Below are 906,955 nucleotides of genomic sequence, written 5' to 3'. Positions count from 1 at the left end.
TCGAAGCCGCGGTAGTACGGCGCACCCGACTCGCACTGCGAGTGCCCGGCGAACTCCTTGCCCAGGTTCACCGAGTCGACGTACGGGCTGACGAACGTGGCGCCGGCCGCCTTGGCGGTGACGCGCAGCGTCATGTCCAGCGCGCTGACGACCTTGTTGCCCTCAGCGCGCTCCTCGGCGGAGAACACGGTGGGGGCGCAGATGGGGTCGGCTGCGGCGGCGCCGTTCGCGCCCGCGGTGAGCTGACGGCCGTAGCCGACCAGGACGACCTTGGCCTTGGGGCTCTTGGCCTTGATCTCACCGAAGAGGCCGAGCAGGTTCTTGCTCATCGCGGGCAGCTGGTCGGTGACGGACTTGCCCGCCTTCGAGCAGTCGCCCTGCATGCACAGGCCGCCGAACTCGACGTACTTGATGTCGTTGGCGCCAACGGTGAGCAGCACGACGTTCGTGTTCGGCTTCAGCGCGTCCAGCTGGGCGGGCTGGCTCTTGAACGTCGTGCGCATCTCGTTGATGCCCGCTCCGCTGCACGTGGCGTTGCGGAACTCCACCGTGCGGCCCGCGGCGCGCAGCTTCGCGACAGCGACCTCGGAGTAGGAGTTGGAGCTGCGCCAGCAGGTGTGGTGGGTACCGCGGTGGTAGAGCCCGGCTCCGGTACCCGAAGCGGTCGAGTCGCCCAGTGCCACCACGTTCAGCGGGGCGGCCGGGGTGGCGGAAGCGGCGGCACCGAGGCCGCACGCGGTGAACGCGGCGGCCAGGACGGCAGCCGTGAAAGTGCTCTTCTTCAACTTTGCTCCACTATTAGAAGCGCGTCAGTCGCGCCCAGCCGTCGATACGGCATGACAAAAGACGACGAATTTACGCGATCGCTTGAGGAACAATTGACCTGAACGTCATCTCTGCGAAAGCGTAACCGGATTCGGGGAACATGGCGACCCAGGTTTCATCCCAGAGCGAAGTGTCACCAGAATAGGTTTGGCCGCTTTAGGTTGCGTTGTGAGGGGTGTGATCTCGGGAACGGTACGGGCACTGCCGGTGGCAGGAGAACGGCGCACCGGCCGTACGGCGAAGGCCGGGCGGTTGGTTACCGCCCGGCCTTCGTGGCTTACGAATACCGGACCGGGACCTCGGAGAACACGAGCCATCCGGCACGCGGTAGCGGGGCTACCACTTAATCTTGGTGTCTGCCACCTTCTTGGCGCACCCGGTGTTGATCCAGCCGGTCGCACCGGCGTAGCGCACCTTGTACCAGGAGTCGGAGTTGTTGCCGTGGCAGAGGATCTCGTTGTACTTCTCCTGCTTGTACAGACGGCAGCCGTAGCCCTGGCCATCGGGGTCCCAGATCTGCGTCTCGTAACGGAAGCCGTAGGCCGTGACGGTGGTGCCACTGGGGATGGAACGCAGGCCGGTGGCGCTCTTCTTGGGGTCGGTCCGCAGCAAGACGGCTGTCGTGGTCTTCACCTTGCCCGCGGTGCAGCTCGGCGCGGCCTTCGCCTGGGCGACCGCGGCCGTGGGCAGCGTCAGGGCTCCGGCGGCGACCGCCAGAACCGCAGCGAGAGCGAATCGTCGCATGTTCATCGTTGTCCTTCCGTGAGGCGAAAGCCCCGGCGAGACTGGCCTATGCGTGCTGAATTGGCCCGACTCGGGTCTGCGGAAGAGTATCCGCATCCGGAAATTCTGGGGCGAGCGTCACCGGAATAGGTGTAGCCGCTTTAGGTTGCCTTGAGCGGGGTGTGATGTCGGGAACGGTACGGGCACTGCCAATCCGGCTCGGTCAGCCGCCCTGAGAAGTGCCGGGCGGGCTGCGCGTACTCGTAGTGCGTGAAGCTCGGGTTGACCGAGCCGTTGTTCGCGACCTCGCGGGCCCGGATTCGTTCCTGAAGGGAGACGAACTTCTCGCCCAGCGCCATGAACTGCTGGTTCGACGTGATCGCCAGGGCCGGGCGGGAGAAGCGCCGGGTCGCCCGTGACGATCCGGGATGCAGTGCGGCGACGAAGAAGGCGTGCGCGCCGACGTGGAAACCGAAGTTCTGCTGCGTCGGATCGGAAGACGCTCCCGGCTGCGGGCCGTAGGTCCGGCTGTCGATGTCGTGCACGAGCTGGAGGTGCCGCCAGACCGTGCGCTCGAATGCCAGCTCGTCCATCGGGCCCGGACCGTCGAAGGTGGCGACGAACGTCAGGAAGCTCGTGCCGGACAGCTTTCCGGGCAACTGGAGCGCGTATTCGAGGAGGTCTTCGTGGTGCAGCCGCGCCGAATCCGGATCACCCAGCACGGGGTAGTGGTGGTGGGTGAGCGATCCGCGTTTGAACGCCGCGCGTGCGCCGAGGCAGCTGAACTCCGTGCTGTGCAGGAACTGGTCCAGTTCGGCGCGGACCTCGCCTCGAGGAGCGGACATGGGCTGAGTCAAACACCGGCTCCGCCGGTCGAGCCGCAACTCTGGGGAAACGACCAGGTGGAGCGGGGTCCCGTGACCACCCCCAGGGCCACGGGACCCCCAGGGCTAGGCGGCGACGGGTGTTGCCGCGCGCCAGTACTCGCCGTAGGCCGCGGCCTCCCTGGCGAGCCACTCGTCGAAGTCCCGCCACTGGCGCTTGCGCGGCAGGTGCATCAACCGCGACCGGCGGACGTCGATCACCAGGGGCCTGCCGCCGGGCAGGATCGCGGGCATCTCCAGCTGCATCAGCCGCAGCACCGAACACGCCGCGGCTTCGGTCAGCGGCTCGTCCTTGAGCCACAGGTAGGTCGCGTAACCGTGCTTCCCGTCCACGAGGCCGAGGTGCGGCCGCACGCGCACCCGCACGTCGTCGAAGACGCACTCACCGATGCCGACCTCGGTCAGCGCGGGCTTCCAGTCCTCGGTGAGGCTGCACCAGCCCTCGGCGTTCTCCTCGTAGCTGCGCCGCTTCTTCGGGTGGGCGTTGTCGATCGCGGTGATCAGCTCGGCCAGGTCGTCCCCGGACCGCCGTCCCGCCTGGATGGCGTCGAGCAGTTCCAGGTTGTACCTGATCGCCCACACGTTCCTGCTTTCGTGCATGTAGCGGTGCCTGCGCACGCGCTGCGCCTTGTCCGGTCCTGGCGCGTTGTTGTAGTCGATCCAGAGCGAAGTGGGGATGTGCTGCTCCATCCCGTACCTCCTTGACCAGCGGAGCCCCAACACCGGTGACACTACGGACGGGGTCTGACATTCCCGGGGGCAAAAGCCCAGGTCAGCGCAAACGCGCCTAAAATTTTCGGATGAGTTTCCTGAGGTCGGTCATCCTCTTCGCGTTGTCCGCGCTCACCGAGATCGGCGGCGCCTGGTTGGTCTGGCAGGGCGTGCGCGAACACCGGGGTTGGCTCTGGATCGGCGGCGGCGTGCTGGCGCTCGGCGTCTACGGGTTCGTGGCGACCCTCCAACCCGACGCCAACTTCGGCCGGGTGCTCGCGGCCTACGGCGGCGTGTTCGTCGCGGGCTCGCTGGTGTGGGGCATGGTCGTGGACGGCTTCCGCCCGGACCGCTGGGACGTCGTCGGCGCGCTGATCTGCCTCGCCGGAGTCGCGGTGATCATGTACGGCCCCCGTTGACCTGGCACAACGCCTTCTCCAGTGCGGCGAAGCCCGGCGCGAGGAACTTCCCGGACGACCGGTCGAGCACCTGGGCGTTGACCGAGAAGGTGAACTGCCGCCGCCCTTCCTCCCTGGCGAAGGTGAAGGTCATGAAGCCCGGGATCGACCCGGTGTGCCCCCACGCCGCACCGCACGCCAGGTCGACCCGCTCCACACCCAGGCCATAGCCGGGAAAAGCGGGGTTGCCGGTCGGAACGGTCTGCTGCATCTCCTTGAGCAGCGACGCGGGAAGCAGCTTCCCGGACAGCAACGCCGAATAGAACCGCTGGAGGTCCTCGGTGGTGGAGAGGAGGCCGTAAGCGGCCCAGGCGAAAGACGGGTTGATCTCCGTCAACGGCTCCAGTTTCGGTTGTGGGTCAGGGTTCTGCGTGATGTCACCGTGCAGGTAGTAGCCCGTCGCGTGCGGCCCGACGATGCGCGGGAACGTCGTCGGGAGGTAGCTCGACCGCATTCCGGCAGGCCGCAGGACCCGCCGCGCCAGCTCCTCGCCGACCGGCTTCCCGGTTGTCCTCTCCACCAGACGGCCGAGCACGACGTAGTTGGTGTTGGAGTACTTCCACCCCGTGGTTCCCTTGTGCCGCAAGGCAATCTCGATCAGCTCGTCCGGCGTGAACGTGCGCCCGCCGTAGACGCGGGGATCGGCGAACACCGGATCGGAGAGGTAGTCGGGCAGCCCGCTGGTGTTGTTCAGCAGCGCCCGCACGGTGATGTCCTCCAGCACCGGCTGGTCCAGGCTGAGGCGACCCTCGTCGACGAGTTGCAGCACAACGGTCGCGACCAGGCTCTTCGTGACGCTGCCCGCCCGGAACCGCGCGTCGCGGGGCACCGGAGTCCTGCGGTCGAGGTCGCCGAACCCGCTCCGGCCGATCCACGTGCGGTCTCCGTCGCGCAGCTGGGCGACGACCCCGGGAGCGCCGTTCTTCGTCATCTCGTCGAGGCTCGCTTGCAAGCCCGGATTCGTTGGTGCGACAGGGGAAACGGCGAGAACGCCCGCCAACACGACTCCGATGAGGTGCATGCGGCGCAGGGTAGGGACGCGTTCTTGGCAGCCTTCTCAGCACAGAACGAAGCGCCCCCGCGGAAACGGGGGCGCTTCGCACAGCACAGCTGTCAGTACGTGATCGCCACCGACGGGTCGGCCATCAGCGCGCCGACGTCGGCGAGGAACTGCGAACCCTGCTGGCCGTCGACCACGCGGTGGTCGAAGCTCAGCGCGAGCTGGCAGACCTTGCGCGGCACCACCTGGCCGTCCACCACCCACGGCATGTCCCGGATCGCGCCGAAGGCGAGGATCGCGGACTCACCGGGGTTGATGATCGGCGTCCCGGTGTCGATGCCGAAGACGCCGATGTTGGTGATGGTGAACGTGCCGTTGGCCATGTCCGCGGGCGAGGTCTTGCCGTTGCGCGCGGTCGTGGTCAGCTCTTCAAGAGCCACGCACAGCTCGCGCAGCGACATCGCGTCCGCGTCGCGGACCTTGGGCACCACGAGCCCGCGCGGGGTCGCCGCGGCGATGCCGAGGTGCACGTAGTCCTTGTAGACGATCTCGTTGCTCGCCGCGTCCCAGGTCGCGTTCACGTCCGGGGTGCGCCGGGCCGCGAGGCAGACCGCCTTGGCCGCGAAGGCCAGCGGGGTCAGCTTCACGTCGCGGAACTCCGGCGAGCTCTTCAGCCGCGCGCGCAGTTCCATCATCGGCGTCACGTCGATGGTCAGGAACTCGGTGACGTGCGGGGCGGTGAACGCGCTGTCCACCATCGCCTGGGCGGTGGCCTTGCGGACGCCCTTGATCGGCACCCGCCGTTCGCGCGCGCCCGCGGGAACGGCGGCGGTGACCGGAGCCGCAGCCGCAGGTGCCGACGCGGCGAGCGAGACGTCCTCGCGGGTGATCACGCCGTCCGGGCCGGAGCCGTTGAGCTCGCGCAGGTCGACGCCGAGGTCCTTGGCCAGCTTGCGCACGGGTGGCTTGGCCAGCGGAACCCAGTCCGTCGCGAGCGGCGGCAGTTCGGACACCGCGGGCGTGATCGGTTCCGGTGAGAACGGGGCGACGACCGGCTGCGACACCGCCGCCGCGACCGGCTCGGGAGCCGGAGCGGGCACGGATGCGCCCTTGCGCGGGCGGCGCTTGGCCGCTGTCGAGCGCGGGCCGTAGCCGACCAGCGTGGCGATCCGGCCGCCCGGCATCTCCTCGCCGATCTTGCCGGAGCCGTTGCTCGCCTGCGTCGACTCGGCCGGGGCCTGAGCGGGCGGCGCCGCGGTCGCGGGCGCGCCGCCGGGGTCGGTGTCGATGGTGATGATCGGGGTGCCGACGTCGAGGGTCTGCCCCGCCTCGGCCAGCAGCTCGGTCACCACGCCCGCGTACGGGCAGGGCAGCTCCACGGCGGCCTTGGCGGTCTCGATCTCGACGATGATCTGGTTGACCGTGACCTCGTCACCCGGCTTGACGTGCCAGTTCAGGATCTCGGCCTCGGTGAGGCCTTCCCCGACGTCGGGCAGGGGGAAGTGCTTGTACTGCGGCATTGACTGCTTCCTCCCTTACCAGGACAGCGACTGGTCGACGGCGTGCAGGACCCGGTCGAGATCGGGGAGGAACTCCTCCTCCAACTTGCTCGGCGGGTACGGGGTGTCGAAGCCGGTGACCCGGAGGACCGGAGCCTCAAGGGAGTAGAAGCACTCCTTCTGCACCTGGGCGATGACCTCGGAGGAGATCGAGGACTCGCTCGGCGCCTCGGTGACCATCACCAGGCGGCCGGTGCGCCGCACGGAGTCGAACACCGGGCCCAGGTCCAGCGGCGACAGCGTCCGCAGGTCGATGACCTCCAGGTCCAGCCCGTCCTCGGCCGCGGCGGTCGCGGCCGCCAGGCAGGTCTTGACCGAGGGGCCGTAGGTGGCCAGCGTCGCCGTGCTGCCGCGGCGCAGGACGCGCGAGGCGAACAGCGGCTCCGGCACGAGCGAGGTGTCCAGCTCGGCCTTCTCGTAGTAGCGCGCCTTGGGCTCGAAGAACAGCACCGGGTCGTCGCAGTCGATGGCCTGCTGGATCATCCAGTAGGCGTCCACCGGGTTGGAGCAGCTGACCACGCGCAGGCCCGCGGTGTGCGCGAAGTAGGACTCCGGCGACTCCGAGTGGTGCTCGACCGCGCCGATGCCGCCGCCGAAGGGCACGCGCACCACGATCGGCACCTTCACCCGGCCCTGGGTGCGGTAGTGCAGCTTCGCCAGCTGGCTGACGATCTGGTCGAAGCCGGGGAAGATGAAGCCGTCGAACTGGATCTCGGCGACCGGGCGGAACCCGCGGATGGCCAGGCCGATCGCGGCGCCGATGATCCCGGACTCCGACAGCGGGGTGTCCAGCACGCGCTGCTCGCCGAAGTCCTTCTGCAGCCCGTCGGTGATCCGGAAGACGCCGCCGAGCTTGCCGACGTCCTCACCCATCACGATGACCTTGGGGTCGCGCTCCATCGCGGCGCGCAGCCCCATGTTGAGCGCCTTGCCCAGGGTGGTCGTCTTCGGCGGCTGGCCGGTGGCACCGGGTGCGTTGTTCATCGTCGGCGCGGCCATCAGTGCCCACCTCCAGCGGTGGAGTCGGCGAATCCGGACAGGTAGGCCTGGTACTCCTCGCGCTGGGAGCGCAGGGTCGCCGGCTCCTCCGCGTAGACGTTGCTGAAGATCCGTTCCGGACCGGGGTCCGGCAGGTTCATGGTGTGCTCGCGCAGCCGCGCGGCCAGCTCGTCGGCCTCGGCCTGGACGCCGTCGAAGAAGTCCTGGTCGGCCAGCTGCTGCTTGATCAGGTAGACGCGGACCCGCTCGATCGGGTCCTTCAGCTTCCACGCCTCCAGCTCGTCGGAGTGCCGGTAGCGGGTGGCGTCGTCGGAGGTGGTGTGCGAGTCCATCCGGTAGGTGAAGGCCTCGATCAGCACCGGGCCGTTGCCGTGCCGGGCCTCGTCCAGCGCCCAGCGGCTGACCGCGAGGGTGGCCAGCACGTCGTTGCCGTCGACGCGGATGCCGCGGAAGCCGTAGCCGAGCGCGCGCTGGTAGAGCGGGACGCGGGTCTGCCGCTCAAGGGGCTCGGAGATCGCCCACTGGTTGTTCTGGCAGTAGAAGACCAGCGGCGCGTCGTAGACCGCGCCCCACACCATGGCCTCGTGCACGTCGCCCTGGCTGGTCGCGCCGTCGCCGAAGAAGCAGATCGTGGCTTCCCCGTCGTCGTCGCCGACCTTGCCCTCGAACTTCTGGCCCATGGCGTAGCCGGCCGCGTTCAGGCACTGGTTGCCGATGACGATCGTGTACGGGTGGAACCGCTTCTCCTGCGGGTCCCACGAGCCGTGGTCGGTGCCCCGCCACATGCCCATGATCTCGGTCGGGTCGATGCCGCGGCACCAGGCGACGCCGTGCTCGCGGTAGCTCGGGAAGGCCATGTCGGTGGGGCGCATCGCGCGGCCCGCACCGATCTGTGCGGCTTCCTGGCCGAGCAGCGGGACCCAGATGCCGAGCTGGCCCTGGCGCTGCAGCGCGTTGCCCTCACGGTCGGCCCGGCGCACGAGGACCATGTCGCGGTAGAGCCCGCGGATCTCCTCGGCGGTGATGTCGATGTCGAACTCGGGGTGGTGCACCCGCTCACCCTCCGGGGTGAGCAACTGCACGAGATCGGCTCCACCTTCGGTGGTCGCGCGCAATCCAGCGATGACCTGCTCCGCGGTCGGTCGGGCTGCGGTCGCAGCGGGGGCTACCTCGTTGGACGCGTCCGGCGGGGTTCCCGGAGGCTGCGTCCAGAAGTCCGGCGACGACATGCGTCTTCTCCTCGTGGTTGACGCCGCACCTCCCGCTTGTGGCGGTACGGCGCGACTACGCCGGTGGGTGCGAACTCCCACCTGATCAGGTGGGGTCAGCCCCGTCGACGATGACGGATCGCATTGCCGCCATCCTGACACGGCAAAGGCATGATCCGTGAGCCCTGCCACATGTGGCTTACGTATCAGCTGTCCACGGTTTTCCACACCACGCGGTGCCACGGCTCGGGCCCAGCCTTGCACGCCCGTGTGCACCGCTGATGGGTTACCCGAGCTTACCGGCGAGTAACCGATGTGTTGCTTCTTTGCGCACTGTAAAGATATTCGATTAGTAAATTACTTAACGTGCTCTATCCAGCACCGGCGGTAGATCGAGAGCATGTCCTCCCCGAAATGACTTTGAGGAGGATCGGGCGTGCGAAAGCCGATCCGACGCCTTTTGACGATCTTCGCGGCGGCCGCGGTCGCGCTGCCCGCCGCACTGGCCGCCCCGGCGTCGGCCGCCCCGGCCCCGACCGTCGTCGCCGAGGAGCGCGTCGACGCGCGCACCCTCGACCTCACCGTGGACTCGCCCGCGATCGGCCAGAAGGCCAACGTCCGGCTGCTGCTGCCGGACGGCTGGGACAACCGGCCGTCCGGCAAGACCTGGCCGGTGCTGCTGATGCTCGGCGGCTGCTGCTGGAGCGACGGCGACGGGCACGAGAGCTGGGTGCAGAAGACCGATATCGAGACCTACCCCGAACTGCGGAAGGTCATCGTCGTCCAGCCGATCGGCGGCAAGGCCGGGTACTTCAGCAACTGGAAGCAGGCGGGCGGCCCGCGGTGGGAGGACTTCCACCTGGACGAGGTGCTGCCGCTGGTGGAGAAGAACTACGGCGGCGGCAAGAAGCGCGCGATCGCCGGGCTGTCCATGGGCGGGTTCGGCGCGCTGTCCTACGCGGGGCGCAGGCCAGGCATGTTCGCCGCGGCGGCCTCCTATAGCGGCACCGTGCACACGCAGCTGTTCATGCTCGGCCCGTCGAGCGTGCAGGCGGTCCTGATCGGCCAGGGCCTCGACCCCAACGGCCTGTGGGGCGACCCGGTGAAGGATGAGAAGACCTGGGCCGCGCACAACCCGGCCGAGCTGACCGACAACCTCAGGAAGATCCCCGTCTACCTCTCCTCGGGCAACGGTGAGGCGGGGCCGCTCGACGCGCCCGGCACCGGTTTCGACGTCAAGGAGAAGACGATCGAGGGCATGTCGCAGCTGGTCGCGACCAAGCTGCTGCTCTCCGGCGGCAAGGTGCAGACCTCGTTCTACGGCGAGGGAACCCACGCCTGGCCCTACTACGGCCGGGAGCTGAAGAACTCGCTGCCGATGCTGATGGGCGCCCTCGGCGTCTGACCCAGCGGAGTTGGGTTGAGGACAAAAAAATGTGGCCCCCGAAGGGGCCACCCTGTTGGCCGTAACCAACGTCGTTAGGTCGATAGGATAGCCGCCCTCAGCCCGGCTAATCAACCTTGGAGGCTCGCGTGGGTCGCGCCGTCTTCTACGTGGACGGCATGAACGCCTACCACGGCATCCGCAGCAAGTACGGCCGTGAGTTCCTGTGGCTGGACTGGTTTGCTCTCGCCCAGCAGATCCGGGTGCCGGACGAGATCCTCACAGTCCGGTACTTCACCACCATCGTCGCTGGTGAACCTGATGCTGCCCGACGTCAGGAAACCTACCTCGCCGCACTCACCGCGCATCGGCCCAAAGTGCAGGTAGTCCGCGGTCGGTACCAGAAGAAGACCTTCAAGTGCCGCTCTTGTGGACATCGCTGGACCTGTGGCTGTGAGCCGCCCGTTGCGTTCCGCACCTACGAGGAGAAGTTGACTGACGTCGCGCTGGCGGTGTCGATGGTCAAGGACGCGGCCGAGGGCTACGGCGACACATCCGTGTTGATCTCCACCGACAGCGACCTCAACCCCGCCATCATCGCCACAGCCGAGATCTCCCACAGCGAACGATCCACCTCGCGTGCCCACCCGGTCGGCAACCACCGTCGAGGAGCTTTCCGCCAAACGTGGTGCCGTTCCTCATCAGCCGGGATCACCTGCTCGCATCGCTGCTGCCCGACGAGGTGAGTACCGAGAGCCGCACCTACCAGCGCCCTGACAAGTGGCGCTGACTCAGCGCAGCCGGTCCAGCCAGCCGAGCAGCGTGCCCGCGTCGCGGCGGAACGCGGCGGGGTGGTCGTCGGGGACGAACTCCAGGAGCGCGTACCGGTCCACCCCGTCCTTGGCCAGCTCCGGCAGCACCGCCTCCCACAGGTCGGCGCGCTCGCCGAGCGGCAGCCGGTTGTCGCCCCAGCCCGCGCCCCACGAGAACACGTGCACCGTCGGCAGGTTCGGCAGCAGCGCGCGGACCTCGTCGACGGCCTCCTTGGTGTCCTGGGCGCCGCGCGGCTGCCAGTAGGACGTCACGTTGGGCATGTCGAGCTCGGCGAGCAGCCGCTTGGTGGACTCCAGGGTGTCGGTGAGCGTGTTGCGGTGGAACTCCAGCGCGACCTCGATGCCCTCGTCCGCCGCGGCCAGTGCGCACAGCCGCAGCGCGGAGACGACCTCGACGCGCTTGGCGGGCGCGATCTGCTGCGAGCCCCACGTGCCCGCCCAGACCCGCAGCCTCGGCGCGCCGAGCGCGACCGCCGTGCGCAGCGCCCGGTCCACCTCGGACGGGTCGGAGGCGCCCGCGCGGTAGTAGGAGCCGTACCCGGCGACGGAGATCCCCGCGCTCGCGCACTGCGCCCGCACCAGCTCCGCGGTCTCCACGTCGCCGGAGGGCACGTGCACGTCGCCGCCCCACTCCACGGCGGACAGCCCCGCCTCGGTGACCAGCTCGATGACCCTCGGCACGTCGAGGTGCCGGAAGGTGACCGACACCAGGCCGGGAATGATCACTGGTCCTCCTCTCGCAGCGACCGCGGGCAGAGGGACCATAGCGGCGTCTCGATCATGGGCAGCCGCAGGAGCGGCGGTGCATCAGCCGCGCGGGCAGCCGGACGGTCCTCGGCGGGCGCGCCGGATCGGCGATCCTGGCCAGCAGCATCCGCACGGCGGTGCGGCCGATCTCGGTGATCGGCTGGGCCATCGTGGTCATCGGCGGGTCGACCAGCTCGGCCCACTCGACCTCGTCGTAGCAGACGACGGCGAGCTCCTCGCCGACCCGGATGCCCAGTTCCCGGGCCGCGCGCAGCACTCCTACCAGCATGTTGTTGTTCCCGGCGACCACGGCGGTCGGTGGCTCCGGCAGCGCGGCGAGCCTGCGCAGCGCGTCGGCGGCCTGCTGCACCCGGGACTCGCCGGAGATCATCAGCGCCTCGTCGGCGGGCAGCCCGGCGCGGTGCAGGCCGAGCCGGTAGCCCTGCGTCCGCTCGGCGCTGGTGGTCAGTCCGGCCGCGCCGCTGACTAGCCCGATCCGGCGATGTCCACGTTCGGCCAAATGGGTGACAAGGGCGGCGGTGGAGCCCACGTTCTCCGGGCCGACCTGGTCGAACTGGCCGTCCGCTGGCAGTCGGTCCACCAGCACCGTGGGCACCCCGAGCTGGCGCAGCTCCGGCAGCACGTTCGCGCTCGCCCGGTGCGACGGAGTCAGCAGCAGGCCGTCCACCCGGCGGGAGCGCAGCGCACGCACGGCGGCCCGTTCGGCCTCGGCCTCGTCGTGGGTGTCGATCAGCAGCGGGGTGAAGCCCGCCGCGCTGGCCTCGCCCTCGATCGCCTGCATCAGCTCGGCGAAGTACGGGTTGGCGACCAGCGAGATCGCCACGCCCAGCGTCCTGGTGCCGCCGGTGACCAGCGACCTGGCGATGGCGTTGCCGGTGTAGCCGGTGCGCGCGACGGCGTCGAGCACCCGTTGCCTGGTCGCCTCGGCCACCTGCCGGGTCCCGTTGACCACGTGGGACACCGTGGTGATCGAGACCCCGGCCAGCCGCGCGACGTCCCGCATCGTGACCACGCGACCAGGGTGCGCCCATGCCAAGCGTTTGCGCAAACGCTTGGCACCCGGAACCCTCCCGGCTTAGCTTCCCGCAACCAACCGCCGATCCAGGAGGCAGCGAATGGGACGACGAGGTTCCATCGGCCGCGGCGCCGCCGCGCTCACGGCCGCCGCCATCGCACTCATGGGCACCGCCTGCACCAGCCAGAAGGCCGGGGACACGGGCCGGGGCAACGCCGACGGCAAGATCAAGGTCGGCCTGGTCACGAAGACCGACAGCAACCCCTTCTTCGTGGCGCTGCGCGATGCGGCCAGGGCGCAGGCCACCAAGGACGGCGCCGAGCTGATCGCCCTCGCGGGCAAGTTCGACGGCGACAACGAGGGCCAGGTGGCCGCGCTGGAGAACCTCGTCCAGCAGGGCGTGGACGCCATCATGATCACGCCGAGCAACTCCACCGGCATCCTCGGCGCGATCAAGAAGGCAAGGGAGAAGGGCGTCCTGGTGCTCGCCCTGGACACCGAGACCGAGCCGAAGGACGCGGTCGACGCCACCTTCGCCACCGACAACCTCGCGGCGGGCAGGTCACAGGGCGCGTACGTGAAGGCCGGGCTCGCGGGCAAGGAGCCGAAGCTGCTGATGCTCGACGGCGCCCCGGGCGGCACCGTCGACGAGATGCGCCACCGCGGCTTCCTCGCGGGCATCGGCCTCGCCGAGGGCGACTCGAAGATCGTCGGCAAGGAGTCGACCAACGGCGACCAGAACAAGGCCCAGCAGGCGATGGAGAACCTGCTCCAGCGCGCGACCGACGTGAACGCCGTCTACACGATCAACGAGCCCGCTGCGCGCGGCGGCTACGCGGCGCTGGCGGCTCGGGGCAGGGCGGCGCAGGTGCTCGTCGGTTCCATCGACGGCGGCTGCCAGGGAGTGCAGGACGTGAAGGACGGCAAGTACGCCGTCACCGTCATGCAGTTCCCGAAGAAGATGGCCGAACAGGGCGTTCAAGCCGCGGTGGAGTTCACCAAGTCCGGAAAGAAGCCGAGCGGCTTCGTCGACACCGGTTCCGTGGTGATCACCGACAAGCCGGTTCCGGGCATCGAGTCCAAGGACACCGCCTGGGGCCTGCAGAACTGCTGGGGATGACGTGAGCACCAAGACGAAAGGCAACGTCTCCGAGTTCGTGCTGCGGACGCCCGCCGTCGGCCCGGCCATCGCGCTCGTCGCGGCGGTAGTGGTCTTTTCCTTGACTACCAACACTTTCCTCGACAGCGACAACCTCTCGCTGATCGTGCAGCAGTCGCTGGTGGTCGGCACCCTCGCGCTCGGTCAGACGCTGGTGATCCTCACCGGCGGGATCGACCTCGCGAACGCGGCGACCGCGGTGCTGGGCACCCTGCTGATGGCCAAGCTGGTCGTCGGCGGGGTGCCCGGCACCGTCGCGCTGGTCACCGGGATCGCGGCGGCGGTGGCGATCGGCGCGTTGATCGGCGGCATCGTCACGGGCGCGAGCCTGCCGCCGTTCATCGTCACGCTCGGCATGCTGACCATCGTCACCGCGGTCAGCCGGATCTACGCCGAGGGCCGCAGCTACCCCGTCACCGACGACACGCTGGCCTTCCTCGGCACCAGGCAGTACCTCTTCGGCCACGTCGAGGTCACCGTCGGCATGGGTCTGGCGCTGCTGATGTTCGTCGGCGCCTGGTACGCGCTGACGAAGACCGCGTGGGGCAAGCACGTCTACGCGGTCGGCAACGACCCGGAGGCGGCGCGGCTGTCCGGCATCAACGTGCGCCGCACCGTGCTCAGCGTCTACGTGGTCGCCGGGCTGGTCTACGGCATCGCGGCCTGGCAGGCGCTCGGCCGCGTGCCCAACGCCGACCCGAACGCCTTCCAGATGGGCAACCTCGACTCGATCACCGCGGTGGTGCTCGGCGGGACCAGCCTGTTCGGCGGGCGGGGCAGCGTGATCGGCACCCTGGTCGGCGCGCTGATCGTCGCGGTGCTGCGCTCCGGGCTGACCCAGGCCGGGATCGACAGCCTCTACCAGGACGTGGCCACCGGCGTGCTGGTGATCGTCGCGGTCGCGGTCGACCGGTTCTCCAGGAGGAAGCAGCGATGAGCGAGCAGGTGCCGGTGCTCCAGGCCCGCGGCCTGGTCAAGCGCTACGGCAAGGTGACCGCGATCGACGGCGCCGACTTCGACCTGCTGCCCGGCGAGATCCTGGCCGTGGTCGGCGACAACGGGGCGGGCAAGTCCAGCCTGATCAAGGCGCTGTCCGGGGCGGTCGTCCCGGACGCGGGCGAGATCCTGGTCGACGGCGAGGCGGTGCGGTTCTCCGGGCCGCTCGACGCCCGCAGGCACGGGATCGAGACCGTCTACCAGGACCTCGCACTCGCGCCCGCCCAGGACATCGCGACCAACGTGTTCCTGGGCCGGGAGCGCCGCAGGTCCGGGCCGCTCGGCTCGGTGTTCCGGCTGCTCGACGCCGGGGGCATGCGGGCGGAGGCGGCGCGCATCCTCGGCGAGCTGGACATCAAGATCAAGTCGATGACGCAGGCCGTCGAGACCCTCTCCGGTGGCCAGCGCCAGGGCATCGCGGTGGCCCGTGCCGCCGCGTTCGGCAGCCGCGTGGTGATCATGGACGAGCCCACGGCCGCGCTCGGCGTCGCGGAGTCGGCCAAGGTGCTCGACCTGATCCAGCGGATTCGCGACCGCGGCCTGCCGGTGGTGCTGATCAGCCACAACATGCCGCACGTCTTCGAGATCGCCGACCGCGTGCACGTGCACCGGCTCGGCAGGCGGGTCGGCGTGGTCTCCCCGCGCGAGCGCACGATGAACGAGGTGGTCGGCCTGATCACCGGAGCGCTCGCGCTCTCCGACAACGGCGAGCTGGTCGAGGTGTACCGGTGACCGCTTTCGCGGAGCTGCTGGAGCGCGCCGCGAAGCTGGCGGAGCCGGGCGGGCGGCGCCTGCTCGGCATCACCGGGGCTCCGGGTGCTGGCAAGTCGACCCTGGCGGAGCGCCTGGTCACCGCGCTCGGCGGGCGGGCGGTGCTGGTCGGCATGGACGGCTTCCACCTGGCGCAGCGCGAGCTGGAGCGGCTGGGCCGGGCCGAGCGCAAGGGCGCCCCGGACACCTTCGACGCGCACGGCTACCTGGACCTGCTGGTCCGGCTGCGGCGGGCGGAGCCGGGGGTGACGGTCTACGCCCCGGAGTTCCGCCGCGAGATCGAGGAGCCGGTGGCCTGCGCGGTCCCGGTCGCCGCCGAGGTGCCGCTGGTGGTCACCGAGGGGAACTACCTGCTGCTGGCCGACCGGCCGTGGTCCCGGCTGCGCGAGGTGCTCGACGAGGTCTGGTTCCTGGCGCCCGACGAAAACGTCCGGCTCGCCCGCCTTGTCGCCCGGCACGAGCGTTACGGCCGCACCCACGAAGAAGCGGAAAACCGCGCGCACGGCTCGGATCAGTCGAACGCGATCCGGGTAACCGAAACAATGTCGCGTGCCGACCTTTGTATTGGCTCGGTGATCTAGGATTACTGCTGGACCGACACGGTGACCTGCGTGTCCGCCGCTCCGGCAGGCGGGAGCGCCAGCGCGCCGAGCGCGGCGAGGGCCAGCAGGGCGAGGAAGGCGGTCCTCAGTTGAGAGCGCATGCTTTTCTACTTTCCGGTAGCCTTTCCTGGTTGTTCCGGAAAAGATGACAGGCTTCATCGAGTGGCGTCAAGAATTCCTGATATAGCCTTGATGAAATGGCTTTCGTTCATCTTTTCCCGCCGGGTTGGGACGGAACGCGCCGCCGCCGGGTTCCGTCGAAGGGGAATGCCGCACCAGGAACTCGTACCGCTGCCGCCGCTGTTCGCGAGCCGCTTCCGCGGCGGGGTGGTCACCATCGGCGTCACGCTGACCGTGCTGACCCCGCTGATGTACGCGTTCATGCGCTTCGTCGGCACGGTCGTCGGCTCACCGGGCGGTCCACTGGCGCAGGTCGTCAGCGCGCTGCCGCCGCTGTTCGTGGTGGCCCTCGCGGTGACGCTGCTGGTGTCCCGGTGCTGCCTGCACGGTGACAACCTCATCGTCTCCCGCGCTCGCGGCATCCGGAACGCGCTGTTCGCGTGCCTCGGCGCCATCGCGGTGAGCTCGGCGGTCGCCGTCCTGCTGCCGGTGCTGACCGACCCGCGCCAGGTGAACGCGCTGACCTACTTCGAGCCCGTGGTGTTCCTGTTCATCGGGATGATCGGGTTCGCGTCCGGGCACATGTTCGTGCGGCCGTCGCTCGCCACGCTGCGCAGGTTCGCCGAGGGCTCACGTTCGGTCTGGTGAGGAGGCGGACTCGTCGATGGGCCGCTTCATGTCCTGGCGGAAGCGGATTGCGCCGTAGACCGTTCCGGCCAGCACCACCACGAGGAACGCGACGGCGGCCGTCACCTTCAGCCAGGGGTACCGGTCGAGCAGTCCCGCCGCGTAGTAGCCGAAGAGGATCAGCAGCGGCGCCCAGGTGATCGAGCCGATCACCGAGGACCAGAAGAACCGCCCGCGGTCCATCCGCGCCGCGCCCGCGATCATCGGCGCCAGCGTGCGCACCCACGGCAGCCAGCGGGCCGCGACGATCGCCCAGAACCCGTAGCGGTCCAGGAAGTTCCGCGCCCGCTCCAGGTTCTGCCGGTTGAGCACCTTGCCGCCCTCGCGGGCCAGCACCCGGGTGCCGGTGCGCACGCCGATCCGGTAGCCGACGTCGTTGCCCCAGATCGCGACCAGTGTCGTCGCGACGGCCAGTCCCCACGCGTTGCCGGGCAGTCCCTGCTGCGCGAGCAGGACCCCGGCGGTGAACAGCAGCGAGTCGCCGGGTAGGAAAAGCCCGATGACAAGCGCGCACTCGGCGAAGATGAAGCTGACGACCACGGCCCAGATCAGGACCGGGCCGCCGGACCCCAGCGGGTCCCAGGCCAGGAGGGTCTGCGTCGCCGTCACTTCGCCGACCCTACGTGGACCAGCGGCCGGTCATCGGTGAATTCCTGGTTGACCGGGAGGGAGGACAACGTGATCAGCACGTTGAGCCTGACCGTGCTCGGCGCGGGCACGCCCTACCCGCGCCCGGATAACGCCTGCTCCGGGTACCTGCTGCGGACCGAGGAGAGCGCGGTGTGGGTCGACGCGGGCCCCGGTTCCCTCGCCAACCTCCAGCGCCACGTCTCCCCCGATCAGCTGAGCGCGATCTGGATCTCCCACCTGCACGCCGACCACTTCGCGGACCTGGCCTCCGCCTACTACGCGCTGGCCTTCTCGGAGCTGCGCCCGCGGCACCGCATCCCGGTCTACGGGCCGATCGGCTGGGGTGGGCGGCTCGAAGCCTTCCTGACCAACGCGCAGGTGGCGGCGATGAGCGCGGTCTTCGAGGAGCACGAGCTGCACGACGGCCACCAGGTCGACGTCGGCGACCTCCGGCTCACCAGCCGCGCCGTGCACCACGGCATCCCCGCGTTTGGGCTGCGGGCCGAGCACAACGGCCGGGTGCTGGCCTACTCCGGCGACACCGGTCCGTGCGCGGCGCTGGACGAGCTGGCCACCGGCGCGGATGTGCTGCTCTGCGAGGCGGACTCGGACGACCAGACCGAGGTCCACTGCACGCCGGAGGACGCTGGGGAAGCCGCGCGCAAGGGCGGCGTGAAGCAGCTGTTGATCACCCACGTCGGCCCCGCGATGACGCCGGAGTTCGCCGCCGGGCGCGCCGCGAAGGTCTTCGGCGGACGCACCGTCGCGGTCGCCGAGAACGAGACTTACGAACTGCGCTGAAGAGCCCTCGCCGAGCCAGGGCGCCGCGGACTACGGTCGGTGGGTGGACACCGCCGCCCTCATCGACCAGCTCAAAGCCGCCGTCGGAGCAGACGGGGTGCTGACCGATCCGGACGTCACCGCGGGCTACAGCCGCGACATGATGCCGCTGGCCCCGGTGGGCTCTCCGCTGGCCGTGGTGCTGCCGTCGGACACCGAGCAGGTGCGCCAGGTCGTGCTGGCCTGCGCCGCCGCCGGGACGCCGATCGTGCCGCGCGGCGCTGGCAGCGGGCTCTCCGGTGGCGCCAACGCGATCGACGGCTGCGTGGTGCTGGTGACCACCAGGATGAACAAGATCGTCGAGATCGACGCGGACAACCGGCTGGCCGTCGTCGAGCCCGGCGTGATCAACCTCGACCTCCGGCAGGCCGTCGAGAAGCACGGGCTGTTCTACCCGCCGGACCCCTCCAGCTACGACTGGTGCACGATCGGCGGCAACCTGGCGACCAACGCGGGCGGCCTGTGCTGCGTGAAGTACGGCGTCACAACGGATTCCGTGCTCGGCCTGGAAGTCGTGCTGGCCAACGGGGACGTGTTGCGCACCGGTCGCCGCACCGTCAAGGGCGTCGCGGGCTACGACCTCACCAAGCTCTTCGTGGGCAGCGAGGGCACCCTCGGCGTGATCACCCAGGCCACCCTCGCGCTGCGCCCGCTGCCGAAGGCGCCCGGCACGATGGTCGCCTCGTTCTCCTCGACCGCCGCCGCAGGAGCCGCGGTGAGCCGCATCGTCCGCGAGGGCCTTGTCCCGTCGCTGATGGAGATCATGGACGCGGCGTCGATCAAGGCGGTCGAGCAGCACCTCAACACCGAGGTCGGCGCGGGCGCGGGCAGTGCCGCCCTGCTGATCTGCCAGTCCGACTCCGGCGGCGAGGCCGCGCTCCAGGAGCTGGCCGCGATCGAGCAGATCTGCACCGACTCCGGCGCGGACCTGGCGTACTCCACCACCGACCTCGAAGAGGGCCGGATGCTGCTGACCGCGCGGCGGGCGGTGCTGAACGCGCTGGAGGTCTACGGCTCCTGGCTCACCGACGACGTGTGCGTGCCGAGGACCAGGATCGGCGAGCTGATCAGCGGCTGCGAGGAGATCAGCAAGCGGTGCGGCCTGGTGATCGCCGTCGTCGGGCACGCGGGCGACGGCAACATGCACCCGACGATCGTCTACGACGCGTCCTCGCCCGAGCAGTTCGCCAAGGCGCAGCAGGCTTTCGACGAGATCCTGGAGGTCGGCCTGCGGCTCGGCGGCACCGTCACCGGGGAGCACGGCGTCGGCAAGATCAAGCGCGAGTGGCTGGCCAGGGAGATCGGCCCGGTCGGCATCGAGGCGCACCGGGCGATCAAGAAGGCGCTCGACCCCGGGTCGGTGTTCAACCCGGGGTCGATGTTCAGCTGAGCCGGTCCGTCTACAGGTGCAGGGCGGGATCGGTGGCCAGTTCGGTGAGCTGCGCGGTGGTCAGCGCGATCTTGTCCCGGTTCGGCCCCTGGTTCGGGTCGAAGATCGGGTCGTAGTCGTAGGCCGAGGTCCACACCACGGTGCCGTCCAGGCGGTAGTGCAGCGCGCTCTCGATGTGCCGGGGTTCCTTGCCGGTCTCGATCTTGCTCACCCCGTGCAGCACCAGTGAACCGTCCGGCTGCTTGGTCGCCGTGCAGATCGTGGTGGAGTTGATCTCGCACCACTTGCGCGGCGAGCTGGTGAAGTGGCCGGGCGCCTCGATCTGGTACGCCGTGGCGGTCCTGCCGATCTTGTCGTGGTAGACCGCCCACGTGGTCAGGTAGTCCTGGCCGTCCTCGATGACGCCGGTCCACTCGCCGCTCCACGGAGTCAGCTGCATGTTCTGCGCCTCGGGGACCACCTGCGGGAAGGACTTCGCCAGGCGCTCGCCCATCGCCGCGCCGAACTCGCGCAGCTTCTCGGCGGAGTGCTTGGGCGGGACGACACCGGCGGGCGGCCACGGGATGTCGGGGATCTCGCTGAGCCGCGACGTCGCCGCCGGAGCCGGGGTCGCGCGCGAGAGGTGCCCGCCCGCGTCCACGCCGATCTGAGGTCTGGCCGAATCGGTGGCAACGGGGGCTGCCGAACCCGGCGGGGTGAGCACGGAGAGGACGACCAGGGCGCCCAGCGTGCTGACGGCAAGACGATGCTTCATCTTGGTGATCACGCCTCACCTACGGACGCGCTCACCCGCCGGGTTGCATCAGTCGCGGTAGGTCTGGAAGATCTGCGTCTTCTCGGCGGCCTCGCGCGCCTCGATCCGCTTCTCCTTGCGGGCCTTGATCACCTCGATGATGATCGGCAGGATCGAGATGAACACGATGGCCAGCAGCACGGCGGTGAGGTTGTTCTTCACGAACGCGACCCCGCCGAGCGAGTAGCCGAGCACGGTGATGCCCGCGCCCCAGGCGATACCGCCGACGATCGAGTACGTGAAGTACTTCTTCGGCTCCATCCGGCCGACCCCGGCGAGCGCGGTGATGAACGTGCGCACCACCGGGACGAACCGGGAGAGCACGATCGCCCGCGCGCCGTACTTCTCGAAGAACTCGTGCGTCTTGTCGACGTAGTCCTTCTTGAAGATCTTGGAGTTCGGCTTGTCGAACAGGGTGGGACCGGCCTTCCAGCCGATCGCGTAGCCCACGACGTTGCCGAGGATGCCCGCCAGCGTGATCAGCGTGCAGACCAGCCAGATCGGCGTGTTGATGGCGCCGCTGGCCACGAACAGTCCCGCCACGAACAGCAGCGAGTCACCTGGCAGGAAGAACGCGAACAGACCGCATTCGGCGAAGACGATGAGGCAGATCCCCACCAGCGCGAAGTGGCCCATCGAGGTGATGATGTACTCGGGATCGAGCCACTTGATGCCGAAAAGCGCCATCTCGGTCGTGGTGCTGGCGAGAGCGGGCAAAACGGTCGTCACGAGCGCCCACCATACAGATTCGGGTCACAGCACGGATACGAGCCCGGCCACAGTCCCGACCGCCAGCCCGAGCAGCACGGCGAGTAGGAGCACCGTCCGCGGCCGCAGCGGGGCCCGCTCACCGTCCGTCCGGACGGTCGGCATGTCGTTGTCCACGCGCTCGGTCGGCCCGGTGCCGGTGATCGCGCGCAGGGCGGCTTCCGTGTTGTCGCCCCACCCGCCCGAGCCGCTCGACCCGCTCGCCGGGGTGGAGGCGGCCTGCGCCCGCAGCGCTTCGGCTAGCAAGCGCTCCGGATCGTCTGCCTGGCCCATCCCTCCAAGGTAGCGGGGTCAGGCCGTCGCCGTGTCCACCCACCCGCCCCGGTGCAGCACCGAACGCAGGCGCAGGTCCGCGTCCAGCACCACCAGGTCGGCGGTGAGCCCGGCGCGGAGCGCCCCGGTGGCCCCGGCGAGCCCGAGCAGCGCGGCGGGCCGGGTGGAGCAGGCGAAAGCGGCCTCGGACATGCTCAGCCCGCCGTTGACCACGGCGTTGCGGAAGGCGGCGTCCATGGTCAGCGTGCTGCCCGCGAGGGAGCCGCCCGCCAGCGTCGGCACCCCGTCGCGCACGGTGACCTGGAGCCCGCCCAGGTCGTACACGCCGTCCCCGATGCCGGACGCGGAGATCGAGTCGGTGATCAACACGGTCCGCCCGGCCCCCGCGTGCCGCGCGGCCAGCCGCACCGCGGTCGGGTGCAGGTGCACCAGGTCGCAGATCAGCTCGACGGTGACCCGCTCGTCGTCCAGCAGCGCGCCGATCGGCCCCGGTTCGCGGTGGTGCAGCGGGCGCATGCCGTTGAACAGGTGCGTCGCCACCGTGGCCCCGGCGTCCACCGCGGGCCTGACCTGCGCTTCCGTCGCGTCGGTGTGCCCGATCGCGGCGATCACGCCGCTGTCGGCGAGCAGCCGGACCGCGTCGACAGCGCCGTCCAGCTCGGGCGCGAGCGTGATCATCCGGACCGCGCCGTCCCCGGCGTCCAGCAGCGTCCGCACCGACTCGCGGTCCGGCGCGCGCAGCAGTGCGGGGTCGTGCGCGCCGCAGCGGGCCGCGGAGAGGAACGGCCCCTCCAGGTGCACGCCCGCGACCAGCCCGTCCCTGGTGGCCTCGGCGAGCGCCGCGACCTGCTTGGCCAGCTCGGGGATCTCGCCGGTGACCAGGCTGGCCAGCATCGTGGTGGTGCCGTGCTTGCGGTGCGCGGCCACGGCGTGCGCGATCCGGTCGCCGTCGAGTGTGGAGAAGGACTCGCCGCCGCCCCCGTGGCAGTGGACGTCGACGAAGCCGGGCACGATCCAGCAGCCGCTCGCGTCCACCACGTCCTCGCCGGGCAGCTCGGGTCCGCGGCCCTCGCCGAGCGCGGCGATCCTGTCGCCCTTCACGTGCAGCCAGCCGGGGTCGAGCACCCCGTCCGGCGTGACGATCCTGCCTCCAGCGAGCTTCATCGGCCCTCCTCGATCGCCATGAGCGCCGCGCCGAGGCACCCGGCCCGGTCACCCAGCGCGGCCCGCCGCAGCTCCGGCAGGCGCTGGATGGTGATCAGCTCGTCCAGCCGCTTCTCCAGCGGCGCGGTCAGCAGCTCACCGGCCATGGCCAGCCCGCCGCCGAGCACGACGGCCTGCGGAGCGAACAGCGTCGCGAGGTGGGTGATGGCCCTGGCCAGCGCGTTCACCGCGTCGTCCCAGACCAGCTTGGCCTCCGGATCGCCGTCGCGCAGGAAAGCCGCGACATCCGCCGCCCCGGCGACCGGCCGCCCGGTGCGCTCGGTGTAGCGGCGGGCGACGGCGGAGGAGGAGGCGATGAGTTCGAGGCAGCCGCGCTGACCGCACGCGCACTCCGGGCCGTCCGCGATCACCAGGTGCCCGATCTCGCCCGCGTAGCCGCCGCCGGAGTGCGGTCGCCCACCGATGATCAGCGCCCCGGCGATCCCGGTGCCGATCGGCAGCACCACCAGGTCGTCGAAGCCTTGACCCGCGCCGAGCCGCGCTTCGGCCAGCCCGCCCGCGCGCACGTCGTGGCCGAAGGCCAGCGGCCCGGGGATGCGCGCGGCGAGCGCTTCGCCGAAGGGGTAGTCCCGCCAGCCCAGGTTCGCGGAGAAGACGCCGATCCGCCGGTCGTCGTCGACGATGCCGGGGACCACGACGCCCACCGCGTCCGGTCGTTCCCCGCTGCCGAGTTCGGTGCTCAGTTCGGCGACGATGCCCGTGACCTCGGCCACCACGGCGTCCGCGGTCTCGGTGCCGCTCGCGCGCTTCGGGGTGGCCCGGCGCAGCTCGCGGAGCACGGTCGGCTCCGCGAGCCCGCGCACGAGCGCGGCCTTGATCTCGGTGCCGCCGACGTCGACCGCGACGACAACAGGGGGGCTGGTCACCCTGGCATCCTGCGGCACCGGGCGGCGCCTGGTCTAGACCTTTCCGGTTCGCTCAGGTCTTGATGATCTTCTGCAGCGCGTCCAGCGCCCGGCTCGCGGTGGACTTCACCGTGCCGCGGGAGATGCCGGTGGACTCGGCGATCTCCGCCTCGGACATCCCGCCGTAGTAGCGCAGCACCAGCACCTCGCGCTGCCGCGGCGGCAGCTGGCCGAGCGCGGCGACGACCGCCTGGTGCTCGGCGGTGAGCATGGCCAGGGACTCCGCCGACCTGGCGTTGATCATGTGCGGCGGCTGGTACTCGCGAGCGGTCTTGCGGCGGCGCAGCACGGAGCGGCTGCCGTTGACCACGGCGGTGCGCAGGTAGCCGACGGCGGCGGCGCCGTCGCGCAGGCCGGACCAGTTGCGGTAGAGCCCGGTGAACGCCTCCTGGACCACGTCCTCGGCGGTCGCGGCGTCGTCGACGAGCAGCACGGCCAGCCGGACAAGGCGCATCCGGTGCTGGCGGTAGAGGTCCTCCAGCGTGAGCGTGTTCCCGCCCGGCCGGTCGTCGGGATCGAGTGCGCGAATGTGGCCGAGCGTCCGCTCTACCGTCTGTTCGACGGTGACCGGCCTCGGACCGGATTGCTGACCCAGGCCCTGCGCGTCGTCCCCTACCACGCGACGACCGTACCGAGGTTGGCCGCCCTTGTGGCAACCAGCTTGGGATAAGTGCCAGAAAACGTGACGATCCACGGTCAATCGATTACGCAGCGCAGTGGTCTAGCGTTCGGCGCGCAAGATCACCCGAGGTTGGAGGTCATCATGGCGCGCTTCGTCGTGAAGTGGGAGTACAGCGCGGACCGGGACACCAGGTACGCCGCCCGTCCCGACCACCGCGCCCACCTCGGCGCGCTGGCCGAGCGCGGGATCGTGCTGGCGGCGGGCCCGCTCGCCGACGACACCGGCGGCATCGTGGTCTTCGACGCCGCGGACGCCGACGAGCTCCAGTCCCACCTGGACGCTGATCCGTACACCAAGGCGGGCGTGATCACGAAGACCACGGTGAGCGAGTGGAAGCCGGGCCTCGGCGCCTGGCTGTCGTAGCGGGCTCACCCAGCGCCTCTCGGAGGGCGATCCGCATCCGGTGCAGCCGGGCGCCGACCGCGCCCTCCGAGCTGTGCACGATCGTCGCGATCTCCCGGTGCCGGAAGTGCCTGTGCACCTTGAGGTACCAGACCAGCTGGTCGGTCCTCGGTAGCCGGGAGAACGCACGCCGCAGCCGGTTCAGCGCCTCCCCCGCCGTCACCACCTCGGCGGGGTCGCAGGCCGTCCTGCGGAATTCCTCCGGCGCCTCCGTCCATTTCTTCTTCGCCCGGAGCAGCGCATAGCACTCGCGCCGCACAGTGGTGGCGAGCCAGTACTTGATCGCACCTGGATCGCCCAGTTGTGCGCGTTTGTGCCAAGCCCGCAGATAAGCGCTCTGGACGGCGTCCTCGGCGTCGTCCCGATCCCGGATGATCCCCTGGGCGATCACCAGCATCGCCGGTCGGCAGCGGGCCAGACCCGTTGCGAACTCCGAGTCGTCAGTCATCTGCCACCATCCCCACATCGGGGTAGTCCGCCCCCTGATACCGCTTGTTCCCCAGGGTGAACACGCTATTTTCCGAGGTCGGCCGAGCCAATGGGATCAATTGCCCATTGTTCGGCCGAGGGGGCCGACGTACCCTGGCGCACCCTCAACGGGGAGGTGGCGGATGCGCGATGACCACGTAGCTTTCCTGGTCGAGGCGGGAGCGATCCTCGGAGGCTCCTCCGCTTCTTCGGAGAAGGCGGAGGAAATTCTGTACGGGCTGCGGAAGGTCGTTCCGTACGACGCGGCGTGCCTGTCGACTTTCCACGACTTTGACGTGGACCACAACTCCCTGGTCAACGTCGGTTATCCGGATCGGGTGCTCGACCACCTGGACTCATGGCTCGTGCACAACGATCCTGCCTATCTGCACATGCGGAAGGTGGACCGCCGCCCACTGAGGTGGCGGGACACGAGCTTTCCTTACCGGGAAACGTTCTCGGCCCAGGAGGTCTTCCTGCCCGCCGGATTCAACGAGGGAATCACGGTCCGCCTCTACAACCGGCTCGGCGTCTACACCGGAAACCTGCACGCCTCGATGGAGGACGTCCACCATCCGGCCGACGAGGACGTTCCCCTCTTCGTCGCCATGCAGACCATGCTCGGCGGGCTGGTCGACCGCACGCGCTCGTTCCCGCCGCCGGTGTGGGAGGTCGACGACGCGGTGAACTGCGTCTGCTTCTACCCTGGCCCGGTCATCGAGGGCGTGCCCGGCAGGCCGACCGGCCCGCACCTCGCCGAGGGAACGCCGCTGATCGCGATGCTGCTCGCGCGCTACGCCGAGCAGCGGCTGCCGCAGCAGTTCTGGTGGCACTCCGGCGGCGGCGTCCTGCACGCGATCACCACGACGCGGTGGGAGAACCGGGTGCTCGTGCTGGAGGAGGTCGCCGAGCCGCCGTTCGGGTTGAGCGTGCGCGAACTGGAGGTGCTGACCCTGCTCGTCGAGGGCCGTACCAACGTGCAGATCGCGACCAGGCTGCTGATCTCGCCGAAGACCGTGGCCAAGCACGTCGAGCGGGTGCTGCACAAGATGGACGTGCGCAGCCGCACCGAGGCCGCCGTGCGCGCGCAGCGGGCCGGGTTGGTCCTGCTCGGCGCGTGAGCGCTACTCCGGCGGCCAGCGCTTGATGAAGGCCAGCACCATCTTGCCCTGGTCGGTCAGCTCGCGGCCCTTGCCCTTGCACGGTTCGCAGTCGGGGTGGGTGTTCGCGGTGACGTAGGCCCTGGTGATCACCGAGTCGCCCTCGCGCAGCTGGAGGTACTCCACGAAGCCCAGCACCTCCTCGTCGCCGCGGTCGGCCGCGTACTGCTTGAGCTCCTCCCACTCGTCGGCGATCTCGTTGATCCTGGCCGCGACGGGCGGTGCCAGCAGGAAGCGGACGGCGCGCTTGCGCCTGCGGTACGCCTCCTCGCCGATGTGCTCGGCCTCCGGCTCGGTGTTCTTCCCGCTGCCCTCGCAGACCGGGCACGGTACGTCCAACGCCAGCTCCACCGCAGCGCCTCCCCGAAGTGACTCCTCGTGCCCGAAAGGCTACTGAGGGTCGGCTTCCCGTGGTGATCTCCGCACCCGTTGGTGTGCCGGAATCTGCCGGAATCCCTGGCGTTGACATCGGCGTCAAGGTCTAGCGTCGCCGAGCGGGAGGCGGACATGCGCATCGGAGAACTCGCCGAGAAGGTCGGCACGAGCACCAGGGCGCTGCGCTACTACGAGAGCCAGGGCCTGCTCGGTGCCCGGCGCAGCGCCAACGGCTACCGCGACTACGACGAGCTGGACCTGCGGGTCGCCCGCGAGATCCGGTCGCTGCTGGACATCGGCTTCGCGCTGGAGGAGACCCGGCCGTTCGTGGCCTGCCTGCGGGCGGGCAACGCGGCGGGTGACGCGTGCCCGGACGCCGTCGCCGTCTACCGCCGCAAGATCGAGGAGATCGACGACTGCGTCGAGCGCCTGCACGCGGTCCGCGCCCACCTGGAGACCCAGCTCGAACGGGCCAAGAAGCACAAGGAGAAGACATGTCCGCGCCTGCGCAGGAACTGACCGCCGTCACCGACGCGACCTTCGACGAGATCGTGCTCGGCAGCGACCTCCCCGTTGTCGTCGACTTCTGGGCGACCTGGTGCCCGCCGTGCCGGATGATCGCGCCCGTGCTCGCCGAGATCGCAGCCGAGCACGCGGACAAGGTGCGCGTCGTCAAGCTCAACTACGACGAGAACCCCGTTGTCGGAGCCCGCTACGCCGTGCTGTCGCTGCCCACGTTGCTGGTGTTCGACAAAGGTGAGGTCGTCCGCCGGGTCGTCGGCGCCAAGCCCAAGACGAGGCTGCTCAAGGACCTGGGCATCACCGACTGAAAGGTGAACAAGAACCAACGAACGGCCCTGTCAGCCATCAAGATCACGAATTAGCGTCGGAGCACACGGCCACCTGAGGACCCCGCTTTCCCTGCAACAGCAAGGAGAACTCAGAAAATGGCACTCTCGAACCTCCGACGCGCGGTGATCGGTCTCGTCGTGGCGATCCCGCTCGCGGCGGGCCTGCAGGTCGCGGCGTCCGCGGCCCCGATGGCCCGCACCCTGTACTACGACAACACCCAGGCAGGCGAGTTCGCGAAGGCCTGGGAGGACGCGGCAGTCGTCTGGAACAACAGCGTCAAGAACGTCAAGCTCGCCAAGGGCACCCCGGCCAACTCGTCGATCAAGATCCTGGTCGACAACGGCTGGCCGCGCGCGCAGCCGGGCCGCCTGGGCTCCGGCACCGTCTGGATGGGCCGCACCGCGGTCAACCAGGGCTACCACGTGCCGCGCATCGCCACCCACGAGCTGGGCCACATCCTCGGCCTGCCGGACCGCAAGCCCGGTCCGTGCTCCAGCCTGATGTCCGGCAGCACCGGCGGCGTCGGCTGCAAGAGCGTCGCGCCGAACGCCGCCGAGGCGGCCGAGGTCGACCGCAAGTTCGCCGGCTCCAGGGCCGCGGAAGCCGCCTAGGGCGCACACGTGACGGCGGGATCGGCCCGACTCCGGTCCCGCCGTTTACCCTGCCCGGACGGGGGTTTCGGAACAGTTCACGCGCGTGCGGTCGCCAGCCCGATCGCCTGCTCAGCGACAACAGATCGCTGTCGTTCGATACCGAGTACGTGCAGTGCCGGGTGCACGAGACGCGGCGGCAGCGAAGGGATGTTCGCCAGGTTCGGTGGCGAACCGAGCACCACTGCGTCGTCGTGCAGGACGGCGTCGAGGTAGACGTTGACGTCCAACACGACGAATCGCAGTGGGTCGTTCGTCGCCGTCACTGACCGCGTCGCCTCGCTATCCGCTTCGCGGTGCGCTCGGTGGCCGCCGCGCGTTCTTCGCCGTCGGCTTCGCGCCACGCGGCCTTCGCGTCGGCGTCCGCCTTGGTGGACTCACCGGTCGCGTGACCGGTGCGGAGGGCGGCGGCGAACCCGGCGTCCACGACCGCTGCCGCGGCGGCCCGGGACCGAGCGAGATCGACGACGTCGACGGCCCGGAGCCGGCGGTGGCTGCCGACCTGGATCGCGGTCAGATCCCCCCGGTCGATCAGCCGGTAGACCATCGGCCGGGAGATACCGAGCAGCTCGGCGGCCTGACGCGGACTGATCTGCTCGTCCTCGCCGAAGAGGATGACCTTCTGGCCCCGCGCCCGCGCCTGCAGCAGCAGGAGCCAGATCCTGGCCTCGGCCGCAGACAGCACGTGCTCCGTGCCATCGGCCTCCCGGACGACCAGTTCGACGGCGCTGCCGGCGACGGTCTCGGCCAGGCTCCTGGCGGCGTCCAGTTCGGCAGGGCTGGCCGGCGGGGGCATCTCTTCAAGCATCAGGGTCATCGGGCCATGTGACCCGTGTCACCCTGGGGTCGGCGATGAGTTGTTCCGCCCGGCGCGGTCTCTCCATCACCACGAGTGCAGGAGGACCACGTGACCCAGCTGCTGAAAGTCCAGAACTTCAACGTCTCCGGCGACGGGTTCGGCGCGGGCGAGGGCCAGAGCCTGGAGCGGCCGTTCGGCCACGCCGATCCCGGCACCATGTTCGCGTGGGCCGGCGCCACGGCGAGCTGGCCCAACCGCACCGACCCGGGCGGGAGCCGCGGCCTCGACGACTACCTGACGCGGGACTTCGCCAACAACATCGGTGCGGAGATCATGGGGCGCAACAAGTTCAGCCCGTCGCGCGGCCCGTGGGCGGACCACGAGTGGCGCGGCTGGTGGGGCGACGAGCCGCCGTTCCACACCCCGGTCTTCGTGCTGACCCACCACGAGCGCCCGTCGTTCACGCTCTCCGACACCACGTTCCACTTCGTTGACGGTGAGCCCGTCACCGTCCTCAAGCTGGCGAAGGAGGCGGCCCGTGGCAAGGACGTCCGGCTCGGCGGCGGGGCCGCCACCATCCGGCAGTTCCTCGACGCCGACCTCGTCGACACCCTGCACGTGGCGGTCTCGCCCCAGGTGGAGATCGGCTCCGGATCGCGGCTCTGGGAATCGCCGGAGGAGCTGCTCGACCGGTTCCACCTCGACGTCGTGCCCAGTCCGAGCGGCGTCGTCCACCACCTGTTCTGGCGGAGGTGACGCCCGTACTCGAAGATTGTCCGAATCCACGGACGATCGGGGCAGCTCATGAACTCGCGAAGGCATTCCCTGGCTGTCGTGGCGGTGGCGCTGCTCATGGCGAGCGGCGCGGGCAGCGCGGGCGCGATCGTCAAGGGGCGGGACGCCACGGGGCCGTACCCGTTCATGGCGTCCGCCCAGTTCCCCGCCGCGGGCAAGGATGGCGAGCACTTCTGCGGGGCCGCCCTGATCGCCGCGCGCTGGCTCGTCACCGCTGGGCACTGCGCTCAGGGAATCGTGCCGGGGAAGACGTTCTACCGGATCGGAAGCCTCGACCGCACCAAGGGCGGCAGCTACGTCGGCGTGCGGTCCGCGCACCTCCACCCGGAGTACTCGGCGGGCGAGACCGCCTTGCTGAACGACATCATGCTGGTCGAACTGGTCGAGGCGGTGCCGCTGCGACCGGCGCGGATCGACGGGGCGGTCGGTGTCCCCGGTGCGGGTTACCGGGCGCTCGGCTGGGGAATCACGTGCCAAACGGCCTCGCACACCGCCTGTCCGGGCGTTGAGCGACCGGTGGTCCTGCAAGAGGCGGACTACGCGGCGGCGCCCGACGCGAAGTGCACGGATCTCGCGGCCGGGAAGGAGCTCTGCGCGGCCCCGGTCAAGGCGGGCTCCGGAGTCTGCAACCAGGACTCGGGCGGGCCGCTGGTCCGGCGGGACGTCTTCGGTGACTGGCAGCTCCTCGGGGTCACCTCGCGCCAGGCGAACCAGGTGGTCACCTGCGGCGGCGGTTTCGGGATCTGGACCGCCATCGCGGGCCACCGGGCGTGGATCGAGAAGACCGTCGCGGCGTGAGCCGAAGCCGATCTTGATCGATTTGGTCGGTGTGTGAGGGCCGTTACGGCCTCGCCTCGTAGGATGCAGCGAGACGGCGTTGCCCCGAGCCCGTAAAACGCCCACGAGGAGGACGTTTCAATGCCGATCGCAACCCCCGAGGTCTACGGCGAGATGCTGGACCGGGCCAAGGCGAACGAGTTCGCCTACCCCGCGATCAACGTGACCTCGTCGGAGACCCTGAACGCGGCACTGCGCGGTTTCGCCGAGGCGGAGAGCGACGGCATCGTGCAGATCTCCACGGGCGGAGCGGAGTTCCTGTCCGGGACCAAGGTCAAGGACATGGTCACCGGCGCCGTGGCGCTCGCCGAGTTCGCGCACGTGGTGGCCGAGAAGTACCCGGTCAACATCGCCCTGCACACCGACCACTGCCCCAAGGACAAGCTGGACGGGTTCGTCCGCCCGCTGATCGCGGTCTCCGAGGAGCGGGTGGCCAAGGGCCTCAACCCGCTGTTCCAGTCGCACATGTGGGACGGCTCCGCGGTCCCGCTCGCCGAGAACCTCACGATCGCCACCGAGCTGCTGGACCGCGCCTACAAGGCCAAGATCATTCTTGAGCTGGAGGTCGGCGTGGTCGGCGGCGAGGAGGACGGCGTCGACAACGAGATCAACGACAAGCTCTACACCTCGGCCGAGGACTACCTCAAGACCGTCGAGGCGCTCGGCGCCGGGGAGAACGGCCGCTACCTGCTGGCCGCCACCTTCGGCAACGTGCACGGCGTGTACAAGCCGGGCAACGTGAAGCTCCGCCCGGAGATCCTCAAGCAGGGTCAGGACGTCGTCGCGGAGAAGCTGGGCCTGCCCGCCGGGTCCAAGCCCTTCGACCTCGTCTTCCATGGCGGCTCCGGCTCGCTGCTGGAGGAGATCCACGAGGCGGTGTCCTACGGCGTCATCAAGATGAACATCGACACCGACACCCAGTACGCCTTCACCCGGCCGATCGCGGCGCACATGTTCAGCAACTACGACGGTGTGCTGAAGATCGACGGCGAGGTCGGCAACAAGAAGGTCTACGACCCGCGCAGCTACCTCAAGGCCGCCGAGCAGGGCATGGCCGCCCGCATCGCGCACGCCTGCGAGAACCTGAAGTCCGCAGGCCGCATGATCGCGGGCTGACCCGCACCCCGCACCGCCGAACGGCCCGGTACCCCCCGTTGGTGCCGGGCCGTTGTGTACCCAATGCGGCATTGGTTACGTCTGACGAAACAAATGCCACATTGGGTACGCAAGCGCTGGGGTGGGCGGGTGGCACGATGGGGGAATGAGCTTGCACGGCAACCTTCTCGGTCCCGACCCCACCACGCTGCCGGAGCTTCCGGTGCCCAAGGCCGCCATCGACAGCGGCACCGACCCGGCGCAGGTCGCCCGCGAGCACCCGTACTTCAGCGCCGCGTGGGCCGCGCTCGCCGAGCGCTCGCTGGACGCCGGTGACCCGGTCGCCGCCTACGCCTACGCGCGCACCGGCTACCACCGCGGGCTGGACCAGCTCCGCCGCGCGGGCTGGAAGGGCTTCGGCCCGGTGCCGTGGGAGCACGGCCCGAACCAGGGCTTCCTGCGCGCGCTGGCCGCGCTCGCGCGCGCCGCCGGGGAGATCGGCGAGACGGAGGAGTACGACCGCTGCCGCCAGTTCCTCACCGACAGCGACCCCAAGGCACCGGCCGCGCTCGGGCTGGCCTGAGTCGGGTGGGCGGCGCCAACGACTACGTCTTCCAGACCCGCTGGGTGGTTCCCGACAGCACCGTCACCGAGGTCCGCGAGGTGCTCGGCGACCCCCGCGAGCTGCCGAGGTGGTGGCCCGCGGTCTACCGCGAGGTGGTGCTCGTCGAGCCCGGGGACGACAACGGCATCGGCGCCGCCTTCGACCTCCACACCAACGGCTGGCTGCCGTACACGCTGCGCTGGCGGCTGACGGTCGCCGAGCACGATGAGCAAGGTTCGGCCTTCACCGGCCGCGGTGACCTGACCGGCCGCGGCGAGTGGCACTACCAGCAGCGGGACTCCGACGTGCTCGTCGTCTTCGACTGGATCGTGCGGGCGGACCGGGCGTTGCTGCGGCACGGTTCCGTGCTCTTCAAGCCGGCGTTGGCTGCCAACCACGACTGGGCGATGCGGATGGGCGAGCGCAGTCTGCTGCTGGAGCTGGACCGCCGTCGCGCGCGGGCGGTGCCCGCCCCGCCGACCGCCCCGCGCTGGCCGCTGATCGGTGCCGGTGTGGCGCTTGTCCTGGGCATTGCTGTGGCCCTTTCGCGTTCGAGAAGACAGCATTAGCCCGTGCATCGGGTGTGGTCGGAACTGGAACGCAGGCTGAAGCGGTGGCAGCGCACGGCGATCCCGATCGTGCAGTGCTCGCTGGCCGCGGGCATCGCCTGGCTGGTCGCGTTCTACGTCTTCGGCCATCCCCGGCCGTTCTTCGCGCCGATCGCCGCGGTGATCTGCCTCGGGGTCTCCCTGGGCCAGCGCCTGCGCCGCGTCGGCGAACTCGTGGTCGGCGTCAGCGTCGGCATCGGCGTCGGTGACCTGCTGATCTCGCTGATCGGCTCGGGCCCGTGGCAGATCACCCTGGTCGTCGCGCTGGCCATGTCCGCGGCCGTGCTGCTGGACAGCGGCGCGGTGATCGCGTTGCAGGCGGGGTCCTCCGCGGTGCTGGTCGCCACGCTCCTGCCGCCGGGGGACACCGGCGGTCTCGACCGCATGGTGGACGCGCTCATCGGTGGGGTCGTCGGGCTCCTCGTCGCGGGGTTGCTGCCCGCGAACCCCCTGACCGTGGCGCACCGCCAGGGCAAGGTGGTGCTCGACGAGCTGGAGCGGGCCCTGCGCGGAGTCGCCGCCGCCGTGCGCGGGCACGACGCCGCGAAGTGCGCCGATGTGCTCGCGAAGGCCAGGGAGAGCCACAAGGCCGTCGAGGACCTGCGGACCGGACTGGCAGCCGGGGCGGAGATCGCCAAGATCGCACCGATACGCTGGCGCCGCCGCGGCGATCTTGAGCGGTACAAGACGGCGGCGACCGCCGTGGACCACGCGCTGCGCAACACCAGGGTGCTGGTGCGGCGGGCGCTCGCGGCACTGCGGGACGACGAGCCGATGCCGGGCGGGGTCGCGGACGTGCTCGACCGGCTCGCCGACGCGGTGCGCACCCTGCAGGCCGATCTGGCCGAGGGGCGGGAACCGGTGAAGGCCAGGGAGGAGATCTACGTTGCGGCACGCGGCGCGACGCTGGCCCTCATCGGTGAGGGCGGGTTCTCCTCGCGCGTCGTGCTCGCCCAGCTCCGCTCGATCGCGGTGGACCTGCTGCTGGCGACGGGGATCAAGCGCAACGACGCGCTCGCCGCGCTGCCCCCGCTCAGCCAGAAGCGCCAGCCACCGTCCACTGTGGAGTGATTCGTCAGCCGGTCTCGATCGGCGCCCGGTGCAGGACGTTGCGCAGCACGGTGTGCACGGTCTCGTGGTCCCGCTCGTCGTAGAGCTTGCAGTCCGCGCCGGTGAGGCCGTACCACTCCAGCGCGCCGTCGTAGCGGACCTCCGAGGTCAGTGCGCCGTCCCCGTCGTAGCGGGTGCGCAGCTCCAGGTCGCCGGTGATCACCCCGACCTCGTCGGTCATGACCCCGCCGGGCAGCGCGGTGAACTTCGACGTCAGTTCGCTCATACCGGATGTCCTTGTCGTCTCAAGGGGATGCGCGGACGGTACCGGGAGTGGTATCACGGCGCAGGACGGAACCGGCTTGGCCCGCGACGGGGGAGGTTGGTGTGACCCGGCACAACTGGCTTCCCGCGCGTCCCGGTCACGTCGTCGTGCTCACCGGGTTCCCCCGTTGGTGGATGTGGAACCCCGCCGCCGACCTCAACGCGGTACGCCGTTTGGCCCAGCGCAAGCGAATCCAGTCCGTGTTCGGCAACTTCGGCAGGATCGGAGCGGGGTTCGGCTTGCCCGCGGTGACCGTGCTTCTGGTGCTGGGCATGAACTTCAGCAACGTGCTCCTGGTCGCCCTGTTGCTGGGGGTCCTCATCGTGGCGCTGGCCGGCGGGTACCTCGCCGTGGGGTCGATCCGCGTTCGCGTTTCCGGTGGGGCGCACGCCGAGGTCGAGCAGCTCATGGTCGGCGTCGCCGACGAGGAGGACGTCATCGCCTGGGTGCACTTCGAGGGGTACCCGGACGACAACAACCTCGCCCGCTCGCTGTGCGAACCGCTCACCAGCATCCAGCGCAGCGGCATCGCCGAGCTGGACTTCGTCGACCGCGCGGCGCTGGCCGCGCTGGAGCGGCGGGTCTGGGAGACGCTGGTCGAGCTGCGGGACCAGTTGGTGCTGCGCTCCGACCTGGGCGAGGCGCGCGGGCGCCCCGCGTTCGCCGGGATCGCCGCGGAGATGCAGTACGAGGTGGAGCGGCTGAACTCCGTGGTGCACAACCTCTTCCGCGGTCTGGTCACCTTCGACATCGCGATCCGGCAGTTCGAGTGCGAACGCGCGCGCGACGCCGAGGTGACGCGAACCCTTTTCCAGGGCAACGAGATCGAGGCGCCATCGCGTCTTCCGGAGCGCCTGCTCGCGATGCAGGACGCGCTGCGCCGGGCCATCAACAGCTGAACTGTCCTAAGAGGACGCTCGTGCGTCCTCTTAGGACGGACGAGGTCAGCAGCCGCCGAGCATGCTCGTCAGCGCGGACTTCTCGGCCTGGGTGATCGTCAGGCCCCACTTGGCCTTCGACCGGGTCCACATCTTCGCGTAGGTGCACCAGTAGCCCTGGACCGGCGGCTTCCAGGCGTCGGGAGTCTTGTCGCCCTTGTTCTGGTTCACCGAGTCCTTCACCGCGATCAGCTGCGGGTTGGCCAGGTCGTTGGCGAACTGCGTGCGCCGCTCCTTGGTCCACGCCTTCGCCCCGGACCGCCAGGCGGCGGCGAGCGGGATGACGTGGTCGATGTCGACGTCCGACGCGGCGGTGTAGGTCTTTCCGTCGTACGGGCTGAACCAGCTGCCGGAGACGGCGGCGCAGGAGGCGTTGGTCTGCACGTTCGTACCGTCGCGCTTGAGCACGGTCTCACGGGTGTTGCACTCGCCGGAAACCGTTCCCCAGTGCGGGAACTCCTCCCTGGAGTAGCCGGTCATCGGGCCCTCCGGGGCCACGCGCAACGCGGCGAGCTCGGACTTCGCGGTGCCGGTGTCGGGGATTCCCGGCGGGGTGGCGGACGCCGATCCGGTCACGCCGATCGAGACGGCTCCGGCGAGCAGCGTTGCGGGCAACAGGGTCTTGAGCACACGGGCGGTGGCGGACACTCGGGCCTCCGGCAGGTCGTTGGCCTGGTTGCAAGGTCAACTAGACCATCACCCGCTGGAGTGAGGGAAGCAACACATTCGAGTTACCTCAGTACGAACAGATCAGCAATTCCCTCCGAAGGTCGGGAAAGCTGGGGCCCTCAATCGAGACCTCGAATGAGCCGTAGATCCTCGGTGTGCCGGTACCAGATCCACTTGTCGAGCTGGCGTTCGTGCGCCACGCCGTCCTTCCGGACCAGGGTCGGCAGGCACCCGATCTGCACGGCCCGGCCGGTCGTGACGGCCCGGCGGCTGCCGAACAGCCCACGCCGGACGACGGTGACCTCCAGGCCGAGCCCGGGGTGCGGGGTGACCTCGAAACTGCTCGCCTGGCCGCGCAGCACCTGGGTGTCGTCGCAGTAGGCCACGCCGCGCACCGGACCGATCCGTCCCCGGCCGACCAGCACCCCGCCGACGTCGTCGCGCACCAGCGGGACCTTGTCCACCTCGCCGCGCAGGGCGCGGCGCAGTGCGGTCGCTGGATCGGTCGGCAGCCCCCACAGTTCCGCCACACCGGAATTCCGGTCAGAGGTGACGTAACCGACAGCGACCTCCGGGAGTCGCTCGGTGCGCAGCAGCCGCAATGCCACCGCGGCAAGGTCGGCGTCGGTCCCGCAGACGACCAAGCGCCGGTCGCCGAGGGTTTCCAGCAGCGGATCGACCTCGGCCTTGCCCGGCCGTTCGCCGATGCGGTGCGTCTCGACCCCCTCACCCTCGGTGATCTCCGCGTTTCCGCAGCACAGCGCTAGTGCGTCCACAGTCGACTCCTGGTCTACCCTCAACTACCGGCATCCGCCCTCGTCGCTCAGCCGGACCTCTTTGGAGTATTCACATGCCTGCCATCGTCCTGATCGGCGCCCAGTGGGGCGACGAAGGCAAGGGCAAGGCCACCGACCTGCTCGGGGAGCAGGTGCAGTGGGTCGTTCGCTACCAGGGCGGCAACAACGCCGGCCACACCGTGGTTCTTCCCGACGGGCAGGACTTCGCCCTGCACCTGATCCCCTCGGGCATCCTCACCCCCGGTGTCACCAACGTGATCGGCAACGGCGTCGTCGTCGACCCGGGTGTGCTCCTGGAGGAGCTGTCCGGCCTGGAGGAGCGCGGGGTGGACACCTCCCGCCTGCTGCTCTCCGCCGACGCGCACCTGATCATGCCGTACCACGTGGCCATCGATAAGGTCACCGAGCGCTACCTCGGCAAGGCCAAGATCGGCACCACCGGCCGCGGCATCGGCCCCTGCTACCAGGACAAGATCGCCCGCGTCGGCGTCCGGGTGCAGGACCTGCTGGACGAGAAGATCCTCCGGCAGAAGGTCGAGGCCGCGCTGGAGTTCAAGAACCAGGTGCTGGTCAAGGTCTACAACCGCCGCGCGCTCGACGCGAACCAGGTCGTGGACACCGTGCTGGAGCACGCGTCCCGGTTCTCGCACCGCATCGCCGACACCCGGCTGCTGCTCAACCAGGCGCTGGAGCGCGGCGACACCGTGCTGCTGGAGGGTTCGCAGGGCACGCTGCTCGACGTCGACCACGGCACCTACCCGTTCGTCACGTCGTCCAACCCGACCTCCGGCGGCGCCGCGGTCGGCTCCGGCATCGGCCCGAACCGGATCACCACGGTGATCGGCATCCTCAAGGCCTACACCACCCGCGTCGGCTCCGGCCCGTTCCCGACCGAGCTCAACGACCAGTGGGGCGAGCTGCTGCGCAAGAAGGGCGGCGAGGTCGGCGTCACCACCGGCCGCGCCCGCCGCACCGGCTGGTTCGACGCCGTGATCGCCCGCTACGCCGCGCGCGTCAACGGCATCACCGACTACTTCCTGACCAAGCTGGACGTGCTCTCCGGCCTGGACCGGGTGCCGGTGTGCGTCGGCTACGAGGTGGACGGCGTCCGCCACGACGACATGCCGATGACGCAGACCGACGTGCACCACGCCAAGCCGGTCTACGAGGAGCTGCCGGGGTGGTGGGAGGACATCAGCCACTGCCGCACCTTCGAGGAGCTGCCCGCCAACGCGCAGGCGTACGTGCTGCGCCTGGAGGAGCTCTCCGGCGCGCGGATGTCCGCGATCGGCGTCGGCCCCGGGCGGGACCAGACGATCGTCCGCCACCCGCTGACGTAATCCCGTTCCGCACCAAGGGGCACTCCGCCGCGCGCGGGGTGCCCCTTGGTCCGTTTGCCGTAACTGTGCGCCGTCAATCAAACCCCGGTGGCCCTGTCCGTGCACGCTCGGTGACCGCACAATCGTTGTGGGCCGCGAAAACGAGCCGCACGAAAGCGTCGACCGGGGGGTTCGATGTCTGCGAGGAAGTCGGGGCGGCCGGAGCGCCCCATAAGCGATCCGGAGTCACCGGCGGGCAGATTGGCCGGCCAGCTCAGGAATCTCCGCAGCAGCAAGGGGAATCCCACCTACCGCGATATGGCCGACCGGGTCTACTTCTCCGCGGGGACCCTGTCGGCGGCGGCGCGGGGAGACCACTTCCCGACCCGCGCGGTGGTGATGGCCTTCGCGGAGGCGTGCGGCGCCGATCCCGCGGAGTGGGCGAGGCGGTGGTACGAGGTGCAAAGACCGCCCCGGCCGGCAACTCCCCCACCCCGCTGGCCCCCGTCGGTAGCACCCCCGTGGCCCGGCTAGCGGTTGAGGAACTCGGCGCGCGCGGCCACGGCGGTGTCCGGGTTGTCGGAGAACAGGCCGTCGACGCCCTGCTTGAAGAACAACGCGTACTCGTCGAAGGCGCGGCCGTACTGCGCCGGATCGGTGGAGCTGCGGAAGTCCGCGGGCAGGAAGCTGTTCTCGTTGCGGAAGGTGAACGGGTGCACCTTCAGCTTCACCGCGTGCGCGTCCTTGACCAGGGTGGTCGGCTGCTTCAGGAAACCGTTGGCGTCGCGCGGGATGATGCGGTCCTTGGCCGGGCCGATGCCCGCGGCGTAGCCCGCGATCTCCCGCAGCCCGGCGGGCTTGACCAGGTCGTCGTAGGTGCGCGGGTCACCGGAGGCGACGAAGTCGGCGGGGGCGCCGGAGGAGTCGATCAGCTGGATCAGCGGCACCCGAAGCTCGCGCTTGAGCGCCTTGAGGTTGCCGACCTCGAAGGACTGCACGAAGACCTTGGCGCGCGGGGTGTTCAACCCGTTGCGGGTGAGCGTGCGGACCAGCGCGGGCTCCAGCGGCAGCTTGATCGAGTTGAAGTACGTGGGGTGCTTGGTCTCCGGGTACACGCCGATGTCGCGGCGCAGCTCGCGGGAGAGCCGGGCGCGCAGGTCGAGCACCTCCTGGAACGTCGGCACCTGGTAGCGGCCGTCGTAGAGGGTGTTGCGCGGCCGGATCTGCGGGATGCGCTCCTTGGCCCGCAGCGTCTTCAGCTCCGCCAGCGTCAGGTCCTCGGTGAACCAGCCGGTGAGCGAGGTCCCGTCGATGACCTTGGTGCGCTTGCGGTCGGCGAACTCCGGGCGGGTGGAGATGTCGGTGGTGCCACCGATCTCGTTCTCGTGCCGCGCGACCAGCACGCCGTCCTTGGTGGAGACGAGGTCCGGCTCGATGTAGTCGGCGCCCATCCGCGCGGCCAGCTCGTAGGCGGCCAGCGTGTGCTCCGGGCGGTAGCCGGAGGCGCCGCGGTGGCCGAGCACGAGGGGCCCGGCGTCGCGGTGCGCGGAGAGCTCCTGCGCGGTGTCGGGTGCGGCGGAGGCGGGCACCCCGACCACGCCGAGCACGGCGACTGCGGAGACGGCGAGCCCGGCGATCCGGGACGTCCGCGAGCGGCGAGACATCGTGGGAGACCTCCCCTGTAGTGGTGTTCGTCGAGCCAAACGCGCTGCGGCGTCGGTGGTGCCACCGTAGGGCTACGAGCTGGCAACAACGCGGTAAATGTGCCGTGGAGTATTGCCATCCACAACGCAGGATGGTCCTCTCTGTGAGCCGCACCACGCTGGAGGTGGCCGTTGGCCGGTCCGACGGTCGATGAGCTGGTTGCCGACTACGACGAGGAACGCCCCGCCCGCCGTCTCACCGGGCGCTGGGAGTTCGGCGTCGGTCTCGCCGCGTTCGCCGTCGCGCTGCTCGTGCTCAAACAGGTGTTCTTCCCGTTCAGCAAGGGCGGGCAGTACTACCTGATCATTTTCCTGGCGCTGGTGCTGCCCCTTGTTTTCCTGGTCTACCGTCCAGGGTTGTCCCGCTCGCAACGACGCGAGCGGGACAATCCGCCGGTATACGACTGGGTGCTGGCCGCGGTGGCGTTGCTGGTGGGGCTCTACCCGGTACTGGGCGGGTTCGACGCGTTCCTCGACCGCCAGGGCTCTCTGTCCACAATGGACATCCTGTGCGGCGCCGTACTGCTGGTGCTCGTCCTGGAGGCGTGCAGGCGCACCACCGGGCTCGTCCTCCCGCTGGTCTGCGTCGCCTTCCTGGCCTACGCCTACTACGGCGGATTCCTGCCGCCCGGTTGGACGATCGCGCACGCGGGCATCGACTTCAGCCAGATCATCAACGCGCTCTACAACGACGCCAGCGGTTTCTACGGCACCCCGCTGGACGTGGCGGCCACCTACATCGTGCTGTTCACCATCTACGGCGCGATGCTGGAGACCTCCGGCGCGGGCAAGTTCTTCGTGGACATCAGCTTCGCCACGTTCCGGAAGTCGGCGACGGCGCCCGGCCGCACCACCGCGCTCTCCGGTTTCCTGCTCGGCACCGTCTCCGGCTCTGGCACCGCCACCACCGTCAGCCTCGGCGCGGTGACCTGGCCGATCCTCCAGCGCGCCGGCTACCCGAAGGAACAGGCGGGCGGGCTGCTCGCGGCCTCGGGCATCGGCGCGATCCTGTCCCCGCCGACCCTCGGCGCCGCGGCGTTCATCATCGCCGAGTACCTCCAGGTCACCTACTTCGAAGTGCTGCTGTGGGCGTTGCTGCCGACGGTGCTCTACTACCTCGGGATCGTGCTCGCGGTGCAGGCCGACGCCAAGCGCTTCGGCGCCCGCGAGATCGACATAGACACCCCGAGCCCCTGGCAGGTGCTCAAGCGCGGCGGCTACCACTTCGCCTCGCTGGCGATCATCGTGGTGTTCCTGGCCCTGGACATCCCGCCGTTCGCGGCGGTGGTCTACGCGACCGGGCTGGCCGCGCTCTTCGCGCTGGCGAGCAAGCTCCTCGCCGGTGGGTCCATTGTGGACTGGTTGGGCGAGGTCGCGATCGCGCTCTCCAGGGGCGTTCGCGGCGCGCTGCCGGTCGTCGCGGTCTGCGCGGCGGCGGGCGTGATCACCTCGACGATCACCAAGACCGGACTCGGCCAGGTGCTGTCCTCGGCGCTGGTCGACCTCGCGGGCGCGCTGGCCACCGACGCCACGGTGGTGCTGCTGCTGACCGTGCTGTTCTCGGCCGTCGCGGTCGGGGTTCTCGGCCTCGCGGTCCCGGTGACCGCCTCGTTCATCATCGCGTGGGTGGTGCTCGGCCCGGCCATGGCCACGCTCGGCGTCGAAGCGCCCGAGCGCGCGATGTTCCTGTTCTACTACGCGGTTCTGTCCGAGGTGACCCCGCCCACCGCGCTCGCGGCGGTGGCGGCCGCGGCGATCACCGGTGGCGCGGTGATGCGCACGATGTGGCAGACGTGGAAGTACACGCTGCCCGCGTTCCTCGTGCCCATCGCGTTCGTGCTGACCGACAACGGCGCGGCTTTGTTGCTGCAGAAGCCTTTCCTGGACACCGTGTGGGTGTTCGCCGTGTCCGCGCTGGGAGTCGCCGCGCTGTCGGTGACCACCGGCGGGTGGCTGCTCGGCCCGGCCGGGTGGCCGGAGCGGGTGCTCTGCGCGATCGCCGCGCTGATGTTGCTCTACCTCCAGCCGGTGGTGGTCGTCATCGGGCTCGCGGTCCTGGCCGCGGCCGTGGTGGTGCACCTGATCACTCGGCGTCGAAGCAAGGGAGTTGAGATCGATGCGTAAGACCCTGGCAGCGCTCGTCGCGGTGGCATTGGTGGCGACCGGATGCGGCGGCAAACGCGTCGACACCAACGCGGGCGGCGCGAGCGGCGCGAGCTGTGAGGCCGGGGAGGGCAGGCTGACCATCGCCACCGGCAACGCGGGCGGCGTGTACTACGTGGTCGGCGGCGGCCTCGCGCAGCTGGTCAGCGGCAACACCAAGCTCCGCGCGACTGCGGCGGAGACTGGGGCTTCGGTGCAGAACGTGCAGCAGCTCGTCGCCGGTGACTACGACATCGCGTTCTCCCTCGCCGACACGGCGGCGGACGCGGTGGCGGGCAAGGACTCCTTCGCGGGCAAACCGCAGAAGATCCAGGCGCTGTCCCGGATCTACCCGAACTACACGCAGGTCGTGGTGCGCGCAGACTCCGGCATCAACTCGATCGCGGACATGCGCGGCAAGCGGATCTCCACCGGCTCGCCGAAGTCCGGCACCGAGCTGATCGCCAACCGGCTGCTCCAGGCGGCGGGCCTCGACCCGGCCAAGGACGTGCAGGCGCAGCGGCTGGACCTGAACAAGACCATCGACGGGATGAAGGACGGCACCCTCGACGGGCTGGTGTGGTCCGGCGGCCTGCCCACCGCGCAGCTGACCGACCTGACCACGTCGCTGCGCGAGCGCGTGCGGTTCCTGGACATCACGCCGCTGCTGGAGCCGTTGAAGAAGATCAACCCGGTCTACGACGCGGGCAGCATCCCCGCGGCCACCTACAAGCTGGCCAAGGACGTCCCGACCATCGTGGTCCCGAACCTGTTGCTGGTGCGGGAGGACTTCCCCGCCGCCAACGCCTGCGCGATCACCAAGCTGCTCTTCGAGAAGCGCGCCGAACTGGAGAAGGTGCACCCGGCCGCCAAGGACATCCTCCGCGACAAGGCCACCGCCACCGCTCCGGTGCAGCTCCACCCAGGCGCGCAGAAGGCCCTCACCAGCTAAACTCTCCCCCATGCTGGCCGTCCACGCCCCCTCATCCTGAGCCGACGTGGTCCAAACCAATCCCGTTTCGTACTCATAGCGGGATTTGGGAGCGCTCTCTTTCCCGGCAAGAGTACGAAACGGGAAAAGCGGGGGCTGGGTTAGGAGCGGGGGTCGCGGCCTACCAGGGCGATGAGGCGGGTTTGCGGATCGGCGTCGGCGGGGACGGTGATCGGCGGGGCGAAAATGCCGGAGCTCTGCCACTTCGACACCTCGGGCCGCATCACGGTGTAGACCGCCTCGGCCAGCTCGGCGTCGAGCGCGTCGTCGTCGCCGATCGCCCTGGCCAGGTCCCACGCGTGCACGGTGAGGTCCATCGTCATCTGCCAGCCGTAGTCCGTCGCGGGGATGGTGCCGAAGCTGACCTCGACCTCGTCGTCCAGCGCGTCCGGGCGCTCGAAGGCGTCGCGGGCGTTGCGCGCCGCGCGTTGCCACGTGCCGACCGGGTCGTCGCCGAGCTGGTCGCCGTCGAAGCGGTCGCCGACCTCTTCGACCGTCGCTCCGCGCAGCAGCAACGGAGCCCACAACTGTTCTCCGACAAGGTGATTCACCAGATCACGCACGGTCCACTCGGTGCACGGCGTCGGCAGTTGCCATTGGTCGGCGCGCACCAGGTGCACTCGTCGGTCGAACTCCTCCATGGCGCGGTCGTGTGCTTCGAGCAGCTCCATGACTCCACCACACCAGTGCTCACGGAATGACGCCAGCACGACGCGCCACTCATGTGGATCACGCCTCGATGACACCCGCCAGGTGAGGTCCGCGCGCGGAGCGAACGGAGAACTCCCAGCCGGAGTCGCGCCGCGCCGAACGGAACTCCACCGAGGACGGCAGCAGCACCGGGAGTTTGAAGCGGACGTCAACGGTGAACGCGTCCGGCAACCGGCCCGAGAACGCCGCGAGGCAGTGCGCCTTGGTCCACATCCCGTGCGCGATCGCCCTGGGGAAGCCGAAAAGCCGTGCGGTGATCCGCCTGAGGTGGATGGGGTTGTGGTCGCCCGACACCGCCGCGTACCGCCGCCCGACGTCGTCGGGGACCCGCCACAGCGCCGAGGGCGGGGCCAGCGCCTCCAGCTCGGCCTGCGCGGAGCCCGGCGAGGAGGACGTCCGCCGCAGGTAGGTGCTCACGCCCTGCCACACGACCTCCTCCCCCACCGCCGCCTCGGCGTTCATGTCGAACTGCCGCCCGCGTTCGTGGTCCCGCAAGGAGTCCGCCCACACACGCAGCCGCAGGCCCTCCCCTGCCGACACCGGCCGGTGCTGGGTGATCCGATTGCCGACGTGCACCAGGCCGGGCAGCCGGAACGGGAACCCGCGATCGGTCATCAACCGCACTGCCAAAGGAAAAGCGAGGATGTGCGGATAGGTCGCGGGCAGCACGTCGCCGGTGCCGAAACCGCAGACCTCGTTGTACGCCACCAGTTCAGCGCGATCGACCACCACGTCCGGCCGCACGTACTCCACGCCGGGCAGCTCCGAGCCGCGCGCGCCGAAGCTCAGCGCGGCCTTGGGGTACAGCAATCCGAGACTGGGTGTGCTGTGCAGTTCGCGAACCGTTCTGACCACGCTCATCACGCCCCCAGCAGGCTCTGGCCGCACACCCGGACCACATTGCCGTTGACCCCGGCCGAGCCCGGATTCGCATACCAGGCAATGGTTTCCGCGACGTCGACCGGCAGCCCGCCCTGCGCGAGGCTGCTCAGCCTGCGGCCCATCTCCCTGGTGAACAAGGGGATCGACGCGGTCATCTTCGTCTCGATGAAGCCGGGCGCGACGGCGTTGATCGTGCTCCCGGTGCGGGCCAGCACCGGCGCGAGCGACTGCACCATGCCGATCACCCCGGCCTTGGAGGTGGCGTAGTTCGTCTGCCCGAAGTTGCCCGCGATCCCGGCGATCGAGGACACGCCGACGATCCGGCCGCCGGGGCGGAGCACGCCGTCCAGCAGCGCGTCGTTGATCCGCTCCTGCGCGGACAGGTTCACCGCGATCACGGAGTCCCACCGCTGCTCGTCCATCTTGCCGAGCGTCTTGTCCCGCAGGATGCCCGCGTTGTGCACCACGACGTCGACCCCGCCGTGCCGTTGCGCGAAGTGCTCGGCGATCCGGGCGGGGGCGTCGAGCGCGGTGATGTCGAGCTGGAGCGTGCTGCCACCGATCCGGTTCGCGACCTCGGCCAGCTCATCGCCCTGTGCCGGAACATCAAGGCACACAACGGATGCGCCGTCCCGTGCGAGCAGTTCCGCGATCGCCGCGCCGATTCCCCGGGAGGCGCCGGTGACCAGCGCGGTCTTCCCGGCCAGCGGCCGTTCCCAGTCCTCCGGCTCGGTCACGTCGGCGACGCCGATGCGAACGACCTGCCCGGAGACGAACGCGGAGCGATCGGAGACGAAGAAGCGCAGCGTGCTGGCGATCCCCTCCTCCGCTCCGGGCGAGACGTAGACGAGCTGTGCGGTCGCTCCGCGCTTGACCTCCTTGCCCAGCGATCGGGTGAAGCCCTCCAGAGCGCGCTGCGCGGTCGCCTCCTTGGCGTCGGAGCAGTCCGAAGGCGGAGTGCCGAGAACGATCACCCGGCCGCACGGGCCCAGCCGCCGGATCACCGGCTGGAAGAACCGGTGCAGGTCCTGGAGCTTGGCGCTGTCGGTGATCCCGGTGGCGTCGAAGACGATCGCGGCGAAGCGGTCCTCGCCCTCCGGAGGGGTGGTGACGACCTCGGCGCCCGCCCCGGTCAGAATGGCCGTGGCGATCTTGGCCAGCCTGCCGTCCTCCGCGCTGCCGATGAGTACCTGACCTGCTACAACGGGGTCACCAGGGCGGTGTCTGCGCAGCGGCGCCGGACTGGGCAGGCCGAGCTTGCGCACGAGCGTCCGCCCGAGCGGAGAGGTGCTGAACCGCTGGTACCGATCCGCCATGTGAGGCTCCCTACTCATCAGTAAGACTACTCATCGGTAGGTTATGCTCGAAAGGGTATCCCCGTAACCGCTGGAGGGGCACATGGCCGAGACCACACGCCGCGTCGCGATCATCGGGGGAAACCGGATCCCGTTCGCGAGATCCAACGGCCCCTACGCATCCGCATCGAACCAGGACATGCTCACCGCCGCGCTGGACGGTCTGGTCGGGCGGTTCGGGTTGCAGGGCGAGCGGCTCGGCGAGGTGGTCGCGGGCGCCGTGCTCAAGCACAGCCGGGACTTCAACCTGACCAGGGAGAGCGTGCTCGGCAGCAGGCTCTCCCCGCAGACCCCGGCCTACGACGTCCAGCAGGCGTGCGGCACCGGCCTCGAGGCCGTCATCCTGGTCGCCAACAAGATCGCGCTCGGCCAGATCGACGCCGGGATCGCCGGTGGGGTCGACACCACCAGCGACGCGCCGATCGGGGTGAACGAGGACCTGCGCAGGCTGTTGCTGAAGTTCAACTCCGCCAAGGGCATCGGCGCCCGGCTGAAGCTGCTGCCGAAGCTGCGGCCGAGCCACGTCGTCCCTGACCTCCCGCGCAACGGTGAACCGCGCACCGGCCTGTCCATGGGCGAGCACGCGGCGATCACCGCCAAGGAGTGGGAGATCGAGCGGCAGGAGCAGGACGAGCTGGCCGCTGCCAGCCACCGCAAGCTGGCCGTCGCCTACGAGTGCGGGTTCTTCGACGACCTGCTGACGCCGTTCCTCGGCCTGACCCGCGACCAGAACCTGCGCCCTGACTCCACAGTGGACAAACTCGCCAAGCTGAAGCCGGTGTTCGGCACGAAGTCCAAGGAGTTCCGCGATTCCGCGACGATGACGGCCGGAAACTCCACGCCGCTTTCCGACGGAGCTTCCACCGTGCTGCTGGCCAGCGAGGAATGGGCCGAGCGGCACCGGCTGCCGGTGCTGGCGCACTTCACCCACTGCGAGACGGCGGCGGTGGACTTCGTGCACGGCGGCGAGGGCCTGCTGATGGCGCCGACCTACGCCGTGCCCAGGATGCTCGCGCGGGCCGGGCTCGACCTCGGCGACTTCGACTTCTACGAGATCCACGAGGCGTTCGCGTCGCAGGTCCTGTCCACCCTCAAGGCGTGGGAGGACCCGGGCTACTGCAAGGAGAAGCTCGGCCTCGACGCCCCGCTCGGCCGGATCGACCGGGCCAAGCTGAACGTCAACGGCTCCTCGCTGGCCGCGGGCCACCCCTTCGCCGCCACCGGCGGGCGGATCGTGGCCACCCTGGCGAAACTGCTGGCGGAGAAGGGGTCCGGCCGCGGTCTGATCTCCATCTGCGCAGCGGGCGGTCAGGGCGTCACGGCGATCCTGGAACGCTGATCACTCCAGCAGCACCCAGGTGGTGGTGCAGCGGACGGAGACGGTCACCGGCTGCGGTTCCAGCTTCAGCTCACGCGTGTCCGGCGCGTAGGACGCCGCGGTCGCCGCGTAAGCCATCCGCTCGACGCCGCCACCGTGCGACTCGTCCCCGTCGGTGATCCGCAGCAGTGGGCCGAGCCGCACGCCCAGCGCCGCCGCGTAGCCCTGCGCCCGGCGCCGCGCGTCCTCGACCGCGTGGTGCTGGGCGTCGGCGACGGCCTCGGACCGGTCCGACAACTCCCAGTCCGGTCCGTTGAGCCACGCGGGCTCCGCCGCGATCAGCGCGCCGAGCAGCTCGTCCAGCTGTTCCCGGTCGGTGACCCGCACCGAGTAGTACTGCTCCGCCCCGGAGCCGACCCGATGCCCGTTCTCCCAGTTGGTGTGCACCGAAAGCCGCCGTGAACGGACCTCGACGCCCTCGCGGTCCAGCAACGGCTCGACCCGCGAGATCCGCGAGGTCAGCTCGTTCACCGCAGCGGTGCGATCGGCCCCGTTCGCGCTGTAGGAGACCCACAGCTGCGCGCGGTCGGCGATGCGTTCGACTTCTCCGGTCCCTTTGGTCACTACTTCAGCCACGCCACCCACACTCCCCGCGAATGGCCGCATCCGCAACGAGGGAACTTGAGGGTTTGACCGCAACTGTGCGAGAAATCGCTTGCGGGCCACCGGGAGTCCGCTCGCGCGTCCTCCACTGCATGAGCGAAGACCTGCGGATCCGGGCTGCCGATCTCGCTGACCTCGACGACCTCTCGGAGATCCACACCAGGGCCCGCGCCTCCTACTACCGCGGCCACGTCGACGAGCGGGTGCTGGTCGACCCCGAACAGGCCGCGCGGCGCCGGGACGTGATCGAGGGGTTCCTCTACTCGCCGGACCAGGCCCTGCTGTGCGCCGAGCTGGACGGCAGGCTGGTCGGGTTCACCGCGGCGGGCCCGAGCCACGACCCGGACGCCGATCCGGCCGGGGTCGGCGAGCTGTACTCGCTCTACGTTGCCCCGCCGAGCTGGCGCCGGGGCGTCGGCGGGGAGCTGCTGCGCGCGGCGGTGAGCAGGCTCCGGGTCTCCTTCGGCTACCTCACCCTGTGGGTCTGGGAGCACAACGCCAGGGCGCGGTCCTTCTTCGCCGCGCGCGGCTGGTGGCTGGACGAGATGGCGCGGCGGGCCGACTGCCCGAGCTTCGTGCGCTACCGGCGGCACCTCTGATGCTTCCCGTTTCTCTGGCAAACATCCGGCCGTAACCGGGAACACGCCGTTACTTGTCCGGCTGGTGAGGCATCTCACCGGACAATCGGGTGCACAACCGGGGTATCTGGTGCATACTTGTCTTGTCACTCCGACACAGACTTCCAAGGGGATGCGAACTCAGATGAACCTCGTCGCGAAGATGCGTGCTCGTCGTGCCGACAACCGGACTCGCCGTGCCGTGAACCGCGCGATCGACGGCGCGGCCACCCCGGCCCTGCGTCACGAGCTCATGGTCATTGCCAGCCAGCAGGTGACTACCCTCCGCTGAGGCCGGGGACGGCGGACGTTCGCCGGCGACCTCGACCGCCGGCTCGAGCGGCCCTCCCGCCGTCCTGCCCAACGGAGTTACCAGCGCCCCTGGGCGGCCTCCCGCCGCCCAGGGGCGCTTTCATCTGTTTCATCTGTCGTCGTCACGTGTCTCACCCGGTCACCAAACGTGACCCGCATCACATAGGCTGTAGGGTGTAACAAGGTCGGTCGCACCAGCGATGACCACTATGACCCCGCGATGCTGTCGGACCCCCGACCTGGCAGCACCGCGGGGTTTCCCATATCCGCAGGCGCTAGGCCAGCGCCCGGTCGTCCTCGCCGAAGTCGGCGCCGGGCTCGACGGGCGGGTTCTCCAGGTGCCAGCGCACCGACCGCTCGATGCCGAACTCCACCGGTGCGGGTCGCCACCCGAGCAGGTCGTGCGCCTTCGAGCTGTCGAAGAGCAGGTGCTGCGCGTGCGCCTTGGTGAACACCAGGTCGGCGGGGACCAGGTCGCCGGGCACCTCGACGAGTTCCGCCTCGTGCCCGGCAGCGGCCAGGATCTGCCTGGTCCAGGTGCCGAAGTCGTGCGTGTGCTGCTCACCGATGTTGAAGATCTCGCCCTGCGCGCGGGCGTTCCCGAGTGCGGCGAGCACGGCCCTGGCGACCTCTCCGACGTAGCAGCGGGTCCACAGCCAGTTGCCGGGCCCGATGGGGATCCGCTCGCGCTGCGCCCGGACCCGCCGCAGGACGAACTCCTCCCGGTGCTGCGGATCGTGCTCCCCGTAGACCACGGCCAGCCGGAGCACCGCCCCGCCGCGTTCCAGGTAGGCGGGCTCGACGTCGAGCTTGTCGTAGTCGTCGAGGCCGAGGCCCTGGCCCCGGTAGGGAAAGCGGCCGACGCGCAGCGCGCTCTCCTCGCGCAGCGGCGTCGGCTCCCCGCTCGCCCCGGCTTTGAACAGCTCGAACGCGCGGTACACGTCCATGCTGGACAGCACGACGAGCTGCGCGTCGGGTAGGTGCGGCAGCACCGCGTCCACGTCGCCCCGGCTCAGCGCGATGGTGTCGATCACCGCGTCCGGCCGGAACGCGCGCACGTCCGCCGCGACCGTGCCGAAGTCCGCCCGGTCGGCGTGCAGGTGCTCGCAGGCGACCCAGTTCCGCGGCTCGGTCCGGCCCCGGTGCACGACGAGGACGTCGTCGCCGCGAGCGACCAGCTCCTCGACGATGCGCCTGCCGATGAACTCGGTCCCGCCGAGTACGACCACTCGCATGGCCCCATCCGAACACGGCCGCCCCGATTTTGCCGTCGGATGTAGTACATTTGCTACATTCGCTAGCAGTAGTTCGACAAGAAGGGGGAGGTTCATGACGGGTTGGGGAACCGTGATCGAGGTCCGGGACCTGTGGATGAGGTACGGGACGAACGACGTGCTGCGCGGGATCGACCTCCAGGCGCAGCGCGGCGAGGTGCTGGCGCTGCTCGGGCCCAACGGGGCGGGCAAGACCACCACGATCGAGATCCTCGAAGGCTTCCGGATGCGCTCCGACGGCGAGGTCTCGGTGCTGGGCGTCGATCCGGCGCACGGCGACGAGCGGTGGCGGGCCGGGCTCGGCGTCGTTCTCCAATCCTGGCGGGACCACGCGAAGTGGCGCGTCCGCGAGCTGCTCGCGCATCTGGGCGACTACTACCTCCCGTACGCCGAGGAGCGGAAGCGGGCGCCGTGGCGCGGTGAAGAGCTGATCGAGTCGGTGGGGGCTCGGTCCGCAGGCGAACACGCGGATCTCCAAGCTCTCCGGTGGCCAGCGCCGCAGGCTGGACGTGGCGATCGGCATGGTGGGGCGCCCGGACCTGCTGTTCCTCGACGAGCCGACGGTCGGTTTCGACCCGGCCGCCCGACGCGAGTTCCACGACCTGGTGCACCGGATCGCCGATGACGAGACGACCGTCCTGCTCACCACGCACGACCTGGACGAGGCCGAGAAACTGGCCGACCGCATCGTGATCCTGGCGGGCGGGCAGATCATCGCCAACGGCTCCGCCGACGCGCTCGCCGCGCGGATGGCGACCTCGGCCGAGGTCCGCTGGACCGTCCGCGGGCAGCGTTTCGTGCACTCCACCACGGAGTCGACGCCCTTCGTCCGCGACCTCTTCGCCCAGCACGGTGACGACGTCGCCGACCTGGAGGTCCGCCGCGCCACGCTGGAGGACACCTACATGGCCCTGGTCAGGGAAGCCGAATCCGGTGGCGTCGTGGCCGCCGCCAGTCAGTTCGTGGAGGGAGCGCGATGAACCCGACCTGGAACGCCGTGCGGCTCGGGCTGCGCAGGGGCGGCATCGAGCTCCGGCAGAGCCTGACGACCCCGCAGGACCTGCTGGGCTACTTCTTCCCCGTCGTGGTCTTCACGGTGGTCCTGTTCTTCGTCCGCGACGCCAAGATCGCGGGCACGTTCTCGGTCGGCGAGTTGATGCTGCCCAGCATCGTCGGCATGAGCATCGCGGTCACCGGTCTGGTCAACCTGGCGCAGCTGCTGACCGTGGAGCGCGAGGACGGAACGCTGCTGCGGGCCAAGTCCACGCCCAACGGCATGGTCGGCTACCTGGTCGGCAAGACCGTGCTGATCTCCGGGACGACGGTCATCTCCGTGACCGTCCAGCTGGGCGCGGCCACGGTGCTGCTCGACGGGGTCGGGATCAGCGGAGCGGGCTCCGGACTCACCCTGGTCTGGGTGGTCGCGCTCGGGCTGCTGGCGACGCTGCCGGTTGGCGCGATCCTCGGTTCGCTGGTCAGCAACTCGCGCAGCGTCGGCGTGGTGATGCTCCCGGTGATGGCCGTCGCGGGCTCGTCCGGCATCTTCTACCCGCTGTCCCAGATGCCGGAGTGGATGCAGGGCCTCGCCCAGGTCTTCCCGGTCTACTGGCTCGGGCTGGGCACCCGCTCGGCACTGCTGCCCGAGGGGATGGCCGGGGTGGAGGTCGGCCAGTCCTGGCGGCACCTGGAGACTTTCGGCGTGCTCGGCGCCTGGGCGGTGGTCGGGCTCCTGCTCGCGCCGATCGTGCTGCGCCGGATGGCCAGGCGCGAGTCCGGCTCGTCCGTTGAGGCCAGGAAGAGGAAGGCGATGCAGTCCATTGGGTGAGGGCACGGGGTCGGAGACGATCCACAACCGCATCGCGATGCTCCGCGCGGAACGGGGCATCTCGCGCCGCCAGCTCGCCGAGGCGCTCGGCGTGCACTACCAGACGGTCGGCTACCTGGAGCGCGGCGAGTACAGCCCCAGCCTGCACCTGGCGCTGCGGATCGCCGAGCACTTCGAGGTGCCGCTGGAGGTCGTCTTCTCGCTCGCCCCGTTCCCCCGCATCGGCGCCGACTAACGTTTCGTTTCGTGTGCGGCGCCGAACAGGGTGTCCAGGTGGTGCGTCGCCATCGCCAACGCTTCCTCGGCGGTGTGCAGGCCCAGGTGGTAGTAGCTGGTCAGGCCGTCGACCACGCTCATGATGAGCATGCCCTCCCGCCGCGGGTCCCGGTCTGCCGGGATCTCGCGGCGGTCCCGCGCCTCGCGCAGCTGGTGCTCGAAGAAGTCCAGCAGTTTCGTTGAGCCCTGGCGCGAGTGCGCGAGCAGCCGTTCGTTGTCCAGCGCCTCGACGTAGAAGCTGATGTTGATCCGGCTGCCCTGCCGCTTGCGGTCGTCCAGCGGCAGCATCTCGGCGACGCACATCCGCAGGATCGCCTCCGGCGTCCGCTCGTCCAGCGCCGCGACCCTGGCGGTGACCCGCTCGGTGACCCGCTCACTGATGAAGTCCATGGCGGAGACCAGCATGTCCTCGCGGGTGGCGAAGTAGTGCTGGAGCTGCCCGAGCGACATCCCGGCCGCGCGCGCGGTGTCCCGCAGGCTCACCCGGTCCAGGCCCCGCTCCCCGGCCAGCTTCCAGAGCGCGCTGACGATCGCCGCGCGCCGCTCCTCGTGGTCCACCTGCTTCGGCACCGGGTCAGCCTATAGCAAGTCGTTTGACTTATTACAGCTGACTTAATACGGTCGACTTGAAACGAGGGGGAGTCCGCCGTGAACCTGAGACCGCCGGTCAACCGAGTCGATCCGCGCGCCCGCCGCTGGTGGAGCGCGCAGGCGTGGGTGTCGCTCGCGGGGCCGATGCTGCTGGTCGCGTTGACGATGTTCGTGTTGTCCCTGCTGTTCTTCCCGAAGGCACTGGTGTGGCTCGGCCCGCTGCTCGTCGCGGTGCTCGTGCTGCCCGCGCTGCTGTACGCCCTGGTCATGCCGCCGTGGCGGTACCGCGTGCACGCGTGGGAGCTGGGCTCGAAGGCCGTCTACGCCGCGTCCGGGTGGTTCTGGCAGAAGCACCGCGTGACGCCGTTGTCCCGAGTGCAGACCGTCGACACCACCCAGGGGCCGATCCAGCGCTCGTTCGGCCTGGCCACCGTCGTGGTGACGACGGCTTCGACCCACGGCGACGTGAAGATCGCCGGGCTCGCGGCAGCCGACGCCGACGAGCTGGCCCGGCGCATCGGTGAGGCCGCCGAGGTCGTTCCGGGTGATGCCACGTGACCTGGCAGCGACTGGACCGCCGCACCATCGCGGTGCACTGCGCGTGGCTCGTCGCGCCGTTGGCCTCGTTCGTGCTGACGCTGCTCGCGACCGGTGGTGCCGTCGGCGTTCGCGGCTGGCTGACCCTGGCTGGGATCACGTTGGCGTTCTTGGTGATCACCATCTACGGCGTGCTCCGGCTGACCACAACGCGGTACCGGATCTCGGCGTCCACGTTCGAGCTGAACACCGGCGTGCTGCACCGTCGTCGCCGCTCGATCGTCTTGGAGCGCGTCCGCAACGTCGACCTCACCGCGAGCCCGGTGCACCGCGTCCTCGGCCTGGTGGTCCTTCGTGCGGGCACCGCGGCATCGGATGGCGGGAAGGAACTCGTGCTCGACGCGCTGCCCCGAGCGACCGCGCACCGGCTCCGCGAGGAACTCCTGGCGCGTGCCGACCGCACGCACGCCGACGATCCGGTCATCGCGACGATGCACTGGAAGTGGCTCCGCTACGCGCCATTGACCTTCTGGGTCTTCGGCGGCGTGCTCATCGTGGCCGGTGCGGCCACGCGGGCGCTGAACGGCCTGGACATCAAGTGGTGGGAAATCGGGATCGTCCAGGACGCGTTCGCCGCGTTCGGGCACAGCGCCCTGTGGCTCACGATTCCGTTGCTGGCGCTGGGACTCACGTTGCTCGGGATGATCGGCGCGATCGCCGTCTACGTGGAGACCTGGTGGTCCTACCGTCTGGAGTGGACGGACGCGGAGACACTGCAGGTCCGGCGCGGGCTGCTCACCACGCGTGCCGTGTCCATCGAGCGCCGCAGATTGCGCGGTTCCCGGCTCCGCGAACCGCTTCTGCTGCGTGCGGGCGGCGGCGCTCTGGTGGACGCGGTCGCAGGAGGACTCGGCAACCAGGAGGAGACCCGCCGACGCAGTTCCGTGCTGCCCCCGTCGCCGCGAGCGGAAGCTGCCCGGGTCGCGCTCGAAGTGCTGGGGCTGCCTCAAGGCACCGATCCCTCGCTGCGCAAGCACCCCGAAGTCGCCCAGCGTCGTCGCGTCGTGCGCGGCTTCGTCTTCGTGACGCTGCCGATCACTTTTGTGTTGCTGCTGTTGGGTTTCCTGCTGACCACGGTGCTTCTGCACGTGGCGTGGATCTTCTTCCTGGTGACCGCGCCTGTCGCTGTGTGGATGGGGCGGGACGCCTATCGCAACCTGGGGCACGGGATTTCCGGTTCGCACCTCGTGATCCGGTCCGGCGTGTTCAGCCGGGACACCGTTCTGCTCGAGCGGGAAGGGGTTCTCTCGTGGTCCTTCAGCAGCAACCCGTTCTCCCGTCGCGCGGGCCTGGTCACCGCGACCGCGGCCGTCGCCGCGGGCGAGCAGGGCTACCGCATCCGGGACCTCGCAGAGTCCGACGCGGTGGACTTCGCCGAAGCCGTGACGCCGAACTTCCTCACCGAGTTCCTCGCCCGTCCATCGCGAGAAGTTCTCGGATAGATCTGCGGGGCCAGTGCCGTTTAGCGAGCGTTTAGCAAGCGGTGGAACCGGGCTCCTACCTTGTCCGTCTATCTCCACAAAGGACACTCACAGCTCGGGGAAACCAATGCAGATCAAGAAGAAGCTTTCGGCCGCTCTCGTCACCCTGGCCGCCGCGGGCGGGATGGTGCTCACCGCACCCGCCGCGCAGGCCGCCGACGCGTGCGAGGGCAACGGCCCGGGTGGCTGGATGTGCAGGCACACCATCAGCGGCGGCCACAAGATCTCGATCCTGTTCTACGGTGACACGCGGGAGATGGCGGGCTGGGACAACGGGCACTACTACACCCACATCGACAGGTCCCGGGACGGCGGCAGGACCTGGGAAGGCCCGTTGGCGACCGGGCAGGGCTGGTCCGGGAGGCTCAACCGCCAGGACTACAGCTGGCGCGCGTGCTCCAACGTCAACGGGCGCTACCACTGCACCGGCTGGCACTGATCGAACGTGGTGGGGCGGCACCGTCGCCCCACCACATCATGACGACCGCTGCCACTCCCGCAGCTTGTCGTCCAAAGTGGACTTTCTCTTTCCGCGCAGTCGAACGCGAACGTGCAGCCCTTTCACCCGCTCCGTGGCGCGCGCGGACGTCAGCGTTCCCAAGGCGTTCAACGCCTCCGTGGTGACTGTCTCGGCGTGTTCGTACTCTTCGAGTTCCAGGTACGCGGCGGCGAGGTGGATCCGGGTCTTCGCCTTTGCCGTGACCCGGTCCGATGGCAACGCGCGCAGCGCCTGTTCCAGCATCGCGGTCCCCTGCCGAGGTCGCCCGGCGTCGCGAAGGCATTGCCCCACGTCGGCAAGCAAATCGGGTTCGCCGTAGAAGCCGAGCCACTCAGGTTCCGCGGTTCCCTTCCGGTCAAACGCCCGCCGCGCGTTCTCGGTCGCGGTGATCGTCGCTCCGGCGTCACCGAGGAACGCGAAACACCGCGCCTCGATCGAGTGCAGGTAGGCCGTGACCGCTGGCGTGGCCCGGTTGTCCGCCACCTGCAACGCTGATCTGGCGAGTGCCGCCGCGTGCTGACCGCTCCGCTTGGCTTCGTCGGTATCCGTGGTGGCCTGGGCGACGTCTATCGTCATTCGGCTCATCTCAGCCAGAACGTTCGCCGCGTATGGTCGATCATCCGCGTGCATCGCCAAGTTGAGCGCCTGCGAGTAGTACCGCTGTCCCAACGCATGCCGCCCGGCGTCGACCGACGTGAGCCCGGCGAGCCAGGTTGCTTGCGCCACCGCGGAATACAGCGTCGGAGCGACTTCGTCGGAGTACCGCCCGTGCAGCACACGCGTCGCGTTGTGATGAAGCAGGTGAACGACCTGTTCGCGCGTGGCTCCACCGCCGTAGCGACGTCCCTGGCGCTCGAAGTGCCGAACGGTCTCCTGCAACGCGCTGACATCCGACGCTCCGATCCGTGCGCCGCTGCCTGCTGCTCGTTCGGAGTCCGTTGGCAGAGAGATGGCCAGCAAGGCGGGTTCGGAGAACGCCGCGGCCGCGAATCCGGAGCCCAAGAGGAAGTTCCGTCGGTTGATATCCCGCCCTGATAGCTCCGCCACGGTGTCGATCGTGCCATCGATCGACCTGGAGTAGCGGAAACCGTCGAACGTGTCGGCACCCTCGTCGGACAGGTCCGGCCAGCCGCAGTCTGTGACGCGGATGGGGTAGCCCAAGCGCCGGGAAAGCACATGTGCGACCAGCCTGGGAACCGGTGCTCGCGGGTGGCACCCGTCGAGCATCCTTGTGACGGATGTGGTGCTCGTGCCGAGATGAATTCCTTGCTCCGCACCGGCTTTCACGATGGCCCGCGCCAGAGCCGAACTGCTGAGCCCGGCTTCGGTCAACAAGCGCCGCAGCGCTGTGTTCACACGGCTCTCCCCGCCCATGCGTTCGATGGTCGCGTTGAACGGGTCTCTTGTGAAGTCGCTCGTCCGAAGTAGGACCCAAGTGAGACAAGTGCGTTCATGCGGTTCGACCAGTTGCGTTCAGGCAGTTACCGGAGAGGCACACAGACGCTGTTCTTGCGGTAGGCGGTCGCGTCGCTACCGCCCGCAGATCAGCCGTCCTGAACAGGGGCTTGTCGGGCTAAGCGGGGATAACATGACGTGCGAACAAATTTTTCGTGCCGATTCTGATGGAATTTGGCTCTGTATTCACTGTGGGAAGCGAATGTGAGCTGCGCGAAGCCGTGTCTTCGTCGTGCCTCCAGCCCTGTGCTGTGGCGGTACGAATTCGGGCACACCTTTCGATGGATCAAGGGCGCTCCGTGCGTCGACGTCTATGAGGGCAACTACTCGGACGGTCGGCTCGTGCTCCTCGTGCGGAGTGGTGTGCTGCCCCAGTGCACGAACCACGCCGCGTTCGTCGAGGGCATTCCGGTCGTTCCGTTGACGTGATCGGAAGACGTATTCAGCCGGGTCGTCCGGGCGTGGGGCGCACAACGCTGAGCTTCGAGTGGCCGGAGTGGGGGAGGGGGCCAATACTTTCCGCGGGTTAACCCGTTGGGAGGACTGGGATGGGGCTCACCGCGGACGACGTGCGGGACAAGCGCTTCTCGAAGGCGCGGCTCGGGCGGCGCGGCTACAGCGAGGTCGAGGTCATCGGGTTTCTCGCCGAGGTGGCGAACACCCTGGACGGCCGGGGCAACGTGACGGCGACACAGGTGCACAACGTCGCGTTCAGCACGTCGCTCGGCGTCGGCGGCTTCGACGAGGAGGAGGTCGACGACTACCTCGACCTCATCGAGGAGGAACTGGCCGTGCGGGCAGAGACCTAAGCCAGGAGGACCCTAAGCCAGGAAGATCTAGCCCAAGAAGGCCAGCACGCGCGCGGCGATCTCCGAGGGGTTCTCGAAGAGCATCGCGTGGCTGCCGGGGAACTCGACGACCTCGACGCGGGGGTTCGCCACCTTGGCGAGCTCGCGGTTGAGGCCGTCGCGGTAGACGACCCCCATAGCCTCGAAGGCGTCCATGCCGGGCATGCCGCGCGTGGCGGAGAAGACCAGGCACGGGCAGCGCAGCTCCTCGTAGCGGGACAACAGGTCCACGCCGGTCAAGCCGTGGCGCAGAGGTCCCAGGATTTCCGGGCCGGGGCGTTCGACCTGTTGTGCCTGCGCGTCGAAGAGCGCGTTCAGTTCGTCGAGGCCCGTGGTGTCGGAGTACTGCGAGGGATCGCCGATGTGGCGGTGCCCGCCGTCGATGTTGACCACGCCGGGACAGCGCGGGTGGGACTCGCCCCACAGCACGGCCAACCCGCCACCGAGGGACGTGCCCACCACCGCAGGCGTCTTGAGCGCGAAGTGCGACACGACTCGCGTGATGTCGCCGATCACGCCCTCCCAGTCCCAGGGCGCGTCGCCGGAGTCGCCGTGGCCGCGGAGGTCCGGTGCGACCACGCGGTGCCGAGTGGCGATCATCGGGGCGAAGGCGGACCAGTTCTCCTTGCTCCCACCGAGACCGTGCAACAGCACCACCGGGCTCCCGCCGCCGCCGAAGTCCCGCGCCGCGATCGGAACCGGGCCTGGCACAACGACATCCACTAAGTCCACTGTGGACACTCCTAGCCTTCGCGGGAGTTTCGCTGGTGCAGGCGCAGCCGGACCGACTCCGAGGTCACGCCGCCGTCGGAGTGCCGGACCAGCTTGCCCCGGTTGACCAGGTCGTGCACGGCCTGCTTGGTGATACCGAGCATCGCACCGGCGGTCGAGTAGGACAGGCCGTCGGTGGTCGGGTGACCGACGCGGTGCGCGACGACCTGCCCGAGCGGGGCCTGCCACCAAGCCGCGGGCGGGTCGAAGGGGCCGTCGCTCGGGTACAGCGTCGCGACCAGCCGCATCGCGGTCTGGGCGGCCACCCGGTCGTTGGGACCGAGCAGGTCCTTCGCCCAGACCGCCGCCTGCGTCCTGGTCCTGCGTTCCAGCTTGGTCAGCGTCCAGTCCGTGCCGAGCAGGATCTCCAGCGGGTCGAGCAGGTGGCCGGTCACCAGCCGGACCAGCTGCTCCGTCAGTGCCGCCTCGGTCACCTCAAGGGCCATCACGCGCCTCCTTGACGGCGACCGTAAAGTACTTGACGGTAGCCGTCAAGCGACCTCGACCGAGCCGCTGGAGCCGTGCACCGTGATGGTCTGACCGGTGACGATCTCCTGCGTGGCACGGGCGACGCCGACCACCGCGGGGATGCCGTACTCCCGCGCCACCACCGCGCCGTGCGAGTTGGGGCCGCCCATCTCCATCACCAGCCCGCCCGCGGTCAGGAACAGCGGCGTCCAGCCCGGATCGGTCGACGGCGCCACCAGGATCTCCCCGGGGTGCAGCTCGGCGCCGACCGGATCGAGCACCACCCTGGCCACTCCGGTGACCGTGCCGGGGGAAGCACCGGTGCCGCGCAGCGCCCCGTCCACCGCCACCCCGATCGCCTCCGGCTCGGTGCCGTCGGAGAGCAGCATCCTGGGCACGTGGCGCCTGCGCCGCTCGCGGTCGTAGTCCGCCCTGCGGGCAGCGACCAGTTCGGTGAAGTCCTTGCCCCGCAAGGCTTCCCGCGCTTCGTGGAAGTCGAGGAAGAACACGTCGTCCGCACGCTCGATCACGCCGGACGCGGCCAACTCCGCGCCGACGAGCTTGAGCTGTTCGCGCGCGCGGGAGAACGCCAGGACGATGCAGAACTTCGGCAACTCGCGGACTCCGGCAAGGGCCCGGACGCGGCGCAGCGCGGCGCGCACCAGCCTGCCGCGCCAACCTGCCCGCCCGGCCAGTTCCTCGACCATCGCCTCGGCCTCGGCGACGCCCTTCTCGAACTGCTTGTCGGCCGCCCACTCCGGATCGTCGACCCGGCGGTAGTTGGCGATCACGCCGCGCACGTGCGCCGGATCCTCCGACCAGCGCGGAACACCCAGGTCGATCTCGGCGACCGCGCGGTGGCCGTACTTGGCCAGGAAGCGGTCGAGGTCACCGTCCGAGCCGTGCTTGGCGATCCGCCACAGCTCCAGGTCCATCTCCGTGGTGACGTTGTGCGGCATGCCTTTCAGCACCACGCGCACGTCGTCGACGCAGTCCGGGTCGCCGATGAGCTTCGGCATCGCGCTGATCAGCGCGAAGGTGCCGAGCACGACCGGCATGACGCGCACGACCCGCGGGATCGTGATGTCGGTGAAGATCTGCGTGATGAAGTCCAGCCGCTGCTCCGCGGTGAGGCCGGGCAGCGTCCTGGTGAGCTTGTCGATCTCCTCGGCGTACCGGAAAGCGTTGGCGCGCACGGCATCCGGCCGCAGTAGCGCGTGCAGGGCCCTGGGCGGCGCGCCGATGCGCACCACGCCCTTGATGAGTTTGCGCAGCGTCGGGCCGCGCTTGCCGGTGGTGAGCGCGAACCGCGGGTCCTCGGTGAGCTGCTGGAAGATCTCCGCCGACCGGCTCTCCATCATGCCGAACAGGCGGGGGATGAACGCCCTGCCGACCGGATTGCGCAGCGGGGTGGTGATGTCGATGTAGATCCGCCCGCCGCTCTGGGTGAACACCGGCGGCCCGTCCAGCGGATCCTCGATGGGGACGCCGAAGCGCTTCGCTCCCGCTCCCGCGACCAGCCGCATCCCCGCCAGCCCCGCGGGCGTGAACGGGCCGAACACGCCCTGTGCCACGTTGGCGGAGAAGTACGCCCGCAGACCGTCCCTAGTGGACTCGGGGATCGGGTACAACGTGGTGATCGGGCGGGACTGGGTGAGCCACAGCTCGCCCTCGGAGTCCAGGGCCCATTCGGTGTCCTGCGGTGCTCCGTAGTGGTCCTGTGCGCGCTTTCCCAGATCCACCAGGCGCTTCAGCTGGTCATCGGTCAAGCAGTAGTCCTCTGTGGACAGTTCGACGTGCTCCGTCCCGCCGCCCACCTTCGACCTGATCGCCATGTGCTTGTCGCCGATCGTGCGGTCGAGCACGCGGCCGTCCGCCGCAACCACGAAGTGGTCCGGGTTCACCGAGCCGGAGACCACCGCCTCGCCGAGTCCGGGGCTGGCGTCGATCACGAACTCCGTCCGCGTGCCCGTCACCGGGTTCGCCGTGAACATCACGCCCGCCACGTCGGCGTCGATCATGCGCTGCACGACGACCGCGAGGTGCACGGTGCTCTGGTCGATTTCGTTGGTGTCGCGGTAACTCACCGCGCGGTCGGTCCACAGCGACGCCCAGCACCTGCGCACCGCGTCCAGCACGGCGTCGACGCCCACCACGTTGAGGTAGGTGTCCTGCTGTCCGGCGAAGCTCGCGTTCGGCAGGTCCTCGGCGGTCGCCGACGAGCGCACGGCCACCGGCACGTCATCGCCGAGCGCACGGTAGGCGGTGCTGATCTCCTCGGCCAGATCGGCTGGAATCGTTGCGCCGCACAGCATCTCGCGCGCTGTGGCCGGCTCCTGTGCGAAGACGGGGCCGGTGACCTCGACCATCCGCCGGTAGGCGTCCGTGGTGACGCAGAAACCCGGTGGCACCGGAATGCCCGCGTTGATCAGCTCACCCAGGTTGGCGGCCTTGCCGCCGACCAGCTCGCCCATGCCGCCGTCGAGCGCGGCCAGGTCGAGCACCACGTCACGCCGGTTCTTCCCCCGCTGCTTGCCCATCGCGATGTCTCCTCGCGGCCTCGGCCAGCAGCGTCGTCGATCGCGCGACGATCTGCTGGTCCTCTTCTGACAGGTACGTCATCAGCCCCAGCTGCGCCTCTGCCCTGGTGCGTTCGAAGCCACGCAGGAACTCCCGCCCCTCGTCGGTGAGGTGCACCCGCTTCGCCCTCCGGTCCTCCGAGTCCTCCCGCCTGCCCGCGAGTCCCTTCGCCACCAGCTGCTCGACCATCCGGCTCGTCGCCGAGACGGAACGGCCGATGTGGTCGGCGAGGTCCTTGACGGTGGGCGTGCGACCCGTGTCGAGCAGGTAGAGCGTCGCGACCTGGATGAGTTGGAGGTCCCCCACGCCGCGGACCACCGACACCACGAACTCCGACAGGAGCTCTCGGCGCACGGTGCCGATCTCCTCGGCGAGGCGGTCGCTGTCCTGGGGGCGCATGGCGTTCTCCAAATGCTTGCGTCCTTGCAACTAGTGCATGGGTGCACGTTAGCGCGGACGGGGCGGATAAATCAACGGCTGTTGAAAAGGTGGGCTCGACATCGCCCGTTGGGGAACTGGGATGATCGGCGGTGGTGTGTTGTCGGCTGTTCATCGAGTGGGGGTAGCAACACGATGCAGGACGTGCTATTTGACCTGATCAACGGCATGGCAGGCAGCAGCCCCGTCCTCGACGACGTGATGCTCTTCGCCGCCGGGCCGTTGATCTACCTGCTCTTCGCGGCGGCCGGGATCGTCTCCCTGCTGGCCATGCGGAAGCAGGGGCGGACCACCAACGTCTGGATGGCCGGTCAGGTCGGCGCTGCCCTGCTGCTCGGCTTCCTGGTGAACCGGGTGCTGCGGATGATGGCCTTCCACGAGCGGCCGTTCCAGACGCGCACCGTCAACCAGCTCGTCCAGCACGAGCCAGGGGTGTCCTTCCCCAGCAACCACGCGACCGCCGCGATCACCGTCGCGCTCGTCGTCGGGATCTTCGTCTCGGCGCTGTGGGGCTGGCTGCTCGCGCTGCCCGCGCTGCTCGTCGCGTTCTCGCGGGTCTACGTGGGTGTGCACTGGCCGTCGGACATCATCATGGGCGGGCTCGTCGGCATCGTCGCCACGGTGCTGGTGTGGTGGGCGGCCAAGCTGCTCCTGCGCAGGCGCTCCGGCGCCGAAGAGATCGACGACCTTGCTGACATCACCGCCGTCCTCCCGCGGGTGCCCGCCGCGGAGGAGACCGTCGTGCTGCCGAAGGTCCGTTCCTGACCATGGACTGGGTGCCCGAGGACATCGACCTGACGCGGCCGAGCGCCGCGCGGATGTACGACTACTTCCTCGGGGGTTCGCACAACTTCTCCGTCGACCGCGAGGCCGCGGCAGCCGCCGAGCAGGCGCTCCCCGGCGTGCGGCTGGCCGTCCGGGCGAACCGGTCCTTCCTCCGGCGCGCGGTGAAGTACCTGGTGGGCAAGGGAATCCGGCAGTTCCTCGACCTCGGCTCCGGTATCCCGACGGTCGGCAACGTGCACGAGATCGCCCAGGGCGAGTGCTACGGGACGCGGGTGGTCTACGTCGACATCGACCCGATCGCGGTCGGCCACGGCAGGCGCATCCTGGCGGACAACCCGGACGCGACCTCGGTGCGGGCGGACCTGCGTGACCCGCTGCGGGTGCTGGAGGACCCGGAGGTGCGCGCCCTGCTCGACCTGGACCAGCCGCTCGCCGTGCTGATGGTCGCGGTGCTGCACTTCGTGCCCGACGCCGAGGACCCCTGGGCGGTGGTCGCGGGCTACCTGGACCGGCTCGTCCCCGGCAGCCACCTGGTGCTCTCGCACGGCACCAACGACGACTTCTCCGATGAGGAGAACTCGGGCTTCGAGACCGTGCGGCAGGTCTACCAGCGCACGTCGAGCCCGATCGTCGTGCGGACCGAGGCCGAGGTCGCGGCGTTCTTCACCGGTCTGGAGCTGGTCCCGCCCGGTCTGGTGCGGCTCTCCGACTGGCGGCCGGACTCGGTGGAGCAGTGGAAGTCCTGGCGCTGCGGGATCGGGCGGAAACCTGGGCCGATCGGATGACCGCGTTCACTCGCGGCTGTGGAAGGCGCCCTGGTCGGGGCCCACTCCACCGCCTGCGACCGAAGTGGTTGTCGAACTTTTTCCATCTGTCTCGCAACCAGGGTGCCCGTTGACCGTCCTCCTTTATGTGGAAGTTGAGGGACTTCCACTGAGAGGGAGAGAAAACATGAAGCGCACCTTTGCCGTTGCGGCAGTCGTATTCGGCTCGGTTCTCGTCGGTTCGATCGCGCACGCGGCTCCGGCCGGTCAGGTTCTCGGGCCGAACGGGTTGGGCGACCTGAAGCTCGGAATGTCCGAGGAGGATGCCTACCAGACCGGCATGCTCCACGGCTACCAGGGAGAAGACCCGGGAGCCGGGTTCAGCAAGAACTGTTCCTGGTACGGGTTCCACAACCGGCCCACGGACCTCGACGTGCTGATCTCGCCGACCAAGGGCGTTTCCGTGATTTTCGCCAACCAGGGCGTCCGGACGGTGCAGGGGATTGGCATCGGTTCCAGTCGCAAGGAACTCCTCGCGGCTTATCCGGAATGGTCCGATGACCCGAACGGTCGCTGGGTCCGCGTTCCCGGGAATGCGAATGCGGGTTATGCGATCGACGTCCGGGACGACAAAGTGATCTTCATCGGGCTTTACCAGAACGGTCAGGAGTGCGCGGAGTAGTCCTGCCGACCGAGCCGCTCAGCCGATGGTTGGGCGGCTCCTCGCGCATGTGGTGGACTTCCCGGCGAAGCCGTTCAGGGAGGAACCCGCATGCCCGAGTTGTTGGCCGGTACCCAGCGCGCGCTGCTGCGCCGCCTCGCCGTGGACCAGAGCGAGAACCGCGTCCCGTCGATCGTCGCCGCCGTGGTGCGCGACGGAGCGCCGGTGTGGATCGGCGCGCGGGGGCGGGTGGACGGGGCCGAGCCGACCGCGGACACCCAGTACCGGATCGGTTCGATCACCAAGACCTTCGTCGCCGCGCTGATCATGCGCCTGCGCGACGAGGGCAGGCTCGACCTCAACGATCCGCTGGACCGGTTCGTGCCGGGCACGCCCGCGGGTGCGAGCACGATCGCGCAGCTGCTCTCGCACACCGCAGGACTGACCGCCGAATCGCCGGGGGAGTGGTGGGAGCGCACCCCCGGCGTTCCGGCCGACGAGCTGATCTCCTTGCTGGGCAAGCAGTCCATGCCGCACCGCGCCGGTCGCCGGTTCCACTACTCCAACCTGGGCTTCGGCCTGCTCGGTGAGGTCATCGCCCGCAACAGGGGGATGAGCTGGATGGAGGCGGCGGAGGCGGAGATCCTGCGGCCGCTCGGCATGGGCCGCACCACCTTCCTGGCGCAGGCACCGCACGCGCAGGGCTACGCGGTGCACCCGTGGGCCGACGTGCTGTTGCCGGAGCCCTCGCACGACGGCGGCGCTATGGCTCCGGCCGGGCAGCTGTGGTCGACCGCGACCGACCTGGCGCGCTGGGCGGCGTTCCTCGGCGGGGACACCGGTGAGGTGCTGCACCCGGACACGGTGGCGGAGATGCGCGAGCCCGCGATCGTCGACGACGCCGACGAATGGCGCGGCGGGCACGGGCTCGGGCTGCAACTGATGCGGCACAAGGGAAGGCGCGTCGCCGGGCACACCGGCTCGATGCCCGGGTTCCTCGCGACGGTGTGGGTGGACCCCAAGGACGGCACCGGTGTGCTGTTCCTGGCCAACACCACGGCGGGCGGCGGGTACAACCTGCTGGCCGACTACTTCGACATCATGGCCGAGCGCGAACCGCGTCTGCCCGCGACCTGGACGCCGCTCGCTCAGTCCGAAGTGGACAGTGAGCTGCTCGCGCTGACCGGGCAGTGGTACTGGGGTCCTTCGGCGTACGCGCTGCGCCTGCGCCAGGGCGGACTGCTCGACCTGACGCCGCTCAACGGCAGGGGCCGGGCGTCCCGGTTCCGGCGCGACGAGAACGGCGCGTGGATCGGGCTGGACGGCTACTACGCGGGCGAGGAGCTGCGGATCGTGCGCGGGGCCGACGGTTCGGTGAGCCACCTCGACCTCAACACGTTCATCTTCACCAGGACCCCCTACGACCCGAACGCGGCCGTGCCGGGCGGTGTGGACGCGGACGGGTGGCGCGGCCTGTGATCGGTGAGGGGCTCCGCCTGCGGCACCCGAGGCCCGAGGACCATCTGCGGCTGCTCGCCGTACTCGACGAGTGGTGGGGCGGATTGGGTGGTGAGGCGGGGGCGCAGCAGCGCGCGTTGTTGTTGCCCCGCTTGTACTTCCAGCACTTCACCACGACGAGCTGGTTGGTCGAGGACGCCGAGGACCGCTTGGTCGGCTTCCTCATCGGCTTCCTGTCCCAGACCGACCCCGACGCCGCGTACGTCCACTTCGTCGGCATCGACCCCGGGCTGCGCCGCTCGGGCCTCGCCCGCAGCCTCTACCAGTGCTTCTTCGACCTCGCGCGGGAGCACGGGCGGAGCAGGGTGCAGAGCATCACCAGCCCGGCGAACACCACGTCGCTGGCCTTCCACACCGCCTTGGGCTTCCTCGTGGAGCAGGGCGAGAAGGTGGTCGACGGGGTGTGGGTGCAGCCGGACTACGACGGTCCCGGGCTGGATCGCATCGCCTTCGTGCGCAGGCTCTGACCTGCGAAACCGTTGTCGGGGGGACCACGTGGGTCCCCCCGACAAGGGGTTGGGTGAATCGTCCCCCAGGTGAGTCCGACCCCCTCGGTCCAGACCCCTGCGATCACCCGTGTCTTTGTAATGCGCATGCATCGTAACCAGGCTTCGGCGCACTTGGCAATGCGCGCGCATTGCCAAGTTTCCGGACTGGCAGTACGTTGCGATCACAGGTACCTTGTGAAGCATGGTAGCTGCGGGAGCATTCAAGGCGGTCAGTCAGATGCGTCGCGGCGTTCTGGAGTACTGCGTACTGGCGCTGCTGCGGGACTCCCCGCGCTACGGCGTGGAACTCGTGCAGACGCTCGGCGCGAGCGGCGGCCTCACCACCAGTGAGGGCACGATCTACCCGCTGCTGTCCCGGCTGCGCCGCGACGGCCTGGTGGAGACGACCTGGCAGGAGTCGGCGTCGGGACCGCCCCGGCGCTACTACTCGCTGACCAAGGCCGGACACCACTCGCTCGCGGAGTTCACGGCGGAGTGGACCCGGTTCCGCGATGCCGTCGAAGGATTTCTGGCCCCCTCGGAGGGACGATGAAGGTGGAAGACCAACTCATCAGCGGATATCTCGACCGCCTGGAGGCAGCGGCGAAGGTGCTGCCGCACGACCGCGGGCGCGAGCTGATCGCCGATGTCGCAGAGCACCTCGCCGTGGCGCTGGACGATCCCGACGTCACCACGGAGGCCGACCGCCGCCAGGTCCTCGACCGCCTCGGTGAACCCGAGGAGATCGTCCGCGCCGCCCTGGAGGACCAGCCCGCCGCGCCCCCGTTCTCCCCGGTGCCCCCGGCCAAGAAGTCGTCGACCACGAAGCTCGTGGTGATCGTCGTGGCGGCCGTGATCACCGGCATCGTGTTGCTGGGGCTGCTCGCGGTGAGCATGTTGCTCGTGGGCAGTACCGAGCGGGCTCCGGAGCCGACGTCGATTTCCGTGGTGCCGCCTCCGGTGAAGTCCCCGACGGGCTGAGGCCGTGGACACCCGGCCCCTGCTGATCGTCGACGCCGCCAACGTCGTCGGCTCCGTGCCCGATGGTTGGTGGCGTGATCGCCGGGGCGCCAACGAACGCTTGCGGGACTCTCTGGTCTCGTTGTGCGACAACGGTTTGCCGCAACTGGAGGGTCCGCTCGACGTGGTGCTCGTCGTCGAGGGCGCCGCGCGGGACGTCGCCGGGGTCGAGGGCGTCCGCGTGGTCTCCGCCCCCGGCTCCGGTGACGACGCGATCGTGGACCTCGTCCGCGCGGCGGCTCCGCGTCGCCGCGTGGTGGTGACGGCCGACCGGGGCCTCCGCGATCGCGTCACCGCGCTCGGCGCCGAGACGCTCGGCCCGCGCGCGGTCAGGAGAGCATGAGGGCCACAACGGGGGCGGGAATGGCCCATGTAGGGCCAACTAGCTCGCGCCCGCATCTTGGGACGAGGAACAGAGCCCCCTCCCGCGATGTTGAATCCCGACGTGACCTCTGCGAAGCCCCGCGCCCGGGTGCGCGCCCCCGAACTCACTGGTCGTGGCTGGTTGAACACCGGCGGAGCGGACGTCAGGCTCGCCGATCTGCGCGGCAAGGTCGTCCTCCTGGACTTCTGGACCTTCTGCTGCATCAACTGCCTGCACGTGCTCGACGAGCTCCGGCCGATCGAGGAGGAGTTCGCCGACGTCCTGGTCACCATCGGCGTGCACTCCCCGAAGTTCACCCACGAGGCCGACCCGGAGGCGTTGCGGGCCGCGGTCGAGCGCTACGAGGTGCACCACGCGGTGCTCGACGACCCGGAGCTGGGCACCTGGCAGCAGTACGCGGTGCGGGCCTGGCCGACGCTGGTGCTGGTCGACCCGGAGGGCTACGTCGTGCACGTGGCGGCGGGGGAGGGCCACGCCGAGGCGTTGCGCCGGGTGATCCGCGAGGTGATCGCCGAGCACGAGGCCAAGGGCACGCTGCACCGGGGCGACGGACCTTACGTCCCGCCGCCCGCGCCGGAGACCGCGTTGCGCTTCCCCGCCAAGGCGATCCGCACGCCGAGCGGTTCCATCCTGGTCGCCGACTCCGGTAGGCACAGCCTCGCCGAGCTGGACGAGACTGGCGAGAACCTGTTGCGCCGCATCGGTTCTGGCGTGCGGGGGCGCGAGGACGGGGACGCGCCGACCTTCTCCGAGCCCAACGGTCTCGCCCTGCTGCCGCCCGAGGTCGCCGAGCGGGCGGGCTACGACGTGGTGGTCGCGGACACGGTGAACCACCTGCTGCGCGGAGTACGGCTCGCGGACGGCCGGGTGTCCACTGTGGCCGGTACCGGAAACCAGTGGCGTGACGGGGAAACCGACGGTCCCGGCCTGGAAGTCGACCTGACCAGCCCGTGGGACGCGGTGTGGTGGCCACCGGCGGGCGGAGTGGTGGTCGCCATGGCCGGAAATCACACGATCGGGCTGTTCGATCCCTTGTCGGGCAACGTTTCCCGGTTTGCCGGAACGACCGTCGAGGGGCTGCGCGACGGAGCGGTCGAGCAGGCGTTCTTCGCGCAGACCTCCGGCCTGGCCGCCGGAGCGGACCGGCTGTGGCTGGCCGACTCGGAGACCTCGGCGCTGCGGTGGATCACCAAGGGCGACAACGGTTTCACGGTGCACACGGCGGTCGGCGAGGGCCTGTTCGACTTCGGGCACCGGGACGGTCCGGCGAAGCAGGCGCTGCTGCAACACCCGCTCGGCCTCGCGATCCTGCCGGACGGCAGCGTGGCGATCTGCGACACCTACAACGGGGCGGTCCGCCGGTACGACCCGGTGGCGGACGAGGTCTCCACGCTCGCCACCGACGTCGCGGAACCGTCGGGCGCGGTGGTCGTCGACGGTGAGCTCGTCGTGGTCGCCTCCGCCGCGCACCGCCTGGAACGCCCGGTGCCGCCCGGGCTCAGCGCACGGCTGGTGGCCGGAGCCGCCCAGCAGGTTCGCAGGCCGCCCACGGACATCGCCCCCGGCGAGGTCGAGCTCGTCGTCGTGTTCACGCCGCCGCCCGGCGAGAAGCTCGACGAGCGCTACGGCCCGCCGACCAGGCTGGAGATCACCTCGTCGCCGCCGGAGCTGCTCCTGGAGGGCGCGGGCGCGGACACCGGGCTGAGCAGGCGGCTGGTGATCGCTGACGGCATCCCGTCCGGGGTGCTGCACGTGGTCGCCCAGGCGGCCAGTTGCGACGTCGACGCGGAGCACCCGGTGTGCAGGCTGGCCCGTCAGGACTGGGGTGTCCCGGTCCGGGTGGAGCAGCGCGGACTGCGGCGGTTGCCGCTGGTCATGGGCGGAATGGATGAGCAGTCGGAGTGATCCGCGTCACCCGTCGGCGCGGTCTTCGCGCGTTACACCGCAACGAAGGTCTGGTGTGTGACCGGTATCCGTGGTAGCTCGCCCCAGCGCGCCAAGTAAACTCCGCTGGTGCCCGATGCCAAGCTCGAAATCCAGCTTCTGCACGATCGCGTCATGGTGAAAGTCGTGCGGGAGGCCGGAGAGCGGCGGAGCGGCGGCGGGATCGTCATCCCGGCCACCGCCCAGGTCGCGAAGCGCTTGTCGTGGGGCGAGGTGTTCGGGGTGGGCAACCACGTCAGGACCGTCAAGGTCGGTGACCGCGTGTTGTTCAACCACGAGGACCAGTTCGAGGTCGAAGTACAGGGCGAGGCATACCTCGTGATGCGCGAGCGCGACCTGCACGCGGTCGCCAGCGAGCGGACCGAGCACGGTACGGGTCTGTATCTGTGATTCGTGTTCTCGGAGTCTTCGTCGGCCGCTAGGCCGGCGCGTGCATCCCGAGCGCACTTGGAGGAGGGAACGCGGTGTCGGACGACAACGGGAGGCCCGACCCGCAGCCGGAGCACGACTCATCACCGGCTGCGTCGACACCCGCTGGCGGTGACCCCGCGGGACCGGAACAGCGCCCCGTGAGCGCCGAGCGGACGACCAAGCGCATCCAGTGGATGTCCGCGCCGAAGCTCGGGGCCGAGGCACCCGAGCCCGCCAAGGACACCCCGGCGACCCCGGCCGCCGCGCAGCCGCCCGTACCTCCGGCCCCGCAGCCCCAGGTGCCCGCGCCTCAGGTCCACCGCAGCGGACCGCAACCGCGCATGCCGCAGAGCATCGCGCCGACGGACGGCATGCCTCGCGTGCACTACAACACGCCGCAGCCGCAGCAGCCGTCGTCGTTCGGCGCGCCCGGTCAGCCGCCGGTGCACCACAGCGGTCCGCAGCCCAGGACCCCGCAGCCGCCGCGGAACCCGGGTCAGCAGTGGTCCCAGCAGCAGCCGGGGAACGTCCAGTTCCAGGGCGAGCAGCCGCAGCAGCGCCACGACAGCGGTCCGGTCCGTCGCGAGCAGCCGCCGGTGCAGCAGCCGCAGCGGCATGACAGCGGTCCGGTCAACCGGCCGCGGCCCGAGGCCGCGCAGCAGAAGCCCGCTGACGCCTCGAAGGAGACGGTCTCCGGCGCCGCGTTGTTCCAGAACGTCGCGGAGCAGACGGAAACCGTTGTGTTCCAACAACTCCCGTCCGCACCGAAGCCCGAGGCCGGGCCCGCGCGCTCGGATGACGAGGCCCGCCCCGCTGGCGAGGTCCAGAAGCCCGAGCAGCCAACGCCGTTCACCTACGCCGTCGCCGACACGCAGCCGAACCCGAAGCCCGAGCTGCCGACCCGTCCGACCGGTGACGCGCCGCGTCCGGAGCAGGCGACCACGTTCGCGCGCCCGGTCGGTGACCCGCAGAAGCCCGACCTGCCGACCCGTTCCGCAGGTGACGCGCCGCGCCCCGAGCAGGCCACGACGTTCGCCCGGCCGGTCGGTGATCCGCAGAAGCCCGAGCAGGCAACGGCGTTCTCGCGTTCAACGGGCGAGACCCCGCGTTCGGAGCAGGCCACGACGTTCGCGCGCCCGGTCGGTGACCCGCAGAAGCCCGACCTGCCGACCCGTTCGACCGGTGAAACCCCGCGCCCGGAGCAGCCGACCACGTTCGCCCGGCCGGTTGGCGATCCGCAGAAGCCTGAGCAGGCAACGACATTCTCGCGCTCGACCGGCGAGACCCCGCGCCCCGAGCAGGCCACGACCTTCGCGCGCCCGGTCGGCGACCCGCAGAAGCCAGAGCGGACGACCACGTTCGTCCGCCCGGTCGGTGACGAGAGCACCAGCCGCATCGACCAGGCGACCACGGCGGTGCGCCCGGAGGCGCTGAGCGGGCTCGGCGCGGGCCGCCCGGTCGACCCCACCTCGGACACCGTGCGCATCCCCAAGATCGACGCCACCACCACCGTGGCCCCGGCCAAGGCCACCTCGGTGTTCAACGCCAAGCCCCCGGCGACGCCGCCTCCGCCCCCGACGCCGCCACCGGTCGACGACGCGATCGACCCGCTGCCGGAGGACGACGGCGGGGACGAGCGCGCCGGGCGCGGCAGGAAGATCCTGCTCGCCGCGGCCTCCGTGGTGGGCCTGCTCGGTGTGCTCTACGTCGGCGACCTCCTGCTCACCCAGGGCAACGTGCCGCGCGGGATCACCGTGGCGGGCGTGGACGTCGGCGGGCTGGACCGGACCTCGGCCGAGCGCAAGCTGCGCGAGCAGATCGAGCCGAGGCTGGGCAAGCCGGTGGCGCTGCGGGTCGGTGACGTCGACACCGAGATCTCCCCGCAGGAGGCCGGGCTGACGATGAACTGGAAGGGCACCCTGGACCAGGCGGGCGAGCAGTCCTACAACCCGTTCACCAGGATCGCGTCCTTCTTCACCACCACCGAGCTCGGTGTGGTCACCGCGGCGGAGGAGGGCAAGGTCACCGGCGCGCTGGAGCACCTGCGCGAGGTGACCGACCGCCTGCCCGCCGAGGGCACGATCGAGTTCACCGACGGCAAGCCCAAGCCGATCGACCCGAAGCCCGGCCAGAAGCTCGACGCCGCTGGCGCGGTCCCGGTGCTCAAGTCGGACTGGCCGAGCGGCCGCCGGGTGCAGCTGCCCGCGATCGCCGAGCCCGTCACGTCCACCCCGGAGGGCGTGCGCAAGGCGCTCGAAGAGATCGCCAAGCCCGCGGTGTCCGGCCCGCTGACCGTGCTCGGCGAGGGCGGCAACGCCATCGTGCAGCCGGTCGCGATCGGCAACGCGATGCGCTTCGAGTCCGACGGCAAGGGCGGCCTGACCGCCTCGCTGGACGTGCCGAAGATCGCCGAGGTCGCCCGGCCGCAGCTGGCGTCGACCGACAAGCCCGGCAAGGACGCCGAGATCGTCATCGAGGGCGGCAAGCCGGTGGTCAAGCCGTCGACCGACGGCCGGGGCGTCGACTGGGAGAAGACCCTCGCGGGCGCGCTGGAGGTGCTGCGCAAGCCGCAGGACCGGCAGATCAAGGCCACCTACTCGCAGTTGCCCGCGAAGCTGACCACCGAGCAGGCCAACGCGCTCGGCATCAAGCAGCTCGTCGCGGAGTTCGACACCAAGGGCTTCGCCGCGGACTCCGGCCGCAACATCAGGCGGGCGGCCGAGCAGATCAACGGCGCGATCGTGAAGCCGGGCGAGACCTTCAGCATGAACGGCCGCACCGGTCCGCGCACCGCGGCGACCGGCTACGTCGAGGCCGCGATCATCGAGAAGGGCGAGCTGAGCCGCGCGGTCGGCGGCGGTGTCTCGCAGATGGCGACCACGCTCTACAACGCGTCGTACCACGCGGGCATGGTGGACGTGGCGCACAAGGAGCACAGCTTCTACATCTCGCGCTACCCGAAGGGCCGGGAGGCCACGGTCTTCCAGAACCCCAACGGCAGCAGCGTGATCGACGTGAAGTTCAAGAACGACAGCAAGACCGGCATCCTGATCCAAACGGTCTGGACGCCCTCGTCGATCACCGTGAAGATGTGGGGCACCAAGACCTACGAGGTCACCGGTCAGACCGGCGAGCCGTTCGCCCAGACCGCCCCGCAGGTCAAGGAGATCCCGCACGGCCAGCCCTGCACGGCGAGCGGCGGCGCGGGCGGCTTCAGCGTGAAGGACACCAGGACCATCAGGGACCTCACGACCGGCACCGTGCGCCGTGAGGAGCGGACGGTCCGCTACAACCCGCAGCACAAGGTCGTCTGCGCCCCGCCGCCCGCGGGCGGCTGAGCCGGAGCACGACGAGGGGCCTTCCAGTCGGGAGGCCCCTTCGTTTTGCTCCGAACGGCCCGTTTCACCTTGTGGCGCGAGGTGCATCTCTTCTGGGTGGAACGAGCCGTCGAGATCGGTGGCCGGGTGGGCATGGCCTGCTTCGGCCTGGTGCACCTCGTGGTGGCCTGGCTGGCAGTCCAGGTCGCGCTCGGCGACAGCCCGGCCGAGGCGGACCAGAAGGGCGCGCTGGCCACGATCGCCGCGCAGCCGCTGGGCGTCGCGCTGCTCATCGCGCTCGCCGCGGGACTCGCGGCGTTCGCGGTCTGGCAGCTGCTGAGCGCCTTCTTCGGCCATCGCTGGATCTCCGACCAGCGCAAGCGCACGATCAAGCGGAGCACCTCGGCCGCGCGCGGGGTGGCGGGCATCGTGCTCGCCGTCATCGCGGTGAACTTCCTGATCGGCGCGGGCCAGGAATCCGGTGACCAGAGCCAGAAAACGCTCACCGCGGAACTGCTCGCGCTGCCGGGCGGGCCGTGGATCGTCGCCGCGATCGCCGCCGTGGTGTTCGGTGTCGGCGTCGCCGCGGTGCTCAAGGGCGTGCGCCGGACCTTCCTCGAAGAGCTCGACCTGACCAGGCTGCCCGCGGGCACGCGGACCTGGACGCGGCGCCTCGGGATGACCGGCTACCCGGCCAAGGGGATCGCCTTCGCCGTGGTGGGAATCCTGTTGGCGTTGGCGGGTTTCACCGCCGATCCGAACCGCGCGGGCGGGTTGGACCAGGCCCTGCGGGAGCTCGCCGCGCTGCCCTTCGGGGTCTTCGTCCTGCTCGCCGTCGCTCTGGGGCTCGCGGCGTTCGGGGTCTACTGCTTCGCCGACGCCCGCTGCCGCAGGCCCTGAGACGGCGAAAGGACGGCACCCCGTGGGTACCGCCCTTTCGCATCACCCAACGACGGCTGTCACCAGAAACAACCCGCGGGCACGTAACCCACCTGCTTGTAGCGCCCGATCCACACCACGTAATACCGCTGGGTCGGATCGCCCGTGCCGCACACGTCCTGATTTTGGCCGTTCTCGACCATGCTGACGCATCTCTTGCCGTCCCAATGACCCTTCACGGTGGTGACGGTTTCACCCCGGTGGAACTGGTCGAGGGCACCTGCCTCGCTCTTGACCGGTTTCGGCCTGACCACGACGGCGTCGGCCCTGGACACCTTGATCTTGCTGTCGGGCTTGTGGCTGTTCGCGCATTCTTTCTGGCCTGCCGGGGCGGCCTGGGCCGCGGGAACGACCGCGCCGAGGGCGAGAAGGGTGGCGCCGGTGATCACTGCCGCGGCGAAACGTGAAAATGACGTAGACATGGAAATAATTCGCTCCAATGAGCCCCAATGACGACGAAGAGTGCAGGCTAATTCCTGTTTCGCGGCAGGCCAATGCTTTTGCTTTGATCCGAACTGTTATTTGGCGCAGCAAAAAAGCGGCGGTGCCGTCACCGGCACCGCCGCTTCTCTTCCCGACCGGGATCGTGGGGAGATCAGAACGCCGCTTCGTCCATCTCCATCAGCGAGTTGTCCGTGCTCTCGACGATCTTGCGCCGCGAGGACAGCTCCGGCAGCACGTTCTTGGCGAAGAAGCCCGCGGCCGCGACCTTGCCCTCGTAGAACGAGCGGTCCTTCGCGGACGGGCCGGAGTCCAGCGCGGCGATCGCCACGTCGGCCTGCTTCAGCAGCAGCCAGCCGATCAGCAGGTCACCCATGCTCATCAGCAGGGTGACGCTGTTCTGGCCGACCTTGTACAGGTTGCGCTGGTCCTCCTGCGAGGAGGTCAGGAACCCGATCAGCGTGCCGAGCATGCCCTGCGCGTCCTCAAGGGCCTGCTTGAGCAGCGCGCGCTCTTCCTTGAGCCTGCCGTTGCCGTTCTCGTTGGCGATGAACTGCTGGATCTCGTTGGCCAGGAAGCCCAGCGCCTGGCCCTTGTCGCGGACGATCTTGCGGAAGAAGAAGTCCAGCGACTGGATGGCCGTGGTGCCCTCGTACAGGCTGTCGATCTTGGCGTCGCGGATGTACTGCTCGATCGGGTAGTCCTGGAGGAATCCGGAGCCGCCGAGCGTCTGCAGCGAGTGCGTCAGCATCTCGTAGGCCCGCTCCGAACCGACGCCCTTGACGATCGGCAGCAGCAGGTCGTTGACCCGGTTGGCCAGCTCCACGTTCTCGCCCGCGCGGATCTGGTCCTGGAAGGACGCGGTGTAGAGGTAGACCGCGCGCAGACCCTCGGCGTAGGACTTCTGCAGCATCAGCGAGCGCCGCACGTCCGGGTGGTGGGTGATGGTGACCCGGGGCGCGGCCTTGTCCAGCATCTGCGTCAGGTCCGCGCCCTGCACGCGCTCCTTGGCGTACTCCAGCGCGTTCAGGTAGCCGGTGGACAGCGTGGCGATCGCCTTGGTGCCGACCATCATCCGCGCGTGCTCGATCACCTGGAACATCTGCGCGATGCCGTCGTGCACCTCGCCGAGCAGCCAGCCCTGGGCGGGCACGCCGTGCTGGCCGAAGGTCAGCTCGCAGGTGGTGGACACCTTGATGCCCATCTTGTGCTCGATGTTGGTGACGAAGGCGCCGTTGCGCTCACCGAGCGCGCCGGTCTTCGGGTCGAAGTGGAACTTGGGCACCAGGAACAGGCTCAGGCCCTTGGTGCCGGGCTTGGCCTCGATGCCGGGACCCTCGGGGCGGGCCAGCACCAGGTGCATGATGTTCTCGGTCATGTCCTGGTCGCCGGAGGTGATGAAGCGCTTCACGCCGTCCAGGTGCCAGGTGCCGTCCGCCTGCTGCACGGCCTTGGTGCGGCCCGCGCCCACGTCGGAGCCCGCGTCCGGCTCGGTCAGCACCATCGTGGCGCCCCAGCCGCGGTCGAGCATCAGCTGCGCCCAGTGCTTCTGCTCGTCCGTGCCGTTGGAGTATGCGATGGAGGCGAAGCTGGCCCCGGCCATGTACATGAACAGCGCCGGGTTCGAGCCGAGGATCAGCTCGCCCGCGGCCCACTGCACGGTGGCCGGGATGCCGAAGCCGCCGAGCTCGTCGATCGCGCCGAGCCGCCACCACTCGCCGTCCATGAGCATCTGGTAGGAGGCCTTGAAGCTCTCGGGCAGCGTCACCGAGTGCGTCTTGGGGTCGAAGACCGGCGGGTTGCGGTCGGCGTCGGCGAAGGAGTCCGCCAGCGGCCCGGTGGCCAGGGTGTTCAGCTCGGTCAGCACACCGCGGGCAGTGTCCTCGTCGGCCTGTTCGAACGGCCCGCTGCCCAGCCGCTGCTGGATCTTGAACACCTCGAACAGGTTGAACTCGAGGTCGCGCAGGTTGCTCTTGTAGTGGCCCATCTCGTTGCTCCCGGGTCATCGCGGGTTGCTGGCCGAGGGACGCGCCCTACTAGCCGGTAACAACAGGATATTACCCATGGGTAACTCGGAGCAAGCGGTGGCCAAGGGAACTGATGTCACAAGCGGGTGAACTCAGCCCGCGGTTCGACCGAGCGTCACCATGCGTACACCCATACCGACCAGCACCAGGCCGCTGAGCTGATCCACCCGGACACCCCCGCCGGGCCGGGCGAGGAACCGCCGCACGGCGCCCACGGCCAGCGTGTACCAGGACGCGCTGAGCGCCATCTGCGCCGCGGCCAGCACCGCCGTTCCGCTCAGGACGTCCCCGCCGACCGGGAGGAACTGGGGGAGCAGTGCGAGATAGAGCACGGCCGCTTTCGGATTGGCCAGGTTCGCCACCAGTCCGGCGCGGTAGGAGGCGAACAACCCGCGCTGCACCGCCTGGGCCGTCGTCTCCTCGTGCCGCCGCCCGCTCACCAAACCCCCACCCATCCACCAACCTGAACCGCACGGTGGTTGGGGCGTCTTCAAGTACCCCGAACCACCACCGAGAACGTCTTCAACCGCACCCAACCCCGCGTCGTCGCCGAGGTTGGGGGCGGTTTGAGACCGTGTGAGCGGGGGTGCGGGGTACTTGAAGACAGGCGAACCCGCTAGCGGGCGAGGCGGGCGAGCACGGTGCCGAGCGCGAGCAGGGCGGTGACGGCCAGCGCGATCACCACGAAACCGGCGCTGTGCAAGGCAACCGCGAGCTGCGGGCCCAGGCTCGCGCCGATGAACAGCACGAAGGAGTAGATGGAGACGGCCGTCGCGCGAGCCGGGCCCGCGTTGTCGCCGATCGACTCGACCAGGGCGGGACCGGCGGCCACCACGCAGGCGGAGAACAGGAACATGCCGACGCCGATCAGCACCAGGCTGCCGCCGGAGACGGTCGTGATGGCAGCGCCCACGGCGGAAAACCCAAGGGCCACAACGGCTCTGCGCGGCGCGGGGAGCCTGGTCACGAAGGGCGCGGCCACACCGGTCAGCACCATCGCGGGCAAAGCACTGGCCCGCAGCCACAGCAGACCGTCGTGGTCGGCGAGCCCGGTGATCTGGATGCCGGAGTAGGCCCCGACGAAGCCCGCGAGCAAGGTCGACGCGGCGGCGAACAGGAGCACCAGCCGTCGGTTGCGCAGCAGTTCGAGCATGACGCGCCACGGCGACACGCTCACGGCAGGGCGCTCCACCAGATCCGCTCGCAGCGCGAGCTTTTTCCATACAGCGCAAGCGAAAAGGCCGATCCCGCTCACCACGAACACCGCGCGCCAGCCGGCCAGGTCGCCGAGCAACTGCGCGCCAACCTGGCCGATCACCGCGGACGAGACGAACGCGCTCGTCAAGATCGTGTAGGCGATCGCGCGGCGCCGCGGGTCGATCTGCTCGGCGACGTAGGCCATCGCGGCCGGGGCGAAGGCCGCCGCGGTGAAGCCCTGGATCGCGCGCAGCACGACGAGCGCGCTGACCCCGGGCGCGATGGCGACCGCGGCGGTGGTCACCGCGGCCACCGCGAGCCCGACGACCATCACCCGCCCCGGGCCGAAGCGGTCGGACAGCGGGCCGAGGAACAGGAAACCGAGGGCGTAGGCCAGGCCGAAGCCGGTGGACGACCACGCCAGTGCGGACTCCGCGACACCGAAATCGGCCGCGGTCAAGGCGGACAGGGGAATGGACGCGTACAGCTGGCTCACCACGAGCACGGCGGCCACGCCTAACGCGGTGACGGTCCGGCCGAGCGGGGCGAAGGTCCGCCGCTCGGCGAGCGCAGGGGGCGAATGCATGCGAGGACGCTAACCAACCAACCGGTTGGTAGTCAACCAACCAGTTGGTAGCGTTGGCGCATGTCCAGGGACCCGAAAGCCACCAAGGCCAGCCTGCTCGCCGCCGCGCGGGTTGAATTCGCAGCTCACGGGGCTGCCGGTGCGCGCGTCGACCGCATCGCCGAGCGCGCGGGGGTGAGCAAGGAGCGCATCTACGGCTACTTCGGGAGCAAGGACAAGCTCTTCGACGCCGTGCTGGACGAGGTGCTGGACGAGGTCATGGAGTTCGTCGGCGCGCCGGGCCGGGACATCGGCGCGTACGTGCGGCGCGTGCACGACTTCCACCGGCAGCAGCCCGACCTGGTGCGGCTGCTCGTCTGGGAGGGCATGCAGGGCGGCGGTTCCTGTCCCAACCGGCGCAGCCGGGTCGAGCACTACGTGCGCAAGAACCAGGCGATGGCCGACGCGCTCGGCCTGGAGACCGCCGAGGAGGCCGCGCCGTACATGTTCATGTTCATGGCGATGTGCTCGTGGCCGGTGGTCGTGCCGCAGATGGCCAGGCTCGTGCTCGGCGAGGACGTCGACACCGAGGACGGCCGAGACCGGCTCCGGAAGCACATCGGGGACTTCGCCCAGGCCGCCGTGACTCACATACATGAACAACAGTCACGAGTGTGACTCAGTTCGCCCGTGACCATTCCGTTAACCAGCGTCCCCGCCGTATGACGTAAGCCACTCAGCAATCCCGTGCGGATGCCGAGGGGCAAGGGAGTCCGCCAGCTCCCGTCGTCGCCGAACGGCCCCCGGTGCCCTCGCGGTGCGCAGGCTTCGCGCACAACCCTGGGAGGTCTCATGGGGACCCTCGACTGGATCGTGGTCGGCGGGTACTTCTTCGTGATGGTCGGCATCGGCTGGTGGTCCCGCACGCGCATCAGGAACGTGCTGGACTTCTTCACCGCTGGCGGGCGAATGCCGTGGTGGCTCTCCGGTATCTCGCACCACATGTCCGGCTACAGCGCCGTCATGTTCGTGGCCTTCGCCAGCGAGGCGTACCGGCTCGGCCTCACGGTCTACGTGTGGTGGGCGCTGACCATCGGCGTCGGCATCGGGATCGGTGCCTTCCTGTTCTCCGCGCGGTGGAACCGCCTGCGCGCCAAGCACGGCGTCGCCTCGCCGCTGGAGTACCTGGCCACCCGCTACAACCTGCCCACCCAGCAGGTGATGGCCTGGGCGGGCACCCTGCTCAAGGTCGTGGACATCGCGGCGAAGTGGGCCGCGGTCGCCGTGCTGCTGCGCGGGTTCGCCGGGGTGCCGATCACCTGGGGCATTGTGATCGTCGGTGTGGTGACGATGGTCTACTCGGTGATGGGCGGCCTGTGGGCCGACGCGCTCACCGACTTCGGCCAGTTCATCATCCAGGCCGCCGCGGGCATCGTCATGTTCGCCGCCGTCGCCGCGCACTTCGGCGGCATCCAGTTCATGTGGGAGATCTGGGGCCAGCTGCCCGCGGCCAACAGCGAACCGCTGCGCGAGCCCTACACCGCGACGTTCTTCATGGCGCTGTTCATCATCAAGACCCTGGAGTACAACGGCGGCATGTGGAACCTGGCGCAGCGCTACATGGCCGCGCCGGACGGGGCCGCCGCCAAGCGCTCCGCGCTGCTCTCCAGCGCGCTGTGGCTGGTGTGGCCGCTGATCCTGTTCTTCCCGATGTGGGCGGCCCCGCTGATCGTGCCCGGCCTGGCCACGGCCGACGACGCCTACATCGAGCTCGGCAAGATCATGCTGCCCGCCGGGATGATCGGCCTGGTGCTCGCGGGGTTCTTCTCGCACACCATGGCGATGGTGTCCTCCGACGCCAACGTGATCTCCGCGGTGATCACCAGGGACATGCTGCCGCACCTGTGGAAGGGCGTGCGGGACCTGACCGCGGACAAACAGCTGCGGCTGGCGCGGATCACCACGTTCCTGTTCATCGGGGTGAGCATGCTGATCGCCGTCACCTCGGGCGGCCAGGGCTGGGTGCTCAAGATCGTGGTGGACCTGGTCGCGGCGACGATGGGGCCGATCGCGGTGCCGCTGATGCTCGGCCTGCTCCCGTGGTTCCGCCGGATGGGGCCGAGCGCGGCGATCTCCTCGGTGGTCGGCGGGCTCGGGGTCTGGGCCTTCCTCTACATCAGCCAGCAGAACGGGGTCGCGGTCGACAAGGAGGCGCTGGTCGCCTTCCCGCTGCTGACCTCGCTGGTCCTCTACGTGGTGGTCGGGCTGCTCCGCCCGGAACGCGACACCAGGCGGGACGAGCTGATCGACTCGCTGTCCACCGACGAGGTCGCGACGGTCAGGACCTCCTGATCCGCGGTCGAGGCGAACAGCCCCGAAGCCCGGGGCTGTTTGTCTTGACCGGCGGCGATGGTCGATGATGGGCCCGTGGCTCTTTCGGAGATCTCAATGGACCCCGACGTGCTCCAGGGCGTTCCGGTGGTGACGGGCACGACGATCTCGGTGTCCGCGATCGTCGCGCTGGTCTGCCAGGGCCTGAGCGACCAGGAGATCATCCAGCGGCACCCGGAGCTGACCCCGGCCGACATCCTGGCCTGCGTCGAGTTCCAGCACGCGGGCTCGCGCTGATCAGCGCTTGAGCACGCGGGCGGCCAGCCGGTCGCCGGAGCCCACCATCACCTGCAACGGCTTGGTGAGGACCGACAGCAGCACGGCCAGCTTCGGCTTCCCGAAGCTCCGCGCGATCTTGGGGCCGAGCGCGCCCATCACGGCGGTGATGCCGGGCAACGGCCTCATCCACATCGTGAGCTCGACGATGCGCGCCTGGTCGTCGAGCCGCACCAGCGAGCACTCCTCGATCGCGGTGCGGCCGACCCGTCCGCGGTAGAACAACGCGCGCTGGCGGTCGTCGCCGATGTCGGTGTGGAAGCGGATGTCCTCGATGCTGCTCAACGCCGCCTCGAAAACGGCGCGCACGTCCTCGCGCCCGGCGAAGCGGCCGCGGTCGGTCAGCGGTGACCGCAGCACGACGTCCTCGGACATCGTGGACATCGCCAGCTCGACGTCGCCGGTCTCCGTCGCGCGCCGGAACGTCTCGGTGGTTTCCATGGTCATGTCGGTGCACTCCTCGTCGTCGACGCCAATCCCCGCCACAACAGGTCGCGGGCGAGCAGCACGATCTGCTCGCGGCTCACGTCGCGGTTGCGCCACCACCAGGCCGCCAGGGCGTTGACCGCCCACTTCGAGGACTCGGCCAGCACCTCGTCGGCCCGCGCGCGCTCCAGGTCCACCGAGAGGGACAGCTCGGGGATGCGGTGGAACAGTTCGGTCAGCCGCTGGGTGGCCAGTTCCTGTCCGCGCCGGTGCGCCTCAGCCACCTCGGCGTCGCCCGGCGAGTCCAGGAAGATCATTCGCCACGCGTGCTCGTTGCCCTCGATCCACGCGAAGATCGCGTCGAGGGACCGGGTGACCAGCTGCTCCGGTGTCTCCGCCGGTTCCTGCGCGGACCAGTGCTCGATGAACGCGGTCGCCTGTGACTCGACGAGGTGCGCGTAGAGCCCGGCCTTCGACGGGAAGTGGTCGTAGAGCACCGGCGTGCTGATCCCCGCGGCCTTCGCGACCGCGCGCATGGACGCCCTGTCGTAGCCGTTGACGGCGAAGACCTCCATCGCGGCGCTGACGATGAGCGCGCGGCGGTCGTCCGGCCGGAGCCGTTTCCTGGGGGTGGATCCCGCGTTACCTGACATTGGTTAGGTAGCTTACCCGCCTACCTGACGGCTGTCAGGTAAACCGCCCACATCAAGCATTTGCCGCCTGACAAGCCTTGATGTGCATCGCCCGATTGGGCAAAGTGTGGCTCGACGTGTTGACGGCGGGTAGTCGGGGCAGGACAGAGCATGAGGCGGCGGCAGTCATGACACTCACCCCGGAAGAGATCCGTACCGCGGCGTTCGCGAAACCGCCGCGCGGTGAGCGGGGCTATTCCGATGACGCGGTCGACGCCTTCCTCGATCGGGTGGAGGCCACCCTCCGGGGCAAGGACACGCTCACTCCGAAGGACATCCTCGAAGTCCGCTTCCCGCCCGCGCGGTGGCGCCGCCGCGGCTATGACGAGGACGAGGTCGACGACTTCCTCGACCGCGCGATGGCAACGCTCAAGGGGCGGGCCGACGACGACGTACCCCAGGAGAAGCCCGCCGCGAGCCGCATCCGCGCCGCGGACATCGGCAAGGTCGTGTTCAAGAAACCGGGCCGCGGCAAGGCGGGCTACGACGACGAAGAGGTCGACGCCTTCCTGGACCGGATCGAGGCGACCCTGCGCGGCGACGACTCGCTGACCGCGGAGAAGATCCGCGCCGCCCGCTTCAAGTCCGCCAAGCGCCGCGGTGACGCCTACGACGAGGACGAGGTGGACGCCTTCCTCGCCCGCCTCGCCAAACAGCTCGACGACGACGAGCTGGCCGATCGCCCCACCGAGATCACCGAGCGCAAGGCGCCCCCGGTCCGCGACAAGGTCCGCGATCAGGCGTTCCGCCCACCCGTCCCCGGCGGCCGGGGCTACGACGAGAAGCAGGTCGACGCGTTCCTCGCGCGCGTCGAGGCGACCATGCGCGGCAAGGACTCCATCACCCCGCAGCAGGTCGCCGACATCCGCTTCACCCCGCCGCGCCGGGGCAAGCCCGGCTACGACGCGGACGGCGTCGACGCGCTGCTGGACCGCCTCGCGCTCTCCCTGACGCAGCTGCCACCGCGCAGCAAGCCGAAACCGATGCCGATGCTGACCGCGGAGGACGTCCGCAAGGTCGCCTTCCACCGCCCCCGCCCCGGTGAGGTCGGCTACGACGAGATCGAGGTGGACCAGTTCCTCGACCGAGTCGAGGCGACGTTGCAGGGCGAGGACGCCATCACGCTCAAGGACGTGCAGCACATCCGCTTCCACTCGCCCGCGCCGGGCCACGGCGGCTACGACAACGGCGAGGTGGACGCGTTCCTGGACCTGCTGGAGGTCCGCTGGAGCGGCGTCATGCCGACCGAGCGGCTCCGCCCGGTGCCCCGCATGCCTCCCCGCACCGCCCCGCGGGCGCAGCACTCAGGCTTCTTCCCGGCACCCCCCGCCCGGCACTAGATCCTTTTCCGAAGACGGGCCCCGAGTGATCACTCGGGGCCCGTCTCGATTAACTGGTTGTCATTATCCCATTATCCTGGGAACGGGTTTCCGGTGCGCCGAGATCAATTGCACATCGGGGTGCCCATGACGTTGTTCCAACTCGCGCAGCCCTGGCTGTGGCCGTACCAGAAGTGGCCGAACTCGTGCGCGGCGAGCACGCCCGGGCTCCTGGTGCCGTTGGGCATGAGGGCGATGGACCGGCCGCCGTAGTTGCAGCCGACCGCGCGCGGGACCCCGCAGTTGGTGATGTAGCTGGTCTGGCACCGGACCGGAACGCCACCGGCCCGCTCCACCAGCCTGCCGCCGCCCCAGTGGTTGGCGCCCTGGCGGATCACGCTCGCCCAGGGGTTGCAGCTGGCGGTCATGCTCCAGGCGATGGGGGCGTCGGGCGAGAGCCGCACCCCGGAGTCGGTGTCGAGCTCGACCGGGGGCTGCTCGCCCGCTGCCACCTGGGCGTGCAGCACCGGCGTCGCGTCGGCGGCCGGGGCGTCGGAAAAGCCGAGCATCGAGGCGACCAGGACAGGCAGAGCTGCCAAAACAAGTCTTCTCATTGACGTGTCCTTTAAACGCAGGGATATTCAGGACGCAGGGGACGTCTAGTCCGGAACGTAAAGCTTTTGGCTGTGCCTGAAAAGACGGTGAACGTCGTATCGAGATAGCGCGTTCAGTCGCCCGTCGAAAGTATTGGCTACTTTCGTCGGGCCCTTCCGGAAGGGGAACACGAATGAGGGCACGTTCAGTGGTGGGCACCCTGCTCGCCGTCGCCGCGTTGGTCGCGACGGCGCTGCCCGCCGCAGCGGCACAGGAGCCGGCCGACGAGGTCACCCCGATGATCGTCGGCGGCAGCCCCGCGAGTGAGACCTACGGCTTCATGGCCTCGATGCAGAGCCGGAACGGGGGCGCGCACCGCTGCGGCGCCTCCCTGATCAGACCGCAGTGGCTGCTGACCGCGGCCCACTGCGTCGCCAACGTGAACCCGGCGGACTTCCAGTTCCGCATCGGCTCCACCAACCGCACCAGCGGTGGTGAGGTGGCCCTTCCCGACCGCTTCGTCATCCACCCCGAGTTCAGCCAGATCTTCTTCATCCGCAACGACATCGCACTCGTGCACCTGTCCAAGCCGGCCGCCGCCGCGCCGATCTCGATCGCCGCGACCTCACCGCCGGTCGGCACCGCCACCAGGCTCCTGGGCTGGGGCCTGATGTGCCCGACCCGGGGCTGCGGCAACGCCCCGACCACCCTGCAGCAGCTGGACACCTCCGTGATCGCGGACTCCAGGTGCTTCTCCATCGACGGGCCGAAGGAGCTCTGCACCAACAACCCCGGCGGCAACAAGGGCGCCTGCTTCGGTGACTCCGGTGGCCCGCAGATCGTCAAGGCGGCCGGGCGCTGGCAGCTGGCGGGCAGCACGAGCAGGCTCGGCGGCACCGTCGCCACCTGCGCGGTCGACCCGTCCATCTACGTCGACGACAACGCCTACCTGAGCTGGATCAACCAGCACGTCGGCACCTGACGCCGACCCGGAAATGACGAAGGCCCAGGTGCTCTGACCTGGGCCTTCGTCATGAAGAGCGGGTGACGGGAATCGAACCCGCGTCTACAGCTTGGGAAGCTGTCGTTCTACCATTGAACTACACCCGCATTCGCGATCACGAGCATACACAGACGGGCCCCCCGGTGGGAGCGCAGGGTGCGGCTAGTCTGGCGCCGTGCTTCTCAGCGACCAGGACCTGCGCAAGGAGGTCGAGGCGGGCCGCCTCGGGCTCGACCCCTTCGACGTCGACATGATCCAGCCGTCCAGCATCGACGTGCGACTGGACCGCTTCTTCCGGGTCTTCGACAACACGAAGTACACCCACATCGACCCGGCGCTCCAGCAGGACGAGCTGACCTCGCTGGTGGAGAAGGCCGACGAGGCCGAGCCGTTCGTGCTGCACCCGGGGGAGTTCGTGCTCGGCTCCACCTTCGAGCTGGTGACGCTGCCCGACGACCTCGCCGGTCGCCTGGAGGGCAAGTCCTCGCTCGGCAGGCTCGGTCTGCTGACGCACTCCACCGCCGGGTTCATCGATCCCGGCTTCACCGGCCACATCACCCTGGAACTGTCCAATGTGGCCAATCTGCCGATCACCCTGTGGCCCGGCATGAAGATCGGCCAGCTGTGCCTGTTCCGGTTGAGCAGCCCGGCGGAGAACCCCTACGGCTCCGGCGCGACGGGCTCGCGGTACCAGGGCCAGCGCGGGCCGACGCAGTCGCGGGCGTACCTGAACTTCCACCGGGTGGACACGCGCAGGTGAGCCGACCCCGACCGGCGGGGTGATCGGGACCGGGCCAGACTGGGCGCCGTGCTCGTCCCGTTTCCGCGCAGCGAACCGGAAGTACCGGTCATCCCGGGCCTCGAAGTGGTGAAGGAAGGCAGTCCGACCACGCCCGGCGAGATGGCCACGTTCACCGTGACCGTCCGCAACACCGGCGACGTCCCGCTCACCCAGGTCTCGATCGACGACGACGAGGACGCGGTGTGCGGCAACAGTTTCGCCGAGCCGCTGCCGCCGGGTGCGGAGCGCAGGTACACCTGCGGCGCGGTCGTCGAGGACTACAGCCCACCGGGCACGGTCACGGTGACGGCGGTGGACCCGCAGCACAAGCCCGTTCGCGCCACCTACGACACCAAGGGGATCGTGCACCGGCCGCAGGTCGAGACGGTCGCACCGCGACCGGGCGCTCAGCCGGACGTGCTCGCTTCCGCCGGTGTGGAGCTGGAACCCTTGCCACTGGTGGGAATCGGCATGGTCCTGGTCGGCGCGCTGCTGGTGGCGATCAATCCCTGTCGAAGCGGCGGGCAAGATCGCCGTAGCGAGCCAGCACCCGCGCCCGCAGCTCCGGATCCGTCCTAGGCACCGGCTCCAGGAAGATCTCGTCCAGCTCGCTGATCCCGGCGCGCAGCTCCGCGTCGATGCGCACGCAGGCCCGCTCCAGCTCGGCGGCGGTCAGCGAATCGACGAAGTCCACCCTGGCGCACAGCAGCACCTGGTCGGTGCCGGTGAGCATGGTGAGCAGGTCGGCGACGGCCTCCACCTCCGGCTGGGCCAGCAGTCTGGAGTGGACCTCGCGCACGAGCCGCACGTCGGCCTGGCGGCCGATCAGCAGCGCCTTGTTGCTGCGCCCCAGGACGTACGCGACGACCACGAGCAGCACGCCGATCAGCAGCGAGGCGACGCCGTCCCACATCGCGGAGCCGGTGAGGTCGTGCAGCCCCACGCCCGCGAAGGCGATGACCAAGCCGATGAGGGCGGCGGTGTCCTCGAGGAACACCGTCTTCACGGTCGGATCGTCGGAGACCCGCAGGTACTCGGTGAAGGACCGCTCGTCCTCCGCGGCGTCCCTGCGGACCTGGCGCACGGCCTGCGTCCACGACACCAGTTCCATCGCGAAAGCCAAGCCCAGCACCAGGTATCCGACCCACGCGGAGGTCTGCTCGGTGTTCTCCCCGGCCAGGGTTTCGAAGCCCTCGATGAACGCGAACAGCGCGCCGGAGACGAAGATCGACACCGCGGCGAGCAGCGACCAGAAGTAGCGCTCCTTGCCGTAGCCGAACGGGTGCCTGCGGTCGGCGGGCCGCCCCGACCGGCGCAGGGCGGTCAGCAGCAGGCCCTCGGTGAACGTGTCGGCGACGGAGTGCGCCGCCTCGGCCAGCAACGCCGCCGAACCCGTCACCACCCCGGCGAACGCCTTCATCACGCCGATGCCGAAGTTCACCGCCAGCGCGACGAGCACGGTGAAGGTGCTCTCGCCGCCGTTCTCCCGCTGCTGCGCCACTACGAAACCGTAGGGCGCGTGTCAGAGTGCGGCCACCTGGCCCTGGGCCGCGCGCAGCGCGATGTCGGTGCGGTGGTGCGAGCCGGTCAGGTGCACCCTGGCGATCTTGCGGTAGGCGTCGTCGCGGGCCGCGTCCAGGTCGTCGCCGGTGCCCACCACGGACAGCACGCGCCCGCCCGCGGAGATCACCGCGCCGTCGTCGCGCCTGCGGGTGCCCGCGTGCAGCACGCCGTCGAGGTCGCTGCCCGTGATCACGTCGCCGGTGCGCGGGCGACCGGGGTAGCCCTCCGCCGCGACGACCACGGTGACCGCGGAGCCCTCCGCCCAGTCCAGCGCGGGCTGTTCGGCGAGCGTCCCGTTGGCCACCGCGAGCAGCAGTCCGGCCAGCGGGGTGCGCAGCAGCGCCAGCACCGCCTGGGTCTCCGGATCACCGAAGCGGCAGTTGAACTCCACGACCTGGACGCCCTCGCTGGTCAGCGCGAGCCCGGCGTAGAGCAGGCCGGAGAACGGGGTGCCGCGACGGGCCAGTTCGGCGACCACCGGCCGCACGACGCGGTCCATGATCTCCTCGACCAGGCCCTCCGGCGCCCACGGCAGCGGCGCGTACGCGCCCATGCCTCCGGTGTTCGGGCCCAGGTCGCCGTCGCCGACGCGCTTGAAGTCCTGCGCGGGCAGCAGCGGAACCGCCGTCGTCCCGTCCACGAGGCAGAACAGCGACACCTCAGGACCGTCCAAAAAGGACTCAAGCAGGACCGGGTGGCCGTCGTCGAGCAGCCGCATGGCGTGCGCCCGCGCCGCGTCGAAGTCGGCGGTCACCACGACGCCCTTGCCCGCGGCGAGACCGTCGTCCTTCACCACCCAGGTGGGGCCGAACCGGCCGAGGGCGGAGTCCAGCCGTGCGGGGTTGTCGACGACCTCGCTCCGGGCGGTCGGCACCTCCGCGGCCGTCATCACGTCCTTGGCGAAGGCCTTGGACCCCTCGATCCGCGCGGCCGCCCTGGTCGGGCCGAAGCACGGGATACCCGCATCGCGCAGGGCATCACCCACGCCCGCGACCAGCGGGCCCTCCGGGCCGATGGCCACCAGGTCCGCTCGCCATTCCTTGGCCAGCCTGGTGACCGCCGACGGGTCGACAGCGTCGACGCCGTAGGTCTCGGCCAGCGCGGCGGTACCGGCGTTGCCGGGCGCGCAGGCCAGAGCGGTCACGCTCGGGTCGCGGGACAGTGCGAGGAGCAGGGCGTGTTCGCGGGCACCTGCGCCGATTACGAGGACGCGCACGGTGAGCAACCCTAGATGCCCCGGCGCACCGCGCGAAACTCGCGCTCGGGCACGCCGTGCCTGGCGAGGCGCGCGGCAGCCTCCACCGCGGTCCAACCGGAGACCTGCACCGACAGGTCGCACTCCCACCGCGAGTCCCTGCCGATGCCCTCCAGCTGCTCGGCCAGGCGTGCGGGCAACGGGCCGAGGCGGCCGACCGCCGGAACTGTCCACTGTGGACCAAACAGCGGTCCGCCGGGTACCGCGGCCCGGTTCCGCCACGCGCCTTCGGCGGAGCGGTACACGATGCTGGCAGCGGTTTTCGCCGCCGCACCGTCGAGTGCGATCGCCGCGCCCGCGAGGTGGCGCGCACAGATCCCCGCGTGCAGTCCGGAATCCGAACCACCGTTGCCGCGCAGCACTCCCGAGTTCGTCAGGTGGTCGGAGACGGCGGTGATCGTCCGCTCGGCCAGCTCGCGCCAGCGGCCCTCCCCGGTCGCTCCCGCGAGCGCGACGCACGCACCGACAAGCAACCCCTGCGAGTGAGTGGATGTGACTTCCGACACGGCGTCGTCCGTCGTGTCGACGGACTCCGCGAGCAGCCCCGTTTCGGGATCGATCAACCGCTCCGCCAGCCACTCCACCGCCGACCGCGCCCGCTGGAGATCGGCGCGGTCGCCGAGTTCCTCGGCCAGCCCGGTGAAGAGGATCGCGAACGCAGCGTTGGTGGCCGCGTCCTTCACCGACCCGCCGCGCTCGGACCACAGGCCGCCGCCCGCGTGATCGGTCCACGCCGCGCGCAGCCTCGACGCGATCGCCACGAGCGCGGTGGACTTGGGCATCGCGGTCAGCTTTCGCGCCCGCAGCAGCGCGAGCCCCATCAGCGCCAGCTCGTCGTGCCTCCCGGACACCCACCCGTGCGGGTTGCGCAGCCGGATACCGCGCACGAGCTTCACCACGGTCGCCTTGCGCGCCGTGTCGTCCGTGCGCTCGGCCGCGTCCACGGCGCAGTCCAGCAACTGCGCCTGCCAGCCGTAGTGCCAGTGCGCGTGCAGCCGGTGCCCCGTCTCCGGGGGCCAGCGGGTCATGCCGAGCCGGGTGCCGGGCGTGCCCCAGACCTGGCGCAGGTGTCTGCCCACGATGGCGACCTCCGCCACCGCCGCCCGCGCGGCCCACAGTTCAGGCACCCCGTCGCCGGTCACGGCGTCATGGTCGCCCCTGGAACCCCCGGAAGCGGGCGTCCTTCACGTTGCGACACGCGATATCACCAGGCCGTGTCGAGATCCGCGTGCTCCCGGACCCACGCGTGCATGACGATGCCCGCCGCCACACCCGCGTTGATCGACCGCGTCGAGCCGAACTGCGCGATGGACACCAGCAGCTCCGCCGCCTCGCGGGCCTCCTCCGAGAGACCGGGCCCTTCCTGGCCGAACAGCAGCACGCAGCGATCGGGCAGCTTCGCCCGCTCCAACCGCACCGAGCCGGGCGTGTTGTCCACCGCGACCAGCGCCAGGTCCTCGGCGCGAGCGAACTCGACGAGCCCGCGCACGTCGGGGTGGTGCAGCACGTGCTGGTACCGGTCGGTGACCATCGCGCCGCGCCGGTTCCACCGCTTCCGGCCGACGATGTGCACGGCCTTCGCCGCGAACGCGTTGGCCGTGCGCACCACGGTCCCGATGTTGTGGTCGTGCTGGAAGTTCTCGATCGCCACGTGGAAGGGGTGCCTGCGGGTGTCCAGGTCCGCGACGACCGCCTCGCGCCTCCAGTAGCGATATGCGTCCACAACGTTGCGGCGGTCGCCCTCCGCCAGCAGTTCGGGGTCCCAGTGCTCACCGGTGGGCGGCGGGCCCTCCCACGGACCGACGCCCACCGGCTCCACGCCCCATTCGGTGGGGCCAGGTTCGGACACGGCGCTACAGGCCGAGATCGGCGAGGCCGAGCAGCGACCGGTACGGCAGCCCCTCGGCTTCGATCGCTTCCCGCGCCCCGGTGTCGCGGTCAACGACGGTCGCGACGCCGATGACCTCCGCGCCGACCTCGCGCAGCGACGCAACGGCGGTCAGCACGCTGCCGCCGGTGGTCGAGGTGTCCTCCACCGCGAGCACGCGGCGCCCGGTCACGTCCGGGCCTTCGACGAGGCGCTGCAGGCCGTGCGCCTTGGACGCCTTGCGCACCACGAACGCGTCCAGGTCGCGCTCGGCGGCGTGCAGCATCGCGCAGGCGACCGGGTCGGCGCCCATGGTCAGCCCGCCGACTGCGGAGAAGTCCCAGTCCGCGGTGAGCTGGCCGAGCAGCTTGCCGATCAGCGGGGCCGCGGTGCGGTGCAGCGTGGCGCGGCGCAGGTCGACGTAGTAGTCGGCCTCGGCACCGGAGGAGAGCACGACCTTGCCGTGCACGACGGCGAGCTCGCTGACGAGCTTGGCGAGTTCGGCTTTGGCGGTGGGATCCACTTCGACGGTCACGAGCGGTTAGCCTCGCACGTCAGGTCCGCGCGGGCTTCGAGCGGTTGCCGGTCTTGGGCCCCTCGCCCGGCTCGACGCCGAGATTGCTGATCATCTTCTTCAGGCACTCGATCATGAACTCGTAGTCGTCCTCGGAGATGCCGTCCAGCGACTGCCTGCGCACCCCGCTGATCACCAGCGCCAGCTTGAGCTGCCCGGCGCGGCCCAGCTCGGTCAGCGTCTGCCGCACCACGCCGGAGCGCGGGTCCACCTCGGGGGCCAGCCAGCCGCGCGCGCACAGATCGCCGATGATCTCGTCGAGCACCGGGTCGGAGAGGCTGCGCAGCGAGGCGTGCAACTGGTCCCTGGTCGCCCCCGCGGGAGCCTCGCGGACCAGGCACAGCACCAGCCAGTGCTGCCTGCTCACCCCGGCGTCGCGCAGCCGCTTGTCGATCGTGCTGTTCAGCACCTCGCCGGTGCGCTTGATCCAGTAGCCGATGGGCTGCCGGCGAATCTCTCCCGTGTAGTCCACCGCCGCCCCTCCGCATCACGCCGATCATGCGCACCCTAGGACGTTTCGGCGAGGAGCACACCGCCGAAGCAGGAAATCGGTGAGCCATTCACCGCTTCAGTCGGCTGACGCCCGCCCGGTTCATCACCATCCGCACGAGGGACCGCGGCAGCAACCGGCCGACCCCGATGGCGGCCTTGTAGTGCGCGCCCGGCACGGAGATCACCCGGCCACGGCGGAGATCGCTGAGGCACTCGTGCACCACGCGGTCGGCCTCCAGCCACACCCACCTCGGCGCCTTCGACATGTCGATCGAGGCCCGTTCGTGGAACTCCGTGTGGGTGAACCCGGGGCACAGCGCGACAACGCGGACCCCGGTCCCGGTCAGCGCCGCGGCCAGCCCCTCGGAGAACGTCGTCACCCACGCCTTGCTCGCCGAGTACGCCGACCCGCGCTCCGGGAAGAACCCGGCGACGCTCGACACGTTGATCACCGCGCCGCGGCCGCGGGCCTTCATCACCGGCAGCACCGCGTGGGTCAGCCGGAGCACGGAGGTGACGTTGACGTCCAGCTGCGACTGGAGCTCGTCGATCGAGGAGTCCCAGAACTCCTTGCCCGTGCCGAAACCGGCGTTGTTGACCAGAAGGTCCACCGGGGCGTCCGGGTTGGCCAGCCGCAGTTCCACGATGCCGCGCTGCTTCTCGTCGGCGAGGTCGGCGGGCAGCACCTCCACGTGGATGCCGTGCCGTTCGCGCAGTTCGTCGGCCAACTCCTCCAGCCGGTCCCCGTTGCGGGCGACGAGCACGAGGTCGTGGCCCTCGGCGGCGAGTCGGCGGGCGAAGGAGGCTCCGATGCCAGCAGTGGGACCGGTGACCAGCGCAGTCGGCATAACTCCAGGTTAACGCCCGTGCACAGCCCGCACACCACCCCGTGGGAAAACCCCGCCCACGGCTAGGCGTCGAGTTCGGCCAAGTCCAGTACGACGGGGACCGGAGCGGCTGTGACCGTTGCCGGACCAGCGGTCCTGACGGTGTTCTCCGCGCTGTACTGGCCGTCCTTGAGCTGATAGGCGGTCAGCGTGGGGAGGGCGTTCAGATCGTTCGGCTGGTCGATCGTCCACACGAAAGGCACACCGGCGCCGGCGTAGCCCGCCAGCTTGGTCTCGCGCTCGTCCCGCGTGTTGCCCGGCGACCAGACTTCCACGGCCAGTGCCAGCTCCTCGGCGGCGAAGGACACGCCGACCGGCTTTCGCGTCAGCACCACGACGTCCGGGATCAACCCGGTCCGCCAGGCCGTGGAGATCCTGACGTTCACGGCCGGGACCACGAACAGGTCCGACCGTCCTGCGGCCCGGAGGGCGTCGTCCACCAGTCGAGCCAGGCGGTAAGCCAAGTGCTGGTGTTCGCCAGCGGGTGCGGGAGTCACGTGGAAGTATCCAAAGATCAACTCATGGCGGGACCCGTCACCGGGAGGATCCAGGGCCAGCCATTCCTCAACGGTGTGCGGGCCGATCATCGGGTGGTCCACTGCGGCGGACATGCTCACCTCCAGGCGCGGCTTCGTGCCAGTGTCCCACAGGCGGGCCGGTGGCCTGCGGGTTCAGTGCTCGGAGTGGTGCGGGGCGGAGGTCGGGCGGTAGACCTCGGCGTCCTCCGGGGGATGCGCGTTCGGGTCGGAGTCGAACGGGTCCACGAAGTCCGCGACCTCGCCCAGGTCCGACAGCAGCCGCTCCAGGCGCGCCGGGTCGGCGTTGGGCGGCGCGGCGGCGAGCACCCAGGTGCCCTCCAGCCACACCACCATCACGTCGTCGCCGATCTCGTCGACGGCCTCGACGAACTCCGGCGTGATCAACGGGTGGGCGACGGCCATGTCCGCGGTGAAGCCGTAGCGGTTGCCGACCGGGCCGTAGAGGTCCAGCTCCGCCTCGCGCTCGCGGGCGAAGGGCACGCTCGGCTCCCACAGCTCCAGCACGGTGGGCACGGAGCGGCGCAGCTTCACCGCGGCCAGCACCATGGTGACCTTGCTGCCCTGCTCGTGGTCCATCACTTGCACGAGCCTGCGGCCGTCCGCGGTGAACATCGATCCGGTGACCACGTCGGTGGCCCCGCCGGACTTGGAGAAGGCGAGGCCGCCGTGCTGCCACTGCGTCAGCAGCGCGTGGTCGTTCTCGGCGAAGCGCCAACCGCGCAACGCCGCCCATCTGCGGCGCTCACGATTGCGTGCCGTGCGCTGCGCCCGATCTCCGGCGAGCAGCGCGAGACCCGCAACGGCCGCGACGACGGCGATGAGGAACCAGATCCACGCTGGGAAACCCACACTGCGCAGCGTAGCGGTGAGATCGGCCACAACGTAGGACGCGGGCCGCTCGCGGGCTTCGAATTGGCCACAAAACCCGCACGTGGACGATCTCACCCAGCCGGGTGCAACCGGACTACTCCACCTGCTTCCCCGCGCTGACCTGCAAGGACGAGTTGTCGTCCGTCACATCGACGAAGACGGCGGCACCGTCACGAACATCACCCGACAGTAGTTTCCTGGCGAGCTGGTCCCCGATGGCGGACTGCACCAGCCTGCGCAGCGGTCGCGCCCCGTAGACGGGGTCGAAGCCGTTGAGCGCGAGCCAGTCCCTCGCCGCCGTGGTGACCTCCAGCCGCAGCCGCCGTTGCTCCAGGCGCTTGGCCAGCTTGGCCACCTGGATGTCCACGATGGACGTCAGCTCCTCGGTCGCCAGCTGGTGGAAGACCACGACGTCGTCGAGCCGGTTCAGGAACTCCGGCTTGAAGTGCCGCTGCACCACGCCGAGCACCGCCTCCTGGCGCTGCTCGTCGTCCAGCGTGATGTCGGTCAGCGCGTGCGAGCCGAGGTTGGAGGTCAGCACCAGGATCGCGTTGCGGAAGTCCACGGTGCGGCCCTGGCCGTCGGTCAGCCTGCCGTCGTCGAGCACCTGCAGCAGCACGTCGAAGACGTCCTGGTGGGCCTTCTCGACCTCGTCCAGCAGCACCACGCTGTACGGCCGCCGCCGCACCGCCTCGGTCAGCTGACCGCCCTGGTCGTAGCCGACGTAGCCGGGCGGAGCGCCGACGAGCCGGGCGACCGTGTGCTTGTCGCCGTACTCGCTCATGTCGATGCGGATCATCGCCCGCTCGTCGTCGAACAGGAACTCCGCCAGCGCCTTGGCCAGCTCGGTCTTGCCGACGCCGGTGGGCCCGAGGAACAGGAACGAGCCGGTCGGGCGGTCCGGGTCGGCGACGCCCGCGCGGGCCCTGCGGACCGCGTCGGAGACCGCGCGCACGGCCTCGGCCTGGCCGATCACCCGCGAGCCCAGCTCCTCCTCCATCCGCAGCAGCTTGGCGGTCTCGCCCTCCAGCAGCCGTCCGGCGGGGATGCCGGTCCACGCGCTGACCACGTCGGCGACGTCGTCGGCGGTGACCTCCTCCTTCAGCATCACGTCCGCGTCGGGTGCCGTCACGACCGCGGTCGCGGCGTCGAGCTCCTTCTCCAGCGCGGGAACCCGGCCGTAGCGCAGTTCGGCGGCCCGGCCCAGGTCACCGTCGCGCTCGGCCCGCTCCGACTCCCCGCGCAGCTGCTCCAGCTGTTCCTTCAGCTCGCGGACGCGCTCGATGGAGCCCTTCTCGTTCTGCCAGCGCGCGGTCAGCCCGGCCAGCGCCTCGCGCTGCTCGGCCAGCTCCGAGCGCAGCGCGTCCAGCCGGACCTTCGAGGCCGCATCGTCCTCTTTGGACAGTGCCATCTCCTCGATCTCCAGGCGCCGCACCGAACGCTCGACCTCGTCGATCTCCACCGGTCGCGAGTCGATCTCCATCCGGAGCCGGGACGCGGCCTCGTCGACCAGGTCGATCGCCTTGTCCGGCAGGAACCGCGCGGTGATGTAGCGATCGGACAGCGTCGCGGCGGCCACCAGCGCGCTGTCGGTGATCCGGACGCCGTGGTGGACCTCGTAGCGCTCCTTCAGCCCGCGCAGGATGCCCACCGCGTCGGTCACGCTGGGTTCGCCGACCAGCACCTGCTGGAAGCGCCGCTCCAGCGCCGGGTCCTTCTCGATGTGCTTGCGGTACTCGTCCAGCGTGGTCGCGCCGACCATGCGCAGCTCGCCGCGCGCGAGCATCGGCTTGATCATGTTGCCCGCGTCCATCGCTCCGCCGTCACCGGTCCCACCCGCGCCGACGATGGTGTGCAGCTCGTCGATGAAGGTGATCACCTGGCCCGCGGAGTCGGTGATCTCCTTGAGCACGGCCTTGAGCCGCTCCTCGAACTCACCGCGGAACTTCGCCCCGGCCACCATCGAGCCCATGTCCAGCGAGATGACCCGCTTGCCGCGCAAGGACTCTGGCACGTCACCGGCGACGACGCGCTGCGCGAGGCCCTCGACGATGGCGGTCTTGCCGACGCCGGGCTCGCCGATCAGCACCGGGTTGTTCTTGGTGCGCCTGGACAGCACCTGGACCACGCGGCGGATCTCCGCGTCGCGGCCGATCACCGGGTCCAGCTCGCCGCGCCGGGCGCGCTCGGTCAGGTCGACGCCGTACTTCTCCAGTGCCTTGAAGGTGCCCTCGGGGTCCGGGCTGGTGATCCGCGCGGAGCCGCGCACCTTGGCGAACGCCTCGCGGATCGCGTCGGCGTTGGCGCCGTGCCGCACCAGCAGTTCGCCGACCTGACCGCCCTTGGCGGCGAGGCCGACCAGCAGGTGCTCGGTGGAGACGTACTCGTCGCCCATCTCGGTCGCCAGGTGCTGCGCGTGGGTGATCGAGCGGACGGCGTCGCCGGAGAAGTTCGGCGCGTTCACCGTCGTGCCGGAGGCGGCGGGCAGGGCGGTGGCGAGCTTGTCCAGCTCGTCCCGGATCTGCCCGGGGTCCGCACCGACCGCGGTCAGCAGCGGCGCGGCCAGGCCGTCCGCCTGCGCCAGCAGGGCGCCGAGCAGGTGCACGGTGCCCACGTCCGGGTTCCCGGCGACGGTCGCCGCCTGGATCGCGGCGGAGATCGCCTGCTGGGCCTTCGTGGTCGGATTGAAAGCGTCCATTCCCCTACCTCATCGTCAACCGGGTCCAACACCCAACCAACGAGCGAAAGGTTGAGTGTGTTCCGCTCAACTTAGCTGAGGCGGGACATCGCGTGGTGGCGTCGGTCACCCGCGGGGCGCGGTCATCTCCGGCCTGTGGATGGTTCCCATTTGTCCACAGCGGAATCCACAGATCCGCCGCGCTGCTCCACATGTTGGCCCGTCCTACCCCCAGACAGCGCCACTTCACTCACATGCTTCACACCAGTACCCACAGGACGCACCGAGTTATCCCCAATCCCCAGTTCGTTGTCCACAGGCTTGTCCTCAGTGCCTGTGGATGAGCCGCGCAGCGGAACTTCCTTGATCAACAGCACTGAGGCCAGTGTGACCAGTGAGATCACCGCGGCGATCAGGAAGAGCAGGCCGGTGGCGTCGCCGTAGGCGTCGCGCACCACCGTCCGCGCCGGCTCGGGCAGGTGCGCGAGGTCCAGCGTGCCGTCCCCGCCGGTCGCCCCGTGCAGTTTCTCCGTGACCAGTTCGGAGACCTGCGCCGCCAGCACCGCGCCGAGCACCGACACACCAGCCGTGCCGCCGAGCGAGCGGAAAAACGTCACGGTCGAACTGGCCGCTCCGAGGTCCCGGACGTCGGTGGAGTTCTGCACGGCCAGCACCAGGTTCTGCGTGCTCAGCCCGAGCCCGAGGCCGAGTAGCAGCTGGTAGCCGCCCAGCAGCCAGAGCGAGGTGCCGTGGTCCACGCCCGACATGAGCGCCAGCCCGAGCGCCATCAGCACCGCGCCCGAGACCAGGAAGCCCTTCCACCGCCCGGTGCGCGTGATCAACTGCCCGGACAGCGTCGACGAGGTGAGCAACCCGAAGATCAGCGGCAGCGTGAGCAACCCGGCGACGGTCGGTGAGAACCCGCGGGCCAGCTGGAAGTACTGGCCGAGGAAGACCGAGGCCCCGAACATCCCGGTGCCGACCGCGACGCTCGCCAGCACGCCGAGCACGAGGGTGCGGTTGCGGAACAGCCGCAGCGGGATGACCGGTTCGCGCACCCGGCCCTCCACCACCAACGCCGCCGCCAGCGTCACCAGCGAGCCGAGCACGAATGCCCCGGACTGCCAGGACAACCACGGGAAGTTCTTGCCCACCAACGAGATCCAGATCAGCAGCAGGCTGACCCCGCCGGTGATGAGGGTGGCTCCCGCCCAGTCGATGCTGACCTCGCGGCGCAGCACGGGCAGGTGCAGCGTCCGGCCGATCACGTACATCGCGAGCAGCGCCAGCGGCACCACCACGAAGAAGCACCAGCGCCAGCCGAGCCAGTCGGTGTCCACGATGAAGCCGCCCGCCAGCGGTCCCGCCACCGTGGCCACGGCCAGCACCGAACCGGTGTAGCCGCTGTAGCGACCGCGTTCGCGCGGGCTGACCATGGCCGCGATGACCACCTGCGCCAGCGCCTGCACGCCGCCGAGGCCCAGGCCCTGCACCGCGCGGTAGGCGATCAGCTCGGGCATCGACTGGGCCAGCCCGCAGAGCACCGAACCGAGGGTGAACAGGCCGATGGCCACCTGGTAGAGCAGCTTCTTGCTGAACAGGTCGGCGAGCTTGCCCCAGAGCGGGGTGGTCGCGGTCGACGCGAGCAGGGTGGCGGTGACGACCCAGGTGTACTGGCCCTGCGTGCCCTTCAGGTCGGCGAGGATCGTCGGCAGCGCGTTGGCCACGATGGTCGAGCTGAGGATCGCCACCAGCAGCGCGAGCAGCAGCCCGGTCATCGCCCGCAGGATCTCGCGGTGCGTCATCGGGGAGGTCTCGCTCATCGGGCGGCTCCGGCCGGGGTTGTCGGTTCCAGTGCCTCGCGCACGGCGCGGGCCATGGCCTCGATCAGCGAGCTGACCCGGTTCACGTCGTCATCCGGCCAGGTGTCGAGCGCCTGGCGCAGCCATGCCGTCTGCCGTCGTCGCCACCCGTCGAGCACCGCCGTGCCCTTCGGGGTCGCGCTGATCAGGTGCACGCGTCCGTCCCCGGGGGAGGGGCGGCGGCTGACCAGCCCCGCGCGCTCCAGCTGGGCGATCTGCCTGCTGACCACCGACGGGTCGACGGCGCGCTCCTGGGCGAGCGTGCCGCCCGCGCACTCGCCGCGCCGGTCGAGCTCGGAGAGCAGGCTGATCAGCGCGAAGCTGGGCTCGCCCGGCTCGACCTGGCGGTGGGCCACCGCGTGCCGGAGCTGGACGAGCTCGCGGACGTGCTGGATCAGCTCGACGCAGGTCTGGGTGGTGGGCGCCACGGCTGCCTCCCTCATGGTTGCGCAATACAACTATAAGGGAGTTAGTTGCGCTCTGCAACCTTTTGGGCAAGCCCTTTCTGGGGTCAGAGGTCCTCGTTGAGCTTGCCGAGCAGGTCCGCGAGCGCGCGGATGTCGTCGGTCTCCCAGCCGGAGAAGCTCTGCCAGAACCGCTGCCTGCGCTCGTTGCGCACGGCGACCAGCCGCTGCCTGCCGTTCCCGGTGAGCTGCACCAGGCGCGCCCGGCCATCGGTGGGATCGGCGACCCGCTCGATCAACTCCAGCGACTCCAGCTGGGCGAGCTGCCTGCTCACCGTCGACTTGTCCAGTCCGAAGCGCCCGGCCAGCTCGGCCGCGCGGACCGGCTCGCCGTCGGCGATGAACACCAGCAGCCCGTACGCGGCGGCGTCCAGGTCCGGGTGCAGCCGGGCGGCCAGGGACAGCGACAGGCTGCGAGCGCGCCGGAACAGCACCGACAGCTCGCGCTCCACCGCGTCCCCGGCCGCTCGCCGGTGCACGTGCGCAGTGTCCTCGTCGGTCATCGTCCCCCGGTCTTCCCCTCGTTCGGGCCTGAGGGGAGACCGTAGGGCACGACCGCGCTCACTCCTGGTGACCCACCCGGGTGGTTTGCCAGGGCTTCGGCAGCTCCTTCGCCCCGAAGTAGTCCCCGCCCTTGCGCTTGGCGTCGTCGGTGCCCCACGGGCGGTCCCGGCCGACCGGCACCATCCGGGGGATGTGCTTGCGGCAGTGGATGTAGGCCTCCTCGACCTCGACCACCACCCAGCGCTCCGGGGTCCGGCCCTTCTCGAAGTCCGTCGGCAGCTCCGGGTGCTCCCGGCGCAGGTCGGCGTCCTCCACGATCCGGGCGTGCCCGTTGACGTGCAGGCCGATCACGTCCTCGGCGAAGTCGATCATCAGGATGCCCACGTGCGGGTTCTCGCTGATGTTGCCGAGGCTGGCCATCACGCCGTTGCCCCGGTACTCCGGGTACGCGACGTGACCGGTGTCCAGCGCCCGCACGAAGCCGGGCGGGCCCGCGCGCAGCGAAGCGTCGCACTCGCCCTTGTTGTCGGCGGTGGAGACGAACAGCATCTCCATCCGGCCGATGAACTCGACCATCCGGTCGTTGAGGTGGTCGAGCACCTGGTCGTTGTAGAAGCGCTCGGCCCGCTTGTGGGTGCCGTACACGTTCTGCAGCAGATGTTCGCCCCGAGATCCGGGCAGTCGATCACCCGGATCGGCGTGCGGGTCCTCGGGTGGGAGCGCGATCAGCCTGGTCGGCGCCGCTTCCGGTGGCGTCGGCCGCTGGAGCAACCGGGTCGGCTGTTCGGACGCGCGGCGAACGGGTGTGCCGGAAGGGCTTTCTGGAACACCCGTGCGCGCGGGAGAATGCGGTGGCGGAATGGAGCTGGACGCACCGGCGCTCCGCTGCCGCTCGTGATCAACTGGACGGGTGGCTCGCACGGTCGGGGGACGTGACGAGGGCTCGGCCAGCTCCAGTAGCAGTAGGTCAGGACCGGCGGTACCGGTCGGGACGGGGGAGTCGGGGCTCACGGTGTCACGGTGTCACGACCACGTGGGTCGACGCACATGTAGGTGGGAGGTTCGCCCGTTGGCCGGAAGTATGTACACACGCAGTAAGCAAGTTGCACTCGAAGGTGGCATCAAGGGGCCACTGGGCTGGATGACGAGTTAGTGTCCACCCTGTCGGGGGACGCTCGTCGACCAATGGTGTGCCAACGCGGTACGCCGAACAACGTGGAGAAGACGCGCCCGGACCATGACCGCGAACGCCGTGCTTATGCCAGTGCCACCCTCGCAACCTAACCGCCAGCCCCCTGCCCAGGTCTCCGCCATGGTGCGGATGATCCGGGAGAGCTTCGCGGTCGTGGAGCCGAGGGCTGAGGATGTCGCCAGGTTCTTCTACGGGATGCTGTTCAGTCTCGCACCGGCCACTCGCGAGCTGTTCCCGGCGAACATGGAGGTGCAACGCAGCCGACTGCTGCGTGCGCTGGTCCACGTCGTACAGATGGTGGACCGCCCCGATGACCTTGTTCCCTTCCTACGGCAGCTCGGCCGCGACCACCGCAAGTTCGGCGTCGTGGCCAGCCACTACGAGGCGGTCGGCACCGCGCTGCTGTCCTCCGTGCGCAAGTACGCGGGCGACGCGTGGACCTCGGACGTCGAACGCGCGTGGGCCGAGGCCTACACGATCATGGCCCGCACCATGCAGGAGGCGGCCAACGCCGACGAGAGCCCGGCGTGGTGGAACGGCCAGGTGGTCGGCCACCAGCGGTTGAGCTGGGACCTCGCGATCGTGCGCGTGCAGACCGAGTACCCGATCCCCTACCGCGCGGGCCAGTACGTCAGCGTGGAGACCCCGCAGCGCCCCCGCCTGTGGCGCTACCTCTCACCGGCCAACGGCCCGCGCGAGGACGGGATGATGGAGTTCCACGTCCGCGCGGTCGAGGGCGGCTGGGTCAGCCGCGCGATCGTCGGGCACGCCCAGATCGGCGACACCTGGCGGATCGGTCCGCCGATGGGCCGGATGGGCGTCGACCGCACCAACGGCCGCGACGTGCTGATGGTCGCGGGCGGCACCGGGGTCGCGCCGATGCGCGCGATGGTCGACGACATGGCCCAGTGGGGCGAGAACCCGAGGGTCAACCTGTTCGTCGGCGGACGCACCCGCGCCGACCTCTACGACCTGGAGAACCTCCAGCGGTTGGCCATGGCCAACCCGTGGCTGACCGTGGTGCCGACCCTGGAGGCCGACCCCGGCGCGCGCGGCGTCGAGCACGGCTCGCTCGCCGACGTGGTCACCCGCTACGGCTCGTGGAACGACCGCGACGTGCTGGTCTGCGGTTCACCGGCGATGATCCGCGCCACCGTGTCCCGGATGCTCGTCGCGGGCACACCGCTGGACCGGATCAAGTACGACCCGTTCACCCTCGACTGAGTGCCTGGCGGACCCCCGCGGGTCCGCCAGGCACCGGTCAGGCGGGCAGCGGGCCGGTGGCGAAGAACGCCCGGCAGCTCTGGTCCCCGACGTAGTCGGTGGAGATCTCCAGCACCCGCTTGCCGTCCAGCGAGGACACCAGCGTCGGGCTGTAGTTCGGGCAGTAGTTGTCCCGCGCGCCCGGCACCGAGACGGGGGCGGGGCCCTCCGTCCACCGGCCGACACCGTTGTTGTCGTTGACGAACAGCGTCCGCCCGTTGCCCGGGGCGACCGAGCCGTCCGGGTTCTGCAGGATCTGCCCGATCAGCAACAGCCTGCCCTGCGGCGTCAGCGCGATCGTGGGCGTGTGCGTGAAGTACCGCCCGTGCGTGCTCTCCACCAGCGTGCCGAAGTTGAACGGGTCGCCCCAGCTCACGCCGTCGGTCGAGGTCCGGTAGTAGACCGCGCAGAAGTACTTGCCGAACTGCGCGCAGATCTCGTAGGTCATGTAGTAGACGCCGTTGCCCAGCCGCCGCACGTTCGGCATTCCCGGGCGGTGCCAACGGTTCCCGCTCGTCACCACGTGCGTCTTCGGTCCCCAGGTGACCCCGTCCACCGACACCCGCTGCGCGATGAGCTGGTCGAAGCGCGGTTTCTCCGTCTCGTCGGCGAACTGGCAGACCAGCCGCCCCTTCGGGTCCACGAACAGCTCCGGCTCCCACAGGCCCTGGCCGTTGGGGGAGTCGTAGCAGGAGGTCAGCTGCGACCAGGAGCGACCGCGGTCCCGGCTGTGCCAGACCCGCAGCGACATGTTCCCGCCGTTCTGGCCGACGCTGCCCGCCCACAGCAGCGTGCCCTTGGGCAGCTTGCCCACCCGCTGCGGCAACTCGTAGAGGTGCGTGCAGCACAACCCGCGCGCGGCAAGGGGATCCTTGATCGCGCCGATCCTGCGGAAGCTCTTCCCGTCGTCCCGGCTCTCGTAGACCGAGCCGATCCCGGCGCCGTTGGTGTAGGTGGTGACGGTGGCGATGACGCGGCCGTTGAACGGTCCGGAGTGCTGGAGGCGGATCGCCCTGGGGTAGGTCGCGTGGGTCTGCTCGAGCGACCGCACGGGGCTGGGTTCCGCGAGCGCGGGAACGGCGCTCACCAGCAGCACGAGTACGACCAGGACCACCTGGCCTGCACGGCGATGCATGGGGCTCCTCGGGGAAGGAGAGCGTGTCGGGGAGGCACACTTTCGCATTCCACTGGGCCGAATGTCGCATCGCCCTAGTCCATTTGCCCCATTTGGCCCAGTGGTCAGCCCTTGTTCATGAGCGTCGCGATGGCCGCCTCCGCCGCCTCCGCCGCCCGCTTGCAGAGTTCATCCCTGGTGAGGAACGGCGGCTTGGTCGTCCCGTTCTTGGAGTAGCGGGCATTGAGCGCCTGCCCAGGTGCGACGTCGACAACGACATCGCACCAGGGGGGAAGGTTGGGCTTGACGGGCACGAAGTTCTCTTTGGCGGGGAACCCGCCGATGCTGAGGTCCCGGACTTCGCCTCTGACCTCTCCGGCCGCGAATCGGTCGATGCCCGTGTGCGGAATGGGGATGAAGCTGACGCTGGTGGAGAGGGCTTCGTTGGGGAACCGGCACGACTTCGCGTTGAGAACGACGCTGTCATCGGGTCGGGATGGTTGGTCGATGCCGAAGGTGCGCTGCTGTTCGGGTGTCAGCAGGGTGCAGGGATCGACGTCGGCCATGGAGAGGACGCGTGGCCGCTGGACCGCTGGTGTGGTGGGTGTCGTGGTGGCGGGGGTGTCGCTCCCGACGACGTTGACGCAGCTGACGAGGGGCAATGCGAGCAGGCCGACCCCGAGTGCCGTGAGACGGCGGCGTGCCGTGCGATCAGCCACCCTGGCCCCGGCGGAATCCCTCGACATTGGTGTGCTCCATGGTGGCCATCATGCGCTGGGTCTCTTCGAGCCGGTCGATCATGCCCTGAAGTTGATCACGGAACGCCGCGATGGCGTTGTAAGCGCACTCCGGCTCGGTCAACCCCTTCGCCGTCAGCATCTCCGCGGCGTAGGCGCTGACCCGATCAGCGGCCATCGGCTCCACGATCAACGCCGTCTTGGCTTCCTCGGCCAGGTCGTCCATGCGGTTCCGAATACTGCGGAAGAGGGCGATGGCCTGGGGGATCTTGTCGCGGTCGATGCGCAGCGTGCCGGGGCGGGTCGCTTCCTCGCGGGTGGGGATCGCGGTCCACTCACCACGCCAGCGCGGATCGCCGGAAATCCCCCCGCCCTCGGTCATGGATCGACGGTAACAATGTTGCGGGGTGCGCAAAGGCGGCTTTGCGGGGTCCGCAAACTATGCCCCGCCGGGATTGGGCATGTGCCGGTCAGCGGCGGGGGCGGGGTCGCCAGATGACCAGGGCGGTGGACTGCGGCTTCACCGGCACGAGGTCGTGGCGGTAGGAGGCGTGCACCGCGGCTGCGGCGCTCTCGGCGGCGGCGTGGGCCGCGGCCAGCTGCTCGTGGGCGTCGACGAGGCGCTCGGTGAGCTCGGAGACCTTGGCGCTCAGGGCGTCCACGTGCTGTTCCAGGTCGATGATGCGCTTGATCGCGGAGAGGCTGATGCCCTCCTCCTGCGAGAGCCGCTGCACCTGGCGCAGCAGCGTGATGTCGCGGGCCGAGTAGCGCCGCCCGCCGCCCGGCGACCGGCCGGGGGAGACCAACCCCAGCCGGTCGTAGGTGCGCAGCGTCTGCGCGTGCAGCCCGGCGAGCTGGGCCGCCACCGAGATGACGAACACCGGGGTGTCCTCATCGGTGCCGGGCGCCGCCGGGACGCCCTGCCAGCTGGGGTCGGGGTTCATCACGCCTCCCCTGGGTCCTTCTTCTGCAGCAACGCGTTCAGGCCGGCCCTCGGGTCGGCGCCCGCGGTCGCCTCGGCGTAGGCCTCCAGCGCCGCGCGGGCCGTATCGTCCACAGTGGACGGCACGTGCACCTGCAGGGTGATCAGCAGGTCACCGGCCTGCCCGTCCTTGCGGACCACACCCCGCCCCCGGACGCGCAGCACGCGGCCGCTCGCGGTGCCCGGGGGCACGCGCACGGTCACGGAGGAGTCCAGGGTCGGAATGGTCAGTGTGGTCCCCAGGGCCATCTCGGGGAAGGTCACCGGCACGCTCAGCGTCAGATCATTGCCGGAACGGCCGAACAGCTCGTGCGGGCTGACGTGCACCCGCACGTAGAGATCACCGGCGGCGGCCCCGTTGCGGCCGGGCTCGCCCTGTCCGGCCAGCCGGATCTGCTGGCCGTCCTCGACCCCGGCGGGGATGCGGATGTTCAGCGCGCGGGTCCGCGTGCTGATCCCTTCGCCACCGCACTCGCCGCACGGGGTGTCGATGATCTTGCCGTTGCCCCGGCAGTCCCGGCACGGCTCGCTGAAGGCGAACGCGCCCTGGTTGCGGGTGACCAGGCCGGATCCCGAGCAGCTCGGGCAGACCCTCGGCGAGGTGCCGGGGGCCGCGCCGTCGCCGCCGCAGGTGCCGCACGTGGTCGGGCTGGACAGGCGCAGCAGCACCGTCGCGCCCTTGACCGCGTCCACGAAGTCGATCCGCACCTCGGTCTCGACGTCCGAACCGCGCCGCGCCCGGTTCGCCGTTCCCGACGCACCGCCGCGCTTGCCGAACAGGCCGCCGAAGAGGTCGCTGAAACCGCCTCCGCCCGCGCCCTGGCCGCCGCCTCCGCCACCACCGCCGAAGATGTTGCCGAAGTCGAAGCCGGTGTTGCCGCCGCTGAAACCGTCGAAGCCGCCGCGCCCGCCGCCGAAGAGGCTGCGGGCCTCGTCGTACTGCCTGCGCTTCTCCGGGTCGGAGAGCACCGCGTACGCCTCGGAGACGGCCTTGAACCGGGACTCGGCCGCCGCGTCACCCGGGTTGGCGTCGGGGTGCAGTTCCCGCGCCAGCTTCCGGTACGACTTCTTGATCTCGTCGGCCGAGGCCGAGGAGGAAACGCCCAACTCGCCGTAGAAGTCCTTCTCGATCCAGTCCCGCGCACTCATCGGGCGTCCCCTCCCCTCGGTCCTCGATCAGCCTTCGCCACGGTCGCCGGAGTCCGGCTCGACGACCTGGGCGGCTGGCTCGTGGTCGGTCACGCCGACCAGCGCCGGGCGCACGACCCGGTCGCCGAAGCGGTAGCCGCGGCGCATCACCAGGGTCACCGTCGGTCCGGAGACCTCGGGGGACGTGCTGTGCTGCACCGCCTCGTGCACCGACGGGTCGAACGGCTCGTTCTCGGTGCCGAAGGGCTCCAGCCCGGCCTTGGTCAGGGCCGCGCCGAGCTTGTCGGCCACCGCCTTGAACGCGCCGGTGAGGTCGCCGTGCGCCTCGGCCCGCTCCAGGTCGTCGAGCACGCCGAGCAGGTCGGTGACCACCTGCGCCTTGGCGCCCGCGATCACCGCCTCCCGGTCGCGCTCGACGCGCTTGCGGTAGTTGGCGTACTCCGCGCTCAGCCGCTGCAGGTCCGCGGTGCGCTCGGCCAGTTCGGCCCGCAGCGCCGCGGTCTCCTCGGCGGCCCGGTCCTCGGCGGTGGGCTCGGCGGTCTCAGTGGACTCGGTGGCGGCGTGCCTGCCGCCCTCCTGGGCCACCGGACCCGCGCCCGGCTCCTCGCCTGCCGGAGCGGGCGGGCGGACCTCGCCGGTCTCCGGGTCGACGCGGCGCCGGTCGCGGACCACCACGCGGGGCTCGCCCTCCTGGTGCTCCGAGTGCTCCACCGTCACTTCTTGCCCTTCTCGTCGTCGACGATCTCGGCGTCCACCACGTCGTCGGCCTTGGCGTCGGCGTTGCCGCCCGGCGCGCCCTCGGCACCGCCCTGCGGGGCGGCCTGGGCGTACATCGCCTGGCCGAGCGCCTGGGACTCGGCGTTGAGCTTCTCCACCGCGTCCTTGATGGCGGCGATGTCGGTGCCCTTCAACGCCTCCTGGGCGCCGGAGATGGCGGCGCTGACCTTCTCCTTGGCCTCGGCCGGGACCTTCTCCTCGTTGTCCTTGAGGAACTTCTCGGTCTGGTAGACCAGGGTCTCGGCCTGGTTGCGGACCTCGGCCTCCTCGCGGCGCTTCTTGTCCTCGTCCGCGTGCGCCTCGGCGTCCTTCATCATCCGGTCGATCTCGTCCTTGCCGAGCGCGGAGCCGCCGGTGATGGTCATGCCCTGCTCCTTGCCGGTGGCAAGGTCCTTGGCCTGCACGTGCACGATGCCGTTGGCGTCGATGTCGAAGGTGACCTCGATCTGCGGCACGCCGCGCGGGGCGGGCGGCAGGCCGACCAGGTCGAAGGTGCCCAGCTTCTTGTTGTAGGCCGCGATCTCGCGCTCGCCCTGGTAGACCTGGATGCCCACCGTGGTCTGGTTGTCGTCGGCGGTGGAGAAGATCTCCGAGCGCTTGGTCGGGATCGTGGTGTTGCGCTCGATCAGCTTGGTCATCACGCCGCCCTTGGTCTCGATGCCCAGGCTCAGCGGGGTGACGTCGAGCAGCAGGACGTCCTTGACCTCGCCCTTGAGGACACCCGCCTGCAGCGCGGCGCCGATGGCGACGACCTCGTCCGGGTTCACGCCCTTGTTCGGCTCACGGCCGCCGGTCAGCTCCTTGACCAGCTCGGCGACGGCGGGCATCCGGGTGGAGCCGCCGACCAGGACGACGTGGTCGATGTTGCCGATCGGGATGCCGGCGTCCTTGATCACGTTGTTGAACGGCGCGCGGCAGCGGTCGAGCAGGTCCGAGGTGATCCGCTGGAACTCGGCGCGGGTCAGCGTCTCGTCGAGGAACAGCGGGTTCTTGTCCGCGTCGACGGTGATGTACGGCAGGTTGATGCTGGCGGTGGAGGAGCTGGAGAGCTCGATCTTCGCCTTCTCCGCGGCCTCGCGGATCCGCTGCATCGCCATCTTGTCCTTGGTCAGGTCGATGCCGCTGCTGGTCTTGAACTTCTCCGCCAGCCAGTCGACGACGCGCTGGTCCCAGTCGTCACCGCCGAGGTGGTTGTCACCGCTGGTCGCGCGGACCTCGACGACGCCGTCGCCGAGCTCCAGCAGCGAGACGTCGAAGGTGCCGCCACCGAGGTCGAAGACCAGGATGGTCTGTTCCTTCTCGCCCTTGTCCAGGCCGTAGGCCAGCGCGGCCGAGGTCGGCTCGTTGACGATGCGCAGGACGTTGAGGCCCGCGATCTGCCCGGCCTCCTTGGTGGCCTGGCGCTGGGCGTCCTCGAAGTAGGCGGGGACGGTGATCACCGCGTCGGTGATCTCCTCGCCGAGGTAGGCCTCCGCGTCGCGCTTGAGCTTCATCAGCACGCGGGCGCTGATCTCCTGCGCGGTGTACTTCTTGTCGTCGAGCTCGACCTTCCAGTCGGTGCCCATGTGGCGCTTGACGGACCGGATGGTCCGGTCGACGTTGGTCACCGCCTGGTTCTTGGCGGGCTGACCGGTGAGCACCTCGCCGTTCTTGGCGAAGGCCACGATGGAGGGCGTCGTCCGCGAGCCCTCCGAGTTGGCGACGACCGTGGCCTCGCCGCCTTCGAGGACGGCGACGACGGAGTTGGTCGTCCCGAGGTCGATTCCGACCGCTCGCGCCATTGCAGTTTCCTCCGTGAATCGGTGATCGGTGGGTCGCGCGCCCGGCGAGGAGCCTTGAGCGCGCCTGGCTCAAGTCTGGAGTCTCCCCTGGTCCGGCGTCAAACCGAAGTTGAGTGATCCGCGCTCAAGCTTTCTGACTCGCTCAACGGCCGGGCGCCCGGCGGGGTTCCCGGCCGGAAAGCGACGGCGGTCACAGTCTGTTGATCATGCTCACCCGTCCGAATGACGACGGAGGTATGCCGCCGAACGGAGTAGTAGCGGGCTCACCAGGTGAAATCCGGATAACGAAGTTCGCGCCTTCTTTCACGAAGTGGATACGAAGTAGCTCCTCGTATGCCTATGGTCCCGCCCGTCACCCGTACGAGGTAACTGAACTGGGGAGATCAATTGTCCGAGGGAAGACTCCGCAGGGGCTTGGTCGCCGCTGCGGCGGTGACCGGTCTGGTCGCCCTGTCGGTCGCGTTCAGCGCCGGCGTGGCCCCGGCCGCCGAGCCGGACGCGGCCTCGACCGAGGCGACCGTCCGCCAGCTCCCGCCCGGCCTGAAGGAAGCCATCCAGCGCGACCTGAAGACCGACGCCGCGACCTACGTCAACGACGCCAAGTCCGCGCAGAAGGCGGCCGCAACGGGCACCGCGCTGCGCAAGGAGCTCGGCCGTGAGTTCGGCGGCGTCTGGTTCGACCCGGCCACCAAGAAGGCCCACGTCGCCGTGACCTCCGAGGCCGCCGCGAAGAAGGCCCGCGCCGCCGGTGCCGAGGCGCACGTGCGCCCGACCACCGAGGCCAGGCTGAAGGACGCGCTCAACGCGCTGTCCACCTGGGTCAGGTCGCTGCCCGAGGCCGAGCGCAAGCTGGTCTTCTCCGCGAGCATCGACGTCAAGGGCGGCAAGCTCAACATCGTGCTGGCCGACTCCGAGGACGGCCGCCGCGTCCAGGCCAAGATGCCCAAGCCGCAGGTCTCCCAGGACGTGAAGTACGGCAAGCTCCAGCCGAAGGCCCCGGCCAACCTGCTCAACGGCAGCGGCTACATCGGCTCCAGCGGTGGCGCCAGCCCCAGCTACGGCCTGTGCTCCATCGGCTTCAACGCCGTTGACCAGAACGGCAAGCTCACCCCGCTGACCGCGGGCCACTGCGCGCTGATGCACACCCCGGCGCTCAAGGAGGTCTTCGTCGAGGTCAAGCAGGGCAACCAGTCCAACCTCGGTGACAAGATCGGCGCCTTCGCCACCACCGTCTGGGACAACGCCGACAACGGCAACGGCCAGATCGACGAGCGCAAGGGCAACGACTACGCCACCATCCGGGTCACCAACCCGGCCGTGCGCGCGGTGCCGGAGGTCTACACCTGGGGCAACGCGGGCGGCAACGTCAAGGTCGACTCGGTCAGCCAGGCGATCGTCGGCATGAACGTGTGCAAGTCGGGCCGCACCACCGGCTGGACCTGCGGGAAGGTCGTCAACGAGCGCTCGCTCTGGTACATCGGCGACGGCACCGAGAAGGGCAAGGCCCAGCTCGGCTTCGAGTTCCACGGCGCCTGCGTCGCCGGTGGCGACAGCGGCGGCGCGATCGTCGCGGGCGGTGCCGCGCTCGGCTGGAGCACCGGTGCCTACTTCGAGGACGGCAAGTGCATCAAGGTGCCGGACAACAACGGCAACCTGACCTACCAGAACCTCGGCGAGAGCCTGGCCACCGACATCCTCACGCTGCCGGAGTTCAGCGGCAACAAGCTGACCGTGCTCACCACCACCGGTGACGCGGACGGCGACGGCGTGAAGGACGTCGAGGAGCTGTCGGCCAACCCGACGCAGACCAAGGACGCCAACGGCGACGGCATCGCCGCGCACCTCGACCCGGACGAGCCGAACCTGCGCCCGGCCACCGTCAAGACCCCGGCCGCCGACGCCAGGATCACCGAGACGAAGCCGACCCTGAGCGGCGCGGCCAAGCCCGGCGCCAAGGTCAGCGTGCAGCTCGACGGCAAGGACCTCGGTGAGGCCACCGGCACCGACAAGTCCGAGTGGACGCTGAAGGTCGGCTCCGAGCTGGCCCTCGGCGCGCACGAGGTCAAGGTGAAGCAGACCCTGAAGGGCACCTCCTCCAAGGAGACGACCTCGAAGTTCACCGTCGTCCCGGTCGCCCCGCAGATCACCGAGCCGAAGACCGGCGCCACCAGCGACAACGCCAAGCCCGTGGTCGCCGGTACCGGTATCGCCAAGGCACTGGTCACCGTGACCGTCGACGACAAGAAGGTCGGCGAGGCCACGGTCGCCGCAGACGGCAAGTGGTCGCTGCCGCTGACCGCGGACCTCGCGGTGGGCGAGCGCGTGATCGGCGCCCGGCAGACCGTGGAGAAGGTCGACTCCGACGTCACCAGCGTCCGCTACATCGTCAAGGGCGCGGCTCCCGGTCCGCAGCCCGGCAACAACAAGCCGGGTGGTGGCGGCCTGGCCGACACGGGTGTCGACTTCGTGTGGCAGCTGATCGTCGGCGGCCTCGTCGCCCTCGTCGCCGGTGGCGCGCTGATGGTGAAGTTCCGCCGCCGCAAGGCGTGACCGCCTGATCGGTCGATGACCGAACGCCGGTGAGTGGCACAGGGCGCCACTCACCGGCGTTCTGCTTTTCGCGCCGCGGTTAGGGCGCGCTCAGTGGGTGGGCTCCCGGCGCGTTTGCGAGGATGCGAGCTGATCTCCGCCGCTGGGGTGCGACGGCCGCCACTTCCCAGTGGTTACTGGTCAGTAATATGGCGTAGTCTCCCGGCACGGTAGAAAACCGGACAGGAAGGCCGTGGGCATGGGCGCCTTGCACATCGTGTTGGGCCTGATCTGCGTCGCGATGACGTTGGTCTGGGTCACGATGCTGACGCAGACCGTCATCCGCATGGTGCGCACGATCCGGCTCGGCCAACCCGACCCGACGCGCAACGGCCCCGTGGTGCCGCGGCTGAAGAACATGCTCAAGGAGGTCCTCGGCCACACGAGGATGCTCAAGTGGGGCACGGTCGGCGCGGCGCACTGGTTCGTCATGGTGGGCTTCGGCTCGCTGGTGCTGACGCTGGTCGAGGCGCACGGCGAGGTCTTCGACCCCACCTTCGAGCTGCCGATCATCGGGCACTGGACCGTCTGGGGCATGTTCGTCGAGCTGATCGGTCTGACCACGGTCGTCGGCATCCTGGTGCTGATCGCGATCCGGCAGCGCAACCACCCGCGCCGGGCCGACCGCCAGTCCCGCTTCTCCGGCTCCAACTTCGGCCAGGCGTACTTCGTCGAGGCGGTCATCCTCGGCGTCGGCCTGTGCATCTTCGGCATCCGCGCCTTCAAGTCCGCCAACGGCCTGCTGCCGTACCCGGTGTGGGCGGCGCCGATCTCGCACGGCCTCGGCGCGCTGCTGCCCGCGAGCCTGGTCGCCGTGTCGATCGTGGCCGCGCTGAAGGTCTTCATCTCCGGCACCTGGGCGATCGTCATCGCGCGCAACATGACGATGGGCGTTGCCTGGCACCGGTTCACGGCGTTCTTCAACATCTACTTCAAGCGCGAGGACGACGGCGGCGTCGCGCTCGGCGCCCTGAAGCCGATGATGAGCGGCGGCAAGCCGCTGGACTTCGAGGAGGCCGACCCGGAGAAGGACGTCTTCGGCGCCGGCAAGATCGAGGACTTCGGCTGGAAGGGCTGGCTCGACTTCACCACCTGCACGGAGTGCGGCCGGTGCCAGTCCCAGTGCCCCGCGTGGAACACCGGCAAGCCGCTGTCGCCGAAGCTGCTGATCACCAGCCTCCGCGAGCACGCCTACGCCAAGGCCCCGTACCTGCTCGCAGGCGGGCGCAAGGACATGGGCGGCGACGAGGTCGGCATCACCGGTGACGACGCGGAGGCCCGCCTCGCCAACATCAACGTGCTCGCGCTCGCCGAGTCCGAGCGCCCGCTGATCGGTGGGCCGGACGAGCTGGGCGTCATCGACCCCGAGGTGTTGTGGTCCTGCACCAGCTGCGGCGCGTGCGTCGAGCAGTGCCCGGTGGACATCGAGCACGTCGACCACATCGTCGACATGCGCCGCTACCAGGTGCTGATCGAGTCGAACTTCCCGAGCGAGCTGGGCGGGATGTTCAAGAACCTGGAGAACAAGGGCAACCCCTGGGGCCAGAACGCCAAGGACCGGCTCGCCTGGACCGAGGCGCTGGACTTCGAGGTCCCCGTCTTCGACGGCGAACTGGCCGCCGAGACCGAGTACCTGTTCTGGGTCGGCTGCGCGGGTGCTTTCGAGGACCGCGCGAAGAAGACCACCCAGGCCGTCGCCGAGCTGCTGCACATGGCCGACGTCAAGTACGTGGTGCTCGGCTCGGAGGAGACCTGCACCGGTGACCCGGCCCGCCGCGCGGGCAACGAGTTCCTGTTCCAGATGCTCGCGCAGCAGAACGTCGAGGTGCTCAACACCGTCTTCGAGGGCCGCGAAGCCAAGCAGCGCAAGGTCGTCGTGACCTGTGCCCACTGCTTCAACACGCTGGCCAACGAGTACCCGCAGCTCGGCGGGCAGTTCGAGGTCGTGCACCACACGCAGCTGCTGAACAAGCTCGTCCGCGAGCGCCGCCTGGTGCCCGTCGCCCCGGTCGCCGAGGACGTCACCTACCACGACCCGTGTTACCTGGGGCGGCACAACAAGGTCTACTCGCCGCCGCGCGACCTCATCGGCTCCACCGGTGCCACGCTGCGCGAGATGCCCCGCCACGGCGACCGCTCCATGTGCTGCGGCGCGGGTGGCGCGCGGATGTGGATGGAGGAGCGGATCGGCAAGCGCATCAACGTCGACCGCGTCGACGAGGCGCTGGGCACCGCGCCGACCAAGATCGCGACCGGCTGCCCGTTCTGCCGCGTGATGCTGACCGACGGCCTCACCCAACGGCAGAACGAGGGCAAGGCCGAGGAAAGCGTCCAGATCGTCGACGTCGCCCAGATGCTGCTGGAGTCCGTCCGCCGCGGTCAGCCCGCCGAGCAGGACACCCCGACCGATGAAGAGCCCACCGGCACTCCGCTCCCCGAGCAGGACAAAGCCTGACCCGGCGGGGTACGTGCGTCTTCAAGTACGCCCTACCCCCGCTCAGAACGTCTTTAACTGCCCCCGACCCGCACAGGGTTGGGGGCAGTTAAAGACTGCTGTGGGTGGGGTTCGTAGTACTTGAAGACGCGTCAACCCCTGGAGTGCAAGAAGGGCGGCTTCCCCTGTTCGGGGAGCCGCCCTTTGGCGTTGAGGGTTAGTTGGTGGTGGTGGTGCGGCTGAAGCCGGCGTCGAGGCTGACCATGCCGCCGCCGGGGGCGAGCTGGATCTTCTCGGACTTCACGGTGCCGGTCTTGCCGGTGAAGTCGGAGTCGGTCGTGGCGTCGGGACCGGCCTCGGACTTGGTCGCCGCGCTGCCGTCCGGGCCCGTGGTCTGCACGGTGTAGCGGCCGGAGGGCAGGTCCTCGAAGGAGTACTCGCCCTTGTCGTCCACCTTGGCGGTGCGCTGGGTGAACTTGCCGTAGTGGTCGGTGGCGCCGGTCAGCGTGAAGCCGCGCGAGTCCGCGTAGGCCTTCTCGGTGTCCTGGCGGATGCCGTCGCCGTTCTCGTCGACCCACGCGAGGCCGGAGATGCTGCCACCGCGGACGCCGAAGCGGACGAACTCGGTCTGGCTGCTGCGCACCTCCACCTTGCGCTCGGCGTCGGTGGTGGAGATGAAGCCGGACTGGCTGCCGTCGAGCTTGTAGGTGCCGGGGCGCAGGTCCGTGAAGCGGAACTTCCCGTTGGCGTCGGCGACCGCGTCGGCCACCACGTCGCCGTTGGCGTTGTAGAGGCGGACCTCGGCCTTGTCGGCGCCCGCCTCGCCACCGGAGGTGCTGCGGTCGATCAGGCCGTTGCCGTTGCGGTCGAAGAAGACCGTGCCGTCGATCGCGCCGAGGGTGCCCGAGATCGCACCCGCGGACGGGACGAAACTCATCAGGACGGCCGCCGAGATACCGGCGCCGAGGACGGTGGAAGCGGACCGGCTGATGCCCCTGGCCATGACGTGGTTCCCCTCGCGGAAAGTGGTGCTTGGTGCCGGTGCTGCGAGCGTCGGCGCTAGGGAGACGCCCCGTCCGGTACGCGGGTTGCCCGGGATCTTACTTTCACCCTGAAGATCTAAAACGGGCGGGCGGGTGCTTCACCGGAACAGCTCAGTCCGAGTGTCTTATGTGGACTGTGGCGCCACTCCTATGGAGTAGCGGCCGACGCGTGGCACGCTGACGGCATGTCGTTCGCAACCGCGGCCCAGCGCGCCATCGTCCCGCCGTTCCACGTGATGGAGGTCCTCTCCGCGGCGGCGCGGCGGCAGCGGGAGTTCGGCGACGTGATCTCCCTGGCCGCGGGACAGCCCGCGACGCCCGCGCCCGAGCCGGTGCGCGCCGCCGCGGCCGAGGCGCTGGACCGGCAGACCCTGGGCTACACCGAGCAGCTCGGCATCCCCGAGCTGCGCGCGGCCATCGCCGGGCACTACGGCCGCCGCTACGACCTGGACGTGGCGCCGGAGGACGTGGTGGTCACGACCGGTTCTTCCGGCGCGTTCCTGCTGGCCTTCCTCGCCGCGTTCGAGGCGGGTGACCGGGTCGCGCTGGCCCGGCCCGGGTACCCGGCCTACCGCAACATCCTGTCCGCGCTGGGCTGCGAGGTCGTCGACCTGCCGTGCGACGCGAGCACGCGCTTCCAGCCGACCGTGGACATGCTCGAAGCGCTGGACAAGCCCGTGCGCGGGCTCATCGTCGCCAGCCCGGCCAACCCCACCGGCACCGTGCTCGACCCGGCCGAGCTGGCCGCGATCACCGAGTGGTGCCAGGCGAACGGGGTCCGGCTGATCAGCGACGAGATCTACCACGGCATCAGCTACGAGCGCCCGCTCGGCTGCGCGTGGCAGACCTCCCGCGACGCGATCATCGTCAACTCGTTCAGCAAGTACTTCTCGATGACCGGCTGGCGCCTCGGCTGGATGGTGCTGCCCCGGCCGCTGCTGCGCGCCGTGGACTGCCTCACCGGGAACTTCACCCTCTGCCCGCCCGCGCTCGCGCAGTACGCGGGCGTCGCGGCCTTCACCGAGGAGGGTTATGCCGAGGCGGACAGCCACGTCGTCCGGTACCGCCGCAACCGCGACGAGCTCCTCGCCGGGCTGGCGAAGCTGGGCATCGACCGGATCGCGCCCGCGGACGGCGCCTTCTACGCCTACGCCGACGTCTCCCACCTGACGCAGGACTCGATGGCGTTCTGCGAGCGGCTGCTCGCGGACACCGGTGTGGCCGTCGTTCCCGGTGTGGACTTCGATCCGGTGGAGGGCAACCGCTTCATCCGGATGTCCTTCGCCGGATCGCTCGAAGACGTGCACGAGGCCGTGCACCGCATCGGCGCCTGGCTGGGCTGACGGGAACTTCACTCCGGTTGTGCTCGTTGAACGGGCAACTCAGGGGAGGGACGCCATGCTCGCCATCATCGCAACGCTGATCGTCATCTGGTTGGCGATCACCGTTATCGGCATCATCTTCAAGGGCCTGTTCTGGCTGGCCGTGATCGGTGGCATCGCGCTCGTGGCGACCGCCGCCTTCGGTGCCTTGAAGAAGAAGGCACCGAAGTACTAGCGCAGTAGGCGCGGCCGGATCTCGGCCGCGCCCCTCCACAACTCGGCGCGGAGCCCGGCTTGCAGCGCCCCGTCGATGTTGACCTGCCGGTCGTCCAGGAACAGGCAGTCCGCAGCGGGCGCGCCGAGCTGGTCGAGCAGTGCCGTCCAGATCGCCGGGTCCGGCTTCGCGACGCCGAGCTCGCCGGAGAACACGAGGTGCCGGAACCGCCGCGACCACGTCTGTTCCCGCACGGCGGCGGCGAAGGAGGCGGGCGCGTTGGACAGCAGCGCCAGCGGCACCCCCGCCTCGGCCAGCTCGTCCAGCAGCACCAACGAGTCCGGGTCGAGTTCGAGCCAGCCGGAGATGTCGGCCTCGGTCAGCGCGGCCGAGGTCTTCTCGTCCACCTCGACGCCCAGCTCCGCGCCGACCGCGCGCCAGTAGTCCAGGTCCGGCTGCCCCCGGTCGTAGGCGTCGCGCGCCTTCCAGTAGGCCGGTTCGAAGTCCTCCAGCGGCACGCCGTAGACCTCGGCGTGCTTCGGCAGCATCGCCGAACGCCTGCTCAAGACCTCGCCGTAGTCGAAGACGATCCAGCCCACGCGATTCCCCTCATCCGGTTCAGCACTTCGTCGATCTCCGCCTTGCCCACGTCCCGGTGGGTGACGAAGCGGACCAGCCCGGCCATCGGCCCGGCGAGCACGTTCAGCGCGGTCAGCCGCTCCAGCGCGGCGGGCACGGTCATGCCGGGCGCCTCGGCCAGCACGATGTTGGTCTCGGGGGCGCGCACCAGCCAGCCCAGCTCGGTGAGCCCGTCCGCCAGCGCCCTGGCGTTGTCGTGGTCGACGGCCAGGTCGTCGATCCGCTCAAGCGCGACCAGACCCGCCGCCGCGACCACGCCGCCCTGGCGCACTCCGCCGCCGAGCATCTTCCTGATCCGCCGCGCCTCCGCGACGAACTCCCGGGTGCCCGCGACCACGGAGCCCATCGGCGCGCCGAGGCCCTTGCTCAGGCAGGACTGCACGGTGTCCACGCCCGCGGTCAGCTCGGCGGGGGAGACCCCGGCGGCGACGGCGGCGTTCCACACCCGGGCGCCGTCGAGGTGGACGGTGAGCCGCAGTTCTTTCGCCACGTCGACCAGCCGCGCGTGCTCCGCGGGTGGCAGCACCGTGCCGCCCCCGGCGTTGTACGTGTTCTCCAGGCACAGCAGTGACGTGCGCATCGAGTAGTAGGGGCCCGTGTTGAGGGTGGCCGCGCGCACGGCCTCCGGAGTCAGCTCGGGGAGCGCCTGCGGCATGCCCGAGGCCAGCCACGCGGGGGTGCCCAGCTCGTTGTTGATCACGTGCGCGTCCCGCACCGCGAGGAAGGAGTCACCGCGGCCGAGGTGCGCCATCAAAGCGATGGTGTTGCCCATGCAGCCGGTGGGCACCCACAGCGCGGCGGGCATGCCCAACAGGTCCGCCGCGCGCTCCTCCAGGCGCCGCATTGTGGGGTCAACGTCGAGCACGTCGTCGCCCACCTCGGCGGTGGCCATGGCGGAGCGCATCCGCTCGTCGGGGCGGGTGACGGTGTCCGAGCGCAGGTCGACGGGGATCACGACTCGATCAGATCATCACCCCGGGCCGCTGGCCAGGAGGAAATCGAGTGCGGCACGATGCAACCCTTGGAACGGCCGCGTCCGTCCCACCAGTGCAAGACACGACGAGCGGAGAGTCCCGCGTGGACCAGCGCGAAGAACAGGAGTTCGCGGAGTACTTCGTCGCACGGCGCGATGCTGTGAGACGGACGGCGTACCTGCTCTGCGGCGACTGGCACCGTGCGGACGATCTGGCCCAGACGGCGTTCGTCGCGCTGCACAGGCGGTGGCGAAAGGTCAGGGACAAGGGTGCCCTGGACGCCTACGTGCGGCGCACGCTGGTCAGGGCCTCGATCGACGAGTCCCGCAGGCCGTGGCGACGTGAGCGGACCGTGGAGGAGTTCCCCGACACGCCGGTCACCGACGCCGAGGTCGGCGAGTCGGTCGCCACGCGGGAGACGCTGCTCGCCGGTCTGGCCAAGGTGCCGCCGCGGCAGCGGGCGGTGCTCGTGCTGAGGTTTCTCGAAGGCTTGGACGTCGCGGCAACGGCGGCGGCGTTGAAGTGCACCGAGGGAACTGTGAAGAGCCAGACGGCGCGCGGGTTGGAGGCCCTGCGCACCTCGCTGGGAGACGCGCTGGACGACCTGCGTTCGGCGTCGTGAACACCGGTATCGCGCCGGGGTGCGGCGACCTTCGCCGGTCGAGGAGGTGGATTTAGGTGGACGAGCACAAGCTCGCGGACCTGTTCCGCGATGCGGTGCGGGAAGCGCCACCGGCATCGTTCGACGAACAGGACGTCCTGGGGGCCTCGAAGCTGGCCACGTCGCGGCATCGGATGCGCGTGGCGACCGGCTCGGCCTTCGGTGTCGTCGTGCTCGCGGGGGTGGCCGTGTTCGGCGCGAACGCGCTGAACCTCGGCGCCGACCAGGGCGGAGTGACGGCGGCCCAAACTTCTTCCGAATACGGTGCAACCGAGGACGGCGTACCCCTCGTCCCCTTCACAGGAACGCAACCGATGCCCAGCGGGGTCGTCCCGCCGGGCAAGACCACCCAGCTTCCGCCACGAAGCATTCCTGAGCCGACGTCCAAGCAGGGGGATGGCGGCTCGGGAAGCGCTGGTCCTCGGACCAGCAGCACCCCGACCGGGTGCGGACCGGCGGACCGGGAGCTCGCGGTCGCCCTCGCCCACGAGCTCCCGGCCGCTGCCGGGCACACCCCGACCCCGGCCAACCGGTCCTGCGCGCCCGGTTCGAAGGCGGTGTCGGTGCTGGTCAGGGACGGCGACGTGAGCGGGGTGATCTCGGTGATCCTGGCCCCGCCGGACGTCAAGATCGGTACCGAGGACGTCGGCACCAGGGATCTTCCCCCCGGCTCCAAGTCGGCATCGGCCTACGCCCCCAGCGGGCGCCCGCTCACCGTGGTGAGCGAGCCGGGCCAGGGCTCGACCAGCTCGCCGTTCGGCGGCCGGGTCGAGGAGCTCGCGAAGAAGATCGCGGAGAAGTACTAGACCAACGGGTCCCCTCCCCCGGGCCGTGGCCCGGCAGAGCACGCTTCTGCCGGGCCACGGCCGTGTCTCCGCCTCAGGGCAAAAATGGTACGCTTGTACCAGATTGTCGAGGTGGTTGTCATGGCGTGGGTCGTGCTGATCGTGTCCGGGGTGCTGGAGGCGGGCTGGGCGGTGGCGCTCAAGCTCTCCGACGGGTTCTCCAGGCTGTGGCCGACGGTGACCTTCGCGGTGCTGGCCACCGCCAGCTTCGGCGGCCTGGCCTGGGCGATGAAGCAGCTGCCCGCGGGCCCCGCCTACGCCGTGTGGACCGGGATCGGCGCCGCGCTCACCGCGGTGATCGGCATGGTCTGGCTCAACGACGGGGTGTCCACCCTCAAGATCGTCTCGATCCTGTTGATCATCGGCGGGGTGGTGGGGCTGCAGCTCGCCGGGGGTGCGCACTGATGTTGCGCGGACTGGCACCATCCTTGGTCATGCCGGAGCCCACCGAAGCGCCATCCGCCCCCTCCCAGGAGCGGACCGGCCAGGCCAGCACACCCAAGGGTGAGCGCCGCCGCCAGGCCCTCGTCGAGGCCGCGAGCGAACTGCTCGTCGAGAGCGGCTTCGCGGGTATCCGGCACCGGGCGGTCGCCGAGCGCGCCGGGCTGCCGCTGGCCTCGACCACCTACTACTTCTCCTCGATCGAGGAACTGGTGGAGCGGGCGGTGGAGTACCACGGGCGCACCGAGCTGGCCTGGGGCCGGGAGCGGCTGTCCGGGTGCGGCCGCCTGGACCGGGACGAGCTGTGCGAGCTCGTGCTGGACATGCTGCTCGGGCACAACTCCCGCGACGGCGGCCTGGACGTGGTGCTGCTGCGCTACGAGCGGCTCGTCGGCTCCGGGCGGCGCCCCTACCTCGCCCCGCTGATGCGCGAGATGGGTGACGAACTGCACGCGCTGCTGGTGGAGATCCTGGCGCAGGCGGGCGCCCCGTCGTCCTCCGCCGAGGTGACCAGGCTGATCGCGCTCATCGACGGCACCGTGGTCAACGCGCTCATCGAGTCCGACCCGGACCCCCGGGGCGCGGCGCGAAGAGTGCTGCGCGCGGAGCTGCCCTGAGCGATGCAACCTTTCCCGCGGAGCCCGCGTGAGTAGGGCCGGTAGCGCGAAGGGAGCACCATCATGCGGTCCGAGGACGAGGCCCGGTTTCGCGACATGGCCAGGAGGCAGGCGGCGCCGATGCGCCGCTTCGCCTACCTGCTGTGCGGGGACTGGCACCTCGCCGAGGACCTGGTCCAGAACGCACTCACCAAGCTCTATTCGGCGTGGTGGCGGATCCGCGGCGCGGAGACGATCGACCGCTACGTCCGCAAGACCGTGGTGCGCTGCTGGCTGGACGAGGTCCGCCGCCCTTGGCGAAGGGCGGAGGACAGGACCGGCGTCGTACCGGACGTCGCCGACCACGATGGCGATCCCGCTTCCGTAGGCCAGCGCGCGCAGACACGGGACCTCGTCCTGCGCGCGCTGGCCGAGGTCCCGTCACGGCAGCGGGCCGTGCTCGTCCTGCGCTACTTCGAGGACCTCTCGGTCGCCGACACGGCGGTCGCGCTGGGGTGCTCGGAAGGCACGGTGAAGAGCCAGTCAGCCCGGGGGTTGGACAAACTGCGGGCGGTGATCGCACGGTTGGGGCTGGAGGACTCCGCCCTGGCCGGCGGGAGGACGGAGTCATGATCGAGAAGGAACTGCGGGACGGTCTGCGGGGCGCCGTCGCCGAGGAACCGCCACTGGGCTTCGACCCGGACGAGGCGGTGACCAGGATCGGTGTCAAGGTCAGACGGCGCCGCGCCACGTTCGCCGTCGCCGCGGCGGTGGTCGCCGTCATCGGCGGCGCGGTCGCGGTGCAGCAGGGCGTCGGGCTGAGCCGGGGCGGTGACGTCGAGTTCGCGACCCGGCCCGCGCCACCGGCCACGGTGGACCCGCCGACGACCACCTCCCGGCCGACGACCGACTTCCAGTGGCCGGTCCCCGGGCTCGTGCCGTCGAAGCGCCTGACCCAGGCCGAGGCCGAGGCAGCGGAGAGGGCGTTGGGCAAGGCCGCGCTGGACAAGTTCCTCAAGCAGGTCAAGGGAATGCGCAACGTCAAGGCGATGCCGTTCGACGCCGTCGCCGCGGGGACGGGCGACCCGGGACCCAACGTGGTGGAGGGCGGCGTCGAGTTCCGCGACCAGGTCGGCACCACGGCGACCTTCATCAGCGTCTACTCGTCGCGCTTCGTGTTTCCCCACCCTGACAGGGAATGCGCCGAGGCTGCGGCGGGCGAGCCCTGTCGGGTCAGCAAGCTGGCCGACGGCACGGCGCTGGTGGTCAGCGAGCACAGGGGCCAGCGCAATCCGGCCGACGTGGTCTTCAGCGCGACGCACTACCGCCTGGACGGGGTCGTCGTGCGCTTCTCCGCCTACACCTACGACCCCACCGGCAGCGGCAGGCCGGAGCAGCCGCGGCGGGAGCGGCCCGCGTTGACCGAGAAGCAGCTGACGGCGCTGGCCACCGACCGCGCTTTCACCATGTGAGCCCGCCTTCGCGGCTGGTGAGCGCACCAGCCGCGAAGGCGGCGGGTCAGCCGACGCAGCCCGCGCCGAGCAGCGCCTTCAGCTCGCCCATGAACGCGCCGGAGGTGCTGATCCGGAAGCCGTCGTCGACCGCGAGGGTGAAGGCGCGGCGGTTGTTCTGGATCTTCAGGTGCACCGGGGTCTCCCCGGGGTGGGCCTTGAGCGTGTGCTTGAGGTCCTCCACCAGCGTCGGGTTCACCTTCGACGCCATCAGCTTGATCACCAGCGGCGGGTCCTGGGTCAGGTCCATCTCGGCGATGTCCAGGGTCACCAGGCCCGAGCCGAAGACCGACATCTTGTCCTCGCGCCAGTTCACCCGGCCCTTGACCGCGACCGCGGCGTCCTCGACCAGCTCGTCGGAGAGCACGCTGTAGGACTTGGGGAAGAACAGCACCTCCAGCGAGGCGTCCAGGTCCTCCACCGTGACGATCGCCCAGGGCTCGCCCTTCTTGTTCACCCTGCGCTCCATCGCCGAGATCATCCCGGCGATGGCGACCTCGCCCTCCTTCGGCGGATCGGAGATGATCTCCGCGATCGACCTCGGCGCGTTCTGCCGCAGCGCGCGCTCGGCGCCGTCCAGCGGGTGCGCCGAGACGTAGAGGCCCAGCATCTCCCGCTCGTAGCCGAGCAGCTGCTTCCTCGGCCACTCCTCGGCCGCGATCTTCAGGTGGGCCAGCGGGGAGGCGTCCTCGTTCGGCTCCTCGTCGTCCCCGCCCGCGCCGAACAGGTCGAACTGGCCCATCGCCTCCTGGCGCTTGAGCGGGACGACCGCGTCGACCGCCTCCTCGTGCACCTGGAACAGGCCGAGCCGGGTGGTGTCGAAGGAGTCGAAACCGCCAGCCTTGACCAGCGACTCGATGACCCTCTTGTTGCAGCAGACCAGTTCCGACTTGTCCAGGAAGTCGGTGAACGAGGTGTAGGCCCCCTTCTGCTCCCTGGTCTTGATGATCGAGTCGACCACGTTGGCGCCGACGTTGCGGATCGCGCCGAGGCCGAAGCGGATGTCGGTGCCGACCGCGGAGAAGCGCAGCGCGGACTCGTTGACGTCCGGCGGCAGCACCTTGATGCCGAGCCTGCGGCATTCCGAGAGGTAGACCGCCGACTTGTCCTTGTTGTCACCGACGGAGGTGAGCAGCGCGGCCATGTACTCGGCGCGGTAGTTCGCCTTCAGGTAGGCGGTCCAGTACGAGATCAGGCCGTAGGCGGCCGCGTGCGACTTGTTGAACGCGTATCCGGCGAACGGGAGGATCGTGTCCCACAGCGCCTTGATGGCGTCATCGGAGAAGTGCAGTTCGTGGTCGCGCATACCTTGCTGGAAGCCCTCGAACTCCTTTTCGAGGACCTCCTGCTTCTTCTTGCCCATGGCCTTGCGGAGCACGTCCGCGCGACCCATCGAGTAGCCCGCGACCTTCTGGGCGATGAACATGATCTGCTCTTGGTAGACGATCAGGCCGTAGGTCTCGGAGAGGATGTCCTTGAGCGGCTCCTCCAGCTCCGGGTGGATCGGCTTGACCTTCTGCCGCGCGTTCTTGCGGTCGGCGTAGTCGTTGTGCGCGTTCATGCCCATCGGACCCGGGCGGTACAGCGCGCCGACCGCGACGATGTCCTCGAACGCCGTGGGCTGCATGCGCCGCAGCAGGTCGCGCATGGGCCCGCCGTCGAGCTGGAATACGCCGAGCGTGTCACCGCGGCCCAGCAGCTCGTAGGTGGCCTTGTCGTCGAGCTCCAGCGTGTCGAGGTCGATGTCCTCGCCGCGGTTGGCCTTGATGTTCTCGATGGCGTCGCCGATGACGGTGAGGTTGCGCAGCCCGAGGAAGTCCATCTTCAGCAGGCCGATGGCCTCGCAGGAGGGGTAGTCCCAGCCGGTGATGATCGAGCCGTCGTCGCGCCGCCAGAGCGGGATGGAGTCCATCAGCGGCTGCGAGGACATGATCACCGCGCAGGCGTGCACACCAGCGTTGCGGATCAGGCCTTCCAGGCCGCGCGCGGTCTCGAAGATCTTCGCGACCTCGCTGTCGTTCTCGACCAGCGTGCGGACCTCGGCGGCCTCGTTGTAGCGCTCGTGCTTGGGGTCGACGATGCCGGACAGCGGGATGTCCTTGGCCATGATCGGCGGCGGCAGCGCCTTGGAGATCTTGTCCGCGATCGCGTAGCCCGGCTGTCCATAGTGGACACGAGCCGAGTCCTTGATCGCGGCCTTGGTCTTGATGGTGCCGAACGTGATCACCTGGGCGACCCGGTCGTGGCCCCACTTCTCCGTGGCGTAGCGCACCATCTCGCCGCGCCTGCGGTCGTCGAAGTCGATGTCGATATCGGGCATCGACGCGCGCTCCGGGTTGAGGAACCGCTCGAACAGCAGGCCGTGCGGGATCGGGTCCAGGTTGGTGATGCCCATCGCGTAGGCCACCAGCGCGCCCGCGGCGGAGCCACGGCCGGGGCCGACCCGGATGCCCACCTCCTTCGCGTACTTCACGAGGTCACCGACGACCAGGAAGTAGGCGGGGAAGCCCTTTTGGTTGATCACGTTCATCTCGAACTCGGCGCGCTCGACGTAGCCGTCCGGGATGCCGTTCGGGAAGCGCCACTCCAGGCCGCGCATGACTTCCTTGTGCAGCCACGATTCCTGGGTCTCGCCGTCCGGGACCGGGAACAGCGGGATGCGGTCATGGTAGGCCCAGACCTCGTCGTAGGACTCGACCATCTCCGCGACCAGCAACGTGTTGTCCGTGGCCCCCGGCAGCTCGGAATCCCAGATCTGCCGCATCTCCGCGGCGGACTTCAGGTAGTAGCCGTCACCGTCGAACTTGAACCGGTTCGGGTCATTCAACGTCTTGCCCGACTGCACGCACAACAACGCCGAATGAGTATCGGCCTGATCCTTTGTCACATAATGCGAGTCATTTGTCGCGAGCGGCGGGATTCCCAGATCCTTGCCGATCTTCACCAGGCCCTCGCGGACCCGGCGCTCGATGTCCAGGCCGTGGTCCATCAATTCCAGGAAGAAGTTCTCCGCCCCGAAGATGTCCCGGTAATCCGCCGCGGCCTGGATCGCTTCCTTCTCCTGCCCCAACCGCAACCGGGTCTGCACCTCACCCGACGGGCATCCCGTCGTGGCGATGATGCCCTCCGAGTACTGCGCGATGATGTCCCGGTCCATCCGCGGCTTGCGGTAGTACCCCTCAATGCTTGCCAAACTGGAAAGCTTGAACAGGTTCCGCAACCCCGTCGCGCTCCGCGCCACCATCGTCATGTGCGTGTACGCGCCACCACCGGCCAGGTCGTCACCGCGCTGGTGCGGCTCACCCCAGAACACCGGCTTCTTGTGACCCCGGCTGGTCGGGGCGATGTACGCCTCGATCCCGATGATCGGCTTGATCCCGAACTTCTGCGCCTGCTGGTAGAACTGATCCGCCCCGTACATGTTCCCGTGGTCGGTCATCCCGACCGCGGGCATCTCCAGCCGCTGCGCCTCGGCGAACAACGGGGCGATCTTCGCCGCACCGTCGAGCATCGAGTACTCGGTGTGCACGTGCAGGTGAACGAACGAACCAGCTCCAGCAGTCACTGGCAGAACCTATACCTGTCGGCCGGGCAGCGCCAAAATGACCAACGATGTGGCGTGTTCGCGTGAAACCCTTGTGTCCCAAGGGTTACTTGACTACTCCAGGAGGTTCGTGACGGCGGGGCCGACTGGGTCACCGACCAGCGCGAGCGAGTTCTCCGCCCGCGCCGCCAGGTCCAGCGGGCCACATTCTTGATCAACTTGGCGCGCACGACGCGGTCGAGCCCTGCTCCGAGGAGCGGTGCGGCCGCGCGCAGCGCCGAGTCGAGCGCGATGGCGGTCGTGCTGCCCCCGTGCATGACGATGTCGCGCTGCCGGTGGAGCCTGCGGAAGGTGCTTTGGATGATGTGCCGCACGTCCGCCAACCGGGGCTCGCGGTGCTTCCGCTGTCAGTTCGGGAGGAGACGTCTTGTACTTGTACGACAAGGTTGTCAGCTCCGCGTGCGGCAATGAGCACGTGACGATCACGGCGAGTCGATCCGCAGCCTTCACGTCCGACTCGTCGTCGGGGTGGAACAACAGCGATTCGATCGCCGCCCGGACGCCCGCGACGGCTGCGGCCGCCGTTCCGGTGTTGAGTTGCGCGACCAGCTCCAATGCTTCGTCGAGCCGGTCGCTGCCCTTGCCGGAGTACATGGCCTCTTCGCTTTTCGGCGACAAGATGTCGACTCCGTGCTCGGGCGGGAGCAGCGGCAATGGCGTCGCGTGGCCAGCGATCCAGACTTTGCCCACGGGCTCCAATCGTTTCGTGAAGCTCCGCGAGTACGAACGGCGGTCCTTGCTCAGCGCCCTCACCCACCGGTGCAGGTATCCGGAACTGTGCCCGCAGTCGAGCAGGTGGGTCGCCACCGCACGGGCCAGCCGCTCCGGGGACGGGGTCCTCGCCGAGTCCACCGCGCTCGCCCAGCGCCCGAGGTATCCGTTGGTGATCAAGGGCATCAGCTGGACCAGCCGACGCCGATCACGGCTGTCCGGCTCCAGACCCGAACGCAGGAGTGCGGTGAGTTCCTGGCGCAGCCGCGAGTCGCCGAGCCCTCGGTCCGGGCCGAGCTGTCGCTCCAGCGCGCGCAGGTACCAGGACACCGCGCCCGGGGAGAGGACCCTCGTGCGGACCCAGTCACCCGCCTCCGCCGCCTCGTGCAACGCCAACGCGCTGCTGACGTCCCACAGCGATCCTGTTGATGGAGATGGTGCGGTGGTCATGAGGTGCTACGCTTCCATCAGCGTTCAACGCTAAATTCCCAAGCCGGAGAGTCGCCATCAGGCCGCTCTCCGGTTTTCTTTTGTGCAGACGCTCGCTGAGCTGCGGTTTCGTTGTCTGACATGCCAACTTGGAAAGTGTTCGTGGTGGACTGTAGCGCTCTTTATTGTGGCCGACTGAGCGAGAATTACTCTCTTGAGTGACAATTTGCCACGGGGGCAAATGACGAATTTGCATTGCGTGGTTATCTTGCCCCGAGTGATCGATCCAAGTGCCGCCCAGCGGCCAACCAGAGTCGGCGTCTACGTCGACGCGTTCAACGTCTATTACGGCGCGCGGGCGCATTGCGGGCAGAGGACGGAGGGTTGGCGTTGGCTGGACATCGGCGGCCTGGCGACGAGCCTCATCAACCCCCGCCTCTGGCCCAACCCCATCATCGACCGAATCGTGTACTGCACCGCCCTGCGCGACCGTCCTGGAGATCCCAGTTCGCTGGAGGATCAGAAGTGCTACATCGAGGCGTTGAAACAGCACTGCGGCGACGTTCGTGTCGCCTTGGGAAAGTACAGACCTCGCATCTGTACCGGTCTGCTCGTCGGCAGAAGCGGTGATCGCCGTCGCCAGGTGATCACCCTGGGCAGTGATCAGGTGCCGGACTGGCTACCCGTCCGGGAGGTCACCGGTCCTGAGGGGCGTCCGGTACTGCTGGCGTCGATCCAGACCTTTGAGGAGAAGGGGTCCGACGTGAACGTCGCCAGCCACCTGTTGATCGACGTTCTGGCCGGTCAGATCGATGCGGCCATGGTGTTCTCCAATGACAGCGATCTGAGCTTGTCGCTGGTGGAGGCGCGGCTTCGGGTGCCGGTCGCGACGATCAACCCGCATGCGATGCCCACGGCAGGCGACCTTCGAGGTGGAGCCGCCGATGGAGTGGGCGGACACTGGTGGCGACGCCTCCGCGCCGACGATTTCCGAGCGCATCAGATGCCCGTCCGGGTCGGCTCGCACGTGAAGCCCGCCGGGTGGTGAGGCGGGATTTGGTGATCGTGTTGTTCTGCGTTATGCTTTAGCTACCGAACCCGGTTCTTGCGGCAACGCAGGGCCGGGTCTTTTTTGTTCCCCCCTTCCTGTTCCCAGGCTCACGTCGTAGCGGCTGAGCTGGGGGTTCGGTCGTCGAATAGGCTCGGCGGCGTGAGCTCGAAGCCCCGCATCCCGAACGTGCTGGCCGGCCGGTACGCCTCCGCGACCCTGGCCCGGATCTGGTCCCCGGAACACAAGGTCGTGCTGGAGCGCAAGCTCTGGTTGGCCGTGCTGCGCGCGCAGGCGGACCTGGGCGTGGACGTGCCCGCGAGCGCGGTGGCGGACTACGAGCAGGTGGTGGAGCGGGTCGACCTCGCCTCGATCGCCGAGCGCGAGCGGGTCACCCGGCACGACGTGAAGGCCAGGATCGAGGAGTTCAACGCCCTGGCCGGGCACGAGCACGTGCACAAGGGGATGACCTCCCGCGACCTCACCGAGAACGTCGAGCAGCTGCAGGTGCGGCTCAGCCTGGAGCACGTCCGGGACCGGGGCGTGGCCCTGCTGGAGCGGCTGGCGAGGCTGGCCGCGGAGAACTCCGAGCTGGTCATCGCCGGGCGCTCGCACAACGTGGCGGCGCAGGCGACGACGCTGGGCAAGCGGTTCGCCACGGCGGCCGACGAGGTGCTGGTGGCGTTCGGGCGGGTGGAGAACCTGCTGGAGCGCTACCCGTTGCGGGGCGTGAAGGGGCCGGTCGGCACCGCGCAGGACATGCTGGACCTGCTGGGCGGTGACTCGGCGAAGCTGCTCGAACTGGAGCGCCGGGTGGCCGAGCACCTCGGCTTCGACGCGGTGTTCACCAGTGTCGGGCAGGTCTACCCGCGGTCGCTGGACTTCGAGGTGGTGACCGCGCTCGTGCAGTTCGCCGCGGGGCCGTCCTCGCTGGCCAAGACGATCCGGTTGATGGCGGGGCACGAGCTGGTCACCGAGGGCTTCCAGCCCGGCCAGGTCGGGTCGAGCGCCATGCCGCACAAGATGAACACCCGGTCCTGCGAGCGGGTCAACGGGCTCGCGGTGGTGCTGCGCGGTTACGCCTCCATGATCGGCGAGCTGGCCGGGGACCAGTGGAACGAGGGCGACGTGTCCTGCTCGGTGGTGCGCAGGGTCGCGCTGCCGGACGCCTTCTTCGCCTTCGACGGCCTGGTCGAGACCTTCCTGACGGTGCTGGACGAGTTCGGCGCGTTCCCCGCGGTGATCGGCCGCGAGCTGGACCGGTACCTGCCGTTCCTGGCCACCACCAAGATGCTGATGGCCGCGGTGCGGGCCGGGGTGGGCCGGGAGACCGGGCACGAGCTGATCAAGGAGCACGCGGTGGCGTCCGCGCTGGCCATGCGGGAGCGGGGGACCGAGCGCAACGAGCTGCTCGACCGGCTCGGAGCCGACGAGCGGTTCCCGCTGGGCCGGGCGGAGCTCGACCGGTTGCTTGCCGACCGGCTGCCCTTCACCGGCGCGGCGGCGGCCCAGGTCGGTGCCGTGGTCGAGCGGGTGCAGGAAGTCATGGCCCGCTACCCCAAGGCCGCCGGGTACGCCCCGGAACCGATTCTGTAGCGACGGGGCTCAATCCTTGCTCCGAACGGCCGTCAGCCCGGTGTCCACCGAATGATCGAGTAGTGCTGGTTCGCGTACGTGAACCTTATTCGGTTAAATCAGGACCCTGGATGCAGTGGGGTATCGCACGACTGGGCGGCACGACAATGTGTGCAGGTGTCAAGTTCTGCTGACGCGTTGTCGAGGGGGTTGTCCGCGTGGTCGCTCGCTTGGAAGGCAAAGCGCGCAACCGCGCTGCCCTGCTCGACGCCGCCAGGGACGTGATCGTCGAGGAGGGCCACCGCGGCGCCTCGCTCGGCATGATCGCCGGACGGGCCGGGCTGACCACCGGCGCGATCTACTCGATCTTCGGCAGCAAGCGGGACCTGCTGGTCGCGGTGGTGGAGGACATCCACTGGCGGGTGATCGCCGAACTCCGCCAGCTCGGCGACCCCCGGCTCGGGCTGGAGCAGGTCATCGGCGTCTACGTGCACGGGCGGCTGCGCGCGGCGGGCACCAAGGAGGCCGCGCAGCTGCTGGCCTTCGAGATGGAGCTGGCCGGGCAGGCGCAGAGCGACCCGGTCGTCAGCACCCGGCTGCGCGAGATCGCCCAGCGCTCCGACCAGCAGTTCGCCGAGGCGCTGGTGGGCAGGGCGGACCAGGGCGGAGCGGTGATCGGCCCGGAGCGGGCCCGGCAGCTCGCGCTCGGCATCGGCGCGCTGGTGCAGGGCTTCGAGCAGCGGCGGCTGCGCGGCGAGGACGTGCCGGACCAGCTGGTGGTCGACCTCTCGGTGGCGCTGGCCCGGCAGTAACCCTCAGGCAGTAGCTCTCAGGCGGCGCCGAGGCGCTCCAGCAGCGTGCCGGTCTCCGGCGCCTCGGTGTAGACCACCGGCTCACCGGACAGCGCACTCTTGCCGCCGTCGGCGAACTCCGCCTGAACCCGCAGGTGGTAGGCGCTGTTCGCGGCGGCGCGGTCGGGGCTGAACTTCGCGCCGACCAGGATCTCGACGAACTGCTCGTCGGTGGCCTTCACGGTGCGCAACGCCTTCGGCGCCTGGCCGTCCTTGACGGTCACGACGTGGTACCTGACCGCGCCCTCGACCGGCGACCAACCGAGCTTTCCGCTGCTCGGCAGGTGGTAGTAGTCGAATACCGCGAAAGGCGAGGCCGGGGGCGGGGATGTCGCCGGGCCTGCCAGTGCGGCGGGTCCGGTAGCGATCAGGGCGAAGCCGCAGAGCAGGACCGCGAGGCAGCGGAACAGCCGGCCTGACGACATCTCGGCACTCCTTCTGGAGTTCAGAATGGTCGTAGTGACGTTACTACCCGTGGCGGAAACCTCCGCCGCCGATGCAAAGCTTCGATCGGCGGAAGTTCTGCCTCGTCCGGGTCACTTCGCGAGGTAGACCAGCTTCTGCTTGTCGCTGTAGTCCTTGAACGCCGCCGCGCGCGCCGAGGTGGTGCAGTGGGCGATGAGCTTGTTCCGCGCCACCTGCCCGCCCCACGCCCTGGCGACGGCGTTGTTGTGGAAGTCCATCTCGTGGCTGGCCGGGGGCGCGGGGTTCTCCTCGTGGGCGTCGCCCCAGCGCTTCGCGTAGGCGCTGCCGTGGTCGGCGCTGAGCAGGGACTGCCACATGCAGTGCCGGGCGGCGTCGCGCTGGGTGCCGTCGTACTTCTGGCCGGAGAACGCCGACGTCGACTCGTCGCTGGCGGTCTTGGCGACCGCGACCGCGGCGAGGCACCTGACGGGGTTCTCCGCGCAGATCTTGCGCTCGCTCTCGTTGAGCTGGTTCATGGCCCGCGGCCCGGCGGTCGCGGGCGTTGTGAAGCCGAACACGGCGACGGCGGACAGCGCGAGGGCGGCGAGGGGACGGCGCACGGCGATTTTCCTCCTCCAGCAGGGGATCCGGGCTCAAGTCTGCGGCGGAGGCGGGTGATCACCAAGCCTTTCGGGATCTGCCAGGGGAGTGCGCCGACTAGGGTTGCCCCGTGCCAACGCTCGCCGAGTACCCGCAGATCGCCGCCGGTAAGGTCCGCCAGCTCCACGCGGTGGACGACGAGCACCTGCTCCTGATCGCCTCGGACCGCATCTCCGCGTACGACCACGTGCTGGAGTCCGCCATCCCGGACAAGGGGCGCGTGCTCACGGCGATGAGCGTGTTCTGGTTCGAGCTGCTGTCCGACCTGGTGCCGAACCACCTCGTCGCGCACGACGACCCGCGCATCCCCGACGAGGTCCGCGGCCGCGCGCTGCTGGTGCGCCGCCTGTCGATGGAGCCGGTGGAGTGCGTTGCGCGCGGCTACCTGACGGGCTCCGGCCTCACCGACTACAACCGCACCGGCGCGGTGTGCGGGGTGGAGCTGCCCGCTGGGCTGGTGGAGTCCTCCCGGCTGGCCGAGCCGATCTTCACCCCGGCGACCAAGGCCGAGATCGGCGCGCACGACGAGAACGTCTCCTTCGAGGCCGTGGTGAAGGAGGTCGGGCAGGAGAAGGCGGAGCGGCTGCGCGAGCTGACGCTGCGGGTCTACACGCGCGCCGCCGAGCACGCGCGGGAGCGCGGCGTGATCCTGGCCGACACGAAGTTCGAGTTCGGCACGGACACCACCGGCGCGCTGGTGCTCGGCGACGAGGTGCTGACGCCGGACTCCTCCCGGTTCTGGCCCGCCGACGAGTACGCGCCGGGCCGGGGGCAGCGGTCCTTCGACAAGCAGTTCGTGCGCGACTGGCTGACCTCGCCCGCGTCCGGGTGGGACCGCGCGAGCGACACGCCGCCGCCCGCGTTGCCCGCCGACATCGTCGAGGCCACCCGCGAGCGCTACCTGCGGGCCTACGAGATGATCACCGGTCGCTCGATGGCGGACTGGCCCTCACCCGCCTGAGAGTTCGCGGGATCGGACGCCCGCCGTCATCGGCGGTAAAGCCGCTGGTCACCTCGGTCCTGCTGAATGGGGACGTGGCTACCAGGCTCCTGGTCTCGCTCTCCGGCATCGACCGCGGCTCACTGGAGCACTGCGCGTCCGTCGCCGACGAGCTGGACCGGCTCCGCGTCCCGCTGTCCCTGCTGACCACCCCGCTCCCCGCCGCCGAACAGTCCACAGTGGACTGGATTCGGTTCCGGCGGAGTGCCGGGGATGCCGTGGTGCTCAACGGTTTCGCGCGCGGCCCGGTGCTCGTGCCGCAGCAGCGGAGGGCCAGGCGCAAGCCCTCCCTGCCCGCGCACGAGGCCGGGCTGCGGCTGATCGCCTCGGTGGCGTCCTTCGAAGCGCGCGGGCTGGTCACCGACTGCTTCGCCGTGTTCGACGAGACGGTGTCGCTGGGCACGATGACCGCGTTGCGGCGGCACGGATTCGCCGTCTGCGCCGACGCCAACGGGGTGCACGACCTCAAGACCGGCGCGCACTGGCGCGGGCGGGTGCGGCGCGTCGGGCAGCGCGGCATTCGTCGCGCCGAGCTGGTGCGGATCGACGTGAACGCGGCCGATCTGGCCCACCACCCGTACCGGTGGGCGCTGTTCGACGCAGTCGACGACGCGTTGCGCGACGACGCGGTCCCCGGCACCTACGCGGAGGTCAGAGTTCCGTCGCCTCGGCGTGCTTCGGCGCACGGACCTCGGTTCTCTCCGCGCTGAGCCGGTCGAACCAGCCGTAGTACAGCTCCGGCCGCGCCAGCAGCGCCTCGTGGATCGGCACGGCCACCCGGGGCCCGACCGCGTTCATGAAGTCGACCGTCTCGGCGAGCTTCAGCCACGGCGCCTCGGTCGGCAGGCCGAGCACGTCGACGTCCTGGTCGGGCACGAACAACGCGTCGCCGGGGTGGTAGAACGCGCCGTCGCCGATCACGTAGCCGAGGTTGGGGATGCCGGGCAGCGCGCCGTAGATGGTGGCGTGGTCGCCGCCGACCACGTCGATCCGGAGCCCGCCGAGCGTGATCGTCTCGCCGGTCGTGACGACCTTCGGCGTGAGGCCGAGACCGGCGATCGCGGCGGCGGAACCCCGGTCCACCACCAGCTCCGCGCGCGGGTTGGCCGCGAGCAGCTCCGGCAGCCGGTCCAGGTCCAGGTGGTCGGGGTGCTGGTGCGTCACCAGGACCGCGTCCAGCTCGGTCAGCCCGTCGAAGCCGGACGAGAAGGCGCCGGGGTCCAGCAGCAGCCGCGCCGAACCGGTCTCCAGCAGGACGCACGAGTGGCGGTAGTGGGTGATCCGCATACGCCCGAGTCTAGGACCGCCAGACCAAAGGCGTGAGCTGAATGGTGCGCCGATTACGGCGGATGTCAGAGTGACGCCGAATTAACCGACAACCAGTATCAAAAGCACCCTGCTGAAGTAATTTCCCTGCGAGGTGCTTATGCACGCATTCGGCAAGATTATAGTCGCGGCCACTTTGGCGCTACCCGCGTTCGTCCTTACCGGAGAGGCCCGGTCCGCCCCGGTCGAACAGGGCGCGCAACAGGTCGGGACCGAGGAGGCGGTGCGCGCCGAGGTCACCGCGGCGGGCCCGGTCGCGGTGATCGACCGCGCCGGGTCCTGGTACGTGAAGACGCACGTCACCGGCCTGCGGCTGGCTCCGACGGACGAGCTGGTGATCGCCGATCCGAAGGGGTCGGAGAGCTACCGTTACTCGGCCAAACCGACGGAGGGCGACGCGCCCGCTACGCCGACCGACACCGGTTTCTGGGCGTTGTCGGTCACCGGCGACTCCGCGGTGGTCACCCTGCGGGCCAAGGACGGCGGGGCCCCTTCCCCGCTGAGCTCGGCGCGCATTGACAAGATCACGCGCGGATTCACCGACGCCGAGTTCGCGGCGCGCGCGGACGCGGAGACCCGCAGTATCTGCGGAACCAATGATTACAAGGACGCGGTCTGCTACAAGACCAGCAATCCGACCGAATTCTCCAAGACCGCCGCGGTGGCGAAACTGCTCCGCAACGGTTCCTCGCTGTGCACGGGCTGGCGGGTCGGCGCGAACAACCGGATGCTGACCAACAACCACTGCTTCTCCACCAACCCGCAGCAGATCGAGGTCTGGTTCAACTACCAGTGCGACACCTGCGGCGGCACCGCGAGCGGCACGGTGACCAAGGTCCTCGCCTCGCAGGTGCTCTCCACCGACTACGGCCTGGACTACACGCTGTTCTCGGTGACCGACTTCGCCAAGGTGCAGCCGTTCGGCACGCTGGAGCTGGACCCGCGCGTGCCCGACGTCGGCGAGAAGATGTACGTGGTCGGCCACCCCGCCGGGAAGCTCAAGAAGGTCTCGCTCAAGGACGACCAGTCGGCGTCCGGGGACTGCCAGGTGTTCTCCGTCAAGGTGGACGGGCGGGTGAAGGAGTCCGACATCGGCTACAAGTGCGACACCGAGGGCGGATCGTCGGGTTCGCCGGTGCTCTCCGGCAAGACGCACAAGGTGATCTCGCTGCACCACTACGGCGGCTGCCCCAACCAGGGCGTCCGCATCGACCTGGTGCACGAGAAGATCAAGAACCAGCTCTGAGCGCGTCAGGCGGGCCGCCGGTGCGGCGGCCCGCCTCCCGCGTCAGGACACGCGCAGCAGCTCGGCCTCCTCCTCGTGGGTGAGCCCGGCGCGGCGCTCCCGCTCCAGGCCGAGCCGCAGCTCGTTCTCCAGCGCCGCCCTGGTGGCGTCGCCGAGCGAGCGGTGCCGCAGCCCCGCGTCGGCCGCGGGCTTCGGGTCGTGGGAGAGCATGCCGTGGTGGCCGGGCGCCCACACCGGCAGCGACCGCGGGCCCGACCAGGGCTTCACCTCCGCGGCGGTCAGCCTGTCCTCCGCGACCGGGACCAGCTCGATGTCCTGCCCGGCCACCTGGGCGACCTCGGCGATCAGCTCGGGGAACGGGGTGATCGGGCCGATCGCGTCGAAGGTGCCGCCCAGCCGCTGCTCTGAGGCGTCCACCAGCCAGTTCGCCAGGTCGAGGACGTCGACGTACTGCGCGGGCTGCTCCGGCACGTCCGGGACCACGGCCCGGCCGCCCTGGTAGAAGCGCGCGGGCCAGTAGCCGAACCGGTCGGACCAGTCCTCGTGCCCGGTGATCAGGCCGGGGCGCGGGATGAACGCGCGGTCGCCGAGCTCCTCGCGGACCCGGTTCTCGCTGGCCACCTTGATCCGCCCGTACGCCGCGGGGTTGTCCGCCGGGGTCCGCGCCTCGGTCACCTCCAGCAGCGGTTCGACGATCTCGGACGAGGTGTCCTGGCCGAGCGGTCCGTGGTCGGCGTAGACGCTGATGGAGGAGACGAACGTCCAGTGCCCCGCGTTCGCGGCCAGCGCCTGGAGGGCCTCGTTGACCCAGGTCAAGGACATCGTGGCGACGTCGATCACGGAGTCGAAGCGCTCGCCGGCCAAGGGGGCGAACCCGTCTGGGTCGTTTCGGTCGACGCGTATCAGCCGGGCTCCCGCCGGGACGTCGCCGGAGGCGCCGCGCGCCGCGCAGAGGACGTCGTGCCCGCGCCGGACCAGTTCGGTCGCGACGGCCTTGGACAGGAACTTCGTTCCACCTAGTACGAGTACCCGCATGCACCAAGCCTGACTGGCCGGAGGAGGCCCGGCCATCCTTCTCGCGGTGGGCGAACGGACGGCGATCAGGTGAAATTGATCTGCGGCGCAGCTCACGCCCGTCCGCACCAACTCTGAAGAAGGTTCGAACCCGCTGGTCAGGTACGCTGCGGCTGCCCGCCGAGCCACAAACCTGGGAGTGCGACCAGTGGCCCGTGTCGTCGTTGACGTCATGCCCAAGCAGGAAATCCTCGACCCGCAAGGACAGGCGGTGGCCAACGCGCTACCGCGCCTCGGCTTCGACGGGGTCACCTCCGTCCGCCAGGGAAAGCGCTTCGAGCTGGAGGTCGACGACTCGGTCGACGACGCCGCGCTCGCCAAGATCGCCGAGACCTTACTGGCCAACACGGTGATCGAGGACTGGACCGTCCGCAGGGTCGAGTCGTGAAGATCGGAGTCATCACCTTCCCCGGCACCCTCGACGACGTCGACGCGGCCCGCGCCGCGCGCTACGCCGAGGCCGAGGCGGTGCCGCTCTGGCACGCCGACCACGACCTGCGCGGGGTGGACGCCGTCATCGTCCCCGGCGGGTTCTCCTACGGCGACTACCTCCGCTGCGGGGCCATCGCGAAGTTCGCCCCGGTGATGACCGAGGTGATCGACGCGGCCAAGCGCGGGATGCCGGTGCTGGGGATCTGCAACGGTTTCCAGATCCTCTGCGAGGCGGGGCTGCTGCCCGGGGCGCTGCTGCGCAACGCCGGGCTGCACTTCGTCTGCCGGGACCAGTGGCTGCGGGTGGAGAACGCGGGAACCGCGTGGACCACCCGCTACGAGCCGGACGCGGAGATCCTGGTGCCGCTCAAGTCCGGTGAGGGCCGCTACGTCGCCGATCAGTCCACTGTGGACGAACTCGAGGCCGAGGGACGCGTTGTCTTCCGCTACGTGGGGAACAACCCCAACGGTTCGCGCAACGACATCGCGGGCGTGACCGACGCCCGCGGCCGGGTGGTGGGGCTGATGCCGCACCCCGAGCACGCGATCGACGCGCTGACCGGGCCGACCGACGACGGCCTCGGCATGTTCCTGTCCGTTCTCGACGCGGTGGTGAAGGCGTGACGACAACCGAACACCTCGCCGACACCGTCGAGCACGCCGCGGCGACCCCGGACACCGCCCAGCCCTTCCGGGAGCTGGGCCTCAAGGACGACGAGTACGCCAGGATCCGCGAGATCCTCGGCCGCCGCCCCACCGACGCCGAGCTGGCGATGTACTCGGTGATGTGGAGCGAGCACTGCTCGTACAAGTCCTCCAAGGTGCACCTGAAGTACTTCGGCGAGACCACCACCGACGAGATGCGCGAGCACATGCTCGCCGGGATCGGGGAGAACGCGGGCGTCGTCGACATCGGCGACGGCTGGGCGGTCACCTTCAAGGTGGAGAGCCACAACCATCCGTCCTATGTGGAGCCTTACCAGGGCGCCGCGACGGGCGTCGGCGGGATCGTGCGCGACATCCTCGCGATGGGCGCCCGCCCGCTGGCCGTGATGGACCCGCTGCGGTTCGGCCCGGCCGACGCGCCGGACACCCGCCGGGTGCTGCCCGGCATCGTCGCGGGCGTCGGCGGCTACGGGAACTGCCTCGGCCTGCCGAACATCGGCGGCGAGGTCGTCTTCGACGCGACCTACGCGGGAAACCCGCTGGTCAACGCGCTCTGCGTGGGCGCGATGCGCGTGGAGGACCTGCACCTGGCGCACGCCTCCGGCACCGGCAACAAGATCATCCTGTTCGGTGCGCGCACCGGACTGGACGGGATCGGCGGCGTGTCCGTGCTCGCCTCGGAGACCTTCTCCGGGGACGAGAGCGCGGGCAAGCGCAAGAAGCTGCCCAGCGTCCAGGTCGGCGACCCGTTCACCGAGAAGGTGCTCATCGAGTGCTGCCTCGAGCTGTTCCAGTCGGGCATCGTCGTCGGCATCCAGGACCTCGGTGGTGCGGGACTGTCTTGTGCCACAGCGGAACTGGCCTCGGCGGGGGACGGCGGCATGCACGTCGACCTCGACCTGGTGCCGCTGCGCGCCGAGGGGATGACCCCAGCCGAGGTCCTCTCCAGCGAGTCGCAGGAGCGGATGTGCGCGGTCGTCGAACCGTCCAATGTGGACGCTTTCATGGAGGTCTGCGCCAAGTGGGACGTGATCGCCACCGTCATCGGTGAGGTCACCGACGGCGAGCGCCTGGTGATCGACTGGCACGGCCAGACGGTCGTCGACGTCCCGCCGCGCACCGTGGCGCACGAGGGCCCGGTGTACCACCGGCCGATCGAGCGCCCCGCCGACCAGGACGCGCTGATCGCGAACACCCCGGACGCGCTCGCCCGACCGTCCACTTCGGACGAACTGCGCGAGACGATCCTGAAGATGATCGCCTCGCCGAACCTGTGCTCCCGCGGCTGGGTCACCGAGCAGTACGACCGCTACGTCCGCGGCAACACGGTTCTCGCGCAGCCCAACGACACCGGCGTGCTGCGCATCGACGAGGAGACCGGGCGCGGCATCGCGCTCGCGACCGACTGCAACGGCCGCTACTGCAAGCTCGACCCGTACGTGGGCGCGAAGCTGGCGCTGGCCGAGGCCTACCGCAACGTAGCCGTCTCCGGCGCCGCCCCGCTGGCGGTCACCAACTGCCTGAACTTCGGCTCGCCCGAGGACCCGGCGGTCATGTGGCAGTTCGAGCAGGCGGTCCGCGGCCTCGCCGACGGGTGCGTGGAGCTGGGCCTCCCGGTGACGGGCGGCAACGTCAGCTTCTACAACCAGACCGGCAGCACGGCGATCCTGCCGACTCCGGTGGTCGGCGTGCTCGGGGTCATCGACGACGTCCGCAGGCGGCTGCCCTCGGGCATCGGCGCCGAGGCGGGCGAGACGCTGCTGCTGCTCGGCGAGACCCGCGACGAGTTCGGCGGCAGCGAGTGGGCGCACGTGGTGCACGGTCACCTCGGCGGTCAGCCGCCCGCGGTGGACCTGGCCAGGGAGAAGCTGCTCGGAGAGGTCCTCGCGGCGGGCTCCCGCGACGGCATGCTCTCGGCCGCGCACGACCTCTCCGAGGGCGGTCTCGCGCAGGCCCTCGTGGAGTCGTGCCTGCACGGCGAGACCGGCGCGCGCGTCGTCCTGCCTTCGGGGGCCGACCCGTTCGTGATGCTGTTCTCCGAGTCGGCGGGCCGGGTGCTCGTGGCGGTGCCGCGCAGCGAGGAGCTGCGGTTCACCGACATGTGCACCGTGCGCGGTCTGCCGTGGACGAAGATCGGCGTGGTCGACCCGGACGCCGCGGCCCTGGACATCCAGGACGTGGCGAGCATCGGGCTGGACGAGCTCCGCACCGCGTGGTCCGGAACCCTCCCCGCCCTGTTCGACTAGCACTCCGCACTACCGCCGCACCCGAACGGGGCCGCCCTCCATCTCCGGAGCGCGGCCCCGTTTTCCCGTTTCGTACTCAAAGCCGTATTTGGGAGCGCTCTCTTTCCCGCTAAGAGTACGAAACGGGATTGGTTTGGACCACTCAAGCCAGGGTTGGGTGGGTGTTCCACGAGGTGGGAGGGCATGAGGGCATGGGTGGAGTGTAATGCGGCGGGTGTTGGGATGGGGATGTGAAGAGGGTTCTGGGGTTGATGTGCAGTGCGACGTTCAGCGTGCTCGATGTGCGGGAGCGGGTGGTGGAGCCTGCGGTGCAGCTGGGGTGGAGGGTCGCGATCACGTTGACGCCCAACGCTTTTACGTGGTTCGAGGCGGCGGGCGAGGTTGAGGTGCTGCGCGAGCTGACGGGGTTGCCCGTGCGGGGTGCGTCGCGGTTGCCCACCGAACCGCGCCCGCACCCCGTCGTGGACTGCTACCTCTGGGCGCCCGCCTCCGCCAACAGCGTCGCGAAGCTGGCGCTCGGGCTCGGCGACAACCAGGCGCTCACGACCGTCTCCGAAGCGATCGGCTCGGCGACGCCGGTCGTGGTGCTCCCGCAGGTCAGCGAGGCCCACACGCGCCACCCCGCGTGGGACGGGCACATCGCGGCCCTGCGCGCGGGCGGCGTCGAACTGGTGCCCGACCTGGCGTGGGATCTGGCGCTGGAGCGGGTCGAGCGCGTCACGGGATGATCAGCTTGCCGTCCTCGACCCGCCACCCCTCCGGCAGTTGGAGGCGGTCCAGCTTCCCGAAGGTGAGCTCCTCGTGCCGGATCAGCGGGGCCTCGACGCGGAAGTCCGCCCACTGCTCGACCAGAGCGTGGTGGATGCTGAGCTCGCGGTCGAACCTGGTGGCCAGCAACGAGATCCCGTTGCGGAACTTCGCGTGGTGCAGCTCCGCCCGGCCGTGGAAGACGGCGTTGGTGAGCAGGACCTCCTTGCCGAACTCGGCCCCCTGCCAGCGCGTGATGCCCATGAAGTGCGTGTACCGCGCGACCAGCCTGCCGATGCGCAGGTTGCTCAGCTCCAGGTATTCGAGCTTGGCGCCGGTCAGGTCCAGGTCGTAGGTCGGGCCCTCGGTGTCCCGCTTCGGCAGGAGGTCGTGGATCAGCCGTTGCGCGGTCTCCCGGACCTGGCGTTCGCGGTCGGTGTCCGGGTCCCGCTCCTCGGGCTTGGGCAGGTACCGATGCGGTTCGTCGGGGCGCCTCTCGAAGGACGAGTGCTCGAACGGACGGCGGAGGTAGGAGCAGATGATGTCGAGCACGGTCTGCGTGTAATCCGGTCTGCTCTTTGCCAGGCCCGCAAGCGCATGGAGGGCTCCGACCCGTACTTGGTCGGCCTCGTTGCCCAGCATCTCGACCGCTCTGGCGAAGCGTTCGTCCGAGACGCGCTCGCGGTCGTGATCGTTGCGGTCCTCCTCCGCGCGGCGCTTTCTGTCGTTGAGCCAGAGCGCGTAGAGCGCGACGACGGCACCCCCGGCGAGCCCTCCGGTCTTGATCGCCTCGGTCGGTCCCGACCGCGGGTCCGCGATCAGCAACCAGCCTCCTACCAGGCACAACAGCCCGATCGCCGCGAACACCGTTCCGGTCAGCAGCAGCCCCTGCCGGTGCCGGAGCCACCCGAGCAGCAATAGCGAGATCGCCGCCAGTGAGATCACCGATCCGGCGATGAGAATCACCCATTTGTCCACCGGAAGATTGTCCGGATGACCGCTCGGCGGACAACAGCGCACGCTCACCTTTTGCATCGCAGCGATGCCGCTAAGTGACCGTCTGGCTGTCCTATCCTCGCCACGGTGGCAAAAACGGGGAGGGGCATCGGTGGATCGTCCTACCTGGGTGTGCGGAGACATCGACCTCACGAAACCGAGTACTGCCCGCGTTTACGACTACTACCTCGGGGGTTCGCACAACTTCGCGGTGGACCGGCGGCAGGCTCGGCAGGCGATCGCGCTCTGGCCTGAGCTGCCCAAGATCATGCAGGCGAACCGGGCCTTCCTCCGCCGCGCCGTGCGCTTCTGCGTCGCCCGTGGCGTGCGCCAGTTCCTCGACATCGGCTCGGGCATCCCGACGGTGGGCAACGTGCACGAGATCGCCCAGCGCGCCAACCCGGACTGCCACGTGGTCTACGTGGACGTCGACCCGATCGCGGTCGCGCACTCCAGGGCCCTGCTCGCCGAGTCCGGCGCGGCGCGCACCGCCACGCTCCAGGCGGACCTGCGCAAGCCGGAGCAGATCCTCGACGACCCGGGCGTGCGCGAGTTGATCGACTTCGACGAGCCGGTCGCGCTGCTGATGGTCTCGGCGCTGCACTTCGTCTCGCCCAACGACAATCCGGCCGCGCTGCTCGCGCAGTACGCCGACGTGCTCGTCCCCGGCAGCCCGCTGGTCATCTCGCACGGCACCGCGGACGGCCGCCCGGAGCGGGCCAACGCGCACGAGGAGCTCTACCACCGCACGGGGACGCCGATCTGGATGCGTTCCGCCGCCGAGATCACCGGCTTCTTCACCGGGTTCGAGATGGTCGACCCCGGCCTGGTCTACCTGAGCCAGTGGCGGCCGGAGTCGCCGGACGAGGAGTGGGAGCGACCGGAACGGCTCAGCGGCTACGCGGGCCTCGGGATCAGGAACTGAGTGGAGCGTCGGCACATGACAGCGGTCACGGTTCGCAGCGCTGCGTCAGGTCAGATCGACCTGACGCGGCCGAGCTGTGCCCGGCTCTACGACTACTACCTCGGGGGATCGCACAACTTCGCCATCGACCGCGAGTACGGCAGGCAGGCGATCGCGCAGTGGCCGCAGCTGCCCGCGATGGTGCGCGCGAACCGGGACTTCCTGCGCAGGGCGGTGCGTTTCGCCGTGCGCAACGGGATTCGCCAGTTCCTGGACATCGGCTCGGGCATCCCGACCGCGGGCAACGTGCACGAGGTGGCCCGCCGCGCCGATCCCGGCGCCCGCGTGGTCTACGTGGACATCGACCCGGTCGCCGTCGCGCACTCGCGCGCGATGCTCGCGGGCTGCTCCGGGGTGACCGTGTTGCAGGCGGATCTCCGTGACGCGCAAACGGTTCTGCGGGACAGCGAGGTGCGCCGGGTGATCGACTTCAGCCGCCCGGTCGCGTTGCTGACGCTCGGCGTGCTGCACCAGATCCCCGACGCGGACGACCCGAAGGGCCTGCTGCGCGAGTACCACGACGCGCTCGCCCCCGGCAGCCTCATGGTGATCTCCCACGGTGCCAACGACATCGAGCCGGAGCGGGCGTACGCGCACCAGCGGCTCTACGCCGGGTTCGGGACGCCGCTGTGGTTCCGCGAGCGATCTCAGGTCTTGGATCTGTTCGGTGACTTCGAGGTGCTCGAACCAGGGGTGGTCCCGTTGCCGGAGTGGCGACCAGACTCCTGCGAGGCCGACGCCTTCGAGTTGCACAGGATGAGCGTGTACGGGGGGATGGGCCGCAAGAACTGAACTGCCGGAACGGAAAGCGAGCAGCACGGAGGGATGGAGCAGCGGTGGCACTGCCGAGTTGGGCGCCTGCGGAGATCGACCTGTCGAAGCCGAGTGCCGCGCGCGTCTACGACTACTACCTCGGTGGGTCGCACAACTTCGAGGTCGACCGCAACCAGGCCGACGAGGCGATCCGCCAGTGGCCCGACCTGCCGATGATCATGCAGGAGAACCGGGGCGTGCTGCGGCGCGCCGTGCGCTACTGCGTGTCCAGGGGCATCCGGCAGTTCCTGGACATCGGCTCCGGCATCCCGACGGTCGGCAACGTGCACGAGGTCGCGCAGCGCGCCGATCCCCGCTGCCGCACCGCTTACGTGGACATCGACTCCATTGCGGTCGCGCACTCGCGGGCCATCCTCGCCGACAACCGCAACACCACGGTCGTGCAGGCGGACATGCGCTACCCGGACCAGATCCTGCACGACCCGGACGTCCGCAGGCTCCTCGATTTCGACGAACCGGTTGCGGTGCTGATGCTCGCGGTGCTGCACTTCGTCTCGGATGAGGACGATCCCGCGGACATCACGCGCTACTACCGCGAGGCGCTGGCACCCGGGAGCGCGCTGGCGATCTCGCACGCCACGTTCGAGGGGCAGCCCGAACGGGCACTCGCCCACTCGGAGCTGTACCGCCGGACCGGGACCCCCATGTGGTGGCGGTCGAGGGCGGAGATCACGGCGATGTTCGGCGATTTCGAGCTCGTCGAACCGGGACTGGTCTGGTTCGGGCAGTGGCGGCCGGACCCCGAGGACGAGGTGGGCACCGATCCGCAGCGGGCTACCGGCTACGCCGGAGTGGGAGTCAAGCGTTGAACGACGTCGGGGAGGAGGTATGTCGGTGATGCGGCCGACCTGGGCGCCGTCCGAGGTGGACCTGAGCAAGCCGAGCCAGGCTCGGATGTACGACTACTTCCTCGGTGGCGACAACAACTTCGCGATCGACCGCGAGGTCGCGCGGCGGGCCATCGACCTGCTCCCGGACCTGCCGATGATCATGCGCGCGAACCGGGCGTTCCTGCGCAGGGCGGTGCGCTTCTGCGTCGCGCAGGGCATCACCCAGTTCATCGACCTCGGCTCCGGCATCCCGACCGTTGCCAACGTGCACGAGGTGGCGCAGGAGCAGAACCCGGACTGCCGCGTGGTCTACGTCGACTTCGACCCGGTCGCGGTGACGCACAGCGAGGCGATGCTGGTCGGCAACGGCCGCGCCGCGGCGATCCAGGCGGACATCCGCAACCCGAGGGCCGTGCTGGTCTCGCCCGAGGTGCGCTCGCTGATCGACCTGGACCAGCCGGTGGCCCTGCTGATGCTGGCGGTCCTGCACTTCATGCCGGACGACGAGCAGCCGTACAAGGTGGTCCAGCAGTACCGCGACGCGGTCGCGCCGGGCAGCTACCTCGCGGTCTCGCACGCGTCGTTCACCACCCGCGACGACACCGCGCAGGACCGGATCGAGCTGATGGAACGCGCCGGGCTCGACCTTGTTTCCCGCACTTCCGAGGAGATCTCCGAGTTCTTCTCGGGTTTCTCGCTCGTCGAACCGGGTTTGGCCAGATTGCCGCTGTGGCGTCCGGACTCGGTACGGGATCTGGCATACGAACCGGAGCGTTTCGCGGGCCTGGTCGGCGTGGGGTATAAGGTCTAGACCACAATCGAAGTGGATATGAAGCAATTGCATACCTTGTGGCCTGTCTCGGCCTGACCGGGGCGGGTTAGGCTTCGAACCCCGAGTAACGAGGGGTGTGCGGTGGACCGTCACGGTTGGGCATCGGGTCAGCATCTCCTGACGCGTCCCCCTGTCGTCCGCACTACCGAGTGTCGGCAGTTCCCCAAGGGACACTTAGGAATACCTAGAGTCAGCAACGTGCACGAAGTAGCCCGGAAGGCTGACCCTGGCTGCCGGATTGTCCGTGCTGATGGCCACCCCGTAACCTTCGCCCACGGCCCCGCCAGGTGTACGGGCGGTGACCGCGCGAGGACCGCGACGAGCGGACGCGTCACGGTGTCGTATTTCGTTCCCGATTCCGGGGACCCCGTGGGAACCATTCGCACTTACCACGGGCAAGTGGTCCCTGGAAGTGTTCCGATCCGGCCGGAGAGTGCCGGGGAACACACCGCGGAAGAAGGACAGGGCGTGTCGGATCTGTACCGGTTGGACGGGCATCGGCCCTGGTCCGGAGAGTGCGGCGAGATCGACTACCGCCTTCGCGGCTTCGAACTTGTTGAACAGGGTGTCGTCTTTCCGCCGCAATCCCGGCCAGACTCCCAAGGGGAGGTCGGAAAAGCGCCCGAGAGATCCGGTTCGTACACCACGGTCGGGCGAAGAATATGAGTGGTTCCAACAACGAGTCGTTTACTCTCGGGAGGCTGCTGGTGACCCCGGCCGCCGAGTCCGAGCAGCCAGCGTGCGCCCGCTTCGCCCGCACCTGGGTCCGGTCCATCGCGGGCACCAGCTACGTCTCGCTGAGCCTCGCCGAGACCGAGCAGCTGCTGCTGCTCTACACCGAGCGGCTGGTGCAGGCGCTCTTCGCCGAGCCCTTCCGCTCGACGCCCGCCCGCGAGGTCGGTTTCCACCTCGTCAACGCGCACTTCACCGGGATCGAGACGCTGAGCCGCAGCGTCGCCCTGCTGGGCGATGAGCTGTTGAGCGAGCTCGGCCTGGAGGGCGACGAACGGCTCCAGGTCCGCGTCGCCGCCCTCCAGGGCGCGCTCTCCGCCGGCTACGCCCAGGCGCTGCGCGAACGGACCCTGGACGAGCAGGAGGCCATCCGGCAGGCCGTGCTGGACGCGCGGGACGCCGCCGAACAGGCGCGCCGGGCCAGCGAGGCCCGCTTCCGCGCGGTGTTCGCCGAGGCCGCGATCGGCATCGCGATCGGCGACGTGCGCGGCCGGATCGTCGAGGCCAACGCGTCGTTGCAGCGGATGCTCGGCTACGGGCTGGACGAGCTGCGCAAGCGCCGCGCCCGCGACTTCATGCTCTCCGACGACGCCGCCGAGGTGTGGCGGCTCTACAACGAGCTGGTGCGCGGGCACCGCGAGCACTTCCGCGTCGACAAGCGCTTCGTCCGCGGCGACGGCGCGGAGATCTGGACCAACCTGACCGTCTCGCTGATCCGGGACGAGCAGGGCGCGCCGAACTACGTCGTGGTGATGGTCGAGGACGTCACCGACCGGCACCTGCTGCAGACCCGGCTGCGGCACCAGGCGCTGCACGATCCACTGACCGGTCTGTCCAATCGTTCACTGTTCATGGACCAGCTGGCCAGGGTGTTCGAGAGCGCGGAGCAGAAGACCAGGGTCGGCCTCTGCTACCTGGACCTGGACGGGTTCAAGGTGATCAACGACAGCCTCGGCCACGACGTCGGCGACCAGCTGCTGGTCGCGGTGGCGCAGCGGCTGGACACCTACGTCTCCGGGCGGGGCCGGATGGTGGCCAGGATGGGCGGCGACGAGTTCGTCATCCTGATCGAGAACACCCGCTCCACCCACGACGTCATCACCGTCGCCGACCAGGTGCTGCACGGGCTGACCAAGCCGATCAAGGTCGGCAAGCACGAGCTGACCGTCTCCGCCAGCATCGGCCTGGTCGAGCGCGAGGTCGTCGGCACCACCCCGGCCGACGTCATGCGCGACGCCGACATCACGCTGTACTGGGCCAAGGCCGACGGGCGCTCCCGCTGGGCGCAGTTCGACGCCGAGCGCAACGCCCGCGAGGTCGCCAGGTTCACCCTCTCCGCCACCATGCCCTCGGCGCTGGAGCGCGGCGAGTTCTACGTGGACTACCAGCCGCTGGTGCGCCTGGCCGACACCCGGGTGGCCGGGGTCGAGGCGCTGGTCCGCTGGCAGCACCCGGAGTTCGGCAGGCTGGCCCCGGACCGCTTCATCGAGCTGGCCGAGGAGACCGGGATGATCGTCCCGCTCGGCCTGTGGGTGCTGGAGCAGGCGTGCGCGCAGGCCAAGGACTGGGAGGAGCGCTTCGGCGCCGACGCCCCGTTCGTCAGCGTCAACCTCGCCGTTCGGCAGCTGCGCGATCCCCGGCTGGTCTACGACGTCGCGCGCATCCTGTCCAAGGTCGGCCTGCGTCCGCAGCGGCTCCAGCTGGAGCTGACCGAGAGCGCGATCATGGGCAACGCCGACGAGCCGTTGGACGCGCTGCGCTCGCTCTACGACATGGGTGTGCGGATCGCCATCGACGACTTCGGCACCGGCTACTCCAACCTCGCCTACCTGCGGAACCTGCCCGTGCACGAGCTGAAGATCGCGGGCTCGTTCGTCGAGGGCCTGCGCGCGCACTCCGGCCAGGACGGCGGCGACGTCGACCAGCAGATCGTCGCGACGCTGGTGTCGCTGGCGCACACGCTCGGCCTGACCGTGACGGCGGAGAACGTCGAGACCGCACCCCAGGCGCAGCGGCTGCGCGCCATCGGCTGCGACTCCGGGCAGGGGTGGTTCTTCGCCCGCCCCGGCCCCGCCACCCAGATCGACGAGCTGATCACCGCGCACGCGTAGCCGGAACGAATCCTTTTCGCATAGGAGGATTCACTGGCGCAGATCGATGACGACCTTGACGTCGTCCTCGGTCCGGGTGAGGGCGTCGGTCCACGAGGAGAGCGGCACGCGGCGGGTGATCAGGCGCTCCAACCACTCCTGGTCGGCCGCGGACAGGGCCCGTGCGCCCGCGCGGTAGTGCGCCATCCCGGCGTTGACGCTGCCGACCACCACGGTGTTGTGCAGGACCATGGCGTCGTTGACCGCCGCGCCGGGCACGGAGATCTTGGCTTCACTGCCGGAGATCCCGGTCAGCACCATGATCGCGTTCCGCGCGGTGCGGCCGAGGACGTCGAACACCAGCTCGGCGGCGCCGGTGCACTCGATCACCACGTCCGGCCGCACCGGGACGGCGTCGAGGTCGTGGTGGTAGGTGGCGCCCAGGTCTCGCACCAGGCCGGGTTTGCGGCCGTCCCGCATCCGGTCCAGCACGTGCACGTCCAGGCCCCGCTGCGTGCCGATGAGGGCCGCCAGCAGGCCGAGCGGGCCCGCCCCGGTCACCAGGGCGGTGCGGGGCGCGGCCTCGAAGCGGGCGCCGATGCGGTCGACCTGGTCCCACGCCTTGGCCACGACGGACGCGGGCTCGGTGAGCACCCCCAACTCACCGAGCTCCGAATCCACGCGGACGGCGAACTCCGGCGGCACCGTCCAGCGCTGCGCGCCGTACCCGTCGAGCTCGATGATCCCGCGTTCGGTGTACTCCCCGTTGGCGCAGAAGTCCCACTGCCCGTTGGCGCACGGCTCGCACGGCTCCGGGTCCGGGCGGCGGACCACGCCGACGACGTGATCTCCGATGGCGAAGCCGCTTTCGGGTGGTGCGGAGAGGACCCGGCCGAGCGACTCGTGGAACAGGACCATGCGGTCCTTGCCCGGCGGAACGCGGCCGAAGCCCTCGTGCGCGATCTCGGAGTCGGTCCCGCACACGCCGACCAGCAGCCCGGCTACCAGGAGTTCTCCTTGCGCGGCAACGGGATCGGGAAGTTCGCTGATCTCGGCCAGTTCGGGCTTGCCGGGTACCACCGTCGCCGCTCTCACACCGCTCAGGGTTGCAGCAGGAGGCCGTTCTTGCCAGCCCGTGCGGCCACGAAGCGCTCGTTGACGTCGTTCCAGTTGATGACGTTCCAGAGTGCGTTGAAGTAGTCGGCCTTCACGTTGCGGTACTGCAGGTAGTAGGCGTGCTCCCAGGCGTCGAAGGCGAGCAATGGAGTGGTGGCGATCGAGAGGTTGGAGTGGTGGTCCTTGAGCTGCTGGGTGATCAGCCGCTGACCGACTGGTTCCCAGGCGAGGATGCCCCAGCCGGAGCCTTGGATGGTGGAGGCGGCGGCGTTGAGTTGGGCGCGTAGTCCGTCGAAGGAGCCGAAGAACTCGTCGACCGCCGCGGCGAGTTCGCCGGTGGGCTTGTCGCCGCCGTTGGGGGAGAGGTTTTTCCACCAGACCTGGTGCAGGGCGTGTCCGGCGAGGTGGAAGGCGAGGGTGGTTTCCAGTCCGACGATGGAGCTGAAGTCTTCCTTGTCGCGGGCTTCGTCGATCTTTTCCAGGGTTTGGTTGGCGCCGGTGACGTAGGCCTGGTGGTGCTTGGAGTGGTGCAGTTCGTTGATCTCGCCGATGATGGCGGGCTCCAGAGCGGAGTAGTCGTAGTCAAGATCCGGCAGGGCGTAGAGGGCCATTGATGATCTCCTCGTCCGGTACAGGGATGACGAGGAGATCATCAGACCTCCACCTGGCTTGAGGTCAAGCGTGACGCGGGCCACCCAGGCGGCGCAGCCAGAACTCGTCGCTGCCCTGGCCGAGCTGGTCCAGGCGACCGCTGAGCACGTAGATGCCGCACCGCCCGCGCGCCATGGTCGTGGGCGCCGGATCGGTCCACGGCCGCGCTGCCGTGAGCGTCGCGGTGGCCCAGTCGTCCTTGGAGGACAACGTGATCACGCGGTTGGCCGCGGTGTTGTCGATCGCGTGCAGCGAGCCGTTGTCGAAGAGCAGCCCGTCCGGAGCGCCGATGGGCTGGTCGACGGTGACCGCGCTGAGCGTGGTGCCGGAGAGCTTGTACAGCGCTCGCCCGGACGAATGCGCGATCACCAGATATCCCTTGGGGTGCAGGACGATTCCGTTGGCGCCGTTGCCCCGGCCCGCGGGCATCAGCCGATCGTCCCGCAGGAGCACGGTCGCTGGGCCGTTCAGCGGAACGCGGTAGATCGCTCCGCTGTAGGAGTCCGTCATGTACGCGGTGCCGTCCGGCGCGACCGCGATGTCGTTGCCGAAGTGCTTGCGCGCCGGGTCGAGCGCGCCGAGGTCGTGGTAGGCGATCCGCTTGCCGGTGCGCAGGTCGTAGACGCCGAGCCCTGCCGTCTTGTCCACTGTGGCCGGTGAGGTCTTGGTGCCGATCGCCACGTCGCCGTTGGCCACCAGGAGGCGACCGCGCCTGACGTCGACGGCCAGCCCCATCGTGGTGATCAACTTGGGATCGTCGACCAGGGTCTGCACCGAACCGTCGGGATTCGCCACGGAGACCGTGCCGTGCCGGACCGAGCCGACCAGGAACCGGTCACGCGTGGGGTCGAACGCGACGCCCTCCGGGTGCAGCCTCGGCGCGGAGCCGTGCACCACCTCCTGGCACGGCCCGTACTGCTGCGCGACGGCCGGTGCTGTGGTCAAGCCCAAGGCGGCTATCGTGGCCAGTCCCGCGAACACACTTCTCTTCACCATCCTCACTGCTTAATCCCTTTGTGCCGCAAGGACAACCTTTCGGGAAGTGGTCGTACGGCGTCCCCAGACCACTGCGGTGACGAGGGCCGCGGCCACGAGCACCGCGCCGACCGTGAAACCGAGGTGGTAGCCGCTCAGCAGCGCTTCCGGGGTGGTTCCTCCCGCGGTGCGGGTGGCGGCGAGGACCGCGAGCACGGACAGCCCGAGCGCGCCTCCGACCTGGGCGGTCGTGTTGACCAGACCCGACGTGAGGCCGGAGTCCTCGGGGGTCGCGTCCGACATCGCCAGCACCATCAGCGCGGGCATGGCCGTGCCGAACCCGATGCCCAGCGCCAGCATCGCCGGGAGCACGTCGGGCACGAAGCCCGCGTCGATCGGCGCGCGGCTCAGCAGCACCATCCCCGCGAAGATCAACCCGAGGCCCGCGATCAGCACGCGGCGTGCGCCGAAGCGGGTGTTCAACCGCGCGGACAAACCGAGCGAGACCGCGCCGATCGCCACCGCCACGGGCAGCATCGACAGACCCGCCTGCATCGAGTCGTAGCCGAGAACGCGTTGCAGGTACAGCACGACCAGGAACTGGAAACCGAACATCGCCGCGATCAGCAGGACCTGCACGACATTCGCGCCCGCCACGCTGCGCGAAGTGAGGATTCGCAGTGGTAGCAACGGGTTTGGCACGCGGGCTTGGCGGATCACGAAGGCGGTGAGCAGCGCGACCGACACCGCGCCGAAGATCCAGCTCGCCGCCTCGACGATCGTGTAGACGCCGAGCATCAGCGCTGCGGTGACCAGGACCGCACTGCCGCCGTCCGCACCCTTGCCGCTCCCGCGCTCGGCATCGAGGAACCTCGCCGCCGCAACGAATGTGGCCACACCGATCGGCAGGTTGATCAGGAAGATCCAGTGCCAGCTGGCCGACTGCGTGAGCACTCCGCCCGCGAGCGAACCGATCGACCCGCCCGCGGCCTGGACGAAGCTGTACACGCCGAGCGCCTTGGCCCGATCGCGCGCCTCGGGGAACAGCGTGACGATCATGCCGAGGATCACCGCCGAGCTGACCGCGCCGCCGACGCCCTGCACGAGCCGCGCGACCAGCAGCACCTCCGGGCTCCACGCGAGGCCGCACAGCAGCGAGGCGACGGTGAACACGGCCAGTCCGGCCAGGAACACCCGCTTGCGGCCGAGCAGGTCGCCGAGCCGCCCGGCGAGCAGCAGCAGTCCGCCGAACGGGATCAGGTAGGCGTTGACCACCCAGGCCAGGCCGGAGGCGGTGAACCCGAGGTCGGCGGCGATCGCGGGCAGCGCCACGTTCACCACGGTCTGGTCCAAGATGATCATGAGCGTGCCCGCGCACAGGGCGGCGAGCGAGAGCCACCGGGATTCCATCGTCTGACCTCCATAGGTGCACGACTTGTTACTGAGGTCATGCTCTGTGACTATGGAGCCCGGCGGAAGGAGGCACTTTCATGTCCCAGAGGAACACCGGTGTGACCCCCCAGTTCATCGAGGAGGCTTGCCCGATCGTCGAGGTCCTCGACCACGTCGCGGGCAAGTGGGCGATCGGGATCATCGTCGCGGCCGCGCGCGGGCCGGTGCGGTTCACCGAACTGGAGCGGACCGTCAACGGGATCAGCAGGCGGATGCTCACGCTGACCCTGCGCAAGCTGGAGCGCGACGGCCTGCTGGTCCGCACGGTCTACCCGACCGTTCCGCCCAAGGTCGAGTACAGCCTCACCGACATCGCGCGCGAACTGCACGAGTCGCTCAGCTTGTTGGTCGACTGGGCGGAACGTCACCGCGGCACCATCTCCGCCGCCCGCAGGTCCTACGACACCGCCGCCGCCTCCTGAACGCGTGCGCTCGTGAACGCCGCATTTGGGGCGTTAGATTCCCTGAACGACCCGTTCAGGGAAAAACGGTTAGGGGTGGGCGGGGGCTGCGTCGATCTTGAGGCGGAGCAGGAGGTAGGGCTTGACGCGCTTGTCGACGCCCTCCTGGAAGCCCGCCTGGCGGTGCAGCTGGTTGGCGGTGAAGTACAGGTACCGGTCGGCGGAGATCGCCAACGTGTCGGCCCAGCTGATCTCCGGGCCTTGGGCGATCGTCTGCAACCGGCCGTCCGGCAAGCGGCGGATGACCGCGTTCCGCTCGATGTCGGCGCCGTAGACGCGGCCCCGCGTATCCGACTCCAGGCCGTCGCCCATGCCCTTCACGCCCAGGTTCCGCACGGTCGCGGCGACTTCGGCGTCAGAGACCCGCCGGTCGAACAGCGCGTCGGTGCTCACGCTGTACAGGCTGCGCCCGGAGAGTTGCGTGTAGTACAGCCGATCTCCGGAGGGGCTGATCGCGATGCCGTCCGAGCCGACCGTCATGTGCGTTGCCACGCCAGGAGACGGGCGGTTCATCAACGGCTTGCCGTCGACGATCGGCAGGAAGTTCGGCTCCGCGACCGTGGTCGGGTGGTTGTGCAGCCTGCGCCAGGACTCACCGGTGTTCAGGTCGACCACCACGATGCCGTTCGGACCGGCGGGCGCGGAGTCGGTGATGTACGCGCGGTTGCGCCTCAGGTCGAAGCGCACGTCGTTGAGGTAGGAGCTCCGCTGCGCCACGGCGGGCGGGAACAGGATCGTCCGGAAGACCTTGTTGGTGCGCAGGTCGATGCCGACGAGCTTGGGGCCACCGGGACTGGTCGGGCGGAACTGCGGGCTGCCGGTGTCCAGGGCCCAGAGCCGGTCCTGGCCGTCGACGACAACACTCTGCACGGACAGGAAGTGCCGGGCGGGGTCCTTCTCGTCGGGGTTGTTGATCTCCTGGTTCGGAAAGGGAACGGCCTTGCCCCGCACCACTTCCGCGACGGTGAACGGCACGGGATCACCCCAGCGCGGGAAGTTCACGAAGATCCGTCCGGCCTTCGAGACGGTGACGCCGGTCGGCATGGCCTCGGCGAAGGTCGCGACGGTCTCGGGTCGCGGTGGAGCGGCAGCGGCCTGGGCGCCACCGAGAACGGTGACGCCCAGTGCCAACGCTATGAGTCTCATAGCAGCGGTGCAACGACCTCCCGCGCCGCGCTATTCCATCCGGACAGTCGAACATGCGGGATCTTGCCGCCCAGATCGGAGATCCGATACTCGGCGGTGATCGTCGTCTGCTCGCCCGGCCAGAGCGTGACGTAGTTGTCGGTCCACGTCGCGGGCGTGACCTGCTCGCCACCGGACCCCTTGCGGAGGCTGGCGCGCTGGAAGAACGCCACCGTCTTGGAGTCGTTGCGCAGCGTCACCTCGGTGACGACCTTGTCGCCGCGCACCCGCGAGCGAGCGTCCTTAGTGGACAGTTCGGCGGCCGGGAGGTCCTGGAGCCCCTTCATGTCGCCGTACTCGACGGTCGGGGAGTGCCACCAGGTGACCTTGCTGTGGTCCACCTTGTCGTCCTTTGTGGACAGTGCGTAGACGTTGCGGTCGACCACCTTGCCGCCCGCGTCCTTCATCACCAGGCGGACGAAGTACGCGCCGTTGACCGAAGCGGGCTTCGCCACGGTCATCGCCCGCACCGAGGCGTTGGCCTTCGCCGTGACCTGCTTGGTCTCCGACGACAGCACGGCGCCGTCGAGCCCGAGCGCGGTCGCCTCCACGGTCAGCCCGGCCACCTCGTTCAGCCCGGTGTTCACCACGGCGATCGAGCGGTCGTCGTAGGAGTACTGCGCGTGCAGCGGGCGCAGCCCCTTCTTGGCGCCGAAGTACGAGCCGTTCGTGCCCAGCTCGTAGTCGTAGAGGTGCCAGTACAGCGTCGGCCACGCGTTGTTGAGCATCCAGTAGATGACGCCGGTCGACGGCTTCTCCGCCGCGGAGAAGTCCCGTCCGTACGCCTCGAACTGCGCGCGGTTGGCCTCGTAGTTGGACAGCTGGGCCTTGCGCAGGAAGTCCTCGCGGTCCTTGATCGGTCCGTAGCGGTTGGTCATCGCCTTGGTGAGATCGGTGAGCTTGGAGAAGACCTCCTTCTTCGCCAGGTGGTAGTGCGCCTGGTCCGGCTTGCGCCAGAGGTCGTCGATCTCGGCCTCGGTGAGGAACTTCTTCAAGCTGTCCAGCTCCGGGATCATCGGGCCGGGCCCGGTCTCGGAGGCGAAGCCGTAGTTCCCGCCGTTCTTCTTCTCGTACCAGTAGTTCGGCGGGATCCACCAGTACGGCCCGTCCATCTTCATCCCGGCCTCGCCCAGGATCGGCGGCGGCTGCTGGGAGGACGGCCTGCGCGCGGCGGACGGCATCACCGGCACCCGGAAGTCGACCTTGTGGAAGGCGTCCAGGTACAGCTTCTCGATCGCCGCGGTCGCGTAGTTGTCGCTGCCGATGAAGAACGCCAGGATGCTCGGGCTGTTGATGAACCGGCGCGCCTCGGCGGTGGCGGACTCGGCCGCGACGCGGCTGTCCTCCTCGGTCCACGGGTGCGTCGGGTTCTTCTTCGCCCACGCCTCCCACTTGGTGCAGCACTCCCAGCCCGGCATGAGCATGATGCCCATGCTGTCGGCCAGCTCCAGCAGCTCGTGGTCCTCTTCCTTGCCCTCCAGGCGGATCGTGTTCAGCCCGAGGTCCTTGACGTAGCGCAGCTGGTCGGCGAGGCGGCCGGGCTGCGTGCGCAGGAACAGGTCCGAGGCCCAGCCACCGCCGCGGACGCCGAAGTCCTTGCCGTTCACGGTGAACTTGCGGTAGCCCTCCGGCGTCAGGAACGAGCCGACGTCGCGGATGCCGAACTTCCGGCTCGCGCTGTCGGACCCGGCCACGCTCAGGTTCAGCGTGTACCTGGGCTGTTCGCCGAACTGGGCGGGCCACCACACGCGCGGGTTGTCGATCCGCACGGGGGCGAACTCGACGGTCTTGGTTTCCTTGGGCGCCAAGGTGATCCGCTGTTCGAAGCGCGCGCGCTCGATGTCTCCGCCGACCGTGGTGGTGATCGCGCGGTCGGTGTTGTTGCGGACCTCCGCCTTCACCGTGACGTCGGCCCTGCGCATGTCGGGCAGCTGGAGCTTCGGCAGCGCGCGCGGGTCGAGCAGGGACACCGGGCCGGTGGAGGTGAGGTTCACGTCCCGCCAGATGCCCATGTTGTTGTCCGGCGCGAGCGGGCTCCAGTCCAGGAAGCTCACCGTGAGGTCGCGGAACGGGTCGGCGGGCATCGCCTTGACCGCGAGCGCGTTGCGGCCGGGCCGCAGCAGCTTCGTGACGTCGAACTCCTGCATCGGGTACGCGCCGACGACCTTGTCCGTGCCCGCGAGCTTGGTGCCGTTGAACCACACTTCACCGCGCGAGATCACGCCGCCGTTGAGCCGCAGGAACGTGTGCCTGCCGGGGATCGGCGCGGCGACCAGGTCGCGCCGGTACCACCACGGCACCTGGAAGTCCTTGGCGTCGACCTGCTGAAGGTTGGTGGAGTGGTTGACGTCCGGGTACTTCCGGTTGGCGATCAACCCGGCCATCACGGTGGACCGGGCGGGCACCCGCAGCCAGCCCCGCTCCGGGAATCCGGGTACGGAGATGCGGTCGCCATCGACGGTCAGTCCTGCCGAGGAGCGCATGCGCCAGTCCGGCACGGTGGCCGTCTGACCGAGAGCGGTTGGCGCGCTGAAGCCGACCGCTCGCTCGTCCTGCTGCGCGATCGCGGCGGGGACGGGTGCGAGCAGGGCGAGGCCGAGCGCGGCGGCGAGCCATGGGGCCTTGCGTCGGAACATGAGCGGCACTTTTCCCGCGTGAACCGATTTCGGCAAGAGTCCTAACGAAGTAAATCTCCCACCGCGTCCTCCAGCCGTACGAACGCACTGCCGCATTTGGCCCCGCCGCCATTTCACCGCGATTTCAGCGGCCGTCCCTAGCGTCCGCGTCCGTGACGACGATGATGGCCAGGAAAACCGGGAAACGTCTGGCGGCGCTGGCGCTCGCCGCCACCGCCGTGCTGGGTGCGCCCGGTGTCGCGCAGGCAGGGCAGGCCGAGACGCAGGCGCTGCTGAACCGCTACCTCACGCACGCCGGTCCGGGAGCCGCCGTGCTCGCGGGGAACGCCTCCACCTCGTGGAGCGTGCACAGCGGTACCGCCGTGGTGAACGCCAACCGCCCCATCCAGCCGGCCGACCGGTTCCGGATCGCCAGCCAGACCAAGACGTTCACCGCCGCCGTGGTGCTCCAGCTGGTCGACGAGGGCAAGGTGGCCCTGGACACCGCGATCGAGCGCTACCTGCCCGGTGTGGTCACCGGCAACGGCCACGACGGCAACCGGATCACCGTGCGGCAGCTCCTCCAGCACACCAGCGGGATTCCGGAGAACCAGTCCGCCCCCAAGCCCAAGCCCGGCCCCGGCGGCACGTACCCGCTGCGTGAGCTGGTCCGCGACGGGTTGAGCCGCCCGGCGGTTGTACCGCCCGGCACCCGCTTCGAGTACTCCAACACCAACTTCCAGATCGCGGGCATGCTGATCGAGAAGATCACCGGCCAGCAGGCGGGGGACGCCATCACCGACCGGGTCATCCGGCGGCTCGGCCTGACCGGAACCAAGGTCCCGAAGGCCGGAGACCGCCAGCTCGGCACGCCTTATGTGCGCGGTTACGCCGGTGGCCGAGTCGGTTCGGCGTTCCTCTGGATCGAGAACACCACCGGGCTGGAGCCGTCCTTCCTCGGCGCCGCGGGTGATGTCGTGTCGACCCAGACGGACATGATCACGTTCGCCCGCGCCCTCACGGACGGCAAGCTGGTCTCCCCCGCGGCCCTCGCCGAGATGCGCAAGACCGTCTCGGGGTCCGACGCCTCCTTCGGCTACGGTCTCGGTCTGCAACGCCTCACCCTCTCCTGTGGCGGATACGCATGGGGGCACGCGGGGGACACCATGGGCTACAGCTCGGTGACCATGGCCACCGACGACGGGCGGCACGCCACGCTCGTCACCAACACGATCGTCTTGAACACCACCGCTCCGACGCGCTTCGCGGTCATCGACTCTGCGTTGTGCTGACCGGGATTTCGACCTTCGGGACGTTGTGGCCGGAGACCTGGACGTGCGCGGGTTTGCCGCCCAGGTCGGCCACGCGGTAGTCAGCGGTGAGCGTTGTCGACTCGCCCGGCCACAACGTCACGTAGTTGTCCGACCACGTGGTGGGCTGGACCTCGGGCCCACCGGCTCCCGCGCGCAGCGACGCCCGCACGAAGAACGCGACCTTGTCACCGTTGTTGGTGATGGTGACCTTGTTCCCGGTCACCATCACGCTCACCGAGCCCTGCGGGAGGTTGTTGAGCCCCTTCAGGTCCGCGTACTCCGTCTGCGGCGTGTGGTACCAGGTCGAACCCGCGTAGTTCAGCTTGTCGGCCTTGGTGGACAGCCAGTAGACGTTGCGGTCCACGACGTTGCCCGACGCGTCCTTGAGTAGCAGCCGCACAAAGTACGTGCTCGACAGGCCGTTCGGCTTCGGCAGCGTTCCTGCCCGCACCGACGCGTTCGCCTTGGCGGTCACCGGCTGCGAGACGTCGGCCTTCTGCGTGCCGTCGAGGTTGAACACCGTGGCCTGCACAGTCAGCCCAGGGGCGTCGCGCAGTCCTGTGTTCACCACAGCCAACGAGTTGTCGTCGTAGGAGTACTGCACGTGCAACGGCCGCAACGCGGTCTTCGCGCCGAAGTACGAGCCGCCGGTCGCCAGGTTGTGGTCGATCAGGTTCCAGTACAGCGTCGGCCACGCGCTGTTGAGCATCCAGTAGATGACGCCGGTCGACGGCTTGTCGGCGTCGGACCAGTTGCGGCCGAACGCCTCCAGCTGCGCGCGGTTGACCTCGTAGTTGGCCAGTTGTGCTTTGCGCACAAGGTCTTCGGTGCTCGTGGGCTTGCCGTAGCGGCCGTCGAGCGCGGTGCCCCAGAAGGACAGCTTGCTGAAGGTGTCCGAGGGCGCGAGGTGGTAGTGCTTGGCGTTGTAGTCCCGCAGCGCGTCGATCTCGTTGGGCGGCAAGAACTTCCGAATGCTGTCCAGCTCAGGGATGGTCGGGCCGGGGCCGATCTCGGACGCGAAGCCGGACGCGCCGCCCTTTTGCTTGTTGTACCAGTAGTTCGGCGGGACCCACCAGTACGGGCCCTCCATCTTCATGCCCGGACTGCCCAGCTGCGGGGAGGCGAGCGCCTTGGCGGAAGAGATGACCGGCAGGTTCCACTCGGCCCGCTTGAGCGCGTCCAGGTAGATCTTCTCCTGAGTGGCGGGCGGAGCGAAGTCGCTGCCGATCAGGAAGCCGATCATGCTGGGGTGGTTGCGAATCCGCCGCGCTTCGCTCTCCGCCGACTCACCGGCGACGCGGTTGTCCTCGGCGGTGAAGGTGTCGTAGGACTCCCACTTGGAACAGCACTCCCAGCCGGTGAGCAGCATGATGCCCATCCGGTCGGCCATGTCGTAGAGCTCGTCGTTCTCGGGCTTGCCTTCGAGGCGGATGGTGTTCATCCCCATCGCCTTGGTCAGCTTCAGCTGGTCCTCGATCTTGCGCAAATCGGTGCGCAGGAACAGGTCCGATGCCCAGCCACCGCCGCGCACCAGGAACGGCTGCCCGTTGACGAAGAACTGCCGACCGCCCTGCACGAGCTTCGAGTCGATCTCACGAACGCCGAAGGTGGTTTTTCGCGGTGTCAGAGGCCGCTCCGCCGATGGTCGCGGTCATCGACGCCTCGTACAGGGGCTGCTCGCCCATCTGGAACGGCCACCACACGCGCGGCTTGTCCAGCTTGAGCGTGAACGTTGCAGTCCTGGTTTGCTTGGCGCCCAAGGAGATCTGCTGTCGGAACGCGCGGCCGTCCACGGTTCCGGAGACCTCGGCGCTCTGCGGCTTGTCGGTGTTGTTGCGCGCGTCGACCTTCACCGTGACGTCGGCGGTGGCCAGGCTCGGCAACGGCAGGTCGCTGTCCACGCGGAGGTTGCGCAGCGACACGGCTCCGGAGCTGGCCAGCGTGACATCGCGGAACAGGCCCTGGTTCCAGTCGGGCGGGAACTGCGCCCAGTCGATGAAGTGGATCGTCAGGTCCCGCTTCGGGTCGACGGAGTCCGCCCGCAGCGCGATCGCGTTGTCGCCCTTGCGGATCAGGTTCGTCACGTCGAACTCGCGGATCGGGTAGGCGCCGATGACCTTGTCGGTGCCCGCGAGCTTCGTGCCGTTGAGCCAGACCTCGCCGCGGGCCAGCACGCCGCCGTTGAGCTTGAGGAAGGTGTGCCGCCCCGGCACCGGATCGGCGGTGAAACCCTTGCGGTACCACCACGGCACCTTGAAGTCGGCCGCGTTGACCTGCTTCATGTTCGTCGAGTAGTTCAGGTCCGGGTACTTGCGGTTGGCGATGAGCCCGGCCATCACGGTGGAGCGCGCCGGGACCTTCAGCCAGTTCACGTCGGTGAACCCGGGCCGGGAGATCACGTCGCCGCCGCCGGTCACCGAGCGCGAGGTCTGCATCCGCCAGTCGGGGATCGTGCGCGCCTCGCCGACCCGGTCCGGGGCGGCCGTCGCGGCGTGTTCTTGGGCGACCGCGCTGGTCGCAGGCAGCAGGGGGACGACCAGGCTCAGGCCGACGACGGCCACGAGCCAGCGGGAACGTCGGGACATCAGGACTCCTGGCAACCATGGCGGCGGTGGACAGGGGGCGTATCCGGTAACACCCTTGCCGGTTTCCGGGGTGTTTGACAAGACGTCTTACGAATGAGCCGCCTGCGGGAAAGCCCTTCCCAAAGCCCGCCGGGTTGGGGAAACTGCCGGTCAACCAAACCGCCGCCCCGTGTTTGGGACCAGGAGACTCATGCTCTCTCGCAGGACGTTCCTCTCCGGTGGTTTGGCGGCGATGGTCGGCTACCACCTGCGCCCCGCGCCTTCGGCGACGGCCGCACCTCGCGCTGAATCGCCGTTGTGGCGCGAGTTCGTCCGAACGCCGTACACCCACCCGCAGATCCCCAACGTCTCGTTCGCGGGCTACCGCTACGGCGCCGAGCCGCCGCGCGGTCCGGTGCGCGCCAACGTGCTGGACTACGGGGCCAAGCGCGACGGCTCCGCAGACTCCGCGCCCGCGATCAACAAGGCGATCGCCGACGTCGGTCAGCGCGGCGGCGGAGTGGTCACCCTGCCCGCGGGCACCTACCGCATCGACGACATCGTGCAGATCGGCTACGACAACGTGGTGCTGCGCGGTGCGGGTAGTGGGAAGACGATCCTCCACGGCACGCGGTCGCTCGAGCAGATCATCGGCATCAACCGCAGCCGCTACGGCTCGGAGAACTCCGCGTGGAGCTGGTCGGGCGGCATCGTGTGGGTCTGCCACCGCGACCGCTACCGGGACTTGACGGCAGCCGTCAAGGCGAAGAAGTGGCCGATGGAGGGGTGGATCGGCAACGAGGGCGACAAGGCGTCAGTGATCACGACGGTGTCCGCTGCGGCGAAGCGCGGGGACTTCGATCTGACCGTCGCGGACGGCAATCGCCTTGCTGCGGGACAGCGCGTGCTGCTCCAGATCGACGACGACGCCGAATACGGGCTGCTCAAGCACATGTGCGGCGACATCCCGGGCACCGCGAGCTACACGTGGTCCAACAAGGACAAACTGTTGTCCTACCGCCCGTTCCAGTGGCCAGTGCGCATCGAATCGGTGCAGGGCAACAAGATTCGCCTCCAACAGCCGTTGCCGATCGACGCCCGTATGGGGTGGAAGCCGCGTCTCACCACGCTCACTCCGCCTGTCGTCGGCGCCGGGGTCGAGGGCCTGACCATCAGGTTCGTGAAGACTCAGCGCCCGGTGCACTTGCAGGACAAGGGATACAACGGCTTGGTGTTCCAGTGCGCATGGGACTGCTGGGCCGATGATGTGTCCGTTGTGGACAGTGACAACGGCTTCCTCTTCGTGGCGTCGAAGAACGTCACGTTGCGCAAGACCCGGGTCGACGGACGCGGTCAGCACCATTCGTACGCGTGCCGCGAGCAGGCGCACGACAACCTCGTCGAGGACTTCGGCATCGGCAAGTTCACCGAGCCCGCCCCGCCCGGCGCCGGACACCACGGCATCAACGTAGAGGGCTTGTCGTGCGGCAACGTGTGGTCGCGCGGGCGGATGGAGGCCGGCACCTTCGACACGCATCGGGGCCTGCCGTTCCACAACGTGCGCACCGAGGTGGAGATCTTCAACGACGGCAACCACGGCGGCAGCGCGAACGCGGGACCGTTGTACGGGGCCAGGTTCACGCACTGGAACATCAAGGTCACCAACGAGCGCGCGGGCTGCGTGAAGATCGACCACGTAGCCCCGTGCAGCGCCACCGTCGGCATCTCCACCGTCCGCGAATTCGGCCAGATCGACAAACCCGACTTCACCGGCCCCCTCAACTCCCGCATCGAGAGCTACGGCACCACCACCGTCACCCCGCCCAACCTCCACCGGGCCCAACGCGCACTCCGCCTCCGCCGCCGACGTTAGGGCGTCTTCAAGTACCACGAACCCCCTCCCCAGCGGTCTCAAACGACGCCTAACCCGCGTGCGCCCGCTGGGGGTTAGGCGCACTTAGTGGTCGCTGGGGAGGGGGTGTGTCGTACTTGAAGACGGGGGAACTACGGCGGTGAGGGACGGTTAGCCTGAGCGGGTGTCGTTGAGGAAAGCGGTGGATCCGCACGAGCTGCGTGACGCGGTCGCGGCGGTGGTGCCGTGGCTCGACGGCGGAGCGCGGCCCGATCGCAAGACGCTCGCGGCCGCGGTGCGGCTGAGCCTCCGCACGTTGGAGCTCGCCGCGCCCGGCCACAGCGTCGAGGTCCGGGTGCCGCCGTTCGCCGCCGTGCAATGCGTTCCCGGGCCGAAGCACACGCGGGGCACGCCGCCGAACGTCGTCGAAACCGATCCGCGCACCTGGCTCGAACTCGTGCTCGGACGGGTCAACTGGGACGCGGCACTTGAAGACGGCCGAATTGACGCATCGGGTGTCCGAGCAGACGTTTCGCAGTGGCTTCCGCTCGTGTCATTGAAATACTGATCCGAACAGCGTTGTCCTCCCACGTTCGCTCAGGAAGAGTGAGCGCGTGACGGAACAGGTCAGCGTGCGAGGCGATCAGGGCGAGCGGCCGTCATTCCGGCGGCTCGCCGTTGCCTGCGGTGTCGGAACCTCCTTGGAGTACTACGACTTCTTCGTTTACGGCACAGCGTCCGCGCTGGTGTTCGGCACCCTTTTCTTCCGCGCCCAGGATCCGCTCGTCGCGACGATCCTGGCGTTCTCCACATTCGCCGTGGGATTCCTCGTACGCCCGCTCGGCGCAATCGTGTTCGGCCATTTCGGCGACCGCCTCGGGCGTCGGCGGATGCTCGTGCTCAGCCTCGGCCTGATGGGTGTGACGACCGCGCTCATGGGCCTGCTGCCGACCTATGCGGCGATCGGCGTCGCCGCACCGCTGATCCTGGTCCTGCTGCGCGTCGTGCACGGTTTCTCCGTGGGCGGCGAGGCGGGCGGCGCGGCGCTGATGGCCGTCGAACACGCTCCGCCGGGCAAGCGCGGGCTCTACGGCAGCCTCGTCACGATCGGTTCGCCGATGGGTGCCTTCCTGGCCAACGGCTCCTTCGCACTGGTGATGCTGCTGCCGCCGGAGGACGTGCTCTCGTGGGGCTGGCGGGTCCCGTTCCTCGCGGGCGTGCTCGTCGTGCTCGTCGGTGTCTTCGCCCGCCGCAAGCTGCACGAGACCCCGGTCTTCCAGGACCTCACGGAGAAGAAGGCCACCGAGCGGATGCCGCTCATGACCGTGCTGCGCAAGGAGGGCAAGCAGGTCCTGCTCACCGCGGGCGTGAACCTGGGCTTCAACGCCTTCGTCTTCATCCTGTTCGTCTTCCTGCTCACCTACGGCAAGGAAGCGCTGAAGCTGCCGAGCTGGGTCATGCTCGTGGCCACGCTCGTCGGCTGCCTCGCCCAGGTGGTCTCGATCATCGGGTTCTGCGCGCTGACCGACCGGATCGGCCGCAAGCCGGTGATGCTCGCGGGCGCGGTGTTCTGCGTGGTCTTCCCGTTCCCGTTGTTCTGGATGGTGAACACCGCGCAGACCGGCCTGATCATCCTGGCGATCACCCTCGGGTTCGTCGGCAGCGCCGCGATCTTCGGCCCGATGCTGAGCTACTTCTCCGAGCTGTTCGGCGCCGCGCACCGCTACACCGGGGTCGGCATCGGCTACCAGCTCGGCGCGGTGCTCGGCGGCGGGTTCTCGCCGCTGATCGCCACCGCGCTGCTGAAGGGCGGGGGCGGCTCGACGGCGGTGGCCACCTATGTCGCGGCGGCGGCGTTGATCAGTGTCGGCTGCCTGCTCGCCCTTCCGGAGACGGTGCGCCGCGAGCAACCGGAATGAGTTAACTCCCGTTTCGCGGAGTCGCCGACATTCACGCGGGCCCGCATGATGATCTGTATGTCCCGACGCTTGGTGATCGTGCTCGCCGCGCTTGTCCCGTTCTTCGGTCTCGCGACGCCCGCGTTCGCGGCGGCCGACGATCCCAAGGAGTTCTGCGCGGCGGAGTTCACCGACGAGGCCCAGCAGAACGCGCGTTTCGCGGGCAAGGTGTGCCTGGTGCTCACCGCGGCGAAGCTCAAGGTGGCGGTGAAGGGCACCTGCGCCTGGAACTACAGCTTCTACTGGGGAAAGCCGCTGAACTGCCGCACGGTGGACAGCAAGTACAAGCTCACCACACCGCTCGGGGTCGCCGCAGAGGCGTCCCTGACCGGTCGGGAGAGCGGTATCGGCAAGGACCAGGTCGACGCGCTCGGTGAGGATTTCCCTTGCCTGGCTGGAAAATACAAGCTCGACGTCTCCTACAAGGCGGAGATGATGGGGCTGTCGTTCCAGTGGTCGCGGTCGGTGGCGAAACAGCATCAGGTGGAGATCGAAGCCCAGTGCTGAGGTGACTCCGGTGGAGTGGTCGTCCGGTGCCTCCGGCCACTCCACCGGTCTTTTCCGGTGAGCAGCCACGCGATTCCCGCGGCGAGCAGCCCGCCGAGCGCGTTGTTGATCATGTCCTGCGTCTCGCAGGCGCCGAGCCCGGACAGCCCCTGGTACAGCTCGATGCCGATGGCCAGGCCGACGCAGGCGACGGCGACCGGGATGAACCGGCGCACCGCCAGCACCCCGAAGAAGGCGAACGGCATCAGCATCACGAAGTTCAGGCGGGCCCACGAGCCGGTGAGCGAGAAGTCGTTGTGCCTGCACATCGCCCACACCTCGCCGAGGGTGTCGGCGCCGTACCGGTTGCCGCTGCGCACCAGGGTCGCGGCGAGCACCCCGCCGAGCGAGGCCAGCGACAGCCCACTGGCGATCTTGCGCCAGCCCATCAGCCTGCCGAGCACGAGCCCGACGACACCGAGCACCAGGCAGCCGACGAGCGCGGCCATCGCCACCTTGGGATTGCCGAAGATGCGCTCGAACAGGTCGAGGTCGCGGTTCAGGTGCCGCATGCGCCACCCCCTTTCGTTAACTCGGACGTGTGATGCGGGTGGGCGTTGCCCACGAGCCGTTCGCAGGTCCGGGGTGGCGGGGTCCACAAAGACCGGGGGGCTCGGTGGCTCGAACAGGCGTCCACGGCACTTACACTTCAGTGGCAGTTCGATCCCGTCACGAGGGAGTTCTCGGTGCTCACCGACCCGACCCCATCGGATTCGGCCACACCCGACGCGCACCAGCACGACGATCCCGAGCGGGACATCCCGCGCGAGGAATGCGGTGTCTTCGGCGTCTGGGCCCCCGGCGAAGAGGTGGCCAAGCTCACCTTCTACGGCCTCTACGCACTTCAGCACCGCGGTCAGGAGGCGGCGGGCATCTCCGTCGGCGACGGCGCCAAGGTGGTCGTCTTCAAGGAGCTGGGCCTGGTCAGCCAGGTCTTCGACGAGCAGGTGCTGTCCTCGCTGCGCGGTCACGTCGCGGTCGGGCACACCCGCTACTCCACGACCGGTTCCACCACGTGGGAGAACGCCCAGCCCACCTTCCGCACCACCGCGACCGGCAGCGGGCTCGCCCTCGGCCACAACGGCAACCTGGTGAACACCGCCGAGTTGCTCGCCCGGTGCAAGGAACAGGGCATCAAGGCCACCGCGGGCGCCAGCAGCGACTCCGACCTGATGTGCGGCCTGCTCGCGGCGGCCGCCGCGGACACCGGCATCGAACAGGCCGCGCTCGAACTGCTGCCCACCCTGCGCGGCGCGTTCTCCCTGGTCTTCTCCGACGAGTCGACCCTCTACGCGGCGCGCGACCCGCAGGGCGTGCGGCCGCTGTGCCTCGGCCGCCTCGAACGCGGCTGGGTGGTGGCCAGCGAGACGGCCGCGTTGGACATCGTCGGCGCGTCCTTCGTCCGCGAGGTCGAGCCGGGCGAGCTGCTGGCGATCGACGCGGACGGCCTCCGCTCGACCCGCTTCGCCAACCCCGAGCCCAAGGGCTGCATCTTCGAGTACGTCTACCTGGCCCGGCCGGACACCGCGATCTCCGGCCGCTCGGTGCACGCGACCCGGGTGGACATCGGCCGCAGGCTCGCCGAGGAGCACCCGGTCGATGCGGACCTGGTCATCCCGGTCCCGGAGTCCGGAACCCCGGCCGCGATCGGCTACGCGCAGGCCTCCGGCATCCCGTACGGCTCCGGCCTGGTGAAGAACGCCTACGTCGGGCGCACGTTCATCCAGCCGTCGCAGACCATCCGGCAGCTCGGCATCCGGCTCAAGCTCAACCCGCTGCGCGAGGTGATCCGCGGCAAGCGCCTCGTCGTGGTGGACGACTCGATCGTGCGCGGCAACACCCAGCGCGCGCTGGTGCGGATGCTGCGCGAGGCGGGCGCGGTCGAGGTGCACGTGCGGATCGCCTCGCCGCCGGTGAAGTGGCCCTGCTTCTACGGCATCGACTTCGCCTCGCCCGCGGAGCTGGTGGCCAACGGGCTGGACCTGGACGGCGTGCGGCGCTCGATCGGCTCGGACTCGCTCGGCTACGTCTCGCTGGAGGCGCTGGTCGCGGCGACCGAGCAGCCGAGGACGCGGCTGTGCTCGGCGTGCTTCGACGGCGAGTACCCGATCGCGCTGCCGGACGACATGAAGATCGGCAAGCACCTGCTCGAAAGCATCGAGAAGGGCGTCGCCGGACCGGCGGCCCCGGTCTCACCCAGTGGCTACGGTGCCCAGGACGCACTGCAGCGCCCCTGAACATCCACTTTGGACGGAGCTTCACGTTGATCGCCCACACGGACAGCCAGAAGGCCACCTACGCCGCGGCCGGGGTGGACATCGAGGCAGGTGACGAGGCAGTCGAGCAGCTCAAGCCCTGGGCGGAGAAGGCGACCCGACCCGAGGTGCTGGACGGCATCGGCGGGTTCGCCGGTCTGTTCAAGCTGAAGCTGGACCGGTGGAAGGAGCCGGTGCTGGCGTCCTCCACCGACGGCGTCGGCACCAAGCTCGCCGTGGCGCAGGCGATGGACATCCACGACACCGTCGGCATCGACCTGGTGGCGATGGTTGTTGACGATCTTGTGGTCTGCGGGGCGGAACCGCTGTTCCTGCAGGACTACATCGCGGTCGGCAAGGTGGTCCCGGAGCGGATCGCGCAGCTCGTCAAGGGCATCGCGGACGGCTGCGTGCAGGCGGGCTGCGCGCTGATGGGCGGGGAGACCGCGGAGCACCCCGGCCTGATGGCGCCCGACCACTACGACATGTCCGCGACCGGCGTCGGCGTGGTCGAGGCGGACGCGGTGCTCGGCCCGGACCGGGTCAAGCCCGGCGACGTGGTGATCGCGATGGGCGCCTCCGGCCTGCACTCCAACGGCTACTCGCTGGCCAGGCACGTGCTGCTGGAGATCGGCAGGATGCCGCTGACCGGGCACGTGGAGGAGCTGGGCCGCACGCTCGGCGAGGAGCTGCTCGAACCGACCCGGATCTACGCCAAGGACTGCCTCGCCCTGGCCGCCGAGACCGACGTCCGCACGTTCGCGCACGTCACCGGTGGTGGCCTGGCGGGCAACCTGGCCCGGGTCGTCCCGCAGGGCCTGATGGCCGAGCTGGACCGCGGCACCTGGACCCCCGCCCCGCTCTACGCCCTGATCGCCCAGCGCGGCCGGGTGGAGCGCGAGGAGATGGAGCGCACCTTCAACATGGGCGTCGGCATGGTCGCGGTGGTCGCAGCCGAGGACACCGACCGGGCGCTCGCCGTGCTGACCGCGCGGCACGTCCCGGCCTGGGTCATCGGCGAGGTCGGCAAGACCACCGACTCCGACGCCCCGCGCGCCGTGCTCCGCGGCGACCACCCCCGCTTCTGACCTGCGGGTTTTGCCCTGAATGAGTCATTGAGGGCGCTCAAGTACCTCAATGACTCATTCAGGGCCTTCAACGCACCAAACGCGGCATTGGCGGGGAGTGGGGTTCAGGCGGGGCAGGTGGTGGGGGTCGGCGGGAGCCTGCGTTCGGAGAAGTACGTGTCGACGTGGTCGATGACGCAGGGGTTGCGGTGGTGGCCGTAGAGGCCGTGGCCGAAGGATTCCACCTTGATCACGCTCGATCCCCTGACCTGGCCCGCGATCGCCCGCCCGCCGTCGCTGTCGGAGAGGGTGCCCGCGGCGAGCACGGGCGGCAGGTCGAGCCCGGTCAGCGGCGTCCGCGGGTTGGCGACGGGCAGGTGCCAACCGGTGCACTGGAGCTGCCGCCACAGACCGGCGACGGGGAAGTTCCGCGAGAGTTCCTTGCCCCGCAGCATTTCCCGCTTGAAGTCGGCGTGGTCGGTGAAGCCCGGCAGGCCGTCACCGCACTCGACGGCGACGGACGCGGCGGGACCGGCGGGCTTGCGCCCCCCGAGCGGTGCGCCGAAGCCGGACGCGTCTCCGTTGGCCGCCTTGGCGATCGCGTCGGCGAGGAGCTGGAACCGTCCTGCGGCAAGGAAGGGGCTCGCGGCGATCTGGAGTTCTCCGCCGGTGTAGGCGGTTTGCGTCCCGGCGACGGGGATCGGCGTGCGGTCGGCCTTGGCGACGAGGGCGCGCCACATCTCCGGGATGTCCTTGCCTCGCAAGGAACACGCGGTGTCGTCCTGGCACCACTTGACGAAGCGGCCGAAGAACTCCTCGACGTTCGTGTAGGAGTCGCGCCGCGCTTCCGAGTAGGGGCGCACGTGGTCGACCACGCCGTCGAGGAACAGCGTTCGCACCCGCTTCGGGAAAAGACGCGCGTAGGTCGTCGCGACCACACCGCCGTATGACAGGGCGAGCCCGTTGAAGTCCTTGTCCCCCAAGGCAACACGGATCGCTTCGACATCCCTGGCGTGGCTGGCGGAGTCCAGGTGGTCGAAGACCTCCGGGGCTCCGGAGCGGCAGCGTTCGATGGCCGTCCGGTTCTGCGAGACGGCGGCGTCGTAATCCGCCTTGTTCCTGGGGATGGTGAGCGAAACGTTCGGGTCATCGCATTCCGCGGGCAGGTGGCCGCTGCCCCAGCTGCCCCGCGGCGCGAAACCGATGACGTCGAATTCGCGACGCAGGTCCGCGTAGGCGTTCCAGGAGGACTTCAGGTCCTCGACACCGGAACCGCCCGGCCCGCCCGGAATGGTGATGACCGAGCCCTTGCGGTGGCCGGTCGCCCTGGCCCGCGCCAGCTGCAAAGTGATCTTGGCGCCGCCCGGCTTCGCCCAGTCGACCGGAACGTCCAACCCCGCGCATTCCATGCCGGGCGGAACACCTGCGCCGGTGCACGTGGTCCAGGGGAGGGTGGGCTGCGCCAGGGCGGCGGGCGCGGTGGCCACCAATCCGGCCGTGGCGGTTACCAGAACGGCGATCCGGATTATGTGAGACATGTTCACCTCGGATGTGCGAAAGCGACGAAATGCGAATGCGACGCTATTGAGCGACGATCGGCCTGTCGTATGCCCAAAGGCATAATTGCGCCCCCAAGGGACGTGTGACCGGCCTCGCTCTTCCGGGTCGTCGGCAACCGAGCGGCACGCCGCCCCGTAGTAGCAGGTGACTGGAGGGAGTGCCCAGTGGCCGCTGATCGCGACAGCGAGTTCGCCGAGTACATGGAGAGCCGGGCGAACGTCATGCGTCGCACGGCCTATCTGCTGTGCGGTGACTGGCACCGGGCCGAGGATCTGGTGCAGATCGCGCTGACCAAGATCTACGTGGCCTGGCCGAAGCTGAACCGCAACGGCTCGGTCGACGCGTACTCGCGGCAGGTGCTGGTGCGCAGCGCCATCGACGAGTCGCGCCGGGCGTTCCGCAGGCGGGAGACGCCGGTGGACGCGCTGCCCGAGGTGGCCGCCGACGCCAGGCGGCTGGACGAGGCGATGGACGTGCGCAAGGCGCTGGCCGCGCTGCCCGCCGGACAGCGCGCGGCCGTGGTGCTGCGCTACTGGGAGGACCTCTCCGTCGAGGAGACCGCGCGTGCGATGCGCTGCACGCAGGGAACGGTCAAGAGCCAGGCGGCGAAGGGCCTCGCCGCGCTGCGCAAGCTGCTGTCCCACACCGAGGTCTTCGACAACCCTGCCGACAAGACCGTTTTCGAGGAGCAGCGATGAACCGCGAGTTCCGCGATGGGGACATCCGCGACCTGCTGGGCGGCGCGCTCGACACCGAGCCGCCGATGAACATCGACCGCGCCGCGGTGATCAAGGCGGGCAAGCGCTCACTGCGCAGGCGCAGGGTGGCCGCGGGTGTCGGGGTCGCCGCCGGAGTGGTGGCCGTCGCGCTCGGCGCCACCGCGCTCGCCGGGCCGACCGCGCTGTTCGGCGGGCCCGACCTGGGACCGGCCGACTCGGGACCGAAGATCACCGGCACCGCCCCGCCGGCCACCGAGACCACCCGGCCGACGGCCGCGACGACCCCCATGACCAACCGGACGGCCCCGAGCCTCGCCGCCGTCGCACGGCTGCCCCTCAACCCCGAGGACGGGCAGTCGGGGCGGCTGCGCGCCATCTACGAGGCGGCTTTCACCTCCGTCCGCCCGCTGCCGCACTGGGCGGACCTGATCCCGTCCAACCCGAAGTTCGAGGTGGTCGACGGCAGGCTGCGGCTGCTCGCCGAACTGAAGGACTCCCAGGGCATCGGCGAGTTCCGGATCGAGGTGGCCAAGCTCGCGGGGCCGGGCACCGAACGGCCCTGCGGCACGCAGTCGTCTGGCAAGGTCGACGCCATCACCTGCGAGCCCCTGGACTTCGGCGAGGTGCCGGGTGGGCGGCTGCGAGCGGTCTACAGCGTCGTCACGTCCGGTTCCTACATCAAGAACGTCATGACCCTGACCCGCCCCGACGGCATCGAGATCACCGCGAGCAGCACCAACCAGCGCATCGGTGGGGCCGGGGGTCACAGCCGGTCGGAGCCGACGCTGACCAAGGCGAACCTGCGTGACGTCGTCATGCAGCCCGCCTACGCGGCCTGGTGATCACGCGCGCCACCGGTAGCGGCGTTCCGGCCGCCCGGTGGTGCCGTAGCGCAGGCCGACGTCGGCGCGGCCGGAGCTGACGAAGTGTTCGAGGTAGCGGCGGGCGCTCACCCTGGACAGTTCGGTGGCCTCGGCGCACTCCGTCGCGGACAGGTCGCCCGCGCACTCGCGCAGCACGCGCTCGACCAGGGCGGCGGTCTCCCGCGTGAGCCCCTTGGGCATCGCGGTTCGCGCGGCCGGGCGCCCGCCGAACAGTTTATCCACTGTGGACTGATCCACTGTGGACTGTTGTTGGCGCACAACGGAAAGATGTTCCAGCTGGGCGCGCAGCGCGGCATAGCTGAACGGTTTGATCAGGTAGTGCAGCACCCCGCCGCGCATCGCCGAGCGCACCGTGTCCACGTCCCGCGCCGCGCTCACCACGATCACGTCGGTGTCCCCGCCGAGCGCGCGCACCTCGCGCAGCACCTCCAGCCCGTCCACGTCCGGCAGGTAGATGTCCAGCAGCACCAGGTCCGGCCGCAGCGACTCGACCTTGCGCACGGCGTCCTCCCCGGTGTGCGCGACGCCGACCACCTCGAAACCGGGGGTGCGGCCGACGTAGCCGCTGTGCACCTTGGCCACCATGAAGTCGTCGTCGACGACGAGCACCGTGATCACCGCGAACCTCCAGCAGCCGAGAGCCCCAGTCGCGCCGAGAAGACGGCGCCGCCATCGTTGCGCACCGAGACCTCGCCGCCCCGACGCACGCAGATCTGCCGCGTCAACGCGAGACCGATGCCGCGCTGGCCTCCGTGCTCGGCGACCTTCGTCGTGAAGCCGTGCCGGAACACCTCCTCGGCGATCTCCGGCGCCACGCCCGGCCCGGAGTCCCGCACCCGCACCAGCACGTCCGTGTCGGTCTGCCGCAGGTCGACCTCCACCCAACCGCCGCCGGTGGCGGGCAGCGCGTCGAGCGCGTTGTCGACCAGGTTTCCCACCACGGTCACCAGGTCCGCGGACAGCGCCTCGTCGAGCTCGCCGATCCGGCTGTCCGCGCTCAGCCGCAGCCCGACCGCGTGCTCCGCGGCCAGGCTGGCCTTGGCGATCAGCAGCGCCGCGAGCGCGGGATCGGCCACCTTCGCCACGACCTCCGTCGACCACGCCTCGTGGGTCCGGCTCGCCCGCGTCACGTAGCGCACGACCTCGTCGTACTCGCCCAGCTCGATCAGCCCGGAGATCGTGTGCAGCTGGTTGGTGAACTCGTGCGCCTGCGCCCGGAGCGTGTCCGTGGTCTGCCGGTGCACGTCCAGCTCGTGCCGCAGCGCGGCCAGTTCGGTGCGGTCGCGCATGGTGATCACCGCGCCGATCGGCTGCTCGTGCACGGAGACCGGCATCCGGTTCATCGTGAGCACCCTGCCCTTGCGGAGCGCGATCTCGTCCTGCCCGCTCGCGCGCCCGGCGAGCACGTCGCGCAACCGCTCGTTGAGCTCCAGCGAGTCCACCGGCTGCCCGACGCAGTCCGCTGACAGGTTCAGCAGCCGCAGCGCCTGGTCGTTGACCAGGGTGATCCGGTTCTGCTCGTCGAGTCCGAGCACGCCCTCCTTCACCCCGCGCAGCATCGCCTCGCGGTGCTCGACCAGCCCGGTGATCTCCCTCGGCTCCAGCCCGAGCGTCTGCCGCTTGATCCACCAGGACACCACCAGCGAGCCGCCGAGCCCGATCACCGCGGCGATGCCCAGGTAGACCAGCAGGTCACCGGGGGAAGAGGTGATCGTCTCCCAGGTGCTCGGCTGCGCGCTGCCGACCGCGACGAGGCCGAGGACGCGCCCGGCGTCGCTGATCACCGGCACGTGCGCGACCACCGCGCCGCCGACCACGCCCACCCAGGACCGCCCGCCCAGTGCCGTCGAACCCTCCGCGGGCAGCTTCTCGCCGACCTGCGCGGGATCGGGCGAGGTCAGCACGGTTCCACGGGCGTCGGTGATGATCACGAAGTCGGCCCCGGACTGCGCGCGGGCGCTCTCCGCGAACGGCGGCAGCAGCCAGTGCCTGCGCACCTCGTCCTCCGCGCCGACGCGCACCCCCGCGGTCGCGGCGACGTCCTCGGCGACCGAGAGCAGCCTGCCGCCCTCAGTGTCGCGGAACGTGGCGTGCGACTGCGCGATGGTGACCGCGGCGACCGCCCCGAGCAGGGCGAGCACGATCAGCAGCTGCAGTCCGAACAGCTGCCGGGCGAGCGAACCACGCAAACGCACCGGGTCACGGTAACCCGTCCACTGTGGATCGGGCGGGTTTCTCCTTGCCTGAGAACGGTTTCCTGCTTAGCGTTGGACGACGCCTGTGGGGATGGGCGCTTTCGTGCGAATGCTGGCACCGCGCGGCCCTGCCGCCATCTGCTTTTCGGCATATATTCCCCAGGAACAGGTGTGAGATGGCGTCTGGTGAAAGCGCTACCGACATGCGGATGTCCGCCGTCCGGTTCTGGAACCGGTTGTCGCCGTGGACGCGCGATGCCGCGCTCGCGGTGCTCGCGGCCGGGCTCACGATCGGCGCGCCCGCGCTCGACTTCCTCATCCTCGGCGTGAACGATCCGCCGATCGGCATGGCACAGCGGGGGTGGCCGTGGCTGCTCATGGTGCTCGCCGCGAGCGCGCCGCTCACCCTGAGCAGGCGATTCCCGCTCTCCTCGGTCATCGCCACCGGCATGATCACCCTCGTTTCGGTGCTCATCGGGCAGAACCTGTCGCCGTGGCCGGTGATGATCGGTGCCTACGTGGCCACCTACCGCTGTGAGCGCCGCCGGCTCCCGGTGCTGGTCGTCGGCGCGCCGGTGTGGATGCTGACCGTGGCCGTGATCATGAGCGGTGCGCTGCGGCCCTCCGACGTGGTCTACGCCATCGGTTTCGCGCTGATGCCGGTCTCGTTCGGCTACGCGCTGAGGGTGCAGCGCGACTACGCGTTCCAGTTGCAGCGGCTGCACATCGCGGAGCGGCAACGGGCGCAGGCGGAGGAGCGGGCGCGGATCGCGCGGGACGTGCACGACGTCGCCGGGCACCACCTGAGCGCGATCCGGTTGCGGGCCATGGGCGGGCGCCGCGAGGCGGACGGTGAGGACGCGCTGCGCACGGTCGCGGAGCTGTCGGCCGAAGCGCTCAGCGAGATCCGTGGCCTCATCGAGGTGCTGCGCGACGACGAGCCCCGGCTGACCGAGCTCCCCGCGCTGGCCACCCGGCTGAGCTGCCCGGGCTTGACGGTTACCGTCAAGGTGTCTGACCTGCCCGAACTGCCGGAGCGGCTGCACGGGTGCGGCTACCGGATCGCCCAGGAGGCGTTGACCAACGTCGTCCGGCATTCCGGGGCGAGCACCGCGGAGGTCTCGGTCCGGGTGGCCGGAACGGACTTGGTGATCACTGTGGAGGACGACGGGACGGGTGCCGATACCGTGCGAGAAGGCTGTGACAGGAAGGGCAGCGGCCTGCGCGGCATGCGGGAGCGCGCCGAGCAGCTCGGCGGCTCCGTGGTCGCGGGACCGCGCAGTCCGCGAGGGTGGCTGGTCCACGCCACCCTGCCGGTGAAACGAGGACTGGGATGATTCGCGTGCTGGTCGCCGACGACCAGGCCGCCGCCCGCACGGGCCTGCGGCTGCTGCTCGACGGCGAACCGGACATCGAGGTGGTCGGTGAGGCCGCGAACGGGCACGACGTGGTCGCGCTGACCGAGCGCCGCCGCCCCGACGTGGTCTTCACCGATCTGCGGATGCCGAGGATGGACGGGCTCACCGCGATCAGCCGGGTGTGCGCGCTCAGCCCCGCGCCCGCGGTGATCGCGCTGACCACGTTCGACACCGACGAGTACCTGTTCGGCGCGCTCCAGGCCGGAGCGGTCGGGTTCGTGCTCAAGGACAGCGAACCGGGGCTGTTCGTCGAGGCCGTCCGCGCCGCCCACCAGGGGCAGGGGTTGATCGATCCGCAGGTCACGCGGCGGGTGGTGCGCCGGTTCGCGCAGACCTCGCCGCGCCCGGCCACCGCGGAGCTCGCCGAGCTGACCCCGAGGGAGGTCGACGTGCTGCGCAGCCTGGCCCGCGGCCTGAGCAACGCCGAGATCGCCGAGGACCTGTTCATCAGCGCGGGCACGGTGAAGGTGCACATCGCCAGGGTGCTGGCCAAGCTCGGGGTGGCCACCAGGGTCCAAGCGGTGATCTACGCGCACCGGCACGGCCTCGTCACCTGGGACTGAGCCGGGCGAATTCGTCCTTTTGTCGGTCGCTCGACCGATTGTCCGGCTTTCCGGGCGTAATTACTGTTCGCAGACCCGGCACGCGGAGGGGCCTGTGAGGAACCTGAAAACCGTGGTGCTCGTGGTGCTCGCGACGCTGGTCGCGGTGATGGTCGCGCTCCACCTCTCCGACCTGCCCCCGCGCGAGTCCTGGCGGGTGTCCAGGCTGATGCAGCTCGGGCTCGCCCTCGGCGGGGTCGCCGGTTTCACGATCACCGCCGTGCGCGCCTCCGGGGCCGACCGGTACTGGCGGGTGATCATGGCGCTCGCCGCCGCGGTCCGGCTGGCCTTCTGCGTCTGGTACGTCTCCGTCGATCTCAGCGGCGGCGCGCTGAAGCCCGTCTTCACGTTCGCGCCCGCCCCGTTCGCCGCGAGCACCCTGTTCACCCTGGGCGCGGTGCTGGTCCTGATCCGGTCCGGCCGTTCGGCGTCCCGTCACGTCACGCCGAGGGACTGGCGGGTGTTCTGGCTGGACGCGGTGATCATCTCCAGCTCGGCGCTCATGCTCACCTGGGTCACCGTGCTGGAGCCTGCCTTCGACGCGAGCAGGCCCGTGGTCAGCCCGCTCATCCTGCTCACCAGGCCGATCGAGTTCATCGTGCTCGTGGTGATCCTGATCGCCCTCTCCTGCAAGCGGCAGGAGGCGCGGCGGACCGCGATGGTGTTGGTGTGCTTGGGTTTTTTCGCCCAGGTCAGTGGTTCCTGGGCGGTGGGCCACCTGATCCCCAAGGGGGTCCCGCTCGAAACGACGCGCTTCCTGGCCGACATCGGCTTCGTGACGGCCGAGGCGCTGTACGCGATCACGCCCTGGGTCGCGGTGCGCGGCGGGAACGGCACCGCTGCGCGCCGTCCCGGTCTCGCCGACCACATGCTCTTCATCGCGCCGTACCTGCCGGTGCTCGTCACCCTGATGTTCATCGGCGTGGGCACCGCGGTCGGCGTCGGCATGAGCCCCGAGGAGATCTACATCGCGCTCGCGGTCGTCGCGGTGATCCTGATCCGGCAGTTCGTGACCATGGTCGACAACGAGCGCCTGCTGCGCAGGCTCTGGGACCACCAGCGCAGCCTTCGCCACCAGGCGTTCCACGACCCGTTGACCGGGCTGGCGAACCGCGCCGCGTTCCGCGAGCAGCTCGAACGGTCGCTGGCCCACCCCGGTACCCAACCGGTCGTGCTGTTCGTCGACCTCGACGACTTCAAACGGGTCAACGACCACCACGGCCACGCCGCCGGGGACCAGGTGCTGTGCGGGGTCGCGGAGCGCCTGCGCGAGGTGGTGCGCGCACCCGACCTGGCGGCCCGGCTCGGCGGGGACGAGTTCGGGGTGCTGCTCGTCGAGCCGGGGGAGCAGCGCCACGAGATCGCCGCGAAGCTGCTCGCCGAGCTGTCCAAGCCGTACAGCGTCAACGGCGTCGAGCACACGGTGCGCGCCAGCATCGGGCTGGCCGGCGCCGCCGACGCGCGGCACGCCGACGAGCTGCTCCGCCTCGCCGACGACGCGATGTACCTGGCGAAGAACCGCGGGAAGGGCACCCTGGCCGTGTACACGACGTAGATCCAAGCCGGGCCGGATACGGTGTCCTGGGCTGTCAGGCACTCGTCACAGGGGATTGACGTGTCGGTCGGTCGGCTGATTGTTCGACCGGCAGCGGATTACTACTCTTCCCACGACCCGACGCGCGGAGGGCTCGTGAAAAACCTGAAGACCTTCGCGCTCGTGTTGCTCGCGACGCTGATCGCGCTGATGGTCGCGGTGCGGCTGTCCGGCCTGCCGGTCGCGTTCGCCTGGCGGTTCGACAAGCTGCTGGAGGTCGGGGCCAACCTCGCCGCGGTCATCGGCTTCACGATCACCGCCCGCCGGGCGCCCGGCACCGACCGCCGCTGGCGCGTGCTCCTCGCCGTGGCAGCGGTGCTCCGGCTGGTGTTCTGCGTCCTCTACTTCTGGGTCGACGTGTCCGGGGGCGACATCCGCGCCGCCCTCAACTCCGCCCCGCCGATCTTCACCGTGAGCACCCTGCTCACCCTGGCCGCGGTGGTGGTGCTGGCCCGCCGCAACGGTCCGACGCCGCGCCGCTCCAGCTCGCGTGACCGCCTCCTGTTCTGGCTGGACGGGCTGATCGTCACCAGTTCCGCCGTCGTGCTCACCTGGGTCACCGCCGTGCACCCCGTGCTGCTGGACGACCAGCGCGTGCTGAACCCGCTGGTCCTGATGAGCAGGCCGATCGAGTTCCTGGTGCTGCTGGTGATCCTGATGGCGCTCTCCCGCAAGCGGCAGGAGGAGCGCCAGATCGCGATGTTGTTGGTGGGTATGGGTTTCTTCGCCCAGATCTGCGGCTCCTGGGGCGTCGGCTACCTCATCCCCAAGGGCGTTCCGTTCGACACCGCGCGCTTCATGGCCGACATCACCTTCGTCTGCGCCGGCGTGTTCTACGCGCTGACCCCGTGGGTCCCGGTGCGCAGCCGCGACAGCGGTCCCAGGCGCAAGGCGGGCCTGGCCGACCACATGCACTTCGTGGCGCCGTACTTGCCCGTGCTCGCCACGCTGATGTTCATCGGCCTGTCCACGGCGGTCGGCGGCAAGCTCAGCGCGGGGGAGACCTACATCGAACTGGGCGTCGTCGCGATCGTGCTGATCCGGCAGTTCGTCACGATGGTCGACAACGAGCGCCTGGTCCGCAGGCTCTGGGACCACCAGCGAAGACTGCGCTACCAGGCGTATCACGACGCGCTGACCGGGCTGCCGAACCGCATCGCGTTCCGCGAACAGCTCCAGCAGCTGCTGGCCCACCCCGGCACCGAACCCGCGGTGCTCTTCGTCGACCTCGACGACTTCAAGACGATCAACGACCGCTACGGCCACGCCGCGGGGGACCGGGTGCTGGCCGGGATCGCGGCGCGGCTGCGCGCGGTGGTGCGCGCGCCGGACATGGTCGCGCGGCTCGGCGGGGACGAGTTCGGCGTGCTGCTCGTCGAACCCGGGGAACGCGGCAACAACATCGGCGAGAAGCTGCTGACCGAGCTGTCCAAGCCGTACAGCGTCGACGGGGTCGAGCACACGGTGCGCGCCAGCATCGGCCTGGCCAGCGCCGCCGACGCGCGGGACGTCGAGGACGCCGCGGACCAGCTGCTCCGCCTCGCGGACGGCGCCATGTACCTCGCGAAGAACCGCGGGAAGGGCACGCTAGCCGTCCACCTGGCGACGTAGCGGGATCACCGGGTTCATCGTCGAGGTCATCCCGGCGAGGCGGACCCGGTGGCCGCTCGGCGGCAGCGCGGTGAGCACCGTCCGCGCGTGCGCCGCGTACTGCTCCGCCATCCGCATCGCGGTGCCGCACGCGCCGGTGCGGCGGACGATCTCCACCAGCTCGGGTAACCGGTCCGGAGTGGACCGGGCGGTGAGCAACCGCTCGATCCGCGCGCGGTCGCGGGGGTTCGCGCCGTCGTGGGCGAGCAGCACCGGCAGCGAGAGCCTGCGCACCCGTACTTCGCCGCGACCGTCCCGGGTCACCGCCTCGACGTTGCGCTCGTAGGTCCGGATGTCCTCGCGGATCTGGCAGGTGAGGCCGAGCGCGTCGCCGAACTCGGCCAGCGCGTTGGTCTGCGCCGGGCTCGCCCCGCTGAGCACCGCGCCGACCCGGCAGGCCGCCGCCAGCGGGGCCGAGGTCTTCAGCCGGGCCATCCTGAGGTAACCGTCCAGTCCACTGTGGAGGGTCGAGGCCAGTTCCAGCTCGGTGCCCCGGCAGGAGTCGATCCCGGTGCTGGCCTGGATGCGCATCGCCTCGGTGACCCGTTCCGGTGGCACCCCGCGGTCGACGCACTCGCTGAGCGCGCGGAACCACTCGAACAGCAGCGCGTTCGCCGCGACGAGCGCGTCCGCCGGACCGCCGGAGCGGTGGATGATCTCCTCGTGCACCAGCCCGCCCACGTGCGAGCACTCGAAGCCGACCGCGGCGGGCAGGATGCGGACCGGGTCACCACCGACGGCCATCGCCGACTCCAGCACCAGCATCGGCCGCAACAACCTGCCGGGCGGCTGCGTCGCGCCCTGGGGCCACCGCCGCCCGCACTCCCGCACCACCATGTCGGCGAGGTCCGCATCGGGGGGAGGCACAGCGCCAACGTGGTGTGCCGGGGCTGCCCGGTCAATCCTCGCGACGGCCCTTTCACCCGAAGCGGTGGGGTGAGCTGTCCGGGTCCGTGAACACAACGACCATAACGATCGCTGCGCACGCAAGCGCGACGGCTCGGGCGGACAACCGCACGATGACGTACCTCATGACTCGACCCTCATGACTCAACGGAGAGGCGGGGATCACTGTGCGGGTCCGCAACTGGCTGGCCGCGGCGGGGGCGGTGGCCGCCGCGCTGCTGGTGCCGCCGCTGGTCACCTCCGGCCTGGACACCGACGCCGGGGCGCAGCTGCGCGGGGTCAGGGTGCTCGTGCCCAACGCACCCGGCGGCGGCTACGACACCACCGCGCGCACGGCCGCGAAGGCGATGGAGGACGCGGAGCTGATCCGCAATGTTGAGGTCTTCAACCTTCCCGGGGCGGGCGGGACCGTGGGCCTCGGCCGGATCGTCAACGAGCGCGGCAACGGCAAGCTGGTGATGTCGATGGGCCTCGGCGTCGTCGGCAGCGTCTACACCAACAGGTCGCGATCGTCCCTTCAGGACACCACGCCCATCGCGAAGCTCACCGAAGAGCCGGACATCGTGGTGGTGGGCAAGGATTCCCCGTACCAGAACATCGGGCAGCTCATCGCGGACTGGAAAGCCAACCCCGGTGCCGTGCCCGTCGGCGGCGGCTCGTCGCCAGGAGGCCCCGACCACCTCGCGCCCATGCTGATGGCGAAGGCGGTCGGACTTGCCCCGAGGACCGTGACCTACGTGCAGTTCGACGGTGGCGGAGAACTGCTCGCCGCGGTCCTCGGGCGCAAGATTTCCTTTGGTGTGTCAGGGGTTGGTGAGTACGCCGACCAGATCAAGGCGGGCTCGCTGCGCGTGCTCGCGGTGACCGGCCCGAACCGGATTCCCGGGGTGGACGCGCCGACGCTGAGCGAGGCGGGCATCGACGTGAAGTTCACCAACTGGCGCGGAATCGTTGCCCCGCCGGGGATTTCGGAGAAGGAGCGGGTCGCGCTGGTCGAGTTGTTCCGCCAGCTGCACGACACCCGGCAGTGGCGGGACGCGGTGGCCCGCAACGGCTGGACCGACGCCTACGCCCCCGCGGAGAAGTTCGGCGAGTTCCTGACCGCCGAGAACGCCCGCGTCGCCACCGTGCTCAAGGAGTTGGGACTCGCGTGACCGAGAAGCTGCGTCAGCACTCCGAGCTGTGGGTGTGCCTGTTCTTGTTGCTGCTGGGCGGTTTGGTGCTGATCGACGCGATCAGCATCCCGGCCGACTTCACCCAGCGCGGTCCGGTCGGGCCGAAGGCCGTGCCCGTCCTGGTCGGCGGGCTGCTCGTGCTGGTGTCGGTGTTGCTGGCGCTGGACGTGCTGCGCGGGGGCAGGGGCGAGGCCGAGGCGGGTGAGGACGTCGACCTGGACGCGCCCGCCGACTGGCGCACGGTCCTGTTGCTCGCCGCGGCGTTCCTGGCGAACATCGTGCTGATCAACCTCGTCGGGTTCCCGCTGTCCGGCATGGTGCTGTTCTGGGGCTCGGCCTACGCGCTGGGCAGCCGCAACCCCGTGCGCGATCCCCTTGTGGCAGCGGGGCTTTCGATCACCACCTACCTGGTCTTCAACAACCTGCTGGGAGTGCACCTGCCCGGTGGCCCGCTGATGGGGGTGCTCTGAGTTGGACACGCTGACCCAGCTGCTCAACGGTTTCGGGACCGCGCTGACCCCGATCAACCTGCTGTACGCGGTGATCGGCGTGCTGCTCGGCACCGCGATCGGCGTCCTGCCGGGGATCGGGCCCGCGATGGCGGTGGCGCTGCTGCTGCCGGTGACCTACGGCCTCGACCCGACCGGCTCGTTCATCATGTTCGCCGGGATCTACTACGGCGGCATGTTCGGCGGCTCCACCACCTCCATCCTGCTGAACACCCCGGGCGAGACCGCGGCGGTGGTCACCGCGATCGAGGGCAATCCCATGGCGCGCAAGGGAAGGGGCGCCCAGGCCCTGGCCACCGCCGCCATCGGGCACTTCGTCGGCGGGATCATCGGCACCACCCTGCTCGTGCTGCTGGCCCCGTTCGTCGCCTCGGTCGCGGTGGACATCGGCGCCCCGGACTACTTCGCGATCATGCTGCTGGCGTTCATCGCGGTGACCTCGGTGCTCGGCGGTTCCCGGGTCCGCGGCTTCGCATCGCTGCTGATCGGGCTGGCGATCGGGCTCGTCGGGCTGGACGAGATGACCGGCCAGCAGCGGCTCACCTTCGGTTCCCTCCAGCTCGCCGACGGCATCGACGTCGTCGTGGTCGCGGTCGGCCTGTTCGCGATCGGCGAGTCCCTGTGGGTGGCCGCGCACCTGCGGCGGAAGCTGGCCGAGCCGATCCCGGTCGGTCGCCCCTGGCTCGGCCGCGAGGACCTTCGCCGGTCCTGGAAGCCGTGGTTGCGCGGGCCGCTGATCGGCTTCCCGTTCGGCGCGATTCCCGCCGGTGGAGCCGAAATCCCGACGTTCCTGTCCTATGTGACCGAACGCAGGCTGTCCAAGCACAAGGACGAATGGGGCAAGGGCGCGATCGAGGGCGTCGCCGGTCCGGAGGCCACCGCGAGCGCGTCGGCCGCGGGCACGATGGTCTCGATGCTGACCCTCGGCCTGCCGACCACGGCCGTCGCCGCGGTCATGCTCGTCGCTTTCCAGCAGTTCGGCATCCAGCCGGGACCGCTGCTGTTCCAACGGGAATCGGCACTGGTGTGGGCGTTGATCGCGAGCATGTTCATCGGTACCGTGCTGCTGCTCGTGCTCAACCTGCCGCTCGCGCCGGTGTGGGCGAAACTGCTGCGGCTGCCCCGGCCCTACCTCTACGCGGGCATCCTGTTCTTCGCCAGCGTCGGCGCGTACGCGGTCGGCGGCGAGGTGCTGGACCTGGTGATCCTGCTCGTCATCGGGCTGCTCGGGTTCATGATGCGGCGGTTCGGGCTGCCGGTGCTGCCCGCCGTGCTCGGGGTGATCCTCGGCCCCAACGCCGAGCAGCAGATGCGGCGGGCGCTGCAGATCAGCGACGGCCACCTCTCCGGCCTGGTCAACACCACGTTCTCGGTGATCGTCTACGGGATCATCGCGGTGATCGTGTGCTGGCCGCTGCTCCGCAGGCTGCGTTCGTGACCGCGATCACTTTCCGAACCGGGCAACCCCTCGCGCGTCCCGTCTCGTAACGAGGGGCGAGACCGTTTGGAGGCCCAGTGACCGATCGCGACGCCGAGTTCGTCGAGTTCGTCCAAGCCCGTGGTGTCGCTCTGCGGCGAACCGCGTTCCTGCTGTGCGGTGACTGGCACCGCGCGGAGGACCTGGTGCAGGCAGCTCTGATCAAGCTGTTCAAGTCGTGGCACAAGATCCAGAAAGACGGATCTGTCGATGCCTACGCGCGCCAGGTGCTTGTCCGGACCACGATCGACGAGTCGCGACGGTTCTGGCGTCGGCGGGAGCGCGCGTCCGACGAACTGCCGGAAGTGGCCGTACCCGCGGTGAGCAGTGAGGAAGCCCTCGATCTGCGGAGGGCCCTCGCCCAGCTGCCCGCCAGGCAGCGGGCCGTCGTCGTGCTGCGGTTCTGGGAGGACCTGTCGGTCGAGGAGGTCGCCAGCCTTCTCGGCTGCGCCCAGGGAACCGTCAAGAGCCAGGCATCGAAGGGCCTGGCCGCACTGCGCAGAGTGCTTGCCGATCAGCGGGACTACTCGGTTCTGGAGGTACAGCGGTGAGCCACGAGGAGCTGACCGACATGGACGAGTACGCCGAGGCCCGGGCAATGCTGGGCCGCGCGCTCGGAGAGGAACCCACGATGAACTTCCACCCCACGTCCGTTCTCGCTGCCGCCAAGCGCAGCGTCGCTCGCGGCCGCGCGTGGGCCGCCGGCGGTATCGCGGCGGGCGTCGTCGTCATCGGCATCGGCGGGGCCGCGCTGGCATCGCCGTTCGGTGCGGCCGAGGTCCCGCCCGCGGGCGGCGTCACCACGACGAGCACCGTGCCGTCGACGATCACGGTCAGCCCGACCGAGACTTCCCGGCCCACGATCCCGACCACGCCGCCCGCGACGACCCGCCCGCCGGTCACGTCGACCCAGACCACGACCAGCCCCGGCAAGCCCGATCCGACCACGTCGCGCCCGGTCCCCACCACGACGCGCCCCGCGCCCACCACGACGTCGCTGCCCGCCACGACGCGCTGACCCACCGGCGCTGAGCCCCCGAATGACTCATTCGGCCCGCTCACCCTCCCCGAACCCCCAGCTCAGGCCGTTGTGCCCTGAATGAGTCATTCAGGCACTCCAACGCGCTGACCAGCACGTTCGGGACGGTTATCACCCTGAATGAGTCATTGGGGGAGTTGAGCTCCCCCAATGACTCATTCAGCACACCCCAACGGAACAAACGCGGCATTCGCGCGGCGCGGGCCACCACGTGCCGGAACGAGACGCCGGAGCACACCCGTGCTCCGGCGTCTCGCCGTCCCAACCCCCGGAGGTGCACACTGGCTTCGACAGTCCGATCGACGTCCGGGAGAGGTTCGTGGCCGAGGTTTCCGCGAAGAACCCCACGCTGGAGACCGTGGCGGCGGTCGCGGGGGTGTCCAAGTCGACCGTCTCCCGGGTGATCAACAACCTGCCGCACGTGCGCCAGGACATCCGGGAAGCGGTCGAGCGGGCCATCGCGCAGACCGGCTACGTGCCCAACCAGGCGGCCCGCTCGCTGGTGACCCGCCGCACGGGCGCGGTCGCGCTGGTGGTGCAGGAACCGGACACCACGGTCTTCACCGATCCCTACCTGACCGGCCTGATCCACGCGGTCGCCGACGAGCTGGACCGGACCGACGTCCAGCTGATGGTGATCATGGCGCGGTCGCAGCGCGAGCAGGCGCGGCTGGACCGGTTCCTCCGCGCGGGCCACGTCGACGGGGTGCTGCTGACCTCGACGCACGGCGCGGGCATGCTCAGCGGCCTCACCGTGCCGGTGGTCTACGGCGGCAGGCCGCTGCGCGTCGCCAAGGACACGATGTGGGTGGACGCCGACAACGTCGGCGGAGCCCGGCTCGCCGTCGAGCACCTGCGGGAGCGCGGCCGCGAGCGCATCGCGATGATCTCGGGCCCGCAGGACATGGCGGTCTCCATCGACCGGCAGAGCGGCTACCGCGACGCGCTCGACCCGAACTGCCGCCCGGTGATCGCCCACGGGGACTTCGGCGTGCAGAGCGGCGAGCAGGCCATGCGCCAGCTGCTCGCCTGGGAGCCGGAGCTGGACGCGGTGTTCGTCTCCTCGGACCTGATGGCGGTCGGAGCCCTGGAAGCCTTGCGCGCCAACGGTCGCCGCGTTCCCGAGGATGTGGCTGTCGTCGGCTTCGACGATGTCGAGCAGGCGCGACTGGCCGATCCGCCGCTGACCACGGTCCGCCAGCCCATCGACGAGCAGGGCCGCCGCATGGTCGGGATGCTGCTCGACGCGATCGCCGGGAACCCCGCTGAGCAGGCCGTGACGCTGCCGACGAGCGTGGTCGTGCGCCAGTCCTCCTGAGCCTGGGAGCGCTCCCAGTCGATAACGGACGTGAAAACATTTATTGACCTGCTGTAAGGACTTCGTCACACTCGCCGGTACCTGGGAGCGCTCCCAGGATTTCCCAGAGCGAGGTGCACTGTGCGACAGCGACCCACCCTCTTGGCGGCCATCGCGGTGCTCGGCGCCACGGTCGCCTGCGGCGGCCCCGCGGACGGCCGGATCGAGCTCACCATCGGCACCTTCACCGAGTTCGGCTACGAGCAGCTGCTCACCGAGTACGAGGCGGCCCACCCCGGCATCAAGATCGTCCACAACCGGACCGGCCAGGGCGGGCCGTACCACCAGGCCCTGTTCACCAAGCTCGGCGCGGGTTCCGGGCTGGCCGACGTGCAGGCGGTCGAGGAGGGCTACCTCGCCGACGTGCTCGCCAGGCCCGCGCTGTTCCACAACCTGGAGCAGATCGGCCCCGCCACCGCGGACCGTTGGCTGGACTGGAAGTACCAGGCGGCGAAAGCCAAGGACGGCAGCCTGATCGGCTACGGGACCGACATCGGCCCGCTGGCGATGTGCTACCGCAAGGACCTCTTCGCCGCAGCCGGGCTGCCCTCCGAACCGGAGGCGGTCAAGCCGTTGTTCGCCAGCTGGCAGAGCTTCTTCGCCGCAGGGGACCAGTTCGTGGCGAAGTCCGGCGGCAAGGCGTGGTTCGACTCGGCGGCGCAGATCTTCAACGCCATGCACAACCAGCTCGACACCGGCTACTTCGACCGGCAGGACCGGCTCACCGTCGAGCAGAACCCCGCCATCAGGCAGAACTGGGACCAGGTCACCGCGGCGGTCGCGCGCGGGCAGTCGGCGAAGCTCGTGGCGTTCAGCAACGAGTGGAACTCCGGGTTCAAGTCCGGCGCCTTCGCCACCAAGACGTGCCCGGCCTGGATGCTCGGCGTGATCAAGGAACAGGCCGGTGCGGGCAACGCGGGCAAGTGGGCCGTCACCGACGCGTTCCCCGGGGGCGGCGGCAACTGGGGCGGCTCGTTCCTCACCGTGCCGAAGCAGAGCAGGCACCCGAAGGAGGCCGCCGAGCTGGCCGCGTGGCTCACCGCGCCGGAGCAGCAGGTGAAGGCGTTCCTCAAGGCGGGCACTTTTCCCAGTCAGGTCAAGGCTTTGACCGCGCCGGAGCTGCTGGGCGGGACCGACGCGTACTTCGGCGGAGTGCGCAGCGGCGAGCTGTTCGCCACCCAGGCGCGCAAGGTCGGCAAGGCCCAGTACAAGGGGCCGGGCGACGGCAAGATCCAGGAGAACGCGTCCACCCCTGCGTTGCAGACGGTGGAGCAGGGCGCGTCGGCGCGGGAGGGCTGGCAGCGGTTCGTCGACAGCGCGAAGAAGCTCGCCAAGTGAGCAGGCTGTCCCGTTGGGACGTCAAGTACTCGCCGTACCTCTACATCGCGCCGTTCTTCGTCCTCTTTGGACTCGTCGGCCTGTTTCCCTTGCTGTACACGGCTTACGTGTCCATGTTCGACTGGGACCTGCTCGGCGGTGATCCCGTGTTCGTCGGCGCGGACAACTACCTCGCGCTGTTCTCCGACAACCAGTTCTGGACGACGCTGACCAACACGCTGAGCATCTTCGTGCTCTCCAGCGGCCCGCAGATCGTGATCGCGGTGCTGCTGGCCGCGCTGCTCAACTCCCGGCTGCGCGCGCCGACCGCGTGGCGGGTCGGGGTGCTCCTGCCGTACGTGGCGAGCCTCGTCGCGCTGGGCATCATCTTCGCCAACCTGTTCGGTCCGAACTACGGCCTGGCGAACAACCTGCTCGAACTCGTCGGCCTGGACCGCGTGGACTGGCAGGCCGACCGCTTCGCCAGCCACGTCGCCATCGCGGTGATGGTCAACTGGCGGTGGACCGGCTACAACGCGCTGATCGTGCTCGCCGCGATGCAGGCCATTCCCAAGGAGATCCACGAAGCGGCCACAGTGGACGGTGCGGGACCGGTGCGGCGCTTCGTCAGCGTGACGCTGCCCTTGTTGCGGCCGACGCTCGTCTTCGTGGTGATCACGTCGACCATCGGCGGCTTGCAGATCTTCACCGAGCCGAAGCTGTTCGACGCGATGCCCGGCTCCAACAACGGGGGATCGTCCAACCAGTTCCAGACGATCACGCTGTACATGTACCAATCCGCGTTCGAGGGCGGTCACCTCGGCTACGCGTCGGCCATCGCCTGGGTGCTGTTCCTGGTCGTCATCGCGATCGCCACGGTGAACTTCCTGATCACCAGGAGGCTCGCGGCCGGGTCAGGGGTGCGCTGATGGTCTACGGCCTGCTGATCGCCTTCGTGCTGGGCTCAGCTTTCCCGTTCTACTGGTCGTTCCTGGTGGCCAGCCGGGACAGCTCGATGCTCACCGACACCGTTCCGTCGCTGCTGCCGGGTGCGAACTTCCTTGCCAACGCGCAGCGGGTGTTCGACTCGGTGCCGTTCTGGAAAGCCTTGGGCAACAGCGTGATCGTCGCGGGCACGGTCACGCTGACCACGGTGCTGTTCTCCACGCTCGCCGGGTTCGCCTTCGCCAAGCTGCGCTTCCGCGGCCGCGATCCGTTGTTCCTGTTCGTGGTGGCCACGCTCGCCGTCCCCACCCAGCTCGGGGTGATCCCGCTGTACCTGGCGATGGCGGAGTTCGGCTGGGCCAACGGTGTGCAGGCGGTCATCGTGCCGAACCTGGTGACCGCGGTCGGTGTCTTCTGGATGCGTCAGTACACAGTGGACGCTCTGCCGTTCGAGCTGGTCGAGGCGGCGCGGATGGACGGGTGCAGCATGATCCGCGTCTTCTGGCACGTGTGCCTGCCCGCGGTGCGCCCGGCAGCGGCGTTCCTCGGCATGTTCACGTTCATGACCTCGTGGAACGACTTCCTCTGGCCGCTGATCGTGCTCAACGCGGAGAACCCGACCGTTCAGGTGGCCCTGGAGAAGCTGCAGAGCGGCTACTACGTCGACTACTCGCTGGTGCTCGCGGGCACGACGCTCGCGACCATCCCGATCCTGATCGTTTTCGTCGTGCTCGGCAGGCAGATCGTCGCCGGGATCATGCAGGGTGCAGTGAAGGGGTGAACCGTGTCCGTACTGTCCTTCCCGCCGGGGTTCCAGTGGGGCGCCGCGACGGCGTCCTTCCAGGTCGAGGGCTCGACCACGGCGGACGGCCGGGCCGACTCGATCTGGGACGCGCTGTGCCGGGTGCCCGGAGCGGTGGTCAACGGTGACACCGGTGAGCCCGGAGCCGACCACTACCGCCGGTACCGCTCCGACGTCGAGCTGATGAAGTCCTTGGGGCTCAACGCTTATCGCCTCTCCACCGCCTGGCCGCGGGTCCGGCCGGACGGCGGAGCGGAGAACCCGAAGGGCCTCGACTTCTACGAGCGCCTGGTGGATTGCTTGCTGGACAACGGGATCACGCCGTGGATCACGCTGTACCACTGGGATCTCCCGCAGGCGCTCCAAGTCAAGGGCGGCTGGGCTCATCGGGGCACCGCGTACCGGTTCGCCGAGTACACCGCTTCCGTGCTGGACCGCCTCGGCGATCGCGTGCACAACTGGATCACGTTGAACGAGCCGTGGTGTTCGGCGTTCCTCGGCTATGCGCTGGGCAAGCACGCGCCGGGGCGCACGTCACCGCGTGAAGCCGTCGCCGCCGTCCACCACCTGATGCTGGCGCACGGCCTTGCCATGGAGGTGATCCGCGAATCCGCGCCACAGGCCCAGGCGGGGATCACCCTCAACCTGTTCCCGGTGGTGCCGGTGCAACCGCAGGACGCGGAGATCGCCCGTCGCGTCGACGGACTGCAGAACCGGATCTTCCTCGATCCCGTGCTGCACGGGCGATATCCGGAGGACGTGCTCGCCGACCTCGCGCCGTACGGCTTCGCCGACCACATCGCCGACGGCGACCTCGCCACGATCGGCGGCCCGGTGGACTTCCTCGGCGTGAACTACTACCGCGACATCCAGGTGATCGACTCCGGCGAGCCGGTCGCCGGGCCGACCGAATGGATCGGTGCCGAGACGGCTCGCTTTCCCGCGCGTGGGCGACCGGTCACCGATATGGGATGGGAGGTGGTGCCGGAGGGGCTGACCGATCTATTGCTCAGCCTGCACCGGCAGCGGCCGGATCTTCCTGTCTACCTAACGGAAAACGGCGCAGCATACGCCGACGAACTCGTCGATGGCCAGGTTCACGATTCGGATAGGGTCGAATTCCTGGAGGCGCATTTGCGCGCAGCGCACGACGCGATCGCCGCCGGGGTCGACGTTCGTGGCTATTTCTACTGGTCACTGCTGGACAACTTCGAGTGGGCCGAGGGGTACGCGAAGCGGTTCGGAATCGTTCATGTCGATTATGCGACCCAGCGGAGAACGCCGAAGGATAGTGCTCGACGGTACGCGCGGGTTATCGCCGATCACGGTCTGCGATAACGCGAAAAGGTTTGGAAGTGGTCTTTCCTTGTCGTCAAGTGAGCGGAGAAGATGAGCGGCATGAAACGGATGACCGCCATTGCGCTCGCGGCGGTCGGAATGGCGCTGGGGGCTGTTCCGGCCGCGGCGAACGCTGACGCGTTCTACGTCGACCCCACCTCGAATCCGGCGAAGTGGGTCGAGGCCAACCGCGGTGACCCGCGCGCGGCGCAGATCAGGAGCGCCATCGCGGACAAGCCGATGGCGAAGTGGTTCGGCAACTGGAACTCCGACATCGGTGCGGACGTCTCCGCCTACGTCCGTGCGGCGCTCACGGCGAAGCGGTTGCCCGTGCTGGTGGCCTACAACATCACCGGCAGGGACTGCGGCAGCCACTCCGGCGGTGGTGCGGGCAGCCCGGAGGCGTACCGCAAGTGGAGCTCCGCCTTCGCCTCCGCGATTGGCACGCTCCCCGCGGTCGTGGTGATCGAGCCCGACGCGGTGGCTCAGCTCGACTGCCTCGACGCTCCGCGGAAGCAGGTCCGGCTCGACCTGCTCAAGCACATCACGGCCGAGCTGAAAGTCAAGGCACCCAACGCTTTCACCTACCTCGACGGCGGCAACTCCTCGTGGATCGCCGCGCCGGAGATGGCCAGGCGCCTCAACTCCGCGGGTATCGCCAACACCCGCGGCTTCGCCGTCAACGTCTCCAACTACCGGACCACCGCGGAGTCGGCGCGCTACGGTAGCGAGGTGGTTTCACATCTCGGTCAGAAGAAGAGCTTCGTGATCGACGTGAGCCGCAACGGCAACGGCTCCAACGGCCAGTGGTGCAACCCCGCGGGCCGCAAGCTCGGCGAGGCCCCTCGGCTCGGCGCCGCTCCCGCGGAGATGGTGCTGTGGGTCAAGGTCCCCGGCGACTCCGACGGGAAGTGCGGTATCGCGCCGAACACCCCCGCCGGGACGTTCACCCCGGAGATCGCCATGCGGTTGATCACCGGCAGCTGACCTTCCACCACCCTGCGGAGGCGGTCACATGATCACGTTGGTCCTCGCGGTGCTGGGCGGCGTCCTCGTTCCGGACGCCGCCCCGTCCGCTTTCTACGTCGACCCGAACTCCACCCCGGCGACCTGGGTCCGGGAGCACCCGGACGACCCCCGCCGGGCTCGCATCAACGCCGACATCGCCACGAAGCCCACGGCGAAGTGGATCGGCGGCAAGAACGTCGGTTCGGTCGCCGCCCACGTGGGCACCGCCGCGGCGGCCAACCGGCTGCCCGTCATGGTCGCCTACAACATCCCCGGCCGTGACTGCGGCAGCCACTCCGGCGGGGGCGCCGGCTCACCCGCCGAGTACCGCACCTGGAGCTCGCAGTTCGCGGCGGGCATCGGCGACCGCCCGGCCGTCGTAGTGGTCGAACCGGACGCGGTGGCGCAGCTCGACTGCCTCACCGAGCCGCAGCGGCAGACCCGGATCGAGCTGCTGACGTACTTCACCGAACAACTGAAAGCCAAGGCGCCCAAGGCATCGGTGTACCTCGACGCCGGTCACGCCACCTGGATCTCGGCGTCGGAGATGGCCAAGCGGCTGAACAAGGTCGGCATCGCCAACGTCCGCGGGTTCGCCCTCAACGTGTCGAACTACCACACGACGTCGGCCTCCGTGCTCTACGGCAACGCGCTGCGCTCCACGTTGTCGACCTTGGGGCACACCAAGACCTTCGTGGTCGACGTGAGCCGCAACGGCAACGGCTCCAACGGCCAGTGGTGCAACCCCGCCGGTCGCAGGATCGGTGAGCCGCCGCGCATCGGTGGCGGCGCGGACATGCTGCTGTGGGTCAAGGTCCCCGGAAACTCCGACGGGAAGTGCGGCATCGCGCCCACCGTCCCCGCAGGCACCTTCTCCCCCGACATCGCCACCCGATTGATCACCGGCACCTGAGTTCACCCGTCTTCAAGTACCTCCGACCCCCCTCCCGGCGACCACAACCGCCCCTAACCCCCGTAGCTCCAGCGGGGGTTAGGGGCGGTTTGCGGTCGCCTCAGGTGGGGTGCGGGGTACTTGAAGACGCCCCAACCACCGTGCCGGTTACGTGTGCGTGGGGAAGCCGAGGTTCACGCCGTGGTGCTTCGGCCAGCGTTGGGTGATGGCCTTGGCGCGGGTGTAGAAGCGGACGCCGTCGGCCCCGTGCACGTGCGTGTCGCCGAAGAGCGAGTCCTTCCAGCCGCCGAAGGAGTAGTACGCCATCGGCACCGGGATCGGCACGTTCACACCGATCATCCCGACGTGCACCCGCCGTTGGTACTCACGCGCCGCGAGACCGTCGCCGGTGAAGATCGCGGTGCCGTTGCCGTAGGGGTTGGCGTTGACCAGCTCCACCGCCGCGTCGAAGGTCGGCACGCGCACGACGCACAGCACCGGCCCGAAGATCTCGTCCTGGTAGATCGGCATCTCCGGCGTCACGTGGTCGAAAAGTGTTGGTGCCAGCCAGAAACCGTCCGCGTGCCCAGCCGGTGCGTAACCACGGCCGTCCACCACGAGCGAAGCCCCCGAAGCGACCCCAGCGTCCACATAGGACTGAACGCGGTCGCGGTGCACATCGGTCACCAACGGACCCATCTGCGAGGCCGGATCGGTGCCGGGGCCGGTCACCAACGACGCCATCCGCGAGGTGATCGCCGGGATCAGCGAGTCCGCGACGTCGCCGACCGCGACCACGACGGAGATCGCCATGCACCGCTCACCCGCCGAGCCGAAGCCCGCCGAGACCGCCGCGTCGGCCGCACCGTCGATGTCCGCGTCGGGCAGCACCACCATGTGGTTCTTCGCGCCGCCCAACGCCTGGATTCGCTTGCCCGCAGCGGTTCCCCGCGCGTACACGTGCCGCGCGATCGGTGTGGAGCCGACGAAGGACGCCGCCGCGACATCCGAGTGGTCGAGCAGCGCGTTGACCGCGAAAGCGTCGCCCTGCAACACGTTCAGCACGCCATCGGGCAGGCCCGCCTCCTGGAACAGCTCGGCGAGGCGGACGGCGGTGGACGGATCGCGCTCGGAAGGCTTGAGGATGAAGGCGTTCCCGCACGCGATGGCCAGCGGGAACATCCACATCGGCACCATGGCGGGGAAGTTGAACGGGGTGATGCCCGCGACCACGCCGAGCGGCTGGCGCACGGAGTAGGCGTCGACACCGCGCGAGACCTGTTCGGAGTGCTCGCCCTTGAGCAGGTGCGGGATACCGCAGGCGAACTCCACCACTTCGAGGCCGCGCTGCACCTCGCCGGCGGCGTCGGAGAGCACCTTGCCGTGCTCGGCGGTGATGATCTCGGCCAGTTCGTCCCGGTGCGCCTGGACCAGCTGGCGGAACTCGAACATCACCTTGGCGCGGGTGGACAGCGAGGACTCGCCCCAGTCCTGTGCTGCCTTCACCGCAGAAGCCACCGCACTATCCACATCGGACTGTTCCGCGAGCACGACCTCGCGCGCGACCTCGCCGGTCGCCGGTTGGAACACGCTGGCCCGCCGCGTGGAGGCGCCCGTGGTGCGCGCTCCGTCGATCCAGTGCGGAACTAAGCCGGTCACACTTCCTCCTTGGGTGTGCATCTGGGGTCTCGTTCGATGAGAGCCGGGATCGAGGTCGTTCCTGGCAAGACGGCGGGAAGTCCGCGTACCGGTGTTGTACGTGGGCTTCCCGCCGGTGCAGTCAGGGGCGGGCTCGGCCTGGCTATCGCGAACACGGACCCCTGATGCACGCCCTAGGACAGTGGAGAACAGGTTGTGGAGCGGGTGACCAGCTTGGGGTGCAACAGCTTGCGGACCGGTTCGGTCCTGTCCTCGCGCACGCGCTGGAGCAGCGCCTCGGCGGCGAGCCGTCCCATCTCGGTGCGTGGCTGGTCGATCGTGGTCAGCGAGACGTGGCGCATCGACGCGAGCGAGGTGTTGTCGTAGCCGATGACCGAGACGTCCTGCGGGACGCGCAGCCCCGCCTCCTCCAGCGCGGAGATCGCGCCGACCGCGTTGTAGTCGTTGGCCGCCACGATGGCCGTGGGTGCGGGCACGGTGTTCCGCGCCGCCAGCATCTCCTTGATCGCCTTGGCGCCCGCCGCGTCGGTGTACTCGCTGCGGATCACCTCCGGTTCGAGGCCGTGCTCGCGCATCGCGATCTGGTAGCCGCGCCTGCGGAGCGCGGACTGCGAGCCGCCCCCGCCGTCGAGGTGCGCGATTCGCCTGTGCCCCAACGAGACCAGGTGATCGACGGCCATCCGAGATCCGGCCTCGCCGTCATCGTTCACAGTATCCACTGTGGACAGTCTGGAAGACCGTGACACCAGGACGATCGGAGACTCCTCGGCGGCCGACTCGATCGCTGAGGACGGAACGACCGGGCCCAGCAGGGCCAGTCCCGCGGGGCGGAAGGACAGCAGGCTGTTCAGCGCGCGCCGCTCCCTGGCCGGGCTGCGCCCGCCGGAGTTGATGATCAGCTCGAAGCCCTCGGCCCGCGCCGCCGCGTCCAGGCCCTCCGCGACCTCGGCGAAGAACGGGTTGTGCAGGTCGGAGAGCATCACGCCGAGCACGGTGGAGGTTCGACTGGCCAGGGCGCGCGCCATCACGTGCGGTGAGTAGCCCAGTTTCTCCGCCGCTTCGAGCACGGCCGTGCGCCGTTGCGCGCTGACCTTCGGCGAGCCCCGCATGACCAGGGAAACCAGTGCTCGCGACACGTTCGCGACGCGCGCGACGTCCTCCATCGTCGGACGAGCCACAGCGTCCTCCTTGACCGGTCCCGACATAACGACCAGGGTTGTGAGCCTTGACACCGCCGCCGAGCACGCTACAGCATTAGAGCGCTCCAACCAATAGAGCGCTCTAATCGGGCGAGCCCCTGACCTGGACGGAGAGCGAATGCGCATCGGAGTTGCGGGTGTCGGGCGGATCGGCACCATGCACGCCGCCAACCTCGCCTCACTGGGCCGGATCGACGAGGTCGTGCTGTTCGACCCGGTCCCCGGCCGCGCCGAGCAGGCCGCCGCCGCGCTCGGCGGTGCGGTGCGAGCCGTCGACGACCTGGACGCCCTGCTGTCCGCCTCGGACGGCGTCCTGCTGGCGACGCCGACCGACACGCACCCGGACATGCTGCGCAGGGCGGTGGCGGCCGGGGTGCCCACGCTGTGCGAGAAGCCGATCGCCAGCGACATCGACGAGATGCGCGCGCTGGTCAACGACGTGGAGGCGGCCGGGGTCGAGGTCCTGGTCGGCTTCCAGCGCCGGTTCGACCCCGCGACCGTCGAGCTGCACCGCCGCATCCGCTCCGGCGACCTCGGCACGATCTACCTCGTCCGGGCGATCGGGCACGACGCCAACCCGCCGGACTTCAGCTACCTCCCGGCCTCCGGTGGCATCTTCCGCGACCTGCTGATCCACGACCTCGACGCCGTGCCGTGGCTGGTCGGCGAGCCGGTGGTGGAGGTCTACGCGGCCGGGTCGGTGCTCGTGCACGACGCGTTCGCGCAGGCCGACGACGTGGACAACGCCGTGGTGACGCTGCGCTTCGCGAGCGGGGCGCACGCCACGCTCGCCGGTGGGCGGCACAACCCGCTCGGCTACGACCACCGCATCGAGGTGCTGGGCAGCAAGGACTCCTTGACGGTCGGCGTCGACCCCCGCACCCCGTTGACCTCGCTGGAGAACGACGGCCCGAAGGTCGGCCCCGGCGCCTACCCCGGCTTCATCGAGCGCTTCCACGACGCCTACCTCAACGAGATGTCGGTGTTCGTGGACGTGGTCTCGGGCAAGGCCGAGAACCCCTCGCCCGCCCGGGAGAGCCTGACCAGCCTGGAGCTGGCGATCGCCTGCGACACCTCGCGCCGTACCGGAAACCCGGTGCGCGTCAACCGGACAGCGGAGGCCGCCCGATGACCCCGAAAATCGCCGCGGCCCCGATCTCCTGGGGTGTCTGCGAGGTGCCCGGGTGGGGCCACGTGCTGGACGCGAAGACGGTGCTTGGCGAGATGGCGGGCCTCGGCGTCCAGGCCACCGAACTGGGGCCACCGGAGTACCTCCCGACCGATCCCGCGGAGCTGCGCGAGCTGCTGGGCGGATACGGGCTCAGCATGATCGGCGGATTCCTCGCCGTGCCACTGCACACCGGAGCACAGTCCACTGTGGACGAAGCGGAGCGAACGGCGGCGCTGCTCGCCGAGACCGGCGCGGAAGTGCTGGTCCTGGCAGCGGCGACGGGGCTGGACGGCTACGACGACCGGCCGAAGCTCTCCGACGAGGAGTGGGCGACGCTCATCGCGACCTCCGCGAAGATCCGCGACATCGCCGCGGCGCAAGGGCTTCGCACGGTGCTGCACCCGCACGTCGGCACGCACGTGGAGAACGCGGCGGAGGTCGACCGCTTCCTGGCCGACTCCGACCTGGAGCTGTGCCTGGACACCGGGCACCTGCTCATCGGCGGCACCGACCCGGTCGAGCTGGCGCGCAAGTACGCCGACCGCATCGGGCACATGCACCTCAAGGACGTCCGGGCCGATCTCGCTGACCGAGTGCGCAACGGTGAGCTCGGCTACGCCAAGGCGGTCGGGCAGGGTATGTACGTCCCGCTGGGGGACGGGGACGTGGACATCGCCGGCATCGTCGCGTTCCTGCGCGGCGCCGGCTACGACGGTTGGTGGGTCCTGGAACAGGACACCGCGTTGCAGGTGGGGGACGCCGAAGCGGCGGGGCGGCCGGTGCGTGACACCGAGTGGAGCCTGCAGTACCTGGGGAAGCAGTTCGACTGAGATCGCTTTCTAGGAGAAGACAATGACGTCTCACCGATCCCGCCTCGGCGCGTTGGTCGGACTCACCGCCGCGGGCCTGGTGCTCGCGGCGTGCAGCGGCCCGACGGGCGGCTCAGGCAAGAACGGCGGCGGGGCAACCGATCCCGCCCCGTCGGGCGGCCCGCTGAAGGTCGCCGTCGTCTCGCACGGCACACCGGGCGACGCGTTCTGGAACGTCGTCAAGAACGGGGCAGAGGCCGCGGGCAAGGAGCTCGGCGTCGAGGTCCAGTACCAGGCCAACGGCGATCCGGCCGCCCAGTCGAAGTCCATCGACAACGCGGTGGCGCAGAAGGTCGGCGGCCTCGTCGTGTCGATGGCCAACCCGGACGCGCTGCGCGACTCGATCGGCAAGGCCGTCCAGGCGGGCATCCCGGTGATCACCGTCAACTCCGGTGAGCAGCGCAGCTCCGAGTTCGGCGCGCTGATGCACGTGGGCCAGAACGAGGGCATCGCGGGCGAGCAGGCGGGCAAGAAGCTCAAGGACGCGGGCAAGCGCAAGCTGCTGTGCGTGGTCCACGAGGCGGGCAACGTCGGCCTGACCCAGCGCTGCGACGGCGCGGAACGGGGCTTCGGCACCACGCAGAAGGTCCAGGTCGACATCAGCAACCCGACCGACGCGCAGGCCCGGCTCAAGGGCGCGCTCCAGTCGGACCCGTCGATCGACGCGGTGCTCACGCTCAACCCGCAGGTGGCGGGCAACGCGGTGAACGCGGTGAAGGAGACCGGCGCCAAGGCGCAGGTGGCGACCTTCGACCTCAACTCCGACGTGGTGGCCGCGATCAAGGGCGGTGACGTGCTCTTCGCCGTCGACCAGCAGCAGTACCTCCAGGGGTACCTGCCGGTGGTGTTCCTCAAGCTCTACAAGGACAACGCCAACACCGTCGGTGGTGGCCGCCCGGTGCTGACCGGTCCCGGGTTCGTCGAGAAGTCCAATGTGGACGCTGTCGGCCGCAACGCCGACCGCGGCACCCGCTGATCCGCTCCGGCGGGTCCCCGCGCGGGGACCCGCCGGATCTCACCGAAGGAGTTGGGATGGCGTTGGCGGTGCAGGGAACCGACGAGCGCGTCGCTCGCGTTCGCCTCGCGGATCGCCTGGTCAGCAGGCCGGAGCTCGGCTCGGTGCTCGGCGCGCTGGCCGTGTTCGTGTTCTTCTCGGTGCTCACCGACCAGTTCCTCAGCCCGATGGGCGTGGCGAACTGGCTCGATGACTCCTCGACACTGGGCATCATGGCGGTCGCGGTCGCACTGCTGATGATCGGCGGTGAGTTCGACCTCTCGGCGGGCGTGATGACCGCCTCGACCGCGCTGGTGACGGCGATCCTGGCCACCCAGCTCGGCTGGAACACCTGGCTGGCACTGCTGGTCTCGCTGGGCTTCGCGCTCGGCGTCGGCGCGCTCAACGGCTGGCTGGTGATGAGGACCGGCCTGCCGAGCTTCATCGTCACCCTCGGTACTTTCCTTGCGCTGCAAGGGCTCAACCTCGGCATCACCCGGTTGGTCACCGGCACGGTCCAGGTCTCCGGCATGCGCGACGCCGCCGGTTACGAGTCCGCCGGTTACCTGTTCGCGTCCACTGTGGACATCGGTGGCACCGCCTTCCCGATCTCCATCGTGTGGTGGGTGCTGGCCGCGGCGGTCGGCAGCTGGGTGCTCATGCGGACCCGGTTCGGCAACTGGATCTTCGCGGTCGGCGGGGCCGCCCCGAGCGCCCGCGCGGTCGGCGTTCCCGTGGTGCGCACCAAGGTCTTCCTGTTCATGACGACGGCCTTCGCCGCCTGGCTGGTCGGCTCGATCAACATCCTGCGGTTCACCACGGTCCAGGCCAACCAGGGCATCGGGCTGGAGTTCCAGTTCATCATCGCCGCGGTGATCGGCGGCTGCCTGCTCACCGGCGGCTTCGGCTCGGCGATCGGCGCCGCGATCGGCGCGCTGATCTTCGGCATGGCACGGCAGGGCATCGTCTTCGCGCAGTGGGACAGCGACTGGTTCCAGCTCTTCCTCGGCATCATGCTGCTCGCCGCCGTCCTGGTGAACAACGCTTTCCGCCGCCGGGCGGAGCGGGTGAGGAAATGACATGACCGCGCTTCTGGAAACCGTTGAGGTCGGCAAGAGCTTCGGCAGCGTGATCGCGCTGAACGGAGTGTCCACTGTGGTCAACGCGGGCGAGGTGACCTGCGTGCTCGGGGACAACGGCGCGGGCAAGTCGACGTTGATCAAGATCCTGGCCGGGGCGCACCAGCACGACACCGGCGAGTTCCTGATCGAGGGCAGGCCGGTCCGGCTGTCCAGCCCGCGCGAGGCGCTGGACCGGGGCATCGCCACGGTCTTCCAGGACCTCGCGGTGGTCCCGCTGATGAGCGTGTGGCGCAACTTCTTCCTCGGCTCCGAACCTCGCAGGGGCTGGGGCCCGTTCTCCTGGCTGGACGGCAGGACCGCGCGCGCGACGACCAAGAAAGCCTTGGCGGAGATGGGAATCGACCTCCGCAACGTCGAGCAGCCGGTCGGCACGCTCTCCGGCGGCGAGCGCCAGTGCGTCGCGATCGCCCGCGCCGTCCACTTCGGAGCGAAGGTGCTGATCCTGGACGAGCCGACCGCGGCGCTCGGCGTGAAGCAGGCCGGGGTCGTGCTGCGCTACGTCGCCCAGGCCCGCGACCGGGGGCTGGGGGTCGTGCTGATCACGCACAACCCGCACCACGCCTACCCGGTCGGCGACCGCTTCCTGTTGCTCAAGCGCGGTCGCAGCCTCGGCTGCTTCGACAAGGCCGACATCTCCCTGGAGGAGCTGACCAGGCAGATGGCGGGCGGGGCGGAGTTGGAAGCGCTGGAGCACGAACTGCGAGGAGTGCAGCAGTGACAACGCTCGAACTGCTCACCGTGGGCCGCGTCGGTGTCGACCTCTACCCGGAACAGAGCGGGGTCTCGCTCGCCGAGGTCAGCACCTTCGCCAAGTCCCTCGGCGGGACGGCGACCAATGTCGCGGTGGCGGCGGCCAGGCTCGGCCGCCGCACCGCGGTGTTCACCAAGGTCGGCGAGGACGACTTCGGACCGTACGTCCGCAGCGCGCTCAGCGGATTCGGTGTGTCGCCGGAACACGTTGGTACGGAACCAGGTCTGCTCACCCCGGTGGTGTTCTGCGCGCTCAACCCGCCCGCCGACCCGCCGCTGCTGTTCTACCGCCGCCCCACCGCGCCCGATCTCCGGCTGCGCCCGGAGGACGTGCCTTGGGACGACGTCGAGAACGTGCCGCTGTTCTGGGTGACCGGGACCGGTGTGTGCGAGGAGCCCGCCAGGGCGACGCAACGCGAGATGCTGCTGCGCCGCGGGCGTCGCGATCACACCGTGCTCGATCTGGACTACCGGCCGATGTTCTGGGAGTCCGAGGAGGCGGCCCGCGCGGAGATCTCGTGGATGCTCGACCACGTCACGGTCGCGGTGGGCAACCGCACGGAGGTCGAGATCGCCGTGGGAACGGACGATCCCGACGAGGCGGCCAAACGTTTGCTCGACCGCGGTGTGCGCCTGGCGATCGTGAAGAAGGGCGCCGAGGGCGTGCTGGTCGCCACCGAGCAGGGCTCGTGGACGGTGCCGCCGCACCCGGTGGAGGTGGTGTGCGGGCTCGGCGCCGGTGACGCGTTCGGCGGAGCGCTCGCGCACGGGTTGCTGGCAGGCTGGGACCCCGTGCGGATCGCGGAGTACGCCAACGTGGCCGGTGCGCTGGTCGCGTCGCGGCTGGCGTGCGCCGACGCCATGCCGACGTGCGAGGAGATCGAGGCTGAACTGTCGTGATCACCGACTCTCAGTGGCGGGATCTGTTGCACACCAGGGCTTTCGAGTCCGGCGCGATCGCAGCCGCCTACGCCGCGCGTCGACGTAGGCCGCTGCTCGGACCGAGCGGCACGCTGTTCCTGGTCGCCGCCGACCACCCGGCGCGCGGAGCGCTCGGCGCGGGTGGTGATCCCGCCGCGATGGCCGACCGCCGTTCGTTGCTGGACCGCTTGCTGATCGCGCTGGACAACCCGGCGGTGGACGGTGTGCTCGGCACCCCGGACGTCATCGAGGAACTGCTGCTGTTGCACGGCCTGCACGACAAGATCGTGATCGGCTCGATGAACCGCGGCGGCCTCGCCGGAGCGGACTGGGAGATCGACGACCGCTTCACCGCCTACTCAGCTGAGTCCATTGTGGACTATGGGTTGGACGGCGGAAAGATGTTGCTGCGCTTGGTGAACTCAGATCCGGGCACCGCGCCAACGCTGCACGCGTGCGCGGAAGCCGTCTCCGCGCTGGCCGAGGCGGGCGTCATGGCGATGGTCGAACCGCTGCCCTACGAACGTGACGCGCAGGGGTCGTTGCGTCTTCAAGACGACCCCACCTCGCTGGCCAGGGCCGTCACCATCGCCTCCGGTATCGGCCGCACGTCCGCGCACACGTGGCTCAAACTCCCCGCGCCCGCCGACCCGGAGGCGGTGCTCGGCGCGACGACGTTGCCCTCACTGGTCCTCGGCGGACCCGAAGCGGACATGTCGTTGTGGGACAAGACATTGTGCCACCCGGTCGTGCGCGGTCTCGTTGTCGGCCGGACGCTGCTCTACCCGAAGGACGGCGATGTGGCCGCAGCGGTCGCAAGTGCCGCAGCACTTCTCCGTTCCGCCCGAGAGGAGATCTCCGCGTGACGCTCCACCGTCCACAAGGGACACTCGTAGCCGACGGCGACCCCGTCCTGCTGACACCGGAGGACGCGGGCTGGACGTACTGCGGCCTGCGCGTGCTCGTGCTGGAGCCGGGCAAGCCGCGGCGGATCGAGACCGGGGAGTTCGAGGCGTTCGTGCTCCCGCTCGCGGGCGGATGCGTCGTCGAGGTCGATGACAGGCGCTTCGAACTGGAAGGCCGGGAGTCCGTCTTCACGCGGGTCACGGATTTCGCTTATGTGCCAAGGGATGCGTCCGTCGCACTGACCTCGACCAACGGCGCGGAGATCGCACTGCCGATGGCCAAGTGCACCCGGCGGCTCGAACCGCGCTACGGCCCGGCGGAGAACGTCCCGGTGGAGGTGCGCGGTGCGGGCAACGCAACGCGCCAGGTCACCAACTTCGGCACCCCCGGCGTCTGGGACCACGCGGACAAGCTCAACGCCTGCGAGCTGATCACCCCGGACGGCAACTGGTCCTCCTACCCGCCGCACAAGCACGACGACTCGGAGCCGTGCGAGGTGGTGAACGAGGAGATCTACTACTTCCGCATCGCCGCGCGGGACGGGATGACGCCGTCGCGCGAAGGCTTCGGCTTCCACCGCACCTACACCGGAGACGGCGAGATCGACGAGGACGTGACCGTTCGCGACGGCGACGTTTTCCTCATCCCGCGCGGGTATCACGGCCCGTGCGTCGCCGCGCCCGGCTACCCGATGTACTACCTCAACGTCCTCGCCGGTCCGGGGGAGGAGCGTTCCATGGCGTTCTGCGACGATCCCGCGCACACGTGGATCAGGGCCACCTGGGACACCACCCCCACCGACCCCCGCTGCCCCGTCACCAGCGCGACCCCCAGGAGGTAATGACGTGCGGCTCACCACGGCCCAGGCGCTGGTTCGATGGCTGATCGCCCAGCGCACGGAGCTGCTCGACGGCTCGCAGGCGCCGCTGTTCCCCGGTGTGTTCGCGATCTTCGGGCACGGCAACGTGCTCGGCGTCGGCAACGCGCTCGAAGAGCACCGCGACGAGATCCCGGTCTGGCGCGGGCAGAACGAGCAGGGCATGGCGCTCGCCGCGATCGGCTACGCCAAGGCCACCCACCGCCGCCAGGTCATGGTGGCCACGTCCTCCATCGGCCCCGGCGCGCTCAACATGGTCACCGCGGCGGGCGTCGCGCACGCCAACCGGCTGCCCGTGTTGCTGCTGCCCGGCGACACCTTCGCCAGCCGCGCGCCCGACCCCGTCCTCCAGCAGGTCGAGCACTTCGGCGACGGCACGCTCACCGTCAACGACGCGTTCCGCGCGGTGAGCCGCTACTTCGACCGGATCACCAAGCCGGAGCAGCTGCTCGCCGCGCTCCCGCAGGCCGCACGCGTGCTCACCGACCCCGCCGACTGCGGTCCGGTGACCCTCGCGCTGCCGCAGGACGTGCAGGGCGAGGCGTTCGACTTCCCGGAGTCGCTGTTCGCGCCCGTCGTGCACCACATCACCCGCCCCCGCCCCGACTCCCGCTCGGTCGAGCGCGCCGCCGAGCTGCTGAAGAACGCGAAGCGCCCGCTGCTCGTGGTCGGCGGCGGCGTCCGGTACTCCGGCGCGGGAGGCAAGGTGCTGGAGTTCGCCCAGACCCACGGCGTCCCGATCACCGAGACCACCGCGGGCCGCACCCTGGTCCCGCACGACCACCGGCTGCACGCGGGGCCGCTCGGCGTCACCGGCTCGTCGTCGGCGAACACGCTCGCGGCCAAGGCCGACGTGGTGATCGCGGTCGGCACCCGCCTGCAGGACTTCACCACGGCTTCGTGGACGGTCTTCCACCCCGAAGCCAAGATCATCTCGATCAACGCCGCCCGCTTCGACGCCGTCAAGCACGGCTCGCTCGCCGTGGTCGCGGACGCCGCGGAGGGGCTGCGCGAGCTGAACCGCGCGCTCGGTGACTGGAAGGCCGACGACCCGTGGACGGTCTCCGGCTCCCACGAGCGCGGCAAGTGGGACGCGCACGTTGACAGCCTCCGTCAAGGAACGGACGGCTTGCCGACCTACGCCCAGGTCGTCGGCGCGGTCAACGACAACGCCCACGAGCAGGACTACGTCATGACCGCGTCGGGCGGCCTGCCCGGCGAGCTGATCGGTGGCTGGCGCGCGCTCGGCGCCGCGACGATGGACGTCGAGTACGGCTTCTCCTGCATGGGCTACGAGCTCGCCGGGGCCTGGGGTGCGGCGATGGCCCGCGCGGAAACCCACCCCGAGGGCGTCGTCACGACGCTTCTCGGCGACGGCTCGTACCTGATGATGAACTCCGAGCTGTTCTCCGCCGCGTTCGCCGGGCACCCCCTGGTCGCGGTGGTCTGCGACAACGACGGCTACGCGGTGATCGCCCGCCTCCAACAAGGCCAAGGCGGCGCAGCCTTCAACAACATGTTCAAGGATTGCCGCACTGTGACAAGCAAGGGCACAGACAGCACCAAGCGCCGCGTCGACTTCGGCGCACACGCCGCCGCACTGGGCTGCGGAGTGATCCAGGCAGACACCCTCGACGACGTCGGCCCGGCGTACACGGCAGCCCGCGAGCAGGCACTCCAGGAGCGCCGCCCGGTCGTGGTCCTGGTGCGGACCCACCCGTCGTCGTGGACGGAAGCCGGAGCTTGGTGGGAGGTCGGCGTACCCGAAACGGCGCACCGCACCGAGATCACCCAAGCCCACCGCGAGGCCCAGAACGCCCGCACCCACCAAGTCCGCTACCTGTCCAACTAACCCCCGCGTCTTCACCGCACCCAACGCCCCGTCCCAGCACAAGGTTGGCCGGTCTTCAAGTACAACGAACCCGGGCCACAGCGATCGCTAACTGCCACTAACCCCGGGGTTAGTGGCAGTTAGCGATCGCTGGGACGGGGGTAGGGCGTACTTGAAGACCCCCGAACCCCGGCCGCAGAAGTCGCCGACTGCGTACGCGCACCTGGGGTCGCCGCGATCGGTGATCGGTCCCAGCGCAGGGTTGGGCGGTCTTCAAGTACGCCGAACCTGGGCGGCAGCGATCGGTAAGTGCCGCCAACTGCGGGGTTGGGTGCGGTTGAAGACGGCTGGCGGTGGGGTGGGGGGTACTTGAAGACCGCCCAACCACCGTGGGCAACGTTCTCAGGGCCGTCCCGCCAAGAGTGGTGGAACGGCCCTGATGTGCGTTGCGGAGAGGGTCAGTCGCGGTACTTGTCCGCGTACCTGTCCTCGTACGGATCGTCGTCCTCGTCGTCCTCGACGGGCTTCGCCGGAGAAGGCTGCTCGTCACCGGACCCGGACAGCTCGCGCTGCAGCGCATCGAAGTCGGCGGGAGGGGTGTGGTACTTGAGCTCCCGGGCCACCTTCGTCTGCTTGGCCTTTGCACGGCCGCGCCCCATGGCTCGACCCCCTCATACAGGGACGGGGGCGACCAGTGGTGGCCCCGCACGTCTCGACTCGTTTCCTGGCAGTCACCGTACCGTGCTCAGGCCCCGGAATGCGACGCGGCACGGCGCTCCGGGCGGCGCCTCCTGACACGGTTGTGACCCCCTTGAGACCGCATGGCACGATTCCCCCGTGCCCCGTCCGTTCGTCGCCTATCTCCGGGTGTACGAGCCGTTGTCCTCCTTGGAGGGCGCGTTTCGTTCCCAGGTCGAGCACGCGTTGCGCAACGGAGGTGGTCTCACCAGGTCCCAGGTGGCCGATCGGGAGCGCGAACTGTGGCTTAGGACACAGTTATCCGCCCCGGCCCGCCTGCTGCCCGGCGACAACGCCGAGGGCGAGGGCGCGCTCCGCAGGCTCGACGTGATCACGCTGCCCGCCGCCGAGGCACCCGGCGCGGACGCGGTCGAGGCCGAGGAGTCCCCGCTCGTCTGCCCGCTCGACCTCCGCCCCCGCGCCGCCGCCGGCGTGATGGGCTTCCTGGCCAACTCGGTCGGACCGCTGGTCGACGCGGCCCTGCCGATGCCGGTCGAGGTGGTCAAGGCCAGGGCGTCGGCGGCGCTGAGCAACCTGCCGCGCCGGGCCGCCCACGTCGTCTCCTCCACGTGGACCGTGCCGCTGCCGTGGTTCGCGCTGGTCGACCCGGGTGCCCGCAAGGTGGTCCTGAAGGAGCGCACGGACGCCGAGCGCAGCGTGCACTGGCTGATCTCCATGACCGACGCGCGCCGCCGCGCTGAGGAGGCGCACGCCGTGGTCGCGGCGACCCTCGGCGAGGAGGGGCCCGCCCGCATCCTCCGGGACACCTCCCGCTGGCTGGCGCACTTCGACGCGAACTCGGTGATCGAGCTGGACTACGGCGGCCTGGTCCAGCTGCTGGAGGACGCTGAGCTGACCGAGGACACCTCGGCGGAGGACGTCCAGGTCGCGCTGAGCGCGCTGGAGACCGGCAACGCCGAGCTGGCCGCCGAGCGCTACGGGAAGCTCCGCGAGTTCTGGAGCGACCTGGCCTCCCGCGAGCAGCACAACTGAGGGCATGCCCGTGGAGCCCGTGTTCGCGATAGCCGGGCTCAGCCCGCCCCTGGCTGCGTCGCCGGGCAGCCCACGTACAACACCGGTACGCGGCCTACCCGCCGTCTTGCCAGGAACGACCTGAATCCCGGCTCTCATCGAACGAGGCCCCACGGGCATGCCCTGCGCGCATCCCCCGAGCCGTCCGGCTGAGCGCCAGCCCGATGCCGACCGCGAGCATCGGCAGCGCCGCGAGCACGAACGCCCACTGCACGTCGATCGCGACCAGCACGCCCATCAGCGCGATCGAGACGGAGTCGAGGGTCATCCTCGGCAGGTCGACGATGCTGTTCACGCGGCCGAGCAGCTCGCGCGGCGCGGTGCTCTGGATGAACGCGGGCAGCGCCACGTCGCTGGAATACGCGACTCCGACGCCGAGCACCGCGAGCACCACGGCCGCACCCCACACGCTCGGCAGGAAACCGACGAGCGCGAAGGCCAAGCCCTCGCACAGCGTCATGCCGATGATCAACAAGCCCCATCGCTGCGGCAGCCCGGTGACCGAGGCGCTGAGCGCACCGACCAGCTGGCCGAGCCCCCACGACGCCACGAGCACGCCGAGCGCGATCGGACTGCCGGAGAGCTCCTTCGCGAGCGCGGGCAGTCCGACGGCGAACAGCCCGGCATAGGCCAGCGTGGCCGCGGTGACCAGCAGCAGCACGATCCGCATCTCGACGTTGTCGCGGGCGTAGCGCAGACCGACGCCGATCTCGCGCCACAACGGGGTTTCCGGCCGCTCCGCCGGTGTCCCCTTCGGCGCGCCGCTCAATGTGAACGCCGCGAACAAGAACGTCGCCGCGTTCACCAACATCGCCGTGGTCGTATTGCCCAGCGCGACCAGCACGCCGCCCGCGATCGGCCCGGCGAGGCGGCCGAACTGCTCGCTCATCCCGAGCAGCGCGTTGGCCTTCGGCAGCTGCTCGTCGGTGACCAGCGACGGCAGGATGCTCGTGCTCGCGGGCCAGAAGAACGCCTCGGCGATGCCCGACAGCACGCCGAAGACGAAGAAGTGCCAGATCGCGATGGTCCCGGTGGCGTTGAGCACCGCGAGCGCGAGCACGGAGCCGCCGCGCACCAGGTGGGAGAGCAGCATGACCGCGCGCGGCGACAGCCTGTCCGTGACCGCGCCGCCGACCAGCAACAACGCGCCGCGCGGCACCGCGATCGAGACCATGACGGCGGCCAGGGTCGCGTTCGTGGACCCGGTGGTGGACAGCACCAGCCACGCGAAGACCACGTCGTAGCTGTAGTCCCCGAGCATGGAGACCGACTCGCCCGCCCACACGCGGCGGAACGCCCCCGGAAGATCGCGCATGAGGCGAACTGTCGCCGCGCCCGTCCGACCCGGCAACCGATATTCAGAGCTTGCGCAGCAACACCAGGCTCAGCACCGCGGCCCCGCCGCCCACCGCGAACGCCACTGGCCACGACACCTCCGCGGCCAGCCAACCCGCGATGCCCGGTGCGATCGCCGCCGCCAGGTAGTTGGCCGTGTTCTGGAAGCCCAGCGCCGTGCCGCTCCGGCCCTCGGGCGCCATCTCCCCGGCCGCGGTGAACGCCAGCCCGTTCCAGCTCAGCGACAGCGCGGTGGCCGCCACCGCCACCACCGCGAGCACCGGCACGGCCACGTTTCCCCAGTCCAGCAACGCCACCAGCGCCAGCGACGCGGCGATCAGCACCGAGACGGTGCGCAGCGGGCCGAGCCTGCTCCGCACCCGGTCGGACCACGCGCCGTTGAACAGCCGCCCGCCCGCGCCCAACAGCTGGGCGACGGCGAGCAGGGTCGAAGCGACGGCCAGGCTCACGCCGCGGTGCTCGTGGAACAGCTCGACCAGCAGCGCCGCGGTGGTGAACTGCGGGATCACCAGGCACGCGCTGGCCAGGCTGAGCCGCCACAACCTGGGGGAGCGCAGCACCTCACCGGCGCCGCTGTCCTTCGGCGCCCGCACCGCGCCCTCCGGCTCGCGGACCCAGATCACGACCGCGATCGCGGCGATCACGCTGATCGCGGCCAGCACCAGGAAGGCGAGCGGGACACCGCCGGCGTGCGCGGCCAGCGGCAGCACGAGCGCGGAGAGCGCCGCGCCCGCCGGGGTGGCGCACTGCCGCACCCCCATCGCGATGCCGCGCTGACCGGCCGGGAACCAGATCATCACGGCTCGCCCGCTCGCCGCGTTCGCGCTCGCCCCGAACGCCCCGGCGCCGAGCAGCGCCAGCGCGGCGAACAGCACGTCGTCGGCCGCCGCCGCTCCGGCCAGGCACAGGGCAGCCGCGAGCAGACCGATGGCCATCACCGGCCGTTCCCCGAAGCGGTCCGCGCTGGCGCCCCAGAGCACCAGCGTCAGCATCGTGCCCAGGTTGACCGCGCCGACCAGGAGCCCCGCCTGCGGCAGGGACAGCGCGAAGTGGTCGCGCAGCTGCGGGATGAGCACCGGCAGGCCGAGGAAGTAGGAGGCGTTCGCGCCCTGCCCGAGGGCTCCCGCCGCGAGCACGACCCAGCGGTACCGATCGGGGCGCGTGATCATCGAACGAGCCTAGGAGCCGAATCCACATGACGGGAGTGTATTCCCACTATTCGGAAACACACGTAATATAATAGCGACGTCATGTGGAAGATTTTCCATGTCGGCGCATGGGCCACTTCAAGATCCTTCGCTCGTGCCCGAAGTGCAAATTTCAGCAAAACCGCAGGTCATTAACCGTTTCTTGAGGTTGGGGCTCGCGGTGACGATGGTCACAACTGCCTGAAGGGACACGCTTACTAGCGAGTATTCCGCTCTGTGGGCATGCGTCATCTTGGTCACACGGTTTGGTTGCCAATTTTCCAACAACGTGTGGTTCAGTCGTTCTTGTCCGGCGCACCCCAGGCGCCACAGCTGAAAGGAAGACGATGACCTCGCTGCTTTCCCGCCTCGCCGCAGGTGGCGCCCTGATCGCTGCTCTGGGCGCCGGTGTCGCCCCGATCGCGAACGCCGCGCCCGCTCCGGCCGCCGCGAACTGCACCGAGGGCAACTCCCTCAAGGACGTCTTCCACTCGGCGGACAAGGGCGGCATCGGCGTCGTCTTCAACTACAACTGCAAGGTCGAGGGTTCGGTCCGCGAGGTCGCGTACCTGCCCGCCGGTGAGAAGCCGGGTCCGGTCTCCGGCGAGGGCAAGCTCACCGTCAAGGGCAAGGCGTTCATCCGGGTCAGCGTCGACGGCATCAACGTCACCCAGAACCCGTACACCGGCCCGTCGCACATCCCGGGCGAGGGCGCTGTCCAGGAGATCGTGTACGCGGGCACCAGCTGCGGTCAGTCGACCTGGTACATCGGCGTCGACAAGAAGCGCGACTTCGTCAAGACCGTCAAGGGCAAGACCGTCAACGTGACCGTCAAGGTCTGAGTCCCGCCCACCGCCAGTCGCCGCAACTTGTAAGGAACACAATGACTTCGCTGCTTTCCCGCCTCGCCGTCGGTGGCGTCCTGATCGCCGCTCTCGGTGGCGCGGTCGCCCCGATCGCCAACGCCGCGCCCGCCCCCGCCGCTGTGAAGTGCTCCGACGGCAACGTCCTCAAGGACGCGTTCGTCAGCGCGGACCACGACGGCATCGGCGTCTACTTCAACCACCACTGCAAGGTCGCCGTCCAGGAGATCACCTACCTGAACCCGGGCGAGAAGCCGTCCCAGGAGGGCAGCGGAGACGCGATCGCGGTCAAGGGCAAGGCGTTCGTCCGCGTCATCATCAACGACTACAACGTCGGCGGTGACAGCTACAGCGGCCCGAAGCGCATCCAGGGCGAGGGCGCGGTCAAGGAGATCGTGCACGGCGGTTACCACGCCGGTCAGTCGACCTGGTACATCGGCGTCGACAAGAAGCGCGCCTTCACCAAGACCGTCGAGGGCAAGACCGTCTCCCTCTACTTCAACCTCGTCTGAGGAACACGATGACTTCGCTGCTTTCCCGCCTCGCAGTCGGTGGCGCCCTGGTCGCCGCTCTGGGCACTGCCATCGCCCCGATCGCGGTCGCCAAGACCGCTCCGGCCGCCGTGAACTGCGCTGACGGCAACTCGATGAAGAACGTGCTGGTCTCGGCGGACTCCGCCAAGGTCGGCGTGGTCTTCAACTTCAACTGCTCCCTGGTCGGCAAGGTCCGCTCGGTCGGTTACCTGCCCAGGGGCGAGAAGCCGACCCCGAACGTCGGCGAGGGCACGGTCGCGGTCAAGGGCAAGGCGTTCATCAAGGTCGTCACCGAGGGCAACGACGTCGACTCCTACGACCGCTTCCTGAAGAAGCCCATCGCGGGCGAGGGCGCCGTCGAGCAGGTCGTCTACGCCGGTGGTCACGCGGGCCAGACCACCTGGTACATCGGTGTCACCGACCGCCACAAGTTCACGTGGAAGGCCACCGGCAAGACCCTCAACGTCGACGTGACCCCCGGCAAGTAGTCCATTTTTCCGCTCGCCCGTGTTCTTCGAACCTGAATGGGTACTCACCCCGAGTAACCGCAACGAAAGGAAAGTGATGACTTCGCGAGTCCCCACCCGTGGTCTGCGCAAGGCGGTCGCCGCCAGCGCGGTGACGGCCGGGCTGCTGGGCGTGTTCGCGCCCGCCGCCTCCGCCGCCCCGGTGCAGGAGTGCGAACCGTTCACCTTCTCCGGCGTGCAGGTTCGCGACACCGGCGAGACGACCGCCGTCGACCTGACCTACTCCCGCCCCGTCGAGGACGTGACGGTGCGCGAGCTGACCGAGCCGCCCGTGCAGGACGGCTCCGGCGACCCGGTCCAGGTCAAGGGGTCCAACTGGTACGAGGTCAGGATGCTGTGCGGCTACGACTGGTACGGCAACCCGTACACCGGTCCGCGTCGTATCGCGGGTAAGGGTGTTGTCGGCGAGGTCGTCCTCAACGGCGACTTCGAGGGCACCCTTTCCTGGGTCATCGGGACGGACAAGGACCTCTTCCCGAGGTCCGTGCACCACACCGGGTCCACACTGACCATCGAGTTCCCTAAGCACTAGGGAGCAGCACAAGCCAGAAGGGGTCCTCACCGGCAGGGGGTGAGGGCCCCTTCGCCTGTCCCTAGAAGATGCCGGGGAGCAGGCGAACCGAACCGACGCGACGGCCACCGCCGCGCACGGGCTCCTCAGCCAGCTCCTCCAGGGCCGGAGTGGAGACGCCGAGCGACCGCAGCGCGCCGACGATCACCGGCATCCGCGCCCGCTGGGCCCCATCGGCGATCTTGAGCGCGACCGCCCGCCCGTCCGGCAGAGCCGCCGCGTGCACGCCCTCGGCGCCCGCCTTGCACAGCAGGCCGGGCACGGCGTTCATCAGCAGAGTGTCCTCGCGCCCCGTTCCCGCGACGAGGTGCGGGTGGGCGCGCACGGCATCGGCGACGCGGCGCAGATCGGAGCCGGGCTCCGCCTGCGCGAGCTTGCCGAAGGCCCGAGCGAGCCCGTAGAGCGAGACCGAGAACAGCGGCGCCCCGCAGCCGTCGACCGCCGTGTGCGCGATCGGCTCCTCGGCCAACTCGGCCAGCGAGTCCCTGATCGTCACCTGGAGCGGGTGCGACGGATCTGTGTAGGACGTCATCGGCCAGCCGCGCTGCACGCACGTGGCGAGCATGCCCGCGTGCTTGCCGGAGCAGTTCATGCTGATCCGGTTCGCCGAGCCACCCGCGGCCACCAAGGCGTTCCTGCTGCCTTCGTGCACCGGGTAGTCCGGCGGGCATAACAGGTCGTCCGGGGTGAGGCCGTGCTTGGCCAGCAGCGCCGTCGCCCGCTCGATGTGCTCCGGCTCGCCGTTGTGCGAGGCGCAGATCAGCGCGAGGTCCGCGTCGTCGGGCACGTCGAGCCCGCAGCGCAGCATGCCCAACGCCTGCACGGGCTTGTTCGACGAACGCGGCAGGATCGGCCTGCGGGTGTCCCCGTGGACCGTGACCACCTCGCCGGCCGGACCGAGCACGATCACCGAGCCGTGGTGCACGCACTCGCGCACGCCGGAGCGGACCACCTCGACCAGTTCGCTGGCGATGGCTAGTCCTCCTCGGGTTCGTCGGCCCCGTCCTGCCGGCGGAGCCTGCTGGCCGCCAGCAGGTCGTCCACCGACGCCCTGCCCTCCCGGTACCGCCGGGCGATCTCCTCGTTGAGCTTGTCCATCACGACCTGCACCTCGCGCCGCCGCCCGGAGACCGAGGCCTCCTCGGCCCGGTAGGCCCGCAGCGCGTGCGCGATCTGCTCCTCGGTCAGCGAGGTGACGTTGGACAGGTCCACGTCGGAGACCAGGGTCTCGACGTGCCTGCGGTGCGCCTCCGCTCGCGAGGGCTCCGGCATCTGGGCCCGCCCGAGGCTGCTGGTGGACCGGACCGCGTTCTCCGAGAGGATGCCGACGAGCTGCTCGACCACGGAGGTCGGGCCGCCCTCGGACCGCCTGCGCTGCTCGGCGAGCACGATGTCGATCCTGGCGTGCAGCAGCCTGCGCACGTAGGAGAGGTCCGTCTCCTCCTGGGCAGCTTCGTCCCGCAGCTCCCGCACCTCGCTGAGGGGGCGCTGCTCGACACCCTCGGTGTAGTCCGGGGCCAGCACGCGGTCAATCCTCCGGCGCCCGCCTGGACGTACCTCGATCACGTGCCCATCCTGCGGGACATTCCGGTCAGCCGCCAACACCCGCTCTACTCCCAACAGGTACAGATTCCGATAATCACCTGGTTTGTTGCACCCCGAGCAATGCCCGGGCCTCCTCGACGGCCAACGGCGGCCGTTGCGCGATCCGGGACAACGCCGCCGCTCGGGCCGCGAGTTGGGCGTTGTCGCGCACGCGCTCACCCCTGGCGTAGGAGAGCGTGTCCTCCATGCCGACCCGCAGATGACCGCCAGCGGAGAGTGAGGCCAACATCACCGGGAGCGAGGTCCTCCCGATGCCCGTCGCCGAAAAGCTCGCTCCGGCGGGCAGTAGCCGCAGGGCCGAGGTCAGCATCTCCGTCGTGCCCGGCATACCGCCCGGGATGCCCATCACGAGGTCGACGTGGACGTGCCCGCCCGCCGGGGCCCCGTGCTCGTCCAGCAGCCGGTTCAGCGAGGCGAGCTGGCCGATGTCGAAGATCTCGTACTCCGGGACGATCCGCCGCTCCTGCATCCGCTTGTGCAGCTCGACGATGAACTCCCAGCGGTTCATGAACACGTCGGTCCCGAAGTTGACCGTGCCCATCGTGCAGGAGGCCGAGTCCGGCATGGCGTCGAGCACGGCCAGCCGGTGCTCCTCGGGATCGGTCACCGCGCCGCCCGTGGACAGCTGCACGATCAGGTTGGTCTCGGCGCGCAGCGCGGCCACGGTCTCCTTGAGCAGACCCTGGTCCAGCGTCGGCTGGGCGTCGGCGTCCCGGATGTGCACGTGGATCATGCCCGCGCCGACGCGCTCGCAGTCCTGGCCCGTGCGGACCAGCTCCTCCAGCGTGACCGGCAGGTTCGGGACCTCGGCCTTGCTGTGCTCCGCCCCCGTGGGGGCGACCGTGATGAGAGTGCCCGACGACCCTCTGCCTGACGACGCAGTCATGGTGGCTGATCCTGCCAGTCGTGTGCGGTCGGAGGTAGCCCCGAAGCCGGTGGTCAGCCGCGCAGCCTGCGCAGCGCGGCGCGTCCTGGCTGCTCACCGGTGTCCGGCGGCACCGAGTCGGGATCGATCGCGGCGCTCACCGCGTCCTCGCCCTCCCCGGCGGCCAGCTCGGCGTCGACCGGCACGGAGCGCTTGAGCAGCGCCAGCGCGATCGGGCCGAGCTCGTGGTGCAGCACCGCGGTCCCGACCCGCCCGACGACCTTGCCGCCCGCCGTGACCGGTTCTCCGGGCTGGGGCAGCACCTCCTGCGAGCCGTCCAGGTGCAGCAGCACCATCCGCCGCGGCGGCTTGCCGAGGTTGTGCACCCTGGCCACCGTCTCCTGGCCCCGGTAGCACCCCTTGTCCAGGTGCACGGCGCGGCCGATCCACGAGACCTCGTGCGGGATCGTGCGCTCGTCGGTGTCCCTGCCGAGCCGGGGCCGCAGCGACTCCACCCGCAGCGCCTCGTAGGTCCAGCTGCCCGTGGGCCGGGCGCCCGCGTCGGTCAGCCGCGTCCACCACTGGCCGAGCTCGGCGCGGGGCAGCAGCAGGTCGACGGAGTCCGGCGCGGTCATCCGCCGGGCGAAGCCACCGCAGGGAAGGGCGAGCACGCCCTCCGGCACGGGGACCCCCACGGCGCCGAGCACGTCGGCGGTGTTCGGGCCGACCACGGTGAGCAGGCCGAACTCCTCGGTGGCGTCCCTGGGTTCGACCTTCGACCAGAACACCATCTTGGTGAGGTAGGCCAGCAGCGGCTGGACCCGCTCCCGCTCGGTGTCCAGCCACACCGTGCCGTCCAGCTCGGCGACCACCGCGTGGTCCTCGACCCGGCCCTGCACGTCCAGGACCAGCAGCTCGGTCCCGGAGCCGTCGGTCAGCGCGGTCATGTGCTGGCTGGTCAGCGAGTGCAGCCAGGTCAGCCGGTCCGGGCCGGGGATCGCGATGACGCCCCGGTGCGAGCGGTCGATCACCGCGGCCGACCGCGACGCCGTCCGTTGCTCGGCGAGCGGATCGCCGAAGTGCCACGGCACCCCGGGGTCCGCCGAGTCCTCCGGCGGGGCGATCGCACCTGGCTGGCCTAGCGTCACGGCAACTCCTGATCTCTGACTGAGCAGTCCGCGCACACCCCGGAGAGCGCGAGGTGGCTGGCATCCAGGTGGAAACCCCGCGCGGCGTGCAGTTGTTCCCCGAGCGCCGCGAGCGCCTCGCACGGCACCTCGTCCAGCTCGCCGCAGCGGTGGCAGACGAGGTGCACGTGCTCGTGGGCGTCCACCGAGTACGTCGGCGCGCCGTGCCCGAGGTGCGTGTGGCGCACCAGCCCGAGCTGTTCGAGCAGGTCGAGCGTGCGGTAGACGGTGGTGATGTTGACCGTCGGCGTGCGCTGCTGGATCCGCTGGCAGATCTGTTCCGGGGTCGCGTGCCCCAGGTCGGTGACCGAGTCGAGCACCAGCTGGCGCTGCGGTGTCATCCGCAGCCCGCGCTCGCGCAGGGTCCGGCGGAGCATCTCCGGCGCGCTGTCCACGAGCACAATCGTAGGCTGAGGCGCATGCGCGTTGTGGCAAAGCTCGACGGGACCCTCGTCGACCCCGAAGCACCAATCCTCCGACCGGACGACTACAGCGTCCAGCGCGGCGACGGCGTGTTCGAAACGATCTTCGTGGTGAACCGCAGGACCCGTGAGTTCGGCCCGCACCTCGCCCGGCTCGCCCGGTCGGCAGCACTGCTGGGCATGCCCCCGGTCGACGTGCCCGCGTGGGAGCGGGTCAGCCGGGTCGTCATCGACGCGTGGCCGTGGGACACCCACCCCGAGATGGGGCTGAAGCTGATCTACACCCGCGGCGCGGAGTACGGCGACGGCACGCCGACCGGCTTCGCCATGGGCATCCCGATCCCGGACAGCACGATCCGCTACCGCCGCGAGGGCGTCGCCGCGCTCACCCTGGACCGCGGTTACAGCACCGACCTCACCGAGCGCGCGCCGTGGCTGCTGCTGGGCGCGAAGACGCTGAGCTACGCGGTGAACATGGCCGCGACCCGCTACGCGCAGAGCCAGGGCGCCCAGGAAGTGATCTTCACGGCGGCCGACGGCACCGTGCTGGAGGGGCCCACGTCCACGGTGGTCATCGCCAAGGACCGCACCCTGACCACCACCCCGCCCCCGCTCGGCATCCTGGAGGGCACCACCCAGGCGGCCCTGTTCCGCGCGGCCGAGGCGGCGGGCTGGAAGACCAAGGTCGAGCCGATGACCGTCGAGGACCTCGCGGGCGCGGACGGCCTCTGGTGCGTCTCCAGCGTCCGGCTGATCACCCGCGTGCACACCCTCAACGGCACGCCGCTGCCCGACTTCACGCCCCTCCACGAGGAGATCTCGTCCCTCTACGAGGCCGCCTACGCCTGACTGCCTGCGCCGGTGGGCTGATCACGATCGATCAGCCCACCGGCGGCGGTCAGCGAACGCTCGCGGCGACGAGCCCGCCGAGAGCGGCGTGCCCGGCCCGGTTCAGGTGCAGCACGGCCTCCTTGCCCTCCTGGGTGGGCAGCAGGGCGTCGAAACCGCGGTAGTAGGGCACCCCGGACTCGCACTGAGCGTGGTTGGCGAATTCCTTGCCGACCGTGACGGAGTCGGCCTTGTAGGGGCTGACGAAGAGCGCGTCGATGCCGCTGTCCTTGGCCTGCTTGACCGTGCCGCGAAGGGCCGCGTCCAACGCGCTGGCGACCTTGTTCCCCTCGACGCGTTCCTCGCTGGTGAACAGAATGGGAGCGCAGACCGGGTCGAGCGCGGTGAGCGAGTTGTGGCCGAGTGCGAGCTGACGGCCGTAGGCGACCGCGACGATTCTGGCCCGGGGGCTCCTGGCCTTGATCTCACCGAAGAGTTTGAGCAGGTTCTTGCTCATCGCGGGCAGCTGGTCGGTTACCGATTTCCCGGCCTTGGAACAGTCGCCCTGAATGCACAGGGCGCCGAACTCGGCGTAGCTGACGTCGTTCGCGCCCAGCGTGAGCAGCACCAGATTCGTGTCCGGCTTGAGCGCGTCCAGCTGCGCGGGCTCGTTCTTGAAGGCGGTGCGCACGTCGTTGATGGCCGCGCCGCTGCACGCGACGCTGCGCACCTGCACCTTCCGCCCGCCGGTGCGGAGCTTCGCCGCGGCGACCTCGGAGTAGGAGTGGCCGCTGCGCCAGCAGACGCCCGCGGTGCGGTCCCGGTATTCCCCGGCACCGGTGCCGGATGCGGTCGAGTCACCAAGCACCACCACGTTGACCGGTTCCGCGGGCGCGGCCGAGGCGATCACGGCGAAACCGCACACCAGGAAGGTGGCCAGCACGATGGCGATCGGGAGGATGCGCGTTCTCAACTCTGTCTCCACTGAGTACAGGATGCGAGGGATTCCGTGCGTGTCATCCGGGAGATCTGCTTCTCCGCACGGAGGCGCTGAGGAATTATTGACCTTGCTCCGCCTTTCGTGAGGAGAGTACGAGAATCAGGCGCGGTGAGCGAATCCGCGATTCGGGGTCGGGCGAAGAATGTGACGGAAGGATCGCTCATTCGTGTGACAAAAACTCGTATTGATGGAATGCAACCGATTGTCACCTGACTCGCCGCACAGAAAAAACCCTCGCCGCACGGAATTCACGTGCGGCGAGGGCCGAAGGGCGGCCTCAGCCGACGACTCGGGTGAGGCGGGCGGAGGTGTGCGGCTGCATGGGCTGGCCCGCCATCGCGCGCTCCTCGACGTAGGCGAGGTCGCCCTCGACGACGCCGTAGAGCCGCTGCGCCGCGTTGACCTCCTTGGCCGTGGCGGTGCGCATCACGATGTCGGTGCCGAACTCCCACGCGGTCTGGCTCATCGGCTTGCCGTAGTAGATCTCGACGATGCCCGAGGAGTGGGTGAGCAGCACCTCGATCGTCTCGTCGGCCTGCGGGCGCCAGAAGCCGGTTTCCCGTGCTGCCGGGCGGATCACCTCACCGGCCTCGTTCAGCAGCCAGGACCGCGCCTCGTAGTGGACGAAGGGCCGCCCGTCGTGGGCGAAGGTCACCTGCTGGCCGAAGCGGTACGGGCCCTCGATCGTCGGGTAGACGACCTCGCCCTCGCCCCGCCACACGCCGATCAGCGGCAGCAGGTCCAGGCACGCGTCGTGCAGGTTGGGGCCCAGGCGCAGGTTCGCGGTATCGCCCTCGATGGGCATGTCCTCGAACTGCGGCAGGTTGCGGTCGCGGGTGTACTCGGCGCGCTCGGCGGCGGCGCGTACTGCGGCGTCACCGCTCCCGGGAACGGCGCCCGGGGTCGGCTCGGGGGGAGTCTGGGTCATGTCCTGCGATTCACTCGTCAGCGCTGGTCAGCGTAGAGCCGGTAGACGACGTAGCCGGCGAACCACAGTGTCAGCAGCGCGGCCAGCCCGATCAGCCCGGTAAAGAACCATTCCACCGCCTGAGCTTAACGCCGGGGGTGGGGCGTCCGTGCCGCCCCACCCCCACCGAGTGACGAGGATCAACAACCCCACCGGCCGCTGACGGAGACCGCGCTCCGGCTGCGGCGGGGAAGTGATTGCCTTGACAGGAAAAGAGTTCGACCCCGTTCCGATGCAGCGGAACGGGGCCGAACTTCTCAGAGTGGTCTAGGAGACCGCGACCTCAAGGGTGTGTAGTCCGGGACCGTCGGCGCTCACCGACACCTCGCCGTTGCCCGAGCGGTGCAGCGCGCGCACCGTCCACGAGCCGGGCGCGGCGAAGAACCGGAAGTCGCCGCCCTCGGAGGAGACGACCTCGGCGGTGAACTCGCCATCGGAGTCGAGCAGGCGCACGAACGCGCCGCCGACCGGGGCACCGGAGGAGAGCACGCGCCCGGAGAGCACGACCTCCTTGCCGGGATCGATGTTGGCGGGCAGGGTCGCCGTCTGGGCGGGGGCTCCGCAGCTGCTCATGTCCTCGCTCCTTACTTCTTGCCCGCGCCGAGCTCGATCGGCACGCCGACGAGCGAGCCGTACTCGGTCCAGGAACCGTCGTAGTTCTTCACGTCGGAGTAACCGAGCAGCTCGCGCAGCACGAACCAGGTGTGCGAGGACCGCTCGCCGATGCGGCAGTACGCGATGGTGGCCTTGGACTCGTCCAGGCCCTCCGCCTTGTACAGCTCGCGCAGCTCCTCGTCCTTCTTGAAGGTGCCGTCCTCGTTGGCCGCCTTGCTCCACGGCACGTTCAGCGCGCCGGGGATGTGGCCGGGCCGCTGCGCCTGCTCCTGCGGCAGGTGCGCGGGCGCGGCCAGCTTGCCGGAGAACTCGTCGGGGGAGCGCACGTCGACGTAGTTCTTCTTGCCGATCGAGTCCTCGACCTCGCGGCGGAACGCGCGCAGCGAGGTGTCCGGCTCGGCCGCGGAGTAGCTGGTCCCGGTCCGCTGGACGTCGTCCTTGTCCAGCGGGCGACCGTCCAGCTCCCACTTCTTGCGGCCGCCGTCGAGCAGCTTCACGTCGGCGTGGCCGTAGAGCTTGAAGTACCAGTAGGCGTAGGCGGCGAACCAGTTGTTGTTGCCGCCGTAGAGGATCACCGTGTTGTCGTTGGAGATTCCCTTGGCGGACAACAGCTTCTCGAAGCCCTCGCGGTCGACGAAGTCGCGGCGCACCGGGTCCTGGAGGTCCTGCTTCCAGTCGATCTTGATCGCGCCGGGGATGTGCCCGGTGTCGTAGGCGGCGGTGTCCTCGTCGACCTCGACGAACACCACCCCTTCGGCGTCGAGGTTCTGCTCGGCCCATTCGGCCGAGACCAGGACGTTCTCACGGCTCATCGAGCGCTCCTCGTGACAGTTCCGTCTACTTGGGACAGTTGGGGATGGGTGTTCAGGCCGCGCGGAAACGGCGCAGCAGCAGGTACATCTCGCAGCCGAGGCAGAGCCCGAACGCCGCGTTGAGCAGCGCCGCGACCAGTGCCGCCGCGGTGGCCGCGAGGCCGAGGGTGGTCAGGCCGGAGGCGTAGCCGATCGTGCCGACCAGGGTGAAGACGAACCCGACGCCCTGGGCGAACCGCAGCGGCGCCGACTCCTCGCGCTCGGTCGTCGGCTTCAGCCGCGGCTGCACGGCCGTGCGGTAGAGCTGGCCGTAGGGGTTGAGCCGCAGGCTGACGAACGCGCACATCGCGAAGATCACCGTCTGCGCGGCCAGCAGCTGCCACACCCCGGTGACCAGCACCAGCACCAGCACCAGGCTGGTCATCCACGCCGAGAAGCGGGGACCTCGGGGATCGACCGGTGGGTCTACGGACACGACTTGCCTCCTGACTCGACTGCGAAAAGAGTCCGTCAGAGGCGGTTTCCCGGCGCGCTCGGCGCAGCCGTCAGCAACCGCCCGTCAGAGGCGACACAGGCTGCTGCGCACGCGGCAGTGGTCCACCACGCGTCGCTTGGTCAGCCATACGTACATGTCGGCGAGGCTACTCCGAACGCCCGCGCTCCGGGAAGGGCGTCCATCCAGTGGGACTCGATGGGACTAAGGCAGGTGCGGGCGCAGCGCGGTGACCAGCGCGTCCCGTTTCGGCAGCCCGCTGACCCGCAGCAACTCCCGCCCGTCGGGAGCGAGCGCGAGCGTGGTCGGGGTGCGCAGCACGCCCAGCTCCCCGGCCACCTCGGGGTGCACGGTGAGGTCGAACTCGACGTGCCGCAGCCCCTCGGTGCTCCCGGCGAGGTCGGTGAGCAGCACCCGCGCGTGGCGGCAGGGCGCGCAGAAGGTGGTGGAGAACTGGAGCAGGGTGACCGGGGAGCCGGTCTCCGGGGCCGAGTCCAGCGCGGTGCGCACCGGCGTGGGCAGCGCGACCTCGACCGGCCGCGCCTTCTCCCTGACCCGTCCGTTGAGCACGCGGTAGAGCAGGCCGATCGCGACCGTCACGACGATCGCGACCAGTACAACGACGAAACCCGTCATCGTCACCGCCGAGGAACTAGAAGGTCACTGCCCCATGCGCCCGGTGAGGGTGCGCAGGTGCACGTCCTTGGCCAGAGCCTCCATCACCAGCTGGTTCAGTTCAACCCGGACCGCGGTCGGCACCACGGTGAACGGCAGCGCGCCGAGGTTGACCCGGGTGGTGAAGGCGGCCCGTGCGGCGCGTTCGATCGCGGGCGGCAGCGTGACGTCACCGCCGGACTTGGCGTTGCCCAGCCGCAGCGTGTGGGGCTTGATCTCGATCTGGCCCTCGACGATCTGGATCACGCCGAGCACGGTGATCTCGGTCTTGATCCCGGCGATGGTGGTGCTGCCGGTCAGCCGGACCAGGGCCTTGCGCTTCTCCTCGTCCTGCACGGTCCCGGCGAGCGGGGGCCTCGGCTCCTCCTGCTCCTTGACCCGGTTGACGTCGTTCTGGAGCTTGTTCAGCTCCTCCTGGGTGGGGTTCTCGATCTTCAGGTCCGGGATGCCGATCAACTTGCCGACATCGCTCGCGGTGACCTTGACCGCGCCGAGCACCTCGTCCACCCGCATGTCCTGGGTGTTGCCGGAGATCAGGTCGGAGAGGGGGGCGCGGGCGTGCCGCAGCCGGACCTCGCCCTCGACCTTGATCTTGCCGTCCTTGGTCAGCGGCACGCCGACCGCGCGGATCTCCACATTGGGGTAGTCGCCGGTGAGCGCCTGGTAGATGAACGGGAAGCCGTTGATCCGGACGTGCGGGTCCTCGGTGATGTTGAGCTGGGTCCGCATCCGCTGCGACAACTGGTACTCGGCGGTCGCCGCGATGGCGTAGTCGGCGACCACGAACAGGCCCAGTACGACTACCAGGCTGATGACCAGCTTCTTCACGTGGGTTCTCCGTCCAATCCTTGCTTCGGTCCGCCGCTGGAGGGCCGCGGTACCGATAGGGGGACGTGACGCACCCCGATGGAGTTGCCTCGGGTGCGCTCGTCCAGCCACCGAGCGATGCGGTCGACCAGCTGTGGCGTCAGCGCGCTTTCAGCGTGCCTCATGCCCGGTTCGAGCCAGAGGTCGGCCTCCCCGCCGGTGGCCCGGTGCAGCGCCTCGGCGTGCTCCGCCGGGAAATACTGGTCCTCCGCGCCGTGCACGATCAGCAGTTTCTCCGGCGGGACGCGGCTGACCACCTCCACCGGCGACGCCGGGATCTCCGCCCACGGCCTGCCGAGCCGGACCCCGAGCAGCCGCGCGGCGATCCGCCCCTGCGGCTGCTCCAGCATCCAGTGCACCCGGCGCATGGCCGCCGTCTCGCGAACCCACCACCGCGCGGGACAGCTGACGGTGGCCACGGCGTCCGGGGCGTCGATGAGCGCGGCGTGGCGCAGCACCACCGACGCGCCGAGCGAGATGCCGAGCGTCGCGACCCGCTCGTAGCGCTGCCTCGCGTAGCGGACCGCGGCGTCCACGTCGTGCATCTCCGTGTCGCCGACCGTGGAGAAACCACCGGAGCGACCGTGTCCGCGCAGGTCGAAGCCCAGCACGGTGTGCCTCAGCGCGAGCCTGCGCAGCAGCCGCGCGACGTTGGGCTGGTCGATGTGGTGTGTTACGCCGTGTGCCACGACGACGGCCAGACCGGAGGATTCGGCTGAATCGTGCAAGCGGGCGTGCAGGCGAACGTTATCCGAGGTCATCAGTGTGACGAGGGTTTCGCGGCCTAGGTTTGTGCGCGGCACGCCCGGTATCCTCCCCGACATCCATCGGCAACGGCGCCGACCCGACTCTTGCGGCCCGCGACCGGCCCGCGCGAGAGGAGCGCCCATGTCGAGCGTCGACCTGCTGCTGCTGACCACCGACCGCGACCCCGAGTCGGTGCTCCCCGCGCTCGCCCTGCTCCCGCACCAGGTCCGCCCCCTCGCCCCGGACGTCTCCGCGCTGCTGGAGGCCGGTCCGCACGAGGCGGTCATCGTGGACGCCCGGACCGACCTGGTCGGCGCGCGCAGCCTCTGCCGCCTGCTCGCGGGCAGCGGCATCGACGTGCCGGTGATCGCCGTGGTGACCGAGGCCAACCTGGTCGCGCTCAGCGCCGACTGGGGCGTCGACGAGATCCTGCTGCCGAACTCCGGCCCCGCCGAGGTCGACGCCCGCCTGCGGATGGTTCGCGGTCGCCGGGCCGCCGCGCACCGGGGCGGCGACGGCGCGCTCCAGGTCGGCGAACTGGTCATCGACGAGGCCATGTACTCCGCCAAGCTCCGCGGGCGCGCGCTCGAACTGACCTACAAGGAGTTCGAGCTGCTCAAGTACCTCGCGCAGCACGCGGGCCGGGTCTTCACCCGCGCGCAGCTGCTCCAGGAGGTCTGGGGCTACGACTTCTTCGGCGGCACCCGCACCGTGGACGTGCACGTGCGCCGCCTGCGCGCCAAGCTCGGCCTCGAACACGAGACGATGATCGGCACCGTGCGCAACGTCGGCTACAAGTTCGTCCGCCCGGCGACGCGGTCCTCCTCGCCGCAGCGCACCTCGCTCCCGGCCACTCCCATGCCTCGGATCCCCACTTCGCTGTGAGCCCCAAGGGGTTAACGTCGGTTCCGTGGAACTGATCTGGCAGGAACGGCTCTCCGGCGAACAGTCCGACCAGGTGCGCGCGCTCGCGGCCGCCGCGGCCGAGGTCGACGGCAGGGCCCCCATCGGCGAGCACGTGCTGCTGAACCTCGACGGCGGGGACCACCTCGTCGCCGTCGAGCGGGACGGCGGGCCGGTCATCGGCTACGCCTTCCTCGACCGCGCGGTGGACAACGACGGCAACACGGTCGCCGAACTCGCCGTGCACCCGGAACACCGCCGCCGCGGCACCGGCTCCGCACTGCTCGACGGCGTCCTGGCCAAGGTGCCGGACCGCGCCAAGCTGCGGATCTGGGCGCACGGGGAAACGCCCGCCGCCAGGCACCTCGCCGAGAAGTTCGGACTGCGCCGCGCCCGCGAGCTCCGGCGGATGCGGCGCTCGCTCGCCGAGCCCCTTCCGACCCGCGCGACGCCGGAAGGTGTTGTGCTGCGGACGTTCCGGCCCGGCGAGGACGAGGCCGCCATGGTCGCGGTCAACAACCGCGCGTTCTCCTGGCACCCGGAGCAGGGTGGCTGGACGGAGGCCGACGTCCGCACCCGCGAGGCCAAGAAATGGTTCGACGCCAACGGTTTCTTCCTCGCGGAGCGGGACGGCGAGGTCGTCGGCTTCCACTGGACCAAGGTGCACCCCGCCTCGCCGAGCACCGGCGGTGAGCCGATCGGGGAGGTCTACGTCGTCGGCATCGACCCGGACGCGCAGGGCGGCGGCCTGGGCTCCGTGCTGCTCCTCGCCGGGCTGCACCACCTGCGTTCACTCGGCCTGCCCGCCGTGATGCTCTACGTCGAGGCGGTCAACACCGCGGCGATCCGGGTCTACGAGAAGCTGGGTTTCGACAAGTGGGACGCGGACGTGCAGTTCGCCGCTGGGTGAAGGTTCGGTCGCTGCCGAGTACCGAGTCCCGCGATTCTGTGACAGGAGTCGTCGGCCATACGGTAATTTCACCGCCTCGGTGATCGATTCCCCAGTCGCTCGGAAGTGAGTCCACGCATGTCCATGCCCTACCCGCCGCAGCAACCCCAGGGCGGATACCCCGCACAGCCGCAGAACGGACTGGGAACCGCCGGCTTCGTCGTCGGTCTCATCGGCCTGGTCTTCAGCATCATCCCGTTCGTCGGCATCATCGCGTGGCCGCTGGTCATCATCGGCGCGGTGCTCTCGGGTGTCGGCATGAGCAAGGCGATGAGCGGCGTCGCCAACAACAAGGGCCTGGCCATCGCCGGGCTCGTCTGCTCGATCGTCGGACTGGTCTGCTGCTTCGTGTACCTCTCCGCCTGGAACGACGTCGTCGAGAACGGCAACGAGATCCTGCGCAACCTGCCCAACCAGTAGCGCACCGGAACACCTCCGCGACGGGGGTCGTGCTCGATCGAGCACGACCCCCGTTGTTGTGTCGCGGGGGTGGCGGGCTCGTCGCAGACTGGGAGCCGTGGGAACACCGGATGACGGACCCGTCACGGCACGCGTACGCGCTGGTCACGTGGGAGACACGGAACGGCACCGATGGCGTGGGAATGGTCACTCCGGGTGCCTTGTTCACCCGTCGTTCACCTGTTCAGTGGGGGCCGTCAACCCTGGCTGCCTACCGTCTGCGGCCGTACGGCGGAAACCTCGTCGACACACCCTTTCCCAGCTGGAGGAGTTCAGGTGAAGATCAAGCAGAGCGGTGCCGCGATCGGTCTGGTGGCCGTGGGCGCCCTGCTGCTGTCCGCCTGCGGCAGCGACAACAACACCGGTGCCCAGGGCACGTCCAGCTCACTGGCGAACCTGAGCGTCGAATGCGGCGGCAAGGCCAACATCTCGGCCGAGGGTTCCTCGGCGCAGAAGAACGCCATGGACATCTTCGCCAAGGACTTCCAGGCGAAGTGCCAGGGACAGAAGATCGCCTACACCAAGTCCGGCTCCGGCAAGGGCATCAGCCAGTTCACCGCCAAGCAGATCGACTTCGGCGGCACCGACTCCCCGCTGAGCAAGGAGAAGGGCGAGGTCGACAAGGCCGCGCAGCGCTGCGAGGGCAACCCGGCCTGGAACCTGCCGCTGGTGTTCGGCCCGGTCGCGCTGGCCTACAACCTGCCGAACGTGAACAACGTCGTGCTCAACGGCGAGCTGGCCGCGAAGATCTTCAGCGGCCAGATCACCAAGTGGAACGACCCGGCCCTCGCCGCGGTCAACCCGGGCGCCGCGCTGCCGGACAAGAAGATCGTGGTGATCTACCGCTCCGACGAGTCCGGTACCACCGAGAACTTCCAGACCTACCTCAAGACCGCGGCCCCGCAGGCGTGGACCAAGGGCGGCGGCAAGAAGTTCACCGGCGGCGTCGGTGAGGGCAAGGAGTCCTCAGACGGCGTCTCCAGCGCCACCAAGAGCACCGACGGCGCCATCACCTACGTCGAGTGGTCCTTCGCCAAGAACGCCAAGCTGGGCATCGCCAAGGTCGACACCGGCGCCGGCGCGGTCGAGCTGACCTCGGCGAGCGCCGCCAAGGCCATCGACGGCGCGCAGGTCAAGGGCACCGGCAACGACCTGGTGCTGGACCTGAACTCGATCTACGGCACCAAGGCGGCCGGCGCCTACCCGCTGCTGCTGGCCACCTACGAGGTGGTCTGCTCCAAGGGCTACGACGCCGACACCACCAGGGCCGTCAAGGCGTTCCTGACGGTGGCCGCCAACGCGTCCGCGAGCGAGCTGGAGGCCGCGGGCTACGTGGCGCTGCCCGAGACGTTCAAGAAGAAGCTGACAACGGCCGTCTCGGCGATCGCCTGACGGATTCCCTCTCGATCGGGCGGTTGGCCGGGACGCGACGCGCGTTCCGGCCTTCTCCCTTGACCGGACTACCCGGAGGCTGTCATCTCCAGCGCTGAGAAGTCGACCGTGGTCAGGCCAGGCGACCGGATCTTCCGGTCCCTGACCTCCGGTGCCGGCGTGTTCATCGTGGTCCTGATCGCCGCGATCGGGATCTTCCTGCTGCTGCGGGCGATTCCCTCGCTGCAGCGGGACAACGTCAACTTCCTGCTGAGCCGCGACTGGGTCACCAGCGACCCCGCGAACCTGCGCTTCGGCATCATCGACCTGCTGTGGGTCACCGTCGCGACCTCCGTCGTCGCACTGGTGCTCGCCACCCCGGTCGCGCTGGGCATCGCGCTGTTCCTCACCCAGTACGCGCCGCGCAAGCTGGCCCGCTCGCTCGCCTACGTCGTCGACCTGCTGGCCGCGGTGCCGTCGATCATCTTCGGCCTGTGGGGCATCCAGGTGCTCGCGCCGCAGCTGCTGCCGTTCGCGGAGTGGCTCAACGAGTACCTGGGCTGGATCCCGATCTTCGCGCTGGGCAACGTGTCCACCGGCGGGGGCGGCAACATCTTCATCTCCGGCGTGGTGCTCGCCGTGATGATCCTGCCGATCATCACCGCGGTCAGCCGGGAGATCTTCGAGCGCACCCCGACCGCCCACGTCGAGGGCGCGCTCGCGCTCGGCGCCACCAAGTGGGAGGTCGTGCGCACCACGGTGCTGCCCTTCGGCAAGGCGGGCTTCATCAGCGCGGCCATGCTCGGCCTCGGCCGCGCGCTCGGCGAGACGATCGCGCTGACCACCATCCTCAGCGCCACCGACGCCCAGCCGAACTACACGATCTTCGACGGTGGCGCGACGTTCGCCTCGCGGATCGCGCTCGGCTCGGCGGAGTTCAACGACAACCTCACCGTCGGCGCCTACATCGCGGCCGGCCTGGTGCTGTTCCTGATCACCTTCGCGGTCAACGCGCTGGCGCGGACCGTCGTGGCCGGGAAGAAGGAGTACGCGTGACAACCTCGGTTGATCTTGAGCGCCCGGCCAGCCCGGCCGCGTTCCGGCCGATCGGCGCGGTGCGCAAGAGCAAGAACCTCGTCGCGACGGTGCTGGTCTACCTGTCCTTCGCGATCGCGGTCGTCCCGCTGGTGTGGGTGCTCTACACGGTGCTGGAGAAGGGGCTCGGCCCGGTCCTCAACGCCGACTGGTGGGGCAACTCGCTCAACGGCCTGACCGCCACGCAGTTCGGCGGCGGGGCCTACCACGCGATCTACGGCACCCTGGTGCAGGGCGTCGTCTGCGCGCTGATCTCGGTGCCGATCGGCGTGCTGGTGGCGATCTACCTGGTGGAGTACGGCGCGCGCTCGCGGATGGCCAAGACCACGACGTTCATGGTGGACATCCTCACCGGTGTTCCGTCCATCGTGGCCGGTCTGTTCATCTACGCGCTGTGGATCACCACGTTCGGCTTCACCCGCAGCGCGTTCGCGGTCTCGCTCTCCCTGGTGCTGCTGATGGTCCCGGTGGTCATCCGGACCACCGAGGAGATGCTGCGGATCGTGCCGATGGAGCTGCGCGAGGCCTCCTACGCGCTCGGCGTGCCGAAGTGGAAGACGATCGTCAAGATCGTCATCCCGACGGCGCTGTCCGGCATCGTCACCGGCGTCATGCTCGGCCTCGCCAGGGTGATGGGCGAGACGGCGCCGCTGCTGATCCTGGTCGGCTACGCGCCGTTCATCAACTACGACATCTTCTCCGGCGAGATGGCCTCGCTGCCGTTGTTGATGAACACCGAGCGGGCCACCGGCACCGAGGCGGGCGATATGCGCGTCTGGGGCGCGGCGCTGACCCTTGTTGTGATCATCATGCTGTTCAACCTCATCGCCGCGATCGTCTCGCGGCTCTCGGCGATCAAGACGAAGTGAGCGGGCGGTAAACCAGCGATGGCCAAGCGCATCGACGTCAAGGACCTCAACATCTACTACGGCAAGTTCCAGGCCGTCGACGGGGTGACCTTGTCCGTGCCGCCGCGCAGCGTCACGGCGTTCATCGGACCGTCCGGCTGCGGCAAGTCGACCGTGCTGCGGTCGCTCAACCGCATGCACGAGGTGACCCCCGGCGCGAGCTGCGACGGCAAGGTGCTGCTCGACGGCGAGGACATCTACGCGTCCACAGTGGACCCGGTGTCCGTGCGCCGCACGATCGGCATGGTCTTCCAGCGCCCCAACCCGTTCCCCACCATGTCCATCAAGGACAACGTGGTCGCGGGCCTGCGGCTGGCCGGGACGAAGAACAAGAAGGAGCTCAACGAGGTCGCCGAGCGCTCGCTGCGCGGGGCGAACCTGTGGGCCGAGGTCAAGGACCGCCTCGACAAGCCCGGCGGCGGCCTCTCCGGCGGTCAGCAGCAGCGGCTGTGCATCGCCCGCGCGATCGCCGTCCAGCCGGACGTGCTGCTGATGGACGAGCCGTGCTCCGCGCTCGACCCGATCTCCACCCTGGCGATCGAGGACCTGATCACCGAGCTCAAGCAGCAGTACACGATCGTCATCGTCACCCACAACATGCAGCAGGCGGCGCGGGTCAGCGACCAGACCGCGTTCTTCAACCTCGCGGGCGTCGGCCAGCCCGGCCGCCTCGTCGAGGTGGACGGCACGGAGAAGATCTTCTCCAACCCCACGCAGAAGGCGACCGAGGACTACATCTCCGGCCGTTTCGGCTGAGCCACAGGGGGAAACGATCGGCCGGGCGCACGCGCGCCCGGCCGATTTCGTCCTTCCGGGGGACACTTTGCCTACGTGGCAAGGAAAACTCGCTGTCACAGTCGGAGACATGATCGCCCTTCCCCGTCCCGACCGCCTGCTGACCATCGACGAGTACCTGGCGCTCGGCGAGACCGAGTACGGCTACACCGAACTCCAGGAGGGCAGAATCCTGCTCTCCCCAACACCTTCGATCGACCACAGCGTGCTGACGTCAGAGCTGAGTTGCGTTCTGGGACCGCAGTTGCCTCCCGGGTACGAGGTCCTGTGCGGCATCGACATCGACCTCGAACTCGTGCCTGACACCGATCCCGGGTGGTCACGACGACCGGATCTCGTTGTGCTGCACCGCAGTGCGCGACGAAGGGTCCGCGTTGAGGGTGGGGCGGTGCGTGCCTCGGAAGTCGTTCTCGCCATCGAGGTCGTGTCACACGACTCGCGCCGCACCGACGCCGTGATCAAACGCCAGGACTACGCCGACGCGGGCATTCCCCACTACTGGATGGTCGATCCCGAGCAGCCGTACACGGTGCTGTCCTGCTCACTTGCCGAGCACACGGTCGAAGTCGATGTCGCAGACCTGTTGGGGGCGGCCGAGATTCCCGCGAAGGGGTGACGTTTTGCCACCGTGGCAACTACGTGTCGCCAGCTTCTCCGACACAATGACACCGGGACACTCGGTGGCGGATGTGAGGAGAGCTGCGATGGCATTCCCCCCGCCTGATCATCTGCTGACCATCGAGGAGTACGCCGCCCTCGGCGAAACCGAGGACGGCTACACCGAGCTGCACGAAGGCCGTCTCTTGATGTCCCCGAGTCCGTCGTTGGCCCACAACGCGGTGTGCTATCGACTGGCCGCCGAACTGGAAGCGCAGTTGCCGGACGATCTGGCGTTCATCCAGGACCTGGACGTGAACCTCGAACTGGCTCCGCCGGGTGAGCCCGGTTTCGTGCGACGCCCTGATCTGATGGTGGTCGACAGTGCTGCGTGGGACCAGGTGGAGGCCGAAGGAGGCCTGCTTCGCGCAGCCGACGTCCGGATCGTCGTCGAGATCGTGTCACCTGGCTCGCGTCGTACTGATTACGTTGCCAAGCGCCAGGTCTATGCGGAAGCGGGTATTCCGCACTGCTGGATCATCGACATCGAGCACCCGGTCTCGCTGACCTCTTACTCGTTGTCCGAGGAGTTCAGCTACGTCGACTCGCAGGCGGTGACCGGAACGTTCACAGCGGCGGAGCCGTTCCCGGTCAGGATCGACCTGGAACGGCTCCGCCGACGGAAAGGATGACGATCAGTCGTCGCCGGGCATCTTGCCGGTGACGATGAAGACGACCCGGCGGGCCAGTGCCACCGCGTGGTCGGCGAAGCGCTCGTAGAAGCGGCCGAGCAGGGTGATGTCCACCGCGGGCGCGACGCCGTGCGGCCAGTCCGGGCTCATCATCACGGCGAACAGGTGGCGGTGCAGCTCGTCCATCTCGTCGTCGTCCTGCTCCAGCTCCATGGCCAGTTCCAGGTCGCGGGTGCGGATGACGCGCTCGGCCTTCTTGCCCAGTTCGACGGCGACGCGGCCCATCTCCGAGAAGTCCTCGCGGACCTGCTCCGGCAGCACGGGCTGCGGGTGCCTGCGGCGGGTCGTCTTCGCCACGTGCAGCGCGAGCTTGCCCATGCGCTCCAGGTCCTCGGCCGCGTGGATGGCGGAGACCACGATGCGCAGGTCGGTCGCGACCGGCGACTGGAGGGCGAGCAGGGCGAACGCCTGCTCCTCAGCGGCCTTGCGGGCCTCACCGATGCGCGTGTCCTCGTCGATCACCTGCTCGGCGAGCGACAGGTCCGCGTTCAGCAGCGCGGCGGTGGCCCGCCGCATGGCTTCGCTGACCGCCGCGCACATGTCACCGAGGTGGTTGGCGAAGTGGTCGAGCTGCTCTTGGTAGGCCTCACGCATGCGGACCAGACTACGTCGGTTAGGACTCCGGGACCGCATAGCTCGGTGAACCGGGCGTTAATGAAGCACAAACACCGCGTTCACCGGACTACTTGCAGACCTCGTCGGCGGCGTTCACTGTGGACAGATCCTTCGGCAGCGGGGGCGGCGTCGGGGCAGTGCTCTGCGACGGCTTCTGGCCACCGCCGGAGGACTTCCACTCGAACTCCGGGCCGAGCAGCAGCCGCACCGCGCCGCCCATGTTCGGCACTTCCTCCAGCACGGCACCGGAAACGACGTCCTGGAGGACCTTCGCGTGCAGCGCGCGCTCCGCCGAGTAGCGGATCACCGTGCGCTGCACCTGCTCGCCCGCCCCGCTGACGTTGACGACCTGGAAACCCGCTCTGCGCAAGGAATCCGCGGTGCTCTCCGCCAGCCGCGGCTTGGAGCTGCCGTTGAGCACCTGGACCGGGACTTCCTTGGCCGTTGGCGGCGGCCCGACCGGCCCACCGGCCTGCGGATCGGGGCTGCCGTTGCTGGACGGCTTCTCGCCGGGCAGCGGCGCCTTGTTGATGATCGCGGTGAACAGCGCCTTGGTGGCCTCGGTGCGCAGGTCCTCGCGGAAGCTGTTGTTCTCCAGCTTGGTGGTGGTCGTCGGCACGGTGGTGAACGTGACCCGCCCCGCTTCCAGCCCGTTCAGCGATTCGCCCAGCGTCAGCAGCTGGCTCACGCCGATGTTCTCGCCGTAGGTGGCCTTGGCGAACGCGCTCGCGAAGTCGCTCAGCCTGCTCGGGCTGGTCAGCACCTGGCCGGACATCGCCTTGCGCAGCAAGGAGGACAGGAACGCCTGCTGCCGCCTGATGCGGCCGTAGTCGCCGGTCGTGTCGCCCTCGACCTTGCGGGCCCTGACGTAGCTCAGCGCGGCGTCGCCGTTGATCGTCTGCTTGCCGGCGTCGGGGATCACCACGCCGATCTCCGCGTCCTTCATCGGCTTGCTGACGCAGATCTCCACGCCCTTCACGGCGTCGACCATCGCCTTGAAGCCCTGGAAGTCGATCGCCACGAAGTGGTTGATGTGCAAGCCCGACAGGTTCTGCACGAGCTTCGTCAGGCACTTCGGCCCGCCGATCGCGTAGGCAGCGTTCAGCTTCTGCTTCGAGCCGGGGACCTTCTTGTTGGTCGTCTTGCCGGTCTTGGGGTCCCAGGAGTTGCAGTCCGGGATCTGGGTGTTGAGGTCGCGCGGGAAGGACACCATCACGACGCGTTTCCGGTCCGCGGGCACGTGCGCGATCATCACCGTGTCCGAGCGCGCGCCCTCGGAAATGACCTCGTTGCCGACGCCGTCCTCGGCCCTGGCGTTCGCCCGGGTGTCGGAGCCGACCATCAGGAAGTTCTCCGCGCCGTACTGCTTGTCCTTGTGCAGGATGGCCGACGAGTCCTGGTCGAGCGCGTCGACCTCGCGGAGCTGGCCGTCCACCCAGACCTTCGTGACCCAGCCGGTGCCGACCACGGCGAACACGAGCGCCGCCACCGCGACCGCGACGCTGCGCAGCGCCAGCCGCGCCTTGGGGTTCAGCCGTTGCGGCGGGAGGACCGGCGGCTCGCCGTCGTCCCGGTCGTGCCCGTCGGCGGCGGGCTCGACCTCGTCTTCGGCGGCGTCGTCGTAACCGTTGTCGTAGCCGTCGTCGAAGCCGTCATCCCCAGAAGCGCCAACCGCCTCGTTGCCGACGTCGATTCCGTGGGGACTGTCCCGCCTTGCGCGATCCGGAGCTGCGTGGTGCATCGTGGCGTGCAGCTGCCGGATCGGCACTTTTGGGCTTCGTATCGCCCTGTCTTCAGCGTCTAGCTTCGATCTGAGCTGTGCGCCGAACTCCGGTCCGAGCTCAGCGCTCTCCTCGATCCGGATGAGCCGGGTGAGTTTGCTCCGCCGCTGCTTCTCGGCCTGTTCGATCTCGGCCATCTCGTCGTGCACGGCGGAGAACCGGGCGAGCGTGGCGTCGATCTTGCGACGGCGCTCGTCCAGCTCGAAGTCCGACTCGGCGGCGGGCTGCTTCGGCGGCGCGGCCTGCGCGGGCGGTGGCGCCTGCGGGGCCGCGGGCGGCGGGACCGGGCCACCGGGCACGCGCTGGGGCCCGCTGTTGTGGTCGCGCGGGAACCGCTGCTGCACCGAGGGCTGCTCCAGCGGGGGCCGCTGCGGCTGCCGCGCGGGACCGGGCGCGGGCGCGCCGGGGGGCATCGGCGAGTTGGCCGGTGGGAACCGCCTGCCACCCTGCGGGGGCTCGGCGGGACGGCGCAGGTGCGGCGCCTCCTGGGGCAGGCCCGGAGGCGGCAGGGGCTGCTGCTGCGGATCGGGCAGCGCGCGGCGACCGGTCGGCTGCGGCTCCATGGGCGGACGGCCGACCGGTGGTTCGGGCAGCGCCCTGCGTCCGGTCGGCTGCGGCGGCTCCGGTGGGGCGAGCCTGCGTGCCGACGGTTGCTCCAGCGGCGGCCGGTTCGGCTGCGGGGGCTGCTGCTGCGGCTGTGGCTGCTGCGGTGGTCGCTGCTGCGGGGCGAGCCGAGGATCGAACGGCGGCTCGGCCGGAACGCGCTGCGGACCCGAAGGCTGTTCACGTGCGCGCCTGCGTCCACCCGCGGGCGGGTCCATCTGCGGCTGCGGCGGCGCGGCGGGGTCAGCGGGCCACTGTCCCGTGTGCGGCATCCCCTGGGGTACCGGCGGGGGGGACATCGGCAACGGGGGCTGCTGCGGCGGCGCTGGGGGCCGTTGCGGCGGTGCTGAGAACTGCTGTTGCGGCGGAGCCTGCGGCTGCTGCCAGTTCTGCTCGACCGGCTCCTGGGGCGGGAGCTGCTTGCCGCCGCCGTGCTTGGCTAGCAGGTCCGAGACCGAGGTGCCGCCCTCGTCGTCGAGCGAACGGCGGCGACGGCCGGTCGGCTGTTCCAGCGGCCGGTACTCGTTCTGGGGTTCGTGGCCGGAGCCCCGGGAGCCGAAGCCGCGGCGCGAGTCCTCGGACACCCAGCCTCCTTTCCCTTGGTCGTAGTCGCCCGTCCCCCGTCAAAGACGCAAAACTAACCCGTCCGGGTTGCTTCGCCGTGTGCGCAGTGTCACACCCCGTCACGCTCCGTCGGACGAAGATCGTTCCGGGGTCCCGCCCGATAGTACGGATCACGGTCCGGACTCACGAAGGTAACCGAACGAACAGTGATCGCGAATGGGCCGGATCGTTGTTACCGCGTTGCTCCGTACGGGTGGCGGTTAGTAGTACCCGACAACGCGCGGTTCGGCCACTGCCCTGCGCCCGGCGGCCGCCCCGGCCAGCCGAACGCGTCCACTTTCGCGGTACGCGACGGCGTTGCGGCCGGACTGCTTCGCGACGTACAGCAGGCTGTCCGCGCGCAGCAGCTGGGCCTGCGGGTCGACCGAGAGCGGCGCTCCGCCCTGTTCCGGGGCGGGTTCGTGGGCGAGCCCGATGCTGACGGTCACCCGGAGCCCGGCGGCGAGCTGCTGCCAGGAGAACCGTTCGGCGCGAGCCCGCGCCGCTTCGCAGACGGCGACCGCGGTGGGGGCGTCGATGTCCGGCAGCACCAGGACGAACTCCTCGCCGCCGTAGCGCGCGCAGAACCCGCCCTCCGGCAGGCCGTCCTGCAACAGCTCGACGACGCGCTGGAGCACCCGATCGCCGATCAGGTGCCCGTAGGTGTCGTTGACCTGCTTGAACCAGTCGAGGTCGACCAGCGCCACGGCCAGCCCGCCGGTGGTGTTGCGCTCCTGCTCGGTGAGCAGGTCCACCAGGCGCTGGTCCAGGTAACGCCGGTTGTAGGACGCGGTGAGGCTGTCCCGGAGGCTTTGTTCGCGGGCCTCCGCGTGTTCCCGGCGCAACCTGTCGACTTCGTTGCGCAGTTGTTCAGGAACGTGCGGCGGTTCGATTTGCTCGGAGGAGAGCAGATCCAGTGCGGAACGCAGGTGGTGATATGCCTGCCGCCACTGCCCGCGCGAGGCGAACAACGCGGCGATGGATTCGTGCAGCTGGACCAGACCGGCGTTCGGCTGTTGCGAACTCGAATTGTGCGGGACGCCGTTCGCGGGGGAGGACCGGTGCGGTGGTTGCGCGGGCACGCCTCGGAGGGCGCCGTCGCGCGCCGGGTCCGACTCGGCAACGCCGGGCCGCAGTACGGTCACCGCACTCACCTCCCTACGACGGTGGTGTCGTCGCCCGCGCGGGAGCCCTTGAGGCACCGCGCCCGGCCCGTCCGCTAATTCGCTCGACTGGCTGATAGAGGGTTGCTCCAAACTGGTGACTCTGAGTGATCCAGCTCCCAGAGGGTTGTGTACCCGCCCGTACCCGTGAACCGAGCTCGTCCCGGGTGCCGCCACCCGCATGGACCAGCGAGAATCCTCGGTCGGTCCAGGGATTTACCGCGGTCGGAACGGAGTGCGGTCAGTTCGGGCAGGGGGCGAACCCATACGCCATTCCATTCAGGACGACAACATGTTGGGAGCCGATTTGGTTGCCCACAGTGGTGTTGTCGCGTCGGGTTGAGACCGAAACTGCAACGACATACACATTCCCCCTCGGCGGAATCGAGTTTCCGCCCGGCGACCATTTCGGGTCAGGTCGCAACGTCGACCAGACCGGTTCGGTCAGCACCGTGAGGCCGTTGAGTTGGCATATGCCTGAATGGAAGTCGGGGTGCTGTGTTTTCCGGTACAGCTCCTGCTGCGCCGCACTGCCCTTCGCCGCCGCCGCGTTGCCGTCGTCGACGTGGCGGACCACCAGCGCTCGCTCGGCGTCGCCGACCCCCGGGAGCGCCGCCTCGCCGGTGATCGTGTTCTGGCAGCCCGCGGTGGCCAGCAGCAGGAGCGCGGCGGCGGCGCGGAGCACTCAGCCCCCGGAGTGCATCAGGTCGGCGCCGACCGGGATCGCGGTGTCCTCGGGGTCGTTGAGCCAGCCCTCCGGCAGCGCGACCTTGCCCGGCGAGCCCTGGCGTCCGCGCGGCCCTTCGGCGTCCTCGGGGAACGGGGCGGCGTGGTCCAGCCGGGCGATCAGGTCCTCCAGTTCGGCGACCGTGCTCACCAGGCTGAACTGGCGGCGCAGGTCGGAGCCGATCGGGAAGCCCTTGAGGTACCAGGACATGTGCTTGCGCAGGTCCCGCACACCGGTGTCGGCGCCGAGGTGGTCGACCAGCAGCAGCGCGTGCCGGTGCAGGATCTCGCCGACCTTGCCCAGGGACGGCCCCGCCGGGATCGGCTCACCGCGGAACGCCGCCTGGAGCTCGGCGAACAGCCACGGCCTGCCGAGGCAGCCCCGGCCGACGACGACGCCGTCGCAGCCGGTCTCGGCCATCATCCGCAACGCGTCCTGAGCGGAGAAGATGTCGCCGTTGCCCAGCACCGGAACGGTCTTCACCGCCTCCTTGAGCCGGGCGATCGCCGTCCAGTCGGCCTCGCCGGAGTACCGCTGCGCCGCGGTGCGGGCGTGCAGCGCGACCGCCCTCGCCCCCTCGGCCTCGGCGATCCGCCCGGCGTCGAGGTAGGTGATGTGCTCGTCGTTGATGCCGATGCGGAACTTCACCGTCACGGGCACGTCCGCGGGCTCCGCCGCCTTGACCGCCGCGGCGACGATCTCGCCGAACAGCCGCCGCTTGTACGGCAACGCGGCGCCACCGCCGTTCCTGGTGACCTTGGGCACCGGGCAGCCGAAGTTCATGTCGACGTGGTCGGCGAGGCCCTCGCCCACCACGATCCTGGTCGCCTCGGCCACGTTGGCCGGGTCGACGCCGTAGAGCTGCATGGAGCGCGGGTGCTCGCCCTCGCCGAAGGCGATCATGCGCATGGTCTTGGCATCGCGCTCGACGATGGCCCGCGCGGTGATCATCTCGCAGACGTAGAGCGAGGTGGGGCTGCCGAACTCGCGGCAGAGCTGCCGGAACGCCACGTTCGTGATGCCCGCCATGGGGGCGAGCACGACGGCGGGATCGACCAGGTACTGGCCGATCTTCAGGGAGGGCGCTGCGGATGCCACCAGGTCAGGGTAACCGCCGTGCTCCGGACGGCGGATGGCCGCGGCCGGTGTCCCGCTGGCAGGCTGGGGTGGTCCGAGGTCGTCTGTCCCTGACTCGGTGGCTGATGCGGGGGTCGGCTGGCCGTGGAGGTGCAGGCGTTCCTTCTTCAGCACGACGAAGGAGGGCGCGTGTCGTACGCGACGGGCGCTTCTCCTCGTCCTCCGAGGGAGAACGCCCCATGTCAACAGCTGTCCACGTGCTGCTCAGCGCGCCGGTGCCGATCGTGACGGTGGCGCTGGTGCTCCGCTACGGCCCGTCCGCGCTGGTGTTCCTGATGGCGGGGCTGGTCGCGGTGCTCGCGCCGGGCAAGCGCGGCGACCGGGCCCTCGCCGTCCTCCGGCTGGTGCGGTCGGCGCCGCCGCGCAGGAAGCGGACCTGACCGCTCAGCGGGCGACGCCGCAGGCGACCGCCGTCTCGTGGGCGAGCAGCCTGGTCAGCTCCCTGACGAAGAAGTACGGCAGGTCCGGCCAGCCGTGGAACTCGATGCCGAGGTTGCCGTAGGCCCAGTCGCTGTCCCACTCGGTGATCGGCTGCGTGAGGTAGCAGTCCGGGCAGCTCACCGGGCCCGCGTTGCCACCGGCCTGCCACTCGGCCAGCGCGTCGGTCGCGTCCTCGGAGTCCGGCTCGAAGGTGTAGCGGCAGACCGGGCAGAACAGGAAGTGACCCGCGGTGGAGGAGAAGGCGGTGCGGCCGGTGACGATCCGCACGCCGCGCAGCATGTCCGGGCTCGGGCCGAGCAGCCGCTTGACGTTCGAGCCCGGTCGGTAGGCCCACAGCGGGTCGCCCTCGAAGATCTCGAACTGCTCCCCGATGATCACCTGGCGCATCAGCAGCCAGCCCCGAACCTCGTCAGCGAGTTTCGGAGCGTCCTCGGCAGACACCTCGCGATCGACGACCGCCGCGTACATCTCCACGAGTGCGGACGATAGTGAAGGCGTTTTGCCGGGCTGCGCGCCACCCTGTGTCGGCGCGGTCCAGCGCCGATTTGCTACGCAGTCCACAGTGGACGATGGGAATGCCGGTGCCTCACCCGATGGTTGTGCACGGGAGGAACCCGACCCCGGAGGTGAGCGGTGCGTGATCGCACCTGGTTAGTGGCCTGTGCAGCGGCGCTGTGGGGCACTGACGGACTGCTGCGCAAACCGCTCGCCGACGCGTTGCCCCCGGCGACGGTCGTGTTCTGGGAGCACCTGATCGTCGTGCTGCTCCTGTTGCCGTGGCTGCCCGCGGCGCTGCGGGCGTTCGCGGCGAGCACGGCCAGGCAGAAGGCCGCGCTCGTGGCGATCGGGGTCGGGGCTTCGGCCGTGGCCACGGCGATGTTCACCGCCGCGTTCAAGCTCGGCGACCCGGTGACACCGCTCGTCCTGCAGAAGCTCCAGCCGGTGTTCGCGGTGCTGGCGGCGTTCTTCTTCCTGGGTGAGCGGGTTCGGTGGACCTACGCGGCCTTCGCCGTCCCGGCGCTGCTCGGCGCCTGGCTGCTGAGCTTCCCCGATCCGGCGCAGTTCCGGGTGGCCGCGCTGTCGTCCGCGCTGCTCGCGCTGGGTGCGGCGGCGTTGTGGGCGGGCGGCACGGTGCTCGGCAGGCTGGTCAGCACGGAGATGTCGCCCATGCACGTGACGACGCTGCGGTTCGCGATCGGGCTCCCCGCCTCGGCAGTGGTGGTCGGCGTGCAGGGCGCACCCGTCCTCGTCGGCGCGGACAACGCGCTCGGCCTGGTGTTGCTGGCGGTGATCCCGGGTCTGCTCGCGTTGCGGCTGTACTACCTCGGGCTCCAGACGACTCCCGCCTCCAGGGCGACGCTGGCGGAGCTGGCCTTCCCCGCGACCGCGGCGCTGATCGGTGTGGGGCTGCTCGGCACGTCCCTGACGGTCACGCAGTGGATCGGTTTCGCGGTGATCGTCGGCGCGGTGACCTTGCTGAGCTGGCACGAGCGCGTTCGCAAGGCCCCCGCGGTTCACACGCCGACGTCCCGCGCGAGCAGGTCCTGAGCGGTCTCGCCGCGCACGAGCAGTCGCGGAGCCCCGTCGCGCACGGCGACCACGGGCGGGCGGCCGACCATGTTGTAGTTCGAGGCGAGCGAGTGGTGGTACGCGCCGGTGCACGGCACGGCCAACAGGTCTCCGGCGTGGATGTCACCTGGTAGCGGCACGTTCTCGGCGATGACGTCGCCCGCCTCGCAGTGCCTGCCGACGACGGTCACGGGCGCGTCCGGCACCTGGCTGCCGCGTCCGACGAGGCGCACCGCGTACTTCGCGCCGTAGAGCGCCGGGCGCGCGTTGTCGCTCATGCCGCCGTCGACCGCGACGAACGTGCGGCTGGTCCCGTGCTTCACGGTCACGACGCGGTAGAGCGTGATTCCGGCGCGCGCGACGAGCGAACGACCCGGCTCGACGGTCAGCCGCGGCGCGGGCAGTCCGCGCCGAGCGCACTCGTAGTTCACCGCGCCGCGAACCCGATCCGCGAACCCGGAGAGATCGAAGTCCGGCTCGCCCGCGAGGTAGGGGACCACGTGCCCGCCGCCGAGGTTCAGCTGCGGCAAGGCGATTCCGTGCTCGCCCCGGACGCGGTCCAGCAGGCCGACCATCCTGCGCGCGGCCAGTTCGAAGTCGGCGACCCGGCCGACCTGTGAGCCGATGTGGCAGTGCAGGCCGACCAGGCGCAGGCCCGGCTCCACGAGGACGCGGCGCACCGCCTCCTCAGCGGCCCCGCTGGCCAGCGAGAACCCGAACTTCTGGTCCTCGACCCCGGTGGCGATCGCGGCGTGCGTGTGCCCGTCCACGCCGGGCGTGACCCGGATCAGCACCGGTTGCGCGGTCGCGAGCGCGCCGAGCTGGCCGATCTCGTCGAGCGAGTCGACCACAACGCGCCCGACCCCGGCCTGCATCGCGGCCTTGAGGTCGTCCGGGGACTTCACGTTGCCGTGCAGGATGACCCGCTCGGCGGGGAAGCCCGCCGCCATGGCCACCGCCAGCTCGCCCGCGGAGCAGACGTCCAGCGACAGGCCCTCCTCGGCGATCCAGCCGACCATCGCGCGGGTCAGGAACGCCTTGCCCGCGTAGGCGATCTCCACGTCGGGCAGGGCGCGGCGGTAGGCGCGGCAGTTCGCCCGGACCTGCGCCTCGTCGACGACGTAGGTCGGGGTGCCGAAGCGTCCGGCCAGCCCGGCGAGCGCGACCCCGCCGACGGACAGGTCGCCGGTGGGGGTGAGGCGCGTGGTGCACGGCCAGATTTCCGGGGCGGGCAGCCGGTCTATCGAGGTGCGTAAAGAAGGGATCAGCTCAGCCAGGGTCACCGTGGGCTCCGTGGAGTGGGGGCGTCCGTCGACTCCACGACACTCCTGCCGAGCGCCGTCGGCGAGGCCCCATACGCGGTCCTGACGATCCGGGCCGAGATGTTGACGTTTTCGGTGCGCCAAATCGTGACCCGAGGCCCGGCAGTGCCTCCGGAGAGTGTCCATTGTGGACCCATCAGTGGGTTCTAGCAGGCAAATCGGGTGAACCCGAGTGATCATCGGGATTGCTTCATGCCACGAACGCAACCACGTGGCACTGAAGTGTGACGCAGCTCATAAAGATCGACGTCAACGCACCACCCGGCTGGGGCGTCAAGGTGAGTGCGTTCATGGGTTTGTGGAAAGGGACACGATGGTGGGGGACAAGGGCCGTTCGCGGCGTCAGTGGGCGCTGGTCGCGCTGGGGTGCGCGGCGCTCGTGATGACGCCGGTGCTCAGCGCGTGCACCGGTGGGGGGAGTTCGGGGCCGGGCCGCGCGGCTGAGGCCGCCGAGGCGCCCAAGCTGCCCGCGAAGGTCGCGATCGCGCCTGCCGACGGCGCGAAGGACGTGCCGCCCGGCCAGGAGGTCAAGGTCGGCGTCACCGACGGCACGCTGACCGAGGTCAAGCTGACCAACAACGACGGCAAGGCGGTCGCGGGCAAGCTGTCCGACGACAAGAAGTCCTGGGTTCCCGGGGAGGACCTGGGCTTCAGCAAGACCTACACCTGGTCCGGCAGTGCGCTCGGCACGGACGGCAAGCCCGCGGTGCTGGCGGGCTCGTTCACCACCGCCAAGCAGGGCCGTATGATCAACATCACGCCGAACGTGGTGGAGGGGCAGACCTACGGCATCGCCATGCCGATCGGGCTGGTCTTCGGGCAGGACGTGAAGGACAAGGCGGCGGTGGAGCGGGCCCTCAAGGTCACCACCGAACCCGCCACCGAGGGCTCCTGGGCGTGGACCCACAACGACCAGGTCTACTGGCGCCCCGCCGAGTACTGGAAGCCGAACACCAAGGTCACCCTGAACGCGAAGCTCTACGGCGTCTCCTTCGGCGGCACCTCCTTCGGCAAGGAGAGCATCACCAAGAACTTCAGCATCGGCCGCGCGCGGATCACCGTCGCCGACAACCGCAGCCACCACGTGATCGTCACCGAGAACGGCCAGCAGGTCGCTGACTACCCGGCCAGCCTCGGCAAGGAGCACGACCGCAAGCTCGTCACCCGCAACGGCAAGTACTGGGCGATGGAGAAGCACCGCCTCAAGCTGATGACCAACCTCGCCTACGAGTACGAGAACTACCCGGCGCCGTGGGCGGTCCGGATGTCCTGGAACGGCGAGTTCATCCACGCCAACGACAGCACCAGGGGCTCGCACGGCAAGGCCAACGTCTCGCACGGCTGCATCAACCTGACCTCCGCGCGGGCCAAGGAGTTCCACGACGCCACCCTCATCGGCGACCCGATCGAGGTGACCGGCGCCAAGATCGACATCCCGACCACCGGCAGCGACATCTGGGGCGCCCCGTACGACAAGTGGAAGGCCCTCTCCGCCCTCGCCAAGGGCTGATCCCCCGCACCCGGGGCGGCCCGCTGAGGCCGCCCCACCAGCGGTGATCGAGTTCGTTGCCGCCACGCTGCCCGGTTCGGGCCCGTCGCCCGCGATCGTCGGCTAGCCTTGTCGACGGGCCGCTAGCTCAATTGGCAGAGCAGCGGACTTTTAATCCGCGGGTTGTGGGTTCGAGTCCCACGCGGCCCACGGCCTCTGGCCGACCCTGCTCGGCGCCGTTGGCGCCTCGCCGGGTCGGCCATCGTCGTTTGGGGGACCGAGTCCCCCACACCCCCTACGGTGCGTGCTCCTGCTGAACCAGCGTTGTGCGGTTGGGTTTTGACCAGCATGGCTGTGGGGTCAGGTTTGCTGCCGGGCAGGAGGTGTGTGCTTGTCTGAGGTGGGCGGGGCTTGGGTTCGGGCCGTCCTGGGGTGTGGGGGTGACGGCCGGAAAGCTGCGGGCGCAGCGGATGAACTGGTTGTGCGGTATGGCGAAACGCATCGGAGCTATCACACGGAAAAGCACATTCGGGCGGTGCTCGTCGACGTGGGGTTGCTGGGTGCCTCGCTCGTGGATGTGGATCGCGATGTGCTGACCCTCGCCGTGTGTGCTCACGACGTCGTCTACAACGGTCGGCCCGGCGAGGATGAGCGGGCGAGCGCCGCATGGGCTCGGAGTCACCTCTTGGACGCCTCGGTGCACGAACAAGTCGTGGCGCGCGTGGAGAAGCTCGTTCTCGCGACGATCACCCATGAGTCCGATGGGGATCTGCTGGCGGACATCTTGCTCGACGCGGACTTGGCCATCCTCGGCGCATCGGAGGAGCAGTACGACGCGTACGTGCGGGCAGTCCGAGCGGAGTACGCGCACGTTCCTGACGAACATTGGCGCGTCGGCCGCAGTGCTGTCCTGCGCGGGCTCGTCGACCGGGAGGTCATCTACCGGACCGCTGATGCGCGGCGCCGGTGGGATTCCGCTGCGCGCAGCAATATGCGGCGGGAGCTGGCCGCTATCTAGGGCCCCGAATCGCGCGGTCGATCAGCTGTGCGAAATCGTGGGCGCGCTCGGTGTCGCGGTTGACCCAGTAAAGCGCTTCGTGGTGGTGCCCGCGGTCGACATCGGCGACCTGGGTGTAGACCGCAGCGCTGCGCTCGTGGAAGTCGCGCCAGTCGCGGAGCGGCGCGTCCGGGGCGGGGCGGAGCTGCCGGACAGCCTCGTGCGCGTCTCGCAGGGTGCGGACTCCCATTGCTTGCGACCAGGTGGTTACGCGCATGCCGCCTCCTCTGTACAGAACCTGAGTTCCATTAGCGGAGTGCGGGCTCGCGGAGTCAAGGAGGTTCTGTACAGATGATCAGTTCGAGTGAGCGGAGAACTTGTACTCCAACACGTAGGAGCTGGAGTCGAGGACCATCTCGTTCAGCTCCACCGGAACGTTGGCCTCCGTGTACGCGGTGCGCATGATCTCGATGACCGGCGTGCCCTGCACGAGTTGGAGGGCCTTCACCTCGTCCGCGCGAGGCATCCTCGTGCGTAGCTCCTCGCGGAAGTGCACGGGTTCGTGACCGAGATCTTTCAGGCGGGCGTAGGCGCCACCGACCCCTGTGTCAGCTTCGGCGATCGCAGAGTCCTTGACGAGCGCGGCCGGGTAGTAGGTCGTGGCTAGCTGGATGGACTGTTCTTCGACCACGTACCGCCGTCTCCGGACGATGACCTGCTCTTCAGGAGTCAGAGCAAGAACATGTGCGATGTGGGGCGGCGCGGATTCCTTGGAGACACGCACATCCGTGACGCTGAGGCGACGGTTGTCGGTGGCGCTCCAGATGGAGCGGTCTGAACCCCAAACCGTCTTGTTGAGTCGGTCAGGTGAGACGCGACGGATGGGACGGAACTCGCGGACGTAGGTACCGGAACCGCGCCGGGCAACGATGAGTCCTTCGTTCTTCAGGACGTCCAGGGCTCGGCGGGCCGTGGGCTGCTCGACGCCGTACTGGGCCATGATCTCGTTCTCGCCGAGGACCTTGCTGCCCGGCGGGAGGGCGCCGGAGTCGATAAGGCTCCGGATCTCGTCCGCGATCTCGCGATATCCGTGTCGCGCCACCGCCACCTCCTCCGGGGAGTCGGGTTCTGTACAGCGGCAGGCTACTGGGATGCGGGCAGGTGTTGTTCGAGGCCGGGGCACAATGCGTGGGCATGGAAACCGGGACGTTCGCCGAGTACCTGTCCGAGCTGGACGAGGCGTCGTTGACGGCCCTGCTCCTGCGGCGGCCGGATGTGCTGGTCGAGCCGGTGCCGCGGGGGTTCGCGGGGCTCGCCCAACGGCTGAGCGGGGCTGCTTCGCTGGCAGCCGCGTTGCGCGAGGTGGACAGGGACGCGGTCGTCGTGGGCCAGGCCATCGCCGCGCTGGACGCGTCGGCGACAGTGCCGAAGGTGGCGCGGCTGCTCGGCGCGTCGGAAGCGGCGGTGCAGAGCGCGGCCGCCGAGCTGGTGTCTCGGGGGTTGGCCTGGATCAGCTCGGGGACGCTGTTCCTGCCGGAGTCGTTGCGAGCCCACTGGTCGGAGTCGCTGGGTGGGAGGCGGCCCGTCGCCCAGATCGCGAAGACGGTCCTCGCCGACGATCTGCGTGTGGCGGTTGCCGCGCTGGGCGGTGACGTCGACGGCCTGCGCAAGCCGGAGCTGATCGCCCGCCTGTCGGAGTTGATGGCGGACGCGCGCGCGATGGCCGAGGTGGTGGCGGCTCTGCCGAAATCGGCCAGGAGGCGGCTCCACGAGATCCTTCGCAGCCGACACGGCTACTTCGGCCATCTGCGCGCGGACAACGGTCCGACCGCGCTGTTGGTCGCGTACGGGCTCGTGTTGCCGCTCAACGGCAATCCGGAGCTGCCGCACGAGATCGCGGTCGCCGCGTGGTTGGCCGAGCGGGAGTTCCTGCTGACGGGGCGGCCGGAGGTTCCTGCCGCCGGTGCTGACGAGGCAGTGATCCGCACGAGCGCTCAGGCTGCCGCGCAGGAGGCACTGCTCGGGATCACCACCCTGCTCGACGATGCCGGTTCGAAGCCGCTCGTCGCACTGAAGAAGGGCGGGATCGGTGCTCGCGAACGGACCAGGCTGGCCGGTCGGCTCTCGATCCCCGAAAGCGTCCTGGCGGTGTGGATCGACGTGGCCCATGCGGCGGGTCTGCTGGGCGTGACCGGGTCGGGATACGCGCCGACACCGGCGTACCCGGCTTGGCGAGCTGCAGGGCCGGGCATGCGCTGGGCGACTGTGGCAAGCGCGTGGCTTGCGCTGGAGCACGCGCCGAGCAACCGGGAAGAAATCAAGGGAGACAAGGAAGTCCCACCGCCACTGCCGGTGCGGTCGAGGGCAGGGATGATGCGGCGCGCCCTGTTGTCCGCGGCGCGGTCCGGTGAGTCGATGAGCGCTGCCGGTCGCGAGATCGACTGGTTCTGTCCGCTGCACGGCTACGAGGACGGCCAACGTGCGGACAAGGTCGCCGCCGCACTCAGGGAAGCGGAGCTGTTGGGTGTGATCGCCGCCGACACGCTGACCCAGCTCGGCGAGCACCTGCTGGCCGTTCCCGACGCGGTGGAGGAGCTGGCTAGCCGTTGTGCCCCAATGCTTCCCGAGGTTGCGTGCAGCGTGATCCTCCAGTCGGACCTCACCGCCGTCGTCGCCGGTGAACCCAGCCTGGCCTTGTCCAGGCTGCTGACGGCCGCCGCCGTGAGCGAAGCGCGTGGGGCGGCCGGGGTGTGGCGGTTCTCCCCGGCGAGCGTTCGCGCCGCCTTCGACGCCGGATGGGATTCGGATGAGCTGCTGGGCGAGCTGAGAGCGATCTCCGAGCGTGAACTGCCGCAGCCGCTGGAGTACTTGATCACCGATGTCGCGCGGCGGCATGGGCACGTTCGGGTGCGGGGCACGCGTTGCTGCGTGGTTGCCGACGAGGCGACGATCACCGAGATCCTGCACACCCGGTCACTTCGTGCGCTGCGCCTCGGTCGGCTCGCCCCCACCGTCGCCTCCAGCTCCGCCGAACCCGGTGACGTCCTCGCCGGACTGCGCGCGGCGGGGCTCGCTCCGGTCGCGGAGGACGAGACCGGCACCGTGATCGTCGAATCCCGGCGCGAACACCAGGCGAGCCAGGTGTCGAGCGGATCGGCCCGAGCCCGGCTCACCCCGGTCGAACTCGTGGAAAGGCTCGCGGCCGATCCGGTCGGCGAGCCCGTGATGTCAGCAGCGACTACCGACACACTCGAAGTGTTGGCGCAGTACAACCGCAACCTCGACGACGCCGAGCTGGCGCTGCTCGCCGATGCCCTGGAGAACGGCGGTGACGTGCGCATCGTCTACCGCGACAAGAACGGCACGCGCACCATCCGGGACATCCAGCCGGAGAACATCTACGACAGGTGGCTCGAATCCTGGTGCTACCTGCGAGACGCCGAACGCGAGTTCACCATCGCCAACATCGAGTCCGTCTCGCCCGCACTGTGACTCGGTCAGCCCTCGACGCAGTTCTTCCCGGAAACGGGGCAGATGAACGGGTCGTACGGGTCGGTGCAGCTGTCGAGCAGCGCCTTGTGATCGTCCCAGTCGACACGGCACCAGCGCGCCACGCAGAGTGCGGTGACCCGCGAAGCGCCCGCGTCGCGCAAGGTCACGGCAGCGGACTGGATCTTCGCCCCGCTGACCCAGGTGTCGTCGAGCAACAGGATGTGCCGTCCCCGAACTCGTTCCCGATGATCGCGGGATACGGCGAACCTGTCCGCTCGCACGACCCGATCTTCGTCATCGATCCGTTGTCCCGGTTCCAGGCGAACCCTGTTCTCTGGGATCTCTGCTCCCTTCACGTTGAGAGCGAGGTCCACGACGGGATGAGTCGCTTTCGGGTATCCGGGGTATCTCTTCGACGGAACAAAAGTGATCGCATCCCACGGAGAGCCAACGCTCTTGGTGATGCATCTGCTGTGGATCTTAGTTGCCCCCGCGACCATCATGGCCAAGTCGCTGACGCACTGAGGCGCGGGGTTTTCCTCCTTATAGGCGCGCAGTACGTGGGCGGACTGGTGCGTGCTTCCGCGGGCCCTTCCTCGCGCGTATGCAAGGGTGAGAACCGTCGTTGCCAGGCGGTTCTCGAACTCTGCGCGGTGGCTGGAGCATCTCCCACACAGCGAGGTCTAGGACGGCCCGGTGCATGTCAGGCAAGTCTTCTTCGGGACGCGCATCGTGTTGCAGAAGAAGCCGCCGACTCGAGTTATCAGTTGAGTGCGAAACTCCTGAAGGGAACTGCTGGTCATAGATCGTCGGCCGCGTCGAGCAGGTGGGAGATGTCACCCAGCCTGTTGGCCAGGTCTTCGGCGCGTTCTACGGCCTCGTCCGGCGTGCGCGCCGTGAAGACACCGGGCTCACCGACGAGAGCGTTTCCCCATTCCGTCCCGCGTGCCACGGAGTCCATCAGGATGACGGGCCTGCCATGAGCAACCGCCACGCGGGCCTGGATGCGCGTGCCGCTCTTCTCGCTGGCCTCGACGACGATCGTGGCCCGGCCGTACGCGCTCATGGTGGCGTTCCGCATGGGAAAGCTCTGCTTGCTCGGCGGGGCGTCCGGCCAGAACTGGGAGATGACGAGACCCGCCTGGGAGATCTTCTCCTGGAGCGCGCGGTTGGCGGCTGGATAGCTCTTCTGGATTCCGGTGCCGATGATCGCCACGGTTCGTCCGCCACAGGCGAGTGCGGAGACGTGCGCCGTGGTGTCGACTCCCTCGGCCAGGCCGGAGAGAACGGTGAGGCCAGTCCTCGCCAGGCCGGTGGAGATGGCGGCCGCGTTCGCGAGCGCCTCGTTCGAGGCGTGCCGGGGCCCGACGACGGACACCGCTTTGTCGTCCGCGACCAGATTCCCCCGGGTGAACAGCACGGGGGGCATTTGGTGCACTTCGCGTAGCTGAGCCGGGTAGTGGTCGTCGTAGAAGGTGAGGAATTCGAAATCTTCCTCATTCCACGATTCGACATCGGCGCGGGCGGAGCGGAGGTCCTCGTCCGGCGCGGTGAACAGCGACGGTTCGAGGTGCGCTTCCCAGATCTTGAGCGCACTCCCGGCGTCCGCGACCTCGGCGGTGATCTCCGGCCACGACATTCCCGCCGGGCGCGTTCGGAGGAGTGCGACGAGTGCGGCCTTCTCGTCGTCGCCCCAACGTCCCATGCCGCTCAGCGTAGAGCTGTTCCGCCGTTGGCGCGGCACGGGCCGCGCGCAGGGACTGGCCAACTGTGTCTGATTCCTCACCGTCACCCCCTCGGCTATGTCTACTTGACTCGGGCAGAGGGGGGAGACGGTTCGTGGAACCACTGAGTGGGCTTATGCCTGAAATGCGCTGGCATCCGATTTCTTGTTGCGGCAGTGGCAAAAGGAGCAATTGATCACTGCGTGCGCAGTAGGCGGGCGGCCCAGGTGGGGAACCACCAGTTCCACCTGCCGAGCATGGCGACGGTCGCGGGCAGCAGGACGGAACGGATCACGGTCGCGTCGAGGATGATGCCCAGCGAGACGCCGGACGCGAAGATCGCGACGTCGAGTTCGCCGCCGGTTGCCATGGAGGCGAAGGAGAAGAACAGGATGAGCGCCGCGCAGGTCACCAGGCGGCCGGTCCTGCCGATGCCCCGGACGACGGCCTCCCGCGTGTCGCCGGTGCGGTCGTACTCCTCGCGCATCCTGGCGATGATGAAGACCTCGTAGTCCATGGACAGCCCGTAGAGGAACGCGAAGATCGTGACGGGGACGAAGGTGCCGATGGCGCCGTCAGGCTGGATGCCGAGCAGCGCCTCGGTGCCCCAACCCCACTGCCACAGCAGGACCATCGCGCCGAGCACCGCGCCGAGCGACAGCAGGTTGAGCAGGATTGCCTTGAGCGGCAACAACAATGAGCGGAAGGCGCGGGCCAGCATGAGGTACGTGATCAGGGCCAGGATCGCGAGCATCCAGGGGAAGGCCGTGTAGGTGGTCCTCACGTAGTCCATCTGCTGCGTCACGTTCCCGCCGACGAGGACTCCATCGGGCACGGCGTCGATGACGCGGCGAATGGTCTGCTCACCCGCGGTTGAACCGCCTTCGTCCACGGGAAGAACAGTGACGAGTTGTGTCCACCGTGGACTCCGCGTGGTGGAGTGGACGCCGGGGAGGTCGGCGAGGGTGGCCGCGACGCGCTGGGAATCGGTGCCGGACGGCACGAACACGTCGAATGCGGTGAGAACGCCGGACGGCACATCGGCGGCCCGGAGCGCGGTGAGGGCGGCATGACCATCGCCTGACCGCGCGAGGTTCTCGGTGACGGGGACGCGCAGGTTGAGGTTCAGCGCGACCAGGCACAGCGCGATGAGCACCGCGGACGCCACGAGAGCGGTCAGGTGGCGGAAGCGCACGACAAAGCGGGCCCAGGCTTCCCAACCACGTGGAGCACGCTCGGCGGTTGGCTTTTTCCCTGCTCTGACAAGGAGAAGCGGCAGCAGCGTGAGCGACACGAGCGCGCTCGCGGCGGTCACCATCGTGCCGCCGACGCCGAGGCTCCGGAGGAGCGGAATGGGCAGCACGACCATGGTCGCCAGGCCGATCGCGACGGCCGCGCTGCTGAACACGACGGCGTGGCCCGCCGTTGCCATGGCGCGGTGCACGGCCTCCTCGGGATCGGCGCCGCGCGCTCGTTCCTCGCGCCACCTGCTCACCAGGATCAGCGCGTAGTCGATGCCGATGCCCACGCCGAACAGCGGGAGCATGATCAGCGTGGTCTCGTGGACGTCGATGAACGCGCTCGCGGCGAGCAGCCCGAGAAACGACACGGGGACGGCCACGACGGCGGTCAGCAGCGGCACAAAGGCGAGCGCGGAGCGGAACACCCAGGTCAGCACGGTGATCGCGGCGCCGATGGTGATCAAGAGCTTGATCGGGACATTCAGTCCGCCCGCGTCCGAGCCGGTCGCCAGCGCGTCCAGGCCGGTCACCGCGACCTTGGCGCCGGGCGGCAGGTGCGGGCGCATCGCCTCGGCGATGAAATGCTCCAGGCCCGCGCCTTCGCCAAGAGCGCTGCCCGGTAGCCCGCCCTGTTCGACGGGGCCGCCGAAAACCAGGCCGAAGCTCGTGGAGCCGTCCTTGCCGACAAAGCTCCGATCGCCGGTGCCGCCGTAGGAGACGACTCGCGCCTTGGTCTTGTCGGCGACGGCCGCGAATGCTCGGTCGAGCGATTCGCGAACGCCAGGCTGGTCCACGGGCGCCCCGGTCACCACCGGAACGAATGGTCTTTCGTAGCCGCCGGTGCCGTAGGCAGCGGCAATTCGCTGGTTCGCCTCATAACCGGGGAGCCCCGGATAGGCGTTGTTCTCCGAGACCTTCGGGAGCAGTAGCGCGAGCGCTCCACCGCCCGTCAGGAGCAGGACCAGCGTCAACAGGCCGACCAGACGTCTGCGGGCGAGCACCCACCTCGACAGGGTTTCCATGCTTTCAAGGCCACCAGCCCGGTCTTCAGCCGCTCTGCGACCGTTATGGGAGTTCTCTGTGAATCCGGTGCTCCGCTCGTTGCTCGCGGGAGTTCTGCCGGACACTGAGCGCGTGAAGCAGCAGCCGATCCGCGTCCTCGTCGTCGATGACGAGCGGTATCTCGCCGAACTGGTGGCAACCGCTTTGCGCTACGAGGGCTTCGACACCGCCATCGCCGGTACGGCGTGTGAGGCAATGGCGAAGGCAACGGACTTCGCGCCACAGCTGATCGTGCTGGACGTGATGTTGCCGGACGGTTCCGGCATTGACGTGTGCCGGCGACTGCGGGGGATGGGGCACGGCATGCCGGTTGTGTTCCTCACCGCTCGCGATGCCACCGAGGACAAGATCACGGGATTGACGGTCGGCGGCGACGACTACGTCACCAAGCCATTCAGCCTGGAAGAGCTCGTGGTCCGGGTTCGAACGGTGTTGCGGCGCGGCAGGTTGGAGCCGCCCGCGTCCGGAGTGCTTTCCTTCGCGGACCTGGAAATCGACGAGGACGCGCACACCGTGCGGCGGCACGGCGCTCCGGTCGACCTGACGCCGACCGAGTTCAAGCTGCTCCGCTATCTCGTGGCGAACGCGGGAAAGGTGTTGTCCAAGCGGCAGATCCTGGACCACGTGTGGGAGTACGACTTCAACGGTGACGCCGGAGTCGTGCAGACCTACATCTCGTACCTGCGCCGCAAGGTCGATGCGCGGGAGCCGCGAATCATCCACACCATTCCCCGGATCGGCTATGTGATCCGACTGCCCGAAGGCTCCTGATGTCGCTGCGGAAACGCCTTGTCCTGACCGTGCTGGGCATGCTGGTCGTGTGCCTCTTCGCATCGGTCGGCGCGATTTTCGGTGCCTTGCAGGACTGGAGCGGCGACGCCAACGACGACGTGCTTTCGGCTATGGGAAAGGACTTCCGCAACGAGGTGCTGACGCGGGGATCTGTCTTGGAACCAACCGGAACGGCGGGAAGGCTGTGGCAGGCGTCTGCGGCGGAGGGCCGGATTCCGTCGTTCTTCCAAGTTCGCCAGCTCGACGGCCGAGTGCTGGGCACGTCGTCTTTTGGCTCTGTACCAACACTTCCTGAACGGCTTGAGGCGAGCGAGCGGTTTCTCAAGGTGCCGGGTTGGCTCGTGTGGACGTCGCCGGTGACCGAAGAGGGCCCGATTGTCGTTGCTGCAATGCGGACCGCGGCCACTGACGAGTTGATGGGGCGGGTGACGAATGTCGCGATCGTCTCCATCGCTGTGGCGCTCGTCGTGGTCGCGCTGTTGTCGTTGCGGTTTGTGCGGCGCGGCCTGGAACCACTGGACGACATCTCCGAGACCGCCGCTGCGATTGGCGACGGGGACCTGGCGCGGCGAATCGAGGGCGCGGGCACGGACACGGACACCGAGGTCGGCAAGCTCGGATCGGCGCTCAACGCCATGCTCGGGCAGATCGAGGCGGCATTCCGGCAACGCGAGGAGTCCGAGGAGCGGCTGCGCAGGTTCGTCGCCGACGCCTCGCACGAACTGCGGACGCCGATCGCCACGATTCGCGGCTATGCCGAGCTTTTCCGGCGCGGAGCCGCCGCGCGGCCGGACGATCTGGCGATGGCGATGGGGCGGATCGAGTCGGAGTCCGAGCGGATGGGCTCGCTCGTCGACGAACTGCTGCTGCTGGCTCGGCTGGACCAGGGCAGGCCGCTCGACCGCGAGCCGGTCGAGCTGACCGAGCTGGCCGCCGATGCCGTGGCGGACGCGCTCACCGTGCGGTCCGGCCATCGGTTCGAGGTCGAGTACGACGAGCCGGTGACGGTGACCGGTGATGCCGCGCGACTGCGTCAGGTGCTCGGAAACCTTGTGGGGAACGCGATTCGGCACACGCCACCGGAGAGCCTGGTGATCGTTCGGGTGTCGGCCGAGGGGGAGCGGGCGATCGTCGACGTCGCCGACAACGGTCCCGGGCTGGACGTGGAGCACGTGTTCGAACGGTTCTACCGGGGAGAGGCGGCGCGTGCCGCGGACCACGGCGGGGCCGGGCTCGGACTGTCCATTGTGGACGCCGTGGTGGCCGCGCACGGTGGCTCGGTGTCCGTCCGGTCGGAGCCCGGGGAGGGCGTCACGTTCCGCGTCACGCTGCCGCTCAGGTCAGGCCCCACGTCGTGATCTCGCCGCCCGGGGTGCACACCACGCGCAGTTTCCCGGGCCCCGTCGCCGACCACGCCTCGTGCCGCGCATCCGGCTCGACAGTGAGGTGGTAGCCGTTGTCGAAGCCCAGGTGCAGCACGCCGTTCTTGAAGATGATCTCCCAGGTCAGCTTCGTCCCGACCAGGGCGAGCGCCTCGGCGACCTTCTGCCGCTCGGGCCGCAGCCGGACCGGGCCGTCCGGCGTGGACAGCTCGGCCTCACCCTCGACCACGATCACCGCGTCGCCGGAGAGCACGAACGTGAGCGTGTGGTCGACGCGGATCTGGGTGACCTCCATGCCGCGGTACGGCAGCACCCAGCGATCGTCGAGCCGGATCAGCTTGCCCATGCGCACAGCCTGCCCGACGAGCGCCGGACTCGCTCAGCGCAACACTTTCTCCTGGATGCCCAGCGCGGTGTTGAAAGCCAGTCCGGAGCCGTCGGCGAAACCGATCCGGACGTATGTCGCCTCGCGCTGGGAGTAAGAGGACGGGAATCGTTCCGTCGTCGTTCCGACGCGGATGACCTCGTGCGGACAAATCTCCAGGACGGAGTCGACTCTCTCGGTCGTTCTCAGCTCGTCCACTAGATAGCCGCTGGACGAATAGTTCCCGGTGAGGGTGTTCACGGTCTCCTTCACGGCTTTGAGAATCGAGATCCCCAGGCCGACGGGCGGTTCCGCCTTCTTCGGAACGGGCGCCCGGACCACCTTGAGCCCGGCGATCCTGGACGGTGTGAAAACCCAGCAGCTCGTATCGGCCTGCTGCTCGCGCAGGTTCAGGACCAGCCGCACCGCATAGCTGTCGGTGGAAGGCCCGAACACGAAGGAACCCGGCACGGGCAGCGAGTCCGGCCTCTCGTCGGCGAAGAAGCCGTTGAAGAACTCGCCGAGGTCGGACAGCGCCTGCTTGCCGAGCGAAGGCATCGAGATGCCATCGGGAGCCAGGCCCGGAACAGCGAACGACATCCCGCTCAGTGAACTCCACAAGCAGCACAGAATGGACTCACCCGGCTGACACCAGAGTTCCTGGAGCGCGTGGACTCCGGCAAGCTTCCTGTCGCTCACGCGGTTCCTCCGTTGAGCCCGAACCCGCGGACCTGGTCCGCGCGGCGCTCTTCCGCGGATTTCTTCGGATCGGTGGCCTTGTCGTAGGCGATCTCGGCGCCCTTTTCGATGGCCGCGTCGGTGCCCACGGCTATGCCCGCGTTCGTCGCGGCCCGGCCGACCAGGGTGGTGCCGCCGACCATGGAGCTGAGGATGGTCTCGCTGATGTTCGCCGCCAGGGCCGTTGGCCCGGTGCTGCCCTTGATGAAGCGGTTTTCCGTGGTTGAGGCGAGTGATCCCGGAATCGTCTGGGTGGGGTCCTTGGGGTCCGGCCTGGTGTACTCGGCCCTGCTGAAGATTCGCCCCGCTGGCGCGCGTCGATCCAGGTAACCGATGGCCTTGCTCTCGAACCAGCCGCCGGTGCGCCGCTTGTCCATGTCTGTGAGCAGCTGTTGGAGCCCGTCCTTGCCGCGAAGCTTCACCAGCAGCTTCTCCATCTTCTCCACAAGCGGACAGAGCTTCTTCTGCATCGAGTTGGCCTTGGTGCTCACCTTGGCGACGGAGGTGCCGACGCGAGCGAAGGTCGCGCTCATCGCGACACCGGTGCTCACCCCGGCGGTGACCCAGGCGGCGGCGATGGCAGCCAGCCACTGCACGATCAGGCCGATGACCAGCTCGGTCACCGTCTCGATGACGAACTCCACCAGCATGTCGAACAGGTCGGCGATGGTGTCGAGGACGTCCTTCAGCTCGCGGATGTCGTCGGCCAGGCCGTCGACGGCGGTGGCGAAGGACTCCATCTGGGCGCGGAACGCGGTGGCCGCGGCGCCGACCCACACGGCCTCGGTCGCGGCGGAGCGGCGGCGTTCGGCCGCGGCGGCCTGGTCGAGCCAGCCCGCGACCTTGCCCCAGCCCTCGCCGGTGGCGCGCATCTGCTCGGGGTCGCCGATCGCCCACTCCACGATCTCGATGAACGGGCTCATCACCATCGACACCAAGAACCCCAGCCCGTTGTCGGCGAGAGCCTTGCCCGGGGCGGCGATGGTCTGGAGCATCTCGGCGCGGCTGCTGACGGTGGCGACGGCGATCTCCGGCGGGGAGGTGGCGTCGGCGAGGTCCTGGGCGGCACCGGTCCAGGAACTGCCCCGGCCCGCCGCCTGCTCGAACCAGTTCTTCGGGTTTCCCGCGGAGTTCAGCTCGGCGAAGCTGCCCGGCCCCGTCACGCCTGGACGTCCTTGCCCAGTGCGGAGAATCCCTGGGAGAGCCCGGATTCGGTGCCGTTGTAGATCGCGTGGGTCGCGTGCAGCCCGGAGGAGGTGTGCCGGAGGTAGGCGCCCGCGCCCTTGGCCAGTTCCCGGCACAGGTCCAGCATCAGTTCATACCCCGTCGTGGCACCGCAGGCCTTGGCCAGCGGCCCGAAGCACTGATCGTCCACTTTGGACTGGAGCAGCAGGCGTTCCAGCTGGTCGAACTTGCCCGCGAGGCTGTCGCAGCCGTCGGCGTAGCCCAGCAGCGCGTCCGGCTTGACCTCGTAACCGCTCACCCGGCGGTCCCGTTCATCGCCTGCTTGGCCTCGGTCAGGTGCTCGCCGAGGATCGGCTCCAGCTCGGTGTCCATCCGCTGCGCGGCATTGGCTGTGGCGAGCCGGATGGTCTTGAGGATGTCCTGCTGCAACGCGGTGTGCGAGCGCTTCATCGCGTCCGGGCTGAGCCGCAGGTCGAGCACGGCACCTGCGGGGCTGACGGTCACGGTGATCGCCCCGTCGCCGCTGCGGGCAGTTCCCTGTAGCTCGCGCAGCTTGTCCTGTGCCTGGCTGATCTGCTGGACGCGTTCCTCGAAGGACCGCAACATCCGCTGGACGCGCTCCTGGTGGTTCACCGTGTCCCCTCCCCGATTTGCTACTGCAAGGACGTTAGCGGGATCGGGGAGAGGACATGCGCGGTTCGGTGGCAAACGCCCAATCAGGTCCGCCTGGCGGGTAGCTGTTCCTTCACCAGGGCGGCGAGTCCTGCGAGATCGCCGATGACTTCCTCGGCCCGGTCGCGGTCGGTGTACATGGCGTAGTGCCGCGCGGCGATGGCGTCCGGGTCCGCCTCACCGGCGCCCTTCTCGACGCGGACGCAGACGGTGAGCGTGCCCGCGTGGATACCAGTCGGCGCGAGCTCTGCGTTGAGCGTGTGCACCCAGTTGCGCAGCCCGGCCATGGCGATGCCCAGGTTCGCCAGCATTGGGACGGGCTGGGCGGCGGACGCGCCGGTGCTGAACAGCAGCGTCCCCTCGCCGCGTTCCCGCATGCCCGGCAGCACCTGGCGCACGGCGGTGATCGCGCCGAGGACGTAGATGTCGAGCTGCCGTTGGACGGACTCCACGGTCAGCTCGGTGGGGAACTGGAGTTCGGCGATGTCGATCAGGTTCGGACCGAAAACGAGGACGTCGACCGCGCCGATCTCCTCCAGCGCGGCGGCGAGGCGCGCGTGGTCGGCGATGTCGGCGGGATGGGCCCGCGCGTCGATGCCCTCGGCGCGCAGGTCGTCGACGTAGCCCGCCAGCTTCGCCGCGTTCCTGGCGATCAGGGCGACCCGGAAACCCTTGCTGCCGAACAGCCTCGCCGTGGAGAGCCCGACACCCGGTCCGGCCCCGACGACCGCGACGGTCTTGGTCACGCGATCCTCCAATAGTTACTAGTTGTGTGTAGACGCATCATCAGTAAGCATTGGATCGCCGCACAAGAAGGCACATGAATGTGCGTGACGAACACGGAGGTGTGTGATGACCGAATGGGCGGTCCTCGCCACGAGGGGCGACGCCGACGAGGAGACCTGCCGCAAGGTCCTCCAGGTGCTCTCGCGGATCGGCGACAAGTGGACGCTGCTGGTGATCGGCACGCTCCGGGACGGCACGATGCGCTTCGGCGAGCTGCACCGGCAGGTCACCGGGATCTCGCAGCGGATGCTGACGCTGACCCTCCGCCAGCTCGAACGCGACGGGCTGGTCAGCCGGAGCGTGCACCCGACCGTGCCGCCGAAGGTCGAGTACACGCTCACCGAACTGGGGCGGACGCTGCTCGGCACCGCGCTCCAGCTGGCCGAGTGGGCGGCGGACCACATCGGCGAGATCGAGACGAACCGCCGCGACTACGACGCCGGGCTCAGCCGAGGAGACGACTGACCCGCCGCACGACCTCACCCGCCCCGTCCTCGGCCCGCACCAGTTCGCCCAACGCGCGAGCACGCTCGGTGTGTCGGGGAGCGTCCCTGATCAGTGAAGCCAGGCGCTCCGCGGTCAGGTCACCGATCGGGACCCAGCCGGGGCTCGCGCCGATGCTCTCCAGCCGCTTCGCCCAGAACGGCTGATCGGTGATCGCCGGGACGCCGACGGCCGGAACGCCCGCTCGCAGTCCCGCTCCAGTGGTGCCCGCGCCGCAGTGGTGCACGAGCGCGGACATGCGCGGGAACAGCCACTCGTGCGGAGCTTCGCCGATGGTCAGCACGTCGTCGCCGTTGAGGTCGAGCCCGGCCCACCCGGCCTGCACCACGGCACGCACTCCCGCGAGCTTCACGGCCTGCGCCACCAGGTCGCTCAGCCGCGCGGGGTCGGAGAACTCGCGGCTGCCGAAACCGATGTAGACCGGTGGCGGGCCCGCGGCGAGGAAGTCGCTCAACGCGGCGGACGGCCGCCAGTCGGGCCTGCTCGCGGGCCACCAGAAGCCGACGCCGTTCTCGTCCTCGGTCCAGTCGCTGAGCCGGGGCACCACCACCGGGCTGAAACCGTTGACCACGCGGAGGTCGCGCCGCATGACGGACGTGGTGAGCGCGCCGAGCCGCCCCGCGCCCATCACGTGCTCGCCGATGAGCAGCGAGATCCGCCCGACCGCCCGGTTGCCCCACGCGCCGAGCTGGAACGGGACCAGCATGTCCGGTGCGAAGTCCGCGGTCGGCAGCCACGGCTGCAACGGCGTCGCGAGCAGGGGAACGCGCAGCTCCCGCGCGACCTGGTAGGCGTTGAAGACCGCCATGCTGTTGGACAGCAGCAGATCAGCGCCCTGGGCGCCCGCGGCGATGATGCCCTCGCGCAGCTCCGCCAGGTGCGAGCGGAACGCCTTGATCATCCGCAACGTGCCGAGCGGTCCGCCGCCGCCCTCCTGCCACTGCTGGCCCTCCGGGGTGGCACCGATGCCGCGCGGGTCGCCGGGGATGCTCCGGAACTCCAGCCCGGCTTCGCGGACGAAATCGCCGAACTCGGCGTAGCTCGCGATCGCCACGTCGTACCCGGCCTCGCGCAGACGCACGCCCAGGCCGGTGAAAGGGGCGATGTCCCCGCGTGACCCGGGCGCGTAGATGAGTATCGGCATGGCCCGAAACTACAGCTGGACTGTTCGGCCTCCGCTGAAGGCCGCAGACCGCACGGGTTTTCGCGACCTACGTTCGGATTTCCCGGATGGGGGAGGCGATGTGAGGACCAGAGTGGTCGCGGCGGCAGTCGCGCTGAGCACGGCGATGGGTCCACAGGCGGGTGCCGCGCCCGCGGTGGAGATACCGCCGGGGGTGACGACGGGATTCGCGGTCTACGACCGGAACACGGGCCAGATGACGGCGCAGCACCAGGCCACGATGCGATTCCGTTCGGCGTCCATCGTGAAGATCCTGATCGCGCTGGACTACTTGAACGGCAGGGGTGTCGGCACGCCCGTGCCCGACATCGACCTGGCGCTGCTGGAGCCGATGCTGCGCTCCAGCGATGACACCGCTGCCTCGATCCTGTGGGACCGCAACGGGTACAACTCGATCGTGCAGCGGATGGTCGCGCTGATCGGGCTCACCGAGACGCAGCCGCCCGCGGATCCGAACTGGTGGGGCCGCACCGCGGTCAGCGCCTCCGACGTCGTCAAGATCTACCGGTACCTGCTGGAACGGGCACCGCAGCAGTTCCGCGACTTCGTGCTCGGCAACCTCCGCAAGGCAACGCAGTGCGCGACGGACGAGCGCGACCAGTACTTCGGCATCCCTCGCGCACTGCCGCGCCCGTGGGCCGTCAAACAGGGTTGGTCGGGCTACCCGGACCCGCTTCGCGGAGAGAAGTGCGTCGTCACCGGCGAAGGCGTCGGGGCTGACGAAATCGACCTCCGCAGCCCCGCTCTGCACACGTCCGGCCTTGTGGGCGAAGGAGATCGCAAGATCGTGGTCGTGCTGACCTTGCACCCGGAAGGCACTCCGTGGGCCACCGCCGCCGGTCGCATCACCACGCTCACGAAGTCCGTCTTCGCGGCCAGCGTGCGTAGTTGACCCGTCTTCAAGTACCCCCGACCCTTCTCCCAGCGGTCGCTAACAGCTACCAACCCGGCGCAGGGTTTGTCGCTGTTAGCGACCGTTTTTGGTGGGGTTCGTAGGACTTGAAGACTGTCCAACTCGGGAGGGCTGGGTCAGCGGGCAGCGGGTTGTTCGGTGATCTGACGTGCTGTCACGGTGCCGTCCTCGGCTCGTTCTCCTTGCACCGCAACGGTGTCACCGGGAGCCAGGTCACGGGCGGAGCCGCGTTGCGTGATCATCACCGAGGTCTGCTCGGAGAACACGACCTTGATCTCCTGGCCGTCGCGGGCCTTGAGGTACACCGTGTCGCCCTCGATCCGGGCGATCGTGCCCGCGGTGCCACGCGCCTGTTGCTGCTGCTGCGGTTGCTGCTGCTGCGGTTGCTGCTGCGCCTGGGCCGGGCGCGAGGGCGAGCGACCGCCGAGCGCGGAGTGCATGGCGACGCCGCCGAGGAAGGACACGACGGCGAGCGCCGCGGCGGCCAGGGTGAGCGTCAGCCTGCTCGTGCCGCGCCCGGCCGCCGCCAGCCGCCCGGTCAGGTCGTCGTCGTCGAGCTCGCTGGTCAGCAGCTTCTCGGGGTCGATGGACATGCCAGCCTCACTCATGCCGAAGGGCTTCGATCGGGCGCAGCTTCGCGGCCCGGCTCGCCGGGTAGCTGCCGAAGAACAGTCCAATGAGGACGGACACGCCGAAGGCCAGCAGCACCGAGGAGGGCAGCACCTCCGGCTGGATGCCGGAGAAGCTGAACCGGCTGCCCACCCAGCCCGCGAGCACCCCGATCGCGCCGCCGACCATGCTCAGCAGCGTCGCCTCGGCCAGGAACTGCCCGGAGATCGCGCCGCGCGGGGCGCCGATGGCCTTGCGGATGCCGATCTCCCTGATCCGCTCGGTGACCGTGACCAGCATGATGTTGGTGATGCCGATCCCGCCGACCAGCAGGGAGATCCCGGCGACGGCGGCGAGCAGCGTGGTGAAGACGTCCACCGCCTGCGTGCGCGTGCTGAGCAGCTGTTGCTGGTTCTGCACGCGGAAGTCGGATGCGGCCGATCCGGTGATGCCGTGCCGCTGGTTGAGCACGGCGGTGATCTGGTTCTGCGCGGCCGTGATCACCTCGGCGGACTCCGCCTGCACGACCACCTGGCTGAGGCTGCCGGTCCCGGTCAGCGCGTACTGGAGCGTGGTCAGCGGCGCCACCACGGTGTCGTCGGAGTTCTGCAGGCCGCTGGATCCCTTCTGCGCCAACACTCCCACCACGGTGAACGGGATGTTGTTCAGCTGGATCTGCTTGCCGAGCGGGTCGTCCCCCGCGAAGAGCTCCTGGGCGACGGTCTGCCCGATCACCACGACCTTGCGCGCCTCGGTCACGTCGCTGTCGGAGAACGCCGCGCCCGAGCCGACGGGGCTGCTCGTGGCGTCGAAGTAGCTCGGCCGGGTGCCGATGACCTGCCCGATGCTGTGGCTGACGCCCCGGTGGGCCGCCGTCGCCTGCGCGACCACGACGGGTGAGACGGTTCGGATGTCGGGCGCGATTCTCTTGTCCGCCAAGGCTTCCGCATCGGCGACGGTCAACGGGCGCGGCGCGGTCGCGGCTCCGCCGCGCATCGGCGAGACGGTGAGCAGGTTCGTGCCCAGCCCGGCGATGCTGTTCTCGATCGCCTTGGACGCCCCGTTGCCCACCGCGGTCAACAGGATCACCGCGGCGACACCGATGCTGATCCCCAGTGTCGTCAGCACCGACCGCATCTTGTTTGCCAGCAAGCCTTTCACGGCGAACCGCAGCACTTCCAGCGCGCTCATAGCGGCGCCTGCCGGTGGTCGGAGGTGACCTCGCCGTCCACGAGTCGGACGACGCGGCGGGCGTGCGCGGCCACGTCGTTCTCGTGCGTGATCATCACGATCGTCCGGCCAAGCGCGTTGAGCCTGCCGAGGACGCCGAGGAGATCACCGCTGCTCTTGCTGTCCAGGTTGCCGGTCGGCTCGTCGGCGAGCACCAGCGCGGGCGCGTTGACCAGAGCCCGCGCCACCGCGACGCGTTGTTGCTGGCCGCCGGAGAGCTCGTTGGGCATGTGGTGGGCGCGGTCGCTGAGCCCGACGAGCTGCAGCGCCGCCTCCGCCCGCTCCCGCCGCTGCCTGCGGCCGAGGCCCGCGTAGGTCATCGGCAGCTCCACGTTGCCCAGCGCGGAAACCCGGGGGATGAGGTTGAACGACTGGAACACGAAGCCGAGCTTCCTGTTGCGCAGCAAGGACAACTGGGTCTCGTTGAAGCTGCCGACGTCGATGCCGTCGAGCTTGTAGCGCCCCCCGCTCGGCACGTCGAGGCAGCCGAGGATGTTCAGCATCGTCGACTTCCCGGAGCCGGACGCGCCCATGATCGCCACGTAGTCGCCGCGGTGCACGGTCAGATCCACGCCGCGCAGCGCGTGCACCGCGGTGTCACCGCTGCCGTAGGTCTTGCGCAGGCCCTTGATCTCGATGACCGGAGCCGTCATCGGTTGCCACCCGGACCGCCGCCCCCGGTGAAGCCACCGCCGCCGCCGAGGGTCACTCGCCCGCCGGGAAGTTGTTGCTGCTGCTGGGGATTGGTGTTCGCCGTCACCGTGGGGATCACCACAAGCTCGCCCTCGGCCAGCCCGGAGGTGATCTGCGTCGACTGCTCGCCCTTCACCCCGACCTGGACCGTGCGCACCGCCTGCTGCCCGTTGCTCCACACCGTCACGCGGTGCGTGCCGCCCGAGGTCTGGACCGCGAAGCTCGGCACGGTCAGCGCGTTGTCGACCTTGGCCACCACCACCTGGACGCTGGCGGACTGACCCGGCTTGAGCCCTTCCGGCACCTCGTCCAGGGTCAGCGTCACGCCGTACTGAACGACGTTCCCGCTGGTGGTGGGCGTGAGGTCGATCTGGTTGACCTTCGCGGGGAACTGCTTGTCGGGCAACGCGTTGATCGTGACCGTGGCATCCTGACCGGCCTTCAACCGGGAGATGTCGATCTCCGCGATGTTCGCCCTCACCTGGAAGTTGACCAGGTCGGACAGCACGATGAAGCCGCTCGTCGTGCTGCTGCTCGACGATGACGATGACGAAGAAGATGACGAAGAAGACGACGACGAGCCGCCGCCACTTCCGGAGGAGGAACCGGAGGTCGCGGGATTGCCGACCGAGCCGGAGATCGTCACGACCGTGCCCTCGGCGGGCGCTTTGAGCACCGCCGACGACAGGTTGGCCTTCGCCTCGGTCAACGCCGCCTTGGCCTGCGTGACCTGGCTCTTGCGCTGAGCGAGCGTGGCTGCGTCGTCGGCCTTCACCGCGGCGAGCGCGGCCTCGGCGGCGTCCAGGCTCGCGTCCGCCTGGTCGACCTTGCTCTGCAACGCGGTCGTGTCCAGCCGCGCCAGCTCCTGACCCGCACTGACCTTGTCGCCGACCTTGACCGAGATCTTCTTGACGGTCCCGTTCGTGCCGAAGTTCACCCCGACCGTCGACGCGCTCTGCACCGTCCCGGCGGCCGAGACGGTCGCGCTGACCGAGCCGGTGGTGACCGGGACGGTGCGCGGCGCCGCGCCTTGGGCGGCTTGGCCGGGGAAGAGCAGGCGGACCGCGAAGAACCCCGCGACCAGCACGATCACGACCAACCCGACGTTGATCAGCACGGCACGTCTCATGCGCCGCAGCCTCTGTGCGCTAGCTGGGTATTACCTGTATGCCCGGTAACGGACCTGTCACAGCCACCCGAGTTCCCAGGCCCGCTGGGCGGCCTCGTACCTTGTTTCAGCGTCAAGCTTGGTCATCGCCGTGGACAGGTAGTTGCGCACGGTGCCCTGGGTCAGGTGCAGCCGCCGCGCGATCACCTGCACGGTCGCGCCCTCCCGGCTCTCGCGCAGCACGTCCAGCTCGCGCGGCGTCAGCGGGCACGGCCCGGCCAGCAGGGCCTGGGTGGCGAGGTCCGGGTCGATGCACCGCTGCCCCGCGTTGACCTTGCGCACCACGTCCGCGAGCGACTGCGCCTGCGCGGTCTTCGGCACGAACGCGAGCACCCCGGCGTTGAGCGCGCGGTGCAGCACACCGGGCCTCGCGTGCCTGGTGACGATCGCGATCCGGGTCTTCGGCAGCTCGTTGCGCAGCGCCTCGGCGAGTTCGAGCCCGTCCATGCCCGGCATCTCCAGGTCCACCATGGCCACGTCCGGCAGCAACTGCTTGGCGGCTTTCAGCGCGGACGGGCCGTCGGCGACCTCGGCCACCACGTCGATGTCCGGCTCCAGCGCGAGCAGTGCGGCCACGGCTCCCCGGATCAGGTGCTCGTCGTCGGCCAGCAGCAGCCTGATCATGCCGTCTCCTCCGGAATCTCCGCGCTCACCCGGAACGTCCCGCCCGGCTCCGCACCGGCGGTGAACCGCCCGCCCACCGCGTGCACCCGCGCCGCGAGCCCGGTCAGCCCGGTGCCGGTGCCGTCCTGCGCGCTGTCGGCGACGCCGTCGTTGACGACGGTCACCCGCGGCCCGTCGAAGGTGATCTCACACCGCGTCGCGGCGGCGTGCCGGAGCACGTTCGTGACCGCCTCGCGCAGCACCGCGCCGAACAGCGGCTGCTGTGTCGAGGGCAGGGAACCCGTTATGCGACAAGCGATTCCAGCTGCCTCGAGCAGCGAGCGGATGCCGCCCAGCTCCGTGGGCAGGTCGACCCGCCGATAGCCGCGGACCACGTCCCTGACCTCGCTGAGCGCGTCGTGCGCGGTCTGCCGCACCTCGGCCATGGTGGCGCGGGCGCGCTCGTCGTCGGGCAGCCGCACCGCCAGCTCGGCCTTCATCGCGATCACTTCGAGGCTGTGCCCGAGCACGTCGTGCAGGTCGGCGGCGAAGCGCAGCCGCTCGTTGGCCACGGCCAGCTCCGACTCGGTGGCGCGCGCGGCGTTGACCTGCTCCGTGACGTCCCACAACCACGCCTGCGTCACGGTTATCCCGGTGATCAGGAGCACGACGATCGCGGCGGTCAACCAGTAGTAGTTCGGTCGGCCAACGGTGATCAGCGCAGTCAGCCCCGCCATGACCGCCGACTGCCCCCAGCGCAGCCGCGACGGCAGCACGGCTGCTGCCGCGCTGGCCGCTGCCGCCGGGCTGAACGCCGCCCACGCGGAAACGCCGATGTTGGCTATGCCGACCATCGCGGCGCACGAGGCCAGCGACAGGCCGAGCGTGAGCAGCAGCTGCCTGTCGGTCGGCCGGACGCAGCCGTACTCGCTCATCCCGCGCAGCGTCAGGCGTCCGGCCAGCACCATGAACACGAGCTGCATCGCGATCAAGGGCGCGCGCCACCAGCCGATGTCGGCGAAGGCCACCACGAAGAGCGGCAGTCCGGCGAAGACCTGCACGCTCAGCAGCAATGACCACTTGGTGTAGGCCCGGACGGCGCGAAGCCGTTTCTCCAAAGACGGTTCCGGTGACGGCACGGGAGCAACGCTACTGCCGATGACATATGTCAGTACGGCCGCAACGCACGGCGCCGCCCGGAGTGATGATCGCGCGCACTACTGGCCGAGGCCGCCACCGGTCAGGCTTTGTCCCGTGAACGAATACGCGATCGACGCCGTCGGGCTTCGCTGCGCCTACGGCTCGTTCGAGGCGGTGCGGGGGATCGACCTGCAAGTCCGTCCGGGCGAGCTGTACGCCCTGCTCGGCACGAACGGCGCAGGCAAGACGACGGCGGTGGAAACCCTTGAGGGGCACCGGCGCGCGTCCGGCGGCAGCGTGCGGGTGCTCGGCCTCGACCCCGTCGCCGACCGCGCCCGACTGCGCCCGCGCACGGGGATCATGTTGCAGGAGAGCGGTTTCGCCGGTGACCTCGCCGTTGCCGAGACGCTCCAACTGTGGGGGAAGATCACCACTGCCCGCCGGGGGCGGCTGGACGTGCTCGACCTGCTCGACCTCGGTCACCGCGCCCAGGTGGCGGTGAAGCAGCTCTCCGGTGGCGAGCGCAGGCGGCTCGACCTGGCGCTGGCCGTGCTCAACAAGCCGGAGGTGCTGTTCCTGGACGAGCCGACCACCGGCCTGGACCCGGAGTCGCGCAAGCGCACGTGGGAGGTTGTGCGCGGACTGCTCGTCGAGGGCACCACGGTGCTGCTCACCACGCACTACCTCGAGGAGGCCGAGACGCTGGCCACTCGTCTGTCCATTATGGACGAAGGGCGGATCAGCGTGCACGGGACGCTGGCGGAGGTGCTGGAGAGCCATCCGGCGCGGATCGCCTTCGACCTGCCGCACGGGGTCTCCGTGACCGAACTGCCGGTGCTGCCCGGGATGTCGAACTTCGTCAACCGCGCGGGCCGGATCGAGCTGAACTCCGCCAGCCTGCAACAGGACCTGAGCGTGCTGCTCGGCTGGGCCGGGCAACGCGGGGTGGACCTGGGGCGCCTGCGCGCGCACCACGCCTCGCTCGAAGACGTTTTCCACCAGGTCGCCGAGCGGATGGGAGCCGTGGCATGAGGGTGCTCGCACTCGGGAGTACCGAGCTGAAGTTGTTGTGGCGCAACAGGTCGGTCATGGTCATGGCCATCGCGTTCCCGCTCGGGCTCGGCGGTTACATGGCCTACCAGGGCACCTCGTTCGGCGGAGGTGGCTGGGGTGTCGTGGTCACGCTGCAGATCATGTTGGTGCTGTTGATGACCGTCTACATCACCATCACCACCACGCTCACCGCGCGCAGGCAGGACCTGTTCCTCAAGCGCCTGCGCAGCGGTGAGCTGACCGACCTCGGCATCCTGGCCGGCACGGTGGGACCGGTGCTGGCGTTGGGTTTCGCCCAGTCGCTCGTGCTCACGGTCATCGCGATGGCGGCGGGCGCGCCGATCCCGGAGAACCCGCTGCTGTTCGCCGTGGGCGTGCTCGTGGGGCTGGCTCTGTTCGCCGCGGCGGGCATGGCGTCCACCGTGTTCACCAAGACCCCGGAGAACGCGCAGATCACCACGCTGCCGATCTTCATGGTCGCCGCGGGGGCGGCGGCCAGCTCGTTCCTGGCGGACAGCCAGACGGTGCACTGGATCTCCGTCGCCCTGCCCGGCGGCGGGATCGCGGAGCTGCTGCGCACCGGCTGGCTCGGCACCACGTGGGACGGCAGGGCGGTCGGCTTCGCCGACCAGCTGGTGGCCGCCGGGCCCGCGGTCGGGGCCTCGGCGGTGTGGGCGGCGGTCGCGGTCTACGCCGCGCTCAGGTGGTTCCGCTGGGAACCGCGGGCCTGACCTCCTCGGCCGCGGCTCGTTCCCGGGCGAGGGAACGGGTCGCGGCCACCGCGGCCGGTGCGATCAGCGCGGTGGTCAGCCCGACCGCGACGAAGGACATCGACAGCGAGGTCAGCTGCGCGATCCCGCCGATCATCGGCGGTCCGAACAGGAAACCGCTGTAGGCCAATGCGGAGACGAACGCGATCTCGCGCTCCCCGCCGCTGCCGTCCGGCCGCCTGCCCGCCGACCCGGCCAGGCCGAGCGCGATCGGGAACGCCGCCGCCAGACCTGCTCCGGCGAGCACGAGGCCCAGGTAGCCGCCGCCCGGCAGCAACGCCGTCAGCAGCAGACCGGCCGAGGCCAGAACCGACCCGCCCGCAAGGGTCCTCGCCGCGCCGAAGCGGTTCTGCGTCCACGCCCCGGCGAACCGCGTGACCGCCATGGCGGCCGAGAAGGCCGCGTATCCGAGCGCTGCGGCACCCTGGCTCATCCCGTGCTCGGTGACCAGCAACAGCGCCGACCAGTCCGCGCTGCCGCCTTCGGCGATCGCCGAGCACAGCGCGATGCTGGCCAGCAGCCACAGCACCGGCCGTCCGGCGACTTTCCCGTTCACGGCCTGCTTTTCCGGTGTGGTGGCCGCGGTCGCGGGCACCGACCTGATCACGGCGAAGAGCACGAGCACGGTGATCACCGCGACGACGCTCAGGTGCGTCGCGAGCGACCAGCCCTGCCTGGCCGCGAACGCCGCGCCGCCCGCTCCGAGCATCGCGCCGACGCTGAACCCCGCGTGCAGCACCGGCATGATCGCCTTGCCGCCCGCGCGTTCCACCGCGACGCCCGCCACGTTCATCGCCACGTCCACGACGCCGACCGCCGCGCCGAGCACCAGCAGCACCACGGCCAGCGCCGCGATCGAGCCGACGAGGCCGATCACCGGCAGCGCCGCGGCTCCGACCAGCAGTGGACCGGCAATGCCGACCCGCGCGCCGAAGCGCTCCACCACGCCACCGCAGAACGAGGCGGCGAGCACCATGCCGACGCTCGCCCCGAGCAGCGCGAGCCCGAGCGTGCCCGGCTCCGCGCGCAGGCTCTCGGCCAGCGCGGGCATCCGCGGCGCCCATGATCCGAAGGCCGCCCCGTTGAGCGCGAACACCACGAAGACGGCGATCCTGTCGTTGATCACGTATCCCCTCCCTTCCCTTTCTCCACAGTGACTTAAGCGCTTCAGTAAGTCCAGTCGTTACCGCCCCCTAGACTGCGATGGTGAATGTCACACGGCGCCGACGCCCGACGCTGGACGACGTCGCCGCGGCGGTCGGCGTCTCCAGGGCCACGGTCTCCAACGCGTACAACCGGCCGGACCAGCTCTCCGCGGAGCTGCGCGCGCGGGTGCTCGAAGCCGCCAAGCGCCTCGGCTACGCCGGACCGAACCCGGTGGCCCGCAGCCTGGCCCGCAGCCAATCCGGGGCGATCGCGTTCATGCTCGACGCCAACCTGTCGATCGCGTTCTCCGATCCGGCGCTGTCGATCACGCTGGACGCCTTCGCCACGGCCATCGCGCCGGGGGAGCACGCGCTCGTGCTGCTGCCCGGCGGCGTGGACGGCGGGCCGAAGGTGGAGCAGGTGATGCGCGCCCAGGCCGACCTGATGGTCTCGTACTCCTTGTCCGACAAGGCTTCTTGCCTGCAAGCCGTGCGCGATCGCGGTCTGCCGCTTGTGGTGATCGACGAGCCCTACCTGCCGGGAGCGGCGGTCGTCGGCATCGATGACCGAGGCGGTGCGGAGGCCGCCGCCCGGCACCTCGTCGAGCTGGGCCACCGGCGGATCGGCGTCCTCGCGCAGGACTGCATGTACGGCTTCCCCGGCGGTCGCCGGAGCCGCGTCGAGGCCGAGGGCAGCCCGTTCCGGATCAACCGCGAGCGGCTCGCGGGTTACCTCGACGTCCTCGCCGCGGCCGGGATCGACGTGGACTCCGTGCCGATCTGGGAGTTCACCGGCATGGACCGGGAGAAGGCCGTCGCGGGCGCGCACACCGCGCTGACCGAGGAGCCCGGCCTGACCGCGCTGCTGTGCATGTCCGACGAGCTGGCCTCGGCGGCGACGACCGCGGCCCGGCACCTCGGCCTGCGCATCCCGGAAGACCTGTCGCTGGTCGGCTTCGACGACACCCCGACCGCCCGCCTGTTGGAGCCGCCGCTCACCACGGTTCGCCAGGACCTGCTCGCCAAGGGGCGCATCGCGGGGGAGTTGGCGCTGCGGCTGCTTTCCGGCCGCAAGGCGCCGAAACCGACGAAGCTCCCGACCGAGCTCGTGGTCAGGAGTTCGACGGCTCCGGTCAACGCAGGTGCGAAGCGCCGTTGAGGTCCACGACGGTTCCGGACGCCCACAACGCCTCCGGCGAGGCCAGCCACAACACGGCCGCGGCGATCTCCTCCGGCTCGGCGACGCGGCCGAAGGGGCTCTGAGCGCGGATCTGCTCGCCGGACTCCCCGGCGAGCCGGTCCGCGACGCGGTCGGTCGCGACGAACCCCGGCGCCACGGAGGTCACCGAGATCCCATGCGGCGCAAGGGCAACCGCGAGCGACTGGCCGAGCGCGTGCAGCCCCGCCTTGCTCGCTCCGTACGCGGGATGGTCCGGCTCACCGCGAAAAGCCCCGCGCGAACCCACGTTGATGATGCGCCCGCTCTTCTGGCCGATCATGATCTGCGCGGCGCAGTAGCTGAGGTTGGCTGCTCCCAACAAGTTCACGTCCACCACGCGTCGCCACGCCGTCGTCCAGTCCTCATAGGACGAAGTGGTGATCGGATGCGCGGTGTTGGCCGCTGCATTGTTGACCAGCACGTCCAGTCCGCCGAGTCCAGCGGCTGCTTCGTCGACAATTCGCTCGGCCTGCACGGGATCGGCGATGTCTCCGCAGACGATCACGCCGTCTTCCAAGGTCTTTTGTGCTTCTTCGCGACGGGTCGAGTAGTGCACAGCGACCTTGGCCCCGTCGGCCGCGAACGCCCTGGCGATGGCGCGTCCGATGCCCCCGGAGGCGCCCGTGACGAGGACCCGCATCACTTCGCGAAGACCTGCGAGTCGTCGGCGAACGCCTTGAACTCCAAGGCGTTCCCGGCCGGATCGCGGAAGAACATCGTCCACTGCTCACCGGGCTGCCCGGCGAAGCGCAGGTAGGGCTCGATCACGAACTCGACGCCCGCTTTCCGGATGCGCTCGGCCAGCACGTGGAAGTCCTCGACGGTCAGCAGCAGCCCGAAGTGCGGCACCGGGACCTGGTGCCCGTCCACCGGGTTGCTCGCCGAGTCCCCACCGTCCACCTCGGACAGATGGGTGACGAACTGGTGGCCGTAGAGGTTCCAGTCGATCCAGCGCTCGGCGGACCGCCCCTCGGCCAGCCCGAGCACCCCGCCGTAGAACGCGCGCGCCGCGTCGACGTCGGTGACCGGAACGGCCAGGTGGAACCGGGGCAGCGCGCTCATCGCACCCTCCTAATGTCGACATTCGGACAAGAGCTGAACGTGTTCCCGCAGGCTATATGCATATTGCTCACACCGCTAGGATGGAAAAATGAAGAAGGTTGAACGTCGGGGGCTCTCCGGTGGGGCCGCGGACCGCATCCGCGACGCCATCCTCGACGGCACGTTCCTGCCCGGGACCGCGTTGCGCGAGGTCGAACTGGCCGGAACCCTCGGCGTGAGCAGGGGCGCGGTCCGCGAGGCGCTGGCGCAGCTGGAGCACGAGGGCCTGGTGCAGAGCGAGTGGCACCGCGGCACGCGCGTCACCGACGTGACACCCGAGGTGGCCGAGGAGGTCTACACCCTGCGCGCCACCATCGAACGGCTGGCCAGCACCCTGGCCGCGCAGCGGGCCACCCCTTCGGAGCTGGCCGAGCTCGACGGCGTCGTCGACCGCATGGCTTTGGCAGTGGAGTCGGGCGCCGACGCCGCCGAGCTGCTCGCACTCGACATCGAGTTCCACGACCGCGTCTACCGCGCCGCCCGGCACCGCAGACTGCGCGAGGCGTGGCTGGCGCTGCGCTCCTCGGTCCGCCTCTGCCAGCTCACCCGCATCCGCCTCGGCCGGGCGGGCTATCGCGGGCTGGTCGTCGACGAGCACCGCGAACTGGTCGAGCTGCTACGCGGAACAGCAGAAAAGCGCCTCGCCCGAGTGGCGGAGGAACACGTCCTGGGCGCAATGACCGCCCTCACCCATGACCTAACCCTCCCCGCCACCTGACCCCCGCGGTAGGGACGTCTTCAAGTACCCCCAACCCCCACCAAAACCGTCGCAAACCGCCCCCAACCCCCGTTCCACAAGCGACATAGCACCAGCGCAACTTCTGAAGTAGTATTGAACTCATGACCGAGCAGCGTGCAGTCGAAGCCCCGTGGTCCGATCTGTTGCGCGCGCCCGCGACCACGATCGAACTGCTCAAGAACTCGGCCCAGCACCGGGTGTTACTGCGCAGAAGGGATGACGAGGACGTGGTCCTGACCACGGTCGCGCGCTCGGAGCAGGAGGTCGAGGTCGTCTCGGCGACGACGAAGATGTTCATGGCCCTCATGCGCCGCGGCGACGTGTGCACGCTGGTCACCGAGATCATCCCGGAGGCATTCCCCTGGGTGCGCTTCCTCGAAGCCGAGCACGTCCGCGCGTTCGTCGTGGAGTTGGTGGAGACACTGAACGCGGTGGCCGAACTCGACAACCCTCAGCCGGTCGCGACGGTCATCGCGGCGTGGCGGAACACCGCGGCGATCCACGCTGACCCCGAGCTGGCTCAGCGCCTCCGTGAGGAAGGCCGCGACTTCGGACCCGTCCCGGAACCTCTGGCATGACAGGAAAGCGCAGGCACCGGGTGGCACCACCACCCGGTGCGGATCAGTGGGACGTGCGCTTCAGCAGCAATGATGCGGGCAAGGGCTGGGAAGAGCTGTGTCGGCAGGCGCCGGGCAACACGCGCTGGGCATGGGAGCAGATGAGCACCAATCCCGCGCCACAGCAGCAAACCACCAGGCAGCATCGACTACGGGCCGGATTTCGCTGAGGGGACCTTCGACGGGAGGCCCCTGGCCCGCTGGCAGATCGAGGTCACGGCAGGCGGACGGATCTGGTACCTGGTCGACGTGGATCGGCGAACCGTGTGGGTGGAGTTCGCCAGTACCAAACACCCGAAAGCCACCGAGTAGCCGCGCCTAGCGCGGGCTGGAGGGCAGGCCCAGGGTCTCGCGGGCCACGAGGACCCCGCCGACGAACGCCACGGGCATGACGATGATGCCCGCCAACGGGATCATGCACAGCAGCGTGGTCGGCAGCCCGAGCCCGAAGGCCAGCATCCTGCGCTTGCGCATCAGTCCCCGCCGCTCCTGCAAACCCATGCCGCGCCGGTAGAACGGCACGCCGATCAGTTCGAGCGCCAGGAACCACGACGCCACCAACGCCAGCAGCACGGGGACGACGAACTGCCCGAACACCGGGATGAAACCGGCGAAGAACAGCGGGATCGTGAACAGCAGCGACCGCAGGAGCAGCCGGAACGTGTCCGCGATCCCCATGCCCAGCAACGTGAAGAAGCCGAGGTCGACGGCGTCGGGAACACCGCCTAGGTCGTCCTCGACCTTCTCCGCGATGGTCTCGTAGAACGGGCCGCCGATCGCCAGCGTGAGCCCGGAGAACAGGAACACGCCGATCATCAGGCCCGTCGCGAACAGCACGACGGAGGCCGCGATCCGCAGGACGTTCCGCGCTCCCTCCGACCACGTGTCGGCGAACGGCGTGACCACCGGAGCCAGCTCGTCCAGCGAGTAGAACAGCGTGACGAGGCCGCCGATCAGCAGCGCCATCGTCAGGATCGCCGGCAGCGCGCCGATCAGCAGCAGCCTCGGTTTGCCGAGAAGAATGCCCAGTCCTTGACCGAACATCCGAATTCCCTTGAAGAAATCGCGCACCCGGCAAATCTGTCACAACCGGACACGCGTGTGTCGGAAGTTAGTCTTTTTCACCCGCCAACTCCGCCGCGATCCCGGCGGCGATCGTGTAGGTGTCGCCGAGCGGCTTGGTCGGGTGCGCCTCCGCCCGCCTCGCCCAGTTGTCGGCGCGCGAGCACCAGTCGTTGAACACCGGCGGGACGCCGAGGTCCACCGTCTTCGCCAGCTCCGTGAACCACCGCTGCCACCGCGCCTTGTAGTACTGGCCCACCAGGCCGTGCCAGTCGCGGTTGGCGTACTCGTGGAACACGCCGCAGCCCTTGATCGTCCAGATCGTGAGGATGGATCTGGCGTTCCACACCAGGATCTCCTCTTCGAGCGGCGTGCTGGCCCACAACTTCGCGCGCTGCTCCCACGGCCCGAGCATCCACTGCTCGTGCGTGCCGAGCACCCGATCGGTCAGGTCGGCGTAGTGCAGGAAGCGCGCGCCCAGCCGTTCCACTTCGAGCCGGTTCTTCGCCTGGTAGGCCGTGCGGACGCGGTCGAGCACGCGGCGCGCGCGGTTGGCCAGTACTTGACGGGTGACGTCAACCAGGTCGTAGCGGTAGGTCTTCAGCTGCCGCAGCATCGGGTGCACGCGCAGCAACGCGGCGAGCGCGGGCTCGAACTGCTCCGGCGGATACCGCCACGTCTTGGGTGCGAAGGACGACGCCGACGTCACCGTCAAGGCGGGCTCGGCGGCGAAGGGCGTCTCGTGCGGGCCCTCACCGCTGTTGTGCCCGGTCGACTTGTACGAGTACGCCGTGTTCAGCAGCACCCGCCACGCCGTCAGCGCGTTCTGGTCGGCGGTCCCGTAGCGGCGCCGCACGTAGTCGGCGATCCAGCCGTCCAGCTCGACCGGCTCGTCCCGCCACGTCATCTCCGCGAGCAGGTCGCCGACCACGGGGTTGTGGTAGGTCCCCTCCAGCACCATCGCGGTGCCGGTGAGCCGTCCCCGGTCCGGCGCCTTGCGCACCGCGGGCAGGGTGCGCCCGGGCTCGATGAGGTTGCCGAACATGCCGAGCCTGCCGCCGAAGTTCTGGATCGTGCCCCAAGCCCATGGCGCGCCCCAGAAAGCGTTCGTCTTGTTCCACAGTGGACCGTCGTCGGAGTCCAGGTCGAGCACGATCACCCGGTTCTTGTCGATCGACTCGATCAGCTCCTTGCGCGGATTCCCTTGCCACGCCTGCAAAAGCCACGTCGCGTTCGGCACGGCCTTGGTGAGCGCGCCCTGCACCGCGCGCCCGGCGTCGCCGATCTTGACGTCGCCGAGCACCCCACCCTCGTGCATGAGGTCGTTGGAGTAGTGCGTGGAGGTGCCGAAGTGCTTGGCCTGCAAGCGGTAGAACTGCTCGGCGAGCTGCGGCCAGAGCGGGTCCGTCGCCGCGAGCCACCACGGCCGCGGGTGCCCGCCGTAGTCCTCCTGCGGGATCACCTTCGCGAAGGGGTTGCGCTGCGCGAAAACCCGGTCCGGCACGTGGCCGATGAACGCGGGCAGCACCGGCGTGATGCCGAGCTGCCACATGCGCTCGTTGATCCGCCTGCCGAGGTCGGCGCGCTTGCGCATCAGCTCGACGGTGACCGGGCCGCTGTACGCGGAGTCGCCGTCGTCGTAGCCGGTGATCTCGCCGTACCACTGCCACGGCTGGTGCGCGGGCTGGGCGATCCACTGGCGCACCTCGTACTCGGTGAGCCCGAAGTTCTGGAACAGCTCGTACCAGATGATCTCCTGACCGACCATGGTCAGGACGCGGTTGTAACCGCTCGCGGCGAGCAGGTCGAGCTCGCGTTCCCAGTCCTCCCAGTGCCAGTACGGCATGGTGTAACCGAACACCGTGAAGTTGTAGGCGTACCGGTCGGTCAGCGCGGTCGTCCTGGTGATGGGCCTGCTCGGCGCGGGCAACCGTCGTGGCAGGTCGAGCCGGTCGCCGTTGGTCGACAGGTGTCCACCCGCGACGTACTTGAGCCACCAGTGGAATCCCGACATCAGGGCGACCGGGCTGCTGGCGCTGAGCTCGATGGCGCCGCGTCTGCCCGCGATGTCGAATACGTCGTGAGCCCCGTTCGGCGGCTCCATGGGTCGCAGGTCGAACTGTTGCGCCCATCCGGTATTTCCGCCCAGCAAACGGGTGATCGCCGTTCTGAGCGCTGCCGTGTCGAATGTGCGTGGCGGACGCGGGGATTCCGCTGACGCCAAACCGGGTGTGGCCGCTACCAGTGCTCCGGCCAGCGCGGTCTGCAGGAAGCCGCGGCGGTGGAAACGGGTCATGTGATCAGCCCCCGAATGCCGGTTTTCCCACTAACTTTCCGGGTTTCCCCGCCCGCTGGCCAGAGGCGTCATGCGAATGCAGGAGTCACACCGACGCTGAGGAGGGAAGATTGACCGTCAGACCGGAGGCCAGCACGCCCGAGTTCGGCAGCAGCAGCGTGCCGTCCTCGGTGGACAGCGTGACGTAGGTCAGCCCGAGCGCGATGACCCGCCCGGTGAACGGCCCGTTCAGCGCGCCGGAGCGGACCTCGATGGTGTCGCCGACCTTGAACGGCCGCACGAAGAGCACGACCAGCCCGGCGAAAACGTTTGCGAGCGTCTGCTGCGCGGCGATGCCCACCACCACGCCGGTGATCGCGCCGCCGAGCAGCAACTGCTGCACCGGCACCGCCATCAGGCCCAACGCGGTCAGCGCGACCAGCACGTACCCGACCACCGTCACCGCGATCTTGACGATGGAACCGGCGACCTGCATGCCCCGCTGGTCGAACCGGCGGTCGATGTCGGCGGCCAGCAACCGGGTCAGCGCGACCCCGCCGACGAGGAACAGCACGGTGCCCGCGACGAGCAGGATCTTGGCGAGGGCGCGGTCGTCGGGGTCGAGCAGCCAACTCGGTGCTCCGGTCAGCGCGAGACCGCCGACCGCGGTGACCACGGCGATGCCCAGCGGGAGAACTCTCATGCCCGACCGGGTACCCAGCCCGCCCCGCCCGGCTAACAGCCCATCGGCGGACAGCGGTGCGGTGGTGATCAGGATTACTCTGGGGCGCACGAGCGGAATATGTGGGGAGCCGGCGATGATGTTGCGCAGAACCCCTTTGGCCTTCGCGATGGTGACGGCGGTCCTGATCGGTTCGACCGCCCCGGTACTGGCCCAGTCCAGCGGTTCCTCTGTGGTCAGCGGATCGGCTCGCTTCGAGGTGCTGTCCCCGACGTTGATCCGGATGGAATACGCGGGGGACCGCCGTTTCGAGGAGCGCCCCACATTCAACGCGGTCAATCGGCAGCTGCCCCGCGTGTCCTTCAGCAAGACCACGGAAAACGGCCTGCTCATCATTAAGACCGGCAAGCTGACGCTGCAGTACCGGCTCAACTCCGGTCCGTTCAGCCAGGACAACCTGCGTGTGGACCTGATGGCCGGGCCGATGGCGGTGACCGCGCGTCCGGCCTGGGAGCTGGTCGGCTCGTGCGACTACAACAAGCTCTGCGAGGCCGAGACCCAGCGCAACGTCAACGGCGCGATCATCGCCGACGAGCACCCCGGCTTCACCGGCCGCGGCTACGTCGCTGGACTGACCCGGCGCAACTCGACCATCGGCTGGACGGCGAAGAAAGTCCCTGCTGGAAAGCATTCCGTTCAGGTCCGCTACGCCAACGCGGTGCCGAGCGGTGAGCCGCAGACGATGACCGTGACAGCGGGCGACGTCACCGTCCCGATCGTGCTCGCGCCCACCGGCGGCTGGGACAAGCGCGCGGTCGCACGAGTCGCCGTCGACCTTCCCGCCGGTGCACCGGTGATGTCGGTGAAGTGCACCGAAGTCGGCCGTTGCGGAGTGGACATCGACAGCGTCGCACTGACCCCGGTGGACGCCGACTACCCGGTGCCCGCCGATCCCGCGCACACGGCCGCGAACCTCGGCGGCTGGCGGCGCAGCCTCGACGAGGCGGACGGCCCCCGCGCGCTCTACGAAGGCATGATCAGCCGCGACGGCTGGTACCTGCTCAACGACACCGAGACCGGCATCATGCAGCCGAACGGCTCGGTTGTCGCGCGCCCCAAGCGAACCACCGACTACCAGGACGGCTACTTCTTCGGCTACGGCCACGACTACCGGCAGGGCCTGCGCGATCTGCGTGATCTCACCGGGCCGTCGATGTTGTTGCCCCGCTGGACTTTCGGCAACTGGTACTCGCGGTACTACGCGCACTCGGACGCCGACTACCGCGATCAGATCCTGCCCGCCTTCCGCGCCAACAAGGTCCCGCTCGACGCGCTCGTGGTCGACACCGACTTCAAGGCGCCGAACAAGTGGAACGGGTGGGACTGGGACCCGAAGTACTTCCCGGACCCCAAGGGTTTCTTCGACTGGGCGCACCGCGAGGGCCTCAAGGTGTCGCTGAACATCCACCCGAGCATCGCGACCGCCGATCCGCGCTACGCCGAGGTCCGCGCCGAGCTGGGCCGCGACCTCCGCGTCGGGCTCTGCAACCTGCCGGAGGAGTGCCGGGTCTTCGACCTCAGCAATCCCGCCGAGTCCGCCGCGTACTTCAACCTGCACCGCAAGTTCGAGGAGCAGGGCGTCGACGTGTGGTGGCCGGACAGCTGCTGCGACGGCAGTTTCGCGCGCGGCGAAGGCATTTCCCCGGACAGCGTGCTGAACGCGCAGTACGCCATGCGCGCGGACAGCCAGGGCAAACGCGGCTTCTCTTGGAACCGCAGCGGAAGCGGCTTCGGCGGCTACGCGCTCACCCCGGCCTTCCCGGCGGGCCCCTGGGCGGAGCATCGGTACACGGTGGACACTTCGATGGACACGACGTCCACGTGGGAGCTGCTGTCCTTCGCCTCCTACTACACGATCCGGCGCGGCAACATCGGCATGCCGTACGAGTCGCACGACATTGGCGCCCACAACTACTTCGAGAACGGCAACAAGCTCCCGGAGGACATGTACGCCAGGTGGGTGCAGTTCGGCACCTTCCAACCGTTGCTGCGCCTGCATTCCAACCACGGCGTGCGCCTCCCGTGGGACTACGCCGACCAGGCTCGCGCCTCCGCGACGAAGTTCCTCCAGCTCCGGGAAGCCCTTGTCCCGTATACGTATTCGCTCGCGCGCCAGGCTCATGACACCGGTTTGCCGATGACGCGGGGCATGTACCTCAACTATCCGGAGCACGAGGACGCGTACCGCTTCGACCGCCAGTACCTCTACGGGGACGACGTGCTGGTCGCGCCGGTGACGTCGCCCGGAACGACCGATGTGAAGACGAAGGTCTGGTTCCCGCCGGGCACCTGGACCGACTACTTCACGGGCAAGCGCTACAGCGGTCCTTCCGTGCAGGAGGTCACCACCGACCTGTCCACGATGCCGGTTTTCCTGCGGGGCGGCGGAATCCTGCCCACGCGAACGGACTACGTCGACCACTCAGGACAGCGGCCGTTGGACCAGGTGACCCTCGACGTCGCGACGGGCGGCGTCGGCTCGTTCTCGCTCTACGAGGACGCCGGAGACGGAAACGCCTACCGCAACGGGGAATTCGGCCGAACCGAGATCCGCTACACCGAGCGCGCGGGCTCCGGAACGCTCACCATCATGCCCCGCGCAGGCACATTCCCAGGCGCGGTTCCCGAGCGGACGTGGACCGTGAACTTCCGCAATGTCGCGGCACCTCCCCAAACCGTCTCCGTCGCAGGTACCTCCACCCCCTTCACCTACGACGCCACCACCCGAACCCTCACCGTCAAACTCACAGCATCGGCCGGAACCCCATCCACCCTCATCACAACCCCGCGCTAGTGGGTGCCGGGGCGGGGCGGATCGGTCCAGCCCTCCCTGGTACCGATCTTGGCGGCGCCGAGCGCGACCAGCAGTCCGATCGCGGCGCTGACCAGGTGCAGCCCGTTGTCCGCCCAGTTGATGTTCATGAAGTCGATCTCCGGGATGGACGCCGCGAACAGGCCGAACACGAACACCGCGCCGTAGCCGATCACCAGCGCCCAGCCGAACACCGCCGTGGCCCGCAGCCCGGTCGACGCGGCCATGCCCGCCAGGCCGATCACGAAGTGCACGAGGTTGTGCAGCGGGTTCACGCTGAAGCCCAGCAGGTGCACGTTGTGGTCGTGCAGGAAGAAGTTGCCGAACCCGGTCACGGTGAACCCGACGAGGCCGACAAGGAAGAACGCCGCACCGACGACCAGCGCCGTGACCTGCGGCCATGGATAACGCGAGCTGTGCGGCACGTCCGCCGCCGGTGTACTGGCCATACCCGCGGGGGTACCCGGTGTTCGCCCCGCGCACGCTTCTCGACAACGCGGGGGAATGCGAGGATCGTTCGGAGAATGGAACGCAGCGTTGACATCGGCGCATTGCCCGAGGTCGTGTATGCCCTGGTCAGCGACGTGGCACGACAGAGCCGCTTCGTGGTGGAGTCGACGGACGCGCGGTGGCTGACCACGGCGCGCGGCGTCGGCGCGCGGTTCCGGGCGGGCAACCGCAACGGGCTCTTCCGATGGTGGACCACCGCCGAGGTCACCCATGCCGAACCGGGCCGCTGCTTCGCCTACCGGGTCCGGAGTTTCGGTGCGCCCGTCGCGGAATGGCGCTATGACATCGAAGTCAGCGACCTGGGCTGCCGCGTCACCGAGAGCACCCGCGACCTGCGGAACCGCTTCTTCCGCACGGTCGTCGCTCCGGTCGGCACCGGTGTCGTGGACCGGGACAGCCGCAACGAGGTCAACATCGAGAAGACCCTGGCGCGGCTCAAGGCGCTGGCAGAGGCGCCATCCTGATCGTCGGTGAGACGAACGGGATGTAGGCCAGCCCCAACGGGTTCCCGTTCGCCAGCAGGGCCACCCGAGCCCTCGTCACCGCTGCGCCGATCGGCTCGCCGTGCACCAGGAAGCCGCGCAGGACCTCCTCGGCGAACTGGTGGGCCATCTGCTCGAAGACCGTGACCTCGGTGCCGATCACCCCGCACGCGAGGGCTTCCTCGACGAAGAAGCTCACGAAGTCGATCGCCCGTTCCGGCTCCAGATCCGTTGTCCGGCAACCGTTCAGGACCACCAGTGGTCGGCTCGAGGACCACCGGACCCGCCGATCGTGCAGGTTGTCCGGGGTGATGGCGGGCCCGCCTCGCTTGCCCACCTGGAGGAACGGCACTTCGCCGCTCACGCCGCCGTGGCAGTAGAAGTAGACGATCTGCGGGTCGCCCTGGAGCCCCGCGAGCGTGCTTTCCCGATCCTCGCCGAGCCGGTAGTCCTTCCACGGCAACAGGTTCCGCAGTGCGTCGCGGTGCGCGGCCGTCGAAGCGAAGTCCTGGTAGACCCCGCCGACGAGCCGGACACCGCCGTCGTGGGGGAGCAACGGGGGCACCGCGGGCGCCGCCCCCAGGGACACGGGCAGCCCGAGCGCGTGCCGGAATCCCCAGAAGCCGCCGGGGCACACGACGGTCGGGCTCGGGCTCAGCGCCTGCCCGCACTGGCGCCGCAGGCACGGGCTCAGCGGGATCTCGTTCCGGCTCGCCCAGGTCAGGAAGTCCTGGCACAGCACCAGGTCCGGCGCGTTGCTGTCCAGTGGCAGATCGTAGACCATCGCGGCGGGGATGACGTGCTGAGCGCCTTCCTTCAACGCGATCTGGACGAAGCCCGGTGCGCCGAGCGCGGCACCGACCCGGTCGGCCATGCTGTACGCGCTCTCGTTCACCGAGCGGCCGAGTGCCCGCACCAACACGTGGTGGAGCCGATAACCGTTGACCGCCAACGTGATCAGGTCGTTGGTGACCTGCTCGACGGTCGGCGACGAACCGTAGCGGTAGTCGAACTCCTCGCGCCAGGGCTCTTCGCTGCCCCACGCGACCCGGCTCAGCGCGCCCCTGGCCATCCTGATCGCGCTGGTGAGCTGGTGGCTGGTGATGGACGCCTCGGCGCGCAGCACGTCCGCGCCTTCCTTGGCGAGCACGCGCAACGCGTGCGTGCCCCTGCCGTCGTCGTTGAGCAGAAGGCTGGCGCTGTACTGGTACGGGGACGGCCACCGCAGCACATCGTGCGGGTCGGCTATCCGGAAGTCCACAGTGGACTTAAGCTCTCCCGGCGTCGCGGTGATCAGCCGCGACTGGATCAGCTCCTGCTGCCAGTAGATGTTGCACCGCAGGCGAAGGGGTGTCTGCTCGTGCGGAGTGCGGACGGGGAAGAACAGTCGAGACGTATGCTCCACAATGGACGGTTGGCGCAGCACGCGTGGGGAGCCGTCCCGGTTCATCTGCAGCACACCCGTGGCCGCCCGCGGATCGAGGTCGAACTCCCCGGGAAACCCGTACAGCACAACGGTCAACTGCGCGTCGGCGGGCAGCGACTGCGGCAACGACATCGGCGCGGCCTCGATGGATGCTCCAACCAGCGGCCCGACATCGAGCCAGAACCAGTAACCCCAGCCTGGCCGCAGCGCGTAGTTCTGCGGCAACGGCAGCAGCGGAGCGGCCGCGTCGGCGAACCCGGTGTTCACGACGTTCGGGGGCCTCGGCCGGGCGAAGCCGCCGGTGGCTCCACCGCCCCTGCCGTCGACCCGGCGGGCGGGAGCCTTGTGCTTAGGCGGGGGCTGCTGTTGCTGAGCAGGCGGCGCGAAGAGGGGCGGCAGTGGAATCTCCAACCGCGCCAAGACATTGGCGTGCGCGAGCTGGATCGGCTCCCCGCCCTCACCCAGCCGCACGAGCGTCACCCGCGCAGCCAGGAACTCCCGCACCATCGGCGGCGGGACCTCGACGCACAGGTGGTACTCGCGGGACTCCGCGCCCCACGTGCCGGTGTTGTACCCGAGCGGGCCCGCATCGTCGGCGAGATCGGCCTGCTGAGGGGAGATCTGCCGGAGGAAGCGCAAGCGCGTGTTCGGCGGCAGTGACAGGTTCAGGTGGATGCCGTCCTCGACGCCTTCGGTGGCGCTGTCGGGGCCGACGTAGTTGCACACGAAGCGATCCACGTACGGTGCCGCCGCGGCGGCGAACTCCTGCCTGGTCCCCGCCGTGATCAGCATCGCGCGCGGGTGCGGCCCCTCGTGCTCCGCCAACAGCACGGCGGCCCGCCCCAACCAGGACGCGAACTCCGCGTCGCCCTCCGGTCCCAGTTCGCCGACCGCCGCCTTCGCCGCCGCCCGCGTCCGCTGGTCCGCCACCACGAGGCGCGCACCGTCCGGCTCCGTCGTGGAGCCCGCGACCACCGCGAACTCCAACCCGTCCGCGACCGCGTCGATCGCGCTCAGCACGTGCGCCTTCACCGCGCCGAACTCGGCCCGGTTCGACCGATCGAAGACGATCACCTCCGCGGTCCTCGGCAGCGGGTGCGCCGAGACCGTCAGGATCGCGTTGACCTCGCGGTCCGCCGCCTTGAGCGGTTTCGGTCCGCGGACGGCGATGTCGAAGCTGAGCCGATCGAGCATGATCCGCCTCCGTCAGCGGCGCGGTCCTCCGCGCTCGGGGTCACCGCGCTCGGGTTCGCCCATCGCCCCGCGGTCCGGCCCGTCCGGCAACCGCTCGCCCGGCGCCACGTCGCGGCGCCTGCCGTCGATGAGGTAGTCGATGGTGAAGTTCTCCGAGCGCCACACCAGCAGCAGGATCACCACCAGGTACCCGAAGAACCCCGCGAACAGCCCGAGCCCGTACGCGCCGAACAGGTCCGTGCCCGCCGGGAACAGGGCGAGCACCGCCCCGCCGCCGATCGCGCCGATCAGGCTGACCAGGTCGGCGAACCGCACGTCGGCGGACCGGTGCCGGTTGAGGTAGTAGACGAACCATCCGACGAGGAACCCGAACGCCCCGGCACCGAGCAGCTGGATCGTCGTGGCCGGTTCCATCGCCATCCCTCCACACGCGAACAAGGGTCCCCCTCCAGTCGGGGACCCCCTAAACACCCACTTTCCCACGTGCGGCCGCACAACGACCCCAAAAACCCCAGCCTGGGCGGAGTTCCTCTCATCCCCACCGCCACGTATGCCCTGAATGAGTCATTGAGGTACTTGAGCGCCCTCAATGACTCATTCAGGGCCTCCCAACGCACCAAACGCGACATTCACGGCCACCCCGACCCCGCCTCCGCGCGCGCCACGAACGCCCTGAACGACCCGTTGAGGGAACCCAACGCCCCGAACGACTCGTTCAGGGAATCCAACGCCCCAAACGCGACATTGGCGTCAGGACATCAGCCCGGACCGCCACGCCCACGACGCGATCTCCACGCGGTTGCGCGCACCCAACTTCGACTGCACAGACGCCAGGTGCGTCTTCACCGTGGACAACGACAGGAACAGCTCCGCGCCGATCTCGGTGTTGGTCAGCCCCCGCGCCACCGCGCGCACCACGTCCAGCTCGCGCTCCGTCAACGCCTCGTGCGGCTTGTCGGCCACGCTCACCGAAGGCTTGTTGAAGTGCTCCAGCATCCGCACGGTGATCTGCGGCGAGATCAACGCATCCCCGCGCTCAGCCGCCCGGACGGCCTCCACGAGCAGCGCGGGCCCCGCGTCCTTCAACAGGAATCCGCTCGCGCCGTTGGCCAGCGCGGTGTGCACGTACTCGTCCAGGTCGAACGTGGTCACCACGACCACCTTGATCGGGTCGGCGACACCGGGGCCGCACAGCTGCCGCGTGACTTCCAGGCCGTCGAGGCCGGGCATGCGGATGTCCATCAGACAGACGTCCGGCCGCAACTCGCGAGCCCTGCTCACCGCGGAGATGCCGTCCCGGACGTCGGCGACGACCTCCATGTCGTCCTCGTTCTCCAGGATCATCCGGAAGCCGATCCGCACCATGTCCTGGTCGTCGGCGATGAGCACCCGGATCGTCATTGCTTGGCCTCCCCAACGGGCAGCTCGGCGAAGACCTCCCAACCGCCCTTCCAACCCCGGCCGGCCGAGAAGCGGCCGCCGAGCAGCTCGACGCGTTCCCGCATTCCGACCAGACCGTAGCCGCCGGAGCCGCCGATCGGGTCGTGGGCCGAGCCCTGCCCGTCGTCGGCGACGACCACCCGGGTCCGGCCCGGCTCACTGGTCACATCGATCTTGATCACCGTGGCGTTCAGCGCGTGCTTGTGCGCGTTGGTCAGGGCTTCCTGCACCAGCCGCAGCACGGAGCGCGCCACCTCGGCGGGCACCTCCGCGCGCAGGTCGATGCGCAGCTCGATGGGCGGGCCGATCTCCCGGGCGTCCTCGACCACCTTGCGCACGTCGGCGGCGAGGTCCGCGGTCGCCGACTCCGCCGCGTCCACGCCGATCCGGGCGTCGGAGTCGCGCAGCGTGCCGACCAGCCGCCGCATCGCGGTGAGCGCATCGCTGCCGCTGCGCGCGATGCTGGGCAGAATCCGTTGCGCCGCTTGGGGGTCCTTGTCCGCGACGATCATCGCGGCCTGCGCCTGCACGACGATCCCGGTGACGTGGTGGGCGACCACGTCGTGCAGTTCGCGGGCCAGCGCGATGCGCTCCTGCTGCTGCGCCGAGGTCACCTGGTGGGTGACCGTGCGCTGCCGATCCCTGTCCCTGGCGCGGAAGTACAGCCCCGTGCCCACGGCGAGCGCGAAGAGCATGAAGGTGGGGAAGGCCTCGTCGAAGTTCGCGAGCCGCCAGTCCCCCATGACGTTGCGGGGTCTGGTGAGGCTGGCGACGAGCCCGGACAGCCAGATCGCCATCACGGCCGACGTGGACCAGCGAGCCGGCGCGAAGCGGATCACCATCGCGATCAGCACCATCAGCGACGCGGTCTCCGACGGGGAGACCGGGCTGAACACGGAGTAGGTGTCGGTGCCGAGGAGGTGGTAGCCCAGGGACGTCCCGACGATCATGGCCGCGCCGATGAACGCGGCGTCGACCGGCCTGCGCGGTGAGATCACGGCGATCGCGGCCAGCAGCATCGCCGGCGGGAGCGCGATCAGATTCCGGGTGGGCCCGGTGGAGATCAGCTCCGCGAACAGGAGCACGCCGAGCGCGACCGCGACGGGCCACTGCCTGCGCATGAGCGCCTGCCAGCTCGCAAGGGAGTTGTCCACGAGAGAGCAGGCTACGACCACCGCCGCGCTCCGCGGGTCGGCCACGCGGCCAAGACCGGCCTCGGCCATTCGGCCGACCGATCGGGTGATGGCCCGGCCCGCTGGCCGAAGTGGCGGGGCCGCCCCGACCCGCAGTGTTGTCGCCAGTCGTTCACATCTTGGAGGAGACGGTGACAAACCACCTTGCCGATCGCCAGCCCATTCTCGTCGGGCAGGGCCTGGTCAAGCGCTACGGGCAGACCCACGCGCTGGCCGGGGTGGACATCGCCGTGAACGTCGGTGAGGTCGTCGCCATCGTCGGCCCGTCCGGCTCCGGCAAGTCCACGCTGCTGCACGTGCTGGCCGGAATCCTGCCCGCGGACGGCGGGGACGTCCTCGTCGCGGGCCGCCCCATCACCCGGCTCGGCGAGGGCGAACGCAGCAAGCTCCGCCGCAGCGCGTTCGGCTTCGTCTTCCAGACCGGCATGCTCGTCGCCGAGCTGACCGCCGAGGAGAACGTCGCCCTGCCGCTGCTGCTCGCGGGCGGCTCCAAGAAGCAGGCGATCGGCACCGCCCAGGACTGGCTGATCAAGCTGGGCCTCGGCGGGATGGAGCACCGCCGTCCCGGTGAGCTCTCCGGCGGTCAGGCCCAGCGGGTCGCGATCGCCAGGGCGCTGGCCCACCGGCCTCGGGTGATCTTCGCCGACGAGCCGACCGGCGCGTTGGACACGCGCACCGGCGAGGAGACGATCACCGCGCTGCTCCAGGCCGCGCGGGCCACCGGCGCCGCGGTCGTCATCGTCACCCACGACCCGAACGTGGCCTCCCGCGCCCAGCGCATCGTCGAGATCACCGACGGCCGGATCGCCCTGCGAGCCGCCGCGTGAACCCACTGCAACTGGCCGTTCGCGTGCTGCGGGCCGATTCCCGCAGCCGCGCGTCCGCCTTGTTCACCATGCTCGGTGTCGCCGTCGGAGTCGCGCTCGTGGTGTGGCTGGCCGCCACGCCGGGCGCGATCCAGAACCGCGCCGACCGCGAGAGCTGGCGCTCCCAGTACAGCAGCGGCTCCTCGCAGGAGAACCCGGCCGACCGGCCGCTGCTGGTCGTCACGAACTACGACGACGTCGCCGGGCAGCGCGTCCACCGCTTCGACGTCGCCGCGCTCAAGCCCGGCATCGCCGTGGCGCCCGGCATCCCCCGGGTCCCGGGTCCTGGCGAGGTCTTCCTCTCCCCGGCACTCGCCGAGCTGGCTGCGGGAAAACCCGCCGCCCAGCTCGCCGACCGGTTCCCCGGCAAGGTCGTCGGCTCGATCGGCGACGAGGCACTGAGCTTCCCGGACGAGCTCGTCGCGATCGTCGGTCACGCCCCCGACGCCATGCCCTCCGGCGCGCAGTCCCGCGCGGACCTCGCCCGCCCCGCTCGTGGCGGCGACCCGAACGAGCTCCTGCTGCTGCTCTCCCAGGTGGGGCTGGTCATCCTGGTGGTGCCGTGCCTGGTGCTGGTCGCCTCGGCGGCCCGGCTCACCGCGGCGCGCCGCGAACGCAGGCTGGCCGCGCTCCGGCTGGCCGGGGCGACACCCCAGCAGGTCGTCTGGATGACCGTCGCCGAGACCGCGGTCGCCTCGGTCGCCGGAACGGTGCTCGGCCTGGTCGTCGGCATCCCGCTCCGCTCGCTCACCGCGCAGATCCCGTGGGACGGCGGCACCTGGTTCCCCGCCGACTTCACGCCGAGCGCGCTGCTCGTGGTCGCGGTGCTGGTCCTCGCTCCGCTGCTGGTCTGCCTCGCCTCGGTGTTCGGCCTGCGCCGGGTGCTCAACCAGCCGCTCGGCGCGGCCAACCAGCACACGAAGCGGCAGCCCAGCGTCGCCCGGCTGCTGCTGATCTTCGGGGCGGGCGCGGTCTTCTTCGTCGGACTCGGCATCGCTCAGGACAAGGGCGGCACCACGGCGTTCGTGCTGGTCGGGCTCGCCGCGGTGGCGATCGCCCTGGTGCTGGTCGGTCCGCTGGTGACCTCGTGGGTCGGCAAGCTCTTCACCGCGATCTGGCGCACCCCGGCCACCCTGCTGGCCGGGCGCAGGCTGCGCGACGATCCGAAGGCCGCCTTCCGCGCGTCCTCCGGCGTGGTGGTCGCGGTGTTCGCGGGTTCCCTCGCGCTGACCATGTTCCCCGGGCTGGAGAGCCGGATCGGTTTCAACGACGGGACCTGGAAGGACGGCGTGATCATCGCCCAGACCTACGGCGCGCCCGCCAAGCAGGTCGCCTCAGTGCGCACCGACATGGCGAAGAACGGGATCACCGCGCCGGTGCTGGCGATCAGTGAGGGCAGCATCGGCGGCAAGGGCGACGGCTCCGGCCAGTCCCGGTCGGCGATGGTGCTCAGCTGCACCGACGCCGTCAAGGTCCGCCCGATCGACATCTCCGCGTGCCAGCAGGGCCCGGCGATCTACGTGCCCACCGGGACCCGGTTCGACGCGGGCGAGATCGTCCTCCGCAGCTACGGCTTCGGGAACGGCGACGCCACCGACGTCTCGCTGCCCGCTCAGGTGCCGATCCGCGAGTACCAGCCGAACGGCCGAGGCTCTTCCACGATCTTCGTCGACCCCGCGCTCGTCCCGGCGACCAAGCTGGCGGTCAACTCGGTCGCGGTGGTCACCACACCGCAGAACGAGGCGATCGCGCGCACCGCGATCCTGCGGAACGTGGTCGGCGCGTCCATCTACAGCAACGGCGCCTACGACGCGCACGGCGACACCCTGCTCGGCGACCTGCGCCGGGTGACCGTGATCGGGCTGGCGATCGCCACCATCCTCGGCGGCGTGAGCGCCGGGGTGGCCGCGGCAGGCTCGGTGGTGGACCGAAGGCGCACGTTCGGTGCGTTGATCGCCGCAGGAACGCCGACGAACGTGCTGGTCAAGGCCCTGCGCCGGGAGGCGATGCTGCCCGCGCTGGTGGCGACGGTCGGTGCGAGCGTGGCTGGTGCCTTCATCGGCGCCGGGCTGCTGACGCTGGCCAAGGGAGACCTGATCCTGAGTCCGTGGCTGGTGACCCCGGCGGTGCTGGGCCTGGTCGTGGCCCTGCTCGCCGCGGCCGCCTGCGGGCCGGTCCTGCGCAAGGTGACCGCCCGCGCGTACGCCGAGGAGTAGCCCGGCGTGCGTCTCCCTGACGGGGGGTTCGGGCCGACATCGGGGGTCGGCCCGAGCCCCTCGTCAGGGTTTTTCCCCCTCGGCCGGATGGCGAGCGCCAACTGGCCGCACAGCCGATCCGCTGACCCCTGCCGACCGGCGACTCTTGTGGTGTCAGACGCAGAGGGGACAAGAGAGCCGAGGAGCAGGAGATGGTCACCGTGATCTGGATCGGAATCGCAGCGGGCCTGGTCGTTCTCGTACTGATGGCGGTGTCGGACCAGCTCAACGACCACGCCCAGCCCGCGGAGCCCGCCCCCGCGACCGAGCTGCCCCGGCGCGTGACCGACCTCCCCGCCACCCCGGTCGCGCACGCCCGCGCGACGCACCTGCCCACCGCGGCCTGAGCACCGAACATCGCCAATCGCTGTCCAAGCGGTGCCGCGCCTGAATATCCTTCGAACCTCCTGGCGCGGTCCCCGCTCCAGGCCCAACGAAGCGGGACTCACGGATGGCCTCGACCGAAGACCACTTACCGTCGTTATCCGACGTGGACCTCCCCGCGGCCGGTGGCCGCAAGCGGATGAGCAGGCGCACCAAGACGGTGCTCAACATCGTTGCCGGCGCGGTCCTGCTGGTCGTGGTCGCGGTGGTGATCGGCGGCTGCTGGCTGTTCCGCGAGTCGGAGAACATGGCGATCACCAAGGCCACCTACGAGGCCGTCGTGGTCGGCCAGCCGGAACCCGCGGCCAAGAAGCTGCTGCCCTACGGCCAGTCCAAGATCGCCGCGAAGCTCGCCCGCAAGGCCGGCCTGACGGTCAAGCAGGACCGCGCCGCCTGCAGGCACTACCTCTCCCGCGACGACCACGCCACGCATCCCGGCCACCTGCTGGTCTACCGGGTCTGCTTCGCGGCCCAGGTCGTCGCGGCCAAGTCCCGGCTGGAGGTCGGCAACCTGGCCCCGCGCGGCCCGCGTTCGACCGACCGACCCGAGCACTGAGCCACCGCCCTCACCCCTTTCGGGCGATAGCTCACCCAAGAACTGCCCCGTTTTCGCGTGATGAGTCCCCGTCAGCGCGCTCTTACCTCCTGAGAGGTCCGGGCGGCGAGAGGGGAACGCAGTGGAACAGGTGACGCTCAGGGCCAAGGTGCCCGCCGCCAGGGCGACCCCGGTGCAGCTCGCGCGCGTGGCGCACGTGGACTCCGTCCCGCTCTACCAGCAGGGCGTCGCCGCGGTGCTGCGCCGGGACCCGCGCACCGAGTGGGTCGGCGCCGCGAGCTCGGCCGCCGCCGCGGTGAACCTCTGCAAGTCCGCCAAGCCCAACGTGCTGCTGGTCGACGCTGACGCCGATCCTGGCGCGCACCTGTGCCGCCTGCTCAGCGGGCTGCACCCGGAGCTGGTCGTGGTGACGCTGTTCCGGCAGAGCGCGCGCAGCGGCGGCGAGGTCGAGCGGGCGCGGCAGGCGGGCGCACGCGGGTTCCTGCCCCGCGAGATCGCCCCGAGCCGCCTGCCGAGCGCGCTGAGCGCCGCGCTGGAGAACGGCTTCTACATCGACCCCGGCATCAGCCCGCTGCTGAAGCACAGCGGTCACGCCAAGCGCACGGGCACGCTGCTCTCGCGCCGCGAGCAGGAGGTGCTCGGCCTGATCGCCGAGGGCATGACCGCCAAGCGGATCGGCAACCGGCTCGGCGTCTCCGAGGAGACCGTGAAGACCCACATCCGCCGGATACTGCGCAAACTGGAGGCCAGGGACCGCGCCCACGCGGTGGCCCGAGCCTTCCAAGCCGGGGTGCTCCCACCCCGCTGACCGCAGGGGAGACCACGCAGTGCAGTTCGGCGCCTACACGTTCATCACCGATGAGGGCATCCACCCGGCCGAGCTGGCCAAGGCGCTGGAGGAGCGGGGCTTCTCCGCGTTCTTCGTGCCGGAGCACACCCACATGCCCCTCGACCACTCGCCGTACCCCGGCGGGGGTCCGGTGCCGCGCCGCTACTGCCGCTCACTCGACCCGCTGGTGGTCCTCTCAACGGCCGCCGCGGTGACCGAGCGCCTGGTGCTCGGCACGGCGATCGCGCTGCTCGTCCAGCGCGACCCGATCATCCTGGCCAAGGAGGTGGCCAGCCTGGACCACCTCTCCGGCGGCCGGGTGGAGCTGGGGGTCGGCGCGGGCTGGAACCGCCCGGAGGTCGCCAACCACGGCGTCGACCCGCACAGGCGGCTGCGGGTGCTGCGCGAGCGCGTGCTCGCGATGAAGGAGATCTGGACCGCGGAGCGCGCCGAGTTCCACGGCGAGCACGTGGACTTCGGCCCGATGTACTCCTGGCCCAAGCCGGTGCGCGCACCGCACCCACCGGTGCTGCTCGGTGGCTGGGGGCCGACGCTGGTCGAGCGGATCGTCGACCACGCGGAAGGCTGGATCGCCCCGTCGCCCTTCGGTCCCGACAAGGTGGCCGGGCGGGTGGCGGAGCTGCGCCGCGCCGCGGCAGCGGCGGGGAAACCGAGGCCGCACGTCACGGCCTACGTGCACGGACCCGATCAGCGGGTCATCGACGGTTTCGCCGAGGCGGGGGTGGACCGGCTGCTGCTCAGCCTGCCCGACACCCGGCGCGAGGAGAGCCTGCGCCTGCTCGACGACTTCGTCACGCGGATCGCGATCTGAGTCCGTGCACGGGAGGAGCGTGGGGAGTGCGGCTCACACCAGGTTGTTCTGGCGGGCTTCCCACTCGAGGCGCTGCATGACCCACTCCTGGGCCAGCGCGGTCGGCGAGGTCTGCCGCATCTCGGCGAGTTCGCGGAGCTGCTCGTTGGCCATCAGCTGCAACCGCAGCTGGAGGACCTGGGCGTTGCCGAAGCGGCGCCCGGAGGCGGTGGTCTCGACATCTGATTCAGGGGCCAGAGCGGCGAGGTAGGAGTCCATCTCCTTGTCGGGAGCGAGCTCGTCCTGCTGCCGCGCTGGCGGGCGATGGCGTCCAGTCGATGATTTCAGTCGTCCAAGCACGCCGGAGAGGGTAACGGTTGGATAGCGCGCCGGAGTAGTCCGTGACGTGTGTCACGGGCAGACGCTGCACGGCATCCTGCCCTACCCGTGGAGAGGCCCCCGCGCCAGGGGGAGGAACGCGGGGGCCGGAGGGGATCTCCACAGGCGCTGACCGGGGGGTGTCAGCACTGCCGATTGTTGCACGCGCACGCTTCGCTCAACAGGGGAAGAATTCAACTTTTTTGGCCAAATTCTTTCGAATCACCCCCGCTGAGCGGCGCTTATCAACCAATCAAGATCACTTCCGGTCGGGCTGGCCCGCATGCGTCTCGGCCTTCGAGGGCTGGGTGTCGACGGTCCCCAGCGCCAGTCCCGCGCCCACGACGGCCAGCAGCGCCACCGCGAGCGCGGCGAACACCAGCGCCGGATTCGCCCGGTTCGTCACGAACCGCTCGCGACCGCGTATCCGGCCTCGGTGACCGCGGCCGCGACCTCGTCGGCGTCCACCGGACGGGTGCTGGTCACGGTGACCGTGCCGGAGCTCAGCTCGACCTCGACGGCGGTCACGCCGGGGACCTCGGACAGCTCCTCGGTGACCGAGGCGACGCAGTGTCCGCACGTCATGCCGGTGACCACGTACTGCTGGGTCGTGGTGGTGGTGCTCACGCTCACGGCTCACTCCTGGGGTGTGCTCGACCTGGCTTCCCAGTCTCGCGCGGCCCGCGTGGACTCCCTAGTCCGGGGCGCGGTCACTGAATCGAAACCGCGCGACGATCGTATGGTTACCCAGGGTTTTGACTGAATCACTCTGCGGGGGGCTGCGGTCGGTTCTAGCGGTAGATAACCTGCGCCGGAAGCCCAAGTCGGGGAGGCGCGATGTACGGGTCACTCGAAGTCAAAAAGTTCTTGTGGGAACAGGGTGAGTCGGTCGGCAGGCAGGCGGGCGGAGTGCCCATGCCGCGCAATGGCGACCCCTCACGGATCTCGGACGAGCAGGTGCACAGGGCCAGCCTCGCGGTCGCCCGCGGCGCTTTAGGAGCGGAGGACTGCCGGACCCTGCTGGACATGCTCGGGCTGGTGCCCGGAGAGGATGGTGTGCCGCCGGTTCAGCGCTGACCTGGGCTAGGGACGATCCGGATGACCTGTGAGGAAGTGAGGTGGGGCGGCGGCTTGGGCCTGCGCGCCCCACCTCACTCCTTCTTCGCGGGACGCTCCCGTGTCACTCGTCCCGCATGGTGCGGCTCCCCCGAGACGCGCACCCCCCGGGCGCATCTGCTCCACCCATAGACCCGGTTGATCGTTTGCGTCTTTCGGGGCTTTTCCCAAAAGATACCGGTGTGCAGGTTTCGCGGCAATCGCAGGCAATTGTCATCGCTCGGTTGCAATTCGTGACCGCAATAGGCCAAATCGGTAGCGATTGCCTGCCGAGCGCATCGGCGACATTACTTCCCGTGTTCGCCGTTCACCCGTCAGATCCGGAGACCCCAGCCGCCGTCACTGACGAGGGTCTGCCCGGTGATCCACGCGCCGCCGTCCGACACCAGCCAGCCGATGAGGTCCGCGGTGTCCTCGGGCCGCCCCCACCGTCCCATTGGCATTCGCCTGACCACGTGCTCCCGTAGTTCCTCGTCGGCGTACCCCGTGTCCACCGGCCCCGGGTTCACGCAGTTCACCGTCACCCCTTTCGCGGCGAGCGATCCGGCCAGGCTCGCGGTCACCTGCTGCAACGCCCCCTTCGAGGCCACGTACGGCAGCTCGCCGGGCATCGCGCCGTAGTGCTGGCCCGAGGTGAACAGCACGATCCGCCCACCCGGCCTGGAGTGGTCGCGCACCGCGTCGAAGCGCTGCGCGAGCAACATCGACCCGCGCACGTTCACCGCGTAGGTCAGGTCCAGCTCCGCCGCCGTCAGCTCCGCCAGGCCCTGCCCGCTGCTGCGCGCGTGCGCCGCCACCACGACGTCGATCGCGCCGAAGGCCGCCACCGTCGCGTCCACCACCGCCGCGGGCGCTTCCGGCTCCGCGAAGTCCGCCGCCACGTGCTCGATCCGCCCCGCTCCCCCGGGCAGCCGCCGCCGCAGTTCCTCGATGACGTAGATCACACCAAGCGGATCAGCGCCCCACGGCTGCTCGGCGTCGTGCGGTTCCCACGACTGGGCGAGCACGTCCGCCCCCAATCCCGCCAGTCGCTCTGCCACGGCAAACGCGATCCCGGCCCGCCTGCTGACCCCGGTCACCAACGCGGCCCTGCCGCGCAGAGGGAACTCCCGCATGCCCCCAGTCTCCCGCCTCCGGCAAGCAGTTTTCGCAGGTCAGGCCGTTTGAGGACCCCCGTTTTGTATTTGCTGGACGCTCTGCCCTATGCTTTCGGTACTCCCAACGGACAACAGGGAGGCAAGGTCGGGTTGGTCACCGAACCGGCCTGGTCCCCATCGTCTAGCGGCCTAGGACTCCGCCCTTTCAAGGCGGCAGCGCGGGTTCGAATCCCGTTGGGGGCACTGCACTACAGTAGTAAGAAATGCCACGAGGCCCCGTGGCGCAGTTGGTTAGCGCGTCGCCCTGTCACGGCGAAGGTCGCGGGTTCGAGTCCCGTCGGGGTCGCCAAGCTCCCAGTTCGCTGGGAGCAAGGCCAGGTAGCTCAGTTGGTACGAGCGACCGCCTGAAAAGCGGTAGGTCGGCGGTTCGACCCCGCCCCTGGCCACAACACACGAGCTAAGAGAAGCCCCAGCCCACACCGGCTGGGGCTTCTCTCGTTCTGCGCGAAGCTCAGACTGCCGGGCTTCTTCGGCGTTGCTCAAGCAAATAGTCTGTTCGCTATGGGCTCCCCTGACCTCACCGCTGAGGCCGTCATTGCCGCAGTCCACGAGTTCGACCGCCTCGGCAAGGAGGCGTTCCTGGCGCGGTACGGCTACCACGAGAACCTTTGGTATCTGCTGAAGCGCGGTGGCCAGGAATACGACGCGGCAACCATCGTGGGCGCTGCTTACGGTCACGTGCCCGGAGGTTCGCCAGTTCAGGCCACCGAGCCGGTTTCCGACGAGCTGGCAGCACAGATCTTGGAGCATCTCGGGTTCTCGGTTCGGGAGGTTCGAGGCCCCGCCTGGACTCGCGAAGAGATCATCTTGGCCTGCGCCCTGCTGAAGGAGAACGGCTGGAAAGCGCTGAGTACCAACGACGACCGTGTGGCCGAGCTGTCGCGGACTCTGCAGAACCTCGGTGCGCACCCGCCGGAGGTGCGGGGGCCGAAGTACCGCAATCTCAATGGGGTCAAGCGCAAGACGGCTGACCTTGAGACCCGCCTCCCCGGTTATCCAGGGAAAACGACCAACGGCAACAGGCTGGACAGGGAGGTGCTCCAGGACTTCCTCGAGCGCCCTGGGGAGATGGAAGAGATCGCCCGCGGCATCGTCCGCGGTGTGGAGAACGGGGAGTTCGAAGGACTTCCCGATCTCCCCGATGACGAAGACGGCGATGGCGTCGCTGAGGGACGGTTGCTGTTGCGGCGCCACCTCAGGCGTGAACGCAACCGGCCGTTGCGGAACAAGAAGATCAACTTGGTGCTGCAGGAGAAGAACTGCTTGGAGTGCGAGGTCTGTGGCTTCGACTTCGAGAAGGTCTACGGCGAGCGGGGGGCCAGGTTCGCGGAATGCCACCACGCCGTTCCGCTGCACGTTTCGGGAGAAGTGCGGAGCAAGGTGGGCGACCTCGTTGTCCTCTGCTCGAACTGTCATCGGATGATCCACCGCGGGAGTCGCTGGCTGACCCCGGCAGAGCTGCGAGAGCTTGTACTCACCCGCCGGCGAGCGACGCCAGCGGGCCATAAACGTACATCGTTGTAACTTACATCGATGTACGTTTACGATGGCTGAGTGAGCTTCTATGGGCGGGCGCAGGACCTCGCGTCCTTGCACAAGGCCGCGGCAGAGGTCGAGCGGAGCGGCCGGGGTCAGCTGCTGGCCGTCCGTGGTCGTCGTCAAGTCGGCAAGTCCCGGCTGCTGACGCACTTCGTGGAGAAGTCCGGGTTGCCGTACCTGTACTTCACCGCCGTCAAGAATGCCGCGACGGGTCAGCAGCTCGAAGCGCTCGCCGCTGACTCCAGGACCGCGACGAGTCCGTTGGACGATGCGGAAGCACTGCTCGCCGAACCCGCGCGGAGCTGGACAGAGGCGCTGTCCCGCATTGCGTTGGCCTGCAGGTCGCGGCCGAGCGTTGTGGTGCTCGACGAGTTTCCGTGGGCTGTGGAGGCGGACGCCACTCTCGAAGGAACGCTGCAGAACGCGTGGGACCGTCAGCTGGAGTCGGTCCCGGTGCTGTTCGTGCTGGTCGGCTCGGACGTGGCGATGATGGAGCGGATGACCGAACACGACCGTCCGCTGTTCGGCCGCACGAGAACCATGATCGTGAACCCGTTCGATCCCGCGGAGTGCGCGGAGGCACTGGGGGAAGATCGGAATGCGCTCGATGTCTTTGACAACTACCTGATCACTGGCGGTTATCCGCGACTGGTCGCTCGGGCGGGGCAGGCCACCGACGCTCTGAGGTTCGCCGAGGAGCAACTGGAAGACGAGGCGTCTGAGCTGGTGGTGATGGCTCAGCTGTCCCTGGACGCGGAGTTCCCGCCGGAAGCCCAGCCTCGACGGGTCCTCTCGGCCATCGGGGGTGTCGAGGTCGGGGTCGCGGCGTTCAGCCAGGTCGTCGGCGGGCTCGGAGACGAGGGAGGCGCTGCGGAGACGGCGGCGAGCCGCTCGTTGAAGATCCTGGTCGAGGCGAAGCGGGTGGTCAGTCTGGAACACCCGGTCGGGACGAAGCCGTCGACGAAGCTCCGCCGGTACCGGATCAACGACCCGTACCTGCGGTTCTGGTTCCGGTTCGTGGAGACGCAGCTGGCCAACCTCGCCCGCGGGCGCCCCGACATCGCCAGGACCATTCTTCGTCGTGACTGGTCCGCGTGGCGTGGCAAGGCGGTCGAACCTGTTGTGCACGAGGCACTTTTCCGGCTTGCGCCCGACTTTCCGGTGCTGGGCGATGCCGTGCGGGTCGGCTCCTGGTGGAATCGGGTCAACAACCCGGAGATCGACATCGTCGCCGCGAGGGACGCTGACGGGCGCGACATCGCCGCGATCGGTTCGGTGAAGTGGCGCGAGCGGGCGCCGTTCACTAGATCGGACGCGGCTGTTCTCCGTGAGAACCGAGCGGCGATCCCCGGGGCCGAGACCGCCGCTCTGGTGGCGGTGTGCCCTGCCGGAGCGAAGCCGGGAGTCGAAGTGGACCTCGTGCTGACCGCGGCCGACCTGCTCGGCGCTTGGGAACCGCGCGCCTGAGCCGGGGTCAGCGGAGGAAGTCGGGGAGCCAGTCGTCGTCGAAGTGGATCAGGACCAGGGCCTGGTCGTCGTGCAGCTTCGGGCGGGGCCAGCGCTTGCCGTCGGGGTCGGACGCCTCCGCCTTGCGGACGGCGTCGAGCACCGCGTGCAGGCCCTCGTCGGATGCCTGGTCGAGCAGGGCGGTCCAGTCGGCGAACAGGCCGTAGTCGTCCACTCCGCAGGAAACGCCGTCGCTGGCCATGACGACGCTCTGCACCTGGTCGCGCGGCCAGACGGCCCGGACGGCCTGGCGTGCGGCGGCGGGGTCGGCCTCGGCGACCCAGAAGCCGCCGTCGCGGTTGCGCCACGCGCCGACCTCGGCCGCCGCCGAGCGCAGCAGTTCCAGGTGTTCCTCCCCGTAGCCGCCGCCCTCGCGCAGGTGCTCGCGGTGGCTGCTGCTCGGCCGGGGCAGGTTGGCCAGCCGGGTGTCGTTGACCACGTGCACGTCGCCGATGGTGAACGCGACCACGGGGCTGTCGGCGAGGACCAGGGCGTCCACGTGGTCGTCGGTCCAGCGCACCATCGCCACGGTGCTCGACGGGGAGCTGCCCGGCTTGAGCTCGTAGTCCTCGGCCATCGTGCCGATCGCCGTCTCCAGCACCTCGGCGAGGTCGGCCTCGGGGTCCTTGTTCAGCCCGCGCCGCAGGTAGTCGCCGAGGCACTCGGCGTACCAGCCGCCGGAGCGGGCCCGGGGCTGCAGGGTGGTGGCACCGTCGAGCAGGACGACGGCGTGGGGGAGAACGACGATCTGGTCCTCGTTCGCGCGCACGCCACCGTCGATGCGGACGCCCGCGCGTTCAGCCATGTCGATCAGCGGCACGCGTTCGACCCTAGAGGTCCGCGCCGACAAAGAAGATCTACGACGGCGTTTGCACCCGGGTGGGCGCACGCAATGCCACGGATGGCAGAAAGGCCTGCACGATGGGTCCCATCGCCAGCGCGTAGACCACGGTGCCGATGCCGACGGTGCCGCCGAGCAGCCAGCCGAGCGCCAGCACGGTGATCTCGATCCCGGTCCGCACCAGCCGGATCGACCAGCCGGTTCGCGCGGAGAGGCCGGTCATCAAGCCGTCGCGCGGGCCGGGGCCGAGGCGGGCGCCGATGTAGACCGCGCAGGCGAATCCGTTGAGCACCACGCTGGCGAGCATCGCGACGAACTGGGGCAGCAGCCCGTGCAGATCCGGCAGGACGGCCAGGGTCGCGTCCACCGAGAGTGCGATCACCACCACATTGGCGACGGTGCCGATGCCTGGCATCTGCCGGAGGGGTAACCAGGCCAGCAGCACGACCGCGCCGGTGATCGCGGTGATGGTGCCGAAGCTCAGGCCGATCCGGTCGGTCAGGCCCTCGTGCAGCACGTCCCACGGGTCCAGGCCCATGCCCGCGCGCACCATCAGGCCCATGCTCGCGCCGTACAGGGCGAGGCCGACGAAGAGCTGGGCGAAGCGGCGGAGCGGTCGGTCGGAGAGCGGGAGCTGACTGAGGTTCACGGAGGCCATGGGACCATCCTGTGGATTGATTGGCCTTTACTTCGAGAGCCAATTCGCAACAATTGGCCGCATGACCTCCACTCTGCCGGCGGGCAACCGGATCTCCGGCCCGCGCCTGGCCGCGTTCCTCGGCTCCTGGCGGCGTCCGGACGGCCGCGGTGCCGCGGTGGACCTCGCGGCCGCGCTGCGGGTGCTGTTCCTGGACGGGCGGTTGCCGGTGGGGACCCGGTTGCCCGCCGAACGCGAGCTCGCCGAGGCGCTGGGCGTCAGCCGCACCATGGTCACGGCGGCGATGGACGGGCTGCGCGAAGCCGGAATGGTGGCAAGCAGGCGTGGTGCCGGGTCGTGGATCTCGGTCCCGGGCAAGGAACCGGACCGGACCGGCTGGTCGCTGCACCCGCCATCGGAGATCGTCGACATGGCGCACGCCTCGCCGTTCGCGCCGCCGGAACTGGCCGCCGCGGTCGACCGGGCGCGGCTGCGCCTGCCGGAGCTGCTGAACAGCCACGGCTACCAGTCCTTCGGCCTGCCTGAGCCGCGCGAGCTGATCGCGCGCCGCTACACCGAGCGCGGGCTGCCGACCACGCCGGACCAGGTCATGATCACCAACGGCTCGCAGCACGCGCTGACGCTGGCGCTGCGGCTGCACGTCGGGCCGGGGCAGCGGGTGCTGGTGGACAACCCGACCTATCCGACCGCCGTCGACGGCATCCGGGCCGCCCACGCGCTGCCCGTCGCGGTGCCGCTGGACCCGGACGGCTGGGACCTGGACAGCGTGGAGGCGACGCTGCGCCAGGCAGCACCCCGGCTGGCCTACTTCGTGGTGGACTTCCAGAACCCCACCGGGCTGCGGATGTCAGCGCCGGACCGCGAGCGGCTCGCGCACGCGCTGCGCCGTGCCAGGACCCTGACGCTGGTGGACGAGACCCTGGTCGAACTGGACCTGGAAGGCGATCCGCTGGACGGGCCGCCGCCGCTGTCCGCCTTCGCCGAGGACTGGGTGATCGCGACCGGATCGGCGAGCAAGGCGTACTGGGGCGGGCTGCGGATGGGGTGGCTGCGCGCGCCCACCGAGCTGGTGCACCGCCTCGGCGAGGCGCGGGCGTCGATGGACCTGGGCTCGCCGGTGTTCGAACAGCTGGTGCTGGCCGCGCTCCTGGCTGAGGGCGACGACATTCTGGCGCCGCGCCGCCGCGAGTTCGCCCGCCGCAGGGACATGCTGATCGACCTGCTCGCCGAGATCTGTCCAGAGTGGACAGTCCGGCGGCCATCGGGTGGGCTGAACCTGTGGTGCGACTTGGGAAAGCCGTTGAGCACGCAGCTCGCGATGGCCGTTGGAAGGCGCGGTGTGCAGGTCGCGCCCGGCTCCCGGTTCGCCGCGCACGGCGGACTTGAGCGGTGGATGCGCCTGCCGTACACGCTGCCGGACGACCAGCTCGGCGAGGCCGTCCGGCGCATCGGCAGCGCCTGGCACGGGCTCGCCGACCCGGCGCCCCCGGGGCACGGAATCGCTTGAGCTACAACAGGATCTGGCTCACCGTGTGGATCAGCAGCCCGGCCAGCGCGCCGACGACCGTTCCGTTGATGCGGATGAACTGGAGGTCGCGGCCGACCTGCAACTCGATCTTGCGAGAGGCCTCCTCCGCATCCCAGCGCTGCACGGTCTCGGTGATCAGGCCGCCGATCTCGTTGCGGTAGTTGATGACCACGTACATCGCCGCGCCCTCCAGCCAGCCTTCGGCCTTGGCGCGCAGCGCCGGATCGGACACCAGCCGGTCGCCGAGCTTGAGCAACCCGTCGCGCATCCGCTGCCGCAGCTCGCTCGACGGGTCTTCGGCCGCCGCCAGGAGCATCTTCTTCGCGGCGCCCCAAGCGGAACCGGTCAGCCGCTGCGCGTCCGGGTGCGCGAGCACCTGCTGCTTGACCTGCTCGGCGCGGGCCATCGTCGCCGGGTCGTTGCGCAGGTCGTCGGCGAACTCGGTGAGGAAGCGGTCGATCGCCTGGCGCATCGGGTGTTCGGGGTCGGACTGCACCTTCGCGGTGAACTTCAGCAGCTCCTTGTTCACCCGCTCCGCGAGCATGCTGTCCATGAACTTCGGGGACCAGCTCGGCGCGCGGTCGCTGACCAGCTTCGACACCGCGTCGGGGTGGTCGCGGACCCACTCGTGCGCGCGGTCGCAGAGCAGGTCGACCAGCCGGTGGTGGGTGCCGTCGGCGAACAGCTGGCCGAGCAGCCTGCCCAGCGGCGGCCCCCACTCGCGGTCGGTCAGCTTGCGCACCACTGCCTGCTCCAGCACCGCCTGCACGTCCTCGTCGCGCAGCACCGCGACCGCGCCGCGCACGATGGTCGAGGCCTCCGCGGTCACGCGGTCGGCGTGCTCCGGCTGGGCCAGCCACTCGCCGAGCCGGGCGGAGAAACCGACCCGCCGCAGCTTGTCCCGCACCACGTCCTCGGACAGGAAGTTCGACTCGACGAAGTTGCCGAGGTTGCGGCCCAGGTCGTCCTTGCGGGTCGGGATGATCGCGGTGTGCGGGATCGGCAGCCCCAGCGGACGCCGGAACAGCGCGGTCACCGCGAACCAGTCGGCCAGCGCGCCCACCATGCCCGCCTCGGCCGCGGCGCGGACGTAGCCGACCCAGCCCGGTGCGCCCAGCGCCTCCTGCCAGCGCGCCACCGCGAAGATCAGCGTGGCGCCGAGCAGGAAGCACAGCGCCACCACCTTCATCCGGCGGAGGTCGCGAAGCTTCTCGTGCTCTCGGGGAGTCAAGGCGGCCACCCCTCGATTGTTACCGGTGTTTGGCCGCCGGGGGGCCGAGGCAGCAGGATCGTGGCCGTGGCTAATCGTGCTCTCGTCTCCCGGCTCCAGCCGTTCACCTCGACGATCTTCGCCGAGATGACCGGACTCGCCCAGCGCACCGGCGCGGTCAACCTGGGCCAGGGCTTCCCGGACACCGACGGTCCGGCGGCAATGCTCGAAGCGGCCAGGACCGCCATCGCGAACGGGGTCAACCAGTACCCGCCCGGTCCGGGCATCCCCGAGCTGCGCACGGCCGTCGCCGAGCACCGCACCCGCTATGGCACCGCCTACGACCCCGACACCGAGGTCCTGGTCACCGTCGGCGCGACCGAGGCAATCGCCTCCGCGCTGCTGGGCCTCGTCGAGCCGGGGGACGAGGTCGTGCTGGTCGAGCCGTACTACGACTCCTACGCCGCGTCCGTCGCGCTGGCGGGCGCGGAGCGCAAGGTGGTCTCCCTGGTGCCGGACGGCGACCGGTTCGCGCTGGACCTGGACGGGCTCCGGGCGGCGATGGGTCCGCGCACCAAGGCGATCCTGGTCAACACCCCGCACAACCCGACCGGAACCGTCTACACCGCCGGGGAACTGGCCGAGATCGCCCGCCTGTGCCAGGAGCACGACGTCATCGCGATCACCGACGAGGTCTACGAGCACCTGCTCTTCGACGGCAGGCCGCACACCCCGCTCGCGTCGCTGCCGGGCATGGCCGAGCGCACGCTGACGATCTCCAGCTCCGGCAAGACGTTCAGCGCCACCGGCTGGAAGGTCGGCTGGATCTGCGGTCCCGCCGAGCTGGTCGCGGCGGCGCGGGCGGCCAAGCAGTTCCTCACCTTCGTCGGCAGCGGCCCGTTCCAGCCCGCGGTCGCGCACGCGCTGCGCACGCAGCTCGACTGGGTCGAAGAGCAGCGCCTCGCCTTGCAGGACAAGCGGAACCGGCTCTCCGCGGGGCTCGCGGAGGCGGGATTCGGCGTGCACGCCAGCGAAGGCACGTACTTCGTGTGCGCCGACGTGCGCCCGCTCGGCTTCGAGGACGGCTACGACCTGTGCCGCGCCCTTCCGGAGCGCATCGGCGTCGCCGCGGTGCCGGTCCAGGTCTTCACCGACAACCAGGAGAACTGGCGGCACCTCGTGCGCTTCGCGTTCTGCAAGCGCGACGAGGTGCTGGACGAGGCCGTGCGCCGCCTGCACAAGCTCGCGTCCTGATCAGCAGCACAGCCAGTCGGTCGCCAGCGGTCGGCGGTCGGAACCGTTGAGCACGAAGGAGACCGGCCCGGCGGGCAGGTCGCGCACCGCGAACCACCCGCCCGGTCCGGCCTCGATGCCCTCCGGATGCCAGACGGCGACGCTCGGGAAGTCGGAGGCGAGCAGGCCCCGCAGCCACCTCCGCCCACCGGCCCCGCCCAGTTCGACGTCCAGCCTGGTGCCGGGAGCGGCGAAGACCAGCCAGCGCGGTCCCCGCCGCCGCGCACCGGGCCAGGCGGAGTCCGCGACCTGCGGCAACCGGTCGGCATCCAGGCGTCGCCGGGCCACGGCCAGGGTGCAGGCGAGCTCCGGCGCGGGGTCGAGTTCCAGGAGGAGCGAAGCCAGGTCGGCCAGCAGGCTCATCGCCGCGTCCTCGCCAGCTTGCGGCGCAACGTGTGCAAGCACCGCAAGCGCACCGGGCCGACGCTGCTCTCCGCGATCCCCAGCTCCCGGGCCAGCTGCGCATAGCTGACCTCGGGGCGGAACGCCAGCACCCACAGCACGCGCTGACACCGCTCCGGCAGGTCCGCGAACGCCCGCCACAGCTCCCTGCGAGCGGCCGTGTTGATCAACTCCCCTTCCGGCCCCGCGCCCGGCTGGGCGCGGTCCAGCAGGGGCGGAGCCAACGGCGTCTCGCGGTGGCGATCGGCCAGGACCCGGATCGACTCGCGGCGAGCGGTGGTCACCAGCCAGCCGGGCAACCGCTCGGGATCGCGCAGCGTGTCCAGCCGCTCCGCGAGCCGCAGCCAGGTCAGCTGGGCGACGTCCGCGGCATCCGACCTGCTCAGCCGATGCGACCGCGCGGTCGACCAGACCAGGCGCTGGTAGCGGGCGATCAGGGCGCGCCACGCGGGCTCGTCCCCCGCCTTCGCCCCCGCGAGCAGCTCCCGCGTCGTCTCGACTGTCTCCCCTTCTCCGTCCACAACGTTCCCCTTCGCGTGGTTGCCGGTGGTGCCGAGCTATGTGACTCGCCAGTAACCTCCGGTGGATCCATCGCTCGCCGGATCGGGTGGGGGTGCGACAGGGCCGGACGTGCGCGCCGCGCACCCAACGGCCCAAGCGCGGACGGATGATCACGGCTCGATCGGGCAAAACGGGCTGCCGGGCGACCCCCCGGAGTCCGGCCAGTGCCTACATCGGCCGGGAAAAGCCAGGTCATCCGGCGCAGCCCGAAAGATCGACGATCGTCACTCTGCGTATGAGGCGGGGCGGCGGGCGCGGTGCGGCGCGGAGCGGAACGCCAGGTGGCGGGGCTTGGTCACGCGTGCGGTCGCGGCTCACTCGACCGGGTGGCGCCACGCACCGTCATCGCAGGCCAGCGGCCCACCCCCGAGTGGAGCACCGAGCAGCCTTTCCGGGTGGTTAATTGCGGGTACGCTCGCCAACGGCGCCGGGTGGAATAAACATGTCAATCGCAGCGGTTCCCGAGCGTGTTACGTCTTTGGTGATCGGCGGGTGGTGGTGACGGTGTCCAGCACCGGAACGGTGCGCAGCTGGGGAGAGAGGCTGCGCGCTGTTGCCGTACGGCTGGCCGTTACCGGTGGTCTGACTGCGACCGCCTGGCTGGCCGTGGCCACCGCCGCCAGCGCCGACGAGGCGCCGGCCCGCGTCGTCGTTCTGAGCCCGTCGGTCGTCTTGGAGCAGGGCCAGCGACCGGCGGATGCCGCGACGCCGGCCGGTGCCCTCGTCGACCAGGCGGCCGTCTCCAACGCCGCCCGCCTGCGCGCCGCGAAGCTCGCCGAGCGCCCGGCGCCGGCGGCCGTGCGGACCACCGCCGGTGCCGACCACGCGGACCTGCGCGACCTGATCAGGGACCTGCTGCGGATCCGGCTCACGCCGTCCGGCCCGGCGCCCGGCGAGGACCCCGACGCGGGGCTGACCCGGCCGCTGCCGGAGCCCGATCCCGGCGCGCCCAACCTGCTCCCGGCCGGGCCGGAGCGCCCGCCGCTCGGTGACCACTCCTCCGGTGAGGTCTCGGCCGAGCGGCCCAAACCGCTGCCCTGGCCCGAACCCGATCCCGTGACGCTGCCCGCTCCGGACACGCCGCCCGCGCAGGCTCCCGCCGACGAGGCGAACGCCCGGCACGGCCACCACGCGAGCGTCCGCCAGGCGCCCGGCCGCTCCAGCCTCTCGCTCGGCGGGACCGGTGACGCCAAGAAGGACGGCGTTCCCACGCTGCCGCACGAGGACTCCAAGAAGAGCCCGGTGCAGACCGGGACCTCGCCCGCGGGCAACGGCCTCGCCGAGGGCGGCCCGCACCGGACCGCCGCGGGCCTGCCCGCGCTGCTCCCCCCGCCGCCGGTGCTGTCGGTGACCGGTGTCGTCTACGGCGACGGCGTTGTGCCGGTCGCCGGTTTCCTGAGCCGTCCGGCGACTTCTCCGGACTGACCCCGCGACCGCTGGCGCGGTTGGGGTGTGCGCAGTTCTAGTTGATCTTGCTCATGCTTCGGCGCCGACCGTCTGTGCAACGGTCGTGACGCCCTTCCCGACCGGCGCGGCGCCCGCGGGTTCGCTCCGGAAGCTTCTTGTCCAAAGCCATGCCGGAAGTCGGTTCCCCCGCCGATGAGCCCGTGGGCGCCCGCCCGGCCCCGGCCCTCCGCCTCGTGTGCGGACACCCCCGTTTTCCCAGGACCACCCGATACCGACCGACCGCGCCCGGCCGGGTCGGGTTTACAGCCCCGGCGTCGCGTTGCCCCCGCGACGTCGGGGCTTCTTACTGCCCGCGCCCCCGTCCCAGCCAAGGTTGGGACGTCTTCAAGTCCTACGAACCCCGCCTGCGATCACCGCAAACCGCCCCCTACCCCGGTCAGTCCCAGGGGTTGGGGGCGGTTTGCGGTCGCTGGGGGTGGGGTTCGTAGGACTTGAAGACGCCTCAACCCACGCTGGGTTGGGGGCGGTTTGTGACTGCTGAGTGGGGGGTTTGAGGGACTTGAAGACACGGCAACTCACGCTGGGTTTGGTGCGATTGAAGACGTTCAGGGCGGGGGTTGGGGGGTCTTGAAGACGTTGGTGGGGGTCAGGTTTTGGTGCGTTCGCGGAAGGTTCGGGCCTTTTCGCGGTTGCCGCAGACCTGCATGGAGCACCACGAGCGCGAGCGGTTGCGGGAGCGGTCGTAGAAGGCCCACTGGCAGGTGTGCGCCGGGCAGATCTTGAAGCGGTCCCAGTCGCCGACGATGGTCAGCCGCAGTGCCGCGGCCATGAAGGCACCGGCGGCGGTGGTGGGCGTCAGGACGGGGATGCCTGCGCGTAGCTCGGTGTGCAGGTCGACCGCGATCTCCGGGGCGTGCTTCCGGCCGGCGACCGCGTGCCGGAGGGCGTCGCGGAGCGGGCGGACGTCGGCGGGGGCGCCGGGGGGCTGGACGCCGTTGGTTCTCGCCCAGAGCTGCCACTCGTCGACGTCGTCGAGGACGTCTGTGTGCTTCTCCTCGTCGCGGGTATTCAGGAACGCGAGTAGGAGGTCCACGTCGTGGTCGGTGTCCCAGGCGGTCACGCAACCCACTCTACGACCGGGAACGGTTGCGACCCGCGCGGCTGACCACCATACTTCGGACACTGGTTAGTAACCGTCGTCTAGTTCACAGTGGTTATGTGTTGGAGGGGTTGACCATGGCCGAGAAGCGCGGCCTGCAGCTGGAGACCGTCGTGCTCGACTGTCCGGAGCCGTTGGCGCTCGCGGAGTTCTACAACGACCTGCTGGGGTGGGGCGGGGTCAGCGGCGACGACAAGTGGGCTTCGGTGACCGGGCCGGACGGTGCCACGGTGTCGTTCCAGCGCGATCCGGGGTTCCGCGCGCCGACCTGGCCGGAGGGGGAGCGGCCGCAGATGCTGCACCTGGACATCCGGGTCGAGGACATCGACGCGGAGCACGAGCGGGTGCTGGCGGTGGGCGCGAAGCCGCTGGGTGAGGTGCAGGGATCGCCTACTGACGGCTTCCGGGTCTACGCCGATCCGGCGGGGCACCCGTTCTGCCTGGTGGCATGAGGCTGGTGCACTGGGCCGCCCGGCATGCGCTGACCCGGGCGACCCAGTCACACCGTCCACACGTCGGGGGGCACTGATTTCAGTGCGGACGGTATGCCCCAGCGACTCACGGATGCGGCTTCAGGGCCGGACAACCCGAGTCGGCGTAGTCCCTGTTGTACTCGAAATGCCACGGTTCGTTGGCATAACGGCGACACCAGCCTAGTGCTCCGGCGGTGCGCTCCAACCATGCTGCCGACGCGCGGGGTTGCACGTCCACTGCGAGCCCGCTCACATGCAAAGATTTAGCGGGCGGTAACACGTACTGCTCAGCCAGTCTCCGGTCGCCGTTGTAGCGCTCCAGGGCCTCGTCGAACTCCGCCTTCTGCTGCGCCGCAGTGCGTTTCGCCTCGTGCGCGCACAGGGTCACGCCCCTGGAACCGGCCTCTTCCTTTGCCTTGGTCCACGCCTGGGCCGCCGCGGAGTTCATCCCTGTCGTGTCCTTGTCGTGGTAGCTCGGATCGACCGAGCAGGTGCCGTTGGCCGTCTTGCCCTCGTTCTCGCCCTTGGGGCCGTTCCCGTTGTCCCCCGGCGGGACGTAGGTCATCGCGGGCGGGGGGTCCGGCGGCATCGCGCGAGCGGCCCTGCTGTCCACCTCGGTGCGCGTTCGCTCTGGTCCCGGGGTCGATCCCGCTCCGATGGACATCGTTCCGAGCGCGCTGATCATCACGCCGACGAGGGCGCCCGCGGCGACCAGTCCGACGGTCTTGTGCACTTCGCGCTCCCAGGGTTCGACTGCTTCCTCGATCGGATACGGCCGAGGGCGCGGGCGCGTTGCACGGGGGCGCGAGGGACACATCAGGAAATCGATATCCGGATCTATACACCCCGTGTACAGTCCGCCTCATGTCAATAGGACACGCACTGCTGGGCTTGTTGGAGAATGGTCCACGGCACGGCTACGACCTCAAGCGTGCCTACGACGAACGGTTCGGGCACGACCGGCCGCTGCACTACGGCCAGGTCTACTCGACGCTGTCCCGCCTGCTGCGCAACGGGCTCGTGCAGGTCGACGGCACCGAGGCGGGCGGTGGACCGGAGCGCAAGCGCTACGCGATCACCGAGGCGGGGGTCACCGACATCGACGGGTGGCTCGGCACGCCGGAGAAGCCCGAGCCCTACCTGCAGAACACCCTGTACGCCAAGGTGGTGCTCGCGCTGATGTCCGGCCGCAGCGCCCAGGGCGTCCTGGACTCGCAGCGGGCGGAGCACCTGCGGATGATGCGCGCGCTGACCCGCCGCAAGGCCGATGGCGACCTGACCGACCAGCTGGTGTGCGACCACGCGCTGTTCCACCTCGAAGCCGACCTGCGCTGGCTTGAGCTGACCGCGGCGCGCCTCGACGAGCTGCGGGTGGTGAGCACATGACGGAACTGCTGGTGGCGAAGGGCCTCGCGAAGGCTTTCGGGCCGACGAACGCGCTGGTCGACGCGAGCATGTCGGTGCGGGCCGGGGAACTCGTCGCGGTGATGGGGCCGTCGGGTTCCGGGAAGTCCACGTTGCTGCACTGCCTCGCGGGCATCCTCAAACCCGACGCGGGCTCGGTGACGTACCGGGACGCCGAGCTGTCGGCGATGCCGGACAGCGAGCGGAGTGCGTTGCGCCGCAACGACTTCGGCTTTGTCTTTCAATTCGGGCAACTCGTTCCCGAGCTGACCTTCCTGGAGAACGTCGCGTTGCCGTTGCGCCTCGGCGGGATGCGGCGGGCCGAGGCGGAGCGCTCCGCCAAGGTGTGGATGGACCTGCTGGAGGTCGGCGACATCGCCTCGAAGCGGCCGGGCGAGGCCTCGGGCGGTCAGGGGCAGCGGGTCGCGGTCGCGCGGGCGCTGGCCACCGAGCCGAAGGTGCTCTTCGCCGACGAGCCCACCGGGGCGCTGGACTCGCTGAACGGCGAGCGCGTGCTCCGCCTGCTCTTCGACGCGGCCCGGCAGACCGGCGCCGCGGTCGTCCTCGTCACGCACGAGCCCCGGGTTGCCGCGTACGCCGACCGCGAGGTCGTCGTGCGGGACGGGCGCACGCAGGACGTGGAGCTGGTCGCGTGACCGGACGGCCCGGCCGGTGACAGACGCCCTCCGACGCTGGTTCGGGGACCTTTCCCTCGGGGTGCGCCTCGCGGCGGCGGGAGGCCGGGGCTCGGCGGTGCGCCTGGCCTGGATCACGATCGGCATCGGGCTGGGCGTCGCGGCGCTGCTCACCGCCGCTTCCGCGGGGAGCGTCCTGGACTCCCACGAGCAGCGCACGCGTGCCCGCATCATCGGCGCCGCTCCGGACGCGGACCGGCCGGTGCCCGGCGTCAGCCCCCTGTACAGCTCCGCCGTCTTCACCGAGTTCGCCGGGCGGCGCTTCGGCGGGGAGATGCTCTTCGCCGACGGAGCGACTCCGCCGAAGGTCCCCGGGGTGGAGGTGCTGCCGAAGCCGGGCGAGATCGTGCTCTCGCCCGCGCTGCGCGATCTCCTGGCGAGCCCGGAGGGAACGCTGCTGCTCCCGAGGTTTCCCCAGCGCGTCACCGGAATCCTCGGTGATGAGGGCCTGAGCGGGCCGTGGGAGCTGCACTTCTACGTCGGCGTCGAGCGGGCCGAGCTGCCCGGCACCTCCCCGGCCTACAGCGTCGGCGTTCCCCCGGAGCGGCTGTACTTCGACCCGTTGCTCTCGTCGCTGGTGGTCATCGCGTCGGTGGTGCTGCTCATCCCGGTGGTGGTGTTCGTCGCGGGCACCGCCCGGCTGTCCGCGTCCGCGCGCGACCGCAGGCTCGCCGCGCTGCGGCTGATCGGCGCGGACGCCGGGCAGGTCAGGCGTATCGTGGCGGGCGAGTCCCTGGCCGGAGCACTGGTCGGACTCGTCGCCGGTGTCGTGTTCTTCGTGGTCGGGCGTGACCTCGTGGACTCGGTCTCGCTGTTCGGGATGAGCATCTACGGCAAGGACATCCGCCCCTCGCCAGCGCTGGCGTTGCTGGTTTTCCTTGTGGTGCCGGTGATCGCGGTCGGGACGGCTCTCGTCGCGCTGCGCCGCACGCTGATCGAGCCGCTCGGCGTGAGCCGGGGCGCCCGCCGGGCACCGCGCAGGCTCTGGTGGCGGCTGCTGCCGATCCTGGCCGGGGTCGCGCTGCTGGCCGGTCAGCACCGGGGGATGGCATCGCAGCCCCAGACCGCACTCGTCGTCATCGGGGTCGTGCTGGTCCTGGTGGGACTGCCGATGGTGCTGCCGTGGCTGCTCGAACGCTGCGTCCGGCGGTCGCGCGGCGGACCGTTGTCCTGGCAGCTGGCGATGCGGCGGATGGGGGCGCACGGCGGTGCCTCGTGGCGGATCGTCGGCGGGTTCGCCGCGCTGCTGGCGGGCGGGATCGCGGTCCAGGCGCTGCTGCTGACCAGCGATTCGATCCACCGGGACGAGTCGTGGACGCCGACCGCCGACCGCGACCTGGCGTGGACCACCACCGCGGACTCGGAGTCGGCGCGGCGGCTGGCCGAGCGGTTGCGGACCATGCCGGGGGTGCGGCGCGCCGTCTCCTACGACGTTGTGCACGCGCAGCAGCCGCCGCACCTCAACGGCCCCGTCGAGCTGATCGTCGCGCCGTGCCCCGCCCTGCGCGAGCTGACGCCGATCCAGAACTGCGCGGAGGGCGACGTCTTCTCCTTCCCCGAGCCCAACGGTGAGATCGCGGACCTGCCGCCCGGAACGGAGTTCGTGCTGAGCACAGCTCCGGAGGGGAGGTTGTCCTGGCGGCAGCCGGAGCGGGTGCGCCCGATCGCCCGGCCCGCCTTCCACGCGCCGTGGAGCGGGGCGGGACTGCTGATCACCCCGGCGGCGGTCGGGCAAGGGGTTCCGCAGTTGCAGCACCTCGTCGCCGTCCGGCTCGGCGAGGACGATCCGCTCGCCCTGGAAGCGATCCGCAACGAGATCGGGCTGACCAGGCCGCTCAGCTTCTCCGCGCGGGCCACGCCGGTCAGCGATTCGGAGCGGACGTACACGGCGATCCGCAGGCTGGTCACGGTGGGTTCGGTGGCGGCGCTCGCGGTGGCCGCGGGAGGGCTGCTGGTGGTCGCCTTCGAGCACGTCAGGCACCGCAGGCGGCAGTTCGCGGTGCTGTCGGCGACCGGGGTGCCGTACTCGACCCTGGCGTGGTCGGTGCTGTGGCAGAACGCCGTGCCGGTCGTGCTCGGGACGGGGGCCGCGCTGGCGTGCGGGCTGGGCCTGGCGACGCTGGTGCTGAACACCACGCCGACGCCGCAGCGCTACGACTGGGAGGCCATCGGCCTGACGGGGGCGGCGGCCGTGCTCGCCGTGCTGCTGGCGACGGTGATGACGCTGCCGCAGCTACGGCGGGCGATGCGCTCGGAGGGCCTGCGCACTGAATGATGCATTTCCATGCACATACCCCCGGCGCATTCTGATAAAAAGACTAGACTTTGTCGTCGGCTTAGATGATGAAGTCGAGGATGTCCTCGAAGAAACCGTCGTCCTTGTCGCGCTTCCGCTTCTTGTCGTCGTGCTCCTCCGTGCCTTTCCGCTTGTGCCGGTAGTACTTGCTCGACGCCCTGACCAGCTGTTCCAGCTCGCCCGGGTCGAGGTACAGGCCCTGGCAGCCCCGGCACTGGTCGACGTGCACGCCGTTGCGCTCGTAGGTCACCATCGAGTCATTGCATTTCGGGCAGATCATGGCTTCAGATTACGCGGATTCGAGTTGCCAGTGGTGTCCTCCAGAAGGCTCGTCGAGCCAGATCCATTGGCCGCCCGGATCGATGGTGAGTCGGAATTGTTCGCGCCGTGGCTCGCCGAGCTCGCGCCAGCGCTCGTAGGCGCTCTCGGTCTCGTCCCACAGCCGTCGCGGGCCGCCCTGCTCGACGTGGTGCCGCCCGCGCTCGGTGGTGTGCCGGACCCACGAACCGTCCGGGTGCACCAGCCAGTTCTGCCGCAGGTCGCCAACGGTCATCCCGGTGGCGGGCCGCACGCCCGGCAGCACCAGGCCCGCGAAGAACTCGAACGCGCTGCTCGGGCTGGTCACCACGTTCATCCCGAGCTCGGTCGAGGACCTGGGACCGGAGCAGTCGCCGACAGCGCGCAGCAGCTCGGAGATGTCGGGCCCGCGGTGGGCGCGCAGCGGCATGAACCGGCCGTCCGCGGGCAGCACCGTGCCCTCGCCGGTGCTGTTGCGGCCCGCCGTGATGCGCACGAGTCCCGCCCCGAGCGGCCGGTGCAGGGTGGTGACGATCAGGCCGCCGACCACGGTCTGGGCCAGCCAGGGCAACGGGATTCGGGACACCGAGCAGGTGGCGAGCACCCGGTCGTACGGCGCGGTCGGGGGATAGCCGGACGCGCCGTCCGCGGTGGCCAGGGTCGGCCGGTAACCCGCGCGTTCCAGGTTGGCCGCGGCCCGGCGCAGCACCAGCGGGTCGACGTCCACTGTGGACACATTGCGCTGGCCGAGCCGGTGGCACAGCAGGGCCGCGTTGTAGCCGGTGCCGGTGCCGACCTCCAGCACCTTCTCCCCGCCGCGGATCTCCAGCGCCTCCAACATGATCGCCATGATCGTCGGCATGCTGGAGGAGGAGGTCGCGGTGCCCGGCGTGCGGCCCTGCCCCCTGGCCAGCGCCCACCTGCGGTCGTCGCAGTCGAGCTGGGTCACCCACACCCAGTCCGAGTAGACCAGCTCCAGCCATTCGTGGTCGGAGTCGGCGATCGCGGTCCAGCCGCCGTCCGGGTGCGGGCGGAAGAACCGGGGCAGGAACATGTGCCTCGGCACCTGTTCGAAGGCCGCGCGCCAGTGCGGATCGGCCAATGCGCCCTGGCCGGCCAGCGTCGCGGCCATCCGGTTGCGCAGCCGTTGTGCCTTGCGCTTGCTCAACTCGCCCATGGCGCACCTCGGCATTCACGGTAACGCGCCGTGGCCCGCGGCGCCTTCAGCCGAACAGGGCAGCTCCGGCCGCCACTCCGCCCGCCGCGGCGAGCACGCCGAGCACGATGCTGCCGAAGACGTTCAGCAGCGCCGCCCGGCCCGCGCCGCGCCGGAGCAGCTCGACGGTCTCGTAGCCGAAGGTGGAGTAGGTGGTCAGCGCGCCGCAGAGGCCGGTGCCGAGCAGGGCCATGCCGGGGCTCGCCACCGCCGCTCCGGTGAGCACCCCGAGCACGAACGAGCCGATCACGTTGACGGCGAAGATGCCCCGGGCGCCGAGCCGTTGGGCGGCCAGATACCGCAGTGGCGCACCGATTCCGGCGCCGAGCGCGACGAGGAGGGCGTTCACCTGGCGAGCCTCGCTCCCAGGGCCACCGCGGCCAGCGCGGCGAGCAGCGTGCCGAAGACGTAGAGCCCGGCGGTCAGCAGGTGTCCGCTCGTCAGCAAGCGCTCCGTCTCGACGGCGTAGCCGGAGAACGTGGTGAAGCCGCCGAGCACGCCGGTGCCGAGGAAGGGTCTGCGCAGGCCCTTCTCGGGCAGGGCCATCAGCGCGCCGATGAGCAGGCAGCCGAGCACGTTTATGCCGAAGGTGGCCCAGGGAAACCCGTCCTGAGCGGCACCCGCGGTGACCGCGATGCCGTGCCTGGCGAGGGCGCCGATGATGCCGCCCGCCGCGACCGCTAGCAGTGCCGGAACCTGTTCTCGCACGTCAAGACGGTATACGGGCCGATGTGGGCAAGGCCACCTCCCTTCTGCAAGCACCCTGCTTGCAACTGCTAGCACCCGTGCGTACTGTCGGGTAACAGCGAGAGGAGGTGGCCGGATGGGCCGGGTCGAAAAAGCCGTCAGCGACGTCAACGAAGCCGTTGTCGGCACGGTCCGCGACATCGGTGAGTACATCCGGACGCAGCGCTCCAGCGCGCAGATCTCCCTGCGGCAGCTGGCCAAGCAGGCCGGGGTGTCCAACCCCTACCTGAGCCAGATCGAGCGGGGACTGCGCAAGCCGAGCGCGGAGATCCTGCAGCAGATCGCCAAGGGGCTGCGGATCTCGGCCGAGGCGCTCTACGTGCAGGCCGGAATCCTCGAGGAGCGGGAAAGCGGTGTCGTCGTCGACGCCGTGCTCGCCGACACCGAACTCACCGAGCGGCAGAAGCAGGTGCTGCTCGACGTCTACCAATCCTTCCGGCGGGAGAACCGCGCCGAACTGTCCACTGTGGACGAAGAAGGCGAAGCGTCCCCGTCGACCGACACTCGCCAGAACTAGAGGAGAGAACAACCATGGCTACGCTGCCGACCGCCCAGGATGTCCGCAACGCCCGCGAGCAGGCGGGTGCCGTCGTCACCACCGTGCTGGAGCAGGCCCGCACCCCGCTGCTGGCCGCCCTCGGCGCCGGTGACCTGGCCGCGAAGGCCGTCGTCGACGCGCTCGGCAAGGCCCGCGAGGCCGCCAAGGACGGTGCCGAGGCCGCCAAGACCGCCGCGGACGACCTGCCCAAGGACCTGACCGGCCTGCGCTCCAAGCTGGAGCCCGCCGAGCTGCGCAAGCTCGTCGACGCCTACACCCAGGCCGCGCTGCAGCTCTACGGCTACCTCGCCGAGCGCGGCGAGGAGGCGCTGGAGACCCTGCGCAACACCCCGCAGCTGCAGAAGGCGCTGTCGCAGGTCGAGGAGGGCACCAAGGTCGCACAGGGCCGCGTCGAGGAGGTCGTCACCGACGTCCGCGAGCTGGCCGACGACGTGCTCGGCAAGGTCACCCGCCGCACCCGCTCCGCGGGCGAGAAGGCCGCGCAGGCGACCGAGCGGGCCGCCGAGGACGTGGCCGAGGCCGTGATCGACGCCGGTGCCGAGGCCGCCGCGACCACCCGCAGCACCGCCCGCAAGGCCGCCAACCGCACCGAGGCCGCCAAGCCCAGCGCGGCCAAGCCCGCCGCCGCGAAGAAGACCACCAAGAACTGACCTCCAGCGAATCCCCGTCAGGGCCCCTGATCACTCCCGTGGATCAGGGGCCCTGATGCACGGCATCCCGGATCGCCGGGGCAGCCCGTACGCTGGAGTTGTGTTCAGGCCAGACGCAGTCATCCTGCTTCTCATCTACTGGGCGGCGATCCCGTTCGGCGTGTACGCGTTCGGCCACGCCCTGATGCAGCGTGCCGATGCCTTCACCGTCGCGGACAAGCTGACCAAGCCCGCGTGGCTGGGCATCTCCGGCGGTTCCACCGCGGCGCTGATCCTGTTCCAGTTCGGCGGGCCGGGAACCTTCTTCTGGATGGCCGGCCTGGTCGCCGTGCTGGTCTACATCGTCGACGTGCGCCCCCGGCTGGTCGAGGTCCAGCGCGGCCCGCGTTGGTGACCTGGCACGCCCACGGCTCCGGTGACCCGGTCACCGTCGTGGTTCCCGGTCTGGGAACGACGCCCGGCGAAGCGAGGCTGCCCGCCTCTGGGCTGCCGGGCACTCGCGTTGTGCTGACCCTGCCCGGTCACGGAGACGCGGCCGATGCCCCGCCCGGCTACTGGTGCTACGACCGAGTCGCTGACGACGTCGCGTCGGTCGCCGACGAGGTCGGTGCCACGGCCGCGATCGGCACCTCGGTCGGCGCGGCTGCGTTGATCAACCTCGTCGCCCGCAAGCCGGAGCGTTTCGAGCGGCTCGCACTGCTGCTCCCCGCCACGCTGACCGAGTCGCGTGGAGACCCGAACCTCCCGTTGCTCCGCATGTCCGCCGCCGTGGCCCGTGGCGACCGGGCGGAGATGCGCGAACTCATGCTGGAGCAGCTTCCGGACGGCATCGCGCCGGGGTACTACGTGGAGACCAGGGTCAGCGCGCTGATGCGGCTCGGCGACGCGCTCGCCGCTCTGCCCGGCCAGGCTCCGCTGAGCGATCCCGCGCAGGTGGCGGGCGTGCATGCGGACGTGCTCGTGATCGCGGCGACTGGCGACGACCAGCACCCGCAGGAGGTCGCCGAGGCCGTGGCAGCGGCGTTTCCGCACGGGCGGCTCGAAGTGCTGCCGACGCGCGCGCCACTGCTCACCCACCGGCCGCGGGTGCGGGAGCTGCTGACGGAGTGGCTTGCCCGGCCGTCCCGTGGGTAGCCGTAGTTCATGGCCGAATACCTGAAGAGAATCGCGTTCATGGTGGCCGACGAGGGCATCGAGCAGATCGAGCTCACCTCGCCGTGGCAGGCCGTGCTCGACGCTCCCGCCGAACCGCGACTGCTCGGCCCGCAGCTGGGCACGGTGCGCGGCTTCAACCACCTGGACCCCGCCGACTCGTTCCCCGTCGACATCGCGATCGAGGACGCCGCACCCGCCGACTACGCGGGGCTCGTGCTGCCCGGTGGTGTGGCGAACGCCGACAAGCTCCGGACGAACCCGCACGCCGTGCGCTTCGTGAAGGAGTTCGCCGCCGCGGGCAAGCCGATCGCGGCGATCTGCCACGCGCCGTGGCTGCTGGTCGAGGCGGACGTGGTGCGGGGCAAGACGTTGACCTCGTACCCGAGCCTGGCGACGGACATCCGCAACGCGGGCGCGCACTGGACGGACGAGGAGGTCTTCGTGTGCCCGGGCGACGGTTGGGACCTGATCACCAGCCGTACGCCCAAGGACCTGGACGCGTTCAACGCCGCCATCCTGAAGGTGTTTAGCCTGGGCGCATGACCTGGAACATCGCCGGATCGCTCACCGTTCTGCCCGCCGCCGAGCACCCGGAACTGCTCGCCGAGCCGGTCGCGAAGGCCCTCAGCGCGCTGTCCGACGCCGACCGCGACCGCGTCGGGGTCGCCGAGATCGACCCGGAACTGGCTGACACGGCGGCGTTCTGCGCGAAGTACGGCTCACCGCTGGAGGCTTCGGCGAACTGCGTGGTGATCAGCGGCAAGCGCGGCGACACGGTGCGCTTCGCGGCGTGTCTGGTGCTGGCGACCACCCGCGCTGACGTGAACGGCTTGGCGCGCAAGCGGTTGGAGGCCCGCAAGGCGTCTTTCGCGCCCATGGACGAAGCGGTCAGGCTGACCGGCATGGCCTACGGCGGGATCACTCCGCTCGGTCTGCCGGAGGGCTGGCCGATCCTGCTGGACTCCGCCGTCGCCGCGGCGCCGGAGCTGGTGATCGGCAGCGGTGTGCGCTCCAGCAAGCTGCTGGTCCCGGGCGATGTCCTGGCGCGGTTGACCGCCGCTGAGGTCGTCGAGGGGCTCGGCCGGTGACCATGCCGGACTACGAGGTCGAGGCCGCGCGCTACGACTCGACCCGCGGCGGCGAGCCGCGCGCCCGTGCCGCGGCTGCCGCGATCGAACGACTGCTGCCGCCCGGTCCGGTGCTCGATGTCGCTGTGGGCACGGGAATCGTGGCGGCGGCGGTGGATCGCCCAGTGGTTGGTGTTGATCTCTCTATTGCGATGCTGGGCAATGCGGTGCGGCGGTTGCCGGGGCGCGTGGCCCAGGCCGATGCGCGCCGCCTGCCCGCCAGATCGGGCAGTGTTGCCGCCGTGACGGCGATTTGGCTGCTGCACCTGATGCCCGACTCGGAGGCCGTGGTGCGCGAGGTCGCCCGCGTGCTCCGGCCCGGCGGAGTGTTTGTGTGCACTGTGGACAAACGCGCCGCACACCGCTTGGCAGAAGGGAATCCCGCCATGCCCGGAGCGCGTGACGAGCGTGCCCGCGTGCAGGCTCTTGGCGCGCGGTACGGCCTCGCGGTGTGCGGCGAGGGCTCCTTCGTCGGCCACGGCCAGGAGTACGAGCCCGTCTTCCCCTTGCTCGCCTTCACCAAGCTCTAGCCGGTTCCGCAGTCTTCAAGTACACCGCACCCCCGTCCCGGAGGTCTTTAACCGCACCCAACCCTCGGGAGGTTGGGGGCGGTTAAAGACCGCTGGGGGTGGGGTTTGTAGGACTTGAAGACTGTGGAACTACGGCTGGGAGGACCGCTGGGGGCAGGCTCCAGGTGGGGGCTTCTAGTGGAAGACGACGGTGCGGTTGCCGTGGACCAGGACGCGGTCCTCCACGTGCCAGCGGAGGCCGCGCGCGAGCACGACCTTCTCGATGTCGCGGCCCTTGCGGATCATGTCCGCGCTGCTGTCGGTGTGGTCGACCCGGACGATGTCCTGCTCGATGATCGGCCCCGCGTCCAGTTCGGCGGTGACGTAGTGGCAGGTCGCGCCGACGAGCTTCACGCCTCGGGCATAGGCCTGGTGATACGGCCGGGCGCCGATGAACGACGGCAGGAAGCTGTGGTGGATGTTGAGCGCCTTGCCCGCCCACGCCGCGCACAGCTCCGGCGGCAGGACCTGCATGAACCGGGCCAGCACCACCGCGTCCGGGTGATGCGAGTCCACGATCTGGCGGATCTGGTTGAACGCGGCGTCCTTGCCGTCGCGGTCCTCGCCGGGACCGGGGAAGGGTATGTGGTGGAACGGGATGCCGTGCGCCCTGGTGATCCCGGCCAGGTCCGCGTGGTTGCCGATCACCGCGCGCACGTCCACGTCCAGCTCCCCGGAGGCGACCCGGCCGAGCAGGTCGTACAGGCAGTGCCCGGCCTTGGAGACCAGGAGCACCACCCGCCGCGGCACCCCGGTGTCGCTGACCCGCCAGTCGGTCCGGCTGCCCAGCTCCGCCGCGATCCTGGCGAACCGCGTGCGCAGCTCGGCGAGGTCGAAGGGCAGCGAGTCGGCGCGGACCTCCTGGCGGGTGAAGAACCAGTTGGTGTCGCGGTCGGTGTGGTAGGCCGCCTCCACGATCCAGCCGCCGAACTCCGCGAGGAACGTCGAGATCTTGGCGACGATCCCGGTGCGGTCGGGACAGCCGAGGGTGATGACGTAGCGGCGTTCAGGGCTGGACATGGCTGGTCAGTCTGTCAGGCCGTCACGATCGAGCGACGCACAGGCCGTTCAGACCGCGGGGAGCGCGGCGAACAGCGACTGGTCCCCGGTCCGGATCGCCGTGCTGGGCCGGTTCCAGATCGCCCGGTAGATCGCGTCCGCCGTGCCCGCCATGGTCGCGTCCGCGTCGATCGCCGAGTCCTGCAACGGCAACACCTCGACCGGTTTGCCCGCGCGCAGCACGAGCGTCCAGGCCCGGCCCGCGTCGGCGGCGTGGAACAGGATGCTGCCGGACGCCTCGGTGTTCCTCAGCGCCACCAGCGGTGTCCAGCCGAGCGCCTCGTCGATGCCGTCGGCCGCGAACCGCGGGTCGAAGATCAGCCGGGACTCGACGCCCCGCGCCAGCTCCGCGTCCAGGCGGTGGATGGCGGTGTCGTGCGCCATGCGGCGGCTCCAGAAGTGCGCCTGTTGCGGGAGATCCGGCAGGAACGTCCAGGTCGGCGCGTCCGGTCCCGCCTCGCGCAGGCGCTGGGCGAGCAGGGCCGTCCGCTCCCGCGAGTGGTCCAGCAGCGGCTGCCACTCGGTCGGCACCTCGGGGAACTCCGCCTGGCTCCCGGTCTCGACGATCGCGCTGACCCAGGCGTGCGCCCTGGCCACGTGGGCGACCAGGTCAGCGACTGTCCACTCTGGACACGTCGGCACCGCGGCGCCCGGTCCGGCTTGTACGGCCGCGTCGAGGAGTGCGGCGGAGTGTTCGGTGATCTGGTCGACGAGGCCCGCGTGATCCATGCCGCCACACTATGCGGGTTTCACGGACAGGGGAGCGCCTCGACCAGCTCGTGCGCACCGGTGATCACAGCGGTGCTCGGGCGGTTCCAGACGGCTCGGTAGACCGCGTCCGCCGTCCCCGCGACCACGGCGTCGGTGTGGATCGCCGCGTCCAGCGCCGGGGTCACTTCGGGCGTCTGCCCCGGGCGCAGCGTCATCGTCCACGCGCGGCCGGCGTCGGCGGCGTGGAAGAGGATCGTGCCTTCCGCGGTCACCTCGCTGAAGTCGCCCAACGGCAGCACGGTCAGCCGCTCGTCGATGCCGTCCGCGGCGAACTGCGGATCGAAGATCAGCCGGGACTCGACACCCTGCGCCAGCTCCGCGTCGATGCGGTGGATCGCGGTCTCGTGTGCCTGCCGCCGCGCCCACACCCGCACGCTCCCCGGCGCCGCGGTGAACATCCAGGTCGGCTTGTCCTGGTCGAGTTCGACGAAGCGGTCCACCAGTGTGGCGACCCTCTTGTCCCACCACTCCAGCAAGTCGTCCCACTGCTTTGGTGCGTGCGGGAACTCCGGCCGCATCGTGATGTCTTGTGCGACAAGGACTTCAGCAGTCCGCGAGTGCACGTTCGCGATGTGGCGCACCAGGTCGAAGACGGTCCAGCCCGGGCAGGACGGCACCTTCGCGTCCGGCCCCGCGGCCACAGCGGCTTCCCGCATCGCAGCGACCTGATCCCGTACGTGCTTCACGAACTCGGCGTGCTCCATGCCCTCGACCCTAGAAGCGTTGTGACACAGATTCCACCCACACCCACCTCCGGGCTGGCCTCCACCTCGACTTCGCGCCACTCTGAAACGCACAACCTCACCTTCGCAGTGCCCCCCTACCCCGTTTCGTACTCATAGCGGGAAAAAGAGCGCTCCCATACGCGGCTATGAGTACGAAACGGGATTTGGCGACCCCGGCGGAGGTTGAGGGGGGTGAGGAGTGAGGGGGTGGGGCTAGAGGGTGGGGGAGACGGCGGACCAGGCGACGGTGACCTCACCGAGGCGCCAGCGGCGGTGGTGGTCGCGCACGGGCCAACCGCGTTCGGCGAACAGGCGCACGGCCTCGGCCCAACGGGCGCGCGGACCGAACGGGACGAACGGTGCGGCGGTCGCCCAGCAGGCGTCCAGATCGGACAGCAGCTCGTGCACGCGCTCGCCGGGGACGTTGCGGTGGATCAGCGATTTCGGCAGCCGCTCGGCCAGCTCAGACGGAGCCTCGACGTCGGCGGGCTTGCAGGCGAAGGTCATCGTCAGCGGGCCGGAGGCGTCCAGCGTGACCCAGCAGCACCGCCTGCCGATCTCGTCGCAGGTGCCCTCGACCAGCAACCCACCGGGGGCCAGGCCGGAGAGCATCGTCTGCCACGCCTGCTCCGCGTCGGGCTCGCTGTACTGGCGCAGCACGTTGAACGCGCGCACCAGGACGGGACGCCGCCCGGCCAGCTCGAAGCCGCCCCGGCGGAAGTCCAGCAGCGGCGGATCGGCGACGGCCGCGCCCGCGGCGACGCGCTCCGCGTCGATCTCCAGGCCGAGCACGCGCAGGTCGGGGCGGAGCACGCGGAGGCGCTGCGCCATCTCCACCGTGGTGATCGGCGACGAGCCGTAGCCTAGGTCGATCACCAAGGGGTCCGCCGCTCCCCGCAGCACCTCGCCGACCTGCGGGTTCGACGCCATCCAGCGATCGACCCGGCGCAGCCGGTTGGGGTTGGTGGTGCCCCGGGTCGGCAGGCCGAGCGCACGGGCCCGTCCTGCCGCGAACCGGGGCTTGCGGCGGGCTTGGTTCACCGCTGCTCGCGCAGCCACTTCAACGTGAAGGTGTTCTCCGCGTCGAGCAGCTTGCCGATCTGCTCCACGATCGCCTTCTCCACCTTGCCGCCGACGAAGGGCAGCGACACCCGCACTTCAAGCGCGCTGAGCAGCTCGGTACCCGCGCCGTTCGGCCGCAGCTGGAGTGAGCAGTTGATCGAGGCGGGGGCACCGGGCACCGAGGCCACGACGGTGCCGACCGCGCCCTCACCGGCGGCGCGCCAGCGCTCGGTGCGCTCGATCACCAGGTCGCCGTTGATCAGCGAGCGGACGAAGGACGGCAGCTTGTCGGCGGGAACGCCCTGCTTGAGCACTGCCTTGCTCTCGCCGTCGGTGCTCTCGTGCGAGAGGAGTTCCGCCTTGGCGCCGCCGACCGCGGCGAGCCGCGCGCGCAGGTAGTCGGCGTCGGTCAGCGCCGCGAGCAGCGCGGGCGCCGGGAACGGGAACTCGTGTGAGGTCTCGGTGCTGGTGGCCACGGCGCGTCAGGCTACCGTTGGCGGTCGTGACCACACCGCCGTCCGCCACCGAACCCGTCGCGCTCGCCGCTCACACGACGCTGCGCCTGGGTGGGCCCGCGGCCCGGTTCGTCAACGCCACCACCGCCGCCGAGCTGGTCGAGGTCGTCCGCGCCGCCGACGCCGCGCGGGAGCCGCTGCTGGTGCTCGGGGGCGGCTCGAACCTGGTGATCGCCGACTCCGGCTTCGACGGCACCGTGGTCCGCATCGGCACCTCCGGCAGGCGCATCGACCGGCTCAGCGACGGCCGCGTGCAGCTGACCGTGGAGGCGGGTGAGGACTGGGACGAGGTGGTCGCGCACACCGTGGCCAACGACCTCGGCGGCCTGGAGTGCCTGTCCGGCATCCCCGGCCTGGTCGGCGCCACCCCGGTGCAGAACGTCGGCGCGTACGGCGTGGAGATCACCGACGTGCTGGTCTCGGTGGACCTGCTGGACCGGGAGAGCGGCCAGGTGCGCATGGTGCCCGCAGCCGAGCTGGGGCTGGCCTACCGGACCAGTGTGCTCAAGGGCAAGGACAACGCCGTCGTGCTGCGGGCGCGGTTCGCGCTGACCGACGGCGGGAGGTCCGCGCCGATCGCCTACGCCGAGCTGGCCCGCACCCTCGGCGTCGAGGCCGGTGACCGCGCCCCGGTCCGCGATGTGCGCAAGGTTGTGCTGGAACTGCGGCGCGGCAAGGGAATGGTGCTCGACCCGGTGGACAACGACACGTGGAGCGCGGGCTCGTTCTTCACCAACCCGATCATCGCCGAGGACGAGCTGCCCGCGGTGCTGGAGCGGGTCGGCGCGGACGTCGCGATGCCGAGCTACCCGGCGACCGAGGGGCACGTGAAGCTCTCCGCCGCGTGGCTGATCGAACGCGCCGGGTTCCGCAAGGGGCACAGCGCCAGGGACGGCCGGGTCTCCTTGTCCACCAAGCACACCCTCGCGCTCACCAACCGCGGTTCGGCGCGCACCGAGGACCTGCTCGCGCTGGCCGCCGAGGTGCGGGACGGCGTGGCCGAGGCGTTCGGCGTTCGGCTGCACCCCGAGCCGGTCCTGGTCGGTTGCGCGCTCTAGCCCGTTGATCTTTGCGCCTATGGCAAACGCCTACGCGAGCGAGGGCCGTTCGGGTGACGTCGTGTGACGATTGTCTTACTGCGCGTGTTTCATGGGATGTGCGGATGCCAGCTCTGACGAGGAGGGCATCATGGCGGGCGACACCCGGGCCTTGCACAGGCACGAGATCCGACCGGTGAAACGGCGGGTCGAGGACGCTTTCCTCGATCTGCCAGGGGTCGTCGGTGTGGACATCGCCGAGCAGCGCGTCGCGGGCCTGCCGACCGGGCGGTTGGCGATCTCCGTTTCCGTACTGGACAAGCGTCCCGCCGATCAGTTGCCAGCGTGGCAACTCTTGCCGCGCGAGGTCGGCGGCGTACCGGTGGACGTGGTGCGCGACGACGTGCTGGTGCACACGGCTCTGATGCGCGCGGACTCCGCGCCGGAACCGCCGCCGGAGGCATACTCCACGCTGCTCGGGGGGATCGGCATCGGCCCGTGCCGCCCGATCCGGCTCGGCCCGCCGCAGGCGCCGGAGTACGGCGAGTACGTCACGGTCGGCACGCTCGGCGTGCTGGTCACCGACCGCCTCGGCGCCGGGGAAGTGCTGGGGCTGACCAGTTTCCACGTCGCCTGCGTCGACGACGGCTGGGCCATCGGCGACGAGTTCACCCATCCGTCCAGAGTGGACGGTGGGCGGTGCCCGGACGACGTCTGCGGCAGCCTCGCCCGCGGCGCTCTTTCGTCCAAAGTGGACGGTGCGCTGATCAGGTTCCGGCCTGGGCGGCCCACCGAGCCGGGGATCGTCGGCATCGGGGCGGTCACCGGGCACGCCGCGGCCCGCATCGGCGCGCCGGTCCGCAAGCGCGGGCGCAGCACCGGGCTCACCGCGGGCGTCGTGATGTCGGTGGACGCCACGGTGCAGCTCGACTACGGCACGGGCCTCGGGGTGCGGCGGATGCGCGACCAGGTGCGGATCGAGGTGGCCGCGGGGCGCTTCGGCGACCGGGGCGACTCCGGGGCCGCCGTCGTCGACCAGTCCGGCCGCGTCGTCGGCCTCTACTTCGCGGGCAACCAGGGCGGCACGGTCGGCTACGCCAATCCCATCGAACCCGTGCTCGCCGAGCTGGTGGTCGACGTTTGCACCGGTTGAGGCGATCTTGAGCCAGCTGTAGTGACGACCGTCACACCCGCCTGGCGCACCCTCGGCTTCTCGTCGAACGTCCTCTGGAGGGTGCACGATCGTGCCCATGGGTAGGCGGAGGTCGATGGACGTGGTCAGACGAGGGACTCGGGGCGTTGTCGGATTGACGGGCATCGCGCTCGCCGCAGTTCTCTCGCTGGTCGCGTGCAGCGGCGACGGCACCCCCGCGCCGGAGGCGCCCCCGGTCGCCAAGGTGGCGACGGACCCCGTCGACGGCGCCAAGGACATCAGCCCGGCCGCCCCGGTCAAGGTCACCGTCGCCCAGGGCACGCTGACCGAGGTGAACCTGGCCAACGCCGAGGGCAAGGCGGTCAAGGGCGAGCTGTCGCCGGACCGGCTGAGCTGGACCAGCACCGAGAAGCTGGCCTTCGAGAAGAGCTACACCTGGACCGGCAAGGCCACCGGAACGGACAACAAGCCGGTGGAGGTCAAGGGCGGCTTCAGCACCCTCAAGCCGGGCAAGCTCATCCGGGCCACGGTGAACCCCACCGACAACGCGGTCGTCGGCATCGCCATGCCGATCAAGGTCGAGTTCGACGCGAAGATCAAGGACAAGGCCGCCGCGGAGAAGGCGCTGACCGTGGAGACCACGCCGAAGGTCGAGGGCGTGTGGGCCTGGCTCAACGACCGCGAGGTGCACTACCGCCCGGAGAAGTACTGGCCCGCCAACACCAAGATCAAGGTGAAGGCGAACCTCTACGCGGTGCCCTACGGCGACGGCAACTACGGCCGCGTCGACGTGAGCACGCAGTTCAGCATCGGCCGGGCGCAGATCGTGAAGGCGTACACGCCCTCGCACAAGCTCGTCGTGCAGCGGGACGGGCAGACCGTCGCCACCTACCCGGCCAGCTACGGCAAGGACGCCGACCCGAACCTGAACACGCCCAACGGCACCTACATCGTGATGCAGAAGAACCCCGTCGAGAAGATGGACAACCCCAAGTACGGCTACACCAACGTGATGAAGAAGTGGGCCGTCCGGATCTCCAACCACGGCGAGTTCATCCACGAGAACAACGACAACGCGGGCAACATCGGCAGGGCCAACACCTCGCACGGCTGCGCGAACCTCCTGGAAGCGGACGCGAAGCGGTTCTTCGACAGCGCGCTGGTCGGCGACCCGGTCGAGGTCACCGGCTCCAAGAGCACGATCGCCCCGCAGTACGACGTCTACGACTGGCAGCTCACCTGGAACCAGTGGCAGTCCAAGTCCGCTCTGCGCTGAACGGCCCTGGGCTGATGTGAGATCGGGAACGGGCCCTCGCGGGTGCGGGGGCTCTCCGGGTTCACTGGACTCGTGCGACTCTCGGAGCTGAGCGGTGCCGGCGGGACCAGGCTGGCCGTGACGGAGGCCGGACCGCCGGACGCTCCTCCGGTGATCCTGCTGCACGGCTGGGCGCAGTCGGCGCGCTGCTGGGCCGCCCAGCTCACCGATGAGCGACTGACCTCGGAGTTCCGCCTCATCGCCGCTGACCTGCGCGGACACGGCAGATCGTCGGCGCCTGCCGAGGGGTACGACCAGGTCGAGAACTGGGCGGGTGACGTCGCGGCGCTGCTCGCGCACGCGGGGCGGCCCGCGGTGCTCGTCGGCTGGTCCTATGGCGGCCTGGTGATCGCCGACTACCTGCGTGAACACGGTTCGGACGCGGTGTCGGGCATCGCGCTCGTCGGCGCTATCACCGAGCTCGGCCGCGGTCGTGAGGGCGGACGCACCGGCGTCGCGATGCGCGCCGCGTTGCCCGCGGCTCTGTCCGACGATCCCGCTGTGGCGGTGCCCGCGTTGCAGGGGTTCATCGAGGGCACTAGCGCGCAGCCGCTGCCCGGTGAGTTCGCGCAGCTCGCGCTCGGAACCGCGCTGAGCACGCCGCCAGCCGTCCGGCTCGGGCTGTTCCGCCGGGACATCGGCAACGCCGACGTGCTGGCCGGGCTCACCGTGCCCGCGCTCGTGGTCCACGGCCTCGACGACCGGATCGTCGACCCCGCCGCGGGCCGCTACGCCGCCGATCTCATCCCGGGCGCGGCGACCAGCTGGTACCCGGAGTGCGGTCACCTGCCGTTCGTGGAGCACGCCGAGCGCTTCACCACCGAGTTGGCCGAGTTCGTCGAGCGCTGCCAGGGGGAGGCAGCGTGATCAAGCGGATCGCCGTCCTGGCCATGCACACCTCGCCCCTGGAGCAGCCGGGCACCGGCGACGCGGGCGGGATGAACGTCTACGTCGCGCAGACCAGCAGGCGCTTCGCCGCCAACGGGGTCGAGGTCGAGGTGTTCACCAGGGCCAACGCCCCCGGCCTCCCGCCCGCCGTGGAGATGGTGCCCGGGGTGACCGTGCGGCACGTCCCCGCCGGGCCGCCGGAGCTGGACAAGAACGACCTGCCGACGCGCATCGCCGAGTTCGCCTCCGGGGTCGTCGCGACGGGTCAGGGCGGCTTCGACGCGGTGCACTCGCACTACTGGCTGGCCGGACAGGCCGGTATCCAGGCGAAGCGCGCGTGGCGGGCGCCGCTCGTGCACACCGCGCACACGCTGGCCAAGGTCAAGAACGCCGCGCTCGCCGCCGGAGAGCGTCCCGAGCCCCTGGCGCGCGTGCTCGGCGAGGAGCAGCTGGCCGCGGCGGCGGACCGCCTCGTGGTCAACACCGAGATCGAGGCGGCGGAGCTGCGCGGCCTGTACCGAGCCCGCGCCGAGCAGGTCCTGACGATCCCGCCCGGGGTGGACCTCGACTGCTTCACGCCCGGAGATCGTGCCGCCGCCCGTGCCGAACTGGGCCTGCCCGCCGACGCGGTCGTGCCGGCGTTCGTCGGCCGCATCCAGCCGCTGAAGGCGCCGGACGTGCTGCTGCGCGCTACCGCTGAGCTGTTGGCCCGCACGCCGTCCCTGCGTGAACGCATCGTGACGCTCGTGGTCGGTGGGCCGTCCGGCACCGGGCTCGACCAGCCGGAGTTGTTGCAGCGGCTCGCCGTCGAGCTGGGCATCGCCGACGTGGTCTGGTTCCTGCCGCCGCGCTCCGGCGGCGCGCTCGCCCAGGTCTACCGGGCCGCTGACGTGGTCGCGGTGCCCAGCCACAGCGAGTCCTTCGGGCTCGTCGCCCTGGAGGCACAGGCGTGCGGCACCCCGGTCGCGGCGACCTCCGTCGGCGGGTTGCCCGTCGCCGTTGCGGACGGCGTCTCCGGCGTGCTCCTGCCCGACCACCGCACCGAGCGCTGGGCGGACGCCCTCGCCGGGATCGCGCTCGATCCGGTGCGGCGCGCGTCGATGTCCGCCGCGGCGGTGCGGCATGCGGCACGCTTCTCCTGGGAACGCACTACGGAGGGGTTGTTGGCCGCCTACGCCGACGCCGCGCGAACGGAGGTGGGGGCGTGCTCGTGCACGAGCTGATCGAGTCCACTTTGGACGAACGCGAACTCGCTTGGCAGAGCAAGGAAACGGGCAAGTACTTCGTCACCCTGCCCGGGACCAAGAAGCTGCAGACCAACTGCTGGCTCATCATCGGCAGGGAGGCGCTGCTGATCGAGGCGTTCGTCTGCCGCCAGCCCGACAGCAAGCACGAGGACGTCTACCGCTTCCTGTTGCGCCGCAACGCGAAGCTCTACGGCGTGCACTACACCCTGGACGCCGAGGGGGACATCTACCTCGTCGGCCGGATCGGCCTGCACGCGGTGACCACCGAGGAGCTGGACCGGCTGCTCGGTCAGGTGCTCGAAGCGGCCGACGGCGACTTCAACAGCCTGCTGGAGATCGGGTTCGCCGACGCGATCCGGCGGGAGTGGGACTGGCGGGTCTCCCGCGGCGAGTCCCTCGCCAACCTGAAGTCCTTCAAACACCTGGTGGGCGACGCCGAGCAGTAGTCACCGCCGAACCTCGCGACGCCGAGTCCTAATCGTGACCCGGACGGACGAACGCGGCGGAGGGCGCCTTCCGTCTTCGGGGCATGCCGTCAACCAACGTGACTCGACGTCTCGGCCCCGCGCTCGGTGCCGTGCTCGTGCTGGGCTTACTGGCCGGATGCGGTTCCGGCGCAAGGACTTCCGGAACCCCGCAGAGCGAGTACGACCTGTCGGCGCCCGCTCCGGCCGACAACAGCGGCGGTGGCACCCCCGGCAAGCGCGGTGCGGGCGAGTCGGCGGGCATCGCGCCCAACGCGCCGATCCCGCCGGACCAGAAGCCCGAGCCGGTCGCGCCGAACTCGATTTCCCCGCAGCGCCAACTGATCCGCACCGCGCGCCTGGAGCTGAAGGCGGCCGACGTCGCCGAGGCGGTCGGTCGCGGCAAGGACGCCGCCACCAGGGCGGGCGGGTTCGCGGGCGCCGAGGAGACCAGGGAGAGCCGCGCGACGCTCACCCTCCGCGTGCCCTCGGACAAGCTCGACCCGGTGCTGGAGGAGCTGGCCAAGCTGGGCGAGGTGACCGTCCGGGACGTGCGCTCCACCGACGTCACCGACCAGCTCGTGGACACGCAGAGCCGCATCGCCTCGCAGAAGGCCAGCGTGGAGCGGGTGCGCGCGTTGCTGGAGCGGGCCAACACCGTCGGTGAGGTCGTCCAGGTCGAGGGCGAGCTGACCCGCAGGCAGGCCGAGCTCGAATCGCTGCAGAAGCGACTGGAGTCGATGTCCAACCAGGTCGCGATGTCCACGGTGACGCTGGCCGTGACCAGGACCGGTGCCCCGCCGCCCAAGGCCGACTCCGGATTCCTTTCCGGACTGGCAAGTGGCTGGAATGCCTTGCTGGCCTTCGGTTCCGCGCTGCTGACCGGGATCGGCGCGGTGCTGCCGTTCGCCGTTCTGCTGGCGATCCCGGTGCTGGCGCTGGTGATCTGGCTGCGGCGCAGGAAGCCCGCCGCGGTTCCGGGAGGGCCCGTCGCCGCCGAGGAGTAGGGGACGGTGGAGCGGTTCGGGAGAGAGGGGGAGTCGCGAGCTCGAACCGCTCCACGCGTGTCCCCGGCCGGACGCGCAGGTGGGGGGCACCTGGGCGGTGTTCCGGGCGGGCCGCGGTTCGACGGGGGATGCGAACCGCGCGACCCTCACCGGATCGGGGAATGCGTGGGAGCCGACCGGCGAGGTGGTGCCAACTTGGCAGACGCGACCGGGCGATCACAACCCTGCTCCGTTACTCCATTCGAGTGTAGTTAGGCGTGCGAAGTAACGGATAGATATCGGGTTCCTGCAGGTGGCGGATGCCTTGACCCTGGCTTGTGAAGCCGGTCACGATGGGGCGCCGCCACCTGGGCAACCACCCGACGGAGGGACGTTCATGATCTTTCGGAGCCCGTTCCCCGATGTTGAGATCCCCGACGTGGGGCTTCCGGAGCTGCTGTTCGGCGACCTCTCCGGACGCGCGGACCACCCGGCGCTCGTGGACGGCTCCTCCGGCCGCTCGCTGAGCTACGGCGAGCTGGCCGCGATGGTCGGCAAGGTCGCCGGAGCGCTCGCCGCGCGGGGCGTCAACAAGGGCGACGTGGTCGGCATCTTCAGCCCCAACACGCCTTTCTACGCCGTCGCCTTCCACGGCGTGCTGCGCGCGGGCGCCGTCGCGACGACGGTCAACTCGCTCTACACCGCCGACGAGCTCGCGTCGCAGCTGCGCGACTCCGGGGCGACCGTGCTGATCACCATCTCCGCGTTCCTCGACCGCGCCGAGGCCGCGGTGAAGGCCGAGGGCGTGCGGATCTCGGAGATCATCGTGCTGGACGGGGCCCCGGGGCACGCGGGCCTGGCCGACCTGCTGGCCGAGGACGCCGCGCCGCCCGATGTGGTGATCGACCCGGCGACCGACCTGGCGGTGCTGCCGTACTCCTCCGGCACGACCGGGCGAGCCAAGGGCGTGATGCTCACGCACCGCAACCTGGTGGCGAACATCGTCCAGATCGTCGAGCTGATCGAGGTCGGCGCGGACACCCGGATCCTCGCGGTGCTGCCGTTCTTCCACATCTACGGCATGCAGGTGACCATGAACGCCGCGCTGCACGTCGGCGCGACCGTGGTGACCATGCCGAAGTTCGACCTGCCCGAGTTCCTCCGGGTGATCGCCGAGCACCGCACCGACCGGGTCTACATCGCCCCGCCCGTCGCGGTGGCGCTGGCCAAGCACCCGATCGTCGACTCCTACGACCTGTCGCCGATGAAGGTGCTCTTCTCCGGGGCCGCGCCGCTGGACGAGGAGCTGGCCGCCGCGGTCAAGGCGCGGCTGGGCTGCACGATCCGCCAGGGCTACGGGATGACCGAGATGAGCCCGGTCAGCCACATGATCCCGGACTCCCGCGAGGACATCGCGATCGGCACGGTCGGCCTGATCATCCCGAACATGGAGTGCAAGCTGGTCGACCCCGGCACCGGAGCGGAGGTCGGCGTCGGCGTGCCCGGCGAGCTGTGGTGCAAGGGCCCCAACGTGATGGCGGGCTACCTGAACAACCGGGACGCCACCGACGCCACCCTCGACGCGGACGGCTACCTGCACACCGGCGACGTCGCGGTGATCGACGCAGACGGCGTGGTATCGATCGTCGACCGGGTCAAGGAGCTGATCAAGTACAAGGGCTACCAGGTGCCGCCCGCCGAGCTGGAGGCGTTGCTGCTGACCAACCCGCTGGTCGCGGACGCCGCGGTGATCGGGGTGCGCGACGCCGAGGGCGAGGAGGTGCCCAAGGCGTTCGTGGTCCGCCAGCAGGGCGCCGACCTGGACGAGGCGGCGGTGATGGCCTTCGTCGCGGAGCGGGTGGCGCCGTACAAGAAGGTCCGCGTTGTCGAGTTCCTCGACGCGATCCCCAAGTCCGCCAGCGGGAAGATCCTGCGCAAGGACCTCCGCGCCCGCGAGTCCGCCTAGCGACCTCGTGCCCGGTGGCGGGAAATCCGCCACCGGGCACGCCGACGTCGGCCTTGGCATTCGCCGCCCGAGGGGTTCGGCTGGACGGGCGATTCGGGTTAGGTTCTCGTGACATGTCGACGCCAGCACCCGAGCGCCCGCACCGCGGTGGCCGACCGCGCAACGCCGCCATCGACGGCCAGGTCCTCTCGGCCGCGGTGGACCTGGTGATCGACAAGGGGATGGCCGGGTTCTCCATCGAACGGCTCGCCGCGCACACCGGGATCGCCAAGACCACCATCTACCGCAGGTGGCGCTCCGGCGACGAGGTGCTCCAGGACGCGCTCGCCTCGCTGCACCTGGTCTACCAGGAGTTCGAGGAGGGGCCGCTGGAGCCGATCCTCGTCGAACGGGTCTGGCAGCTCTACCGCAGCATGATCGACACCAGGGCGGGCAGGCTGATCGCCGAGCTGATCCCCGACGTGCACCGCCGCCCCGAGCTGTTCGAGGTCTACTGGACGCAGGTGGTCCGGCCGGGCCGGGCCCCGATGGTCGACCGGTTGCGGCGGGCGGTTGCCGAGGGCGAGCTGCGCTCCGGGACCGATCCGGACTTCCTGGTCGAGATGCTGATCGGGCCGATCCTCTCCGGCGCGCTGTTCCTGCCCGGGGCGATGACGGAGGAGCAGGCGGCCTTCCACGTGCGGACGGTTCTGGCCGGACTCCGTCCTAACCCGAAAGAGTGATCTGGCAGGCTTGCCGCCATGACAGCGACCCTGGTTCTGCTCCGCCACGGTGAGAGCGTCTGGAACGCCGAGAACCTGTTCACCGGCTGGGTGGACGTGCCGTTGTCGGAGAAGGGGGTGGTCGAGGCCAAGCGCGGCGGCGAGCTGCTCCGGGAGGCCAAGCTCCTGCCCGACGTGGTGCACACCTCGCTGCTGCGGCGCGCCATCTCCACCGCCAACCTCGCCCTCGACGGCTGCGACCGGCACTGGATCGACGTCCGCCGCGACTGGCGGCTCAACGAGCGGCACTACGGCGCGCTCCAGGGCAAGGACAAGAAGCAGACCCTGGAGGCCTACGGCGAGGAGCAGTTCAAGCTCTGGCGCCGCTCCTACGACACGCCGCCCCCGGTCATCGAGCTGGGCAGCACCTACTCGCAGGACGAGGACCCGCGCTACGCCGGGCTCGGCTCCGCCCTGCCGCGCACCGAGTGCCTGAAGGACGTCGTCGCCCGCCTCCTGCCTTACTGGGAGAAGGCGATCGTGCCCGACCTGCGCTCCGGCAAGACCGTGCTCGTGGCCGCGCACGGCAACTCGCTGCGGGCCCTGGTGAAGCACCTGGACGGCGTCTCCGACGAGGCGATCGCGGGCCTGAACATCCCGACCGGCATCCCGCTGCGCTACGACCTCGACGAGGACCTCAAGCCGGTGACGGCGGGCGGCACCTACCTCGACCCGGAGGCCGCGGCCGGTGCGATCAAGGCCGTGGCGAACCAGGGTCGGTGACCAACGGGTGAACGGTTCGGGACCCGTTGCTGAACAACGCCTCGAACAGGTGTCGCGGGCATCACGTATAGCCATCTGGGAGTAGTCCAACCGCCCGGAGCAGTGCTTACGATGCGCCCGTGACCGCTTCGGGCTGCATCGCCCTGCTGATCGGTGTGCTGCTGGTCGGCGCGGGGATCGGCTTTGTCTCCGGGCGCGCCGCGGGTCGGCGCGCCCGGACCCGATCCACCGAGCTCACCGTCGCCGACCTCTTCCAACGCGTCGTGCACTCCTCACACAATGGGGTGGCGGTCATTAACCGCTTCGGCGCAGCCGTCGTGCACAATCCGCGCTCGGTCGAGCTGGGGTTCGTCCGCGACAACCGGCCCGACCTCCGCGCCGAGAAGGCGGCGGAGCAGGCCATCGCCACCGGGGAACCGGTCGAGGTCGACCTGACCCCGCTGGACCACCGCGCCGGGCGCCAGCCGCAGGCCGTGCTGGCCGAGGTCCGCCCGCTCGGGGACGGTTTCGCCGTCGTCGACGCCGCCGACCAGTCCGAGGCCGTCCGCCTCGAAGCCACCCGCCGCGACTTCGTCGCCAACGTCAGCCACGAGCTGAAGACCCCGGTCGGCGCGCTCGCGTTGCTGGCCGAGGCCGTGCTGGACGCCGTGGACGACCCGGTCGAGGTGCGGCGGTTCAGCGGCAAGATCCTCCGCGAGGCCACCCGGCTCGGCACCCTGGTCACCGAGCTGATCGAGCTGTCCCGGCTGACCGGCGCCGAGGCGCTGCCGGAGCTGGAGGTGCTGGAGGTCGACGACGTCGTCGACGAGGCGCTGGGCCGCTCCCGGCTGGCCGCCGAGTCCGCCGACATCGAGATCACCGTGGACCCGCCGAGCGGTCTGCTCGTCGACGGCGACCGCACGCTGCTGGTCACCGCGTTGACCAACCTGATCGACAACGCGATCTCCTACTCGGGTCCGGACAGCCCGGTCTCGATCAGCCGCCGGTACGCCGACGGCGCGGTGGAGATCGCGGTCACCGACCGGGGCATCGGCATCGCCGCGGAACACCAGCAGCGCGTCTTCGAGCGCTTCTACCGGGCCGATCCGGCCCGCTCCAGGGCCACCGGGGGCACCGGCCTCGGCCTGGCCATCGTCAAGCACGTCGCCGCCAACCACGGCGGCGAGGTGCGGCTGTGGAGCAAACCGGGCACCGGTTCCACGTTCACCCTGCGCATCCCGGCACACCGGGCCGCGGAGGGCATATCGGCGGTGTCGCCGCCAGTGTCGTCGGAAGACCCGGCACCACTCGCAGTCGTCGAACCCGGAGGAGTCTCGTGACCAGGGTGCTCATCGTCGAGGACGAGGAGTCCTTCGCCGACCCGCTCGCCTTCCTGCTGCGCAAGGAGGGCTTCGCCACCGCCGTGGCCGCGACCGGCCAGGAGGCGCTCGACGAGTTCGACCGCAACGGCGCCGACATCGTGCTGCTCGACCTGATGCTGCCCGGGATGAGCGGCACCGACGTCTGCCGCGCGCTCCGGCTGCGCTCCTCCGTGCCCGTGATCATGGTCACGGCCCGGGACAGCGAGATCGACAAGGTGGTCGGCCTCGAGCTGGGCGCCGACGACTACGTCACCAAGCCGTACTCGGCGCGCGAGCTGATCGCCCGCATCCGGGCGGTGCTGCGCCGCGGCACCGACAACGCGCTGGACGCCGACCTCTCGCCGCAGGTGCTGGAGGCGGGCGTGGTGCGGATGGACGTGGAGCGGCACGTGGTCACCGTCTCCGGTGCGGAGATCAACCTGCCGCTGAAGGAGTTCGACCTGCTGGAGTACCTGCTGCGCAACGTCGGCCGGGTGCTCACCCGCGGCCAGCTGATCGACCGGGTGTGGGGCGCGGACTACGTCGGCGACACCAAGACCCTGGACGTGCACGTGAAGCGGCTGCGTTCCAAGATCGAACCGGACCCCTCGCTGCCGAGGTACCTGGTCACGGTCCGTGGGCTGGGCTACAAGTTCGAGTCGTAGGCTGTTGATCACGCGTCCGGGGCCGCGGGCCCCGGACGCCGCTCGCCCGCGCCCGCTCCGGGCCGATGGCCACCACGCCCCGGACCGGCGGGTAACCTGGTCTCCGTGCGCCTAGGGGTGCTTGACGTCGGGTCCAATACCGTCCACCTGTTGGTGGTGGACGCGCATCGTGGTGCCCACCCGACGCCGATGAAGTCGGAGAAGACCGTCCTCCGGCTCGCCGAACAGATCACCGACGGTGACCGGCTCAGCGACTCCGGTGCCGAGCTGCTGGTCGACGCGGTCGCCAGGGCGCGGGAATCCGCGGTCGGCTTCGGCTGCGCCGAGCTGATGGCCTTCGCCACCTCCGCCGTGCGCGAGGCGAGCAACGCCGCCGAGGTGCTGGAGCTGGTCCAGGAGCGCACCGGCGTCGAGCTGAAGGTGCTCTCCGGCGAGGACGAGGCCCGCTACACCTTCCTCGCGGTGCGCCGCTGGTACGGCTGGTCGGCCGGGAACACGCTGGTGCTCGACATCGGCGGCGGTTCGCTGGAGATCGCCATGGGCATCGACGAGGACCCCGACCTCGCGCTCTCCCTGCCCTTCGGCGCGGGCAGGCTGACCAGGACCCGGTTCGCCTCGGACCCGCCGACCAAGCGCGAGGTCCGGGACCTGCGCGACCGGCTGGACGCCGAACTCGCCCCGGTGAGCAGGCAGCTGCGCAAGATCGGCCCACCGGACCACGCGGTGGCCACCTCGAAGACCTTTCGCACCCTGGCCCGGCTGACCGGCGCGGCCCCGTCATCGGCGGGGCCGATGGCGCGCAGGACGCTGACCGACGCCGGGCTGCGTCAGTTGATCGCTTTCATCTCCCGCATGTCAGCTGCCGATCTGGCCGAGCTGGAGGGCGTCAGCCCCAGCCGGGCCCACCAGCTGGTCGCGGGCGCGCTAGTGGCGGAGGCCGCAATGCGAGCGTTGTCGCTACCCGAGTTGGAGATCTGCCCGTGGGCACTCCGCGAAGGCGTGATCTTGAGACGGCTGGACCAGACGGAGGAAGCAGTCCAGACTGCTCCGGCAGTGAACGGCTCGATTGATCAGCTTTCGGGTCGGCAGGATCACAGTTCTGGACGGACAGGCCGGTACGGGGCACGGTGGACTCAATGAGCAAGAACAGCGAGTCGGAGCACGACGACGGTCAGAAGACCGTCGCGGAGCTGCTCGCCCAGTACGGGGCCGACGGGCCGCCGACCGCGCGACGCAGGCGCAGGCGGGACAGCGACGACGTCAGCGAGACCGCGCCGCAGGCGATCATCAACCGGATCCTCACGGACTCCGGGCAGATGCGCGCGATCCGCGACGACGGTCCGCACCCCGGCCAGCCCCAGCAACCACAGCAGCCGCAGCAGCGGCCGCCGGCCGGTCCCGGCCAGGGCACCGGCCGCTTCGCCGCGCCGCCGCCACCGCCCGCGCCGCAGCGCTTCGAGCCCAGCCCGCAGGCGGGCGGCCCGCCGCACACCTCGGGCCGGTTCGCCGCGCCGCCGCCGAACACCGGCGCCCACCAGGTGCCGCCGAACACCGGCTCGCACCTGGCCCCGCCGCCCGGCACCCCGGACGCCGACGTGACCGCGCAGTACCCGGCGATCACCGGCGACTACCCGCCGCCCGGCACTCCCGGCGTCCCCGGTGGCCAGCGGCTGGCCCCGCGGCCGAACCCGGCGGCGCAGACCTCGCAGGCCCTGCCCGTCCCGCCGCCCGGCGTGGCAGCGGGCGAGCCGGTCACCGAGCAGTTCCCGCGGATCACCGATGACGCCGCGCCCACCCAGGTCGGCGCGACCCCGCCGCTCACCGGCGGCCCCCCGGCCGGGCTGGACGGCGATCACGACTGGTTCGGCAACACCGGCCAGCAGCCGTACGCGGCGCTGCGCGGCGGTCGTCCCGCCGAGGCGGACTACCCGACCAGCCAGGCCCCCGCGGTCGTCGAGGACGACGAGCACGAGGCGGAGCGGGCGGAGGAGCGCGACGTCCACCCGGACGCCGACGTCGACGAGGACGACGCCGAGCGGGCCGAGGCCGACTCCGACGAGGACTACGACGAGTACGACGAGGACGAGCCGTCGCCGACCAAGGAATGGCTGGTGATGCTCGCGCAGCTCGGCGGCGGTCTGGTCGGTGGCGCCGGGCTGTGGATCGGGTTCCAGTTCCTGTGGAGCTGGATGGCCCCGGTCGCGCTGTTCGTCGCGCTCGCGGTCATCGGCGGCATGGTGTGGCTGGTCCGCAAGATCCGCAAGGCCGACGACCTGCAGACGATCGTGCTCACCGTGCTTGTCGGCCTGGTGGTCACCATCTCCCCGGCGGCGCTGCTGCTGGTGAACCGCTGATCACGTGATCCCGGTCGGACTCTCCACGGCGGCGGTCTGGCCGCAGCCCGCCGCCGCCGCGTTCGAGTTCGCCAAGGAGCTCGGCTACGACGGCGTCGAGGTGATGGTCTGGGCCGATCCGGTCAGCCAGGACGTCAGCGCGCTGCGCAGGCTCTCGGACCTGCACGGGGTGCCGATCCTCGCCGTTCACGCGCCCTGCCTGCTGATCACCCAGCGGATCTGGTCGCCCGATCCGGAGGTGAGGCTGCGCCGAGCGGTCGCGGCCGCCGCCGCGCTGGACGCGCCGACGACGGTGGTGCACCCGCCGTTCCGCTGGCAGCGCAAGTACGCCGAGACCTTCCCGCAGCTGGTCGCCGAGCTGGAGCGGGTGACCGAGGTGGCGGTCGCGGTGGAGAACATGTTCCCGCTGCGCCCGCTCGGCCGTAAGCGCCAGCTGAAGCTGTCCGGCTACCGACCCTCCTACGACCCCACCGACATCGGCTACGCGAACTACACGCTCGACCTGTCGCACACTGCGGCCGCGCACGTCGACGCCCTGGAACTGGCCAAGCGGATGGGCTCCGGGCTCCGGCACATCCATCTCGCTGATGGCACCGGCGCGCCGACCGACGAGCACCTCGTCCCCGGTCGCGGCAACCAGCCGTGCGCTCAGCTGTGCGAAGAGTTGGCGCGCAACGGTTTCGACGGTCAGGTGGTGCTGGAGGTCAGCACCCGCAAGGCGGCGAGCCGCGAGCAGCGGGTCAGCCTGCTCGCCGAGGCGCTGCTGTTCGCCAGGCTGCATCTCGGGCAGAACCCCCGCCTCGGCACGGCTTGATCGACTTTCTCGTTGTGGAGAACTGTTCGCCACAGCCGTTTTGATCTTGTTGCTGACGTACAGTTCCGCCCGTGAATCCGTTGCGCTCGTTGATCCTCGCCGCTGCGGGGAACGACGCCGTCCGGCGGCTGGTGTCCACGGCCCCGGTGAGCCGCGGCATCGTGGACCGGTTCGTCGCCGGGGAGAGCACCGCCGACGCCGTCGCGGTGACCGCGGCGCTCGCGCGGGACGGGCTCGCGGTGACGCTGGACCACCTCGGTGAGCACGCGAGCGGGCGGGAGCCCGCCGAGCGCACCGTGCGGGCCTACCTGGAGCTGCTGGACAGCCTGCACGAGGCGGGGCTGTCGGAGGTCGCCGAGGTCAGCGTGAAGCTCTCCGCGGTGGGCCAGGCCGTCGACGAGGGTCTCGCGCTGGCCAACGCCTCGCGGATCTGCGCGGCGGCCGAGCAGTGCGGCACCACGGTGACGCTGGACATGGAGGACCACACGACCACCGACTCCACCCTGGGTGTGCTCGCGGAGCTGCGCCGGACCTGGCCCGGTGTGGCCGCGGTCCTCCAGGCGTACCTGCGCCGCACGCTCGGCGACTGCCGGGACCTGGCAGGCACGCGGGTGCGGCTCTGCAAGGGTGCTTACGCGGAGCCGGAGTCGGTCGCGTTCACCGATCCGCACGAAGTGGATCTGAACTACGTGCGCTGCGCGAACGTCCTGCTGGAGGGCGAGGGCTTTCCGATGTTCGCGACGCACGACCCCAGGCTCGTGCCGATCATCGGTGAGCGGGCGAAGTGGTACGACCGCAAACCCGGGAGCTACGAGCACCAGATGCTCTACGGGGTGCGACCGGACGAACAACGGCGCTTGGCCGAGACAGGCGAGACGATGCGGGTTTATGTGCCCTACGGCGGGCAGTGGTACGGCTATCTGATGCGGCGGCTGGCCGAGCGCCCCGCCAACACCACCTTCTTCCTGCGCTCCCTGGTCGGTACCTCATGAGACTGCGCACGGACCCGGTGCGGGTCACCCCCTTCGCCATCGCGACGACCGTGCGCCCGATGGGCGACGGCAGCTTCACCGGCGAGCTGGCCGCGGACTGGACGATCGGCGGCAAACCGCACGGCGGTTACCTGCTGGCGCTGATGGCCAGGACGGCGCTGTCCGCGGTGGACCCCGGCGGCGCAGGAGGCCTCGACCCGCTCAGCGTGAGCGCGGATTTCCTGCACACGCCCGAACTCGGCCCGGTCCTGGTGCGCACCACCGTGGCCAAGGCGGGGCGCACGGTCACCGTCGTCCAGGCCGAGCTGTTGCAGCGCGGCCGGACCTGCGTGCACGCGATGATCACCGTGGGCAGGCTGCCCGACGCGGTCCCCGCGTGGTCGGACCTGCCCGACCTGCCGGCCGAGCCCCCGGCGCGGGCGATCGACGTCGGCGCGACGGACGCGGCCAAGACCTTCCGGATGGCCAAGGCGTGCCAGGTCATGCTGGACCCCGATGGCGCGGGCTTCCTGTCCGGCCACACCGGGGACCCGCTGCGCCTGCGCCTGTGGGTGCGCCCGCGCGACAGCCAGCCCGATCCGCTGTTCGCCCTGGTCGCCGGGGACATCTCGATGCCGGTCACGTTCAACCTGGGCAGGCTCAGCTGGTCGCCTACGGTGCAGCTGACCGCGCTGCTGCGGTCCCGCCCCAGCTCGGGCTGGCTGCGCCTGCAGGTCGACTCCCGCGCCGTGCTCGGCCAGTGGTTCGACGAGGACGCCACAGTGATCGACTCCTCCGGCAAGCTCGTCTGCCAGGCCCGCCAGCTCGCCCTCACCAGCGCGGGCTGACCCCCGGGGTTCACCAGTCCAACCCGCTGAGCAGGGCGGGACTAGGCTTTTCGGTCATGACGACGATCGCGGTACTGGGTGCGGGGAAGATCGGTGAGGCGCTGCTGTCCGGGCTGCTCGCCTCCGGGCACCCGTGCGCCGAGCTGATGTTCACCGAGCGCCACCCGGAGCGCTCCGCCGAGCTGACCCAGCGCTACGGCGTGCGCTCGGTCGAGGTCGCCGAGGCGGCGAAGCTGGCCGACGCGCTCGTGGTCGCGGTCAAACCGCAGGACATCGAGCCGGTGCTGGACGAGCTGTCCGGGACGCTGGCCGAGGGCAAGCTCGTGGTCTCGCTCTGCGCGGGCCTGCCGACCGCGCTCTTCGAGCGCCGCCTGCCCGAGGGCACCCCGGTGGTCCGGGTCATGCCGAACACCCCGATGGTCGTCGGCGAGGCGATGAGCGCGATCTCCGCGGGGCGGCACGCCACCAAGGAGCACCTGGCGCTGGCCGAGGGCATGCTCGGCGCCGTCGGCAGGGTGGTCCGGGTGCCCGAGGCGCAGCAGGACGCGGTCACCGCGCTCTCCGGCTCCGGCCCGGCGTACTTCTTCTTCCTGGTCGAAGCCATGATCGACGCGGGCATCCTGCTCGGCCTGCCCAGGGCCGTCGCCGCCGACCTGATCATCCAGTCGGCCATCGGCTCGGCGAAGATGCTGCGCGACTCCGGTGAGCACCCCGTCGCCCTGCGCGAGGCCGTGACCTCGCCCGCGGGCACCACGATCATGGCCATCCGGGAGCTGGAGAGGCACGGCGTGCGTGCGGCGCTGCTCGCGGCGATCGAGGCCGCGCGGGACCGGTCGGTCGAGCTGGGCCAGGCCCATGAGGGAAGTTCCCGGTAGTCGCTTCAGTCACTCCAGCCCGGTTACCCTCACAGGGAGCGCGTGCGTGTTGAGTCCGCCGGAGGGGAAGCCGGCGGCGCGCCACGTGGCGATGAAGGACGCGGTGACACATGCCGACTGGCAGGGAGAAGAACCACGACAGGCTCGGTCAGGTCCAGTTTCTGACGGTCGCCGAGGTGGCCGACATCATGCGGGTCTCCAAGATGACCGTGTACCGCCTGGTCCACTCGGGTGAGCTGCCCGCGGTGCGGGTGGGTCGTTCGTTCCGGGTCCCGGAGAACGAGGTGCACGCCTACTTGGAGAACGCGTACTACTCGGCTGGATAGCTGACGCGAGGGGCTCCGGCCCGTCCAGGTACTCTGGTAAGCCGCTGCGTGCCCGAGGCCGCCGGCAGGTGTGCGTGGGCGTGCGAGAAGCTCGAAATACGCAAACGTCAACAGCGAAGGAACCCGCATGGGCTCGGTCATCAAGAAGCGTCGCAAGCGCATGTCGAAGAAGAAGCACCGCAAGCTGCTTCGCAAGACCCGCCACGCGCGTCGCAAGCAGGGCAAGTAAGGCCGCCCCTGCGGTTTAGCTCGTCGCCCGCGCCCGGCACCGTTCCGGCGCGGGCGTTCGCGCGCTCAGGGCGTCCTCGGGCGAGCCTCGCGGTGAGCCGGAGCACACAGTGATCGGAAACGCACTCGTCCAGAACGGTGACACGGCCGGGATGCGGCTAACGATCGGGCGATCTCCTGCGAAGCTCCCGGCGGGTAACATCCCACCCTTCACCGCCAGTGCCCAGGGAGTCGCATGGCGCCCAACGTCGTTCTCGTCACCGGGGTCAGCCGGTTCCTCGGCGGCCACCTCGCCGCTCGCCTCGCCGCGAACCCGGACATCGAACGCGTGCTCGGGGTGGACACCGTGCCCCCGCCGCGCGACCTGCTGCGCCGGATGGGCCGGATGGGCCGGGCCGAGTTCGTCCGCGCCGACATCCGCAACCCGCTGATCGCCAAGGTCATCGCCACCGCCAAGGTGGACACCGTCGTGCACGCCTCGCTCTCGGCCAACCCCGGGTCGACCGGCCGCACGGCGATGAAGGAAATGAACGTCATCGGGACGATGCAGCTGCTGGCCGCGTGCCAGAAGTCCGACCTGGTGCGCAAGTTCGTGGTCAAGTCGACCACCGCCGTCTACGGTTCGAGCCCGCGCGATCCCGCGGTGTTCACCGAGTCGATGGGCCCCAAGGACCTGCCGTCCTCCGGCTACGCCAAGGACGCCGTGGAGGTCGAGGGCTACGTGCGCGGCTTCGGCAGGCGCCGCCCGGACGTCACCATCTCCACGCTGCGGTTCACCAACTTCATCGGTCCGCGCATCGACACGGTGCTGACCCGGTACTTCGCGCTGCCGGTGGTGCCGACCGTGCTCGGCTACGACGCCCGGGTGCAGCTGTTGCACTCCGAGGACGCCCTCGCGATCCTGGAACGCGCGACGCTGCACGACCTGCCAGGGGTGTTCAACGCGGGAGCGGACGGCTTGCTGCTGCTCTCCCAGGCCATCCGCCGGGCGGGCCGGGTGCCGCTGCCGGTGCCCAGCTTCGCGGTGCAGCCCTTCGCGCAGGTGGTGCGCGGCGCGCGGCTGGTGGACTTCTCGCCGGAGCAGATGCGCTTCCTGAACTTCGGCAGGGTGGTGGACACGGCGAAGCTGCGCGAGCAGTTCGGCTTCACCCCGAGGTGGACCACGCAGCAGGCGTTCGACGACTACGTGCGCGGCCGCGGCCTGCGGCCGGTGATCGACCCGGAACTCGTCACCGATGCCGAGCGGGGCATCCGTGGAGTACTGGCCCGGCTGGGCCGATGAGGGAGTGAGGAGGTGAAGACGATGGCAGGAGCACGAGTGATCCCGATCCGCTCGGTGGCGCGCAAGCAACAGCAGCAGCAGCCAGCGGGGTCAGCGCCGGTGCGCCCCATCCCGTCCATGGACGAGGTGCCGCCCCAGGACGAGAAGCCGGACGACCAGGAGCAGGTGCGCGAGGAGTCCGCGTGGGAGCGCGGGCTGACCGACGCCCTCGCCTTCGTGCGCAAGCGGCTCACCGGTGACTACGAGGTCGACGAGTTCGGCTTCGACCGGGAGCTGACCGACAACGTGCTGTTCCCGCCGCTGCGGCCGCTGTACGAGAAGTGGTTCCGCGTCGAGACGATCGGCCTGCACAACGTGCCCGCCGAGGGCGGCGCGCTGTTGGTGGCCAACCACTCCGGCACGCTGATGCCGATGGACGCGGTGATGACGGGCCTCGCGGTCCGCGACCACCACCCGGCCGAACGGCACCTGCGGATGCTGGCCGCCGACCTGGTCTTCAAGTTCCCCGTGCTCGGCGCGCTCGCCCGCAAGGCGGGCCACACGCTGGCGTGCAGCGCGGACGCGGAGCGCCTGCTGCGCAACGGCGAGCTGGTCGGAGTCTGGCCGGAGGGCTTCAAGGGAATCGGCAAGCCGTTCCGCGACCGGTACAAGCTCCAGCGCTTCGGCCGCGGCGGTTTCGTGTCGGCGGCGCTGCGCACCGGGGTGCCGATCATCCCGTGCTCGATCGTGGGCGCGGAGGAGATCTACCCGATGATCGCCGACGTGAAGGCCCTGGCCCGGCTGTTCGGCCTGCCGTACTTCCCGGTGACGCCGTTCTTCCCGCACCTCGGGCCGCTGGGCCTGGTCCCGTTGCCGTCGAAGTGGTACATCGAGTTCGGCGAGCCGATCACCACCGACCAGTACGAGGCCGGGGCGGCGGACGACCCGATGCTCGTGTTCAACCTGACCGACCAGGTGCGCGAGACCATCCAGCAGACGCTCTACCGGCTGCTCACCCAGCGCCGCAACGTTTTCCTCGGTTGACCGCCCCGGTTGAACACCGCCGTTCTCCCGACGGAAGCCGGATAACGCGGTTAGCATCGCGCGGTGAACCAACCCATGCCGCCGATGCCCGCGCCACCACCGATCCTCGTCAGCACCATGAACGACGTGCCCGGCTACCGCGTAGTCCGGGTGATCGGCGAGGTGTTCGGCTCGACCGTGCGCAGCCGCAACGCGTTCTCCGACATCGGCGCCAGCTTCAAGGGCATGTTCGGCGGCGAGCAGGCCGGTTACACCAAGCTGCTCGACGACTCGCGGTTCGAGGCGATCGGGCGGCTGAAGCAGAACGCCGCGAGCATGGGCGCCAACGCCGTGCTCGCGATGCGCTTCGAGAGCGGCGACATCATGCCCGGCAGCACGGAGATCGCGGCCTACGGCACCGCCGTCTTCATCGCGCCGCTGAACCAGCAGCCCGGCCGATGACAAGTGTCAGTATCGGAGAAACGCGTTTCTCCCTGTTTGGCGATGATCGCGCGCACTAATAGCCACGTCCTCCCATGGCTACGTTTCCTTCGTGAACGGAAGGGGACGCGACATGACTGCTGTGCGTGTTGTGGCGGTGGCTGCCGCATTGGGGATGGTGCAGGCCGTCATCGCCCCGGTGGCCATCGCCCGACCCGGGCCCGCGTGGGGGGACTGCGCGGGCTTTGTCGGGGCGCCGCCGCCGGGTGCGGTGACGATCGAATGCGCGCGGGTGCCGGTGCCGTTGCGCTACGACCGGCCACAAGGCCGTCGGATCAGCATCGGGATCAGCCGGATCAAGGCGGCGAAACCGGCCGAGCGCCGCGGTGTGCTGCTGACCAATCCCGGCGGTCCAGGACCTGACGGGCTGTTCACCTGGGCCGCGATGGTCCAGGCCAAGATGTTGCCGGAGCAGGTGACGCAGCGGTACGACCTGATCGGCGTCTCGCCGAGAGGGACTGACAACGGCACTCCGTTGGATTGCTCCGGCTATGTCGCGGCTCGTACTCCTGAATCGCCTTTCGCGCCGGAGGCCGATTTCGCCCGCAACTGCGGCAAGAACTCCGGCGAGCTGTTGCCGGAGGTCACCACGGAGAACACCGCGCGCGATATGGACGAGGTTCGCGCGGCACTGGGCGAGCAGCGAATCGGCTTTGTGAGCGGGTCGTACGGCAGCTACCTCGGCGCGGTCTACGCGACCTTGTTCCCGCGACGGCTCACCAGGTTGGCGTTGAGCGGGGCTGTGCACCTGGACTGGATCTGGCGCCCGCACCGGTTCGCCCAGCCGGAGGCCCGCGAGATCCGGATCACCGACTTCTTCGCCTGGCTGGCCGAACGCCACGCCACCGCCGGGTTCGGCAGCACCGCCGCTGAGGCGCGCCGGACGTGGGACGAGCTGAGGGCTCGCCTGGACCGCGAGCCGATCCGCGACCCGCAGTTCCCCGATCTTCTGCTCACCGGGGGCAGGCTGACCAGCGGAACCGGCTTCGCCAGCAACGGTCGCGGGGCCTGGCCGCTGACCGAGAAGATGCTCAAGGAAATCCGCGAGCAGGGCACGGCCAGGAGAATGCTCGGCCTGCTCGCCGCGCTGGGCGGGGACTCGATCCAGAGCTTCCCCGGCGGTGAGCACTACAAGGCGCCCACCGTCTGGTCGGTGTTCGCCGCCGTCACGTGCGGGGAGGCCCGCTGGCCCAGGAACCCGGCTGCCTACCAGCGGGCCGCGGAGCACCTCGGCTCCCGGTACCCGTTCATCGGGCGCGAGGCGGGTCTGGCAGACGTCCCGTGCGCGTTCTGGCCGCATCCGCCCAAGCCGCAGGTGAAGATCGCCGACAACGGCCTCGCGGTGCCTCCGCTGATCATGCACGCGCACCGCGACCCGGCGACCCCGTTCGCCGGTGGTCCGGCCATGGCCCAGCGGCTCGGCGGTCGGCTGCTCCAGGTCACCGGCGGCGACCACGGGTTCCTGTTCGGGTACACGCCCTGCGTCGACTCGGCCCTGCTGGCCTATCTCGACACCGGAGCGCTGCCCGCGCCCGGCTCGGTCTGCGAGCAGGCGCCGGTTCCCGGCTAGGACCCGTCAGGAGCGGCCGCGGCGGCGGTAGGCCATGCCCGCCGCCAAGGCCCCGGCCACGGCGCCCGCGCCGAGGACAGACGGAACGCCGATGCGGGCGGCCTTGCGGCCGGTGCGGAAGTCGCGGATCTCCCAGCCGCGCGCCCTGGCCACGTCGCGCAGGCCCTGGTCCGGGTTGACCGCGACCGCGGTGCCCACCACCGAGAGCATCGGGACGTCGTTGACCGAGTCCGAGTAGGCCGTGCAGCGGCGGAGGTTCAGGCCCTCGCGGGCGGCGAGCGCGCGGACCGCGTGCGCCTTGCCCGGCCCGTGCAGCAGGTCACCGACGAGGCGGCCGGTGTAGACGCCGTCGACGCTCTCCGCGACCGTGCCGAGCGCCCCGGTCAGGCCGAGCCTGCGGGCGATGATCCGGGCCAGCTCCACCGGCGTCGCGGTGACCAGCCAGACCCGCTGGCCCGCGTCCAGGTGCATCTGCGCCAGCGCCCTGGTGCCGGACCAGATCCGCTCGGACATCAGCTCGTCGTAGATCTCCTCGCCGAGGGTGACCAGCTCGTCCACCGGGCGGCCCGCCACGAAGGACAGCGCCTGCTCCCGGCTGCTGCGGATGCCCTCGGCGTCCTCCTTGCCGCCGACCCGGAACTTCAGCTGCTGCCAGGCGAACCCGGCCAGGTCGGAGGTGGTGAAGTACTTCCGCGCCGCGAGCCCCCTGGCGAAGTGGAAGATCGACGCGCCCATCATCATCGTGTTGTCCACGTCGAAGAAGGCCGCGGCGGTCAGGTCCGGCGGCACGGCGAGGGAGGCTTCCAGCTCCGCCGCCGCGGCCTCGGCCGACGCCTCGCCCGCCAGGATCGCCCGGGACTCCCGGTCCGAGCTGTCAACACCCCTGCGCCAAAGTGGCACCTCAGCGCCTCCGGTCCTTGTTCGTCGGGCCTGCGTATGACCCGCTCCAGGGTAGCGATCGCCCGGCGCCGCGGATGCGCGGATCGGCCCGGTCAGCAGGTGTCGATGCGCACTGTCGCCGTTGGCTGGGCGGCGCTGAGCTCGGCGAGCAGCCTGGCCCTCATCCGGTCCCGGGTCTCCCGGTCGGGGGCATCGCGCGGGGAGGCGCGGCGCAGCAGCGCCACGACCTCGGCCTCGCGTTCGGAATCCTGCGCATCCACCGTCGCCCGTCCCTCCCAGACTGGACAAACGAGGTGATACCGGATCGGTTACGCCACGATCAAGCGACCTTCAGCGCAGGCTCTTGGGCAACAGCTCGGCGAGCTTGCGCACCGCCCGGTGCTGCAACGCCTTGACCGCGCCCTCGTTGCGGCCCATCGCCTCGGCGGTCTCGGCGACCGACAGGCCGTGCAGGAACCGCAGCACGATGCATTCGCGCTGGTCGGAGTTGAGCTGCTGGACGCAGCGCAGCACCTCGGCGTTGGTGGCGTCGCGGACGACGGACTGCTCAGGGCCCGCGTGCTCCTCGCGGGTCTCGCCGAGCTCCGCGGTCGGCACCTCGAAGCGGTACCTGCTGGACTTCACGTGGTCGAGCACCAGGTTGCGGGCGATCGTGATGAACCAGGCGCCCACGTCGCGGCCCTGGTAGCTGACGGAACCGATGCGGCGCAGGGCGCGCAGGAACGTCTCGCTGGTCACGTCCTCGGCGAGCGCGCGGTCGCCGAGCCGGAACAGCACGTAGCGGTAGACCACGTCGACGTAGCGGTCGTAGAGCTCGCCGAATGCCTCGACGTCGCCGTCCTGCGCCGCGTCGACGAGCTGCCACACGTCGGTGCTCGGCACTGGACTGCTCGGTATCGGGCGCAGTGTCGCTCTCGTTGTCGGGGCGAGCCCTGAGCAGGGCCGGCCCAGTGGTTGGGTCATCCGCCGCTCCCTTGCTCCGCTGCGTGAGGACGGCCGGTTCGGCGAAGCATACGTCTTACTACTCGCCGGTAGGTAGTGGTCGGTGCCACTGACGGGGTGACGCACGCCGGGCGGATGCGTGACGTAGCACACCCATGACAGACTTCCCGTCCCGGGTAATCCGCTTTTGGGTCACCCGGATCGCCCAGTAGGAGGTCGCGCATGTCCGCCGTCGTCAACGTCGCCGATCTGGTGCGCGCGGCCGCCCAGCGGGGCGCGGCCCATCCAGCGCTGATCGACGCGGCTGACGGGCGCACGCTGACCTGGGGCGAGCTGGATTCCGCAGTGAGCGCCGAGGCCGCGCGGCTGCGGGCGGACGGCGCCCAGCCCGGTGACCGGATCGCGTTGAAGCTGCCGACCGGGCTGCCGTTCTGCGTCGCCGTGCTCGGTGCGCTTCGCGCGGGCTGCGCGGTCGTGCCGATCGGTCCCGGTGTCTCGCAGCGCGAGCTTGAGCGGGTGCTCGCCGACTGCGGCGCGCGCACGGTGATCGACTCCGAGGACGTGCCCGCGCTGGACACTTCCTTCACGCCAGGGGACTCCGTGCGCGGCGGCGAGGACCTGGCCGTGCTCGCGTACACCTCAGGCACTTCCGGCTCGCCGCGCGGCGTGATGCTGTCCCACCGCGCGCTGCTGGCCAACACGAAGCAGTGCTCCGCGCTGCGTCCTTCGCCGGTGACCGCGGCCGACCGCGTGCTGCTGGCGCTGCCGCTGTTCCACGTCTACGGCCTCGGGCCCGGCCTGTTCCAGGTCTGCGCCAGCGGAGGCACCGGCGTGCTGCTTGCGCGCTTCGACGCCGACGCCGCGCTGGACGCCATCGAGAACCACCGCGTGACCACGCTCGTCGGCGTCCCGCCGATGTACACCGTGCTGCTGCGCCAGCCCGCCGAGGTGCTGCGCGAGCGGCTGGCCACGGTCCGGGTGTTCACCTCCGGCGCCGCGCCCCTGGACTTCGAGGCGCTGCGGAGCATGCGTGAGATCACCGGGCTCGACATCTACGAGGGTTACGGCCTGACCGAGACGGGGCCGGTGCTGACCACCACCCTGGGCACCGGCCGGATCAAGCCGGGCTCGGTCGGCCAGGCGCTGCCCGGCGTCGAGGTCCGGCTGGTCGACTCCGATGGCGAGGCGCTGCCGGACGGCTTCGAGATGGGCGAGGACGCCGAGAGCACCGGCCTGGTGGCCGCGCGCGGGGCGAACCTGCTGACCGGCTACTGGCCGGACGGCGCGGACGGTCCCGACGCCGACGGGTGGTTCCGCACCGGTGATGTCGGCTACTTCGACTCCGACGGCGACCTGCACCTGGTGGACCGCGCGGGCGATCTGATCATCGTGAACGGCTTCAACGTGTACCCGCACGAGGTGGAGTCCGTGCTCGCCGAGCTGGCCGGGGTGCGCGAATCGGCCGCTGTCGGCGTTCCGGACGAGAACACCGGCGAGGCCGTCAAGGTCGTGATCATCCGCTCCGGCGACAGCGACCTGAGCGAGGACAGGGTGCTCGCCCACTGCGCGGAGCGGCTGGCCAAGTTCAAGGTGCCGACGCGGGTCGAGTTCGTCGACGCGCTGCCGCACACCGCCACCGGCAAGCTCGCGCGGCGCAAGCTCCGCGACTCCTGACCCGGGTTCGCCGGTCTTCAAGTACCCCCGACCCCCCGCTCGATCATCGTTAACCGCCACCAACCCCCCCGCCTCGGCGAGCTGCCGGGCGGGGGGTTTGGTGTGGTTAGTGGTGATCAACTTGGGGGTTCGCGGTACTTGAAGACGCTTCAACCACGTTGCGGATGATGAGTGGGTCGGCTGCGCGACGGAATAGTTGGACTTCCTAGTATCGGTGGCCCCACAATCGGATGGTCAGAGTTCTGAACACCCGCGTGGAGGACCGCCGCGATGAGCGCGCCCGTGATCGAACGCCAGCTGCCGACCGAGGAAGCCGCCGAGCTCCTCGCGCTCACCCGTGAGCTGGCCAACCGCGAACTGGCACCGAGGGCGGCGGAGGCCGAGGCGACGGGCGAGTTCCCGCGCGAGGTGTTCCGCACGCTGGGGCGGTCGGGGCTGCTCGGGCTGCCGTACCCGGAGCGCTACGACGGGGGGGAGCAGCCCTACGAGGTCTACCTCCAGGTCGTCGAGGAGCTGGCGCGGGCCTGGCTCGCGGTCGGGCTCGGGGTGAGCGTGCACACGCTGTCCTGCCACGCGCTGGCGAACTTCGGCACGGACGAACAGCGCGAGCGCTGGCTGCCGTCGTTGCTGGGCGGGGAGAAGCTGGGCGCGTACTGCCTGTCCGAGCCGCACAGCGGGTCCGACGCGGCGGCGTTGCGCACGAGCGCGAAGGCCGACCAGCACGGCATCTACACCGTGCAGGGCACCAAGGCGTGGATCACGCACGCGGGCGCGGCGGACTTCTACACGTTGCTGGCGCGCACCGGCGACGACGGCCCGAAGGGGATCACGGCGTTCCTGGTGGACGCGGACACTCCGGGGATCTCGGTGTCGCGGCCCGAGCGCAAGATGGGCATGAGGTCCTCGCTCACCGCGCAGGTGATCTTCGAGGGCGCGGAGCTGCCCGCGGAGCGGCGCATCGGCATCGAGGGCGAGGGCCTGAAGATCGCGCTGGAGGCGCTGGACGCGGGCAGGCTGGGCATCTCCGCGTGCGCCGTGGGTGTCGCGCAGGCCGCGCTGGACGTGGCGGTCGCCTACGCCAGGGAGCGGACGGCGTTCGGCAGGGCGATCGGGGAGTTCCAGGGCGTCTCGTTCATGCTCGCCGACGCGGCCGCGGGCATCGAGGCCGCGCGGCAGCTCTACCTGGCCGCCGCTCGCCGCAAGGACGCCGGGCAGTCCTACGCCACCCAGGCCGCCATGGCGAAGCTGATCTCCACCGACATGTGCATGAAGGTGACCACGGACATGGTCCAGGTGCTCGGCGGCGCCGGGTACGTCGAGGACTACCCGGTGGAGCGCTACATGCGCGAGGCGAAGGTGCTGCAGATCGTCGAGGGCACCAACCAGATCCAGCGCATGGTGATCGGGCGGTCGCTCCTCAAGGGATGATGGGCAGTATGTCCCGCGAAGTGACGGCCCACGAAGTGACGCTGATGAGCCGGGTGGGCTGCCACCCGTGCGAGATCGCCAAGGGCGAGCTGGCCCGGATCTGCGGTGAGCTGGGCGTTCCGTGGTCCGAGGTGGACGTGGACACCGACCGGGAGCTGCGCGCCGAGTACGGGGACCGGGTCCCGGTGATCCTGGTCGACGGCCGGGAGCACGGGTACTGGAAGGTGGAGGAGGCGCGGCTGCGGGCCGCGCTAGCCTGAGTTCCGGCGGAAAACCATGTTTCGGGCATCGAAATACCTGTTCGGGTGATAGGCCGACCGTGCTGCTCCGAATGCCCGCCGCCGCCGCGAGTGGTCCGCGACCTGCGTTTGACCGGGTATTGTGCGGCTGGTTACGTCGCTCGGCCACGACTTTGTGCCTGCGTTCACAAGCGGCTACCGTGTGGATGTCGCCGTTGCGGCCGGAGAGCGGAAGACCCCACCTTCGCGGACGTCAGCAGCCGAGCGACCCATTTCAGAAAAGCAGGCGAGGGAGAGCAGCGTGGCGGCGCAGCGGGACCAGGGGCACAACGGGGACCAGCCGCCCGCCGCCGTCACCGATGTCTCCGCCCGCGATGTGCCCGCCGCCCGTGAGCGCGCCAGGGCCATCCCCGAGGCCGCCGTCGCCCGTCTCGCCGTCTACCTGCGCGTTCTCTCCGGCATGGCCGAGGAGGGCGTCAGCACGATCTCCAGCGAGGAGCTGGCCGCCGCGGCCGGGGTGAACTCGGCGAAGCTGCGCAAGGACCTCTCCTACGTCGGCTCCTACGGCACCCGCGGCGTCGGCTACGACGTGGACGTGCTGATCAGTGAGATCGAGCGCATTCTCGGCCTGACCCGCAAGCACAGCGTCGCGGTGGTCGGTATCGGAAACCTCGGCCACGCGCTGGCGAACTACGGCGGATTCCCGAGCAGGGGCTTCCCGGTCGCCGCGCTTTTCGACGTCGATTCCGACCTGATGGGCGTTCCGGTCGGCGGTATTCCGGTGGAGCACATCGACGACATCGAAGCGATCTGCCGCGAACGCGAGGTCAACATCGGCGTGATCGCGACGCCGCCCTCGGTGGCTCAGGATGTTTGCGATCGTTTGGTCTCCGGCGGCGTGCAATGCATCCTGAACTTCGCACCCGTGGTTCTCGGGGTCCCCGACCACGTCGAGGTGCGCAAGGTGGACCTGGCGGTGGAGATGCAGATCCTCTCCTTCCACGTCGCCCGCCGCGCCGACGAGGCGCTGGCCGAGGTGACCGTGGACGGCACCCGGCCCGGCGTCGGCGAGGCGGTGGTCGGCCGATGACCCTGCTCGCCGTGGGGCTCTCGCACCGCACCGCGCCCGTCCGCGTCCTGGAACGCGCCGCGGTGTCCGGGGACGAGGCCGGGAAACTGCTCGACGAGCTGCTGCGCTGCCCCAACGTCTCCGAGGCCGTGCTGCTGGCCACCTGCAACCGCGTCGAGGTCTACGCCGTCGTCGACGCCTTCCACGGTGGCCTCGCCGACGTCTCCGGAGTGCTCGCCCGCCAGGCGGGAACCGACGTCGGCCAGCTGTCGGCGCACCTGTACGTGCACTACGCGGCGCGCGCCGTCGAGCACCTGTTCCGGGTCGCCTCCGGGCTGGACTCCATGGTGGTCGGCGAGGCCCAGATCCTCGGCCAGCTGCGCTCCGCCTACGGCGAGGCCAACCAGGCCGGGACCGTCGGCAAGGTGCTGCACGAGCTGGTCCAGCAGGCACTGCGGGTCGGCAAGCGGGTGCACAGCGAGACCGGCATCGACCACGCGGGCGCCTCGCTGGTCACCGAGGCCCTCGCCGACGCCGCCGCCGTGCTGGGCACGCTGTCCGGCCGCCGCGCGCTGATCGTCGGCTCCGGGGCGATGGGCGGCCTGGCCGCCGCGCACCTGCGCCGGGCGGGCGTCGCGGAGATCGTCGTGGCCAACCGCACCCCGGCCAACGGGCAGCGGCTGGCGGAGATCATCGCCGCCGAGGGCGTGCCCGCGCGCGCCACCGGCCTCGCGGAGCTGGACGTCGAGCTGGCGACGGCGGACGTGGTGTTCGCGTGCACCGGCGCCACCGAGGTGGTCATCGACGCGGGCATGCTGGCGGGCGCCAGCCGCGACATCGTGCTCTGCGACCTCGGCCTGCCCCGCGACATCGACCCGGCCGCCGCCGAGGTGCCCGGGGTGCGCGTGGTGGACCTGGAGAGCCTGCAGGCCCGGCTCAGCGACGCCGAGGCGGGTGCGGACACCCGGCTGGCCACCGAGCTCGTCGCGGAGGAGGTGCGCGCCTACCTGGCCGCGCAGCGCTCCGCCGCGGTGACCCCGACCGTGACCGCGCTGCGCAGGCGGGCCGCCGAGGTGGTCGACGCCGAGCTGCTGCGGCTGTCCTCGCGGCTGCCGGAGCTGGCGCCGGAGGTGCGCGACGAGCTGTCGCAGACGGTGCGCCGCGTGGTGGACAAGCTGCTGCACACCCCGACCGTGCGGGTGAAGCAGCTGGCCTCCGCGCCGGGCGGCTCCGACTACGCCGACGCGCTGCGCGAGCTGTTCGCGCTCGACCAGCAGGCCGTCGCGGCGGTCGGTGCCATGGACCCTTTTATCCATAATGGACAGTCCGAACAGGACGGTGATATCCGGTGAAGCCGAGACTGCGGATCGGGACGCGCGGGAGCGCGCTCGCTCTGGCGCAGACCGGCATGGTCGCCGCGGCGCTGGAACGTGCGGGCGCCGAGATCGAGACGGTGATCGTGAGCACCCCGGGCGACCGGTCGAGCGCTCCGATCGCGGAGATCGGGATCGGGGTGTTCACCTCGGCGCTGCGCGACGCGCTGGCGGCGAACGAGATCGACGTGGCCGTGCACTCCTACAAGGACCTGCCGACCGCGCCGGACCCCCGGCTCGTGCTGGCCGCGGTGCCTCAGCGCGAGGACCCGCGGGACGCGTTGTGCGCAAGGGACAACCTGACCCTCGGCGAGCTCCTCCCGGGCTCGACCGTCGGAACGGGATCGCCGCGGCGGGCCGCCCAGCTGGAGGCCCTCGGCCTCGGGCTGACCGTGGTCCCGTTGCGCGGCAACGTGGACACCCGGCTCGGCAAGGTCAGCTCCGGTGAGCTGGACGCCGTGGTGCTCGCCAGGGCCGGGCTCGCCCGGCTCGGCAGGCTGGACGAGATCAGCGAGACGCTGGACCCGTTGCAGATGCTGCCCGCGCCCGCCCAGGGCGCGCTGGCGGTGGAGTGCCGGATCGACGACGTCGATGTGGAACACCTGATCCGGTCCACATTGGACGATGAGGCCAGTCGTGCCGCGGTTACCGCGGAGCGCTCGATGCTCGCCAGGTTGGAGGCGGGCTGCAGCGCTCCTGTCGGCGCACTGGCCGATGTGGTCGAGGACCTCGACGACGACGGGCGCACGGTGTTGCGCCTGTCGTTGCGGGGAGTGGCTGCGACTCCGCACGGAGACATGCTGCGCGCCTCGGCCATCGGAAACACGACAGCTGCTGAGCAGCTCGGCCGCGCGGTGGCCGAGGAACTGCTCGACCTCGGGGCCGCGGTGCTCAGCGGCCCAGGGGAGTGAATGGGAATGGGGATTGCCTGATGACCCGCGCTCGCAAGACCCCAGGACGGGTTGCCTTCGTCGGTTCCGGACCTGGTGATCTCGGTCTGCTGACCGTCCGGGCCCAGGAGCTGCTCACCAGGGCCGAACTCGTGGTGACCGACCCGGACGTGCCGGTGGAGGTCGCCGCCCTGGTGCCAGGGACGGCCGAGGTCCGACCCGCGGTCGGCGATCCGGCCGACGTGGCCAAGGACCTGGTGACCGAGGCCCGCAACGGCCGCTCGGTGGTCCGCCTCGTCGCCGGTGACCCGCTGACCGCGGACGCCGTGGTCGAGGAGGCCACCGCCGTGGCCAGGTCCACCGTCGCCTTCGACGTGGTGCCCGGTGTGGCCGCGGGGACAGCGGTGCCCGCCTACGCGGGTGTCGCGCTCGGCTCCGCGCACACCGAGGCCGACGTCCGCGGCAGTGTGGACTGGTCCGCGCTGGCCGGGGCGCCCGGCACGCTGGTGCTGCACGCCGCGGCCAGCCACCTGGCGGAGACGGCGTCCTCGCTGGTGGAGCAGGGCCTCGCGCCGCAGACACCGGTCTCGGTGACCACCGAGGGCACCTCCTGCGCGCAGAAGACCATCGACACCGCGCTGGCCTCGCTGGCCAGCGACGCCGGTGAGCTGAACGGCCCGCTGGTGGTGACCGTCGGCGGTGCCGTCGCGAACCGGGCGAAGCTGTCCTGGTGGGAGTCGCGGGCGCTCTACGGCTGGCGGGTCCTGGTGCCCCGCACCAAGGAACAGGCCGGCGCGATGAGCGACCGCCTCCGGTCGCACGGCGCCATCCCGGTCGAGGTGCCGACGATCTCGGTGGAGCCGCCGCGCAGCCCCGCGCAGATGGAGCGCGCGGTCAAGGGCCTGGTCGACGGCCGCTACCAGTGGGTGGTGTTCACCTCGACCAACGCGGTGCGCGCGGTGTGGGAGAAGTTCGCCGAGTTCGGCCTGGACGCCCGCGCGTTCTCCGGCGTGAAGATCGCCTGCATCGGCGAGGCCACGGCGGCGAAGGTGCGCTCCTTCGGTATCATCCCCGAGTTGGTGCCCTCCGGGGAGCAGTCCAGCGAGGGCCTGCTCGCCGAGTTCCCGCCGCACGACGACATCCTGGACCCGGTGGACCGGGTGCTGCTGCCGAGGGCGGACATCGCCACCGAGACCCTGGCGGCCGGGATGCGCGAGCGCGGCTGGGAGATCGACGACGTCACCGCGTACCGCACCGTGCGCGCGGCCCCGCCGCCCGCCGAGACCCGCGAGATGATCAAGACCGGTGGGTTCGACGCGGTGTGCTTCACCTCGTCCTCCACCGTCCGCAACCTGGTGGGCATCGCGGGCAAGCCGCACGCCCGCACCCTGGTGGCGTGCATCGGCCCGCAGACGGCCGAGACCGCCAAGGAGTTCGGCCTGCGCGTGGACGTGCAGCCGGAGCTCGCCCAGGTGCCCGCGCTGGTCGACGCGCTCGCCGAGCACGCCAACCGGCTCCGCGCGGAGGGTGCGCTGCCGCCCCCGCGCAAGACCAAGCGCGCCCGCCGCTGACCGGTTCGGTGTTGTACCCAATGTGGCATTTGTTCCGTCAGACGTAACGAATGCCACATTGGGTACAACCGAGCCGACCGTTGAGAAGGTCGAAGGGGAGTACAGCCAGTGTTCCCAACACACCGCCCGCGTCGACTGCGCCGCAACCCGGCGATCCGCAGGCTGGTCGCAGAGACCACCGTCGAGCCCCGCCAGCTCGTGCTGCCGATGTTCGTCAAGGAAGGCGCCCGCGAGCCGGTCGCGATCCGCTCCATGCCCGGCGTCTTCCAGCACACCCGTGACTCGCTGCGCAAGGCCGCCGCCGAGGCGGTCGAGGCGGGGGTCGGCGGGCTGATGCTCTTCGGCGTCCCGGAGAAGCGCGACGCCACCGGCTCCGGCGGCATCGACCCCGACGGCATCCTCAACGTGGCGCTGCGCGACGTCCGCGCGGAGGTCGGCGACGCCACCGTGCTCATGTCCGACTGCTGCCTTGACGAGTTCACCGACCACGGGCACTGCGGCGTGCTGGCCCCGGACGGCTCGGTGGACAACGACGCCACGCTGAGCATCTACGGCGAGATGGCCGTCGCCCAGGCCGAATCCGGTGCTCACCTGATCGGGCCGAGCGGGATGATGGACGGCCAGGTCGGCATCATCCGCGAGGCGCTCGACCGCGCGGGCCTGCTCGACACCGGCATCCTGGCGTACTCCGCCAAGTACTCCTCGGCGTTCTACGGCCCGTTCCGCGAGGCGGTGGAATCGCAGCTCAAGGGCGACCGCAAGACCTACCAGCAGGACGGGGCCAACGTCCGCGAGGCGCTGCGCGAGGTGCAGCTCGACCTCGCCGAGGGCGCCGACCTGGTGATGGTCAAGCCCGCGCTGGCCTACCTCGACGTGATCCGCGCGATCGCCGAGGTCTCCGACGTTCCCGTTGCGGCGTACCAGATCTCCGGTGAGTACGCGATGGTCGAGGCGGCCGCCGCCAACGGCTGGATCGACCGGAAGCCCGCCGTGCTGGAGACGCTGACCTCGATCCGGCGCGCGGGCGCGGACGTCATCCTCACCTACTGGGCAGCGGAAGCGGCGCAGTGGCTGAACCAGGGGTGACCCCCGCCCCGGCGCCGCAGCCGTTGCAGCTGGCCAGGGTGCTCTGGATCGCCAGCACCGTGGTCAGCCTGGCCCGCTCAACGACCAAGCTCGCCGATCGCGAAGCGATCATGAACCAGCTCCAGGCGATGCGCCCGGAGCTGACGATCGACCAGATCGACGCGGCCGCCTCCGCCTCGGTGTTCTTCGGGCTGGCGCTGTCGCTGGGGTTCGTGGCGGTCTACGCGTGGCTGGCCGCGCGGATGCTGGCCGGGTACCCGTGGGCGCGCATGCTGCTGGTCGCCTTCGGCGTGATCAGCGTGTTCCTCGGCGTGCTCGGGCTCGCCGGGATCGCGGGCGGCGCCGCGGCCACGGCCGGGCTCCAGGTGACGACGCTGGACGTGATCTTCGGGCTGGCCATCCTCGGCCTCGACGCCACCGCGCTCGCCCTGATGTTCAAGCGGGAGTCGCGGGAGTACTTCGCGAAGATGGGGCCGCTGCGCATGCCGCGGCGCCCGTCGCCCCCGCTCTGAGCTACCCGGTCGAGGGACTTGGGTAACGGGGCGCCGTGCGGGGCGGATGTCGGGAGTGTGACCAGTGCACCCGACCCGCTGCCGCGGGCTCCGGAGATCGACGACAGCCCGCCCGCACCGGTGCGCCCGCGCGAGGTGCTGATCTCGTTCTGGGCGTGGATCGCCGCCGCGGCCCTGGAGGTCGTGCTGATCCCGCTCGTGCTCGCCGACCGCCACCTGCTCACCGACGAGGCCCTGGACGAGGAGCGGGCGGGCGCGGTGCTGCGCGGGGACACGCTGCTGCTCGACGCGGGCATGGTCCGGTTCGGCGCCGGGATCGTCATCGGCGTGGTCTGCGTGGTCGTGCTCGCGCTGGCCGCCGCCTACGTGTGGTTCGCGTTGCGGATGCTGGCGGGGCGCGGGTGGGCGCGCGCGGTGCTGATCGGGCTGACCGCGATCTCCGCGGTGTCGGCGTTCTGGGTCGACACCGACTGGTACGGCATGAGCATGGTCGGGCTGTCCGTCTTCGCGACGGTGCTGATGGTCATGCCCACCGCCAACGCCTATTTCGAGAATTCGCGTTTCCGTGGACAGTTCTGATCGTCTGGCCATAACTTTCACCGATGACCGAGCCGCAGCAGGTTCCGCGCCCGAAGACCGTCGAGTTCGCCTTCCGGCTGAGCCTGGTCAGCGCGCTCAGCGCGTTCGCGTCGCTGGCGTTCTTCATCGCCTTGCGCGAGGACATGATGGTGGGCTTCGCCGAGACCGTCCGGCGGCTCAACATGGTCGCGCCGGAGCGCCAGGAGGAATTCGTGCGCTCCTCGGTCAACATCACGATCACGCTGGCCGTCGTCGTGATCGTCGTCGTGGCCAGCGCGATGATCGCCTTCGCGATCATGATGCGGCGCGGGCGGAACTGGGCGCGGATCGTGCTCACGGTGGTGGCGGTGCTCGGGCTCGGCGGGATGACGACTAGCGTCAACGGCGTGGTGCTCAGCTCGCCGGGGCCGCTGGCCCTGCTCACCTTCGCCGTGAACATCGCGGTGATCGTGCTGCTGTACGTGCCCGCGTCCAACCGCTACTTCGCGAGGCCCAAGCATGAACAATGACCCGGCAGCGTCGGCGAAGCCCGTGCGCACCGCCGTCGCCGTGTGGCTGGCGCTGGCGACCTTCTGCACCCTCGAAGTGCTGCTCACCTGGTTCGAACAGGCCAAGATCCGCAGGGCGCTGGTCGACTCCGGCATCGTCCCGGAAACGGCCGTCGACGAGTTCCTGAACAACGTGCTGTGGCAGAAGACCGTCTTCCAGCTGGGCTTCGCCGTTGTCTACATCGTGCTGGCGTTGTTCCTGCGCAGGGGGCTCGCGTGGACGCGGGTCGCGCTGATCGCGGTCTCGGTGTTCCACGTGTTCCTGTTGCTCTCCGGCGGGTCGTTCAACGTCGTGCTGGTCCTGATCCTGGTGCTGGTCACCGGCGCGCTGATGCTGACCTGGCGGCAGCCCACGACGGACTGGCTGGCCTCGGTCCGCGACCAGCGCTGATGCGGCCGGGCTTCGACGAGCCCGCCCCCGTGCTCTACGCCGAGCACGGGGCGAGCTGGTGGCCGGTGCTCTGGGGACCGGCGTTCTGCCTGGTCGGCTATGTCGTGGAGCTGGTGCGGCCCGGCGGGATGGGCCTGGGCACGTGGGTGATCGTCGCGCTCGCGTTCACCGTCGCCGCGGCGGTGTGGGTGCGCGCCCGGAGGGCGATCGGAGCGGTCTCGCTGACCCCGTTCGTGTTGCGCCAGGGCCGGGAGGACCTGCCGGTGGAGCGGATCGCGGCGGTCACCGACGTGGGCGCGCCGGTCGGGGCCAAGGTGCTCGGCGGGGGGTGGAGCGCGCCGAAGGGCACGACGGCGCTGCCGATCCGGCTCGACGACGGCGCGGTGGTGCTGGCGTGGGCGCGCGACGCGCAAGCCCTGCGGGACGCCCTGATCCGGCTCCTGGAACGGCCGTCGTGAGAGGCTAGGCGGCATGGTCGAACACCGGGAACCGCGCCTGCACCAACCCAAGCGGTGGTGGATCGTCGGCGCGGAGGTCGTGCTCGCGGTCGTGTTCGTCCTCATCGCGGTCTGGGCGTGGCGGCGCGGGATCGTGCCGATGGAGTACCCCAGGCAGACCGGTGCGCCGTTCCAGCTGGAGCGCTACCAGGGGCAGTGGTGGCTGCTGTCGGTGGCGCTCTGCACGGCGTCCGGGTTGCTCCTGCTGGACGGGGTCCGGCAGGCGCTGCTGGCCAGGCGCGGCAAGTTCGAACCGGTCGAGCTGACCGACTGAAGCCGTGGACGACAGGGTGCGCGTGCTCGTCGTCGACGACGAGCCGGCCATCCGGGACCTGCTCGCGGCCAGCCTCGGCTACGCCGGTTTCCGGGTCCGCACCGCCGCCGACGGGGCCGACGCGCTGGCCGTCGCCGAGCTGGACCGGCCCGATCTCGTGGTGCTGGACGTGATGCTGCCGGACATGAGCGGCTTCGAGGTGATCAGCGCGCTGCGCGCCACCGGCGGCCGGGTTCCGGTGCTGTTCCTGACCGCGCGCGACGGTGCCGAGGACAAGGTCACCGGGCTCACCCTCGGCGGCGACGACTACGTCACCAAGCCGTTCAGCCTCGAAGAGGTGATCGCCAGGGTGCACGCGGTGCTCCGGCGCAGCCGCAGGGCGAGCCCGGAACGGCGCCGGGTGCTGCGCTGCGCCGACCTGGAGCTCGACGAGGACGCCTACGTCGTGCGGCGCGCGGGCGAACCGGTGCGGTTGTCGCCCACGGAGTTCAAGCTGCTGCACTACCTGCTCGGCAACGCGGGCAGGGTGCTGTCGAAGGCCGCGATCCTGGACGCGGTGTGGCGCTACGACTTCAACGGTGAGGCCGGTGTCGTCGAGTCCTACATCTCCTACCTGCGCAGGAAGGTCGACTCGACGCAGCCGCGGCTGATCCACACCGTGCGCGGGATCGGCTACGTGCTGCGCGAGCCGCCGCGGTGACGCGCCCGTTCCGCTGGTTCCGCGGCCGACTCGACCGCGTTCCGCTGCGATCGCAGCTGGTCGTGGGCCTGTCCGTGCTGGTGACGGGCGGCATGGTCGGGATGGGGCTGCTCGCGGTCACCGCGGTGCGCAACAACCTGGTCGCCCAGGTCGACCGCGGCCTCACCGAGATCGACGTGACCCGGCTCGACCTGAAGCCGCCGGGCAGGCAGCCATCCGCGAGTCCGCGCGCGCAGCTGCCGGGCACCTTCCTGGTCATGGCCACCGACGCCACCGGGCGCGTGCTCGGCGAGCTGCGGATGGTCGATGTGCAGTTCCAGGGCAGCCCGGTCCTCAGCGGGGTGCTGCCCAGGACGCGGGGACTGGTCACCGTTCCGTCCACAAAGGACGGTAAGTGGTGGCGAATCCTGTTGCGGGAGGACAACGGTGGCCGCCACCTGATCACGGCGTCCACTTTGGACGATGTGGACGACGTGGTCGAGGCGCTGTCCATCACGCTGCTGGCGATCGGCGGCATCGTGCTCACCCTGCTCGGCGCGCTCGGCCAGGCGCTGGTCCGGCTGAGCCTGCGGCCGCTCGGCGAGGTGCAGGAGACCGCCCGCCGGATCGCCGACGGCGACCTGTCCAGCAGGGTTCCGGCGCGGCCGGAGAACACCGAGGTCGGCGAGCTGGCCGCGGCGCTCAACACGATGCTCGTGCGGATCGAGGACTCCTTCCGCGCGCAGCAGCGGTCGGAAGAGGCGGCGCGGCGCTCCGAGGAACGGATGCGGCGGTTCGTCGCCGACGCCAGCCACGAGCTGCGCACCCCGCTGACCTCGATCCGCGGCTACGCGGAGCTCTACCGGCAGGGGGCGGCGACCGATCCGGAGCAACCGCTGCGGCGCATCGAGGACGAAGCCGCGCGCATGGGGCTGCTCGTCGACGATCTCCTCCTCCTCGCCCGTCTCGACCAGCAACGAGAGCGGCGTGACGACCTCGTCGACCTCGGCGTGCTCGCGGTCGACGTGGTGGCCGACGCGCGGGCGGCCGCCCCCGAACGGCCGGTGCGGCTGAAGCTGGGGGAGACGAGCGGGCTCCTCGTGCGCGGCGACGAGGACCGGCTGCGCCAGGTGCTGGCGAACCTCGTGGGCAACGCGCTCCGGCACACGCCCGGTGACGTTCCGGTGGAGGTCGGTGTGCGGGCGGACGGCGAAGACGTCGTGCTGAGCGTGACCGACAGCGGACCGGGGCTCGCTTCGGCGGACGCCGAGCGGATCTTCGAGCGCTTCTACCGCGCGGACGCGGGGCGGAGCCGGAGCCACGGTGGTGGCACGGGGTTGGGGCTGGCCATCGTGGCCGCGATCGTGGCTTCGCACGGCGGAGAAGTCAGTGTGAGCACGGCCCCGGGCGAGGGCGCGAGTTTCCGCGTTCGGTTGCGTGGGGCATGTCACGGGGGCTCGTGACGGGGTACCCCGCGCCGGTTGCCACACTGGAGGGGTGACCGCACACTCCGGTTCCGAGACATCCGCTGCCCTGTTCAAGCGCGCGTCCGCCGTGACGCCGGGCGGGGTGAACTCGCCGGTCCGCGCCTTCCACTCGGTCGGTGGGACACCGAGGTTCATGGTCCGCGGCGAAGGCCCGCACCTCTTCGACGCGGACGGCAACCGCTACGTGGACCTGGTCGCCTCGTGGGGTCCGATGATCTTGGGGCACGCGCACCCGGCGGTGGTCGAGGCCGTTCAGCGCGCCGCCTCGTCGGGCCTGTCCTTCGGCACGCCGACCGAGGGCGAGATCGAGCTGGCCGAGGAACTGATCGCCCGCGTCGCGCCCGTCGAGCAGGTCCGCCTGGTCAACTCCGGCACCGAGGCGACGATGAGCGCGATCCGCCTCGCCCGCGGGTTCACCGGGCGCCGCAAGGTGATCAAGTTCGCCGGTTGCTACCACGGGCACGTGGACGCGCTGCTGGCCCAGGCGGGTTCCGGTGTCGCGACGCTCGGCCTGCCGACGACGCCCGGCGTGACCGGCGCGCAGGCCGAGGACACGCTCGTGCTGCCCTACAACGACCTCGACGCCGTGCGGGCGGCCTTCGCCGCGCACGGCGCCGACATCGCCTGCGTGATCACCGAAGCGGCGCCGGGCAACATGGGCGCCGTCGCGCCGGAGCAGGGCTTCAACGCCGGGCTGCGTTCGCTGTGCCACGCGAACGGCGCGTTGTTGATCATGGACGAGGTGATGACCGGCTTCCGCGTCTCCTCGGCGGGGTGGTTCGGCGTCGAGGGCGTCGCGGGCGACCTCTACACCTTCGGCAAGGTCATGTCCGGCGGGCTGCCCGCCGCGGCGTTCGGCGGCCGCGCCGACGTGATGGCCAGGCTCGCCCCCGCGGGCCCCGTCTACCAGGCGGGCACGCTCTCCGGGAACCCCGTCGCGGTGGCCGCTGGCCTCGCCACGCTGCGCGCCGCCGACGCCGAGGTCTACCAGGCGCTGGACCGCAACGCCCGCAAGCTCGGGCTGCTGTTCACCGACGCGCTCACCGCGGAGGGTGTCCCGCACCGCGTGCAGTACGCGGGCAACCTGGTCAGCGTGTTCTTCACCGAGGAGCCGGTGCGCGACTACGAGGGCGCGAAGGCCGCGGACACCTGGCGCTTCCCCGCGTTCTTCCACGCGTTGCTGGAGCGCGGCGTGTACGCGCCGCCGAGCGCCTTCGAGGCGTGGTTCGTCTCCGCCGCGCTCGACGACGACGCGTTCGACGTGATCACCGAGGCCCTTCCGCACGCGGCGGCCGCGGCAGCCGCGGCGCGCAAGCCCGAGGAGGAGGCGTGACCAAGACCGTTGTCCACGTGATGCGGCACGGCGAGGTCTACAACCCGCAGGGCATCCTCTACGGCCGCCTCCCCGGCTTCCGGCTCTCCGGCACGGGTCAGCAGCAGGCCAAGCTCGTCGCGGAGTTCCTCGCCGACCACGACATCGTGCACGTGGTCGCCTCGCCCCTGGAACGCGCGCAGCAGACCGCCCGGCCGCTGGTGGAGTCGCACCACCTGGAGCTGGCAACCGACGATCGGCTGATCGAGTCGGCGAACAAGTTCGAGGGCCTGCGGGTCGCGGTCGGCGACGGGGCGCTGCGCTCGCCCTCGCACTGGCCCAAGCTGTACAACCCGTTCCGCCCCTCCTGGGGTGAGCCGTACTTCAAGATCGCGCACCGGATGCTCGGCGCCGTGCAGCGCGCGCGGGCCGTCGCGGCCGGGCACGAGGCCGTCGTGGTCTCCCACCAGCTGCCGATCTGGACGCTGCGGCGGTTCCTCGAAGGCAGGCGGCTCTGGCACGACCCGCGGCGGCGGCAGTGCTCGCTGGCGTCGTTGACCTCGCTGGTCTTCGAGGACGAGCAGCTGAAGAAGATCGTCTACGCCGAGCCGGTCGGCAAGACCGACCCGAGGGTGACCGGCGCATGAGACCACTCCTGGCCGCGCTCGCGCTGCTGCTGGTCGCGGGGTGCTCCGCGGCGCCCGGTGACGAGTTCACCTTCGTCGCGCCCGGTGGGCAGACCAAGATCTTCTACGACGTGGTGGAGCGCAAGAAGCTCCCGGCGATCGAGGGCGAGAACCTGTTGGAGGAGGGCAAGACGATCAAGGTCGCGGACTACCGGGACCAGGTCGTCGTGCTGAACCTCTGGGGCGCGTGGTGCGTGGCCTGCCGGACCGAGGCCGACGACCTGGAGCGGGTGCACCAGCAGACCAAGGATTCCGGTGTGCGGTTCCTCGGCATCGACGTGAAGGACCCGTCGCGCACCGCTCCCGCCGACTTCTTCCGCGACCGCGGGATCACCTACCCGTCGATCTACGACCCGGCGGGCCGGACGCTGCTGAAGCTGCGCAACTACCCGCGCAACATCGTGCCGTCGACGATCGTGCTGGACCGGCAGCACCGGGTCGCGGCGGTCCTGCTCACCGAACTCCTCGACACCGACCTCCTCCCGGTCGTCCAGCGCATCACCGCCGAACCCCGCTGACCGCTTTAAGCCCTGAATGAGTCATTGAGGGCACCACGCCGACCGCCAATGCCGCGTTTGGTGCGTTCGGAGTGCCCTGAATGAGTCATTGAGGGCGCTGAAGTACCTCAATGACTCATTCGGTGCGTTCAAGTACCCCAATGACTCATTCAGGGCGAAAACGTCGGAGGGGTGGGGTGGGCGGAGTGCGTGGGGTGGGCCACAGTTGCGCCTGGCGGGCGTACCCGGGCGCGATGTCCCCGATCGGGGTACCTACGCTGAATGACCGTGAGCCCCACCGACATCGCGATGTCCGGCCCGTTGTTGCTGGCGGTCGCGGTCGCGCTGCTCGCGGGGGCGGTTTCGTTCGCCTCGCCGTGCTGCATCCCCCTGGTGCCGGGCTACCTCGCGTACCTGGCGGGGCTCGCGGGCTCGGAGGCGCCCGCGGTCGACGCTGACGAGGAGCCGAAGGCAGGGCGTTGGCGGGTGGTGCTGGCGGCGTTGTTGTTCGTCGCGGGTTTCACCGTCGTCTTCGGACTCACCACGATCGTCGTGCTCGGCCTGTCCGACGCGGTGAACGACAACGTGGGGCTGCTCCAGCGCATCGGCGGGGTGGTGACGATCGCGATGGGGCTGGTGTTCATGGGTCTCATCCCCGGGCTCCAGCGCGATGTGCGCATTCACCGCCAGCCGAGCGGGAAGCGCGGTCTGTGGGGGGCTCCGTTGCTGGGCGCGGTGTTCGGCCTGGGGTGGACGCCGTGCCTCGGCCCGACGCTCATCGGCGTGATCGCGGTCGCCACGGGCACATCGGTGGGACCGACCACGCTGCGCGGTGTCGTGCTCGTGCTGGCCTACTGCATCGGCCTTGGGCTCCCGTTCGTCCTGCTGGCGCTCGGCGCGCGGTGGGCGCTGCGGAGCGCGGGCTGGCTGCGCAAGCACACCAGGGGAGTCCAGCTCACCGGCGGCGTGCTGCTCGTCATCGTCGGCCTGATGCTGGTCACCGGCACCTGGGCCTACCTCGTGCAGTGGTTGCAGACCACGCTCATCAGCAATACGGAGCTACCAATCTGATGGCCACGATCGCGTTCCTGCGCAACACCTGGCGCGGCCTGACGAGCATGCGGACGGCGTTGATCCTGCTGTTCCTGCTCGCGCTCGCGGCACTGCCGGGGGCGTTGCTGCCGCAACGGCTCACCGCGAGCGACAAGGTCGCGAAGTACTTCGAGGACAACCCGAACCTCGCACCGGTGCTGGACCGGATGGGCCTGTTCAACGTCTTCGGCAGCGTCTGGTTCTCCGCGATCTACGTGCTGCTGTTCATCTCGCTGGTCGGCTGCCTGGTCCCGCGCACCGCCGAGTACTTCAAGCAGATGCGGGCCAAGCCGGTACTCACCCCGCGCAACCTCGCGCGGCTGCCGCACCACGCGGAGTCCACTGTGGACAGTCCGGCGGCGGACGTGGTGGCCGCGGCCCGCGAGCGGTTGCGCGGCTGGCGCACCGACGTCCGCGTCGAGGACGACGGCTCGCACACGATCAGCGCGGAGAAGGGGTTCCTGCGCGAGGCGGGCAACCTCGTCTTCCACTTCGCGTTGATGGGAATGCTGGTCGCGATCGCACTGGGCAAGATGTTCGGCTTCGAAGGCCAGGTGATCATCCACTCCGGTGACGCGCAGGGCTTCTGCAACTCCGGCATCTACGCCTACGACAGTTTCCGGCCGGGCCTGCGGGTCGACGGCACCGAGCTGAAGCCGTTCTGCATGCGGGTGGACAGCTTCGAAGCCACGTTCCTGCGCAACGGACAGGCCGACAGCTTCCACGCCAAGGTGTCCTATCAGGACGCCGACGACCTGGAAACCGGCGCGTGGCGGCAGGCCGGGCTTGAGGTGAACCACCCGCTCCGGCTCGCGGGCGGCACGGTGTACCTGCTCGGCCACGGTTACTCGCCGCGCTTCACGGTGACCTTCCCGGACGGCCAGAAGCGCACCGAAGCGACCCAGTGGCAGACGATGAACACCGTCACCCTTCTCTCCCAGGGCGCGACGAAGTTCGACCCGCCCGGCGTCACCGACCCGGAGAAGCGGCGCACCGGCCAGCTCGCGGTCACGGGATTGTTCGCGCCGACCGCTGCCTTCGAGGGCACGCTGATGACGTCGGTCTTCCCCGACCTGCGCGATCCGGCTGTCGCCGTGGACGTCATGCGCGGCGACCTCGGCAACGAGTCCGGCAAGGGGCAGTCGATCTTCGAGATCGACAAGTCCATGGTGGACAGCGGGCGGCTGAAGAAGGTGGCTCGGCAGAACCTGCGGATCGGCGAGGAGATCGCCCTCGACGACGGCACCAGGATCCGCTTCGACGGCGTCGGGCGGTGGGTCGGCGTCCAGGTCGGTTACGACCCCGGCAGGCTCGGCGTGCTGATCGCCGGAGTACTGGTGCTGCTGGGCCTCGGCGCCTCGCTGAGCATCAAGCGGCGGCGCGTCTGGCTGCGCGCCACCCCCGCGCCGGAAGGTGCCGAAAGCGCACGTACCGTGGTCGAGGTCGGTGGGTTGGCCCGCACCGACCAGGCCGGTTACGGCGAGGAGTTCACCACGCTCGCCGCGGATCTCCTGCGGCCCGGGAAGGAACGCTGATGGTCAACTCGAACCTCGCGACGTTCAGCGACTGGTCGTTCAACAGCGCGCTGGCCATCTACCTCGTCGTGCTGGTGCTGCACGCGGCGGAGTACGGCTTCACCCGAAACCCCGACCGCAAGCGCGAACTCGTCGGCGCGGGCGGCCCGGAGATCGCCCCCGACCTCGGCTCCACCATCACGCAGGGCCGCACGCTGCCGGAGCGCCTCGGCCGCACCGCGGTCGCGCTGACCGTGCTCGCGGCCGGGCTGCACGCCGTGTCGCTGCTGCTGCGCGGGCTGGCGACGCAGCGGGTTCCCTGGGGCAACATGTACGAGTTCGGCTCGGCGATCTGCCTGGTCGCGGTCGTCTCGTGGCTGGTGGTGCTGCGCAAGCACGACGTGCGGCACATCGGCGCCTTCGTGGTGCTGCCGATGCTGCTGCTGCTCTTCGTGGCGGGGAAGCTGCTCTACGTCGAGGCCGCCCCGCTGATGCCCGCGCTGCGCTCGTACTGGATCACCATCCACGTGTCGGCGGCGATCCTCGCCAGCGGCGTCTTCCTCGTCTCCGGCGTCGCCTCGCTGCTCTACCTGATCCGGTTGCCGCACGAGGCGAACCCGGAGCGCTTCGCGGGGATGGGGCCGAAGCTGCCCACCTCGGCCGCGCTCGACCGGTTGTCCTACCGGCTGACCGTGTTCGCGTTCCCGATCTTCACGTTCGGGATCATCGCGGGCGCGATCTGGGCGGAGTCGGCCTGGGGCCGCTACTGGGGCTGGGACCCCAAGGAAACCGTCTCGTTCATCTCCTGGGTGATCTACGCCGGATACCTGCACGCGCGGGCCACCGCGGGCTGGCGCGGTTCACGTTCGGCCTGGGTCAACGTGCTCGGTTTCGCGACGATGATCTTCAACCTGTTCTTCGTGAACCTGGTGACGACCGGTCTGCACTCCTACGCGGGCGTGTGACCCCGGATCAACACGATTCGGCGCAAACGACTAACGTCGGTCGCGGGGATGAGGAATTCTTAGCCCCCGAGCTTCGCGACGTTGCCCGAGGAGGGACTCCAGCGGTGACCGGACGCCACGAGGACCCCGAGTCGCGCCAGAGCGGCGCCCAGCCCGCGTGGACGCCGCCTGCCGACCCGCCGACCGAGGCCGTGCCCATCGCCGACCCGACGCCGTCAGGGCCGTTCCCCGCGCAGAGCGCTTCGGGGCCGTCCGGGCCGCACCAGGTCTCCGGTGGTCCGTCCGGCCCCTACCCGACCGGTAACCAGTCCGGTCCGTACCCGGTGCAGGGCGGTCCCTCCGGGCCGCACCACGTCAGCGGCGGGCAGTCGGGCCCGTTCCCCGTCACCGGCAGCCCGTCCGGGCCCTACCAGGTGCAGCAGGGGCAGAACGGCCCTTACCCCCAGCAGTTCCCGCCCGGGTACCCGCAGCAGCCGCCGCCGGGCTACCTGCAGCAGCACGGCTACCCGCACCCCCAGCAGCACCAGCCCCAGCACCAGCCGCGGCACCAGGTGCAGGACCTGTCCTCGGCGCAGCTGCTCAAGCAGACCAAGCGCCCGCCGCAGTCCGGCTGGCGCCGCGCGGTGTACGTGGCCAGCGGCCACCTGCTGAACCTGGGCGAGAGCACCACCGACCTGCACCGCCGCGAGCTCATCGCGCGGATAAACCAGCCGGTCCAGGGCTGCTACAAGATCGCGATGCTCAGCCTCAAGGGCGGCGTCGGCAAGACCACCACCACGGCCAGCCTCGGCTCCACGTTCTCGTCGCTGCGCGGTGACCGGGTGATCGCGGTGGACGCGAACCCCGACCGCGGCACGCTGGCGCAGAAGATCCCGTTGGAGACCACGGCCACGGTGCGGCACCTGCTGCGCGACGCCGGGCGGATCCGCCGCTACAGCGATGTGCGCGCCTACACCTCGCAGGGGCCGAGCAGGCTCGAAGTGCTTGCCAGCGAACAGGATCCCGCTGTCTCGGAGGCGTTCAGCGAGGACGACTACCGCCGCACGGTCGACCTGCTGGAGCTCTTCTACAACATCGTGCTGACCGACTGCGGCACCGGGCTGATGCACTCGGCGATGAAGGGCGTGCTCGACCTCGCCGACTCGCTGGTGATCGTCTCCTCCGGTTCCATCGACGGCGCCCGCAGCGCGTCGGCGACGCTGGACTGGCTGGACGCGCACGGCTACCGGGACCTGGTCACGCGGTCCGTCGCGGTGATCAACTCGGTGCGGCCGGGCTCCGGCAAGGTCGACCTGAACAAGCTGGCCGAGCACTTCGCCTCGCGCTGCCGCGCGGTCTGCATGATCCCGTTCGACCCGCACCTGGAGGAGGGCGCGGAGATCGAGCTGGACCAGCTCGCCCCGGAGACCCGCCTGGCCATGCTGGAACTCGGCGCGGTCGTCGCCGACGACTTCCCGCACGCGGTGGCGCGAGCCCGCTCCAGCTGAACCCGGACACGAAGAAGGGGCGCCCGCACGGGACGCCCCTTCTTCTCGTTGTCGCTCAGCCCTCGTCGGGATCTTTGCGCTCCCGGCGCTTGCGCTCGTCAAGGCGGCGCAGGAACTCCGGGTCGTCATCCGGTGCGAGGGCCGCGGCGCGCGGCTTGCTCGTCTGCTCGGGACCGAAGGCCCGCCAGAGCAGCGCGGAGATGGTCACCGCACCGATCGCCGCCAGCATGTACAGATACAACACCGCTGCCTCCTCCCACGTCCGACACAGCAGAGGTTAGTCCCGCCGCTCCGACGCCATACCGGGTTCTTGGCGACCAATGGCAAGAACCCCGGTTCGCTCACCGACCACTGTAGTGATCGGTGAGCGAACCGGGGTGAGGTCCCGACCCGGTGAACGTCCGCCGCCGCAGGTTCACCGGGAGGGAGGGGCGGAACCGGGTCCGAAGCCCGCCCCATGAGCGACGTGGCGCGCCACGGGACTTCGGCCACCTCGCGACGTCCTCCCGCGGTCCCCCTGCCCTCGCAAGGGGCTCACGACCACGGGAAAGCGTTGCGGTCCCAAGGCTGCTGCTCGCCGCCGCTCCGGCAGCGCGCACCGACGACCGCGGGCGCCGCGATCACCGACGTGCACTGCTCCACTTGGCCGTTCGTCATCTCCCTCCGGAGCGAGAAGTGAATGACTGAACCCAAATATGACCCGTTAAGCGGAGGAGCGCACATCCCAGCTGGCCATAGCATCCGCGTTATGGAGCTTGAGGTGCGGCACCTCCGAGTTCTGCTGACCGTCGCGGACACCGGAAGCGTGTCCAGGGCGGCGGCCACCCTGGGGCTGTCCCAACCGTCGTTGTCCGCCCAACTGCAACGCATCGAGCGCACCATGGGCATCCCGCTGTTCGAGCGGTCGCCCAGCGGGGTCGAGCCGACCGCGTACGGCCGTTACGTGCTGGCCAAGGCGCGCACGGTCCTGGCTGAACTGGAGGAGCTGCGGTCCTGGACCGCGCAGTTGGAGGTGTGCGAGCAGCCGATGCTGCTGCGCATCGGAGCGGTGCCGGGACCCATCGCGGCCAAGCTCGCGCTGAGCCTGCGCCGGGCGTTCACCTCGTTGCGCCCGGACAGCGAGACCGAGGTCTACAGCCACGCCGAGCAGTCCTCGCTGGCGCTGCTGCGGATGATCGACTCCGACCGGCTGGACGTGGTGGTCGTCGAGCAGTTCACCGGGCACGAGCTGCCGGTGCTGCCGTCGGTGCGGCGGATGGAACTGGTCGCGGTGGAGCCGGTGTTCGTCGCGCTCGGCGACCAGCACCCGTTGTCGGGCAAGGCCGAGATCGACCTGGCCGACCTCGCCGAGGAGTCGTGGATCATCGATCCGCTGCTCGACTCGGGGGAGTCGGCGCACCTGCGCCGGGCCTGCCAGCGCGCGGGCTTCGAGCCGAGGATCCGGCACCACGCGACGGAGACCACCGCGGCGCGCAGCTTCGTCGCCAGCGGGCAGTGCGTGAGCCTGGCCCAGGCGACCTCGCGGGAGGGGCTGGGCATCGTGGTGCGGCCGCTGGTGGGCGATCCCATCGTGCGGCGGCTGGACGTGGCGTGGTCGAGCGAGCGGTTCGCGGAGAACGGCGAACTGGTCCGGCTCGCCGCCGCCGACGCCTACCTGGGGCTGGTCGAGTACAACGACAGCTTCGCCCGCTGGTGGGATACCCATCCGGAGGCGCACCCGGCGATCGGCTGACGGGTCGGGCGGTCTTCAAGTCCTCCGGACCCCCGCTTGCGCGAGTCGCCAACCGCCACAAACCCCGGGGGGTTTGGAGCGGTTGGCGACTCGCGGAGGGCGGGGTCGCCGTACTTGAAGACCGGTTTACCCGGCTGGGACGCGAGGTTCAGGTGATCTCGCGTGCTCAGGTGGTCTCGATGGTCAGCTGGTCTTGATGGTCAGGTCGCTTCCGTGGTCAGCTCGGCCAGCAGGGAGTTCACCTCGGACTCCCGGAACCGGCGGTGCCCGCCCGGCGTCCTGATCGAACCGATCCGGCCCGCGGTGGCCCACCTGGTCACCGTCTTCGGGTCGACCCGGAACAGCGTCGCGACCTCGCCTGGGGTCAGCAGGCGTTCGCTGGACGGCCGAACTGCCGCACGCATCGTCGTCACGGTGTCCTCCCCACTTGATCGTGATCCTCGAACTGCATGGTGCATCGTGTGCCCGGGCATCGTGGCACCCGGCACCCCGGGTACTCGAACGTTTGTCTTCAGGTAATGGGTAGGTAAGGGACGAAACGTGCGCTTCGGGCAGGTCTGACCATCTCCGGCGCGAGGCTCTACGCTCTTGCGACCATGGACGCTGTCGACCGAAGGATCATCGCGGCGCTGCGGGACAACGGCAGGGCCACCTACGCCGACCTCGGCAGACAGGTGGGGCTGTCCGCCTCCGCGGTGCACGAGCGCGTTGGCAAGCTGGAGTCGGCCGGGGTGATCACCGGCTACCACGCGATGGTCGACCCGAGCGCGGTCGGGCTCGGGGTCACCGCGCTGGTCGGGATCCAGCCGACCGACACCGGGGACGACGACGAGGTGGCCGCCGCGCTCGCCGAGCTGCCCGAGGTCGAGAGCTGCTACGCGGTCGCGGGCGACGAAGCCTTCGTGGTCAAGGTCCGGGTGGCCACCGTGGACGAGCTGGAGCGCACCCTGGGACGGCTGCGGCGGATCGCCGGGGTGGCCCGCACCCGGACCACCGTCGTGCTGTCCACGCGCTTCGAGGGCCGCCCCAACACCCCGGGCTCGGTGAGCGCACCGCCGGTGCCGACCGTCGCCGGACCCGGCGCGTAATCTGGGGGCGTGTCCGACTCCCCGATCTCGAAGGCGACGCTCACGCGCGACATCGCGCTGTACACCGTCGCGAGGTTCGGCACCGTCGCGGTGGTCGCCGTCCTGCTGGTCGCGGTGAACGTGCCGCTGCTGGTGGCCATGGTGGTCTCGCTCGTCGTCGCGCTGCCCGCGTCCTTGGTGGTCTTCAAGGGGCTGCGTGTGCGCGTGGCGACCGGTCTGGCCGAGGCGGGCGCGCGCCGCCGGGCCGAGCGCGAGGCGTTCCGCGCCGAGCTGCGGGGCGAAGCGGGGACGTAAAGTCCTGGTCATGCATGTGGACCGGTGCTGCGAGCACACCAGGGACTGGGTCAACGAGGCGGTCCGGATCATCGATGCCGACGCCAACCGCAGCGCCGACACGCACCTGCTGCCGTACCCGCTGCCGCAGGAGTGGGGGATCGACCTCTACCTGAAGGACGAGTCCACCCACCCGACCGGCTCGCTGAAGCACCGGCTGGCCCGCTCGCTGTTCCTGTACGCGATCTGCAACGGCTGGGTGACCGAGGGGACCCCGGTGATCGAGGCCTCGTCGGGCTCGACCGCGGTGTCCGAGGCGTACTTCGCGCGGTTGCTCGGGCTGCCGTTCATCGCCGTGATGCCCCGTTCCACCAGCCCGGAGAAGATCGCGCTGATCGAGCGCCAGGGCGGGCGCTGCCACTTCGTCGACCAGGCGGGCGCGCTCTACGAGGAGTCGCACCGGCTGGCCGCCGAACTCGGCGGGCACTTCATGGACCAGTTCACCCACGCCGAGCGGGCCACCGACTGGCGCGGCAACAACAACATCGCCGAGTCGATCTTCGAGCAGATGTCGCTGGAGCGGTTCCCGGTGCCCGACTGGGTGGTCGTGGGCGCGGGCACCGGCGGAACCGGCGCGACCATCGGCCGCTTCGTCCGCTACCGCAGGCTGCGCAGCCGCCTGGCCGTGGTGGACCCGGAGTTCTCGGTGTTCTTCGACGCCTGGCGGGACACGCTGCCCGGACTGGTCGGCGAGCGCGGCTCCCGGATCGAGGGCATCGGCCGCCCCCGGGTGGAGCCCTCCTTCGTCGGCCAGGTCATCGACCGCATGATCAAGGTCCCGGACGCGGCGTCGATCGCGGTGATCCGGTACGCGGAGAACCTGCTCGGCAGGCGCGTCGGCGGCTCGACGGGGACGAACCTGTGGGGCGCCTTCCAGCTGATCGCGAAGATGCGCGCGGACGGCAGGCGGGGCAGCGTGGTGACCCTGCTCTGCGACGGCGGCGAGCGCTACGCCAACACCTACTACGACGATTCCTGGCTGGAGCGCGAGAACATCGACATCACCTCGGCGACGCAGGTGCTGGAGAAGTTCCACGCTTCCGGCGAGTGGACCGACTAGCCGTCATTTGTCCCTGAACGGGTCGTTCGGGGAATCTAACGCCCCCAACGACCCGTTCAGGGAATCCAACGCCCCGAACGCGGCGTTCGTGGCGGGTCAGCCGAGGGCCAGGCCGATCGTGGTGCCGATCGCCCACACCAGCATCGCCATGCCGGTGTCGCGCAGCACCGGGATCAGCTCCATACCGCGCTTACCGCGCAACACGCGGCGCAGCGCCGGAATCGCCACCGGCAGCGCCAGGAAACCCAGCAGCGTCAACGGTTGGCGCAATCCGAGCAGCACGGTCATCAGGAACGGCACCGCGACGACCGCCGTGTAGAGGCTGCGGGTGTCGCGGTCGCCGAGCCTCACGGCCAGCGTGAGCTTGCCGGTCTCGGCGTCGGTGGGGATGTCCCGCAGGTTGTTGGCGATCAGCACCGCGCTGGAGAACGCGCCGACCGCGACGGCCGCGCCGATCGAGACGCCGCTGACCATGTCGGCCTGCACGTAGAGCGTGCCCAGCACGGCGACCAGGCCGAAGAACACGAACACGGCCAGCTCGCCGAAGCCCGCGTAGCCGTACGGCCGCTTGCCCCCGGTGTAGAACCACGCGGCGACGATGCACAGCCCGCCGACCGCCAGCATCAGCCACTGCCCGGTCAGCACCACCACGGTGAGCCCGAGCACCCCCGCGAGCCCGAAGCTCGCCCAAGCCGCCACGAGCACCGTCTTCGGCTTCGCCAGCCCCGAACCGACGAGCCGGAGCGGCCCGACGCGGTCCTCGTCCGTGCCCCGGATGCCGTCGGAGTAGTCGTTGGCGTAGTTCACGCCCACGATCAGCGCTAGCGACATCAGCAGGATGAGCCCGGTATGCAACCACGAGAAACCGCCAACGCCGTACGCCGCACCGGAACCCACGAGCACCGGGGCGATGGCGTTGGGCAGCGTGCGCGGGCGAGCGCCCTCGATCCACTGGGCGAGTGAGGCCATGCGCCACATCTTCCTTCACCCCCACCCCACCCACTCCGCCGCCCCACACCCCCACGTTGACGCCTGAATGAGTCATTGAGGTACTTGGAGCCCCTGAATGAGTCATTGGGGGAGTTGAACGCACCAAACGCGTCATTGGCGGCGCCGACCTGGTCCTTGAACGACCCGTTCAGCCCGTTGCGAGCGGACCAAACGAGTTGGGAGTCCCTGAATGACTCATTCAGTGCACTGAAGTACCTCAATGACTCATTCAGGGTGTTGGAGTACCCGAACGACCCGTTCAGTGCGTTGGAGGAGCTGAACGGGTCGTTCGGGGCGGAGCGGGGAGAGGGTTAGCAGGCGCCGGAGGATGCGACGCCGGAGACGAACGCCTTGGGGATGTACATGCCGGCGTGGATGCGGAACCACACGTTGGAGGTGCCCTGCGATCCGGTGACGCTGTCGCCGGTGACCTGGCATTCCACCTGAGCCCGCGCGTGGTTGCCCGCCATGCCGACCTGGGTGGCGCCGGTCTTGGCGGCGTTGCGGACGTTGACGGGGCCGCCCGCGGTGCTGCGGACGGTGCCGAAAGTGCCGGTGCCGGTCCACAGGTAGGTCGCGGTGACCCACGCGTTGTCGCTGAGCTTCAGGCCGTCCCAGAACGTGCCGTCCGCCAGGTCGATTCCGGCCGGGTTCTGCACGACGCGGCCGAAGCCGTCCTTACCGCCGTTGTACTTGTCCTGGTAGGCGGCCTGCGCCTCGGGCTTGCCCTGCGGGAGGTTCTTCCACATCTCGCGCTGCGCGGACGGGTTCCAGTAGTCGTCCTTGATGTTCCACGGGCCCTTGTCCCACACGGCGCCCCAAGCGCAGCGGCTGGCCGTGCAGACCTTCACGCTGTAGGTGCCGGTGTTCTTGGGCGCCAACGACTTCCCGGACGGCAGTGCGACGAAGTGGTCCCGCGACTTGATCACGTGGCCGTTCGCGGTGGTGCCGCCGACGAGCCCTTCCCGCGTGGCGTAGACCCGGTAGCTGCGCGCGGCGGCACGCGGCTCGGCGGCGACCTGCGGGCCGGACTCGGCGGAGAGCCGGACGCCGCGCACCTCGGGGCTGCGGCCGTCGCCGGAGTTGACCATGGCGACGCGGACCTGGAGCCGCTTGGTCGCCTCGGGCAGTTCGGCGGGGGCGGTGGTCCACTCGCTCCACTCACCCCCGGCCAGTTCGCCGCGCACGTCGACGGAGAGCTGGGCGTCGCCGGGCACCGTCGCGTCCACGGTGGCGCCGATCCGGTTGGCGGGCGCGGCCAGTTCGCGGGTGGCCACGACGAGGCTGCCCCCGTCCCGGTCGTGCATCGCGCTGGCGGCGCGGACGGGCTGACCGGCTAGGCGCAGTGCCCCACCGGTGAAGCGGACGTTGGCGGAGTCTTCGGTGATCTGGGTGAGGTCGGGGGTCCAGGTGCTCTCGGCCGGGGCGGCCAGGGAGGCCGGGCCCGTGGTGAGGAGGGTGGTGCCCATTGCGGCGCAGAGGGCGGCGGACGCCACAGCACGCCGCAGTCTGGTCGAAGCCACGACTGCTCTCCGTTCCCGGGATGCGCGTAGCGAGCGAACTCGCGGCAGGGGGGCACGCATCCCGCACGGCGCCAGGGAAACTTCGGGCGCAGTTGGTTGTCAACGACTCGGAAAGCAATCGAGGGGGTTAGTAACCGATCTGCCTAACGTGAAATAACGTCGTGACTGATCAACATCTCGGCGAGCGCGCGCCGATCGACCTTGCCCGGCCCGCGCAGCGGCAGCGCCGCGACGACGGCGATCCGCTTGGGCGCGAACGGACCGCCGAGCTGTGAGCTGACCAGCGCCCGCAACCGCTCCGGGCTCGGCGGCGCTCCGGGTTCGGCGGGCACCACCACCGCGGCGACGAGCTGGCCCCATTCGGGGTGCGGCAGCCCCAGCACGCACGCCTCCAGCACGTCCGGCTCCGCGCACAAGACCCGCTCCACCAGGGCGGGGGCCACGTTCACCCCACCAGTGATGATCATGTCGTCAGCCCGGCCGAGCACGGTGAGCCGCCCGTCCGGCTCGAACCGCCCGAGGTCGTTGGTGTGGAACCAGCCCTCGGCGAAAGCCTCGTTCGCGGCGCCGCGGTAACCGCTGGCGAGCACCGGACCGGACAGCGAAATCCGGCCGTCCTCGCCGAGCCGCACACGCACTCCGTCCAGCGGCACGCCGTCGTAGACGCAGCCACCACAGGTCTCGCTCATCCCGTAGGTGGTGATCGCCGCGACGCCCGCCGCACGCGCCTGCTCAAGCAGTTCAGCCGGGGTCGCCGCGCCGCCCAACAGCACGCCGTCGAAGCCCGTCAACGCCTCCAGCCCGGCCCCGCCATCAGAGAGCAACCGCACCAATTGTGTTGGTACCAAAGACGTGTAGTGCCTGCCGGGACGGTCCAGCACGGCATGCGCGGCGGAGGCGAACGCGTCCGGCCGGAAGCCCTGCGAGGTGTCGGCGATCCCCGCATCGGAGCCCGCCAGCAGCGATCGGATCAACACCTGCACTCCGGCGATGTGGTGCGCGCTGAGCGCGAGCAGCCACGTGCCCGGCCCGCCGAGCCGCGCGTGCGTGGCCGAAGCCGACGCGCGCAACGCCGCAGCCGAGAGCAGCACTCCCTTGGGCTGGCCGGTCGAGCCGGACGTCGCCACGACCAGCGCGATCTCCTCCTTGACGGGTCCCGTCAAGGAGGGCGGTGCGGGGTCGCCGGGCGCGGTCGGCAGCAGAGCGGGGCCCGAGCCGTCGAGCGCCGCGGCCAGCCTCTCCGGGATCTCCTCGGACGAGACCGCGACCAGCGACCGCATCAGTAGTAGTAGGGGAACGGGGACCAGTCGGGCGCGCGCTTCTCCAGGAAGGAGTCGCGGCCCTCGACGGCCTCGTCGGTCATGTAGGCCAGGCGCGTCGTCTCCCCGGCGAACAGCTGCTGGCCCACCAGGCCGTCGTCGATCATGTTGAACGCGTACTTCAGCATGCGCTGCGCGGTCGGCGACTTGCCGTTGATCTCCTTGGCCCACTGCAGGGCCGTGGACTCCAGCTCCGCGTGCGGGACGACCTCGTTCACCGCGCCCATCCGGTGCATCTTCTCGGCGTCGTAGGTGCGGCCGAGGAAGAAGATCTCGCGGGCGAACTTCTGCCCGGTCTGCCGCGCCAGGTAGGCCGAGCCGTAGCCCGCGTCGAAGCTGCCCACGTCGGCGTCGGTCTGCTTGAACTTCGCGTGCTCCGCGCTGGCCAGGGTGAGGTCGCACACCACGTGCAGGCTGTGCCCGCCACCGGCCGCCCAGCCGGGGACCACGGCGATGACGACCTTCGGCATGAACCGGATCAGCCGCTGGCACTCCAGGATGTGCAGCCGCCCCGCGCGCGCCGGGTCGATGGTGTCGGAGGTCTCGCCCTCGGCGTAGCGGTAGCCGTCTCGGCCGCGGATGCGCTGGTCGCCGCCGGAGCAGAAGGCCCAGCCGCCGTCCTTCGCGGACGGGCCGTTGCCGGTCAGCAGCACGCAGCCGATGTCGGAGCTCATCCTGGCGTGATCAAGCGCACGGTAGAGCTCGTCCACCGTGTGCGGGCGGAACGCGTTGCGCACCTCCGGCCGGTTGAAGGCGATCCGCACCGTGCCCTGGTCCACGGCACGGTGGTAGGTGATGTCGGTGAAGTCGAAGCCCTCTACGACCCGCCAAGCGGCCGGATCGAACAACTCTGAGACCTGGTTGGACGGCACGCCTGCGAGAATAGGCGGGTCCAGGGAAGGGTGTTGAACCGGTGAACCCGTCTACAGCGCAGGCGCGCGTCGTGGTCGACGAGCTCGTCCGCAACGGTGTCCGGCACTTCGTGCTCTGCCCCGGTTCGCGCAACGCGCCGCTGTCCTTCGCGCTGCACGACGCGGCGAAGGCCGGGCGCGTCACGTTGCACGTGCGGATCGACGAGCGCAGCGCGGGCTTCCTCGCGCTGGGCCTCTCCAAAGGGTTGGGCCTCCCGGCGCACCGCAGGGGGCTGGTCGCGCTCGCCTGCACCTCCGGCACCGCCGTGGCGAACCTGCACCCCGCTGTCCTGGAGGCGTACCACTCGGCAGAGCCGCTGGTCGTGCTCACCGCCGACCGCCCGCCGGAGCTGATGGGCACCGGGGCGAACCAGACCACCTGGCAGCACGGCGTCTTCGGCCCTCACGTGTCCACAGTGGACTTTCCGGTGGCGGAGACCCGAAAGGGCCAGAACGCGGTGTGGCGCAGCATGATCTGCCGCGCGGTCGCCCACGCCAAGGACGGCGGACCGGTGCACGTGAACATCCCGTTCCGCGAGCCACTGGTGCCGGACACCGCTGACAACAGCTGGCCGGAATCGTTGGTGGGCAGAGGAGAAGACGCGCCCTGGACCGCGCGGCACGGCGGCAGCGCTCCCGTCGGTGTCGAGCCGATCGACCTCCCGGCGCGCACGCTCGTCGTGGTCGGCGCGGCGAGCTGGGGGCAGGGCAACGCGATCGGCGAGATCGCGGCGGAGCGCGGCTGGCCGGTGCTCGCCGAGCCGGGCGGCGCGGGCGGTGTCGCCTCCACCAAGGCCCTGCTGCTCCGACACGGAACCCTGTTGCTGGGTATGGACGAACTGCACCCGGAAGCCCTTGTCGTGGTCGGCCGCCCGACCCTGACGCGGGCAGTGCAGCGGCTGCTCCACACCACCCCGCAGGTGCATGTGGTCGACGACACCGCGGACTGGACCGACCCGCAGCACCAGGCGACCTCTGTCGGCCCGCTGGCCCTCCTCGACCGGGACGCGGAGCCGGAGTGGCTGGCTGTCTGGCAGAACGCGGACGCCGCCGTCGCGAACGCCGTCGAAGAATTCCTCGCCGCCGAGCCGTGGCCGACCGGGTTGCACATCGCCCGCGATCTCGTCGCCGCGATGCCGCGCGATGCCGTGCTTTTTCTCGGCTCCTCCAACCCCGTTCGCGATGTCGACCTGGTCGCGGCGACCGAACGGACCGACGTGCTGGCCAACCGCGGCCTGGCCGGGATCGACGGCAGCATTTCCACCGCGGTGGGCACGCTGCTCGGCGCACATGACGCGGACGGGCGGATCGGGCCGTGGGGCGCGGCGCTGCTCGGTGACCTGACCTTCCTGCACGACGCCAACGGGCTGCTGATCGGGCCCGCCGAACAGCGGCCGGACCTGACGATCGTGGTGCTCAACGACGACGGTGGCGGGATCTTCTCCTTGCTGGAGCAGGGATCGGCCCAGCACGCTGATTCCTTCGAACGCGTTTTCGCTACCCCGCACGGCGCGGACCTTGCCTCTTTGTGCGCCGCGTACCGGGTTCCGCACGTTCGAGCGCGCAGCAGGGAACAGTTCCTTGCCGAGTGCCGACCGGGCTCAGGACTCCGCGTCGTCGAGGTCCAAACCGACCGTTCTGCCCTGCGTGACCTGCACGAACGCCTGCGCGCGGCGGTGCGGCGCGCCCATTGAACCTTTCACTCCCACCAGCTGGTTGTGAAGAAAACGTGCTGGTGCCCGGCGATTTCCCGGAGCTAGGTTGCTTCCCGAGTCGGCTGCATGTGGGGAAGTCGGCCACGACGGAGAGGTTCGAATTCCGTGCTGCGTAAACACAGCCTCCGCATGGGGGCGGCGGCCGCGGCCGCGATCGCGCTGCTCGCCTGGCCCGCGTCGGCCGGGCCGGACACGACCGGTGCCCCCGGAATCGGCGACGAGTACTACCCGGGCGACGGCAACGGTGGCTACGACGTCTCGCACTACGACATCCGGCTGCGCTACCAGCCCGCCGACGACAAGCTCTGGGGCACGACGGTCATCACCGCCAAGCCCACCCAGCGGCTGACCCAGTTCAACCTCGACTTCGCGATCGACCCGAAGTCGGTGCTGGTCAACAACCTGCCCGCGAAGTTCAGCCGCACCGGGACCGAGCTCAAGGTGACCCCGGCCCAGCAGGTCCACCAGGGGCTGCTGACCACGATCGTCGTCGAGTACGAGGCCACCCCGTCGACCGTCGTGGTCAACGGCGTGAACAACTGGAAGCGCACCCCGGACGGCGCGCTCGCGGTGGACGAGCCGCACGTGTCCGCGTGGTGGTACCCGAGCAACGACCACCCGACGGACAAGGCCACCTTCGACGTCTCCGTCTCGGTGCCGGACGGCACCACGGCGCTGTCCAACGGCAGGCTGGCGGGCAAGTCCAGCCGCGCTGGGTGGACCAGGTGGAACTGGCGCAGCACCAAGCCCCAGGCCACGTACCTGACCTTCCTCGCGGTCGGCAAGTACGAGGTGGTCACCGGGACCGGCCACAAGGGCCAGCCGCTGGTGAACGCCTACGGCACCGGCCTCGGTGACGCCGAGGCCGCGGCCAAGGCCAGCATCGAGCGCACCCCCGAGGTGATCGCGTTCCTCGAGGACTACTTCGGCGACTACCCGTTCGAGGCCCAGGGCGGCGTCGTGCCCAGCTCCGGTATCGGCTTCGCGCTGGAGAACCAGACCCGCCCGGTGTACAGCCCGGCGTTCTTCGCGGCGGGTTCGCACGTCTCCGTCGTCGTGCACGAGCTGGCCCACCAGTGGGCCGGTGACTCGGTCTCGGTGGCCAAGTGGCGCAACATCTGGCTGAACGAGGGCTTCGCGAGCTACGCGGAGTGGCTGTGGTCGGAGGCCAAGGGCGAGGGCACCGCGCAGGAGATCTTCGACCACTACTACAAGCGCCCGGCCGAGGACCCGGCCTGGCAGGTCGTCACCGGCGACCCGACGCCCGCCAAGCTCTTCGACGGCTTCGGCGTCTACACCCGCGGCCCGATGGCGCTGCACCAGCTGCGCAACGCGGTGGGCCTGGACACCTTCAAGAAGATCCTCAAGACCTGGAACACCGACAAGAAGTACGGCAACGCCAGCATCGAGGAGTTCATCGCGCTCTCGGAGAAGATCTCCGGGAAGCCGCTCTACGACCTCTTCCAGAAGTGGTTGTTCACCAAGGGCAAGCCGCAGCTGAGCGCGGACCAGGCGGCTCAGGCCAAGGCCCCCGGGGTGAAGGCGGACATCGTGCCGAAGTCGGTCCCGAAGATGGAGGCCGGGCACCGCATCATGCACAGCATGAACAAGTAGCAGTCATCTTCACGTCGGGCCCTGCGGCTTCCCCGTCGCGGGGCCCGACGCTTTCACGCTCAGAAATGGATGTAGCTCTCCGGCTTGATGGAGCCGATGACGCGCTCGCCGTAGCCGAAGGAAACTCGCACGTTGTATTCCTGGACCGTGATCTTGCCGCCGCTGATCTTCGAGACGACGGCGACATGACCGGCGCCGCCACCCATGTTGGAACCCCACACCGCGACTGCGCCGACCTTCGGTGTCTTGTTGACCGTCAGACCGGCCTTCTTCGCCGCGTTGTCCCAGGTCTTCGCATCTCCCCAGGATTCGCCCTTGTAGTGGTTGCTGAAGTTGAACCCGCGCTTGTCGAGGCGGTACGCCACGTACGACGTGCAGTACCTCGTGAGGAATCCCCACCTGTCCTTCTTGCCGACCGCGCTGTTCGCGTACGGGTATCCCGATGCGGCCTCAGCGGCGGGAGGAATGATCACGGCGGTCGACCCGAGCGCGGACATCGACAACAGGGCGGCCACCGCCAGGAATCTCACTCGCTTCATGCCGCGACACGTTAAGCGCGGATCAAGTGCCTGTCCTGGCGTGTTTCTTATCTTGGAAGTAACGGTTCATCTTTCGGTCGGGACCGAAAGTGAATGCAACTCAATTGCCTTCGAGCGCGTCACGGATGGGGACGAGTTTGGCCGCGGCCTCGGTCACCTCGGAATCCGGATCGGAATCCGCGACGAGCCCGCACCCGGCGAACAACCGCGCGGTGGCTCCGGTGACCTGGGCGCAGCGCAGTGCGATGCCCAGTTCGCCGTCCCCGTCGGCGTCGATCCACCCCACCGGCCCCGCGTAGCGGCCCCGGTCCATCCGCTCCAGCTCGGTGATCATCTCCACCGCGGCCTTCTGCGGGGTCCCGCCCACCGCGGCGGTCGGGTGCACGGCCGCGGCCAGCCGCAGCAGGGAGGGGGCGTTGGCGGTCGCGCGCAGCCGCCCCGTGACATCGCTGGACAGGTGCAGCACGTTGGGCAGCCGCAGCACCTGCGGCGCGTCCGGCGCCTCCAGGGTCGCGCAGTGCGGACGCAGTGTGTCCACAAGGGACTCGACCGCGTAGGCGTGCTCCTCGCGGTTCTTCGCCGAGGTGAGCAGCCGGGTGGCCAGCTCGTCGGCGGTGACGCCCTCGTGCGGCCAGCTGGTGCCCGCGAGCACCCGGGAGGTGACCTCGTCGTCGAGCTTGCTCAGCAGCATCTCCGGGGTGGCGCCGAGCAGGCCCTCGACGGCGTAGACCCAGCAGCTCGGGTACCGCCCGGCCAGCCCGTGCAGCAGGAACCTGGGGTCGAACGGCTCGTCCGCGGTGGCCAGCAGGTCGTGCGCGAGCACCACCTTGCCCAGTTCGCCCGCGCGCATCCGGTCCACCGCGGCGCGCACCGCGTGCCGGTAGCCGGTCACCGGCAGTTCGCCCTCGGCGTAGCGGACCGTTCCGGTGCGCCGCACCGGCTGCACCGAGCGGTTCACCGGGGAACCGTCGTCGTCCGAGCTGATCTCGGTGACCCAGGTGGTGCCGCCCCGCCTGCCGACGATCACCCTCGGCACCACGAGCACCGAGTCGCCGGGGTGGTCGGCGAAGGCCATGCTCACGAACGCCACCGCGCCGGTGCCGGGCAGGCCGACCTCGTCGACCACCTCGGAGCGCTCGCGCACCGCGCGCCACCACAGCTCCGCGTCGATGAACCGGTTCGGCCCCGAGGGCGTGAACCGCGCGGCCTCACCCCAGCCGACCAGGCCTTCCCCGTTGCGCACCCAGGTCAGCACACCGTCCGGCGTCGGCAGCAGGTCCAGCAGATCGGTGTCCGCGCCCATCGGGCGGCTGTGCACGCGCAGCCTGGCTGCGATGCCCTTCTCCGGAGCGCTGGTCACCCTTCGAGCGTATGAGCCACGCGCGGGGGACGCGTCGCCGGTCTGGCATAAAGTGACCTGATGTGGCGGAGGACGCAGTCGTGAGCGCGCCGGGCGACACGCCGGGCAGCACCGCCGTCGACGCGCGCGCGGCGGAGGCCGGGGACGGCTCTGGGAAGGGCACCCCGGACCAGGCGGCCGACCAGTCGGTGGACCGCGCCCTCGACGACGCCGTGCGCGCGAGCGCGCAGGCCGAGGCCGACGACCTGCGCAATCCCCGGTTCGCCCAGGCCCGCGCGGTGTGGGGGGCCATCCGCGCCCAGGCCCGCGACCGCCGCAGGGCGACGCTGATCACGCTCGGCCTCGCGTCCCTGGTGACCGCGTCCTGCCTGCTCCTGGTGATCGGCGCCTACACCAACGACTTCAAGATCACCGCCAGGCCCGGGGTGGCCGCGGCCGAGGTGATGTCGGCCTCCTACAACCGCACGGTGGTGCGGTTCAGCACACCGGACAGCGCCGTGCGGGTGCCGCGCGACGGCGTGCTCTACCCCGGCGGGCTCCAGGTCGGTCAGGTCGTCCGGGTCGAGTACGACCAGGCGAATCCGGACCTGGTGCGGGTCGCGGGCCGCGGTGCCTGGCTGACCCTGGTGCCCGCGATCACCATCGTCCTGGTGGTGTGGGCGATCGCGGGCGGCGTGCTCTGGTGGCTGCACCGGCGCAGGGAACCCGCGAGGGCCACGAAAGCGTCCGAACTGCGTCGATAGACCGTTCGGGCCATGATCTTCCGGTAGGTTCCGGCCCGGCATTGACGCACTGGGGGCCAAGAATGCACACCACTTCCCGCCGAGCCGCAGCGGTCGCCGCCGCGCTCGTGACGACTTTCCTCACCGGTTGCGCGTCCACCGTGGTCGGCACCGCCGAACCCGGGCCGACTCCGCCGAAGACCACGACCCGTTCCGCCACGGCGAAGGACGCCACGGCCGAGACCGCCAGGGTGGTCACCTCCGAGGCCGGGGCCGCGCTGATGGCGAGACTGCGCGCGGCCGACCTGTGCCAGGCGCTCGATCCGGAGCCGATGAAGAAGTTCGGCGAGCCGGTGACCACCTTCATGGGACCGGGCCTGCCCGGTTGCAAGATCCGCGCTGGCAACTCGGGCACCGAGGTGCCGACGCACCGCTTCGAGATCTCACCCTCCGTCTACACCGAGATCGACCGCCAGAAGGACCAGGAGGTCGAGGTCGCGGGCCACAAGGTCTACCTGCCCAAGAAGGCCGGTTCGGAGGGTTCCTGCTACGTCCGCCTGCCGATCGAGGACACCGGCTACGCCTTCACGATCAGCGGCTACAAGTCCAAGGGCACGTGGCCGGAGGCGTGCGAGGAGGCCAAGACCTACGCGGGCGCGATCGCACGGAAGCTGCTCACCATCCCGGCCCGCACCACACCGCCCACCGGCAAGTCGTTGCTGGGCAAGGACCCGTGCGCCGCGCAGCAGCAGTTCCTCGGCGAGTTCTCCGGCTGGTCGCCCGGCTCGGTCAGCCGCTACAACCCGTACGGCTGTCAGATCGCGTTGACGAAGCCGGGTGACGAGTACAGCTACACCCTCGGCGTGATCTACCAGTACAACGTCGAGCAGGAGGTCACCGCGGACACGCCCGCGGTGACCGTCGCGGGACTCAGCGGCATCCGGTTGAACAAGCCCTTCATGGATCTGCCGGAATCCTGTGCGGTGTCCTTGAACTACAAGCCGTCTGACCCGAAGGGCACCATCACCGGCCACCTGATCAGTGTCGAGCTGAGCCCGAAGCAGCTGAACCCGCGACTGGGTCAGAAGGCGCCGCCGCAGTCGCTGAAGCCGTGCGACGTCGTGGACAAGGTCGCCACGATGGTGGTGCAGAGCGCGGGTTAGTCGTCCGGGGCACGCCACCAGGCCAGCAGGTCGGCGGCGAACTCGGGGGCCGCGACGAGCAGCCCGCCCATCGGCATCGGCCGCGGGCGGCCGTCGCGGCCCAGCACCACCGCTCCCGCCTCCGTCGCCAGCGCGATGGCCCCCGCGACGTCCCACTCCTCGTAGTCGTGCAGCACCGCGCCGATCGCGTGGCCCAGCGCCACCTGCGCGATGGCCAGCGCCGTCGAACCGAGCACCCGCACCGCCACCCGGGCCCGCCCGGCGCGCTCGGTGAAGGCCGCCATGCCCGGCCAGATCCCGCCCCGGCTCAGCTCGGTGCAGATCACACCGCCCGCCAGCTCCGCGCGCGGAGCCAACCGCACGGGCGCGCCGTTGGCCCTGGTGCCCCGGCCGCGGGCCGCCGCGTAGATCTGCGCGCGGTAGGGATCGGCGACCACACCGACCACGGGACCGAACCGGTCGATCAGCGCCAGGCTGTACGAGCACCACGGGATGCCCGCCACGTAGTTGATCGTCCCGTCCACCGGGTCGACCACCCACCGGTACTCGGTGGACGCCGCGACGGGCAGCTTGCCCGCGCCGGACTCCTCGCCGATCACCGGAACCCCGGGGAACTCCGCGGCGAGGACGCGGCGGGTGTGCCGCTCCAGGGTGCGGCCGGTGTCGGTGACCCAGTCGAAGGGGGACTCGTCGGTCTCCGGGCGCACGTCCCGCCCGGCCGTTGCGGTGATCACGTCCGCGGCGTCGTTGGCCAGCCGCCCCGCCACCTCCAGGGCGCGGGAGAGCAGTGCCGGTTCGAGCGCGGGCACCGGCTGGGAGGACAAGGCCGTCATGCCGTCCGAGCGTGACCGCGAACGGTGTCCGCAGCGCGAAACCGAGGTGACGTGGTGAGGATCACCAGGCCAAGAGTGCGGGTCGGACGTCTTTGCATAAGTGGGCGTACAGGCGTGGTCCGGGCAGGACTGGGTATCGGGAACCAGGACTTCCCCTGACGTTCGGCGACCCTTCATGCAGGGGGCGGAAGCAGGGCTGGAAGGGTGGGCACCGTGAGACCCGTGCGCGTAGCGATCGTGACCGAGAGCTTCCTCCCGCACGTCAACGGAGTCACCAACTCCGTGCTGCGGGTGCTGGAGCACCTGCGCCGGAACGGTCACGAGGCGATGGTGATCGCCCCCGGCAACGGTCCCGAGGAGTACGCGGGCTACCCCGTCGTGCGGCTGCCCGAGGTGCAGCTGCCGGTGCTGAAGGCGCAGCCGATCGGCGTGCCCAGCCGCAAGGTGGTCAAGGCGCTGCGCGAGTTCAACCCCGACGTCGTGCACCTGGCCTCGCCGTTCATCGTGGGCATGCGCGGCATGGTCGCCGCCCGCAAGCTCGGCCTGCCGACGATCGCGATCTACCAGACCGACGTGGCCGGTTTCGCCGGGACCTACGGCCTCGGCCTCGCCGAGCGCGCCGCGTGGCGCTGGACCCGCTGGCTGCACGGCATGGCCGACCGCACCCTCGCACCGTCGAGCTGGGCCGTGGACGCCCTCGGTGAGCACGGCATCCCCCGCGTGCACCACTGGGCCCGTGGCGTCGATGTGAACCGCTTCAACCCGTCCCGCCGCGACGACGCCCTGCGCGCCCGCCTCGCCCCCAACGGGGAACTGCTCGTCGGCTACGTCGGCAGGCTCGCACTGGAGAAGTGCGTCGACCGGCTCCAGGCCGCGCACGACATGCCCGGCGTGCAGCTCGTCGTGGTCGGCGACGGCCCCGAGCTGGACGCGATGCGCAAGACCATGCCGCGCGCGGCCTTCCTCGGCATGCGCGAGGGCGAGGAGCTGGCCACCGCCTACGCCAGCCTCGACCTGTTCGTGCACACCGGCCCGTTCGAGACCTTCTGCCAGACCGTCCAGGAGGCGCTCGCCTCCGGCGTCCCCGTGCTCGCCCCCGACGCCGGCGGCCCCCGCGACCTGGTCCAGCCCGGTCGCACCGGCTACCTGCTGCCCGCGTGGGACGCCGCCGAGTTCGAACAGGGCCTGCGCGAGGGCATCACCGCCCTGGCCGACCCCGGCACCCGCGCCCGCTTCGCCGAGGCCGCCCGCCGCTCCGTCCTCGCCCGCACCTGGCCGGTCATCTGCGACCAGCTCCTCGACCACTACGTCGAGATCGCCAACATCCCCCACTCCACCACCACCGCCGCCTAACCCCCCGTTTTTGCCCTGAATGAGTCATTGAGGTACTTGAGTTCCCCCAATGACTCATTCAGGGCTGTTGAGCGCCCTCAATGACCCGTTCGCCCGGCACCTCGGCCGCTCGCCAATGACGCGTTTGGGGCGTTGAGGTCCCTGAACGACCCGTTCAGGGCGTTGAAGTACCCCAATGACTCATTCAGCACGTAACGGCGGGGGGAGGGGGCGGGGGGAGCGGCTCGGGGGCTGGTGGGAGGCTCGGGGGATGCGGATCGTCCAGCTGGCGAACTTCTACGGGCCCCGTTCCGGTGGGCTGCGCACGGCGCTGAACCACCTGGGGCCGGGCTACGTGGCGCGCGGGCACCAGGTGGTGCTCATCGTTCCGGGGGCGGAGCACTCGGTCGAGGACCTGCCGGGCGGGGTTCGGCGCATCACGCTGTTCGGGCCGACGGTTCCGGGGATGGGCGGCTACCGGGTGCTGGACCCGTTCCGGGTGCGGACGTGGCTGGACCGCCTCAAGCCGGACGCGATCGAGGTGTCCGACCGGGCGACGCTGCGCGGTCTCGGGCGCTGGGCGGGCCGCAACGGGGCGTCGAGCGTGGTGATCTCGCACGAGCGCCTCGACCGCATTCTTGAGCAGTTCCTGCTGCCGCCCCGCGCGGCGCGGTGGGCGGCTGACGTGGCCAACGGCTGGATGGCGGCCAGTTTCGCGAACGTGGTGTGCACCACGGCCTTCGCCAGGCAGGAGTTCGATCGCATCGGCACGGTGAACCTGCGCCAGGTGCCGCTCGGGGTCGACCTGGACACCTTCGACCCGGGCAACTACGACGACTCGCTGCACGCGCGGATGCTCGGTGACGCGGACTCACTTCTGGTCCACTGTGGACGGTTGTCGCCGGAGAAGCACGTGGAGCGCAGCGTCGAGACGGTGCGCGAGCTGGTTCGCCGCGGGCAGCGGGTGCGGCTGGTGATCGCGGGTGACGGGCCGCGCAAGAAGGCGCTCGAAGAGCTGGCCGAGGGCCTGCCGGTGACCTTCCTCGGCTTCCTCGACTCGCGCGCGGAGGTGGCCGATCTCCTTGCCACGGCGGACATCTCGCTGGCTCCCGGTCCACATGAGACGTTCGGTCTCGCGGCGCTGGAAGCGCTCGCCTCCGGCACGCCGGTGGTGGTCTCCGGCTCCTCCGCGCTGCCGGAGATCGTGCAGCCGGGGTGCGGGGCCGTCGCCGCGGACGACAGCCCGGCCGCGTTCGCCGACGCCGTCGCCTCGGTGCTGTCGCTGCCCGAGCCGGAGCGCCGTGCCGCCGCGCGGGCCCGCGCCGAGTGCTTCCCCTGGGCGGCGGCGGTTGACGGGATGCTCGACGCGCTGAGCTGAGACCCCTCACGCAGGCCCTAAGCTTCCGGCATGGTCAGGGCCGGTTTGGACAAGAAGCCACGCGAGGTCGCCGAGATGTTCGACGGCGTGGCCCGTGGCTACGACCGCGCGAACTCCGTCATGACGGTCGGCTTCGACCGGCGCTGGCGGATCAAGACCGCGCGGGCGCTGGACCTCAAGCCGGGCGAGCGGGTGCTCGACCTGGCCGCCGGTACCGCGATCTCCACGGTCGAGTACACCGATTCCGGAGCGTGGTGCGTCGCGGCGGACTTCTCGCTCGGGATGCTGGAGCGGGGCAAGGAGATCGGGCGGGACGTGCCGATGGTCGCGGCCGACGCGATGCGGCTGCCCTTCGCCGACAACTCCTTCGACGTGGTCACGGTCACCTTCGGGCTGCGCAACTTCGTCGACACCGAGGGCGCGCTGCGGGAGATGGCCAGGGTCGTCCGGACCGGCGGACGCATGGTGATCTGTGAGGTCTCTCAACCCCAGTTTCGCCCGTTCCGGTTCCTTTACCGGCGGCTCGGGCTGCCGGTGCTGCCGCTGCTGGCCCGGCCGGTCTCGTCCAACCCGGAGGCCTACCGCTACCTCGCCGAGTCCATGGGCACCTGGCCTGGCCAGCGGGAACTCGCGGAGATCATCTCTCAGGCAGGGTGGACCGACGTCGCGTGGCGGCCGCTGAACCTCGGCGTGGTCGCGTTGCACCGGGCTGTCAAACCCTGAGCTGGGAGCACGCGGACGCCCGCGTCCGGTTCGCCTAGACTCGGACCTGGTTCGTGAACGCTTTCACAAGGAGACCCATGATCACGTCAAGCCGCCGTCGTCCGGGCGAGGACGCCGAGGTCATCGTGGTCGGCGCGGGTCCGGCCGGATCCACCGCCGCCACCTACCTGGCCCGGGCGGGCCTGGACGTGCTGCTGCTGGAGAAGAGCTCCTTCCCCCGGGAGAAGGTCTGCGGCGACGGCCTCACCCCGCGCGGAGTGAAGCAGCTCATCGACCTGGGCATCGACACCACCGAGAAGGCGGGCTGGCTGCACAACCGCGGCCTGCGCGTGGTCGGCGGCGGCCGGACGATCGAGCTGGACTGGCCGGAGCTGGCCACCTTCCCGCCCTACGGCGTGGTGCGCCCCCGGCAGGACTTCGACGAGATGCTCGCCCGCACCGCCCAGCACGCGGGCGCGCGGCTGCTGGAGCAGACCACCGTGCAGTCGGCCATCACCGACGAGCGGACCGGCCGGGTCATCGGCGTGAAGGCGGTCACCGGACCGGACAAGAAGCCGGTCAGCTACCGGGCGCCGCTGATCGTGGCCTGCGACGGGGTCTCGGCCCGGCTCGCGCTGTCGATCGGCATGGACAAGCGCGAGGACCGCCCGATGGGCGTCGCGGTCCGCCGCTACTACGAGAGCCCGCGCACCAAGGACGACTACCTGGAGTCGCACCTGGAGCTGTGGGACCGCAGCAACCCCGCCGACCCGAGGCTGCTGCCCGGCTACGGCTGGATCTTCGGCATGGGCGACGGCACGGTGAACGTCGGGCTGGGCATCCTGTCCACCTCCAAGGCCTACGGCAAGACCGACTACCGCGCGCTGCTGAAGTCGTGGCTGGACGGCACTCCGGAGGAGTGGGGCTTCCGCGACGCCAACGCGATCGGCAAGGTCGGCGGCGCCGCGCTGCCGATGGGCTTCAACCGCACCCCGCACTACCGCAACGGCCTGCTGCTGGTCGGCGACGCGGGCGGCATGGTCAACCCGTTCAACGGGGAGGGCATCGCCTACGCCATGGAGTCCGCGCGCATCGCGGCCGAGTGCGTCGTGCACGCCCTCGCCCGCGCGGAGGGTCCGAGCCGCGAGCGCGCGCTCGGCCGCTACCCGGTGGCGATCAAGCAGGCCCTCGGCGGCTACTACCGGCTCGGCAACATCTTCAGCAAGCTCATCGGCAACCCGCACGTCATGAAGACGGCCACCAAGTACGGCCTGCCCATGGACGGTCTGATGAAGCTCGTGCTCAAGCTGCTGGCCGGGCTCTACGACCCCAAGGACGGCGACGCGCTCGACAAGATCGTGGCGACCGCTGTTCGGCTGGCGCCCAGTGCGTGAGTACAGATTTGTGTTCTTGGAGATTAATCTCAAGTCTTCCTTAAGCTAGGGTGCCCGCCGTTCGGGCATCCACTCGCTTGTTTTCCATAGTGCAATTATCACGCGGGTGTTCCCCCTGGTCGTGGCCTTGTGGTCGCGTCATGAGGGGTCATTCGTGTTAATCGGATCCTGAAACGATACGAGGGCGCTCGACGATTGGCGTGGTAGTTAATTCCCACGCGACGTAGTCGAGCCTGGAGAAGGTCACTGTGCTGAGTGCCATGACGAGCACTTCCTGGACGTTGCCGGTCCGGACCGCGCTGCCCGCGATTCCCGCGCCGGTGTACGAGGTGTGCTGGGCGCGGCTGGGACTGGGCGTGATGCCGTTCCCGCTCGTGGTGCTGCGCACCTCGACGGACCCGGACGACCACAGCGCGGTCGAGGTCCGCGCCGCGCACTGGCTGCGCGAGCACGGCCTCGGTGACGAGCACCGCATCGGCCCCGAGCTGACCGAGGCGCTGCGCACGATCGCGGACTTCGACATGGAGCTCGCCGTCGTCTACACCGAACATGACGTGCAGACACGCATCGGCGGCTTCGCCAGGGGCGGCCGGGCGCTGCGCGCGGTGCTGCGGGCCGACATGGTCGAGCTGGAGTGGATCGAGAACGACCTGCTCGCCTCCAGCGCGCTCGCCGTGGTGCCGGAGTACGGCCCCGGCACGGCCTCCCCGGTGCGCGTCGCCACGGACGACCTCGCCCGCGCGGGGCGGCGCTGGGAGCGCTTCGGCGTGATCGCCGATGCCGGTCGCGCGGACACGGAACGCTTCCTGGACATTTATGCGACCGCAACCGCAGTGGGGCAGGCCAGCGCATTGCGCCCGTCGAACCCGCGCAGTTGCAAACTCGTCGCGCGGCAGCCCGTGACCTGGCTGGACACGCCGGAGGGCCGATACGCGATCACGCACTCCAGCGGCTGGATGTCACTGTCCGCCGCGTGTTCCGGAACTGTTTCCCAGCACCTCTCCGGCCTGCTCAGCGGCCCTTTCTCCTAGTCGAGAAGAGCCGATTCCGGCACTTACCCAAGTAGCGGGCCGGGGATTCGCCCGATCGGTTCTCGGTGCTTGTGTGGCGCGCTCGCCCACGGTTGCATTCCCTTCGGTATGTACATGCGGGAACGATTCCCGTGTTCCGGAGGTCGTCGAGCGACCGAGGCTGGGGTGCCCATCGTGTCCATCTCCGCACTGCGTCGTGTGAGCCTGCCGCCGGTCCCGGCACCGGTCTACGAGACCTGCTGGAACCTGCTCGGGCTCGGCGTCATGCCGTTCCCGCTGGTGGTGCTGGGCCACTCGGCGGACGACGCCGCGGAGCGCACCAGCGGCTGGCTGAACGAGCACGGCCTCAGCGGCGGCAGCGACGCCCACGTGGGTCCCGAGCTGGCCGCCGCGCTGCGGGTGATCGCCGACTTCGACGACGAGCTGGCCGTGGTCTACGCCGACGAGCCGGGCCAGACCGGCGTCGGCTGCTTCATCCGCGGCGCGGACGGGCTGCGCGCGGTCCTGCGGGGCAACGCGGTCGAGCTGAGCTGGATCGACCCCGCGCGTGCCGCCGAGAGCGCCATGGCCGTGATCCCGCCCCGCGCGGCCGCCCTCGTGCCGGGGCCGAGGAGCGCGGCCGATGACTCCGGCGACGGCGCGGGCAACGCCGAGTTCCTGGCGGTGTACTCCACGGCGACCGCCTTCGGCAGGGCCACCACGGTCTCCCGCACACCGGACCGCACCGGCACTCGCGTCTCCGAGGTGCCCGTGACCTGGCTGGACACGCCCGCGGGCCGGTACTCGATCACCACGGCTGACGGGCAGCTCACCCTCGCCCCGGTCGGGCCAGCCGCGCTCCTGGAGCAGCTCCGCGGCCTGTTCGCCTAGGGGTTTCCGGTTGGGTGTGGATCTTGGGTTCTGGTAATGTCGGGGTTAGAGCTGGTCGGTCGGTTGACGCGGCCGGAAGTGAGCCCCGGACCCCCCGCCGGACGACGGGAGCCGGGGTTTCGCGCTATCCGGGGGTCCGTGATCACGTCGACCACGTGCGCGGCGGTGATGATGTCCCACGGCTCCGGCTCGTCGTGCAGCACCGAGGCGAAGTAGGCGCCGACCAGGAAGTCGGCCAGCCACAGCCGTTCGTCGAAGGACTTCCGCAGGTGCTCCGTCCGGAACTCCGATCGTTCCCCGTCGCGCGATTCGATGACCACGTGGGCGATCTCCACCCGGCGTTTGCCGCTCTCCATCCGGTGATCACCGGCACGTGCTTTTGCGTGCGTGGCAAAGAGATATCGACCGGGGGACCCACGGGCGTGGGCCGGACGGTCCCTGCCTGGCTACCCCGTCCGGCAGGCGTGGATGTGACGTCTTACACTCCTGCGCGAGGGTCTTGTGAAGCGGTTCACAAGCGCATCACAGGTTAGGTGCGCCTAACTACAGAAGCGGTTCAGAGACACCCTTAGAGTGCCCCTGGCAGCGGCCCGACAGGGCTGTTGACGAGCGCGGATGAGGAAAGGACGGCGGAGAGAGTGCTCCAGCCTTACATCCCCCTCGTACTCATGTTCGTCCTGGCCGCGGGCTTCGCGGTCTTCTCGGTCACGGCGGCGCCGTACATCGGCCCCCGCCGGTACAACAAGGCCAAGCTGGACGCCTACGAGTGCGGGATCGAGCCCTCGCCCCAGCCGGTCGTCGGCGGCGGTCGAATGCCCGTCGCGTACTACCTGACGGCGATGTTGTTCATCTTGTTCGACATCGAAATGGTGTTCCTCTACCCGTTCGCGGTCTCCGCGGACGCCCTGGGCATGTTCGGCCTGGTGGAGATCGCCCTGTTCATCGTGACCGTCGGGTTCGCCTACGCGTACGTGTGGCGTCGCGGCGGCCTGGACTGGAGCTGAGCAATGGGTCTTGAAGAGAAGCTCCCCAACGGCGTCCTGCTGGCCAGCGTCGAGAAGCTGGTCAACTGGACCCGCAAGTCCTCGCTGTGGCCCGCCACCTTCGGCCTGGCGTGCTGCGCGATCGAGATGATGACCACCGGCGCGCCCAGGTACGACCTGGCGCGCTTCGGCATGGAGGTCTTCCGCGCCTCGCCGAGGCAGGCCGACCTGATGATCGTGGCCGGCCGGGTCAGCAACAAGATGGCCCCGGTGCTGCGCCAGATCTACGACCAGATGCCCGAGCCCCGCTGGGTGCTCGCGATGGGCGTCTGCGCCTCCTCCGGCGGCATGTTCAACAACTACGCCGTGGTGCAGGGCGTCGACCACGTTGTCCCGGTCGACATGTACCTGCCCGGCTGCCCGCCCCGGCCGGAGATGCTGATCGACGCGATCCTCAAGATCCACGCCAAGATCATGGACGAGCCGCTCGGGCCCAAGCGGGCCGCGCTGCTGGCCGAATCGGGCCACCGCACCGAGCTGATCCCGTCCTCGGTCCGCTACGCGAAGAAGAAGTGAGCGAGATGAGTAGCGCGGACGACAAGCCCGCGGGCGGCTACGACGCCGACCAGGCTGCCGCTCAGCCCGCCGTGTTCGGTGAGCACGATGACCGCGGCGGGGTCGTCGCCGGTCGCGCTCGCCAGGGCATGTTCGGCATCAGCGGCTCCGGTGACACCTCCGGCTTCGGCGGCCTGCGGCTGCCCGCCCACGTGCCCGCCCCGGCCGAGCGCCCCTACGGCGGCTGGTTCGACGAGTTCGTCGACGAGCTGGCCGCGGCCATGGCCGAGCGCGGCGTGCCCGCGGAGGCCGTGCAGCAGATCACCGTGGACCGCGGCGAGATCACGTTCTACGTGCGCCGCGAGGACCTGGTCGCGCTGTGCACCCTGCTCCGCGACGACGCCGCCCTGCGCTTCGAGCTGTGCAGCTCGGTGTCGGGCGTCGACTACGGCGTGGACGTGCCGCAGCGGCTGCACTCGGTCTACCACCTGACCTCGATGACCTACCGGCGCCGCATCCGCCTCGAGGTGGCCGTCGACGTCGACGACGCGCACATCCCGAGCGTGGTCGGCGTCTACCCGACCGCCGACTGGCAGGAGCGGGAGGCGTGGGACATGTTCGGCATCGTCTACGACGGCCACCCCGCGCTGACCCGGATCCTCATGCCGGACGACTGGGACGGTCACCCCCAGCGCAAGGATTACCCGCTCGGCGGCATCCCGGTCGAGTACAAGGGCGCGGAGATCCCTCCGCCGGACCAGCGGAGGTCCTACTCATGACCACCGGAACCTCAGACTCCTACGCGGACTCCCGCGAGACCACCGAGGGCCGGGTCTACACGGTCAGCGGCGGTGACTGGGACGACGTCCTCTCCGACGCCACGCACGACGAGCGCGTCGTCATCAACATGGGACCGCAGCACCCCTCCACGCACGGCGTGCTCCGCCTGGTGCTGGAGCTGGAGGGCGAGATCGTCACCCAGGGCCGCGCGGTCATCGGCTACCTGCACACCGGCATCGAGAAGAACGCCGAGTACCGCACCTGGACCCAGGGCGTCACCTTCGTGACGCGGATGGACTACCTGGCGCCGCTGCACAACGAGGCCGCCTACTGCATGGCGGTGGAGAAGCTGCTCGGCGTCGAGGCCCCGCGCCGCGCCCAGGTGATCCGCGTGCTGCTGATGGAGCTCAACCGCATCAGCTCGCACCTGGTCTGCCTGGCCACCGGTGGTATGGAACTGGGCGCGCTGACCGGTATGACCGCCGGTTTCCGCGAGCGCGAAGAGGTGCTGCACCTCCTGGAGTTCCTGACCGGCCTGCGGATGAACCACGCGTTCATCCGGCCCGGCGGCATCGCCCAGGACCTGCCGGAGGGCTACGAGCAGAAGATCCGCGACTTCATCAAGGTCATGGACTCCCGCCTGCCCCAGTACGACAAGCTGCTCACCGGCCAGCCGATCTGGAAGAACCGGCTGGCGGGCGTCGGCTACCTGCCGCTGGACGGCTGCCTCCAGCTCGGCCTGACCGGCCCGATCCTGCGCTCCGCCGGCCTGCCGTGGGACCTGCGCAAGGTCGAGCCGTACTGCGGCTACGAGGAGTACAGCTTCGACGTCCCGGTCGAGACCGCGGGCGACTGCTTCGCCCGGTACAAGATCCGGCTGGCCGAGATCCACGAGTCGCTCAAGATCGTCCGGCAGTGCCTGGACAAGCTGGAGCCCGGTCCGGTCATGGTGGAGGACGCCAAGATCGCCTGGCCCGCGCAGCTGACCATCGGCGCCGACGGCATGGGCAACTCGCTCGAGCACGTCCGCAAGATCATGGGTCAGTCGATGGAATCGCTGATCCACCACTTCAAGCTGGTGACCGAGGGCTTCGACGTGCCGGCCGGTCAGGTCTACGTGCCGATCGAGTCCCCGCGCGGCGAGCTGGGCTACCACCTCGTCTCCGACGGCGGCACCCGGCCACTGCGCGTCCACGTGCGCGAACCAAGCTTCGTGAACCTCCAGTCGATGCCCGCGATGAGCGAGGGCGGCATGGTCGCCGACGTCATCGCGGCGGTTGCCTCGATCGACCCGGTGATGGGTGGTGTGGACCGATGACAACTACTCAGCCTGAGCAGTCCACTGTGGACATCAGCATCTTCGGCGACGACATCGTCGAGAAGGCGCAGCAGATCATCGCGCGCTACCCGGTGGCGCGGTCGGCGCTGCTGCCGATGCTGCACCTGGTGCAGTCGGTGGAGGGCCACGTCAGCCAGGCGGGCATCGCGTTCTGCGCCGCCCAGCTGGACCTGACCACCGCCGAGGTCAGCGCGGTCGCGACGTTCTACACCATGTACAAGCGCCGCCCGTGCGGCGAGCACCTGGTGAGCGTCTGCACCAACACGCTGTGCGCCGCGCTCGGTGGCGACGCCATCTACGCGAAGCTGCGCGAGCAGCTGGGCAGCGACGGCAAGCCGCTGGGCCACGAGGAGACCGCGGGCGCGCCCGGCACCCCCGGCTCGATCACGCTGGAGCACGCCGAGTGCCTCGCGGCCTGCGACCTCGGCCCGGTGCTCCAGGTGAACTACGAGTTCTACGACAACCAGACCCCGGAGTCCGCTTCGGAGCTGGTCGAGAAGCTGCGCAACGGCGAGAAGCCCGCGCCCACCCGCGGTGCCCCGCTGACCGACTTCAAGCAGGCGGAGCTCCAGCTGGCCGGGTTCTTCGAGGGGCGCGACCCGGCGGACAACGCCGGACCGTCCGCGTCGATCGAGACCGTGCGGGGCGCCAAGCTCGCCCAGGAGCGCGGCTGGACCGCGCCGTCCATGCCCGACGACGCGCCGCTGCCCGCGCTGCCGGAAAAGAAGTGAGGGCGTGATGACGGAGAACAACCACGTGCTGACACCGGTGCTGACCAAGCGCTGGCTGTCGCCGAACTCCTGGACCCGGCACACCTACGAGCAGCTGGAGGGCTACAGCGCACTCCCCAAGGCGCTCAAGGCCCACCCGGACCAGCTGATCGAGCTGGTCAAGGCGTCCGGCCTGCGCGGCCGCGGCGGCGCGGGCTTCCCGACCGGCCTCAAGTGGAGCTTCATCCCGCAGAACGACGGCAAGCCGCACTACCTCGTGATCAACGCCGACGAGGGCGAGCCGGGCACCTGCAAGGACATCCCGCTGATGATGGCGGACCCGCACTCGCTGATCGAGGGCTGCATCATCACCTCGTACGCGATCCGCGCGAACTTCTGCGCGATCTACGTGCGCGGTGAGGTCCTGCACTGCATCCGCCGCCTCAACGCCGCGGTCCAGGAGGCCTACGCCGCCGGGTACCTCGGCAAGAACATCCTCGGAACGGGCTTCGACCTCGACCTCGTCATCCACGCGGGTGCGGGCGCGTACATCTGCGGTGAGGAGACGGCGCTGCTGGACTCCCTCGAAGGGCGTCGCGGCCAGCCCCGGTTGAAGCCCCCCTTCCCCGCGACCGCCGGCCTCTACGCCTCGCCCACCGTGGTGAACAACGTCGAGACCATCGCCTCGGTTCCCTACATCGTCAACGGCGGCTCCGACTGGTTCCGCGCGATGGGGCGGGAGAAGTCCCCGGGCCCGAAGATCTTCTCGCTCTCCGGCCATGTGGAGAAGCCCGGCCAGTACGAGGCCCCGATGGGCGTCACGCTGCGCGAGCTGCTCGACATGGCGGGCGGCATGAAGGACGGCATCCCGCTGAAGTTCTGGACGCCGGGCGGATCGTCGACGCCGATGTTCACCGCCGAGCACCTCGACGTCCCGCTGGACTTCGAGGGCTGCGCGCAGGCGGGCTCGATGCTGGGCACCACGGCTCTGCAGATCTTCAACGAGACCGTGTCCGTGCCGTGGGCCGTCATGAAGTGGACCGAGTTCTACAAGCACGAGTCCTGCGGCAAGTGCACGCCCTGCCGCGAGGGCACGTTCTGGCTGACGCAGATCCTGCAGCGCATGGTGCGCGGCGAGGGCTCGCCCTCGGACATCGAGACGTTGCTCGACATCTGCGACAACATCCTCGGCCGGTCCTTCTGCGCGCTCGGCGACGGTGCGACGAGCCCGATCACCAGTGCCATCAAGTACTTCAAGCACGAGTTCCTTGAGCTGTGCCAGCAGAACGCGGCGGCGCAGCCCGAGCTGGCGGGAGCAAGCTCATGACCGTGGCTCCTGAGAAGAACCAGGACCTGCCGCCGGTGCCCGAAGGCCACGTGCGCCTGACGATCGACGGCGTGGATGTGGTGGCGCCCAAGGGCGAACTGCTCATCCGCACCGCAGAGCGCCTCGGCACCGTGATCCCGCGGTTCTGCGACCACCCCCTCCTCGAACCGGCAGGCGCGTGCCGCCAGTGCCTGGTCGAGGTGGAGATGGGCGGCAGACCCATGCCGAAGCCGCAGGCGTCCTGCACGATGACCGTCGCCGACGGCATGGTGGTCAAGACGCAGCTCACCTCGCCCGTCGCCGACAAGGCGCAGCAGGGCGTGATGGAGCTTCTGCTCATCAACCACCCGCTGGACTGCCCGATCTGCGACAAGGGCGGCGAGTGCCCCCTGCAGAACCAGGCGCTCAAGCACGGTCGGTCGGAGTCGCGCTTCGAGGAGAAGAAGCGGACCTTCGCCAAGCCGGTCGCGATCTCCACCCAGGTCCTGTTGGACCGCGAGCGCTGCGTGCTCTGCCAGCGCTGCACCCGCTTCTCCGAGCAGATCGCCGGTGACCCGTTCATCGATCTGCTCGAGCGCGGCGCGATGCAGCAGATCGGTGTCGCGGACGACAAGCCGTTCCAGAGCTACTTCTCCGGCAACACCATCCAGATCTGCCCGGTCGGCGCGCTCACCAGCGCCGCGTACCGCTTCCGCTCCCGCCCGTTCGACCTGGTCTCCAAGCCGGGTGTGTGCGAGCACTGCGCCGGCGGTTGCGCGACCCGCGTGGACACCCGCCGCGGCAAGGTGCAGCGCCGCCTCGCCGGTGAGGACCCGGAGGTGAACGAGGAGTGGCTGTGCGACAAGGGCCGCTTCGCCTTCACCTACGCCACCCAGCCGGACCGGATCACCCGCCCGCTGGTGCGCGACGCGGAGTCCGGTGAGCTGAAGGAGTCCTCCTGGACCGAGGCGCTGCGCGTCGCGGCCGAGGGGCTGGCCAAGGCCCGCGACAACGGCGGCGTCGGTGTGCTGCCCGGCGGCAGGCTGACCGTCGAGGACGCCTACGCGTACTCGAAGTTCGCCCGGGTCGCCTTGCGCACCAACGACATCGACTTCCGGTCGCGCCCGCACTCCTCGGAGGAGCTGGACTTCCTCGCGGCGCGCGTCGTGGGCACCACGCCGGAGAACGGCGTGACCTACCAGGGCATCGAGCGGGCTCCGGCCGTGCTGTGCGTGGCTCTGGAGCCCGAGGAGGAGGCCGGAATCCTGTTCCTGCGGCTGCGCAAGGCCGCCAGGAACAACAAGACCAAGGTCTTCCACCTGGGCCAGTACACGACCTCCAGCGTGCGCAAGAGCTTCGGCCAGCTGCTGGCGTGCACCCCCGGTGCGGAGGCCGCCGCGGTCGACGCGCTCGGCACGCACGCCGACGGTGCCGACATCCGCGAGGCGCTCGGCTCGGACAACGCGGTGATCCTGGTCGGCGTCCGCGCCGCCGAGATCCCCGGCCTGTTCTCCGCGGTCACCCGGCTCGCCGAGACCACCGGCGCCAAGCTGGCCTGGATCCCGCGTCGCGCCGGTGAGCGGGGTGCGGTCGAGGTCGGCGCGGTGCCGACGCTGCTGCCGGGCGGCCGCCCGGTGGCCGACGCCGCCGCCCGCGCCGAGGTCGAGCTGGCCTGGGGCCTGGAGTCCGGCGCGCTGCCCACCGCGCCCGGTCGCGATCTGGACGGCATCCTCAACGCCGCCCTGATCGGCGACCTGTCGGCGCTGGTCGTCGGTGGCGTTGACCCCGAGGACCTGCCGGACCCGGCGCTCGCGGAGAAGGTGCTGGACCGGGTCGGTTTCCTTGTCTCCCTTGAACTCCGCGAGTCCGCGGTGACCGCGCGCGCCGATGTGGTGCTGCCGGTGGCCGCGGCCGTCGAGCGCGGTGGCAGCTACCTGAACTGGGAGGGCCGTCGCCGGTCCTTCGAGCCGGGTCTTGAGGTGCCGAACGTGGTGCCGGACTGCCGGGTCCTGGACACCCTCGCGGTGGAGATGGACGCGGACCTGTTCACCCAGACCCCGGCCGCTGCCGCCGGTGACCTGGCGCGCCTCGGTGAGTACCGGGGTGCCCGGCCCGCCGCGCCCAGCGTTGCCAGCAACGGCGCCTCCCGGGCCGATGGCGGTCAGATGGTGCTGGCCAGCTGGACCCGGATGCTGGACAACGGTCGGGGCCAGGACGGCGAACCGAACCTGGCCGGGACCGCGCGTCCCGCGGTCGCCCGGCTGTCGGCCGAGTCCGCGGCCAAGCTCGGCGCCAGTGACGGCACGGAGGTCACGGTGCGCACCGAGCGCGGCGCGATCACGTTGCCGCTCGCGGTCGCCGACCTGCCAGACGGCGTGGTGTGGCTGCCCAGCAACTCCGGGTCGTCCACCGTGCGCCGCACCCTCGGCGCGGGCCACGGCGCGGTCGTGACCGTGACGGTTGCTGACGGAGGGAACGCGTGAGCACTCCAGAACTCCTCGCGGACGATCCGATCTGGATCACCATCATCAAGGTCGTCGGGATCTTCGCCCTGCTCGTCCTGCTCACCCTGTTCATGATCAACTGGGAGCGCAAGGTCGTCGGGCGGATGCAGCAGCGCCCCGGCCCGAACCGGGTCGGCCCCGGCGGCTGGCTGCAGTCCCTCGCGGACGGCCTGAAGCTGGCGTTCAAGGAGGACATCCGGCCGGTACTGGCCGACAAGTGGGTGTTCTTCCTGGCCCCGGTGATCTCCTGCGTGCCCGCCTTCCTGGCGTTCTCGGTCATCCCGCTCGGCGGCGAGGTCAGCCTCTTCGGCCACCAGACCGCGCTCCAGCTGGTCGACCTGCCGGTCGGCGTGCTCGTGGTGCTGGCCTGCTCCTCGCTCGGCGTCTACGGCATCGTGCTCGCGGGCTGGTCCTCCGGCTCGCCGTACCCGCTGCTCGGGTCGCTGCGCTCGGCCGCGCAGGTGATCTCCTACGAGATCGCGATGGGCCTGTCCATCGTCGCGGTGATCATGTACTCCGGCACGATGTCCACCGCGGGCATCGTGGACGCGCAGCACGCCAACGGCTGGTTCGCGGTGCTGCTGCCGCTCAGCTTCGTGATCTACGTGATCTCCATGGTCGGCGAGACCAACCGCGCCCCCTTCGACCTCCCCGAGGCCGAGTCGGAGCTGGTCGGTGGCTTCCACACCGAGTACTCCTCGCTGAAGTTCGCGCTGTTCTTCCTCGCCGAGTACATCAACATGGTCACCGTCTCGGCGCTGGCGACCACGCTGTTCCTCGGCGGCTGGCACGCGCCCTTCGGGCTGGCGACGATGGTGCCGTGGATCGATGACGGCTGGCTGGGCCTGGTCTGGTTCCTGGTCAAGACGCTGGCCTTCCTGTTCGGCTTCATCTGGCTGCGCGGCACGCTGCCGCGCTACCGCTACGACCAGTTCATGAAGCTGGGCTGGAAGCTCCTGGTGCCGGTGAGCCTGGCCTGGATCGTCGCGGTCGCGACCATCAAGACCATCCGCAACCAGGGCGTCACCCCGCAGCAGGTGCTGATGATCGGCGGCGGCCTGCTGGTGGTGATGCTGGTCGTGGCCTTCCTCATCCCGGACCGCCAGGTCGACGACGGGCCGCAGATCCCCATGGCGCACAGCGGGTTCCCGGTGCCGCCGCTGGACCTGAGCGTGCCCAAACCGCCCAAGCGCAAGGCCGCCGTCCCGGTGGAGGCCTCGGTCGGCGCGGGCTCCAGCGGTGAGATCACCGGCAAGCAGCACTCCCCGAACGTTCCCGACGCCACCCCCGCGGGCAGCGACTCCGAGTCGGCCAAGGGCAATAACAAGGAGGCCAGCGATGGGGATTCTTGATCCCGTCAAGGGCTTCGGCGTGACCTTCGGAACCATGTTCAAGAAGGTCGTCACCGAGGAGTACCCCGAGGTCAAGAAGGTCACGGCGCCGCGCTACCACGGTCGGCACCAGCTCAACCGGCACCCGGACGGGCTGGAGAAGTGCGTCGGCTGCGAGCTGTGCGCGTGGGCCTGCCCGGCGGACGCGATCTTCGTCGAGGGTGGCGACAACACCGAGGACGCGCGCTTCTCGCCCGGTGAGCGCTACGGCATGGACTACCAGATCAACTACCTCCGGTGCATCGGCTGCGGCCTGTGCATCGAGGCCTGCCCGACCCGCTCGCTCACCATGACCAACGAGTACGAGCTGGCCGACGACAGCAGGCAGAACCTGATCTTCACCAAGGAACAGCTGCTGGCGCCGCTGCTGCCCGGTATGGAGCAGCCGCCGCACCCGATGCGCCTCGGTGAGAACGAGACCGACTACTACGTCAACGGTCCGGCGCTGGCCCGCCAGCAGCCGTCCACCGACAGCGGCGAGGGGGCCAAGGCGTGAACACCGCGCTTCTGCTCGCCCAGACCGGCGGCGAGGTCACCACGGGCGAGGCCGTCGCGTTCTGGATCCTCGGCCCGCTCGCCCTCGCCGGTGGGCTCGGCATGCTGTTCTCCCGCAACGCGGTGCACTCCGCGCTGTGGCTGGTGCTGACCATGCTCGGCCTCGGTGTGATGTACATGGTCCAGCAGGCCCCGTTCCTCGGGTTCGTGCAGATCATCGTCTACACCGGCGCGATCATGATGCTGTTCCTGTTCGTGCTGATGATGGTCGGCAGGGACGCGTCGGACTCGGTGGTCGAGGTGCTGCGCGGGCAGCGCTTCGCCGCGGCCGTGTTCGGCCTCGGCTTCGGTGTCCTGATGGTCACCGCGCTGGCCAGGGCGCTCACCGACGTGCCCGCCCGCGGCCTGGTCGAGGCGAACACCACCAACGGCGGCAACGTCGGCAACATCGGGCGCGCGGTCTTCACCGACTACGTCTTCCCGTTCGAGCTGACCTCGGCGCTGCTGATCACCGCGGCGCTCGGCGCCATGGTGCTGGCCTTCGTCGACCGCAGGCACACCGAGCGCAAGACCCAGCGCGAGATGGTCGAGATGCGCCTGCGCGGCGAGCACGACCGCCCGTCGCCGCTGCCCGGCCCCGGCGTCTTCGCCACCGCCAACTCGGTGGCCACGCCCGCGCTGCTGCCGGACGGCTCGGTCGCCCCGGAGTCGGTCTCCGAGCTCATCGAGGCCACCTCCCGCAAGACCCTGGAGTCCGACGTCGCCGAGGTCGCGGGCACCGTCCCCGGTCCCGACGCGCACGCACTCACCGGTAAGGAGGGCGACAGGTGACCCCCACCTACTACCTGCTGCTGTCGGCGCTGCTGTTCACCATCGGCGCGGTCGGCGTGCTGGTCCGGCGCAACGCCATCGTGGTCTTCATGTGCGTGGAGCTGATGCTCAACGCGGTGAACCTGACGCTGGTCACCTTCGCCAGGATCAACGGCGGTCTCGACGGCCAGGTGATGGCGTTCTTCGTGATGGTCGTCGCCGCCGCGGAGGTCGTGGTCGGACTCGCGATCATCATGTCCATCTTCCGGACGCGCCGCTCGGCCTCGGTCGACGACGCGAACCTGCTGAAGTACTGAGGGGCCAGAGGTGACGAGTACTTATCTGGCTGCCGAGCTCGGCCCGGTCGACGGCATCGCGCAGTACGCGTGGCTGCTGGTGGCCCTGCCCCTGCTCGGTGCGGCGATCCTGCTGATCGGCGGGCGCCGCACCGACCGGTGGGGCCACCTGCTCGGCAGCGCGACGGTGATCGCGGCGTTCGGCTACGGCCTCGCGCTGTTCTTCTCCGTCCTCGGGCTCGACCCCGAACAGCGGACCCGCGAGGTCAGCCTGTTCTCGTGGATCCCGGTCGAGGCGCTCAAGGTCGACTTCGGCCTCCGGCTCGACCCGCTGTCGGTCACGTTCGTGCTGCTGATCACCGGTGTGGGCTCGCTGATCCACATCTACTCGATCGGCTACATGAGCCACGACGAGAACCGGCGGAAGTTCTTCGGCCACCTGAACCTGTTCGTCGGCGCCATGCTGATCCTGGTGCTGGGCAACAGCTTCGTGACGCTGTACCTGGGCTGGGAGGGCGTCGGTCTCGCCTCCTACCTGCTGATCTCCTTCTGGCAGCACAAGCCGTCCGCGGCGGAGGCGGCCAAGAAGGCGTTCCTGATGAACCGGGTCGGTGACATCGGCCTGGCGGTGGCGATCTTCCTGATGTTCGCCAACCTGGGCACCACCCAGTACACCGAGGTCTTCGAGCGGGCCGGGGAGCTCTCCGGCGGTGTGGTCCTGGCGATCGCGCTGATGCTGCTGCTCGGCGCCTGCGGCAAGTCCGGCCAGTTCCCGCTGCAGGCGTGGCTCCCGGACGCGATGGAGGGCCCGACCCCGGTCTCCGCCCTCATCCACGCCGCGACCATGGTCACCGCCGGTGTCTACCTGATCGCCCGGTCCAACCCGATCTACGACCTCACCCCGGACGGCCGCCTGGTCGTCACGATCATCGGCGCGCTGACGCTGCTGATCGGGTGCGTGATCGGCTGCGCCTACGACGACTTCAAGAAGGTCCTGGCGTACTCCACGGTCAGCCAGATCGGCTACATGGTCCTCGCGGTGGGCCTCGGCCCGTTCGGCTACGCGCTGGGCATCATGCACCTGCTCACCCACGGCTTCTTCAAGGCCGGGCTGTTCCTCGGCGCCGGTTCGGTGATGCACGGGATGAACGACGAGGGCGACATCCGGCGGATGGGCGGCCTCGCCAGGAAGATGCCGATCACCTTCGTCACCTGGGGCCTCGGCTACCTGGCGCTGATCGGCTTCCCGTTCCTGTCCGGCTACTACTCCAAGGACGCCATCATCGAGGCGGCCTTCGGCCAGGAGGGCTGGCGCGGCTGGGTCTTCGGCGGTGCGGCGGTGTTCGGCGCGGCGCTGACGGCCTTCTACATGACCCGCCTGATGCTGCTGGTCTTCTTCGGCGAGAAGCGCTGGGAGAACCTGAAGTCCGCGGACGGCAGGGCCTACGACCCGCACGAGTCGCCGAAGTCGATGACCGTCCCGATGATCATCCTGGCCTTCGGTTCGGTGTTCGCGGGCTTCCTGCTCAGCAACGGCGGCCTGCTGTCCGGCTGGCTGGCCCCCTCGCTCGGCAAGCTCCAGGTCGCTGAGCACGGCGTGATCCCGCACGCGGTGGTGCCGCTGCTGACGGTGGCGCTGTCCGCGCTCGGCGCGCTCGTCGCCTGGCTGATCTTCGGCCGCAAGTCGGTCCGCGTCCCGGTCGAGCGGCCCGCAGCGTCCTGGCCCGTGCGGGCGGCCCGCGCCGACCTGTACACCAACGCGCTGAACGACTGGCTCGTCGTCAAGCCGAGCCTGCTGCTCACCAGGGCCTTCCTGGTGGTGGACAACAAGGGCGTCGACGGGATCGTCACCGGCACCGCGACGGTGCTCGGCGGCGGCTCCAGCGTGCTGCGGCGGACCCAGACCGGGTTCGTCCGCTCCTACGCCCTGAGCATGCTTGGAGGTTCGGTCCTCGTGATCGCGGCCATGCTGGTGGTGAGGTTCGCATGAGTGGCGCGTTCCTGTTGCCAGCACTCCTTTTCCTGCCGCTGGTCGGTGGCGTTGTCGTCGCGCTGCTGCGCAACAACGACAAGCTCGCCAAGCTGGCGGCGCTCGGCTTCTCCCTCGGAGAGCTGGTCCTCGCGGTGTTCGCCTGGATCGCCTTCGACGCGAACGGCGCCCGGCTGCAGCTGACCAGCTCGGTGGAGTGGATCCCGCAGTTCGGGGTCAACTTCGCGCTTGGCGTGGACGGCATCGCCCTGGTGATGATCGCGCTGATCGCCTTCCTGGTGCCGATCGTGATCGGCGCTTCCTGGGAGGAGAAGCTGCCGGAGGGCCGCACCCTCGGCGGTTTCCTCTCGCTGATCCTGGTGATGGAGACCTTCATGGTCGGCGTCTTCGCCGCCACGGACGTCTTCCTGTTCTACGTCTTCTTCGAGGCGATGCTCATCCCGGCGTACTTCCTGATCGGCCGCTTCGGCGGACCGCGCAGGACCTACGCGGCGATGAAGTTCTTCCTGTACTCGCTGCTCGGCGGGCTGATCATGCTCGCTTCGGTCATCGGCGTGTACGTGACCAGCGCGGACGTGCTCGGCAAGGGCACGTTCGAGTGGGCGAAGCTGGCGGAGATCTCCAAGGATCTCTCGCCGACCGCGCAGTTCTGGCTGTTCCTCGGCTTCTTCGTGGCCTTCGCCATCAAGGCGCCGCTGGTCCCGCTGCACACCTGGCTGCCGGACTCGGCCGCCGAGGCGCCGGTCGGCGTCGGTGTGCTGCTCGTCGGCGTGCTGGACAAGGTCGGCACCTTCGGCTTCCTGCGCTACGGCCTCTCGCTATTCCCCGAGGCCAGCAAGCAGCTCGCGCCGCTGGTACTGGTGCTCGCCGTGATCGGCATCCTCTACGGCGCGTTCCTGGCCTTCGGCCAGAGCGATATGAAGCGGTTCGTGGCGTTCACCTCGATCGCCCACTTCGGCTTCATCGCGCTGGGCATCTTCGCCTTCAGCAGCCAGTCGATCTCCGGCTCGGTGCTGTACATGGTCAACCACGGCATCTCCACCGGCATGCTCTTCCTGGTCGTCGGCATGGTGATGGCGCGCGGCGGCTCCAGGCAGTTCGCCGACTACGGCGGCATGGCCAAGCTGACCCCGGTGCTGGGCGGGCTGTTCCTGGTGGCCGGTCTGTCCTCGCTGGCGCTACCGGGCACGAACTCCTTCGTGAGCGAGTTCCTGGTGCTGGTCGGGTCGTTCCCGAACGAGCCGGTGTTCACCATCCTGGCCTCGGTCGGCATGGTGCTCGCCGCGCTGTACGTGCTGCGGGCCTACCAGCAGATCATGCAGGGCCCGGTGCGCGGGACCGCGCTGGTCGGCCTGGCAGGCGGCCCGGGTTCGGCGACCGACCCGGAGTCGGACACCTTCAAGTCCAAGATCGCCGACCTCTCCCGCCGCGAGCTGATCGTGCTGGCCCCCCTGGTGGCACTGATCATCGGCCTCGGCGTCTACCCGAAGCCGGTCCTGGACGTGATCACCCCGTCCGTCACGGCGACGATGACCGAGGCCGGCGTGACCGACCCGGTCGTCGCGCAGGAAGGCGACAAGTGACGTGAACGTCCCGATGCTCCTCGCTCAGGTCGAGCAGGTCCAAGTGCCCGACCTGGACTTCCCAGCGATCGCGCCGATCCTGATCGTGCTCGGCGCCGCCTGCGTCTCCGTGCTGTTCGAGGCGTTCCTGCCGCGTTCGGCGCGCTGGGCCGCCCAGTTCGGGCTCAGCGTGCTCACGCTCGTGGGCGCCGGTGCCGCGCTGCTGGCCTACCTCGGTGACGCCCCGGCGACCGGGGTCACCACGCTCGCCGGCGCCCTGGCCGTGGACAAGCCCGCCCTGTTCCTCTGGGCGACGCTGCTGATCCTCGGCCTCGGCTCGGTGTTCCTGATGGCCGACCGCAGGGTCGAGCCCGGTGGTGCCTTCGCCGCCGACGCCGCGATCCGGCCCGGCACCATCCAGGACCGCGCGCAGGCCACCACGGTCATGCAGACCGAGGTCTTCCCGCTGGCGCTGTTCTCGCTCGGCGGGATGATGGTCTTCACGGCGTCCAACGACCTGCTGACCATGTTCATCGCCCTCGAGGTGCTGAGCCTGCCGCTGTACCTGATGTGCGGCCTCGCCCGCCGTCGCCGCCTCATCTCGCAGGAGGCGGCGGTCAAGTACTTCCTGCTCGGCGCCTTCGCCTCGGCGTTCTTCCTCTACGGACTGGCGCTGCTCTACGGCTACGCGGGGTCGATCAAGCTCTCCGCGATCGCCGCGGCGGCCGGTGGCTCCGACCGCTCCGACACGCTGCTGTTCGCCGGTATCGGCCTGCTCGTGGTCGGCCTGCTGTTCAAGGCCGCCGTCGGCCCGTTCCACACCTGGTCCCCGGACGTCTACCAGGGCGCCCCGACCCCGGTCACCGCCTTCATGGGCGCGTGCACCAAGGTCGCGGCCTTCGGCGGCATCCTGCGGGTGTTCTCGGTGGCCTTCGAGGCGACCAGCTGGGAGTGGCGCGGTGTGCTCTGGGGCGTCGCCATCGTCTCGATGCTGATCGGCGCGATCCTGGGCCTGACCCAGACCGACATCAAGCGGATGGTCGCCTACTCCTCGGTGGCGCACGCGGGCTTCCTGCTGATCGGGTCGATCGCGCTGACCGACGAGGGCCGCGCCGCCACGCTGTTCTACCTGCTCACCTACGGCTTCACCACGCTGTCGGTGTTCGCGGTGATCAGCCTGGTCCGCGACGCGAACGGGGAGGCCACGCAGATCAGCTCCTGGGCCGGTCTGGCCAAGCGCTCCCCGGTGGTGGCCGGCATCTTCACGGTGCTGTTGCTCGCCCTCGCCGGTATCCCGTTCACCAGCGGCTTCGTCGGCAAGTTCGTGGTGTTCTCGGCCGCGCTGGCCGACGGGATGGCCCCGCTGGTGGTGATCGCGCTGCTGGCCAGCGCCGTCGCCGCGTTCTTCTACCTGCGGATCATCGTGCTGATGTACATGCGCGAGCCGGAGGAGGACGGCCCGACGGTGAGCCTGCCGGGCGTGCCCACCACCATCACCATCGCGCTCGGCGTCGCGGTGACCATCCTGCTCGGGGTGTTCCCCTCGGCGGTGCTGGACTGGTCGGTCGTGGGGGCTTTCGTCTCCTAGTGGCAGCCTCCTAGCCGGATACCTGGAAAGGCCCGTGGACGCCTGTTCGTCCGCGGGCTTTTTCATGCGATTTCCCTGGTTGTTTCGCCCGTGTTGGGGAAGTCATACCCCGTTATGTGCCCGTGGGTGCCACGTGTCCGGCCGCGCTACGTAGGCTTCGGTTGTGACCACGAGTGAGCACGCCCGCCTCGGCCGGGACCGGGACGCCAGTTCGGTGCTGACCGACGCCGGGCTCGCCGAGTCGGTACAGGCCGGCCTGGAACGGGTGGAACGGCTGCTGCACACCGTCGTGCAGAGCGACTTCGAGTTCGTCACCGAGGCTTCGCTGCACCTCGTCGAGGCGGGGGGCAAGCGCATCCGCCCGCTGTTCACCCTGCTCGCGGCCAACTTCGGCGACGCGAACAAGGACGAGGTGGTGACCGCGGCCGCCGTGGTGGAGCTGATCCACCTCGCGACGCTGTACCACGACGACGTGATGGACGAGGCCACGATGCGCCGCGGCGCCGTCAGCGCCAACGCCCGCTGGGACAACGCCGTCGCGATCCTCACCGGTGACTTCCTCTTCGCCCACGCCTCGAAGCTGGTGGCGGGCCTCGGCACGGAGGCCGCGGAGATCATCGCGGTGACGTTCGGTGAGCTGGTCACCGGCCAGATGCGCGAGACGGTCGGCCCGAAGCCGGGGCAGGACCTGGTTGAGCACTACCTGAAGGTCATCGCGGAGAAGACCGGTTCGCTGATCGCCACCGCGGGCCGCTACGGCGCGATGTTCTCCGGCGCCGACGAGAAGACGATCGCCGCGTTGCAGCGCTACGGCGAGATCATCGGCACCGCGTTCCAGATCTCCGACGACATCATCGACATCGCCTCGCCCGCGTCCGCGTCCGGCAAGACCCCGGGCACCGACCTGCGCGAGGGCGTGAAGACGCTGCCGATGCTCTACGCGCTGGACGAGCAGGGCCCGCGCGGTGAGCGCCTGCGGGAGCTGTTGGCCGCCCCGATCACCGAGGACGACCTGGTGACCGAGGCACTGGAGCTGCTGCGCGAGTCGGAAGGGCTCGAACGGGCCAGGAAGACCCTCTACGGCTACGCCGACGAGGCCCGGGGCGAGCTGACCTACCTGCCCGCGTGCCCTGCCAAGACGGCGCTGGAGGGGCTGGCCGACTACGTGGTGGACCGCAGCAGGTAGCTACTTGGTGGTCGGAGCGGGCTCCTCCGGGACCTCGATGACGACCGCCTCGGGCACGACCGTCTCGTAGCGGGTCAGCCTGCGCCTGCTCCGGTGCGCCGCGAGCGCGCCGTCCACGGTGAACAGCGCCAAGGCCGCCCAGACCAGCCCGAAGCCGAGCCAGCGCTGCGGTGACATCGGCTCGTGCAGGACGAACAGCCCCCACGCGAACTGCAGGATCGGCGCGAGGTACTGCAGGGCGCCGAGGGTCACCAGCCGCAGCCGCTGCGCCGAGGCGCCGAACATCAGCAACGGCACGATCGTCACCGGGCCAGCGGAGATCAACAGCACCGCGTGCCAGAACCCGTGCTGCCCGAACGTCCCGGTTCCCGCGGCGGCCAGCCAGACCAGGTAGCCCACGGCGATCGGGCCCAGCACCAGGCTCTCGGCGGTCAGGCTCGTCGCCGAATCCATCGGCACGGTCTTCTTGATCAGGCCGTAGATCCCGAAGGTCGCGGCCAGCACCAGCGCGAGCACTGGCACCGACTCGGACTGCATGGTCATCACGACCACGGCGAAGGCTGCGATGGCCACCGCGCTCCACTGCGCGGGGCGCAGCCGCTCGTTCAGCACCGCGACCCCGAGCACCACGCTCACCAACGGGTTGATGAAGTAACCGAGCGCGGTTTCCGTCACCTGGCCGGAGGACACTCCGTAGATATAGGTGCCCCAGTTGATCGCGATCAACACCGCCGCCGCGGACACCAGCAACCAGGAGCGCGCCGACAGGCCACGCAGCTGCGCCCAGCGGCCGAACAACAGCAGCCCGCCGAACAGGAACACCATGGTCCACGCGATGCGATGTGCCAGGATCTCCACTGAATCCGCAGGTCCGAGCAGGGGCCAGAAGATCGGGAAGAGACCCCACAGCGCGTAGGCGCCCACGCCGAACACGAGCCCGGAGGCGGCGCCGGGTGGCCTGGGAGAAGGTGGAAGGGCCATCGAGTCCGCTGAGGTGGTCATCGATGGCACCCGAATGAGTTTACGCTGGGCGCGATGAGCGAGACAGACGCGTTCATCACACGGTGAGGAGGTCCCAGGCGGTGTCGAACCTGTTCGGGCAGGTGTGGTTGTACAGCCTGCTCGCGTTCCTGGTCGGAGCCGGGGTCACCTGGCTGTTGTTCGTCCGGCCCGCCCGCCGCAGACTCGTCGAGCTGGAGGACGAGCTCGCCCGCGCCGACCTGCCGAAGGCCAAGGCCGGCACCGACGCGCCGCCGCGCCCGCCGGTGTTCAACGCGCCGCCGCTGCCGAAGCGGCCGGAGCCGGTCCAGCAGCAGCTGGTCGACCCCGTCTTCGCCGACCCGGTGCCGACCCAGGTCGTCGAGCCCGCGCCGCCGGTGCAGCCGGAAGAGGTCCGCGCCGAGGCCGCTGACGCCGACGCCGAGCCCGTGCGGCCGGAGCCCGTTCGCGACGAGACGGCCCGCATCGACATGCCGACCGCGCGGGTGGACCTCCGCAAGCCCACGCCCACGCTGTCCGAGGTCCCTCCCGCGCCGACCGAGTACCTGGAACAGCTCCAGCGGCAGCGCGAGGCCGAGCAGGCCGCTTCCGCGTCGGGCGAGGAGCACGAGCCGCTGTTCTTCGAGGCCACCACGCCGCCCATGGGCATCAGCCAGGCCGCCATCCAGCAGGAGCTGCGCGCGGCCGGAGCGACCGACGAGCGCGCTGAGCGGCACCGGCCCAGCGCCGCCCCGCGCTCCGCCCAGCCGACCGCGCCGCCCGAGGTCGACCCCATGGAGATGGAGCTGGCCGACCACACGCCCACGACGCTGATCCCCAGGGTGGAGTGGCGCGGCGGCTACCCCGACTCCGCCAAGCCCGGCGGGGACGCCCCCGACGACGTCGACGTGGACGACCCGAACGCGGGCGCGACGCCGAGCCCCGCCGCCGACTGCGAGCCCGAGCGCGCCGAGGTGAACGAGTACGCCCAGCGCGAGCTGGCCGAGCCGCAGACCCCGCCCCGCCAGGTGGCCCTCAGCCGGGGTTCCGCCGCCGGTCGCATCGCCGAGCCGGAACCGGCTCCTCAGCCCCCGGCGCAGCCCACCGCTGTCCAGCCGACCGCTGTCCAGCCAGCCGCCCAGCCCACCGCGGTTCAGCCGGTCGCTCAACCCACGTCGGTTCAGCCCGCTGCGGCCCAGCCCACGGTGGTGCAGCCTCACGCAGCCCAGCCCACCGCAGCCCAGCCCACCGCAGCCCAGCCCACCGCAGCCCAGCCGACCGCAGCGCAGCCCACCGCAGCGCAGCCCACCGCAGCGCAACCGACTGCTGCCGTCGCCCAGCCGCGCGCGGCCCAGGCTCCGTCCGCCCAGCCGACCTCCGTGCAGCCGACCGCCGCGCAGCCCCAGGCCCCGTCGGCCCAGCCCACGATCGCCCAGCCTTCGCCAGCTCAGCCGACCGTCGCTCAGCCGCACGCCGAGCCGCGGCCCCAGGAGCCCAGGACAGACGCCCAGCCCACCCAGCCCGCTGCCGAACCGGACCGCGTCGCGGCCCTGCGCGCCGAGGCGACCCGGCGCGAGGCCGAACTCCGCAGGCTCCAGGAGCAGCAGCAGCCGGACCGCACCCGCTCGCTGTTCGAGCCGGTCGTGGAGCCCGACACCACCGCGGGCTCGCCGAACGGCAACCACCCCGGGAACTGAGGCGACAACGAACAGGGGCCCCGCTCGCACCGAGCGGGGCCCCTATCGTCTGACTGCTGGTCAGTCCGCGATGACCGTCCAGGTGTCCTTGCCGCGCAGCAGCGCGTCCAGGTCGGCCGACTTGGCCTCCTTGGCCGCCGAGACCTGCTCACGGGCCAGGTCGTCGTAGGTCGGCCGCTGCACCTGCCGGAACACGCCGGTGACCGTGTGCTCCAGGTCCTGACCGCCCAGGCGGGACAGCGCGAACGCGTAGGACGGGTCCTCCAGCGTCGCGTCGTGCACCACGAGCGCGTCCTCGCCGACCTCGTCGACCTTGCGCACCGAGAACGTGCCGGTCCTCGGGTCGCGGATCACGCCGTACTCGCCCTCGGCGCCGAACCGGATCGGCTCGCCGTGGGTCAGCGGGATGATCCGCCGGTCCCGCTCGCCCGGCTCCTTGAGCACGTCGAACGCGCCGTCGTTGAAGATCGGGCAGTTCTGGTAGATCTCCACCACCGCGGTGCCCCGGTGCTGGGCGGCGGCGCGCAGCACCTCGGTGACGCCCTTGCGGTCGGAGTCCATCGCCCGCGCCACGAACGTGGCCTCGGCGCCGATGGCCAGCGAGATCGGGTTGAACGGGTGGTCGAGCGAGCCCATCGGGGTGGACTTGGTGACCTTGCCGACCTCGGAGGTCGGCGAGTACTGGCCCTTGGTGAGCCCGTAGATCCGGTTGTTGAACAGCAGGACCTTCAGGTTCACGTTGCGGCGCAGCATGTGGATCAGGTGGTTGCCGCCGATGGACAGCGCGTCGCCGTCACCGGTGACCACCCACACCGACAGGTCCGGTCGGGCCGTCGCCAGTCCGGTGGCGATGGCCGGGGCGCGCCCGTGGATGGAGTGCACGCCGTAGGTGTTCATGTAGTACGGGAACCGCGAGGAGCAGCCGATGCCGGAGACGAAGACGACGTTCTCCCGCTTCAGCCCCAGCTCGGGCATGAAGCTCTGCACCGCGTTGAGGATGATGTAGTCCCCGCAGCCCGGGCACCAGCGGACCTCCTGGTCGGACTTGTAGTCCTTGGCGGTCTGCTTCTCGTCGGTGGTGGGAACGCCTTCGAGGCCACCGATCGTGGGAAGCCCCAGCTCGATCGCGGTCACGCCTGAACCCCCTGCACGATCTCGATGAACACGTCCTGCAGCTCCTCGGCCTTGTACGGCAGCCCGGAGACCTTGGTGCGGCTGATGACGTCCACCAGGTACTTCGCCCGCAGCAGCAGCGCGAGCTGGCCGAGGTTCATCTCCGGCACGACGACCTTGCGGTAGCCGCGGAGGACCTCGCCGAGGTTGCCGGGGAACGGGTTGAGGTGCCGCAGGTGCGCGTGCGCGATCTTCATGCCCTGCCTGCGGACCCGGCGGCACGCGGCGCCGATCGGACCGTAGGTGGAGCCCCAGCCGAGCACCAGCACGTCGGCTGAGCCGCTCGGGTCCTCGACCTCGATGTCCGGGACCACGACGCCGTCGATCTTGGCCTGGCGCAGCCGGACCATCTTGTCGTGGTTGTCCGGGTCGTAGGAGATGTTGCCCTTGCCGTCGGCCTTCTCCAGGCCGCCGATCCGGTGCTCCAGCCCCTTGGTGCCCGGCACCGCCCACGGGCGGGCCAGCGTCTCCGGGTCGCGCACGTACGGCCAGAACTCGCCGGAGCCGTCCGGAGCGTTCGGTTCGGAGGCGAACTCCACCCGGAGGTCGGGCAGGTCCGCGGTGGTCGGGATCAGCCACGGCTCGGAGCCGTTGGCGATGTAGCCGTCGGAGAGCAGCATCACCGGCGTGCGGTAGGTCAGCGCGATCTTCGCCGCCTCCAGCGCCGCCGCGAAGCAGTCCGCCGGGGTGGACGGCGCGATCACCGGCAGCGGCGCCTCACCGTTGCGGCCGAACATCGCCTGCAGCAGGTCCGCCTGCTCGGTCTTGGTCGGCAGACCGGTGGACGGGCCACCGCGCTGCACGGCGACGACCAGCAGCGGCAGCTCGGTCATCACCGCGAGGCCGATGGTCTCCGACTTCAGCGCGACGCCCGGCCCCGAGGTGGTGGTGACGCCGAGCGCCCCGCCGTAGGAGGCCCCGAGCGCGGCGCCGACGGCGGCGATCTCGTCCTCCGCCTGGAAGGTGGTCACGCCGAAGTTCTTGTGCTTGGACAGCTCGTGCAGGATGTCCGAGGCCGGGGTGATCGGGTAGGTGCCCAGGAACACCGGCAGCTCGGAGCGCTGCCCAGCGGCCACGATCCCGTACGCCAGCGCGGTGTTGCCGGTGATCTGGCGGTAGGTGCCCGCGTTCAGCTTGGCGGGGGCGACCTCGTAGGTGACCGCGAAGGCCTCGGTGGTCTCGCCGTAGTTCCACCCGGTGCGGAAGGCCAGCACGTTGGCCTCGGCGATGTCGGGCTGCTTGGCGAACTTCTCCCGCAGGAAGCGCTCGGTGCCCTCGGTCGGCCGGTGGTACATCCAGGACAGCAGGCCGAGCGCGAACATGTTCTTCGACCGCTCGGCGTCCTTCTTGGACAGGCCGGTCGGCTCCAGCGCGGCGCGGGTCAGGGTCGCCATCGCGACCTTGTGCACCTGGAACTCCTCCAGCGAGCCGTCCTCGAGCGGGTCGGAGCCGTAGCCGACCTTGGACAGCGCGCGCTTGGAGAACTCGTCGGTGTTGACGATCAGGATGCCGCCGGGCGGGAGGTCGGCGATGTTCGCCTTGAGCGCCGCGGGGTTCATCGCCACCAGCACGTCGGGCCGGTCGCCCGGGGTGAGGATGTCGTAGTCGGCGAAGTGCAGCTGGAAGCTGGAGACCCCGGGCAGGGTCCCTGCTGGCGCGCGGATCTCCGCCGGGAAGTTGGGCAGCGTCGCGAGGTCGTTGCCGAACGCGGCCGCCTCCGAGGTGAACCGGTCACCGGTCAGCTGCATGCCGTCGCCGGAGTCACCTGCGAACCGGATGACGACGCGGTCGAGCTTGCGGATCTCGGTTTCGCGTCCCGGGGTGCTGACGCTCATGGGGTGGCGGTCCCTCTCTCACAGGGTTCGCGGGGCCTGCGGCCCGCACTGGATTCAGGGACTCCGTCTCGGCTGATGGGCACGGGCAACGGACCCTGCTGCCCCCGAGGGTAGTCCTGCCTTACTTAGGCGCTGTAAGCCCGGTTACCGCCCGGTGACACTGTGGTCAACGGTAAGTTCCGGCACTTCCCTGAATCGATTGAGGAAACCCAGATCACACTCGAGGTTCCCGAGGAGTAGGAACCCTCAGCTCCGCGAGATCCGCCCCTTGAGCGCCGCCAGCCGCTCAGCGAACGCGGGACTGTCCATCGACGCGATCTGCGGCACGAGCTCGGTCTCCACCGCGTCGGCGTGTACGCCGAGACTCGCCGTGACCCGCATCGACGATTTCGTTGCGACGGCGAGCTCCCGCGGCGCGGACGCGGCCCGCTCCGCCAGCGCGACGGCGGTGTCGACCGCGTCCTCGGCGTGGCTCCAGGCCAGCCCGTGCCGCACGGCGGACTCGGCGTCCAGGATCTCCCCGAACAGCACCATCGCCTTCGCCGTCTGCGGCCCGGCGAGGCGCTGGAGCATCCAGGTCATCCCGCCGCCGGGGTGGATGCCCAGGTTGAGGAAGCGCGCGTCGAACCGAGCCTTCGGCCCGGCGACCCGCACGTCGCAGGCGAGCGCCAGGTTCAGCCCGGCGCCGACCGCGGCCCCGTTCACCGCGGCGACCGTCGGCAGCGAGCAGTTCGCGACCGAGAGGAAGCCGCGGTAGATCCGCCGCAGCCCCTCCTCCCGGGACTCGCCGAGCTGCGTCAGGTCGGCCCCGGCGCAGAACGCGGGCGGGGCGCCGGTCAGCACGAGCGCCCCGACCTCTGCGTCCGCCTCGCACGCGGCGACGGTGTCGGCGAGCGCCTGCGACAGGTCCAGGGTGAGCGCGTTGCGCCGCTCCGGATCGCTGACCGTCACCACCGCGACGGCTCCCCGCCGCTCCAAGATCACCTCGCCGCTCATGGCCGCGATTATTGCCGCAAGGCCGCGCGCACGACGCGGACGGCTTCCTCCGGGTCGATCCCGAAGGCCCGGACCTTGGCCGCGTAGTCCTGCGCCGCGCGCTGGATCGCCGCCTGGCTGTGCCCGCCCACGGCGCTCACGAAGCTGCCGTTGCGCCCTCGCGTCTCGATCAGCTCCGCTTCTTCGAGTTCGCGATAGGCGCGCGCGACGGTGTTCGCGGCGAGTCCCAGCTCCTCTGCGAGCTTGCGCACCGTCGGCAGCCGCGTGCCCACCGTCAGCGTGCGCTCGGTGATCTGCTTGGCGAGCTGCGTGCGGAGCTGCTCGAACGGCGGGACCGACGAGCTGCCGTCGATGTGGATGTCCACCATGGCTCAGCCTCCTGTCTTCGGCGTCGCGGGCCGCTCCAGCAGCGTGGACAGCACCACCGTGGAGACGGTCCGGTCGATGAAGTCCACCGCGCGCAGCCGCTCCAGCGCGGTCTCCATGTGGTGGATGCTCGCCGCCCGCAGGTGCACGATCGCGTCCGCCGAGCCGGAGACCGTGTAGGCCGCCTTCACCTCGGCCAGCGGCTCCAGCCCCGCGCGCAGCTTGCCCGGCCTGATGTTGCCGTGGCAGTGCACCTCGACGAACGCCTCCGTCCCCCAACCGAGTGCTTCCGGGTCCACCACTGCGGTGAACCCCCGCAGCACCCCCGCGTCCAGCAGTTTGTCCACCCGACGCTTCACCGCGGGGGCCGACAAACCGACGGTCGAGCCGATCTCCGCGTAGCTTGATCGAGCGTCCGCGACGAGGCACGAAATGATTCGATGGTCGATCGAGTCCATACGCAACATTCTGCCGTTTATGCGGCATGAAGCGGCGTTGATCGATGGTCAGTTCGCCACTTAGATTTCGAATCATGTCGTCCGCCGTTGAGGTCCGCCCCGTCTCCGGGGCCAGCGCGCTCGCCGCCGCCCGCACGCCCACCACCCGGCGCTACCTCATGTGCGCCCCCAAGTTCTTCACCGTCGAGTACGCGATCAACCCGTGGATGGACCCCAGCGAACCGGTGAGCACGGAGCGTGCGCTGGAACAGTGGTCGGAGCTGAAGCGGACCTACGAGAGCCTCGGCCACGTCGTCGAGGAGATCGAGCCGCAGCCCGGCCTGCCCGACATGGTCTTCGCCGCCAACTCCGGCACCGTCGTGCACGGCCGCGTCCTCGGCGCCCGCTTCCGGGCCCCCGAGCGCGCCGGTGAGGCCGAGTTCTACCGCCGCTGGTTCCTGGAGCACGGCTTCCGCGACGTGGTCATGCCCGCCAACATCAACGAGGCCGAGGGCGACTTCGCGTGGAGCGGGCGCGTCCTGCTCGCGGGCACCGGCTTCCGCACCGACCCCGGCGCGCACGCCGAGGCGCAGGAGATCCTCGGTGTTCCCGTCGTGTCGCTCAAGCTCGTCGATCCGCGCTACTACCACCTCGACACCGCGCTGGCCGTCCTCGACGACTCCCGCGACAACCCGCTCGTGACGTACTACCCCGCCGCCTTCTCGCCCGGTTCGCAGCGCGTCCTGGAGCTGCTGTTCCCCGATGCCGTCCTCGCCACCGAGGCCGATGCCGCGTGCCTCGGCCTCAACGGCGTCTCCGACGGCTACAACGTCGTCCTGCCCGTCGAGGCCACCGCTCTCGGCGCCGCGCTCGAAGCCCGCGGTTTCCGCACGCACTACGTCGACATCTCCGAACTCCGCAAGTCCGGCGGCGGCCCCAAGTGCTGCACCATGGAGCTCCGCGCCTGATCGCTTGAGCACCCCCGGCGACGTTGTTGTCGGGGGTCTCTTCATTGCCGCAGGGACTCGTTTCGGGTCGACGTCCCGATTTTCGGATCGTCCGCACACCCGGCAGCGGGGATACCTCTAGGGCGCCTGCGGGCGCCTGGCATCGGTGTTGAGAGCTTGGGCTTCTCGGAGTTGGTCTTCCAAGGTGACGATGCGGCAGGCGGCATCCAGTCCGGTGCCCTGGTCGACCAAAGCGCGGACACGGGCGGCCAGGCGCAGTTGGTAGCGGCTGTACCGGCGGTGTCCGCCAGCCGAGCGCTGGGGCTCGATGAGTTTCGCCTCGTCCAGGCTGCGCAGGAAGTTCGCCGAGGTGTCGAGCAGTTCCGCGGCCCGGCCCATGGAATAGGCGGGGTAGTGGTCGTCGTCGAACTTCTCGGCTGTGGTCTGCGGTTCGTTGTTCGCTGTTTCGTGGGTTTCTGGGATCATCGCGCCTCCGCATCACGAGGGGCCCCGGTGCCGTAGCACCGGGGCCCCAGGGTCATTGGGTTTCACTTCCACCTAGCCGACCGTGAGATCGACTTTCTCTGTCCGCGTGACCCGCACGAGAAGCGGGTGAAGCGGGGATCGCGTGTGCGTAACCGAAGACCACCTTCCAATCTGATGGAACCGCGGTACCCGTCCGGCGGAGTTCAGCCGAAGGCGGGCGATCCGATGGTGTGCAACCCTTCCCTTCTCCTCTGATTACTGACTTTCGTGTTCTCACGTGGCTGTCGGCTCCGGACCTCATGCACATGCCGGATTCACCTCGCCGACCGCCCTTGGCCACCTGCCGGAACCCTTCCGCTGATCGGCTCCGGCACGCCTGACCGTCGTGCGCTTGCAACCTGTACTGCAACTTCAACCTGAACTGCGCTTTGCACTTGCTGGTATGCGCGGCTGTCGGCTCCGGGTTTCGTGCGTACCGCGGTAGTGCTTCCGGTCTTGCTCACCGACTGCCCTTGGTCACCAGCCTGGAGCCCCTTCTACTGATCGGCTCCGGCACGCCTGACCGTCTTGCGTTGACCTCACGGGTAGTTCGTCATCTCCCGTGCCATGTTCTCTCTTGTTCAACGCGGAGGATAGTACCCACGCCCAGCGGCCAATGTCTACCTCCGTCACCATAGATTTCCTCGTTCAGTTGGCGCAGATGCTCTCACCTGGCCTTATTCGGCTCAGACGTCCAGGATGCGGCGTGGGCAGCTGGTGGCAGCCTGCGTGGCTACGGGACATGCGCGGAGCAGAGTGCGTGCCCCTGTAGCTGAGGAGCGTCAAACGCGCAGGTCAGCGACGTTGAGGCTGATCAACGCAGTGCTGCACCATGGCGGTGTCGCGGCAGGTTCGTAGTTCCAGCAGCCATGCGCGAATCTGGTCGTCGTCATGGAGGTAGTCCCTCGTCCGGTCCATGACGCAGATCGATCCCGTGGAGCAAGCCCAACGCCTACAGCTCACCTCGTCCCAGGTGAACCACATGCCCGCCCAGCGGTCAACGGCGTCCGGTTGGCCTCCGCGAATCACACCGTTGACCGCAGGCGGGTCGTGGTCAGCGGGTGACGTCGTAGACGAGCTTCTGGATGCCGTTGGCGTAGGACTCGCTCTCGACGAGCGTGAGCCTCTGCTTGTCCTTGTCGGTGCCGCTGAACAGGCGCTTGCCCGCGCCGAGCAGGACGGGGAAGACGAGCAGGTGGTAGCGATCGATGAGGCCGGCGTCGGAGAGGTTGCGGTTCAGGTCGGCGCTGCCGTGGATGGTGATCGGCCCGCCCTCGGTCCGCTTGAGCGCGGCGACGTCGTCGAGGGACCGGAGGATGGTGGTCTCGCCCCAGTTGGAGACGAGGTCCTCCTCCTTCAAGGTCGTCGAGACGACGTACTTGGGCATCGCGTTGTAGCGGGGGAACTCCTCGGTCATGCCCGGCCAGACCGGGGAGAACGCCTGGTAGCTGACGCGACCGAGCAGCATCGCGGCGGCCTCGTCCTGCTCGCGGCTCTTGAGCTCGTAGGCGGCGGGGTCGAACTCGATGCCCTGGAACGTCCAGCCCGAGTTGCGGTAGCCCGGTTCTCCGCCGGGGCCTTCGACGACGCCGTCGAGCGAGACGAACGCGGTGGAGATCAGGGTGCGCATGGGGTGCTCCTTGGTTGGTCTGAGGTGCGGTTTCATCAGTGCGTCGAACAGGAGCGGCTGGATTCGACACATCCGCCAGAAAAAGTTCGGACGGCTCCGCGCGGGCCTGGTTGTGGGCGGATCTCGACGCGATTGCGGGAAGCCCGTAGCCGTGTTGCCAACGTTGTTGACCGGAGGGCTGACAAGATCAGCCGACTGGTTGATCGCCGCGGCCCGATCCGTGACCAGGGCCGAACTCGTCTCACAGCGGGTCGGCGACCAGGTCCGACGGCGCCTCCTTCTCGAACGCCGTCCACAGCAGGTTCAGCGGGTGGTCCGCGGTGTGCTTCGCGCGCTCGCCCTTGCGCGCGAACACGCCGGTGAACTGCTGCAGCCGCGGCCGCGACTCGTCGTCCAGCTCGAGCACCCGCAACGGCACCGACTCGCCGAACTGCCCGTCCAGCGCCGCCTGGCCGACGCCCTGGGTGACCACCATGCAGCCCCGCGCCAGCCGCGAGCGCAGCAGCGTCGTGCCGTAGTGGATCTCCTCGATCTCCGCGGCCACGGTCAGCTGGGCCCGGTACTCCGGCCCGTACCACCGGCGCAGGAAGTCGTTCACCATGCCCGCGGACGGCAGGATCATCGGCAGCTTCCGCAGCCGCTTCGCGTCCACCACCCGGCCGGGCAGCTCCTCCTCGGAGAGGTTGGTCAGCACCACCGGCCTGCTCTGCCGCCACCACGGCAGCACCTCGAACCGGTCCAGTTCACCGCTGTCCGCCGGGTCGACGATCGTGGTGCCGCACACCAGGTCCACCTCACCGGCGTCGAGCTTTCCCCACAGGTCCTTCGAGCGGATGTGCACGATGCGCAGCTCGATCTCCCGGGCCCGGAACTCCTCGGCGACGTGCCGCCACGCCTGCCCCAGGTACTCCAGGGTGAACCGGGTCGTGCCGACCGTCAGCGTCCGGCCGAGCTGGTGCCGCCAACCCTGGATGGCGTCCAGCCCGCCCTCCAGCGCCTTCCTGGTCAGCTCCACCGCGCTCCTGCCGACCGGGGTGAACAGGAAGTCCTGGCCGCGTCCGCGTTTCTCCACCAGCGCCGTCCCGCACAGCGCCTGGAAGTTCCGGTTGAGCGTGTCGAGTTGTTTCTGCACGCTCGACTGGTCCCGCCCCAGGGTGCGGGCCGCGCGCAGCGCCGAGCCCTTCTCGTGCACCACCAGCAGGGTGCGCAGCTGGTCGAAGGTGACGTCCAGCAGAGCCGCTGGGCAGTCCAGCAGCCGGTCCAGTGCCCGGTCCTCCAACGGATCCGGTCCGGGGTCGGCGGTCAAGTCGAGTCCTTTTCCGTCTGGTCAACTGGTGCGGAGTCCAGTTGAACTGAACTTGATTCCATTTCAATCCGAACTGATCGCTAAGTCTATTCTATCCGACTGGACAATTGTGGTTCCTGATGGTTTGAATACTGCCCGTCAAGCGGTCGCCGGGCAAATCCCTTTCCTTACTACTCGCCCGGCTCGGGAAATGCCATATACCTGCTAGGAGTTTTCTGTGTCCTCACACGGGCCGAAGCCGTCGGCGCCCACCGCGATGCGGGTGTCGTTCGTGCTGGTCGCGGCGTCGGTGGTGGCCACCGTCGCCGGGCTGGTGCTGACCTTCGCGCACCGGGACGAGCTCGTCCGCATCGTCCAGGACGCCACCGCCGACATGGTCGGCGGGATCCTCAGCCAGTCCGCGGTCGGCGACATCGCCGGAGCGAGTATCGACGACAGCCTGCGCTCCTCAGCGGTTTTCCAGGGAATCTGCTGCGCGGCGCTGATGCTGCTCGGCGTGCTCGCGACGAGGGGCAAGAACTGGGCGCGGGTGCTGCTGACCGTCGTCGCGGTGTTCACCGTGCTGGCCGCGTTCCTGAGCGGCGACGCGCGCTACCCGTCGGTGATCGTTTTCGCCGTGATGGCCGCCCAGGTCCTCCAGGTCGGCACCGTGATCTCGCTCTGGCTGCCCGCTAGCAACGAGTTCTTCCAGCGGTCCAAGGCCGCCGACACGGCGCCGCTCACCGAGGCGTACGCGCTGCGGTTGCGCTGAGGCGGAAGGAACCTCGCGGCGCAGGGGGGAACCCGCGCCGCGACTGGGGGTGAGGGGAACGGCCTCGAATTCTCGGGGCCGTTCTTTCCTCATTCGGGCCGCAATGCGCCCGAAACGTCAAACGGGGGTCCCCCAGGTACCGGGGACCCCCTAAGTCCTCATTATCCCAACCAGGCCCGCCCCAACGCGAGCCGCCGAAGCCCCAATCCATGATCAGGGCGGATATTGCTTCACCGCCGCCGCGCTCTCCTCCGGCCGCCCGCCGGTTCCCAGGAGCTCAGGGCTGTGCGGGGAACTCGTACTCCAGGACGTAGCTGCCCGCGTCCATCGTCATCTCCGTCAGCTCGACCGGCTCACCGTTGCCGGTGAACGCGGTCCTCGCCACCACCATCAGCGGAGTGCCCGGCTCCAACTGCAACGCGGTGACCTCGTCGCCCTGCGGCATGCGCGCCCTGATCTCCTCCCGGAAGACCACCGCGGGCTTGCCCAGCTCCCGCAGCCGCGCGTACACGCCACCCGGCCCAGGATTGATCTTGGTGAGCGGGGTGCCCACCGCCAGCCGCGCCGGGAAGAACGACACGCAGAGCATCACCGGACGCCCGTCAACCAGGTTGCGCCGCTTGCGCGCCCACACCCGGCTCTGCGACGGCATGCCGAGCACCCTGGCCACGTGCTCGGGCGTCTCCTGCTCGATCACGTCCACGCTGTCGATGGTCAGGCTCAGCGAACTCGGATCCGTCTTCCACCTCGGCGCGCACGTCTCCTGCGCGTCACCGCGGACCCGCTGCGGCGGCAGCCTGCGGATCAGCCGGTCGTCGCGCACGTAGACACCGGAACCCCGCCGGGACCACGCCAGTCCCTCGTTCTTGAGCACGTCCAACGCCGCGCGCACGGTCATCCGCGCCGCGCCGTAGCGCTCCATCAGGTCATTCTCCCCCGGCAGGCGGGAACCAGGGGGATACTTGCCAGCCAGGATGGCTGCACGCAGCTCGTCTGCTATTCCTCGGAACTTCACCCGGTACGCAGAGCCCGGATCGGCCACTGGGACTGCCTTCCTGTCGAATTGCCCGCTCAGTAATGAACCCTCTGCCCCACCGGCCGAGAGTACTCTCTATCCGTAGTCGGTTGACTACTGTCCGAGGTTCCGGCTGGCCTGCCCTGAGCAGGTGCCTAAAAGCTCCTCGTCCTACTCTCGGTCGATGTGAGAACCCTCCTGAGTCACGATTGGGGCGTCAGCTTCGAGCTGACCGTGCTCGACCTCGGGCTCGCCTGCTGCGGAGTCGAGGTCATGGCGGCGTTGCACGGCCTCGACGAGGACGCACTGGAGCGGCTCGGCGTCACCCCGGTGGTCAGCGACGAACGTGCCCACGTGCTCGTCGTCTCCGGCACGGTCACCGACGTGATGCTGCCCGCGGTGCTGGAGACCTACCGGGCGATGCCGGAGCCGAAGTACGTGCTCTCCGTCGGCGCGTGCTCCAACACCGGCGGGCCGTACTGGGATTCCTACGCGGTCACCAAGGGCATCGACCAGCTGCTGCCGGTGCACGTCGCGGTGCCCGGCTGCCCGCCGCGGCCGGAGGCGCTGCTCGAAGGGCTGGCCGCACTGCACCGCCTGATCACCGGGCAGGTGCCCGCATGAGCCTCGCCGAGGCGCTGGCGGCCGAGGTGGACGGTGTGACCACCCGGCTGGAGTTCGGGCGGCAGCGCGCGATCGTGCCCCTGGAGAGCTGGCACGGCGCGGCGCTCGCGGCGAAGAACGCCCTGGGTTGCCGGATGTTCGACTGGCTGGGCGTCGAGGACGCGGGCAGGCCCGGAGCGGTGGGGGAACGGCACGCGGTCACGCTGCACGTCGTCCACCCCGGCGAGCGCGCGGGCCTGCTCATGCGGACGGAACTGCCCTCGGGCGAAGCGCTGCCCAGCCTCGCGTCCGTGTGGGCGGGCGCGGCGTGGCACGAGCGCGAGGCGGCCGAGATGTTCGGCATCGCGCTGGCGGGCCATCCCGATCCTCGTCGGCTCCTGCTGCCGGACTCCTTCGCGGGACACCCGCTGCGCAAGGACTTCGTGCTCGCGGCCAGAGTGGTGCGGCCGTGGCCGGGCGGCCTGGAACCGGGGGAGGCCGACACCAGTGCGCCGAGCCGCCGCCGCCTCGCCCCGCCCGGAGTGCCCGGCCCCGAGTGGGGACCGCGCCGAGAGGAGCCCCAGCAGTGACCGACCTGCCACCCCGCACCCGCGGCGTGATCGCGCTGCTGGAGCAGAACTGCACGGTGTGCATGATCTGCGCGCGCGAGTGCCCCGACTGGTGCCTGCACATCACCTCGCACACGGAGACGGTTCAGGAACCCGGCTCGAAAAGGCCGAGGCAGCGCAACGTGCTGGACCGCTTCGCCATCGACTACGGGCAGTGCCTGTACTGCGGGATCTGCGTCGAGGTCTGCCCCTTCGACGCGCTGCACTGGGCACCGGACTTCGACTACCCGGGCACCGGCGAGCTGGACGGCTCCGGAGCCGTGGCCGAACTCGTGCACGAGCGCCCGGCACTGGGCGAGTGGGTGGCCGCCGTGCCACCGCCGCCACCGCTGGACCCGGCCGCCGAACCGGCCCCCGAAGCGGCCCAGCGCGGCGGCCGCCCGGGCCGCTGACGGAACTTCCACTTCGGTGCCGACGTTGTTCTACTGGAAAGCGACTAACCGGGCAGACCCTCGGAACCGCGCATCATCCGGAGGTTGAGCGACGTGCACAGGCACTACAACGGGTTGAGGACCGCCTTGCTGCTCGGCGGGCTCAGCGCGCTGATCATCCTGGTCGGCTCGCTCTTCGGGGGCGGCTGGCTGGTGGTGGCGCTGGTCGTGGCGCTCGGCATGAACGCCTACGCCTACTTCAACTCCGACAAGCTGGCGCTGCGCGCCATGCACGCCCGTCCGGTGTCCCAGGCCGAGCAGCCCGCGATGTACCGGATCGTCCGCGAGCTGGCCACCTCGGCGCGGCAGCCGATGCCCCGGCTCTACCTCAGCCCGACCGAGGCCCCCAACGCCTTCGCCACCGGCCGAAGCCCGCGCCACGCGGCCGTGTGCTGCACCACGGGAATCCTGGAGCTGCTCGACGAGCGCGAACTGCGCGCGGTGCTCGGCCACGAGCTCGCGCACGTCTACAACCGCGACATCCTGATCTCCTCCGTCGCCGGGGCGCTGGCCAGCGTGGTGACCTTCCTCGCCAACATCGCGATGTTCGCCGGGCTCTTCGGCGGCGGGGACGACGAGGACCGGCCCAACCCGCTGGCGCTGCTGCTGATCGCGGTGCTCGGGCCGATCGCGGCGAGCATCGTCCAGCTCGCGGTGAGCCGGTCGCGGGAGTACCAGGCCGACGAGTCCGGCGCGCACCTCACCGGCGACCCGCTCGCGCTCGCCTCGGCGCTGCGCAAGCTGGCGCTGGGCACCCAGCTGGCGCCGCTCGCGCCGGAACCGCGGCTGGTCTCCCAGTCGCACCTGATGATCGCCAACCCGTTCCGGCCCGGCGACGGCATGTCCCGACTGTTCTCCACCCATCCGCCGATCGCCGACCGGGTGCGCAGGCTGGAGGAGATGGCGGACCGGCAGCAGCCCCCCGGCTGGTGACCCGGCTGGTGTGGCTCAGCCCGCCGCGCCCGCCACCCTGGCGACGTCCATCACGTACTCGCCGTAGCCGGACTTGGCCAGCTTCTCGCCGAGCGCGAAGCACTCCTGGGCGTCGATGAAGCCCATCCGCAGCGCGATCTCCTCGAGGCAGGCGATGCGCACGCCCTGCCGCGTCTCCAGGACCTGGACGAACTGCCCCGCCTGCAGCAGCGAGTCGTGCGTGCCCGTGTCCAGCCACGCGAAACCGCGGCTCAGGTCGACCAGGCGGGCGTTGCCCTGCCGGACGTAGGTCTGGTTGACGTCGGTGATCTCCAGCTCGCCGCGCTTGGACGGCTTGAGCCCCTTGGCGATCTCCACGACCTGGTTGTCGTAGAAGTACAGGCCGGTGATCGCCCGGTTGGACTTCGGGCGCTCCGGCTTCTCCTCGATCGAGAGCAGCCTGCCGTCCGCGTCGACCTCGCCGACGCCGTAGCGCTGCGGGTCCTTGACCCGGTAGCCGAACAGCACGCAGCCCTCCAGGTCCGCCACCAGCTGCTGGAGCTGCGCGGAGAAACCCTGGCCGTAGAAGATGTTGTCGCCGAGCACCAGCGCGACCGGGTCGGCGCCGACGAAGTCCGCGCCGATCACGAACGCCTCGGCGAGCCCGTTCGGCGCGGCCTGCTCGGCGTAGCGCAGGTCCAGCCCGAACTGCGAGCCGTCCCCGAGCAGCCGCTGGAACATCGGCAGGTCGGTCGGGGTGGAGATGATCAGGATCTCCCGGATCCCCGCCAGCATCAGCGTGGACAGCGGGTAGTAGATCATCGGCTTGTCGTAGACCGGGAGCAGCTGCTTGGACACCGCCTGCGTGATCGGGTGCAGGCGGGTGCCGCTGCCCCCGGCCAGGATGATGCCCTTCATCACCGGTAGTTGGTGAATTGGAGCGCGATGCCGAAGTCCTGGTTCTTCAGCAGCGCGATGACCTCCTGCAGGTGGTCCCGCTTCTTGCCGGACACGCGCAGCTGATCGCCCTGGATCTGCGCCTGGACGCCCTTGGGGCCCTCGTCGCGGATGGTCTTGGCGATCTTCTTCGCCTTGTCCGCCTCGATCCCCTGGATGATCTTGCCGGTGACCTTGAAGATCTTGCCGGAGATCGCGGGCTCGCCGACCTCGAACGCCTTCAGCGAGATGCCGCGCTTGATCAGCTTCTCCTTGAACACGTCGATCGCGGCCAGGCACCGCTCCTCGGTCTCGGACTGGATGGCGATGGCTTCCTCGCCTGCCCAGGTGATCTCCGAGCCGGTGCCCCGGAAGTCGAACCGGGTGGACAGCTCCTTGGCCGTCTGGTTCAGCGCGTTGTCCACCTCCTGGTGCTCGACCTTGCTCACCACGTCGAACGAGGGGTCTGCCACGTCGAAGTCCTTCCTGCTCAGGGGTTCGGACGCGCCCACGGGAGCGGGCGCCTGCGCCCCAAGACGCTACCGGTGGCCCCCCTCCGATCCGCCCGCGCCCGCTATGTAAGCTCTCCCGTGCGAGCGGGGCGGGTTGCCCGAGCGGCCAATGGGAGCGGACTGTAAATCCGTCGCGAAAGCTTCAGAGGTTCGAATCCTCTACCCGCCACTCGCAGCAAAAAGCCCCCGTGACCAGCGCCAACGGTCACGGGGACTTTGCTGTGCCGCCCGGTGGGTCAGCCGAAGTTCAGGATGCTGACGGGCTCACCGCAGGTGTCGCGGTCATTGCGGCAGACCTTCGCGAAAGCGGTGTAGGTGATGCCGTCCGGGTAGTCGGTGAGCGCGACCGCAGTGCTGCCCTTGCCGCACTGCTTGGCCGACTCCGTGGTGGTGTAGCTCCACGGCTTGCCGAAGTGGGCCGTCCGCATGACCACGAAGTAGCAGTCACTGGACGACGTGCCGGTCACCGCGCCCTTCAAGTCGAGCTTGTAGAACAGCTCGCTCGTCTTGGTGACTGTCGACGTGCCACTCGCGGTCGCTCCTTCAAACGAGGCGCTCCACGGCTTTTCCTCGGCCATGGGCGAGGCCGCGGCGACACCCGATCCGGCCAGCGTCGCGGTGGCAATGACCACCGCCAAGAGAGTTCTGCGCACGTTCTTCCCCTCGGTGTTCGCGTGCATTCCCCAGTGCTGACCGCCCCCAGGCGGTCAGGCGGCACAGCTTGCACGGACGGGGAAAGGGCGACAGCCGAAACCGAGAGGATTGGTGCGAACGGCTCAGAAGCGGAACACGGGGCCGGTCATGGCGTTGACCGTGCACGGGTTGCCGAAGTGGCGGTTGAACTCCACCGGAGCGCCGCGCCAGGTGCCCATGGCCTTCGCGTCCACCGGGTTGTACTCCATGGTGCAGGTCTTGTCCTTGACGCCGGGGAGGTTGGCGAAGTTGCCCTGGGCCTGTTGCAGGTCCGCGCAGGCGGCCGCGGCCTCGGGGTGGGTGCCGCCGTGGGGCTGGCAGGTCAGCGTCGTCCTGCGGACCTGGTCGCCGTGGACCAGCATCAGCTCCAGGGTGCTGTCCTTCTCCGCCGCGGTGGCGGGCGCGGACAGGACGGTGGCCGCCGCGACGGCCGCCACGGTGGCGGTGAACAACGCGCGCGGGGTTTTCATGGCTCCTCCTGGGACCTCCGGATCGGGGTGTCCGGTTGGTCCCGGTGTACCTCCGAAACGCGCGCCCGGCCGGGCGGACCGGTGGGTAACACCCGCGTCAGTGACCGGCGCGTGCTGTGGCCGAGATCATCCCGTGATCACTCTGTGTCGGTGGAGTAGGCAACTCGACCGGGTAACCGTTACCCCAGCAGGGGTATAGTTGCAGGTGAAAGGGGCCCTGATGGTCGGTGGGGGTCCCTTTCCGCGTCCATATTCACCCGGCCGCTTTCCCCTGTTGGGGTGAAGTCGACCTCCAGACGCTCTAGTCAAGACGCCCGTGGTCGGTCACGATCGGCAGGCACCGTGGGTTGCCCGTTTGCGGCAACGCGATGAGGAGGGTGGATGTCCGATCGTCGCCGCCCGCTGGACCCGGAATCCTCCCCGGACGCGCCGCGACCCCTGGGGCTCTCCGGAGATCCCGCGGCGCGCGGGCGGACCTTCGCCCGGTTCTCCTGGCTCGTTTTGCTCGTGGGCGTCCTGGCGACGGTGGGGGTCGGCAGCTGGCTGCGCGCGGACTTCGGCCCGGAACTGCTGTGGATCGGCCCGCTGCTGGTGCTCGGGTTCCTGCTGGCCGAACAGCTCACCATCGACGTCGACGTCCGCACCGTCGGCTGGACCATCTCCTTCACCGAGATCCCGCTGGTGCTCGGCCTGCTGACCGCCCCGTTCGAGGTCGTGCTCGGGGCGCACCTGCTCGCCGGACTCGGCGCCCAGCTCAGCCGCAGGGGCGGCGACCACGTCGTCTACAACGCCGGCGTGATGTGCCTGGAGATCGCGGTCCCGTTCAGCATCGCCCACCTGGTCACAGCGGCCGTGACCAGCGGCCCGCACTGGCTCGGCGCGGTCGCGGGCACCGTGGCCTCGCCCATGGTCAGCGTGGCCTTCGCGCTCGCCGCGGTGCACGTCCTCGGCGGGGAGCTGCGCGTCGGCGGCGCCGTGCGGCTCGGCCTGCGCACCCTGGTCGTCGGCCTCCTCAACACCTCGGTCGGGCTGGTCGGCTACGAGGTAAGCACGCGCGGCCCGTGGGGCTGGGTGCTGCTGGTGCTCGTCTCGGCCGCGCTCGTCCTGCTCTACCGCGCCTACTCCGGCCTCCTGCGGGAGCAGCGCGACCTGGAAGCCCTCAGCGACGTCAGCCTCACCGTGGCGCGTTCCGGCCAGCAGGCCGCGAGCAGGCCGACCGGCGAGCCGGACGACATCCACACGGAGAGCGCAAGCGAGGAGTGGCAGCAGATCGCCGAGCGCATCCGCGAGCAGCTCAACGCCGCGCGCGTGGTGCTGCACCTGCGACCGGACGCGCCCGCGGGGGTCCGCTCCCTGGTCGCGGGGGAACCGCTGCCAGAAGACGCGCCGCAGAACGACTCGCTCGGCCTGCGCGACGATCCGATGCTCCAGCTGCCCGGCGCGCACGTGCGCTACTTCCGCACTGTCGACGCCCCGGACGACGTTCGTGAAGCGCTGGCCCGGCGTGGCGCGCACGAAGCGCTCGTCGTGCCGCTGCGCGGGGCCAACCAGCTCCTCGGCGCCGCGGAGGCGCACGACCGGCTCAGCCGCTGGCGCGGCTTCGGCCGGGCGGACGTGCGACTGCTCAGGACGCTCGCGAGTCACCTCGCCACGGCGATGGACAACCGCCGCCTGCTGGCCAGGCTGAGGCACGACGCCTACCACGACCCGCTGACCGGGCTGCTCAACCGGCCCGGCTTCCGCGAGGCGGCGGCGGAACCGCTTCGCACCCACCCGAAGTCCGTGGTGCTGCGCATCGACCTCGACGTGCTCTCCACCGTCAGCGACGCGCTCGGGCACGCATGGGGCGACCGCATGGTCGTCGCCGCGGGCAGGCGGCTCCGCGAGGCGTTCGGGCCGGACGTCCCGCTCGCCCGGCTCGAAGGCGGGGCGTTCGCGGCACTGTTGATCGACTGCGACGCCGAGGAAGCGCACCGGCTCTCCGCCCGGCTGCGCGCCCAGGTCGCCGCGCCCTACCCGGTCGATCGGCTGACGGTCGAGGCCAGTGCCGTCGTCGGATACGTGCTCAGCGCCGAGGAGGACGGCGAGCCCGAACTCGACGTCGACACCCTCATCCAGCGCGCGGACGTCGCGGTGCGCCAGGCGAAGGCCGGCGACGACTCCGTCCGCGCCTACGTGCCCGCAATGGGCCAGATGTTCAAGCGCCGCTTCGAGCTCGTCACCCAGTTCCGGCACGCGTTGGACAGCGGCCAGGTCACCGTGCACTACCAGCCCAAGGTCGCGCTGCCGAGCCGCGAGGTGGTCGGCGTCGAGGCCCTCGTCCGCTGGCGGCACCCGGAGTACGGCCCGCTGGACCCCGACGAGTTCGTGCCCGCGGTCGAGGCCACCGGCCTGGTCGACGCGCTCACCGGCTTCGTCATGGAGTGCTCGCTCGTCCGCGTGCGGCAGTGGCTGGACCGGGGGCTGCGGTTGTCCGCGGCGGTCAACCTGTCCGTGCGCAACCTGGCCGACGAGACCTTCCCGGACCGCGTCGCGGACGCGCTGCGCCGCCACGACGTGCCGCCCAGGCTGCTCACCTTCGAGCTCACCGAGTCCGGCGTGATGGCCGACCCGGAGCGCTCCCTTCCGGTGCTGCGCAGGCTGCACGCGCTCGGCGTGGTGCTCGCCGTCGACGACTTCGGCACCGGGTACTCCTCGCTGGCCTACCTCCGGCAGCTCCCGGTGGACGAGGTGAAGATCGACAAGAGCTTCGTGCTCGGCATGGGCACCGACCTCGGCGACATGGCCGTGGTGCGCTCCATCGTCGAACTGGGGCACTCGCTGGGCCTCACCGTGGTCGCCGAGGGCGTCGAGGACGACGCGGCGCGGGAGCAGTTGGTGGGCATGGGCTGCGACATCGCCCAGGGCTACCTGATCTCCAGGCCGCTGGCCGAGGACCGCTTCGAGGCCTGGCTGCGGGCCCGCACCATCCGGGCGCGGGGCAGGCACGACGAGATGGTCCTCACCTTGGTCCGATGATCGGACCCCCGGATTTTGTCGGCGCGCCAAGGGTGTGTAAGGTTCCTCTTGCTTCGCCAGACAGGCCCCAATAGCTCAGTCGGCAGAGCGTCTCCATGGTAAGGAGAAGGTCAACGGTTCGATTCCGTTTTGGGGCTCGGTGAGAACAGCCGCGATGCTCAGTTCAGCTGGCAGCGCGGCTTACTCACGTAAAAGGTACGGCGCGAGTCGTACGAAGCGGTGTAGCTCAGGTGGTAGAGCAAGCGGCTCATAATCGCTGTGTCGCCGGTTCAAGTCCGGCCACCGCTACTCGAGTGGTCGATCCCTGTTCGCGGAAAGCGCGGACCGGGCTCGAATCGCCATCACACTGGGGGCCAAGCCCCCAGACCCCAGCCGGGGGGCCGGCCCCCGGACCCCCGGGAGTCCCACCCCGGAGTCCCACTTATCCTGGTGGGAACCTTGGATCACCCTGCTTGTTGTGGGGATGTACTGATGGAGAGAGAGGCACCCCGTGGCCGCGACTGATGTTCGCCCTAAGATCACGTTGGCGTGCGAGGAGTGCAAGCACCGCAACTACATCACCCGCAAGAACCGGCGGAACGACCCCGACCGCCTCGAGATCAAGAAGTTCTGCCCGAACTGCGGGACCCACCGGGCCCACAAGGAGACCCGCTGACCCAGCGGCCGCGTTCCCGCGGCCCGGTTCACCGTCTCGACCAACTGCCCCGCCGGTGTGCGGGGCAGTTGTCGTTGACCGGGTAATCTGCCCCTCCGTGGCGCTAAACATGTCTTTCGTCGGTCGTTCGTACCGGCTGCCGTGGATCTATGAGGTCGGCAGGCAGAACATCATCGAGTTCGCGTACGCCGTCAGCGACCTGAACCCCGTGTACCGGGACCCCGAGGCCGCCAAGGCGATCGGGCACCCCGACTCCGTCGCCTCGCCGACGTTCCTGAGCGTCCTCGCGACCCGGTCGCACCACGTTGTCACCGACGACCCCGACCTGGGACTGGACTACAGCCGGATGGTGCACGGGGCCCAGCGCTTCGTCCTGCACCGGCCGGTGCGGCCGGGGGACCGGCTCACCACCAGCGCCCACGTCGACGACATCACCAGTCGCGCGGGCAACGACTACATCGTGCTGCGGTCGGAGTTCGCGACCGAGGAGGGCGAGAAGGTCGGCACCGTGGTCGCCACCCTCATCGTCCGTGGCGACGGCATCGGCCTCGGTGAAGGGAAGGACGCATGAGCACCACCACGACCGGTCTGCGCCGCGCCGCCGACGTCAGCAAGGGCGACCAGCTGCCGCCGCTGACGCTCAAGGTCACCCGCAGGGACCTGATCCGGTACTCCGGCATCTCCAGCGACTGCAACTTCATCCACTACAGCGACAAGCGCGCCAAGGAGGCCGGGCTGCCCGGCGTCATCGCGCACGGTCTGCTCACCATGGGCATGGTCGCCAAGATCGTCACCGACTGGGTCGGCGACCCGGCCGCGGTCGTCGACTACCAGGCCCGGTTCGGCCGCCCGGTGGTCGTGCCCGACGACGAGGCGGGCACCACGATCGACGTCACCGCCAAGGTCGGCCTGGTCAACGACGACGGCACCGCGCGGGTGGACGTCTACGCCAAGTGCGAGGGGCAGCTGATCTTCGGTCGCTGCTACGCCATCGTCCGACTGGCCTGATCCGGCCGCAGACACGCGAAAGGCCGTTCCGGTCCCTCCACGGGACGGAACGGCCTTTCGGTGTTCTGAGCGGCTACTTGGCCTCGCGGAGCAGCTCCGCCATCCGCGTCACCCCGGTCACCAGGTCCTCGTCGCCGAGCGCGTAGGACAGCCGGAAGTAGCCGGGGGTGCCGAACGCCTCACCGGGCACGACCGCGACCTCGGCGTGCTCCAGCACGAGCGCGGCCAGCTCCACGCTGGTGTTCGCCCGCACGCCCCGGATCTCCTTGCCCAGCAAGCCCTTCACCGAGGGGTAGACGTAGAACGCGCCCTGCGGCGTCGGGCAGTTCACACCCGGGATCTCGGAGAGCATCTTCACGATGGTCTGCCTGCGCCGGTCGAAGGCCGCGCGCATGTCCGCGACCGCGTCCAGCGAACCCGAGACCGCGGCGAGCGCCGCCCGCTGGGCCACGTTGCAGACGTTGGAGGTCAGGTGCGACTGGTAGTTCGACGCCGCCTTGATCACGTCGGCCGGGCCGATCAGCCAGCCGACCCGCCAGCCGGTCATCGCGTAGGTCTTGGCGACGCCGTTGACCACGATGCAGGTGTCGGCCAGCTCGGGCACCACGACCGGCAGGGACACCGCCTCGGCGCCGTCGTAGGTCAGGTGCTCGTAGATCTCGTCGGTGATCACCCAGATGCCGTGCTCGACCGCCCAGCGGCCGATCGCCTCGACCTGCTCGCGGGAGTAGACCGCGCCGGTCGGGTTCGACGGCGAGCAGAACAGCAGCACCTTGGTCTTCGGCGTGCGCGCCGCCTCCAGCTGCTCGACGGTCACCAGGTAGCCGGTGGTCTCGTCGGACTGGACCTCGACCGGGACACCGCCCGCGAGGCCGATCGCCTCCGGGTAGGTGGTCCAGTACGGAGCGGGCAGCAGCACCTCGTCGCCCGGGTCGACGATCGTGGCGAAGGCCTGGTAGACGGCCTGCTTGCCACCGTTGGTGATCAGGACCTGGCTGGGCTTGACCTGGTAGCCGGTGTCCCTGGCGGTCTTCGCCGCGACGGCCTCGCGCAGCTCGGGAAGGCCGGCGGCCGGGGTGTAGCGGTGGTTGCGCGCCTCGGCGCACGCCGCGGTCGCGGCCTCGACGATCGGGGCGGGCGTCGGGAAGTCGGGCTCACCGGCGCCGAAGCCGATCACGGGGCGGCCTGCAGCCTTGAGCGCCTTGGCCTTGGCGTCCACGGCGAGGGTGGCCGACTCGGCGATCCCGCCCACTCGGGCGGACACGCGGCGTCGGGCGGCGGGGGAGACGGAGTCGCTGGTGACGGTAGGTGCGTCGGAGGCAGCCATGGGGGAATCGTGGCACGCCTCGGTGAGCGGATTTCACGCCGCCCACCTCATGGGAGGGCAACCGGTTGGAGTCCCGGGCCCCGTGTGTCCTAGACTCGACGCGTTGAAGCGTTCTCGACACCTGCTCGCGAACCACGCGGGACGGTGCAGTACGCTTCGCCAACGTGGTCGAGATCTTCCGGGCGACCGCGAAGGGGCGTAGCTCAATTGGCAGAGCAGCGGTCTCCAAAACCGCAGGTTGCAGGTTCAAGTCCTGTCGCCCCTGCGTCGACGCAGTCGGTCAGCAAAGCGAGGAGTTCGCGTGAGTGAGCGCAGCGAGCAGGAACGGTCGGAAGGGTCTGACGACACTTCCCGTCCGGTTACCGCTGCGGCGCGGCGTGAGCGCCGCGGTTCCGCGCGTCCGGCCTCGCGTCGTGCGGCCAAGCGGGCCGAGGGCAGCTCCACCGGCGATGCCAAGGGCAAGCCGACTCCCTCCCGCGACCGCCAGGAGCAGAAGAAGGGCGGCAACCCCTTCAAGCGCTTCGGCCGGTTCCTCCGCGAGGTCGTCGCAGAACTCCGCAAGGTCATCTGGCCGACCCGCAAGCAGCTGGTGACCTACACCGCCGTGGTGCTGGTCTTCGTCGCCTTCATGGTGGGGCTGGTCGCGGGCTTGGACGTGGCCCTCGCCCAGGGCGTGCTCTGGCTGTTCGGCTAGGGCCGGTTTCTTCCGGTCGCCGGACGCGCGGCGCGCTCAGGTGGCGCACCGCGGGGACTGCGGGGAACCTGCACAGGTAACCCAGTGCGGGCGAGGCGTGTACGAGACCATGTCGTCGCCCCGGCCCGGAACCCGGGCCGGCCGGTCGGACCCCCTTCGGTCGGACCCGCGACGTACGAGAGGAAGCGAGACCGACTGTGACCTCCACCGACGGCGGCCAGGAGCTGGCCGACCTGTCCGACGAGCAGGTGCACGCCGCGAGCAGCGACGGTGACTCCGAGCACGTCGAACCGGTTGGCGACGACTCCGAGGGCGACTCCGTCGGCGACACGGACACCGCGGACACCGACGATTCGGCAGCCGACATCGACGAGCCCATCGCGGACCCCGTCGCCGAGCTGCGCGAGGCCCTGCGGCACGCGCCCGGCGACTGGTACGTCGTGCACTCCTACGCCGGCTACGAGAACAAGGTCAAGGCGAACCTCGAGACCCGGATCGGGACCCTCGACATGGAGGACTTCATCTTCCAGGTCGAGGTGCCGACCGAGGAGGTCACCGAGATCAAGAACGGCCAGCGCAAGCAGGTGCAGCGCAAGGTGCTGCCCGGCTACATCCTGGTCCGGATGGAACTCAACGACGCCTCGTGGAGCGCGGTGCGCAACACCCCGGGTGTCACCGGGTTCGTGGGCGCCACCTCCAAGCCCTCTCCGCTGACCCTGGACGAGGTCTTCAAGTTCCTCGCCCCGCAGGTGGAGAAGGACAAGGCCGCCGCGGAGCCGGGCAAGAAGGCCGCCGCCAGCGTGGCCAAGCCCACCATCGAGGTGGACTTCGAGGTCGGCGAGTCCGTCACCGTCATGGACGGCCCGTTCGCGACGCTGCCCGCCACCATCAGCGAGGTCAGCCCGGACGCGCAGAAGCTCAAAGTCCTGGTGTCGATCTTCGGCCGGGAGACCCCGGTCGAGCTCTCCTTCACCCAGGTCTCCAAGATCTGACCCGGGGTTTCCCGGGCGGCAACACCGCAAGCGTGGGAGAGCCAGCGCGGCTCGTACCACTACTGATCCAGAACTGAGGACAGAACATGAAGCGCAGCAAGGCTTACCGCGAGGCGTCGGCGAAGATCGACCGGGAACGGCTGTACTCGCCGCTGCAGGCCGTCTCCCTGGCCAAGGAGACCTCCTCCACCAAGCAGGACGCCACCGTCGAGGTCGCCATGCGCCTCGGTGTCGACCCGCGCAAGGCCGACCAGATGGTCCGCGGCACCGTGAACCTGCCGCACGGCACCGGCAAGACCGCCCGCGTCATCGTCTTCGCGGTCGGCGACAAGGCCGCCGAGGCCGAGGCCGCCGGTGCCGACGCCGTCGGGTCGGACGAGCTGATCGCCCGCATCCAGGGCGGCTGGCTGGACTTCGACGCCGCCATCGCCACCCCGGACCAGATGGCCAAGGTCGGCCGCATCGCCCGCGTGCTCGGCCCGCGCGGCCTGATGCCGAACCCGAAGACCGGCACCGTCACCCCGGACGTGACCAAGGCCGTCAACGAGATCAAGGGCGGAAAGATCAACTTCCGCGTCGACAAGCAGGCCAACCTGCACCTGGTGATCGGCAAGTCCTCGTTCGACACCGAGAAGCTGGTGGAGAACTACGCCGCCGCCCTCGACGAGATCCTGCGGGCCAAGCCGTCCGCCGCCAAGGGCCGCTACATCAAGAAGGTCACCGTCAGCACCACCACGGGCCCCGGCATCCCGGTCGACCCGAACCGCACCCGCTCGCTGCTCTCGGACGAGGCGTCCGCCTGACAGTCGCGCACTGACGCCGAAAAGGCGGTCATCCCCTCGGGGGTGACCGCCTTTTCGCTGTCCGCGCTTGATCCAGCCGGGACGGGATCAGCCGGTGATGCAGTCCGCGGGTTCGGACTCGTGCCCGGTGATCTGCCAGCCCCCGTCGGGCTGCCGCTGCATGAGGAACGCGCCCAGTTTCGGGCCGCCGGCGATCGCCATGGCGCATGAACTGATCTCGGACTTCGATCCGCTGGTGAGCACCGCTTGCTTGGGAATCGTCGGGCCGGAGTACGAGATGGGGTCTTGCACCTGCTTGGTCACGTCATCCATCGCTTGCAGGCAGTTGACGGCGTTCATGTTCCTCGCGAACTGCTCGGCGCCCTCCACGCTGAAGAACATGCAGGCCTTGTCACTGACCCCCGCGGAGGCGTAGTTGTACACGGCTCGGACTGTGCCTGAGGGCGAGTCTTGAAGGACCGGGGTGTTCGACTTGGTCCCGCTCCCGCTGTTGCCGCCGCTGCTGCCGAAGAAGTACCACCAGGCGATGGCCAGCACGAGCAGCAGGGCGCCCCACTTGAGCAGTTTGAGCCCTACGTACTTGCCCGCCTTGATCGCGGTGGTCTTGACCTTCGCGTTGATCTCGAAGGGCTTCTGGCTCGGTTGCGACACGGTCACCTCCTGTTGCCGTCCATCGTGCCCGCAGCGGGGCACCTGCCGGTAGCCGACGGGGCGGGAGACCCCGATTTGGGTGCGTGCGGGGGCTTGACGTAGGCTTGCCGTGTTCCACCGAAGACCGCTGGTTTTCTTTCCTGCCCCCGGGCGGGTGAGGACTAAGGCCCGGGAGGGCGCCCGCGCAGGAGGACGAGGCGATTTGCGACGCGCTCGCGCGTGTCGGATCTGCTAGCCCCGTGCCCTTGCGCCGGGGCTTCTTCGTTTCTCCCAGCCTGCTCCGGCGTGGACCCCCCGGTCCGCGCTCTTCGCTGTGGATTGAGACGAAGAAGCAGAGAGGAGGCGACCATGGCGAAGCCTGGAAAGGTTGAGGCCGTCGCCGAGATCGCGGACAGGTTCCGTGGCAGCTCGGCTGCGGTCGTCACCGAGTACCGAGGGCTTTCCATGGCGCAGCTCACCGAGCTGCGGCGCGCCCTCGGCGACGGCGTGGCGTACACCGTCGCGAAGAACACCCTCGTCAAGCGCGCCGCCTCGGAGGCGGGCTTCGACGGGCTCGAGGACCTTCTGGTCGGCCCCACCGCGATCGCCTTCGTCAAGGGTGAGCCGGTGGACGCCGCGAAGGCGCTTCGTACCTTCGCGAAGGACAACAAGGCCCTTGTCATCAAGGGCGGCTACATGGATGGCCGTCCCTTGTCCGTCGACGAGGTCAACCAGATCGCGGACCTCGACTCCCGTGAGGTCCTGCTCGCCAAGCTGGCGGGCGCGATGAAGGGCAACCTCACCAAGGCCGCCGGGCTGTTCGCCGCCCCGGCCTCGCAGGTGGCCCGCCTGGCAGCCGCCCTGCAGGACAAGCGCGCCGCCGCCGGCGACGCCGCGCCTGCGGACGAGAGCTGACCTACCCCCACATTCCGCGCCCGCGCGTAGCAACACCAACGGCGCACGTAAGGAAAGGAAACCGCCACCATGGCGAAGCTCAGCACCGACGAGCTGTTGGACGTTTTCGGTGAGATGACCCTGCTCGAGCTCTCCGAGTTCGTGAAGGCGTTCGAGGACAAGTTCGAGGTCACCGCCGCCGCGCCGGTCGCCGTTGCCGCCGCCGCCCCCGGCGCCGTCGCCGAGGCCGCCGAGGAGCAGACCGAGTTCAACGTCGTCCTCGACTCCGCGGGCGACAAGAAGATCCAGGTCATCAAGGTCGTCCGCGAGGTCGTCACCGGCCTGGGCCTCAAGGAGGCCAAGGAGCTGGTCGAGGGCGCGCCGAAGGCCATCCTCGAGGGCGTCAACAAGGAGGCCGCCGAGGCCGCCAAGGAGAAGCTGGTCGCCGCCGGCGCCGCCGTCTCCATCAAGTGATCTTCGCGGCGTGAGCCGCGGATGAGAACTGACACAGTGGGGCAGGTCCTGTTCGCAGGACCTGCCCCACTGTCATGCCCGGCCCGTTATCCAGCCGTGACCACCTGGCGAACTGGGCAGTAACTTCCGCCGTACAGGCTCGTTGTTCGAGTGTGACGCCGATCGCCTCGGCGTCTGCTTTCATGTCTCCCCTCACCGGGGCGGCGGTGGCGAGCAGGAGGTGCGATGGGCGTCGAGGTGGTCGTCGAGGGCCTGTCCAAGTCCTTCGGGAAACAGACCATCTGGCAGGACGTCACGCTGAACCTCCCGCCCGGGGAGATCAGCGTTCTGCTGGGGCCGTCGGGCACCGGGAAGTCGGTGTTCCTGAAGTCCTTGGTCGGCCTGCTCCGCCCCGAGCGCGGCAAGGTCGTGATCAACGGCGTCGACATCTGCCGCTGTTCCGAGCACAAGCTCTACGAGACCCGCAAGCTCTTCGGCGTGCTGTTCCAGGACGGCGCCCTGTTCGGCTCGATGGACCTCTTCGACAACATCGCCTTCCCGCTGCGCGAGCACACCCGCAAGACCGAGGCCGAGGTCCGGCGGATCGTGCTGGAGAAGATGGAGATGGTCGGCCTCATCGGGGCCGAGAAGAAGCTGCCCGGTGAGATCTCCGGCGGCATGCGCAAGCGCGCCGGCCTGGCCCGCGCCCTGGTGCTGGACCCGGAGATCATCCTGTTCGACGAGCCGGACTCCGGCCTCGACCCGGTGCGCGTTGCCTACCTCAACCAGCTGATCGTCGACCTGAACGCGCAGATCGACGCCACCTTCCTGATCGTCACCCACGACATCGGCACCGCGCGCACCGTGCCGGACAACATCGGCATGCTGTTCCGCCGCGAGCTGGTCATGTTCGGGCCGCGCGAGGTGCTGCTGACCTCGACGGAGCCCGTCGTCGAGCAGTTCCTCAACGGCCGCAGGCAGGGGCCGATCGGGATGAGCGAGGAGAAGGACGCCGCGCAGGCCGCCGCCGAGCTCGCCGAGCTGCGGGCCAACCGCGGGGCCGACGTGCTCGGCGGGCCGAAGGGCGGCGGGGGAACCGGCATCGTGCCGCAGATCCAGCCGTCGCCGGGGTTGCCGGTGCGCCGCGCCGCGGACCGCAGGAAGCAGCGGGTGATGGGTGTCCTGCACACGCTGCCGCCGGTCGCGCGCGAGGCGATCATCGCCAGCCTGACCGACGAGGAGCGCGCGCGGTTCGGCCTCTACGCCACGACCGCGCCCCAGGAGCAGACGCGGCCGATGGCGCTGCCGACCTCGTTCGACTCGCGGCCGACGCCGTACCCGCGCAACGCGCCGCGGGACATCGGCTGGGAGCGGGGTGAGCGGACGTGACCCAGGCGAACCCGTCCTTCCCCGGAGCCGGGGCGCTGCGGGAGACCGGCCGGATGTTCGCGCTGGGCCTGGACACCACCAGGGCCGTGTTCAGGCGGCCGTTCCAGGTGCGCGAGTTCATCCAGCAGTGCTGGTTCATCGCCAGCGTCACGATCCTGCCGACCGCGCTGGTGGCCATCCCGTTCGGCGCGGTGATCGCGCTCCAGCTCGGGTCGCTGACCAAGCAGCTCGGCGCGCAGTCCTTCACCGGCGCGGCCAGCGTGCTCGCGGTGATCCAGCAGGCCAGCCCGATCGTGACCGCGCTGCTGATCGCGGGCGCTGGCGGGTCGGCGATCTGCGCGGACCTGGGCTCGCGCAAGATCCGCGACGAGATCGACGCCATGGAGGTCCTCGGCGTCTCACCGATCCAGCGCCTGGTCGTGCCGAGGGTGCTGGCCGCGATGCTGATCGCGTTGCTGCTCAACGGCATGGTCAGCGTGGTCGGCGTGCTCGGCGGCTACTTCTTCAACGTGATCTTGCAGGACGGCACGCCCGGCGCCTACCTGGCGAGCTTCTCCGCGCTCGCCCAGCTGCCGGACCTGTGGATCAGCGAGATCAAGGCGGTGGTGTTCGGCTTCATCGCGGGCATCGTCGCGGCCCATCGCGGCCTCAACCCGAAGGGCGGCCCCAAGGGCGTCGGCGACGCGGTGAACCAGGCCGTGGTGATCACGTTCCTGCTGCTGTTCTTCGTGAACTTCGTGCTGACCACGCTGTACCTGCAACTCGTTCCGGCGAAGGGGATGTGACGTGACCATCTCCGACCGCGCGAAACGGGCCGCCAACCGGCCGCTGGCCATGCTGGACCAGCTCGGCGACCAGATGTGGTTCTACCTGCGCGCGCTGGCGTGGGTGCCGAGGGCGCTGCGCCGCTACACCAGGGAGACGCTGCGGCTGCTGGCCGAGGTGAGCTTCGGCAGCGGGGCGCTCGCGGTCATCGGCGGCACCATCGGCGTGATGATCGGGCTGACCCTGTTCACCGGGACCGTGGTCGGGCTCCAGGGCTACGCGGCGCTGAACCAGATCGGCACCTCGGCCTTCGCCGGGTTCATCTCGGCCTACTTCAACACCCGCGAGATCGCCCCGCTGGTCGCGGGACTGGCGCTGTCGGCAACGGTCGGGTCCGGGTTCACCGCGCAGCTCGGCGCGATGCGGATCTCCGAGGAGATCGACGCCTTGGAGGTCATGGGCATCCCGAGCCTGCCGTACCTGGTCACCACGCGGATCATCGCGGGCTTCGTCGCGGTGATCCCGCTCTACGTGATCGGCCTGCTCACCTCGTACGTGGCCGCGCGGACGGTCACGGTGAACTTCTACGGCCAGTCGGCGGGCACCTACGACCACTACTTCAACCTCTTCCTGCCACCGGAAGACGTGCTGTGGTCGTTCCTGAAGGTCCTGGTCTTCAGCGTGGTGATCATCATGACCCACTGCTACTACGGCTACCGCGCCTCCGGTGGCCCCGCGGGCGTCGGCGTCGCGGTCGGCCGGGCGGTGCGGACGGCGATCGTCACCACCGCGCTGCTGGACTTCTTCCTCAGCCTGGCGATCTGGGGTACGACCACGACGGTGAGGATCGTCGGATGAGGGCCTCACTGTCGAAGGTGCGCCAGCGGCTGCTCGGAGTGGCCCTGCTGGCGATCATCGCGCTGTTCCTGACCGTGACCGTGGCGATCTACCGCAACGCGTTCAGCTCGGACGTCGTCGTGTCACTGCGCACGGACCGGGCGGGCAACCAGCTGCTCACCGAGTCCGACGTGAAGGTGCACGGTGTCCTCGTCGGAGAGGTTCGCCGGGTCACGAGCCGGGGCGACGGCGCGGAGCTGGAGTTGGCTCTGCACCGCGACAAGGTCGACATCATTCCCCGTGGCGTCACCGCGCGCCTGCTGCCGAAGACGCTGTTCGGCGAGCGCTACGTCGCTTTGGTGCCGCCGCAGCGGCCGAACGGCGAGCATCTCGCGGCCGGGGACGTGATCGCGCAGGACACGTCGAGCTCGGCCGTGGAGCTGGAGCGGGTGCTGTCCAACCTCATGCCCGTGTTGCAGGCTGTGCAGCCGCAGAAGCTCGCGAGCACGCTCGGATCGCTGTCGACTGCCTTGCAGGGCAGGGGAAAACCGCTCGGCGAGTCCCTTGTGGAGCTCAACGACCTGGTGCGGCAGCTGAACCCGGCGCTGCCGGATCTCAAGGCGGACATCAGCAAGCTCGCCGACGTCAGCGCGGTCTACGACAAGGCCGCGCCGGATCTGTTGCAGGCGCTGGCCGATCTCACGGTCACCAGCAAGACCCTGGTGGAACAGCGCGCCAACCTGCGGACGCTCTACAGCACGGTCGACGCGGCGTCGGCGGATCTCGGCGGCTTCCTCTCGGCCAACCGCAACAACATCATCGGCCTCGCGAAGTCCAGCAGGCCGTTGCTGGAGCTGCTCGGCAAGTACGCGCCGGAGTACCCCTGCCTGCTCAAGAGCCTCGCCGAGCTGCAGCCGCGGCTGAGCAAGGCGTTCGGCCAGGGCACCGACGAGCCCGGCCTGCACATCACCCTGGAGATCACCGCCAACCGCGGGAAGTACGTGCCCAACCAGGACGAGCCGGAGTACGCCGACAAGCGGGGACCGCGTTGCTACGACATCCAGCCGCGGCCGGAACCGTTCCCGCAGTACCCACCGGAGGGGCCGGTGAAGGACGGGTCGAAGCCGCCGACGCCGCCGCGCAACGCCAGTGACGGGCTGCTGCCCACCGGTGAGATCGACGAGAACGGCAACGTCATCCCGGCCTCCGCGACCTCGGCGCCCCGGGGGCAGGAGCTGGGGCTGGCGAACTCCCCGGCGGAGCAGCGCTACCTCTCCGCTCTGCTGGCCCCGTCGATGGGTCGCGCGCCGCAGCAGGTGCCAGGGTGGGGCAGCATCCTGCTCGGACCGATGTTCCGAGGGGCGGAGGTGACGCTGAAGTGAGGGGACTCGCCGGACCGCTGACGAAGTTGATCATCTTCGCCACGGTCACCGTGCTCGCGACCGGGTTGCTGGCCGTCACGATCGCCAACGTGGACCTGCGCGGAGCCACGGAGTACAGCGCCAGGTTCGTCGACGCCACCTCGGTCAACGAGGGCGACGACGTGCGCATCGCCGGGGTCCGGGTCGGGGAGGTGCGCGGCGTGAGCGTCGTGGACCGCAGGCTCGCCGAGGTGCGCTTCTCCGTCACCGCGGGCAAGAAGCTGCCCGAGTCGGTCACCGCGACGATCAAGTACCGCAACCTGGTCGGCCAGCGCTACATCGCGTTGGAGCGCGGTGCGGGCGGTGCCGGGGACTTGGCGGCGGGCGCGACGATCCCGCTGGAGCGCACGCGGCCCGCGCTGGACCTGACCTCGCTGTTCAACGGGTTCAAGCCGCTGTTCCAGGCGCTCAACCCGGCCGATGTGAACAAGCTGTCCTACGAGATCGTCCAGGTGCTCCAGGGCGAGGGCGGCACGGTGCAGAGCCTGTTGGCCCACACGGCATCGCTGACCTCGACGATCGCGAGCAAGGACAAGGTGATCGGCGAGGTCATCGGCAACCTCAACACCGTGCTCGGCACCGTCAACCAGCGCGACGCGCAGCTGTCCGGGCTCGTGATCTCCTTGCAGCAGTTGGTGTCCGGGCTCGCCAAGGACCGGGAACCGATCGGCGAGGCGGTCAGCGCGCTCGCCGATCTCACCGGCACCACGGCGGGACTGCTGACCGACGCGCGGGCGCCGCTGCGCAACGACATCGCCGAGCTCGGCAAGGTGTCCAAGAACCTCGCCGACAGCAACGACATCGTCGAGGGCGTGCTCCAGCGGATGCCGAACAAGCTGGAGACGATCGCCCGCACCGCGACCTACGGCTCGTGGTTCAACTTCTTCCTGTGCGGGGCTTCCGGTGAGGTCGCGCTGCCCGTGGTCGGCAAGGTCGGCGTGCCGGTCCTGCCGCCGACGCAGCCGAGGTGTCGCCGGTGAAGCCGTTCCGCGAGCGCAACCCCGTCGCCGTCGGCGCCTCCGGGCTGGTGGTGCTGCTGCTCGGCCTGCTGGCCGCGTTCTTCGCCGAGGACCTGCCGATCATCGGCGGCGGCACCTCCTACCGCGCGCACTTCTCCGAGGCCGGGGGGCTGCGCGACGGCGACGAGGTGCGCGTCGCCGGGGTGAAGGTCGGCAAGGTCACCGGCGTCGAACTGGAGGGCGACCACGTGCTGGTGTCCTTCCGGGTCGGCGACGCCTGGGTCGGCGACCGCACCTCGGCCGCCATCAAGATCAAGACGTTGCTGGGCCAGAAGTTCCTCTCGCTCGACCCGCAGGGGGAGCGGGAACTGCGGCCGAGCCAGGCGATCCCGCGCGAGCGCACCATCGCCCCCTACGACGTGACCGAGGCGTTCACCGGGCTGGCCACCACGCTCACCGAGATCGACACCGACCAGCTCGCCAAGAGCTTCCGGGTCATCTCCGACACCTTCCGCGACACCCCGGGCGAGGTCAGGGGCGCGCTGGACGGGTTGTCCGCGCTGTCGAAGACGATCTCCACGCGGGATCAGCAGCTGGCCACCCTGCTGCGCAACACCAACCAGCTCAGCAAGACCGTCTCCGATCGCAACGCCGAGTTCGAGAAGCTGCTCGGCGACGGCAACAAACTGCTGGAAGAGATCCGCAAACGGCGTGACGCCATCAGGAACCTGTTGACCGGGACGCAGAAGCTGTCCAAGGAGCTCCAGGGTCTGGTGGTGGACAACAAGGCCCAGCTGCGGCCCGCGCTGGAGCAGCTGGAGCGGGTCACCACGATGCTCAACCGCAACCAGGAGAGCCTCAGCAAGAGCATCCAGCTGATGGCGCCGTTCGTCCGCGTCTTCGCCAACACCCTCGGCAACGGGCGCTGGTTCGACACCTACATCTGCGGGCTGCTGCCGCCGTCGATCGGCCCGATCAACCCGGAGGGGTGCCGCCCATGAGCACTTCCGCGCGGAGCCGCGATCTCGCCAGGCCGGTCGCCTTCCTCTGCGTCGTCGCACTGGTCATCACCGCGGGCATCTGGTTCGTTTTCCTTGGTACACCGGGGAAACGCGTCACCGCGTACTTCTCCGCCGGTGTCGGTGTCTATCCGGGCGGCGACGTCCGCGTGCTCGGCGTCCGCGTCGGCCAGGTCGAGAAGGTCGAGCCGCTGGGCCGGGTGGTGAAGGTCGACTTCCGGGTCGACGACGACGTCGACATCCCGGCGACCGCGCAGGCGCTCGTCGTGAACCCGGCCGTGGTCAGCGACCGCTACCTCCAGCTCGCGCCCGCCTACACCGGCGGCGACAAGCTGGCTGACGGAGCGGTGATCCCGCGCGAGCGCACCGCGACGCCCGTCGAGCTGGACGACGTCTACGCCAGCCTGGACAAGCTCACCACGGCGTTGGGACCCAAGGGCGCCAACGCGAACGGGGCGCTCTCGGACCTGCTGGACACCGCGGCCAAGAACCTCGACGGCAACGGGAAGAAGCTCGGCGACACCATCAGAAACCTCGGTGCCGCAACGGAAACGCTCTCCGGCTCGCGCGAGGACCTGTTCGGCACCGTGGACGGGCTGCAGAAGTTCACCTCCATGCTGGCCCGCAACGACGGGCAGGTGCGGCGGTTCACCGACCAGGTCGCCGACGTCGGCAAGTTCCTCGCCGAGGAACGGCAGAACCTCGGTGCGTCGCTGCGGGAACTGGCGCTGGCGCTGACCGCCGTCGACGGGTTCATCAAGGACAACCGGGACAAGCTCAAGTCCAATGTGGACAAACTGGGCGGGATCACCAGGGTCCTCGTCGACCAGCGCGCCGCGCTCGCCGAGGTGCTCGACGTCGGCCCGCTCGCCCTTGGCAACCTGCAGAACGCCTACAACGGGTCGTCGGGAACGCTGGACACGCGCGCCCACCTCAACGAGCTGACCGAGCCGCCGATCGTGCTGATCTGCAAGCTGGTCCGGCAGACCACGCCGAAGCAGCTCCCGCAGTTGCTCGCCGACACCTGCGACAAGCTCGCACCGGTGGTGAACGGCGCGGTGAAGCTGCCCAGCGTCGCCGAGGTGATCCAGGCGCTCCAGCAGGGCCGCGCGCCCACGCTGCCCGTGCCGTTGCTGTCCCCGTCCGCCCGCGGCGGCACTCCGGCGACCCCTGCGCAGCCTCCTGCCGGAGGTGGCCGATGAAGCGCCGGATCGCGCTCGTCATCGCCGCGCTGCTGAGCCTCGGCGGCTGTGGGTTCGGCGGGCTCTACGACGTGCCGCTCCCCGGCGGCGCGGACCTCGGTGACCGCCCGTACCAGGTGAAAGTCCAGTTCCGGGATGTCCTCGACCTGGTCCCGCAGGCCGCGGTGAAGGTCAACGACGTTCCGGTCGGCCGGGTGGAGGGCGTCGAGCTCGCCCCGGACGGCTGGACCGCGCTGGTCACGGTGTCGGTCAACGGCGATGTGGTGCTGCCGGGAAACGCCGATGCCCGCCTGCGCCAGTCCAGCCTGCTGGGCGAGAAGTTCGTCGAACTGGCCGCGCCGCCCAAGGGCCGCGAGACCGGGAGGTTGGTCAACGGCGCGCAGATCCCGATCGAGCGGACCAACCGCAACCCCGAGGTCGAAGAGGTCTTCGGCGCGCTGTCGATGCTGCTCAACGGCGGCGGGGTGGCGAAGCTCCAGGACATCACCAAGGAGCTCAACGCCGCGATGTCCGGCAACGAGCCGCAGCTGCGCTCCCTGCTGGGCAATGTGAACACGCTGGTGAAGGGCCTCGACGGGCACCGCAACGAGATCACCAGGGCGCTGGACGGTGTGAACCGCCTGTCGTCCACGCTGGCCGGGCAGCGCGGCAACATCGAGACCGCGCTCAAGGACCTGTCGCCGGGCATCAAGGTCCTCGCCGACCAGCGCGAACAGCTGGTGGGGATGCTCAAGGGGCTGGACAAGCTCTCCGGGGTCGCCACCGACGTGGTCAAACGCAGCAGGGACGACCTGATCGCCGACCTGAAGGCGCTCACGCCGACGCTGAAGAAGCTGGCGGAGGCGGGCACGGACCTGCCGAAGTCCTTCGAGCTGCTGCTGACCTTCCCCTTCCCGGACGCCGCGGTGGCCGGGATCAAGGGCGACTACACCAACCTCTACGCCAAGCTCGACCTCGACCTCGGCAACATCCTGGACAACCTGGGCCGGTCGCGGCAGCCGCTGATCCAGCTGCCGATCCCCGGGCTCGGCGGTCAGCAGGGCAACCCGCTTCCCCGGCTGCCCCTGCAGCTACCGGGGCAGACCGCCCAGCCGGGCGGGGCCCTCGGTGGCCTGCTCGGCGGACTCCTCGGGGGTGGGCGCTAGATGTTGACCCGCAGGGCAAGGCTCCAGCTCATCGGTTTCGTGCTCATCGCACTGGTGGGCGTCAGCTACGCGGGCGCCCGGTACGCCGGACTGGACCGCCTCTTCGGCCCGCGCGGCTACGTGGTGACGATGGAGCTGGCCGACGCTGGTGGCATCTTCACCAACGCCGAGGTCACCTATCGCGGTGTCGCGGTGGGGCGCGTCGGACCGCTGCGGTTGACCGCGGACGGGGTCGAGGTGCAGCTGGACATCGACTCGTCCTCCGCGCCGATCCCCACCGATGTCGAAGCCGTCGTGACCAACCGGTCGGCCGTCGGCGAGCAGTACGTGGACCTGCGCCCGAAGTCCGAAGCGGGACCGTTCCTCGCGGAGGGCTCGGTGATCCGCCGTGAGCAGAGCAAGACCCCGCTGCCCGTGCAGTCGCTGCTGGGCAACCTCGACAGCCTCGCGTCATCGGTTCCGACCGATTCGCTGCGCACCGTGGTCGACCAGCTCGGCACCGCCTTCGACGGGCGCGGGCAGGATCTTCAACGCCTCATCGACACCACGCGTTCGTTCACCGGCGACGCCGTGCGACACCTGCCGCAGACGTTGCAGCTGCTGCGCGACGGCCGCACCGTGCTGGACACGCAGGCCGCCAAGGGTTCCGCGATCACCGACTTCAGCCGTGACCTGCGGCTGATCGCCGACCAGCTCAAGACCTCCGACCCGGACCTGCGCAATCTGATCACCGCGGCGCCGGGAGCCGCCCAGCAGGTCAGCGGCCTGATCAAGGAATCCGGCCAGGGCCTGTCGGAGACGATCGCGAACCTCCTCACCACGGCCAACGTGGCGCTGCCGCGCAAGAACGGCATCGAACAGCTGCTGGTGACGTATCCGATGGTGGTCGGCGGAGCGTTCACCGTGGCCCCGGGCGACGGAACCGCGCACTTCGGACTGGCACTGAACTTCTTCGACCCGCCCGCATGCGTGAAGGGCTACGAGAAGACCAAGCGGCGCACCGGCGGGGACACCTCGGCCGCCCCGCTCAACACGCAGGCTTACTGCGCGGAGGGCCCCGGCAGCCCGGTCACCGTGCGCGGGGCGCAGAACGCGCCCTACGGCGGCAGGCCGGTGACCCCGCCGCCCGCGCCGGGCCTCGGGACCGGAGGGGTGTCGTCGACGCAGGTCGTCCAGCAGCCCGGCAGCCTTCTCGACCTGCTCAAACCGGTCGGGCTGAACAGCCCGACCAGTCTCGGCCAGCTGTTCGGCCTACCCGGCTGAGGCCGCATCACCCGCCTACCCTGGAGCGATATGGACGACAAGCAGCCGCCACGCGTGGTGCTGTGGACCACCGCGGGCCTCGCCGCCGCCGCGGTGCTGGCCGCCGCCTGGTTCGGGGTGGGCTGGTTGTGGCTCTCTGGTGATGAGTCGGTCGAGTTCGCCAAGGAGCGCGAAGCGGTCTCCACCGCGGGCCAGCAGGCGATCGTCAACTTCAACACCCTCGACTACCGCAACTTCGACGCGATGATCGCGCGCTGGCAGGAGGTGTCCACCGGGGCGCTCCAGGCGGACTTCGTCGCGGACAAGGACCGGGCGCGCAAGGAGCTCGAACAGCTCAAGCAGGTCAGCACCGCCAAGGTGCTCGACGCGGCGGTGACCTCGCTGGACACCCGCGCGGGCAAGGCGACGGTGATGAGCGTGGTCGAGCGCATGGTGAGCCTCGACGGCCAGCCCGCGGAGCCGCTGCGCTTCCGCTTCCTCGCGGAGCTGACCAAGACCGACACCGGCTGGAAGCTCAACGCGCTCGCCCCGATCAAGGTGGCCGGAGGTGCCTCGTGACCCCGCCCCGCCGTTCCCGCCCCACGTCCACCCCGCGCAAGCGGCAGGTCGCCGGGACGAGGAAGCGCCCCGACCCGCGTCCCGAGCCCCTCGTCGAGGACACGGTCGTCGAGGAGGAGGTCGTCGCGCCTCCGGTGATCGACTCGGCACCCGAGCCCCGCGCGAAGCAGGCCGAACCCGACCCTGAGCCCGAGCCGGAACCAGAGGACGAACCGGAGGCAGTGGCCCAGGAACGCCCCTGGTGGCAGCTGCCCGCGCTGTTGACCGCCGTCGCCGTCCTCTTCGCCGCGCTCGCCGTCTGGTTCGCCACGCAGACGGCCAACGAGCGCGCCGAGAGCGGCGTCGACAACCGGGCCCTGGTCGACACCGGCGTCACCACCGAGGTCACCGGCCAGATCAGCACGGCAACCCAGTCGCTGTTCTCGCTGGACTACGCGGACATGGGCAAGTCGGAGCGGCTCGCGAAGGACGTGCTCGTCGGCAAGGCGGTGGAGCAGTACCAGGTCCTCATGGCCGAGATCCGCAAGATCGCGCCGGAGCGCAAGATCGTGCTGACCACGACGATTCGCCAGATCGGGGTGAAGTCGATCGAGGGCGACCGCGCGCTGGTGCTGGTCTTCGCCGACCACCACACGCTGCGCCAGGTCGACGACTACCGCGAGGACGTGCCGGTCCAGGTCACCCTCACCACCGAGCGCGTCGACGGCCGCTGGCGGATCAGCGACATCGTCCTCCGCTGAGCGGGATCAGGTGAGCAGCCAGTCCAGCACGAGGCCGACGGCGATACCGGACAGAGTGAGTACCCCGGCGATGGCCGAGTGCTTCGAAAGGTCCTCGTCCGACTCGCTCCAGCGCGCGAGGGCGCCGAAGTAGCCACCGGCGATCCACACCGCGCTCATCGCGATGACGGTGACAGTGCTTCCGACGTCGGTCGGATCGGACAGCGCGAGCATGGTCATGACGATTCCGGCAATGCCGAAAACCATCGAACCCACAGCCGACGTCTGATTGAGGCCGGAGCCGGTGGATTCGTGCTTTCCTCGGCGCTGCGAAATTTCCAGTGAGAGCTTTTCGACGGCTGCGCTCTTCCAGAAAGCTCTGTCAGGTCACAGCACGATTCTGCCCAGAGTCCGCGCGAACCTGGACCGAGGTCAGCAGGTGCTAGTCGCGGCTGCGGGCGGTCTCGGTGCGGCAGCGAGCTTGTACCAGCGCCTCGACGAAGCGACCGCGAGGCGTCTCGACGCGACCTATCCCGACGCAGCGCACCCTCGTTCCCAGCCGGTGAGCCCGGCGCTCCCAGGACCGGCCGCGCCGAGGGGAGACCGAGAAGACCCGGCCCGACACCTGGTGCCGCCTCCCAAGCCAACCGAGTTCACCGACCCGGCCCAGCTCTTCAACGACTTCACCGACCTGGTCAGCCCTACGGTATGGATGAACAAGGCGATCGAGCTGACCACCAAATTCAACCCCCTCGAAGCGCTGACGAAGTTGCTCGTCGGTAACTGGGAAGGTTATGCGCGTTGCGCCGGAGCCTGGCAGGCATTGAGCAAGTACTCCCAGGCAACGGCGAGCAATCTTCGGCAAGGTCTGCAGGCAGTCGATGCGCGCTGGGACGGGAAGGCCGCTGAAGCTGCTTTCGGGTACTTCGACTACACGATCCGGGCACTTGAATCACAGGCAACGGCGCTGGAGAAGCTGCACCGGGAGTACATGCTCGTAGCAGAGACCGTGTGGCACTTCGCCAAGGCCACCGCGGACATTCTGAAAGGGATCGTCGACCGCCTCACTGTCCTGGCGCTCACGCTGTGCGTCGCCCCCTTCCTCGCCGCGACTGGCATCGGGGTGTTCGCGGGCATGGCGTTGGGCGCACTCCAGTGCGCCAAGATCATCAGCTTGTGGGGTGACATCACGAGGATGACCACGAACGTGCAGAACGCGGTGCACGGTTCGATCGGCGTGATGCAGGCCATGGTGAACGATCCCGCTTTCACCGCGCTGCGGATGCCCGTGAGCGACTATCGGCACCCGGGGGTGTGATGTGGCGCAGTCCGACCCGTTGAGTGGACTCACAGATGATCCAGCGCTGGCCAAGGTGCTCCGGCAGGGCTTGGAGCAGATGGCGACCGGCGCGGCTGGGCCGGAGCTGAGAGATCTGGCAACCGACGTGCTTTCCGGCCGCGGCGACATCCGGAAGCTGATGATGTCGTCCGCCTATGAAGAGGTCGTCAGCGCGCGGTCAGCCGACTTCATGCAGTGGTACGGAGGGCTCTCGGAGGCGGAACGGGAAGAGCACGCCGCTCGCGGCGAGGCGTACCTGGACGAGGTGCGTGCCGAGGACGTGCGTCGCCCCGCGCGTCCAGCCCCGCGACCGGAGCCGATCGACGACGAGGACTGGCCACCGACCACGTACCTGCGCTGAGCGGTCTCCCGCCGACCGTTCGGCGCTGGAAAACGTGACTTGGGCCATTTGTAAAGACCCCTGGTTGGCGATGCCGATGTGGCGTTCGCCATACTCTGTCCCGATGCTCCTGGCCAGGGGGCGAGGGCCCGCTCTTCGTGCGTTTTCGCCGGTGATCGCGCTTGCCCCCGGTTACGGCTGGTGAGAGCGCTTTGCGCCAGGGGAGTGATCAACGCGTGGCACCTTGACGGATGGTCGCGTTGAGGTCACTCTGTCCGTGAGCAGTGGGCGGTTCTTCTGGCCGGTCCCACTCGACAGTCGCCGTTCGCGTGGCTAGACTGCCCCTTTGCGCTGCCCTCTTTCTCCGCGCCCTACCCCGGGGCTTAGGATCTCAGGGCACTACCGCACCTCTTGACAACTGTGCTAGATCGGCTGCCTCGCGCAGCTCAAGCTAGCAACAGTCCCTGGAAGGACGCATCTTGGCAGTCTCCCGCGCGACCAAGGCCACTGCGACCAACTCCACGTCGGGGATCCCTGGAGCGCCCAAGAGGGTCTCGTTCGCGAAGATTCGTGAGCCGCTGGAGGTTCCCGACCTCCTGGCTCTGCAAACCCAGTCTTTCGAGTGGCTCATCGGCGCCGATGACTGGTTCCAGCGACGTATCGACGCTGGTGACGAGAACCCCGTCGGCGGTCTTGAGGAGGTCCTCAACGAGATCTCCCCGATCGAGGACTTCTCCGGCTCGATGTCGCTGTCCTTCTCCGACCCGCGCTTTGACGAGGTCAAGGCCTCCGTGGAGGAGTGCAAGGACAAGGACATGACCTACGCGGCGCCCTTGTTCGTCACCGCGGAGTTCACCAACCACACCACTGGCGAGATCAAGAGCCAGACGGTGTTCATGGGTGACTTCCCGCGGATGACCGACAAGGGCACCTTCGTCATCAACGGCACCGAGCGGGTCGTGGTCTCCCAGCTCGTGCGCTCCCCGGGCGTCTACTTCGATCACGCGATCGACAAGACGACGGAGAAGGACGTCTACAGCGTCAAGATCATCCCCAGCCGGGGTGCCTGGCTGGAGTTCGACGTCGACAAGCGCGACACCGTCGGTGTGCGCATCGACCGCAAGCGCCGTCAGCCGGTCACCGTGCTGCTCAAGGCGCTCGGCTGGACCACCGAGGCCATCCGCGAGCGGTTCGGCTTCAGCGAGACGCTCATGCAGACGCTGGAGAAGGACCACACCGCGGGCCAGGACGAGGCCCTGCTGGACATCTACCGCAAGCTCCGCCCGGGCGAGCCGCCGACCAAGGAGAGCGCGCAGACCCTCCTGGAGAACCTGTTCTTCAAGGAGAAGCGCTACGACCTGGCCAAGGTCGGCCGCTACAAGGTGAACAAGAAGATCGGCACCAACATGCCGTTCACCACCGGCGTGCTGACCGAGGAAGACATCGTCACCACCATCGAGTACCTCGTGCGCCTGCACGCGGGCGAGGTGAAGATGTCGGTCGGCAAGGGCGAGGCGACCGTCGAGGTGCCGGTCGAGGTCGACGACATCGACCACTTCGGCAACCGCCGCCTGCGCACCGTCGGCGAGCTCATCCAGAACCAGATCCGCGTGGGTCTGTCCAGGATGGAGCGCGTGGTCCGGGAGCGGATGACCACCCAGGACGTCGAGGCGATCACGCCGCAGACCCTGATCAACATCCGCCCGGTCGTCGCGGCGATCAAGGAGTTCTTCGGGACCTCCCAGCTGTCGCAGTTCATGGACCAGACCAACCCGCTCGCGGGCTTGACCCACAAGCGCCGCCTGTCCGCGCTGGGTCCCGGTGGTCTCTCCCGTGAGCGCGCGGGCTTCGAGGTGCGCGACGTCCACTCCTCGCACTACGGCCGGATGTGCCCGATCGAGACGCCGGAAGGCCCGAACATCGGCCTGATCGGCTCGCTCGCGTCCTTCGGCCGGGTCAACCCGTTCGGGTTCATCGAGACGCCGTACCGCAAGGTCACCGACGGTCAGGTCACCGACCAGATCGACTACCTGACCGCGGACGAGGAGGACCGGCACGTCATCGCGCAGGCGAACGCCGTGCTCGACGCCGACGGCAACTTCTCCGAGGAGCGCGTCCTCATCCGCCGCAAGGGCGGCGAGGTCGACCTCGTCACCCCGCAGGGCGTCGACTACATGGACGTCTCGCCGCGGCAGATGGTCTCCGTCGCCACCGCGATGATCCCGTTCCTCGAGCACGACGACGCCAACCGCGCGCTGATGGGCGCCAACATGCAGCGGCAGGCGGTGCCGCTGCTGCGCAGCGAGTCCCCGCTGGTCGGCACCGGCATGGAGCTGCGCGCCGCGGTCGACGCCGGTGACGTGGTCGTCGCGGAGAAGGCCGGTGTGGTCGAGGAGCTGTGCGCCGACTACGCCACGGTGATGGCCGACGACGGCACCCGGCAGACCTACCGGCTGCACAAGTTCCGCCGTTCCAACCAGGGCACCTGCATCAACCAGAAGCCCATCGTGAACGAGGGTGACCGGGTCGAGGTCGGCCAGGTCATCGCGGACGGCCCGTGCACCCAGAACGGCGAGATGGCGCTGGGCAAGAACCTGCTCGTCGCGATCATGCCGTGGGAAGGCCACAACTACGAGGACGCGATCATCCTGTCGCAGCGCCTCGTGCAGGACGACGTGCTCACCTCGATCCACATCGAGGAGCACGAGATCGACGCGCGCGACACCAAGCTCGGTGCCGAGGAGATCACCCGGGACATCCCGAACGTCTCCGAGGACGTGCTCGCCGACCTCGACGAGCGCGGCATCATCCGGATCGGCGCCGAGGTGCGCGACGGCGACATCCTCGTCGGCAAGGTCACGCCCAAGGGCGAGACCGAGCTGACCCCCGAGGAGCGCCTGCTGCGCGCCATCTTCGGCGAGAAGGCCCGCGAGGTGCGCGACACCTCGCTGAAGGTCCCGCACGGCGAGACCGGCAAGGTCATCGGCATCCGGGTGTTCAGCCGTGAGGACGACGACGAGCTGCCCCCCGGCGTGAACGAGCTGGTCCGGGTCTACGTGGCGCAGAAGCGCAAGATCCAGGACGGCGACAAGCTCGCCGGACGGCACGGCAACAAGGGCGTCATCGGCAAGATCCTCCCCGTCGAGGACATGCCGTTCCTCGCCGACGGCACCCCCGTCGACGTGGTGCTTAATACCCACGGTGTGCCCCGCCGGATGAACATCGGCCAGATCCTGGAGATCCACCTCGGGTGGATCGCCCAGCAGGGCTGGAGCATCAACGGCGATCCGGACTGGGCAACGCGCATGCCCGAGGAACTGCTCCAGGTCGAGCCCGGCACGAACACCGCCACCCCGGTGTTCGACGGTGCCCGCGAGGAGGAGATCACCGGTCTGCTGTCCTCGACCCGCCCCAACCGGGACGGCGAGCGGATGGTCGGCGGCGACGGCAAGGCGCAGCTCTTCGACGGCCGCAGCGGTGAGCCGTACCCGTACCCGACCGCCATCGGTTACATGTACATCCTCAAGCTGCTGCACCTGGTGGACGACAAGATCCACGCCCGCTCCACCGGTCCGTACTCGATGATCACCCAGCAGCCGCTCGGCGGTAAGGCCCAGTTCGGTGGCCAGCGCTTCGGTGAGATGGAGTGCTGGGCGATGCAGGCCTACGGAGCGGCGTACACGCTCCAGGAGCTGCTGACGATCAAGTCCGACGACGTGATCGGCCGCGTGAAGGTCTACGAGGCCATCGTCAAGGGCGACAACATCCCCGAGCCGGGTATCCCGGAGTCGTTCAAGGTGCTCCTCAAGGAGCTCCAGTCGCTGTGCCTGAACGTCGAGGTGCTCTCCAGCGACGGTGCCGCCATCGAGATGCGCGACACCGATGACGAGGACCTCGAGCGCGCAGCCGCGAACCTCGGAATCAACCTGTCCAGGGTCGAGTCGCCGTCCGTCGACGACGTCATGAACTGACCTCGCTGCCCGGGAGCGGGGAAGGGCTTCCCGCCCACCCGCTCCCGGCTTAGCCACCCGCCCCTAATCCCGAATGTAAAAGGGGAGAAGAGCCGACGTGCTTGACGTCAACTTCTTCGACGAGCTCCGCATCGGTCTCGCAACGGCCGACGACATCCGTCAGTGGTCCTACGGCGAGGTCAAGAAGCCCGAGACCATCAACTACCGCACCCTCAAGCCCGAGAAGGACGGACTCTTCTGCGAGAAGATCTTCGGTCCGACCCGGGACTGGGAGTGCTACTGCGGCAAGTACAAGCGAGTTCGTTTCAAGGGCATCATCTGTGAGCGCTGCGGCGTCGAGGTGACCCGCGCCAAGGTGCGCCGCGAGCGGATGGGCCACATCGAGCTCGCCGCCCCGGTGACCCACATCTGGTACTTCAAGGGCGTTCCGAGCCGGTTGGGCTACCTGCTCGACCTGGCTCCCAAGGACCTCGAGAAGATCATCTACTTCGCCGCCTACGTGATCACCACGGTGAACACGGAGATGCGCCACAACGACCAGGCCACGCTCGAGAACGAGATGCAGGTCGAGCGCAAGCGGGTCGAGGATAAGCGCGACGCCGATATCGAGGCCCGCGCCCAGAAGCTGGAGACCGACCTCGCCGAGCTGGAGGCGGAGGGCGCCAAGAGCGACGTCCGCCGCAAGGTCAAGGAGGGCGGCGAGCGCGAGATGCGCCAGCTCCGCGACCGGGCGCAGCGCGAGATCGACCGTCTCGACGAGATCTGGGACACCTTCGTCAAGCTGGCTCCGCAGCAGCTGATCGCGGACGAGATGCTCTACCGCGAGCTGATCGACCGCTACGGCGAGTACTTCACCGGTGCCATGGGCGCCGAGTCGATCCAGAAGCTGCTGGCCAACTTCGACGTCGACGCCGAGGGCGAGAACCTCCGCGAGACCATCCGCTCGGGCAAGGGGCAGAAGAAGCTCCGCGCGCTGAAGCGGCTCAAGGTCGTCGCGGCGTTCCAGGCCACCCGCAACAACCCGCAGGGCATGGTGCTGGACTGCGTTCCGGTCATCCCGCCGGACCTGCGTCCGATGGTCCAGCTCGACGGTGGCCGCTTCGCCACCTCCGACCTGAACGACCTGTACCGCCGCGTGATCAACCGCAACAACCGCCTCAAGCGACTGATCGACCTCGGCGCGCCCGAGATCATCGTCAACAACGAGAAGCGGATGCTGCAGGAGGCCGTCGACGCGCTGTTCGACAACGGCCGCCGTGGTCGCCCGGTCACCGGGCCCGGCAACCGCCCGCTGAAGTCGCTGTCCGACCTCCTCAAGGGCAAGCAGGGCCGGTTCCGCCAGAACCTGCTCGGCAAGCGCGTCGACTACTCCGGCCGTTCGGTCATCGTGGTCGGCCCGCAGCTGAAGCTGCACCAGTGCGGTCTGCCCAAGCAGATGGCGCTGGAGCTGTTCAAGCCCTTCGTGATGAAGCGGCTGGTCGACCTCAACCACGCGCAGAACATCAAGTCCGCCAAGCGGATGGTGGAGCGCTCGCGCCCCGCCGTGTGGGACGTGCTGGAAGAGGTCATCACCGAGCACCCGGTGCTGCTCAACCGTGCTCCGACGCTGCACCGCCTGGGCATCCAGGCGTTCGAGCCGCAGCTGGTCGAGGGCAAGGCGATCCAGCTGCACCCGCTGGTGTGCGAGGCGTTCAACGCCGACTTCGACGGTGACCAGATGGCGGTGCACCTGCCGCTGTCGGCCGAGGCCCAGGCAGAGGCCCGCATCCTGATGCTGTCCAGCAACAACATCCTCTCGCCCGCCTCCGGGCGGCCGCTGGCGATGCCGCGTCTGGACATGGTCACCGGCCTCTACCACCTCACCAAGGGTGTGGAGGACGCCAAGGGCGAGGGTCGCGCGTTCACCTCCCCGGCCGAGGCCATCATGGCCTTCGACCGCGGTGTGATCGACCTGCAGGCGCAGATCAAGATCCGGCTCAACGACCAGGTGCCGCCGCGCGGCGTCCAGCCGGAGGGCTGGCAGCCCGGTCAGCCGTGGCTGGCCGAGACCACCCTGGGCCGGGTGCTGTTCAACGAGCTGCTGCCGTCGGACTACCCGTTCATCAACGAGGTGCTGCCGAAGAAGCGGCAGTCGGAGATCGTCAACGACCTCGCCGAGCGGTACCCGATGGTGACGGTCGCCCAGACCCTGGACCGGCTCAAGGACGCCGGTTTCTACTGGGCCACCCGCTCCGGTGTGACCATCGCGATCGCCGACGTCATCGTGCCGGCGGCCAAGCAGGGCATCCTGGACGAGCACGAGGACAAGGCCGCCCAGGTCGAGAAGCGCTACCAGCGCGGTCTGCTCTCGCACGCCGAGCGCAACAACGAGCTGGTCAAGATCTGGACCAACGCGACCAACGAGGTCGCGGCGATCATGGAAGACGCCTTCCCGGACAACAACCCGATCAAGGTGATCGTCAAGTCCGGCGCGGCGGGCAACATGACCCAGGTCCGCTCGCTGGCCGGTATGCGTGGTCTGGTGACGAACCCGAAGGGTGAGTACATCCCTCGGCCGATCAAGAACAGCTTCCGCGAGGGGCTGTCCGTGGTCGAGTACTTCATCGCCACCCACGGTGCCCGCAAGGGCCTCGCCGACACCGCGCTGCGCACCGCCGACTCGGGTTACCTGACCCGTCGTCTGGTGGACGTCTCGCAGGACGTCATCGTGCGCGAGACCGACTGCGGCACCGAGCGCGGCATCGTCATGGCGCTGACCGAGCCCGGCCCGGACGGCGTGCCGGTCAAGCACCGCTACGTGCAGACCAGCGTCTACGCCCGCGCGGCCTCCGAGGACATCACCGACGCCGAGGGCAACCTGCTCATCGGCAAGGGTGGCGACCTCGGTGACCCGGCCATCGACGCGCTGTTCGCCGGTGGCGTGCAGAAGGTCAAGGTCCGCAGCGTCCTGACCTGCGAGTCCAAGGTCGGTGTCTGCGCGACCTGCTACGGCCGCTCGATGGCCACCGGCCTGCTGGTGGACGTCGGCGAGGCCGTCGGCATCGTGGCCGCGCAGTCCATCGGTGAGCCCGGCACGCAGCTGACGATGCGTACCTTCCACCAGGGCGGTGTGGCCGGCGACGACATCACCACCGGTCTGCCCCGTGTCACCGAGCTCTTCGAGGCCCGCGTTCCCAAGGGCAAGGCGCCGATCGCCGACATCGACGGTCGCGTCCAGATCGAGGAGGGCGACCGCTTCCGGAAGATCACCATCACTCCGGACGACGGCTCCGAGGAGATCGTCTACGAGAAGCTGTCGCGCAGGCAGTGGCTCGCCACGACCAAGGTGGACGGCTCCGAGCGCCCGCTGCAGGACGGCGACCACGTCGCCGTCGGCCAGCAGTTGCTCGAAGGCGCCGTCGACCCGCACGAGGTGCTGCGCGTCATGGGCCCGCGCGAGGCCCAGCTGCACCTGGTCCGCGAGGTCCAGAAGGTGTACCGGACGCAGAGCGTGTCCATCCACGACAAGCACATCGAGGTCATCGTCCGGCAGATGCTGCGCCGGGTGACGATCATCGACTCGGGTGCCGCGGAGTTCCTCCCCGGTGCGCTGATCGAGCGCGCCGACTTCGAGGCGGAGAACCGCCGCGTCGTCGCGGAGGGCCGCGAGGCCGCTTCCGGCCGCCCGGTGCTGATGGGCATCACCAAGGCGTCGCTGGCCACCGAGTCGTGGCTGTCGGCGGCCTCCTTCCAGGAGACCACGCGAGTCCTCACCGACGCCGCCATCAACGGCAAGAGCGACAAGCTGATCGGCCTGAAGGAGAACGTGATCATTGGTAAGTTGATCCCGGCCGGTACGGGCATCAACCGCTACCGCAACATCCAGGTCCAGCCGACGGAGGAAGCGCGGGCCGCGGCCTACGCCATCCCGTCCTACGACGACGGCTACTACACGCCGGACGTCTTCGGCACCGGCACCGGTGCGGCTGTCCCGCTGGACGACTACGACTTCGGCCGCGACTTCCGCTGAAGCCCTAGTTAGCACGTAAGAAGCCCCCGGCACTTCTAGTGTCGGGGGCTTCTTCGTGTCAGCGCTGGGAGGTGGAATTCCCGCTGGTTTTCGACATGAAGTACGCGGCTATGACGAAAGCTGTACCCGTCGGTATTCCGACAAGCATCCCGGTGGGACTTCCGAAGAACGTGATGAAGGCCCCGAGGGCTCTCTCAGTGTGCTCAAGGAGGCTCAACTCGGTGTCCCACTGATAAGACTTTCTTTCGCCCATCTTCCTCTGCATGAGCAGGGGAAGGAGCGAAAAGATGATCATAAGGCCGCCGAGCGTGCCGAGGGGAGCGCTGAGCTGCTCTCTCCACCAGGATTTTCCCCGGCCGCTCACAGGTCCAGGTCCTTCGCGGTCTGGTCGCTTGGAGAGGACGTTCCGGTCTCGCCGTACTCCACCACCTTGCTCACGTCCGCCGCATAGTCGAGCGCTTTCCTGCCCACCTTGCCCATGTCCTTCTTCTCGGTCCCGTCCCACTTGGTGACCTCGTCGAACCCGAACTTCTTGGTCTGCCCGTCGTAACCGAGGCCAACAGTGTCCGCCAGGCGGTTCTTGGCGATCTCGCTGATCTTGTCCGCCGCCTGTTCCCGGACGAACGCACCGCCCTCGATCCGGGCGTTCCCGCCGAGGCCGGCGTCCTCGCGCAGCTTCCCGCCCGCGCCGGTGGGCGCCATGAACTTCTCGATCATGGAGGAGTTCCGGTTCTTGGCGATGTGCTGCCGCAGCTTCGCGAGCAGGTCGCGGATCTTGGCGAAGAGCCTGGTCAGGACGTTGATCTTTCGGCCTGCTTCCGCCGTGGTGCTCGCGATGCGCGCCGTCGAGGCCGCACCCGCCGCCGCGGTGGAAGCGCCGAGGGTGACCGGAGCCGTTGCCGCGGCGGCGACCCACGTGATGATCAGCCACTCCACGAGGTCGGTGAGCAGGCCCTTGACGAAGTCCTCCGCCACCTTCACCACCATCGAGCAGGTGTGCAGCATCTCGGCGATCCCGCCCGCGTTGCCCGCGGCGCTGTCCACGCCCGCCGCGAACCTGCCGATGCGTTCCTTCGCCTTGTCCGCGGCGGTTCCCTCCCAGTCCCGCAACCCCGTGGTCGCGGTCTGCAGGATTTCCTTGCTCAGTTCGGAAAGGCCCTTCCCTGCCTCGGCGAAGTTCTTGGCCGCGTCACTGAGCGCGTCCGGGTTCCCCGTGACGAGGTTGATCATCGTTTTGATCGGCGTGAGCGCATTGATCAGAAAATTGAGGCCGTTGCTGATGAGCCAGTTCAGTGGATCGATCCGCAGTGAGCCTCTCGTTGACGGGAGGGATGAGAAGAACGATCCCGCCTCGCTTATGAGGGTGAGGTGATTGGGCTCGTCCTCACTGTACTCCTTCTTGAACTTGAGTGCTGCGGCAGTCGGCGAAGGAGCATTCTCGCCGAGTGTCTCACCGTATTTCTCCCAGCCCGGCAGGAGTGCTTTGTTGAGCGCTTCGACGTCTTTTCCGATGGGGAACACGATCAGCTTCCCCCTCCGAAGAGATCCTTCTCCACCCGGCTGAGCGCGTGCCCGGTGTTCGCGTCGGAGTCGCGGTATGCCGCCGCCGAAGCGCGCAACCGGTCGTTCAGGTGAGTGATCCCGTCCGCGGCCATCCGCGCGAACAGTTCGAACTCGGCCGCGAGGAGGTCGTACTTCGTCTGCAGGCCCGTCATCTGGCCGAGCAGGCCCCACGAGATCGGCGCGACGTCACCCTCCGACGCCTTGGTCAGGACGTCGTCCGCCTTGCCGCGCAGGCCCTCGATGTCGGTGCCGCAGCGCACCAGGGCATCCGGGTCGACCCGGAACCCGCCGCTCACAGGTCGTCCTCGTTGTAGAGACCGCGCAGGTACTCCGACCTCGGCGGCGCTGAGCCCGGGAGGTCCGCGGTGAGCTGATCCACTGGCACGCCAAGCACTTCCGACTGCGTCTGGAGCACCTGGTCGAGCACGTTGATGTCGTCGCCGACGAACTCCTGGACCACGGCGGCCTGCTGCCGCGCGGCGGTCGCCACGGCGGTGCGCAGCGTCGCCATCACGGAGGCGCTCAACGCCTGCGGGCTCTGCTGCAAGGCGCGGTCGGTGAACTCGATGTTCTTCACCGACCCCCCGGGGCCCGCGGTCACGGTCACCTCGCGGCCGGGGGAGTGGGCCGTCGCCTCCACCGCCGCGATCCGCTCCTGCAACCCGCCGTAGTCGGCGAGCCGGGTCTCCGCTCGCCGAGTGTCCTCCTGGAAGCGCTCGAACTGCTCGACCAGGCGGTCGAACTCCTCGGTCACGTCGTCCCCTTCCCCCTGTCGCTCTGCGCACCGAGTGTCTCGCTCAGCGTGTGCGGGGGAGCGGGGAACGGGCGAACCGGTCGGGTGGACCACGGCGTCGCGCTCGTCACACTCCGGAGTTGGGCCACCCCGACCGCGGGGCCCGGACCTGGCGCGATACCCTGGGGACAGCGGCGTCGGTGCCGGCTCAGCACGCCTGACCGGTCGCGTCGCGTGGATAACAGGCCCCCGTTTTGACCCGGGCGAGCAGGCGAAGGTATCTTTGCTGCTCGTGCCCGACTAGCGTCGGGCCGCTCCGTCTGCCTCTGGGCAGGTGCTGTGCACCGGACCCGAGGCGAGAGCACGGAACTCCTTCTCATCTCTGATGGGCGCTCCATGGATTTTCGTGGTCGCCAGGAGGACCCAGAAGCGGGCGACACGCCCGACCTCGGGGTACGGAGGAACCCAAGTACACAGTGCCTGCGGCGCCCGGCTGGGTGCCCGAAGACGCGAACGCTACAGAAAGACGGTCCATGCCCACGATCCAGCAGCTGGTCCGCAAGGGCCGCCAGGACAAGGTCACCAAGACCAAGACCGCGGCGCTCAAGGCGTGTCCGCAGCGGCGCGGTGTGTGCACCCGCGTTTACACCACCACGCCTAAGAAGCCGAACTCCGCGCTCCGCAAGGTCGCTCGCGTGAAGCTGACCAGCGGCATCGAGGTCACCGCATACATCCCCGGTGAGGGCCACAACCTGCAGGAGCACTCGATGGTGCTCGTGCGTGGCGGTCGTGTGAAGGACCTCCCCGGCGTCCGCTACAAGATCATCCGTGGGTCTCTGGACACCCAGGGCGTCAAGAACCGTAAGCAGGCTCGCAGCCGCTACGGCGCCAAGAAGGAGAAGAGCTAATGCCTCGCAAGGGCCCCGCCCCGAAGCGGCCGCTCATCGCCGACCCCGTGTACCAGTCGCCGCTGGTCACCCAGCTGGTGAACAAGGTGCTGGTGGACGGCAAGCGGTCCATCGCCGAGCGCATCGTCTACGGCGCCCTTGAGAGCTGCCGGGAGAAGAACCAGGCCGACCCGGTCGTCACGCTCAAGCGCGCGCTGGACAACGTGAAGCCGACCATCGAGGTCAAGAGCCGTCGTGTCGGTGGCGCCACCTACCAGGTCCCGATCGAGGTCAAGGCCGGTCGCTCCACCACGCTGGCCCTGCGCTGGCTGGTCAGCTACTCCCGCGCCCGCCGCGAGAAGACCATGATCGACCGCCTGGCCAACGAGCTGCTCGACGCGAGCAACGGCCTCGGCGCGAGCGTCAAGCGCCGCGAGGACACGCACAAGATGGCCGAGTCGAACAAGGCCTTCGCGCACTACCGCTGGTGAGCCTCCGGGCGCCGGGCTGAGAAGGTGCCTGCTCGCAGGTCGAGCGAATCACCGCACGGCCTGCCTGCAGGACCCCTCTCAGCTCAGACCAACGCCCGCCCCACCGCGCCCTAAGCAAAGACGAAACGAGGACGAGACCCGTGGCACTCGACGTGCTGACTGACCTGGCCAAGGTCCGCAACATCGGGATCATGGCCCACATCGACGCGGGCAAGACCACCACGACCGAGCGGATCCTGTTCTACACCGGGATCAGCTACAAGATCGGCGAGGTGCACGACGGCGCCGCCGTGATGGACTGGATGGAGCAGGAGCAGGAGCGCGGCATCACGATCACGTCCGCCGCGACGACCTGTTTCTGGAAGAACCACCAGATCAACATCATCGACACGCCGGGTCACGTGGACTTCACCGTCGAGGTGGAGCGCAACCTGCGTGTGCTCGACGGCGCCGTTGCCGTGTTCGACGGCAAGGAAGGCGTCGAGCCGCAGTCGGAGCAGGTCTGGCGCCAGGCCGACAAGTACGACGTGCCGCGTGTCTGCTTCGTCAACAAGATGGACAAGCTCGGCGCGGACTTCTACTTCACCGTGAAGACGATCATCGAGCGCCTCGGCGCCAAGCCGGTCGTCATCCAGCTCCCGATCGGGTCCGAGTCCGACTTCATCGGCCTCGTCGACCTGGTCGAGATGCGCGCGCTGACCTGGCGCGGTGAGGTCCAGAAGGGCGAGGACTACACGGTCGAGGAGATCCCGGCCGACATGGCCGACGTGGTCGCCGAGTACCGGGAGAAGCTGGTCGAGGCCGTCGCCGAGACCGACGACGAGCTCATGGAGCTCTACCTCGGTGGCGAGGAGCTGACCGTCGAGCAGCTCAAGACCGGTATCCGCAAGATCGTGGTCGACCGCTCCGGCTTCCCGGTGATGTGCGGTTCCGCGTTCAAGAACAAGGGCGTTCAGCCCATGCTCGACGCGGTCATCGACTACCTGCCCGCTCCGGGCGACCTCCCGCCGGTCGAGGGCACGCTGCAGGACGGGGAGACCCCGGCCTTCCGCAAGCCCTCCAGCGAGGAGCCGTTCGCCGCGCTCGCGTTCAAGATCGCCGCGCACCCGTTCTTCGGCAAGCTGACCTACATCCGGGTCTACTCGGGCAAGGTCGCCTCCGGCACCCAGGTCATCAACTCGACCAAGGGCCGCAAGGAGCGCATCGGGAAGATCTTCCAGATGCACGCCAACAAGGAGAACCCGGTCGATGAGGCCAGCGTCGGCCACATCTACGCGGTGATCGGTCTCAAGGACACCACCACCGGTGAGACGCTCTGCGACCCGCAGGCGCCCATCGTGCTGGAGTCCATGACCTTCCCCGAGCCGGTCATCCAGGTGGCGATCGAGCCCAAGACCAAGGCCGACCAGGAGAAGCTGGGCACCGCGATCCAGAAGCTCGCCGAGGAGGACCCGACGTTCCGGGTCAACCTCGACGAGGAGACCGGCCAGACCATCATCGCCGGCATGGGCGAGCTGCACCTGGACATCCTGGTCGACCGGATGCGCCGCGAGTTCAAGGTCGAGGCCAACATCGGTAAGCCCCAGGTGGCCTACCGCGAGTCCATCCGCCGCAAGGTGGACAAGCACGAGTACACGCACAAGAAGCAGACCGGTGGCTCCGGTCAGTTCGCGCGGGTCGTCATCGCGCTGGAGCCGCTGCAGTCCGACGAGGGTGCGACGTACGAGTTCGCGAACAAGGTATCCGGTGGTCGCATCCCGCGGGAGTACATCCCGTCGGTCGACGCCGGTGCTCAGGACGCCATGCAGTACGGCGTGCTCGCCGGCTACCCGCTGGTGGGTCTGAAGGTCAGCCTGCTGGATGGCGCCTACCACGAGGTCGACTCCTCGGAAATGGCGTTCAAGATCGCCGGATCGATGGCCCTCAAGGAGGCCGCCCGCAAGGCCGATCCGGTAATCCTGGAGCCGATGATGGCCGTTGAGGTCACCACGCCCGAGGACTACATGGGCGACGTCATCGGTGACCTTAACTCTCGTCGTGGGCAGATCCAGTCCATGGACGAGCGCAGTGGCTCGCGCGTCGTGAAGGCGCTCGTGCCGCTGTCGGAGATGTTCGGCTACGTCGGTGACCTGCGGTCCAGGACCCAGGGACGTGCGAACTACTCGATGCAGTTCGACTCCTACGCCGAGGTTCCCGTGAACGTGGCGAAGGAGATCATCGCGAAGGCGACGGGCGAGTAAGTCCCGAGCAACGCACATTCGGTGCCCGCGGGAGCCCGGCTCCCGCGACGCACCGGCCCTGACAGGGACGCCGTTCGAACGGCGAACACTCAAGAACTAAGTCCAGGAGGACAATCCAGTGGCGAAGGCGAAGTTCGAGCGGACCAAGCCGCACGTCAACATCGGGACCATCGGTCACATCGACCACGGGAAGACGACGCTGACCGCGGCGATTTCCAAGGTTCTGCACGACGCGTTCCCGGACCTGAACCCCTTCACGCCGTTCGACGAGATCGACAAGGCGCCGGAGGAGAAGGCCCGCGGTATCACCATCTCGATCGCCCACATCGAGTACCAGACGGAGAACCGTCACTACGCGCACGTTGACTGCCCCGGTCACGCCGACTACATCAAGAACATGATCACCGGTGCGGCGCAGATGGACGGCGCCATCCTGGTGGTCGCGGCGACCGACGGCCCGATGCCGCAGACCCGTGAGCACGTGCTGCTCGCCCGCCAGGTCGGCGTGCCCTACATCGTCGTGGCGCTCAACAAGTCCGACATGGTCGACGACGAGGAGATCCTGGAGCTCGTCGAGCTCGAGGTTCGCGAGCTGCTGTCCTCGCAGGAGTACCCGGGCGACGACCTGCCCGTCGTGCGCGTCTCGGCGCTGAAGGCGCTCGAGGGCGACAAGGAGTGGGGCGGCAAGCTGCTCGAGCTCATGGCGGCCGTGGACGAGAACATCCCCGAGCCGGTCCGTGACATCGACAAGACCTTCCTCATGCCCGTCGAGGACGTCTTCACGATCACCGGTCGTGGCACCGTCGTCACCGGTCGCATCGAGCGCGGCGTCGTCAACGTGAACGAGGAGGTGGAGATCATCGGCATCCGTGAGAAGTCGATGAAGACCACCGTCACCGGCGTTGAGATGTTCCGCAAGCTGCTCGACCAGGGCCAGGCCGGCGACAACGTGGGTCTGCTCGTTCGCGGCATCAAGCGCGAAGAGGTCGAGCGCGGCATGGTGCTGTGCAAGCCGGGCAGCGTCACCCCGCACACCGAGTTCGAGGGCCGTGCCTACATCCTGTCCAAGGACGAGGGTGGCCGTCACACGCCGTTCTTCAACAACTACCGTCCGCAGTTCTACTTCCGGACCACGGACGTGACCGGCGTTGTGACCCTGCCCGAGGGCACCGAGATGGTCATGCCCGGCGACAACACCGACATGTCGGTTCAGCTGATCCAGCCGATCGCCATGGAGGAAGGCCTCAAGTTCGCCATCCGCGAGGGTGGCCGGACCGTGGGCGCCGGCCAGGTCACCAAGGTCATCAAGTAGTACCCGGTGGGGGAGGTCCACGTGACCTCCCCCACGGCGTTCGTCAGAACGCCTGCCCCGATTTGGAAGCCCATGTCCGCGTGTGGCATCCTGTTTGGGTTGCTCGGCGAGGCGGTCGGGGACATCTGCGATCCGGCCGCCTCCGCACGAGCGCCTAGCGCCCTGAATCTCCTGGCACCGCTGAGGAGCCGGGGGGCGCTGAGGCCGAAGGGCCACCCCACAGACGTTGTCAGTGGGGCCGATCCATGCTTCCGGGCGCAACACGCCCGACCGCGTGGACCGGGCACCGTGACACCTGAACAGGGGCGCAACCCGCGGCCAGATGCCTCCCGGGCGAGAAGAGTCCAGGGCAGATGGGCAACGAGGAACCCGCAGCAGCGGTACGAGAAGACGAGGAACGGCAAGCCATCATGGCGGGACAAAAGATCCGCATTCGGCTCAAGGCCTACGACCACGAGGCGATCGACGCGTCCGCGCGCAAGATCGTCGAGACCGTGACGCGCACCGGCGCTCGGGTTGTCGGGCCGGTGCCGCTGCCCACTGAGAAGAACGTTTACTGCGTCATCCGATCGCCGCACAAGTACAAGGACTCGCGCGAGCACTTCGAGATGCGTACGCACAAGCGTCTGATCGACATCCTCGACCCCACGCCGAAGACGGTGGACGCGCTCATGCGCATCGACCTGCCGGCCAGCGTCGACGTCAACATTCAGTGAGCTAGGCGCGGCGGAGAGTAACGAGACCCATGTCTGACAAGCAGGTTAAGGGGATCCTGGGCACCAAGCTCGGAATGACCCAGGTCTTCGACGAGAACAACCGGGTTGTCCCGGTGACCGTCGTGAAGGCCGGGCCGTGCGTGGTTACCCAGGTCCGCACCGATGAGAAAGACGGCTACAAGGCCGTGCAGCTCGCCTTCGGCGCCATTGACCCCCGCAAGGTCAACAAGCCCCGTGGCGGTCACTTCACCAAGGCGGGCGTGACCCCGCGCCGCCACCTGGTGGAGCTGCGCACGGCCGACGCCGACACCTACGAGGTCGGCCAGGAGCTGACCGCCGAGGTCTTCGAGACCGGCGCGGTCGTCGACGTGGTCGGCACCAGCAAGGGCAAGGGCTTCGCGGGCGTCATGAAGCGGCACGGCTTCTCGGGCCTCGGCGCGAGCCACGGTGCCGAGAAGGTGCACCGCTCGCCCGGCTCGATCGGTGGCTGCGCCACCCCGGGCCGTGTGTTCAAGGGCGTCCGCATGGCAGGCCGGATGGGTCACGTGCGGGTGACCACCCAGAACGTGACCGTGCACAAGGTCGACTCCGACGCCGGGTTGCTGCTCATCAAGGGCGCCGTTCCCGGTCCCAAGGGCGGCCTGGTGTTCGTCAAGAGCGCCGCGAAGGGTGGTGCGTGATGAGCAAGACCCTCGACGTCCGTACCCCGGACGGCAAGACCGACGGCACCGTCGAGCTCCCCGCTGAGATCTTCGACGTGCAGGCCAACATCGCGCTGATGCACCAGGTCGTCGTCGCCCAGCAGGCCGCGGCCCGCCAGGGCACGCACGCCACCAAGACCCGGGGCGCCGTCTCCGGTGGTGGCAAGAAGCCGTACCGGCAGAAGGGCACCGGCCGCGCCCGTCAGGGCTCGACCCGCGCGCCGCACTTCTCCGGTGGTGGTGTCTCGCACGGCCCGCAGCCGCGTGACTACGACCAGCGGACCCCGAAGAAGATGAAGGCCGCCGCGCTCCGCGGTGCCCTCTCCGACCGGGCCCGCAACGACAAGGTGCACGTGTTCACCGGCCTCGTCCTCGGCGACGCCCCCTCCACCAAGGACACCAAGAAGGTCCTGGCCCTGGCCAGCGACTCGAAGAAGGTCCTGGTGGTCGTGGGTCGCGGCGATGACAACGCCTGGCTGAGCCTGCGCAACCTGCCCAACGTGCACGCGATCGCGCCGGACCAGCTCAACACCTACGACGTGCTGGTCAACGACGACGTGGTGTTCACCAAGGACGCGTTCGACGTCTTCGTCGCCGGCCCGATCAAGGGCAAGTCGGCAACGGCCGTCGCGCGCTCCGGCGAGCTGGAGGAGGTCGCGAAGTGATCCCCGACCCGCGCGACATCCTCGTCGCCCCGGTGATCTCCGAGAAGTCCTACGGGCTGCTCGAGGAGAACAAGTACACGTTCTTGGTGCGTCCGGACGCCAACAAGACCGAGATCAAGATCGCGGTCGAGAAGGTCTTCGGCGTCAAGGTCGTCAGCGTCAACACGTTGAACCGCCAGGGAAAGCGCAAGCGGACCCGTACCGGATTCGGCAAGCGCAAGGACACCAAGCGCGCCATCGTGACGCTGTCCGCCGAGAGCAAGCCGATCGAGATCTTCGGCGGCCCGGCCGCCTGATGAACGAGGACTGCTGACGAGATGGGCATTCGCAAATACAAGCCGACGACGCCTGGCCGTCGTGGCTCCAGCGTGTCCGACTTCGCCGAGATCACTCGGTCGACGCCGGAGAAGTCGCTGATTCGTCCCCTGCACGGGAGTGGTGGGCGCAACGCGTCCGGCAAGATCACCACCCGGCACAAGGGTGGTGGCCACAAGCGCGCCTACCGTCTGATCGACTTCCGTCGATTCGACAAGGACGGCGTGCCTGCCAAGGTCGCGCACATCGAGTACGACCCCAACCGCACGGCGCGCATCGCCCTGCTGCACTACGTCGACGGCGAGAAGCGCTACATCGTGGCGCCGAACAAGCTTCGCCAGGGCGACATGGTGGAGAACGGCCCCAAGGCCGACATCAAGCCGGGCAACAACCTGCCGCTGCGCAACATCCCGGTCGGCACCGTGGTGCACGCCATCGAACTCCGCCCCGGTGGCGGCGCCAAGATGGCCCGTTCGGCGGGCGCCAGCGTGCAGCTGGTCGCCAAGGACGGCCCGTACGCGCAGCTGCGGCTGCCCTCGGGTGAGATCCGCAACGTCGACGTGCGCTGCCGCGCCACCGTTGGCGAGGTCGGCAACGCCGAGCACGCCAACATCAACTGGGGCAAGGCAGGCCGCATGCGGTGGAAGGGCAAGCGCCCGACCGTCCGCGGTGTCGCCATGAACCCCGTCGACCACCCGCACGGTGGTGGTGAGGGTAAGACCTCCGGTGGTCGCCACCCGGTCAACCCCGCCGGTAAGCCCGAGGGGCGTACCCGTCGGAGCAAGCCAAGCGACAAGCTCATCGTCCGGCGTCGTCGCACCGGTAAGAAGCGCTGAGCAGGGAGGGAGTGAAGGATGCCACGCAGCCTGAAGAAGGGCCCCTTCGTTGACGACCACCTGCTCAAGAAGGTGGACGCGCTCAACGAGTCGGGCAAGAAGACGGTGATCAAGACCTGGTCCCGTCGTTCGACGATCATTCCAGACATGTTGGGGCACACCATCGCGGTGCACGACGGCCGCAAGCACGTCCCGGTGTTCGTCTCCGAGGCCATGGTCGGGCACAAGCTGGGCGAGTTCGCCCCTACCCGCACCTTCAAGGGCCACATCAAGGACGACCGCAAGTCGCGTCGCCGCTAGGCCAGTGACCGAACGCAGAGCAAGGGGTAGCAGCAATGGGTAACGATGCCGCAAGCGCGGAGGAATTCCCGCGCGCAGTGGCGCGGGCCCGCTACGTCCACATGTCGCCGATGAAGGTGCGGCGCGTGGTCGAGCTGATCAGGGGCCGCAACGCCCAGGAGGCCCTGGCAGTGCTCCAGTTCGCGCCGCAGGCCGCCAGCGGTCCGGTGTCGAAGGTGCTTGCCAGTGCCATGGCCAACGCCGAGAACAACCTCGACCTCGACCCTGACACCCTCTGGGTGAGCACGGTGTACGTGGACGAGGGCCCGACGGCCAAGCGGATCCGTCCGCGGGCTCAGGGCCGTGCGTACCGAATTCGGAAGCGCACCAGCCACATCACCGTCGAGGTCGAGTCGCGCCCGAAGGCCGTCAAGGCCGCCTCGGGCCGGCTGGGGTCGACCAAGAAGGCCAGCGCGAAGGGGAGTGCCCGGTAGTGGGTCAGAAAATCAACCCGCACGGCTTCCGGCTGGGGATCACCACTGACTGGAAGTCCCGCTGGTATGCCGACAAGCAGTACGCGGAGTACGTGGCGGAGGACGTCAAGATCCGTCGCCTGCTCTCGAAGGGCATGGAGCGTGCCGGTATCGCCAAGGTGGAGATCGAGCGCACCCGGGACCGGGTTCGCGTCGACATCCACACCGCCCGGCCGGGCATCGTCATCGGCCGTCGCGGCGCGGAGGCCGACCGCATCCGCAGCGAGCTGGAGAAGCTGACCAAGAAGCAGGTCCAGCTGAACATCCTCGAGGTCAAGAACCCCGAGGCCGACGCCCAGCTCGTCGCCCAGGTCGTCGCGGAGCAGCTGTCCAACCGCGTGTCCTTCCGCCGCGCGATGCGCAAGGGGATCCAGTCCTCGATGCGCTCCCCGCAGGTGAAGGGCATCCGGGTGCAGTGCTCGGGTCGTCTCGGCGGTGCCGAGATGTCCCGCTCGGAGTTCTACCGCGAGGGTCGCGTCCCGCTGCACACGCTGCGCGCGGACGTGGACTACGGCCTGTTCGAGGCCCGCACCACCTTCGGTCGCATCGGCGTGAAGGTGTGGATCTACAAGGGTGACGTGGTCGGCGGCCGTCGGCCGAGCGAGACCGTCGCCCCCGAGTCCCGCGCACCGCGTCGTGAGCGTCCGGCCCGTCGTCGTTCCGGTGCCTCCGGCACCACGCCGACGAGCACCGAGGCCGGGCGTGCCGCGGCCGAGGCTCCGGCCGAGGCCAAGGCGTCGGCCGCGACCGAGTCGACCGCGCCGGTCAACAACGGCAGCGCGGCCGAGAAGAGTGAGGGCTGAGACGTGCTCATCCCACGCAAGGTCAAGCACCGCAAGCAGCACCACCCGAGTCGCTCGGGCGCTGCCAAGGGTGGCACCAAGGTGGTCTTCGGCGAGTTCGGCATCCAGGCGCTGGAGCCGGCCTACGTCACCAACCGGCAGATCGAGTCCGCGCGTATCGCCATCACCCGGCACATCCGCCGTGGTGGCAAGGTGTGGATCAACATCTTCCCGGACCGCCCGCTCACCAAGAAGCCTGCCGAGACCCGCATGGGTTCCGGTAAGGGGTCGCCCGAGTACTGGGTGGCCAACGTCAAGCCCGGTCGGGTCATGTTCGAGATGAACTACCCGAACGAGGCCACGGCTCGCGAGGCCCTGCGCCGCGCGATCCACAAGCTTCCGATGAAGTGCCGCATCGTCACGCGAGAGGGTGGTGAGTTCTGATGGCAGCGGCGACCACCGCTTCCGAGCTGCGTGAGCTCACCGACGAGGAGCTCGTCCTGCGCCTGCGGGAAGCCAAGGAGGAGCTGTTCAACCTCCGCTTCCAGATGGCGACCGGGCAGCTCGACAACAACCGTCGGCTCCGCGCCATCCGCCACGACATCGCCCGGATCTACACCGTCATGCGCGAGCGCGAGCTCGGCCTGTCGGTCTCCCCGGACGGGACCTCTCAGGATGAGGGTGCGGCATGAGCGACGAGAAGAGCACCGTGCGTAACAACCGTAAGGTCCGCGAGGGCTACGTCGTCTCGGACAAGATGGACAAGACCATCGTGGTCTCCCTTGAGGACCGCAAGAAGCACCCGCGGTACTCCAAGGTCCTGCGCTCCACCACCAAGGTGAAGGTGCACGACGAGGAGAACAGCGCTGGCGTCGGCGACCGCGTCCTCCTGATGGAGACCCGGCCGCTGTCGGCGACCAAGCGCTGGCGCCTCGTGGAGATCCTCGAGAAGGCCAAGTAGGTTCCCCAGGCCCCGCACCCGCATCCCGGGTGCGGGGCACTGGTCGGACATCAGACCGCGTGCATCAGGTCGGAAATCTGGTGTGCCACACAGGGTCAGGGAGTAAAGAGAAGTGATCCAGCAGGAGTCGCGACTGCGCGTCGCCGACAACACGGGTGCGAAGGAAATCCTCTGCATCCGCGTTCTCGGTGGCTCCGGTCGCCGCTACGCCGGCATCGGCGACGTCATCGTCGCCACCGTCAAGGACGCGATGCCCGGCGCAGGCGTGAAGAAGGGCGATGTGGTCAAGGCCGTCATCGTCCGCACCCTCAAGGAGCGTCGCCGTCCGGATGGTTCCTACATCCGCTTCGACGAGAACGCCGCCGTTCTGATCAAGAACGACACCGAGCCGCGCGGTACCCGCATCTTCGGGCCGGTCGGCCGTGAGCTCCGGGACAAGAAGTTCATGAAGATCATCTCGCTCGCGCCGGAGGTGCTCTGACCATGAAGGTGAAGAAGGGCGACACGGTCGTCGTCATCGCCGGCAAGGACAAGGGCGCCAAGGGCAAGGTCATCCAGGCCTACCCGGACCGCAACCGCGTCCTGGTCGAGGGTGTCAACCGGATCAAGAAGCACACCAAGGTCTCGCAGACCCAGCGTGGTGCCTCGTCCGGCGGCATCGTCACCCAGGAAGCCCCGATCCACGTGAGCAACGTGATGGTCGTCGACGCGGACGGCAAGCCGACCCGTATCGGCAGCCGCACGACCGACGAGGGTCGCCGCGTCCGCGTGTCGCGCCGGAACGGTAAGGACATCTGAGCATGACCACCACCGAGAAGACTCTGCCGCGACTGAAGTCCCGGTACCGCGAGGAGATCGTCGCCAAGCTCAAGAGCGACTTCTCCTACAGCAACCCGATGCAGGTCCCCGGCATCGTGAAGATCGTCGTGAACATGGGCGTCGGCGACGCCGCCCGTGACGGCAAGCTGATCGAGGGCGCGGTCCGCGACCTGTCCACGATCACCGGCCAGCGCCCCGAGGTCCGCAAGGCCCGCAAGTCCATCGCGCAGTTCAAGCTCCGCGAGGGCATGCCGATCGGCGCCCGCGCTACCCTGCGTGGCGACCGCATGTGGGAGTTCCTGGACCGGCTGCTGACGATCGCACTGCCGCGTATCCGCGACTTCCGCGGTCTGTCGCCGAAGCAGTTCGACGGCAACGGCAACTACACCTTCGGTCTGAACGAGCAGTCGATGTTCCACGAGATCGACCCCGACTCGATCGACCGCCAGCGTGGCATGGACATCACCGTCGTCACGACTGCCCAGACCGACGAGGAGGGCCGGGCGCTGCTGAAGCACCTGGGCTTCCCGTTCAAGGAGAGCTGACGATGGCCAAGAAGGCTCTGATCAACAAGGCCGCGCGCAAGCCGAAGTTCAAGGTTCGCGGCTACACCCGCTGCAACCGCTGCGGCCGTCCGCACTCGGTCTTCCGCAAGTTCGGCCTGTGCCGTATCTGCCTCCGGCAGATGGCGCACCGCGGCGAGCTGCCTGGTGTGAGCAAGTCCAGCTGGTAAGTCCGGCTCCGCAAGCTCATGCCTCACTGATTCCCACTTCGCCACAGGCCCGACCGGGAACCGGGGCGAGAAAGGTTGACAAGGTCACCATGACGATGACCGACCCGATCGCAGACATGCTCACTCGTCTGCGCAACGCGAACTCGGCCTATCACGACGAGGTCGTGATGCCGCACTCCAAGCTCAAGGTCAGCATCGCTGAGATCCTGCAGCGTGAGGGCTACATCGCCGGCTTCCGCGATGAGCAGGGCGAGAAGTGCAAGAACCTGATCGTCACGCTGAAGTACGGCCCGAACCGTGAGCGCAGCATCGCCGGTGTTCGCCGGGTGTCCAAGCCGGGTCTTCGGGTTTACGCCAAGTCCACCAACCTGCCCAAGGTGCTCGGTGGTCTCGGTGTCGCGATCATTTCCACGTCGTCCGGTCTGCTGACCGACCGACAGGCCAACAAGCAGGCAGTGGGCGGGGAAGTCCTCGCCTACGTCTGGTAGCGGAAGGGGGATTACGGCATGTCACGCATCGGTAAGTTGCCGGTCTCCGTTCCGGCTGGCGTCGACGTCAAGATCGACGGTCAGCTCGTGACGGTGAAGGGGCCCAAGGGCACCCTCAACCACACGGTCGCCGAGCCCATCATCGTCAAGCGCGCCGAGGACGGCACGCTCGAGGTGGCGCGGCCCGACGACGAGCGGAAGAGCCGCTCGCTGCACGGTCTGTCCAGGACCCTGGTCAACAACATGATCGTCGGTGTCACCCAGGGCTACGAGAAGAAGCTCGAGATCCACGGCGTCGGTTACCGCGTCGCGGCCAAGGGCTCGGACCTGGAGTTCTCGCTCGGCTTCAGCCACCCGGTGAAGGTGGCGCCGCCCGCGGGGATCACCTTCGCGGTGGAGAGCCCCACGAAGTTCTCCGTCCAGGGCATCGACAAGCAGCAGGTTGGTGAGGTCGCCGCCAACATCCGCAAGATCCGCAAGCCCGAGCCGTACAAGGGCAAGGGTGTGCGGTACGCGGGCGAGAACGTTCGCCGCAAGGTCGGAAAGACGGGTAAGTGAGCATGAGCGAGACTGCTACGAAGCGCAAGCGGGTGGGCAAGGACGTCTCCACGGTGCGTCGCATTGCCCGTGCACGCCGGCACTTCCGGCTCCGCAAGAAGATCAGCGGCACCGCCGAGCGTCCGCGCCTGGTGGTCACCCGCTCCTCGCGGCACATCGTCGCGCAGGTGATCGACGACCTGGCCGGCCGCACCGTGGTCTCGGCCTCCACGCTGGAGGCCGACGTCCGCGCGCTGGACGGCGACAAGAAGGCCCGCGCGGCCAAGGTCGGCGCACTCGTCGCCGCCAGGGCCAAAGACGCGGGCATCGCACAGGTCGTGTTCGACCGTGGTGGGCACAACTACCACGGCCGGATCGCCGCGCTGGCCGACGCGGCCCGCGAGGGTGGGCTGGAGTTCTGATCATGCGGAACAACGAGATCTGGGTTCGTCGAAACGGAAGGAACGCCTGATGCCGGGACGTACACGGCAATTCGGCGGCGGTGGCCCCGGCGGCGGCAACGCCGGCGGTGGCAACGAGCGCGGCGAGCGTCGCGACCGTAGGGACCGTCGCGACAGCGGCCGCGGCGGGGCGGCCCAGGAGAAGACTCCCCACATCGAGCGCGTCGTCGCGATCAACCGCGTCGCCAAGGTCGTCAAGGGTGGTCGTCGCTTCAGCTTCACCGCCCTGGTGATCGTCGGTGACGGCGACGGCATGGTCGGCGTCGGCTACGGCAAGGCCAAGGAGGTGCCGGCCGCCATCGCCAAGGGTGTCGAGGAGGCCAAGAAGCACTTCTTCAAGGTGCCTCGCATCGCCGGCTCCATCCCGCACCCCGTGCAGGGCGAGAGGGCCGCGGGCGTTGTCCTGCTGCGTCCCGCCAGCCCCGGTACCGGCGTCATCGCCGGTGGCCCGGTGCGCGCGGTGCTGGAGTGCGCGGGTGTGCACGACGTGCTGAGCAAGTCGCTGGGTAGCGACAACGCCATCAACGTCGTCCACGCCACCGTCGCGGCGCTGCAGATGCTGCAGCGGCCCGAAGAGGTCGCCGCCCGTCGTGGCCTACCGCTCGAGGACGTCGCTCCCGCCGGCATGCTGCGCGCCCGTGCTGGACAGGGGGTGTGATCGGGATGGCCAAGAACCTGAAGATCACCCAGCTGCGCAGCACGATTGGCACGAAGCGCAACCACCGCGAGTCCCTCCGGACTCTCGGCCTGCGCAAGATCCGCCAGTCAGTCGTCCGTGAGGACACGCCGCAGAACCGTGGCCTCGTCCACACCGTGCGGCACCTGGTGGCGGTCGAGGAGGTCGACTGACCATGACTATCAAGATTCACCACCTGCGTCCGGCCCCCGGCGCCAAGACCGCGAAGACCCGTGTCGGTCGCGGTGAGGGCTCCAAGGGCAAGACGGCGGGCCGCGGTACCAAGGGCACCAAGGCGCGCAAGAACGTGCCTGCCGCCTTCGAGGGTGGGCAGATGCCGATCCACATGCGGCTGCCCAAGTTGAAGGGGTTCAAGAACCCGTTCCGCGTGGAGTACCAGGTCGTCAACCTGTCCGCGCTGGCCAAGCTGTTCCCGCAGGGCGGCACGGTCGGCATCGCCGAGCTGGTCCAGTCCGGTGCCGTTCGCAAGAACTGCCTGGTCAAGGTCCTCGGTGACGGGGACCTGGGCGGCGTGAAGCTCGACGTGACGGCGAACAAGTTCTCCGGCAGCGCCGTCGAGAAGATCACTGCCGCTGGTGGCACCACCACCACTGCGTGACACCTGATTTCGGGGCCGGTGAGCAGCTCGCTCTCCGGCCCCGAAGTCTGTTCGTAACAGCACTGTTCGCTCCGGGCTGAACGCCTGTTTTCTCCACGGCGGCAAGGACTCCGGACGGGGGCACCGCCCCCGGAACGGCTGCTGTTACAGTCGTCAGCACGCTTTGGCCACGCGCACGAAGCGTGTGAAGCCTGCAATAGATCCCGCCGGCAGGACGTGCCGGCCCCAGCCAGTAGTCGGCGGTCACGCCGGCCACGCCGAGGAGGTCTCGGGTGCTCAGCGCCTTCCGCTCGGCTCTTACGACGCCCGACCTGCGTCGCAAGATCCTTTTCACTCTCGGAATCGTTGCGCTGTACCGGCTGGGCGCCACCCTGCCGTCTCCGGGCGTGTCCTACGTGAACATCCAGGAGTGCATCCGCCAGGCCGAGGGTTCCGGCGGTCAGAGCTTCTACCAGCTGATCAACCTCTTCAGCGGCGGTGCGCTGCTGAAGCTGTCGATCTTCGCGCTGGGCATCATGCCCTACATCACGGCGAGCATCATCGTGCAGCTGCTCACCGTGGTGATCCCGCGGTTCGAGCAGCTGAAGAAGGAAGGGCAGTCGGGTCAGGGCAAGCTGACCCAGTACACCCGCTACCTCACGATCGCCCTGGGCATCCTGCAGTCCACCGGCATCGTCGCGCTCGCCGTCCAGGGGCAGCTGTTCCAGAACTGCGACAAGCCCGTCATCCCGGACGGCAGCGTGTTCAACCTGGTCGTCATCGTCATCACGATGACCGCGGGCACCGCCGTCATCATGTGGCTGGGCGAGCTGATCACCGAGCGCGGTGTCGGCAACGGCATGTCGCTGCTGATCTTCACCTCGATCGCGGCCCGGATCATCCCCGAGGGCGGCGCGATCCTGCAGCGCCCCGACGGCGGCATCGTCTTCCCGATCGTCTGCGTGTTCGCCCTGGCGATCATCGTCAGCGTCGTCTTCGTCGAGCAGGGCCAGCGCCGCATCCCGGTGCAGTACGCCAAGCGCATGATCGGCCGGCGGATGTACGGCGGCACCTCGACCTACCTGCCGCTGAAGGTCAACCAGGCCGGTGTCATCCCGCTGATCTTCGCGTCCTCGCTGCTGTACCTGCCGGACCTGATCTCGAAGCTGACCGCGGGCTCCACCACCGAGCCCAGCTGGTGGCAGCAGTTCATCGCGACCCACATCGTGCGCCAGGCCAGCCCGGTGCACATCACGGTCTACTTCCTGCTGATCATCTTCTTCACGTACTTCTACGTGGCGATCACGTTCAACCCGGACGAGCGCGCCGACGAGATGAAGAAGTTCGGCGGCTTCATCCCCGGTATCCGCCCAGGGCGCCCGACCGCCGAGTACCTGCGCTTCGTGCTCGGCCGGATCACGCTGCCCGGCTCGCTCTACCTCGGCATCGTCGCCGTGTTGCCCAACTTCTTCCTGTCGGTCACGCAGGAGGGCAACAACCAGAACTTCCCGTTCGGCGGCACGGCCGTGCTGATCATGGTGGGCGTCGGTCTCGACACCGTGAAGCAGATCGAGAGCCAGCTCATGCAGCGCAACTACGAAGGGTTCCTCCGGTAGTGAGACTCGTCCTCGTCGGCCCGCCCGGAGCGGGCAAGGGCACACAGGCCACGGTGCTGAGCCAGAAGCTCAGCGTGCCCCACATTTCCACCGGCGACCTGTTCAGGGCGAACATCGGCCAGCTCACCCCGCTCGGCCAGGAGGCCAAGCGGTACCTCGACACCGGGGAGCTGGTGCCGGACTCGGTGACCAACGCGATGGTCGAGGACCGGCTCGCGCAGCCGGACGCGGCCGGTGGCTTCCTGTTGGACGGGTTCCCGCGCAACACCGTGCAGGCCGACGTGCTCGGCGGGCTGCTGGCGGCGAAGGGCACCAAGCTGGACGCGGTGCTGCAGTTCGACATCGCCGAGGACATCGTGGTGGAGCGGCTGCTGGCCAGGGGCCGGGCCGACGACACCGAGGAGATCATCCGCAGGCGGCAGCAGATCTACCGCTCGGAGACCGCTCCGCTGCTCGACTACTACCGCGGCATCCTGATCACCATCGACGCCGTTGGCTCGGTCGAGGACATCTCCGAGCGCGCCATCAAGGCGCTGCGCGCGGACGCGTGAGCCGATGCTGAAGCGCGGACGCGGTATCGAGCTGAAGACCCGCGGTGAGCTGGAGGCCATGCGCGCCGCTGGGCTTGTGGTGGCCAAGGCGCTGGCCGCGGTCAGCGCGGCGGCGAAGGCCGGGGTCAGCACGCTGGAGCTGGACGAGCTGGCCGAGCAGACGATCCGGGACGCGGGCGCGGTGCCCTCCTTCAAGGGCTACCACGGCTTCCCCGGCAGCATCTGCTCCTCGGTGAACGAGCAGGTCGTGCACGGAATCCCGAACCGGGCCCAGGTGCTGGCCGAGGGCGACCTGCTCTCGGTGGACTGCGGCGCGATCCTGGCGGGCTGGCACGGCGACTCCGCGGTCACCCTGGCCATCGGCGCGATCACCCAGGCCGAGCAGGAGCTCTCCGACGCCACCCGCGCCTCGATGTGGGCCGGGATCGAACAGGTCAGGGCGGACAACCGGCTCTCCGACATCTCCTTCGCGATCGAGAGCTCGGTGATCGCCTCGGAGGAGAAGGACGGCCGCACCTACGGCATCGTCGACGGCTACGGCGGGCACGGCATCGGCTCGCAGATGCACATGGAGCCGTTCCTGCCGAACATGGGCAAGCCCGGCAAGGGGCCGCGGCTGCGCGTCGGCATGGCGCTCGCGGTGGAGCCGATGCTCACCCTGGGCACCGACCGCACCGAGGAGCTCTCCGACGGCTGGACGGTGATCACCACCGACGGCACCAGGGCCGCGCACTGGGAGCACACCGTCGCCGTCACCGAGGACGGCCCCTGGGTGCTCACCGCCCCCGAGAACTAGAACCGACACCGCCCAGCGGCTCCGCCCCCGCGCCGATCCCGGCCCGGGGGCGGTGGTGTGCCGCGGTCCTGCGCCGAGGGGGAGTGATCGCTACCCCCACGGGAGGTGTTCCGGAATACACATCGCGGATGACGACTGTGTCCTTCACAAACTGAAACTCTCCATGGTGTGGGCGAATCCATGCGCACCTGGTTGGGGGCCAGCCTGGTGATGATCGCGGTCTGGTCGGTAACCGGCCTGGTCACCGGCGGTTTGGGCTACCCGTGGTTCGTCTGGCCGGTGAGCATCTGGGGCGCGCTCGAAGTGCTCTCCTGGGCCGGTGAGCGGCACCGCGAGCGGTCCTGAGCGGGGGTCGGTTTGGCGGCCGTGCGACGGCCGCCTACACTATTGGGACGGCGCGTCCGTCGCGCTGGCTCTTATTGCGCCTGACTCCATAGTGGTATGCGGGTTCTCACCCTTCACTCGTGGCCGGGCTCGACAGGATCCTCACGTTGCGGACGTCCGCGCCCGGCTACCGGCTCGCCGGACTCCGGGCATGTCAGATGATCTGTCACCGTCACGAAACGCGGAGGACATGGGCAAGAAGGACGGGGCCATTGAGGTCGAGGGCCGCGTGGTCGAGCCACTCCCCAACGCGATGTTCCGCGTTGAGCTGGAGAACGGCCACAGGGTCCTCGCACACATCAGCGGCAAGATGCGGCAGCACTACATCCGCATCCTGCCCGAGGACCGGGTAGTCGTGGAGCTGTCGCCCTACGACCTGTCCCGCGGCCGCATCGTCTACCGCTACAAGTGACCGCGGTGGCATCCCTGATGTCCGGACCTGTTCCGGACACGCGGCCAAGCAGGAGTGCACGACCGTGAAGGTCCAGCCGAGCGTCAAGAAGATCTGCGACAAGTGCAAGGTGATCCGCCGTCACGGCCGGGTCATGGTGATCTGCGAGAACCTGCGCCACAAGCAGCGTCAGGGCTGATCACCCGCAGTCGCGGTTAGACGACACAACACAAGCCTCCTCGTACCTGTTCGCGCCGCTCGCGGCGCGGGACACACCCCCGGACTCCAGGCCGGGGCCCGGAACCGCGGTTCCGGGACGGGCGGGGAGAAGACCTGGAGCGAGTACAGGAGCTAGAGAGCCGTATGGCACGTCTTTCTGGCGTGGATCTCCCCCGCGAGAAGCGGATGGAGATCGCGCTGACCTACATCTTCGGCATTGGCCGAACCCGCTCCAAGGAGATCCTGGCCGCGACGGGCGTCAGCCCGGACCTGCGCGCCAAGGACCTCGGGGACGACCAGCTCGTCCAGCTGCGGGACTACATCGAGAACAACTTCAAGGTCGAGGGTGATCTCCGCCGCGAGGTCGCGGCCGACATTCGCCGCAAGGTGGAAATCGGCTGCTACGAGGGTCTGCGGCACCGTCGCAACCTGCCCGTGCGTGGTCAGCGGACCAAGACCAACGCCCGCACCCGCAAGGGCCCGAAGAAGACGGTCGCCGGCAAGAAGAAGGCCGGTAAGAAGTAAGACCCCCGCAGCTAGGAGATCGGAAGCACCATGCCTCCCAAGTCCCGCCAGGGCGCCGGGGTCAAGAAGATCCGGCGTAAGGAAAAGAAGAACGTCTCTCATGGGCACGCCCACATCAAGAGCACGTTCAACAACACCATCGTCTCCATCACGGACCCGAACGGCGCCGTGATCTCCTGGGCCTCCGCCGGCCACGTCGGCTTCAAGGGCTCCAGGAAGTCCACCCCGTTCGCGGCCCAGATGGCCGCCGAGAACGCCGCCCGCAAGGCCGCCGAGCACGGCATGCGCAAGGTGGACGTGTTCGTGAAGGGTCCCGGCTCCGGCCGCGAGACCGCGATCCGTTCGCTGCAGGCCGCCGGCCTGGAGGTCGGCACCATCCAGGACGTGACCCCGCAGCCGCACAACGGCTGCCGCCCGCCCAAGCGGCGTCGGGTCTGAGCGCGGGAGAGGAGTAAAAAGAGATGGCACGCTACACCGGTCCCGCGACTCGTAAGTCCCGCCGGCTCAAGGTCGACCTCATCGGGGGCGACAAGGCGTTCGAGCGCCGTCCTTACCCGCCCGGCCAGCACGGCCGCACGCGGATCAAGGAGAGCGAGTACCTGCTTCAGACCCAGGAGAAGCAGAAGGCTCGCTACACCTACAACGTGCTCGAGAAGCAGTTCCGCCGTTACTACGAGGAGGCCGTGCGCCTCACCGGCAAGACCGGTGAGAACCTGCTGCGCATCCTCGAGTCGCGCCTGGACAACGTGGTCTACCGCGCCGGGCTCGCCCGCACGCGGCGTCAGGCCCGTCAGCTGGTGGCGCACGGTCACTTCCTGGTCAACGGCCAGAAGGTGAACATCCCCAGCTTCCGCGTCTCGCAGTACGACATCATCGACGTGAAGCCGAAGTCCCTGCCGACGCTGCCGTTCCTGGCCGCGAAGGAAGCCCTCGGCGACCGTCCGGTCCCGGCCTGGCTGCAGGTCGTGCCGTCGAACCTGCGGGTGCTCGTGCACCAGCTCCCGGAGCGCGCACAGATCGATGTGCCGGTCCAGGAGCAGCTCATCGTCGAGCTCTACTCGAAGTGACGTGATCCGGGGTGGTCGTCTCAGGCGACCACCCCGGCTCCGCGTCCGACCCCGGTGGCGGCACTTCAGGGTGTGCCGTCGCCTCGCCGGGTCCCCAGGTCCGCCTGGTCTCCGGCACGTCATTTCTCTCGGTGTCATATAGCGGTCACCGGTAGGAAGGGAACAGTCAGTGCTTATCTCTCAGCGCCCGTCGCTGGCCGAGGAGTCGGTCAACGACACGCGGTCCCACTTCGTCATCGAGCCCCTGGAGCCGGGTTTCGGCTACACGCTCGGCAACTCCCTCCGCAGGACCCTGCTGTCGTCCATCCCGGGCGCGGCGGTGACCAGCATCCGCATCGACGGCGTGCTGCACGAGTTCACCACGGTCCCCGGCGTGAAGGAGGACGTCACCGACATCATCCTCAACCTCAAGGAGCTGGTCGTCAGTTCCGAGGAGGACGAGCCGGTGACGATGTACCTGCGCAAGCAGGGCCCCGGCGAGGTCACCGCCGGCGACATCGTCCCGCCCGCGGGCGTGACGGTGCACAACCCCGACCTGCACATCGCCACCCTCAACGGGAAGGGCAAGCTGGAGATCGAGCTCGTCGTTGAGCGCGGTCGCGGCTACGTCCCGGCGATGCAGAACAAGCAGGCCGGTGCCGAGATCGGCCGGATCCCGGTCGACTCGATCTACTCGCCGGTGCTGAAGGTGACGTACAAGGTCGAGGCCACCCGTGTCGAGCAGCGCACGGACTTCGACAAGCTGATCCTGGACGTGGAGACCAAGCCCTCGATCACCCCGAGGGACGCGGTCGCCTCCGCCGGTAAGACCCTCGTCGAGCTCTTCGGGCTGGCCCGTGAGCTCAACGTGGACGCGGAGGGCATCGAGATCGGCCCGTCTCCCGCGGAGGCGGACACCATCGCCGCGTTCGCGATGCCGATCGAGGACCTCGACCTCACCGTCCGGTCCTACAACTGCCTCAAGCGCGAGGGCATCCACACCGTGGGTGAGCTCGTCTCGCGCAGCGAGGCGGACCTGCTGGACATCCGGAACTTCGGCGCCAAGTCGATCGACGAGGTCAAGCTGAAGCTGGCCGGTCTTGGGCTCGCGCTCAAGGACAGCCCGCCCGGGTTCGACCCGTCGGCCGCCGCGGCGGACTACACCTCCGAGGGTTGGTCCGCAGGGGTCGACCACGGCAACGACGATGGCCACGACTACGCCGAGACCGAGCAGCTGTAGAGCTGCTCATCGCACGCGCCCCTCGCGGCGTCGCGCGGCTTGATCTCAAGAGGAGCAAGACATGCCCACCCCCACCAAGGGTGCCCGGCTCGGTGGGTCGCCTGCCCACCAGCGGCTGATGCTGGCCAACCTGGCCACGTCGCTGTTCGAGCACGGCCGGATCACCACGACCGAGGCCAAGGCGCGGCGGCTGCGCCCGTACGCCGAGCGCCTGATCACCAAGGCCAAGCGCGGTGACCTGCACAACCGTCGCGAGATCATGAAGCTGATCCGCGACAAGGACATCGTGCACAAGCTGATGGCCGAGATCGGTCCGCACTTCGCGGAGCGCGCCGGCGGCTACACCCGCATCACCAAGACGATGCCTCGCAAGGGCGACAACGCGGCCATGGCCGTGATCGAGCTCATCACCGAGCGCACCGTCACCGCCGAGGCGAACGCCGCTCGCGGCACCAAGTTCGCCAAGGACGAGGCGAAGACCGAGGCCGCTCCGGCAGCCGAGGAGACCAAGGTCGAGGAGACCGAGGCGCCCGAGGCCAAGGCCGAGGCCGCTGAGGACAAGACCGAGAAGTGACGACTGGTTCCCAGTCCGACGAGCCCGCCGCTTCCTCCGCGCAGGAGGGCGGCGGGCTCGTCCGCGTCCAGGGTCCGCACCGCTTCCGGTTGGACCTGGGCTACGACGGCACCGAGTTCTCCGGCTGGGCGCGGCAGCCCGGCAGGCGCACGGTGTGCGGGGTGCTGGAGGACGCGCTGTCGCTGCTGGCGCGGCGGGACGTCCAGCTCACCGTGGCGGGCCGGACCGACACCGGGGTGCACGCGACCGGTCAGGTCGCCCACTTCGACGCCGCCGATCCGTCCGAAGTGGACGGTCTGGTGCGCAGGCTGGCGCGGTTGCTGCCGCCGGACGTGCGGGTCTACTCGATCCGCGAGGTGCCGCTGGAGTTCGACGCGCGGTTCGGCGCGCTGCGACGGCACTACGAGTACCGCGTGACCGCCGCCGAGTACGGCGCCGCCCCGTTGCGCGCGCGCGAGGTCGTCGCCTGGCCGCGCGCGCTCGATGTGGGCGCGATGAACGAGGCCGCGGGATTGTTGTTGGGGGAGCACGACTTCGCGGCGTTCTGCAAGCGCAGGGAGGGTGCGACCACGGTGCGGCAGTTGCAGCGCCTGGAGTGGACTCCCGATGGCGAGGAGCTCGTCGCGCACGTCTCCGCCGACGCGTTCTGCCATTCGATGGTGCGCAGCCTGGTCGGCGCGCTGCTCGCGGTGGGGGACGGGCGCAAGGGGCCGGAGTGGCCCGCGACGCTGCTGCGCTCCACCGTGCGGGCGAGTTCCGTCGTCGTCGCCCCCGCGCACGGGCTTTCCCTTGTGGGAGTGGACTACCCGGCCGATGACCAGCTGGCCGAACGCGCCGAGGTCACCCGCCGGGTGCGTGTGCTCGGCGGGTGACCTCGGGTCGATCAGGGCTCAGCGCCTGCTGATCAGACCTTCGGCTGCGACGCGCTGCAGATGCGCTTGCCTGCCGCGTTGATGAACGTGTTCGGCGGCGTCGGCACGTACCAGGCGCCGGTCACCACGTGCTTGCCGTCCGCGTAGAACGGGATCGTGCTCCACGGGCCCTGGCAGGTGGTGAACGTGTTCCCGTTGTCCCACTTGGCTTTCACCAGGATGAACGTGCCCGCGCAGTGCTTGTGGTAGCCGGTTCGGCCTTCCTTGTACCACCCGCACTGCGCCGCCGAGGCGCTCGGTGCGGCGATGGCGGTCATGCCCAGCACCGCGAACAGCGGCAGTGCCAGGCCGAGGATCTTGCGCATGTCTTTTCCCCTTGGGGTCGTTGCACGGCACCGCCCCCGCGCGGGTCGGCGGTGCCGGGTGATCACGGGTAGCTGGGCTGGCCGGCGCGGCAGATCTCCTGGCCCGCGGCGTTGATCATCGTCGCCGGGCGCTTGGGCACGTAGTACGCGTTCACGCGCTCGTGCGGGCCGTCCGGGTACATGGTGTAGATGCCGGGGCCCTGGCAGGTGGTGCCGGTGTTGCCGTTGCTCCAGTGGTACTTGATCAGGATCAGGCCGCCGCCGCAGTGGTTGTGGTAGCCGACGCGGCCGACCTTGTACCAACCGCAGGGCGCGGCGGACGCGCTCGGCGCCGTCACCATGGTCATGCCGAGCACCGCCAGCAGTGGCAGTGCGAGGCCCATGAGCTTGCGCATGGGTCATTCCCCTCAGTGAGTCCATCAATGACGGGCAGACCCTAGGGGCAACACGTTTCATTCCTGGCCGAAACCCGGCCTGGTTAGTCCTAAAAGGTGATTGACAAAATCCAGATGAAGTTGTGGAACCCTTCATATTCTGAAACGTCAGTCACCGCGGCGGACGGGGCCGAGCAGTTGCTGCTCGCTGGGTGTGGTGATCAACCTGATGGGCAGCCGCACGTTCGGGCCGATCGCGACCGCCATATCGTCGCCGAGGGAGCTGAGCTGCTGCGCCAGGTGCGGCAGCCGCCACATCCGCTCGGCGAGCTGCGCCTGGCCGACCGGGAGCCGCTGGATCAGCGCCAGATCGGCCCCGGTCACCGTGGACGCCGCCTGCGGGTGCAGGTACGGGAGCACGTAAAGCGTTGTCTGCCAAGGAGAACGCGGCGGGAACAGCTCCTGGGGGACCGCGGTGCCGTCGTGCACCACGAGCAGCGGGCCGTCCTCCGAACCCCGGGGCAGCTCGACCGGCGTGAGCCTGCGGATCTGCACCAGCGGCACCGGCCGCCCGTCCGGGCCCTGGCCCGCCGCCCTGGTCAGGGCGTGCCACGCCGCGGGCCTACCGGTCGCAACGACCACCCAGGCGCCGGTGGCCATCGCCCGCATCGCCATCTGGCGCGCCAGGTACAGCCCGCCGACGAGGGCGATCCGGGTGGGAGCGTTGCGCAGCACCGAGACCGACAGCGGTTCGCCCTGCGCGCCGCAGCCGAGCACCATGCCGCCGCGGTCGCCGGAGGGGCTGATCGCGTCGAGCATCTCCGGGGAGACGGTGAACTCCGGGGCGACGCCGAGGTCGGCCGCCTTGTTCTCCAGCATCCTGCCGCGAGGGGTCACGTGTTTCCTCCGAGCGGGAGCGAGGCGGCGAACCCGGCGAGCTGGACGCCGCGCAACGGGGTCAACGTCAGGCCGAGGCGCCCGCTGATCGTCTGCAGGCGCTCGTCGGCCTGCTCCAGTTCCTTCGGGGTGCGGGCGCTGACCCGGACCAGGCCGCGCAGGCCCACGTTGCCGTCCTCGTCGCTCGGTGAGATCGCCACGGACACGGTCGCCGACAGCGCGCGCACACCGGTCAGCGCGTTCAGGCTGGCCTGACCACCCCGGCTCGGCCAGCCGGTGACCGCGTAGCCGGCGTGGCCGACGCCCGCCGCGGTGACACCGGTCCACCGCTCACGCAGGTGCACCGGCTCCGAGGTGCCGGTGGCCGTGGTGAGCTCGGCGGCCGAGATCCCGGCGCGCAGCAGCTCGTCGGTGTCCAGCGGGCGGGTCTGCACTCCCTTGGCCGCCAAGGCGTTCCCCACCCGCGACAGCGCTCCGAGCAGCGCGCGGTGGGCGCCGACCACACCGCCGCCGCGCTCGCGGATCGCCGACAGGCAGCGCTGCGGGTCGAGCCGCACGGCGACCCAGGTCGTGCGCCGCGCCGCGGTCGGCAGCGGGCCGAGCACTTCGAGGTAGGAGGCCAGCGCGGGCGAGGTCGCGGGCAGCGCCGCGCTCCCCGGGTAGCAGTGGCTGATCACCTGGATCGAGTCGAGCACGACGCCGCGGTCCTCCAGGCACGGCGCGAGCGCGGACAGCGGCAGGTTGGGCGTGCTGCCGACCTTGGTGATCAGCCCGGGCGCCGGGTCGACCAGCAGGACCGCGGTCCACGTGCCCTCGTGCCAGGCCAGGCCGATCGGGTTGCGGTCGTGGTCGGTGGCCTGCGCGACCACCAGGTCCGGCACGGCCAGCCGGAGCAGCGCGACCCTGCGGTCCTCCGCGCCGAGCGTCGTCTGGCCGGGCTCCTCCGCGGGTGCGGGCGCCTGGCGCGCGGTGCGCAGGTGGGAGCGCAACGCGTAGCGGGTGGTGAGCGCGATCCACTGGGTCAGCCAGCGGCCGTTCCACCGCGTCGTCGCGACCAGCAGACCGAGCGCCGCCAGCCCGGCGGCGACGGGCAGCAGCGCGCTGTTCACCGCCAGCAGGAGCAGCCCGAGCCCGGCGCCCGCCTGGAAGACGACGAGGTTGGCGACGGGCAGCGCGCCCAGGCTCGCGCCCACGGTGCGCCGCCGCGCCCGCAGGACGACGGGGGGCGGAGTGGGGTTCGTTGTCACGGACATTCCGGTTCGGTCACTCCCCGCGCTGGCTGCCAGTAAGGTGCCCTCAGGCGCATTAGGCACCGGTCCGTAACGCTACCGCGCAGTGGAGAGCAGCAAACGAGAATGCCCTCAACTCCCACAACCAAGTCACAGGTCCAGGCGTATCGATTCGTCGTTCGCCGCATGGAGTCCGCGTTGGTGCGCAAGGACGCGGTGATGATCCATGAACCGGCGCGAACCCAAATGCGGGCGACCGCCGCCGGGGCCGTGGTCGCCGTCGCGATCATTCTGGGATTCCTGGTCTACGGCCTGATCAAGCCGAAAGGAACCCTGCCGGATAACGGCATCGTGATCAGCGAGCAAACCGGGGCGGTTTTCGTCGCAACGGCGAACCCGCGCCAGCTGATCCCGGTGGCGAACATGGCCTCGGCGCGGCTGTTGCTGATGACCACCGGTGGCAGTGCCTCGGGAACTCCGTCGCGGGTGGACGAATCGAAGCTCACCGATGTGCCGAGGGGGGCGTTCACCGGAATTCCGGGCGCCCCTGAGCTGCTTCCCGACAAAGACCTGAGAGTTTCACCCGAATGGGCCGTCTGCGATGAGCTCCACCGAAAGCTGGACCTGCCGGACCCGGACGAGCGGCCGGAGCTGCGCACCACGGCGCTCGCCGGGATCGCCGCGCCGGGACGCAGGCTGGGGCCGAGGGAAGGGCTGTTGCTCGCGGCGCCGAACGGCCAGAACTACCTGGTCTTCGCCGCCGACGACGGGATGGACATGCCGGGGACCGGGACCGTGCGGGCGAAGGTGGACCTCGGCAACGCGGCGGTCCGCGAGACCTTCCAGCTGACCGGGCAGAAGCCGCGCAAGGTCAGCAGCGGCCTGCTCAACGCCATCCCGGAGGTCGCCGAACTGCGCGCGCCGGAGATCCCGCAGCGCGGCGAGGCCACCGCCTTCGGGACCGGTGACCTCAAGGTCGGCACCGTCGTCCGGATGGAGCGGGCCAAGGGTGACTTCCAGTTCTACGTGCTGCTCAAGGACGGCAAGCAGGAGGTGACGGAGACCGTCGCCGAGCTGATCCGCTCCACCACGGCCGCGACGAGCTGGCCGAAGATGGAGAGCCAGCAGCTGGTCCACCTCGGGGCATCCGCGAAACCCTTGGAGGTCAAGGACTTCCCCCGGGCCGTGCCGACCGTGCTGAGCATCGAGAAGGCCCCGACCACCTGCCTGGGCTGGGCGCCGAAGGACGACCGGCCGACCTCCGCGGTGACCGTCGGGGACGGGCTCGGGCCGAACGTGAAGCCCGTGCAGCTGGCGCAGGCCGACGGCAACGGCGAGGCGCTCGACGGCTTCTACCTGCCGCCCGGTCGCGGGGCCGTGGTGCGCGCGGCGACCTCCGGGTACGACTTCTCGACCGGACCGATCCAGCTCGTCTCCGACCGCGGCGTGAAGTTCGGCATCCCGGACGCGCGCATCGCGGAGGGGCTCGGGCTGGCCGCGCCCTACCGGCCCGCGCCGGAGAGCATCCTGCGGTTGCTGCCCGAGGGACCCAGGCTCGACCCGCGCGAGGCCCGCCGGGTGTTCGACGCGGTCTCGCTGGACGACTCGAAGATCCTGCGCCGCAAGGACCCCCGCGAGGCGCAGCCCGGCGGCTGACCGCCCGCCCCAGCGCGGGTTGGCCGGTCTTCAAGTACCACGCACCCCCGCTCCGAACGTCGCCAACTGCGCCTAACCCCTCTGTCCGGTTAGGCGCAGTGAGCGGTCGTGTGCGGGCGGGTTCGTGGTACTTGAAGACGCCCCTACCCCGGCTGGGTCAGGTGGTGGCGCGGCGGCGGAGTGCGCGGACGGCCAGGTGGGTCAGTGCCAGCAGGCCCAGGGCGATTCCCGTGCCGACCAGGGCCACGGTCAGGGGGCGCTGATCTGCGAGGGGAGCGGCCGCTATGTCCACAGTGGACCGGAGAGGCGGGCGCGGGTTGATGCCCTGCTCCTCCGGCAGCACGGCGGTCAGCGCGGCGACCGGGTCGACCATGCCGTAGCCGATGTGGAAGTCCCGGCCCGACCTGCCCTGCGGCTGGCGGGCCGTCTTCTTGATCCGCTCCATCACCTGCGTCGCGTCGAGGTGCGGGTACCTGGCGCGGACCAGCGCGACGACGCCGCTGACGTAGGGCGCTGCGAAGCTGGTGCCTTCGACACCGAGGAGCTGGTTGCCGTCCACGTAGCGGTTGGCCAGCCCGCTCGCACCCTGCTTCGGGTCGAGCGAGGTGTTGTTCGTGCCGGGGGCGGCCACGTCCACCCAGGGACCGCCGAGCGTGAAGCTCGCGGGCCCACCCTCCTCGTTGAGCGCGCCGACGGTCAGCACGTCCGAGTCCAGCCAGGCCGGGGTGGGCACGGTGGCGACCGCGTCCGGCTGGTTGGGTTTGCCGCAGTTGCTCTCTGCCCCGCCGGTCACGTTGCCCGCCGCAGCGACGACGACGGAGTTCTGCTCACGGGCGTAGCGCACCGCGGCCTGGACGAGGGACCAGTTCTGCCCGGGTGCCATGCAGACGACGGAGGAGATGTTGATGACCCCGGCATCGCGGTCCGCCGCGCGCACGATCGCCCGGGCCAGCGTTTCCTGGTCGCCCGCCCGAACCGAACTGCCGTTCTTCTGACCGCCGTAGGCCTTGCTGGACTGGCGGATCGCCAGAATGCCCGCGCCGGGGGCCACGCCCTTGAACCCGGACTGGCGGTCGGATTCGTCGGCCGCGATGATGCCCGCGACCATCGTGCCGTGGCCGTCGCAGTCGGTGGTGCCGTCGTCGCCCGTGACGTAGTCACCGCCGCCCGTCAACCGCCCGGCCAGTCGGGGGTGGCGGTTGACCCCGGTGTCGATCACGGCGACGAGCTGGCCCTCACCGCGGCCGAAGCGCCACGCCTGTTCGAAGTTGAGGCCCATCTGGCCCCAGGGCCTGACGTTGACATCGCCTCTCGTCCGGCCTTCGACGCACGGCTTGTCCTGCTGGTACTGCGCGTCGGGAGCCGGATCCTTCCGCAACGACGAGACGTCGTAGCTGATCGGCGGGGGAGTCGGGTAGCGCGGAGCCGGGGTGAACTCGGCCGTGGGTTGCATGAGCGCGAGGACGCCCGCGAGAGCGGTCAGCCTGCGCATCACAGGTGCCTGACGACGCTGTAGAGGTCCATCACGGCCAGCGCGAGCGGCAGCACGGCCGCGATCAGCACGGCCTCGGTCACGTCGACGGAGCGGCGCAGCACGGGGGAGAACCGCTGCTTCGGGAACACCACGCCGAGCGCGATCGCCGCCGCCGCGAGCACCACGAGCAGGCCGAACACCCACAGCAGCTGGTGCAGCGGGCTCGCCCGGAACAGCCAGCCGACCATCAGCCCGGTCGCCGTCAGCAACCCGGTCGCGAGCAGTGCGATCGCCTGGCCGCCGTTGGCGTAGGTGCGGGCCCGCAGCAGCAGCACGGCCGCGACCACACCGCCGAAGATCGGGGCGAACCACGAGCTACCACCGGACGCGAGCACCGCGCCCACCGCCGCGACCAGGCCGCACGCGATGAGCATGCCGGTCATGTACTGGTGGGCCAGGCCAGCGCGGCGTTCGATCACCGCGTAGTCGGGGAACTCGTCGTCCTCCTTGAGCTCCGCGGCGCTGCCGGGAACGTGCGGGAGCGGCAGCTTGGCGAGCTGGATGGTCAGCCTGGGCAGCGAGGACAGCCCGGCGAGCGCGACGGCGGCGACACCCGCGGCGATTCCCGCGAGGGAGTTCGGCAGGAACACCGCGACCAGGCAGGCGACGGCTCCGGTCGCCCCGATCCCCGCCCCCGCGACGAACACCGTGATCCCGCCGCCGAGCACGAGCAGGCTGATCACCGCGATCACGCCCATCGCCGCGAACGCCAGCACCAGGCTCGCCGATCCGAGCCTGCCGGGCACCGCGTGCAGCCCGCAGACGAAGGCCATGGGCAGCGCGCCAGCGGCGGCGATCACCACGCCGGAGTCGGGCGCGCGGTGCACGCGGGTGATCGACGAGCCCGCCGCGATCGCGACCAGCGCCGCGACGCCCGCGGTGATCGCGGCGGCGAGCGGGAAGCGCCCGCCGGCCAGGTGCACGGCGACCGCGGCGACGACCAGGGCCAGCCCGGAGGCGGTGTTGCCCAGCCTGCGCGCGGTGTCGGCGGTCCACGGCCGCAGCCCGCCGGGTTCGGCGTCGGCGATCGCGTCGACCACGTCGTCGTAGAGCGGGGGCGGCGGGTTCTCGGTGCGGCGGCGCAGCTGCACCAGGTCGCCGTCGACGACGCCGAGCGAGGCCAGGGTGCGGCTCGGGTCGAGCGGCGCCTCCCCGAGCTTGCCGAGGCACCACCCGCCGTGCCGGGCGCCGCCGTCCGGCGTCACCTGGCCCGCCAGGCTGAGCAGCTTCGGCAGCAGGTCCGCCACCGCGACATCGGAGGGCAACGCCACGTCGATCCGCGTCTGCGGCGCGAGCACCGTCACCCTGCTGAACACCGTCGTGGCGGTAGCCACCAGCACCCCCTGTGCTTTGTTAGCCCGTCCCGGTGGGCGATCACCGAATCGACCGGAACGGCGTACTGAGCGCCCCTAGTATGGCCAAGCCCCGTCCGGCGGTACTTCGGGTTCTCCTGAATCCGTCGGAAGGGGGTAGGGCAGTCTTGGGGGACCGCCGAATTGTCGAGACGACCCTGACGAGCTAAGAGGTACTGCTTCGGTGAGCACGCTTCAGTTCAAGCGGTCCGCGCGACTGAGCCCGCCCCGTATGCCAGGTGGTGAGCTGCTTCTCGAAGCGCCACCCGAGGTGCCCCGCGTCATTCCGGCCAACATCCTGATGAAGATGCTGCCGCCGGTGATGATCGGGGCTTCGGTGCTGATGATGGCGCTGGTGTTCATCACCGGCGGCCAGAATCCCAGCTCGCTGATCTTCGGCGGGATGTTCCTGCTGTCCACCATCGGGATGATGGCGGGCGGAGGATTCGGCGGGACCGGCAAGAAAAAGGCCGAGATGAACGAGGACCGCAAGGATTACCTGCGGTATCTCGGGCAGATGCGGGAACGCGCTCGTCAGGCCGGGAGCGATCAGCGCGAGGCGCGGGAGTGGGTGCACCCCGACCCGCAGGCGCTGTGGTCGCTGGCCGCCACCCGGCGGATGTGGGAGCGCCGCTCGGGCGACCCGGACTTCTGCCACCTCCGGATGGGGCGCGGGGCGCAGCGGCTGGAGACCAGGCTGCGCCCGCCCGAGACGGGCCCGGTCGACGAGCTCGAACCGATCACCACGCTGGCGCTGCGCAAGTTCATCCGCGCCCACTCGATCGTCCCGGACCTGCCGTCGGTGTTCACGCTGCGCGCCTTCGCCGCGGTCGCGCTGCACGGCGAGCGCGAGCGGACCCGGGCGCTGGCCCGCGCGCTGCTGGCCCAGCTGGTCACCTTCCACGCGCCGGACGACGTGCTGGTCGCCGTCGTCGCGACGGCCAAGGCGCGGGCGGAGTGGGAGTGGACGAAGTGGCTGCCGCACGTGCAGCACCCCAGGCTCACCGACGGCATCGGCTCGCTGCGGATGATCACCGGCTCGCTCAAGCAGGTGGAGACCTGGCTGGCCGAGGAGATGCGCGACCGCCCGCGCTTCACCAAGGGCGGCCAGCAGCAGCCGGAGCTGCCGCACATCGTGATCGTCGTCGACGAGGGCGAGGTGGCCGGCGACGAGCACGTGCTGCTCACCGAGGGCCTGTCCGGGGTGACGCTGCTGGACCTGTCGGACTCCATCGGCACGCTGTCCAAGCGCCGCGGCATCCGGCTGACCATCCAGGACGGCCGGATCGGCGCGCTCAGCGGCACCGGCGGGGTGGAGTGGTTCGGCGGGCCGGACGCGATGACCGTGACCGAGGCGGAGGCGCTGGCCCGGCGGATCTCGCCGTACCGCATCCTCACCGGCGCGGGCGCGGAGCTGGTCGACGAACCGCTGCTGACCTCGGACACCGGCCTGTTCGAACTGCTGGGCCTCGGCGACCCGATGAGCTTCGAGATCGCCCACGCGTGGCGCCCCCGGCCGATCAGCGACCGGTTCAAGGTGGCCTTCGGCGTCGGTGAGCACGGGCAGCCGGTGGAGCTGGACATCAAGGAGGCCGCGGTCGGCGGCATGGGCCCGCACGGCCTGTGCATCGGCGCGACCGGTTCCGGCAAGTCGGAGTTCCTGCGCACCCTGGTGCTGGGCATGATCGCCACGCACTCCTCGGCGATGCTGAACCTGATCCTGGTGGACTTCAAGGGCGGTGCGACCTTCGCGGGCCTGGAGGGCGCCCCGCACGTGGCCGCGGTGATCACCAACCTGGCCGACGACCTGACCCTGGTCGACCGCATGCAGGACGCGATCGCTGGCGAGATGAACCGCCGCCAGGAGGCGCTGCGCGACGGCGGGAACTTCAAGAACGTCTGGGAGTACGAGCGGGCCCGTGAGAACGGCGCGGACCTGGACCCGTTGCCCGCCTTGTTCATCGTGGTCGACGAGTTCTCCGAGCTGCTGTCGGCCAAGCCGGACTTCATCGAGCTGTTCGTCGCCATCGGACGGCTCGGCCGCTCCTTGCAGATCCACCTCCTCCTTGCCTCCCAACAGCTTGAGGAGGGGCGGCTGCGCGGGCTGGACGGGCACCTTTCCTACCGCATCGGCCTGAAGACCTTCTCCGCCTCGGAATCCCGGTCGGTGCTCGGCGTTCCCGACGCCTACGAGCTGCCCCCGGTGCCGGGTTCGGGCTACCTGAAGTTCGACACGAACACGTTGGTGCGCTTCAAAGCCTGTTATGTCTCCGGCCCGCACCGACCGCCCGGCATGCAGGCGGTCCGGGCGACCGCGCCGGTCACCGGTGACCGCAGGCCGAGGCTCTTCGTCCCGGACTTCGTCGAGATCCCGGTGGAGCCGGAGGTCCCGGCGTCGGCGGACGAGCCCGCGAAGCCGGAGCGGCCGACCGAGCCCAGCGAGCTGGACATCGTGGTCCACCGGGTGCAGCGCAAGGGCCCGGAGGCGCACGCGGTGTGGCTGCCGCCGCTGAACGAGCCGCCCTCGCTGGACCTGTTGCTGCCCAACCTCTCTCCCACCGAGGACCGCGGACTGTCCCCTGTGGACTATTTCGGCGCGGGGAAGCTGATCACCCCGGTCGGCATCGTCGACCGCCCGTACGAGCAGCGCAGGGACACCCTGTGGGCCGACTTCTCCGGCGGCGGCGGGCACGCGGCCGTTGTCGGTGCGCCGCGCGCGGGCAAGTCCATGCTGCTGCGGTCGATCGTCATGTCGATGGCGTTGACGCACACCGCGGAGGAGGCGCAGTTCTACTGCCTCGACTTCGGTGGCGGCACGCTCGTGTCGTTGCAGAACCTGCCGCACGTCGGTGGCTACGGCGGCCGGTTCTCGCCCGACCTGGTGCGGCGCATGGTCGCCGAGCTCAAGACGTTGCTGGCCGAGCGCGAGGAGCGCTTCCGCGAGCTCGGCATCGAGTCCATGGTGGAGTTCCGCGCCCGCAAGCGCCGCGGTGAGATCGTCGACGACCCGTTCGGCGACGTGTTCCTCGTGGTGGACGGCTGGGCGGCGTTCCGGCAGGAGTTCGAGCTGCTGGAAGAGGACGTGGTGAAGCTCGCCGCGCAGGGCCTGTCCTACGGCGTGCACGTCGTGGTCGCGGCGACGCGCTGGGCCGAGATCCGGCCGTCGCTCAAGGATCTGCTCGGCACGCGGTTCGAACTGCGGCTCGGCGATCCCAGTGAGTCCGATGTGGACAGACGAGTCGCGCTCAACGTGCCCGCCGACCGCCCGGGGCGCGGCGCGTCCAAGGACCGGCTGCACTTCCTCACCGCGCTGCCCAGGATCGACGGCGCGGCCAAGGCGTCCTCCGGGGTGCCGATGACCGCCGAGGACGTCGGCACCGGGATCTCCGACGCCGTCGCCAAGATCTCGGCGGCCTGGCGCGGGCGCTCCGCCCCGCCGGTGCGGATGCTGCCGGACTCCTTCCCGTACGCCCGGCTGCCCGGGGCGAGCCCCGAACTGCCAAGGCACGCCATCCCGATCGGCATCGACGAGGACGAGCTCAAGCCGGTGTACCTGGACTTCGAGTCCGAATCGCACTTCGTCTGCTTCGCCGAGCAGGAGTCGGGCAAGACGAACCTGCTGCGCACGATCGTCCAGGGCGTCGTCGACCGCTTCACCCCGAAGCAGGCGCGGATCATCCTGGTCGACTACCGCCGCACCATGCTCGGCTTCGTCACCTCCGAGCACCTGCTGGCCTACGCGGCGGGCTCGCAGCAGTTCACCGGCATGGTCGAGGACATCCACGCCTCGCTGACCAAGCGGCTGCCCGGCCCGGACGTCACGCAGGAACAGCTGAAGAACCGGTCCTGGTGGTCCGGGCCGGAGCTGTTCCTGGTCGTCGACGACTACGACCTGGTGGCGACCTCCGGCAACAACCCGCTCGCGCCGCTGGGCGATTTCCTCGCGCAGGCAAGGGACATCGGCCTGCACCTGGTCGTCGCGCGGGCCTCGGGCGGGGCCAGCAGGGCGCTCTACGACCCGGTGCTCGGCAAGCTCCGCGAGCAGTCCGCGCCGGGCATCGTGATGAGCGGCAACCGGGACGAGGGCGCGCTCGTCGGCACGGTGAAACCGTCCTCGATGCCGCCCGGCCGGGGCACCCTGGTCAACCGCCGGTCCGGTCAGCGGGTCGTGCAGCTGGCCTGGCTGGACCCGGCGTGAGGGAACGGGTTCGGCTCGCCGTCGACTTCGGCACGTCCAGCACGTGCGCGGCGTTGTCGGTCGACGGCGCCGAGCCCTCCGTGGTGCTGGTCGACGGACGGCCGCTGGTGCCCTCCGCGGTGTTCGTCGCCGTCGACGGGACGGTGTTCGTCGGCCGCGAGGCGGAGCGCCAGGCCGCCATCGACCCCGCGCGGTTCGAGCCGCACCCCAAGCGCCGCATGGACGAGGGCGAGCTGCTGCTGGGCAACGTCGTCGTCCCGGTGGTGCGCGCGGTCGCCGCGGTGCTCGCGCTCGTCGTCGCCGAGGCGCGCCGGGTCGCGGGCGGCGCCCAGGTCGACGTGCTCGTGCTGACCCACCCCGCGAACTGGGGCTCAGTGCGCCTCGGCGCGCTCGGCCAGGCCGCCGCCGGGCTCGCCCACCGCATCGCGCTGGTGCCGGAACCCGTTGCGGCGGCGATGTTCTACGCCGCGAGCACGGGATCGACCGGTGTGCTCGCCGTGCTCGACATCGGCGGCGGGACCGTGGACGCCAGCGTGGTGCGGGGATTCGAGGTCCTCGCCACCCGCGGCGACCCGGGGTTCGGCGGCGCGGACATCGACCAGGCGTTGCTGGAGCACGTCGGCACGCTCGTCTCCGGCGAGGACCCGGAGGCGTGGCAGCGGCTCGTCGAGGGCCGTGAGCTGCCTGACCGTCGGCGTCGGCGGGTACTGCACGAGGACGTCCGCAGCGCCAAGGAAACCCTGTCCAGGCACGCCTACACCGACATCCCGATGCCTCCGCCGTTCACTGACGCGCACGTGCCCCGCGTGGAGCTGGAGCGGCTGGTGCACGGTCGGCTGGCCCGCGCCGTGGAGCTGCTGACGGCGACTGTGCGGGACTCCGGGGTCCAGGTCGCGGGGGTCTTCCTGGTCGGCGGTTCCAGCCGCATCCCGCTGCTCGCGAGGTTGGCGCACGAGCGGCTCGGCATGGCGCCCACCGCGCTCGACCAGCCGGAGACCGTGGTGGCTCGCGGAGCCCTCCGCGCGGTCCCGGCCGCTCCCGAACCGGTCCCGGTGCCCCGGCCCGCACTTCCACCGCCGGTTCGTCGCCGATCGAAAGCGGTATTCGCGGTGGTCGCGGTTCTCGTCGTCGCCGCGGCGGTGATCACGGGATTTGTGGTGTTCGGGGGAAGCGGCGGCAAGGAACTCGCGCAGTACAACTACCGATTCCGCGTTCCCGATGGCTGGGAACACAGCGGCGGGGACGCCACGAATCGCAAGGTCCAGCTGCGCAGAACCGTGAGCCCGGACACCGATGACGTGATCGGCGTGGAACAACGCCCGCTGTCCTACAACGCGACGCTGGAACCGGAACGGGCGCTCGGCGAACTCCGGAGGGTGGTGGAGGCCCGCGCCGCGGAGGGCTACACCGGCTTCGCGCCATCGGCCAGGTTCGCTGGTCGCGAGGTCGCTCAGTACCGCCGTGAGCTGCGCGGATCAGTGGTCGAGTGGCACGTCGTCTTCGAGGGTCCGATGCAGTTGACCGTGGGCTGCCAGAGCACGCCGGGTGGCCGGGAAGCGGTCGGCAGGGCGTGCGAACACGTGGTCCGGACGCTCGCCGGCACGGGCTGAGTAATTTCACGGGCAAATGCCAGAGTGATTTTCCCCGGTGGAATGCGACCGCGTCCCACCAATCAGGTGGACCGCGTTCACACGCGCAACTAGTTGTCGCATTAAGTCGCGGCTCCGGAAGGCGCCGTGGCATGGTCTTGGGCTGTAACACCGATCGAAGGGGGAGTCGTTCGATGACTCAGTACGAGGTCAATGCCGAGGCCATGGGTAAGGCCTCCGGTGACGTGGCCAAAGTGCGGGACCAGCTCGTTGGCCAGCTCAACAGCCTCCGGGGGCAGCTGGAACCGCTCCAGGGTCAGTGGAAGGGCGAGGCCGCGAAGGCCTTCCAGACGCTGATGCGCAGCTGGGGCGAGCAGACGCTGAAGCTGAACAACGCGCTCGGGGTGATCTCCGACCAGCTCGGCCAGTCCGGCAAGTCCTACGTCCGCCGTGAGCAGCAGGCCACCGAGGGCATGTCCACCATCCGCGCCGGTCTGGAAGGGCTCTGACGACCATGGACATCAAGGTTCAGTTCGGTTCCCTGTCCGAGGCGCAGGGCAACATCGCCTCCGCCGCGACCAAGGTGCGCACGCAGCTCGGGGAGCTCAAGTCCGATCTGGCGCCGCTGACCGCGACGTGGACCGGTGCGGCCGCGGACAACTACAAGCGGGCGCAGCGGGAGTGGGACGAGGCGGCGAAGGCCCTCCAGGAGATCCTGGCCAAGGTCGGCGTCGCGCTCGGCAGCGCCAACGAGAACTACCAGGAGGGGGAGCGCAAGGCCGCCGACCTCTGGTGACCCGCTCTCGCTGACGCGAAGGCCCCGGCTCTGAAGACGGCCGGGGCCTTCGTCTGTCCGTCGCAAGCCCGCGACCTGGCATGATGGTGGACATGGCGCTCATCACCGGGGGCCGTTTTGACCCTGCCGTAGGACGACAGGTAACCTCGATCGCTGTTGAAGCGGTATATCGTGCGGCGCCAAGTCGGCCGCGCGTTTTCGCGCCCTGAGTTCTCCCCGCGCAAGCGGAGGTTTCCCGCAGGTGCCGGACTCTGCCGCCCCAACGCCACCCAAGACGCGAGTGACGACGAGGTAGATCCGTGCGCACGTACAGCCCGAAGCCCAGCGAGGTGAAGCGAGCCTGGCACGTCATCGACGCCCAGGACTTGGTGCTCGGCCGCCTCGCGACCCACGCCGCCACCCTGCTGCGCGGAAAGCACAAGCCGATTTACGCGCCGCACATCGACACCGGTGACTTCGTCGTCGTCATCAACGCCGAGAAGGTCGCGCTGACCGGCAACAAGCGCGACCAGGAGTTCGTCTACCGGCACAGTGGCCACCCGGGCGGCCTCAAGAAGCGCTCGTTCGGCGAGATGCTGGACAAGTACCCCACCAAGCTGGTCGAGAAGGCCATCAAGGGGATGCTGCCGAAGAACAAGCTCGGCAACGCCATGGGCAAGAAGCTCAAGGTGTACGCCGGTCCGGCCCACCCGCACGCGGCCCAGCAGCCGCAGACGTTCGAGCTCCCCAAGGTCAGCCAGTGACCCTGCCGGTGTCGGACAACCAGAACTCAGAGGAAAACCGCGTGACCACTCCCGCTGACGAGACCACTCCCGCCGTCGACGAGACCGTCGCCGACGAGGCTGTCGCCACCGAGGCCGTTGCCACCGAAGCCGCCGCTGACGAAGCCGCTGCTGACGAGGCCACCACCGAGGTCGCTGCCGACGAGGCCGCCACCGAGGGTGTCGCCGAGGCCACCTCTGACGAGGTCGCCCCGGCCGCCGAGGTCGCCGCGCCGCTCGGCACGGGTCGCCTGATCCAGACCGTCGGTCGCCGCAAGCAGGCCATCGTGCGCGTCCGCCTGGTGCCCGGCACCGGCAAGTTCCTGCTCAACGGCAAGGACATCGACGCCTACTTCCCGAACAAGGTGCACCAGCAGCTGATCCGGGACCCGTTCACCACCACGGACAAGCTGGACAAGTTCGACGTGTTCGGCACCCTCAGCGGTGGCGGCGTCTCCGGCCAGGCCGGTGCGCTCCGCCTGGCGATCGCCCGCGCGCTGATCACGCTGGACGCCGACGACCGCCCGGCGCTGAAGAAGGCCGGCTTCCTCACCCGTGACCCGCGGGCCAAGGAGCGGAAGAAGTACGGTCTCAAGAAGGCCCGTAAGGCTCCCCAGTACAGCAAGCGCTAGTACTGCAGGCGCTCCTGCCTGGCCTTACGCCGCAAGACAACCTACGGGAGCAGATGTCCGTCTTACGGATGTCTGCTCCCGTAGTTGCGTCCGGCCCTCGACCGGGCCCGTCACACGGAGGACTTCTCGACATGGCTCGCCTCTTCGGCACCGATGGTGTGCGCGGTCTCGCCAACTCCGACCTCACCCCCGAGCTCGCCATGTCCATCGCGGTGGCGGCCGCGCGGGTGCTCGGTGAGCGCACCGGCTCCGACCGGCCCGTCGCGGTGGTCGGCCGGGACCCGAGGGCCAGTGGCGAGATGCTGGAGGCGGCCGTCGCGGCCGGGCTCGCCTCGGCGGGCGTCGACGTGCTCCGCGCGGGCGTCGTGCCGACCCCGGCGGTGGCGCACCTGGTCAGCGACCTCGGTGCCGGGCTCGGCGTGATGATCTCGGCCTCGCACAACCCGATGCCGGACAACGGGATCAAGCTGTTCTCCGGTGACGGCCACAAGCTGCCGGACGCCGTCGAGGACGAGATCGAGCGGCTGATCGCCGAGGGCCCGGGTCAGGGGCGGCCCACCGGCGGCGCCATCGGCCGGGTCCGGGACATCGACAACGCCGTCCAGCGCTACGTCGACCACCTGCTGCTCGCCACGCCGCAGCCGCTCGAAGGCCTGCGCGTGGTCGTGGACTGCGCGAACGGCTCCGCCTCCGCCGCGGCGCCCGAGGCCTACCGCCGCGCGGGCGCCGACGTGATCGCCATCCACGCCGAGCCGGACGGCGTCAACATCAACGACGGGTGCGGCTCCACCCACCTCGACGTGCTGCGCGCCGCGGTCCGCGAGCACGGCGCCGACCTGGGCATCGCGCACGACGGTGACGCCGACCGCTGCCTCGCCGTCGACCACACCGGCGCCGAGATCGACGGGGACCAGATCCTCGCGGTGCTCGCGCTGGCCATGAAGGAGGGCGGCGAGCTCGCCGACGACACCCTCGTGGCCACCGTGATGAGCAACCTCGGCCTGCACCTGGCCATGCGCGACCACGGCGTCAACGTGCGCACGACCTCGGTCGGCGACCGCTACGTGCTGGAGGAGCTGCGCTCCGGCGGGTTCTCCCTCGGTGGCGAGCAGTCCGGGCATGTGGTGTTGCCCACGCACGCCACCACCGGCGACGGCCTGCTGACCGCGCTGCGCCTGATGGCCCGCGTGGTGTCCACCGGGCGTCCGCTGGCCGAGCTGGCCGGGGTGATGCGCCGCCTGCCGCAGGTCCTGGTCAACGTCAAGGTCAGCGACAAGGCCAGGGTCGCCGCCTCCCCGTCGGTCGCCGAGGCCGTCGCCGCCGTCGAGGCCGAGCTCGCCGGGTCCGGCCGGGTGCTGCTGCGCCCCTCCGGCACCGAGCAGCTGGTCCGGGTGATGGTGGAGGCCCCGAGCCAGGACGCCGCCGACGCCGCCGCCAAGCGCCTCGCCGGGGTCGTCTCCGGCATTCGCTGAACACTTCCCCTGTTCGTCGCACACGCGCGTCTGCGCTGGTCCACCATGGGGTGGATCGCGGTGGAGGCACGCGTGGGCGGGGGAGCCCCTCGATAGCCTCGGCGCGTTCCGGGGACACGAGGGGGACGACCAGGTGGGTTTCGGTACCAACACCGACGAGATGGCGCAGGTCGCGGGCGCCCTGCGCACGGCGGCCCAGGAGGTTCCGCCGAGGGTCCGGCCGATTGAGGCCGCCGCGAACGAGGGAGCGGGCCTCGGCCTGGCCCACGGCGCCGCGGCGAAGGAGTACGCGGGCGGGCTGCGCAAGCTCGTCGCCGCCGCCACCAGCTTCGTCACCGCCACCGAGGACTTCGCCAGGCGCCTGGAGCAGACCAAGGGCGGCTACCAGTGGGTGGAGAACCGCAACGCCCGCACGGTCGGGGGCAAGTGATGAAGACCCCCGAGAGCGTCCTGCGGCTGCTCGACAGCACCGAGCTGACCCGCAAGGAGAAGCAGGCGCTGCTGAAGTCCTACTGGCTCACCCACCCGACGTCGGACGATCTGCTGCTGGCGGCGATCGGTCCGTCGCTCGGCGTCGATCGTTCCTTCAACGCGGACCTCGTGGGTTCCATCGCGAGCCGCGCGGTGGCCGCCGCGCACGCCAAGGAGTTCGACGATCTCCACAAGCGGCTCACCGACGAGCTCGACAAGCGGGTCAACGGGCCGGGCCGGGACGCGGCGCGCGGCAGGCAGAAGCTGGACGAGTTCAACCGCGCGGGCTCCGCCACCCACGTCGGCGCGGCGAAGTCCGACGAGATCCTCGACGCGGGCCTGCCGGGGCTGGACGCGTTCCGCCGCTTCGCCCCGGTCTACGTCGCCGCCCCCTCCGAGTTCCGGCGCAACCCGGCGCTGCTCGGCGGCCAGGAGGACATCTTCAATGCGGTGAAACGGCTCTACGACGAGCAGCGGGGGATCGACTTCGCCAAGCTCGACGCCCAGGCGCGGCAGCTGACCGACGCGAAGATCGCGGTGGAGTCCGCCTCCGGCAGGTCCTCGGCCGGTCTCTCGGGCCTGTACACCCACTGGACCGGCAAGGCCGCTGAGCGCTCGCGCGTGTTCTCGGACCGGTTCCGGGTACAGGTCCAGGCGCTCACGGACTCGTTGCAGGGCTCCGCTGACCTGATCCGCGGGTGCTCGGCGCGGGTGGCCAAGCTCTGCCGCGGCAAGGCCGAGATGGCGCTGAGCCTGCACGAGGACAAGATGTGCGACCGCACGGTCGGCGAAGGGCTGCTGATCATGCAGCTGGCCAACGGTCGCCGGGAGGTGGACGTCCGGGTGGTGGCCAGGATGGTGAACCCGACGACGGCCAGGATGGTCGACAGCGACGCGTGCGAGCTCAACGAGGAGACCTACGAGTTCGCCGAGCAACAGGCGAAGCTCTGGGCCGAGGGGTTCTGCCGGGCCTTCGAGGGCAAGTTCAGCCGCTTCGAGGAAGCCTGCGGCAAGCACCGGGGTTGGACGGATGAGGTCTGGAAGGAGCTCACCACCTTCCTCAACGGCCGCAGCGACAACCCGTTCAAGGAACTGCTCGGCGGTACCCCGCCCGGGGGTGGCCCCAAGCCCCCTCCCGGTGGCGGTGGCGGCGGCCCGATCGGTGGCGGAGGTGGCGGTGGCGGTGGTGGGCGAGTTCCGCCGATCGCCGCGCCCCCGCCGATCACGCCGCCTGTCGTGCCGCCGATCCAGACCCCGCCTCTCGGCGGCACGGAGACCTCGGGGCTGCCGGGCACGCAGCTGCCGGGAATGCCTGTGCCAGGCGGGAACCAGCCGCGCGAGTCGGTCAGCTTCGAGGACGCCGGACGCAAGATCTCCGTCACCAGCCCGACCCGCGACGGCCACGTGACGATCACCGTGGAGGGTCCGGACGGGAAGCCGAAGAGCTATGAGGTGGACTTCGGGCCGTCAGGGCCGGAGGTGAAGCCGATGCCGCAACCCGGCGGCATCCCCGTGCAGCCGGGAAATGTTGTGCCGCAAGAGAACCCGGTGACGAAGGCGGATGAGAACGGCAAGGCCGCGATCCGCGCCGGCGACCGCACCATCCTCGCCGAGCGCGTGCCGGGCGACGCGGGGCACATCCGGGTGTCGGTGCCCGGAGCGGATGGCGAACCGACGACCTACGACATCGACTTCACCCAGGGCCAGGTCGAACTGGCGAGCGGGTCCGGCGTCGTCGAAGAAGTCGCGGAGCACCAGCAGGCTCCGCAGCCGGGCGAAGCCGGACTCGGCTCGATACCGAGCGAGGGACAACGCGCTCCGAACGCGCCACCGATGGGCACCGGGATGATGATGCCGCCCGCGGCCCAGGGAAGCGGTGGAGACCAGGAGCGCGGCGGCAACAACTGGCGCACCGAGGGCTACGTCTTCGAAGAGGACAACGAAGCCATCAGCAGGGTGGCGCGGGTGCTCGGCGGACTCGACGACGAGGAGAACTAGGTGAGCGACGACGTCGCGGCGGCACAGCGACGGATGGACCTGGTGATGCGCGAGCACGCCGACTGGCTGGAACGGGCCACCAGGCGCGAGGACCAGGCCAGAGCCGAGTCCGAGCGCTCGGCGAAGGAGATCGCCGAGCACGTCGGCAAGGTGGTCGAACGCCTCCGGGATCGCCGGGACACCGGCTGGCCGCCGCCGGAGAGGCCGCGGCCGGTGGACGACGACGAGGACTACTCGACGCAGACCTGGTTGCGCTGAAAGGGAATCAGGCCAGGCTGGGCACGGCGGGCCCGCGGGTGTAGTCGATCGAGCAGCCCTTGATCTCCGCTTCCAGCAACGCGCTGTACTCGCGGTTGCCGGTGAGCACGCGCAGGAAGAAGGCGGTCAGCAGGACGCGCGAGAGCTTCTGCGTCTTGCTCTGCGGCTTGCCGTCGAGCAAGAGGTCGGTCCACTGCCAGTTCTCGGTGAAGCCGAGGTGGGTCGCCTTGTCGATGCCGCGCAGCTGCACCGGGCCCGCCCACGCCTGGGTGACCGGCTCGGCGTGGCCGATCGGCGGGGAGATCAGGTCCTCGTCGCCGGAGAGGTGCAGCGCGGGCATGGCGCACTCGCGCGCGGCGTCGATCGCGGAGGGACGGGTCTCGGAGAGCCCCATCGTGCCGACCGCGCGCACCCGCTCGTCCTCGGCCGCCGCCAGCACCGCGCAGCCGCCGCCGAGCGAGTGCCCGGCCATCCCGAGCTGCTCCGGGTTCACGCTGATCCGGCCCTCACCGAGGCGCACGGAGGTGCAGACGTCCAGCGCCGTGCGCATGTCCGCCGTGAACAACCGGTGCGAGGGCAGCGGTCCCGTCTGCGTCGCGGGCGCGGCGACGACGAAGCCCCAGGAGGCCAGGTGCCGCATGAAGCCGTGGTAGCGCGTGATCGGCTGGAGCCAGCCGTGGCCGAACACCACCGCCGGGAGGCCCGTGCCGGACTCCGGGGTGAGCACCGCGCCGGGGAGCCCCACCAGCGCCAGGTCCCCTCGCATCACCCGGTGCGGGCCTGGGCGAGACAGCTCCTTGAACGCCTGCTTGGCGGTGAGTGCCATGAGCCGAGACGTTAGTGGATCGGCCTCCGAGCTGCGATGGCAGGCGTGTCCAGACCAATCCGACAACGCGCGTGCGGCGCCATAACCTGTGCCGCGTGTGTGGAATCGTGGGATACGTGGGCCATCGCCCCGCGCTGGACGTGGTGCTGAACGGCCTTCGCAGGCTGGAGTACCGCGGCTACGACTCGGCGGGCGTCGCGGTGCTCAACGGCGCCGGTGACCTGGCGACCGAGCGCAAGGCCGGGCCGCTGGTGAACCTGGAGAAGCAGCTCGACGAGGCGGGCAGCGCCCGCTTCACCGGCACCGCGGGCATGGGCCACACCCGGTGGGCGACGCACGGGGCGCCCAACGACCGCAACGCCCACCCGCACCGGGACGCTTCCGGGCGGCTCGCGGTGGTGCACAACGGGATCATCGAGAACTTCGCGCAGCTGCGCGCGGAACTGGAGGCCGACGGGGTCGAGCCGGCCAGCGACACCGACTCCGAGTGCGCCGCGCACCTGATCGCCCGCGCCTTCGACGGGGTGGACCTGGCCGCGGCCGTGCGCACGGTCTGCCGCCGCCTCGAAGGCGCGTTCACCCTGGTGGTCACGCACGCCGACCAGCCGGACCAGATCATCGCCGCGCGCCGGTCCTCGCCGCTGGTGCTCGGCGTCGGCGAGAACGAGAACTTCCTGGCCTCGGACGTGGCCGCGTTCATCGAGTACACCAAGGACGCCGTCGAACTGGGCCAGGACCAGGTCGTCGTGCTGCGCCGGGACGGCTACGAGGTCACCGACTTCCACGGTGCGGCCGTGACCGTGAAGCCCTTCCACGTCAACTGGGACCTCGCCGCCGCCGAGAAGGGCGGCCACGAGTACTTCATGCTCAAGGAGATCGAGGAGCAGCCGGACGCGCTGGCCAACACCCTGCGCGGGCACTTCCGGGACGGCCGGATCGTGCTCGACGAGCAGCGCCTGTCCGACCAGGACCTGCGCGACGTGGACAAGGTCTTCGTGGTGGCCTGCGGTTCGGCCTACCACTCCGGGCTGGTCGCCAAGTACGCGATCGAGCACTGGACCCGGCTGCCCGTCGAGGTCGAGCTGGCCAGCGAGTTCCGCTACCGCGATCCCGTGCTGGACCGGGACACCCTGGTCGTGGCCGTCTCCCAGTCCGGCGAGACGGCCGACACCCTGGAGGCGGTCCGGCACGCGCGTGACCAGAAGGCCAGGGTGCTCGCGGTCTGCAACACCAACGGCGCGCAGATCCCCCGCGAGTCCGACGCCGTGCTCTACACCCACGCCGGGCCGGAGATCGGGGTCGCGTCCACGAAGGCGTTCCTGGCCCAGATCGCGGCGAACTACCTGGTGGGGCTCGCCCTCGCGCAGGCCCGCGGGACGAAGTACCCGGACGAGGTGGCCCGCGAGTTCCACGAGCTGGAGGCGATGACCGCGGCCGTCGAGCGCGTTCTGTCCACTTCGGACAGTGTGCGGGCGTTGGCGCGGGAGCTGGCCGACTCCAAGGCGGTGCTGTTCCTCGGCCGCCACGTCGGCTACCCGGTGGCGCTGGAGGGCGCGCTGAAGCTGAAGGAGCTGGCGTACATGCACGCCGAGGGCTTCGCGGCGGGCGAGCTCAAGCACGGCCCGATCGCGCTGATCGAGGAGGGCCTGCCGGTCGTGGTCGTCGTGCCGTCGCCGAGGGGCCGCGCGGTGCTGCACACGAAGCTGGTCTCCAACATCCAGGAGATCAAGGCCCGGGGCGCGCGCACGATCGTCATCGCCGAGGAGGGCGACGAGACCGTGCGGCCCTTCGCCGACCACCTCATCGAGGTGCCCGCGGTGCCGACGCTGCTCCAGCCGCTGGTGTCCACGATCCCGTTGCAGGTCTTCGCCGCCGAGGTGGCCAAGGCCCGCGGCTACGACGTCGACAAGCCCCGCAACCTCGCCAAATCGGTCACCGTGGAGTAAGTGTTGAATGAGTCATTGGGGTGGCTGGACGCACCGAATGACTCATTCAGCACGCTCAACGGACCAAACGCGTCATTCATGACGGGGTCCGCTCAGGCGTGGGAGCCTGTGCGGCGTGATCGTGGGCATTGGCACCGACATCGTCGGGGTGCGGCGCTTCGAGCGGCTGCTCGAACGGACCCCGCGCATGCTCGACCGGCTGTTCACCGAGGCGGAACGCCGCACCCGCAAGGGAGATCTGCGGCGCCCGGCCTCGCTGGCGGCCCGGTACGCGGCGAAGGAAGCGGTGGTGAAGGCGCTCGGCGCTCCGCACGGCTATCAGATGCTGGAATGCGAAGTCGTTGCGGCGCCTGACAATCGGCCCTCCGTGCGGCTCACGGGCGTGCTCGCCGACGCGGCGGAGGCGGCCGGTGTCGGGTCCTGGCACGTCTCGTTGACGCACGACGCCGACATCGCGGCCGCCTTCGTGGTCGCCGAGCGATCCGGGAGGACCTGACCGTGCAGGGCGTGTGGACCACCGATCACGTGCGCGAGGCGGAGAACCGCCTGCTGGCGCGGGTCCCGGAGGGCTCGCTGATGCGCAAGGCGGCGTTCGGCCTCGCCACGGTCGCGCTGCGCATGCTCAGCCCGGGTGTCGTCGGCCGCCGCGTCGCGCTCCTCGTCGGCGCGGGCAACAACGGCGGGGACGCGTTGTGGGCGGGCGCTTTCCTGCGCAGGCGCGGTGTCGCGGTCACCGCCGTGCTGCTGTCCCCGGACCGCGCGCATCCTGAAGGTCTTGCCGCGCTTCGGAAAGCGGGCGGACGTGTGACCACGGACGGCCACGACGCGGTTCGGCGCGCGGATCTGGTGATCGACGGCATCGTGGGCCTGTCCGCGCGTGGCCCCCTGCGCCCGGCCGCCGCCGAGCTGGTCGAGCTGATCACCGCGCCCGTGCTCGCCGTCGATCTGCCCAGCGGCGTCGAGCCGGACACCGGCGCGGTGAACGGCGCGGCGGTGACGGCGACCGCCACGGTCACCTTCGGGTGCCGCAAGCCGCTGCACGTGCTCGGCGAGGGGGCGAAGCGCAGCGGCGAAGTGCACCTGGTGGACATCGGCCTCGGCCCGGAACTGGGCGAGCCGGACATCACGGTGCTCGAACCCGCCGACGTGGGACGGCTGTGGCCGGTGCCGGGGCCGAGCGACGACAAGTACACGCAGGGTGTGACCGGCGTGGCCGCGGGCTCGGCGACGTACCCGGGGGCCGCGGTGCTCGCCGCCGGAGCCGCGACGCTGGCCACCTCGGGCATGGTCCGCTACACGGGCTCCGCCGCCGACCCGATTCGCGCGCGCTGGCCGGAGGTGGTCGCCTCCGGCTCGATCAGCGACACCGGGCGGGTGCAGGCGTGGGTGGTCGGGCCGGGCATGGGTACCGGCCCCAGCGGCAAGGACGTGCTGGCCCAGGTCCTCGAAGCCGGGGTCGCGGTGTGCGCGGACGCGGACGCGATCACCCTGCTCGCCAACCACAAGGACCTGTGGGACCTGCGCGAACCCGGCACACCGATGGTGATCACCCCGCACGACCGCGAGTTCGCCAGGCTCGCGGGGGAGGTCGGCGAGGACCGGGTGGCCGCCGCGCTGCGGGCGGCTCGGCGCTACGACGTGGTGGTCCTGCTCAAGGGGCACAGCACGGTGGTCGCCGCGCCGGACGGCCGCGTCCTGGTCAACCCGGCGCGCTCCTCGTGGGCGGCGACAGCCGGATCCGGTGACGTGCTGTCGGGGCTGATCGGATCGTTGCTGGCAGGAGGCATGGACCCGTGGCTGGCGGCGGGCTGCGCCGCGGCGGCGCACGAGCTGGCCGGAGAGCTGGCGGCGGACGGCGCGCCGATCCCGGCGGGCTCGCTGTTGCGGGAAGTGCCAAACGCGATCCGCGTCCTACGGGCCGCCGCGGTGACTGTGTCACCATGAACGGCGTTATGGCTGCTCAGAACCCGCACCTGCCGCGTGCCGAAGTGCTCGTCGACACCGACGCCCTCCGGCACAACATCGCCCTGCTCAGCGGCCTCGCCGCGGCATCGGGCGCCCAAACGATGGCGGTCGTGAAGGCCGACGGATACGGGCACGGGGCGCTGCACGTGGCCAGAACCGCGCTGGAGGCGGGCGCCTCCTGGGTCGGTGTCTGCCACCTCGACGAAGCCCTCGCGCTGCGCGCCGGTGGCATCACCGCGCCGGTCTTCTCGTGGCTGCACGTGCCGGACGAGGACTTCGCGGAGGCGGTCAGCGCGGGGATCGACCTGTCGGTCTCCTCGCTCGCCGCGCTCGACGGCGTGCTCGACGCGGTGCGCCGGACCGGGGCGACGGCGCGGATCCACCTCAAGGCCGATACGGGGCTCTCCCGCAACGGCTGCGCCCCGCAGGACTGGCCCGACCTGGTCAGAGCCGCCGCCGGAGCCCAGTGCACCGGTGGGGTGCAGGTCGTCGGCGTGTGGTCGCACCTGGCCTGCGCGGACGAGCCGGGCCACCCCTCGATCGACGCCCAGGCGAAGCGGCTGACCGAGGCGCACGCGATCGCCGTGGACGCGGGCCTGCGCCCGATCCGGCACATCGCCAACTCCGCGGCCGTGCTCAGCCGTCCGGACCTGCACTTCGAGCTGGTCCGCACGGGCATCGCGATGTACGGGCTGAACCCGATGCCGCCCGGTTTCGGCGGCGACGAGCTGCGCCCGGCGATGACCTTCCGCGCCCGCGTCGCGCTGACCAAGCGCATCGCCGCGGGGGAGGGCGTGTCCTACGGGCTGTCCTGGACGGCTCCGCGCGAGACCACGATCGCCCTGGTCCCGGCCGGGTACGCGGACGGCGTTCCGCGCGCGCTGTCCGGGCGGATGGAGGTCCTCCTCGGCGGCAGGCGGCGCCCGGTGGTCGGCCGGGTCTGCATGGACCAGGTCATGGTCGACTGCGGGGACGACGAGGTCCGCGAGGGCGACGAGGTCGTGCTGTTCGGCCCGGGCACCAGGGGCGAGCCGACCGCGGCGGAGTGGGCCGAGACCCTCGGCACCATCCACTACGAGATCGTCACCGGCATGTCCCGCCCCCGCGTCGCCAGAACGGTCGTCCCGGTCGGAGGAGCATGAGCCGCATCTGGAAAGCCGTCGGGGTCGCCGGTGGCGTCCTCGGCGCGGCCGTCGCCGGGACCGCGGTGGGCGCGGCGGCCAAGAGCTCCCAGATCAAGCACCGCCGCGAGGGCGCGGCGCTCCTCGACCGCTACGCCGACGAGCCGCTCGGCGCGCTCAAGCCCGACCGCACCTCGACGGTGGCCGCCGACGACGGCGTGCCGATCTACGTCGAGGAGGTCAACCCGGCAGACGGGGGCAAGCCGGAGCTGACCGTGGTGCTGGTGCACGGGTTCGCGCTGGACCGCAGGACCTGGCACTTCCAGCGGCGTGACCTGCCCCAGCTGACCGATCCCCGGGTGCGGCTGGTGATCTACGACCAGCGCAGCCACGGGAGGTCCGGCCGCGGCCTGCCGGAGACCTCCACGATCGACCAGCTCGGTCACGACCTCGACGCGGTGCTGCGGTCGATGGTGCCGAAGGGCCAGATGGTGCTGGTCGGGCACTCGATGGGCGGCATGACGATCATGGCGCTGGCCGAGCAGCGGCCGGAGCTGTTCCGCGACCGGGTCGCCGGGGTGGCCTTCCTCGGCACCTCGGCCGGTGAGATCGGCCGCTCCGGGCTGCCGAGGCCGGTGCTGTCCCGGCACAACCCGGTCACCCTCGGCGTCGGCAGGCTGGCCAGCTGGACCCCGGGTCTGGTGGAGCGGGTCCGCGGCGTCGGCGGGCAGATCGTCTGGAGCCTGATCCGCAGGCTGGCCTTCGGTGACCGCAAGGTCAGCCCGGCCCTGGTCGACCTGGTCGACGACATGATCTCCAGCACCTCGGTGCAGGTGCTGACGGAGTTCCTGGAGACCCTGGGCACGCACAACCGGGTCTCCGCGCTCGCGGGCCTCCGGCACACGCACGTGCTGGTGATCGGCGCGGACGCGGACCGGCTGACGCCGTACTCGCACTCCGAGGTGATCGCGGCCGAGCTGCCCGACGCGGAGCTGGTGCTGGCCGAGGGCGCGGGACACGTTCTGATGCTGGAGCAGCCCGTGCTGGTCAACGAACGCCTCGCCGAGCTGTTCGGCGGGTGTGTCGGTCGGAGTGGGAAGAGGAAGCGCTGGTGGAAGCGGGCGTGAACACGGCGGTCTGGACGGCGGAGCTGGCCGAGCCGGAGGACACCACGGCCCTGGGCAGGCGGTTGGGCGCGCTGCTCGGCCGGGGTGACCTGGTCCTGCTCTCCGGTCCGCTCGGTGCCGGGAAGACGGTGCTGGTGAAGGGCATCGCCGAGGGGCTCGGCGTGCGGGGGCGGGTCAGCTCGCCGACGTTCGTCATCTCCCGCGTGCACCCGGGCGAGCGCGCCACCCTGGTGCACGTGGACGCCTACCGGCTCGGCGGAGACGCCCTGGAGCTGGACGACCTCGACCTGGACACCGACCTGGAGGACGCGGTCGTGGTGATCGAGTGGGGCGAGGGCTTCGCCGAGCGCCTGGCCGAGGACCACCTGCTGGTCCGCATCGACCGCCGCCCCGACGACGTCCGCGAGGTCTCCCTCACCGGCCTCCCGCACATCCTCAAGGCCCTCTAGCCCTCCCAGCCGTGGTTGGACAGTCTTCAAGTCCCACCAACCCGCCCCAAATCTGTCGTAAACCGCCCCCAACCCCCGCCACCACGGACGCACCGCGCGAACGCGCGCCGGGGGTTGGGGGCGGTTAGAGACCGCGACGGCAGGGGTTCGTGGGACTTGAAGACAGGCGAACCCCGGCGCGGTCGTAGACTCGTCAGTCGTGCTCGTGCTCGCGTTGGACACCGCAACCCCCGCCGTCACGGCCGGTGTGGTCGCCCTCGACGGCGACGCCCCGCCGGAGCTGCTCGCCGAGCGGGTGACCGTCGACCCGCGAGCGCACACCGAGCTGCTCACCCCGCACGTGACCGCCGCGCTGGACGAGGCGGGCGTCCGGCTCGACCAGCTCGACGCGATCGTCTGCGGTTCCGGGCCCGGTCCCTTCACCGGCCTGCGCGTCGGCATGGTCACCGGTGCCGCGCTCGGCCAGGCCCTGGGCATCCCGGTCCACCCAGTGTCCACATTGGACGCGATCGCCTACGCGACGCCGTTCCACACCTCGCTGCTCGTGGTCACCGACGCGCGCCGCCGCGAGGTCTACTGGTCGGTCTACTGCGACCAGGGCTGGCGCGTGGCGGGCCCGCACGTGGACAAACCGGACGTCGTGGCGGCGAAGCTGGCCGACGAGCTGGAGCCCATCGGCGTGACCGAGGTGTCCGGCCCCGTCGCCCAGCAGCACGCCGAGCTCTTCGGCCTGACCGTGCTGCCCACGACCTACCCCACACCGGTCGGCCTGGTCGGTGCCGCCGCCTGGCCGCTGCGCGAAGGTGCCGAGCCCGAGCCGCTGACCCCGCTGTACCTGCGCCAGCCCGACGCCGTCGAGCCGGGCGCGCGGAAGCGGGTGAGCCAGGCATGACCGTGCGGCTGGGCACGCTGTTGCGCAAGGACGTGCCGCGGTGCGCGGAGCTGGAGCAGGAGCTGTTCGCGGGCGAGGACCCGTGGACGGCGCGGATGTTCGTCAGCGAGATCGACGCGGGCCACTTCTACATCGGCGCTTTCGACGAGGACGAGCACCTGGTCGGCTACGCGGGGCTCGCGGTGATCGGGGCGCCGCCGAACGCCGAGGCCGAGGTGCACACGATCGCCGTGGACGCCAAACGGCAGGGCGAGGGCATCGGCAAGGCACTGCTGCGGGCACTGCTCGCCAGGGCGGACGCCGTCAACGCGGTGACCTTCCTGGAGGTCCGCACCGGCAACGAGACCGCGAAGGGTCTCTACGTCGCGCACGACTTCGAGATCGTCGGGCTGCGCAAGCGCTACTACCAGCCTTCGGGCGCGGACGCCCACACCATGCGGCGTCCGTCGGCGACCGAGCGCGAGGGGAAGAAGACGTCATGATCGTGCTCGGGATCGAGACCTCCTGCGATGAGACCGGTGTCGGCATCGTTCGCCGCCACGCCGACGGCACGCTGGAGCTGCTCGCCGACGAGGTGGCCTCCAGCGTCGAGGAGCACGCCCGCTTCGGCGGCGTGGTGCCCGAGATCGCCAGCCGCGCGCACCTCCAAGCGATGGCGCCGACCATGCGCAGGGCGCTGGACACCGCGGGACTCGAACTGTCCACTGTGGACGCGATCGCGGTGACCGCGGGCCCGGGGCTGGCCGGGGCGCTGATGGTCGGGGTCGCCGCCGCGAAGGCGTACTCCACCGCCTCCGGCAAGCCGCTCTACGGCGTCAACCACCTCGCGGGCCACGTCGCGGCCGACACCATCGAGCACGGCCCGCTGCCCCCGCGCTGCCTCGCGTTGCTGGTCTCCGGCGGCCACAGCCAGCTGCTGCTGGTGGAGGGCCTGACCGAGAAGATCACCGAGATCGGCGCCACCATCGACGACGCGGCGGGCGAGGCCTACGACAAGGTCGCCAGGATTCTCGGCCTGCCCTACCCGGGCGGCCCGCCCATCGACAAGCTGGCCAAGCAGGGGAACCCGCGCGCGATCGCCTTCCCGCGCGGGCTGACCGGGCAGCGGGACGCGCCGTTCGACTTCTCCTTCTCCGGGCTGAAGACCGCCGTGGCGCGGTGGGTGGAGAAGCACGAGGCGACCGGCGCGGAGATCCCGCTGGCCGACGTCGCGGCGAGCTTCCAGGAGGCGGTGGCCGACGTGCTCACCGCCAAGGCGATCCGCGCCGCCCGCGAGCACGAGGTCGACACGATGGTCATCTCCGGCGGCGTCGCGGCCAACTCGCGGCTCGGTGAGCTGGCCAGGGAGCGCTGCGCGGAGGCTGGCATCACGCTGCGGGTCCCGCGGCCGCGGCTGTGCACGGACAACGGCGCGATGATCGCGGCGCTGGGCGCGCACGTGGTGGCGAGCGGAGCCAAGCCCTCGCCCGCCACCCTCGCCGCGGACACGTCGCTGCCCCTGGTCTACGGCAGCTGAGCGCTCACCAGCGCAGACCGACCTTGACGCGGTCGTACCGGTAGGAACTCGTCACGGTGATGGTGTAGTTGCCCGGGTGGGGCGCCGACATGTTCTTGCAGGTCCACGAGCTGGCGGGGTCACCGATCCGGACGTCGCCCTCGCAGCGCCGCAGATCGGTCTGGAAGACCCAGTGCACGAGCGCGTTGTGCTCGCCGCCGATGGCGTCGATGTCGACGTGCCCCGTGTAGCCGGGGAAACCGCTCCCCGTGAGGCGGCAGTACTCCGTGGAGTTGCAGGTCTTGCTGTTGCCCCCGGCGCTCGCGCTGGGCACGGTGACGAAGACCATGCCGATGGCGAGGGCGGCCGTTGCAAGGAATTTCGCGCGTTTCATCATCTCTCCTCTTGGTGCGTCGGTCACCAGCGGGCGCCGACCACGAGCGCGTCGTGGCGTTCGGGCGCGTCGACGAGCACTCGGTAATGCCCGGGGTGCGCGTTGTGGCAGACCCAGGAGCGCGGCGGATCGTTCACCCAGAACTCGGCGACGCAACGCTCACCGTTGTCGCCCTTGTACCGGATTCGCACGCGCGTGTTGGGGCCGCCGATGACGTCGGCGTCGATGCTGAGCGTGCCGCCGGGGAAGTTGTTCCCCTCGACGCGGCAGACAGATTCGGACGGGCAGCGCTTGGAATAGCCGCCCGCGCTCGCGCTGGGGGCCGTTGCGAAAATCATTCCGATCGCGAGCGCGGCGGCTGCGAAGGTTTTTCCTGTTATCGCCATCGTGCCCCCACGCTGTAGTCGTATGAGTTCACGTATGCCTCTGTGGTGGTGACCCGGATTTTTCCGGGCGGAATGTTATGGCACACCCAGGAACGAGGTGGTTCGTTGACCCAGAATTCGGTGACACACCGCTGCCCGGTTTTGGTCTGCACCCGGAGCAGGATGAGCTTGTCGGGGCCGTTGACTGCGTCGGCGTCAACGCTGAGCGTGCCGCCCGGGAATCCGTCGACTTCGAGCTGGCAGGAAACCGCGGCTGGGCAGAACTTGGAGCCACCGCCCGCGCTCGCACCGGGAGCCGTGGCGACCACGACCCCCAGTGCGAGAGCGACGGTTCCGAGGTTCTTTCCGAATGTCACGGGCGCGAAGCTATAGGGCAGCCCCTGACGGTCGGCTAAACGCGCGGAAAAAGACGGGGAACCCGGTCCACGATGCGAAACGACGCCTTGGTCTGAACGGGCTCGCCCGGTGTGGAAACCTTCTGCACCGCTCGGTAGTCCACCAGGACCTCGTGCGGAGTGAATTTTGTTCGCACATAACCACGCCGGTTGTTGAAGAACCGGATGTGCGGGTTCTCCTTCAACACCGCCTCGGTATCCGCGCGCGTTTCCGAACCGTCACCGCCGCTGCTGATCGAGGTCGTCACCAGCTCGGTGCCGACCGAGGGCGAGGTCGGGTCGTTCCACCGCTTGTGCACGTTGCCCGCCCACGCGGCGTGCACGTCGCCGGTGAGCACGATCGCGTTGCGCACCCCGGCCGACGTCCAACCGTCCACGATCCGGTCCCGGTTGGCCGCGTAGCCGTCCCAGGCGTCCATGTCGTTCTTCTCGCCATCCCCCGGCTTCAGGTCCAGCTGCGAGAAGAACACCTGCTGCCCGAGCACGTCCCACCGCGCCCGCGATGAGCGGAACCCGTCCAGCAGCCACGCCTCCTGCGCCGCGCCGGTGATCGTCCGCTTCGGGTTGAACCGCTCCGGGCAGGTCTTCTTGCCGTCGCCGCACGCCTGGTCGTCGCGGTACTGCCGGGTGTCGAGCATGTGGAAGGTGGCCAGACCACCCCAGCCGATCCGGCGGTACAACCGCAGCTCCGGCCCGGTCGGCAGAGAGGAGCGGCGCAGCGGCATGTTCTCGTAGTACGCCTGGAACGCCGCCTTCCGCCGCTCCGCGAACCCGGGATCGGGGTGCTCCGGGACCAGGCTCGCCCAGTTGTTCTCCACCTCGTGGTCGTCGAGCACCACCACCCACGGCGCCACCGCGTGCGCCGCCTGGAGGTCGAGGTCGGTCTTGTACTGGGCGTAGCGCTGCCGGTAGTTCGCCAGCGTCGTGGTCTCCGGGCCGACGTGGTGCCGCACGTTGCCGCCAGGGGCCACGTACACGTTGGGCGCGTATTCGTACTGGTAGTCGCCCAGGTGAAGGATCAGGTCCGGGCTTTCCTCGGCCAACCGCCGGTACGCGGTGAAGTAGCCGTGCTCGTACTGGGCGCAGGACGCGAAGCACATGGTCAGCGGCGAGGTGAGGGACCGCGCGGCCGGTGTAGTCCTCGTCCGCCCGGCGGGGGAGAGGTGCCCGTTGGCGCGGAATCGGTAGAAGTAGCGGCGGCCCGGCCGCAGCCCGCTGAGCTCCACGTGCACGCTGTGCCCGAGCTCGGGGACGGCGGTCTCGACCCCGCGCCGGACGATCCTGGTGAAGCGTTCGTCATCGGCGAGTTCCCACTCGACCTCGACCGCGCGGGTGCCCATCCCGCCCATGCCGTCCTCGGCGAGCGGGGTGGTGGCGAGACGGGTCCACAAGACCACGCCGTCGGGGGACGGATCGCCCGAGGCGACACCGAGCGTGAACGGGTTGGCGGGGCCGGCGGTGGCCGCACCGCCGAGGGCGACCGCGCCGAGGGCGGTGACTCCGCTGAAGAGAGCGGAGCGCCGGGAGATCTCTCGCATGGCCGAATCCCACCCCTCTCGGGCCCGGGAGGCCAGAGCGACACCCGGACTGTTCGGGCGAGAGCGGAACCCAACGGCCTGACCAGTGCGGACACCGTGTTTGCGGCCCTGCGTTGAGCGTTGGCACTCTCATGGGTAGAGTGCTAGTCGCACGGCGCCGACCTGCCCCGGCACCCGCGACGGCGGGGTGGCAGGTGCCGTCGGTACCTGCCAACGCTTACAAGACCCGTGGAGGTCACACCGTGACGAGCGTGAACGTCAAGGTGAACATCAAGCCGCTTGAGGACAAGATCGTCGTCCAGGCGAGCGAGGCGGAGACGACGACGGCTTCTGGCATCGTCATCCCCGACACCGCCAAGGAGAAGCCCCAGGAGGGCGCTGTCCTCGCCGTGGGCCCCGGTCGCATCGACGACAAGGGCAACCGCGTCCCGCTGGACGTCAAGGTGGGTGACACCGTCATCTACTCCAAGTACGGCGGCACCGAGGTCAAGTACAACGGTGAGGAGTACCTGATCCTCTCGGCTCGCGACGTGCTGGCCGTCATCGAGAAGTGACGCAGCACTAAGGCGTAACCGCCCCGGCGGCCCCCAGGGGCTGTCGGGGCGTTCTCGTGTCACAAGCAAGAGAGAGACGGGTACATGCCCAAGCAGATCAGCTTCGACGAGGACGCCCGCCGCGCCCTCGAACGGGGTGTCAACCAGCTCGCCGACGTCGTCAAGGTGACGCTCGGCCCGCGTGGTCGGCACGTCGTGCTGGACAAGAAGTTCGGTGGCCCGACCGTCACCAATGACGGCGTGACCATCGCCCGCGAGGTCGAGCTGGACGACGCGTTCGAGAACCTCGGCGCGCAGCTGGCCAAGACCGTCGCCACCAAGACCAACGACGTCGCCGGTGACGGCACCACCACCGCGACCGTGCTGGCCCAGGCCATGGTCCGGGTCGGCCTGCGCAACGTGGCCGCCGGTGCCAACCCCACCGCGCTCGGCAAGGGCATCGAGGCGGCCTCCGAGGCCGTCGTCGAGGCGCTCAAGGCCAAGGCCACCCCGGTGAAGGGCCGCGACAACATCGCGCAGGTCGGCACCGTCTCCTCGCGGGACGAGACGATCGGCGCGCTGCTCGGCGAGGCCATGGAGAAGGTCGGCGAAAACGGTGTCATCACCATCGAGGAGTCCTCGACGCTGACCACCGAGCTGGACATCACCGAGGGCCTCGACTTCGACAAGGGCTTCATCTCGGCGCACTTCGTCACCGACGCCGAGTCGCAGGAGGCCGTGCTCGAGGACGCCTTCGTCCTGCTGCACCGCGACAAGATCGGCGCGATCGCCGACCTGCTCCCCGTGCTGGAGAAGGTCGTCGAGGCGGGCAAGCCGCTGCTGATCGTCGCCGAGGACGTCGAGGGCGAGGCGCTGTCCACCCTGGTGGTCAACGCCGTCCGCAAGACCCTGCGCGTCGTCGCGGTCAAGGCGCCGTTCTTCGGCGACCGCCGCAAGGCGTTCCTGGACGACCTGGCCACCGTCACCGGCGGCAAGGTCGTCGCGCCGGAGGTCGGGCTGAAGCTGTCCGAGTCCGGCCTGGACGTGCTGGGCAAGGTCCGCCGCGTGGTGGTCACCAAGGACTCGACCACCTTCGTCGACGGTGGCGGGGACAAGGCCGAGGTGGACGCCCGGATCGAGCAGATCCGCCGCGAGATCGCCGCGACCGACTCCGACTGGGACCGCGAGAAGCTGCAGGAGCGGCTGGCCAAGCTCTCCGGTGGCGTCGCGGTGATCAAGGTCGGTGCCGCCACCGAGACCGAGGCCAAGGAGCGCAAGCACCGCATCGAGGACGCGGTCGCCGCCACCAGGGCCGCGGTCGAGGAGGGCATCGTGCCCGGCGGCGGTTCCGCGCTGGTGCACGCCGCCAAGGTGCTGGACAACGGCCTCGGCCTGGCGGGCGACGAGGCGACCGGTGTCGCCATCGTGCGCGAGGCGCTGGCCGCGCCGCTGTTCTGGATCGCGGCCAACGCCGGTCTCGAAGGCGCCGTCGTCGTGCACAAGGTGCGCGACCAGGAGTGGGGCCAGGGCTTCAACGCCGCCAACCTCACCTACGGCGACCTCGTCGACGACGGTGTGGTCGACCCGGTGAAGGTGACCCGCTTCGCGGTCGCCAACGCCGCCTCCATCGCCAGGATGGTGCTCACCACGGAGAGCGCCATCGTGGAGAAGAAGGAGGAGGCGCCCGAGGCCGCCGGCGGTCACGGGCACGGCCACGGGCACCGTCACTGACGGTAGTCACGTCGTAACAGACAAGAAGAGGCCGGACGCTACGAGCGTCCGGCCTCTTCCTTGTCTGTTAGCCCGGTGAGAAGGCTGGCATCCGCCTCAGGCGGTGGGCGCCAGTGCGATCTTGCGCCGGCGGGTACTGATGATCGTTTCGCGCTCCGACTCCGACATGCCGCCCCAGATCCCGTAGGGCTCCTGTACCGCGAGCGCGTGTTTGCGGCACAGATCGAGCACGGGACAGCGCTGACAGACGGCTTTCGCCCTCGCCTCGCGCCGGGATCGTGCTGGTCCTCGTTCACCATCGGGGTGGAAGAAGAACGCGCTGTCCATGCCGCGGCACGAACCTTCCAGCTGCCAGTCCCACAGGTCCGCGTTGGGCCCCGGAAGTCGCCGAGTATCCGCCATCGCCGACCGCCTCCTCACCAAAGTCTGGGTTGTGCTGCCTTGGTCTTTCCCGCACGGTGCTGGATCAACCGTAGAACCGAGTCAAAACTTGTTCAATAACCTTTCGCGTCATACCTTGTTCAACTGCGGGTGACCAAGCGCCCCTGGTGACGACCTTGAGCGCACGATCCGGGTTGCCGTCCGGGTGATAGAGCCGGAACATTTGCGTCGTGACGACTCAGCCTGGGCGCGGTGTACCCCTCGGGTCCGCCTTTCAAGCCGGGCTGGACGACTTTGTCGGCGACGATCGCGCGGGCCACCACGAGGAGCCTCGGCTGACCGTCGCGGCCGTGGCGAGCAGGCTCGGAGTCGCCCCCGCGACGCTGCGGACGTGGGACCGCCGGTACGGCCTCGGGCCCAGCGGGCACACCAGCGGCAGGCACCGCAGGTACGGCTCGAAGGACATCGCGCGACTGGAGCTGATGCAGCGGGCGCTGCTGCGCGGGGCCTCACCCGCCGACGCCGCCCGCTACGCGTTGAGCGTGCCGCTGCCCGCCGCGCCCGAACACGTCGAGCGGGCCGCCGCGACGCGCCCGGTCGGGGTGGAGCTGTTGGTCAGCGGTGGCCGCACCGGCGCGGCCGAGGACTACGAGTTCGAGGACGACGAAGACCCACCGCTGTTGATCAGTGGCGGCGACGGCGGCTCGCTGGGCATCGGCCCCCGCGGGCGCCAGGGCGGGCGCGGGCTGAAGCTGCCGGGGGCCAGCCGCACGGCGCGCGGGCTCAGCCGGGCGGCGCTGGCCATGGACGCCGACGCCATCCAGCAGGTGCTCGCCAAGGCGCTCGCCGAGGACGGGGTCGTGCCCACCTGGGACGAGGTGATCCGGCCGGTGCTCTGCGCACTGGCCGAGCGCTGGGAGCACGCCGGGGTCGGGGTGGAGATCGAGCGCCTGCTCAGCGAGGAGATCATCGTGGCGCTCAGCCGCGTGATGGCGCTGGCCCCGCCCCCGCGCAACCCGCGCCCGGTCCTGCTCGCGTGCGTCCCGGAAGAACAGCACAGCCTGCCGCTCTACCCGCTCTCCTGTTCCCTGGCGCTCAGCGGCGTCTCCGTGCGCAGGCTCGGCGCCTCGCTGCCGATCGACGCGCTCGTCGCGGCGGCGCGCAGGCTCGCCCCCGCCGCGGTGGTGCTCTGGGCGCACCTGCCCCGCAACGCCGACCCCTCGGTCTTCGAGGCCCTGCCGAAGACGCGGCAGCGGACCCGGCTGTTCGTCGGCGGACCGGGATGGGCGGCGATCGACCTGCCGCGGCACGTCCAGTACTTGGACGACCTGGGTTCCGGCACCGAGCGCATCGTCCGCGCGGTCCTGCCGGGTGCCTGAGCCGTCAGCGGTCAGCCTTCGGGACGCGGCGTTCGGCGCTCACCCCGACGCGGTCGTGCACGGCGCCGCGCGCAGCACCGACCCGCGGCGACGTTGGCTCGCGGGAGTGGCGCTCGGCGGACAAGGGTCCTATGCGGCGGCGGTGACCGCGCTGACTCCACTGCTTCACTGCCAGAACGGCCGCGATCCGCTGTTCGCCTCGCTCGCCGCGAGCACCCTCGCCTCGCACCACCGCCAGCTCGGGTGCCACGCCCCCGCCCGGGACCTCGACGCGCGGGCGCTCGCGCTCATCCTCGGCGCGGAGGCGTCGGGTCAGACCGATCCCGATCCCGATTCCGATGACGTGGACGTCGCCGGAGCCGAGCTGGACGCGCGGCTCGGGCTGGCCGCCGACGAGCTGGGTCTCGGCAGGCTCGCGCTGGCGCGGCGCCTGCACCGCCAGGCGGAGGAAGCCTTCCGGGAGCGCCCGCTCGGCTGGCGCGGACGGCTCCGGTTGCGCTGGGTCGCGGCCGAGCTGGCGCTGGCGGGAGGCGAGCCGGAGCGTGCGCTGAACGAGGCTCAAAAAGGGTTTCATCTTTTGTCGCCCCCGGATTCGTTACGGCACCACCTGAAGTCGGAGCTGGTTCTCGGGGTGGCCCTGAATACTCTGGGCTCATCGGAGGCCGTGCCTTTGCTCCGAAAGGTGGTAGATCGGACGTGGACGCTGAGACTTGCGCCACTCGCCTGGCCCGCGGCCCTCGTCCTGGCGGCGGCGCGGCCCGCCGATCAAGATCACTGGCATGAGCTGGCTCGATGCGCGTTGTCGCACGTCATCGGCCGTGCGGATGCGGCCCAATGGAGGTTGATTCCGCGCTCGCCGTGGCTACCCTCGTGGTTGCTCCGTTCCGGTGACCCGAGCACCACGAACGAGTGGTCGAATTTCTTGACGGATAAAGCACCGGATCGTGTCAAGGTTCGGCTCGAAGCGTCCGATAGGGATGTTGAACGTCACTCGGCTGTAGGAAGGGGTTCCCGTGACGACGGTCCTGATCTGTGATGACCGGCGTAGCGTCCGGGAGGGTCTCACCCGCGTGATGTCGGCTGTCCCCGGTGTGAGCCGTATCGATTGTGTGGCTCACGGTGATGAGCTGCTCGCGCGCTTCTCACGGCAGGCAGTCGACGTCGTCCTGGTGGGCACTCAACGCGCTGTGCCAACAGGCGTCGAAGCCACTCGCCGCCTCGTGTCCGCCCACCCGCAGGCGAACGTGATCGTTTTCGGCGCGCCAGACGACGCCGGAAGCATCGCGGCCGCCATCGCCGGTGGGGCACGTGGCTACCTGAGGTGGGACGCCTCGCGTCCGGAGCTGGTCGCCGCACTGGCGCACACGCTCGCCAGCACTTCCGTCCCGGCCCCGCGCCAGCCCTCCGACCCGGGGGTCCAGCTCACCGAGCGGGAGCTCCAGGTGCTGCGCGGGATGAGCCAGGGCAAGAGCAACGGCCAGATCGGCCGCGAGCTCTACCTGTCCGAGGACACGGTGAAGACCCACGCGCGCCGCTTGTTCCGCAAGCTCGGCGTCCGTGACCGTGCCCAGGCGGTCGCCCACGGTTTCCGGCGCGGCCTGGTCTCCTGACCACCGCCGTCGCCACGCGACACTCGTCATAAACGGGGGGAGCCCGGCCAGCGCGCCGGGCTCCCTTCGTTTCCGCAGGTGGACCGCTGTGATCCGGTACCGATTCCGCCCCGCTGCCCCGAACCGGCCCGATCGCCGGGTACGGTGAGAAGCGACCGGAGCGGCGGAACCGGTTATCGAATAACAACTATCGGTCCGCCAACTCGTAACACTTGGGCTGCTCTCAACGATGACCAACATGGGGGACGGGCTGGACGCCCTTGTAGGTGCTTCGCTCGATGGCGACCGCCAGGCGATCGAGCGCCTACTGGCAGCTATCCGTCCCCTTGTGGTGCGGTACTGCCGCGCCAGAGTCGGAAGGCAAGAGCGGTCGTACGCTTCCGCGGACGACGTGGCCCAGGAGGTGTGTCTCGCCGTGCTGACGGCGCTGCCGAACTACCGGGACCAGGGAAGACCGTTCCTGGCCTTCGTGTACGGCATTGCCGCACACAAGGTCGCGGACGCGCACCGTTCGGCCGCGCGCAACCGGTCCGAACCGGTTTCGGAGGTGCCGGACTCCCCGGAGATGGGTGCCGGTCCGGAACAGCGGGCCATGCAGGGTGAGCTCTCCGAGCGGATGGCGCAGATCATGCGGGTGCTGCCGCCCAAACAGCGCGAGATCCTCATGCTGCGGGTGGTCGTCGGCCTCTCCGCGGAGGAGACCGCGGACGCCGTGGGGTCCACCCCCGGCGCTGTGCGGGTCGCCCAGCACCGCGCGCTGGCCAGGTTGCGGAAGACGTTAGCGGCGGAGGAGGTGTACTGAATGGTTGAGCGGAACGACGACCTGGACGGTCCGACCGTGCGCCGGATCGGTCGGGAGCGGCGGTCCTCGGTGAGCCTCTCGGACACCGCGTGGTCCGCGGAGGACGGCGACAACGAGCCACTCGACTTCGTCGCGGTGCAGGCGGACGACGCACTGCTGGACACACTGCGCTCCTCGGATTCCCTGAACGGCGGCATCGCCGATCCCGAACTCTCCGCCCTGCTGCTCTCCTGGCGCAGGGAGGTCGACTCCGAGTCCATGGGCGAGCTGGTCGACCTGGACACCGCCGTGGCCACCATCGACGCGGCCAAGGCGCGGCGCCGTCCCCGGCACCGCTTGCTGATCCCGCTGGCCTCCGCGGCCGCGGTGCTGGCCATCGCCTTCACCGGCGTCGGCCTCGCCGCCCGCGACGCCCAGCCCGGCGACGCGCTCTGGGGCCTGGCCAAGGTGCTCTACTCCGACCACACCAGGTCGGTGGAGAACGCCGCCTCGGCCAAGGACGACCTCAACCTGGCCGCGTTCGCGCTCCGGCACGGCAACTACAACGAGGCCGCCGCCGCGCTGACCCGCGCGGTGAAGAAGCTGGAGGCCGTCGCGGTGGAGGACGGCGCCGCCGCGCTGATCGACCAGCACCAGAACCTGGTCAAGCAGCTGGTGACCTCCTCGCCGCAGACGCCTCCGCCGCCGCCGGTGAACAACCCCTCGGTGATCCCGTCGCCGACCCCGGGGAACCCGTCGCCGACCACGCCGGTGCAGAGCAACTCCAACACCTCGGCGACCACCACCACACCGGTGCCGCCGACGACCACGACCACCCCGCCCACCACGACCACCCCACCGGTGACGACCACCCCGTCGACCACCGACTCGACCACGGGTGGCAACGGCGGGACGAACACCGGCGGCAGCCCCACCGAGGGCAGCCCGCGGGCCGGTCAGCCGCCGGGGCCGATCGTGCCCACCGGCGGGGGCTGAGCCGAACAGCACACGGCACACGAGAATCCCGCAGCGCCTCCAGGGTGCTGCGGGATTCGTCTTGTCCCGGCTCTAGCGCCTGCTCTCGATCGTGGTCACGCCGTCGGCGAAACCCCGGCAGTACTCCCAGGTCACGTACGCCGAGGGGTCGGGGTCGAACGCGGGCTCGTGCGGCCGCATCCTGCCGTCCTTGAGCAGCTGGTGCAGGCTCGCCCGCAGCAGCTCCCAGTCGTGGTAGTGCGGTTCGCTGCAGTCCCCGCAGTCGACCACGATGCCCCTGATCTCGCGCGGTTCCAGAAGTGCCTGGTAGACGGCGAGATCGGTGAGGTCGGAGAGCAGCTCGGCGCGTTCGTGTTCGGTCAGCGGCTCGGCCGGGTCCTCCTGGACCGCGTCCAGCGCCCGAGCGGGATCGTTCGGGTCGCCCGCGAACGGGTCAGGGGGCAAGGCGTCGTGCGGCACGTCTGGCACCGTACCCGCCCCGCCCGCTCGGCGTCCCTCGGTGGTCCGATGGAATCTGCTATAGGGGCGTCACGGGCTGGGAGCGGTTGCTCGCGCACTTGACAACGCTGTCAGGAGGGCCCGGACGTGATGGGCGTGACCAGCGGCGGTGCGATTCGCGATCGGGCCGTGCGGTTAGCATGGACCTCTGATCCCACCAGGCCGGAGTCCATGCAAGCACCGGTACCGCAGGAAGGTCTATCACCCGCCATGACCAGCGAGCTCTCCGCTCACGGCGTTCCGTCCAAGTTCGCAATGCTCGGGTTGACCTTCGACGACGTGCTGCTGCTGCCAGCCGCGTCGGACGTGGTGCCGAACGAGGTCGACACCAGCACCCGGATCTCCCGCAACATCAGCCTCCGCGTCCCGCTGGTCTCCTCGGCGATGGACACGGTCACCGAGGCTCGGATGGCGATCGCCATGGCCCGCGCCGGGGGCATGGGCGTGCTGCACCGCAACATCGCGGCCGAGGCCCAGGCCGCCCTGGTCGAGGTGGTCAAGCGCTCCGAGGCGGGCATGGTGACCGACCCGGTGACCTGCTCGCCGGGTGACACCCTGGCCGAGGTGGACGCGCTGTGCGCCCGCTTCCGCATCTCCGGCGTCCCGGTCACCGACGACGACGGCATCCTGGTCGGCATCATCACCAACCGCGACATGCGGTTCGAGATGGACCACAGCAAGCCGGTGCACGAGGTGATGACCAAGGGACCGCTGGTCACCGCCCAGATCGGCGTCTCGGCCGAGGCCGCGCTGGGCCTGCTGCGCAGGCACAAGATCGAGAAGCTGCCGATCGTGGACGGCGACAACCGGCTGCGCGGGCTGATCACCGTCAAGGACTTCGTCAAGACCGAGAAGTACCCGCTGGCCACCAAGGACCCGGACGGCAGGCTCGTCGTCGGCGCCGCGGTCGGCACCGGCGAGGAGTCCTACCAGCGCGCGATGCTGCTCAACGAGGCGGGCGTCGACGTGATCGTGGTGGACAGCGCCCACGGCCACCAGCGCAACGTGCTGGAGATGGTGGCCAAGCTCAAGGGCGAACTGGGCGACAACGTCGACGTCGTCGGCGGCAACGTGGCCACCCGCGCGGGCGCCCAGGCGCTGATCGACGCGGGTGCCGACGCGATCAAGGTCGGCGTCGGGCCCGGCTCCATCTGCACCACCCGGGTGGTGGCGGGCGTCGGCGCCCCGCAGATCACCGCGATCTACGAGGCCAGCCTGGCCTGCCAGGCCGCCGGTATCCCGCTGATCGGCGACGGCGGCATCCAGTACTCCGGCGACATCGCCAAGGCCATCGCGGCCGGGGCCAGCACGGTCATGCTGGGCAGCCTGCTCGCGGGCACCGCGGAATCCCCGGGCGACCTGATCCTGGTCAACGGCAAGCAGTTCAAGACCTACCGCGGCATGGGTTCGCTCGGCGCCATGCAGTCGAGGGGCCAGGCGAAGTCCTACTCCAAGGACCGCTACTTCCAGGACGACGTGCTCTCCGAGGACAAGCTCGTCCCCGAGGGCATCGAGGGCCGCACCCCGTTCCGCGGACCGCTGTCCCAGGTCGTGCACCAGCTGGTCGGCGGCCTGCGCTCGGCCATGGGCTACACCGGTTCGGCCGATATCGCCGAGCTCCAGCAGGCCCAGCTGGTGCGGATCACCGCGGCCGGGCTGAAGGAGAGCCACCCGCACGACATCACCATGACGGTGGAAGCGCCCAACTACACCTCCCGGTGACCCCCTGCTCCTGGCTGAGAAAGGACTGACGTGCGGGATCTTGTCGAGATCGGGATGAACCGGACGGCCATGCGCGCCTACGGTCTGGACGACGTGGAGATCGTTCCCTCGCGGCGCACCCGGTCCTCAAAGGACGTGTCGCTCGCGTGGCAGATCGATGCCTACCGCTTCGAGATCCCGCTGATCACCCACCCGACGGACGCCATCGTCTCGCCGGGCACCGCGGTGCGGATCGGCGAGCTCGGCGGGCTCGGGGTGCTCAACGCCGAGGGGCTGTGGGCGCGGCACGCCGACCCCGAGGAGGCGCTGCTCCGGGTCGTCCAGGCGGCTGAGGAGGAGGACGGCGACGCCGCGGTCAAGCTGCTGCAGGAGCTGCACGCCGCCCCGCTGCGGGTGGACCTGCTCACCGAGGCGATCCGCACGGTCCGCGAGTCCGGTGTCACCGTCGCGGCGCGGGTCAGCCCGCAGCACGCGCAGGAGCTGACCCCGGACCTGCTGGCCGCGGGCGTGGAGATGCTGATCCTGCAGGGCACGATCATCTCCGCCGAGCACGTGGAGCGCGACGGCGAGCCGCTGAACCTCAAGCGCTTCATCGCCGACCTCGACGTCCCGGTGATCGCCGGTGGTGCCGGGGACTACCGCACCGCCATGCACCTCATGCGCACCGGCGCGGCCGGGGTGATCGTCGGCTTCGGCGAGTCGCACGCCACCACCACGAACCAGGTCCTGGGCATCGGGGTGCCGATGGCCTCGGCGATCGCGGACGCCGCCGCGGCCCGCCGCGACTACCTGGACGAGACCGGTGGCCGCTACGTGCACATCATCGCCGACGGTTCGATGAAGCACTCCGGTGACATCGCCAAGGCGATCGCCTGCGGTGCCGACGCGGTGATGCTCGGCGAATCGCTGACCAACGCCGACGAGGCGCCCGGCCAGGGCTTCTACTGGACCGCCGCGGCCGCGCACCCGTCGCTGCCGCGCAGCGACGTTTTCGGTTTCTCCGGCGCCAGCTACGACCTGGAGACCCTGCTGTTCGGGCCGTCGTCCAACCCGTTCGGCACGGTCAACCTGTTCGGCGCGCTGCGCAGGGCGATGGCGAAGACAGGCTATTCCGATCTGAAGGAGTTCCAGAAGGTCGGCCTCACCGTTCGGCGGTAGTCGTGGCCAAGCGCAAGCGCAAGGAGCAGGCCGCCAAGCCCGTCACGCCGTTCGGGAAGTTCGCCGCCTGGATGGGCCGCAAACCGCAGTGGCCGAAGGTCATCGGCTTGGTGCTGGTGATCGCCGGTCTCGCGGTCGCGCGGATCTGGGTGGTACCTGGTTACGTCACCGGGCTCGACAGGATCGTCGGCGGCAACGCGCCGCTGGCGGTCGTGTTCGGCTGGCTGCCCGGCGGTGGCGCGCTCATCGCGCTGGGCGTGTACGTGCTCTACGAGCCGTTCCTGGGTTACCGGGGCAAGGCGGTCTGGGTCGTGGTCAACACGGTCTGGCTGGCGCTCGCCCTGATGATGATGGGCGCCGGGGTGCCGCAGCGGGCGCACCCCGCGTTCGACTACGGCCTGGACGCGAGTCAGGCGGCGATACCGGGGATCATCGTGTTCGGCCCGCTGCTGATCCTCGCGGTGATGATGCTCGTCGGGCTCGTCGGGCTGTTCAGCAAGGGCGCCAAGCAGCGGTTGACCCGCAAGCGCAGCAACGAGGAGCAGGGCCAGCTGGTCGGCTGGGGTCTCGTGTTCGCCCCGCTCCTCTTCCTGGCCATCGCCCTGCTCACCGCCCTGACCTGAGTGGGTTGGACGGTCTTCAAGTACCACCGACCCCACCCAAAACCGTCTCAAACCGCCCCCAACCCGGCGTGGGTTGGGGGCGGTTTGAGACCGCTGGGGAGGGGGTTCGCCGTACTTGAAGACCGGGGAACCCGGGTGGGCCGTCGGGGTCTTTATCGTTACCGGCGGTAACACCCTCTAGTCGGCGCACGGGGTTCGGCCTAACCTCCAGTGCATGACCCAACTGGCGAGTAACAAGGGTGCCGACCTGGACTTCGACGTGATCGTCGTCGGCTCCGGGTTCGGTGGCAGCGTGGCGGCCCTGCGGCTGGTGGAGAAGGGTTACCGGGTCGCGGTGCTGGAGGCCGGGCGCCGTTTCGCCGACGACGAGTTCGCGCGCACCTCGTGGGACCTGCGGCGGTTCCTGTGGGCACCGAAGCTCGGCTGCTACGGCGTGCAGCGCATCCACCTGCTGCGCAACGTGCTCGTGCTCGCCGGAGCCGGGGTCGGCGGCGGGTCGCTGAACTACGCGAACACGCTCTACAGGCCGCTGCACCCGTTCTTCGCCGACCGGCAGTGGGCGCACATCACCGACTGGGAGGCGGAGCTCTCGCCGTTCTACGACCAGGCGAGCCGGATGCTCGGCGTGGTCACCAATCCCACGGACACCCCCTCGGACAAGGTGATCAGGAAGGTCGCCGAGGAGATGGGGGTCGGCGAGACCTACCACGCCACGCCGGTCGGGGTGTTCTTCGACGAGCCGGGCAAGCCCGCGCAGGACCCCTACTTCGGCGGGGCCGGGCCGGAGCGCACCGGCTGCACGGAGTGCGGCTCGTGCATGACGGGCTGCCGCGTCGGCGCGAAGAACACGCTGGTCAAGAACTACCTGTACCTGGCGGAGCGGGCGGGGGCGAAGGTGTTGCCGCTGACCACGGTGACCGGGTTGAGCCGGCGCACCGACGGCAGTTGGACCGTCCGCACCGAGCGCACCGGGGCCTGGCTGGACAAGCGCCGCCGGGTGCTGCGCGCGGGGCACGTGGTGCTCGCGGCGGGGACCTGGGGCACGCAGAAGCTGTTGCACAGCATGCGGGACACCGGCGCACTGCCCGAGCTCTCGCCCCGGATCGGCGAGCTGACCAGGACGAACTCCGAAGCGATCCTGGGCGCGCGGGCGGATCGCGTCGACCCGGGATCGGACTTCAGCGAGGGCGTGGCGATCACGTCGTCGTTCCACCCCGACGACCGCACGCACATCGAGCCGGTCCGCTACGGCAAGGGCAGCAACGCCATGGGGTTGTTGCAGACCCTGGCCACGGACGGCGACCTGCCGACGCCGAGGTGGAAGCAGCTGCTCGAGGAGATGGGCAGGCACCCGCTCCGGGCGCTGCGCGAGCTCTCCGTGCGGAAGTGGAGCCAGCGGACGGTGATCCTGCTGGTCATGCAGGCCCTGGACAACTCGATCACCACGCGCACCAAGCGCGCGTTCGGCAGGCGCTGGCTGACCTCCGTGCAGAACGAGGGCGCGCCGAACCCGACGTGGATCCCGCAGGGGGCGGAGGCGGCCGAGCGCGTCGCCGAGCACATCGGCGGGATCGCGGGCGGCACCTGGACGGAGATCTTCGACATCCCGCTGACCGCGCACTTCATCGGCGGCTGCGTGATCTCGGAGGACGCCGCGAGCGGGGTGATCGATCCGTACCACCGGGTGCACAACTACCCGACGCTGTCCGTCGTGGACGGTTCGGCGATCACCGCGAACCTGGGCGTGAACCCGTCGCTGACGATCACCGCCCAGGCCGAGCGGGCGATGTCGATGTGGCCGAACAAGGGCGAGGCGGACGCGCGGCCCGAGCAGGGTGCGGGCTATCGGCGGGTCAGCCCGGTGGCGCCGCGCAGGCCAGCGGTCCCGACCGCGGCACCGGGTGCGCTGCGGCTGCCCGTGGTCGAGGTGCGGCAGACCGATCCGACACGGCACGCTTCCTCCGGGTAGCGGAGTTCCCACGCGCCGTGATCGCTGGCACAGTAGTGGGGTGGCCAAGCCGTTCGCATCCAGCGCCGACACCGCGCCCAAAGCCGAGACGCTGGAGGTGCTCGCCGACGGCGTCTACGCCTTCACTTCGGAGGGCGATCCCAACGTCGGCGCGATCGAGGGTGAGGACCACGTCGTCTGCTTCGACGCCAGGGCCACGCCGGTGGCGGCGGAGGACTGGCTGACCGCGCTGCGCGAGCACACCGACAAGCCGGTGAAGCACCTGGTGCTCAGCCACTACCACGCGGTGCGCACGCTCGGCGCCAGCGCGTTCGGTGCCGCGGAGATCATCATGCACACCGAGACCCGCGCGCTGGTCGATGAGCGCGGCGAGCAGGACTGGGCCAGTGAGCACGCCAGGATGCCGAGGCTCTTCAAGGAACCCGGCTCCATCCCCGGCCTGACCTGGCCGACGATCACCTTCTCCGCGGACCTGTCGCTCGTGCTCGGCGGTGACCGGGGCGATCTGGTGCTCGGCCATGCCGGGCGCGGGCACACGAAGGGTGACGTCTTCGCCTGGCTGCCGGAGCGCAAGATCCTCTTCGCCGGAGATCTCGTGGAGTCGGAGGCGGCGCTCTACACGGGCGACGCCTACCACAAGGACTGGCTCGCGACGCTGGACACCATCGCGGCCTTGGGCGCGGAAGTTCTGGTCGGCGGCCGCGGGGCGGTCGTGCACGGCGCGGAGAACGTCGAGGCGGCGATCAACCAGACGAAGAGCTTCCTGGTGAAGCTCATCGCGGCGGTCGAGCCCGTGCACGCGGCGGGCGGGGACGTCCGGACGGCCTTCGACGCGGCGCACGAGGTGCTGGAACCGACATACGGGAAGTGGCCGATCTTCGAGCATTGCCTGCCGTTCGACGTGCAGCGCCTCTGGGACGAGCTGGACGGCGTCGAGGACCCCCGGATCTGGACCCCGGAACGCGACCGCGAGGTCTGGGCGCTGTTGCAGGACCGGGGATGAGCCAGGACGAGCCGGTAGTCGTCGTCGGGGGTGGCCCCGTCGGTCTCATCGGTGCGCTGCTGCTGGCCAGGGCGGGCGTGCCGAGCGTGGTGCTGGAGGCGCTGCCGGAGCACACGCCGGTGGGCAGCCGGTCCATCTGCATCCAGCGCGACGTGCTCGACCTGCTGGAGCGGATCGGCATCGGCGCGCGCGCCGCGCGTGAGGGCGTGACCTGGTACCTGGGGCGCACCTTCTACCGCGAGCACGAGCTGCTGACGCTGGAGCTGCCGCACCCGGAGGGCGGCGGCTTCCCGCCGTTCGTGAACCTGCCGCAGCCCGACCTGGAGCTGATGCTGCTGGAACGGGTGGCCGAGGAACCCTTGGTGGACCTGCGTTGCGGGCACCAGGTGGTCGAGGTGGACCAGGACGAGGAAGGCGTGACCGTCCGCGCCGCCACCGTCTCCAGGACCTCGGCCTCGGACGGCCTGATCACGGTGCGCGGCACGCACTGCATCGCGGCGGACGGTCCGCACTCCACGGTCCGCAGGCTGTTGCGGCTGCCCTTCCGCGGTCACTCGTTCCCGGACAAGTTCCTGATCGCCGACATCAAGGCCGATCTCGACCTGCCGCCGGAGCGCCGCTTCTTCTTCGACCCGGAGTGGAACCCCGGCCGCCAGGTGCTGGTGCACCCGCAGCCCGGCCGGGTGTGGCGGATCGACTGGCAGGTGCCGGAGGAGTTCGACCTCGCGACGGAGGACGCCAACGGCGGGTTGACCGAGCGCATCCGGAAAGTGGTGGGGGACAAGGACTTCGAGATCGTGTGGGCCTCGGCCTACCGGTTCCACCAGCGCTGCGTGCCGACGATGCGGGTCGGCCGGGTGCTGCTCGCGGGCGATGCCGCGCACGTGATGAGCCCGTTCGGCGCGCGCGGGCTCAACTCCGGCGCGCAGGACGCGGAGAACGCCGCCTGGAAGATCGCCTTCGACCGGCAGGGCTGGGCCGGGCCCGCGTTGCTGCACTCCTACAACGTGGAGCGGCGCGCGGCGGCTCAGGAAAATCTGCGCGTCACCGGCGACACCATGCGCTTCCTGGTGCCCCGCACGGCGGCCGATCGGGCCTACCGCAACGACGTGCTGCGGCGCAGCGTCGACGATCCCGGCGCGCGCAGCTGGATCGACTCCGGCAAGCTCGCCGAGCCCTACTACTACCTCGACTCGCCGCTGACCACGCCCGCGCAGCCGACCGAGGTCGCCGCGTTCCCCCGGGAACCCGGAGTGCCCCGGCCGCCGTTGCCCGGCGTGCTGTGCCCGGACGCGCCGCTGGCCGGGGGTGGCAGGCTGCGGCCGACGTTCGGTCCGGTCTTCACGCTGCTGACGCTGAACACCCCGGTCCGGCTGCCCGTCGACGGTCCGCCGGTGCAGGTGCAGTCCCTGGAGGAGGCCGACGACAACGGCGCGCTCGCGGATGCTCTTCGCGTTTCGCCGGGCTCCGCGGCGCTGGTGCGGCCGGACGGACACCTTGCCGCTCTTTTCCGGGACGGATACCTCGGCGCGGCGTTGGTCAGCGCACTGCGTCGGGCCTCCGGATGGTGAATAGTTCGCCCTGACGCCGACCTTCTCGTCGGCGCTTCTCGTTTCGCGGTCGGGTGACCGCTTTCTCGGAGGTGATCCGGGTGTCTGCCGTTGATCGTCGGAACTTTCTGCGCACCGCGGGCGGGTTCGGCGCGTTCGCGCTGTTGACAGCCTGCGGTGACGGCGGACCGGCGACCACAACGACGGCCGCGACCACGCCGACGACGGCTCCGCCGAGCACCGCGACCGCGGTCCCGCCGGACTGGGATGGCCTGAAGTCGCGGTTGAAGGGCACGCTGGCGCAGCCGGGGCAGCCCGGCTACGACGCGGCGAGACCGTTCAACACCGCGCTGGCGAAGACCTCGCCCTCGGCGGTGGCCCAGGTGCGCGGCGTCGAGGACGTGCAGACGTGCATCGAGATGGCTCGCCGCTCGCACATCCCGATCGCCGCGCGCAGCGGCGGGCACAGCTACGCCGGGTACAGCTGCCCCGACCGCGCCCTGGTGGTCGATCTCCGCACGGTGAACTCGGTCGAGGTCCGCGGCGACGGGACCGCGGAGGTCGGCGCGGGTGCCAGGCTCTCCGACGTCTACGAGGCGCTGGCCGCCAAGGGCCGTTGCCTGCCAGCGGGAACCTGCCCGACGGTCGGCATCGCCGGGCTCGCGCTCGGCGGCGGCCTCGGCGTGCTGACCCGCAAGTTCGGCCTCACCGCCGATCACATGGTGTCGGCGCGGATCGTCACCGCGGACGGGGTCAACCACACCGCGTCCGCGGACGGGGACTCCGACCTGCACTGGGCGCTGCGCGGTGGCGGCGGCGGCAACTTCGGCATCGTGACGTCCTTCGAGTTCAGCACCGAGGCGGCCCCGGGCCAGCTCACCGTGTTCCACCTGGAGTTCGCCGCGGGGTCCTCGGCCGAGGTGCTCGGGGCCTGGCAGGACTGGATCGGCGAGGCCCCCACCGAGCTGTGGGCGAACTGCGTGATCGAGGGCGGCAGCCCGCCGAGGCCCAGGGTGAGCGGGTGCTACGTCGGCGCGTCCGCGCGGGCGAACACGATGCTGACCCAGCTCGCCCGGCGTACGGGGGCGCGCGTCACCAACCGGAACGTGCAGACGATGAACTACCTCTCCGCGATGCGGCACTTCGCCGGGAGCTCAGGCAAGACGGGCTTCGTCGCGTCCTCCCGCGTGCTGGAGAAGCGGATGGACGAGCCGGGAAGCCTTGCGGCGCTGGTGAACGACCGCCCGGACATGGACCTGCTGTTCGACCCGCTCGGCGGCGCTGTGTCCACAGTGGACGCAACGGCGACGGCGTTCCCGCACCGCGGCGCGCTGGCCACGGTGCAGGTCTACGCGGACACCGAGGCGGGCCAGTTCCGTTCGGTGGCCTCGCAGGTGGACAACGCGCAGCGGGACATCGCCGAGCAGGTCGGCCGGGGCGCGTACGTGAACTACATCGACCCGGCGCAGCGGGACTGGCCGCAGGCGTACTACGGCAACAACCTCAGCCGCCTGCGCCAGGTCGCCAACACCTACGACCCGGACGGGGTCTTCGCCTTCGCCCAGGGCCTGCGCACCCGGTGATCCGCGTCCACCGATAGACGGATGGGCGGGTAGGCGCTTCGGCTGATCTCGCGGCGTCGCGTTCCGGAAAGACTTCATTTCAAGGCGGATTTTTCCGCCCAGGAATGGGGGATCACGTGAAGAAGGTTCTGAAGGCGCTGGCGGTGGCCGCCGTCATGTCGGCGGGTCTCGCGAATCCGGCGTCAGCGGCGGAGAAAGCTCCGCCGTCCGCGGCGGGATATGACCAGAACTGCGGCTGGGCGAACGGTCCCGGCAACTACAGCACGCACTGCGTGGAAGTGCGGGCGCAGGGCAAGCGTGTCGAAAGCGTGTTCGGTTTCCTCCAGTCGCACAACGCACCGGCCTGGCCGGTGCAGATCTGCGACGCGACCATCGCCGTCTGGGGCAGGACCGCGGACGGCGCGCACTGGGAGAAGACCGACCGCAACGCGGGTTGTTCGATCGGAATCCACGGAACCAAGTGGTTCCTCAACATGGATTTCATGCCGGGGTCGTTCATGTGCGGTCGAACCTCGTGGCAGGGGCACATGCCGGAGCCGACCTGCGTCCGCATTCAGCCGTGAGGGGGAGCTGTGCGAGCAATGCGTGACCTGGTTGTCGCCGCGACACTGGTGACGGCCTCGATGGGGCTGATCGGCGGCCACGCCGCGGCGGCCGAAACCGCAGCCGGTATGGAGGCTCCCGCGCCGCCGCATTGGATCAAACACCGCTCGTATTTCCCGTGGCAGCATTTCGCGTGCCAGGTCGACGGGGCCGGGGAGATCGCACTCGGACTCGCCATGGACTGGAAATGCGTGTGGACCGAGTCCGAGAACGTGTACTGGCTCCACCTTCTCGTGGAATGACGGCGATGGGCCGGGCGTGCGACGCGCCCGGCCCATCCGCTCGTTCGCTACAGCCGGATGCCGGTGAGCACCATGACCTTCTCCTCGGTGAAGTCCTCCATCGTCGAGGACACGCCCTCGCGGCCGAAACCGGAGGACTTCACACCGCCGTAGGGCATCTGGTCCGCGCGGTAGGACGGCACATCGCCGATGATCACGCCGCCCACCTCCAGCTCCGCGGCGGCGCGGAAGGCCACCTGCACGTCCCGGGTGAACACTCCGGCCTGCAAGCCGTACGCGGATGCGTTGACCTGCTTGAACGCCTCGTCGACGCCGTCGACCACGGACACGGCGAGCACCGGGCCGAAGATCTCCTCCGCCCAGACCTTGGCCTCCGATGGCACGTCGACGAGCACGGTGGGGGCCACCGTGGCGCCCTCGCGCTCACCGCCGATGAGCACCTTCGCGCCCGCCGAGGTCGCCTCGTTGATCCACTCCTCGACGCGCTCCGCGGCGGCCTCGTCGACCAGCGGGCCGACCTCCACCTCGGGGTCGTGCGGGTTGCCGGTCCGCAGCTCGCGCACCGCGTCGACCAGCCGGGCGGTGAAGTCGTCGGCGATCGAGCGGTCCACGATCACCCGCTGCACCGCGATGCAGGACTGGCCCGCCTGGTAGTTGGAGAACAGCGCGATCCGCCGCGCCGCGAAGTCCAGGTCGGTCCAGTCCCCGCAGACCACGGCCGCGCCGTTCCCACCGAGCTCCAGCACCACGTGCTTGCGCGGTGCGGCGTCCATGATCGACCAGCCGACCGGGCCGGAGCCGGTGAACGACACCACGGGCAGCCGCGGGTCGCGCACCAGCTCCATCGTGGCCTCGTTGCCGATCGGCAGCACCGAGAACGCGCCCTCGGGCAGCCTGGTCTCGGCCAGCAGCTCGCCGAGCAGCAGTGCGGTCAACGGGGTGCGCGGCGCGGGCTTGACGATCACCGGGGCGCCGACGGCGAGCGCGGGGGCGACCTTGTGCGCCACCAGGTTCAGCGGGAAGTTGAACGGCGCGATGCCGAGCACGGGCCCGCGCGGGACGCGCCGCACCATCGCCATCCGGCCCTCCGCCGCCGGATCGGTGTCCAGCCGCATCAGCTCACCGGTGAAGCGCCTGGCCTCCTCGGCCGCGAAGCGGAACGTGTTGGCCGCGCGGGCGACCTCCAACCGCGCCCACCGCAACGGTTTGCCGTTCTCCGCGGTGATCACCTCGGCGATCTCCTCGGTGCGCTCGACGAGGCGCTTCGCCACGTGCTCCAGCGCGCCCGCCCGCTCGTGCGCGGGGGTGCCGCGGAAGGCGGCCGCGACGTCGACGGCGGCGGAGACGGCCCGCTCGACCTGCTCCGCGCTCGGTACCGAGACCGACGCGACCTCGGAGCCGTCGTAGGGGTGCCGGACCACCGTCACGCCCGTGCCCATGGCGGATCGCCCGGCGATCCAGAACTGGCGCGGGACTGGGGTCACGGCGGTCATGGCGTCGTCGGCACTCATGGGCACACGGTATGCCCCGCCCGGCACCCCCAACAGGTGATCTTCCGGTCACACCGGCCGCTGCCCGATTAGGCCGGTCGGGGGGCGGGCTGAGACGATGGAGGCCCCGTCGTGCGTCCGTGACCAGGAGGTATCCCCGACGTGCCCAGCAGCAACCAGCGTCCCGTGCTCGTCGTCGACTTCGGGGCGCAGTACGCCCAGCTGATCGCGCGGCGGGTGCGCGAGGCACAGGTCTACTCCGAGGTCGTGCCGCACACGATGCCCGTCGGCGAGATGGCCGCCCGCGAGCCCGCCGCGATCGTGCTCTCCGGTGGTCCCTCCAGCGTCTACGCCGATGGCGCCCCGCAGATCGACCCGGCCCTGTTCGAGCAGGGCGTGCCCGTGTTCGGCATCTGCTACGGCTTCCAGGCCATGGCCCGCGCGCTGGACGGCGGCGTCGAGCACACCGGCACCCGCGAGTACGGCCGCACCGACCTCTCCGTCGTCGGTGACGGCGGCACGCTGCACCAGGACCTGCCCGCGGGGCACCCGGTGTGGATGAGCCACGGCGACTGCGTCACCAAGGCGCCCGAGGGCTTCGACGTCACGGCGTCCAGCGCGGGTGCCCCGGTCGCCGCTTTCGAGGACCGCGCGCGCCGCTTCGCCGGTGTGCAGTACCACCCGGAGGTCCTGCACTCCCCGCACGGCCAGGAGGTGCTGCGGCGTTTCCTGCACGACGTGGCGGGTATCCGTCCACAGTGGACTACTTCGTCCATTGTGGACGACTCGGTGGCCGCGGTGCGGGCCCAGGTCGGCGAGACCGGCAGGGCGATCTGCGGGCTCTCCGGCGGCGTGGACTCCGCCGTGGCCGCGGCCCTGGTGCACCGCGCCATCGGTGACCGGCTGACCTGCGTCTTCGTCGACCACGGCCTGTTGAGGGCCGGGGAGCGCACCCAGGTGGAGCGGGACTTCGTCGCCGCCACCGGCGTGCGCCTGGTGACCGTGGACGCCGCCGACCGCTTCCTGGGCGCGCTGGCCGGGGTGACCGACCCCGAGGAGAAGCGCAAGATCATCGGTCGCGAGTTCATCCGCGTCTTCGAGCAGGCCGCCCGCGACCTGCAGGCCGAGGCGGGGGAGTCCGGCGAGCACTTCGACTACCTGGTGCAGGGCACCCTCTACCCGGACGTGGTGGAGTCCGGCGGCGGCACCGGCGCCGCCAACATCAAGAGCCACCACAACGTCGGCGGCCTGCCGGACGACCTCAAGTTCGACCTGGTCGAGCCGCTGCGCGCGCTGTTCAAGGACGAGGTGCGCCGGGTCGGGCTCGAACTGGGCCTGCCCGAGACGATCGTGCACCGCCAGCCCTTCCCCGGGCCCGGCCTCGGCATCCGCATCATCGGCGAGGTCACCGCGCGGAACCTGGAGATCCTGCGCTCGGCGGACTCCATCGCCCGCGAGGAGCTGACCGCGGCGAACCTGGACCGCGACATCTGGCAGTGCCCGGTGGTGCTGCTGGCCGAGGTGCGCTCGGTCGGTGTCCAGGGCGACGGCCGCACCTACGGCCACCCCGTGGTGCTGCGCCCGGTCTCCAGCGAGGACGCGATGACGGCGGACTGGACCCGGCTGCCCTACGACGTCCTTGAGCGGATCTCCACCCGCATCACCAACGAGGTCGCCGACGTCAACCGAGTCGTGCTCGACGTGACCAGCAAGCCGCCGGGCACCATCGAGTGGGAGTGAGCGCGAGCCGCGGGCGGGCCTCCGGGTCCGCCCGCTAGGCGCGGAACAGGGCCGCCCAGAGGAAGGACTTCCCGAAACGGGGGGACTCCGGCGGCTCGTCGCGCATGCGCCGCAGCTCCACCTCGGTCAGGTGGGAGAAGATCCAGCGCAGGGACTCCGGTGTGTAGGCGAGGCCGCCCCGTCCGCGGGGATCGCGGTAGAACTCGCCATCGGAGATCTCCGAGCCGCCGCCGACCGCGAAGCACGCGAGGCCGAAATGCCCGCCGGGCGCGAGCGCGCGGTCGAGGAGGCTGAGGTAGCTGATCCGGCGGTGCGGCGCCAGGTGGTGGAAGCAGCCCGAGTCGTAGATCAGGTCGTACTCGCCGCTGAGGGCAAGCGCGTCGCCGCAGTGGAAGCGGACCTCGACACCCGCCTCGCGAGCCCGCTCCTCACCCCAGGCGACGGCCGAGGGGGACAGGTCCACGGCGGTCACGCTGAAGCCCGCCTCGGCGAGGTGAACGGCGTTGCGGCCGGGGCCGCACCCCAGGTCGAGCGCGCGGCCGGGCTTGATCAGGCCGCGGTCGAGGTAGGAGACGAGGTTCTCGTCGGGCTTCGCCGCGAAGAACGGCACCGGCCTTGACCGGTCCTCGTAGAAGCGGTCCCACCACGCGGAGTCGGCCTCCGGCGCGGTGAGGTCGTCCAGCAGCTTGAGCACATCGTCGACAGTGCGGATGTCGCGGTTCATTCGCCCCCTTGGACTCAAGGTCCATTTTAGTCCCAGAGGGGGCATAAGGCCAGGTCAGGCAGTATTTGATCTATGCGGAACCGCGGCGGACGAGCTCCACAGGGAGCACCTCGCGGCCGGGCGCCAGGTCCGCTCCGCCGAGGAGCTGGAACAGCCGCTGGACCATCGTGCGCATCTGCTCCGCCGAGTCCTGCTTGACCGACGTCAGCGGCGGATCGGTGTAGGGCGCGATCGTGGGCTGGTCGTCGAAGCCGACCACAGCGACGTCCTCCGGCACCCGCTTGCCCGCGGCCCGCAGCGCGTGCAGCGCGCCCACTGCCATCAGGTCGCTCGCCACGAAGACCGCGTCCAGGTCGGGCACGCGCTCCAGCAGCTCCCGCATCGCGCGCTCACCGCCCTCCTGGGTGAAGTCGCCCTGGGCCGTCCACGCCTCGGTGCGCGCGGCGTCCGCCCCGGTCGCCTCCTGCCAGCCCTGGAGCCGGTCCCGGGCGGACTGCTCGTCGGCCGGGCCGAGCACGCTGACCACGGTGCGCCTGCCCAGGCCGAGCAGGTGCTCCGTGGCCACGCGGCCGCCCGCGACGTTGTCGTTGTCCACCGCGTGCACCTCGGACTCCGGCAGCCACGGCTTGCCGCCGAAGACCGACGGCAGCGGTAGCTCCGCGATCTGCGCGGGCAGCGGGTCGTCCCGGTGCGGGGCCAGCACCAGCGCGCCGTCGACGTGCCCGCCGGAGAGGAAGCGCAGGATGCGGCCGCTGTCCTCGCCCTGGTCGGCCAGCATCAGCACCAACTGGACGTCCAAACTGGACAGCTCGGTGGCCGCGCCTCGGACGACGGTGGCGAAGTACGGGTCGGCGAAGAACTTGTTGTCCGGCTCGGAGAGCACCAGCGCGATGGCGTCGGTGCGGCGGGTGACCAGGGTGCGCGCCGCCCGGTTCGGGATGTAGCCGAGCTTGCGCACCGCGGCGTGCACGGTCTCGCGCACCTCGGGGCTCACCTTGGGGGAGGAGTTGATCACCCTGGAGACGGTCGCCCTGGAGACCCCCGCGGCGTTGGCCACGTCCTCCAGCGTCGGTCGACTGCTCCCACGCGTTGTGCTGGTCAGCTCCGTCACCCCCATCGGGCGGTCGAATTCGGGCAGCCTATGCGAAAGTGCCGCCGGTGGGTTGTACACCCATCCGACGGCACCACGCACTCTTTGTGCCCGGGTTGTTTCCAGCGGTCAGCGTTTGCGCTGCGGCCGCAGCGTGTTGATCAGCATCAACGAGCCCACCAGCACCGCGGCCCCGGCGAGCAGCCAGTTCGGCGCGATGATCTCGACGACCTCGCCCTTGGTGAAGCCGTAGACCGCCGCCCACACCGCGACCAGGCCGACCAGGAACACCACCACGCTGAAGCCCTTGCGCGAGGGCTTCTCGCCACCCCGCGCCTGCTGTTCGTCCGTCATCGGGTGACCTCCACCTTTCCGTCGGCGACCGAGGCGTACAGGGTGATCTGGCCACCGCCCGTCGTGTTGTCATCTCCCGCGCTGCGCGCGGTACGGCGCACCTTGGGGCCCCGTCCGGTCTGGTCGAGGCAGTTCACCGTGCCGCTGTCCTCGGCCGCGCAGCTCACCTCGACGTCGATGCCGTTCTTCGGCAGCGTCACGTACAGGCTGCCGTAGTCGACCCGGGCGTTGATCTGCGTCGACTCACCGGACGCCAGCGGGGGCAGCTGGCTGAGGTCCAGCCGCGCGGTCCCCCGCTGGAGGAAGAACGAGGGGTTCCCGGAGGTCCCTGCGGACGTCCCGATCTCGCTGCCCCGGCGCAGCTCCTCCCAGCTGCGCGGCGTCCAGGTCTGGGTGCCGTAGTAGTTGCTCCTGGTGTCCGTGTAGCCGTCGTACCCGAAGTTCTCCGGGTAGTCGCGCTGGTAGTCGCGCCAGCTCGCGTCGTTGGCCAGCGTGACCGTCGCCGCGATGGCCGGGACGGCCAGCAGCACCAGGCCCTTGCCGCCCCTGCGGAACGCGCCGACGAGCAGGCCCGCGGCCAGCACCGCGGTCACCGCGCCCGCGGCGACGTGGTCGGCGGCCCAGCCGTCCATCACCCCGAGGCCCATCACGCCCGCGACGATGATGCTCACGGCCACCGTGACCGCGGTGATCTTGGAGCGCGGTTGCGGCTGCGGTTCGATCTCGTCGTCGACCGGTGCCGCGGCGGGCTCGGGCAGGTCCCATGCGAACGGCGCGGCCCCGAGCGGGTCCCACGCGGGCGGGCTCTCCTGCGCGTGCTCCGCGGTCACCGGCTTCTCCTGCCCGGTGGACTGCTGGTCGGTCGTCATCGTCTCGGTCTCCTGCTGACCGGGCTTGCGCAGGGTCTCGGTGCGGAACTCGGTGCCCTGGAAGCCGTTGTCGCTGGTCATCGGGGTGCTCACCACGACGGGACCGGTCGGTGTCGGCTGCCGGTGGGTGCCGCGGTTCTTGTGCAGCACGTAGAGCCCTGCGCCGAGGGCGGCGATCATCATCGCCGACCAGACGTGCAGCGCGAGCAGCAGTCCGCTCAGCGGCAGCACCATCAGCGCGACCAGCACGGTGGCCAGCGCGGAGGTCGAGCTCGAACCCCGGCCGAGCAGCGCGCCCGCCGGGGAGCCGGTGTCGCCCTCCTGCGGGAAGAACAGGACGGCCAGCAGGTAGAGCAGGATGCCGAGGCCGCCGTAGATGGCGAACACCACGAACGCGACCCTGACCAGGACCGGATCGATGCCGTACCTGTTGCCGATGGCCGTCGCGACACCCGCGATCTTGCGGCCTCTCCTAGGACGCCGCGGGCGCGTCTTCCAGAAGTCCCGCAGCGTCTCCTCGACGCTCATGTTCCCGCCTGTCCCGTTCACGCTGACAAGAGTGCCGCCACGCGCGGCGCCCGACATCCGGGAGCACCCCTGAAATCACATCTCGGGGTTCCGGACGGGTGCTTCGGGGTTGTCCCCTGATGACCGCGCGCCCGCGCACGTGTGACCATGCCAGTGTGAATGCGCAGGTCCATAAGGGCGAGACCGCCACGGTGCCAGTTCTGCCGGGGTTCCCGCTGCCGCAGCGGCCTGGCGAACCCCCGAAGCTGTTCCGCCGACGGCGCGGCAAGGTCGTCGCCGGGGTGGCCGGTGGGGTCGCCGACCACATCGGCATGGACGTGCTGTGGGTGCGCATCGGGTTCGTCGTGCTCTCCGGCCTGCTCGGCGCGGGCGTGCTGGCCTACGCGCTGCTGTGGGTGTTCGTGCCCCAGCAGAAGCGCGCGGGCAACGAGGACTCGCCCAAGCAGCGGCAGCAGGCCATCGGCGTGATCACCATCGGCGCCGGCCTCGCCATCGCCGTGGTGTCGTTCAACAGCCAGATCAGCCCCATGCTGATGGGTGCGATCGCGGTGTCCATCGCCGGCGCGGGCATGGTCTGGCGGGAGGCCGACGACGCCCAGCGCAGGCGCTGGCGCGACGGCGCCCGCTCCGGCATCACCGGCGCGGTGCTCGGCACCGGCGGCTGGTCGGCCACGGCCAGGGTGCTCGCGGGCGTCACCCTGCTGATCGCCGGCCTCGCGACCTTCCTGACCAACACCCGCGGCATCGGCCAGCTCCAGTTCGTGCTGCTGGCGGTCGTCACCACGCTGATCGGCGTCGCGGTGCTGACCGTGCCGTGGTGGGTGCGACTGGTCCGGGACCTCAACGAGGAGCGCCGCGTCCGCATCCGCACCGAGGAGCGGGCGGAGATCGCCGCGCACCTGCACGACTCCGTGCTGCAGACCCTGGCGCTGATCCAGAAGCAGGCCGACACCGCCCGTGAGGTGCGCAGGCTCGCCCGCGGCCAGGAGCGGCAGCTGCGCGGCTGGTTGTACGGCCCGTCCGGCTACGGCGCGAAGACCCGCAAGGAGGGCGTCGGTGAGGACGGGGGCGAGGGCCCCGGCTTCGCCGCGGTGCCCGGCGGCACCCTGGCCGAGGCCGTGCCCGCGGCCTGCGGCGAGGTCGAGGACACCTTCGCGATCACCGTCCAGCAGGTCGTCGTCGGCGACTGCCCGGTGGACGAGAAGATCGGCGCGCTGGTGCAGGCGGCCCGCGAGGCCATGATCAACGCGGCCAAGCACGCCGGGGTCGGCGAGGTCAGCGTCTACGCCGAGGTCGAGGGCGATCGGGTGCACGTCTTCGTCCGGGACCGCGGCAAGGGCTTCGACCCGGCTACCGTTCCCGGGGACCGGCACGGGCTGGCCGACTCGATCCACGGCAGGATGGAGCGGCACGGGGGCTCGGTCCGGTTGCGGACCGCCCTCGGTGAGGGCACCGAGCTCCAGCTGACCATGCCGAGGAGCCCTAGCAAGGAGGCACGCGCGTGACTGAGAACGAGCAACAGCCCGAGGAGACCGCGACCCCGGCGAAGCGGACCAGTCCCGTCCGGGTGTTCCTCGTCGACGACCACGCGCTGTTCCGCACCGGGGTGAAGGCCGAGCTGGACGCGGCCAAGGACCAGGTCGAGGTGGTCGGCGAGGCCGGCTCGGTCGACGAGGCCGTCGCGGGCATCGCCCACTTCAAGCCGGACGTGGTGCTGCTGGACGTGCACATGCCGGACGGCGGCGGCGCCGAGGTGCTGCGCAGGGCCCGGCCCGCGCGGCCGGAGGTGGTCTTCCTGGCGCTGTCGGTCTCCGACGCCGCCGAGGACGTCATCGCCGTCATCCGCAACGGCGCGCGCGGCTACGTCACCAAGACGATCTCCGGCCGCGAGCTGGCCGACGCCGTGTGCCGGGTGGCCGAGGGCGACGCGGTGTTCTCGCCGCGCCTGGCCGGTTTCGTGCTGGACGCCTTCGCCGACCGCCCCGGCGCCGCGCCGATCCGCGACCCCGAGCTGGACCTGCTGACCCCGCGCGAGCGCGACGTGCTGCGGCTGCTGGCCCGCGGCTACGCGTACAAGGAGATCGCCTCGGAGCTGTTCATCTCGATCAAGACGGTCGAGACCCACGTCTCCAGCGTCCTGCGCAAGACCCAGCTGTCCAACCGCTACGAGCTCTCCCGCTGGGCCTCCGACCGCCGCCTCGTCTGACCCCGTCCCCGCCGGGCTTTCGTGCTGGATGAGTCATTGGGGCGGCTGAACGCACCGAATGACTCGTTCAGCACGCTCAACGGAACAAACGCGGCATTCGTGGTGCGGCCGGTCAGGGGCCTTCGCCGCCGCTGCCGCCCTGTTTGATGGTGCCGATCTGGACCTGGGTGCCGGTGACCACCACGGAGACCACGTAGGCGGTCGACACCGCGGTCGCGCCCTTCTTCTTGATCTTCAAGGTGAGGTGCACGGCGTCGCCGGTGACGCGCATGCCGCGCTGGATCCGCACGGACTCCACATCGGCCCACTGCGCCTGGAAGGCGGCCAGCGTCGGCCGGGTCGCCGGGGCGAAGCGCTGGTGGGCGGCGACGGTGTTGGCGGGCAGCAGCTCGTAGAACTGCCGCACGGCGTCCTTGATCAGCCGGTTCCTCGGTGTCTCCGGGGTCGTGGTGGGCTGGGACGGCTGCGTGCTCTGGTTGGGCTGCGGCGGTCCGGGCGCCGGTGGCTCGTCCTCGTCGGTGGGCACGGGGACCACGATCCCGCCGGGCAGGGTCGTCATCTTGGCGGGCGCGGTCGGCGTGCCCGTCGCGCCCGATGAGCCGCTGACCCCCGCTCCCGAGCTCGGGCCGTAGGTGATGGTCCTGGTCTGGTCGGGCGGTCCCGCGGTCGCCTCCTGCCGCTGGTTGATCACCAGCAGCGCGGTGACCAGTGCGCCGACCACCGCGGCGAAGGCGGCCGCGACCATGATCACGCCGGCCCGGCGGCGGCGCAGCGTCTTCTCCTCGACCGCCTGCGGCGAGGTCCAGTTCGGCACCGCGACGATCTTGGGCCGGGAGCCGCCCGCGATGGCCTCCAGCATCGGCAGCGCCTCGGCGGCGGTCGGCCGGGCGTTGGGGTCACGGGTGAGCAGGCAGGCGAGCAGGTCGTCGAGCTCGCCAGCGCGCTCCGGCTTGCGGACCTCGCACGCGGCGACGGCGCGCAGCAGCGCGAAGGTGTTCTCGTTGAGCCCGAACGGCGGCACGCCCTCCACCGCCGCGTACAGGGTGGAGCCGAGCGAGAAGACGTCCGACGGCATGCCCGGCTCCGCGCCGTCGGCCACCTCCGGCGCCAGGTAGGCGGGGGTGCCGGAGAGCATGCCGGTCTTGGTCAGGGTGGCGTCCCCGGTGGCCCGGGAGATGCCGAAGTCGGTGATCTTGACCGCGCCGCCCGGGCCGATCAGCACGTTGCCCGGCTTGATGTCCCGGTGCACGATCCCGGCCTCGTGCGCGGCTGCCAGCGCCGCGGCCACCTGGTAGCCGATCTTGGCGACCTCGCGCGGCTCCAGCGGCCCGCGCTCGTGCACCAGCGCGGCCAGGCTCTGCGACGGCAGGTACTCCATCACCAGCCACGGCACGCCGTGCGACTGCACCACGTCGAAGACGGTGATCGCGTTCGGGTGGTGCAGCCGGGCCGCGATCCGCCCCTCCCGCATCGCGCGCAGGGTGGCCTCCTCGGCCTCCTCCGCGTCCATGCCCGGCGGCAGCAGCAGCTGCTTCACCGCGACTGTTCGACTGAGCAGCTCGTCGGTCGCGCGCCAGACGATGCCCATCGCGCCGCTGCCGATGCGGTCCTCCAGGCGGTACCGGCCGGCGAGCGTGTGATCCGCGCCATCCACGGGGAGGGAGGCTAGAGCCTTAACAGGAAGTAAAGCGAACCATCAGACCAATCCGCGACCTACCTGTGAGCAATCACCCACTGTGCACGAGTGCCTACTCGCTGGTAGCCTTCGCCGTTTCGGCTGGCGGAACGACAACCGGGGCTTTGGCCCGCCTGGGCCGGGTGAGCATCACGCCGCCGAGCACCACCAGCATCCCGAGCACGACCCGCGGGCTGAGCTGTTCGCCGAGCACGATCGCGCCGAGCGCCACCGAGACCACCGGCATCAGGTAGGTGACCGTCGAGGTCGCGGTCGCGCCCTCGTCGGCGATCAGCCGGACGAAGAGCATGAACGACAGCCCGGTGCCGAAGACGCCCAGGATCACCGCGGCGATCAGGCCGCTGGTCACCTCCCAGTGCACCGGCTGCAGTCCGCCGACCGGGATGACGACGCCCGTCAGCGCCGCGGCCATGATCATCTGACCGGCCGCGGTCGAGGTGGGCGACATGCCCTTGCCGCTGAGGTTGCGGCCGACGTACACGGCGCCGATGCCGTAGCTCAGCGCGGCGACGAGGATCGCGATGCTGCCGGGCAGCGCCGAACCCGCCCCGTCCTGCCAGGGGGCGAAGATCAGCATCACCCCGGCGAAGCCGAGCACCAGGCCCAGCACGCGCAGCGGGCCGAACGACTTCTCCTGGCCGATGGTCACGGAGATCAGCAGCGTCCACAGCGGCGTCGTGGCGTTGAGCACGCCCGCCATGCTGGAGTCGACGGTCTGCTGGCCGACGCCGAAGAGGATGAACGGCAGCACGTTCGCGAAGACCGCCGCCACACCGAGGTGCGCCCAGGTCCGGCCGCCCCTGGGTAACGACAGCTTCATCGCCCTGCAGATCGCCACCAGGACCAGCGCGCCGAGTCCGACGCGGACGAAGACGATCTGCACCGGCGAGAGCGCGTGCAACGCCAGCTCGATCCACAGGAAGCTGGAGCCCCAGAGCAGGCCGAGTACGCCGATCCTGATCAGGCTGCCGGAAGACGTCACGCTGACCTCACTTTCCACGATGTCCGGGATCAAGCGTGCGCCCGTGCAAGCATCAGGACAAGTGAATACTTCTGCGAGACCTTTAAGCAGAACTGTATGATTCCAGCATGTTGGACGTCCGCCGCATGCGTGTCCTCCTGGCCGTGGTGAGCACCGGCTCGGTCAGCTCCGCCGCGGCCAACCTCGGGTACACGCCCTCGGCGATCAGCCAGCAGATCACCGCGCTGGAACGGGAGGCCGGGCTGGCGCTGCTGCAGAAGGCGGGCCGGGGCGTGCGCCCCACCGCGGCGGGCCGCCTGCTCGCCGAGCACGCCGCGGTGATCACCAACAAGATCGCCGAGGCGGAGACCGCGCTGGCCGACCTCCGCGCCGGGCGCACCGGCCGGATGCGCGTCACCTACTTCACCACCGCGGGCGCCGTGCTGGTGCCGCCCGCCGTCGCCGAGTTCCGCCGCGAGTTCCCCGCGACCGCGCTGGACCTCACGGTGACCGACCCGGAGGACCCGCTGCAGGAGGTCAGGGCCGACCGCGCCGACGTCGCCATCACCGTCCAGCTCGGCGACGAGGAGCCGAGCGCGCCGGGCATCCGCTTCGAGCACCTCCTCGACGACCCGTACCGCGCCGTGCTGCCGAAGGGGCACGCGCTGGCCCGGCAGCGCGTCGTCGACCTCGCGCAGCTCGCCGACCAGCCGTGGGTGGACAACGAGCCGCTACCCGGCCAGTGCCGGGAGGTGGTGCTGGAGTCCTGCCGCTCCGCCGGGTTCCAGCCGGACTTCGCCGTGCAGGCGGGGGAGTACGTCAGCGCGCAGGGCTTCGTCGCCGCCGGGCTGGGCGTGACGCTGGTACCGGCGATGGGACTGGGCGCGGTGAACCCGAACGTCCTGGTCCGCAAGCTGCGCAACCCGGAACCGGTGCGGCGCATCTACGCCGCGACGACCGAGGCGGACGCGGAGAACCCGGCGACGCTGGGCCTGCTGCGCGCCCTCCGTGCGGCGGCCTCCGCGGCCGCCGCACGGTGAACGATCACGTGCTGGCGAGGCAGGCCTGGCCGTTCTCGTAGCCCATCTTCAGCTGCTTGTTCTCGTTGATCGGGGTCTCGGTGCTCTTGTAGGTCGTTTCGATCTCGAAGGACACGACCTTGTCGCTCGTCATCTCGGCGTCGCTGACCTTCACGCGACTCACGCTGTCCCAGTACTTCTTGTAGCTGGTGTAGTTCTGCCCCCGCCGGTAGGAGTCGCAGAACTTCGAGAACGCGACCTCGGTGTTGCCGGGGAGCAGCTTGTAGTAGTTCTTGACCGCGTTGACGTAGTCCTTCTCCGTCGCGGCCGAGGTGGTCGTGGTCGGAGCCGTGGTGGTCGTCGTCTCCGTGGTCGTCGTCGTGGACTTGGCCGACGAGGACTTCTTCGGCGGCGCGGAGGACGCGCTCGGCACGTCGCTGGTGGCCTGTGTGCCGCTGTTGGCCCTGTCGGGCCCGCCGAACCAGTTGCTCAGCAGGATGCCGAGCAGCGCGGCCGCGACCACCGCGGCGACGGCGATCAGGATGGGCCGGGTGTTGGAGCGCCGCTCCTCCGGCTCCTCCCTGCGGTCCCGGTCCCGCCCGCCGCCCGGCGGGCTGCCGCCGGTGCGGCCCGCGGCACCGTTCGCGCCGCCGATGCTGGTCGCACCGGGACCGACCCTGGTGGCGGGCGCGTCGCTGAGCGGCCGCGCGTCCAGCCGGGTCATCGCCGGGTTGTTCGGGTTGCTGCCGGGGTTGCCCGGCACCGGGGTGCGGGGGTTCAGGTTCGGCCCGCTGCGCAGCCCGGGGTGCACCGCCTGCGTCGGCGCGGACGGGCCGCCGGGGATCTGGGTGGTCGGCGGGACCGCGCCCCAGCCCTGCGGTGGGGTCACCATCGGGGCGGCGCGGCCTTCGGCGATCGCCCGCAGCGCCTCGGAGGCCTGGGTCATCGTCGGCCGGTCGGTCGGCTGGGGCCGCAGCAGGTGCATCAGCACCGAGGTCAACGGTCCCGCCAGCTGCGGCGGCCGCACGATGCCCGCCGCGACCAGGTGCAGCAGGGCCAGGGTGTTCTCGTTCAGCCCGAACGGCGGCTCACCCTCCACCGCCGCGTACAGCGTGGAGCCCAGCGAGAAGACGTCCGAGGCCGGACCGGGCTCGTAGCCCTTGGCCACCTCGGGGGCGAGGTAGGCCGGAGTACCGGCCAGCATCCCGGTCTTGGTGACCGTGACGTCCCCGGTGGCCCGGGAGATCCCGAAGTCGGTGATCTTCACCGACCCGTCGTCGCCGAGCAGGATGTTGCCCGGCTTGATGTCGCGGTGCACGATCCCGGCCGCGTGCGCCGCGGCCAGCGCGATCGCCACGTGCGAGCCGATCCGCGCCACCTCCCGCGGCGGCAGCTTCCCCTCGTCGTAGACGACGTTGGCCAGGCTCCGCGACGGCAGGTACTCCATCACCAGGCACGGCAGGCCGTTGTCCTCGGCGACGTCGAACACACCGATCGCGTTCGGGTGCTGCAGCCGGGCCGCGATCCGGCCCTCCCGCATCGCCCGCTGCTTGGCCTCCTCGGCCTCGCCCGCCTCCATGCCGGACTGCAACAACAGCTGCTTCACCGCGACAACGCGATGCAGCCGTTCGTCTCGGGCCTGCCAGACGACGCCCATCGCGCCCGCGCCGATCCGTCGTTCCAGCCGGTAGCGCCCAGCAACCAGACGACCTTCGTCGCTCACGCTGCCGCCTCGCTCTGCTTGGTCACCGTGCGGCTCCCCGTGTCGGTCACGGCACCCAGGTTAGAGCCATCACCCGTCCAGGTGGTTCTGCGCCCGGGGTGCCGTTTGTGTTCGCAAGTCCGAAAGGGGACGCCCCTGCACGATCAGCGGTTGCGTGCGGAGAGCACTGTTGCGTCCGCGATACGCGGCGCTGACCCTTCCGTGACCACGATGCGTTGTTCCGTGCGCACCCTGCGTCCATCAGCCCAGACGTAGTCGACGACGACCCGCGCGGTGTTGGCGCCCGCGGCCTTGGCCGTGCTGACAGTGGCGGAACGCACACCTTTCCAGGACTCGCGGAACTCATCGACGCCACTGGAGCGCATCTCCGGGGCGAGCATCTCGTAGGCCTCGGCGGGTGCCTCCGGCGCCGTCCGGAAGAAACCGGTCAACAGGTCCAGCACGGGGTCGAGCAGCCCGCCGTTGCCGGGCTTCTGCGTCGGCTTGGACGGCTGGGTGGTGGGGTCCGGCCTGCCGGGTTCGGTCGTCGGCGTCGCGGTCGGCCGGTTGGTCGGCTGGTTCCCGGTGGTCGGCTGCGGCTGGGGCTGCGGTGCCTGGGTGGGTTGTCCCGGGTCGGTGCCGCCGCCCCCGCCGGGGTGCGGGGCGGGCTTGCCGGTCGCCGTGGGCTCGGTGGGCTCGGTGGGGACCTGGCCACCCTCCTCACCTTCACCGCCGCCGAGGCCGTCGGGGTTGGCGGCGGCCGCCTCGCCGATCAGGTTCGGCTGGACCGCGCGTCCGCCGGTGAAGTAGTTCTGCGCGCGGGAGGTGTTCCGCGCCTGCCCGTCGCCGTCCTGGCCGGTGAGGAGCACGGTTCCGGCGACGATCGCGCCGCACACCCCGACCACTCCCGCCGCGACGCCGATGGCGCGCATGACGGTGCGCTTGTTCGCGGGACGCTGGGCCCCTCGGCCCTCCCGGTGCAGCAGGTCGGAGACGAGCACCTGCGTGCGCTCGGCGCCCCGCCCGCGTTTGTCTCCGTCCGAAGACTTGCCAGCCTTGCCAGCGTTGCCAGCCACGGCAGATCACCCTCCAGTCACGACACGTTCCGTGACTGGAATACCGGACCTCGGCGGCGTATGTCACCAGTTCGGAGGTATGAGAAAACCGGCAGCGACCGTTCGGAGCAACCTCGATCGCCTAACGTCGCAGCGCGCTCAGCTCTGCTGCACGGAGAGCAGTTCGGCGGCCACGATCTGTCGCGGCTCCGCGACGCTGAGGGTCAGCAGCTGTTCCATCCGCAGCTTGGTGCCGTTGACCAGCTCCAGCGTGGTGGTGCCGAGCACGCCGTTGCGGTTCTGCTCGACGTTCTTGACCTGCACCGACTTCACGGTTTCCCACGCCTTGAGGAAGGCGGCGCGGTCCGGGCCGATCAGCCGGGTGTCCACCATCTGCAGGGCGAGGTCCGGGCGGTGCTGGAGGCGCTGGAAGAACTCCTGCACGACCTCGACGGCCGAGGTGGGCGTGACCGCGTTCGGCTGCCAGGTGCTCTTCTGCTTGGCCACCGGGGTCACGTTCTTGTTGCTCGTCGAGGGGTTCCTGGCGCCGGGGGCGCCGAGGGCCGCGTTGACCTTCGTGGAGTGGGTGAGGCGGTCGAGCAGGAGGTCGGGCCGCAGCGCCAGGACGCCGTTGAGCTGGGGCGCCTGGTACTGGACGCGCGGGCCGCGCGGGCCGTAGTCGGCGGTGATCACCGATGCCGCGACCACGGAACCCGCCAGCAGCAGCGCCCCGAACACCAGGCCGACCGTGCGCAGCGGTTTGAGCAGCGGGTGCTCGCCCTCCTCCGGCTCGGGGTCCGGGTCGGGGTCGAAGCTGTAGACCGGCTGGGGTGAGGTCGCGCCCGACGCGACGCGTTCGAACACCTCGGACCGGAAGTGGTATCCGCCGGTGGAGTCGGTGCTCGGGTACCTCGGCGGGATCGGTTGCTTCCTGATCAGTTCGGCGACGGTGACCGCACCGGCGCGCTGGTGCCGGCGACCTGTGGTCGAGCGCTCCACGGTGGCTGCCTCCGTACGTTCTGTGGTCGGCAGAACTCGTATCGTGACATCGGCTCCGAGCGCGACACTCTGATGCGACTTCACCTGTTCGGAGCGCTGAACGGTCGATTCGGACCAGTCGAACGGGTGAAGGACTACCCGGAGTAGCGAGTTTTTGCGAATCTGGTTCACCGTTGGGCCGTGGACACCAGCCGTTCGGCATCGACCAGCGGGGCGGCGTTCGGGACGAACCGGAGCTCGCGTTCCTCGACCACGATCCGGCCGTCGGAGTCCCTGATCTCGATCACCGACGTGGTCACGCCGCGCACCGGGTCCACCCGCATCCCCTTGAACTCCACGCGGTCGGCCATCGAGCCGAACCGCTTCTCGAAGGAGGGCAGGCCCTCCTTCTTCAGCTCCGGGCCGGTGAGGTGGGTGAAGGCCTTCTCGATGTCGTTGGTGACCGCCGAGAAGAACTGCACGGTGCTCTCGGTCAGCTGGCGCACAGGGATCAGCTCCGGGCCGAGCGAGGGGACGGTGGTGACCGGCGGCGTGGTCATGCTGGACGTGGTCGTCGGCGTCGTGCCGCTCGGCGAGCTGGTGCCCGTCGGCGCGCCGGTCGTGCGCCGCGGTCCACCGCCGGTGCCGTCCTGCCCCGCGCCGCCCTGCGCGCCGGACGGGCGCGCCGCGGAACGGGCACCCTGCTCGGACCTGGTCGGGGCCGGGGTCGTGGTGGTGACCAGCATCAGCTCGCTGGGGTAGGCGGGCAGCGCGTTGATCCGGTCGAAGATGTTCTTCGGGCCGACCAGGGTGACCGCGGCGGTCACCAGCACGACGAGCACGATCGCCGAGGACAGCCCGGCGAACCAGGCGGCGCGCTTCCAGGTGGCCGGTGGCGTGACCGAGGCCGGGACCAGACCGAGGTCGAGCTTGCGCAGGCCGCCGGTGTTGGTGTCGTCGAGGGGATCGGCGGCGGGGGCGCCCGGCGCGTCGGAGGCGAAGCCGGTGTCCGGGGACGGTGTCCAGGCCAGCGCATTGGCGTCCTGGCGGTGCCGCCCCCGGTGGGGTCGGTACCGCTCCGCAGGCCCCTGCCCGCTGTCCATCGCGAAATCCCCTTTCGCGCGCTTGGGTCAGCCGGTGTGGACGACCTGGAACGTCTCGGCCAGCCTGCCCGGTGCCAGACCGTGCCGCCGTGCCGCCTCCGCCAGGAAGTTCCGCATGCCTTCCTCAAGTCCATCGGCATCGCCGGTCTGGGACTTGTGGGAACGCAGGGCGGCCATTTTCGCCGCCATCGTGTCGGTGATGTCGACGGCGTGGTCGCGCCGGTCGAGCGGGCCGTCGGCGAGCCAGAGCTCACGAACGGTCCACGGCAGCAGTCCCTCGGCGAGCAGTTCGGGATGCGCGTGCTGGTTGCGCGCGTCCGGGTAGACCGCGGCGAAGGCGGCCTCGCCCGCCGCCCGGTGGTCCGGGTGCGAGGTGACGATGTGGTCCCAGTTGAACTCCGGCGACCAGGTGAGCACCCGGTCCGGCCGGAACGCGCGGATCACCCGGGTGAGGTCGCGGCGCAGCTCCAGCGAGGGAGTCAGCCTGCCGTCCGGGTAACCGAGGAAGTGCAGTTCGCTGACGCCGACCACCTCGGCGGCCGCCCGCTGCTCGCGCTCGCGGAGCCTGGCGACCTCTTCGCGCGGGGTGGCCGGGTCGCCGGTCGCCTCACCGGAGGTGCACACGCAGTACGCGACCTCGATCCCGGCGGAGGTCCACGCGGCCACGGTGCCCGCGGCCCCGAAGTCGACGTCGTCCGGGTGTGCGCTGATGACGAGCGCCCGGTCGACCCGGGAACCCTGGCTATCGCGTGCGCTCGTCATCTTGCACAGGGTAAGACTGCGCCGTTCGTGGTTGCGCTACGGGGACGGCCCGTCACTCGGCGTGATGCTCGCCCTGGCGGCCGAACATGGTCCATTTGCGCTGGTCCCGCCGGGGTTTGTGGTCTTCAAGACCCGCGAACCCCACCCACGACCATCGCCAACCGCCCCCAACCCACCGCGGAGCCGGGGGTTGGGGGCGGTTTGAGACGGGTGGAGCGGGGGTCGGTGGTACTTGAAGACCCGCGAACCCGGGGTGGTCAGGTGTCGCTGCGGAACCGCTGCTGGGTTTCCTGCAGCGACTTGGTGGCGGCGACGCCGCTGCCCGCGCCGATCAGGATGGCGATCACGTCGAGGAACGCCCCGCCGCCGGTGAAGAACAGCGCCAGCAGCGCGACGCCGCCGGTCGCGCCCGCGACGCCCCAGCGCCCGTTGACCCACTGGGTGATGTGGGCGGCGCCCGGCCTGCGCTTGGCCGCGGAGTTCAACATGGCCAGGTATCCGCCGTGCACGACCGCGGCGACCACGGCGAGGATGGCGACGATCACTGCGATGAGGTGCAACACCATGCCTCCAGTGTGCTCCTTCCTGCCCGCGCGCGGGTGCCACGGCGACCCTGAGAAGCCCCTGATATTGAACTGTGCCCGGGGTGCGGGGCGCCCGTAACCTGCGCCGGTGGACGTGTTCTGGCACGAGGACTGCTTCACCCACGACGCCGGGCACGGCCTGTGGGAGCTGCCCGGCGACTGGCCGTGGCTCGACGTGGCCGAACAGCACCCGGAGAACGCCGACCGCCTGCGCACGATGCTGAACGTGCTGCGGCGCGGGCCGATCGCCCCGGAACTGCGCTGGCACGAGGGCCGGGCGGCGACGGAGGACGAGCTGGCGACAGTCCACGAGCGCGGGTACCTCGACGCGCTGCGGGCGGCCTGCGCCGGGCCCGAGCGCGTCGCGCTTGAGGAGAACACCGTTGTGGGACCGGGCTCGTGGCCCGCGATACTCGCCGCGGCGGGCACCACGCTCGCCGCGGTGGAGGCGGTGCTGGACGGCCGGGCGACCAAGGCCTACGCGATGGTCCGGCCGCCGGGGCACCACGCCCAGCCCGCCGCCGCGGACGGCTACTGCATGGTCAACAACATCGCTCTCGCCGCGGCATCGGCCAGGCGGCGGGGTGCCGCGCGGGTGGCGGTCCTCGACTGGGACGTGCACCACGGCAACGGCACCCAGGAGGCGTTCCTGGACGACCCGGACGTGCTGACCGTCTCCGTGCACATGCGGCACGGCTCGTGGGGCGGCAGCCACCCGCAGACCGGAGCCCCGGGCGAGCTCGGCGCGCGGGGGCGCAACGCCAACATCGAGCTGTCCCTCGGCGCGGGGGACAGCGCGTACCTGCGGGCCCTCGACGAGGTCGCGGCGCCGTTGCTGCGAGCCTTCCGCCCGGACGTCCTGCTGTGCGCGTCGGGTTTCGACGCGAGCGCGTTCGACCCCAACGGCAGGCACAACGTCACCGCCGAGGGCTACCGCGCGATCGGCCGCCGGGTCGCCGGGTTGGCCGACGAGCTCACCGGCGGTCGCCTGCTGCTCACCCAGGAAGGGGGCTACCAGCGCGGGTACGCGGCGGTCTGCCTGCACGCGCTGGTCGAGGGGCTGCTCGGGATCACCCGGCCGCTGCTGCCCGATCCGATCGCCTACGTGCCCGACGACGCGGTACGCAACGCGGCGGTCACCGACGCCGACCTGGCCGCCGTTCGCGCCGCGCTCGCCCCGCACTGGCCGGGCGTCTTCTGAGCCCCGCTCAGCGGCCCAGCCTGCCCCGGCCCAGCCGCAGCAGCAGCATGCCCAGCTCGCGGCCCTCCGGCCCGAGATCGCGGAACCGGGCCAGCACGGCCATCTCCCGGCTGTAGACGATCTTGGGGCCGCCCTCGGCCATCCTCGCCGCGCCGATGGTGCGCGAGACCTCGCTGCGCCGCTGGATCAGCCGCAGGATCTCGGCGTCGAGCTGGTCGATCTCCACTCGCAACGCGTCGATGTCCGGGGCGGATTCCTGGGTTGCGGGTTCGCTGTCCGCGGTGGCGTTCATCGTTCATGCTCCCTGGTGGGTTCTCGGAGGTTTCCGGCCCCGGCAGCAAAAAGCCCCGGGTCCAGTGGACTCCGGGGTGTTCCGTGTCAGAGTGCGTTCACTCGGCCACGGGAACCGGAGTCCGGTACCCGTAGAAAAAGTAAAAGCCCGCGTGAAGCACGGCCACAGTCTTGCACGAGCCGTCCCAGTAGTCGAGCGCGGCCGAGCCGGATCACGTCGTGTCCCGTGAACCAACCCGCCGCGCCCGCGCGCGCCCTACCTTGGTCCGGTACGGCTGGTTCGTCTCAATTCTGGAGGGGAAGTTGAGGAAGACCATTCGCGGCACGGGGATCGCCGCTCTCGCACTGCTGTCGACCACCGCACTGGCGCTGCCCGCGTCGGCGGCGCCCGAGCCCTCGGTCACCGGAGTCGTGTGGGCCGACAACGACTTCGACGGCGTCCGCGAGCCCGGCGAGGCGGGCATCGCGGACATCACCATCGCCGCCTACCGGGCGGACAACACCGAGGTCGCCTCCGCCGTCACCAACAAGGCGGGGCACTACGCGCTCAAGCTCAGCGGCGGCCCGCACAAGCTGCGCCCGAAGGCGCTTCCGTACAGCCGGACCGTCACCCGGCCCGACGTCGGCGATGACGCCCGGGACTCCGATTTCGGTTGGCGTGGCTGGGAAACCCCGACGTTCTCCTGTGCGCCGGACTGCCCGAAGTTCGACCTCGGCCTGCTGGAGCGCAAGCAGGACATCGCGCTCGCCGTCGCCCCGGCTGAGGTGTCGGCGGGCAAGGGGCAGAGCTTCTCCGTCGAGCTGACCGCGAGCAACCTGGGCACCGTCCCCAACGGCGGCGACTGGATCGAGGCCGGTTTCAAGGAGGGGCTGCAGATCACCGCGGCCGAGGGTGACGGCTGGGCCTGCCGGGTCGACCCGTCGGCGGGGCAGTACCTGTTCTGCCGCTCGGAGAACGATCACGACCCCGGGACCACCCGCCCGGTCGTTCGCGTCCACCTGACCCCGACCGCGGACCGCGGCGACATCACGATGGACTTCCACGTCGCCGGGTTCCGCCGCTCCGAGAACGTTTTCGCGAACAACACGGCCACGCTCCGGGTTCGCGTCGGCTGAACCGCCGGGCGTAGGCGGCGGGATCGTCGGAGTAACCTGGGAGCCACCATGGACACCCTGTTCGAGGTCTCCCAGTCAGATGATCACGGTCCCGTCGCCCGCCCGGTGCGCGGCCCGGACGCGTTGCTGGAGGGCCTCAATCCCCAGCAGCGCGCCGCCGTCGAGCACAGCGGCTCACCCCTGCTCGTCGTCGCGGGCGCGGGCTCGGGCAAGACCCGCGTGCTCACCAGCCGCATCGCCTACCTGCTCGGCGCGCGCGGTGTGCACCCCGGCCAGATCATGGCCATCACCTTCACCAACAAGGCCGCCGCGGAGATGAAGGAGCGCGTCACCGCGCTCGTCGGCGGGCGCGCCAACGTGATGTGGGTGTCCACGTTCCACTCGATGTGCGTGCGCCTGCTGCGCCGCGAGGCGAAGAACCTGGACCTGCGCAGCTCCAACTTCTCGGTCTACGACGCCGACGACTCGCGCCGGTTGATCACGCTGGTCTCCCGGGAGCTGGACCTCGACCCGAAGCGCTACCCGGCCCGCACGCTCGCGGTGCACATCTCCAACCTGAAGAACGAGCTGATCGACCCGGTCGAGGCGGCCGACCGCGCGGGCAACGACCTGGAGCGCCGGGTCGCCGAGGTCTACACCGCCTACCAGCGCAGGCTGACCGAGTCGAACTCCTTCGACTTCGACGACCTGATCATGCGCGCCGTGCGGCTGCTGCAGACCCGGCCCGATGTCGCCGAGCACTACCGCAGGCGGTTCCGCCACGTGCTGGTCGACGAGTACCAGGACACCAACCACGCGCAGTACGAACTGGTGCGCGCGCTCACCGGCACCGGCGGCGAGGACGGGATCGAGCCCGGCGAGCTGTGCGTCGTCGGCGACGCCGACCAGTCGATCTACGCCTTCCGCGGCGCCACGATCCGCAACATCGAGGAGTTCGAGCGGGACTACCCGCAGGCGCGGACGATCACCCTGGAGCAGAACTACCGGTCGACGCAGACGATCCTCACCGCGGCGAACGCGGTGATCTCCCGCAACTCCAACCGCAGGGAGAAGCGGCTGTGGACCGACCTCGGCGACGGCGACAAGATCGTCGGCTACGTCGGGGACAACGAGCACGACGAGGCCGCCTTCGTCGCGTCGGAGATCGACCGGCTGGTGGACACCGGTGACGCGAACTTCTCCGACATCGCGCTCTTCTACCGCACCAACAACAACTCCCGTGCCTTCGAGGAGGTGTTCATCCGCCTCGGCCTGCCGTACCGGGTCGTCGGCGGGGTGCGCTTCTACGAGCGCAGGGAGGTCCGCGACGCGCTCGCCTACCTCCGGCTGCTGTCCAACCCGGACGACACGGTCAGCCTGCGCCGCATCCTCAACGTGCCCAAGCGCGGCATCGGCGACCGAGCCGAAGCGTGCGTGGCCGCCCACGCCGAGCGGGAGCGGGTGTCCTTCGCGGCCGCCCTGCGCGACGCGGCGGAGGGCAAGGTCAGCCTGCTCAACCCGCGCTCGCAGCGGGCCATCGCCGGGTTCGTCGAACTGACCGACGAGCTGCGCGCGCTGGTGACCGACGGCAAGGACGTCGCCGAGGTGCTGGACACCGTGCTGGAGCGCACCGGCTACCGCGGCGAGCTGGAGGCCAGCGACGACCCGCAGGACGCCTCGCGGGTGGACAACCTGACCGAGCTGATCACCGTGGCCCGCGAGTTCGTCCAGGCCGAAGTGGCTCGCGAACCTGATGAGGAACCGGTCGACGACGACGCCGGGCAGCCCGCGCAGGGCTCTCTGGAGGCGTTCCTGGAGCGGGTCTCGCTGGTCGCCGACTCCGACCAGACCCCGGACGCGGGCGACGGCGTCGTCACGATGATGACGCTGCACACCGCGAAGGGCCTGGAGTTCCCCGTGGTGTTCTGCACCGGCTGGGAGGACGGGCTCTTCCCGCACCAGCGCGCGCTCGGCGATCCGACCGAGCTGGCCGAGGAACGCAGGCTGGCGTACGTGGGCATCACCAGGGCCCGGCAGCGGCTCTACGTCTCCAGGGCGCTCGTGCGCTCCGCGTGGGGGCAGCCGATGGCCAACCCGGCGTCCCGTTTCCTCGACGAGATCCCCGCGGACCTCGTGGAGTGGAAGCGCGTCGAGCCGGTGCGCTCCTCCGCGCCGACCTCGAACACCCGCTGGGGCAGCAACCGCTCGCAGGTCGGCGGCGGCGACTCCGCCCAGGCCGGGCTCGGCGCGCGCGGCATGCGCTCGACGCCGTTCAAGGGCTGGCAGGACACTCCGGCGATGAAGCTGGACGTCGGTGACCGGGTCTCGCACGACAAGTACGGCCTCGGCACGGTGACCGCCACGGACGGCTCCGGGCCCCGGGCGACGGCCACCATCGACTTCGGCACGGGCGGCACCGTCCGCCTGATGCTGATCGGCGGGGTCCCGCTCACCAAGCTCTGAAGGTTCTGACGCCCGCACCCTCGCCCGCCATCGCGGCGTGCGAGGGTGGCTTTCGCCCGCTCCTGGGGACCCCCCACTTCAACGCTGCCGCGTGTTGCCCGGATTGTCACGTGGAGCGGCGGGGGTGGGGGGATCTCCGCTCAGCGGGGCGCTCAGCCCGCGATCCGAGTCGCATCGCTGGATGGGGTGACATGTCTCCCCATCAGGTTTCCCGCGCCGCGGCGCGGGATATCAGGGGATCGACCCCCGCACGGGTTGCGACACACAAAGCCGGGTGTGCGGTCGGGGGCACACCCGGCGATGTGATTCGCCGGACGCGGACACCCGCTGCGAGCACGGAGAGCGGTACGAGGCAGTAAGCCTGCGCTGGTCACTGGGAAGCGGAACCCCGCTGGATCAGCAGAAGCTCGCACCGTAGGGGGCTTGGGGGAGTCGCTCCCCCAACATCGTCAACGCACGACGAGGCGAGCGCTCTTCGCGAGCACTCGCCTGCCAGTCGTGCAGTCGTGCGTGCCCGCTTCTAGCGGACGAAGACGCCGCGCTCGTTCAGCCAGGGCAGCGGGTTGATCTTGCGCCCGCCGGAGTTCCAGACCTCGAAGTGCAGGTGCGGGCCGGTGGAGAAACCACGGTTGCCCATGGTGGCGATCTGCTCGCCCGCCTTCACCTTCTTGCCTTCCTTCACCAGGATGCGGTCCACGTGGCCGTACACGGTCGTGGTGCCGTCGTGGTGCAGGACCTTCACCCAGAGGCCGAAGCCGCTCGCGGGGCCCGCGGCGACGATCGTGCCGTCGGCCACCGAGTAGATCGGGGTGCCGATGCGGTTGGCGATGTCCAGGCCGTAGTGGGTCGCGCCCCAGCGGGCGCCGTACCCGGAGGTGAAGGTGCCGGTGGTCGGCTTGACGAACTTGACCCGGTTGCGCTCCGCCTCCTGCTCGGCGCGCTTGGCCAGTTCCGCCTTCAGCTGCTGGCTCTTGGCCAGCTTCTCGACCTCGAGCGAGGGGTCGGAGGTCTGCGAGGACAGCGGGATGACGTCGGGAGAGGGGGCAGTGCCGCCCATGCCGAACGCCGCGACGGCGCTACGACCGGATGCCAGTGGAGCCACTTCGTCTGACGCGGAAGCAGTGTTCCCGCCCGGCGCGAGGGTCTGACCGGCGCCGGCGGCGACGAACGCGCCAGCAGCGACGGCCGCTACGACGACCCTGCCGCGAAGTGCGGACGGCGGCGGCGGGAGCCGGTGGGCTCCTCTGGGCCGTGAACCCGTCTGCGACAACGCTTCTGCGAGTGCCGGGGAGGATTGACTGCCGCCGGGGGTGCGGTGTTGCGCCAAGGCCTGCCCTTCCGTCTTCGGGGAGTCCGGGCGGACATTCCGGGCGGGGGATCCCGGCGAGTCGATGGGAACCGACTCAGCGTCCTGGTTTGTAACCGGACCGTGACAACGGACGGCGGCGACAGTAGCCAAGGGGCACCCCTACGGGCAAATCCCTGATCGGGTTATCTGCCGTTCGGCCGCTCAGGCGGACGAGTGTGACCCGCTGCGATAACGGAGCGTATCTTCCGACATGTGATCCAGATCACAAGCAACGTACGGATGGGTCGGGCGTCTGTACTCCAACTGCGTGAGAGCGGTGAGCACCGTGTGCACGGAGCGACGCGCGATGGGCAGCGAAAGGTGTCCTACGTCACGGAGCCGGTGCTCCTCGACGTCGAGGTCGTCATGCCGTAAACGGGCGTTGACCTGCGGAATCACCACTTCGTCCAGTTCGCTCCAGAGCACCACGAACCGGGTGCGGCAGCCGGGGGCGGGCAGCGCCAGCTCGGTCATCAGCTCGGAGCCGGGCCGGAGCTCGCGGACCAGCCTGGTCGGCAGCAGGTAGGCGGACAGCGTGCCGCTGTGCGGGGTGCCGAGCGTGATGAGCGTGCGCACCCGCTCGTCGCCGCCCTGCCGCTGCACGTAGTACCTGGCGATGATCCCGCCCAGCGAGTGGCCGACCACGTGCACCGAGTCGGAGCCGGTCTCCTCGCAGACCCGCTCGACGTGCGCGCCGAGTTCGGCGGCCGCGGTCCTGATGTCCCCGGTGACCGCCGTCAGGACGCTGTAGTTCACGGCGTGCACCACGCCGAAGCCGCGCCTGCGCAGCGCGCTGGAGAGAACGGTGAAGATCGAGCGGTTGTCGCCGATGCCGTGCACCAGGACGACGGGGGTGCCCGCGCACTCCAGGTTGGAGACGACGAGGCCGCGCTGCGCGGGCGCCAGGTCGTCGGTCCGGTAGCGGTCGTAGTGGCCGCCGGGGCGCAGCTTCTCCGTGATGGCGCCCCAGGGGTAGAGGACGGCGTGCGCGGCGAGCCAGGTGGCCTCCACCGCGGCACCGCGCAGCCCGCCGAGGCTGGCCATGCCGCGCAGCACCACGCCGACGCCCTCGCCGACCGCCTTGGCGGTCTCCGCGAGTGCCGCGGCTCGGCGTGCGTGGCCGAGGAGGTGTTCCCCCAGCTCCTGCACGTCGGACCTCGCGATCTTCCCCATGGAGTGACGGTAGGTGATCTACGCCACTCGCGCGTCGGTACATTGGTTTCTTTTTCGCTGTTACCCCTTTACCGCGAAAAAGATGCGCCGTACTGCTCCCGGCACCGCACTTCGCTAGCGTGGTCGCGGTGACCGCGCGGCCATCCACCTCAGCTTCCGCCCCGGCGGATCGCAGTCCTTCGCGGGCTCCCGGTCCCGATGCGGCCTTCCCGCCGCTGACCGCGGCGATCGTCCTGTCCGCGCTGGGCGCGGTCGCCGCCGCGGCGGCTCCGGTGCTCGGCGTGACGGCACCGGCCGAGCCCGCCGCTTTCACGTCCTGGCCACTGCTGGGCCTGCTCGCGGCGCTGTCCGCGGTCGCCGCGCTGGTCGCCCGCTCCCGCGGTCGCGTGGCGCTGGCCGCCGGGATACTCATCCCGCCCGCGCTGCTCGCTCCCGGCCGCGCGGCCATCGACCTCCAGCTGCTGGACGAGGCCAGCCTCGCCGCCCGGCCGGAGCTGCTGCTGCCGCACAGTCTCAACGTGCTGGCGGCGGGGCCGGGTCTGATCGCCCTGCTGGCCGGGCACGCCATCTCCGTCGTCGCCGGGGTCTTCGCCGCGCGGTCGCTGGCCAGGGCCGGTGACGGCGGTGAGCCCAAGTACGGGCTGTTCGCCTTCACGCTCTGCGTCGGCGTGCTGGTCTCGGTCGGCCTCACGGCCGCGCCGTTCCGCTCGACCGATCCCTATCTCCGGCCGACCGCGGTGCTGGACGCGCCGCCGTGGGTGATGGTCGGCGTGCTCCTGATCGCGGTCGCCGTTCCCGTCTCGGCCGCGCTGGCCATCAGTTCCGCCGAGCCCGAGGCCGCGCGCGGGGGACTGGTCGGCCTGGTGCTCGCCGTGCTCGGCCTGGTCGTACCGCCGATCGCCTCGGCAACGGTCTCGGACCAGTTCTTCATCACGTGGGGGCCGCTGGTCGTGCTGGGCGGTGCGGCGGTGCTCGCGGTGCTGGCCGTCCCCGCCGGACGCGGGCGGGAGGCCGCGGTGGGAGGCGACGACGTCGAGCTGCCGGGCCAGGAGCGGTTGCAGATGGTGGCGGGTGTCCTCGCCGTGCTCTCCGGGCTGGCCTCGATCGCGGGCGCGCTGCTCGCCACTGTCGACGTGCCGCCAGACCTGCCGAGCCTGGTGAACTACCCGGCGCGGATGCTCCTGCCCGCCGGGCTCGCCCTTCTCGTACTGGGCCTGACGATGGCCGTCCGCGGTCTCGCGAGCACGCTGCGGCCCGCGCTCGCCGTCGCCTGGGCCGGTGTCGTGTTCGCCGCGGCCATCGCGCTGGACGTCGTCGTGGGCGCGGTCGGGGTCGCCGGGGTGGAGGTCGGGTCGGGCACCTGGGCGCTGATCGCCGCGGTGGCGCTGGCGCTGGGTGCTGGAGCCGCCGCCGGGCTCGCGGGCGGCGTCGAGCGGGACGAGGTCGACCTCAGCGAGCCGATCCGCAACGACGCCTTGTTCGGCCCGGTCGGCCTCGCGGTGGCCCTGTGCGCGGCGGCCTACGTGGTGCCCGTGCTGTCCGCACCCGACTTCATCGCTCCCGGACTGCTTTCCCCGCTCCGCATCTCTTCGTGGGGCGTGCTCGTCGCGATGCTGACCGTTGTCGCCGCGAGCGCGCTGTCGTTGTTCTGCCGCCCGCGCCGCGCCGCGGCCCTGTTGCTCGGCGCCGCATTTGTGGTGGGACTGCGCGCGGCCGAGCTGCCGTTGACGATGCAGCGGGTCGAGGGGGCGGCGGTCGCTTCCGGAATGTGGTTCGCCGTCGGTGGCTTCGTGGTGCTGCTCATCGCGGCCGGAATTGCCTTGTCCCGAAAGGAAAAGGCCACCGGATGACCCGAGTGGTGATCGCCGGCGGCCCGGACGGGGACGCCGACGCGCTCGCGAGGGCGCTGCGGGACGCGGGGATCGAGGTCGTCCACATCGGAGCGCCGGGCGACCCGGCGCAGGTCGCCGCCGTCGTCGTGCAGGAGGACGCCGACGCCGTCGCGATCCGGGACGCACCGGCCGAGATCGGTGAACTGCTTGCGGCACAGGGGGCGGAGGACGTCGTGATCTTCCGGCCTGAGGCGAAGCCCGCCGAAATTGTGGAATCGCTCACGGGTGCCCGCACCCCGCGCAGCGACGCCGAGCGGACTACTTGAACGATTCCCGGGCGTTGCCTTCGTCTCAGTGAGCACGCGATTCCTGGCAATTCGCCGCGCGGTGACCGACTTCACCGTATGCGGGCGCGATTGCTTATGAGCAGGTCGATAGGGTCACCCGGTCCGACAGCGGTGTCGTTGGCGAGATCAGGAGACTCTGAGTGGACCTGTACGAGTACCAGGCGAAGGACCTCTTCGCCGCCCACGGGGTCCCGGTGTTGCCGGGCGCCGTGGCCACCACCCCGGATGAGGCAGAAGCGATCGCCGCCGAGTACGGCGTCGCGGTCGTGGTCAAGGCCCAGGTGAAGACCGGCGGCCGCGGCAAGGCCGGTGGCGTGAAGCTGGCGAAGGACTCCGCCGAGACCAAGAGCAAGGCCGAGGACATCCTCGGCCTGGACATCAAGGGTCACATCGTGCACCGCGTGCTGGTGACCCCGGCGTCCGACATCGCGGAGGAGTACTACTTCTCCTTCCTGTTGGACCGCTCCAACCGCACCTTCCTGGCGATGGCCTCCGTCGAGGGCGGCATGGACATCGAGGAGGTGGCCGTCTCCAAGCCGGAGGCGCTCGCCAAGATCGCAATCGACCCGATCGCCGGCGTGGACCTGGCCAAGGCCAACGAGATCGTCGCCGCCGCGAAGTTCCCCGCCGAGGTCGCCGACCAGGTCGCCGACGTCATCGTGAAGCTCTGGGAGACCTTCGTCTCCGAGGACGCCACGCTGGTCGAGGTCAACCCGCTCGTGCGCGACCCGCAGGGCAAGATCGTCGCGCTGGACGGCAAGGTCACCCTCGACGAGAACGCGGGCTTCCGCCACCCGGCGCACGCCGAGCTGGTCGACAAGGCCGCGGAGAACCCGCTGGAGGCCGCGGCCAAGGCCAAGGACCTCAACTACGTCAAGCTCGACGGCGAGGTCGGCATCATCGGCAACGGCGCCGGTCTCGTGATGTCCACTTTGGACGTCGTCGCCTACGCGGGCGAGAAGCACGGCGGCGTCAAGCCCGCCAACTTCCTCGACATCGGTGGCGGTGCCTCCGCCGAGGTGATGGCGAACGGGCTGGAGATCATCCTGTCCGACCCGGCCGTGCGCAGTGTCTTCGTCAACGTCTTCGGCGGCATCACCGCCTGCGACGCGGTCGCCAACGGCATCGTGAAGGCGCTGGAGATCCTCGGTTCCGAGGCCACCAAGCCGCTGGTCGTCCGCCTGGACGGCAACAACGTCGTCGAGGGTCGCCGCATCCTCGCCGAGGCGAACCACCCGCTCGTCACCGTGGTGGACACGATGGACAACGCGGCCGACCGCGCCGCCGAACTCGCTGCCGCGGGGAAGTGACACAAGAAGATGGCTATCTTCCTCACTGAGAACAGCAAGATCATCGTCCAGGGCATGACCGGCTCCGAGGGCACCAAGCACACCAAGCGGATGCTGGCCTCCGGCGCGAACATCGTCGGCGGCGTGAACCCGCGCAAGGCCGGCGAGAAGGTCGACTTCGACGGGACCGTCGTTCCGGTGTTCGGCTCGGTCGCCGAGGCCATGGAGACCACCGGCGCCGACGTCACCGTGATCTTCGTGCCGCCGAAGTTCGCCAAGGACGCCGCGATCGAGGCGATCGACGCCGGTATCGGCCTGGCCGTGGTCATCACCGAGGGCATCCCGGTGCACGACACCGCCTACTTCTGGGCGCACGCCTGCGCGAAGGGCAACAAGACCCGGATCATCGGGCCGAACTGCCCCGGCGTGATCAGCCCCGGCAAGTCCAACGCGGGCATCATCCCAGCGGACATCAGCGACGCCGGCAAGATCGGCCTGGTGTCCAAGTCCGGCACGCTGACCTACCAGATGATGTTCGAGCTGCGGGAGTTCGGCTTCTCCACCGCGGTCGGCATCGGCGGCGACCCGGTCATCGGCACCACGCACATCGACTGCCTCCAGGCGTTCCAGGACGACCCGGAGACGGTGGCCATCGTGATGATCGGGGAGATCGGTGGTGACGCGGAGGAGCGCGCCGCCGCCTACATCTCCGAGCACATCACCAAGCCGGTCGTCGGCTACGTCGCGGGCTTCACCGCCCCCGAGGGCAAGACGATGGGCCACGCGGGCGCGATCGTGTCGGGCTCCTCCGGCACCGCGGCCGCGAAGAAGGAGGCCCTGGAGGCCGCGGGCGTGAAGGTCGGCAAGACGCCGTCCGAGACCGCCGGTCTGATGCGCGAGATCATGAAGTCGCTGGGCTGACGCCCGTTCCACACGTCGGCCACGAAGCCGGGTGACCCGTTGGGGTCACCCGGCTTCTGTCGTCACTCAGCGGGAGTGATTGACTCGATCGTGTTCGACGTACCGGGGGAACCCCCGGGTGTCGGATGTCGTCCCAACGGCGGTATCGGCTAGCGTTCCGCTGCCACAACCCTCAAGCGTCCACAGTGGCCGCCTCGTTCGAGGAGGAGACCCAGCATGTCCGTGCCCTATGGCGCGCCCCAGCCACATCCCCAGCAGCCCGGGGTGCCCGGGCAGCCGGGCAACGCCCCGAACCTCACCTTCATCCTCTCGCTGGTCGCCGCGGGCCTCGGTCTCGTCGCGTTCCTCTGCGGGTTCGCCGCCGACGCCCGAGGTGCGGGCAGCTCGGCGTACCTGCTCGGCGGTGCCGTCCTCGCCGGTTTCTCGGTGCTGCCCAAGGCGCCCAAGCTGCTCTGGGCCGCGGTCCCGCTCTCCGTGGTGGCCGCGCTGGGGATGCTGCAGACCATGATCACGGCCTCCACCATCACCGGCATGTTCGTCGTGATCTTCATCGTCTCGCTGCTCCAGGCAGGCGCGGTCGTGGTGGCCCTGCTCGCCGACATCGAGGTCATCAAGCTCCAGCCGAAGCCGCAGTACGGTCCGCCCGGTGGCTGGAACCCCGCCTCCGGCGGATTCCCGCAGCCGTACGGCCAGCAGCCCGGCCAGTTCCCGCAGCAGGGCTACCCGCAGCAGCCCCAGCAGCCGCAGCAGACCCAGCAGTTCGGTCAGCCGGGAACGCCGCCCGGTGGCTTCCAGCAAAGCTGATACTGATCAAATAGAGCAGTACCTCTCGTCGGGGTGACATCGCGATCGCGGTGTCACCCTGACGGCTTTTCCGAGCCTGGTCACGCGGCGTGCCTCACCCGTACGGCGGCTTGCCGGTGCGAATGTGCCCGCATGACCACAGCTCAACCTACTGACCAGGGGGTAGACGAGGTGGTCGTGCGGCCTCGGGCGGCTCCCCGGGGCCTGCGGATGCGGTTACTCGTAGTAGCCGCGCTCGGTCCGTTGGTGCTCGGGTTCCTCGCTGCGGCGAGCGTGTCCGCCGTGGTGCTGGGGTCCGCCCCGCTCGCCGTCTTCTCCGTTCCCGAGGTGCTGGCCTCGGCCCGCTGGCTGTGGCTGGCCGCGTACCAGGTGCCGGTGACCCTGCGCGGCGCCCCGCTCGGCGTGCTGCCCCTGCTGCTCACCCTGGTCGCGGCGTTGCTGGTGGCGCGTTCGGCCAGGGCTTCGGCGCGCCGGATGCGGTTGCGCACCCCCGGCCCGACGCAACAGCTCATCGGCACGATCGCCGCGGCGCACGGGGTTTTCGCCGCCGTGCTCGCCGCGGTGCAGCCCGAAGGCGCGGCGGTCGCCACCCCGACCACCGCTTTCGTCGGCGCCGCACTGGTTTCCGGGGTCGCGGCGACGATCGCGCTCGCCGAGACGTGCGGTCTGGCCGAGCTGATCGGCGGGCTGGAGGTGCCGATCCGGCGCGGCCTCTACGTCGGCGTGCTCGGCGTCGTCGCCCTCCTCGCGGTCGGCGCGCTGCTGTTCAGCGTCGGGTTGCTGGTGGCCCTGCCCAGGGTGGCGGGGATGTTCATGGACACCGGCCAGGGCATCGCCGAGTTCTTCGGCATCGCGTTGCTGTGCCTGGCTTATCTGCCCAACATCGTGGTCGCCGGGACCTCCTTCGCGCTCGGGTCCGGCTTCGCGGTGGGCAAAGCGGTGATCGCGCCGATCGGCATGGCGCTGGCCCCGGTGCCCTCGGTGCCGCTGCTCGCCGCGCTGCCGCCGGTCGCCAGCCGGTGGTGGCTGGCGGTGTTCGTGCTGCCGTTGCTGGTCGGGGTGCTCGTCGGCTGGTGCTGCCGGACCTGTTCGCCGGAGCCGGTCGAGCGCGTGAAGGCCGTCGCGGTGGCCGCCGCGCTGATCGGGCTGGCGTTGTTCGCGCTGGCCTTCCTCGCCGGTGGTCGGCTCGGTGGCGGGCCGTTCGACCCGGTGACGGTGCAGGCGGGGAAGATCGTGCTGGCCGCGGCAGGATGGGTGCTGGTGCCAGGAGCCCTGGTGGCGTGGGTGTTCGCGCCGAAGCCCTCTGCGGAGCCGGAAGCCGAGGAAGCGGACCAGGAATCGGACGAGACCGACGCCGAGGACACCGTTCTCGAAGAGGCTGTTCTCGACGAGGGCGCGGAGGACGCCGAAGAGGCTGAGCCCGCAGAGGAAACCGAGGACGAGACCGCACCGGAAGAGGACGTCGCCGAAGCGGCCGAACAACCCGAAGTGCCTGAAGTGTCCGAAGTGGACGTTGACGACTTCGAGGACTTCGAGGACTACGAGGAAGCCGAGGGCGAGGGCTACCGGTTCGAGCCGTTGCCGGAGCAGTTCGAGGACGAGGACGACCGGCTGGCGCGGGAACTGGCCGAGGAGCTCGGCGAGGAGCTGACGATCGACGACGACGAGGACCCGGAACCGCCCGCGAAGCGCCCCTGAGCCCACCGCCCTGCCGGAAGTGATCCACACCGCAGGAACTACGCTGGTCACGCCCCTGATCCGGCTTGCCAGGAGACGACGCTGAGCCCATCGCACCCGGACGTGACGCCGCTCGCGCAGCGGCTGAGCGTGCCGGTACCCGCCCGCATCGTTGCCCTCGTGTCCGGTTCGGGCACCCTGCTCCAGGCGCTGCTGGACGCGGTCGGAGCCGGGGACTACCCGGCAACCGTCGTCGCGGTCGGCGCGGACCGCACCGGTATCGAGGGGCTTGCCAGGGCGCGCCGCCACGGTGTTCCCGGCTTCACCGTCCGGCTGCGCGACCACGCCGACCGGGCCGCGTGGGACCGCGCGCTGGCCGAGGAGATCGCCGCGCACGAGCCCGACCTGGTGGTCTCCGCCGGGTTCATGAAGATCCTCGGGCCCGCGGTGCTGGAGCGCTTCGGCGGACGGGTGATCAACACGCATCCCGCGCTGCTGCCCGCTTTCCCCGGGGCGCACGCCGTCGCCGACGCCATCGCCTACGGCGTCAAGGTCACCGGCTGCACCGTGCACCTGGTCGACGCGGGCGTGGACACCGGGCCGATCCTCGCCCAGGAGGCGGTCGCCGTGCTGCCCGGCGAGACCGAGACAGACCTGCACGAGCGGATCAAGGAGGTCGAGCGGCGGATGCTGGTCGACGTCCTGGCCGAGCTCGCGCGCAAGGGTTGCACCGTAACCGGACGAGAGGTGAACATTCCGTGACCGCATCAGATGGCCTGCGGCCGGTCCGCAGGGCGCTGCTGGGCGTGTCCGACAAGGCCGGGCTGGTCGAGCTGGCCACCGGGCTGCACGAGGCCGGGGTCGAGCTGGTCTCCACCGGGGGGACCGCGAAGGCCATCGCCGCCGCGGGCATCCCGGTCACCCCGGTCGAGCGGGTCACCGGGTTCCCCGAGTGCCTCGACGGCCGGGTCAAGACGCTGCACCCGGGGGTGCACGCGGGCCTGCTCGCCGACGTCCGCCGCCCCGAGCACGTCGAGCAGCTGGAGCGGATGGAGATCGCTCCCTTCGACCTGCTCGTGGTGAACCTGTACCCGTTCCGGGAGACGGTGGCCTCCGGCGCCGCGCCCGACGAGTGCGTCGAGCAGATCGACATCGGCGGCCCGGCGATGGTCCGCGCCTCGGCGAAGAACCACGCCAACGTCGCGGTGGTGGTCGACCCGGCGCGCTACGACTGGGTGCTGGAGCGGGTCCGCGGCGGTGGGTTCAGCCTCGCCGACCGGCAGGGCCTCGCCGTCGCCGCCTTCCGGCACACCGCGAGCTACGACGTCGCGGTGGCCTCGTGGATGGGCAGCGCGCTGATCGCCGACGAGTCCGGTTTCCCGGACTGGGCGGGCGCGACGTGGGAGCGCTCGTCGGTGCTGCGCTACGGCGAGAACCCGCACCAGCGCGCCGCGCTCTACGTCACCCCCGGCGCCGCGGGCCTGGCCACCGCGAAGCAGTTGCACGGCAAGGAGATGTCGTACAACAACTACGTGGACGCGGACGCCGCGTGGCGCTCGGCGCACGACCACTCCGACCCGTGCGTCGCGATCATCAAGCACGCCAACCCCTGTGGCATCGCGGTGTCCATTGTGGATGGTGACGCGATCGCCGACGCGCACCGCAAGGCGCACGCGTGCGACCCGGTCTCCGCGTTCGGCGGCGTGATCGCGGCCAACCGCGAGGTGACCGTGGAGATGGCCGAGCAGGTGGCGGAGATCTTCACCGAGGTGATCGTCGCCCCCGGCTACGCCGACGGCGCGGTGGACGTGCTGGCCCGCAAGAAGAACGTCCGCATCCTCACCGCCGAGCCGCCGGTGCGCGGCGGGCTGGAGATGCGCCCGGTCTCCGGGGGCCTGCTGCTCCAGGCCGCGGACGCGATCGACGCCGAGGGGGACTCCGCCGCGAAGTGGACGCTCGCCTGCGGAGAGCCGGTCGACGACGCGACCATGGCCGACCTGGTGTTCGCCTGGCGGGCGTGCCGCGCGGTGAAGTCCAACGCCATCCTGCTGGCCAGCGGCGGTGCCACGGTCGGCGCGGGCATGGGCCAGGTCAACCGGGTGGACGCGGCGCGGCTGGCCGTTTCGCGCGCCGGGGAGCGGGCTCAGGGCTCGGTCGCGGCCTCCGACGCCTTCTTCCCGTTCCCCGACGGCCTTGAGGTGCTGACCGGGGCCGGGGTGCGCGCGGTGGTCCAGCCGGGTGGCTCTGTGCGGGACTCCGCGGTCATCGAGGCGGCTCAGGCGGCCGGGGTCACGATGTACCTCACCGGGACCCGGCACTTCGCGCACTGACCTGCGGTTTTAGTGAGAGGGGCCCGGCGCTGTCGGGCCCTTCTTCTATGGTGTGGGAACCCTCGTCCGAGTGACTTGACGGGGGCGGCGGAGCCCGGTTTACTAGTCCCATCGTTCGAACATGTGTTCGAACGAACGTCGCGGACGATGCGGGATCGGCCGTGGTGGTCACCGGCTTCTTTCGGCGTTGTGTGTTCGTGGGTGCGGGCGCTCCTTCGTCGGGGAAGAGGAAGCGGGTGTTCGGTGTGGCACTCGCCCCGCGGGTTGTCGCCGGACGGGGTGTCGTGGTCAACGGGGTGACTACGGCTTCCGGCGGCGGTTCTCGGGGCGAGTGTGACCGGAAATGATGTGGGTTCGTTCGTCACCGCGTCGCCGTCGACTGACCTGCGACCCGGCGTCGCGGTGGCGAATCGGTCCGGAGGAAGTTCTGGAGAAGAGTTGGTGTCGTGTCGATTCGGGTGGCCGCCGATCGACGCTCTGGTGAGGGGGACGACCGCTACCAGAGGAGACACCGATGCGATTCATGATCATGGTGAAGGCGAACGCCGAGTCCGAGTCCGGTGAGCCGCCCAGCCAGGAGCTGTTCGCGGCGATGGGCAGGTTCAACGAGGAGCTGGTCAACGCGGGCGTGCTCCTCGCGGGCGAGGGGCTCAAGCCCAGCTCCCAGGGTGCGCGGGTGCGGTTCGGTGGTGGGCGTCGGACCGTGGTCGACGGGCCCTTCGCGGAGACCGAGGAGCTGCTCGCCGGGTTCTGGCTGATCGACGTGAAGTCGTTGGACGAGGCCATCGCCTGGGTCGAGCGCGTGCCCTGCGAGGAGGGCGAGGTGGAGATCCGCCCGGTGTTCGAGCCCGCCGACTTCGAACCGCACCTCTCCGAAGAGCTGCACGAGGCCGAACTCCGCCTGCGCGAACGCGTCACCACCCAACAGCACCTCTAACCCCCAGGGGGTACCCCGTTTCGTACTCATAGCCGTATGTGGGAGCGCTCCTTTCCCGGCTATGAGTACGAAACGGGTTCGGGGGACAGGGGTGGTTGCGGGGGGTGGGGTGACCTGCTGTGATTGCGCGTCGTGGCGGGTACTGGGACTGCGGCGGCGGACAAGACGCACCGGGCGATCGAGGCGGTCTGGCGGATCGAGTCGGCGCGGCTGATCGCGGGGCTCGCGCGCTTCATCCGCGATGTGGGCCTGGCCGAGGAGCTGGCCCAGGACGCGTTGGTCGCGGCCTTGGAGCAGTGGCCGGAGTCGGGGGTGCCGAACAACCCCGGCGCCTGGCTGATGTCCGTGGCGAAGCGGCGCGCGATCGACCTGGTGCGGCGTAAGGAGAACTTCGCCCGCAAGCTGGAGGAGATCGGCCATCGCCTTGAGGTCGAGGGCGAGGGCGTCGACCTCGAGTACGACCCCGCGCTGGACGGGGAGATCGGTGACGACCTGCTGCGCCTGGTGTTCACCGCCTGCCACCCCGTGCTCTCCACCGACGCCAGGGTGGCGCTGACGCTGCGCCTGCTCGGCGGGCTGACCACCGATGAGATCGCGCGGGCCTTCCTGGTCGCGGAATCGACCGTGGCGCAACGGATCGTGCGCGCCAAGAAGAACCTGGAGAAGGCGAAGGTCCCGTTCGAGGTGCCGCAGGGGGAGGACCGCGCGCGGCGGTTGTCCTCGGTGCTCGAAGTGATCTACCTGATCTTCAACGAGGGGTACTCGGCCACGGCGGGGGACGACTGGCTGCGGCCGGAGCTGTGCGCGGAGGCGCTGCGCCTGGGCCGTGTCCTGGTCGGGCTCGTGCCGAAGGAGCCGGAGGTGCACGGCCTGGTCGCGTTGATGGAGATCCAGGCATCGCGGTCCAGGGCCCGCACCGACGCCGCGGGCAAGCCGATCCTGCTGCTGGAGCAGGACCGTTCGCGGTGGGACCAGCTGCTCATCCGCCGAGGGCTCACCGCGCTCGAACAGGCGGAGAAGCTCGGTGGCGCGCACGGCCCCTACGCGCTCCAGGCCGCCCTCGCCGCCTGCCACGCCCGCGCGCGGACGGCGGACGCGACCGACTGGGAACGCATCGCGGGCCTGTACGAGGTGCTGTCGAAGGTCGCGCCCTCGCCGATCGTGGAGCTCAACCGCGCGGTCGCGGTTTCGATGGCGTTCGGCCCCGCCGCCGGACTTGAGGTGGTCGACGAGCTCGTGGACGTGCCCGCGCTGAAGAACTACCACCTGCTGCCGAGCGTGCGCGGGGACTTCCTGTTCAAGCTCGGCAGACTGCCCGAGGCCAAGGCGGAGTTCGAGCGGGCGGCGGAGTTGACCCGCAACTCCCGCGAGCGCGACCTGCTGCTCGACCGCGCCCGCGAATGCTCATAGCCTGCGGTAAGTCATGAACACCATGCCGCTGTCGAAGACGCGGTGCGCGGCGAGCCGGAAGCCGGTCGCGCGGAACTCGCCGTCGAAGAGCCGGATGCCCGCGCCCGCGACGATCGGGTAGATCTTCACCAGCAGCTCGTCGATCTCCTCGCGCAGCACGCCCGCGAGGTTTCCCCCGCCGCAGAGCCAGATCCCCTTGCCCTCCTGGGCTTTCAGCTCACGGACCTTGGCGACCGGGTCGCCGGAGACGATCTCCACATCGGGGTGCTGCCGCTCCAGGCCGGTGGAGAACACGTACTGCCGCAGGTGTGCGTACGGGCTGGGGAAGCCCTCCTCGAGCACGACGTCGTAGGTGCCGCGGCCCATGACGACCGTGTCGAAGTGCCTGGGTTCCGGTGTCGGCAGGCCGACCGCGGCCGCCACGTGGGTGGGGAGCGTCTCCGGGTACTCAGCGGTCATCACCGCGTTGTGGTCGCCATCCCAAGGGAAGAAGTCCGCGGCGCCGTCCGGTGCCGCGATGCAACCGTCCACTGTGGACGCGATGTAGTAGCTCAGCTTGCGCATGCCGCCCTCTCTTCTAACCACTATGCGTGTAGTACTATAGGCAGAGTGGTTAGGAAACGGAACACCGAACGGCGAACCGCGCTGGTCGACGCGGCGATCGAGGTGCTGGCGGCGGAGGGCGCGCGAGGGCTGACCTTCCGCGCCGTCGACGAGGCGGCCGGAGTGCCCAAGGGCACCGCGTCCAACTACTTCGCCAGCCGCGAGGACCTGTTCAACCAGGTCGGCGGGCGCATCCACACGCGGCTCGGCCCGGAGCCCGCCGAGCTGTCCGCGAACATGCTCGCGCCGCGCACGCGGGAGGCGGTGGTGTGGCTGATGACCGAGATGGTCCAGCGGATCATCGCCGACCGCACGGGCTACCTGGCGTTGCAGGAGCTCAGGTTGGAGGCGACGCGGCGGCCGGAGCTGCGCGCCGCGCTGACCGCGACCGTGCGCGCGAACCTCGACGGCAACATCGCGCAGCACACCGGTTCCGGGCTGCCGGGGGACGCGGATTCCGTGGTGCTGCTGTACTTCTCGCTCACCGCGTTGGTCGTCGAGCACCTGACGCTGCCGGACGTGCTCGACGGCCACGAGCTCGGAGAACTCGTCCGGATGTTCGTGGAACGGGCCATTCCCGCAGATTGAGCACCTGTGGCAGGGTGCGTGGGGTGGACGAGGTGATCGAGGAATCAGTGCCACCGGTGGTCGGTGAGGATTTCGCCGACGCCGTGTTCGCCAACGAGGTGTGGGAGGACTGCGCCTTCGAGCGCTGTTCCTTCGTGGACGCGGACCTGCGCGGGCTGATCACGAAGAACTGCACGTTCGTCGCGTGCGACTTCACCGGCGCGGACCTGTCCGAGTCCAAGCACCGCATCAGCGCGTTCCGGCAGTGCACCTTCCGCCGCGCCGATCTCAGCGAGTCGGAGATGCACGGCTGCTCGCTGCTCGGCTCCCAGTTCGGCGACTGCAGGCTCCGCCTGTGGCAGCTGCACGACACCGACCTGACCCTGGTCGGGCTCAGCGGAGCCGATCTCAAGGACTCCTCGCTGTCCGGGTTGCGGCTGCGCGAGGCCAACCTCAACGAGAGCGACCTGCGCGGGGCGGACCTGACCAAGTGCGATCTCACCGGCGCGCGGCTGCTGGACGCCCGGCTGGCCGACGCCGATCTGCGCGGGGCCAAACTCGGGGCGGATGCCTTGGTACAGGCCGATCTGCGCGGTACCAAGGTGGACCTGGAGATCGCGGTCAGCTTCGCGGCCGCGCATGGTCTCGTGATCGAGTGAGCTGGGCAATCACCGCGGCCGAATGCCGTCTTTTGTACAGCACCTTCGCGAAGGGGGTCGCCACGGACGGGTGACACGGCGACACTGTCCGGGTGAGCAGCCCCTACAAAGACCTCGCCGGAATACCGCACCTGCGGGCGTTGCTGGGCTGGTCGATCGTTGGCCGTCTGCACATGGCGGGCATTTCGATCGCGATCACCTTCCTCATGGTGGAGTGGACTGACTCCTACCTGCTCGCGGGGCTCGTGGTCGGCGCGGTCACGTTGGGGCAGGGCATCTCCGGACCGCTGCGCGGCAAGGCTGCCGACCGCGGGTCCGCCCCGCGCCTGCTCGCGGTCAGCGGAACGCTGCACACGACGGGACTGCTCGCGCTCGCCGCGTTACCCGGGGCCTGGTGGCCGCTCGCCCCGGTGATCGGGTTGGCCACGGGCCTGTTCATGCCGCCGGTAGGCCAAATCGTGCGCGCGGTGTGCACGAGAGCGGTCGACCGGGACAAGCACAACGCGGTGTTCTCGATCGAGGCCATCGTCCAGGAGCTGGCGTTCCTGGTCGGGCCGACGCTGATCGCGGTCGCCGCGGGCATCAGCGGCGGCCGCGCGGGCCTGGTGCTGAGCGCCGCCATGGTCGCGGTCGGGGTGTTCGGGTTCGCGCTGACGGTGCACCGCTCCGGCTACGGTACGCCCGACCGGGATTCCATCCAGGTCAGCCAGAGCGCGAAGACCTCGATCCTGCGCAACCGGGGCGTGGTGCCGCTGCTCGCCGTCGCCACGGTCATGCTCGGCGCCTTCACCGTCACCGACATCGCGATCATCAACTGGGCGAACGAGCGCGGCACCCCCGCGTTGATCGCCGTGATGGTCACGGTGTGGGGGATCGGCTCGCTGATCGGCGGCCTGGTCGCGGGCGCGTTCAAGGGGGAGCCGAGCCTGGCCCGCCGCGCGGGGCTGTTCAGCGCGGGCATGATCGCGATCGCGCTCGTCCTGCCGCCGCTGCTGGACCCGTCGCCGTGGCTGCTCGGCGTGCTGCTGGTGATCACCGGGCTGGCGATCGCGCCCGCCATCGCGACCGCGAACACCTGGCTCGGCGACCTGGTGCCGGAGGGCAGGCTGGCCGAGGCGTTCGGCTGGCAGGCCACCGCGACCACGGCCGCCGGGGCGCTGGCCTCGCCGCTGGCCGGGTTCCTGCTGGACCTCTCCGGCCCGGCGGCCGCTGTCGGCGTCAGCGGCCTGCTCGCGGTGGTAGGCACCCTTTTGGCGATCCGTGCTGGCCGCGTACGGAACGTTGCGCTTTCGGAACAGCATCGTCGCGTGGTGGTCGGCAACGATGCCTAGGTGCAGAAAACCGCTGTAGCACCGCGTATACGCGGGTTAGCCCGAGGCCTCGGGGTGCTCGCCGCTCTGGGCACCGGCATGTTGCTGGCGGTCCAGTCCCGGATCAACGGCGAACTCGCCGACCGGATGGGCGATGGACTCACGGCCGCGCTGATCTCCTTCGGCAGCGGCCTGCTCGTGCTGCTCGTCCTCGTGCTCGCGCTGCCCGCGGGCAGGCGCGGGGTGCACAGGGTGCGGGAGGCGCTCAGCGGCGGCGCGCTGTCGTGGTGGCACTGCACCGGCGGGGTGTGCGGAGCGGTCTTCGTGCTCAGCCAGGGGCTGACGATCACCTCGCTCGGCGTCGCGGTGTTCACCGTCGCCGTGGTGACCGGCCAGGCGGCGAGCAGCCTCGCGGTGGATCGCGCCGGTATCGGCTCCGATGGGCCGAGACCGTTGAGCGGCAACAGGATCGCGGGTGCCGGGCTCGCCGTGGTCGCGGTGATGATCGCGGTCTCCGACCGGTTCGAGCAGCCGTCCCTGCTGTGGCTGGCCGCGCTGCCGCTGCTGGCCGGGATCGGCATGGGCTGGCAGCAGGCGGCCAACGGGCTGGTGCGGGCGCGGGCGGGCTCGGCGCTGCTCACCGCGATGATCAACTTCTTGGTCGGGACGCTGGCGCTGACCGCCGTGCTGCTGGTGCGGCTGCTCGTCGTGGGCGCCCCGGTCACCTTTCCGGGCGAACCCTGGCTCTACATCGGCGGCGTGCTCGGCACCATCGCCATCGGCGCGGCCGCCGCACTGGTCTCCACGACCGGCGTGCTGCTCTTCGGCCTCGGCCAGGTGGCGGGCCAGCTCGTCGGCGCGCTGCTGCTGGACCTCGTGGTTCCCGCCGCGGGCGACCACCTGACCGCCGCGACGGTGCTCGGCACCCTGCTCACCGTCGCCGCCGTCGGCATCGCGGCGCTGCCGCGCAGGGCCACCCGCTGATCTGCCACGATGGAGGTCGTGAGTGCGACGATCCTTGACGGCAAGGCCACAAGAGACGCGATCTTCGACGATCTGCGGACCCGGGTAACCGCACTGCGCGAGCGGGGTGTGACGCCGGGCCTTGGCACCGTGCTGGTCGGCGACGACCCCGGATCGCACGCCTACGTCCGCGGCAAGCACAACGACTGCGCGAAGGTCGGCGTCACCTCGATCCGCCGGGACCTGCCCGCCGACTCCACCCAGGCCGAGGTGGAGGCGGTGCTCGACGAGCTCAACGCCGACCCCGCCTGCACGGGCTACATCCTGCAGCTGCCGGTGCCCAGGCACCTCGACTCCGGCGCGCTGCTGGAGCGGATCGACCCGGCGAAGGACGCGGACGGCCTGCACCCGGTGAGCCTGGGCCGCCTCGTCCTCGGCGAGCCGGGCGCGCTGCCGTGCACCCCGCGCGGCATCGTGGAGCTGCTGCGCCGCTACGACGTCCCGATCGCGGGCGCGCACGTGGTGGTCGTTGGCCGCGGCGTGACTGTGGGCAGGCCGCTCGGGCTGCTGCTGACGCGGCGGTCGGAGAACGCGACTGTGACGCAGTGCCACACGGGGACGAAGGACCTGGCCGCCGAGGTGCGCCGCGCCGACATCGTGGTCGCCGCTGCGGGCAGCCCGGCGCTGATCACCCCGGAGATGGTCAAGCCGGGCGCTGCCGTGCTCGACGTCGGCATCACCCGCACCGAGGCGGGCCTGGTCGGCGACGTGCACCCCGGCGTCCGGGAGGTGGCCGGGCACGTGGCCCCGATGCCAGGTGGCGTCGGGCCGATGACCAGGGCCATCCTGGTCAGCAATGTCGTCGAGGCAGCAGAGCGGGCGGCGCGATGAACGCGGAGCAGCACTTGCTTGACGACCACGAGCCGGACCTGCCCCCGGAGCCGCCGAAGTCGGAGCGGTGGCAGGTGCACGTGCCGTACCTGGTGGTGATGGGCGTCGTGCTGATCGGCTTCGTGCTGATCATGCTCTACCGCTGGCGGATGGGCTCGGGCGCGATCGCCGGGGCGCTGCTGCTGGCCGCGACCTTCCGCGCGGTGCTGCCGCCGCAGCGCTGCGGCCTGCTGGTCATCCGCACCCGGCTGACCGACATCGTCACCTACGGCGGGCTGGGCCTGCTGATCACCTACGTGGCGCTGACGATCACCTGAGGAAGTCCAGCACGTCGCGGTAGTACTCGCGCTTGGTGACCACTCCGTGCCCGGTCTTCGGGTACATCACGAGCGTGCCGCCGGGCATCCTGGCGGCCGTCTCGGCGAACATCTCCGGCGTCCAGAAGTAGTCGCGTTCGCCGCAGATCACCAGCGTCGGCGTGGTGACCCCGGGCAGCCGGTCGTAGACGTCGAAACCGTCCTCGGCGGTCATCATCGCCATCATGTCGGAGGGGTCCTTCGGCTTGGGCATCACCAGGCCGATCGCCCACAGCACCCCGCCGAGCACCACCTGCGGCACGCGGTGCTTCACCATGCCGGGCACCAGCAGGTGGTAGCCGGGCCTGCCCTGGGCGAGCCGCCTGGCCATCTCCAGCTGCGCGCCCTTGGCCACCGGGCCGAGGGCGTACGCGGTGCTGGCCACCACGCCGCGCCGGACCACCTCGGGGTGGTCGACGATCAGCTGGAGCGCGATCGAACCGCCGGTGGAGTGGCCGATCACGTCGACCGGCTCGCGAAAGTACTCGTGCAGCGCCTTCGCGTGGTCGGACGCGACATCGCTCATGGTGCTGCCCAGCGGCATGCCGGGCTTGCGGTTGACGAAGTAGACCTTCCGCCCCGCCGCCACGAACGGCCGCACCGTCCGCGCCAGCACCTTCCTGCCGGTCGGCGGCGGGTTGTGGTGCGAGGGGTTGAAGCCGGGGAGGTACACCAGGGGCCTGCCCTCACCCGCGGTGAAGTAGGGCAGGCCACCCGGGAGAACGCCCTCAGACATAGATCGGCGACATCTCGGTGACCAGCGCGCGGACCGGCGCGGTGGTGAGCCCGTTGGCCACGAACTCGATCAGCTGGTCCAGCACGACGGGGTAGACGTCCTCGGCGAACTCGTCGCGGTGCAGCGGCAGCAACAACACCGCCTGCATCAGGCCGATCACCGCCTCGGGGCTGATGTCGATCAGCTTGCTGCTGCGCTGGGCGCGGCGGAAGAACTCCCCGAGCGGCAGGTTGACCTGCTCGCGGACCTCCGCGGCGCGCTCGGGGTCGATCCGCCTGCTGACCGACTGGAGCTCTTCGGGGTGGGTGACCAGGCGGCGGTAGAGCGGATTGTCGTCGAGCACCCGCAGCGTCGCGCGCAGGAAGTCCTTGATCGCGGTCCGCAGGTCGGGGGCCTTGGTCAGCACCTCGTCCAGCAGCTGCTTCTGCACCTCGGGCGCCTGCCGCAGCATCAGCTCCAGGTACAGCGCCTCCTTGGACTCGAAGAAGGCGTAGAAGCTGCTCTTGGCGATGTTGGCCGGTTTCACCAGGTCATCGAGCGAGGTCTTGCGCAGGCCCTGCGTGGTGAACAGGTTCTCGCCTGTTCGCAGCAGGATCTCGGTGATCCTGGTGCGGTCTGCGGCGCTGAACGGCGTGGGCATGCGATCTCCAATAAACCCATGAACAATCAGAATTCTTGTTCGCTGCGAAAGCTACGCCTGGCCACGGCCACGCGCAAGGGCAACACCGGATGATTGAGAGCGAGGCCCATCGGGGCACCCGGTGAGCACACCGTCGCTGTCGTCATCGAGGAGCCCCTGTGAGCGAACTGGACCTGGACATCGAACGCCGCATCTCCTGGCCGGTACCGGAGCCCGAGTTGTCCGACGACATCCACCCCGCGCTCACCGACGCCGTGCGGGCGGCCGCGACCGCCTACCGCGCGTCGAGGCACCGGTTCGGCAGGGACGATCTTGCCGTCGTGGTGGCCCAAGGGGCGGACGGCACGCCGACGATGCGCGTCGACGAACTCGTGGAGAGCGCGATCGCGGAGGCCGCGACCCGGCACGGGGTCAACCTGCTCAGCGAGGAGATCGGCTTCCTGGACAACGGCTCGGCCACCACCCTGGTGCTCGACCCGATCGACGGTTCGGCGAACGCGGCGGCCGGGGTGCCGCTGTCCTGCGTGGCCGGGGTGGTCGCGGTGGACGGCGTGGCCACCGAGGCGGTCACCTGCTGGCTGGACACCGGGCGGGTGTGGTGGGCCAAGGCCGGGGAGCCGACGCCGTACCGGACCACCGGGCGGACGTCGGTCGACGGCGCGGAGTTGTGCCTGCTGCGGCCCAAGCCGGGCGCGCGGGACGCGTGGATGCGGGTGGCCTCGCGCGCCGACCGGGTCCGGGTGCTCGGCACGACCGCGCTGGAGTGCGCTCTGGTCGCGGAGGGCTCGGTGGACGGCTTCGCCGACCCGGGCTCGGACACCCACCGGATCATGGATCTGGCCGCGGCGATGGTGACCGTGCCCGCGGCGGGCGGAGTGGTGCTCGACGCCTTCGGTCGGCCGTTGGTGCTCGACCCCGACCTCTCCCGCCGCTGGTCCGGCGTCGCCGCCGCCACCCCCGCGCTCGCGGAGGAACTCCTCGCGCTCATCGCAGGCTGAGGTGGTTGGGGCGTCTTCAAGTACCACGAACCCGCTCGCACACGACCGCTAACTGTGCCTAACCGGTCAGAGGGGTTAGGCACAGTTAGCGGTTGTTTTTGGTGGGGTTCGTTGTACTTGAAGACGGGGGGACTTCGGCGGGCAGCGGAGTGCTGCGTCAGCGGAGTGCGGTGGGGAGGGGCGTGGCGAGGAGGGTTTCGATGGGGGCCGCTTTGGTGAGGCATTCCTGCCACTCCGCGGCGGGATCGGAGTCGGCGGTGATGCCACCGCCCACGCCGAGGCGCACGGTGCCGCCGTGGAACTCCAGGGTTCGGATCACGACGTTGAGCTCCATGCCCGCGACGGGGGAGGCGAGTCCAATCGCGCCGCAGTACGCCTCGCGCGGGGTCACCTCCAGCTCCGCGACGATCTCCAGCGCGCGCAGCTTGGGCGCGCCGGTGACGGAGCCCGGAGGGAAGGCGGCGGCGAGCAGTTCGTCATCGTCCACTGTGGATGGAAGTGAACCCTCCACTGTGGACACCAGGTGCCAGACTCCCGGTGCTGGGCAGACAGTGAGCAGTTCGGGGACGGTGACGCTGCCCGTCGCGCACACCCGGCCGAGGTCGTTGCGCACCAGGTCCACGATCATCACGTTCTCTGCGACGTCCTTTGTGGACTGTCGGAGCAGGCGCGCGTTCGCGTTGTGCTCCGGCAGCCTTCGGGGGAGCGTGCCCTTGATCGGACTGGACCGGACGATGTTTCCCCTGCGGGACAGGAACAACTCCGGCGAGAACGAGGACAGCGCGCCCCATTCGCCTGCCAGGTAAGCGGATCGGGTCGGCCGCAGCCTGCCGACTCCGGCGGCGTAGACCTCGGCGGGGTCACCGTCGAACGGGGCGGAGAACTCCGAGCACACGTTCGCCTGGAAGATCTCCCCTTCGCCGATCGCGGCGACGCACGCCCGGACGGCGTCCATGTGCAGCTCCGCGGACGGCCGGGCGAGGCGCCCCACCGTCCACGGGCGCGCGGGCGGGTCCTCGCCGCGGTCGACGAGGGCGATCAGCTCGGCGGCCAACTGCTCCGGCGCGGGCTGGCCGTCGGGCACGAGCGCCTCGAACCACCACCGCCCGCGCCGGTCCTGGCGCAGCACGTGATCGGCCCAGCCCCACACCGCGTTCGGCAGCCGCCGCGGGGAGTCCCACGCGCCCGGATCGGTCAGCCCGTAACCGAGGTAGCCGAACCACCCGCCGCCGATCGCGTCGGCCGGGGCCGAGGTCACCGCGACGGAGGGCTGCTGGCAGGGGATCGCGAACGCCTCGGCGTCGTCGACCGGCTCCGCCGACAGGGTCGGGGCGAGCACCGCCCGCGAGCCGAACCAGTCACCGACCAGCGCGGCGGGCGGGGCGAGGCCGAGCGCCAGCGCGCGCTCCGACAGGCGCCGGAACACCCGCTCCGGCGCTGTGTCGGAGGCCAGGGGCCAGGCTACGACTCGCACGATGGCTCATCATGGGCTAGGAATCCTGCCGCTGGTAGGTCCTGGTGCCCCACAACACGGTTGTGGCGGTCAGCGCCACCGCCACCAGGGAACCGGTCAGCACCACCGGATCCGCGATCCGCCCGGCGAAGAGCGCACGCTCCGCGTCCACCACGTAGCTCAGCGGATTCGCCATCGACAGCCACCGCAGCCAGTCTGGCGCCAGGCTCATCGGCAGCAGCAGCCCGGACAGCAGCACCACCAGCACCGAGATCTGGCTCATCGTGGGCGCGAACATCCATTCCCGGTCGAGCATCCGCAGCGCCACCGCGTTCGACACCGCGGCCAGCGCGATCGCGACGAGGCCGATCAGCAGCAGCCCCAGGAGAGCGCCGGGAACCGAGGCACGGAGGCCGAACAGCGCGCCCGCGACGACGAGCAGCGCGGACTGCGCGATCAGCGTGACGGCGTCCTTCGCCACCCGCCCGAGCAGCAGCGCGGTCCGGCTCAGCGGTGTCACCCGCATCCGCTCGATCACCCCCGAGCGGTGCTCGAAGATCACGCCGAAGCCCGCCATGCCCGGACTGAGGATCGCCAGCTGCACCAGCAAACCCGGCACGAAGAACTGCCACGAGTTCCCGTCCGGGGCGCCGAAGCGGTCGCCGAGCGGCTGGAGCAGTGGTCCGAACAGGACCAGGAACAGCACGGGCTGGAACATCGCGAACGCCAGCGTCATCGGTGAACGCCACAGCGGCCGCATCGCTCGTGCGCAGACCAACCAGGAATCGTGCAGCAGCTTCACGCCGCCACCTCCTCGTGCAGCGAACGACCGGTGACGCTGTGGAAGACGTCGTCGAGCGTCGGCCGCTTGACCGTGACCGAAGCCAGCTCGATGTCCTTGTCTCGCAAGGCGTTCAACAACACCGGCAGTGCTTCGTCACCGCGTCGCACACGGAGCCGCACCACCTCGCCGTCCACCGTGACCTCGCTCGTGCCGTCGATGCCGTCGGCGACCTGCCCGGCCTCAATTGCTCCACTGTGGACAGTCATGGTCACCGCGTCCCCGGAGACGGAGCGCTTCAGCTCGTCCGGACTGCCGCTCGCCACGATCACGCCGTTGTCGATCACCAGGAGGCGGTCGCACAACGCGTCGGCCTCGTCCAGGTAGTGCGTGCTGAGGAAGACGGTCATGCCGCGCTCGTCGCGCAGCGCGCGGATGCGGTCCCAGAGCGCCGCGCGGCTGGTCGGGTCGAGGCCCGTGGTCGGCTCGTCGAGGAACAGCAGTTCCGGCGAGTGCACCAGGCCCATCGCGATGTCGAGCCTGCGCCGCTGACCGCCGGAGAGCGTCGCCACCAGGCGGTCGTGGAGTTCGCTGAGATCCAGTTCCGCCAACAGTTCCGTGCACCTCGACCTGGCTCGCGCGCGGTCCAGCCCGTAGAAGCGGCCCTGCATCTCCAGTTCCTCGTGCACCGGGTAGTCGAAGGCCAGCGTGCCGCTCTGCGCGACGTAGCCGATCCGCTCGCGCACGCCGTCTGGATCGGTGAGCAGGTCGCGCCCGGCGACGCGCGCCTCCCCGCTGGTCGGCCGCAACAGCGTGGTCAGCATGCGCAGCGTCGTGGTCTTGCCCGCGCCGTTCGGACCGAGGAAGCCGACCAACTCGCCAGCCTCGACGTCCAGGTCGACGCCGCGGACGGCATCGACGGTCCCGTGTTTTCCGGTGAAACGCCTGGTGAGGCCCCGAACTCTGATCATCTCGCTCCTTGCACAAATCCACTTAGTCAAATTTGACTAGTGGCAGCGTGCGGTACGCCTGGGAGGTTCGTCAAGTTCCTCAGACGGTGGACCAGCCCTGGTAAGCGCCCGCCTCGACCTTGGCGAGCAGGTTGCGCACCCACACCAGCTCCGCCGCCGCCAAGCCGCCTGTGAGGTCGAAAAGCTCGCTGACGTGCGGCGGCGTGTGACCCATGGCCCGCACGGTCTCCTTGCCGGACTCGGTGAGCAGCGCGTCGGCTTCGAGCTGGACGATCCGCTGCTTCAACAACGGGATCAGCTCCGCGCGCGGCACGTCCGGGAGCAGAGCGGTCGCGGCCATCAGCGAGTCATACGTCCGGTTGTGCCCGAGCCACGCACCGCGCAGCAGGTTGCGGTACTCGGCCTCGCCCGCGTCGGTCATCTCGTAGACCGTGCGCGCCACGTTGCCCGCGTCGCGCTCGTCCTCCACCACGCGCAGCAGTCCGGTGCGCGCCATCGACTTCAGCGCGTGGTAGACCGAGCCGGGCGCGACGTTCGCCCACTCATCCATCCGCCAGCTCAGCAAGCCCTGCCTGATCTGGTAGCCGTGCGCCGGTTGGTACCTGCGCACCGCACCCAGCACCACCAGCCGCGTCGTCGCCGACATCGTCCCCTCCCGGAGCCGGATAAGGCGGCCAACTCCGCCAACCGTAGGCTAGGCGGCCGTGTGTACCCGTGTGCTGACTCCCCGTCGTGGTCCGGCGGTGTCGAGGTGAGCGGGGAACGCAAGGGCCAACGCCCGCCGCTTCCCGAACCGCTCCCGGCACCCGCCGTGGATTCGCACACCCATTTGGACGCCTGCGGCTGCGTGACCGCCGAGGACGTCGCGACCGTGATGGACAGGGCGAACTCGGTCGGCGTCGCGCGGGCGATCACCGTGGCCGACGACCTCGCCGCGGCGCGGTGGGCGGCCGAGGCCGCGACCTGGGACGAGCGGGTCTTCGCCGCCGTCGCCATCCACCCCACCAGGACCTCGACGTTCACCGACGCCGACCGCGCCGAGCTGGAGAAGCTCGCCGGGCAGCCGAAGGTCGTCGCGATCGGTGAGACCGGGCTGGACTACTACTGGGACTACTCGCCGCACGACGCGCAGGCCGAGTCGTTCCGCTGGCACATCGACCTGGCCAAGCGGGTCGGCAAGCCCTTGATGATCCACGACCGGGACGCGCACGAGGACATCCTGCGCGTGCTCGGCGAGGAAGGCGCACCGGAGACGGTCGTCTTCCACTGCTTCTCCGGTGATGCCGACTTCGCCCGCCGCTGCCTGGACGCCGGGTACGTGCTGTCCTTCGCGGGCGCGGTCACCTTCCGCAACGCCAAGGCGCTGCGCGAAGCCGCCCTGCTGGTCCCGGCCGAGCAGCTGCTCGTCGAGACCGATGCCCCCTTCCTCACTCCCCACCCGTTCCGCGGCAGGCCGAACGAGCCGTACTGCGTCGCGTACACCCTGCGCGACCTCGCCGAACTGCGCGGGGGCGACCTCGCGGAGCTGGCCGCCGCCACCACCGCCACCGCTGAACGGGTCTTCCGGTTCCAGGAGGTAGTCGCGCCGTGAGTGATCCCGGCTATGAACCGCACGAGGACGTGACCGAGCGCACGGTCGAGATCCCGGTGGTTGTCGACGACGCCGATGTCCATTACGGTCCCGTGACCGACAGCCGGGGTGGGGACATCCCGGGCGGTCGAGGCGCCTCCACCTGGGTGGGAGCCGCGCCGGAGCACGACCGTTCGCCCCTGCCCGGACGCCCGACGTCTGGACCACCTGTGAAGAGCACGTTGGTCAGGGCGGCAGCCGCCGCCACCCTCCTGGTCGTCACCAGCGGCGGGGCCACCGCCATCGCGATGGACAAGACGATCACGATCACCGTCGACGACGAGCAGCGCCAGGTGCACACCTTCGCGGGCACCGTCGACGGCGCCCTGGACAGCGCCGGGCTGAGCGCGGGCGCCAAGGACGCGCTCGCCCCCGCCGCGCACGCCGCGATCATCGACGGCAGCCGCATCGTGCTCAAGCGCGGCCGCAAGCTCATGCTCACCGTGGACGGGCGCAAGCGCGAGGTGTGGACGACCGCGCTCACCGTCGACGAGGCCATGCGCCACCTCGGCATGCGCCACGACGGCGCGCTGCTCTCCGCCGACCGGCACCAGCGCATCCCGCTGGAGGGCATGGCGCTGGACCTCAAGACCGCCAAGCTCGTCACCCTCGTCGACGGCGGCCAGCCCGCCCGCGAGGTGGCCACCAACGCCACCTCCGTCGAGGACCTGCTCAAGGAGCAGAACGTCGCCCTGGAGCAGGACGACACCGTCAAGCCCGACGCGAAGACCCCGCTCACCGGCGAGAAGATGCAGATCGAGGTCACCAGGACCCGCTTCACCGAGGTGACCGAGAAGGTCAAGATCGACCCGCCCGAGGAGAAGCAGGAAGACTCCTCGATGAACAAGGGCGAGAAGGAAGTCATCGAGGAGGGCGAGCCGGGCGAGAAGGAGGTCGTCTTCAAGGCGATCACCGTCAACGGCAAGCGCACCAAGAAGGAAGAGCTGCGCAGCAAGGTCCTCAAGGAGCCGAAACCGCGCAAGGTGAAGGTCGGCACCAAGCCGATCGCCGACGCCGCGGTCTGGGACCGGCTCGCGCAGTGCGAGTCCACCGGCAACTGGTCGATCGTCAGCGCCAACGGCAAGTACCACGGCGGCCTCCAGTTCGACCGGCAGACGTGGCAGGCCTACGGCGGCGGCGCCTACGCCCCGGTGGCCAGCCAGGCCACGCGTGAGCAGCAGATCGCGATCGCCACGAAGCTCCGCGACCGGCGCGGCGGCTACAGCGCCTGGCCGCACTGCTCCTCCAAGCTCGGCCTCCGCTGACCCGCCCGGGTTCGGGCGTCTTCAAGTACCACCAACCCCGCTTTTGATCACCGAAAACCGCCCCCTACCCAGCGCGGGTAGGGGCGGTTTTCGGTGATCGTTTGGTGGGTGCGTTGTACTTGAAGACGGGCCAACCCTGGCTGGGACGGGGAGCGGATAGGGTTCGGGGGTGGATGAGCGGGTGCAGGGTGTGCGGCTGCTTGGGCCCGCCGACGTGCGGCGACTGGCCGAGGAGCTGGGGGTTCGGCCCACCAAGAAGCTGGGCCAGAACTTCGTGCACGACCCCAACACCGTGCGCCGGATCGTCTCCGGGGCGAACCTCACCGCCGACGACGTCGCGCTGGAGATCGGGCCGGGGCTCGGGTCGCTGACGCTCGCGCTGCTCGACGCCTGCAAGGCCGTGGTGGCCGTGGAGATCGACCCCGTCCTCGCGTCCCGGTTGGAGCGCACCGCCGCAGAGCAGGCTCCCGGCCTGGCGGAGAGGCTGACCGTGCTGCCCGCCGACGGGATGCGGGTCACCGCCGCGGACTTCCCGCAGCCGCCGACCGCGCTCGTGGCGAACCTGCCCTACAACGTGTCCGTGCCGGTCGTGCTGCACCTGCTCGCCGAGCTGCCGTCGCTGCGCAGCGGGCTGGTGATGGTCCAGGCCGAGGTCGCCGACCGGCTGGCCGCGCGTTCCGGCAGCAAGATCTACGGCGTGCCCAGCGTCAAGGCCGCCTGGTACGCCGATGTGCGCCGGGCCGGGCCGGTGCCGCGCGCGGTGTTCTGGCCGGTGCCCAACGTCGACTCCGCGCTCGTGTCCTTCGTGCGCCGCGACCCACCGTCCACAGTGGACCGTGGAGCCGTTTTCTCCTTGGTGGACGCGGCTTTCGCGCAGCGCCGCAAAACGCTGCGGGCCGCACTGGCTGGCTGGGCCGGATCGGCCGCGCTGGCCGAGCGCTACCTCGTCGCGGCGGGCGTCGACCCGTCCACGCGCGGGGAGCAGCTCGACGTCGCCGACTTCGCCCGGATCGCGGAAGCCCGTACCTCAGGCTGAGCCCGGTATCACCATTCGGGAATAACTGGGCGTATCGGGGCGTTTACCAGGGCGTTCGGCTGTGAGTGTGATGTGTCGAACGATCCAGTGTTCGAGACGCGAAACGACTTGCCTCTGTCCGTCCTCGTCGGTTCTACTGTCCGCAGCAATCCATCCCGAGCGGCCGAGAGACCTGGCTCAGCGACGCCGCAGCAACCACCCGGAAACGGGCAGGTGCTACCGCCAGGACCGATGGAGTCCTCATGCAACGCCCGCCGATGTCCGCACGTCGACCCAACCTGGTTCGTCGACGCTGTGTCGACCAGTGCCTCCGCACGGTGAGTGGCTGTCGCCGCGTATCCCGCACCGACGCCTGACCGCCTCACCCCCTCCCACCCCATCACCGTCCACAAAGGACGGTTCCGGAGCGCTGCCGCCACGAGCGGCGGCCGTGCCATGGAGTCATCGTGATCACTGTTGAGAACCTGACCAAGAGCTTCCCCGGCCGAGGGGGCGAGGTCCGCGCGCTGGACGGCGTCTCCCTGGAGGTTCCCGCCGGCACGATCCTCGGCGTCGTCGGCACCAGCGGGGCGGGCAAGTCGACCCTGGCGCGCTGCATCGCGCTGCTGGAGCGGCCCGACGCCGGCTCGATCCGGGTGGACGGCACCGACCTGGTCAGCCTCTCCGGTGCCGCGCTGCGCGCCGCCCGCAGGCAGATCGGCGTCGTCCCGCAGACCGACTCCCTGCTGCGCCAGCGCACCGCCGCGGGCAACATCGCGCTCCCGCTGGAGGCCGCGAAGGTGCCCGGCCCGCAGCGCAAGCAGCGGGTGTCCGAGCTGCTGGAGCTGGTCGGCCTGTCCGACAAGGCATCGACCTTCCCCGACCAGCTCTCCGGCGGTCAGCGGCAACGGGTTGCCATCGCCCGCGCGCTCGCCGCGAGCCCCTCGGTGCTGCTGGCCGACGAGCCCACCTCCGCGCTGGACCCGGAGACCACCGGCTCCGTGCTGACCGTGCTCGACCGCGTGCGCTCGGAACTGGGCGTCACCGTCCTCGTGGTCACCCACGACATGGCCGTCGTCCGCCGGATCTGCGACGACATCGCGGTCCTTGAGCACGGCCGCGTCGTGGAGAACGGCAAGGTCCTCGACCTGATCTCCGCGCCCGGCAGCCGCACCGCCTCGGCGCTGCTGCCCGAGCTGGACCAGATCTCCCAGCAGCACAGCGCGGGCTACGACCGGGTGGCCGACATCGTGCTCGTCGGCTTCGCCGCCATCGGCGCGCTGCTGCCCGAGGCCGCCAGCAGGCACGGCGTCGAGCTGTCGCTGCTCGGCGGCGGCATGACCCGGCTCAACGACACCCCGGTCGCCCGTTTCCGCATCGCACTCAGCGGTGAGCGGGCCGACGCCGCCCTCAAGTGGATCGGCGAGCGCGGTGCCGTCGTCCGCCACAAGCCCACCCTGGTTGCGGGGACTGCTGCGTGAGAACCGAAACACCCTGGTCCACCGTTTTTGAGCTGCTCGCGGAAACGGGGTGGGAGACGCTCTACATGGTGGCGCTGTCCGCCGTGTTCGCGTTCATCGGCGGCCTGCCGCTCGGCGTGCTGCTGCACGTGACCGCTCCGGGAGGCTTGCGCCCCCAGGTGTTCACCCACCGCGTGCTCAACTTCGTCGTCGACGTCGGCAGGTCACTGCCGTTCGTGATCCTGCTGATCGCGTTGCTCCCGGTGACGCGCTCGATCGTCGGCACCACGCTCGGCAGCACCGCCGCCGTGGTCCCGCTGACGGTCGGCGCGATCCCGTTCCTCGCCCGGCTCGTCGAAGGCGCGCTGCGCGAGGTGGACACCTCCGTCGTGGAGGCCGCGATCACCACCGGGGCCACCAAACCGCACATCGTCCGGGGCGTGCTGCTCCGCGAGGCCGCGCCCGCGCTCGTCGCCGGGATCGGCGTCACCGTGATCGCGCTGATCGGCTACTCCGCCATGGCGGGCGTGGTCGGCGGCGGGGGTCTCGGTGACCTCGCGATCCGCTACGGCTACCAGCGCTTCGACACCCGGGTGCTGATCAGCACCGTCGTGGTGCTCGGCGTCTTCGCCCGCCTCGTCCAGTTCCTCTTCGACCTCGGCGCCCGCGGCATCGACCGCCGCCGCCGGGTCACCGCCTGAACCAGTAAGGAAGAACCGATTCCCATGCGTCGTATCCGCACGCTCGCCGCCGCCGCACTCGTCACCGCCAGCGCCCTCGTGCTGGCCGCCTGCGGAGGCGCGGACCCCGCCAAGGACCCCAACGCCGCCATCCGGGTCGGCGTCAGCCCCGTCCCGCACGCCGAGATCCTGCGCTACGTCGCGGACAACCTGGCCAAGGACAAGGGCATCAAGGTCGACGTGGTCGAGATCAACGACTACGTGACGCCGAACACCGCGCTCGCCGAGGGCCAGCTGGAGGCGAACTACTTCCAGCACAAGCCGTACCTCGACGAGTTCACCGGCGCGCGCAACATCAAGCTCCAGTCCGTCGGCGCGGTGCACATCGAGCCGCTCGCGGTGTTCTCCAAGAAGGTCAAGAAGGTCGAGGAGCTGCCGCAGGGCGCGAAGGTCGCGCTGCCCAACGACCCGAGCAACCTCTCCCGCTCGCTGAACCTGCTCGCCTCCACCGGCCTGATCAAGCTCAAGCCGGGCACCGAGGCCAAGGCCACCAAGCAGGACGTGGCCGAGAACCCCAAGCGCGTCGAGCTGCTGGAGACCGAGGCCGCCCAGCTGCCGCGCAGCCTGGACGACGCCGACGCCGCCGTGGTCAACGGCAACTACCAGCTGGAGGCCCGGCTCGACCTGAAGACCGCGCTCGCCGTGGAGAGGGCCGAGGGCAACTCCTACGCCAACCTGCTGGTCACCCGGCCGGAGCTGGCCGAGGACAGGCGGGTCAAGGCGCTGGCCGAGCTGCTCCGCTCGCAGCAGGTGCGGGACTACATCGGCAAGACCTTCCCGGGCGGTGTGATCCCCGCCTGAAAATCGGTGAAAACGTGAGCCGGGGGCGCGGGGCCGTAGGCTGGCAGGGTGCTTGCCGTGGTCCCGCCCCCTGTCACCGTCCGTGCCCCCGCCAAGGTGAACCTCCACCTTGCGGTTGGTGACCTGCGTGAAGACGGTTATCACGAGTTGATGACCGTGTTCCAGGCCCTGTCCCTCAACGACGAGGTCACCGTCGCCCAGGCCGATGAGCCGGGCATCGAGGTGATCGGGGACGGGGCCGACCTGGTGCCCGATGACGCCTCCAACCTGGCGTGGCGGGCGATCGAGGCGCTGGCCGAGCGCGCGGGCCGCGATCCCGACGACCCCCGCGTGCGCGTGGTGATCCGCAAGGGCATCCCGGTCGCGGGCGGTATGGCGGGCGGTAGCGCCGACGCCGCCGCCGCCCTGGTCGCCGCAGCCTCGCTGTGGCGGATGGAGATCGGCCGGGACGAGCTCTCCGAGATCGCCGCGACCATCGGCAGCGACGTGCCGTTCTGCCTGCACGGCGGGACCGCGCTCGGCGCGGGCCGCGGTGAGCGGCTGGTGCCCGTGCTGACCAGGCACACCTTCCACTGGGTCATCGCGCTGGACAAGGGCGGCCTATCCACTCCGACCGTGTTCGCCGAGCTGGACCGGCTGCGTGCCGACGGCCGCCCGCCGCGGGTCGGCTCGGTCGAGCCGGTGCTCGAAGCCCTCGCCACCGGTGACCCGCGCCAGCTGGCGCTGTTGCTGGGCAATGACCTCCAGGCCGCCGCGGTGTCGCTGCGGCCCGCGCTGCGCCGCACGCTGCGCGCGGGGGTGGACGCGGGCGCGCTCGCCGGGATCGTCTCCGGCTCCGGCCCGACCTGCGCTTTCCTGTGCTCCTCCGCCGACGCCGCCGTCCGGGTGGCCGCGGAGCTCTCCGGCGCGGGCGTCTGCCGTAGCGTTCGGGTGGCGCAGGGTCCGGTGCACGGGGCTCGGGTGATCGGCGGCGATGACACGCCGCGGCCCGTCCCGCCCGAGGTCCACGCCTAGTTCTTCTTCTGCCTTCGTGCGTTTCGTGATGTGAGGATTGATGGCCAACCTGGTCAACCTGGAGTCCGTCAGCAAGAGCTTCGGCGTGCGCCAGCTGCTGGACGGAGTGTCGCTCGGCGTGAACGAGGGCGATCGCATCGGCGTCGTCGGGCTCAACGGTGGCGGCAAGACCACGCTGCTGGAGATCATCGCCGGGATCGAGCCGCCGGACTCCGGCCGGGTCAGCCACAACCGGGACCTGAACTTCGCCGTGGTCACCCAGCGCAGCGAGCTGCCGAAGGGCTCGACGATCCGGCAGAACGTGATCGAACCGCTGGGCTTCGACGCCGAGCACGAGTGGGCCGCCGACGCCAAGGTGCGCTCGGTGCTGGACGGGCTCGGCGTGAGCGAGCTGGGCCTGGACACCGTGATCGACCCGCTCTCCGGTGGCGAGCGGCGCCGCGTCGCGCTGGCCGCCGCGCTGGTCCGGGACCTGGACCTGGTCATTCTCGACGAGCCGACCAACCACCTCGACGTGGAGGGCGTGCAGTGGCTGGCCGACCACCTCCGCGGGCGGCGCTGCGGGCTGGTGGTCGTCACCCACGACCGCTGGTTCCTGGACACCGTGTGCACCCGCACCTGGGAGGTCGTCGGCGGCGGGGTCGAGCAGTACGAGGGCGGTTACGCCGACTGGATCTTCGCGCGCGCGGAGCGGGCCCGGCTCGCCGCGACGCTGGAGGAGAAGCGGCAGAACCTCGCCCGCAAGGAGCTGGCGTGGCTGCGCAGGGGCGCCCCGGCGCGCACCTCCAAGCCCCGCTTCCGGATCGAGGCCGCCGAGGCGCTGATCGCCGATGTGCCGCCGCTGCGGGACAGCGTCGAGCTGATGAGCTTCGCCAAGCGCCGCCTCGGCAAGACGGTGATCGACATCGAGGACGCCACGCTGCGCATCCCGGACGGTCGCACGCTGCTGGAGCACACGACCTGGCTGGTCGGCCCCGGCGACCGGGTCGGGCTCGTCGGCGTGAACGGCTCCGGCAAGACCACGCTGCTGCGGGCGCTGGCCGGGGAACGCGAGCTGGACGGCGGCACGCGCAAGCAGGGGCAGACCGTGCGGCTGGCGCACCTGTCGCAGGAGCTGCACGACCTGCCGATGAACATGCGAGTGCTCGAAGCGGTCGAGGACGTGGCGCGGCGCGTGGTGCTCGGCAAGTACGAGCTGTCCGCGTCGCAGCTGGCCGAGCGGATGGGTTTCCCGGCGAGCCGCCAGTGGACGCCGGTCTCCGACCTCTCCGGTGGTGAGCGCAGGCGGTTGCAGCTGACCAGGTTGCTGATGTCCGAGCCGAACGTGCTGCTGCTCGACGAGCCCACCAACGACCTGGACATCGACACCCTGCAGCAGCTGGAGGACCTGCTCGACTCCTGGCCGGGCACCATGATCGTGGTTTCGCACGACCGGTACCTGGTCGAACGCGTCTGCGACAACGTGGTGGCGCTGTTCGGCGACGGGCGGATCACCAAGCTGGTCGGCGGCATCGAGGAGTACCTGAAGCGGCGCGCGGCCATGCGCGAGGCGGGCATCGCGACCTCGGTCGGCTCCGGAACGGTGGCACCGCGGGCCGTCGCGGAGAAGCCGAGGTCCTCGGCGGCGGAGGAACGCGCGGCGCGCAAGGAGCTCTCCCGCCTGGAGCGCAAGCTCGCGCAGCTGGACAGCAGGGCCGCCAAGATCGAGGAGAAGCTCGCCGCAGCGGGCTCCGACGTGGACAAGCTGGTCGAGCTGGACGCGGAGCTGCGCGCGGTCAAATCGGAGCAGGCCGAAGTCGAGGAGCAGTGGATGGCCGCGGCCGAGGTCGTTGAAGCGGGTTGATCCCGTGATTGTCCACTGATCGTCGGACTGGCTTAGGCTCCGAAACCATGAGCCAGTTCATCGAGGCACTGGTGAGCAGGGCGCGGTCCACCGACCGCGGCCTGACCACCGGCGTTCCCGCCGCCCCCCAGCGCAGGACCTGGGGTGAGGTGCACGAGGAAGCCAGCAGGGCCGCCGCCGCCCTCGTCGAAGCGGGTGTGCGCAGGGGTGACTCCCTCGCCGTGCTCGCCGCCGACCCCGCGCCGATCGCCGCCGCCGTGCAGGCGTGCTGGCTGGCCGGGGGCAGCGTGACCATGCTGCACCAGCCCACACCGAGAACAGACCTGGCCATGTGGGCCGAGGACACGCTCAAGGTGCTCGGCATGATCGGCGCCCGGCGGGTGCTGCTCGGCGCGCCGTTCGACGCGCTGGCGGACGTTCTGCGCCAGCACGGCATCGAATTCTTGTTGATCGAGGAACTGCGCTCGCACGCGGCGCCGCTGGCCGAGCCGGTGGAGACCGGCGAGGACGACGTCGCGCTGCTCCAGCTCACCAGCGGCTCGACCTCGGACCCGAAGGCCGTGCGGATCAGCCACGGCGGCCTGTGGGCGAACATCAAGGCGATGGTGACCACGGCGAAGATCGACGCCGAGCGGGACGTGCTCATCTCCTGGCTGCCGCTGTTCCACGACATGGGCATGGTCGGCTTCTTCACCGTGCCGATGACCCTCGGCGCCGAGCTGGTCAAGGCGTCCCCGGCGGAGTTCGTCGGGCGCCCGCTGATGTGGCTCGAAATGATCAGCAGGTACCGCGGCACGGTCACCGCCGCCCCGAACTTCGGCTACGCGGTCGCGGGCCGTCGTATGTCCACTTTGGACGATGGGGCGATCGACCTGTCCACGCTGCGCTTCGCGCTCAACGGGGCGGAGCCGATCGATCCGGCCTCGGTGCGCGGTTTCACCGACGCCGCGGCGCGGTTCGGGCTGCGGCCGGAGTGCATGGTGAGCGCCTACGGCATGGCCGAGGCGACGCTCGGCGTGTCCTTCGCGCCGCTGGACACCGGCCTTGAGGTGGATGTCGTCGACGCGGAAGCCTTGGCGGACAAGCACATCGCGACTCCCGCCGGTGACGGGGCGAAGTCCCGCGAGTTCCCGCTGCTCGGCCCGCCGCTGCCCGGACTGGAAGTGCAGGCGGTCAGCGAGGACGGCCGGGTGCTCGGCGATCGCGAGGTCGGCGAACTGCGCATCCGCGGTGACGCGGTGACCGACGGCTACCTCACCATGGACGGTCCACTGGCCACAAAGGACAGTGAGGGCTGGCTGAACACCGGCGACGAGGGCTACCTCGTGGGCGGTCAGGTCGTGGTGTGCGGCCGCCGCAAGGACGTCATCATCATGGGCGGCCGCAACATCTACCCGACCGACGTGGAGCGCGCCGCGGGTTCGGTGGACGGAGTGCGCGCGGGCAACGCCGTCGCGGTCCGGCTCGACGCGGGCGACCGGCGGGAGCGGTTCGCCGTCGCCGTGGAGTCCAAGCACGCGGGTGACGCCGCGGCGGAAAGCGCGATGAGCAAGGAGATCGCGGCCCGGGTGATGGACGCCGTCGGAGTCCGCCCCGCGGCAGTCGTGGTCCTCCCGCCCGCCACGCTGCCGAAGACGCCTTCGGGGAAGCTCCGCCGCACCGAGGCCCGGAAGTTCATCCCCTCCTGACAACCGGGTTCGCCGCCCCAACCACGGTGCGCTCGATAACGTGAGGCGTTGGGGCGGCGCGGGAAGTACGCTGCGCCGTCGTGAGAAAACGAAGCCTGGAGCGGGTGCTGGTCGTCGACGTGGAGGCGACCTGCTGGGACGGGGCGCCGCCCGCCGGGCAGGTCAACGAGATCATCGAGATCGGCGTGTGCGTGTTGGACACCGCGACCCTGGAGCGCGGTGAGCGCATGGCGATCCTGGTCCGCCCCGAGCACTCCGAGGTCAGTGCGTTCTGCACGGAGCTGACCACGCTCACCGCGGCCGACGTCGCCGATGGACTGTCCTTTGTGGACGCATGCGCGGTGCTGCGCGAGGAGCTCGGTTCGCGGGACCTGGTGTGGGCGAGCTACGGGGACTACGACCGCAAGCAGTTCCAACGGCAGTGCGACACCACCGGGGCGAAGTACCCGTTCGGGCCGCGGCACATCAACGTGAAGACGCTCTTCGCGTTGGCGCACAACCTGAAGTCCGAGGTGGGGATGGACCGCGCGGTCGAGCTGGCGGGCCTGCCGCTGGAGGGAACCCACCACCGCGGGGTCGACGACGCGTGGAACATCGCCGCCCTGCTGGCCGGGGTTCTCCGGCGGGCGCGCCGCTGAGCGTGCTCCGCAGGCGCGCAACGAGGCGTGCTCCGGAGGCGCGCAACCTAGGCCCGCCTCCACGACCGCGCGCGCAAGTTGGGGCGTCTTCAAGTACACCGAACCCCGGCTGTGGCGGTCGCAAACGGTGCCGAACCCCGACGGGAAGCCGAGGTTGGGGGCGGTTTGAGACGGTTTTGGCGGGGGTTCGGGGGACTTGAAGACCGCCCGACCTCGGCGCCGAGCTGGCTAGGAGAGCGGGTGGAACTTGTTCTGGGCGGCTTCGAGACCTAGTGATACCAAGCCTTCGACGGCATCGGCGCAGAGGTCGATCGCGAAGGCCAGCTCCTTGCGCTCGGTGCCGGAGAAGTCCTTGAGCACGAAGTCGGCCGGGTCCTGGCGACCGGGCGGGCGGCCGATGCCGAAGCGGACGCGCAGGTAGTCCTTGGTGCCGAGGGACTTGGAGATGCTGCGCAGCCCGTTGTGGCCGTTCTCGCCGCCGCCGAGCTTGAGCCGCACCTGGCCGAACGGCAGGTCCAGCTCGTCGTGCACGACGACCACCGATCCGGGCTCGGCCTTGTAGAACCGCGCCGCGCCCGCCGTGGCACCGCCGGAGAGGTTCATGTACGAGCGGGGCTTGGCCAGCACCACCCGGCTCCCGGAGAGCCTGCCCTCCAGCACCTCGGCGCCGGCCTTGTGCGACTTGAACTTCCCGCCGATGCGCCCGGCCAGCTCGTCGAGCACCAGGAAGCCGATGTTGTGCCGGTTGCCCGCGTAACCCGGCCCCGGGTTGCCGAGGCCGACCACCAGCGCCAGCCCGTCCGTGCCGACCATGACCCTCTCCTTGAACGAACGCCTGAACGAACCCCCGAACGCGACGACGGCGCGCCACCCTCGCGGGCGACGCGCCGTCAGCAGTGCTGTGTGCCCGACGTCGTGGGCGGAATCAGCTCTCGGTCTCCGGAGCGTCCTCGACCACACCGGCGCCCTCGGCGTCGACGGCGGCCTCCATCTGCGCGGCGCTCGGGGCGGCCACGACGTTGACGAGCAGCGCCTCGGGGTCGGTCACCAGGGTGACGCCCGCGGGCAGCTGGACCGAGGAGGCCAGGATCTGGGTGCCGACCGCGGCGCCCTCGACCGAGACCTCGAAGCCGTCGGGGATGTTCAGCGCGTCGGCCTCGACCTGGATCTCGGTGGCCTCCTGCGTGATCATCGTGCCCGAGGCGGCGGTGCCGGTCACGGCGACCGAGACGTCGACGGTGACCAACTCGCCGCGGCGGACCAGCAGCAGGTCGACGTGCTCGATGTAGTTCCGCAGCGGGTGCGTCACGACGGTCTTGGTGAGCGCCAGCTCGGTGTCCGAGCCCAGTTCCAGCGCCAGCACGGTGTTGGTGCCGTGGTTGCGCATCACGCGGGCGAACTCCAGCGCGGGCAGGGCCACGTGCTTGGGGTCGGAGCCGTGGCCGTAGAGGACCGCGGGGATCTTGCCGGCGCGACGGGTGCGGCGAGCGGCACCCTTGCCGAACTCGGTGCGCGGCTCGGCTGCGAGACGGACCTCGGACACGGTGGTGCTCCCTTGCGACGTCGGGTGATCACATTCGTCAGTGGCGGTCTGCGGCGGCGGGCGGCGCGGGAGGGTGTGGATGCACGCGGCCGGTGGCCGCCGCGTCGATCACGCCGGGTGCGACGACCCGACCTCGCCGAGACAACCCGGCAAGTGTATGCCGTGGTTTTCCCAGGGCCTAACCGGGGGCCGGTTTCCCGCAATCCCCCAACACGGGGAAAGGGGCCCCGCCGATCCCGGCGGGGCCCCTTCCGACGCGTGGACGGCTCAGAACAGCATGCCGACGCCGACCCCGAGGGCCGCGAGGCCGACGATCGGGCCGAAGTACTGCATCGGCACCCAGAACAGCCGGTGCCGGTCGCGGTAGAGCACCGGCTGGCCGGTCGCCTGGTCGAAACCCGGAACCGGCCGGTTCAGCCGCTCGCCGACGAACCAGATCGCCACGCCCGCCAGCAGCAGGCCGATCACGGTGCCGAGGTTGGCGGAGTCGCTGGGACCGCCGAGGGCGACGCCGATACCGCTGCCGCCCGCCCCGCCGATCGCGGCGATGACGACGGTCAGGATTCCCCAGCCGGTCCAGACGATCATGTTCCTCAGGCCTCGCCGTCGAACAGGCTGGTCACCGAGCCGTCGTCGAAGACCTGGTGGATCGCCTTGGCCAGCAGCGGCGCGATCGAGAGCACCGTCATCTGCGGGAAGCGGCGCTCGTCCGGGATCGGGAGCGTGTTGGTGAAGATGACCTCCTTGGCCCCGCAGTTGGCCAGCCGCTCGGTGGCCGGGCCGGAGAGCACGCCGTGGGTGGCCGCGATGATCACGTCCGCCGCGCCCTCGTCGAGCAGCTGCTCCACCGCCTTGGCGATGGTGCCGCCGGTGTCGACCATGTCGTCGATCACCACGCAGGTGCGGCCCTTGACCTCACCGACGACGCGGTTGGCCACCACCTCGTTGGGCTTCAACGGGTCGCGGGTCTTGTGGATGAAGGCGATCGGGCAGCCGTCGAGGGTGTTGGCCCACTTCTCCGCCAGCTTGGTGCGGCCGGCGTCGGGGGAGACGACGGTCATCTTGGCGTCGCTGTACTTGCCCCGGACGTGGTTGGCCAGCAGCGACATCGCCAGCAGGTGGTCGACCGGGCCGTCGAAGAAGCCGGAGATCTGCGCGGTGTGCAGGTCCACGGTCATGATCCGGTCGGCGCCCGCGGTCTTGAACAGGTCGGCGATCAGCCGGGCCGAGATCGGCTCGCGGCCGCGGTGCTTCTTGTCCTGCCGGGCGTAGGGGTAGAACGGCATGATCACGGTGATCCGCTTGGCGCTGGCGCGCTTGAGCGCGTCGACCATGATCAGCTGTTCCATCACCCACTGGTTGATGGGCGCGGCGTGGCTCTGCATGACGAAGGCGTCACACCCGCGCACCGACTCCTCGAACCGGACGAAGATCTCGCCGTTGGCGAAGTCGTAGGCCGCCTGCGGCGTGATCGGAACGTCCAGGTGCTTGGCGACCTCCTCGGCCAGCTCCGGATGGCTGCGCCCGGCGAAGAGCATCAGGCTCTTCTTCGGTGTCGCCGACATCGCGCTCGCGCTCACGGTCATGTCGTTCACTTCCCGTCCTCCGCGTCGTTGCCGGGCACATCATCGCTGTTCGCCGCCAGTGCTCGTGCCGCGGCGTCGGCGGCAGGCGTGCCGGAGCGCCTGCGTGTGACCCATCCCTCAACGTTGCGCTGCTTGGCCCTGGCCACCCCCATGGCGCCCGGCGGGACGTCGCTGGTGATCACCGAACCGGCCGCGGTGTAAGCGCCGTCGCCCACGGTCACCGGGGCCACGAACATGTTGTCCGCGCCGGTGCGGGCGTGCGAGCCGATGGTGGTGTGGCTCTTGGTCACGCCGTCGTAGTTGACGAAGACGGTGGCCGCGCCGATGTTGCTGAAGTCACCGATCGTGGCGTCCCCGACGTAGGTCAGGTGGGGGACCTTGGTGCCCTCGCCGATCTTGGCGTTCTTGGTCTCCACGAAGGTGCCGATCTTGCCCTTCGCGCCGAGCCGGGTGCCGGGGCGGAGGTAGGCGAACGGGCCGACCGAGGCGCCCGCGCCGATCTCCGCGTCGGTGCCGTGGGTCCGCACCACGGCGGCGCCCTCGCCCACCGCGCAGTTGCTCAACGTGGTGTCCGGGCCGACCACCGCGCCCTCGCCGACCTGCGTCGCGGCCTTGAGCTGGACGTTCGGTTCGAGCACGACGTCGCGAGCCAGCACCACGTCGGCGTCCAGCCAGACCGAGGCCGGGTCGGTGACCGTGACGCCCTCGCGCATCCAGCCGGTGACCAGCCGCCGGTTCAGCTCGGCGCCGAGCGCGGCGAGCTGGACGCGGTCGTTGACGCCCTCCACCTGCCACACGTCCTCGCACACCAGCGCGCCGACCCGGCGCCCGTCACCGCGGGCGATGCCGAGCACGTCGGTGAGGTAGAGCTCGCCCTGCGCGTTGGCGGTGGAGATCCGGCCCAGGCCGTCCCGCAGCACCGCGGCGTCGAAGGCGTAGACCCCGGAGTTGATCTCCTGGACCGCGCGCTGCTCCTCGGTGGCGTCCTTCTGCTCGACGATGGCCAGCACGCCGCCGTCGGCATCCCGCAGCACCCGGCCGTAACCGGACGGATCGGACACCACGGCGGTGAGAACAGTCACGGCGTTGCCCTGGTCACGGTGCTCGTCGAGGAGCCGTTCCAGGGTCGCGGTCTCCAGCAGCGGGACGTCGCCGTAGGTCACCAGGACGGTGCCGTCCGCGCCCGCGGGCAGGGCGGCGAGCGCGCAGCCGACCGCGTGCCCGGTGCCGTTCTGCTTGCCCTGCACGGCGGTGACGATCTTGCGGTCGAGCTGGTGCCCGATGCTCTCCAGCCGTTCACCGACCGCCTGCCTGCCGTGGCCGACGACCACGACGAGGTGCGCGGGGTCCAGGCCCGCCGCGGCCCGGACGGCGTGTTCGATCAGCGGCCGTCCGGCCAGCGGGTGCAGCACCTTCGGGGTGGCCGAACGCATTCTGGTGCCCTCGCCTGCGGCGAGCACGATTGCGTTGACCGGTCCTGGGGTGGCGGGGCCGCTGGAGGAGCCTGGGGCGGGTGCGCCCTGTGGCATCAGAGCTCTCCTTGGGTCGTTTCGCGACAGACGCGCGGGGCCCGTGAACCGGCGACCCCGGCGGGGGCGATCCTACGGGTGTCCCGACCGGCCCCGGCCCCGCGTCGTCAGCCGACCGCCACCCGGTTGCCACCCTGGTGTTTCGCCACGTACATCGTGGCGTCGGCGCGGCGCAGGGTCTCCTCGGCCGGTTCCTCCGCGCGCAGCCGGGTCAGCCCCGCGGACAGCGTGACCCCGTGCCCGACCGGCCGGGGCAACCCCGCGACGGCCTGCACGGCCCGCTCCAGCGCCGCCCGCGCCTGCTCGGTGTTCACCCCGGGCAGCACGACGACGAACTCGTCACCGCCGTAGCGGGCCACCAGGTCGTCGGCCCGGACCGCGCCGCGCAGGGTGTCCGCGACCGCGCGCAGCACCGTGTCGCCGACCATGTGGCTGAGCCGGTCGTTGACCTCCTTGAAGCCGTCCAGGTCGAGCACGGCGACCATGACCGCGGGCCCGCCGGGGGCCAGCGCCGCCGCGCGCATCCGCTCGGCGAGTCCCCTGCGGTTGGCCAGCCCGGTCAACGGGTCCTGCAACGCCTGTCTGGTCACGGCTCCGTGCGTCCTCGCCAGTCGTTCGTGCTCCACCCGGGCCCGGATGGTGCCGATGAGCGCCTGCCTGGCGCCCCAGAGGTACTCCTCCATCGCGGTCATGTGCTGGTAGGCGGGGCAGTCGACCTGCTCGAAGCCCTTCTGCGCGGCGAAGAGCCGCGCGTGCTCCCAGCTCAGCGTCAACCGCAGCAGCCGGGCTTCGGTACTGCTCTTCAGCTCGCGTTGCAGGTCGGTGATCAACGCGATCGCGGTCCCGGGGTCGTCGATGCAGCGGGCCAGCGCGATGGTCACGTGGATCAGCTCGCTGGGCTCGCGCAACGCCTCGCGCAGCCGCAACAGCCGGTCGACGTGCGAGACGTCCGGATCGGCGAGGGCGAGCGCCACCGCGATGGCCCCGACCTCGTCGGCCGCCTTGCCCGCCGAGTCCTCGGCGAACATCGAACCGCCCCACAGCTCCTCGGCCGTGTGGGCGAGCCGTTCCGCGGCCGCGTAGCGCTCGGCGCTCTGCTCGGCGAAGCCGGCGCGCTCCAGCCGCAGACCCCAGTCCAGCATCAGGCACAGCCGGTTGACCGTGAGCACCGTGCGCTGGTGGACGTCGTCGGCCGCGATGTGGCGCTCCGCGTGGTCCAGCGTCTCCTCGGCGAGCTCGTAGGTGCCGAGCCCGGACAGCGCGCCGCTCAGCGTCAGCAGCGCGCACGCCACCTTCTTGCCCCACACCGCGGGCGCCGTGCCCTCCGGCGGGTCGAGCGGCTCGGCCATGATCGCGAGCCCGCGTGCCGCCGCGACGAGCGCGTCGCTCTGCAACCCCCGCCGGAGCGCGAACCGCCCGCGCAGCGCGTAGTGGTGGATCTCGTAGAGCAGCAGCTCATGGGTGCGCGCCGTCGCGTCCAACTCGTCGAGCAGCGCGTCGACCGCCTCGTCGGCGGGGTTGGTCAGCAGCCGCAGCACCAGCGCCCGGCGCTGCGTCGCGGCCAGCACCTCACCGGAGGCGACCAGCCGCGCCTTGGCCAGCAGGTCGTCGACCTCGGCGAGGATGGCCCAGCGTTCGTGCACCGGCACGCTCTGGGCGCGGGCGACCAGCACGTTCCCGCGCTCGTTGAGCCATTCACCGCTCGGGAGGTCGTCGTCGCGCGGGGTCCGGGGCATCGGCGGCACCCCCTCGCGAAGATCTTCTGCTCCGATCGGACCACCGCACTCTAGGACGACCGCTGTGGCCAGGACCACACTCGAATCAGGAAAGTGAAAATCCAGCGGGTCCGATTCGGGTTCCGCGCGGGAGATCAGGGGGTGGGCGGCGGCACCCAGCTCGGCGAGTGCGGCAGATCGTCGGCGATGTCGGCGCCGCTCACCGCGACCCTGCTGCCGCCCTGGCGCTTGGCCTGGTACATCGCGGCGTCGGCGCGGGCGAGCGCCTGCCCCGGGGACTCGGCGGGCTTCACCGAGACCACGCCGATCGACAGCGTGACGCCGCGGGAGAAGTCCACCGGCAGCCGCGACACGGCCTCGACCGCCCTGGACAGCGCCGCCTCGGCCGCGCCGAGCGGGGCGCCCGGCAGCAGCACCACGAACTCGTCCCCGCCGTAGCGGCCGACCAGGTCGTCACCGCGGAGCGCGTCGCGCAGCGTGCTCGCGATCACCCGCAGCACGTCGTCGCCCTCGGCGTGCGAGCACCGGTCGTTGACGCTCTTGAAACCGTCCAGGTCCACCAGGGCCACCGACAGCGGGTAGGCCGACGGGGTGGCGACCAGCGCGTCCATCCGCTCGTCCAGCGCGCGGCGGTTGGGCAGCCCGGTCAGCGGGTCCTGCAACGCCTGCTGCGCGATCGCGCCGTGTTCGCGGCTGAGCCGCTCGTGCTCCAGCCGGGTCAGCAGCGTGGCGACCCGCGCCTCGCGCAGCGTCCACAGCTCGTGCTCCAGCGCGGTCGCGTACGCCTCCAGCGCGTTGCTCGTCTCCTGGCCGCCGTCCGGCCCGCACAGCCGCGCGTACTCGCGGACCAGGCACAGCATCAGCGTCGGCTCGCTGGTGTCGCGCTCCAACTGCTTGCGCGTGGTGCCCAGGATCCGCTGCGCCTCCACGTCCCGCCCGGCCATCTCCAGGCAGCGCGACAGCGCGATCGCGGTGACGATCTGCTCCCTGGGGTACATCGAGAGCGTGAGCAGCTCCTCCAGCGAGCAGATGTGCTCGGGGCCGGGCCGGGCCAGCGCGTGCGCCGCGCCCAGCATCGGCACCTGCGCGGCGGCCGGGCGGTCGCTGCGGCGCGGGAACAGCGACTCCCGCCACGGGCCCTCCACCGAGACGGCGAGCGCGGAGGCGGTGGCGAACCGGTCCAGGGCCTCGTCGCCCTTGCCGACCCGCTCCAGCCGCAGGCCCCAGCCGAGCAGCAGCCGCACCCGGTTGATCATGTGCACGGCGATCTCGTGCGGTCCGCCGTTCTCCCGGACGCAGAGGTTCGCCCTGGCCAGCACCTCGTCGGCGAGCTCGTAGACGCCGAGCTGGGTGAGCACCAGGCCGATGTCGACCCAGGCCGCGGCCAGCAGGCGGGCCCAGTTGCGGCCGCCGAAGATCTCGTCGGGGACCGGATCGCCCTCCAGCATCACCAGCGCGGCGGCCACCTCGGAGAGCGCGGTGTCCTCGTAGCCCGACATCAGCGCGCGGCGTCCGGCCAGCGCGTGCGCGTCGGCCCGCAGCACGATCAGCCCGTGCCTGCCGGTGTGGCTGAGCAGCTCCTCCAGCAGCGGATCGGTCAGCTCGCTGAGGCCGGGCGTGACCAGGCGGACGATCACCGAGGAGCGCAGGATCTGCGCGACCATCCTCGGCTCGCCCCGCCGCTGCGCCTCGGTCAGCAGGTCGTCGGCCTCGCGCGCGATGGCCAGCTGGGCTTCGAGGTCGCTGGACTGCGCCGTCGCGGTCAGCTCGCGGGCACGACCGACCAGCCACGCGTCCGAGACCTCGGCGAGGGCGGGCGGTGGCGCATCCTGATGCCTGTCCTGGCGCTCGGGCTGGTCCACTGGGTGACTCACGGGCGCCGCTTCCCCGTCCGAGGGATCGGGCAGGGCGCGGATCGGGATGACGGGGAGGTCCGGGGTGGACAGCTCCAGGTCGGTCTGCTCCGGGGGAAGGTGCTCCAGCCGCCGCCGTCCCGTGCGGGACTCTTCCGGGCTGTACGCGGGACCGTCGACGCCGGTCTCCTGCTGCAGGTGCATTCACCCCCCTTGTGAACAGCCACGACGTGGTCGTGGGCACCGTGCCGGGCACGCTCGCCGGTGCCGGGTACACCGGGAGGGCCCGTCCGCTCCGCCGCCAGGATTCGAACCTGAACCATCAGAACCAAAATCTGAGGTGCTGCCGTTACACCACGGCGGATAGTGGGCGATATCGCGCACGGCATCGCTACCGCACGCAACGACATGGTGGCATGCGCGCGCCGTTCGTGGCAGGCAGGCCACACTTCTGGCTGTTTTCCGACAGCTTTTCCCCGGTCAGCGCCCCGCGGCCGCGACGGAGTTGGTAATGAAGCCCGTCACCGTCCGCTCGTAGCTCGCCCGGTCGTGGTTCCACAGCGCGACGTGCCCGGCCCCCGGCATCTCGGTGTAGCGCAGCGGCCAGTTCAGCTTTCCGGCCGCCCACGCCAGCTCGCGGGCGGCGCTCACCGGGACGGAGGTGTCGGCGTCCCCGTGCAGCAGCAGCGTCTCCGGCCGCGTCGCGGGAGGCCGCTGCGCCAGGTCGAACCGGTCGAAGTCCAGCCCGGCCCGCCAGCTGCTGATGGTCTTGGTCAGCGGTACCAGGAAGGTCGGCAGGCCGCGCTGCTCCGCCTGGAAGGTGAGGGTCTTGTTCCAGCTCACCACCGGTGAGTCCAGTACGACCGCGGCGATCCTGGGGGCCAGCGCCGACCTGGCGAGCAGCTGGCCGATCACCGCCCCGCCCATCGAGTAGCCGTAGAGCACGAACCGCTTGGCGCCGTTGCCCTGCGCCATCCGCATCGCCGCCTCCACGTCCCGCCACTCCGAGTCACCCAGGTGGTGCAGGCCGTCCGCGGAACCGGGGGCGTCCCGGTCGTTGCGGTGGCTGATCGAGAGGGAGGCCAGCCCGGCGCGGTGCAACGGCCCGATCATCCGCAGCGTCTCGGTGTAGCTGGCGTTGTGCCCGTGCACCGCGATCACCCAGGTGCCCGGCTCGATCCCGGCGGGCGGGCCGACGTACCAGGCCTTGGCCCCGCCCAGTTCGGTCGGCACCAGGACCTCGCTGAAGTCCAGCCCGAACGCTGTGCGCGGATCACCGGCCCCCCACACGTCCGCGTTCACCCGGACGCGGGAACCGATCGGCGGTTGCGCGCCGCCGAGCAGCCGCCGCTCCACCTTTCCGGGTGAGCGGCCGAGGATCTCGCCGACCTGCGCCGATCCGGAAACCGACGTGGACCAGCGGATGTCCCATGTTCCGGGGCGAAGGGTGCCCTCGTTCTCGGCCAGCGTGACGCTCTTCACGCCGTCGCGGTCGTGCACCGCGAAGACCTCGTCGTAGTACCGCGGCGCCGAGTGGTTCGGTACGAGCAGCACCGAGGAGTAGTAGTACGAGCCACCCATCGCCGCCCCGCCCAGCAGCAGCACTGTGACCAGGAGGAAGACGGTCAGGCGGCGGCGGGGTGTGGTGCGCCGCGCCTTCGGCCGCACCACCGGGGCCTCGGCGACGGGGGAAGTCGTCATGCCGGGATCATCCGCGATCGGCCGCGTGGCGCCGGTGTGGCCGGCGACACATCGCGGGGCAGCCGGTGTCCGACACGCCCGATTTGATGCGACACGCCGTGAGTTGTCACTCGGGGGGTGACGGGCGGCTCACGCTCAACTTACGCTTGCGTAGGTTACGGTTCCGTAGCCGTAGGGAAGAGTCGTACGGACTCGCCTGTGCCGAACTGACGAGGTAGCCAACGCATGACGCTGACATCCGAGCCCTCCACGCGACCTGGGGCTGACGCCGCGGAGACCGCGCGTGGCCCGAAGCCGATGTTCGACGAGCCCCGCACCCGCGTCGGGCAGATCGTCGTGTTCGCGTTCGTGATCATCCCGACGCTGGCGCTCATCGCGGCCGTCCCCTTCGTCTGGGGCTGGGGTCTCGGCTGGGTGGACGTGGCGCTGGCGCTGGTCTTCTACTACATCGGCGGGCTCGGCGTGACCGTCGGCTACCACCGCTACTTCACCCACGGCTCGTTCAAGGCCAAGCGCTGGGTGCGCGTCATGCTCGCGATCGCGGGCAGCAGCGCGGTGCAGGGCCCGATCCTGCACTGGGTCGCCGACCACCGGCGGCACCACGCGTTCTCCGACAAGGAGGGCGACCCGCACTCGCCGTGGCTCTACGGCACCTCGCCGTGGGCGCTGACCAAGGGCTTCTGGCACGCGCACATGGGCTGGATGCTGCGCAGGGACGTCACCAACGCCGAGCGCTTCGCGCCGGACCTGTTGGCGGACAAGGACATTCGCCGCGTCGACAAGCTGTTCGTGGTGTGGGTCGTGCTCAGCCTCGGCCTGCCCGCGCTGCTCGGCGGCCTGATCACCTGGTCCCTGTGGGGCGCGGTCACCGCGTTCTTCTGGGCCGGGGTGGTGCGCATCGCGGTGCTGCACCACGTGACCTGGTCGGTGAACTCGGTCTGCCACATGATCGGCGAGCGCCCGTTCAAGTCCAAGGACAAGGCGGCGAACTTCTGGCCGCTGGCGATCCTGTCCTTCGGCGAGTCCTGGCACAACCTGCACCACGCCGACCCGACCTCGGCCCGGCACGGCGTCAAGCGCGGCCAGATCGACACCTCCGCTCGGGTCATCTGGATCTTCGAGAAGTTCGGCTGGGTGTGGAACGTCCGCTGGCCCACCGAGGCGCGGTTGGCCCGGATCACCGTCGACCAACACTGACCGGCACTGACCAGCACAGAGACGCACGGCACCGGGGGCTCCTGTTCGCAGGGGTCCCCGGTAATTCGTTGGCGAAGCGCATAAACTTGTCGCCACAGTTCACTTGCGACGGTGTCGACACGCGCGTGCCGCCCTCGCAGGAGGGGGAGCTCCGGTGGCCCGTGTACGGATGACCGGCAAGGAGCGGCGGCAACAACTGCTGGACATCGGCAGGAAGCTGTTCGCGGAGAAGGGGTTCGACGGAACCTCCATCGAGGAGGTCGCGCACCGCGCCGGGGTGAGCAAACCCGTTGTGTACGAACACTTCGGCGGCAAGGAAGGGCTCTACGCGGTCGTGGTGGACCGCGAGATGCAGGTCCTGCTGGACGGCATGGTCTCCGCGCTCTCCGTCGCCGACCACCCCAGGGAGCTGCTGGAGCGGGCGGCCAGCTCGTTGCTGGACTACATCGAGGACTCCACCGACGGGTTCCGCATCCTGGTGCGGGACTCCCCGGTCGCGGCGAGCACGGGCACTTTCTCCAGTCTGCTCAACGACATCGCCACCCAGGTCGAGGACATCCTCGGCCAGCAGTTCTCCTCCCGCGGCTACGACGCGAAGCTGGCCGCGCTCTACGCGCAGGCGTTGGTGGGGATGGTCGCGCTGACCGGCCAGTGGTGGCTGGAGGCGCGCAAGCCGAAGAAGGACGAAGTCGTCGCGCACCTGGTCAACCTGTGCTGGAACGGCCTGTCCCACCTGGACCACAAGCCCAAGCGCCGCGTCGTCCGTTCCTGACCTACGCGAAGCGCACGCGGTAGGTCTTCCCGGCCGCGGCGTCGACCGTGATGCGCAGCCCCCGTGGCAGTTCCGTCACCAGCACACCGGGATCGGCGGCCGACACCCGAAGCTCGGGGCGAAATACGTGCAGTACCAACGGTTCCTGCGACCGCGTCGGGTCGGAGACGGCCAGTGTGCGCCGGTCGAACACGATCGCCGCCGGGTTGTCGGCGGACAGGTCCTCGATGGCGCCGGGCTCGTAGAAGTTCACCGCGAGGGTGCCGCCGTGCCGCACGGCCTGCATCTTCGCGGTGTTGCCGAGCACGACGGACTTCGGGTTCCGTGCGTGTTCCGCTGTTTCCTCCGCTGTGCACCCGGGCAGGAGCACGTACTGGTAAGTGTTCGACCGAGGGTTGCGGCCGTGGTCGAACAGCAGGACGGCGTACTCGCCCGTCTCGGAGCGGACGTTGGTGTTCGCGGGGAAGACGTATCCACCGACCCCGGCCAGGTGGGCCCAGCCGGGTCCGGTGGTGAACCTCGCCGAGGTCCTGCGGTTCTCCACCGTCGTGATGATGTCGCCGTCCTCGCTGGTGATTCCCGCGCCCAGCGCGACTATCTCGTCGCCGAACATGAACCAGGACTTGGTGCCGCGCAAGGAGTTCGGCGCTCCGGGGAGGCCGTTGTCGAGCTGGTCGGGGCCTGCGGTGAACTGCATCCCGAAGCTGCCGTTGTCGTGGTCCAGGGTGACTCCGCCGACCCATTTGTCCGGTCCTCGGAATCCGCCGAACCACAGGTTGTCCGCGGGTGTGCGGGGATGTGTCGCCGCAGTGGCGGTCGTCGTGCCAGGCAGCCGATACGTGTCCACTGTGGACCAGAAATCGCCGGAGTAGTGCTGGAGGTCGTTGTTGTAGAGGTAGGTCATGCCCTCGCCGGTGTACCACCCGCGCAGGTTCTCCCCGTTGCCCGACTCGTAACCGTTGATCCTGTTGCTGCGCGCGGAAATCGCGAACACCCAGTCGCCGCGGTGGTGCACCGCGCGATCCATGTTCGCGAACGTGTGGTGGGAGGACTTCGGTTGTACTGGCGGCGCCACGGCCTTGCGCAGCAGGACGATCTCGGCCGCGCTCGCTGTCCTCTGGTAGGCCCCGGACTGGACGAGACTTCCGATGAGCGGCCCGATCTTCTTGCTGGACAACAAGGTCAGGGCGCTGACGAGCTGGCGCCCCCACGCGTGGTCGTCGGTGCTCCTGGTGATCGAGCGACCCCGGGTGAACGACATCACCTGGCCCCGGAAGGTGATCGGCTCGAAACTGTCGAACACCCAGCGCTCGACCGTCTCCGGGATCGGATCACCAAGCACCGCAAGGGTTCTCGCCACGCTGCCGAGCAGGACCACGCCGTAGGTACCGGTGTAGGCGTGCCGCTGGTGCTGGACGAAGGAGCCGTCGCGGTAGAAGCCGTCGCCGCTGATCACGTACTCGTAGACCTGGTCGAGCGCGCGCCGCGCTTCCTCGACGAGCTTGGTGTCATCGCTCAGCAGACCGCGCCGGAGGTGGATGTAGGCCTTGTCGGCGCGGTTCGCCCCGGTCTCCTCCTCGGCTGGGTTGGCCGTGCGCCGCGTCGGATCGGGAACGAAGCGGCGGACGGCCCGGAGCAGCGCGGGAATCCGTGCTCCCGACAGGACGACCGTGTCCAGTAGCAGGTTGGGAATGCCGATCTCCCACTCCCACCAGTTGCCCACCTCGTCCATGTCCTCCCGGTAGCGGTGGCGCGCGATCCACTCCAGCGCTTCGGTCACCACGTCCCTGGTGCTCGCCGACAGGGCCATCGCGCGCAGTCTGGACAGCGATGCGGTCGTGTGCTCGACGCCTGGGCCGGGGAGGTCCGGCCACAGCGACGTCCTGCCGGGCGATCTGTCCATAGTGGACAAAAGAGTGCGGGCGCGGGACTCGGCGCGCTCGATGGCCGCGGCGATCACCGGATCGCCCGGATCGGCGTCCTTGCCACCGGTGAGCAGGTCGAGCCAGCGCCCCGTGCTCACCGGCTGATCCGGAGCAGCTTGTCGTCGTCGCCGTTGGAGGTCGTCACGTACAGCGCCCCGTCCGGCCCGAGCCGGGCGCCGCGGAGTCGGCCGTGCGTGTCGTTGAGCTCCGCGGGCGTCGCGACCTGGCGCACCGCCCCGGCCGGGTCGAGGGTGAACAGCATCAGCTTGCTGCCCTTGAGCGCGGTCACCGCGAGCACGCCGTCCAGCTCGCCCCAGCTCGGGCCGGACAGGAAGGCGGCGCCGCACACGGCTTCGGTCGGCGACCCCGAGCTCCACGCGGCGGCGACCGCGTCGGGGAACCGCTTGACATCGGTCATGGGCACGTCCTCGTCATACCCGCCGACGGTGCCCCCGCGCGAGGGGTCCCACCCGTAGTTTCCGCCTGACCGCAGCAGGTTCACCTCGTCGTCGACGTCGGGCCCGTGCTCCACGGCGAAGACCTGGCCGGTCCCCGGCCGCTTGGCGAGGCCCTGCACGTTGCGGTGCCCGTATGTCCACAGTAGACGCTCGCGCGGGTTCGCCGAGCCCGCGAACGGGTTCCCCGGTGCGGGCCCGCCGGTCTCCAGGTCGAGCCGCAACACCTTGCCGCCCAAGCCGTTGCGGTCCTGGGCCGAGGCCGCCCGCGCGGCGTCGCCGGTGCCGACCAGCAGCGAGCCGTCGTCGGCCAGCTCCATCCGGCACCCGGAGTGCCGCCCCGAGCTGACCGGGATTCCGGTGAGCAGGTCCCCGGTCCGCTCGGCCCGCGTCCCGTCCTCCGACAACCGCCAGTTCACCAGGCGCGTGTCCGCCTGCGTGGTCTGGCACGTCACGAACCGCCGGTTGGCGGCGAAGCCCGGGTGCACGAGCAGGCTCATCAGCCCGCCCTCGCTCCGCGCGAACAGGTCGGCGAAGTCCGCCTGCACCGTCGTCGCCGTCGCGCCCGGCCCGGTGCCGGAGAGCAACGTCAACTTCCCCGGCCGCTGGGTGACGAGCGCCTTGCCGCCGGGGAGGAAACCCACGTCCCACCCGTGCTCCAGCCCGGCGGTGACCACCTCGACCTTGAGCGCGGGCGCCCGTCCCGCCGCGGGCGCGTTCCCCTGCGGCTGGGGAGACCCCTGCCCGGAACACCCGGCGACGACCACCAACGCCACAACACCCGCAACGCTGCGCCTGATCACCCCTTCATGTTCGCCCTCCCCGCGTACAACCACCGTGAACGTGGGGCTGGGCCGCTGAACCCCGTTTCGTACTCATAGCGGGTTTGATCGCGCGAGTTCGCCCGCTTTGAGTACGAAACGGGTTCTCACCACCGCTTTTCGTGGCAGAACACCACCCTGGTGCGGCTGGTTGTCCACATCGGCGGGGCTTGTCCACAGGTGCCGTCATCACCGGTTTCGCGGCGTCTTCGATCGGTAGGCTGGGCGTGGGGTCGCCCCCCGGGAGGGTGGGGGGTGTCAGTGGCTGGAAGTGCGCGGCCCGGGCCCCAGGGGGAGCGGAGGGGGAGCGCGTGATCATCGAAGCGGGACAGGTCGCCTACGTCAGCGGAGCGGCCAGTGGGATCGGGCGGGCGCTGGCCGGGGCGCTCGCGGCGCGCGGCGTCGACCTCGTGCTCGTCGACGTGCAGGCCGAAGCGCTCCGGGAAGCCGCGAGCGAGCTGAACGCGGTCCAGGTGCGCGCCGAAACCCTCGACGTGAGCGATCCCGAAGCGGTGCACGCGCTCGCCGAGCGGATCGGGCGGGTGGACCTGCTGTTCAACAACGCGGGCGTCGGCTACGGCGGCAAGATGCTGTGGGAGAGCACCGACGACGAATGGCGGCGGACCTTCGACGTCAACGTGTTCGGCGTGATGAACGGGATCCGCGCGTTCGTGCCGAAGATGATCGACGCCGGACGCGGGCACGTGATCAACACCGCCTCGCTGGCCGGACTGAGCGGAGCGCCGCTGCAAGGCGCCTACGGGCCCAGCAAACACGCGGTCGTCGCGCTCTCGGAGACGCTGCGCCTGGAGCTGCGCTCGCGCGGGCACACCGGCGTCGGCGTGAGCGTCGTCTGCCCCGGCTTCGTCAACACCCCGATGGCGGTGGGCGTGTTCGCGCTGCTCGACGCCGAACCCGACTCCGAGCACTACCGGATGGTCCGCGACAGCCTCCCCGACCAGGCCGCGATGGACGAACTAATCAGTGGACTGCGCACCGCCGCCGACACCATGATCGACGCGGACGTCGCCGCCGAGCGGATCCTCGCCGCGGTCGAACGAGACGTGCTGCACGTACTGCCCAACGGCGACCTGGCCGACAAGGCCAGGGAGCGGGCGCAGGCCGTGCTGGACGCCCTCGACGCGAGCTGAACGGGCGCGGCGCGCCACCGTCGGACCCACGACGTAGTCTCGGGGTCGCACACGGCAATACGGAGGGAACGTCACGATGGCGGCATCGTTGTCCGGCCTGCTCAGCACTCTCGGCAGGGCGGAGGCGCTGCGTGCGGTCGCCGACGCCGCCGGGACGACCTCGGTGGAGCTGGAGGGACCACCCGCCGCCAGGGCCCTGGTCGCCGCGACCCTCGCCACCAGCAGCACCGTGCTCGTGGTCACCGCCACCGGACGGGAAGCCGACGAACTGACCACGACCCTCGGCGACCTCCTCGGCCCCGACGTCGTCGCGTCGCTGCCGTCCTGGGAGACGCTGCCGCACGAACGCCTCTCCCCGCGCGCCGACACCGTCGGCAAACGCCTCACCGTGCTGCGCCGCCTCGCCCACCCCGAAGAGACCACGCCGATCAAGGTCGTCGTGGCCACCGTGCGCAGCCTCATCCAGCCCATGGCGCCCGGCCTCGGCGACCTCGACCCCGTGCGGCTGCGGATCGGCGCCGAACACGACTTCGCCGAACTCGTCGAACGGCTCGTCGACCTCGCCTACGCCCGCGTCGACCTCGTCGAGAAGCGCGGCGAGTTCGCCGTCCGCGGCGGCATCCTGGACATCTTCCCGCCCACCGCCGAACACCCGGTGCGCGTGGAGTTCTGGGGTGACGAGGTCTCCGAGATCCGCGCGTTCTCCGTCGCCGACCAGCGATCCCTGCCCGACGAGCTGGCCGAGCTGCACGCGCCGCCGTGCCGCGAACTGCTGCTGACCGCGCCGGTCCGCGAACGCGCCGAGAAGCTCGCCGAACAGCACGCGGGCGACGCGCACCTCGCCGAAATGCTCACCAAGCTCGCCCAGGGCATCCCCTGCGAGGGCATGGAAGCGCTGATCCCCGCGCTGCTGCCCGGCGAGCTCCAGCTGCTCACCGACGTGGTCCCCGAGGGCACGCACGTGCTCCTCGCCGACCCGGAGAAGATCCGCACCCGCGCCCACGACCTCGTCCGCACCGGCCAGGAGTTCCTGGAAGCCTCGTGGATGGCCGCGGCGGGCGGCGGCTCCGCGCCGATCGACCTCGGCGCCACCGCCTACCGCGCCCTCGGCGAGATCGCCGACCACGCAAGGGAAAGCGGCAGGCACTGGTGGACGCTGAGCCAGTTCTCCTCAGGCCCGGCCACCGGCGCGATCCGGCTCGGCCTCAAGCCCGTCGACGCCTACCACGGCGAACTGGACCGGGCCTTCGCCGACCTGCGCGCGCACACCGCGGCGGGCGGAGCGGCGGTCCTCGTGGTCCCGGGCGCCGGAACCGCGCAGCGCGCCTGCGAACAGCTGCGCGACGCCGAAGTGCCCGCCGTGCACGCCCAGGAGGGGCTGACCGAGGCGCCCACCGCCGGGGTCGTCACCGTTGCCTGCGGCGGCATGGAGGACGGCTTCTCCGTGCCGGACGTGGCACTGGTCGTGCTCACCGAGACCGACCTCACCGGTGGTCGCGGCGGAACGTCCACAAAGGACATGCGGCGGATGCCGTCCAAGCGCCGCAACGCGGTCGACCCGCTCGCCCTCAAGCCCGGCGACTACGTCGTGCACGAACAGCACGGCATCGGCCGCTACGTCGAGATGGTCCAGCGCACCGTGGCGGGCGCGACCCGCGAGTACCTCCTGCTGGAGTACGCCTCCAGCAAGCGCGGTCAGCCCGGCGACCGGCTGTTCGTCCCGACCGACCAGCTCGACGAGGTCTCCCGCTACGTCGGCGGCGAGCTGCCCACGCTCAACAAGCTCGGCGGCTCCGACTGGAAGAACACCAAAGCCAAGGCGCGCAAGGCGGTCAAGCAGATCGCGGCCGAACTCGTCCAGCTCTACGCGGCCCGCCAGTCCGCGCCGGGACACGCCTTCGGCAAGGACACGCCCTGGCAGCGCGAGCTGGAGGACGCCTTCGCCTACGTCGAGACCGTCGACCAGATGGGCGCGATCGAAGACGTCAAGGCGGACATGGAAAAGGCCGTCCCGATGGACCGCGTCATCTGCGGCGACGTCGGCTACGGCAAGACCGAGATCGCGGTGCGCGCGGCCTTCAAGGCGGTGCAGGACGGCAAGCAGGTGGTGGTGCTGGTGCCCACCACGCTGCTGGCGCAGCAGCACCTCAACACCTTCACCGAGCGGATGCGCGCTTTCCCCGTCACGGTCAAGGGTCTCTCCCGCTTCACCGACCCGATGGAGGCCGAGCAGGTCATCGCGGGCCTCGCCGACGGCAGCGTCGACGTGGTGATCGGAACGCACCGCCTGTTGCAGACCGGCCTGCGCTACAAGGACCTCGGCCTGGTGATCGTCGACGAGGAGCAGCGCTTCGGCGTCGAGCACAAGGAGCACATCAAGGCGCTGCGCACCCACGTCGACGTGCTGACCATGTCGGCGACGCCGATCCCGCGCACCCTGGAGATGAGCCTCGCGGGCATCCGCGAGATGTCGACCATCCTCACCCCGCCGGAGGAGCGGCACCCGGTGCTGACCTACGTCGGCACCTACGACGACAAGCAGGTCGGCGCGGCGATCCGGCGCGAGCTGCTCCGCGACGGCCAGGTCTTCTTCGTGCACAACCGGGTCAGCTCGATCGAGAAGGCCGCGCGCCGCATCCGCGAGCTGGTCCCGGAGGCCCGCGTGGTCACCGCGCACGGCCAGATGAACGAGGACCGCCTCGAAAAGATCATCGAGGGCTTCTGGGAGAACGAGTACGACGTCCTGGTCTGCACCACGATCGTCGAGACCGGCCTGGACATCTCCAACGCCAACACGCTCATCGTCGAGCGCGGCGACATGCTCGGCCTGTCCCAGCTGCACCAGCTGCGCGGGCGCGTCGGCCGCGGCCGCGAACGCGGCTACGCCTACTTCCTCTACCCGCCGGAGAAGCCGCTCACCGAGCAGGCGCACGACCGGCTCGCCACCATCGCGCAGAACTCCGAACTCGGCGCCGGTATGGCCGTGGCCATGAAGGACCTGGAGATCCGCGGCGCGGGCAACATCCTCGGCGCCGAGCAGTCCGGGCACATCGCGGGCGTCGGCTTCGACCTCTACGTCCGCCTGGTCGGCGAGGCCGTCGAGGCTTTCCGCAAGCACGCGGGCGCGGGCACCGGCGAGGAGGACGAGGAGCTGGCCGACGTCCGGGTCGAGCTGCCCGTCGACGCGCACATCCCGCACGACTACGTGCCGGGGGAGCGGCTGCGGCTGGAGGCCTACCGCAAGATCGCCGCGGCCGGGGACACCGCCGCGCTGGACGCGGTGCGCGAGGAGCTGACCGACCGCTACGGCCAGCTGCCCAAGCCCGTCGAGCACCTGCTGGCCGTCGCCGCGTTCCGCGGTGTCTGCCGCCGCCACGGCATCACCGAGGTGGCCGTGCAGGGCAGCACCGTCCGGTTCGCGCCGATGGACCTGCGCGACTCGCAGACCGTCCGGCTCAAGCGGCTGCACCCCAAGGCCGTGCACAAGCCCGCCGTGAAGACCGTCTCCGTGCCGCGGCCCACCGAGGGTGCGGCGGGCGGGCGGATCGGCGCGCCGCTGCTGCGGGACCGCGACCTGCTCGACTGGTGCGCGAAGTTCCTGGAGTCCGTCGCCGCCGCACCCCAGCCCGCCAGCGTCTGACCAGCGACCATTCGATGCTTGGCCAACCCTTCGCTCCCACCGCCGACCCGATCGTGAGAAGGTACGACACCGTGAAGGCCATCAGCCGTTCCTCCCGCCTGGTCGCCGCGCTGGCGGCGGCCACCGGTCTCCTGCTCACCGGGTGCAGCACCGGAGCCGGGCAGCCCAACGCCGCCGCGATCATCTCCGACCGGGTCATCCCCGTCGCCGAGGTGCAGCGGCGGATCGACGAGGGCCTCGCCGCCCAGGACCCGAAGTACCTCCGGCAGCAGAGCCAGAACCGGCTGGACGTGGGCGGCCGGAACCTGCTCAGCATGATGATCCGGCTGGAGCTGCTGGAGCGGCTCGCCAAGCGCGAGGGCATCCAGGTCGACGACGCCGCCGTGGACGCCGAGATGGCCGAGATCAGCGACGAGCGGATCAAGCAGGAGGGGCACCCGGCCTACGACCGCCGGTCCGTGCGGGAACTGCTGCGCGCCGAGCTGCTGTCGGGCGCGATCGGCAAGAAGTACGCGAACCGGACCTCCGTCGTCGCCGACATCGTCGTGACCGGCGAGCGGGCCGACGCCCTGGCCAAGGCCAAGCAGATGGCCAAGGGCCCGGCGGCCTCCGCCCAGGTCGTGAAGGACGAGAGCGCCAAGCGGCGCCAGGCCAACGCGAACGCGCGGTTCAACTTCTGGCAGGCCAGCCAGGCGATCGCGGTCAGCCCGATGTTCGCCACCGCCGCGGGCACCGTCGTCGCCTTCCCGGTCGCCGACGACTCCGGCCAGATGGAGCAGCAGACCACGCCCACCTCGCAGTGGGTCGTCGCGTACGTGCACAAGCGCGAGACCAACGCCAGCGGCGCCCCGGCCCAGACCAACGCCGCGACCCAGGCGGCGCTGAACCGGGTCCTCGGCCTCAGCATGGCCTCGCTCTACGCGAGCGAGATCGGCATGCAGGTCAGCCCGCGCTACGGCACCTGGGACCTGACCAACGCGCAGCTCGTGCCGAACGCGCTGGAGAAGGCCGCCGTCCAGCTCAAGGCCGCTCCGACCGAGTCGTAGCCGTGACGTCCCCGCTCGCCGAGGGCTGCGCGGTCGTCCTGCTCAGCCCGCGACTCGGTCCCGTCCTGCCCGCCGCCGCGTTGCCGGTGCTGCGTGCCGCCAAGGCGGTCTACGCGGCCCCCGGTGCCCCGGAGGAGGCGGGCGCGGAACCGGCCCCGGAACCCGCCGAGCTGCTGCGCCGCGCCGCCGCCGAACCGGTCGTGCTGATCGCGACCGCGCTGACCGACCCGGTGGCCGCCGCACTGCACGAGGCGGGCGCGCGGGTGCTCGGCACGCCGGAGCCCGCGGGCGCGGCGCTGGTCGAGGCCACCCACGTGATGGATCGGCTGCGCTCGCCCGGCGGGTGCCCGTGGGACGCCGAGCAGACCCACGACTCACTCCGGCAGTACCTGGTCGAGGAGACCTACGAACTGCTGGAGGCCATCGAGGACGGCGACCGGCACGCGCTGCGCGAAGAGCTCGGAGACGTGCTGCTCCAGGTGCTCTTCCACGCCAGGGTGGCCGAGGAGGACCCCGCGGACCCGTTCTCCATCGACGAGGTCGCCGGTGACCTCGTCGGCAAGCTCGTCGGCAGACACCCGCACGTGTTCGCGGGCGGCGATCCCGCCGTGCGCGACGCCGCGACCCAGGAAGTGCGCTGGGAGGAGCTGAAGCAGGCCGAGAAGCGGCGTGAGTCCACTGTGGACGGTGTGGCGCTCGGGCAGCCCGCGGTGGCGCTCGCGGCCAAGCTCGCCCAGCGGACGGCGCGCGCGGGCTTCCCCGCCGACCTGCTGCCGGACGGCGACGGCTCCGGGGCGACGCTGTTCGTGGTCGCCGCGCTGGCCAAGCTCGCAGGGGAGGACCCGGAGAACGAGCTGAGGGTGGTCGCCCGGCGCTACGCCGAGGACGTCCGCGCCGCCGAGCGCTCCGCCAAGGCCGCCGGACTCGACCCCGCCACCATGGGCCCTGACGGCTGGCGCGCCCACTGGCCCGGCCGCCACGTAAGCCCTGAATGAGTCATTGAGGTACTTGAGCGCCCCGAATGACTCATTCAGGGCGTCTGAGTACCTCAACGAGTCATTGGGGGTTTCAGTCGTTGTTGAAGAGTGAATAGCGCGCGGGTCCGTTCACGACCGGGTAACGGGGGCAGCGACTAACGTCGGTGCGGTGACTGATGGGTACCTGCGCTTTCCGCACGTGCACGCCGATCTGGTGACCTTCGTCGCCGAGGACGACGTCTGGCTGGCCCCGCTCGACGGCGGCCGGGCCTGGCGGGTCACCGCGGACGGCGTCCCCGCGGCCAATCCCCGTTTCTCCGCCGACGGCGAGCTGCTCGCCTGGGCCAGCAGGCTCGACGGAGCCCCCGAGGTCCACGTGGTGCCGGTCGCCGGTGGGCTCGGCAAGCGGCTGACCTTCTGGGGCAATCTCAAGACCAGTGTGCTGGGCTGGACCGCGGACGGCGACGTCCTCGCGCTCAGCTCGGTCGGCGAGCAGAGCATCCGGCACACGTGGGCGCGTGCCGTGCCGATCGACGGCGGTCCCGCGACCCGCCTGCCCTACGGTCCGGTCAGCGGCCTCGGCCTCGCGGAGGACGGCGCGGTCGTGCTCAGCTCGGCGGCCAGCCCGGAGCCCGCGTGGTGGAAGCGCTACCGCGGCGGCACCGCGGGCAAGCTCTGGGTCGACGCGAGCGGGGACGGGGAGTTCGCGCACATCCTGCCGGAGCTGCGGTCCTCCCTCGTCCGGCCGTTGTGGGTGGACGGGCGGATCGTCTTCATCTCCGACCACGAAGGCGTCGGCAACGTCTACTCGTGCACTCCGGATGGCTCCGACGTGCGGCGGCACTCCTCGCACGAGGACTTCTTCGCCCGGCACGCCAGCACGGACGGTTCGCGCGTGGTCTACCAGAGCGGTGGCTCGCTGTGGCTGCTCGACGGCCTGGACGCGGAGCCGAGGAGGCTCAACGTGCGGCTGACGGGCCCGAGGCCGTTCCGCCAGCCGACGCCGGTGCCCACCAGCAAGCACTTGGGCGCGGCGGTTCCCGACCGCACGGGCCGGGCCAGCGCGGTCGAGGTGCGCGGCACGGTCCACTGGCTTACCCATCGCGATGGGCCCGTGCGCGCGCTGGCCGCCGAGCCGGGTGTGCGCGGCCGGTTGCCGCGGCCGGTCGGTGAGGACCGAGTGGTGTGGGTGACCGACGCGGACGGCGAGGACGCCCTGGAGATCAGCCCGGTCGCGGGCCGCTCCGCCGGGGTGTCCCCGCGCAGGCTGGCCTCCGGTCAGCTCGGCCGCGTGCTGGAGCTGGCGGTGTCGCCGGACGGCAAGACCATCGCGGTCACCACGCACGATCGCAGGCTGGTGCTGATCGACGTGGACAGCGGGGATCTGCGCGAGCTGGCCTCCGGTGGGCAGGGCGAGCCGAACGACGCGGTCTTCTCACCGGACTCCGAGTGGGTGGCGTGGTCGCACCCGGGTGCGTGGCCGCTGTGCCAGATCAAGCTGGCCCGGGTCGACGATCTGTCCACTGTGGACGTCACGCCGCCGCGCTTCGTGGACTACTCCCCGGCGTTCACCGCGGACGGCAAGCACCTCGCGTTCCTGTCGAAGCGGAACTTCGACCCGATCTACGACGAACACGTTTTCGACATGTCCTTCGCCAACGGCGGGCGGCCGTACCTGGTCCCGCTCGCGGCGAGCACCCGGTCGCCCTTCGGGCCGCAGCTGGACGGGCGCCCGTTCACCCCGGACTCCGACTCCGAACCGGAGCGGAAGAAGGACGACAGCACGGCCACGGTCACCGTCGACATCGAGGGCCTCGCCGCCCGCGTGGTCGGGTTCCCGGTGCCGATCGCCCGCTACTACGGGCTGAGCGCGGCCGAGGGCGGTCTGCTGTGGCTGCGCGACCCGATCAACGGCGTGCTCGACGAAGACGGCGCGAGCGGTGTCGACGGGCAGTCGACCGTGCTGGAGTACTACAACCTGGAGAAGCGCTCCGTCGAGGAGCTGGTCGAGGACCTCGACGGCTACCGGGTCAGCGGCGACGGCAAGCGGATCGTGGTGCGGGACAACGGCGGCCTGCGCGTGCTGCCCGCCGACCGCAAGGCGAAGTCCAACGGCGACGCGGGCGACGACCAGATCGACATCGACCTCTCCCGGGTGCGCGTCGTCGTCGATCCGGGCGCGGAGTGGCGGCAGGCGTTCCGCGAGAACGGCCGCCTGATGCGCGATCACTACTGGCGCGCCGACATGAGCGGCGTCGACTGGGCGGGCGTGCTCGACCGGTACGAACCGCTGCTGGACCGGTTGGGCAGCCCCGACGACTTCGTCGACCTGCTCTGGGAGGTCCAGGCCGAACTGGGCGCTTCCCACGCCTATGTGAGCCCGCCCGCGCGGCCCGGCGCCGCGGACCGGCGGATGGGCATGCTGGGCGCGGACATCGCCCGCGACGAGGCGGGTGTGTGGCGCGTTCGCCGCATCCTGCCCGGCGAGTCCTCCGTGCCCGACGCGCGATCTCCTTTGGAGGCACCGGGTGTCGGGGTCCGCGAGGGCGACGCGCTGCTCGCGGTGAACGGGCGTGCGGTCGACTCCGAAGCCGGGCCGGGGCCGCTGCTCGCGGGCACCGTGGACACGGCGATCGAGCTGACCGTTGGTCCGCGCGACGGCGGCGAGTCGCGGCGCGTGGTCGTGGTGCCGCTCGGCTCCGAGGAATCCCTGCGCTACCAAGCATGGGTGGCCGATCGTCGGTCCTATGTGGACAGAGTGGGCGAGGGTCGGATCGGTTACGTGCACGTCCCGGACATGATGGGGCCGGGCTGGGCGGAGCTGCACCGCGACCTCCGGGTGGAGGTCTCCCGCGAGGCGGTCATCGCCGATGTCCGGGAGAACCGCGGCGGGCACCTTTCCCAGCTGGTGGTGGAAAAACTTGCCCGGCGCGTGGTGGGCTGGCAGGTCGGCCGCGACGGCTACCACCCGCGCACCTACCCGCTGCACGCCCCGCGCGGGCCGGTCGTGGTGGTGGCCAACGAGTTCTCCGGCTCCGACGGCGACATCGTCAACGCCGCGACCAAGGCGATGGGCATCGGCCCGGTGGTGGGAGTCCGCACCTGGGGCGGCACCGTGGGCATCGACTCCCGCTACCGCCTCGTCGACGGCACCCTGGTCACCCAGCCCCGCTACGCCACGTGGATCAAGGGCGTGGAGTGGGGCATGGAGAACCACGGTGTCGACCCGGACGTCGAGGTCGTGATGGCCCCGCAGGACTGGGTCAACGGCCGCGATCCGCAGCTGGACACGGCGATCCGCATCGCGTTGGAGTCGCTCGCGGAGAACCCCGCCGCAACCCTCCCCGAGCTGCCCCCGCTGACCTGACCGACCGTGGTCGGGGTGTCTTCAAGTACACCGCACCCCCACCCCAGAGGTCTCAAACCGCCCCCAACCCTCGCGACGGTTGGGGGCGGTTTGAGACCGATTTCGGTGGGGTTCGTAGGACTTGAAGACGCCCCAACCCGCGTGCGTCAGGTGGTGGCGAAGCGGTCGAGTGCGGTGAACAGGTGCTTGGGAAAGTCGCCGCCGCCCTTGTGCCCGGCCTGGTCGACGATGTGCAGTTCGGCGTCGGGCCACGCGGCGGCGAGCTCGTGGGCGGTCTCCGCCGGGCAGCTGAGGTCCTGGCGGCCGTGGATCACCACGCCCGGGATTCCCTTGAGGCGGTGGGCATTCCGGATGAGCGCACCTTCCTCCAGCCACCCCGCGTTCGAGTAGTAGTGCGTGATGATCCGGACCAGGGCGAGGGTGGAGTCCGAAGGACGGCCGATGAAGGCGCTCGGTGAGCCGTTGGGCTCCAGGCTGAGCACGGTGTCCTCCCAGAGGCACCACTCCTGCGCGGCCTTGATCCGCACGTCGGGGTCGGGGTCCTCCATCATGCGCGCGTAGGCGGTGATCAGGTCACCGTCGCGGTCGGCCTCCGGCACGGCGTCGCGGAACCGCTCGTACGCCTCCGGGAAGAACCGGCGAACCCCGCCGTAGAGCCAGCTCAGCTCGTGGCGACGAGTGGTGCTCACCGCGAGCAGCACCATCTCGGACACGCGTTCGGGGAACCGCTGGGCGTAGGCGAGCGCCAGCGTCACGCCCCACGAGCCGCCGTAGATCAGCCAGCGCTGCACACCGAGGTGTTCGCGCAGCTTCTCCATGTCACCGATCAGGTGTTCGGTGGTGTTGACGCTCATGTCCGTCGCCGGATCGGCTGCGTGCGGCAGGCTGCGGCCACAACCGCGTTGGTCGAACAGGATGATCCGATAGCGCTCGGGGTCGAAGTTCTTCCGCGGGTTCACCGTGCACCCGGAGCCCGGACCGCCGTGGACGACGACCGCGGGCTTGCCGTCCGGATTCCCACACGTCTCCCAGTAGACGAGGTTCCCGTCGCCGACGTCGAGCATGCCGTGGTCGTAGGGCTCGATCGGTGGGTAGGGCGCGCCCATGAGTCGGCTCCTTCAGCCATGAGAAAGGGAACGAGCCAGCCTAGTTGCCCGAACAGCCGCTGTCCCCCGGAATTCGCCGCGTCTATCCACAGTGGACAGATCCACCGGATGAGCGAACGTTCTCACCTGCTCGCGTGACTCCTCCGCGAGTCCTCCCGCGTCCTGGCCCGAACCGCTGGCGTTACCGGCACCCTGGCCGCCGGAGAGGAGGCTCCAGTGCGGCTCGACGTGTCCTGGGCGAAACGGCGGTGGTCGGCGCTCGTGGTCGGTTCGCTGGGCATGGCGGCGTGCGCGCTCTCCGTGCTGCTCGTCTCCGACGACCCCGTGGCCCGGCCCCGGCAGCAGCCCTCCGGCCCCACCGAGCCGCTGCTGCCCGCGAGCGCCCCGCCCAACGGCGGCACCGCGTTGCCGAGGCTCGGGCTCGCCGCGAACCTGGCGGTGCTCGGCCGGTCACCGCAGCGCCAGCTGGCGGGCTGGGCGAGCAGCATGTCCGATCTGCTCAACGTGCCGAGGGCGGCACTCCAGGCGTACGGCTACGCGACCATCCGGCTCCAGCGCGAGCGCCCGGCCTGCCGGATCACCTGGACCGTGCTCGCCGGGATCGGCCAGGTCGAGTCCAACCACGGCCGGTTCAACGGCGCGCGGCTGGGCCCCGACGCGCGGCCGACCCTGCCCATCCGCGGCCTCCCACTGGACGGGCGCCCCGGGGTGAAGTCGATCCCGGACAGCGACGGCGGCAGGCTCGACGGGGACACCGTGTGGGATCGCGCGGTCGGTCCGATGCAGTTCATCCCGACCACCTGGCGCGATTGGGAGGCGGACGCGGACGGCGACGGGCTCGCCGACCCCAACGACCTCGACGACGCCGCGCTGGCCGCCGCCCGCTACCTCTGCGCTTCCGGGGGTGACCTGGGCACGGAGGACGGCTGGTGGCGCGGTGTGCTGACCTACAACGAGAGCCGCAGGTACGCCCAGGACGTGCTCGACCGCGCGGATCGTTATGGCAGGTTGAGCCGTCGGCTCTGACCCGGGCACGAGAAAACCCCGTAACCTGACCGGGTGGTAACCCCTGCCCCGGTGCTGTCGCCGCTCCCGCCGCGTCGCGGGCGCTCGCTGCTGGGGCGGCTCCTCGTCGTCGGTCTGGTGCTCGGAATCGGTGGCCTCGGCCTGGCCGTGCTCGTCGACCTGGTCACGCCGACCCGCGACAGCAAGCCGGAGACGCCGATCACCGCGGCTCCGGTGCGGCCGGGCTCGGTGATCCCCGGTGACGCGGGCGTGGTCCCCGCTCCGCAAGGCGCTCCCGCCGGTCATGATCCGTTGACCGAGTGGGCGACCAAGCTCTCGAACACCGTTGACGTACCGGCCAGGGCGCTGCGCGCCTACGCGCTCGCCGATCTGGCGATGCGGGTGGAACGGCCGCGCTGCCGCCTGTCCTGGGCGACCGTCGCGGGCATCGGCCGCATCGAGTCCAACCACGGCCGCTACGGCGGTGCCACCCTCACCGACGAGGGCAGGCCGTCCAGGCCGATCATCGGCATCCCGCTGGACGGCGGGCCGAACGTGCGCGCGATCCCCGACTCGGACGGCGGAACGCTCGACGGGGACACGACGTGGGACCGCGCGGTGGGTCCGCTCCAGTTCATCCCGGGCACGTGGAAGCGCTACGCCGCCGACGGCAACGGCGACGGCCGCGCCGACCCGCAGCAGATCGACGACGCCGCGGTGACGGCCGCCCGCTACCTGTGCTCGGCCAACCGCGACCTCGGCGAGGCCAAGGGCTGGTGGGCGGCGGTCTTCTCCTACAACAACTCCACGGAGTACGGCCAGAAGGTCTTCGGCGTCGCCGACACCTACGCCCGCCGCAGCCTCGGCCGCTAGGACCTTCTCCTGCAAGCCGTCAGGTTTGCCGGTCTTCAAGTACCCCCGACCCTCGTCCCAGCGGTCTTTAACGACGGCAAACCCTGGGGCGGTGTCGGGGTTGGGGGTGGTTAAAGATGATCGAGTGGGGGGTTGGGGGTACTTGAAGACGCCCCAACCCGGGCGGCATCGTTACCGGAACCCTCGGCTCAACCGCTTGCAGGACACGCGCTAGTTGCTGTTCTCCACGGCTATCCGGGCGCGCACCTCGTTGAGGGCTTCCTGGTAGTCCGGGGAGGGGAGCATGGCCACCGCGATCCTCAGCTGCCGCACCGCGTCGTGCAGGCGGCCCTGGCGGTGCAGCGTCTTGCCGAGCCCGAACCGCGCGTAGTGATCGGTCGGATCGAGCTCGACCACGCGCCGAAAAGCCGCCTCCGCCCGGTTGAGCTGAGCGGAGGCGAAGTAGGCGCGCGCAGCGAGCAGCTGCACGCTCGGTGTGTTGGGTTCGTTCTCCAGCACCGGTTCCAGAGCCCGGATGGCGTCAAGGGGCCGCCGTCGCGCGAGTAGCGCCTCGGCCCTGCGGAACGCCTCGAATGTGCCGTCGCTCATGGTCCACCCCACGCTACGCCGCGGGCGGCCAGTGATCGACCGCCGGATGGTGGGCAGTCGGCAGCGCGCACCGGCACCCTCAGTGATCATCCCGGATGGACGGACGCAACGCGATCTCTTCGCGGTACCGGACGGGTTTCCGCCGTCCCCAGCACGCAGGCCGCCGCGCCCATGACGAGCCCGGCGACCGCGCCGAGCGACGGCACCTCGCCGAGCACCGGCCACGCGGCGATCGCCGTCACCGCGGGCACGACGCTGAACAGCGAGCTGGCCCGGCGAGCACCGCCGCGCCGGACCGCCTCCATGTACACCGCCGTGCCGAACAATGCGTTGATCAACACCAACCACAGCGCGATCAGCCCGGCACCGGTCCAATCGGCCACCGTGCCGCCCTCGAACAGAGCCAGCACTCCGACCACGGGCGCGGACACGGCCATCTGCACGGTGCTCGCGGTCCGCACGTCCACTCCGGTGCAGAACCGCTGTTGGTAAATCCCGCCGATCGCAAAGCCGAACAGTCCGAGCAGCGTCAACAGGCTGCCCGCGTCCAGCCCAACCTCCACGACGCGCTCGCCGAGCACCGCGATCACCGACAGCACCCCGAGTGCGAGCCCGACCAGCTGCGGGCGACCGACGCGCTCGCCGAGCAACCCGGTCACCAGAACCGCCGTCAGCACCGGGTTCAACGCCATCACGAGCGCGGTGACCGCCGCGGGAACTCCAGCCTGCAATCCGCCGTAGACACCGACGAACTGCACGGCCTGGGTGAGCACTCCGGCAACGCAGACGTGCAGCAGGAGTCGTCCGCGCGGCCAGCGCGCGCGGGTCGCGAGCGCGATCACGCCCATCAGCACGGCGCCCAGCGTCAGGCGCACCGCCGTCAGCAGGTACGGCGGGACAATGCCGACGGCGAGAGCGCCGAGCAGGTACCCCGATGTCCAGACGAACACGACTCCGGTCGCGATCGGAACGGGAATCCTCATGCGGTCAGGGTGATCCGCGGGTCCGGCCGTGATGCCAATCGATTAGGAAACGCGATCGATCAGCAAATGTGATTGATGGGGAGCTACCATTCGCGCATGGCCGCCGTCCTCGACATCGTCCAGCTCCGCAGCCTGGTGGCCATCGCCGACCACGGCGGATTCCACCGCGCGGCCACCGCGTTGCACCTGACGCAGTCCGCGGTCAGCCAGCACATCGCGCGGCTGGCCAAGCTCGTCGGCGCGGACCTGCTCGAACGCGACGGCCGCCAGAGCCGCTTCACCGAACGCGGCGAACGGCTCCTCGGCGAAGCCAGGTCGATCCTCGCCGCGCACGACCAGGCGCTGCGCAGGCTCGGGCTCGACCACGACGCCGCGCTGGTCATCGGCTCCAGCGAGCACGCGGCCGACCAGCTCCTGCCGGAACTGGCCGTCGCCCTGCGCGATGCGTTCCCACAACGCGAGATCCGCTTCCGCCTGGACCGCTCCGCGCGGCTGGCCGAGGCGGTCGAGCACGGTGACGTCGATCTCGCGCTGCTGCTCGGCGGGCCCTCCGGCGGGCGCAGCCGCGCGGCGGGCACGATGCGGCTCACCTGGTTCGCGGCGCCGAAGTTCGTGCCGAGCGACCCGCTGCCCCTCGTCGTCTACGCCGAGCCCTGCGTGGTGCGGCGGACCGCGCTCGCGGCGCTCAACGAGGAGCGCATCCCGCACCGGCTCGCGTGTGAGGCGCAGGACCTCTCCGGAGTGCTCGCCGCGGCCCGGGGCGGGCTCGGCGTCACGCTGCTCCCGGTCACCGCGCGCCGCCCGGAGGGGCTGGCCGAATATGTAGGACTTCCCACGTTGCGGCCCGCTCCGCTGCGGGTCAGGGCGCGTAGGGGGGCTCCGGCCGGGCTCGGCGCCGTTGCCGCGGAGGTGGTCCGCGACGTGCTCGCTCGGCACGACTAGGCTCGGCGCCTGTCGGGTCCCCAACACGCTGGTAAAGAGGGAGCGCACGTGGCGGTCATCGAGCAGGTAGGCGCCCGCGAGATCCTGGATTCGCGCGGAAACCCCACTGTCGAGGTGGAGGTGCTGCTGGACGACGGAACCCTGGGGCGCGCCGCCGTGCCTTCCGGGGCGTCGACCGGTGAGCACGAGGCGGTCGAGCTCCGTGACGGCGACAAGGGCCGTTACCTCGGCAAGGGCGTCGAGAAGGCCGTGACCGCGGTCCTCGACGAGATCGCCCCCGCGCTCACCGGCATCGAGGCCATCGAGCAGCGCGTCGTTGACCAGAAGCTGGTTGACCTGGACGGCACCCCGGACAAGTCCCGCCTCGGTGCCAACGCCATCCTCGGCGTCTCGCTCGCAGTGGCCAAGGCGGCGGCGGAGAGCAGCGGTCTCGAGCTGTTCCGCTACGTCGGCGGCCCGAACGCGCACGTGCTCCCGGTGCCGATGATGAACATCATCAACGGTGGCGCGCACGCGGACAGCGGCGTCGACATCCAGGAGTTCATGATCGCCCCGATCGGCGCGGAGTCCTTCCGCGAGGCCGTCCGCTGGGGTGCCGAGGTCTACCACTCGCTGAAGTCGGTGCTCAAGGCGAAGGGGCTGAACACCGGGCTCGGCGACGAGGGCGGTTTCGCGCCCGACCTGCCCAGCAACCGCGACGCGCTGGACCTGATCGCCTCCGCCGTTGACAAGGCGGGCTACCGGCTCGGCCGCGACATCGTGCTCGCGCTCGACGTGGCCGCCACCGAGTTCTACCGCGACGGCGCCTACCACTTCGAGGGCTCCAAGCGCAGCGCCGAGCAGATGACCGCGTACTACGAGGAGCTGGTCAAGGCGTACCCGATGGTCTCCATCGAGGACCCGCTGAGCGAGGACGACTGGGACGGCTGGGTGCGGATGACCAGCGAGCTGGGCGAGCGCGTGCAGCTCGTCGGCGACGACCTGTTCGTCACCAACTCCGAGCGCCTGGAGGAGGGCATCTCCCGCCGCGCCGCCAACGCGCTGCTGGTGAAGGTCAACCAGATCGGCACGCTCTCGGAGACCCTGGACGCGGTCACCCTGGCGCAGAGCTGCGGTTACCGCTGCATGATGAGCCACCGCTCCGGCGAGACCGAGGACACCACCATCGCCGACCTGGCCGTGGCGACGAGCTCCGGGCAGATCAAGACCGGTGCCCCCGCCCGCAGCGAGCGGGTCGCGAAGTACAACCAGCTGCTGCGGATCGAGGAGGCCCTCGGCGACGCGGCGCGCTACGCGGGCGATCTGGCCTTCCCGCGCTACTCCCCGGCCAACGGGGGCTGATGAGCCATGGCTGGGCGCGATCAGGATCGGGAGCGCCGCCGCCGCCGGACCGAAGCCGCGGCGGCGCGTCGACCGGAGCGCGCCCAGCGCAGGCTGAGCGGCTGGACCGGCATTCGAGGAGATCGCAGCGATCGCAGTGATCGCAGCGAGCGGGGCGAACGCGCGGGTCGGCCGCACGCGCGTGAGCAGCAGCCGGGCTCACCCCATCGCGGCGGACCGCCCCGCCGCACCCCGCAGCCGCGCAGGCCGAGGATGGCGCCGAAGGCGGCGGGGGCCTTCCAGCTCTCGTCCACCCGCCGGGCCGCGATGCTGGCGCTGGTGGTCTGCGCGCTGGTGCTGTCGGTCGCGGTGCCGTTGCGGACCTACATCAGCCAGCGCTCGGAGATCCGCCAGGAAACCCTGCTCCAGCAGCAGAACGCCGCCGAGGTGCGCAGGCTGGAGGAGCGCAAGGCCCAGCTGCTCGACCCCGCCCAGGTGGAGGCCGAGGCGCGGCGGCGGCTGAAGTACGTCAACCCGGGGGAGACCCCGTACGTGGTGGAGCTGCCGACCCCGGCGGCGCCGCAGGAACAGGACAACACCAAGCAGGTGGCCCCGAACAAGACGTGGTTCGAGCGCCTGTGGGAAACGATCGTCGGAGGCTGACCGCAGTGACGTCCGGAGCCGGGCACGAGCCCGCCAGCCAGGCAGACCGGGACGCGATCACCGCGCAGCTCGGCAGGACCCCGCGCGGAGTTCGTGCCGTGGCTTACCGCTGTCCGTGCGGTGACCCGGCCGTGGTGCAGACCAACCCGCGCCTGGAGGACGGGACGCCGTTCCCGACGATGTACTACCTGACCTGCGCTCGGCTGTCCTCCCGCCTGGGCACGCAGGAGGCGTCCGGCGTGATGCAGGAGATGACCGAGCGCCTGGCCCAGGACCCGGCCCTGGCCGAGCAGTACCGCAAGGCACACGAGTCCTACCTGGCCGAACGCGACGCGATCGAGTCCCTGGGCACCAAGGTCAGCGCAGGCGGCATGCCCGACCGCGTCAAGTGCCTTCACGTCCACGTAGCCCACGCGCTGGCCGCGGGCCCAGGCGTGAACCCCTTCGGCGACGAGTCCATCGAAGCCGCGGGCGAGTGGTGGAAACCCGGCCCCTGCGCCCAACGCCACTCCCCACCCTCCTGACCCAGCGCGGGTTCCCCCGTCTTCAAGTACCCCGAACCCCCCAAACGATCACCGAAAACCGCAGCTAACCCCCTTGGCTCCCTCGGGGGTTAGCTGCGGTTAGCGACCGCTGGGGAGGGGGTTGGCGGTACTTGAAGACGCCCCAACCGCCTCAGCAGGAGGGGGTGACCCGGGTGACGAGCGCGGTGGTGTCGAGGCCGCGCGGGAGCGTGCCGAAGGTGCGCGTGGTTTCCGGGCCGAAGCGGGTGGCCAGGAAGGCGTCGGACACCTCGGTCGGGGCTTCGCGGAGGAGCAGGGAGCCTTGGAGGCACAGGGCGGCGAGCTCGGCCAACCGCCTCGCGCGGGCGGGATGCGGGTCGGCCAGTTCCTTGCGGAGGTCGGCGACGCCCGCGTCCAGTCGCGCGTCGACCCTGGCGGCCAGGTCGATCTCGGTGAGCAATGCGTCCACTGTGGACGGTTCTTTGGCCATGGCGCGCAAGGCATCCAGTGCGGTGACGTTGCCCGAGCCCTCCCAGATCGAGTTCAGCGGCGCGTCCCGGTAGAGCCGCGGCAACCCGGAGTCCTCGACATAACCGTTGCCGCCCAAGCATTCCAGGGCTTCCGCCACCGCGACCGGGCAGCGCTTGCACACGTAGTACTTCGAGACCGGGAGCGCCAGCCGCAGCAGCGACCGCTCTCCGGCGTCCACCGCGCGGGCGAGGCGCATCGCGATCCGGGTCGCCGCCTCGGACTCCAGCGCCAGATCGGCCACCACCGCCGACATGAGCGGTGTGTCGGCCAGCCGGGAACCGAACGCGGAGCGGTGCGCCACGTGGTGCGCGGCCTCGGTCAGCGCCGCGCGCACCGTCGACGCCGAACCGATCACGCAGTCCAGCCGCGTCATCGACACCATCTCGATGATCGTCGGGACCCCGCGCCCCTCCTCGCCGACGCGCCATCCGAGCGCGCCCGCGTACTCGATCTCCGACGACGCGTTCGACTTGTTGCCGAGCTTGTCCTTCAAGCGCTGCAAGCGAATCGGGTTGCGCGAGCCGTCCGGGAGCACGCGCGGCAGCACGAAGCAGGTCAGCCCGCCCGGTGCCTGCGCGAGAGTCAGGAACAGGTCGTTCATCGGCGCCGAGGTGAACCACTTGTGCCCGACCAGCTCGTAGCTGCCGTCGGCCAGCGGCTTCGCCGTCGTCGTGTTCGCGCGGACGTCGCTGCCGCCCTGCTTCTCCGTCATCGACATGCCCGCCAGCAGCCCCGCCTTCGCCTCGGGCGGGCGGAGGCCGAAGTCGTAGGTGCGCGAGCGCAGCCCGGGCTCGAAGCGCTCCGCGAGCTCGGGGGAGTGGCGCAGCGCGGGGATCGACGCGTAGGTCATCGAGATGGGGCAGCCGTGGCCGGACTCGGCCTGGCTCCACAGGTAGAAGCCCGCCGCACGGGCGAGGTGCGCGCCGGGGCCCGCGTCCGGGGACCACGGCGCCGCGTGCAATCCCATTTCGACCGCATGGCCCATCAGCCAGTGCCACGAAGGATGGAACTCCACCTCGTCCACGCGATTGCCCCAACGGTCGTGGGTGCGCAGGACGGGCGGGTTCTCGTTGGCGAGCCTCCCGTGCTCGCGCGCCTGCGCCGATCCGGTGAGGCGGCCGATCCCGTGCAGCCGTTCCAGCAGCTCCGCATCGGTGATCGCGCTGGTCAGCGCGGGGTCGCAGGCCGAGGCGTCGAAGTCGGCGAGCGCGGGCGGCTGGTTGGTGACCCGGTGTGTGACGAAGTCCCCTTGCGGCATGTACCGGACAGTAACCTCGTTGTCCTGCGAGGAGAAGAGCACACCGAGTGACCGGTATACGGCACCCGGTAAAGGAGTTGTTAAGTGAATTGATACATCGGTGGGAAATCGCCGACGAGATAACGAAGACACCTCAACAACCGACCTACTTGTAGGTACGGTGGGCCCGCGGGTACGTGACGACCTTGAGGAGAGGGTGCTTGGTGGAAGCCTCCAACGCGCCGCTCGGCCGGACCGCGCTCCGCAGGGCCCGCAGGCGCCGCGTGCTGCAGAACAAGGCCAGGCGCATGGCGGCAGCCGCGACCGCGACGGCCGCCCTCGTCATCCCACCGGCGCTCGCCGGAGTCGCCGGGCTCAGCACGCTCCCGGGCACGGGGGCGGGGGACCAGGACTCCGCCTACGCCTTCGGCGACCTCCTCACCAAGCTCCGCGGTTACCCCGGTGACATCGGCGCGGGCGGCCACCTCGCGCAGAACGACTCCATCAGCCCGACGCTGCTCGACGCGCTCCGCGATCCCGGCCAGCTCAGCGACGACCCGTTCGCCGAGTTACCCGGTGGCGGCACGCTCGGCATCCCCGGCACGGTGCTCGACGCCTACATGCGCGCCGACCGCACGCTCCAGGGCACGACGCCCGGCTGCGGGCTGCACTGGTCGGTCCTGGCGGGCATCGGGCGCATCGAGTCCAGGCACGCGAACTCCTCGGTGGACATGCGCGGCAACACCATCGGCCGCATCCTCGGCCCCGTGCTCAACGGCGCCCCTGGCATGGCGGCGATCGCCGACACCGACGGCGGCAGGCTCGACGGGGACACCGTCTGGGACCGCGCGGTCGGCCCGATGCAGTTCATCCCCAGCACCTGGGCCCTCTACGCCGCGGACGGCGACAACGACGGGGTCACCAACCCGCACAACGTCTACGACGCCGCGCTGGCCAGTGGCAAGTACCTCTGCGCGGGCGGGCTGAACCTGCTCGACCCGTCCCAGCTCGTGCAGGCGGTGTTCCGCTACAACCACTCCAACGTCTACGTGCAGAAGGTGCTGCTGTGGGCGGCGGCGTACGCGACCGGCGTGAACCCGTTGCCCACCAACCCGATTCCGCCGGACGTGCTGGCGCAGGGCGCGCCGCCGGTGCCGAACCCCGTTCCGCAGCCCACGCCGGTGCCGGACCCCAACGTGCCGCCGCCGAACCCGGACCCGACCACGCAGCAGCCGTCCACGACCACGCCGACGTCGACCACCCCGTGGACGACCACCTCGGCGAAGCCGATCACGACCTCGCCCTCGACGCGGCCGACCACCACGACGCCGCCGTGCACGACGACGACCACGCCGACGAGCACGACGACCACGACGCCGCCGAAGCCCACCACCTCGACGCCGACGCCGACCACCAGCACCTGCGTCACCCCGGCTCCGCCGACCTCGAAGGCCGAGCCCGGGCCCGCGAAGACCTCGACGCCGCGCTGAGCCGCTGCCGCTACGGTGGGGCCGGGAGTCCGCCCAGCGTAGGAGGTCTGGCATGCCACGGGTCGCAGCGATCGACTGTGGAACCAACTCGATCCGGCTGCTCGTCGCCGATGTGACCGTGCGCGAGGACGGCAGCCGCTGGCTGCGCGACGTGCACCGCGAGATGCGGATCGTCCGGCTGGGCCAGGGCGTCGACGCGACCGGGCAGCTCGCGCCCGAGGCGATCGAGCGCACGCGCGCCGCGCTGGCCGACTACACCGCCGTGCTGCGCCGCAAGGGCGCCGAGCGGGTGCGGATGACCGCGACCTCGGCGACCAGGGACGCGGGCAACCGGGAGGACTTCTTCGGCATGGTGCGCGCCACCCTCGGCGCGGAGGCCGAGGTGATCAGCGGTGACGAGGAGGCCCGGCTGTCGTTCACCGGCGCGGTCGGCGACCTCGAACCGGAGGACGGGCCGTTCGTGGTGACCGACATCGGCGGCGGCTCCACCGAGGTCGTCGTCGGCACCTGGGACGGGGTGCGCGCGGAGATCACCGCCGCCCGCTCCGTGGACGTGGGCTGCGTCCGGATCACCGAGCGGTGCCTGCACGACGACCCGCCTGCCGCCGAGCAGCGCGCGGAGGCGGAGCGGGTGGTCGCCGAGATCCTGGCCGAGGCGTTCGAGGCCGTGGACGTGCGCGAGGCCCGCACCTGGGTGGGTGTCGCGGGCACGATCACCACGATCGCCGCCGTGGCGCAGGACCTGCCGGAGTACGACTCCGACCGCGTGCACCTCCACCGCATGTCGTTGGACACCGTGCACCAGGTGTCGGACCGCCTGCTGACCATGACCCACGACGAGCGCGCGGCGCTGGGGCCGATGCACCCGGGACGGGTCGACGTGATCAATGGCGGCGCGCTCGTGCTGCGCTCCCTCGCGGACCAGTTCGCCAAGCGCGCGGGCATCACCGAGATGATCGCCAGCGAGCACGACATCCTCGACGGGATCGCGCTCTCGCTCGCGGACTCCTGACCGGTGATGGCGAACCCGCTCGCCACGGCGATCACCGCGCTGGTCACGCTGCTCGGCGTCCTGCTCGGAGGCTGGCTGTCCATCCGCAACCAGGAACGCCTGCACCGCCGCGACCACGCCCGCGAGTGGCGGGACATCCGCTTGACCGCGTGCGGCGACTTCCTCACCGCGCTGAGGGAGTTCATCGCGTTCACCCTCGAACCGGGCATCACGATCACCACTGCTCCGCACCCGAAGCTCACCGGTGAACTGATGCCGTTCTTCGACGAGAAAGGCAGTCCCTACAAGGAAAAGCTCGAAGCGACCAAGACCAGGGTGCGACTGGTCTCGGAGTCCGCCGATACGGTGGCGAAGCTCAATGCCTTGGTACGCAAGGCTCGTGGCATCGCCGCCGCGCGCGCCACCCACGGGGTCGGCGAAGTTCCGCACGAGCTGTTCGAAGCCCTCTGGGCCGCGGAACGCGACTTCGTCGCCGCGGTCCGCGCCGAGGTCGGGCTTCCCGCCATCCCCATCTCCTGACGGGAATGGCGGGGAAGCGCCGCTAGCGGTTCGAGGCGGCCTTCACGAAGGCGGCCAGGTCCTTCGACTGCTGGATGCGCGAGGGCTCGTGGACGTACATCATATGTCCGGCCTCGTAGTACTTCACCTCGATGTTTTCGCGCAGCTCCTCGGGAATCTGGAGCTGCGCGAAAACCTGCTCCGCCGCGAAGTACGGCGTCGCGCCGTCGTGGTAGCCCGAAGCCACGTGAACCTTGAGGAAAGGGTTGGCGCGCATGGCTTCCGCCAGCTTTCCCGTGACGGTGACGTGGCGGTTCTCGAACTCCTTGTAGGACCAGGGGTGCACCCGCCGCGAAAGGATCTCGTAGGGCAGGTCGTTGGAGTAGCCGAGTTCTGTGCGCACGTAGTGGTTCAGCGCCGCCGCGTAGGGACCCGTGATCGCCGTCATCGACGGGTCGTGGTCGAAGGTCTCCACCCCGCCGTCGCGTTCCCAGCCGGTGAACCGACCGTCCAGCCTGCCGACGACGAGCCCGCGCGAGCGCAGCAGTTCCGTGTAGAAGCGAACGTGCTCGATGCGCAGGTTAACGCGGTCCACGTAGTCGGTGGAGAGGCCGGTCAGCGACGCGACCTTCTGTACGGCCTCGGCGCGCTCCTCCGCGGTCAGTCGCGCTCCGCGGCCGAGCGCCCACAGGAAGTCGCGCGCGGCGTACTCCTCCGCTTCGGCGAGCACGTCCGCCAGCGGCCGATCGCCGTGCAGGCCGTGGTAGTGCGCGATCGCCGCGTACGTCGGCAGGAACAGCGCGTGGGGCTGGTCGTTGCCGGGGGTGAACCGGATCGAGCCCATGTCCAGCACGCTCGAAATCAGCATGAGCCCGTTGAGGTACATGCCGAATCGCGTTTGCAGGTACTCCGCGAGCCCCGCCGCGCGCAGGGTGCCGTAGGACTCGCCCGCGAGGAACTTCGGCGACATCCACCGGCCGTTGCGCGAGGTCCACAGGCGGATCACCTCGGCGACCGTCTCCAGGTCGCCGGTGTAGCCGTGGTGGTCTCCTGGCTTCTCACCGGTCGCCGCGCGCGAGTAGCCCGTGGACACCGGGTCGATGAACACCAGATCGCTGTGCGCCAACAGGGTTTCGAGGTTGTCGGTGAGGCCGTACGGCGGCGGGGTCAGCTCGCCCGCGTCGCCGCTCAGCACGCGCTTGGGGCCGAGCACGCCCATGTGCAGCCAGACGCTCGAAGAGCCCGGACCGCCGTTGAACGCGAACGTCACCGGCCGGTCGGCCGAGCCCCCGTCCACGGTGTAGGAGGTGAAGAAGACCTCGGCCTTGGGCTTGTGGCCGTCGAAGGTGCCGTCGGTGTGCACCTCCCTGCGGAGGACGACGCGCCCCGCGGTGGCGGTGTAGTTCAGCTTGCGGCGCTTGATGGTCAGGGCGTGCCGCGTGGTCACCAGATCGTCGATGGGCTCGTCCGGCCGAGACGGGGTCTCGGTGTCGAGCTCCTTGTCGCTGGCAGCCTCCGGCTCCTTGGCGTCTTTCGCTGGCATGACGCGACCTTAGCTCGCATCGCCGTGATTGTTAGTTGAGGTCCACAACTGCTTTGTCCATCCGTTACCTGGGGCACCCTGTTCGGCGTGGACCTCGAAGCCCTCGACGCGTCGGTGATCACCTGCCGCGCCTGCCCCCGCCTGGTCGCCTGGCGCGAAGAGGTCGCCGCCGTCAAACGCGCCGCCTTCCGCGACCACGAGTACTGGGGCCGTCCCGTCCCCGGCTTCGGCCCGGCGGACGCCGCGCTGGGGATCGTCGGCCTCGCCCCGGCCGCTCACGGCGCGAACCGGACCGGCCGCATGTTCACCGGCGACCGCTCCGGTGACGTGCTCTTCGCGGCCATGCACGCCGTCGGGCTCGCCACGCAGGCCGAGGCCGTCCACCCTTCCTCGAGACTCCGCGACGACCGCCTCCGCCTCATCGGCACGCGCATCACCGCCCCCGTCCGCTGCGCGCCACCGGAGAACAAGCCCACGCCGCAGGAGCGCGACACCTGCCGCCGCTGGCTCAGCGCCGAACTGCGCCTGCTCCGCCCGACGCTGCGCGCCGTGGTCGTCCTCGGCGCGTTCGGCTGGCAGGCGCTGCTGCCGGTCCTGGCGTCCTCCTCGTGGGCCGTGCCCGTGCCCCGCCCCAAGTTCGGCCACGGCGTCCGCGTCGACCTCCCCGCCACCAACGACGGCCCTCCGCTGACCCTGTTCGGCTGCTACCACGTCAGCCAGCGCAACACCATGTCCGGCCGCCTGACCCCCGCGATGGTCGAAGCCGTCCTCACCGCCGCGAAGCACTCCGCGGGCCTCACCTGAACGTCGGCTGGCGCGAACCCGTTCCGCAAATTAAGCTGTTCCACGTGACGCGGAACGGCAGGATTTGCGGAACGCCCTTGTCAGGGCGTGCGCAAGAGCTGATGGCGTCCCTCGAACGAGCGCTTCCGCCCGACTGGTCCTTGATGGCCGAGCCGGAGCGCCGGAGCGGTGGGACGGAAGTTGACGCGCTCCTGCGCCTCAGCTCGCCGGACGGTTCGACGGCGGTGATCGTGGCCGAGGTGAGCCGCAAGCTGGAGCCGAGAGCCGTGCCGCACATTCAGGCACAGGCTCAGCGGTGGAAGTCCCTCTTCGCAGCCGACGCGGTCATGATCATCACGTCGTTCGCGTCCCCCCTGGCACGGGAACGACTCGCCGAGGCCGGTCTCGGCTGGTTCGACCAGACCGGCAACCTCCGGCTGCGCCTGGACCGGCCGAGCGTCTTCATCGACCGGCAGGGCGCCGACCGTGCCCCGTTCACGGACCCGGCCGACCGTCGGCTGAAGTCCTTGCGCGGTCCGGGTGCCGCCCGCGTGGTGCGTGGTCTTCTGGGCGCCCGGGGGCCGGTCGGAGTGCGGGCGCTGGCCGCCGATGTCGGCGTCGGGGCGGGGACGAGCGCGCGCGTGCTGGAGCTGCTGGACCGCGAAGGGCTCGTCAACCGGACTGACGCCGGTGAGGTCGAGTTGGTGCGCAAGAAGTCCCTGGTTCGACGGTGGGTTCAGGACTACGGCCTGATGACCTCGCACGAGATCGTGCGCATGATCGATCCGCGGGGAGTCGACCACGCTCTCAGCGAGCTTCGAGACCTCGGCGACGACCACGTGCTGACCGGTTCCGCGGCGGCACGGGCGTACTTGCCACCAGCGGCGCTTTCCGTCGTCCCGTTGACGGTGCTGACGGTCTACACCCGCGCACCGGGCGTGCTGGAACGAGACCTTGGTCTGAGGGCCACGGAGCGTGGGGCGAACGTGCTGCTCGTCCGCCCCTTCAACGCGGTGGTCCTGGAAGGCGCCCAGACCCGTGATCGGTTGCGGTGTGCGCCCGCCTGTCAGGTCGTGGCAGATCTCCTGACCGGACCAGGGCGATCGAGCGAGGAAGCGGAACAGCTCATGGACGTTCTGGCCACTGACGACCCCGGATGGACTTTGTGACCCACCTCGAACCGCCGCGCGAGTACATCGAGGCTCGCGCCGTTCTGCTGGACGCGCTTGATGCTCTGTCGGCTCACCTGGACGCCGTCGTCCTCGTCGGGGCGCAGGCCGTCTACTTCCACACCGGGGGCAGTGATCTCGCGGTCGCGCCCACGACGACCGACGCGGACGTCGCGCTGGCCCCGGATCTCCTGTGCGACGAGCCCTTGCTCGCCGACGCCCTCAACGCGGCGGGTTTCATCCCGGGCGCCAATCCGGGCACCTGGTGCGGCCGAAGCGGCATCCCCATCGACATCAAGGTTCCGGAGGCGCTGAGCGGGTCCGGGGGCAGGCGGGGCGCTCGGCTGGCGGTGCACGGCAACAGGGTCGCCCGTCGAACGCTCGGCCTGGAGCCCGCACTCGTCGACAGCGCGTGGCATGGGATCGCCGCGTTGGACCCGGACGATCCTCGGCGCGCTCGGCTTCGGGTGGCCGGTCCGGCGGCGCTGCTGGTGGCGAAGATCGTGAAGCTCGAGGAGCGTCGAGCGACACCGCATCGGCAGAAGCCCAAGGACGGACTCGACGTGCTGCGGCTCCTCCAGGTGATCGACATGAACGAGGTCGCCGGTCGGTTGCGGATGCTGGCGTCGGACCGGCTCGCGGGTCAGGTCACGACATCGGCGTTGAACGCCCTGGCCGAGCACGGCAGAGACGCGAACGGGCCGATCGCGTCGGCGGCCGCCTCCGCGGTCTCGGGCCTCGACGACGAGGAGAGGATCGCTGTTTCCACGACGCTGCTCATCGACGAACTGCTGCGAGCGTGCGGTGACGCGGGGTGGCGAAGTGATCACGGGGCGGTGGACCGATTCAGTTGACAGGTCCACGTGGGCGTGTGCCGCTGGCCACGTTCGCAGGGCGACCTGCGGGTTCGCCTCGCCCTGAGGGGCAGAACACGTGCGATTTGTTCAGCGTTGGCGGTGCACGGGTGCGACCATTTGTGTATGGCTGCTGTGAGGTCTCAACCCACTCGCATTCTGGTCGTCGGCGGCGGTTACGTCGGCATGTACACCGCGCTGCGGCTGCAGTCCAAGCTGAAAGCCGGGGAAGCCTCGGTCACCGTGGTCGACCCGCAGCCGCACATGACCTACCAGCCCTTCCTCCCCGAGGCGGCCGCTGGTTCCATCGAGCCCCGGCACGTCGTGGTCCCGCTGCGCAAGGCGCTCAAGCGCTGCCACGTGCTGACCGGCCGGGTCACCAAGATCAGCCACGCTGACAAGACGGCCACCGTCGAGCTGCCGGACGGCCACGTCGAGGAGCTGGGCTACGACGTGCTCGTCTCCGCGCTCGGCTCGGTCGCCAGGACGCTGCCGATCCCCGGGCTGGCCGAGCGGGGCATCGGCTTCAAGACCGTGGGCGAGGCGATCCTGCTGCGCAACCACGTGCTCTCGCGGATGGACCTCGCCGCGACCACCGTCGACCCGGAGCTGCGCCGCAAGCTGCTGACCTTCGTGGTCATCGGCGGCGGGTACGCGGGCATCGAGGCGCTGGCCGAGCTGGAGGACATGTCGCGCTACGCGACCCGCTACTACGAGAACATCAAGCCGCAGGACATGCGCTGGGTGCTGGTCGAGGCGACCGGCCGGGTCATGCCCGAGGTCAGCCCCAGGATGGGCGTCTACACCGTGGAGCGGCTCCAGGAGCGCGGGATCCAGGTCTACCTGGACACCCGGGTGAAGAGCATGGTCGACGGCCACGTGGTGCTCGACGACGGCACCGAGTTCGACTCGGAGACGATCATCTGGACCGCCGGGGTGAAGGCCAACCCGGTGCTGGAGAACACCGACCTGCCGAGGGATTCGCGGGGCCGGGTGCGCTGCACCTCCACTACCCAGATCGAGGGGCTGCGCGACGCGTGGTCGGCCGGGGACTGCTCCGCCGTCCCGGACCTCGCCAAGATCGAGCAGGACCCGCAGGCGACCTGCAGCCCGTCCGCCCAGCACGCGGTGCGGCAGGCGCGGCAGATGGCCGACAACATCGTCGCGGTGCTGCGCGGGAAGCAGCCGAAGCCCTACCGGCACAAGCACGTCGGGTCGGTGGCCAGCCTCGGTCTCTACCGCGGTGTCGCCGAGCTGTTCGGCGTGCGGGTCAAGGGTTTCCCGGCCTGGTTCATCCACCGGACCTACCACATGAGCCGGATGCCCACCTTCAACCGCAAGTTCCGAATCGTTATGGACTGGACCCTGGCCCTGCTGTTCCGGCGCGAGGTGGTCTCCCTGGGGCAGATCAACGACCCCAAGGCGGATTTTGTTCGCGCAGCTAGGAGCTGACTACAGTGCTGGGTACGGCGTGGTAGCGATCTTGTGCGGCATCCGCCGTCACGTTGGTCCGGACGGCTCGCATCGACAGCCCGGACAGTGGACGGTAATTTAAGGTTGCCTTGACATTGCGTTAGGTTGAAACCGAGACTACGCGAGGTGCATCACCTGAACGTGTGAGGCATCACACCGGAGAAGAGGTGACCGCTATGTCGATCAAGGAGTTGGCCGCCCTGGTCCGCCAGGGCAGAGCCGACGACAGCGCGCTCGCCGACTACGCCTCGGAGTACGCCAAGGCGCGGAAGGTCTTCCGCAAGAAGGACGACTAGAGATGTCGAGTGTCGGGTGGGAGCAGGAGGGCGCCCTGTTCCCACCCCACCAGCCGGTCGCCGAACCGGTCGCCCCCGCCACCACCTCTCCCCGGCCCGCTCCGCTGCTGCTGCAGGGCCAGGACTACTACTACCGATCTCCCAGCACCTGCCTGGACTTCCAGGAGCGGGTGCACGAGATGGGCCTCGTCGACGACGACGGCGACCCGGTGCCGTGCGTCCTGGTGCTCGCCAGGGCGGCCGACATGGAGATGAACGAGCTCTCCCTGGCACTGGCCGAACGCGGTATCCGGATGGCCCGCATCGACGCCGACCGCTGCCTCAACCTCGCCATGACCGTCTACACCGACGCCCCGCTGGTCGAGCTCGACCAGCGGCTGCTGCGGCCGATGCTGGTGTGGCGCAGGCACTTCGACCTGACGGCCGTCCCGGTCGACCCGCGCACGATCAACGGGTCGTACTCGGTGGACCAGTGGCGCTCGGTGGCCAACTGGCTCTCCGGCCGGACCGACTGGGAGCACGTCAACCCGACGCGGGCGACCTGCCACCTGGACCGGCTGACCCAGCTCACCGACGCGCAGTCCTTCGGCTTACGCGTGCCGAGGACCGCCGTGACCACCCAGCCCGGCCGGAGCAGGCCCGGCGGCGGCCAGTGCATCGTCAAGACCGCGGGGCACCACCTGCTCGAACCGCGGCCCGGCGCGCTGCACGGCCTCTTCCCGCGCCCGCTGGACACCAGCAGGGCGGGCGACGTCCCCGAATCGGCTCCGGTGATCGTGCAGCAGTACGTCTCCGCCGAGGGCGAGCTGCGGGTCTTCGTGGTGGGCGAGAAGCTGATCGCCTACCGGGTGGACAAGCTCGACCCGGCGCAGCTCTGGGTCGACCCGGACGCGGTGACGGTGACCAGGGCGGAGATCCCGGACACGCTGGCGCAGCGGCTGCTCGCGCTCGCGCGGCACTGGCGGGTCCAGGTGGCGGCGTTCGACCTGCTGGTGACCGGTTCGGAGCACGTCTTCCTGGAGGTCAACGTCAGCTGCGACTGGCGCTGGTTCGAGCACCGGGCGGGCAGCCCGGACGTGTCCGAGGCGGTGCACGAGTGGGTCGCGACGCGGTTCGCCGAACTCGGGGCGGCCAGGGGCGCGCGCTGATCGCACCTACCGCCGGATGGCGGGTCGGGCGCGTTACAGAAATTGGGCCTCATGGGCGACTTGTCACGTACGGCTCCCGCAAAGCGGGGTCGACGGCTTAGGCTGCCCGCTGCCCCCGTAGCCCAATCGGTAGAGGCAGGCCCCTTAAAAGGGTCAGAGTGTCGGTTCGAATCCGATCGGGGGCACCATGGAGACGCTGGCCCGAACACGCGGACCAAGATCGTCCAGAACCCTAGCAGAACCCTTCCGTCGCTGGTCAGCGCCGCGTTTCAGGGGTCACTGCACGTAGCATCCAGTGCGCTTAGTTGATCTTGGTAGCGCACTCGTTCGTGCGCACCGAACACGGATCGTGAGCCCGGTTCGCGAGGCGGGCGGCTCGGCGGGTTCGGGCGACGTCGAACCGTGTCGCACTGGGCCGACCGGGTGATCTCGATCACTGCGCTCAGAGTTCGAAGGTGGTCCCGTCCGGCGGGACCTCGACGCCCGCCGCGGCCAGCTCCGCGTGCTCCGGGGAACCCTTGTCCAGCACCGGATTCGTGTTGTTCAGGTGCGTGTAGATCCGTCGCACCCGGGGATGGGCGCGCAGCAGCTCCAGACTGCCGCCTGGACCGCCGATCGGGATGTGCCCCATGGACTTCTGCTCCCCGCCGCCGACCGCGCTCCCTGTCGCACCGGGCATCTCCTCCGCAGAGTGGAAGGTGCCGTCCAGGACGACGCAGTCCACGCCTGCCACCAGTTCGTCGAATCCCTCGGGCCAGGCCGCCAGGCAGGGCGCGTAGAGCAGCGTTCCGCCGGTCGCCGGGTCGCTGATCCGGTACGCGCACACCCAGGGCCCCTCGGCGGCGGACTCGGTCGCGTAGCGCGGGCGCTTGCCGCTCACCGGGATCGCGGTCACCAGCAGGCGCTCGCCGCCGGGCTCGACGACCTCGAACTCCGTGCCGGGCTCGGCGATCTCCCAGTCCCACTGCCGGTATCGCGCCACCACTCCGCGCACGCCGAAGTCGTGCTCCAGCGCGTGTGCGACTGCGGGCGGCGCCCACACGCGCAGCCCTCCGCCTTCGCGCAGCATCACCAGGCCGAGCGCGTGGTCCAGCTCCGCGTCGGTGAGCAGGACTCCGCTCAGCGGGGTGTCGCGCGGGCCGGGACTGGGCGTGAACTCCGGCGTGGACACGATCTGCGCTCGGATGTCGGGGGAGGCGTTGACCAGGAACCATCCGCGCCCGGTCGGGCTCACGGCGATGCAGTCCTGGGTGCGCGTGGTGACTTCCCCGGTACGGCACGCGGCGCACATCCGGCACGCGCAGTTCCACTGCGGGAAACCGCCGCCCGCCGCCGTTCCGAGCAGAACCACCTTCATCAGGCCCTCCCGGGCGCGCGCATCGTGAGTTCCACATCCACGACCGGTTGTTGGGCAAGGATTTCATCGACCAGGCCGCGGTTCGGCGAGAGCGAGCAGACCGGGTCGGTGGCGGCGGCATCGCCGGTCAGCAGGAACGCCTGGCACCGGCAGCCGCCGAAGTCGGTCTCCTTGCGCGGGCAGCTCCGGCAGGGCTCGCTCATCCACTCCGTGCCGCGGAAAGCGTTGAAGGAACTGGACGAGTACCAGATCTCGGCGAGCGGGGTGTCCACGACGGAGGACAGTTCGAGCGTCGTGATCGCGGTGGCGGCGGGGCAGGGGAGCACGGTGCCGTCCGGGGCGACGGTGAGCTGCCGCGCGCCCCAGCCGTGCATGCAGGGCTTGGGATGCGCGTCGGCGTAGTCGGCCACCACGTACACGATCTGCATCTTGCCCGCGAGCCGTTCGGTCGCCTCGCGCACGATCGGCTCCGCGGCGTCGAGCTGTTCCCGCGTCGGCATCAACGCCGTCCGGTTCCGCAGCGCCCAGCCGTAGTACTGGGTGTTGGCGAGTTCGAGCCGTTCTGCCCCGAGTCGTTCCGCCGTCGCGATCAGGTCGGCGATCTCACCGTGGTTTCGCCGGTGCAGCACGGTGTTCACCGTGAGCGGCACGCCGACTTCGGCGATCGCCTCGGCCGCGATGAGCTTGTGCTTGAACACCCGCGCGCCCGCGATGGCGTCGTTGCCGGCCTCCGACGCCCCTTGGAGCGAGAGCTGCACGTGGTCGATGCCGCGCTCGACGAGATCGGCCAGGCGCGGTGTGGTCAGGCCGACTCCCGAGGTCACCAGGTTCACGTAGCAGCCGAGGCCCCTGGCGTGGCTGACGATCTCGGGAAGATCGTTGCGCGCCAACGGTTCCCCGCCCGACAGGTGCACCTGCAACACGCCGAGATCGCGGGCCTGGTCGAGCACGGAGCACCACTGCTCGGTGCTGAGTTCCTGTTGGCGCGCGATGAGTTCGAGCGGGTTGGAGCAGTACGGGCAGTGCAGCGGGCAGCGATGGGTCAGCTCGGCGAGCAGGCCGAGCGGAGCGGCTACCTCAGCCACCGAGCACCTCCACCACGTGTCGTTCCACGAAGCGCGCCAACACGTTCTGCACATCCTCGACCCGAACACCGGAGTACGTCCCGGACAGCGCGGTGACGATCTCCGCGACGGTGCGTTCGCCGTCGCAGAGTTCGAGCACGGCCACCGCGGTCGCGTTGGGCATGACCACGCCCTCCGGGAACAGCAGCACGTGGGCCTGCCGCACCCGGTCGAAGCTCAGCCTGACCCCGCGCCGCAGCCGAGGGCGCTGCTCAACTCCGATCACGTTGTGCCCCAGCGAGTTCGAGCGCGTCCAGGATGCTCCACAGCACATCGCACTTGAAGGACAGCGCCTTGATCGCGAGGTCCTGCTGCTCGCGCGTCACGCTGTGCTTCACCACCAGGTCCAGGGTCTGCTTGCCCTCACCGGAGACCGCGTCGATCCGGGTGGTGAAGTACGCCAGGTCCGCGCGGTCGATCCAGTCGTAGTTCGCCAGCATGTCGGTGACCCGGCGCCGCATCAGGTGTCCGGAGAACATCTCGGTCAACCCGGAGGCGACCGCCTCGACCCAGGGCTTGTGCCTGGCGAAGTCCACGTAGGCGTCCACGGCGAAGCGCACCCCGGGCAGCACGTGCCGCTGGTCCAGCACCTCGTCCCGGCTCAGCCCGACCGCCTCGCACAGCCGCAGCCACTTCTCCGCGCCGCCCTCGCCGTCCGCCACGCCGTCGTGGTAGACGATGCGGTCCACCCACAGGCGCCTGACCTCGGGCAACGGGCAGTTGGAAATGATCGCGGCGTCTTTCTGCGGCAGCATGCACTGGTAGTACCAACGGTTCGCCGCCCACCGCCGCAACTCGTCCCGACTCAGGTCGCCCGAATGCAAACGATGGTGAAACGGGTGTGATCCCCAGTAATGCGGAGCCAGATCTCGTAATGCGGTTACGAATTCTTCTTCTGTCAACAGTCCAGTGCCCACCGAACTCCCCGCCCGAATAAAAACCGCGCGTGGCGACCAGACCGCCGCCAGTTCTCCGTCGCCACGCGCGGCGCTCGACCATCACCGCACCAGAGCGCTCATGCACGCGCCGCGTACGCGGTGACCTCCATCGGAGTGTCGTACTCGGTGAAGTCGGGCATGACCCACTCAAGGTGTTCGGTGTTCTCCACTGACCACTCCCGTCGATCAACTTCACATGGTGGACGTCACAACCGTAGTTCGACGGGGCGTGGAACGCCAGACCCCGGAAGAACCTTTCGGAAACTACCTTTACCTCTTGACCTGCGCATCCGGCAAGCGCTTCCCTGATTAACCGGATTCGTATTGAAGTTTATGTACCTGAATCCGTCCCCTGCGCAATCCGCGCGGCTGATGAGGCTAGCGAGGAGAGGTAATGAACCAGAAGATTGGGGCGCGTCGCGGCGTGGTCGTCGGTTCGGTGGCGGCCCTGGTGGCGCTCGGAACGCTCACGGCGGGGCACGCGGCCGCCGAGGACGTGGAACCGAGAGCGATCAAGCAGATCGTCAGCGGGTTGAGCCAGGCGTGGGCACTGGACTTCCTCCCGGACGGCAGCGCGCTGTTCACCGAGAAGAACACCGCGAAGATCCGCAAGCTAGACAAGGCGGGCAAGGTCACCGACGTGCAGAAGATCCCGGGGGTGTCGACGTCCAACGAGGGCGGACTGCTCGGCATCGCGGTGTCGCCGGACTACGCCACCGACCAGACCGTGTTCGTCTACTACACCGCCGCCTCCGACAACCGGATCGCCAAGCTCAAGCTGGGGCAGACCCCGCAGCCGATCCTCACCGGCATCCCCAGGGGCGCCGAGAACCACCAGGGCGGCAGGCTGGAGTTCGGCCCGGACGGCCACCTGCACGCGGGCACCGGTGACGCCCAGAAGGGCTCCAACTCCCAGAACGACAAGTCACTCGGCGGCAAGGTGCTGCGGATGACCAAGGACGGCAAGCCCGCGCCGGGCAACCCGAAGGCCGACTCCGTGGTCTACGCCAAGGGTTTCCGCAACGTGCAGGGCCTGGCGTGGGTCGGGAACCAGCTCTACGTCAGCGATATCGGCTCCAGCAAGCTCGACGAGCTGAACAAGGTGGAGCCGGGGAAGAACTACGGCTGGCCGACCTGCGAGGGCAGTTGCAGCACGGCGGGCATGACCAACCCGGTGAAGTCGTGGGCGACCTCCTCGGCGACGCCGAGCGGGCTGGAGTACTTCAAGGGCAGCCTGTACATGGCCTCGCTCAAGGGCGGCACGTACAAGCTGACCACCAGCGGTGCGGGCTCGAAGCTCTACACCAGCCTCGGCCGGACCCGCGCCGTCGAGGCGGCACCGGACGGCTCGCTCTACGTGATGACGCCGAGCGAGATCCACCGCGCTGACGGCAACTGACGGGGCGAACGCGGGCCGGAGTCCACAGTGGACTCCGGCCCGTCGTCACACCTGGGGTGTTGCGACGACGATCCGGTTCTCGTTGTAACCGAGATCGCCGCCGACCCAGCGCCCTCCGCAGGTCACCAGCACCAGCCGGTGCGGCCCCTGCTGGGAGAACAGCCGTTCCGCGGAGTCGGGCAGCTCGTTCTTGTGCAGCGTGACGATCTCGCTGATCTTGTAACGGAACACCTTGCTGCCGGAGTCCGACACCGTGACGTCCTGACCCGGCTCGGCCTTCCACAGCTCGTTGAACGGCCCGACCGCGCCGCGGAAGTTCACGTGACCGGCCAGCAGGATCGCCCCGTTCGCCGCGCCGAGGCCCGCGCCCCACCACGTCGCCTCCCGGACGCCCTCGGGCACCGGAAGGGTCGCGTCGGGCCCGACCTCCTTGCGCACCAACGTCGCCGTGCCGCCGCCCGGTAACCGCACCGTGCCCGGCTTCTGCCCGGACGGCGCCGGAGCCTCGGGCGCGGGCGGCGCCGGAGCGCTCACCACCCCGCCGGGCAGGCCCCAGCGGCGCACGCTCGTCGTGGAGTCGCTCAGGTCCGTCCCCGGCAGCAGCCGCACCGGCGGCCGCTCCGCGGAGTCGACCGCCTCACCGGTGACCGAGGTCCGCAGGTCCAGTCCGGCGATCCCCATCGCCACCGCGGCCGCGGCGACGACGAACAGGCCGATACCGGCCTTGGTGCGAGCACCTCGGCCGGACCAGCTGGGGTAGAGCGCCTGTTCCTTCGCCATCACCGGCGCGCGTCCCTCCTCCGCCACACCAGCAGACCGAGCGCGCCCGCGGTGGCGCCGAGCACTCCGGTCCCGGCGAGCGCGTGGGTGTCCACGCTGGTCGTGGTGGCGCCGTTGACCAGGGCCAGGTCGCCGAGGTCACCGGCGGGGATGGTCTTCGGCACGGTGATCTTCGGTGTGTTCGGCTTGTTGGTCATGGTCAGCGCGAGCGTCGCCCCCGGAGCGAGCTTGCCGCACACGGACGGCGGTGCCGCGGGGTCGAAGCCCTCCTCGTACCCGGGCGCGGGGGCCACCTCGATGAGGCACGCCTCCTGGGGCGTCTTCAGGTCGGCGATGGTCACCACCCCATCCTGCCCGGTCTGCAGCACCGCGGGCTTGCCGTCCGCGCCGACGAGCTTCGAGCCGTCCTGCTTGACCAGTGCCGAGGTCCTGTCCGCCGCGGTCACCCGCAGCGCCACGCCCGCGACGGCCTTCGCGGTCGCCGCGTCGATCTTGCTGAGCTTGACCACGCCGGGCGCGGTGCGGGCCGTGGTCTCCGCCTCGGCCTTCGCGGTGCTCTGCCCACCGGTGGTGATGATCTGCTGCGCCTTCGGGTTGGACGGGATCAGCAGCACCGGGTCGGCGTTCGGGTTCTCCACCGAGGCGGTCAGCTTCGGCGCCTCGCCGGTGGGGGTGAGCGCGATGCTCAGCGGCTTGCCGTCCTTCGGGGTCCGGGCGGCTTCCCCGCCGCCCAGCGTCCCGTCGGTGGCCGCCAGCTTCACCGGGACGTCGCCGACCGGCTTGCCCGTCGCCGAGACCACGGTCAGCTGCCACTTGCCCGGCTTGCCGATGATCTGGTCGCCCTTGGGCGCGGTCAGCTCGACCTTCCACGGCCCGAAGTGCGCGTCCGCGTCCTCGCGCAGCGCCCGCACGGAGGTCTTGGCCTCCTCGGTGAGCCGGTCGAAGTGGAACTTCTCGTCGTAGCCGACGGTGTCGAAGGTGTTGCCCGGGTCGAGCCTGCCCGGGTCGGTGGTGCCCGAGGTCCACACGTGCAGCACGTGCGCGAGCGCGGCTGCCTCGTGCGCCGCGCTGGTGTCCTGGTTGCGCAGCAGCAGGTAGGAGATCTTGGCCGCGACGTCCTTGCCGAGCGGCTCGCCCCACTTGTTCGTCAGCGGACCGTTCGCCTGCGTGTACTCGGTGCCGTCGTCGGGCACGTTGAGCCCGAAGCGCACGCACCACACCTGCTTGCCGCGCCAGTCGTAGGACCCGAGCCAGTCCTTCGGCTCCGGGTTGTTCTTGTAGGGCTGGGCGTCGGTGTGCTGCCCCAGCTTCTCTCCGGACGCGCCCGCGACCGCGGGCAGTGCCAGCGATCCGGCGATGGTGAGCAGTGCGCTCGCGGTGATTCCCGCGAGCAGCCTGCGGTGGCCCAGCCGTTGGCCAGACATACGGCTCCTCGGTTGATCTTGATGCCGATCAAGTGCGGCACCCGCGACGATGGTTTCCGCACCCCAGACCGGTCACAAGCCACCGTCGGGGCGACAACCCGAGGAGGACAACGTGCGCGTTGCGTTGGTGAATTAGCACATTCGGGCTAATTCGCTGGTACACCCAGTCGTATCAAGATCCACGAATGGCCGCTGGAGATCGACACGTACCGCCGGTATGTGGCGCAGCGGACATCGAAGAATAAAGATCAGCGTCGTTTGATCGGACCCGGGGGTGCCGCCCGGTCGCCGAGAGTAAAGTCGCCTTTAACCGTCCCGGGAACCCCACCGCGTCGACCGACGTTGTACTCGGCGGACGGTGTGAAACACGTTCCTGGAGGACTGAGGTGCGCACTTCGAGCAACCCGGCGTTCCGCAACCTGCCGAGCAGCGGCGGATACGCCTCGTTCCAGCACGGTGGCCAGGCCACCGGCTACGACCCCTACCCGTCGGCGCCCCCCACCGCCGAACGGCCGATCACCGTGGACGACGTGGTCATCAAGACCACGATGTCGCTGGGAACCGTGATCCTCGCGGGTGTGCTGACCGCGATGAGCGGCCCGGCAATGCTCGGGCTCGCGCTGCCCGCCGCCCTCGTCGGCATCGGCATCGCGCTGTTCATGTGCTTCCGCCCCAAGCCGAGCGGTGCGCTGACGCTGATCTACTCGGCGGCCCAGGGCATCGTCCTCGGTGCGATCACCGTGATGGTGGAGCGCTACGCGGGCCCCGGCCTGGGCTTCCAGGCGGTGGTGGGCACGGCGGCGGTGTTCGTCGGCATGCTGATCGTCTACAAGACGGGCGCCATCCGGGTCACCCCGCGCCTGACCAAGATGGTCGTCGCCGGTGTCATCGGCGCCGGTGTGCTGATGCTGGCCAACCTGCTGGTGGGCTTCTTCAACCCGGGCGGCCTCGGCATCCGCAGCGGCTGGCTGGGCATCGGCATCGGTGTGCTGTTCATCGTGATCGCGGCGTTCACCCTGCTGTTGGAGTTCGACCAGGCCGACGAGATGGTCCGCGCGGGCTACCCGGCCAAGTGGGCCTGGTTCACCGCCTTCGGGCTGGTGGCCTCGCTGGTCTGGCTCTACGTCGAGATCCTGCGCCTGCTGGCCCTGTTCCGCGAGGAATAAGGCACTCCGCACGACGCACTCCGCACGACGACGCGCAACGGCCCCGGTCACTCCGACCGGGGCCGTTCTCGTCGCCAGGGTTCCCGAGTCTTCAAGTACCCCGAACCCCCGGTTCGATCACCGCAAACCGCCCCCAACCCCGAGCGCGCCTCCGGGGTTGGGGGCGGTTTGAGACTGCTGGAGCGGGGGTCGGGTGTACTTGAAGACCACCGAACCCGCCGGTGTGGTGCGGTCAGCTCAGGCGCTCCAGCACCATCGCCATGCCCTGGCCGCCGCCGACGCACATCGTCTCCAGGCCGAACTGCTTGTCGTGGAAGCGCAGCGAGTTGATCAGCGTGGTGGTGATCCTGGCCCCGGTCATGCCGAACGGGTGGCCGACCGCGATCGCGCCGCCGTTGACGTTGAGCCGGTCCAGGTCGATGCCCAGCTCCTGGTAGGACGGGATGACCTGGGCCGCGAACGCCTCGTTGATCTCGACGAGGTCGATGTCGCCGACGGACATGCCCGCCAGCGCCAGCGCGCGCCTGGACGCCTCCACCGGACCGAGGCCCATGATCTCGGGGGAGAGACCGGAGACGCCGGTCGAGACGACCCGGGCCAGCGGGGTGACGCCCAGCTGCTCCGCCTTGGTGTCGCTCATGATCACCAGGGCCGCGGCGCCGTCGTTGAGCGGGCAGCAGTTGCCCGCGGTGATCCGGCCGTCCGGGCGGAACACCGGCTTGAGCGTCGCGGTCTTCTCGTAGGTGACCCCGGCGCGCGGGCCGTCGTCGGCGCTCACCACGGTGCCGTCCGGCTTCGTCACCGGGGTGATCTCCCTGGCCCAGAAGCCGTTGGCGATCGCCTGCTCCGCCAGGTTCTGCGAGCGGACGCCGAAGTGGTCCATCTCCTCGCGGCTGACGCCCTTGAGCAGCGCCAGGTTCTCCGCGGTCTGGCCCATCGCGATGTAGACGTCCGGCACCGCGCCGTCCTCGCGCGGGTCGTGCCACTGGCCCGCACCTTGCTCCGCTACCTGCTGCGTCCGGGCCTCGGCTTCGGCGAAGATCGGGTTGCGGGTGTCCGGCCACGCGTCGGAGTTGCCCTTGGCGAAGCGCGAGACCATCTCCACGCCCGCGCTGATGAACACATCGCCCTCGCTCGCCTTGATCGCGTGCAGCGCCATCCGCGTGGTCTGCAGGCTGGAGGCGCAGTAGCGGGTCACCGTGCAGCCGGGCAGGTGGTCGTGGCCGAGCAGCACCGAGACCACGCGCCCCAGGTTGAAGCCCTGCTCACCGCCGGGCAGGCCGCAGCCCAGCATCAGGTCGTCGATCTCGCGCGGGTCGAGCTGCGGGACCTGGCCGAGGGTCGCGGTGATCACCTGCGCCGCGAGGTCGTCGGGGCGGACGTCGACCAGCGATCCCTTGCCCGCCCGGCCGATGGGCGAGCGCGCGGCGGCGACGATCACGGCTTCTGGCATCGCAGGACTCCTTCATCCGAGGCGGCAGCCCCGACCCTACCGGTCAGTAACGCCCATGGTGGCGGTGCGACCGCTTGATCCGCGCCGCCTCGATCCGCGCGGCTATCCGCCTGCTCGGCCGCATCGCCTCCGCCGCGGCCGACCGGGTCGGCGGATCGGCTATCGGCCCGCCCTGCCACACGCCGATGGCGCTGCACAGCGCGGGCAGCAGCACCTCGACGCAGATCAGATAACCGGCAGCGGAGGGGTGGAAGCGGTCCGCGCTGAACAGCTCTGCCGGGCGGGTCAGGAACTCCGGCGAGAGCAGGTCGGCGAGCGGGACCGGGACCCCACCGGCCTTCTCGATCGCGCGGTGCTGCGTCTTGGCCAGCAGCAGGCTCCACGAGCGCACCAGCGAGCGCAGCGGCTGCGGGATCGGCCGCACCGCGCCCAGGTCCGGGCAGGTGCCGGCGACCACCGCCGCGCCCGCCGCGCGCAGCCTGCCCACGTGCTTCTCCAGCAGCGCCGCCGAGGTCCTGATCGGGATCTGGGTGGTGACGTCGTTGCCGCCGATGATCACCAGCGCCAGGTCGGGCGGCCGCCGCAGCGCCAGGTCCACCTGCCCTTCCAGCTCCCGGCTGGTCGAGCCGCTGACCGCGTAGGTGGTCAGCTGGACCGGCAGCTCCGACTCCTCGGCCAGTCCCTTGGCCAGCAGCACCGAGGGCAGGTCCGCCGGGGTGTCCACGCCGAGTCCGGCCGCGATCGAGTCGCCGATCACCGCGAAGAGCAACGGGGGCTCCGGCACCGCGGGATCCTCCGGTGCCAGCGGTCCCTCGCCGGTCGGCAGGTACACCCCGTCCGCCCGCGGCGGTGGCGCCTCGGGCAGGCCGATGATCCGCCGCGCCCGCCGAGACTGCTCGTTCAACAGGCTGTACACAGCGCCGGAGAGCCCGCCGAGGGCTCCGGCGGCCGCCGCCGCGATCCGCAGTGCGCGCAGACCAGCCACTGCCGAGTACCTCCCTCCGCCCGCCGACCCCGACCACCGCTGACGAGTATCGGCCGACTCCCCCAGAAGACGCAGAACTCGCCGCCGATTGTTCCGCATCGGGCCCGAACGGGGCACCGGTCGGCCACGACCGCCCATACCGGACTTCGCGCTGGTGGTGGCTGCGACTACCCTCGGCACGCCACAGGCCGCGCGGGCGGGCACCCCCCGCGCGCGGTCGCGCAGACAGCTGAGAGGGAAGCACCGGTGGAGTACGCCGAACACATTGTCGACCTCGTGGGCAACACCCCGCTGGTCAAGCTGAACTCCCTGGCCGAGGGCCTGGCACCGACCGTGCTGGCCAAGGTCGAGTACTTCAACCCCGGCGGCAGCGTGAAGGACCGCATCGCGCTGCGCATGGTCGAGGCGGCCGAGCGCTCCGGTGAGCTCCGCCCCGGCGGCACCATCGTCGAGCCCACCTCCGGCAACACCGGCGTCGGCCTCGCGCTCGTCGCCCAGCGCAAGGGCTACAAGTGCGTCTTCGTCTGCCCGGACAAGGTCAGCGAGGACAAGCGCAACGTCCTGAAGGCCTACGGCGCCGAGGTCGTGGTCTGCCCGACCGCCGTCGCGCCCGAGCACCCGGACTCCTACTACAACGTCTCCGACCGCCTGGTGCGGGAGATCCCGGGCGCCTGGAAGCCCGACCAGTACTCCAACCCGCAGAACCCGGAGAGCCACTACCACTCCACCGGCCCCGAGCTGTGGCGGCAGACGGACGGGAAGATCACCCACTTCGTCGCGGGCATCGGCACCGGCGGCACCATCTCCGGGACCGGGCGCTACCTCAAGGAGATCTCCGGCGGCAAGGTCCAGATCATCGGCGCCGACCCGGAGGGCTCGGTCTACTCCGGCGGTTCCGGCCGCCCGTACCTGGTCGAGGGCGTCGGCGAGGACTTCTGGCCGACCGCGTACGACCGCGAGATCTGCGACGAGATCGTGGCGATCTCCGACGGGCACTCCTTCGACGTGACCCGCCGCCTCGCCCGCGAGGAGGGCCTGCTGGTCGGCGGCTCCTGCGGGATGGCCGCCGCCGCGGCGCTGCGGGTGGCCGCGAAGCTCGGCCCGGACGCCGTCGTCGTCGTGCTGCTGCCGGACGGCGGGCGCGGCTACCTGTCCAAGGTGTTCAACGACTCCTGGATGTCCTCCTACGGCTTCCTGCCGCCGGACCAGAACAGCCACACCGTCGGGGATGTGCTGCGCCGCAAGGACGGCACGCTGCCCGAGCTGGTGCACGCACACCCCAACGAGACGGTGGCCGACGCCATCGCGGTGCTCAGGGAGTTCGGTGTCTCCCAGATGCCCGTGGTGAACGCCGAGCCACCGATCATGGCGGCCGAGGTCGCCGGAGCGCTCAACGAGCGCGATCTGCTCGACGCCCTGTTCACCGGGAACGCCCAGTTGACCGACCGCGTCGAACAGCACATGTCCCCGCCGCTGCCGACCATCGGCGCCGGTGAGGCCATCAGCACCGCGATGAAGGCACTGTCCGATGCGGACGGAGCGATGGTGCTGGAGGATGGCAAACCGGCAGGCGTGGTGACCCGGCAGGACGTGCTGGGTTTCCTCGCCGGCCGTTGACCGTGAAGATCGACACATCCGACCACAGCCAATGCGCCTCTCGTCCGTTCGGAGCATCCGCTAGCGTTGCCGCCCACGGACTTACCGGCCAGGCCAAGGGGGTAGGAACCCGATGACCGCTCCTCAGCCGCCCGAGAACCAGAACCAGGGCGGCCAGCAGGCACCAGGCGAGAACAACGAGAACAAGGGAGGTGCCGCGGGAGACCTCCCCACGACAACGCATGGCGCCGGCCAGGAGGGCCAGGGGATCACCTCCGCCCTCGGCGGTTCCCCCGGCGAAGGCTCGGACGCGACCCAGGTGGTGTCGCCGTCCGGTCAGCAGCAGGCGGCGCCTGCCGACGCGTCCTCCGACGCGACCCAGGTGGTCGCGGGCGGTGCCTCCGCGCAGCAGCCGCAGCAGGGCTACGGGCAGCAGCCCGGCGCCCAGCAGCAGCCGCAGTGGGGTGCCCAGCAGCCGCAGCAGCAGTGGGGTCAGCAGCCCCCGCAGCAGCCCGGCACCCCCTCCGGCGGCTTCCAGCAGCCGGCCTGGGGCGCCCAGCAGCAGCCCGGCGCGCAGCCGCAGGGCCAGTGGGGCCAGCAGCAGCAGTGGGGTCACCCGCAGCAGCAGGGCTGGGGTCAGCCCGCCGCGTCCAACGGCCCGCCGTTCCTGGCGATCGCCACGTGGGCGAGCTTCGTCATCGGCGGTCTCGGTCTCATCCTGGGGCTGACCCAGCTGCCGAGCCTGTTCGCCGCGATGGACGCGATCGGCAGCCTCGGTTCGTTCTCCGGTGGCCGGATCGCCGGTAGGTCGTTCCCCAGCTCCGGCACGCTCACCTTCGGGCTCATCCTCGCGTTCGTGCAGATCGCGCTGTACCCGTTGCTGGCGTTCGGTGCCTTCTGGGCCGGGATCAAGTGCAAGGCCCAGGGCCGGCTCATCGCCGGTGGCGCCGCCGCCGGTATCGCGGCGATCGGCATCATCGTCGCCATCATGCTGGGCGCGGTCATGGGCGGCGGGGTGTGGGTGGGGATCATCCTCAACTCCGCGCTCGCCGTGATCTGGTTCCTCCCGCAGACCGCCGCCGGTATCGGCACGCCGGTCATCGGCGGGGGCGGCGGCCACCAGGCGCAGGCCTGGGGGCAGCAGCAGGGCCAGTGGGGTCAGCAGCAGCCCCAGCAGCAGGGCCAGTGGGGTCAGCCCCAACAGCAGCAGCAGCCGCAGCAGCAGTGGGGCCAGCAGGCTCCGCAGCAGCCCCAGCAGCAGTGGGGTCAGCAGCCGCAGCAGCCCGGCCAGCCGGGTCAGCAGCAGGGGTGGCCCGGCCAGCAGTAGGCCGAGTCGTTCCACCAGCTCCACGACGTCAGCCCCCGGCACTCCGCCGGGGGCTGACGTCGTTTCACCGTCGAACCAAGGGGGAACTTCGGTGACCGGTCCGCATCCACCGAACAACCAGAACGGTTGGTACCCGCAGCAGTGGGGTTGTCAGCCCCGCAGTCGGGGCATCCGCCGAAGTCTCCGTCGCAGACCTCGACAGGGTGGCCGTGAAGTTTCCTGAGGAACTTGCCGAAGCGGCGGCCACCAATCGCCGTCTGTACCTCGGGTTGACGTTGGTGATCAGCGGCCTCGTGGCCCATGCCGCGCTCGGCGTGTTCGCCGGATTCGCGGGCAGGGGCAAGGGGTGGGGCCAGCAGCGTCCCCAGCAGGGTGGCCGGGTCAGTAGCGGGCGCGGTGCCGTATTCCGGCGAAGCGGTGTGGCGTACATCGGGTCGACAGGGGCGGGGGAGTGCGTAGGCTCGTCGCATGAGTGACGGCTTCGCGACCAGGGCTATCCACGCCGGTCAGGAACCCGACCCGCACACCGGGTCGGTCATCGTGCCCATCCACGCCACCTCGACCTACGCCCAGGACGGCGTCGGCGGGCTGCGCGAGGGCTACGAGTACTCCCGGACCGGCAACCCGACGCGGACGGCGCTAGAGACCTGCCTGGCCTCGCTGGAGAGCGGCAGGCACGGCCGTGCGTTCGCCTCCGGCATGTCGGCCACGGACGTGGCGCTGCGCTCGCTCTGCCGCCCCGGGGACCACATCGTCATCCCGAACGACGCCTACGGCGGCACGTTCCGGCTGATCGACAAGGTCCTGAGGCACTGGGGCATCGAGCACACCCCGGTCCCACTGTCCGATGTGGACGCTGTGCGCGCGGCGATCCGGCCGAACACCAAGGTGCTCTGGTGCGAGACGCCGACCAACCCGCTGCTGAACATCGCCGACATCGCCGCGCTCGCCCAGGTGGCGCACGGCGCGGGCGCGAAGCTGGTGGTGGACAACACCTTCGCCTCGCCGTACCTGCAGAACCCGTTGGAGCTCGGCGCCGACGTGGTGCTGCACTCCACCACCAAGTACGTCGGCGGCCACTCCGACGTCGTCGGCGGGGCGCTGGTGACCAACAGCGATGAGCTGGCCGAGCAGTTCGCCTTCCTGCAGAACGGCGGCGGCGCGGTGCCCGGTCCGTTCGACGCGTGGCTGACGCTGCGCGGGGTGAAGACCCTGGCGCTGCGGATGGAGAAGCACAGCGACAACGCCGAGCGCGTGGTCGAGGTGCTGACCCGGCACCCGAAGGTGACGAAGGTGTACTACCCGGGCCTGCCGGAGCACCCCGGGCACGACGTCGCGGCGAAGCAGATGCGGCGCTTCGGCGGGATGATCTCGTTCACCGTCGCGGGCGGGGAGCAGGCCGCGCTGGACGTCTGCTCGCGCACCCGGCTGTTCACGCTGGCCGAGTCGCTCGGCGGCGTCGAGTCGCTGATCGAGCACCCCGGCCGGATGACCCACGCGAGCACCGCGGGCTCGCTGCTCCAGGTGCCCGCGGACCTGGTGCGGATCTCGGTCGGCATCGAGGACGGCGAGGACCTGGTCGAGGACCTGCGCTCGGCGCTGGGCTGAACACCACTGGGCTGAAACATGAAGGGCGCCAACCGGTTCAGGTTGGCGCCCTTCGTCGTCCGTGCGTCAGGGGCGGATCTTGCCAGGCGTCTGCTTGCCCTCGGCCTGGTCGGCTCCGGGGTCCTTGGGCTGCTGCGGCCCGACCGGCAGATCGCCGTGTTCGACGCAGCCGCCGACGAGTTCCAGCACCGAACCGCGCTGGACGATCTCACCCTGATCCGCACAACCCGTCTGCACGACGGTGTACACCGCCGTGAACGTCAGCGCTCCGGCCGCGGCCAGGGCCGCGATCAGGGAGAGCGTCCCACCGCTGCGCGTCATGTGAGCCATCCGCTCGCTCCAGGGGTCATCTCGGCCGCGATCGGCCTGCGGGATCGGGCTGTCACGCGAGCACGAAGCGCGCACCGACCTCGTAGCAGAGGGTACCCGCCCGGTCGAGCCGTGTCCCGAGTGCCGATGGCCTGGCAGGATCTCCCGACATGGAGCTGGTCAGTCTCGACCGCATCCACGCGGCGCAGAAGTTGCTGGCGGGCGTGGTTCGGCACACCCCGCTTGAGCTCTCCGGCGTGCTGGAGCGGCTGCACGGAACGCCGGTCTACCTCAAGTGCGAGAACCTCCAGCGCACTGGCTCGTTCAAGCTCCGGGGCGCCTACGTGCGCATCCACGGCCTCTCCGAGGAGCAGCGGTCGCGCGGGGTCGTCGCCGCGAGCGCGGGCAACCACGCGCAGGGCGTCGCGCTCGCCGCGTCGCTGCTCGGCTGCCAGGCGACCGTTTACATGCCGACCGGGGCACCGCTGCCCAAGCTCGCCGCGACGCGTTCCTACGGCGCCGAGGTGCACCTGCACGGCGCGACCGTCGACGAGGCACTGACCGAGGCGAAGCTGTTCGCGGAGAAGACCGGCGCGGAGTTCATCCACCCCTTCGACCACAACGACGTGATCGCCGGTCAGGGCACCATCGGGCTGGAGATCCTGGACCAGCTGCCCGATGTCCGCACCATCCTGGTCGGCTGCGGCGGCGGTGGGCTGGTCGGCGGGGTCGCCGCGGCGGTGAAGGCGATCAAGCCGGACTGCCGGGTGATCGGCGTGCAGGCGGAGCAGGCCGCGACCTGGCCCCCGTCGCTGACCAACGGCGCCCCGACGAAGCTGCCGGAGATGCACACCATCGCCGACGGCATCGCGGTCGGCATCCCCGGCGAAGTGACCTTCGCGCACGTGTCCGCGCTCGTCGACGACATCCTCACGGTCAGCGAGGAGTCGCTGTCGCGGGCGCTGCTGATGTGCCTGGAACGGCAGAAGCTCGTCGTGGAGCCCGCGGGCGCCGCCGCGATGGCAGCCGTGCTCGACCATCCAGGGCGGTTCCCCGGCCCGGTCGCAGTGGTCCTCTCCGGTGGCAACGTGGACCCGCTGTTGCTGCTGCACGTGATCCAGCACGGTCTGAACGCGGCGGGCCGGTACCTGTCGCTGCGGGTGCGCGTGCCCGACAAGCCCGGCTCGCTCGGCGCGCTGCTGACCAGGATCGGCGCGCTCGGCGCCAACGTGCTGGACGTCGAGCACACGCGCGTCTCCGGCGCGCTGGCCCTCGGCGAGGTCGTCGTGGCGCTGAACCTGGAAACCCGCGGAGCCGAGCACTGCCAGCAGGTCGTCACCACGCTCCGCCAAGTCGGCTACACCGTCTCCCGCCAACTCTGACCCCCGCCGTTTAAGCCCTGAACGGGTCGTTCGGGGAATCTAACGCCCCCAACGACCCGTTCAGGGCGCTCAACGCCCCGAATGACTCGTTCAGGGAATCCCACGTGGTGAGTGAGGCGTTGAGCTGGGGTGATTGACATACATTCGTGTGTGTATGTAACTTCGCGGGCATGTCAGGGACCCGCGCTCGTCTGATCGTGTTGCTCGCCGTTCTCGGTGTCGGCTTCGCGGCCTGGGTTGGCGCGGACGTGGCTGGCCACCTCGCGAACGGCGGCTACGTGGCGAGTTCCGCCGAGTCCGAGCGCGCGGAGCGGGTGCTGCGCGAGACCTTCGGCGTGGAGCGGCCCAACATGCTGCTCCACGTGACGGCCCCGGCCGACGAGCCCGCGGTCGTTCGAGCGGGGAGTGACCTCACTCGACGTCTCGAGGCGCTGCCGGGGGTGGTCTCGGCGCACTCGTACTGGAGCGCCGGAGACCCGCGGCTCAAATCCCCCGGTGGTGGCTCGGCGATCGTCGCGCTGCGCCTGGGCGGCGACGAGAACGCGGCACAGCGGACGGCACGGCAGATCGTGCGCGACTTCGTCGGGCGCCACGGTCCGCTGGCGATCGCGGCTACCGGAGAGGCTCCCGGCAACGCGGAGGCGCTCGACCAGGGAGACGCGGACCTGGTGACCGCCGAACTCACCGCGGCCCCGATGATCCTGCTGATCCTGTTGCTGGTGTTCAGGACTCCGCTGGCCGCGTTGCTCCCGTTCGTCGTCGGAGTGGTGTCCGTGGTGTCCACGATGGCCGTGCTCCGGATCGTCGCCGAGTTCACCGAGGTCTCCACATTCGCGCTGAACATCACCACGCTGCTCGGATTCGGCCTGGCGATCGACTACAGCCTGTTCGTCCTCGTCCGTCACCGCGAGGACGGGGACGTGCGTTCGGCCGCGCGCACGGTGCTGTTCTCGGCGGTCACCGTGGCGATCTCGGTGAGCGCGCTGCTGATCTTCCCGCTCTACTTCCTCAGTTCCCTTGCCATCGCGGCGATTCCCGTGGTCCTGATCGCGGGCTTGACGGCGGTGACCGTGCTCCCCGCGCTTGTTGTCCTCTGTGGACAGTGGCTGGAGCGCGGCGACATCTCGCGCTTCCTTCCGCGTTCGGCGAAGGGCCCGGTCTGGGGCAGGCTGGCCGCGCTGATCATGCGCAGGCCGGTGTCCTGGGCGGTCCCCGTCGTGCTCGGTCTGCTGTTCCTGGCGATTCCGTTCGGCCATGCGAAGTTCGGCCTGACCGACGAGCGCATTCTGCCGCCGGACAGCCCGGTTCGGGCCACCGCTGTCGCCATTGAGCGCGAGTTCGGCCGAGCGTCTTTCGATCCGCTGACGGCCGTGCTCATCGGGGTGTCGGATCCGGGTCCGTACATCGCGTTGCAACGTGAGCCGGGAGTGTCCAATGTGGACGTTGAGAGGCGTGGTGATGTGCACCGCGTCTCGGTCGCATTGTCCGTGCCGCCGTACTCCAATGAGGGAGAACGGTTGGCGCGCAAGCTCTCCGAGTTGCGTCCGGCTTCCGGAGAAGTGCTTCGCACCGGGCCCTCCGTCGCGTTCGCGCACACGAAGGACGTGATCGCCGAGCGCATTCCGTACGCGCTCGCGCTCATCTGCGTCGCGATGTTCGTGCTGCTGTTCCTGTTCACCGGCGGCCTGCTCGTCGCGGTGAAAGCGTTGCTGTTCGGAGCGTTGAGCCTCACCGCGAGCTTCGGCGCGATGGTCTTCGTCTTCCAGGACGGCAACCTCGCCTGGCTCGTCGGCGACTTCACGGCAACGGGCTACCTGGACGTGACCGTTCCGGTGCTGATGTTCTGCGTCGCCTTCGGATTGTCCATGGACTACGAGGTCTTCCTGCTCGCCAGGATTCGCGAGGAGTACCTGGCGACCGGCGACAACGCGCGGGCTGTCGTGGCTGGCCTTGCGAAGACCGGCTCGGTGATCAGCTCCGCCGCCTTGCTCATCGGCGTGGTGCTGCTCGCGCTGGTGACCTCGGAGATGTCCGTGCTCAAACTCCTGGGGCTCGGGCTGTTCCTCGCGGTCCTCGTCGACGCCGTGCTCGTCCGCGGAGTGCTCGTCCCCGCATTCATGAAGATCGCGGGTCGCGCCAACTGGTGGGCCCCGCCCCTGCTTCGCCGGGTGCACGCCCGGCTCGGAATCAAGGAAAACCAGTGAAGAAATCCACGGCGGCCACGGTCGCTTCGGTCGCCATAGCCACCGACATGTTCGCCTACGGCGTCGCCATTCCCGTTCTGCCCCGCATAGCCGGAACATCACCCACTCAGATCGGTGTTCTCTTCGCGGTCTACGCGGCCACCATGCTCATCGCGACGCCTTTGGTCGGCAAAGCCGTCGACCGGGTCGGAACTAGAAAGCCAATGCTGGTCGGCCTTTTTGGCCTCGCAGCCGCCACGCTGTTGTTCGCCTACGCGCAGTCATTCGCCGGAATGCTCATCGCGCGAGCCCTGCAAGGCGTTGCCGCCGCGGTCTCCTGGACGGCCGGACTCGCGCTCATCGCCGCGACGCACGAGCCGGAAGAACGCGGCAAGGTCATGGGAATCGCATTGTCCTCCATGAGCATCGGCGTGCTCATGGGTCCGATCGCCGGTGGTCTGCTCGCCGACGCGTTCGGCACCAGCGCGCCTTTCCTGTGCGCCGCCGCAGTGGCCTTCGCCGATGGGCTTCTGCGGATCTTCCTCGTACGGGACGAGGACACCGTTCGGGAGACTTCTCCGCAGGTCTGGCGTCATCCCGCGACGCCCGCCCTGTTCGGCGTCACCGCGCTCGGGGCGGGGCTGATCGCCTTCCTGGAAGCCATTCTCCCGCTGCGCGTCGTGCAGGGCTTCGACGCTTCGCCGACCACCATCGGCGTGCTTTTCGCCGTCGCGACACTGGTGTGCGCGTTCGCCGCTCCGCTCGCCGGAAGCCTGGCCGACCGCTTGTCGAGGGTCGCGCTCGCGATCGGCGGCGCCGTCCTTGCCGCGGCCGGGCTGCTCATCGTCGCCGTGGCGGGATCGGTTTGGCTGACCGGTGTCGGCCTCACCGTGGTCGCTGTCGGCGGCCAGTTCGTCCTCGCGCCGACCCTGACCCTGATCGCCGAGCTGGCCGACGCGCAGTCCCCGCCCGCTTATGGTGCGGCGTACGCGTTGTACAGCGTCGCTTACACCAGCGGCCTGCTGATCGCGCCGCTGCTCGCGGGCATCGGGGCCGACGTCATCGGCTTCACCGGCATCATGCTGGCCGCCGCCGTGCTCGCCGTGGCGATCTCCCTCGCACTGCGCCCCGCCAGCCGTCGCGCATAAAAGCGTCGTCAGGATTGGCCAACCTGGCGACACCCATAGCGTCGCCCGCGGGGTTCGGGCGTCTTCAAGTACCCCCGACCCCCGCGCTGACGATCGTCAACCGCTACAAACCTCGGCGCTCGCGGGGGTTTGTAGCGGTTGGCGACCGCTGTGACCGGGGTTGGGTGGTCTTGAAGACGCTCCAACCCGAGTGGTGATGGCGCCTCGGCGTCAGAGATTGCCTCGGCGCTCCTGCTCGCGCTCGATGGCCTCGAACAGGGCCTTGAAGTTGCCCTTGCCGAAGCCGAGCGAGCCGTGCCGCTCGATCATCTCGTAGAACACGGTCGGCCGGTCGCCGGTCGGCTTGGTGAAGATCTGCAGCAGGTAGCCGTCCTCGTCGCGGTCCACCAGGATCTTGCGGCTCTTCAGCTCCTCGATCGGCACGCGGACCTCACCGATGCGGGCACGCAGCTCCGGGTCGTCGTAGTAGGAGTCCGGGGTTTCCAGGAACTCCACACCCGCGGCCCGCATCGCGTCCACAGTGGACAGGATGTCGTTGGTGGCGAGCGCGATGTGCTGGCAGCCGGGGCCGCCGTAGAACTCCAGGTACTCGTCGATCTGCGACTTGCGCTGCGCCACCGCGGGCTCGTTCAGCGGGAACTTGACCCGGTGGTTGCCGTTCGCGACGACCTTGCTCATCAGCGCGGAGTAGTCGGTGGCGATGTCGTCGCCGATGAACTCCGCCATGTTCACGAAGCCCATGACGCGGTTGTAGAACTCGACCCAGTAGTCCATCTTGCCGAGCTCGACGTTGCCGACGCAGTGGTCGACCGCCTGGAACAGCCGCTTCGGCGCGCCATCGGGCTTGCGGTAGGCACCCGCCCTGGCCACGTAGCCGGGGAGGTAGGGGCCGGTGTAGCGGGAGCGGTCGATCAGGGTGTGCCGGGTCTCGCCGTACGCCGCGATGGCCGCGATGCGGACGGTGCCGTGCTCGTCGGAGACGTCGCGCGGCTCGTCGAGGACGGTGGCGCCCTGGGCCCGCGCGTGCTCGACGCAGCGGTCCACGTCGCCGACCTCCAGCGCCAGGTCCACCACGCCGTCGCCGTGCGCGCGGTGGTGGTCCAGCAGCGGGCTCTCCGGGGACACGCCGCCGTTGATCACGAAGCGGGCCGAGCCGGACTTGAGCACGTAGGACTTGTGGTCGCGGTTGCCGGTCTCCGGACCCGAGTACGCGACCTGCTCCATGCCGAAGGCGGTCTGGTAGAAGAGCGCGGTCTGGGTGGCGTTGCCCACCACGAAGACCACCGCGTCCATCGCCTTGACCGGGAACGGGTCGCTGGAGGAGTCGTAGTCCACCAGGCCGACCAGCTGCCGCAGCTGGTCGAAACTCACGTCGTCCATGGGCTTGGTCATGGCCCCTCCTCGTGGTCGGCGTTCGGTCGGTGACCTCGAGGATGGGTGTGCCAGGACACTGTGAGCAACACTCAGTCGAATCACTGTGCAGAATGCTCAGTATCTTCACGGAAACAGCCGTCAGATCGAGCAGCCTGCCCAGGAGGAGCCCGCCATGACCGAGGGCGTTGCCGAGGACCCGCTCGACGCGTTGGACGCGCGGTTGCTGCTGCTGCTCACCGACGAGCCCCGGCTGGGCGTGCTGGAGTGCTCGCGGCGGCTCGGGGTGGCGCGGGGGACCGTGCAGGCGCGGCTGGACCGGCTGGTGCGGCGGGGTGTGCTCGGCGGCTTCCCGCCCGCTCTGGACCTGGCCGAGATGGGCTACGGGCTGACGGCCTTCGCCATCCTGGAGATCGCCCAGGGCCGCAGGCAGGAGGTCGCCGAGCGGCTCTCCGCCATCGACGAGGTCTGCGAGGTGCACGCCACCACCGGCCAGGGCGACCTGCTGGTGCGGATGGTGGCGCGGTCCAACGACGACCTGCAGCGGGTCATCGACGAGGTGGTCGGCGCGGACGGGGTGCAGCGCACCTCCACCGCCATCGCGCTCTCCACGCCGATCCCGCCGCGGGTGCGCCCGCTGCTGGAACGCCTGCTCGCCGACTCCTGACACGCCCGGCTCAAGGAAGGGCGAGCGCGACCTTCAATGCCGTGTTGACCTTCATCAGGGTCTGCGGCGTGACAGCTCCCGCCTGCTCACCGAGTTCTTCGTGGGCCAGCTGCTGGAGATCGTCGACGTTGATCACACCGACCATCGGATCGGACGGCGAGAGCGGCACGAACGTCGGCAGCCCGACATTCTTGCTGGTGGTGGTGATACGAACCGCCAGCAGGCTGGGGATGGCCCGGTTTCGCATGTTGTTCGAGACCACCAACCATGGCTTGTTGCCGAAACCGATGTCGGACCAGTAGATCTGGCCGCGGAGAACAGGTGCGCTCACCTGCCACCTCGTCGCCGTGCGCGGGCCTCGGGCACATCGCTTACCTCGTCCCAGACCTCGGCGAGTTCGGCGTAACCCCGTTCGAGTGCCTGCTCCTGGAGCCGAACCGCGCCGAGGTGCATCAGCGCACGCAGGATGGCCGCTTCTGAGGCGTCCTCGGTGAGGGTGATGCCCAGTGGAGCGACCGCCTTGGCGAGTAACTCGAAGTTGGCCGAGTCGCGTGCGACCTCGATCGTCTCCGCGTCGAGTTCGCTGAGGGAGATCGACATGCGCTTCGTCATACACCAAGGGTAACACCAGATGGTGGTGCATTTGTGTGCACCACCACGTGGTGGCTCCTGGCACGCAAAAGACCCGGCCGCTGCGGCGACCGGGTCTCGCGTCAGCGTCGTCAGCCGGTGTAGGGCTTCACGGAGGTCAGGGTGACCGCGGCCTTGTTGCCGTTGGGCAGCTCGTACTCGCGGGTCTCGCCCTTCTTGGCGCCGAGCAGGGCCTTGCCCAGCGGCGAGTTCGGCGAGTAGGTCTCCAGTCCGCCGTGCGAACCCTCCTCGCGGGCGCCCAGCAGGAAGGTCTCGGTCTCGTCGTCGCCCTGGTAGCGGACGGTCAGCACCATGCCGGGCTGCACGACCCCGGAGTCGCTCGGCGCCTCGCCCACCTTGGCGCTGCGCAGCAACTCCTGGAGCTGGCGGATCCGCGCCTCCAGCTGGCCCTGCTCCTCGCGGGCCGCGTGGTAGCCGCCGTTCTCCTTGAGGTCGCCCTCTTCCCGGCGAGCGTTGATCTCCGCGGCGATCACCGGGCGCCTGGCGATGTGCTCGTCAAGCTCCTGCTTGAGCCTGTCGTGCGCGTCTTGGGTCAGCCAAGTCACCGGGGTCTCGGTCACGGTTACCACTCCTCGTCTCCTCCCGGGCCCCACGGATGTGGGGCCGGCAGCATTCGCGCCCTAAGGCTTGTGGGCACGAACGGAAAAACACGGCCTCGCGAAAGAGGCCGTGCCATCGACCGAGGGTAGCACGTTTGGGGGTGCCGACGCCCGGGTTTTCCGGGCTGCCGGGTCCTCGTTATCCCAGTTCACCCACTTGGCCGTGGGGTAGGTGCCAGATACTCCGGGACCTGGTATGAGCAGCCGAAAACCTCACCGGTAACGGGTCGTTTCGAAGTGCGGATAACCGTTGTTCGCAAAGAAAGATCGCGTGCGGGCGGCACGTAGACCTCTTTCCTGCCGACCTCGTCGCCGTCGGCCGAACGGGCCCGCACGACGCACGCCGCGGCCCGTTCCGGCTCGTCCCGGATCACCTGAAAGTCGATCTTGACGTTGGCGTCGTCGAGGACCGTGAACGCGGTCCGCTCGGTGCTGATCGGCTGGGTGCCGAGGTTCAGGAAACCGACCACCGTGACGGCCACGCCCAGTGACAGGAAGAACACCAGGAGTGAGACCTGGGCCCAGCGCGGCATCCGGCGGTCCCGGTCGCGGCCGTAGCGCCCCGGCGGAAGTGCCTGTTCGCTCACGTCGGGCCAGCTCCTCGCCGAGATTGTCAGTCCTTGTAGGAACAATGGGTGTGGTCGTCGGAGTTGAGTATCCCAGGGCAGACAGACACAGGGGGGTCCGCCCTCTGCGTCTGGCCCTGGCCGGACGACTGTGAGCAGGAGGGACCACGCCTACCTATGGCTGAGAAGCTGCGTTTGATGACGGTGCACGCGCACCCGGACGACGAGTCGAGCAAGGGTGCCGCCACCACGGCGCGGTACGTCGCCGAGGGGCACGAGGTGATGGTGGTCACCTGCACCGGCGGTGAGCGGGGCAGCATCCTCAACCCCGCGATGGAGCGCCCCGAGGTCGAGGCCAACATGGGCGAGGTGCGCAGGGGGGAGATGGCCCGCGCCGCCGAGATCCTCGGCGTCCAGCACCGCTGGCTGGGCTTCATCGACTCCGGGTTCCCCGAGGGCGACCCGTTGCCGCCGCTGCCGGAGGACTGCTTCGCGCTGGTCCCGCTGGAGGTCTCCACCGAGGAGCTGGTCCGCGTGGTCCGGGAGTTCCGGCCGCACGTGATCATCACCTACGACGAGAACGGCGGGTACCCGCACCCGGACCACATCCGCTGCCACGAGGTCTCCGTCGCCGCCTTCGACGCGGCCGGTGACCCGGACCGGTTCCCCGACGCGGGCGAGCCCTGGCAGCCGCTGAAGCTGTACTACTCGCACGGCTTCTCCCGGGCGAAGATGACCAAGTTCCACGAGGCGCTGCTGGCCAGGGACGGCGAGTCGCCCTACGGGGAGTGGCTGGAGCGCTGGGCCGCCGACCGGCCCGACGTGATGGAGCGGGTCACCACCCAGGTCGAGTGCGGCGCGTACTTCCAGCAGCGGGACGACGCGCTGATCGCGCACGCCACCCAGATCGACCCGACCAGCCGCTGGTTCGCCATGCCGAGGGACCTGGAGCGCGAGCTGTGGTCCACCGAGGAGTACGAGCTGGCCAGGTCGTTGGTGGACACCACGCTGCCCGAGGATGACCTGTTCACCGGGGTGCATGAGAAGGTCAGTGCGTGACTGGTTACAACGGAACGGTGGCGCTGGTCGTTCAGGCGCCACCGCAACCGGACGACCCGGGCGGCCGGGGTGAGGACTTCGGCAAGGCCGCGCCGGTCGGCCTGCTCCTGCTGATCCTGTTCTTCGTCGCGGTGGCCTTCCTGGCGCGGTCGATGAACAAGCACCTGCGCAAGGTCCCGGCGACGTTCGACAAGCCCGCCGAGCCCGCGAGCGAGGACAAGCAGGACAGCTGAGTCAGAACAGGGCGCCGTACACCGCGTGCCGGTACCAGACGCGGCGCGCGGCGATGTCGACGATCTCCTGCTCGGGGTAGCGGAACGCGGTGAGCCTGCCGCCGAAGACACAGCCGGTGTCCAGGCACATCGCGTTGTTGACCCACTTCGCCTCGGTGACCGGGGTGTGGCCGTAGAGCACCGTGGCCGCGCCCCGGTACTTCTCCGCCCAGGGCAGGCGCACCGGCAGGCCGTTGGCGTCGGTCTCGCCCGTGGTGTCCCCGTACAGCGCGAACGCCTTGGCGCGGCCGGATTCCACGCCGTGCAGCCGCTCTGGCAGGCCCGCGTGCGCGATCACCAGCCTGCCGTCGTCGAGCACCAGGTGGACCGGCAGGTCGAGCAGGAACTCCAGCACTCGCTCGCGGAACCCCTCGGACTGCTTGGCCAGCTGTTCCAGTGACTCGGCCAGCCCGTGCCGCGCCGAGACCTTGTCGCCGCGCAGCGCCCGCGCCAGCTTCAGGTCGTGGTTGCCGCACACCATCAGCGCGTTGCCGGAGTCGACCATGCCCATGACCAGGCGCAGCACGCCCGGGGTGTCCGGCCCGCGGTCCACCAGGTCGCCGACGAAGACAGCCTTGCGGCCCCTGCGGTGCGCGGCGTCGACAGGGCGGCCCTGTGCGTCGCGGACCAGTTCGTAGCGCAGCGTCTCCAACAGCGCGACCAGTTCCTCCTGGCAGCCGTGCACGTCACCGATCACGTCGAAGGGGCCGTGCTCTTCTGGGCGGACGATCCTGGAGGACTGGCTCATGGTCGCTACTGTGCCAAAACGGGTAATCAGGAGACTCGACCCCGCAGCGAAGGGACGCCGATGCCGAACCGGCTCGCCGAATCCACCAGTCCGTACCTGTTGCAGCACGCCGACAACCCCGTGGACTGGTGGCCCTGGGGCGAGGAGGCGTTCGCCGAGGCCCGGCGCCGCGAGGTGCCGGTGCTGCTGTCCGTCGGGTACGCGGCCTGTCACTGGTGCCACGTGATGGCGCACGAGTCCTTCGAGGACCCTGCCACCGCCGAGCTGATGAACGCGAACTTCGTCAACGTCAAGGTCGACCGCGAGGAGCGGCCGGACGTCGACGCCGTCTACATGGAGGCGACGCAGGCCATGACCGGCCACGGCGGCTGGCCGATGACCTGCTTCCTCACCCCCGATGGCGAGCCTTTCCACTGCGGCACCTACTACCCGCCCGCGCCGCGCCAGGGCATGCCGTCCTTCGCCCAGCTCCTGCAAGCGGTGGGCGAAGCCTGGCGGGAGCGCGGCGAGGAGGTCCGCGAGGCGGCCACGCGCATCGTCACCCAGCTCACCGAGCAGGCTTCCCCGCTGCCCGTGTCCACTGTGGACAGTGCAGTGCTGTCGGGGGCGGTGTCGCGACTGATGACCGACTTCGACGCGAGCAACGGCGGTTTCGGTGCCGCGCCGAAGTTCCCGCCGTCGATGGTGCTGGAGTTCCTGCTGCGCCACCACGAGCGCACGGGCTCCGTCGAGGCGTTGACCATGGCGGAGGACACCTTCGAGGCGATGGCCCGAGGCGGCATGTACGACCAGCTCGCGGGCGGCTTCGCGCGCTACAGCGTCGACGCGTCGTGGGTGGTGCCGCACTTCGAGAAGATGTTGTACGACAACGCTTTGCTGTTGCGCGGCTATGCCCATCTGGCCAGGAGGACTGGCTCCTCGCTCGCGCGCAGGGTCGCGGCCGAGACGGCCGAGTTCCTGATCGGTGAGATGTTGACGCCGGAGGGCGGGTTCGCCGCGTCGCTCGATGCGGACACCGAAGGCGTCGAAGGGCTCACATACGCCTGGACGCCCGCACAGCTGACGGAAGTGCTTGGCGCGGAGGACGGTGAATGGGCCGCGCTTCTGTTGGAGGTCACCGGAGAGGGGACCTTCGAGGACGGGATGTCCACGCTGCAACTGCGCTCCGACCCGGACAACGCCGAACGGTGGGAACGCGTCCGGGCGCAGCTGCTCGGCGCTCGCGCGGGTCGTCCGCAACCGGGCCGGGACGACAAGGTGGTGACCGCGTGGAACGGCATGGCCATCGCCGCGCTGGCCGACGCGGGTGCCGCACTGGATCGTCCACAGTGGATTGAAGCGGCGATATCGGCCGCGGATCTGTTGCTGCGGAAGCACTATGTGGACGGACGGCTGCTGCGGAGTTCCCGGGACGGTGTCGCGGGACGCGCGGCGGGTGTTCTTGAAGACTACGGGTGCCTCGCCGAGGGCTTGCTCGCGCTGTACCAGGCGACGACCACGCCGAAGTGGCTGCACATCGCGATGCACCTGCTCGACACGTCGCTCGACCGGTTCGCCGACCCCAACGCCGTCGGCGTCTTCTACGACACGGCCGACGACGCGGAGAAGCTGGTCCGTCGTCCCTCCGACGTCTCCGACAACGCCAGCCCCTGCGGCAGTTCGTCCCTGGCTGGCGCGTTGCTGACCGCGTCCGCGCTCGCCGGAGCCGACCGCGCCGCGCGCTATCGGGACGCCGCCGAGCACGCGATCGCCCGCGCCGGGTTGCTGGCCGCCCGTGCGCCGCGGTTCGCGGGGTGGTGGCTCGCGGTGGCGGAGGCGCGGGAGCGCGGACCGCTCCAGGTCGCGATCGTCGGCGCGGCGGGGGACGAGCGACGTCAGGAGCTCGCGCGCGCGGCGCTGAGCGCGCTGCCGGGCGGTGCTCTGTTGCTCGTGGGCGAGCCGGACGACGGTCCGCTGTTGGCGAACAGGCCGCTCGTCGACGACGGCCCAGCGGCGTACGTGTGCCGCGGCTACGTCTGCGACAGGCCGGTGACCAGCGTCGATGAGGTGACGAGTGCCCTGTCGTAGCGCTGGTCGGAACGCCCCCGGGTCCGCCCGGGGGCGTTTTTCGTGCCAGGGAACAGTCGTTGATGGTGTTACGTTTGTAGAGGTGTAATTATGTAATCAAAGGAGAGTGAGATGCACGGACGATTTGTGCTGACGGCCAGGGACCGGCGCGGATGGGGCGGTGGCGGAGGCCGCGGCCGGGGTGGCTGGCAGCAGGCCGACCTGCCCTCGGCCGAGGACGCGGCGGGCTGGTTCGCCGGACGCCTGCCGGACGGCTGGTTCACCGGCGCGCCCGCGGTGACGGTGGACCGCGAGGAGATCGTGGTGGTGGGCGAGCTGCCCGCGCTGGACGGTGACCAGCCCGACGAGGCCGGGCGCGCCGCGGCGGAGGCGGGCCGGATCGCCCGGTTCCGCGAGCAGACCCGCGAGGAGCGGATCGAGATCGCCCGCCAAGCCGAGCACCGCTACGGGCGCAAGGTGGCGTGGGGTGCGCGGCTCGGCGACACCGAGGAGCTGTTCACCACGCTGTCCGTTCCGGTGATGACGCGGCTGCGCCAGCCGGAGCGCCTGGTGCTGGACACCTTGGTGGACGCGGGAATCGCGCGGTCGCGCTCCGAGGCGCTCGCGTGGGCGGTCCGGCTGGTCGGCGATCATGCGGAGAGCTGGCTCGGTGAGCTGCGCGAAGCGATGTCCAAGGTGGACGAACTGCGCGCGAAGGGGCCCGCGCTCTAGCGGTAGCCGGGCAGGCCGGGCACGCGGCGCACGCCTTCGTTGTCGTCCATCCAGCTCGCCCGGGTGGTGAGGAAGGACAGGTCCATGGCTGAGCGATCGGCTGCCTCCAGCAGGTTCGTCCCCTCGGCTTCGGTGAGCGGGGCGAACCAGCTGGTCAGGTCGTCGTCACCGCCGGCCCAGTTGACGTACTCCAAGAAGCGGTAGAACCAGTACGAGCCGCACGCGGTGCACCGCATGACGGCTTCCAGATCGTGCGTCGACTCGTCCAGGACGCGCAGTCGCTCCAGCGCGGGAGCCTGGCAACAGTCGAGGTGGCTGCGGGCCTTCACGGCTCGGCACCCTACGCGCCGGAAGTCAGGTGTTCGCCAGAGGCGTTGATGACTGCCCGTGGTGGTGAGCACACGCCCAGTACCATCCGGCCGCGTGGCGGATCAGCTGATCGCCGGCCGGTTCCGGCTCCAGGAGCGGATCGGTGCGGGTGGCAAGGGCGTCGTCTCGCGCGCCACCGACGAGCAACTGGGCCGCGTCGTCGCGCTGAAGCGGGCATTACCCGGGGCGGGCGAGCGCGATCTCGCCCGACTCAAGGACGAGGCGCGGATCGCGGCAGCCCTGCACCACCCGCACGTGGTCACGTTGTTCGACGTGGTCCAGGACGGGGCTGACCACTGGCTCGTGCTGGAGTACGTGCCCTCGCGGAGCCTGGCCGAGATCCTGGAGGACGAGGGCTCGCTGCCGCCGCGGCGGGCCGCGCGGATCGGGGCGCAGATCGCCGACGCGCTGCGCGCCGTGCACGCGCACGGGGTCGTGCACGGAGACGTCAAGCCGGGCAACGTGCTCGTCACCGAGGACGACACCGCCAAGCTGACCGACTTCGGCATCTCGCACGTGATCGGCGCAGCGGTGACGCTGACCGACACCGGCCTGGTCAGCGGCACTCCCGCCTACGTGGCTCCCGAGGTGGCCCGGCACGACAAGCCGACTTCCGCGTCGGACGTCTTCTCGCTCGGGGCAACGCTTTTCGCGGCCGTGGAGGGGGAGTCGCCGTACGGATCGACGGGCAACGCGCGGGCGATGCTGCACAGGGCGAGCCGGGGGAAGATCTCGTCGCCGGGCAAGGCGGGCGAGCTGGCGCCGGTGCTGAAGGCGTTGCTCCGCCCGGAGCCCGAGGACCGGCCGGACGCGGCCGAGGCGCTGCGGATGCTCAGGGCGGTCCTGGGCGAGCCCGCGCCGGAGAAGTCCACTGTGGACAGACCGCGACGCGGCGTGCTCGTTGCGGCTGTGGGCCTGGTGATCGCGATCGTCGCCGCGCTGGTGTACTTCTGGGGCGGGTCCGGCCGGGTGCTGGGGGCGGGCGACCAGCGGACGGCCGATCCCTGCGCATTGCTGGATCCCGCCGCCCTCAAGGGTTTCGGCACGGCCACCCTGGTCGAGGACCGCGGCGTCTTCAGCCGCTGCGATCTGGACGTGCGGATGTTCGACGGGATCAAGGTCGACGTCCAGCTGCGCCTCGAAGACGCGTTGCCACCCGGTCTGAACCCGCCGGGGACCTACGAAGAGCGGGGCGATGTGGGGATCGCCCGGGAGTCGTACACCGGAACCCTCTGCGTGCACACGATCGTCCTGGCCGACCGGAACCGGGTCGTCATCGGCGTGGAACGGTCCAAGCGGGGGGCGGCGAACCTGTGCGCGCTGGCCGACGCGGTGTCCGGTCACGCCATTTCGGTGCTGGAACGGCAGGGCGGTTTGCCGCGGCGCACGACCCCGTTCGCGCCGAACTCGCTCGCCACGGTGGGCGCCTGCGGACTGCTCGACGCCGAGGCCCTCAACCGGGTTCCGGGTATCGACCCCCGCCGCCCGGACACCGCCTTCGCCGACTGGGAATGCCGTTGGCGCAACAGCGAACCCACCATCGGTGTGACGGTCATCTTCGACCGGGCGACGCCGCTGGCCGCCGACGACGGGCAACTGGTCCGGATCGGCGGCCGCGAGGCGTACTTCAAACAGGAGGAGGGTGAGGACGACGACACCTGCGCGATCCGTGTGCCCCACCGCGCGTACGGGAAGCGGATCGAACTGCTGAGCATCCGCGTCAGCGGCAGCCAACCGCTCGCCCAGCGCTGCGCGACGGCTGTCGAGCTGGCCCGCTCGGCCACCGCGAAGCTGCCGCCCGCCTAGGGGTACAAGACGAACCAGATCGCCACGTAGTGGCAGATCGCGGCGAGCACGGTCGCGGCGTGGAAGAACTCGTGGTGCCCGAAGGTCTTCGGCCACGGGTTCGGCCACGAGGTCGCGTAGAGCACGCCGCCGATCGTGTAGAAGCCGCCGCCGACCAGCAGCAGCACCAGCGCGGTGACACCGCCCGTTGCCAGGATGTCCGGCAGCACGAACACGGCCACCCAGCCGAGCGCGATGTAGATCGGCGTGCCCAGCCAGCGCGGCGCGGTCGGCCACGCGAGCTTCAGCGCGACGCCGGCGACAGCTCCGCCCCAGACCACGGCGAGCACCGTCGTCCCGGTCTCCGGCGGCATGGCCAGCAGGGAGAACGGCGTGTACGTGCCCGCGATGAACACGAAGATCATCGAGTGGTCCAGCCGCTTCATCCACACCCGCGCCTGGCTGGTCAGCCAGTCCCGCCGGTGGTAGAGCGCGCTGATCCCGAACAGGCCGAGCACGGTCACCGCGTAGACGGAGGTGCCGAGCGCGGCCTTCGCGCCCACGGTGGACGCGGCGAACGCGATCAGCGTGGCGCCGGTGGCGAATGAGATCCAGAAGGACCAGAAGTGGATCCAGCCCCGCATCCGCGGCTTCTCGAAGGCCGGTTCCACCGTCGTGGCAAGGGATTCCGTGGTCACGCCCCCAAGGTTACGGCACCGTAGGTTACGTGCAAGTAACCCTGGTCGATATCACAGTCCTCCCAGGAGTGGTCTTCCGCACTGAATGAGTCATTGAGGTACTCCAGCTCCCCCAATGACTCATTCAGGTACTTCCGGCCGCCCCGAACGACCCGTTCAGGGACCTCAACGCCCTCAACGACTCGTTCAGGGACTCCAACGCCCCAAACGAGTCATTGGGGTACTTCCAGCGCCCTGAACGAGTCGTTCGGGGACCTCAACGCCCCAAACGAGCCGTTCGGGGACCGAGGCCGAACGTGCTGAATGAGTCATTGGGGCGGCTGAGCGCACCGAATGACTCATTCAGCACGTTCAACGGGACAAACGAGGCATTGGTGGGGGCTGGGTGGAGGGTCAGGGGAGGCGGGCGTGCTCGACCTTGAGGCATCGGTTGGCGATGACGGACAGGCCCGCGTCCCTTGCCCGGGCCTCCGCGTTGGCGTTGGTGATGCCCAGCTGGAGCCAGACGGCCTTCGCGCGCACGGCGATCGCGGACTCGACCACGGGCGGCACATCCGAGGGGCGGCGGAACACGTCCACCACGTCGATCGGCTCCGGGATGTCTTCGAGCGCGGCGTGGACGGGGTTGCCGAACAGCTCACCGGAGAGCTTCGGGTTGACCGCGAACACCTGGAACCCGGCGCGCTGGAGGTAGGTCGCGACGCCGTGGCTCGGCCGGTCGGGGCGGTCGCTCGCGCCGACCACCGCGATCGTCCGCATGGACCGCAGGACCTGCTCCATCATCGCTGACTCTCCGTGTCCGCTCATGTGTCGAGTGTGGCCGGTTCGGGTGCCTCCTACACCCGGCGTACCCTTTTCAGACGTGGGTGTGCGCGATACGCGGTTGTGGAAACGGGCCCGGGACATCGTCTACAAGGGCTACGAATGGCGGCTCAGCCGGGCCGTTGTCGGTCAGCAGCACCCGCGCCACGTCGGCGTCATGCTCGACGGGAACCGCCGGTGGGCCCGCGAGGCCGGGCTCGACGACGTCAACGACGGCCACCGCGCGGGCGCCGACCGGATCGCGCACCTGCTGAACTGGTGCCAGGACGCCGGGGTCGAGGTCGCGACGCTCTGGTTGCTGTCCACCGACAACCTCAACCGCGAGGCGTCGGAGCTCCAGCCGCTGCTGGAGATCATCGCCGGGGTGGTCGACGAGCTGGCCGCGCCGGAGACGCCGTGGCAGGTGCGCATCGTCGGCACGCTGGACAAGCTGCCGGAGGAGATCGCCCACCGGCTCTCCTCCGCCTCCGTGCGCACCAAGAACCGCACCGGCATGCAGGTCAACATCGCCGTCGGCTACGGCGGGCGGCAGGAGATCGCCGACGCCGTGCGCAAGCTGCTGCTCAAGCACGCCGAGGCGGGCACCAGCATCGAGGAGCTGGCGGAGGTCCTCGACGTCGACCACATCGCCGAGCACCTCTACACCTCCGGTCAGCCCGACCCGGACCTGGTCATCCGCACCTCCGGTGAACAGCGCCTTTCGGGTTTCCTGCTCTGGCAGTCGGCGCACTCGGAGTTCTGGTTCTGCGACGCGTACTGGCCGGACTTCCGCCGCGTCGACTTCCTGCGCGCGCTGCGCGAGTTCGGCGCGCGGCACCGCCGTTTCGGGAACTAGCGAAGGCTCGTAAGCTCCCGCGCCGTGGAGGGAACCCAGCTCGTTCGCGAGTACCTGCTGCTCGGCCTGCGGTTTGATCGCCTCGTTGAGGGCTTCGTCGACGCGTACACGGGCGATCCCGCGCTGCGCAGGCAGGTGGAGAACGAGCCAGCGCCCGATCCGGAGGCGCTGGCCGCCCGCGCCAGGGACCTGCGCGGTGAGCTGGCCGGGATCGACCTCGCGCCCGAGCGCGTCCGCTTCCTCGACGCCCACCTCGTCGCGCTGGAGTGCTCCGGCCGCAAGCTCGCCGGGCAGGACGTCAGCTTCGTCGACGAGGTCGAGGCCTACTTCCAGGTCCGGATCTCCCGCGGCGAGGAGGACGGCTACCGCGAGGCCCACCGCGAGCTGGACCGGCTGCTGCCCGGCGACGGATCGCTCGGCGAGCGGCTCAGCGCCTTCCGCAAGCGCGACGAGGTGCCCGCGGAGAAGCTGGAGCCGTGCGTGCACGCGCTCTCCAGCGTGTTGCGGGACAAGGCGCGCACGGTCTTCGGGCTACCGGAGCAGGAGACCGTCCAGTACGAGGTGGTCACCGACAAGCCGTGGAGCGGGTTCAACTACTACCTCGGTGACTACCGGTCGAAGGTCGCGATCAACGCCGATCTCGGGCACCGGATGGCGAACCTGCCGCACCTGATCGCGCACGAGTCCTACCCGGGCCACCACACCGAGCACTGCCGCAAGGAGGCCGGGCTCGTCGGCAAGCACGGCCAGAGCGAGCAGACGATCTTCCTGGTGAACACCCCGCAGTGCCTGATGGCGGAGGGGCTGGCCGATCTGGGCCTGCACGCGCTCGTCGGCGCCGGGTGGGGCCCGTGGACGCAGGAGGTCCTCGGCGACTTCGGCCTGCACATGGAGGGCGAGCAGGTCGAGCGGATGGAGGGCGCGCTCGGCGGGCTGCTGTCCGTGCGGCAGGACGCGGCGCTGATGCTGCACCACCACGGCGCCGACCCGGACGAGGTCTCGGCCTTCCTCCAGCGCTGGCTGCTGGTGAACGAGGCGCGGGCCAAGCAGATGCTGCGCTTCCTGTCCGACCCGCTGTGGCGCGCCTACACGTCCACCTACGTCGAGGGCTACCGGCTGCTGCGCGCGTGGCTCGACGCGCGTCCCAGCGGCCAGGACCTCGCGGAGCGCTACCGCAGACTGCTCGACGAGCCGTTGGTGCCGGTGACCGTGCGCGAGGAGCTCGCCGCCGCCGTTCCGGTGGTCCCGCGTGGTGGCTGACCGGGCCGGAGCGGTGCTGTGCGTCGGACTGGCGACGGTCGACGTGGTGCACCGGGTCCCGGTCTTCCCCGCCGCGAACACCAAGCTCACCTCGACCCGGCAGGACGTGGCCGCGGGCGGGCCAGCCACGAACGCGGCCGTCACCGCGGCGGCGCTGGGGTCGCGGGTCACGCTCCTGACCGCGCTCGGGACGCACCCGCTGGCGCACTCCATCCGCGACGAGCTCACCGCGTTCCGGATCAGCGTCCGCGACGCCACGCCCGACCGCGTCGAGGCGCCCGGGGTCTCCGCGATCGCGGTGCACGAGGGCACGGGGGAGCGCAGCGTCGTCTCCGCCGACGCCCGCGGCGTGGACCCGTGCCCGCCCGCCGAGCTGACGCGGCTGGTGTCGTCGGCGGACGTGTTGCTGCTCGACGGGCACCACCCCCGGCTCGCGCTGGCGGCGGCGCAGACCGCGGCCCGGCTCGGCGTGGCGGTGGTCTTCGACGCCGGTCGCTACAAGCCGCACCACGAGCAGTTGCTGGACTGGGTGGACATCGCGGTGTGCTCGGGCGACTACCGGTTACCGAATTGTGAGCAGGAGGAGCGGACAATTCGGGCACTCGGCGAACGGGTGGCGGTTGGGGCGATGACCCGGGGACATGATCCGATCGTGTGGTGGCGCGACGACGTCCGCGGCGAGGTTCCGGTGCCGGTCGTATCGGTTCAGGACACGCTGGGTGCCGGTGACGTGTTCCACGGGGCCTTCGCCCACGCGGTCGCCGCCCGCGGTTGGAGCGGCGGGAAAGTGGCTGATCACCTGGCGTTTGCGGCCCGTGTCGCCGGGCTCAGGGTGCAGCACTCCGGGCCGCGGAGCTGGCTGGAGAGGTTACCCTCCGTAGTCGATTTGGGTCCGGCACCGTCGCTCTGAGCAGGGGCTCTCGTGGGCCGCCGCCGCTGTGTAAGCGGTACGTAGCGTTGCGATGACGATCTAGCGAATCACCTGTGTGGCTCTCTGCGCGGGGCCAGTGTTCGGGGGTAACTTCCGATGTGGTAGGTCGTGTCCGAAACGGCCTGCCCCGGGAGGCCCTGGTCTTGGTTGTCAACTGCGTGACGGTCACTCCGTCCACACGACACCCGAGGGGGCCGGCGCCCGGCCCTCGCGACCGCGGGGTGTGAAACCGGACCCACCGGTTTCACGCACCAAGGAAGCACCAGGGGCGGATGCCCGGCCCACCGAGGTAAGCGGACGCGGACGCCGCGTTCGTGAGGGAGTTGCCGTGACAGCACGACGTTCCCAGGCGCAGGCGAACAACAGTTCCTCCAACACTTCCAGGACCACACCGAAGCCGGACGGGGCCGAAGGCGCCGTCCCCCAGCGCACCTACGTGATCGACACTTCGGTGCTCCTGTCCGACCCGTGGGCGATAACCCGGTTCGCCGAGCACGCCGTGGTGCTGCCGCTCGTCGTGGTCGGGGAGTTGGAGGGGAAGCGACACCACCCCGAACTGGGCTGGTTCGCGAGAGAGGCGTTGCGCCTGCTCGACGAACTGCGGTTGCGGCACGGCCGACTCGACACCCCGGTGCCGGTCGGCGAGCAGGGCGGAGTCCTGCACGTCGAGCTCAACCACTCCGATCCCCAGGTGCTGCCAGCCGGGTTCCGGACGGACTCCAACGACGCCAGAATCCTCGCGTGCGCGCTGAACCTGGCCGCCGAGGGACTCGCCGTCACGCTGGTCACCAAGGACATGCCGTTGCGGGTCAAGGCGGGTGCGGTCGGCCTGGACGCCGACGAGTACCGCGCCCAGGACGTGACGCCGTCCGGCTGGACCGGCATGGCCGACCTGGAGGTCACCTCGGCCACGGTCGACGCGCTCTTCAAGGAGAGCGTCATCGACCAGGACGAGGTCAGGGACATGCCGTGCCACACCGGTCTGCGGCTGCTCGCGGGCTCGGCGAGCGCGCTGGCCAGGGTGACCCCCGAGAAGCGCGTGCGGCTGGTGCGCGGGGACCGGGAGGCGTTCGGGCTGCACGGTCGGTCGGCGGAGCAGCGGATCGCGCTGGACCTGTTGCTGGACCCGGACATCGGCATCGTCTCGCTCGGTGGCCGGGCCGGGACCGGCAAGTCGGCGCTGGCGCTGTGCGCGGGCCTGGAGGCGGTGATGGAGCGCCGCCAGCACCGCAAGGTCGTGGTGTTCCGGCCGGTCTACGCGGTCGGCGGCCAGGAGCTCGGGTACCTGCCCGGCTCGGAGGCCGAGAAGATGCAGCCGTGGGCGCAGGCGGTCTTCGACACGCTCGGTGCCTTGGCGGGCAAGGACGTCATCGACGAGGTGATGGACCGCGGGATGCTCGAGGTGCTGCCGCTGACCCACATCCGCGGACGGTCGCTGCACGACTCGTTCGTGATCGTGGACGAGGCGCAGTCCTTGGAGCGCAACGTGTTGCTCACGGTGCTCTCCAGGCTCGGCTCGGGGTCGCGGGTGGTGCTCACCCACGACGTCGCCCAGCGCGACAACCTCCGGGTCGGGCGCTACGACGGCATCGCGGCGGTGATCGAGAAGCTCAAGGGACACCCGCTCTTCGCGCACGTCACGCTGACCCGCTCGGAGCGTTCGCCGATCGCGGCCCTGGTCACCGACCTCCTGGAAGGTGACATCATCTCCTGACGCACCAACGCGAAGCGGCCCTCACCGATCCGGGTGGGGGCCGCTTCGCGTTGCGTGTGCCGGTCTTCAAGTACCCCCGACCCCCTTCCCCGAGGTCGCTAACCGCCGCTAACCCCCTCGCGAGCTGACGGGGGTTAGCGGCGGTTAGTGGTCGTTGGAGGCGGGGTTCGGGGTACTTGAAGACTGTCCAACCTGGGCTGGGACGGGGGTTACCAGCCGGAGGGGAGGGGGCGGCCCTCGGCGAAGCCCGCGGCGGACTGCATGCCGAGCACGGCGCGCTCGTGGAACTCCTCCAGGGTGTGCGCGCCCGCGTACGTGCAGGCCGAGCGCACGCCGGAGCAGATCGAGTCGAGCAGGTCCTCGACGCTGGGCCGGGTCGGGTCCAGCCGCATCCGCGAGGTGGAGATGCCCTCCTCGAACAGCGCCTTGCGCGCCCGGTCGAACGCGTTGTCGGTGCGGGTCCGCGCGCTGACGGCCCGCTTGGACGCCATCCCGAAGGACTCCTTGTACGCGCGGCCGGACTCGTCGCGCAGCAGGTCGCCGGGGGACTCGTACGTGCCCGCGAACCAGGAGCCGACCATCACCGACGCGGCTCCGGCGGCGAGCGCCAACGCCACGTCGCGCGGGTGCCGGACACCGCCGTCGGCCCACACGTGCTTGCCGAGCTGCCGCGCCTGCGCCGAGCACTCCGCAACCGCGGAGAACTGCGGTCGCCCGACGCCGGTCATCATCCGCGTCGTGCACATGGCGCCCGGCCCGACGCCGACCTTGATCACGTCCGCGCCCGCGTCGACGAGATCGCGCACGCCCTCCGCCGTGACCACGTTGCCCGCCACCACCGGCACGTCCGGAGCGATGGCGCGCACGGCCTTCAGCGCGCTCATCATCTTCTCCTGGTGGCCGTGCGCGGTGTCCACGATCAGCGCGTCGACACCCGCGTCCAGCAGTTCGCGGGCCTTCGCGGCGACATCGCCGTTGACCCCGACCGCGGCGGCCACCCGCAGCCTGCCGAGGCCGTCCAGCGCGGGCCGGTAGATTTCCGCTCGCAGCGCGCTCACGCTCGTCAGGGCGCCCGCCAGCCTGCCGTCGGCGTCCACGGCCACCGCGAGCTGCCCGGAGCGGCCGTGCAGGGCCTCGAAAACCTTGCGCGGAGCGGTGTCCAGCGGCAGCGTGACCAGCTCGGAGTCGGCCACCTCGCCGAGCCGGGTGAAGCGGTCCACCCCGGTGCAGGACTCCTCGGTGACGATGCCGACCGGGCGGTGCGCGTCGTCCACCACGACGACCGCGTGGTGGGCGCGCTTGGGCAGCAGGTTCACCGCGTCGGCGACCGCGTCGTGCGGGTGCAGCACCAGGGGCGTGTCCCAGACCGGGTGGCGGGCCTTGACCCACCCGACGATCTCTGCGACCGCCTCCGGGGCGACGTCCTGCGGCAGCACCACCAGCCCACCGCGGCGGGCCACCGTCTCGGCCATCCGCCTGCCCGCGACGGCGGTCATGTTGGCCACCGCGATGGGGATCGTGGCCCCTGTGCCGTCCACAGTGGACAGATCGACGTCGAACCTTGACTCGACACCGGAGCGCCCAGGCACGAGGAAGACGTCGTCGTAGGTCAGGTCGTAGCGGGGCTCATGCCCGTCGAGGAAGCGCACGAACAGGTGAGCGTACCCGCGTGACCGGCTTCCCGCCGCAGGTGCGAGGAAGCTCCTATGCGGCGTGCGTCGGCACCGGCGGGACCACGTACTGCGGCCGGTCGGCGGGCGTGGAGTCGAGCTCGCGCACGTCGAGCACGCGCAGCAGGGACCAGAAGACCGGGCCGTCTGGGCCGTGGGTGACGGTGCTCATGGCTTTGCCGTGCCGCTCGGCCTTGTCGTAGGCCTCCTCTGGCGAGGAGGCGTTGAGCAGCAGGTCCAGCCGTTCGTACGCGGGCTGGTGGTCGGCCCGATCGGCGGAGGAGACCAGGATGACGACCGCGCGGTAGCTCGAAGTGCCGCTCATCAGGCCCATGCCGTCCTCCTGATCGCCGGGTCGCGCTCGGAAATGATGTTGCCAGCCACCCCTGCCACCGGGGTGCGCAGGTCGGCCTGGAGGACCGGGCCGGACTCGACCACCTCGACCAGCGGTCGGTCCGGCTCGCTGTCGGTGGCCGCCGCCCCGGCGAGGACCGCGCCGAGGATCACGAGCGCGCCGAGCCTGCTCATCCCTGCCCCTTGGCCAGGGAGATGTCACCGGCACCGGCGGACACGCGGACGGAGCGCTCGCTCGCCGCGTCGCTGTCCAGGTTGGAGTGCAGCTCGCCCTTGTCGGGGCGCACGTCGAGCCGGTAGCGCTCCTGGCCCGCGGGCACCTCGACCCGCACATCGCCGCGCGCCACCTGGAAGTCGACCTTGGCCGGGGGCGTGGAGAACTCGGCCCGGACGTCGCCGTGCTCCGCGTTCACCTCGGCCTGCCCGCCGCTCAGCGCGGTCAGCGAGACGTCCCCGTCCCGCGCGATGATCTTGAGCTTGCCCGCCGCCTGGTTGATCCGCACATCGCCGCGGTCCACCTTCAGGTCCAGCCCGCCCTCGACGTTCTCGACGCGGGCGTCGCCGGTTGCGACGGCCACCACCAGGTTCGCCTTCGGTGGCACCTTGATGACGTAGCGGTTGTCGCAGATGCCCCGCGAGGTCTCCGGGCAGCCGTCGTCCAACCACAGGTCGGAGTTCTCCAGCGCGAGCCGGTTGGCGCGGTCCTTGCCCCCGCCCGTCCGGTGCCGGGTGACCTCAAGGGACTTCTCGGTGCCGCGTTCGATCGAGATGTCACCTCGGTCGAGCACGTGCACGCGCAGCTCCGGGCCGGGGAACTGGAAGGTGGTCGTGGCGGGGGGCTCCGCGCCGTTCTTCTGCGGCCGCGTGTCGCACGCGACCAGCGCGAGTGCTCCCATCGTCACCGCGACCGCGGCCATGGTGCCCCTGCTGCGTGCCACGTGATCCTCCTGCGAGTGGCCGGTTCCGTCATCGACAACTCTGCCCGCCGCGCGCGCCCCTGGGGATCAGGGAAGCCCCCGATCCCGTGCTGGGGTTTCCCGTACCCCCTCAGGCTCCGACGAGGAGGGCGCGGACCGCGTCGATGGTGTCGGCGTCGGCCGGGTCCTTGTCCGGCCGGTAGCGCAGCACCCTGGCGAAGCGCAGTGCCACCCCGCCGGGGTAGCGCGGGCTGACCTGCGCGCCGTCCAGTTCGATCTCCACCACCAGCTCCGGCCGCAGGTGCACGGTGTAGGAGTCCCTGCTCACCTCCCGTTCCTGGAATTCCTTCGTCTGCCAGGCGAGCAGCTCGTCGGTGAGCCCCTTGAAGGTCTTGCCGACCATGATCGGCGGCCCGCCGTCCGGATCGCGCGCGCCGAGGTGCAGGTTGGACAGGAACCCGGTCCGCCTGCCGTGACCCCACTCCGCGGCCAGCACCACCAGGTCGAGAGTGTGCACCGGTTTCACCTTCTGCCACGCCCGGCCCCGCCTGCCCGCCGCGTAGCCGGAGTCCAGCGCCTTGACCATCACCCCCTCGTGCCCGGCGGCGAGCGCGGCGTCCAGCAACGCCGACGCCTCGTCGGCCGTTGGGTCCACTGTGGACGGTATGCGGTGCGCTCCGGCCACTTTCTCCAGCGCGGCAAGGCGTTCCCGCAACGGAGCGTCCAGCAGGTCCACCCCGTCGAGGTGCAGCACGTCGAAGAAGTACGGGCGCAGCAACAGTTCTCGCGGGTCGGCCGCGCCGAACCGGCTCATCGTCTCCTGGAACGGCCGGGGCCTGCCGTCGTCGGTCAGCGCCAGCGTCTCGCCGTCCAGGACCACCGACCGGCACGGCAGCGCCCGCACCAGTTCGACCAGCTCGGGAACGCTCGCGGTGATCTCCCGCAGGGTTCTGGTGTAGACGTGCACCTCATCGCCGTCGCGGTGCACCTGGATGCGCGCGCCGTCGAGTTTGTACTCCACGCTGGACGAGCCCTGGTCGGCGATGGCCGTGTCCAGCGAATCCGCAGGTGCGGCCAGCATCGGCCGCACCGGTCTGCCTAGCCGCAGCCGGAACGCGCCCAGCCCCGGTTCGCCCTCGGCGCGGGCCGTCACCGCAGTCGCCACGAGGTCCCCGCTGAGCATCAGTGCCCGCCGCACCGCTTCGGCAGGCACCTCGTAGGCGGCGGCGACCGCGTCCACCATGACGCCCTCCAGGGCGCCCTGACGCAGCTCGCCGACGAGTAATCGGAACAGGAACCGTTGCTCGGCTTCGGTTGCGCGCGCGAACAGCTCGGTCAGCAGTCCCTTCCTGCGCTCGGTCGAGCCCTTGCCCGCGACCTCCGAGACGCGTTGCAGGTAATCGTCCACATCGGACAGTGACAGTCCGGGCTCCGGTGCGGGCGGGACTTCCAGGTCGGACAGGAGCCGCCAGCCGACGCCGATCTTCCCCTGCCGAGGCACGCCGATCAGCAGCGCGACGACCAGCCCGGCGAGCGCTGGGCTGAGCGCGGCGCGCAGCAGGTCCGCGAGCGCGGTGGTCTTCGCGCGGCGGGAGCGGGTGGCACCCACCGCCGCTGACGTGGTGACGACCTCGGCGAGCAACATGGACCCATCATGAATCGGGGGTCTGACAGTCGGCCGGTCCGCGCCGGTCAGTCGTTCGGGTGGTTTCCCAGCGCCTCGGCCATCTCCGCCACCGCCGCCCGCAGCCGGTCCGGGCTCAGCGCCGCGTACCCGAGCACCAGCCCGGGGTATGGCGACGGCAGCCCCCACGAGTGCTTCGACAGCGCCAGCGCGTGAATTCCCTTTGCCGCCAAGCGATCTTGGGCCTCGTCGTCGTTCATCCCCTCTGGCAGCCGGACGACCAGGTGGAGCCCGGCAGCGATGCCCACGACCGCCCACGACGGGAAGTGCGCGTGGATGGCGGACAGCAGCGCGTCCCGCCGTTCCCGGTACACCAAGCGGGTCCGGCGCAGGTGCCGGTCGTAGCCACCTTCGCGCAGGAACCGCGCGAAGGTGGCCTGGGGCAACGGACCGCAGCCCAGGTCGTGCATGAGCTTCCGGGTGACCAGCGCCTGCGAGAGGCGGCTCGGCGCGACCAGCCACCCCAGGCGCAGCGCGGGCGCGAGGGTCTTGCTGACGCTGCCCATGTACACCACGCGCGACGGGTCCATCGCTTGCACCGCGCCGACCGCGGGCCGGTCGTAGCGGTGCTCCGCGTCGTAGTCGTCCTCGATCACGAAGCCGTCCCGCGCACGCGCCCACGCGAGCAGCGCGTGTCGCCGCTCCGGGCTCAACGCAACGCCTAGTGGGAACTGGTGCGCGGACGTCACAAGCACCGCGCGACAGTCCGTGGCTTCAAGGTCCGCAACCCGCAAACCGTGTTCGTCTACCGCGATCGGGACCACGTGCAGGCCATGCGAGCGTAGGAGGTTCGCCTGCCCCTCGTGGCTCGGATGCTCGACCGCGATGCTTGTGTGTCCGTTGTGGTGCAACACGTTCGCGAGCAGTGCCATGCCTTCGGAGGCACCGTGTGTGATCAGCACGTCGCTCGGCGATGCGACCACGGAGCGGACGCGGCCCAGATAGCCGACCAGCTCCGCGCGGAGTTCTGCGAGCCCTGCCGGGTCGGGATAACCGAGTGCGGCATCCGGTAGCTCAGCCAGTGCGGCCCTTGCCGCGGCCAACCAGGCCGCCCTCGGGAACATGCTCAGCGCGGGTAGTCCTGAGCGCAGGTCGTACCGCCACTGTCTCGTAGTGGCGACCGGGGTGTCCTGCGGCGCGACGGCCGTGTTCACCGCCTCGGCGACACGGGTCCCCGAGCCGCGTTTGCTGATCAGGTAGCCCTCCGCGACCAGCTGTTCGTACGCCGCGGTGACCGTGCCGCGCGAGACACCGAGCTGCGCTGCCAGGTCCCGGCTCGACGGCAGCCGGGTGCCCGCGCGCAGGCCGCCGGTGCGCACCGCCGCCCGCAGCGCGCGTTCCGTCGACCGCGCCGAGCCGTCAAGGGCCGGGAGCAGGAGCTCTCGCAAAGTGGTCCAGTTCTGCGCCATCAAAGTGGAGCTTAATACTGGACCACTTCGGAGTCAGGCTGATGGCATGACACGTTCTCGGACCAGTGGGGTGCTCGCCGGTGTGGCGACCGCCGTGATGCTCGGCGGCATGGTGCCGGTGACCGCCTTGCTCTCCGACTACCCGTTGTTCCCGGCCCAAGCCGTTCGCTATGCCATCGCCGCGTTTCTGCTGCTTTCCTTCATGGTCTTGCGTCGCAGGCCGTTACCGCGACCTTCACTCCGCGACGTGTTCGCGCTGACCGCGACCGCGACGACCGGAATGGTTGGCTTCAGCGCCGCGGTGCTCTACGCGCAGCAGTACGCAGACGGCGGCTTTGTGGCGGCGGTCATCGGCGGCAGCCCGCTTGTGATCGCAGTCGTCGCTCCGCTGCTTATAAGGCAACGCCCGGTGGCGAAGGCGCTCGCGGGCACCGCGCTCGTAGTGCTGGGTGTGGTGATCCTGTCCGGCGGTGGCGCGTGGCACGGGCCAGGACTCGTGCTGGCGTTGCTCGCGATGTTCGGCGAGGCGTCGTTCACGTTGTTCGCGGTCGGCGCCATCGCGCGGCTCGGAGTCGTTGCTGTGTCAGCGTATTCGTGCGTGGTCGCAGCACTGGGTTCCGCGCTTGTCGGGCTCGGGAGCGACTGGCGGATTCCTACGACCACCGAACTGTTCGCGATCCTGTTCCTCGCGGTGATGGTGACCGCTGTGGCGTTCGTTATTTGGTACTACTGCGTGTCCGTGCTCGGTGCGGCGAACGCGGCGGTGTTGGTCGGACTCGTGCCCGTGTTCGGACTGTTGGCAACTGTCGCGCTCGGCAGACAGGAGCTGACTGTGGTCGCGGTGCTCGGCGCACTCGTTGTGGCGACGGGGTGCGTGATCGGCCTCCGCGCGTCACGCACCCCGCCTGTCGTCAGTGACCGCCGCGAGCCATGCGAAGAACGTCCAGAGCTTCGTCCAGCTGCTCCTCGGTGATCCGCCCCGCCGAGACGTGTCCGCGCTCCACTACGACCTCGCGGATCGTGCGGCGCTCCTTCAAGGACTGCTTCGCGATGCTGGCCGCCTCCTCATAGCCGAGGTAGCGGTTCAGCGGCGTGACGATCGACGGTGAGGACTCGGCGTACTCCCGTGCGCGCTCGACGTCCGGCTCCGCGCCTACGAGGACCTTGTCCGCCAGCAACGTGGCCGTCGAAGCGAGCAGCCGCGCCGACTCCAGGACGTTGCGGGCCATCACCGGCATCATCACGTTGAGCTCGAAGTTGCCCTGCGTCCCGGAGAACGCGACTGTGGAGTCGTTGCCGATCACCTGCGCCGCCACCATCATCGTGGCCTCGCAGATCACCGGGTTCACCTTCCCCGGCATGATCGACGACCCGGGCTGGAGGTCGGGCAGGGCCAGCTCGGCGAGCCCGGTGCGCGGCCCGCTGCCCATCCAGCGCAGATCGTTGGCGATCTTGAACAGGCTCACCGCGACCGCGCGGAGCTGGCCGGAAGCCTCCACCAGCCCGTCCCGCGAGCCCTGCGCCTCGAAGTGGTCGGTGGCCTCACGGACGTCCAGCCCGGTCTGCTCGACCAGTTCCGCGACCACGGCGGCGCCGAAGCCCCGCGGGGTGTTCAGCCCGTTGCCGACAGCAGTGCCGCCGATCGCGAGCTGGCCGAGCCGGGGCACGGACTCGCGCAGCCGTTCGATGCCGTGGCGGACCTGCGTGGCCCACGCGCCCGCCTCCTGGCCCAGCGTCACCGGTACGGCGTCCATCAAGTGCGTGCGCCCCGCCTTGACCACCTCGGACCAGTCCTCCGCGCGGCGTTCCAGGGTGGCGAGGAGGTGCGCGAGGGACGGCAGCAGGTCGGCCGTGACCGCCTCGGTGGCGGCGAGGTGGATCGTGGTCGGGAAGACGTCGTTGGACGACTGCGAGGCGTTCACGTGGTCGTTGGGGTGCACGTCCCGCCCCAGCGCGCGGGTGGCCAGCGTCGCGATGACCTCGTTGGCGTTCATGTTGGAGGACGTGCCGGAGCCGGTCTGGAAGACGTCGACGGGGAAGTGCTCGTCGTGGCGGCCCTCCGCGACCTCGTCGGCGGCAGCGGCGATGGCTTCGGCGAGGTCGGCTTCGAGCACGCCGAGCCGCCCGTTGACCCGCGCGCACGCGGCCTTGACCAGACCGAGCGCCCGGATCTGCGCCCGCTCCAGGCCGCGGCCGGAGATCGGGAAGTTCTCCACGGCGCGCTGTGTCTGCGCGCGCCACAGCGCCTGTGCGGGGACCCGCACCTCACCCATCGTGTCGTGCTCGATCCGGTATTCGTGCTCAGCCATACCCGCAGTGTTCTCCGATCATCAGGACTGGGCAGCGTGAGGAGCAGCACGTACTGTCGGGCAATTGCTGGAGGTGAGCGTGGATTTCGATCTGTTGATCGTTGGCGCGGGACCCACGGGGTTGTTCGCCGCCTACTACGCAGGGTTCCGCGATTTGAGGGTCGCGGTGGTCGACTCGCTGCCGGAGCCGGGCGGCCAGGTCACCGCGATGTACCCGGAGAAGATGATCTACGACGTGGCCGGGTTCCCCGCCGTGCGCGGGCGGGACCTGATCGCCGGGCTCGTCGAGCAGGCGGCGCAGTACCGACCGGCCTACCTGCTCGGCCGCAAAGCCCGCACACTGTCCGATGTGGACGGTCGGCTGCTCGTCGGCATGGAGGACGGCACTTCGGTGCGGGCGGGCGCGGTTCTGGTCACCGCGGGGCTCGGCGAGTTCCGGCCGCGTCCGCTGCCAGCGGGGGAGCGGGGTGTCGTGTACTTCGTGCCGGAGCTGGCTGTCCACAGTGGACAGGATGTGGTGATCGTCGGCGGTGGGGACTCGGCGTTCGACTGGGCCCTCGCGCTGCACTCGATCGCGCGCAGCGTCACTATCGTCCACCGCAGAGCGATTTTCCGGGCTCATCAGGCGACCGTGCGCCAGGTCCGGGAACTCGGCGTGCCGATCACCGTCGACACGGAGGTCGTCGAGCTGGTCGGCGATCCGCTCACGTCGGTGCGGCTCAAGGCGAAGAACGGGGAGACCTCCGAGCTGCCCGCGCAGGCCGTGGTCGCCGCGCTCGGGTTCACCGCGGACCTCGGGCCGATCGAGTCCTGGGGGCTCGCGCTGGACAAGCGCACGGTGCTCACCGACTCCACCGGCCGGACCTCGCGCCCGCTCGTCTACGCGGCCGGGGATGTCGCGCAGTACCAAGGAAAAGTCCGGCTCATCGCCACCGGCTTCGGCGAGGCGGCGACGGCGGTGAACAACATCGCGGTCGCGCTCAACCCCGCCGCGCACCTGTTCCCCGGGCACTCCAGCAACATGTGAAAGGGGCGCCTCCGCAAACCGGAGACGCCCCTTCGTGTTGCCGCGCTTACGGAACGACCTGAACCACGTCGCCGTAGCCGAGGTAGCTGTAGTACTTCTGCGAGGCCGCCATCGACAGGTGGATGCAGCCGTGCGAGGTCTGGCGCAGGCTGCCCTGGTGGAAGGCGATGCCGCCGTTGAAGAACACCGAGTTCGGCATCGGCGCGTTGTTGAAGATGCTGCTCTTGTGGTTCCTGTTCTTGTGGAACACCCGGAAGCTGCCGGGCGGAGTCCGATAACCCTTGCGCCCGTGGGTGATCGGCACCGGGCCGTAGACGACCTTGCCGCCCTCCAGCAGCCAGGACTTGTTCGCCGAGAGGTCGATGCACGCCTTCGCCGCGATGTTGGTGCATGGGGCCTCGCCGGTGGGCTTCGGCTCCGGCTTGGGTTCCGGCTTGGGCTTCTCGGACGGCTTCGGCTGCGTGGAACTCGGCTGGGTCGTGGGCTGCGTGGTCGACGAGGACGTCGTCGTCGGCTGAACGGACGACGAACTGGGCAACGGGCTCTGCTGCGCGGCGTTCTGCACGTCGGCCCCGCCGCCGCAGGCTGTCAGCAACAGCCCTGTCGCGGTCAGCGTCGCCATGGTCATCACGGTCTTACGCACGTACACGTCGCACCCCCAAGATCTGCCGGAACCGGCACCACGAGCCGCACTGTTGGCTCGTATTCCATGACGCGACGGATCCGGCCTGGGTTGCCTTCACACAAGATTTACCCGGAATGATCAAGGCGCAAACGCGGGAATGGGCTGGGGCCCGCCGCAGGGTTGCGGGCCCCAGCCGTCTCGGTGGCCTTTACCGAATCGATCCGAGCTGCTGGTTGATCCAGTCTCGGTGGGCCGTCACATCGCTGTAGATGGTGTCGCCGGAAGTGCACCGCAGGCTCTGTCCGCGACTGGTCGCCCCGGCCAGCCGCCACACCCCGTCCGCCTTGAGCAGCGCGGGCCCGCCGGAGTCGCCGAAGCAGGCGCTCGCGGTGTTGTTCGGGGCGTCGACGCAGAGCTCGTGCCGCGCGTCGAACGGGATGGCCGAACACGAGCTGTCGGCCTCGATCCGGGTGTTCAGTTCCTGGAGGGTGACCGGGGGCTGGCCGCACCCGCGCTCCGGGCAGGTCAGGCCCCACCCGATGATCCGCGCGGCCGTCTGCGCGGCGGGCGAGGCGTCGGCGATCTTGATCGGCGCCGCGCCGACCGGTGCGGTGAGGTGCACGACGGCGATGTCGTTCCAGCCCAGGAAGACCGGGATGTACCAGGGGTGCTGGACGAACCTGTCCGCGCCGACCAGCTCACCGCCGCCGGTGCGGCTGGTGCTGCCGATGCGGAACTGGTAGTCGGCGGGGTTCTGTTGGGCGACGCAGTGGGCCGCGGTGACCAGCCACCGCGGAGCGATCAGGGAGGCGCCGCAGCGGTGCGCGCCGGTGGCCTTGGCCTGCATCGAAGCCATGAACGAGTAGGTCTCGGTGGCGTCGCCGCCGCCCACGATCCGGGAACCGACATCGCCGGTCGGGGTCGCGGCGGCCATTCCCTGGCCGAACAGAGTGATCGCGACGGCGACCGCGGCGGTGAGCAGAGAACGCATTCGCACGGTGTTCACGCTCCTCCCATCCCGGTGCCCTCAACCGGGATGAACGAAAAGTAAACGCCCGTTTTGAATTGGGTGGTACCGACGAAAGGGGAATTGAATGCGCCGTCCCCCCAATGGTCCATAGTGCGGCTTTTGTGCGCATCGCGCCGCCGCGATGGCCCGAATGCAGTAGAGAAGTGGCCCGCCGGGCTCCCGGCGGGCCACTCCCGGTACCGGTTAGACGGCGCCCGCGATACCGCTGATCCAGCTGCGGAAAGCGGGGACGTCCTCGTAGATCGACGGGCGCACGGCGCAGGTCGACCCGCCGCCCGAGCGGCTGGTGGCACCGATGAGCTCCCACTGGCCGCCGACCATCTTGATCTGCGGGCCGCCGGAGTCGCCGTAGCAGGCGCCCGCGACGCCGCCGGGGTTGCTGGTGCAGATCTCCACCGAGCCGTAGATGCCGCCGCACGAGCCGTCGGCCACGATCGAGGTGTTCAGCTGCTGCAGGGTGATCGGCGCGCCGCAACCGCCGGGGCTCGGGCAGGTCTGGCCCCAGCCGATGATGCGGGTGGCCGTGCCGACCGCGCCGGAGCTGGCCGCGACCTTGATCGGGGCCTGCGCCACGGAGCTGGCCAGGCGCACCAGGGCCATGTCGTAGCTCGGGTGGACGTGGATCGCGGCCGCGGCGACGTAGCTGCCGCCGCTGGTGCGGTTGGTGGTGCCGATCCTGGCCCTGACCGACGCGGGCGACTTGCCCTGGACGCAGTGCTTGGCCGTGACCACCCAGTTGGCCTTGATCAGGGAACCGCCGCAGAAGTGCCCGCCCGAGGTGTTCTGCAGGGACACCATGAACGAGTAGGTCTGGGTGGCGTTGGTGCCGCCGACGATCATCGTGCCGACGTCACCAGGGCTCGCAGGGGTGGCTGCCGCCGTCCCGGCCATGCCGAGCGCGGCGGCGGCCGTGGCGAGCAGTCCGACGAGAAGTGCGCGAATCTTCACGGAAGTGCTCCTCTCGCTTCGGCGCCCTCTGCCGAAGCTGAGAATGAAGCTAGTGATCCGCGCCACGTTCGTAGTACCGCCTGTTGGCAGCGTCGGGGATGTACAACTCTGGGGCACTCGGCCGCATAATCGCTCATCCCTTCACCGCTTTGGCGCAGCAATTGTGGAAGTGACTGAGAGCCCCTTTCCGCCTCGACGGAAAGGGGCTCTCAGTGCCGAATTACCGACCGCCGGTGTTGGACGAGATCCAGCTGCCGTGCGCGGGAACGTCGACGTAGATCGACGGGCCGGTCGCGCAGATCGAGCTGCCGTTGCCGCTGCGGCTGGTCGCGCCGATCAGCGTCCAGTTGCCCGCGCTGCCCTTCACCTGCGGGCCGCCGGAGTCGCCGTAGCAGGCTCCCTGGTTGCCGCCGGTGTTGTCGGTGCAGATCTCGGCCGGGCCGTTGATGCCCCGGCAGTCGCCGTCGGCGCGGATCGAGGTGTTCAGCTCCTTGAGCGTGATCGGGGCCGAACCGGGGCCGCTGGCCACGGTCTGCCCCCAGCCCATGATCCGGCTCCGGGTGCCGACCGCGCCCGAGCTGGCCGCGATGGACACCGGCCGCTGGGTGGACGAGCCGGAGAGCTGGACCAGCGCCAGGTCGACGCTCGGGTGCAGCACGATCCGGCTGGCGCCGAGCACCTGGCCGCCACTGGTGCGGTTGGTGCTGCCGATCCGGGCCTGGATCGACGGGGCGCTGGTGCCCTGGACGCAGTGCTTGGCCGTGACCACCCAGTTCGCCTTGATCAGCGAACCACCGCAGAAGTGCCCGCCGTTGCGCTGCAGGGACACCATGAACGAGTACGTCTCGGTGGCGTTGCCGCCGCCGACGATCATGGTGCTGACATCGCCGTCCGGTGACGCGGCCGCGACACCGGGCAGGGAGAAGCCGCCGACCGCGGTGGCGGTGGCGGCCAGGAGACCGACGATCAGAGAACGAGTACGCACTGTTCTCTCTCCTTTCGCGCCTCCCGGCGCCCTCTGCCGGGAGGGTCACGAAAAGGTAAACACCCGCTCACGTTCGGGGGACACCTACTTTGGGCGGGGCTACCCACCGTCACCGCGCACGGCTCGGCCCCGCCGTCGCGGGGGACGGCGGGGCCGAGTACCCGGGCGCCTACGCCCCGGTGTTCTGGGCGATCCAGTCCTTGAAGGTGGTCACGTCGACGTAGATCGACGGACCGGTCGCGCAGGTCGGGTTGCCGTTGCCGGCCCGGCTGGTGGCGCCGATCAGCTGCCACGCGCCCCCGACCTTCTTCACCTGCGGGCCGCCGGAGTCGCCGTAGCAGGCGCCGGAGTTGCCGCCGGGGTTGTCGGTGCAGATCTCCTGGGCGCCGGTGATGCCGGTGCACGCGCTGTCCGGCCGGATCTTGGTGTCCAGCTCCTGCAACTGCACCGGCACGTCACCGCAGCCGCGGACCGGGCAGGTCAGGCCCCAGCCGATGATCCTGGTCGCGGTGCCCTCCGCGCCCGCCGAGTCGGCGACCGCGATGGTCTTCTCCTGCACCGGGCTGGCCAGCTTGACCAGCGCGATGTCGATGGTGGCGTGGGTGACGACCTTGGCCGCCTTGACCACGGTGCCACCGGCGTTGTGGGTCTTGGTGCCGATCCGGAACTGCATGCCGGCCGCGCCGGAACCGACGCAGTGCTTGGCCGTGACGACCCAGTCGGCCTTGATCAGCGAGGCACCGCAGGAGTGCCTGCCGGAGCTGCCCTGCAGGGAAGCCATGAACGAGTAGTCCTCGCTGGCGGGCTTGCCGCCGATGATGCGAGCGGAGACGTCGTCTTGCGGGGTTGCCGCCGCGGCGGCGGGCAGGGTGAGACCGCCGATGGCGGTGACTGCTGCGAGGACCCCGACGATCAGAGAACGAGTACGCACTGATCACTCCTCATTTCGCCCCTGGCGCCCTCTGCCAGGAGTCACAAGAAGCGTGGGTGCTTAATCCGTTCGGGGTAACCCGCTGGAGGTATCAGCCCGAACGGACTTCCGGAGTGGACCGTTCGGGCTCGACGCCTCGGCTCGTCAGGGCAGCGGCAGCGGTTCGGCGTCCTCGTCCTCGGTGCGGTCGAAGTCGACGGAGGAGTACTCACGCAGCTTCGTCAACCGGTGGTAACCGTCGATCAGCCGCACGGTGCCCGATTTGGACCGCATCACGATGGACTGCGTCGTGCAACCCCCCGAACGGTAGTGGACTCCACGGAGAAGATCCCCGTCCGTCACCCCGGTCGCGCAGAAGAAGATGTTGTCGCCGCGCACGAGGTCGTCGGTGGTGAGCACGCGGTCCAGGTCGTGACCGGCGTCGATGGCGCGCTGCCGCTCCTCGTCGTCCTTGGGCCACAGGCGGCCCTGGATCTCGCCGCCGACGCACTTCAGCGCGGCCGCCGCGATGATGCCCTCGGGGGTGCCGCCGATGCCCAGCAGCATGTCCACGCCGGTGTTCGCCCTGGCGGCCGAGATCGCGCCCGCCACGTCGCCGTCGCTGACGAAGTGGATCCGCGCGCCCGCCCTGCGCACCTCGTGCACCAGCCGCTCGTGCCGGGGGCGGTCCAGGATGCAGACGGTGACGTCGGAGATGTCGGTGGACTTCGCCTTGGCCACCCTGCGGATGTTCTCCGCGACCGGTGCCTCCAGGTCCACCACGCCCGCGGCCTCCGGGCCCACGGCGAGCTTCTCCATGTAGAACACCGCGGACGGGTCGTACATCGCGCCGCGCTCGGCCACCGCCAGCACCGCGAGCGCGTTGGGCATGCCCTTGCTCATCAGCGTGGTGCCGTCGATCGGGTCCACGGCGACGTCGCACTCCGGCCCGTCGCCGTTGCCGACCTCCTCGCCGTTGTAGAGCATGGGCGCCTCGTCCTTCTCGCCCTCGCCGATCACCACGACGCCGCGCATCGAGACGGTGCCGATGAGCTTGCGCATGGCGTCCACCGCCGCGCCGTCGCCGCGGTTCTTCTCGCCGAGCCCCACCCAGCGGCCCGCGGCCATCGCGGCGGCCTCGGTCACCCTGACCAGCTCAAGGGCGAGGTTGCGGTCGGGGGCTTCCCGACGACGGGCCGAACTGGTGCTCATTGCGCGCCTCCCTGGTGGGTGCAGCGGATCGCCGTTGATCTGCCAGCGCGGTGGATCGAGCACCGCGCGAAATCGATCCTCGCAGATCAGGCACCTACCGAGTCAGCCGCGAACCAGGTGGTGGGCCCCGATGGTGACCAACCTAACGCGCCTGTGGATAGCCACCCCAAATGTGGACAAACCTGTGGACAACTCGTCCGGGAGTGTCCGCGGCGTCAGATACCGCTGGAAGAATCGATTACGGGGGGGGACCCCGGTTAGCGGTCGTCACCCTCGACGGCGGCCAATGCTTGGTCGACGCGCTCCCGCGCCCCGGCGAGGTGCCGGTCGCACACCTTGGCCAGCGCCTCACCGCGCTCCCACAGCGCCAGCGAGTCCTCCAGGGAGAGGCCGCCCGCCTCCAGCCTGCGCACCACGTCGGCGAGCTGCTCGCGCGCGGCCTCATAGCTCAGCGCGGCCAGTTCGGGATCGAGCTCCGTGCTCGCGCCGCTGTCGTTCACGCTGTGGGACTCCCCAACCTGCTCTGCACCCGGACCATCGCGGTGGCGACCGCCTGGTCGTACCCGATGAACGCCTCGGCGAACTCGGCGCCGTCGCCCTCGAAGAGCGCCTCGCCGATCCGGTCCTCGGCCGCCGTCACCCTCCTGCGGTGCGCCGAACCGTCGCCGAGCCACCAGGTGTCACCGGCGTAGACCGAGGTCGCCTCGGACAACGCACGCAGCCTAGCCGGGAGACCCAGCCGCGCGGCGGACACGCAGCCGCCCAGCAGCGCTGACCAGCACTCGGCCGCCGCCGCGTTGGCCTCCTCGGCCCGCCGCTGCACCACGCGCGCACTCCCGCGCTCCGGTGGACCGACCTGGCTGTCGGCGGCGGATCGGGCAGCCGCTACGGTCAACGGCAGGAACGTCGGTTCACGGGCCGGAAAGGGCACCGGCTACCTCCGTTCAGCGCTCTGCGGGCTCCTCGGGCACGACGGCATGTACCGAACCGTCAACGACCCGCACGCGCAAACTGGTTCCCGGGGGAGCGTCGGCCACATGGCGCAGCACGTGTGTGCTCCCGTCGGGTGCGAGGCGTTGGACGATCGCGTACCCGCGGGCCAGAGTGGACGCAGGTCCCAAGGTCGTCAAGCGTGCTTTAGTCGCTTCTAGCCCGGTGTAAGCCGCGCTGAGCTCCGCGCGCACCACGCGGCGCGCCCGATCGCGCAGCCCGCGTACCTCGTCAGCTCTGTTCCGCAGCGGCGTGATCGGATCGGCCAGCACCGGCCTGCTGCGCAGCGCGTCCAGCAACCGGTGCTCGCGATCCACCCATCCGTGTAGAGCTCGGCGAGCCCGATTCCGCAGTTGCCTGATGCGCTCGCTCTCCTCCGCCATATCGGGCACCACCCGCTTGCCCGCGTCGGTCGGCGTGGAACAGCGCAGGTCCGCGACGTGGTCGACCAGCGGGGTGTCCGGCTCGTGGCCGATGGCGCTGACCACCGGCGTCCGGCACCTGGCGACCGCGCGGCACAGGGTCTCGTCGGAGAACGGCAGCAGGTCCTCCACGCTGCCGCCGCCCCTGGCCAGCACGATCACGTCCACCGCGGCGTCGGCGTCCAGCTTCGCCAGCGCCTCGACGATCTGCGGTACCGCGGTCGGGCCCTGCACGGCCACGTTGACGACCTCGAAGTGCACCGACGGCCAGCGCGCGCGGGCGTTGGTCAGCACGTCCCGCTCCGCGGCGGACGCGCGCCCGGTGATCAGCCCGACGCGGCCGGGGAGGAACGGCAGCTTCCGCTTGCGCCGCGCGTCGAACAGGCCCTCCGCGCCCAGCAGCTGCCGCAGCCGCTCGATCCGCGCCAGCAGTTCGCCGACGCCGACCGCGCGGATCTCGTCGACGCGCAGGCTCAGCGTGCCCCGACCGGCGAAGTAGGAGGGGCGGCCGTGCACGACGACCCGGCTGCCCTCGGCGAGCTCCATGCCGCGCAGCAGCGCGGGCGCACAGGTCACCGTGATCGAGATGTCGGCGGCCGGATCGCGCAGCGTCAGGAAGGCGGTGCCGGTTCCCGGGCGCGCGGAGATCTGGGTGACCTGGCCCTCCACCCACACCGCGCCGAGGCGGTTGATCCACTCGGCGATCTTGCGGGCGACCGTGCGTACCGGCCAGGGCTCTTCGGCGCTGCTGGGAGAGGTCACGAGCCGCGGACGGTGGTGAGCCGGTTGGTCAGCATCCGGACGAACGCCTCGCGGTCGGCGCGCGCGCGTTCGTGGGCGAGCACCTCCTCCAGCTGCTCGGCGGTCAGCGACTTCAGCCTGCCGCGCAGCTGCGCGAAGGTGAGGTCGTCGTAGCCGGGCAGGGCCTCGGGACCGCCGTCCTCCTCCGGCTCCGGCTGTTCCTCGGCCTTCGCCTCGGCGGCGGGCTCGCTCAGGTCGACGTCCTCGTCGAAGGTCGCCCATTCGGGGGCCTCCTCGGCGGTGCGGAACGTGGCGAGCGCCTCATCGCCCTTGATCGCCAGCTCCGTGAGGTGCTGCTGCGCCCGCATGGACGCCTGCATGGCGACGCTCGCGACGGTGACCGGCAGCCCGGCGAGGGACTGCGGCAGTTTCCGGGCTTGTTCCACGGCCGTGACCGCCAGACCAGCGGCGACGCGCAGTGGCAGTGGCAAGGACTTCATGCGCCTAGCCTGCCTCAGTTCGGTCTCGCCTGGGAACTCGCGCGCCCGCCGGTTCCCGTTCGGCCCAGCGCGCTCAGTCGACGGTGGGATGACTCGTCCGTTCGGCCGTCCGTACGCTGGGGGCATGACCACCTCCAAGCCCAAGCGTGTGCTGCTGGCCAACCCCCGTGGCTACTGCGCGGGCGTGGACCGGGCAGTGATCACCGTCGAGAAGGCGCTGGAGACCTACGGCGCCCCGGTCTACGTCCGCAAGGAGATCGTCCACAACAAGTACGTGGTCGAGACCCTGCGCGACCGCGGCGCGATCTTCGTCGACGAGACCGACGAGGTACCGGAGGGCGCGCTCGTCGTCTTCTCCGCCCACGGCGTCTCGCCCGCGGTGCACGACCAGGCCGCCGAGCGCAACCTGCGCACCATCGACGCGACCTGCCCGCTGGTGACCAAGGTGCACAACGAGGCCCGCCGCTTCGCCAGGGACGACTACGACATCCTGCTGATCGGGCACGAGGGGCACGAGGAGGTCGAGGGCACCGCCGGTGAGGCCCCCGACCACGTGCAGCTCGTCGACACCGCCGAGGACGCGGACAAGGTCGAGGTCCGCGACCCGTCCAAGGTCGTCTGGCTGTCCCAGACGACGCTGAGCGTCGACGAGACGATGGTCCGGGTGAAGCAGCTGCGCGAGCGCTTCCCGGAGATGCAGGACCCGCCCAGCGACGACATCTGCTACGCCACCTCCAACCGCCAGGTCGCGGTGAAGACGATGGCTCCCGACTGCGACCTCGTGCTCGTGGTCGGCTCGAAGAACTCGTCGAACTCGGTGCGGCTGGTCGAGGTCGCGCTGCAGTACGGCGCGAAGGCCGCCTACCTGGTCGACTACGCCAAGGAGGTCGACGAGTCCTGGCTGGACGGCGTCGGCACCATCGGTGTGACCAGTGGCGCGTCCGTGCCGGACATCCTGGTGATGGACCTGCTGGCGATGCTGGAGAAGCGCGGCTGGGAGGACGTGGAGCTGGTGACCACCGCGAACGAGCGGATCACCTTCCAGCTCCCGCGTGAGCTGAAGCGCGACCTGAAGCAGGTCGCCAACTCCTGAGCCCTACCAACGCGAGAGCCCGGTGACGCGGTCACCGGGCTCTCGTCGTTCTTGTGGCCGTTCAGTAGTCGTCGTCCCGCCGGGGCCGCCGTTGTGGTGGCTGTTGACCCGGTCGCTGAGGTCGCCCGCCCGCCGGTCCTGGGCGCGGCGGTTGCTGGCGCGGGGGCGGTTGCTGCCCCTGCCCCTGTCCGCCCGGACGTGGCGCGCGCGACGGCGGTGGCTGTTGCCGAGCGCCACGCGGGTCCTGCTGACCCCGCGCGGGCCTGGGCGCGCGGTCGGCTTCGCCTCGCTCGCGCGCGGCCGGGCGCGGCCGGTCCGCCTGCGGCGGCCTCGGGGCCCGCTCACGCGGCGCGCGGTCGCCCTGCACACGCTGGTCGCGCCCGCGCTCGCCCTGACCGCGCTCATCCCGCCCGCGTCCGCGCTCGTCGAAGCGGTCCTCGCGCCGCTCGTCCCGCGTCGGCCGCGCGGAGGACGGCCGCGAGGAGCGCCTCGGCTCCGCCTCGGCCACGTCGTCCTCAAGGGGCGCGCGCTCCTTGAACATGCGGTACACGCCGACGCCCACGGTGACCGCGGTGGTCAGCGCCATCGTCGGGAACGACTCGATGAGCGGCTTGCCGATGCTCAGCGCCTTGCCGGACAGCCCTTCGCCGCCGGAACCGGAGAGCAGCACGACGATCGGCACCGCGCCCACCATCACCAGCGGTGGCTGCACCATCGGACCGAAGATGGCGATGCGCTGCACCATCACCGCGGCGGCCGCACAGCTGAGGAAGAAGAACGCGGAGAACAGGAAGCCGTCCGGTCCCGCTATGAGCGCGATGACCGCCGACACACCGAAGGCAAGCAAAGCGGCAGCCCACCACGGTATGCCGTTGTCGCTGAAAGCGGAGCGCAGCGCCCAACGCGGGTCTGGCCCGGCGTCGCTTCGACGATCGCGTGTGGCGGTCACACGTTCCACGTTAGTCCGTGCGGAGTCAACGTCCGCAGCATGGAGTGATCCGGAAGACTTGGTCACTCCGCCGGAACGTCATTCACCAGCGGCATTCGCGTGAACATGAAGAACGCGTTCGCAATTGAGAAGTCCGGGCTTACCCGAAACGGTGATGTCGGCCGCTCAGGTCACCCGGTCAGCGTCCGTCGCCGACCACCCCCTGCCCGTCGATCCCCTGCCCGTCGATCCCGCCGCCCTCGCGCGCCACCTCGCCGTTGCCCGTGCCGAACAGCTCGTCGGCGTTGCGGACGGCCGGGATCGGTGTCGGACTGGCCGCCGCCTCGGTCAGCGGCTGCGCCGCGCCGCGGAAGCTGTCGAGGGCGTCCAGTTCCCGGCGTCGCGCCGACAGGAACCGCTGGAGGTGGGTGCTCGCCAGGTTGGCCGCCTCCACCGCGTTGCCCGCCGACCGGTGCGCGCGGGCCGCCTGCGCGCGCACGTTCTCCATGTCCTCGACCAGCGTCCGCTCGGTCGAGGCGAACAGCGCCGCCGAGGCCAGGACGGCGAAACCCGTTGGGCCGCACAGGAAAATCCGCCGGTCGAGCAACCACCGCAACAGGTTCGGATCGGTGTCCAGCGCCGCGACCACCGCCGCGTCCGACGGCACGAACATGATCGTCCCGTAGATCGCGTCGGCCCACCGCTGGTAACCCTTGCCCGCGAGGTCCGCCGCCCTCGACCGGATGTTGCGCACGTGCACCCGGAGGGCGTCGGCCCGCTCGGCGGCGTCGTCAGTCTCCACCGCCTCGGCCCAGCAGGCCATGCTGGCCTTGGCGTCGACCGGGACCCTGCGGTCGCCGCCGACCAGCAGCAACAGGTCCGGCTTCGCCGATCCACCACCGGCGAGGTCGGTCTGCAGCGTGAAGTGCAACCCCTCGCGCAGGCCCAGCGCCCGCGCGGTCTCGACCAGCACCTGCTCGCCGAGCTCACCCCGGCCGCTGACCGAGGAGAAGGCCACCTCGTACCTGCGCAGGGCGGCCTGCTGTTCCCGGCCCCGGCCGCGTTCGGTCTCCACCATGGCCATCGCCATGTCGGTGCGCCGAACGCCGTCGGTGTAGAGCCGCCACAGCATGAACAGCGCGCCGGCCATCAGCAGGGCCAGCACGGCGAGAGCGGTGATCACAACGGAGGTCACACGGCGATGATGGACCGCCGGACCGACAAAGTGCAGCCGGGGTGGGGTGTGGGTGGAATTTGTTTCACCGTGTCTAGACAACGACCCGAAGCCAGAAGCGCCGCTGAGAGCAACGTTTCCTGCTCACAACACAGTCCCTGACCGGGCAGAAAGCGCGCTGTGAGTACAAAACGCGAGTCGATGGCCGGACAACTCCCGTGAGAGGAATTCCACCCAGGCCGCGACTTGCCCTTGGTATTGCCGGGAATTCTCGGCGGGTGGGCCTAACGTGACTGCCATGCGAGTGCTGCACACCTCCGACTGGCACGTCGGCCGCACCTTCCACGGAAGGGATCTGCTGGCCGACCAGACCGCCGTGCTCACCGGTCTCGCCGACCTGGTGGCCGCGGAGCGGGTCGACGTCGTCGTGGTGGCGGGTGACCTCTACGACCGTGCGGTGCCCTCGGCCGAGGCGGTCGAGACGTGCGTGCTCGTGCTGCGATCGCTGCGCGACGCGGGTGCGCAGATCGTGATCACCTCGGGAAACCACGACTCCGCGCCGAGGATGGGCGCGTTCGCCGAGTTCGCCGCGGCGGGCGGACTGCACCTGCGCACCAGGATTTCCTCGCTGCACCAACCGGTTCTGCTCGCCGACGAGCACGGAGCCGTTGCGTTCTACGGCATTCCCTACCTCGATCCGGATCCCGCGCGCAGAGCACTGGGAATGACGGAGGGGCGGGGGCACACCGCCGTCCTCACCGAGGCGATGCGTCGCGTCCGTGAGGACCTGGGTGGACGTGCTCCCGGGACGCGGTCGGTGGTGGTCGCGCACGCCTTCGTCACCGGCGGCGCGGGCAGCGACTCCGAGCGCACGATCGCGGTCGGCGGTGTCGAACAGGTTCCCGGCGCGGTCTTCGACGGTGTCGACTACGTCGCGCTCGGGCACCTGCACGGACCACAGGTGCTCGCGGACCACCTCCGCTACTCCGGCAGCCCGCTCGCGTACTCGTTCTCCGAGCTGACGCACCGCAAATCGGTGTGGCTGGTCGACCTGGACGCCTCGGGGCTGGCCGGGGTGCGGCGCGCGGAACTCCCGGTGCCACGTCGGCTCGCCACCGTGTCCGGTGCGATCGACGACCTCCTCGCCGATCCCGCGTATTCGGAGCTGGAGGACCGGTACCTGTCCGTCGTGCTCACCGACCGGGTGCGCCCGCTCGACCCGATGCGGCGACTGCACCAGCGCTTTCCGCACGCGGTGCACATCGACTTCCGCCCGGCCGGTGCGGACGACGCGCCGCTGCGCTACGTGGAAGCGGTGCGCGGGCGCAGTGATGTCGAGATCTCCCGTCGCTTCGTCGATGACTGCCGCGGCGCCGAACCGAACGAACGGGAGCGGCGGCTGCTGGACGCGGCGATCGAGTCGGTCCGGGAAACCGAGGTCCAGGTATGAGGTTGCACCGGCTCGAACTCGCCGCTTTCGGCCCTTATCCGGGGCGCGAGGAGGTCGACTTCGACGCGCTCGGCGAGGACGGCCTGTTCCTGCTGCACGGGGAAACCGGGGCGGGCAAGACCACTGTCCTCGACGCGGTGGCGTTCGCCCTGTTCGGCCGGGTGCCCGGCGCGCGGAACGAGGCGAAGCGGCTGCGGTGCGACTACGCCGACGCGGACACCCCGACGGAGGTCGTGCTCGACTTCAGCCTCCAGGGGCACCGGCTCCTGATCACCAGGAGCCCGGAGTACCTCCGGCCCAAGCGGCGCGGTGGCGGCGAGACGACGCAGAACGCCAAGGCGTCGCTGACCTGGCTCAGCGATGTGCCGCCCGGTCACGCGAGCGAGGGCGTCACCCGGATCGACGAGGTGGCCAGGACCGTCGAGCGGTTGCTCGGGATGAGCGCCGAGCAGTTCTTCCAGGTCGTTCTGTTGCCGCAGGGGGATTTCGCCCGGTTCCTGCGCGCCGAGACCTCGGAGCGGGAGAAGCTGCTTGAGCGGTTGTTCGACACGGAACGGTTCCGCGAGGTCGAGCTGTGGTTCATGGAGCACCGCAGGGACGCCGGGCGCAAGCTCGAAGAGCGGCAGCACGGCGCGCGGTTGCTGGCCGAGCGCATCGCGCAGGCTGCCGGGACCGAGTTCGCCGAGGAGGAGGACGGCTGGCTCGACGGGCTCACCGCGTCCTGCGTGGCCGCCGTCGAGCAGGCCACCGAGCGGGAACGGGCAGCGAAGCACGCGCACCAGCGTGCGGACGCGGAGCTCGTCCGGCGCCGTGAACTCGCCGATCGGGTCCGCCGGGTCCGCGTCGCCACCGCCGAACTGTCCACTGTGGACGAAAGGCGGTTCGAGCGGCAGGCGTGGGCCGTGGCGTTGACCGCGGCGCGCAGGGCGGTTCCGGTCCGCGAGGCGCACGCGGTGCTCACCAGGGCCGAAGCCGAGCTGCGGCGGGCGCAGGACGCGGTGCAGCGGGCGGCGGCCCGGGTCGGCGACGAAGGCAGCTCGGTGGAGGAGTTGCGGGTCAGGGCGGCGGCGAACCAGGAGTTGGCCGGTCAGTTCGCCGAGCTCGCCGTGGAGGCCGAGCAGCAGCAACGCGATCAGGACCGCGTGGCGCGGTTGGACCGGGAGCTGGAGACCTTCCGCAGGCGCGCCAAGGAGCTCGACGAGATCGTGAGCGGTCTGCCCGAGCGGATCACCGCCTGCCGGGCGGCCGTCGACCAGGCGAGGACCGCGGCGCTCCGGTTGCCCGACCTCGCCGGGCAGCGCGACCAACTGCGTTCACTGGTGCGCGACGCGGAGGCGCTGCCAGAGGCGGAGAGCGTCCACGAGCGGGCGTCCACGGCGTTCCGAGGGGCGGTCGATGAGCACCAGAACGCCCGCGAACTCCTGCTCGACCTGCGGCAACGCCGCTTGCAGGGCATCGCGGCCGAGTTGGCGGAAGGTCTCGCCGATGGACAGCCGTGCCCGGTGTGCGGTGGAGCGGAACACCCGGCACCCGCGAGCGGCACGGCTGAGCGGGTCACCGAAGCCGACGAACGCCGGGCGGAAAGCGTTGAGCAGCAAGCACTCCGCCGCCGTGATGCGGCCAGTGAGGCGGTCCAGGCCGCCGAACGAGGCGTCGCGGCGCTCCGCGAGCGGCTCGACGGCCGGGGTGCCGACGAACTGAAGAAGCTGCTGGCCGAGGTCGAGGCGCAGCACCGGGCGGCCAACGCCGCGGCGGCCGCGGTGCGAACGCGCGTGGCGGAACTGGAACAGCTGGAGAGCAAGCTCGACCAGGCTCGCCGGGAACACGCCGAGGCCGATCGCTCGGTCGCGGTTCGCAGCACCGAACAGGCCGCGCTCGCGGAAACGATCGAACGTCGCGCGGCACGGCTGGACGAGGCGCGCGGTGACTACCCGGACGTATCGGCGCGGCGGGTCGGTCTTCTCGACACGGCGAAGTCCTTGAGCGCACTCGTCGACGCCCGCATGGCGCTCGTGGACTCCGCGGAACGCGTGGACCGCCAGCGCGCCGCGGTGCTCTCCGCCGTCGCCGAAGCGGGTTTTGACCGCCTCGACGCCGCGCTGGACGCGGTGTTGAAGGACCCCGACTGCGAGCAGTTGGAGCACCGCATCCGCGAGCTGGACCGCCGGGAAGCGGCTGCGCGATCGGTGCTGGCTGAGCCCGAACTCGCCGAGGTCGATCCCGGTGCCCAGGTTGACGTGGCCGAAGCCGAGGTGGCGACGCAGGAGGCCGGTCGGGCCGCCGCGCTCGCGCTCAGCGAGCTGAACGCGGCGCAGCGACGACGGGACGACGTGGTCAGGCTCGGCGCCGAACTCCGCGCCGCCCGGACGGTGCTGGCTCCGCTGGAGGCCGAGTTCGCGGAGCTCAACGCCCTCACCGACGTCGTCAACGGACGTGGGCAGAACACCAGGAAGATGTCGCTGCGGTCCTACGTCCTCGCCGCCCGGCTGGAGGAGGTCGCGGTCGCGGCCACCGCGCGCCTCCAACGGATGAGCCAGGGGCGCTACGCCTTCGTCCACTCCGACGCCGCCGGTGCCAGGGGGACGCGCGGCGGGCTCGGGCTCGACGTGCTCGACGGCTACTCCGGGCGGACCAGACCCGCGAAAACGCTCTCCGGCGGGGAGTCCTTCCTCGCCTCGCTCGCCCTGGCGCTGGGCCTGGCCGACGTGGTCGCGGCCGAGACCGGCGGCGCGCTGCTGGACACGCTGTTCGTGGACGAGGGCTTCGGCACCCTCGACGCGGACACCCTGGACCTCGTGATGGACACCCTCGACGAGCTGCGGGCTGGTGGCCGCGTCGTGGGGCTGGTCTCGCACGTGGAGGAGCTGCGCCAGCGCATCCCCACCCGGCTCCGGGTGCGCAAGGCGCGGGACACCACCGGCTCCAGTCTGGAGGTGGTCACCGGCTGAACGACGTCACACCCGGTCCTCGTGGTCCAGCAGCCAGCGCTTGGCCTCGACTCCCCACCGGAAGCCCCCGATCCCACCACCGGTGCGCAGGACCCGGTGGCACGGGACGAACAGCGCGGCGGCGTTGCGAGCGCACGCGGACGCGGCGGCGCGGATCGCCTGGGGGCGCCCGGACAGGGTGGCGTAGTCGGCGTAGGTCACCGGTTTCCCCGCGGGCACGGTGCGCAGCATGGTCCACGCGTGCTCCATGAACTCGCCGCCGCGTTGCCGCACCGGCACTTCGGCCGCCGCGTCCAACTGACCGGCGTGGTAGTCGCGCACGGCCCTGGTGACGGCCCCGAGTTCGGCGCGGGGCGTGACCTCGGTCGGGCGCAGCGCGGGTGAGATCACCACGAGCAGGTCGTCGACGGCACCGGTCCAGCCCGAGGCCAGCACGACGCCGTCCTCGGCGGTGATCGCGGTGAACGGCCCGATCGGCGTCTCCACGGTGGCGGTACTGGCCGTGGTGGACCTGGTGGCCGTGCTCATGCGGTTCTCCTTGCTGTCGAGGGGGACGCGGCCAGCGCGGCGGCGTGCCACAGGTGCATTCCGGCGTAGGACCGCCAGGGACGCCAGGACCTGGCACGGGTCCGGAGACCGTCCACATCGGACGGTAGGCCGAGCACTCCGGCGCCCTTGCGCATGGCCGTGTCCGTGGCGAGCAGGACGTCCGGTGTGCCGAGGACCCGCATGGCCACGTAGTCGGCGGTCCACCGGCCGATGCCCGGCAGTTCCCGGAGCTCGGCGACCAGTTCGGTGTCGTCGCGGCCGATGTGCAGCTCCAGCGAGCCGTCGGCCAGGGCGGCGCAGGCAGCGATCACCGTCTCGACGCGTTTGCGCGGGCCGGTGAGCACCTCGGCGCCGTGGGCGGCGATCGCCTCGGCGGTGGGGAACAGCGTGGTCAGCTGATCCTCGGTGGTGGGAAGTGGCGTTCCGAGCGCCCGGGTCAGCGCGGTGATGCCGGTGCGGGCGGAGGCGACGGACACCTGCTGCCCCAGCAGGGCGCGCACCAGCATCTCGTGCGCGTCCATGGTGCCCGGCACCCGGATTCCGGGCGTCGCGGCGACGAGCGAGCGGAGGGAGGCGTCGGCGGAGAGCACCTCGTCCACGGCGAGCGGATCGGCGTCGAGGTCGAGCAGCCTGCGGACCCTGGACACGGCCGCGCCCAGGTCGCGCAGGTCGACCAGGTGCAGGCGGCAGTGCACATGGGTCGGCGTGGGCTCCAGGTGCACGGTCGCGGAGCCGTGCGGCAGCGCGATCGCGCGGGCGTAGACGCCCGCTTCGACGTGCTCCACGCCCGGAATCGCCCGTGCGGCGAGGAACGCCAGCAGGCCGTCCGCGTCCATCGGCGGGCGGAACGGCAGGCGCAGGGTGATCGTTCCGGTCCTGGGCTCGGCCGGTGCGTCCGACCTGCGGCGCTTCTGCGCGCCCGCGCGCAGTGCGGACGGTGCGGCGGCGAAGACGGCCTGGATGGTCTCGTTGAACTGGCGCACGCTGGAGAACCCGGCGGCGAAGGCGATGTCGGCGAACGGCAGCGCCGTCGTCTCGATGAGCGTGCGCGCGGCGTGGGCCCGGTGCGCCCGCGCGAGCGCGAGCGGTCCGGCGCCGAGCTCGGTGGTGAGCACCCGGGACAGGTGCCGCTCGGAGTAGCCGAGCCTGCGGGCGAGGCCGGGCACGCCCTCGCGCTCCACGACGCCGTCGCCGATCAACCGCATCGCCCTGGACGCGAGGTCGGCGCGCAGGTTCCACTCCGGGGAGCCGGGCACCGCGTCGGGCAGGCAGCGCCGACAGGCCCGGTAGCCGGAGGACTGGGCCGCGGCTGTGGTCGGGAAGAACTCGACGTTGCGGCGCTTCGGCGTCATCGCCGGGCACGACGGACGGCAGTAGATGCCCGTGGTGCGGACGGCCAGCACGAAGCAGCCGTCGAAGCGGGCGTCGCGAGAGGCGACGGCCCGGTAGGCACGCTCTGAATCGACCAGCACCACACCGATGCTGCCAGCACCGGCGAGGCCCGGCTGGCGGAAAACGGCCGCGGCGATAACCGGGGGTGACCCGGTTGCGCCGCCCGTGGCCGGACGGGCTCGGGCGGGCACCTAGACTCCCTGGACGTGAGTCTCACCCTCGGCATCGTCGGGCTGCCCAACGTGGGCAAGTCCACCCTGTTCAACGCGCTGACCCGCAACGACGTGCTCGCCGCGAACTACCCGTTCGCCACGATCGAGCCCAACGTCGGTGTGGTCCCGCTGCCCGACGCGCGGCTCGACCAGCTCTCGAAGATCTTCGGCAGCGAACGGATCGTGCCCGCCACCGTGTCCTTCGTCGACATCGCGGGCATCGTGCGCGGCGCGTCCGAGGGCGCGGGGCTCGGCAACCAGTTCCTCGCCAACATCCGCGAGGCGAACGCGATCTGCCAGGTCGTCCGCGTCTTCGAGGACCCGGACGTGATCCACGTCGACGGCAACTTCGACCCGGTGTCCGATATCGAGACGATCAACACCGAGCTGATCCTCGCCGACCTGCAGACCCTGGAGAAGGCGCTCACCAGGCTGGAGAAGGAAGCCCGCGTCCAGAAGGACCGGCGCGCGGCGCTGGAGGCGGCCAAGCAGGCCAAGGACATCCTCGACGGCGGTCGCACCCTCTTCGCGGCGCAGGCCGAGGTGGACGTCACCGAGCTGCGCGAGCTGAACCTGCTCACCACCAAGCCGTTCCTCTACGTCTTCAACGCCGACGAGGGCGTGTTGACCAACGAGGCCCGCAAGAAGGAGCTGTGCGAGCTGGTCGCCCCGGCCGACGCGGTCTTCCTGGACGCCAAGGTCGAGGCCGAGCTGCTGGAGCTGGACGAGGAGTCCGCCCGCGAGCTGCTGGAGACCATCGGCCAGGACGAGCCCGGCCTGTACTCGCTGGCGCGCGCCGGTTTCCACACGCTCGGCATGCAGACCTACCTCACCGCGGGGCCGAAGGAGTCCCGCGCGTGGACCATCCGCAAGGGCTGGACCGCTCCGCAGGCGGCCGGGGTCATCCACACCGACTTCGAGCGCGGGTTCATCAAGGCGGAGATCGTCTCCTTCGCCGACCTGGTCGACGCGGGTTCGATGGCCGCGGCGCGCTCGGCGGGCAAGGTCCGCATGGAGGGCAAGGACTACGTGATGGCCGACGGCGACGTGGTGGACTTCCGCTTCAACGTGTGAGACATGTGAGACGTGCGTATCCCTGAGTCAGGGGATTTGAAACGTGTGGTGGCCACACGCGCGCTCTTGTCAGGATCGATCGGTCCGGCAGCTGCCGGACGACGAATCTGGGGAGATTGCACGTGGAACGTCGAGGATTTCTTCGAGCGGCGGTGGTGGGCGCGACAGCCGCCGCCTTCGGTGGGGCGTCGTGGCACGGGGCGCTCGCGGCGGGGGCGCAGCCCGGACCGAGCCCGTACGGTGACCTGCTGCCCGCCGACGCCAACGGGGTGATGTTGCCGAAGGGCTTCGCCAGCCGGGTGATCGGCCGGGCCGGGCAGAAGGTGGCGGGCACCGACTACGTCTGGCCGGGGGCGCCGGACGCGGGTGCCTGTTTCCGGGACGGCGGCGGGTGGATCTACGTCGCCAACAGCGAACTGCCGAAGTCGCAGGGGCTGCTCGGCGGTGTGAGCGCGATCCGGTTCCGCGGGGACGGCAGCGTCGCCGACGCCTACAGCGTGCTGCACGGGACGGACACCAACTGCGCGGGCGGCGCGACGCCGTGGAACACCTGGCTCTCGTGCGAGGAGGTGCCGCGCGGTCAGGTCTACGAGACCGACCCGTGGGGCCGGAAGAAGGCGGTCGTGCGGCCCGCGATGGGCACGTTCATGCACGAGGCCTGCGCGGTCGACCCGGAGCGCGAGGTCATCTACATGACCGAGGACCAGCTGGAGGGCGGCTTCTACCGCTTCATCCCGGACGCCTGGCCGAACCTGTCCTCCGGCCGCGTCGAGGTGCTGTGCGCGCCGGACGACCTGACCTGCGGCCCGGTCACCTGGAAACCAGTGCCCGATCCGTTCGGTGATCCGGTGGAGACCCGCTTCCAGGTCCCGGGCATGAAGAAGTTCTTCGGCGGAGAGGGCTGCTTCTACGCCAACGGCACGTGCTGGTTCACCACCGCGGGGGACAGCCGGGTGTGGACCTACGACGCCCGCAACAGCAGCCTCGACCTCGCCTACAACGGCGCCGACCAGCCCCAGCAGCCGCCGCTGCTCTTCGGCGTCGACAACATCACGCGGGCGGGCAGCGGCGACCTCTACGTGGCCGAGGACGGCGGCAACATGGAGATGTGCGTCATCACGCCCAAGGGTGTGGTGGCGCCGTTCCTGCGCCTGGTCGGCCAGCACGCGAGCTCTGAGGTCACCGGGCCGACCTTCAGCCCGGACGGCACGCGGCTCTACTTCTCCTCGCAGAGGGGGCTCTCCGGTGCGGTCACCGACGGGATCACCTTCGAGGTCAAGGGGCCGTTCCGCCGCTGATCTGCTGTGACGGACGCGCCAACGGCGAGTCTCGCCGTTGGCGCGTCCTATGTGGACGGTCAGCTCAGTGCGTCCAGCACGCCGTCGATCTCCTCGGCCAGCGACACGTCCAGCGCGGTGATGCCGCCTTCGGAGTGCGTCGAGCAGCGGAAGGTCAGCGTGCGCCAGCGGATGTCGATGTCCGGGTGGTGGTTGTCGTTCTCCGCGATCTCCGCGACGCGGTTCACCACCCGGATCGCGTCCGTGAAGCTCGGCAGTTCGGCGGTGCGCACCAGCTCCCGGTCCGCCTGGTGCCAGTCGGGGAGCGTGCTCAGCGCCTCGGTCACCTGTTCGTCGTTCAGCAGCTCGGCCATGCGTCCATGGTGGTCCTGGCTCCCGCCGCACGCGAGTCCGACGTAGGCTGGGGGTGCCACGGGAGCCCGGTATGCCGGGCTGAGAGGAGGGCCGCCAGCCCTCGACCGTACGAACCTGATCCGGATCATGCCGGTGTAGGGAGGTTGCGCGCCGCTCGCGGTGCCTCGTGGTCACGACAACGGCGACCAGGAGGGACGAAGTGCGGAGCAGAACACTCGGAGCGCTGCTGGTGCTCGCGCTGGTCAGCGGCTGCTCGCTGACGGGCGGCAACGGAGCGGCGACCGGCGGTGACAAGGTCGTCCTCGTGACGCACAACTCGTTCGCGCTGCCGAAGCCGGTGCTGGACGAGTTCACCAAGAACACCGGTATCACCATCGAGATCAGCAGGCGCGGCGACGCGGGCGAGATGACCAACCAGCTCGTGCTCACCAAGGGCAACCCGCTGGCGGACGCGGTCTACGGCATCGACTCCACCTACGCCTCCCGCGCGCTCGGCCAGAACCTGCTCCAGCCGTACAAGAGCCCGGAGGCTGCCAAGGGCGCGCAGCGCTACGCCGTCGCGGGCGGTGAGGACCGGCTCAGCGCGGTCGACGTCGGTGACGTGTGTCTCAACATCGACACCGGTTTCCTCGCCCAGCGCGGCATTCCGGAGCCGACCTCGCTCGCGGACCTGACCGACCCGCGGTTCAAGGACCTGCTCGTCGTGCAGAACCCGGCGACCTCGTCGCCCGGCCTCGCGTTCCTGTTCGCCACCGTCGCCACCTTCGGCGAGGAGCGCTGGGCCGAGTACTGGACGAAGCTCAAGGCCAACGGCGTCAAGGTCGCCAGCGGCTGGGAGGAGAGCTACAGCAAGGACTTCTCCGGTTCCTCCGGCAAGGGGCCGCGCCCGCTGGTCGTGTCCTACGCCTCATCGCCGTCCGCCGAGGTCGGTCAGGACGGCAAGCCGCGCACCAAGGCGCTGCTCAACGGGTGCTACCGGCAGGTGGAGTACGCGGGTGTGCTCAACGGCGCGAAGAACGCGGACGGCGCGCGCAAGGTCGTGGACTTCCTGTTGTCGGACAAGGTGCAGTCGCAGCTGGCCGAGCAGATGTTCGTCTACCCGACGCGCGAAGGCGTTGCCCTGCCTCAGTCCTGGCAGGTCGCCGCGCCACTGCCGACCAAGGCGCTGGAGCTGCCCGCGCAGCAGGTCGATCGCGACCGCGAGCGCTGGCTCGCCCTGTGGCGGTCCATCGTGCAGGGCTGACGGTGCGCGGTACGAAGGCTCTTCTCGGCGTGGGAGCAGTGGTTCCGCTGCTGTTCCTCGTCGTGTTCTTCGCCTGGCCGGTCGCGGCCATCCTCGGCCTGGGGCTGAGCGAGTCCGGGGTCGGCGCGGTGCTCGCGGACCCGCAGACCTGGGAGCTCGTGGCCTTCACGCTCGGCCAGGCGGCAGCGTCCACAGTGGTCGCCCTGCTGGCCGGGCTTCCGGTGGCCTACCTGCTCGCGCGCTGTGCGGTGCGCGGGCGGGCGCTGGTCCGGCTGATCGTCACGATCCCGTTCGTGCTGCCCACATTGGTGGTGGGCATGGCTTTCCGCTCGACGTTCGGCGATGGCGGTGTGGTCGCGATCGTGCTGGCCAACGCGTTCTTCAACGTCGCAGTGGTCGCTCGGACGGTTGGCGGCCTGTGGGCGAACCTCGATCGCCGAGCCGAGGACGCCGCGCGTGCGCTGGGTGCTTCCCGTTGGCGCGCCTTCACTTCGGTGACTTTGCCCGCGCTCGCGCCCGCGATAGGGTCGGCCCTCGCCGTCGTTTTCCTGTTCTGCGCAACGAGTTTCGGAGTGGTCCTGGTGCTCGGGGGTTCCGAGTACCGGACGCTGGAGACCGAGATCTACCTGCGCACCGTGCAGTTGCTGGACCTTCCCGGCGCCGCGGCTCTCTCGCTCCTGCAGCTCGTCGCCGTGGTCGGCGCGCTTCTCGTTGGAGCCATCGCGCGGCGCAAGCGCGAGACCGCGCTGGCGCTGCGCAGCCGTACAGAGACGGCTCGGCGTCCCGAAGGCGCTGAGTGGATCGTGGTTGCGGCGGCAGTCATTGTCGTAGTGCTGTTGCTGCTGCCCGTCTTCTCGTTGATCAGTCAATCACTGTCCACAAGGGACGGTTGGAGTCTTGCCGGTTACGCGGCGCTCGCGGGCGATGCGGCGCGGTCTACCTTGGGCGTGTCGGGTCTGGATGCCGCGTTGAACTCCCTGCGGACCGCTTTCGACGCGACGCTCCTCGCGATGGTCCTCGGGGTCCTCGCGGCGGTTGTGCTGTCTCAGCTCCGGCGGCGTCGCGGACGGCTCGCCGAGGCGATGGACATGGCGCTGATGCTCCCGCTCGGGGTGTCCGCCGTGACCGTTGGCTTCGGCTACCTCGTCACCATGGACGCCTTGCCCGGTGATCTCCGCTCGTCGCCGATCCTGGTGCCGTTCGCGCAGGCGCTCGTGGTGATGCCGTTGATCGTCCGGACGGTGCTGCCCGTGCTGCGGGCGATCGACGACCGCCTCCGTCAGGCCGCCGCGACGCTCGGCGCCTCGCCGTTGCGGGTGTGGCGCGAGGTCGACCTGCCGTTCGTGGGGCGGTCGCTGCTCGCCGCGGCGGGATTCGGTTACGTGGTCGCGCTCGGCGAGTTCGGGGCGACCAGCTTCCTGGTGCGGCCGGACGCGCCGACGCTGCCGGTGGCGATCTCCCGGCTGATCTCCCGGCCGGGTGAGCTGAACGTGCAGATGGCCTATGCGTCCTGCGTGCTGCTGATGATCGTCACAGTCGCCGCCGTCGCGTTGATCGAGCGTGTCCGCGTCGGCACCGAAGCCCTTGGAGAGTTCTGATGGGCCTCCGGCTCAGCACCTTGAACGTCCACTATGGACAAACGGTCGCCGTGTCCGATGTGGACCTGGAGATCGCGGACGGAGAGGTGCTCGCGTTGCTCGGCCCCTCCGGCTGCGGCAAGTCGACGCTGCTGCGCGCCGTCGCGGGTCTGGAGCGCGCCCACTCCGGCACCGTGCAGTGGGACGGTGCGGACCTGGCCGACGTGCCGGTCCACCAGCGCGGCTTCGGTCTCGTTTTCCAAGACGGCCAACTGTTTCCGCATCGCGATGTGGCGGGCAACGTCGCGTTCGGGCTGCGCATGCGGGGCGCGGACAAGAAGGCGCAGGCCGAGCGCGTCGCGGAACTCCTCGACCTGGTCGGCCTTCCCGGGTACGGCTCACGGCGCACCACGGAGCTGTCCGGGGGAGAACAGCAGCGCGTGGCGTTGGCGCGCGCCCTCGCACCGCGGCCGAAGCTGTTGCTGCTCGATGAACCTCTGTCAGCGCTGGATCGCGCACTGCGCGAGCAACTCGCCGCGGACCTCGCCGTGCTTCTGCGCCGGGCTGGGGCGACCGCGCTCCTGGTCACCCACGATCACGACGAAGCGTTCGCCTTGGCCGACCGCATCGCTTTGATGCGCAAAGGAAAGATCGTGCAGACAGGCACGCCCGAAGAAGTCTGGCACCACCCCGCCGACCCCGACATCGCCGCATTCTTCGGCCGCACCAAGACCACCTCGGCTGAGCCCGTCCGCTGCCCGCACTGTGGTTCGGAGGTCTTCAAGTCCCCCGAACCCCGCTTGCACCCATCGCTAACCACCCCCAACCTCCCCGAGTGAACGGGGGTTGGGGGTGGTTAGCGATCGCTGGGGAGGGGGTTGGGGGTACTTGAAGACGCCCTAACCCGGGCTGAGGGTCAGCTGTCCTTGGTGGCCATGCGGGCGATCGTGGCGGACAGGCCGATCACGATGTAGCAGAGCGCGCGGACCGAGCTCTCCACGAGCGCGGTCGATTCCATCGGGTCGCGGATCACGTCGATCACCGACATCCACCCGGTCGTCAGCAACACCGGGTGCAGCCACGACAGGTCGCCGATCCCCCCGAGCACGGCGAACACGATCAGCGTGCCCATCATCACCGCCAGCACCACGAGGGGGTGGTCGGTGAGCGAGGACAGCGCCAGCGCGACTGCCGCCACCGCGAACATCTGCAGCCACACCCACGCGGCCGCGACGCCGACGCGCCCGATGCCCTCCATGAAGGTCAGCGAGGTTCCCGACAGCGACGTGAACTCGGTGGTGCCGGTGAAAGCCACGCCCGCTGTGATGCCGAGCAGCGCGAGCACCGCGACTGCCAGCGCGGTCACCGCGGCGACGCCGACCGCCTTCACGACGACCAGCCTGGTGCGGCCGATCGGGGCGATCAGCAGGCCGCGCAACGTGCCGTGGGACGACTCGCCCGCGATCGCGTCCGCCGCGGTCATCGAGACGATCATCGGCATCAGCAGCGGCATCGCCATGCCCATCGCCGCCAGCGGCAGCACCATCCCGTTGCCCAGCAACGACGCCAGCACCGGTGGGCCCTGGAGCGGAGCGGCACCGAAGTCCATCATCGACATCAGCAGGCCGAGCCCGAGCGGGACCAGCGCGAGCACCCCGAACGCCGCCAGCGTCCTCGGCCGCCGCAGCACCCACCGCAGCTCCGCCCCCAACAGCCTGCCCAGCGGTGCCCGAGGGGTTCTCTCCAGCAGCTGCGGCGAAGCGATCGATGCCGTCGTCATGACCCCTCCCGCACGTCGGACTCGGTCAGCCGGGCGAACAGCTCCTCAAGACCGGTCCGCTCACGACGCGCTTCACGCACGCCCACCCCGGCGAGCACGAGCTTCTCGATCACCTGCTGCGGAGTAGCCGTCACCAGCTCTACCCGCACACTGTCCACATCGGACCAAAATGGAATTCTGTTGTCCCGCAAAGTGTCCACCGCGATCTGAACGTCCTCAGTAGACACTGTGAGGGTTGGGGTCCCGGCGTCGAGCAGCTCGGCGAGCGAGCCCTGCGCCACCGCGGTGCCCTGGTGCAGCACGGCGACGTGCGTGCAGGTCGCCTCGACCTCGGAGAGCAGGTGCGAGGACACGACCACCGTGGTCCCGGACCCGTGCAGCTCGGCCATCACCGCGCGGATCTCCCTGGTACCCGCCGGATCCAGCCCGTTCGTGGGCTCGTCGAGCACCACCAGCCGCCTCGGCACCAGCAGCGCGGCGGCCAGGCCGAGCCGCTGCTTCATGCCGAGCGAGTACCCCCGGTACTTCCGCGTCGCCGCGTGCCCGAGCCCGACCCGCTCCAGCGCCTCGTCGACGGCCCTGGAGATCCCCTCGGTCGGCAGCAGCGGTTCGGCGGCGGCGCAGCGGCGCAGGTTCTCCCGCCCGGACAGGAACGGGTGGAACCCCGGCCCCTCCACCAGCGCGCCCACGTGCGGCAGCGCGCGGTCCGCGCCGTCCGGCATGGGCACCCCGAGCAGCTCGACGCTGCCCGCGCTCGGCCGGGTCAGGCCGAGCAGCATCCTGATCGTTGTGGTCTTGCCGGAGCCGTTGGGCCCCAGCAGGCCGAGCACCGCGCCCTGCGGGACCTCCAGGTCGACGCAGTCGACCGCGACGGTGTGTCCGTAGACCTTGCGTAGTCCGCTGGTACGGGCCGCGAGGGCGGGGGCGGCCTGCTGGGCCGCCCCCACCGCACCGGTCGCCGCAAGCGGCTCGGTGCTCAAGCTCACTTCACGGTGCCGATCGCCTCGATGAGCACCTGGGACGGAACGGCGCCCGCGGCGAAGCGGCCGTCCTCGGTGAGCAGGCCGGTGCCGACCTTGGTCGTGATCAGGTAGCCCTTGCCCCACGGTCCCTCGACCTTGGTGCCGAACTGCTTGACCAGGTCCATCGGGTTCTGCCCCTGGGCCTTGTCGTTCTTGGGGTCGTTCTTGGGCAGCTGGTCCTGCTTGGGCAGCCGCCCGGCGACGGTGGTGTCCCAGCCCTCACCGATGACCTTGAACAGGTCGTTGTCCGGCAGCTTCGGGGTCTCGCCCGGCTTGCGGTTCTTCTCGAACTCCTCGCGGTGGGAGTTCTCGAAGTCCTTGAACTTGCCGGTGGAGTCCTCGACCTTCGCGCCCGCGGGCGGGGTGAAGGTGAACAGCTTCGGGTCCTGCGCGCCGATGTCCAGCTTGGTGAAGCCGAACTGGGCGACCGGGTCGCTGGAGCCGTTGGCCAGCACGACCACCCGCAGCGGGATCCGCTTCTCGGCGTCGACGGCGATCCGGACCTCGCGCAGCAGCGTGCGCTCGGTCGGGGCCGGGGCGAGCACCAGCTCGTAGGCGTCACGGCCGGCGACGCTCGCCGTGCCGTCCACCGAGATGCTGCTGTTCGGCCGGATCACGTCGATGATCTGCTTGGCCGCGGCGGCGGGGTCGTTGAGCTCCGAGGGGCGTTCCTTCGGGGCCTTCGACTTGTCGTAGGTGTGCTTCGTGACGACCTTCGTGCTGGAGTCGTAGCTCCACGCGGTGGTGCCGTCGTTGACCGCGATCTTCTCGCTGCCGGTCTTGCTGGTGGACACGCGGGACTTGCCGGTGCCGTCCGACCAGACCTTCGCGGACATCCCGCTGAGCTCCTGCGGGAGATTCGGGATCGCCGGGATACCGAGGTTGGTCTTGCCCTCGACGGTGCCCCCCAGCGCCGGAATCTCCTTCTGGCTGAGCACCGACTGCACCAGCTGCTCCGGGTTCACCGGGGGCAGCACGGGGGCGGCACCCGCACCAGATGGCATGGCCAGCACGGTCAGCCCGACCGCACCGGCGAGCGCGCCGACCGCGGCCGCGGCGACTGTGGCCTTCTTCCGATCCATGTTCGTCTCCTCCTCGGACGGGTTTCCCTCCGTGATGACGACAGTGCACGCACCACGCTGAGATAGACCTGAGACCGCTGCCGCAGGCTGAGAGAGCACTGAGAGGGTGAACCCCAAGACTCTCAGCTAAGGGCATGCTGTGCACGTGAAGCCACGGGTGCTCGTAGTGGACGACGAGGTCGGAGTGCGCAGGGCCCTCCAGCGGGGACTGCGCGCCGAGGGCATGGACGTGGTCACCGCCGAGGACGGGCCCAGCGGCCTGCGCGCGGCGCTGACCGGCGCGTTCGACCTCGTCCTGCTGGACATCATGTTGCCGGGGCTGTCGGGTTACCGGGTGCTCCAGCACCTGCGCGCGGACGGCGTCACCACCCCGGTGCTGATGCTCTCCGCGAAGGACGGCGAGGTGGACCAGGCCGACGGGCTCGACCTCGGAGCTGACGGCTACATCGTCAAACCGTTCTCGTTCATGGTGCTGGTCGCGCAGGTCAAGGCGCTGCTGCGGCGCAACGCGGCCGAGGGCGGCTCTGGCCGGTCCCGGCTCCGGCTGGGCCGACTGGAGATCGACCAGGCCGCGCGCGAGGTGATCTGGGACGGCGAGCCGGTCCCGCTGAGCCCGCGGGAGTACGCCCTGCTCACCGCGCTCGCCGGGCGCGCGGGCACCGTCGTCGCCAAGGACGACCTGCTGCGCACGGTCTGGGGCGACGAGCAGGCGGCCACCCGCAACGCCGTCGAGGTGTACGTGGGCTACCTCCGCCGCAAGCTGGACGCCGCAGGAGCCGGGCACCTCGTGCGCACCGTCCGGGGTCACGGCTACCTCGCGGTCGACGAGACCGCCGCCGAGACATGAGGGTTCTGCGCTGGTGGCGCGGCCGCAGTCTGCGCGGGCGCATCACGATGGTCGCCGCCGCGGCGGCGCTCGGCGGCTTCCTGGTGCTCGCGCAGGTGATGGCCACGGTGCTGACCAAGGGCCTCACCGATCAGATGGACAACCAGCTCCAGGGCGTGCTGCTGGCCGCGTCAAGCTCGGTCGCGGACGGCAAGCCCACCCCGACCCAGGAGGGCGCGGTGCTGGTGCGCGTGCTCAACACGGCGGGGGAGCCCCTTGACGGCAACAGTCCAGTAGACCTCTACCCGTCGGAGGTCCGCTCGTTGCTCGCGGGCGGGCCGATGACGGTGTACCGCAACTACAACTCGACCAGGTGGAAGCCGAACGTCGTCAGCGCGCCAGACGGCTCGCCGCGGCTCGTGCTGGCCGGGCTGGACGCGGGCGATCACCTGCGGCTGTTCGAGAACATCGCCGTCTGGTTCGTGCCCGTGGCCCTGCTCGGCACCGCAGCGGTCGCGTTCACCGCGTGGGTCACCGTGCGCTGGTCGTTGCGGCCGGTGGAACGGATGCGCTCGGCCGCCCAAGCCCTGCCCGCGGGGGAGCGGCTGCCGCTTCCCGAAGCCCGCGACGAACTCCACTCCCTGGCCGAGGCGCTGAACAGCCTGCTCGCCCGCCGCGACGAGTCGGCGGAGCGGATGCGCCAGTTCAGCGGCGCCGCCGCGCACGAACTCCGTTCTCCGGTCGCGTCCATCCGCGCCCAGGCCGAGGTCGCGGTCGCCTACCCCGATCCCGACGAAGCGCAGGAAGTCCTCGAAGAGGTCGCCATCGAGGCGGAACGGCTCTCCGAGGTGGTCGACCACCTGCTGAAGCTGGCCCGCTCCGACACGGCGGCGCTCCCGCCGGTGGACGCCGTCGAGCTGACCGGCCTCGTCCGCGACGTCGTGCGCCGCCAGCCGGACGACGGGCCGCTGGTCCGCGTGGAGACGTTCGTGCCCGTGTGGGTGCGCGCCACCGGGCAGGAGGTGGAGCTGGTCCTGGACAACCTGCTGCGCAACGCTCGCCGTTACGCCAGGACGCAGGTGCGCGTCATGGTGCTGCCCGCCGGGCCACAAGCGCGTCTCGTGGTCGACGACGACGGCGAAGGCATCCCGCCCGAGCACCGGGAGCGCGTGTTCGACCGGTTCTACCGGGTGCACGGCGCGCGGGACCGCGACTCCGGGGGAGCGGGTCTCGGCCTGGCGATGGTGGCCGATGTCGTGCACCGCAGGGAGGGCAGCGTGCGCGCGGGCGCCTCGCCGGAGGGCGGCGCCCGGCTGGAGATCCGCTGGCACACCCACAAGTTCTGACGTGCCAAGATCGGGCACGTGCCGGTTCTGAGGTCCACCCAGCTCGTCGACGCGCCGATCCGCACGGTGGCGGCCGCGGTTCGCGATGTCACCGTCGTCCAGGCGACCGGTCCGCGCGCCAGCACCACAGCGCGTGGCGATCTGCTCTGCGTCGGCGACGTGCTGAGCTTCGAGGTCCCGCTGGCGCTCGGCGCCCGCGTTCCGATGCGTACCAAGATCGTGCGCGTTGACGACACCGGCCTGTCCTCGGAGCTGGCTTCGCCGGACCAGCTCGTGCGCGCGCTCAGGCACGACATCACGCTGGCGGAGACCGGCGCGGGGACGCTGATCACCGACTCCGTGCGCTGGCTTTCGCCGTGGGGGCCGATCGGTTCGGTGGCCGACGTGCTGCTGATGCGGCGGTTCGTGCTGCGGCTGTTGCAGCGACGGGGAGCCGCTGTGCGGGCGCGCGTCGCCGAGCTTCGCGCCGCACCGGTCGTTGTCGCCGCCGCGATCGTCCACAAAGGACACATACTCGCGCAGCAGCGGTCCTACCCCGAGCACCTCGCCGGGCGGTGGGAGCTGCCGGGCGGGCGCGTCGAGGCTGGGGAGACGGACGATGCCGCGCTCGTCCGCGAGTGCGTCGAGGAGCTGGGCGCGCGGATCGCGGTCGGCGCGCGCATCGGCCCCGACGTGCCGCTGCCCAAGGGCTACCTGATGCGCACCTACGCGGCGACCCTCGCCGACGCCGACGAGCTGCCCGAAGCCCTGGAACACCTTGCCGTGGAATGGGTTCCGGCCGACCGCCTGGCGGAGCTGGACTGGCTCGACCCCGACATCGCGCTGCTGCCCGACCTCAGGGCGCTCCTGGCCGAAGCGCCCTGAGGTCGGAGTGCCCTGAGGTCGGAGTGCTCAGCCCAGGCCGACGACCTTGAGCGCGGCTTCGAGGCGCGGCGTCGCGCGCTCACGGGCTCGGGCGGCACCGAGCGCACGCAGGCGGTCCAGCTCAGCCGGATCGTCGAGCAGCTCCGTCATCCGCTCGCGGACCGGCCGCAGCACCTCCACCACTGCGTCCGCCACCGTCGACTTCAGCTGCTCGTAGTCGGCGACGTCCGCCCCGATCTCGCGCGGGCTCACCCCGGTGCACGCGCCCAGGATCTCCAGCAGGTTCGAGACCCCGGGCTGCTCCTTCGGCGCGAAGCGGACCGTGCCGAGGTCGTCGGTGGCCGCGCGCTCCACCTTGCGCCGGATCAGCTCGGGGGAGTCCAGCACGAACACCACGCCCGGCGTCTCCCCGGAGGACTTCGCCATCGTGCGCGTCGGCTCGGCCAGGTCCTTGATGCCCGCGCCGACCGCGGGTAACACGCCCTCGGGCACCACGAACACCTCGCCGTAGTTGCCGTTGAAGCGGTTGGCCAGTGCTCGCGCCAGCTCGATGTGCTCGTGCTGGTCCTCGCCGACCGGCACCCGGTCCGCGCCGTAGAGCAGGATGTCCGCCGCCTGGAGCACCGGGTAGGTCAGCAGCCCCAGGCGCACCGAGTCCTGGCCGCCGGACTTCTCCCGGAACTGGCGCATGCGTTTGGCCTCGCCGTAGGTGCACGTGCACTCCAGCACCCAGGTCAGCGCCGCGTGCTCGCGGACGAGGTCGGACTGGACGAACACCAGGGCGCGCGCCGGGTCCACGCCGGAGGCGATGAGCAGCGCGAACGCCTGCCTGGCGTACTGGCGCAGGCGGTGCGGGTTGTGCGTGGTGGTCATGCCGTGCAGGTCGGCGACGAGGAACACGTCATCCGGCCGTTGACCGGCGGCCCACCGCCGTACCGCGCCGAGGTAGTTGCCCAGGTGCGCGGGGCCGCTCGTCCTGATGCCGGAGAGTTCGGTCACTACAGGCTCCTCAAGGGGTGGGCCGCGAGGAGACCCTCGACACAGCGAAGGCCGCCTGCGCGGCGGCCGAGGTGTCAGGAATGCGCAATTGATCCTTATGGCCGCCGGGAGCGGCACCACCACAGATCAAGAATGTGCATACTTTGGGACCCTAGCATGGACAAATGTCGCCGAAGCTGTCGGGTGGTCGTACCCTTTACGGCATGTATATAGCGATGCTCTCCTACACGGCCCCCATTGACGAGATCGACTATCTGCTGGCGGAACACATCGAGTGGGCGAACAAACAGTACGAATCGGGCTGTTTCCTGGCCTCCGGCAGGCGCCCTGGCGACGAGGGCCGGGTGATCATCGCGCGGCCGATGGCCCGGGGCAGACTGGACGCCCTGCTCGCCGGAGATCCGTTGGTACTGCGCAGGATGGCCCGGTACCAGGTGATCGAGTTCAGCTGTACCAGGACGGACAAGGGGATGCTCGCCTACAACGAGGCGCTCGGCGCCGCCTCGTAAAGGTCCGCCCATGCCACACGGGTCGCGTGTCCCGCCGGTTTTCCCGGGGTCGGGGGTCGGCGGGAACCCTTTAACCCTTCTTCTTTTTCTTTGCCTTCTCTTTGTCCTTCAATAACGCGAGGACTGGGCAACGCTTGCATCGCGGTTTCGAGCGGCAGCACTTCTTCTTGAGCTTTCCCTTGCCCACGCGCGCCCTCCCTCCCGTGTCGTCCGGTGCCGTGGGAGACAGGATAGGATAGGCTTGCCTGATCTTGTGGGCGGTAGGGACCACGCTCCGTCAGCGGCTATCCTCCAAGTGGGTCACGTGCGCGTAGGAGCCGGTGGCCGCCCCCTGGCATTTCACTCAAGGAGCCCCCGCGTGCCCACCGCACCGACGACCGAACGCACCAGGACTGATCTGCGCAACGTCGCGATCGTGGCGCACGTCGACCACGGCAAGACCACCCTCGTCGACGCCATGCTGCGGCAGTCCGGCGCCTTCTCCGCCCGCGCCGAGCTGGTCGACCGGGTCATGGACTCCGGCGAGCTGGAGCGCGAGAAGGGCATCACCATCCTCGCGAAGAACACCGCGGTGCGCCGGGAGACCCCGGACGGCCCGGTGACCATCAACGTCGTCGACACCCCCGGTCACGCCGACTTCGGCGGCGAGGTCGAGCGCGGCCTGGCCATGGTGGACGGCGTCGTGCTGCTGGTGGACGCCTCCGAGGGCCCGCTGCCGCAGACCCGCTTCGTGCTGCGCAAGACCCTGGCCGCCGGCCTGCCGGTGGTGCTCGTGGTCAACAAGGTGGACCGCCCGGACGCCCGGATCTCCGAGGTCGTCGAGGAGACCCACGACCTGCTGCTGGAGCTGGCCACCGACCTGGAGTCCGCCGGCATCGAGGTCGACCAGGCCGCGATCCTGGACCTGCCGGTCATCTACGCCTCCGCCCGCGCGGGCCGCGCCTCGCTGGCCCAGCCCGGCGACGGCGAGCTGCCGGAGACCGAGAACCTGGACGAGCTGTTCAAGGTCCTGCTGGACTACGTGCCCGCGCCCAAGGCCAACGTGGACGCCCCGCTGCAGGCGCTGGTCACCAACCTCGACGCCTCCAGCTTCCTCGGCCGCATCGCGCTGTGCCGGGTGCACGCCGGTCGCATCCAGAAGGGCCAGCAGGTCACCTGGTGCCGCGAGGACGGCTCCACCCAGCGCGTCAAGATCACCGAGCTGCTGATCACCGACGCGCTGGACCGCGTTCCCGCCGAGGAGGCCATCGCCGGTGACCTGGTCGCCATCGCGGGCATCCCGGAGATCACCATCGGCGACACCCTCGCCGACCTGGACGACCCGCGCCCGCTGCCCCGGATCACCGTCGACGAGCCGGCGATCTCGATGACCATCGGCGTGAACACCTCGCCGCTGTCCGGCCGCAACGGTGGCACCAAGATCACCGCGCGGATGCTCAAGTCGCGGCTGGACTCCGAGCTGGTCGGCAACGTCAGCGTGCGCGTGCTGCCCACCGAGCGCCCCGACACCTGGGAGGTGCAGGGCCGTGGCGAGCTGGCGCTGGCCATCCTGGTGGAGACCATGCGCCGGGAGGGCTTCGAGCTCACCGTCGGCAAGCCGCAGGTGGTCACCAAGACCATCGACGGCAAGCTCTGCGAGCCGTTCGAGCGGCTGACCGTCGACTCCCCCGAGGAGCACCTGGGCGCGATCACCCAGCTGATGGCCAACCGCAAGGGCCAGATGGAGACCATGGGCGGGCACGGCACCGGCCGCATCCGGCTGGAGTACGTCATCCCGGCCCGCGGCCTGATCGGCTTCCGCACCGAGTTCCTCACCGAGACCCGCGGCACCGGCATCGCCAACCACGTCTTCGAGGGCTACCACCCGTGGGCGGGCGAGATCCGGGCGCGGCACACCGGCTCCCTGGTCGCCGACCGCACCGGCGCGATCACCGCCTACGCGATGATCCAGCTGGCCGACCGCGGAACCTTCTTCGTGGAGCCCGGCGCGGACGCCTACGAGGGCATGGTCGTCGGCGAGAACCCGCGCTCGGAGGACCTGGACGTCAACGTCTGCCGGGAGAAGAAGCTGACCAACATGCGGCAGTCCTCCGCCGACGTGATGGAGACGCTGGCCCGCCCGCGCAAGCTCTCGCTGGAGGAGGCGCTGGAGTTCTGCGCCTCCGACGAGTGCGTCGAGGTCGCGCCGACCGTGGTCCGGGTGCGCAAGCTGGTGCTGGACTCGCACCTGCGCGGCCGCGAGCGCGCCCGCGCCAAGCGCCTGAACTAGACGGCCGGGTGTGGTGGTCTTCAAGTACCACCGACCCCCTCTCCCGTTATCGCTAACCACCCCCAACCGCCGGGTCGGGGGTGGTTAGCGATGCTGTGGGGCTTGAAGACTGCCCAACCCTGGCGCGCCGCGAGGTGTCGTCTCCGCTGGATGACACCCGGCGGGGCCCTTTCACGACCAAGAGCATCGGTGAGGGCAACCGGAGCCCGGGTGGCACGTCAGCAGGAGAGGGGCCAACCCCAAGTAGGTTGGTGGCCGGTGGTCGGGGTACCGCCGACGAAGCCGCGTGCCCCGTCTGGCAACCTCGTGTGCGACATGTCCTTCTGACATGGCCGGGACAACGGCTGCGGGGATGCCGGTTCATGACACGAGCCATGGGAGGTGTGCCGCGTGGGCTCCCCAGGGGAGAAGAGACCGGGTAGATCGAGGCGGCTGCTCGCCTTGCTGTGCGCGGCCCTGACCGCGGCCACCGCGTGCACCGACCTGCCGCCGCCCCAGCTGGTGACCTCCACCCCGACCATCACGCCGTCGAAGACGCCGAACCTGACCGAGGTCGTCGTCGGGATCGACACCCTCAACCGCGGGTTCAACCCGCACGCCCTGGCCGACCAGTCCGCGCTGACCAGCACCCTGGGCGCGCTGCTGCTGCCCTCGGTGCACCGGCCCGGCCCGGACGGCACACCGGTGCTGGACCGCACGATCGCCAGCTCCGCCCAGGTCACCAAGACCGAGCCGTTCACGGTCACCTACACGCTGCGCCGCGACGCCTCCTGGTCCGACGGCGCGCCGATCGCGGCCGAGGACTTCGACTACCTCTGGCAGCAGATGCGCACCGCGCCGGGCGTGGTCAACGCGGCGGGCTACCGGTTGATCTCCGGTGTCGCCTCCCGGGACAGCGGCAAGACCGTCGAGGTCGCCTTCCGCAAGCCCTACCCGGGGTGGCGTTCCCTGTTCGCCAACCTCCTGCCCGCGCACCTGCTCAAGGACGCTCCCGGCGGCTGGCTCGGCGCGATGGACAGCAGCTTCCCGGCCTCCGGCGGCCCGTTCACGCTGAAGAGCGTCGACGTCGACCGCGGTGAGGTCGTCCTCGAACGCAACGACCGCTACTGGGACCAGCCCGCGGTGCTCGACCGCATCGTGCTCCGCAAGAGCGACCACAACGGCCTGGTCTCGGCGCTGCGCAACGGGAACGACCAGATGTCGTTGCTGCGCCCGGACCAGATCGCGATGGAGTCGCTGAAGGAGCTCGGCAAGACCGTCTCGCTGACCACGGTGCCGCGGCCGACCGTGCTCCAGTTGCTGCTGCGTCCCGCGAGCGCTCGCCTCGCCGACTCCCGGGTTCGCGCCGCCGTCGCGGCGGCGATCGACCGCGACGCGCTCATCGGCGTCGGTACCGGCGGTGGCCCGTCCGCCCAGCTGCGCGCCGACGCGCACGTCTACGCGCCCTCGCAGCGCGGCTACAAACCGACCATGCCCCCGGGCATTCCGGGCAGCGGCAAGCCGGACCTGGCCGCGGTCGAGCGGTTGATGGTCGAGGCCGGGTACGCGCAGCAGGCGGGCGCGTGGATGCGCAACGGCCAGCAGCTCAACCTGATCATCGCCGCGCCCGCGGAGAACGAGCCGTACGTGATGGTCGCCCACCAGCTCCAGCGCCAGCTCGCGGGCGCCTCGATCCCGGCGCGCGTGGTCACCTCGGTCGGCGACCAGCTCTACGGCGACATGCTCTCGCCCGTGGCGCCGCAGCCAGGTGTTCCGGTGGACAGCGGCGTGGACATCGCGGTGGTGCCACAGGTCTTCGGCGACGACCCGGCGACGGTGCTGGCCTCGAACTTCGGCTGCTGGACCGAGAACGACGGCGACGGGGCGGTTCCGGCGGGTCGGCCGAACCCGGCGAGCTTCTGCGACCGCGCGCTGCAACCGGTGATCGACGGTGCGCTGACCGGCTCGATGCCCCTGGCCGACGCGCTGCCCGGAATCGAGGCCGCGCTCTGGCAGCAGGCGGTGTCGATCCCGTTGTTCCAGCTCAGCGACACCCTGGTGACCCGGCCGGAGGTGTCCGGGGTGACGGCGGGACCGCCGCTGGCCGGGCCGTTCGTCGAGGCGGCCGACTGGAAACGGGTGCCTGTCACCACCTCCAGCAGCACGACCCCGACGCCTCCGACGAAGTGAGCGCCCGCTTCGGCGTGCTCGGCCCGCTCCGGGTCGTGGTCGACGAGGCCGAAGTTCCGATCCGTTCGGCAAACAGCGCGTACTCCTGGCAGCGTTGTTGTTGCGCGCCAACAGGGTCGTGCCGACCGGCGAACTGATCGGCTTTCTCTGGGCGGAGAATCCGCCCGCCAACGCGACGCGGACGGTGCACACCTACGTGACCCGCCTGCGGAAGTCGCTGGGCGACCGAGACCTGATCGGTGCTGTTCCCGACGGCTTCCTCATCCGGCTCCCGTCCGGCGCGCTCGACGTCGAGGACTTCGAACGCCTTGCCCGGCAAGGACTTCACGAGGCGGCACAGGGAAACCGCGATGCTGCGCGTACACCGAAGCCCTCGGCCTGTGGCGCGGCGACCTGCTGGCGGACGTGCCGTCGAAGTCCTTGTTGGACAGTGCGCATGGCCAGGATTCGTCGGGCGCACAGCCTTGCTGAGCCGGTTGTCCCAAGAGGACAGGGTGCTGCTGCCCGGCCCGCCCGGCGTCGGCAAGACGGCCGGAGGCGATGGTGCACTTCGAACGATCTTTGGTGCTGTGGCGCCAGGTCGGCTCGTACATCGGAGAAGTGACGTGTCTCAGCAGTCGCCAGGGAGACAAACGATCGCAAGCAGGAGACAGAGGCGCTGATACTGGCGCAGCAGACCGGATGTCGGCGTGGTCTCGGCCGTGTGCTCGTGATGATGGCGAAGGCGCACCTTGCGCTGGGCGAGGACGAGGTGGCGCTGGTCCGTGCGCGGGAAGCGGTTGAGCTGAACCGGGGCTTCGCGCAGCGCCTCGAACTCGCCCGATCGCTGCTCGTTCTCGGCGAGGTTCGCGGTGGCGAGGACGGCGCGCGGGACCTCGCCGAAGCTCACTCTCTGTGGTCGGATATGGGCCTGCCCGGCGGTCCGAGCCGCTAGTCCGACCTGTCACCGCATCCACCCGGAGCAGTGACCATCTGTCCATGTGGCCGTCACAGGCCGGTCCGAACGTGTTGTGACCTGTAGTTCGAATGGGTGGATGCCTTGTTGAAGATTACGTACTGACGATGGAAAATCTGTGTAAGTTACCGTTCGGAAAACGAACTCTGCCGTTCGGTAACCGACTCGTCACTCTCTGTGAGATCCGAGTTACCCTTTGGTCACGATCAGCGGGTGGAGGATGACCGTCGCCGAGTCGGGTTCCTAGCGTGCAACCCGACGCGCCGGTCGAGGGCAGTGAGAGGCGCGTCCTTTGATGATGGGTCAGCATGGCCCCGATCGGCTGTGCGTTGTCCCAGCGCTAGGAGGGCTCGTGTCCATGAGGAGATCGAAAGCCGTCTCCGCGCTCGCCGTGATGACCGTTGGGGTCCTCGCGCTGAGCGCCTGCGGCGGAGGTGGCGGTAACGGCGGCGGTACCGAGGGCGGAGGTGTCCTGACAGCTGCCAAGGGTTCGCAGCCGGACGGCATCTACAAGGCGCCCAAGGTGAAGTCGGGCAAGGAAGTCGTCGTCGGTCACGATGCCCCGTACACCACGTTCAACAACCAGACCGCGGACGGCAACAACTTCAACAACACGCTGATCGCGAACCTGGTGCTGACGGAGCCCTTCTTCGTCGACATCAACAACAAGGTTCTGCTGAACGGCGATGTGATGGACGCCGTCGAGGAGACCTCGAAGAGTCCGCAGGTCATCACGTACAAGATCAAGAAGGGCGTGCAGTGGTCCGACGGCGCCGCCTGGGACTGCGACGACTTCTACCTGGCCTGGCTCTCGCAGAGCGGTAAGGCGAAGAAGCCGGACGGCAAGTCCACCTACTTCACCCCGGCCGGCACCAACGGGTACGAGTACATCACCCCGGAGTGCAAGGACGACCTGACCTTCGTCACCACGTACAGCCAGCCGTACGCGGACTACAAGGGCATCTTCGACAAGGCCTCGATGCTCCCCGCGCACATCCTGGAGAAGGAGACCGGCGTCGCGGACGTCACCAAGGTGACCCCGACCTCGCCGGACGTGGAGAAGGTCGCCACCTTCTGGAACACCGGCTGGAACGGGTTCAAGAAGGAGCTCATGCCGGCGTCGGGCCCGTTCAAGTTCGACTCCTGGCAGCAGGGCCAGTACGTGCGCGTCGTGCGCAACGACAAGTGGGGCGGCAACCCGGCCGGTCCCGAGGCCGTCACGATGAAGAGCATCTCCGACCCGACCGCGCAGAAGCAGGCGCTGCAGAACGGCGAGATGAACATCATCGCCCCGCAGGCCGAGCCGGTGCTGGCCGGTCAGCTGCGCGAGTTGTCCTCCCAGGGCGTGAAGTTCTCCGCCAAGCCGGGCGCGACGTTCGAGCACCTGGACCTGAACTTCAAGCGCCCGCTGTTCCAGGACAAGGCGTTCCGGCAGGCGTTCGCGGAGTGCGTCAACCGCAACGAGATCGTCGACAAGCTGGTCAAGGGCGTCGACCCGACCGCCAAGCCGCTGGGCAGCCTGCTGTTCATGGCGGAAGAGGCCGGTTACAAGGACGACTTCTCCGCGGTCATGCCCGCGGACCCGGCGAAGGCGGGCAAGACGCTGGAGGCCGCTGGTTGGGCCAAGGGTGCGGACGGCATCTACGCGAAGGGCGGCCAGAAGGCGGCCTTCAAGATCAGCCACACCGACATCCCGCGCCGCAAGCAGACCGTGGAGCTGATCCAGTCCTCCTGCCGTCAGGCCGGTATCCAGATCGAGGACGACACCGACCCGAACTTCCTCGACGAGCGGGTGAGCAACGGCGACTACGACGTGGCGCTGTTCGCCTGGGTCGGCTCGCCGTTCAAGGCGGAGAAGAAGCCGATCTACATCACCGGTGGCGGCCAGAACTGGCAGGGCTACTCGAACAAGAACGTCGACGCGGAGATGCCGAAGGTCGACACCGAGTTCGACGAGTCCGTTCGTGACGCCGCGCTGCAGCGTGCGAACAAGGCGATGGCCGATGACTACGCCTCGCTGCCGCTGTTCTCGCTGGCCAACCTGATCTCGTTCAACGACAACGTGACCAACGTCGGCTACCACTCGCGCAACGGTTCCACCTGGAACGCGTGGGAGTGGGAGGTCTCCTGACCTCGCGGTTCCGCAGTAGAACGATGTAGAGAACTCGAAGCGGGTCGGGACTTCACCTGGTTCCGGCCCGCTTCGCATTCGAAGCTTTGTCGATCCGGCCGTAATCGGGTTACCAACGAGTATGGTCGCGCTGCGCGTCTTGCGGAACGGCGTCCCGGAGCCGCCACAAGCGGTGTGTTCGCCCCGAACTCGCTCCCACCAAGGAAGACAACGTGGTCCGCTACATCATTCGGCGACTACTGGTCTCGATCCCGATCCTCGGCATCGGATCTTTCCTCGCCTATCTCATGGTCGCCTCGGCAGGTGACCCCCTGGCCGAACTGCGCGGCCGTCCCGGCAGCACCGAGGCGGACGTCCAGAACCTGGCAATCGAACTCGGGCTCGACAAGCCGATCCTGGCACGTTACTGGGACTGGCTCACCTCATTTTTGTCCGGCGACTGGGGGACCAGCGTCGCGCTGGGCCAGGCGCGGGCCGATGTCTTCGACCGGGTCACCACGGCCTTCGGCACCACGTTCAAACTGGTGCTCGGCGCCGAGGTCCTGGCGGTCACGCTGGGCATCGCCGTCGGTGTGCTCGCGGCCGTGAAGCAGTACTCCATCTTCGACTACCTCGCGACGTCCACGGCGTTCGTGATGTTCTCGATGCCGGTGTTCTGCGTCGCGATCGTGGTCAAGACCTACGGCATCCAGTTCAACAACGTGCTGACCGGTATGGGCATGGACAGGTGGCTGACCACCGCGGGCCCACCCGTCGGCGGCTTCAAGGGTGACGTGTTCGACCAGGTCTGGCGCTACACGGGAACCTTCCTGCTGCCGACCATCGCCCTCGGCGCGATCAGCTTCGCCGCGTACAGCCGGTTCCAGCGCGCGGCCATGCTGGAGACGCTGAGCTCGGACTACGTGCGCACCGCCCACGCCAAGGGCCTGCGCCCGATGCGGGTGATCTTCCGGCACGCCTTCCGCAACGCGCTGATCCCGGTGACCACCCTGGCCGCGCTCAACATCGGCGCGGTGTTCAGCGGCGCCATCATCACCGAGACGGTCTTCGGCTGGAACGGCATGGGCAAGCTGCTGGTCAGCGCGGTCCAGCAGTTCGACCCGCCGATGCTGATGGGATGGCTGATGATCACCGCCATCCTCGTCGTCGTCTTCAACCTCGTTGCCGACATCCTCTACGGCATCCTGGACCCGAGGATCCGCCTTGGCTAATCCACAGATCACCGAGACGCCCGCCGCGGGCGCGGCCTCGTCGAGCTACGAGTTCGGCACCGGTGCCCGCAAGCAGTGGCAGACCATCCTGCGGCGCTTCACCCGGCACCGCCTGGCCATGGTCAGCCTCATCGTCCTCGTGCTGCTCACCCTCGGCGCGGTCGTCGGCGCGGCGTTCTGGAAGTACGACGTCACCTACACCGGTGGCTCGTCCTTCGCCCCGCCGAGCGCCGAACACCCGCTGGGCACCAGCCAGATCGGCAAGGACATGCTCGCCCTGATCTTCCAGGGCACCCAGTACTCGCTGCTGATCGCGCTGGTCGTGGCGTTCATGGCGACGATCATCGGCGTGGTCCTCGGCGCGGTCGCCGGGTTCCTGCGCGGAGCCGTCGACACGTTCGTCATGCGGCTGGTCGACCTGTTCCTGATCGTGCCGCAGCTGGCCCTGGTCGCCATCGCCGCGCGCGCCTTCCCGTCCAGCTGGTTCACCGTGGCCATCGTGCTCGGCCTGTTCAGCTGGATGCAGGTGGCCCGGATCAACCGCGGCCAGACGCTGTCGCTGTCCGAACGGGAGTTCATCGAGGCGGCCAAGGCGCTCGGCGCGAGCAACAGCCGGATCATCTTCAAGCACATCCTGCCGAACCTGACCGGCATCATCACGGTCAACGCCACCCTCGCGGTGGCGACGGCGGTGCTGTCGGAGGCCGCGCTGTCGTTCATCGGCCTCGGCGTGAAGCCGCCGGACACCTCGCTCGGCCTGATCATCATCGAGAACTACTCGCAGTTCCAGGACCGGCCGTGGCTGTTCTACGCGCCGTTCGTGGTGATCGTGCTGATCTCGTTGACGATCAACTTCATCGGCGACGGTCTGCGCGACGCGTTCGACCCGAGGCAGACGAAGGTGCGTGCCTGATGACCACTTCCGAGAAACTGCTCACCGTCGACGGTCTCGGCGTGGACTTCCCGACCGAGGACGGCGTCGTGCACGCGGTCCGCGGCGTGTCCTTCGAGCTGGAGCGCGGCGAGGTGCTCGGCATCGTCGGCGAGTCCGGCTCGGGCAAGTCCGTCTCCTCCTCGGCGATCATGGGACTGCTGCCCAAGACCGCGAGGATCTCCGGCTCGATCACGTTCAAGGGCACCGAGATCGTCGGGTTGAAGGGCCGCGCGCTGGAGAAGATCCGCGGCAACGACATCGCGATGATCTTCCAGGACCCGATGACCTCGCTGAACCCGGTCTACACCGTGGGCTGGCAGCTGGCCGAGGCCTACCGGGCGCACCACGCGGTGCCGAAGAAGACCGCGTGGGACAAGGCCATCGCCGCGCTGGAGCAGGTCGGCATCCCGCAGCCGGACCGGCGGGCCAAGCAGTACCCGCACGAGTTCTCCGGCGGTATGCGGCAGCGGGCGATGATCGCGATGGCGATCATCAACGACCCGGAGCTGATCATCGCCGACGAGCCGACCACCGCGCTGGACGTGACGGTGCAGGCCCAGGTGCTGGAGACGCTGCTGCAGATCCGCGACCTGACCGGCGCCGCGATCATGATGATCACCCACGACCTCGGTGTCGTCGCGGGCATGGTGGACCGGGTCCAGGTGATGTACGGCGGGACCGTGGTGGAGTCCGGCCCGGTCAACGACGTCTTCGAGGCGCCGAGGATGCCCTACACCGTGGGGCTGCTCGGCTCGATCCCGCACGCGGGGCTCCTCGGCCAGCGGCTCACCCCGATCAAGGGCGCGCCGCCCTCGCTGATGAACCTGCCGCCGGGCTGCGCGTTCAGCCCGAGGTGCCCGCTGGCGATCGACGACTGCACGTCGGCGGAGCCGTCGCTGCTGCGGGTCGGCAGCAACGGGCACTCCGCCCGCTGCATCCGCTGGGAGCAGCTGGCCGAGCACCCGGACCCGAAGAAGTTGTTCGCGCACAGCGAGATCGGCACGGTGGAGAACCCCGCCGCGCTGACCGAGGCCGACCCGAGCCTGCCCGTCGCCGAGGACCTGGCGACGGTGGAGGCCCGCATCGCGGCTGAGGAGGAGAAGACCTCATGAGCGTCCACACTGATTCCGCCGCGCAGGGCGCGCTCGACGGCGGCCCGGCGACGGAACCGCTGCTCCAGGTCAAGGACCTGGTGAAGTCCTTCCCGATCCGCGGTGGCGGGGTCATCCCGCGCACCGTCGGGCAGGTGCAGGCGGTCTCCGGGCTGACCTTCGACCTGGCCGCGCGGGAGACCCTCGGCCTGGTCGGCGAGTCCGGCTGCGGCAAGTCCACCACCGGGCGGGCGATCCTCCAGCTGCACAAGCCCACCTCGGGCTCGGTGAAGTTCGAGGGGCGCGAGCTGACCTCGCTGACCACCAAGCAGCTGCGGCCGGTCCGCCGGGACATGCAGATCGTGTTCCAGGACCCCTACGCCTCGCTGAACCCGAGGTGGTCGATCAACGACATCGTCTCCGAGCCGTTCCAGATCCACGGCTTCGACGGCGACGTCCAGGGCCGGGTCGACGAGCTGCTGGAGCTGGTCGGGCTCAACCCGGAGCACCGCAACCGCTACGCGCACGAGTTCTCCGGCGGGCAGCGGCAGCGCATCGGCATCGCCCGCGCGCTGGCGCTCAACCCCAAGCTGGTGGTGCTGGACGAGCCGGTGTCCGCGCTGGACGTCTCGGTGCAGGCCGGTGTGGTGAACCTGCTGGAGGAGCTGCAGGAGCGGTTCGGGCTGGCGTACCTGTTCGTCGCGCACGACCTGTCGGTGGTGCGGCACATCTCGCACCGGGTCGCGGTGATGTACCTGGGCAAGATCGTGGAGATCGGCGCGCGGGAGCACATCTACTCCCAGCCGACGCACCCGTACACCCAGGCGCTGCTGTCCGCGGTGCCGCTGCCGGACCCGCAGGCCGAGCGGCAGCGCCAGCGGATCGTGCTCACCGGTGACGTGCCGAGCCCGGTCAACCCGCCTTCGGGCTGCCGGTTCCGCACGCGCTGCTGGAAGGCTCAGGACATCTGCGCGGTCGAGGAGCCGAAGCTGGAGCACCGGGCCGGCGGCACGCTCTCCGCCTGCCACTTCGCCGAGGTGAAGGAAGTCGTGTAGTCCTCGCACCACGCACGCACAAGCGCCCCCTGCTTTCGTAGGGGGCGCTCGTGCGTCCGGTCGCTGTGCGTCATGTCGATCTTCGGATGGGTGGGCGCGCAAGGGTGGGGGAGTATGAACGACCGGGCGCATTCGATCTTCGGGATCTAGGCATTCACCTGCAAAGAGGACCCGATCCAGCCATGGGGGCGAATATTCCCCTCGACCGGGGGTGACCACGGTGCGAAGCGTTGACAACCCCGCCACTAGGCTGATCCGGTGACACTGACGGCTCCACCCCGGCTGCTGCTGGTCCATGCGCACCCGGACGACGAAAGTCTCTGGACCGGCGGCACGATCGCGCGTTACGCGGCACACGGCGTGCACGTCACCGTGATCACCTGCACCCTCGGCGAAGAGGGTGAGGTCATCCCGGAGGGCCTGCGCGGGCTCGGCCCCGACGCGGCCGACCAGCTCGGGGGCTACCGGGTCGGTGAGCTCCGCTCCGCCTGCGGCGCGCTCGGCATCGCCGACCACCGCTTCCTCGGCGGCCCCGGCCGCTGGCGCGACTCCGGCATGGTCGACACCGCGGCGAACGCCCACCCCAGGGCCTTCGTCAACGGTGACTTCGAGGAGCAGGTCGCGACGTTGGAGGCGGTGCTGCGCGAACTGCGGCCGCAGGTCGTGGTCACCTACGACCCCAACGGCGGCTACGGCCACCCCGACCACATCCGCGCGCACCAGGTCACCATGGCCGCCACCGAGCGGGTCCCCGAGGTCGACCGGGTGTTCTACGCGGTGACCTCCCGCGCGGCCACCGAGGCCGGGGTCGCGGCGCTCGCCGACGCCGACGGCCTGCCGTTCCGGCTGCCCGCGCCCGGGGAGCTGCCGGTGACCGAGGACGCCGAGATCACCACCACCGTGGACTTCTCCGAGAACCTCACGGCCAAGCTCGGTGCGCTGCGCGCGCACGCGACCCAGGTGCAGGTCTGGCAGGCTGGCGACGGGACGGCGGCATACGCGCTGTCCAACGGCATCGCCCAGCCGCTGGTCACCACGGAGTACTACGTGCTGGCCAAGGGCAGTGCCGAAGGCGCCGAGACTGACCTGTTCGGCGTCTCCGCCGTTCAGGACACTGCGCAGGGAGGGGCCGGACGCTAGTGCGCTCTGCCGGAGACCGACTGTTCTTCGTGGTCCTGCTCATCGACGCGGTCCTGCTGGCCGTGGCCGAGCTGGCGTTCCTGCCGTTGCGGGTGCGCGACCTCGCGCCCGGCGTCGGCGTCGACGGGAACTGGCCACTGCCCGTCTCGGTGCTGGCCGCCGGGCTGACCATGCCCCTGCTGGTCAAGCTGGCGGCGGGACTGTCAACGCGGATGTCGATCGCGGGCGCCCCGCTGCTGCTCTGGCTCGCCACCGTGATCGGTATCGGCATCGCCGGTCCCGGCGGCGACCTGATGCTCACCAACGACTGGCGCGCCCTCGCACTGCTCGCCGTGGGCGCCCTCCCCGGCGCCGTAGTCCTCGGCGGAGTCCTGGGCACCCCTCCAGCCCACGCCTAACTCCCAGCGCTGTTTCCCGTTTCGTACTCTTGTTGGGATTTGGGAGCGCTCTCTTTCCCGCTATGAGTACGAAACGGGATTGGTTTGGACCACGTCGGCCTGCGATGAGTGGGCGCGGAGGACGGGGCGTATGAGGGCATCTTAGCTCGGGATCCAATAGCAGTAGCCGTGGTGGATGTGGGCGCCCAGGGTTTGGTAGAGGCGGATGGCGGGGGCGTTGTTCTCGGACACTTGGAGTACATAGCGTTGTGCGCCAAGGGATTGGGCCCATGTGGCCAGTCCGGCGAGCAGGTCGCGAGCCAGGCCGCGGCGCCTGGCGTCGGGGTGCACGGTGAGGCGGGCGAAGTGCAGGTAGTCCTCCACGACCGCGCCTCGCACGACGGCCAGCACGGAACCGTCCACGGTCACCGCGCCATAGCCGACGGCATCGGCGGACGTCAGCACGTGGTGCTCAGCCGGAGTTGGTGCGGCGCGGCCGACGATCAGCGGCCACCACGCGTCCCAGGGAGTCGAGCGGACTTCGGCGCGATGCGGAGCCACGAGTGCGTCCAAAGGGCCTACCTGCACCAAAGACGGCATCCCGGCGTACTCCACCTCCAGGCGCCACCCCGCCGCGACCAGTGAAGGCTCCCAACGGCTGCCGGTGATCACGTGCGCCCGGGGCGGCTGGCCGTGCTCCCTGGCAAACGCGGCGGCCTTCGCGAGAGCGTCCGGCACGGGCATGTCCGGGGAACCGAGCAGCAGCGTGGAGTTGGCGCGGCCGGTGAAGCCACCCGCGGTGCGAGCGCGCCAACCACCGATGCGCAGTTCGGCCACCGCGGGCCAAGCACGGGCGCACAACTGTTCGAGTGCTTCGTCGTCGTGGCGCACCCACGCATCCTCGATGTTCACCTGGCGGGATCGCATGCGACTTCTTTGTGAGAAGCGGCACCGGGTGACACTCTTCATGGTCCCCGGGGGATACTTGAGGGGTCGCGTGCTCCCGAACCGCGCGACCGAACTGACAAGGAGCAGGAGACCGCTGTGACCTACGTGATCGCCCTACCCTGCGTCGACGTGCTGGACAAGGCATGCATCGAGGAATGCCCCGTCGACTGCATCTACGAGGGTGATCGGATGCTCTACATCCACCCCGACGAGTGCGTCGACTGCGGTGCGTGCGAGCCGGTCTGCCCCGTCGAGGCCATCTACTACGAGGACGACGTCCCGGAGCAGTGGGCCGACTACACCAGGGCGAACGTCGACTTCTTCAACGAGCTCGGCTCGCCGGGCGGCGCCTCCAAGGTCGGCAAGATCAACTCCGACGACAAGATGGTCGCCGCGCTGCCGCCGCAGGCGTCGGAGCATTGATCGGCCCGGCATCGGCGCTCCGGGGCGGTCCTGACCTGCCCGACTTCCCCTGGGACGCGCTCGCGGGCCCCAAGGCCACCGCGGGCGCGCACCCCGGCGGCATCGTCGACCTCTCGGTCGGCACGCCCGTCGACCCGGTCGCCCCGGTCATCTCCACGGCGCTGAGCTCCGTCGCCGACGTGCCCGGCTACCCGCTGACGCACGGCACCCCCGCGCTGCGGGCCGCGGTGCTCGGCGCGCTGGAGCGGCGGCACGGCATCACCGGTCTCCACCACGACGCGGTGCTGCCGACCATCGGCTCCAAGGAGCTGGTGGCGTGGCTGCCGACGCTGCTCGGCGTCCGCCCCGGCGACGTCGTCGCGATCCCCGAGCTGGCCTACCCGACCTACGAGGTCGGCGCCCGGCTGGCCGGGGCCGAGGTGGTCCGGCTGGGTCACGGCGAGCTGCCCCCGGCGGGCACCACCCTGCTGTGGCTGAACTCCCCGTCCAACCCGACGGGCCGAGTGCTCTCCGCGGAGGCGCTCGCCGAGCTGGTCCGCGCGGCCCGCGAGGTCGGCGCGTTCATCGCCTCCGACGAGTGCTACCTGGACCTGCCGTGGACGGCCCGTCCGGCGTCGGTGCTGGCACCGGAGGTGCACGGCGGCGACCTTGCGGACATCGTCGCGGCGCACTCGCTGTCCAAGACCTCCAGCCTGGCCGGATACCGGGCCGGGTTCGTCACCGGGGACCCGGTGCTGGTCAAGCGGTTGCTGGAGGCGCGGAGGCACGCGGGCATGATGATGCCCCGGCCCGTGCAGGCGGCGATGACCGCGGCGCTGAACGACGATAAACACGTTGCGGCGCAACGGGACCGCTATGCAGGACGACGCAAGGTCCTGCTGGACGCCTTGCAGAGCAACGGTTTCCGTGTGGAGCACTCGGACGCCGGTCTCTATCTCTGGGCGACCAGGGACGAGGACGCGTGGGCGACGGTCGCCTGGCTCGCGGAGCGCGGCATCCTCGTCGCTCCGGGCACCTTCTACGGTCCGAACGGCGCCAAGCACGTTCGAGTGGCCCTCACCGCCACGGACGAACGCGTGGCCGCTGCCGCCGACCGCCTCTCCGCCTGACCGTTCTCAGATGGCGCGCGCCTGGACTTCGGTCCAGGCGGAGAGCCACTGTGCGCGGTTTTCGGCTTTGCGGAGCTGTTCCCGCTCAACCAGGCGCCCGGCGGCGAAGGCCATGTCGACGTCGACGCGCTTGCGCGCGGCGAGCAGCTCGCGGACGCGGTCTTCGGCGACGCACGCGTCCTGGTGTTCGCCGAGCACGTCCTGGAACGCCTTCGTGGCCTTGATCAGCTTGCGCATCGGCTTGCCCACCAACGGTTTCGCGAGATCGGCGGTGTAGCGCAGCCGCTTGCCCTGAATGCGCAGCGCGTGCAGCACATCGTCTTCCGGATCTTCGCCCGCCTCGTCGACCGCATCGGCGAGCTTGGAGAACTGCTTGCGCACCAAGGAGACCAACGCATCACTGTCCGAAGTGGACGATGGGGTGAAGCGGGCGAGCCGGTGCAACAGCTCGTCGTAGCGCTTGCTGTCGAACAGGGCGGTGATCCGTTGCCGCGCGATCGTGCGCTCCGCCTCGATGTCGCCCATCAGAGCCTCGATCGCGAGACGTTCCGCCGGGGGCAACGCCTGCTCGTCGAGCCGCGCCAGCAGCACGTCCATATCGCGCACAGGGCCGAGCACGCGCCCGACCGTCTTCAGATCATCGCGGAGCGCCTTGTGCTCTGAGCCCTTGAGCAGCGGTCGAGCCGCGCGGAGCACCGCGCGAAGGCGGCGCACGGCCACGCGCATCTTGTGCAGCTCTTCGGCGTCCTTGCCCCGGCGGACACCGGGCTCACGCTTGACGATCACCCGCAGCCAACGATCGATCGCCGCGTGCACGTGCTCGGCGACTGGGGCATCCGGCGCCGCACTACGCGGCTCATCGGGCAGGCCGAGGGCACCGACATCCCGGCTTCGACGGACCTTCACAACACGAAGCCGGGACATCGGGACCTCCTTGGGTGTGTTTCAGGGGTCCGTGTTCGCGATAGCCGGGCCGAGCCCGCCCCTGGCGGCGTCTCGGCGAAGGCCACGTACAACACCGGTACGCGTCCTCCCCCGAGTCTTGCCAGGAACGACCCCGATCCCGGCTCTCATCGAACGAGACCCCTGAAACACACCCTAATCGTTGGCGTGCAACACCGCGTTCAGCTCGAAGCCGCCAGGCGTGCGCGACTTCACCTTCACCGCGCCGGAGACCGAGTCGCGGATGAACAGCAGGCCGGAGACGCCGGAGAGCTCGCGCGCCTTGACCACGCTGCCGTCCTCCGCAGTCACCTTGGTGCCCGCGGTGACGTAGAGCCCGGCCTCGACGACGGTGTCGTCACCGAGAGAGATACCCACTCCGGCGTTGGCACCAATCAAACAGCGCTCACCGACCGAGACGACCTGCTTGCCGCCGCCGGAGAGGGTGCCCATGATCGACGCGCCGCCGCCGAGGTCGGAGCCGTCGCCGAGCGCCACGCCCGCGGAGATCCGGCCCTCGACCATGGACGCGCCCAGCGTGCCCGCGTTGAAGTTCACGAAGCCCTCGTGCATCACGGTCGTGCCGCTCGCCAGGTGCGCGCCGAGCCGGACGCGGTCGGCGTCACCGATGCGGACACCGGTCGGCAGCACGTAGTCGACCATGCGCGGGAACTTGTCCACGCTGTACACGGTCACCGGGCCACGCGCGCGCAGCCGCAGCCGGGTCAGCTCGAAGCCCTCGACCGCGCAAGGGCCGTGGTTGGTCCACACGACGTTGGCGAGCAGGCCGAAGATGCCGTCCAGGCTCTGGCCGTGCGGGCGGACGAGGCGGTGCGAGAGCAGGTGCAGCCGCAGGTAGACGTCGTGCGCGTCGACCGGGGCGTCGCCGAGCCTGCCGATCGCGGTGCGGACGCCGACGACCTCGACGCCGCGCTCGGGGTCCGGGCCGAGCACGGTGCGCGCCGCATCACCCAGGGCCTCGATGGTCTCCTCGCTGGTGAGGCGTTTGCTGCCGGACTCGCCGGAGTCGGTCAGCGCGGGCGCGGGGAACCAGGTGTCCAGCACGGTGCCGTCGGCGGCGATCGTGGCGAGGCCGACGCCCAGTGCGCCGGTCGTGTGCGGGTCAGGAGTGTGCGTCACGCCTGCACGGTAGTCGCCGAAGCAGCGTGCGGGCGACGTGACCTTCTCGGTAGCGTGCCCGGTGTGATCCCGCCTCTTGACCTCACCGCCGACCCCATCGAGCTGACCGCCGCACTGGTGGACATCCCCAGCGTGTCCCGCGACGAGGCGGTGATCGCGGACGCCGTCGAGGCGGCGCTGCGCGCCCAGGCAGGACATCTGGAGATCGTCCGCAGCGGCAACGCGGTGCTCGCCAGGACCAACCTCGGCCGCTCCTCCCGCGTGGTGCTCGCGGGGCACCTGGACACGGTGCCGGTCAACCAGAACATGCCGCACTCGCGGTCCGGCGACGGCGACGAGCTGGTGCTGCACGGCCTGGGCACGGTGGACATGAAGGGCGGTGACGCGGTCATGCTCAACCTCGCGGCCACCGTCACCGAACCGCGCTTCGACCTCACCTTCGTGTTCTACGACTGCGAGGAGATCGCGGCGGAGCTCAACGGGCTCACCCGGATCGAGCGCGACCTGCCGGAGTGGCTGCGCGGCGACCTGGCCGTGGTCTGCGAGCCGACCGCCGCGGCGATCGAGGCGGGCTGCCAGGGCACCCTGCGCGTCGACGTGCGCGTGCCGGGGCGGCGGGCGCACACCGCGCGCGGCTGGATGGGCGTCAACGCGATCCACGGCGCGGGCGAGGTGCTGCGCAGGCTCAGCGCGTACGAGCCGCGCCAGCCGGAGATCGACGGCTGCCGCTACCACGAGGGCCTGCAAGCCGTGAAGATCACCGGCGGTGTCGCGGGCAACGTCGTCCCGGACGAGTGCGTGGTCAGCGTGAACCACCGCTTCGCCCCGGATCGCAGCCTCGACCAGGCGTTCGCGCACGTCAGCGAGGTCCTGGAGGGTTTCGAGCTGACCCGCACCGACGGCGCGCAGGGCGCGCTGCCCGGGTTGGGCGCGCCGGTCACGCGGGAGCTGATCGCCGCCTCCGGCGGTGCGCAGCCGGTGGCCAAGCTCGGCTGGACCGACGTGTCCCGCTTCGCCGCGCTCGGCATGCCCGCGGTGAACTTCGGCCCCGGCGACCCGAAGCTGGCGCACACCCAGGAGGAGCACGTCCCGGCGTGGCAGATCACCCACTGCTCGGACGTGCTGCGAAAGTTCGTCAGCTGACTCCACCAATTCCACCGAAGTGATGGCGCGGAGCGGCTTTCTTCGTGATCAACCGGCTCTAGCGTCATGAGGGTGAACGAGATGACCAACGACAACGCGAAGTCCCGCAGTGGCGGGAATCCCCCGGAACGGCAGCGGGGGCCGGTGACCTTGCGCGGCGAGTCCCGTGTCGAGGCCACCACGACCGACCAGCGGCTGCTCGACTCCCGAGGTCCGTCCGACTGGGTGCACACCGACCCGTGGCGGGTCATGCGCATCCAGGCCGAGTTCGTGGAGGGCTTCGGCGCGCTGGCCGAGCTGCCCCGCGCGGTGACGGTGTTCGGTTCCGCCCGCACCCGCGAGGGCCACCCGGAGTACGCGATCGGCCAGACGCTGGGCAAGGCGCTGGCCGAGGCCGGGTTCGCGGTGATGACCGGCGGCGGTCCCGGCGCGATGGAGGCGGTCAACCGCGGTGCCCAGGAGGCGGGCGGGCTCTCCGTCGGCCTCGGCATCGAGCTGCCCTTCGAGCAGGGCCTCAACCCGTGGGTCGACCTCGGGGTGAACTTCCGCTACTTCTTCGTCCGCAAGACGATGTTCGTGAAGTACTCGCAGGCGTTCATCTGCCTGCCGGGCGGGTTCGGCACGCTGGACGAGCTGTTCGAGGCGCTGACCCTGGTGCAGACCAAGAAGGTCACCAAGTTCCCGGTGGTGCTCTTCGGCAGCGAGTACTGGGGCGGCCTGGCGGACTGGTTGCGGGACAGCGTGTTCAAGAGCGGCAAGATCGGCGAGAAGGACCTCGGCCTGGTCCACGTCACCGACGACGTCGACGAAGCCCTCCAGATCGTGAAGGACGCCTACAAGGCGTGGGAGGACGCGCACTAAGGACGCGCGGCGGGCGCGGACCGCGCCCGCCACTCGTCCAGCACCATCGCGAAGACGTACTCCTCGCGCCACCCGTCCTCGTCGAGCGCGGTTCCGATGAAATGCGCTTCGCGGCGCATTCCCAGTCGTGCCAACAGGTTCGCCGATGCGGTGTTGCGCGCCGAGCACCGCCCGACGATCCGGTACAGGTCCAGCTCCTCGAAGCCGTACCGCAGTGCCGCGCGGGCGGCCTCCGTCGCGAATCCCTTGCCCTGGTAAGCGGGATTGAGGATGTAGCCGATCTCGCCCTGACGGTTCTCCTTGCTGCGCCAGACGAGTTCGACCTGGCCGATCACGGTTCCGGGGCCGGTGAGGACCACGGCGAGGCTGAGGCAGTCGCCTTCCTCGCGCAGCTCGTTCTCGCTCACGAGCCGCTCGACGGCGTCCCGCACCTGTCCCCGGCCGCGGGGCTCCCAGCGCATGTGCCGCGAGACTTCCGGCAGGCGTTGGTAGGCCCACACGTCGTCGGCGTCGGTGCGCTGGAAGACCCGCAGGACCAGCCTTTCCGTCGTGATCACCGGTCCAGCGTAGGACGGGTCAGCCGAGCGGGATGTCCAGGTAGGAAGGTGAGGCGGCGGGCGAGGTGAACGTCAGCCGCTCGCCGAGCGCGGTCTCCGACGAGTACCTCGGGTCCTTCGTGTCGATCACGAGAACCAGCCGGTGCCCCGCGTCGAGGTCGTGCAGGACCGGCTGCAACGTGAAGTCCAGCTGCTGGGCCGCACCGGCCGTGCGGTCGACGAGCGTGACCGGCTTGTGCGAGAGCAGCCGCCCGATCCCGGCCCCGTCGACGTCGTAGAGGTAGGCGAACAGCGAGGTGTCCGGCGCGCTCGGGGTGACCGTCACGTGCAGCTTCGGCGTACCGGAAACCGTTGTGCGCCTTGACATCTGCTCGGTCTGCCAGACCCCGGCGTTGAGCCTGCTCACCGCGGGCAGCCAGCCTGCGATCGGCAGGCCGATCTGCGTCGCGCCCCCGGCGAGCAGCAGCGGGCCGGAGTCCGCGACCGTGTCGATGCCGCCGTTGGCCGTGTGCGTCCAGCCGGTCTTCGCGCTCGTCGCCAGCTCGCCGGTGCGTCCGATCAGCGGGTTCACGTCGCCGAGGTAGCGCCTGCTGGTCGAGGCGGTCAGGGCGGACCAGCTGGTGAAGTTGCGCGCGGCACCACCGATGGTCGGCTTCAGGCGCACCGGCGGCTCCGCGTCGACGCCGTTGTCGGTGCCGCGGAGGTAGTGGTCGAGCCAGCGGTAGGTCGTCTCCCAGGTGTCGTTGGGCAGTCCCGCGAGGCCGACCGCCTCCGGCGTGGCGTGGTCGCCGGGAGCCAGTTCGAGCCGCTTCGGACCCCGGAGGCCGTTGAACAGCTCCACCACCTGGTCGGGCGGGAACAGGCCGTCCTGCCACGCGTTGGCGATCAGCACGGCGGGCTTGTTGGCGTTGAGCTGCGCCAGTTTCCGGCCGGGGCTGCGCGGGGCCGCCCAGGTCTTCACCGGCTCCCGCTCGTTGGCGAGCACGTTGGCCAGCATCGCGTCCAGCTCCGGGCCGAAGCGGCCGGTGAGCTTGCCGGCGGCACCGAGCATCGCGATGCCCTGCGCGCTCCAGGTGTCGTTGGCGCCCAACGACTTCTCCAGGTCCGACCAGGTGCTCAGCGCGGCGACGGCCTTGATCCTCGGGTCGGCCGCCGCGGTCAGCAGGCTGAAGCCCGCGCCGTAGGAGATGCCCGCCATGCCGATCCTGGTGGCGGAGGCGGGCGTGTTGGCCAGCGCCCAATCGATCACCGCGCGGGCGTCGGCCACGTCGTTGGCGCTGCCGACCTCGACCTCGCCGCCGGAGGTGTAGAAGCCGCGGGCGGTGTAGGAGACCACCACGTAGCCGCGCTCGGCGAGCTTGCGGGCGGGGATCTCGTACTCCAGCGTGGGCGCGGCCCAGCTCGCCGGTAATACGACAAGGGGATGTTTTCCGGTACTTGCCGGGGTGTAGACGCGGGCGGTGAGCGCGACCCCGTCGCCGGTGGGGATTCGGTCGTACCGCGCGGTGAGTCCGGCCGCCGTCGCCTGCGGGGCGAGGGCGGTGGTCAGGCCGAAGGTGAGTAACGCTGCCGTGAGCAGGGAGGACAGGCGTCGCACGGGATTCTCCTGGTGACTTGTCGCCGGTGACGTGAGTCACAGTGGTCTGAGCAGTACACGGCTACCTACTGGCAAGTAGCAAGAACGTGTGACCCGCTTCACGTTCACCGCGGCCCGATCGGGGGATAGCGCCGCCTGGCACGATCGGGCGGGTGACTCCGTTGAAGTTCGGCACCCGCGAGGTGCCGGGGAATCGCGCGCTGGTGATGGCGATCGTCAACCGCACCAGGGATTCCTTCTACGACCGTGGCGCGACCTTCACCGATGACACCGCGATGGCCGCGGTGGACAGGGCGATCGCCGAGGGCGCGGACATCGTCGACATCGGCGGGGTCAGAGCGGGGTCCCACGGGGAGGACGTGAACGCCGCCGAGGAGGCCCGCCGGGTGGTGCCCTTCGTCGCCGCGGTCCGCGAGCGCCACCCGGGCGTGGTGATCAGCGTGGACACCTGGCGGCACGAGGTCGGCCGGGCGGTCTGCGCCGAGGGGGCCGACCTGCTCAACGACACCTGGGCGGGCGCCGATCCCCAGCTGGCCGAGGTCGCGGCGGAGTTCGGCGTCGGCATCGTCTGCTCGCACACCGGCGGCCTCGCGCCGCGCACCGACCCGCACCGCGTGCGCTACCGCGACGTGGTCGCCGAGGTCGCCGACGAGGTGGTCGCGCTGGCCGAGCGGACGGCCGGGCTGGGCGTGCCCAAGGAGGGCATCCTGATCGACCCGACGCACGACTTCGGCAAGAACACCTGGCACGGGCTGGAGCTGCTGCGGCGGCTGGACGAACTGGTCGCGACCGGCTGGCCGGTGCTGATGGCCTTGTCCAACAAGGACTTCGTCGGCGAGACCCTGGGCGTCGGCCTGCGCGAGCGGATCGACGGCACGCTCGCCGCCACCGCGGTCGCCGCGTGGTCCGGCGCGCGGGTGTTCCGGGCGCACGAGGTCGCCAGGACCCGTCAGGTGGTGGACATGGTGGCCAGCATCGCCGGGACCAGGCCGCCCGCCGGGGTCCTGCGCGCGCTCGCGTGACAGGGTTGGCCCGTGCAACCCTGGTTCGACGAGAACACCTGGCAAGATCCACAGTGGACGGTTGAGGACCTGTTGGCCCGCAAGGGTTCTCAGCGGATCAGCGTCGTGCTCCCCGCGCTGGACGAGGAGGCCACGGTCGGCGCGATCGTCACCGCGCTGGTGCCGCTGCGCGGCCTTGTCGACGAGCTGGTCGTGGTGGACTCCGGTTCCACCGACCGCACGGTGGAGATCGCCGCGGCGGCGGGCGCTCGCGTGGTGCGCCGCGAGGACGTGCTGCCGGACCTGCCACCCGTTCCCGGCAAGGGGGAGGTGCTGTGGCGCTCGCTCGCCGCGACCTCCGGTGACCTCGTGGTGTTCCTGGACTCCGACCTGGTCGACTTCGACCCGGGCTTCGTCGTCGCGCTGCTCGGGCCGCTGCTCACCCGCCCGGACGTCCACCTGGTCAAAGGGTTCTACCGCCGCCCGCTGCGCCTGGAGAGCTCCGGCGGCGGGCGCGTCACCGAACTGCTGGCCCGGCCGGTGCTCTCCGCGCTGCGCCCCGAGCTCTCCGGGATCATCCAGCCGCTCGGCGGTGAGTACGCGGCGCGCAGGTCGTTCCTTGAGTCGGTGCCGTTCGCGGCGGGCTACGGCGTGGAGATCGGCCTGCTGCTGGACGCGCACACCCGCTTCGGCCTCCCCGGGCTCGCGCAGGTCAACCTGGGGGTGCGCAAGCACCGCAACCGATCGCTGGCGCAGCTCGGCGTGATGGCGCGGCAGATCCTCGGCGCCGCGTTGTCCCGCTGCGGGGTCCCGGAAACCGACAGCGCGGACTTCGTCCAGTTCGCTCAGAACGCGGGGGAGTGGCTGCCGGACACCACGATCGTCCCGCTCGCCGACCGGCCGCCAATGCGTGCCGTCCTCGGGATAAGTAGCGGAGCTACCCTGAACGAGCGCGGAGCACTACACTTCCCGGTGTGAAGTCAGACGCCTTGCGCGGGCATTTGGACGCTCTGCTGCTGGCCACCCTGGACGGCAGGGAACTGCACGGATACGCGATCATCGAGGCGTTGCAGCTGCGCAGCGGCGGAGCGCTCGACCTACCCACCGGAACCGTCTACCCGGCGTTGCGCCGCCTGGAGCGCGCGGGTTTCGTGCGCAGCGAGTGGAGCACCGTCTCCGGCAGGCACCGGCGCACCTACAAGCTCACCTCGTCCGGCGAACGCGAACTGGCCAACCAGCGCACGGCGTGGCGGGAGTTCACCGTGGCCATCGAAGGCGTGCTCGGGAGCGGCCCATGGCCGGCCAAAGCCTGATCGACGACTACCTCGATCGACTCGGAGCCCGGTTGGACGGGCCCCGGGGCGCGAAGGCCGACCTGCTGGCCGAGGCCAGGAACGGCCTGGAGGACGCCGCGTCCTGCTACCGGGACGCGGGTTTCCCCGACGCCACCGCGCAGGCCCGCGCGGTCGCCGAGTTCGGCCCGCTGCCGCTGATCGCCGACGAGTACCAGGAAGAGCTGGCGGTGGCGCAGGGCGCGCGCACGATGCGGGCGCTGCTGGCGGCGATGCTGGTGGTGCACGTGCTCTTCATGGGGCGTTGGCCCACCTCGCCGTCGTGGGTTCCAGTGCTGGCCACGGCGGTGAACTACGCGTGGGTCGTGGTGGCCGTGCTCGGCGTGCTCGCGCTCGTCGGCGGTCCGCGGTTGCGCCGGTGCCAGCGGTCCGGGCGGTCCTTCGGGCGGCTCGCCGGATCGTTCAGCACCGGGGCGCTGACCGCCTGCGTGGTGCTCCAAGGCACGTTGATCACCGCGACCGCGTACTTCAACCTCGGCCTGCTGCTGTCCCCGGCGATCCTGGCGACGCTCGGCATCGGCCTCGTGGTGATGGTGCGGCTGGTCGGGATGACCCGCCGATGTTTCACCGTGTCGGCCGCGGCCTGAGGGCTGCCTGCCGCGGTCGTTCGTGCCACGATCTTCGGCGTGACCACCGCTCTGATCTACCTCCTGATCATGATCCTCGTGGCCGCAGTGGTGTTCCTGCTGGCATCACTGGTTTTCGGCCGCGGCGAGGAACTGGCCCCGCTGCCCCCGGGCGCGTCGCCGACCCAGCTGCCCGCCGCGGGCGCGCGTGGCGACGACCTGCGCGCTTTGCGGTTCCAGCAGGCCGTGCGCGGTTACAAGATGTCCGAGGTGGACTGGGTGCTCGACCGGGTGGCCGGGGAGATCGACGCGCTCCGGGCGCGCGTGGACGAGCTGGAGCGGCAGCTGCCCGCGGCCCCGGAGTTCTCGGAGGACGCCCGGCAGTGACCAGGCTCGTTCGCCAGGTCGGCATCGCCGCGCCGGTGGAGACCGTCTGGGCGGCGGCAACCGACTGGGACCGGCAGCACGAGTGGATGCTCGGCACGACCGTGCGCGTCACCAAGGGAGACGGCCGGAGCGTCGGTTCCACGCTCGCCGCGTTCACCGGCAGGGCGGGCGTCGGCTTCACCGACCACATGGAGATCACGGTGTGGGATCCGCCGCACCGCTGCCACGTTCTGCACACCGGCTGGCCGGTACGCGGACCGGGCGTCTTCGCGGTGCGGCCGGACGGGGCGGGGCGGTCCCGGTTCGTGTGGGGCGAGGACCTGCACCTGCCCCTCGGCGTGCTGGGCCTCCTCGGCTGGCCGGTCGTGCGGCCGTTGGTTGTCGGTGGTGTGCGGTACTCCTTGAACCGGTTCGCCGAGTTCTGCGAGGAGTACACGTGAGTGCCACCGACGTCCGGACGCGCTGCGGATGGGTTACCTCAGCACCGGAGTACATCGCCTACCACGACACCGAATGGGGCGTTCCGCTGCGCGGGGAGCGCGAACTGTTCGAACGGGTCAGCCTGGAGGCATTCCAGTCCGGGTTGTCGTGGTTGGTGATCCTGCGCAAGCGGGAGAACTTCCGCACCGCGTTCGCCGGGTTCGACCCCGCCGTCGTCGCGGAGTTCGGTGACGACGACGTGGCACGCCTGCTCGCCGACGCGGGAATCGTGCGCAACAGAGCCAAGATCGACGCGACGATCGGCAACGCGCGGGCCGTCGCCGGGCTCGACGTCCCGCTGGACGAGCTGCTCTGGTCCTTCGCCCCGCCGACCTCACCGCGACCGTCCACTTTGGCCGATGTGCCCGCCGTGACGGCCGAGTCCAAGGCGATGGCGAAAGAGCTGAAGCGACGTGGCTTCCGCTTCGTCGGCCCGACAACGTGCTACGCGCTGATGCAGGCCACCGGCATGGTCAACGACCACGTGACCACCTGCTGGCGCGCCTGACCGACCGGAGTTGGGGCGTCTTCAAGTACCCCCGACCCCCCTCCCACGCATCGCAAACCACCACCAACCCCGAGCGGCACCGGAGGTTGGTCGTCGTTTGCGATCGTTGGAGCGGGGGTTCGGTGGTCTTGAAGACGGGGGAACCCGTGCCCTGCGTGTCGTCAACCACCACGAACCCTGAGCGGCACCGGGGGTGTGTGGTGGTTGACGATCGCTGGGGAGGGGGTTGGTGGGTCTTGAAGACGGGGGAACCCGGGTCACTGGCCGGTGAAGCGGGCCTCACGTTTGCCGACGAAGGCTTCCACGGCCTCGCGGTGGTCGGCGGTCTGCCCGGCGGCGGCTTGTGCGGCGGCCTCCTCGGCCAGCGCTTCGGTGAGGTCCGCGCTCGCGGCGGTCAGCATCTCCTGCTTGATCCTGGCGTAGGCGGTGGTCGGTCCCGCGGCCATCCGCGCGGCCAGTTTCTGCGCCTCCGCAAGCACTTCTCCGTCGTCGACGACGCGGGTGACCATGCCGATCCGCAGCGCCTCCTCCGCGCCGACCGGTTGCGCCAGCAGCATCAGTTCCATCGCCCGGCCGTAGCCGATCAGCCTCGGCAGCGTCCACGACGCGCCCGAGTCCGCGGCCAGCCCGACGTTGGCGAAGGCGAGCAGGAACTTCGCCGAGCGCGCCGCGACGCGCAGATCGCACGCGTAGCTCAGCGAGGCACCGGCACCCGCCGCGGTCCCGTTCACCGCGGCGATCACCGGCTTCGGCATCCGGAAAAGCGCCTGGGTCAACGGGTTGTAGTGCTTCTCGACCGTGCTCAGCGGCGCGGGATCGCCGTCCGAGAGCAGCCGCACGTGCTCCTTGAGGTCCTGGCCCGCGCAGAACGCCCGGCCCGCTCCGGTCAGCACGAGTGCCCGCACCGCGGGATCGCCCGCCGCGTCGTGCAATGCCGCGAGCAACTGTTCCTTCAGCCCGACGGTGAGCGAATTGAAGGCATCCGGCCGATTCAGGGTGAGCGTTCGGACGCCGTCGCTGTCGCCGACCAGAAGTTCGGCATCGTGATTATTCTCACGGTCCAGTCCCACGCTGATCTCCGTTTTCCGCTCAGGCGCTCGATGATGTTCGGGTGTTGCCCAGACAGCTCTCGATGAATTCGTTCGTGGCCACCGCGAGCCGTTCGGTCTGCTGGTCGAAGAACCGCGCCGCGGTGTGCCCCGGCCAGTCCGGCGGCAGCAGTTCCGGGGGCAGGCTGGGATCGCGGAAGAGGAACTTTCGCCAGGCGTGCAACAGTTCCTGGGACACGGCGAAGGCGGCGGGCTGGCTCTCCGTGTCCACTGTGGACACTCGGCCGGACCAGTCCTCGACGAAGCGCTGGTAGTCCGCTCCGAGCGCGTTGAGGTCCCAGGCCCGCCCGGCGAGCTCGGCGTCGTCGCCGTCGTGCTCGCCGTGGAAGATCCGCGCCGCCGCGCCCTCGACCGCGAGCAGATCGGTCAGTTCCGGTGACGGGCGTGGGGAAATCCAGGTGACCGGACCGAGTTCGCCGTAGCCGATCAGCTTCAGCGAGGAGGTGAGCTGGTCTCGCCTCGGCCGGGCCGGGAGGTCTTCGAGCACGACCACGTGCCACCGACCATCCCAAGTGGACGGTCGAGTGCGGAACACCCTGGCGCTGGCCTCGTCCAGGCGTTTCTCCGCGCGAGCGGTCATCGCGTAGCCCGGTCCCGCGGGCAGCCGCACCGGCCGCAGCCAGCCCTGCCGGACGGTGCGCGAGACCGCGGTGCGCACGGCTGGTGGTGCGAATCCCAGTGGTTCGAGTAACCGCACCAGGGCGGCAATGGTCGCGGTGCCACCCCGCTGTCTGAGGTGTCCACCGTAGACATCGAACAACGCCGAACGTGCCCGCACGAAGGGCGATTTTGGCAGTGAATTGCCTGCTCGGCCACCACCCCGGAACGGACGCGCGCCGTGGCCTTGTGCATCGACGAAGACACGAAGTGATCGGTTCGGTTTCTCCCGTGCGGCCATATGGGGGAGAATGAGCGCCATAAGCGGCACGTCGGGGGATGTGTCGTGGGGAAGAAGTTGACGGAGGGAGCACGCTATGGCGGCCATGAAGCCCCGGACCGGCGACGGTCCCCTTGAGGTCACCAAGGAAGGACGCGGCATTGTGATGCGCGTTCCGCTGGAAGGTGGGGGCAGGCTCGTCGTTGAGATGTCGGCAGAGGAGGCCAGCGATCTAGGCGACGCACTGAAGGCAGCCGCCGGCTGATCCCACCGCCCAGTCCTGGCTGGGCGCGGCCCGGCCACCCCGCAGTCCACCGAGTCCCCGGCGCGTCCCGCACGCGACCCGGGGACTCGTTGTCGTGAAGTCGTCCCGCTCTCGAGGAGTGCCCGTGCCCCCGGTGTCGCCGTCCGTGCCCACCCCCTTGCCGCGTGTGTCGGTGACCACCAAGGCCCGCCGTGACGGCCTGCGCGCTTTGATCGCGGCCGCGGGCCCGGAGCTGCGGTCCGGCGCCCTGGACGTGGACCTGCTCGGCGCGCTCGCGGTGACCGGCGCCGCGGCCGAGGTCAACCCGCTCCCGTTGACCAAGGGGCCCGGCTGGCTGGTCGGCGTCGGCGACGGCGCCCCGCGCGACTGGCGCGCCGCCGGTGCCGCACTGGTGCGCGCCGCCACCGCGCGAGCCCGCGAGCTGGACGAGGCGCCACGCCCGGTCCAGGTCGCGCTTCCAGGTGATCTTGAGCCGGAGCTGGCGGCCGAGTTCGCCCTCGGCGCCACCCTCGGCGGGCACGAGCTGAAGATCAGCGGTGAGCGCCCGCACCGGGTGAAGGCCGTCGAGCTGCTCAGCGACTCCCCTGCGGTGGCCGAGGCCGTCGCCCGCGCGGTGGTCCTCGCGGAGGCGACCGCGCTCGCCCGCGATCTCGCGGGCACTCCCTCCAACGTGAAGGACCCGGCCTGGCTGGCCGAGACCGCGCGCAAGACGTGCGCCGCACTGGACGTGAAGATCCGCGACGAGGCGTGGCTGGCCAAGCACGGCTTCGGCGGTGTCCTCGCGGTCGGCGGCGGCTCGGTCCGCCCGCCCCGACTGATCGAGCTCTCCTGGAACCCGGCCGCGGCGAAGGACACCCCGCACCTGGTGCTCGTCGGCAAGGGCATCACCTTCGACACCGGCGGCATCTCGATCAAGCCCGCCGAGGGCATGCACCTGATGCGCACCGACATGTCCGGCGGCGCCGCGGTGATCGCCGCGCTGCGCGGTATCGCGGCGCTCGGACTGCCGATCCGGGTGACCGGTCTCGTGCCGTGCGCGGAGAACCACGTGTCCGGCTCGGCCTACCGCCCCGGCGACGTCGTGCGCCACTACGGCGGGACCACCACCGAGGTCACCAACACCGACGCCGAGGGCCGCATGGTGCTCGCCGACGCGCTGGCCTACGCCGTGCGCAAGCACGACCCGGACGTGCTCGTCGACGTGGCCACGCTGACCGGGGCGATGAAGGTCGCGCTCGGCCTGCGCACCGGTGGTCTCTTCGCGACCTCCCCCGAGCTGGCCAAGCGGATCACCACCGCGGGCGCCGACGCGGGCGAATCGTGGTGGGAGATGCCGCTGCTGGAGGCGCACGCCGCCGACGTCCGCAGCGAGATCGCCGACCTCCGGCAGTGCCCGCCCGGCCCCGGTGGAGTCACCGCCGCGCTGTTCCTCCGCGAGTTCGCCGCCGACCTGCCGTGGGCGCACCTGGACATCGCGGGCCCGGCGCGCGCGGAGAAGCCCTACGACGAGGTGAACCCCGGCGGCACCGGCTTCGCCGCCCGCACCTTGATCAACCTCGCCGCCTCCTACCTCCCCTGACTCCCACCCTCCGTCACCACCCCTTACCGACCCAATGTGGCATCGGTTACGTCTGACGAAACAAATGCCACATTGGGTACGTAACCGCTGGGGGTGGGGGTTGCTGAGAGTGGTCAGGGGTGGGCGTGGGAGACGGCGAAGTCGCGGAAGGCCCGGCCCGCGGCGGGGATGGGGCGGCCGGCCACCCAGGCCAGGCCGACGGTGCGCGTGGGGCGCGGAGTGATCGCCAGCTCGACGACGCCCCGGGCGGGCGGGTCCGCGCGGGGCAGCACGGCCACTCCGAGGCTCGCGCTGACCAGGCCGCGCACGGTGTCCACGTCATCGCCCTCGAAGGCCAGCCGAGGGGTGAAACCCGCTGCGGCGCAGACCTTGTCGGTGATCTGGCGCAGGCCGTAGCCGGGCCGCGTCGTGACGAACGCGTCGTCGGAGACCTCGCGCAGGCGCACCCTGCGCCGGGCCGCGAGGCGGTGATCGGCGGGGACGGCGAGCACGAGTTCCTGTTCCACCCAGGGGCGGGTCTCCAGGTCGGGCTCGTCCACCGGCATCGGTGAGGTCAGCGCGAGGTCGATGGCGCCTTCCCGCAGCTTCTCCAGCACCGTCGGGTGGGCGCCCTGCATCAGGGTGAAGCGGACGGTCGGCCTGCGGAGCTTGAACTCCCGCAGCAGCGCGGGCACCCACGGCGACATCGTCCGCAGGAAGCCGAAAGCCACGTGACCGCCCTTGGGGTCGGCCTCCTCGGCGGCGCGGCGGCAGCCCGGTTCCAAGGCGCCGAGCGACTGGGTTGCCGCGTCGACGAGCATGCGGCCCGCGCGGGTCAGCTGGACGCCGCGACCGGAGCGCACCACGACCGGGGCGCCCAGGGAACGGCCCAGTTCGGCGAGCCAGCGGCTGACCGTGGGCTGCGGGACCCCGAGGCGCTCGGCCACGCGGGTGATGTGCTGCTCTTCGGCGAGGGCGCGGAGCAGGCGCAGTCGCGGTGCCAGCTCGGTGACCAGCCGTTCCACCCGATCATCCATGAATGAGTAATTTACCGTCGAATTCAGTATTGGACGTATTAAAGCTCGCCTGCCAGCGTGTTTGTCGTGGTTCAGCAGAGGAATCGACGCATCGGTCTGGCCGTTCTCGCGGCCGGTCTTGCGACCTTCGCCGTGCTCTACGCGCCGCAGCCGGTCCTCCCGCTGCTCGCCGCCGAGTTCCGGCTCGGCCCGGGTGAGGTCTCCGCGGTGCTGAGCGTGGCGACGCTGAGCCTCGCGCTGGCCGTGCTGCCGATGGCCGCGCTGTCGGAGCTCCTGGGCCGTCGGCCGATGATGCTCGCGTCGGTGGCCGCCGCCGTGCTGATCGGGCTCGCGCTGCCGCTCGCGCCGGACTTCGGCACGCTCATCGCGCTCCGCGCGGTGCAGGGGGTCGCGATCGCGGGGTTGCCCGGAGTCGCAATGGCTTACATGGCAGAGGAAATCGGACTCGCGGGCCTCGGCGCGGTGATGGGGCTGTACGTCGCGGGGAACACCACGGGAGGCATGTCCGGCAGGTTGCTGGCCGGAGTGCTCGGCGATGTCGTCGACTGGCGGGCCGGGCTGTTCGCGGTCGCGGTGCTCGCCGCGTTGTGCGCGGTGGCGATGGCGCTGCTGATGCCCGCCTCCCGTGCGCAGGCGCAACGGAGCTCACTGCTCACCGGATTACGTGGAGCCACAAGGGATTCTGGGCTCTACGGGCCGTACGCCGTGGCATTCCTCGGTATGGCGGCGACGGTCGCGGTGTACAACGTGATCGCGTTCCGGTTGATCGCGGACCCGTTCCGGCTCACGCCCGGCCTCGTCGCGATGGTCTTCCTCGGCTACCTGTTCGGCGGAGTCGCTTCCGCGATCGCGGGCCGCATGGCCGACCGGCTCGGCAAGCCGCCGGTCTTGCTCGCGGCACTGGGAACCGCGGTCGTCGGCATGCTGATGACGTTGCCGGACAACCTCTTTCTCGTACTGCCGGGCATCGCGCTGCTGTCGGCGGGGTTCTTCGCCGCGCACGCCGTCGCGAGCAGCTGGATCGGCGCCCGCGCCGCGCCCGGAGCACGGGCGCAGGCGTCGGGTGTGTACCTGCTGGCCTACTACCTCGGCAGCAGCATGGGCGCGTCGGTCGCGGGCTGGGTGTACGGCGCGGGCGGGTGGACGCCGGTGGCCGTGGTCGGTTGCGGCTGGCTGGTGCTGGCCGGGCTGGCCGTCCTCACGGTTCGAGCCGCAGGTCGATCGGCGCCCCGGTCGGCGCCAGCTCCAGCTTCCCCAGCGCGGGCAGGGTGACCGAGCCGGTGTCGATGGTGACCTGCGCGGACGCGAGGTCCGCGGGCACCTCGAAGACGACGGCGGACGGGAACAGGCCGCCGTCGTAGCGCTTGCCCGCGATCTTCGCCTTGCCCCCGCCGGGCAGCAGCAGCGCGATGCGGTCCGCGGTCAGGTACCCGGCGAGTTCCTCGGGCAGGCCGTTGCCGGTCACCTGGAGCTGGACCTCCAGCAGGGCCTTGTCGGTGGCCGCGGGCGCGATCAGGCCGAGCTTGCCCGACTCCGGCTGCCGCACGGGGCGCTGCCAGCCGAGCCGGACCCCGCCGATGCGCAGACTGGCCGTGCCCGAACCGCCGCGGGCCTTGAAGGACAGCGACTGCGTCGCGTCCGGGGACTTCGTCGGGCCCAGCTTCCGGCGCAGCACCGCGGGCAGGTCGTAGGCGGGCTTGCCGCTCGGCAGCTCGACGGCCTGCTCCAGCAGCGACTGGACGTTGGAGTTGAGGACCAGCTTCGGCGGTGCCCCGTCGCCCTGCTCGGGCAGGGTGAACACGACGAAGATCGACCCGGCGTCCGGCAGCTGCGCCTTGGGCAGGTCGCGCCAGCCCCCGGGCAGGTCCAGCGCGATCCCCGGCACCGGCGCGCCCCCGTTGACCCACGGGGCCGACTTGAGGTCCTCGTCGAGCCGCTTGCGGTCCACGTGCAGGCGCAGCACCCACAGCCGCTGCCCGCGCTCCGGGTGCAGCAGCCCGCCGTTGTCCGGCAACGGGAAACTGCCGGGCATACCCCAGCCCTTGCCTTCCACCGAGGCGAAATCGTCGCGCAGGTGAATGGCCGCGGCGTCGTTCAGACCGAGTTCGACGTTGCTGCGCTTTCCGTCATCGGGCAGCACGGCCAGATAACCCGGACCGGCATTGCGTTCGCTCTGCGCATTGGGTTTCCGCGTGGCGCCGTCCGGCCGCACGATATCCGTTCCCGGCGTCGTGGCCTGGCCGGGAGCGGGCACCTTGGGCTCGTCCAGTTCGATCCGGTCGCCCTTCGTCAGCACCGGGATCGGGATCCAGTCCGGCGCGGGTCCGGTTCCGGGGACCTGGATCGGCCCGCACCACAGCTTCGGCTCGACGGGCACGTAGTACTCGCCCTCCTCCGCTTCGGCGCGGGCGAACCAGCACTGCACCGTGCCGTCGCCGGACCTGGCCACGCGCTGCTGCTCGATCGCCGTGGCGACGGCCGATTCGCCCGCCCGCAGCAGGGCGTCCGCGTTCGGCAGGCGATGCCCCTGCAAGGTCACCTCGATGGGCCCGCTCGGCTTCGGGGCCGGCTGCGGCGTCGGCGGAGGCGTGGGCTCCTGGGGGAGGCCGCAGCCCCCGGCCAGTGCCAACAGCAGCACGAGCACCGCCTGGCCGTGACGAGGACGCGACACCAAGGAGCTCTCCGGTAGCGAGTGGGAAAAGGAACCCGACTACCTCAATGCGCGCGAGAGCCCTCTCCGGTTGCACCGCGCCAAACTTCCTGATCTCTATTTGCGGCCGGAGTTCGCCGCGTGGTAAACGGCGACCGTCTGCTCGGCCACGCTCGCCCAGGAAAACTCCTGCACAGCGCGCTCGCGCCCGGCCGCGCCCATTTCGCCCGCGCGGTCCCGGTCGCCGAGCAGTTCGTTCACCGAATCCGCGAGTTGTGTGTGGAACGTCTCGGTGTCGTGCTCGTCGTAATGCGCGAGCAGTCCGGTGCGGCCGTGGTCGACCACCTCGGGGATGCCGCCGACGTCGGAGGCCACCACGGCGGTCCCGCACGCCATCGCCTCCAGGTTCACGATGCCCAGCGGCTCGTAGACCGAGGGGCAGACGAAGACCGTGGCGTGCGAGAGGAACTGCCGGACCTCGGCGGGCTGGAGCATCTTCTGGATCCAGAAGATCCCCGGCCGCGCGGCCGCGAGCTCGGAGACGGCGCGCTCGGTCTCCGCGGCGATCTCCGGGGTGTCCGGGGCGCCCGCGCACAGCACGATCTGCGCGTCCTGGTCGATCCGGTGCGCCGCGGCGATCAGGTGGCCGACGCCCTTCTGCCTGGTGATCCGGCCGACGAAGACCACGGTCGGCCGGTCCGGGTCCACCCCGTAGGCGCGCAGCGCGTCGTGCTCGGCGACCGGGTGGTATGCCTGGGTGTCGATGCCGTTGCGCACCACGTGCACGCGGGCCGGGTCCAGCGCGGGGTAGCAGTCGAGCACGTCGGCGCGCATGCCCGCGCTCACCGCGATGATCGCGTCGGCCGACTCGTACGCGGTCCGCTCCACCCACGAGGAGAGCTGGTAGCCACCGCCGAGCTGCTCGGCCTTCCACGGCCGCCGCGGCTCAAGCGAGTGCGCCGTCACCACGTGCGGAATCCCGTGCAGCACCTTGGCTATCTGGCCCGCCATGTTCGCGTACCAGGTGTGCGAGTGCACCAGGTCCGCGCCTTCGACCGCGGCGACCATGGACAGGTCCACCGACAGCGTCTGCAACGCCGCGTTGGCCCGCTCCAGGCCCGCCGCGGCGGTGTGGGCGTGAGCGTCCGCGCGGGCGCCGCCGAAGCAGTGCACGTCCACGTCGATGAGCTCGCGCAGCCGAGGAACAAGGAAACCGACGTGTACCCCGGCCCCGCCGTAGACCTCCGGCGGGTACTCGCGGGTCAGCAGTCCGATGCGCACGCCGGGAAACGCTAGCCGCTCTGCGGCAGCCGGGTGAACGTGGCGCGACACCTGGCGAAGCCGTGACCCGATGCGGTGGCCATCCGGTGATCTGCCCGGATAGGGTCACCGACTGTGAAGGGGCAGCCTCACGTCCTCGGGATCGTGCTGGCCGGTGGCGAAGGGAAGCGGCTGTGGCCGCTGACCGCCGACCGGGCCAAACCTGCGGTGCCCTTCGGCGGCAACTACCGGCTCATCGACTTCGTGCTCTCCAACCTGGTCAACGCGGGTCTGACGCAGATATGCGTGCTCACCCAGTACAAATCGCACTCGCTGGACCGGCACATCTCCACCACCTGGCGGCTCTCCAGCGTGCTCGGGCAGTACATCACCCCGGTCCCGGCGCAGCAGCGGCTCGGCCCCCGCTGGTACACCGGCAGCGCGGACGCGATCTACCAGTCGCTGAACCTGGTCTACGACGAGAAGCCGGACTACATCGTGGTCTTCGGCGCGGACCACGTGTACCGCATGGACCCGTCCCAGATGCTGGAGCAGCACATCGCGACGGACGCGGGCGTGACCGTCGCGGGCATCCGCGTCCCGCGCGCCGAGGCCAAGGCGTTCGGCTGCATCGACTCCGACGCCAGCGGCCAGATCACCCGCTTCCTGGAGAAGCCCGCGGACCCGCCGGGGACGCCCGACGACCCCGAGGTCACCTTCGCCTCCATGGGCAACTACGTCTTCAGCACCGACGCGCTGCTCGACGCGCTGCGGGAGGACGCGGCCAACCCCGACTCCGACCACGACATGGGCGGCGACATCATCCCAGCGCTGGTCGCCGCGGGCCGGGCCGCCGTCTACGACTTCGCCGACAACGTGGTCCCCGGGGAGACCGAGCGCGACCGCGGCTACTGGCGCGACGTGGGGACCATCGACGCCTACTACGACTCGCACATGGACCTCGTGTCCGTGCACCCGGTCTTCAACCTCTACAACCAGGCGTGGCCGATCCGCACGGCGACGCCGCCGCTGGCCCCCGCCAAGTTCGTCCAGGGCGGGATGGCGCAGGACTCGATCGTCGGACCCGGCACGATCATCTCCGGCGCCCAGGTCACCAACTCGGTGGTGGGCGCCGGCGTGATGATCGAGGCGGGCGCGCAGGTGGACGGCAGCGTGCTGCTCCCCGGCGTGCACATCGGCAAGGGCGCGGTGGTGCGCCGCACGATCCTGGACAAGAACGTGATCGTCCCGGACGGCGCGCAGATCGGCGTCGACCTGACGACCGACCGCGAGCGCTACACCGTCAGCAACGGAGGCGTCGTGGTCCTCGGCAAGGGCGTCCGCGCCGAGTAGTTCAGCGCTTCGCCGCGGCCAGGAGCCCGTCGCCGACCGGCAGGAGCACCGGGACCACGCGTTCGTCCTCGCGCGCGAGCCGCGCGACCTCGCGCAGCGCGTTCGTGGCCAGGTCCTGCTCCGTGGGGTCCGCGACGCGGCCGCCCCACAGCGCGTTGTCGAAGACGATCACTCCACCGGGGCGGAGCAGGCGGACGCCCTCTTCGAGGTACTTCGGGTACTCCGCCTTCGCCCCGTCCACGAAGACCAGGTCGTAGCCGCCGTCGGTGAGCCGAGGCAGCACGTCCAGCGCCTCGCCGTGGATGAGCCGGGTCCGCCCGGCGGGGAAGCCCGCGGCGGCGAACGCCTGGCGCGCGGCGCGCTGGTGCTCCGGCTGGATGTCGATCGAGGTGAGCACGCCGTCCTCGACCATGCCGCGCAGCAGCCAGATCCCGCTGGTGCCCGCGCCCGTCCCGACCTCGACGACCGCCTTCGCCTGCAACGCCGCCGCCAGGAAGCTCAGCGCGGCGCCGCCCGTCGCACCGATCGGGGAGCACCCGAGCTGGCAGCCCCGCTGCCGGGCGAGGCTGAGCACCTCGTCCTCCACGAGGTAGTCCTCCACGTACTCGCGAACCGCCGGCGCGAAAAGGGACGGGGTGTCGGCTGCCACGCGTGCAGGTTAGCGCCGCCACCCGCACCCCGTTGACGAACGTCACCGGTCCGGCTTTCTCAGGCTGCTCTCAGCCGACTCTCAACATCGCCACACCAGAGTGGGGCACCGTAAGCCGTGTAGAAGAGCGAAGAGAACTCGGCTCTGCCTCACTCGTGAACATGGCACCGGTCACTCACGGGAACACAGCGGGTCTCCTCAACGTTCACGAGTAGGGCAGACAAGCCCGCCATGGAGGTGCCTTCCCGCCCGATGCGAACGCAGCCTTTGACCCCGGCGACGACAGCCGGTGCGACGACCGTGACTCCCGACCCGGCCAACTGGACGCCGCCGTCGTGGGACGACGTGGTCCGGGAGCATGCGGACCGCGTCTACCGGCTGGCCTACCGCCTCACCGGCAACCAGCACGACGCCGAGGACCTCACCCAGGAGACCTTCATCCGGGTCTTCCGCTCGCTCGCCTCCTACAAGCCGGGGACGTTCGAGGGGTGGCTGCACCGGATCACCACGAACCTGTTCCTGGACATGGCGCGCAGGCGCACCCGGCTGCGGATGGAGGGGCTCCCGGAGGACACCGACCGGCTCGCGGGCAACGACCCGTCGCCGGAGCAGGTCTACTCCGACACGCACCTCAGCCCGGACCTGCAGGCGGCGCTCGACGAGCTTCCGCCGGAGTTCCGCGCCGCGGTCGTACTGTGTGACGTGGAAGGTCTGTCCTATGAGGAGATCGGCGCGACGCTCGGCGTGAAGCTGGGCACCGTCCGGTCCCGCATCCACCGTGGACGGCAGGCGCTGAAGGCGGCGCTGGAACGCCGTCGGGCCCAGGAGGACTTTGCATGACCCCGGAGATCTCGTCATGAGCGATCTGCGCGCTTGGGCTTTCGCCGAGCAGCACCTGAACCCGGACGCGCTGGTCGCGTTCGTCGACGGTGAGCTCTCGGCGCTCGCGCACGACAGGGCGTCCGCGCACCTCGCGCGGTGCTCCTGCTGTGCCGCGGAGGCCGCCGCGCAGCGTCAGGCTCGTGCCGCGGTGCGCACGGCGCACATGCCGGGCCTGCCCTCCGGGCTGCTGGACAGCCTGCGTTCCATCCCGCAGCAGGTCGAGCTCCCGCAGGGGCCCGACGAGCTCGCGGTCACCCCGGACGGCCAGCTCGTCGCGGTGCTCCGGCCGTCCCGGATGCGCGCGAGCGAGCCGCCCGCCGGGCTGGGATCTTCGCCGATGCTGGGTTCCTCGCCGATGCTGGGCGAGGGCTCCTCGGTGCTCGGCCGCCGCCGTCAGGGCACCGGGGTGGTGGTGTCCGGGCTGGTGCTCGGCGTCCTCGCCCTGGTCAGTCCCGCCGTCAGCGATCTGGTCGACAACCAGTGGTCGACCCCGCCGCAGCCAGGAGCCCGCGCGCCGGAACCCGCGCCAGGTGTCCTGTCGTCGCTGAACTCCCTGTCCCCGAGCGCGGCCACGTCCTTCGGCGGGCTCCTGGGGCGCTGAGGCGACCCCCGCTACGCGGACTTCACCGCCCACCAGGCACGCTAGGGGCGCTTCAGCCCTGTCAGGACCGCGCCGCACGCCCGGGGAACGATGAGCCAGCAGCCCAACCACCGCCAGCCGCCGAACGCCCGCGGGCACAACCGCCTCGGACCGCGTCCGCTGGAGCAGCCGCCCGTCGATCCGACGCAGGCGACCGCTTTCGGGCGTCCGGCCGGGGTGGACAGCGCGTTCGCCCCCAGGGCCGACCGGGAGCGCAACGGCAACTTCCAGCTCGTCGCCCCACCGCCCGAGGCCCTGGCGAAGGCGTTCAGCCGCCCGCCGGGCAACGGGGAACTGCTCCAGCGCCCGCCGGGCGACACCGGCGGTGTCGCGCCCGAGGCAGACCCGGAGCAGGCGCTGTGGGCGGGCAACGGTGGCGGCTGGCGCGATCCCACCGCGGGCGCGGCCCTCGGCCCACCCGCCGTGTCCACCGACGAGAAGCCCGAGCCGGTGGTCGTCCGCGAACACGGCGCCCGGCTCTCCGCCCGCGAACTGCTCTTCGGCCGCAGGCTGTCCACCTCGGGCACGCTCGCGCTGGCCGGGATCGTGCTGCTGATCGCCGCGATCGGCGGAGTCGTCGGACGGCTCACCGCCGAGGACGGCGGCGTGCTGACCAGCTCCGGCGTCACGCTCTCGCCGGTCGGCCCCGGCGTCGAACGGCCACCCGGCTCGGTCTCCGACGTGGCCAAGCGGGTGCTGCCCTCGGTGGTCTCGATCGAGGTCGTGCTCGGCGACAAGGGCGGGACCGGCTCCGGCGTGGTGATCGACGGCCAGGGCTACGTGCTGACCAACAACCACGTCGTGGACATGGCGGTGAACGCCCCGGCCGCCAAGGTCGAGGCGATCTTCTCCGACGGCAGCCGGGTGCCCGCCAGGGTCGTCGGCGCCGATCCGAAGACCGACCTCGCGGTGATCAAGGTCGAGGTGCGCAACCCGACCGTGGCCCTCCTCGGCCGCTCCGCCGACCTCCAGGTGGGCGACGCGGTGATCGCCGTCGGCGCCCCGCACGGCCTCGCGGGTACGGTCACCACGGGCATCGTCAGCGCCAAGAACCGGGCGATCCGGCTGGACACCGACCTGGTGATCAACGCGATCCAGACCGACGCGGCGATCAACCCCGGCAACTCCGGCGGCGCGCTCATCGACTCGCGCGGCGCGCTGATCGGCATCAACACCGCGATCTACAGCACGTCGAAGGGCTCCATCGGCCTCGGCTTCGCCATTCCGATGGACGAGGCGACGCAGATCGCGCAGTCGCTGATCCGGACCGGCTCGGTGAAGCACGCCGACATGGGTGTGGACTCCAAGTCGGTGACCGCGGACACCTCCAGCGGCGCCCAGGTGCAGAACGTGCGCCAGGGCGGGGCCGCGGCGGCCGCGGGCATCCAGGAGGGCGACGTGATCACCAAGGTCGGCGAGCGCGCCATCGCCAACGCCGACGACCTGGTGGTGGCGGTGCGGCAGCGCAAGATCGACGAGACGGTGCCGGTGCAGATCGTGCGGCAGGGGCGCCAGCTGACCCTGAGCGTGACGCTGAAGTCGGACTGAGCGGCGGCTGACCTCGACCGGTGCGCCAACTAGGCTGACCGGGTCGGTGATGAGGAGGTGCGGGGTTGTTCGAGAGCATCGGTTGGCTGGAGATCCTGGTCCTGGTGATCGCGGCCCTGTTCATCCTCGGGCCGGAGCGGCTGCCGGAGGCGGCGAGCTGGCTCGCCCGCAACATGCGCAAGGTCCGCGACTACGCCACGGGCGCCCGTCAGCAGCTGAAGTCGGAGATGGGCTCGGACTTCGACGAGTTCCGCAAGCCGATCGAGGACCTGCGCGACCTGCGGAACAACCTCAACCCGCGGCAGGCGGTGCGCAACTTCTTCGAGGACGACGGTCACGACTACCGGGGCAACGGCAACGGCAGCTACGCCGCGCCCGCCCCCTCCGGGGACCCCACCCCGCCCTCCTCCTCGTCCCCTTCTTCATCCCCACAGCAACGCCCCCTCTCCTACGGCGAACGCCCGCCCTACGACCCCGACGCCACCTAACACCCCCCAGGGGTATCCCGTTTCGTACTCATAGCCGTACAGAGAGCGCTCCCATGGGCGGCTAAGAGTACGAAACGGGCACAACCACGCTGGGACGGGACTAGCGGCCGGCGGGGGTGACGGAGAGCATGCGTCCGGCGAGGCCGCGCGCGCGGGTGCCCAGGCGCTTGGCGACGTCGCGCAGGACCTGAGCCGCGGGGGCCTCGGGATCGGAGATCACCAGGGGCACGCCCGCGTCGCCTGCTTCGCGGAGGCGGGTGTCGAGGGGGACCTGGCCCAGCAGCGGGACGTCGGAGCCGACGGCGCGGCTGAGGGAGTCCGCGACGGTCTGACCGCCGCCGGTGCCGAAGATGTCCATGCGGGAGCCGTCGGGCATCTCCAGCCAGGACATGTTCTCCACGACGCCGACCACGCGCTGGCGGGTCTGCAGCGCGATCGCGCCCGCCCGCTCCGCGACCTCGGCCGCCGCCTGCTGCGGGGTGGTCACCACCAGGATCTCCGCGTTGGGGATCAGCTGCGCCACCGAGATCGCCACGTCGCCGGTGCCCGGGGGCAGGTCGAGCAGCAGCACGTCGAGGTCGCCCCAGAACACGTCGGCGAGGAACTGCTGCAGCGCGCGGTGCAGCATCGGCCCGCGCCAGACCACCGGGGTGTTGCCGGGGGTGAACATGCCGATGGAGATGACCTTCACGCCGTGCGCCTGCGGCGGCATGATCATCTTCTCCACCTGGGTGGGCTTGCCGTCCGCGCCGAGCATCCTGGGCACCGAGTGGCCGTAGATGTCCGCGTCGACCACTCCGACCGACAGCCCGCGCTGGGCCAGCGCCGCGGCCAGGTTCACCGTCACGCTGGACTTGCCGACCCCGCCCTTGCCGGAGGCGACGCAGTAGACCCTGGTCAGCGAGCCCGGCTGGGCGAACGGGATGACCGGCTCCTTGGCGTCGCCGCGCAGCTTCTGCCGCAGCTCGGTGCGCTGCTGGTCGCCCATCACGTCCAGGCTCACCCGGACCTCGCGGACGCCGGGCACCTGGGACACCTCGGCGGTGACGTCCTTGGTGATCTTGTCGCGCAACGGGCAGCCCGCGACGGTCAGCCACACCACGACCGACACCACCCCGTCGGCGACGACGGAGACGTCCTTGATCATGCCCAGTTCCGCGAACGGCTTGCGGATCTCCGGGTCCTGGACGCGTCCCGCGGCCGTGCGAACGGCCTCGATGTCGATGGTGGTCACGAGTGCGGACACCGACCTTCCGGTACCGATTGGCTTGCTGGAGCGGCTTACCCCCGCTCGGACCATGCTACGGCCGGTTCAGCTACCCGTTGCTCACCGGCTGTGTGCCTTGCGGCACGGGGGCGTTGAGCGACCGGAAGGACGCGCTCCGTAACATGGATTCGTGTCAGATTCGGGAACTGCTCGATTACCGACCAGTGGGGAACTGACCGCCTGGCGCTCGTTCCTGCGGGCGCACGCACGCGTGACGCGATGGCTTGAAACGGAGCTCATCGCGGAGCAGCGGCTTTCCCTGGCGGCCTACGACGTTCTCGTGCAGCTGGCCGGGGCCCCTGAGTACAAGCTCAGGATGACCGAGCTCGCGGAGCTGGTCCTGCTGTCCAGGTCGGGGGTGACCCGGTTGGTGGACCGCCTCGAGCGCGCGGGACTGGTCAGCCGGGAGCGCGCGGACTGCGACGGCCGCGGTGTCGTCGCCGTGCTCACCGAGCGCGGGCTGGAGCGGTTGCGCGCCGCCGCGGCGACGCACATGCGCGGCATCGCGCGGCACTTCGTCGCCTTGCTGGACAACAAGGAGCTCGACCTGCTCGGGCACACCTGCGGCAGGCTCGCCGACGGCGAACTCCCCGTCACGCAACCCAAACGGGCGCAGGCCTAACGCGTCTCGGCGGGTTCGCCGTCCCATCGCGCGGTGTCGTCGACGGCGTGAGAGCGCTTGCCCCGCTTGGCTTTTCCCTCAAGCAGATCCCCGCGCAGCCGGTCCAGCTCGGAGCGCAGGAAGTCCCGCGTCACCGACTCGCCAACGGCCAGGCGCAGCGCCGCCAACTCCCGCGCCAGGTACTCCGTATCGGCTTTCGTGCGCTCCGCCCGCGCCCGGTCCTCCTCCAACGAGACCCGGTCCCGGTCGTCCTGGCGGTTCTGCGCCAGCAGGATCAGCGGCGCGGCGTACGCCGCCTGGGTGGAGAAGGCCAGGTTGAGCAGGATGAACGGGTACGGGTCCCACTGCAACGAGACCGCGAGCAGGTTCACCGTGATCCACACGATCACCAGCACCGTCTGCCAGAACAGGAACGTGCCGGTGCCGAGGAACCGCGCGATCCGCTCGGAGAACCGGCCGAACGCCTCGGGGTCCAGGTCGAAGGACAGCCTGCGCGGCTGGCGCGGCTGGTCGAGGCGGCGGCGCGGGTGCAACTCGGGCATGGCCTCGCTCCTAGCTCTCCGCTGTCACAGTGGTTTCCGGTAGCCCGCTCTCCCGCCAGTCGTCCGGCAGCAGGTGGTCGAGCACGTCGTCGACGCTGACCGCGCCCAGCAGGTGCTCCTGGTCGTCGACCACCGGCGCGACGACCAGGTTGTACGCGGCGAAGTAGCGGGTGACCTCGCTGAGGGAAGCATTGGGGGACAACGAACCCAGGTGGTGGTCGACCATGCCCGCTACGAGGTCGAACGGCGCTTCGCGCAGCAGCCGCTGGAAGTGCACGCAGCCGAGGTAGCGGCCGGTCGGCGTGGCCTGCGGCGGGCGGGCGACGAAGACCATGCTGGCCAGCGCGGGGGTGAGGTCGGGGTTGCGCACCCGCGCCAGCGCTTCGGCGACGGTGGCGTCCGGGGTGAGCACCACCGGCTCCGGGGTCATCAGGCCGCCCGCGGTGTCGCGGGAGTAGGCGAGCAGCCTGCGCACCGGGGCCGACTCCTCCGGCTCCATCAGCGACAGCAGCCGGTCCTTGTCGAAGTCGGGCAGCTCGGCCAGCAGGTCGGCGGCGTCGTCGGGGTTCATCGCCTCCAGCACGTCCGCCGCCCGGTCCTCGTTGAGGTGGGTGAGCAGGTCCTTCTGGTCCTCCTCCGGCAGCTCCTCCAGCACGTCGGCGAGTCGTTCGTCGTCCATCGCGTCGGCGATCTCGTAGCGCCGTTTCACCGGCAGCTCGTGCAGCGCGCTGGCGACGTCGACCGCGCGCATCGTGTCGAAGACCGCCATCAGCTCCTGCGCGCCCTGCGGCTGCGCGCTGATCTCGGCGAAGCCGAGCCCGGTGACCGCCTCCCACGGCAGCACCTGGAGCGGGCCCCGGCGGCTGAGCCGCCCGGTGCGCTCGCGCACCGCGAGCTTGGTGATCACCCAGTCCCGCGTGCGGGTCTGCTCCATCCCGGCGTCCACCACCACCGCGGGGTTGTCGTCCGAGGTCACGCTCACGCGCGCGTCCAGCAGCTCGCCGAGGACCATCACCTCGTTCGGGCGCTGGTGGAAATGCCTCAGGTTCACCATTCCGGTCGCCAGCGTCACCGCGTTGGCCTCCAGGGAGGTCACCCTGAGCATCGGGACGAAGATGCGGCGGCGGGTGATCAGCTCGACGACCATGCCGAGCACGCGCGGCGGCTGCCGGTCCAGCCGGAGCCCGGCGACCACGTCGCGCACCTTGCCGACGGACTCCCCGTCCGGCCCGAACACCGGCAGCCCGGCGAGCTGGGCGGCGAAGACCCTGCTAGTGCCTGCCACGTCGGCAACATTAGTGTCCGGACCATGATCGAGCCTGGTGACGCGCGCCTTCGCTACGACGTTGTGGACGTCTTCACCGACCGTCCCTACGCCGGTAACCCGCTCGCCGTGGTGCACGGCGCCGACGAGCTGGACACCGACCAGCTGCAACGGATCGCCCGCGAGTTCAACCTCTCCGAGACCGCTTTCCCGATGCGGCCGACCCAGGAGGGCGCCGACTACCGGCTGCGGATCTTCACCGCGTCGACCGAGCTGCCCTTCGCCGGTCACCCCAGCATCGGGTCGGCGTGGGTGCTCGCCCGGGACGGTGTGATCGGCATCGGCGAGGCCGTCCAGGAATGCGGCGCCGGGCTGCTGCCGATCTCGGTCGACCAGGCCGGGGCCACGTTGACCGGAGGTGCGGCCCACCTCGGCCCGGACCTCGACGCCGAGTCGCTCGCCGCGGCCGCGGGGCTCGATCCGTCCGATGTGGACAGTGCTGGCGCGCCGGGGATCGCGGGCTGCGGCATCGACTTCGCGTACCTGCTGGTGAGCCCGGACGCCGTGTCCCGCGCGGTGGTCGAGGAGTCGGCCGCCAAGCGCGCCGGAGTGCCGCACGGACTCGTGGTGGTCTCCTTCGACAGCGAGAGCAACGCCGCGCACGCGCGGATGTTCGCGCCCAAGCTCGGTGTGCGCGAGGACCCCGCGACCGGCTCCGCCGCGCTCGGCCTCGGCGTGTGGCTGGCCGACCGCGGCCTGATCGGCGACGGCGACACCCGTTACGTGGTCAGCCAGGGCGCCGAGATCGGCCGACCGTCCACATTGGACTGCGCCGTGACGGTCGAGGACTACGCGGTCACCCGCGCCACCGTCCGCGGCGGCGTGGCCCCCGTCGCCTCCGGCACCATCGCCATCCCCTGACGTCAGGGAGTCGGGACGAGGCGGTGGACGGTGGTCCACGACGGGGGAGCGGAGAGGGAGGGACGGTTGAGGCGGGCGGTGGCGAGCGCCGAAGTGGTCGCCTCGTCGGGGATCACGGCCTCGACGGTCACCGGCACGTCGACGAGGTGGGAGTGGGTGCTGGGGGAGCGGACGGTGACGGTGGCCGTGGTGGCCGACTCCAGGCCGGGCACCTCCTGCTCCGAGGGGCCGGTGGCGAGCCAGATCGCCCCGTCCCGCCACAGCGCCCAGACCAGGCGCGCGGGCTGACCCTCCGGCCGGACCCAGACCGCCGCGGCCTTGCGCAGCGCGGCGTCCAGCAGCCGGGTGATATCCATTCCCGCAGCATCCCACGGCTGTGAAAGGCGCCTCAGCGTGTGGTCGAGCCGCACCGGCCGTGCCAGCATCACGCGTGTTACCCGTCGGTACAAGGAGGTCCGAAGTGGTTGATCGTCGGCGTCCCCGTCGCTCCTGCCTGGCCGTTCCCGGGTCGAGCCAGAAGATGATCGACAAGGCTCGCGGCCTGCCCGCCGACCAGGTCTTCCTGGACCTGGAGGACGCGTGCGCCCCGCTGGCCAAGCCCGGTGCGCGCAAGACGATCGTCGCGGCGCTCAACGAGGGCGGCTGGGAGGGCAAGGCCCGGGTGGTCCGGGTCAACGACCTCACCACCGAGTGGACCTACCGCGACGTCGTCGAGGTGGTCGAGGGCGCGGGCGCGAACCTGGACTGCATCATGCTGCCCAAGGTGCAGACGGCCGGCCAGGTCGCCTGGCTGGACCTGACGTTGACCCAGATCGAGAAGACCATGGGCTACGAGGTCGGCCGGATCGGCATCGAGGCGCAGATCGAGAACGCCAAGGGCCTTGTCGAGGTCGACGCGATCGCCACCGCCTCGCCCCGCATCGAGACGATCATCTTCGGCCCGGCCGACTTCATGGCCTCGATCAACATGAAGTCACTCGTGGTCGGCGAGCAGCCGACCGGCTACGACGTCGGCGATGCTTACCACTACATCCTGATGCGCATCCTGATGGCCGCGCGCGCCACCGACGTGCAGGCCATCGACGGGCCCTACCTCCAGATCCGCGACCTGGACGGGTTCCGCAGGGTCACCGGCCGCTCCGCGGCGCTGGGCTACGACGGCAAGTGGGTGCTGCACCCCGGCCAGATCGACGCCTGCAACGAGCTGTTCAGCCCGCGGCAGGAGGACTACGACCACGCCGAGAACATCCTCGACGCCTACGACTGGTTCACCTCGGAGGCGGGCGGCAAGCGCGGCGCGGCGATGCTCGGCGACGAGATGATCGACGAGGCGTCCCGCAAGATGGCGCTCGTGGTCTCCGCGAAGGGCAGGGCCGCCGGGATGACGCGCACCGACCGCTGGACGCCGCCCGCCGAATGAGTCGATCCGGCACTGCTGGGGAACGCGAGGACGCGATAGCGTTCACTGGCATGAGCGAGTCGCAGGAGCCCGAGGAACACCCGGAGCTGACGCACGAGCGTCCGTGGTTCGTACTCGTCGAGACGCCGCATGAGCACGGCTACACGACCAAGGTCCTCGCGGGCGGGTTCGACACCGCCGAACAGGCCAGGGCCGAAGCGAGGAAACAGGCTTTCGAGTTCAAGAGCTCCGCGCGCGCCGCGAGCAAGCGCAACGTCTTCCTGGTCGGCGAGGACACCTACGTGGTGCTCTACCGCAAGGCGATGCTGAGCTACGAGTTCAAGCTCCGCGTCGTCCGGCTCATCGCGGAGCCGGACGAGCAGCACTGACCCAGTGCCGTTCTCCCCGGGCACCGGCGGCCTCGTGCCGCCGGTGCCTTTCGTCGTTATGGCAAGACCATTCACGCCAAGGGCCTAATCGAGAGCCCTACAATCGGTTGCATTCCGGCTGGATTCTCAACCCTGAATTGATTGTTCGGTCAAGCACCGGGGTATAGTGTCCATTAGGATGGGTATAGCCCGTACTCCGTTGAGGTCATGTTGGATCACGCCTTGGTTCCCATCGCCCGTTCAGGGGTACGCGGAAAGTTTGCTTCCGATACCGTGGCTGCCTAGCTGGTGACAACAATCCCTGCTTAGCGGAGGGTGCATCCATGTTGAGGAAGTTAGCCGTTGCTGGAATGTCCCTGGCTTTGATTTCCATCCCGGCAGTGGCTCAGGCGGATATCGCGCCGCCCCCGGACAAAATTGTCATCGAAGTGGCAACCGTGAACGGATCCGGCTGTCCGGCCGGTACCGCCGCCATCGCGGTCTCCCCCGACAACACCGCCTTCACGGTGACCTACAGCCAGTACATGGCGCAGGTCGGGCCAGGTATCAGCCCGACGGAGGCCAGGAAGAACTGCCAGCTCAACCTGAAGGTGCACGTGCCTCAGGGCTTCACGTACGCGATCGCGCAGTCCGACTACCGCGGTTTCGCGAACCTCGCGCGCGGCGCGACGGCGATCGAACAGGCGAACTACTACTTCCAGGGAATGTCACCGACCGTAGCAGCGCGGCACAATTTCTCCGGCCCGCTGGACGACAACTGGCAGACCACGGACAAGGTGGACATCGCGTCGCTCGTCTACGCGCCCTGCGGCGAGAAGCGCAACGTCAACATCAACACCGAGCTCCGGGTGAGCAAGGGGACGTCGCCGGCCACCGAGACGAGTTTCATTGCGATGGACTCGACCGACGGCAGCATTAAGACGACCTATCACTTCCACTGGAAGACCTGCCCCTAGCTCGGGCCGGGCACGGCCGGAACGCGGCCGTGCCCGTTTCCGGGGAATAGGGTCATTCGTTCCCCATGTTGATCAGCGTCACCAGCAGGAACAACCCTCCGCCGAATACCACCACGATCGCCAGGAGGCAGCCGGACACCTTGAAGAATGTAGCGATCGACGCGCGCGCCTCCTGACGGCGCGGCGTGTCCTCACTGCTGCTCGCCCGATAGATCGCCCGGCAGATCCAGTACGGGCTGGTGACGAGGTAGTAGACGCCCATCACCAGGTAGTAGAGGAGTTCGAGGAACTGGGCGAAGAAGGCCACCACCGCGAATACGGGGAGCAGCGCGAGGACCGTGAGCGCTTTCTTGCCCGTCGCCCACGAGTCGAAGTCCGGCTTGTTGATCGGAGAACGGCGCTTCTTCGGCTCATCGCCAGCGGGCGCCACCGCGGCTGGTTCTGTCACGGGCGCACAAGATAGTCACGTCATCACTCGGACGGCGCGGCGACCGCCCTCGACGGCAGCGGCGACGAGTAGACGATCGACGTGGTGATCGATCCCAGCGTCGCGATCCGTCCCGCCAGGCGCTCCAGGTGGCGCATGTCCCGCGCCGCCACGAACAACACGAAGCAGTCCTCGCCGGTCACGTGGTGGCACTGGAGGATCTCCGTGGTGCGCTCCAGTTCCGCGTGCAGCTTGCGGTAGTTCCCGGAGGGATAACGCAGCCGCACCACGGCGAGCACCGCGTAGCCGACGCGTTCGAGGTCGACCTCCGCCCGGAAGCCCTTGATCACCCCGCCCTCGACCAGCCGCCGCACCCGCTCGGTCGCGGCCGTGGCGCCGAGTCCGACCCGGCGGCCCAACTCCGCGTAGCTCAGGCGCGCGTCCTCCTGGAGTTCCGCCAGGACCCGCCAGTCCACCGCATCCAGCGCTAGCGTGGAATCACCGCTCATGTGCTCAAACTAGCGTGGTTTCCACTACAAAGCGCGGATACTGGCGTGGATACGCCCTGCTCAAACGCGCGGCAGCGGCATAGCGTTCTTCACATGACACGAGTTGCCGCGAAGCCCGCAGAGCCCGCCACGGCCGCCGACCACTTCCGCCACCTGCTGTCCTTCGAGACCGACCCCGCCGACCTCCGCGCGGACATGGAGGACGGCAACGGCGGCTTCCTCGTCCTGGACGTGCGCGCGCCCGAGCACTACGCGGCCGGACACATCCCCGGCTCGATTTCCTTTCCCGCCAAGGACATCACCGCGCAGACGACGCGCGACCTGCCACGCGACGCGGTGCTGGTGACCTACTGCTGGGGTCCGGGCTGCAACGCGGCGGACAAGGGCGCGCTGAAGCTGGCCGAGCTCGGGTTCACCGTGAAGAAGCTCATCGGCGGGTTCCAGACCTGGAAGTGGGACCGGCACCCGATCGAAACCGGTACCGGTCAAGAGCGCCGTTGAGGACCTTCTCACACCGCGAACCCCACGTAGACGCGCGATACTCGCCGGTAACCCTAGTCGCCTGAATCCCAGTTGACGCAGCGTCGCAGGAAAGGGGACCTCGCCATGGCTCGGCTCGCCCAGACCGCCGGTCTCACCGATGTCCAGCAGGAGATCCTGGCCACCGTCCGCAGCTTCGTGGACAAGGAGATCATCCCGCACGCGCAGGCGCTGGAGCACGGTGACACCTACCCTGCGGACATCGTCGAGGGCATGAAGGAGATGGGGCTGTTCGGCCTCACCATCCCCGAGTCCTACGGCGGGCTCGGCGAGTCGCTGCTGACCTACGCGCTGGTGGTCGAGGAGATCGCGCGCGGCTGGATGAGCGTCTCCGGCGTGATCAACACGCACTTCATCGTGGCGCACATGATCAAGCAACACGCCACGGACGCGCAGAAACAGCACTTCCTGCCGCGCATGGCGACCGGCGAGGTGCGCGGGGCGTTCTCCATGTCCGAGCCGGAGCTGGGGTCCGACGTCGCGGCGATCCGCACCAAAGCACGGCAGGATGGCGACGGTTTTGTCATCGACGGCCAGAAGATGTGGCTGACCAACGGCGGTAGCTCCACGTTGGTCGCCACCCTGGTCCGCACCGACGAGGGTGCTGAGAGGCCGCACCAGAACCTCACGACGTTCCTCATCGAGAAGCCGACCGGGTTCGGCGAGGTGCTTCCCGGCCTCACCATCCCCGGCAAGATCGAGAAGATGGGCTACAAGGGCGTCGACACCACCGAGATGGTCTTCGACGGCTTCCGGGTCGGCGCGGACGCGATCCTCGGCGGGGAACGCGGCAAGGGCTTCGCGCACATGATGGACGGCGTCGAGGTCGGCCGGGTCAACGTCGCCGCGCGGGCGTGCGGCATCGCCATCCGCGCCTTCGAGCTGGCCGTGGAGTACGCCCAGCAGCGCACCACCTTCGGCAAGCCGATCGCCCAGCACCAGGCGATCGCGTTCAAGCTGGCCGAGATGGCGACGAAGGTGGAGGCCGCGCACCTGATGATGGTCAACGCCGCCCGGCTCAAGGACTCCGGTCAGCGCAACGACGTCGAGGCGGGCATGGCCAAGCTGATCGCCTCGGAGTACTGCGCCGAGGTCACCCAGGAGTCGTTCCGCATCCACGGCGGCTACGGCTACTCCAAGGAGTACGAGATCGAGCGGCTGATGCGCGAGGCGCCGTTCCTGCTGATCGGCGAGGGCACCTCGGAGATCCAGAAGACGATCATCAGCCGGGGCCTGCTGCGCGAGTACCGCTCGCGCGGCTGACCCCGGGTAGGACGGTCTTCAAGTACGCCGCACCCCCGCTCCCGGAATCGTCAACCGCGCCCAACCCCGGGGTTCGCCGCGGTTGGCGACGGTTCCGGCGGGGGTAGGGGGTACTTGAAGACCGGCGAACCCGTGGGCGGGGTCGTCGTGGTGGGCCGTTCTGATCTCCGGGGTGGGCCGGTTCGCCGGGGTGCGGCGGTGGCCGCGGTGGGCCGTTCCGTTGTCCGGGGTGGGCCGTTTGGGGGGCGCGTGTCCCCGCCCGGCACGCGGGCGAGGATGATCGGAGTCAGCATGTAGCGAGGCCAGCTCTGAGCCGGTCCAGCTCTGAGCCAGTCCAGCTCGCGGAGGTGACAACGGTGACGAGTCCATTTTCCGGCAGGCCCGCCGGCGGTGCGCAGAGCCTGCCAACGCCTCCCTCGGGGTGGCCGATCGGGTCCTACGCCACCTACGAGGAGGCGCAGCGGGCGGTCGACTACCTGGCCGACGAGTCGTTCCCGGTCCAGGAGGTGACGATCGTCGGCGTCGACCTGATGCTGGTCGAGCGGGTCACCGGCAGGCTCACCTGGGGCCGGGTGCTGGCCACCGGCGCCGCTTCGGGCGCGTGGTTCGGTCTGTTCGTCGGGATCCTGCTGAGTCTCTTTAACTCGACCGGGTTCCAACTGGGCCCGATTCTTGTGGCGTTGGCCACAGGTGTGATCTTCTTCATGATCTTCAACGCGTTCGGTTACGCGGCTACGCGCGGTCGCCGTGACTTCGTCTCGGCGAGCCAGCTGGTGGCAGGGCGCTACGACGTGCTGTGCCAGCCTCGCAATGCGGAGAAGGGACGCGACGCCCTGGCGAAGCTCGCCATGAAGGCCCCGGGCCAGGAGACTTGATAAGGGCTTGACCGACGGGCCGCCCTTCGGCGACGAATGGTGGCCCGTTTGTTGTTTCACATTCTCCTGAGTTGATGTTGATGTGCGCGCGCGTACCCACCGTGACCGGCGCAGAGGCTTTTCTGAATCCTTTCCGCGATGGGCTTATCTGAATCGTTGCCGTCACCCGGTTGCGGGAGTCGGAACTCTCGCCCTAGGTTCTGTCACCAGCCTGCGGGCGTGTGCGATGGCTCACGCTCGTGTCGGAGGGCACGACGAGGTGTCTTGGTGTATCCACCAGTCCTCGTCGTCGAGGGTTCGTGCCGCCGCTGGAGTGACCACAGCCTCGAAAGCCTTCCGTGCTTTTCAGAGGAAGGAGGCTGGGTTACATGGACGGCCCGGGTCGCAGTGCCCGCTATCGATCCACCACGTCAACCAAGACCCGTTCGCGGAGTCGAGCGTCAGCGCTCCTCGGGGTCGCGCTGGTGACCGCTCCGCTGCTCGCGGCCTGCGGCTCCGGTGACACTGGGGGTAACACACTCAACCTGTACGCGGCTCCCGAAGAGAACTTCGAGAAGGTCATCGAGAGCTGCAACGCCAGCGCGAACGGCAAGTACAACATCGTCTACAACAAGCTCCCGCGCGGCGCGGACGGCCAGCGCGAGCAGATGGTGCGCAGGCTCGCCGCGGGCGACGACGAGATGGACATCCTCTATCTCGACAGCCCGTGGCTCGCCGAGTTCGCCGAGGCCGGCTGGATCCGGGAGTGGACCGGCAACTACAAGGAGGAGGCCGAGCGCGGCGTCCTCGCCGGGCCGCTGGAGTCCACGCGCTACAAGAACCGCACCTATGCGGCCACGAAGAACACCAACGTGCAGCTGCTGTGGTACCGCGACGACGTGGTGCCCAAGCCGCCGGAGACCTGGGCCGAGATGATCGCCCAGGCCAAGGCGCTCAAGGCCGCGGGCAAGCCCTACACCGCCGTGATGACCGGTGCGCAGTACGAGGGCCTCGTCGTGCAGTACAACACGATGGTGGCCTCGGCAGGCGGCAAGATCATCTCCGAGGACGGCCTCACCGCCGTCGTCGACGACGGCGCGGTGCGGGCGCTGTCCACCCTCAAGGACTTCGCCACCTCAGGGATCGCCAGCGCCTCGCTGACCAACTCCCAGGAGGACGAGGTCCGCAAGGAGTTCCAGGGCGGCAACTCGGCGTTCCAGCTGAACTGGCCGTACGTGTACGCGTCCATGCAGAAGGAAAAGCCGGACCTGGCCAAGAACTTCAAGTGGGCCCGTTACCCCGGCATCGACAAGGGCAAGCCGAGCAAGGTCACCATCGGTGGCGCGAACTACGGCGTGAGCACCTACTCCACCAAGGCCGACCTGGCCTTCGAGGCGGTGCTGTGCCTGCGCAAGCCGGAGAACCAGCTCTACTCCGCGATCAACTCCGGCGTCGCGCCGACCATCGAGTCGGTCTACGACCGCCCGGAGATGACCGAGAAGTACCCGATGAAGGAGACCATCCGCGAGGAGCTGCGGGACGCGGCCAACCGTCCGCTGACCGCCGCCTGGCAGAACGTCTCCACGGTGCTGTCCACCGTTCTCTCCCCGCCGGCGAGCATCGATCCGCAGAAGACCGCGGCGCGGCTGCGCACCGAGCTCCAGGCTGCCATTGACTCCAAGGGGGTCATGCCGTGAGCACCCACGCCGCCGTCAAGGCGAAGCCCGTGCTGAGCGAGGGCAAGAAGGCGGAGCGCCGCCTCGGCCTGCTGCTGTGCGCACCGGCCGCGTTCATCATGATCGCGGTCACCGCCTGGCCGATCATCTACTCGTTCTGGTTGTCCCTTCAGCGTTACGACCTGAAGTTCCCGGACAAGCAGGAGTTCATCGGCCTGGAGAACTACACCGCGGTGCTCAGCAGCCCGTACTGGTGGGACGCCTTCGGCATCACCGCGCTGCTGACCGTGATCACCGTCGTGATCGAGCTCGTGCTCGGCATGGCGCTGGCCCTGGTCATGCACCGCACGCTGGTCGGCCGAGGACTGGTGCGGACCTCCGCGCTGATCCCGTACGGCATCGTGACCGTGGTCGCGGCGTTCTCCTGGAAGTACGCCTACACCCCGGAGACCGGCTACCTGGCGGAGTTGTTCGGCGGCGCGCCGCTGACCGACAAGGCGAGCGCGCTCGCCATCATCGCCTCCGCCGAGATCTGGAAGACCACGCCGTTCATGGCGCTGCTGCTGATGGCGGGTCTGGCCCTGGTGCCGGACGACATGCTCAAGGCCGCGGCGATGGACGGGGCGAGCGGCTGGCAGCGGTTCACCAAGATCATGGTGCCGATGATGAAGCCGGCGATCCTGGTCGCGCTGCTGTTCCGCACGCTCGACGCGTTCCGGATCTTCGACAACATCTTCGTGCTGACCGCGGGTTCGCAGGGCACGGGATCGGTGTCGATGCTGACCTACAACAACCTCATCAAGGGGTTGAACCTGGGCATCGGCTCGACCATGTCGGTGCTGATCTTCGTCGCGGTGGCGATCATCGCGTTCGTCTTCATCAAGGTGTTCGGCACCGCCGCGCCGGGCAGTGACAACGGAGGTAAGCGCTGATGGCCGGCATTGGAGGTGCCGAAACGACGGGGAAGAAGGCCCGCTGGGGCCTGGTCAACGTCGTTGTTGTCGTCTACGCGTTGTTCCCGGTGCTGTGGATCGTCTCGCTCTCCTTCAAGTCGAAGAAGGCCATCAGCGAGGGCGGGTTCTTCCCCACCGAGTGGACGCTGGACAACTACGCCGCGATCTTCTCCACCACGGAGTTCATCCGGCCGCTGTTCAACTCGATCGGCATCGCGATCATCGCCACCTTGATCGCGGTGGTGTTCGGCACGATGGCGGCGTACGCGATCGCCCGGCTGGACTTCCCCGGCAAGCAACTGCTGGTGGGCGTCTCGCTGCTGATCGCGATGTTCCCGCAGGTGTCGCTGGTCTCGCCGCTGTTCAACATCGAGCGCGCGCTCGGCCTGTTCGACACCTGGCCGGGCCTGATCCTGCCCTACATCACCTTCTCCCTGCCGCTGGCGATCTACACGCTCTCGGCGTTCTTCAAGGAGATCCCGTGGGAGCTGGAGAAGGCGGCCAAGATGGACGGCGCGACGCCGGGCCAGGCCTTCCAGAAGGTCATCGCCCCGCTCGCCGCACCCGGTGTGTTCACCACGGCGATCCTGGTGTTCATCTTCTGCTGGAACGACTTCCTGTTCGCGATCTCGCTCACCTCGACCGAGACGTCCAGGACCGTTCCCGCCGCGCTGGCGTTCTTCACCGGTAGCAGCCAGTTCGAAGACCCAACGGGGACCACCTCGGCCGCGGCCGTGGTGATCACCATTCCGATCATCATTTTCGTGCTGTTCTTCCAGCGCAGAATCGTCGCCGGTCTGACGTCCGGCGCGGTCAAGGGGTAGGTGAGTCGTGGCCGACATCGTCCTGGACAAAGTGACGAAGAAGTACCCGGACGGCGCTTTGGCCGTCCAGGAAGTGAACCTCGAAATCGCCGACGGCGAGTTCATCATCCTGGTCGGACCATCGGGCTGCGGTAAGTCCACCACGCTGAACATGCTGGCGGGCCTGGAGGACATCACCGCGGGCGAGCTGCGCATCGGTGGCGAGCGGGTCAACGAGAAGGCGCCCAAGGACCGGGACATCGCGATGGTGTTCCAGTCCTACGCCCTCTACCCGCACATGACCGTGCGCGAGAACATGGCGTTCCCGCTGCGCTTGGCGAAGATCGACGACAAGATCGTCGACGCCAAGGTGGCCGAGGCCAGCAAGATCCTCGACCTCGGTCAGCACCTCGACCGCAAGCCGTCCAACCTCTCCGGTGGTCAGCGGCAGCGCGTCGCGATGGGTCGCGCGATCGTGCGCAACCCCAAGGCGTTCCTGATGGACGAACCACTGTCCAACCTGGACGCCAAGCTGCGCGTGCAGATGCGGACCGAGGTCTCCAGGCTGCAGAAGAACCTGGGCACCACCACCGTCTACGTGACCCACGACCAGACCGAGGCGATGACCCTCGGCGACCGTGTCGTGGTCATGCGCGGCGGTGCGGTGCAGCAGGTCGGGTCGCCGCAGTACCTCTACGAGAACCCGGCGAACCTCTTCGTGGCGGGCTTCATCGGCTCTCCGGCGATGAACTTCATCCCGGCGACCCTGGAGAACGGCGAGCTCTCGACCGCGCTGGGGACCTTCCCGCTCAGCGACAAGGTCCGCAGGATGGCCGAGCGTGGCCGCAGGCCGGTCCGCGAAGTGATCATGGGCCTGCGCCCGGAGCACCTCGAGGACGCCTCCATGGTCGAGGGCGCGAACAGCTCGCGTGGTGCCACGTTCACCACGCAGGTCGACGTGCTCGAGTCGATGGGTTCGGACAAGTACGCCTACTTCTCGATCTCCGGCAAGCGCGCCAGCTCGGCGCAGCTGGACGAGCTGGCGGCGGACGTCGGTGTCTCGGACCTCGGCGCGGGCCAGACTGTCGCACGCATCTCCGCGGCCTCCAGGGCCAAGGAGGGCTCCTCGCTGGACGTCTGGGTGGACCTGGACAAGATCCAGCTGTTCGACCCGGAGAGCGGCAAGGCGCTGACCTACTCGGACTAGGTCCTCGCCGGTAGTCGTCGAAAGGCCGCATCCCTGGTTCCGGGGATGCGGCCTTCGTCGTTCCTGGTTCAGGACGCGGGACAGCTCGCGGTCGGCGCGGGGAGCTCTCCGGTGGTCAGGTAGTGGTGAACGTGTTGGCGCACACAGGGATTCCCGCTCCGGTAGAGCGCGTGCCCGCCGAAGGCGGGTAGGTAGCGCGAACCGGGCAGCTGCGCGGCGACGTGCTTCCCGTGCTCGACCGGGGTGATGGTGTCGTTGCTGCCACTGGTGATCAGCACCGGCGGCAGTCCGGCCGGGCGGATGCGGTGCGGCGGGTGCACGCCGATTTCGGGCAGGCCGTCGCAGTGCCCGGTCATCCCGAAGATCGGATCGGCCCAGCCGACTCGCGGTGCCACCGACCGCAGCCGGTGCTCGATCGCTTTGTGGCCGAGGAATCCGGCGTCGAACGGGAAGTCCGCGCACACCATGTCGCGGGCGAGGCTGTGGTCCGGCGGTTGCAACGGCGCCTTGTCGAACGCGCTGGTGTCACCGTTTTCTGCCTTGGCAAGTCCTTCGGCGAGCGCGGGCCACCGTGCTTGCGACGAAGCCTGATCGCCGACCCGCGCGGGGATGCTGCTTGCTTTCGGAGCCACGCGATCGAACACCGCGATGACGTCTTTTCCGTGCAGCGCACAGGTTTCCGTTACCGAGCACCACTCGGCGAAGCGGTGGAGGTTGCGCTCGGTCGTGGCGGCCATCGGGGCCATCCACTCGAAGAGCCGTGGTTCTCCGTGGTCCAGCACGCTGTCCAGGAACATGCGATCAACATTGCGCGTGAACAACTCCGCGTACGCCTGGCCGAAGACCGTGCCGTAGGAGTTGCCGTAGTAGCGGAGCTTGCGCTCACCGAGCGCGGTGCGGATCGCGTCCATGTCGTGTGCGACCTGCCACGAGTTGACCTTCCCTGTCAGTGGCCCCAGCTTCGGCGCGCACGACTCGGCGAACTCCGCGTTCGCATTGCGGTAGTCGGTGAAAGCCTTGTGTTGCAAGGGAGAATCGGCGGCCGAGGGAAACGGCGTCGGACAGCTGACCCCGTCACCCTCGCCGAACCCGCGCGGATCGAAGACGACGACGTCGAACCACTGTGTCAGGTCGGCGTAACTCGCCTTGGAACGCTTGAAGTTCGGGATCGCCACGTTGGGGCCGCCAGGGTTCACCAGAAGCGCGCCGAGCTTGTGCGCCTGGTCTCGGGCGGGCAGCTTCGCGAGGTTGACGGTGATCGGCTCGGAATGCTTGGGGGAGGCCCAGTCGGAGGGCACGGTGACTCCGCCGCACAGCACGCCGTCCCCGCAGTCCCGCCACTGGACCGCCTCGTCCGCCTGCGCCGCGGTGGCCATCAGCGGTACCAGGCTGAGCGCGGCCACCGCACAGCGCAGTCCTCGGAATCGTGATCTCATTCCCCCAGGTTCGCGATCACCGGGCCGCACTTCGTCTATCGATGGATAGATCTCATCCATCCCCGCACGGCGGTTGACTCGTCTTCAAGTACCCCGCACCCTCGCCGAAAACATCGCTAACCACGACAAACCCCAGCGGCGAAGCCGGGTTCGTCGTCGTTGGCGATCTCGTGAGCGGGGTGCGGGGCACTTGAAGACCGGCGAACTGGCTAGGCCTTGTCCTACAAGTCCTCAAGCACTCCGCACACCACGTAAACTGAACCCATGCACCCCACCCGCCCGCTCACCCCATCCCCTGCGGGCGCCGTCTAGAGAACCCCGTTTCGTACTCATAACGGGAAAAAGAGCGCTCCCAAAACCCGTTTTGAGTACGAAACGGGATTTTGGGCTGCGCTGGTTGACGTTATGGGGAGTGCACGGGGGGCGTGACGGTTGCTGGTGACCACTTGCAGGACACCGCCTAGTCCGGCAGTTTGGGCTCGACGACGTCCATGACCTTGCGGGCCAGGTCGCACGCGTCCATCGGCACCTGGGCGCCCGCCACGTTGGCCAGGACCTGGAGCGTGCCGCCGCCGAACTCCACGCCCTGCGTGCAGGCGGTCAGCTCGCCGACCGACAGGAAACCCTTGCGGCCGTTGACCTCGTTGCGGGAGAAGGAGATGTGCGTGCGCTTCTCCGCGTCCGCGATCGTCACCTTGTCCTCGTTGATCGCGAACACCCGGAAGCCGCGCGGCGAGCCGAGCATGCAGCCCGTCGGCTTGTTCGGCATGCGCTGCCCCCGGGCGAGGTCCAGCGCTTTCAGGTCCGCCTCGGTGAAGATGGCGCACGTGTCGATGCGACCGGCTTCCACGCCTGAGCCGGGCGCGGGAGCCGAGCCGCACCCGGCGGCGAAGAGGACCAGCAGCGGGAGCACACGAGCACCGAGACCACTCATACCCCTCACGCTATCTGCGTCTCTTGCTCTCGCGCACCGCGTCGATGACCTCGTCGTCCCAACGGTGCGTCCTGATCAGCCGGAAGCGCTCGCCCGCGATGTGCAGGTACGCCTCGGCCTCGGTCCGGTCGCCGACCAGGTCCGCCTGCTGGAGCATCCGCACCACCGGGACGAACTCCTCCTCGTACCACCGCTTGGCGACGGTGAGCCGGTCCAGGAACTTGCCCTCGTCCTGCATCAGCCGGAAGCCCCACGCCTCCACCGTCTCGCCCAGCTCGGTGTACTCCCACGGGTCGCTCATCAGCACCGCGGCCCGCGCCTCGCCGGGCAGCGGGACCCGCTCCAGGAACAGCCTGCGGTCGTTCTTGATCATCAGGTCGTGGCGGTACCGGATGTCGTAGGCGCCGATCTTGGTGCGCACCTCGGTCACGTGCGCCTCGATGGTGCGCAGGCCGAGCGCGTGCGCCACCGAGACCCGGTGGTGGCCGTCCTTGACGAAGTGCAGCTCGCCGACGCGGTAGACGTCGATCGGCGGGATGGACTCGCCGCGCCGCTGCGCCAGCGCGAGCCGTTCCCACCGCTCCCGGGTGCGGCCGGAGGTCGGGCGGAAGCGGCGGTCGAAGTCGCGCGTGCGGTCCACGCTGCCGATGATCGAGTCGACCTGGATCACCTGGCGCCCGAGCCGCCGCTCGCCCACCTGGCCGAGGGCGGCGACGACCTCGGCGTAGGGAAGCATGATGTTGACGTCGTCCGGCTCCCTGCGCATCCACTTCGCCAGCCGGGACATGACCTGGCGGCGGCGCGCCCTGATGAAGTCGTTCTCCGCGTCGGCACGCGGGAATCCGGTGTCACCGCGCATCTGTCGCCTCCTGACCGCGCGAAGGAATCTCCATGACGTGATATCCGACGACGTTGACCACCCGGGTTGCCACGAGTCGACGATCCGGTGTCGGCTCGCCGTGCGGGTGGATGTGCCCGTGCAGCATGAGCGGTGGCCGCAGTCTCCGCACGGCGTCGTGCAGGCAGGCGAAGCCCCGGTGCGGCGGGTCCTCGCGGTCGCCGCAGTCCTTCGGCGGGCTGTGGGTGAGCAGGACGTCCACCCCGCGGCCGTCGCGCAGCCGCCGCCAGTTCGCGAGCCGGGTCATCCGGCGGACGCGCCGCGCCTGCTGGCGCTCGGTCCACTGGTTCGGCCCGCGGTTGTAGCGGATCGAACCGCCGATGCCCGCGATCCGCAGCCCGGCCGCGTCCACCACCCTGCCGTCGGCGTTCACGCCACCGGCCGGGCCCGGCCACCTGGTCGGGATCCCGCTCTTCGTCCACAAACCGCGCACGTTGGTGTATCCGGTCAGGTCGGGGTCATGGTTACCGGGCACGAAGACGCACGGCCGGTCCAACGCGTTGCTCAGGTGCTCCAGGTAGTCGTAGGGGAGATCACCCGCCGCGAGGATCAGATCGACCTCTATCTGCTGGATGTAGGAGGTCCAGAGCTGTTCAACGACCTCGTCCGCTACCGCGAGCACCTTGACCACGCGGCAGAGCCTAGGGCCGAACGGAGCACTCCGCCTTGACGCAACTCACACCTCACACGGCGATCCCTACCGTTCGGCGCATGACGAATCGACGCGCGTTCGCGATCGGTGTGGCTGCGGCCGGACTGGTCGCGGTGTTCGGCATCCCTGCGCAGGCACAGCACGCTCCGGCGTTCCCCACGACGCTCCAGCTCCCCAACCACTTCCAGCCCGAGGGCATCGCCATCGGCGGCACGACCGGCTACTTCGGCTCCCTCAGGGACGGGTCCGTCCACAAGATCGACCTCCGCACCGGGCGCGGCGCCCAGCTCAGCGCGCCCACCGGCACCCCGTCGGTCGGACTCAAGATCGACAAGCGGGACCGGCTGTTCATCGCGGGCGGTGTGGGCGGCGACGCGCGGGTGGTCGACGCGCGGACCGGCAAGCTCCTCGCCAAGTACCCGCTCGGCGGCGGTTTCGTGAACGACGTCGTGCTGACCGAGGACGCCGCCTACTTCACCGACTCGCACAAGGCCGTGCTGTACAAGCTCTCCCTGGGCCGCGAGTTACCCGCGAAGGCCGAGACCATCCCGCTCGGCGGTGAGTGGGTGCAGGCGGCGGGCTTCAACGCCAACGGCATCGAGACCACGCCGGACGGGCGGAGCCTGCTCGTGATCAACATTGGCTCCGGCAAGCTCTTCCGCGTCGACCCGCGCACCGGCGACGCCAAGCTCGTCGACCTCGGCGGGCTCGTGCTGACCAACGGCGACGGCCTCTTGCGCCAGGGACACCTGCTCTACGTGGTGCAGAACCGGATCAACACGCTCAGCGCGGTGCGCCTCGACCACACGGGCGCGAAGGGCGCTCTGCACAAGAAGGTCACCGACCCGCGCTTCGACGTGCCGACGACCGTTGCGGCCTTCGGTGACCGCCTCTACCTGCCGAACGCCAGGTTCGGCACCGAGCCCGGCCCGAACGTGACCTACAACGTCGTCGCGGTGCCCAGATTCTGATCATCCACCGGGTTTGACGGTCTTCAAGTACCCCGAACCCCCCTCCCTGCTGTCCTCAACCGCCCCCAACCCCGGGAAGCTCCGCGGGGGTTGGGGGCGGTTAGCGGTGATCGTCGGCGGGGGTCGGTGGTACTTGAAGACGCTCCTACTGCGGCGGGGGTGGCGGTTTTCGGTGACCGGTTGTGTTCGGCGAACGCCTGGTTCACCACCGCGCCTGGCCCGAACGGGATGCCGAACGTCCTTGTGGCGCCTGGGTTCCGCGGGGCCAACGTTGTCACGGATCGACGTTGCGTGAACGGCCGGTAAAGCTTGCTCGCAGCCGAGTGAATCGAGGAGGCGGGGCGTGCTTTCACCACATCGCCGGACTACCGTTCCACAGGTGCTCGTGGAGCTGTTTCGAGATGCGGCCCGCGGTTGCCAGACCCACAGCCCGCTCAACGCCACCCTGTTGCGCGCGGCGGCAGACGACCTCGCTGCCGGCGGCGTGACCACGAAGGTGATGGCGGGCAGTGAACTGGACCGCGGTGGCACCGTCCCCGGTCTTCGGTTCGCCGGTTCCGTCCACCGGCTCGTCCTGGAGGGCAAGGCCCCGGGCCTCGCCAAGCACTACCCCACGGTCGGTGGGCACCTCGAACGAGACCGCCTCTGGGCCGACGCCGAGCCGGTGCTCGACGAACACGCCGACATGCTGCGCGCGATGATCCGCGCGAACGCCGTGCAGACCAACGAGCCCGCCCGCAGCGCGGCGCTCTACGGCGGCCTGCTGGTCGCGGCCGAGCGCGCCGCCGAGCACGCGGGCCGGGACCTGCCGTTCCCCGTGCGGCTGCTGGAGATCGGCGCGAGCGGTGGCCTGAACCTGCGCCCGCACCGTTTCGGCTACCGCCTCGACGACGGCACCAGCTTCGGCGACGACGCCAGTCCCGTGCAGCTCGACCTGTCCTGGAGCGGGCGCCCGCGCGCCGATCTGACCACCCCGCTCACGGTCGCCGACCGCGCCGCCTGCGACATGAACCCGGTCGACGCGACCACCGAGGACGGCCGCAAGCACCTGTCCTCCTTCGTGTGGCCGGACCAGGTGGACCGCTACCAGCGGCTCCAGGGCGCGATCGACCTCGCCCAGGCGGACCCCGTTCCGGTGCACCGCGCCGAGGGGTCGGAGTGGTTGCGCACCCAGCTCGCCAAGGACGCCAGCGGCATGGTCACCGTCGTGTGGCACTCGATCGTGTGGCAGTACGCCCCGCCGAGGGAGCGCGCCCGCGGCCGGGCGGTGGTGGCCGCGGCGGCGGCCAAGGCGACCAAGGACGCTCCGCTCGCCCTGCTGGTGTTCGAACCGCGCCGCGCCAACGACCCGGCGGACCCGTACCGCTTCGACCTCCTGCTGCGGCTGTGGCCGGCCGGGATCTCGCTGCACCTCGGTACCGGCGTCGGCCACGGCGACCCCTTCGCCTGGGACGAGCGTCACTGGGTCTGAGGGGTTTCGTTTCCGCGAAGGGCGGGAGTAGCCTTTTGCGCGTTCGGGTTTTTGTGTCGCGCGCTGGGGAGGTGATCGCCGTGAGCCTGAATCCGTGCGATCCCCCCAGTAGTCGCCGGGGCTGAGCGACCGCCCCCTTCTCCCTCTCTTTTCGCACGCCGTCGGCTTCGCCTTCGGTGTGATTCGTGCTGCGCTTGATTCGGGGCATTCCCATGTTCACACGTGTTGTTTCCGCGCGCCCTCGTCGCGTGCTCGTCGATATCGCCGTGGCCGTCGGCGTCTGCGTTCTGCTCTGGTCGGTCGTCCGAGTCGGTTCCGGGACGCTCGCGCCGCTGCCGGTGGAGACCGCCGTCGAACTCGATCCGGCCGCGCTGCCCGGATACGCGGGCCGGTCACTGCTGCGGATGTTCGCGGCATTGGCTCTGTCCCTGCTGTTCTCGCTGGTGGTAGGTGGTCTGGCGGCCAAGTCCCGGCGGGCCGAGAAGATCATCATTCCGGTGCTGGACATCCTCCAGTCGGTGCCGGTGCTCGCTTATCTCTCGGTCACCGTGACCGCGTTCATCGCGTTGTTCCCCGGTTCGACGCTCGGCCTGGAGGCGGCGTCGGTGTTCGCGATCTTCACCTCGCAGGCGTGGAACCTGACATTCGCCTTCTACCAGTCGCTGGTGACGCAGTCGGCGGAACTGGACGAAGCGGCCAGGGCGCTGCGGCTCACCCGTTGGCAGCGATTCCGCGAGCTCGACGTTCCGGGCTCGATGATTCCCCTGGTGTGGAACGGGACGATGAGCTTCGGCGGCGGCTGGTTCTTTCTCGTGCAGTCCGAGGCGATCAGCGTGCTCAACCAGAAGTTCGCTTTGCCCGGAATCGGCAGTTATGTCGCGGCGGCGTCCGCGGCGGAGCGCACCGATCTCCTGCTGCTCGCCATCGGCGCGATGGTCATCATGGTGGTCGCGGTCAACGTGCTGTTCTGGCGGCCGTTGACCGCGTGGGCGGAGCGGTTCCGGCTGGAGCAGTCCGAAGCCGCGCACGCGCCGCGCAGCATGGTGCTCGACCTGCTCCGGCGTTCCCGGTTGCCCGGCCTCGCGGGCCGCGCGCTGCGCCCCATGGGCGAGGGAATCGACCGCGCGGCAAGGGTTTTCGGCAGAACCGGAGCACGCCGCGCCCTCGCTTCCCGTGAACGCTCGACGTTGTTGACCGTCCTCACGGTCGTCGGATTGTGGCTGATCGCCGACTACGTCTCCGCGACGACGGGATGGCCGGAGGTCCTGCACACCATCAGCCTCGGCCTGATCACGCTGAGCCGGGTGCTCGTCGTGGTGCTCGCGTCGGCGCTGGTGTGGGTGCCGATCGGGGTGTGGATCGGGATGAACCCGAGGGTGAGCAGGCTCGCGCAGCCGGTCGTGCAGGTGCTGGCGAGCTTCCCGGCGAACTTCCTGTTCCCCTTCGCCGCCGCGCTCTTCCTGGTGTGGCACGTCGGCCTCGGCTGGGGCGGCATCCTGCTGATGAGCCTCGGCGCGCAGTGGTACGTGCTGTTCAACGTCATCGCCGGGGCCAGCGCGATCCCCAGCGACCTGCGCGAGGCCGCGACGAACCTGCGGCTGAAGCGGTGGCAGCGCTGGCGTTTCCTGGTCCTGCCCGCGATCTTCCCCGCCTTCGTCACCGGCGCGCTGACCGCGGCGGGCGGAGCGTGGAACGCCTCGATCGTCGCCGAGGTGATCACCTACGGATCAGCCCGGATGGAAGCCCCCGGGCTCGGCGCGTACATCACCAACGCCACCGAACTCGGTGACATGCCAAGGGTTTTCGTCGGTGTCGTGGTGATGAGCGCCTTCGTCGTCGGCGTCAACCGCCTGTTCTGGCGCCGCCTGCACCGCCTGTCCGAGCACTACGCGCTCCAGTGAGGAGAAACGTCATGGCCCTGATCACCACCGAGAACGTCACCAAGTCCTTCACCGGTTCGCGGACCGTGCTCCGCGACGTCTGCCTGGAGGTGCGCGAGGGCGAAGTGCTTGCGCTGCTTGGCAAGTCCGGCTCCGGCAAGTCCACGTTGCTGCGCACGCTCGCCGGTCTCGTCGAGCCGTCCGGCGGGCGCGTCACGTATCGGGGCAACACCCTGAGCGTGGGCATGGTGTTCCAGAACTTCGCGTTGCTGCCGTGGTTGACCGTGCGGGAGAACGTCGAACTCGGCTTGCGCGCGAAGGGACTTCCCGTCGCGGAGCGCCGCCGTCGCGCGGCGGAGGCGATCGACCTGATCGGCCTCGACGGCTTCGAAACCGCCTACCCCAAGGAACTCTCCGGGGGTATGCGCCAGCGCGTCGGCTTCGCGCGGGCGCTCGTGCTGGAGCCGGACGCGTTGCTGATGGACGAGCCGTTCTCCGCGCTCGACGTGCTCACCGCGGAGAACCTGCGCGGTGAGCTGATGTCTCTGTGGACCAGCGCGCGCTTTCCCACGAAGGCGATGTGCCTGGTAACGCACAACATCGAGGAGGCGGTGGCGATGGCAGACCGGATCGTGGTGCTCGGCGACGGCCGAATCTCCCTTGAGCTGACCGTGCCGCTTGCCCGGCCGCGTGACCGGCGCAACGCCGCGTTCACCGCGATCGTCGACCAGATCTACACGGCCCTCATGGGCCAGACCCGCGCGGAGGTCGACCACGACACCCCGCTGCGCAGGCCGTTGCCCCCGGCGACCGTCGGCGGCCTCGCCGGGCTGATCGAGCTGCTCGGCGCGCACGGCGGCCGGACCGATCTGCACTCGCTGGCCGCGGCGCTGACCTTCGCGGTGGACGACCTGCTGCCGTTGGTCGACGCGGCGTCCCTGCTCGGCCTCGTGGAGGTCGCCGGAGCCGAGTTGCTGATCACCGGGGCGGGGGAGGACTGGCTCGCCGCGGACATCCCCACCGCGAAGTCGATCTTCGCGCGGCGGGCCGTCGCCAGCGCTCCGCTGGTGCGCGTGATCGCGGACGCGCTGCGCACGAGCAGGTCCGGCCGGTTGCGGGACGAGTTCTTCCTCGACCTGCTCCGCACCGGCTTCCCGGAGCCGGACGCCCAGCGGCAGCTCGCAACGGCCGTCGACTGGGGCCGCTACGGCGAACTGTTCTCCTTCGACGCGGTCGCCCGCGAACTGGTGCTTGAGGAGTGAGCCATGACCTGGTGGGAGATCGGGCTCCGCCTGCTGTGCGCGGCGTCGTTCGGCGCGCTGGTCGGGCTGGAGCGGCAGTGGCGGGCGCGCACGGCCGGGCTGCGCACCAATGCGCTCGTCTGCGTGGGCGCCGCGCTGTTCGAGCTGTTCAGCGTGCTCACGCCGGACGGCGGCAGCACGACCCGGATCGCTTCCTACATCGTCTCCGGCGTCGGCTTCCTCGGTGCCGGAGTGATCATCCGTGACGGCGGCAACCTGCGCGGCATCAACACCGCCGCGACGATCTGGGGCACCGCCGGGGTCGGGCTCATGTGCGGCGGAGGCCACTACGGCGTGGCCGCCGCCGGTGCCGTGGTGATCGTCATCGCCAACGTCGGCCTGCGCCCGCTCGGCCGCCTCGTGGACGGGCGCGCGACCGATCCCGCGCTCGCCGAGATCGACTACGAGCTGCGCGCCGTGTGCCGCGACTCCGACGAGGCGCACGTCCGCGCGCTGGTCGTCCGCTCCGTCGCCGATGGCGGCTTCGAGCTACGGGCGCTGACCAGCACCGATCTCGCCCCCGACCGCGTCGAGGTGATCGCGTGCGTGCTCGGCCGAGGGGCGGGCGGCGGGAAACTGGAGCGCGCCGTGAGCTCGCTGAGCCTGCGACCGGGCATCACCTCGGTCAGCTGGAGACTCGTGACACACCACCCGGAGGACTGAATGGCATTGTCCACAGTGGACGTGACTGGGAAATTCGTTCGCGGACCCGGCTTCGTTACCCGCAGAATCGGATTCACGCCTGACCGGATGAAGCCGGGTCCGGGTCGTTAACGACCAGGTTTGGCGCCGCGAGAACCGGGTAGGCCGATGATCACATCGGCACCCACGAACGAGCAGACAAGGCACACAGCGATGACCCCCAACGGGACCACGACCACCACTCCGCGCACGACGAGTTTCCTCTTCCGCGCGATGATGGGCGCCGTCATCGGCCTGTTCGCCAGCCACGCCGATCTTCCGTCTCGCGACCACGCCCACACCGCCTGACCAGGCACTCCGGCACCGCCGCGATTCCCGTTTCGTACTCATAACGGGATTTGGGAGCGCTCTCTTGGCGGACAAGAGTACGAAACGGGCGCACGGCCCGGGGTCGGACGCGATCTTGGCTGATCGCGAGGAGAGCGCCTACCGGTGCACCGCTCAGGCGCGCAGGGTGGAGAGGACGGCGGTGAACAGCGCCTCGGTGTCGGGCTTCGGCATCGGGGCGCCGGTCACCAGCCAGTGGTACACCAGCGGTCCGATCAGCAGGTCGCGGATCACCTCCGGGCTGAGGTCCGACCGCAGCACCCCCGCCGCCACCCCGCGCGCGATCAGCTCCGACACCACGCCCAGGCGCGGCGCGAGGTAGCGCTCGGCGAGCGCCGAAGCCAGCAGCGGGTTGGCCGCCGAAGCGGCGAGAACCCCGACGACCGCACCGCCCAGCTCCGAGCCGCCGAGGCCGTCGATGGCGGTGCGCACCGTGGAAGCGATGTCCGCCAACGGATCTCCAGTGTCCACAGTGGACGCAACGGGCACCGTCGCGGCGAGTGCGTCGACCACCAGGTCCTCCCTGCTCGCCCAGCGCCGGTAGACCGTGGGCCTGCCGACGCCCGCCCTGGTCGCGACGGCCTCGATGGTCAGCCCGGCGAACCCGGTCTCCACGAGCACGGCGAGGGTCGCGGAGATGATCGCTTCCTGGGCCTGCGCGCTGCGCGGCCTGCCACGGGCCATGGACGCCTCCCTTCCTCGGAGCTATTGTAAATTACATGACGTCACGTAACGAAAATAAAGCCCTGGCCTGGGGGCTGCTCGCGGCCTGGCTGGTGCACGACGCCGAGGAGCTGCTGACCATGGCGAAGTTCTCCCGCGACAACGACACCTGGCTGCCCGAGGTGGACCAGGCGCACGTCAGCACCGCCATCGGCCTGATGGGCGCGGTGGTCGCGACGGCAGCCGCGGCGGGCGCGCGAACGGGCGGGCGGTCGCCGTTGTTCCAGACCGTGCTCACCGGGTTCGGCCTGCACTCACTGACCCACCTCGCCCAGTCCGCGCTGCTGCGCCGCTACACGCCGGGGCTCATCACGGCGCCGCTGATCGTGGCGCCCTACTCGTTGTGGGCCCTGAAACGCTTGCGGGACAACGGAATCCCACTCAAGGCACGGGCGAGCTCGTTCGCCTGGTTCCCCGTCGTGCTCGGCGGAGTGCACGGCGCGGCGGCCGTGCTCACCAGGTCGTTCAGGGCGTGGCGACGGGGGTGACCTTCCACCGCCCGGCACTGACCACCGCGGGCAGCCGCAGCGCACCCCGTTCACCGTTGGGGCGCACGTAGTCCACGACCACCTGCACACCGTTGAGCCGCTCCAGGTGTGAGCTGATCAACTGCGTGTCCACGGTGCCGAAGTTGGCGACGGTCACCCGCGCGACCTCGTCGCCGCCCTCGTCCAAGGACACGAGCTGGGCCAGGCGGTCGGCGTCCTGGGCACGCAGCGCGTCGGCGATCTGCGTGGCCAGGACGTCGGCCGAAGGCGCCCCGTCCTCGGGTTTGCTCACGATCAGCACGATGATGGTGGCGATCCAGGCGACTACCATGACCAAGATCCAGGCGCGCAGGCTGCGCAGCATCCGGAGCATGGGGAACCTCCCAACGACACTAGAGCCAGCGGTTGCGCCGGAAGATCCGGTACACCACGACGCAGGCGATGACGATGACGCACAGGACCATCGGGTAGCCGAAGGCCCACTTCAGTTCCGGCATGAAGTCGAAGTTCATGCCGTAGATCCCGGCGACCATGGTCGGCACGGAGATGATCGCGACCCACGCGGAGATCTTGCGCATGTCGTTGTTCTGCCGGAGCGTGATCTTGGCGAGCACCGCGTCGATCAGCGTGGTCAGCAGTTCGTCGAAGGCCACGACCCGGTCGTGCACGGTGGTGAGGTGGTCGTCGACGTCCCGGAAGTACGAGCGGACCTGCTCCGGCACCAGCGGGATGTAGCCCTCGGCCAGCCGCCGCAGCGGGGTCGCCAGCGGCCCCACCGCCCGGCGCAGCTCCATGACCTCGCGCTTCATCAGGTAGATCTGCTCGGGGTCGACGTCACTGCGCGGGTCGAAGACCTCGACCTCCATCGTGTCGATGTCGTCCTCGACCGCGCTGGTGACCTCCAGGTAGCGGTCCACGACGTGGTCGGCGATCTGGTAGAGCACCGCGGCGGGCCCGAGCGCCAGCTTCTCCGGGTCCTCCTCCAGCAGGTGCCGCAGCGTGGCCAGCCCGGCGTGCTTGCCGTGCCGCACCGTGATCACGTAGTCGCGGCCGACGAAGACCATGATCTCGCCGCTCTCGACGATCTCGTTGGCCGTCTCCGGTGACTCGTGCGCCACGTAGCGAACGGTCTTGAGCACCATGAACAGCATGTCGTCGTAGCGTTCGAGCTTCGGCCGCTGGTGCGCGTGCACCGCGTCCTCGACGGCCAGCTCGTGCAGGCCGAAGGTGTCGGCGATGCTCTGGATCTGCTCCTCGTCCGGCTCGTGCAGGCCGATCCAGACGAAACCGTTCTCGCGCTTGCGCACTTCCTCGATCGCGGCGATGTGCGTCCACCGCCCCGGCAGGCGCTTGCCGTCGACGTACACGCCGCAGTCGACCACGTAAGCCGAAAGCGGGACCGGAATCGGAGTCATCCCTCGACCGTTTCGAGTTGTGCGGCCCTTGCGGCCGAGCGTGGGCAGAGCAGGCATGACGGGCTCCCGAGAGTTCGCGCGGCGAATGCGTACGAAATGCCGGAGCCCTGGCCGCACGGGCCGCTCCGACTCTGGGGTGCGCGTCCCGGCCTATCCGATGTGGACGGACCTACCCGAGGATGGCGGTCCGGCGGCGGGGACGCGAGCCGGTACTGGGAGGCGTGCTGTCTGCACTCATCAGCGTCCCACCTCCTTATGCCGGGAGCCGGTGAACGGTGGAGTCGCTCACAGACCAGTTGTCGAGGGTACCTCCCCTGGGGCAAGACTGTCCCTCGCGGTCACCATGATCCAACACACCCGGGAGGACGCTGTGCAGTTCGGGCGCTACTTCGAAGAGTTCGAGGTCGGAGCTGTCTACAAGCACTGGCCGGGCAAGACGGTGACCGAGTACGACGATCACCTGTTCTGCCTGCTCACGATGAACCACCACCCCCTGCACATGGACGCGCACTACGCGGGGGAGACCACCGACTTCGGCAAGAACGTGGTTGTCGGCAACTACATCTACTCGCTGCTGCTGGGCATGTCGGTGCCCGACGTCTCCGGCAAGGCTATCGCCAACCTGGAGGTCGAGTCGCTCAAGCACATCAAGCCGACCTTCCACGGCGACACGATCTACGGCGAGACGGAGGTGCTCGACAAGACCCCGTCGAAGTCCAAGGACGACCGTGGGGTTGTCTACGTGGAGACCCGCGGCTACAAGCAGGACGGCACGGTCGTCTGCGTGTTCCGCCGCAAGGTCATGGTGCCGAAGAAGTCCTACGGGCTCGCGCGCGGTGGCGAGCAGCCCGGTCGCCCCGAGCCGAAGCTCTCGTAGGAGCCAGCATGACCTCCCAGCTCGACGCCGTCCAACAGCGGTTCCACCGGTTCGCCGAGCAGGAGGCCGCGGGCAATTCCCCGCTGTACGAGCGGTTCGCGCTCGGCGCGGCCGAGGACGCCGAGGTCGCCGACCTGCTGACCGCGACCTCGGTCAACTTCGCCATGCCGACGCTGTTCTTCGCCGCCGCCCAGCGCGCGCTGTTCGCCGAGCCGTGGCACCCGCTGACCCGCTACTACCCCTCCGTCGGCGGCCACAACGGCGTCGACGACGCGGCCTGGCCGGAGTTCCGCGAGTTCGTGCTCGGCCGCGCGGACAAGATGCGCGAGCTGATCGCGTCCAGGACCACGCAGACCAACGAGGTCCGGCGGGCCGCCGTGCTGCACCCGGTCCTGTCGACGATCGCGGCCCAGGTGGGCAAGGCTCCCCTCGGCCTGCTGGAGGTCGGCGCGAGCGCGGGGCTGCTGCTGGGCATGGACCGCTACGGCTACCGCTACCGCCAGCCCGACGGCACCGATGTGAACACCGGGCGGAAGAAGGCGCGCCTGGTGCTGGACACCATGGTCCGCCGCGAGCAGGGCCGGGCCAGGTCCAAGGCGCCCGCCTTCGGCGCGAAGGTCGGGCTGGACCTCACCCCGGTCGACGTGCGGGACGAGGAACAGCTGAGCTGGCTGGAGGCGTGCGTGTGGCCGGACCAGCCGCGCAGGCTCAGCTTCCTGCGGCTGGCCGCCGAGGAGGTCAAGGCCGACCCGCCCGCGCTGGTCGCCGGGGACGCCGTCGACGACCTGCACGCCGCGGCCGCGCGCGTGCCCACCGACCTGCCGCTGGTGGTGTTCAACAGCAACCTGCTGGCGTACGTGTCGGAGGCGCGGCGCGCGGACTACGTCGAGGCGATCCGGGAGCTGGCCGCCGCGCGGACGCTGTGGTGGGTCGCCCAGGAACCCTTCGGCGCCTGCCTGAACACGTTGCTGCCGGAGCGCGAGGACCTCGTCCTCGACGGCCCCGCGCACAATCTCGTCAGCATCACGCGCTGGGAAAAGGGCAGGTCAGAGGTGCGTCCGCTGGCCAGGAGCGGGATGCACGGGCAGTGGGTGGAGTGGCTCTAGGACGCTGCGTCACCGGGGTGGGCGATTCTTGGTGATTTGGGGCACTGCGTCCCAGTCCCGGAGCGCCTCGCCGAGTCCCTCGGTGAGCGCCCCGGCCTGATCGAGTGCGGTAAAGATCACACCATCGATCCACGCCACCGCGGCCGCGTCGTCCCCCGGCCGCAGGCGTCCGCCGACCGCCTGGCAGGAGTAGTCGTAGATCTCGTACGACCCGCGTTCAGCCGACCGGACGACAGAACCGATCAAGTCGCCCACCGTCACGACCAGCCCGGTCTCCTCGTGCAGCTCTCTGGCCACGGCCACGGCGTCGTCCTCGCCGGGCTCCACCCGCCCTCCCGGAATGGACCACCTGCCCCGACCGGGGTCGTTCGAACGGCGGATCAGCAGGAGTCGGCCGTCGGCGTCGAATGTGATCCCCCCGACGCAGCGGATCGAAGATTCGCGATCGCCAAGCACGAACACGGACAGTAGTCTTGCCGAGGCAGTTGGCACTGACACTCAGCCAAGTGCGGTACAAATCTGCCGAAGCGCGGCGGAGTGCGGTACAACGGTTCCGCAGGCGCCAACAAGGCCGTTAGCGGACGGGGTTGGACAACGTGAACATCAAGAAGATCCTCACCTTTGCTGGCATTGCGCTGGTCCTGTTCCTTGTGTTCACCGCACCGGATCAGGCCGCGGGCGCTGTGAACGGGATCCTGGGCAGACTGCGGGACGCGGCTCAGGCGATCATCACGTTCGTCAGGTCGTTGTTCGTCTGATGACACCGACAGGGCGGTGAGACCGTGTTCGCACCTCGCGATCCCGACGAGTACCTGCTCGAAACCGAGCGACGGATCATCAGGGTGCGCCGACACTGGGCCACCCTGCTGTGGGACATCTTCGAGACCGTCGCGTTGCTCGCCGGCGCCGTGATGATCTCGTACCTGCTCCCGGCGGGTCAGTGGCTGCTGCAGAACATCCTGTGGTACGCCGCCCTGTTCGTACTTCTTCGGTTCGCCTACTTCGTGATCGAGTGGTGGGTCGAGCGCATCGTCGTGACGGACAAGCGCTTCATGCTCACCAACGGCGTCTTCACCACCAAGGTGGCGATGATGCCGATCGGCAAGGTCACCGACCTCACCTACGAGCGCAGCCTCAGCGGTCGCATGTGGGGTTACGGCACGATCGTCGTCGAGTCGGCGGGTCAGATCCAGGCGCTCAACCGGATCGAGTACCTGCCCCGCCCGGAGGAGGTCTACGACGCCATCTCCGAGCTCGTCTTCGGTGACAAGAAGGCCCAGGCCGAGCGGTTCTCGATGATGCAGGCCAAGAAGAAGGCCGCGTTGAGCAAGCGCGCGACAGGCTGATGGTTCCGCTCTAGACAGGCACGACAACGGCTGGCCGCACGGGGTTGGTGGCCAGCCGTGGAACCCTCCGCCAGGCAGACGCCTGGCCGGGGGGTTCTGTGTTTTCCCGGGTCGTGGAGCAGACTCCTGGGGTGCGGATCGACTTGCATACCCATTCCACGGCGTCCGACGGCACCGACTCGCCCGCGGGGCTGATCGAGGCGGCCGCGCTCGCCGGGCTCGACGTGATCGCGGTGACCGACCACGACACCACCGCGGGCTGGTCCGAGGCGCTGGCCGCCCTGCCGCCCGGGATGCGCATGCTCCCCGGCGCCGAGCTCTCCTGCGAGTCGCCGGACGGGCTCGGCGGCTCCGTCACCGTCCACCTGCTGGCCTACCTGTTCGATCCCGCCTCCGAGCCGCTGGTCGTCGAGCAGACGCGGCTGCGGCTGGAGCGCAGGCAGCGGCTGCACCGGATGGCCGGGCGGATGGCCGCGGACGGGTTCCCGGTGGACCCCGACGAGCTGATGGCCGCGCTGCCGCCGGACGTTCCCGCCGGGCGCCCGCACCTGGCCCAGGCGCTGATGCGGGCGGGCGTGGTCGGTTCGGTGGACGAGGCGTTCGACCGGTTCCTGGGCTCCGGCGGCTCCTACCTGCTGCCGCGCACCGACACCCCGGTCGAGCGGGCGATCTCGATGATCGCCGACGCCGGTGGGGTCACGGTGCTCGCGCACCCCTTCGCCAGGGCGCGGGGCCCGGTCGTCACGCCGGGAGTCGTCGCCGACCTCGTCGAGTTCGGGCTCTCCGGCGTCGAGGTCGACCACCCCGACCACGACGAGCCGACCCGCGCCGAGCTGCGGGCCCTCGCCGCCGAGCTGGGGCTGGTGATGACGGGCTCCAGCGACTACCACGGCACGAACAAGACGATCCGGCTCGGCCAGGAGACGACCGACCCCGAGCAGTTCGAGGCGTTGGTCGCGCGCGCCAAGCCCGGTTCCTGCCCGGTGTGGGAGCAACAGCTGTCCTGAGTACCGTGGGATGGGTGGACGGGCAGCTGGGTCTTGATCTCGGAGGAATGCCGCGCAGGCTGGTGAAGGTGACCCCGGCGAAGCTGGCGACCTGGAGCGACTGCCCTCGCCGGTACCGGATGGCCTACCTCGACCGGCCCGCCCCGAAGCGCGGCGGGCCCTGGGCCAGCAGCACGCTGGGCGCGGTGGTGCACAACGCCCTGAAGGGCTACTTCGACCTGCCGCAGGAGCGCCGCAGCGAGGAGCAGGCCGCGGACCTGGTGCGCAGGTGCTGGAAGAGCGACGGGTTCCGGGACGCCGAGCAGGCCGAGGTCTACCGCGACCGGGCCAAGCGGTGGGTCGCCGACTACGTGCGCGGGCTGCCGCCGGGGATGGAGCCGATCGGCCTGGAGCGCTGGGTCTCCACCCCCACGGAGAAGATCGTCGCCGAGGGCCGGGTCGACCGCATCGACCTGCGCGACGGCGAGCTGGTGATCGTGGACTACAAGACCGGCAGGCACGCGCTCGGCGTTGACGACGCGCGCGGTTCGCAGGCCCTGGCGCTCTACGCCATCGCCGCGCGCCGCACGTTGCGCCGCCCGTGCCGCCGGGTCGAGCTGCACCACCTGCCCTCCGGCGAGGTCGCGGTGTGGGAGCACACCGAGGAGTCCCTCGGCAGGCACCTCAGCCGCGCCGAGGAGGCCGCGGAGGACCTGTCGCTCGCCGCGGACACGCTCGCGGCGGGCGGGGACCGGGACGTGCTGTTCCCGCCGACGCCCGGCAGGCAGTGCTCGTGGTGCGACTTCCGCAGGCACTGCCCGGAGGGGCAGGGTGCGGCACCGGAGGTGGAGCCGTGGGCGACGCTGGCGCCATGAGCCCCGCGATCGGTCGCCGCAACTCGCTGGCCCGCCGCCTGCTCAGCGGCGTGGCGGGCTCGCTCGCCGCCGGGATGGCGGTGCTGGCGCTGGCGATGGTGATCGCGCAGGTCTACGCGGGCGCGACCGGGATACCCGGGCCGGGCGTCGCCGAGGTGGTCGGCCACCTGGTGGTCGCGGCCGTGATGGTGGTGCTGCAACAGCGCTCCGACCACGAGCCCGGCCGCATCGGACTCGCCATGATCTTCGGCGTCTACGTCATCGCGGCCGCCACCCTCTGGTTCTGGTGGTGGTCCTGACCGCGCCGCACCCCACTCCCAGCGCGGTGTGACGGTCTTCAAGTCCTACGAACCCCACCCCCAGCGATCGCTAACCGCCCCCAACCCCGGCAGTCCACTGCGGGCGCGCGCGTCCGGAGCGGAGTTCGCGCGGCGAACGGCGGCTGGGTCTGCTGTGGTTAGCGATGTTCTGGGTGGGGGTCGGGGGTACTTGAAGACGGGTCAACCGCGGTGACGGGAGTGCTTCGGTCAGGGGGTCTTCTCGGTGAGCCAGGCTCGCCAGGTCGGCAGCAGGGTCGCCAGCAGGGCCTCGGGGTTCTCGACGTTGGGGGAGTGGCCCGCGCCCGCCAGGACCGCGAAGTCCGCGTCCAGGCGCTCGGCCATGTCCCGCTGCGCGCTCACCGGCCAGACGTCGTCGCCCTCGCCGCAGACCACCAGGCTCGGCGTGCCGGACGACTGGAGGACGACGCCGAGCTTCGGCACCAGGTCCGGTTCGTAGCGCAGGCCGTCAGCCATCCCGAGCAGCCCCGCCGGCTTCGATGCGAGGAACCGGCGCCGGTAGAACTCCTTGAGCCGTTGCGGCACGTGCGCCCAGCCCGGCCTGCGCGCGTCACGGGCCTCCCGCAGCTCCTGCGCCGCGGCCATGCCCTTGGTGCGCAGGATCGGCTCACCCTCGATGATCGCCTGCCTGCGGTCGCCGTCCGGCAGCTCGCTCGGTCCCGAGCACAGCAGCGTCAGCCCGGCGATCCGCGCGCCCACGAGCACCGCCGCCCGTGTCACCAGGCCGCCGAAGGAGTGCCCGAGCAGCAGCACCGGCCTGGTCCCGCCGTCGCCGAGATCGGTGATCAGCTCCGCGACCACCTCGCCGAGCGCGCCGGGGCGGTAGGCCGCCTCCTCCTCGGGGCCGCCGGACTCGTTCAGCCCGGGCAGGTCGATCGCGACGACGTCGAACCCGGCGTCGGAGATCGGGTCGAGCAGCGGCGCGAAGTCCTCTTTGGACCCCGGGTAGCCGGGCACGAGCAGCGCGACGGCGCCGAGATCCGCTGAGGGATCCGGCATGGCCCGGAGCGCGGCGATCGGGCCGTAGCGGCTTGGCAGCTCGACCCTGGTGCCGCGGTGCGGGGTGAGTGGAGATGGGAACGGCACGGTCACCCGTTGATTCTCTCCCAGAGCGCGCCCGGTTTCACCGCAACGCGACGAGAGTCCCCGCACGCTGTTCGAGGATCACCGGACCGGCCGTCGCCAGCGCGACCGGGCCGGGCTGGTCACGGCGCACCGGAACCGAACCGATCCGCGCGCCGGTGACCGCGTCCAGCACCAGCAACCCGTCCGGCACCGGCACCACCAGCCTGCCGGAGAACAGCGTCGGCGAGCCGACCACGTTCTCCACCGTCCACTGTGGACGAAGCTCCTTCGAGGACAGCGCGATCAGCTTCGAACCGGTGAACCAGTACGAGTTCGCGCTGCCCTCGACCACCGGCGGCACCTGCCCCGGCGGGTCGCCCGCCAGGTCGGAGTCCGGGATGGCCAGCGGCTGCTCGTCGGTCTGGGTGCCGTTGGTGTCGTAGGTGACCAGCCGAGGGGGACCGGGCAGCGCGATCACGGTGCGGTCCTCGGTGATCGCCACCAGCCGTGCGCCCCTGCCGTTGAGCACGGTGCTGAACGCGACCTCGGGGGCGTCCCAGTCCTTGGGGTTGGGCTTCTGCATCGTCAGCCGGTCGCCCAGGTCGTCTGGGCAGCGCTCGATCACGCCGAGCCTGCTGCCACCGAGCGCGACGGAGCCGAACTCGCAGTTGGTCCTCGGTTGCTTGTTCGGCTGGATCTCCGCCTCGACCTTGCCGTACTCCAGCGTCTTGACCAGGTCGAAGCGCACCACTTCGATCAGCCGCTTCCCGGTCATCACCAGGTGGGTGCCGTCGCTGAGCAGCCGGGTGCCGATCGGGGCGTTGCCGTTGCGGGCCAGCGCGCGCTTGCCGGTCGCCGGGTCGACGCCGGTGATCTCGCTGCAGTTGCCCGACTGCGGGCCGCTGCCGCCGGTCCAGCCCTGCTTCGTGTAGATCGCGAACGCCTGCCCCCACGACATGCCGACCGTGCACAGCGGCAGGTCGCGCGCGTAGGACCACTTCTTCTCGCCGGTCAGCGGGTCGCGACCGGCCATCTCGCCGCCCTCGCCGGTCACGACGGCGGGCCCGGCCACCACCGGGGCGAAGGTCGCCGAGCTCGGCGCCCGCCAGACCTCGGCGAAGGACGGCGGCAGCGCGGTGGGCTGCGGCAGTTGGTACATCGGCTCGGCGCTGGTCCGCGAGACGGTCGCGGCCGCGTCACCGCTCTGTCGGACGATGAAGGCGGCGACCAGCACCGCGACCGCGATCAGCGCCGCGACGACGTAGTCGGCCCTGCGGTGGAAGGACCGCGCGGGCACCTGCGGGCGCTGCTCGGCGACGGGCTCGGTGGCCACGTCAACGGCTTCGTGCGCGTGCCACGGGTCCGGGTTCACGGCGGCGTGGGACGCCGCGGCTGCCGGGACCGTTGTGCCCAAGGGCGGCGTGTCCAGGTCCGCTGTGCCCGCGTCTGTGGCGTCAGCGTTCGCGGCTGGGCCCGGGGCGTCCGGGGTCGCTGTGCCGGACGCCGGGGTGTCCAGGCCCGCCGTGTTCAGGACGGCCGTGTCCCGAGCTGTGTCGTCCCGGGCCGCGGCCGCCTCGCCGGAAGGTGCTGTGTCGGGGAGCGCTGTGTCAGAGCGTGCTGCGTCGGGGGGTGCGGGGGAGACGGGCTCCGGGTCGTGGCTGGTCGGCTGGTTCTGATCGCCGTGCTGCCCAGGGCCCGTCACCCGCATCACTCCTCGCCGCTCGCCGCCACGGCCTGCTCGCCGGTGGTCTCCACGCCCGCGCGACGCCTGCTGCGCCGACGCCGGGCCGGGCGCTCGGTCGCGCTGCTGTCCCCATCTTCCTGGGCGCGTGCGGCGGCCGGTTCCTGGCCCCCGTCTGCGGCCTGGCCACCCTCGGCGTTTCCGCCTCCGGCCCTGGTCCGGCGCCTGCGCCTGCGCGGGGTGGTCGGCCGGGTCTCGTCACCGGCCTCGGCGGTGGCCGCGGGGGGCTCGGCGGTGCACGCCTTGGCGTCACCGTTCTCCTCATCGTCCGCGTCGCCGGCGAGGCCGCCCCTGGTGCGCCTGCGGACCCGCTCGCGCTTCGGCTTCGGCTTCGCCTCGCTCCGCTTGGCACCGCGGCCGCGGCGCGGCTCCTCGTCCAGCTCCTCGGCGGCCAGGCCCTCGCGGGTGCGCTGGCCCAACGGCAGCCTGCCGGAGGTGTCGGTCGGGATGCCCAGGTCGCTGAACAGGTGGTCGGAGGTGGAGTAGGTCTCCACCGGCTCCGGCTTGCCCAGTTCGAGCGCCTCGCTGATGGACTTCCAGCGCGGCTCCTCGTCCCAGTCGACCAGGGTGACCGCGACGCCGGTGCGGCCGGCCCGGCCGGTGCGGCCGATCCGGTGCACGTAGGTCTTCTCGTCCTCGGGGCACTGGTAGTTGACCACGTGCGTGACGCCCTCGACGTCGATGCCGCGGGCGGCGACGTCGGTGCAGACCAGCACGTCCACCTTGCCGGAGCGGAACGCGCGCAGCGCCTGCTCGCGAGCGCCCTGGCCCAGGTCACCGTGCACCGGCGCGACCGCGAACCCGCGCTCGGCGAGGTCGTCGGCGAGCTTCTGCGCGGTGCGCTTGGTCCTGGTGAAGATCATCGTGAGGGAGCGGCCTTCGGCCTGGAGCACCCGGGAGACGACCTCGACCTTGTCCAGGGAGTGCGCGCGGTAGACGAACTGCGTGGTGCGCTCGTGCACGGCGCTGGCGTCCACCTCCTCGGCCCGGATGTGCGTCGGCTGGCTGAGGAAGGTCCTGGCCAGCGTGATGATCGGGCCCGGCATGGTCGCCGAGAACAGCATGGTCTGCCGCTTGTCCGGAACCATCCGCAGCACGCGCTCGATGTCCGGGAGGAAGCCGAGGTCGAGCATCTCGTCGGCCTCGTCCAGCACCAGGGTGCGGACCTTGCCCAGCACCAGGTGGCGCTGCTCGGCCAGGTCCAGCAGTCGGCCCGGGGTGCCGATGACCACGTCGACGCCCTTGCGCAACGCGGCGATCTGCGGCTCGTACGGGCGTCCGCCGTAGACCGGGAGCACGCGCGCCTTGAGGTACTTGCCCGCGTCCTTGAGGTCGGCGGTCACCTGGAGGCACAGCTCACGGGTCGGCACGACCACGAGCACCTGCGGGGTGCCGTCGCCGGGCAGCTCCAGGCGCTGCAGCGCGGGCACGCCGAAGCCCAGGGTCTTGCCGGTGCCGGTGCGCGCCTGGCCGATGACGTCCTCGCCGGCCAGCGCCAGCGGGAGGGTCAGCTTCTGGATGGCGAAGGTCCGCTCGATACCGGCCTCGCCGAGCGCCTTGACGATCTTGTCGTGCACGCCGAGCTCGGCGAACGTGGGGGCGTCGTCGGTGACGACGGCCGCCGCACGCAGGGGATGGGCCTCGGCGAGCACCTCGGCGACGATCGCCTCGACGGGGTCGTCGGTCTCGGTGGTGCCGGTCTTGGTGTTGCTGCTGACGGTCAGAGTGATCGCCTCTCTCGTGCCTTGCGCGCATGCCATGAGCGGCGCTCAACCGCGGCGTGGCGTCCACTGGGTGGACCTCCCGCGCGGGAGGGCTTGACGAGGCGATACGCGCGCCCTGTCGCGGTGACGGTTCCTCTCCGCCACCTTCGTCGCCGACGCGGCCTGGAGAGCGGGCGATGTACTCATCACCGGCGGCTTCACTCAGGCAGTCGTCGTGCGTCTGGGTCGGGAGTCTACCCGGGAAATGCCAGACGACCAGCGCTGTACGCATACCGTTAGGACGTGTCTCACGCTCCGGCGTCGTCCGCTCAGCCATCCGGGTGTGCTCCGCGCTGCCCGATACGCTCACTCCCATGACCGAGGCGGACCTGCAGAAACCGGACACCGAGCCCCTTGATCCCGGCGTCGTCGACCTGATCGGCGTGCTGGCCTACGGCGAGCTCTCTGCCTTCGACCGGATGGCCGAGGACGCGCGCAGCGCCCCGACGCTGGCCGGGCGCGCCGCGCTGGCCGGGATGGCGGGCGCGGAGATGGGCCACTACCGGCAGCTCGAGCAGTTCCTCGCCCGGCGCGGCCTGCGCATCGAGGAGGTCATGGCCCCGTTCCAGGCCCCGCTGGACGCCTTCCACGCCTCCACCGCCCCGCGCTCCTGGCTGGAGTCCCTGGTCAAGGCCTACGTCGGCGACGGCCTGGCCGCGGACTTCTACCGCGAGATCGCCGAGTGGCTGGACCCGGCGACCAAGCAGCTGGTGCTGGACGTGCTCGCCGACACCGGCCACTCCGCCTTCGCCGAGCGCGAGGTCCTCGCCGCCTGCGAGACCGACCGCAAGGTCCGCGACCGGCTCGCCCTGTGGGGGCGGCGCCTGCTCGGCGAGGCGGTCACCCAGGCCCAGCACGTCGCCGCGGAGCGCGACGGCCTCGCCGAGCTGATCATCAGGGGCACCGGCGACCTCTCCGGCATCGGCACGCTGATCCGCAGGCTGCAGAACAACCACGGGCAGCGGATGCAGGCGCTCGGTCTCGGGTGATTCCCGGTTCCGCCTTCAGCGCAAGCCGGGTGGTGCCACGGTGGGCCACGGACGCCCTGGACTAGCCTGGCAACCGTCTCTTATTCGGACTTTTCAGCACGGAGGTCGGCGTGGAGGTCAAGATCGGCGTCGAGTACAGCCCGCGTGAGCTGGTCGTCTCAAGCGCGTTGTCTCAGGACGAGGTCGAGGAGCTGGTCGCCGACTCGCTTCGCAGGGAAGGCGGCGTGCTCTCCCTGACCGACGACAAGGGCAAGCGCTTCATCATCCCGGCGAGCAAGGTCTCCTACATCGAGATCGGCGCGGCCGACGTCCGCCGCGTCGGCTTCGCCGTTCCGTAGGTCCTCGCACCGTGAAGGCCCGTCGCCCCGCACCGGGGAGGCGGGCCTTCACGTTGGGCTGAAGCCTGGGCCGTTCGGCCGGGGTCGATGTGACAATCCGCGCCATGACCGCACCTCAGGGCCCGGGATGGCCGGGACAGCCCGGCCCGCAGGGGCCCTACCAGCCCGGACCGCCTTACCCGCGGCAGCAGCCCTACCCGTACCCACCGCAGCAGCCGCCCCCGGCACCGCCTCGGCCGCGACGGGGACGGACGGCCCTGATCGTGTCGCTGGTGGTCGTGCTCGTGGCCGGTCTGGGCGTCGGTGGCTGGGCGCTGTTCGGCGGTGGTGGAGCGGACTCGTCGCAGGCCGGAGGCGGTAAGGGCCAGGAGCGGACCGAGGCCGACGTCGTCAAGATGGACCCGAAGAAGCTCCTCGACGAGCTGATCACGACGTTGCTCACCCAGCCCGTGGTGCACACCAGGATCGAGTCGGTCGTGCTCAGCCAGATCGCGCCGTACCTGGCGGGGCAGCCCTACGAAGGCAAGATCGTCGAGGGCGGGTTCGACTACCGGCAGCGCAAGATGAACTTCCTCGACGAGACGAACGCCTGCGTCGACGGCGCCAAGCGCCGGGTCCGCTACGACGGCGCCATCGCCGAAGCCGGGCCGTGCGACCCCATCAAGGGGGTGGAGATGGGCGGCAAGATCGGCAACGGTCTGTTCCCCGGTGGGATGAACGAGACGCAGGCGCAGGCATTCCTGGCGTACCTGCACAAGTCGGAGGGCTTCCTCAATCCCGGCAAGCCCACCGTGGTCCCTCGGGAGGGCAAGCAGTACGTCCGCTTCCCGGTGGTGTTCAGCGTGGTCGAGACCAGCAGTGGACGGGCGGGGTCGCAGATCTTCATCTGGGCGTTCCAGCAGACGAAGCTCTCGTTCGACGACCACCCCTACTACCCCATGGGCAACAGCTCCGGCACGACCGAGATGGTGTTCTACCTGGACCCGAAGACCCTGCTGCCCGCGTACTCCGAGCAGCTGAGCTACGAGCCGAAGTACGACCCGACCGGAGCGGAGGGATCCGCGCGGCGGGTGGAGTACCTGTGGGACGGCAAGCTCCCGGTGCCGGAGACGAGCCAACTCGGCAAGCCGAAGGGACCGTCCTGGCCCTCCGAGCGGCTCAAGCCGGGGCAGCTGAAGTGAGGCTCACCGCCCCGGTCCGCCGGGGCGGTCAGTCCGCGTTCCGCGTCCCTCAGGTCAGCCAGAACAGGCCAGGCCGCGCCAGAGCGACTCTGATTCCCAGTTGGCGGGGAAACCCATCTCCATCGGGCTTCGACGCCACGATCGGAGTTCGCTGGTGATCAGCTTGGTGGTGTCTGACGCCCACGAAGTCAATGTCTTTTACATAGGGACATGTGTCTCTTTGTAAAAGACATTGGGACATCGGCCGTGCGGGGCGGTCAGTCCTCGTCGGGGAGGGTTTCCAGGACCTCGAACGGGGGGCGGCCCAGGCCGGTGATGCGGAAGCGGCCCCAGGGGTCCTGGTCGGACAGGGCGCCGACGGCCTCGCCGTGCGGGGTTCGGAGCACGACCGCGCGGCGGTGCTTCTCCGCGGCCTCGGTCACCTTGCCGTTCGCGGCCAACCGGCCGTACCAGTGGTAGCGGCCGTCGATGGGTTCGAAGTGGCCTGCCAGGCGCACCTCGACGACGGCCTCGCCATCCTTGGTGACCAGGGTCGCCGGACCGCTGTAGCCGTCCTCGTCGTGGTCGTGTTCGTCAGTCACCGGTGCCTCCCGCCTCGCCCCTGATCACGGTCAACTGCGCCCCTTCCTGCGGCACCAACTCGTCCAGCGGCTGGTCGGGGTCCAGTTCGATCCCGCCCGTCCGCGCCGCGCCGTCGATGGCGTGCCAGACGATCTGCGCCAGGTAGTCCCGCAGGTTCTCCCGGCTCATCGACTGCCGCTCCAACCACCACTCCCCGGCCTTCTCCACGGCTCCGACCAGCGCGAACGCGTACGGCTCCGCCGCGCCGGAGTCCAGTTGCAGCAGCCGCATGTACACGCCGAGCAGCCGGGCCAGCTTCGTGGCGATCATGTCCTCGGTCGCGGTGGCCGGGTTCTGCTCCAGCGGCCGGTCCGCGAAGCCGCCGCGGATCATGAAGCGGTAGAGCTCCGGCTGCTCCTCGATGGTGCACAGGTACGCGTCGATGCCCCGGTGGATGATCTCGTTGATCGTTCCGAGCTCCTCCAGCGCCGGGATGAGGCGCTCCATCAGCAGCTCCGTCGCGTGCTGGCCGACCGCGACGTAGAGATCGGCCTTGTCGGAGAAGTGCCGGTACAGCACGGGTTTGGTGACCCCGGCCGCCGCGGCGATCTCGTCCATGCCCACGTCCGGGCCGTGCTCGCGCAGCGCGCTGATGGTGGCTTCGACGAACTCCGCCCGGCGCGCGCTGCGGTGCTCCTTCCAGCGCTCCCGCCTGGCGTCGGGTTGTCCGCGCTTGCCCTTGACAGATCCGGCCATAGCGGGGACGTTACCAGTAGTAGCTGTTACTTGTGGTTACACAATTCGAAGGAGTTCGCGGCATGGCGGTTGCTCCCTCCCCTCTCGCCGGGCGCCGGGTGCTGGTCACCGGGGCGGCCGGGGCGTTCGGCAGTGCCACGCTGGCCGCGCTGCGGCTGCGCGGGGCCGAGGTGCTCGGCCTTGATGTCACCGCCGACGAAGACGTGCTGAGCTGCGATCTCACCGACGACGACGCCACCGAAGTGGCCGTCGCCCACGCGGTGGAACAGCTCGGCGGGCTGGACGCGGTGGTGCACTACGCGGGCATCGGGCTGCCAGTGGACAGCGGCGACCCGCCGGGCGAGAAGGTGCGGCGGACGTTCGAGGTCAACCTGCTCGGCGCCTGGCGGGTCACCGCCGCGGCCCTGCCCGCACTGCTGGAGAGCCGATCCAGCGGCTACCGGCCTCGCCTGGTGTTCACGGCTTCGGGTCTCGCGTACGTCACCGCGCCGTTCGCCAGCGCGTACACCGTGTCAAAGCGCGCGCTGGTCGCCTACGCGGACTCGGTGCGCATCGAGTACGGCTCGGCGGTGGACGTGACCACGCTCTACCCGGGCTACGTGCGCACGCCGATCCACCGCGAGAGCCAGGCCGCGGGGACCGCCCTGGAGGGGAAGGTGCCCGCGGAGCGGCTCGAAGACGTGATCAACACGGCGGTGCGGGTGCTGGAGGCCCGCAGACCGCCGAGGGACGTCGGCACCACCCGCCTCGGCGGGGCCACCACCAGGTTCGCCAGGGCGCTGCCCGCGCTGGTCGACCGCGTCGTGCTGGCGCGGCACGGCCGGGACCTGCGGCGCGGGGAGTACGACGCCGTGGCGCTGGCACAACGAATGATTCGGACCGATCGGGAGAAGGTGACCAAGCGATGAGCCGTGCACTACAGGTCGCGGACCGGGAGAAGACGGCCGAGCGGCTGCTGAACTCCTCGGCGAAGAACTCCTACGACCCCGACCTCGACATCGACTGGGAAGCTCCGCTGGTCGACGGCGCCTACTACACCCCGCCGAACCGGGTTTCGCTCTACGGCACGCAGTTATGGGACCAGCTCTCCGAGGAACAGCGGATCGAGCTGTCCAAGCACGAGGTCGCCAGCGTCGCCAGCAACGGGATCTGGTTCGAGATGATCCTGATGCAGCTGCTGATCAGGCACACCTACAGCATGGATCCGACCAGCAGGCACGTGCAGTACGCGCTGACCGAGATCGCCGACGAGTGCCGCCACTCGATCATGTTCGCCAGGGCGGTCGAGCGCCTCGGCTGCCCCGCCTACGGGCCGCAGCGCACCCCGCACTTCCTCGGCCGCGTCCTGAAGACGATCGGCTGGGGACCGTCGATGTTCGCGGGCATCCTCATCGCCGAGGAGATCCTGGACCGCATCCAGCGCGAGTCCATGGCCGACGAGTCGGTGCAGCCGCTGGTCCGGATGATCAACCGGATCCACGTGCTGGAGGAGGCGCGGCACGTCCGCTACGCCCGCGAGGAGATCGTGCGCGGCATGGAAGGACTGTCCAAGGCGGAGCTGGCCGTGCACCGGTACCAGGCGGGCGCCATGGCGTACTACGTCTCGCGCACGCTGATCAACCCCGAGGTCTACCGCGCGGTGGGGATCGATCCGAAGGTCGGCCGCAAGGCCGCGCTGTCGAATCCGCACCACCAGGAGACGATGAAGTGGTCCGCGGAGCGCCTGGTGCCCTTCGTCGACGAGGTCGGACTGCTGGGCGCGCCGGGGATGCGGTTGTGGCGCAAGTCGTTCTTCATCGGGAAGTAGCGGAGGGGCGGATGCGGACCTTCACCACCAGCGACGGGACGCGGCTGGTCATCGAGGAGACCGGGGAACCGGACGCGCCGGTCACGGTGTTGCTGCTGCACGCGTGGACGCTGAGCAGGCGCACGTGGGCGCGTGTCGCGCAGTTGCTCCCGGAGGAGGTCGGCGGCCCGGTCCGGGTGCTGCGCTACGACCACCGCGGCCACGGCGACTCCGCCGCGCCGGAACCGGGCAGCACGACGATCGCGCACCTGGCCGACGACCTCGCCGAGGTGCTGACCGAGGTCGTGCCGACCGGTCCGGTGGTGCTCGCCGGGCACTCGATCGGCGGGATGACGATCATGGCGCTGGCCGAGCGGCACCCGGAGCTGTTCGCGGCGCGGGTGGCGGGCGTGGAGTTCGTCAACACCTCCAGCGGTGACCTCGGCAAGCAGACGCCGGGCGTTCCCGCTCCGGTCGCGCGGGCGATGATCAAAGCGCAGCTCGTCCACGGACAGCTGCTGGAGCGGCGCGGGGTGCGCAAGCTCGGGCCGCCCGCCCTGCTGCGGCCGTACCTGCGGTGGCTGCTCTTCGGCGTCGGCTACGACCGCGTGCACCTGCGCGAGACCTCGGAGATCATCGCGGGATCGCACCCGTTGACCCTGCACGGATTCCTCAGCGACGTGCTGCTGCACGACCGGGCGAAGGCGCTGGCGGTGCTGAGCGAGGTGCCGGTGGTGGTGCTGACCGGCGGCCGGGACCGGCTCACCCCGCCGGAGCACTCACGGGTGATCGCCGAGCAGCTGCCGCGCGCGGAGCTGGTGATCTACCCGGGCGCCGGGCACATGGTGCCGGTGGAGCGCAGTCGGGAGGCCGCGCGGCACCTGGCCGGGATGGTCAGGTCCGCGGTTCCGGTCGGCTAGACGCGAATGAGGGGCGGGCCCCACCGGGCCCGCCCCTTCTCCGTTCGGTCAGTGCTGTTGTTGTTGCTGCATCGGGTAACCGCCACCGATGCCCTTCCAGGCCAGGGTCGCGATCAGCGAGATCGCCTCCTGCTTCGGCACCACGCGGTTGGCGTCCAGCCAGAACCGCGCGGTCACCTGGCTCAGCCCGACCAGGCCCATCGCCAGCAGCCGCGCCCGGTCCTCGTCGAGGCCGGCGTCGGCCGTGACCGCGCCGACGATCGTGTCGACGCAGGTGCTCGTCGCCCGGTCCACCGCGTCCTGCACCGCGGGCTCGCGGCGCAGGTCGGACTCGAAGACCAGCCGGAACGCCTGGCCCTCGCCGTCGACGAAGTCGAAGTACGCCGCCACCGCGGCGTGCACCCGCAGCTTGTTGTCCGTGGTGGACTCGATGGCCTCGCGCACCCGGCGGACCAGCTCGTCGGTGTGCGTCTCCAGCAACGCGAGGTAGAGCTCAAGCTTCCCCGGGAAGTGCTGGTAGAGCACGGGCTTGCTGACTCCGGCGCGCTCGGCGATCTCGTCCATGGCCGCGGCGTGGTAGCCGTTGGCCACGAACACGTCCTGCGCCGCCGTGAGCAACTGCGCCCGGCGGGCCGTGCGTGGCAGCCGAACCCCACGCGCCACCTGCTCGTTGCCCTGCGCCGTCTCCGTCATACCGCCTCCAGCCGTGCTCCTGCCGTGCCGCCGGGGTTCACCGCCCGCACGGTTGTCATGACCTTACTCGCTGGTAGTCAGATGTCACCGCCGCGCGGCATCCTTTGTCCCATGAGCCGGACAGCCGAGCGCGCGCCGTTGACCAGGATCCCGCTGTCCAGGGCCGCCCTGCCCGAGGTCGACCTGTCCCGCGAATGGTGGCCGGGCCGGGTCCTCACCTCCGGCGGCGTGCGGCTGCACGTGCGGGAGACCCCCGGCCCGGAGGGCGGCACCACAGGCGCGGCGACCGCCTTCTACATCCACGGTCTCGGTGGCTCCGCGACCAACTGGACGGACCTGGCGGCCCTGCTGGGCAGCAGGTTTCCCGGTATCGCGATCGACCTTCCCGGGTTCGGGCTGACCGAGCCGGGGCCGGACCACGACTACGACATCACCTCCGTGGTGCCGATGATCATCAAGTTCCTGGCCGGTCTGGAGCTGGGACCGGTGCACCTGTTCGGCAACTCCCTCGGCGGGGCGATCGCGCTGCGGATCGCGGCGCTGCGGCCGGACCTGGTGCGCACCCTGACGCTCGTCTCGCCCGCCATGCCGGACCTGCGCCCCGACCCCCGGCGCGTCTCCGACCCGCGCTACCTGCTGATGAACATGCCGCTGATCGGGCCGAGGATGCGCCGCCAGGTCGGGGTGATCACCGCGCGGATGCGCACCGAGCGGCTGGCCAAACTGGTGATGGCCAGCACCGAGGAGATCCCCGAGGGCCGCTGGGCGCTCGCCGAGCAGGAGTACCACGTCCGGGCCGGGCAGCACTGGGCCAACGACGCGCTGGACCGGACCGCGTACGGGCTGATCAGGTCCTGGCTGGCGCCGCCGCACCGGTCGGTCTGGCGGACCGTGCTGCCCAAGGTGGACAAGCCGGCGCTGGTGGTGTGGGGCACGGAGGACCGCCTGGTCAGCGTGCGCAAAGCGCCCCGGACGGCCCGCCTGCTCCCGCGCGGCAGGCTGCTCGTGCTGCCCAGGACCGGGCACGTCGCGCAGATGGAGCGGCCGAGGACGGTGGCCAAGGCGTTCCTCGGCATGCTCGAAGCGGTCGACGCCCACGAATGGTGAACCCGGGAGGGTCGCGCACGCGGGCCCCTCGGCGGCTGTGGCAATCTGGATCGGTGACCCGAACGGAGCACGGACGACGCGGAACGCACGACAACGGGGGCTCCGCTCGTCCGGTCCGGCCGCAGAAGGTCCAGCAGTCGCAGCGCGTCCGGCGCGAGCGCCGCACCCAGTTCGAGCCGCTCGTCGCCTCCTGGGACCCGCACGGTGAGAAGCCCAAGGAGCAGCGCGAACGGCCGAAGGCCAAGAAGAAGCCCGGTGTCGGCGGGGCCATCGCCACCTACGGCTGGCGGGTCTACGCGCTGCCCGTGCTGGTGGTGCTGACCGTCCTCGCCTTCGTCGACTTCGGCACCGCGCCCACCGATTCGCAGGCCGGGGGCGGACCGCAGAGCAGCTCCAGCGAGGAGCCACCCGAGCAGCTGGAGCCCGTGGTCGCCGAGGCGCCGCCGGGCAAGATCGATGTGAACATCCCCACGGCCGAGCTGCCCAAGACCGGCGAGAAGTACGCCGAGTCCGGACCGAACACCTTCAGCGTCGTCCGCGGCTCCACCGGCGTGGTGGGCACCACCGGCAAGCTCTACCGCTACACGATCGAGATCGAGAACGGCATCGACACCTCGGTCGTGCAGGGCGAGGACGCCTTCGCCAGGGTGGTCGACGGCATCCTCGGCAGCCCGAAGAGCTGGGTGGGCAGCAAGAACGGCAGCGGCGTCCGGCTCCAGCGGGTGGACAGCACCACCCCGGCCCCGGACTTCCGGATCAGCCTCACCACGCCGAACACCGCGCGCAGACCCGACGTGTGCAACTACACGATCCAGTACGAGGCGTCCTGCTGGAACAGCACGCAGGACCGGGTCTACATCAACCTCGCGAGGTGGGTCAGGGGAGCGATCGCCTACGGCCCCGACCTCGGTCTGTACCGCACCTACGCGATCAACCACGAGGTCGGGCACGTGTTCCGCAACCAGCACCGCGGCTGCGCCGAGGAGAACGGCGTCGCGCCGGTGATGATGCAGCAGTCCTTCGGCGTCGCCAACGACTACGTCGCCCTGCTCAACCAGAACGACCCGGGCAACAAGAACGCGGTCAAGGCCGACGGGAAGACGTGCAAACCCAACCCGTGGCCGAACCCCTGAGCCGCTCCCATTTGCTGGGATGCCTGGTCCACGTGGAAGAACGCGTGTAAGACGGGCGTTGACGAGCGCAGGGACGTTTTCGGTGCCCATGTGGCGAGGAGGAACACCCATGTCGACGCTGCCACCGCTGGTGGAGCCCGCTGCGGAGCTGACCAACGAGGAGGTCGCCCGCTACAGCCGCCACCTGATCATCCCCGAGGTCGGGGTGGACGGTCAGAAGCGGCTGAAGAACGCCAAGGTGCTGGTGGTCGGCGCCGGTGGGCTCGGCAGTCCGGCGCTGCTGTACCTCGCCGCGGCCGGGGTCGGCACGATCGGCATCGTCGAGTTCGACACCGTCGACGAGTCGAACCTGCACCGGCAGATCATCCACGGCCAGTCCGACCTCGGGCGGCCCAAGGCGGAGTCGGCCCGCGACTCGATCGCCGAGGTCAACCCGTTCGTCAAGGTCAACCTGCACCAGGTGCGCCTGGAAGCGGACAACGTCCTGGACGTCTTCCGCGACTACGACCTGATCCTGGACGGCACGGACAACTTCGCCACCCGGTACCTGGTCAACGACGCCTGCGTGCTGCTCGGCAAGCCCTACGTCTGGGGCTCGATCTTCCGCTTCGAGGGCCAGGCCAGCGTGTACTGGGCCGACCCGCCCGGTGGCGCGGAGGGCGTGCAGTACCGCGACCTCTACCCGGAGGCCCCGCCGCCCGGCATGGTCCCCTCCTGCGCGGAGGGCGGCGTGCTCGGCGTGCTGTGCGCCTCCATCGGCTCGATCATGGTCACCGAGGCGATCAAGCTGATCACCGGCATCGGCGAGACCCTGCTGGGCAGGCTGATGGTCTTCGACGCGCTGGAGATGTCCTACCGGACCATCCGCATCCGCAAGGACCCCAACGGTGAGCCGGTCACCGAGCTGATCGACTACGAGGCGTTCTGCGGGGTGGTCTCCGACGCGGCGCAGAACGCGGCGGCCGGGCGGACCATCACGCCGCGCGAGCTCAAGGAGAAGTTCGACCGCAAGGAGGACTTCGTGCTGGTCGACGTCCGCGAGCCGCACGAGTACGAGATCGTCAAGATCCCCGGCTCCGTGCTGATCCCCAAGGACCGGATCCTCTCCGGCGAGGCGTTCGGCGAGCTGCCGCAGGACCGGCCGATCGTGCTGCACTGCAAGTCCGGCGCTCGTTCGGCCGAGGCGCTCGCCGCGCTGCACCGCGCGGGCTTCGGCGACGCCGTGCACGTCGGCGGCGGAGTCCTGGGCTGGGCAAGGGACATCGACCCGAGCCTGCCGACGTACTAGCTGTGGTCGAAGGGGCGCTTGTTAAGCCAAAAGCGCCCCTTCTCCTGCCGTGCCTATCCCGCGTTCTGTCGGTGGGTCGGGGTAGCGTGCCGAGTCGTGAAACCACCGGAGCCGCCACCCCAACACGTGCGCGCGGCGTTCGGTGCGCGTACCGCGCTGCCCGAGCCCTACGCGGGCGGCCCGGCGTGGTTGTGCGGCGACGTCGTGCTCAAACCGATCTTCGACCCGTCGGAGGCGGCGTGGGCCGCCCAGACCCTGGACTCCCTTGAGGTGGACCAGCTCCGGCTCGCCCGGCCGCTGCGCTCCACCGACGGCAGGTGGGTGGTCGCCGGGTGGTCGGCCACCCGGCACATCGCCGGTCAGCCGGAGTCGCGGCACGACGAGGTGATCTCGGTGTCGCTGCGCCTGCACGCGGCAACGGTGGAGCTGCGCAGGCCCGACTTCCTGGACGCGCGCAAGGACATCAACGCCATCGCCGACCGGATGGCCTGGGGTGAGGCCGATTCGCGGCTCGTCCCGGACCTCGGTGGGCGGATGTTCGCGGTGCTGGCCAACTCGCGCAGGCCGACCCGCCTGCGCTCGCAGCTGGTGCACGGCGACCTGTTCGGCAACGTGCTCTTCGCGGGCAACGCGCCGCCCGGGATCATGGACTTCACGCCGTACTGGCGGCCGCCGGAGTGGGCCGCCGCGGTGATCACCGTGGACGCGTTGGCCTGGGGCGGAGCGGATCAGGGGCTGACCAAGCGCTGGGCGCACCTGCCGGAGTGGCCGCAGATGCTGCTGCGCGCGCTGCTGTACCGGCTCGCCATGCACGCGCTGCACCCGCGCTCCTCCGCGCAGACGCTGACCGGCCTCGACCGCGCGGCACACCTGGTGCTCGAAACCCTGTAGCCGCCGCGGTTCGCCGGTCTTCAAGTACGCCCAACCCCCTCCGCGACCGTCTTCAACCGCCTCGTACCCCCCTGGCAGTCCGGGGGTTGGGGGCGGTTGAAGACCTGTGCGGGTGGGGTTCGTGGGACTTGAAGACTGTGCGACCCGGCTGGGAGGTGACGGGCGGCTGGTTAACACGGCTGTCACATCGGGGTGAACACTGCGACATCCGGGTGACGTTGGATGCGTCCAACGCGCTTTTCGGAGGTGAGCAGATGAACCCGCTCTCGTGGATCCAGATCTGTGGCTACGACGCGCTCTGGCCTGACCGCGGTTCGGTGACCTCGCTGCCCGACGGTGCGCAGGCCGCGGTGTTCCGCACCTTCGAGGGCTACGTGCGCGCGGTCGGCAACCTCGACCCGGCGACCGGGGCTCCCGTGCTCTCGCGCGGCATCATCGGTGATCGGCGCGGGCGGCTGGTGGTGATCTCCCCGGCGCGCGAGCGCGCGTTCGACCTGGAGACCGGCGAGTGCGTCGAGGACCCGGAGCTGCGCATTCCCGTCTACCCGGTGCGCGTGGTCGACGGCACGGTGGAGCTCGGCGTGGCCGCCTGAGCCATCCGGGGAATAGTTGAGAGTTCAACGAGCTTGTAGGGTGTGGATGGCCGTCGACCGAGGAGGCCCACCATGCCCGCAATCACCGCGAACACCCTGACCCTGCCCCGCCTGCCGGAGCTGCCCCAGGCGGAGACCGGCTGGCGCGGCGTCAAGCGCGTCGTGCAGGCCCAGCGCTTCCTCGAAGGCGAGGGTTTCGCCGTTCGCCGCCCGTTTCCCGGCATCGACCTCAGCCTCGCCGATCCGTTCCTGCTGCTGGACCACCTCGGCGCGGTGGAGTACGCGCCGGGTGAGGCGAAGGGCGCCCCGTGGCATCCGCACCGCGGCTTCGAGACGGTCACCTACATGATCGACGGCGCGATGGAGCACACCGACTCCATCGGGGGCGGCGGCGTGATCAAGGACGGCGGCACGCAGTGGATGACCGCGGGCGCGGGCATCCTGCACAACGAGCTGCCGCCGCAGGAACTGGTCACCAAGGGCGGGCTCTTCCACGGCGTGCAGCTGTGGGTGAACCTGCCGCGCGCGATGAAGCTGACCGCTCCGCGCTACCAGGACATCGGCGGCGGGGACGTGACGCTTCTGTCCAGTGTGGACGGTGGTGCGTTGGTCCGGGTGATCGCGGGCTCGCTCGACGGGCACGACGGCCCCGGGGTGACGTGGACTCCGATCACCTACCTGCACGCCACGGTCAGCGCGGGCGCTCAGCTCGATCTGCCCTGGCCGAACGACTTCAACGCCATGGTCTACGTGCTTTCCGGCCGCGGCACGATCGGCCGTGAGGGGCGACCGCTGGAGGAGGGGCAGCTCGGCGTGTTCAGCGCTGGTGACGCCCTGACCATGCGGGCGCGCTCGGCCTGGGACGTGCTCGTGCTGGGCGGTCGGCCGATCAACGAGCCGGTCGCGCGCTACGGGCCGTTCGTGATGAACACCCGCGCGGAGATCATGCAGGCGATGGAGGACTACCAGGCGGGCCGCCTCGGCACGATCCCGGCCGAGCGCATCGCCCACCGCGGCCCGACCGACGAGGAGGTGTCCACGTGACCATGGAGCTGTTCGAGCGCGGGCGGATGTTCCGCGCCGCCGGTGATCCCAGTGGTGCCGCGCGGTTCCTCGCCGAGGCGGCCGCACTTGAGCCGACGAACCGCGCCGTGCTGGAGGAGTTGGCGTTGGCGCACTACCAGTCCGCGTCGCTCGGCCGTGCCGAGACCGTGGCCCGTGAGCTGGTGCGGCTGGACCCGTCCGACGGTTATGCGCGCCTGCTGCTCGGCCGCACGTTGGCACGGCTGTCCCGGCACTCCGAGGCCGCGGTCGAACTCAAGCTCGCCACGGCCCTCGGCGCCGACATTTCGCCCGTTTCGTACTCTTAGCCACCTATGGGAGCGCTCTCTTTACGGCTAAGAGTACGAAACGGGGTACCCCCGGGGGGTTAGAAGAGGCCGGGTTGGGGGTCGTCTTTCGGGGTCGCGTGGGCGGTGGGGGACTCGGACCAGCGGTGCGCGGCGAAGTCGATTTTGCCGTCGAGGATCGCCACGCCTTCTTCGCGGAGCAGTTGGAGTTGCTCGTCGGCGAGGTGCGGCGCGGGCGTGCCGTTCGCGCGCAGGACGCGTTGCCACGGCAGGTCGTGCCCGTCCTCGGCGAGGATGCGGCCGACGATGCGCGGCGACGGAGCCTTCGCCACCGCCGCCACGTCACCGTAGGTCGCCACCTGGCCGACCGGGATGGAGCGGATCACGTCCCGCACGCGCTCGTGTATCTGTTCGTCCACACCCCGATTGTGGCGCAGGGCACCGACAACGCTCAGCCGGTGTAGCCGGCGGTGACGCGGGTGAACTCGTAGGTGCCCTGGTTGATGCCCGAGCAGTTGGAGCCCGCGGCGCCGCAGTTGCCGAAATCGCGGTTGAGGGCCCAGAAGGTGAAGCGCCCCAAGTGGTTGCGGGCGGCATAGTCGCGCATGGACTTGTAGTTGGCCGCGGTGACGGTCTCGTTCTGGTCGGTCTTGCCGTTCATCGACGAGATGCCGCTGCGCCGGTACGCCTCGGCGGCGGAGTAGCCGAAGGTGCTGCTCAGCCGGGAACGGAGGTTGTCCACGGCGCTGATCGTGTCGTTGACCATGTTGCCGCCGCCGAAGTTGAACGGCATCAGCGTCCACACGTCCACGTTGGAGCCGAGTTCGCGGGCGCGGCGGATCAGGCGCTGGCCGTCGGCGTCCGGGCCGGATTTGGCCGTGCCCATGGTGATCACGGTCCTCACGCCGGGGTTGCGGTCCTTCACGATCTTCAGCGCGCCGAGCACCTTGTCCTGCGAAGACGGGTTGTGGAACTCGGTGTTCTCGATGTCGATGTCGATCGCGGTGAGGCGGAACGCGTCGATCACCTTCTGGTAGGCCCCGGCGAGCGCGCTCGCGCTGGAGCAGCGGTCACCGAGCTTGTTGCCGGACCACCCGCCGAAGGAGGGCACGATCTCGCCGCCCGCGCCGCGGATCTGGTTGATCAGCGCGGACTTCGACGAGAGCTCCTGGTTGCCGTCCCACTTCGGGTTGCAGCCCCCGTCGGAGAGCACGAAGGCCAGGGTGAACGACTTCACGCCGGTCTGCCGCATCACGTCGACGGGGTTGATGGTCCGGCCCCAGCTGTAGAGGTAGGGCGAAGCGGTGACCGGGTTGACGGCGGCGTGGGCCGGGGTGGCCGTGCCGACGATGGCGGTGGCGCTGAGAGCGCAGAGCAGGGTTCGCCGCAGAAACCTCATGGGTCCTCCAGTGCAGGGGGGACTCGCGTCGAGGCGGCGAACCGAGCGAGCGGTAAGCGCTCTCCAAGGTGGACTAGACCACTTGCGCTGTCAAGTGTTGGAAGGGAGATCAACGAGGGCACCGGACTGCGGGAGGATCGCGGCCGGGCGCGGTGAAGGAGATCGATGAGAGTCATCAGCGCGTTGTCCGCCGCCGTCGTCCTGACCGGACTCGTGGCGGCTCCCGCCGCGGCCGAGTCGCACACGTCGGTCCTGCGTGCGTCGTGGGCGTACACAGACGTCCTGGCGCCGGATCGGAGCTTCGCCGGAGAGCCGGGGGACATGCCGGTCGGGGCCTGGCGGGACGACCGGGGGCAGGTGCACTCGTCGAAGGCGTACTTCACTTTCGACCTGCCCGGACCGGGCAGCCTGACGAACTGCGTGTCGGAGTACTTGGACTGGGACGCCAAAGAAGTGCTGGGAGCGGCGCTCGCGGCTGGCGAGTCCAAGGTGACGCTGGCGCTGCGGATGTCCGGGGCCAACCAGTTCGCGGCCGAGTTCGGGCGCCGCTACCGGAACGACCTCACGATCAGCGTCAGCCACAACCGGAAGCCCGAGGCGCCGACCGGCCTGCTGATGGACAGCAGTGCGTGCACCGAGAACCCCAGGTACACGCGCTCCACGGCGCCGATGCTCGAAGCGACACCGACCGATCCGGACAAGGACACCATGACGGTCCGGTTCGCGGTGTGGGACGTCGCCGATCCGAGCACTCGCAAGGAGGTGACCGCGAGCTACGCCGGGTCTGGCCTCCCGGCGAGGGCCGTGCTGCACGAAGGATTCCTCGTGCACGGCCGGGAGTACGCGTGGACCGCGACCGCCCATGACGACGAGTTCGGCTCCGCACCGAGCCGCACGTGCCGGTTCGTCACCGACTACGTCCGCCCGGCGAACGCGCCCAAGGTCAGCTCCACCGGCTACCCGGAGAACGCAGGCCCGCCCGGGCACGGTGGGCCGGATGTGCCCGGCAAGTTCACCTTCTCCGCGGCAGGGGACCAGGACGTCGCCGGGTTCTACTACGGTGGATCGGAGCCGGTTCACTTCGTCGCGGCGGACCGCCCGGGTGGTACCGCGACCGTGGACTGGGCGCCGGGGTACACCGGGCGCCTGGAGCTGACAGTTGTCGCCGCCGACCGAGCCCACCTCACGTCGCCGTCGACGACCTACCGGTCGTGGGTCGCCTATCCCTAGCCCTCGCGGGCGGGAAAAGCCGCGACACGGGTGCCCCCGTGCTGGGCGTCGTCGGGGCAGCGTGATTGCATCGGAGGCGTGCCCGCAGTTCACGCGCCGACCCTGGTACGGGGGTCGGACCGGATCCGGCGTCGTCCCGAGTGGGACGTCGCGGGCCGACGCGTGCTCGACAACCCGGGCGGGCCGGTGCGGGTGCTCGGCGGTCCGGGCACCGGGAAGACCACGCTGCTGGCCGAGGTGGCCGCCGACCGCATCCTCAACCGCGGGCTCGATCCGGAGAACGTGCTGGTCCTGTGCACGAACCGCAGGGCGGCCACGGCGATGCGGGCGCACATCACCTCGCTGATCAGCGAAGCGCGGGTTGGCAGTCCGCTGCGCACGATTCGTGAGCCGCTTGTGCGCACGGTGCATTCCTACGCGTTCGCGGTGCTTCGGTTGCACGCGACGACCTTCGAGCTGCCGCCGCCGCGCCTGCTGTCCGGGCCGGAGCAGGACGTGGTGGTGCGCGAACTGCTCGCCGGTGACATCGAGGACGACGCGGACTACTGGCCGGAGCGGTTGCGGCCCGCCATCGCGGTACCCGGTTTCGCCGCCGAGCTGCGGGATCTGCTGCTGCGAGCGGCAGAACGCGGGCTGGGGCCGGAGGACCTGGTCGAACTGGGCAGGGAGCACGGGCGGTCGGAGTGGGTCGCCGCGGGCACGTTCGGCGCCCAGTACGAGCAGGTGCAGCTGCTGCGCGGATCGGTGGGGTCCGAGTCGCCGCAGGCCACCGCACCCGCGCTGGACGCCGCCGAGCTGGTGGGCTCGGCGCTTGGGGTCTTCCACCTGGAGCCGGAGCTGCTGGAGCGCGAGCGCGCCCGGGTGCGGCTGTTGCTGGTCGACGACGCGCAACACCTTGACCCGCAACAGTTCGAGCTGATCCGCGTGATCGGTGACTCGGCGGGGGAGTTCGTGCTCGCCGGTGATCCGGACCAGGCGGTGTTCTCCTTCCGCGGAGCCGATCCGCAGCTGTTGCGGGATGCCGCCGGGCGAACTGTCACGCTCTCGACAGACCACCGGATGCGCCCGGCAGTGCGTGAGGCCGTTCGTCGGTTGATGGCTCGTTTGCCTGGCCCACCAAGGACTTTGACCGGTCCCGAGGATGAGGTGCCGGGCGAGGTCGCGGTGCGCTTGTTCGCCTCGGGGGCGCAAGAGGCGTCGTGGGTGGCGGATCAGTTGCGGCGCGCGCACCTCATCGACGAGGTGCCGTGGTCGGAGATGGCAGTGGTGGCGCGGTCGACAGGCCGAGTGATGCCGGTGCTGCGGAGAGCGCTGCTCGCGGCGGGTGTTCCGGTGAACGTCGACCTGGACGAGTTGCCTTTGCCGCAACAGAGCGCGGTGTGGCCCTTACTGACGTTGCTACGGTGCGCCGCGCGGCCCGAGGAGTTGAACCCGGAGGTCGCCGCGGCCTTGCTGTCGAGCCCGCTCGGTGGCGCGGACCCGTTGGCACTGCGGCGATTGCGGCGCGGGCTTCGGCGGCTTGAGCTTGCCGCGGGCAGTGACCGCGCGAGCGGCGATCTGCTCGTCGACGTCTTGCAAGAGCCGGATCAGCTTGCTGCGCTTGAGGATTTGGCCGCAGCGCCCGCGCGCAGGGTTTCCGGGCTGATGCAGATCGCCAGGGAGGCGATCGCGAAGCACGCCAGCGTCGAGCAGGTCCTGTGGCAGGTGTGGCAGGCCAGCGGCCTGGAGATCCGGTGGACCCGGCAGGCCGCGCGCCCGGGACCCACAGGGGCGCAGGCGGATCGCGATCTCGACGCGATCGTCGCGCTCTTCGACGCGGCGGCTCGTTACACCGACCGGCTTCCGGGACAGGACGTCGCTGGGTTCGCGGATTACCTTACGGCACAACAGATCGCGGGAGACACGCTGGCCGCCACCGCGCCACAGGGCGAGTCGGTGTCGGTGCTCACCGCGCACGCAGCTGTCGGTCGCGAGTGGACGGTCGTCGCGGTGCCCGGTGTGCAGGAAGGTGCCTGGCCGGATCTCCGGCTGCGCGGATCGTTGCTGGGCGTGGAAAAGCTCATCGACCAGCTCGCCGGGCTGGAGCCCTCGGACAAGCTCTCCGCGACCGCGCCGATCCTGGCCGAGGAGCGCAGGCTGCTGCTCGTCGCGGCGAGCCGGGCCAGGAACAAGCTCCTGGTCAGCGCCGTACGCGGGGAGGACGAGCAACCGTCGCGGTTCCTCGACGAGCTGGACGGCTTCGACCAGTTCGGCACAGAGGAGGCGCCGAGGCCGATCGCGAAGCCGGAGCGCGGACTGGTGCTCGCCGAGCTCGTCGGTGAGCTTCGTTCGGTGGTCTGCGACCCGGATTCCGAGCCGGACAAGCGATCCCGCGCCGCCGCGCAGCTGGCGAAGTTGGCGGAGGCCGGGGTTCCCGGTGCGCATCCGGACAACTGGTACGGCCTGCCGGAGACCTCGACCGACGCTCCACTGTGGACAGAAGAGGACACCGTATCGGTTTCACCATCTACTGTGGACATCCTGACGCGCTGCCCGATGCGGTGGATGGTGGAGCGCCACGGTGGGCAGGACTCCGCGGAGCTGGCGTCGATCACGGGTTCGCTGGTGCACGCCCTGGTGCAGGCGGCGGCCGAAGGGGCGGACAACGACACGCTGCGCAAGACGCTCGACCAGGCGTGGGCGACGGTGGACGCCGGAGCCCCGTGGTTCTCGCGCAAAGAGCGAACGCGCGTCGAGGCAATGCTGACCGCCTTCATGACGTGGCTGTCCAACAGCCGTGCGGAGCTGACACAGGTCGCGGTGGAGAACGAGCTTTCGGTGACGCTGGAACCGAAAGCCGGTGGCCCGTGGTTGAAGGTGCGCGGCCGGGTCGACCGGCTCGACATGGACAAGGACGGCCGCGCGGTCGTGGTGGACGTCAAGACCGGGCGCAATCCGGTCAGCAAGGCCGATGCGGAGGAGCACCCGCAGCTCGCGGTCTACCAGCTCGCGGTGGCTCTCGGCGCGTTCACCAAGCTCGGGCTCGGCACGGAGCCCGGCGGAGCGCGCTTGTTGTTCGTGTCCAAAGAGGACAAGAAGACCGGCGCCGCTGAGCGAGTGCAGCCGCCGTTGGACGAGCAGGCCGTCAAAGCGTGGACGGACGTGGTGCACGCGGCGGCGGCCTCCTGCGTCGGCCCCGAGTACACGGCAACCGAGAACGCGGACTGTTCTCGTTGTCCCGCAAGGACTTGTTGCCCTATTCAGCCTTCGGGTCGACAGGTCCCGGAGTGACCGCCAGCCCGGCTCGCATCGCGGACGCCCTCGGCCTGCACCCCCCGACACCCGAACAGGCCGAGGTGATCGCGGCTACCACCGAACCCGCTTTGGTGATCGCGGGCGCGGGTGCTGGCAAGACGGAGACGATGGCCGCGCGCGTGGTCTGGCTCGTCGCCAACGGCCTCGTCACACCGGATCGCGTGCTCGGCTTGACGTTCACCCGCAAGGCGGCGCGGCAGCTGGCCGACCGCGTCCGGTTGCGGTTGCGGCGCCTCGCGGGTTCGGGGCTGCTGGATGAGCTCGACCCCAGCGGTGACCGCGCGAACGCGGTGCTGACCGGTGAGCCGACGGTGTTGACCTATCACGCCTATGCGGGTCGGCTCGTCGGTGAACACGGGCTGCGCCTGCCCGTCGAGCCCGGAGCGCGGCTACTGCGCGAGACGGCTTCATGGCAGCTCGCGCATCGCGTTGTCTCGTCGTGGACCGAGGACATCAACACCGACAAGGTGCCCTCCACCGTGACCGGATACCTGCTCGCACTCGCGGGTGAACTCGGTGAGCACCTGGTCAGCCCGGAGCGCCTGCGCAAGCACGCCGAGGACTTCTGCCGCTACGTGGAGAGCGCGCCGAAGGGGCCGCGGCAGCGCGACGAGCTGAGCCAGGACATGCAGAAAGTCCTTGCCGCACAAAGACTTCGGATCGCGCTTCTGCCACTCGTCGAAGAGTACGCCGCGCGGAAGCGGCGAGAGGCGTCGATGGACTTCGCCGACCAGATGGCAATGGCAGCTCGTCTCGCGGAGGAGCACCCGGAGGTCGTGACGGGCGAGCGCGAGCGCTACGGCGCGGTGCTGCTCGACGAGTACCAGGACACCGGTCACGCCCAGCGCGTGTTGCTGCGCTCGCTGTTCGGCGGGGGACATCGAACCCCGGTTCCCGTTACGGCGGTGGGTGATCCGGCGCAGGCGATCTACGGCTGGCGTGGCGCGAGCGCGGCCAACCTCCCGCGCTTCGCCACCGACTTCCCGCGCTACGGCGAGGATCGGCTGGAGCCCGCGCGGCGGTACGGCCTGCTCACCAGCTTCCGCAACCCGCCCGAGGTCCTCGCGTTGGCCAACGCGGTGTCGGAGCCGCTGCGCTCCGCCGGGCTGGACGTGGAAGCTTTGCGCGCCAAGGACAACGCGGGCCCGGGAGATGTGCGGGTGGCACTGCTGCCCGACGTTGAGCAGGAGCTGGACTGGGTGGCCGACACGATCGCCGCCTACTGGGAGTCCAGAGTGGACGCGACGGGGGAGTCGCCGACCGCCGCGGTCCTCGTGCGGCGGAGGTCCGACATGGCCGAGATGGCCACGGCCCTGCGCGATCGCGGGCTGCCGGTCGAGGTCGTCGGGCTCGGCGGGTTGCTGGACGAGCCGGAGGTGCGCGACCTGGTCAGCGCGCTGCGGGTGCTGGTCGACCCGCTCGCGGGCACGGCGGCGATGCGGCTGCTGACCGGATCTCGTTGGCGCATGGGCGTTTCCGATATCGCCGCGTTGTGGGACCGGGCGAAGTTCCTCGCCGGTGGCGCCGACGCGAAGCCGACCGGGACCGACGCCATCGCCGACGCGCTGCCCGGTGAGCACGCCGAGCTGGCCGGGCTGGTGGACGCGGTGGACGACCCCGGTGACGCGGAGGCGTACTCCCCGGAGGGCTTCAAGCGGGTCCGCAAACTGGGGCGCGAGTTGGCCGCACTGCGCCGCAGGATGGACCAGCCGCTGCCGGAACTGGTCGCCGATGTCGAGCGGAACCTGTTGCTGGACATCGAAACCCTGGCGCGGCCCAACAAGATCGGCCGGGCCCAGTTGGACGCTTTCGCCGATGTGGTCGCGGATTTCGCCTCCGCGAGCCCTTCGGCGACGCTGCCGTCCTTGCTGGACTTCCTCAGCGCGGCGGAGCGGGCCGAGGACGGCCTGGAGCCGGGGGAGGTCGAGGTCGCCGAGGACCGCGTGCAGATCCTGACCGTGCACTCCGCCAAGGGGCTGGAGTGGGAGATCGTCGCGATGCCGCACCTGGTGCGGGATGTGTTCCCCGGCAAGAAGAAGTCGTCCAGCTGGCTGCGCACTCCGCAACAGCTGCCCGCGGAGCTGCGGGGTGACTCGCAGGACCTGCCGACGCTGTCGCTGGAGAGCTGCGCCAACCGCAAGGAGATCGAGACCGCGCTGAAGGTGCACGAGGAGGACTTCGAGGAGCGCAGGCTGATCGAGGAGCGGCGGCTGCTCTACGTCGCGTTGACGCGCGCCGAGCACGCGCTGCTGGTGTCCGGGCACTGGTGGGGCGAGACGGGGGAGAAACCGCGTGGGCCCTCAAAGTTCCTGACCGAGATCCACGAAGCGATGTTCGAGTCGCCGGAGATCGGCTCCGTTCAGCACTGGGCGCCGGAGCCCGTCGTGGACGCGGGCAACCCGTTGGCCCAGGCCACGAAGAGCGCGAAGTGGCCGCACGACCCGTTGGCCCGCAGGCGATCCGCGGTGCAGAAGGGCGCGGACCTGGTGCGCGCGGCGCTCAGAGAGGCACCGGAGGCCGGCGAGGAGGACCCCGAGGGCTGGGCGCGCGACGTGGAGGTCCTGCTCGCCGAGCGAGCCGCGGCGGCGAGCAGGCGGGAACAGGTGCAGCTGCCGTCACAGCTGTCGGTGAGCCAGCTGGTCGAGCTGGCCGCCGATCCGGAAGCGCTCGCCCGGCGGCTGCGCCGTCCGCTGCCGTTCCCGCCCAACCCCACCGCGCGCCGGGGCACCGCCTTCCACGCGTGGCTGGAGCGGCGCTTCGGCGCCACCAGGCTGCTGGACCTGGACGAGCTGCCGGGAGCCGCGGACGAGACCGCCGTGCCCGACGCGGACCTGGAGAACCTGCAACGCGCGTTCCTGGCCAGCGAGTGGGCCGACCGCACGCCGGAGGAGGTCGAGGTGCCGTTCGAGACCGAGGTCGACGGCATCGCGGTGCGCGGCCGGATGGACGCGGTCTTCGCCGATCCGGACGGCGGCTGGACGGTGGTGGACTGGAAGACCGGCGCGGTGCCCGACGCCGCGCACCTGCCCGCGGTCACCGTGCAGCTGGCCGCGTACCGGCTGGCCTGGGCGAGCCTGCGCGAGGTGCCGCTGGAGCGGGTGCGCGCCGCGTTCCACTACGTGCGGCACGACCACACGCTGCGCCCGTCCGATCTGCTCGATGCTGAAGGCCTGCGCGGCCTGCTCCGCTCGGTCCCGCGACCCGGCTAACCTGGCGGCGTGCCCGCCTCTCCCGCCAGCCGCGAGCCCGCTGTCCTGCTCGACCCGGAGAACGGCGCGTGGTCCTGCGTCGGCAGGGAGCTGACGGTCGTCGCCAGGGCCATCCGCTGCCACCTCGACCGGCTGCTCGCCGCGCGCGGGCTGACCTTCGCCGGGTTCCTCGCGCTCCAGGAGCTGGCCGCGGGCACCCGGGGCAACTCCGAGCTGGCCGCCCGGCTGGAGATCGAGGCGCCGACGCTGACCAGGCAGATCAACAAGCTGGTCGCGTCCGGGCTGGTCGAGCGGATCGTGCCGGAGCACAACCGGCGGTGCGTGCGGCTGTCGCTGACCCGCGGGGGCCGCGCGCTGCTGACCACGCTGCGCCAGGAGGTCGCCGAGGCCGACGCCGAGATGCGGTCGTGCCTGGCCGAGGAGGAGCTGATCACCCTGCGCGCCCTGCTGGGGCGGCTGGGGACGAGGCTGGAGGACCTGGGGCGTCAGCGCGACGACGGCTGGTGCGCCAGCTCCAGCGTGCGCTCGTAGAGGACTTCCAGCAGCCAGCGGCCGAACAGCGACGGGCCGAACTCCCCGGAGCGGTCCTCCGGCGGGACCAGCGCGGTCGCGCCCGTGCTGTCCGCGGTGACCACGCCGATGCCGTAGTAGTCGAGCTCGATCATCCGCCACGGGTCCTCGGGCTGCGGTGACGGCAGCACCACCGCGCACGGCGCCAGGGTCATCAGCGTGCCGCAGGAGGTCAGCGCCCGGTCCACCGAGGACTCGAACACCAGGACCCCGAGCAGCTCGACCGCGGGCACCGGGACCTGGTCGTGGAAGCTCGGCTCGAACCAGGAGCGGAACCACGAGGGGTCGGACTCCGGCGGCCAGCCGTTGCGCGCGCGCCACTCGTGCACGTCGCTCCGGATCCGGACGACGGCGGAAACCTGCTGTCCCAGCACGGACACGTCTGGGACGACCACGCCGTGCCAGCCGAGTGCGTTCGCGGCGTGTTCAAGAGGCGGCACCGGGGCATCGTAGGCCCCGGCGCAACGCCTTGTGGAGGCCGCGCCGGAGCAAATGCAATTGGCATTTGGCGCCTTACCCCCGACTACCTGCGGATTTTGGCGCGCATTCACCAGATTTTTAGCCACCCTGTCGACTCTCCACCGCGTGTCGCCCTATCGGGTGGCCAGCGCCCACCTGCACCCCTGCCTCGCAGGTCGGGCGTCAACACGTGAAGGAGTCAGGTCGATGAACCTGCGCTCGGTCATCACCGCGTTCGGCCTCGCGGCCGTCGCCGCCACCCTGCTTCCCGGCCCCTCGGCACTCGCGTCCGCCCTTCCGGGCACCGAGGCGAGCGTGCCCGAGGCCCAGCGCCTCGCCGGGTTCACCCCGCCCGCCGTCGATCGCAGCGGCGTCAAGCTCAGCCACGCCACCGCGGTCTCCCGGCTGACCGCCGCCGGGATCGGCATCTGGTCCAGCGGCAACTGCTCGGACCGCCTCAACCCCAACTGCACGTCCTTCGAGCAGATCAACTCCGGGACGATCGACGGGATCATCACGCTGCGCAACGCCAGCGGGTGCGCGCTCGTCGCCACCGGCGGCACCGAGGACGCGCACGGCTCGCACGCGGGCTACTCGCACTGGAACGGCTACAAGATCGACTTCCGGCGCAACGACTGCGTCGAGGGCTACATCCGGCGCACCTTCACCAAGGTCGTCCCGCCGACCTTCGGGATCGAGCAGTACAAGGCGCCCAGCGGCAACATCTACACCAACGAGAGCAACCACTGGGACGTTCTCTACTGGTGAGCCGCGCCTGACTCCCCTCCCCACCCCCCTGCGAGCACTTCTGAAGGAGAACCATGTCCAGGCGCGTCTTAGGCGCGTTCGTCCTCGCGGCGAGCGCCACACTGACCCTCGTTCCGCAGGCGTCGGCGACCGCTCCCGCCGGAGCGAGCGAACTCACCACCCCCGAGGCGGTCCGGCTCGGCGACGTAGTCCCGGTCGCGGGCCGCAGCGGCACCAAGATCAGCCACGCCACCGCCACCTCGCGGCTGCGCGCGGCGGGCATCACCTGGGGTTCCAGCGGCAACTGCTCCGACCGCAACAACCCCAACTGCACCTCGTTCGACCAGATCTTCTCCGGCACGATCGACCAGGTGATCGTGCTCAAGCGGGCCAGCGGCTGCGCGCTGCACCTCACCGGTGGCACCGAGACCGGCCACGGCGGCGGCACGTACAGCCACTGGAACGGCTACAAGGTCGACTTCCGGCGCAACGACTGCATCGAGGGCTACATCCGGCGCAGCTTCACCAAGCGCACGCCCACCTTCGGCGTGGAGCAGTACGTCTCGGCCGCCGGAAACATCTACACCCGTGAGGCGAACCCGCCGCACTGGGACGTTCTGTACTACTGAGCCCGTTTGCGCACCCGCAGCGCCCACAGCACCAGGGGAACCTGGAAGGGCAGACGGGCGTAGGCGATCAGCCGCTGCTTCGCGGGCTTGTTCCGGTAGTCGTAGGCCATCTTCACGTTGGCCGGGAAGACCGCCGCGAACAGGCCCGCGGTGAGCAGTCCGCCCAGCCCGCGGGTGCGCGGAACGGCGACGGCCGCCGCGCAACCCAGCTCGGCGACGCCGGAGAGATGGGTCCACGTTCGTGCCGAGCCGGGCAACCGGCTCGGCACGATCGCGTCGAAGGGCTCCGGCTTCACGAAGTGCAGTACGCCCATCCCGCCGAGGAAGGCCGCGAGGACGACGGCCGAGATCTGCTTGTCCGCTCCCATTACCGAACGGTAACTCCGGTGGGACACGCGGCGCGCGGGGAATCACATCCCGCGCGCCGCTCACATGCCCTAACCTCCCGCTCCGTGACCGACGCGCACCATCCGCGCGCGGGTTCCGCCGAAGCACAGGAGGTCTCGGCCCGTGCCGAGTCCTACCTCGCGGACCTGCGTGACTGGCTGACCATCCCCTCCATCAGTGCCGACCCCGCCCACGGCGACGACCTGGTGCGCTCAGCGCGCTGGCTCGCGACCGCCCTGCGCCGCGACGGCTGGCCCGAAGCGCGGATCTGGGACGACGGCTCCGCCCGTCCCGCCGTGCACGCCGTCTGGCCCGGTGACGGCCCCACGGTCCTGATCTACGGCCACCACGACGTCGCGCCCATCCACGACGTCCAGGGCTGGTCGCACCCCCCGTTCGAACCGGCGCTGCGCGACGGCGCGCTGATCGCCAGGGGCGCGGTGGCCAAGGGGCTGCTCACCTCCGTGCGGCTGGCCCTGGCTGCGCACCTCGCGGTCACCGGGCGCACCCGCCCGGCCGCCACGCTCGTGCTGCTCGCCGAGGGAGCGGGCGCCGCCGGGTCGGAGCACCTGGAACGGCTGGTCGGAGCGCACCGGGCGGAGCTGGACTGCCAGCTGCTGCTGATGTTCGCGCCGCCGCCGAGCACCGCGGAGCCCACCCTGCTCGGCGAGTTCGGGGTGCCTGCCCACGGCGGCCTGCCGGTGCTCGACGGGGCCGCCTCCGCCCCGGGGAACGTCACCCAGCAGGATGAACAGCTCAGCACCTCGTTGCTGCTGCACAACGCCGTGCGGCTGGCGGGTCTCCTCGGCGGTCCGCGCCGGAACCCGGCGGGGACCGACCTTCTCGACCACGGGAGCGCGGCATGATCCGCCTTCGTCGCACCACCGACGACCTGGACGTCAAGCCGGGGCACGCCCTGGTCGGCGTGCTGAAGATCCCGACGCACACGATGAGCCCGATCCGGGCCATCGTGCGCAGGGTGGTCGGGGCTGCGCTGGCGCTGATCGCGACGGTGCTGATCGTCTACTTCGACCGCGACGGCTACCGCGACGTCAACGACGACGGGCTCTCGCTGCTCGACTCGATCTACTACGCGACCGTGTCGCTGTCGACCACCGGCTACGGCGACATCACCCCGGCCTCCCCGTCGGCCCGGCTGATCAACGTCCTGGTGATCACCCCGCTGCGCGTGCTGTTCCTGATCGTCCTGGTCGGTACCACCCTGGAAGTGCTCACCGACCGCTCCCGGCAAGCTCTCAAGATCCAAAGTTGGAGGTCCAAGGTGCGCGACCACACGGTCGTCATCGGGTACGGCACCAAGGGCCGCTCCGCGGTCACCGCGCTGCTCGGCGAGGGCACCGAGAGCACCGAGATCGTCGTCGTCGACACCGACCACGAGTCGCTGGAGGCCGCCTCCGCCCAGGGCCTGGTCACCGTGCACGGTTCGGGGACGAGGTCGGACGTGCTGCGGCTGGCCGGTGCCTCCAGGGCCAGGGCGATCGTGGTCGCGGCCAACCGCGACGACACCGCCGTGCTGGTCACGCTGACCGCCCGCGAACTGGCGCCCAAGGCCCAGATCGTGGCCGCGGTGCGGGAGGCGGAGAACGTCCACCTGCTGCGCCAGTCCGGCGCCGACTCGGTGGTGGTCTCCAGCGAGACCGCAGGCAGGCTGCTCGGCATGGCCACCTCGACGCCGTCTGTGGTGGAGATGTTCGAGGACCTGCTCACCCCGGACGCCGGGCTGGCCATCTCCGAGCGCGAGGTCGAGTCGAACGAGATCGGCGGATCGCCGAGGCACCTCTCCGACATCGTGCTGGGCGTGGTGCGCGACGGTCACCTCTATCGGGTGGACGCCCCGGAGGCCGACGCCATCGAATCCGGAGATCGCCTGCTCTACGTCCGCAAGGTGACCCCGGCTGGAGAGGACTAGCCGGGGCGAGTCTGGGAGCATCCTCGGTGTGGTCGCTCGCCCTGCCCCGGTCCGCTGGGGACTGATCCTGTTCGTCGTCGGCCTTGTCGGACTCGGCGCCGCCCTCGTCGTGTGGGGGCTTCCGCTGGTCACGGGCACGTCGTCGGGCGACCTCGCGCCGACCAGGCGGGTGCCCGCCACCGTGGTCGCGCCGGTCGCCTGCGGCAGCCAGGCCCGGGACGGGATCGAGATCCGGGTCGACGGGCTGCCGATGCGCGCCAAGCTCGACGCGTGCGGCAGCCGCGAGGGCGAGCAGCTGGAGGTCGAGGTCCCGCAGAAGCTGCCGACCAACACCGAGAACCTCGTGGTGCAGGTGGTCGGCACCGGGCAGGCGAGCAGCGGGCTCGGCCAGCGGCTGCGCGCGGTGCTGTGCACGGTGGCCGGGGTGGCCGGGGCGATCTACGCGCTGCTGCTCGCCGGGCACGGCAGGCGGCGGTCGGCCACCGGGCAGCTCGCATGATCACTAACTGATCACCACCGCGTCCCGGCGGGAACCGCGGCTCCTGGCGCCGCGTCGGAGGGGGAAAATTATTTCCGCCCGCACGTGAGGAGCCTGATGCCGCACCGACCCGCGCGGGCCAGGACGCTGGTCGCTCTCACCGCGGACGAGTTCGACCGCTGCTGGCGCGCACTCAACCTGGGCCAGCCGCCGGAGCCCTTCGCGCACCTGACCGGACGGCGGCCGGTGGGACCGGTCCAGATCGAGCCGCGGCTGCGCGACCTGCTGACCGTGCTCGCCACCAGTCGCCAGGAGCTGCACGCCACCCTGCGCCAGGACCCCGGCCACCGGATCATGGCGGCGGCGGTCGGCGACGAGGGCGTGCTCGCGGTCGGCGAGGGGGACAAGATCACCCTCACCCGGATCTTCGGCAAGGCGCTGACCAGGACGATCGTCACGGCGGTGCCTCCGCTGCGGGGCGGCCCCGGTCGTTCGGTGAGCCTGCCGAGCGCGGTGTTCGACGCGGCCTGCGCGGACGGCGAGGACCTGGCGGCCCGCCTGGTCGAGCGGCGGATCGGCCAGGCGGACGCGGCCATGATCGGCGAGATGCTCAGCGGGGTGGTCGGCGGCGGCCAGTTCACCTCGGCGGTGCGCGACGGCGCCAACCGCAGGAAGCGCGGCGGGCACGCGGTGGCCTTCGTGGACACCGACCACGGCCGCTACCTGATCGAGCAGCGGGCCACCTACAACGGCCCGGCCTGGACCACGATCGCCCCCGGCGGCATCGCCCGGCTGACCAACCAGGTCGGCCGCCTGCTCACCGACACCGCCCGCTAGCACTCCGCCCACGGGTTCCCCGGTCTTCAAGTACCCCGGACCCCGTCCAAAACCGTCTCCAACCGCAGCAAACCCCACCGATGAGTTTCAGCCGCCGCAGCGGTCCAACCTCCGGAAGCGACCGAGAGGGGTGGTCCGGGTGGACCTGTACAGCATCATGCCGGTGAGCGACCTGCCCAGAGCGCTGGAGTGGTTCGGGGTGTTCTTCGGGCGCTCGGCCGACGAGGTCATCGGCGAGGAGCACCTGTGGCAGCTCGGCGAGAGCGCGTGGGTCGTCGTGGACGCACGCGAGGTGCGCGCCGAGCGGGTGGGCCAGGCGATGATCACGATCGGGGTGACCGGCCTCGACGACGTCCTGGCGCGCCTCGCCGCGCACGGCATCGCCCATGAACCGGTGGAGACCTACGGCAACGGCGTGCGCCACGTCGACGTGCTGGACCCGGACGGGAACAGCCTGTCGCTTGCCGAAGCGCCTGCGCCGTAGGGGGTTGGGTGCGGTTATCGGTGATCGACTTGGGGGGTTCGTCGTACTTGAAGACGCCGGAACCCGCGCTGGGACGGGACTAGCCGACCTCGGAGGAGGGGGCGGTCCAGGTGTTGCAGGAGGCGGTGCGGTTGTCCTTGTGCCCGCGCTTGGCCCACGTCGCCTGGTTGCTGGCCTTGCCGTGGGTGCTGCCCTGGACCGAGGTGTCGTCCATCCGGCGGAAGTCGGCGACCCCGCTGTCCGCCAGCGACTTGGTCACCGAACCGCGGCCGGAGGTGGCGGCGAAGAACATCCCCGCGAAGCAGGTCGCCTGCATCTCGATGCGGCGGGAGGTCTCGCGGCCGGTCGGGGTGGACTCGCCCGCGTCGATCTGCTGCCGGTTGGCCGCCGACAGCATGCCGCTGACCGCCTGCACGTGGTGGCCGTACTCGTGCGCCAGCGTGGCCAGGTGGCCGGAGGCGGCGGAGCGGCCGGTGCCGTAGTTGCGCTGCAGCCGGGTGATCGGCATGTAGATGGTGAAGTTGGCGCCGCAGTACATCGCGATCGCCTCGTCCTCGTTCGGCGGCTCACCGCAGGGGTTGCGGGGCAGGTCCGGCGAGGTGTCCAGTTTCGCCTGCTGCGTAGGCAGGTTGGCCGCTTGTAAGACCGGGTTCCACGCGGACTCCAGGCACTTCAGGCCCGCGGTGTAGTAGGCGTGCAACTGCTCCTCGGAGCGGCCGAACGCGGGCAGCTGGCACTCGGTCGGGCCGAGGCCGAGCCCGTCGGCCAGCAGCGGGTGGTCGGAGAGCCGGTACTTCGGCCGGGCGACCGGCTTCTCCTCGGGGCCCGCGGCCGAGCTCGCCGGAGGTGCGGCCAGTCCGGGTTCGTCGACGTCCGGCGTCGACCCCCAGGTGCGCGCCAGCCCGGCGAAACCGAGGGTGCCCGCGAGCAGGCCGACCACCACGAGGGTGATCACCAGAGGCGAGTTGCCGCGCCCCCGGTAGTGCGCCGTCGGGTCCTCCAGGGGCGGCTCGACTGGCTCTGTCATCGACGGGGCCTCCACACGCCGGATCGGATCGGCCGAAGACGCACGTCCCCGGGTCGGGCCATGCGCTTGCAGCATAGGCGGACACGGGCTCGCCGTGCGGGCATAGGCTTGCGCCCATGGCCCAACCCCAGCTTCACCGGTTCACCCTGCCCAACGGGTTGCGGGTGCTCCTGGCTCCGGATCCCTCAGCGCCCGTCGTCGGCGTCAGCGTGCACTACGACGTGGGATTTCGTTCAGAGCCGGAGGGGCGGACCGGTTTTGCCCACCTGTTCGAGCACCTGATGTTCCAGGGCAGCGAGAGCCTGGAGAAGCTCGCGCACTTCCGGCACGTCCAGGGCTCCGGTGGCACCTTCAACGGCTCGACGCACCAGGACTACACCGACTACTACCAGGTCACGCCGTCCGCGGCGCTGGAGCGGATGCTCTTCCTGGAAGCCGACCGGATGCGCGCCCCGAAGATCACCGAGGAGAACCTGCGCAACCAGGTCGACGTGGTCAAGGAGGAGATCCGGCTCAACGTGCTGAACCGGCCCTACGGCGGGTTCCCGTGGATCACCCTGCCGCCGGTGCTCTACTCCACGTTCGCCAACTCCCACAACGGCTACGGCGATTTCGCCGAGCTGGAGGAGGCCACGCTGGACGACTGCGCGGCGTTCTTCGACACCTACTACGCTCCGGGCAACGCGGTGCTGACGGTGACCGGCGAGTTCGAGCTCAAGCCGACGATCGACCTGGTGCACAAGCACTTCGGCGACGTCCCCGCGCGTCCCGTCCCGCCGCGGCCGTCGTTCTCCGAGCCGCTGCCCACCACCGAGCTGCGCGGGGAGCACGTCGACCCGCACGCCACGCTGCCCGGCCTGACCGTGGGCTACCGCCTGCCCGACCCGAGCACCGACATGAACGGCTACCTGGCCTACATGGTGCTCTCCTCGCTGCTCAGCGACGGCGACTCGGCGCGCCTGGTGCAGCGGTTGGTGCACACCGACGAGCTGGTGATCGAGATCAGCGCGCGCTGCGGGCTGCTCGGCAGTTCCCTGGACGCCCGCGACCCGGACACCTTCGCGATCGTGGGGATCTACCCCGGCCAGGTCGAGCAGGCGCGCGTGCTCGGCGCGATCGACGAGGAGCTGGAGAAGCTGGCCGCGCACGGCCCCGACGCCGACGAGCTGGCCAGGATCACCGCGCGCTGGGCGGCCACGCTGCACGGCGCGCACGACCGGCTGACCTCGCGCACGCTGAACTACGGCTCCGCGGAGCTGCTGTTCGGCCGCGCCGAGCTGATCGGCGAACTCCCCGAGCTGCTCGCGGCCGTGACCCCGGACGACGTGGCGAAGGCGGCCAAGGGCCTGCGCCCCGACTCCCGCGCCGTGCTGACCCTGACCCCCGCTGGAGGCGACAAGTGACCCGCACCGCTGCCGAGATCGGCCGCACCGAAGCCGGTCCGCGCCCCCTGCCGGACCTCGTCGCGCAGAGCACCGCCGTCGAGCCCAAGCTCGTGGACACCGTGCTGGACAACGGTTTGCGCGTGATCGTCGCGCAGCGCTCCACCGTGCCGATGGTGGAGTTCCGCCTCCACATCCCGTTCGCGGGGGAGCGGCAGGAGCACGCCGCGCAGGCCGAGCTGCTGTCGGCGACCCTGCTCGCGGGCACCGCCAAGCGCACGATGGTCGAACTGGACAGCGATCTGGCCAGGGTCGGCGCGGCGCTGAGCGTCGGCGTCGATCCGGAGCACCTCTCGCTGTCGTGGAGCGGGCTCGTCGACGGCCTGGACCTCCAGCTGGACGTGCTGGCCGACCTGCTGACCGCGGCGGCCTACCCCGAGCAGGAGGTCTACCGGGAGCGCGAGCGGCTGGTCAGCTCGATCTCGCTGATGCGCAGCCAGCCCGGCACGATCGCGCGGGAAGCGTTGCAGCGGCACCGCTACGGCGACCACCCGTTCACGCGGGAGGTGCCCACCGAGGAGGCCGCGGCCGCCGTCACCGTCGAGGACGTCCGCGAGCTGCACCGCCGCGCCGTGCTCCCGCGCGGTTCCGTGCTCGTGGTCGTCGGCGATGTCGAGCCGCAGCAGGCGGTCGACCGGATCGCCGCGGTGCTCGCGGGGTGGAACTCCGACGGCAGCGCGGTGGAGATGCCGCAGCTGCCGGACATCGCCGGGGGAGACCTTCGCCTGGTCGACCGGCCGGGTGCCGTGCAGTCGCAGCTCCGGCTGAGCACGCAAGCGGTTCCGCGCACCGATCCCCGGTATGTCGCGCTGCAGATGGCCAACATCGCCTTCGGCGGGTTCTTCTCCTCGCGAGTGGTGGAGAACCTTCGCGAGGACAAGGGCTACACCTACTCGGTGCACTCGATGTTCGAGTTCACCCCGGGCAAGGCGACGCTGATCCTCAGCGGTGACACCGCGAGTGAGGTGACCGCGCCCGCCGTACTCGAAGCGCGCTACGAGCTCGGCCGGATGTGCCTCGTGCCGCCGACCGAGTCCGAAGTGGACACTGTGCGCCGCTACCTCGTGGGATCGCTGTCGATCGGCGTGTCCTCGCAGGCGGGGCTGGCCAGCAACCTGGCCGGGCTGGCCTCGGTCGGCCTCGGTGCCGACTGGCTGTGGGCGCACCCGGAGCGGCTGCGGCAGGTCACCGCCGAGCAGATCGCCGAGGCCGCCGCCGAGTTCTTCCGGCCGACCGCGTGGACCGGTGTGGTCGTCGGCGACGCCGCCACCCTGGAGTCCCCGCTGCGCGCGCTCGGGGGTGCCGTCCTCTCGTGACGGACTTCGCGCTCGACGGGCTCCCGGCCCTCTCTCGGTCCACAGTGGACAGAGCGGATGCGTTGCGGGACAACGCCGAGCTGTTGTCCAAGGGGTGGAAGGAGGCCACGCTCGTCGTGATCGACGAGCGTGGCCGCACCCGGCTCGCCGACGACGTGCTGCACCTCGGCAGCACCGGCGACCTCAGTGACGCGCCCGTGGAGGGCGCGGTGTTCCTCGGCGTGCAGGACGAGACCGCGTACTGGGCCGTTCGCGGTCCGGGCGCGGAGGACTGGCAGGACCTGCGCATGTGCGGGGCGCTGCTCAGCGACACCGACGCGGGGTTGATGACGGCCGCCGTCGGCCTGCTCGCGTGGCACGACCTCAGCAACTTCTGCGCGCGCTGCGGCTCCCCGACGAAGGCGATCCGCGCCGGGTGGGCCCGCCAGTGCACCGGTTGCGCACACGAGGAGTACCCGCGCACCGATCCCGCGGTGATCTGCCTCGTGCACGACGGCGACTCGCACGTCCTCCTCGCCCGCCAGCCGGTCTGGCCCGCCGAGCGGTATTCAGTGCTGGCGGGCTTCGTGGAGGTCGGCGAGTCGCTTGAGGCGTGCGTCGAGCGCGAGGTCGGCGAAGAGGTCGGTGTGGCCGTGCGCGCCGTCCGCTACCTGGGCAGCCAGCCGTGGCCGTTCCCTCGTTCGCTGATGGTGGGCTTCTCCGCGCTCGCCGACCGCGACGCCCCGCTCGTCCTCGCGGAGGGCGAGATCGAGCACGCCAAGTGGGTGCACCGGGACGAGGTCCGCGCCGCCTTCGCCGCGGGCGGAGCCGTTCCCGGACTCGGCCTGCCCGGCGCGAGTTCGATCGCCCACAAGATGCTCGCCGCATGGGCAAACGTCGTCCTGTGAAACCAGGGCCTGTTTCAGGGGCCCGTGTTCGCGATAGCCGGGCCGAGCCCGCCCCTGGCCGCGCCGGCGGAAAGCCCACGTACAACACCGGTACGCGGTCTTCCCGCCGTCTTGCCAGGAACGACCTCGCTGTAACCCGACTTCGGCCTGCGGCCGGGGCAGCCTCTCATCGAACGAGACCCCTGAAACAGGCCCGTCCACCCTCGCCGTGCCGCGCGTCCGTCCGGCGCGCGGCCTCTGCGAGGATGGGGCGGTGGGTGACTCGGAGCGCGACGGACTGACGGAAGGACTCGATCCCGAGCAGCGGGCGGCGGTGCACGCGCCGCGTGGCCCGGTCTGCGTGCTCGCGGGCGCGGGCACCGGCAAGACGCGGACGATCACCCGACGCATCGCGCACCTGGTCAACAACGGTCACGTCGCCGCGGGCCAGGTCCTCGCGGTCACCTTCACCGCGCGCGCCGCGGGCGAGATGCGCACCCGCCTCCGCGCGCTCGGCGTCCATGGCGCACAGGCGAGGACCTTCCACGCCGCCGCACTGCGCCAGCTGCGCTACTTCTGGCCGAGGGTCGTCGGCGACGCGCCGTGGGAGCTGCTGGACGGCAAGCTCCGGCTCGTCGGTCAGGCGGCGCAGCGGGCGGGTGCGCCGACCGACCGCGAGTCCCTCCGCGACTTCGCGAGCGAGATCGAGTGGGCCAAGGCGTCGCTGATCACCCCAGACGACTACGGCACGGCCACCGCCAAGATCGGTCGCGAGATCCCGGGCCCCGCCGAGCAGGTCTCCGCCGTGTACTCCGGCTACGAGGTGCTGAAGACCCGCGCGCGGTCGCTGGACTTCGACGACCTGCTGCTGCACACGGCGGCGGCGCTGGAGGAGCACAGCGAGATCGCCGCGGAGTTCCGCGACCGCTACCGCTGCTTCGTGGTCGACGAGTACCAGGACGTGACGCCGCTCCAGCAGCGCGTGCTCGACGCCTGGCTCGGCAACCGCGACGACCTCACGGTGGTCGGCGACGCGAACCAGACGATCTACTCCTTCGCCGGCGCCTCCCCGCGCCCGCTGCTCGACTTCTCCAAGCGCTTCCCCGAGGCGGTCGTGGTCCGGCTCGAACGCGACTACCGCTCCACCCCGCAGGTCGTCGCGTTGGCCAACAAGGTCATCGGCGCCGCGCGCGGCCGTCCGGCCGGCTCGCGCCTGCAACTGATCGGTCAACGGCCTGCCGGGCCGCAGCCGCACTTCGCGGAGTTCGACGACGAGAACGCCGAGGCTCGGGCGGTCGTGCGGCGCGTCCGCAAGCTGCTCGACGCCGGGGTCGCCGCCAGCGAGATCGCCGTGCTCTACCGCGTCAACGCGCAGTCGGAGGTCTACGAGCAGGCGCTCACCGAGGCCGAGATCCCGTACCAGGTGCGCGGCGGGGAGCGGTTCTTCCACCGGCCCGAGGTCCGCCAGGCCATGCACGTGCTGCGCACCAACGGCGACCTGGAGATCGGCGCGAACACGCTGCCGGACGTGGTGCGCAAGCTGCTCTCGACCATCGGCCTCACCGACGAGCCGCCCGCCGGCGGCGCGATGCGGGAGAAGTGGGAGTCGCTGCTCGCCATCGTCGAGCTGGCCGAGGAGTTCGCCGCGGCCGTCGACGACGCCGACCTGCCGCGCTTCGCCGCCGAGCTCGTGCTGCGCGCGGAGGCCCAGCACCCGCCGACCGTGGAGGGCGTGACCCTCGCTTCGCTGCACGCGGCGAAGGGCCTGGAGTGGGACGCGGTGTTCCTGGTCGGCCTGACCGAGGGCACCCTGCCGATCCAGCACGCGATCTCGGACGGGTCCGGCGGCTCCGAGGGCGTGGAGGAGGAGCGCAGGCTCTTCTACGTCGGCGTCACCCGGGCCCGCGAGCACCTCTGGCTGTCCTGGGCGCTCGTCCGCTCGGCGGGTGGGAGCGGCAGACCGCGCCGCCGCAGTCGCTTCCTCTACGGGCTGGTTCCCGACGACCACCCGGCCGCCCTTCCGGCCAAGGGCACCATCGCGGGCGCGTCCTCGTTGCGCAGGGACGCCGCCAAGCCGGTGTGCCGGACGTGCGCCGGGCCGTTGATCGGCAGCGTCGCCGTCAAGCTCGGCAGGTGCGCGAACTGTCCGTCCGATGTGGACGAACACCTGCTCGACCGGCTCAAGCTGTGGCGCGCGGACCGCGCGAAGCAGCTCAAGGTCCCGGCCTACGTGGTGTTCACCGACGCGACCCTGATGGCCATCGCGGAGCAGCGCCCGCTGACGGTCGCCGCCCTTGTGGGCATCTCGGGTATTGGCGCCTCGAAGCTGGACAAGTATGGTTCTGACGTGCTCGATCTCGTGCACGCTGGGGGCTCGGGCAGTGCCGCTGAGTCACTCAACCGAGCGAGTGAAGACCAACTCGATTAATTCGGTTGCACGCCCTGGCACGCGAGACATAGCCTGCAAAGGACGGGAGCCCCGGCTCTCGGACATCAACGTGAAAATGCCCGATCACTCGGGCCCAGATGCCCTCGGAAGGAGGTGGCCGCAGTGAAGAACACCAAGAACCTCTCGCTCGCGGACCACCCCTTCGCCGGGGGCATTGGCATGTCCGCGCCCGAGGGCAGCGGCATGACGTCCAGGGGTGGCGCGTGGACCATCACCGCCCCAGTCGCGCTGAAGCCGTTGGGCACCAGTCTGCCCGCCGCCGCGCTGCACGTGGCCCGTGAAGACCAGCCCGTTGATGTTCGGCAGAACGTCCGCACTTGCTCGTCCGTACCAGTGGACCGAAGTCCCTGACACCCGTCAGGACACAGGCTCACGAAGGCCGCGGACCGCAAGTCGGTTCGCGGCCTTCGTCATTTCCACACAAAGAAACATCACGAAAAACACAGGAACAACCGAGGAGAACACTGTGTTGACCGCGACCGTTCCGCCTTGCGGAACGTTCCCCGAGGTCGGGTCCGTGCCCGACTGCGGAACCGCCGATGTCTTCGACGCGGCGAGCAACCTGCCCTGCCGGGTGGGCGACGCGGACCTCTGGTTCGCCGAGACCCCGACCGACCTCGACCGCGCGAAGACGCTGTGCGTCGGGTGCCCCGTCCAGGCCGAGTGCCTCGCCGGAGCGCTGGCGCGGCGTGAGCCCTGGGGTGTCTGGGGCGGCGAGATCTTCGAGCGCGGCGCGGTGATCGCGCGCAAGCGGCCCCGTGGCCGCCCGCGCAAGGAGACCACCGTCGGCGCCCCGGGCGTCGCCGCCAAGCAGGAGGCAGCCGCATGAACGACCACATCTACTTCGACGCGATGACCAGCAACGACCTGCACCAAAGGATGGCTTCGAAAATGTTTCTGCATGAGCATCTAACCCGTCAACGAATGCGGGAGGCGGAGCACTCCGCCGCGCACGAACGACAAGCCCGCCGCATGTCCGCCGCGCAGCGCTGGCAGTGGCTGGCCTCGGTGGCGAGCCGCAGGGCCGACCGCCACAAGGCGTCGTTCTGATCCTGTGCCGGGGCGGAACCCCTTCCGCCCCAACACGATCCACTACAAGTCAATGATCATGAACCGACGGGCGTCGTCCACACCGGACGGCGCCCGTCGCCGTTGCGGCACCCTGGCACTTGCCGGTCGGCCGGAAACATCGGAAAACCGTGAGAGCTCCAGCGAGGCTTGATCAGGGGAACTCGGTCGCGCTCGTCGGTACCTTCGGTCCATGGGTTCCCACGCGCACGCGCACGACAACATCGACTGGCCGAGCCGGCTCACCGAGCTGCGCCGAGCGGACCTGCTGACCGCGACGGCGCGCGCGGAGGTCGCCGCGCGCCTGGTCGACGACAGCGTGCGCACGGTGATCGACATGGGCTCCGGCTCAGGTGGCTGGGCGACCTCGTTCACCGAGGCGCTGCGCGCGTCCGGCAAGCCCGGCTGCACTGTGGTGCTGGTCGACGCGGTTCCTGAACTGCTCGCCGCCGCCGAGAAGAGCGTCCGCGCCGTGGCGGGTTCCGAGGTCGAGGTGGTCGTCGTGCACGGTGACGCGGCCGACCCGGGGCTGGCCGTACGGCTGCCGCCCGCCGACCTCATCTGGGCGTCGCACGTCGTGCACCACCTGCCCAATGAGCGGCAGGGCGTGCGCAACCTGGCCGCCTCGCTCGCGCGCGGTGGCCGATTGGCGCTGGTGGAGGGCGGGCTGCCCGCGCGCTTCCTCGTCAACGACATCGGGGTCGGCGAACCGGGCCTGCAGCAGCGGCTGGACGTGGCGAACACCAAGTGGTTCAAGGCGATGCGCGCCGACATGGCCGGGTCGGTCCCGTTGACCGTGGGCTGGAGCCGCGTGCTCCGCGACGTCGGCCTCGTCGACGTGACCGCGTTCAGCTACCTCTTCGACCGCCCGGCGCCGCTCAGCGATGCCGACCGAACGACCGTGATCGACCGCGTCCGGTGGATGCGCGACACCACCGAGGGCTGGTGTTCGAGAGAGGACACGGCGCTGTTGGACCGCATGCTCGACCCCGCCGACGATCTCAGCCTGGCCGACCGCGAGGACCTGTTCTGGTTGCAGGCCAACACGGTTCACCTGGGCCGCAGGCCGCTCGCGTAGCCTCATCGGCCATGAGCGAGCCCGTCGTCTGCCAGCGCTGCGGCACCGTCCGCGACTCCGACGGCGATCCGGTCGCGGCGCTGGCCTGGGTCAGCGACCGCGACAGCGGCCGCACCCGCTGGCTCTGCCCCACCTGCGCCAGGGCGCACGTGCGCGATATCGAGAGCAAGCTGCCCAGCGAGTGGTGGTGACCCCGCCCGTTCCCGTGCGGCTCAGTCCTCCGTGGCGAACCCCGGCTGCCAGCGCAGCACGATCTCGCGCGCGGCCACCTCGGCGTCCAGCTGGCACAGGATGCCGATGGAGCCCATCGTCACCCGGTGGATCAGCAGGTAGTTCGGCGGCAGGTTCAGGAACCGCCCGGTGCGGAAGTCCGCGCCGCGCAGGTTGCTGATCCGCTCCGCCTGGCCCTGCAACCAGCTCCTGGTGAAGCGGAACCGCTCGGCCCCCATGGGCTCGACGAACGGCGCGAAGTAGTCGAGCACGTCCTGCGGGTCCAGGTCGGTGTCCTGGCCGAGGAAGCGGTCCCGGCGCAACAGCTCCACCAGGTCTTCTGACCGCCCCTCCAGCGCCAGCCTGCTGAGCACGCCCAGGTTGTGCGGCAGTCCCTCCGGCAGCCGGGCGACGGCGCCGAAGTCGATCACGCACAGCCTGCCGTCCGGCAGCGTCATGAAGTTGCCGGGGTGCGGGTCCGCGTGCAGCAGCCCGGTCCGCTCCGGTGCGGAGAAGTGGAACAGCGACAGCAGGTGCCCCGCCGCGTCCCGCTCCGCCCGCGTGCCGTCCTTGATCGTCGCCGACAGCGGGGTGCCCTCGACCCACTCCGAGACCATCACCTTGGGCGCGCTCGCCACCACCCTGGGCACCACGATGTGCTCGTCGTCGTGGAAGCCCTTGGCGAAGGCCCGCTGGTTGTCGGCCTCGATGCGGTAGTCCAGCTCTTCGACCATCCGCTCGCGCAGCTCGGCGAGCAGCGGCTTCACCTCCAGGCCGGGGATCAGCGCCCGGAAGAGCCGCGAGAACCGCTCCAGCTGGCGGAGATCGGCGAGCAGCGCCTCGTCCGCGCCGGGGTACTGCACCTTCACCGCGACCACGCGGCCGTCGTGCCACTCCGCCCGGTGCACCTGGCCGATGCTCGCGGCGGCCGCGGGCACGTCGTCGAAGGACGCGAAGCGCTTCTCCCACGACCGGCCGAGCTGCTCGGCGAGCACCCGGTGCACCGTCTTCGCCGGGAGCGCGGGCGCGGCGGACTGCAGTTTGGTGAGCGCCTCGCGATAGGGAGCGGCCATCTCTTCCGGGACCGCGGCCTCGAACACGCTCAGGGCCTGGCCGAACTTCATCGCCCCGCCCTTGAGCTGGCCGAGGACGGCGAACACCTGCTCGGCCGTCTTCGCCGAGAACTCGGCGCTGACCTCGTCGGAGCTCCGCCCCACCAGTCGCTTGCCCCACCCGGCGGCGACCCGCCCCGCGGCACCTAGCGGCAGGCTGGCGAGTTTCGCGGTGCGGTGCACGGCTCGGCGCGGGATCTCTGTCACTGGTCGATTCTCTCCTGAGAGGACCGCCCGACGCAGCCGTTTCCCAGGCTCGGCAGGCGCGCGTCCCGGTGGCCCGGCCGGGGCTGAGTTGGTTGCCTACATATAAGCAGACCCCCCTTCCGCGCCGCCACAGGCGCAGCCCTGCCGTGGCGGTAGTGCACGCTGGAAAACCTTGCCCCGCACCGGATCCAGTTCGAGTGACCCGTTCCACGTCGGCGGCAGACCGGCCGCACCGCCGGAGTGCGACAGCATCAGCAACAGCTGTCCCGCGGCGACCACGGCCGCACCGTGCGCGCAGATCAACTCGTCCGGTGGGGACAGGGTGCCCAGCTGGCTGGACACCACGCCCCACGCCGGATCTCGCTCGCTGCGGCGGAGGTCGACGCAGGTCAGGCAGCTCGTCCGGCCGGGAACGACGAACGGCCCGATGTGCGCGCTGACCTCGTGCAGTTCGACGGCCAGGTGCGGGACGCCGTCGGCCATCAGCGTCGTCCGCAGCGGGTGGTCCTGCACCACCGAGCCGATGAGCACCGCGAAGTCCGGAATGGAACGGGACCGCTTCGCGATGCGGCGCACCGTGCCCAATCCGGCCGACCGCAGTATGGCCGCCAGCGCGTCGGCGACCCGGCCCGAGCCGTGCACGTGCACGGTGGTCCTGCCGCGTTCGGCCAGGATGTCCGCGCACGCGCGACCGGTGCGCAACGCCCAGATGCCCGCGTCGGCGATCAGCCCCGGTGGCGGCTCCCGCTGTGGGGCGCAGGGGGAGCCGGTGGAGTCCCGGTCCAGCACGCCCGCCCCGTCCAGCGCGCTCAGCAGCCCGGCCAGCTCGGAACGGGTCTCGGCACTGCCGTCCTGGGCACCGAGGTCGAGCAGGCGGTCGAGGGTGTGCCTGCCGTCGAGCTCGCGCAGCACGCGGACCATGTCGGGGGAGAGGCGGTCGACCACCACGGCGTACCGCGGGTCGAGGCCGATCTGCACGGTGCCGTCCCCGCGCCAGAGGACGGGCAGGCCCGGGAGCAGGCGGGGGCGCCGGGGCAGGGGCCTCGGCAGAGCCGGTGTTCCGGATGTCGCCGTGGTCGTGGGTGTCATGCCCCGACGTTGACACCGCCCGGCGAATCCGGCAAAGCAGTTGTCCACAGGGTCGCGGAGTTATCCACAGGTTGTGGGTGGGGCTTGACGGCCCGTGGCACGTGTGGAGGCGATTACGGAGAGTGGCCTCCGGGTCGCGTGGACCCCAAGGCCACCTCCAGGGAAACCCGCGCTATGACGCCTTGCCGAGGATCCGGGTCATCTTGGTACCGCACGTCGGACAGAGGCCCTTGGCCATCCTCCGGCCGTTCTTTTCTTCCACTTCGCCCTGGAAGTCCCGCTTTTCGCGGCACTTGACGCAGTAGCCGTTGTACGACTCCGCCACGGCTTCCTCCCTTGCTCGAACGGCCCCCGCGGTGAGACGGGAGCACCGTGAGCACGTCTCACCGTCCGTGCTCGCGACTCGGCGTCACGCTACCTGTGCATCTATGTAGATGCGCGCATGACACGTCCAACGTGTGATTGCGCCGACGAAGGTGTGGACAAAGGGGAGCACGCTGTCGGTGCCTCGTCGTAGCGTTCTCCTCGTGACACAGGCGGAAGTTGAAGTCCGTCGAAGCACGCGACGACGGCGCACGGTCACCGCGTACCGAGACGGGGACAAGGTCATCGTGCTCATCCCGGCGAGGATGAGCAGGTCGGAGGAAGAACACTGGGTGGCCGAGATGCTGGCCAGGCTCCAGCGCAGTGAGACCAAGCGGCGCTCGCCAGCGCGGCAGTCCGACGAGGCGCTGCTGCTGCGCTGCGCCAGCCTCTCCGCCCGCTACCTGGGCGGGAAGGCGCACCCGGCGAGCGTGCGGTGGGTGCCGCCGATGCGCACCCGCTGGGCGTCCTGCACGCCCAGCGACCGCACCATCAGGATCAGCGAGCGGCTCCGGGACGTTCCGCCCTGGGTGCTCGACTACGTGCTGGTGCACGAGCTGACCCACCTGCTCGTGCCCGGCCACGGGCCGCGGTTCTGGGAGTGGGTGCACAACTACCCGCGTACCGAACGCGCGGTCGGCTACCTGGAGGGGCTGTCGGCCGCAGCGGGATGGGGGATCGAGGCGGAGGACTGAGGTGGAGGACTGAGGGCGGGGGACCAGGGGCTACAGCCGCACCAGCCGTTCGATCCGGCGGGCCGCGAGGTACCGGGCGTCGGTGCTGCGGCCCTGCCGGACGATCGCCGGCCGCAGGCCCTGGTCCACCAGCTTCGCCCAGGCCACGAGGAAGGACAGGTCCGGAATCGCGCCGTCCGGCAGGACCAGCGCGACCGGGCGGGGCAGGACCTGGGGCGGGTGGCGGTCGAACTCGCCCGCGAGGCGGGCAACGACGGAGCCGATCGGCTTGCGGGCACCGCGGGCGTCGACCAGGCCGAGGTCGTACTCCAGCGGGTTGAAGCCGGACAGCTTCGGGTTGAGGTCGTGCGAGCACCACCAGGTGATCCCGAACAGCTCGCCGCAGCTCGCCATGTTCCTGATGGAGCGCTCGGTCCACTCCGGGATCAGCGCCGCGTCCATCCACTTCGTGGACACCCCGGTCTCCTCGATCCACACCTGGCGGCGCGGGTCGGTGTGGAAGGCCTTGAGCAGTTCGACGAAGTACTCGGAGTAGTGCAGGGAGGGGGTGGAGAGCGGCCCGTACCGCTGGATCACGTTGGTCCAGCCCGCCCACGTGTGGCACGCGGTCGCGGTGCCACTGGTGGCCAGGCCCTCGCGGGTGAAGTAGGCGTTGTTCAGCCAGGGGTAGTGGTCGATCCCGGACACGTGCAGGCGGCCGGGCGCCACGCGTTCGCAGGTGGCGAACAGCGCGGTGTGCCAGGCGTCGCCCTGTTCCGGGGTGATGGTCATGCCCAGCGGCTGGGCGAACCAGTTCACCTCGTTGGACAGGTCGAAGCCGAGGAACCGGCGGTGGCCGCCGATCCGCGCGGCGATGGCCTCCAGCAGCGCATGCTGGGCGGCGAGCGCGCCCGGATCGGTGAACATGTTCCTGGCCCTGCCGGTGCCGTTGTCCAGCAACCACGGTGGTACGAAGAGGAATCCGCTCAGCGCGCCGTTGAACACGGTGACCTCGACGTCCAACCGGAACGCGTCCGCCAGGTCGAGCAGCTCGGCCAGCCGGTCCAGCATCTCGCCGCGCACGTGCCCGGTGTTGGGCTGGAAGTCCGGCCAGACGCACATGATCCGGATGTGGTCCATGCCGAGTCCGGCGATGTCGGCGAGGTCCCCGGCCAGCGAGCGGCGGTCCCAGTCCGACCAGCTGAACCACCAGTTCCGGCTGGGCACGTAGTTGACGCCGAGCCGGACGCGCCGCTTCGGGGCGCTCCCCGTCAGCGCGCCCGCAACGGGGGCCGCCGCCATCCCGCGCAGCACCGTTCGTCTGTCCACAGTGGAGTCTCCCGAGGCTGACATCGTTGTCGCGGCGGCGAAAACAGCCTCGTCCCCCTCGATCGGTGCGGTCAACCGCCGATCGAGGGGGCAACGGGGACTCTCAGCTGGTGCCCTCCTCGGGGGCCTCGCCCTCGGTGCGCTTGAGCTCGGCGATCGGGTCGAGCGAGGACTCGCCCCAGCGCTCGGCGAACTCCAGCGGGTCGTCGAGATCCGCGGAGGTGGGGATGAAGTCGGGGTGGTCCCAGACCGAGTCGCGGCCGGTGACCCCGTGCTTGTCCGTCATCAGCCGCCACAGCCCGGCCGCCGCGCGCAGCCGCCTCGGTCGCAGCTCGAGGCCGACCAGGGTGGCGAAGGTCTGCTCCGCCGGGCCGCCGCTGGCGCGCCTGCGGCGCAACGTCTCGCGCAGCGCCTCGGCACCGGGCAACCGGTCGCCGACCGCCTCCGCGACCACCACGTCCACCCAACCCTCGACCAGCGCGAGCAGGGTTTCCAGGCGGGCGAGCGCGGCCTGCTGCTCCGGGGTGTTCTGCGGCTGGAGCATGCCGGAGGACATGACCTCCTCCAGCGCCTGCGGGTTGGCCGGATCGATCTGCCCGGCCAGGTTCTCCAGCGCGGCCGTGTCGACCTTGATGCCCTTGGCGAACTCCTCGACCGTGCTCATCAGGCGCTGGCGCAGCCACGGCACGTGCGTGAACAGCCGGTGGTGCGCCGCCTCGCGCGCGGCGAGGAACACCAGCACCTCGCTGGCCGGTCTGCCGAGGCCCTCGGTGAACTTCTCCACGTTCGCGGGCAGCAGCGCGGCCACGCCCTCGGGGCCCAGCGGCAGGCCGACCTCGGTCGAGGCCAGCACCTCGGAACCGAGCTGCGCGAGGCTGCCGCCCAGCTGCGAGCCGAACGCCAGGCCGCCCATCTGGCCGACCATGGACAGCAGCGGCCCGGCGGCCTGCTTGGCCTCCTCCGGCATCGCGTCCACCCACGCGCCGGACATCTGCCGCGCGACCGGGTCGCACAGCCGCTGCCAGCTCGGCAGGGTGCCCTCGACCCAGTCACCGGCCGACCACGCCACCACCTTGCGCGCGCCCGCGGGCAGCGCCGTCGCGGGGTCCAGCCACAGCTCGGCCAGCCGCACCGCGTCGGCGACCGCGCTCTCCTGCTGCGCGGTCGGCCGGTTCGTGCCGCCGGAGCCGCCGAGCTGCTGCATGGCCAGCTGCTTGGCGAGGTCGTAGTTGACGGGGCCGCTCGACGTGCTCGCCTGGCTGAGCACCTGGCCCAGCTGGCTGAGCATCTGACCGAGCTGGTTCATGTCGAAACCGCCGGCACCGAAGGGGTTCTGGCCGCCCGGCGGGACGAATCCCGGTGGCATGCCCTGCGCGAACCCGAACCCCTGGTTGTGCTCCTGGGGCCCCTGGTCGTCCTTTCCCTTGCGCTCCGGGTCCTTGTCCGGATCGGAGCCGCTGAACCCGAAGGGCAGATCGCTCATGAGTTCCACGGTACGCGGCACGCGGGTGCCGCACCCGGTCGCGGGGTGGCCCGACCCGTACCCTGTCCGCTTGTGACCCGCCGTACCTGGACCCTGTTGCTGAGCGTCCTGCTCGTGCTCGCGCTCGGCCTGACGGGAGGCTTCGTGCGGGTGCCGTACGTGGCGCTCGGCCCCGGACCGACCTACGACACCCTCAGCAAGGTCGGCGGGGTTCCCGTCGTCGAGCTGTCCGGGCACGAGTCCTCGGACTTCGGCGGCCACCTCACCATGACCACGGTCGGCGTGACCGACGGCGTGACCGTCTTCGGCGCACTCGGGCTGTGGGCGGGCGGCAGGTTCGCCCTGGTCCCGCGCGAGGAGGTGTTCCCGCCGGAGAAGTCCAAGCAGGAGGTCGACGCCGAGAACACCAGGGCGTTCCAGATCTCCCAGACCAACGCCGAGGTGGCCGCGCTGCGGTACCTGAAGTACCCGGACAAGGTGGTCGTCACCTCCGTCACCGCGGACGGCCCGTCGGCCAAGGTGATCAACCCGGGCGACCGCATCGTCGCGATCAACGGCCAGCCCGTCGCCACCGCCGAGCAGGTGCGCGCCGCACTGCTGCGGACCAAGCCCGGCGACCAGGTCGCTGTTCGCTATCAGCGCAGCGAGGGCGCCGAGACCACGTCGCAGGTGACCCTCGGCGAACGCCCGGAGAAGGGGCCGGACCGCCCGACCTACGGCTTCCTCGGCATCACCCCGGCCGACCGCCCCTCGCCGGACTTCCAGATCAAGATCAGCCTCAAGGAGGTCGGCGGTCCGTCGGCCGGGCTGATGTTCGCACTGGCCATTGTGGACAAACTGACGCCGGGCAAGCTCAACGGCGGCGCCTCGGTGGCGGGCACCGGCGAGATCGACATCGACGGCAAGGTCGGCGCCATCGGCGGCATCCCGTTCAAGATGCGGGCGGCGAAGGAACAGGGCGCGACCGTGTTCCTGACTCCGGCGGAGAACTGCGTCGAAGCCCGGCAGCGCGCGCCGGAGGGGCTGCGCCTGATCCGGGTGGAGACCCTGGCGGGCGCCGTGGACGCGCTCCAGGCGATGCAGGAGGGTAAGCCGACCCCCGGCTGCTGAACCGGAGGGCGGCTCGCTCTCCGGACTACCGCGCTTCCCCGCCGTGCTGGAAGGTCGAGTGCAGCGCCTCGACCAGGTTCGGCGCGAGATCGGGGTGCTCGATCAGCTCGTCGGCCGACCCCTCGGTGCCGTCACCCTTCAACCGCAGCAGGCAGACGCCGTTCTCCGCACCGCGCACCACGCCCGCGACCAGCCGGGCCTCGCGGCGCAGCGGGTGCTCGGCGATGAACTTCTCCGCGGCGGCCGGATCAGCCTCCTCGTCCGGCAGCTCGGCCTCGGCCTCCGGCGGGAGCATCAGGATCTCCTGCGTCAGCACGCAGCCCGCGACCGCGTCCGGCCACACGATCCTGGCCAGGGTCATCCCGAGGTCGTCGTCGGGCAGCGAGTCCTGGGCGATCGGGGTCAGCATCGCCTCCGGGTCGATGCGCTCGGCCAGCCCCGGCTCCCGCTCGACCAGCTCGGCCGTCGGCACCAGGGCGAACAGCTGCGGCGGCTGGTCCCAGCCCGCGGAGGCGACGAAGTCCTCGACCTCGCGGACCGCCGCGGGCAGTGCCGAGGAGAAGGGTGTGGAGGAGCTTCCGGATTCGGATGGGGATCCCATACGAGCATGTTTTCATCCCCCCATGTGAAGCCCGCCACGGGAACCCGGAAGGGGCCTCGTAGAGTTGGACATATCGGGACGCCTGTCCGCGTCGTCGAACCGTCGCGCTCACGTGCTCCCGTCGCCTGAGGAAACCTCTCCTAGGAGCGTGCCACGTGGCCATGCGGCCCCCGGTCGGAATACCGAAGCTGTCCAAGCGCAGCCGGATCCTGCTCATCATCGGCGCGGTGCTGCTGGCAGTGGTCGTGGCCGCGTCCCGCCTGCTCGGCACCTATGTGAACTGGTTGTGGTTCGGCGAGGTGGGATACCGCTCGGTGTTCAACACCGTGCTGTTCACCCAGATCGGCCTGTTCGCGGCGATGGGTCTGGTGGTCGCGGGTCTGCTGATGCTGAACCTGGCCATCGCCTACCGCGCCCGGCCGGTCTTCGTCCCGGTCAGCGGGCCGGACGACCCGGTGTCCAAGTACCGCTCGGCGATCATCCAGCGGCTGCGCCTCGTCGGGTTCGCGATCCCGGTGGTCGCGTTCATCGCGGCGGGCGTCGCGGCCTCCGCCGACTGGGAGATCGTGCAGAAGTTCCTCAACGGGGAGCGCTTCGGCATCGCCGACCCGGAGTTCGGCATCGACATCGGCTTCTACGCCTTCGACCTGCCGTTCTACACCTGGCTCATCTCCTGGGGCTTCGTGGTCATCGCGGCGTCCTTCGTCGGCGCGCTGGTCACCCACTACATCTTCGGCGGCATCCGGCTGGCCGGTCGCGGCGGCCAGCTCTCCGCGCCCGCGCGGATCCAGCTCGCCGTGCTCGCCGGTCTGTTCGTCCTGCTCTACGCGGCCTCGTACTTCTTCGACCGCTACGAGCTGATGTTCTCCAACCGGAACTCGAACTTCTTCGGAGCGACCTACACCGACCTGCACGCGGTGCTCCCGGCGAAGCTCATCCTCTCCATCATCGCGATCTTCTGCGCGGTGGCCTTCTTCGCCGCGGCGTTCCTGCGCGACCTGAAGATCCCCGCCATCGCCACCGTGCTGCTGGTGCTCTCCAGCCTGCTCGTCGGCGCTGCGTGGCCCGCGCTGCTGGAGCAGTTCTCCGTGCGCCCCAACGCGATCCAGAAGGAAACGCAGTCCATCGAGCGCGCGATCGGGGCCACAAGGGACGCCTACGGGCTGACCCCGGACAAGGTGACCTTCACCGAGTACCCGGGCCGCTCCGAGTCCACCCCGCAGGAGATCCGCAGCAACGCCAACAACCAGGGCACGATCTCCAACGTGCGGCTGCTCGACCCGAACGTGCTCGCCCGCACCTTCACCCAGCAGCAGCAGCGGAAGAACTTCTACGGCTTCGGCGACAAGCTCGACGTGGACCGCTACAAGGTCAACGGACAGCTGCGCGACTACATCGTCGCGGTCCGCGAGATCGACCCGAAGAACCTCGCCGAGAACCAGCAGAACTGGATCAACCGGCACCTGGTGTACACGCACGGCAACGGTTTCGTCGCCGCGCCCGCCAACACCGTGAACTCCGCGCTGCAGGACACCAGCGGCCAGGGCGGCTACCCCGTCTACACGGTCAGCGACACCAGCGGCCAGGGTGACATCAAGGTCCAACAGCCGCGGATCTACTACGGCGAGCTGGCCACCGACTACGCCATCGTCGGCGGCCAGGACGCGGGCAAGGACCGGGAGTACGACACCGACACCGCCGCCTACCGCTACACCGGCGCCGGTGGTGTCTCGCTCGGGAACCTGTTCAACCGCCTGGTGTTCTCCGCCGCCTACGGCGAGCGCAACATCCTGTTCTCCGGCTCCATCGGCGCCGAGTCGAAGATCCTCTACAACCGGGACCCGAAGTCCCGGGTGAAGATGACCGCGCCGTGGCTGACGCTGGACAGCGACCCGTACCCGGCGGTGATCGACGGCAAGGTCAAGTGGATCGTCGACGGCTACACGACGCTGGAGAACTACCCGTACGCGCACCGGACGCAGCTGAGCCAGGCGACGCAGACCTCGCAGGGGGTCCGCCAGCCCGCGCAGATGTTCAGCTACATCCGCAACTCCGTCAAGGCCACGGTCGACGCCTATGACGGCTCGGTGACGCTCTACGCGATCGACGAGAAGGACCCGGTGCTCAAGACCTGGTCCAAGGTCTTCCCCGGCGTCGTGAAGCCCTCCGCTGACATCCCGATGTCGCTGCGCGAGCACTTCCGCTACCCGGAGGACCTGTTCAAGGTCCAGCGCGAACTGCTGGCCAAGTACCACGTGAACCGGCCGGACGCCTTCTACTTGCAGAACGAGTTCTGGGACGTCCCGGACGACCCGACCGACGAGCAGCAGCCCAACGTCCAGCAGCAGCCCCAGCAGCAGCAGCCCGGCGCGCCCACCCAGCAGACCACGCAGGGCGGCAAGCTCCCGCCGTACTACGTGATCGCCCAGGCGCCCGGCCAGGACAAGCCGACCTTCCAGCTCACGAGCGCGCTCACCGGTCTCCGCCGGGAGTTCCTCTCCGCATGGGTGTCGGCCTCCTCCGACCCGGCCGACTACGGGAAGATGACGGTCCTCCAGCTGCCCACGACCACCCAGACCATGGGTCCGGGGCAGATGCAGAACCAGTTCTTCTCGGCCTCCAAGGTCACCGAGGCCCGGACGCTGTTCCAGAACCCCCAGGCCACCGCGGTCAACGGCAACCTGCTGACACTGCCGGTGGCGGGCGGGCTCCTCTACGTGGAGCCCATCTACATCCAGCGCAAGGACAACAACGCCTTCCCGCAGCTGGCCAGGGTGCTGGTCGGCTTCGGCGGCAAGGTCGGGTTCTCCGAGACGCTCGCGGGCGCACTGGAAGAGGTCTTCGGCCGAGGCGCCGGTGACGGCACCACGCAGCCCAACCCCGGCGGCACCCCGCCGCCCGGGGAGAACCCGGGTGGCACCCCGCCGCCCGGCGGCGGAGGCCAGCAGATCACCGCGGAACAGGCCAAGGCGATCCAGGACATCGGAGCCGCCCTCAACCGCCTCCGCGCCGCCACCCAGACCGGCGACTTCGCCGCCATCGGCCAGGCCCAGAAGGACCTGGAAGAGGCGGCCAAGCGCTTCAACCAGAAGTAGTGCTCCAGCCGGTGGCGTCACCCGATTTGCAATCGGAGGACGCCACCGGCTAGGGTTATCTCAACAACGCGGGGTGGAGCAGTTCGGTAGCTCGCTGGGCTCATAATCCAGAGGTCGCAGGTTCAAATCCTGTCCCCGCTACCAATTAGGCAATCCCCGTCCGCAGAAAGCGCGGACGGGGATTGTTCGCATTTGCGCCACGGGGGGCCGAGCCCCCCGGAGCCCCCACGGTGCGGGCTCCGCACCTCTCCAGCGTTGTTGTGTTCCAGCTCACGAGCATGGTGGGTGGGCGCGTCCGCTTCGCGCACGCAAGGGCCTTCGGCCTTCGGCCATTGGGCCCGGGTTCCAGCCTTGACTGGGGTTGGGTGGTCTTCAAGTACTGCGTACCCCCGTCCCAGAGGTCTCTAACGACACCAAACCCCCACTTAGGGCAGGGTTTGGTGTCGTTAGAGATGGAATTGGCGGGGGTAGGGGGTACTTGAAGACCACCCAACCAACCCCGCTGGGACCGGCGGCCGAGGTCGGCTTACCTGGGGTGCGCGTGCCATACGCTCATCGCGGGGGCCGGGTTTCATCCCGTGCCCGCCCGGCAGGCCCTCGGCACGCGCAAGGGGCCCCAGGTCAAGCCGACACCCACGCAACCAGCCGAAACCGCGAAAAAAGGGAACTGATTTGCATAGCGGGACTCGGGTGGGCTAAGGTTTAGACAACGACGCGGGGTGGAGCAGTTCGGTAGCTCGCTGGGCTCATAATCCAGAGGTCGCAGGTTCAAATCCTGTCCCCGCTACCACTTCGAAAGATCCCCCGGCCACTGGCCGGGGGATCTTTTGCTTGTGCCGTGCTACTTCAGGTCACGGACCCAGGCATGGGCGCAGGCGGGGGAGCAGACGCGGCCGTCCCCGGAGATCGCCGTCGAGCGCTTCAGTGACTTCCCGCAGACCATGCACTTGTCCATCGACGCGGGCTTCTTCGTGAGCTGGGTCGGGACGAGTGACTTCGCCCGCTGCTTGACGCCCTCCTTGACCTTGCTCGTGACCTGCTCTCGCTTCTCGACCAACTTCGTCCGGAACCAACTACGGTGCACGGTCGACCTCCCTGCTTCCCTGGCCGATCGGAGGGGCACGCACGCCTACAGGCGAGCCCCAATGCGGCCGATCTTCGGGCCTCGGGCGGCGGGCTCGATAGCCCGGCGGGGGTAAATCCACCGGGTTGGAGCGCGAAAACCCACGTAACGGTCAGTGCCGGTCGCAGAGAGTAAACAGCTGCTCGCCTGGCTCGGGCGCGCTAGGTTGCGGAGCGTGACTCCCGAGACTGTGGTGGGGCTGCTGGCCAGCCCCGAGAGGCTGCGCGTCGTCGCCGCGCTCGTACTGGGCGCGACCTCGATCGCCGAGCTGACCGAGGCGACCGGGCTGGACGCCAAAGCCGTCGGCAAGGCCCTCCGGAAGCTGGAGGACGGCGGCCTGGTGGGACCGGGGTACCGGCTGCGCGCCGAGGTGCTGACCGAGCTGGCGAAGGCGGCGGCACCCGGGGAACAGGCCGACGACCACGGCTACGGCGACTCTGACCCCAGGACGGAGGCGCTGCTGCGCACCTTCGTCAAGGACGGGCGGCTCGTCGGGATGCCCGCCCAGCGCGGACGGCGGCGCGTGCTCTTGGAGCACCTGGTGCAGTCCTTCGAACCGGGTGTGCGGTACCCGGAGAAGGAAGTGAACGTCATCGTGCGCGCGTGGTGCGAGGGCGGCACGGCGGACTACGTCGCTGTGCGGCGCTACCTCATCGACGAAGGTCTGCTGACCCGCGGCGAGGGGGAGTACTGGCGATCGGGCGGCTGGCTGGACGTGCTGCCGGAGGACTAGGGCCCCTAGGACGGGTCGGAGCCGCGGACAGCGGCCCACCACAGCGCGATCGCCGCGGTGACGAGCGTGGCGCCGAACCAGACCGGGAAGCCGCCCGCGTCCAGGTACGCCCAGAACAGGCCGACCAGCGGCGCGGGCATGATGAGCGCCGCGTCCGCGCGGAACTGGCGCAGCGCGCTGCTGGACGCCGCCGTGCGCTCCGCGATGTCCTCACCGGGGCGGACCGGGTTGTCGGTGCGGCGGCCCTGCGGCTCCGTGCGGGCGGTGGCACCGGAGGAGTACAACACCGTGCCCTCGTAGTCCACGGCGAGCAGGCGGTCGGTGCGCGGGTCGCCGTGCACGGAGACCTCGACCGGCGCGGGCATGCCGACCAGGACGGGGTCGTAGTAGACGGGAATCCAACGCTGAGGGCCGGATTCCGTCTCCAGCCACGATCTGGCGATCAGTCCTTTTTGGACACGGACGCGACGGATCACGACCTTGCGGGTTGGCCGCCTGGTGAGGCGTGCGCGCGAGAAGGTGAAGCCGAGGAACACAGCGAGAGCGGCGAACGCGATGACAGCGCTGAAGGACAGTCCGCTCGCCGCACGGTCGAGCTCGGCGAGCAGGACCGCGCCAGGGATCGCCGCGTGCCGCGGATTCGCGGGCTCGTAAGCGACTTCGGTGCGCATGCCCGCGGGCGGGGGCGTCACGGCGAGTTCCACCGGCGCGGTGACCTGCGTGCCGTTCGGCAGCGGCCAGCGCACGTCGACCACGTACTCCCGCACCGCGGTGATCTCACCGACCGCGCGGGCGCTGAGGCTGGTCATCCGCGACTGCGCCGAGTTGTACGAGAGCAGCGACACCGTGGCGATGGCGCCGCACACCGACAACACCAGCACCGTGGTCACCAGGCCGTGCCGGAAGGCGCGGACGCGGAGCGGCGACGGGTTCGTGTTCACCGGAAATCCTGACTGTGAAGCGGAAAAGGGCCCGCGAGCGGAACTCGCGGGCCCTTCCCGAAATACCGACTTACTTCAGGTAGCCGATCTTCTCGTACTCGATGGTGGCGAAGCCGAACGCGCCGTAGTTGGCGAGGTTGGCCTTGACACCGACCGCGTTGGGACGCTGGTAGAGCAGCAGCGAGTGACCGGACTTCCAGATCTCCTCGTCGGCCTTGTTGGCCAGCTCGGCGCGCTTGGCGTCGTCGAGCTCGGCCCGGGCGTCCGCCAGGAGCTTGTTGGTGGTCTCGTTGCCGATGCGGCCGTAGTTCTGCTTGACCGCGTTCGCGTCGTACCCGTAGATCGAGTTCTTGGAGCTGGTCGGGGCGGGCGTGCCGAGCCAGGAGAAGTGCGTGATGTCGAAGTTGCTCTTGTTCACGTACTCCTTGAAGAACAGCTCGGACGGCACGGTCTGGATGTCCACCTTGACGCCGACCGCGGCGAGCATCTGCTGCACCTGCTTGGCCTCGTTCGCGCTGACCTCGACGGCGGTCGGGATCACGTTGCGGATGGCGAGTTCCTTGCCGTCCTTCTTGCGGGTCGCGCCCTCGAGCTTCCAGCCGAGCTCGTCGAGCTCCTTGGCCGCCTGGTCCTTGTTGTACGCCACCAGCTGCGCCTGGTCCTTGTAGTCCTTCAGGCCCTCGACGAAGATGTGGTTGTTCAGCGGCTTGGCGTCCGGGATGATCGCGCCGACCTGCGACTTGGCGATCGTGGTCCGGTCGACGGCCTTCTGGATCGCCAGGCGCAGCTTCGGGTCCTCCAGGATGGAGCCCTTGGCGCCGTTGAACGTGATGTGCCGGAAGTCCGGGGCCAGCGCCTTGCGGATCGCCGCGCCCTGCACCGGCTGAACCTGCTGGAAGGTGCTCACGCTCGGGCCGATGTCGATGTAGTCGATGTCACCGGCCGCGAACGACTGCGCCTGCGAGTCGATGTTGATCTGCCGGAAGATGATCTTCGACAGCTTCGGCTTCTCGCCCCACCACTTGTCGTTGGGCACCAGGGTGATGATCTTGGCGCCGCGGTCGATCGAGTCGAACTTGAACGGACCCGCGGTGACCTGCGGCTTGTCCTTCCAGCCGTCGTTGAACACCTTCGGGTCGCTGTTCGTCGACGCCGGGTACAGCAGCGTGAACAGGGTCCGCCAGTCACCGAACTTCTTCTTGAAGGTGACCTTGACTTCCTGGTCGTTCGCGCCCCGCTCGACCTTCTCGATGTCCTCGTAGCCGGTCGTGGTGGCTCCGACGAACGCCGGGTTGGTCCCGTTCATCGCCTTGAACTGCGCCTCGAAGTCCTTCCACGACAACGGGGTGCCGTCGCTCCAGACCGCCTTCGGGTTCAGCTTGTACTCCACCACCTGGGGCTCGGTGGAGACCAGCTTGCCGGACTCGACGTAGTTCTTGTTCTCGCTGAACTGACCCTGCGAGTCCGCGTTGAACATCGTGGGCATCAACGCGTTCACGATGCGCGCGTTGTCGGCGAGGGTGCCGTTGAGGTGGTTGCGGTTGAACTGGGTGGAGAGCTCGCTGACCGGCCAGCGGAACTCACCACCGTCCTTCAGCTCGCTCGCGGGCTTCACGTTGATGTCGTTGGCGTTGACCTTGCCCTGAAGGTTGTTCGCCGGGTTGCTGCCGCCGCCACCGCACGCCGAGAGCACGAGTGCTCCGGCCGTCAGGGCGGCAAACAGCAACGCTGGTTGCCGTCGCCCTAGCATCACGCCAGTCCTCCACTGCTTACCTAGTCGCCCGCGTTGTTCACCGGGGCGTCGATCAGGTGGACACTACGTCGAACTTTTTCAACTCGCCCAGCACGGACGCATAACACCACATCCGCACTTGTTCACTTGGGGTGTTACACGACCTCGCGGACCTCGGCGTAGTGGCACGCCACCTCGTGGTCGTCGCCGCGGCGCAGTCGCGGAGGGTGCTCGTCCAGACACGCCTGCCGCTTGTCCTCCGGCAGTGCGGCGAACTTGAAGCAGCGCGTCCGGAAGCGGCAGCCGCTCGGCGGGTTGGCCGGGCTCGGCAGGTCACCGGTGAGGATGATCCGCTCGCGCTGCCGCTCCTTGACCGGGTCGGGGATCGGGATCGCCGACAGCAGCGCCTGCGTGTACGGGTGCTCCGGCCTGCCGAAGACCGTGTCCACGTCGCCGATCTCGACGATCTTGCCGAGGTACATGACCGCGACCCGGTCGGCGATGTGCCGCACCACCGACAGGTCGTGCGCGACGAACAGGTACGACAGGCCCATCTTGGCCTTCAGCTCGTCGAGCAGGTTGATCACGCCGGCCTGGATGGACACGTCCAGCGCGGAGACCGGCTCGTCCAGCACGACCAGCTTGGGCTGCAGCGCCAGCGCGCGGGCGATGCCGATGCGCTGCCGCTGGCCGCCGGAGAACTCCGCCGGGTAGCGCGCGGCGTGCTCGGCCCGCAGCCCGACCAGGCTGAGCAGCTCCGGGACCCGCTTCTGGATCTCGGCCTTGCCGAAGCCGTGCACCAGCATCGGTTCGGCGATGATGTCGCTGACCGGCATCCTCGGGTCCAGCGAGGCCATCGGGTCCTGGAAGACCACCTGCATGTCCCGGCGGATGGCCTTGCGGTCCTTCGCCGGGATCTTGCCGACATCGCGGCCCAGCACCGAGATGCTGCCCTGGCTGGGCTTCTCCAGCCCGAGGATCTCCATCAGCGTCGTGGTCTTGCCGCAACCGGACTCGCCGACCAGGCCGAGGGTCTCGCCCTCGCGGATGTCGAAGGTGATGCCGTCCACCGCGTGCACGGTGCCGACCTTGCGGCGCATCACCACGCCCTTGGTCACGGCGAACTGCTTGACCACCTGGTCGACCGAGAGCACGACCTCGCGCTGCTCGCGGGGGATCGCGGCCAGCTTGGGCGGCTCCACCACCTCGGCACCGAAGACCTCGGCCGGGTCGGCGTCGGTCGCCGAGATCTCCGAGCTGCGGATGCACGCGGCGCGGTGCGGATCGACCGAGCCCGCCGCGGTGTCCACAATGGACAGCGGCGGTTCCGCCTCGTCGCACGCGGCGACGTGCATGGGGCAGCGCGGTCCGAACGGGCAGCCCGGCGGCAGCGCCACCAGCGACGGCGGCTGGCCGACGATGGGCACCAGCGGCTGCTTCTCCTCGGCGTCCAGCCGCGGGATCGAGCCGAGCAGGCCCAGCGTGTACGGCATCCGGGGGGCCGAGTAGATCTCCTCGACCACGCCGGACTCCACCGCGCGGCCCGCGTACATCACCAGCAGCTTGTCGGCGAAGCCCGCGACCACCCCGAGGTCGTGGGTGATGATCACGATGCCCGCGCCGGTGACCTCCTGCGCGGTCTTGAGCACCTCGAGGACCTGCGCCTGCACCGTCACGTCCAGCGCCGTGGTCGGCTCGTCCGCGATGATCAGGTCGGGGTCGTTGGCGATGCCCATGGCGATCATCGCGCGCTGGCGCATACCGCCGGAGAACTCGTGCGGGAACGCCTTGGCGCGCTGCGAGGCGTGCGGGATGCCCACCAGGTCCAGCAGTTCGACGGCGCGCTTGGCCGCGGCCTGCTTGGTGGTCTTCCCCTTGCCGTGCACCAGGATCGTCTCCGCGATCTGGTCGCCGACGGTGTAGACCGGCGTCAGCGCGGAGAGCGGGTCCTGGAAGATCATCGCGATCTTCTTGCCGCGGATCCTGGACAGCTCGCGATCGGAGCGGCCGAGCAGTTCCCTGCCCTGGAAGCGGATCGAGCCGGTGATCTTCGCCTGCTGCGGCAGCAGGCCCATCACCGCGAGCGAGGACACCGACTTGCCCGAACCGGACTCGCCGACGATGCCCAGCACCTCACCGGGGCCGACCTGGTAGCTCAGGCCGCGCACGGCCCGCACCCTGCCGTCCTCGCTGGGGAACGACACGTCCAGGTCGGAGACCTCCAGCAGCGGGCCGGACGGCGTCGTGGTGCTCTCGTCGAACTGGATCTCAGTAGTGGTCATCGGTCGTCGTCCTCACGCTTGCGCGCCGTCGCCTGCTCCGCCGCGGCGGGCTGCTCCTGGGCCTCGTCCCGCCGCTTGCGCCGCTTCTTCTTCTCCTTGGCCCTGCCCTTCTTCGAGCTCGGGTCCAGCGCGTCGCGCAGGCCGTCGCCGACGAAGTTCACCGCGAGCACGGCGAGGACCAGCAGGCCGCCGGAGAAGACGAACAGCCAGGGGAAGGTCAGCGACGCGCGCGTGCCGTCGCGGATGAGCGTGCCGAGCGAGACGTCCGGCGGCTGCACGCCGAGGCCGAAGAAGCTCAGGCCCGTCTCGGCGAGCACGGCGCTGCCGACGTTGATCGTGCCGTCGATGATCAGCAGCGAGGCCATGTTCGGCAGGATGTGCTTGCCGATGATCTTCCACGGCTTCTCGCCCATGAACCGGGCGGCCTTGACGAACTCCCGCTCCCGCAGGGTCAGCGTCATCCCCCGGACGATCCGCGCGGTGATCATCCAGTTGAACGCGGCCAGCAGCAGCACGAACCAGAGCCAGTTCTCACCGCGCAGCGACGGGCTGATGATCGCGATGATCAGGAACGACGGCAGCACCAGCAGCAGGTCGACGATCCACATCAGCGTGCGGTCGGACCACTTGCCGAAGTAGCCCGCCGCCGAGCCGACGACCGCGGCGACGAAGGTGGAGATCAGCGCCACCAGCAGGCCGATGGTCAGCGACTTCTGCAGGCCGTGCATGGTCTGGGTGAAGACGTCCTCGCCGATCTGCGTCGTGCCGAACCAGTGGCTGGGGCTCGGCGGCTGCAGGAAGGCGCTGTAGTCCTGGAACTTGTAGTCATACGGCGAGAACATCGGGGAAATGAAGGCCACGGCGTACAGCAGCGCGATGGCGATCAGGCCGGAGACGGCGAGCTTGTTGCGCAGGAACCTGCGCAGGGTCAGCGCGCCGCGCCCGGTCGCCTTGCCGGGCTCCACGGCGGCGTCGACCGGGCTGCCGGTGGCGGCGCCGGTGGTGCCGGTGGAGTCGCCCTCGTTGAGGTTGACGGTCATGGTTCTCCTCCTCCCCTAGACCCGGACGCGCGGATCGAGCGCCGCGTAGAGCACGTCGGACAGCCAGCCGGAGACCAGCACCAGCACGGCGGTGAACAGCGTGACCGTCGCGACGATGTTGGTGTCCTGCTCGTTGATCCCGGTCAGCAGCCAGTCGCCCATGCCGTACCAGGTGAACAGCCGCTCGGTGAACACACCGCCGGTGATCAGCAGGCCGAAGCCGAACGCGAACAGCGTCGCCATCGGGATCAGCGCGGTGCGCAGCCCGTGCTTGAACAGCGCCTTGCTCCTGGAGAGGCCCTTCGCCTGCGCGGTGCGCAGGAAGTCCGAGCCGAGCACGTCCAGCATCGCGCTGCGCTGGTAGCGGCTGTAGAAGGCGATCTGGCCGAGCGCGATGGTCAGCGTCGGCAGGATCAGGTGGTGCAGGCGGTCCAGCAGCATCGCCCACCAGCTGCCCTCGAAGCCCGGTGTGTACTCACCGGTGAACTTCAGGACCGTGACACCCGTTGCGTTGTTCAGTTGCAGCGCGCCGTATTTCAGCAGCGTGCCGAGGAGGAACACCGGGGTGGACAGGATTATGAAGGAGTACAGGGTCGCGAAGTAGTCGCTGAACTTGTACTGCCGGATCGCGCTGACCACACCGAGCAGCACGCCGAGTAGCACGCCGACCAGCGTTCCGAGCAGGAACAGCCGCAGGCTGATGCCCATGCGGCGGCCGAGCTCCTCGGTGATGGGCGCTCCGACGATGGTCTCGCCGAAGTTCCCCTCGGTGACGACTCCGCTGAACCAGGTGAAAAACCGCTGGGGAATCGGCTGATCGAGGTGCAGACTCTTCTCCACCGCGGCGATGGCCGACGGCGGAGGTGGTGGGTTGAGCTCGCGCAGCTTCGTGATGGGGTCGAACGTCAGCGACGCGAGGCTGAACGCGAGGAATGTCGCGACCAGGCACAGCACCACGTAGTTCACCAGCCGGCGCAGCAGGAATCCGATCACCTGCCATGTCCTTTCCCGGACGACGCACTCCCCGCGATCCCCCTTGACCACGCGGAGTGTTTGAAGCCCTTGTCGAGCGGTGACGATAACGCGCACGTCCAGAGTGGTCAGAGCGCCGCTGCGGGCGACTGTCCGTGCTGACACGTGTGTATTCAGTGAGCTGAACCGGATCGACCTGCGGAACTGCGACGGTCCGTTATTGATACGTGACGATTCATCGACTCCGCGCTCAACCCGTTGTGGTCAATACGGTGAATAAGTGAACGTGAATCATCTAGCACATGCGCCCCCGGGCCACCTGTTCGCCGCCTTGATCACAGCGCGCGGTGCCCGCCGCGGCGGCCGTTCCGGGGCCGAACGGGTGATCAACGATCACGTTCGTCCCAGCGGGCCCCGAGGGGCCCTTCAAGCCACAGTGGACAGATGAGCAGACCACTGTGGACAGCGGGGGAAAGCCGTGGCACCGTTGACAAGGTGACTGAACTGAACGCAACTGCGGCGGCGCTGCTCGGCCTGCTGCACGACGGTCCGAAGACGGGCGGCCAGCTGGTCGCGTCCGCTGGGGAGCGCTTCGGTGCGTTCTTCAGCGTCACGCGCAGCCAGGTGTACCGCGAACTCCCCGCGCTCGCCGCGGCCGGGCTGCTGAAGCTCGGCAAACAGGGGCCGCGCTCCAGCCAGCAGTACGTCATCACGCCCTCCGGGAAGAAGGCGTTCAAGACGTGGCTGGCCACCGAGCCCGGTCCCGACCACCTGCGCAGTCCGCTGATCCTGCGGCTGGTGCACGCCGGATCGCTCGCCGGCAAGCAGCGGGTCGCCATGGTCGACTCGGCGAAGCAGGCGTACAACACCAAGCTGGACGAGCTGAAGACGCAGGCCAAGACTGCGGACGACCCGTTCGCCAAGGCGGCGGCGGACTTCGCGGTCGCCCACACCAAGGCCGTGCTCAAGCTCCTCGACGCGGTGCCCACTTCCTGATCTTGTAGCGGGAACTCGACGGGGCCGTCCGCAGTGCGCGGGCGGCCCCTTCTCCGTGCCCGCCCGTATACCGGCAGACGCGGCCCCGGCGATGTCAGTACGATTTCCCGACGTGAACCCGGATGTCGCTGCCGACCTCAAGGACCTCTCCGCAACCCTCGCCGGTGTCGAGGCGGTGATGGACCTGGAGAAGCTGCGCGCGGACGTGGCCGAGCTCGAGGAACAGGCCGGCCTGCCGGACCTCTGGGACGACCAGGAACGAGCCCAGCAGGTCACCAGCCAGCTCGCCTACAAGCAGGCCGACCTGCGCAAGGTCACCGAACTGCGCCAGCGCGTCGAGGACCTGGAGGTCCTCTACGAGCTGGCCGAGGAGGAGGGCGACTCCTCCTCCGTCGAGGAGGCCGACGCCGAGCGGGCCAAGCTGCGCGAGCAGATCTCCTCGCTGGAGGTCCGCACGCTGCTCTCCGGTGAGTACGACGAGCGCGAGGCGCTGGTGACCGTGCGCGCCGAGGCCGGTGGCGTCGACGCCGCCGACTTCGCCGAGATGCTGATGCGGATGTACCTGCGCTGGGCCGAGCGGCACGGCTACCCGACCGACGTCTACGACACCTCCTACGCGGAGGAGGCGGGCATCAAGTCCGCGACCTTCCGCGTCCGCAGCCCCTTCGCCTACGGCACCCTCTCCGTCGAGCAGGGCACCCACCGCCTGGTGCGCATCTCGCCCTTCGACAACCAGGGCCGCCGCCAGACCTCCTTCGCCGGTGTCGAGGTCGTTCCCGTCGTGGAGCAGACCGACCACATCGAGATCGACGAGAAGGAGCTGCGGATCGACGTCTACCGCTCCTCCGGCCCCGGCGGCCAGGGCGTCAACACCACCGACTCCGCCGTCCGCATCACGCACCTGCCCAGCGGCATCGTGGTGTCCTGCCAGAACGAGCGCTCGCAGCTGCAGAACAAGGCCACCGCGATGGGCGTGCTGATGGCGAAGCTGCTGGAGCGCAAGCGCCAGGAGGAGCGGGCCAAGATGGACGCGCTCAAGGGCGACAGCGGCTCCAGTTGGGGCAACCAGATGCGCTCCTACGTGCTGCACCCGTACCAGATGGTCAAGGACCTGCGCACCGAGCACGAGGTCGGCAACCCCAGCAACGTGCTCGACGGCGAGATCGACGACTTCCTGGAGGCAGGCATCCGCTGGCGCCGCCAGTCCGCCGCCGACGCGTCCTGATCCCAGCGAGTCCCCTCACCGGTAATCCTTGGTGAGGGGACTTCGTGTCCGGCTACGCGCTGTGGCGGAAGACCGCGTTTTCCAGGCGTTTCACGCGTTGCGCCAGATCCTCCGAGCCCGTGCGCTTCTCTTCGATCCAGCTACGGATGAGCGCGGTGTGCTTGACGTGGCTCTTCTCCGCCTCGCCGCGTACCCAGTCCAGCAGCGACTTGGGTAGCCGCAGCGACGTGCTGACCATGGGGTCGGGGTCGCGCTCGCCGCCCGGATGCCACGTCCCGTGCTCCATGTCGGCCGAGAAGTCGTGCGAGTCGGCGTACTCGGCGATTTCCTCAAGTCTGTTCTTCATGGTGCTCACCGTCCCTTCCGCCGGAACGTGCGGCGTTCGCTGATGGTCATGTCCCGAGCGGTCGCGACATAGTCCCGCCCGTCCAAAGCGTCCACAAGCACGATCAACAGGTGTCGACCCGAGTTCGTCGTCCCGAACCAGTACGTGACGTCGTCCTTACCGGGCAGCAGCAGGTAGGGCCGACCATGCACGGCCTGCTCGACCTCGTCCGGAGTCACCCCATGTCGGGCTATGTGGTCCTCGGACTGCTCGGTCCAACGAATCTCCCTCACGTGACCAACGTACCCCAACGTACCCCAACGTATGCGGAATGTATAGAGTTGTGCCGCGCGCAAGCGCACACCCGCGCGGCTGCGTCCCCCTGCCGGGGGAAGCGGCCACGCGTGCTCAAACGGGGTGTCACCAGCCGCGACACGCCGACTACCCGTTTGTCGGCTTGCGGCGAACACCTGTCACACACCCGGTGGGTAAACTCGCGCCTCGTGATCCGGCTCGAACACGTGTCCAAGGTCTACAAGACCTCGACCCGACCCGCGCTCGACGATGTCTCGGTGAACGTGGACAAGGGCGAGTTCGTGTTCCTCATCGGACCGTCAGGCTCAGGCAAGTCCACGTTCCTGCGGTTGCTGCTGCGCGAGGAGGTGCCCTCCAAGGGCACCCTGGTCGTCGCGGACTGGAACGTCGGACGGCTCTCCCGGCGACGGGTGCCCCGGCTGCGCCAGCGCATCGGCTGCGTCTTCCAGGACTTCCGCCTGCTGGCCAACAAGACGGTCGAGGAGAACGTCGGCTTCGCGCTGGAGGTGATCGGCAAGCCGAGGCACACCATCAAGAAGGTGGTGCCCGAGGTGCTGGAGCTGGTCGGCCTCGAGGGCAAGGCGGACCGGATGCCGCACGAGCTCTCCGGTGGTGAACAGCAGCGCGTCGCCATCGCGCGCGCGTTCGTCAACCGGCCGCTGCTGCTGCTGGCCGACGAGCCGACGGGAAACCTGGACCCGGACACCAGCCAGGACATCATGCTGCTGCTGGAGCGGATCAACCGCACCGGCACGACCGTGCTGATGGCGACGCACGACCACTCCATCGTTGACGCGATGCGCAGGCGGGTCGTCGAGCTGCACCTCGGCAAGGTCGTCCGCGACGACGCCAGGGGCGTCTACGGGGTCGGCCGCTGACCGGCCCGGCCCCCGCCAGCCTCCCTTTCGCCAGCCACCACTAGGAGCACCACTCCCGATGCGCGCCAGTTTCGTGTTCAGCGAGGTCATCACCGGTCTACGCCGGAACATCACGATGACCATCGCGATGATCCTCACGACCGCGATCTCGCTCGGCCTGCTCGGCGGTGGTCTGCTCATCGTGCGGCTGATCGACAACACCGAGAAGCTCTACTACGACAAGGTCGAGGTCTCGGTCTTCCTGACCAACGACGTCAGCGCCTCCGACCTGCAGTGCCAGCAGCAGATCTGCTCGGGCCTGCGGCAGTCGCTGGACAACAACGCGATCGTCGAGGACGTCGTCTACCAGAACCGCGAGGACGCCTACACGCGGTTCAAGGAGATCTTCTCGGCGCAGCCGGAGCTGGTGAAGCTGACCCGCCCGGAGTCGCTGCCCGCCTCGTTCCGGGTCAAGCTCAAGGACCCGCAGCGCTTCGACGCGATCTCCAAGGAGTACACGGGCAAGGTCGGCGTGCTCCGCGTCGTCGACCAGGACGTGCTGCTGAACCAGCTCTTCGAGTTCTTCGGCAGCTTCCGCAACGCCACCTTCGCCGTCGCGCTGGTCCAGGCCCTCGCCGCGCTGCTGCTGATCTCCAACACCATCCAGGTCTCCGCGTTCACCAGGCGGACCGAGGTGGGGATCATGCGGCTGGTCGGCGCGACCCGGTGGTACACCCAGCTGCCGTTCCTCATCGAGGCGGTGGTCGCCGGTCTCACCGGTGCGATCCTCGCGCTCGCCGGCCTGTTCTTCGCCAAGGGCACGTTCGTCGACGACGTGCTCAAGGCGCCGATCGAGGCCAACATCATCGCGCCGCTGGGCTACGCCGACGTCTTCCAGGTCTCGCTGCTGCTGTTCCCGATCGGCGCGGTCATCTCGGCGATCACCGGCTACGTGACGCTGCGCCTGTACGTGCGGCTCTAATCGCTTCCGCAGGCCACGTAACATTGTTGCCATGGCCAAGGAACGCGGCGAGAAGGTGATCGCGCAGAACCGCAGGGCGCGGCACAACTACACCGTCCTCGACACCTACGAGGCCGGTGTCGCCCTGGTGGGGACCGAGGTCAAGAGCCTGCGCGCGGGCAAGGCATCGCTGGTCGACGCCTACGCCTCCGTCGACGACGGCGAGGTGTGGCTGCGCAACGTCCACATCGCCGAGTACCACTGGGGCACGTGGACCAACCACGAGCCGCGGCGGAAGCGGAAGCTGTTGCTGCACCGGGCCGAGATCGAGCGGCTGATCGGCAAGACCAAGGAGAGCGGCCTCTCCCTGGTGCCGATGTCGATGTACTTCAAGGACGGCAAGGTCAAGGTCGAGCTCGCCCTCGCGCGCGGCAACAAGGCGCACGACAAGCGGCACATCCTGGCCAAGAAGACCGCGGACCGCGAGATGGCGAAGGCGATCGGCAGGGCCCGCAAGGGATACCGCGACTGATGCCGCGCTCGGACGCCGAGGTCGCCGCCTGGGTGCGCGATCTCGGCCTGCCCGGCCTGGTCGACCTGCACGTGCACTTCCTGCCGGAACGCGTGCTCGCCAAGGTGTGGGCCTACTTCGACCACGCCAGCGAGCACTACGGCGTGAACTGGTCGATCCACTACCGCACGGGCGAGCGGGAGCGCGTCGAGGTGCTGCGCTCGCTGGGCGTCCGCGCGTTCGCGCCGCTGGTCTACCCGCACAAGCCCGGGATGGCCGCGTGGCTCAACGACTGGGCGGGGGAGTTCGCCGCCGGGGTGCCCGAAGCCGTTGCCACGGCGACGTTCTACCCCGAGCCTGAGGCGGATTCCTACGTCCGCAAAGCCATCGAGTCGGGTGTGCGCTGCTTCAAGTCACACGTGCAGGTGGGCGATTTCGACCCGCGTGATGAGCTGTTGCGGCCGGTCTGGGGCCAGCTCGCCGATGCCGGGGTGCCCGTGGTCGTCCACTGTGGACACGGTCCGATCCCCGGTACGCACACCGGGCTGGACGTGTTCGAGGCCGTGCTGCGCGAACACCCCCGGCTCGTCGCGGTCATCGCGCACGCGGGGATGCCGGAGTTCGACCACGCGCTGCGCCTGGTGGAGCAGTGGCCCGGCGTGCACCTGGACACCACGATGGTCGGCGTCGACTTCACCACCGCGATGTGCCCGCTGCCGCCGGACTGGACGGCGCGCCTGGCCGACCTGCCCGGCCGGATCGCGCTGGGCACCGACTTCCCGAACATCCCGTACGCGTACGCGGAACAGCTGCGCGCCATCGCGAGCTGGGCGGAGGCCGACGACCGGCTTGGTGCCGGCTTCCTCCGCGCGGTCCTGCACGACACGCCCGCGCGGCTGCTGGGGCTCTAGAAACCCCTAGGAAACCCTTGGCAGCGCGGGATCTCGCGCCAGCTCCATCGCGAAGTGGTGGGTCAACCGGGACAACGCGAACCGGTGCGGGTTCCCGTCGTCGTCGACCCGCCTGACGAGGTGCCGGTCCAGCAACTGGTCCAGGCTGCGCTCCGCGTGCCCGGCCGACGTGCCGAGCAGGGAGGCCAGCACCGACACGGTGAACTCGACCGAGCTCAGGGTGCCGAGGCGGCGCAGCGCGGTCTTGCCGATCAGGTCCAGCTCGCCGTAGCAGGAGGTGAACCGGGCGCGCACGGACTCGTCTCCGGCGACCAGCTCGTCGAGTGGGTTGCACGCCGAGACCAGGCGTCGCGCGGTCTCCTGGAGCGACCGTCCGCTCGCGCGCACGGCGGCGATCCGGACGGCCACCGGGAGGTGGTCGCAGGCGTCGGCGATGAACTCGGCGTACTGGACGGCATCCGGCTCGGCCGCCGCCTCGGCGCGCCCGAGCAGCACCTGTGCGCTCTCCCCGGACCGGAACCCGCCGAGCTCGACCAGCTCGGCCGAGTCCAGCCCGAGCAGTCGTCCGCGCGCCGTCACGATCGCCGCCGACCTGGGAGAACCCGGGAGCAGTGAACGAACCTGCGATTCGTTCGCGGCATTGTCCAGCACGATGAGCACCGATCGGTCGGCCACGAGCGTGCGGTAGAGCGCCTGCTGTTCGCACCGTTCGGCGGGCAGGTCCGCCGGGGCGCAGCCGAGCGCCCTGAGGATGTGCCCCAGCGCGTCCCCGCCGTTGTGCTCGGCCAGGTCGACGTAGAGCTGGCCGTCGGGGAAGCTCGTCGCGGCCAGGTGCGCCGCCCTGATCGCGAGCGCGCTCTTGCCGACCCCGGCCGCCCCGGTCAGCACCAGCAGCGGCCAGCCGCCGGAGGTCGCCCTGGCCAGCCCGCTGCCGAGCGTGGTCAGCTGGGCCTGCCGCCCGACGAAGTCGGAGAGGCCGCGCGGCAGCTGGCGCGGAACGATCTTCTTGGTCGTCGCCGGGCTCCGGGGCCGGGCGCCGGTGGGGAAGCCCGTGGCCTTGCCGGAGAGCACCGCCTGGTGCGCGCGCGTCAGGTTCGCGCCGGGGGCGATGCCGAGCTCGGAGGCGAGCAGCTGCCTGCCGTGGTCGTACACCGCGAGCGCCTCGGTCTTGCGTTCGCCGAGCATCAGCGCGGTCATCAGCTGTGCGCGGAACTGCTCGTGCAGCGGATGCGCTCGGACCAGGCAGAACAGCTCGTCGACCACGTCGGTGTGCCGGCCTGCGCGCAGGTCGGCCTCGATCCGGGCCTCCTCCGCGGCCAGCCGCCGTTCGCGCCACGCCTCGGCCTGCCGATTCAAGAACTCGACATCGGGGAGATCGGCAAATGGCTCACCGCGCCACAAGGACATTGAATCGCGGAGCGTCTGTGCTGCCCGTTCGGCATCGCCGGTAGTCAATTCCGTTCGGCCCCGGGCGAAAAGTTCGTTAAAACGGTCGATGTCGAGCTCGCCGGGATTGACCACGAGGCGGTATCCGGCGTGTTCGAGGTGCAGTCGGTCCGGTGCTCCGGCGGCCGCAAACGCCTTGCGGACTTGGTAGACATAAACCTGAATATTTTTTCGCGCGGACCGCGGTGGGTTCTCCCCCCAGAGCGCCTCGATCAGCGCATCGGTGGAAAACGCCTGGCCAGCGCGGCAGAGAAGGGCGGCGGCGAGCGCGCGTTGTTTGGGTGCACCAAGCTCGACCCGTCCCTGCGGACCGATGATCTCCAGTGCCCCCAGCACCCGGAAGTCCATCACTTGCACCATTCAGTTGTGACCCGGACGAGTTAATGCTTCACCATCAAGTTAACCCTCTTGTGAACACCTTGCAAGCAGGGCGTTATAGCGTTTCCATACCCAACCTAAACCGGGTGAACGCAAGCTCTTTCGTGTTAGCTCACATGAGCTGAACGTCACAACTGGAGGAGCCTGAACATGGGGTCTATGACGTTCGTCAAGCGTGCTGCCGCGGTGCTCTCGATCACCCTGGCGGTCTTCGGCACGGCGGCTGGGGCCGCCACCGCCGCACCGGCCACCACCGCTTCCGGTGATGTCTCCGCCATGGCGGAGTGGTCGAAGAAGTTCAGCAGGGAAACCACGCAGGGCCTGTACGCCGCGGTGATCACCGGCGGTGCCCTCGCCGGTAGCGGTGCCTGCGTGAAGGTCGTGCCGGGCCTGTTCAAGGTCGCCTGCCCGGTGTTCGGCGCCTTCGTCGCCAACTACTTCGTCAACCGGCCGCCCGCCGGCCGCTGCCTGCAGGTCAAGCTCACCACCAAGCCGTCGGCCAGCGCCAAGTACGTGACGTGCTGAACCAGCGGTAATCCCCCTCGGCCCCGGCCCGCGGCGCGCGCACACGCCACGGACCGGGGCCGAACCCGTCCACGGCACAACCCGCTGGCGCGGCGCGGTAAACTGGACTCGTTCCCACCAACCCAGGGGGTGAACGGTTTCGACTCTGGACGTTGATTCAGGAGAAGCGTGCAGGTGCAGGCGAGAGACCACCTCAAGCGTCGCCGCAAACCAACAAGCGCCAAGGCTAGTAGCCAGCGCGAGTTCGCCCTCGCTGCCTAAGTAGCAGGGCAACTCTGTCGGCCCGGGGATGTCTCCGCCCCGGTTCCCGGCATCAGCTAGGGGACTCACCGTCACGGCCGGTCGCGGGTCGTGGCGGGACACCAAACAGCGACTGGGCCCGTCACACCGGACTTGTCCGCGAGACCGGAGGGGTCAAGCAGAGGCACAGCGGACTGCGCACGGAGAAGTCCTGATGAACCGGCAGAGGACCCGGGTTCGATTCCCGGCACCTCCACTGTGCTGTTCAGAGCCCCCCAGCTTCGCTGGGGGGCTCTTCCCGTTTTTCCACGTATCCGCCGGGGGGAGCGACTCCCCCCGAACCCCCCCTGCGGTGCGGGCTCCTGCCGAACCAGCCTGGATGCGTTGCGTGGGGACCAGCCTTCGGCGGTCACCGGGTTGCGTTGTGTGAGATCGGCCTGCGGCGGTCCGGGTGTGCGTTGGGTGTGGGGGACCGGTCTGTGTTGTGTGTTGTGGGTGGGGCCTTCTGGGAGAATTGGGGGGTGGTCCTATCGGTTGTCTGGACCTTTGTGGGTTGTGGGGGTGGGGGAGGGCAGGGACACTGGGGGCGTGTGACGTGGGTCACTCGGGGAAGGAGTTGGCGATGCACGCGTCGGTGGGGGATCGGATACGGATTCACTCGCGGAGTGTCGGAGCGGGAGAACGGGCCGGGGACATCCTGGAGGTCCGGGGGCCGGACGGGGCGCCGCCCTACAAGGTGCGGTTCGGCGACGGGCACGAGAGCCTCGTGTACCCGGGGCCGGACTGCCTGATCGAGCCGCGGGAACCGGAGGACTGACAGCGGTCAGCGGGTGACCAGGCCGGCGTCGTAGGCCAGCAGGCCCGCCTGGGTCCGGTTCGCGCAGTCGAGCTTGACCAGCAGACGGGAGACGTAGCCCTTCACCGTCGCCTCGCTCAGGTGCAGCTTCGACGCGATGTTCGCGTTCGACAGCCCCTCCCCGAGGCAGGTGAGCACCTCCGACTCCCGCTCGGTCAGCTCCTTCACCAGGGCGAGCGCCTTGTCGCGAGCCGCCTGCTCGTCCGAGGAGGCCGCCACCAGGCGTTTCGCCGCAGCCGGGGAGAGCACCATGTGCCCGTCGGCGGCCACCCGGACCAGGCCGATCAGGTCCTCCGGCGGCGTCGACTTCACCAGGAAACCGGACGCTCCCGCGCGCAGCGCCCTGATCACGTACTGGTCGGCGTCGAAGGTGGTCAGCGCGACCACCGTGGGCGGCGACGGCATCCGGTTGATCCGCTCGATCGCGGTGAGCCCGTCCACGCCCGGCATCCGCAGGTCCATCAGCACGACGTCGGGCCGGTGCCGCACGACGGACTCCACCGCGGCCGCGCCGTCGTGCGCCTGGTCGACGACGTCGATGTCCTCGGCCGAGCCCAGGATCGTGCGCAGGTGCGCGCACACCATCGGCTCGTCGTCCACGACCAGGACTTTGATCACGTCACGGTTCATCGTGCTGGCCCCCGACCGTCGGGACGTAGGCGGGAAGTATGGCATCGACCTCGAAACCACCACTGTCCGTCGGACCCGCGCGCAGCCTGCCGTGCACCAGCTCCACCCGCTGCCGCAGACCGAGCAGCCCGGAACCGGAGCCACTGCCCGCCAGGCTCGGGTCGAGGGGGGACTTGGCCGCCGAGTTCCGGATGATCAACCGCAGCCGGTCGCCGCTGTAGCGCACGTACACCCGCACCCACGCGCCCGGCGCGTGCTTGCGCGCGTTGGTCAGCGCCTCCTGCACCACCCGGTACGCGGTCCGGCCCACCACCGGCGATGCGAGCAACGGGTTGCCGTCCTCGATCAGTTCCGTGTGCACCCCGACCGACCTGGACTCCTCGATCAGCTCGGTCAGGTCGAGCGTCGCCGAACTCGACCCGTCCTCCGGGATCACCTCGTCGGTCCTCGGCCCGGAGCGCAGCACGCCGACGAGGTCCCGCAGCTCCTCCAGCGCCTGGCAGCCCGCGGCCCGCAGGTCCTCGGCCGCGTTCCGCGTGGCCTCCTCGCCCGCGGTGATCCGCAGTGCGCCCGCCTGGAGCACCATCAGGCTGAGCCGGTGGGTGACCACGTCGTGCATCTCCGTCGCCAGCTTCACCCGTTCGTCTGCGCGGGCCTGTTCGGCGAGCAGGTCCTGTTCCCGCTCCGCGCGCTCGGCCCGCTCGGTCAGCGCCTGGATCAACCGGCGCCGCGCGCCGTTGTAGAGGCCGAGCACCGCGGGCAGGATCGTGTACAGGATGGCCGACGGGCGCACGTCGAAGTACGGCGATGCCATCGGGATCAGCTGCCACGGCCGCCACGCGATGACCAGCATCACCACGGTCATCGCCCAGGACGGCCACTTCCGGTCCGAGTACTTCATCGCGGAGTAGATCGCGAACGGTGTGCCGAGCGACAACCACGGCCGCGTGGGGTCGTACGGGGACACCATGATCCCGGGCGACAGCAGTTCGCCGCCGAGCGTGACGAGGGCGGCGCCCGTGGTCACCGCGAGGCAGAGTTCCGGGGCTGTACGGCGGAAGAACAGCAGTGCCAAGCCCACCAGCACGTCCAGCGCGACGGAGTACCAGAGCACCATGCTCAGCGGTATCCCCGCGAGGATCACGACCGAGCTGATCACGCCCACCACGGCGGCCAGCGGCGCGGCGTCGAACGCGAACTCGCGCCAGTTCGACCACAGTGGACGTTTCACGCCGCTGACGTTACTGGGGTCCGTGACGGCCTGACCCGCGGCTGATTCCTTTGGCGGCGTGCGGAACCTACGAAAGTAGGTCCCACCCCGGCCCGCCGAGACTTTGGTCAGCCGGAGTGCACACCTTGCGCGCTGTTCGCGCCCCCGTTCGCCCGGGTCGAATGGTGCGAGCCGTTCGAAGGGGGAGACATGATGAGGGCAACGGTGAGACGGGGGAGCGCGACCGAGGGGACGCCCGCACGGGAGGGAGCCGGTGTCCCCTCGGTCGCTTGGGGGCCGGTGCTCACGGTCACCGGCGCGCTCGGATTGGTGCTGCTGCTGTTCAGCGGTCGCTACGGGTTCTTCGGCGACGAGCTGTACTTCATCGCCGCGGGGCGGGAACTGGACTGGGGCTACGCCGACCAGCCACCGCTGCTGCCGCTGCTGGCGTTGTTGATGGACAACCTGTTCCCGGGTTCCGTGGCGGGACTGCGGCTGCCGGCGACGTTGATCACCACGGCCGGAGCGGTCGTCGCGGCGCTGATGGCGCGGGAGCTCGGCGGCGGTCGCGGCGCGCAGGTGGCCTCGGCGGGCGCCTACGCGCTCTCCGGCCTGATGCTCGGCAGGTTGCTCGCGACGTCCACTGTGGACCCCGTGATGTGGGGCGTGGTGCTGCTGCTGATCATTCGCTGGGTGCGCACGCGCGACGACAAGCTGCTGGTGTGGTCCGGTCTGGCCACCGCGGTCGCGATGCAGACGAAGTTCCTGATCCCCACGCTGTGGGTGGTGCTCGGCGTCAGCGTCCTGGTCATGGGACCGCGTGATCTGCTGCGCCGCCCCATGCTGTGGGTGGGTGCGTTGCTCGCCGTGCTGATCACGGTGCCGACGCTGCTGTGGCAGGCGGCCAACGGCTGGCCCCAGCTGGAGATGCGCGCGGTCGTCGCCGGTGAGACGGAACTGTTCGGCGGGCCGTGGTTGTTCCTGCCGATGGCGGTGATGACCGCTGGGATCGGCGTGGGCACGGTGTTCGTCCTCTACGGCCTGTGGCGGCTGTTCCGCTCGCCGGAGCTGCGGGACTACCGGTTCCTCGGGCTGACCGTCGTCGGGGTGTTCGCGGTGTTCGGGCTGACCGGTGGACGCATCTACTACGCCAGCGGCCTGTTCCCGGTGCTGTTCGCGGTGGCCGCGGTGGAGTTCCAGCGGCGCCGCACCGGCAGGTGGCTGCCCTGGGTCGCGTGGCCCGCGTTCGCGCTGTCGGCGCTGCTCGCCGCGGGCTCCCTCCCGCTGAAGGCGGAGTCGGAGCTGGACTACCCGAACCTCGGGGTGAAGTTCCAGAACTTCACCGACAGCGGTCAGTTCGGCTGGACGGAGCTGACCGACGCGGTCGCGGGGGCCTATCGCGCCCTGCCGCCGGAGAAGCAGCGTGAGACCGCTCTCGTGAGCAGCTCGTACTGGCTGGCGAGCGCGCTCGCCTACTACGGGCCGGATCGCGGACTGCCCGCCTCGTTCAGCCCGCACCGCGGTTTCTACTACTTCGGCGCGCCTGCGGAGAACGTGAAGAACATCGTGTATTCGGGCGGCGATCCCGGCGCATTGCGATCGCATTTTGCATCGTGCACTCGAAGTGGCACCTCGTCGAGCCGCCTCGGGATCACCGACGGGACCTCGATCTGGACCTGCGAGGGCTTCACCGGGCGGTGGGCCGAGGTGTGGCCGGGTCAGCGCAAGATGGGCTGAAGTGGCTGGCTCTCCCCGGCAAACCGCCGGGGAGAGCTCGCCGGTACCATCCGCTCGGGTGACGTTGCGTACCCGTGATCGCATGAAACCGACCGCTTGGCGAGTGACCATGCGCATTGCAACGTACGGGTGAGGTCGCGCTAATCGAGTGAGAGACCCCCTTGATCGTGGATCAAACAATTACCGGCGGTGAGAGTGGCGGGCGCTATAGAACCCGCTGGTGAGGGGCCGTTCGGCGGGCAAATCCGCATGTTGCACACGGTGCCGATCAAGGGGACGCACCACGCCCCGATCGATCTAATTCCATAACCTTGATGTGGCGGCCCGTTCCAGATCGAATTGGTCGACAGTCGGACCTGGCGATTACTACAGTGAGTTGTCCGTGTTCGGTCCTTTACCGACTGTGACTGGGGTTATGGACAGGAAACGATTCGCCATGATCGCCGCGACGGCGATGTCTTTGGCGTTCGTTGTCGTCGTCCTCGCCGGCTTCAAGCTGCTGCCCCCGGTCCCCGTGCTCGCGCTGGACAACCTCGCTCAGCTCACCGCGGGTACCGCGGGCACGCTCTGCTGCCTGTGGTCCGCGCGCGGCAGGCACGGCAGCGACCGCAAGTGGCGCCTGATCATGGGCATGGGCTGGGGCATCTGGACTCTCGGCCAGGTCGTCTGGACCTGGTACCACGTGGTCCTGCGCGCCCAGCCGCCGCAGCCCTCGCTCGCCGACGTCGGCTACCTGGCGATGACGATCTTCGTGCTCGTCGCCCTGCTCGTCTTCAGCGACCACCGGCAGCCGGGCTCCGTGGTGCTGCCGATGGACCGCAGGCTCACCAGGGCCAGGGTCGTGCTCGTGCTCGACGGGCTGATCGTCGTCGGCTCGCTGTTCATCCTGACCTGGACCACCGTGATGGAGTCGATGGTCAGGGCCACCTCGCCGTCCCCGCTGGCCTTCGCCGTCGCGATCGCCTACCCGCTGATCGACATCGTGCTGCTGGTCATCGTCGTCATGCTGGCCACCATCCGGCTGGTCGGGCGGCGGCTCCCGCTCGCCTTCATCGGCATGGGCATGATCACGCTGTTCATCTCCGACTGCGTCTTCGCCTACCTGGTCAGCGCGGGCGTCAAGGAGATCCCGGCGCTGGCGAACTTCGGCTACATCACCGCCCCGGTGCTCTTCGCGCTCGCCGCGCTGGCCCCGGCCAGCTCCGTCCCGGTGGCGATGTACGCGGCCCCGCCGCGCCGCGCGGATGGCAGGCTGCCGGTCGTGGAGTGGGTGCACGTGCTCATGCCGTACCTGCCGCTGGTGCTGACCGGTTCGCTGATCCTGGTCCGCACCGCCTTCGGCAACGCGCCCGGCCCGCTGGAGATCTACCTCGGCCTGGTGGTGATCGCCCTGGTGGTGGTGCGCCAGCTGGTCACCCTGGTGGAGAACATGTGGCTGCTGGACCGCATCCGGCAGAGCCAACGCCAGCTGGAGCACCAGGCGTTCCACGACTCGCTGACCGGACTGGCCAACCGCGTGCTGTTCCGCGACCGGCTCGACCACGCCATCCACCTCGGCGCCCGGCGCGGCCACCCGGTCACCCTGCTCTTCGCCGACCTGGACGACTTCAAGATCGTCAACGACGGCCTCGGGCACGCGGCGGGCGACGCGCTGCTGCGGGCCATCGCCGACCGGCTGCGCTCCTGCGTCCGCTCCACCGACACGGTCGCGCGGCTCGGCGGCGACGAGTTCGGCATCCTGCTCGACGAGGCCGAACGCGCCGACAAGATCGCCGAACGCCTCCTGGAGGCGCTCCGCGTGCCGTTCGTGATCTGCGGCGAGCAGCACCTCGTCCGCGCCAGCATCGGCCTGGTCCACGCCGACCCCCAGGAACGCGGCCTGACCGCCGACGTCCTGCTCGGGCGCGCGGACATCGCCATGTACAGCGCCAAGCGCCACGGCAAGGGCACCCTCGTCACCTACGAGCCCGCCCTCGGCGTCACCCCTACAGTCGTCGCCCCCCGTTTGGCGGGTTCGACTCCCGCCTGAGCATCGGTCGGACACCCGCCGGTCGGCGGTACCTTCGAGCACCTCCCTGCCCGCGTCCCACCCACCCCACCTCCTCCCCCGGCCCACACCCCCCGTTTTTGCCCGTTTCGTACTCATAGCGGGCTCCTGGGCGCTGCTGAACCCCGTTATGAGTACGAAACGGGGTTATCTGGGCTGCGCCAGGTGATGTGTCGGGGGTGGGTTGAGGGCGGTTGGAGATGCTTTTGGGTGGGGTTGGGTGGTCTTGAAGACGCTCCGACCGCGGCCGCCCCTGCTCTGGCCCCGTTCCGCTCCGATGTGTGGGCCCCGTTCCGGCTGGTGAGCGGGCCGATGTGTGGGCTCTGATGTGTGGTGTTAGGGGTGGTGCCTGGTGGGGGTGGTGCGGCGCAGGGCGTAGTGGATCTTCGCTAGGGCGTCGTGGGGGGTGGTGTGGACGGCGGTTGGTGACACGAGGATCGCCTGCCAACCGGCCATGGTGAGGCGGTTGAGCAGGTGGCGCGTCTCGTCGAGGCCGGGGTCGGCGTCGGACAGGACGACGGCCACGCGTTCGTGCTCGAAGCCGAGGGCGACCGTGGCCACGAAGTGCTCGCCGTCCAGGATCGTCAGCTGTGGCGTGGGATGGAGTCCTTCCAGGTTCAGCAGGACCCGGAGCCGGGACTCGGGTACCGACGTCGACCTCGGGTCGATGAAGTCGCGTGCTCGCCTCGCCTGGCGGATGCCGTGGTCGTGGCGGGAGTCCAGGTAGCGGTTCAGCGCGTCGAGCGTGGTCAGGCCCGCCCGCAGGCACGCGTCCGCCCCGGCGACCGCGTCCGGGAGCTGCGAGGACCGGAGCATGTCGTAGATCAGTCGCTCCGGCTTCGCCAGGCGGATTCCGTGCCAGGGCGTGGACTCCGCTTCCGTGGTGCGGGCGACGCGCACGACCAGGCCGTCCACGGCGCTGATCCGGCGGGCGGGGGAGACCAGCAGGTCGACGGGGTTCTCGGGTCCGGCGAGCGGGACACCGCGCAGGGTGGCCGCGGACGCGTCGGTGATGACCGAGTCCGGCGGGGCGAACAGGGCCACGGCCCGACAGTGCAGTTCGTGCGTCAGCGGCGCGGTCCGCGTCGCGTAGGTGTTGCGGAAGAGGCGGACGAAGCGGCGACTCCGCAGCTGGGTGGCGGTCACCGCTCCGTTCGCGATCGCTTCGGTTCCTCGGAAGACCGTGGGCGTGGTGGGCATGACCCCACTATGCGGCCGGATTTCCGGGCGAGAAGTTGATCATGGCGAAAACGCGCCAGTTGTCCACAGCGCGGGGAGTTGTCCCCAGATCCTGTTGGGGCGCTTGACTATTACTGGTAGGCGGCGTACCAGAAGCGGGCCTTGTAGAACTCCGCGCCGGTCCGCGTGCGCTTGGCGTCGGCGCCGAAGAAGTCGATGGTGTCGGTGCACCACGTGGTCCGGCAGCCCGCCTTCGGCTTCGCCTCGATCAGCTGGCCCGTCTGCGGGTGGTTGCCGACCGACTTCACCGACGTGCGGTTCGCCGAGGCCGCGTGCGCGTAGTCGGTGCTGAAGGCGCCGGTGGACTTGCTGAACTGGTAGACCTGCGAGTTCGTCGTGATCCACAGGCGGTCCTTGTTGCCGTACACCGGTTGCAGGTCGTGGCCGCCCTTCGACGGCAGCGCGACCTTCCGCGCCTCCGTCAGCGTCGGGTTCGCCGCCGTGCCGCCGACCTTCAGCGCCACCAGGAGGTTGTCCCCGATCGCCCACAGCACGGCGCCCTGCGGGTCCCACAGCACGCCGTGCCCGCCGGGCAGGGCATATTGCGCGTGCTTGGTGGCGTTCGCGCCCTGGGAGGCCGCGTAGAGCCGGATCCAGCCGCCGTGGCTCGCAGCCGCGGCCACATTGCCGTTGGGCAGCACCTCGGCCGCATGGGGGTTGTCCGCGCCGGGGACCGCCACCGACCACTTGCGCTTGCCCGCCGGGAACGACGCCACACCGAGGAAACCGCCCGAGGCCGCGGTCACCAGCACTTGGCCGCCGTGGTGGGCGTTCGACCGCAGACGCATGTCGGAGGGGTTGGACCAGCCTGCGGAAGAGAAGCCGTTGGTCGAGGTCGGGGACCAGACCCACTTCGTCGCGCCGGAACCGCCCCAGCTCGCGACCGCCGGGTCGAAGATCATGATCTTCTTGGTCGCCTGCTCCGCGGTGACCACGTCGACGGACGCCGCCGCGGTGGCGGGCGCGGTCAGCATGGCGGCGCCCAGCAGCGCGCCCAGAACCACTCCGGTGAACCTGACCAGCACGACGGCCCCTTTCCGGTCGGCGACGACGAGGCAAGGTCTACCAGGCATTTCGCGCCGACGACTACGCTTCTGGACGAGCGGCAAGCCACTTTACGAAAGCGGCACGGACGGCGCTCCGTCGAAGTGGCGCAGGCCGCGCGCGGTCACCTCGATCGCCTTGAGCAGGGTCGCCCGCACCTTCTCGGGATCGTCGAAATCGACCACCGTGGCCCGCATCGCGCCCAGGATGCCGCCGACGGTCGAGCCGACCATGACCGCCGCGTCGTAGGGGGTGAGCCGGTCCGGGAAGGCCGAGCAGAGCGCGTCGGTCAGCTGGTCCTCCACCGACAGCATGCGGCGCAGCGCGTGCACCTGGATCGCCGGAACGGTCTTGAGCAGCTTGAACCGCAGCGCCGCCGCACCCGAGAGGATGTCCTGGTTCCACACGGTGGAGAACAGGTTCTCCTTCAGCACCCGCACCAGCAGGTCGCTCGGGCTCTCGCTGCCGTCGCAGTCGGCGATCATGCGCATCACCAGCTCGGTGCGCTCCGACGGGTGCACGAAGAGGACGTCTTCCTTGGTCGGGAAGTGGTCGAAGAAGGTCCGCGTGGAGACGTCCGCGGCCGCCGCGATCTGGGCCACGGTCGTCTGCTCGTAGCCCTGTTCGGTGAACAGCGCGATCGCTGCCTGCACCAATGCGCTCCTGGTGCGCTGCTTCTTGCGTTCCCGCAGTCCCGTCTCGGTGCTCACGGCGGGCAGGTTACTGCATTCACTGCGAAAGTGCACTCATTGCAAGGATGCAGTGAATGCAGTGTAATGACGGGGTGGTCGGTGCTGGAGGGGACATGCGGGTGGCGGAGCCGGACGCGCCACCGGTGGTGCACGCCCGCGTGCTGGTGGTGGACGACGAGCCGCACATCCTGGAGCTGCTCGCGACGACGCTGCGGCTGGCCGGGCACGAGGTGCTCACCGCGCGCAGCGGCCGGGAGGCGTTGCGGCTCATCGAGGAGGAACGCCTCGAACTGGTGATCCTCGACGTGATGCTGCCGGACGGGGACGGCTTCGAGCTGTGCTGCCGGTTGCGCCGCCGGAACCCTCGGCTGTCGGTGCTGTTCCTGACCGCGCGCGACTCCACCGAGGACAAGGTGCGCGGCCTGGGCATGGGCGGCGACGACTACGTCACCAAGCCGTTCAGCGTCGCCGAGGTGCTGGCCCGCGTGCAGGCCGTGCTGCGCAGGAGGGGCGGTGAAACCGTTGCGGAGCAACACGTGTTCCGCTGCGCCGACCTGGTGCTGGACGAGAACGCGTGCGAGGTGCGGCGGGCGGGGGAGTACGTCGAGCTGTCGCCGACCGAGTTCAAGCTGCTGCGCTACCTGCTCGTCAACTCCGGACGCGTGCTGTCAAAGGCGCAGATCCTCGACCACGTGTGGCGCTACGACTTCGGCGGTGACGGATCGGTGGTGGAGAAGTTCATCTCCCGGCTCCGCCACAAGATCGACACGGCGGGGCGGGAACGGTTGCTGCACACCGTGCGCGGCTTCGGCTACAGCATTCGGCCGCCTCGGGGATGAGCCACCGGTTCGGCTCCCTGCGCGGGCGGCTGCTCGCCACGATCCTGGTGCTGACCACGCTGAGCATCGTCGCCGTGGACATCGCGGCGTTGCTGAGCATGCGCGCCTACCTCCAGTCGCGTGTGGACACCGTGCTGACCAGCCTCGACCAGCGCATCCGCGAACTGGACGCGCGGAACCTGCCCCCTGCCTCGGAATCGCTGCGCACGCTGCGATCGTTGGGCCCCAGCGGTAATTACGTCGCGCTCGTCGGCAGGGGCGGCGTGGTCCTGGACTCCGCGCCCGCGGACGGGCCGTCCGGTGCGCCCGAGCCCGCGCCCGTGCTGTCCAAAGAACTCCTCTCCGGCCGCGCGCTCGTCACGGTGCCTTCGGTCGCCGAGGACGGCCCCGGCTACCGGGTGCTGGTGAGCCCTCTCGTCGAGCCGGTTCACCTTTGGGGGCAACAAGACCCGCGCGAGCTTGTGGCCGTCGTGATCGCGACATCGTTGCGGCCCAACGAAGACGCACTCACCAAGCTCGCTGTCTTCGTCGCGGTCGCGACGCTCATCGCCGTCGCCGCGGTCGGCGCGCTCTCCCTCGGGGCGCTGCGGGTCGGTCTGAAACCGTTGCGGGACATGGCAACCACGGCAAGCGCCATCGCCACCGGCGACACTGCGCGGCGCGTCGAACTCACCGACGCGGGCCGCGAGGTCGAACAGCTGGCCGACGCGATCAACCGCGCCTTCGACGCGCGGGAGCACTCCGAGCAGCGGCTGCGGTCCTTCGTCGCGGACGCCTCGCACGAGCTGCGCACGCCCCTGACGACCATCAGGGGCTGGGCGGAGCTGTACCTCCAGGACATCGACGACCCGGCGCTGCTCGAACTCGCGATGTCCCGGATCAGCGACGAGTCGCTGCGGATGCACGCGCTGGTGGAGGAACTGCTGCTGCTCGCCCGACTGGACCAGGGCAGGCCGCTCGACCGCGAGCTGGTCGACCTCGCCCGGCTCGCCGCAGAGGCGGTCGCGGACAGCCGGATCATCGACCCGGCCAGGGACATCACCCTCGATCTGTCCACTGTGGACTCAATCGTGCCGGGGGACGCGGACCGGCTGCGCCAGGTGCTGCGGAACCTGCTCGGCAACGCGCTCCAGCACACCCCGGCGGGGCTGCCCGTGCACGTCAGCGTGCGGCCAGTGGGCGACAAGGCCGTCGCGCTGTCCGTCGCCGACGAAGGGCCCGGACTCGACCCCGCGCTCGCGGGCCGGGTCTTCGAGCGGTTCTACCGCGGCGACCGGTCACGCGGGCCCGGTGGTTCCGGGCTCGGGCTGAGCATCGTCAAAGCGATCACCGAGGTGCACGGCGGTTCGGCGCGGGTGGAGTCCGTCCCGGGCGCCGGAGCCACCTTCGTCGTGACGCTCCCGCGGCGCTCATGACGCCGGTGTCAGCAAGGTGTCAGCTTCCGTGCGGGTTCGCGTCAGCCGGTGCTGGTGATCTGGACGCACACCCGAGAAGCAGGGGGTCCCACCGTGAACTGTCCCGTCGCCCACCAGTCGATGCCGACCGAGCGCGTCGACCCGCTCATGCCGCCGCCCGGGTACGCCCAGCTCCTGGCGGAGGCACCGGTCACCAAGGTCCTCGACCTCGTGGGCGAACAGACCTGGCTGGTCACCAGGTACGCCGACGTCCGCGCCGTGCTCGGGGACACGCGGTTTTCCTCCGACTTCATCCCGCCGGAGTTCAAGGACCTGCGGCGGGAGGACGACCCGCTCAAGCCGTTCATCCGGCTCGACCCGCCGGAGCACACCCGCTTCCGCCGCGCGCTGACCGGCGAGTTCACCGTCCGGCAGATCCGGCTGCTCGAACCGGGCATCCGGCAGCTCGTCGAGTCCCAGCTCGACGAGCTGGAGCGCGCGGGCCAGGGCGCCGACCTGGTCGAGCACTTCGCGCTGCCGATCCCCTCGCTGGTGATCTGCCAGCTGCTCGGCGTGCCCTACACCGACCACTCCCGGTTCCAGCACGACAGCAAGCAGCTGCTGACCAGGGACATCGCGCCGGAGGAGCGGGCGAGGGCGGGCGAGCGGCTGCGGGACTACATGCTGGAGCTGGTGGAACTCAAGCGGCGCGAGCCCGACGCGGCGCTGATGACCAGGCTGATCGAGCGCTCGGCGGAGATGGAACAGCCCTTCACCGACCTCGAGCTCGCCTCCATCGGCATGCTGCTGCTGGTCGCCGGGCACGAGACGACGGCGAACATGATCGGGCTGACCACGGTCGCGCTGCTGCGCAGCCCGGACAAGGTCGAGGCCCTGCGCGCCGACCCGGCCAAGGTGGACGCCTACGTCGAGGAGGCGTTGCGGCTGCTCACCATCGTCCAGCACGGTGTCCGGCGGCTGGCCACCGAGGACATCGAGGTCGGCGGCACGCTGATCCGTAAGGGCGAGTGGGTGATCGCCTCGCTGGCGGCGGGCAACCGCGACCCCGGGGTCTACGCCGACCCCGACGAGCTCGACGCCGACCGCAAGCGCGTCTCGCACCTGTCCTTCGGTTTCGGCCCGCACCAGTGCCTCGGCCAGCAGCTCGCCAGGGTGGAGATGCAGATCGCCCTCAACGCGCTGTTCCGGCGGTTCCCGGCGCTGCGGGTCGACCTGCCGGAGGGTGAGATTCCGTACAAGAGCGACATGTTGATTTACGGAGTGCATCACCTCCCCGTCGGTTGGTAATGATGGAACGGCAAGTGACGACGAGGAGTGTTGTGATGCGAGTCGAGATCGACCAGGACAAGTGCTGCGGCGCCGGATCGTGCGTGCTGTCCGCGCCGGAGGTGTTCGACCAGCGGGAGAGCGACGGCATCGTCGTGCTGCTGGACGAGCGGCCCGGGGACGAGCTCCGCGAGGCAGTCGAGGAGGCGGCCGAACGCTGCCCCGCCGCCGCGATCACCGTCCTGGAGCAGTGACGACCGTGCGCAAGATCGTTGTCGTCGGCGCTTCGGCGGCCGGACTGGGTACCGCCGAAGCGTTGCGCCGCCGGGGTTACGACGGTGAGCTGACCCTGGTCGGCGCGGAGGCGCACCTGCCCTACGACCGGCCGCCGCTGTCCAAGCAGGTCCTCGCGGGCGCTTGGGAGCCGGAGCGGGTGCGGCTGCGCCCCGAGGAGAAGCTCGCCGACCTGCGGCTCGACCTGCGCCTGGCCACCCGCGCCACCGGGGTGTCCGGGCGGCAGGTCCTGCTCGACGGCGGTGACCGGCTCGACTTCGACGGGCTGGTGATCGCCACCGGTGTCGTGCCGCGAACGCTGCCCGGTGTCGAGGGTGTTGGCGGGGTTCACGTGCTGCGGACCCTCGACGACGCGTTGTCGCTGCGCGTCGAACTGCTCGCGGGGCCGCGCCTGGTCGTCGTCGGGGCGGGGCTGATCGGCTGCGAGGTCGCCGCGACCGCGCGCAAGCTCGGGCTCGACGTGACCCTGATCGACCCGCTGCCGGTGCCGATGACCCGCCAGCTCGGGCCGCGGCTGGGCGAGCTGGTCGCGAACCTGCACGCGGAGAACGGCGTCCGCCAGCACTTCGGGGTCGGCGTCGACTCGGTGCGGTCGGCCGCGGGCCGGATCACCGGCGTGGTGCTCACCGACGGCACCGAGATCGAGGCCGACGCCATGCTGGTCGGCATCGGGGCCACGGCGGTCACCGACTGGCTCGACGGCAGCGGCATTCCCGTTGACCCGCAAGGGGTGCGCTGCGACGCGTACTGCTCGGCCGCGCCCGGGGTGTACGCGGCGGGCGACGTGGCGTCGTGGGAACACCCGGTGCTCGGCCGGATTCGCCTTGAGCACCGCACCAACGCCAGTGAGCAGGCGATGGCGGTCGCGATGAACCTCCTTGGCGCGCAACAGGAATTCCGGCCGTTGCCGTACTTCTGGTCCGACCAGTACGACACGAAGATCCAGATGTTCGGCTGGCCGCTGCCCGGTGACGAGCTGGAGATCGTCGAGGGCGCACCGGCGGAGGGCTCGTTCATCGCGGCCTACCGTCGCGACGGGCAGCTGACCGGCGTGCTGGGGTGGAACTCCGTGCGCGGCCTGCGCCCCTACCGGCAGGAGCTGATGAAGGTCATGGCGGGCTAGTCCTACCCGATTGGGTTAGGGAAAATGCCTGGTAAGCGGGCATTGCCGAACACATGTTCGAGTACATTCGATGGCCGGTGATGATGCTCGCCTGATCGGTCACACTGGAGGTGTGCGGTCGGCGGAGGAGAGGGGGGACCAGGTGGCCAGAGTGCTCGACGTCGCGGCGTACATCTTGTCCCGCAGGGGACCGATGACCGCGATGAAGCTCCAGAAGCTCGTGTACTACAGCCAGGCTTGGAACCTGGTGTGGGAGGAGAAGGAGCTCTTCGGGGAGGCCATCGAGGCGTGGGCGAACGGTCCGGTGGTGCCGGAGCTCTACCGTTGTCATCGTGGGCGGCTGAACCTGGCCAGCGGCGAACAGCTCGGCGATGGCGATCCCACCCGCCTTCAGGCGGATGAGCGCGAGACGATCGACGCCGTGCTCGACTTCTACGGGGACAAGCCAGCGCACTGGCTGAGCGAACTGACCCACCGCGAACAGCCTTGGCAACGGGCGCGCGAGGATGCGCGACTGCGGGATGGCGAACGCGGCAAGGCCGTGATTCCGGTCGGCTACATGCACGAGTACTACGACGGCCTGACCAGCGCCACGGCCGAAGAGGTATGAGCAAGGGAAAGCGACCAACGGCGAAGTCGGTTCCGCAAGGCGCCCGTTCCGCGCGAACGCGAGAAGCCGCGGGCATCCCCGACAGATTGACTCCCAGGAGGGAGTTCACGCCGTCCGAGCCGCAGAACAAAGTCGTCGTTCTGTTCAGCAGGATCGACCTCGACGGCCCCTGGTGCCTTACGAAGATCAATCAAGGTGCTCATCGCGCGCTTCTCAAGCGCGTCAAAGGTTTCGAGAGTATGACCGTGCAGGAGATCTTTGCTCGAGGCGATGGGACCGGCAAGGACTACGCCTTGCCGGATCTGCCCAGCAAAGCTGCGTTGGAGCGCCTTCGTGAGCTGGAGTACGACGATCGCGATCAGATCAGCCGTCTGCGCATCGACGGTCCTGGTCGGCTGTACGGATTTCGCGAGCGGGAGCGCTTCTACGTCTTGTGGTGGGACCCCGAGCACGAAATCTGGCCGAGCAAGAAGAAGCACACGTGAAGGTCATGGCGGGCTGAGGGGGTTTTCCGGCCAGCGGTGCTTCGGGTAGCGGCCCCGGAGCTCCGCTCGTACCTGCGGATAACCGTTGCGCCAGAAGGACGCGAGGTCCCTCGTGACCGCGGTCGGCCGCCCAGCGGGGGAGAGCAGGTGCAGCAGCACGGTGACCTTGCCGCCCGCGATCCTGGGCGTGTCCGTCCAGCCGAAGGCGTGCTGCACCTTCACCGGGAGCACAGGTTCCGCGGTCGAATAGTCCACCTTCGCCTTGGTGCCGTTGGGCAAGGCGATGCGCTCCGGCGCGAACTCGTCGAGCCTGCCCGCGAGTGACCACGGCAGCAGCCGGCGCAGCGCCTGCCCGGCATCGATCTTCGCCAGGTCCGAGCGGCGCCGCGCGGACGAGAGGTCCAGCCAATTGTCCACAGTGGACAACAAGCTCTCCTCGTCGACTCCGGGCCAGTCGTCTCCCAGGGTTTCGTTGAGGAACGCCAACCGTTGCCTGAGCCGGACCGCGTCCTCCGACCACTTGAGCAGGCCGGTTCCTTCCTTGCGGAGTCCTGTCACCAGTGCATCGTGCAGTGCCGATCTGTCCGGATTGGACAGTGGTTTTTCGTGCAGCACAATGGCTCCGAGCTTGCGAACCTTGCGCGCGACGACATCGCCGTCCTGCCAGCTCACCTCGTCGGCTTCGGTGAGCAGCGCGCGTCCGGCCGATGCTGCCAGCACCTCATCTGCCACGGCTGCCAAGCGGATGCGCCCGTGCCGCTTGCCGGGTTCGCGATCGGCGACCGCGACGGCCAGCCACTCCGCGTCGCCGAGCGCGCTTCCCGGTGGCAGCTCCACCGCGGTGCCGCCTGCCATCAGATACACCGGCCCACCGCCGGGTCGGCGCTTCGCCAACCGCTCCGGATGTGCCAGCGCCACGACGAGCGCAGGATCGGGCCCGCGTTCCTTGCCGCTGACCTGGCTGCGCAGCCGATCGGTCTCGCGGCGCCAGCGTTGCGTTGCGGGCGTTCCAGACCTCAAGCGCTGCAAGGAGGTTTTGATGTCCACATCGGACGCGAGGGTGTCGTCGTCGAGGAGTGCCACCACCTCCGCGGCTGCTCGCGGGCCGACGAGTTCCGCGCCGTCGATCAGCGCGCGGGCGAGCCGGGGATGCAGTCCGACGTCGGCGAGGCCGCGACCGCGCTTGGTCAGCTCGCCGCGTTCGTCCAGTGCTCCCAACGCATGCAGTACTTCGCGGCCCGCGTTCAGCGCACCCGTCGGAGGAGCGTCCCACCACGAGAGCGCGGAGCCGTCCGGAGTGCCCCAGCTCGCGAGTTCCAAGGCCAGCCGGGTCAGGTCGGCCGTGCGGATCTCCGGCTCCGGCTGGCGCGGCAGCGTGCTGTGCTCGTGCTCCGGCCAGCAGCGGTAGACCACGCCCGGCGCCTCTCGTCCGGCGCGACCGGCGCGCTGCTCCGCGACGGCTGACGAGACGCGAACCGTTGCCAGCCCGGCCATTCCCCGCCGATGGTCCACTTTGGACACACGAGATAGGCCGGAGTCGACGACGACCCGAACGCCCGGAACCGTGAGGCTCGACTCCGCGACCGCCGTGGACAAGATCACCCTGCGTTGATCACCTGGGCGCAGCGCCGCGTCCTGCTCTGCAGCGGGAAGGCGGCCGTGCAGCGGGCGTACTGCGACATCAAGGCCGCTCACTGCTTCCCCGACACGGCGGATTTCCGCTGCGCCAGGCAAGAACACCAAGACATCGCCGACGCAGTCCTTCAACGCCGAGCGCACAGCGCGCGCGACCGTGCCCTCGATCCGCTCGCGGTTGGCGGGCGCCACGTAGCGGGTCTCGACGGGGAACGTCACCGAGGGGACGCGGAGAACGGGGGCGGCACCGAGGAGCTCGGAGACCTCCTCCGCCGCGACGGTCGCCGAGGTCGCCAGCAGCCGCAGGTCCTCGCGCAGCCCGGCGCGCGCGTCCACCAGCAGCGTGAGCAGCAGGTCGGCGTCGAGGTGCCGCTCATGGATCTCGTCGAGCATCACCGTGTCGACGCCGGAGAGCTCGGGGTCCGACTGGAGCCGCCGGACCAGCAGACCGGAGGTGACGACCTCGATCCGGGTCGAGGCGGAGACTTTGCGATCACCGCGCACGGAGTAGCCGACCGTCTCCCCGACCCGCTCGCCGAGCAACCCGGCCATCCGCGCCGCCGCTGCCCTGGCCGCGAGCCGCCTGGGCTCGGCGACCACCACGCGCGCCCCGTTCGCGGCCAGCGCCAGCGGGACCAGCGTGGTCTTGCCGGTTCCCGGCGGCGCGACCAGGACCGCGGTGCCGTGCTCGGTCAGCAGCCCGGCCACCTCGTCGAGGACCGCGCGCACCGGCAGATCGGGCAGGTCGTGCCAATTCCTTGCGATTGCGACCACAAAACGGCAGCCTGCCAGGCAGACTTCGACTATGCCTCGTGCCACCCGCCAGTCAGGCAGACCGCTGCGCCGCGCGGCGACCTTCGTCGCGGCAGCCTCGGTCCTGCGCACCGCGTACACCCTGGTCAACCTGCGTCGGCAGCAGCCGATCGCGGCCGAGCCGTTGCGCGAGCAGCCCACCGTCGCGGTCATCGTCCCGGCCAGGGACGAGGAGGCGACGATCGACAGCTGCCTCACCGCGCTGCGCGCGCAGACGCACGCCGCGCTGCGGATCGTGGTGGTCGACGACGGTTCCACCGACGAGACCGCCGCCATCGTCGCCCGGCACGCCGAGGAGGACCCGCGGGTCCGCGTGGTGGACAGCGACGGGCCGCCGGAGGGCTGGGCGGGCAAGGTGCACGCCATGCACGTCGGCGTCATAGCGGCCGACTCCGCCCCGGACTGGCCGGACGCCTCGGGGCCGACCGACTGGCTGCTGTTCTTCGACGCCGACACGACGGCGCACCCCGAGCTGGTCGGGCGCCTGCTCACGACCGCGCTGGCCCGCGAGGCCGACCTGGTCTCCACGCCCGGCGTGACGGACCGGACGCGGCTCGAACACTGGACCGTCATGCCCCCGGCGGTCGCGATGATCCTGGAGAGCGCGGGCCCGGACGGCAGGGGCCTGCTCGCGCTGGCCTACGGGCACTGCATGCTCTTCCGCCGCGACGCCTACGAGCGGGTCGGCGGCTGGCCCGCGGTCGCGGGTTCGCGCGGGGAGGACGTCGCGATGGCGACGCTGCTCCGCGACCAGGGCGCGCGGACGCTGACGGTGGACAGCCAGGGCATGTTCGGCAACTCCGGCTTCGACGGCTTCGGCGTGATGTGGCGCTCGCTGCGCAAGAGCTTCGTCGCTGGCAACAACGGCGACGTCCGCGTGCTCGGCGTCGGCGTGCTCTCCCAGGGGCTCTACAGCCTTGTCCCGATCTTCGCGCTGACGAAGGGGCTCCGCCGCCGCAACACCCGGCTCGTCACCCTGGGAGCCGTCGCGTGGGGCGCTCAGGCGGTCAGCCACGGAGCCGTCGCCCGCGCGCTCAACCAGCCCGCTGCGAGCGGCGTGGTCGCACCGCTGGCCGGGGCCGCGTTCGCCGCACTGCTCGGTGACGCTGTGCGCGTGGCGCTGGGCAAGTCCACCACGTGGCGGGGTCGCCCAGTGGTGGCACAGGGCGGTCAGCCGCTGCTGCGCGTGGGCAGGCGTCCCGCGAACTCCTGACAAGACAGGTACCGATCGGATTACAAAAACGATTGCCCGATGGCTTAACCTTAGCTCTGCTAACGAGAGCAGTGGGAGGCATCAGGGTGAGCACGTCCGCGGAACCGGCGACAGGACAGCTCTCCAACCGCCTTCCCCGCGAGGTGTGGGTGCTGGTCGCGGCGAGCTTCGTGATCGCGATCGGGTTCGGCATCGTCGCGCCCGCCCTGCCCGGCTTCGCGGCCAGCTTCGACGTCGGCGTCACCGCCTCCTCGATCGTGATCAGCGCCTTCGCCTTCACCCGGCTGGCGTTCGCCCCGGTCAGCGGCAAGCTGGTGACCTTCTTCGGCGAACGCCCCGTCTACGTGTGGGGGCTGATCATCGTCGCCGTCTCCACCGGCGCGTGCGCGTTCGCCGGGGACTACTGGCAGCTGCTGATCCTGCGCGGGCTGGGCGGCACCGGTTCCACGATGTTCACCGTCTCCGCCGTCGCCCTGCTGATCCGGCTCAGCCCGCCGCACCTGCGCGGCCGGGCGTCCGGCGTGTGGTCGACCGGCTTCCTGCTCGGCAACATCACCGGGCCGATCGTGGGCGGCGGCCTGGTCGGCATCTCGATCAAGCTGCCGTTCCTCACCTACGCGGTCGCGCTGCTGGTCGCGGCCTTCGTCGCCTGGTTCTTCCTGCGCAAGTCCACCCTGGCCGCCGCCAACCGCGACGACTCGCGGCCGCTGTTCACCATGCGCGAGGCGGTCCGCCACCGCGCCTACCGCGCGGCCCTGGCCTCGAACTTCGCCACCGGGTGGACCATGTTCGGCGTGCGGATGGCGCTGATCCCGCTGTTCGTCACCCAGGCGCTGCGGGAGAACGAGGCGTGGGCGGGCATCTCGCTGTCGGTCTTCGCCGGCAGCAACGCGCTGGTCCTGCTCTTCTCCGGCAAGCTCGCCGACACCAGGGGCCGCAGGCCGCTCGCGATCGGCGGTCTGGGCATCACGGGCGTCGCGATGATCTGGCTCGGCTTCACCGACTCCGTTCCGGCCTTCCTGGCTGCGTCCCTGGTCGCGGGCGTCGGAGCCGGTCTGCTCACCCCCGCCCAGAGCGCCGCGGTCGCCGATGTCGTCGGCAACGAGAAGCGGGGCGGCCCAGTCCTCGCCGGTTTCCAGATGGCGGCCGACGTCGGCACCATCCTCGGCCCCCTGCTCGCGGGCGTGATGGCGGAGAACCTGTCCTTCGAGACGGCATTCGCGGTCACCGGCTTCACGATGCTGCTCGCGCTGGTGCCGTGGCTGCTCTCCCCGGAGACGCTGCCGAAGCGGGCGAACGAGCACACCGCCGCGGTCGTCGCGGCGGAGAGCGGCTGCCTCGACGAGGGCCCCGAGCTGCCGACTGGCGAGCGCGTCGCTGGCAAGCCCCAGCAGCCGCAGCCCTAACTGACCCCGACCCCGATGAGCATGCCGACCACGTAGGTCGCTCCGGCCGCCACAGCGCCGAACAGCAGCTGGCGCGTGCCGCCGTACCACCAGGACCGCGTGGTGAAGCGGGAGACGACGGCGCCCGCGGCGAACAACCCGACGCCGCCGACGAGCAGCCCGAGCAGCAGCGAGTCCGCGCCGAGCAGGAAAGGGATCAGCGGGAACAGGGCGCCGACCGCGAAGCACAGGAACGAGGAGACCCCGGCCACCACCGGTGACGGCTGCTCCTGCGGGTCGACGCCCAGTTCCTGGGTGATGTGCACTCGAACGGCGAGTTCCGGATTGGCGTGCACCTCGGCCGCCGCCCGCTCGGCGGTCTCCCGGCTGAGGCCCATCTCCACGTACATGTCCACCAGTTCCGCCTGCTCGGCGTGCGGGTTGGTGCGCAGTTCGCGGCGTTCCGTCGCCACCTCGGCGCTGATCGCGTTGTTCTGCGTCTCCACCGAGGCGTACTCGCCCAGCGCCATCGAGAACGCGCCCGCCACCAGCCCGGCCATCCCCGAGAGCACGATCACCGTGCTGTCCGCTCCGCCGCCGCCGACCCCGGCGACCAGCGCGATGTTGGTCACCAGGCCGTCCATCGCCCCGAACACCGCGGGCCTGATCCAGCCCCCGGACACGTCCATGTGCGTGTGGCCGATCTCGTCCATGACCAGACGGTAAGTCGTTTCGCGTGTTTGAGGACAGCCTTGCGAAGGTGTGCCTGGCCTGCTCTGATCCCGGCCGCAGTACCCTCGCCACACGGTGGTGTCACCCCGTGCCGTGTTTCCTGTCCGGCGAGCGGGTGCGCTCAGCAGAGTCCGGCCTGGGCCGGAGAAGGAATGGGGAGGAAGCCGACGTGGGCGGAGCCCAGCGGAACGCGCGCAACAAGAAGAAGCAGGCAGCCAGTGCGGTCGCGGCGGCGCGCGGAACGAGCAGTGACCGGACCAAGGTCATCATCGGCGTGGTCTTCGTCGTGCTGCTCGCGGTCGGTGTGATCGGCGGTGTGCTGCTGACGAACCAGGCCGCGGGGGCCATCCCCGTGGTCGCGGCCAAGTCGGACTACCCGGTGCAGCGCCAGGAAGGCACCGTGATCGCGGGCAAGGACAGCGCCAAGGCCACGATCGACGTGTACGCCGACTTCCTCTGCCCGGCGTGCGGCCAGTTCGAGAAGCTCTACGGCGAGCAGATCAACGAGAAGATCAGCGCGGGCGAGCTCAAGGTCCGCTACCACGTGCTGCCGTTCCTGAACTCGATGTCGCAGCCGGAGGGCTACTCCGCCGACGCCGCCAACGCGGCGCTCTGCTCGGCCGACAGCGGCAAGTTCCCCACCTACTTCGCCAGCCTGTTCGGCAAGCAGCCCGCCGAGGGCGGCAAGGGCTACGACGACAACCGCCTCATCGAGCTGGGCAACGCCGTCGGCACCAACCCCGACTTCGAGCAGTGCGTGCGCACCAAGCGCCACCTCGCCCTCGGCGAGGCCGAGCTGAAGGCGTTCACCGGCAACCAGGCGCTCGTCGGCTCCCGTGGCACCCACGGCACCCCGACCGTCGCGCACAACGGCAAGCGGATCGAGATCACCGAGGGCACCTGGCTGAACCAGGTCCTCGGCTCCTGATCCCAGCATCAACGCAGGTCAACGGCCTGCGGGAGGATCTTGGACCCCCCGATTTCGTGGTTCGGGGACCCGTCATATATGGTATGCGAGCACGCGAACGAGAGATCGAAAGCGGGCGAAAGATCCTCCTCACGGGGCTGTAGCGCAGTTGGTAGCGCACCACACTGGCAGTGTGGGGGTCAGGGGTTCGAATCCCCTCAGCTCCACTTTGGAGAAAGAACCCGTCTGATACAGCGAATTTGCTGGTCAGGCGGGTTTCTTTGTGTCTGCGTGTTGATCACTCTTTGATCGTGTTGTGGTGACCCTGTTTGCGTTCCTGGAGCGGCCTGCTCCAGGAAGATCGTGGCTCAAGCGTGTTGTTTGGGTGGTTGTGGCTGTCGGTGTGAGGGTCAGCGTGTTTGTTATGCCGCAACAGGACCGGAGGAGCGTCGTGGCGCGGGCTCCGGTGGGGTGGGGTGTGCGGTCACGTTGAGGGTGGCGGTGTGCCAGCGGCGTTGGAGGTCATTGAGGAGTCGGAGTTCGACTTCGGATGCGACGTGTGAGTAGACCTCGGTGACGCGGTTGGTGAGATGATGGCCGAGGCGTCGCGCTTGTGCGATTTCGGGCGCACCTCCGGCGATGAGCTAGGTTTTATGGCTGTGCCGTAGTCCGTGGAAGGTCAGTCCCGGTCTGACAGGGACGGTCCTGACACGTGCTCGCGGCTCGTTCTCATTGCCGTTAACGGCGGGTTTGAGTACGCGGCGGATGAAGGTGCTGCGCCATAGCCAGTTTCCGCTTTCGGTGGTGAAGACGAATTCGTTGTCGTGTCGTTCGAAGTGCCTGCGCAGCAAGGTGATGAGGAACGCAGGCAGGGTGATCACTCGTGCTGAGGATGCGGTCTTGGGGGAGCCGAGCCACCGGGTGTGGGAACTTTCGTGCAGGGCACCGGTGCGGGGATCGATGGTGATCGTGCCGCGGTGGAGGTCGACGTTGTCGCGGTGCAGGCCGGTGAGTTCGCCCCAGCGGCAGCCGGTCCACGCGGCGGTGATGATCAGTAGACCCGCGGTCTCGCCGCCGAGTGCGGCGGCTTGGTCGGCGATGCGCAGGACCTCGGTGGGGGTGGCCCAGACCTTCTCGGCTGGGACGCGGTGGCTGCGTCGACCGCGGCGTCGTCGGCGGTGGATGGGGTTGGCCGGGATGAGGCCTTCGTCGGTGGCGTCGGTGAGGATCATCGAGAGCAGCTTGATGATGCTGGCGATCGTGGTGTTGGCGTAGCCGAGTTGTCGGAGATCGATGATCCACTTGTTGATGCCGAGCGTGGTGATAGCGCTCAGTGGGGTGGTGCCCCAGCGCAGGAGGATGTGGCAGCGCAGGCGGCTGCGGTAGTTGTCGATCGTGCGTGGGTCGAGGTCGAGCGCGGTGAACCAGGCGGCGACCCACTCGGCGAGCGTGACCGTGCTCTGTGGTGCGTCAGGTTGGCTGGGGTGAGCTTTGTTGTTGATGCGCGCGGCGCAGGTGTCAGCGACGAGTTTGGTGGTGAAGCCGGAGATCGAGGCGGTGTGCCCGTCCCCGGTGCGGTAGCGGACGCGCCAGGACTGAATGCCGATCTGTTCTGTCCATGCCATCGGCCTCCGAGGTGCGACGGAGCGGTGATGCTCCCGTTGTGCTCCTCCGGCTTCGTGAACGCAAGCCGACCCCGAAGAACGCTCCTACCCGGTATCGCCATCTGCACGAGCCCGCGAGCCACTGCCGCTGGCTTGCTATAGGTGCGCTGCGGTTGGACGCGCCTGGCGGCTCCCCAACCTGCTCCCGCGTTCTGCACCCATCGGTGCTGCGCGTCGTCATTCGTCCTCGACGTTCCTTGAACATGTGGTGATCGGTTCCGTGTCACCTGGTTGCAGTAATGGTGGTTCCTTATCGACCACAAACTTCTGCGGCCGCGTCGACCTTCCTAGCCTTCTGCCTCGGGTCCATACGGAAGAGGGGGTCATGGGGGCATCTCATTCTGTGCGCGCCTCGCGTCCTGTCGCCGTCGCCGTGGTTGGTCTGGGTAACGCCGGTCGGCAGCACCTGACCGCCATCTCGGCGACGCCGTTGGCCGAGGCGGTCTGCGTCGTCGAAACTGATCTGGCTGCCGCGAGCCGGAGTGCGCTGCCGGTACGTGACTTCGATGACGTGCTCGCCGATGGCGACGTCGAGGTCGTCGCGATCTGCCTGCCGCCAGGGGGCCGTGCCGGGCTCGTCACCGCCGCGTTGGCGGCGGGCAAGCACGTGCTTGTCGAGAAGCCGCCGGCCGTGGACATCGACGAGTTCGACGCTCTCGTGGCCGAAGCGGAGAAGACGGACCGCTTGGCCGCCGTCATGTTCCAACACCGCCTTGCCCTGCCGGATTTCCTGGACGAGCTCGTTACCTCTGATCGGCTCGCGGGAGCGACCGCGACGCTGACGGTTTCCCGGTACCGCGACCGTGCTCACTACGACGGTGGCGGCTGGCGATCGAATCGCGAGATCGCGCTCGGGGGTGTCACCGCGCATCTCGGCGTCCACTACCTCGATCTGGCATGCCAGTTGCTCGGAGTCCCTCGAACGGTGACCCCATTGTCCTATGTGGACCAAGGTGGGGTCGACACGCGGCTGACCGGCCGGGTGGAGTTCGAGTCGGGGGCGGACCTCGCTGTGTCGGTCACCTGCCATGCCCAGCACAGGTTCGAACAGCTGATCGCATTGGGAGAGAAGGACTGGATCGAACTCCGTGACGGCAGATGCAGCGGGGAGATTGCCGGCCGGCAGGTCGACGTGCGGACCACGTCGGCGGTGGACCTGCGCGTCGCGGTGTACCGGCGGCTGGCCGTCGCCGTGCGCGGACGAGGCGGGTTCGGGCGGATCGCGCTGCACCGCAGCCGTGGAGTCACCCATGTGCTTGACGGGTTGCTCGGAGCGCCTGCTGACCGACGTCTTTCGAGGACTGGGTGATGTCCACGTCGTCCATAGGTACCGGACTGAGTTCCGCCAGTCTGCCCCGTGCCAGCGCATCTCAGTTGGCGCGAGCCGTCCTGCGAGGTGGCGGCGGAGGCGTTGACCTCCGCATCGGTAAGGGGCACGCGTGGGAGTGCGACGGCGTCGCGGCTGGCCTCGCCGAGTTCAGGGCGGCTGGGCTCGATGTCTTCTTCACCGGCGTCGGCTGGCGTCTTGGTGAGCCCGAAGCCGTTCAGATCGTCGAGGGTGTTCCACCGAAGGACTACCCGGTCAAGGTTTTCTGCGTGCCGGAACCGGATGCGGGGCTGGTTTCGGCGCAACTCGCTGAGGCGGCGGAAGCCGGGCTGGAGTTGTGGATCGAGACGCATCGAGGCGGAGCGGACATCCTGACCCTCGCTGGGGTGGCGGCCAGGTTCGGCGTCGGCGTTGTGGTTGACCTGCTGGGGCTTCTGGAATCGGGCGACCACATCCGTCCCGCCCTGACCGAGCTCGCTCCTCACGTACGTGCGGTGCAGGCGAAGGGAGTGCGGAAGACCTCCTGCGGATATCGGCATCGCCCGCTCGTGGACGCCGATCTGGACGTGGTCGAGGTGCTGCTGTCGGCGGGTGCGCCCGTGCGCGCGATCACCATCGAGACCCGCGCCGGTACGGAGACGGCGGACCTGGCGGTTGTGACGAAGCGACTCGGAGGAACCCACCGGTGAAGCTGGCCGTGATCGGTGATGAGGTGGCCCAAGACGTGCGGGTCGTCGCGGAGACGGCCGCGCAGCTGGGGCTCGCTGGCGTCGAGGTGAGATCGTTCGGGAACACTCCGCCCGACCAGATGTCGGGGTCGCAGCTGCGGGAGCTTCGTGCGGTTCTCGACCAGAACAACCTGACGGTCGCTGGCTACGCGCCGCCCGCCTTCAAGCACCGCGTGCCCGTGACCGACGAGGAGTTCGCCACGGTGCGTGAGGGCCTGCTCCGGTACTGCGAACACGGTGCGGTGTTGAACGCGCCGCACATGCGCGTGTTCAGCTTCTACCGGGATGCTGAGCCCGCGCCCAGGACCGCGGCCCGAACGGTCTCGAGACTGCTGGAGAACCTGTCGTTGCCACTTCCCCTGGTCGTGGAGACCGGTACCCGTACCAACACTCCGACCGTGCGCCACGCCCTCGACTTCCTCGACGAGCTCGGTCGCGACGACATCGGCCTGTTGTGGGATCCCGGGAACAGCGTCTTCAGCGGCTGGGACGCGAAGCCCTTCCCTTCGGACTACCAGCTGGGTGGTGACCTGATCCGACACGTCCACGTCAAAGACCCTGACGGGACATCGGGTTACGTCCGGCTGGGCGACGGCGACCTGCCCTGGATCGACATCCTGCTGCGCTTGGCGGAGGACGGGTACGACGGCTTTCTCAGCCTGGAGACGCATTGGCGACACAACAGATCGCTCACTGCCGCCGAGCGGGACTCGCCGTGGGGTGAGGACTTCTCACGCGGGGGGTACGCCGCGAGCGTCGAGTGCCTCCAACGCCTGCGGCGTTGGCTCTGCCAGGTGGATGGCCGTGGGGGGACGGGATGAGCGCCATCCGTGCCGAGGCCCCTCCGGTCGTTCTGCTCGGTGCTCAGCGATCGGGAACCACCGCGCTCGCTTCCGTGCTCGACGCGGCATTCGATTCCGTGGGCGGGGTTTTCACGATCAACGGCAAGTTGCCGTACTTCCTGCACCGCTGGTGTGGTGCGGCGGATCTGCGGAGCCGGCACCTGCGCGTCGATGAGATTCTTCATGCTCTGCACCGGAAGAAGCCGTACGGACGGCACAGCTCCGAGTGGCTGGCGCGTACCGAGCAGGTGTTGCGCACGACCGCAGCCGAGGTCGCCGACCAGCCCGTGACGGACCCAGTCGGCCTGCGCCGGGACATCGTGCGCCAATGCTATGCGGGCGCCTCGCGATTCGGTGACAAGTACAACGAGTACCTCCTTGAGCTCGACTCGCTGGCGGAGACCATTCCGGACGCGTTGTGGGTTCTGTTGATTCGACATCCGGCGGCGGTCGCGGACTCTATGACGCGCTGGCGGGGTGATCGTCCCTGGCGGCCGGCCGGGCGAGACCAGGCCCTGGCGAAGTGGGCCGCCTGGCACGAACCGTGGCTCGCCCACCCTCGTACCCATGACGGCGCACGATGCGTCGTCGTGGAGTACGGGCGGTTATGCGAGGGGGAGGATCTTCGCCGCCTTTCCGAAGCCATCGACCTCGACCTCGTGCCCTATTCGGACGAACTCGTCGAACGCAGGCCGAGAGGTGATCTCGCGATTCCGCCCGGAGCGCGTGCGCTGTGGGCGGATCTCCTCGACCGGAGAGCGACATGACCGTTGTTGATCGATTGGACCAGCTCGAGGCCGAGTCCATCCACATCATCAGGGAAGCCGTCGCTGCGGCGGAGAAGCCCGTGTTGCTGTTTTCCGGTGGCAAGGACTCGGCCGTACTGCTGCATCTCGTCGCCGCGGCGTTCGCCCCGGGGCCGCTGCCCATGCCCCTGCTGCACGTGGACACCGGGCACAACTTCCCTGAGGTGCTCGCCTATCGGGATGACATCGCGTGCCGGTTCGACGCGCGGCTGCTGGTCGCTTCCGTCGAGGACGCCTTGCGCGAAGGCGTGATCACCGCCGTTCCCGGCGAGGTCAGCAGGAACAGGTTGCAGATCCCCGTGCTGAAGGCGTTTCTCGGTCGTGGGGAGTACGACGTCGTGCTCGGCGGAGCGCGCCGAGACGAGGACAAGGCCAGGGCCAAGGAGAGGGTCTTCTCGGTGCGTGGCAGCGACCAGGCATGGCGTCCCGAACAGCAGCGTCCCGAGCTCTGGGACATCTACAACGCGACGCCCCCGCCCGACGGCAGCGTCCGGGTGTTCCCTCTGTCGAACTGGACGGAGCGGGACATCTGGAAGTACGTGCCGCGCCGCGCCATCGTTCTGCCTCCGCTGTACTACGCGCACGAGCGCGACATCGTCGTCCGCGACGGGGCATTGGTGCCGCTGTCGGACGTCATTCAACTTGGTCCTGGGGAGAAGCGTATCCGCGGTTGGGTGCGATTCCGGACGGTCGGGGACGTCACCTGCACGGCGGCGGTGGCTTCCGCCGCCCGTACGGCGGAGGAGGTGCTGGCAGAGCTGGCTGGGGCGACGGTCAGCGAACGCGCGGCGACCCGGCTGGACGACAGAGGCGTTGGTGGTACCGCGATGGAGGAGCGCAAACGTGCTGGTTACTTCTGACCGCCCTGTTCCGGTCGACGTGATGGACGAGCAAGCACTGCGGGTGGTCGCACTCGGCGAGGTGGACGACGGGAAGTCCACTCTCATCGGACGGTTGCTGCACGACGCCGGCGGTCTGACCGACGACCAGATGGCCGACCTACGGGGCTGGAACGGCGCGCTGTCCCTGGCGCGTGCGACCGACGGCCTGCGCGACGAGCGCCGACACGGCATCACGATCGACACTGCCTACCGTCACCTCACGTTGGCGGGAAGGGGAGTGCTGCTCGCGGACGCACCGGGCCACCGCAGGTTCACCGCCAACGCGTTGAGCGCCATGTCCACCGCCCATCTCGCGCTGGTCATGGTCGATGCCACCAGGGGAGTCACCGATCAGACTCGCAGGCACGTGCTGTTGGCCGTCTTCGCGGGCGTGCGGAGCATGGTCGTGTTGGTCAACAAAATCGACCTTGTCGACGACGTGGCTGCCGTGGTCGAGCGGGTCAGTGGCGAATTCGCCGACGTCGTGACCGATCCGAGGGTCGTGGTGCGCGTTGTCCCGGTGTCGGCGTTGCGCGGTGACAACATCGTGCACCGGTCCGCCCGGGTCGAAGCGTCGAACACACTTATGGAAGTGCTGTGTTCGGCCGAGGTACCAGTACTGGCGCGCGGGGCCATGTTCGCGGCCGTGCACACGTCGTCCGAGCAGCACGGCAGCGTGGGGTTGCGGATTTTGTCGGGCAGCGTCGCCGCTGGAGCGGAACTGTCCGTCATCGGCGTCGACGGCCGGGATCGCGGCGTGGTGGTGGTCCGCTCCCTTGAGGTGACGGGCACGTCGCTGACCGCCGCTGACGCGCCAAGGGCTGTGAGTGCGCTGTTCACCGCTGCCCGCGGCGGAGAAGCGGGACTGCGCAGAGGTGACTGGTTGGTCGGGCCGGAGTCGAGACCCACGCGGAGGACCTCGGTTCAGGCAACCGCCTGCTGGCTCGCCCCGGAAAGAACACTGCCCGTGGACGTGGTCGCCCTCCAACATGCGCGCCGGTTCCCCGTTCGCCTTCGCGCTGCGAGCGTGCTGGACGTTCGTACGGGCACGTGGTCGAAAGCCAGGAATATGTTGTGCCAGAACGACATTGCGCAAGTGGAGATCATCTCGGACCGTCCTCTGTGTCATATCACAGGAACCGGGGAGAGCAGTGATCGAATCGTTCTTACGGACGCCGAGACACATGACACCGTGGGCTGCGCTCTCGTCCGCACCGGGCGTTGGCTTCGAAACAGAAAGGGACGGTCGGCATGACCGAGCAACGTGAGGTCCTTCCCTACGAGACCGCGGAGGTGGCTACGGGGGTCGGCCTCGGTCTGCACCACGTGCAGCTGGCCATCCCTCCGGGGGCGGAAGACGAGTGCAGGCGGTTCTACGTCGACGTCCTCCGCATGTCCGAAGTGCGCAAGCCCCCGGTGCTCGCCGCCCGCGGCGGGCTGTGGGTGCGCGGTGACCGGCTGGAGATCCACCTCGGCGTCGAGGAGGACTTCCGCCCCGCGCGCAAGGCACATCCCGGGATCCTCGTCGCGGATCTCCAAGCCCTGGCGGACCGGCTTACCGAGCGGGGAGTCGAGGTCGCGTGGGACGAGAACTTCCCGGGGTTCCGGCGCTTCTACGCGTTCGACTGTGTCGGCAATCGGCTGGAGTTCATGACCCCGGCTGGGGAGTGAACCGGTGGCGGATGCCGGAATCCCGGCATCCGCCCACCCGAACGAGAGGAGCGTCGGTGCTGGAGATGCGCGATGTGGTGCTTGCCGTCGGAGCGGTCGGAGCCGAGCGCGTGCTGTTGCGTGGCGCTGATCTGCACGTCGAACGAGGGGAAACGGTGGTGGTGACGGGGCTGGATCCCCAGGCCCGTCACTGGATCGCCGCACTTCTCACGGGGCGGATCAGGCCCAGGTACGGCAGGTTCCGCTCGGGCGACGTACGGGTGTGGACCTCAGCAGCGCTCGCTGACTGTCCACCTGCGACGCTTGTCCTCGGTGTGGAGGACCGCGGTGGCGCTGGCGCGGCGACCCTTGTGCTGACCGAGTGGCGACCCGAGGAGCCGAATCCCTTCGGAGAGTGCCGTTTTCTCAAGCTCTCAGGTGGACAGATGGTCCCCGTGAGTCCACCTGAACAAGAGGTGTCGCGCCTGCCCGTGGGCGAACTACGCGCGCGTGTCGAGGAATCGCTCAGCGGAGCGGGCACGTCGAGCGCGGCGGCCGCTGTCGTCGCCCGAGTGCTGGTGGACGCTGACCGCCGAGGACACCATTCTCACGGTGTGGCCCTGCTGCCCACCTACCTTCGGCGGATCTCGGCCGGAGGTATTCGTGCGGATGCCCAACCGGAGTTCCGTGTTCTCGCACCCAGCCTGGCGTCGGTGGACGCCAAGGGCGGCCTCGGCCAGATTGCGGCCGACGTCGCGGCGGAATGGTGCGCCGCGACCGCGGCCGAGCGGGGAATCGCCGCTGTGGCAACGCATACCAACAACCACGTCGGCATGCTCGCCGCCTACCGATGGCCGTTCCAACGGCATCGCGTGATCGGTCTGCTGCTCAACATCTCCGGGCCGTCCGTCGCGGCACCCGGGGCGCGGCGCGCCACTCTCGGGAGCAACGCCCTGTGCCTGGTGACGCCGAACGATGCCGAGGAGGAGCCGTTCTGCGTCGACATGGCGACTGGCGTCGTCGCGGTCGGCAAGATCAGGCACGCAGCGAGCAGGTCGGTTCCCATCCCCGACGGCTGGCTGTTCGACCGGTCGGGCCGTCCCACCACCGATCCTCGCGAGCTCGACGCGGGCGGGGCGGTGCCATTGTTCGGGGGCTACAAGGGTCTCTGCACCACCCTCGTCGTCGAAGTGCTCGCGGGCGCGCTCGCGGGGGGACTGGTCAGCCCCGAGGTCGCGAAGCAGCGCCACCAACCGGGTGCGATCATGAGGTGCTCCCAGATGTTCATCGGGTTTTCCGTGGACCACTTCGCCGCAGCGGGCGGCAGCAGGGAACCGGCGGAGTTGGTCGAGGTGCTTCGCCGTGCGGTGCTCGACGGCCACGCGGTGGCACCTGAGCGACCGTGGTTCCCCGACCAGCTTGAGGAGGACAACGCGCGACGAGCCGACCGGCTCGGCGTCGACGTCCCCAGGCCGGTGCTCACCGAACTCGGCTGGGATGAGCGATGAATCGCCCCCTGCGGGACCCGGCGATCGGATCGGCTGCGGGCTGGCCCCTCGTTCTCTACTTCCATCACGTGCACCCCGCCGTCCAGCACTACACCGCCCTTGCTCCGGACGCCTTCCGTCGCGCGCTGGAGATTGTGCTGAGCGAGGTCGGGCCCGCGGTCGAACCGGGCCGGGTGGGGCCGTCTTTCGTGCCACCGGACGGTCCGAGCGTGCTGATCACCTTCGACGACGGGTACCGGGACAACCTGGTGACGGCGCGGTCGATCCTCGCCGAGTTCGACGTGCGGGTGCTGCTGTTCTGCGTCACCGGCGCGTTGAGCAGGGCCAGCGGGTACACCGAGGAGGAGCGTGCGTGGCTGTCACCCCGCCATGACTTCCTGACCTGGGCGGAGGCGGCGGAGTTGACCGCCGCCGGGCACGTGCTCTCCGGCCACACCCTCGGTCATCCGAGGCTGATCGAGCTCAGCGCGGACGAAGCCAGGAGGGAGGTTCTCGGTTCGCTCGCCGAGGTAGCCGCCAGCACGTCCCGGACGCCGACGACGTTCGCCTACCCCTACGGTCTCGTGCCGGACGAGGACGTCGTGCCGAAGGGGGTGCTCGGCTTCGGCACGGTCAAGTCCGCTCCGCTGCCGTGGACCGAGCGACCTCGGAACATCCGTCGCACCTATCTGCCCGCGGACGACTCGTCCGCGTGGCGGGAACTGGCCAAGGGATGGAGGCGGCAGTGGTACGCATCTCGGTGATCATTCCGACAAGGAACCGGGCGGCGGACCTGACTCGCTGCCTGGCCGGACTCGTCGAGTCCGTGGAACACCTCGCCGTCTGGCGACCTGACGCCCACCTGCACGAAGTGGTCATCGTCGACGACGCCTCCGACGCACCGCGCGAGATCGAGCGAGTGGCGCACCGCGCGACCGAGGACGGGCTTGCCGTCTCGATGCTGCGCAACGCCCGGCGGCGCGGTGCAGGAGCGAGCCGGGAGCGCGCCGCCGCCGAGGCGACGGGTGATGTGCTGGCCTTCCTCGACGACGACGCGGTTCCCCGTGGCGACTGGTTGTCCGTGGTGGGAGGGCTGGACCGGGAACGGCCCGCGGTCACCGGGCGGGTGTTCCCGTTCGATCGAGGGCTCGTCTCCGCCGCCAGGCAGGCCCGCTACGACGCGCGGTACGACGTCCTCGACGACGGAGCCCCCGTCGAGTTCTTCGCTGGGGGCAACAGTGCGGTGCTCACGGATTCCTTCACCGTGGTCGGTGGCTTCAGCAGAAGTGGTGTGGGCGGTGACAACAGCCTGGCGGAGGCGCTCGCCGAACACGGCACCCCGGTTCGGTTCGACTCGAACCTCGTGATCGTGCACCGCAACGGAAAAGGGTTTCGTCAGGCCGTACTGGACTCATGGGCGGCTGGGCTGCACCACCCCAAACCGATCTCGATGAGGGCCGCGGCGCGGATGAGCGCGTCCAGCGCCGTGGGCGCGAGACGAGGTGTTCGTGAGGTCAACCGGCTGCTGGGCATAGTGCACGCCGCCGCGCGGCTGGTGCCTCGGATAGCCGTTCGTGAAGGGGAATGACCGTGACGACGAGACATCGTGGCCGAACCATCTGGTTCACCGGGCTGCCGAGTTCCGGCAAGTCCACTTTGGCAGCGTCCTTCGCCACTGAGCTGCGACGCCCGGTCGAGGTGCTCGACGGTGACGTGCTGCGCACCTGTTTCTTCCCGGAGCTGGGTTTCTCCGAAACCGACCGCAAGGAGAACGTGCGCAGGGCCGGACGCCTGGCCTTGATGCTCGCTCGGCACGGGGTGACCGTCCTGGTACCGGTGATCGCGCCCTACCGCGCGTCGCGGCACTGGGTCCGGCAGTTGCATGCGGACGCTGGGGTCGGCTACGCGGAGGTGTGGGTGGACGCCTCTCCTGAGGTGTGCGCCAGCCGGGATGCCAAGGGGCTGTACCGCCGGGCGCGCCTGGGTGAGCTCAGCGGGCTCACCGGAGTCGATGCTCCGTACGAGACACCGGAGCGACCCGAGCTGAGGTTGCGCACCGACAGGTTGTCGATACGGGATTGTCTTGCGGCACTGCGAGTTCTGGACGTCGAGGAGCCCGGCCAATGACGACGACAGTGGCGGCGGGCCTCGATAACGCTCCCCTCAAGGGCACCGTGCGGTGCGCGGTCGGGGTGATCGGGCTCGGGTACGCGGGCCTGCCGCAGGCCGTGGCGTTCGCCGCGGCAGGGCACGTGGTGCTCGGAGTGGACACCGATTCCAGCGTCACCGCGACCGTGAGCGCTGGGCACAGCCCTGTGGAGACGGTGCGAGACGAGCAGATCGCCGAGGTGTCCGGTCTGCTCACTGTGTCGGAGTGCTCCGAAAGGTTGAGGGAGTGCTCAGCGGTGCTGGTGTGCGTGCCGACACCGCTGGACGACGATGGGCTGCCGGATCTGCGGGCACTCCGCGCGGCTGCGGGCAGCGTCGCGGCGAGACTCGTGCCCGGCCAGCTGATCGTGGTGGAGTCGACCGTCCACCCGGGAGCGACCGACGAGGTGGTCAAGCCCATCCTGGAGGCCACGGGGCTGGTCGCGGGTGTCGACTTCAACCTCGCCTTCGCCCCGGAGCGAGTGGACCCCGGCAACGCCGGTTTCCCTCCCTTTGCCATTCCCAAGGTGATCGGGGGGCTGACCTCGGTGTGCGCGCGGCGAACGGTGGAGCTGTACCGGGGCGTCGTCTCGGAGGTGCATGTCACGAGGGGACTGAGGGAAGCCGAGGCGGCCAAGATCCTCGAGAACACCTACCGGCAGGTGAACCTCGCCCTGGCGCACGAGTTCGCCGCCTACTGCGCGGTGAAGGGGATCGATGTGACGGCGGCCATCGACGCGGCCGCGACCAAGCCGTTCGGCTTCCACGCCTTCTACCCCGGTGCCGGGGTGGGTGGGCACTGCATTCCGGTGGACCCGATGTACCTGGCGACTTCTGCGAGGGAAGCCGGAGTGCCCGTGCGGTTGGTGGAGTTGGCGCAACGGATCAACGCGAAGCGGCCACGGCAGGTTGTCGACCAGTGCCGCCGAATGCTCGAAGCGGCCGGGGCGAGTCTGCGCGGGGCCCGGGTGCTGGTGCTGGGTCTGAGCTACAAGCCGGATGTCCCTGATCCCCGGAACACCCCGGCCGAGCCCATCGTGCGCCTGCTGACCGGAGCGGGCGCCGTGGTGTCCGTGCACGACCCGCGCTTGTCCGCGCTGATGGTCGGTGGAACGCCTCATTCCGTTGTCGGCGATGTCGGGATGGCGGTGCGTTCGGCCGATGCCGTCGTTCTCCTCCAACGGCACCGGGAATACACATCGGAACTGCTGCGAGGAGCGCGAATGTTGCACATCGCTGACTGTCGCGTGGTCGCCGAACCGGACCGTTAATTGCGGGAAAGGGTAAGAGCGCTTGCTGTCGTATGGGCTGTGCGGTATGGTGAAGTTATCTAGCCGGGGGGCTGGATACTGCGACATGGGGCTAGGTCGCGAGAGCTTGTTGGTGCCAAGGGGGGACCATGCAAGGCCATCTTGTGGTTGGCTCGACTGTTAGGCGCGCGCAGATATCCGTGCTTGAGCCGGGCGGAGTCGATTCGGCTCCGGCTCGGGTCCTGATCGCTGATTCCAAGGACGATGGCGAAAAATACACGGGTATTCTTCGCGACGTTCCCGGGTTGGTGGTCGGAGCAACCGTTTTTCAGGAGCGGAACCTGTTCGACGTTCTGGACCACCTGCGTCCCGACCTCGTCGTTCTCGGTGACGGACTCGAGAGCTCTTTCTCGTTGCAGACACTGCGCCGGTTGCGCGATCCGGGACGCCACCAGGCCGACATCATCCTCCTGCTGGCCAGGACAAACGCCTCCGACGTGCAGTTCGGGCTACGCCACGGGATCGTCTCCTGCGTGCTGAAGCCCCTGTCGCCGGCAGTTTTGCGGCACCGCGTCGGCTCTTGGCTCGAGATGCGGGCGCGCATGCGGGCACTGGGCCGCCGCGCGGTGAGCACGCAGCCCGAGATGGACCAGCTGCTGCTGGGTTCGCGTCTGGTCGTGGACATGGCATGCCTGCCCAAGGGGCTCGGCGCGCGATCTCTCGAGCTGGTCTCGGCGGTGCTCCGCGATGCCGTCCATGAAATGTCAGCGGATGAGGTCGCCGCGCGGTGTGGAATGTCTCGAGTCAGTGCGAGACGCTATCTCACGCATCTGGTGCGGGTTCGCCTCGCGGAATATCGCCCGCAATTTGGTGTTCCTGGGCGGCCGGTTCACTGGTATAGCTGGGTTTCCTGAATCCGGAAGTTCGCTTTCTGTTTTCCGTGTTCGCCGTGTCGCGATGAATGTGCGGTATTTTCTCAGGTTTCCTGGCCGGAAAAGCATGGCCGGCCAAGGTGTCTCGAATGAGGGAAAGGGGGTGTGAGAAATGGATCTGGAGATGGCGGAGGTTCACCCGGCCTGAACAAGGTGATGTTCTAGGGGTGTTGGGAGCGTTGCGCGCTCCCAACACCCCGCTGAGGGGATGAGGGAACCAGTGGGACCGAACGTTGCTGGCCAACGGCCGTTGTGGTGGCACAACGCCACCCTGCGCACCACCGCGGCCGTCGCTGGCGGTTGGGAGATGTACGAGCGCGTTCATCGCCGCACGGAACGGGACACCAGCCTGCTCGCCGCGGTTCGGACTGAGCGGTTGGCCGCCGTTCTCGACCTTGTCCACGAGCACAGCGGCCAACTGCGGCGCGGCGTGCTCTCGAACCGGTCTTCGCCGTGGCGGGCGCTGGCGCGGCTGCCGATCCTGACCAAACGGGATTTCGTCTCCCGGCAAGCAGAACTGCGCACCGGCCTGATCGCAGATGAGGACGTGCTGCGGGTGCACACGTCAGGCACGACGGGCGAGCCAGTAACCATTGAGCACGATGACGGGCACCTGGTGCACGGCGTCGCGGACACGCTGCGGATGTACGCCGCCTACGGTGTGCAACCCGGTCTGCGCCTGCTCAGGGTGACCTGCGATAAGCGCCATGGCTTGTGCCACTTCGGCTCGTCGCTGGTCAGCGGGTCATATCTGCGGATCAACGTCGCCAAGATCGACGACGGCAACGACGACTTCGTCAACCGGCTTGTGGCCGCGTTCGCGCCGCAGGTGCTCTGGGGCCAGCCGATGGAGCTGCTGGTGCTGGGAAGCAAGATTGCCGAGGGAAGACTCTCCTCGCTGCCCACTCCTGAGCTGGTGCTCAGCCATGGTGACACGGTTGACCACCAGACTCGTGCCGCACTGGCGGCCGTCCTCTGCGCGCCGGTCCGAGACCTGTTCGGGCTCCAGGAGTTCGGCCAGGTCGCCTGGGAGTGCCCGGAGGAGACGGGCACCTACCACCTCAACGAAGAGAAGGTTCACGTCGAGCGAGACGAGGACGGCCGTCTGCTGATGACCAGCCTCGTCAACAAGGCCACCATGATCGTCAGGTATCGCCCGGAGGACCAGGCGGAGCTGTTGGACGAGCCGTGTTCGTGCGGCAGGGCGCTGCGCAGGCTGCGGGGCATCCAGGGACGTCAGCGGGGCTTCGTTGCCGACCGGCTGGAAAACCTGGTCAACGTCAAACCGTTGCAGCTCTACCTGGAGTCACTCCCGCTGGCGCGCTGGCAGGTCCGCCAGCGTGTCGCCGGTCGGCTGGAGGTGCGGGTGGCGCCCTTGCCTGCGAGGGAGGCGGAGCGGGACACGGTGGACACGAGTCGGATCGCCGCGATGCTGAACCTCGATGAGGTCTCGGTCGAGTGGGTCGATATGGCCCAGCTCCTCACGACCAGCGGCAAGTCCGTTCAGTTTGATCTCCACGTCACCCAGCGCAGGCTGGCCGAGCACCTCCTGGAGCGCTCGTGACGGAGCATGACGACGTTCGTCGCCTTGGCGAACCCGTGTTGAGGAGCCAGTCCGTGCCGATCGCGCGGGCGCGGTTGTCAACCGACCGTCTTCAGGAACTGGCCGAAGATCTGGTCAGGGCCACGCGATCGCACGGGGCGTTCGGGGTCGCCGCACCACAACTCGGTGTGGCAGTACGCATGATCGCCCTTAATGGCGACCGCATGTGTCAAATCCGCAAGCTCTGTGGTGGCCGTGCCGAGGTCGTGGTGCACTGCGATCCTGAGGTCGTCGCGCTCTCGGATGAGGACTCGGAGGAGTTCGAGGGGTGCCTGAGCGTGCCGCGAATCGCGGGCGTCGTGCGCAGACGCGCGGACGTCCGCTATCGGGCGAGGACCCTTGATGGGGAACAACTCGACTGGCGACTGATCGGAAGGGCCGCGCGAGTGGTCAGCCACGAGCTCGACCACCTCGACGGAATACTGTTCCTCGACCGTGCCGAGCCGCGCAGCCTGTGCACTTTCGGTGCGGTGCAACGGTTGTACCAGAACGATGTGGCGGCCGCCCGCGCGTCCTTGGGGTTCACGCCGTGAAGGTGTGGCGCGGTGACAAGCAGGCACGGATCCTGATCTGCGCGGCCCTTGTCGACTCGACGGGCACGGGCATGTTTGCCTCGGGCGCGGTGCTGTTCTACTCCACCGTCGTCGGAGTGCCCCTCGCACTGGTCGGCGTCGGCATGGCGTTCTCCGCAGCGGTTGGCATGATCGCCGCGGTCCCGGTCGCCCGCCTCGCGGATCGTCTCGGTGTGGTGCGGATGTTGACACTGCTGAGCCTGTGGCATGCCGTGTGGTTCACCGCCATCGCGGTGCTCCGGGGAACCGTCGGGTTCTTCGTGGTCATGACGATGATCGGGCTCACGTCGAGAGCCACCCAACCCGTGAACCAGGCCGCGGCGGGACTGGTTCTCGGTGGGGACCGGCGCACGACGACCCTGGCCACCATCCGCTCGGTCCGCAACATCGGTATGGCCGCCGGGTCCGGTCTCGCCGGGTTGAGCCTCGCAGTCGCCGGTACCGACGGCTATCCGGTGTTGGTCCTCGGCAATGCCCTGTCCTTCGTGCTCAACGCGATTCTCCTGCGGCGACTGCGAGCCACCGAACAGGACTCCGCCCCGGTGAAGGCCCGGAGCCTGTCCGCGGTGGGGGACTGGCGGTACATGCTGCTGGGTGTGGCCAACGGCGTGCTCGCGTTGCACGTGTCGATGCTCTTCGTGGCTCTTCCGTTGTGGACCGCGAACCGCAACGGCATACCAGAGCAGTTCGCTCCGCTTCTGCTCACCGTCAACACAGTGCTGGTGGTCCTCCTCCAGGTGCCGCTGAGCAAACGCGTCGACGTGGTTGGTGCTGCGGGCAAAGCCATCGTCCGAGCCGGCGTGTCGCTCGCCGTCGCGTGCGCGTGCGCGGCAACGGCGGCACTGGTCGACGGGACGACGCCGACCGTGGTGCTGCTGCTGGCCGCGCTAGTAGCGCTGACCGTCGCGGAGGTGTTGCAGACATCCGCAGCCTGGGTGATTTCCCACGACCTCGCTCCTCAGGATCGCCGAGCGGAGTACATCGCGGCCTTCTCCCTCGGCATGGCGCTGCAACAGGTCATCGGCCCGCCCCTGTTCAGCTCCGTGGTCGTTCCGCTCGGCCCGGGCGGCTGGATGGCACTCGGCGCAGTGGTGCTCTCGGCGAGCATCGCCTACCAAGCCGGGGCAACGAGGCTGCTCCGTCGTCGGGAGATGTCATGGCCCACCGGGTGAACGAGCTGTTGGGTTCCGCGACTCGGGAGGCCGGCGGCGAGCGCGGCGTCGCCGTTGTCGGTGCCGGCGCCTCGGGGACGCTGACCGCCACCAGGCTGTTGGAGCTGGCCGACGCCTGTGACCTGCCGATCAGCGTCTGGCTGATCGATCCGGGCATGGAAACGGGAAGTGGCGTCGCGTACGCGACGGACCAGCGCTGTCACCTGCTCAACGTCACGGCGGGGAAGATGGGCGCGTCGCCGGAGGACCTCGGTGGTTTCGTCCGCTGGTTGAGCGAGCGCCAAGGCCGCGAAGTCGGTTCCGACGAGTTCGTTCCTCGATCGGCCTACGGCTCCTACCTCGCGGACGTGTTGTCTTCGGTGGCTGCCTCGACAGGCCGGCTGCTCAGGCTGCACGAAAGGGTCACGGCCGTGCGCTCCGACGGGACGGGGGCGGTGGAGCTCACATTCGCCTGGGGGACGAATCTTCGGGTGGATGCCGTTGTCCTCGCGCTCGGGACCTTCCCGCCGGCACAGGACTGGGCCCCCGCGGCATTGCGTGCGTCAGCCCGGTACATGGGAAACCCCTGGGCACCAGGTGCTGTCGCCGCTGTGCCGGACTCGGGCGACGTTCTTCTGGTCGGCACCGGCCTGACGATGATCGACATGGCGCTCAGCCTGGACCGGCCGGGGCGTGTGGTGCACGCGATCTCCCGCCGTGGGCTGGTGCCACGAGTCCATTCCCAGACCCGTGCACCCGTCGTACCGGCGCCGGAACTGCGGGCGGACGGTGGGCTCGTCGAGCTGCGTCGTGACGTTCTGCACTACCTGCGAGGCTGTGTGAGGGCAGTGGGGGACTGGCGGTCGGGTGTTGACGCGCTGCGCCCGTTGAGCACCGCGTTGTGGCAGAACCTCTCCCTCACGGACCGCACCCGTTTCCTCCGCGAGGACCAGCGGATGTGGGATGTGCACCGACATCGAATGCCTCCCGCGACCGCGGCGGCACTATCCGCGATGCGCCGGGCCGGTCGGCTGGAGATCCGTCGCGGTGAGGTGATCGACGCCGTGGACACCGGCACCGGCCTGGGAGTGGAACTCTCCAACCGCGAGCGGATGTTCGTCGGGGCAGTGATGAACTGCACCGGAAGCAGCTATGAGCTTCGAAAGACCGACGATCCATTGGTGCGTCAGCTCTTCGCCGATGGGCTGGTGGGCCCAGGGCCGGTCGATCTCGGCTTGGACACGGACGAAGACGGGAAGCTGATCCCCCGAGCGGGACGTTCCTCGGGACCACTGTGGACGCTCGGTGCGCTGCGGCACGGTCATCTGTGGGAGACGACAGCGATTCCTGAGATCCGTGTACAGGCCCGCGATGTTGCCGAATCGGTGCTGTCCGCGATTTTTCAGCAGTGTGGCTCGATGTGCAGTTGAACCCAGGGGGAAGTCATGTGGTTCAAAGCCGTTGCCGTGGGCTTGCTTGGTGCGCTTCTCGTTGTGAGCGGTGTTCCCGATGTCGCACGGGGCATGGCCGATGTCAGCCCGCATTGTCAGCAGGATTCCTACTGTCTCTTCTCCGGGAAGGAGTTCACCGGAGAGCGCGTGACGGTTTCACGGGGCTTCGGATGTCGTCGCGTGGCGGCCTTGGGAGTCATGACTGCTCGGTCGGCCGCGCGCGGGTACGGTGACGGCTACACCTTGGAGTTGTACTCCGATGAGGACTGCGCCGAGTCCACCGGAGTCGTGCACTACGAAGTCGTTGGCACGTCGGCCAAAGCGTTTCAGCTCACCCCGCTCCCTCGCGGGCGCGAATCGGGTACCCCACGCGGACGTGGTGGTGATCAGCGGGTCGCTCAGTTTGCGGCGCAGCCTGCCGATGGTCACGGCCGCAGTGTTGGTGAACGGGTTGGCGTGCTCGTCCCAGACCTGGTCGAGCAGTCGCTCGGTGCTGAGGTAAGCCGGGCTGGCCAGCAGGAGGGCTTTGAGGAGTGCGAACTTCTTGACCAAGAGGTCGAGCTGCCGGCCGTTGCGGGTGGCCGTGCGGTGAACGGGTCGAGTTCGATGCCCGTCATGTGCCGCGTCCGGGCGGGCGGTGGGGCGGCGGCGGGCCAGTGCCCGCACCCGCAGGACGAGTCGGGGAAGTGGAAGGGCTTGGCGAGGTAGTCGTCCGTGCCCAGGGTGAGGCCGCTGACCCGGTTACCGGGCGAACCCGCTGCGGTCAGAGGACCATAGTGTGGTCATCGTGCGGTGATCATCTGGCAAAGGGTGTCGCCGTGGATTCCTGGCAGGTCGCGGTCGAGGACGACCACGTCGTACGCAGTGGCGTCGAGCTTGGTGGCGGCGCTGAGACCGTCGTGGGCGATGTCGACGGCCATGCCCGCTCTCGAAACCCATCCACCAGGTCGTCGGCCAGGGGCTGCACTGTGACTGTCCCAGGAGTACTCTCGATACTGGTGACTGGTGCGCACTGTGAGGAACGCTGCTTCACACGGCGACAGGTGGAGCAAAACTGGAGCACGGGCGCGCGTTGAACCGCACCGAACTGCGCTGACCTGTAGTGATCGACACCGGTTCTGCCTGCGGTGTAAGGGTTTTCGCTGACGAGTGTCCTTTGTGGACTGGCAGTGTGGGGGTCAGGGGTTCGAATCCCCTCAGCTCCACTTTGGAGAACGAAACCCGGTGACCAGCATTCTTGCTGGTCACCGGGTTTCTTGTGTTGCAGGTAGATCTCTTGGCGATTGGGCCTCCTCGTGTGGTTCTACGAAAGTGGAGGAAAGCTGGAGGACCTCCTCCAGCGGCGGAGTGGTTGGCCGAGAGCTGACGTGCGACGGCCGCGGCTGACCCTCGTGCGGGCTGTGTGGGGGTCAGGCGGCGTGTAGGTGGGTCGTCGGGTGTGTATTCCGCCAACGGCGTTCTAGGGCGCGGAGGAGTCGTTGTTCGACTTCGGGGGCGACGTGGCTGTAGGTCTCGATGATGCGGTTGTCGAGATGGTGGCCGAGGCGTCGGGCTTGGGCGATTTCGGGGATGTTGTCGGCGATGAGCCAGGTCTTGTGGCTGTGGCGTAGTCCGTGGAATGTCAGTCCAGGTTGGATCGGGCGTGTCTGAACGGCGGCATTGTGTTTGGTCAGGTTTCCGTCAACGGCGGGGCGCAAGATTCGCCGGTCGAAGTTGCTGCGGTGGATCCAGTGGCCGTTCGGCGTGGTGAAGACGAAGTCGTTGATGGTGCTGCAGAGGTGTTCGCGCAGCAGGGTGGCGAGGAACGGTGGCAGGCTGATGGTCCTGACGGAGGCGGGGGTCTTGGGTGGCCCGAGCCAGAGGGTGTTGTTGCCTTCGTGCAGGGAGCCGGTGTCGGGGTCGATGGTGATCGAGCCGCCGCGGTTGGTGAGGCGAACGTTGCTGCGGTGGAGCCCGGTGAGCTCGCCCCACCGCGCTCCCGTCCAGCCGGCGGTGATGATGAGGAGTCGAGCGTTCGGGCCGCCGAGGAGAGCTGCTTGGTTAGCGATCCGTAGAACTTGGCTCGGTGTGCCCCAGATGCGTTCTCGCGGCATGGCGTGTTTCGGGCAGCGGCGTCCGCGTCGGCGCTTGTGCTGGACGGGGCTGCTGTCGATGAGGCGTTCGTCGACGGCGTCGTCGAGCAGCATGGAGAACACGGATCGGATCGTCCCAACGGTTGGGTAAGCGTATCCGTTGTCGCGTAAGCCTTTGAGCCACTTGTTGGTATCGGATGCTAGGATGTCGCCGAGT

The 906,955-nt window shown here is 70.0% G+C and carries 919 protein-coding genes, 14 tRNA genes, 1 other RNA gene, 3 pseudogenes and 2 riboswitches (2 of these 939 running past the window's edge); of the genes and pseudogenes, 581 read left to right on the top strand and 356 right to left on the bottom strand.

From position 1 onward, the window contains the following. From NLX83_RS08860 to NLX83_RS08845, 4 genes are all read right to left on the bottom strand, one after another. Positions 1–785, bottom strand: the 5' portion of a protein-coding gene (locus tag NLX83_RS08860; RefSeq protein ID WP_254234346.1) for an SGNH/GDSL hydrolase family protein. The gene continues 100 nt to the left of window position 1, outside the view; 785 of the gene's 885 nt are visible here — the first part of the coding sequence; the start codon lies at positions 783–785; the stop codon falls past the left edge of the window. Positions 786–1,161: 376 nt separating this feature from the next. Continuing rightward, positions 1,162–1,569, bottom strand: a complete 408-nt coding sequence (locus NLX83_RS08855) for a hypothetical protein (RefSeq protein ID WP_254234345.1) — start codon at positions 1,567–1,569, stop codon at positions 1,162–1,164. Between the two features lie 140 nt (positions 1,570–1,709). Further along, complete coding sequence (gntA, locus tag NLX83_RS08850; protein ID WP_254234344.1) at positions 1,710–2,393, bottom strand: guanitoxin biosynthesis heme-dependent pre-guanitoxin N-hydroxylase GntA; 684 nt, start codon at positions 2,391–2,393, stop codon at positions 1,710–1,712. A 105-nt stretch (positions 2,394–2,498) separates the two neighbouring features. Next, on the bottom strand, positions 2,499–3,122 hold the full coding sequence (locus NLX83_RS08845) for a hypothetical protein (RefSeq protein WP_254234343.1): 624 nt from the start codon (positions 3,120–3,122) through the stop codon (positions 2,499–2,501). Between the two features lie 110 nt (positions 3,123–3,232). Between NLX83_RS08845 and NLX83_RS08840 the strand changes: the two genes are divergently transcribed. After that, positions 3,233–3,562 carry a YnfA family protein gene (locus NLX83_RS08840; RefSeq protein ID WP_254234342.1) on the top strand — a complete coding sequence of 110 codons (330 nt, stop codon included), beginning with the start codon at positions 3,233–3,235 and terminating at the stop codon, positions 3,560–3,562. Here NLX83_RS08840 and NLX83_RS08835 read toward each other — a convergent pair. The 4 genes from NLX83_RS08835 to pdhA form a co-directional block, all read right to left on the bottom strand. Continuing rightward, a complete protein-coding gene (locus tag NLX83_RS08835; RefSeq protein ID WP_254234341.1) occupies positions 3,543–4,622 on the bottom strand; it encodes a serine hydrolase domain-containing protein in 1,080 nt (359 codons plus the stop codon). The genes NLX83_RS08840 and NLX83_RS08835 overlap by 20 nt on opposite strands. 92 nt (positions 4,623–4,714) lie before the next feature. After that, positions 4,715–6,121 (bottom strand): dihydrolipoamide acetyltransferase family protein, encoded by a 1,407-nt coding sequence (locus NLX83_RS08830; protein WP_254234340.1) that lies wholly within the window; start codon positions 6,119–6,121, stop codon positions 4,715–4,717. Positions 6,122–6,136: 15 nt separating this feature from the next. Continuing rightward, positions 6,137–7,159, bottom strand: coding sequence for an alpha-ketoacid dehydrogenase subunit beta (locus tag NLX83_RS08825; RefSeq protein WP_254234339.1), 1,023 nt, complete (start codon positions 7,157–7,159; stop codon positions 6,137–6,139). Continuing rightward, the gene (pdhA, locus tag NLX83_RS08820; protein ID WP_254234338.1) at positions 7,159–8,388 is read right to left on the bottom strand and encodes a pyruvate dehydrogenase (acetyl-transferring) E1 component subunit alpha; all 1,230 of its coding nucleotides are present in this window, start codon (positions 8,386–8,388) and stop codon (positions 7,159–7,161) included. The genes NLX83_RS08825 and pdhA overlap by 1 nt, the downstream gene beginning before the upstream one ends. Before the next feature lie 415 nt (positions 8,389–8,803). Between pdhA and NLX83_RS08815 the strand changes: the two genes are divergently transcribed. Together NLX83_RS08815 and NLX83_RS08810 are read left to right on the top strand one after the other, a co-directional pair. Beyond that, positions 8,804–9,772, top strand: coding sequence for an alpha/beta hydrolase (locus NLX83_RS08815; protein WP_254234337.1), 969 nt, complete (start codon positions 8,804–8,806; stop codon positions 9,770–9,772). Between the two features lie 128 nt (positions 9,773–9,900). Beyond that, entirely contained in the window at positions 9,901–10,497 is a 597-nt protein-coding gene (locus tag NLX83_RS08810; RefSeq protein ID WP_254234336.1) for an NYN domain-containing protein, read from the top strand. A gap of 45 nt (positions 10,498–10,542) precedes the next feature. On the opposite strand, the gene NLX83_RS08805 is transcribed toward NLX83_RS08810, so the two are convergent. Then, a complete protein-coding gene (locus NLX83_RS08805; RefSeq protein ID WP_254234335.1) occupies positions 10,543–11,310 on the bottom strand; it encodes a sugar phosphate isomerase/epimerase family protein in 768 nt (255 codons plus the stop codon). Positions 11,311–11,362: 52 nt separating this feature from the next. Further along, positions 11,363–12,355 (bottom strand): LacI family DNA-binding transcriptional regulator, encoded by a 993-nt coding sequence (locus NLX83_RS08800; RefSeq protein WP_254236143.1) that lies wholly within the window; start codon positions 12,353–12,355, stop codon positions 11,363–11,365. A gap of 112 nt (positions 12,356–12,467) precedes the next feature. On the opposite strand from NLX83_RS08800, the gene NLX83_RS08795 reads away from it, so the two are divergent. From NLX83_RS08795 to NLX83_RS08775, 5 genes are all read left to right on the top strand, one after another. Continuing rightward, positions 12,468–13,487 (top strand): substrate-binding domain-containing protein, encoded by a 1,020-nt coding sequence (locus NLX83_RS08795; protein WP_374118698.1) that lies wholly within the window; start codon positions 12,468–12,470, stop codon positions 13,485–13,487. Position 13,488: 1 nt separating this feature from the next. Continuing rightward, positions 13,489–14,463 (top strand): ABC transporter permease, encoded by a 975-nt coding sequence (locus NLX83_RS08790; RefSeq protein WP_254234334.1) that lies wholly within the window; start codon positions 13,489–13,491, stop codon positions 14,461–14,463. Further along, positions 14,460–15,254 (top strand): ATP-binding cassette domain-containing protein, encoded by a 795-nt coding sequence (locus NLX83_RS08785; protein WP_254234333.1) that lies wholly within the window; start codon positions 14,460–14,462, stop codon positions 15,252–15,254. The genes NLX83_RS08790 and NLX83_RS08785 overlap by 4 nt, the downstream gene beginning before the upstream one ends. Further along, positions 15,251–15,874: a nucleoside/nucleotide kinase family protein gene (locus NLX83_RS08780; protein WP_254234332.1), complete on the top strand. Its 624-nt coding sequence runs from the start codon at positions 15,251–15,253 to the stop codon at positions 15,872–15,874. The genes NLX83_RS08785 and NLX83_RS08780 overlap by 4 nt, the downstream gene beginning before the upstream one ends. A 288-nt stretch (positions 15,875–16,162) precedes the next feature. Next, the gene (locus NLX83_RS08775) at positions 16,163–16,663 is read left to right on the top strand and encodes a hypothetical protein (RefSeq protein WP_254234331.1); all 501 of its coding nucleotides are present in this window, start codon (positions 16,163–16,165) and stop codon (positions 16,661–16,663) included. Here NLX83_RS08775 and NLX83_RS08770 read toward each other — a convergent pair. Then, complete coding sequence (locus tag NLX83_RS08770; RefSeq protein ID WP_254234330.1) at positions 16,646–17,311, bottom strand: DedA family protein; 666 nt, start codon at positions 17,309–17,311, stop codon at positions 16,646–16,648. The genes NLX83_RS08775 and NLX83_RS08770 overlap by 18 nt on opposite strands. A gap of 69 nt (positions 17,312–17,380) precedes the next feature. Between NLX83_RS08770 and NLX83_RS08765 the strand changes: the two genes are divergently transcribed. Together NLX83_RS08765 and NLX83_RS08760 are read left to right on the top strand one after the other, a co-directional pair. Further along, positions 17,381–18,133 (top strand): MBL fold metallo-hydrolase, encoded by a 753-nt coding sequence (locus NLX83_RS08765; RefSeq protein WP_254234329.1) that lies wholly within the window; start codon positions 17,381–17,383, stop codon positions 18,131–18,133. Positions 18,134–18,176: 43 nt separating this feature from the next. Beyond that, a complete protein-coding gene (locus tag NLX83_RS08760; protein ID WP_254234328.1) occupies positions 18,177–19,562 on the top strand; it encodes an FAD-binding oxidoreductase in 1,386 nt (461 codons plus the stop codon). Positions 19,563–19,572: 10 nt separating this feature from the next. Here NLX83_RS08760 and NLX83_RS08755 read toward each other — a convergent pair whose 3' ends face one another. From NLX83_RS08755 to NLX83_RS08730, 6 genes are read right to left on the bottom strand one after another with little or no spacing between them, the layout of a single operon-like run. Then, positions 19,573–20,328, bottom strand: a complete 756-nt coding sequence (locus tag NLX83_RS08755) for a hypothetical protein (RefSeq protein ID WP_254234327.1) — start codon at positions 20,326–20,328, stop codon at positions 19,573–19,575. Positions 20,329–20,364: 36 nt separating this feature from the next. Further along, positions 20,365–21,084 carry a DedA family protein gene (locus NLX83_RS08750; protein WP_254234326.1) on the bottom strand — a complete coding sequence of 240 codons (720 nt, stop codon included), beginning with the start codon at positions 21,082–21,084 and terminating at the stop codon, positions 20,365–20,367. 24 nt (positions 21,085–21,108) lie between these two features. Continuing rightward, entirely contained in the window at positions 21,109–21,396 is a 288-nt protein-coding gene (locus tag NLX83_RS08745) for a hypothetical protein (RefSeq protein ID WP_254234325.1), read from the bottom strand. An 18-nt stretch (positions 21,397–21,414) separates the two neighbouring features. Next, positions 21,415–22,560, bottom strand: a complete 1,146-nt coding sequence (nagA, locus tag NLX83_RS08740) for an N-acetylglucosamine-6-phosphate deacetylase (protein WP_254234324.1) — start codon at positions 22,558–22,560, stop codon at positions 21,415–21,417. Beyond that, on the bottom strand, positions 22,557–23,486 hold the full coding sequence (locus tag NLX83_RS08735) for an ROK family protein (RefSeq protein WP_254234323.1): 930 nt from the start codon (positions 23,484–23,486) through the stop codon (positions 22,557–22,559). The genes nagA and NLX83_RS08735 overlap by 4 nt, the downstream gene beginning before the upstream one ends. Positions 23,487–23,538: 52 nt before the next feature. Next, positions 23,539–24,144 carry an RNA polymerase sigma factor gene (locus tag NLX83_RS08730; protein WP_254234322.1) on the bottom strand — a complete coding sequence of 202 codons (606 nt, stop codon included), beginning with the start codon at positions 24,142–24,144 and terminating at the stop codon, positions 23,539–23,541. Between the two features lie 144 nt (positions 24,145–24,288). Between NLX83_RS08730 and NLX83_RS08725 the strand changes: the two genes are divergently transcribed. Beyond that, on the top strand, positions 24,289–24,570 hold the full coding sequence (locus NLX83_RS08725) for a YciI family protein (RefSeq protein WP_254234321.1): 282 nt from the start codon (positions 24,289–24,291) through the stop codon (positions 24,568–24,570). Here the strand turns inward: NLX83_RS08725 and NLX83_RS08720 are convergent. Beyond that, entirely contained in the window at positions 24,515–25,057 is a 543-nt protein-coding gene (locus NLX83_RS08720) for an RNA polymerase sigma factor (RefSeq protein WP_254234320.1), read from the bottom strand. The genes NLX83_RS08725 and NLX83_RS08720 overlap by 56 nt on opposite strands. A 163-nt stretch (positions 25,058–25,220) precedes the next feature. Between NLX83_RS08720 and NLX83_RS08715 the strand changes: the two genes are divergently transcribed. After that, positions 25,221–26,198 carry a helix-turn-helix domain-containing protein gene (locus NLX83_RS08715; protein ID WP_254234319.1) on the top strand — a complete coding sequence of 326 codons (978 nt, stop codon included), beginning with the start codon at positions 25,221–25,223 and terminating at the stop codon, positions 26,196–26,198. A gap of 3 nt (positions 26,199–26,201) precedes the next feature. Here NLX83_RS08715 and NLX83_RS08710 read toward each other — a convergent pair whose 3' ends face one another. Continuing rightward, positions 26,202–26,588, bottom strand: a complete 387-nt coding sequence (locus NLX83_RS08710) for a hypothetical protein (protein WP_254234318.1) — start codon at positions 26,586–26,588, stop codon at positions 26,202–26,204. Positions 26,589–26,744: 156 nt separating this feature from the next. Here NLX83_RS08710 and NLX83_RS08705 point away from each other — a divergent pair, with 156 nt between their 5' ends. The 3 genes from NLX83_RS08705 (at position 26,745) to NLX83_RS08695 (ending at position 28,075) form a co-directional block, all read left to right on the top strand. Then, entirely contained in the window at positions 26,745–27,131 is a 387-nt protein-coding gene (locus NLX83_RS08705; protein WP_254234317.1) for a MerR family transcriptional regulator, read from the top strand. Continuing rightward, a complete protein-coding gene (gene trxA, locus NLX83_RS08700; RefSeq protein ID WP_305884173.1) occupies positions 27,107–27,442 on the top strand; it encodes a thioredoxin in 336 nt (111 codons plus the stop codon). Before NLX83_RS08705 ends, trxA begins: the two co-directional genes overlap by 25 nt. Before the next feature lie 117 nt (positions 27,443–27,559). Further along, entirely contained in the window at positions 27,560–28,075 is a 516-nt protein-coding gene (locus NLX83_RS08695; protein WP_254234316.1) for a snapalysin family zinc-dependent metalloprotease, read from the top strand. Positions 28,076–28,152: 77 nt separating this feature from the next. On the opposite strand, the gene NLX83_RS08690 is transcribed toward NLX83_RS08695, so the two are convergent. Together NLX83_RS08690 and NLX83_RS08685 are read right to left on the bottom strand one after the other, a co-directional pair. Next, positions 28,153–28,380, bottom strand: coding sequence for a hypothetical protein (locus tag NLX83_RS08690; protein ID WP_254234315.1), 228 nt, complete (start codon positions 28,378–28,380; stop codon positions 28,153–28,155). Then, complete coding sequence (locus NLX83_RS08685; protein ID WP_254234314.1) at positions 28,377–28,931, bottom strand: excisionase family DNA-binding protein; 555 nt, start codon at positions 28,929–28,931, stop codon at positions 28,377–28,379. The genes NLX83_RS08690 and NLX83_RS08685 overlap by 4 nt, the downstream gene beginning before the upstream one ends. Positions 28,932–29,021: 90 nt before the next feature. On the opposite strand from NLX83_RS08685, the gene NLX83_RS08680 reads away from it, so the two are divergent. From NLX83_RS08680 to NLX83_RS08655, 6 genes are all read left to right on the top strand, one after another. Next, positions 29,022–29,669 carry a dihydrofolate reductase family protein gene (locus tag NLX83_RS08680; protein ID WP_254234313.1) on the top strand — a complete coding sequence of 216 codons (648 nt, stop codon included), beginning with the start codon at positions 29,022–29,024 and terminating at the stop codon, positions 29,667–29,669. 48 nt (positions 29,670–29,717) lie between these two features. Next, positions 29,718–30,506 (top strand): S1 family peptidase, encoded by a 789-nt coding sequence (locus NLX83_RS08675; RefSeq protein ID WP_254234312.1) that lies wholly within the window; start codon positions 29,718–29,720, stop codon positions 30,504–30,506. A gap of 120 nt (positions 30,507–30,626) precedes the next feature. Then, entirely contained in the window at positions 30,627–31,661 is a 1,035-nt protein-coding gene (gene fbaA / locus NLX83_RS08670; RefSeq protein WP_254234311.1) for a class II fructose-bisphosphate aldolase, read from the top strand. Between the two features lie 145 nt (positions 31,662–31,806). Further along, positions 31,807–32,223 carry a DUF3151 domain-containing protein gene (locus NLX83_RS08665; RefSeq protein WP_254234310.1) on the top strand — a complete coding sequence of 139 codons (417 nt, stop codon included), beginning with the start codon at positions 31,807–31,809 and terminating at the stop codon, positions 32,221–32,223. A gap of 5 nt (positions 32,224–32,228) precedes the next feature. Continuing rightward, on the top strand, positions 32,229–32,813 hold the full coding sequence (locus NLX83_RS08660) for a hypothetical protein (RefSeq protein ID WP_254234309.1): 585 nt from the start codon (positions 32,229–32,231) through the stop codon (positions 32,811–32,813). Positions 32,814–32,816: 3 nt separating this feature from the next. Further along, positions 32,817–33,923 carry an FUSC family protein gene (locus NLX83_RS08655; RefSeq protein WP_254234308.1) on the top strand — a complete coding sequence of 369 codons (1,107 nt, stop codon included), beginning with the start codon at positions 32,817–32,819 and terminating at the stop codon, positions 33,921–33,923. Positions 33,924–33,927: 4 nt separating this feature from the next. Here NLX83_RS08655 and NLX83_RS08650 read toward each other — a convergent pair whose 3' ends face one another. Then, the gene (locus NLX83_RS08650) at positions 33,928–34,188 is read right to left on the bottom strand and encodes a hypothetical protein (protein WP_254234307.1); all 261 of its coding nucleotides are present in this window, start codon (positions 34,186–34,188) and stop codon (positions 33,928–33,930) included. A 101-nt stretch (positions 34,189–34,289) separates the two neighbouring features. On the opposite strand from NLX83_RS08650, the gene NLX83_RS08645 reads away from it, so the two are divergent. Then, positions 34,290–35,126, top strand: a complete 837-nt coding sequence (locus tag NLX83_RS08645) for a hypothetical protein (protein WP_254234306.1) — start codon at positions 34,290–34,292, stop codon at positions 35,124–35,126. 45 nt (positions 35,127–35,171) lie between these two features. Here the strand turns inward: NLX83_RS08645 and NLX83_RS08640 are convergent, their stop codons facing one another. Together NLX83_RS08640 and NLX83_RS08635 are read right to left on the bottom strand one after the other, a co-directional pair. After that, positions 35,172–35,768, bottom strand: a complete 597-nt coding sequence (locus tag NLX83_RS08640) for an HNH endonuclease family protein (RefSeq protein ID WP_374118760.1) — start codon at positions 35,766–35,768, stop codon at positions 35,172–35,174. Between the two features lie 185 nt (positions 35,769–35,953). Beyond that, positions 35,954–36,610, bottom strand: coding sequence for a hypothetical protein (locus tag NLX83_RS08635; RefSeq protein ID WP_254234304.1), 657 nt, complete (start codon positions 36,608–36,610; stop codon positions 35,954–35,956). 74 nt (positions 36,611–36,684) lie between these two features. Here NLX83_RS08635 and NLX83_RS08630 point away from each other — a divergent pair, with 74 nt between their 5' ends. Further along, entirely contained in the window at positions 36,685–37,971 is a 1,287-nt protein-coding gene (locus NLX83_RS08630; RefSeq protein ID WP_254234303.1) for an adenylosuccinate synthase, read from the top strand. 174 nt (positions 37,972–38,145) lie between these two features. Then, positions 38,146–38,484 carry a helix-turn-helix domain-containing protein gene (locus NLX83_RS42225; protein WP_374118696.1) on the top strand — a complete coding sequence of 113 codons (339 nt, stop codon included), beginning with the start codon at positions 38,146–38,148 and terminating at the stop codon, positions 38,482–38,484. Here NLX83_RS42225 and NLX83_RS08625 read toward each other — a convergent pair. After that, on the bottom strand, positions 38,481–39,614 hold the full coding sequence (locus NLX83_RS08625; protein ID WP_254234302.1) for a glycerophosphodiester phosphodiesterase: 1,134 nt from the start codon (positions 39,612–39,614) through the stop codon (positions 38,481–38,483). The two genes, NLX83_RS42225 and NLX83_RS08625, sit on opposite strands and share 4 nt — an antisense overlap. A 171-nt stretch (positions 39,615–39,785) precedes the next feature. Here NLX83_RS08625 and NLX83_RS08620 point away from each other — a divergent pair, with 171 nt between their 5' ends. Then, positions 39,786–41,777 (top strand): TRAP transporter permease, encoded by a 1,992-nt coding sequence (locus NLX83_RS08620; protein ID WP_254234301.1) that lies wholly within the window; start codon positions 39,786–39,788, stop codon positions 41,775–41,777. After that, a complete protein-coding gene (locus tag NLX83_RS08615) occupies positions 41,770–42,747 on the top strand; it encodes a TAXI family TRAP transporter solute-binding subunit (RefSeq protein WP_254234300.1) in 978 nt (325 codons plus the stop codon). The genes NLX83_RS08620 and NLX83_RS08615 overlap by 8 nt, the downstream gene beginning before the upstream one ends. Before the next feature lie 140 nt (positions 42,748–42,887). Here the strand turns inward: NLX83_RS08615 and NLX83_RS08610 are convergent, their stop codons facing one another. Genes NLX83_RS08610 through NLX83_RS08600 form a run of 3 tightly spaced genes read right to left on the bottom strand, consistent with a single transcriptional unit; the run spans position 42,888 to position 45,695 of the window. Continuing rightward, positions 42,888–43,457 (bottom strand): TIGR03086 family metal-binding protein, encoded by a 570-nt coding sequence (locus NLX83_RS08610; RefSeq protein WP_254234299.1) that lies wholly within the window; start codon positions 43,455–43,457, stop codon positions 42,888–42,890. A gap of 58 nt (positions 43,458–43,515) precedes the next feature. Beyond that, positions 43,516–44,358 carry a MaoC/PaaZ C-terminal domain-containing protein gene (locus NLX83_RS08605; RefSeq protein WP_254234298.1) on the bottom strand — a complete coding sequence of 281 codons (843 nt, stop codon included), beginning with the start codon at positions 44,356–44,358 and terminating at the stop codon, positions 43,516–43,518. Continuing rightward, the gene (locus tag NLX83_RS08600; protein ID WP_254234297.1) at positions 44,358–45,695 is read right to left on the bottom strand and encodes a 3-oxoacyl-ACP reductase; all 1,338 of its coding nucleotides are present in this window, start codon (positions 45,693–45,695) and stop codon (positions 44,358–44,360) included. The genes NLX83_RS08605 and NLX83_RS08600 overlap by 1 nt, the downstream gene beginning before the upstream one ends. An 82-nt stretch (positions 45,696–45,777) precedes the next feature. Between NLX83_RS08600 and NLX83_RS08595 the strand changes: the two genes are divergently transcribed. Then, positions 45,778–47,073, top strand: coding sequence for an acetyl-CoA C-acetyltransferase (locus tag NLX83_RS08595; RefSeq protein ID WP_254234296.1), 1,296 nt, complete (start codon positions 45,778–45,780; stop codon positions 47,071–47,073). On the opposite strand, the gene NLX83_RS08590 is transcribed toward NLX83_RS08595, so the two are convergent. After that, positions 47,074–47,688 carry an SIMPL domain-containing protein gene (locus NLX83_RS08590; protein ID WP_254234295.1) on the bottom strand — a complete coding sequence of 205 codons (615 nt, stop codon included), beginning with the start codon at positions 47,686–47,688 and terminating at the stop codon, positions 47,074–47,076. Positions 47,689–47,807: 119 nt separating this feature from the next. Between NLX83_RS08590 and NLX83_RS08585 the strand changes: the two genes are divergently transcribed. Further along, entirely contained in the window at positions 47,808–48,314 is a 507-nt protein-coding gene (locus tag NLX83_RS08585) for a GNAT family N-acetyltransferase (RefSeq protein WP_254234294.1), read from the top strand. 163 nt (positions 48,315–48,477) lie between these two features. Further along, positions 48,478–48,624: a hypothetical protein gene (locus NLX83_RS08580; protein ID WP_168200670.1), complete on the top strand. Its 147-nt coding sequence runs from the start codon at positions 48,478–48,480 to the stop codon at positions 48,622–48,624. Between the two features lie 295 nt (positions 48,625–48,919). Here the strand turns inward: NLX83_RS08580 and NLX83_RS08575 are convergent, their stop codons facing one another. After that, complete coding sequence (locus NLX83_RS08575) at positions 48,920–49,879, bottom strand: NAD-dependent epimerase/dehydratase family protein (RefSeq protein WP_254234293.1); 960 nt, start codon at positions 49,877–49,879, stop codon at positions 48,920–48,922. Positions 49,880–49,973: 94 nt separating this feature from the next. Between NLX83_RS08575 and NLX83_RS08570 the strand changes: the two are divergent. The 3 genes and pseudogenes from NLX83_RS08570 to NLX83_RS08560 all read left to right on the top strand — a co-directional run bounded on the left by NLX83_RS08570 (position 49,974) and on the right by NLX83_RS08560 (position 51,978). After that, a pseudogene (locus tag NLX83_RS08570) lies at positions 49,974–50,898 on the top strand (ABC transporter ATP-binding protein). Further along, complete coding sequence (locus tag NLX83_RS08565; RefSeq protein WP_254234292.1) at positions 50,895–51,743, top strand: ABC transporter permease; 849 nt, start codon at positions 50,895–50,897, stop codon at positions 51,741–51,743. The pseudogene NLX83_RS08570 and the gene NLX83_RS08565 overlap by 4 nt, the downstream one beginning before the upstream one ends. Positions 51,744–51,780: 37 nt before the next feature. Next, positions 51,781–51,978: a helix-turn-helix transcriptional regulator gene (locus NLX83_RS08560; protein ID WP_254236140.1), complete on the top strand. Its 198-nt coding sequence runs from the start codon at positions 51,781–51,783 to the stop codon at positions 51,976–51,978. Here the strand turns inward: NLX83_RS08560 and NLX83_RS08555 are convergent. Further along, positions 51,975–52,589 carry a TetR/AcrR family transcriptional regulator gene (locus tag NLX83_RS08555; protein WP_254234291.1) on the bottom strand — a complete coding sequence of 205 codons (615 nt, stop codon included), beginning with the start codon at positions 52,587–52,589 and terminating at the stop codon, positions 51,975–51,977. The genes NLX83_RS08560 and NLX83_RS08555 overlap by 4 nt on opposite strands. 78 nt (positions 52,590–52,667) lie before the next feature. Here NLX83_RS08555 and NLX83_RS08550 point away from each other — a divergent pair, with 78 nt between their 5' ends. The 3 genes from NLX83_RS08550 to NLX83_RS08540 all read left to right on the top strand — a co-directional run bounded on the left by NLX83_RS08550 (position 52,668) and on the right by NLX83_RS08540 (position 55,127). Continuing rightward, positions 52,668–53,168 (top strand): PH domain-containing protein, encoded by a 501-nt coding sequence (locus NLX83_RS08550; RefSeq protein ID WP_254234290.1) that lies wholly within the window; start codon positions 52,668–52,670, stop codon positions 53,166–53,168. Then, positions 53,165–54,649, top strand: coding sequence for a PH domain-containing protein (locus NLX83_RS08545; protein WP_254234289.1), 1,485 nt, complete (start codon positions 53,165–53,167; stop codon positions 54,647–54,649). Before NLX83_RS08550 ends, NLX83_RS08545 begins: the two co-directional genes overlap by 4 nt. Positions 54,650–54,755: 106 nt before the next feature. Further along, positions 54,756–55,127: a hypothetical protein gene (locus tag NLX83_RS08540; protein ID WP_254234288.1), complete on the top strand. Its 372-nt coding sequence runs from the start codon at positions 54,756–54,758 to the stop codon at positions 55,125–55,127. A 36-nt stretch (positions 55,128–55,163) separates the two neighbouring features. On the opposite strand, the gene NLX83_RS08535 is transcribed toward NLX83_RS08540, so the two are convergent. Next, on the bottom strand, positions 55,164–56,561 hold the full coding sequence (locus NLX83_RS08535; protein ID WP_254234287.1) for a hypothetical protein: 1,398 nt from the start codon (positions 56,559–56,561) through the stop codon (positions 55,164–55,166). 629 nt (positions 56,562–57,190) lie between these two features. Between NLX83_RS08535 and NLX83_RS41630 the strand changes: the two genes are divergently transcribed. After that, complete coding sequence (locus NLX83_RS41630) at positions 57,191–57,451, top strand: DivIVA domain-containing protein (protein WP_305884172.1); 261 nt, start codon at positions 57,191–57,193, stop codon at positions 57,449–57,451. 27 nt (positions 57,452–57,478) lie between these two features. Here NLX83_RS41630 and NLX83_RS08520 read toward each other — a convergent pair whose 3' ends face one another. The 4 genes from NLX83_RS08520 to NLX83_RS08505 are packed head-to-tail and all read right to left on the bottom strand — an operon-like array spanning position 57,479 to position 61,708. After that, the gene (locus tag NLX83_RS08520; protein WP_254234286.1) at positions 57,479–58,213 is read right to left on the bottom strand and encodes an alpha/beta fold hydrolase; all 735 of its coding nucleotides are present in this window, start codon (positions 58,211–58,213) and stop codon (positions 57,479–57,481) included. Between the two features lie 20 nt (positions 58,214–58,233). Beyond that, on the bottom strand, positions 58,234–58,707 hold the full coding sequence (locus NLX83_RS08515; RefSeq protein ID WP_254234285.1) for a hypothetical protein: 474 nt from the start codon (positions 58,705–58,707) through the stop codon (positions 58,234–58,236). A gap of 45 nt (positions 58,708–58,752) precedes the next feature. Next, on the bottom strand, positions 58,753–61,269 hold the full coding sequence (locus NLX83_RS08510) for a PEP/pyruvate-binding domain-containing protein (RefSeq protein WP_254234284.1): 2,517 nt from the start codon (positions 61,267–61,269) through the stop codon (positions 58,753–58,755). Then, positions 61,238–61,708 carry a MarR family winged helix-turn-helix transcriptional regulator gene (locus NLX83_RS08505; protein WP_254234283.1) on the bottom strand — a complete coding sequence of 157 codons (471 nt, stop codon included), beginning with the start codon at positions 61,706–61,708 and terminating at the stop codon, positions 61,238–61,240. The genes NLX83_RS08510 and NLX83_RS08505 overlap by 32 nt, the downstream gene beginning before the upstream one ends. Before the next feature lie 183 nt (positions 61,709–61,891). On the opposite strand from NLX83_RS08505, the gene NLX83_RS08500 reads away from it, so the two are divergent. The 12 genes from NLX83_RS08500 (at position 61,892) to NLX83_RS08445 (ending at position 73,941) form a co-directional block, all read left to right on the top strand. Then, the gene (locus NLX83_RS08500; protein ID WP_254234282.1) at positions 61,892–62,512 is read left to right on the top strand and encodes a phosphatase PAP2 family protein; all 621 of its coding nucleotides are present in this window, start codon (positions 61,892–61,894) and stop codon (positions 62,510–62,512) included. A 2-nt stretch (positions 62,513–62,514) separates the two neighbouring features. Further along, positions 62,515–63,318, top strand: coding sequence for an SAM-dependent methyltransferase (locus NLX83_RS08495; RefSeq protein WP_254234281.1), 804 nt, complete (start codon positions 62,515–62,517; stop codon positions 63,316–63,318). Positions 63,319–63,427: 109 nt separating this feature from the next. Continuing rightward, on the top strand, positions 63,428–63,979 hold the full coding sequence (locus NLX83_RS08490; protein WP_254234280.1) for a hypothetical protein: 552 nt from the start codon (positions 63,428–63,430) through the stop codon (positions 63,977–63,979). Between the two features lie 99 nt (positions 63,980–64,078). Then, entirely contained in the window at positions 64,079–65,437 is a 1,359-nt protein-coding gene (locus NLX83_RS08485) for a serine hydrolase domain-containing protein (protein WP_254236139.1), read from the top strand. Then, a complete protein-coding gene (locus tag NLX83_RS08480; protein WP_254234279.1) occupies positions 65,422–65,943 on the top strand; it encodes a GNAT family N-acetyltransferase in 522 nt (173 codons plus the stop codon). Before NLX83_RS08485 ends, NLX83_RS08480 begins: the two co-directional genes overlap by 16 nt. Before the next feature lie 223 nt (positions 65,944–66,166). Next, positions 66,167–66,517, top strand: coding sequence for a PadR family transcriptional regulator (locus tag NLX83_RS08475; RefSeq protein ID WP_254234278.1), 351 nt, complete (start codon positions 66,167–66,169; stop codon positions 66,515–66,517). Beyond that, positions 66,514–66,945, top strand: coding sequence for an HAAS signaling domain-containing protein (locus tag NLX83_RS08470; RefSeq protein ID WP_254234277.1), 432 nt, complete (start codon positions 66,514–66,516; stop codon positions 66,943–66,945). The genes NLX83_RS08475 and NLX83_RS08470 overlap by 4 nt, the downstream gene beginning before the upstream one ends. A gap of 4 nt (positions 66,946–66,949) precedes the next feature. Continuing rightward, complete coding sequence (locus NLX83_RS08465; RefSeq protein WP_254234276.1) at positions 66,950–67,327, top strand: NTP pyrophosphohydrolase; 378 nt, start codon at positions 66,950–66,952, stop codon at positions 67,325–67,327. A gap of 87 nt (positions 67,328–67,414) precedes the next feature. Further along, positions 67,415–69,274, top strand: coding sequence for an NHL domain-containing thioredoxin family protein (locus NLX83_RS08460; RefSeq protein ID WP_254234275.1), 1,860 nt, complete (start codon positions 67,415–67,417; stop codon positions 69,272–69,274). A 108-nt stretch (positions 69,275–69,382) separates the two neighbouring features. Beyond that, complete coding sequence (locus NLX83_RS08455) at positions 69,383–69,703, top strand: GroES family chaperonin (protein WP_030429961.1); 321 nt, start codon at positions 69,383–69,385, stop codon at positions 69,701–69,703. A gap of 74 nt (positions 69,704–69,777) precedes the next feature. Next, entirely contained in the window at positions 69,778–73,062 is a 3,285-nt protein-coding gene (locus NLX83_RS41800; protein WP_254234274.1) for a VanW family protein, read from the top strand. Between the two features lie 96 nt (positions 73,063–73,158). Further along, positions 73,159–73,941 (top strand): DUF1206 domain-containing protein, encoded by a 783-nt coding sequence (locus NLX83_RS08445; protein WP_254234273.1) that lies wholly within the window; start codon positions 73,159–73,161, stop codon positions 73,939–73,941. A gap of 59 nt (positions 73,942–74,000) precedes the next feature. Here NLX83_RS08445 and NLX83_RS08440 read toward each other — a convergent pair whose 3' ends face one another. The 4 genes from NLX83_RS08440 to NLX83_RS08425 form a co-directional block, all read right to left on the bottom strand. Beyond that, on the bottom strand, positions 74,001–74,369 hold the full coding sequence (locus NLX83_RS08440; protein WP_254234272.1) for a hypothetical protein: 369 nt from the start codon (positions 74,367–74,369) through the stop codon (positions 74,001–74,003). Between the two features lie 206 nt (positions 74,370–74,575). Beyond that, positions 74,576–76,408: an acyl-CoA dehydrogenase gene (locus NLX83_RS08435; protein WP_254234271.1), complete on the bottom strand. Its 1,833-nt coding sequence runs from the start codon at positions 76,406–76,408 to the stop codon at positions 74,576–74,578. A 132-nt stretch (positions 76,409–76,540) separates the two neighbouring features. Continuing rightward, positions 76,541–76,903 (bottom strand): LysE family translocator, encoded by a 363-nt coding sequence (locus tag NLX83_RS08430; RefSeq protein WP_254234270.1) that lies wholly within the window; start codon positions 76,901–76,903, stop codon positions 76,541–76,543. 161 nt (positions 76,904–77,064) lie between these two features. Further along, the gene (locus tag NLX83_RS08425) at positions 77,065–78,231 is read right to left on the bottom strand and encodes an MFS transporter (RefSeq protein WP_254234269.1); all 1,167 of its coding nucleotides are present in this window, start codon (positions 78,229–78,231) and stop codon (positions 77,065–77,067) included. Positions 78,232–78,291: 60 nt separating this feature from the next. Between NLX83_RS08425 and NLX83_RS08420 the strand changes: the two genes are divergently transcribed. The 3 genes from NLX83_RS08420 (at position 78,292) to NLX83_RS08410 (ending at position 80,838) form a co-directional block, all read left to right on the top strand. After that, on the top strand, positions 78,292–78,888 hold the full coding sequence (locus NLX83_RS08420; RefSeq protein WP_254234268.1) for a TetR/AcrR family transcriptional regulator: 597 nt from the start codon (positions 78,292–78,294) through the stop codon (positions 78,886–78,888). Positions 78,889–79,062: 174 nt separating this feature from the next. Next, positions 79,063–80,562 carry a sodium:solute symporter family protein gene (locus NLX83_RS08415; RefSeq protein WP_254234267.1) on the top strand — a complete coding sequence of 500 codons (1,500 nt, stop codon included), beginning with the start codon at positions 79,063–79,065 and terminating at the stop codon, positions 80,560–80,562. Between the two features lie 75 nt (positions 80,563–80,637). Beyond that, positions 80,638–80,838 (top strand): DUF433 domain-containing protein, encoded by a 201-nt coding sequence (locus tag NLX83_RS08410; RefSeq protein ID WP_254234266.1) that lies wholly within the window; start codon positions 80,638–80,640, stop codon positions 80,836–80,838. On the opposite strand, the gene NLX83_RS08405 is transcribed toward NLX83_RS08410, so the two are convergent. Both NLX83_RS08405 and NLX83_RS08400 read right to left on the bottom strand, forming a co-directional pair. Further along, entirely contained in the window at positions 80,839–81,324 is a 486-nt protein-coding gene (locus NLX83_RS08405) for a nuclear transport factor 2 family protein (protein ID WP_254234265.1), read from the bottom strand. Next, positions 81,321–81,956: a TetR/AcrR family transcriptional regulator gene (locus NLX83_RS08400; protein ID WP_254234264.1), complete on the bottom strand. Its 636-nt coding sequence runs from the start codon at positions 81,954–81,956 to the stop codon at positions 81,321–81,323. Before NLX83_RS08400 ends, NLX83_RS08405 begins: the two co-directional genes overlap by 4 nt. A gap of 167 nt (positions 81,957–82,123) precedes the next feature. On the opposite strand from NLX83_RS08400, the gene NLX83_RS08390 reads away from it, so the two are divergent. Next, complete coding sequence (locus NLX83_RS08390; RefSeq protein WP_305884171.1) at positions 82,124–83,335, top strand: DivIVA domain-containing protein; 1,212 nt, start codon at positions 82,124–82,126, stop codon at positions 83,333–83,335. Positions 83,336–83,439: 104 nt separating this feature from the next. Here NLX83_RS08390 and NLX83_RS08385 read toward each other — a convergent pair whose 3' ends face one another. Next, positions 83,440–83,928 (bottom strand): hypothetical protein, encoded by a 489-nt coding sequence (locus tag NLX83_RS08385; protein WP_254234263.1) that lies wholly within the window; start codon positions 83,926–83,928, stop codon positions 83,440–83,442. A 173-nt stretch (positions 83,929–84,101) separates the two neighbouring features. Here NLX83_RS08385 and NLX83_RS08380 point away from each other — a divergent pair, with 173 nt between their 5' ends. Further along, positions 84,102–84,890 (top strand): S1 family peptidase, encoded by a 789-nt coding sequence (locus tag NLX83_RS08380; protein WP_254234262.1) that lies wholly within the window; start codon positions 84,102–84,104, stop codon positions 84,888–84,890. A 57-nt stretch (positions 84,891–84,947) separates the two neighbouring features. Here NLX83_RS08380 and NLX83_RS08375 read toward each other — a convergent pair. After that, positions 84,948–85,018 (bottom strand) — tRNA-Gly (locus NLX83_RS08375). 68 nt (positions 85,019–85,086) lie between these two features. On the opposite strand from NLX83_RS08375, the gene dcd reads away from it, so the two are divergent. Together dcd and NLX83_RS08365 are read left to right on the top strand one after the other, a co-directional pair. Continuing rightward, positions 85,087–85,671, top strand: coding sequence for a dCTP deaminase (dcd, locus tag NLX83_RS08370; RefSeq protein WP_254234261.1), 585 nt, complete (start codon positions 85,087–85,089; stop codon positions 85,669–85,671). A 48-nt stretch (positions 85,672–85,719) separates the two neighbouring features. Further along, positions 85,720–86,271, top strand: coding sequence for a DUF11 domain-containing protein (locus NLX83_RS08365; protein WP_254234260.1), 552 nt, complete (start codon positions 85,720–85,722; stop codon positions 86,269–86,271). Here the strand turns inward: NLX83_RS08365 and NLX83_RS08360 are convergent. From NLX83_RS08360 to NLX83_RS08295, 14 genes are all read right to left on the bottom strand, one after another. Next, positions 86,195–87,193 carry a cation diffusion facilitator family transporter gene (locus tag NLX83_RS08360; protein ID WP_254234259.1) on the bottom strand — a complete coding sequence of 333 codons (999 nt, stop codon included), beginning with the start codon at positions 87,191–87,193 and terminating at the stop codon, positions 86,195–86,197. The two genes, NLX83_RS08365 and NLX83_RS08360, sit on opposite strands and share 77 nt — an antisense overlap. A gap of 21 nt (positions 87,194–87,214) precedes the next feature. Next, positions 87,215–88,471, bottom strand: a complete 1,257-nt coding sequence (gene purD, locus NLX83_RS08355) for a phosphoribosylamine--glycine ligase (protein ID WP_254234258.1) — start codon at positions 88,469–88,471, stop codon at positions 87,215–87,217. Between the two features lie 11 nt (positions 88,472–88,482). Then, positions 88,483–89,652 (bottom strand): glycoside hydrolase family 76 protein, encoded by a 1,170-nt coding sequence (locus NLX83_RS08350; protein ID WP_254234257.1) that lies wholly within the window; start codon positions 89,650–89,652, stop codon positions 88,483–88,485. A 62-nt stretch (positions 89,653–89,714) separates the two neighbouring features. Continuing rightward, the gene (locus NLX83_RS08345; RefSeq protein ID WP_254234256.1) at positions 89,715–90,359 is read right to left on the bottom strand and encodes a TrmH family RNA methyltransferase; all 645 of its coding nucleotides are present in this window, start codon (positions 90,357–90,359) and stop codon (positions 89,715–89,717) included. A 4-nt stretch (positions 90,360–90,363) separates the two neighbouring features. Beyond that, positions 90,364–90,912: an orotate phosphoribosyltransferase gene (pyrE, locus tag NLX83_RS08340; protein WP_030429981.1), complete on the bottom strand. Its 549-nt coding sequence runs from the start codon at positions 90,910–90,912 to the stop codon at positions 90,364–90,366. Between the two features lie 19 nt (positions 90,913–90,931). Beyond that, positions 90,932–91,423, bottom strand: a complete 492-nt coding sequence (locus NLX83_RS08335) for a MarR family winged helix-turn-helix transcriptional regulator (RefSeq protein WP_254234255.1) — start codon at positions 91,421–91,423, stop codon at positions 90,932–90,934. A gap of 88 nt (positions 91,424–91,511) precedes the next feature. Beyond that, positions 91,512–92,291 carry an SDR family NAD(P)-dependent oxidoreductase gene (locus NLX83_RS08330; protein ID WP_254234254.1) on the bottom strand — a complete coding sequence of 260 codons (780 nt, stop codon included), beginning with the start codon at positions 92,289–92,291 and terminating at the stop codon, positions 91,512–91,514. A 62-nt stretch (positions 92,292–92,353) separates the two neighbouring features. Continuing rightward, complete coding sequence (locus tag NLX83_RS08325; protein WP_254234253.1) at positions 92,354–92,941, bottom strand: Uma2 family endonuclease; 588 nt, start codon at positions 92,939–92,941, stop codon at positions 92,354–92,356. Between the two features lie 60 nt (positions 92,942–93,001). Then, entirely contained in the window at positions 93,002–93,718 is a 717-nt protein-coding gene (locus NLX83_RS08320) for a hypothetical protein (RefSeq protein ID WP_254234252.1), read from the bottom strand. Between the two features lie 115 nt (positions 93,719–93,833). Continuing rightward, positions 93,834–96,437: an ATP-dependent chaperone ClpB gene (clpB, locus tag NLX83_RS08315; protein ID WP_254234251.1), complete on the bottom strand. Its 2,604-nt coding sequence runs from the start codon at positions 96,435–96,437 to the stop codon at positions 93,834–93,836. A gap of 122 nt (positions 96,438–96,559) precedes the next feature. After that, entirely contained in the window at positions 96,560–98,239 is a 1,680-nt protein-coding gene (locus tag NLX83_RS08310) for an MDR family MFS transporter (protein WP_254234250.1), read from the bottom strand. Beyond that, positions 98,236–98,706 carry a MarR family winged helix-turn-helix transcriptional regulator gene (locus tag NLX83_RS08305; RefSeq protein ID WP_254234249.1) on the bottom strand — a complete coding sequence of 157 codons (471 nt, stop codon included), beginning with the start codon at positions 98,704–98,706 and terminating at the stop codon, positions 98,236–98,238. Before NLX83_RS08305 ends, NLX83_RS08310 begins: the two co-directional genes overlap by 4 nt. An 83-nt stretch (positions 98,707–98,789) precedes the next feature. Continuing rightward, positions 98,790–99,245: a MarR family winged helix-turn-helix transcriptional regulator gene (locus tag NLX83_RS08300; protein ID WP_254234248.1), complete on the bottom strand. Its 456-nt coding sequence runs from the start codon at positions 99,243–99,245 to the stop codon at positions 98,790–98,792. Between the two features lie 58 nt (positions 99,246–99,303). Next, positions 99,304–100,257, bottom strand: a complete 954-nt coding sequence (locus NLX83_RS08295; protein WP_254234247.1) for a pyridoxamine 5'-phosphate oxidase family protein — start codon at positions 100,255–100,257, stop codon at positions 99,304–99,306. A gap of 301 nt (positions 100,258–100,558) precedes the next feature. On the opposite strand from NLX83_RS08295, the gene NLX83_RS08290 reads away from it, so the two are divergent. After that, positions 100,559–101,662: an FAD-binding oxidoreductase gene (locus tag NLX83_RS08290; protein ID WP_254234246.1), complete on the top strand. Its 1,104-nt coding sequence runs from the start codon at positions 100,559–100,561 to the stop codon at positions 101,660–101,662. Positions 101,663–101,699: 37 nt separating this feature from the next. On the opposite strand, the gene NLX83_RS08285 is transcribed toward NLX83_RS08290, so the two are convergent. The 7 genes from NLX83_RS08285 to dnaK all read right to left on the bottom strand — a co-directional run bounded on the left by NLX83_RS08285 (position 101,700) and on the right by dnaK (position 108,241). Next, positions 101,700–102,836 carry a sialidase family protein gene (locus NLX83_RS08285; protein WP_254234245.1) on the bottom strand — a complete coding sequence of 379 codons (1,137 nt, stop codon included), beginning with the start codon at positions 102,834–102,836 and terminating at the stop codon, positions 101,700–101,702. Between the two features lie 104 nt (positions 102,837–102,940). After that, positions 102,941–103,561, bottom strand: coding sequence for a DUF3558 domain-containing protein (locus tag NLX83_RS08280; protein ID WP_254234244.1), 621 nt, complete (start codon positions 103,559–103,561; stop codon positions 102,941–102,943). Then, complete coding sequence (locus NLX83_RS08275; protein WP_254234243.1) at positions 103,527–103,934, bottom strand: hypothetical protein; 408 nt, start codon at positions 103,932–103,934, stop codon at positions 103,527–103,529. Before NLX83_RS08275 ends, NLX83_RS08280 begins: the two co-directional genes overlap by 35 nt. A gap of 88 nt (positions 103,935–104,022) precedes the next feature. Further along, a complete protein-coding gene (locus NLX83_RS08270; RefSeq protein ID WP_254234242.1) occupies positions 104,023–104,496 on the bottom strand; it encodes a heat shock protein transcriptional repressor HspR in 474 nt (157 codons plus the stop codon). Continuing rightward, positions 104,496–105,683, bottom strand: coding sequence for a molecular chaperone DnaJ (dnaJ, locus tag NLX83_RS08265; RefSeq protein WP_254234241.1), 1,188 nt, complete (start codon positions 105,681–105,683; stop codon positions 104,496–104,498). The genes NLX83_RS08270 and dnaJ overlap by 1 nt, the downstream gene beginning before the upstream one ends. Positions 105,684–105,710: 27 nt before the next feature. Beyond that, complete coding sequence (grpE, locus tag NLX83_RS08260; protein WP_254234240.1) at positions 105,711–106,400, bottom strand: nucleotide exchange factor GrpE; 690 nt, start codon at positions 106,398–106,400, stop codon at positions 105,711–105,713. Then, a complete protein-coding gene (dnaK, locus tag NLX83_RS08255; RefSeq protein ID WP_254234239.1) occupies positions 106,397–108,241 on the bottom strand; it encodes a molecular chaperone DnaK in 1,845 nt (614 codons plus the stop codon). The genes grpE and dnaK overlap by 4 nt, the downstream gene beginning before the upstream one ends. Before the next feature lie 387 nt (positions 108,242–108,628). Here dnaK and NLX83_RS08250 point away from each other — a divergent pair, with 387 nt between their 5' ends. Both NLX83_RS08250 and NLX83_RS08245 read left to right on the top strand, forming a co-directional pair. Continuing rightward, positions 108,629–110,791 carry an LPXTG cell wall anchor domain-containing protein gene (locus NLX83_RS08250; RefSeq protein ID WP_254234238.1) on the top strand — a complete coding sequence of 721 codons (2,163 nt, stop codon included), beginning with the start codon at positions 108,629–108,631 and terminating at the stop codon, positions 110,789–110,791. Positions 110,792–111,029: 238 nt separating this feature from the next. Further along, entirely contained in the window at positions 111,030–113,285 is a 2,256-nt protein-coding gene (locus NLX83_RS08245) for a (Fe-S)-binding protein (protein WP_254234237.1), read from the top strand. A 196-nt stretch (positions 113,286–113,481) separates the two neighbouring features. On the opposite strand, the gene NLX83_RS08240 is transcribed toward NLX83_RS08245, so the two are convergent. Continuing rightward, complete coding sequence (locus NLX83_RS08240) at positions 113,482–114,267, bottom strand: SdrD B-like domain-containing protein (RefSeq protein WP_254234236.1); 786 nt, start codon at positions 114,265–114,267, stop codon at positions 113,482–113,484. A gap of 225 nt (positions 114,268–114,492) precedes the next feature. Between NLX83_RS08240 and NLX83_RS08235 the strand changes: the two genes are divergently transcribed. Together NLX83_RS08235 and NLX83_RS08230 are read left to right on the top strand one after the other, a co-directional pair. Then, positions 114,493–115,650: a pyridoxal phosphate-dependent aminotransferase gene (locus tag NLX83_RS08235; RefSeq protein ID WP_254234235.1), complete on the top strand. Its 1,158-nt coding sequence runs from the start codon at positions 114,493–114,495 to the stop codon at positions 115,648–115,650. Positions 115,651–115,705: 55 nt separating this feature from the next. Then, the gene (locus tag NLX83_RS08230; protein WP_254234234.1) at positions 115,706–115,864 is read left to right on the top strand and encodes a hypothetical protein; all 159 of its coding nucleotides are present in this window, start codon (positions 115,706–115,708) and stop codon (positions 115,862–115,864) included. Here NLX83_RS08230 and NLX83_RS08225 read toward each other — a convergent pair. Both NLX83_RS08225 and NLX83_RS08220 read right to left on the bottom strand, forming a co-directional pair. Next, positions 115,861–116,442 (bottom strand): HAD family hydrolase, encoded by a 582-nt coding sequence (locus NLX83_RS08225; RefSeq protein ID WP_254234233.1) that lies wholly within the window; start codon positions 116,440–116,442, stop codon positions 115,861–115,863. The two genes, NLX83_RS08230 and NLX83_RS08225, sit on opposite strands and share 4 nt — an antisense overlap. Then, the gene (locus NLX83_RS08220) at positions 116,406–117,386 is read right to left on the bottom strand and encodes a threonine aldolase family protein (protein ID WP_254236137.1); all 981 of its coding nucleotides are present in this window, start codon (positions 117,384–117,386) and stop codon (positions 116,406–116,408) included. Before NLX83_RS08220 ends, NLX83_RS08225 begins: the two co-directional genes overlap by 37 nt. Before the next feature lie 173 nt (positions 117,387–117,559). Here NLX83_RS08220 and NLX83_RS08215 point away from each other — a divergent pair, with 173 nt between their 5' ends. The 6 genes from NLX83_RS08215 (at position 117,560) to NLX83_RS08190 (ending at position 121,471) form a co-directional block, all read left to right on the top strand. Next, positions 117,560–118,078 (top strand): SigE family RNA polymerase sigma factor, encoded by a 519-nt coding sequence (locus NLX83_RS08215; RefSeq protein WP_254234232.1) that lies wholly within the window; start codon positions 117,560–117,562, stop codon positions 118,076–118,078. 56 nt (positions 118,079–118,134) lie between these two features. Then, positions 118,135–118,923, top strand: a complete 789-nt coding sequence (locus NLX83_RS08210; RefSeq protein WP_254234231.1) for a hypothetical protein — start codon at positions 118,135–118,137, stop codon at positions 118,921–118,923. Between the two features lie 120 nt (positions 118,924–119,043). Beyond that, complete coding sequence (locus tag NLX83_RS08205) at positions 119,044–119,367, top strand: DMT family transporter (protein WP_254234230.1); 324 nt, start codon at positions 119,044–119,046, stop codon at positions 119,365–119,367. Positions 119,368–119,396: 29 nt separating this feature from the next. Then, positions 119,397–120,020, top strand: coding sequence for a TetR/AcrR family transcriptional regulator (locus NLX83_RS08200; protein WP_254234229.1), 624 nt, complete (start codon positions 119,397–119,399; stop codon positions 120,018–120,020). Positions 120,021–120,083: 63 nt separating this feature from the next. After that, a complete protein-coding gene (locus tag NLX83_RS08195) occupies positions 120,084–120,632 on the top strand; it encodes an RNA polymerase sigma factor (RefSeq protein ID WP_254234228.1) in 549 nt (182 codons plus the stop codon). Then, positions 120,629–121,471 (top strand): hypothetical protein, encoded by an 843-nt coding sequence (locus tag NLX83_RS08190; RefSeq protein ID WP_254234227.1) that lies wholly within the window; start codon positions 120,629–120,631, stop codon positions 121,469–121,471. The genes NLX83_RS08195 and NLX83_RS08190 overlap by 4 nt, the downstream gene beginning before the upstream one ends. 46 nt (positions 121,472–121,517) lie before the next feature. On the opposite strand, the gene dnaE is transcribed toward NLX83_RS08190, so the two are convergent. Together dnaE and NLX83_RS08180 are read right to left on the bottom strand one after the other, a co-directional pair. Next, a complete protein-coding gene (dnaE, locus tag NLX83_RS08185) occupies positions 121,518–125,021 on the bottom strand; it encodes a DNA polymerase III subunit alpha (protein ID WP_254236136.1) in 3,504 nt (1,167 codons plus the stop codon). A 147-nt stretch (positions 125,022–125,168) separates the two neighbouring features. Next, positions 125,169–126,275, bottom strand: coding sequence for a hypothetical protein (locus NLX83_RS08180; protein ID WP_254234226.1), 1,107 nt, complete (start codon positions 126,273–126,275; stop codon positions 125,169–125,171). Positions 126,276–126,531: 256 nt separating this feature from the next. On the opposite strand from NLX83_RS08180, the gene NLX83_RS08175 reads away from it, so the two are divergent. From NLX83_RS08175 to NLX83_RS08165, 3 genes are all read left to right on the top strand, one after another. Next, positions 126,532–127,302, top strand: a complete 771-nt coding sequence (locus tag NLX83_RS08175) for an NYN domain-containing protein (RefSeq protein ID WP_254234225.1) — start codon at positions 126,532–126,534, stop codon at positions 127,300–127,302. A 162-nt stretch (positions 127,303–127,464) separates the two neighbouring features. Continuing rightward, the gene (gene purB / locus NLX83_RS08170) at positions 127,465–128,898 is read left to right on the top strand and encodes an adenylosuccinate lyase (protein WP_254234224.1); all 1,434 of its coding nucleotides are present in this window, start codon (positions 127,465–127,467) and stop codon (positions 128,896–128,898) included. Between the two features lie 197 nt (positions 128,899–129,095). Next, entirely contained in the window at positions 129,096–129,689 is a 594-nt protein-coding gene (locus tag NLX83_RS08165) for a TetR/AcrR family transcriptional regulator (protein WP_254234223.1), read from the top strand. A gap of 17 nt (positions 129,690–129,706) precedes the next feature. On the opposite strand, the gene NLX83_RS08160 is transcribed toward NLX83_RS08165, so the two are convergent. Continuing rightward, a complete protein-coding gene (locus tag NLX83_RS08160) occupies positions 129,707–130,153 on the bottom strand; it encodes a hypothetical protein (protein ID WP_254234222.1) in 447 nt (148 codons plus the stop codon). Positions 130,154–130,264: 111 nt separating this feature from the next. Beyond that, the gene (locus tag NLX83_RS08155) at positions 130,265–130,753 is read right to left on the bottom strand and encodes a DUF6973 domain-containing protein (protein ID WP_254234221.1); all 489 of its coding nucleotides are present in this window, start codon (positions 130,751–130,753) and stop codon (positions 130,265–130,267) included. Between the two features lie 110 nt (positions 130,754–130,863). Here NLX83_RS08155 and NLX83_RS08150 point away from each other — a divergent pair, with 110 nt between their 5' ends. Together NLX83_RS08150 and NLX83_RS08145 are read left to right on the top strand one after the other, a co-directional pair. Further along, positions 130,864–131,754, top strand: a complete 891-nt coding sequence (locus NLX83_RS08150; RefSeq protein WP_254234220.1) for a phosphoribosylaminoimidazolesuccinocarboxamide synthase — start codon at positions 130,864–130,866, stop codon at positions 131,752–131,754. A 74-nt stretch (positions 131,755–131,828) separates the two neighbouring features. Then, a complete protein-coding gene (locus NLX83_RS08145; RefSeq protein ID WP_254234219.1) occupies positions 131,829–132,503 on the top strand; it encodes a DUF2334 domain-containing protein in 675 nt (224 codons plus the stop codon). Here the strand turns inward: NLX83_RS08145 and NLX83_RS08140 are convergent. Further along, a complete protein-coding gene (locus tag NLX83_RS08140) occupies positions 132,445–133,080 on the bottom strand; it encodes an MBL fold metallo-hydrolase (RefSeq protein ID WP_254234218.1) in 636 nt (211 codons plus the stop codon). The genes NLX83_RS08145 and NLX83_RS08140 overlap by 59 nt on opposite strands. Before the next feature lie 139 nt (positions 133,081–133,219). Here NLX83_RS08140 and NLX83_RS08135 point away from each other — a divergent pair, with 139 nt between their 5' ends. Beyond that, complete coding sequence (locus tag NLX83_RS08135) at positions 133,220–134,365, top strand: trypsin-like serine peptidase (RefSeq protein ID WP_254236135.1); 1,146 nt, start codon at positions 133,220–133,222, stop codon at positions 134,363–134,365. Positions 134,366–134,407: 42 nt separating this feature from the next. Here NLX83_RS08135 and NLX83_RS08130 read toward each other — a convergent pair whose 3' ends face one another. Next, positions 134,408–135,400 (bottom strand): NAD-dependent epimerase/dehydratase family protein, encoded by a 993-nt coding sequence (locus NLX83_RS08130; protein ID WP_254234217.1) that lies wholly within the window; start codon positions 135,398–135,400, stop codon positions 134,408–134,410. Between the two features lie 187 nt (positions 135,401–135,587). On the opposite strand from NLX83_RS08130, the gene purS reads away from it, so the two are divergent. From purS to NLX83_RS08110, 4 genes are all read left to right on the top strand, one after another. Next, complete coding sequence (gene purS, locus NLX83_RS08125; protein ID WP_030433767.1) at positions 135,588–135,827, top strand: phosphoribosylformylglycinamidine synthase subunit PurS; 240 nt, start codon at positions 135,588–135,590, stop codon at positions 135,825–135,827. Then, the gene (purQ, locus tag NLX83_RS08120) at positions 135,824–136,495 is read left to right on the top strand and encodes a phosphoribosylformylglycinamidine synthase subunit PurQ (RefSeq protein WP_254234216.1); all 672 of its coding nucleotides are present in this window, start codon (positions 135,824–135,826) and stop codon (positions 136,493–136,495) included. Before purS ends, purQ begins: the two co-directional genes overlap by 4 nt. Next, entirely contained in the window at positions 136,492–138,783 is a 2,292-nt protein-coding gene (purL, locus tag NLX83_RS08115; protein ID WP_254234215.1) for a phosphoribosylformylglycinamidine synthase subunit PurL, read from the top strand. The genes purQ and purL overlap by 4 nt, the downstream gene beginning before the upstream one ends. A gap of 230 nt (positions 138,784–139,013) precedes the next feature. Further along, positions 139,014–139,511, top strand: a complete 498-nt coding sequence (locus tag NLX83_RS08110) for a flavoprotein (RefSeq protein WP_254234214.1) — start codon at positions 139,014–139,016, stop codon at positions 139,509–139,511. Here NLX83_RS08110 and NLX83_RS08105 read toward each other — a convergent pair. Next, entirely contained in the window at positions 139,501–140,508 is a 1,008-nt protein-coding gene (locus NLX83_RS08105) for a pentapeptide repeat-containing protein (RefSeq protein ID WP_374118690.1), read from the bottom strand. The genes NLX83_RS08110 and NLX83_RS08105 overlap by 11 nt on opposite strands. Positions 140,509–140,638: 130 nt before the next feature. Between NLX83_RS08105 and NLX83_RS08100 the strand changes: the two genes are divergently transcribed. The 6 genes from NLX83_RS08100 to NLX83_RS08080 all read left to right on the top strand — a co-directional run bounded on the left by NLX83_RS08100 (position 140,639) and on the right by NLX83_RS08080 (position 146,829). Further along, positions 140,639–141,451 (top strand): SAM-dependent methyltransferase, encoded by an 813-nt coding sequence (locus tag NLX83_RS08100; RefSeq protein WP_254234213.1) that lies wholly within the window; start codon positions 140,639–140,641, stop codon positions 141,449–141,451. A gap of 15 nt (positions 141,452–141,466) precedes the next feature. Beyond that, positions 141,467–142,282 (top strand): SAM-dependent methyltransferase, encoded by an 816-nt coding sequence (locus NLX83_RS08095; protein ID WP_254234212.1) that lies wholly within the window; start codon positions 141,467–141,469, stop codon positions 142,280–142,282. Positions 142,283–142,326: 44 nt separating this feature from the next. Then, positions 142,327–143,133: an SAM-dependent methyltransferase gene (locus NLX83_RS08090; protein WP_254234211.1), complete on the top strand. Its 807-nt coding sequence runs from the start codon at positions 142,327–142,329 to the stop codon at positions 143,131–143,133. A gap of 19 nt (positions 143,134–143,152) precedes the next feature. Next, positions 143,153–143,965, top strand: coding sequence for an SAM-dependent methyltransferase (locus NLX83_RS08085; RefSeq protein WP_254234210.1), 813 nt, complete (start codon positions 143,153–143,155; stop codon positions 143,963–143,965). Positions 143,966–144,067: 102 nt separating this feature from the next. Further along, a complete protein-coding gene (locus tag NLX83_RS42220; protein ID WP_374118689.1) occupies positions 144,068–144,652 on the top strand; it encodes an SAM-dependent methyltransferase in 585 nt (194 codons plus the stop codon). A 41-nt stretch (positions 144,653–144,693) separates the two neighbouring features. Then, the gene (locus NLX83_RS08080) at positions 144,694–146,829 is read left to right on the top strand and encodes a putative bifunctional diguanylate cyclase/phosphodiesterase (protein WP_254234209.1); all 2,136 of its coding nucleotides are present in this window, start codon (positions 144,694–144,696) and stop codon (positions 146,827–146,829) included. A gap of 30 nt (positions 146,830–146,859) precedes the next feature. Here NLX83_RS08080 and NLX83_RS08075 read toward each other — a convergent pair whose 3' ends face one another. From NLX83_RS08075 to NLX83_RS08060, 4 genes are all read right to left on the bottom strand, one after another. Continuing rightward, entirely contained in the window at positions 146,860–147,903 is a 1,044-nt protein-coding gene (locus NLX83_RS08075; protein WP_254234208.1) for a glucose 1-dehydrogenase, read from the bottom strand. 5 nt (positions 147,904–147,908) lie between these two features. Continuing rightward, a complete protein-coding gene (locus tag NLX83_RS08070) occupies positions 147,909–148,535 on the bottom strand; it encodes a superoxide dismutase (protein ID WP_254234207.1) in 627 nt (208 codons plus the stop codon). Positions 148,536–148,599: 64 nt separating this feature from the next. Further along, the gene (locus NLX83_RS08065; RefSeq protein WP_254234206.1) at positions 148,600–149,571 is read right to left on the bottom strand and encodes a hypothetical protein; all 972 of its coding nucleotides are present in this window, start codon (positions 149,569–149,571) and stop codon (positions 148,600–148,602) included. Between the two features lie 9 nt (positions 149,572–149,580). Next, positions 149,581–150,960, bottom strand: a complete 1,380-nt coding sequence (locus tag NLX83_RS08060; protein WP_254234205.1) for an MFS transporter — start codon at positions 150,958–150,960, stop codon at positions 149,581–149,583. 80 nt (positions 150,961–151,040) lie between these two features. Between NLX83_RS08060 and NLX83_RS08055 the strand changes: the two genes are divergently transcribed. Further along, positions 151,041–151,424, top strand: coding sequence for a winged helix-turn-helix transcriptional regulator (locus tag NLX83_RS08055; RefSeq protein WP_254234204.1), 384 nt, complete (start codon positions 151,041–151,043; stop codon positions 151,422–151,424). 69 nt (positions 151,425–151,493) lie between these two features. On the opposite strand, the gene NLX83_RS08050 is transcribed toward NLX83_RS08055, so the two are convergent. Further along, positions 151,494–152,609 (bottom strand): major royal jelly family protein, encoded by a 1,116-nt coding sequence (locus NLX83_RS08050; protein ID WP_254234203.1) that lies wholly within the window; start codon positions 152,607–152,609, stop codon positions 151,494–151,496. Next, positions 152,606–155,284: a glycosyl hydrolase 2 galactose-binding domain-containing protein gene (locus NLX83_RS08045; protein ID WP_254234202.1), complete on the bottom strand. Its 2,679-nt coding sequence runs from the start codon at positions 155,282–155,284 to the stop codon at positions 152,606–152,608. Before NLX83_RS08045 ends, NLX83_RS08050 begins: the two co-directional genes overlap by 4 nt. A gap of 161 nt (positions 155,285–155,445) precedes the next feature. Here NLX83_RS08045 and NLX83_RS08040 point away from each other — a divergent pair, with 161 nt between their 5' ends. Further along, positions 155,446–156,555: a serine hydrolase domain-containing protein gene (locus NLX83_RS08040; RefSeq protein WP_254236133.1), complete on the top strand. Its 1,110-nt coding sequence runs from the start codon at positions 155,446–155,448 to the stop codon at positions 156,553–156,555. Here NLX83_RS08040 and NLX83_RS08035 read toward each other — a convergent pair. Continuing rightward, the gene (locus tag NLX83_RS08035; protein WP_254234201.1) at positions 156,533–158,152 is read right to left on the bottom strand and encodes a glycoside hydrolase family 2 protein; all 1,620 of its coding nucleotides are present in this window, start codon (positions 158,150–158,152) and stop codon (positions 156,533–156,535) included. The genes NLX83_RS08040 and NLX83_RS08035 overlap by 23 nt on opposite strands. Before the next feature lie 16 nt (positions 158,153–158,168). Continuing rightward, positions 158,169–159,161, bottom strand: coding sequence for a glycosyl hydrolase 2 galactose-binding domain-containing protein (locus NLX83_RS08030; RefSeq protein WP_254234200.1), 993 nt, complete (start codon positions 159,159–159,161; stop codon positions 158,169–158,171). Between the two features lie 190 nt (positions 159,162–159,351). Here NLX83_RS08030 and NLX83_RS08025 point away from each other — a divergent pair, with 190 nt between their 5' ends. The 4 genes from NLX83_RS08025 (at position 159,352) to NLX83_RS08010 (ending at position 163,457) form a co-directional block, all read left to right on the top strand. Further along, positions 159,352–161,013 carry a glycoside hydrolase family 55 protein gene (locus NLX83_RS08025; protein WP_254234199.1) on the top strand — a complete coding sequence of 554 codons (1,662 nt, stop codon included), beginning with the start codon at positions 159,352–159,354 and terminating at the stop codon, positions 161,011–161,013. A 163-nt stretch (positions 161,014–161,176) separates the two neighbouring features. Further along, positions 161,177–161,560: a sterol carrier family protein gene (locus NLX83_RS08020; protein ID WP_254234198.1), complete on the top strand. Its 384-nt coding sequence runs from the start codon at positions 161,177–161,179 to the stop codon at positions 161,558–161,560. 46 nt (positions 161,561–161,606) lie between these two features. After that, the gene (locus tag NLX83_RS08015) at positions 161,607–162,911 is read left to right on the top strand and encodes an MFS transporter (protein ID WP_254234197.1); all 1,305 of its coding nucleotides are present in this window, start codon (positions 161,607–161,609) and stop codon (positions 162,909–162,911) included. A 57-nt stretch (positions 162,912–162,968) separates the two neighbouring features. After that, on the top strand, positions 162,969–163,457 hold the full coding sequence (locus NLX83_RS08010; protein ID WP_254234196.1) for a hypothetical protein: 489 nt from the start codon (positions 162,969–162,971) through the stop codon (positions 163,455–163,457). Here the strand turns inward: NLX83_RS08010 and NLX83_RS08005 are convergent. After that, positions 163,430–164,008, bottom strand: a complete 579-nt coding sequence (locus tag NLX83_RS08005; RefSeq protein WP_254234195.1) for a VanZ family protein — start codon at positions 164,006–164,008, stop codon at positions 163,430–163,432. The genes NLX83_RS08010 and NLX83_RS08005 overlap by 28 nt on opposite strands. Before the next feature lie 174 nt (positions 164,009–164,182). On the opposite strand from NLX83_RS08005, the gene purF reads away from it, so the two are divergent. Together purF and purM are read left to right on the top strand one after the other, a co-directional pair. Beyond that, on the top strand, positions 164,183–165,733 hold the full coding sequence (purF, locus tag NLX83_RS08000; RefSeq protein WP_254234194.1) for an amidophosphoribosyltransferase: 1,551 nt from the start codon (positions 164,183–164,185) through the stop codon (positions 165,731–165,733). A gap of 26 nt (positions 165,734–165,759) precedes the next feature. Next, positions 165,760–166,839, top strand: a complete 1,080-nt coding sequence (purM, locus tag NLX83_RS07995; protein ID WP_254234193.1) for a phosphoribosylformylglycinamidine cyclo-ligase — start codon at positions 165,760–165,762, stop codon at positions 166,837–166,839. 104 nt (positions 166,840–166,943) lie between these two features. On the opposite strand, the gene NLX83_RS07990 is transcribed toward purM, so the two are convergent. After that, positions 166,944–168,356, bottom strand: a complete 1,413-nt coding sequence (locus NLX83_RS07990; protein WP_254234192.1) for an alpha/beta fold hydrolase — start codon at positions 168,354–168,356, stop codon at positions 166,944–166,946. Positions 168,357–168,542: 186 nt separating this feature from the next. Here NLX83_RS07990 and NLX83_RS07985 point away from each other — a divergent pair, with 186 nt between their 5' ends. Continuing rightward, positions 168,543–169,076 carry a SigE family RNA polymerase sigma factor gene (locus NLX83_RS07985; RefSeq protein WP_308209283.1) on the top strand — a complete coding sequence of 178 codons (534 nt, stop codon included), beginning with the start codon at positions 168,543–168,545 and terminating at the stop codon, positions 169,074–169,076. After that, complete coding sequence (locus tag NLX83_RS07980; protein WP_254234191.1) at positions 169,073–169,939, top strand: hypothetical protein; 867 nt, start codon at positions 169,073–169,075, stop codon at positions 169,937–169,939. Before NLX83_RS07985 ends, NLX83_RS07980 begins: the two co-directional genes overlap by 4 nt. On the opposite strand, the gene NLX83_RS07975 is transcribed toward NLX83_RS07980, so the two are convergent. Next, positions 169,940–170,599, bottom strand: a complete 660-nt coding sequence (locus NLX83_RS07975; RefSeq protein WP_254234190.1) for a response regulator — start codon at positions 170,597–170,599, stop codon at positions 169,940–169,942. Continuing rightward, positions 170,596–172,176: a sensor histidine kinase gene (locus tag NLX83_RS07970; RefSeq protein ID WP_254234189.1), complete on the bottom strand. Its 1,581-nt coding sequence runs from the start codon at positions 172,174–172,176 to the stop codon at positions 170,596–170,598. The genes NLX83_RS07975 and NLX83_RS07970 overlap by 4 nt, the downstream gene beginning before the upstream one ends. Before the next feature lie 209 nt (positions 172,177–172,385). On the opposite strand from NLX83_RS07970, the gene NLX83_RS07965 reads away from it, so the two are divergent. The 4 genes from NLX83_RS07965 (at position 172,386) to NLX83_RS07950 (ending at position 177,401) form a co-directional block, all read left to right on the top strand. Then, positions 172,386–173,513 (top strand): sensor histidine kinase, encoded by a 1,128-nt coding sequence (locus NLX83_RS07965; RefSeq protein WP_254234188.1) that lies wholly within the window; start codon positions 172,386–172,388, stop codon positions 173,511–173,513. Continuing rightward, positions 173,510–174,157, top strand: a complete 648-nt coding sequence (locus tag NLX83_RS07960) for a response regulator (RefSeq protein WP_254234187.1) — start codon at positions 173,510–173,512, stop codon at positions 174,155–174,157. Before NLX83_RS07965 ends, NLX83_RS07960 begins: the two co-directional genes overlap by 4 nt. 94 nt (positions 174,158–174,251) lie before the next feature. Continuing rightward, positions 174,252–175,751 carry a diguanylate cyclase domain-containing protein gene (locus NLX83_RS07955; RefSeq protein WP_254234186.1) on the top strand — a complete coding sequence of 500 codons (1,500 nt, stop codon included), beginning with the start codon at positions 174,252–174,254 and terminating at the stop codon, positions 175,749–175,751. Between the two features lie 135 nt (positions 175,752–175,886). Further along, positions 175,887–177,401, top strand: a complete 1,515-nt coding sequence (locus tag NLX83_RS07950) for a diguanylate cyclase domain-containing protein (RefSeq protein WP_254234185.1) — start codon at positions 175,887–175,889, stop codon at positions 177,399–177,401. Here the strand turns inward: NLX83_RS07950 and NLX83_RS07945 are convergent. After that, positions 177,378–178,307 carry a polyprenyl synthetase family protein gene (locus NLX83_RS07945; protein WP_254234184.1) on the bottom strand — a complete coding sequence of 310 codons (930 nt, stop codon included), beginning with the start codon at positions 178,305–178,307 and terminating at the stop codon, positions 177,378–177,380. The genes NLX83_RS07950 and NLX83_RS07945 overlap by 24 nt on opposite strands. A 206-nt stretch (positions 178,308–178,513) precedes the next feature. Here NLX83_RS07945 and NLX83_RS07940 point away from each other — a divergent pair, with 206 nt between their 5' ends. The 12 genes from NLX83_RS07940 to NLX83_RS07885 all read left to right on the top strand — a co-directional run bounded on the left by NLX83_RS07940 (position 178,514) and on the right by NLX83_RS07885 (position 190,226). Further along, positions 178,514–179,500, top strand: a complete 987-nt coding sequence (locus tag NLX83_RS07940) for a Bug family tripartite tricarboxylate transporter substrate binding protein (RefSeq protein WP_254234183.1) — start codon at positions 178,514–178,516, stop codon at positions 179,498–179,500. After that, entirely contained in the window at positions 179,497–179,991 is a 495-nt protein-coding gene (locus NLX83_RS07935; RefSeq protein ID WP_254234182.1) for a tripartite tricarboxylate transporter TctB family protein, read from the top strand. The genes NLX83_RS07940 and NLX83_RS07935 overlap by 4 nt, the downstream gene beginning before the upstream one ends. Position 179,992: 1 nt before the next feature. Then, complete coding sequence (locus tag NLX83_RS07930) at positions 179,993–181,468, top strand: tripartite tricarboxylate transporter permease (protein WP_254234181.1); 1,476 nt, start codon at positions 179,993–179,995, stop codon at positions 181,466–181,468. A 77-nt stretch (positions 181,469–181,545) separates the two neighbouring features. Beyond that, positions 181,546–182,058, top strand: coding sequence for a SigE family RNA polymerase sigma factor (locus NLX83_RS07925; RefSeq protein ID WP_254234180.1), 513 nt, complete (start codon positions 181,546–181,548; stop codon positions 182,056–182,058). Further along, complete coding sequence (locus tag NLX83_RS07920) at positions 182,055–182,525, top strand: hypothetical protein (RefSeq protein WP_254234179.1); 471 nt, start codon at positions 182,055–182,057, stop codon at positions 182,523–182,525. The genes NLX83_RS07925 and NLX83_RS07920 overlap by 4 nt, the downstream gene beginning before the upstream one ends. Positions 182,526–182,865: 340 nt before the next feature. Next, positions 182,866–183,864 carry a LacI family DNA-binding transcriptional regulator gene (locus NLX83_RS07915; RefSeq protein ID WP_254234178.1) on the top strand — a complete coding sequence of 333 codons (999 nt, stop codon included), beginning with the start codon at positions 182,866–182,868 and terminating at the stop codon, positions 183,862–183,864. Positions 183,865–183,984: 120 nt separating this feature from the next. Next, positions 183,985–185,241, top strand: a complete 1,257-nt coding sequence (locus NLX83_RS07910) for an ABC transporter substrate-binding protein (protein WP_374118688.1) — start codon at positions 183,985–183,987, stop codon at positions 185,239–185,241. Next, a complete protein-coding gene (locus tag NLX83_RS07905; protein ID WP_308209282.1) occupies positions 185,238–186,149 on the top strand; it encodes a carbohydrate ABC transporter permease in 912 nt (303 codons plus the stop codon). The genes NLX83_RS07910 and NLX83_RS07905 overlap by 4 nt, the downstream gene beginning before the upstream one ends. Continuing rightward, on the top strand, positions 186,149–186,946 hold the full coding sequence (locus tag NLX83_RS07900; RefSeq protein WP_254234177.1) for a carbohydrate ABC transporter permease: 798 nt from the start codon (positions 186,149–186,151) through the stop codon (positions 186,944–186,946). The genes NLX83_RS07905 and NLX83_RS07900 overlap by 1 nt, the downstream gene beginning before the upstream one ends. Positions 186,947–186,949: 3 nt before the next feature. Further along, the gene (locus NLX83_RS07895) at positions 186,950–188,305 is read left to right on the top strand and encodes a GH1 family beta-glucosidase (protein ID WP_254234176.1); all 1,356 of its coding nucleotides are present in this window, start codon (positions 186,950–186,952) and stop codon (positions 188,303–188,305) included. Between the two features lie 60 nt (positions 188,306–188,365). Beyond that, the gene (locus NLX83_RS07890) at positions 188,366–189,292 is read left to right on the top strand and encodes a glycoside hydrolase family 6 protein (protein WP_254234175.1); all 927 of its coding nucleotides are present in this window, start codon (positions 188,366–188,368) and stop codon (positions 189,290–189,292) included. Positions 189,293–189,320: 28 nt separating this feature from the next. Then, entirely contained in the window at positions 189,321–190,226 is a 906-nt protein-coding gene (locus tag NLX83_RS07885) for a glycoside hydrolase family 6 protein (protein WP_254234174.1), read from the top strand. Between the two features lie 147 nt (positions 190,227–190,373). Here the strand turns inward: NLX83_RS07885 and NLX83_RS07880 are convergent, their stop codons facing one another. Beyond that, positions 190,374–191,864, bottom strand: a complete 1,491-nt coding sequence (locus NLX83_RS07880) for a CoA-acylating methylmalonate-semialdehyde dehydrogenase (RefSeq protein ID WP_254234173.1) — start codon at positions 191,862–191,864, stop codon at positions 190,374–190,376. 173 nt (positions 191,865–192,037) lie between these two features. Continuing rightward, the gene (locus tag NLX83_RS07875) at positions 192,038–193,042 is read right to left on the bottom strand and encodes a LacI family DNA-binding transcriptional regulator (RefSeq protein WP_254234172.1); all 1,005 of its coding nucleotides are present in this window, start codon (positions 193,040–193,042) and stop codon (positions 192,038–192,040) included. A 139-nt stretch (positions 193,043–193,181) separates the two neighbouring features. On the opposite strand from NLX83_RS07875, the gene NLX83_RS07870 reads away from it, so the two are divergent. Genes NLX83_RS07870 through iolD form a run of 9 tightly spaced genes read left to right on the top strand, consistent with a single transcriptional unit; the run spans position 193,182 to position 202,545 of the window. Further along, positions 193,182–194,195 carry a Gfo/Idh/MocA family protein gene (locus tag NLX83_RS07870; protein WP_254234171.1) on the top strand — a complete coding sequence of 338 codons (1,014 nt, stop codon included), beginning with the start codon at positions 193,182–193,184 and terminating at the stop codon, positions 194,193–194,195. Continuing rightward, positions 194,192–195,064 carry a TIM barrel protein gene (locus NLX83_RS07865; protein ID WP_254234170.1) on the top strand — a complete coding sequence of 291 codons (873 nt, stop codon included), beginning with the start codon at positions 194,192–194,194 and terminating at the stop codon, positions 195,062–195,064. Before NLX83_RS07870 ends, NLX83_RS07865 begins: the two co-directional genes overlap by 4 nt. Before the next feature lie 22 nt (positions 195,065–195,086). Further along, positions 195,087–196,079 (top strand): sugar ABC transporter substrate-binding protein, encoded by a 993-nt coding sequence (locus NLX83_RS07860; protein ID WP_254234169.1) that lies wholly within the window; start codon positions 195,087–195,089, stop codon positions 196,077–196,079. Positions 196,080–196,135: 56 nt separating this feature from the next. Beyond that, the gene (locus NLX83_RS07855) at positions 196,136–197,176 is read left to right on the top strand and encodes an ABC transporter permease (RefSeq protein WP_254234168.1); all 1,041 of its coding nucleotides are present in this window, start codon (positions 196,136–196,138) and stop codon (positions 197,174–197,176) included. A gap of 1 nt (position 197,177) precedes the next feature. Continuing rightward, entirely contained in the window at positions 197,178–197,957 is a 780-nt protein-coding gene (locus NLX83_RS07850; RefSeq protein WP_254234167.1) for an ATP-binding cassette domain-containing protein, read from the top strand. Continuing rightward, on the top strand, positions 197,954–198,889 hold the full coding sequence (gene iolC / locus NLX83_RS07845; RefSeq protein WP_254234166.1) for a 5-dehydro-2-deoxygluconokinase: 936 nt from the start codon (positions 197,954–197,956) through the stop codon (positions 198,887–198,889). Before NLX83_RS07850 ends, iolC begins: the two co-directional genes overlap by 4 nt. Then, on the top strand, positions 198,886–199,776 hold the full coding sequence (locus NLX83_RS07840; RefSeq protein WP_254234165.1) for a Cgl0159 family (beta/alpha)8-fold protein: 891 nt from the start codon (positions 198,886–198,888) through the stop codon (positions 199,774–199,776). The genes iolC and NLX83_RS07840 overlap by 4 nt, the downstream gene beginning before the upstream one ends. Then, positions 199,773–200,657: a 5-deoxy-glucuronate isomerase gene (gene iolB / locus NLX83_RS07835; RefSeq protein ID WP_254234164.1), complete on the top strand. Its 885-nt coding sequence runs from the start codon at positions 199,773–199,775 to the stop codon at positions 200,655–200,657. Before NLX83_RS07840 ends, iolB begins: the two co-directional genes overlap by 4 nt. A gap of 4 nt (positions 200,658–200,661) precedes the next feature. Continuing rightward, complete coding sequence (gene iolD / locus NLX83_RS07830; protein WP_254234163.1) at positions 200,662–202,545, top strand: 3D-(3,5/4)-trihydroxycyclohexane-1,2-dione acylhydrolase (decyclizing); 1,884 nt, start codon at positions 200,662–200,664, stop codon at positions 202,543–202,545. A gap of 437 nt (positions 202,546–202,982) precedes the next feature. Here iolD and NLX83_RS07825 read toward each other — a convergent pair whose 3' ends face one another. Beyond that, positions 202,983–203,183 carry a DUF3073 domain-containing protein gene (locus NLX83_RS07825; protein WP_254234162.1) on the bottom strand — a complete coding sequence of 67 codons (201 nt, stop codon included), beginning with the start codon at positions 203,181–203,183 and terminating at the stop codon, positions 202,983–202,985. A 178-nt stretch (positions 203,184–203,361) separates the two neighbouring features. Here NLX83_RS07825 and NLX83_RS07820 point away from each other — a divergent pair, with 178 nt between their 5' ends. Next, positions 203,362–204,255: a hypothetical protein gene (locus NLX83_RS07820; RefSeq protein WP_254234161.1), complete on the top strand. Its 894-nt coding sequence runs from the start codon at positions 203,362–203,364 to the stop codon at positions 204,253–204,255. A 94-nt stretch (positions 204,256–204,349) separates the two neighbouring features. On the opposite strand, the gene NLX83_RS07815 is transcribed toward NLX83_RS07820, so the two are convergent. Both NLX83_RS07815 and NLX83_RS07810 read right to left on the bottom strand, forming a co-directional pair. Beyond that, positions 204,350–205,609: an MFS transporter gene (locus NLX83_RS07815; RefSeq protein ID WP_254234160.1), complete on the bottom strand. Its 1,260-nt coding sequence runs from the start codon at positions 205,607–205,609 to the stop codon at positions 204,350–204,352. A gap of 43 nt (positions 205,610–205,652) precedes the next feature. After that, positions 205,653–206,819, bottom strand: coding sequence for an MFS transporter (locus NLX83_RS07810; protein WP_254234159.1), 1,167 nt, complete (start codon positions 206,817–206,819; stop codon positions 205,653–205,655). Between the two features lie 365 nt (positions 206,820–207,184). On the opposite strand from NLX83_RS07810, the gene NLX83_RS07805 reads away from it, so the two are divergent. From NLX83_RS07805 to NLX83_RS07790, 4 genes are all read left to right on the top strand, one after another. Then, the gene (locus NLX83_RS07805) at positions 207,185–207,679 is read left to right on the top strand and encodes an AMIN-like domain-containing (lipo)protein (protein ID WP_254234158.1); all 495 of its coding nucleotides are present in this window, start codon (positions 207,185–207,187) and stop codon (positions 207,677–207,679) included. 41 nt (positions 207,680–207,720) lie between these two features. After that, positions 207,721–208,212, top strand: coding sequence for an AMIN-like domain-containing (lipo)protein (locus NLX83_RS07800; protein ID WP_254234157.1), 492 nt, complete (start codon positions 207,721–207,723; stop codon positions 208,210–208,212). Between the two features lie 8 nt (positions 208,213–208,220). Next, on the top strand, positions 208,221–208,721 hold the full coding sequence (locus NLX83_RS07795; RefSeq protein WP_254234156.1) for an AMIN-like domain-containing (lipo)protein: 501 nt from the start codon (positions 208,221–208,223) through the stop codon (positions 208,719–208,721). A gap of 76 nt (positions 208,722–208,797) precedes the next feature. After that, on the top strand, positions 208,798–209,292 hold the full coding sequence (locus tag NLX83_RS07790) for an AMIN-like domain-containing (lipo)protein (protein ID WP_254234155.1): 495 nt from the start codon (positions 208,798–208,800) through the stop codon (positions 209,290–209,292). 61 nt (positions 209,293–209,353) lie between these two features. Here the strand turns inward: NLX83_RS07790 and NLX83_RS07785 are convergent, their stop codons facing one another. The 5 genes from NLX83_RS07785 to NLX83_RS07765 form a co-directional block, all read right to left on the bottom strand. Further along, positions 209,354–210,292 (bottom strand): asparaginase, encoded by a 939-nt coding sequence (locus tag NLX83_RS07785; RefSeq protein ID WP_254236129.1) that lies wholly within the window; start codon positions 210,290–210,292, stop codon positions 209,354–209,356. A 14-nt stretch (positions 210,293–210,306) separates the two neighbouring features. Beyond that, positions 210,307–210,897, bottom strand: a complete 591-nt coding sequence (locus NLX83_RS07780; protein WP_254234154.1) for an RsiG family protein — start codon at positions 210,895–210,897, stop codon at positions 210,307–210,309. Positions 210,898–210,970: 73 nt separating this feature from the next. Next, a complete protein-coding gene (locus NLX83_RS07775) occupies positions 210,971–211,822 on the bottom strand; it encodes a 3-keto-5-aminohexanoate cleavage protein (protein ID WP_254234153.1) in 852 nt (283 codons plus the stop codon). A 53-nt stretch (positions 211,823–211,875) separates the two neighbouring features. Then, complete coding sequence (gene ygfZ, locus NLX83_RS07770) at positions 211,876–212,949, bottom strand: CAF17-like 4Fe-4S cluster assembly/insertion protein YgfZ (RefSeq protein ID WP_254234152.1); 1,074 nt, start codon at positions 212,947–212,949, stop codon at positions 211,876–211,878. Beyond that, entirely contained in the window at positions 212,946–213,365 is a 420-nt protein-coding gene (locus NLX83_RS07765) for a Fur family transcriptional regulator (protein ID WP_254236128.1), read from the bottom strand. Before NLX83_RS07765 ends, ygfZ begins: the two co-directional genes overlap by 4 nt. 42 nt (positions 213,366–213,407) lie before the next feature. Here NLX83_RS07765 and NLX83_RS07760 point away from each other — a divergent pair, with 42 nt between their 5' ends. Beyond that, entirely contained in the window at positions 213,408–214,259 is an 852-nt protein-coding gene (locus NLX83_RS07760) for an aminodeoxychorismate lyase (RefSeq protein ID WP_254234151.1), read from the top strand. A 49-nt stretch (positions 214,260–214,308) separates the two neighbouring features. Here NLX83_RS07760 and NLX83_RS07755 read toward each other — a convergent pair whose 3' ends face one another. The 8 genes from NLX83_RS07755 to NLX83_RS07720 form a co-directional block, all read right to left on the bottom strand. Beyond that, entirely contained in the window at positions 214,309–215,211 is a 903-nt protein-coding gene (locus NLX83_RS07755; protein ID WP_254234150.1) for an SGNH/GDSL hydrolase family protein, read from the bottom strand. 304 nt (positions 215,212–215,515) lie between these two features. Then, positions 215,516–216,166, bottom strand: coding sequence for an FABP family protein (locus tag NLX83_RS07750; protein WP_254234149.1), 651 nt, complete (start codon positions 216,164–216,166; stop codon positions 215,516–215,518). Between the two features lie 306 nt (positions 216,167–216,472). Then, complete coding sequence (locus NLX83_RS07745; protein ID WP_254234148.1) at positions 216,473–216,778, bottom strand: DUF1416 domain-containing protein; 306 nt, start codon at positions 216,776–216,778, stop codon at positions 216,473–216,475. An 11-nt stretch (positions 216,779–216,789) separates the two neighbouring features. Further along, positions 216,790–217,632 (bottom strand): sulfurtransferase, encoded by an 843-nt coding sequence (locus tag NLX83_RS07740; RefSeq protein ID WP_254234147.1) that lies wholly within the window; start codon positions 217,630–217,632, stop codon positions 216,790–216,792. Between the two features lie 52 nt (positions 217,633–217,684). After that, entirely contained in the window at positions 217,685–218,107 is a 423-nt protein-coding gene (locus tag NLX83_RS07735) for a DUF4395 domain-containing protein (RefSeq protein ID WP_254234146.1), read from the bottom strand. A gap of 222 nt (positions 218,108–218,329) precedes the next feature. After that, on the bottom strand, positions 218,330–218,761 hold the full coding sequence (locus NLX83_RS07730; protein ID WP_254236127.1) for a TlpA family protein disulfide reductase: 432 nt from the start codon (positions 218,759–218,761) through the stop codon (positions 218,330–218,332). A gap of 24 nt (positions 218,762–218,785) precedes the next feature. Further along, entirely contained in the window at positions 218,786–219,628 is an 843-nt protein-coding gene (locus tag NLX83_RS07725; protein ID WP_254234145.1) for an LmeA family phospholipid-binding protein, read from the bottom strand. Further along, a complete protein-coding gene (locus NLX83_RS07720; protein WP_254234144.1) occupies positions 219,625–220,428 on the bottom strand; it encodes an alpha/beta hydrolase in 804 nt (267 codons plus the stop codon). The genes NLX83_RS07725 and NLX83_RS07720 overlap by 4 nt, the downstream gene beginning before the upstream one ends. A 127-nt stretch (positions 220,429–220,555) precedes the next feature. Here NLX83_RS07720 and NLX83_RS07715 point away from each other — a divergent pair, with 127 nt between their 5' ends. The 9 genes from NLX83_RS07715 to NLX83_RS07675 all read left to right on the top strand — a co-directional run bounded on the left by NLX83_RS07715 (position 220,556) and on the right by NLX83_RS07675 (position 228,183). After that, entirely contained in the window at positions 220,556–221,299 is a 744-nt protein-coding gene (locus NLX83_RS07715; RefSeq protein ID WP_254234143.1) for a winged helix-turn-helix transcriptional regulator, read from the top strand. Positions 221,300–221,324: 25 nt separating this feature from the next. Beyond that, positions 221,325–222,227 carry a mycothiol synthase gene (gene mshD, locus NLX83_RS07710; RefSeq protein ID WP_254234142.1) on the top strand — a complete coding sequence of 301 codons (903 nt, stop codon included), beginning with the start codon at positions 221,325–221,327 and terminating at the stop codon, positions 222,225–222,227. Between the two features lie 117 nt (positions 222,228–222,344). Then, positions 222,345–222,686: a hypothetical protein gene (locus NLX83_RS07705; protein ID WP_254234141.1), complete on the top strand. Its 342-nt coding sequence runs from the start codon at positions 222,345–222,347 to the stop codon at positions 222,684–222,686. Positions 222,687–223,001: 315 nt separating this feature from the next. Next, positions 223,002–224,117 (top strand): phosphate ABC transporter substrate-binding protein PstS, encoded by a 1,116-nt coding sequence (pstS, locus tag NLX83_RS07700; RefSeq protein ID WP_254234140.1) that lies wholly within the window; start codon positions 223,002–223,004, stop codon positions 224,115–224,117. Between the two features lie 108 nt (positions 224,118–224,225). Continuing rightward, entirely contained in the window at positions 224,226–225,152 is a 927-nt protein-coding gene (pstC, locus tag NLX83_RS07695) for a phosphate ABC transporter permease subunit PstC (protein WP_254234139.1), read from the top strand. Next, complete coding sequence (gene pstA / locus NLX83_RS07690; RefSeq protein WP_254234138.1) at positions 225,149–226,060, top strand: phosphate ABC transporter permease PstA; 912 nt, start codon at positions 225,149–225,151, stop codon at positions 226,058–226,060. The genes pstC and pstA overlap by 4 nt, the downstream gene beginning before the upstream one ends. 18 nt (positions 226,061–226,078) lie before the next feature. After that, on the top strand, positions 226,079–226,855 hold the full coding sequence (gene pstB / locus NLX83_RS07685; RefSeq protein ID WP_254234137.1) for a phosphate ABC transporter ATP-binding protein PstB: 777 nt from the start codon (positions 226,079–226,081) through the stop codon (positions 226,853–226,855). Between the two features lie 109 nt (positions 226,856–226,964). Continuing rightward, positions 226,965–227,510 carry a Uma2 family endonuclease gene (locus NLX83_RS07680; protein WP_254234136.1) on the top strand — a complete coding sequence of 182 codons (546 nt, stop codon included), beginning with the start codon at positions 226,965–226,967 and terminating at the stop codon, positions 227,508–227,510. 88 nt (positions 227,511–227,598) lie between these two features. Further along, on the top strand, positions 227,599–228,183 hold the full coding sequence (locus NLX83_RS07675; protein ID WP_254234135.1) for a Uma2 family endonuclease: 585 nt from the start codon (positions 227,599–227,601) through the stop codon (positions 228,181–228,183). 3 nt (positions 228,184–228,186) lie between these two features. Here NLX83_RS07675 and phoU read toward each other — a convergent pair whose 3' ends face one another. From phoU to dusB, 5 genes are all read right to left on the bottom strand, one after another. After that, positions 228,187–228,837 carry a phosphate signaling complex protein PhoU gene (gene phoU / locus NLX83_RS07670; RefSeq protein ID WP_254234134.1) on the bottom strand — a complete coding sequence of 217 codons (651 nt, stop codon included), beginning with the start codon at positions 228,835–228,837 and terminating at the stop codon, positions 228,187–228,189. A gap of 88 nt (positions 228,838–228,925) precedes the next feature. Continuing rightward, positions 228,926–231,826, bottom strand: a complete 2,901-nt coding sequence (locus NLX83_RS41795) for an LCP family protein (RefSeq protein ID WP_254234133.1) — start codon at positions 231,824–231,826, stop codon at positions 228,926–228,928. A gap of 240 nt (positions 231,827–232,066) precedes the next feature. After that, the gene (locus NLX83_RS07660; RefSeq protein WP_254234132.1) at positions 232,067–232,990 is read right to left on the bottom strand and encodes a GGDEF domain-containing protein; all 924 of its coding nucleotides are present in this window, start codon (positions 232,988–232,990) and stop codon (positions 232,067–232,069) included. A 259-nt stretch (positions 232,991–233,249) separates the two neighbouring features. After that, positions 233,250–233,693 (bottom strand): hypothetical protein, encoded by a 444-nt coding sequence (locus NLX83_RS07655; RefSeq protein ID WP_254234131.1) that lies wholly within the window; start codon positions 233,691–233,693, stop codon positions 233,250–233,252. Next, a complete protein-coding gene (gene dusB / locus NLX83_RS07650; protein WP_374118684.1) occupies positions 233,694–234,833 on the bottom strand; it encodes a tRNA dihydrouridine synthase DusB in 1,140 nt (379 codons plus the stop codon). It lies immediately after the preceding gene. Positions 234,834–235,051: 218 nt separating this feature from the next. Here dusB and NLX83_RS07645 point away from each other — a divergent pair, with 218 nt between their 5' ends. Then, the gene (locus NLX83_RS07645; RefSeq protein ID WP_254236258.1) at positions 235,052–235,252 is read left to right on the top strand and encodes a hypothetical protein; all 201 of its coding nucleotides are present in this window, start codon (positions 235,052–235,054) and stop codon (positions 235,250–235,252) included. Between the two features lie 4 nt (positions 235,253–235,256). Here the strand turns inward: NLX83_RS07645 and NLX83_RS07640 are convergent, their stop codons facing one another. After that, the gene (locus NLX83_RS07640) at positions 235,257–235,787 is read right to left on the bottom strand and encodes a hypothetical protein (RefSeq protein WP_254234130.1); all 531 of its coding nucleotides are present in this window, start codon (positions 235,785–235,787) and stop codon (positions 235,257–235,259) included. Positions 235,788–235,946: 159 nt separating this feature from the next. Here NLX83_RS07640 and NLX83_RS07635 point away from each other — a divergent pair, with 159 nt between their 5' ends. Further along, the gene (locus NLX83_RS07635; protein WP_254234129.1) at positions 235,947–236,861 is read left to right on the top strand and encodes a DMT family transporter; all 915 of its coding nucleotides are present in this window, start codon (positions 235,947–235,949) and stop codon (positions 236,859–236,861) included. Here the strand turns inward: NLX83_RS07635 and lysA are convergent. Beyond that, positions 236,828–238,165, bottom strand: a complete 1,338-nt coding sequence (gene lysA / locus NLX83_RS07630) for a diaminopimelate decarboxylase (protein ID WP_254234128.1) — start codon at positions 238,163–238,165, stop codon at positions 236,828–236,830. The two genes, NLX83_RS07635 and lysA, sit on opposite strands and share 34 nt — an antisense overlap. Positions 238,166–238,517: 352 nt before the next feature. Between lysA and NLX83_RS07625 the strand changes: the two genes are divergently transcribed. From NLX83_RS07625 to NLX83_RS07615, 3 genes are all read left to right on the top strand, one after another. Next, positions 238,518–239,714: a L,D-transpeptidase gene (locus tag NLX83_RS07625; protein ID WP_254234127.1), complete on the top strand. Its 1,197-nt coding sequence runs from the start codon at positions 238,518–238,520 to the stop codon at positions 239,712–239,714. Positions 239,715–239,830: 116 nt separating this feature from the next. Next, positions 239,831–239,903, top strand: a tRNA-Lys gene (locus NLX83_RS07620). A 325-nt stretch (positions 239,904–240,228) separates the two neighbouring features. Then, a complete protein-coding gene (locus NLX83_RS07615; RefSeq protein WP_254234126.1) occupies positions 240,229–240,711 on the top strand; it encodes an HD domain-containing protein in 483 nt (160 codons plus the stop codon). Here the strand turns inward: NLX83_RS07615 and NLX83_RS07610 are convergent. Continuing rightward, positions 240,704–240,967: an AMED_5909 family protein gene (locus NLX83_RS07610; protein WP_254234125.1), complete on the bottom strand. Its 264-nt coding sequence runs from the start codon at positions 240,965–240,967 to the stop codon at positions 240,704–240,706. The genes NLX83_RS07615 and NLX83_RS07610 overlap by 8 nt on opposite strands. Before the next feature lie 78 nt (positions 240,968–241,045). Continuing rightward, positions 241,046–241,792, bottom strand: coding sequence for a GntR family transcriptional regulator (locus NLX83_RS07605; RefSeq protein ID WP_254234124.1), 747 nt, complete (start codon positions 241,790–241,792; stop codon positions 241,046–241,048). A gap of 92 nt (positions 241,793–241,884) precedes the next feature. Between NLX83_RS07605 and NLX83_RS07600 the strand changes: the two genes are divergently transcribed. Beyond that, positions 241,885–244,182: a helicase-associated domain-containing protein gene (locus tag NLX83_RS07600; protein WP_254234123.1), complete on the top strand. Its 2,298-nt coding sequence runs from the start codon at positions 241,885–241,887 to the stop codon at positions 244,180–244,182. Between the two features lie 5 nt (positions 244,183–244,187). Here the strand turns inward: NLX83_RS07600 and NLX83_RS07595 are convergent, their stop codons facing one another. The 3 genes from NLX83_RS07595 to NLX83_RS07585 form a co-directional block, all read right to left on the bottom strand. Then, entirely contained in the window at positions 244,188–244,463 is a 276-nt protein-coding gene (locus NLX83_RS07595) for a hypothetical protein (RefSeq protein ID WP_254234122.1), read from the bottom strand. 518 nt (positions 244,464–244,981) lie between these two features. Further along, a complete protein-coding gene (locus NLX83_RS07590; protein ID WP_254234121.1) occupies positions 244,982–245,887 on the bottom strand; it encodes a DNA-processing protein DprA in 906 nt (301 codons plus the stop codon). Between the two features lie 215 nt (positions 245,888–246,102). Next, positions 246,103–248,169 (bottom strand): MMPL family transporter, encoded by a 2,067-nt coding sequence (locus tag NLX83_RS07585; RefSeq protein WP_254234120.1) that lies wholly within the window; start codon positions 248,167–248,169, stop codon positions 246,103–246,105. 58 nt (positions 248,170–248,227) lie between these two features. Here NLX83_RS07585 and NLX83_RS07580 point away from each other — a divergent pair, with 58 nt between their 5' ends. After that, complete coding sequence (locus NLX83_RS07580) at positions 248,228–248,980, top strand: response regulator transcription factor (protein WP_308209281.1); 753 nt, start codon at positions 248,228–248,230, stop codon at positions 248,978–248,980. Next, positions 248,980–250,359, top strand: a complete 1,380-nt coding sequence (locus NLX83_RS07575) for a sensor histidine kinase (RefSeq protein ID WP_254234119.1) — start codon at positions 248,980–248,982, stop codon at positions 250,357–250,359. The genes NLX83_RS07580 and NLX83_RS07575 overlap by 1 nt, the downstream gene beginning before the upstream one ends. Here the strand turns inward: NLX83_RS07575 and NLX83_RS07570 are convergent. From NLX83_RS07570 to NLX83_RS07545, 6 genes are all read right to left on the bottom strand, one after another. Continuing rightward, complete coding sequence (locus tag NLX83_RS07570; RefSeq protein WP_254234118.1) at positions 250,337–250,729, bottom strand: DUF6188 family protein; 393 nt, start codon at positions 250,727–250,729, stop codon at positions 250,337–250,339. The two genes, NLX83_RS07575 and NLX83_RS07570, sit on opposite strands and share 23 nt — an antisense overlap. Positions 250,730–250,762: 33 nt before the next feature. Then, positions 250,763–251,446: a hypothetical protein gene (locus NLX83_RS07565; RefSeq protein ID WP_254234117.1), complete on the bottom strand. Its 684-nt coding sequence runs from the start codon at positions 251,444–251,446 to the stop codon at positions 250,763–250,765. Continuing rightward, positions 251,443–252,648 (bottom strand): WXG100 family type VII secretion target, encoded by a 1,206-nt coding sequence (locus NLX83_RS07560; RefSeq protein WP_254234116.1) that lies wholly within the window; start codon positions 252,646–252,648, stop codon positions 251,443–251,445. Before NLX83_RS07560 ends, NLX83_RS07565 begins: the two co-directional genes overlap by 4 nt. Continuing rightward, positions 252,645–252,968 carry a hypothetical protein gene (locus NLX83_RS07555; RefSeq protein ID WP_254234115.1) on the bottom strand — a complete coding sequence of 108 codons (324 nt, stop codon included), beginning with the start codon at positions 252,966–252,968 and terminating at the stop codon, positions 252,645–252,647. Before NLX83_RS07555 ends, NLX83_RS07560 begins: the two co-directional genes overlap by 4 nt. Beyond that, positions 252,965–253,303, bottom strand: a complete 339-nt coding sequence (locus tag NLX83_RS07550; protein ID WP_254234114.1) for a YbaB/EbfC family nucleoid-associated protein — start codon at positions 253,301–253,303, stop codon at positions 252,965–252,967. Before NLX83_RS07550 ends, NLX83_RS07555 begins: the two co-directional genes overlap by 4 nt. Before the next feature lie 83 nt (positions 253,304–253,386). Beyond that, a complete protein-coding gene (locus NLX83_RS07545; protein ID WP_254234113.1) occupies positions 253,387–254,088 on the bottom strand; it encodes an SDR family NAD(P)-dependent oxidoreductase in 702 nt (233 codons plus the stop codon). Positions 254,089–254,194: 106 nt separating this feature from the next. Here NLX83_RS07545 and NLX83_RS07540 point away from each other — a divergent pair, with 106 nt between their 5' ends. Further along, positions 254,195–254,593 carry a winged helix-turn-helix transcriptional regulator gene (locus tag NLX83_RS07540; RefSeq protein WP_254234112.1) on the top strand — a complete coding sequence of 133 codons (399 nt, stop codon included), beginning with the start codon at positions 254,195–254,197 and terminating at the stop codon, positions 254,591–254,593. Here NLX83_RS07540 and NLX83_RS07535 read toward each other — a convergent pair. Continuing rightward, entirely contained in the window at positions 254,574–255,776 is a 1,203-nt protein-coding gene (locus NLX83_RS07535) for a glycosyltransferase (RefSeq protein WP_254234111.1), read from the bottom strand. The genes NLX83_RS07540 and NLX83_RS07535 overlap by 20 nt on opposite strands. A gap of 100 nt (positions 255,777–255,876) precedes the next feature. On the opposite strand from NLX83_RS07535, the gene NLX83_RS07530 reads away from it, so the two are divergent. After that, a complete protein-coding gene (locus NLX83_RS07530) occupies positions 255,877–256,707 on the top strand; it encodes a class A beta-lactamase-related serine hydrolase (RefSeq protein ID WP_254234110.1) in 831 nt (276 codons plus the stop codon). Positions 256,708–256,844: 137 nt separating this feature from the next. Here the strand turns inward: NLX83_RS07530 and NLX83_RS07525 are convergent, their stop codons facing one another. The 6 genes from NLX83_RS07525 to NLX83_RS41790 are packed head-to-tail and all read right to left on the bottom strand — an operon-like array spanning position 256,845 to position 262,170. Beyond that, positions 256,845–257,321: a DUF5666 domain-containing protein gene (locus NLX83_RS07525; protein WP_254234109.1), complete on the bottom strand. Its 477-nt coding sequence runs from the start codon at positions 257,319–257,321 to the stop codon at positions 256,845–256,847. Positions 257,322–257,328: 7 nt separating this feature from the next. Beyond that, positions 257,329–258,528 carry an ABC transporter permease gene (locus tag NLX83_RS07520; protein WP_254234108.1) on the bottom strand — a complete coding sequence of 400 codons (1,200 nt, stop codon included), beginning with the start codon at positions 258,526–258,528 and terminating at the stop codon, positions 257,329–257,331. Next, positions 258,525–259,220, bottom strand: coding sequence for an ABC transporter ATP-binding protein (locus NLX83_RS07515; RefSeq protein ID WP_254234107.1), 696 nt, complete (start codon positions 259,218–259,220; stop codon positions 258,525–258,527). The genes NLX83_RS07520 and NLX83_RS07515 overlap by 4 nt, the downstream gene beginning before the upstream one ends. Beyond that, positions 259,217–260,389, bottom strand: a complete 1,173-nt coding sequence (locus NLX83_RS07510; protein ID WP_254234106.1) for an efflux RND transporter periplasmic adaptor subunit — start codon at positions 260,387–260,389, stop codon at positions 259,217–259,219. Before NLX83_RS07510 ends, NLX83_RS07515 begins: the two co-directional genes overlap by 4 nt. A 57-nt stretch (positions 260,390–260,446) precedes the next feature. Beyond that, complete coding sequence (locus NLX83_RS07505; protein WP_254234105.1) at positions 260,447–261,052, bottom strand: response regulator transcription factor; 606 nt, start codon at positions 261,050–261,052, stop codon at positions 260,447–260,449. Next, complete coding sequence (locus tag NLX83_RS41790) at positions 261,049–262,170, bottom strand: sensor histidine kinase (protein ID WP_254234104.1); 1,122 nt, start codon at positions 262,168–262,170, stop codon at positions 261,049–261,051. Before NLX83_RS41790 ends, NLX83_RS07505 begins: the two co-directional genes overlap by 4 nt. 115 nt (positions 262,171–262,285) lie before the next feature. Here NLX83_RS41790 and NLX83_RS07495 point away from each other — a divergent pair, with 115 nt between their 5' ends. Continuing rightward, a complete protein-coding gene (locus tag NLX83_RS07495) occupies positions 262,286–263,203 on the top strand; it encodes an ABC transporter ATP-binding protein (RefSeq protein WP_254234103.1) in 918 nt (305 codons plus the stop codon). Then, complete coding sequence (locus NLX83_RS07490; RefSeq protein WP_254234102.1) at positions 263,200–263,955, top strand: ABC transporter permease; 756 nt, start codon at positions 263,200–263,202, stop codon at positions 263,953–263,955. Before NLX83_RS07495 ends, NLX83_RS07490 begins: the two co-directional genes overlap by 4 nt. Here the strand turns inward: NLX83_RS07490 and NLX83_RS07485 are convergent. Beyond that, positions 263,924–265,117 (bottom strand): MFS transporter, encoded by a 1,194-nt coding sequence (locus NLX83_RS07485; protein ID WP_254236124.1) that lies wholly within the window; start codon positions 265,115–265,117, stop codon positions 263,924–263,926. The genes NLX83_RS07490 and NLX83_RS07485 overlap by 32 nt on opposite strands. An 83-nt stretch (positions 265,118–265,200) precedes the next feature. Here NLX83_RS07485 and NLX83_RS07480 point away from each other — a divergent pair, with 83 nt between their 5' ends. Continuing rightward, positions 265,201–266,298, top strand: a complete 1,098-nt coding sequence (locus tag NLX83_RS07480; protein ID WP_254234101.1) for a LacI family DNA-binding transcriptional regulator — start codon at positions 265,201–265,203, stop codon at positions 266,296–266,298. On the opposite strand, the gene NLX83_RS07475 is transcribed toward NLX83_RS07480, so the two are convergent. Together NLX83_RS07475 and NLX83_RS07470 are read right to left on the bottom strand one after the other, a co-directional pair. Next, on the bottom strand, positions 266,273–266,998 hold the full coding sequence (locus tag NLX83_RS07475) for an SDR family NAD(P)-dependent oxidoreductase (RefSeq protein WP_254234100.1): 726 nt from the start codon (positions 266,996–266,998) through the stop codon (positions 266,273–266,275). The genes NLX83_RS07480 and NLX83_RS07475 overlap by 26 nt on opposite strands. After that, positions 266,998–267,420 carry a VOC family protein gene (locus tag NLX83_RS07470; protein ID WP_254234099.1) on the bottom strand — a complete coding sequence of 141 codons (423 nt, stop codon included), beginning with the start codon at positions 267,418–267,420 and terminating at the stop codon, positions 266,998–267,000. Before NLX83_RS07470 ends, NLX83_RS07475 begins: the two co-directional genes overlap by 1 nt. A gap of 88 nt (positions 267,421–267,508) precedes the next feature. Here NLX83_RS07470 and NLX83_RS07465 point away from each other — a divergent pair, with 88 nt between their 5' ends. Together NLX83_RS07465 and NLX83_RS07460 are read left to right on the top strand one after the other, a co-directional pair. Further along, positions 267,509–268,177, top strand: a complete 669-nt coding sequence (locus NLX83_RS07465; RefSeq protein ID WP_254234098.1) for a GntR family transcriptional regulator — start codon at positions 267,509–267,511, stop codon at positions 268,175–268,177. 122 nt (positions 268,178–268,299) lie between these two features. After that, positions 268,300–268,776: a hypothetical protein gene (locus NLX83_RS07460; protein ID WP_254234097.1), complete on the top strand. Its 477-nt coding sequence runs from the start codon at positions 268,300–268,302 to the stop codon at positions 268,774–268,776. A gap of 357 nt (positions 268,777–269,133) precedes the next feature. Here NLX83_RS07460 and NLX83_RS07455 read toward each other — a convergent pair whose 3' ends face one another. The 3 genes from NLX83_RS07455 to NLX83_RS41785 form a co-directional block, all read right to left on the bottom strand. Beyond that, entirely contained in the window at positions 269,134–269,886 is a 753-nt protein-coding gene (locus NLX83_RS07455; protein ID WP_254234096.1) for an EI24 domain-containing protein, read from the bottom strand. A gap of 40 nt (positions 269,887–269,926) precedes the next feature. Next, positions 269,927–272,173, bottom strand: a complete 2,247-nt coding sequence (locus NLX83_RS07450) for an alpha-N-acetylglucosaminidase (protein WP_254234095.1) — start codon at positions 272,171–272,173, stop codon at positions 269,927–269,929. 85 nt (positions 272,174–272,258) lie between these two features. Then, positions 272,259–272,945 (bottom strand): mechanosensitive ion channel family protein, encoded by a 687-nt coding sequence (locus NLX83_RS41785; protein WP_254234094.1) that lies wholly within the window; start codon positions 272,943–272,945, stop codon positions 272,259–272,261. Between the two features lie 25 nt (positions 272,946–272,970). Here NLX83_RS41785 and NLX83_RS07440 point away from each other — a divergent pair, with 25 nt between their 5' ends. Beyond that, complete coding sequence (locus NLX83_RS07440; RefSeq protein ID WP_254234093.1) at positions 272,971–275,688, top strand: TIM-barrel domain-containing protein; 2,718 nt, start codon at positions 272,971–272,973, stop codon at positions 275,686–275,688. On the opposite strand, the gene NLX83_RS07435 is transcribed toward NLX83_RS07440, so the two are convergent. Next, positions 275,685–276,155, bottom strand: a complete 471-nt coding sequence (locus NLX83_RS07435; protein WP_254234092.1) for a DUF4383 domain-containing protein — start codon at positions 276,153–276,155, stop codon at positions 275,685–275,687. The genes NLX83_RS07440 and NLX83_RS07435 overlap by 4 nt on opposite strands. 75 nt (positions 276,156–276,230) lie before the next feature. On the opposite strand from NLX83_RS07435, the gene NLX83_RS07430 reads away from it, so the two are divergent. Then, positions 276,231–276,680 carry an SRPBCC family protein gene (locus NLX83_RS07430; RefSeq protein ID WP_254234091.1) on the top strand — a complete coding sequence of 150 codons (450 nt, stop codon included), beginning with the start codon at positions 276,231–276,233 and terminating at the stop codon, positions 276,678–276,680. Here the strand turns inward: NLX83_RS07430 and NLX83_RS07425 are convergent. The 4 genes from NLX83_RS07425 to NLX83_RS07410 form a co-directional block, all read right to left on the bottom strand. Beyond that, on the bottom strand, positions 276,652–279,318 hold the full coding sequence (locus NLX83_RS07425) for a hypothetical protein (RefSeq protein WP_254234090.1): 2,667 nt from the start codon (positions 279,316–279,318) through the stop codon (positions 276,652–276,654). The two genes, NLX83_RS07430 and NLX83_RS07425, sit on opposite strands and share 29 nt — an antisense overlap. 12 nt (positions 279,319–279,330) lie before the next feature. Further along, on the bottom strand, positions 279,331–279,738 hold the full coding sequence (locus NLX83_RS07420) for a hypothetical protein (protein ID WP_254234089.1): 408 nt from the start codon (positions 279,736–279,738) through the stop codon (positions 279,331–279,333). Positions 279,739–280,068: 330 nt separating this feature from the next. Next, positions 280,069–280,719 (bottom strand): response regulator, encoded by a 651-nt coding sequence (locus tag NLX83_RS07415; RefSeq protein WP_254234088.1) that lies wholly within the window; start codon positions 280,717–280,719, stop codon positions 280,069–280,071. Beyond that, positions 280,716–281,912 (bottom strand): sensor histidine kinase, encoded by a 1,197-nt coding sequence (locus NLX83_RS07410; protein ID WP_254234087.1) that lies wholly within the window; start codon positions 281,910–281,912, stop codon positions 280,716–280,718. Before NLX83_RS07410 ends, NLX83_RS07415 begins: the two co-directional genes overlap by 4 nt. A gap of 170 nt (positions 281,913–282,082) precedes the next feature. Here NLX83_RS07410 and NLX83_RS07405 point away from each other — a divergent pair, with 170 nt between their 5' ends. The 6 genes from NLX83_RS07405 to NLX83_RS07380 all read left to right on the top strand — a co-directional run bounded on the left by NLX83_RS07405 (position 282,083) and on the right by NLX83_RS07380 (position 287,673). Continuing rightward, on the top strand, positions 282,083–282,778 hold the full coding sequence (locus NLX83_RS07405; protein ID WP_254234086.1) for an ABC transporter ATP-binding protein: 696 nt from the start codon (positions 282,083–282,085) through the stop codon (positions 282,776–282,778). Continuing rightward, positions 282,775–285,033, top strand: coding sequence for an FtsX-like permease family protein (locus tag NLX83_RS07400; protein WP_254234085.1), 2,259 nt, complete (start codon positions 282,775–282,777; stop codon positions 285,031–285,033). Before NLX83_RS07405 ends, NLX83_RS07400 begins: the two co-directional genes overlap by 4 nt. Before the next feature lie 191 nt (positions 285,034–285,224). Next, positions 285,225–285,419 carry a hypothetical protein gene (locus tag NLX83_RS07395; RefSeq protein ID WP_254234084.1) on the top strand — a complete coding sequence of 65 codons (195 nt, stop codon included), beginning with the start codon at positions 285,225–285,227 and terminating at the stop codon, positions 285,417–285,419. Positions 285,420–285,523: 104 nt separating this feature from the next. Further along, a complete protein-coding gene (locus NLX83_RS07390) occupies positions 285,524–286,012 on the top strand; it encodes a hypothetical protein (RefSeq protein WP_254234083.1) in 489 nt (162 codons plus the stop codon). A gap of 121 nt (positions 286,013–286,133) precedes the next feature. Continuing rightward, positions 286,134–286,820 carry a response regulator transcription factor gene (locus NLX83_RS41780; protein ID WP_254234082.1) on the top strand — a complete coding sequence of 229 codons (687 nt, stop codon included), beginning with the start codon at positions 286,134–286,136 and terminating at the stop codon, positions 286,818–286,820. A gap of 19 nt (positions 286,821–286,839) precedes the next feature. Continuing rightward, the gene (locus tag NLX83_RS07380) at positions 286,840–287,673 is read left to right on the top strand and encodes an LLM class F420-dependent oxidoreductase (protein ID WP_254234081.1); all 834 of its coding nucleotides are present in this window, start codon (positions 286,840–286,842) and stop codon (positions 287,671–287,673) included. Positions 287,674–287,706: 33 nt separating this feature from the next. On the opposite strand, the gene NLX83_RS07375 is transcribed toward NLX83_RS07380, so the two are convergent. The 3 genes from NLX83_RS07375 to NLX83_RS07365 form a co-directional block, all read right to left on the bottom strand. Further along, positions 287,707–288,012 (bottom strand): hypothetical protein, encoded by a 306-nt coding sequence (locus NLX83_RS07375; protein ID WP_254234080.1) that lies wholly within the window; start codon positions 288,010–288,012, stop codon positions 287,707–287,709. A 277-nt stretch (positions 288,013–288,289) separates the two neighbouring features. Beyond that, positions 288,290–288,436, bottom strand: a complete 147-nt coding sequence (locus NLX83_RS07370; protein ID WP_254234079.1) for a hypothetical protein — start codon at positions 288,434–288,436, stop codon at positions 288,290–288,292. Then, entirely contained in the window at positions 288,433–288,615 is a 183-nt protein-coding gene (locus tag NLX83_RS07365; RefSeq protein ID WP_254236123.1) for a heavy-metal-associated domain-containing protein, read from the bottom strand. The genes NLX83_RS07370 and NLX83_RS07365 overlap by 4 nt, the downstream gene beginning before the upstream one ends. A 330-nt stretch (positions 288,616–288,945) precedes the next feature. Between NLX83_RS07365 and NLX83_RS07360 the strand changes: the two genes are divergently transcribed. Beyond that, positions 288,946–289,107 carry a hypothetical protein gene (locus tag NLX83_RS07360; protein ID WP_308209280.1) on the top strand — a complete coding sequence of 54 codons (162 nt, stop codon included), beginning with the start codon at positions 288,946–288,948 and terminating at the stop codon, positions 289,105–289,107. A gap of 353 nt (positions 289,108–289,460) precedes the next feature. Here NLX83_RS07360 and NLX83_RS07355 read toward each other — a convergent pair whose 3' ends face one another. Further along, on the bottom strand, positions 289,461–290,261 hold the full coding sequence (locus NLX83_RS07355; RefSeq protein WP_254234077.1) for an SDR family oxidoreductase: 801 nt from the start codon (positions 290,259–290,261) through the stop codon (positions 289,461–289,463). Between the two features lie 152 nt (positions 290,262–290,413). Between NLX83_RS07355 and NLX83_RS07350 the strand changes: the two genes are divergently transcribed. From NLX83_RS07350 to NLX83_RS41775, 5 genes are all read left to right on the top strand, one after another. Further along, positions 290,414–290,486, top strand: a tRNA-Glu gene (locus NLX83_RS07350). 29 nt (positions 290,487–290,515) lie between these two features. Next, a tRNA-Asp gene (locus NLX83_RS07345) sits at positions 290,516–290,592 on the top strand. Positions 290,593–290,615: 23 nt separating this feature from the next. Then, a tRNA-Phe gene (locus NLX83_RS07340) sits at positions 290,616–290,689 on the top strand. A gap of 115 nt (positions 290,690–290,804) precedes the next feature. Beyond that, a complete protein-coding gene (locus tag NLX83_RS07335; protein ID WP_254234076.1) occupies positions 290,805–291,827 on the top strand; it encodes an HNH endonuclease in 1,023 nt (340 codons plus the stop codon). A 30-nt stretch (positions 291,828–291,857) separates the two neighbouring features. Continuing rightward, complete coding sequence (locus NLX83_RS41775) at positions 291,858–293,309, top strand: ATP-binding protein (RefSeq protein ID WP_254234075.1); 1,452 nt, start codon at positions 291,858–291,860, stop codon at positions 293,307–293,309. A 7-nt stretch (positions 293,310–293,316) separates the two neighbouring features. Here NLX83_RS41775 and NLX83_RS07325 read toward each other — a convergent pair whose 3' ends face one another. Further along, on the bottom strand, positions 293,317–294,168 hold the full coding sequence (locus NLX83_RS07325) for a protein phosphatase 2C domain-containing protein (protein ID WP_254234074.1): 852 nt from the start codon (positions 294,166–294,168) through the stop codon (positions 293,317–293,319). Between the two features lie 37 nt (positions 294,169–294,205). Next, positions 294,206–294,847 carry a membrane protein YczE gene (gene yczE / locus NLX83_RS07320; RefSeq protein WP_254234073.1) on the bottom strand — a complete coding sequence of 214 codons (642 nt, stop codon included), beginning with the start codon at positions 294,845–294,847 and terminating at the stop codon, positions 294,206–294,208. A gap of 61 nt (positions 294,848–294,908) precedes the next feature. On the opposite strand from yczE, the gene yczR reads away from it, so the two are divergent. Beyond that, entirely contained in the window at positions 294,909–296,354 is a 1,446-nt protein-coding gene (yczR, locus tag NLX83_RS07315) for a MocR-like transcription factor YczR (protein WP_254234072.1), read from the top strand. A gap of 1 nt (position 296,355) precedes the next feature. Here the strand turns inward: yczR and NLX83_RS07310 are convergent, their stop codons facing one another. Continuing rightward, on the bottom strand, positions 296,356–297,564 hold the full coding sequence (locus NLX83_RS07310) for a DUF445 domain-containing protein (RefSeq protein ID WP_254236122.1): 1,209 nt from the start codon (positions 297,562–297,564) through the stop codon (positions 296,356–296,358). Positions 297,565–297,732: 168 nt separating this feature from the next. Here NLX83_RS07310 and NLX83_RS07305 point away from each other — a divergent pair, with 168 nt between their 5' ends. Beyond that, positions 297,733–298,839: a pyridoxal phosphate-dependent aminotransferase gene (locus tag NLX83_RS07305; RefSeq protein ID WP_254236121.1), complete on the top strand. Its 1,107-nt coding sequence runs from the start codon at positions 297,733–297,735 to the stop codon at positions 298,837–298,839. Here the strand turns inward: NLX83_RS07305 and NLX83_RS07300 are convergent, their stop codons facing one another. Next, a complete protein-coding gene (locus NLX83_RS07300; protein WP_254234071.1) occupies positions 298,840–299,241 on the bottom strand; it encodes a hypothetical protein in 402 nt (133 codons plus the stop codon). Next, positions 299,238–299,801 carry an RNA polymerase sigma factor gene (locus tag NLX83_RS07295; RefSeq protein WP_254234070.1) on the bottom strand — a complete coding sequence of 188 codons (564 nt, stop codon included), beginning with the start codon at positions 299,799–299,801 and terminating at the stop codon, positions 299,238–299,240. The genes NLX83_RS07300 and NLX83_RS07295 overlap by 4 nt, the downstream gene beginning before the upstream one ends. A gap of 544 nt (positions 299,802–300,345) precedes the next feature. Here NLX83_RS07295 and NLX83_RS07290 point away from each other — a divergent pair. Then, on the top strand, positions 300,346–301,266 hold the full coding sequence (locus NLX83_RS07290) for a hypothetical protein (RefSeq protein ID WP_254234069.1): 921 nt from the start codon (positions 300,346–300,348) through the stop codon (positions 301,264–301,266). Between the two features lie 628 nt (positions 301,267–301,894). On the opposite strand, the gene NLX83_RS07285 is transcribed toward NLX83_RS07290, so the two are convergent. After that, positions 301,895–302,368 (bottom strand): CGNR zinc finger domain-containing protein, encoded by a 474-nt coding sequence (locus tag NLX83_RS07285; RefSeq protein ID WP_254234068.1) that lies wholly within the window; start codon positions 302,366–302,368, stop codon positions 301,895–301,897. 116 nt (positions 302,369–302,484) lie between these two features. On the opposite strand from NLX83_RS07285, the gene NLX83_RS07280 reads away from it, so the two are divergent. Further along, on the top strand, positions 302,485–302,859 hold the full coding sequence (locus tag NLX83_RS07280) for a VOC family protein (protein ID WP_254234067.1): 375 nt from the start codon (positions 302,485–302,487) through the stop codon (positions 302,857–302,859). Between the two features lie 106 nt (positions 302,860–302,965). Here NLX83_RS07280 and NLX83_RS41770 read toward each other — a convergent pair whose 3' ends face one another. Continuing rightward, positions 302,966–303,613, bottom strand: a complete 648-nt coding sequence (locus NLX83_RS41770; RefSeq protein WP_254234066.1) for a D-alanyl-D-alanine carboxypeptidase family protein — start codon at positions 303,611–303,613, stop codon at positions 302,966–302,968. A 131-nt stretch (positions 303,614–303,744) separates the two neighbouring features. Between NLX83_RS41770 and NLX83_RS07270 the strand changes: the two genes are divergently transcribed. Genes NLX83_RS07270 through NLX83_RS07260 form a run of 3 tightly spaced genes read left to right on the top strand, consistent with a single transcriptional unit; the run spans position 303,745 to position 307,254 of the window. Beyond that, complete coding sequence (locus tag NLX83_RS07270) at positions 303,745–304,266, top strand: PadR family transcriptional regulator (protein WP_254234065.1); 522 nt, start codon at positions 303,745–303,747, stop codon at positions 304,264–304,266. Then, positions 304,263–304,940, top strand: coding sequence for an ABC transporter ATP-binding protein (locus NLX83_RS07265; protein ID WP_254234064.1), 678 nt, complete (start codon positions 304,263–304,265; stop codon positions 304,938–304,940). Before NLX83_RS07270 ends, NLX83_RS07265 begins: the two co-directional genes overlap by 4 nt. A gap of 16 nt (positions 304,941–304,956) precedes the next feature. Then, entirely contained in the window at positions 304,957–307,254 is a 2,298-nt protein-coding gene (locus NLX83_RS07260; protein ID WP_254234063.1) for an FtsX-like permease family protein, read from the top strand. A gap of 61 nt (positions 307,255–307,315) precedes the next feature. On the opposite strand, the gene NLX83_RS07255 is transcribed toward NLX83_RS07260, so the two are convergent. Genes NLX83_RS07255 through NLX83_RS07240 form a run of 4 tightly spaced genes read right to left on the bottom strand, consistent with a single transcriptional unit; the run spans position 307,316 to position 309,496 of the window. After that, a complete protein-coding gene (locus NLX83_RS07255) occupies positions 307,316–307,555 on the bottom strand; it encodes a TFIIB-type zinc ribbon-containing protein (protein ID WP_254234062.1) in 240 nt (79 codons plus the stop codon). Between the two features lie 9 nt (positions 307,556–307,564). Further along, on the bottom strand, positions 307,565–308,749 hold the full coding sequence (tgmC, locus tag NLX83_RS07250; protein WP_254234061.1) for an ATP-grasp peptide maturase system methyltransferase: 1,185 nt from the start codon (positions 308,747–308,749) through the stop codon (positions 307,565–307,567). Positions 308,750–308,795: 46 nt separating this feature from the next. Beyond that, positions 308,796–309,137, bottom strand: coding sequence for a fluoride efflux transporter FluC (locus NLX83_RS07245; protein ID WP_254234060.1), 342 nt, complete (start codon positions 309,135–309,137; stop codon positions 308,796–308,798). Beyond that, complete coding sequence (locus NLX83_RS07240) at positions 309,134–309,496, bottom strand: FluC/FEX family fluoride channel (RefSeq protein WP_254234059.1); 363 nt, start codon at positions 309,494–309,496, stop codon at positions 309,134–309,136. Before NLX83_RS07240 ends, NLX83_RS07245 begins: the two co-directional genes overlap by 4 nt. A gap of 115 nt (positions 309,497–309,611) precedes the next feature. Between NLX83_RS07240 and NLX83_RS07235 the strand changes: the two genes are divergently transcribed. The 7 genes from NLX83_RS07235 (at position 309,612) to NLX83_RS07205 (ending at position 313,556) form a co-directional block, all read left to right on the top strand. Then, complete coding sequence (locus NLX83_RS07235) at positions 309,612–310,052, top strand: helix-turn-helix domain-containing protein (protein ID WP_254234058.1); 441 nt, start codon at positions 309,612–309,614, stop codon at positions 310,050–310,052. Between the two features lie 14 nt (positions 310,053–310,066). Then, positions 310,067–310,744, top strand: coding sequence for a hypothetical protein (locus NLX83_RS07230; RefSeq protein ID WP_254234057.1), 678 nt, complete (start codon positions 310,067–310,069; stop codon positions 310,742–310,744). A gap of 100 nt (positions 310,745–310,844) precedes the next feature. After that, on the top strand, positions 310,845–311,138 hold the full coding sequence (locus tag NLX83_RS07225) for a DUF2516 family protein (RefSeq protein ID WP_254234056.1): 294 nt from the start codon (positions 310,845–310,847) through the stop codon (positions 311,136–311,138). Next, entirely contained in the window at positions 311,135–311,878 is a 744-nt protein-coding gene (locus NLX83_RS07220) for an alpha/beta fold hydrolase (protein WP_254234055.1), read from the top strand. The genes NLX83_RS07225 and NLX83_RS07220 overlap by 4 nt, the downstream gene beginning before the upstream one ends. Positions 311,879–311,887: 9 nt before the next feature. Next, complete coding sequence (locus NLX83_RS07215) at positions 311,888–312,442, top strand: type 1 glutamine amidotransferase domain-containing protein (RefSeq protein ID WP_254234054.1); 555 nt, start codon at positions 311,888–311,890, stop codon at positions 312,440–312,442. Beyond that, on the top strand, positions 312,439–312,987 hold the full coding sequence (locus NLX83_RS07210) for a YbaK/EbsC family protein (protein ID WP_254234053.1): 549 nt from the start codon (positions 312,439–312,441) through the stop codon (positions 312,985–312,987). Before NLX83_RS07215 ends, NLX83_RS07210 begins: the two co-directional genes overlap by 4 nt. Before the next feature lie 2 nt (positions 312,988–312,989). After that, positions 312,990–313,556: a class I SAM-dependent methyltransferase gene (locus tag NLX83_RS07205; protein ID WP_254236120.1), complete on the top strand. Its 567-nt coding sequence runs from the start codon at positions 312,990–312,992 to the stop codon at positions 313,554–313,556. Between the two features lie 174 nt (positions 313,557–313,730). On the opposite strand, the gene purU is transcribed toward NLX83_RS07205, so the two are convergent. The 5 genes from purU to NLX83_RS07180 all read right to left on the bottom strand — a co-directional run bounded on the left by purU (position 313,731) and on the right by NLX83_RS07180 (position 317,688). Beyond that, on the bottom strand, positions 313,731–314,615 hold the full coding sequence (gene purU, locus NLX83_RS07200) for a formyltetrahydrofolate deformylase (protein ID WP_254234052.1): 885 nt from the start codon (positions 314,613–314,615) through the stop codon (positions 313,731–313,733). 48 nt (positions 314,616–314,663) lie between these two features. Next, on the bottom strand, positions 314,664–315,383 hold the full coding sequence (locus NLX83_RS07195; RefSeq protein ID WP_254234051.1) for a maleylpyruvate isomerase N-terminal domain-containing protein: 720 nt from the start codon (positions 315,381–315,383) through the stop codon (positions 314,664–314,666). 20 nt (positions 315,384–315,403) lie between these two features. Beyond that, entirely contained in the window at positions 315,404–316,129 is a 726-nt protein-coding gene (locus NLX83_RS07190; RefSeq protein WP_254234050.1) for a maleylpyruvate isomerase family mycothiol-dependent enzyme, read from the bottom strand. A gap of 234 nt (positions 316,130–316,363) precedes the next feature. Continuing rightward, positions 316,364–317,191 (bottom strand): class I SAM-dependent methyltransferase, encoded by an 828-nt coding sequence (locus NLX83_RS07185; protein ID WP_254234049.1) that lies wholly within the window; start codon positions 317,189–317,191, stop codon positions 316,364–316,366. After that, a complete protein-coding gene (locus tag NLX83_RS07180; RefSeq protein WP_254234048.1) occupies positions 317,188–317,688 on the bottom strand; it encodes a DUF2505 domain-containing protein in 501 nt (166 codons plus the stop codon). The genes NLX83_RS07185 and NLX83_RS07180 overlap by 4 nt, the downstream gene beginning before the upstream one ends. Positions 317,689–317,705: 17 nt before the next feature. On the opposite strand from NLX83_RS07180, the gene NLX83_RS07175 reads away from it, so the two are divergent. The 24 genes from NLX83_RS07175 (at position 317,706) to NLX83_RS07060 (ending at position 341,043) form a co-directional block, all read left to right on the top strand. Beyond that, entirely contained in the window at positions 317,706–318,785 is a 1,080-nt protein-coding gene (locus NLX83_RS07175; RefSeq protein ID WP_256563008.1) for a UDP-N-acetylmuramate dehydrogenase, read from the top strand. A gap of 130 nt (positions 318,786–318,915) precedes the next feature. Then, positions 318,916–319,917 carry a S1 family peptidase gene (locus NLX83_RS07170; RefSeq protein ID WP_254234046.1) on the top strand — a complete coding sequence of 334 codons (1,002 nt, stop codon included), beginning with the start codon at positions 318,916–318,918 and terminating at the stop codon, positions 319,915–319,917. A 97-nt stretch (positions 319,918–320,014) separates the two neighbouring features. Then, positions 320,015–321,193 carry a L,D-transpeptidase gene (locus NLX83_RS07165; protein WP_254234045.1) on the top strand — a complete coding sequence of 393 codons (1,179 nt, stop codon included), beginning with the start codon at positions 320,015–320,017 and terminating at the stop codon, positions 321,191–321,193. A gap of 72 nt (positions 321,194–321,265) precedes the next feature. Next, complete coding sequence (locus NLX83_RS07160; RefSeq protein ID WP_254234044.1) at positions 321,266–322,099, top strand: alpha/beta fold hydrolase; 834 nt, start codon at positions 321,266–321,268, stop codon at positions 322,097–322,099. Between the two features lie 23 nt (positions 322,100–322,122). Beyond that, positions 322,123–323,343 carry a D-inositol-3-phosphate glycosyltransferase gene (gene mshA, locus NLX83_RS07155; protein WP_254236119.1) on the top strand — a complete coding sequence of 407 codons (1,221 nt, stop codon included), beginning with the start codon at positions 322,123–322,125 and terminating at the stop codon, positions 323,341–323,343. Further along, complete coding sequence (locus NLX83_RS07150; protein WP_374118679.1) at positions 323,325–323,813, top strand: YbjN domain-containing protein; 489 nt, start codon at positions 323,325–323,327, stop codon at positions 323,811–323,813. Before mshA ends, NLX83_RS07150 begins: the two co-directional genes overlap by 19 nt. A 98-nt stretch (positions 323,814–323,911) precedes the next feature. Further along, the gene (locus tag NLX83_RS07145) at positions 323,912–324,838 is read left to right on the top strand and encodes a DUF4349 domain-containing protein (RefSeq protein WP_254234043.1); all 927 of its coding nucleotides are present in this window, start codon (positions 323,912–323,914) and stop codon (positions 324,836–324,838) included. A gap of 376 nt (positions 324,839–325,214) precedes the next feature. Next, positions 325,215–326,783 (top strand): AMP-binding protein, encoded by a 1,569-nt coding sequence (locus NLX83_RS07140; protein WP_254234042.1) that lies wholly within the window; start codon positions 325,215–325,217, stop codon positions 326,781–326,783. Between the two features lie 113 nt (positions 326,784–326,896). Then, entirely contained in the window at positions 326,897–327,505 is a 609-nt protein-coding gene (locus NLX83_RS07135; protein ID WP_254234041.1) for a TetR/AcrR family transcriptional regulator, read from the top strand. A gap of 18 nt (positions 327,506–327,523) precedes the next feature. Then, the gene (locus tag NLX83_RS07130; RefSeq protein ID WP_254234040.1) at positions 327,524–328,267 is read left to right on the top strand and encodes a phosphoglyceromutase; all 744 of its coding nucleotides are present in this window, start codon (positions 327,524–327,526) and stop codon (positions 328,265–328,267) included. Between the two features lie 119 nt (positions 328,268–328,386). After that, a complete protein-coding gene (locus NLX83_RS07125; protein WP_254234039.1) occupies positions 328,387–329,586 on the top strand; it encodes a sensor histidine kinase in 1,200 nt (399 codons plus the stop codon). Further along, positions 329,583–330,272, top strand: a complete 690-nt coding sequence (locus NLX83_RS07120) for a response regulator transcription factor (RefSeq protein WP_254234038.1) — start codon at positions 329,583–329,585, stop codon at positions 330,270–330,272. The genes NLX83_RS07125 and NLX83_RS07120 overlap by 4 nt, the downstream gene beginning before the upstream one ends. A gap of 105 nt (positions 330,273–330,377) precedes the next feature. Further along, positions 330,378–331,412 carry a Ppx/GppA phosphatase family protein gene (locus NLX83_RS07115; RefSeq protein ID WP_254234037.1) on the top strand — a complete coding sequence of 345 codons (1,035 nt, stop codon included), beginning with the start codon at positions 330,378–330,380 and terminating at the stop codon, positions 331,410–331,412. Next, positions 331,409–332,626 (top strand): hypothetical protein, encoded by a 1,218-nt coding sequence (locus NLX83_RS07110; RefSeq protein WP_254234036.1) that lies wholly within the window; start codon positions 331,409–331,411, stop codon positions 332,624–332,626. The genes NLX83_RS07115 and NLX83_RS07110 overlap by 4 nt, the downstream gene beginning before the upstream one ends. A 4-nt stretch (positions 332,627–332,630) precedes the next feature. Further along, on the top strand, positions 332,631–333,440 hold the full coding sequence (locus NLX83_RS07105; protein ID WP_254234035.1) for a sugar phosphate isomerase/epimerase family protein: 810 nt from the start codon (positions 332,631–332,633) through the stop codon (positions 333,438–333,440). Between the two features lie 71 nt (positions 333,441–333,511). Beyond that, complete coding sequence (locus NLX83_RS07100; RefSeq protein WP_254234034.1) at positions 333,512–334,432, top strand: proline dehydrogenase family protein; 921 nt, start codon at positions 333,512–333,514, stop codon at positions 334,430–334,432. Beyond that, complete coding sequence (locus NLX83_RS07095) at positions 334,429–335,259, top strand: thioesterase family protein (protein WP_254234033.1); 831 nt, start codon at positions 334,429–334,431, stop codon at positions 335,257–335,259. The genes NLX83_RS07100 and NLX83_RS07095 overlap by 4 nt, the downstream gene beginning before the upstream one ends. 56 nt (positions 335,260–335,315) lie before the next feature. Then, positions 335,316–336,134, top strand: coding sequence for a pyrroline-5-carboxylate reductase (gene proC, locus NLX83_RS07090; RefSeq protein WP_254234032.1), 819 nt, complete (start codon positions 335,316–335,318; stop codon positions 336,132–336,134). Positions 336,135–336,244: 110 nt separating this feature from the next. Then, positions 336,245–336,460 carry a helix-turn-helix domain-containing protein gene (locus tag NLX83_RS07085; RefSeq protein WP_254234031.1) on the top strand — a complete coding sequence of 72 codons (216 nt, stop codon included), beginning with the start codon at positions 336,245–336,247 and terminating at the stop codon, positions 336,458–336,460. Between the two features lie 127 nt (positions 336,461–336,587). Beyond that, complete coding sequence (locus tag NLX83_RS07080) at positions 336,588–336,689, top strand: 30S ribosomal protein bS22 (RefSeq protein WP_076993459.1); 102 nt, start codon at positions 336,588–336,590, stop codon at positions 336,687–336,689. A 234-nt stretch (positions 336,690–336,923) separates the two neighbouring features. Further along, the gene (locus tag NLX83_RS07075) at positions 336,924–337,970 is read left to right on the top strand and encodes an NAD-dependent epimerase/dehydratase family protein (RefSeq protein WP_254234030.1); all 1,047 of its coding nucleotides are present in this window, start codon (positions 336,924–336,926) and stop codon (positions 337,968–337,970) included. A 21-nt stretch (positions 337,971–337,991) separates the two neighbouring features. Further along, on the top strand, positions 337,992–338,993 hold the full coding sequence (locus NLX83_RS07070) for a lysophospholipid acyltransferase family protein (protein WP_254234029.1): 1,002 nt from the start codon (positions 337,992–337,994) through the stop codon (positions 338,991–338,993). Positions 338,994–339,056: 63 nt separating this feature from the next. Next, complete coding sequence (locus NLX83_RS07065; protein WP_254234028.1) at positions 339,057–339,434, top strand: YbjQ family protein; 378 nt, start codon at positions 339,057–339,059, stop codon at positions 339,432–339,434. 112 nt (positions 339,435–339,546) lie between these two features. Beyond that, the gene (locus NLX83_RS07060; protein ID WP_254234027.1) at positions 339,547–341,043 is read left to right on the top strand and encodes an alpha/beta hydrolase; all 1,497 of its coding nucleotides are present in this window, start codon (positions 339,547–339,549) and stop codon (positions 341,041–341,043) included. A gap of 6 nt (positions 341,044–341,049) precedes the next feature. Here NLX83_RS07060 and NLX83_RS07055 read toward each other — a convergent pair whose 3' ends face one another. From NLX83_RS07055 to NLX83_RS07045, 3 genes are all read right to left on the bottom strand, one after another. Beyond that, complete coding sequence (locus NLX83_RS07055) at positions 341,050–341,943, bottom strand: HAD family hydrolase (protein ID WP_254234026.1); 894 nt, start codon at positions 341,941–341,943, stop codon at positions 341,050–341,052. 92 nt (positions 341,944–342,035) lie between these two features. Beyond that, complete coding sequence (locus NLX83_RS07050; protein ID WP_254234025.1) at positions 342,036–342,203, bottom strand: hypothetical protein; 168 nt, start codon at positions 342,201–342,203, stop codon at positions 342,036–342,038. 70 nt (positions 342,204–342,273) lie between these two features. Next, positions 342,274–342,906, bottom strand: coding sequence for a sigma-70 family RNA polymerase sigma factor (locus NLX83_RS07045; protein ID WP_256563004.1), 633 nt, complete (start codon positions 342,904–342,906; stop codon positions 342,274–342,276). A 201-nt stretch (positions 342,907–343,107) separates the two neighbouring features. On the opposite strand from NLX83_RS07045, the gene NLX83_RS07040 reads away from it, so the two are divergent. The 23 genes from NLX83_RS07040 to NLX83_RS06930 all read left to right on the top strand — a co-directional run bounded on the left by NLX83_RS07040 (position 343,108) and on the right by NLX83_RS06930 (position 364,735). Next, positions 343,108–344,559 (top strand): AMP-binding protein, encoded by a 1,452-nt coding sequence (locus NLX83_RS07040; RefSeq protein WP_254234023.1) that lies wholly within the window; start codon positions 343,108–343,110, stop codon positions 344,557–344,559. Positions 344,560–344,829: 270 nt separating this feature from the next. Beyond that, positions 344,830–345,987 carry an acyl-CoA dehydrogenase family protein gene (locus NLX83_RS07035; protein WP_254234022.1) on the top strand — a complete coding sequence of 386 codons (1,158 nt, stop codon included), beginning with the start codon at positions 344,830–344,832 and terminating at the stop codon, positions 345,985–345,987. Between the two features lie 8 nt (positions 345,988–345,995). Next, entirely contained in the window at positions 345,996–346,247 is a 252-nt protein-coding gene (locus tag NLX83_RS07030) for a glutaredoxin family protein (RefSeq protein ID WP_254234021.1), read from the top strand. A gap of 355 nt (positions 346,248–346,602) precedes the next feature. Continuing rightward, a complete protein-coding gene (locus NLX83_RS07025) occupies positions 346,603–347,316 on the top strand; it encodes a redox-sensing transcriptional repressor Rex (RefSeq protein WP_254236117.1) in 714 nt (237 codons plus the stop codon). After that, positions 347,313–348,647 carry a glutamyl-tRNA reductase gene (locus NLX83_RS07020; RefSeq protein WP_254234020.1) on the top strand — a complete coding sequence of 445 codons (1,335 nt, stop codon included), beginning with the start codon at positions 347,313–347,315 and terminating at the stop codon, positions 348,645–348,647. Before NLX83_RS07025 ends, NLX83_RS07020 begins: the two co-directional genes overlap by 4 nt. After that, on the top strand, positions 348,644–349,579 hold the full coding sequence (gene hemC / locus NLX83_RS07015; protein WP_254234019.1) for a hydroxymethylbilane synthase: 936 nt from the start codon (positions 348,644–348,646) through the stop codon (positions 349,577–349,579). The genes NLX83_RS07020 and hemC overlap by 4 nt, the downstream gene beginning before the upstream one ends. Positions 349,580–349,599: 20 nt before the next feature. Continuing rightward, positions 349,600–351,129, top strand: coding sequence for a uroporphyrinogen-III synthase (locus NLX83_RS07010; RefSeq protein ID WP_254234018.1), 1,530 nt, complete (start codon positions 349,600–349,602; stop codon positions 351,127–351,129). 108 nt (positions 351,130–351,237) lie between these two features. Beyond that, positions 351,238–352,215, top strand: coding sequence for a porphobilinogen synthase (hemB, locus tag NLX83_RS07005; protein ID WP_254234017.1), 978 nt, complete (start codon positions 351,238–351,240; stop codon positions 352,213–352,215). Beyond that, positions 352,197–352,727 (top strand): hypothetical protein, encoded by a 531-nt coding sequence (locus NLX83_RS07000; RefSeq protein ID WP_254234016.1) that lies wholly within the window; start codon positions 352,197–352,199, stop codon positions 352,725–352,727. The genes hemB and NLX83_RS07000 overlap by 19 nt, the downstream gene beginning before the upstream one ends. A gap of 57 nt (positions 352,728–352,784) precedes the next feature. Beyond that, complete coding sequence (locus NLX83_RS06995; protein WP_254234015.1) at positions 352,785–353,306, top strand: hypothetical protein; 522 nt, start codon at positions 352,785–352,787, stop codon at positions 353,304–353,306. Positions 353,307–353,329: 23 nt separating this feature from the next. Beyond that, the gene (locus tag NLX83_RS06990; protein ID WP_254234014.1) at positions 353,330–353,815 is read left to right on the top strand and encodes a hypothetical protein; all 486 of its coding nucleotides are present in this window, start codon (positions 353,330–353,332) and stop codon (positions 353,813–353,815) included. Further along, positions 353,805–354,245: a hypothetical protein gene (locus tag NLX83_RS06985; protein WP_254234013.1), complete on the top strand. Its 441-nt coding sequence runs from the start codon at positions 353,805–353,807 to the stop codon at positions 354,243–354,245. The genes NLX83_RS06990 and NLX83_RS06985 overlap by 11 nt, the downstream gene beginning before the upstream one ends. Then, complete coding sequence (locus tag NLX83_RS06980; RefSeq protein ID WP_254234012.1) at positions 354,245–354,703, top strand: hypothetical protein; 459 nt, start codon at positions 354,245–354,247, stop codon at positions 354,701–354,703. The genes NLX83_RS06985 and NLX83_RS06980 overlap by 1 nt, the downstream gene beginning before the upstream one ends. A 13-nt stretch (positions 354,704–354,716) precedes the next feature. Further along, positions 354,717–355,016, top strand: coding sequence for a hypothetical protein (locus tag NLX83_RS06975; RefSeq protein ID WP_254234011.1), 300 nt, complete (start codon positions 354,717–354,719; stop codon positions 355,014–355,016). Positions 355,017–355,020: 4 nt separating this feature from the next. After that, entirely contained in the window at positions 355,021–355,716 is a 696-nt protein-coding gene (locus NLX83_RS06970; protein ID WP_254234010.1) for a response regulator transcription factor, read from the top strand. Continuing rightward, positions 355,713–357,158, top strand: a complete 1,446-nt coding sequence (locus NLX83_RS06965) for a sensor histidine kinase (RefSeq protein WP_254234009.1) — start codon at positions 355,713–355,715, stop codon at positions 357,156–357,158. The genes NLX83_RS06970 and NLX83_RS06965 overlap by 4 nt, the downstream gene beginning before the upstream one ends. A 34-nt stretch (positions 357,159–357,192) precedes the next feature. After that, complete coding sequence (gene hemL / locus NLX83_RS06960) at positions 357,193–358,515, top strand: glutamate-1-semialdehyde 2,1-aminomutase (RefSeq protein ID WP_308209278.1); 1,323 nt, start codon at positions 357,193–357,195, stop codon at positions 358,513–358,515. A 20-nt stretch (positions 358,516–358,535) separates the two neighbouring features. Then, positions 358,536–359,141 carry a histidine phosphatase family protein gene (locus NLX83_RS06955; protein WP_254236115.1) on the top strand — a complete coding sequence of 202 codons (606 nt, stop codon included), beginning with the start codon at positions 358,536–358,538 and terminating at the stop codon, positions 359,139–359,141. Then, complete coding sequence (locus NLX83_RS06950) at positions 359,138–359,698, top strand: TlpA disulfide reductase family protein (RefSeq protein ID WP_254234008.1); 561 nt, start codon at positions 359,138–359,140, stop codon at positions 359,696–359,698. The genes NLX83_RS06955 and NLX83_RS06950 overlap by 4 nt, the downstream gene beginning before the upstream one ends. A 267-nt stretch (positions 359,699–359,965) precedes the next feature. Continuing rightward, positions 359,966–360,748 (top strand): cytochrome c biogenesis CcdA family protein, encoded by a 783-nt coding sequence (locus NLX83_RS06945; RefSeq protein ID WP_254234007.1) that lies wholly within the window; start codon positions 359,966–359,968, stop codon positions 360,746–360,748. Beyond that, the gene (resB, locus tag NLX83_RS06940) at positions 360,748–362,304 is read left to right on the top strand and encodes a cytochrome c biogenesis protein ResB (RefSeq protein WP_254234006.1); all 1,557 of its coding nucleotides are present in this window, start codon (positions 360,748–360,750) and stop codon (positions 362,302–362,304) included. The genes NLX83_RS06945 and resB overlap by 1 nt, the downstream gene beginning before the upstream one ends. Beyond that, positions 362,301–363,248, top strand: coding sequence for a c-type cytochrome biogenesis protein CcsB (gene ccsB / locus NLX83_RS06935; protein ID WP_254236114.1), 948 nt, complete (start codon positions 362,301–362,303; stop codon positions 363,246–363,248). Before resB ends, ccsB begins: the two co-directional genes overlap by 4 nt. A gap of 104 nt (positions 363,249–363,352) precedes the next feature. After that, positions 363,353–364,735 (top strand): MinD/ParA family ATP-binding protein, encoded by a 1,383-nt coding sequence (locus NLX83_RS06930; protein WP_254234005.1) that lies wholly within the window; start codon positions 363,353–363,355, stop codon positions 364,733–364,735. Positions 364,736–364,790: 55 nt separating this feature from the next. On the opposite strand, the gene NLX83_RS06925 is transcribed toward NLX83_RS06930, so the two are convergent. Next, positions 364,791–364,979, bottom strand: a complete 189-nt coding sequence (locus NLX83_RS06925) for a hypothetical protein (protein ID WP_254236257.1) — start codon at positions 364,977–364,979, stop codon at positions 364,791–364,793. A gap of 290 nt (positions 364,980–365,269) precedes the next feature. Beyond that, positions 365,270–365,392: a hypothetical protein gene (locus NLX83_RS40825; protein WP_256563003.1), complete on the bottom strand. Its 123-nt coding sequence runs from the start codon at positions 365,390–365,392 to the stop codon at positions 365,270–365,272. A gap of 91 nt (positions 365,393–365,483) precedes the next feature. Here NLX83_RS40825 and NLX83_RS06920 point away from each other — a divergent pair, with 91 nt between their 5' ends. Next, positions 365,484–366,467, top strand: a complete 984-nt coding sequence (locus NLX83_RS06920; RefSeq protein ID WP_254234004.1) for a LysR family transcriptional regulator — start codon at positions 365,484–365,486, stop codon at positions 366,465–366,467. A 200-nt stretch (positions 366,468–366,667) separates the two neighbouring features. Here NLX83_RS06920 and NLX83_RS06915 read toward each other — a convergent pair whose 3' ends face one another. Beyond that, a complete protein-coding gene (locus NLX83_RS06915; RefSeq protein WP_030427303.1) occupies positions 366,668–366,871 on the bottom strand; it encodes a BldC family transcriptional regulator in 204 nt (67 codons plus the stop codon). A gap of 192 nt (positions 366,872–367,063) precedes the next feature. On the opposite strand from NLX83_RS06915, the gene NLX83_RS06910 reads away from it, so the two are divergent. From NLX83_RS06910 to NLX83_RS06900, 3 genes are read left to right on the top strand one after another with little or no spacing between them, the layout of a single operon-like run. Then, on the top strand, positions 367,064–367,555 hold the full coding sequence (locus NLX83_RS06910) for an Lrp/AsnC family transcriptional regulator (protein WP_254234003.1): 492 nt from the start codon (positions 367,064–367,066) through the stop codon (positions 367,553–367,555). 9 nt (positions 367,556–367,564) lie between these two features. Further along, positions 367,565–367,849 carry a DUF4229 domain-containing protein gene (locus NLX83_RS06905; protein WP_254234002.1) on the top strand — a complete coding sequence of 95 codons (285 nt, stop codon included), beginning with the start codon at positions 367,565–367,567 and terminating at the stop codon, positions 367,847–367,849. A 10-nt stretch (positions 367,850–367,859) separates the two neighbouring features. Beyond that, positions 367,860–368,948 (top strand): PLP-dependent cysteine synthase family protein, encoded by a 1,089-nt coding sequence (locus NLX83_RS06900; protein ID WP_254234001.1) that lies wholly within the window; start codon positions 367,860–367,862, stop codon positions 368,946–368,948. Positions 368,949–369,044: 96 nt separating this feature from the next. Here NLX83_RS06900 and NLX83_RS06895 read toward each other — a convergent pair whose 3' ends face one another. From NLX83_RS06895 to NLX83_RS06880, 4 genes are all read right to left on the bottom strand, one after another. Continuing rightward, positions 369,045–369,917: a 1,4-dihydroxy-2-naphthoate polyprenyltransferase gene (locus tag NLX83_RS06895; protein ID WP_254234000.1), complete on the bottom strand. Its 873-nt coding sequence runs from the start codon at positions 369,915–369,917 to the stop codon at positions 369,045–369,047. Positions 369,918–370,249: 332 nt separating this feature from the next. Continuing rightward, complete coding sequence (locus NLX83_RS06890; RefSeq protein WP_254233999.1) at positions 370,250–371,461, bottom strand: hypothetical protein; 1,212 nt, start codon at positions 371,459–371,461, stop codon at positions 370,250–370,252. Between the two features lie 143 nt (positions 371,462–371,604). Further along, the gene (gene menE / locus NLX83_RS06885) at positions 371,605–372,741 is read right to left on the bottom strand and encodes an o-succinylbenzoate--CoA ligase (RefSeq protein WP_254233998.1); all 1,137 of its coding nucleotides are present in this window, start codon (positions 372,739–372,741) and stop codon (positions 371,605–371,607) included. After that, a complete protein-coding gene (locus NLX83_RS06880; RefSeq protein WP_254233997.1) occupies positions 372,741–373,652 on the bottom strand; it encodes a 1,4-dihydroxy-2-naphthoyl-CoA synthase in 912 nt (303 codons plus the stop codon). Before NLX83_RS06880 ends, menE begins: the two co-directional genes overlap by 1 nt. A gap of 41 nt (positions 373,653–373,693) precedes the next feature. Here NLX83_RS06880 and menD point away from each other — a divergent pair, with 41 nt between their 5' ends. Next, complete coding sequence (gene menD, locus NLX83_RS06875) at positions 373,694–375,385, top strand: 2-succinyl-5-enolpyruvyl-6-hydroxy-3-cyclohexene-1-carboxylic-acid synthase (protein ID WP_254233996.1); 1,692 nt, start codon at positions 373,694–373,696, stop codon at positions 375,383–375,385. A 150-nt stretch (positions 375,386–375,535) separates the two neighbouring features. Beyond that, on the top strand, positions 375,536–377,020 hold the full coding sequence (locus NLX83_RS06870) for a M1 family metallopeptidase (protein ID WP_254236113.1): 1,485 nt from the start codon (positions 375,536–375,538) through the stop codon (positions 377,018–377,020). Positions 377,021–377,079: 59 nt separating this feature from the next. Here NLX83_RS06870 and NLX83_RS06865 read toward each other — a convergent pair whose 3' ends face one another. Both NLX83_RS06865 and NLX83_RS06860 read right to left on the bottom strand, forming a co-directional pair. Further along, positions 377,080–377,559 (bottom strand): CHAP domain-containing protein, encoded by a 480-nt coding sequence (locus NLX83_RS06865; protein WP_254233995.1) that lies wholly within the window; start codon positions 377,557–377,559, stop codon positions 377,080–377,082. Positions 377,560–377,659: 100 nt separating this feature from the next. Further along, a complete protein-coding gene (locus NLX83_RS06860) occupies positions 377,660–378,919 on the bottom strand; it encodes an isochorismate synthase (RefSeq protein ID WP_254233994.1) in 1,260 nt (419 codons plus the stop codon). Between the two features lie 62 nt (positions 378,920–378,981). Between NLX83_RS06860 and NLX83_RS06855 the strand changes: the two genes are divergently transcribed. Together NLX83_RS06855 and NLX83_RS06850 are read left to right on the top strand one after the other, a co-directional pair. Then, positions 378,982–379,662 carry a DUF3592 domain-containing protein gene (locus NLX83_RS06855; protein WP_254233993.1) on the top strand — a complete coding sequence of 227 codons (681 nt, stop codon included), beginning with the start codon at positions 378,982–378,984 and terminating at the stop codon, positions 379,660–379,662. Between the two features lie 62 nt (positions 379,663–379,724). Further along, positions 379,725–380,804 (top strand): DUF3558 family protein, encoded by a 1,080-nt coding sequence (locus tag NLX83_RS06850; RefSeq protein WP_254233992.1) that lies wholly within the window; start codon positions 379,725–379,727, stop codon positions 380,802–380,804. Here the strand turns inward: NLX83_RS06850 and NLX83_RS06845 are convergent. Then, positions 380,801–381,637 (bottom strand): inositol monophosphatase family protein, encoded by an 837-nt coding sequence (locus tag NLX83_RS06845; RefSeq protein ID WP_254233991.1) that lies wholly within the window; start codon positions 381,635–381,637, stop codon positions 380,801–380,803. The genes NLX83_RS06850 and NLX83_RS06845 overlap by 4 nt on opposite strands. Positions 381,638–381,859: 222 nt before the next feature. On the opposite strand from NLX83_RS06845, the gene NLX83_RS41765 reads away from it, so the two are divergent. The 6 genes from NLX83_RS41765 to NLX83_RS06815 all read left to right on the top strand — a co-directional run bounded on the left by NLX83_RS41765 (position 381,860) and on the right by NLX83_RS06815 (position 388,344). Further along, complete coding sequence (locus NLX83_RS41765) at positions 381,860–382,990, top strand: glycosyltransferase family 4 protein (RefSeq protein WP_254233990.1); 1,131 nt, start codon at positions 381,860–381,862, stop codon at positions 382,988–382,990. A 250-nt stretch (positions 382,991–383,240) separates the two neighbouring features. Beyond that, entirely contained in the window at positions 383,241–384,347 is a 1,107-nt protein-coding gene (locus NLX83_RS06835; RefSeq protein ID WP_254233989.1) for a glycosyltransferase, read from the top strand. 30 nt (positions 384,348–384,377) lie between these two features. Beyond that, a complete protein-coding gene (locus tag NLX83_RS06830) occupies positions 384,378–385,070 on the top strand; it encodes a demethylmenaquinone methyltransferase (RefSeq protein WP_254233988.1) in 693 nt (230 codons plus the stop codon). 77 nt (positions 385,071–385,147) lie between these two features. Beyond that, positions 385,148–386,443, top strand: a complete 1,296-nt coding sequence (locus NLX83_RS06825) for a geranylgeranyl reductase family protein (protein WP_254233987.1) — start codon at positions 385,148–385,150, stop codon at positions 386,441–386,443. Between the two features lie 260 nt (positions 386,444–386,703). Continuing rightward, complete coding sequence (locus NLX83_RS06820) at positions 386,704–387,474, top strand: ESX secretion-associated protein EspG (RefSeq protein ID WP_254233986.1); 771 nt, start codon at positions 386,704–386,706, stop codon at positions 387,472–387,474. 174 nt (positions 387,475–387,648) lie between these two features. Continuing rightward, positions 387,649–388,344 (top strand): ESX secretion-associated protein EspG, encoded by a 696-nt coding sequence (locus NLX83_RS06815; RefSeq protein WP_254233985.1) that lies wholly within the window; start codon positions 387,649–387,651, stop codon positions 388,342–388,344. On the opposite strand, the gene NLX83_RS06810 is transcribed toward NLX83_RS06815, so the two are convergent. Further along, entirely contained in the window at positions 388,341–388,700 is a 360-nt protein-coding gene (locus NLX83_RS06810) for a hypothetical protein (RefSeq protein ID WP_254233984.1), read from the bottom strand. The two genes, NLX83_RS06815 and NLX83_RS06810, sit on opposite strands and share 4 nt — an antisense overlap. Positions 388,701–388,982: 282 nt before the next feature. Here NLX83_RS06810 and NLX83_RS06805 point away from each other — a divergent pair, with 282 nt between their 5' ends. From NLX83_RS06805 to NLX83_RS06735, 15 genes are all read left to right on the top strand, one after another. Then, entirely contained in the window at positions 388,983–389,348 is a 366-nt protein-coding gene (locus tag NLX83_RS06805; RefSeq protein ID WP_308209277.1) for an NADH-quinone oxidoreductase subunit A, read from the top strand. 3 nt (positions 389,349–389,351) lie between these two features. Then, a complete protein-coding gene (locus NLX83_RS06800; RefSeq protein WP_086826380.1) occupies positions 389,352–389,903 on the top strand; it encodes a NuoB/complex I 20 kDa subunit family protein in 552 nt (183 codons plus the stop codon). A 5-nt stretch (positions 389,904–389,908) separates the two neighbouring features. Then, positions 389,909–390,661, top strand: coding sequence for an NADH-quinone oxidoreductase subunit C (locus NLX83_RS06795; RefSeq protein ID WP_254233982.1), 753 nt, complete (start codon positions 389,909–389,911; stop codon positions 390,659–390,661). After that, positions 390,658–391,980, top strand: a complete 1,323-nt coding sequence (locus tag NLX83_RS06790; RefSeq protein WP_254233981.1) for an NADH-quinone oxidoreductase subunit D — start codon at positions 390,658–390,660, stop codon at positions 391,978–391,980. The genes NLX83_RS06795 and NLX83_RS06790 overlap by 4 nt, the downstream gene beginning before the upstream one ends. Continuing rightward, entirely contained in the window at positions 391,977–392,732 is a 756-nt protein-coding gene (gene nuoE / locus NLX83_RS06785) for an NADH-quinone oxidoreductase subunit NuoE (RefSeq protein ID WP_254233980.1), read from the top strand. The genes NLX83_RS06790 and nuoE overlap by 4 nt, the downstream gene beginning before the upstream one ends. Positions 392,733–392,739: 7 nt before the next feature. After that, complete coding sequence (gene nuoF / locus NLX83_RS06780) at positions 392,740–394,038, top strand: NADH-quinone oxidoreductase subunit NuoF (protein WP_254233979.1); 1,299 nt, start codon at positions 392,740–392,742, stop codon at positions 394,036–394,038. Next, on the top strand, positions 394,035–396,500 hold the full coding sequence (locus NLX83_RS06775) for an NADH-quinone oxidoreductase subunit G (RefSeq protein ID WP_254233978.1): 2,466 nt from the start codon (positions 394,035–394,037) through the stop codon (positions 396,498–396,500). The genes nuoF and NLX83_RS06775 overlap by 4 nt, the downstream gene beginning before the upstream one ends. Then, positions 396,497–397,873, top strand: coding sequence for an NADH-quinone oxidoreductase subunit NuoH (gene nuoH / locus NLX83_RS06770; protein WP_254233977.1), 1,377 nt, complete (start codon positions 396,497–396,499; stop codon positions 397,871–397,873). Before NLX83_RS06775 ends, nuoH begins: the two co-directional genes overlap by 4 nt. After that, positions 397,860–398,408, top strand: coding sequence for an NADH-quinone oxidoreductase subunit NuoI (gene nuoI / locus NLX83_RS06765; RefSeq protein ID WP_254233976.1), 549 nt, complete (start codon positions 397,860–397,862; stop codon positions 398,406–398,408). Before nuoH ends, nuoI begins: the two co-directional genes overlap by 14 nt. Continuing rightward, the gene (locus tag NLX83_RS06760) at positions 398,405–399,238 is read left to right on the top strand and encodes an NADH-quinone oxidoreductase subunit J (protein ID WP_254233975.1); all 834 of its coding nucleotides are present in this window, start codon (positions 398,405–398,407) and stop codon (positions 399,236–399,238) included. Before nuoI ends, NLX83_RS06760 begins: the two co-directional genes overlap by 4 nt. Next, positions 399,235–399,534, top strand: coding sequence for an NADH-quinone oxidoreductase subunit NuoK (gene nuoK, locus NLX83_RS06755; protein WP_030427335.1), 300 nt, complete (start codon positions 399,235–399,237; stop codon positions 399,532–399,534). Before NLX83_RS06760 ends, nuoK begins: the two co-directional genes overlap by 4 nt. A gap of 10 nt (positions 399,535–399,544) precedes the next feature. After that, entirely contained in the window at positions 399,545–401,503 is a 1,959-nt protein-coding gene (gene nuoL / locus NLX83_RS06750; protein ID WP_254233974.1) for an NADH-quinone oxidoreductase subunit L, read from the top strand. Continuing rightward, positions 401,500–403,086, top strand: coding sequence for an NADH-quinone oxidoreductase subunit M (locus NLX83_RS06745; RefSeq protein ID WP_254233973.1), 1,587 nt, complete (start codon positions 401,500–401,502; stop codon positions 403,084–403,086). The genes nuoL and NLX83_RS06745 overlap by 4 nt, the downstream gene beginning before the upstream one ends. A gap of 13 nt (positions 403,087–403,099) precedes the next feature. Further along, positions 403,100–404,653, top strand: a complete 1,554-nt coding sequence (gene nuoN / locus NLX83_RS06740) for an NADH-quinone oxidoreductase subunit NuoN (RefSeq protein WP_254236112.1) — start codon at positions 403,100–403,102, stop codon at positions 404,651–404,653. A gap of 163 nt (positions 404,654–404,816) precedes the next feature. After that, positions 404,817–405,839 carry a polyprenyl synthetase family protein gene (locus NLX83_RS06735; RefSeq protein WP_374118675.1) on the top strand — a complete coding sequence of 341 codons (1,023 nt, stop codon included), beginning with the start codon at positions 404,817–404,819 and terminating at the stop codon, positions 405,837–405,839. On the opposite strand, the gene rarD is transcribed toward NLX83_RS06735, so the two are convergent. Then, complete coding sequence (gene rarD / locus NLX83_RS06730) at positions 405,840–406,841, bottom strand: EamA family transporter RarD (protein WP_254233972.1); 1,002 nt, start codon at positions 406,839–406,841, stop codon at positions 405,840–405,842. It abuts the gene before it with no gap. Between the two features lie 80 nt (positions 406,842–406,921). Between rarD and NLX83_RS06725 the strand changes: the two genes are divergently transcribed. After that, positions 406,922–408,514 (top strand): hypothetical protein, encoded by a 1,593-nt coding sequence (locus tag NLX83_RS06725; protein ID WP_254233971.1) that lies wholly within the window; start codon positions 406,922–406,924, stop codon positions 408,512–408,514. A 60-nt stretch (positions 408,515–408,574) separates the two neighbouring features. Here the strand turns inward: NLX83_RS06725 and NLX83_RS06720 are convergent, their stop codons facing one another. The 5 genes from NLX83_RS06720 to NLX83_RS06700 all read right to left on the bottom strand — a co-directional run bounded on the left by NLX83_RS06720 (position 408,575) and on the right by NLX83_RS06700 (position 413,342). After that, positions 408,575–409,648 (bottom strand): 2-oxoacid:ferredoxin oxidoreductase subunit beta, encoded by a 1,074-nt coding sequence (locus tag NLX83_RS06720; RefSeq protein ID WP_254233970.1) that lies wholly within the window; start codon positions 409,646–409,648, stop codon positions 408,575–408,577. Beyond that, entirely contained in the window at positions 409,645–411,522 is a 1,878-nt protein-coding gene (locus tag NLX83_RS06715; protein WP_254233969.1) for a 2-oxoacid:acceptor oxidoreductase subunit alpha, read from the bottom strand. Before NLX83_RS06715 ends, NLX83_RS06720 begins: the two co-directional genes overlap by 4 nt. Before the next feature lie 246 nt (positions 411,523–411,768). Beyond that, positions 411,769–412,518: an enoyl-CoA hydratase gene (locus NLX83_RS06710; protein WP_254233968.1), complete on the bottom strand. Its 750-nt coding sequence runs from the start codon at positions 412,516–412,518 to the stop codon at positions 411,769–411,771. Between the two features lie 8 nt (positions 412,519–412,526). Beyond that, positions 412,527–412,886, bottom strand: coding sequence for a GntR family transcriptional regulator (locus NLX83_RS06705; RefSeq protein WP_254233967.1), 360 nt, complete (start codon positions 412,884–412,886; stop codon positions 412,527–412,529). Positions 412,887–412,889: 3 nt separating this feature from the next. Further along, positions 412,890–413,342, bottom strand: a complete 453-nt coding sequence (locus tag NLX83_RS06700) for an Lrp/AsnC family transcriptional regulator (RefSeq protein ID WP_254233966.1) — start codon at positions 413,340–413,342, stop codon at positions 412,890–412,892. A 74-nt stretch (positions 413,343–413,416) separates the two neighbouring features. Between NLX83_RS06700 and ddaH the strand changes: the two genes are divergently transcribed. Next, entirely contained in the window at positions 413,417–414,289 is an 873-nt protein-coding gene (gene ddaH / locus NLX83_RS06695) for a dimethylargininase (protein ID WP_374118674.1), read from the top strand. Positions 414,290–414,406: 117 nt separating this feature from the next. Here ddaH and NLX83_RS06690 read toward each other — a convergent pair whose 3' ends face one another. The 3 genes from NLX83_RS06690 to NLX83_RS06680 form a co-directional block, all read right to left on the bottom strand. Then, positions 414,407–414,754 (bottom strand): helix-turn-helix domain-containing protein, encoded by a 348-nt coding sequence (locus NLX83_RS06690; protein ID WP_254233965.1) that lies wholly within the window; start codon positions 414,752–414,754, stop codon positions 414,407–414,409. Positions 414,755–415,847: 1,093 nt separating this feature from the next. Beyond that, a complete protein-coding gene (locus NLX83_RS06685; protein WP_254233964.1) occupies positions 415,848–416,423 on the bottom strand; it encodes a dihydrofolate reductase family protein in 576 nt (191 codons plus the stop codon). Between the two features lie 241 nt (positions 416,424–416,664). After that, entirely contained in the window at positions 416,665–417,729 is a 1,065-nt protein-coding gene (locus NLX83_RS06680; protein ID WP_254233963.1) for a LysR family transcriptional regulator, read from the bottom strand. Positions 417,730–417,946: 217 nt separating this feature from the next. On the opposite strand from NLX83_RS06680, the gene NLX83_RS06675 reads away from it, so the two are divergent. After that, positions 417,947–418,480, top strand: coding sequence for a hypothetical protein (locus tag NLX83_RS06675; protein WP_254233962.1), 534 nt, complete (start codon positions 417,947–417,949; stop codon positions 418,478–418,480). A 277-nt stretch (positions 418,481–418,757) separates the two neighbouring features. On the opposite strand, the gene NLX83_RS06670 is transcribed toward NLX83_RS06675, so the two are convergent. After that, positions 418,758–419,495, bottom strand: a complete 738-nt coding sequence (locus tag NLX83_RS06670; RefSeq protein WP_254236109.1) for a GntR family transcriptional regulator — start codon at positions 419,493–419,495, stop codon at positions 418,758–418,760. Positions 419,496–419,681: 186 nt separating this feature from the next. On the opposite strand from NLX83_RS06670, the gene NLX83_RS06665 reads away from it, so the two are divergent. From NLX83_RS06665 to htpX, 4 genes are all read left to right on the top strand, one after another. After that, entirely contained in the window at positions 419,682–420,119 is a 438-nt protein-coding gene (locus NLX83_RS06665) for an NADH-quinone oxidoreductase subunit B (RefSeq protein WP_254233961.1), read from the top strand. After that, positions 420,116–420,688, top strand: coding sequence for an NADH-quinone oxidoreductase subunit C (locus NLX83_RS06660; RefSeq protein ID WP_254233960.1), 573 nt, complete (start codon positions 420,116–420,118; stop codon positions 420,686–420,688). The genes NLX83_RS06665 and NLX83_RS06660 overlap by 4 nt, the downstream gene beginning before the upstream one ends. Next, positions 420,685–421,119, top strand: coding sequence for a 4Fe-4S binding protein (locus NLX83_RS06655; protein ID WP_254233959.1), 435 nt, complete (start codon positions 420,685–420,687; stop codon positions 421,117–421,119). Before NLX83_RS06660 ends, NLX83_RS06655 begins: the two co-directional genes overlap by 4 nt. A gap of 93 nt (positions 421,120–421,212) precedes the next feature. Next, complete coding sequence (htpX, locus tag NLX83_RS06650) at positions 421,213–422,091, top strand: zinc metalloprotease HtpX (RefSeq protein ID WP_254236108.1); 879 nt, start codon at positions 421,213–421,215, stop codon at positions 422,089–422,091. Positions 422,092–422,106: 15 nt separating this feature from the next. Here htpX and rfbA read toward each other — a convergent pair whose 3' ends face one another. Both rfbA and NLX83_RS06640 read right to left on the bottom strand, forming a co-directional pair. Further along, positions 422,107–422,988 carry a glucose-1-phosphate thymidylyltransferase RfbA gene (rfbA, locus tag NLX83_RS06645; protein WP_254233958.1) on the bottom strand — a complete coding sequence of 294 codons (882 nt, stop codon included), beginning with the start codon at positions 422,986–422,988 and terminating at the stop codon, positions 422,107–422,109. Next, on the bottom strand, positions 422,988–423,479 hold the full coding sequence (locus NLX83_RS06640) for a YajQ family cyclic di-GMP-binding protein (protein WP_254233957.1): 492 nt from the start codon (positions 423,477–423,479) through the stop codon (positions 422,988–422,990). The genes rfbA and NLX83_RS06640 overlap by 1 nt, the downstream gene beginning before the upstream one ends. A 127-nt stretch (positions 423,480–423,606) precedes the next feature. Between NLX83_RS06640 and NLX83_RS06635 the strand changes: the two genes are divergently transcribed. Continuing rightward, positions 423,607–423,687 (top strand) — tRNA-Tyr (locus NLX83_RS06635). A gap of 67 nt (positions 423,688–423,754) precedes the next feature. Here NLX83_RS06635 and NLX83_RS06630 read toward each other — a convergent pair. Next, positions 423,755–424,171: a hypothetical protein gene (locus NLX83_RS06630; protein ID WP_254233956.1), complete on the bottom strand. Its 417-nt coding sequence runs from the start codon at positions 424,169–424,171 to the stop codon at positions 423,755–423,757. A 123-nt stretch (positions 424,172–424,294) separates the two neighbouring features. Next, complete coding sequence (locus tag NLX83_RS06625; protein WP_254233955.1) at positions 424,295–424,681, bottom strand: SSI family serine proteinase inhibitor; 387 nt, start codon at positions 424,679–424,681, stop codon at positions 424,295–424,297. A 381-nt stretch (positions 424,682–425,062) separates the two neighbouring features. Here NLX83_RS06625 and NLX83_RS06620 point away from each other — a divergent pair, with 381 nt between their 5' ends. The 6 genes from NLX83_RS06620 (at position 425,063) to NLX83_RS06595 (ending at position 429,362) form a co-directional block, all read left to right on the top strand. After that, positions 425,063–427,699, top strand: coding sequence for a putative bifunctional diguanylate cyclase/phosphodiesterase (locus NLX83_RS06620; protein WP_254233954.1), 2,637 nt, complete (start codon positions 425,063–425,065; stop codon positions 427,697–427,699). Between the two features lie 64 nt (positions 427,700–427,763). Then, positions 427,764–427,836, top strand: a tRNA-Thr gene (locus NLX83_RS06615). Between the two features lie 78 nt (positions 427,837–427,914). Further along, positions 427,915–427,987, top strand: a tRNA-Met gene (locus NLX83_RS06610). A gap of 202 nt (positions 427,988–428,189) precedes the next feature. Then, positions 428,190–428,354, top strand: a complete 165-nt coding sequence (gene rpmG / locus NLX83_RS06605; RefSeq protein WP_025361417.1) for a 50S ribosomal protein L33 — start codon at positions 428,190–428,192, stop codon at positions 428,352–428,354. Positions 428,355–428,463: 109 nt separating this feature from the next. After that, the gene (locus tag NLX83_RS06600) at positions 428,464–428,925 is read left to right on the top strand and encodes a MaoC family dehydratase N-terminal domain-containing protein (RefSeq protein ID WP_254233953.1); all 462 of its coding nucleotides are present in this window, start codon (positions 428,464–428,466) and stop codon (positions 428,923–428,925) included. Beyond that, positions 428,922–429,362, top strand: a complete 441-nt coding sequence (locus NLX83_RS06595; RefSeq protein ID WP_254233952.1) for a MaoC/PaaZ C-terminal domain-containing protein — start codon at positions 428,922–428,924, stop codon at positions 429,360–429,362. Before NLX83_RS06600 ends, NLX83_RS06595 begins: the two co-directional genes overlap by 4 nt. A 73-nt stretch (positions 429,363–429,435) precedes the next feature. Here NLX83_RS06595 and NLX83_RS06590 read toward each other — a convergent pair whose 3' ends face one another. Beyond that, on the bottom strand, positions 429,436–430,689 hold the full coding sequence (locus tag NLX83_RS06590; protein WP_254233951.1) for a pyridoxal phosphate-dependent aminotransferase: 1,254 nt from the start codon (positions 430,687–430,689) through the stop codon (positions 429,436–429,438). Between the two features lie 192 nt (positions 430,690–430,881). Here NLX83_RS06590 and NLX83_RS06585 point away from each other — a divergent pair. From NLX83_RS06585 to rplA, 4 genes are all read left to right on the top strand, one after another. Next, positions 430,882–430,954, top strand: a tRNA-Trp gene (locus NLX83_RS06585). Positions 430,955–430,990: 36 nt separating this feature from the next. Continuing rightward, positions 430,991–431,383, top strand: coding sequence for a preprotein translocase subunit SecE (gene secE / locus NLX83_RS06580; RefSeq protein WP_254233950.1), 393 nt, complete (start codon positions 430,991–430,993; stop codon positions 431,381–431,383). Positions 431,384–431,580: 197 nt separating this feature from the next. Beyond that, the gene (gene nusG, locus NLX83_RS06575) at positions 431,581–432,375 is read left to right on the top strand and encodes a transcription termination/antitermination protein NusG (RefSeq protein ID WP_254233949.1); all 795 of its coding nucleotides are present in this window, start codon (positions 431,581–431,583) and stop codon (positions 432,373–432,375) included. Between the two features lie 86 nt (positions 432,376–432,461). Beyond that, the gene (gene rplA / locus NLX83_RS06570) at positions 432,462–433,178 is read left to right on the top strand and encodes a 50S ribosomal protein L1 (protein ID WP_254233948.1); all 717 of its coding nucleotides are present in this window, start codon (positions 432,462–432,464) and stop codon (positions 433,176–433,178) included. Positions 433,179–433,265: 87 nt separating this feature from the next. On the opposite strand, the gene NLX83_RS06565 is transcribed toward rplA, so the two are convergent. Beyond that, positions 433,266–433,829 (bottom strand): hypothetical protein, encoded by a 564-nt coding sequence (locus NLX83_RS06565; RefSeq protein ID WP_254233947.1) that lies wholly within the window; start codon positions 433,827–433,829, stop codon positions 433,266–433,268. A gap of 348 nt (positions 433,830–434,177) precedes the next feature. Here NLX83_RS06565 and rplJ point away from each other — a divergent pair, with 348 nt between their 5' ends. The 13 genes from rplJ (at position 434,178) to NLX83_RS06500 (ending at position 446,453) form a co-directional block, all read left to right on the top strand. Beyond that, positions 434,178–434,723, top strand: a complete 546-nt coding sequence (gene rplJ, locus NLX83_RS06560; RefSeq protein WP_254233946.1) for a 50S ribosomal protein L10 — start codon at positions 434,178–434,180, stop codon at positions 434,721–434,723. A gap of 69 nt (positions 434,724–434,792) precedes the next feature. Then, positions 434,793–435,176, top strand: a complete 384-nt coding sequence (rplL, locus tag NLX83_RS06555) for a 50S ribosomal protein L7/L12 (RefSeq protein ID WP_254233945.1) — start codon at positions 434,793–434,795, stop codon at positions 435,174–435,176. Positions 435,177–435,401: 225 nt separating this feature from the next. Further along, complete coding sequence (locus NLX83_RS06550; RefSeq protein ID WP_254233944.1) at positions 435,402–436,544, top strand: ABC transporter ATP-binding protein; 1,143 nt, start codon at positions 435,402–435,404, stop codon at positions 436,542–436,544. A gap of 53 nt (positions 436,545–436,597) precedes the next feature. Continuing rightward, on the top strand, positions 436,598–437,329 hold the full coding sequence (locus tag NLX83_RS06545) for an MlaE family ABC transporter permease (protein WP_254236107.1): 732 nt from the start codon (positions 436,598–436,600) through the stop codon (positions 437,327–437,329). 49 nt (positions 437,330–437,378) lie between these two features. Continuing rightward, positions 437,379–438,167, top strand: coding sequence for an MlaE family ABC transporter permease (locus NLX83_RS06540; RefSeq protein WP_254236106.1), 789 nt, complete (start codon positions 437,379–437,381; stop codon positions 438,165–438,167). Beyond that, entirely contained in the window at positions 438,164–439,528 is a 1,365-nt protein-coding gene (locus NLX83_RS06535) for an MCE family protein (protein WP_254233943.1), read from the top strand. Before NLX83_RS06540 ends, NLX83_RS06535 begins: the two co-directional genes overlap by 4 nt. Next, the gene (locus NLX83_RS06530; protein WP_254233942.1) at positions 439,525–440,547 is read left to right on the top strand and encodes an MCE family protein; all 1,023 of its coding nucleotides are present in this window, start codon (positions 439,525–439,527) and stop codon (positions 440,545–440,547) included. Before NLX83_RS06535 ends, NLX83_RS06530 begins: the two co-directional genes overlap by 4 nt. After that, positions 440,544–441,527: an MCE family protein gene (locus NLX83_RS06525; RefSeq protein ID WP_254233941.1), complete on the top strand. Its 984-nt coding sequence runs from the start codon at positions 440,544–440,546 to the stop codon at positions 441,525–441,527. The genes NLX83_RS06530 and NLX83_RS06525 overlap by 4 nt, the downstream gene beginning before the upstream one ends. Then, positions 441,524–442,747: an MCE family protein gene (locus tag NLX83_RS06520; RefSeq protein WP_254233940.1), complete on the top strand. Its 1,224-nt coding sequence runs from the start codon at positions 441,524–441,526 to the stop codon at positions 442,745–442,747. Before NLX83_RS06525 ends, NLX83_RS06520 begins: the two co-directional genes overlap by 4 nt. Next, the gene (locus tag NLX83_RS06515; RefSeq protein WP_254233939.1) at positions 442,744–443,892 is read left to right on the top strand and encodes an MCE family protein; all 1,149 of its coding nucleotides are present in this window, start codon (positions 442,744–442,746) and stop codon (positions 443,890–443,892) included. Before NLX83_RS06520 ends, NLX83_RS06515 begins: the two co-directional genes overlap by 4 nt. Then, positions 443,893–445,155, top strand: a complete 1,263-nt coding sequence (locus tag NLX83_RS06510; RefSeq protein WP_254233938.1) for an MCE family protein — start codon at positions 443,893–443,895, stop codon at positions 445,153–445,155. Positions 445,156–445,185: 30 nt separating this feature from the next. Next, on the top strand, positions 445,186–445,713 hold the full coding sequence (locus NLX83_RS06505) for a hypothetical protein (protein ID WP_254233937.1): 528 nt from the start codon (positions 445,186–445,188) through the stop codon (positions 445,711–445,713). After that, positions 445,710–446,453 (top strand): hypothetical protein, encoded by a 744-nt coding sequence (locus NLX83_RS06500; protein ID WP_254233936.1) that lies wholly within the window; start codon positions 445,710–445,712, stop codon positions 446,451–446,453. The genes NLX83_RS06505 and NLX83_RS06500 overlap by 4 nt, the downstream gene beginning before the upstream one ends. A gap of 6 nt (positions 446,454–446,459) precedes the next feature. Here the strand turns inward: NLX83_RS06500 and NLX83_RS06495 are convergent, their stop codons facing one another. Next, complete coding sequence (locus NLX83_RS06495) at positions 446,460–446,699, bottom strand: hypothetical protein (protein ID WP_254233935.1); 240 nt, start codon at positions 446,697–446,699, stop codon at positions 446,460–446,462. Between the two features lie 214 nt (positions 446,700–446,913). Between NLX83_RS06495 and NLX83_RS06490 the strand changes: the two genes are divergently transcribed. From NLX83_RS06490 to NLX83_RS06475, 4 genes are all read left to right on the top strand, one after another. Continuing rightward, the gene (locus NLX83_RS06490) at positions 446,914–447,750 is read left to right on the top strand and encodes a hypothetical protein (RefSeq protein ID WP_254233934.1); all 837 of its coding nucleotides are present in this window, start codon (positions 446,914–446,916) and stop codon (positions 447,748–447,750) included. 1 nt (position 447,751) lies between these two features. Next, the gene (locus NLX83_RS06485) at positions 447,752–448,132 is read left to right on the top strand and encodes a hypothetical protein (protein WP_254233933.1); all 381 of its coding nucleotides are present in this window, start codon (positions 447,752–447,754) and stop codon (positions 448,130–448,132) included. Between the two features lie 458 nt (positions 448,133–448,590). Beyond that, the gene (gene rpoB / locus NLX83_RS06480; protein ID WP_254233932.1) at positions 448,591–452,082 is read left to right on the top strand and encodes a DNA-directed RNA polymerase subunit beta; all 3,492 of its coding nucleotides are present in this window, start codon (positions 448,591–448,593) and stop codon (positions 452,080–452,082) included. A 97-nt stretch (positions 452,083–452,179) separates the two neighbouring features. Further along, complete coding sequence (locus tag NLX83_RS06475) at positions 452,180–456,091, top strand: DNA-directed RNA polymerase subunit beta' (protein ID WP_254233931.1); 3,912 nt, start codon at positions 452,180–452,182, stop codon at positions 456,089–456,091. 58 nt (positions 456,092–456,149) lie between these two features. On the opposite strand, the gene NLX83_RS06470 is transcribed toward NLX83_RS06475, so the two are convergent. The 4 genes from NLX83_RS06470 to NLX83_RS06455 form a co-directional block, all read right to left on the bottom strand. Continuing rightward, entirely contained in the window at positions 456,150–456,455 is a 306-nt protein-coding gene (locus tag NLX83_RS06470) for a hypothetical protein (RefSeq protein ID WP_254233930.1), read from the bottom strand. Further along, positions 456,452–457,321, bottom strand: coding sequence for a WXG100 family type VII secretion target (locus NLX83_RS06465; protein WP_254233929.1), 870 nt, complete (start codon positions 457,319–457,321; stop codon positions 456,452–456,454). Before NLX83_RS06465 ends, NLX83_RS06470 begins: the two co-directional genes overlap by 4 nt. 293 nt (positions 457,322–457,614) lie before the next feature. Then, the gene (locus tag NLX83_RS06460) at positions 457,615–457,950 is read right to left on the bottom strand and encodes a hypothetical protein (protein ID WP_254233928.1); all 336 of its coding nucleotides are present in this window, start codon (positions 457,948–457,950) and stop codon (positions 457,615–457,617) included. Continuing rightward, a complete protein-coding gene (locus NLX83_RS06455; protein WP_254233927.1) occupies positions 457,947–458,408 on the bottom strand; it encodes a YbaB/EbfC family nucleoid-associated protein in 462 nt (153 codons plus the stop codon). The genes NLX83_RS06460 and NLX83_RS06455 overlap by 4 nt, the downstream gene beginning before the upstream one ends. Before the next feature lie 512 nt (positions 458,409–458,920). On the opposite strand from NLX83_RS06455, the gene rpsL reads away from it, so the two are divergent. From rpsL to truA, 37 genes are all read left to right on the top strand, one after another. Then, positions 458,921–459,295: a 30S ribosomal protein S12 gene (rpsL, locus tag NLX83_RS06450; RefSeq protein WP_030427388.1), complete on the top strand. Its 375-nt coding sequence runs from the start codon at positions 458,921–458,923 to the stop codon at positions 459,293–459,295. Next, positions 459,295–459,765, top strand: coding sequence for a 30S ribosomal protein S7 (gene rpsG, locus NLX83_RS06445; protein ID WP_254233926.1), 471 nt, complete (start codon positions 459,295–459,297; stop codon positions 459,763–459,765). The genes rpsL and rpsG overlap by 1 nt, the downstream gene beginning before the upstream one ends. Positions 459,766–459,905: 140 nt before the next feature. After that, the gene (gene fusA, locus NLX83_RS06440) at positions 459,906–462,005 is read left to right on the top strand and encodes an elongation factor G (protein WP_254233925.1); all 2,100 of its coding nucleotides are present in this window, start codon (positions 459,906–459,908) and stop codon (positions 462,003–462,005) included. Positions 462,006–462,123: 118 nt separating this feature from the next. After that, positions 462,124–463,317 (top strand): elongation factor Tu, encoded by a 1,194-nt coding sequence (gene tuf / locus NLX83_RS06435; protein ID WP_254233924.1) that lies wholly within the window; start codon positions 462,124–462,126, stop codon positions 463,315–463,317. Between the two features lie 410 nt (positions 463,318–463,727). Further along, positions 463,728–464,033, top strand: coding sequence for a 30S ribosomal protein S10 (gene rpsJ / locus NLX83_RS06430; protein ID WP_003938093.1), 306 nt, complete (start codon positions 463,728–463,730; stop codon positions 464,031–464,033). A 29-nt stretch (positions 464,034–464,062) separates the two neighbouring features. Then, entirely contained in the window at positions 464,063–464,713 is a 651-nt protein-coding gene (gene rplC, locus NLX83_RS06425; RefSeq protein WP_254233923.1) for a 50S ribosomal protein L3, read from the top strand. Next, positions 464,713–465,399, top strand: a complete 687-nt coding sequence (gene rplD, locus NLX83_RS06420) for a 50S ribosomal protein L4 (RefSeq protein WP_254233922.1) — start codon at positions 464,713–464,715, stop codon at positions 465,397–465,399. The genes rplC and rplD overlap by 1 nt, the downstream gene beginning before the upstream one ends. Continuing rightward, the gene (gene rplW, locus NLX83_RS06415; protein WP_030427394.1) at positions 465,396–465,695 is read left to right on the top strand and encodes a 50S ribosomal protein L23; all 300 of its coding nucleotides are present in this window, start codon (positions 465,396–465,398) and stop codon (positions 465,693–465,695) included. Before rplD ends, rplW begins: the two co-directional genes overlap by 4 nt. 21 nt (positions 465,696–465,716) lie before the next feature. Further along, positions 465,717–466,550, top strand: coding sequence for a 50S ribosomal protein L2 (gene rplB, locus NLX83_RS06410; RefSeq protein ID WP_254233921.1), 834 nt, complete (start codon positions 465,717–465,719; stop codon positions 466,548–466,550). 18 nt (positions 466,551–466,568) lie between these two features. Beyond that, positions 466,569–466,850, top strand: a complete 282-nt coding sequence (gene rpsS, locus NLX83_RS06405; protein ID WP_033384221.1) for a 30S ribosomal protein S19 — start codon at positions 466,569–466,571, stop codon at positions 466,848–466,850. Positions 466,851–466,885: 35 nt separating this feature from the next. Continuing rightward, positions 466,886–467,323: a 50S ribosomal protein L22 gene (gene rplV / locus NLX83_RS06400; protein ID WP_254233920.1), complete on the top strand. Its 438-nt coding sequence runs from the start codon at positions 466,886–466,888 to the stop codon at positions 467,321–467,323. After that, positions 467,323–468,165 (top strand): 30S ribosomal protein S3, encoded by an 843-nt coding sequence (gene rpsC / locus NLX83_RS06395; RefSeq protein WP_030427397.1) that lies wholly within the window; start codon positions 467,323–467,325, stop codon positions 468,163–468,165. The genes rplV and rpsC overlap by 1 nt, the downstream gene beginning before the upstream one ends. A 3-nt stretch (positions 468,166–468,168) precedes the next feature. Continuing rightward, the gene (gene rplP / locus NLX83_RS06390) at positions 468,169–468,588 is read left to right on the top strand and encodes a 50S ribosomal protein L16 (RefSeq protein WP_030427398.1); all 420 of its coding nucleotides are present in this window, start codon (positions 468,169–468,171) and stop codon (positions 468,586–468,588) included. After that, on the top strand, positions 468,588–468,836 hold the full coding sequence (gene rpmC / locus NLX83_RS06385) for a 50S ribosomal protein L29 (protein WP_030427399.1): 249 nt from the start codon (positions 468,588–468,590) through the stop codon (positions 468,834–468,836). Before rplP ends, rpmC begins: the two co-directional genes overlap by 1 nt. After that, positions 468,833–469,105, top strand: coding sequence for a 30S ribosomal protein S17 (gene rpsQ, locus NLX83_RS06380; protein WP_254233919.1), 273 nt, complete (start codon positions 468,833–468,835; stop codon positions 469,103–469,105). The genes rpmC and rpsQ overlap by 4 nt, the downstream gene beginning before the upstream one ends. Before the next feature lie 112 nt (positions 469,106–469,217). Next, the gene (rplN, locus tag NLX83_RS06375; RefSeq protein ID WP_086827450.1) at positions 469,218–469,586 is read left to right on the top strand and encodes a 50S ribosomal protein L14; all 369 of its coding nucleotides are present in this window, start codon (positions 469,218–469,220) and stop codon (positions 469,584–469,586) included. 2 nt (positions 469,587–469,588) lie between these two features. Next, on the top strand, positions 469,589–469,903 hold the full coding sequence (rplX, locus tag NLX83_RS06370; protein WP_086827448.1) for a 50S ribosomal protein L24: 315 nt from the start codon (positions 469,589–469,591) through the stop codon (positions 469,901–469,903). A 2-nt stretch (positions 469,904–469,905) separates the two neighbouring features. Then, the gene (rplE, locus tag NLX83_RS06365) at positions 469,906–470,469 is read left to right on the top strand and encodes a 50S ribosomal protein L5 (RefSeq protein ID WP_030427403.1); all 564 of its coding nucleotides are present in this window, start codon (positions 469,906–469,908) and stop codon (positions 470,467–470,469) included. A 2-nt stretch (positions 470,470–470,471) separates the two neighbouring features. Continuing rightward, a complete protein-coding gene (locus tag NLX83_RS06360) occupies positions 470,472–470,657 on the top strand; it encodes a type Z 30S ribosomal protein S14 (RefSeq protein WP_086827446.1) in 186 nt (61 codons plus the stop codon). Between the two features lie 89 nt (positions 470,658–470,746). Next, positions 470,747–471,145 carry a 30S ribosomal protein S8 gene (rpsH, locus tag NLX83_RS06355; protein WP_254233918.1) on the top strand — a complete coding sequence of 133 codons (399 nt, stop codon included), beginning with the start codon at positions 470,747–470,749 and terminating at the stop codon, positions 471,143–471,145. A gap of 18 nt (positions 471,146–471,163) precedes the next feature. Next, on the top strand, positions 471,164–471,703 hold the full coding sequence (gene rplF / locus NLX83_RS06350; RefSeq protein WP_254233917.1) for a 50S ribosomal protein L6: 540 nt from the start codon (positions 471,164–471,166) through the stop codon (positions 471,701–471,703). Next, positions 471,700–472,104: a 50S ribosomal protein L18 gene (rplR, locus tag NLX83_RS06345; protein ID WP_254233916.1), complete on the top strand. Its 405-nt coding sequence runs from the start codon at positions 471,700–471,702 to the stop codon at positions 472,102–472,104. Before rplF ends, rplR begins: the two co-directional genes overlap by 4 nt. Positions 472,105–472,153: 49 nt before the next feature. Beyond that, on the top strand, positions 472,154–472,801 hold the full coding sequence (gene rpsE, locus NLX83_RS06340; protein WP_254233915.1) for a 30S ribosomal protein S5: 648 nt from the start codon (positions 472,154–472,156) through the stop codon (positions 472,799–472,801). A 5-nt stretch (positions 472,802–472,806) separates the two neighbouring features. Next, on the top strand, positions 472,807–472,992 hold the full coding sequence (gene rpmD / locus NLX83_RS06335) for a 50S ribosomal protein L30 (protein WP_254233914.1): 186 nt from the start codon (positions 472,807–472,809) through the stop codon (positions 472,990–472,992). A 2-nt stretch (positions 472,993–472,994) separates the two neighbouring features. Beyond that, the gene (rplO, locus tag NLX83_RS06330) at positions 472,995–473,438 is read left to right on the top strand and encodes a 50S ribosomal protein L15 (protein WP_254233913.1); all 444 of its coding nucleotides are present in this window, start codon (positions 472,995–472,997) and stop codon (positions 473,436–473,438) included. 272 nt (positions 473,439–473,710) lie between these two features. Continuing rightward, the gene (gene secY, locus NLX83_RS06325) at positions 473,711–475,033 is read left to right on the top strand and encodes a preprotein translocase subunit SecY (protein WP_254233912.1); all 1,323 of its coding nucleotides are present in this window, start codon (positions 473,711–473,713) and stop codon (positions 475,031–475,033) included. Further along, positions 475,033–475,584 carry an adenylate kinase gene (locus NLX83_RS06320; protein ID WP_254233911.1) on the top strand — a complete coding sequence of 184 codons (552 nt, stop codon included), beginning with the start codon at positions 475,033–475,035 and terminating at the stop codon, positions 475,582–475,584. Before secY ends, NLX83_RS06320 begins: the two co-directional genes overlap by 1 nt. Before the next feature lie 4 nt (positions 475,585–475,588). After that, positions 475,589–476,380, top strand: coding sequence for a type I methionyl aminopeptidase (gene map, locus NLX83_RS06315; RefSeq protein ID WP_254233910.1), 792 nt, complete (start codon positions 475,589–475,591; stop codon positions 476,378–476,380). Positions 476,381–476,560: 180 nt separating this feature from the next. Then, entirely contained in the window at positions 476,561–476,725 is a 165-nt protein-coding gene (locus NLX83_RS06310) for a hypothetical protein (RefSeq protein ID WP_254233909.1), read from the top strand. A 229-nt stretch (positions 476,726–476,954) separates the two neighbouring features. After that, positions 476,955–477,176, top strand: a complete 222-nt coding sequence (infA, locus tag NLX83_RS06305) for a translation initiation factor IF-1 (protein WP_029136093.1) — start codon at positions 476,955–476,957, stop codon at positions 477,174–477,176. Positions 477,177–477,240: 64 nt separating this feature from the next. Then, the gene (gene rpmJ, locus NLX83_RS06300; protein ID WP_010148647.1) at positions 477,241–477,354 is read left to right on the top strand and encodes a 50S ribosomal protein L36; all 114 of its coding nucleotides are present in this window, start codon (positions 477,241–477,243) and stop codon (positions 477,352–477,354) included. 164 nt (positions 477,355–477,518) lie between these two features. Beyond that, a complete protein-coding gene (gene rpsM / locus NLX83_RS06295; RefSeq protein ID WP_254233908.1) occupies positions 477,519–477,899 on the top strand; it encodes a 30S ribosomal protein S13 in 381 nt (126 codons plus the stop codon). Between the two features lie 30 nt (positions 477,900–477,929). Beyond that, positions 477,930–478,337: a 30S ribosomal protein S11 gene (rpsK, locus tag NLX83_RS06290; RefSeq protein ID WP_030427415.1), complete on the top strand. Its 408-nt coding sequence runs from the start codon at positions 477,930–477,932 to the stop codon at positions 478,335–478,337. Between the two features lie 23 nt (positions 478,338–478,360). Beyond that, complete coding sequence (rpsD, locus tag NLX83_RS06285) at positions 478,361–478,966, top strand: 30S ribosomal protein S4 (RefSeq protein WP_254233907.1); 606 nt, start codon at positions 478,361–478,363, stop codon at positions 478,964–478,966. Between the two features lie 169 nt (positions 478,967–479,135). Beyond that, on the top strand, positions 479,136–480,185 hold the full coding sequence (locus NLX83_RS06280) for a DNA-directed RNA polymerase subunit alpha (RefSeq protein ID WP_030427417.1): 1,050 nt from the start codon (positions 479,136–479,138) through the stop codon (positions 480,183–480,185). A gap of 61 nt (positions 480,186–480,246) precedes the next feature. Next, on the top strand, positions 480,247–480,759 hold the full coding sequence (gene rplQ / locus NLX83_RS06275) for a 50S ribosomal protein L17 (RefSeq protein WP_254233906.1): 513 nt from the start codon (positions 480,247–480,249) through the stop codon (positions 480,757–480,759). Further along, positions 480,756–481,631, top strand: coding sequence for a tRNA pseudouridine(38-40) synthase TruA (gene truA / locus NLX83_RS06270; RefSeq protein ID WP_254233905.1), 876 nt, complete (start codon positions 480,756–480,758; stop codon positions 481,629–481,631). Before rplQ ends, truA begins: the two co-directional genes overlap by 4 nt. Positions 481,632–481,663: 32 nt before the next feature. Here the strand turns inward: truA and NLX83_RS06265 are convergent, their stop codons facing one another. The 4 genes from NLX83_RS06265 to eccE all read right to left on the bottom strand — a co-directional run bounded on the left by NLX83_RS06265 (position 481,664) and on the right by eccE (position 484,520). After that, positions 481,664–481,996, bottom strand: coding sequence for a DUF6355 family natural product biosynthesis protein (locus NLX83_RS06265; protein ID WP_254233904.1), 333 nt, complete (start codon positions 481,994–481,996; stop codon positions 481,664–481,666). A gap of 62 nt (positions 481,997–482,058) precedes the next feature. After that, positions 482,059–482,391: a DUF6355 family natural product biosynthesis protein gene (locus tag NLX83_RS06260; protein WP_254233903.1), complete on the bottom strand. Its 333-nt coding sequence runs from the start codon at positions 482,389–482,391 to the stop codon at positions 482,059–482,061. Positions 482,392–482,538: 147 nt separating this feature from the next. Next, positions 482,539–483,249: a hypothetical protein gene (locus NLX83_RS06255; RefSeq protein ID WP_254236105.1), complete on the bottom strand. Its 711-nt coding sequence runs from the start codon at positions 483,247–483,249 to the stop codon at positions 482,539–482,541. A gap of 14 nt (positions 483,250–483,263) precedes the next feature. Beyond that, a complete protein-coding gene (gene eccE, locus NLX83_RS06250) occupies positions 483,264–484,520 on the bottom strand; it encodes a type VII secretion protein EccE (protein ID WP_254233902.1) in 1,257 nt (418 codons plus the stop codon). A 102-nt stretch (positions 484,521–484,622) separates the two neighbouring features. On the opposite strand from eccE, the gene eccB reads away from it, so the two are divergent. After that, positions 484,623–486,152 carry a type VII secretion protein EccB gene (gene eccB / locus NLX83_RS06245; protein WP_305884169.1) on the top strand — a complete coding sequence of 510 codons (1,530 nt, stop codon included), beginning with the start codon at positions 484,623–484,625 and terminating at the stop codon, positions 486,150–486,152. A 157-nt stretch (positions 486,153–486,309) separates the two neighbouring features. Here eccB and mycP read toward each other — a convergent pair whose 3' ends face one another. Together mycP and eccD are read right to left on the bottom strand one after the other, a co-directional pair. Then, entirely contained in the window at positions 486,310–487,644 is a 1,335-nt protein-coding gene (gene mycP / locus NLX83_RS06240) for a type VII secretion-associated serine protease mycosin (RefSeq protein WP_254233900.1), read from the bottom strand. Next, the gene (gene eccD, locus NLX83_RS06235; protein WP_254233899.1) at positions 487,644–489,020 is read right to left on the bottom strand and encodes a type VII secretion integral membrane protein EccD; all 1,377 of its coding nucleotides are present in this window, start codon (positions 489,018–489,020) and stop codon (positions 487,644–487,646) included. Before eccD ends, mycP begins: the two co-directional genes overlap by 1 nt. Positions 489,021–489,222: 202 nt before the next feature. Between eccD and eccCa the strand changes: the two genes are divergently transcribed. From eccCa to NLX83_RS06185, 10 genes are all read left to right on the top strand, one after another. Beyond that, positions 489,223–493,236: a type VII secretion protein EccCa gene (eccCa, locus tag NLX83_RS06230; protein WP_254233898.1), complete on the top strand. Its 4,014-nt coding sequence runs from the start codon at positions 489,223–489,225 to the stop codon at positions 493,234–493,236. Continuing rightward, the gene (locus tag NLX83_RS06225; protein WP_254233897.1) at positions 493,233–494,846 is read left to right on the top strand and encodes a type VII secretion-associated protein; all 1,614 of its coding nucleotides are present in this window, start codon (positions 493,233–493,235) and stop codon (positions 494,844–494,846) included. Before eccCa ends, NLX83_RS06225 begins: the two co-directional genes overlap by 4 nt. 173 nt (positions 494,847–495,019) lie before the next feature. Next, the gene (locus tag NLX83_RS06220) at positions 495,020–495,334 is read left to right on the top strand and encodes a WXG100 family type VII secretion target (protein ID WP_254233896.1); all 315 of its coding nucleotides are present in this window, start codon (positions 495,020–495,022) and stop codon (positions 495,332–495,334) included. Between the two features lie 5 nt (positions 495,335–495,339). Beyond that, entirely contained in the window at positions 495,340–495,621 is a 282-nt protein-coding gene (locus NLX83_RS06215; RefSeq protein WP_254233895.1) for a WXG100 family type VII secretion target, read from the top strand. 299 nt (positions 495,622–495,920) lie between these two features. Further along, on the top strand, positions 495,921–496,364 hold the full coding sequence (rplM, locus tag NLX83_RS06210) for a 50S ribosomal protein L13 (protein WP_254233894.1): 444 nt from the start codon (positions 495,921–495,923) through the stop codon (positions 496,362–496,364). Between the two features lie 41 nt (positions 496,365–496,405). Beyond that, on the top strand, positions 496,406–497,014 hold the full coding sequence (gene rpsI, locus NLX83_RS06205) for a 30S ribosomal protein S9 (protein WP_254233893.1): 609 nt from the start codon (positions 496,406–496,408) through the stop codon (positions 497,012–497,014). Positions 497,015–497,145: 131 nt separating this feature from the next. After that, the gene (gene glmM / locus NLX83_RS06200) at positions 497,146–498,486 is read left to right on the top strand and encodes a phosphoglucosamine mutase (protein WP_254233892.1); all 1,341 of its coding nucleotides are present in this window, start codon (positions 497,146–497,148) and stop codon (positions 498,484–498,486) included. Positions 498,487–498,619: 133 nt separating this feature from the next. Further along, the gene (locus NLX83_RS06195) at positions 498,620–498,916 is read left to right on the top strand and encodes a WXG100 family type VII secretion target (RefSeq protein ID WP_254233891.1); all 297 of its coding nucleotides are present in this window, start codon (positions 498,620–498,622) and stop codon (positions 498,914–498,916) included. Next, on the top strand, positions 498,916–500,955 hold the full coding sequence (locus tag NLX83_RS06190; RefSeq protein ID WP_254233890.1) for a WXG100 family type VII secretion target: 2,040 nt from the start codon (positions 498,916–498,918) through the stop codon (positions 500,953–500,955). Before NLX83_RS06195 ends, NLX83_RS06190 begins: the two co-directional genes overlap by 1 nt. Then, on the top strand, positions 500,956–501,213 hold the full coding sequence (locus tag NLX83_RS06185; protein WP_254233889.1) for a hypothetical protein: 258 nt from the start codon (positions 500,956–500,958) through the stop codon (positions 501,211–501,213). Positions 501,214–501,220: 7 nt separating this feature from the next. Here the strand turns inward: NLX83_RS06185 and NLX83_RS06180 are convergent, their stop codons facing one another. Then, the gene (locus NLX83_RS06180; protein WP_254233888.1) at positions 501,221–502,039 is read right to left on the bottom strand and encodes a dienelactone hydrolase family protein; all 819 of its coding nucleotides are present in this window, start codon (positions 502,037–502,039) and stop codon (positions 501,221–501,223) included. Positions 502,040–502,134: 95 nt separating this feature from the next. On the opposite strand from NLX83_RS06180, the gene glmS reads away from it, so the two are divergent. From glmS to tsaD, 9 genes are all read left to right on the top strand, one after another. Then, positions 502,135–503,985 (top strand): glutamine--fructose-6-phosphate transaminase (isomerizing), encoded by a 1,851-nt coding sequence (gene glmS / locus NLX83_RS06175; RefSeq protein ID WP_254233887.1) that lies wholly within the window; start codon positions 502,135–502,137, stop codon positions 503,983–503,985. Positions 503,986–504,100: 115 nt separating this feature from the next. After that, positions 504,101–504,481: a holo-ACP synthase gene (locus NLX83_RS06170; RefSeq protein ID WP_254233886.1), complete on the top strand. Its 381-nt coding sequence runs from the start codon at positions 504,101–504,103 to the stop codon at positions 504,479–504,481. Between the two features lie 2 nt (positions 504,482–504,483). Next, complete coding sequence (locus tag NLX83_RS06165) at positions 504,484–505,929, top strand: NAD(P)H-hydrate dehydratase (protein ID WP_254233885.1); 1,446 nt, start codon at positions 504,484–504,486, stop codon at positions 505,927–505,929. After that, positions 505,926–507,092, top strand: a complete 1,167-nt coding sequence (gene alr, locus NLX83_RS06160) for an alanine racemase (protein WP_254233884.1) — start codon at positions 505,926–505,928, stop codon at positions 507,090–507,092. The genes NLX83_RS06165 and alr overlap by 4 nt, the downstream gene beginning before the upstream one ends. Continuing rightward, positions 507,089–508,198, top strand: a complete 1,110-nt coding sequence (locus tag NLX83_RS06155; protein WP_254233883.1) for an alpha/beta fold hydrolase — start codon at positions 507,089–507,091, stop codon at positions 508,196–508,198. Before alr ends, NLX83_RS06155 begins: the two co-directional genes overlap by 4 nt. Next, positions 508,195–508,647, top strand: coding sequence for a tRNA (adenosine(37)-N6)-threonylcarbamoyltransferase complex ATPase subunit type 1 TsaE (tsaE, locus tag NLX83_RS06150; RefSeq protein WP_254233882.1), 453 nt, complete (start codon positions 508,195–508,197; stop codon positions 508,645–508,647). The genes NLX83_RS06155 and tsaE overlap by 4 nt, the downstream gene beginning before the upstream one ends. Positions 508,648–508,846: 199 nt before the next feature. Further along, positions 508,847–509,539 (top strand): tRNA (adenosine(37)-N6)-threonylcarbamoyltransferase complex dimerization subunit type 1 TsaB, encoded by a 693-nt coding sequence (gene tsaB, locus NLX83_RS06145; protein ID WP_254233881.1) that lies wholly within the window; start codon positions 508,847–508,849, stop codon positions 509,537–509,539. Between the two features lie 2 nt (positions 509,540–509,541). After that, a complete protein-coding gene (rimI, locus tag NLX83_RS06140) occupies positions 509,542–510,021 on the top strand; it encodes a ribosomal protein S18-alanine N-acetyltransferase (RefSeq protein ID WP_254236104.1) in 480 nt (159 codons plus the stop codon). Then, positions 510,018–511,055: a tRNA (adenosine(37)-N6)-threonylcarbamoyltransferase complex transferase subunit TsaD gene (tsaD, locus tag NLX83_RS06135; protein ID WP_254233880.1), complete on the top strand. Its 1,038-nt coding sequence runs from the start codon at positions 510,018–510,020 to the stop codon at positions 511,053–511,055. The genes rimI and tsaD overlap by 4 nt, the downstream gene beginning before the upstream one ends. 4 nt (positions 511,056–511,059) lie before the next feature. Here tsaD and NLX83_RS06130 read toward each other — a convergent pair whose 3' ends face one another. Genes NLX83_RS06130 through NLX83_RS06115 form a run of 4 tightly spaced genes read right to left on the bottom strand, consistent with a single transcriptional unit; the run spans position 511,060 to position 513,747 of the window. Further along, positions 511,060–511,428 carry a hypothetical protein gene (locus tag NLX83_RS06130; RefSeq protein ID WP_254233879.1) on the bottom strand — a complete coding sequence of 123 codons (369 nt, stop codon included), beginning with the start codon at positions 511,426–511,428 and terminating at the stop codon, positions 511,060–511,062. Positions 511,429–511,451: 23 nt separating this feature from the next. After that, the gene (locus tag NLX83_RS06125; RefSeq protein ID WP_254233878.1) at positions 511,452–511,814 is read right to left on the bottom strand and encodes a hypothetical protein; all 363 of its coding nucleotides are present in this window, start codon (positions 511,812–511,814) and stop codon (positions 511,452–511,454) included. After that, entirely contained in the window at positions 511,805–512,170 is a 366-nt protein-coding gene (locus NLX83_RS06120; RefSeq protein ID WP_254233877.1) for a hypothetical protein, read from the bottom strand. The genes NLX83_RS06125 and NLX83_RS06120 overlap by 10 nt, the downstream gene beginning before the upstream one ends. Before the next feature lie 35 nt (positions 512,171–512,205). Continuing rightward, positions 512,206–513,747, bottom strand: a complete 1,542-nt coding sequence (locus NLX83_RS06115) for an alkaline phosphatase D family protein (RefSeq protein WP_254233876.1) — start codon at positions 513,745–513,747, stop codon at positions 512,206–512,208. 251 nt (positions 513,748–513,998) lie between these two features. On the opposite strand from NLX83_RS06115, the gene groES reads away from it, so the two are divergent. Then, positions 513,999–514,301, top strand: a complete 303-nt coding sequence (gene groES, locus NLX83_RS06110) for a co-chaperone GroES (protein ID WP_043810358.1) — start codon at positions 513,999–514,001, stop codon at positions 514,299–514,301. A gap of 84 nt (positions 514,302–514,385) precedes the next feature. Further along, on the top strand, positions 514,386–516,011 hold the full coding sequence (gene groL, locus NLX83_RS06105) for a chaperonin GroEL (protein WP_254233875.1): 1,626 nt from the start codon (positions 514,386–514,388) through the stop codon (positions 516,009–516,011). Between the two features lie 96 nt (positions 516,012–516,107). Here the strand turns inward: groL and NLX83_RS06100 are convergent, their stop codons facing one another. Beyond that, on the bottom strand, positions 516,108–516,413 hold the full coding sequence (locus NLX83_RS06100; RefSeq protein WP_256562995.1) for a WhiB family transcriptional regulator: 306 nt from the start codon (positions 516,411–516,413) through the stop codon (positions 516,108–516,110). Between the two features lie 314 nt (positions 516,414–516,727). On the opposite strand from NLX83_RS06100, the gene NLX83_RS06095 reads away from it, so the two are divergent. The 5 genes from NLX83_RS06095 to NLX83_RS06075 all read left to right on the top strand — a co-directional run bounded on the left by NLX83_RS06095 (position 516,728) and on the right by NLX83_RS06075 (position 521,158). Continuing rightward, complete coding sequence (locus NLX83_RS06095; RefSeq protein ID WP_254236102.1) at positions 516,728–517,771, top strand: MerR family transcriptional regulator; 1,044 nt, start codon at positions 516,728–516,730, stop codon at positions 517,769–517,771. After that, positions 517,764–518,807 carry a hypothetical protein gene (locus NLX83_RS06090; RefSeq protein ID WP_254233874.1) on the top strand — a complete coding sequence of 348 codons (1,044 nt, stop codon included), beginning with the start codon at positions 517,764–517,766 and terminating at the stop codon, positions 518,805–518,807. The genes NLX83_RS06095 and NLX83_RS06090 overlap by 8 nt, the downstream gene beginning before the upstream one ends. Beyond that, on the top strand, positions 518,785–519,381 hold the full coding sequence (locus tag NLX83_RS06085) for a response regulator transcription factor (protein ID WP_030427454.1): 597 nt from the start codon (positions 518,785–518,787) through the stop codon (positions 519,379–519,381). The genes NLX83_RS06090 and NLX83_RS06085 overlap by 23 nt, the downstream gene beginning before the upstream one ends. 229 nt (positions 519,382–519,610) lie before the next feature. Continuing rightward, a complete protein-coding gene (locus NLX83_RS06080; RefSeq protein WP_086820961.1) occupies positions 519,611–520,183 on the top strand; it encodes a sigma-70 family RNA polymerase sigma factor in 573 nt (190 codons plus the stop codon). After that, positions 520,184–521,158, top strand: a complete 975-nt coding sequence (locus tag NLX83_RS06075) for a hypothetical protein (protein ID WP_254233873.1) — start codon at positions 520,184–520,186, stop codon at positions 521,156–521,158. A gap of 72 nt (positions 521,159–521,230) precedes the next feature. Here NLX83_RS06075 and NLX83_RS06070 read toward each other — a convergent pair whose 3' ends face one another. Then, positions 521,231–521,617 carry a DUF5319 domain-containing protein gene (locus tag NLX83_RS06070; protein WP_030427457.1) on the bottom strand — a complete coding sequence of 129 codons (387 nt, stop codon included), beginning with the start codon at positions 521,615–521,617 and terminating at the stop codon, positions 521,231–521,233. Positions 521,618–521,866: 249 nt separating this feature from the next. Between NLX83_RS06070 and guaB the strand changes: the two genes are divergently transcribed. From guaB to NLX83_RS06025, 9 genes are all read left to right on the top strand, one after another. After that, positions 521,867–523,378 carry an IMP dehydrogenase gene (gene guaB / locus NLX83_RS06065; RefSeq protein WP_254233872.1) on the top strand — a complete coding sequence of 504 codons (1,512 nt, stop codon included), beginning with the start codon at positions 521,867–521,869 and terminating at the stop codon, positions 523,376–523,378. Positions 523,379–523,408: 30 nt separating this feature from the next. Then, the gene (locus NLX83_RS06060) at positions 523,409–524,536 is read left to right on the top strand and encodes a GuaB3 family IMP dehydrogenase-related protein (protein ID WP_254233871.1); all 1,128 of its coding nucleotides are present in this window, start codon (positions 523,409–523,411) and stop codon (positions 524,534–524,536) included. A gap of 2 nt (positions 524,537–524,538) precedes the next feature. After that, on the top strand, positions 524,539–525,159 hold the full coding sequence (locus NLX83_RS06055) for a hypothetical protein (RefSeq protein WP_254233870.1): 621 nt from the start codon (positions 524,539–524,541) through the stop codon (positions 525,157–525,159). A gap of 214 nt (positions 525,160–525,373) precedes the next feature. Further along, on the top strand, positions 525,374–527,128 hold the full coding sequence (locus NLX83_RS06050; RefSeq protein WP_254233869.1) for an FAD-dependent oxidoreductase: 1,755 nt from the start codon (positions 525,374–525,376) through the stop codon (positions 527,126–527,128). A gap of 40 nt (positions 527,129–527,168) precedes the next feature. Beyond that, positions 527,169–528,131 carry an MBL fold metallo-hydrolase gene (locus NLX83_RS06045; RefSeq protein ID WP_254233868.1) on the top strand — a complete coding sequence of 321 codons (963 nt, stop codon included), beginning with the start codon at positions 527,169–527,171 and terminating at the stop codon, positions 528,129–528,131. Further along, positions 528,128–529,702, top strand: a complete 1,575-nt coding sequence (locus tag NLX83_RS06040; RefSeq protein WP_254233867.1) for an FAD-dependent monooxygenase — start codon at positions 528,128–528,130, stop codon at positions 529,700–529,702. Before NLX83_RS06045 ends, NLX83_RS06040 begins: the two co-directional genes overlap by 4 nt. An 80-nt stretch (positions 529,703–529,782) precedes the next feature. Further along, on the top strand, positions 529,783–531,264 hold the full coding sequence (locus NLX83_RS06035) for an FAD-binding oxidoreductase (RefSeq protein ID WP_254233866.1): 1,482 nt from the start codon (positions 529,783–529,785) through the stop codon (positions 531,262–531,264). A 116-nt stretch (positions 531,265–531,380) separates the two neighbouring features. Continuing rightward, positions 531,381–531,827 carry a hypothetical protein gene (locus tag NLX83_RS06030; protein WP_254233865.1) on the top strand — a complete coding sequence of 149 codons (447 nt, stop codon included), beginning with the start codon at positions 531,381–531,383 and terminating at the stop codon, positions 531,825–531,827. 18 nt (positions 531,828–531,845) lie between these two features. After that, complete coding sequence (locus NLX83_RS06025; RefSeq protein WP_254233864.1) at positions 531,846–532,109, top strand: hypothetical protein; 264 nt, start codon at positions 531,846–531,848, stop codon at positions 532,107–532,109. A 47-nt stretch (positions 532,110–532,156) separates the two neighbouring features. On the opposite strand, the gene NLX83_RS06020 is transcribed toward NLX83_RS06025, so the two are convergent. Then, complete coding sequence (locus NLX83_RS06020; RefSeq protein WP_254236101.1) at positions 532,157–533,602, bottom strand: aldehyde dehydrogenase family protein; 1,446 nt, start codon at positions 533,600–533,602, stop codon at positions 532,157–532,159. A gap of 159 nt (positions 533,603–533,761) precedes the next feature. On the opposite strand from NLX83_RS06020, the gene guaA reads away from it, so the two are divergent. Continuing rightward, complete coding sequence (gene guaA / locus NLX83_RS06015) at positions 533,762–535,339, top strand: glutamine-hydrolyzing GMP synthase (protein WP_254233863.1); 1,578 nt, start codon at positions 533,762–533,764, stop codon at positions 535,337–535,339. A 34-nt stretch (positions 535,340–535,373) separates the two neighbouring features. On the opposite strand, the gene NLX83_RS06010 is transcribed toward guaA, so the two are convergent. The 4 genes from NLX83_RS06010 to NLX83_RS05995 form a co-directional block, all read right to left on the bottom strand. Next, entirely contained in the window at positions 535,374–536,063 is a 690-nt protein-coding gene (locus NLX83_RS06010; protein WP_254233862.1) for a class I SAM-dependent methyltransferase, read from the bottom strand. A gap of 70 nt (positions 536,064–536,133) precedes the next feature. Beyond that, entirely contained in the window at positions 536,134–537,180 is a 1,047-nt protein-coding gene (locus NLX83_RS06005) for a LacI family DNA-binding transcriptional regulator (protein ID WP_254233861.1), read from the bottom strand. Between the two features lie 102 nt (positions 537,181–537,282). Next, positions 537,283–537,507, bottom strand: coding sequence for a hypothetical protein (locus tag NLX83_RS06000; protein WP_254233860.1), 225 nt, complete (start codon positions 537,505–537,507; stop codon positions 537,283–537,285). Next, the gene (locus NLX83_RS05995) at positions 537,504–538,925 is read right to left on the bottom strand and encodes a PspC domain-containing protein (protein WP_254233859.1); all 1,422 of its coding nucleotides are present in this window, start codon (positions 538,923–538,925) and stop codon (positions 537,504–537,506) included. The genes NLX83_RS06000 and NLX83_RS05995 overlap by 4 nt, the downstream gene beginning before the upstream one ends. Positions 538,926–539,023: 98 nt before the next feature. On the opposite strand from NLX83_RS05995, the gene NLX83_RS05990 reads away from it, so the two are divergent. Both NLX83_RS05990 and NLX83_RS05985 read left to right on the top strand, forming a co-directional pair. Then, the gene (locus NLX83_RS05990; RefSeq protein WP_374118667.1) at positions 539,024–540,409 is read left to right on the top strand and encodes an ATP-binding protein; all 1,386 of its coding nucleotides are present in this window, start codon (positions 539,024–539,026) and stop codon (positions 540,407–540,409) included. Then, positions 540,406–541,110 carry a response regulator gene (locus NLX83_RS05985; RefSeq protein ID WP_254233858.1) on the top strand — a complete coding sequence of 235 codons (705 nt, stop codon included), beginning with the start codon at positions 540,406–540,408 and terminating at the stop codon, positions 541,108–541,110. Before NLX83_RS05990 ends, NLX83_RS05985 begins: the two co-directional genes overlap by 4 nt. A 112-nt stretch (positions 541,111–541,222) precedes the next feature. Here the strand turns inward: NLX83_RS05985 and NLX83_RS05980 are convergent, their stop codons facing one another. Both NLX83_RS05980 and NLX83_RS05975 read right to left on the bottom strand, forming a co-directional pair. Next, positions 541,223–542,764, bottom strand: coding sequence for a serine/threonine-protein kinase (locus tag NLX83_RS05980; RefSeq protein WP_254233857.1), 1,542 nt, complete (start codon positions 542,762–542,764; stop codon positions 541,223–541,225). 94 nt (positions 542,765–542,858) lie between these two features. Then, a complete protein-coding gene (locus NLX83_RS05975; RefSeq protein ID WP_254233856.1) occupies positions 542,859–543,788 on the bottom strand; it encodes a DMT family transporter in 930 nt (309 codons plus the stop codon). 107 nt (positions 543,789–543,895) lie between these two features. Between NLX83_RS05975 and NLX83_RS05970 the strand changes: the two genes are divergently transcribed. Then, complete coding sequence (locus tag NLX83_RS05970; protein WP_254233855.1) at positions 543,896–544,807, top strand: LysR family transcriptional regulator; 912 nt, start codon at positions 543,896–543,898, stop codon at positions 544,805–544,807. Between the two features lie 4 nt (positions 544,808–544,811). Here the strand turns inward: NLX83_RS05970 and NLX83_RS05965 are convergent, their stop codons facing one another. From NLX83_RS05965 to NLX83_RS05940, 6 genes are all read right to left on the bottom strand, one after another. After that, complete coding sequence (locus NLX83_RS05965; protein ID WP_254233854.1) at positions 544,812–546,509, bottom strand: serine/threonine-protein kinase; 1,698 nt, start codon at positions 546,507–546,509, stop codon at positions 544,812–544,814. 143 nt (positions 546,510–546,652) lie between these two features. After that, a complete protein-coding gene (locus tag NLX83_RS05960; protein WP_254233853.1) occupies positions 546,653–547,564 on the bottom strand; it encodes a hypothetical protein in 912 nt (303 codons plus the stop codon). A gap of 138 nt (positions 547,565–547,702) precedes the next feature. Next, the gene (locus tag NLX83_RS05955) at positions 547,703–548,542 is read right to left on the bottom strand and encodes a hypothetical protein (protein ID WP_254233852.1); all 840 of its coding nucleotides are present in this window, start codon (positions 548,540–548,542) and stop codon (positions 547,703–547,705) included. 167 nt (positions 548,543–548,709) lie between these two features. Continuing rightward, the gene (locus tag NLX83_RS05950) at positions 548,710–549,624 is read right to left on the bottom strand and encodes a hypothetical protein (RefSeq protein WP_254233851.1); all 915 of its coding nucleotides are present in this window, start codon (positions 549,622–549,624) and stop codon (positions 548,710–548,712) included. Between the two features lie 27 nt (positions 549,625–549,651). Continuing rightward, positions 549,652–550,386, bottom strand: coding sequence for a PIG-L deacetylase family protein (locus NLX83_RS05945; protein WP_254233850.1), 735 nt, complete (start codon positions 550,384–550,386; stop codon positions 549,652–549,654). Positions 550,387–550,643: 257 nt separating this feature from the next. Continuing rightward, on the bottom strand, positions 550,644–550,952 hold the full coding sequence (locus NLX83_RS05940) for a hypothetical protein (RefSeq protein WP_256562993.1): 309 nt from the start codon (positions 550,950–550,952) through the stop codon (positions 550,644–550,646). A 106-nt stretch (positions 550,953–551,058) separates the two neighbouring features. Between NLX83_RS05940 and NLX83_RS05935 the strand changes: the two genes are divergently transcribed. Continuing rightward, the gene (locus tag NLX83_RS05935) at positions 551,059–552,171 is read left to right on the top strand and encodes a histone deacetylase (RefSeq protein ID WP_254233849.1); all 1,113 of its coding nucleotides are present in this window, start codon (positions 551,059–551,061) and stop codon (positions 552,169–552,171) included. Between the two features lie 7 nt (positions 552,172–552,178). On the opposite strand, the gene NLX83_RS05930 is transcribed toward NLX83_RS05935, so the two are convergent. Beyond that, complete coding sequence (locus NLX83_RS05930) at positions 552,179–552,463, bottom strand: chorismate mutase (protein ID WP_254233848.1); 285 nt, start codon at positions 552,461–552,463, stop codon at positions 552,179–552,181. Between the two features lie 302 nt (positions 552,464–552,765). On the opposite strand from NLX83_RS05930, the gene NLX83_RS05925 reads away from it, so the two are divergent. Together NLX83_RS05925 and pcrA are read left to right on the top strand one after the other, a co-directional pair. Beyond that, entirely contained in the window at positions 552,766–553,578 is an 813-nt protein-coding gene (locus tag NLX83_RS05925; protein ID WP_254233847.1) for an SdrD B-like domain-containing protein, read from the top strand. A 48-nt stretch (positions 553,579–553,626) separates the two neighbouring features. Continuing rightward, positions 553,627–556,020 (top strand): DNA helicase PcrA, encoded by a 2,394-nt coding sequence (pcrA, locus tag NLX83_RS05920; RefSeq protein WP_254233846.1) that lies wholly within the window; start codon positions 553,627–553,629, stop codon positions 556,018–556,020. Positions 556,021–556,540: 520 nt separating this feature from the next. Here pcrA and NLX83_RS05915 read toward each other — a convergent pair. Together NLX83_RS05915 and NLX83_RS05910 are read right to left on the bottom strand one after the other, a co-directional pair. Next, positions 556,541–557,077 (bottom strand): M23 family metallopeptidase, encoded by a 537-nt coding sequence (locus NLX83_RS05915; RefSeq protein WP_308209275.1) that lies wholly within the window; start codon positions 557,075–557,077, stop codon positions 556,541–556,543. A gap of 453 nt (positions 557,078–557,530) precedes the next feature. Beyond that, positions 557,531–558,541, bottom strand: a complete 1,011-nt coding sequence (locus NLX83_RS05910) for an esterase/lipase family protein (RefSeq protein WP_254233844.1) — start codon at positions 558,539–558,541, stop codon at positions 557,531–557,533. A 128-nt stretch (positions 558,542–558,669) separates the two neighbouring features. Between NLX83_RS05910 and NLX83_RS05905 the strand changes: the two genes are divergently transcribed. The 10 genes from NLX83_RS05905 to NLX83_RS05860 all read left to right on the top strand — a co-directional run bounded on the left by NLX83_RS05905 (position 558,670) and on the right by NLX83_RS05860 (position 570,088). Then, a complete protein-coding gene (locus tag NLX83_RS05905; RefSeq protein ID WP_254233843.1) occupies positions 558,670–560,391 on the top strand; it encodes a hypothetical protein in 1,722 nt (573 codons plus the stop codon). Beyond that, entirely contained in the window at positions 560,388–560,699 is a 312-nt protein-coding gene (locus tag NLX83_RS05900; RefSeq protein WP_254233842.1) for a hypothetical protein, read from the top strand. Before NLX83_RS05905 ends, NLX83_RS05900 begins: the two co-directional genes overlap by 4 nt. A 161-nt stretch (positions 560,700–560,860) precedes the next feature. After that, positions 560,861–562,030 (top strand): ADP-forming succinate--CoA ligase subunit beta, encoded by a 1,170-nt coding sequence (gene sucC, locus NLX83_RS05895; RefSeq protein WP_254233841.1) that lies wholly within the window; start codon positions 560,861–560,863, stop codon positions 562,028–562,030. Positions 562,031–562,039: 9 nt separating this feature from the next. After that, entirely contained in the window at positions 562,040–562,930 is an 891-nt protein-coding gene (gene sucD / locus NLX83_RS05890) for a succinate--CoA ligase subunit alpha (protein WP_254233840.1), read from the top strand. Between the two features lie 216 nt (positions 562,931–563,146). Continuing rightward, positions 563,147–563,734, top strand: a complete 588-nt coding sequence (locus NLX83_RS05885) for a DUF5336 domain-containing protein (protein ID WP_254233839.1) — start codon at positions 563,147–563,149, stop codon at positions 563,732–563,734. Between the two features lie 132 nt (positions 563,735–563,866). Then, complete coding sequence (locus NLX83_RS05880) at positions 563,867–565,432, top strand: cell division protein PerM (protein ID WP_254233838.1); 1,566 nt, start codon at positions 563,867–563,869, stop codon at positions 565,430–565,432. 123 nt (positions 565,433–565,555) lie between these two features. Further along, on the top strand, positions 565,556–566,173 hold the full coding sequence (purN, locus tag NLX83_RS05875; RefSeq protein WP_254236098.1) for a phosphoribosylglycinamide formyltransferase: 618 nt from the start codon (positions 565,556–565,558) through the stop codon (positions 566,171–566,173). Beyond that, positions 566,170–567,741 carry a bifunctional phosphoribosylaminoimidazolecarboxamide formyltransferase/IMP cyclohydrolase gene (purH, locus tag NLX83_RS05870; protein ID WP_254233837.1) on the top strand — a complete coding sequence of 524 codons (1,572 nt, stop codon included), beginning with the start codon at positions 566,170–566,172 and terminating at the stop codon, positions 567,739–567,741. The genes purN and purH overlap by 4 nt, the downstream gene beginning before the upstream one ends. Positions 567,742–568,255: 514 nt before the next feature. Beyond that, positions 568,256–568,678, top strand: a complete 423-nt coding sequence (locus NLX83_RS05865) for a YciI family protein (protein ID WP_254233836.1) — start codon at positions 568,256–568,258, stop codon at positions 568,676–568,678. Between the two features lie 132 nt (positions 568,679–568,810). Beyond that, positions 568,811–570,088, top strand: coding sequence for an RNA polymerase sigma factor (locus NLX83_RS05860; RefSeq protein WP_254233835.1), 1,278 nt, complete (start codon positions 568,811–568,813; stop codon positions 570,086–570,088). On the opposite strand, the gene NLX83_RS05855 is transcribed toward NLX83_RS05860, so the two are convergent. Continuing rightward, on the bottom strand, positions 570,083–570,652 hold the full coding sequence (locus NLX83_RS05855; protein WP_254233834.1) for a dihydrofolate reductase family protein: 570 nt from the start codon (positions 570,650–570,652) through the stop codon (positions 570,083–570,085). The two genes, NLX83_RS05860 and NLX83_RS05855, sit on opposite strands and share 6 nt — an antisense overlap. A gap of 45 nt (positions 570,653–570,697) precedes the next feature. Between NLX83_RS05855 and NLX83_RS05850 the strand changes: the two genes are divergently transcribed. The 6 genes from NLX83_RS05850 to NLX83_RS05825 all read left to right on the top strand — a co-directional run bounded on the left by NLX83_RS05850 (position 570,698) and on the right by NLX83_RS05825 (position 575,398). Further along, positions 570,698–571,279 carry a TetR/AcrR family transcriptional regulator gene (locus NLX83_RS05850; protein ID WP_254233833.1) on the top strand — a complete coding sequence of 194 codons (582 nt, stop codon included), beginning with the start codon at positions 570,698–570,700 and terminating at the stop codon, positions 571,277–571,279. 23 nt (positions 571,280–571,302) lie between these two features. After that, positions 571,303–571,917 (top strand): pentapeptide repeat-containing protein, encoded by a 615-nt coding sequence (locus tag NLX83_RS05845; RefSeq protein WP_254233832.1) that lies wholly within the window; start codon positions 571,303–571,305, stop codon positions 571,915–571,917. A 92-nt stretch (positions 571,918–572,009) separates the two neighbouring features. After that, positions 572,010–573,248: an MFS transporter gene (locus NLX83_RS41760; protein ID WP_254233831.1), complete on the top strand. Its 1,239-nt coding sequence runs from the start codon at positions 572,010–572,012 to the stop codon at positions 573,246–573,248. 54 nt (positions 573,249–573,302) lie between these two features. Beyond that, positions 573,303–574,211 carry a DMT family transporter gene (locus NLX83_RS41755; protein WP_254233830.1) on the top strand — a complete coding sequence of 303 codons (909 nt, stop codon included), beginning with the start codon at positions 573,303–573,305 and terminating at the stop codon, positions 574,209–574,211. A gap of 18 nt (positions 574,212–574,229) precedes the next feature. Continuing rightward, the gene (locus NLX83_RS05830) at positions 574,230–575,081 is read left to right on the top strand and encodes a bifunctional methylenetetrahydrofolate dehydrogenase/methenyltetrahydrofolate cyclohydrolase (protein WP_254233829.1); all 852 of its coding nucleotides are present in this window, start codon (positions 574,230–574,232) and stop codon (positions 575,079–575,081) included. 14 nt (positions 575,082–575,095) lie between these two features. Beyond that, a complete protein-coding gene (locus NLX83_RS05825; protein ID WP_254233828.1) occupies positions 575,096–575,398 on the top strand; it encodes a DUF3017 domain-containing protein in 303 nt (100 codons plus the stop codon). Here NLX83_RS05825 and NLX83_RS05820 read toward each other — a convergent pair. Together NLX83_RS05820 and NLX83_RS05815 are read right to left on the bottom strand one after the other, a co-directional pair. Continuing rightward, positions 575,391–576,173: an alpha/beta fold hydrolase gene (locus NLX83_RS05820; RefSeq protein WP_254233827.1), complete on the bottom strand. Its 783-nt coding sequence runs from the start codon at positions 576,171–576,173 to the stop codon at positions 575,391–575,393. The two genes, NLX83_RS05825 and NLX83_RS05820, sit on opposite strands and share 8 nt — an antisense overlap. Continuing rightward, positions 576,166–576,813 (bottom strand): TetR/AcrR family transcriptional regulator, encoded by a 648-nt coding sequence (locus NLX83_RS05815; protein ID WP_254233826.1) that lies wholly within the window; start codon positions 576,811–576,813, stop codon positions 576,166–576,168. The genes NLX83_RS05820 and NLX83_RS05815 overlap by 8 nt, the downstream gene beginning before the upstream one ends. A 158-nt stretch (positions 576,814–576,971) precedes the next feature. Here NLX83_RS05815 and NLX83_RS05810 point away from each other — a divergent pair, with 158 nt between their 5' ends. Then, on the top strand, positions 576,972–577,811 hold the full coding sequence (locus tag NLX83_RS05810; RefSeq protein WP_254233825.1) for an inositol monophosphatase family protein: 840 nt from the start codon (positions 576,972–576,974) through the stop codon (positions 577,809–577,811). A gap of 157 nt (positions 577,812–577,968) precedes the next feature. Here NLX83_RS05810 and NLX83_RS05805 read toward each other — a convergent pair whose 3' ends face one another. The 4 genes from NLX83_RS05805 to NLX83_RS05790 form a co-directional block, all read right to left on the bottom strand. Further along, positions 577,969–579,285: an aminodeoxychorismate synthase component I gene (locus NLX83_RS05805; RefSeq protein WP_254233824.1), complete on the bottom strand. Its 1,317-nt coding sequence runs from the start codon at positions 579,283–579,285 to the stop codon at positions 577,969–577,971. A gap of 16 nt (positions 579,286–579,301) precedes the next feature. Beyond that, positions 579,302–580,066: an ABC transporter permease gene (locus tag NLX83_RS05800; protein ID WP_254233823.1), complete on the bottom strand. Its 765-nt coding sequence runs from the start codon at positions 580,064–580,066 to the stop codon at positions 579,302–579,304. Continuing rightward, entirely contained in the window at positions 580,063–581,016 is a 954-nt protein-coding gene (locus tag NLX83_RS05795; protein WP_254233822.1) for an ATP-binding cassette domain-containing protein, read from the bottom strand. Before NLX83_RS05795 ends, NLX83_RS05800 begins: the two co-directional genes overlap by 4 nt. 79 nt (positions 581,017–581,095) lie before the next feature. After that, a complete protein-coding gene (locus NLX83_RS05790; protein ID WP_254233821.1) occupies positions 581,096–581,662 on the bottom strand; it encodes a PadR family transcriptional regulator in 567 nt (188 codons plus the stop codon). Positions 581,663–581,767: 105 nt separating this feature from the next. On the opposite strand from NLX83_RS05790, the gene NLX83_RS05785 reads away from it, so the two are divergent. The 10 genes from NLX83_RS05785 (at position 581,768) to NLX83_RS05735 (ending at position 593,110) form a co-directional block, all read left to right on the top strand. Next, positions 581,768–582,607: a TatD family hydrolase gene (locus NLX83_RS05785; RefSeq protein WP_254233820.1), complete on the top strand. Its 840-nt coding sequence runs from the start codon at positions 581,768–581,770 to the stop codon at positions 582,605–582,607. Continuing rightward, the gene (locus NLX83_RS05780; RefSeq protein ID WP_308209274.1) at positions 582,604–583,911 is read left to right on the top strand and encodes a ubiquitin-like domain-containing protein; all 1,308 of its coding nucleotides are present in this window, start codon (positions 582,604–582,606) and stop codon (positions 583,909–583,911) included. Before NLX83_RS05785 ends, NLX83_RS05780 begins: the two co-directional genes overlap by 4 nt. Positions 583,912–584,080: 169 nt before the next feature. Then, entirely contained in the window at positions 584,081–584,947 is an 867-nt protein-coding gene (gene rsmA / locus NLX83_RS05770) for a 16S rRNA (adenine(1518)-N(6)/adenine(1519)-N(6))-dimethyltransferase RsmA (RefSeq protein WP_254233819.1), read from the top strand. A gap of 147 nt (positions 584,948–585,094) precedes the next feature. After that, a riboswitch (SAM riboswitch) is annotated at positions 585,095–585,185 on the top strand. A 208-nt stretch (positions 585,186–585,393) separates the two neighbouring features. After that, on the top strand, positions 585,394–586,407 hold the full coding sequence (locus NLX83_RS05765) for a methionine ABC transporter ATP-binding protein (protein ID WP_254233818.1): 1,014 nt from the start codon (positions 585,394–585,396) through the stop codon (positions 586,405–586,407). Further along, positions 586,404–587,087 (top strand): methionine ABC transporter permease, encoded by a 684-nt coding sequence (locus tag NLX83_RS05760; protein WP_254233817.1) that lies wholly within the window; start codon positions 586,404–586,406, stop codon positions 587,085–587,087. Before NLX83_RS05765 ends, NLX83_RS05760 begins: the two co-directional genes overlap by 4 nt. Before the next feature lie 24 nt (positions 587,088–587,111). After that, complete coding sequence (locus NLX83_RS05755) at positions 587,112–587,927, top strand: MetQ/NlpA family ABC transporter substrate-binding protein (RefSeq protein WP_254233816.1); 816 nt, start codon at positions 587,112–587,114, stop codon at positions 587,925–587,927. Between the two features lie 57 nt (positions 587,928–587,984). Continuing rightward, entirely contained in the window at positions 587,985–588,941 is a 957-nt protein-coding gene (locus NLX83_RS05750) for a 4-(cytidine 5'-diphospho)-2-C-methyl-D-erythritol kinase (RefSeq protein ID WP_254233815.1), read from the top strand. 40 nt (positions 588,942–588,981) lie between these two features. Then, positions 588,982–590,784 carry an ABC-F family ATP-binding cassette domain-containing protein gene (locus NLX83_RS05745; RefSeq protein WP_254233814.1) on the top strand — a complete coding sequence of 601 codons (1,803 nt, stop codon included), beginning with the start codon at positions 588,982–588,984 and terminating at the stop codon, positions 590,782–590,784. 47 nt (positions 590,785–590,831) lie between these two features. Then, positions 590,832–592,472 (top strand): fatty acyl-AMP ligase, encoded by a 1,641-nt coding sequence (locus NLX83_RS05740; protein WP_254233813.1) that lies wholly within the window; start codon positions 590,832–590,834, stop codon positions 592,470–592,472. An 80-nt stretch (positions 592,473–592,552) separates the two neighbouring features. Next, the gene (locus NLX83_RS05735) at positions 592,553–593,110 is read left to right on the top strand and encodes a 3'-5' exonuclease (protein ID WP_254233812.1); all 558 of its coding nucleotides are present in this window, start codon (positions 592,553–592,555) and stop codon (positions 593,108–593,110) included. Between the two features lie 228 nt (positions 593,111–593,338). On the opposite strand, the gene pth is transcribed toward NLX83_RS05735, so the two are convergent. The 9 genes from pth to NLX83_RS05690 form a co-directional block, all read right to left on the bottom strand. Beyond that, on the bottom strand, positions 593,339–593,923 hold the full coding sequence (pth, locus tag NLX83_RS05730) for an aminoacyl-tRNA hydrolase (protein WP_254233811.1): 585 nt from the start codon (positions 593,921–593,923) through the stop codon (positions 593,339–593,341). 112 nt (positions 593,924–594,035) lie between these two features. Then, entirely contained in the window at positions 594,036–594,653 is a 618-nt protein-coding gene (locus tag NLX83_RS05725) for a 50S ribosomal protein L25/general stress protein Ctc (RefSeq protein WP_254233810.1), read from the bottom strand. Positions 594,654–594,920: 267 nt separating this feature from the next. After that, complete coding sequence (locus NLX83_RS05720; protein WP_254233809.1) at positions 594,921–595,241, bottom strand: hypothetical protein; 321 nt, start codon at positions 595,239–595,241, stop codon at positions 594,921–594,923. 5 nt (positions 595,242–595,246) lie between these two features. After that, the gene (locus NLX83_RS05715; protein ID WP_254236097.1) at positions 595,247–596,218 is read right to left on the bottom strand and encodes a ribose-phosphate diphosphokinase; all 972 of its coding nucleotides are present in this window, start codon (positions 596,216–596,218) and stop codon (positions 595,247–595,249) included. Between the two features lie 26 nt (positions 596,219–596,244). Next, positions 596,245–597,768: a bifunctional UDP-N-acetylglucosamine diphosphorylase/glucosamine-1-phosphate N-acetyltransferase GlmU gene (gene glmU / locus NLX83_RS05710; protein ID WP_254233808.1), complete on the bottom strand. Its 1,524-nt coding sequence runs from the start codon at positions 597,766–597,768 to the stop codon at positions 596,245–596,247. Between the two features lie 107 nt (positions 597,769–597,875). Continuing rightward, complete coding sequence (locus tag NLX83_RS41615; RefSeq protein ID WP_305884167.1) at positions 597,876–599,504, bottom strand: GGDEF domain-containing protein; 1,629 nt, start codon at positions 599,502–599,504, stop codon at positions 597,876–597,878. A 134-nt stretch (positions 599,505–599,638) separates the two neighbouring features. Next, complete coding sequence (locus NLX83_RS05700; protein ID WP_254233807.1) at positions 599,639–601,561, bottom strand: sensor domain-containing diguanylate cyclase; 1,923 nt, start codon at positions 601,559–601,561, stop codon at positions 599,639–599,641. Between the two features lie 89 nt (positions 601,562–601,650). Next, positions 601,651–601,721, bottom strand: a tRNA-Gln gene (locus NLX83_RS05695). A 116-nt stretch (positions 601,722–601,837) separates the two neighbouring features. Beyond that, complete coding sequence (locus tag NLX83_RS05690) at positions 601,838–603,058, bottom strand: alpha/beta hydrolase family protein (RefSeq protein ID WP_254233806.1); 1,221 nt, start codon at positions 603,056–603,058, stop codon at positions 601,838–601,840. A 225-nt stretch (positions 603,059–603,283) separates the two neighbouring features. Here NLX83_RS05690 and NLX83_RS05685 point away from each other — a divergent pair, with 225 nt between their 5' ends. After that, a complete protein-coding gene (locus NLX83_RS05685) occupies positions 603,284–604,255 on the top strand; it encodes an acyl-CoA desaturase (RefSeq protein WP_254233805.1) in 972 nt (323 codons plus the stop codon). Positions 604,256–604,424: 169 nt separating this feature from the next. Then, positions 604,425–605,027 (top strand): TetR/AcrR family transcriptional regulator, encoded by a 603-nt coding sequence (locus tag NLX83_RS05680; RefSeq protein ID WP_254236095.1) that lies wholly within the window; start codon positions 604,425–604,427, stop codon positions 605,025–605,027. Between the two features lies 1 nt (position 605,028). On the opposite strand, the gene NLX83_RS05675 is transcribed toward NLX83_RS05680, so the two are convergent. Both NLX83_RS05675 and NLX83_RS05670 read right to left on the bottom strand, forming a co-directional pair. Continuing rightward, positions 605,029–607,050 (bottom strand): polysaccharide lyase 8 family protein, encoded by a 2,022-nt coding sequence (locus NLX83_RS05675; protein ID WP_254233804.1) that lies wholly within the window; start codon positions 607,048–607,050, stop codon positions 605,029–605,031. Beyond that, positions 607,047–608,207 (bottom strand): PQQ-dependent sugar dehydrogenase, encoded by a 1,161-nt coding sequence (locus NLX83_RS05670; RefSeq protein ID WP_254236094.1) that lies wholly within the window; start codon positions 608,205–608,207, stop codon positions 607,047–607,049. Before NLX83_RS05670 ends, NLX83_RS05675 begins: the two co-directional genes overlap by 4 nt. Before the next feature lie 332 nt (positions 608,208–608,539). On the opposite strand from NLX83_RS05670, the gene NLX83_RS05665 reads away from it, so the two are divergent. From NLX83_RS05665 to NLX83_RS05645, 5 genes are all read left to right on the top strand, one after another. Further along, complete coding sequence (locus tag NLX83_RS05665) at positions 608,540–609,379, top strand: SDR family oxidoreductase (RefSeq protein WP_254233803.1); 840 nt, start codon at positions 608,540–608,542, stop codon at positions 609,377–609,379. Positions 609,380–609,455: 76 nt separating this feature from the next. Beyond that, on the top strand, positions 609,456–613,019 hold the full coding sequence (gene mfd / locus NLX83_RS05660) for a transcription-repair coupling factor (protein WP_254233802.1): 3,564 nt from the start codon (positions 609,456–609,458) through the stop codon (positions 613,017–613,019). A gap of 71 nt (positions 613,020–613,090) precedes the next feature. After that, positions 613,091–614,065 carry a SurA N-terminal domain-containing protein gene (locus NLX83_RS05655; protein ID WP_254233801.1) on the top strand — a complete coding sequence of 325 codons (975 nt, stop codon included), beginning with the start codon at positions 613,091–613,093 and terminating at the stop codon, positions 614,063–614,065. Between the two features lie 2 nt (positions 614,066–614,067). After that, the gene (locus NLX83_RS05650) at positions 614,068–615,060 is read left to right on the top strand and encodes a MazG family protein (protein WP_254233800.1); all 993 of its coding nucleotides are present in this window, start codon (positions 614,068–614,070) and stop codon (positions 615,058–615,060) included. A gap of 151 nt (positions 615,061–615,211) precedes the next feature. Continuing rightward, positions 615,212–618,409 carry a S41 family peptidase gene (locus NLX83_RS05645; protein ID WP_254233799.1) on the top strand — a complete coding sequence of 1,066 codons (3,198 nt, stop codon included), beginning with the start codon at positions 615,212–615,214 and terminating at the stop codon, positions 618,407–618,409. Between the two features lie 146 nt (positions 618,410–618,555). Here NLX83_RS05645 and pip read toward each other — a convergent pair whose 3' ends face one another. Beyond that, positions 618,556–619,515 (bottom strand): prolyl aminopeptidase, encoded by a 960-nt coding sequence (gene pip, locus NLX83_RS05640; protein ID WP_254233798.1) that lies wholly within the window; start codon positions 619,513–619,515, stop codon positions 618,556–618,558. A 216-nt stretch (positions 619,516–619,731) separates the two neighbouring features. Here pip and NLX83_RS05635 point away from each other — a divergent pair, with 216 nt between their 5' ends. Further along, positions 619,732–620,541, top strand: a complete 810-nt coding sequence (locus NLX83_RS05635; protein ID WP_254233797.1) for a lytic murein transglycosylase — start codon at positions 619,732–619,734, stop codon at positions 620,539–620,541. A gap of 33 nt (positions 620,542–620,574) precedes the next feature. Continuing rightward, on the top strand, positions 620,575–621,393 hold the full coding sequence (locus tag NLX83_RS05630) for a lytic transglycosylase domain-containing protein (RefSeq protein ID WP_254233796.1): 819 nt from the start codon (positions 620,575–620,577) through the stop codon (positions 621,391–621,393). 210 nt (positions 621,394–621,603) lie between these two features. Here NLX83_RS05630 and NLX83_RS05625 read toward each other — a convergent pair whose 3' ends face one another. Both NLX83_RS05625 and NLX83_RS05620 read right to left on the bottom strand, forming a co-directional pair. Further along, positions 621,604–621,981, bottom strand: a complete 378-nt coding sequence (locus NLX83_RS05625) for a tetratricopeptide repeat protein (RefSeq protein ID WP_254233795.1) — start codon at positions 621,979–621,981, stop codon at positions 621,604–621,606. Between the two features lie 86 nt (positions 621,982–622,067). Continuing rightward, positions 622,068–622,964 (bottom strand): DMT family transporter, encoded by an 897-nt coding sequence (locus NLX83_RS05620; RefSeq protein WP_254233794.1) that lies wholly within the window; start codon positions 622,962–622,964, stop codon positions 622,068–622,070. A 96-nt stretch (positions 622,965–623,060) separates the two neighbouring features. Between NLX83_RS05620 and NLX83_RS05615 the strand changes: the two genes are divergently transcribed. From NLX83_RS05615 to NLX83_RS05600, 4 genes are read left to right on the top strand one after another with little or no spacing between them, the layout of a single operon-like run. Then, positions 623,061–623,906, top strand: coding sequence for a LysR family transcriptional regulator (locus NLX83_RS05615; RefSeq protein ID WP_254233793.1), 846 nt, complete (start codon positions 623,061–623,063; stop codon positions 623,904–623,906). A 48-nt stretch (positions 623,907–623,954) separates the two neighbouring features. After that, a complete protein-coding gene (gene eno / locus NLX83_RS05610) occupies positions 623,955–625,247 on the top strand; it encodes a phosphopyruvate hydratase (RefSeq protein ID WP_254233792.1) in 1,293 nt (430 codons plus the stop codon). 6 nt (positions 625,248–625,253) lie between these two features. Then, positions 625,254–625,889: an FtsB family cell division protein gene (locus tag NLX83_RS05605; protein ID WP_254233791.1), complete on the top strand. Its 636-nt coding sequence runs from the start codon at positions 625,254–625,256 to the stop codon at positions 625,887–625,889. Between the two features lie 5 nt (positions 625,890–625,894). Beyond that, a complete protein-coding gene (locus NLX83_RS05600; protein WP_254233790.1) occupies positions 625,895–626,413 on the top strand; it encodes a DUF501 domain-containing protein in 519 nt (172 codons plus the stop codon). A gap of 151 nt (positions 626,414–626,564) precedes the next feature. Here the strand turns inward: NLX83_RS05600 and NLX83_RS05595 are convergent, their stop codons facing one another. After that, entirely contained in the window at positions 626,565–628,181 is a 1,617-nt protein-coding gene (locus NLX83_RS05595) for an acyl-CoA dehydrogenase family protein (RefSeq protein ID WP_254233789.1), read from the bottom strand. Positions 628,182–628,384: 203 nt separating this feature from the next. Between NLX83_RS05595 and NLX83_RS05590 the strand changes: the two genes are divergently transcribed. The 3 genes from NLX83_RS05590 to NLX83_RS05580 are packed head-to-tail and all read left to right on the top strand — an operon-like array spanning position 628,385 to position 631,181. Further along, complete coding sequence (locus tag NLX83_RS05590; protein WP_254233788.1) at positions 628,385–629,650, top strand: lytic transglycosylase domain-containing protein; 1,266 nt, start codon at positions 628,385–628,387, stop codon at positions 629,648–629,650. A 52-nt stretch (positions 629,651–629,702) separates the two neighbouring features. Next, positions 629,703–630,662, top strand: a complete 960-nt coding sequence (locus tag NLX83_RS05585; protein WP_254233787.1) for a Ppx/GppA phosphatase family protein — start codon at positions 629,703–629,705, stop codon at positions 630,660–630,662. 6 nt (positions 630,663–630,668) lie between these two features. Beyond that, entirely contained in the window at positions 630,669–631,181 is a 513-nt protein-coding gene (locus NLX83_RS05580) for a hypothetical protein (RefSeq protein WP_254233786.1), read from the top strand. Positions 631,182–631,203: 22 nt separating this feature from the next. Here NLX83_RS05580 and NLX83_RS05575 read toward each other — a convergent pair whose 3' ends face one another. After that, positions 631,204–632,703, bottom strand: a complete 1,500-nt coding sequence (locus tag NLX83_RS05575) for a S10 family peptidase (protein WP_254233785.1) — start codon at positions 632,701–632,703, stop codon at positions 631,204–631,206. Positions 632,704–632,790: 87 nt separating this feature from the next. On the opposite strand from NLX83_RS05575, the gene NLX83_RS05570 reads away from it, so the two are divergent. The 6 genes from NLX83_RS05570 to NLX83_RS05545 all read left to right on the top strand — a co-directional run bounded on the left by NLX83_RS05570 (position 632,791) and on the right by NLX83_RS05545 (position 638,614). Continuing rightward, positions 632,791–633,507: a uracil-DNA glycosylase gene (locus NLX83_RS05570; RefSeq protein ID WP_254233784.1), complete on the top strand. Its 717-nt coding sequence runs from the start codon at positions 632,791–632,793 to the stop codon at positions 633,505–633,507. Between the two features lie 101 nt (positions 633,508–633,608). Continuing rightward, complete coding sequence (locus NLX83_RS05565) at positions 633,609–634,655, top strand: hypothetical protein (RefSeq protein WP_254233783.1); 1,047 nt, start codon at positions 633,609–633,611, stop codon at positions 634,653–634,655. Then, positions 634,643–635,509: a hypothetical protein gene (locus NLX83_RS05560; protein ID WP_254233782.1), complete on the top strand. Its 867-nt coding sequence runs from the start codon at positions 634,643–634,645 to the stop codon at positions 635,507–635,509. The genes NLX83_RS05565 and NLX83_RS05560 overlap by 13 nt, the downstream gene beginning before the upstream one ends. A 126-nt stretch (positions 635,510–635,635) precedes the next feature. After that, positions 635,636–636,961: an NAD(P)/FAD-dependent oxidoreductase gene (locus NLX83_RS05555; protein ID WP_254233781.1), complete on the top strand. Its 1,326-nt coding sequence runs from the start codon at positions 635,636–635,638 to the stop codon at positions 636,959–636,961. A 319-nt stretch (positions 636,962–637,280) separates the two neighbouring features. Then, entirely contained in the window at positions 637,281–638,426 is a 1,146-nt protein-coding gene (locus NLX83_RS05550; protein WP_254233780.1) for an ATP-grasp domain-containing protein, read from the top strand. Positions 638,427–638,537: 111 nt separating this feature from the next. Then, positions 638,538–638,614: transfer RNA gene (locus NLX83_RS05545), tRNA-Leu, on the top strand. Between the two features lie 254 nt (positions 638,615–638,868). On the opposite strand, the gene pqqB is transcribed toward NLX83_RS05545, so the two are convergent. From pqqB to pqqA, 5 genes are all read right to left on the bottom strand, one after another. Next, positions 638,869–639,783 (bottom strand): pyrroloquinoline quinone biosynthesis protein PqqB, encoded by a 915-nt coding sequence (gene pqqB / locus NLX83_RS05540; RefSeq protein ID WP_254233779.1) that lies wholly within the window; start codon positions 639,781–639,783, stop codon positions 638,869–638,871. Next, a complete protein-coding gene (gene pqqE, locus NLX83_RS05535) occupies positions 639,783–640,922 on the bottom strand; it encodes a pyrroloquinoline quinone biosynthesis protein PqqE (protein ID WP_374118663.1) in 1,140 nt (379 codons plus the stop codon). Before pqqE ends, pqqB begins: the two co-directional genes overlap by 1 nt. Beyond that, positions 640,861–641,133, bottom strand: coding sequence for a pyrroloquinoline quinone biosynthesis peptide chaperone PqqD (gene pqqD, locus NLX83_RS05530; protein ID WP_254233777.1), 273 nt, complete (start codon positions 641,131–641,133; stop codon positions 640,861–640,863). The genes pqqE and pqqD overlap by 62 nt, the downstream gene beginning before the upstream one ends. Further along, entirely contained in the window at positions 641,120–641,809 is a 690-nt protein-coding gene (pqqC, locus tag NLX83_RS05525; RefSeq protein ID WP_254236093.1) for a pyrroloquinoline-quinone synthase PqqC, read from the bottom strand. The genes pqqD and pqqC overlap by 14 nt, the downstream gene beginning before the upstream one ends. A 113-nt stretch (positions 641,810–641,922) precedes the next feature. Next, positions 641,923–642,015 (bottom strand): pyrroloquinoline quinone precursor peptide PqqA, encoded by a 93-nt coding sequence (gene pqqA, locus NLX83_RS05520; RefSeq protein ID WP_231950403.1) that lies wholly within the window; start codon positions 642,013–642,015, stop codon positions 641,923–641,925. A 224-nt stretch (positions 642,016–642,239) separates the two neighbouring features. On the opposite strand from pqqA, the gene NLX83_RS05515 reads away from it, so the two are divergent. Then, positions 642,240–643,244: a PQQ-dependent sugar dehydrogenase gene (locus tag NLX83_RS05515; RefSeq protein ID WP_254233776.1), complete on the top strand. Its 1,005-nt coding sequence runs from the start codon at positions 642,240–642,242 to the stop codon at positions 643,242–643,244. A 45-nt stretch (positions 643,245–643,289) separates the two neighbouring features. On the opposite strand, the gene NLX83_RS05510 is transcribed toward NLX83_RS05515, so the two are convergent. Continuing rightward, complete coding sequence (locus tag NLX83_RS05510) at positions 643,290–644,024, bottom strand: class F sortase (RefSeq protein WP_254233775.1); 735 nt, start codon at positions 644,022–644,024, stop codon at positions 643,290–643,292. Beyond that, positions 644,024–645,448, bottom strand: coding sequence for a hypothetical protein (locus tag NLX83_RS05505; RefSeq protein WP_254233774.1), 1,425 nt, complete (start codon positions 645,446–645,448; stop codon positions 644,024–644,026). The genes NLX83_RS05510 and NLX83_RS05505 overlap by 1 nt, the downstream gene beginning before the upstream one ends. A 386-nt stretch (positions 645,449–645,834) precedes the next feature. Between NLX83_RS05505 and NLX83_RS05500 the strand changes: the two genes are divergently transcribed. After that, a complete protein-coding gene (locus NLX83_RS05500) occupies positions 645,835–646,614 on the top strand; it encodes a Bax inhibitor-1/YccA family protein (RefSeq protein WP_254233773.1) in 780 nt (259 codons plus the stop codon). 232 nt (positions 646,615–646,846) lie between these two features. Here NLX83_RS05500 and NLX83_RS05495 read toward each other — a convergent pair whose 3' ends face one another. Together NLX83_RS05495 and NLX83_RS05490 are read right to left on the bottom strand one after the other, a co-directional pair. After that, a complete protein-coding gene (locus NLX83_RS05495; protein ID WP_254233772.1) occupies positions 646,847–648,067 on the bottom strand; it encodes an acetyl-CoA C-acetyltransferase in 1,221 nt (406 codons plus the stop codon). Positions 648,068–648,110: 43 nt separating this feature from the next. Continuing rightward, positions 648,111–649,052 (bottom strand): SGNH/GDSL hydrolase family protein, encoded by a 942-nt coding sequence (locus NLX83_RS05490; protein WP_254233771.1) that lies wholly within the window; start codon positions 649,050–649,052, stop codon positions 648,111–648,113. A gap of 246 nt (positions 649,053–649,298) precedes the next feature. Here NLX83_RS05490 and NLX83_RS05485 point away from each other — a divergent pair, with 246 nt between their 5' ends. From NLX83_RS05485 to NLX83_RS05475, 3 genes are all read left to right on the top strand, one after another. Then, positions 649,299–650,669, top strand: a complete 1,371-nt coding sequence (locus NLX83_RS05485) for a cystathionine beta-synthase (protein ID WP_254233770.1) — start codon at positions 649,299–649,301, stop codon at positions 650,667–650,669. A gap of 112 nt (positions 650,670–650,781) precedes the next feature. Continuing rightward, positions 650,782–651,975: a hypothetical protein gene (locus tag NLX83_RS05480; protein ID WP_254233769.1), complete on the top strand. Its 1,194-nt coding sequence runs from the start codon at positions 650,782–650,784 to the stop codon at positions 651,973–651,975. A gap of 468 nt (positions 651,976–652,443) precedes the next feature. Further along, the gene (locus NLX83_RS05475; RefSeq protein ID WP_254233768.1) at positions 652,444–653,583 is read left to right on the top strand and encodes a cystathionine gamma-synthase; all 1,140 of its coding nucleotides are present in this window, start codon (positions 652,444–652,446) and stop codon (positions 653,581–653,583) included. A gap of 66 nt (positions 653,584–653,649) precedes the next feature. Here the strand turns inward: NLX83_RS05475 and NLX83_RS05470 are convergent, their stop codons facing one another. Then, the gene (locus NLX83_RS05470; protein WP_254233767.1) at positions 653,650–653,904 is read right to left on the bottom strand and encodes a hypothetical protein; all 255 of its coding nucleotides are present in this window, start codon (positions 653,902–653,904) and stop codon (positions 653,650–653,652) included. A 158-nt stretch (positions 653,905–654,062) separates the two neighbouring features. On the opposite strand from NLX83_RS05470, the gene ilvA reads away from it, so the two are divergent. The 3 genes from ilvA (at position 654,063) to NLX83_RS05455 (ending at position 658,605) form a co-directional block, all read left to right on the top strand. After that, positions 654,063–655,274 carry a threonine ammonia-lyase gene (gene ilvA / locus NLX83_RS05465; RefSeq protein ID WP_254233766.1) on the top strand — a complete coding sequence of 404 codons (1,212 nt, stop codon included), beginning with the start codon at positions 654,063–654,065 and terminating at the stop codon, positions 655,272–655,274. Between the two features lie 170 nt (positions 655,275–655,444). Continuing rightward, a complete protein-coding gene (locus NLX83_RS05460; protein ID WP_254233765.1) occupies positions 655,445–657,478 on the top strand; it encodes an MMPL family transporter in 2,034 nt (677 codons plus the stop codon). Continuing rightward, complete coding sequence (locus NLX83_RS05455; RefSeq protein WP_254233764.1) at positions 657,475–658,605, top strand: MFS transporter; 1,131 nt, start codon at positions 657,475–657,477, stop codon at positions 658,603–658,605. Before NLX83_RS05460 ends, NLX83_RS05455 begins: the two co-directional genes overlap by 4 nt. Positions 658,606–658,815: 210 nt before the next feature. Here the strand turns inward: NLX83_RS05455 and hppD are convergent, their stop codons facing one another. Next, on the bottom strand, positions 658,816–659,997 hold the full coding sequence (gene hppD, locus NLX83_RS05450) for a 4-hydroxyphenylpyruvate dioxygenase (protein WP_254233763.1): 1,182 nt from the start codon (positions 659,995–659,997) through the stop codon (positions 658,816–658,818). Positions 659,998–660,151: 154 nt separating this feature from the next. Here hppD and NLX83_RS05445 point away from each other — a divergent pair, with 154 nt between their 5' ends. Next, positions 660,152–660,643 (top strand): Lrp/AsnC family transcriptional regulator, encoded by a 492-nt coding sequence (locus NLX83_RS05445; RefSeq protein WP_254233762.1) that lies wholly within the window; start codon positions 660,152–660,154, stop codon positions 660,641–660,643. A 10-nt stretch (positions 660,644–660,653) separates the two neighbouring features. Here NLX83_RS05445 and NLX83_RS05440 read toward each other — a convergent pair whose 3' ends face one another. The 4 genes from NLX83_RS05440 to NLX83_RS05425 all read right to left on the bottom strand — a co-directional run bounded on the left by NLX83_RS05440 (position 660,654) and on the right by NLX83_RS05425 (position 662,480). Then, positions 660,654–660,974 (bottom strand): type II toxin-antitoxin system PemK/MazF family toxin, encoded by a 321-nt coding sequence (locus NLX83_RS05440; RefSeq protein WP_254233761.1) that lies wholly within the window; start codon positions 660,972–660,974, stop codon positions 660,654–660,656. Then, positions 660,971–661,255 (bottom strand): hypothetical protein, encoded by a 285-nt coding sequence (locus NLX83_RS05435; RefSeq protein WP_254233760.1) that lies wholly within the window; start codon positions 661,253–661,255, stop codon positions 660,971–660,973. Before NLX83_RS05435 ends, NLX83_RS05440 begins: the two co-directional genes overlap by 4 nt. A 110-nt stretch (positions 661,256–661,365) precedes the next feature. Then, on the bottom strand, positions 661,366–661,863 hold the full coding sequence (gene greA / locus NLX83_RS05430; RefSeq protein WP_254233759.1) for a transcription elongation factor GreA: 498 nt from the start codon (positions 661,861–661,863) through the stop codon (positions 661,366–661,368). 179 nt (positions 661,864–662,042) lie between these two features. Beyond that, positions 662,043–662,480, bottom strand: a complete 438-nt coding sequence (locus tag NLX83_RS05425; protein WP_254233758.1) for a DUF4307 domain-containing protein — start codon at positions 662,478–662,480, stop codon at positions 662,043–662,045. Positions 662,481–662,636: 156 nt separating this feature from the next. Here NLX83_RS05425 and mca point away from each other — a divergent pair, with 156 nt between their 5' ends. Together mca and NLX83_RS05415 are read left to right on the top strand one after the other, a co-directional pair. Then, positions 662,637–663,518 (top strand): mycothiol conjugate amidase Mca, encoded by an 882-nt coding sequence (mca, locus tag NLX83_RS05420; protein ID WP_254233757.1) that lies wholly within the window; start codon positions 662,637–662,639, stop codon positions 663,516–663,518. After that, a complete protein-coding gene (locus tag NLX83_RS05415) occupies positions 663,515–663,751 on the top strand; it encodes a hypothetical protein (protein WP_374118660.1) in 237 nt (78 codons plus the stop codon). Before mca ends, NLX83_RS05415 begins: the two co-directional genes overlap by 4 nt. A 31-nt stretch (positions 663,752–663,782) precedes the next feature. Here the strand turns inward: NLX83_RS05415 and NLX83_RS05410 are convergent. Continuing rightward, positions 663,783–664,499, bottom strand: a pseudogene (locus NLX83_RS05410) (metallophosphoesterase); the annotation flags it as partial. Between the two features lie 99 nt (positions 664,500–664,598). On the opposite strand from NLX83_RS05410, the gene NLX83_RS05405 reads away from it, so the two are divergent. Together NLX83_RS05405 and NLX83_RS05400 are read left to right on the top strand one after the other, a co-directional pair. Then, complete coding sequence (locus NLX83_RS05405) at positions 664,599–666,605, top strand: thioredoxin domain-containing protein (RefSeq protein ID WP_254233756.1); 2,007 nt, start codon at positions 664,599–664,601, stop codon at positions 666,603–666,605. Between the two features lie 111 nt (positions 666,606–666,716). Then, complete coding sequence (locus NLX83_RS05400; protein ID WP_254233755.1) at positions 666,717–667,316, top strand: hypothetical protein; 600 nt, start codon at positions 666,717–666,719, stop codon at positions 667,314–667,316. Here the strand turns inward: NLX83_RS05400 and NLX83_RS05395 are convergent. Beyond that, positions 667,313–667,645: a hypothetical protein gene (locus NLX83_RS05395; protein ID WP_254233754.1), complete on the bottom strand. Its 333-nt coding sequence runs from the start codon at positions 667,643–667,645 to the stop codon at positions 667,313–667,315. The genes NLX83_RS05400 and NLX83_RS05395 overlap by 4 nt on opposite strands. Before the next feature lie 94 nt (positions 667,646–667,739). Here NLX83_RS05395 and NLX83_RS05390 point away from each other — a divergent pair, with 94 nt between their 5' ends. After that, positions 667,740–669,491, top strand: a complete 1,752-nt coding sequence (locus NLX83_RS05390) for a serine/threonine-protein kinase (protein ID WP_254233753.1) — start codon at positions 667,740–667,742, stop codon at positions 669,489–669,491. Here NLX83_RS05390 and trhA read toward each other — a convergent pair. Next, a complete protein-coding gene (gene trhA / locus NLX83_RS05385) occupies positions 669,488–670,168 on the bottom strand; it encodes a PAQR family membrane homeostasis protein TrhA (protein ID WP_374118659.1) in 681 nt (226 codons plus the stop codon). The two genes, NLX83_RS05390 and trhA, sit on opposite strands and share 4 nt — an antisense overlap. Positions 670,169–670,561: 393 nt before the next feature. Then, positions 670,562–670,975, bottom strand: a complete 414-nt coding sequence (locus NLX83_RS05380) for a CoA-binding protein (RefSeq protein ID WP_254233752.1) — start codon at positions 670,973–670,975, stop codon at positions 670,562–670,564. Between the two features lie 55 nt (positions 670,976–671,030). Here NLX83_RS05380 and NLX83_RS05375 point away from each other — a divergent pair, with 55 nt between their 5' ends. The 4 genes from NLX83_RS05375 (at position 671,031) to NLX83_RS05360 (ending at position 675,730) form a co-directional block, all read left to right on the top strand. After that, on the top strand, positions 671,031–671,825 hold the full coding sequence (locus NLX83_RS05375) for an isoprenyl transferase (protein ID WP_254233751.1): 795 nt from the start codon (positions 671,031–671,033) through the stop codon (positions 671,823–671,825). 24 nt (positions 671,826–671,849) lie between these two features. Next, a complete protein-coding gene (locus NLX83_RS05370; RefSeq protein ID WP_254233750.1) occupies positions 671,850–673,085 on the top strand; it encodes a DUF885 domain-containing protein in 1,236 nt (411 codons plus the stop codon). Next, positions 673,075–673,995, top strand: a complete 921-nt coding sequence (locus NLX83_RS05365) for a PfkB family carbohydrate kinase (RefSeq protein ID WP_254233749.1) — start codon at positions 673,075–673,077, stop codon at positions 673,993–673,995. Before NLX83_RS05370 ends, NLX83_RS05365 begins: the two co-directional genes overlap by 11 nt. 457 nt (positions 673,996–674,452) lie before the next feature. After that, positions 674,453–675,730: a PhoH family protein gene (locus tag NLX83_RS05360; RefSeq protein ID WP_254236091.1), complete on the top strand. Its 1,278-nt coding sequence runs from the start codon at positions 674,453–674,455 to the stop codon at positions 675,728–675,730. Positions 675,731–675,939: 209 nt separating this feature from the next. Here NLX83_RS05360 and NLX83_RS05355 read toward each other — a convergent pair whose 3' ends face one another. From NLX83_RS05355 to pdxR, 6 genes are all read right to left on the bottom strand, one after another. Next, positions 675,940–677,379 carry a GuaB1 family IMP dehydrogenase-related protein gene (locus tag NLX83_RS05355; protein WP_254233748.1) on the bottom strand — a complete coding sequence of 480 codons (1,440 nt, stop codon included), beginning with the start codon at positions 677,377–677,379 and terminating at the stop codon, positions 675,940–675,942. A 55-nt stretch (positions 677,380–677,434) separates the two neighbouring features. Then, the gene (locus tag NLX83_RS05350) at positions 677,435–677,734 is read right to left on the bottom strand and encodes a DUF4288 domain-containing protein (protein WP_254233747.1); all 300 of its coding nucleotides are present in this window, start codon (positions 677,732–677,734) and stop codon (positions 677,435–677,437) included. Continuing rightward, positions 677,725–677,928 carry a hypothetical protein gene (locus NLX83_RS05345; protein WP_254233746.1) on the bottom strand — a complete coding sequence of 68 codons (204 nt, stop codon included), beginning with the start codon at positions 677,926–677,928 and terminating at the stop codon, positions 677,725–677,727. Before NLX83_RS05345 ends, NLX83_RS05350 begins: the two co-directional genes overlap by 10 nt. Beyond that, positions 677,925–678,692: a DUF4097 family beta strand repeat-containing protein gene (locus NLX83_RS05340; RefSeq protein WP_254233745.1), complete on the bottom strand. Its 768-nt coding sequence runs from the start codon at positions 678,690–678,692 to the stop codon at positions 677,925–677,927. The genes NLX83_RS05345 and NLX83_RS05340 overlap by 4 nt, the downstream gene beginning before the upstream one ends. 109 nt (positions 678,693–678,801) lie before the next feature. Then, the gene (locus NLX83_RS05335; RefSeq protein ID WP_254233744.1) at positions 678,802–680,316 is read right to left on the bottom strand and encodes an ATP-dependent DNA ligase; all 1,515 of its coding nucleotides are present in this window, start codon (positions 680,314–680,316) and stop codon (positions 678,802–678,804) included. Between the two features lie 47 nt (positions 680,317–680,363). Beyond that, positions 680,364–681,764: a MocR-like pyridoxine biosynthesis transcription factor PdxR gene (gene pdxR / locus NLX83_RS05330; RefSeq protein ID WP_254233743.1), complete on the bottom strand. Its 1,401-nt coding sequence runs from the start codon at positions 681,762–681,764 to the stop codon at positions 680,364–680,366. A 46-nt stretch (positions 681,765–681,810) separates the two neighbouring features. On the opposite strand from pdxR, the gene NLX83_RS05325 reads away from it, so the two are divergent. Next, the gene (locus NLX83_RS05325; RefSeq protein WP_254233742.1) at positions 681,811–682,737 is read left to right on the top strand and encodes a DMT family transporter; all 927 of its coding nucleotides are present in this window, start codon (positions 681,811–681,813) and stop codon (positions 682,735–682,737) included. Here the strand turns inward: NLX83_RS05325 and NLX83_RS05320 are convergent. Beyond that, a complete protein-coding gene (locus NLX83_RS05320) occupies positions 682,676–684,073 on the bottom strand; it encodes a class II fumarate hydratase (RefSeq protein WP_254233741.1) in 1,398 nt (465 codons plus the stop codon). The genes NLX83_RS05325 and NLX83_RS05320 overlap by 62 nt on opposite strands. A 73-nt stretch (positions 684,074–684,146) precedes the next feature. Between NLX83_RS05320 and NLX83_RS05315 the strand changes: the two genes are divergently transcribed. Then, on the top strand, positions 684,147–685,100 hold the full coding sequence (locus NLX83_RS05315) for an NAD(P)/FAD-dependent oxidoreductase (RefSeq protein WP_254236090.1): 954 nt from the start codon (positions 684,147–684,149) through the stop codon (positions 685,098–685,100). Between the two features lie 46 nt (positions 685,101–685,146). On the opposite strand, the gene NLX83_RS05310 is transcribed toward NLX83_RS05315, so the two are convergent. The 10 genes from NLX83_RS05310 to NLX83_RS05265 all read right to left on the bottom strand — a co-directional run bounded on the left by NLX83_RS05310 (position 685,147) and on the right by NLX83_RS05265 (position 693,463). Then, the gene (locus NLX83_RS05310) at positions 685,147–685,743 is read right to left on the bottom strand and encodes a L,D-transpeptidase (protein ID WP_254233740.1); all 597 of its coding nucleotides are present in this window, start codon (positions 685,741–685,743) and stop codon (positions 685,147–685,149) included. A gap of 190 nt (positions 685,744–685,933) precedes the next feature. Next, complete coding sequence (locus NLX83_RS05305) at positions 685,934–686,716, bottom strand: S1 family peptidase (RefSeq protein ID WP_254236089.1); 783 nt, start codon at positions 686,714–686,716, stop codon at positions 685,934–685,936. A 222-nt stretch (positions 686,717–686,938) separates the two neighbouring features. Further along, positions 686,939–687,703, bottom strand: a complete 765-nt coding sequence (locus NLX83_RS05300) for a S1 family peptidase (protein ID WP_254233739.1) — start codon at positions 687,701–687,703, stop codon at positions 686,939–686,941. Positions 687,704–687,923: 220 nt separating this feature from the next. Continuing rightward, the gene (locus NLX83_RS05295) at positions 687,924–688,688 is read right to left on the bottom strand and encodes a S1 family peptidase (protein WP_254233738.1); all 765 of its coding nucleotides are present in this window, start codon (positions 688,686–688,688) and stop codon (positions 687,924–687,926) included. A gap of 169 nt (positions 688,689–688,857) precedes the next feature. Beyond that, a complete protein-coding gene (locus NLX83_RS05290; RefSeq protein ID WP_254233737.1) occupies positions 688,858–689,619 on the bottom strand; it encodes a S1 family peptidase in 762 nt (253 codons plus the stop codon). 144 nt (positions 689,620–689,763) lie between these two features. After that, positions 689,764–690,810: a class II fructose-bisphosphatase gene (gene glpX / locus NLX83_RS05285; protein ID WP_254233736.1), complete on the bottom strand. Its 1,047-nt coding sequence runs from the start codon at positions 690,808–690,810 to the stop codon at positions 689,764–689,766. A 257-nt stretch (positions 690,811–691,067) separates the two neighbouring features. Next, on the bottom strand, positions 691,068–691,310 hold the full coding sequence (locus NLX83_RS05280) for an exodeoxyribonuclease VII small subunit (protein WP_254233735.1): 243 nt from the start codon (positions 691,308–691,310) through the stop codon (positions 691,068–691,070). Then, positions 691,307–691,741 (bottom strand): hypothetical protein, encoded by a 435-nt coding sequence (locus tag NLX83_RS05275; protein WP_254233734.1) that lies wholly within the window; start codon positions 691,739–691,741, stop codon positions 691,307–691,309. The genes NLX83_RS05280 and NLX83_RS05275 overlap by 4 nt, the downstream gene beginning before the upstream one ends. Before the next feature lie 13 nt (positions 691,742–691,754). After that, entirely contained in the window at positions 691,755–692,984 is a 1,230-nt protein-coding gene (gene xseA, locus NLX83_RS05270; RefSeq protein WP_254233733.1) for an exodeoxyribonuclease VII large subunit, read from the bottom strand. Next, positions 692,981–693,463, bottom strand: a complete 483-nt coding sequence (locus NLX83_RS05265; RefSeq protein ID WP_254233732.1) for a lipid droplet-associated protein — start codon at positions 693,461–693,463, stop codon at positions 692,981–692,983. The genes xseA and NLX83_RS05265 overlap by 4 nt, the downstream gene beginning before the upstream one ends. 124 nt (positions 693,464–693,587) lie before the next feature. On the opposite strand from NLX83_RS05265, the gene NLX83_RS05260 reads away from it, so the two are divergent. Beyond that, positions 693,588–694,556 (top strand): 4-hydroxy-3-methylbut-2-enyl diphosphate reductase, encoded by a 969-nt coding sequence (locus NLX83_RS05260; protein ID WP_254233731.1) that lies wholly within the window; start codon positions 693,588–693,590, stop codon positions 694,554–694,556. 61 nt (positions 694,557–694,617) lie between these two features. Here the strand turns inward: NLX83_RS05260 and NLX83_RS05255 are convergent, their stop codons facing one another. Together NLX83_RS05255 and NLX83_RS05250 are read right to left on the bottom strand one after the other, a co-directional pair. Further along, complete coding sequence (locus NLX83_RS05255; RefSeq protein WP_254233730.1) at positions 694,618–695,505, bottom strand: DUF6542 domain-containing protein; 888 nt, start codon at positions 695,503–695,505, stop codon at positions 694,618–694,620. Positions 695,506–695,683: 178 nt separating this feature from the next. Next, a complete protein-coding gene (locus NLX83_RS05250; RefSeq protein WP_254236088.1) occupies positions 695,684–696,634 on the bottom strand; it encodes a DNA recombination protein RmuC in 951 nt (316 codons plus the stop codon). A 322-nt stretch (positions 696,635–696,956) separates the two neighbouring features. Here NLX83_RS05250 and NLX83_RS05245 point away from each other — a divergent pair, with 322 nt between their 5' ends. Beyond that, positions 696,957–698,108 (top strand): exonuclease SbcCD subunit D, encoded by a 1,152-nt coding sequence (locus NLX83_RS05245; protein WP_254233729.1) that lies wholly within the window; start codon positions 696,957–696,959, stop codon positions 698,106–698,108. Next, positions 698,105–701,056 (top strand): AAA family ATPase, encoded by a 2,952-nt coding sequence (locus tag NLX83_RS05240; RefSeq protein WP_254233728.1) that lies wholly within the window; start codon positions 698,105–698,107, stop codon positions 701,054–701,056. The genes NLX83_RS05245 and NLX83_RS05240 overlap by 4 nt, the downstream gene beginning before the upstream one ends. Positions 701,057–701,062: 6 nt before the next feature. Here the strand turns inward: NLX83_RS05240 and NLX83_RS05235 are convergent, their stop codons facing one another. Together NLX83_RS05235 and NLX83_RS05230 are read right to left on the bottom strand one after the other, a co-directional pair. Further along, a complete protein-coding gene (locus tag NLX83_RS05235) occupies positions 701,063–701,584 on the bottom strand; it encodes a methylated-DNA--[protein]-cysteine S-methyltransferase (protein WP_254233727.1) in 522 nt (173 codons plus the stop codon). Then, positions 701,581–703,077 carry an AlkA N-terminal domain-containing protein gene (locus tag NLX83_RS05230; protein ID WP_254233726.1) on the bottom strand — a complete coding sequence of 499 codons (1,497 nt, stop codon included), beginning with the start codon at positions 703,075–703,077 and terminating at the stop codon, positions 701,581–701,583. Before NLX83_RS05230 ends, NLX83_RS05235 begins: the two co-directional genes overlap by 4 nt. Before the next feature lie 126 nt (positions 703,078–703,203). Between NLX83_RS05230 and ychF the strand changes: the two genes are divergently transcribed. Both ychF and NLX83_RS05220 read left to right on the top strand, forming a co-directional pair. After that, entirely contained in the window at positions 703,204–704,283 is a 1,080-nt protein-coding gene (ychF, locus tag NLX83_RS05225) for a redox-regulated ATPase YchF (protein WP_254233725.1), read from the top strand. Between the two features lie 122 nt (positions 704,284–704,405). Continuing rightward, entirely contained in the window at positions 704,406–705,581 is a 1,176-nt protein-coding gene (locus NLX83_RS05220; RefSeq protein ID WP_254233724.1) for an alkaline phosphatase PhoX, read from the top strand. Positions 705,582–705,640: 59 nt separating this feature from the next. On the opposite strand, the gene NLX83_RS05215 is transcribed toward NLX83_RS05220, so the two are convergent. Then, positions 705,641–705,934, bottom strand: coding sequence for a 4a-hydroxytetrahydrobiopterin dehydratase (locus tag NLX83_RS05215; RefSeq protein WP_254233723.1), 294 nt, complete (start codon positions 705,932–705,934; stop codon positions 705,641–705,643). 48 nt (positions 705,935–705,982) lie between these two features. Beyond that, a riboswitch (TPP riboswitch) is annotated at positions 705,983–706,093 on the top strand. A gap of 41 nt (positions 706,094–706,134) precedes the next feature. Between NLX83_RS05215 and NLX83_RS05210 the strand changes: the two genes are divergently transcribed. From NLX83_RS05210 to NLX83_RS05200, 3 genes and pseudogenes are all read left to right on the top strand, one after another. Continuing rightward, a complete protein-coding gene (locus NLX83_RS05210) occupies positions 706,135–707,178 on the top strand; it encodes a thiamine ABC transporter substrate-binding protein (protein WP_254233722.1) in 1,044 nt (347 codons plus the stop codon). A gap of 38 nt (positions 707,179–707,216) precedes the next feature. Next, entirely contained in the window at positions 707,217–708,776 is a 1,560-nt protein-coding gene (locus NLX83_RS05205; RefSeq protein ID WP_254236087.1) for an ABC transporter permease, read from the top strand. After that, positions 708,776–709,501, top strand: a pseudogene (locus tag NLX83_RS05200) (ABC transporter ATP-binding protein); the annotation flags it as partial. The gene NLX83_RS05205 and the pseudogene NLX83_RS05200, both read left to right, overlap by 1 nt. Positions 709,502–709,671: 170 nt before the next feature. Here the strand turns inward: NLX83_RS05200 and NLX83_RS05195 are convergent. From NLX83_RS05195 to NLX83_RS05185, 3 genes are read right to left on the bottom strand one after another with little or no spacing between them, the layout of a single operon-like run. After that, complete coding sequence (locus NLX83_RS05195; RefSeq protein ID WP_254233721.1) at positions 709,672–710,535, bottom strand: ABC transporter permease subunit; 864 nt, start codon at positions 710,533–710,535, stop codon at positions 709,672–709,674. Then, positions 710,532–711,515, bottom strand: a complete 984-nt coding sequence (locus tag NLX83_RS05190) for an ABC transporter ATP-binding protein (protein ID WP_256562987.1) — start codon at positions 711,513–711,515, stop codon at positions 710,532–710,534. Before NLX83_RS05190 ends, NLX83_RS05195 begins: the two co-directional genes overlap by 4 nt. A 2-nt stretch (positions 711,516–711,517) precedes the next feature. Continuing rightward, positions 711,518–712,639, bottom strand: a complete 1,122-nt coding sequence (locus tag NLX83_RS05185; protein WP_254233720.1) for a LolA family protein — start codon at positions 712,637–712,639, stop codon at positions 711,518–711,520. Positions 712,640–712,784: 145 nt separating this feature from the next. On the opposite strand from NLX83_RS05185, the gene NLX83_RS05180 reads away from it, so the two are divergent. The 3 genes from NLX83_RS05180 to NLX83_RS05170 are packed head-to-tail and all read left to right on the top strand — an operon-like array spanning position 712,785 to position 715,675. Next, the gene (locus tag NLX83_RS05180) at positions 712,785–713,486 is read left to right on the top strand and encodes a response regulator transcription factor (protein ID WP_254233719.1); all 702 of its coding nucleotides are present in this window, start codon (positions 712,785–712,787) and stop codon (positions 713,484–713,486) included. Next, a complete protein-coding gene (locus tag NLX83_RS05175; RefSeq protein ID WP_254233718.1) occupies positions 713,483–714,811 on the top strand; it encodes a sensor histidine kinase in 1,329 nt (442 codons plus the stop codon). The genes NLX83_RS05180 and NLX83_RS05175 overlap by 4 nt, the downstream gene beginning before the upstream one ends. Before the next feature lie 18 nt (positions 714,812–714,829). Beyond that, the gene (locus tag NLX83_RS05170) at positions 714,830–715,675 is read left to right on the top strand and encodes an NUDIX domain-containing protein (protein ID WP_254233717.1); all 846 of its coding nucleotides are present in this window, start codon (positions 714,830–714,832) and stop codon (positions 715,673–715,675) included. A 27-nt stretch (positions 715,676–715,702) separates the two neighbouring features. On the opposite strand, the gene trpS is transcribed toward NLX83_RS05170, so the two are convergent. Further along, positions 715,703–716,674: a tryptophan--tRNA ligase gene (trpS, locus tag NLX83_RS05165; RefSeq protein ID WP_254233716.1), complete on the bottom strand. Its 972-nt coding sequence runs from the start codon at positions 716,672–716,674 to the stop codon at positions 715,703–715,705. Positions 716,675–716,877: 203 nt separating this feature from the next. On the opposite strand from trpS, the gene NLX83_RS05160 reads away from it, so the two are divergent. The 12 genes from NLX83_RS05160 to NLX83_RS05110 all read left to right on the top strand — a co-directional run bounded on the left by NLX83_RS05160 (position 716,878) and on the right by NLX83_RS05110 (position 730,536). Beyond that, positions 716,878–717,183 (top strand): YciI family protein, encoded by a 306-nt coding sequence (locus NLX83_RS05160; protein WP_254233715.1) that lies wholly within the window; start codon positions 716,878–716,880, stop codon positions 717,181–717,183. Between the two features lie 358 nt (positions 717,184–717,541). Next, positions 717,542–719,452, top strand: a complete 1,911-nt coding sequence (gene typA / locus NLX83_RS05155) for a translational GTPase TypA (RefSeq protein ID WP_254233714.1) — start codon at positions 717,542–717,544, stop codon at positions 719,450–719,452. 390 nt (positions 719,453–719,842) lie between these two features. Then, the gene (locus NLX83_RS05150; protein ID WP_254233713.1) at positions 719,843–721,621 is read left to right on the top strand and encodes an ABC transporter family substrate-binding protein; all 1,779 of its coding nucleotides are present in this window, start codon (positions 719,843–719,845) and stop codon (positions 721,619–721,621) included. Further along, complete coding sequence (locus NLX83_RS42215; protein WP_374118759.1) at positions 721,575–722,225, top strand: AfsR/SARP family transcriptional regulator; 651 nt, start codon at positions 721,575–721,577, stop codon at positions 722,223–722,225. Before NLX83_RS05150 ends, NLX83_RS42215 begins: the two co-directional genes overlap by 47 nt. A 99-nt stretch (positions 722,226–722,324) precedes the next feature. Beyond that, positions 722,325–722,555, top strand: a complete 231-nt coding sequence (locus tag NLX83_RS05145) for a hypothetical protein (protein ID WP_254233712.1) — start codon at positions 722,325–722,327, stop codon at positions 722,553–722,555. A gap of 379 nt (positions 722,556–722,934) precedes the next feature. After that, positions 722,935–724,707 (top strand): ABC transporter family substrate-binding protein, encoded by a 1,773-nt coding sequence (locus NLX83_RS05140; RefSeq protein WP_254233711.1) that lies wholly within the window; start codon positions 722,935–722,937, stop codon positions 724,705–724,707. Positions 724,708–724,919: 212 nt separating this feature from the next. Then, positions 724,920–725,918, top strand: a complete 999-nt coding sequence (locus NLX83_RS05135; protein ID WP_254233710.1) for an ABC transporter permease — start codon at positions 724,920–724,922, stop codon at positions 725,916–725,918. Beyond that, on the top strand, positions 725,911–726,831 hold the full coding sequence (locus NLX83_RS05130) for an ABC transporter permease (protein ID WP_254233709.1): 921 nt from the start codon (positions 725,911–725,913) through the stop codon (positions 726,829–726,831). Before NLX83_RS05135 ends, NLX83_RS05130 begins: the two co-directional genes overlap by 8 nt. Continuing rightward, the gene (locus tag NLX83_RS05125) at positions 726,831–727,964 is read left to right on the top strand and encodes an ABC transporter ATP-binding protein (RefSeq protein ID WP_254233708.1); all 1,134 of its coding nucleotides are present in this window, start codon (positions 726,831–726,833) and stop codon (positions 727,962–727,964) included. The genes NLX83_RS05130 and NLX83_RS05125 overlap by 1 nt, the downstream gene beginning before the upstream one ends. Continuing rightward, positions 727,961–728,998, top strand: coding sequence for an ABC transporter ATP-binding protein (locus tag NLX83_RS05120; protein WP_254233707.1), 1,038 nt, complete (start codon positions 727,961–727,963; stop codon positions 728,996–728,998). The genes NLX83_RS05125 and NLX83_RS05120 overlap by 4 nt, the downstream gene beginning before the upstream one ends. A 258-nt stretch (positions 728,999–729,256) precedes the next feature. Continuing rightward, the gene (mshB, locus tag NLX83_RS05115) at positions 729,257–730,138 is read left to right on the top strand and encodes an N-acetyl-1-D-myo-inositol-2-amino-2-deoxy-alpha-D-glucopyranoside deacetylase (protein ID WP_254233706.1); all 882 of its coding nucleotides are present in this window, start codon (positions 729,257–729,259) and stop codon (positions 730,136–730,138) included. Then, on the top strand, positions 730,138–730,536 hold the full coding sequence (locus NLX83_RS05110; RefSeq protein ID WP_254233705.1) for a hypothetical protein: 399 nt from the start codon (positions 730,138–730,140) through the stop codon (positions 730,534–730,536). Before mshB ends, NLX83_RS05110 begins: the two co-directional genes overlap by 1 nt. Positions 730,537–730,677: 141 nt before the next feature. Here NLX83_RS05110 and NLX83_RS05105 read toward each other — a convergent pair whose 3' ends face one another. Next, positions 730,678–731,442 (bottom strand): GNAT family N-acetyltransferase, encoded by a 765-nt coding sequence (locus NLX83_RS05105; RefSeq protein ID WP_254233704.1) that lies wholly within the window; start codon positions 731,440–731,442, stop codon positions 730,678–730,680. Between the two features lie 117 nt (positions 731,443–731,559). Here NLX83_RS05105 and fdxA point away from each other — a divergent pair, with 117 nt between their 5' ends. Next, positions 731,560–731,886, top strand: a complete 327-nt coding sequence (gene fdxA, locus NLX83_RS05100) for a ferredoxin (RefSeq protein WP_254233703.1) — start codon at positions 731,560–731,562, stop codon at positions 731,884–731,886. After that, positions 731,883–732,995 (top strand): succinyldiaminopimelate transaminase, encoded by a 1,113-nt coding sequence (dapC, locus tag NLX83_RS05095; protein WP_256562986.1) that lies wholly within the window; start codon positions 731,883–731,885, stop codon positions 732,993–732,995. Before fdxA ends, dapC begins: the two co-directional genes overlap by 4 nt. 6 nt (positions 732,996–733,001) lie before the next feature. On the opposite strand, the gene NLX83_RS05090 is transcribed toward dapC, so the two are convergent. Together NLX83_RS05090 and dapD are read right to left on the bottom strand one after the other, a co-directional pair. After that, positions 733,002–733,919, bottom strand: a complete 918-nt coding sequence (locus NLX83_RS05090) for a CHAD domain-containing protein (RefSeq protein WP_254233702.1) — start codon at positions 733,917–733,919, stop codon at positions 733,002–733,004. A 174-nt stretch (positions 733,920–734,093) separates the two neighbouring features. Continuing rightward, positions 734,094–735,077: a 2,3,4,5-tetrahydropyridine-2,6-dicarboxylate N-succinyltransferase gene (gene dapD / locus NLX83_RS05085; RefSeq protein WP_254233701.1), complete on the bottom strand. Its 984-nt coding sequence runs from the start codon at positions 735,075–735,077 to the stop codon at positions 734,094–734,096. Between the two features lie 66 nt (positions 735,078–735,143). On the opposite strand from dapD, the gene dapE reads away from it, so the two are divergent. Then, positions 735,144–736,220, top strand: coding sequence for a succinyl-diaminopimelate desuccinylase (gene dapE / locus NLX83_RS05080; protein ID WP_254236084.1), 1,077 nt, complete (start codon positions 735,144–735,146; stop codon positions 736,218–736,220). Positions 736,221–736,301: 81 nt separating this feature from the next. Then, positions 736,302–737,081 carry a TIGR00730 family Rossman fold protein gene (locus NLX83_RS05075; RefSeq protein ID WP_254236083.1) on the top strand — a complete coding sequence of 260 codons (780 nt, stop codon included), beginning with the start codon at positions 736,302–736,304 and terminating at the stop codon, positions 737,079–737,081. On the opposite strand, the gene NLX83_RS05070 is transcribed toward NLX83_RS05075, so the two are convergent. Together NLX83_RS05070 and NLX83_RS05065 are read right to left on the bottom strand one after the other, a co-directional pair. After that, a complete protein-coding gene (locus NLX83_RS05070; protein WP_254233700.1) occupies positions 737,078–737,638 on the bottom strand; it encodes a GNAT family N-acetyltransferase in 561 nt (186 codons plus the stop codon). The two genes, NLX83_RS05075 and NLX83_RS05070, sit on opposite strands and share 4 nt — an antisense overlap. Positions 737,639–737,657: 19 nt before the next feature. Then, entirely contained in the window at positions 737,658–739,235 is a 1,578-nt protein-coding gene (locus NLX83_RS05065) for a CocE/NonD family hydrolase (protein WP_254233699.1), read from the bottom strand. A 206-nt stretch (positions 739,236–739,441) separates the two neighbouring features. Here NLX83_RS05065 and folP point away from each other — a divergent pair, with 206 nt between their 5' ends. Genes folP through NLX83_RS05030 form a run of 7 tightly spaced genes read left to right on the top strand, consistent with a single transcriptional unit; the run spans position 739,442 to position 743,529 of the window. Then, complete coding sequence (gene folP, locus NLX83_RS05060; protein WP_256563358.1) at positions 739,442–740,257, top strand: dihydropteroate synthase; 816 nt, start codon at positions 739,442–739,444, stop codon at positions 740,255–740,257. 12 nt (positions 740,258–740,269) lie between these two features. Next, positions 740,270–741,214, top strand: coding sequence for a glucosyl-3-phosphoglycerate synthase (locus NLX83_RS05055; protein ID WP_254233697.1), 945 nt, complete (start codon positions 740,270–740,272; stop codon positions 741,212–741,214). Further along, complete coding sequence (locus NLX83_RS05050; RefSeq protein WP_254233696.1) at positions 741,211–741,549, top strand: PadR family transcriptional regulator; 339 nt, start codon at positions 741,211–741,213, stop codon at positions 741,547–741,549. Before NLX83_RS05055 ends, NLX83_RS05050 begins: the two co-directional genes overlap by 4 nt. Further along, positions 741,531–742,175: a permease prefix domain 1-containing protein gene (locus tag NLX83_RS05045; protein ID WP_254233695.1), complete on the top strand. Its 645-nt coding sequence runs from the start codon at positions 741,531–741,533 to the stop codon at positions 742,173–742,175. Before NLX83_RS05050 ends, NLX83_RS05045 begins: the two co-directional genes overlap by 19 nt. 39 nt (positions 742,176–742,214) lie before the next feature. Next, a complete protein-coding gene (locus NLX83_RS05040; RefSeq protein ID WP_254233694.1) occupies positions 742,215–742,541 on the top strand; it encodes a DivIVA domain-containing protein in 327 nt (108 codons plus the stop codon). After that, complete coding sequence (locus NLX83_RS05035) at positions 742,538–742,981, top strand: SRPBCC family protein (RefSeq protein WP_254233693.1); 444 nt, start codon at positions 742,538–742,540, stop codon at positions 742,979–742,981. Before NLX83_RS05040 ends, NLX83_RS05035 begins: the two co-directional genes overlap by 4 nt. Then, entirely contained in the window at positions 742,978–743,529 is a 552-nt protein-coding gene (locus tag NLX83_RS05030) for a DNA-3-methyladenine glycosylase I (protein WP_254233692.1), read from the top strand. Before NLX83_RS05035 ends, NLX83_RS05030 begins: the two co-directional genes overlap by 4 nt. Before the next feature lie 257 nt (positions 743,530–743,786). Here the strand turns inward: NLX83_RS05030 and NLX83_RS05025 are convergent, their stop codons facing one another. Continuing rightward, on the bottom strand, positions 743,787–744,599 hold the full coding sequence (locus NLX83_RS05025; protein ID WP_254233691.1) for an enoyl-CoA hydratase-related protein: 813 nt from the start codon (positions 744,597–744,599) through the stop codon (positions 743,787–743,789). A 19-nt stretch (positions 744,600–744,618) separates the two neighbouring features. Further along, entirely contained in the window at positions 744,619–745,416 is a 798-nt protein-coding gene (locus tag NLX83_RS05020) for a PaaX family transcriptional regulator (protein ID WP_254233690.1), read from the bottom strand. Between the two features lie 196 nt (positions 745,417–745,612). On the opposite strand from NLX83_RS05020, the gene NLX83_RS05015 reads away from it, so the two are divergent. After that, a complete protein-coding gene (locus NLX83_RS05015; RefSeq protein ID WP_075944083.1) occupies positions 745,613–745,780 on the top strand; it encodes a DUF3117 domain-containing protein in 168 nt (55 codons plus the stop codon). 124 nt (positions 745,781–745,904) lie between these two features. Then, positions 745,905–747,359, top strand: coding sequence for a leucyl aminopeptidase family protein (locus tag NLX83_RS05010; protein ID WP_374118656.1), 1,455 nt, complete (start codon positions 745,905–745,907; stop codon positions 747,357–747,359). A gap of 113 nt (positions 747,360–747,472) precedes the next feature. Here the strand turns inward: NLX83_RS05010 and NLX83_RS05005 are convergent, their stop codons facing one another. Then, positions 747,473–748,375, bottom strand: coding sequence for a LysR family transcriptional regulator (locus NLX83_RS05005; RefSeq protein ID WP_254233688.1), 903 nt, complete (start codon positions 748,373–748,375; stop codon positions 747,473–747,475). A gap of 66 nt (positions 748,376–748,441) precedes the next feature. Here NLX83_RS05005 and NLX83_RS05000 point away from each other — a divergent pair, with 66 nt between their 5' ends. Beyond that, positions 748,442–749,647: an MFS transporter gene (locus NLX83_RS05000; RefSeq protein WP_254233687.1), complete on the top strand. Its 1,206-nt coding sequence runs from the start codon at positions 748,442–748,444 to the stop codon at positions 749,645–749,647. Here NLX83_RS05000 and NLX83_RS04995 read toward each other — a convergent pair. After that, positions 749,574–751,046 carry a hypothetical protein gene (locus NLX83_RS04995; RefSeq protein WP_254233686.1) on the bottom strand — a complete coding sequence of 491 codons (1,473 nt, stop codon included), beginning with the start codon at positions 751,044–751,046 and terminating at the stop codon, positions 749,574–749,576. The two genes, NLX83_RS05000 and NLX83_RS04995, sit on opposite strands and share 74 nt — an antisense overlap. Positions 751,047–751,142: 96 nt before the next feature. Next, positions 751,143–752,306 (bottom strand): glycogen synthase, encoded by a 1,164-nt coding sequence (gene glgA, locus NLX83_RS04990; protein WP_254233685.1) that lies wholly within the window; start codon positions 752,304–752,306, stop codon positions 751,143–751,145. Positions 752,307–752,420: 114 nt separating this feature from the next. On the opposite strand from glgA, the gene glgC reads away from it, so the two are divergent. Beyond that, complete coding sequence (glgC, locus tag NLX83_RS04985) at positions 752,421–753,638, top strand: glucose-1-phosphate adenylyltransferase (protein WP_254233684.1); 1,218 nt, start codon at positions 752,421–752,423, stop codon at positions 753,636–753,638. Position 753,639: 1 nt separating this feature from the next. On the opposite strand, the gene NLX83_RS04980 is transcribed toward glgC, so the two are convergent. Next, positions 753,640–754,287, bottom strand: a complete 648-nt coding sequence (locus NLX83_RS04980) for an O-methyltransferase (protein WP_254233683.1) — start codon at positions 754,285–754,287, stop codon at positions 753,640–753,642. Between the two features lie 252 nt (positions 754,288–754,539). Here NLX83_RS04980 and sigE point away from each other — a divergent pair, with 252 nt between their 5' ends. The 4 genes from sigE to tatB all read left to right on the top strand — a co-directional run bounded on the left by sigE (position 754,540) and on the right by tatB (position 757,845). Beyond that, positions 754,540–755,127 (top strand): RNA polymerase sigma factor SigE, encoded by a 588-nt coding sequence (sigE, locus tag NLX83_RS04975; RefSeq protein WP_254233682.1) that lies wholly within the window; start codon positions 754,540–754,542, stop codon positions 755,125–755,127. A gap of 16 nt (positions 755,128–755,143) precedes the next feature. Then, positions 755,144–755,770 carry a zf-HC2 domain-containing protein gene (locus NLX83_RS04970; RefSeq protein WP_254233681.1) on the top strand — a complete coding sequence of 209 codons (627 nt, stop codon included), beginning with the start codon at positions 755,144–755,146 and terminating at the stop codon, positions 755,768–755,770. A 90-nt stretch (positions 755,771–755,860) separates the two neighbouring features. After that, positions 755,861–757,357, top strand: a complete 1,497-nt coding sequence (locus NLX83_RS04965; RefSeq protein ID WP_254233680.1) for a S1C family serine protease — start codon at positions 755,861–755,863, stop codon at positions 757,355–757,357. Positions 757,358–757,422: 65 nt separating this feature from the next. Continuing rightward, on the top strand, positions 757,423–757,845 hold the full coding sequence (tatB, locus tag NLX83_RS04960; protein ID WP_254233679.1) for a Sec-independent protein translocase protein TatB: 423 nt from the start codon (positions 757,423–757,425) through the stop codon (positions 757,843–757,845). A 100-nt stretch (positions 757,846–757,945) separates the two neighbouring features. Here the strand turns inward: tatB and NLX83_RS04955 are convergent, their stop codons facing one another. Continuing rightward, positions 757,946–759,091, bottom strand: coding sequence for an Mrp/NBP35 family ATP-binding protein (locus tag NLX83_RS04955; RefSeq protein WP_254233678.1), 1,146 nt, complete (start codon positions 759,089–759,091; stop codon positions 757,946–757,948). Positions 759,092–759,242: 151 nt separating this feature from the next. On the opposite strand from NLX83_RS04955, the gene NLX83_RS04950 reads away from it, so the two are divergent. Next, complete coding sequence (locus NLX83_RS04950; protein ID WP_254233677.1) at positions 759,243–759,734, top strand: MarR family winged helix-turn-helix transcriptional regulator; 492 nt, start codon at positions 759,243–759,245, stop codon at positions 759,732–759,734. On the opposite strand, the gene NLX83_RS04945 is transcribed toward NLX83_RS04950, so the two are convergent. Together NLX83_RS04945 and NLX83_RS04940 are read right to left on the bottom strand one after the other, a co-directional pair. Then, positions 759,731–760,276: a DUF1003 domain-containing protein gene (locus NLX83_RS04945; protein WP_254233676.1), complete on the bottom strand. Its 546-nt coding sequence runs from the start codon at positions 760,274–760,276 to the stop codon at positions 759,731–759,733. The two genes, NLX83_RS04950 and NLX83_RS04945, sit on opposite strands and share 4 nt — an antisense overlap. A 10-nt stretch (positions 760,277–760,286) precedes the next feature. Further along, positions 760,287–761,561 carry a magnesium transporter MgtE N-terminal domain-containing protein gene (locus NLX83_RS04940; RefSeq protein ID WP_254233675.1) on the bottom strand — a complete coding sequence of 425 codons (1,275 nt, stop codon included), beginning with the start codon at positions 761,559–761,561 and terminating at the stop codon, positions 760,287–760,289. 24 nt (positions 761,562–761,585) lie between these two features. Between NLX83_RS04940 and NLX83_RS04935 the strand changes: the two genes are divergently transcribed. After that, the gene (locus NLX83_RS04935) at positions 761,586–762,461 is read left to right on the top strand and encodes a PhzF family phenazine biosynthesis protein (protein ID WP_254233674.1); all 876 of its coding nucleotides are present in this window, start codon (positions 761,586–761,588) and stop codon (positions 762,459–762,461) included. Positions 762,462–762,463: 2 nt separating this feature from the next. Here NLX83_RS04935 and NLX83_RS04930 read toward each other — a convergent pair whose 3' ends face one another. Further along, a complete protein-coding gene (locus NLX83_RS04930; protein ID WP_254233673.1) occupies positions 762,464–762,817 on the bottom strand; it encodes a hypothetical protein in 354 nt (117 codons plus the stop codon). A gap of 104 nt (positions 762,818–762,921) precedes the next feature. On the opposite strand from NLX83_RS04930, the gene NLX83_RS04925 reads away from it, so the two are divergent. From NLX83_RS04925 to NLX83_RS04915, 3 genes are all read left to right on the top strand, one after another. Next, complete coding sequence (locus NLX83_RS04925) at positions 762,922–763,881, top strand: HpcH/HpaI aldolase/citrate lyase family protein (protein WP_254233672.1); 960 nt, start codon at positions 762,922–762,924, stop codon at positions 763,879–763,881. Positions 763,882–763,931: 50 nt separating this feature from the next. Continuing rightward, positions 763,932–764,249, top strand: a complete 318-nt coding sequence (locus NLX83_RS04920) for a hypothetical protein (protein ID WP_254233671.1) — start codon at positions 763,932–763,934, stop codon at positions 764,247–764,249. Positions 764,250–764,599: 350 nt separating this feature from the next. Then, positions 764,600–765,205 carry a DUF4360 domain-containing protein gene (locus NLX83_RS04915; RefSeq protein WP_254236082.1) on the top strand — a complete coding sequence of 202 codons (606 nt, stop codon included), beginning with the start codon at positions 764,600–764,602 and terminating at the stop codon, positions 765,203–765,205. Positions 765,206–765,257: 52 nt separating this feature from the next. On the opposite strand, the gene NLX83_RS04910 is transcribed toward NLX83_RS04915, so the two are convergent. Together NLX83_RS04910 and NLX83_RS04905 are read right to left on the bottom strand one after the other, a co-directional pair. Next, positions 765,258–765,653, bottom strand: coding sequence for a hypothetical protein (locus NLX83_RS04910; RefSeq protein WP_254233670.1), 396 nt, complete (start codon positions 765,651–765,653; stop codon positions 765,258–765,260). Between the two features lie 23 nt (positions 765,654–765,676). Further along, positions 765,677–766,141 (bottom strand): Lrp/AsnC family transcriptional regulator, encoded by a 465-nt coding sequence (locus NLX83_RS04905; protein ID WP_254233669.1) that lies wholly within the window; start codon positions 766,139–766,141, stop codon positions 765,677–765,679. 93 nt (positions 766,142–766,234) lie between these two features. On the opposite strand from NLX83_RS04905, the gene NLX83_RS04900 reads away from it, so the two are divergent. From NLX83_RS04900 to NLX83_RS04870, 7 genes are all read left to right on the top strand, one after another. Beyond that, complete coding sequence (locus tag NLX83_RS04900; RefSeq protein ID WP_254233668.1) at positions 766,235–766,642, top strand: rhodanese-like domain-containing protein; 408 nt, start codon at positions 766,235–766,237, stop codon at positions 766,640–766,642. 105 nt (positions 766,643–766,747) lie between these two features. After that, entirely contained in the window at positions 766,748–767,944 is a 1,197-nt protein-coding gene (locus NLX83_RS04895) for an acyl-CoA dehydrogenase family protein (RefSeq protein ID WP_254233667.1), read from the top strand. Between the two features lie 356 nt (positions 767,945–768,300). Continuing rightward, entirely contained in the window at positions 768,301–768,819 is a 519-nt protein-coding gene (locus NLX83_RS04890; RefSeq protein WP_254233666.1) for a general stress protein, read from the top strand. 368 nt (positions 768,820–769,187) lie between these two features. After that, positions 769,188–770,495: an ABC transporter substrate-binding protein gene (locus NLX83_RS04885; protein WP_374118654.1), complete on the top strand. Its 1,308-nt coding sequence runs from the start codon at positions 769,188–769,190 to the stop codon at positions 770,493–770,495. Beyond that, positions 770,492–771,406, top strand: coding sequence for a carbohydrate ABC transporter permease (locus NLX83_RS04880; protein ID WP_254233664.1), 915 nt, complete (start codon positions 770,492–770,494; stop codon positions 771,404–771,406). The genes NLX83_RS04885 and NLX83_RS04880 overlap by 4 nt, the downstream gene beginning before the upstream one ends. Beyond that, entirely contained in the window at positions 771,406–772,251 is an 846-nt protein-coding gene (locus NLX83_RS04875) for a carbohydrate ABC transporter permease (RefSeq protein ID WP_254233663.1), read from the top strand. Before NLX83_RS04880 ends, NLX83_RS04875 begins: the two co-directional genes overlap by 1 nt. A gap of 7 nt (positions 772,252–772,258) precedes the next feature. Beyond that, entirely contained in the window at positions 772,259–773,437 is a 1,179-nt protein-coding gene (locus tag NLX83_RS04870) for an ABC transporter ATP-binding protein (RefSeq protein ID WP_254233662.1), read from the top strand. Positions 773,438–773,505: 68 nt separating this feature from the next. On the opposite strand, the gene NLX83_RS04865 is transcribed toward NLX83_RS04870, so the two are convergent. The 4 genes from NLX83_RS04865 to NLX83_RS04850 form a co-directional block, all read right to left on the bottom strand. Continuing rightward, the gene (locus tag NLX83_RS04865) at positions 773,506–774,873 is read right to left on the bottom strand and encodes an alpha/beta hydrolase (RefSeq protein WP_254233661.1); all 1,368 of its coding nucleotides are present in this window, start codon (positions 774,871–774,873) and stop codon (positions 773,506–773,508) included. 460 nt (positions 774,874–775,333) lie between these two features. After that, positions 775,334–775,807: a DUF3558 family protein gene (locus tag NLX83_RS04860; RefSeq protein ID WP_254233660.1), complete on the bottom strand. Its 474-nt coding sequence runs from the start codon at positions 775,805–775,807 to the stop codon at positions 775,334–775,336. 10 nt (positions 775,808–775,817) lie between these two features. Further along, positions 775,818–776,666 (bottom strand): chromosome partitioning protein ParB, encoded by an 849-nt coding sequence (locus NLX83_RS04855; RefSeq protein ID WP_254233659.1) that lies wholly within the window; start codon positions 776,664–776,666, stop codon positions 775,818–775,820. Beyond that, positions 776,656–777,336 (bottom strand): metallophosphoesterase family protein, encoded by a 681-nt coding sequence (locus tag NLX83_RS04850; protein ID WP_254233658.1) that lies wholly within the window; start codon positions 777,334–777,336, stop codon positions 776,656–776,658. Before NLX83_RS04850 ends, NLX83_RS04855 begins: the two co-directional genes overlap by 11 nt. Positions 777,337–777,416: 80 nt before the next feature. Here NLX83_RS04850 and NLX83_RS04845 point away from each other — a divergent pair, with 80 nt between their 5' ends. From NLX83_RS04845 to NLX83_RS40805, 6 genes are all read left to right on the top strand, one after another. After that, entirely contained in the window at positions 777,417–778,328 is a 912-nt protein-coding gene (locus NLX83_RS04845) for an SMP-30/gluconolactonase/LRE family protein (protein WP_254233657.1), read from the top strand. Positions 778,329–778,707: 379 nt separating this feature from the next. Continuing rightward, positions 778,708–779,799 (top strand): DUF2332 domain-containing protein, encoded by a 1,092-nt coding sequence (locus NLX83_RS04840; RefSeq protein ID WP_254233656.1) that lies wholly within the window; start codon positions 778,708–778,710, stop codon positions 779,797–779,799. A 248-nt stretch (positions 779,800–780,047) separates the two neighbouring features. Beyond that, positions 780,048–781,700 carry an ABC transporter permease gene (locus NLX83_RS04835; RefSeq protein WP_254233655.1) on the top strand — a complete coding sequence of 551 codons (1,653 nt, stop codon included), beginning with the start codon at positions 780,048–780,050 and terminating at the stop codon, positions 781,698–781,700. 11 nt (positions 781,701–781,711) lie between these two features. Further along, positions 781,712–782,941 carry an ABC transporter ATP-binding protein gene (locus tag NLX83_RS04830; RefSeq protein ID WP_254233654.1) on the top strand — a complete coding sequence of 410 codons (1,230 nt, stop codon included), beginning with the start codon at positions 781,712–781,714 and terminating at the stop codon, positions 782,939–782,941. 3 nt (positions 782,942–782,944) lie between these two features. Continuing rightward, positions 782,945–783,643, top strand: a complete 699-nt coding sequence (locus NLX83_RS04825; protein WP_254233653.1) for an MgtC/SapB family protein — start codon at positions 782,945–782,947, stop codon at positions 783,641–783,643. Positions 783,644–783,835: 192 nt separating this feature from the next. Then, complete coding sequence (locus NLX83_RS40805; RefSeq protein ID WP_256562984.1) at positions 783,836–783,970, top strand: hypothetical protein; 135 nt, start codon at positions 783,836–783,838, stop codon at positions 783,968–783,970. A gap of 153 nt (positions 783,971–784,123) precedes the next feature. Here the strand turns inward: NLX83_RS40805 and NLX83_RS40800 are convergent, their stop codons facing one another. Then, entirely contained in the window at positions 784,124–784,693 is a 570-nt protein-coding gene (locus NLX83_RS40800) for a TetR/AcrR family transcriptional regulator (RefSeq protein WP_256562983.1), read from the bottom strand. 35 nt (positions 784,694–784,728) lie between these two features. Here NLX83_RS40800 and NLX83_RS04810 point away from each other — a divergent pair, with 35 nt between their 5' ends. Further along, positions 784,729–785,220 carry an HXXEE domain-containing protein gene (locus NLX83_RS04810; RefSeq protein WP_254233652.1) on the top strand — a complete coding sequence of 164 codons (492 nt, stop codon included), beginning with the start codon at positions 784,729–784,731 and terminating at the stop codon, positions 785,218–785,220. On the opposite strand, the gene NLX83_RS04805 is transcribed toward NLX83_RS04810, so the two are convergent. Next, positions 785,198–785,593: a hypothetical protein gene (locus NLX83_RS04805; protein WP_254233651.1), complete on the bottom strand. Its 396-nt coding sequence runs from the start codon at positions 785,591–785,593 to the stop codon at positions 785,198–785,200. The genes NLX83_RS04810 and NLX83_RS04805 overlap by 23 nt on opposite strands. Before the next feature lie 19 nt (positions 785,594–785,612). Beyond that, positions 785,613–786,692, bottom strand: a complete 1,080-nt coding sequence (gene corA, locus NLX83_RS04800) for a magnesium/cobalt transporter CorA (RefSeq protein WP_254233650.1) — start codon at positions 786,690–786,692, stop codon at positions 785,613–785,615. 313 nt (positions 786,693–787,005) lie between these two features. Between corA and NLX83_RS04795 the strand changes: the two genes are divergently transcribed. Both NLX83_RS04795 and NLX83_RS04790 read left to right on the top strand, forming a co-directional pair. Beyond that, positions 787,006–787,512 (top strand): MaoC family dehydratase, encoded by a 507-nt coding sequence (locus tag NLX83_RS04795; protein WP_254236080.1) that lies wholly within the window; start codon positions 787,006–787,008, stop codon positions 787,510–787,512. An 8-nt stretch (positions 787,513–787,520) separates the two neighbouring features. After that, positions 787,521–788,618 (top strand): DUF2332 domain-containing protein, encoded by a 1,098-nt coding sequence (locus NLX83_RS04790; protein ID WP_254233649.1) that lies wholly within the window; start codon positions 787,521–787,523, stop codon positions 788,616–788,618. A gap of 9 nt (positions 788,619–788,627) precedes the next feature. Here NLX83_RS04790 and NLX83_RS04785 read toward each other — a convergent pair whose 3' ends face one another. Then, complete coding sequence (locus NLX83_RS04785) at positions 788,628–789,074, bottom strand: NUDIX hydrolase (protein WP_254233648.1); 447 nt, start codon at positions 789,072–789,074, stop codon at positions 788,628–788,630. Positions 789,075–789,214: 140 nt separating this feature from the next. Here NLX83_RS04785 and NLX83_RS04780 point away from each other — a divergent pair, with 140 nt between their 5' ends. The 5 genes from NLX83_RS04780 (at position 789,215) to NLX83_RS04760 (ending at position 792,124) form a co-directional block, all read left to right on the top strand. After that, positions 789,215–789,376: a hypothetical protein gene (locus NLX83_RS04780; protein WP_086826783.1), complete on the top strand. Its 162-nt coding sequence runs from the start codon at positions 789,215–789,217 to the stop codon at positions 789,374–789,376. A 24-nt stretch (positions 789,377–789,400) separates the two neighbouring features. Further along, positions 789,401–789,964, top strand: coding sequence for a PH domain-containing protein (locus NLX83_RS04775; RefSeq protein WP_254233647.1), 564 nt, complete (start codon positions 789,401–789,403; stop codon positions 789,962–789,964). 131 nt (positions 789,965–790,095) lie between these two features. After that, entirely contained in the window at positions 790,096–790,971 is an 876-nt protein-coding gene (locus tag NLX83_RS04770) for a PHP domain-containing protein (protein WP_254233646.1), read from the top strand. Between the two features lie 14 nt (positions 790,972–790,985). After that, on the top strand, positions 790,986–791,825 hold the full coding sequence (locus tag NLX83_RS04765; protein WP_254233645.1) for a RecB family exonuclease: 840 nt from the start codon (positions 790,986–790,988) through the stop codon (positions 791,823–791,825). After that, on the top strand, positions 791,822–792,124 hold the full coding sequence (locus tag NLX83_RS04760; protein WP_254233644.1) for a hypothetical protein: 303 nt from the start codon (positions 791,822–791,824) through the stop codon (positions 792,122–792,124). Before NLX83_RS04765 ends, NLX83_RS04760 begins: the two co-directional genes overlap by 4 nt. A gap of 228 nt (positions 792,125–792,352) precedes the next feature. Here the strand turns inward: NLX83_RS04760 and NLX83_RS04755 are convergent, their stop codons facing one another. From NLX83_RS04755 to NLX83_RS04745, 3 genes are read right to left on the bottom strand one after another with little or no spacing between them, the layout of a single operon-like run. Continuing rightward, entirely contained in the window at positions 792,353–793,255 is a 903-nt protein-coding gene (locus NLX83_RS04755; RefSeq protein WP_308209272.1) for an alpha/beta fold hydrolase, read from the bottom strand. Between the two features lie 31 nt (positions 793,256–793,286). Then, positions 793,287–794,936 carry an Rv3212 family protein gene (locus NLX83_RS04750; protein WP_254233643.1) on the bottom strand — a complete coding sequence of 550 codons (1,650 nt, stop codon included), beginning with the start codon at positions 794,934–794,936 and terminating at the stop codon, positions 793,287–793,289. After that, positions 794,936–796,729, bottom strand: coding sequence for a DEAD/DEAH box helicase (locus tag NLX83_RS04745; protein WP_254233642.1), 1,794 nt, complete (start codon positions 796,727–796,729; stop codon positions 794,936–794,938). The genes NLX83_RS04750 and NLX83_RS04745 overlap by 1 nt, the downstream gene beginning before the upstream one ends. Positions 796,730–797,046: 317 nt before the next feature. Between NLX83_RS04745 and NLX83_RS04740 the strand changes: the two genes are divergently transcribed. From NLX83_RS04740 to NLX83_RS04730, 3 genes are all read left to right on the top strand, one after another. Then, positions 797,047–797,721, top strand: coding sequence for a ferritin-like fold-containing protein (locus NLX83_RS04740; protein WP_254233641.1), 675 nt, complete (start codon positions 797,047–797,049; stop codon positions 797,719–797,721). 110 nt (positions 797,722–797,831) lie between these two features. Further along, positions 797,832–798,059 carry a DUF3107 domain-containing protein gene (locus NLX83_RS04735; protein ID WP_254233640.1) on the top strand — a complete coding sequence of 76 codons (228 nt, stop codon included), beginning with the start codon at positions 797,832–797,834 and terminating at the stop codon, positions 798,057–798,059. Positions 798,060–798,163: 104 nt separating this feature from the next. After that, complete coding sequence (locus tag NLX83_RS04730) at positions 798,164–799,240, top strand: hypothetical protein (protein ID WP_254233639.1); 1,077 nt, start codon at positions 798,164–798,166, stop codon at positions 799,238–799,240. Positions 799,241–799,497: 257 nt separating this feature from the next. Here NLX83_RS04730 and NLX83_RS04725 read toward each other — a convergent pair whose 3' ends face one another. Further along, positions 799,498–799,821, bottom strand: coding sequence for a DUF4873 domain-containing protein (locus tag NLX83_RS04725; protein ID WP_254233638.1), 324 nt, complete (start codon positions 799,819–799,821; stop codon positions 799,498–799,500). Further along, the gene (locus NLX83_RS04720) at positions 799,814–800,557 is read right to left on the bottom strand and encodes a TetR/AcrR family transcriptional regulator (protein ID WP_254233637.1); all 744 of its coding nucleotides are present in this window, start codon (positions 800,555–800,557) and stop codon (positions 799,814–799,816) included. Before NLX83_RS04720 ends, NLX83_RS04725 begins: the two co-directional genes overlap by 8 nt. Positions 800,558–800,619: 62 nt before the next feature. Between NLX83_RS04720 and NLX83_RS04715 the strand changes: the two genes are divergently transcribed. The 3 genes from NLX83_RS04715 to NLX83_RS04705 are packed head-to-tail and all read left to right on the top strand — an operon-like array spanning position 800,620 to position 803,263. Next, on the top strand, positions 800,620–801,465 hold the full coding sequence (locus NLX83_RS04715; RefSeq protein ID WP_254233636.1) for an SDR family NAD(P)-dependent oxidoreductase: 846 nt from the start codon (positions 800,620–800,622) through the stop codon (positions 801,463–801,465). Continuing rightward, positions 801,462–802,364: an AurF N-oxygenase family protein gene (locus tag NLX83_RS04710; RefSeq protein WP_254233635.1), complete on the top strand. Its 903-nt coding sequence runs from the start codon at positions 801,462–801,464 to the stop codon at positions 802,362–802,364. The genes NLX83_RS04715 and NLX83_RS04710 overlap by 4 nt, the downstream gene beginning before the upstream one ends. 11 nt (positions 802,365–802,375) lie before the next feature. Further along, positions 802,376–803,263 carry an alpha/beta fold hydrolase gene (locus NLX83_RS04705; protein ID WP_254233634.1) on the top strand — a complete coding sequence of 296 codons (888 nt, stop codon included), beginning with the start codon at positions 802,376–802,378 and terminating at the stop codon, positions 803,261–803,263. A gap of 48 nt (positions 803,264–803,311) precedes the next feature. Here NLX83_RS04705 and NLX83_RS04700 read toward each other — a convergent pair whose 3' ends face one another. Beyond that, positions 803,312–803,956, bottom strand: a complete 645-nt coding sequence (locus NLX83_RS04700; protein ID WP_254233633.1) for a TetR/AcrR family transcriptional regulator — start codon at positions 803,954–803,956, stop codon at positions 803,312–803,314. A 111-nt stretch (positions 803,957–804,067) separates the two neighbouring features. Between NLX83_RS04700 and NLX83_RS04695 the strand changes: the two genes are divergently transcribed. The 7 genes from NLX83_RS04695 to NLX83_RS04665 all read left to right on the top strand — a co-directional run bounded on the left by NLX83_RS04695 (position 804,068) and on the right by NLX83_RS04665 (position 810,338). Continuing rightward, positions 804,068–805,063 carry an alpha/beta fold hydrolase gene (locus NLX83_RS04695; RefSeq protein ID WP_254233632.1) on the top strand — a complete coding sequence of 332 codons (996 nt, stop codon included), beginning with the start codon at positions 804,068–804,070 and terminating at the stop codon, positions 805,061–805,063. A 53-nt stretch (positions 805,064–805,116) separates the two neighbouring features. Further along, entirely contained in the window at positions 805,117–806,196 is a 1,080-nt protein-coding gene (locus NLX83_RS04690; RefSeq protein WP_254233631.1) for a DUF3152 domain-containing protein, read from the top strand. A 109-nt stretch (positions 806,197–806,305) separates the two neighbouring features. Then, a complete protein-coding gene (gene moeZ, locus NLX83_RS04685) occupies positions 806,306–807,484 on the top strand; it encodes an adenylyltransferase/sulfurtransferase MoeZ (RefSeq protein ID WP_254233630.1) in 1,179 nt (392 codons plus the stop codon). A gap of 96 nt (positions 807,485–807,580) precedes the next feature. Next, positions 807,581–808,375, top strand: coding sequence for a TIGR02569 family protein (locus tag NLX83_RS04680; RefSeq protein WP_308209271.1), 795 nt, complete (start codon positions 807,581–807,583; stop codon positions 808,373–808,375). 254 nt (positions 808,376–808,629) lie between these two features. Next, entirely contained in the window at positions 808,630–808,968 is a 339-nt protein-coding gene (nirD, locus tag NLX83_RS04675) for a nitrite reductase small subunit NirD (protein WP_254233629.1), read from the top strand. A 72-nt stretch (positions 808,969–809,040) separates the two neighbouring features. Continuing rightward, the gene (locus tag NLX83_RS04670; RefSeq protein ID WP_254233628.1) at positions 809,041–810,012 is read left to right on the top strand and encodes a pirin family protein; all 972 of its coding nucleotides are present in this window, start codon (positions 809,041–809,043) and stop codon (positions 810,010–810,012) included. Between the two features lie 2 nt (positions 810,013–810,014). Further along, complete coding sequence (locus tag NLX83_RS04665; protein WP_254236077.1) at positions 810,015–810,338, top strand: tetratricopeptide repeat protein; 324 nt, start codon at positions 810,015–810,017, stop codon at positions 810,336–810,338. A gap of 59 nt (positions 810,339–810,397) precedes the next feature. Here the strand turns inward: NLX83_RS04665 and NLX83_RS04660 are convergent, their stop codons facing one another. Both NLX83_RS04660 and NLX83_RS04655 read right to left on the bottom strand, forming a co-directional pair. Then, positions 810,398–810,736, bottom strand: coding sequence for an MGMT family protein (locus NLX83_RS04660; protein WP_254233627.1), 339 nt, complete (start codon positions 810,734–810,736; stop codon positions 810,398–810,400). Between the two features lie 32 nt (positions 810,737–810,768). Further along, positions 810,769–811,716: a chitinase gene (locus NLX83_RS04655; protein ID WP_254233626.1), complete on the bottom strand. Its 948-nt coding sequence runs from the start codon at positions 811,714–811,716 to the stop codon at positions 810,769–810,771. Positions 811,717–811,881: 165 nt separating this feature from the next. On the opposite strand from NLX83_RS04655, the gene NLX83_RS04650 reads away from it, so the two are divergent. From NLX83_RS04650 to NLX83_RS04635, 4 genes are all read left to right on the top strand, one after another. Then, entirely contained in the window at positions 811,882–812,946 is a 1,065-nt protein-coding gene (locus NLX83_RS04650) for a hypothetical protein (RefSeq protein WP_254233625.1), read from the top strand. 78 nt (positions 812,947–813,024) lie between these two features. Beyond that, a complete protein-coding gene (locus NLX83_RS04645; protein ID WP_254233624.1) occupies positions 813,025–816,216 on the top strand; it encodes an ATP-dependent helicase in 3,192 nt (1,063 codons plus the stop codon). Continuing rightward, a complete protein-coding gene (locus NLX83_RS04640) occupies positions 816,213–819,449 on the top strand; it encodes an ATP-dependent helicase (protein WP_254233623.1) in 3,237 nt (1,078 codons plus the stop codon). Before NLX83_RS04645 ends, NLX83_RS04640 begins: the two co-directional genes overlap by 4 nt. Before the next feature lie 9 nt (positions 819,450–819,458). Next, positions 819,459–819,980, top strand: coding sequence for a MarR family winged helix-turn-helix transcriptional regulator (locus NLX83_RS04635; RefSeq protein ID WP_254233622.1), 522 nt, complete (start codon positions 819,459–819,461; stop codon positions 819,978–819,980). On the opposite strand, the gene NLX83_RS04630 is transcribed toward NLX83_RS04635, so the two are convergent. Beyond that, positions 819,935–820,459, bottom strand: a complete 525-nt coding sequence (locus NLX83_RS04630; RefSeq protein WP_030427741.1) for a hypothetical protein — start codon at positions 820,457–820,459, stop codon at positions 819,935–819,937. The two genes, NLX83_RS04635 and NLX83_RS04630, sit on opposite strands and share 46 nt — an antisense overlap. A 226-nt stretch (positions 820,460–820,685) precedes the next feature. On the opposite strand from NLX83_RS04630, the gene NLX83_RS04625 reads away from it, so the two are divergent. Continuing rightward, complete coding sequence (locus tag NLX83_RS04625; protein WP_254233621.1) at positions 820,686–821,246, top strand: hypothetical protein; 561 nt, start codon at positions 820,686–820,688, stop codon at positions 821,244–821,246. Between the two features lie 53 nt (positions 821,247–821,299). Continuing rightward, the gene (locus NLX83_RS04620) at positions 821,300–821,854 is read left to right on the top strand and encodes a hypothetical protein (protein WP_254233620.1); all 555 of its coding nucleotides are present in this window, start codon (positions 821,300–821,302) and stop codon (positions 821,852–821,854) included. On the opposite strand, the gene NLX83_RS04615 is transcribed toward NLX83_RS04620, so the two are convergent. After that, entirely contained in the window at positions 821,848–822,222 is a 375-nt protein-coding gene (locus NLX83_RS04615; protein ID WP_254233619.1) for a DoxX family protein, read from the bottom strand. The two genes, NLX83_RS04620 and NLX83_RS04615, sit on opposite strands and share 7 nt — an antisense overlap. 84 nt (positions 822,223–822,306) lie before the next feature. Between NLX83_RS04615 and NLX83_RS04610 the strand changes: the two genes are divergently transcribed. The 5 genes from NLX83_RS04610 to NLX83_RS04590 all read left to right on the top strand — a co-directional run bounded on the left by NLX83_RS04610 (position 822,307) and on the right by NLX83_RS04590 (position 825,970). After that, positions 822,307–823,107: a M20/M25/M40 family metallo-hydrolase gene (locus tag NLX83_RS04610; RefSeq protein ID WP_254233618.1), complete on the top strand. Its 801-nt coding sequence runs from the start codon at positions 822,307–822,309 to the stop codon at positions 823,105–823,107. After that, the gene (locus NLX83_RS04605) at positions 823,104–824,171 is read left to right on the top strand and encodes a potassium channel family protein (RefSeq protein WP_254233617.1); all 1,068 of its coding nucleotides are present in this window, start codon (positions 823,104–823,106) and stop codon (positions 824,169–824,171) included. The genes NLX83_RS04610 and NLX83_RS04605 overlap by 4 nt, the downstream gene beginning before the upstream one ends. Positions 824,172–824,199: 28 nt before the next feature. Further along, positions 824,200–824,670: a hypothetical protein gene (locus NLX83_RS04600; protein ID WP_254233616.1), complete on the top strand. Its 471-nt coding sequence runs from the start codon at positions 824,200–824,202 to the stop codon at positions 824,668–824,670. A 96-nt stretch (positions 824,671–824,766) separates the two neighbouring features. Further along, on the top strand, positions 824,767–825,486 hold the full coding sequence (locus tag NLX83_RS04595; RefSeq protein ID WP_254233615.1) for an ESX secretion-associated protein EspG: 720 nt from the start codon (positions 824,767–824,769) through the stop codon (positions 825,484–825,486). 139 nt (positions 825,487–825,625) lie between these two features. Continuing rightward, positions 825,626–825,970 (top strand): VOC family protein, encoded by a 345-nt coding sequence (locus NLX83_RS04590; protein WP_254233614.1) that lies wholly within the window; start codon positions 825,626–825,628, stop codon positions 825,968–825,970. 79 nt (positions 825,971–826,049) lie between these two features. Here the strand turns inward: NLX83_RS04590 and NLX83_RS04585 are convergent, their stop codons facing one another. Continuing rightward, a complete protein-coding gene (locus NLX83_RS04585; RefSeq protein WP_254233613.1) occupies positions 826,050–826,997 on the bottom strand; it encodes a neutral zinc metallopeptidase in 948 nt (315 codons plus the stop codon). A 116-nt stretch (positions 826,998–827,113) separates the two neighbouring features. Between NLX83_RS04585 and NLX83_RS04580 the strand changes: the two genes are divergently transcribed. The 9 genes from NLX83_RS04580 to NLX83_RS04540 all read left to right on the top strand — a co-directional run bounded on the left by NLX83_RS04580 (position 827,114) and on the right by NLX83_RS04540 (position 835,407). After that, positions 827,114–828,400 (top strand): M16 family metallopeptidase, encoded by a 1,287-nt coding sequence (locus tag NLX83_RS04580; RefSeq protein WP_254233612.1) that lies wholly within the window; start codon positions 827,114–827,116, stop codon positions 828,398–828,400. Further along, on the top strand, positions 828,397–829,755 hold the full coding sequence (locus NLX83_RS04575) for a M16 family metallopeptidase (protein WP_254233611.1): 1,359 nt from the start codon (positions 828,397–828,399) through the stop codon (positions 829,753–829,755). The genes NLX83_RS04580 and NLX83_RS04575 overlap by 4 nt, the downstream gene beginning before the upstream one ends. Continuing rightward, a complete protein-coding gene (gene nudC / locus NLX83_RS04570; RefSeq protein ID WP_254233610.1) occupies positions 829,752–830,642 on the top strand; it encodes an NAD(+) diphosphatase in 891 nt (296 codons plus the stop codon). The genes NLX83_RS04575 and nudC overlap by 4 nt, the downstream gene beginning before the upstream one ends. 253 nt (positions 830,643–830,895) lie before the next feature. Continuing rightward, positions 830,896–833,049 carry an ATP-dependent DNA helicase UvrD2 gene (locus NLX83_RS04565; protein ID WP_254233609.1) on the top strand — a complete coding sequence of 718 codons (2,154 nt, stop codon included), beginning with the start codon at positions 830,896–830,898 and terminating at the stop codon, positions 833,047–833,049. A gap of 123 nt (positions 833,050–833,172) precedes the next feature. Continuing rightward, entirely contained in the window at positions 833,173–833,421 is a 249-nt protein-coding gene (locus tag NLX83_RS04560) for a hypothetical protein (RefSeq protein ID WP_254233608.1), read from the top strand. Between the two features lie 166 nt (positions 833,422–833,587). Next, a complete protein-coding gene (locus tag NLX83_RS04555; protein ID WP_308209270.1) occupies positions 833,588–833,899 on the top strand; it encodes a WhiB family transcriptional regulator in 312 nt (103 codons plus the stop codon). Then, positions 833,896–834,120 (top strand): hypothetical protein, encoded by a 225-nt coding sequence (locus tag NLX83_RS04550; protein WP_254233607.1) that lies wholly within the window; start codon positions 833,896–833,898, stop codon positions 834,118–834,120. Before NLX83_RS04555 ends, NLX83_RS04550 begins: the two co-directional genes overlap by 4 nt. Before the next feature lie 211 nt (positions 834,121–834,331). After that, entirely contained in the window at positions 834,332–835,216 is an 885-nt protein-coding gene (locus NLX83_RS04545; RefSeq protein ID WP_254233606.1) for a class I SAM-dependent methyltransferase, read from the top strand. Between the two features lie 11 nt (positions 835,217–835,227). Beyond that, positions 835,228–835,407 (top strand): hypothetical protein, encoded by a 180-nt coding sequence (locus NLX83_RS04540; protein WP_254233605.1) that lies wholly within the window; start codon positions 835,228–835,230, stop codon positions 835,405–835,407. 21 nt (positions 835,408–835,428) lie between these two features. Here NLX83_RS04540 and NLX83_RS04535 read toward each other — a convergent pair whose 3' ends face one another. The 3 genes from NLX83_RS04535 to NLX83_RS04525 all read right to left on the bottom strand — a co-directional run bounded on the left by NLX83_RS04535 (position 835,429) and on the right by NLX83_RS04525 (position 838,159). Then, a complete protein-coding gene (locus NLX83_RS04535; protein ID WP_254233604.1) occupies positions 835,429–836,745 on the bottom strand; it encodes an ABC1 kinase family protein in 1,317 nt (438 codons plus the stop codon). Between the two features lie 96 nt (positions 836,746–836,841). Continuing rightward, positions 836,842–837,834 carry a hypothetical protein gene (locus NLX83_RS04530; protein WP_254233603.1) on the bottom strand — a complete coding sequence of 331 codons (993 nt, stop codon included), beginning with the start codon at positions 837,832–837,834 and terminating at the stop codon, positions 836,842–836,844. Positions 837,835–838,006: 172 nt separating this feature from the next. Further along, positions 838,007–838,159, bottom strand: coding sequence for a DUF5679 domain-containing protein (locus NLX83_RS04525; protein WP_246843059.1), 153 nt, complete (start codon positions 838,157–838,159; stop codon positions 838,007–838,009). A 202-nt stretch (positions 838,160–838,361) separates the two neighbouring features. On the opposite strand from NLX83_RS04525, the gene NLX83_RS04520 reads away from it, so the two are divergent. After that, the gene (locus NLX83_RS04520; RefSeq protein ID WP_254233602.1) at positions 838,362–838,892 is read left to right on the top strand and encodes a M48 metallopeptidase family protein; all 531 of its coding nucleotides are present in this window, start codon (positions 838,362–838,364) and stop codon (positions 838,890–838,892) included. 30 nt (positions 838,893–838,922) lie between these two features. Here the strand turns inward: NLX83_RS04520 and NLX83_RS04515 are convergent, their stop codons facing one another. Both NLX83_RS04515 and NLX83_RS04510 read right to left on the bottom strand, forming a co-directional pair. After that, positions 838,923–840,200, bottom strand: a complete 1,278-nt coding sequence (locus tag NLX83_RS04515; RefSeq protein WP_254233601.1) for a glycoside hydrolase 5 family protein — start codon at positions 840,198–840,200, stop codon at positions 838,923–838,925. A 103-nt stretch (positions 840,201–840,303) separates the two neighbouring features. Then, positions 840,304–841,683 (bottom strand): zinc-dependent metalloprotease, encoded by a 1,380-nt coding sequence (locus NLX83_RS04510; RefSeq protein WP_254233600.1) that lies wholly within the window; start codon positions 841,681–841,683, stop codon positions 840,304–840,306. Positions 841,684–841,755: 72 nt separating this feature from the next. On the opposite strand from NLX83_RS04510, the gene NLX83_RS04505 reads away from it, so the two are divergent. Continuing rightward, positions 841,756–842,793, top strand: coding sequence for a YlbL family protein (locus NLX83_RS04505; RefSeq protein WP_254233599.1), 1,038 nt, complete (start codon positions 841,756–841,758; stop codon positions 842,791–842,793). Positions 842,794–842,818: 25 nt separating this feature from the next. On the opposite strand, the gene NLX83_RS04500 is transcribed toward NLX83_RS04505, so the two are convergent. Next, entirely contained in the window at positions 842,819–843,394 is a 576-nt protein-coding gene (locus NLX83_RS04500) for a PPA1309 family protein (protein WP_254233598.1), read from the bottom strand. A gap of 161 nt (positions 843,395–843,555) precedes the next feature. Between NLX83_RS04500 and NLX83_RS04495 the strand changes: the two genes are divergently transcribed. From NLX83_RS04495 to NLX83_RS04485, 3 genes are all read left to right on the top strand, one after another. After that, positions 843,556–846,489 carry a UPF0182 family protein gene (locus NLX83_RS04495; RefSeq protein ID WP_256563327.1) on the top strand — a complete coding sequence of 978 codons (2,934 nt, stop codon included), beginning with the start codon at positions 843,556–843,558 and terminating at the stop codon, positions 846,487–846,489. A gap of 67 nt (positions 846,490–846,556) precedes the next feature. Then, a tRNA-Met gene (locus tag NLX83_RS04490) sits at positions 846,557–846,633 on the top strand. 569 nt (positions 846,634–847,202) lie between these two features. Beyond that, positions 847,203–847,279: transfer RNA gene (locus NLX83_RS04485), tRNA-Met, on the top strand. A gap of 51 nt (positions 847,280–847,330) precedes the next feature. On the opposite strand, the gene NLX83_RS04480 is transcribed toward NLX83_RS04485, so the two are convergent. Beyond that, positions 847,331–847,573: a hypothetical protein gene (locus tag NLX83_RS04480; RefSeq protein ID WP_254233597.1), complete on the bottom strand. Its 243-nt coding sequence runs from the start codon at positions 847,571–847,573 to the stop codon at positions 847,331–847,333. Between the two features lie 214 nt (positions 847,574–847,787). Here NLX83_RS04480 and NLX83_RS04475 point away from each other — a divergent pair, with 214 nt between their 5' ends. Continuing rightward, on the top strand, positions 847,788–848,345 hold the full coding sequence (locus NLX83_RS04475; protein WP_254233596.1) for a DUF2087 domain-containing protein: 558 nt from the start codon (positions 847,788–847,790) through the stop codon (positions 848,343–848,345). 5 nt (positions 848,346–848,350) lie between these two features. On the opposite strand, the gene NLX83_RS04470 is transcribed toward NLX83_RS04475, so the two are convergent. The 5 genes from NLX83_RS04470 to NLX83_RS04450 form a co-directional block, all read right to left on the bottom strand. Continuing rightward, positions 848,351–849,286, bottom strand: a complete 936-nt coding sequence (locus NLX83_RS04470; protein WP_254233595.1) for a DUF3592 domain-containing protein — start codon at positions 849,284–849,286, stop codon at positions 848,351–848,353. 70 nt (positions 849,287–849,356) lie between these two features. Beyond that, positions 849,357–851,036: an ABC transporter family substrate-binding protein gene (locus NLX83_RS04465; protein ID WP_254233594.1), complete on the bottom strand. Its 1,680-nt coding sequence runs from the start codon at positions 851,034–851,036 to the stop codon at positions 849,357–849,359. Positions 851,037–851,173: 137 nt separating this feature from the next. Further along, positions 851,174–853,300 (bottom strand): dipeptide ABC transporter ATP-binding protein, encoded by a 2,127-nt coding sequence (locus tag NLX83_RS04460; RefSeq protein ID WP_254233593.1) that lies wholly within the window; start codon positions 853,298–853,300, stop codon positions 851,174–851,176. Continuing rightward, positions 853,297–854,340, bottom strand: coding sequence for an ABC transporter permease (locus NLX83_RS04455; RefSeq protein WP_254233592.1), 1,044 nt, complete (start codon positions 854,338–854,340; stop codon positions 853,297–853,299). The genes NLX83_RS04460 and NLX83_RS04455 overlap by 4 nt, the downstream gene beginning before the upstream one ends. Positions 854,341–854,355: 15 nt before the next feature. Further along, a complete protein-coding gene (locus NLX83_RS04450; protein WP_254233591.1) occupies positions 854,356–855,333 on the bottom strand; it encodes an ABC transporter permease in 978 nt (325 codons plus the stop codon). A gap of 474 nt (positions 855,334–855,807) precedes the next feature. Between NLX83_RS04450 and NLX83_RS04445 the strand changes: the two genes are divergently transcribed. Together NLX83_RS04445 and prfB are read left to right on the top strand one after the other, a co-directional pair. Continuing rightward, entirely contained in the window at positions 855,808–856,308 is a 501-nt protein-coding gene (locus NLX83_RS04445; protein WP_254233590.1) for a helix-turn-helix transcriptional regulator, read from the top strand. A 112-nt stretch (positions 856,309–856,420) separates the two neighbouring features. Beyond that, positions 856,421–857,533: a peptide chain release factor 2 gene (gene prfB, locus NLX83_RS04440; RefSeq protein WP_254233589.1), complete on the top strand. Its 1,113-nt coding sequence runs from the start codon at positions 856,421–856,423 to the stop codon at positions 857,531–857,533. Between the two features lie 52 nt (positions 857,534–857,585). Here prfB and NLX83_RS04435 read toward each other — a convergent pair whose 3' ends face one another. Then, positions 857,586–857,879 carry a BrnA antitoxin family protein gene (locus NLX83_RS04435; protein ID WP_254233588.1) on the bottom strand — a complete coding sequence of 98 codons (294 nt, stop codon included), beginning with the start codon at positions 857,877–857,879 and terminating at the stop codon, positions 857,586–857,588. Positions 857,880–857,884: 5 nt separating this feature from the next. Continuing rightward, the gene (locus NLX83_RS04430) at positions 857,885–858,151 is read right to left on the bottom strand and encodes a hypothetical protein (protein ID WP_254233587.1); all 267 of its coding nucleotides are present in this window, start codon (positions 858,149–858,151) and stop codon (positions 857,885–857,887) included. A 210-nt stretch (positions 858,152–858,361) separates the two neighbouring features. Here NLX83_RS04430 and ftsE point away from each other — a divergent pair, with 210 nt between their 5' ends. From ftsE to NLX83_RS04410, 4 genes are read left to right on the top strand one after another with little or no spacing between them, the layout of a single operon-like run. Then, the gene (gene ftsE / locus NLX83_RS04425; protein WP_254233586.1) at positions 858,362–859,051 is read left to right on the top strand and encodes a cell division ATP-binding protein FtsE; all 690 of its coding nucleotides are present in this window, start codon (positions 858,362–858,364) and stop codon (positions 859,049–859,051) included. A 58-nt stretch (positions 859,052–859,109) separates the two neighbouring features. Beyond that, positions 859,110–860,012, top strand: a complete 903-nt coding sequence (gene ftsX, locus NLX83_RS04420; RefSeq protein ID WP_254233585.1) for a permease-like cell division protein FtsX — start codon at positions 859,110–859,112, stop codon at positions 860,010–860,012. Between the two features lie 31 nt (positions 860,013–860,043). Further along, positions 860,044–860,523: an SsrA-binding protein SmpB gene (gene smpB, locus NLX83_RS04415; protein ID WP_086821415.1), complete on the top strand. Its 480-nt coding sequence runs from the start codon at positions 860,044–860,046 to the stop codon at positions 860,521–860,523. Beyond that, positions 860,523–861,413 (top strand): amidohydrolase family protein, encoded by an 891-nt coding sequence (locus tag NLX83_RS04410; RefSeq protein ID WP_254233584.1) that lies wholly within the window; start codon positions 860,523–860,525, stop codon positions 861,411–861,413. The genes smpB and NLX83_RS04410 overlap by 1 nt, the downstream gene beginning before the upstream one ends. Before the next feature lie 6 nt (positions 861,414–861,419). On the opposite strand, the gene NLX83_RS04405 is transcribed toward NLX83_RS04410, so the two are convergent. Next, positions 861,420–863,207, bottom strand: coding sequence for an AfsR/SARP family transcriptional regulator (locus tag NLX83_RS04405; RefSeq protein ID WP_254233583.1), 1,788 nt, complete (start codon positions 863,205–863,207; stop codon positions 861,420–861,422). A gap of 189 nt (positions 863,208–863,396) precedes the next feature. Between NLX83_RS04405 and NLX83_RS04400 the strand changes: the two genes are divergently transcribed. From NLX83_RS04400 to NLX83_RS04390, 3 genes are all read left to right on the top strand, one after another. After that, positions 863,397–863,762 (top strand): hypothetical protein, encoded by a 366-nt coding sequence (locus NLX83_RS04400; protein ID WP_254233582.1) that lies wholly within the window; start codon positions 863,397–863,399, stop codon positions 863,760–863,762. 125 nt (positions 863,763–863,887) lie between these two features. Then, positions 863,888–864,261, top strand: a transfer-messenger RNA (tmRNA) gene (ssrA, locus tag NLX83_RS04395). A 363-nt stretch (positions 864,262–864,624) separates the two neighbouring features. Beyond that, complete coding sequence (locus tag NLX83_RS04390) at positions 864,625–864,819, top strand: DUF1918 domain-containing protein (RefSeq protein ID WP_254233581.1); 195 nt, start codon at positions 864,625–864,627, stop codon at positions 864,817–864,819. Positions 864,820–864,825: 6 nt separating this feature from the next. On the opposite strand, the gene NLX83_RS04385 is transcribed toward NLX83_RS04390, so the two are convergent. Together NLX83_RS04385 and NLX83_RS04380 are read right to left on the bottom strand one after the other, a co-directional pair. Next, entirely contained in the window at positions 864,826–865,476 is a 651-nt protein-coding gene (locus NLX83_RS04385; RefSeq protein WP_254236074.1) for a response regulator, read from the bottom strand. 1 nt (position 865,477) lies between these two features. Then, the gene (locus tag NLX83_RS04380; RefSeq protein ID WP_254233580.1) at positions 865,478–866,719 is read right to left on the bottom strand and encodes a sensor histidine kinase; all 1,242 of its coding nucleotides are present in this window, start codon (positions 866,717–866,719) and stop codon (positions 865,478–865,480) included. Positions 866,720–866,923: 204 nt separating this feature from the next. Between NLX83_RS04380 and NLX83_RS04375 the strand changes: the two genes are divergently transcribed. Both NLX83_RS04375 and NLX83_RS04370 read left to right on the top strand, forming a co-directional pair. Continuing rightward, positions 866,924–868,435 carry an ArnT family glycosyltransferase gene (locus NLX83_RS04375; RefSeq protein ID WP_254233579.1) on the top strand — a complete coding sequence of 504 codons (1,512 nt, stop codon included), beginning with the start codon at positions 866,924–866,926 and terminating at the stop codon, positions 868,433–868,435. 436 nt (positions 868,436–868,871) lie between these two features. Then, positions 868,872–870,464, top strand: a complete 1,593-nt coding sequence (locus tag NLX83_RS04370) for a GGDEF domain-containing protein (RefSeq protein ID WP_254233578.1) — start codon at positions 868,872–868,874, stop codon at positions 870,462–870,464. Between the two features lie 354 nt (positions 870,465–870,818). Here NLX83_RS04370 and NLX83_RS04365 read toward each other — a convergent pair whose 3' ends face one another. From NLX83_RS04365 to NLX83_RS04355, 3 genes are all read right to left on the bottom strand, one after another. After that, positions 870,819–871,682: a hypothetical protein gene (locus NLX83_RS04365; RefSeq protein WP_254233577.1), complete on the bottom strand. Its 864-nt coding sequence runs from the start codon at positions 871,680–871,682 to the stop codon at positions 870,819–870,821. A gap of 110 nt (positions 871,683–871,792) precedes the next feature. Beyond that, complete coding sequence (locus NLX83_RS04360) at positions 871,793–872,746, bottom strand: DUF6528 family protein (protein WP_254233576.1); 954 nt, start codon at positions 872,744–872,746, stop codon at positions 871,793–871,795. A 90-nt stretch (positions 872,747–872,836) separates the two neighbouring features. After that, a complete protein-coding gene (locus NLX83_RS04355; RefSeq protein ID WP_254233575.1) occupies positions 872,837–873,475 on the bottom strand; it encodes a TetR/AcrR family transcriptional regulator in 639 nt (212 codons plus the stop codon). A 56-nt stretch (positions 873,476–873,531) separates the two neighbouring features. On the opposite strand from NLX83_RS04355, the gene NLX83_RS04350 reads away from it, so the two are divergent. The 7 genes from NLX83_RS04350 to NLX83_RS04320 all read left to right on the top strand — a co-directional run bounded on the left by NLX83_RS04350 (position 873,532) and on the right by NLX83_RS04320 (position 879,489). Further along, positions 873,532–874,296, top strand: coding sequence for a response regulator transcription factor (locus NLX83_RS04350; protein WP_305884166.1), 765 nt, complete (start codon positions 873,532–873,534; stop codon positions 874,294–874,296). Beyond that, positions 874,293–875,711, top strand: coding sequence for a sensor histidine kinase (locus NLX83_RS04345; RefSeq protein ID WP_254233574.1), 1,419 nt, complete (start codon positions 874,293–874,295; stop codon positions 875,709–875,711). The genes NLX83_RS04350 and NLX83_RS04345 overlap by 4 nt, the downstream gene beginning before the upstream one ends. A gap of 93 nt (positions 875,712–875,804) precedes the next feature. Beyond that, positions 875,805–876,998 carry a cytochrome P450 gene (locus NLX83_RS04340; protein WP_254233573.1) on the top strand — a complete coding sequence of 398 codons (1,194 nt, stop codon included), beginning with the start codon at positions 875,805–875,807 and terminating at the stop codon, positions 876,996–876,998. Between the two features lie 35 nt (positions 876,999–877,033). Beyond that, positions 877,034–877,231: a ferredoxin gene (locus tag NLX83_RS04335; protein ID WP_254233572.1), complete on the top strand. Its 198-nt coding sequence runs from the start codon at positions 877,034–877,036 to the stop codon at positions 877,229–877,231. 5 nt (positions 877,232–877,236) lie between these two features. Further along, complete coding sequence (locus tag NLX83_RS04330) at positions 877,237–878,394, top strand: NAD(P)/FAD-dependent oxidoreductase (RefSeq protein WP_254233571.1); 1,158 nt, start codon at positions 877,237–877,239, stop codon at positions 878,392–878,394. Positions 878,395–878,536: 142 nt separating this feature from the next. After that, positions 878,537–879,004 (top strand): Panacea domain-containing protein, encoded by a 468-nt coding sequence (locus NLX83_RS04325; protein ID WP_254233570.1) that lies wholly within the window; start codon positions 878,537–878,539, stop codon positions 879,002–879,004. Next, a complete protein-coding gene (locus NLX83_RS04320; protein ID WP_254233569.1) occupies positions 879,001–879,489 on the top strand; it encodes a hypothetical protein in 489 nt (162 codons plus the stop codon). Before NLX83_RS04325 ends, NLX83_RS04320 begins: the two co-directional genes overlap by 4 nt. 3 nt (positions 879,490–879,492) lie before the next feature. Here NLX83_RS04320 and hrpB read toward each other — a convergent pair whose 3' ends face one another. Then, positions 879,493–881,898, bottom strand: a complete 2,406-nt coding sequence (gene hrpB, locus NLX83_RS04315) for an ATP-dependent helicase HrpB (RefSeq protein ID WP_254233568.1) — start codon at positions 881,896–881,898, stop codon at positions 879,493–879,495. Positions 881,899–881,929: 31 nt separating this feature from the next. Here hrpB and NLX83_RS04310 point away from each other — a divergent pair, with 31 nt between their 5' ends. Beyond that, entirely contained in the window at positions 881,930–883,150 is a 1,221-nt protein-coding gene (locus NLX83_RS04310; protein WP_254233567.1) for a glycosyltransferase, read from the top strand. An 86-nt stretch (positions 883,151–883,236) separates the two neighbouring features. Continuing rightward, positions 883,237–884,556, top strand: a complete 1,320-nt coding sequence (locus tag NLX83_RS04305) for an MFS transporter (protein ID WP_254233566.1) — start codon at positions 883,237–883,239, stop codon at positions 884,554–884,556. Here the strand turns inward: NLX83_RS04305 and NLX83_RS04300 are convergent. Beyond that, the gene (locus NLX83_RS04300; protein ID WP_254233565.1) at positions 884,553–885,248 is read right to left on the bottom strand and encodes a VIT1/CCC1 transporter family protein; all 696 of its coding nucleotides are present in this window, start codon (positions 885,246–885,248) and stop codon (positions 884,553–884,555) included. The two genes, NLX83_RS04305 and NLX83_RS04300, sit on opposite strands and share 4 nt — an antisense overlap. 188 nt (positions 885,249–885,436) lie before the next feature. On the opposite strand from NLX83_RS04300, the gene NLX83_RS04295 reads away from it, so the two are divergent. Further along, a complete protein-coding gene (locus NLX83_RS04295; RefSeq protein ID WP_254233564.1) occupies positions 885,437–886,195 on the top strand; it encodes a DsbA family protein in 759 nt (252 codons plus the stop codon). A gap of 133 nt (positions 886,196–886,328) precedes the next feature. After that, a tRNA-Ala gene (locus NLX83_RS04290) sits at positions 886,329–886,401 on the top strand. Positions 886,402–886,818: 417 nt separating this feature from the next. Here NLX83_RS04290 and NLX83_RS04285 read toward each other — a convergent pair. Further along, positions 886,819–887,799 carry a tyrosine-type recombinase/integrase gene (locus tag NLX83_RS04285; protein ID WP_254233563.1) on the bottom strand — a complete coding sequence of 327 codons (981 nt, stop codon included), beginning with the start codon at positions 887,797–887,799 and terminating at the stop codon, positions 886,819–886,821. 382 nt (positions 887,800–888,181) lie between these two features. On the opposite strand from NLX83_RS04285, the gene NLX83_RS04280 reads away from it, so the two are divergent. From NLX83_RS04280 to NLX83_RS04200, 17 genes are all read left to right on the top strand, one after another. Beyond that, positions 888,182–889,147, top strand: a complete 966-nt coding sequence (locus NLX83_RS04280) for a Gfo/Idh/MocA family protein (RefSeq protein WP_254233562.1) — start codon at positions 888,182–888,184, stop codon at positions 889,145–889,147. A 65-nt stretch (positions 889,148–889,212) separates the two neighbouring features. After that, entirely contained in the window at positions 889,213–889,854 is a 642-nt protein-coding gene (locus NLX83_RS04275; protein WP_254233561.1) for a hypothetical protein, read from the top strand. Then, on the top strand, positions 889,851–890,714 hold the full coding sequence (locus NLX83_RS04270; RefSeq protein ID WP_254233560.1) for a sugar phosphate isomerase/epimerase family protein: 864 nt from the start codon (positions 889,851–889,853) through the stop codon (positions 890,712–890,714). The genes NLX83_RS04275 and NLX83_RS04270 overlap by 4 nt, the downstream gene beginning before the upstream one ends. After that, a complete protein-coding gene (locus NLX83_RS04265; RefSeq protein WP_254233559.1) occupies positions 890,711–891,502 on the top strand; it encodes a sulfotransferase in 792 nt (263 codons plus the stop codon). Before NLX83_RS04270 ends, NLX83_RS04265 begins: the two co-directional genes overlap by 4 nt. Continuing rightward, on the top strand, positions 891,499–892,401 hold the full coding sequence (gene cysD, locus NLX83_RS04260; RefSeq protein ID WP_254233558.1) for a sulfate adenylyltransferase subunit CysD: 903 nt from the start codon (positions 891,499–891,501) through the stop codon (positions 892,399–892,401). Before NLX83_RS04265 ends, cysD begins: the two co-directional genes overlap by 4 nt. 43 nt (positions 892,402–892,444) lie before the next feature. Beyond that, positions 892,445–893,677 carry a GTP-binding protein gene (locus NLX83_RS04255; RefSeq protein ID WP_254233557.1) on the top strand — a complete coding sequence of 411 codons (1,233 nt, stop codon included), beginning with the start codon at positions 892,445–892,447 and terminating at the stop codon, positions 893,675–893,677. Beyond that, complete coding sequence (locus NLX83_RS04250; protein ID WP_254233556.1) at positions 893,674–894,093, top strand: glyoxalase; 420 nt, start codon at positions 893,674–893,676, stop codon at positions 894,091–894,093. Before NLX83_RS04255 ends, NLX83_RS04250 begins: the two co-directional genes overlap by 4 nt. A 65-nt stretch (positions 894,094–894,158) precedes the next feature. Then, positions 894,159–895,580, top strand: coding sequence for an Ldh family oxidoreductase (locus NLX83_RS04245; RefSeq protein ID WP_254236072.1), 1,422 nt, complete (start codon positions 894,159–894,161; stop codon positions 895,578–895,580). Continuing rightward, positions 895,577–896,323: a polysaccharide deacetylase family protein gene (locus tag NLX83_RS04240; RefSeq protein WP_254233555.1), complete on the top strand. Its 747-nt coding sequence runs from the start codon at positions 895,577–895,579 to the stop codon at positions 896,321–896,323. Before NLX83_RS04245 ends, NLX83_RS04240 begins: the two co-directional genes overlap by 4 nt. Continuing rightward, on the top strand, positions 896,305–897,147 hold the full coding sequence (locus NLX83_RS04235; protein WP_254233554.1) for a glycosyltransferase: 843 nt from the start codon (positions 896,305–896,307) through the stop codon (positions 897,145–897,147). Before NLX83_RS04240 ends, NLX83_RS04235 begins: the two co-directional genes overlap by 19 nt. Positions 897,148–897,149: 2 nt before the next feature. Then, a complete protein-coding gene (gene cysC, locus NLX83_RS04230) occupies positions 897,150–897,686 on the top strand; it encodes an adenylyl-sulfate kinase (protein WP_254233553.1) in 537 nt (178 codons plus the stop codon). Beyond that, the gene (locus NLX83_RS04225) at positions 897,683–898,978 is read left to right on the top strand and encodes a nucleotide sugar dehydrogenase (protein WP_254233552.1); all 1,296 of its coding nucleotides are present in this window, start codon (positions 897,683–897,685) and stop codon (positions 898,976–898,978) included. Before cysC ends, NLX83_RS04225 begins: the two co-directional genes overlap by 4 nt. A gap of 179 nt (positions 898,979–899,157) precedes the next feature. Beyond that, positions 899,158–899,871: a helix-turn-helix domain-containing protein gene (locus tag NLX83_RS41750; RefSeq protein WP_254233551.1), complete on the top strand. Its 714-nt coding sequence runs from the start codon at positions 899,158–899,160 to the stop codon at positions 899,869–899,871. A gap of 238 nt (positions 899,872–900,109) precedes the next feature. Further along, positions 900,110–901,453 carry a phenylacetate--CoA ligase family protein gene (locus NLX83_RS04215; protein WP_254233550.1) on the top strand — a complete coding sequence of 448 codons (1,344 nt, stop codon included), beginning with the start codon at positions 900,110–900,112 and terminating at the stop codon, positions 901,451–901,453. Then, a complete protein-coding gene (locus NLX83_RS04210) occupies positions 901,450–902,025 on the top strand; it encodes a peptide deformylase (RefSeq protein ID WP_308209268.1) in 576 nt (191 codons plus the stop codon). The genes NLX83_RS04215 and NLX83_RS04210 overlap by 4 nt, the downstream gene beginning before the upstream one ends. Further along, positions 902,022–903,236: an MFS transporter gene (locus NLX83_RS41745; protein WP_254233548.1), complete on the top strand. Its 1,215-nt coding sequence runs from the start codon at positions 902,022–902,024 to the stop codon at positions 903,234–903,236. The genes NLX83_RS04210 and NLX83_RS41745 overlap by 4 nt, the downstream gene beginning before the upstream one ends. Further along, positions 903,221–904,645, top strand: a complete 1,425-nt coding sequence (locus tag NLX83_RS04200; protein WP_254233547.1) for an FAD/NAD(P)-binding protein — start codon at positions 903,221–903,223, stop codon at positions 904,643–904,645. Before NLX83_RS41745 ends, NLX83_RS04200 begins: the two co-directional genes overlap by 16 nt. Positions 904,646–904,822: 177 nt before the next feature. Here NLX83_RS04200 and NLX83_RS04195 read toward each other — a convergent pair whose 3' ends face one another. From NLX83_RS04195 to NLX83_RS04185, 3 genes are all read right to left on the bottom strand, one after another. Next, on the bottom strand, positions 904,823–905,332 hold the full coding sequence (locus NLX83_RS04195; RefSeq protein ID WP_254233546.1) for a winged helix-turn-helix domain-containing protein: 510 nt from the start codon (positions 905,330–905,332) through the stop codon (positions 904,823–904,825). A gap of 116 nt (positions 905,333–905,448) precedes the next feature. Beyond that, positions 905,449–905,586, bottom strand: a complete 138-nt coding sequence (locus NLX83_RS04190; protein ID WP_254233545.1) for a hypothetical protein — start codon at positions 905,584–905,586, stop codon at positions 905,449–905,451. A gap of 489 nt (positions 905,587–906,075) precedes the next feature. Next, a protein-coding gene (locus NLX83_RS04185) for a tyrosine-type recombinase/integrase (protein WP_254233544.1) crosses the window boundary here: on the bottom strand, positions 906,076–906,955 show its 3' portion. 293 nt of this gene lie beyond the right edge of the window; the window shows 880 of its 1,173 coding nt (coding positions 294–1,173); its start codon lies off the right edge, out of view; the stop codon is at positions 906,076–906,078.

The sequence above is a fragment of the Allokutzneria sp. A3M-2-11 16 genome, assembly GCF_024213555.1.
Classification (GTDB): Bacteria; Actinomycetota; Actinomycetes; order Mycobacteriales; family Pseudonocardiaceae; genus Allokutzneria.
This window is presented reverse-complemented; position numbering and strand designations above follow the sequence as displayed.

Coding starts and splice junctions, on each gene's coding strand:
- NLX83_RS05090 (WP_254233702.1), bottom strand. CDS start 733,919: ATGTCCCGGCTTCGTGTTGTGAAGGTCCGTCGAAGCCGGGATGTCGGT.
- NLX83_RS06830 (WP_254233988.1), top strand. CDS start 384,378: ATGGTCAGGGCCGGTTTGGACAAGAAGCCACGCGAGGTCGCCGAGATG.
- NLX83_RS07590 (WP_254234121.1), bottom strand. CDS start 245,887: ATGGGACGTTGGGGCGACGACGAGAAGGCCGCACTCGTCGCACTCCTC.
- NLX83_RS07750 (WP_254234149.1), bottom strand. CDS start 216,166: ATGACCCAGACTCCCCCCGAGCCGACCCCGGGCGCCGTTCCCGGGAGC.
- NLX83_RS07070 (WP_254234029.1), top strand. CDS start 337,992: ATGGCAGGAGCACGAGTGATCCCGATCCGCTCGGTGGCGCGCAAGCAA.
- NLX83_RS40800 (WP_256562983.1), bottom strand. CDS start 784,693: ATGGCCCGTGGCAGGCCGCGCAGCGCGCAGGCCCAGGAAGCGATCATC.
- NLX83_RS07775 (WP_254234153.1), bottom strand. CDS start 211,822: ATGACTGCGTCGTCAGGCAGAGGGTCGTCGGGCACTCTCATCACGGTC.
- NLX83_RS08560 (WP_254236140.1), top strand. CDS start 51,781: ATGCTCCGCGCGGAACGGGGCATCTCGCGCCGCCAGCTCGCCGAGGCG.
- NLX83_RS08840 (WP_254234342.1), top strand. CDS start 3,233: ATGAGTTTCCTGAGGTCGGTCATCCTCTTCGCGTTGTCCGCGCTCACC.
- purU (WP_254234052.1), bottom strand. CDS start 314,615: ATGTCCAGCCCTGAACGCCGCTACGTCATCACCCTCGGCTGTCCCGAC.
- NLX83_RS04250 (WP_254233556.1), top strand. CDS start 893,674: ATGACCGAGCAACGTGAGGTCCTTCCCTACGAGACCGCGGAGGTGGCT.
- NLX83_RS07060 (WP_254234027.1), top strand. CDS start 339,547: ATGACTGCTGTGCGTGTTGTGGCGGTGGCTGCCGCATTGGGGATGGTG.
- NLX83_RS07465 (WP_254234098.1), top strand. CDS start 267,509: ATGAAGAAGGTTGAACGTCGGGGGCTCTCCGGTGGGGCCGCGGACCGC.
- NLX83_RS04350 (WP_305884166.1), top strand. CDS start 873,532: ATGCAGTGTAATGACGGGGTGGTCGGTGCTGGAGGGGACATGCGGGTG.
- NLX83_RS06685 (WP_254233964.1), bottom strand. CDS start 416,423: ATGCGCACCCTGATCTCCACCGCGTTCGTCTCGCTCGACGGCGTCGTC.
- NLX83_RS06495 (WP_254233935.1), bottom strand. CDS start 446,699: ATGGTTTTCGGCATTGCCGGAATCGTCATGACCATGCTCGCGCTGTCC.
- NLX83_RS05865 (WP_254233836.1), top strand. CDS start 568,256: ATGCGATTCATGATCATGGTGAAGGCGAACGCCGAGTCCGAGTCCGGT.
- NLX83_RS06265 (WP_254233904.1), bottom strand. CDS start 481,996: ATGCGCAAGATCCTCGGCCTGGCACTGCCGCTGTTCGCGGTGCTGGGC.
- NLX83_RS04865 (WP_254233661.1), bottom strand. CDS start 774,873: ATGAGATCACGATTCCGAGGACTGCGCTGTGCGGTGGCCGCGCTCAGC.
- eccB (WP_305884169.1), top strand. CDS start 484,623: ATGCCCTCAACTCCCACAACCAAGTCACAGGTCCAGGCGTATCGATTC.
- dnaE (WP_254236136.1), bottom strand. CDS start 125,021: ATGCTCGACGGTGCGGCGAAGATCGCCCCGTTGTTCGCCGAGGCGCAG.
- NLX83_RS05345 (WP_254233746.1), bottom strand. CDS start 677,928: ATGAGCAGGCTCGGCGCGCTCGTGATCCTCGGCGCGGTCCTCGCCGGG.
- NLX83_RS05160 (WP_254233715.1), top strand. CDS start 716,878: ATGTATATAGCGATGCTCTCCTACACGGCCCCCATTGACGAGATCGAC.
- NLX83_RS07170 (WP_254234046.1), top strand. CDS start 318,916: ATGGCGGGCGACACCCGGGCCTTGCACAGGCACGAGATCCGACCGGTG.
- NLX83_RS04225 (WP_254233552.1), top strand. CDS start 897,683: ATGACGACGACAGTGGCGGCGGGCCTCGATAACGCTCCCCTCAAGGGC.
- NLX83_RS08800 (WP_254236143.1), bottom strand. CDS start 12,355: ATGCGGGACGTCGCGCGGCTGGCCGGGGTCTCGATCACCACGGTGTCC.
- NLX83_RS05900 (WP_254233842.1), top strand. CDS start 560,388: ATGACCCGAGTGGTGATCGCCGGCGGCCCGGACGGGGACGCCGACGCG.
- infA (WP_029136093.1), top strand. CDS start 476,955: ATGGGCAAGAAGGACGGGGCCATTGAGGTCGAGGGCCGCGTGGTCGAG.
- NLX83_RS07980 (WP_254234191.1), top strand. CDS start 169,073: ATGAACCGCGAGTTCCGCGATGGGGACATCCGCGACCTGCTGGGCGGC.
- NLX83_RS07865 (WP_254234170.1), top strand. CDS start 194,192: ATGACCCCGAAAATCGCCGCGGCCCCGATCTCCTGGGGTGTCTGCGAG.
- rplX (WP_086827448.1), top strand. CDS start 469,589: ATGAAGGTGAAGAAGGGCGACACGGTCGTCGTCATCGCCGGCAAGGAC.
- rplA (WP_254233948.1), top strand. CDS start 432,462: ATGAAGCGCAGCAAGGCTTACCGCGAGGCGTCGGCGAAGATCGACCGG.
- NLX83_RS07080 (WP_076993459.1), top strand. CDS start 336,588: ATGGGCTCGGTCATCAAGAAGCGTCGCAAGCGCATGTCGAAGAAGAAG.
- NLX83_RS08595 (WP_254234296.1), top strand. CDS start 45,778: ATGGCCGAGACCACACGCCGCGTCGCGATCATCGGGGGAAACCGGATC.
- NLX83_RS07470 (WP_254234099.1), bottom strand. CDS start 267,420: ATGAGCGCGCTGCCCCGGTTCCACCTGGCCGTTCCGGTCACCGACGTC.
- NLX83_RS04895 (WP_254233667.1), top strand. CDS start 766,748: ATGGCTCGGCTCGCCCAGACCGCCGGTCTCACCGATGTCCAGCAGGAG.
- NLX83_RS08055 (WP_254234204.1), top strand. CDS start 151,041: ATGTCCCAGAGGAACACCGGTGTGACCCCCCAGTTCATCGAGGAGGCT.
- NLX83_RS07890 (WP_254234175.1), top strand. CDS start 188,366: ATGAAACGGATGACCGCCATTGCGCTCGCGGCGGTCGGAATGGCGCTG.
- NLX83_RS06535 (WP_254233943.1), top strand. CDS start 438,164: ATGAGGGCCTCACTGTCGAAGGTGCGCCAGCGGCTGCTCGGAGTGGCC.
- NLX83_RS07020 (WP_254234020.1), top strand. CDS start 347,313: ATGACCCTGCTCGCCGTGGGGCTCTCGCACCGCACCGCGCCCGTCCGC.
- nagA (WP_254234324.1), bottom strand. CDS start 22,560: ATGAAGCTCGCTGGAGGCAGGATCGTCACGCCGGACGGGGTGCTCGAC.
- NLX83_RS06990 (WP_254234014.1), top strand. CDS start 353,330: ATGACCGAGCCGCAGCAGGTTCCGCGCCCGAAGACCGTCGAGTTCGCC.
- NLX83_RS06515 (WP_254233939.1), top strand. CDS start 442,744: ATGAAGCGCCGGATCGCGCTCGTCATCGCCGCGCTGCTGAGCCTCGGC.
- NLX83_RS04655 (WP_254233626.1), bottom strand. CDS start 811,716: ATGAGGTTTCTGCGGCGAACCCTGCTCTGCGCTCTCAGCGCCACCGCC.
- NLX83_RS08050 (WP_254234203.1), bottom strand. CDS start 152,609: ATGAGACTCATAGCGTTGGCACTGGGCGTCACCGTTCTCGGTGGCGCC.
- NLX83_RS06545 (WP_254236107.1), top strand. CDS start 436,598: ATGTTCGCGCTGGGCCTGGACACCACCAGGGCCGTGTTCAGGCGGCCG.
- NLX83_RS04720 (WP_254233637.1), bottom strand. CDS start 800,557: ATGGCCGGATCTGTCAAGGGCAAGCGCGGACAACCCGACGCCAGGCGG.
- resB (WP_254234006.1), top strand. CDS start 360,748: ATGGCCACGATCGCGTTCCTGCGCAACACCTGGCGCGGCCTGACGAGC.
- NLX83_RS06100 (WP_256562995.1), bottom strand. CDS start 516,413: ATGGCGGATACTCGGCGACTTCCGGGGCCCAACGCGGACCTGTGGGAC.
- NLX83_RS06955 (WP_254236115.1), top strand. CDS start 358,536: ATGCGGCACGGCGAGGTCTACAACCCGCAGGGCATCCTCTACGGCCGC.
- NLX83_RS05950 (WP_254233851.1), bottom strand. CDS start 549,624: ATGGACAGCGGGCAGGGGCCTGCGGAGCGGTACCGACCCCACCGGGGG.
- NLX83_RS06910 (WP_254234003.1), top strand. CDS start 367,064: ATGGACGCTGTCGACCGAAGGATCATCGCGGCGCTGCGGGACAACGGC.
- yczR (WP_254234072.1), top strand. CDS start 294,909: ATGACCTCCACTCTGCCGGCGGGCAACCGGATCTCCGGCCCGCGCCTG.
- NLX83_RS05305 (WP_254236089.1), bottom strand. CDS start 686,716: ATGCGTTCTCTGCTCACCGCCGCGGTCGCCGTCGCGATCACTCTGTTC.
- yczE (WP_254234073.1), bottom strand. CDS start 294,847: ATGGCCTCCGTGAACCTCAGTCAGCTCCCGCTCTCCGACCGACCGCTC.
- map (WP_254233910.1), top strand. CDS start 475,589: ATGCTGAAGCGCGGACGCGGTATCGAGCTGAAGACCCGCGGTGAGCTG.
- NLX83_RS08540 (WP_254234288.1), top strand. CDS start 54,756: ATGCAGATCAAGAAGAAGCTTTCGGCCGCTCTCGTCACCCTGGCCGCC.
- NLX83_RS04400 (WP_254233582.1), top strand. CDS start 863,397: ATGACGTTCGTCAAGCGTGCTGCCGCGGTGCTCTCGATCACCCTGGCG.
- nuoI (WP_254233976.1), top strand. CDS start 397,860: ATGGGGATTCTTGATCCCGTCAAGGGCTTCGGCGTGACCTTCGGAACC.
- NLX83_RS05265 (WP_254233732.1), bottom strand. CDS start 693,463: ATGAAGTCCTTGCCACTGCCACTGCGCGTCGCCGCTGGTCTGGCGGTC.
- NLX83_RS05915 (WP_308209275.1), bottom strand. CDS start 557,077: ATGGGCGGCACTGCCCCCTCTCCCGACGTCATCCCGCTGTCCTCGCAG.
- NLX83_RS08785 (WP_254234333.1), top strand. CDS start 14,460: ATGAGCGAGCAGGTGCCGGTGCTCCAGGCCCGCGGCCTGGTCAAGCGC.
- NLX83_RS07705 (WP_254234141.1), top strand. CDS start 222,345: ATGTCCATGCCCTACCCGCCGCAGCAACCCCAGGGCGGATACCCCGCA.
- NLX83_RS07255 (WP_254234062.1), bottom strand. CDS start 307,555: ATGATCTGCCCGAAATGCAATGACTCGATGGTGACCTACGAGCGCAAC.
- pdhA (WP_254234338.1), bottom strand. CDS start 8,388: ATGTCGTCGCCGGACTTCTGGACGCAGCCTCCGGGAACCCCGCCGGAC.
- NLX83_RS04595 (WP_254233615.1), top strand. CDS start 824,767: ATGCCGCACCGACCCGCGCGGGCCAGGACGCTGGTCGCTCTCACCGCG.
- NLX83_RS08845 (WP_254234343.1), bottom strand. CDS start 3,122: ATGGAGCAGCACATCCCCACTTCGCTCTGGATCGACTACAACAACGCG.
- NLX83_RS06820 (WP_254233986.1), top strand. CDS start 386,704: ATGACGAGCACTTCCTGGACGTTGCCGGTCCGGACCGCGCTGCCCGCG.
- NLX83_RS08460 (WP_254234275.1), top strand. CDS start 67,415: ATGTTGAATCCCGACGTGACCTCTGCGAAGCCCCGCGCCCGGGTGCGC.
- NLX83_RS06775 (WP_254233978.1), top strand. CDS start 394,035: ATGACCGTGGCTCCTGAGAAGAACCAGGACCTGCCGCCGGTGCCCGAA.
- NLX83_RS06010 (WP_254233862.1), bottom strand. CDS start 536,063: ATGAACCGCGACATCCGCACTGTCGACGATGTGCTCAAGCTGCTGGAC.
- NLX83_RS08600 (WP_254234297.1), bottom strand. CDS start 45,695: ATGGCGGATCGGTACCAGCGGTTCAGCACCTCTCCGCTCGGGCGGACG.
- NLX83_RS07425 (WP_254234090.1), bottom strand. CDS start 279,318: ATGCTCGATCGGCTCAGCTTCGACATCGCCGTCCGCGGACCGAAACCG.
- NLX83_RS04335 (WP_254233572.1), top strand. CDS start 877,034: ATGCGAGTCGAGATCGACCAGGACAAGTGCTGCGGCGCCGGATCGTGC.
- NLX83_RS08775 (WP_254234331.1), top strand. CDS start 16,163: ATGCCGCACCAGGAACTCGTACCGCTGCCGCCGCTGTTCGCGAGCCGC.
- NLX83_RS07885 (WP_254234174.1), top strand. CDS start 189,321: ATGATCACGTTGGTCCTCGCGGTGCTGGGCGGCGTCCTCGTTCCGGAC.
- NLX83_RS07510 (WP_254234106.1), bottom strand. CDS start 260,389: ATGAGACGTGCCGTGCTGATCAACGTCGGGTTGGTCGTGATCGTGCTG.
- NLX83_RS06625 (WP_254233955.1), bottom strand. CDS start 424,681: ATGAAAACCCCGCGCGCGTTGTTCACCGCCACCGTGGCGGCCGTCGCG.
- NLX83_RS05690 (WP_254233806.1), bottom strand. CDS start 603,058: ATGACGACTTCCCCCGTCGCCGAGGCCCCGGTGGTGCGGCCGAAGGCG.
- NLX83_RS07430 (WP_254234091.1), top strand. CDS start 276,231: ATGGAACGCAGCGTTGACATCGGCGCATTGCCCGAGGTCGTGTATGCC.
- NLX83_RS08705 (WP_254234317.1), top strand. CDS start 26,745: ATGCGCATCGGAGAACTCGCCGAGAAGGTCGGCACGAGCACCAGGGCG.
- dnaK (WP_254234239.1), bottom strand. CDS start 108,241: ATGGCGCGAGCGGTCGGAATCGACCTCGGGACGACCAACTCCGTCGTC.
- NLX83_RS04900 (WP_254233668.1), top strand. CDS start 766,235: ATGACACGAGTTGCCGCGAAGCCCGCAGAGCCCGCCACGGCCGCCGAC.
- NLX83_RS07490 (WP_254234102.1), top strand. CDS start 263,200: ATGAGGGTGCTCGCACTCGGGAGTACCGAGCTGAAGTTGTTGTGGCGC.
- NLX83_RS08330 (WP_254234254.1), bottom strand. CDS start 92,291: ATGCCGACTGCGCTGGTCACCGGTCCCACTGCTGGCATCGGAGCCTCC.
- folP (WP_256563358.1), top strand. CDS start 739,442: ATGGCGATCGTCAACCGCACCAGGGATTCCTTCTACGACCGTGGCGCG.
- NLX83_RS04825 (WP_254233653.1), top strand. CDS start 782,945: ATGACCTGGTGGGAGATCGGGCTCCGCCTGCTGTGCGCGGCGTCGTTC.
- mycP (WP_254233900.1), bottom strand. CDS start 487,644: ATGCGCAGGCTGACCGCTCTCGCGGGCGTCCTCGCGCTCATGCAACCC.
- NLX83_RS07815 (WP_254234160.1), bottom strand. CDS start 205,609: ATGCGCGATCTTCCGGGGGCGTTCCGCCGCGTGTGGGCGGGCGAGTCG.
- NLX83_RS05505 (WP_254233774.1), bottom strand. CDS start 645,448: ATGTCTGGCCAACGGCTGGGCCACCGCAGGCTGCTCGCGGGAATCACC.
- NLX83_RS07575 (WP_254234119.1), top strand. CDS start 248,980: ATGTCGCTGCGGAAACGCCTTGTCCTGACCGTGCTGGGCATGCTGGTC.
- NLX83_RS05685 (WP_254233805.1), top strand. CDS start 603,284: ATGACGCTGACATCCGAGCCCTCCACGCGACCTGGGGCTGACGCCGCG.
- ddaH (WP_374118674.1), top strand. CDS start 413,417: ATGTCGTCCGCCGTTGAGGTCCGCCCCGTCTCCGGGGCCAGCGCGCTC.
- rpsG (WP_254233926.1), top strand. CDS start 459,295: ATGCCTCGCAAGGGCCCCGCCCCGAAGCGGCCGCTCATCGCCGACCCC.
- NLX83_RS07365 (WP_254236123.1), bottom strand. CDS start 288,615: ATGACGTGCGGACACTGCGTCGCCTCGGTCACCGAGGAGCTGTCCGAG.
- NLX83_RS05560 (WP_254233782.1), top strand. CDS start 634,643: ATGGACTTTGTGACCCACCTCGAACCGCCGCGCGAGTACATCGAGGCT.
- NLX83_RS07740 (WP_254234147.1), bottom strand. CDS start 217,632: ATGAGCCGTGAGAACGTCCTGGTCTCGGCCGAATGGGCCGAGCAGAAC.
- NLX83_RS04810 (WP_254233652.1), top strand. CDS start 784,729: ATGACGTCACGTAACGAAAATAAAGCCCTGGCCTGGGGGCTGCTCGCG.
- NLX83_RS07030 (WP_254234021.1), top strand. CDS start 345,996: ATGTCCCGCGAAGTGACGGCCCACGAAGTGACGCTGATGAGCCGGGTG.
- NLX83_RS08070 (WP_254234207.1), bottom strand. CDS start 148,535: ATGGCCCTCTACGCCCTGCCGGATCTTGACTACGACTACTCCGCTCTG.
- NLX83_RS05475 (WP_254233768.1), top strand. CDS start 652,444: ATGAGTGACGGCTTCGCGACCAGGGCTATCCACGCCGGTCAGGAACCC.
- NLX83_RS04970 (WP_254233681.1), top strand. CDS start 755,144: ATGAGCGATCTGCGCGCTTGGGCTTTCGCCGAGCAGCACCTGAACCCG.
- NLX83_RS08855 (WP_254234345.1), bottom strand. CDS start 1,569: ATGCGACGATTCGCTCTCGCTGCGGTTCTGGCGGTCGCCGCCGGAGCC.
- pqqB (WP_254233779.1), bottom strand. CDS start 639,783: ATGAAGGTGGTTCTGCTCGGAACGGCGGCGGGCGGCGGTTTCCCGCAG.
- NLX83_RS08240 (WP_254234236.1), bottom strand. CDS start 114,267: ATGGCCAGGGGCATCAGCCGGTCCGCTTCCACCGTCCTCGGCGCCGGT.
- gntA (WP_254234344.1), bottom strand. CDS start 2,393: ATGTCCGCTCCTCGAGGCGAGGTCCGCGCCGAACTGGACCAGTTCCTG.
- NLX83_RS06715 (WP_254233969.1), bottom strand. CDS start 411,522: ATGAGCGTCAGCACCCCGGGACGCGAAACCGAGATCCGCAAGCTCGAC.
- NLX83_RS04625 (WP_254233621.1), top strand. CDS start 820,686: ATGAACCTGCGCTCGGTCATCACCGCGTTCGGCCTCGCGGCCGTCGCC.
- NLX83_RS05595 (WP_254233789.1), bottom strand. CDS start 628,181: ATGCCGCAAGGGGACTTCGTCACACACCGGGTCACCAACCAGCCGCCC.
- NLX83_RS06220 (WP_254233896.1), top strand. CDS start 495,020: ATGACTCAGTACGAGGTCAATGCCGAGGCCATGGGTAAGGCCTCCGGT.
- NLX83_RS07535 (WP_254234111.1), bottom strand. CDS start 255,776: ATGCCGATACTCATCTACGCGCCCGGGTCACGCGGGGACATCGCCCCT.
- NLX83_RS05990 (WP_374118667.1), top strand. CDS start 539,024: ATGACCGCGCGCCCGCGCACGTGTGACCATGCCAGTGTGAATGCGCAG.
- NLX83_RS06020 (WP_254236101.1), bottom strand. CDS start 533,602: ATGACCGCCGTGACCCCAGTCCCGCGCCAGTTCTGGATCGCCGGGCGA.
- NLX83_RS05435 (WP_254233760.1), bottom strand. CDS start 661,255: ATGACGAAGCGCATGTCGATCTCCCTCAGCGAACTCGACGCGGAGACG.
- NLX83_RS07035 (WP_254234022.1), top strand. CDS start 344,830: ATGAGCGCGCCCGTGATCGAACGCCAGCTGCCGACCGAGGAAGCCGCC.
- NLX83_RS05105 (WP_254233704.1), bottom strand. CDS start 731,442: ATGCGATCCCGCCAGGTGAACATCGAGGATGCGTGGGTGCGCCACGAC.
- NLX83_RS08425 (WP_254234269.1), bottom strand. CDS start 78,231: ATGCATTCGCCCCCTGCGCTCGCCGAGCGGCGGACCTTCGCCCCGCTC.
- NLX83_RS05320 (WP_254233741.1), bottom strand. CDS start 684,073: ATGGCTGAGCACGAATACCGGATCGAGCACGACACGATGGGTGAGGTG.
- NLX83_RS08795 (WP_374118698.1), top strand. CDS start 12,468: ATGGGACGACGAGGTTCCATCGGCCGCGGCGCCGCCGCGCTCACGGCC.
- NLX83_RS08095 (WP_254234212.1), top strand. CDS start 141,467: ATGACAGCGGTCACGGTTCGCAGCGCTGCGTCAGGTCAGATCGACCTG.
- nirD (WP_254233629.1), top strand. CDS start 808,630: ATGAACCCGCTCTCGTGGATCCAGATCTGTGGCTACGACGCGCTCTGG.
- pcrA (WP_254233846.1), top strand. CDS start 553,627: ATGGACACCCTGTTCGAGGTCTCCCAGTCAGATGATCACGGTCCCGTC.
- fbaA (WP_254234311.1), top strand. CDS start 30,627: ATGCCGATCGCAACCCCCGAGGTCTACGGCGAGATGCTGGACCGGGCC.
- rplB (WP_254233921.1), top strand. CDS start 465,717: ATGGGCATTCGCAAATACAAGCCGACGACGCCTGGCCGTCGTGGCTCC.
- NLX83_RS05240 (WP_254233728.1), top strand. CDS start 698,105: ATGAGGTTGCACCGGCTCGAACTCGCCGCTTTCGGCCCTTATCCGGGG.
- NLX83_RS04740 (WP_254233641.1), top strand. CDS start 797,047: ATGACCGAGGCGGACCTGCAGAAACCGGACACCGAGCCCCTTGATCCC.
- NLX83_RS08135 (WP_254236135.1), top strand. CDS start 133,220: ATGCACGCATTCGGCAAGATTATAGTCGCGGCCACTTTGGCGCTACCC.
- NLX83_RS41615 (WP_305884167.1), bottom strand. CDS start 599,504: ATGCCCCGGACCCCGCGCGACGACGACCTCCCGAGCGGTGAATGGCTC.
- sucD (WP_254233840.1), top strand. CDS start 562,040: ATGGCTATCTTCCTCACTGAGAACAGCAAGATCATCGTCCAGGGCATG.
- pstB (WP_254234137.1), top strand. CDS start 226,079: ATGGCCAAGCGCATCGACGTCAAGGACCTCAACATCTACTACGGCAAG.
- NLX83_RS07900 (WP_254234177.1), top strand. CDS start 186,149: ATGGTCTACGGCCTGCTGATCGCCTTCGTGCTGGGCTCAGCTTTCCCG.
- phoU (WP_254234134.1), bottom strand. CDS start 228,837: ATGCGTGAGGCCTACCAAGAGCAGCTCGACCACTTCGCCAACCACCTC.
- NLX83_RS05235 (WP_254233727.1), bottom strand. CDS start 701,584: ATGAGCACGGCCACCAGGTCCACCACGGCCAGTACCGCCACCGTGGAG.
- NLX83_RS04410 (WP_254233584.1), top strand. CDS start 860,523: ATGCCGCGCTCGGACGCCGAGGTCGCCGCCTGGGTGCGCGATCTCGGC.
- NLX83_RS08130 (WP_254234217.1), bottom strand. CDS start 135,400: ATGCGGGTACTCGTACTAGGTGGAACGAAGTTCCTGTCCAAGGCCGTC.
- rpsE (WP_254233915.1), top strand. CDS start 472,154: ATGCCGGGACGTACACGGCAATTCGGCGGCGGTGGCCCCGGCGGCGGC.
- NLX83_RS04300 (WP_254233565.1), bottom strand. CDS start 885,248: ATGGACGAGATCGGCCACACGCACATGGACGTGTCCGGGGGCTGGATC.
- NLX83_RS07855 (WP_254234168.1), top strand. CDS start 196,136: ATGGCGTTGGCGGTGCAGGGAACCGACGAGCGCGTCGCTCGCGTTCGC.
- NLX83_RS05580 (WP_254233786.1), top strand. CDS start 630,669: ATGGCGAACCCGCTCGCCACGGCGATCACCGCGCTGGTCACGCTGCTC.
- NLX83_RS07205 (WP_254236120.1), top strand. CDS start 312,990: ATGCCGGACTACGAGGTCGAGGCCGCGCGCTACGACTCGACCCGCGGC.
- NLX83_RS08380 (WP_254234262.1), top strand. CDS start 84,102: ATGAGGGCACGTTCAGTGGTGGGCACCCTGCTCGCCGTCGCCGCGTTG.
- NLX83_RS04615 (WP_254233619.1), bottom strand. CDS start 822,222: ATGGGAGCGGACAAGCAGATCTCGGCCGTCGTCCTCGCGGCCTTCCTC.
- NLX83_RS04670 (WP_254233628.1), top strand. CDS start 809,041: ATGCCCGCAATCACCGCGAACACCCTGACCCTGCCCCGCCTGCCGGAG.
- NLX83_RS04700 (WP_254233633.1), bottom strand. CDS start 803,956: ATGACGGAGACGGCGCAGGGCAACGAGCAGGTGGCGCGTGGGGTTCGG.
- NLX83_RS08835 (WP_254234341.1), bottom strand. CDS start 4,622: ATGCACCTCATCGGAGTCGTGTTGGCGGGCGTTCTCGCCGTTTCCCCT.
- rpsL (WP_030427388.1), top strand. CDS start 458,921: ATGCCCACGATCCAGCAGCTGGTCCGCAAGGGCCGCCAGGACAAGGTC.
- NLX83_RS05140 (WP_254233711.1), top strand. CDS start 722,935: ATGAGGAGATCGAAAGCCGTCTCCGCGCTCGCCGTGATGACCGTTGGG.
- NLX83_RS08310 (WP_254234250.1), bottom strand. CDS start 98,239: ATGAGCGAGACCTCCCCGATGACGCACCGCGAGATCCTGCGGGCGATG.
- NLX83_RS05045 (WP_254233695.1), top strand. CDS start 741,531: ATGGCCGGCCAAAGCCTGATCGACGACTACCTCGATCGACTCGGAGCC.
- NLX83_RS08025 (WP_254234199.1), top strand. CDS start 159,352: ATGCTCTCTCGCAGGACGTTCCTCTCCGGTGGTTTGGCGGCGATGGTC.
- NLX83_RS05015 (WP_075944083.1), top strand. CDS start 745,613: ATGGCGGCCATGAAGCCCCGGACCGGCGACGGTCCCCTTGAGGTCACC.
- NLX83_RS07600 (WP_254234123.1), top strand. CDS start 241,885: ATGGAAACCGGGACGTTCGCCGAGTACCTGTCCGAGCTGGACGAGGCG.
- NLX83_RS07440 (WP_254234093.1), top strand. CDS start 272,971: ATGATGTTGCGCAGAACCCCTTTGGCCTTCGCGATGGTGACGGCGGTC.
- NLX83_RS05930 (WP_254233848.1), bottom strand. CDS start 552,463: ATGAACGCCACCGCGGACAGCGAACCCGCAACCCAGGAATCCGCCCCG.
- rplV (WP_254233920.1), top strand. CDS start 466,886: ATGGGTAACGATGCCGCAAGCGCGGAGGAATTCCCGCGCGCAGTGGCG.
- NLX83_RS06505 (WP_254233937.1), top strand. CDS start 445,186: ATGGACGACAAGCAGCCGCCACGCGTGGTGCTGTGGACCACCGCGGGC.
- NLX83_RS08475 (WP_254234278.1), top strand. CDS start 66,167: ATGGTAGCTGCGGGAGCATTCAAGGCGGTCAGTCAGATGCGTCGCGGC.
- NLX83_RS07265 (WP_254234064.1), top strand. CDS start 304,263: ATGACGGAACTGCTGGTGGCGAAGGGCCTCGCGAAGGCTTTCGGGCCG.
- NLX83_RS05460 (WP_254233765.1), top strand. CDS start 655,445: ATGTCAGGGACCCGCGCTCGTCTGATCGTGTTGCTCGCCGTTCTCGGT.
- NLX83_RS08205 (WP_254234230.1), top strand. CDS start 119,044: ATGGCGTGGGTCGTGCTGATCGTGTCCGGGGTGCTGGAGGCGGGCTGG.
- NLX83_RS07195 (WP_254234051.1), bottom strand. CDS start 315,383: ATGGATCACGCGGGCCTCGTCGACCAGATCACCGAACACTCCGCCGCA.
- NLX83_RS08275 (WP_254234243.1), bottom strand. CDS start 103,934: ATGACCGAGGGCGGGGGGATTTCCGGCGATCCGCGCTGGCGTGGTGAG.
- NLX83_RS06620 (WP_254233954.1), top strand. CDS start 425,063: ATGTCCGATCGTCGCCGCCCGCTGGACCCGGAATCCTCCCCGGACGCG.
- rpsJ (WP_003938093.1), top strand. CDS start 463,728: ATGGCGGGACAAAAGATCCGCATTCGGCTCAAGGCCTACGACCACGAG.
- NLX83_RS04510 (WP_254233600.1), bottom strand. CDS start 841,683: ATGAGCGATCTGCCCTTCGGGTTCAGCGGCTCCGATCCGGACAAGGAC.
- nuoF (WP_254233979.1), top strand. CDS start 392,740: ATGACGGAGAACAACCACGTGCTGACACCGGTGCTGACCAAGCGCTGG.
- NLX83_RS06950 (WP_254234008.1), top strand. CDS start 359,138: ATGAGACCACTCCTGGCCGCGCTCGCGCTGCTGCTGGTCGCGGGGTGC.
- NLX83_RS07270 (WP_254234065.1), top strand. CDS start 303,745: ATGTCAATAGGACACGCACTGCTGGGCTTGTTGGAGAATGGTCCACGG.
- rplD (WP_254233922.1), top strand. CDS start 464,713: ATGAGCAAGACCCTCGACGTCCGTACCCCGGACGGCAAGACCGACGGC.
- NLX83_RS08650 (WP_254234307.1), bottom strand. CDS start 34,188: ATGAGCGAACTGACGTCGAAGTTCACCGCGCTGCCCGGCGGGGTCATG.
- NLX83_RS05445 (WP_254233762.1), top strand. CDS start 660,152: ATGACCGAGGGCGTTGCCGAGGACCCGCTCGACGCGTTGGACGCGCGG.
- NLX83_RS08005 (WP_254234195.1), bottom strand. CDS start 164,008: ATGCGGCACCTGAACCGCGACCTCGACCTGTTCGAGCGCATCTTCGGC.
- NLX83_RS06000 (WP_254233860.1), bottom strand. CDS start 537,507: ATGACGGACGAACAGCAGGCGCGGGGTGGCGAGAAGCCCTCGCGCAAG.
- NLX83_RS04750 (WP_254233643.1), bottom strand. CDS start 794,936: ATGCGGGTGACGGGCCCTGGGCAGCACGGCGATCAGAACCAGCCGACC.
- NLX83_RS04460 (WP_254233593.1), bottom strand. CDS start 853,300: ATGACCACTACTGAGATCCAGTTCGACGAGAGCACCACGACGCCGTCC.
- NLX83_RS08715 (WP_254234319.1), top strand. CDS start 25,221: ATGCGCGATGACCACGTAGCTTTCCTGGTCGAGGCGGGAGCGATCCTC.
- NLX83_RS08585 (WP_254234294.1), top strand. CDS start 47,808: ATGAGCGAAGACCTGCGGATCCGGGCTGCCGATCTCGCTGACCTCGAC.
- NLX83_RS06745 (WP_254233973.1), top strand. CDS start 401,500: ATGAGTGGCGCGTTCCTGTTGCCAGCACTCCTTTTCCTGCCGCTGGTC.
- NLX83_RS06710 (WP_254233968.1), bottom strand. CDS start 412,518: ATGAGCGGCGAGGTGATCTTGGAGCGGCGGGGAGCCGTCGCGGTGGTG.
- NLX83_RS05250 (WP_254236088.1), bottom strand. CDS start 696,634: ATGGCCGGCGCGCTGTTCATGCTGTGGCGGCTCTACACCGACGGCGTT.
- NLX83_RS08390 (WP_305884171.1), top strand. CDS start 82,124: ATGACACTCACCCCGGAAGAGATCCGTACCGCGGCGTTCGCGAAACCG.
- NLX83_RS05325 (WP_254233742.1), top strand. CDS start 681,811: ATGACACGTTCTCGGACCAGTGGGGTGCTCGCCGGTGTGGCGACCGCC.
- rpsK (WP_030427415.1), top strand. CDS start 477,930: ATGCCTCCCAAGTCCCGCCAGGGCGCCGGGGTCAAGAAGATCCGGCGT.
- NLX83_RS08325 (WP_254234253.1), bottom strand. CDS start 92,941: ATGTCCGCCGCAGTGGACCACCCGATGATCGGCCCGCACACCGTTGAG.
- NLX83_RS05120 (WP_254233707.1), top strand. CDS start 727,961: ATGAGCGTCCACACTGATTCCGCCGCGCAGGGCGCGCTCGACGGCGGC.
- NLX83_RS07305 (WP_254236121.1), top strand. CDS start 297,733: ATGACCGGACTCGCCCAGCGCACCGGCGCGGTCAACCTGGGCCAGGGC.
- NLX83_RS07095 (WP_254234033.1), top strand. CDS start 334,429: ATGAGACTGCGCACGGACCCGGTGCGGGTCACCCCCTTCGCCATCGCG.
- NLX83_RS05005 (WP_254233688.1), bottom strand. CDS start 748,375: ATGGATGATCGGGTGGAACGGCTGGTCACCGAGCTGGCACCGCGACTG.
- NLX83_RS07795 (WP_254234156.1), top strand. CDS start 208,221: ATGACTTCGCTGCTTTCCCGCCTCGCAGTCGGTGGCGCCCTGGTCGCC.
- NLX83_RS08230 (WP_254234234.1), top strand. CDS start 115,706: ATGCTCGCCATCATCGCAACGCTGATCGTCATCTGGTTGGCGATCACC.
- NLX83_RS04935 (WP_254233674.1), top strand. CDS start 761,586: ATGATCGAGCCTGGTGACGCGCGCCTTCGCTACGACGTTGTGGACGTC.
- NLX83_RS08495 (WP_254234281.1), top strand. CDS start 62,515: ATGGACTGGGTGCCCGAGGACATCGACCTGACGCGGCCGAGCGCCGCG.
- NLX83_RS04285 (WP_254233563.1), bottom strand. CDS start 887,799: ATGGCATGGACAGAACAGATCGGCATTCAGTCCTGGCGCGTCCGCTAC.
- NLX83_RS07860 (WP_254234169.1), top strand. CDS start 195,087: ATGACGTCTCACCGATCCCGCCTCGGCGCGTTGGTCGGACTCACCGCC.
- NLX83_RS06985 (WP_254234013.1), top strand. CDS start 353,805: ATGAACAATGACCCGGCAGCGTCGGCGAAGCCCGTGCGCACCGCCGTC.
- NLX83_RS07760 (WP_254234151.1), top strand. CDS start 213,408: ATGCGCGTTGTGGCAAAGCTCGACGGGACCCTCGTCGACCCCGAAGCA.
- NLX83_RS07520 (WP_254234108.1), bottom strand. CDS start 258,528: ATGAGCGCGCTGGAAGTGCTGCGGTTCGCCGTGAAAGGCTTGCTGGCA.
- hppD (WP_254233763.1), bottom strand. CDS start 659,997: ATGACCAAGCCCATGGACGACGTGAGTTTCGACCAGCTGCGGCAGCTG.
- NLX83_RS07645 (WP_254236258.1), top strand. CDS start 235,052: ATGTCAACAGCTGTCCACGTGCTGCTCAGCGCGCCGGTGCCGATCGTG.
- NLX83_RS05820 (WP_254233827.1), bottom strand. CDS start 576,173: ATGTCTGAGGGCGTTCTCCCGGGTGGCCTGCCCTACTTCACCGCGGGT.
- glmU (WP_254233808.1), bottom strand. CDS start 597,768: ATGCCACAGGGCGCACCCGCCCCAGGCTCCTCCAGCGGCCCCGCCACC.
- NLX83_RS04200 (WP_254233547.1), top strand. CDS start 903,221: ATGGCCCACCGGGTGAACGAGCTGTTGGGTTCCGCGACTCGGGAGGCC.
- NLX83_RS08180 (WP_254234226.1), bottom strand. CDS start 126,275: ATGACCACCGCACCATCTCCATCAACAGGATCGCTGTGGGACGTCAGC.
- NLX83_RS08435 (WP_254234271.1), bottom strand. CDS start 76,408: ATGGGCCACTACAAGAGCAACCTGCGCGACCTCGAGTTCAACCTGTTC.
- pqqE (WP_374118663.1), bottom strand. CDS start 640,922: ATGTGCAGAACGTGTTGGCGCGCTTCGTGGAACGACACGTGGTGGAGG.
- NLX83_RS05880 (WP_254233838.1), top strand. CDS start 563,867: ATGACCACAGCTCAACCTACTGACCAGGGGGTAGACGAGGTGGTCGTG.
- NLX83_RS07680 (WP_254234136.1), top strand. CDS start 226,965: ATGATCGCCCTTCCCCGTCCCGACCGCCTGCTGACCATCGACGAGTAC.
- NLX83_RS05795 (WP_254233822.1), bottom strand. CDS start 581,016: ATGATCAGAGTTCGGGGCCTCACCAGGCGTTTCACCGGAAAACACGGG.
- NLX83_RS07850 (WP_254234167.1), top strand. CDS start 197,178: ATGACCGCGCTTCTGGAAACCGTTGAGGTCGGCAAGAGCTTCGGCAGC.
- NLX83_RS08270 (WP_254234242.1), bottom strand. CDS start 104,496: ATGAACCCCGACCCCAGCTGGCAGGGCGTCCCGGCGGCGCCCGGCACC.
- NLX83_RS07825 (WP_254234162.1), bottom strand. CDS start 203,183: ATGGGGCGCGGCCGTGCAAAGGCCAAGCAGACGAAGGTGGCCCGGGAG.
- NLX83_RS04465 (WP_254233594.1), bottom strand. CDS start 851,036: ATGCTAGGGCGACGGCAACCAGCGTTGCTGTTTGCCGCCCTGACGGCC.
- NLX83_RS06050 (WP_254233869.1), top strand. CDS start 525,374: ATGACCCAACTGGCGAGTAACAAGGGTGCCGACCTGGACTTCGACGTG.
- pth (WP_254233811.1), bottom strand. CDS start 593,923: ATGGTCGGCACGGACGGGCTGGCGCTGGTGGTCGGCCTCGGCAACCCG.
- NLX83_RS07870 (WP_254234171.1), top strand. CDS start 193,182: ATGCGCATCGGAGTTGCGGGTGTCGGGCGGATCGGCACCATGCACGCC.
- NLX83_RS08580 (WP_168200670.1), top strand. CDS start 48,478: ATGAACCTCGTCGCGAAGATGCGTGCTCGTCGTGCCGACAACCGGACT.
- NLX83_RS08625 (WP_254234302.1), bottom strand. CDS start 39,614: ATGTCTCGCCGCTCGCGGACGTCCCGGATCGCCGGGCTCGCCGTCTCC.
- NLX83_RS08420 (WP_254234268.1), top strand. CDS start 78,292: ATGTCCAGGGACCCGAAAGCCACCAAGGCCAGCCTGCTCGCCGCCGCG.
- NLX83_RS08235 (WP_254234235.1), top strand. CDS start 114,493: ATGTCGTTCGCAACCGCGGCCCAGCGCGCCATCGTCCCGCCGTTCCAC.
- NLX83_RS08065 (WP_254234206.1), bottom strand. CDS start 149,571: ATGGTGAAGAGAAGTGTGTTCGCGGGACTGGCCACGATAGCCGCCTTG.
- NLX83_RS07475 (WP_254234100.1), bottom strand. CDS start 266,998: ATGCGGGTCCTCGTCACGGGCGCCTCCGGGGGCATCGGACGCGCCATC.
- NLX83_RS05495 (WP_254233772.1), bottom strand. CDS start 648,067: ATGCCAGAAGCCGTGATCGTCGCCGCCGCGCGCTCGCCCATCGGCCGG.
- rarD (WP_254233972.1), bottom strand. CDS start 406,841: ATGACCACCTCAGCGGACTCGATGGCCCTTCCACCTTCTCCCAGGCCA.
- corA (WP_254233650.1), bottom strand. CDS start 786,692: ATGCCTGCTCTGCCCACGCTCGGCCGCAAGGGCCGCACAACTCGAAAC.
- NLX83_RS08415 (WP_254234267.1), top strand. CDS start 79,063: ATGGGGACCCTCGACTGGATCGTGGTCGGCGGGTACTTCTTCGTGATG.
- NLX83_RS40825 (WP_256563003.1), bottom strand. CDS start 365,392: ATGACGAACGGCCAAGTGGAGCAGTGCACGTCGGTGATCGCGGCGCCC.
- NLX83_RS07810 (WP_254234159.1), bottom strand. CDS start 206,819: ATGATCACGCGCCCCGATCGGTACCGCTGGGTCGTGCTCGCGGCGGGA.
- proC (WP_254234032.1), top strand. CDS start 335,316: ATGACGACGATCGCGGTACTGGGTGCGGGGAAGATCGGTGAGGCGCTG.
- NLX83_RS08385 (WP_254234263.1), bottom strand. CDS start 83,928: ATGAGAAGACTTGTTTTGGCAGCTCTGCCTGTCCTGGTCGCCTCGATG.
- NLX83_RS07190 (WP_254234050.1), bottom strand. CDS start 316,129: ATGGAGCACGCCGAGTTCGTGAAGCACGTACGGGATCAGGTCGCTGCG.
- NLX83_RS04240 (WP_254233555.1), top strand. CDS start 895,577: ATGAATCGCCCCCTGCGGGACCCGGCGATCGGATCGGCTGCGGGCTGG.
- NLX83_RS08510 (WP_254234284.1), bottom strand. CDS start 61,269: ATGGGCAAGCAGCGGGGGAAGAACCGGCGTGACGTGGTGCTCGACCTG.
- NLX83_RS06835 (WP_254233989.1), top strand. CDS start 383,241: ATGCGGATCGTCCAGCTGGCGAACTTCTACGGGCCCCGTTCCGGTGGG.
- NLX83_RS06040 (WP_254233867.1), top strand. CDS start 528,128: ATGAGCCAGGACGAGCCGGTAGTCGTCGTCGGGGGTGGCCCCGTCGGT.
- NLX83_RS05550 (WP_254233780.1), top strand. CDS start 637,281: ATGTCGAGTGTCGGGTGGGAGCAGGAGGGCGCCCTGTTCCCACCCCAC.
- NLX83_RS08160 (WP_254234222.1), bottom strand. CDS start 130,153: ATGTCGTCAGGCCGGCTGTTCCGCTGCCTCGCGGTCCTGCTCTGCGGC.
- NLX83_RS07335 (WP_254234076.1), top strand. CDS start 290,805: ATGGGCTCCCCTGACCTCACCGCTGAGGCCGTCATTGCCGCAGTCCAC.
- NLX83_RS07610 (WP_254234125.1), bottom strand. CDS start 240,967: ATGCGCGTAACCACCTGGTCGCAAGCAATGGGAGTCCGCACCCTGCGA.
- NLX83_RS04845 (WP_254233657.1), top strand. CDS start 777,417: ATGACGAATCGACGCGCGTTCGCGATCGGTGTGGCTGCGGCCGGACTG.
- rpsM (WP_254233908.1), top strand. CDS start 477,519: ATGGCACGTCTTTCTGGCGTGGATCTCCCCCGCGAGAAGCGGATGGAG.
- NLX83_RS08285 (WP_254234245.1), bottom strand. CDS start 102,836: ATGCATCGCCGTGCAGGCCAGGTGGTCCTGGTCGTACTCGTGCTGCTG.
- NLX83_RS04245 (WP_254236072.1), top strand. CDS start 894,159: ATGCGCGATGTGGTGCTTGCCGTCGGAGCGGTCGGAGCCGAGCGCGTG.
- NLX83_RS08830 (WP_254234340.1), bottom strand. CDS start 6,121: ATGCCGCAGTACAAGCACTTCCCCCTGCCCGACGTCGGGGAAGGCCTC.
- rpsH (WP_254233918.1), top strand. CDS start 470,747: ATGACGATGACCGACCCGATCGCAGACATGCTCACTCGTCTGCGCAAC.
- NLX83_RS06130 (WP_254233879.1), bottom strand. CDS start 511,428: ATGAAACGCGCGAAATTCCTTGCAACGGCCGCCCTCGCCATCGGCATG.
- NLX83_RS07395 (WP_254234084.1), top strand. CDS start 285,225: ATGGTCACCGTGATCTGGATCGGAATCGCAGCGGGCCTGGTCGTTCTC.
- NLX83_RS04370 (WP_254233578.1), top strand. CDS start 868,872: ATGATCGCCGCGACGGCGATGTCTTTGGCGTTCGTTGTCGTCGTCCTC.
- NLX83_RS08615 (WP_254234300.1), top strand. CDS start 41,770: ATGCGTAAGACCCTGGCAGCGCTCGTCGCGGTGGCATTGGTGGCGACC.
- nuoN (WP_254236112.1), top strand. CDS start 403,100: ATGCTCCTCGCTCAGGTCGAGCAGGTCCAAGTGCCCGACCTGGACTTC.
- NLX83_RS08400 (WP_254234264.1), bottom strand. CDS start 81,956: ATGTCAGGTAACGCGGGATCCACCCCCAGGAAACGGCTCCGGCCGGAC.
- NLX83_RS06595 (WP_254233952.1), top strand. CDS start 428,922: ATGAGCACCACCACGACCGGTCTGCGCCGCGCCGCCGACGTCAGCAAG.
- NLX83_RS04760 (WP_254233644.1), top strand. CDS start 791,822: ATGAGCCCCGCGATCGGTCGCCGCAACTCGCTGGCCCGCCGCCTGCTC.
- NLX83_RS06975 (WP_254234011.1), top strand. CDS start 354,717: ATGGTCGAACACCGGGAACCGCGCCTGCACCAACCCAAGCGGTGGTGG.
- NLX83_RS07310 (WP_254236122.1), bottom strand. CDS start 297,564: ATGAAGGTGGTGGCGCTGTGCTTCCTGCTCGGCGCCACGCTGATCTTC.
- guaB (WP_254233872.1), top strand. CDS start 521,867: ATGACCAGCGAGCTCTCCGCTCACGGCGTTCCGTCCAAGTTCGCAATG.
- NLX83_RS05700 (WP_254233807.1), bottom strand. CDS start 601,561: ATGCACCTGCAGCAGGAGACCGGCGTCGACGGTCCCGCGTACAGCCCG.
- NLX83_RS05620 (WP_254233794.1), bottom strand. CDS start 622,964: ATGAGGATTCCCGTTCCGATCGCGACCGGAGTCGTGTTCGTCTGGACA.
- rplC (WP_254233923.1), top strand. CDS start 464,063: ATGTCTGACAAGCAGGTTAAGGGGATCCTGGGCACCAAGCTCGGAATG.
- NLX83_RS04665 (WP_254236077.1), top strand. CDS start 810,015: ATGGAGCTGTTCGAGCGCGGGCGGATGTTCCGCGCCGCCGGTGATCCC.
- NLX83_RS06125 (WP_254233878.1), bottom strand. CDS start 511,814: ATGGCGATAACAGGAAAAACCTTCGCAGCCGCCGCGCTCGCGATCGGA.
- NLX83_RS04550 (WP_254233607.1), top strand. CDS start 833,896: ATGAACGACCACATCTACTTCGACGCGATGACCAGCAACGACCTGCAC.
- NLX83_RS08745 (WP_254234325.1), bottom strand. CDS start 21,396: ATGGGCCAGGCAGACGATCCGGAGCGCTTGCTAGCCGAAGCGCTGCGG.
- NLX83_RS07075 (WP_254234030.1), top strand. CDS start 336,924: ATGGCGCCCAACGTCGTTCTCGTCACCGGGGTCAGCCGGTTCCTCGGC.
- NLX83_RS07460 (WP_254234097.1), top strand. CDS start 268,300: ATGACCGAGCAGCGTGCAGTCGAAGCCCCGTGGTCCGATCTGTTGCGC.
- NLX83_RS05335 (WP_254233744.1), bottom strand. CDS start 680,316: ATGTTGCTCGCCGAGGTCGTCACCACGTCAGCGGCGGTGGGTGCCACC.
- NLX83_RS08220 (WP_254236137.1), bottom strand. CDS start 117,386: ATGCGCTCCGCCATGGCCACCGCCGAGGTGGGCGACGACGTGCTCGAC.
- NLX83_RS06465 (WP_254233929.1), bottom strand. CDS start 457,321: ATGATCAACCTCGTCACGGGGAACCCGGACGCGCTCAGTGACGCGGCC.
- NLX83_RS05510 (WP_254233775.1), bottom strand. CDS start 644,024: ATGGCGAAGGAACAGGCGCTCTACCCCAGCTGGTCCGGCCGAGGTGCT.
- NLX83_RS05195 (WP_254233721.1), bottom strand. CDS start 710,535: ATGACGACGGCATCGATCGCTTCGCCGCAGCTGCTGGAGAGAACCCCT.
- NLX83_RS04435 (WP_254233588.1), bottom strand. CDS start 857,879: ATGAAGAACAGACTTGAGGAAATCGCCGAGTACGCCGACTCGCACGAC.
- NLX83_RS06850 (WP_254233992.1), top strand. CDS start 379,725: ATGCACACCACTTCCCGCCGAGCCGCAGCGGTCGCCGCCGCGCTCGTG.
- NLX83_RS05245 (WP_254233729.1), top strand. CDS start 696,957: ATGCGAGTGCTGCACACCTCCGACTGGCACGTCGGCCGCACCTTCCAC.
- NLX83_RS06540 (WP_254236106.1), top strand. CDS start 437,379: ATGCTGGACCAGCTCGGCGACCAGATGTGGTTCTACCTGCGCGCGCTG.
- NLX83_RS06920 (WP_254234004.1), top strand. CDS start 365,484: ATGGAGCTTGAGGTGCGGCACCTCCGAGTTCTGCTGACCGTCGCGGAC.
- rpmC (WP_030427399.1), top strand. CDS start 468,588: ATGGCAGCGGCGACCACCGCTTCCGAGCTGCGTGAGCTCACCGACGAG.
- NLX83_RS08045 (WP_254234202.1), bottom strand. CDS start 155,284: ATGTTCCGACGCAAGGCCCCATGGCTCGCCGCCGCGCTCGGCCTCGCC.
- NLX83_RS07745 (WP_254234148.1), bottom strand. CDS start 216,778: ATGAGCAGCTGCGGAGCCCCCGCCCAGACGGCGACCCTGCCCGCCAAC.
- NLX83_RS06310 (WP_254233909.1), top strand. CDS start 476,561: ATGCGCACCTGGTTGGGGGCCAGCCTGGTGATGATCGCGGTCTGGTCG.
- rpsQ (WP_254233919.1), top strand. CDS start 468,833: ATGAGCGACGAGAAGAGCACCGTGCGTAACAACCGTAAGGTCCGCGAG.
- NLX83_RS04605 (WP_254233617.1), top strand. CDS start 823,104: ATGATCCGCCTTCGTCGCACCACCGACGACCTGGACGTCAAGCCGGGG.
- NLX83_RS05215 (WP_254233723.1), bottom strand. CDS start 705,934: ATGGCCGAGCTGCTGAACGACGAACAGGTGACCGAGGCGCTGAGCACG.
- NLX83_RS05350 (WP_254233747.1), bottom strand. CDS start 677,734: ATGGGCCTGATGAGCGGCACTTCGAGCTACCGCGCGGTCGTCATCCTG.
- NLX83_RS05405 (WP_254233756.1), top strand. CDS start 664,599: ATGCCGAACCGGCTCGCCGAATCCACCAGTCCGTACCTGTTGCAGCAC.
- NLX83_RS08290 (WP_254234246.1), top strand. CDS start 100,559: ATGGTGCGGATGATCCGGGAGAGCTTCGCGGTCGTGGAGCCGAGGGCT.
- NLX83_RS04790 (WP_254233649.1), top strand. CDS start 787,521: ATGACCTCCCAGCTCGACGCCGTCCAACAGCGGTTCCACCGGTTCGCC.
- NLX83_RS05720 (WP_254233809.1), bottom strand. CDS start 595,241: ATGATCGTCTGGACCGGCTGGGGAATCCTGACCGTCGTCATCGCCGCG.
- NLX83_RS04885 (WP_374118654.1), top strand. CDS start 769,188: ATGGACGGCCCGGGTCGCAGTGCCCGCTATCGATCCACCACGTCAACC.
- NLX83_RS07625 (WP_254234127.1), top strand. CDS start 238,518: ATGGTGGGGGACAAGGGCCGTTCGCGGCGTCAGTGGGCGCTGGTCGCG.
- NLX83_RS06800 (WP_086826380.1), top strand. CDS start 389,352: ATGGGTCTTGAAGAGAAGCTCCCCAACGGCGTCCTGCTGGCCAGCGTC.
- NLX83_RS07990 (WP_254234192.1), bottom strand. CDS start 168,356: ATGTCTCACATAATCCGGATCGCCGTTCTGGTAACCGCCACGGCCGGA.
- NLX83_RS07450 (WP_254234095.1), bottom strand. CDS start 272,173: ATGACCCGTTTCCACCGCCGCGGCTTCCTGCAGACCGCGCTGGCCGGA.
- NLX83_RS08200 (WP_254234229.1), top strand. CDS start 119,397: ATGCCGGAGCCCACCGAAGCGCCATCCGCCCCCTCCCAGGAGCGGACC.
- NLX83_RS04875 (WP_254233663.1), top strand. CDS start 771,406: ATGGCCGGCATTGGAGGTGCCGAAACGACGGGGAAGAAGGCCCGCTGG.
- NLX83_RS07280 (WP_254234067.1), top strand. CDS start 302,485: ATGGCCGAGAAGCGCGGCCTGCAGCTGGAGACCGTCGTGCTCGACTGT.
- NLX83_RS08605 (WP_254234298.1), bottom strand. CDS start 44,358: ATGAGCGTGGTCAGAACGGTTCGCGAACTGCACAGCACACCCAGTCTC.
- tsaD (WP_254233880.1), top strand. CDS start 510,018: ATGATCGTGCTCGGGATCGAGACCTCCTGCGATGAGACCGGTGTCGGC.
- NLX83_RS07010 (WP_254234018.1), top strand. CDS start 349,600: ATGACCCGCGCTCGCAAGACCCCAGGACGGGTTGCCTTCGTCGGTTCC.
- NLX83_RS04965 (WP_254233680.1), top strand. CDS start 755,861: ATGAGCCAGCAGCCCAACCACCGCCAGCCGCCGAACGCCCGCGGGCAC.
- NLX83_RS05745 (WP_254233814.1), top strand. CDS start 588,982: ATGGCCAACCTGGTCAACCTGGAGTCCGTCAGCAAGAGCTTCGGCGTG.
- NLX83_RS06155 (WP_254233883.1), top strand. CDS start 507,089: ATGAGCCGCATCTGGAAAGCCGTCGGGGTCGCCGGTGGCGTCCTCGGC.
- NLX83_RS08030 (WP_254234200.1), bottom strand. CDS start 159,161: ATGTCCCGACGTTCCCGCTGGCTCGTGGCCGTCGTCGGCCTGAGCCTG.
- NLX83_RS08725 (WP_254234321.1), top strand. CDS start 24,289: ATGGCGCGCTTCGTCGTGAAGTGGGAGTACAGCGCGGACCGGGACACC.
- NLX83_RS04860 (WP_254233660.1), bottom strand. CDS start 775,807: ATGAGTGGTCTCGGTGCTCGTGTGCTCCCGCTGCTGGTCCTCTTCGCC.
- NLX83_RS04455 (WP_254233592.1), bottom strand. CDS start 854,340: ATGACCGTCAACCTCAACGAGGGCGACTCCACCGGCACCACCGGCGCC.
- cysD (WP_254233558.1), top strand. CDS start 891,499: ATGACCGTTGTTGATCGATTGGACCAGCTCGAGGCCGAGTCCATCCAC.
- NLX83_RS07415 (WP_254234088.1), bottom strand. CDS start 280,719: ATGACGATCCGGGTGCTCATCGCCGACGACCAGGACATGGTGCGGATC.
- NLX83_RS06865 (WP_254233995.1), bottom strand. CDS start 377,559: ATGAAGCGAGTGAGATTCCTGGCGGTGGCCGCCCTGTTGTCGATGTCC.
- NLX83_RS06700 (WP_254233966.1), bottom strand. CDS start 413,342: ATGGACTCGATCGACCATCGAATCATTTCGTGCCTCGTCGCGGACGCT.
- sigE (WP_254233682.1), top strand. CDS start 754,540: ATGCGAACGCAGCCTTTGACCCCGGCGACGACAGCCGGTGCGACGACC.
- NLX83_RS04730 (WP_254233639.1), top strand. CDS start 798,164: ATGACCGCACCTCAGGGCCCGGGATGGCCGGGACAGCCCGGCCCGCAG.
- NLX83_RS07790 (WP_254234155.1), top strand. CDS start 208,798: ATGACTTCGCGAGTCCCCACCCGTGGTCTGCGCAAGGCGGTCGCCGCC.
- NLX83_RS05970 (WP_254233855.1), top strand. CDS start 543,896: ATGTTGGACGTCCGCCGCATGCGTGTCCTCCTGGCCGTGGTGAGCACC.
- rpsD (WP_254233907.1), top strand. CDS start 478,361: ATGGCACGCTACACCGGTCCCGCGACTCGTAAGTCCCGCCGGCTCAAG.
- NLX83_RS08470 (WP_254234277.1), top strand. CDS start 66,514: ATGAAGGTGGAAGACCAACTCATCAGCGGATATCTCGACCGCCTGGAG.
- NLX83_RS05945 (WP_254233850.1), bottom strand. CDS start 550,386: ATGACGAGCGCACGCGATAGCCAGGGTTCCCGGGTCGACCGGGCGCTC.
- NLX83_RS07585 (WP_254234120.1), bottom strand. CDS start 248,169: ATGGAAACCCTGTCGAGGTGGGTGCTCGCCCGCAGACGTCTGGTCGGC.
- NLX83_RS05615 (WP_254233793.1), top strand. CDS start 623,061: ATGGCCGCCGTCCTCGACATCGTCCAGCTCCGCAGCCTGGTGGCCATC.
- rpmD (WP_254233914.1), top strand. CDS start 472,807: ATGGCCAAGAACCTGAAGATCACCCAGCTGCGCAGCACGATTGGCACG.
- NLX83_RS08535 (WP_254234287.1), bottom strand. CDS start 56,561: ATGGGCGGGGAGAGCCGTGTGAACACAGCGCTGCGGCGCTTGTTGACC.
- NLX83_RS06900 (WP_254234001.1), top strand. CDS start 367,860: ATGCATGTGGACCGGTGCTGCGAGCACACCAGGGACTGGGTCAACGAG.
- NLX83_RS05480 (WP_254233769.1), top strand. CDS start 650,782: ATGACCGCTCCTCAGCCGCCCGAGAACCAGAACCAGGGCGGCCAGCAG.
- NLX83_RS07235 (WP_254234058.1), top strand. CDS start 309,612: ATGGGCCGGGTCGAAAAAGCCGTCAGCGACGTCAACGAAGCCGTTGTC.
- NLX83_RS04620 (WP_254233620.1), top strand. CDS start 821,300: ATGTCCAGGCGCGTCTTAGGCGCGTTCGTCCTCGCGGCGAGCGCCACA.
- alr (WP_254233884.1), top strand. CDS start 505,926: ATGAACGGCGTTATGGCTGCTCAGAACCCGCACCTGCCGCGTGCCGAA.
- NLX83_RS04345 (WP_254233574.1), top strand. CDS start 874,293: ATGAGCCACCGGTTCGGCTCCCTGCGCGGGCGGCTGCTCGCCACGATC.
- NLX83_RS07110 (WP_254234036.1), top strand. CDS start 331,409: ATGAGCAAGAACAGCGAGTCGGAGCACGACGACGGTCAGAAGACCGTC.
- NLX83_RS07540 (WP_254234112.1), top strand. CDS start 254,195: ATGACCGAATGGGCGGTCCTCGCCACGAGGGGCGACGCCGACGAGGAG.
- NLX83_RS41630 (WP_305884172.1), top strand. CDS start 57,191: ATGGGGCTCACCGCGGACGACGTGCGGGACAAGCGCTTCTCGAAGGCG.
- NLX83_RS05565 (WP_254233783.1), top strand. CDS start 633,609: ATGGCGTCCCTCGAACGAGCGCTTCCGCCCGACTGGTCCTTGATGGCC.
- NLX83_RS04715 (WP_254233636.1), top strand. CDS start 800,620: ATGGCGGTTGCTCCCTCCCCTCTCGCCGGGCGCCGGGTGCTGGTCACC.
- NLX83_RS07505 (WP_254234105.1), bottom strand. CDS start 261,052: ATGATCAGGCTGCTGCTGGCCGACGACGAGCACCTGATCCGGGGAGCC.
- NLX83_RS07390 (WP_254234083.1), top strand. CDS start 285,524: ATGGCCTCGACCGAAGACCACTTACCGTCGTTATCCGACGTGGACCTC.
- NLX83_RS05790 (WP_254233821.1), bottom strand. CDS start 581,662: ATGTCGGCGACGACGCGGCTGGTGGTGCTGGGTGCGGTGCGCAGGTAC.
- NLX83_RS04265 (WP_254233559.1), top strand. CDS start 890,711: ATGAGCGCCATCCGTGCCGAGGCCCCTCCGGTCGTTCTGCTCGGTGCT.
- NLX83_RS04930 (WP_254233673.1), bottom strand. CDS start 762,817: ATGGATATCACCCGGCTGCTGGACGCCGCGCTGCGCAAGGCCGCGGCG.
- NLX83_RS04905 (WP_254233669.1), bottom strand. CDS start 766,141: ATGAGCGGTGATTCCACGCTAGCGCTGGATGCGGTGGACTGGCGGGTC.
- NLX83_RS05400 (WP_254233755.1), top strand. CDS start 666,717: ATGCACGGACGATTTGTGCTGACGGCCAGGGACCGGCGCGGATGGGGC.
- NLX83_RS07165 (WP_254234045.1), top strand. CDS start 320,015: ATGGGTAGGCGGAGGTCGATGGACGTGGTCAGACGAGGGACTCGGGGC.
- nuoE (WP_254233980.1), top strand. CDS start 391,977: ATGACAACTACTCAGCCTGAGCAGTCCACTGTGGACATCAGCATCTTC.
- NLX83_RS07135 (WP_254234041.1), top strand. CDS start 326,897: ATGTCGACGCCAGCACCCGAGCGCCCGCACCGCGGTGGCCGACCGCGC.
- NLX83_RS07525 (WP_254234109.1), bottom strand. CDS start 257,321: ATGTCCATCGACCCCGAGAAGCTGCTGACCAGCGAGCTCGACGACGAC.
- NLX83_RS06075 (WP_254233873.1), top strand. CDS start 520,184: ATGGTTGAGCGGAACGACGACCTGGACGGTCCGACCGTGCGCCGGATC.
- pip (WP_254233798.1), bottom strand. CDS start 619,515: ATGGGCGCGCCCTACCCACCGATCGAGCCCTACGACCACGGCATGCTC.
- mca (WP_254233757.1), top strand. CDS start 662,637: ATGGCTGAGAAGCTGCGTTTGATGACGGTGCACGCGCACCCGGACGAC.
- NLX83_RS08610 (WP_254234299.1), bottom strand. CDS start 43,457: ATGGAGCTGCTCGAAGCACACGACCGCGCCATGGAGGAGTTCGACCGA.
- NLX83_RS05185 (WP_254233720.1), bottom strand. CDS start 712,639: ATGGATCGGAAGAAGGCCACAGTCGCCGCGGCCGCGGTCGGCGCGCTC.
- NLX83_RS04920 (WP_254233671.1), top strand. CDS start 763,932: ATGAGCGAGTCGCAGGAGCCCGAGGAACACCCGGAGCTGACGCACGAG.
- NLX83_RS06115 (WP_254233876.1), bottom strand. CDS start 513,747: ATGCGAGAGATCTCCCGGCGCTCCGCTCTCTTCAGCGGAGTCACCGCC.
- NLX83_RS07960 (WP_254234187.1), top strand. CDS start 173,510: ATGATTCGCGTGCTGGTCGCCGACGACCAGGCCGCCGCCCGCACGGGC.
- NLX83_RS04710 (WP_254233635.1), top strand. CDS start 801,462: ATGAGCCGTGCACTACAGGTCGCGGACCGGGAGAAGACGGCCGAGCGG.
- NLX83_RS42225 (WP_374118696.1), top strand. CDS start 38,146: ATGTCTGCGAGGAAGTCGGGGCGGCCGGAGCGCCCCATAAGCGATCCG.
- NLX83_RS06260 (WP_254233903.1), bottom strand. CDS start 482,391: ATGCGCAAGCTCATGGGCCTCGCACTGCCACTGCTGGCGGTGCTCGGC.
- NLX83_RS07140 (WP_254234042.1), top strand. CDS start 325,215: ATGATCTTTCGGAGCCCGTTCCCCGATGTTGAGATCCCCGACGTGGGG.
- NLX83_RS07215 (WP_254234054.1), top strand. CDS start 311,888: ATGGCCGAATACCTGAAGAGAATCGCGTTCATGGTGGCCGACGAGGGC.
- NLX83_RS08060 (WP_254234205.1), bottom strand. CDS start 150,960: ATGGAATCCCGGTGGCTCTCGCTCGCCGCCCTGTGCGCGGGCACGCTC.
- NLX83_RS06845 (WP_254233991.1), bottom strand. CDS start 381,637: ATGACGGCCTTGTCCTCCCAGCCGGTGCCCGCGCTCGAACCGGCACTG.
- NLX83_RS05075 (WP_254236083.1), top strand. CDS start 736,302: ATGACCAACGACAACGCGAAGTCCCGCAGTGGCGGGAATCCCCCGGAA.
- NLX83_RS06825 (WP_254233987.1), top strand. CDS start 385,148: ATGATCACGTCAAGCCGCCGTCGTCCGGGCGAGGACGCCGAGGTCATC.
- NLX83_RS06790 (WP_254233981.1), top strand. CDS start 390,658: ATGACCACCGGAACCTCAGACTCCTACGCGGACTCCCGCGAGACCACC.
- NLX83_RS05575 (WP_254233785.1), bottom strand. CDS start 632,703: ATGCCAGCGAAAGACGCCAAGGAGCCGGAGGCTGCCAGCGACAAGGAG.
- NLX83_RS06590 (WP_254233951.1), bottom strand. CDS start 430,689: ATGGCTGCCTCCGACGCACCTACCGTCACCAGCGACTCCGTCTCCCCC.
- NLX83_RS04695 (WP_254233632.1), top strand. CDS start 804,068: ATGAGCCGGACAGCCGAGCGCGCGCCGTTGACCAGGATCCCGCTGTCC.
- NLX83_RS06215 (WP_254233895.1), top strand. CDS start 495,340: ATGGACATCAAGGTTCAGTTCGGTTCCCTGTCCGAGGCGCAGGGCAAC.
- NLX83_RS06360 (WP_086827446.1), top strand. CDS start 470,472: ATGGCCAAGAAGGCTCTGATCAACAAGGCCGCGCGCAAGCCGAAGTTC.
- NLX83_RS08280 (WP_254234244.1), bottom strand. CDS start 103,561: ATGTCGAGGGATTCCGCCGGGGCCAGGGTGGCTGATCGCACGGCACGC.
- rpsS (WP_033384221.1), top strand. CDS start 466,569: ATGCCACGCAGCCTGAAGAAGGGCCCCTTCGTTGACGACCACCTGCTC.
- NLX83_RS08140 (WP_254234218.1), bottom strand. CDS start 133,080: ATGCGGATCACCCACTACCGCCACTCGTGCGTCCTGCTGGAGACCGGT.
- NLX83_RS04945 (WP_254233676.1), bottom strand. CDS start 760,276: ATGCCCGAGTTGCACCCGCGCCGCCGCCTCGACCAGCCGCGCCAGCCG.
- NLX83_RS04500 (WP_254233598.1), bottom strand. CDS start 843,394: ATGGGATCCCCATCCGAATCCGGAAGCTCCTCCACACCCTTCTCCTCG.
- dnaJ (WP_254234241.1), bottom strand. CDS start 105,683: ATGAGTGCGCGGGACTGGATCGAGAAGGACTTCTACGGCGAGTTGGGC.
- NLX83_RS05715 (WP_254236097.1), bottom strand. CDS start 596,218: ATGTCGGCGACACCGAAGAAGAGCCTGATGCTCTTCGCCGGGCGCAGC.
- NLX83_RS06795 (WP_254233982.1), top strand. CDS start 389,909: ATGAGTAGCGCGGACGACAAGCCCGCGGGCGGCTACGACGCCGACCAG.
- NLX83_RS04585 (WP_254233613.1), bottom strand. CDS start 826,997: ATGACAGAGCCAGTCGAGCCGCCCCTGGAGGACCCGACGGCGCACTAC.
- NLX83_RS04650 (WP_254233625.1), top strand. CDS start 811,882: ATGAGAGTCATCAGCGCGTTGTCCGCCGCCGTCGTCCTGACCGGACTC.
- menE (WP_254233998.1), bottom strand. CDS start 372,741: ATGCGGTCGCTGGTCGCGGTCTCGTCCGAGGAGATCCCGGAGAGGCTG.
- NLX83_RS04805 (WP_254233651.1), bottom strand. CDS start 785,593: ATGCTCCGGATGCTGCGCAGCCTGCGCGCCTGGATCTTGGTCATGGTA.
- mshA (WP_254236119.1), top strand. CDS start 322,123: ATGCACACCTCGCCCCTGGAGCAGCCGGGCACCGGCGACGCGGGCGGG.
- NLX83_RS08685 (WP_254234314.1), bottom strand. CDS start 28,931: ATGACCCTGATGCTTGAAGAGATGCCCCCGCCGGCCAGCCCTGCCGAA.
- NLX83_RS05260 (WP_254233731.1), top strand. CDS start 693,588: ATGACCACCTCCAAGCCCAAGCGTGTGCTGCTGGCCAACCCCCGTGGC.
- rplE (WP_030427403.1), top strand. CDS start 469,906: ATGACCACCACCGAGAAGACTCTGCCGCGACTGAAGTCCCGGTACCGC.
- NLX83_RS05470 (WP_254233767.1), bottom strand. CDS start 653,904: ATGACGCGCAGCGGTGGGACGCTCTCCCTGATCGCGGCCCTGGCCGCG.
- NLX83_RS06895 (WP_254234000.1), bottom strand. CDS start 369,917: ATGGCCTCACTCGCCCAGTGGATCGAGGGCGCTCGCCCGCGCACGCTG.
- NLX83_RS05885 (WP_254233839.1), top strand. CDS start 563,147: ATGTCCGTGCCCTATGGCGCGCCCCAGCCACATCCCCAGCAGCCCGGG.
- NLX83_RS07130 (WP_254234040.1), top strand. CDS start 327,524: ATGACAGCGACCCTGGTTCTGCTCCGCCACGGTGAGAGCGTCTGGAAC.
- NLX83_RS06810 (WP_254233984.1), bottom strand. CDS start 388,700: ATGGAGAGCGGCAAACGCCGGGTGGAGATCGCCCACGTGGTCATCGAA.
- NLX83_RS08195 (WP_254234228.1), top strand. CDS start 120,084: ATGCGGTCCGAGGACGAGGCCCGGTTTCGCGACATGGCCAGGAGGCAG.
- NLX83_RS08505 (WP_254234283.1), bottom strand. CDS start 61,708: ATGCGCCCCCAGGACAGCGACCGCCTCGCCGAGGAGATCGGCACCGTG.
- NLX83_RS05740 (WP_254233813.1), top strand. CDS start 590,832: ATGAGCCAGTTCATCGAGGCACTGGTGAGCAGGGCGCGGTCCACCGAC.
- NLX83_RS08565 (WP_254234292.1), top strand. CDS start 50,895: ATGAACCCGACCTGGAACGCCGTGCGGCTCGGGCTGCGCAGGGGCGGC.
- NLX83_RS05755 (WP_254233816.1), top strand. CDS start 587,112: ATGCGTCGTATCCGCACGCTCGCCGCCGCCGCACTCGTCACCGCCAGC.
- NLX83_RS06690 (WP_254233965.1), bottom strand. CDS start 414,754: ATGATCCCAGAAACCCACGAAACAGCGAACAACGAACCGCAGACCACA.
- NLX83_RS05855 (WP_254233834.1), bottom strand. CDS start 570,652: ATGCGCAAGCTGAGCTACTACATCGCGTCCACAGTGGACGGTTGCATC.
- pdxR (WP_254233743.1), bottom strand. CDS start 681,764: ATGGCGCAGAACTGGACCACTTTGCGAGAGCTCCTGCTCCCGGCCCTT.
- NLX83_RS04310 (WP_254233567.1), top strand. CDS start 881,930: ATGCCTCGTGCCACCCGCCAGTCAGGCAGACCGCTGCGCCGCGCGGCG.
- NLX83_RS06510 (WP_254233938.1), top strand. CDS start 443,893: ATGTTGACCCGCAGGGCAAGGCTCCAGCTCATCGGTTTCGTGCTCATC.
- eccE (WP_254233902.1), bottom strand. CDS start 484,520: ATGTCCGTGACAACGAACCCCACTCCGCCCCCCGTCGTCCTGCGGGCG.
- NLX83_RS07040 (WP_254234023.1), top strand. CDS start 343,108: ATGTCCGCCGTCGTCAACGTCGCCGATCTGGTGCGCGCGGCCGCCCAG.
- NLX83_RS07210 (WP_254234053.1), top strand. CDS start 312,439: ATGACCTGGAACATCGCCGGATCGCTCACCGTTCTGCCCGCCGCCGAG.
- rplJ (WP_254233946.1), top strand. CDS start 434,178: ATGGCGAAGCCTGGAAAGGTTGAGGCCGTCGCCGAGATCGCGGACAGG.
- NLX83_RS05380 (WP_254233752.1), bottom strand. CDS start 670,975: ATGAGCGGACACGGAGAGTCAGCGATGATGGAGCAGGTCCTGCGGTCC.
- NLX83_RS06255 (WP_254236105.1), bottom strand. CDS start 483,249: ATGCTGGAGAACAAGGCGGCCGACCTCGGCGTCGCCCCGGAGTTCACC.
- NLX83_RS06705 (WP_254233967.1), bottom strand. CDS start 412,886: ATGGTGGACATCCACATCGACGGCAGCTCGTCGGTCCCGCCGTTCGAG.
- NLX83_RS07360 (WP_308209280.1), top strand. CDS start 288,946: ATGCCGCGCAATGGCGACCCCTCACGGATCTCGGACGAGCAGGTGCAC.
- NLX83_RS04320 (WP_254233569.1), top strand. CDS start 879,001: ATGAGCAAGGGAAAGCGACCAACGGCGAAGTCGGTTCCGCAAGGCGCC.
- NLX83_RS04830 (WP_254233654.1), top strand. CDS start 781,712: ATGGCCCTGATCACCACCGAGAACGTCACCAAGTCCTTCACCGGTTCG.
- glpX (WP_254233736.1), bottom strand. CDS start 690,810: ATGAGCACCAGTTCGGCCCGTCGTCGGGAAGCCCCCGACCGCAACCTC.
- smpB (WP_086821415.1), top strand. CDS start 860,044: ATGGCCAAGGAACGCGGCGAGAAGGTGATCGCGCAGAACCGCAGGGCG.
- NLX83_RS08300 (WP_254234248.1), bottom strand. CDS start 99,245: ATGACCGACGAGGACACTGCGCACGTGCACCGGCGAGCGGCCGGGGAC.
- moeZ (WP_254233630.1), top strand. CDS start 806,306: ATGTCGACGCTGCCACCGCTGGTGGAGCCCGCTGCGGAGCTGACCAAC.
- NLX83_RS07965 (WP_254234188.1), top strand. CDS start 172,386: ATGTCCGCCGTCCGGTTCTGGAACCGGTTGTCGCCGTGGACGCGCGAT.
- NLX83_RS07515 (WP_254234107.1), bottom strand. CDS start 259,220: ATGACGGCTCCGGTCATCGAGATCAAGGGCCTGCGCAAGACCTACGGC.
- NLX83_RS40805 (WP_256562984.1), top strand. CDS start 783,836: ATGACCCCCAACGGGACCACGACCACCACTCCGCGCACGACGAGTTTC.
- NLX83_RS07045 (WP_256563004.1), bottom strand. CDS start 342,906: ATGACCCAACCACTGGGCCGGCCCTGCTCAGGGCTCGCCCCGACAACG.
- NLX83_RS04495 (WP_256563327.1), top strand. CDS start 843,556: ATGCGGCCCCCGGTCGGAATACCGAAGCTGTCCAAGCGCAGCCGGATC.
- NLX83_RS08720 (WP_254234320.1), bottom strand. CDS start 25,057: ATGACTGACGACTCGGAGTTCGCAACGGGTCTGGCCCGCTGCCGACCG.
- NLX83_RS04545 (WP_254233606.1), top strand. CDS start 834,332: ATGGGTTCCCACGCGCACGCGCACGACAACATCGACTGGCCGAGCCGG.
- NLX83_RS04190 (WP_254233545.1), bottom strand. CDS start 905,586: ATGGCCGTCGACATCGCCCACGACGGTCTCAGCGCCGCCACCAAGCTC.
- NLX83_RS05815 (WP_254233826.1), bottom strand. CDS start 576,813: ATGCCCACGCCGTTCAGCGCCGCAGACCGCACCAGGATCACCGAGATC.
- ilvA (WP_254233766.1), top strand. CDS start 654,063: ATGGAGCTGGTCAGTCTCGACCGCATCCACGCGGCGCAGAAGTTGCTG.
- NLX83_RS08630 (WP_254234303.1), top strand. CDS start 36,685: ATGCCTGCCATCGTCCTGATCGGCGCCCAGTGGGGCGACGAAGGCAAG.
- NLX83_RS06025 (WP_254233864.1), top strand. CDS start 531,846: ATGCGTGACCTGGTTGTCGCCGCGACACTGGTGACGGCCTCGATGGGG.
- rplL (WP_254233945.1), top strand. CDS start 434,793: ATGGCGAAGCTCAGCACCGACGAGCTGTTGGACGTTTTCGGTGAGATG.
- NLX83_RS04915 (WP_254236082.1), top strand. CDS start 764,600: ATGTCCCTGGCTTTGATTTCCATCCCGGCAGTGGCTCAGGCGGATATC.
- ftsX (WP_254233585.1), top strand. CDS start 859,110: ATGCGCGCCAGTTTCGTGTTCAGCGAGGTCATCACCGGTCTACGCCGG.
- NLX83_RS06180 (WP_254233888.1), bottom strand. CDS start 502,039: ATGGCACTCACCGCCAAGCAGGCGTTCAAGGAGCTGTCTCGCCCAGGC.
- NLX83_RS07675 (WP_254234135.1), top strand. CDS start 227,599: ATGGCATTCCCCCCGCCTGATCATCTGCTGACCATCGAGGAGTACGCC.
- NLX83_RS05680 (WP_254236095.1), top strand. CDS start 604,425: ATGACCGGCAAGGAGCGGCGGCAACAACTGCTGGACATCGGCAGGAAG.
- NLX83_RS06660 (WP_254233960.1), top strand. CDS start 420,116: ATGAGCCTCGCCGAGGCGCTGGCGGCCGAGGTGGACGGTGTGACCACC.
- NLX83_RS05585 (WP_254233787.1), top strand. CDS start 629,703: ATGCCACGGGTCGCAGCGATCGACTGTGGAACCAACTCGATCCGGCTG.
- rfbA (WP_254233958.1), bottom strand. CDS start 422,988: ATGAAGGGCATCATCCTGGCCGGGGGCAGCGGCACCCGCCTGCACCCG.
- groL (WP_254233875.1), top strand. CDS start 514,386: ATGCCCAAGCAGATCAGCTTCGACGAGGACGCCCGCCGCGCCCTCGAA.
- NLX83_RS07435 (WP_254234092.1), bottom strand. CDS start 276,155: ATGGCCAGTACACCGGCGGCGGACGTGCCGCACAGCTCGCGTTATCCA.
- rplF (WP_254233917.1), top strand. CDS start 471,164: ATGTCACGCATCGGTAAGTTGCCGGTCTCCGTTCCGGCTGGCGTCGAC.
- NLX83_RS08085 (WP_254234210.1), top strand. CDS start 143,153: ATGTCGGTGATGCGGCCGACCTGGGCGCCGTCCGAGGTGGACCTGAGC.
- NLX83_RS06520 (WP_254233940.1), top strand. CDS start 441,524: ATGAGCACTTCCGCGCGGAGCCGCGATCTCGCCAGGCCGGTCGCCTTC.
- NLX83_RS04540 (WP_254233605.1), top strand. CDS start 835,228: ATGAGCGAGCCCGTCGTCTGCCAGCGCTGCGGCACCGTCCGCGACTCC.
- NLX83_RS06005 (WP_254233861.1), bottom strand. CDS start 537,180: ATGGGGGTGACGGAGCTGACCAGCACAACGCGTGGGAGCAGTCGACCG.
- NLX83_RS05910 (WP_254233844.1), bottom strand. CDS start 558,541: ATGGGGAAGATCGCGAGGTCCGACGTGCAGGAGCTGGGGGAACACCTC.
- NLX83_RS07800 (WP_254234157.1), top strand. CDS start 207,721: ATGACTTCGCTGCTTTCCCGCCTCGCCGTCGGTGGCGTCCTGATCGCC.
- rplQ (WP_254233906.1), top strand. CDS start 480,247: ATGCCCACCCCCACCAAGGGTGCCCGGCTCGGTGGGTCGCCTGCCCAC.
- NLX83_RS07765 (WP_254236128.1), bottom strand. CDS start 213,365: ATGCTCCGCCGGACCCTGCGCGAGCGCGGGCTGCGGATGACACCGCAG.
- NLX83_RS05940 (WP_256562993.1), bottom strand. CDS start 550,952: ATGGTGTTGCACCTCATCGCAGTGATCGTCGCCATCCTCGCCGTGGTC.
- NLX83_RS06870 (WP_254236113.1), top strand. CDS start 375,536: ATGGGGGCGGCGGCCGCGGCCGCGATCGCGCTGCTCGCCTGGCCCGCG.
- NLX83_RS04405 (WP_254233583.1), bottom strand. CDS start 863,207: ATGGACTTCCGGGTGCTGGGGGCACTGGAGATCATCGGTCCGCAGGGA.
- NLX83_RS08695 (WP_254234316.1), top strand. CDS start 27,560: ATGGCACTCTCGAACCTCCGACGCGCGGTGATCGGTCTCGTCGTGGCG.
- NLX83_RS06190 (WP_254233890.1), top strand. CDS start 498,916: ATGAAGACCCCCGAGAGCGTCCTGCGGCTGCTCGACAGCACCGAGCTG.
- NLX83_RS07420 (WP_254234089.1), bottom strand. CDS start 279,738: ATGGCGATGGAACCGGCCACGACGATCCAGCTGCTCGGTGCCGGGGCG.
- NLX83_RS08245 (WP_254234237.1), top strand. CDS start 111,030: ATGGGCGCCTTGCACATCGTGTTGGGCCTGATCTGCGTCGCGATGACG.
- NLX83_RS08575 (WP_254234293.1), bottom strand. CDS start 49,879: ATGCGAGTGGTCGTACTCGGCGGGACCGAGTTCATCGGCAGGCGCATC.
- NLX83_RS08430 (WP_254234270.1), bottom strand. CDS start 76,903: ATGGGTGGGGGTTTGGTGAGCGGGCGGCGGCACGAGGAGACGACGGCC.
- rplO (WP_254233913.1), top strand. CDS start 472,995: ATGACTATCAAGATTCACCACCTGCGTCCGGCCCCCGGCGCCAAGACC.
- NLX83_RS08010 (WP_254234196.1), top strand. CDS start 162,969: ATGTCCCGACGCTTGGTGATCGTGCTCGCCGCGCTTGTCCCGTTCTTC.
- NLX83_RS07085 (WP_254234031.1), top strand. CDS start 336,245: ATGCCGACTGGCAGGGAGAAGAACCACGACAGGCTCGGTCAGGTCCAG.
- NLX83_RS04530 (WP_254233603.1), bottom strand. CDS start 837,834: ATGACACCCACGACCACGGCGACATCCGGAACACCGGCTCTGCCGAGG.
- NLX83_RS08190 (WP_254234227.1), top strand. CDS start 120,629: ATGATCGAGAAGGAACTGCGGGACGGTCTGCGGGGCGCCGTCGCCGAG.
- NLX83_RS04855 (WP_254233659.1), bottom strand. CDS start 776,666: ATGCGCGGTGACACCGGATTCCCGCGTGCCGACGCGGAGAACGACTTC.
- NLX83_RS05515 (WP_254233776.1), top strand. CDS start 642,240: ATGAACCAGAAGATTGGGGCGCGTCGCGGCGTGGTCGTCGGTTCGGTG.
- NLX83_RS06080 (WP_086820961.1), top strand. CDS start 519,611: ATGACCAACATGGGGGACGGGCTGGACGCCCTTGTAGGTGCTTCGCTC.
- NLX83_RS07730 (WP_254236127.1), bottom strand. CDS start 218,761: ATGACGGGTTTCGTCGTTGTACTGGTCGCGATCGTCGTGACGGTCGCG.
- NLX83_RS05605 (WP_254233791.1), top strand. CDS start 625,254: ATGGCTGGGCGCGATCAGGATCGGGAGCGCCGCCGCCGCCGGACCGAA.
- trxA (WP_305884173.1), top strand. CDS start 27,107: ATGTCCGCGCCTGCGCAGGAACTGACCGCCGTCACCGACGCGACCTTC.
- NLX83_RS07230 (WP_254234057.1), top strand. CDS start 310,067: ATGGCTACGCTGCCGACCGCCCAGGATGTCCGCAACGCCCGCGAGCAG.
- NLX83_RS07300 (WP_254234071.1), bottom strand. CDS start 299,241: ATGAGCCTGCTGGCCGACCTGGCTTCGCTCCTCCTGGAACTCGACCCC.
- NLX83_RS07355 (WP_254234077.1), bottom strand. CDS start 290,261: ATGCGGGAGTTCCCTCTGCGCGGCAGGGCCGCGTTGGTGACCGGGGTC.
- NLX83_RS04580 (WP_254233612.1), top strand. CDS start 827,114: ATGGCCCAACCCCAGCTTCACCGGTTCACCCTGCCCAACGGGTTGCGG.
- NLX83_RS08405 (WP_254234265.1), bottom strand. CDS start 81,324: ATGACCATGGAAACCACCGAGACGTTCCGGCGCGCGACGGAGACCGGC.
- NLX83_RS08825 (WP_254234339.1), bottom strand. CDS start 7,159: ATGGCCGCGCCGACGATGAACAACGCACCCGGTGCCACCGGCCAGCCG.
- NLX83_RS08675 (WP_254234312.1), top strand. CDS start 29,718: ATGAACTCGCGAAGGCATTCCCTGGCTGTCGTGGCGGTGGCGCTGCTC.
- NLX83_RS06600 (WP_254233953.1), top strand. CDS start 428,464: ATGTCTTTCGTCGGTCGTTCGTACCGGCTGCCGTGGATCTATGAGGTC.
- NLX83_RS07570 (WP_254234118.1), bottom strand. CDS start 250,729: ATGGGCAAGCTGATCCGGCTCGACGATCGCTGGGTGCTGCCGTACCGC.
- NLX83_RS05125 (WP_254233708.1), top strand. CDS start 726,831: ATGACCACTTCCGAGAAACTGCTCACCGTCGACGGTCTCGGCGTGGAC.
- NLX83_RS04365 (WP_254233577.1), bottom strand. CDS start 871,682: ATGCCCACCACGCCCACGGTCTTCCGAGGAACCGAAGCGATCGCGAAC.
- NLX83_RS04745 (WP_254233642.1), bottom strand. CDS start 796,729: ATGGCATGCGCGCAAGGCACGAGAGAGGCGATCACTCTGACCGTCAGC.
- mfd (WP_254233802.1), top strand. CDS start 609,456: ATGGCGGCATCGTTGTCCGGCCTGCTCAGCACTCTCGGCAGGGCGGAG.
- NLX83_RS04390 (WP_254233581.1), top strand. CDS start 864,625: ATGCACGCGTCGGTGGGGGATCGGATACGGATTCACTCGCGGAGTGTC.
- NLX83_RS08040 (WP_254236133.1), top strand. CDS start 155,446: ATGATGGCCAGGAAAACCGGGAAACGTCTGGCGGCGCTGGCGCTCGCC.
- NLX83_RS07715 (WP_254234143.1), top strand. CDS start 220,556: ATGTCGAGCGTCGACCTGCTGCTGCTGACCACCGACCGCGACCCCGAG.
- NLX83_RS06980 (WP_254234012.1), top strand. CDS start 354,245: ATGCGGCCGGGCTTCGACGAGCCCGCCCCCGTGCTCTACGCCGAGCAC.
- NLX83_RS06550 (WP_254233944.1), top strand. CDS start 435,402: ATGGGCGTCGAGGTGGTCGTCGAGGGCCTGTCCAAGTCCTTCGGGAAA.
- NLX83_RS08665 (WP_254234310.1), top strand. CDS start 31,807: ATGAGCTTGCACGGCAACCTTCTCGGTCCCGACCCCACCACGCTGCCG.
- NLX83_RS06915 (WP_030427303.1), bottom strand. CDS start 366,871: ATGCGTGCGGCAGTTCGGCCGTCCAGCGAACGCCTGCTGACCCCAGGC.
- clpB (WP_254234251.1), bottom strand. CDS start 96,437: ATGGACGCTTTCAATCCGACCACGAAGGCCCAGCAGGCGATCTCCGCC.
- NLX83_RS04705 (WP_254233634.1), top strand. CDS start 802,376: ATGCGGACCTTCACCACCAGCGACGGGACGCGGCTGGTCATCGAGGAG.
- NLX83_RS05625 (WP_254233795.1), bottom strand. CDS start 621,981: ATGAGCGACGGCACATTCGAGGCGTTCCGCAGGGCCGAGGCGCTACTC.
- NLX83_RS07805 (WP_254234158.1), top strand. CDS start 207,185: ATGACCTCGCTGCTTTCCCGCCTCGCCGCAGGTGGCGCCCTGATCGCT.
- NLX83_RS05175 (WP_254233718.1), top strand. CDS start 713,483: ATGAGGGTTCTGCGCTGGTGGCGCGGCCGCAGTCTGCGCGGGCGCATC.
- tgmC (WP_254234061.1), bottom strand. CDS start 308,749: ATGGGCGAGTTGAGCAAGCGCAAGGCACAACGGCTGCGCAACCGGATG.
- glmM (WP_254233892.1), top strand. CDS start 497,146: ATGGCTCGCCTCTTCGGCACCGATGGTGTGCGCGGTCTCGCCAACTCC.
- NLX83_RS07720 (WP_254234144.1), bottom strand. CDS start 220,428: ATGACCTCGGATAACGTTCGCCTGCACGCCCGCTTGCACGATTCAGCC.
- NLX83_RS05555 (WP_254233781.1), top strand. CDS start 635,636: ATGGCTGCTGTGAGGTCTCAACCCACTCGCATTCTGGTCGTCGGCGGC.
- NLX83_RS08515 (WP_254234285.1), bottom strand. CDS start 58,707: ATGGCCCTTGAGGTGACCGAGGCGGCACTGACGGAGCAGCTGGTCCGG.